The sequence below is a fragment of the Natronorubrum sp. A-ect3 genome (genome assembly GCF_041821125.1).
Classification (GTDB): domain Archaea; phylum Halobacteriota; class Halobacteria; order Halobacteriales; family Natrialbaceae; genus Natronorubrum; species Natronorubrum bangense.
Genome location: NZ_JBGUBB010000001.1, coordinates 339,301 through 1,233,994 on the forward strand (window position 1 = coordinate 339,301; position 894,694 = coordinate 1,233,994).

General features: G+C 61.6%; 897 protein-coding genes, 7 tRNA genes, 1 other RNA gene and 8 pseudogenes (2 of these 913 running past the window's edge). 466 read left to right on the forward strand and 447 right to left on the reverse strand.

The window, feature by feature from the left end:
- Window positions 1-550 carry the end of an Asp-tRNA(Asn)/Glu-tRNA(Gln) amidotransferase subunit GatB gene (gene gatB, locus ACERJA_RS01645; protein ID WP_006067923.1) on the forward strand. The gene continues 947 nt to the left of window position 1, outside the view, so the window shows 550 of its 1,497 coding nt (coding positions 948-1,497); its start codon lies off the left edge, out of view; it ends in the stop codon at window positions 548-550.
- 77 nt (window positions 551-627) lie between these two features.
- Here gatB and ACERJA_RS01650 read toward each other — a convergent pair whose 3' ends face one another.
- On the reverse strand, window positions 628-1,083 hold the full coding sequence (locus tag ACERJA_RS01650; RefSeq protein ID WP_373606590.1) for an acyl-CoA thioesterase: 456 nt from the start codon (window positions 1,081-1,083) through the stop codon (window positions 628-630).
- Between the two features lie 132 nt (window positions 1,084-1,215).
- Between ACERJA_RS01650 and ACERJA_RS01655 the strand changes: the two genes are divergently transcribed.
- From ACERJA_RS01655 to ACERJA_RS01665, 3 genes are all read left to right on the forward strand, one after another.
- Window positions 1,216-1,350, forward strand: coding sequence for a transporter (locus tag ACERJA_RS01655; protein WP_373606591.1), 135 nt, complete (start codon window positions 1,216-1,218; stop codon window positions 1,348-1,350).
- A 100-nt stretch (window positions 1,351-1,450) separates the two neighbouring features.
- Window positions 1,451-2,743, forward strand: a complete 1,293-nt coding sequence (locus ACERJA_RS01660) for an NAD(P)/FAD-dependent oxidoreductase (RefSeq protein WP_373606592.1) — start codon at window positions 1,451-1,453, stop codon at window positions 2,741-2,743.
- Between the two features lie 224 nt (window positions 2,744-2,967).
- The gene (locus tag ACERJA_RS01665; RefSeq protein ID WP_373606593.1) at window positions 2,968-3,447 is read left to right on the forward strand and encodes a cupin domain-containing protein; all 480 of its coding nucleotides are present in this window, start codon (window positions 2,968-2,970) and stop codon (window positions 3,445-3,447) included.
- A gap of 34 nt (window positions 3,448-3,481) precedes the next feature.
- Here the strand turns inward: ACERJA_RS01665 and ACERJA_RS01670 are convergent, their stop codons facing one another.
- The gene (locus tag ACERJA_RS01670; RefSeq protein WP_373606594.1) at window positions 3,482-4,192 is read right to left on the reverse strand and encodes a metallophosphoesterase; all 711 of its coding nucleotides are present in this window, start codon (window positions 4,190-4,192) and stop codon (window positions 3,482-3,484) included.
- Between the two features lie 2 nt (window positions 4,193-4,194).
- A complete protein-coding gene (gene artA, locus ACERJA_RS01675; RefSeq protein WP_373606595.1) occupies window positions 4,195-5,211 on the reverse strand; it encodes an archaeosortase A in 1,017 nt (338 codons plus the stop codon).
- A 176-nt stretch (window positions 5,212-5,387) separates the two neighbouring features.
- Here artA and ACERJA_RS01680 point away from each other — a divergent pair, with 176 nt between their 5' ends.
- On the forward strand, window positions 5,388-6,167 hold the full coding sequence (locus tag ACERJA_RS01680; protein ID WP_373606596.1) for a MarR family transcriptional regulator: 780 nt from the start codon (window positions 5,388-5,390) through the stop codon (window positions 6,165-6,167).
- 57 nt (window positions 6,168-6,224) lie between these two features.
- On the opposite strand, the gene ACERJA_RS01685 is transcribed toward ACERJA_RS01680, so the two are convergent.
- Window positions 6,225-7,124, reverse strand: coding sequence for a glycosyltransferase family 2 protein (locus tag ACERJA_RS01685; RefSeq protein ID WP_373606597.1), 900 nt, complete (start codon window positions 7,122-7,124; stop codon window positions 6,225-6,227).
- Window positions 7,125-7,271: 147 nt separating this feature from the next.
- A complete protein-coding gene (locus ACERJA_RS01690) occupies window positions 7,272-7,979 on the reverse strand; it encodes a class I SAM-dependent methyltransferase (RefSeq protein ID WP_006067932.1) in 708 nt (235 codons plus the stop codon).
- Window positions 7,980-8,321: 342 nt separating this feature from the next.
- Here ACERJA_RS01690 and ACERJA_RS01695 point away from each other — a divergent pair, with 342 nt between their 5' ends.
- The 4 genes from ACERJA_RS01695 (at window position 8,322) to ACERJA_RS01710 (ending at window position 11,089) form a co-directional block, all read left to right on the forward strand.
- Window positions 8,322-8,603 carry a helix-turn-helix domain-containing protein gene (locus ACERJA_RS01695; RefSeq protein ID WP_006067933.1) on the forward strand — a complete coding sequence of 94 codons (282 nt, stop codon included), beginning with the start codon at window positions 8,322-8,324 and terminating at the stop codon, window positions 8,601-8,603.
- A gap of 112 nt (window positions 8,604-8,715) precedes the next feature.
- Window positions 8,716-9,501, forward strand: coding sequence for an MBL fold metallo-hydrolase (locus tag ACERJA_RS01700; RefSeq protein WP_373606598.1), 786 nt, complete (start codon window positions 8,716-8,718; stop codon window positions 9,499-9,501).
- 29 nt (window positions 9,502-9,530) lie between these two features.
- The gene (locus ACERJA_RS01705) at window positions 9,531-10,235 is read left to right on the forward strand and encodes a YkgJ family cysteine cluster protein (RefSeq protein WP_373606599.1); all 705 of its coding nucleotides are present in this window, start codon (window positions 9,531-9,533) and stop codon (window positions 10,233-10,235) included.
- Between the two features lie 128 nt (window positions 10,236-10,363).
- Window positions 10,364-11,089 (forward strand): heptaprenylglyceryl phosphate synthase, encoded by a 726-nt coding sequence (locus ACERJA_RS01710; RefSeq protein ID WP_373607438.1) that lies wholly within the window; start codon window positions 10,364-10,366, stop codon window positions 11,087-11,089.
- A 17-nt stretch (window positions 11,090-11,106) separates the two neighbouring features.
- Here ACERJA_RS01710 and ACERJA_RS01715 read toward each other — a convergent pair whose 3' ends face one another.
- The 3 genes from ACERJA_RS01715 to ACERJA_RS01725 form a co-directional block, all read right to left on the reverse strand.
- Window positions 11,107-12,471, reverse strand: a complete 1,365-nt coding sequence (locus ACERJA_RS01715) for a hypothetical protein (protein WP_373606600.1) — start codon at window positions 12,469-12,471, stop codon at window positions 11,107-11,109.
- Between the two features lie 189 nt (window positions 12,472-12,660).
- Window positions 12,661-13,065: a TRAM domain-containing protein gene (locus tag ACERJA_RS01720; protein WP_373606601.1), complete on the reverse strand. Its 405-nt coding sequence runs from the start codon at window positions 13,063-13,065 to the stop codon at window positions 12,661-12,663.
- A 121-nt stretch (window positions 13,066-13,186) separates the two neighbouring features.
- Window positions 13,187-14,914, reverse strand: a complete 1,728-nt coding sequence (locus tag ACERJA_RS01725; protein ID WP_373606602.1) for a radical SAM protein — start codon at window positions 14,912-14,914, stop codon at window positions 13,187-13,189.
- Window positions 14,915-15,028: 114 nt separating this feature from the next.
- Between ACERJA_RS01725 and ACERJA_RS01730 the strand changes: the two genes are divergently transcribed.
- Together ACERJA_RS01730 and ACERJA_RS01735 are read left to right on the forward strand one after the other, a co-directional pair.
- Window positions 15,029-15,187: a hypothetical protein gene (locus tag ACERJA_RS01730; protein WP_006067940.1), complete on the forward strand. Its 159-nt coding sequence runs from the start codon at window positions 15,029-15,031 to the stop codon at window positions 15,185-15,187.
- 208 nt (window positions 15,188-15,395) lie between these two features.
- On the forward strand, window positions 15,396-15,845 hold the full coding sequence (locus ACERJA_RS01735) for an Hsp20/alpha crystallin family protein (protein ID WP_373606603.1): 450 nt from the start codon (window positions 15,396-15,398) through the stop codon (window positions 15,843-15,845).
- A 24-nt stretch (window positions 15,846-15,869) separates the two neighbouring features.
- Here ACERJA_RS01735 and ACERJA_RS01740 read toward each other — a convergent pair whose 3' ends face one another.
- Both ACERJA_RS01740 and ACERJA_RS01745 read right to left on the reverse strand, forming a co-directional pair.
- A complete protein-coding gene (locus ACERJA_RS01740; protein WP_373606604.1) occupies window positions 15,870-17,054 on the reverse strand; it encodes an NAD(P)/FAD-dependent oxidoreductase in 1,185 nt (394 codons plus the stop codon).
- Between the two features lie 165 nt (window positions 17,055-17,219).
- Window positions 17,220-17,999 carry a luciferase gene (locus ACERJA_RS01745; protein WP_373606605.1) on the reverse strand — a complete coding sequence of 260 codons (780 nt, stop codon included), beginning with the start codon at window positions 17,997-17,999 and terminating at the stop codon, window positions 17,220-17,222.
- Window positions 18,000-18,197: 198 nt separating this feature from the next.
- Here ACERJA_RS01745 and ACERJA_RS01750 point away from each other — a divergent pair, with 198 nt between their 5' ends.
- The gene (locus tag ACERJA_RS01750) at window positions 18,198-18,878 is read left to right on the forward strand and encodes a DUF502 domain-containing protein (protein WP_006067944.1); all 681 of its coding nucleotides are present in this window, start codon (window positions 18,198-18,200) and stop codon (window positions 18,876-18,878) included.
- Between the two features lie 154 nt (window positions 18,879-19,032).
- Here ACERJA_RS01750 and ACERJA_RS01755 read toward each other — a convergent pair whose 3' ends face one another.
- The 3 genes from ACERJA_RS01755 to ACERJA_RS01765 form a co-directional block, all read right to left on the reverse strand.
- Window positions 19,033-19,623 carry a CoA pyrophosphatase gene (locus ACERJA_RS01755; protein WP_049890020.1) on the reverse strand — a complete coding sequence of 197 codons (591 nt, stop codon included), beginning with the start codon at window positions 19,621-19,623 and terminating at the stop codon, window positions 19,033-19,035.
- 106 nt (window positions 19,624-19,729) lie between these two features.
- The gene (locus ACERJA_RS01760; protein WP_373606606.1) at window positions 19,730-20,206 is read right to left on the reverse strand and encodes a hypothetical protein; all 477 of its coding nucleotides are present in this window, start codon (window positions 20,204-20,206) and stop codon (window positions 19,730-19,732) included.
- A 26-nt stretch (window positions 20,207-20,232) separates the two neighbouring features.
- Window positions 20,233-21,384, reverse strand: a complete 1,152-nt coding sequence (locus ACERJA_RS01765; protein WP_373606607.1) for a glycosyl transferase family 2 — start codon at window positions 21,382-21,384, stop codon at window positions 20,233-20,235.
- A gap of 169 nt (window positions 21,385-21,553) precedes the next feature.
- Here ACERJA_RS01765 and ACERJA_RS01770 point away from each other — a divergent pair, with 169 nt between their 5' ends.
- The gene (locus ACERJA_RS01770) at window positions 21,554-21,724 is read left to right on the forward strand and encodes an HVO_0758 family zinc finger protein (RefSeq protein ID WP_006067948.1); all 171 of its coding nucleotides are present in this window, start codon (window positions 21,554-21,556) and stop codon (window positions 21,722-21,724) included.
- A gap of 158 nt (window positions 21,725-21,882) precedes the next feature.
- Here ACERJA_RS01770 and ACERJA_RS01775 read toward each other — a convergent pair whose 3' ends face one another.
- From ACERJA_RS01775 to ACERJA_RS01800, 6 genes are all read right to left on the reverse strand, one after another.
- A complete protein-coding gene (locus ACERJA_RS01775) occupies window positions 21,883-22,422 on the reverse strand; it encodes a metal-dependent hydrolase (protein WP_373606608.1) in 540 nt (179 codons plus the stop codon).
- Between the two features lie 108 nt (window positions 22,423-22,530).
- Entirely contained in the window at window positions 22,531-23,046 is a 516-nt protein-coding gene (locus ACERJA_RS01780) for a metal-dependent hydrolase (protein WP_373606609.1), read from the reverse strand.
- 1 nt (window position 23,047) lies between these two features.
- Window positions 23,048-23,677, reverse strand: a complete 630-nt coding sequence (locus tag ACERJA_RS01785) for a hypothetical protein (protein ID WP_373606610.1) — start codon at window positions 23,675-23,677, stop codon at window positions 23,048-23,050.
- Window positions 23,678-23,736: 59 nt separating this feature from the next.
- Window positions 23,737-24,918, reverse strand: coding sequence for a bifunctional sugar-1-phosphate nucleotidylyltransferase/acetyltransferase (glmU, locus tag ACERJA_RS01790; RefSeq protein ID WP_373606611.1), 1,182 nt, complete (start codon window positions 24,916-24,918; stop codon window positions 23,737-23,739).
- A 167-nt stretch (window positions 24,919-25,085) separates the two neighbouring features.
- Complete coding sequence (locus ACERJA_RS01795; RefSeq protein ID WP_373606612.1) at window positions 25,086-26,621, reverse strand: aldehyde dehydrogenase family protein; 1,536 nt, start codon at window positions 26,619-26,621, stop codon at window positions 25,086-25,088.
- Window positions 26,622-26,753: 132 nt separating this feature from the next.
- Window positions 26,754-27,563: an RIO1 family regulatory kinase/ATPase gene (locus tag ACERJA_RS01800; protein ID WP_373606613.1), complete on the reverse strand. Its 810-nt coding sequence runs from the start codon at window positions 27,561-27,563 to the stop codon at window positions 26,754-26,756.
- Between the two features lie 186 nt (window positions 27,564-27,749).
- Here ACERJA_RS01800 and ACERJA_RS01805 point away from each other — a divergent pair, with 186 nt between their 5' ends.
- From ACERJA_RS01805 to ACERJA_RS01815, 3 genes are all read left to right on the forward strand, one after another.
- Window positions 27,750-28,943 carry a hypothetical protein gene (locus ACERJA_RS01805; protein ID WP_373606614.1) on the forward strand — a complete coding sequence of 398 codons (1,194 nt, stop codon included), beginning with the start codon at window positions 27,750-27,752 and terminating at the stop codon, window positions 28,941-28,943.
- Between the two features lie 156 nt (window positions 28,944-29,099).
- Window positions 29,100-30,251 carry an acyl-CoA dehydrogenase family protein gene (locus ACERJA_RS01810; RefSeq protein ID WP_373606615.1) on the forward strand — a complete coding sequence of 384 codons (1,152 nt, stop codon included), beginning with the start codon at window positions 29,100-29,102 and terminating at the stop codon, window positions 30,249-30,251.
- Window positions 30,252-30,256: 5 nt separating this feature from the next.
- Window positions 30,257-30,475 (forward strand): hypothetical protein, encoded by a 219-nt coding sequence (locus tag ACERJA_RS01815; RefSeq protein WP_373606616.1) that lies wholly within the window; start codon window positions 30,257-30,259, stop codon window positions 30,473-30,475.
- A gap of 33 nt (window positions 30,476-30,508) precedes the next feature.
- On the opposite strand, the gene ACERJA_RS01820 is transcribed toward ACERJA_RS01815, so the two are convergent.
- From ACERJA_RS01820 to ACERJA_RS01835, 4 genes are all read right to left on the reverse strand, one after another.
- Window positions 30,509-31,327: a DUF6517 family protein gene (locus tag ACERJA_RS01820; RefSeq protein ID WP_373606617.1), complete on the reverse strand. Its 819-nt coding sequence runs from the start codon at window positions 31,325-31,327 to the stop codon at window positions 30,509-30,511.
- A gap of 105 nt (window positions 31,328-31,432) precedes the next feature.
- Complete coding sequence (locus ACERJA_RS01825) at window positions 31,433-31,936, reverse strand: DUF2062 domain-containing protein (protein WP_373606618.1); 504 nt, start codon at window positions 31,934-31,936, stop codon at window positions 31,433-31,435.
- A gap of 117 nt (window positions 31,937-32,053) precedes the next feature.
- Window positions 32,054-33,310, reverse strand: coding sequence for a Glu/Leu/Phe/Val dehydrogenase (locus tag ACERJA_RS01830; protein WP_373606619.1), 1,257 nt, complete (start codon window positions 33,308-33,310; stop codon window positions 32,054-32,056).
- Between the two features lie 146 nt (window positions 33,311-33,456).
- The gene (locus ACERJA_RS01835) at window positions 33,457-34,332 is read right to left on the reverse strand and encodes a CoA ester lyase (RefSeq protein WP_373606620.1); all 876 of its coding nucleotides are present in this window, start codon (window positions 34,330-34,332) and stop codon (window positions 33,457-33,459) included.
- Window positions 34,333-35,263: 931 nt separating this feature from the next.
- Here ACERJA_RS01835 and ACERJA_RS01840 point away from each other — a divergent pair.
- Window positions 35,264-36,547, forward strand: a complete 1,284-nt coding sequence (locus ACERJA_RS01840; protein ID WP_373606621.1) for a Cdc6/Cdc18 family protein — start codon at window positions 35,264-35,266, stop codon at window positions 36,545-36,547.
- Between the two features lie 120 nt (window positions 36,548-36,667).
- Here the strand turns inward: ACERJA_RS01840 and gdhB are convergent, their stop codons facing one another.
- On the reverse strand, window positions 36,668-37,942 hold the full coding sequence (gene gdhB / locus ACERJA_RS01845) for a glutamate dehydrogenase GdhB (protein WP_006067962.1): 1,275 nt from the start codon (window positions 37,940-37,942) through the stop codon (window positions 36,668-36,670).
- Between the two features lie 300 nt (window positions 37,943-38,242).
- On the opposite strand from gdhB, the gene ACERJA_RS01850 reads away from it, so the two are divergent.
- Window positions 38,243-38,920 carry a PH domain-containing protein gene (locus ACERJA_RS01850; RefSeq protein WP_373606622.1) on the forward strand — a complete coding sequence of 226 codons (678 nt, stop codon included), beginning with the start codon at window positions 38,243-38,245 and terminating at the stop codon, window positions 38,918-38,920.
- Window positions 38,921-38,955: 35 nt separating this feature from the next.
- Here ACERJA_RS01850 and ACERJA_RS01855 read toward each other — a convergent pair whose 3' ends face one another.
- Both ACERJA_RS01855 and ACERJA_RS01860 read right to left on the reverse strand, forming a co-directional pair.
- Complete coding sequence (locus ACERJA_RS01855) at window positions 38,956-40,098, reverse strand: hypothetical protein (protein WP_373606623.1); 1,143 nt, start codon at window positions 40,096-40,098, stop codon at window positions 38,956-38,958.
- A gap of 56 nt (window positions 40,099-40,154) precedes the next feature.
- Window positions 40,155-40,505, reverse strand: coding sequence for a DUF5658 family protein (locus ACERJA_RS01860; RefSeq protein ID WP_006067964.1), 351 nt, complete (start codon window positions 40,503-40,505; stop codon window positions 40,155-40,157).
- Between the two features lie 552 nt (window positions 40,506-41,057).
- On the opposite strand from ACERJA_RS01860, the gene ACERJA_RS01865 reads away from it, so the two are divergent.
- Both ACERJA_RS01865 and ACERJA_RS01870 read left to right on the forward strand, forming a co-directional pair.
- Entirely contained in the window at window positions 41,058-42,230 is a 1,173-nt protein-coding gene (locus ACERJA_RS01865; RefSeq protein ID WP_373606624.1) for a hypothetical protein, read from the forward strand.
- A 143-nt stretch (window positions 42,231-42,373) separates the two neighbouring features.
- Window positions 42,374-42,622 carry a hypothetical protein gene (locus tag ACERJA_RS01870; RefSeq protein WP_006067966.1) on the forward strand — a complete coding sequence of 83 codons (249 nt, stop codon included), beginning with the start codon at window positions 42,374-42,376 and terminating at the stop codon, window positions 42,620-42,622.
- Here ACERJA_RS01870 and ACERJA_RS01875 read toward each other — a convergent pair.
- The 4 genes and pseudogenes from ACERJA_RS01875 to ACERJA_RS01890 form a co-directional block, all read right to left on the reverse strand.
- Complete coding sequence (locus ACERJA_RS01875) at window positions 42,619-42,849, reverse strand: ADP-dependent glucokinase/phosphofructokinase (protein ID WP_136350765.1); 231 nt, start codon at window positions 42,847-42,849, stop codon at window positions 42,619-42,621. The genes ACERJA_RS01870 and ACERJA_RS01875 overlap by 4 nt on opposite strands.
- Window positions 42,797-42,937 (reverse strand): annotated as a pseudogene (locus ACERJA_RS01880) (phosphofructokinase); the annotation flags it as partial. The gene ACERJA_RS01875 and the pseudogene ACERJA_RS01880, both read right to left, overlap by 53 nt.
- Before the next feature lie 53 nt (window positions 42,938-42,990).
- A complete protein-coding gene (locus ACERJA_RS01885) occupies window positions 42,991-43,848 on the reverse strand; it encodes a class 1 fructose-bisphosphatase (RefSeq protein ID WP_373606625.1) in 858 nt (285 codons plus the stop codon).
- Complete coding sequence (locus ACERJA_RS01890; protein ID WP_373606626.1) at window positions 43,845-44,633, reverse strand: class I fructose-bisphosphate aldolase; 789 nt, start codon at window positions 44,631-44,633, stop codon at window positions 43,845-43,847. Before ACERJA_RS01890 ends, ACERJA_RS01885 begins: the two co-directional genes overlap by 4 nt.
- Before the next feature lie 189 nt (window positions 44,634-44,822).
- Between ACERJA_RS01890 and ACERJA_RS01895 the strand changes: the two genes are divergently transcribed.
- The gene (locus ACERJA_RS01895; RefSeq protein ID WP_373606627.1) at window positions 44,823-45,158 is read left to right on the forward strand and encodes a DUF5798 family protein; all 336 of its coding nucleotides are present in this window, start codon (window positions 44,823-44,825) and stop codon (window positions 45,156-45,158) included.
- Between the two features lie 202 nt (window positions 45,159-45,360).
- On the opposite strand, the gene ACERJA_RS01900 is transcribed toward ACERJA_RS01895, so the two are convergent.
- The 3 genes from ACERJA_RS01900 to ACERJA_RS01910 form a co-directional block, all read right to left on the reverse strand.
- Entirely contained in the window at window positions 45,361-45,993 is a 633-nt protein-coding gene (locus tag ACERJA_RS01900; RefSeq protein WP_373606628.1) for an RAD55 family ATPase, read from the reverse strand.
- A gap of 177 nt (window positions 45,994-46,170) precedes the next feature.
- On the reverse strand, window positions 46,171-47,025 hold the full coding sequence (locus tag ACERJA_RS01905) for a geranylgeranylglycerol-phosphate geranylgeranyltransferase (RefSeq protein WP_373606629.1): 855 nt from the start codon (window positions 47,023-47,025) through the stop codon (window positions 46,171-46,173).
- A 112-nt stretch (window positions 47,026-47,137) separates the two neighbouring features.
- Entirely contained in the window at window positions 47,138-47,323 is a 186-nt protein-coding gene (locus tag ACERJA_RS01910) for a hypothetical protein (protein WP_006067973.1), read from the reverse strand.
- Between the two features lie 169 nt (window positions 47,324-47,492).
- Between ACERJA_RS01910 and ACERJA_RS01915 the strand changes: the two genes are divergently transcribed.
- Both ACERJA_RS01915 and ACERJA_RS01920 read left to right on the forward strand, forming a co-directional pair.
- Window positions 47,493-47,567 (forward strand) — tRNA-Arg (locus ACERJA_RS01915).
- A 165-nt stretch (window positions 47,568-47,732) separates the two neighbouring features.
- Window positions 47,733-47,945: pseudogene (locus ACERJA_RS01920) on the forward strand (hypothetical protein); the annotation flags it as partial.
- Between the two features lie 186 nt (window positions 47,946-48,131).
- On the opposite strand, the pseudogene ACERJA_RS01925 reads toward ACERJA_RS01920, so the two are convergent.
- The 3 genes and pseudogenes from ACERJA_RS01925 to ACERJA_RS01935 form a co-directional block, all read right to left on the reverse strand.
- Window positions 48,132-48,509: pseudogene (locus ACERJA_RS01925) on the reverse strand (hypothetical protein); the annotation flags it as partial.
- 328 nt (window positions 48,510-48,837) lie between these two features.
- Window positions 48,838-49,347, reverse strand: coding sequence for a type IV pilin (locus ACERJA_RS01930; protein ID WP_373606630.1), 510 nt, complete (start codon window positions 49,345-49,347; stop codon window positions 48,838-48,840).
- 3 nt (window positions 49,348-49,350) lie between these two features.
- Window positions 49,351-49,764, reverse strand: coding sequence for a type IV pilin (locus ACERJA_RS01935; RefSeq protein WP_373607439.1), 414 nt, complete (start codon window positions 49,762-49,764; stop codon window positions 49,351-49,353).
- 470 nt (window positions 49,765-50,234) lie between these two features.
- On the opposite strand from ACERJA_RS01935, the pseudogene ACERJA_RS01940 reads away from it, so the two are divergent.
- A pseudogene (locus tag ACERJA_RS01940) lies at window positions 50,235-50,498 on the forward strand (aldehyde dehydrogenase family protein); the annotation flags it as partial.
- A gap of 149 nt (window positions 50,499-50,647) precedes the next feature.
- On the opposite strand, the gene ACERJA_RS01945 reads toward ACERJA_RS01940, so the two are convergent.
- The 4 genes from ACERJA_RS01945 to ACERJA_RS01960 all read right to left on the reverse strand — a co-directional run bounded on the left by ACERJA_RS01945 (window position 50,648) and on the right by ACERJA_RS01960 (window position 52,829).
- On the reverse strand, window positions 50,648-51,448 hold the full coding sequence (locus tag ACERJA_RS01945; protein WP_373606631.1) for a beta-ketoacyl-ACP reductase: 801 nt from the start codon (window positions 51,446-51,448) through the stop codon (window positions 50,648-50,650).
- Window positions 51,445-52,041 (reverse strand): HTH domain-containing protein, encoded by a 597-nt coding sequence (locus ACERJA_RS01950; protein WP_373606632.1) that lies wholly within the window; start codon window positions 52,039-52,041, stop codon window positions 51,445-51,447. Before ACERJA_RS01950 ends, ACERJA_RS01945 begins: the two co-directional genes overlap by 4 nt.
- Window positions 52,028-52,246, reverse strand: coding sequence for a hypothetical protein (locus tag ACERJA_RS01955; protein WP_049890004.1), 219 nt, complete (start codon window positions 52,244-52,246; stop codon window positions 52,028-52,030). Before ACERJA_RS01955 ends, ACERJA_RS01950 begins: the two co-directional genes overlap by 14 nt.
- A gap of 283 nt (window positions 52,247-52,529) precedes the next feature.
- Window positions 52,530-52,829 (reverse strand): hypothetical protein, encoded by a 300-nt coding sequence (locus tag ACERJA_RS01960; protein ID WP_373606633.1) that lies wholly within the window; start codon window positions 52,827-52,829, stop codon window positions 52,530-52,532.
- Here ACERJA_RS01960 and ACERJA_RS01965 point away from each other — a divergent pair.
- From ACERJA_RS01965 to ACERJA_RS01985, 5 genes are all read left to right on the forward strand, one after another.
- Window positions 52,828-53,874 (forward strand): DUF3267 domain-containing protein, encoded by a 1,047-nt coding sequence (locus ACERJA_RS01965; protein WP_373606634.1) that lies wholly within the window; start codon window positions 52,828-52,830, stop codon window positions 53,872-53,874. The two genes, ACERJA_RS01960 and ACERJA_RS01965, sit on opposite strands and share 2 nt — an antisense overlap.
- 48 nt (window positions 53,875-53,922) lie before the next feature.
- Window positions 53,923-54,222, forward strand: a complete 300-nt coding sequence (locus ACERJA_RS01970) for a PadR family transcriptional regulator (protein ID WP_373606635.1) — start codon at window positions 53,923-53,925, stop codon at window positions 54,220-54,222.
- Between the two features lie 72 nt (window positions 54,223-54,294).
- Window positions 54,295-55,341 carry a phytoene/squalene synthase family protein gene (locus tag ACERJA_RS01975; protein ID WP_006067991.1) on the forward strand — a complete coding sequence of 349 codons (1,047 nt, stop codon included), beginning with the start codon at window positions 54,295-54,297 and terminating at the stop codon, window positions 55,339-55,341.
- Between the two features lie 86 nt (window positions 55,342-55,427).
- Window positions 55,428-55,721: a hypothetical protein gene (locus tag ACERJA_RS01980; protein ID WP_373606636.1), complete on the forward strand. Its 294-nt coding sequence runs from the start codon at window positions 55,428-55,430 to the stop codon at window positions 55,719-55,721.
- A gap of 50 nt (window positions 55,722-55,771) precedes the next feature.
- Window positions 55,772-55,924, forward strand: coding sequence for an AbrB/MazE/SpoVT family DNA-binding domain-containing protein (locus ACERJA_RS01985; protein WP_373606637.1), 153 nt, complete (start codon window positions 55,772-55,774; stop codon window positions 55,922-55,924).
- Window positions 55,925-55,942: 18 nt separating this feature from the next.
- Here the strand turns inward: ACERJA_RS01985 and ACERJA_RS01990 are convergent, their stop codons facing one another.
- Entirely contained in the window at window positions 55,943-56,620 is a 678-nt protein-coding gene (locus ACERJA_RS01990; protein ID WP_373606638.1) for an NTP transferase domain-containing protein, read from the reverse strand.
- Window positions 56,617-57,846 (reverse strand): molybdopterin molybdotransferase MoeA, encoded by a 1,230-nt coding sequence (locus ACERJA_RS01995; RefSeq protein ID WP_373606639.1) that lies wholly within the window; start codon window positions 57,844-57,846, stop codon window positions 56,617-56,619. Before ACERJA_RS01995 ends, ACERJA_RS01990 begins: the two co-directional genes overlap by 4 nt.
- Before the next feature lie 161 nt (window positions 57,847-58,007).
- Between ACERJA_RS01995 and ACERJA_RS02000 the strand changes: the two genes are divergently transcribed.
- From ACERJA_RS02000 to ffs, 11 genes are all read left to right on the forward strand, one after another.
- Window positions 58,008-58,604, forward strand: a complete 597-nt coding sequence (locus ACERJA_RS02000) for a CoxG family protein (RefSeq protein WP_373606640.1) — start codon at window positions 58,008-58,010, stop codon at window positions 58,602-58,604.
- Window positions 58,601-59,488 carry a xanthine dehydrogenase family protein subunit M gene (locus tag ACERJA_RS02005; RefSeq protein WP_373606641.1) on the forward strand — a complete coding sequence of 296 codons (888 nt, stop codon included), beginning with the start codon at window positions 58,601-58,603 and terminating at the stop codon, window positions 59,486-59,488. Before ACERJA_RS02000 ends, ACERJA_RS02005 begins: the two co-directional genes overlap by 4 nt.
- The gene (locus tag ACERJA_RS02010) at window positions 59,485-60,138 is read left to right on the forward strand and encodes a (2Fe-2S)-binding protein (RefSeq protein WP_373606642.1); all 654 of its coding nucleotides are present in this window, start codon (window positions 59,485-59,487) and stop codon (window positions 60,136-60,138) included. Before ACERJA_RS02005 ends, ACERJA_RS02010 begins: the two co-directional genes overlap by 4 nt.
- Window positions 60,135-62,618, forward strand: coding sequence for an aerobic carbon-monoxide dehydrogenase large subunit (locus tag ACERJA_RS02015; RefSeq protein ID WP_373606643.1), 2,484 nt, complete (start codon window positions 60,135-60,137; stop codon window positions 62,616-62,618). Before ACERJA_RS02010 ends, ACERJA_RS02015 begins: the two co-directional genes overlap by 4 nt.
- Window positions 62,619-62,648: 30 nt before the next feature.
- Window positions 62,649-63,788: an XdhC family protein gene (locus ACERJA_RS02020; protein ID WP_373606644.1), complete on the forward strand. Its 1,140-nt coding sequence runs from the start codon at window positions 62,649-62,651 to the stop codon at window positions 63,786-63,788.
- Complete coding sequence (locus tag ACERJA_RS02025; RefSeq protein ID WP_373606645.1) at window positions 63,785-64,756, forward strand: AAA family ATPase; 972 nt, start codon at window positions 63,785-63,787, stop codon at window positions 64,754-64,756. Before ACERJA_RS02020 ends, ACERJA_RS02025 begins: the two co-directional genes overlap by 4 nt.
- Window positions 64,753-66,201 (forward strand): VWA domain-containing protein, encoded by a 1,449-nt coding sequence (locus ACERJA_RS02030; RefSeq protein WP_373606646.1) that lies wholly within the window; start codon window positions 64,753-64,755, stop codon window positions 66,199-66,201. The genes ACERJA_RS02025 and ACERJA_RS02030 overlap by 4 nt, the downstream gene beginning before the upstream one ends.
- Window positions 66,198-67,118, forward strand: coding sequence for a Rossmann-like domain-containing protein (locus ACERJA_RS02035; protein WP_373606647.1), 921 nt, complete (start codon window positions 66,198-66,200; stop codon window positions 67,116-67,118). The genes ACERJA_RS02030 and ACERJA_RS02035 overlap by 4 nt, the downstream gene beginning before the upstream one ends.
- Before the next feature lie 11 nt (window positions 67,119-67,129).
- Window positions 67,130-68,287, forward strand: coding sequence for an XdhC family protein (locus tag ACERJA_RS02040; protein WP_373606648.1), 1,158 nt, complete (start codon window positions 67,130-67,132; stop codon window positions 68,285-68,287).
- Between the two features lie 147 nt (window positions 68,288-68,434).
- Window positions 68,435-69,184 carry a hypothetical protein gene (locus ACERJA_RS02045; protein WP_373606649.1) on the forward strand — a complete coding sequence of 250 codons (750 nt, stop codon included), beginning with the start codon at window positions 68,435-68,437 and terminating at the stop codon, window positions 69,182-69,184.
- Between the two features lie 50 nt (window positions 69,185-69,234).
- Window positions 69,235-69,546: signal recognition particle sRNA (ffs, locus tag ACERJA_RS02050), an RNA gene on the forward strand.
- 264 nt (window positions 69,547-69,810) lie between these two features.
- Here ffs and ACERJA_RS02055 read toward each other — a convergent pair.
- The 4 genes from ACERJA_RS02055 to ACERJA_RS02070 form a co-directional block, all read right to left on the reverse strand.
- Complete coding sequence (locus ACERJA_RS02055) at window positions 69,811-69,960, reverse strand: hypothetical protein (protein WP_159440154.1); 150 nt, start codon at window positions 69,958-69,960, stop codon at window positions 69,811-69,813.
- A 226-nt stretch (window positions 69,961-70,186) separates the two neighbouring features.
- Window positions 70,187-71,104: a mechanosensitive ion channel family protein gene (locus ACERJA_RS02060; protein ID WP_373606650.1), complete on the reverse strand. Its 918-nt coding sequence runs from the start codon at window positions 71,102-71,104 to the stop codon at window positions 70,187-70,189.
- The gene (locus ACERJA_RS02065) at window positions 71,101-71,349 is read right to left on the reverse strand and encodes a YhbY family RNA-binding protein (RefSeq protein ID WP_373606651.1); all 249 of its coding nucleotides are present in this window, start codon (window positions 71,347-71,349) and stop codon (window positions 71,101-71,103) included. Before ACERJA_RS02065 ends, ACERJA_RS02060 begins: the two co-directional genes overlap by 4 nt.
- A gap of 85 nt (window positions 71,350-71,434) precedes the next feature.
- Complete coding sequence (locus ACERJA_RS02070) at window positions 71,435-71,722, reverse strand: ribonuclease P protein component 4 (protein WP_373606652.1); 288 nt, start codon at window positions 71,720-71,722, stop codon at window positions 71,435-71,437.
- 230 nt (window positions 71,723-71,952) lie between these two features.
- Between ACERJA_RS02070 and ACERJA_RS02075 the strand changes: the two genes are divergently transcribed.
- The 4 genes from ACERJA_RS02075 to ACERJA_RS02090 all read left to right on the forward strand — a co-directional run bounded on the left by ACERJA_RS02075 (window position 71,953) and on the right by ACERJA_RS02090 (window position 77,379).
- Complete coding sequence (locus tag ACERJA_RS02075) at window positions 71,953-73,803, forward strand: ABC transporter substrate-binding protein (protein ID WP_373606653.1); 1,851 nt, start codon at window positions 71,953-71,955, stop codon at window positions 73,801-73,803.
- Complete coding sequence (locus ACERJA_RS02080) at window positions 73,803-74,648, forward strand: phosphatase PAP2 family protein (protein WP_373606654.1); 846 nt, start codon at window positions 73,803-73,805, stop codon at window positions 74,646-74,648. The genes ACERJA_RS02075 and ACERJA_RS02080 overlap by 1 nt, the downstream gene beginning before the upstream one ends.
- A 98-nt stretch (window positions 74,649-74,746) precedes the next feature.
- Window positions 74,747-76,543, forward strand: coding sequence for an ABC transporter substrate-binding protein (locus ACERJA_RS02085; RefSeq protein WP_373606655.1), 1,797 nt, complete (start codon window positions 74,747-74,749; stop codon window positions 76,541-76,543).
- Window positions 76,543-77,379 (forward strand): phosphatase PAP2 family protein, encoded by an 837-nt coding sequence (locus ACERJA_RS02090; protein ID WP_373607440.1) that lies wholly within the window; start codon window positions 76,543-76,545, stop codon window positions 77,377-77,379. The genes ACERJA_RS02085 and ACERJA_RS02090 overlap by 1 nt, the downstream gene beginning before the upstream one ends.
- A gap of 116 nt (window positions 77,380-77,495) precedes the next feature.
- On the opposite strand, the gene ACERJA_RS02095 is transcribed toward ACERJA_RS02090, so the two are convergent.
- Both ACERJA_RS02095 and ACERJA_RS02100 read right to left on the reverse strand, forming a co-directional pair.
- Window positions 77,496-77,906 (reverse strand): hypothetical protein, encoded by a 411-nt coding sequence (locus ACERJA_RS02095; RefSeq protein ID WP_373606656.1) that lies wholly within the window; start codon window positions 77,904-77,906, stop codon window positions 77,496-77,498.
- 77 nt (window positions 77,907-77,983) lie between these two features.
- A complete protein-coding gene (locus ACERJA_RS02100) occupies window positions 77,984-78,736 on the reverse strand; it encodes a DUF2797 domain-containing protein (RefSeq protein WP_373606657.1) in 753 nt (250 codons plus the stop codon).
- A gap of 111 nt (window positions 78,737-78,847) precedes the next feature.
- Here ACERJA_RS02100 and ACERJA_RS02105 point away from each other — a divergent pair, with 111 nt between their 5' ends.
- From ACERJA_RS02105 to ACERJA_RS02115, 3 genes are all read left to right on the forward strand, one after another.
- A complete protein-coding gene (locus ACERJA_RS02105) occupies window positions 78,848-79,195 on the forward strand; it encodes a BsuPI-related putative proteinase inhibitor (protein WP_373606658.1) in 348 nt (115 codons plus the stop codon).
- 170 nt (window positions 79,196-79,365) lie between these two features.
- A complete protein-coding gene (locus tag ACERJA_RS02110; RefSeq protein WP_373607441.1) occupies window positions 79,366-80,271 on the forward strand; it encodes a CbiX/SirB N-terminal domain-containing protein in 906 nt (301 codons plus the stop codon).
- Window positions 80,272-80,274: 3 nt separating this feature from the next.
- Window positions 80,275-81,426, forward strand: a complete 1,152-nt coding sequence (locus tag ACERJA_RS02115; protein ID WP_373606659.1) for a DR2241 family protein — start codon at window positions 80,275-80,277, stop codon at window positions 81,424-81,426.
- A 30-nt stretch (window positions 81,427-81,456) separates the two neighbouring features.
- Here ACERJA_RS02115 and ACERJA_RS02120 read toward each other — a convergent pair whose 3' ends face one another.
- The 5 genes from ACERJA_RS02120 to ACERJA_RS02140 all read right to left on the reverse strand — a co-directional run bounded on the left by ACERJA_RS02120 (window position 81,457) and on the right by ACERJA_RS02140 (window position 84,614).
- Window positions 81,457-82,032 (reverse strand): hypothetical protein, encoded by a 576-nt coding sequence (locus tag ACERJA_RS02120; protein WP_373606660.1) that lies wholly within the window; start codon window positions 82,030-82,032, stop codon window positions 81,457-81,459.
- A 15-nt stretch (window positions 82,033-82,047) separates the two neighbouring features.
- Window positions 82,048-82,248, reverse strand: coding sequence for a methytransferase partner Trm112 (locus ACERJA_RS02125; protein WP_049890008.1), 201 nt, complete (start codon window positions 82,246-82,248; stop codon window positions 82,048-82,050).
- Between the two features lie 83 nt (window positions 82,249-82,331).
- Window positions 82,332-82,841, reverse strand: a complete 510-nt coding sequence (locus ACERJA_RS02130; RefSeq protein WP_373606661.1) for a hypothetical protein — start codon at window positions 82,839-82,841, stop codon at window positions 82,332-82,334.
- Window positions 82,842-83,037: 196 nt separating this feature from the next.
- Window positions 83,038-84,402, reverse strand: coding sequence for an adenylosuccinate synthase (locus ACERJA_RS02135; protein ID WP_373606662.1), 1,365 nt, complete (start codon window positions 84,400-84,402; stop codon window positions 83,038-83,040).
- Window positions 84,403-84,488: 86 nt separating this feature from the next.
- Window positions 84,489-84,614: a hypothetical protein gene (locus ACERJA_RS02140; protein ID WP_373606663.1), complete on the reverse strand. Its 126-nt coding sequence runs from the start codon at window positions 84,612-84,614 to the stop codon at window positions 84,489-84,491.
- Between the two features lie 177 nt (window positions 84,615-84,791).
- Between ACERJA_RS02140 and ACERJA_RS02145 the strand changes: the two genes are divergently transcribed.
- Window positions 84,792-85,097, forward strand: a complete 306-nt coding sequence (locus ACERJA_RS02145; RefSeq protein ID WP_008163294.1) for a hypothetical protein — start codon at window positions 84,792-84,794, stop codon at window positions 85,095-85,097.
- A gap of 332 nt (window positions 85,098-85,429) precedes the next feature.
- Here the strand turns inward: ACERJA_RS02145 and ACERJA_RS02150 are convergent, their stop codons facing one another.
- The 5 genes from ACERJA_RS02150 to ACERJA_RS02170 all read right to left on the reverse strand — a co-directional run bounded on the left by ACERJA_RS02150 (window position 85,430) and on the right by ACERJA_RS02170 (window position 90,927).
- Window positions 85,430-88,012, reverse strand: a complete 2,583-nt coding sequence (locus tag ACERJA_RS02150) for a transcriptional regulator (RefSeq protein ID WP_373606664.1) — start codon at window positions 88,010-88,012, stop codon at window positions 85,430-85,432.
- A gap of 37 nt (window positions 88,013-88,049) precedes the next feature.
- Entirely contained in the window at window positions 88,050-88,328 is a 279-nt protein-coding gene (locus tag ACERJA_RS02155) for a UPF0058 family protein (protein ID WP_006068029.1), read from the reverse strand.
- A gap of 67 nt (window positions 88,329-88,395) precedes the next feature.
- The gene (locus ACERJA_RS02160; protein WP_373606665.1) at window positions 88,396-89,046 is read right to left on the reverse strand and encodes a DUF998 domain-containing protein; all 651 of its coding nucleotides are present in this window, start codon (window positions 89,044-89,046) and stop codon (window positions 88,396-88,398) included.
- Window positions 89,047-89,191: 145 nt separating this feature from the next.
- Window positions 89,192-90,352 carry an ABC transporter ATP-binding protein gene (locus ACERJA_RS02165; protein WP_373606666.1) on the reverse strand — a complete coding sequence of 387 codons (1,161 nt, stop codon included), beginning with the start codon at window positions 90,350-90,352 and terminating at the stop codon, window positions 89,192-89,194.
- Between the two features lie 104 nt (window positions 90,353-90,456).
- Window positions 90,457-90,927 carry a DUF5793 family protein gene (locus ACERJA_RS02170; protein WP_373606667.1) on the reverse strand — a complete coding sequence of 157 codons (471 nt, stop codon included), beginning with the start codon at window positions 90,925-90,927 and terminating at the stop codon, window positions 90,457-90,459.
- 206 nt (window positions 90,928-91,133) lie between these two features.
- On the opposite strand from ACERJA_RS02170, the gene ACERJA_RS02175 reads away from it, so the two are divergent.
- Both ACERJA_RS02175 and ACERJA_RS02180 read left to right on the forward strand, forming a co-directional pair.
- Window positions 91,134-91,844 (forward strand): class I SAM-dependent methyltransferase, encoded by a 711-nt coding sequence (locus ACERJA_RS02175; RefSeq protein WP_373606668.1) that lies wholly within the window; start codon window positions 91,134-91,136, stop codon window positions 91,842-91,844.
- Window positions 91,845-91,946: 102 nt separating this feature from the next.
- A tRNA-Gly gene (locus tag ACERJA_RS02180) sits at window positions 91,947-92,017 on the forward strand.
- Between the two features lie 191 nt (window positions 92,018-92,208).
- Here the strand turns inward: ACERJA_RS02180 and ACERJA_RS02185 are convergent.
- Window positions 92,209-92,619, reverse strand: coding sequence for a universal stress protein (locus ACERJA_RS02185; protein WP_373606669.1), 411 nt, complete (start codon window positions 92,617-92,619; stop codon window positions 92,209-92,211).
- A 238-nt stretch (window positions 92,620-92,857) separates the two neighbouring features.
- Between ACERJA_RS02185 and ACERJA_RS02190 the strand changes: the two genes are divergently transcribed.
- Entirely contained in the window at window positions 92,858-93,268 is a 411-nt protein-coding gene (locus ACERJA_RS02190; protein ID WP_373606670.1) for a universal stress protein, read from the forward strand.
- Between the two features lie 263 nt (window positions 93,269-93,531).
- Window positions 93,532-94,506, forward strand: a complete 975-nt coding sequence (locus tag ACERJA_RS02195; protein WP_373606671.1) for a radical SAM protein — start codon at window positions 93,532-93,534, stop codon at window positions 94,504-94,506.
- A gap of 114 nt (window positions 94,507-94,620) precedes the next feature.
- On the opposite strand, the gene ACERJA_RS02200 is transcribed toward ACERJA_RS02195, so the two are convergent.
- The 3 genes from ACERJA_RS02200 to ACERJA_RS02210 all read right to left on the reverse strand — a co-directional run bounded on the left by ACERJA_RS02200 (window position 94,621) and on the right by ACERJA_RS02210 (window position 96,413).
- Complete coding sequence (locus tag ACERJA_RS02200) at window positions 94,621-95,340, reverse strand: DICT sensory domain-containing protein (protein ID WP_373606672.1); 720 nt, start codon at window positions 95,338-95,340, stop codon at window positions 94,621-94,623.
- A gap of 49 nt (window positions 95,341-95,389) precedes the next feature.
- On the reverse strand, window positions 95,390-95,773 hold the full coding sequence (locus ACERJA_RS02205) for a hypothetical protein (protein WP_373606673.1): 384 nt from the start codon (window positions 95,771-95,773) through the stop codon (window positions 95,390-95,392).
- Window positions 95,774-95,864: 91 nt separating this feature from the next.
- Window positions 95,865-96,413: a hypothetical protein gene (locus ACERJA_RS02210; protein ID WP_373606674.1), complete on the reverse strand. Its 549-nt coding sequence runs from the start codon at window positions 96,411-96,413 to the stop codon at window positions 95,865-95,867.
- Window positions 96,414-96,669: 256 nt separating this feature from the next.
- Here ACERJA_RS02210 and ACERJA_RS02215 point away from each other — a divergent pair, with 256 nt between their 5' ends.
- On the forward strand, window positions 96,670-97,197 hold the full coding sequence (locus ACERJA_RS02215) for a GNAT family N-acetyltransferase (protein ID WP_373606675.1): 528 nt from the start codon (window positions 96,670-96,672) through the stop codon (window positions 97,195-97,197).
- Between the two features lie 72 nt (window positions 97,198-97,269).
- Complete coding sequence (gene fen / locus ACERJA_RS02220) at window positions 97,270-98,247, forward strand: flap endonuclease-1 (protein WP_373606676.1); 978 nt, start codon at window positions 97,270-97,272, stop codon at window positions 98,245-98,247.
- A gap of 103 nt (window positions 98,248-98,350) precedes the next feature.
- On the opposite strand, the gene mvaD is transcribed toward fen, so the two are convergent.
- From mvaD to ACERJA_RS02245, 5 genes are all read right to left on the reverse strand, one after another.
- Window positions 98,351-99,328 (reverse strand): phosphomevalonate decarboxylase MvaD, encoded by a 978-nt coding sequence (gene mvaD, locus ACERJA_RS02225; RefSeq protein WP_373606677.1) that lies wholly within the window; start codon window positions 99,326-99,328, stop codon window positions 98,351-98,353.
- Window positions 99,329-99,499: 171 nt separating this feature from the next.
- On the reverse strand, window positions 99,500-100,846 hold the full coding sequence (locus ACERJA_RS02230; protein ID WP_373606678.1) for an FAD-dependent oxidoreductase: 1,347 nt from the start codon (window positions 100,844-100,846) through the stop codon (window positions 99,500-99,502).
- Window positions 100,847-101,070: 224 nt separating this feature from the next.
- Window positions 101,071-101,322 carry a HalOD1 output domain-containing protein gene (locus tag ACERJA_RS02235; RefSeq protein ID WP_373606679.1) on the reverse strand — a complete coding sequence of 84 codons (252 nt, stop codon included), beginning with the start codon at window positions 101,320-101,322 and terminating at the stop codon, window positions 101,071-101,073.
- A gap of 5 nt (window positions 101,323-101,327) precedes the next feature.
- Window positions 101,328-101,909 carry a DsrE/DsrF/DrsH-like family protein gene (locus ACERJA_RS02240; RefSeq protein ID WP_373606680.1) on the reverse strand — a complete coding sequence of 194 codons (582 nt, stop codon included), beginning with the start codon at window positions 101,907-101,909 and terminating at the stop codon, window positions 101,328-101,330.
- Between the two features lies 1 nt (window position 101,910).
- Complete coding sequence (locus ACERJA_RS02245) at window positions 101,911-102,156, reverse strand: sulfurtransferase TusA family protein (protein WP_373606681.1); 246 nt, start codon at window positions 102,154-102,156, stop codon at window positions 101,911-101,913.
- A 258-nt stretch (window positions 102,157-102,414) separates the two neighbouring features.
- On the opposite strand from ACERJA_RS02245, the gene ACERJA_RS02250 reads away from it, so the two are divergent.
- The 3 genes from ACERJA_RS02250 (at window position 102,415) to ACERJA_RS02260 (ending at window position 104,636) form a co-directional block, all read left to right on the forward strand.
- Window positions 102,415-103,608 carry an MBL fold metallo-hydrolase gene (locus tag ACERJA_RS02250; protein WP_373607442.1) on the forward strand — a complete coding sequence of 398 codons (1,194 nt, stop codon included), beginning with the start codon at window positions 102,415-102,417 and terminating at the stop codon, window positions 103,606-103,608.
- Window positions 103,609-103,628: 20 nt separating this feature from the next.
- Window positions 103,629-104,120: a YeeE/YedE family protein gene (locus ACERJA_RS02255; protein WP_373606682.1), complete on the forward strand. Its 492-nt coding sequence runs from the start codon at window positions 103,629-103,631 to the stop codon at window positions 104,118-104,120.
- Between the two features lie 81 nt (window positions 104,121-104,201).
- Window positions 104,202-104,636, forward strand: coding sequence for a YeeE/YedE family protein (locus ACERJA_RS02260; protein WP_373607443.1), 435 nt, complete (start codon window positions 104,202-104,204; stop codon window positions 104,634-104,636).
- Between the two features lie 213 nt (window positions 104,637-104,849).
- Here ACERJA_RS02260 and ACERJA_RS02265 read toward each other — a convergent pair whose 3' ends face one another.
- From ACERJA_RS02265 to ACERJA_RS02275, 3 genes are all read right to left on the reverse strand, one after another.
- Entirely contained in the window at window positions 104,850-105,647 is a 798-nt protein-coding gene (locus ACERJA_RS02265; protein WP_373606683.1) for a ZIP family metal transporter, read from the reverse strand.
- Between the two features lie 210 nt (window positions 105,648-105,857).
- Window positions 105,858-106,295, reverse strand: coding sequence for a thioredoxin (gene trxA, locus ACERJA_RS02270; protein ID WP_373606684.1), 438 nt, complete (start codon window positions 106,293-106,295; stop codon window positions 105,858-105,860).
- A 395-nt stretch (window positions 106,296-106,690) separates the two neighbouring features.
- On the reverse strand, window positions 106,691-107,536 hold the full coding sequence (locus ACERJA_RS02275) for a universal stress protein (protein WP_373606685.1): 846 nt from the start codon (window positions 107,534-107,536) through the stop codon (window positions 106,691-106,693).
- A gap of 361 nt (window positions 107,537-107,897) precedes the next feature.
- On the opposite strand from ACERJA_RS02275, the gene ACERJA_RS02280 reads away from it, so the two are divergent.
- From ACERJA_RS02280 to ACERJA_RS02315, 8 genes are all read left to right on the forward strand, one after another.
- A complete protein-coding gene (locus ACERJA_RS02280) occupies window positions 107,898-108,044 on the forward strand; it encodes a hypothetical protein (protein ID WP_006068055.1) in 147 nt (48 codons plus the stop codon).
- Window positions 108,045-108,047: 3 nt separating this feature from the next.
- Window positions 108,048-109,073 (forward strand): sulfite exporter TauE/SafE family protein, encoded by a 1,026-nt coding sequence (locus ACERJA_RS02285; protein WP_373606686.1) that lies wholly within the window; start codon window positions 108,048-108,050, stop codon window positions 109,071-109,073.
- 73 nt (window positions 109,074-109,146) lie between these two features.
- Window positions 109,147-111,000 carry a cation:proton antiporter gene (locus tag ACERJA_RS02290; protein WP_373606687.1) on the forward strand — a complete coding sequence of 618 codons (1,854 nt, stop codon included), beginning with the start codon at window positions 109,147-109,149 and terminating at the stop codon, window positions 110,998-111,000.
- A 550-nt stretch (window positions 111,001-111,550) separates the two neighbouring features.
- Window positions 111,551-111,700: a hypothetical protein gene (locus ACERJA_RS02295; RefSeq protein ID WP_006066843.1), complete on the forward strand. Its 150-nt coding sequence runs from the start codon at window positions 111,551-111,553 to the stop codon at window positions 111,698-111,700.
- A gap of 310 nt (window positions 111,701-112,010) precedes the next feature.
- The gene (locus ACERJA_RS02300) at window positions 112,011-112,415 is read left to right on the forward strand and encodes a helix-turn-helix domain-containing protein (protein WP_373606688.1); all 405 of its coding nucleotides are present in this window, start codon (window positions 112,011-112,013) and stop codon (window positions 112,413-112,415) included.
- A gap of 339 nt (window positions 112,416-112,754) precedes the next feature.
- Window positions 112,755-113,186 carry a helix-turn-helix domain-containing protein gene (locus ACERJA_RS02305; RefSeq protein WP_373606689.1) on the forward strand — a complete coding sequence of 144 codons (432 nt, stop codon included), beginning with the start codon at window positions 112,755-112,757 and terminating at the stop codon, window positions 113,184-113,186.
- A 284-nt stretch (window positions 113,187-113,470) separates the two neighbouring features.
- Window positions 113,471-113,833 (forward strand): thioredoxin, encoded by a 363-nt coding sequence (gene trxA, locus ACERJA_RS02310; protein ID WP_373606690.1) that lies wholly within the window; start codon window positions 113,471-113,473, stop codon window positions 113,831-113,833.
- Window positions 113,830-114,864: an NAD(P)/FAD-dependent oxidoreductase gene (locus ACERJA_RS02315; protein ID WP_373606691.1), complete on the forward strand. Its 1,035-nt coding sequence runs from the start codon at window positions 113,830-113,832 to the stop codon at window positions 114,862-114,864. The genes trxA (ACERJA_RS02310) and ACERJA_RS02315 overlap by 4 nt, the downstream gene beginning before the upstream one ends.
- 256 nt (window positions 114,865-115,120) lie before the next feature.
- Here the strand turns inward: ACERJA_RS02315 and ACERJA_RS02320 are convergent, their stop codons facing one another.
- Window positions 115,121-115,561, reverse strand: a complete 441-nt coding sequence (locus ACERJA_RS02320) for a pyridoxamine 5'-phosphate oxidase family protein (RefSeq protein ID WP_006066836.1) — start codon at window positions 115,559-115,561, stop codon at window positions 115,121-115,123.
- Window positions 115,562-115,736: 175 nt separating this feature from the next.
- On the opposite strand from ACERJA_RS02320, the gene ACERJA_RS02325 reads away from it, so the two are divergent.
- From ACERJA_RS02325 to ACERJA_RS02340, 4 genes are all read left to right on the forward strand, one after another.
- Window positions 115,737-116,549, forward strand: coding sequence for an SDR family NAD(P)-dependent oxidoreductase (locus ACERJA_RS02325; RefSeq protein WP_006066835.1), 813 nt, complete (start codon window positions 115,737-115,739; stop codon window positions 116,547-116,549).
- 72 nt (window positions 116,550-116,621) lie between these two features.
- The gene (locus ACERJA_RS02330) at window positions 116,622-117,059 is read left to right on the forward strand and encodes a universal stress protein (RefSeq protein WP_373606692.1); all 438 of its coding nucleotides are present in this window, start codon (window positions 116,622-116,624) and stop codon (window positions 117,057-117,059) included.
- Between the two features lie 196 nt (window positions 117,060-117,255).
- Complete coding sequence (locus ACERJA_RS02335) at window positions 117,256-117,504, forward strand: YgaP-like transmembrane domain (protein ID WP_373606693.1); 249 nt, start codon at window positions 117,256-117,258, stop codon at window positions 117,502-117,504.
- Window positions 117,505-118,032: 528 nt separating this feature from the next.
- Window positions 118,033-118,914 carry a universal stress protein gene (locus tag ACERJA_RS02340; protein ID WP_373606694.1) on the forward strand — a complete coding sequence of 294 codons (882 nt, stop codon included), beginning with the start codon at window positions 118,033-118,035 and terminating at the stop codon, window positions 118,912-118,914.
- A gap of 22 nt (window positions 118,915-118,936) precedes the next feature.
- On the opposite strand, the gene ACERJA_RS02345 is transcribed toward ACERJA_RS02340, so the two are convergent.
- Both ACERJA_RS02345 and ACERJA_RS02350 read right to left on the reverse strand, forming a co-directional pair.
- Window positions 118,937-119,683, reverse strand: coding sequence for a class I SAM-dependent methyltransferase (locus tag ACERJA_RS02345; RefSeq protein ID WP_373606695.1), 747 nt, complete (start codon window positions 119,681-119,683; stop codon window positions 118,937-118,939).
- The gene (locus ACERJA_RS02350) at window positions 119,680-120,069 is read right to left on the reverse strand and encodes a DUF2267 domain-containing protein (RefSeq protein WP_373606696.1); all 390 of its coding nucleotides are present in this window, start codon (window positions 120,067-120,069) and stop codon (window positions 119,680-119,682) included. The genes ACERJA_RS02345 and ACERJA_RS02350 overlap by 4 nt, the downstream gene beginning before the upstream one ends.
- 150 nt (window positions 120,070-120,219) lie before the next feature.
- Between ACERJA_RS02350 and ACERJA_RS02355 the strand changes: the two genes are divergently transcribed.
- Window positions 120,220-120,681, forward strand: coding sequence for a universal stress protein (locus ACERJA_RS02355; RefSeq protein ID WP_373606697.1), 462 nt, complete (start codon window positions 120,220-120,222; stop codon window positions 120,679-120,681).
- Window positions 120,682-120,694: 13 nt separating this feature from the next.
- Here the strand turns inward: ACERJA_RS02355 and ACERJA_RS02360 are convergent, their stop codons facing one another.
- The 5 genes from ACERJA_RS02360 to ACERJA_RS02380 form a co-directional block, all read right to left on the reverse strand.
- Window positions 120,695-121,120 (reverse strand): universal stress protein, encoded by a 426-nt coding sequence (locus ACERJA_RS02360; RefSeq protein ID WP_373606698.1) that lies wholly within the window; start codon window positions 121,118-121,120, stop codon window positions 120,695-120,697.
- Between the two features lie 75 nt (window positions 121,121-121,195).
- Window positions 121,196-121,660, reverse strand: coding sequence for a universal stress protein (locus ACERJA_RS02365; RefSeq protein WP_373606699.1), 465 nt, complete (start codon window positions 121,658-121,660; stop codon window positions 121,196-121,198).
- A gap of 115 nt (window positions 121,661-121,775) precedes the next feature.
- Window positions 121,776-122,201 (reverse strand): universal stress protein, encoded by a 426-nt coding sequence (locus ACERJA_RS02370; RefSeq protein WP_373606700.1) that lies wholly within the window; start codon window positions 122,199-122,201, stop codon window positions 121,776-121,778.
- Between the two features lie 185 nt (window positions 122,202-122,386).
- Entirely contained in the window at window positions 122,387-123,169 is a 783-nt protein-coding gene (locus ACERJA_RS02375; protein ID WP_373606701.1) for a 3-oxoacyl-ACP reductase family protein, read from the reverse strand.
- An 80-nt stretch (window positions 123,170-123,249) separates the two neighbouring features.
- Complete coding sequence (locus ACERJA_RS02380; RefSeq protein ID WP_373606702.1) at window positions 123,250-123,978, reverse strand: SDR family NAD(P)-dependent oxidoreductase; 729 nt, start codon at window positions 123,976-123,978, stop codon at window positions 123,250-123,252.
- A gap of 103 nt (window positions 123,979-124,081) precedes the next feature.
- Between ACERJA_RS02380 and ACERJA_RS02385 the strand changes: the two genes are divergently transcribed.
- The 3 genes from ACERJA_RS02385 (at window position 124,082) to ACERJA_RS02395 (ending at window position 128,617) form a co-directional block, all read left to right on the forward strand.
- Entirely contained in the window at window positions 124,082-125,245 is a 1,164-nt protein-coding gene (locus ACERJA_RS02385) for a thiolase domain-containing protein (protein ID WP_373606703.1), read from the forward strand.
- A 2-nt stretch (window positions 125,246-125,247) separates the two neighbouring features.
- Window positions 125,248-125,619 carry a Zn-ribbon domain-containing OB-fold protein gene (locus tag ACERJA_RS02390; RefSeq protein ID WP_373606704.1) on the forward strand — a complete coding sequence of 124 codons (372 nt, stop codon included), beginning with the start codon at window positions 125,248-125,250 and terminating at the stop codon, window positions 125,617-125,619.
- Window positions 125,620-125,806: 187 nt separating this feature from the next.
- Window positions 125,807-128,617 (forward strand): cation-translocating P-type ATPase, encoded by a 2,811-nt coding sequence (locus ACERJA_RS02395; protein WP_373606705.1) that lies wholly within the window; start codon window positions 125,807-125,809, stop codon window positions 128,615-128,617.
- 156 nt (window positions 128,618-128,773) lie between these two features.
- On the opposite strand, the gene ACERJA_RS02400 is transcribed toward ACERJA_RS02395, so the two are convergent.
- Both ACERJA_RS02400 and fer read right to left on the reverse strand, forming a co-directional pair.
- A complete protein-coding gene (locus ACERJA_RS02400; RefSeq protein WP_373606706.1) occupies window positions 128,774-128,986 on the reverse strand; it encodes a hypothetical protein in 213 nt (70 codons plus the stop codon).
- A gap of 114 nt (window positions 128,987-129,100) precedes the next feature.
- Complete coding sequence (gene fer, locus ACERJA_RS02405) at window positions 129,101-130,336, reverse strand: ferredoxin Fer (protein WP_373606707.1); 1,236 nt, start codon at window positions 130,334-130,336, stop codon at window positions 129,101-129,103.
- 279 nt (window positions 130,337-130,615) lie between these two features.
- On the opposite strand from fer, the gene ACERJA_RS02410 reads away from it, so the two are divergent.
- Window positions 130,616-131,065 carry a pyridoxamine 5'-phosphate oxidase family protein gene (locus ACERJA_RS02410; protein WP_373606708.1) on the forward strand — a complete coding sequence of 150 codons (450 nt, stop codon included), beginning with the start codon at window positions 130,616-130,618 and terminating at the stop codon, window positions 131,063-131,065.
- Window positions 131,066-131,067: 2 nt separating this feature from the next.
- Here ACERJA_RS02410 and ACERJA_RS02415 read toward each other — a convergent pair whose 3' ends face one another.
- Window positions 131,068-132,894, reverse strand: a complete 1,827-nt coding sequence (locus tag ACERJA_RS02415) for an SLC13 family permease (RefSeq protein ID WP_373606709.1) — start codon at window positions 132,892-132,894, stop codon at window positions 131,068-131,070.
- Between the two features lie 235 nt (window positions 132,895-133,129).
- Here ACERJA_RS02415 and ACERJA_RS02420 point away from each other — a divergent pair, with 235 nt between their 5' ends.
- Complete coding sequence (locus ACERJA_RS02420) at window positions 133,130-133,372, forward strand: hypothetical protein (protein WP_373606710.1); 243 nt, start codon at window positions 133,130-133,132, stop codon at window positions 133,370-133,372.
- Window positions 133,373-133,425: 53 nt separating this feature from the next.
- Here the strand turns inward: ACERJA_RS02420 and ACERJA_RS02425 are convergent, their stop codons facing one another.
- The gene (locus ACERJA_RS02425; protein ID WP_373606711.1) at window positions 133,426-133,896 is read right to left on the reverse strand and encodes a universal stress protein; all 471 of its coding nucleotides are present in this window, start codon (window positions 133,894-133,896) and stop codon (window positions 133,426-133,428) included.
- 169 nt (window positions 133,897-134,065) lie between these two features.
- Between ACERJA_RS02425 and ACERJA_RS02430 the strand changes: the two genes are divergently transcribed.
- Window positions 134,066-134,824 (forward strand): proteasome assembly chaperone family protein, encoded by a 759-nt coding sequence (locus ACERJA_RS02430; protein WP_373606712.1) that lies wholly within the window; start codon window positions 134,066-134,068, stop codon window positions 134,822-134,824.
- 243 nt (window positions 134,825-135,067) lie between these two features.
- Entirely contained in the window at window positions 135,068-135,541 is a 474-nt protein-coding gene (locus ACERJA_RS02435; RefSeq protein ID WP_373606713.1) for a PKD domain-containing protein, read from the forward strand.
- A gap of 128 nt (window positions 135,542-135,669) precedes the next feature.
- Here the strand turns inward: ACERJA_RS02435 and ACERJA_RS02440 are convergent, their stop codons facing one another.
- Window positions 135,670-136,584 (reverse strand): universal stress protein, encoded by a 915-nt coding sequence (locus ACERJA_RS02440; RefSeq protein WP_373606714.1) that lies wholly within the window; start codon window positions 136,582-136,584, stop codon window positions 135,670-135,672.
- 583 nt (window positions 136,585-137,167) lie between these two features.
- Between ACERJA_RS02440 and ACERJA_RS02445 the strand changes: the two genes are divergently transcribed.
- The gene (locus ACERJA_RS02445) at window positions 137,168-137,659 is read left to right on the forward strand and encodes a universal stress protein (RefSeq protein WP_373606715.1); all 492 of its coding nucleotides are present in this window, start codon (window positions 137,168-137,170) and stop codon (window positions 137,657-137,659) included.
- A gap of 32 nt (window positions 137,660-137,691) precedes the next feature.
- On the opposite strand, the gene ACERJA_RS02450 is transcribed toward ACERJA_RS02445, so the two are convergent.
- Window positions 137,692-138,513 (reverse strand): universal stress protein, encoded by an 822-nt coding sequence (locus tag ACERJA_RS02450; RefSeq protein WP_373606716.1) that lies wholly within the window; start codon window positions 138,511-138,513, stop codon window positions 137,692-137,694.
- Window positions 138,514-138,809: 296 nt separating this feature from the next.
- Between ACERJA_RS02450 and ACERJA_RS02455 the strand changes: the two genes are divergently transcribed.
- The 3 genes from ACERJA_RS02455 (at window position 138,810) to ACERJA_RS02465 (ending at window position 140,797) form a co-directional block, all read left to right on the forward strand.
- Window positions 138,810-139,016, forward strand: coding sequence for an HVO_2922 family protein (locus ACERJA_RS02455; protein ID WP_373606717.1), 207 nt, complete (start codon window positions 138,810-138,812; stop codon window positions 139,014-139,016).
- Between the two features lie 202 nt (window positions 139,017-139,218).
- Complete coding sequence (locus ACERJA_RS02460) at window positions 139,219-140,028, forward strand: ThiF family adenylyltransferase (RefSeq protein WP_373606718.1); 810 nt, start codon at window positions 139,219-139,221, stop codon at window positions 140,026-140,028.
- Between the two features lie 94 nt (window positions 140,029-140,122).
- Window positions 140,123-140,797, forward strand: coding sequence for a proteasome subunit beta (locus ACERJA_RS02465; protein ID WP_373606719.1), 675 nt, complete (start codon window positions 140,123-140,125; stop codon window positions 140,795-140,797).
- 176 nt (window positions 140,798-140,973) lie between these two features.
- Here the strand turns inward: ACERJA_RS02465 and ACERJA_RS02470 are convergent, their stop codons facing one another.
- A complete protein-coding gene (locus tag ACERJA_RS02470) occupies window positions 140,974-141,426 on the reverse strand; it encodes a universal stress protein (protein ID WP_373606720.1) in 453 nt (150 codons plus the stop codon).
- A gap of 419 nt (window positions 141,427-141,845) precedes the next feature.
- Between ACERJA_RS02470 and ACERJA_RS02475 the strand changes: the two genes are divergently transcribed.
- Window positions 141,846-143,099, forward strand: coding sequence for an MgtC/SapB family protein (locus ACERJA_RS02475; RefSeq protein WP_373606721.1), 1,254 nt, complete (start codon window positions 141,846-141,848; stop codon window positions 143,097-143,099).
- Between the two features lie 116 nt (window positions 143,100-143,215).
- Window positions 143,216-143,521: a hypothetical protein gene (locus tag ACERJA_RS02480; RefSeq protein ID WP_373606722.1), complete on the forward strand. Its 306-nt coding sequence runs from the start codon at window positions 143,216-143,218 to the stop codon at window positions 143,519-143,521.
- A 42-nt stretch (window positions 143,522-143,563) separates the two neighbouring features.
- On the opposite strand, the gene ACERJA_RS02485 is transcribed toward ACERJA_RS02480, so the two are convergent.
- The 3 genes from ACERJA_RS02485 to ACERJA_RS02495 all read right to left on the reverse strand — a co-directional run bounded on the left by ACERJA_RS02485 (window position 143,564) and on the right by ACERJA_RS02495 (window position 146,464).
- Window positions 143,564-144,040 carry a DUF2267 domain-containing protein gene (locus ACERJA_RS02485; RefSeq protein WP_373606723.1) on the reverse strand — a complete coding sequence of 159 codons (477 nt, stop codon included), beginning with the start codon at window positions 144,038-144,040 and terminating at the stop codon, window positions 143,564-143,566.
- Window positions 144,041-144,160: 120 nt separating this feature from the next.
- A complete protein-coding gene (locus ACERJA_RS02490; RefSeq protein ID WP_373607465.1) occupies window positions 144,161-144,310 on the reverse strand; it encodes a hypothetical protein in 150 nt (49 codons plus the stop codon).
- Window positions 144,311-144,427: 117 nt separating this feature from the next.
- Complete coding sequence (locus ACERJA_RS02495) at window positions 144,428-146,464, reverse strand: primary-amine oxidase (RefSeq protein ID WP_373606724.1); 2,037 nt, start codon at window positions 146,462-146,464, stop codon at window positions 144,428-144,430.
- Window positions 146,465-146,675: 211 nt separating this feature from the next.
- On the opposite strand from ACERJA_RS02495, the gene ACERJA_RS02500 reads away from it, so the two are divergent.
- A complete protein-coding gene (locus ACERJA_RS02500) occupies window positions 146,676-147,314 on the forward strand; it encodes a phosphoribosyltransferase (RefSeq protein WP_373606725.1) in 639 nt (212 codons plus the stop codon).
- A 127-nt stretch (window positions 147,315-147,441) separates the two neighbouring features.
- A complete protein-coding gene (locus ACERJA_RS02505; protein WP_373606726.1) occupies window positions 147,442-148,659 on the forward strand; it encodes a CBS domain-containing protein in 1,218 nt (405 codons plus the stop codon).
- Window positions 148,660-148,704: 45 nt separating this feature from the next.
- On the opposite strand, the gene ACERJA_RS02510 is transcribed toward ACERJA_RS02505, so the two are convergent.
- The 8 genes from ACERJA_RS02510 to ACERJA_RS02545 all read right to left on the reverse strand — a co-directional run bounded on the left by ACERJA_RS02510 (window position 148,705) and on the right by ACERJA_RS02545 (window position 155,652).
- Window positions 148,705-149,154: a universal stress protein gene (locus ACERJA_RS02510; RefSeq protein ID WP_373606727.1), complete on the reverse strand. Its 450-nt coding sequence runs from the start codon at window positions 149,152-149,154 to the stop codon at window positions 148,705-148,707.
- Between the two features lie 202 nt (window positions 149,155-149,356).
- Window positions 149,357-149,551, reverse strand: coding sequence for a DUF2196 domain-containing protein (locus ACERJA_RS02515; RefSeq protein WP_006066797.1), 195 nt, complete (start codon window positions 149,549-149,551; stop codon window positions 149,357-149,359).
- Between the two features lie 140 nt (window positions 149,552-149,691).
- Window positions 149,692-150,597, reverse strand: a complete 906-nt coding sequence (locus ACERJA_RS02520) for a glycosyltransferase (protein ID WP_373606728.1) — start codon at window positions 150,595-150,597, stop codon at window positions 149,692-149,694.
- A 96-nt stretch (window positions 150,598-150,693) separates the two neighbouring features.
- Window positions 150,694-151,935: a glycosyltransferase gene (locus tag ACERJA_RS02525; protein WP_373606729.1), complete on the reverse strand. Its 1,242-nt coding sequence runs from the start codon at window positions 151,933-151,935 to the stop codon at window positions 150,694-150,696.
- A 448-nt stretch (window positions 151,936-152,383) separates the two neighbouring features.
- Entirely contained in the window at window positions 152,384-152,803 is a 420-nt protein-coding gene (locus tag ACERJA_RS02530; protein WP_373607444.1) for a universal stress protein, read from the reverse strand.
- Window positions 152,804-152,881: 78 nt separating this feature from the next.
- On the reverse strand, window positions 152,882-153,286 hold the full coding sequence (locus ACERJA_RS02535) for a universal stress protein (RefSeq protein WP_373606730.1): 405 nt from the start codon (window positions 153,284-153,286) through the stop codon (window positions 152,882-152,884).
- A 128-nt stretch (window positions 153,287-153,414) separates the two neighbouring features.
- Window positions 153,415-154,893 carry an AMP phosphorylase gene (locus ACERJA_RS02540; RefSeq protein ID WP_373606731.1) on the reverse strand — a complete coding sequence of 493 codons (1,479 nt, stop codon included), beginning with the start codon at window positions 154,891-154,893 and terminating at the stop codon, window positions 153,415-153,417.
- A 612-nt stretch (window positions 154,894-155,505) separates the two neighbouring features.
- Complete coding sequence (locus tag ACERJA_RS02545) at window positions 155,506-155,652, reverse strand: hypothetical protein (RefSeq protein ID WP_373606732.1); 147 nt, start codon at window positions 155,650-155,652, stop codon at window positions 155,506-155,508.
- A gap of 131 nt (window positions 155,653-155,783) precedes the next feature.
- On the opposite strand from ACERJA_RS02545, the gene ACERJA_RS02550 reads away from it, so the two are divergent.
- On the forward strand, window positions 155,784-156,239 hold the full coding sequence (locus ACERJA_RS02550; RefSeq protein WP_373606733.1) for an Hsp20/alpha crystallin family protein: 456 nt from the start codon (window positions 155,784-155,786) through the stop codon (window positions 156,237-156,239).
- A gap of 140 nt (window positions 156,240-156,379) precedes the next feature.
- Window positions 156,380-157,015, forward strand: coding sequence for a dienelactone hydrolase family protein (locus tag ACERJA_RS02555; RefSeq protein WP_373606734.1), 636 nt, complete (start codon window positions 156,380-156,382; stop codon window positions 157,013-157,015).
- 17 nt (window positions 157,016-157,032) lie between these two features.
- On the opposite strand, the gene ACERJA_RS02560 is transcribed toward ACERJA_RS02555, so the two are convergent.
- Window positions 157,033-157,656 (reverse strand): SagB/ThcOx family dehydrogenase, encoded by a 624-nt coding sequence (locus tag ACERJA_RS02560; RefSeq protein ID WP_373606735.1) that lies wholly within the window; start codon window positions 157,654-157,656, stop codon window positions 157,033-157,035.
- A gap of 135 nt (window positions 157,657-157,791) precedes the next feature.
- On the opposite strand from ACERJA_RS02560, the gene ACERJA_RS02565 reads away from it, so the two are divergent.
- The gene (locus tag ACERJA_RS02565; RefSeq protein ID WP_373606736.1) at window positions 157,792-158,232 is read left to right on the forward strand and encodes a universal stress protein; all 441 of its coding nucleotides are present in this window, start codon (window positions 157,792-157,794) and stop codon (window positions 158,230-158,232) included.
- Between the two features lie 33 nt (window positions 158,233-158,265).
- Here the strand turns inward: ACERJA_RS02565 and ACERJA_RS02570 are convergent, their stop codons facing one another.
- The gene (locus ACERJA_RS02570) at window positions 158,266-158,709 is read right to left on the reverse strand and encodes a universal stress protein (RefSeq protein WP_373606737.1); all 444 of its coding nucleotides are present in this window, start codon (window positions 158,707-158,709) and stop codon (window positions 158,266-158,268) included.
- Between the two features lie 90 nt (window positions 158,710-158,799).
- Here ACERJA_RS02570 and ACERJA_RS02575 point away from each other — a divergent pair, with 90 nt between their 5' ends.
- Both ACERJA_RS02575 and ACERJA_RS02580 read left to right on the forward strand, forming a co-directional pair.
- Window positions 158,800-159,282: a universal stress protein gene (locus tag ACERJA_RS02575; RefSeq protein ID WP_373606738.1), complete on the forward strand. Its 483-nt coding sequence runs from the start codon at window positions 158,800-158,802 to the stop codon at window positions 159,280-159,282.
- A 135-nt stretch (window positions 159,283-159,417) separates the two neighbouring features.
- A complete protein-coding gene (locus tag ACERJA_RS02580; protein WP_373606739.1) occupies window positions 159,418-160,296 on the forward strand; it encodes a universal stress protein in 879 nt (292 codons plus the stop codon).
- Window positions 160,297-160,314: 18 nt separating this feature from the next.
- Here the strand turns inward: ACERJA_RS02580 and ACERJA_RS02585 are convergent, their stop codons facing one another.
- Both ACERJA_RS02585 and ACERJA_RS02590 read right to left on the reverse strand, forming a co-directional pair.
- A complete protein-coding gene (locus ACERJA_RS02585; protein ID WP_373606740.1) occupies window positions 160,315-161,685 on the reverse strand; it encodes a nicotinate phosphoribosyltransferase in 1,371 nt (456 codons plus the stop codon).
- Between the two features lie 255 nt (window positions 161,686-161,940).
- Window positions 161,941-162,258: a hypothetical protein gene (locus tag ACERJA_RS02590; RefSeq protein ID WP_373606741.1), complete on the reverse strand. Its 318-nt coding sequence runs from the start codon at window positions 162,256-162,258 to the stop codon at window positions 161,941-161,943.
- 386 nt (window positions 162,259-162,644) lie between these two features.
- Between ACERJA_RS02590 and ACERJA_RS02595 the strand changes: the two genes are divergently transcribed.
- Window positions 162,645-163,079 carry a pyridoxamine 5'-phosphate oxidase family protein gene (locus ACERJA_RS02595; RefSeq protein WP_373606742.1) on the forward strand — a complete coding sequence of 145 codons (435 nt, stop codon included), beginning with the start codon at window positions 162,645-162,647 and terminating at the stop codon, window positions 163,077-163,079.
- A gap of 71 nt (window positions 163,080-163,150) precedes the next feature.
- Here ACERJA_RS02595 and ACERJA_RS02600 read toward each other — a convergent pair whose 3' ends face one another.
- The 6 genes from ACERJA_RS02600 to ACERJA_RS02625 all read right to left on the reverse strand — a co-directional run bounded on the left by ACERJA_RS02600 (window position 163,151) and on the right by ACERJA_RS02625 (window position 168,565).
- Window positions 163,151-163,567: a universal stress protein gene (locus tag ACERJA_RS02600; protein ID WP_373606743.1), complete on the reverse strand. Its 417-nt coding sequence runs from the start codon at window positions 163,565-163,567 to the stop codon at window positions 163,151-163,153.
- A gap of 352 nt (window positions 163,568-163,919) precedes the next feature.
- Complete coding sequence (locus ACERJA_RS02605; RefSeq protein ID WP_373606744.1) at window positions 163,920-164,363, reverse strand: pyridoxamine 5'-phosphate oxidase family protein; 444 nt, start codon at window positions 164,361-164,363, stop codon at window positions 163,920-163,922.
- Between the two features lie 142 nt (window positions 164,364-164,505).
- On the reverse strand, window positions 164,506-166,074 hold the full coding sequence (locus ACERJA_RS02610) for an ABC1 kinase family protein (RefSeq protein ID WP_373606745.1): 1,569 nt from the start codon (window positions 166,072-166,074) through the stop codon (window positions 164,506-164,508).
- Between the two features lie 143 nt (window positions 166,075-166,217).
- On the reverse strand, window positions 166,218-166,643 hold the full coding sequence (locus ACERJA_RS02615; protein WP_373606746.1) for a universal stress protein: 426 nt from the start codon (window positions 166,641-166,643) through the stop codon (window positions 166,218-166,220).
- A 75-nt stretch (window positions 166,644-166,718) separates the two neighbouring features.
- A complete protein-coding gene (locus ACERJA_RS02620; protein ID WP_373606747.1) occupies window positions 166,719-167,597 on the reverse strand; it encodes a universal stress protein in 879 nt (292 codons plus the stop codon).
- Window positions 167,598-167,689: 92 nt separating this feature from the next.
- The gene (locus ACERJA_RS02625; protein ID WP_373606748.1) at window positions 167,690-168,565 is read right to left on the reverse strand and encodes a universal stress protein; all 876 of its coding nucleotides are present in this window, start codon (window positions 168,563-168,565) and stop codon (window positions 167,690-167,692) included.
- A gap of 608 nt (window positions 168,566-169,173) precedes the next feature.
- Here ACERJA_RS02625 and nth point away from each other — a divergent pair.
- Window positions 169,174-169,857, forward strand: a complete 684-nt coding sequence (gene nth / locus ACERJA_RS02630) for an endonuclease III (RefSeq protein ID WP_373606749.1) — start codon at window positions 169,174-169,176, stop codon at window positions 169,855-169,857.
- A 103-nt stretch (window positions 169,858-169,960) separates the two neighbouring features.
- The gene (locus tag ACERJA_RS02635) at window positions 169,961-170,209 is read left to right on the forward strand and encodes a hypothetical protein (protein WP_006066771.1); all 249 of its coding nucleotides are present in this window, start codon (window positions 169,961-169,963) and stop codon (window positions 170,207-170,209) included.
- Between the two features lie 18 nt (window positions 170,210-170,227).
- Here the strand turns inward: ACERJA_RS02635 and ACERJA_RS02640 are convergent, their stop codons facing one another.
- The gene (locus ACERJA_RS02640) at window positions 170,228-171,055 is read right to left on the reverse strand and encodes an NAD(+)/NADH kinase (protein ID WP_373606750.1); all 828 of its coding nucleotides are present in this window, start codon (window positions 171,053-171,055) and stop codon (window positions 170,228-170,230) included.
- Window positions 171,056-171,107: 52 nt separating this feature from the next.
- On the reverse strand, window positions 171,108-172,418 hold the full coding sequence (locus ACERJA_RS02645) for a M28 family peptidase (RefSeq protein WP_373606751.1): 1,311 nt from the start codon (window positions 172,416-172,418) through the stop codon (window positions 171,108-171,110).
- A 423-nt stretch (window positions 172,419-172,841) separates the two neighbouring features.
- On the opposite strand from ACERJA_RS02645, the gene ACERJA_RS02650 reads away from it, so the two are divergent.
- Window positions 172,842-173,627: a hypothetical protein gene (locus ACERJA_RS02650; protein WP_373606752.1), complete on the forward strand. Its 786-nt coding sequence runs from the start codon at window positions 172,842-172,844 to the stop codon at window positions 173,625-173,627.
- A gap of 30 nt (window positions 173,628-173,657) precedes the next feature.
- Here the strand turns inward: ACERJA_RS02650 and ACERJA_RS02655 are convergent, their stop codons facing one another.
- The 16 genes from ACERJA_RS02655 to ACERJA_RS02730 form a co-directional block, all read right to left on the reverse strand.
- Window positions 173,658-174,410, reverse strand: a complete 753-nt coding sequence (locus ACERJA_RS02655) for an NAD(P)H-binding protein (RefSeq protein WP_006066766.1) — start codon at window positions 174,408-174,410, stop codon at window positions 173,658-173,660.
- An 87-nt stretch (window positions 174,411-174,497) separates the two neighbouring features.
- Window positions 174,498-175,298 (reverse strand): CBS pair associated ParBc domain-containing protein, encoded by an 801-nt coding sequence (locus ACERJA_RS02660; RefSeq protein WP_373606753.1) that lies wholly within the window; start codon window positions 175,296-175,298, stop codon window positions 174,498-174,500.
- Between the two features lie 62 nt (window positions 175,299-175,360).
- Window positions 175,361-176,860: a DHH family phosphoesterase gene (locus ACERJA_RS02665; RefSeq protein WP_373606754.1), complete on the reverse strand. Its 1,500-nt coding sequence runs from the start codon at window positions 176,858-176,860 to the stop codon at window positions 175,361-175,363.
- Window positions 176,861-176,909: 49 nt separating this feature from the next.
- Window positions 176,910-178,439 carry an NADH-quinone oxidoreductase subunit N gene (locus tag ACERJA_RS02670; protein ID WP_373606755.1) on the reverse strand — a complete coding sequence of 510 codons (1,530 nt, stop codon included), beginning with the start codon at window positions 178,437-178,439 and terminating at the stop codon, window positions 176,910-176,912.
- The gene (locus ACERJA_RS02675; RefSeq protein WP_373606756.1) at window positions 178,439-179,965 is read right to left on the reverse strand and encodes a NuoM family protein; all 1,527 of its coding nucleotides are present in this window, start codon (window positions 179,963-179,965) and stop codon (window positions 178,439-178,441) included. Before ACERJA_RS02675 ends, ACERJA_RS02670 begins: the two co-directional genes overlap by 1 nt.
- Window positions 179,962-181,998 carry an NADH-quinone oxidoreductase subunit L gene (gene nuoL / locus ACERJA_RS02680; RefSeq protein WP_373606757.1) on the reverse strand — a complete coding sequence of 679 codons (2,037 nt, stop codon included), beginning with the start codon at window positions 181,996-181,998 and terminating at the stop codon, window positions 179,962-179,964. The genes ACERJA_RS02675 and nuoL overlap by 4 nt, the downstream gene beginning before the upstream one ends.
- 1 nt (window position 181,999) lies before the next feature.
- Complete coding sequence (gene nuoK, locus ACERJA_RS02685; protein WP_006066760.1) at window positions 182,000-182,305, reverse strand: NADH-quinone oxidoreductase subunit NuoK; 306 nt, start codon at window positions 182,303-182,305, stop codon at window positions 182,000-182,002.
- Window positions 182,302-182,694, reverse strand: coding sequence for a hypothetical protein (locus tag ACERJA_RS02690; protein WP_373606758.1), 393 nt, complete (start codon window positions 182,692-182,694; stop codon window positions 182,302-182,304). The genes nuoK and ACERJA_RS02690 overlap by 4 nt, the downstream gene beginning before the upstream one ends.
- Window positions 182,691-182,960: an NADH-quinone oxidoreductase subunit J gene (locus ACERJA_RS02695; RefSeq protein WP_006066758.1), complete on the reverse strand. Its 270-nt coding sequence runs from the start codon at window positions 182,958-182,960 to the stop codon at window positions 182,691-182,693. The genes ACERJA_RS02690 and ACERJA_RS02695 overlap by 4 nt, the downstream gene beginning before the upstream one ends.
- Window positions 182,961-182,962: 2 nt before the next feature.
- On the reverse strand, window positions 182,963-183,424 hold the full coding sequence (locus ACERJA_RS02700) for an NADH-quinone oxidoreductase subunit I (RefSeq protein WP_006066757.1): 462 nt from the start codon (window positions 183,422-183,424) through the stop codon (window positions 182,963-182,965).
- Window positions 183,421-184,506 (reverse strand): NADH-quinone oxidoreductase subunit H, encoded by a 1,086-nt coding sequence (locus ACERJA_RS02705; RefSeq protein WP_373606759.1) that lies wholly within the window; start codon window positions 184,504-184,506, stop codon window positions 183,421-183,423. Before ACERJA_RS02705 ends, ACERJA_RS02700 begins: the two co-directional genes overlap by 4 nt.
- A 2-nt stretch (window positions 184,507-184,508) precedes the next feature.
- Complete coding sequence (locus ACERJA_RS02710) at window positions 184,509-186,164, reverse strand: NADH-quinone oxidoreductase subunit D (RefSeq protein WP_373606760.1); 1,656 nt, start codon at window positions 186,162-186,164, stop codon at window positions 184,509-184,511.
- A complete protein-coding gene (locus tag ACERJA_RS02715) occupies window positions 186,161-186,868 on the reverse strand; it encodes an NADH-quinone oxidoreductase subunit B (RefSeq protein WP_006066754.1) in 708 nt (235 codons plus the stop codon). The genes ACERJA_RS02710 and ACERJA_RS02715 overlap by 4 nt, the downstream gene beginning before the upstream one ends.
- Window positions 186,865-187,278 (reverse strand): NADH-quinone oxidoreductase subunit A, encoded by a 414-nt coding sequence (locus tag ACERJA_RS02720; protein ID WP_006066753.1) that lies wholly within the window; start codon window positions 187,276-187,278, stop codon window positions 186,865-186,867. The genes ACERJA_RS02715 and ACERJA_RS02720 overlap by 4 nt, the downstream gene beginning before the upstream one ends.
- Before the next feature lie 446 nt (window positions 187,279-187,724).
- Window positions 187,725-188,357: an AIR carboxylase family protein gene (locus ACERJA_RS02725; RefSeq protein ID WP_373606761.1), complete on the reverse strand. Its 633-nt coding sequence runs from the start codon at window positions 188,355-188,357 to the stop codon at window positions 187,725-187,727.
- A gap of 41 nt (window positions 188,358-188,398) precedes the next feature.
- Window positions 188,399-189,616 (reverse strand): 5-(carboxyamino)imidazole ribonucleotide synthase, encoded by a 1,218-nt coding sequence (locus ACERJA_RS02730; RefSeq protein ID WP_373606762.1) that lies wholly within the window; start codon window positions 189,614-189,616, stop codon window positions 188,399-188,401.
- Window positions 189,617-189,786: 170 nt separating this feature from the next.
- On the opposite strand from ACERJA_RS02730, the gene ribH reads away from it, so the two are divergent.
- The 8 genes from ribH (at window position 189,787) to ACERJA_RS02770 (ending at window position 198,528) form a co-directional block, all read left to right on the forward strand.
- Entirely contained in the window at window positions 189,787-190,206 is a 420-nt protein-coding gene (gene ribH, locus ACERJA_RS02735) for a 6,7-dimethyl-8-ribityllumazine synthase (RefSeq protein WP_373606763.1), read from the forward strand.
- Window positions 190,203-191,351 (forward strand): pyridoxal phosphate-dependent aminotransferase, encoded by a 1,149-nt coding sequence (locus tag ACERJA_RS02740; RefSeq protein ID WP_373606764.1) that lies wholly within the window; start codon window positions 190,203-190,205, stop codon window positions 191,349-191,351. The genes ribH and ACERJA_RS02740 overlap by 4 nt, the downstream gene beginning before the upstream one ends.
- Window positions 191,352-191,467: 116 nt before the next feature.
- A complete protein-coding gene (locus ACERJA_RS02745) occupies window positions 191,468-192,205 on the forward strand; it encodes an HNH endonuclease (RefSeq protein WP_373606765.1) in 738 nt (245 codons plus the stop codon).
- A 34-nt stretch (window positions 192,206-192,239) separates the two neighbouring features.
- Window positions 192,240-192,312: transfer RNA gene (locus tag ACERJA_RS02750), tRNA-Gln, on the forward strand.
- Window positions 192,313-192,501: 189 nt separating this feature from the next.
- On the forward strand, window positions 192,502-193,827 hold the full coding sequence (gene glmM / locus ACERJA_RS02755) for a phosphoglucosamine mutase (RefSeq protein WP_373606766.1): 1,326 nt from the start codon (window positions 192,502-192,504) through the stop codon (window positions 193,825-193,827).
- A 215-nt stretch (window positions 193,828-194,042) separates the two neighbouring features.
- Window positions 194,043-195,728 carry an alkaline phosphatase family protein gene (locus ACERJA_RS02760; RefSeq protein ID WP_373606767.1) on the forward strand — a complete coding sequence of 562 codons (1,686 nt, stop codon included), beginning with the start codon at window positions 194,043-194,045 and terminating at the stop codon, window positions 195,726-195,728.
- Window positions 195,729-195,832: 104 nt separating this feature from the next.
- Entirely contained in the window at window positions 195,833-196,495 is a 663-nt protein-coding gene (locus tag ACERJA_RS02765) for a helix-turn-helix domain-containing protein (protein ID WP_373606768.1), read from the forward strand.
- A 377-nt stretch (window positions 196,496-196,872) separates the two neighbouring features.
- The gene (locus tag ACERJA_RS02770) at window positions 196,873-198,528 is read left to right on the forward strand and encodes a right-handed parallel beta-helix repeat-containing protein (protein ID WP_373606769.1); all 1,656 of its coding nucleotides are present in this window, start codon (window positions 196,873-196,875) and stop codon (window positions 198,526-198,528) included.
- Between the two features lie 26 nt (window positions 198,529-198,554).
- Here ACERJA_RS02770 and ACERJA_RS02775 read toward each other — a convergent pair whose 3' ends face one another.
- Window positions 198,555-199,631 (reverse strand): polysaccharide deacetylase family protein, encoded by a 1,077-nt coding sequence (locus ACERJA_RS02775; protein ID WP_373606770.1) that lies wholly within the window; start codon window positions 199,629-199,631, stop codon window positions 198,555-198,557.
- Between the two features lie 391 nt (window positions 199,632-200,022).
- Between ACERJA_RS02775 and ACERJA_RS02780 the strand changes: the two genes are divergently transcribed.
- On the forward strand, window positions 200,023-201,645 hold the full coding sequence (locus tag ACERJA_RS02780) for a flippase (RefSeq protein ID WP_373606771.1): 1,623 nt from the start codon (window positions 200,023-200,025) through the stop codon (window positions 201,643-201,645).
- A gap of 316 nt (window positions 201,646-201,961) precedes the next feature.
- On the opposite strand, the gene ACERJA_RS02785 is transcribed toward ACERJA_RS02780, so the two are convergent.
- Both ACERJA_RS02785 and ACERJA_RS02790 read right to left on the reverse strand, forming a co-directional pair.
- Entirely contained in the window at window positions 201,962-203,011 is a 1,050-nt protein-coding gene (locus ACERJA_RS02785) for a glycosyltransferase family 2 protein (RefSeq protein ID WP_373606772.1), read from the reverse strand.
- On the reverse strand, window positions 203,011-203,256 hold the full coding sequence (locus tag ACERJA_RS02790; RefSeq protein ID WP_373606773.1) for a hypothetical protein: 246 nt from the start codon (window positions 203,254-203,256) through the stop codon (window positions 203,011-203,013). The genes ACERJA_RS02785 and ACERJA_RS02790 overlap by 1 nt, the downstream gene beginning before the upstream one ends.
- 192 nt (window positions 203,257-203,448) lie before the next feature.
- On the opposite strand from ACERJA_RS02790, the gene ACERJA_RS02795 reads away from it, so the two are divergent.
- Both ACERJA_RS02795 and ACERJA_RS02800 read left to right on the forward strand, forming a co-directional pair.
- On the forward strand, window positions 203,449-204,447 hold the full coding sequence (locus tag ACERJA_RS02795; protein WP_373606774.1) for a glycosyltransferase family 2 protein: 999 nt from the start codon (window positions 203,449-203,451) through the stop codon (window positions 204,445-204,447).
- 76 nt (window positions 204,448-204,523) lie between these two features.
- A complete protein-coding gene (locus ACERJA_RS02800) occupies window positions 204,524-205,663 on the forward strand; it encodes a sugar-transfer associated ATP-grasp domain-containing protein (RefSeq protein WP_373606775.1) in 1,140 nt (379 codons plus the stop codon).
- A 59-nt stretch (window positions 205,664-205,722) separates the two neighbouring features.
- On the opposite strand, the gene ACERJA_RS02805 is transcribed toward ACERJA_RS02800, so the two are convergent.
- Entirely contained in the window at window positions 205,723-207,057 is a 1,335-nt protein-coding gene (locus tag ACERJA_RS02805) for a polysaccharide deacetylase family protein (protein WP_373606776.1), read from the reverse strand.
- Window positions 207,058-207,288: 231 nt separating this feature from the next.
- On the opposite strand from ACERJA_RS02805, the gene ACERJA_RS02810 reads away from it, so the two are divergent.
- A complete protein-coding gene (locus ACERJA_RS02810) occupies window positions 207,289-208,992 on the forward strand; it encodes a hypothetical protein (RefSeq protein ID WP_373606777.1) in 1,704 nt (567 codons plus the stop codon).
- 358 nt (window positions 208,993-209,350) lie between these two features.
- On the forward strand, window positions 209,351-209,686 hold the full coding sequence (locus ACERJA_RS02815; RefSeq protein ID WP_373606778.1) for a hypothetical protein: 336 nt from the start codon (window positions 209,351-209,353) through the stop codon (window positions 209,684-209,686).
- A 27-nt stretch (window positions 209,687-209,713) separates the two neighbouring features.
- Here the strand turns inward: ACERJA_RS02815 and ACERJA_RS02820 are convergent, their stop codons facing one another.
- Entirely contained in the window at window positions 209,714-210,301 is a 588-nt protein-coding gene (locus ACERJA_RS02820; RefSeq protein ID WP_373606779.1) for a hypothetical protein, read from the reverse strand.
- A 388-nt stretch (window positions 210,302-210,689) separates the two neighbouring features.
- On the opposite strand from ACERJA_RS02820, the gene ACERJA_RS02825 reads away from it, so the two are divergent.
- Complete coding sequence (locus tag ACERJA_RS02825) at window positions 210,690-211,682, forward strand: DUF1616 domain-containing protein (RefSeq protein ID WP_373606780.1); 993 nt, start codon at window positions 210,690-210,692, stop codon at window positions 211,680-211,682.
- 726 nt (window positions 211,683-212,408) lie between these two features.
- Here the strand turns inward: ACERJA_RS02825 and ACERJA_RS02830 are convergent.
- The 4 genes from ACERJA_RS02830 to ACERJA_RS02845 all read right to left on the reverse strand — a co-directional run bounded on the left by ACERJA_RS02830 (window position 212,409) and on the right by ACERJA_RS02845 (window position 217,917).
- Complete coding sequence (locus tag ACERJA_RS02830; RefSeq protein WP_373606781.1) at window positions 212,409-214,388, reverse strand: hypothetical protein; 1,980 nt, start codon at window positions 214,386-214,388, stop codon at window positions 212,409-212,411.
- Complete coding sequence (locus tag ACERJA_RS02835; protein WP_373606782.1) at window positions 214,378-215,340, reverse strand: glycosyltransferase; 963 nt, start codon at window positions 215,338-215,340, stop codon at window positions 214,378-214,380. Before ACERJA_RS02835 ends, ACERJA_RS02830 begins: the two co-directional genes overlap by 11 nt.
- Entirely contained in the window at window positions 215,337-216,410 is a 1,074-nt protein-coding gene (locus ACERJA_RS02840) for a DUF354 domain-containing protein (RefSeq protein WP_373606783.1), read from the reverse strand. Before ACERJA_RS02840 ends, ACERJA_RS02835 begins: the two co-directional genes overlap by 4 nt.
- Before the next feature lie 106 nt (window positions 216,411-216,516).
- Window positions 216,517-217,917 (reverse strand): nucleotide sugar dehydrogenase, encoded by a 1,401-nt coding sequence (locus ACERJA_RS02845; RefSeq protein ID WP_373606784.1) that lies wholly within the window; start codon window positions 217,915-217,917, stop codon window positions 216,517-216,519.
- 358 nt (window positions 217,918-218,275) lie between these two features.
- Between ACERJA_RS02845 and ACERJA_RS02850 the strand changes: the two genes are divergently transcribed.
- From ACERJA_RS02850 to ACERJA_RS02865, 4 genes are all read left to right on the forward strand, one after another.
- A complete protein-coding gene (locus tag ACERJA_RS02850; RefSeq protein WP_373606785.1) occupies window positions 218,276-218,965 on the forward strand; it encodes a helix-turn-helix transcriptional regulator in 690 nt (229 codons plus the stop codon).
- 573 nt (window positions 218,966-219,538) lie between these two features.
- Window positions 219,539-219,685: a hypothetical protein gene (locus ACERJA_RS02855; RefSeq protein ID WP_161569786.1), complete on the forward strand. Its 147-nt coding sequence runs from the start codon at window positions 219,539-219,541 to the stop codon at window positions 219,683-219,685.
- Window positions 219,685-221,493: a glutamine--fructose-6-phosphate transaminase (isomerizing) gene (gene glmS / locus ACERJA_RS02860; RefSeq protein WP_373606786.1), complete on the forward strand. Its 1,809-nt coding sequence runs from the start codon at window positions 219,685-219,687 to the stop codon at window positions 221,491-221,493. Before ACERJA_RS02855 ends, glmS begins: the two co-directional genes overlap by 1 nt.
- A gap of 779 nt (window positions 221,494-222,272) precedes the next feature.
- The gene (locus ACERJA_RS02865; protein WP_373606787.1) at window positions 222,273-222,665 is read left to right on the forward strand and encodes a hypothetical protein; all 393 of its coding nucleotides are present in this window, start codon (window positions 222,273-222,275) and stop codon (window positions 222,663-222,665) included.
- Between the two features lie 95 nt (window positions 222,666-222,760).
- Here ACERJA_RS02865 and ACERJA_RS02870 read toward each other — a convergent pair whose 3' ends face one another.
- Complete coding sequence (locus ACERJA_RS02870; RefSeq protein WP_373606788.1) at window positions 222,761-223,735, reverse strand: carboxypeptidase-like regulatory domain-containing protein; 975 nt, start codon at window positions 223,733-223,735, stop codon at window positions 222,761-222,763.
- 383 nt (window positions 223,736-224,118) lie between these two features.
- On the opposite strand from ACERJA_RS02870, the gene ACERJA_RS02875 reads away from it, so the two are divergent.
- Window positions 224,119-225,957 carry a carbamoyltransferase gene (locus ACERJA_RS02875; protein ID WP_373606789.1) on the forward strand — a complete coding sequence of 613 codons (1,839 nt, stop codon included), beginning with the start codon at window positions 224,119-224,121 and terminating at the stop codon, window positions 225,955-225,957.
- 73 nt (window positions 225,958-226,030) lie between these two features.
- On the opposite strand, the gene ACERJA_RS02880 is transcribed toward ACERJA_RS02875, so the two are convergent.
- A complete protein-coding gene (locus ACERJA_RS02880; protein ID WP_373606790.1) occupies window positions 226,031-227,020 on the reverse strand; it encodes a glycosyltransferase family 2 protein in 990 nt (329 codons plus the stop codon).
- Window positions 227,021-227,365: 345 nt separating this feature from the next.
- Between ACERJA_RS02880 and ACERJA_RS02885 the strand changes: the two genes are divergently transcribed.
- Window positions 227,366-228,328 (forward strand): glycosyltransferase family 2 protein, encoded by a 963-nt coding sequence (locus tag ACERJA_RS02885; protein WP_373606791.1) that lies wholly within the window; start codon window positions 227,366-227,368, stop codon window positions 228,326-228,328.
- 32 nt (window positions 228,329-228,360) lie between these two features.
- Here ACERJA_RS02885 and ACERJA_RS02890 read toward each other — a convergent pair whose 3' ends face one another.
- Window positions 228,361-229,392 (reverse strand): FkbM family methyltransferase, encoded by a 1,032-nt coding sequence (locus ACERJA_RS02890; RefSeq protein WP_373606792.1) that lies wholly within the window; start codon window positions 229,390-229,392, stop codon window positions 228,361-228,363.
- Between the two features lie 331 nt (window positions 229,393-229,723).
- Between ACERJA_RS02890 and ACERJA_RS02895 the strand changes: the two genes are divergently transcribed.
- On the forward strand, window positions 229,724-230,182 hold the full coding sequence (locus ACERJA_RS02895) for an SPW repeat protein (RefSeq protein ID WP_373606793.1): 459 nt from the start codon (window positions 229,724-229,726) through the stop codon (window positions 230,180-230,182).
- Between the two features lie 115 nt (window positions 230,183-230,297).
- Here ACERJA_RS02895 and ACERJA_RS02900 read toward each other — a convergent pair whose 3' ends face one another.
- The gene (locus ACERJA_RS02900) at window positions 230,298-230,789 is read right to left on the reverse strand and encodes a hypothetical protein (protein ID WP_373606794.1); all 492 of its coding nucleotides are present in this window, start codon (window positions 230,787-230,789) and stop codon (window positions 230,298-230,300) included.
- A gap of 163 nt (window positions 230,790-230,952) precedes the next feature.
- Between ACERJA_RS02900 and leuS the strand changes: the two genes are divergently transcribed.
- The 5 genes from leuS (at window position 230,953) to ACERJA_RS02925 (ending at window position 238,562) form a co-directional block, all read left to right on the forward strand.
- Entirely contained in the window at window positions 230,953-233,661 is a 2,709-nt protein-coding gene (leuS, locus tag ACERJA_RS02905; protein WP_373606795.1) for a leucine--tRNA ligase, read from the forward strand.
- Between the two features lie 191 nt (window positions 233,662-233,852).
- Window positions 233,853-234,140, forward strand: a complete 288-nt coding sequence (locus ACERJA_RS02910; protein ID WP_373606796.1) for a HalOD1 output domain-containing protein — start codon at window positions 233,853-233,855, stop codon at window positions 234,138-234,140.
- A 111-nt stretch (window positions 234,141-234,251) separates the two neighbouring features.
- Entirely contained in the window at window positions 234,252-234,854 is a 603-nt protein-coding gene (locus ACERJA_RS02915; protein ID WP_373606797.1) for a DUF420 domain-containing protein, read from the forward strand.
- A 54-nt stretch (window positions 234,855-234,908) separates the two neighbouring features.
- On the forward strand, window positions 234,909-235,385 hold the full coding sequence (locus tag ACERJA_RS02920) for a pyridoxamine 5'-phosphate oxidase family protein (protein ID WP_373606798.1): 477 nt from the start codon (window positions 234,909-234,911) through the stop codon (window positions 235,383-235,385).
- Between the two features lie 75 nt (window positions 235,386-235,460).
- Window positions 235,461-238,562, forward strand: coding sequence for a PAS domain S-box protein (locus ACERJA_RS02925; protein WP_373606799.1), 3,102 nt, complete (start codon window positions 235,461-235,463; stop codon window positions 238,560-238,562).
- 36 nt (window positions 238,563-238,598) lie between these two features.
- Here the strand turns inward: ACERJA_RS02925 and ACERJA_RS02930 are convergent, their stop codons facing one another.
- Both ACERJA_RS02930 and ACERJA_RS02935 read right to left on the reverse strand, forming a co-directional pair.
- Window positions 238,599-239,372, reverse strand: coding sequence for an ABC transporter permease (locus tag ACERJA_RS02930; RefSeq protein WP_373606800.1), 774 nt, complete (start codon window positions 239,370-239,372; stop codon window positions 238,599-238,601).
- Window positions 239,369-240,349, reverse strand: coding sequence for an ABC transporter ATP-binding protein (locus tag ACERJA_RS02935; RefSeq protein WP_373606801.1), 981 nt, complete (start codon window positions 240,347-240,349; stop codon window positions 239,369-239,371). The genes ACERJA_RS02930 and ACERJA_RS02935 overlap by 4 nt, the downstream gene beginning before the upstream one ends.
- Window positions 240,350-240,500: 151 nt before the next feature.
- Between ACERJA_RS02935 and ACERJA_RS02940 the strand changes: the two genes are divergently transcribed.
- The 17 genes from ACERJA_RS02940 (at window position 240,501) to ACERJA_RS03020 (ending at window position 256,708) form a co-directional block, all read left to right on the forward strand.
- Window positions 240,501-241,457: a TIGR03557 family F420-dependent LLM class oxidoreductase gene (locus ACERJA_RS02940; RefSeq protein WP_373606802.1), complete on the forward strand. Its 957-nt coding sequence runs from the start codon at window positions 240,501-240,503 to the stop codon at window positions 241,455-241,457.
- 339 nt (window positions 241,458-241,796) lie between these two features.
- The gene (locus ACERJA_RS02945) at window positions 241,797-243,149 is read left to right on the forward strand and encodes a cobyrinic acid a,c-diamide synthase (RefSeq protein ID WP_373607445.1); all 1,353 of its coding nucleotides are present in this window, start codon (window positions 241,797-241,799) and stop codon (window positions 243,147-243,149) included.
- 268 nt (window positions 243,150-243,417) lie between these two features.
- Complete coding sequence (cbiT, locus tag ACERJA_RS02950) at window positions 243,418-244,092, forward strand: precorrin-6Y C5,15-methyltransferase (decarboxylating) subunit CbiT (protein ID WP_373606803.1); 675 nt, start codon at window positions 243,418-243,420, stop codon at window positions 244,090-244,092.
- The gene (locus ACERJA_RS02955) at window positions 244,089-244,958 is read left to right on the forward strand and encodes a cobalt-factor II C(20)-methyltransferase (RefSeq protein ID WP_373606804.1); all 870 of its coding nucleotides are present in this window, start codon (window positions 244,089-244,091) and stop codon (window positions 244,956-244,958) included. The genes cbiT and ACERJA_RS02955 overlap by 4 nt, the downstream gene beginning before the upstream one ends.
- Window positions 244,958-245,902 carry a cobalt-precorrin-4/precorrin-4 C(11)-methyltransferase gene (locus ACERJA_RS02960; protein WP_373606805.1) on the forward strand — a complete coding sequence of 315 codons (945 nt, stop codon included), beginning with the start codon at window positions 244,958-244,960 and terminating at the stop codon, window positions 245,900-245,902. Before ACERJA_RS02955 ends, ACERJA_RS02960 begins: the two co-directional genes overlap by 1 nt.
- Before the next feature lie 2 nt (window positions 245,903-245,904).
- Window positions 245,905-246,888: a cobalt-precorrin 5A hydrolase gene (gene cbiG / locus ACERJA_RS02965; RefSeq protein WP_373606806.1), complete on the forward strand. Its 984-nt coding sequence runs from the start codon at window positions 245,905-245,907 to the stop codon at window positions 246,886-246,888.
- Window positions 246,885-247,763, forward strand: a complete 879-nt coding sequence (locus ACERJA_RS02970) for a precorrin-3B C(17)-methyltransferase (protein ID WP_373606807.1) — start codon at window positions 246,885-246,887, stop codon at window positions 247,761-247,763. The genes cbiG and ACERJA_RS02970 overlap by 4 nt, the downstream gene beginning before the upstream one ends.
- A gap of 21 nt (window positions 247,764-247,784) precedes the next feature.
- Window positions 247,785-248,819 carry a precorrin-3B C(17)-methyltransferase gene (gene cobJ / locus ACERJA_RS02975; protein ID WP_373606808.1) on the forward strand — a complete coding sequence of 345 codons (1,035 nt, stop codon included), beginning with the start codon at window positions 247,785-247,787 and terminating at the stop codon, window positions 248,817-248,819.
- Between the two features lie 2 nt (window positions 248,820-248,821).
- A complete protein-coding gene (locus tag ACERJA_RS02980) occupies window positions 248,822-249,088 on the forward strand; it encodes a ferredoxin (protein WP_373606809.1) in 267 nt (88 codons plus the stop codon).
- The gene (locus tag ACERJA_RS02985) at window positions 249,085-249,831 is read left to right on the forward strand and encodes a cobalamin biosynthesis protein (RefSeq protein ID WP_373606810.1); all 747 of its coding nucleotides are present in this window, start codon (window positions 249,085-249,087) and stop codon (window positions 249,829-249,831) included. Before ACERJA_RS02980 ends, ACERJA_RS02985 begins: the two co-directional genes overlap by 4 nt.
- Window positions 249,832-249,878: 47 nt before the next feature.
- On the forward strand, window positions 249,879-251,105 hold the full coding sequence (locus ACERJA_RS02990; RefSeq protein ID WP_373606811.1) for a CbiX/SirB N-terminal domain-containing protein: 1,227 nt from the start codon (window positions 249,879-249,881) through the stop codon (window positions 251,103-251,105).
- A gap of 52 nt (window positions 251,106-251,157) precedes the next feature.
- Complete coding sequence (locus ACERJA_RS02995; RefSeq protein WP_373606812.1) at window positions 251,158-251,529, forward strand: DUF3209 family protein; 372 nt, start codon at window positions 251,158-251,160, stop codon at window positions 251,527-251,529.
- A gap of 2 nt (window positions 251,530-251,531) precedes the next feature.
- Window positions 251,532-252,806, forward strand: coding sequence for a PQQ-binding-like beta-propeller repeat protein (locus ACERJA_RS03000; RefSeq protein WP_373606813.1), 1,275 nt, complete (start codon window positions 251,532-251,534; stop codon window positions 252,804-252,806).
- 349 nt (window positions 252,807-253,155) lie between these two features.
- Complete coding sequence (locus ACERJA_RS03005) at window positions 253,156-254,178, forward strand: hypothetical protein (RefSeq protein ID WP_373607446.1); 1,023 nt, start codon at window positions 253,156-253,158, stop codon at window positions 254,176-254,178.
- A gap of 2 nt (window positions 254,179-254,180) precedes the next feature.
- The gene (locus ACERJA_RS03010; protein ID WP_373606814.1) at window positions 254,181-254,636 is read left to right on the forward strand and encodes a hypothetical protein; all 456 of its coding nucleotides are present in this window, start codon (window positions 254,181-254,183) and stop codon (window positions 254,634-254,636) included.
- Between the two features lie 60 nt (window positions 254,637-254,696).
- Window positions 254,697-255,746: a hypothetical protein gene (locus ACERJA_RS03015; protein WP_373606815.1), complete on the forward strand. Its 1,050-nt coding sequence runs from the start codon at window positions 254,697-254,699 to the stop codon at window positions 255,744-255,746.
- Window positions 255,747-255,796: 50 nt separating this feature from the next.
- Entirely contained in the window at window positions 255,797-256,708 is a 912-nt protein-coding gene (locus ACERJA_RS03020; RefSeq protein WP_373606816.1) for a hypothetical protein, read from the forward strand.
- Window positions 256,709-256,816: 108 nt separating this feature from the next.
- Here the strand turns inward: ACERJA_RS03020 and ACERJA_RS03025 are convergent, their stop codons facing one another.
- A complete protein-coding gene (locus tag ACERJA_RS03025; RefSeq protein WP_373606817.1) occupies window positions 256,817-257,032 on the reverse strand; it encodes a hypothetical protein in 216 nt (71 codons plus the stop codon).
- 106 nt (window positions 257,033-257,138) lie between these two features.
- Here ACERJA_RS03025 and ACERJA_RS03030 point away from each other — a divergent pair, with 106 nt between their 5' ends.
- From ACERJA_RS03030 to ACERJA_RS03070, 9 genes are all read left to right on the forward strand, one after another.
- Window positions 257,139-257,570: a universal stress protein gene (locus ACERJA_RS03030; protein ID WP_373606818.1), complete on the forward strand. Its 432-nt coding sequence runs from the start codon at window positions 257,139-257,141 to the stop codon at window positions 257,568-257,570.
- Window positions 257,571-257,717: 147 nt separating this feature from the next.
- Window positions 257,718-258,212, forward strand: coding sequence for a universal stress protein (locus tag ACERJA_RS03035; protein ID WP_373606819.1), 495 nt, complete (start codon window positions 257,718-257,720; stop codon window positions 258,210-258,212).
- An 87-nt stretch (window positions 258,213-258,299) separates the two neighbouring features.
- Complete coding sequence (locus ACERJA_RS03040; RefSeq protein WP_373606820.1) at window positions 258,300-260,336, forward strand: cation:proton antiporter; 2,037 nt, start codon at window positions 258,300-258,302, stop codon at window positions 260,334-260,336.
- 151 nt (window positions 260,337-260,487) lie between these two features.
- Window positions 260,488-262,464: an acetate--CoA ligase gene (acs, locus tag ACERJA_RS03045; RefSeq protein WP_373606821.1), complete on the forward strand. Its 1,977-nt coding sequence runs from the start codon at window positions 260,488-260,490 to the stop codon at window positions 262,462-262,464.
- 135 nt (window positions 262,465-262,599) lie between these two features.
- On the forward strand, window positions 262,600-264,822 hold the full coding sequence (locus tag ACERJA_RS03050; RefSeq protein ID WP_373606822.1) for a bacterio-opsin activator domain-containing protein: 2,223 nt from the start codon (window positions 262,600-262,602) through the stop codon (window positions 264,820-264,822).
- Window positions 264,823-265,108: 286 nt separating this feature from the next.
- Window positions 265,109-267,082 (forward strand): acetate--CoA ligase, encoded by a 1,974-nt coding sequence (acs, locus tag ACERJA_RS03055; RefSeq protein ID WP_373606823.1) that lies wholly within the window; start codon window positions 265,109-265,111, stop codon window positions 267,080-267,082.
- Window positions 267,083-267,233: 151 nt separating this feature from the next.
- A complete protein-coding gene (locus ACERJA_RS03060) occupies window positions 267,234-267,641 on the forward strand; it encodes a DUF4212 domain-containing protein (protein ID WP_006066685.1) in 408 nt (135 codons plus the stop codon).
- Entirely contained in the window at window positions 267,638-269,308 is a 1,671-nt protein-coding gene (locus tag ACERJA_RS03065) for a cation acetate symporter (RefSeq protein ID WP_373606824.1), read from the forward strand. Before ACERJA_RS03060 ends, ACERJA_RS03065 begins: the two co-directional genes overlap by 4 nt.
- 3 nt (window positions 269,309-269,311) lie before the next feature.
- Window positions 269,312-269,770: a universal stress protein gene (locus tag ACERJA_RS03070; protein ID WP_373606825.1), complete on the forward strand. Its 459-nt coding sequence runs from the start codon at window positions 269,312-269,314 to the stop codon at window positions 269,768-269,770.
- Between the two features lie 141 nt (window positions 269,771-269,911).
- On the opposite strand, the gene ACERJA_RS03075 is transcribed toward ACERJA_RS03070, so the two are convergent.
- Window positions 269,912-270,148 carry a hypothetical protein gene (locus ACERJA_RS03075; RefSeq protein ID WP_006066682.1) on the reverse strand — a complete coding sequence of 79 codons (237 nt, stop codon included), beginning with the start codon at window positions 270,146-270,148 and terminating at the stop codon, window positions 269,912-269,914.
- A 206-nt stretch (window positions 270,149-270,354) separates the two neighbouring features.
- On the opposite strand from ACERJA_RS03075, the gene ACERJA_RS03080 reads away from it, so the two are divergent.
- From ACERJA_RS03080 to ACERJA_RS03100, 5 genes are all read left to right on the forward strand, one after another.
- The gene (locus ACERJA_RS03080; protein ID WP_373606826.1) at window positions 270,355-270,903 is read left to right on the forward strand and encodes a tRNA (cytidine(56)-2'-O)-methyltransferase; all 549 of its coding nucleotides are present in this window, start codon (window positions 270,355-270,357) and stop codon (window positions 270,901-270,903) included.
- Between the two features lie 426 nt (window positions 270,904-271,329).
- Window positions 271,330-271,563, forward strand: coding sequence for a hypothetical protein (locus ACERJA_RS03085; protein WP_373606827.1), 234 nt, complete (start codon window positions 271,330-271,332; stop codon window positions 271,561-271,563).
- Window positions 271,564-271,651: 88 nt separating this feature from the next.
- Complete coding sequence (gene tfe / locus ACERJA_RS03090) at window positions 271,652-272,176, forward strand: transcription factor E (protein ID WP_006066679.1); 525 nt, start codon at window positions 271,652-271,654, stop codon at window positions 272,174-272,176.
- A complete protein-coding gene (locus tag ACERJA_RS03095) occupies window positions 272,176-272,856 on the forward strand; it encodes a DUF2110 family protein (protein ID WP_373606828.1) in 681 nt (226 codons plus the stop codon). Before tfe ends, ACERJA_RS03095 begins: the two co-directional genes overlap by 1 nt.
- The gene (locus tag ACERJA_RS03100) at window positions 272,857-273,630 is read left to right on the forward strand and encodes a DUF5803 family protein (protein ID WP_373606829.1); all 774 of its coding nucleotides are present in this window, start codon (window positions 272,857-272,859) and stop codon (window positions 273,628-273,630) included.
- A 105-nt stretch (window positions 273,631-273,735) separates the two neighbouring features.
- Here ACERJA_RS03100 and ACERJA_RS03105 read toward each other — a convergent pair whose 3' ends face one another.
- Window positions 273,736-274,194, reverse strand: a complete 459-nt coding sequence (locus ACERJA_RS03105; protein ID WP_373606830.1) for a chemotaxis protein CheW — start codon at window positions 274,192-274,194, stop codon at window positions 273,736-273,738.
- A 160-nt stretch (window positions 274,195-274,354) separates the two neighbouring features.
- On the opposite strand from ACERJA_RS03105, the gene ACERJA_RS03110 reads away from it, so the two are divergent.
- The 9 genes from ACERJA_RS03110 (at window position 274,355) to ACERJA_RS03150 (ending at window position 284,643) form a co-directional block, all read left to right on the forward strand.
- Entirely contained in the window at window positions 274,355-275,158 is an 804-nt protein-coding gene (locus ACERJA_RS03110; RefSeq protein WP_373606831.1) for a chemotaxis protein CheW, read from the forward strand.
- Window positions 275,159-275,297: 139 nt separating this feature from the next.
- Window positions 275,298-275,660 carry a chemotaxis protein CheY gene (cheY, locus tag ACERJA_RS03115; protein WP_006066674.1) on the forward strand — a complete coding sequence of 121 codons (363 nt, stop codon included), beginning with the start codon at window positions 275,298-275,300 and terminating at the stop codon, window positions 275,658-275,660.
- On the forward strand, window positions 275,657-276,826 hold the full coding sequence (gene cheB / locus ACERJA_RS03120; RefSeq protein ID WP_373606832.1) for a chemotaxis-specific protein-glutamate methyltransferase CheB: 1,170 nt from the start codon (window positions 275,657-275,659) through the stop codon (window positions 276,824-276,826). The genes cheY and cheB overlap by 4 nt, the downstream gene beginning before the upstream one ends.
- A complete protein-coding gene (locus ACERJA_RS03125) occupies window positions 276,819-280,031 on the forward strand; it encodes an ATP-binding protein (RefSeq protein ID WP_373606833.1) in 3,213 nt (1,070 codons plus the stop codon). The genes cheB and ACERJA_RS03125 overlap by 8 nt, the downstream gene beginning before the upstream one ends.
- Window positions 280,032-280,065: 34 nt before the next feature.
- Window positions 280,066-280,671, forward strand: coding sequence for a chemotaxis protein CheC (locus ACERJA_RS03130; RefSeq protein WP_049889838.1), 606 nt, complete (start codon window positions 280,066-280,068; stop codon window positions 280,669-280,671).
- Complete coding sequence (locus ACERJA_RS03135) at window positions 280,668-281,924, forward strand: chemotaxis protein CheC (RefSeq protein WP_373606834.1); 1,257 nt, start codon at window positions 280,668-280,670, stop codon at window positions 281,922-281,924. The genes ACERJA_RS03130 and ACERJA_RS03135 overlap by 4 nt, the downstream gene beginning before the upstream one ends.
- Window positions 281,921-282,442, forward strand: coding sequence for a chemotaxis protein CheD (locus ACERJA_RS03140; protein WP_373606835.1), 522 nt, complete (start codon window positions 281,921-281,923; stop codon window positions 282,440-282,442). Before ACERJA_RS03135 ends, ACERJA_RS03140 begins: the two co-directional genes overlap by 4 nt.
- On the forward strand, window positions 282,439-283,293 hold the full coding sequence (locus ACERJA_RS03145; RefSeq protein WP_373606836.1) for a protein-glutamate O-methyltransferase CheR: 855 nt from the start codon (window positions 282,439-282,441) through the stop codon (window positions 283,291-283,293). Before ACERJA_RS03140 ends, ACERJA_RS03145 begins: the two co-directional genes overlap by 4 nt.
- A gap of 81 nt (window positions 283,294-283,374) precedes the next feature.
- A complete protein-coding gene (locus ACERJA_RS03150) occupies window positions 283,375-284,643 on the forward strand; it encodes a hypothetical protein (protein WP_373606837.1) in 1,269 nt (422 codons plus the stop codon).
- 10 nt (window positions 284,644-284,653) lie between these two features.
- Here ACERJA_RS03150 and ACERJA_RS03155 read toward each other — a convergent pair whose 3' ends face one another.
- From ACERJA_RS03155 to ACERJA_RS03185, 7 genes are read right to left on the reverse strand one after another with little or no spacing between them, the layout of a single operon-like run.
- On the reverse strand, window positions 284,654-285,478 hold the full coding sequence (locus ACERJA_RS03155) for a hypothetical protein (RefSeq protein WP_373606838.1): 825 nt from the start codon (window positions 285,476-285,478) through the stop codon (window positions 284,654-284,656).
- Window positions 285,475-285,963: a hypothetical protein gene (locus tag ACERJA_RS03160; protein WP_373606839.1), complete on the reverse strand. Its 489-nt coding sequence runs from the start codon at window positions 285,961-285,963 to the stop codon at window positions 285,475-285,477. The genes ACERJA_RS03155 and ACERJA_RS03160 overlap by 4 nt, the downstream gene beginning before the upstream one ends.
- On the reverse strand, window positions 285,960-286,430 hold the full coding sequence (locus tag ACERJA_RS03165; RefSeq protein ID WP_373606840.1) for a hypothetical protein: 471 nt from the start codon (window positions 286,428-286,430) through the stop codon (window positions 285,960-285,962). Before ACERJA_RS03165 ends, ACERJA_RS03160 begins: the two co-directional genes overlap by 4 nt.
- Window positions 286,424-287,053: a hypothetical protein gene (locus ACERJA_RS03170; RefSeq protein ID WP_373606841.1), complete on the reverse strand. Its 630-nt coding sequence runs from the start codon at window positions 287,051-287,053 to the stop codon at window positions 286,424-286,426. The genes ACERJA_RS03165 and ACERJA_RS03170 overlap by 7 nt, the downstream gene beginning before the upstream one ends.
- Before the next feature lie 2 nt (window positions 287,054-287,055).
- Window positions 287,056-287,580: a hypothetical protein gene (locus ACERJA_RS03175; protein WP_373606842.1), complete on the reverse strand. Its 525-nt coding sequence runs from the start codon at window positions 287,578-287,580 to the stop codon at window positions 287,056-287,058.
- A 1-nt stretch (window position 287,581) separates the two neighbouring features.
- A complete protein-coding gene (locus ACERJA_RS03180; protein ID WP_373606843.1) occupies window positions 287,582-289,642 on the reverse strand; it encodes a type II secretion system F family protein in 2,061 nt (686 codons plus the stop codon).
- Window positions 289,639-293,208 (reverse strand): ATPase, T2SS/T4P/T4SS family, encoded by a 3,570-nt coding sequence (locus tag ACERJA_RS03185; protein WP_373606844.1) that lies wholly within the window; start codon window positions 293,206-293,208, stop codon window positions 289,639-289,641. Before ACERJA_RS03185 ends, ACERJA_RS03180 begins: the two co-directional genes overlap by 4 nt.
- 352 nt (window positions 293,209-293,560) lie before the next feature.
- Between ACERJA_RS03185 and ACERJA_RS03190 the strand changes: the two genes are divergently transcribed.
- From ACERJA_RS03190 to ACERJA_RS03215, 6 genes are all read left to right on the forward strand, one after another.
- A complete protein-coding gene (locus ACERJA_RS03190) occupies window positions 293,561-294,862 on the forward strand; it encodes an ABC transporter substrate-binding protein (RefSeq protein WP_373607447.1) in 1,302 nt (433 codons plus the stop codon).
- A gap of 42 nt (window positions 294,863-294,904) precedes the next feature.
- Window positions 294,905-295,795, forward strand: coding sequence for a branched-chain amino acid ABC transporter permease (locus ACERJA_RS03195; protein WP_373606845.1), 891 nt, complete (start codon window positions 294,905-294,907; stop codon window positions 295,793-295,795).
- Window positions 295,792-296,991 carry a branched-chain amino acid ABC transporter permease gene (locus tag ACERJA_RS03200; protein ID WP_373606846.1) on the forward strand — a complete coding sequence of 400 codons (1,200 nt, stop codon included), beginning with the start codon at window positions 295,792-295,794 and terminating at the stop codon, window positions 296,989-296,991. The genes ACERJA_RS03195 and ACERJA_RS03200 overlap by 4 nt, the downstream gene beginning before the upstream one ends.
- Window positions 296,988-297,755, forward strand: coding sequence for an ABC transporter ATP-binding protein (locus ACERJA_RS03205; RefSeq protein WP_373606847.1), 768 nt, complete (start codon window positions 296,988-296,990; stop codon window positions 297,753-297,755). Before ACERJA_RS03200 ends, ACERJA_RS03205 begins: the two co-directional genes overlap by 4 nt.
- Window positions 297,752-298,468 (forward strand): ABC transporter ATP-binding protein, encoded by a 717-nt coding sequence (locus ACERJA_RS03210; protein ID WP_373606848.1) that lies wholly within the window; start codon window positions 297,752-297,754, stop codon window positions 298,466-298,468. The genes ACERJA_RS03205 and ACERJA_RS03210 overlap by 4 nt, the downstream gene beginning before the upstream one ends.
- Window positions 298,469-298,696: 228 nt before the next feature.
- Complete coding sequence (locus ACERJA_RS03215) at window positions 298,697-299,464, forward strand: SDR family NAD(P)-dependent oxidoreductase (RefSeq protein WP_373606849.1); 768 nt, start codon at window positions 298,697-298,699, stop codon at window positions 299,462-299,464.
- A gap of 63 nt (window positions 299,465-299,527) precedes the next feature.
- Here ACERJA_RS03215 and ACERJA_RS03220 read toward each other — a convergent pair whose 3' ends face one another.
- The 3 genes from ACERJA_RS03220 to tatA all read right to left on the reverse strand — a co-directional run bounded on the left by ACERJA_RS03220 (window position 299,528) and on the right by tatA (window position 301,409).
- Entirely contained in the window at window positions 299,528-300,631 is a 1,104-nt protein-coding gene (locus ACERJA_RS03220; protein WP_373606850.1) for a phosphotransferase family protein, read from the reverse strand.
- A gap of 374 nt (window positions 300,632-301,005) precedes the next feature.
- A tRNA-Arg gene (locus ACERJA_RS03225) sits at window positions 301,006-301,078 on the reverse strand.
- A gap of 16 nt (window positions 301,079-301,094) precedes the next feature.
- The gene (tatA, locus tag ACERJA_RS03230; protein ID WP_373606851.1) at window positions 301,095-301,409 is read right to left on the reverse strand and encodes a twin-arginine translocase TatA/TatE family subunit; all 315 of its coding nucleotides are present in this window, start codon (window positions 301,407-301,409) and stop codon (window positions 301,095-301,097) included.
- Window positions 301,410-301,669: 260 nt separating this feature from the next.
- Between tatA and ACERJA_RS03235 the strand changes: the two genes are divergently transcribed.
- A complete protein-coding gene (locus ACERJA_RS03235; RefSeq protein ID WP_006066650.1) occupies window positions 301,670-302,149 on the forward strand; it encodes a redoxin domain-containing protein in 480 nt (159 codons plus the stop codon).
- Between the two features lie 290 nt (window positions 302,150-302,439).
- Window positions 302,440-303,255, forward strand: coding sequence for an HD domain-containing protein (locus ACERJA_RS03240; RefSeq protein WP_373606852.1), 816 nt, complete (start codon window positions 302,440-302,442; stop codon window positions 303,253-303,255).
- A 249-nt stretch (window positions 303,256-303,504) separates the two neighbouring features.
- Here the strand turns inward: ACERJA_RS03240 and ACERJA_RS03245 are convergent, their stop codons facing one another.
- On the reverse strand, window positions 303,505-303,738 hold the full coding sequence (locus tag ACERJA_RS03245; RefSeq protein WP_006066648.1) for a hypothetical protein: 234 nt from the start codon (window positions 303,736-303,738) through the stop codon (window positions 303,505-303,507).
- 150 nt (window positions 303,739-303,888) lie between these two features.
- Between ACERJA_RS03245 and ACERJA_RS03250 the strand changes: the two genes are divergently transcribed.
- On the forward strand, window positions 303,889-304,083 hold the full coding sequence (locus ACERJA_RS03250) for a XapX domain-containing protein (protein WP_006066647.1): 195 nt from the start codon (window positions 303,889-303,891) through the stop codon (window positions 304,081-304,083).
- A 103-nt stretch (window positions 304,084-304,186) separates the two neighbouring features.
- On the opposite strand, the gene ACERJA_RS03255 is transcribed toward ACERJA_RS03250, so the two are convergent.
- The 6 genes from ACERJA_RS03255 to ACERJA_RS03280 all read right to left on the reverse strand — a co-directional run bounded on the left by ACERJA_RS03255 (window position 304,187) and on the right by ACERJA_RS03280 (window position 310,415).
- Complete coding sequence (locus tag ACERJA_RS03255) at window positions 304,187-305,488, reverse strand: 5'-deoxyadenosine deaminase (RefSeq protein ID WP_373606853.1); 1,302 nt, start codon at window positions 305,486-305,488, stop codon at window positions 304,187-304,189.
- A gap of 103 nt (window positions 305,489-305,591) precedes the next feature.
- Window positions 305,592-307,430, reverse strand: coding sequence for an FAD-binding protein (locus ACERJA_RS03260; RefSeq protein ID WP_006066645.1), 1,839 nt, complete (start codon window positions 307,428-307,430; stop codon window positions 305,592-305,594).
- Window position 307,431: 1 nt separating this feature from the next.
- Window positions 307,432-308,310 carry a succinate dehydrogenase/fumarate reductase iron-sulfur subunit gene (locus ACERJA_RS03265; RefSeq protein ID WP_373606854.1) on the reverse strand — a complete coding sequence of 293 codons (879 nt, stop codon included), beginning with the start codon at window positions 308,308-308,310 and terminating at the stop codon, window positions 307,432-307,434.
- Between the two features lies 1 nt (window position 308,311).
- Window positions 308,312-308,677: a succinate dehydrogenase hydrophobic membrane anchor subunit gene (locus ACERJA_RS03270; RefSeq protein ID WP_006066643.1), complete on the reverse strand. Its 366-nt coding sequence runs from the start codon at window positions 308,675-308,677 to the stop codon at window positions 308,312-308,314.
- The gene (sdhC, locus tag ACERJA_RS03275; RefSeq protein WP_006066642.1) at window positions 308,677-309,072 is read right to left on the reverse strand and encodes a succinate dehydrogenase, cytochrome b556 subunit; all 396 of its coding nucleotides are present in this window, start codon (window positions 309,070-309,072) and stop codon (window positions 308,677-308,679) included. The genes ACERJA_RS03270 and sdhC overlap by 1 nt, the downstream gene beginning before the upstream one ends.
- A 233-nt stretch (window positions 309,073-309,305) precedes the next feature.
- Window positions 309,306-310,415 carry a succinylglutamate desuccinylase/aspartoacylase family protein gene (locus ACERJA_RS03280; protein ID WP_373606855.1) on the reverse strand — a complete coding sequence of 370 codons (1,110 nt, stop codon included), beginning with the start codon at window positions 310,413-310,415 and terminating at the stop codon, window positions 309,306-309,308.
- Between the two features lie 163 nt (window positions 310,416-310,578).
- Between ACERJA_RS03280 and ACERJA_RS03285 the strand changes: the two genes are divergently transcribed.
- From ACERJA_RS03285 to katG, 4 genes are all read left to right on the forward strand, one after another.
- The gene (locus tag ACERJA_RS03285; RefSeq protein WP_373606856.1) at window positions 310,579-311,328 is read left to right on the forward strand and encodes a GNAT family N-acetyltransferase; all 750 of its coding nucleotides are present in this window, start codon (window positions 310,579-310,581) and stop codon (window positions 311,326-311,328) included.
- Between the two features lie 450 nt (window positions 311,329-311,778).
- On the forward strand, window positions 311,779-313,248 hold the full coding sequence (locus tag ACERJA_RS03290) for a flippase (protein ID WP_373606857.1): 1,470 nt from the start codon (window positions 311,779-311,781) through the stop codon (window positions 313,246-313,248).
- A 208-nt stretch (window positions 313,249-313,456) separates the two neighbouring features.
- Window positions 313,457-314,800, forward strand: coding sequence for a RimK family alpha-L-glutamate ligase (locus tag ACERJA_RS03295; RefSeq protein WP_373606858.1), 1,344 nt, complete (start codon window positions 313,457-313,459; stop codon window positions 314,798-314,800).
- Window positions 314,801-315,035: 235 nt separating this feature from the next.
- Window positions 315,036-317,180, forward strand: coding sequence for a catalase/peroxidase HPI (katG, locus tag ACERJA_RS03300; RefSeq protein ID WP_373606859.1), 2,145 nt, complete (start codon window positions 315,036-315,038; stop codon window positions 317,178-317,180).
- Between the two features lie 114 nt (window positions 317,181-317,294).
- Here the strand turns inward: katG and ACERJA_RS03305 are convergent, their stop codons facing one another.
- Entirely contained in the window at window positions 317,295-318,530 is a 1,236-nt protein-coding gene (locus ACERJA_RS03305) for a hypothetical protein (RefSeq protein ID WP_373606860.1), read from the reverse strand.
- A gap of 270 nt (window positions 318,531-318,800) precedes the next feature.
- Here ACERJA_RS03305 and ACERJA_RS03310 point away from each other — a divergent pair, with 270 nt between their 5' ends.
- Window positions 318,801-319,406, forward strand: coding sequence for a DNA-3-methyladenine glycosylase (locus tag ACERJA_RS03310; RefSeq protein ID WP_373606861.1), 606 nt, complete (start codon window positions 318,801-318,803; stop codon window positions 319,404-319,406).
- Window positions 319,407-319,410: 4 nt separating this feature from the next.
- Here the strand turns inward: ACERJA_RS03310 and ACERJA_RS03315 are convergent, their stop codons facing one another.
- The gene (locus ACERJA_RS03315; RefSeq protein ID WP_373606862.1) at window positions 319,411-321,270 is read right to left on the reverse strand and encodes an L-aspartate oxidase; all 1,860 of its coding nucleotides are present in this window, start codon (window positions 321,268-321,270) and stop codon (window positions 319,411-319,413) included.
- Window positions 321,271-321,393: 123 nt separating this feature from the next.
- Between ACERJA_RS03315 and ACERJA_RS03320 the strand changes: the two genes are divergently transcribed.
- Window positions 321,394-321,927, forward strand: coding sequence for a metal-dependent hydrolase (locus tag ACERJA_RS03320; RefSeq protein ID WP_373606863.1), 534 nt, complete (start codon window positions 321,394-321,396; stop codon window positions 321,925-321,927).
- Between the two features lie 118 nt (window positions 321,928-322,045).
- Window positions 322,046-322,300, forward strand: a complete 255-nt coding sequence (locus tag ACERJA_RS03325) for a hypothetical protein (protein WP_373606864.1) — start codon at window positions 322,046-322,048, stop codon at window positions 322,298-322,300.
- 30 nt (window positions 322,301-322,330) lie between these two features.
- Here ACERJA_RS03325 and ACERJA_RS03330 read toward each other — a convergent pair whose 3' ends face one another.
- Complete coding sequence (locus tag ACERJA_RS03330; RefSeq protein WP_373606865.1) at window positions 322,331-324,889, reverse strand: heavy metal translocating P-type ATPase; 2,559 nt, start codon at window positions 324,887-324,889, stop codon at window positions 322,331-322,333.
- Between the two features lie 98 nt (window positions 324,890-324,987).
- Complete coding sequence (locus ACERJA_RS03335; protein ID WP_373606866.1) at window positions 324,988-325,737, reverse strand: helix-turn-helix domain-containing protein; 750 nt, start codon at window positions 325,735-325,737, stop codon at window positions 324,988-324,990.
- A gap of 61 nt (window positions 325,738-325,798) precedes the next feature.
- Between ACERJA_RS03335 and ACERJA_RS03340 the strand changes: the two genes are divergently transcribed.
- Complete coding sequence (locus ACERJA_RS03340) at window positions 325,799-326,329, forward strand: hypothetical protein (RefSeq protein ID WP_373606867.1); 531 nt, start codon at window positions 325,799-325,801, stop codon at window positions 326,327-326,329.
- A 246-nt stretch (window positions 326,330-326,575) separates the two neighbouring features.
- Here the strand turns inward: ACERJA_RS03340 and ACERJA_RS03345 are convergent, their stop codons facing one another.
- On the reverse strand, window positions 326,576-327,727 hold the full coding sequence (locus ACERJA_RS03345; RefSeq protein WP_373606868.1) for an acyl-CoA dehydrogenase family protein: 1,152 nt from the start codon (window positions 327,725-327,727) through the stop codon (window positions 326,576-326,578).
- Between the two features lie 115 nt (window positions 327,728-327,842).
- Here ACERJA_RS03345 and ACERJA_RS03350 point away from each other — a divergent pair, with 115 nt between their 5' ends.
- Both ACERJA_RS03350 and ACERJA_RS03355 read left to right on the forward strand, forming a co-directional pair.
- On the forward strand, window positions 327,843-329,825 hold the full coding sequence (locus tag ACERJA_RS03350; protein WP_373606869.1) for a 3-hydroxyacyl-CoA dehydrogenase NAD-binding domain-containing protein: 1,983 nt from the start codon (window positions 327,843-327,845) through the stop codon (window positions 329,823-329,825).
- Window positions 329,826-329,978: 153 nt separating this feature from the next.
- Window positions 329,979-330,551 carry a HalX domain-containing protein gene (locus ACERJA_RS03355; protein ID WP_373606870.1) on the forward strand — a complete coding sequence of 191 codons (573 nt, stop codon included), beginning with the start codon at window positions 329,979-329,981 and terminating at the stop codon, window positions 330,549-330,551.
- A gap of 161 nt (window positions 330,552-330,712) precedes the next feature.
- Here the strand turns inward: ACERJA_RS03355 and ACERJA_RS03360 are convergent, their stop codons facing one another.
- From ACERJA_RS03360 to nikR, 3 genes are all read right to left on the reverse strand, one after another.
- Window positions 330,713-331,864, reverse strand: coding sequence for an acyl-CoA dehydrogenase family protein (locus tag ACERJA_RS03360; RefSeq protein ID WP_373606871.1), 1,152 nt, complete (start codon window positions 331,862-331,864; stop codon window positions 330,713-330,715).
- Between the two features lie 135 nt (window positions 331,865-331,999).
- Entirely contained in the window at window positions 332,000-332,377 is a 378-nt protein-coding gene (locus ACERJA_RS03365; protein WP_006066625.1) for a cupin domain-containing protein, read from the reverse strand.
- Between the two features lie 115 nt (window positions 332,378-332,492).
- Window positions 332,493-332,921 (reverse strand): nickel-responsive transcriptional regulator NikR, encoded by a 429-nt coding sequence (nikR, locus tag ACERJA_RS03370; RefSeq protein ID WP_006066624.1) that lies wholly within the window; start codon window positions 332,919-332,921, stop codon window positions 332,493-332,495.
- A gap of 89 nt (window positions 332,922-333,010) precedes the next feature.
- Between nikR and ACERJA_RS03375 the strand changes: the two genes are divergently transcribed.
- From ACERJA_RS03375 to ACERJA_RS03385, 3 genes are all read left to right on the forward strand, one after another.
- A complete protein-coding gene (locus ACERJA_RS03375; protein ID WP_373606872.1) occupies window positions 333,011-333,835 on the forward strand; it encodes a creatininase family protein in 825 nt (274 codons plus the stop codon).
- Between the two features lie 134 nt (window positions 333,836-333,969).
- A complete protein-coding gene (locus tag ACERJA_RS03380; protein WP_373606873.1) occupies window positions 333,970-337,143 on the forward strand; it encodes a PAS domain S-box protein in 3,174 nt (1,057 codons plus the stop codon).
- A gap of 68 nt (window positions 337,144-337,211) precedes the next feature.
- A complete protein-coding gene (locus tag ACERJA_RS03385) occupies window positions 337,212-337,667 on the forward strand; it encodes a hypothetical protein (protein WP_373606874.1) in 456 nt (151 codons plus the stop codon).
- On the opposite strand, the gene ACERJA_RS03390 is transcribed toward ACERJA_RS03385, so the two are convergent.
- Complete coding sequence (locus tag ACERJA_RS03390) at window positions 337,652-338,320, reverse strand: O-methyltransferase (protein WP_373606875.1); 669 nt, start codon at window positions 338,318-338,320, stop codon at window positions 337,652-337,654. The two genes, ACERJA_RS03385 and ACERJA_RS03390, sit on opposite strands and share 16 nt — an antisense overlap.
- A 75-nt stretch (window positions 338,321-338,395) precedes the next feature.
- Here ACERJA_RS03390 and ACERJA_RS03395 point away from each other — a divergent pair, with 75 nt between their 5' ends.
- Window positions 338,396-339,073 (forward strand): LysE family translocator, encoded by a 678-nt coding sequence (locus tag ACERJA_RS03395; RefSeq protein ID WP_373606876.1) that lies wholly within the window; start codon window positions 338,396-338,398, stop codon window positions 339,071-339,073.
- 218 nt (window positions 339,074-339,291) lie between these two features.
- Here the strand turns inward: ACERJA_RS03395 and ACERJA_RS03400 are convergent, their stop codons facing one another.
- The gene (locus ACERJA_RS03400; RefSeq protein WP_083902045.1) at window positions 339,292-339,966 is read right to left on the reverse strand and encodes an HD domain-containing protein; all 675 of its coding nucleotides are present in this window, start codon (window positions 339,964-339,966) and stop codon (window positions 339,292-339,294) included.
- 206 nt (window positions 339,967-340,172) lie between these two features.
- Between ACERJA_RS03400 and ACERJA_RS03405 the strand changes: the two genes are divergently transcribed.
- The 3 genes from ACERJA_RS03405 to ACERJA_RS03415 all read left to right on the forward strand — a co-directional run bounded on the left by ACERJA_RS03405 (window position 340,173) and on the right by ACERJA_RS03415 (window position 342,678).
- The gene (locus ACERJA_RS03405; protein WP_006066616.1) at window positions 340,173-340,589 is read left to right on the forward strand and encodes a cobalamin B12-binding domain-containing protein; all 417 of its coding nucleotides are present in this window, start codon (window positions 340,173-340,175) and stop codon (window positions 340,587-340,589) included.
- On the forward strand, window positions 340,586-341,659 hold the full coding sequence (meaB, locus tag ACERJA_RS03410; protein ID WP_373606877.1) for a methylmalonyl Co-A mutase-associated GTPase MeaB: 1,074 nt from the start codon (window positions 340,586-340,588) through the stop codon (window positions 341,657-341,659). Before ACERJA_RS03405 ends, meaB begins: the two co-directional genes overlap by 4 nt.
- A 68-nt stretch (window positions 341,660-341,727) precedes the next feature.
- A complete protein-coding gene (locus ACERJA_RS03415) occupies window positions 341,728-342,678 on the forward strand; it encodes an alpha/beta fold hydrolase (RefSeq protein ID WP_373606878.1) in 951 nt (316 codons plus the stop codon).
- A gap of 17 nt (window positions 342,679-342,695) precedes the next feature.
- Here the strand turns inward: ACERJA_RS03415 and ACERJA_RS03420 are convergent, their stop codons facing one another.
- The 4 genes from ACERJA_RS03420 to ACERJA_RS03435 all read right to left on the reverse strand — a co-directional run bounded on the left by ACERJA_RS03420 (window position 342,696) and on the right by ACERJA_RS03435 (window position 346,040).
- Window positions 342,696-343,091: a Zn-ribbon domain-containing OB-fold protein gene (locus ACERJA_RS03420; RefSeq protein WP_006066613.1), complete on the reverse strand. Its 396-nt coding sequence runs from the start codon at window positions 343,089-343,091 to the stop codon at window positions 342,696-342,698.
- Window positions 343,088-344,254 (reverse strand): beta-ketoacyl synthase N-terminal-like domain-containing protein, encoded by a 1,167-nt coding sequence (locus ACERJA_RS03425; protein ID WP_373606879.1) that lies wholly within the window; start codon window positions 344,252-344,254, stop codon window positions 343,088-343,090. Before ACERJA_RS03425 ends, ACERJA_RS03420 begins: the two co-directional genes overlap by 4 nt.
- A gap of 108 nt (window positions 344,255-344,362) precedes the next feature.
- On the reverse strand, window positions 344,363-345,421 hold the full coding sequence (locus ACERJA_RS03430; RefSeq protein ID WP_373606880.1) for a M20/M25/M40 family metallo-hydrolase: 1,059 nt from the start codon (window positions 345,419-345,421) through the stop codon (window positions 344,363-344,365).
- Window positions 345,422-345,518: 97 nt separating this feature from the next.
- Window positions 345,519-346,040, reverse strand: coding sequence for an SRPBCC family protein (locus ACERJA_RS03435; protein WP_373606881.1), 522 nt, complete (start codon window positions 346,038-346,040; stop codon window positions 345,519-345,521).
- Window positions 346,041-346,160: 120 nt separating this feature from the next.
- On the opposite strand from ACERJA_RS03435, the gene ACERJA_RS03440 reads away from it, so the two are divergent.
- From ACERJA_RS03440 to ACERJA_RS03490, 11 genes are all read left to right on the forward strand, one after another.
- A complete protein-coding gene (locus ACERJA_RS03440) occupies window positions 346,161-346,943 on the forward strand; it encodes an FAD-dependent oxidoreductase (RefSeq protein WP_373606882.1) in 783 nt (260 codons plus the stop codon).
- A gap of 85 nt (window positions 346,944-347,028) precedes the next feature.
- Entirely contained in the window at window positions 347,029-347,712 is a 684-nt protein-coding gene (locus tag ACERJA_RS03445; protein WP_373606883.1) for a hypothetical protein, read from the forward strand.
- A gap of 62 nt (window positions 347,713-347,774) precedes the next feature.
- Window positions 347,775-348,977 (forward strand): bifunctional phosphopantothenoylcysteine decarboxylase/phosphopantothenate--cysteine ligase CoaBC, encoded by a 1,203-nt coding sequence (gene coaBC, locus ACERJA_RS03450; RefSeq protein ID WP_373606884.1) that lies wholly within the window; start codon window positions 347,775-347,777, stop codon window positions 348,975-348,977.
- Window positions 348,978-349,148: 171 nt separating this feature from the next.
- The gene (locus tag ACERJA_RS03455) at window positions 349,149-349,742 is read left to right on the forward strand and encodes a hypothetical protein (RefSeq protein WP_373606885.1); all 594 of its coding nucleotides are present in this window, start codon (window positions 349,149-349,151) and stop codon (window positions 349,740-349,742) included.
- A 176-nt stretch (window positions 349,743-349,918) separates the two neighbouring features.
- Window positions 349,919-350,488: a hypoxanthine/guanine phosphoribosyltransferase gene (gene hpt, locus ACERJA_RS03460; protein WP_006066605.1), complete on the forward strand. Its 570-nt coding sequence runs from the start codon at window positions 349,919-349,921 to the stop codon at window positions 350,486-350,488.
- 310 nt (window positions 350,489-350,798) lie between these two features.
- A complete protein-coding gene (locus ACERJA_RS03465) occupies window positions 350,799-352,766 on the forward strand; it encodes an ABC transporter substrate-binding protein (RefSeq protein ID WP_373606886.1) in 1,968 nt (655 codons plus the stop codon).
- 50 nt (window positions 352,767-352,816) lie between these two features.
- Window positions 352,817-353,770, forward strand: coding sequence for an ABC transporter permease (locus ACERJA_RS03470; protein WP_373606887.1), 954 nt, complete (start codon window positions 352,817-352,819; stop codon window positions 353,768-353,770).
- Window positions 353,763-354,803, forward strand: coding sequence for an ABC transporter permease (locus ACERJA_RS03475; RefSeq protein WP_373606888.1), 1,041 nt, complete (start codon window positions 353,763-353,765; stop codon window positions 354,801-354,803). Before ACERJA_RS03470 ends, ACERJA_RS03475 begins: the two co-directional genes overlap by 8 nt.
- A complete protein-coding gene (locus ACERJA_RS03480) occupies window positions 354,800-355,921 on the forward strand; it encodes an ABC transporter ATP-binding protein (protein ID WP_373606889.1) in 1,122 nt (373 codons plus the stop codon). The genes ACERJA_RS03475 and ACERJA_RS03480 overlap by 4 nt, the downstream gene beginning before the upstream one ends.
- Complete coding sequence (locus ACERJA_RS03485) at window positions 355,911-357,299, forward strand: ABC transporter ATP-binding protein (protein ID WP_373606890.1); 1,389 nt, start codon at window positions 355,911-355,913, stop codon at window positions 357,297-357,299. Before ACERJA_RS03480 ends, ACERJA_RS03485 begins: the two co-directional genes overlap by 11 nt.
- A 175-nt stretch (window positions 357,300-357,474) precedes the next feature.
- The gene (locus tag ACERJA_RS03490; RefSeq protein ID WP_373606891.1) at window positions 357,475-358,014 is read left to right on the forward strand and encodes a hypothetical protein; all 540 of its coding nucleotides are present in this window, start codon (window positions 357,475-357,477) and stop codon (window positions 358,012-358,014) included.
- 165 nt (window positions 358,015-358,179) lie between these two features.
- Here the strand turns inward: ACERJA_RS03490 and ACERJA_RS03495 are convergent.
- The 3 genes from ACERJA_RS03495 to ACERJA_RS03505 form a co-directional block, all read right to left on the reverse strand.
- Window positions 358,180-358,254 (reverse strand) — tRNA-Met (locus tag ACERJA_RS03495).
- A gap of 66 nt (window positions 358,255-358,320) precedes the next feature.
- Window positions 358,321-358,767, reverse strand: a complete 447-nt coding sequence (locus tag ACERJA_RS03500) for a GtrA family protein (protein WP_373606892.1) — start codon at window positions 358,765-358,767, stop codon at window positions 358,321-358,323.
- Window positions 358,768-359,183: 416 nt separating this feature from the next.
- Entirely contained in the window at window positions 359,184-359,450 is a 267-nt protein-coding gene (locus ACERJA_RS03505; RefSeq protein ID WP_373606893.1) for an HAH_0734 family protein, read from the reverse strand.
- A gap of 141 nt (window positions 359,451-359,591) precedes the next feature.
- Here ACERJA_RS03505 and ACERJA_RS03510 point away from each other — a divergent pair, with 141 nt between their 5' ends.
- The 7 genes and pseudogenes from ACERJA_RS03510 (at window position 359,592) to ACERJA_RS03540 (ending at window position 364,529) form a co-directional block, all read left to right on the forward strand.
- Window positions 359,592-359,873 (forward strand): 50S ribosomal protein L44e, encoded by a 282-nt coding sequence (locus ACERJA_RS03510; RefSeq protein WP_006066596.1) that lies wholly within the window; start codon window positions 359,592-359,594, stop codon window positions 359,871-359,873.
- Between the two features lie 5 nt (window positions 359,874-359,878).
- Window positions 359,879-360,052: a 30S ribosomal protein S27e gene (locus ACERJA_RS03515; RefSeq protein ID WP_006066595.1), complete on the forward strand. Its 174-nt coding sequence runs from the start codon at window positions 359,879-359,881 to the stop codon at window positions 360,050-360,052.
- Window positions 360,049-360,889: pseudogene (locus ACERJA_RS03520) on the forward strand (translation initiation factor IF-2 subunit alpha). The gene ACERJA_RS03515 and the pseudogene ACERJA_RS03520 overlap by 4 nt, the downstream one beginning before the upstream one ends.
- 3 nt (window positions 360,890-360,892) lie before the next feature.
- Window positions 360,893-361,072 (forward strand): RNA-protein complex protein Nop10, encoded by a 180-nt coding sequence (locus ACERJA_RS03525; RefSeq protein ID WP_006066593.1) that lies wholly within the window; start codon window positions 360,893-360,895, stop codon window positions 361,070-361,072.
- A 6-nt stretch (window positions 361,073-361,078) separates the two neighbouring features.
- Window positions 361,079-361,846 (forward strand): proteasome assembly chaperone family protein, encoded by a 768-nt coding sequence (locus tag ACERJA_RS03530; RefSeq protein WP_373606894.1) that lies wholly within the window; start codon window positions 361,079-361,081, stop codon window positions 361,844-361,846.
- A gap of 676 nt (window positions 361,847-362,522) precedes the next feature.
- Complete coding sequence (gene thsA, locus ACERJA_RS03535) at window positions 362,523-364,067, forward strand: thermosome subunit alpha (RefSeq protein WP_373607448.1); 1,545 nt, start codon at window positions 362,523-362,525, stop codon at window positions 364,065-364,067.
- A gap of 93 nt (window positions 364,068-364,160) precedes the next feature.
- Complete coding sequence (locus ACERJA_RS03540) at window positions 364,161-364,529, forward strand: HalOD1 output domain-containing protein (protein ID WP_373606895.1); 369 nt, start codon at window positions 364,161-364,163, stop codon at window positions 364,527-364,529.
- On the opposite strand, the gene ACERJA_RS03545 is transcribed toward ACERJA_RS03540, so the two are convergent.
- On the reverse strand, window positions 364,530-365,381 hold the full coding sequence (locus tag ACERJA_RS03545; RefSeq protein WP_373606896.1) for an S-adenosyl-l-methionine hydroxide adenosyltransferase family protein: 852 nt from the start codon (window positions 365,379-365,381) through the stop codon (window positions 364,530-364,532).
- 66 nt (window positions 365,382-365,447) lie between these two features.
- Window positions 365,448-365,966: a nicotinamide-nucleotide adenylyltransferase gene (locus ACERJA_RS03550; protein ID WP_373606897.1), complete on the reverse strand. Its 519-nt coding sequence runs from the start codon at window positions 365,964-365,966 to the stop codon at window positions 365,448-365,450.
- Window positions 365,967-366,228: 262 nt separating this feature from the next.
- Here ACERJA_RS03550 and lonB point away from each other — a divergent pair, with 262 nt between their 5' ends.
- The 3 genes from lonB to ACERJA_RS03565 are packed head-to-tail and all read left to right on the forward strand — an operon-like array spanning window position 366,229 to window position 369,766.
- Entirely contained in the window at window positions 366,229-368,430 is a 2,202-nt protein-coding gene (gene lonB / locus ACERJA_RS03555) for an ATP-dependent protease LonB (protein ID WP_373606898.1), read from the forward strand.
- Window positions 368,431-368,436: 6 nt separating this feature from the next.
- Window positions 368,437-369,387, forward strand: coding sequence for a lysostaphin resistance A-like protein (locus tag ACERJA_RS03560; protein ID WP_373606899.1), 951 nt, complete (start codon window positions 368,437-368,439; stop codon window positions 369,385-369,387).
- A gap of 25 nt (window positions 369,388-369,412) precedes the next feature.
- Entirely contained in the window at window positions 369,413-369,766 is a 354-nt protein-coding gene (locus ACERJA_RS03565; RefSeq protein WP_373606900.1) for a hypothetical protein, read from the forward strand.
- A gap of 40 nt (window positions 369,767-369,806) precedes the next feature.
- Here ACERJA_RS03565 and ACERJA_RS03570 read toward each other — a convergent pair whose 3' ends face one another.
- Entirely contained in the window at window positions 369,807-370,277 is a 471-nt protein-coding gene (locus tag ACERJA_RS03570; RefSeq protein WP_373606901.1) for an MGMT family protein, read from the reverse strand.
- Between the two features lie 118 nt (window positions 370,278-370,395).
- Here ACERJA_RS03570 and trpC point away from each other — a divergent pair, with 118 nt between their 5' ends.
- Genes trpC through ACERJA_RS03590 form a run of 4 tightly spaced genes read left to right on the forward strand, consistent with a single transcriptional unit; the run spans window position 370,396 to window position 374,304 of the window.
- Entirely contained in the window at window positions 370,396-371,187 is a 792-nt protein-coding gene (trpC, locus tag ACERJA_RS03575; protein ID WP_373606902.1) for an indole-3-glycerol phosphate synthase, read from the forward strand.
- A 31-nt stretch (window positions 371,188-371,218) separates the two neighbouring features.
- Window positions 371,219-372,484, forward strand: a complete 1,266-nt coding sequence (gene trpB, locus ACERJA_RS03580; RefSeq protein ID WP_373606903.1) for a tryptophan synthase subunit beta — start codon at window positions 371,219-371,221, stop codon at window positions 372,482-372,484.
- Window positions 372,481-373,482, forward strand: coding sequence for a tryptophan synthase subunit alpha (gene trpA, locus ACERJA_RS03585; protein ID WP_373606904.1), 1,002 nt, complete (start codon window positions 372,481-372,483; stop codon window positions 373,480-373,482). Before trpB ends, trpA begins: the two co-directional genes overlap by 4 nt.
- Before the next feature lie 24 nt (window positions 373,483-373,506).
- Entirely contained in the window at window positions 373,507-374,304 is a 798-nt protein-coding gene (locus ACERJA_RS03590; protein WP_373606905.1) for a 2-amino-3,7-dideoxy-D-threo-hept-6-ulosonate synthase, read from the forward strand.
- Window positions 374,305-374,322: 18 nt separating this feature from the next.
- Here ACERJA_RS03590 and ACERJA_RS03595 read toward each other — a convergent pair whose 3' ends face one another.
- Window positions 374,323-375,291 (reverse strand): phosphorylase, encoded by a 969-nt coding sequence (locus tag ACERJA_RS03595; protein ID WP_373606906.1) that lies wholly within the window; start codon window positions 375,289-375,291, stop codon window positions 374,323-374,325.
- A gap of 93 nt (window positions 375,292-375,384) precedes the next feature.
- Here ACERJA_RS03595 and ACERJA_RS03600 point away from each other — a divergent pair, with 93 nt between their 5' ends.
- Together ACERJA_RS03600 and ACERJA_RS03605 are read left to right on the forward strand one after the other, a co-directional pair.
- On the forward strand, window positions 375,385-375,963 hold the full coding sequence (locus tag ACERJA_RS03600) for a SprT-like domain-containing protein (protein ID WP_373606907.1): 579 nt from the start codon (window positions 375,385-375,387) through the stop codon (window positions 375,961-375,963).
- Between the two features lie 56 nt (window positions 375,964-376,019).
- A complete protein-coding gene (locus ACERJA_RS03605) occupies window positions 376,020-376,553 on the forward strand; it encodes a hypothetical protein (protein ID WP_373606908.1) in 534 nt (177 codons plus the stop codon).
- Window positions 376,554-376,577: 24 nt separating this feature from the next.
- On the opposite strand, the gene ACERJA_RS03610 is transcribed toward ACERJA_RS03605, so the two are convergent.
- Complete coding sequence (locus ACERJA_RS03610; protein WP_373606909.1) at window positions 376,578-377,255, reverse strand: HAD family hydrolase; 678 nt, start codon at window positions 377,253-377,255, stop codon at window positions 376,578-376,580.
- A gap of 174 nt (window positions 377,256-377,429) precedes the next feature.
- Here ACERJA_RS03610 and ACERJA_RS03615 point away from each other — a divergent pair, with 174 nt between their 5' ends.
- Window positions 377,430-378,623: a 3-dehydroquinate synthase II gene (locus tag ACERJA_RS03615; RefSeq protein ID WP_006066575.1), complete on the forward strand. Its 1,194-nt coding sequence runs from the start codon at window positions 377,430-377,432 to the stop codon at window positions 378,621-378,623.
- Between the two features lie 130 nt (window positions 378,624-378,753).
- Here ACERJA_RS03615 and ACERJA_RS03620 read toward each other — a convergent pair whose 3' ends face one another.
- The 5 genes from ACERJA_RS03620 to ACERJA_RS03640 form a co-directional block, all read right to left on the reverse strand.
- Window positions 378,754-379,200 (reverse strand): zinc ribbon domain-containing protein, encoded by a 447-nt coding sequence (locus ACERJA_RS03620; protein WP_373606910.1) that lies wholly within the window; start codon window positions 379,198-379,200, stop codon window positions 378,754-378,756.
- Window positions 379,201-379,346: 146 nt separating this feature from the next.
- Complete coding sequence (locus ACERJA_RS03625; protein WP_373606911.1) at window positions 379,347-380,711, reverse strand: CAP domain-containing protein; 1,365 nt, start codon at window positions 380,709-380,711, stop codon at window positions 379,347-379,349.
- Window positions 380,712-380,791: 80 nt separating this feature from the next.
- The gene (locus tag ACERJA_RS03630; RefSeq protein WP_373606912.1) at window positions 380,792-381,475 is read right to left on the reverse strand and encodes a type I 3-dehydroquinate dehydratase; all 684 of its coding nucleotides are present in this window, start codon (window positions 381,473-381,475) and stop codon (window positions 380,792-380,794) included.
- 167 nt (window positions 381,476-381,642) lie between these two features.
- Complete coding sequence (locus ACERJA_RS03635; RefSeq protein ID WP_373606913.1) at window positions 381,643-381,870, reverse strand: UPF0058 family protein; 228 nt, start codon at window positions 381,868-381,870, stop codon at window positions 381,643-381,645.
- Window positions 381,871-381,994: 124 nt separating this feature from the next.
- Complete coding sequence (locus ACERJA_RS03640; RefSeq protein ID WP_373606914.1) at window positions 381,995-382,975, reverse strand: transcription initiation factor IIB family protein; 981 nt, start codon at window positions 382,973-382,975, stop codon at window positions 381,995-381,997.
- Between the two features lie 219 nt (window positions 382,976-383,194).
- Between ACERJA_RS03640 and yjjX the strand changes: the two genes are divergently transcribed.
- The 3 genes from yjjX (at window position 383,195) to ACERJA_RS03655 (ending at window position 385,130) form a co-directional block, all read left to right on the forward strand.
- Window positions 383,195-383,740 carry an inosine/xanthosine triphosphatase gene (yjjX, locus tag ACERJA_RS03645; RefSeq protein WP_373606915.1) on the forward strand — a complete coding sequence of 182 codons (546 nt, stop codon included), beginning with the start codon at window positions 383,195-383,197 and terminating at the stop codon, window positions 383,738-383,740.
- 354 nt (window positions 383,741-384,094) lie between these two features.
- Entirely contained in the window at window positions 384,095-384,328 is a 234-nt protein-coding gene (locus tag ACERJA_RS03650) for a hypothetical protein (protein WP_049889821.1), read from the forward strand.
- 121 nt (window positions 384,329-384,449) lie between these two features.
- Window positions 384,450-385,130 carry an HAD family hydrolase gene (locus ACERJA_RS03655; RefSeq protein WP_373606916.1) on the forward strand — a complete coding sequence of 227 codons (681 nt, stop codon included), beginning with the start codon at window positions 384,450-384,452 and terminating at the stop codon, window positions 385,128-385,130.
- Window positions 385,131-385,166: 36 nt separating this feature from the next.
- On the opposite strand, the gene ACERJA_RS03660 is transcribed toward ACERJA_RS03655, so the two are convergent.
- From ACERJA_RS03660 to pyk, 5 genes are all read right to left on the reverse strand, one after another.
- Window positions 385,167-385,784 (reverse strand): winged helix-turn-helix transcriptional regulator, encoded by a 618-nt coding sequence (locus ACERJA_RS03660; RefSeq protein ID WP_373606917.1) that lies wholly within the window; start codon window positions 385,782-385,784, stop codon window positions 385,167-385,169.
- 82 nt (window positions 385,785-385,866) lie between these two features.
- A complete protein-coding gene (locus ACERJA_RS03665; RefSeq protein ID WP_373606918.1) occupies window positions 385,867-387,015 on the reverse strand; it encodes an SPFH domain-containing protein in 1,149 nt (382 codons plus the stop codon).
- Between the two features lie 73 nt (window positions 387,016-387,088).
- Window positions 387,089-387,685 carry an NfeD family protein gene (locus ACERJA_RS03670; protein ID WP_373606919.1) on the reverse strand — a complete coding sequence of 199 codons (597 nt, stop codon included), beginning with the start codon at window positions 387,683-387,685 and terminating at the stop codon, window positions 387,089-387,091.
- 77 nt (window positions 387,686-387,762) lie between these two features.
- Entirely contained in the window at window positions 387,763-388,170 is a 408-nt protein-coding gene (locus ACERJA_RS03675; protein WP_373606920.1) for a hypothetical protein, read from the reverse strand.
- An 88-nt stretch (window positions 388,171-388,258) separates the two neighbouring features.
- Window positions 388,259-390,016 carry a pyruvate kinase gene (gene pyk, locus ACERJA_RS03680; protein ID WP_373606921.1) on the reverse strand — a complete coding sequence of 586 codons (1,758 nt, stop codon included), beginning with the start codon at window positions 390,014-390,016 and terminating at the stop codon, window positions 388,259-388,261.
- A 118-nt stretch (window positions 390,017-390,134) separates the two neighbouring features.
- Here pyk and ACERJA_RS03685 point away from each other — a divergent pair, with 118 nt between their 5' ends.
- The gene (locus tag ACERJA_RS03685) at window positions 390,135-390,422 is read left to right on the forward strand and encodes a GYD domain-containing protein (RefSeq protein ID WP_373606922.1); all 288 of its coding nucleotides are present in this window, start codon (window positions 390,135-390,137) and stop codon (window positions 390,420-390,422) included.
- Between the two features lie 40 nt (window positions 390,423-390,462).
- On the opposite strand, the gene metG is transcribed toward ACERJA_RS03685, so the two are convergent.
- Window positions 390,463-392,565, reverse strand: coding sequence for a methionine--tRNA ligase (gene metG / locus ACERJA_RS03690; RefSeq protein ID WP_373606923.1), 2,103 nt, complete (start codon window positions 392,563-392,565; stop codon window positions 390,463-390,465).
- A 325-nt stretch (window positions 392,566-392,890) separates the two neighbouring features.
- On the opposite strand from metG, the gene ACERJA_RS03695 reads away from it, so the two are divergent.
- A complete protein-coding gene (locus ACERJA_RS03695; RefSeq protein WP_373606924.1) occupies window positions 392,891-394,258 on the forward strand; it encodes a sodium-dependent transporter in 1,368 nt (455 codons plus the stop codon).
- A gap of 13 nt (window positions 394,259-394,271) precedes the next feature.
- Here ACERJA_RS03695 and ACERJA_RS03700 read toward each other — a convergent pair whose 3' ends face one another.
- The 5 genes from ACERJA_RS03700 to ACERJA_RS03720 all read right to left on the reverse strand — a co-directional run bounded on the left by ACERJA_RS03700 (window position 394,272) and on the right by ACERJA_RS03720 (window position 399,797).
- On the reverse strand, window positions 394,272-394,613 hold the full coding sequence (locus tag ACERJA_RS03700) for a hypothetical protein (RefSeq protein ID WP_373606925.1): 342 nt from the start codon (window positions 394,611-394,613) through the stop codon (window positions 394,272-394,274).
- A gap of 256 nt (window positions 394,614-394,869) precedes the next feature.
- Window positions 394,870-395,955 (reverse strand): tyrosine decarboxylase MfnA, encoded by a 1,086-nt coding sequence (gene mfnA, locus ACERJA_RS03705; protein WP_373606926.1) that lies wholly within the window; start codon window positions 395,953-395,955, stop codon window positions 394,870-394,872.
- A 135-nt stretch (window positions 395,956-396,090) separates the two neighbouring features.
- On the reverse strand, window positions 396,091-398,418 hold the full coding sequence (gene ppsA, locus ACERJA_RS03710) for a phosphoenolpyruvate synthase (protein WP_373606927.1): 2,328 nt from the start codon (window positions 398,416-398,418) through the stop codon (window positions 396,091-396,093).
- A 190-nt stretch (window positions 398,419-398,608) separates the two neighbouring features.
- Window positions 398,609-399,406: a methyltransferase domain-containing protein gene (locus tag ACERJA_RS03715; RefSeq protein ID WP_373606928.1), complete on the reverse strand. Its 798-nt coding sequence runs from the start codon at window positions 399,404-399,406 to the stop codon at window positions 398,609-398,611.
- Window positions 399,407-399,413: 7 nt separating this feature from the next.
- Window positions 399,414-399,797, reverse strand: coding sequence for a nascent polypeptide-associated complex protein (locus ACERJA_RS03720; protein WP_373606929.1), 384 nt, complete (start codon window positions 399,795-399,797; stop codon window positions 399,414-399,416).
- Window positions 399,798-399,915: 118 nt separating this feature from the next.
- On the opposite strand from ACERJA_RS03720, the gene ACERJA_RS03725 reads away from it, so the two are divergent.
- Window positions 399,916-400,530 carry an HD family hydrolase gene (locus tag ACERJA_RS03725; RefSeq protein WP_006066554.1) on the forward strand — a complete coding sequence of 205 codons (615 nt, stop codon included), beginning with the start codon at window positions 399,916-399,918 and terminating at the stop codon, window positions 400,528-400,530.
- A 155-nt stretch (window positions 400,531-400,685) separates the two neighbouring features.
- On the opposite strand, the gene ACERJA_RS03730 is transcribed toward ACERJA_RS03725, so the two are convergent.
- Window positions 400,686-401,177: a PUA domain-containing protein gene (locus tag ACERJA_RS03730; RefSeq protein ID WP_049889834.1), complete on the reverse strand. Its 492-nt coding sequence runs from the start codon at window positions 401,175-401,177 to the stop codon at window positions 400,686-400,688.
- 103 nt (window positions 401,178-401,280) lie between these two features.
- On the opposite strand from ACERJA_RS03730, the gene ACERJA_RS03735 reads away from it, so the two are divergent.
- A complete protein-coding gene (locus ACERJA_RS03735; protein WP_006066552.1) occupies window positions 401,281-401,463 on the forward strand; it encodes a hypothetical protein in 183 nt (60 codons plus the stop codon).
- A gap of 147 nt (window positions 401,464-401,610) precedes the next feature.
- Here ACERJA_RS03735 and ACERJA_RS03740 read toward each other — a convergent pair whose 3' ends face one another.
- Both ACERJA_RS03740 and ACERJA_RS03745 read right to left on the reverse strand, forming a co-directional pair.
- Window positions 401,611-402,108, reverse strand: a complete 498-nt coding sequence (locus ACERJA_RS03740) for an NYN domain-containing protein (protein WP_006066551.1) — start codon at window positions 402,106-402,108, stop codon at window positions 401,611-401,613.
- A 101-nt stretch (window positions 402,109-402,209) separates the two neighbouring features.
- A complete protein-coding gene (locus ACERJA_RS03745; protein WP_373606930.1) occupies window positions 402,210-403,019 on the reverse strand; it encodes a M48 family metallopeptidase in 810 nt (269 codons plus the stop codon).
- Window positions 403,020-403,392: 373 nt separating this feature from the next.
- Here ACERJA_RS03745 and dapA point away from each other — a divergent pair, with 373 nt between their 5' ends.
- From dapA to ACERJA_RS03780, 7 genes are all read left to right on the forward strand, one after another.
- The gene (gene dapA / locus ACERJA_RS03750) at window positions 403,393-404,322 is read left to right on the forward strand and encodes a 4-hydroxy-tetrahydrodipicolinate synthase (protein WP_373606931.1); all 930 of its coding nucleotides are present in this window, start codon (window positions 403,393-403,395) and stop codon (window positions 404,320-404,322) included.
- Window positions 404,319-405,086, forward strand: a complete 768-nt coding sequence (gene dapB / locus ACERJA_RS03755) for a 4-hydroxy-tetrahydrodipicolinate reductase (RefSeq protein WP_373606932.1) — start codon at window positions 404,319-404,321, stop codon at window positions 405,084-405,086. Before dapA ends, dapB begins: the two co-directional genes overlap by 4 nt.
- Entirely contained in the window at window positions 405,083-405,919 is an 837-nt protein-coding gene (locus ACERJA_RS03760) for a 2,3,4,5-tetrahydropyridine-2,6-dicarboxylate N-succinyltransferase (RefSeq protein WP_006066547.1), read from the forward strand. Before dapB ends, ACERJA_RS03760 begins: the two co-directional genes overlap by 4 nt.
- Window positions 405,920-406,012: 93 nt before the next feature.
- Entirely contained in the window at window positions 406,013-407,353 is a 1,341-nt protein-coding gene (locus tag ACERJA_RS03765; protein WP_373606933.1) for a metallophosphoesterase, read from the forward strand.
- Between the two features lie 69 nt (window positions 407,354-407,422).
- Window positions 407,423-408,691 carry a diaminopimelate decarboxylase gene (lysA, locus tag ACERJA_RS03770; protein ID WP_373606934.1) on the forward strand — a complete coding sequence of 423 codons (1,269 nt, stop codon included), beginning with the start codon at window positions 407,423-407,425 and terminating at the stop codon, window positions 408,689-408,691.
- 127 nt (window positions 408,692-408,818) lie between these two features.
- The gene (gene dapF, locus ACERJA_RS03775; RefSeq protein WP_373606935.1) at window positions 408,819-409,652 is read left to right on the forward strand and encodes a diaminopimelate epimerase; all 834 of its coding nucleotides are present in this window, start codon (window positions 408,819-408,821) and stop codon (window positions 409,650-409,652) included.
- On the forward strand, window positions 409,649-410,812 hold the full coding sequence (locus tag ACERJA_RS03780; RefSeq protein ID WP_373606936.1) for a M20 family metallopeptidase: 1,164 nt from the start codon (window positions 409,649-409,651) through the stop codon (window positions 410,810-410,812). The genes dapF and ACERJA_RS03780 overlap by 4 nt, the downstream gene beginning before the upstream one ends.
- Window positions 410,813-410,842: 30 nt before the next feature.
- Here ACERJA_RS03780 and ACERJA_RS03785 read toward each other — a convergent pair whose 3' ends face one another.
- Together ACERJA_RS03785 and ACERJA_RS03790 are read right to left on the reverse strand one after the other, a co-directional pair.
- Window positions 410,843-411,259: an EamA family transporter gene (locus ACERJA_RS03785; RefSeq protein ID WP_373606937.1), complete on the reverse strand. Its 417-nt coding sequence runs from the start codon at window positions 411,257-411,259 to the stop codon at window positions 410,843-410,845.
- Complete coding sequence (locus ACERJA_RS03790; RefSeq protein ID WP_373606938.1) at window positions 411,259-411,681, reverse strand: EamA family transporter; 423 nt, start codon at window positions 411,679-411,681, stop codon at window positions 411,259-411,261. The genes ACERJA_RS03785 and ACERJA_RS03790 overlap by 1 nt, the downstream gene beginning before the upstream one ends.
- A 945-nt stretch (window positions 411,682-412,626) precedes the next feature.
- Between ACERJA_RS03790 and ACERJA_RS03795 the strand changes: the two genes are divergently transcribed.
- Window positions 412,627-413,319 (forward strand): hypothetical protein, encoded by a 693-nt coding sequence (locus tag ACERJA_RS03795; RefSeq protein WP_373606939.1) that lies wholly within the window; start codon window positions 412,627-412,629, stop codon window positions 413,317-413,319.
- A 20-nt stretch (window positions 413,320-413,339) separates the two neighbouring features.
- On the opposite strand, the gene ACERJA_RS03800 is transcribed toward ACERJA_RS03795, so the two are convergent.
- Window positions 413,340-414,113, reverse strand: coding sequence for a lysostaphin resistance A-like protein (locus ACERJA_RS03800; RefSeq protein ID WP_373606940.1), 774 nt, complete (start codon window positions 414,111-414,113; stop codon window positions 413,340-413,342).
- 267 nt (window positions 414,114-414,380) lie between these two features.
- On the opposite strand from ACERJA_RS03800, the gene ACERJA_RS03805 reads away from it, so the two are divergent.
- The gene (locus tag ACERJA_RS03805; protein ID WP_373606941.1) at window positions 414,381-416,033 is read left to right on the forward strand and encodes a long-chain fatty acid--CoA ligase; all 1,653 of its coding nucleotides are present in this window, start codon (window positions 414,381-414,383) and stop codon (window positions 416,031-416,033) included.
- A 27-nt stretch (window positions 416,034-416,060) separates the two neighbouring features.
- On the opposite strand, the gene purB is transcribed toward ACERJA_RS03805, so the two are convergent.
- Window positions 416,061-417,446: an adenylosuccinate lyase gene (gene purB / locus ACERJA_RS03810; protein ID WP_373606942.1), complete on the reverse strand. Its 1,386-nt coding sequence runs from the start codon at window positions 417,444-417,446 to the stop codon at window positions 416,061-416,063.
- A gap of 177 nt (window positions 417,447-417,623) precedes the next feature.
- Between purB and purH the strand changes: the two genes are divergently transcribed.
- A complete protein-coding gene (gene purH, locus ACERJA_RS03815) occupies window positions 417,624-419,261 on the forward strand; it encodes a bifunctional phosphoribosylaminoimidazolecarboxamide formyltransferase/IMP cyclohydrolase (protein WP_373606943.1) in 1,638 nt (545 codons plus the stop codon).
- A gap of 317 nt (window positions 419,262-419,578) precedes the next feature.
- Here the strand turns inward: purH and carA are convergent, their stop codons facing one another.
- Entirely contained in the window at window positions 419,579-420,655 is a 1,077-nt protein-coding gene (gene carA / locus ACERJA_RS03820; protein ID WP_373606944.1) for a glutamine-hydrolyzing carbamoyl-phosphate synthase small subunit, read from the reverse strand.
- 102 nt (window positions 420,656-420,757) lie between these two features.
- On the opposite strand from carA, the gene ACERJA_RS03825 reads away from it, so the two are divergent.
- The gene (locus tag ACERJA_RS03825; protein ID WP_006066533.1) at window positions 420,758-421,171 is read left to right on the forward strand and encodes an Lrp/AsnC family transcriptional regulator; all 414 of its coding nucleotides are present in this window, start codon (window positions 420,758-420,760) and stop codon (window positions 421,169-421,171) included.
- An 81-nt stretch (window positions 421,172-421,252) separates the two neighbouring features.
- Here the strand turns inward: ACERJA_RS03825 and ACERJA_RS03830 are convergent, their stop codons facing one another.
- Window positions 421,253-422,353, reverse strand: a complete 1,101-nt coding sequence (locus ACERJA_RS03830; RefSeq protein ID WP_373606945.1) for a GNAT family N-acetyltransferase — start codon at window positions 422,351-422,353, stop codon at window positions 421,253-421,255.
- Window positions 422,354-422,609: 256 nt separating this feature from the next.
- Between ACERJA_RS03830 and ACERJA_RS03835 the strand changes: the two genes are divergently transcribed.
- Entirely contained in the window at window positions 422,610-423,185 is a 576-nt protein-coding gene (locus ACERJA_RS03835; RefSeq protein ID WP_373606946.1) for an NUDIX domain-containing protein, read from the forward strand.
- Between the two features lie 191 nt (window positions 423,186-423,376).
- Complete coding sequence (locus ACERJA_RS03840) at window positions 423,377-423,709, forward strand: hypothetical protein (protein WP_373606947.1); 333 nt, start codon at window positions 423,377-423,379, stop codon at window positions 423,707-423,709.
- A 16-nt stretch (window positions 423,710-423,725) separates the two neighbouring features.
- On the opposite strand, the gene ACERJA_RS03845 is transcribed toward ACERJA_RS03840, so the two are convergent.
- Together ACERJA_RS03845 and ACERJA_RS03850 are read right to left on the reverse strand one after the other, a co-directional pair.
- Window positions 423,726-424,031 carry a hypothetical protein gene (locus ACERJA_RS03845; RefSeq protein ID WP_373606948.1) on the reverse strand — a complete coding sequence of 102 codons (306 nt, stop codon included), beginning with the start codon at window positions 424,029-424,031 and terminating at the stop codon, window positions 423,726-423,728.
- A 60-nt stretch (window positions 424,032-424,091) separates the two neighbouring features.
- Window positions 424,092-425,120 (reverse strand): zinc-binding dehydrogenase, encoded by a 1,029-nt coding sequence (locus tag ACERJA_RS03850; protein ID WP_373606949.1) that lies wholly within the window; start codon window positions 425,118-425,120, stop codon window positions 424,092-424,094.
- Window positions 425,121-425,258: 138 nt separating this feature from the next.
- Here ACERJA_RS03850 and ACERJA_RS03855 point away from each other — a divergent pair, with 138 nt between their 5' ends.
- The 6 genes from ACERJA_RS03855 to ACERJA_RS03880 all read left to right on the forward strand — a co-directional run bounded on the left by ACERJA_RS03855 (window position 425,259) and on the right by ACERJA_RS03880 (window position 429,534).
- A complete protein-coding gene (locus ACERJA_RS03855) occupies window positions 425,259-426,128 on the forward strand; it encodes an ABC transporter permease (RefSeq protein ID WP_373606950.1) in 870 nt (289 codons plus the stop codon).
- Window positions 426,125-427,066 carry an ATP-binding cassette domain-containing protein gene (locus ACERJA_RS03860; protein WP_373606951.1) on the forward strand — a complete coding sequence of 314 codons (942 nt, stop codon included), beginning with the start codon at window positions 426,125-426,127 and terminating at the stop codon, window positions 427,064-427,066. The genes ACERJA_RS03855 and ACERJA_RS03860 overlap by 4 nt, the downstream gene beginning before the upstream one ends.
- A complete protein-coding gene (locus ACERJA_RS03865) occupies window positions 427,063-427,689 on the forward strand; it encodes a hypothetical protein (protein WP_373606952.1) in 627 nt (208 codons plus the stop codon). Before ACERJA_RS03860 ends, ACERJA_RS03865 begins: the two co-directional genes overlap by 4 nt.
- Window position 427,690: 1 nt before the next feature.
- Window positions 427,691-427,987 carry a transcriptional regulator gene (locus ACERJA_RS03870; RefSeq protein WP_373606953.1) on the forward strand — a complete coding sequence of 99 codons (297 nt, stop codon included), beginning with the start codon at window positions 427,691-427,693 and terminating at the stop codon, window positions 427,985-427,987.
- Between the two features lie 79 nt (window positions 427,988-428,066).
- Window positions 428,067-428,795, forward strand: coding sequence for a molybdenum cofactor biosynthesis protein B (locus ACERJA_RS03875; RefSeq protein ID WP_373606954.1), 729 nt, complete (start codon window positions 428,067-428,069; stop codon window positions 428,793-428,795).
- A 1-nt stretch (window position 428,796) separates the two neighbouring features.
- Window positions 428,797-429,534 (forward strand): 5-formyltetrahydrofolate cyclo-ligase, encoded by a 738-nt coding sequence (locus tag ACERJA_RS03880; RefSeq protein ID WP_373606955.1) that lies wholly within the window; start codon window positions 428,797-428,799, stop codon window positions 429,532-429,534.
- A 499-nt stretch (window positions 429,535-430,033) separates the two neighbouring features.
- On the opposite strand, the gene ACERJA_RS03885 is transcribed toward ACERJA_RS03880, so the two are convergent.
- The 4 genes from ACERJA_RS03885 to ACERJA_RS03900 all read right to left on the reverse strand — a co-directional run bounded on the left by ACERJA_RS03885 (window position 430,034) and on the right by ACERJA_RS03900 (window position 433,603).
- Window positions 430,034-430,360: a CTP synthetase gene (locus ACERJA_RS03885; RefSeq protein WP_373606956.1), complete on the reverse strand. Its 327-nt coding sequence runs from the start codon at window positions 430,358-430,360 to the stop codon at window positions 430,034-430,036.
- A complete protein-coding gene (gene guaA / locus ACERJA_RS03890) occupies window positions 430,357-431,274 on the reverse strand; it encodes a glutamine-hydrolyzing GMP synthase (RefSeq protein WP_373606957.1) in 918 nt (305 codons plus the stop codon). The genes ACERJA_RS03885 and guaA overlap by 4 nt, the downstream gene beginning before the upstream one ends.
- Entirely contained in the window at window positions 431,274-432,959 is a 1,686-nt protein-coding gene (pyrG, locus tag ACERJA_RS03895; RefSeq protein ID WP_373606958.1) for a glutamine hydrolyzing CTP synthase, read from the reverse strand. Before pyrG ends, guaA begins: the two co-directional genes overlap by 1 nt.
- A 293-nt stretch (window positions 432,960-433,252) precedes the next feature.
- Window positions 433,253-433,603, reverse strand: a complete 351-nt coding sequence (locus ACERJA_RS03900; protein WP_373606959.1) for a hypothetical protein — start codon at window positions 433,601-433,603, stop codon at window positions 433,253-433,255.
- A 200-nt stretch (window positions 433,604-433,803) separates the two neighbouring features.
- Here ACERJA_RS03900 and ACERJA_RS03905 point away from each other — a divergent pair, with 200 nt between their 5' ends.
- Together ACERJA_RS03905 and ACERJA_RS03910 are read left to right on the forward strand one after the other, a co-directional pair.
- A complete protein-coding gene (locus tag ACERJA_RS03905; protein ID WP_373606960.1) occupies window positions 433,804-434,727 on the forward strand; it encodes a hypothetical protein in 924 nt (307 codons plus the stop codon).
- A 21-nt stretch (window positions 434,728-434,748) separates the two neighbouring features.
- Window positions 434,749-435,123 (forward strand): cyclophilin-like fold protein, encoded by a 375-nt coding sequence (locus ACERJA_RS03910; RefSeq protein WP_373606961.1) that lies wholly within the window; start codon window positions 434,749-434,751, stop codon window positions 435,121-435,123.
- 8 nt (window positions 435,124-435,131) lie between these two features.
- On the opposite strand, the gene ACERJA_RS03915 is transcribed toward ACERJA_RS03910, so the two are convergent.
- A complete protein-coding gene (locus ACERJA_RS03915) occupies window positions 435,132-435,335 on the reverse strand; it encodes a hypothetical protein (protein WP_373606962.1) in 204 nt (67 codons plus the stop codon).
- A 69-nt stretch (window positions 435,336-435,404) separates the two neighbouring features.
- A complete protein-coding gene (gene infB / locus ACERJA_RS03920) occupies window positions 435,405-437,204 on the reverse strand; it encodes a translation initiation factor IF-2 (RefSeq protein WP_373606963.1) in 1,800 nt (599 codons plus the stop codon).
- A gap of 117 nt (window positions 437,205-437,321) precedes the next feature.
- Between infB and ACERJA_RS03925 the strand changes: the two genes are divergently transcribed.
- Both ACERJA_RS03925 and ACERJA_RS03930 read left to right on the forward strand, forming a co-directional pair.
- Window positions 437,322-437,567: a PRC-barrel domain-containing protein gene (locus tag ACERJA_RS03925; RefSeq protein WP_006066517.1), complete on the forward strand. Its 246-nt coding sequence runs from the start codon at window positions 437,322-437,324 to the stop codon at window positions 437,565-437,567.
- 4 nt (window positions 437,568-437,571) lie between these two features.
- Entirely contained in the window at window positions 437,572-438,030 is a 459-nt protein-coding gene (locus tag ACERJA_RS03930; protein ID WP_373606964.1) for an NOB1 family endonuclease, read from the forward strand.
- Between the two features lie 78 nt (window positions 438,031-438,108).
- Here the strand turns inward: ACERJA_RS03930 and ACERJA_RS03935 are convergent, their stop codons facing one another.
- The 3 genes from ACERJA_RS03935 to ACERJA_RS03945 form a co-directional block, all read right to left on the reverse strand.
- A complete protein-coding gene (locus ACERJA_RS03935; RefSeq protein ID WP_373606965.1) occupies window positions 438,109-439,233 on the reverse strand; it encodes a lysostaphin resistance A-like protein in 1,125 nt (374 codons plus the stop codon).
- 105 nt (window positions 439,234-439,338) lie between these two features.
- Window positions 439,339-440,640, reverse strand: a complete 1,302-nt coding sequence (locus ACERJA_RS03940; protein WP_373606966.1) for a glucose-6-phosphate isomerase — start codon at window positions 440,638-440,640, stop codon at window positions 439,339-439,341.
- Window positions 440,641-440,724: 84 nt separating this feature from the next.
- Window positions 440,725-441,039, reverse strand: a complete 315-nt coding sequence (locus ACERJA_RS03945; protein ID WP_373606967.1) for a hypothetical protein — start codon at window positions 441,037-441,039, stop codon at window positions 440,725-440,727.
- Window positions 441,040-441,161: 122 nt separating this feature from the next.
- On the opposite strand from ACERJA_RS03945, the gene ACERJA_RS03950 reads away from it, so the two are divergent.
- From ACERJA_RS03950 to ACERJA_RS03960, 3 genes are all read left to right on the forward strand, one after another.
- Window positions 441,162-441,635 (forward strand): DUF5812 family protein, encoded by a 474-nt coding sequence (locus tag ACERJA_RS03950; RefSeq protein ID WP_373606968.1) that lies wholly within the window; start codon window positions 441,162-441,164, stop codon window positions 441,633-441,635.
- Window positions 441,636-441,815: 180 nt separating this feature from the next.
- A complete protein-coding gene (gene secF / locus ACERJA_RS03955) occupies window positions 441,816-442,700 on the forward strand; it encodes a protein translocase subunit SecF (protein ID WP_373606969.1) in 885 nt (294 codons plus the stop codon).
- Entirely contained in the window at window positions 442,700-444,328 is a 1,629-nt protein-coding gene (locus ACERJA_RS03960; RefSeq protein WP_373607449.1) for a preprotein translocase subunit SecD, read from the forward strand. The genes secF and ACERJA_RS03960 overlap by 1 nt, the downstream gene beginning before the upstream one ends.
- Window positions 444,329-444,361: 33 nt before the next feature.
- Here the strand turns inward: ACERJA_RS03960 and ACERJA_RS03965 are convergent, their stop codons facing one another.
- From ACERJA_RS03965 to ACERJA_RS03975, 3 genes are all read right to left on the reverse strand, one after another.
- Window positions 444,362-445,372: a sodium:calcium antiporter gene (locus ACERJA_RS03965; RefSeq protein ID WP_373606970.1), complete on the reverse strand. Its 1,011-nt coding sequence runs from the start codon at window positions 445,370-445,372 to the stop codon at window positions 444,362-444,364.
- A 55-nt stretch (window positions 445,373-445,427) separates the two neighbouring features.
- Window positions 445,428-446,087, reverse strand: coding sequence for a ribonuclease HII (rnhB, locus tag ACERJA_RS03970; protein WP_373606971.1), 660 nt, complete (start codon window positions 446,085-446,087; stop codon window positions 445,428-445,430).
- Between the two features lie 132 nt (window positions 446,088-446,219).
- The gene (locus ACERJA_RS03975; RefSeq protein WP_373606972.1) at window positions 446,220-447,599 is read right to left on the reverse strand and encodes a tRNA pseudouridine(54/55) synthase Pus10; all 1,380 of its coding nucleotides are present in this window, start codon (window positions 447,597-447,599) and stop codon (window positions 446,220-446,222) included.
- 175 nt (window positions 447,600-447,774) lie between these two features.
- Here ACERJA_RS03975 and ACERJA_RS03980 point away from each other — a divergent pair, with 175 nt between their 5' ends.
- The 3 genes from ACERJA_RS03980 (at window position 447,775) to ACERJA_RS03990 (ending at window position 449,541) form a co-directional block, all read left to right on the forward strand.
- Entirely contained in the window at window positions 447,775-448,881 is a 1,107-nt protein-coding gene (locus ACERJA_RS03980) for a S1C family serine protease (protein WP_373606973.1), read from the forward strand.
- A gap of 275 nt (window positions 448,882-449,156) precedes the next feature.
- A complete protein-coding gene (locus ACERJA_RS03985; RefSeq protein WP_006066505.1) occupies window positions 449,157-449,348 on the forward strand; it encodes a hypothetical protein in 192 nt (63 codons plus the stop codon).
- Between the two features lie 10 nt (window positions 449,349-449,358).
- Window positions 449,359-449,541, forward strand: coding sequence for a hypothetical protein (locus tag ACERJA_RS03990; RefSeq protein ID WP_373606974.1), 183 nt, complete (start codon window positions 449,359-449,361; stop codon window positions 449,539-449,541).
- A gap of 201 nt (window positions 449,542-449,742) precedes the next feature.
- Here the strand turns inward: ACERJA_RS03990 and ACERJA_RS03995 are convergent, their stop codons facing one another.
- Window positions 449,743-449,916: an HVO_A0556 family zinc finger protein gene (locus tag ACERJA_RS03995; RefSeq protein WP_373606975.1), complete on the reverse strand. Its 174-nt coding sequence runs from the start codon at window positions 449,914-449,916 to the stop codon at window positions 449,743-449,745.
- Between the two features lie 205 nt (window positions 449,917-450,121).
- Between ACERJA_RS03995 and trmY the strand changes: the two genes are divergently transcribed.
- The gene (gene trmY / locus ACERJA_RS04000; protein ID WP_373606976.1) at window positions 450,122-450,718 is read left to right on the forward strand and encodes a tRNA (pseudouridine(54)-N(1))-methyltransferase TrmY; all 597 of its coding nucleotides are present in this window, start codon (window positions 450,122-450,124) and stop codon (window positions 450,716-450,718) included.
- An 80-nt stretch (window positions 450,719-450,798) separates the two neighbouring features.
- Window positions 450,799-450,871, forward strand: a tRNA-Pro gene (locus tag ACERJA_RS04005).
- Window positions 450,872-451,979: 1,108 nt separating this feature from the next.
- Here ACERJA_RS04005 and ACERJA_RS04010 read toward each other — a convergent pair.
- Complete coding sequence (locus ACERJA_RS04010) at window positions 451,980-452,945, reverse strand: transcription initiation factor IIB family protein (protein WP_006066501.1); 966 nt, start codon at window positions 452,943-452,945, stop codon at window positions 451,980-451,982.
- Window positions 452,946-453,402: 457 nt separating this feature from the next.
- Here ACERJA_RS04010 and ACERJA_RS04015 point away from each other — a divergent pair, with 457 nt between their 5' ends.
- The 3 genes from ACERJA_RS04015 to ACERJA_RS04025 all read left to right on the forward strand — a co-directional run bounded on the left by ACERJA_RS04015 (window position 453,403) and on the right by ACERJA_RS04025 (window position 456,346).
- The gene (locus ACERJA_RS04015; RefSeq protein WP_373606977.1) at window positions 453,403-453,666 is read left to right on the forward strand and encodes a hypothetical protein; all 264 of its coding nucleotides are present in this window, start codon (window positions 453,403-453,405) and stop codon (window positions 453,664-453,666) included.
- 263 nt (window positions 453,667-453,929) lie between these two features.
- Window positions 453,930-454,661 (forward strand): hypothetical protein, encoded by a 732-nt coding sequence (locus tag ACERJA_RS04020; protein ID WP_373606978.1) that lies wholly within the window; start codon window positions 453,930-453,932, stop codon window positions 454,659-454,661.
- A 155-nt stretch (window positions 454,662-454,816) separates the two neighbouring features.
- On the forward strand, window positions 454,817-456,346 hold the full coding sequence (locus ACERJA_RS04025; RefSeq protein WP_373606979.1) for a DUF4397 domain-containing protein: 1,530 nt from the start codon (window positions 454,817-454,819) through the stop codon (window positions 456,344-456,346).
- An 86-nt stretch (window positions 456,347-456,432) separates the two neighbouring features.
- On the opposite strand, the gene ACERJA_RS04030 is transcribed toward ACERJA_RS04025, so the two are convergent.
- Window positions 456,433-456,708 (reverse strand): PadR family transcriptional regulator, encoded by a 276-nt coding sequence (locus ACERJA_RS04030; protein WP_006066497.1) that lies wholly within the window; start codon window positions 456,706-456,708, stop codon window positions 456,433-456,435.
- Between the two features lie 180 nt (window positions 456,709-456,888).
- On the opposite strand from ACERJA_RS04030, the gene ACERJA_RS04035 reads away from it, so the two are divergent.
- Window positions 456,889-457,455, forward strand: coding sequence for an NUDIX hydrolase (locus ACERJA_RS04035; RefSeq protein WP_373606980.1), 567 nt, complete (start codon window positions 456,889-456,891; stop codon window positions 457,453-457,455).
- Window positions 457,456-457,548: 93 nt separating this feature from the next.
- Here ACERJA_RS04035 and ACERJA_RS04040 read toward each other — a convergent pair whose 3' ends face one another.
- Window positions 457,549-458,784, reverse strand: a complete 1,236-nt coding sequence (locus tag ACERJA_RS04040; RefSeq protein ID WP_373606981.1) for a hypothetical protein — start codon at window positions 458,782-458,784, stop codon at window positions 457,549-457,551.
- A gap of 372 nt (window positions 458,785-459,156) precedes the next feature.
- A complete protein-coding gene (locus tag ACERJA_RS04045) occupies window positions 459,157-460,545 on the reverse strand; it encodes a hypothetical protein (RefSeq protein WP_373606982.1) in 1,389 nt (462 codons plus the stop codon).
- A 333-nt stretch (window positions 460,546-460,878) separates the two neighbouring features.
- Between ACERJA_RS04045 and tgtA the strand changes: the two genes are divergently transcribed.
- The 4 genes from tgtA to ACERJA_RS04065 all read left to right on the forward strand — a co-directional run bounded on the left by tgtA (window position 460,879) and on the right by ACERJA_RS04065 (window position 466,109).
- The gene (gene tgtA / locus ACERJA_RS04050) at window positions 460,879-462,360 is read left to right on the forward strand and encodes a tRNA guanosine(15) transglycosylase TgtA (protein ID WP_373606983.1); all 1,482 of its coding nucleotides are present in this window, start codon (window positions 460,879-460,881) and stop codon (window positions 462,358-462,360) included.
- A gap of 188 nt (window positions 462,361-462,548) precedes the next feature.
- Window positions 462,549-464,486 (forward strand): NosD domain-containing protein, encoded by a 1,938-nt coding sequence (locus tag ACERJA_RS04055; protein WP_373606984.1) that lies wholly within the window; start codon window positions 462,549-462,551, stop codon window positions 464,484-464,486.
- A complete protein-coding gene (locus ACERJA_RS04060; RefSeq protein ID WP_373606985.1) occupies window positions 464,479-465,216 on the forward strand; it encodes an ABC transporter ATP-binding protein in 738 nt (245 codons plus the stop codon). The genes ACERJA_RS04055 and ACERJA_RS04060 overlap by 8 nt, the downstream gene beginning before the upstream one ends.
- Window positions 465,213-466,109, forward strand: a complete 897-nt coding sequence (locus ACERJA_RS04065; protein WP_373606986.1) for an ABC transporter permease — start codon at window positions 465,213-465,215, stop codon at window positions 466,107-466,109. Before ACERJA_RS04060 ends, ACERJA_RS04065 begins: the two co-directional genes overlap by 4 nt.
- A gap of 105 nt (window positions 466,110-466,214) precedes the next feature.
- Here ACERJA_RS04065 and ACERJA_RS04070 read toward each other — a convergent pair whose 3' ends face one another.
- Entirely contained in the window at window positions 466,215-467,534 is a 1,320-nt protein-coding gene (locus tag ACERJA_RS04070) for an RNA-guided endonuclease InsQ/TnpB family protein (RefSeq protein ID WP_373606987.1), read from the reverse strand.
- Window positions 467,535-467,753: 219 nt separating this feature from the next.
- Here ACERJA_RS04070 and ACERJA_RS04075 point away from each other — a divergent pair, with 219 nt between their 5' ends.
- Window positions 467,754-468,239, forward strand: a complete 486-nt coding sequence (locus ACERJA_RS04075; RefSeq protein ID WP_373606988.1) for a 2Fe-2S iron-sulfur cluster-binding protein — start codon at window positions 467,754-467,756, stop codon at window positions 468,237-468,239.
- An 80-nt stretch (window positions 468,240-468,319) separates the two neighbouring features.
- On the opposite strand, the gene ACERJA_RS04080 is transcribed toward ACERJA_RS04075, so the two are convergent.
- Entirely contained in the window at window positions 468,320-468,907 is a 588-nt protein-coding gene (locus tag ACERJA_RS04080) for a nitrous oxide reductase accessory protein NosL (RefSeq protein WP_373606989.1), read from the reverse strand.
- A gap of 157 nt (window positions 468,908-469,064) precedes the next feature.
- Between ACERJA_RS04080 and ACERJA_RS04085 the strand changes: the two genes are divergently transcribed.
- Window positions 469,065-469,748 carry an SCO family protein gene (locus ACERJA_RS04085; RefSeq protein ID WP_373606990.1) on the forward strand — a complete coding sequence of 228 codons (684 nt, stop codon included), beginning with the start codon at window positions 469,065-469,067 and terminating at the stop codon, window positions 469,746-469,748.
- 70 nt (window positions 469,749-469,818) lie between these two features.
- On the opposite strand, the gene ACERJA_RS04090 is transcribed toward ACERJA_RS04085, so the two are convergent.
- A complete protein-coding gene (locus ACERJA_RS04090) occupies window positions 469,819-470,127 on the reverse strand; it encodes a HalOD1 output domain-containing protein (protein WP_373606991.1) in 309 nt (102 codons plus the stop codon).
- Between the two features lie 247 nt (window positions 470,128-470,374).
- On the opposite strand from ACERJA_RS04090, the gene ACERJA_RS04095 reads away from it, so the two are divergent.
- Window positions 470,375-470,737 (forward strand): TRAM domain-containing protein, encoded by a 363-nt coding sequence (locus tag ACERJA_RS04095; RefSeq protein WP_373606992.1) that lies wholly within the window; start codon window positions 470,375-470,377, stop codon window positions 470,735-470,737.
- A 193-nt stretch (window positions 470,738-470,930) separates the two neighbouring features.
- Here the strand turns inward: ACERJA_RS04095 and ACERJA_RS04100 are convergent, their stop codons facing one another.
- A complete protein-coding gene (locus tag ACERJA_RS04100; RefSeq protein ID WP_373606993.1) occupies window positions 470,931-472,850 on the reverse strand; it encodes a NosD domain-containing protein in 1,920 nt (639 codons plus the stop codon).
- Window positions 472,851-472,971: 121 nt separating this feature from the next.
- Between ACERJA_RS04100 and arcS the strand changes: the two genes are divergently transcribed.
- Together arcS and ACERJA_RS04110 are read left to right on the forward strand one after the other, a co-directional pair.
- Entirely contained in the window at window positions 472,972-474,723 is a 1,752-nt protein-coding gene (gene arcS, locus ACERJA_RS04105; RefSeq protein WP_373606994.1) for an archaeosine synthase subunit alpha, read from the forward strand.
- A 276-nt stretch (window positions 474,724-474,999) separates the two neighbouring features.
- Complete coding sequence (locus tag ACERJA_RS04110; RefSeq protein WP_373606995.1) at window positions 475,000-475,917, forward strand: formyltransferase family protein; 918 nt, start codon at window positions 475,000-475,002, stop codon at window positions 475,915-475,917.
- 12 nt (window positions 475,918-475,929) lie between these two features.
- Here the strand turns inward: ACERJA_RS04110 and ACERJA_RS04115 are convergent, their stop codons facing one another.
- Complete coding sequence (locus ACERJA_RS04115; RefSeq protein ID WP_373606996.1) at window positions 475,930-477,861, reverse strand: NosD domain-containing protein; 1,932 nt, start codon at window positions 477,859-477,861, stop codon at window positions 475,930-475,932.
- Window positions 477,862-477,979: 118 nt separating this feature from the next.
- Between ACERJA_RS04115 and ACERJA_RS04120 the strand changes: the two genes are divergently transcribed.
- Window positions 477,980-478,588, forward strand: a complete 609-nt coding sequence (locus tag ACERJA_RS04120; protein WP_373606997.1) for a nitrous oxide reductase accessory protein NosL — start codon at window positions 477,980-477,982, stop codon at window positions 478,586-478,588.
- 10 nt (window positions 478,589-478,598) lie between these two features.
- On the forward strand, window positions 478,599-479,195 hold the full coding sequence (locus ACERJA_RS04125; protein ID WP_373606998.1) for a nitrous oxide reductase accessory protein NosL: 597 nt from the start codon (window positions 478,599-478,601) through the stop codon (window positions 479,193-479,195).
- Between the two features lie 51 nt (window positions 479,196-479,246).
- Here ACERJA_RS04125 and ACERJA_RS04130 read toward each other — a convergent pair whose 3' ends face one another.
- The 8 genes from ACERJA_RS04130 to ACERJA_RS04165 all read right to left on the reverse strand — a co-directional run bounded on the left by ACERJA_RS04130 (window position 479,247) and on the right by ACERJA_RS04165 (window position 488,731).
- The gene (locus ACERJA_RS04130) at window positions 479,247-480,098 is read right to left on the reverse strand and encodes a sulfite exporter TauE/SafE family protein (protein WP_373607450.1); all 852 of its coding nucleotides are present in this window, start codon (window positions 480,096-480,098) and stop codon (window positions 479,247-479,249) included.
- A 372-nt stretch (window positions 480,099-480,470) separates the two neighbouring features.
- Window positions 480,471-480,881: a hypothetical protein gene (locus ACERJA_RS04135; protein ID WP_373607451.1), complete on the reverse strand. Its 411-nt coding sequence runs from the start codon at window positions 480,879-480,881 to the stop codon at window positions 480,471-480,473.
- A 45-nt stretch (window positions 480,882-480,926) separates the two neighbouring features.
- Complete coding sequence (locus ACERJA_RS04140; RefSeq protein ID WP_373606999.1) at window positions 480,927-481,598, reverse strand: nitrous oxide reductase accessory protein NosL; 672 nt, start codon at window positions 481,596-481,598, stop codon at window positions 480,927-480,929.
- Between the two features lie 146 nt (window positions 481,599-481,744).
- The gene (locus tag ACERJA_RS04145) at window positions 481,745-483,427 is read right to left on the reverse strand and encodes a bacterio-opsin activator domain-containing protein (RefSeq protein ID WP_373607000.1); all 1,683 of its coding nucleotides are present in this window, start codon (window positions 483,425-483,427) and stop codon (window positions 481,745-481,747) included.
- Window positions 483,424-483,888: a response regulator gene (locus ACERJA_RS04150; protein WP_373607001.1), complete on the reverse strand. Its 465-nt coding sequence runs from the start codon at window positions 483,886-483,888 to the stop codon at window positions 483,424-483,426. The genes ACERJA_RS04145 and ACERJA_RS04150 overlap by 4 nt, the downstream gene beginning before the upstream one ends.
- A gap of 1,129 nt (window positions 483,889-485,017) precedes the next feature.
- On the reverse strand, window positions 485,018-485,884 hold the full coding sequence (locus ACERJA_RS04155; protein WP_373607002.1) for a xanthine dehydrogenase family protein subunit M: 867 nt from the start codon (window positions 485,882-485,884) through the stop codon (window positions 485,018-485,020).
- Window positions 485,884-488,256, reverse strand: a complete 2,373-nt coding sequence (locus tag ACERJA_RS04160) for a xanthine dehydrogenase family protein molybdopterin-binding subunit (RefSeq protein ID WP_373607003.1) — start codon at window positions 488,254-488,256, stop codon at window positions 485,884-485,886. The genes ACERJA_RS04155 and ACERJA_RS04160 overlap by 1 nt, the downstream gene beginning before the upstream one ends.
- The gene (locus tag ACERJA_RS04165; RefSeq protein WP_373607004.1) at window positions 488,249-488,731 is read right to left on the reverse strand and encodes a (2Fe-2S)-binding protein; all 483 of its coding nucleotides are present in this window, start codon (window positions 488,729-488,731) and stop codon (window positions 488,249-488,251) included. The genes ACERJA_RS04160 and ACERJA_RS04165 overlap by 8 nt, the downstream gene beginning before the upstream one ends.
- A gap of 259 nt (window positions 488,732-488,990) precedes the next feature.
- Here ACERJA_RS04165 and ACERJA_RS04170 point away from each other — a divergent pair, with 259 nt between their 5' ends.
- The 7 genes from ACERJA_RS04170 (at window position 488,991) to ACERJA_RS04200 (ending at window position 494,240) form a co-directional block, all read left to right on the forward strand.
- Window positions 488,991-489,848, forward strand: coding sequence for an N-acetyltransferase family protein (locus ACERJA_RS04170; RefSeq protein WP_373607005.1), 858 nt, complete (start codon window positions 488,991-488,993; stop codon window positions 489,846-489,848).
- Window positions 489,849-489,878: 30 nt separating this feature from the next.
- Complete coding sequence (locus ACERJA_RS04175; protein WP_373607006.1) at window positions 489,879-490,265, forward strand: hypothetical protein; 387 nt, start codon at window positions 489,879-489,881, stop codon at window positions 490,263-490,265.
- A gap of 44 nt (window positions 490,266-490,309) precedes the next feature.
- Complete coding sequence (locus tag ACERJA_RS04180) at window positions 490,310-490,795, forward strand: hypothetical protein (RefSeq protein WP_373607007.1); 486 nt, start codon at window positions 490,310-490,312, stop codon at window positions 490,793-490,795.
- Between the two features lie 315 nt (window positions 490,796-491,110).
- On the forward strand, window positions 491,111-492,085 hold the full coding sequence (locus ACERJA_RS04185; protein ID WP_373607008.1) for a hypothetical protein: 975 nt from the start codon (window positions 491,111-491,113) through the stop codon (window positions 492,083-492,085).
- Window positions 492,086-492,339: 254 nt separating this feature from the next.
- Window positions 492,340-493,452 carry a glycosyltransferase gene (locus ACERJA_RS04190; RefSeq protein WP_373607009.1) on the forward strand — a complete coding sequence of 371 codons (1,113 nt, stop codon included), beginning with the start codon at window positions 492,340-492,342 and terminating at the stop codon, window positions 493,450-493,452.
- A gap of 102 nt (window positions 493,453-493,554) precedes the next feature.
- The gene (locus ACERJA_RS04195; RefSeq protein WP_373607010.1) at window positions 493,555-493,905 is read left to right on the forward strand and encodes a hypothetical protein; all 351 of its coding nucleotides are present in this window, start codon (window positions 493,555-493,557) and stop codon (window positions 493,903-493,905) included.
- A gap of 50 nt (window positions 493,906-493,955) precedes the next feature.
- Entirely contained in the window at window positions 493,956-494,240 is a 285-nt protein-coding gene (locus tag ACERJA_RS04200; protein WP_373607011.1) for a ubiquitin-like small modifier protein 1, read from the forward strand.
- A 133-nt stretch (window positions 494,241-494,373) separates the two neighbouring features.
- Here ACERJA_RS04200 and ACERJA_RS04205 read toward each other — a convergent pair whose 3' ends face one another.
- From ACERJA_RS04205 to ACERJA_RS04215, 3 genes are all read right to left on the reverse strand, one after another.
- Window positions 494,374-495,504 (reverse strand): M24 family metallopeptidase, encoded by a 1,131-nt coding sequence (locus ACERJA_RS04205; protein WP_373607012.1) that lies wholly within the window; start codon window positions 495,502-495,504, stop codon window positions 494,374-494,376.
- Entirely contained in the window at window positions 495,501-497,375 is a 1,875-nt protein-coding gene (locus ACERJA_RS04210) for a UvrD-helicase domain-containing protein (protein WP_373607013.1), read from the reverse strand. Before ACERJA_RS04210 ends, ACERJA_RS04205 begins: the two co-directional genes overlap by 4 nt.
- A gap of 434 nt (window positions 497,376-497,809) precedes the next feature.
- Window positions 497,810-497,995 (reverse strand): HVO_0416 family zinc finger protein, encoded by a 186-nt coding sequence (locus ACERJA_RS04215; protein WP_006066459.1) that lies wholly within the window; start codon window positions 497,993-497,995, stop codon window positions 497,810-497,812.
- 174 nt (window positions 497,996-498,169) lie between these two features.
- Here ACERJA_RS04215 and ACERJA_RS04220 point away from each other — a divergent pair, with 174 nt between their 5' ends.
- Entirely contained in the window at window positions 498,170-499,009 is an 840-nt protein-coding gene (locus ACERJA_RS04220) for a molybdopterin-synthase adenylyltransferase MoeB (protein ID WP_006066458.1), read from the forward strand.
- Here the strand turns inward: ACERJA_RS04220 and ACERJA_RS04225 are convergent.
- The 4 genes from ACERJA_RS04225 to ACERJA_RS04240 form a co-directional block, all read right to left on the reverse strand.
- Window positions 499,006-500,031 carry a hypothetical protein gene (locus tag ACERJA_RS04225; protein WP_373607014.1) on the reverse strand — a complete coding sequence of 342 codons (1,026 nt, stop codon included), beginning with the start codon at window positions 500,029-500,031 and terminating at the stop codon, window positions 499,006-499,008. The genes ACERJA_RS04220 and ACERJA_RS04225 overlap by 4 nt on opposite strands.
- A gap of 70 nt (window positions 500,032-500,101) precedes the next feature.
- Window positions 500,102-500,887 carry an SDR family oxidoreductase gene (locus ACERJA_RS04230; protein WP_373607015.1) on the reverse strand — a complete coding sequence of 262 codons (786 nt, stop codon included), beginning with the start codon at window positions 500,885-500,887 and terminating at the stop codon, window positions 500,102-500,104.
- A gap of 120 nt (window positions 500,888-501,007) precedes the next feature.
- A complete protein-coding gene (locus ACERJA_RS04235) occupies window positions 501,008-502,483 on the reverse strand; it encodes a sodium:solute symporter (protein WP_373607016.1) in 1,476 nt (491 codons plus the stop codon).
- Window positions 502,480-502,752 carry a DUF3311 domain-containing protein gene (locus ACERJA_RS04240; protein ID WP_006066454.1) on the reverse strand — a complete coding sequence of 91 codons (273 nt, stop codon included), beginning with the start codon at window positions 502,750-502,752 and terminating at the stop codon, window positions 502,480-502,482. The genes ACERJA_RS04235 and ACERJA_RS04240 overlap by 4 nt, the downstream gene beginning before the upstream one ends.
- 174 nt (window positions 502,753-502,926) lie before the next feature.
- On the opposite strand from ACERJA_RS04240, the gene ACERJA_RS04245 reads away from it, so the two are divergent.
- Window positions 502,927-503,733: an ArsR/SmtB family transcription factor gene (locus tag ACERJA_RS04245; protein WP_373607017.1), complete on the forward strand. Its 807-nt coding sequence runs from the start codon at window positions 502,927-502,929 to the stop codon at window positions 503,731-503,733.
- Window positions 503,734-503,838: 105 nt separating this feature from the next.
- The gene (gene dnaG / locus ACERJA_RS04250) at window positions 503,839-505,245 is read left to right on the forward strand and encodes a DNA primase DnaG (RefSeq protein ID WP_373607018.1); all 1,407 of its coding nucleotides are present in this window, start codon (window positions 503,839-503,841) and stop codon (window positions 505,243-505,245) included.
- A 311-nt stretch (window positions 505,246-505,556) separates the two neighbouring features.
- On the opposite strand, the gene ACERJA_RS04255 is transcribed toward dnaG, so the two are convergent.
- Window positions 505,557-506,789 (reverse strand): orc1/cdc6 family replication initiation protein, encoded by a 1,233-nt coding sequence (locus ACERJA_RS04255; RefSeq protein ID WP_373607019.1) that lies wholly within the window; start codon window positions 506,787-506,789, stop codon window positions 505,557-505,559.
- Between the two features lie 1,007 nt (window positions 506,790-507,796).
- Window positions 507,797-509,143, reverse strand: a complete 1,347-nt coding sequence (locus ACERJA_RS04260) for a TIGR00297 family protein (protein ID WP_373607020.1) — start codon at window positions 509,141-509,143, stop codon at window positions 507,797-507,799.
- Between the two features lie 218 nt (window positions 509,144-509,361).
- On the opposite strand from ACERJA_RS04260, the gene ACERJA_RS04265 reads away from it, so the two are divergent.
- Window positions 509,362-509,967 carry an undecaprenyl diphosphate synthase family protein gene (locus ACERJA_RS04265; protein ID WP_373607021.1) on the forward strand — a complete coding sequence of 202 codons (606 nt, stop codon included), beginning with the start codon at window positions 509,362-509,364 and terminating at the stop codon, window positions 509,965-509,967.
- 43 nt (window positions 509,968-510,010) lie between these two features.
- On the opposite strand, the gene uppS is transcribed toward ACERJA_RS04265, so the two are convergent.
- Window positions 510,011-510,967, reverse strand: coding sequence for a polyprenyl diphosphate synthase (gene uppS / locus ACERJA_RS04270; RefSeq protein ID WP_373607022.1), 957 nt, complete (start codon window positions 510,965-510,967; stop codon window positions 510,011-510,013).
- Window positions 510,968-511,120: 153 nt separating this feature from the next.
- Between uppS and ACERJA_RS04275 the strand changes: the two genes are divergently transcribed.
- From ACERJA_RS04275 to hemA, 3 genes are all read left to right on the forward strand, one after another.
- Window positions 511,121-511,525 (forward strand): DUF5778 family protein, encoded by a 405-nt coding sequence (locus ACERJA_RS04275; RefSeq protein ID WP_006066448.1) that lies wholly within the window; start codon window positions 511,121-511,123, stop codon window positions 511,523-511,525.
- A 277-nt stretch (window positions 511,526-511,802) separates the two neighbouring features.
- The gene (locus ACERJA_RS04280; protein ID WP_373607023.1) at window positions 511,803-512,459 is read left to right on the forward strand and encodes a bifunctional precorrin-2 dehydrogenase/sirohydrochlorin ferrochelatase; all 657 of its coding nucleotides are present in this window, start codon (window positions 511,803-511,805) and stop codon (window positions 512,457-512,459) included.
- Window positions 512,456-513,799, forward strand: a complete 1,344-nt coding sequence (gene hemA / locus ACERJA_RS04285) for a glutamyl-tRNA reductase (RefSeq protein ID WP_373607024.1) — start codon at window positions 512,456-512,458, stop codon at window positions 513,797-513,799. Before ACERJA_RS04280 ends, hemA begins: the two co-directional genes overlap by 4 nt.
- Before the next feature lie 41 nt (window positions 513,800-513,840).
- On the opposite strand, the gene ACERJA_RS04290 is transcribed toward hemA, so the two are convergent.
- Window positions 513,841-514,020, reverse strand: a complete 180-nt coding sequence (locus ACERJA_RS04290) for a hypothetical protein (RefSeq protein WP_373607025.1) — start codon at window positions 514,018-514,020, stop codon at window positions 513,841-513,843.
- Window positions 514,021-514,172: 152 nt separating this feature from the next.
- On the opposite strand from ACERJA_RS04290, the gene ACERJA_RS04295 reads away from it, so the two are divergent.
- From ACERJA_RS04295 to ACERJA_RS04305, 3 genes are all read left to right on the forward strand, one after another.
- Window positions 514,173-514,454: a 4a-hydroxytetrahydrobiopterin dehydratase gene (locus tag ACERJA_RS04295; RefSeq protein WP_006066444.1), complete on the forward strand. Its 282-nt coding sequence runs from the start codon at window positions 514,173-514,175 to the stop codon at window positions 514,452-514,454.
- A gap of 9 nt (window positions 514,455-514,463) precedes the next feature.
- Complete coding sequence (gene lwrS / locus ACERJA_RS04300) at window positions 514,464-514,850, forward strand: LWR-salt protein (protein ID WP_373607026.1); 387 nt, start codon at window positions 514,464-514,466, stop codon at window positions 514,848-514,850.
- A 116-nt stretch (window positions 514,851-514,966) separates the two neighbouring features.
- The gene (locus ACERJA_RS04305) at window positions 514,967-515,596 is read left to right on the forward strand and encodes an HAD family hydrolase (protein ID WP_006066442.1); all 630 of its coding nucleotides are present in this window, start codon (window positions 514,967-514,969) and stop codon (window positions 515,594-515,596) included.
- Between the two features lie 9 nt (window positions 515,597-515,605).
- On the opposite strand, the gene ACERJA_RS04310 is transcribed toward ACERJA_RS04305, so the two are convergent.
- Window positions 515,606-515,749, reverse strand: a complete 144-nt coding sequence (locus ACERJA_RS04310) for a hypothetical protein (protein ID WP_373607027.1) — start codon at window positions 515,747-515,749, stop codon at window positions 515,606-515,608.
- A 504-nt stretch (window positions 515,750-516,253) separates the two neighbouring features.
- On the opposite strand from ACERJA_RS04310, the gene ACERJA_RS04315 reads away from it, so the two are divergent.
- Complete coding sequence (locus ACERJA_RS04315; RefSeq protein ID WP_373607028.1) at window positions 516,254-516,430, forward strand: hypothetical protein; 177 nt, start codon at window positions 516,254-516,256, stop codon at window positions 516,428-516,430.
- A gap of 65 nt (window positions 516,431-516,495) precedes the next feature.
- Here ACERJA_RS04315 and ACERJA_RS04320 read toward each other — a convergent pair whose 3' ends face one another.
- On the reverse strand, window positions 516,496-517,149 hold the full coding sequence (locus ACERJA_RS04320) for a helix-turn-helix domain-containing protein (RefSeq protein ID WP_373607029.1): 654 nt from the start codon (window positions 517,147-517,149) through the stop codon (window positions 516,496-516,498).
- Window positions 517,150-517,250: 101 nt separating this feature from the next.
- Window positions 517,251-519,203, reverse strand: a complete 1,953-nt coding sequence (locus ACERJA_RS04325) for a molybdopterin biosynthesis protein (protein ID WP_373607030.1) — start codon at window positions 519,201-519,203, stop codon at window positions 517,251-517,253.
- A 315-nt stretch (window positions 519,204-519,518) separates the two neighbouring features.
- On the opposite strand from ACERJA_RS04325, the gene ACERJA_RS04330 reads away from it, so the two are divergent.
- Both ACERJA_RS04330 and ACERJA_RS04335 read left to right on the forward strand, forming a co-directional pair.
- The gene (locus tag ACERJA_RS04330) at window positions 519,519-519,839 is read left to right on the forward strand and encodes a hypothetical protein (RefSeq protein ID WP_373607031.1); all 321 of its coding nucleotides are present in this window, start codon (window positions 519,519-519,521) and stop codon (window positions 519,837-519,839) included.
- A gap of 77 nt (window positions 519,840-519,916) precedes the next feature.
- Window positions 519,917-521,044: a serine hydrolase domain-containing protein gene (locus ACERJA_RS04335; RefSeq protein ID WP_373607032.1), complete on the forward strand. Its 1,128-nt coding sequence runs from the start codon at window positions 519,917-519,919 to the stop codon at window positions 521,042-521,044.
- 258 nt (window positions 521,045-521,302) lie between these two features.
- Here ACERJA_RS04335 and glp read toward each other — a convergent pair whose 3' ends face one another.
- A complete protein-coding gene (gene glp / locus ACERJA_RS04340) occupies window positions 521,303-522,610 on the reverse strand; it encodes a gephyrin-like molybdotransferase Glp (RefSeq protein ID WP_373607033.1) in 1,308 nt (435 codons plus the stop codon).
- A 130-nt stretch (window positions 522,611-522,740) separates the two neighbouring features.
- Here glp and ACERJA_RS04345 point away from each other — a divergent pair, with 130 nt between their 5' ends.
- The 3 genes from ACERJA_RS04345 (at window position 522,741) to ACERJA_RS04355 (ending at window position 525,974) form a co-directional block, all read left to right on the forward strand.
- Window positions 522,741-523,106 (forward strand): Hsp20/alpha crystallin family protein, encoded by a 366-nt coding sequence (locus tag ACERJA_RS04345; RefSeq protein WP_373607034.1) that lies wholly within the window; start codon window positions 522,741-522,743, stop codon window positions 523,104-523,106.
- A gap of 76 nt (window positions 523,107-523,182) precedes the next feature.
- The gene (locus ACERJA_RS04350; RefSeq protein WP_373607035.1) at window positions 523,183-524,823 is read left to right on the forward strand and encodes an ABC1 kinase family protein; all 1,641 of its coding nucleotides are present in this window, start codon (window positions 523,183-523,185) and stop codon (window positions 524,821-524,823) included.
- A 59-nt stretch (window positions 524,824-524,882) separates the two neighbouring features.
- A complete protein-coding gene (locus ACERJA_RS04355; RefSeq protein WP_373607036.1) occupies window positions 524,883-525,974 on the forward strand; it encodes a hypothetical protein in 1,092 nt (363 codons plus the stop codon).
- A 38-nt stretch (window positions 525,975-526,012) separates the two neighbouring features.
- Here ACERJA_RS04355 and ACERJA_RS04360 read toward each other — a convergent pair whose 3' ends face one another.
- Window positions 526,013-526,585: a hypothetical protein gene (locus ACERJA_RS04360; protein ID WP_373607037.1), complete on the reverse strand. Its 573-nt coding sequence runs from the start codon at window positions 526,583-526,585 to the stop codon at window positions 526,013-526,015.
- 208 nt (window positions 526,586-526,793) lie between these two features.
- Between ACERJA_RS04360 and ACERJA_RS04365 the strand changes: the two genes are divergently transcribed.
- The 5 genes from ACERJA_RS04365 (at window position 526,794) to ACERJA_RS04385 (ending at window position 530,174) form a co-directional block, all read left to right on the forward strand.
- Window positions 526,794-527,168, forward strand: a complete 375-nt coding sequence (locus ACERJA_RS04365; protein WP_373607038.1) for a translation initiation factor IF-5A — start codon at window positions 526,794-526,796, stop codon at window positions 527,166-527,168.
- Entirely contained in the window at window positions 527,168-528,043 is an 876-nt protein-coding gene (gene speB / locus ACERJA_RS04370; RefSeq protein ID WP_373607039.1) for an agmatinase, read from the forward strand. Before ACERJA_RS04365 ends, speB begins: the two co-directional genes overlap by 1 nt.
- An 80-nt stretch (window positions 528,044-528,123) precedes the next feature.
- Entirely contained in the window at window positions 528,124-528,627 is a 504-nt protein-coding gene (locus tag ACERJA_RS04375) for an N-acetyltransferase family protein (RefSeq protein WP_373607040.1), read from the forward strand.
- Between the two features lie 196 nt (window positions 528,628-528,823).
- Complete coding sequence (locus ACERJA_RS04380; protein WP_373607041.1) at window positions 528,824-529,309, forward strand: universal stress protein; 486 nt, start codon at window positions 528,824-528,826, stop codon at window positions 529,307-529,309.
- A gap of 97 nt (window positions 529,310-529,406) precedes the next feature.
- Window positions 529,407-530,174, forward strand: a complete 768-nt coding sequence (locus ACERJA_RS04385) for a Nif3-like dinuclear metal center hexameric protein (RefSeq protein WP_373607042.1) — start codon at window positions 529,407-529,409, stop codon at window positions 530,172-530,174.
- Window positions 530,175-530,188: 14 nt separating this feature from the next.
- Here the strand turns inward: ACERJA_RS04385 and ACERJA_RS04390 are convergent, their stop codons facing one another.
- Both ACERJA_RS04390 and ACERJA_RS04395 read right to left on the reverse strand, forming a co-directional pair.
- Window positions 530,189-530,695, reverse strand: a complete 507-nt coding sequence (locus ACERJA_RS04390) for a small multi-drug export protein (protein WP_373607043.1) — start codon at window positions 530,693-530,695, stop codon at window positions 530,189-530,191.
- 99 nt (window positions 530,696-530,794) lie between these two features.
- The gene (locus tag ACERJA_RS04395) at window positions 530,795-531,178 is read right to left on the reverse strand and encodes a pyridoxamine 5'-phosphate oxidase family protein (protein ID WP_373607044.1); all 384 of its coding nucleotides are present in this window, start codon (window positions 531,176-531,178) and stop codon (window positions 530,795-530,797) included.
- Between the two features lie 259 nt (window positions 531,179-531,437).
- Between ACERJA_RS04395 and ACERJA_RS04400 the strand changes: the two genes are divergently transcribed.
- Both ACERJA_RS04400 and ACERJA_RS04405 read left to right on the forward strand, forming a co-directional pair.
- On the forward strand, window positions 531,438-531,668 hold the full coding sequence (locus ACERJA_RS04400) for a hypothetical protein (RefSeq protein ID WP_373607045.1): 231 nt from the start codon (window positions 531,438-531,440) through the stop codon (window positions 531,666-531,668).
- A gap of 385 nt (window positions 531,669-532,053) precedes the next feature.
- Window positions 532,054-533,625: a hypothetical protein gene (locus ACERJA_RS04405; RefSeq protein ID WP_373607046.1), complete on the forward strand. Its 1,572-nt coding sequence runs from the start codon at window positions 532,054-532,056 to the stop codon at window positions 533,623-533,625.
- Window positions 533,626-533,973: 348 nt separating this feature from the next.
- On the opposite strand, the gene ACERJA_RS04410 is transcribed toward ACERJA_RS04405, so the two are convergent.
- From ACERJA_RS04410 to ACERJA_RS04420, 3 genes are all read right to left on the reverse strand, one after another.
- Complete coding sequence (locus tag ACERJA_RS04410; protein ID WP_373607047.1) at window positions 533,974-534,969, reverse strand: linear amide C-N hydrolase; 996 nt, start codon at window positions 534,967-534,969, stop codon at window positions 533,974-533,976.
- 478 nt (window positions 534,970-535,447) lie between these two features.
- Entirely contained in the window at window positions 535,448-536,173 is a 726-nt protein-coding gene (locus ACERJA_RS04415) for a universal stress protein (RefSeq protein ID WP_373607048.1), read from the reverse strand.
- Window positions 536,170-537,561: an APC family permease gene (locus tag ACERJA_RS04420; protein WP_373607049.1), complete on the reverse strand. Its 1,392-nt coding sequence runs from the start codon at window positions 537,559-537,561 to the stop codon at window positions 536,170-536,172. Before ACERJA_RS04420 ends, ACERJA_RS04415 begins: the two co-directional genes overlap by 4 nt.
- A 379-nt stretch (window positions 537,562-537,940) precedes the next feature.
- Here ACERJA_RS04420 and ACERJA_RS04425 point away from each other — a divergent pair, with 379 nt between their 5' ends.
- On the forward strand, window positions 537,941-538,690 hold the full coding sequence (locus tag ACERJA_RS04425) for an MIP/aquaporin family protein (protein ID WP_006066419.1): 750 nt from the start codon (window positions 537,941-537,943) through the stop codon (window positions 538,688-538,690).
- A gap of 94 nt (window positions 538,691-538,784) precedes the next feature.
- Here ACERJA_RS04425 and ACERJA_RS04430 read toward each other — a convergent pair whose 3' ends face one another.
- The 5 genes from ACERJA_RS04430 to ACERJA_RS04450 form a co-directional block, all read right to left on the reverse strand.
- Window positions 538,785-539,540, reverse strand: coding sequence for an aldo/keto reductase (locus tag ACERJA_RS04430; protein ID WP_373607050.1), 756 nt, complete (start codon window positions 539,538-539,540; stop codon window positions 538,785-538,787).
- Between the two features lie 204 nt (window positions 539,541-539,744).
- Entirely contained in the window at window positions 539,745-540,515 is a 771-nt protein-coding gene (locus ACERJA_RS04435) for a methyltransferase domain-containing protein (RefSeq protein ID WP_373607051.1), read from the reverse strand.
- Between the two features lie 2 nt (window positions 540,516-540,517).
- Window positions 540,518-540,919: a carboxymuconolactone decarboxylase family protein gene (locus tag ACERJA_RS04440; RefSeq protein WP_373607052.1), complete on the reverse strand. Its 402-nt coding sequence runs from the start codon at window positions 540,917-540,919 to the stop codon at window positions 540,518-540,520.
- Between the two features lie 219 nt (window positions 540,920-541,138).
- The gene (locus ACERJA_RS04445) at window positions 541,139-541,933 is read right to left on the reverse strand and encodes a helix-turn-helix transcriptional regulator (protein WP_373607053.1); all 795 of its coding nucleotides are present in this window, start codon (window positions 541,931-541,933) and stop codon (window positions 541,139-541,141) included.
- A 335-nt stretch (window positions 541,934-542,268) separates the two neighbouring features.
- Complete coding sequence (locus ACERJA_RS04450; protein WP_373607054.1) at window positions 542,269-543,324, reverse strand: hypothetical protein; 1,056 nt, start codon at window positions 543,322-543,324, stop codon at window positions 542,269-542,271.
- 337 nt (window positions 543,325-543,661) lie between these two features.
- On the opposite strand from ACERJA_RS04450, the gene ACERJA_RS04455 reads away from it, so the two are divergent.
- A complete protein-coding gene (locus ACERJA_RS04455) occupies window positions 543,662-544,162 on the forward strand; it encodes an FxLYD domain-containing protein (RefSeq protein WP_373607055.1) in 501 nt (166 codons plus the stop codon).
- 63 nt (window positions 544,163-544,225) lie between these two features.
- On the opposite strand, the gene ACERJA_RS04460 is transcribed toward ACERJA_RS04455, so the two are convergent.
- Window positions 544,226-544,570 (reverse strand): hypothetical protein, encoded by a 345-nt coding sequence (locus ACERJA_RS04460; protein ID WP_373607056.1) that lies wholly within the window; start codon window positions 544,568-544,570, stop codon window positions 544,226-544,228.
- A 105-nt stretch (window positions 544,571-544,675) separates the two neighbouring features.
- Complete coding sequence (locus ACERJA_RS04465) at window positions 544,676-545,491, reverse strand: PspA/IM30 family protein (RefSeq protein ID WP_373607057.1); 816 nt, start codon at window positions 545,489-545,491, stop codon at window positions 544,676-544,678.
- Between the two features lie 120 nt (window positions 545,492-545,611).
- Between ACERJA_RS04465 and ACERJA_RS04470 the strand changes: the two genes are divergently transcribed.
- Both ACERJA_RS04470 and ACERJA_RS04475 read left to right on the forward strand, forming a co-directional pair.
- Window positions 545,612-546,226, forward strand: coding sequence for an alpha/beta hydrolase (locus ACERJA_RS04470; protein WP_373607058.1), 615 nt, complete (start codon window positions 545,612-545,614; stop codon window positions 546,224-546,226).
- Window positions 546,227-546,423: 197 nt separating this feature from the next.
- Complete coding sequence (locus ACERJA_RS04475; protein ID WP_373607059.1) at window positions 546,424-547,278, forward strand: DUF4382 domain-containing protein; 855 nt, start codon at window positions 546,424-546,426, stop codon at window positions 547,276-547,278.
- 109 nt (window positions 547,279-547,387) lie between these two features.
- Here ACERJA_RS04475 and ACERJA_RS04480 read toward each other — a convergent pair whose 3' ends face one another.
- Together ACERJA_RS04480 and ACERJA_RS04485 are read right to left on the reverse strand one after the other, a co-directional pair.
- Window positions 547,388-549,244, reverse strand: a complete 1,857-nt coding sequence (locus ACERJA_RS04480) for an ATP-binding protein (protein ID WP_373607060.1) — start codon at window positions 549,242-549,244, stop codon at window positions 547,388-547,390.
- Between the two features lie 161 nt (window positions 549,245-549,405).
- A complete protein-coding gene (locus ACERJA_RS04485; protein ID WP_373607061.1) occupies window positions 549,406-550,038 on the reverse strand; it encodes an ArsR family transcriptional regulator in 633 nt (210 codons plus the stop codon).
- Window positions 550,039-550,433: 395 nt separating this feature from the next.
- Between ACERJA_RS04485 and ACERJA_RS04490 the strand changes: the two genes are divergently transcribed.
- On the forward strand, window positions 550,434-550,769 hold the full coding sequence (locus ACERJA_RS04490) for a hypothetical protein (protein ID WP_373607062.1): 336 nt from the start codon (window positions 550,434-550,436) through the stop codon (window positions 550,767-550,769).
- Here ACERJA_RS04490 and ACERJA_RS04495 read toward each other — a convergent pair.
- Entirely contained in the window at window positions 550,766-552,046 is a 1,281-nt protein-coding gene (locus ACERJA_RS04495) for a DNA double-strand break repair nuclease NurA (protein ID WP_373607063.1), read from the reverse strand. The two genes, ACERJA_RS04490 and ACERJA_RS04495, sit on opposite strands and share 4 nt — an antisense overlap.
- A 118-nt stretch (window positions 552,047-552,164) precedes the next feature.
- Between ACERJA_RS04495 and ACERJA_RS04500 the strand changes: the two genes are divergently transcribed.
- Complete coding sequence (locus ACERJA_RS04500) at window positions 552,165-552,473, forward strand: hypothetical protein (protein WP_373607064.1); 309 nt, start codon at window positions 552,165-552,167, stop codon at window positions 552,471-552,473.
- 78 nt (window positions 552,474-552,551) lie between these two features.
- Here the strand turns inward: ACERJA_RS04500 and ACERJA_RS04505 are convergent, their stop codons facing one another.
- A complete protein-coding gene (locus ACERJA_RS04505) occupies window positions 552,552-552,968 on the reverse strand; it encodes a thiol-disulfide oxidoreductase DCC family protein (protein WP_373607065.1) in 417 nt (138 codons plus the stop codon).
- Window positions 552,969-553,087: 119 nt separating this feature from the next.
- Between ACERJA_RS04505 and gpmI the strand changes: the two genes are divergently transcribed.
- Window positions 553,088-554,611, forward strand: a complete 1,524-nt coding sequence (gpmI, locus tag ACERJA_RS04510) for a 2,3-bisphosphoglycerate-independent phosphoglycerate mutase (RefSeq protein WP_373607066.1) — start codon at window positions 553,088-553,090, stop codon at window positions 554,609-554,611.
- Between the two features lie 16 nt (window positions 554,612-554,627).
- Here the strand turns inward: gpmI and ACERJA_RS04515 are convergent.
- The 3 genes and pseudogenes from ACERJA_RS04515 to ACERJA_RS04525 form a co-directional block, all read right to left on the reverse strand.
- A pseudogene (locus ACERJA_RS04515) lies at window positions 554,628-554,819 on the reverse strand (MFS transporter); the annotation flags it as partial.
- Window positions 554,805-554,947 (reverse strand): annotated as a pseudogene (locus tag ACERJA_RS04520) (MFS transporter); the annotation flags it as partial. The pseudogenes ACERJA_RS04515 and ACERJA_RS04520, both read right to left, overlap by 15 nt.
- 60 nt (window positions 554,948-555,007) lie before the next feature.
- On the reverse strand, window positions 555,008-556,117 hold the full coding sequence (locus tag ACERJA_RS04525) for a rhodanese-like domain-containing protein (RefSeq protein WP_373607067.1): 1,110 nt from the start codon (window positions 556,115-556,117) through the stop codon (window positions 555,008-555,010).
- 86 nt (window positions 556,118-556,203) lie between these two features.
- Here ACERJA_RS04525 and ACERJA_RS04530 point away from each other — a divergent pair, with 86 nt between their 5' ends.
- Together ACERJA_RS04530 and ACERJA_RS04535 are read left to right on the forward strand one after the other, a co-directional pair.
- The gene (locus ACERJA_RS04530) at window positions 556,204-556,932 is read left to right on the forward strand and encodes a helix-turn-helix domain-containing protein (protein ID WP_373607068.1); all 729 of its coding nucleotides are present in this window, start codon (window positions 556,204-556,206) and stop codon (window positions 556,930-556,932) included.
- 205 nt (window positions 556,933-557,137) lie between these two features.
- The gene (locus ACERJA_RS04535; protein ID WP_373607069.1) at window positions 557,138-558,427 is read left to right on the forward strand and encodes an O-acetylhomoserine aminocarboxypropyltransferase/cysteine synthase family protein; all 1,290 of its coding nucleotides are present in this window, start codon (window positions 557,138-557,140) and stop codon (window positions 558,425-558,427) included.
- A 50-nt stretch (window positions 558,428-558,477) separates the two neighbouring features.
- On the opposite strand, the gene ACERJA_RS04540 is transcribed toward ACERJA_RS04535, so the two are convergent.
- On the reverse strand, window positions 558,478-558,642 hold the full coding sequence (locus ACERJA_RS04540) for a hypothetical protein (RefSeq protein ID WP_373607070.1): 165 nt from the start codon (window positions 558,640-558,642) through the stop codon (window positions 558,478-558,480).
- A 181-nt stretch (window positions 558,643-558,823) separates the two neighbouring features.
- Here ACERJA_RS04540 and ACERJA_RS04545 point away from each other — a divergent pair, with 181 nt between their 5' ends.
- Complete coding sequence (locus ACERJA_RS04545; protein ID WP_373607071.1) at window positions 558,824-559,351, forward strand: DUF5813 family protein; 528 nt, start codon at window positions 558,824-558,826, stop codon at window positions 559,349-559,351.
- Window positions 559,352-559,394: 43 nt separating this feature from the next.
- Here ACERJA_RS04545 and ACERJA_RS04550 read toward each other — a convergent pair whose 3' ends face one another.
- Window positions 559,395-559,625 (reverse strand): Lrp/AsnC family transcriptional regulator, encoded by a 231-nt coding sequence (locus ACERJA_RS04550; protein WP_373607072.1) that lies wholly within the window; start codon window positions 559,623-559,625, stop codon window positions 559,395-559,397.
- A 121-nt stretch (window positions 559,626-559,746) separates the two neighbouring features.
- Between ACERJA_RS04550 and ACERJA_RS04555 the strand changes: the two genes are divergently transcribed.
- Complete coding sequence (locus ACERJA_RS04555; protein ID WP_373607073.1) at window positions 559,747-560,466, forward strand: TrkA family potassium uptake protein; 720 nt, start codon at window positions 559,747-559,749, stop codon at window positions 560,464-560,466.
- Window positions 560,466-560,696 (forward strand): Lrp/AsnC family transcriptional regulator, encoded by a 231-nt coding sequence (locus tag ACERJA_RS04560; RefSeq protein ID WP_006066396.1) that lies wholly within the window; start codon window positions 560,466-560,468, stop codon window positions 560,694-560,696. Before ACERJA_RS04555 ends, ACERJA_RS04560 begins: the two co-directional genes overlap by 1 nt.
- A 132-nt stretch (window positions 560,697-560,828) precedes the next feature.
- On the opposite strand, the gene tmk is transcribed toward ACERJA_RS04560, so the two are convergent.
- On the reverse strand, window positions 560,829-561,437 hold the full coding sequence (gene tmk, locus ACERJA_RS04565; protein ID WP_373607074.1) for a dTMP kinase: 609 nt from the start codon (window positions 561,435-561,437) through the stop codon (window positions 560,829-560,831).
- Window positions 561,438-561,540: 103 nt separating this feature from the next.
- Between tmk and ACERJA_RS04570 the strand changes: the two genes are divergently transcribed.
- The 4 genes from ACERJA_RS04570 to cofG all read left to right on the forward strand — a co-directional run bounded on the left by ACERJA_RS04570 (window position 561,541) and on the right by cofG (window position 565,869).
- Window positions 561,541-562,428 (forward strand): complex I NDUFA9 subunit family protein, encoded by an 888-nt coding sequence (locus tag ACERJA_RS04570; RefSeq protein WP_373607075.1) that lies wholly within the window; start codon window positions 561,541-561,543, stop codon window positions 562,426-562,428.
- Window positions 562,429-562,616: 188 nt separating this feature from the next.
- Window positions 562,617-563,795 (forward strand): tubulin/FtsZ family protein, encoded by a 1,179-nt coding sequence (locus ACERJA_RS04575; RefSeq protein WP_006066393.1) that lies wholly within the window; start codon window positions 562,617-562,619, stop codon window positions 563,793-563,795.
- Window positions 563,796-563,949: 154 nt separating this feature from the next.
- Entirely contained in the window at window positions 563,950-564,624 is a 675-nt protein-coding gene (cofC, locus tag ACERJA_RS04580; protein ID WP_373607076.1) for a 2-phospho-L-lactate guanylyltransferase, read from the forward strand.
- 57 nt (window positions 564,625-564,681) lie between these two features.
- Window positions 564,682-565,869 carry a 7,8-didemethyl-8-hydroxy-5-deazariboflavin synthase subunit CofG gene (gene cofG, locus ACERJA_RS04585; protein WP_373607077.1) on the forward strand — a complete coding sequence of 396 codons (1,188 nt, stop codon included), beginning with the start codon at window positions 564,682-564,684 and terminating at the stop codon, window positions 565,867-565,869.
- Here the strand turns inward: cofG and ACERJA_RS04590 are convergent.
- On the reverse strand, window positions 565,866-566,318 hold the full coding sequence (locus ACERJA_RS04590; RefSeq protein ID WP_373607078.1) for a nucleoside deaminase: 453 nt from the start codon (window positions 566,316-566,318) through the stop codon (window positions 565,866-565,868). The genes cofG and ACERJA_RS04590 overlap by 4 nt on opposite strands.
- A 116-nt stretch (window positions 566,319-566,434) precedes the next feature.
- Between ACERJA_RS04590 and ACERJA_RS04595 the strand changes: the two genes are divergently transcribed.
- On the forward strand, window positions 566,435-567,073 hold the full coding sequence (locus ACERJA_RS04595) for a cyclase family protein (RefSeq protein WP_373607079.1): 639 nt from the start codon (window positions 566,435-566,437) through the stop codon (window positions 567,071-567,073).
- A 4-nt stretch (window positions 567,074-567,077) separates the two neighbouring features.
- On the opposite strand, the gene ACERJA_RS04600 is transcribed toward ACERJA_RS04595, so the two are convergent.
- Both ACERJA_RS04600 and cofH read right to left on the reverse strand, forming a co-directional pair.
- Window positions 567,078-567,356 carry a hypothetical protein gene (locus ACERJA_RS04600; RefSeq protein ID WP_373607080.1) on the reverse strand — a complete coding sequence of 93 codons (279 nt, stop codon included), beginning with the start codon at window positions 567,354-567,356 and terminating at the stop codon, window positions 567,078-567,080.
- Window positions 567,357-567,428: 72 nt separating this feature from the next.
- Complete coding sequence (cofH, locus tag ACERJA_RS04605) at window positions 567,429-568,802, reverse strand: 7,8-didemethyl-8-hydroxy-5-deazariboflavin synthase subunit CofH (RefSeq protein WP_373607081.1); 1,374 nt, start codon at window positions 568,800-568,802, stop codon at window positions 567,429-567,431.
- A 164-nt stretch (window positions 568,803-568,966) separates the two neighbouring features.
- Here cofH and ACERJA_RS04610 point away from each other — a divergent pair, with 164 nt between their 5' ends.
- The gene (locus ACERJA_RS04610) at window positions 568,967-569,986 is read left to right on the forward strand and encodes a phosphoribosylaminoimidazolesuccinocarboxamide synthase (protein ID WP_373607082.1); all 1,020 of its coding nucleotides are present in this window, start codon (window positions 568,967-568,969) and stop codon (window positions 569,984-569,986) included.
- A 47-nt stretch (window positions 569,987-570,033) separates the two neighbouring features.
- Here ACERJA_RS04610 and ACERJA_RS04615 read toward each other — a convergent pair whose 3' ends face one another.
- Window positions 570,034-570,333, reverse strand: coding sequence for a transcriptional regulator (locus ACERJA_RS04615; protein WP_373607083.1), 300 nt, complete (start codon window positions 570,331-570,333; stop codon window positions 570,034-570,036).
- A 156-nt stretch (window positions 570,334-570,489) separates the two neighbouring features.
- Here ACERJA_RS04615 and ACERJA_RS04620 point away from each other — a divergent pair, with 156 nt between their 5' ends.
- On the forward strand, window positions 570,490-570,759 hold the full coding sequence (locus ACERJA_RS04620; protein ID WP_006066384.1) for a MoaD/ThiS family protein: 270 nt from the start codon (window positions 570,490-570,492) through the stop codon (window positions 570,757-570,759).
- A 6-nt stretch (window positions 570,760-570,765) separates the two neighbouring features.
- Here ACERJA_RS04620 and ACERJA_RS04625 read toward each other — a convergent pair whose 3' ends face one another.
- Entirely contained in the window at window positions 570,766-572,073 is a 1,308-nt protein-coding gene (locus tag ACERJA_RS04625) for an acetamidase/formamidase family protein (RefSeq protein WP_373607084.1), read from the reverse strand.
- A gap of 182 nt (window positions 572,074-572,255) precedes the next feature.
- Here ACERJA_RS04625 and ACERJA_RS04630 point away from each other — a divergent pair, with 182 nt between their 5' ends.
- Entirely contained in the window at window positions 572,256-572,414 is a 159-nt protein-coding gene (locus ACERJA_RS04630) for a hypothetical protein (RefSeq protein WP_373607086.1), read from the forward strand.
- Between the two features lie 125 nt (window positions 572,415-572,539).
- Here ACERJA_RS04630 and ACERJA_RS04635 read toward each other — a convergent pair whose 3' ends face one another.
- The 4 genes from ACERJA_RS04635 to ACERJA_RS04650 all read right to left on the reverse strand — a co-directional run bounded on the left by ACERJA_RS04635 (window position 572,540) and on the right by ACERJA_RS04650 (window position 575,538).
- Window positions 572,540-573,490, reverse strand: a complete 951-nt coding sequence (locus ACERJA_RS04635; protein ID WP_006066381.1) for a formyltetrahydrofolate deformylase — start codon at window positions 573,488-573,490, stop codon at window positions 572,540-572,542.
- Window positions 573,491-573,688: 198 nt separating this feature from the next.
- Window positions 573,689-573,946 (reverse strand): hypothetical protein, encoded by a 258-nt coding sequence (locus ACERJA_RS04640; protein ID WP_373607087.1) that lies wholly within the window; start codon window positions 573,944-573,946, stop codon window positions 573,689-573,691.
- Between the two features lie 62 nt (window positions 573,947-574,008).
- Window positions 574,009-574,239, reverse strand: coding sequence for a hypothetical protein (locus ACERJA_RS04645; RefSeq protein WP_373607088.1), 231 nt, complete (start codon window positions 574,237-574,239; stop codon window positions 574,009-574,011).
- A 12-nt stretch (window positions 574,240-574,251) separates the two neighbouring features.
- Window positions 574,252-575,538 (reverse strand): GTP-binding protein, encoded by a 1,287-nt coding sequence (locus ACERJA_RS04650; protein ID WP_373607089.1) that lies wholly within the window; start codon window positions 575,536-575,538, stop codon window positions 574,252-574,254.
- Window positions 575,539-575,623: 85 nt separating this feature from the next.
- Between ACERJA_RS04650 and ACERJA_RS04655 the strand changes: the two genes are divergently transcribed.
- The 4 genes from ACERJA_RS04655 (at window position 575,624) to purQ (ending at window position 578,511) form a co-directional block, all read left to right on the forward strand.
- Entirely contained in the window at window positions 575,624-576,859 is a 1,236-nt protein-coding gene (locus ACERJA_RS04655; RefSeq protein WP_373607090.1) for an FAD/NAD(P)-binding protein, read from the forward strand.
- Between the two features lie 99 nt (window positions 576,860-576,958).
- On the forward strand, window positions 576,959-577,330 hold the full coding sequence (locus ACERJA_RS04660; protein ID WP_373607091.1) for a rhodanese-like domain-containing protein: 372 nt from the start codon (window positions 576,959-576,961) through the stop codon (window positions 577,328-577,330).
- Window positions 577,331-577,578: 248 nt separating this feature from the next.
- Window positions 577,579-577,830: a phosphoribosylformylglycinamidine synthase subunit PurS gene (gene purS, locus ACERJA_RS04665; protein WP_006066375.1), complete on the forward strand. Its 252-nt coding sequence runs from the start codon at window positions 577,579-577,581 to the stop codon at window positions 577,828-577,830.
- Window positions 577,831-578,511, forward strand: coding sequence for a phosphoribosylformylglycinamidine synthase I (gene purQ, locus ACERJA_RS04670; RefSeq protein ID WP_373607092.1), 681 nt, complete (start codon window positions 577,831-577,833; stop codon window positions 578,509-578,511).
- A 143-nt stretch (window positions 578,512-578,654) separates the two neighbouring features.
- Here the strand turns inward: purQ and ACERJA_RS04675 are convergent, their stop codons facing one another.
- On the reverse strand, window positions 578,655-579,755 hold the full coding sequence (locus tag ACERJA_RS04675) for an archaeosine biosynthesis radical SAM protein RaSEA (RefSeq protein ID WP_373607094.1): 1,101 nt from the start codon (window positions 579,753-579,755) through the stop codon (window positions 578,655-578,657).
- Between the two features lie 136 nt (window positions 579,756-579,891).
- Window positions 579,892-580,080 (reverse strand): HVO_0649 family zinc finger protein, encoded by a 189-nt coding sequence (locus tag ACERJA_RS04680; RefSeq protein ID WP_006066371.1) that lies wholly within the window; start codon window positions 580,078-580,080, stop codon window positions 579,892-579,894.
- A gap of 111 nt (window positions 580,081-580,191) precedes the next feature.
- Between ACERJA_RS04680 and ACERJA_RS04685 the strand changes: the two genes are divergently transcribed.
- From ACERJA_RS04685 to ACERJA_RS04695, 3 genes are all read left to right on the forward strand, one after another.
- A complete protein-coding gene (locus tag ACERJA_RS04685; RefSeq protein WP_373607452.1) occupies window positions 580,192-582,108 on the forward strand; it encodes a bacterio-opsin activator domain-containing protein in 1,917 nt (638 codons plus the stop codon).
- Window positions 582,109-582,206: 98 nt separating this feature from the next.
- Complete coding sequence (locus ACERJA_RS04690; protein ID WP_373607097.1) at window positions 582,207-582,401, forward strand: DUF1328 family protein; 195 nt, start codon at window positions 582,207-582,209, stop codon at window positions 582,399-582,401.
- Between the two features lie 260 nt (window positions 582,402-582,661).
- Complete coding sequence (locus tag ACERJA_RS04695) at window positions 582,662-584,584, forward strand: aldehyde ferredoxin oxidoreductase family protein (RefSeq protein WP_373607098.1); 1,923 nt, start codon at window positions 582,662-582,664, stop codon at window positions 584,582-584,584.
- Window positions 584,585-584,946: 362 nt separating this feature from the next.
- Here the strand turns inward: ACERJA_RS04695 and ACERJA_RS04700 are convergent, their stop codons facing one another.
- Window positions 584,947-585,333, reverse strand: coding sequence for a helix-turn-helix domain-containing protein (locus ACERJA_RS04700; RefSeq protein ID WP_373607099.1), 387 nt, complete (start codon window positions 585,331-585,333; stop codon window positions 584,947-584,949).
- 129 nt (window positions 585,334-585,462) lie between these two features.
- Here ACERJA_RS04700 and ACERJA_RS04705 point away from each other — a divergent pair, with 129 nt between their 5' ends.
- Window positions 585,463-586,128 carry a helix-turn-helix domain-containing protein gene (locus tag ACERJA_RS04705; protein ID WP_373607100.1) on the forward strand — a complete coding sequence of 222 codons (666 nt, stop codon included), beginning with the start codon at window positions 585,463-585,465 and terminating at the stop codon, window positions 586,126-586,128.
- Window positions 586,129-586,266: 138 nt separating this feature from the next.
- Complete coding sequence (locus tag ACERJA_RS04710) at window positions 586,267-586,416, forward strand: FmdB family zinc ribbon protein (protein ID WP_373607101.1); 150 nt, start codon at window positions 586,267-586,269, stop codon at window positions 586,414-586,416.
- A gap of 51 nt (window positions 586,417-586,467) precedes the next feature.
- Here the strand turns inward: ACERJA_RS04710 and ACERJA_RS04715 are convergent, their stop codons facing one another.
- The 4 genes from ACERJA_RS04715 to ACERJA_RS04730 form a co-directional block, all read right to left on the reverse strand.
- Window positions 586,468-586,920, reverse strand: a complete 453-nt coding sequence (locus ACERJA_RS04715) for a pyridoxamine 5'-phosphate oxidase family protein (RefSeq protein WP_373607102.1) — start codon at window positions 586,918-586,920, stop codon at window positions 586,468-586,470.
- A gap of 95 nt (window positions 586,921-587,015) precedes the next feature.
- Window positions 587,016-587,396: a hypothetical protein gene (locus ACERJA_RS04720; protein WP_373607103.1), complete on the reverse strand. Its 381-nt coding sequence runs from the start codon at window positions 587,394-587,396 to the stop codon at window positions 587,016-587,018.
- Complete coding sequence (locus tag ACERJA_RS04725; RefSeq protein WP_373607104.1) at window positions 587,397-587,657, reverse strand: hypothetical protein; 261 nt, start codon at window positions 587,655-587,657, stop codon at window positions 587,397-587,399.
- A gap of 110 nt (window positions 587,658-587,767) precedes the next feature.
- Window positions 587,768-588,058: a hypothetical protein gene (locus tag ACERJA_RS04730; RefSeq protein ID WP_373607105.1), complete on the reverse strand. Its 291-nt coding sequence runs from the start codon at window positions 588,056-588,058 to the stop codon at window positions 587,768-587,770.
- 134 nt (window positions 588,059-588,192) lie between these two features.
- On the opposite strand from ACERJA_RS04730, the gene ACERJA_RS04735 reads away from it, so the two are divergent.
- Window positions 588,193-588,798, forward strand: a complete 606-nt coding sequence (locus ACERJA_RS04735; protein WP_373607106.1) for a riboflavin synthase — start codon at window positions 588,193-588,195, stop codon at window positions 588,796-588,798.
- A gap of 111 nt (window positions 588,799-588,909) precedes the next feature.
- Here the strand turns inward: ACERJA_RS04735 and ACERJA_RS04740 are convergent, their stop codons facing one another.
- Complete coding sequence (locus ACERJA_RS04740) at window positions 588,910-589,260, reverse strand: hypothetical protein (protein ID WP_373607108.1); 351 nt, start codon at window positions 589,258-589,260, stop codon at window positions 588,910-588,912.
- A 70-nt stretch (window positions 589,261-589,330) separates the two neighbouring features.
- Window positions 589,331-590,338: a PrsW family intramembrane metalloprotease gene (locus ACERJA_RS04745; protein ID WP_373607109.1), complete on the reverse strand. Its 1,008-nt coding sequence runs from the start codon at window positions 590,336-590,338 to the stop codon at window positions 589,331-589,333.
- Between the two features lie 248 nt (window positions 590,339-590,586).
- Between ACERJA_RS04745 and ACERJA_RS04750 the strand changes: the two genes are divergently transcribed.
- The gene (locus ACERJA_RS04750) at window positions 590,587-590,751 is read left to right on the forward strand and encodes a hypothetical protein (RefSeq protein WP_373607110.1); all 165 of its coding nucleotides are present in this window, start codon (window positions 590,587-590,589) and stop codon (window positions 590,749-590,751) included.
- A 46-nt stretch (window positions 590,752-590,797) separates the two neighbouring features.
- Window positions 590,798-592,228 carry a DUF402 domain-containing protein gene (locus ACERJA_RS04755; RefSeq protein WP_373607111.1) on the forward strand — a complete coding sequence of 477 codons (1,431 nt, stop codon included), beginning with the start codon at window positions 590,798-590,800 and terminating at the stop codon, window positions 592,226-592,228.
- Window positions 592,229-592,238: 10 nt separating this feature from the next.
- Here ACERJA_RS04755 and ACERJA_RS04760 read toward each other — a convergent pair whose 3' ends face one another.
- From ACERJA_RS04760 to ACERJA_RS04785, 6 genes are all read right to left on the reverse strand, one after another.
- A complete protein-coding gene (locus ACERJA_RS04760; RefSeq protein WP_006066356.1) occupies window positions 592,239-592,697 on the reverse strand; it encodes an NUDIX domain-containing protein in 459 nt (152 codons plus the stop codon).
- Between the two features lie 108 nt (window positions 592,698-592,805).
- Complete coding sequence (locus tag ACERJA_RS04765; protein ID WP_373607112.1) at window positions 592,806-593,795, reverse strand: bile acid:sodium symporter family protein; 990 nt, start codon at window positions 593,793-593,795, stop codon at window positions 592,806-592,808.
- Window positions 593,796-593,932: 137 nt separating this feature from the next.
- Window positions 593,933-594,082: a zinc ribbon domain-containing protein gene (locus ACERJA_RS04770; protein WP_373607114.1), complete on the reverse strand. Its 150-nt coding sequence runs from the start codon at window positions 594,080-594,082 to the stop codon at window positions 593,933-593,935.
- A gap of 177 nt (window positions 594,083-594,259) precedes the next feature.
- Complete coding sequence (locus ACERJA_RS04775) at window positions 594,260-595,027, reverse strand: hypothetical protein (protein WP_373607115.1); 768 nt, start codon at window positions 595,025-595,027, stop codon at window positions 594,260-594,262.
- A 168-nt stretch (window positions 595,028-595,195) separates the two neighbouring features.
- Window positions 595,196-597,688 (reverse strand): dihydropteroate synthase, encoded by a 2,493-nt coding sequence (gene folP, locus ACERJA_RS04780; protein ID WP_373607116.1) that lies wholly within the window; start codon window positions 597,686-597,688, stop codon window positions 595,196-595,198.
- Window positions 597,689-597,818: 130 nt separating this feature from the next.
- Window positions 597,819-598,607, reverse strand: coding sequence for an ABC transporter ATP-binding protein (locus ACERJA_RS04785; protein ID WP_373607117.1), 789 nt, complete (start codon window positions 598,605-598,607; stop codon window positions 597,819-597,821).
- Between the two features lie 246 nt (window positions 598,608-598,853).
- Here ACERJA_RS04785 and ACERJA_RS04790 point away from each other — a divergent pair, with 246 nt between their 5' ends.
- Complete coding sequence (locus ACERJA_RS04790; protein WP_373607119.1) at window positions 598,854-600,515, forward strand: hypothetical protein; 1,662 nt, start codon at window positions 598,854-598,856, stop codon at window positions 600,513-600,515.
- An 82-nt stretch (window positions 600,516-600,597) separates the two neighbouring features.
- Here ACERJA_RS04790 and carB read toward each other — a convergent pair whose 3' ends face one another.
- Window positions 600,598-603,774, reverse strand: a complete 3,177-nt coding sequence (gene carB / locus ACERJA_RS04795; RefSeq protein ID WP_373607120.1) for a carbamoyl-phosphate synthase large subunit — start codon at window positions 603,772-603,774, stop codon at window positions 600,598-600,600.
- A 245-nt stretch (window positions 603,775-604,019) separates the two neighbouring features.
- Between carB and ACERJA_RS04800 the strand changes: the two genes are divergently transcribed.
- On the forward strand, window positions 604,020-605,939 hold the full coding sequence (locus ACERJA_RS04800) for a PAS domain S-box protein (protein WP_373607121.1): 1,920 nt from the start codon (window positions 604,020-604,022) through the stop codon (window positions 605,937-605,939).
- Window positions 605,940-605,950: 11 nt separating this feature from the next.
- Here the strand turns inward: ACERJA_RS04800 and ACERJA_RS04805 are convergent, their stop codons facing one another.
- Together ACERJA_RS04805 and ACERJA_RS04810 are read right to left on the reverse strand one after the other, a co-directional pair.
- On the reverse strand, window positions 605,951-606,487 hold the full coding sequence (locus ACERJA_RS04805; protein ID WP_373607122.1) for a DUF5815 family protein: 537 nt from the start codon (window positions 606,485-606,487) through the stop codon (window positions 605,951-605,953).
- Window positions 606,488-606,734: 247 nt separating this feature from the next.
- Window positions 606,735-608,681 (reverse strand): primary-amine oxidase, encoded by a 1,947-nt coding sequence (locus tag ACERJA_RS04810; RefSeq protein ID WP_373607123.1) that lies wholly within the window; start codon window positions 608,679-608,681, stop codon window positions 606,735-606,737.
- 230 nt (window positions 608,682-608,911) lie between these two features.
- Here ACERJA_RS04810 and ACERJA_RS04815 point away from each other — a divergent pair, with 230 nt between their 5' ends.
- Window positions 608,912-609,742 carry a TrmB family transcriptional regulator gene (locus ACERJA_RS04815; RefSeq protein WP_373607124.1) on the forward strand — a complete coding sequence of 277 codons (831 nt, stop codon included), beginning with the start codon at window positions 608,912-608,914 and terminating at the stop codon, window positions 609,740-609,742.
- Between the two features lie 105 nt (window positions 609,743-609,847).
- On the opposite strand, the gene ACERJA_RS04820 is transcribed toward ACERJA_RS04815, so the two are convergent.
- The 3 genes from ACERJA_RS04820 to ACERJA_RS04830 all read right to left on the reverse strand — a co-directional run bounded on the left by ACERJA_RS04820 (window position 609,848) and on the right by ACERJA_RS04830 (window position 612,098).
- Window positions 609,848-610,258: a hypothetical protein gene (locus ACERJA_RS04820; RefSeq protein ID WP_373607126.1), complete on the reverse strand. Its 411-nt coding sequence runs from the start codon at window positions 610,256-610,258 to the stop codon at window positions 609,848-609,850.
- 81 nt (window positions 610,259-610,339) lie between these two features.
- Window positions 610,340-610,561 carry a hypothetical protein gene (locus ACERJA_RS04825; protein ID WP_373607127.1) on the reverse strand — a complete coding sequence of 74 codons (222 nt, stop codon included), beginning with the start codon at window positions 610,559-610,561 and terminating at the stop codon, window positions 610,340-610,342.
- Between the two features lie 298 nt (window positions 610,562-610,859).
- Window positions 610,860-612,098, reverse strand: coding sequence for an NAD(P)/FAD-dependent oxidoreductase (locus ACERJA_RS04830; protein WP_136350800.1), 1,239 nt, complete (start codon window positions 612,096-612,098; stop codon window positions 610,860-610,862).
- 269 nt (window positions 612,099-612,367) lie between these two features.
- On the opposite strand from ACERJA_RS04830, the gene ACERJA_RS04835 reads away from it, so the two are divergent.
- Complete coding sequence (locus ACERJA_RS04835) at window positions 612,368-612,964, forward strand: DUF6149 family protein (RefSeq protein ID WP_373607128.1); 597 nt, start codon at window positions 612,368-612,370, stop codon at window positions 612,962-612,964.
- A 150-nt stretch (window positions 612,965-613,114) separates the two neighbouring features.
- On the opposite strand, the gene ACERJA_RS04840 is transcribed toward ACERJA_RS04835, so the two are convergent.
- A complete protein-coding gene (locus ACERJA_RS04840; RefSeq protein WP_373607129.1) occupies window positions 613,115-614,500 on the reverse strand; it encodes an ABC transporter substrate-binding protein in 1,386 nt (461 codons plus the stop codon).
- Window positions 614,501-614,904: 404 nt separating this feature from the next.
- Here ACERJA_RS04840 and ACERJA_RS04845 point away from each other — a divergent pair, with 404 nt between their 5' ends.
- The 3 genes from ACERJA_RS04845 to ACERJA_RS04855 all read left to right on the forward strand — a co-directional run bounded on the left by ACERJA_RS04845 (window position 614,905) and on the right by ACERJA_RS04855 (window position 619,529).
- The gene (locus ACERJA_RS04845) at window positions 614,905-617,943 is read left to right on the forward strand and encodes a methyl-accepting chemotaxis protein (protein WP_373607130.1); all 3,039 of its coding nucleotides are present in this window, start codon (window positions 614,905-614,907) and stop codon (window positions 617,941-617,943) included.
- A 329-nt stretch (window positions 617,944-618,272) separates the two neighbouring features.
- Entirely contained in the window at window positions 618,273-619,160 is an 888-nt protein-coding gene (locus ACERJA_RS04850; RefSeq protein ID WP_373607131.1) for a homoserine kinase, read from the forward strand.
- A 15-nt stretch (window positions 619,161-619,175) separates the two neighbouring features.
- Window positions 619,176-619,529 carry a hypothetical protein gene (locus ACERJA_RS04855; protein ID WP_373607132.1) on the forward strand — a complete coding sequence of 118 codons (354 nt, stop codon included), beginning with the start codon at window positions 619,176-619,178 and terminating at the stop codon, window positions 619,527-619,529.
- Here the strand turns inward: ACERJA_RS04855 and ACERJA_RS04860 are convergent, their stop codons facing one another.
- The 3 genes from ACERJA_RS04860 to ACERJA_RS04870 all read right to left on the reverse strand — a co-directional run bounded on the left by ACERJA_RS04860 (window position 619,530) and on the right by ACERJA_RS04870 (window position 621,964).
- Window positions 619,530-619,958 carry a pyridoxamine 5'-phosphate oxidase family protein gene (locus tag ACERJA_RS04860; RefSeq protein ID WP_373607133.1) on the reverse strand — a complete coding sequence of 143 codons (429 nt, stop codon included), beginning with the start codon at window positions 619,956-619,958 and terminating at the stop codon, window positions 619,530-619,532.
- Between the two features lie 235 nt (window positions 619,959-620,193).
- On the reverse strand, window positions 620,194-621,102 hold the full coding sequence (gene pdxS, locus ACERJA_RS04865) for a pyridoxal 5'-phosphate synthase lyase subunit PdxS (RefSeq protein WP_006066330.1): 909 nt from the start codon (window positions 621,100-621,102) through the stop codon (window positions 620,194-620,196).
- A gap of 82 nt (window positions 621,103-621,184) precedes the next feature.
- Complete coding sequence (locus ACERJA_RS04870; RefSeq protein ID WP_373607135.1) at window positions 621,185-621,964, reverse strand: acetoacetate decarboxylase family protein; 780 nt, start codon at window positions 621,962-621,964, stop codon at window positions 621,185-621,187.
- Between the two features lie 111 nt (window positions 621,965-622,075).
- On the opposite strand from ACERJA_RS04870, the gene ACERJA_RS04875 reads away from it, so the two are divergent.
- Window positions 622,076-622,768, forward strand: a complete 693-nt coding sequence (locus ACERJA_RS04875) for a DUF1405 domain-containing protein (RefSeq protein ID WP_373607453.1) — start codon at window positions 622,076-622,078, stop codon at window positions 622,766-622,768.
- Here ACERJA_RS04875 and ACERJA_RS04880 read toward each other — a convergent pair.
- From ACERJA_RS04880 to ACERJA_RS04890, 3 genes are all read right to left on the reverse strand, one after another.
- A complete protein-coding gene (locus ACERJA_RS04880) occupies window positions 622,765-623,121 on the reverse strand; it encodes a hypothetical protein (RefSeq protein ID WP_373607137.1) in 357 nt (118 codons plus the stop codon). The genes ACERJA_RS04875 and ACERJA_RS04880 overlap by 4 nt on opposite strands.
- A 236-nt stretch (window positions 623,122-623,357) precedes the next feature.
- Window positions 623,358-626,126, reverse strand: a complete 2,769-nt coding sequence (locus tag ACERJA_RS04885; RefSeq protein WP_373607138.1) for a valine--tRNA ligase — start codon at window positions 626,124-626,126, stop codon at window positions 623,358-623,360.
- A 291-nt stretch (window positions 626,127-626,417) separates the two neighbouring features.
- On the reverse strand, window positions 626,418-627,083 hold the full coding sequence (locus ACERJA_RS04890) for a hypothetical protein (RefSeq protein WP_373607139.1): 666 nt from the start codon (window positions 627,081-627,083) through the stop codon (window positions 626,418-626,420).
- 182 nt (window positions 627,084-627,265) lie between these two features.
- Here ACERJA_RS04890 and ACERJA_RS04895 point away from each other — a divergent pair, with 182 nt between their 5' ends.
- Together ACERJA_RS04895 and ACERJA_RS04900 are read left to right on the forward strand one after the other, a co-directional pair.
- Window positions 627,266-629,866 (forward strand): RND family transporter, encoded by a 2,601-nt coding sequence (locus tag ACERJA_RS04895; protein ID WP_373607141.1) that lies wholly within the window; start codon window positions 627,266-627,268, stop codon window positions 629,864-629,866.
- 58 nt (window positions 629,867-629,924) lie between these two features.
- The gene (locus ACERJA_RS04900; RefSeq protein ID WP_373607454.1) at window positions 629,925-630,977 is read left to right on the forward strand and encodes a zinc-binding dehydrogenase; all 1,053 of its coding nucleotides are present in this window, start codon (window positions 629,925-629,927) and stop codon (window positions 630,975-630,977) included.
- A gap of 221 nt (window positions 630,978-631,198) precedes the next feature.
- Here ACERJA_RS04900 and ACERJA_RS04905 read toward each other — a convergent pair whose 3' ends face one another.
- From ACERJA_RS04905 to ACERJA_RS04920, 4 genes are all read right to left on the reverse strand, one after another.
- Complete coding sequence (locus ACERJA_RS04905; protein ID WP_006066322.1) at window positions 631,199-632,101, reverse strand: DUF6293 family protein; 903 nt, start codon at window positions 632,099-632,101, stop codon at window positions 631,199-631,201.
- Between the two features lie 72 nt (window positions 632,102-632,173).
- Entirely contained in the window at window positions 632,174-634,156 is a 1,983-nt protein-coding gene (locus tag ACERJA_RS04910; protein ID WP_373607142.1) for a bacterio-opsin activator domain-containing protein, read from the reverse strand.
- A gap of 137 nt (window positions 634,157-634,293) precedes the next feature.
- Complete coding sequence (locus tag ACERJA_RS04915) at window positions 634,294-634,947, reverse strand: hypothetical protein (RefSeq protein ID WP_373607455.1); 654 nt, start codon at window positions 634,945-634,947, stop codon at window positions 634,294-634,296.
- A 57-nt stretch (window positions 634,948-635,004) separates the two neighbouring features.
- Window positions 635,005-635,463: a Tfx family DNA-binding protein gene (locus ACERJA_RS04920; RefSeq protein ID WP_136350802.1), complete on the reverse strand. Its 459-nt coding sequence runs from the start codon at window positions 635,461-635,463 to the stop codon at window positions 635,005-635,007.
- 143 nt (window positions 635,464-635,606) lie between these two features.
- Here ACERJA_RS04920 and ACERJA_RS04925 point away from each other — a divergent pair, with 143 nt between their 5' ends.
- The gene (locus tag ACERJA_RS04925) at window positions 635,607-636,560 is read left to right on the forward strand and encodes an AAA family ATPase (RefSeq protein WP_373607143.1); all 954 of its coding nucleotides are present in this window, start codon (window positions 635,607-635,609) and stop codon (window positions 636,558-636,560) included.
- Window positions 636,561-636,658: 98 nt separating this feature from the next.
- Here the strand turns inward: ACERJA_RS04925 and ACERJA_RS04930 are convergent, their stop codons facing one another.
- From ACERJA_RS04930 to ACERJA_RS04955, 6 genes are all read right to left on the reverse strand, one after another.
- Window positions 636,659-637,663 carry an MBL fold metallo-hydrolase gene (locus ACERJA_RS04930; protein WP_373607144.1) on the reverse strand — a complete coding sequence of 335 codons (1,005 nt, stop codon included), beginning with the start codon at window positions 637,661-637,663 and terminating at the stop codon, window positions 636,659-636,661.
- A 61-nt stretch (window positions 637,664-637,724) separates the two neighbouring features.
- The gene (locus ACERJA_RS04935) at window positions 637,725-639,401 is read right to left on the reverse strand and encodes a hypothetical protein (protein WP_373607145.1); all 1,677 of its coding nucleotides are present in this window, start codon (window positions 639,399-639,401) and stop codon (window positions 637,725-637,727) included.
- Window positions 639,398-640,810, reverse strand: a complete 1,413-nt coding sequence (locus tag ACERJA_RS04940; protein WP_373607146.1) for a DUF58 domain-containing protein — start codon at window positions 640,808-640,810, stop codon at window positions 639,398-639,400. Before ACERJA_RS04940 ends, ACERJA_RS04935 begins: the two co-directional genes overlap by 4 nt.
- Window positions 640,807-641,529 (reverse strand): hypothetical protein, encoded by a 723-nt coding sequence (locus ACERJA_RS04945; RefSeq protein WP_373607147.1) that lies wholly within the window; start codon window positions 641,527-641,529, stop codon window positions 640,807-640,809. The genes ACERJA_RS04940 and ACERJA_RS04945 overlap by 4 nt, the downstream gene beginning before the upstream one ends.
- Complete coding sequence (locus ACERJA_RS04950; protein ID WP_373607148.1) at window positions 641,522-642,736, reverse strand: DUF4129 domain-containing protein; 1,215 nt, start codon at window positions 642,734-642,736, stop codon at window positions 641,522-641,524. Before ACERJA_RS04950 ends, ACERJA_RS04945 begins: the two co-directional genes overlap by 8 nt.
- A 129-nt stretch (window positions 642,737-642,865) precedes the next feature.
- The gene (locus ACERJA_RS04955; RefSeq protein WP_373607149.1) at window positions 642,866-643,342 is read right to left on the reverse strand and encodes a TRAM domain-containing protein; all 477 of its coding nucleotides are present in this window, start codon (window positions 643,340-643,342) and stop codon (window positions 642,866-642,868) included.
- A gap of 205 nt (window positions 643,343-643,547) precedes the next feature.
- Here ACERJA_RS04955 and ACERJA_RS04960 point away from each other — a divergent pair, with 205 nt between their 5' ends.
- From ACERJA_RS04960 to ACERJA_RS04970, 3 genes are all read left to right on the forward strand, one after another.
- Window positions 643,548-644,339 carry an electron transfer flavoprotein subunit beta/FixA family protein gene (locus ACERJA_RS04960; RefSeq protein ID WP_373607150.1) on the forward strand — a complete coding sequence of 264 codons (792 nt, stop codon included), beginning with the start codon at window positions 643,548-643,550 and terminating at the stop codon, window positions 644,337-644,339.
- Window positions 644,336-645,289 carry an electron transfer flavoprotein subunit alpha/FixB family protein gene (locus ACERJA_RS04965; RefSeq protein WP_373607151.1) on the forward strand — a complete coding sequence of 318 codons (954 nt, stop codon included), beginning with the start codon at window positions 644,336-644,338 and terminating at the stop codon, window positions 645,287-645,289. Before ACERJA_RS04960 ends, ACERJA_RS04965 begins: the two co-directional genes overlap by 4 nt.
- A gap of 268 nt (window positions 645,290-645,557) precedes the next feature.
- Window positions 645,558-646,400: a polyprenyl synthetase family protein gene (locus tag ACERJA_RS04970; protein WP_373607152.1), complete on the forward strand. Its 843-nt coding sequence runs from the start codon at window positions 645,558-645,560 to the stop codon at window positions 646,398-646,400.
- 86 nt (window positions 646,401-646,486) lie between these two features.
- Here ACERJA_RS04970 and ACERJA_RS04975 read toward each other — a convergent pair whose 3' ends face one another.
- Window positions 646,487-647,617, reverse strand: coding sequence for a DUF373 family protein (locus ACERJA_RS04975; protein WP_373607153.1), 1,131 nt, complete (start codon window positions 647,615-647,617; stop codon window positions 646,487-646,489).
- Between the two features lie 134 nt (window positions 647,618-647,751).
- Here ACERJA_RS04975 and ACERJA_RS04980 point away from each other — a divergent pair, with 134 nt between their 5' ends.
- A complete protein-coding gene (locus ACERJA_RS04980; RefSeq protein ID WP_373607154.1) occupies window positions 647,752-648,747 on the forward strand; it encodes a radical SAM protein in 996 nt (331 codons plus the stop codon).
- A 404-nt stretch (window positions 648,748-649,151) separates the two neighbouring features.
- Here ACERJA_RS04980 and ACERJA_RS04985 read toward each other — a convergent pair whose 3' ends face one another.
- The gene (locus ACERJA_RS04985) at window positions 649,152-650,498 is read right to left on the reverse strand and encodes a helix-turn-helix transcriptional regulator (protein WP_373607155.1); all 1,347 of its coding nucleotides are present in this window, start codon (window positions 650,496-650,498) and stop codon (window positions 649,152-649,154) included.
- A gap of 212 nt (window positions 650,499-650,710) precedes the next feature.
- Here ACERJA_RS04985 and ACERJA_RS04990 point away from each other — a divergent pair, with 212 nt between their 5' ends.
- A complete protein-coding gene (locus tag ACERJA_RS04990; RefSeq protein WP_373607157.1) occupies window positions 650,711-651,910 on the forward strand; it encodes a hypothetical protein in 1,200 nt (399 codons plus the stop codon).
- A gap of 72 nt (window positions 651,911-651,982) precedes the next feature.
- Complete coding sequence (locus ACERJA_RS04995; protein ID WP_373607159.1) at window positions 651,983-652,489, forward strand: type IV pilin; 507 nt, start codon at window positions 651,983-651,985, stop codon at window positions 652,487-652,489.
- A gap of 36 nt (window positions 652,490-652,525) precedes the next feature.
- On the opposite strand, the gene ACERJA_RS05000 is transcribed toward ACERJA_RS04995, so the two are convergent.
- The gene (locus tag ACERJA_RS05000) at window positions 652,526-653,149 is read right to left on the reverse strand and encodes a methyltransferase domain-containing protein (RefSeq protein WP_373607160.1); all 624 of its coding nucleotides are present in this window, start codon (window positions 653,147-653,149) and stop codon (window positions 652,526-652,528) included.
- A gap of 157 nt (window positions 653,150-653,306) precedes the next feature.
- Between ACERJA_RS05000 and ahaH the strand changes: the two genes are divergently transcribed.
- The 11 genes from ahaH to ACERJA_RS05055 all read left to right on the forward strand — a co-directional run bounded on the left by ahaH (window position 653,307) and on the right by ACERJA_RS05055 (window position 664,358).
- Window positions 653,307-653,639, forward strand: coding sequence for an ATP synthase archaeal subunit H (ahaH, locus tag ACERJA_RS05005; protein ID WP_006066302.1), 333 nt, complete (start codon window positions 653,307-653,309; stop codon window positions 653,637-653,639).
- On the forward strand, window positions 653,626-655,839 hold the full coding sequence (locus ACERJA_RS05010) for a V-type ATP synthase subunit I (protein WP_373607161.1): 2,214 nt from the start codon (window positions 653,626-653,628) through the stop codon (window positions 655,837-655,839). Before ahaH ends, ACERJA_RS05010 begins: the two co-directional genes overlap by 14 nt.
- A 5-nt stretch (window positions 655,840-655,844) precedes the next feature.
- Window positions 655,845-656,108 carry a hypothetical protein gene (locus ACERJA_RS05015; protein ID WP_373607162.1) on the forward strand — a complete coding sequence of 88 codons (264 nt, stop codon included), beginning with the start codon at window positions 655,845-655,847 and terminating at the stop codon, window positions 656,106-656,108.
- A gap of 22 nt (window positions 656,109-656,130) precedes the next feature.
- A complete protein-coding gene (locus ACERJA_RS05020; protein ID WP_373607163.1) occupies window positions 656,131-656,712 on the forward strand; it encodes a V-type ATP synthase subunit E in 582 nt (193 codons plus the stop codon).
- Window positions 656,709-657,776, forward strand: a complete 1,068-nt coding sequence (locus tag ACERJA_RS05025) for a V-type ATP synthase subunit C (protein WP_373607164.1) — start codon at window positions 656,709-656,711, stop codon at window positions 657,774-657,776. Before ACERJA_RS05020 ends, ACERJA_RS05025 begins: the two co-directional genes overlap by 4 nt.
- Window positions 657,773-658,102 (forward strand): V-type ATP synthase subunit F, encoded by a 330-nt coding sequence (locus ACERJA_RS05030; protein ID WP_373607165.1) that lies wholly within the window; start codon window positions 657,773-657,775, stop codon window positions 658,100-658,102. The genes ACERJA_RS05025 and ACERJA_RS05030 overlap by 4 nt, the downstream gene beginning before the upstream one ends.
- 4 nt (window positions 658,103-658,106) lie before the next feature.
- Entirely contained in the window at window positions 658,107-659,870 is a 1,764-nt protein-coding gene (locus ACERJA_RS05035) for an ATP synthase subunit A (RefSeq protein WP_373607166.1), read from the forward strand.
- A gap of 2 nt (window positions 659,871-659,872) precedes the next feature.
- Window positions 659,873-661,291 carry an ATP synthase subunit B gene (locus ACERJA_RS05040; RefSeq protein ID WP_373607167.1) on the forward strand — a complete coding sequence of 473 codons (1,419 nt, stop codon included), beginning with the start codon at window positions 659,873-659,875 and terminating at the stop codon, window positions 661,289-661,291.
- A gap of 157 nt (window positions 661,292-661,448) precedes the next feature.
- A complete protein-coding gene (locus ACERJA_RS05045) occupies window positions 661,449-663,062 on the forward strand; it encodes a long-chain-fatty-acid--CoA ligase (protein WP_373607456.1) in 1,614 nt (537 codons plus the stop codon).
- A 147-nt stretch (window positions 663,063-663,209) separates the two neighbouring features.
- Complete coding sequence (locus tag ACERJA_RS05050) at window positions 663,210-663,944, forward strand: V-type ATP synthase subunit D (protein WP_373607168.1); 735 nt, start codon at window positions 663,210-663,212, stop codon at window positions 663,942-663,944.
- An 18-nt stretch (window positions 663,945-663,962) separates the two neighbouring features.
- Window positions 663,963-664,358: a DUF6276 family protein gene (locus tag ACERJA_RS05055; RefSeq protein ID WP_373607169.1), complete on the forward strand. Its 396-nt coding sequence runs from the start codon at window positions 663,963-663,965 to the stop codon at window positions 664,356-664,358.
- Window positions 664,359-664,673: 315 nt separating this feature from the next.
- Here the strand turns inward: ACERJA_RS05055 and ACERJA_RS05060 are convergent, their stop codons facing one another.
- The 4 genes from ACERJA_RS05060 to ACERJA_RS05075 all read right to left on the reverse strand — a co-directional run bounded on the left by ACERJA_RS05060 (window position 664,674) and on the right by ACERJA_RS05075 (window position 667,767).
- A complete protein-coding gene (locus ACERJA_RS05060; protein ID WP_373607170.1) occupies window positions 664,674-665,072 on the reverse strand; it encodes a DUF5811 family protein in 399 nt (132 codons plus the stop codon).
- 83 nt (window positions 665,073-665,155) lie between these two features.
- On the reverse strand, window positions 665,156-665,635 hold the full coding sequence (locus ACERJA_RS05065) for a pyruvoyl-dependent arginine decarboxylase (protein WP_373607171.1): 480 nt from the start codon (window positions 665,633-665,635) through the stop codon (window positions 665,156-665,158).
- Window positions 665,636-665,698: 63 nt separating this feature from the next.
- The gene (locus ACERJA_RS05070; protein WP_373607172.1) at window positions 665,699-666,931 is read right to left on the reverse strand and encodes a proteasome-activating nucleotidase; all 1,233 of its coding nucleotides are present in this window, start codon (window positions 666,929-666,931) and stop codon (window positions 665,699-665,701) included.
- 158 nt (window positions 666,932-667,089) lie between these two features.
- On the reverse strand, window positions 667,090-667,767 hold the full coding sequence (locus ACERJA_RS05075; protein ID WP_373607173.1) for a hypothetical protein: 678 nt from the start codon (window positions 667,765-667,767) through the stop codon (window positions 667,090-667,092).
- A gap of 175 nt (window positions 667,768-667,942) precedes the next feature.
- Between ACERJA_RS05075 and ACERJA_RS05080 the strand changes: the two genes are divergently transcribed.
- Window positions 667,943-668,605, forward strand: a complete 663-nt coding sequence (locus ACERJA_RS05080) for a helix-turn-helix domain-containing protein (protein ID WP_373607174.1) — start codon at window positions 667,943-667,945, stop codon at window positions 668,603-668,605.
- A gap of 40 nt (window positions 668,606-668,645) precedes the next feature.
- Here ACERJA_RS05080 and pepF read toward each other — a convergent pair whose 3' ends face one another.
- Complete coding sequence (gene pepF, locus ACERJA_RS05085) at window positions 668,646-670,457, reverse strand: oligoendopeptidase F (RefSeq protein ID WP_373607175.1); 1,812 nt, start codon at window positions 670,455-670,457, stop codon at window positions 668,646-668,648.
- A gap of 142 nt (window positions 670,458-670,599) precedes the next feature.
- On the opposite strand from pepF, the gene ACERJA_RS05090 reads away from it, so the two are divergent.
- Entirely contained in the window at window positions 670,600-673,257 is a 2,658-nt protein-coding gene (locus tag ACERJA_RS05090; protein WP_373607176.1) for a PAS domain S-box protein, read from the forward strand.
- 18 nt (window positions 673,258-673,275) lie between these two features.
- Here ACERJA_RS05090 and ACERJA_RS05095 read toward each other — a convergent pair whose 3' ends face one another.
- From ACERJA_RS05095 to truA, 3 genes are all read right to left on the reverse strand, one after another.
- Window positions 673,276-673,596, reverse strand: a complete 321-nt coding sequence (locus tag ACERJA_RS05095; protein WP_373607177.1) for a NifU family protein — start codon at window positions 673,594-673,596, stop codon at window positions 673,276-673,278.
- 116 nt (window positions 673,597-673,712) lie between these two features.
- Window positions 673,713-673,955, reverse strand: coding sequence for a hypothetical protein (locus tag ACERJA_RS05100; protein WP_006066284.1), 243 nt, complete (start codon window positions 673,953-673,955; stop codon window positions 673,713-673,715).
- 42 nt (window positions 673,956-673,997) lie between these two features.
- Complete coding sequence (gene truA, locus ACERJA_RS05105) at window positions 673,998-674,846, reverse strand: tRNA pseudouridine(38-40) synthase TruA (protein WP_373607179.1); 849 nt, start codon at window positions 674,844-674,846, stop codon at window positions 673,998-674,000.
- 102 nt (window positions 674,847-674,948) lie between these two features.
- Here truA and ACERJA_RS05110 point away from each other — a divergent pair, with 102 nt between their 5' ends.
- A complete protein-coding gene (locus ACERJA_RS05110; protein ID WP_373607180.1) occupies window positions 674,949-675,917 on the forward strand; it encodes a nucleoside hydrolase in 969 nt (322 codons plus the stop codon).
- 17 nt (window positions 675,918-675,934) lie between these two features.
- On the opposite strand, the gene ACERJA_RS05115 is transcribed toward ACERJA_RS05110, so the two are convergent.
- Window positions 675,935-677,317 carry a sulfatase gene (locus ACERJA_RS05115; RefSeq protein WP_373607181.1) on the reverse strand — a complete coding sequence of 461 codons (1,383 nt, stop codon included), beginning with the start codon at window positions 677,315-677,317 and terminating at the stop codon, window positions 675,935-675,937.
- A gap of 230 nt (window positions 677,318-677,547) precedes the next feature.
- On the opposite strand from ACERJA_RS05115, the gene ACERJA_RS05120 reads away from it, so the two are divergent.
- The 4 genes from ACERJA_RS05120 (at window position 677,548) to ACERJA_RS05135 (ending at window position 683,668) form a co-directional block, all read left to right on the forward strand.
- Complete coding sequence (locus ACERJA_RS05120; RefSeq protein ID WP_373607457.1) at window positions 677,548-678,993, forward strand: sulfatase; 1,446 nt, start codon at window positions 677,548-677,550, stop codon at window positions 678,991-678,993.
- 129 nt (window positions 678,994-679,122) lie between these two features.
- Window positions 679,123-680,331, forward strand: a complete 1,209-nt coding sequence (locus ACERJA_RS05125; RefSeq protein WP_373607182.1) for a hypothetical protein — start codon at window positions 679,123-679,125, stop codon at window positions 680,329-680,331.
- A 72-nt stretch (window positions 680,332-680,403) separates the two neighbouring features.
- Entirely contained in the window at window positions 680,404-682,941 is a 2,538-nt protein-coding gene (locus tag ACERJA_RS05130; protein WP_373607184.1) for a heavy metal translocating P-type ATPase, read from the forward strand.
- Window positions 682,942-683,110: 169 nt separating this feature from the next.
- Complete coding sequence (locus ACERJA_RS05135) at window positions 683,111-683,668, forward strand: flavodoxin domain-containing protein (protein WP_373607185.1); 558 nt, start codon at window positions 683,111-683,113, stop codon at window positions 683,666-683,668.
- On the opposite strand, the gene ACERJA_RS05140 is transcribed toward ACERJA_RS05135, so the two are convergent.
- Window positions 683,669-685,027 carry a restriction endonuclease gene (locus tag ACERJA_RS05140; protein ID WP_373607186.1) on the reverse strand — a complete coding sequence of 453 codons (1,359 nt, stop codon included), beginning with the start codon at window positions 685,025-685,027 and terminating at the stop codon, window positions 683,669-683,671.
- 127 nt (window positions 685,028-685,154) lie between these two features.
- On the opposite strand from ACERJA_RS05140, the gene ACERJA_RS05145 reads away from it, so the two are divergent.
- Window positions 685,155-685,559 (forward strand): hypothetical protein, encoded by a 405-nt coding sequence (locus ACERJA_RS05145; RefSeq protein ID WP_373607188.1) that lies wholly within the window; start codon window positions 685,155-685,157, stop codon window positions 685,557-685,559.
- A gap of 99 nt (window positions 685,560-685,658) precedes the next feature.
- Window positions 685,659-686,789: an N-methyl-L-tryptophan oxidase gene (gene solA, locus ACERJA_RS05150; RefSeq protein WP_373607189.1), complete on the forward strand. Its 1,131-nt coding sequence runs from the start codon at window positions 685,659-685,661 to the stop codon at window positions 686,787-686,789.
- A 15-nt stretch (window positions 686,790-686,804) separates the two neighbouring features.
- Here solA and ACERJA_RS05155 read toward each other — a convergent pair whose 3' ends face one another.
- Window positions 686,805-687,725, reverse strand: a complete 921-nt coding sequence (locus ACERJA_RS05155; RefSeq protein WP_373607190.1) for an LLM class oxidoreductase — start codon at window positions 687,723-687,725, stop codon at window positions 686,805-686,807.
- 211 nt (window positions 687,726-687,936) lie between these two features.
- Here ACERJA_RS05155 and ACERJA_RS05160 point away from each other — a divergent pair, with 211 nt between their 5' ends.
- From ACERJA_RS05160 to ACERJA_RS05175, 4 genes are all read left to right on the forward strand, one after another.
- Window positions 687,937-688,542 carry an N-acetyltransferase family protein gene (locus tag ACERJA_RS05160; RefSeq protein ID WP_373607191.1) on the forward strand — a complete coding sequence of 202 codons (606 nt, stop codon included), beginning with the start codon at window positions 687,937-687,939 and terminating at the stop codon, window positions 688,540-688,542.
- Window positions 688,543-688,631: 89 nt separating this feature from the next.
- Window positions 688,632-689,300, forward strand: a complete 669-nt coding sequence (gene thiE, locus ACERJA_RS05165) for a thiamine phosphate synthase (RefSeq protein ID WP_373607192.1) — start codon at window positions 688,632-688,634, stop codon at window positions 689,298-689,300.
- Window positions 689,293-690,132, forward strand: a complete 840-nt coding sequence (gene thiM, locus ACERJA_RS05170) for a hydroxyethylthiazole kinase (protein WP_373607193.1) — start codon at window positions 689,293-689,295, stop codon at window positions 690,130-690,132. The genes thiE and thiM overlap by 8 nt, the downstream gene beginning before the upstream one ends.
- Window positions 690,133-690,206: 74 nt before the next feature.
- Window positions 690,207-690,479, forward strand: coding sequence for a hypothetical protein (locus ACERJA_RS05175; RefSeq protein WP_373607194.1), 273 nt, complete (start codon window positions 690,207-690,209; stop codon window positions 690,477-690,479).
- 15 nt (window positions 690,480-690,494) lie between these two features.
- On the opposite strand, the gene ACERJA_RS05180 is transcribed toward ACERJA_RS05175, so the two are convergent.
- Both ACERJA_RS05180 and ACERJA_RS05185 read right to left on the reverse strand, forming a co-directional pair.
- The gene (locus tag ACERJA_RS05180; protein ID WP_373607195.1) at window positions 690,495-691,130 is read right to left on the reverse strand and encodes a rubrerythrin family protein; all 636 of its coding nucleotides are present in this window, start codon (window positions 691,128-691,130) and stop codon (window positions 690,495-690,497) included.
- Window positions 691,131-691,245: 115 nt separating this feature from the next.
- Window positions 691,246-692,112 (reverse strand): sulfurtransferase, encoded by an 867-nt coding sequence (locus tag ACERJA_RS05185; RefSeq protein WP_373607196.1) that lies wholly within the window; start codon window positions 692,110-692,112, stop codon window positions 691,246-691,248.
- A 282-nt stretch (window positions 692,113-692,394) separates the two neighbouring features.
- Here ACERJA_RS05185 and ACERJA_RS05190 point away from each other — a divergent pair, with 282 nt between their 5' ends.
- The gene (locus tag ACERJA_RS05190; RefSeq protein ID WP_373607198.1) at window positions 692,395-693,198 is read left to right on the forward strand and encodes a sulfurtransferase; all 804 of its coding nucleotides are present in this window, start codon (window positions 692,395-692,397) and stop codon (window positions 693,196-693,198) included.
- A gap of 111 nt (window positions 693,199-693,309) precedes the next feature.
- Here the strand turns inward: ACERJA_RS05190 and ACERJA_RS05195 are convergent, their stop codons facing one another.
- Window positions 693,310-693,531, reverse strand: a complete 222-nt coding sequence (locus ACERJA_RS05195; protein ID WP_373607199.1) for a type II toxin-antitoxin system HicB family antitoxin — start codon at window positions 693,529-693,531, stop codon at window positions 693,310-693,312.
- 122 nt (window positions 693,532-693,653) lie between these two features.
- Between ACERJA_RS05195 and ACERJA_RS05200 the strand changes: the two genes are divergently transcribed.
- A complete protein-coding gene (locus tag ACERJA_RS05200; protein WP_373607201.1) occupies window positions 693,654-695,045 on the forward strand; it encodes a signal recognition particle protein Srp54 in 1,392 nt (463 codons plus the stop codon).
- Window positions 695,046-695,164: 119 nt separating this feature from the next.
- A complete protein-coding gene (locus tag ACERJA_RS05205) occupies window positions 695,165-696,136 on the forward strand; it encodes a hypothetical protein (RefSeq protein WP_373607202.1) in 972 nt (323 codons plus the stop codon).
- Window positions 696,137-696,148: 12 nt separating this feature from the next.
- On the opposite strand, the gene ACERJA_RS05210 is transcribed toward ACERJA_RS05205, so the two are convergent.
- Together ACERJA_RS05210 and ACERJA_RS05215 are read right to left on the reverse strand one after the other, a co-directional pair.
- Window positions 696,149-697,267, reverse strand: coding sequence for a M20 family metallopeptidase (locus ACERJA_RS05210; RefSeq protein WP_373607203.1), 1,119 nt, complete (start codon window positions 697,265-697,267; stop codon window positions 696,149-696,151).
- A 121-nt stretch (window positions 697,268-697,388) separates the two neighbouring features.
- Window positions 697,389-699,020, reverse strand: coding sequence for a protoglobin domain-containing protein (locus tag ACERJA_RS05215; protein WP_373607204.1), 1,632 nt, complete (start codon window positions 699,018-699,020; stop codon window positions 697,389-697,391).
- 168 nt (window positions 699,021-699,188) lie between these two features.
- Between ACERJA_RS05215 and ACERJA_RS05220 the strand changes: the two genes are divergently transcribed.
- Entirely contained in the window at window positions 699,189-701,063 is a 1,875-nt protein-coding gene (locus tag ACERJA_RS05220; RefSeq protein WP_373607205.1) for a PINc/VapC family ATPase, read from the forward strand.
- Between the two features lie 216 nt (window positions 701,064-701,279).
- Here ACERJA_RS05220 and ACERJA_RS05225 read toward each other — a convergent pair whose 3' ends face one another.
- From ACERJA_RS05225 to ACERJA_RS05235, 3 genes are all read right to left on the reverse strand, one after another.
- Window positions 701,280-702,062: a lycopene cyclase domain-containing protein gene (locus tag ACERJA_RS05225; RefSeq protein WP_373607206.1), complete on the reverse strand. Its 783-nt coding sequence runs from the start codon at window positions 702,060-702,062 to the stop codon at window positions 701,280-701,282.
- Window positions 702,063-702,228: 166 nt separating this feature from the next.
- The gene (locus ACERJA_RS05230; protein WP_373607208.1) at window positions 702,229-703,104 is read right to left on the reverse strand and encodes a bacteriorhodopsin; all 876 of its coding nucleotides are present in this window, start codon (window positions 703,102-703,104) and stop codon (window positions 702,229-702,231) included.
- 166 nt (window positions 703,105-703,270) lie between these two features.
- Window positions 703,271-703,996, reverse strand: a complete 726-nt coding sequence (locus ACERJA_RS05235; protein WP_373607209.1) for a bacteriorhodopsin — start codon at window positions 703,994-703,996, stop codon at window positions 703,271-703,273.
- Window positions 703,997-704,162: 166 nt separating this feature from the next.
- On the opposite strand from ACERJA_RS05235, the gene ACERJA_RS05240 reads away from it, so the two are divergent.
- Entirely contained in the window at window positions 704,163-704,771 is a 609-nt protein-coding gene (locus ACERJA_RS05240) for a hypothetical protein (protein ID WP_373607210.1), read from the forward strand.
- A gap of 596 nt (window positions 704,772-705,367) precedes the next feature.
- A complete protein-coding gene (locus ACERJA_RS05245) occupies window positions 705,368-706,270 on the forward strand; it encodes an NAD+ synthase (RefSeq protein ID WP_373607458.1) in 903 nt (300 codons plus the stop codon).
- Here the strand turns inward: ACERJA_RS05245 and ACERJA_RS05250 are convergent, their stop codons facing one another.
- The 6 genes from ACERJA_RS05250 to ACERJA_RS05275 form a co-directional block, all read right to left on the reverse strand.
- Window positions 706,271-706,684, reverse strand: coding sequence for a hypothetical protein (locus tag ACERJA_RS05250; protein ID WP_373607211.1), 414 nt, complete (start codon window positions 706,682-706,684; stop codon window positions 706,271-706,273).
- Window positions 706,685-706,731: 47 nt separating this feature from the next.
- Complete coding sequence (locus ACERJA_RS05255) at window positions 706,732-707,025, reverse strand: helix-turn-helix domain-containing protein (RefSeq protein ID WP_006066251.1); 294 nt, start codon at window positions 707,023-707,025, stop codon at window positions 706,732-706,734.
- A gap of 484 nt (window positions 707,026-707,509) precedes the next feature.
- Window positions 707,510-708,688, reverse strand: a complete 1,179-nt coding sequence (locus ACERJA_RS05260) for a DUF5305 domain-containing protein (RefSeq protein ID WP_373607212.1) — start codon at window positions 708,686-708,688, stop codon at window positions 707,510-707,512.
- 144 nt (window positions 708,689-708,832) lie between these two features.
- Window positions 708,833-710,002 (reverse strand): signal peptidase I, encoded by a 1,170-nt coding sequence (locus ACERJA_RS05265; protein WP_373607213.1) that lies wholly within the window; start codon window positions 710,000-710,002, stop codon window positions 708,833-708,835.
- Window positions 710,003-710,106: 104 nt separating this feature from the next.
- On the reverse strand, window positions 710,107-711,255 hold the full coding sequence (locus ACERJA_RS05270) for a hypothetical protein (RefSeq protein ID WP_373607214.1): 1,149 nt from the start codon (window positions 711,253-711,255) through the stop codon (window positions 710,107-710,109).
- 79 nt (window positions 711,256-711,334) lie between these two features.
- Window positions 711,335-711,901 carry a hypothetical protein gene (locus ACERJA_RS05275; RefSeq protein WP_373607215.1) on the reverse strand — a complete coding sequence of 189 codons (567 nt, stop codon included), beginning with the start codon at window positions 711,899-711,901 and terminating at the stop codon, window positions 711,335-711,337.
- Between the two features lie 537 nt (window positions 711,902-712,438).
- Between ACERJA_RS05275 and ACERJA_RS05280 the strand changes: the two genes are divergently transcribed.
- Window positions 712,439-712,591: a hypothetical protein gene (locus ACERJA_RS05280; protein WP_373607216.1), complete on the forward strand. Its 153-nt coding sequence runs from the start codon at window positions 712,439-712,441 to the stop codon at window positions 712,589-712,591.
- A 64-nt stretch (window positions 712,592-712,655) separates the two neighbouring features.
- On the opposite strand, the gene ACERJA_RS05285 is transcribed toward ACERJA_RS05280, so the two are convergent.
- The 3 genes from ACERJA_RS05285 to ACERJA_RS05295 all read right to left on the reverse strand — a co-directional run bounded on the left by ACERJA_RS05285 (window position 712,656) and on the right by ACERJA_RS05295 (window position 714,878).
- Entirely contained in the window at window positions 712,656-713,468 is an 813-nt protein-coding gene (locus tag ACERJA_RS05285) for a hypothetical protein (protein ID WP_373607217.1), read from the reverse strand.
- Between the two features lie 185 nt (window positions 713,469-713,653).
- Entirely contained in the window at window positions 713,654-713,983 is a 330-nt protein-coding gene (locus tag ACERJA_RS05290) for a hypothetical protein (RefSeq protein ID WP_373607218.1), read from the reverse strand.
- Between the two features lie 304 nt (window positions 713,984-714,287).
- The gene (locus ACERJA_RS05295; RefSeq protein WP_373607219.1) at window positions 714,288-714,878 is read right to left on the reverse strand and encodes a hypothetical protein; all 591 of its coding nucleotides are present in this window, start codon (window positions 714,876-714,878) and stop codon (window positions 714,288-714,290) included.
- A 476-nt stretch (window positions 714,879-715,354) separates the two neighbouring features.
- Here ACERJA_RS05295 and ACERJA_RS05300 point away from each other — a divergent pair, with 476 nt between their 5' ends.
- The 5 genes from ACERJA_RS05300 (at window position 715,355) to ACERJA_RS05320 (ending at window position 722,365) form a co-directional block, all read left to right on the forward strand.
- The gene (locus tag ACERJA_RS05300) at window positions 715,355-716,194 is read left to right on the forward strand and encodes a polymer-forming cytoskeletal protein (RefSeq protein WP_373607220.1); all 840 of its coding nucleotides are present in this window, start codon (window positions 715,355-715,357) and stop codon (window positions 716,192-716,194) included.
- A 128-nt stretch (window positions 716,195-716,322) separates the two neighbouring features.
- Window positions 716,323-716,865: a hypothetical protein gene (locus ACERJA_RS05305; RefSeq protein WP_373607221.1), complete on the forward strand. Its 543-nt coding sequence runs from the start codon at window positions 716,323-716,325 to the stop codon at window positions 716,863-716,865.
- A gap of 158 nt (window positions 716,866-717,023) precedes the next feature.
- Entirely contained in the window at window positions 717,024-720,122 is a 3,099-nt protein-coding gene (locus ACERJA_RS05310; RefSeq protein ID WP_373607222.1) for a flagellin, read from the forward strand.
- 102 nt (window positions 720,123-720,224) lie between these two features.
- The gene (locus tag ACERJA_RS05315) at window positions 720,225-720,548 is read left to right on the forward strand and encodes a hypothetical protein (RefSeq protein ID WP_006066243.1); all 324 of its coding nucleotides are present in this window, start codon (window positions 720,225-720,227) and stop codon (window positions 720,546-720,548) included.
- A 2-nt stretch (window positions 720,549-720,550) separates the two neighbouring features.
- A complete protein-coding gene (locus tag ACERJA_RS05320) occupies window positions 720,551-722,365 on the forward strand; it encodes a ribosome biogenesis/translation initiation ATPase RLI (protein ID WP_373607223.1) in 1,815 nt (604 codons plus the stop codon).
- Window positions 722,366-722,430: 65 nt separating this feature from the next.
- Here the strand turns inward: ACERJA_RS05320 and ACERJA_RS05325 are convergent, their stop codons facing one another.
- Window positions 722,431-723,192, reverse strand: coding sequence for a hypothetical protein (locus ACERJA_RS05325; RefSeq protein ID WP_373607224.1), 762 nt, complete (start codon window positions 723,190-723,192; stop codon window positions 722,431-722,433).
- A gap of 304 nt (window positions 723,193-723,496) precedes the next feature.
- Entirely contained in the window at window positions 723,497-724,018 is a 522-nt protein-coding gene (locus ACERJA_RS05330) for an archaemetzincin family Zn-dependent metalloprotease (RefSeq protein WP_006066240.1), read from the reverse strand.
- A gap of 39 nt (window positions 724,019-724,057) precedes the next feature.
- Between ACERJA_RS05330 and ACERJA_RS05335 the strand changes: the two genes are divergently transcribed.
- Both ACERJA_RS05335 and ACERJA_RS05340 read left to right on the forward strand, forming a co-directional pair.
- Window positions 724,058-724,462, forward strand: coding sequence for a UPF0146 family protein (locus ACERJA_RS05335; protein ID WP_373607225.1), 405 nt, complete (start codon window positions 724,058-724,060; stop codon window positions 724,460-724,462).
- Between the two features lie 87 nt (window positions 724,463-724,549).
- Window positions 724,550-725,209 carry a DUF3267 domain-containing protein gene (locus ACERJA_RS05340; protein WP_373607226.1) on the forward strand — a complete coding sequence of 220 codons (660 nt, stop codon included), beginning with the start codon at window positions 724,550-724,552 and terminating at the stop codon, window positions 725,207-725,209.
- Window positions 725,210-725,314: 105 nt separating this feature from the next.
- Here ACERJA_RS05340 and ACERJA_RS05345 read toward each other — a convergent pair whose 3' ends face one another.
- Together ACERJA_RS05345 and ACERJA_RS05350 are read right to left on the reverse strand one after the other, a co-directional pair.
- Window positions 725,315-726,334, reverse strand: coding sequence for a DUF4350 domain-containing protein (locus ACERJA_RS05345; protein ID WP_373607227.1), 1,020 nt, complete (start codon window positions 726,332-726,334; stop codon window positions 725,315-725,317).
- Window positions 726,331-727,269 carry a S49 family peptidase gene (locus ACERJA_RS05350; protein ID WP_373607228.1) on the reverse strand — a complete coding sequence of 313 codons (939 nt, stop codon included), beginning with the start codon at window positions 727,267-727,269 and terminating at the stop codon, window positions 726,331-726,333. Before ACERJA_RS05350 ends, ACERJA_RS05345 begins: the two co-directional genes overlap by 4 nt.
- Window positions 727,270-727,374: 105 nt before the next feature.
- Between ACERJA_RS05350 and ACERJA_RS05355 the strand changes: the two genes are divergently transcribed.
- Both ACERJA_RS05355 and ACERJA_RS05360 read left to right on the forward strand, forming a co-directional pair.
- Window positions 727,375-728,352 carry a hypothetical protein gene (locus ACERJA_RS05355; protein WP_373607229.1) on the forward strand — a complete coding sequence of 326 codons (978 nt, stop codon included), beginning with the start codon at window positions 727,375-727,377 and terminating at the stop codon, window positions 728,350-728,352.
- Window positions 728,353-728,474: 122 nt separating this feature from the next.
- Window positions 728,475-729,350 carry a TIGR01548 family HAD-type hydrolase gene (locus tag ACERJA_RS05360; RefSeq protein WP_373607459.1) on the forward strand — a complete coding sequence of 292 codons (876 nt, stop codon included), beginning with the start codon at window positions 728,475-728,477 and terminating at the stop codon, window positions 729,348-729,350.
- Between the two features lie 32 nt (window positions 729,351-729,382).
- Here the strand turns inward: ACERJA_RS05360 and ACERJA_RS05365 are convergent, their stop codons facing one another.
- On the reverse strand, window positions 729,383-729,838 hold the full coding sequence (locus ACERJA_RS05365) for a response regulator (RefSeq protein WP_373607230.1): 456 nt from the start codon (window positions 729,836-729,838) through the stop codon (window positions 729,383-729,385).
- 175 nt (window positions 729,839-730,013) lie between these two features.
- Here ACERJA_RS05365 and ACERJA_RS05370 point away from each other — a divergent pair, with 175 nt between their 5' ends.
- Window positions 730,014-731,606 carry an FAD-dependent oxidoreductase gene (locus ACERJA_RS05370; RefSeq protein WP_373607231.1) on the forward strand — a complete coding sequence of 531 codons (1,593 nt, stop codon included), beginning with the start codon at window positions 730,014-730,016 and terminating at the stop codon, window positions 731,604-731,606.
- A gap of 1 nt (window position 731,607) precedes the next feature.
- Here the strand turns inward: ACERJA_RS05370 and ACERJA_RS05375 are convergent, their stop codons facing one another.
- Complete coding sequence (locus tag ACERJA_RS05375; RefSeq protein ID WP_373607232.1) at window positions 731,608-732,441, reverse strand: glycerophosphodiester phosphodiesterase; 834 nt, start codon at window positions 732,439-732,441, stop codon at window positions 731,608-731,610.
- Window positions 732,442-732,635: 194 nt separating this feature from the next.
- On the opposite strand from ACERJA_RS05375, the gene ACERJA_RS05380 reads away from it, so the two are divergent.
- From ACERJA_RS05380 to ACERJA_RS05395, 4 genes are all read left to right on the forward strand, one after another.
- On the forward strand, window positions 732,636-732,893 hold the full coding sequence (locus ACERJA_RS05380) for a hypothetical protein (protein ID WP_373607233.1): 258 nt from the start codon (window positions 732,636-732,638) through the stop codon (window positions 732,891-732,893).
- A gap of 86 nt (window positions 732,894-732,979) precedes the next feature.
- Entirely contained in the window at window positions 732,980-733,648 is a 669-nt protein-coding gene (gene npdG, locus ACERJA_RS05385) for an NADPH-dependent F420 reductase (RefSeq protein WP_373607234.1), read from the forward strand.
- 311 nt (window positions 733,649-733,959) lie between these two features.
- Window positions 733,960-734,910, forward strand: a complete 951-nt coding sequence (locus tag ACERJA_RS05390; RefSeq protein ID WP_373607235.1) for a cobalamin-binding protein — start codon at window positions 733,960-733,962, stop codon at window positions 734,908-734,910.
- Window positions 734,911-734,917: 7 nt separating this feature from the next.
- A complete protein-coding gene (locus tag ACERJA_RS05395) occupies window positions 734,918-735,346 on the forward strand; it encodes a desampylase (protein WP_373607236.1) in 429 nt (142 codons plus the stop codon).
- 13 nt (window positions 735,347-735,359) lie between these two features.
- On the opposite strand, the gene ACERJA_RS05400 is transcribed toward ACERJA_RS05395, so the two are convergent.
- The 6 genes and pseudogenes from ACERJA_RS05400 to ACERJA_RS05425 form a co-directional block, all read right to left on the reverse strand.
- Window positions 735,360-736,844, reverse strand: a complete 1,485-nt coding sequence (locus tag ACERJA_RS05400; protein WP_373607237.1) for a sulfatase-like hydrolase/transferase — start codon at window positions 736,842-736,844, stop codon at window positions 735,360-735,362.
- Between the two features lie 62 nt (window positions 736,845-736,906).
- Window positions 736,907-737,715, reverse strand: a pseudogene (locus ACERJA_RS05405) (2-oxo acid dehydrogenase subunit E2).
- A gap of 66 nt (window positions 737,716-737,781) precedes the next feature.
- Window positions 737,782-739,080, reverse strand: a complete 1,299-nt coding sequence (gene hisS / locus ACERJA_RS05410; protein ID WP_373607238.1) for a histidine--tRNA ligase — start codon at window positions 739,078-739,080, stop codon at window positions 737,782-737,784.
- An 87-nt stretch (window positions 739,081-739,167) separates the two neighbouring features.
- A complete protein-coding gene (locus ACERJA_RS05415) occupies window positions 739,168-739,764 on the reverse strand; it encodes an asparagine synthase-related protein (protein ID WP_373607240.1) in 597 nt (198 codons plus the stop codon).
- On the reverse strand, window positions 739,764-740,114 hold the full coding sequence (locus tag ACERJA_RS05420) for a DNA-binding protein (protein WP_006066222.1): 351 nt from the start codon (window positions 740,112-740,114) through the stop codon (window positions 739,764-739,766). Before ACERJA_RS05420 ends, ACERJA_RS05415 begins: the two co-directional genes overlap by 1 nt.
- A 103-nt stretch (window positions 740,115-740,217) precedes the next feature.
- The gene (locus ACERJA_RS05425; RefSeq protein WP_006066221.1) at window positions 740,218-740,673 is read right to left on the reverse strand and encodes a 30S ribosomal protein S19e; all 456 of its coding nucleotides are present in this window, start codon (window positions 740,671-740,673) and stop codon (window positions 740,218-740,220) included.
- Between the two features lie 119 nt (window positions 740,674-740,792).
- On the opposite strand from ACERJA_RS05425, the gene thiL reads away from it, so the two are divergent.
- Window positions 740,793-741,680: a thiamine-phosphate kinase gene (gene thiL / locus ACERJA_RS05430; protein WP_373607241.1), complete on the forward strand. Its 888-nt coding sequence runs from the start codon at window positions 740,793-740,795 to the stop codon at window positions 741,678-741,680.
- Window positions 741,681-741,774: 94 nt separating this feature from the next.
- Here the strand turns inward: thiL and ACERJA_RS05435 are convergent, their stop codons facing one another.
- The 3 genes from ACERJA_RS05435 to ACERJA_RS05445 form a co-directional block, all read right to left on the reverse strand.
- Window positions 741,775-742,938, reverse strand: a complete 1,164-nt coding sequence (locus ACERJA_RS05435) for a site-2 protease family protein (protein ID WP_373607242.1) — start codon at window positions 742,936-742,938, stop codon at window positions 741,775-741,777.
- A gap of 166 nt (window positions 742,939-743,104) precedes the next feature.
- Complete coding sequence (locus tag ACERJA_RS05440) at window positions 743,105-743,344, reverse strand: hypothetical protein (protein ID WP_006066218.1); 240 nt, start codon at window positions 743,342-743,344, stop codon at window positions 743,105-743,107.
- Between the two features lie 255 nt (window positions 743,345-743,599).
- Window positions 743,600-744,427, reverse strand: coding sequence for a molybdopterin synthase (locus ACERJA_RS05445; protein WP_373607243.1), 828 nt, complete (start codon window positions 744,425-744,427; stop codon window positions 743,600-743,602).
- Window positions 744,428-744,535: 108 nt separating this feature from the next.
- Here ACERJA_RS05445 and ACERJA_RS05450 point away from each other — a divergent pair, with 108 nt between their 5' ends.
- The 5 genes from ACERJA_RS05450 (at window position 744,536) to ACERJA_RS05470 (ending at window position 751,708) form a co-directional block, all read left to right on the forward strand.
- The gene (locus ACERJA_RS05450) at window positions 744,536-745,576 is read left to right on the forward strand and encodes a CapA family protein (RefSeq protein ID WP_373607244.1); all 1,041 of its coding nucleotides are present in this window, start codon (window positions 744,536-744,538) and stop codon (window positions 745,574-745,576) included.
- Window positions 745,577-745,735: 159 nt separating this feature from the next.
- Window positions 745,736-746,461: a UMP kinase gene (pyrH, locus tag ACERJA_RS05455; RefSeq protein WP_373607245.1), complete on the forward strand. Its 726-nt coding sequence runs from the start codon at window positions 745,736-745,738 to the stop codon at window positions 746,459-746,461.
- Window positions 746,458-748,152, forward strand: a complete 1,695-nt coding sequence (gene lysS, locus ACERJA_RS05460) for a lysine--tRNA ligase (protein WP_373607246.1) — start codon at window positions 746,458-746,460, stop codon at window positions 748,150-748,152. The genes pyrH and lysS overlap by 4 nt, the downstream gene beginning before the upstream one ends.
- A gap of 76 nt (window positions 748,153-748,228) precedes the next feature.
- Window positions 748,229-750,055 (forward strand): site-2 protease family protein, encoded by a 1,827-nt coding sequence (locus ACERJA_RS05465; RefSeq protein ID WP_373607247.1) that lies wholly within the window; start codon window positions 748,229-748,231, stop codon window positions 750,053-750,055.
- Window positions 750,056-750,202: 147 nt separating this feature from the next.
- Window positions 750,203-751,708 (forward strand): heme-binding protein, encoded by a 1,506-nt coding sequence (locus ACERJA_RS05470; RefSeq protein ID WP_373607248.1) that lies wholly within the window; start codon window positions 750,203-750,205, stop codon window positions 751,706-751,708.
- Between the two features lie 81 nt (window positions 751,709-751,789).
- Here ACERJA_RS05470 and ACERJA_RS05475 read toward each other — a convergent pair whose 3' ends face one another.
- Window positions 751,790-751,960, reverse strand: coding sequence for a hypothetical protein (locus ACERJA_RS05475; RefSeq protein ID WP_006066211.1), 171 nt, complete (start codon window positions 751,958-751,960; stop codon window positions 751,790-751,792).
- 87 nt (window positions 751,961-752,047) lie between these two features.
- On the opposite strand from ACERJA_RS05475, the gene ACERJA_RS05480 reads away from it, so the two are divergent.
- Window positions 752,048-752,503: a hypothetical protein gene (locus tag ACERJA_RS05480; RefSeq protein ID WP_373607249.1), complete on the forward strand. Its 456-nt coding sequence runs from the start codon at window positions 752,048-752,050 to the stop codon at window positions 752,501-752,503.
- A 44-nt stretch (window positions 752,504-752,547) separates the two neighbouring features.
- On the opposite strand, the gene ACERJA_RS05485 is transcribed toward ACERJA_RS05480, so the two are convergent.
- Both ACERJA_RS05485 and ACERJA_RS05490 read right to left on the reverse strand, forming a co-directional pair.
- Entirely contained in the window at window positions 752,548-752,931 is a 384-nt protein-coding gene (locus tag ACERJA_RS05485) for a DUF5611 family protein (protein WP_373607250.1), read from the reverse strand.
- 91 nt (window positions 752,932-753,022) lie between these two features.
- A complete protein-coding gene (locus ACERJA_RS05490) occupies window positions 753,023-754,060 on the reverse strand; it encodes a hypothetical protein (RefSeq protein WP_373607251.1) in 1,038 nt (345 codons plus the stop codon).
- A gap of 177 nt (window positions 754,061-754,237) precedes the next feature.
- On the opposite strand from ACERJA_RS05490, the gene ACERJA_RS05495 reads away from it, so the two are divergent.
- The 3 genes from ACERJA_RS05495 to ACERJA_RS05505 all read left to right on the forward strand — a co-directional run bounded on the left by ACERJA_RS05495 (window position 754,238) and on the right by ACERJA_RS05505 (window position 757,056).
- The gene (locus ACERJA_RS05495; RefSeq protein WP_373607253.1) at window positions 754,238-754,537 is read left to right on the forward strand and encodes a DUF6432 family protein; all 300 of its coding nucleotides are present in this window, start codon (window positions 754,238-754,240) and stop codon (window positions 754,535-754,537) included.
- A 39-nt stretch (window positions 754,538-754,576) separates the two neighbouring features.
- Window positions 754,577-755,668, forward strand: a complete 1,092-nt coding sequence (locus ACERJA_RS05500; protein WP_373607254.1) for an aminomethyltransferase family protein — start codon at window positions 754,577-754,579, stop codon at window positions 755,666-755,668.
- A gap of 80 nt (window positions 755,669-755,748) precedes the next feature.
- Complete coding sequence (locus tag ACERJA_RS05505; protein WP_373607255.1) at window positions 755,749-757,056, forward strand: TIGR00341 family protein; 1,308 nt, start codon at window positions 755,749-755,751, stop codon at window positions 757,054-757,056.
- A 177-nt stretch (window positions 757,057-757,233) separates the two neighbouring features.
- Here ACERJA_RS05505 and ACERJA_RS05510 read toward each other — a convergent pair whose 3' ends face one another.
- Together ACERJA_RS05510 and ACERJA_RS05515 are read right to left on the reverse strand one after the other, a co-directional pair.
- A complete protein-coding gene (locus tag ACERJA_RS05510) occupies window positions 757,234-758,664 on the reverse strand; it encodes an MATE family efflux transporter (protein WP_373607256.1) in 1,431 nt (476 codons plus the stop codon).
- 99 nt (window positions 758,665-758,763) lie between these two features.
- A complete protein-coding gene (locus ACERJA_RS05515) occupies window positions 758,764-759,855 on the reverse strand; it encodes a geranylgeranyl reductase family protein (protein ID WP_373607258.1) in 1,092 nt (363 codons plus the stop codon).
- Between the two features lie 184 nt (window positions 759,856-760,039).
- Here ACERJA_RS05515 and ACERJA_RS05520 point away from each other — a divergent pair, with 184 nt between their 5' ends.
- Together ACERJA_RS05520 and ACERJA_RS05525 are read left to right on the forward strand one after the other, a co-directional pair.
- Window positions 760,040-762,064 carry an SLC13 family permease gene (locus ACERJA_RS05520; RefSeq protein ID WP_373607460.1) on the forward strand — a complete coding sequence of 675 codons (2,025 nt, stop codon included), beginning with the start codon at window positions 760,040-760,042 and terminating at the stop codon, window positions 762,062-762,064.
- A 72-nt stretch (window positions 762,065-762,136) separates the two neighbouring features.
- Complete coding sequence (locus ACERJA_RS05525; protein WP_373607260.1) at window positions 762,137-763,522, forward strand: deoxyribodipyrimidine photo-lyase; 1,386 nt, start codon at window positions 762,137-762,139, stop codon at window positions 763,520-763,522.
- A 13-nt stretch (window positions 763,523-763,535) separates the two neighbouring features.
- Here the strand turns inward: ACERJA_RS05525 and ACERJA_RS05530 are convergent, their stop codons facing one another.
- The 11 genes from ACERJA_RS05530 to ACERJA_RS05580 all read right to left on the reverse strand — a co-directional run bounded on the left by ACERJA_RS05530 (window position 763,536) and on the right by ACERJA_RS05580 (window position 772,105).
- A complete protein-coding gene (locus tag ACERJA_RS05530) occupies window positions 763,536-764,105 on the reverse strand; it encodes a GTP-dependent dephospho-CoA kinase family protein (protein ID WP_373607262.1) in 570 nt (189 codons plus the stop codon).
- Window positions 764,106-764,107: 2 nt separating this feature from the next.
- Window positions 764,108-764,305 (reverse strand): transcription elongation factor subunit Spt4, encoded by a 198-nt coding sequence (gene spt4, locus ACERJA_RS05535; protein WP_006066198.1) that lies wholly within the window; start codon window positions 764,303-764,305, stop codon window positions 764,108-764,110.
- A 2-nt stretch (window positions 764,306-764,307) separates the two neighbouring features.
- The gene (locus tag ACERJA_RS05540) at window positions 764,308-764,877 is read right to left on the reverse strand and encodes a DNA-directed RNA polymerase (protein WP_006066197.1); all 570 of its coding nucleotides are present in this window, start codon (window positions 764,875-764,877) and stop codon (window positions 764,308-764,310) included.
- Window positions 764,878-765,270, reverse strand: coding sequence for a PIN domain-containing protein (locus ACERJA_RS05545; protein WP_373607264.1), 393 nt, complete (start codon window positions 765,268-765,270; stop codon window positions 764,878-764,880).
- A 14-nt stretch (window positions 765,271-765,284) separates the two neighbouring features.
- Window positions 765,285-766,517: a translation initiation factor IF-2 subunit gamma gene (locus tag ACERJA_RS05550; RefSeq protein WP_373607265.1), complete on the reverse strand. Its 1,233-nt coding sequence runs from the start codon at window positions 766,515-766,517 to the stop codon at window positions 765,285-765,287.
- 149 nt (window positions 766,518-766,666) lie between these two features.
- On the reverse strand, window positions 766,667-767,104 hold the full coding sequence (locus ACERJA_RS05555; RefSeq protein WP_373607267.1) for a hypothetical protein: 438 nt from the start codon (window positions 767,102-767,104) through the stop codon (window positions 766,667-766,669).
- Between the two features lie 538 nt (window positions 767,105-767,642).
- On the reverse strand, window positions 767,643-768,320 hold the full coding sequence (gene phoU, locus ACERJA_RS05560; RefSeq protein ID WP_373607268.1) for a phosphate signaling complex protein PhoU: 678 nt from the start codon (window positions 768,318-768,320) through the stop codon (window positions 767,643-767,645).
- A 2-nt stretch (window positions 768,321-768,322) separates the two neighbouring features.
- Window positions 768,323-769,159, reverse strand: a complete 837-nt coding sequence (gene pstB / locus ACERJA_RS05565; RefSeq protein WP_373607269.1) for a phosphate ABC transporter ATP-binding protein PstB — start codon at window positions 769,157-769,159, stop codon at window positions 768,323-768,325.
- 1 nt (window position 769,160) lies between these two features.
- The gene (gene pstA / locus ACERJA_RS05570; protein ID WP_373607270.1) at window positions 769,161-770,060 is read right to left on the reverse strand and encodes a phosphate ABC transporter permease PstA; all 900 of its coding nucleotides are present in this window, start codon (window positions 770,058-770,060) and stop codon (window positions 769,161-769,163) included.
- Entirely contained in the window at window positions 770,057-771,058 is a 1,002-nt protein-coding gene (gene pstC / locus ACERJA_RS05575; RefSeq protein ID WP_373607271.1) for a phosphate ABC transporter permease subunit PstC, read from the reverse strand. Before pstC ends, pstA begins: the two co-directional genes overlap by 4 nt.
- A 15-nt stretch (window positions 771,059-771,073) precedes the next feature.
- Window positions 771,074-772,105, reverse strand: a complete 1,032-nt coding sequence (locus ACERJA_RS05580; protein ID WP_373607272.1) for a PstS family phosphate ABC transporter substrate-binding protein — start codon at window positions 772,103-772,105, stop codon at window positions 771,074-771,076.
- 409 nt (window positions 772,106-772,514) lie between these two features.
- Between ACERJA_RS05580 and ACERJA_RS05585 the strand changes: the two genes are divergently transcribed.
- Both ACERJA_RS05585 and ACERJA_RS05590 read left to right on the forward strand, forming a co-directional pair.
- Window positions 772,515-773,510, forward strand: a complete 996-nt coding sequence (locus tag ACERJA_RS05585) for a PhoU domain-containing protein (RefSeq protein ID WP_373607273.1) — start codon at window positions 772,515-772,517, stop codon at window positions 773,508-773,510.
- An 81-nt stretch (window positions 773,511-773,591) separates the two neighbouring features.
- The gene (locus ACERJA_RS05590; protein WP_373607274.1) at window positions 773,592-774,572 is read left to right on the forward strand and encodes a DUF5787 family protein; all 981 of its coding nucleotides are present in this window, start codon (window positions 773,592-773,594) and stop codon (window positions 774,570-774,572) included.
- A 19-nt stretch (window positions 774,573-774,591) separates the two neighbouring features.
- On the opposite strand, the gene ACERJA_RS05595 is transcribed toward ACERJA_RS05590, so the two are convergent.
- Window positions 774,592-775,416, reverse strand: a complete 825-nt coding sequence (locus ACERJA_RS05595) for an MBL fold metallo-hydrolase (protein ID WP_373607461.1) — start codon at window positions 775,414-775,416, stop codon at window positions 774,592-774,594.
- Between the two features lie 198 nt (window positions 775,417-775,614).
- On the opposite strand from ACERJA_RS05595, the gene ACERJA_RS05600 reads away from it, so the two are divergent.
- Window positions 775,615-776,076, forward strand: coding sequence for a universal stress protein (locus tag ACERJA_RS05600; RefSeq protein ID WP_006066177.1), 462 nt, complete (start codon window positions 775,615-775,617; stop codon window positions 776,074-776,076).
- A 13-nt stretch (window positions 776,077-776,089) separates the two neighbouring features.
- On the opposite strand, the gene ACERJA_RS05605 is transcribed toward ACERJA_RS05600, so the two are convergent.
- Window positions 776,090-776,653, reverse strand: coding sequence for a GNAT family N-acetyltransferase (locus ACERJA_RS05605; protein WP_373607275.1), 564 nt, complete (start codon window positions 776,651-776,653; stop codon window positions 776,090-776,092).
- 2 nt (window positions 776,654-776,655) lie between these two features.
- A complete protein-coding gene (locus tag ACERJA_RS05610; RefSeq protein WP_049889795.1) occupies window positions 776,656-777,024 on the reverse strand; it encodes a universal stress protein in 369 nt (122 codons plus the stop codon).
- A 182-nt stretch (window positions 777,025-777,206) separates the two neighbouring features.
- On the opposite strand from ACERJA_RS05610, the gene ACERJA_RS05615 reads away from it, so the two are divergent.
- The 4 genes from ACERJA_RS05615 to ACERJA_RS05630 all read left to right on the forward strand — a co-directional run bounded on the left by ACERJA_RS05615 (window position 777,207) and on the right by ACERJA_RS05630 (window position 781,604).
- Window positions 777,207-778,631, forward strand: a complete 1,425-nt coding sequence (locus tag ACERJA_RS05615; RefSeq protein WP_373607276.1) for an ATP-binding protein — start codon at window positions 777,207-777,209, stop codon at window positions 778,629-778,631.
- Between the two features lie 129 nt (window positions 778,632-778,760).
- The gene (locus tag ACERJA_RS05620) at window positions 778,761-779,543 is read left to right on the forward strand and encodes a histidinol-phosphatase HisJ family protein (protein WP_373607277.1); all 783 of its coding nucleotides are present in this window, start codon (window positions 778,761-778,763) and stop codon (window positions 779,541-779,543) included.
- 295 nt (window positions 779,544-779,838) lie between these two features.
- The gene (locus tag ACERJA_RS05625; RefSeq protein WP_373607278.1) at window positions 779,839-780,306 is read left to right on the forward strand and encodes a universal stress protein; all 468 of its coding nucleotides are present in this window, start codon (window positions 779,839-779,841) and stop codon (window positions 780,304-780,306) included.
- Between the two features lie 50 nt (window positions 780,307-780,356).
- Window positions 780,357-781,604 carry a DHH family phosphoesterase gene (locus ACERJA_RS05630; protein WP_373607279.1) on the forward strand — a complete coding sequence of 416 codons (1,248 nt, stop codon included), beginning with the start codon at window positions 780,357-780,359 and terminating at the stop codon, window positions 781,602-781,604.
- A gap of 65 nt (window positions 781,605-781,669) precedes the next feature.
- Here ACERJA_RS05630 and ACERJA_RS05635 read toward each other — a convergent pair whose 3' ends face one another.
- From ACERJA_RS05635 to ACERJA_RS05650, 4 genes are all read right to left on the reverse strand, one after another.
- Complete coding sequence (locus ACERJA_RS05635; protein ID WP_373607280.1) at window positions 781,670-782,368, reverse strand: hypothetical protein; 699 nt, start codon at window positions 782,366-782,368, stop codon at window positions 781,670-781,672.
- A 192-nt stretch (window positions 782,369-782,560) separates the two neighbouring features.
- The gene (locus ACERJA_RS05640; protein WP_006066169.1) at window positions 782,561-782,989 is read right to left on the reverse strand and encodes a DUF5807 family protein; all 429 of its coding nucleotides are present in this window, start codon (window positions 782,987-782,989) and stop codon (window positions 782,561-782,563) included.
- Window positions 782,990-783,110: 121 nt separating this feature from the next.
- Window positions 783,111-783,548, reverse strand: a complete 438-nt coding sequence (locus ACERJA_RS05645) for a hypothetical protein (RefSeq protein ID WP_373607281.1) — start codon at window positions 783,546-783,548, stop codon at window positions 783,111-783,113.
- Window positions 783,549-783,574: 26 nt separating this feature from the next.
- Window positions 783,575-783,976: a 30S ribosomal protein S6e gene (locus ACERJA_RS05650; protein WP_006066167.1), complete on the reverse strand. Its 402-nt coding sequence runs from the start codon at window positions 783,974-783,976 to the stop codon at window positions 783,575-783,577.
- A gap of 136 nt (window positions 783,977-784,112) precedes the next feature.
- On the opposite strand from ACERJA_RS05650, the gene ACERJA_RS05655 reads away from it, so the two are divergent.
- From ACERJA_RS05655 to ACERJA_RS05665, 3 genes are all read left to right on the forward strand, one after another.
- A complete protein-coding gene (locus tag ACERJA_RS05655) occupies window positions 784,113-784,397 on the forward strand; it encodes a hypothetical protein (protein ID WP_373607282.1) in 285 nt (94 codons plus the stop codon).
- A 123-nt stretch (window positions 784,398-784,520) separates the two neighbouring features.
- A complete protein-coding gene (locus ACERJA_RS05660) occupies window positions 784,521-785,222 on the forward strand; it encodes a TetR/AcrR family transcriptional regulator (RefSeq protein ID WP_373607283.1) in 702 nt (233 codons plus the stop codon).
- The gene (locus ACERJA_RS05665) at window positions 785,219-786,133 is read left to right on the forward strand and encodes a hypothetical protein (protein ID WP_373607284.1); all 915 of its coding nucleotides are present in this window, start codon (window positions 785,219-785,221) and stop codon (window positions 786,131-786,133) included. Before ACERJA_RS05660 ends, ACERJA_RS05665 begins: the two co-directional genes overlap by 4 nt.
- A gap of 64 nt (window positions 786,134-786,197) precedes the next feature.
- Here ACERJA_RS05665 and ACERJA_RS05670 read toward each other — a convergent pair whose 3' ends face one another.
- Complete coding sequence (locus tag ACERJA_RS05670) at window positions 786,198-787,607, reverse strand: APC family permease (protein WP_373607285.1); 1,410 nt, start codon at window positions 787,605-787,607, stop codon at window positions 786,198-786,200.
- A gap of 450 nt (window positions 787,608-788,057) precedes the next feature.
- Here ACERJA_RS05670 and ACERJA_RS05675 point away from each other — a divergent pair, with 450 nt between their 5' ends.
- Together ACERJA_RS05675 and ACERJA_RS05680 are read left to right on the forward strand one after the other, a co-directional pair.
- Window positions 788,058-789,470: an aspartate aminotransferase family protein gene (locus ACERJA_RS05675; RefSeq protein WP_373607286.1), complete on the forward strand. Its 1,413-nt coding sequence runs from the start codon at window positions 788,058-788,060 to the stop codon at window positions 789,468-789,470.
- Entirely contained in the window at window positions 789,470-790,633 is a 1,164-nt protein-coding gene (locus ACERJA_RS05680) for an acyl-CoA dehydrogenase family protein (RefSeq protein ID WP_373607287.1), read from the forward strand. Before ACERJA_RS05675 ends, ACERJA_RS05680 begins: the two co-directional genes overlap by 1 nt.
- 18 nt (window positions 790,634-790,651) lie before the next feature.
- Here the strand turns inward: ACERJA_RS05680 and ACERJA_RS05685 are convergent, their stop codons facing one another.
- Window positions 790,652-791,167, reverse strand: a complete 516-nt coding sequence (locus ACERJA_RS05685; RefSeq protein WP_373607288.1) for an Lrp/AsnC family transcriptional regulator — start codon at window positions 791,165-791,167, stop codon at window positions 790,652-790,654.
- 132 nt (window positions 791,168-791,299) lie between these two features.
- On the opposite strand from ACERJA_RS05685, the gene ACERJA_RS05690 reads away from it, so the two are divergent.
- A complete protein-coding gene (locus tag ACERJA_RS05690; protein ID WP_373607289.1) occupies window positions 791,300-792,574 on the forward strand; it encodes an MBL fold metallo-hydrolase in 1,275 nt (424 codons plus the stop codon).
- Between the two features lie 54 nt (window positions 792,575-792,628).
- On the opposite strand, the gene ACERJA_RS05695 is transcribed toward ACERJA_RS05690, so the two are convergent.
- Window positions 792,629-793,369, reverse strand: a complete 741-nt coding sequence (locus tag ACERJA_RS05695) for a DUF5518 domain-containing protein (RefSeq protein WP_373607290.1) — start codon at window positions 793,367-793,369, stop codon at window positions 792,629-792,631.
- A gap of 362 nt (window positions 793,370-793,731) precedes the next feature.
- Between ACERJA_RS05695 and ACERJA_RS05700 the strand changes: the two genes are divergently transcribed.
- Both ACERJA_RS05700 and ACERJA_RS05705 read left to right on the forward strand, forming a co-directional pair.
- Window positions 793,732-794,946: a CynX/NimT family MFS transporter gene (locus ACERJA_RS05700; protein WP_373607291.1), complete on the forward strand. Its 1,215-nt coding sequence runs from the start codon at window positions 793,732-793,734 to the stop codon at window positions 794,944-794,946.
- 164 nt (window positions 794,947-795,110) lie between these two features.
- A complete protein-coding gene (locus tag ACERJA_RS05705) occupies window positions 795,111-795,899 on the forward strand; it encodes an HpcH/HpaI aldolase/citrate lyase family protein (protein ID WP_373607292.1) in 789 nt (262 codons plus the stop codon).
- 48 nt (window positions 795,900-795,947) lie between these two features.
- Here the strand turns inward: ACERJA_RS05705 and ACERJA_RS05710 are convergent, their stop codons facing one another.
- Complete coding sequence (locus ACERJA_RS05710; RefSeq protein WP_373607293.1) at window positions 795,948-796,349, reverse strand: DUF393 domain-containing protein; 402 nt, start codon at window positions 796,347-796,349, stop codon at window positions 795,948-795,950.
- 212 nt (window positions 796,350-796,561) lie between these two features.
- On the opposite strand from ACERJA_RS05710, the gene ACERJA_RS05715 reads away from it, so the two are divergent.
- Together ACERJA_RS05715 and ACERJA_RS05720 are read left to right on the forward strand one after the other, a co-directional pair.
- Complete coding sequence (locus ACERJA_RS05715; RefSeq protein WP_373607294.1) at window positions 796,562-797,251, forward strand: sensor domain-containing protein; 690 nt, start codon at window positions 796,562-796,564, stop codon at window positions 797,249-797,251.
- A 95-nt stretch (window positions 797,252-797,346) separates the two neighbouring features.
- Complete coding sequence (locus ACERJA_RS05720) at window positions 797,347-798,594, forward strand: hypothetical protein (protein WP_373607295.1); 1,248 nt, start codon at window positions 797,347-797,349, stop codon at window positions 798,592-798,594.
- Between the two features lie 3 nt (window positions 798,595-798,597).
- Here the strand turns inward: ACERJA_RS05720 and ACERJA_RS05725 are convergent, their stop codons facing one another.
- The 7 genes from ACERJA_RS05725 to ACERJA_RS05755 all read right to left on the reverse strand — a co-directional run bounded on the left by ACERJA_RS05725 (window position 798,598) and on the right by ACERJA_RS05755 (window position 803,768).
- Window positions 798,598-799,767 (reverse strand): MFS transporter, encoded by a 1,170-nt coding sequence (locus tag ACERJA_RS05725; protein WP_373607296.1) that lies wholly within the window; start codon window positions 799,765-799,767, stop codon window positions 798,598-798,600.
- 295 nt (window positions 799,768-800,062) lie between these two features.
- Window positions 800,063-800,374: a HalOD1 output domain-containing protein gene (locus tag ACERJA_RS05730; RefSeq protein ID WP_373607297.1), complete on the reverse strand. Its 312-nt coding sequence runs from the start codon at window positions 800,372-800,374 to the stop codon at window positions 800,063-800,065.
- A 210-nt stretch (window positions 800,375-800,584) separates the two neighbouring features.
- Complete coding sequence (gene gnd, locus ACERJA_RS05735; RefSeq protein WP_373607298.1) at window positions 800,585-801,484, reverse strand: phosphogluconate dehydrogenase (NAD(+)-dependent, decarboxylating); 900 nt, start codon at window positions 801,482-801,484, stop codon at window positions 800,585-800,587.
- A gap of 138 nt (window positions 801,485-801,622) precedes the next feature.
- Window positions 801,623-802,060: a hypothetical protein gene (locus ACERJA_RS05740; RefSeq protein WP_373607299.1), complete on the reverse strand. Its 438-nt coding sequence runs from the start codon at window positions 802,058-802,060 to the stop codon at window positions 801,623-801,625.
- Between the two features lie 93 nt (window positions 802,061-802,153).
- Complete coding sequence (locus ACERJA_RS05745) at window positions 802,154-802,618, reverse strand: copper resistance protein CopD (RefSeq protein WP_373607300.1); 465 nt, start codon at window positions 802,616-802,618, stop codon at window positions 802,154-802,156.
- A gap of 55 nt (window positions 802,619-802,673) precedes the next feature.
- Window positions 802,674-803,228: a metal-dependent hydrolase gene (locus tag ACERJA_RS05750; RefSeq protein WP_373607301.1), complete on the reverse strand. Its 555-nt coding sequence runs from the start codon at window positions 803,226-803,228 to the stop codon at window positions 802,674-802,676.
- 57 nt (window positions 803,229-803,285) lie between these two features.
- On the reverse strand, window positions 803,286-803,768 hold the full coding sequence (locus ACERJA_RS05755; RefSeq protein ID WP_006066144.1) for a deoxyuridine 5'-triphosphate nucleotidohydrolase: 483 nt from the start codon (window positions 803,766-803,768) through the stop codon (window positions 803,286-803,288).
- A gap of 271 nt (window positions 803,769-804,039) precedes the next feature.
- Between ACERJA_RS05755 and ACERJA_RS05760 the strand changes: the two genes are divergently transcribed.
- On the forward strand, window positions 804,040-806,010 hold the full coding sequence (locus tag ACERJA_RS05760) for an aconitate hydratase (RefSeq protein WP_373607302.1): 1,971 nt from the start codon (window positions 804,040-804,042) through the stop codon (window positions 806,008-806,010).
- Between the two features lie 284 nt (window positions 806,011-806,294).
- Here ACERJA_RS05760 and ACERJA_RS05765 read toward each other — a convergent pair whose 3' ends face one another.
- From ACERJA_RS05765 to ACERJA_RS05780, 4 genes are read right to left on the reverse strand one after another with little or no spacing between them, the layout of a single operon-like run.
- The gene (locus tag ACERJA_RS05765; RefSeq protein WP_373607303.1) at window positions 806,295-807,092 is read right to left on the reverse strand and encodes an ABC transporter permease; all 798 of its coding nucleotides are present in this window, start codon (window positions 807,090-807,092) and stop codon (window positions 806,295-806,297) included.
- Window positions 807,089-807,937: an ABC transporter permease gene (locus tag ACERJA_RS05770; RefSeq protein WP_006066141.1), complete on the reverse strand. Its 849-nt coding sequence runs from the start codon at window positions 807,935-807,937 to the stop codon at window positions 807,089-807,091. The genes ACERJA_RS05765 and ACERJA_RS05770 overlap by 4 nt, the downstream gene beginning before the upstream one ends.
- Complete coding sequence (locus ACERJA_RS05775; protein WP_373607304.1) at window positions 807,934-809,034, reverse strand: ABC transporter ATP-binding protein; 1,101 nt, start codon at window positions 809,032-809,034, stop codon at window positions 807,934-807,936. The genes ACERJA_RS05770 and ACERJA_RS05775 overlap by 4 nt, the downstream gene beginning before the upstream one ends.
- Before the next feature lie 6 nt (window positions 809,035-809,040).
- Window positions 809,041-810,117 (reverse strand): PotD/PotF family extracellular solute-binding protein, encoded by a 1,077-nt coding sequence (locus tag ACERJA_RS05780; protein ID WP_373607305.1) that lies wholly within the window; start codon window positions 810,115-810,117, stop codon window positions 809,041-809,043.
- A gap of 154 nt (window positions 810,118-810,271) precedes the next feature.
- Between ACERJA_RS05780 and ACERJA_RS05785 the strand changes: the two genes are divergently transcribed.
- From ACERJA_RS05785 to ACERJA_RS05805, 5 genes are all read left to right on the forward strand, one after another.
- Window positions 810,272-811,093: an enoyl-CoA hydratase/isomerase family protein gene (locus ACERJA_RS05785; protein WP_373607306.1), complete on the forward strand. Its 822-nt coding sequence runs from the start codon at window positions 810,272-810,274 to the stop codon at window positions 811,091-811,093.
- 2 nt (window positions 811,094-811,095) lie between these two features.
- Entirely contained in the window at window positions 811,096-813,300 is a 2,205-nt protein-coding gene (locus tag ACERJA_RS05790) for an acetate--CoA ligase family protein (protein ID WP_373607307.1), read from the forward strand.
- Window positions 813,297-814,115 (forward strand): enoyl-CoA hydratase/isomerase family protein, encoded by an 819-nt coding sequence (locus tag ACERJA_RS05795; RefSeq protein WP_373607308.1) that lies wholly within the window; start codon window positions 813,297-813,299, stop codon window positions 814,113-814,115. The genes ACERJA_RS05790 and ACERJA_RS05795 overlap by 4 nt, the downstream gene beginning before the upstream one ends.
- The gene (locus ACERJA_RS05800; protein ID WP_373607309.1) at window positions 814,112-814,939 is read left to right on the forward strand and encodes a carbon-nitrogen hydrolase family protein; all 828 of its coding nucleotides are present in this window, start codon (window positions 814,112-814,114) and stop codon (window positions 814,937-814,939) included. Before ACERJA_RS05795 ends, ACERJA_RS05800 begins: the two co-directional genes overlap by 4 nt.
- Before the next feature lie 78 nt (window positions 814,940-815,017).
- Entirely contained in the window at window positions 815,018-815,515 is a 498-nt protein-coding gene (locus ACERJA_RS05805) for an Lrp/AsnC family transcriptional regulator (protein WP_076610377.1), read from the forward strand.
- 110 nt (window positions 815,516-815,625) lie between these two features.
- Here the strand turns inward: ACERJA_RS05805 and ACERJA_RS05810 are convergent, their stop codons facing one another.
- From ACERJA_RS05810 to ACERJA_RS05830, 5 genes are all read right to left on the reverse strand, one after another.
- Complete coding sequence (locus tag ACERJA_RS05810; protein WP_373607310.1) at window positions 815,626-816,207, reverse strand: hypothetical protein; 582 nt, start codon at window positions 816,205-816,207, stop codon at window positions 815,626-815,628.
- A gap of 131 nt (window positions 816,208-816,338) precedes the next feature.
- The gene (ftsY, locus tag ACERJA_RS05815) at window positions 816,339-817,685 is read right to left on the reverse strand and encodes a signal recognition particle-docking protein FtsY (RefSeq protein ID WP_373607311.1); all 1,347 of its coding nucleotides are present in this window, start codon (window positions 817,683-817,685) and stop codon (window positions 816,339-816,341) included.
- Window positions 817,686-817,706: 21 nt separating this feature from the next.
- Window positions 817,707-818,153 carry a prefoldin subunit alpha gene (gene pfdA / locus ACERJA_RS05820; protein WP_373607312.1) on the reverse strand — a complete coding sequence of 149 codons (447 nt, stop codon included), beginning with the start codon at window positions 818,151-818,153 and terminating at the stop codon, window positions 817,707-817,709.
- On the reverse strand, window positions 818,153-818,326 hold the full coding sequence (gene rpl18a / locus ACERJA_RS05825; RefSeq protein WP_006066129.1) for a 50S ribosomal protein L18Ae: 174 nt from the start codon (window positions 818,324-818,326) through the stop codon (window positions 818,153-818,155). Before rpl18a ends, pfdA begins: the two co-directional genes overlap by 1 nt.
- Window positions 818,327-818,459: 133 nt before the next feature.
- A complete protein-coding gene (locus tag ACERJA_RS05830) occupies window positions 818,460-819,413 on the reverse strand; it encodes a DUF6159 family protein (protein ID WP_373607313.1) in 954 nt (317 codons plus the stop codon).
- 108 nt (window positions 819,414-819,521) lie between these two features.
- On the opposite strand from ACERJA_RS05830, the gene ACERJA_RS05835 reads away from it, so the two are divergent.
- Window positions 819,522-819,833: an ASCH domain-containing protein gene (locus ACERJA_RS05835; protein WP_006066127.1), complete on the forward strand. Its 312-nt coding sequence runs from the start codon at window positions 819,522-819,524 to the stop codon at window positions 819,831-819,833.
- A 51-nt stretch (window positions 819,834-819,884) separates the two neighbouring features.
- Here ACERJA_RS05835 and ACERJA_RS05840 read toward each other — a convergent pair whose 3' ends face one another.
- The 8 genes from ACERJA_RS05840 to ACERJA_RS05875 all read right to left on the reverse strand — a co-directional run bounded on the left by ACERJA_RS05840 (window position 819,885) and on the right by ACERJA_RS05875 (window position 825,712).
- Entirely contained in the window at window positions 819,885-820,550 is a 666-nt protein-coding gene (locus ACERJA_RS05840; protein ID WP_373607314.1) for a translation initiation factor IF-6, read from the reverse strand.
- A gap of 2 nt (window positions 820,551-820,552) precedes the next feature.
- Complete coding sequence (locus tag ACERJA_RS05845; RefSeq protein WP_006066125.1) at window positions 820,553-820,831, reverse strand: 50S ribosomal protein L31e; 279 nt, start codon at window positions 820,829-820,831, stop codon at window positions 820,553-820,555.
- Between the two features lie 2 nt (window positions 820,832-820,833).
- On the reverse strand, window positions 820,834-820,986 hold the full coding sequence (locus tag ACERJA_RS05850; protein ID WP_006066124.1) for a 50S ribosomal protein L39e: 153 nt from the start codon (window positions 820,984-820,986) through the stop codon (window positions 820,834-820,836).
- Between the two features lie 149 nt (window positions 820,987-821,135).
- Window positions 821,136-822,104 carry a hypothetical protein gene (locus ACERJA_RS05855; protein WP_373607315.1) on the reverse strand — a complete coding sequence of 323 codons (969 nt, stop codon included), beginning with the start codon at window positions 822,102-822,104 and terminating at the stop codon, window positions 821,136-821,138.
- A gap of 157 nt (window positions 822,105-822,261) precedes the next feature.
- The gene (gene thpR, locus ACERJA_RS05860) at window positions 822,262-822,819 is read right to left on the reverse strand and encodes an RNA 2',3'-cyclic phosphodiesterase (protein WP_373607462.1); all 558 of its coding nucleotides are present in this window, start codon (window positions 822,817-822,819) and stop codon (window positions 822,262-822,264) included.
- A 66-nt stretch (window positions 822,820-822,885) separates the two neighbouring features.
- On the reverse strand, window positions 822,886-823,950 hold the full coding sequence (locus tag ACERJA_RS05865) for an ABC transporter ATP-binding protein (RefSeq protein WP_373607316.1): 1,065 nt from the start codon (window positions 823,948-823,950) through the stop codon (window positions 822,886-822,888).
- Window positions 823,947-824,765 (reverse strand): ABC transporter permease, encoded by an 819-nt coding sequence (locus ACERJA_RS05870; RefSeq protein WP_006066120.1) that lies wholly within the window; start codon window positions 824,763-824,765, stop codon window positions 823,947-823,949. Before ACERJA_RS05870 ends, ACERJA_RS05865 begins: the two co-directional genes overlap by 4 nt.
- Window positions 824,762-825,712 (reverse strand): extracellular solute-binding protein, encoded by a 951-nt coding sequence (locus ACERJA_RS05875; protein ID WP_373607317.1) that lies wholly within the window; start codon window positions 825,710-825,712, stop codon window positions 824,762-824,764. Before ACERJA_RS05875 ends, ACERJA_RS05870 begins: the two co-directional genes overlap by 4 nt.
- Window positions 825,713-825,962: 250 nt before the next feature.
- On the opposite strand from ACERJA_RS05875, the gene ACERJA_RS05880 reads away from it, so the two are divergent.
- The 3 genes from ACERJA_RS05880 (at window position 825,963) to ACERJA_RS05890 (ending at window position 828,818) form a co-directional block, all read left to right on the forward strand.
- Window positions 825,963-827,591, forward strand: coding sequence for an FAD-dependent oxidoreductase (locus ACERJA_RS05880; RefSeq protein WP_373607318.1), 1,629 nt, complete (start codon window positions 825,963-825,965; stop codon window positions 827,589-827,591).
- Window positions 827,592-827,660: 69 nt separating this feature from the next.
- Window positions 827,661-828,521 carry a tetratricopeptide repeat protein gene (locus ACERJA_RS05885; protein WP_373607319.1) on the forward strand — a complete coding sequence of 287 codons (861 nt, stop codon included), beginning with the start codon at window positions 827,661-827,663 and terminating at the stop codon, window positions 828,519-828,521.
- A gap of 6 nt (window positions 828,522-828,527) precedes the next feature.
- Window positions 828,528-828,818, forward strand: coding sequence for a DUF424 domain-containing protein (locus ACERJA_RS05890; RefSeq protein WP_373607320.1), 291 nt, complete (start codon window positions 828,528-828,530; stop codon window positions 828,816-828,818).
- 28 nt (window positions 828,819-828,846) lie between these two features.
- On the opposite strand, the gene ACERJA_RS05895 is transcribed toward ACERJA_RS05890, so the two are convergent.
- Window positions 828,847-829,722, reverse strand: a complete 876-nt coding sequence (locus tag ACERJA_RS05895) for an ABC transporter permease (protein ID WP_373607321.1) — start codon at window positions 829,720-829,722, stop codon at window positions 828,847-828,849.
- Window positions 829,719-830,699, reverse strand: a complete 981-nt coding sequence (locus ACERJA_RS05900) for an ABC transporter ATP-binding protein (protein ID WP_373607322.1) — start codon at window positions 830,697-830,699, stop codon at window positions 829,719-829,721. Before ACERJA_RS05900 ends, ACERJA_RS05895 begins: the two co-directional genes overlap by 4 nt.
- A gap of 245 nt (window positions 830,700-830,944) precedes the next feature.
- On the opposite strand from ACERJA_RS05900, the gene ACERJA_RS05905 reads away from it, so the two are divergent.
- The 5 genes from ACERJA_RS05905 (at window position 830,945) to ACERJA_RS05925 (ending at window position 834,380) form a co-directional block, all read left to right on the forward strand.
- On the forward strand, window positions 830,945-832,189 hold the full coding sequence (locus ACERJA_RS05905; RefSeq protein WP_373607323.1) for an aminotransferase class V-fold PLP-dependent enzyme: 1,245 nt from the start codon (window positions 830,945-830,947) through the stop codon (window positions 832,187-832,189).
- A 65-nt stretch (window positions 832,190-832,254) separates the two neighbouring features.
- Window positions 832,255-832,893 (forward strand): HD domain-containing protein, encoded by a 639-nt coding sequence (locus ACERJA_RS05910; RefSeq protein WP_373607324.1) that lies wholly within the window; start codon window positions 832,255-832,257, stop codon window positions 832,891-832,893.
- 112 nt (window positions 832,894-833,005) lie between these two features.
- On the forward strand, window positions 833,006-833,254 hold the full coding sequence (locus ACERJA_RS05915) for a hypothetical protein (RefSeq protein ID WP_006066111.1): 249 nt from the start codon (window positions 833,006-833,008) through the stop codon (window positions 833,252-833,254).
- A 185-nt stretch (window positions 833,255-833,439) separates the two neighbouring features.
- Window positions 833,440-833,859, forward strand: coding sequence for a Fe-S cluster assembly sulfur transfer protein SufU (gene sufU, locus ACERJA_RS05920; RefSeq protein ID WP_373607325.1), 420 nt, complete (start codon window positions 833,440-833,442; stop codon window positions 833,857-833,859).
- A gap of 251 nt (window positions 833,860-834,110) precedes the next feature.
- Window positions 834,111-834,380, forward strand: a complete 270-nt coding sequence (locus tag ACERJA_RS05925; protein WP_373607326.1) for a HalOD1 output domain-containing protein — start codon at window positions 834,111-834,113, stop codon at window positions 834,378-834,380.
- A gap of 13 nt (window positions 834,381-834,393) precedes the next feature.
- On the opposite strand, the gene radA is transcribed toward ACERJA_RS05925, so the two are convergent.
- From radA to htpX, 4 genes are all read right to left on the reverse strand, one after another.
- A complete protein-coding gene (gene radA, locus ACERJA_RS05930; protein ID WP_006066108.1) occupies window positions 834,394-835,425 on the reverse strand; it encodes a DNA repair and recombination protein RadA in 1,032 nt (343 codons plus the stop codon).
- A 133-nt stretch (window positions 835,426-835,558) separates the two neighbouring features.
- Window positions 835,559-836,755 carry a PQQ-binding-like beta-propeller repeat protein gene (locus ACERJA_RS05935; protein ID WP_373607327.1) on the reverse strand — a complete coding sequence of 399 codons (1,197 nt, stop codon included), beginning with the start codon at window positions 836,753-836,755 and terminating at the stop codon, window positions 835,559-835,561.
- A 291-nt stretch (window positions 836,756-837,046) separates the two neighbouring features.
- Complete coding sequence (locus ACERJA_RS05940; protein ID WP_373607328.1) at window positions 837,047-837,652, reverse strand: hypothetical protein; 606 nt, start codon at window positions 837,650-837,652, stop codon at window positions 837,047-837,049.
- Between the two features lie 24 nt (window positions 837,653-837,676).
- Window positions 837,677-838,558, reverse strand: a complete 882-nt coding sequence (gene htpX, locus ACERJA_RS05945) for a zinc metalloprotease HtpX (RefSeq protein WP_373607329.1) — start codon at window positions 838,556-838,558, stop codon at window positions 837,677-837,679.
- A gap of 325 nt (window positions 838,559-838,883) precedes the next feature.
- On the opposite strand from htpX, the gene ACERJA_RS05950 reads away from it, so the two are divergent.
- Together ACERJA_RS05950 and ACERJA_RS05955 are read left to right on the forward strand one after the other, a co-directional pair.
- Window positions 838,884-840,023, forward strand: coding sequence for a 60S ribosomal export protein NMD3 (locus ACERJA_RS05950; RefSeq protein ID WP_373607330.1), 1,140 nt, complete (start codon window positions 838,884-838,886; stop codon window positions 840,021-840,023).
- Window positions 840,016-841,155, forward strand: coding sequence for a class I SAM-dependent methyltransferase family protein (locus ACERJA_RS05955; RefSeq protein WP_373607331.1), 1,140 nt, complete (start codon window positions 840,016-840,018; stop codon window positions 841,153-841,155). Before ACERJA_RS05950 ends, ACERJA_RS05955 begins: the two co-directional genes overlap by 8 nt.
- Window positions 841,156-841,402: 247 nt before the next feature.
- Here the strand turns inward: ACERJA_RS05955 and ACERJA_RS05960 are convergent, their stop codons facing one another.
- Window positions 841,403-843,217, reverse strand: coding sequence for a helicase C-terminal domain-containing protein (locus ACERJA_RS05960; RefSeq protein WP_373607332.1), 1,815 nt, complete (start codon window positions 843,215-843,217; stop codon window positions 841,403-841,405).
- Between the two features lie 160 nt (window positions 843,218-843,377).
- Here ACERJA_RS05960 and ACERJA_RS05965 point away from each other — a divergent pair.
- A tRNA-OTHER gene (locus ACERJA_RS05965) sits at window positions 843,378-843,465 on the forward strand.
- A 56-nt stretch (window positions 843,466-843,521) separates the two neighbouring features.
- On the opposite strand, the gene ACERJA_RS05970 is transcribed toward ACERJA_RS05965, so the two are convergent.
- A complete protein-coding gene (locus ACERJA_RS05970) occupies window positions 843,522-843,767 on the reverse strand; it encodes a hypothetical protein (RefSeq protein WP_373607333.1) in 246 nt (81 codons plus the stop codon).
- Between the two features lie 79 nt (window positions 843,768-843,846).
- On the opposite strand from ACERJA_RS05970, the gene ACERJA_RS05975 reads away from it, so the two are divergent.
- Genes ACERJA_RS05975 through ACERJA_RS05985 form a run of 3 tightly spaced genes read left to right on the forward strand, consistent with a single transcriptional unit; the run spans window position 843,847 to window position 846,543 of the window.
- Entirely contained in the window at window positions 843,847-844,857 is a 1,011-nt protein-coding gene (locus ACERJA_RS05975; RefSeq protein WP_373607334.1) for a YkgJ family cysteine cluster protein, read from the forward strand.
- 55 nt (window positions 844,858-844,912) lie between these two features.
- Window positions 844,913-845,857 carry an NAD(P)H-binding protein gene (locus ACERJA_RS05980; RefSeq protein ID WP_373607335.1) on the forward strand — a complete coding sequence of 315 codons (945 nt, stop codon included), beginning with the start codon at window positions 844,913-844,915 and terminating at the stop codon, window positions 845,855-845,857.
- Window positions 845,854-846,543, forward strand: a complete 690-nt coding sequence (locus tag ACERJA_RS05985; protein WP_373607336.1) for a hypothetical protein — start codon at window positions 845,854-845,856, stop codon at window positions 846,541-846,543. Before ACERJA_RS05980 ends, ACERJA_RS05985 begins: the two co-directional genes overlap by 4 nt.
- A 27-nt stretch (window positions 846,544-846,570) precedes the next feature.
- Here the strand turns inward: ACERJA_RS05985 and ACERJA_RS05990 are convergent, their stop codons facing one another.
- Window positions 846,571-846,744 (reverse strand): DUF5786 family protein, encoded by a 174-nt coding sequence (locus ACERJA_RS05990; protein WP_006066097.1) that lies wholly within the window; start codon window positions 846,742-846,744, stop codon window positions 846,571-846,573.
- 104 nt (window positions 846,745-846,848) lie between these two features.
- Here ACERJA_RS05990 and ACERJA_RS05995 point away from each other — a divergent pair, with 104 nt between their 5' ends.
- On the forward strand, window positions 846,849-847,856 hold the full coding sequence (locus tag ACERJA_RS05995; protein WP_373607337.1) for a DUF5784 family protein: 1,008 nt from the start codon (window positions 846,849-846,851) through the stop codon (window positions 847,854-847,856).
- 100 nt (window positions 847,857-847,956) lie between these two features.
- Entirely contained in the window at window positions 847,957-849,018 is a 1,062-nt protein-coding gene (locus tag ACERJA_RS06000; RefSeq protein ID WP_006066095.1) for a zinc-dependent alcohol dehydrogenase family protein, read from the forward strand.
- Window positions 849,019-849,177: 159 nt separating this feature from the next.
- On the opposite strand, the gene ACERJA_RS06005 is transcribed toward ACERJA_RS06000, so the two are convergent.
- Entirely contained in the window at window positions 849,178-849,465 is a 288-nt protein-coding gene (locus tag ACERJA_RS06005; RefSeq protein WP_006066094.1) for a DUF2795 domain-containing protein, read from the reverse strand.
- Between the two features lie 161 nt (window positions 849,466-849,626).
- Here ACERJA_RS06005 and ACERJA_RS06010 point away from each other — a divergent pair, with 161 nt between their 5' ends.
- Together ACERJA_RS06010 and ACERJA_RS06015 are read left to right on the forward strand one after the other, a co-directional pair.
- Window positions 849,627-850,424: a PHP domain-containing protein gene (locus tag ACERJA_RS06010; RefSeq protein ID WP_373607463.1), complete on the forward strand. Its 798-nt coding sequence runs from the start codon at window positions 849,627-849,629 to the stop codon at window positions 850,422-850,424.
- Window positions 850,425-850,480: 56 nt separating this feature from the next.
- Window positions 850,481-850,645, forward strand: coding sequence for a DUF6757 family protein (locus ACERJA_RS06015; RefSeq protein WP_006066091.1), 165 nt, complete (start codon window positions 850,481-850,483; stop codon window positions 850,643-850,645).
- A gap of 55 nt (window positions 850,646-850,700) precedes the next feature.
- Here the strand turns inward: ACERJA_RS06015 and ACERJA_RS06020 are convergent, their stop codons facing one another.
- Together ACERJA_RS06020 and ACERJA_RS06025 are read right to left on the reverse strand one after the other, a co-directional pair.
- Window positions 850,701-851,024, reverse strand: a complete 324-nt coding sequence (locus tag ACERJA_RS06020) for a ferredoxin family protein (protein ID WP_006066090.1) — start codon at window positions 851,022-851,024, stop codon at window positions 850,701-850,703.
- Window positions 851,025-851,146: 122 nt separating this feature from the next.
- The gene (locus ACERJA_RS06025) at window positions 851,147-852,322 is read right to left on the reverse strand and encodes an MFS transporter (RefSeq protein WP_373607338.1); all 1,176 of its coding nucleotides are present in this window, start codon (window positions 852,320-852,322) and stop codon (window positions 851,147-851,149) included.
- Window positions 852,323-852,831: 509 nt separating this feature from the next.
- Between ACERJA_RS06025 and ACERJA_RS06030 the strand changes: the two genes are divergently transcribed.
- From ACERJA_RS06030 to ACERJA_RS06050, 5 genes are all read left to right on the forward strand, one after another.
- A complete protein-coding gene (locus ACERJA_RS06030) occupies window positions 852,832-853,845 on the forward strand; it encodes an asparaginase (protein ID WP_373607339.1) in 1,014 nt (337 codons plus the stop codon).
- 81 nt (window positions 853,846-853,926) lie between these two features.
- Window positions 853,927-855,537 carry a succinic semialdehyde dehydrogenase gene (locus tag ACERJA_RS06035; RefSeq protein WP_373607340.1) on the forward strand — a complete coding sequence of 537 codons (1,611 nt, stop codon included), beginning with the start codon at window positions 853,927-853,929 and terminating at the stop codon, window positions 855,535-855,537.
- Window positions 855,534-856,640 carry an SDR family oxidoreductase gene (locus tag ACERJA_RS06040; protein ID WP_373607341.1) on the forward strand — a complete coding sequence of 369 codons (1,107 nt, stop codon included), beginning with the start codon at window positions 855,534-855,536 and terminating at the stop codon, window positions 856,638-856,640. Before ACERJA_RS06035 ends, ACERJA_RS06040 begins: the two co-directional genes overlap by 4 nt.
- Window positions 856,641-856,739: 99 nt before the next feature.
- Complete coding sequence (hemB, locus tag ACERJA_RS06045; RefSeq protein ID WP_373607342.1) at window positions 856,740-857,768, forward strand: porphobilinogen synthase; 1,029 nt, start codon at window positions 856,740-856,742, stop codon at window positions 857,766-857,768.
- Between the two features lie 467 nt (window positions 857,769-858,235).
- On the forward strand, window positions 858,236-859,969 hold the full coding sequence (locus tag ACERJA_RS06050; RefSeq protein WP_373607343.1) for an ammonium transporter: 1,734 nt from the start codon (window positions 858,236-858,238) through the stop codon (window positions 859,967-859,969).
- 66 nt (window positions 859,970-860,035) lie between these two features.
- Here ACERJA_RS06050 and ACERJA_RS06055 read toward each other — a convergent pair whose 3' ends face one another.
- Entirely contained in the window at window positions 860,036-860,926 is an 891-nt protein-coding gene (locus ACERJA_RS06055; RefSeq protein ID WP_373607344.1) for a DMT family transporter, read from the reverse strand.
- Window positions 860,927-861,030: 104 nt separating this feature from the next.
- Between ACERJA_RS06055 and ACERJA_RS06060 the strand changes: the two genes are divergently transcribed.
- The 3 genes from ACERJA_RS06060 to ACERJA_RS06070 all read left to right on the forward strand — a co-directional run bounded on the left by ACERJA_RS06060 (window position 861,031) and on the right by ACERJA_RS06070 (window position 864,464).
- On the forward strand, window positions 861,031-862,377 hold the full coding sequence (locus ACERJA_RS06060) for a glutamate-1-semialdehyde 2,1-aminomutase (RefSeq protein WP_373607345.1): 1,347 nt from the start codon (window positions 861,031-861,033) through the stop codon (window positions 862,375-862,377).
- A gap of 71 nt (window positions 862,378-862,448) precedes the next feature.
- On the forward strand, window positions 862,449-863,132 hold the full coding sequence (locus ACERJA_RS06065) for a hypothetical protein (RefSeq protein ID WP_373607346.1): 684 nt from the start codon (window positions 862,449-862,451) through the stop codon (window positions 863,130-863,132).
- Window positions 863,133-863,366: 234 nt separating this feature from the next.
- On the forward strand, window positions 863,367-864,464 hold the full coding sequence (locus ACERJA_RS06070) for a glutamate-cysteine ligase family protein (RefSeq protein WP_373607347.1): 1,098 nt from the start codon (window positions 863,367-863,369) through the stop codon (window positions 864,462-864,464).
- Window positions 864,465-864,497: 33 nt separating this feature from the next.
- On the opposite strand, the gene ACERJA_RS06075 is transcribed toward ACERJA_RS06070, so the two are convergent.
- Window positions 864,498-865,322, reverse strand: a complete 825-nt coding sequence (locus tag ACERJA_RS06075) for an ABC transporter permease (protein ID WP_373607348.1) — start codon at window positions 865,320-865,322, stop codon at window positions 864,498-864,500.
- Between the two features lie 123 nt (window positions 865,323-865,445).
- Window positions 865,446-866,015 carry a DUF6789 family protein gene (locus ACERJA_RS06080; protein ID WP_373607349.1) on the reverse strand — a complete coding sequence of 190 codons (570 nt, stop codon included), beginning with the start codon at window positions 866,013-866,015 and terminating at the stop codon, window positions 865,446-865,448.
- 348 nt (window positions 866,016-866,363) lie between these two features.
- On the opposite strand from ACERJA_RS06080, the gene ACERJA_RS06085 reads away from it, so the two are divergent.
- Both ACERJA_RS06085 and ACERJA_RS06090 read left to right on the forward strand, forming a co-directional pair.
- Window positions 866,364-866,720, forward strand: a complete 357-nt coding sequence (locus ACERJA_RS06085) for a hypothetical protein (RefSeq protein WP_373607350.1) — start codon at window positions 866,364-866,366, stop codon at window positions 866,718-866,720.
- Window positions 866,721-866,939: 219 nt separating this feature from the next.
- A complete protein-coding gene (locus ACERJA_RS06090) occupies window positions 866,940-867,077 on the forward strand; it encodes a hypothetical protein (protein WP_373607351.1) in 138 nt (45 codons plus the stop codon).
- Window positions 867,078-867,253: 176 nt separating this feature from the next.
- Here ACERJA_RS06090 and ACERJA_RS06095 read toward each other — a convergent pair whose 3' ends face one another.
- Complete coding sequence (locus tag ACERJA_RS06095) at window positions 867,254-868,204, reverse strand: twin-arginine translocase subunit TatC (protein ID WP_373607352.1); 951 nt, start codon at window positions 868,202-868,204, stop codon at window positions 867,254-867,256.
- Window positions 868,205-868,345: 141 nt separating this feature from the next.
- Here ACERJA_RS06095 and ACERJA_RS06100 point away from each other — a divergent pair, with 141 nt between their 5' ends.
- From ACERJA_RS06100 to ACERJA_RS06110, 3 genes are all read left to right on the forward strand, one after another.
- A complete protein-coding gene (locus ACERJA_RS06100) occupies window positions 868,346-870,685 on the forward strand; it encodes a twin-arginine translocase subunit TatC (protein WP_373607353.1) in 2,340 nt (779 codons plus the stop codon).
- Window positions 870,686-870,729: 44 nt separating this feature from the next.
- Window positions 870,730-870,906, forward strand: coding sequence for a ribbon-helix-helix domain-containing protein (locus ACERJA_RS06105; RefSeq protein WP_006066072.1), 177 nt, complete (start codon window positions 870,730-870,732; stop codon window positions 870,904-870,906).
- 458 nt (window positions 870,907-871,364) lie between these two features.
- Complete coding sequence (locus ACERJA_RS06110; RefSeq protein ID WP_373607354.1) at window positions 871,365-871,631, forward strand: hypothetical protein; 267 nt, start codon at window positions 871,365-871,367, stop codon at window positions 871,629-871,631.
- Window positions 871,632-871,635: 4 nt separating this feature from the next.
- Here the strand turns inward: ACERJA_RS06110 and ACERJA_RS06115 are convergent, their stop codons facing one another.
- On the reverse strand, window positions 871,636-872,421 hold the full coding sequence (locus ACERJA_RS06115) for a 23S rRNA (uridine(2552)-2'-O)-methyltransferase (RefSeq protein WP_373607355.1): 786 nt from the start codon (window positions 872,419-872,421) through the stop codon (window positions 871,636-871,638).
- 263 nt (window positions 872,422-872,684) lie between these two features.
- On the opposite strand from ACERJA_RS06115, the gene ACERJA_RS06120 reads away from it, so the two are divergent.
- On the forward strand, window positions 872,685-873,428 hold the full coding sequence (locus ACERJA_RS06120; protein WP_006066069.1) for a DNA polymerase sliding clamp: 744 nt from the start codon (window positions 872,685-872,687) through the stop codon (window positions 873,426-873,428).
- 69 nt (window positions 873,429-873,497) lie between these two features.
- Window positions 873,498-873,830: a HalOD1 output domain-containing protein gene (locus tag ACERJA_RS06125; RefSeq protein ID WP_006066068.1), complete on the forward strand. Its 333-nt coding sequence runs from the start codon at window positions 873,498-873,500 to the stop codon at window positions 873,828-873,830.
- 23 nt (window positions 873,831-873,853) lie between these two features.
- On the opposite strand, the gene ACERJA_RS06130 is transcribed toward ACERJA_RS06125, so the two are convergent.
- Window positions 873,854-874,720, reverse strand: coding sequence for an alpha/beta fold hydrolase (locus tag ACERJA_RS06130; protein ID WP_373607356.1), 867 nt, complete (start codon window positions 874,718-874,720; stop codon window positions 873,854-873,856).
- Window positions 874,721-874,815: 95 nt separating this feature from the next.
- On the opposite strand from ACERJA_RS06130, the gene priL reads away from it, so the two are divergent.
- The gene (priL, locus tag ACERJA_RS06135; RefSeq protein WP_006066066.1) at window positions 874,816-875,898 is read left to right on the forward strand and encodes a DNA primase regulatory subunit PriL; all 1,083 of its coding nucleotides are present in this window, start codon (window positions 874,816-874,818) and stop codon (window positions 875,896-875,898) included.
- Window positions 875,899-875,927: 29 nt separating this feature from the next.
- On the opposite strand, the gene ACERJA_RS06140 is transcribed toward priL, so the two are convergent.
- Both ACERJA_RS06140 and ACERJA_RS06145 read right to left on the reverse strand, forming a co-directional pair.
- Window positions 875,928-876,284, reverse strand: a complete 357-nt coding sequence (locus ACERJA_RS06140; protein WP_006066065.1) for a hypothetical protein — start codon at window positions 876,282-876,284, stop codon at window positions 875,928-875,930.
- A gap of 42 nt (window positions 876,285-876,326) precedes the next feature.
- Complete coding sequence (locus ACERJA_RS06145) at window positions 876,327-876,590, reverse strand: hypothetical protein (protein WP_006066064.1); 264 nt, start codon at window positions 876,588-876,590, stop codon at window positions 876,327-876,329.
- Between the two features lie 345 nt (window positions 876,591-876,935).
- On the opposite strand from ACERJA_RS06145, the gene ACERJA_RS06150 reads away from it, so the two are divergent.
- Window positions 876,936-877,577, forward strand: coding sequence for an SWIM zinc finger family protein (locus ACERJA_RS06150; RefSeq protein ID WP_006066063.1), 642 nt, complete (start codon window positions 876,936-876,938; stop codon window positions 877,575-877,577).
- A 93-nt stretch (window positions 877,578-877,670) separates the two neighbouring features.
- Window positions 877,671-879,503, forward strand: coding sequence for an acyl-CoA dehydrogenase family protein (locus ACERJA_RS06155; RefSeq protein ID WP_373607357.1), 1,833 nt, complete (start codon window positions 877,671-877,673; stop codon window positions 879,501-879,503).
- A gap of 30 nt (window positions 879,504-879,533) precedes the next feature.
- Here ACERJA_RS06155 and hjc read toward each other — a convergent pair whose 3' ends face one another.
- The 3 genes from hjc to ACERJA_RS06170 all read right to left on the reverse strand — a co-directional run bounded on the left by hjc (window position 879,534) and on the right by ACERJA_RS06170 (window position 885,842).
- Complete coding sequence (gene hjc, locus ACERJA_RS06160) at window positions 879,534-880,055, reverse strand: Holliday junction resolvase Hjc (RefSeq protein ID WP_006066059.1); 522 nt, start codon at window positions 880,053-880,055, stop codon at window positions 879,534-879,536.
- 85 nt (window positions 880,056-880,140) lie between these two features.
- A complete protein-coding gene (locus ACERJA_RS06165) occupies window positions 880,141-880,953 on the reverse strand; it encodes a lysostaphin resistance A-like protein (protein ID WP_373607358.1) in 813 nt (270 codons plus the stop codon).
- 113 nt (window positions 880,954-881,066) lie between these two features.
- Window positions 881,067-885,842: a PAS domain S-box protein gene (locus ACERJA_RS06170; protein WP_373607359.1), complete on the reverse strand. Its 4,776-nt coding sequence runs from the start codon at window positions 885,840-885,842 to the stop codon at window positions 881,067-881,069.
- A gap of 246 nt (window positions 885,843-886,088) precedes the next feature.
- Between ACERJA_RS06170 and ACERJA_RS06175 the strand changes: the two genes are divergently transcribed.
- Window positions 886,089-886,346, forward strand: a complete 258-nt coding sequence (locus ACERJA_RS06175; protein WP_373607464.1) for a HalOD1 output domain-containing protein — start codon at window positions 886,089-886,091, stop codon at window positions 886,344-886,346.
- Window positions 886,347-886,388: 42 nt separating this feature from the next.
- Window positions 886,389-887,183 carry a PAS domain-containing protein gene (locus ACERJA_RS06180; protein WP_373607360.1) on the forward strand — a complete coding sequence of 265 codons (795 nt, stop codon included), beginning with the start codon at window positions 886,389-886,391 and terminating at the stop codon, window positions 887,181-887,183.
- Window positions 887,184-887,266: 83 nt separating this feature from the next.
- On the opposite strand, the gene ACERJA_RS06185 is transcribed toward ACERJA_RS06180, so the two are convergent.
- The 3 genes from ACERJA_RS06185 to ACERJA_RS06195 all read right to left on the reverse strand — a co-directional run bounded on the left by ACERJA_RS06185 (window position 887,267) and on the right by ACERJA_RS06195 (window position 891,281).
- Window positions 887,267-888,556 carry an adenosylhomocysteinase gene (locus ACERJA_RS06185; RefSeq protein ID WP_373607361.1) on the reverse strand — a complete coding sequence of 430 codons (1,290 nt, stop codon included), beginning with the start codon at window positions 888,554-888,556 and terminating at the stop codon, window positions 887,267-887,269.
- Between the two features lie 316 nt (window positions 888,557-888,872).
- A complete protein-coding gene (locus tag ACERJA_RS06190; RefSeq protein ID WP_373607362.1) occupies window positions 888,873-889,688 on the reverse strand; it encodes a hypothetical protein in 816 nt (271 codons plus the stop codon).
- A gap of 294 nt (window positions 889,689-889,982) precedes the next feature.
- Window positions 889,983-891,281, reverse strand: a complete 1,299-nt coding sequence (locus ACERJA_RS06195; protein ID WP_373607363.1) for an amidohydrolase — start codon at window positions 891,279-891,281, stop codon at window positions 889,983-889,985.
- A gap of 155 nt (window positions 891,282-891,436) precedes the next feature.
- On the opposite strand from ACERJA_RS06195, the gene ACERJA_RS06200 reads away from it, so the two are divergent.
- Window positions 891,437-892,441, forward strand: coding sequence for a stage II sporulation protein M (locus ACERJA_RS06200; protein WP_373607364.1), 1,005 nt, complete (start codon window positions 891,437-891,439; stop codon window positions 892,439-892,441).
- A gap of 25 nt (window positions 892,442-892,466) precedes the next feature.
- Here the strand turns inward: ACERJA_RS06200 and ACERJA_RS06205 are convergent, their stop codons facing one another.
- Window positions 892,467-894,694: the 3' portion of a heavy metal translocating P-type ATPase gene (locus tag ACERJA_RS06205; protein WP_373607365.1), read on the reverse strand. Its footprint extends 379 nt past the window's final position; the window shows 2,228 of its 2,607 coding nt (coding positions 380-2,607); its start codon lies off the right edge, out of view; it ends in the stop codon at window positions 892,467-892,469.

Sequence of the window (894,694 nt, forward strand, 5' to 3'; positions counted from 1 at the left end):
GATTCCAGAACTCCCGACGGCGCGTCGCGAGCGATTCCAAGAGGAGTATGGGCTGAGTGAGGAAGCCGCCTCGAAGCTCACCTCGACGAAACAGGTCGCGGACTTCTACGAGGACGTCGCCGGCGAGTTCGATCCCGATCTGGCGGCGACGTGGGTTGCAGACAACCTGCTGGGCGAACTCAACTACCGCGATATGGAAATTACGGATCTCGAGGGCCGACTCGAGGACGTCATGCGACTCGTCGAACTCGTCGCTGACGACGAGATTACGGCGAAAAACGCCCACGAGACCGTGCTGCGGTCGATGCTCGACGACGGGGATGCTCCCGACGAGATCGTCGACAGAGAGGGACTGGGCAAAACCGGCGAGGACGAGGTCCAGCAAGCGGTCGTCGAGGCGATCGACGAGAACCCCGACGCCGTCGACGACTACGAATCGGGCGACGATGGTGCGATCAACTTCCTCGTCGGGCAGGTCATGCAAAAGACCGGCGGCAGCGCCGACCCCGGCGATGTCAACCAGCTGTTGCGAGCCGAACTCGAGGCGTAACCGAGTCGCCGCGCAGCGGGTCTCTCACTGCTTTTGAGCTGGCCGACCGGTCACGACGACGAGCCGGTCACCGGTTATCACTCACTCGAGAGTCCGCCCTGAAACGCGGCCACACCCTCGCGGAACGTCTCGGGGATGGGCGTCGGGGTTTCGGTCTCGCGGTCGACGGCAACGTGGGTGACGGTGCCGTCGGCGAGACGTTCACCATCCGCCGCGCGCACCGCCCGATACTCCGAGGTGAAACTTGCCGTGCCGATATCGACGACGCGAATTTCGTTGATGATAACATCGCCGAACTCGGCCGCATTGCGGTAGTTCAGTTCCGTGTTTGCGACGTGGACCTGCCAGCCGTTCTCGTGCATCCGGTCGTAGTCGTAGTCGATCTCCCGAAAGAGCTGCGAGATTGCCTCGTCCTGAAAGGTAAAGTACTCGCCATAGAAGACGATCCCTTGCTGGTCGGTTTCGGCGAATCGAACACGGTTTTCGAAGACGGGTTGGAACTCCGGCTCTCCGGTGTTGTCAGTGGCACCCATACGACGTACCGCCGCTGCGATCGTTAAAGCCGTACCGGCCACGGCAACCAGTCGGACGTGTCTCGAGGTGGGTTTTTGTGACGCTGTCAATGCCGGCCATAACGCTACTTATCGTCATCCCGACACTGTTGTATGGTCAGAGTCTCGACGATCGTGATCCTTGCTGGTATCGTACTGCTGTTCGTTCCAATCCCACCAGTTGCGACGATCCTTGGGGTTCTCGTGATTCTTCTCGGGGTCGCCCTCAGACTGCTCGCGGGTCTCTGACAGCCCATCGTTCGGTGGCTCGAGGTTGACAGCTGAGGTCGGAAACCGACAGTCTCCGTTTGGCCCTACGCCTTTGTGCGTTCCTGCCCATCATTCGAGCATGCAGTCGACTCCACAGGTCGTCGTTGTTGGTGGTGGGCTCGCCGGGCTGGTTGCGACACGCCGGCTTGCCGACCACGGTGCTGATGTAGCGTTGCTCGAACGCCGTGACACCGTCGGCGGTCGTGTTCGAACACACGACCAGGACGGGTATCGATTCGACCGCGGGTTTCAGGTCCTGTTTCCGGCGTATCCAGCCGTTCAGCGTGAGCTGGATCTCGAAGCCCTCGACCTGCGTCGGTTCACCTCGGGGGCGACCATTATCGGCACTGACCACCGGACGGTGCTCGCCGATCCACGTCAGAAGCCGAGTGCACTCCCCGCAACGCTGACGAACAGCAACGTAACAATGGGTGACCGACTTCGCGTCGCCCGACTCTGGTGGTCGCTTCGGCGAATCGATCCAGACCAGTTTTTCGACGACAAACATGAGGCAGACGAGTCGATCGAACGCTATCTTCGCAAACGCGGCTTCTCCGACCGCTTTATCGAGCGCTTTTTCGCCCCGTTCTACGGCGGGATCACCCTCGACCGATCGCTGTCGACCTCGAGTCGCGTCTTCGAGTACACGTTCGCCACTCTCGCCGACGGCGGGGCTGCAGTCCCGGCCGCGGGAATGGGCGCGATTCCGGCCCAGCTCGCCGACCGTGTGCGAGCCGCTGGCGGTCGGCTCGAAACCGGAGTCGAAATCGAAGCCGTCTCGAGTGCGGACCAGTCGGCGACAGTGACGACGGCCGATGGGGAGACAGTCGAGGCCGACGCGGTCGTCGTCGCGACCGATCCGCCGGCCGCTCGTGAGCTTACCGGCCTCGAGTCGATACCAACCGATGCGCGGGCCTGCGTGACCCAGTACTACGCGTTGCCGGACGAGGCAGACCTCGAGACTGGGAAACGGCTGCTGCTCAACGCAGTCGATGACGACGCGCCGAACCACATCGTCCCCCACAGCGCGGTCGCCCCCGAGCACGCTCCCGACGGCACGACGCTGATCAGTGCGACCTATCTCGGCGAGCCCGACCACAGCGAGTCGGAGCTGGCCGAACGGACGCAGCTGGCGCTCGAGACGTGGTATCCCGACCAGCGGTTCGACGCGCTCGAGACGCTTCGGACCGACCGGATCGAGTTCGCGCAGTTCGACCAGCCACCGGGGGTTCATGACGAGCTCCCCGACACGCGGGATCCATCGGGGTCCGTCTATCTCGCCGGCGACTACACCCGCTGGTCGTCGATTCAGGGTGCGATGCGAAGCGGCCAGGACGCAGCGCAGGCGGTACTCGAGGACTACTCGCTGTAGCGGCCTGTGTTGATCCGACGCCGGTCGACCGCGTCTCGAGAGTCACATTCAGATCAGTAATTCGCGTGTAGGTGGGCCTTCGTTCCGGACGCGACGCGATGTGATCGATGTCGAATTCGCCCTATCCGCCCCGCACTACCCGCGAGGCCTTCTGCTCGAATACTCATGACCGATCCTGTGAATTCGGATAAACGACTATGACCGCTGGTCTTGAATTCGACTCTATGTGCCCTGTGAACAAGGACGAGCTCGAGTGGACGGCGCTTGAACACGGTGCGATGCACGTTCGGCGAAAGCAGTTGAGTGAGCAGACGGACGGTGACCAACTGGGCTGTAGCCTCTATGAACTCCCGGCTGAACACGAATCGTGGCCATACCATTACCACACCGCAAACCAAGAGGCGATGTACGTGCTCGCGGGCACGGGAACGCTTCGGCTGGCCGATGAAACGTATCCGCTCACCGAGGGCGACTACGTCTCCTTTCCAGCCAACGAAACGGGTGGCCACAAGGTTATCAACGACTCGGAAACGCCGCTTCGATATCTCATGGTCTCGACGATGAACGAGCCGGACGTGACAGTTTACCCTGATTCGGAGAAACTTGGCGTGTTCGTGGGCGCACCGCCTGGCGGCCGAGATGAACGGTCACTCCACGGCTATTATCCCATCGACGACGACGTCGATTACTGGGATGGAGAGTAGGACGCTCGTTCCGGTGTCGCTGCCAGGACGGCCACTACAGCAGCCGCCGACACTCTCCCAGCGGCGGAAACCACAGCAGTTCCTCGCTCGAGTCATCCCAGACGCCCGGGTGAAACGCATCCGCGTCGGTGACCAGCGGTGACTGGAACGCTCGAGCACGCATTTCGTTGACCGTCGCGCCCCCCGCAAGCGTCGTGAACGCTGGGCAGACGATCACGTCCGCTCCCTCGTAGACGGTCGGCCCGTAGAGAAAGCAGGGCCGTTTGCGTCCGTCGACGGACAGTGCGGGATGGTCGTGGCCGATGACGTACCGCGTCGCGTCCGTCTTGGGTCGTTCGTGGCCGTGACAGACCACTGTCTCGCCATCCGCGAGGCGGTACTCGCTCGCTATGGCCCCATCGAACACCGTCTCGAGCATCGTGTCGTGGTTCCCTGGTGTGACGACAAGCGAGGCATCGGCCGCGTCGACTGTGTCCTCGAGCGCCGCCAGATCGCGTTCGACACCGCGTGGCACGCCATCGAAGGCGTGTAGCAGGTCGCCGGCGACGACGACCGTCTCCGGGTCGGTGCGGGTGAGCAGGGACTCGAGTCGGTGGTGAACCGCTTTGGCGTCGTCGATCGGTGCGTCAACGCTCGAGGCAGCCCCGCGGCCGAGGTGGATGTCGACAATGACGAGCGTGTCGGCTGCAGGCACGAAGAGTGCGCGTTCGATCGGCGAAAACGGGAGGTCGATGCGGGGAGGCACAGTTAGTTGTCGTGACCGGAACCACCGTCAGCGCGCACGCGATCCTTGCCGAGCGCGTCGAAGAGGTCGTATTCGTTGCCAGTGAGAATAAAGAGGACCTCCTCGAGCGGCTCGAGCACTTCGGGAAGGATCTTGACGACGAGGTAGGTGATCCCGACCAGTGCGACGACCGACAGCGACTGGGCGATATAGTTGTGGGCGACGAGAAAGGAGACACGACTCTCTTCGGCACCCATGTAGGTGGTCATAATGGAGACGAGCCACTCCTGTTGGAACCAGCCCCACGGGGAGGCCAGGCCGATGAAGACGTTCCGGAAGAGGTTGAGCAGCCAGATGATGCCGATTGCGGCGACGAAGGCAGTCGCCTTCCGTCTGAGCGGCGCTTTCACGGCAGCGATCAGGCCACCGAAGATGGCCATGCTTCCGATACCAGTACAGGCAAGGATGATGTAGGTCGTTCGTCCAGTGACAGTCTCGTCGGGGTCGAAGTCAAACCGACTCTCGTAGCCGTTTGCCCCCTCATTGATGCCCGGACTGTGACCGAGCAGTTCCATCCCATAGTGGGTCTGGACTGCCGTGGTTTCGATCAGCCACGCTCGGAAGACCGGGACCGTTTCGGCTGGCAAATAGATCAGCCCCATAAACGCGATCGCTTTCGTGAGGAGAAACAGCGAGTCACGGCCGCCCCAGAGGAGATAGCCGGCGTACGCACACAGCGGCAGCGCAACGAGTGCCAGCACCGTCTGCAACGGGCTCTGCATCTCGTAGTAGTAGTATGGTACCATCGTCAGCCAGAAGCCACCGAAGGTGACCCAAGCACCTGTCGCGAGATACCGTGCCGGCTCGAAAGCCCCCTGCCAGCGGAGAACTAACGCCACGAAAAACGCAGCGATAGAGACCCATGCTAACACATCAGTTAGTTGGATGGAACTAAAAATCGCCGGCGTCAGTGCGGTCGTGCCTGCACGCTCGAGGCCGACGACCGACACCGTGTCGGTCCCAGCAGGAAGGGACAGCATATTCGTGAAATACTGAAGGACGCGTTCGCTATCAACTTGACGCCTTGCGTTCCAGTCGGTGATTCCCACAGTCGAGAGCGCGCTGGCACCGCCGAGCCACCACAGACGCGCCGAAAAGCCGGAACAGCTGTCGCCGACCGCGTACCTTTTTGCCTCGGTCGGGAAAGAGTAGACGTATGGTCGACGTCCTCGATAACAAGCGGACCGCGACGCGATTTCGGATTCTCGTCCAGATCGCCGAGCGCCAGCCCGCCGTCAGTCAGGGAGAGATCGCCGAGGAAGTCGGCGTAACGAGTCAGGCCGTCAGCGAGTACATCCGCGAACTCGTCGACGACGGCCTCGTCGAAAAAGAAGGCCGCTCACGGTATCGCGTCACGAACGAAGGCGTCGACTGGCTCTTCCGGACCGCCGACGACGTCCGCCGGTTTGCCGACCACATCACCGGCGACATTCTGGGTGCGATGAGCGAGGCCGCCTACATCGCGACCGACGACATCGAAGAAGGCGACACCGTCACGCTCTCGGTGAAAAACGGCTTACTCCACGCAAGTCCCGGCAGTAAGGGGCCAGCGACTGGTGTTGCAACGACCGACGCCGAGGCTGGGACCGACGTCGGCGTCACGAGCTTCGAGGGCGTCATGGATCTCGAGCCCGGGTCCGTTACCGTCCTTCAGATACCTGCCGTTCGGACTGGTGGCAGTCGAGCAGCCGACTCAGAGCTCGTCGCCGAACAGTGTGCCGATGCCGATCTGGTCGTCGCGGCGGGTGTCGAAGCCGTCGTCGCCTGTCGACAGGATGGGGCTGAGCCAACCGTAACACTCGCCGCCGGTGAGGTTGCTGCCGAGGGTGCCAAACGAGGGCTGGATGTGACCGCAGTTGCGACGACCAACGAGGTCGGCCGCGTCACTGATACGCTCCGCGATGCCGACGTTTCGTACGAAGTCCTCGAAGGATAGCGTGCGTGGTCGACACACGGAGACTCGAGTTGTCGTCGGACTGGTTTGCAACGCCCGTTACCGACGATCGTAGACGTGGACCGCTCGATCGTGTCGGACCGACAGCCCGTTCGGATTTCGTTGACTCGAGCGATCGGCGTAGCGAGCGAAGAGCCCATCTCGTAGTCCGCGTGCAGCGTTGGAGACGACATCGGTCCCGTCCGATACCCAGCCCGTCGGCGTCTCCTCCCCGGTGAGAACACCGCGAACTCCCGCCGACCCGTCACGAAGGGCGCTGCCGATCGTCCGCCCGAGGACGGTCGGTCGAGGGCCGTAGTTTTTCGCGAGTCGATAGGACAGTGATCGATACGCTGTCCCCCAGTTGCGATCCGTCTGGCCACCATCAGTGCCGACTTCGCGTCGAGCAGCCATCTCTGCGTCCCAGTCAGTGTCGAAGCCGAGTCCGGCCACACGGTGGGCACAGTCCCGTTCGCCGCCGTCTTCGAGATACTCGTCGAACCCATCTAAGGCCTCGAGGACGGTCCGGTCGAACGCGACGTTGTCGCCGTCGAAATGAACCACGCGACGGCCCGCGACGGTCCGCGGCGTCCGAGGATCGTGGTCCCGCTGTTTACCAGTCACGGGGCCAGTGACGACGTCGGTGCCGGTTGCGATCGAGCGTTCGATGGCGTCGTACCAGCTGTGTTCGATCGCACACTCGCCACCGAGGAAGGCGATCACATCGCCCTCGGCAGCCCGGAGACCAGCGTTTCGCGAGACGCTCGGGTTCCGTTCGGAGATTTCAACGAGCACATCGACGTCGGTGCGTTCACGGACGACGCCGGTCGTGCCGTCCGAAGACGGGCCGTTGACGACGATCAGTTCTGTCGACGGTGGCGTTCGCTCCGCGAGCGCGTCGAGAGACGAGAGTAACTGCTCTCGGTCGTTGAGCGTCGAGACGACTACCGAGAGCTCCATACTCTCTGGTAGAATCCATCGATAGTAAAATTACGGGGATTCGTCACCGAGAGACGAACGTCTCGGAGTCGACACCAGTAGTCGGGGTGTCGCGATGACTACGACACGCGCACCCCCGTTCAGGAGATGGCAGCGGGCTGGCCGCTGTCAGCGGACTCGCGTGTTCCAGTAGGACACTGACGCGAGATGGTCGCTGACTGGAAGCTTGCCGATCGTCTTATCGAGCGTTCGGATCGGCGAGGCGAGTTTGTTCGGGATTGCGCGGTAAAGTCCGTACGGCGCGATGAAATCGTCTTCGACGTCGATCAGCGTCAGGTTCGTCTTGGCAAGCAAGACGCTCACTTCGCTCTTCGAGTAGAGTCTCGACCCCATCGGCAGTGCCCAGTTGTAGATGCTGCGGGCGCTGAACCGATTGAACGTGTCGAAGACGATCTGGTCTCGAGAGACCCGGCGCATCTCCTCGAGGAACGCTTCGGGATCGTCTGCGAGGTGGAAAAACCGCATCGCGATGACAGTATCGAAGTGATCGTCCGGGAACGGCAGTCGTCCCGCATCACCGCGAAGGAACTCAAGCGTTCCCTCGAGTGTTTTGTTCTGCGCTTTTGTACGTCCCTGTTGTAACATCGCCGCCGAAATATCGAGTCCTACGACGTCGGCGCCGTGCTCGGCGAGCATCACCGTAAATCGCCCGGTACCACAGGCGATCTCGAGGATGTTCTGTCCCTCGATAGGCATGATAGCCTCGAGGACAGCCTTTTTCTCCCGGCGGTCGATCAGCTGGCCACCGCGGGAGAACCGCTTATCGTCGTATTCCTCGGCGACGTCGTCGGCTTGGTACCACTCCTGTCCTTTCACACTGGGCGAAACTACAGGAGCGGGAGGATAAAACGATACTGGAGTCTATCGACGAGTCGGAGACAGATCGCCCCACTAACGGACGAACCCCCAGCAAACTAACAGATCTATCGCTGAGAGAGGAGTCGTTTCGATCCGACAAACCGGTCTCACGACGAGATTGTTGACAGTCGACCGGTCTGGGATGGACGTTTCGGACGTGCCATATATAAATCGAACCGGGAGAGGGAGTCGTAATTCGACAATCGGTATTAATACTCTATAGGTAGACCTTATACAAACTGGACTGTTCGTATCCACATATAGGGAAGCTTTACCATTGGCGATTCCGGTGACGTAGGTATGAGCACGACGACAGCTGAGGACCGCGGTGTTGCTGGTGAGGAACCGCTTTCAGAGGACGAATACCGTGACCGCCTGCGTGAGCTACCTCCGAGTGCGAAACTCGTTGCGAAGGTCCTGGAGACCGATTCGCCGCTCTCTCAGGGTCAACTCGCCGAGGAATCGCTGCTGCCGGATCGAACTGTTCGCTACGCTCTCAACCGTCTCGAGGACGTCGGCCTGATCGGCTCCCGATACAGCTTCCGCGACGCGCGCAAACAGGTCTACTACCTCAACTACTGAGTCTGTCGACCCCGGGTTACGCAGACAGGATGGGGAGAAGCGTGACAGCGTCGAACCTGCCAGGACAGCCGTTCTCGTCAGTGATTTGTGCCCACCTGTCGACTGTCGAGCTATGAATGTCACCCGGTGTTCGGTCCCGGTCACGACGCGTGCGCCAACTGGGACCACCAACGCCTATTTGCTTGGCTCGGAGCCGGCAATGCTGGTCGACCCGGCGGCACGAACTGACGACCTCGACCGACTGGTTCGAGCCCACACCGTCGAGCATATTCTCGTCACCCACACCCATCCAGACCACGTGGGTGCTGTCGCCGCCTACGCCGAGAAAACGAACGCGACTGTCTGGGCTCGAGCCGGCCGCACTGACCGCTTCCGGGACGTGGTCGGCTGTGATCCGGACCGAACGTTCATGCCGCGGGCAACGATTCCACTCGGTGACGACCACGTCCGACTGCTCGAGACGCCTGGCCACGCCCCCGATCACATGTCGCTGGAGGTTGGGCGTGGCGGTCCGATTCTGTGTGGCGACTGTGCCGTCCGCGAGGGGAGCGTCGTCGTCGGCGCGCCCGAGGGCGACATGCGGGCGTATGTGACGAGCCTGCGTCGTCTCCGGGCGATCGACCCACCGACGCTGTGGCCCGGTCACGGCCCTGCGATCGAGGCGCCCAGAGACACCACAGAGCGACTGCTCGCCCACCGACGACGGCGGGAACAGCGCATCCTCGAGGCGGTCGAAACCGGTTCGACAACGCTCGACGAGATCCTCGAAACCGCCTACGAGAAAGACCTCACTGGCGTTCGTGACCTCGCGCGAGCGACCGTCGTTGCCCATCTCGAGAAACTCGCCGTCGAGAGACGACTCACGTGGGATGGGAGCCGTGCGACCGCGAGCGACTGACTTTTCCCCGTTGGCAGGTATCTTCAGGTGTGCAATCACTCGAGGCCGAACTCGAGACGGCGCGCCAGCTGTCGATCGACGAACTCGCCGACGCCATCGAGTCGATCGGCTTCGAGTGTACCCGCTGTGGGGCGTGCTGTACGGGCGAGGCCGAGGACGACCATACGGCGACTGTCTTCCCCGACGAGATACGAGCCCTCGAGGCGAGCGACACCGACAGCGCAGACGACTGGCGCGACATCGCTCGCCCGATGCCGTACGGTCTCGTCGAAACCGACGACGGCGACCTCGAAGGCGAAACGTTCGAGTGGGCGCTCCAGACTGACAGCTGTGGCGACTGTGTGTTTTATGAAGAGACCGACGGCGTCGGCGGCTGTACGGCCCACGACGATCGCCCGCTGATCTGTCAGACGTATCCGTTCAGCGTGGCGCTTGCAGGGACCAGTCAGCCGATGGGCGAGGCCGTCGACAGCGTTGTGCTCCCAGCACAACGGGAAGCCGACGACGAGGAAGGAGTCCTCCGCGCCCACGAGTGTGAGGGGCTCGGACGGGAGATCTCCCGCGAGGACGCCGAGGACCTCGCCGGGGCGCTCAAAGAACGGGCCGTTCGTGAACTCGAGGAAGCGATCGCCGTCCGAGATACCTACGCGCCCGCCACGCCGGCTCCCGGCGAGGTCGTCGTCCACGACTCCGAGGGCCCAAAGCGAGTCGATGGGACGCCACTCGAGGAGTAAGCGGGGCGGGCTGAGAGCGGTGGTGACGGCAGGCCGGCGCACCCGCGACCGCCGATTGACGCTGCGGGAGATAGCGACAGGGTGTGACCACCGACAGAGAGTTGCATTACGTCATCGAACTGGTTAGTATGGATACCGACTGGGACGAGATCAATCACGTCACGAAGGTCGATCCGGCGAAACCACTGCCGGCTGCTCTCGACGCACTCGAGGGAACCGATCTGGTGGTCGTCGGTGGCTCTGACGGCGTCACCGCGGCCAACGCACTCGAGACGATTCGAACCATCACGGACGCGCTCCCGACGACACCGGTCTTTCAGGAGCCGTCCAGTCCGACCCACGTCTCCCGGGCGACCGTCGACGCCGTCGATGCAATCGCCGTCCCAGCGGTCTACAACGGCGACCGCGACCATTTCGTGGGTAAACACGTCGACATGTTCACCGAACTCGGGCGCACCGTGGCGTCGGTGGCCGGCGAGGAGACGACCGCGCTCCTCGAGACGCCCATCCTCGGCGAGGGGTACGTGATCCAGCATCTCGAGTCGACGGCCGCAGCCACGTCAGGCGTCGATGCGGCGTACACACCTGACCAGGTCGCTGGCGCTGCCCTTGCGACGGAGCTGTTGTACGACTTTCCGATCTTCTATCTCGAGTACACTGGACGCTACGGCGGCCCAGAAGACGTCGAAGCCGCCGCTCGCGTGCTCGAGGAGACGACGCTGCTGTACGGCGGTGGGGTCGACAGCCGCGAGAAAGCGACCGAGATTCTTGCGGCTGGCGCGGATGCGATCGTCGTCGGTGACTGTTTTCACGACGATCTCGAACGGTTTCAGACGACGATTCCGACGGAGTAGCGCGTCGTTGTGGACGGTTAGAGGTAGCCGAACAGCGTTCCTACGAGAACGAGCATCCACATCGCGACGCCAGTGAGTAGCATGTCGTTGATCGGTGACGTCCGTGTTGCGCGTTTGGCCGCGCCGCCGGCGATCAATCCGAGCGCGATCACCACCAGTATCCGCTGGAGCACGACGTCGATCGGGAGCGAATTCAGGTTGACGAAGCCGTAGTCGAGCCAGATTGCCACGGCAAGCGAGCCCGACGCGACGACTGCCGCATCGAGTCGACTGGTGAGCCCGCGAGCGATCAGGTACGTCGAAATCGGTATCCCGAGTGCGATAAACGGGTACAGCAGTGCTGCGATCATGTGGACCGACAGGAACCCAACGTGACGGTCGAGGGCGACACCCATGACTCGAACCCCAAGAATAATCGTAATAATCGTTCCGAGGAGCACGAGGTGGCCGGCTTCGATCCGGTCAGTAGCGGCTTCGATGCGTGTTCGATCGGTCTCGGTGAGCTGTGTATCGAGTTTCGATTTCGCTGACTCGAGTAACCCGTCACGACGGGTGGCAAGGCCAACCGTGAGCAGGACGCTTGCACTCATGAGGTTGACTTTCGTTGCCCAGCCGTCGGCATCGGAGGGGCCGCTGTTTCCGAGATTGATCCGGGACACGTCTTCGCGCTCGTCGACCGCAGGGATCGACATTAAGTCCTTCTCGAGGCGGTACTGGGCCTTTTCGACGCCATCAACGCGGTGTCGAAGGGTGAACCAATCGAAATGCTCCGAGTGGGTCTGCATCACGACCCACTGATCGTCCGGGTTCGGGCCCTCGTACATCCGGATATGATACCGGTAGCCGTAGTACTCGCCGTCCTCCAGCTGAAGAGTTTCGGTCGTCCAGTAGGTGTCGTCACCGGTTCCTGGGTCGACGTAGGCAAGCCGGGTCGCACCGTCGGCTTTCGACCACGGCACTTCGGTGGGTGAAATGAGCTGTTCCGAATCACCGTCTTCGGAGGCGAGATCTCCACCGACGGTTTCGTTGTCTTCGTGACTTCCGTTGGCCACCGAATCGACGAGTTCTGCAGCATCGAAATGGTCGTGATCTGTCTCCTCCCAGTCTTCGTCACCGTGGTCTTTCAGTTGCTGGACGATCGTCTCGGTATCGCCCCGAACGACGACGTTCAGCGGACTCCGCTTCTCGTGGGCCTCACGAGCATTGAGATACGGCCAGAATCCACTCTCGCTGCCATCCGGGGTGACGATCTCCGGATCCGACGCATCGGCTTCTTCCGGCGCAACGTCGGCCGTTGATGGCGAAAACAGGAGTGATGGACCACCGATGAAGAGTAACGCGATAGTAACGAGTACCGCTGCGACAACGATTGAGCGACGCATTCGTCAAACGCACTCTTTCGATAGTATATAATTCTGCTGTCGGGACGGTGTTTCGGTGACCAACGGCAGACTGCATACGAGTTCGCACGATTGCTCACGGCCCCCACAGCGAGTGCTATGTAACAGACGAGTGTGAGGCGTAGGGCTGGTGGCTGTAACACCAGCCAACTGCCCCAAAACGGTCGTTCCTCAGAACGTCTCTTCGATGATTTCGCCGACGGCGAAGTTCGATTTGACTTCGGTGACTTCGACCTTGACGCGCTCGCCGACGTCAGCACCCGGAACGATGATGACGTAGCCACGTTCGACGCGGGCGATACCGTCGCCCTGCTTGCCGATGTCTTCGATCTCGACGTAGCGTGTTTCGCCGACGTCGACCGGTGGCTGTGGCTCTGACGGCGCGGTCTGTGGCTGTGCCGTCGGCGTTTCGGTATCAGTTGCTTCGTCACGGGAGATGAGTGCGACGCGGTAGACGTCCTCCGGGTCGATATCCCCAGTTTCGACTTCTTGACGTGGTACTTCGATGACGTATCGGTCCTCCTCTGCCGAGACCTCCGTACTGAACAGACACAGGAGTTTTTCAGATATTTCCACAGGTAGACCCTCAGTCTCACCTCTGACGGGCCTCCATAATAGAACTACCGACTGGAAACCGTTATTTTCACAGCATTTTCCTTGGCTTTTACTCGAGCAGGCCAGTTCTGCCGCAGTTGGGTCAGTCTGCGTGCTCGAGCGACCGCGTCGTCATGAACTGGGCAAGGTCGAACTCAGTCTCGAGGTCGGCATCCCCGACGGAGTCGTAGGGACGGTTGATGACGAGATCGCCCGCGGTTCGGTCCCCGATACCGGGGATCGCGGTGAGTTCGTCCATCGAAGCGTCGTTGAGATCGAGCGGATACGGAACGCCGGTGACGGATCGATAGCCGTGGTCGACGATGGCAACATCGATCGTCTGCCCGAGGTCGCGTTCGCCCGGCACCCCGACCAACAGCGGATAGGTGCCGAGTTGACGGCCAAAGGTCGTCCCGTCCTGATGATACTCGAGGTGGACGTCTGGGAGAACAGTCCCCGGCGGCGCGACACGTTTGAGCATCGGCTTGTCGATCTCCTCGCGGACCTGCTGTTTGTAGCGTTTGAACAGCTTCTTGTGCTCGTTGGCAATCTCGGCACCTGTATCGGACATGTCGGTGCCGTCGAACGCCATCACCTGTCGGATGTTGATACGGCGAAGCATGTACCCCTCGTCGTAGACCCGTTGAAGGAACTCGAGGTTGCGCTCGTAGGTCTCCTCGCGTTCGCCCTTGAGGCCGTGGAGGAGGTTGATTCCGGGGAGCAACTTGGGGAGTCGCCGTGGCGCGTCATCGCCGAAGGTAGGCGCCTCGGCCGGCTCCTCTCCGGGTCGCCAGCCCCCCTCCTCGTTGACGATTTTGACCGCCTCGAAACACTCCTCGGCGCTAACGTTCAGGTTATTCTCTTCCTGGACGATGGGGTCAGCCGACTCGAGGCCGAACGCAGCCGTATCGCCGGGCGTGTTGTACTCGGCGATAATTCGGATCCCCTCCCGGCTCTTTTCGGGCCAGTTGACAACCGTGATCGGGTTCATATTGTCCAGATGCAACGTCTCGAGGTCGGGTGCGACCTCGCGGATGCCACTGTAGAGTTGGCGGAGTGCGTCGGGGTTTGGTGCTTCGCCGTCGCCGCCGTAGGCGAGGATGTCGGCCTGGCGTCCGATCCGGAAGTGTTTCACGCCGTGATTGGAGAGCGCATCGACTTCGCCGACGACCGACGGCGGTGGCCGGAACGAGGGGTTGCCATAGAGGGGTTCCGTGCAGAACGAACAGCGATACGCACAGCCACGGGAGGTCTCGAGTTCGGCGATCAGATGGTCGGGGTGGTTGGGGTGTTGGTCGACGATGAAGGCGCCGTCCTGTGCCCACCGTGTGACTTCCTCGACGTCACGCATCCGATTCGAGAAGCCCTCGAGGCCGTTCTCGACGAGGTCGTAGACGGCAGCCTCGACGTCGCCTTTGGCGACGAAATCGAAGTCCAGGTCCTGGCGTTCGGTCTCGGTCGCGCCAGCGTTTTCGTCGCCGACACCGAACTTGACAGGGCCACCCATCAGGCTCGTGCCGGTGGCGGTCCAGGCGAGCTTTCGCACTTCGTCGGGTTCGGCTGGCGTGCCGCCGACGTACTTGCCGGGAACGGTCATTCCGCCGAGATAGATCAGCAGGTCGGCCTCGTCGACGTCGCGCCACTGATCGGGCTGGTCTCGAAGCCGGTCGATCGTATGGTATGTGATTTGCTCGCGCGGGACACCCGCATCGACGAGCGCGCCGGCCGTATACCGCGGGTACGTCGAGATGTACGGCGGCACCCCGAAGTGGGCGGGCTCGTCGACGTAGCCGTCGACGATCGTCACCGACAGCGTCTCGGGGGCAGTCATAGATCCCGGTAGCGCCTCGAGTGATAAAACGGTGACTACACGCTCGAGCGCACGCCGTCGTGCTCGAGTCGCCGAAACCCCGACGTTGATGCGTGCCGTTCTCCTACGTGGGGTATGCCACTGACCGAAGAGTTCGTCTGCACTGCCGAGGACTGTGTTCTCGATCTGTTCGAGAACCACTACACGTACGACGTCCCCGATGATCTCGACGTGACAGATCTCGCGTGTCCCGTCTGTGGCGGCACCGACTGTCTCGAGAAAGTGTCGCTGTGACAGGCGGAGCCAGGGAACGCGAAACCGCCAGCAGAGAGTGGAGAAGCCACAGGCAATAACCAATAAACAAAGAACGTGTCAGACGTTTCTTTTGTTCTATCAAAAGAGATATGAATGCGGATCGTGTAACATTTTGACAAGCCATGGCCTCGACGCACCTCCAGGTTCCCTCTGCGGCCCCGCAAGCAGCCAGTACGGGTGACTCCCAGTGAGCTTCAGAGATCTCCGCAAGTCGGTTGGCGACGCCCTCTATCGGAACGTTGGTCGTGCCCACAGTCAGGTTCAGAAACACCGATCGTTGCCTGTTGATATTCTGGAAAACGACACGGCGTATCTGGTCATCTTCGACGCTCCGGGTGTCGAACCCGACGACGTTCAGGTCAGATATCTCGAGGGCACTGTCAAGATCCGAATCAACCGATTTCGCCAGTTTCGCGACAGCTACGAGATGCGATTCCCCGGTCGTGGGATGGAACTCGACGGCGAAGCCGAGCTCCCTGACGACGCGGTCGTCGATCCGGACGCAGGGAGGGCAACGCTGACCGAAGCGGGGACGCTGCGGATCGACATTCCAAAAGATTCCGCAGTCGAGAACGGCGAAGCTGAATCGGAGACCGAGGCTGACTCCGAAACCGACGAGTTGACCGTCGACGAGTGAACTCGACTTCTGGCGACGACACACTCACCGTTCTGTGTCGACTGCCATCCCGTCGATGATCTCGAACGACTCGTCACCATCGAATCGGGTCGGATCGAACGCATCGATCCCGTCACCGCCGCACACTTCTGTTGCAAGACGCGCACCGATCGCCGGCGAACGCATGAAGCCGTGTCCCTGAAACCCAGTTGCGACGTACAGCCCCGGCTGTAGCTCGCCGACCAGCGGCTCTCGATCCGGTGTCGCCGTACAGAGTCCGGCCCATGCCCGCTCGAGGTCGAGGTCGACGTCGGGAAGCCGATGGCGAACGCGCTCGAGCAGCCCTGTCGCGAACTCCGGGTTGGCCTCACGGTCGTACGCATCAGGGTCGGCCTCGTCGTATTCGGTCCCGTTGCCGGCGAGCAGTCCCTCGGGATGTGGGCGCAGGTAGAACTCACCGCTCGCATCGTAACACATCGGCTCGTCAATATCGCCCCTCGCGACGAGCGCCTGGACGCGGTATGGCTTCATCGCGATCGAGATGCCGGCGTCGGCCAGTAGCTGTTTCGTGTGTGCACCGGCCGCCACGACCACTGCGTCGACCGCGTGTTCGGTGCCGTCCTCGAGTGCGACACACGAGGGATCGGTTCGGATCTCGACGGGTGTGTTCGGCTCGAGCGTCGCACCGGCTCCGTTCGCGGCAGCAGCGAGACAGGCCGTATACGCAGCGGGATCGGTGTAGCCAGCCGCGCCGGCGATCCCGGCGACAGCGACGTCGTCCGTGTACAGCGCTGGGAAGCGATCTGCGAGCGCGTCGGCATCGGCCTCGAGTGCGATGGTGCCGTTGTCCTGCATACGCTCGATCTGGTCGCGAATCGCGTTGGCTCGATCTGGCTCCCCCTCTCGGGCGAGCCAGACGTAGGGACATTCGACGAACGGAAAGGTGTCGTCGCCCGAGAGGTCCCGAAAGCGTTCGATGGCCTCACGACCGAGTTCGGCGTCGAGCGGGGCTGCAAAAGCATTGTAACAGACGCCCGCGGCTCGACCGCTCGCACCACTTGCAATCGATTTGCGGTCGTACAGCGTTACATCGGCCCCCGCGCGAGAGAGGTCGTAAGCCGTCGTCGCGCCGATCGCACCCGCGCCGACCACGGCGACCTCGAGGCCGGCGCCGTCCTGGGTGAACGCATCCGCGCCGACGGCGAGTGCTGGCTCGTCGGAATCAGTCATCGACGATCACCGGTGGGCACGGTTCGGGCCTGCGATTGGCACTGGTCTCTCACACCGACTGTGGAAGCGACAATCCTCGTCATGAGCGCTACTGGGTTCGGGGACCACTTACCTCTGGGTGGTTATTGTCGCCGTTCGAAACGCAGTCACAAACAGCGGTGGTGGTTACTCGAGAAACGGCTCGAGTCCCTGTGCCGGGTAGCCGACGATCGTGGTCACACCAGCCTCGTGCAGCATGTCGGTCTGTTCGCGTATCTCGTCTGCTTCACCGATGAGGGCGTAGTCGCGAGCGGCTTTGAGCAGGACCTCTCGAGCACGGCCGGTTGCACTCGCATCGGTCGCGGCGTCCTCGGGGAGCGCTCGAGCGACCGGTCGTCGTCGCGAAACGTAGTCACCGACAGCATCGAGGACGATGTCGTCATCGTCAGTCAAAACGGTCGGGGCGTAGAGGGCGATCTCGCCCTCGAAGCCGACTGCTCGCAGCGCCTGCAGTTCAGCAGCGGTTCGTCGAGCGAGCAGTTCGTACTGTGTCGCCCCCGTCGCCATCGCGAGTCGCTCGACGCTTTCGGTGCCGACCCAGGCGTCTGGGTCGGTCTCGAGGGCTGCATCGAGTCGGGGAGCAATGGAGCGCTCGCGCTCTTCATCGGTGAGATAGGCACCGTGGCCCGCGACGAGGACGCGGCCGACCGCGTCGGGCAACTCGTCGACCAGCGAGTCGTCACCCAGCGGGTCGAAGCCATCAACCCGGACGGGCGTCGTCAGCAAGACTGCAGTGTCGTCTGCGAGGGCCGTGAGCGTCTCGTGACTGGGGAGGTGGTCACGTCCTTCGTAATCGATCGCGATCGTTTCGACCGGAATCGACGCGGCAGCCGAGAGATCACATTCGGCGGGTTTGAGGGCGATTGCATCCAATCCAGCACGGGCGACGGTACTCGTTGTTAACATCGAAACTCACCTCGCGCGACGACCCGCCCGACGATGCCAGTTCTGGCGTCTCTCATGGTGTGGGTCGTCTGCGCGACTCTAGCCGTGTTGTGACTGCTGTGTGCAAAAACCTGGCGTTCTCTCGAAACACGTTCGGTCGCGTAAGTTCACAATCTACTCGTAGGAGGCCCGCATGAATCTGGGTGTGAGCGTGGCTTCATGAGCTCGGTGAAAGGTGATTTCGGACGCGGACTCATCCTCATCCTCCCGATTCTGGTGACGGTGTTTCTCCTGTATACGCTCTATTCGTTTCTGGCGAGTGTGACGCCGGGGATTATTCTCAATGCCGACACGCTCGAGATCGTTGCTCCCGGCACCAGTGAGTTCGCTCGCGAACGGGTGGCTGGCTTCCTGCGGGTACTCACGTTCGTCGGATTTCTCGCCCTCACGATGTACGCCATCGGCCAGGTAACCGAGACGACGACCGGCGAACTTCTCGAAGGCCTTGTCGATTACGCAGCGAATCGTGTCCCCGGCATTCGAGTGATCTACAATGCGTCAAAAACCGCTACTGAGACCACATTCGGGTCCGAAGGCACCCTCCAGACGCCGGTCAAACTCGAGACGTGGGATGGGTTTCGGATGACCGCGTTCAAAACCGGGCGAACGACCCGGGATGGGCGTGTAACGCTGTTTTTGCCGACATCGCCAAACATCACCACAGGGTTCATCCTCGAGGTGTCGCCAGAGGAGATCACTGAACTGGACGAAACCGTCGAAGAAGCGCTTACACGCGTCGTCAGCGCCGGCTTCGGTGATGCAGACCGCGCGGAGACGGATCTCGAAGATGGGGTCACTGTCGTCGGAGAACTCCAGACGGATCGCAAGCGCCAGCAGTAGGGGCGTCACCATCGCAAGCGGTGGTGGGAAACGACACTCGAGGTATCGCTCAACGGACTGGTTTGCAGGGAGAGTCGGGACACATTGCGTGTCCACGACAGCCACCACTGTTCGCGTTCAGAACAGCGTCTCGAACCTATCCCCACAGTCGCGACTAATACGAGCGATCGACTTGCTCCGGCGGCTCGAACGATGTCGTCAACTCGAGCAACTGGACGAGGATACGGCCGGTTGCGCCCCAGACGGTGTAGCCGTCGACGTGGAAGTAGTGGATGATGATGTCGCCGTAGTAGGGGTGGTCACGGCGCTCGTACTCGTAGTTGTCGGGGTCGAGCAACCCTGATAGCGGGAGGACGACGATCTCTGCGACCTCGGAGTCGTCGCGCTCGTACTCCCGGTCGGGAACGCGGGCGACGAAGGGCGTGACGGCATACTCCGTGATCGTCCGAATATCGTCGAGTTGCCCGATGACCTCGGTTTCGTGGGGCTCGAGGCCGATCTCTTCGTGTGCCTCTCGGAGTGCGGTGTCGAGAATCGTCTCGTCGATCGACTCGGTGCCACCGCCGGGGAAACTCATCTGTCCGGGGTGTTCGCCGAGATGGTCTGCCCGCCGGGTAAACAGCAGGTGGTCCTCGCCGTCGCGCTCGATAATCGGTGCAAGAACGGCTGCGTCGTACTCTTGATCGTCAATCTCGAGTGGGACGTGTGCCGCGACCGGCTCGAGGGTCATCGTCGTCTGTGGCATGTTGTCACACGCGTCTCTCATACGGTAGGGGTCGAGTCGTCGGTCGTCGTAGCGGACTCGAAGGAAGTCCAGGCCGTCCAGTCGGTCGGGCGCTCGGTCCACGAGCTCACGCTATCGCCGCCTCCAGTCTGTTCCGTTCGGCCGTGAGGTCGATCGGTGCCCACGCCTCGAGGTCGTAGCTGACATCGAGTAAGTGATCGATCCGGTCGTCATCGCTAGCATCGATCGCCGCCTCGAGTTGCTCGACAAACTGTTCGCGGGCCGTCTCACCGAGTGCATCGCGGTCGGGATCGCGCGGGTCGACATCGAGGATGTGGGGGACATCCTCTGCATGGGTTGGGACCGATGGAAACGCCGTCGGGCCGGCGACCAACAGCGGCTGGGCGTCCTGGCGTGGTCGCTCGTATCGGACGAGTGCGAACGACTCGAGTGCGTCATCGATTGCCGTCTCGAGGGCTGACTCATCGACGGACTGGCCATCGGCCCGGAACGCGGCTTCCGAGAGCGCTCGCTCGAGTTCGGGCCGTGTCAAGCCGCCGAAGAGGTCGACCACGCCTGCCAGTTCGTCGGCGGTCGCATCCATATCCGCCACAACGGGGGGTGGTCAGATTAGTCTTGTGCGCTAGAGTCGAGTTGGTCCGACTCGAGTCGTCGGTCTGAGACAGGTTCGGTCGCCTCGAGGACGTCGGCTGGTTCGAACGGGGCGTCGATCCAGCGTGGCAGCCTGCGGTCAGGGCCTGGTGGGGCGATCGAGTCGACGTAGCGATCGAGCTGGTCGCGTTCACCCGACGGATCGTATGTGAGGCCGTTGATCGCTGCGTCGGCGCGGTACTGGTCGATCATGCGGTCGCCGGCCGTCCGGTAGCGTTCCTGAAGGGTCGTGTAATCGAGATCGACGCCCCGCTCCTCGATGACGCGCAGCAGTTCTCCGGCGACCGTCCGGCTCATTCCCTCGAGGCCAGTCTCGCCGGCGACCGCACGATGGTCGTGTTCGTGGCGGCCAAGATCGACCTGTGCGGAGCCGTCGAAGCCGGCGTGATCGAAGGCGTCACCGAGCGTCCCGACCTCGAGTCCCCAGGCACGTGGCGCCCGAAGCTGGCGGGTGAGATCCGCGGTGGCAGCGAACTCGCCGGCGAGTGCATACCGGAACGCGCCGAGGTAGTCGATGATCGGTGCGTCGTAGTCGGCCACGAGCGCACGGATGAGTGGAGCATAGAGCAAGCGGAAGAGCCGCCCGTAGAGCTGCTCGTCTTCGATGCGCGCGTAGTAGCCCTTTGAGAAGTCGAATCCCATCGAAAGCGGCGCGAGAAGTCGAGCGACGTGTGCAGCCTCGTAGCTCCGGGCGTCGGCGTCGTGGACGACGACATACTCACCGGCCGCAGCGGCGGGCCCGAGCGCGAGCCAGACGTCTCGCCCTTTCCCGAAGCCGTCAGCCAGGCCGGCGCTGGTGAGAAGTTCCTCGACCGCAGGCGCATTACACCAGAGGACGCGAGTCGGAAGCGCAAACGACTCGAGCCACTCCCGAAACGGGCCGATCTGGTCGGCATCGGCGCGCACCGGAACGAAGACGCCAGCAGGGTCTGGCTCGAGCGTCTCGAGTTCCGAAAGCACGCGCTCGGCGGCCGGACTCCCGTGTTCGCGTCCAGCCATCGGAACGACGATCGTCGTCTCGGCGACTGTGTCTGCGGTGGGGACCGCTGGCGGGCCAGCCGTCCCGCTAAAATCGTGGAGCGTCGCGATTCGCTCCTGTACGTACTCCATCGGTGGATTGTTCGGCCGAATCGATAAAACGGCCACGACTCCGGCGAGATAGACTGTCACCGACCGCCGCTCGAGTTGCCAATTGATTGCCGACTGCTGTTGTCTGAATGATAGTACAGTTCACATAAAGCACCGGTCTTTTTCTCCCCTACGTTCGTAGGAGACGAACATGAAATCTGTCCGGAAGGCACTCCGCGAAGGCGACCTCGAGAAAGACACGTACGATCGACTCGTCTGTGCCGAGTGTGGCAAGCCGTTAAAGACCGAGAACGACCCGGACCAGATCAAGACCGTCCGTATCTGTCCGGACTGCGATGCGGAGTGGAAAGAGATCCGGTAACGCGTCGCTTTTCAGCGTTGCCGTTCCGGATTCGGTCGATAGCGATCGACCCGTCTCCAGCGACGGCGTTGTGTGCAGTCGAGCCGTGACGAGTCACGTTCGGTTCCGGCGACCGTCAGCGAGGTCCAGCGCCGCTGTCTCCGTTATCCCGGCGTCGGTCACACCCGCTCGAGGGCAGTCCAAACCGGCTCGAGTCCGGGGTAGCCGTCGCGACGCCAGAGTGTGAACGCGATCGCGGCGAGGACGAACTCTGCGAGGAAGTATGGATCGCCCAGCGAGTCTTGCAAGAGCGCGATGACCGAGGGGGCACCGCTCTCGTAGGCCTCGACAGGAGTGATCGGCCAGAGAAGGTGATCGGCGCTGCCGTCGACGCCCCAGAGCACTGGCAGCGCATCGACGACGCTGTGTGAGAGCGCGCCGATCGCAAAGGCGATTCCGTACTCGCCGCGGTCGTAGTGGCTGGAGATCGCGAGGACGGCGACCGAGAGCGGGACGAGTACGAGCAACGAGTGGGCGAGTGTTCGTCCCGTTGGGATGACGCCCAGATACCACGCCAGCGGCTTGTCCACGAGGTCGGGAAACTGGCTCCCGAAGACGAGGAGCAACGCCGGGATGTGTGCTGGCGGCGCGTCGAAGCGGGTTCGAGTCGCGATCGTATAACAGAGATAGGCGACGGCGACATGTCCGAGTGGCCACATACGCGTCAAACTGAGTGAGGGCGAATCATAACTGGCGTGATTGTCTCACAGACCACGGCGTCGGTCGGGTCGGTTGAGACAGACGCGATAGAAACGACGGGAGCACTGTTAACCGAGGGTGTGCGTTTCGGACGCGTCGTCACGGCGGCGGCGAGCAACCGCCCAGACGACTACCGCGACCAGCCCGGCGGCGAGCGCCGGCCAGCGGTCGCTGCTCAAGTAGAGCCCACCCGCCGGCGGCCGGTACCCAGTTAGCGGCCAGAAGACGGCGTAGGCATCCCCCGTCGGTGTCATGAGCAACACGTCGAGGACGTGGTGGGAGAAGGCTCCGATCGCAAACAGCGCGAGCGCCGGTGCTCGATACTCGGGAGCGAGCAGGAGCGAGGCGAGACAGATCACGAGGACGGTCCCACCGAGAGTGTGCAGCGGCGACCACGAGAACGGCACACCGAGAAGCGCTGTCGCGAGGCCGTCCGGAACGAAGAGTTCGATCTTGACGAAATCAGGCGAGAGCGCGCCGATCATCACGAGCGTGACGTGTGCCGGTCGAATCCACTCGTATCGAAAGGACAGCAGCGTCCCGATGATGTACCCAACCAGGACATGTGTGAGGATATCGGCCACGTTACTCACCACCGCTCGCCCGGACGTGTTGGTCGTGCTGGGTCTCGTCTCGATCTGGTTCGGGGTGTGTCGAGGTCGAGTCGGTGGTTTCCGATGCCTGCTTGGACGGAGCGACCGGCTGGCTGCTGTCGTCGGCCCGTCGTCGTGGAACGAACGCGAGTGTCGACCGGTCGAATCGCCATCCCCGGACGAACCGGCCCACGACCCAGAGCCCACCGATCGCCGAGACGACGTACATATACGCCGTCTCAGAGGGCTGGCGGGTCGTCGTCCGTTCGACGACGAGCGTCGACTCGTCCTCGAGGGTCCCGAAGGCGGCCACTCGGTCATCGACGTCCAACGGCCCAGCTGCGTTCTGGAGGCGATCGTCCGCGTCCACGAGGGTAAACCGCCCGTGCCCACTCGCTCGCGTCGCGATCACGACGGGGTCAGTGTCGACGACGAAGCCACCGAGGACGACCTGTTCGCCCACGTACGCCTCGGGTTCCGGAGTCACCTCGGTCTCGTCCGGATACTGACTCTCGAGTGGGTCAGCGGCCGTCGCTCCGACCCAGACCAGCGAGCCGACGAGGAGGGCACCGAGGACGAACACGGCGAGAACGCGACCGGACTGTCCGTACGGTTCCGACATGCGTAGTCCTCGAGGGAAACGCCGAGTCCGGGCAAATGTCTTCTGTTCTTCGCGCTGTGTTATCGGTCCCGGTCGACGGTTTCGCCAGGCCGTGTGGTCGCGCCAGTACTCAGCTTCAGTCCAGGGGTCAGACTCGAGTTGATTCCCGTCTTGACGTCGTCACCGGCAACGATGCCGAACTTTCGCCGGCCGGTCGAGACGCGGTCGCCTTTCACGGTGAATTTGATGTCCGCATCGTCGTGGCGCAGGTTCGCGACGTTCGTTCCCGCACCGAGGTTGACGTCCCGGCCGAGCACGCTGTCACCGACGTAGGAGAGGTGACTGACCGACGCACCCGGAGAGAGCACACTGTTTTTCACTTCCGCGCTGTGGCCAACTTTCGCGTCTTCGTCGACGAGCGTCGCCCCACGAATGTAGGCGTTCGGGCCGACCGTCGCACCCGACCGAATCAGTGCTGGCCCCTCGATGACAACACCGGCTTTTACCGTCGCGCCGTTCTCGACGACGACATCTCCCTCGAGTGTCGCGTCGTCGCTGACGTCGCCGTCGATCCGGCGCTCGAGGTCGCTTACTTTCCACTCGTTGGCCTCGAGGAGTTCCCACGGTCGGCCGACGTCGAGCCAGCGCTCGAGCGTGACGGGGGTGACGTCGAACTCGTCGATGACGGTCGCGAGCACGTCGGTAATCTCGTGTTCACCGCGCTCGCTCGCGGGGACCTCGAGCCACTGGCGGGCCTCGGCGGGGAAGGCATACGCGCCCGCGTTGGCGAGGTTCGTCGGCGGGTCGGCTGGCTTCTCGACGATGCCGGAAACTGAGCCGCCGTCGGTACTGAGCACACCGTAGTTGCGCGGATCGTCGACTTCGATTGCACAGACGGCCGGACACTGCTCGAACAACTGGTTGATCGCCGCTGGATCGTAGAGGTTGTCGCCGTTCAAGACGGCGAAGGGGCCCTCGATATGATCGCGGGCAGCGTTGACGGCGTCTGCCGTGCCAGCCTGTTCGGTCTGGACAGCGTACGAAACGGGGATGCCACGGTACTCTTCGCCGAAGTAGTCGCGGACGGTGTCGGCCTCGTAGCCGATGACGAGGACGACTTCGTTCGCACCGGCGTCGATCGCCGCGTCGATGGTGTGGGCGACAAGCGGCCGGTCTGCGACCGGCAGCATCGGTTTCGGAACCGAATCAGAGAGTGGTCGAATACGTGTGCCCTGGCCCGCGGCAAGGACGACTGCTTTCATGTATATGGCCCCTTCCATGAACCATCGGATAAGCGATTCGTTCGTCACCGACGTTCGGCTGTCACTGGTCGTGACAGTTCGAAATCGAAACGATATCGCGCTGATTCACCGTCGCGACCGGCCGCTACTCGAGTCCGAAAACTCGAGGCAATCGGCCGTGCAGATCGTCAGTCCTCGCTGGTCGTAATATCTGCTGACAGGCCCTGTGCCATCTCGATCTCTTTGGAGTTGTTCATCGTCCACGCCGTCCGTTCCGTGACGGCCTCGATCGCTTCGCGCGCGCTTGGGTAGCCGTTGCCGGATTTCTTCACGCCGCCGAAGGGGAGCTGTACCTCCGCGCCGATACACGGCAGGTTCGCGTACGCGAGTCCGATGTCGGCCCGGTCGCGGAAGGCGTTGAGTTGGCGGTAGTCCTCCGAGACGATCGCACCCGCAAGTCCGTACGGGGTGTCGTTGTGAATCTCGAGGGCGCGATCGATGTCGCCGTCGTACTCGAGTAAGGCGACGTGGGGGCCAAAACACTCCTCGTTCAGACAGCGCAGGTCGGGATCGTAGTCAATCTCGTAGACGAAGGGGCCAACCCAGTGACCCTCGGCGTGGCCCTCGGGGATCTCGTCGGCCTCGAGTTCGAAGCGATCGACCAACACCTCTGCGCCCTCTTGGCGAGCCAGGTCGTTGTGGCTGTGAATCTTTTCGACGTGGTCGGCCTCGATTGCCGGCCCCATGAACGTCGATTCCTCGAGCGGGTCGCCGACAGCGATATCCTCGGCGAGTTCGACGAATCGCTCTTTGAACTCGTCGTAGACGTCGGTGTGGACGATCAGGCGCTCGCTCGAGACACAGCGCTGGCCAGTCGTCTTGAAACTCGACATGATCGCCGAATGGATGGCGATGTCCAGATCGGCGTTTTCGGTGACGATAATCCCGTTTTTGCCGCCCATCTCGCAGGCAGCGAGTTTGCCGGGTTCGCCACCGACTTTGCCGGCGATTTCGTGGCCGACCTCGGCGGAACCGGTAAAGAGAACGGTGTCGACGCGGCCGTCGTCGGTGATCGCCGCGCCGGCGTCGCCGTAGCCTTGGACCATGTTGAACACGCCGTCGGGAATATCGGCGTCTTCGAACATCTCGGCGATGATCTGGCCACACCACGGCGTCTGCTCGGCGGGCTTCCAGACGACCGTGTTGCCCTCGACAAGTGCGATCGCCATATGCCAGAACGGGATCGCGACCGGGAAGTTCCACGGCGTGATACAGCCGATCACACCTCGAGGCTTGCGGCGCATATATGCGTCTTTCCCCGCGACTTCGGAGGGAACGACATCGCCGTGAGGGTGGCGGGCATTTCCAGCAGCCCACTCGACCATATGCCAGGCTTCGGTGACATCGGCCTTCCCTTCGGAGATCTCTTTGCCACACTCCTTCGAGACGATTTCGCCCAGTTCCTCGTGACGGTCTCGAAGTTCGTGATAGATCTCCCAGAGATACTCGGCGCGGTCGATGTACGACAGCGACCGCCACTCCTCGAAGGCGTTCTCGGCGGCCTCGAGTGCCGCATCGACGTCGTCCTCGGTCCCGCGCTGGAACGTCGCCAGCGTCTCGCCGGTCGCCGGATTCTCGCTTGCGAACGTCTCGGAGCCGTTCCCGTCGGTCCACTCGCCACCAATGTAGTGGCCGGATACCTGTGCCGTTGTTTGCTGGCTCATACCAAACTAAACGGCGAGTATCCTGAAAACAGTGCTGGTGATTCACACGAAATCGAGAGACCTATACAGAACACTGCCGGCGTACAGATGACGACTGACGGCCAGCGACAGTCAGAGAGAAGTGACTGTCAGCTATCGCCGATTCTCATCAGCCGCCCGCTCGAGTTCGGTCCGGAGCCCCATCGAATCGAACTCGTGGTCGGGGCGCAACCGGACGAAGTCGAGAAAACGCCGGGCAGAAAGCAGTTCGTCGGCGGTGTAGACGTCTGCAGCCGCGTCGACGGCGTGAAAAGAACCGATCCGTGGCTCGAGAACGGCCAACGCACAGGCGAGATCGTACGCTGTGGTTTCGCCGACGCGGTCATCGTGGACGCTGGTGGCGTCGATAAAATAAAACTCGTCGTCACACAGCAAGATGTTCTCCGCACGCAGGTCGCCGTGGGCCATCCCGTGATCGCGCAACGTCGCCAGCATCTCGAACAGTTCCGTCGCTCGCTCGGCGACGAGCCAGTCGGGAGCGTCGTCGAGCGTTCGAAACTCGGGCAGGTACTCGAGGACGAGGACGCCGAGCCCGTTGACTTCGAAGGCGTCGATCGGCTGTGGTGCGTTGATGCCGATCTCGCGCATCTGCTCGGTTGCCTCGTACTCGTGTTCGACCATCTCCCGTGGCGTGTCGAACCGGCCGAAAAAGCCGCCGGTGCCCGCCGACACCGCACCGACGTTGCGTCCGGTCGTCAACACGTCGTGGACGAGCGCGTTCTGTCTCGAGACGATCTTGACGAACCACTCCTCGTCGATCACACAGGGCGTCGACAGCCAGTTGTCGGCCTCGAGAAACTCGACGCGGATACACTCTCGGTCGTAGCGATCCGCCAGCGTCTGCATCACGCGCTCGAGGCGGTCCCATTCGACGGTTCCTCGTGCGAGCCGGCGGATATCCATACGTCGCATGTGAGTGCTTGGGGGTTAAATGCGTCCCGAACTGTCGCCATCGAAACGTGTCGGTCAATCAATCACTGGCCGAACACTGTGAGACAGTACGCTAATCACGATAACCACCCTCACGGGATTCGACTGGGCCCCAGAGCAGTATTGTTATCAGCGATGCAACTGAATAGTCGCCCAGTTATGGACGCGATCGACGACCTGAGTGACGCACTCGAGACGACGCGAAATTTCTTGACACCGATCCAACTCGGGATCTGGGTCAAACTCGCAATCGTCGTCTTCTTCGTGAGCTCACTCGGCATGGGTGGGCCGACGGTGCCCGGTGGAGACATCACGACGTTCGCCGACGAGCCGGGAATCGACGGAACCGAGGAGTTCGAATCGGAGTTCGGAGAGGAGTTCCCGGTTGAAGAGCTCATACTGGGGCTGCTCGTCATCGGCGCCATTGCGCTGGTGTTCTGGTTACTCTACTCGGTTATTGGCGCGATTATGGAGTTCGTCTTTATCGAGTCGTTACGCTCGAGTGAAGTCCATATCCGACGGTATTTTTCGGCAAACATCGGCAACGGGCTCCGGCTGCTCGTCTTTCAGCTGGGGGTGATACTCGTCACTGGAGCTTTGGCGAGTGCACCCGCGGCGCTCGTCTTTGTGCTGGGTGATTTCGATGCCCTCTCGGTCGGGCTGATCGGGCTGTACGCGCTGTACGGAGTCGGGCTGTTTCTCATCTACTCGGTGATCCAGCGGTTTACCAGCGCGTTCGTCGTCCCGGTTATGCTTCAGGAAGACCGCGGTGTGCTCAGCGCCTGGAGTCGGTTCTGGTCGACGTTTACGGCCAACTGGACGGAGTACGTGGTCTATCTCGTGTTAGTCTGGATCCTCTCGATCGCGATTGCGATCGCCGCCTGGTTTGTCATCGCGTTCGGTGTGCTGGCACTGCTGATCCCGTTTGCGATCCTCATCGTCCTGTTGGTCTTCCTCGGAGAGATCGGTGTGTTACTGGCGATCCCCGTCGTCCTGCTGGCAGTTGTGTGCATCCTACTGTTCATTTCGCTCGTCTGGACGCCGATCGAGACCTACTTCCAGTACTACGCGCTGTTGTTGTTGGGCGATACAAACGGCGACCTCGATCTGATCCCGGATCAGCGAGCCGCAGTGCGATCCGATGGCGGTGCCCTGACTGATCGAGACGATGGCTGGGACAGCGGCGACGGAGATGGGCAAGAGAACCGCGACCACTCTCGGAACGACGGCTGGTCGACAGACGACAGTGCCTCACGGAACGACGACTCGGACGACGAGTACGACCCATGGGATACCGACTCGAGTTCGTGGGACGACGACGACACAGATCGTGACGACAACCGGGGCTGGTAGCGACCGAACCAGCGTCGTTGGGCCAGCATGTTTCAGACAGCCATCGTGTAGGCCACGGGCTCGAGCGCACGACCGACTGCTCAGGCTGACACGATAGCCATCGATCACGACTGGGTTTGGCAGTGTGTTTATTCCGGTTGTTGGTGACAGTGCGGTATGGACACGGCAGTTCCCGACGAACACCGTATGATTCGGGAGACAGTCCGGGATTTCTGTGACACCGAAATCGAGCCGATCGCCCAGGCGATCGAAGACGAACATCGGTTTCCAGCCGAGATCTTCGACCAGCTCGCCGAACTGGATATGCTGGGTGTTCCCATCGACGAGGCATACGGTGGTCTCGGCGGTGATACGCTCATGTACGCACTCGTCGCCGAAGAGCTCGGTCGAGTCTCGGGGTCGATCGGGCTCTCCTACGTCGCGCATACGTCGCTGGGATCGAAACCGCTCGAGCTGTTCGGTACCGAAAGCCAGAAAGAACGCTGGCTGCGCCCGCTTGCGGAAGGCGAAACGCTCGGCGGCTGGGCGCTGACCGAACCGGACAGCGGCTCCGATGCGTCGGACATGGACACGAAAGCGACGAAAGACGGCGATGAGTGGGTGCTGAATGGCACCAAGCAGTTCATTACGAACGCCTCGGAAGCGGGCTCGGTACTCGTCAAGGCCGTCACCGACCCTGACGCCGGCTACGGCGGGATCTCGACGTTTATTGTCGACCCCCAAACGGATGACGGATTCGAGATCACGACGATCTGGGAGAAACTGGGGCTGAACGCCTCGCCAACCTGTGAGATTCGTCTCGAGAACGTTCGACTTCCCGAGGATCGCCTCTTGGGCGAGGAAGGCGACGGCTGGAGCCAGACGAAACAGACGCTCGACGGTGGTCGAATCTCGATCGCCGCGCTTTCGACCGGCCTTGCACAGGGGGCCTACGAGCACGCGAAGGCATACAGTATGGAGCGCGAGCAGTTCGGGCAGCCGATTTCGACGTTCGATGCCATCCGAAACAAAATCGTTGACATGCATCGCAAAACCGAGCGCGCACGGCTGCTCACACACCGTGCTGCTCACATGTACGACAACGGCGAGCCCGTTACCCGCGAGTCCGCCCTCGCGAAACTCGACGCCAGCGAGGCTGCTCGCGAGGTCGCTGAAGACGCCGTGCAAGTGCTTGGCGGCTACGGCTACACCACCGACTTCGCACCCCAGCGGTTCTATCGGGATGCCAAACTGATGGAGATTGGTGAAGGCACCAGCGAGATCCAACAGCTCGTGATTGGCCGGGAGCTCGGCCTCTCCCCGACTTAAAGCGTATGCTCGTACTCGTCATCGGCCTCGCACTCGTCGGCTTCGGTGTCGCCGGACTCCGGTATGCACCGGCCATCGTCACAGCCCAGCATCGACAGGGGATGGCACCGCTCGAGGGTGACGAAATCGACGAAACAGATCGGATTCGAGCCACGAAATGGGTTGGAGCCGTCTTCGTCATCGGTGGGCTTTCCCTCTTTGGCTACGGCATAGGGGTCGTCTGAGTGGCGTCTCGGTGGGAGTGTCTGCAGCGTCAGCTACTCGAGTGTCCCCAGGAGGCCATCGTCGTCGCTGTCGTTGGTCTCATCACTGTCATCATCACTCGAATCGTCATCGTCCGTCTCGTCATCCTCGTCAGCGTCGTCACCATCCGTCTCGTCAGCGTTGTCGCCGTCCGTCTCGTTATCTTCGTCATCCTCGTCAGCGTCGTCCAGTTCGAGGTCCGTAGCGACGCCCTCCATCAGTTCGAGAATGTTCGACTGTTCCATGCTGCGAACTTGCTGGGGATAGACACCGATGGTCACGAGCAGGTCGTCGCCTGCTTCGACGGCCTCGCTGACGTGGAGATCGACCTCGAGGGAGTGACCGTCGAACGTCGCATCGGCGCTGAACCGCGACCGGGTCGTTGTCTGCTCGAGGATCGTGATCTCTGCGGTCTCCTCGTTCGTGATGTTGCTGATATCGTCGTAGTTGTCCTCGACGAGTGCAACGAGTTCTTCGGCATCCATCTCCTCGACGGGATTGAAGTTTCGGCCTGCAGCCCCAATCTGTGGCGTCGTCAACACCATGAAAACGGCACCGCGCTGGCGACCAAGTGGCCCCATGTCGACCGCCTTCTCGTGTTCGGTGAGATAGTTCGTGACGGCGATCGTCTCCGAGGCGGCTCCAACACCGACGTCTTCTTCGACGGTAACCGTCTCGATCTCGGTCTGGTCGTACCCCGTCTCCGACCGAACGCTCGCATCGACGCCGGCCGGCGACGACTCGTGAACGTCCATACCGAGGGAGCCCAGACAGCCCGCAAGCGCCGTGAGTCCGAGGCCACCAAGGCCACCGAGCACTGCTCTTCGATTCATTTCCGAGTGAATCTCTCTTGTGTTCGTAAATGGTTGTTGCTTCTCTAAGAGAGTGTTCGGCGACGATCCATCACTTCGCTGTCGTCTTCGAACGATGTCGAGGGGTTAGCGTCGGAACAGGCCAAGAATTCCCGACCCGACTGACGGCCCGGGATGGCGATCTGTCCGTCGGCGGTGCACTCGAGTCAGATGCAACACCGTCACGTACCCGACAGCGCCAAGCACGATGGCGACGACGGCGTTTCCAAGAAGGAGTTGCTGAATCCCAACCCACGCAAACTCGGTCGTTGTCGCATCCCGTGAGCGAACCGAGTTCGAACCCAGTAAAAACGCGCCGACCTGGAAACTCGCGAGGTAGACCGCTGGCTTGACAAACGGGTTGAGGACGATGACGGAGGCGAAAATCGCTGGCTTGCTGATCCACGACCACAGCGAAATGAAGACGAAAAACAGGCCGATACCGACGCCACCGGTTGGCAGTGCGGTGACGAAAATGCCAACAGCGAAGCTCGCAGCGATCTGCCGTGGCGTCCGTTCCTCACGAAACGCAGCGAGGAGTTTCCGGCGAATTCGGTCGCGATACCGAGCGAGACGTTCCCCTACAGTCACTCTATCTGTGGGTTGCCAGCAATCGGCAAAAGGATATCGAGTTCGGAGATGAATAGTTACGCAACAAGAGTGTTGCCGTCTCAAACGAGGCGCTGTCAGCGACGTCGTACCGACGTGTCAGGGGAACGAGCCGGCTTCCTCGAAGGCATTGGCGACGCGACCGATCGCAACCACATACGCCGCGGTCCGTGGGTTGTCGAGATCGTGTGCCTCGAGCGTCTCGACGAGAGCATCGAAGGCGTCAACGATGAGTTCCTCGAGTTCCGCGTTGACTCGCTCTTCGGTCCAGTGGAACCGCTGGCGGTTCTGAACCCACTCGAAGTAGCTCACCGTCACCCCACCAGCGTTGGCGAGGATGTCCGGAATCACGAAGACGTCTTTGTCCTCGAGGATGGCGTCGGCTTCGGGGGTCAGTGGCCCGTTTGCAGCCTCGGAGATAACGTCTGCCGTGACTTCCTCGGCGAGGTCGGCATCGATCGCGTTCTCGAGGGCAGCGGGAATCAGCAGGTCGACATCCATCGTCAGAATGTCCTCGTTCGTCACTTCCGTTTCACACTCCTCGTAGCCGAGGATGCTACCGGTCTCGTTTTTGTGGTCTTTGGCCGCAACCGGGTCAAACCCGTCCGGGTTGTAGATCCCGCCACTCGAGTCACTGGCTGCGACGACAGTTGCCCCCATCTCGTCGATCAGTTTGGCGGCGATCCAGCCGGCGTTGCCGTAGCCCTGCACAGCGACGGTTGCGCCCTCGAGATCCTTGCCGAGATAGTCGAAGGCTTCGCGGGCAGCGATCACTGTCGAGCGGCCGGTTGCCTCGACGCGGCCTTCACTGCCACCGCTGGCGATGTTTTTACCCGTGATGACACCAGGCTCAGTGGTGTTTTCGAGTGTTTCATACGTGTCTTTGATCCAGTTCATCTCCCGCTGGCCCGTGTTCACGTCGGGTGCGGGAATGTCGCGGTCCACGCCGATCATCGGGCGCAGTTCCTTCGCGAAGGCACGAGTGACGCGCTCGAGTTCGGCCTCGGAGTACTCATCAGGGTCGATGATGATTCCACCTTTGCCGCCACCGTAGGGGATGCCGACGGTCGCACACTTGTAGACCATCCAGCCCGACAGCGCCTTCACTTCGTCACGGGAAACCTGTGGGTGGTAGCGAATGCCGCCCTTGTACGGTCCGCGATCGCCGTTGAACTGCGAGCGGAACGCCTTGAATCGCTCGAGGTTGCCGTCGTCACGCTCGATCGTGAGGTTCGTCTCGAGAACTCGCTCCGGATGTTTGAGCCGCTCGATCACGTCGTCGCCGACGTCGAGATGAACAGCGGCCTCGTCGATCTGAGACTGGAGACTTTCAAACGGGTTTGCTTCGCCAGACATTGAGTATGCCTTCCAAGGAAACCAAAATAAACGTGACGAATGCTATTCATAGTGCATAATATTCAATATAAGGTATTCAGAGGCAATTATATTTTTCCGAACTGTCGACGTCGATTCGGGTGGGAACACGGCATTAATCGCTGGCCTCAGTGATCACTCTCAGGCCACGTCTCGGCTGCAACGGCCCGTGAGCGGATTCGTTTGGCCTGTGCGATCAACGGCGCATCGATCATCTCGCCATCGACTTCGAAGACGCCTCGACCCTCGGCATCCGCAGTCCGCTTGGCCTCGAGAACCTTTTGGGCCCACTCGAGATCGTCTGCCGACGGTGTAAACGCCGCATTGATCGGGTCGACCTGCGCGGGATGGATCGCCAGTTTGCCGTCGTAGCCGAGCTGGACCGAAAACGCCGTATCCTCACGCAGTTGTGCTTCGTCGCCGAAATCAGTGACGAGGGTGTCGATAGCCGCACACTCGTGTGCAGCAGCAGCGAGGACGACACGTTCGCGCGCGTAGAGGACTTCAGTTCCCTCATCTGTACGGGTCGCACCGAGATCCGCCGAAAGATCCTCTGCACCGAAAACGAGCGCATCAGTCGCCTGAACGGCCGCAATCTCCGGTGCAGCGAGGACGCCCGCAGCGCTCTCGATTAGCGCAAACACGGGGAGTGAGACGTCATAACTTGCGAGTTCGTCCACAAGTCCCTGCACGTCCCCCGGCGAGTCGACTTTCGGCAACATTACGCTATCGAGCCGAACGTCGCCATCGACATCCTGCAACAGCGCCTCGAGGTCGGCCGCCACAGCTGACTCGGTCGCGTTGACGCGGACACAGACCTCACAGTCCGGATCGAACGCCGGGTCGGCGAGAACCGTTCGAACAGTCTCACGTGCATCGGCTTTCTGTCCGGGCGCAACTGCATCCTCGAGATCGAAAACGATCACATCCGCCCCTGCAGTGGGCGACTTGCGCATCATCTCCGGACGATCCCCTGGCGTGAACAGAATGCTTCTCCGTCCCATACATCATGTCTGTGAGCCATTACTATATACTGTTGGACGGACCAAGTGACCGAGTTTCGAGGCAGACGCCGCTGTCGCCATGTCGACGCCTCAAGCTGGTCAGAACGGAGGCGTGGACGGGCACCCCTCGTTCAGAGTGAAAAATGGTTCGGTCTGCGTTGGCCAATATAAGCGACCAGCTGGGCAACGTCGAGTCGGTCGTGTACTGTGGCTCGAGTCAGAACGCTGGAACGGAGAGACCCGTCGTTCAGAGTGAAATCGGATCACGGGTCCTCCCTTCGGTTGCAGAGCAGAGCGGTGGCGTGGACACCGCAGGGTAAGCCTCGAGCTACTCGCCCTGTCCAGCCTGTCGAATAACGCAAGACCCCCACCCCCTATTCAGAGTGAAAACAGAGTACACGTGGGTTGGGGGGCGGCGAACCGTGTGTGGAGATGATATTTGCTACAGATTGGTTGTGAAAATAAGACTGACTGCAGTTGGAGGATGAAATTGCCTATATCGTAAGATATAATCGTACTATACTAGCTAGGTAGGTAGTTCTAGAATAAGAATGAATGAGCTAGCGATCTAACAAGCAAAACGTGGCGTCGTCGTCAGTGACTCGTCCGAAGTGGGCTGTCTCCACTGCTTCCGGCTCTATCATGTCAGACGACGACGTTAGCTCATCATCCGACACTGCTCTGGACCATCAGCTTCCACCACCATCTTCTTCGGACCCTCCCCCCACCGTCGTTCGCACTTTCACTCTGAATGAGGGGTGTGGGGGTCCGACACGAGCGTTCCACAAAGCGTGCACTACAGTCTGCATCCGGGGACTCTGTAGGGAAATCGAAGACAGCCGAAACATTACGTCTTAAAACGTCTACCTGATCGTTATCAGTCTGAACTACCTTCCATAGTTTTATTATGTATGTCTCCAAGAACGGAGACATGGCTGAACAGGCAGGGGACCCGCTTTTCCAATCTCACGATCCGATCTTTGATCGGAAGGAACTCCTCCACGTCGGTCACGTTCCCGACGAAGACCGGATTGTCGGCCGGGACGACGAGATCCAGTCCGTCGCCGCCGAAGTCGGTGCGATCACGCGAGGCGATCCACCCAACAACGTGATGATCTACGGGAAGACCGGTACTGGAAAGAGTCTCATCTCTCGACACGTCGCCACTCGAGCACAGACGGCCGCTCGAGACAACGAGATTGACTGTGGCGTGCTCTATGTCGATTGTTCCGAAGCGAACACGGAAACGCGCGCGACGCGCCAGCTCGCGTTGAGTCTGAAAGATCAGACTGGCTATCAGGAGAACATTCCGCTACGAGGTGTCGGGACGATGGAGTACTACCAGCATATCTGGGGAATCCTCGAGGACTTTTTTGACGCCATTATCGTCATCCTCGATGAGATTGACAAACTGGACAACAGTAATATTCTGATGCAACTCTCACGGGCGCGTGAAGCCCAGAAGACGGACGCTTACATCGGCGTGATCGGCATCAGCAACAAGGTCAAGTATCGGGAGACGCTCGACGAACGCATCGACAGCAGCTTCGGCCACCGAGAGCTGTTCTTCCATCCGTACGATGCCTCACAGCTCCGGGAGATTATGCGAAATCGCGAAGATGCGTTTCAGCCCGAGGTCTTAGAAGGCGGGACGATCGAACTCTGTGCGGCACTCGCTGCAAAAAAGCATGGTGACGCCAGAAAGGCGATCGAGATCCTCAAAGAGGCCGGCGAACTCGCTCGTCGCACTGGCTCGGAAACCGTCTCAGAGAGCCACATCCAGCAGGCCCAGGAGGTCGCCGAGATCAATCGAATCGAAGAGCTCACCAGCGGGGCGACTGTCCACGCAAAACTCGCCCTCTATGCGCTGGCAAGTCGGATCATTACCGGCGACCGCGAGACCCACAAGACACGGGAGATCTACGAGCGATACGTCGGGATCTGCAACATGGTCACGACCGATCCGATCACTGAAAACGGGCTGTATCGGCAGCTCAAAGAGCAGGCCTTCCTTGGCGTTATCGAGTCGGAAAAAACCGGTGGAGGCCGCTCTCAGGGGAGTTATCTCTTACATCGCCTCGTCACTGACCCGAAACACATTATCAAAGCAGTCCGCCGGGACGACTCACTCAAGGAGCTTCCGACGTACGACCAACTCACCGAGACTGGATCCGCAACGAACAACCGCGACGTCGATCTCTCCTCGTTTTCCTGACCGGCCGACCGGGAACAGGCACGTCTCTCGAACGTCGGCTGACTCGTGGTGTCGTTTCAGTCTGAACGAGGGGTGTGGGCGTCGTTTTGCTACACCGAGATCGAACTGCTCGTCTCGCGACTATGGCCAGAGCCCACGCACGTCGTGTGCATCGGCGATCCGTGACAGCGCCACGATGTACGTCGCATCGCGCCAGGTGACGTCGCGAGCGTCGTACTCCTCGCGGATGGCGTTCCACGCCTGGAGCATCTCGTCTTCGAGTTCCTCATGGACACGCTCGAGGCTCCATTTGCGACGGTTGATGTCCTGGAGCCACTCGAAGTAGCTCACCGTCACGCCACCGGCGTTGGCGATGATGTCGGGGATGACTGGGATTTCTCGTTCTTCGAAGATCTGGTCGGCCGTCGACGTCGTTGGTCCGTTTGCACCTTCGACGATCAGGTTCGCACTGACGTCGCGTGCGTTCTCGGCGGTTAGGACGTTGCCGATCGCGGCCGGAATGAGGACGTCGACGTCGAGCTCGAGTAGTTCGTCGTTCGACAGCGTTTCGGGGGCGTCGTAACCCGAGACCATGCCTGGGGTTTCGTCGTGGTCTTCGACGTCGGTCGTGTCGAGGCCGTCGGGATCATAGATCGCGCCATCAATATCGGAGACGGCGACGATCGAGGCCCCGAGGTTATCGAGATAGCGGGCCGCGTTGGCACCGACGCTCCCGAACCCTTGGACGGCGACAGTGGTGTCTTCCATGTCCCAGTCGTAGTACTCAATCGCCTCTCGAGCGACGATGCCGACGCTCCGACCGGGTGCTCGCTCTCGGCCGTAGGAGCCGCCGACGACTGGCGGCTTGCCAGTGACGACACCGGGCTCGGTCTCGCCCTGTTGCATCGAGTAGGCGTCCATGAACCACGCCATCTCCTGGGGACCGGTCCCCATGTCCGGCGCGGGAATGTCTTTCATCGGGCCGATCACGGGGCGGAGTTCCTCCGCAAGCCGTCGGGTGAGCCGCTCGGTTTCGTCCTTGCTGAGCTCTTTCGGGTCGACAACGACGCCACCTTTCGCACCACCGAATGGAAGGTCCATCACAGCACACTTCCAGGTCATCCACATCGAAAGACCGACACACTCCTCTTCGGTTACGCCAGGATGGTAGCGCAGGCCGCCTTTGTACGGCCCACGGACGCTGTCGTGGTGGGCACGATATCCGGTAAACATCTCACGGCTTCCGTCATCGCGCTCGAGTGGGATCGTCACGCGGTAGACGCTCGTCGGATGTCGAAGTCGCTCGACGATTCCCTCGTCGACGTCGAGATGGGCAGCTGCGCGCTCGAGTTGGCGACGGGCTGTTTCAACGGCACTCTCCGGTTCCGGCTCCGATGTGGGCTCAGTTGTTGTCATAGTATTGCCGTAGAGATTCCGCCCGAAGCGAGGGTCACGGTAGCCCTCTGCTGACAGCCGCTTCGAACGCGACGACTGTCTCGGGTACTGGGAAGCTGTTTTCCCGCGGCAGAGATAATGTTTGCTACTTCATTCGAGTTCGTGCAATATTTGCACACCACACTCTCTCGGCATGGTATTATGCAATAATTTCGAGTTGGCACTGCACGACAAATGGAGGATGTCGAACGTTCGAACCGAGTTGGCGACTCCCCGCGAGCGAGCAGTATGCTTTTGCCGTCGCTGTGTGACCTCGAGCGTATGAGTGGACTGGAAACCGACGGCGACCTCGAATGGCTGTCTCTGGATGCCGACGAGTCGGTCCGCTGGGCTGGCGGGCCGGATCTGCGGACGGTTGCACCGACGGCGTTGTTACTCGCGTTGCCTGTGCTTGCACTCGCAGTCGTCCCGTTCAATACGGTTGCCGGACTGGCACTCGTCGCAGTGCTCGGAGCGGTGACGGTTCCGATCGTCGGCTGGGCTGTCCTCTGGATTCGGAGCACGGACTACGTCGTGACCACATCCGGTCTGTACGAGAAACGCGGCGTGTTCTCGCGGGATGTCAAGCGGATCGACTTCGAGAAGGTCCAGAACACCTCCTACAGCCAGAGTGCACTCGGTACGCATTTTGGCTATGGCCACGTCGAAATCAGCTCCGCCGGCGGCGCGGGTGTCGAAATGCGGTTTCGATCCGTTCCGGAGCCACGAGCGGTCCAGCAGCTGATCAGCAGTCACGTCTCCCGCGGGCAGGCCACCGACCGCTCTAAGACGGCCAACGCAACCGATGCGGTCCTCGAGGAGATCCTCGTCGAGTTGCGAGCAATCCGGACGGCACTCGAGGACGGCGCTGGCGATTCGGAGTCCGTCGAGACGCGCTCGAGCACACAGTCGGACGATAGTGTCCCTCTCGAACACGAGTCGGCTGACACCGATTCGTGAGAGGCGGTCAACAGCTGAGTCGAAGTCGGATTCGGTCAGCGGACCTCGATGCTGCCGCGCATACTGGTCTCGTGGGGTGCACAGGCGTACGTGCTTATCTCCGATGTCGCGACGAACTCGAGCCACTGGTCTGGCCCTGGTTCATCGACTAACGGCGTTTCGTACCCATCGACGACGTCGTCGGTCTCGGTTCGGAGTTCGATATTATGCAGTTGACCGTCGCCCGTCGACCAGCCAATCTCGTACGGTTCGCCCGCTTCGAGGACGAGTGTGGGGTTGACCAGCCCCTCGATTGCTGACGGTTCGACGCCTTCCCAGCCAGCGGTCTGCCCATCCAGAGCGATCCGTGTCCCGGGCTCGATGGTGACATCCGGGTTGCCGACTGGCAGGAGGTCGTCGACCCACGATGGCTCTGCCACGGCTGTCGCTCCAAACCCGCCGAACTCGACGTTGATCTCGAGTTCGACCTCCATGTCGTCCATGCCATCCGTCTCTGCCGTCACAGTACCTGTCTGTCTCGTCTGATACTCGTGAATCCGTCCGTCTTCGTCGACGAGAACGGTGCCGGAACCCTCGAACTGTCTCTCCGTATCGCCTCCGAAGGCAGTTTGGATCTGTGCTCCCGACACACTGAACTCGTGGACTGGTCCCGCATCGGTCGACTGTGTCCCGTGGTAGTCATCGATTGCCTCGAGCATCCAGACCTCGAGTGCCTCGAGTGCGTCGTCGATGACGTCGTCGGCGGTTAGCCGACCAACAGTGTCGCCATCGCTGGCGGCTCCACGATCGCCATCGATGTAGATCGCCTGCTCCGTACCCGATCCGTCGTACCCCTCGCGGCTCGTCCGTTTGACACGCTCGGCAGAAGGTTCGGCATGGATCGTCGACGACGCGGCTCGGACGTTCTGATCTCCGTCGCCCCTGGTCGTTCGTTGCCACTCGTGCTCGCTGTGGAACGAGGCCGCTGCAACCTCGCTTCTGTGGGCCTCGAGAAGTGTCTCCGGCGCTTCGACGCCGGTCGAACTCAGCCCGGGTGGAAACTCGAGGTCGGGGGCCTCGCTACTACCGTTGTCTTCGGCGATATCAGCGCCATCGTCAAGACAGCCGGCCAGCCCGAGGACACCAACTGAACTTACATACAGCCAGCGTCGTCTGGTCGTGGTCCGCGTTCGTGTCATATTCCATGAGACTATATTGTAGTAACAAAAACACTGCGTCTCGGTATCTCGGCCGATCAGATCGCCGTCGAGATCATATAGACGTTGATACAGACGGCCGCTGTCCAGGGGAGCGCAAGCCCTGCGGGAACGATCGGTCGGTAGGCTGGAGGGAGCATCGGCCGACAGATCAGTCCGATAGCGACTGCGATGCCTTTGAGCGCGAGCATGCCAGCCAGCCCGTAGCCTTCGATTGCACTCCTGGCGACCGGGTTCGATTCGGCCAGTCCGAGGTGTAGACCGACGAACGTCGTCACGATGTCACCGACCAGCGATAGCGCGACGAGGACCCACAGAAGTCGCTCGAGGACGGCTGGAGAGAGGTCACGAAGCAGTTCGGTGTGGAGAGAGGCCCCGCTGAAACTCATAAACTCCCCGCCGGAGTCGAACCGGTCGTTACGTCACCGTCGGGAGTGGTGTCCGCAGACGACGGTTCCACCACTCGCGGTATTGTTATGTCAGGCGTAGCGTCTCACCACCTCTCGTAACACGTTGGTAACCACCGTGGAATCTCCTCGAAGGGGCGTGGCTGATCCGGCTGAAAACGACGGCCTCGAGAGCGTCAGTATCTGATTTCGATCGGTAGTGGGTGATAAATCGGGTGCGAACAGCGGAGTAACGGGGATGGCCTCGACCGGCCCCAATCGAGGCTGTGGCCATGACGGCTGTCGGGACAGGGCTAGCCGACCGGCGGGTTGTAACGACCTGTTCGCAAAACCTGACGCTCCCCATCACAGCTGATTACCACCTGCCGCTTAGCGGATTCGTATCCTCCACGTGATATATAACGCGTGGCACCTGCAGGCACAATGGCTTTGCTCGATTTCGTCTTCGTATCTGACAGCTGTAGGCGCTCCCGTGTCCGTGGTCCGTCGCTGGACGATACGGGTGAACACACCGTTATAAACCACTCTCGCGGTATGGAAGACACACACACCGAGCATCTCGTTTCCCGGCTCGCGACGATTCGTGACCGGCTCGAGGCGGGCATGGACCGTCGCGAATTCCTTCGGACCCTCGTTACTGGCGGCTACGCACTCGGTGTTGCCCAGTTTCTCGGTGTCGACGATTTCCTTGCAGCTGATGACGGCGAGGTTCCAATCGTTACCGCACTCGTCAGGTCCGACCCCGACGACCCGTGGTCACTCGAGGAGCGGACGCGGGACGTCCCCGCGTCGTGGTATGCATCTGTTACGAAGGCCTTCGAACTGAACGACCTGCTGGCGCGAACAGCATTTACTGGCTATCTCGGGAGTGCAGTCGTTCCCGGATCGTACGAGCGTGGGACTGCATCCGTCTCTGTCGGTATCTCGAGTGGTCTCGATTCGTTCCGAGACACGTTCGATGGACTGGTCGACGACGTCTCACTTGATATCGAGACGATCGTCGATATCGACGGCATCGAAGACGGACACGAGGGCTTCGAGCCGCGGTTTATCGACTCGACCTCGAATGGGGATATTCCGAGCGGCATCGCCTGTGAAACACCGGGGAGCATTGCGACGCTCGGCCCTGTTCTGTACGATCCGGACACCCGACAGGAGTTTTTCGTGACGGCCGAACACGCGTTCGAGGACGGAGCCGATCCGGACAGTGATCGACTCTCACTGCCGGTCGATGGAGCCGACACTGTCGAACTGGGAGCCGTCGAGCGCGCTCATCCGGTCGAGGATATCGTCGCTGTCACCCCCGGAAACCAATTCAGACCCTCGAACATGATCGACACACCCTCACCGGCTCGCGTCCGTGGTCAGCTCACCCGACTCGGACTTGCTGATCTCATCGCTCGTGGCGAAGATCTCGAGAAGGTCGGTGCCATGACTGGGCATACGACCGGGACGATTCAGGGTATCGACGCGGTTACCTGCTTTACCGACGAGTTCTGTCGACGCGGTCAGATTCGCTGGGGTGGCGAAATGGATCTGACTGACGGCGACAGCGGATCGGTGAGCTATCATAACGACCCCGAGGGTGCTGACGAGGACGTCCTCGTTGCAGGCTTCAACAATGCCCGTACGTGGTGGCCAGGACAGAGCTACGTCTGGGGAATTGGTGCCTACAAACTGACTGAAACCTACGGCTATCACTTCTAACTCATGGACGACGACCACGATCCAACACACGACGGCACCACCAACTGCGACCTGAATCAGCGTCGTCCGTTCCGACCTGCCAGATACTCGACCGTCACGCCAATGTTCGTTCACCGACCACACCGCGGACAACCACCACGCCGATGAGTTCCGATACTGCTGACAGCCCCGGCCGGGCTGGCGGCACGATAAAATCGGTTGCAAACACCACTGCCCGACTCGCGATCGACCTGCTCGTCATTACCGGCTGGGTCATGCTTCTGACGCTGTTCTTTCTGCAGAACGCGTGGCCACGGTGGGCGTTTTACGCACTGCTCCTCCTCGGGATCGGTGTCTACGTCACCGTAACCGCAGCATGGCGCACCAGCGATTCCGACGAACCGACTGCCTAGAGTAACAACTGAACCGACTGACACACGCATTGTACTGTCCGCAGTTCTCGCTCGAGAAGAAAACTCGACGACGAAACGATGTCACCGATGCCGACAGTGCCTGCAGGATCGTCGACGACGCGATTAGGACAGGCAACGACCGCCGGCGTACAAGAGGAAGCCGTCGTCGGCCGTCTCGTCGACGTGCTTAGGGGTGAGATTGTGATAAGCCGCAAGCAGTGCCCCATCGACGACCGCGCCGACCTGATCAATCATTTCGTCGAGCGCATCCGCGTACAGGTCGAACCCCGGCGGCCTCGAGGCGGCGATGAACCTCTGTATCGCTTACGCGAGTGCGGCCTCGAGGCGGCGATGAACCTCTGTATCGCTTACGCGAGTGCGGCCTCGAGGCGGTCGATCAGGCTCGTGTTACCGACGTGGACCGGCACGCGCTGGTGAAGGTCGGTCGCCTCGACCTCGAGGATCGAGTACTCGCCGTTCGAGGAGCGGCCACCGGCAGCCTCGATGACGTAGCCGATCGGGTTCCCCTCGAACTGCAAGCGGAGTTTCCCGTTGGGGCTGTCCTCGAGGGCGGGGTAGGCGAAGATACCGCCGTAGGTGAGGACCTGGTTGACGTCGCCGATCATCGCACCGCCGTAGCGGAGCTTGTGTTGTGGGTTTGCCTCGACTTCGCGGACGTACGCCTCGAAGTCAGCGGGCCAGTCGGGGACGCGCCCGCCGAAACCGTAGGTGATCGGATCGTCGGGGAGGGTCACGTCGTGCTCGACGACTGTCCGCTCACCTCCGGTGAGTTCGTACTTCGTGACCGTCCCGTCACGGGCATACACCATCGTCGTGATCGGGCCGTAGAGCACGTATCCCGCTGCAACGAGGGCAGTACCCGGGGCGGGGAGTGGCTCGTCGTAGATGCCAAACACCGTCCCCATCGTGTTGTTCGACTTGAGGTTCGAGGAGCCATCGAGTGGATCGACGGCCACGGAGAGCCCGTCGTCATCACAGTCGATGATCTCCGCGCGCTCCTCGCTTGCGTACTGGGAAACGCCGTCGATCGACGACAGTCGCTCTGCGAGTAAGTCGTCAGCCCAGACGTCCGCCTCGGCCTGGGTCTCACCGCTGGGGTTTTCTTCGTCAGCTTTCCCCCGTCGACCGACCAGTCCCTGTCGGATCTCGGTCGCCGAGCGGCTGATCGTCGCGACGATGTCCTCGACTGGGTCGGACACCGTCATTCCTCGAGTGCGGCGTCGGCGGTTTCGCCCTCGTAGATGACCTTCTCCAGCGCGTCGAGCAGCTGGGTCGGGTCCTCGCGCTGCCAGACGTTACGACCGACGGCGAGTCCGCTCGCACCGGCGTCCATCACGGCCTCGACCGTCGAGAGGAACTCGTAGTCGGAGGTCTTCGAGCCGCCGCTCATGACGACTTTCATGTCACCGGCAGATTTGACGGCGTGGGCCATCGCCTCCTTGCTGCCGGGGTATTTCACTTTCGCGATATCGGCACCGATCTCGAGGGCGATACGGGTCGCATAGGAGATGGTGCTTGGCTTGGTGTCGTTTTTCAGCCCCTGTCCGCGTGGGTACGACCACATGACCATCGGGAGGTCGTACTCGCGGCCCTTCTCTTGGGCGTCACGGAACTCCTCGTACATTTCGACTTCGTTGTTCGAACCGCTGTAGACGGTAAAGCCGAGCGCGTCGGCACCGAGCTCGGCGGCGTAATCAACCGAGCAGTTGACCGGCGAGTCGGGCTCGCCCATCCAGAGGTTCGACGTGCCGTTGAGTTTGAGCAGGAGGTTGACGTCGTCCTCGTAGCTGGGATAATAGCCCTCAGCGACCCCTTTCTGGACGGCCATCGCGGTGACGGCGTCGTGCGTCGCCGTCTCGAAGACCGTCGATGGGTCGAGTTTTTCCGGTACTTCCTTGAAGTCGACCGGACCGTGTTCTAACCCGTGGTCCATCGCGAGAATCAGTGACTTGCCGTCGCGAACGATCGGAGAGTCGTCGATCGGAATCATCTGTTAGTCGGTCCAACTGGCCGCTATAAATCTTTGATGGTCCGCGTTACCGGAATTACGTACAATAGTAGTAGTAAACACCGTCTCTGACCGGAAACAGGACAACGGTTCGCAAACGGAGAGACGGGGATTGGCCGCCTCGAGCCACGGAGGAAAAGGCCCATTAGTCAGCCAACACATCACTCATGTATGGGACTTGGCAGCACTGCAAAGAAGATTCAGGGCCTTTCCGACCGTGCCGAAGCGATGTACAAGCAGGTACAGCAACTCCAGCAACGGATCATTGGACTGGAAGAAGAGATGGATGACACCCACGAGACGGTCAAGCGTCTCGATCATCAACTCACCGAACAACGAGCACTCCTGCTTGCGATCGCTGCAGAACAGGGGCTTGACGGTGAGGAAATCCTCGCAGAAGCAGCGATCGACGAAGCCGAACTCGAGGCCGCTGAGACCGACAGCGACGCGACAGAGTCAACCGACACGATCACGGAAGCCGACGCGAGCGACACACCGTCTAAGTAGCGTTCTCCGCTACATTTCCTCGGACAGTACCCCAGTATACGCTCCTCTCGGTTCGCCAGCAACCGGCTCCAAACACGGTGGGCCCACGATGTGGGCGCGCTGTTATGCCTGTAACCGCGACGGATAGCCGTTATCGCCGGTGCTCAGTATGAATCAGTGTCATGTCACTCGTCCGTCTCGGCGGTTGGCACCGAAACGCTTGTTAGATCGACAGGCCAGCCGTCCGAATCTGTGGCTCGTCGCCATCGCTGGCTTTCTCGAGTTCGATAGAGGCGTCAAACAGCTGTTTGAGCGTGTTCATCGTCTGGGCATCGTGAGACGTCGAGTCGATGATGTAGACACCCATCGCGTCCGCACTCTGGATTCGGCCGGTAAAAACGTGGAGAAACCGAAAGACGGTCTGGAGATCCGAGTACATGAGCAGCGTCGATACGGAGTAGAGCAACACGCGGTTTTCGGTCACGCCACGCTCCTCGTAAAAGTCCTGTAAAAACTCCGAGAGATTGATTCCGATTCCCGTCATATCGACCGGTGAGGAGGCGTACTTGACTCGCGGATCGTCGTCGACGGATCCAATACCGCGCTGTTTAGTAACACAGTCGACGACGCCGAGATCTGGATCAGTACCTGGACTAATCGAGTCGGCAAACGACTTGAGAACCTTGTCGGCACTGTCTTTGGTCGTCACGATGATCGACCCATCACCGCGGTCGGCACCGCTTGCGAGGATATCGAACGCGATCTGTCGCTTCCCCGTTAGCGGCGGACCCGCGATGAGTAGATTCGTCCCGGGCTCGATTTCGGCGTCCGGTAGGACGTCTGCGAGGTCATACATACCAGATACTCACATCCATCCGCAGCCGTACTGGTGTATCACTGTGTGCGCTGGCTACTTCGGTGTGTGGTATGAAAATACCGAATCTAGCTTATATTACTTTTGATTAGACGACTATTGTCAACACTGCTTTCCGATATCACGGGCATTCAGGTTCGAAACTACTCTCGAGTCAGTTCACCCGCCTGTTGGGATCGTCACCGCTGCCCGCCCAACAATAAACGCCAGTGCAGCGAGGAACATCCCGTACTTGAGGTGTGACTGTCCAGCCGTCGGATCGTCGAAACTCTCGACGGCCGCATAGAGCATCACCGCGTCCGCCGGCACCACCACCAGCAGGTACATGATTCCGAAATACTCGAGGAGATACGGAATCGGGCTCGCGATCACAGCCACGATGAGCAAGCCAGTCGCGATCTGGAGCGCACGCCGTTCGCCGATTGCGATGGGAAGCGTGTTCAACCCCTCCTCGCGGTCGCCAGCGATGTCCTCGACGTCCTTGATAATCTCTCGAGTCAGTGTCGCAATCGCCGAGAGGACGAACAACACCACGGCAGGGCCCATGTTGCCCACCGCCGCCGCGCCGAAGAGAAACGTGCTTCCGACGAGGTAGGCGACCAGTGCGTTCCCCAGCCCGGGCAGTCCTTTGAAGAACTCGGTGTACGCGACCAGCGCAAGCAGATTGATCGCTGCGATGGCGATCGCAGCCGCCGGCAGCGTGATCGCGAGCCCGACAGCGCCACCGAACAAGACGAGGCTAAAACCGAGCGCACCCCGTGGGCTCACGGCTCCCCGAGGGATCGCTCTCCCTGGTTGGTTGATTCGGTCGATTTCCCGATCGAAGTAGTCGTTGATCGCGTTTCCGGCCCCAACTGCAAACCCCGTTGCCGCGATCGCCGCTGTCACCGACAGTGGCTCGGCGGCGACACCACCGGCGACGAACGCGCCGATAAACGTCAACACGCTCGCTGCAACCACGTTTATCGGCCGCGTCAACTCGAGCAGCCCACGAATCGTCTCACCCGCTGTCATGGACGAAACTGCTCAGTCGGACTGGTTAAACGGTACGATCCGCTCTCAGCGGTCGTCGCTGTCACTCAATTCGATTGCACGCGCGGGGTAAAACAGTGTGATGCCGGCGAGCCTACCGCCACTCCTCGAGATCACACAGCGTCTCGGCGTCGACTGAGAGCCACTTACAGACCCGTTCGTCGCCAGTCGCATCGGCGGGAACGGCAGTCCAGACCTCGTTCTCGTCATCAGTGAGCAACTCGAGCGGTGCATCTGCAGACCAACCGTCGTCTGGGATCGGGGCCTCGTTCACCGTCATTGACAGCTGACTGTTGCCCACACAGCGTAAATACCCCGTGCGGTAATTTTCACCGATTGAGAAGTAGAATGCTGTCTCGAGCGCTCGAGAGGAGTGTGGTGTGCTGGTCGATGTCGAAACCGTCACGAATCGAGTGACTTATACGGGACCGCCGGAAAATAGGTGGTAAGGGCGCTTAGCTCAGTCTGGACAGAGTACTTGGCTTCGGACCAAGCTGTCGTGGGTTCAAATCCTGCAGCGCCCATTCGCAACCGGCTCGATTCTCGACTCATACTACTTCCCCCGTAGAGCTTTCGTTGTCCGTCTTTTCGGCACTTTCGTCCATTTCACAGACGGGAGTAGAATCTGATCCTAACGGGCAACGGATTGTGTCTCCGTTCCGTCACGCGATTCTCGTCACAAACTGGGGGTGGTCGGCGTGACGGTCTCGCTCCAGTCGCCGACCGCTGACTTGAGTTGTCGTCACTGTGGCGCCCACGTTTCTGATCGGTTCAGTCGCGTGTTCGGTGATGACGATCGCGTCCACCGCTGTTCTAAATGCGATACCTACGCGCGACTGAGCCGTGGCTCGGCTGCTGGTGTAGATGTCGGGATTCCAGATCCGGAGAGCGATGAGCCAGGGGTTCTCAAGAAGGTGCAGGGTGTGCAGACGTGGGTTGCCTTCTCGTCGCGATTCCTCGAAGACACTGCCGACGATGCGCTCGACGAGGTGAACCCAGACGACACACCGGAAGCCAAGAGCGAACGCGCCGACGAACGTCGCGAAGAGCGCCAGCAACGACAGCAGCAAAACGACGACGACCTAGAGGAGAGTGATGACGACGGTCTCGACGTCGGTCCAGTCTTCGGGGTGCTTTCGTTGGTCAACCAGCCGAGCAACAAGATCGAGCGGATGAACGCATCGGTGATGTCCGTCCCGCGGGCCGAATAGAGTGAGTCCGTGAGCGACACGTCAAGCGGCGCGCTGAACTGGAGCGTGCCGACCGCGCCGATCGAGAACGACGCCAGCACGAACAGCGGGGCGAGAATACGATAGTAACACCTGAACCGATGTACACACAGATCGCATGGGGGCTATGTGATCTGGTGTGCAGTGACGTGCAGTGGCTACTATCTCTGTCACGCCGATACCGTCTTCCTGCCGAACCGAGTCAGGAATGTACGTCTGCGGGAGGCGTACTGCCATACGACCAGCCGGTTTCCCCGATATGAAAAAATTCTATGGGATATCATCGGTTTCCCTTGAAAATCCAGAAGTTCACCAAGTCTTAAGAGAAGTGGGGTTGAGCGCCGAGATATGACACGCAACAAAATTCGGTAGCTGGACCGCGACTCGGTCGGCGTCACGCTCCCCAAGGGAGACATGCGTGTCGAGGGGCTTATCGACGAAAATGGTGCGCTCGAGGAGGACTGTTACGTGCATATCCGACACATCGACGAAGGACAGTGGTCGCTCAAACTTGTAGATAAAAACAATCTGTAAATTAAATAATCAAGTGGTAGTTATTGATTCACTAAGGCTCGTGGTCGGTGATAATCGTTGAGGAACCATCCGCTTCCCACGTAACGACTATCTCTTCGATTTCATCAGCAGGATCAATAGTCCCGAAGTCTATACTTTGACCATCAACCGCATCGCCACTAATAGCAACATTGTCGTTGGACTCATCAATGGCGAACGTAATCTCCTCTCCTGCTGTAATATCAGAACCGTCTCTTTCTAAGTCAGCACTTTCAGAGTTACCATCGACAGTTACACTTACTGACAAGGTGTCTGGATCGATATCATCGCCACTCGTCTGGGAGAGCTCAACTACCGTATTGTCATCATTGCTTTCCCAGTCATACTGAGCTTGTGGTGCGCTATCATCGAGGTCACCAATGTCCAGTACGAATGCTGCGATCACAGCTGCGAGAATGACCGTGATTGCAACCATCAGGATCACGCCGATAACCGGCGAAACAGCACGCTCTTCGTCACCTCCAACAAGTTTTGTCGTGTATTGACTAAGATCAAAATTCATTGTCTAGTTCTCGTGTTCAGCGAGAATTGTTGAGGAACCGTCTGCTTCCCAGACAACTTGGAAATCACCAGTCTCACTATCGAAATTTATTGTTTCGCCAGCAGACCATGTGATATCTGCGCTGCCATCAATATCGCCATTGTCATTCACGCTTGGATCAAAGTCGATGTTCGATAGCTCGATATCATCACCGCTTGTATGGGTTATCGACATCTCGTCTTCATCAGTATCAACCTCCCAGTCGAACTGCGCATTCGGCGCACTGTCATCAAGATCACCAATGTCCAGCACGAACGCTGCGATCACAGCCGCGAGAATGACAGTGATGGCCACCATCAAAACCACTCCAATAACTGGCGATACAGCTCGCTCGTCTTCGCTTCCGATCAGCTTGTTTCGATATGTTGTGAGATCCATAGTTGGATTTGCGTTTTCACGCACCCGCAACGTGGGACTTTCGAGTGCCACAGTGACACTCGATGCCGCTCGAGGGAGCGACAAACCGCCCCTCGGCGGTGCCGTCTCGTCGTTGCGGTGCTACTTGCAGCCAGTGAAAGCTATGTATATATAATCATCCCAAAGTCCAACGTATTGGTGAACAGAACGCTTTAGGACACTTTCAGACCTGATAATTAGGAAGGTGTAGAGACCCTACAGCACCCCCTTGAAGTCGTGCTGTCTTGCGATTTGCTGATTATTCAACGATACAACATCTGTTTGATGTCTCACATCTGAAATTCAGTCTGGACTGGGACACCCCTGTACTCGACGAGCGCGACCTCGCGCGCACCGACGACGGCGGGGCAGATAGCGAGCCGTGGACGGCCGCCCTCGACTCCCATGCTGTGCGTCGCTACGCGGGTCAGCATCCGGACAAAGGCACCTACGCGATCATCAGCGAGGACTACCGCAAGATCCACCAGTTCCGCGACGAGGCCGAGATCGGGCTGGCGTACGCGAACCTGCCCTGCATCGGCGCGGAGGTTCACCTTCCGTTCGGCGGCGTGAAGAAGTCCGGGAACGGCTACCCGAGTGCCCGTGAAGTCATCGAAGCCGTCACCGAACGCACCGCGTTCACCCTCAACAACTCGAAGGATATCGAAATGGCACAGGGGCTCTCGGCGGACGTCACGATGTCGGACGACGACTGATCGGCCTGCTCTGCTTTTTTGTGCTCGCCGATCGTTGATGGCCGTCCAGTCGCGTCACTCCGCTCGACTGATACGGACTGTCGATCTCATCTGGCCCGATCTACAGGACTGCGCGGCGAACACCACCGTCCAGAGAAAGCGACCGAACGTTAGAGGTCGATTCCGCCGTTGACGTCGATCACTTCGCCGGTGATGTAGCCGGATTCTTCGCTCGCGAGATAGCGAACGAGGCTGGCAATCTCGCTGACGCTGGCAAAGCGCTCGAGTGGGATCTCCTCGCGTAGGTCGTCCTGAATGCTGTCCGGGATCGCTTCGACCATCTCCGTGCGCGTGAAGCCGGGGGCGATGCAGTTTGCTGTCGTGCCGGTGTCCGCTAACTCGAGGGCAAGCGAGCGGGTAAAGCCGAAGAGGCCGCTTTTGGCCGCGGCGTAGTTGGCCTGGCCGACGTTGCCCTGTTTGCCGATTACACTCGAGATGTTGATGATTCGGCCGTCATCGACGGCCTCGAGGTCGTCGTAGAACGCTTTCGTACAGTTGAACGTCCCGTGGAGTGAGACGTCGAAGACGCGGTGCCACTCCTCGGCGCTCATGTTGGCGAACGTACAGTCAGATGTGATCCCGGCGTTGTTGACGAGGACGTCGAGTGAGCCGAACTCGTCGTGAATCGCGTCGCTCATCGCGTCGACTGCGGCCCGATCGGTGACGTCGGCCTGAACTGGGTGGCCCGTGCCGTCGGTGTCGCTCTCGGTAATCGCGTCGGCGACCTCGTGGGCATCTGCCTCCGAAGAGCGGTAGTTGATGATGACGGTTGCGCCGTACCGGCCCAGTTCACGAGCGATACCGCGTCCGATGCCACGTGAGGAACCGGTTACCAGACACGTTCGTCCCGCAAGCGGTTGTCGTGGTGGGAACTCGAGATTTGCTGGTTTTGTGGTGGGTGCCGCTTTCATTGCTGACCCTCCAGTCGTGTCGGCTGGTCGTGGGTGGCGTTGTGGGAGAGGCTGTCAGCCCCTGCTGGTTCGACTGCGGATAGCCACGTGTCGACGGTGTACGTCTGTTCGTCGGCTGTCTGTGGCTGTTCCGTATACGGGACGACGCCGCGGAGTGTTTCCCCATCCGTGCCCTCGTCGTCCTCGTAGATCGCCAGTGAGACGAACGGAACCCGCACTCGCTCGCGTGGCTCGTCACACTCGAGTCCAAGCGGCGCTTGCTGAACCTCCTGTCGGCGGAATGCTGGCTCGAGTGAGTGGCCATGCTGTCTCGCCCACTGTTCGAACGTGGCGACGAGTTCACCGCGTGTCACCGGGCGGTCGTCGGTCGCGGTGTCCATCTTGACTGCAGGATGGTCTGGCGGCCAATGGGTGGTCTGATAGGTATCGATCTGTCCGGCCTCGGAGAGACGCTGGAGTCGTTCGACGACGTCGTTGATCGGCTCGGAGACTGTTGGGGGGATACTTGAGCGGACGTAGCACTCGATCCGAACGCGAGAGTGTGTCTCGAGATCGACGGCCGGCGTCGTCGCTGCGTAGTTACTGACTGGCATACCCATCCTCCGTTCGCCGTGCGAGATTCTTCGAAACAAGCGACTCGAGAACGGACAGGAGCGTGAGCTTCGGGAGCGCTAAAAGCTGCTGAAGCTCAGTCACTGTGGCCTCCTCCAGGACGTGGAGCGATAGATAGACGAGTTTCGTCTGAGGTGACGCAAGCTCATCTGGGACTGCAAACTGTTGTGTGCTCGTGGACATCATCCATGGTGGATGCCCACGATTAATCATATAAATCTAATTGAGACATGCACACAACTAACACAGAACTACCAGTGGGCTGTACGATCAAGCTGTGGTACTACTCGAGTATGCTGAGTAGTCTCGTCGTCGCTTTACGCACCGCTTACACTCCCAGACGAGCGGAAACCGGCCATGTCGAGAGCGGACATAGCTGTCATGAAGACTCGACTGGCGATACTCGAGTCGTCGGTTCTGTGCCCGGTTCAGTGGATGGCGTGACGGGCGGTGACACCGTTCGTCGACGCTACATCCCCAGGTCGGCAGCGGCGGTTGGAATCGGGAGGTCATGCGGGGAGATGCCCAGCAGCTCTGCAGCGTGATCGAGTGCCATGTCGAACCCGTAGTAGCGCTCGAGTTCGTCGCCATCGGCGGTTGGACGCACTTTCAACATCGCATACCCGTCTCGATTCTGGGCGATTGCGGCGGTTGTGCCGGCCCGGGCCGTTCCGTCGCCGGTCGCCTCGAACTCGAGGAGTCGTTCCGTTTCGGTTTCGTCGTAGGTTGCGTTGATGCCGTTTGCCTCGGCCGTTCGGTCATCGGTCATGGCTGGAACTCACGGACCGATAACCGGGAAGCTATCGGTTCCGGCGAGCCACGAGCGCCGCGGCGGGGTGCGCTCGACGAGAGGAATCGATACCGACTTCTCCGTTCCTCGTGAGGGTATGGCCGTGAGCCGGACGGAGCCATCGCAGACAGCACAGCTGATCGCGACGTTCCGCCAGACCCGTTCTGTCGCGATCCAGTGGATCGTCGTCTCCGTAATCGGCTTTTTTGGCTTCGCCTACGGGTTTGGGTACGTCCTCGCCGTGATTCGAAACACGACACTCGAACCGATCGTCATTTCGCCGTTCGCGCCACCGGATGTCATCGTCTGGCTCGCGATTTCGGCTGGGTTGGTCGCGCTCATCGTCGTCCCACACGAGTTGCTGCATGGCGTGTTCATGGCTTACTACGGCGGTGAGCCGGAGTACGGCGTCGGTGTTTCTCACTTTCTCTTGCCGTACGCCTACGCAGAGACGGAGCAGGCAGTCTACACCCGAAATCAGATGCTCGTCGCCCTGTTGGCACCGTTCGTGGGCATTACGGCTGTCGGGCTCGCGATACTGGTCGTCTATCCGACTCCGCTATTGCTCATCCCACTGGCGGCCAACGCCGCCGGCTCGATCGGTGACCTCTGGATGGCTGCCGTTCTCTTGCAGTATCCCGCCGGCGTTCGTGTTGGTCCGCTCCCCGACAGCGACGTGCAGGGGTTCGGAATCTACGGCGCGAGCGAACGCGATCACAGCCGTGTTCCGGGGCGACGCGTCCTTTCAACGGTCGTCTCTGGCGCGGTCGGAACGCTCGCGGTGTTGTCGATCGGGATCCTCGGCTGGGTGTTGGTGTCGCTCGCCGTCGGCTCGGGAACTGTCGTCATCGGCGATCCCGACAGTCACTGGCTTCTCGTCCGGCACGAACGCCACGCTCACGGTGACGTTCACCTTGAGATCGGTGCCACGCTCTTGTTCGGTGTCACGGCGCTTGGTGGGCTCATCTGGGCGCTCGGGATCGAGGGGTATCGTGCGCTCGTCCCAGCGGAGTCGTCGCCATGAGGAAGCCAAAACCGTAACGCTCGAGCCGTTCTCACCTCGAGTGCGTGTATGACCAAGTGGCTTCAAAGCGGTCGCCGCCGCGATATGTGCGTGCTGCTCGCCGGTGCAGACGGGGGCGAACTACGTGGCCAGCAACTCAAATCTCGTCTCGAGTCGCAGTACGACGACCATCTCGAGCCGAAGGCGTTCTACGGCTCGCTGTCGGCGCTGGTCGATGCAGGGTTCGTCGAGAAGCGAACGGCGGGGATTCACGACGTGTACACGCTCACGGACGGTGGCGAACGACGGCTGCGTGAGCACTACGAGTGGGTCCGGGAGTGTCTGCATCGAGATGGCAGCGCGCAGTGAACAGCGACCACTGGAACATCCCGCCGGGACCGCGGCGTTTTTCCGGGATGGGAACAAAGTGAAATCGAGTAGATGACCACGGGCCAGCCCGATTTCACAACTGACGCCGACCTGGAGTGGTGTTACGACGCGGTTCACGGCGTCTCGCGGACTTTCTCGATCACTATCGATCGGCTCGAGGAGCCGATGGCGAGACACATTTGTATCGGATACCTCCTCTGTCGTGTTGCTGACACGATCGAAGACGCGGGACACATCCCGCCGGATACACAGACCGAACTGCTGACGACGTACGACCAGTTGCTCGATCCGGAGTCGGAGCAGACCGTCTCGGCGTTCATGGACGATATCGAGCCATGGATTCCCGACGAGCGCTCCGAAGACTGGAACGTCGTCGCTGAGACGCCCCGCGTGTTGCGGACGTTCGAATCGCTCGATGAGGAACCTCGCGAGATCATGCGCGAGCCTGTCCGCGAACTCGTCGATGGGATGGCGATGTTCACGGACCGCTACGCTGACGAAGGCGGATTGCGCCTGCAGACACTCGAGGAACTCGAGGAGTACTGCTGGTACGCTGCGGGCACCGTCGGGACGCTCATCACTGGGCTGGTCGCCCGAGGAGCCTCCCAGAACCGTGCCGAGGAGATGCGAGAGAACGCCCGCTCGTTTGCGTTGTTGTTGCAACTGGTCAACATCGCCAAAGACGTCGAGTCGGATTACCACGACGAGAACAACGTCTATCTCCCGGCCGAATGGCTCGAGGCAGAGGACGTCGACGTCGAGCAAGTCACCGACGCGGACAATCACGGCGGCGTGACGAACGTCATCAAACGCGTCACCGGACGGGCCGAGACCTATCTCGACGACGCCCATCGCTATCTCGAGGTCGTCCCCGAAACCCACGGCAACCGACTGTCGGCGTGGGCGATTCCGTATCTGCTTGCGGTCGGGACGATGCGTGAACTCCGCGAGCGGCCTGAAGATGTCATCCGCGAGGGCGACGTCAAGGTCTCTCGGTCGGAAGTGTACGCCCTTCTCCAGACGTTCGAAGGGGACGTCTCGCGGTCGACGCTTGCCGACCTGCGCAAGGAGATGGCAGAGAAGCCGCTCCATCAGTGACACCGCACTCAGGTGCTCGTTACAGGTGGTCTTCACGTTACGAACGTCGTCAGAACCTATAACAGCACGCCGTTCGACTACCCCTCATGTGTCGGGAAACGAAGCGTGAACCCGCGTGGGTGTCAGCGATCCGGCTGGCGTTCCTCCGGGGACAGGTCGACGTCGACGGCGTGATGGAGGAGGCAAACCTCCCCGCCGGGTACGAACGAACTGTCCGGGACGTTCTGTCGACGATGGCCGACCGGCGACTTCTCGAGCCCGTCGGCGAGACGGGCGAGCGATACGTTCCAGGTCCCGTCCTCATCGAATCCGGTCGCTTTGAGTTAGATTACTCCAAGGCATCCGACGGCGGTGCCCATCGGTGGCACTCGAGCGGCTGAGACGGTTCATAGCGCAAACTATGTATTGACTACGACTGTACACGTCAGTAATGGGTACGCTTACGGACACGAAAATTTCCTCGAAGAACCTGACAACAGTGCCGAAACCGGTCCGGAACTTTCTCGACGTCGGTGCCGGCGATCGAGTCGAATGGCACGTCGAAGACGGACAGATCATCATCAAAAAACGCGACGCCGAGTAGCCTCGACGACGCGATTGATTAGAGATCGTCGGGAACGTCGACATCACGACGGACACCTGGGTCGTCGACCTCGATGAGCGCACTCGAGTCGCTCTCGAGGAAGATTTCTCGGCCCCCGATGTCGCCGTCGACGTCAGTGAGCGCGTCGAAAAAGCGCGCGTCGAACAGCACCGGGTTGCCACGGTCCCCATCGAACGCTGCGGCAAGCGCCTCGCCAGCGCCGGCGGCGTACGCCGCGACTACCGTCTCGATCGTCTGTGGTGCGACGAAAGGCATATCGCCAAGGGCGACGAGGACAGCATCGACGTCGCCGCAGTCGCAGACGGTCTCGATGCCGGTCCGGAGCGACGACGCCTGCCCGGTGTTGTAGGCCTCGTTGGCGACTGTTTCGACCGGAACTCCCTCGAGTGCGTCCTGCACTCGATCGGCCTCGTGGCCGAGGACGACGACCACCGGGTCGACGCTGCTGTGGACGAGCGTTCGGGCGGCATGACGGACGATGGGCTCGCCCTCGAGCGTCGCTAGCAGTTTATTCTCACTTCCGTAGCGGCTGCTCGTGCCGGCGGCGAGCAACACGCCAGCCACTGCCGGTTCGTTGCAGCCGTCGTCCGCGTGGCGCACGTCGTCGCCCTCGAGAAGTGGGGGATCGGCGGTCGCAGATCGGGCCGTGTCCTCGTTGGCGTCGTTTTCAGTCATCGTTCCAGCACGGGATACGGCACGACTCGGACCTGTTCGTCGGCGGTGACGCCGTCCGTCGTTATGACGATGCCGTCGGCCTGGCTCGCACGCGTGCTCGAGGAGAGTACGCTCGGATCGAACGTCTCCTCGTAGATCGACAGCGGCGAGTCGACGTGACCGAGTGGCATCGCAACGCCGTCCTCGAGCGTGACAGGGATGCCGTAGGTGAAGCCGGCAGTCGAAATATCGACGTCACGAGCCATCTGCGCGGCGACGGTCGGTAGCGTCGTCTCGCCGATAAAAAACGGGCGGGCGACGAGCGACGTCACCAGATGAGCACCGATTGGTTTGCCCGGAATGGCGAACGCAACGGCGTCGTGGTCGGGCAGTTCCGCGACGGCGATCGGTTTCCCCGGTCGGAGTCGCACCCGGTGGAACAGCACGTTGCCGAGGGCATCGAGCGAGCGGATGACGTAGTCCTTGTCGCCGACGCTGGTACCGCCGGTCGTGATGACGACGTCGTACTCGTCGGCCAACTCGGCGATCCGTTCTTCGACCCGGTCGTCGATGTCGGGAACCGATCCCTCGTACGTCGCCTCGTGACCCCACGAGCGCACGAGGCCAGCGAGCATCGGCGAGTCGAGGTCTCGATGGCGACCCTCGTGGATCTCCGTCCCGGTCGCCAGCAGACCAACCGAGAGCCGTTTGGTGACGGGCACCGTCTCGATTTCGAGATCGCCAAGCAACAGCGCGTCTTTTGCGCCGAGTCGATCACCCGCGTCGAACAGCGCCTCGCCCTCCGCGACGTTGCTCCCGCGCTCGTAGACGTAGGTCCCGGGCTCGAGGTCGGGACCCGTGAGCTGGCCGTTTTCGACCGTCGCCTTCTCGCGTTTGAGCACTGCGTTTGCCGACGGCGGCAGCGGCGAGCCGGTGGCGATCCGAACCGCCGTCCCGGCCTCGAGTGCGGCTGGCTCGTCTTCGGGAAACACTGGCGTCTCGACGACCTCAAGCGGATACTCGTCGGTCGCATCGAACGCAAAGCCGTCCATCGTCGCGTGGCTCTGGGCTGGGACGTCGATCGGGGCCGAAATCGGTTCGGCGAGGGTTCGCCCGGCGATCTCGTCGAGGGAGACCTGTTCCGTCTCGAGTCGTGGCAGCCACTCCGCTCGAAGCGCCAGAACGCGGTCGACAGCTCCGTCCACATCGATCAGATCGGCACCGTCGTGTGGGTCAATACCTATCATTGCCAAATCCTATTTTTCAGATTTGATATGCTGAAAACACTAATGTTTATTTGTGTGGTATAGGAACGCATAGAGTGTGGTAAATAGTATGCACATAGTGCAGGGTTATAAAAGATGACGCCGATCGACACACAACGACCGCGGCCACGAAACGGGTGGGTATGATGGAGTTCAGTGGCGAATTCGAACTCGAGGACGTGCCACCGGAGAAAGCGTGGGTCGTGCTCTCGGACCCGATCGCCGTCCGAAACTCGCTGAAAGGGTGTCAGTACATCACGCCGAGGGACGACGACTTCGGTTTCGACGACTACGAACCCGAAGAAGACGTCGAGACACTTCCCGAAGCCGACCCGGAGGACGTCGCCGGGCGGGCGTTCAAAGCTGGCCAAGAGTATGCAGCGCTGATGCAAGTCGGCGTCGGCAGCGTCAAGCCCCGCTTCGAGACGTCGGTGACGATCGACGAACGCGACCACGACGACTTCATCATGACCGCGACTGGCAGCGGCACCGCAAGCGGGAGCAGTTTCAGCATGGAGTCGGGGATGCAGATCTACTCGCTCGAGGAGAGCGAGGGCGCACGCATCGAGTGGTGGACCGAAGCCGACATCTCGGGTCGGATCGCCCAGCTCGGTTCGCGGGTGATCGACCCCGTGGCCAACAAGATCGTGGGCAACTTTTTCAGTGATATCGAACAGCAGATGAGCGACGTCGAAGAGACGGATTCGGGCATCACGGACCGGATCCGTGGGATGTTATGAAACCGGCACAGTTCGAACAGCACGAACCCGAAACCGTCGAAGAGGCTGTCAGCTTGCTCGAGAGCTTAGACGACCGGGCGATCCTCTCCGGTGGGCAGAGTATGGTCCCGATGCTCCGGTTCCGGCTTGCGGTGCCGGAGACCGTCATCGATATCAACCGCATCGAGAGCCTCGACTACCTCGAGGAGGACGACGGCTGGCTCACAATCGGCGCACTTGCCCGTCATGCCGATATCGAACACTCCGAACTGATCGCCGAGAACTACGGCAGCTTCGCCGACACGGCACCGCTGGTGGCGGACCCACAGATCCGCAATCGGGGGACAGTCGCGGGCTCTATCGCACAGGCGGACCCGAAAGGCGACTGGGGCAGCGTCTTACTCGCCCACGAGGGCGAAGTCGTCGCCCACGGTCCTGACGGCGAGCGAGTCATTCCGGCGGACGAGTTCTTCCTGCTGCCGTACGATACGACCCTCGACGAGAACGAACTGCTCACTGAGCTTCGGGTACCGACACCCGCGCCTCGAGAGGGCAGCGCCTACCACAAGCTGAAACGGAAGGTGGGCGACTACGCGATGGCCGGCTCGGCTGCACGGCTCGTCCTCGACGACGAGGGGCGGATCGAGCAGGCCGGCATCGGCCTCACCGCCGTCGACATCACGAACGTCCGGGCGACCGACGCCGAAGACCATCTCGAGGGCGAACGGCCGAGTAGCGAGCTGTTCAAACGCGCCGGCGAACTGGCGGCCGAACAGTCGAACCCCGAATCCGACGAACACGGCGACGTGGAGTATAAAGAACGAATGGTAAACGTCCTCACCCAGCGCGCACTCGGCGACGCCGCCGAACGTGCCGGGCTGGTCAAACGGAGGGTATCACAGTGACGAACACACGAGAGATTACGCTGACGGTCAACGGCACTGAACACACGATCGACGTCGAACCGCGCCAGCTGCTCGTGCACGCGATCAGAGAGGAACTGGACATGACCGGCACGCACATCGGCTGTGACACCGGCAACTGCGGGGCCTGTACGGTCCTCAAAGACGGGGAACCGATCAAGTCCTGTCTCATGTTCGCAACGCAAGCCGACGGGAGCGAACTCATGACCGTCGAGGGGATGGAAGAACTCCCCGAAGCGCGCGGTGACTTGCATCCGCTCCAGGAAGGCTTTCGCGAGGAACACGGCCTGCAGTGTGGCTACTGTACGCCCGGCATGCTGATGGCCGGCAAGGCGTTGCTCGACGAGAACCCGGACCCGAGCGAGGAAGAAATCCGCGAAGCGATCAGCGGCAACCTCTGTCGGTGTACCGGCTACCAGAACATCGTTCGCTCGATCGAGTACGCCGCGGAGGAACTCGAGGAAGTCGCGGCTGCCGACGGCGGTACGACCGCGGCGTCGGAGACGGACACCGGCAGCGCCGACGCGGCCTCGGCGTTCGACGGCGAGTTCGACTGCGGCGCAGCGAACTGCTGTGGGGGCCCGACGACCGACCGCGACCACGACGCCCACGGAGGCGGTGAGCACAAATGAGCAGTGATTCAGAACGATTCGCAGAGGCGGAAGACGGCGGCCCTCAACCCGAAAAACACTGCGGCCACGGCCGCGGCGGGATGGGCGAGGACGTCAAACGAAAGGAAGACCAGCGATTCATCACGGGGCGTGGCAACTACGTCGACGACATCAAGAAGCCGGACATGCTCCACTGCGAAATCGTTCGCAGCCCACACGCCCACGCCCGTATCGAGAACATCGACAAGTCTCGAGCACTGGATGTCGACGGCGTCGTCGCCGTCCTCACCGCGGACGACTTGCGCGAGTACGACCTCGCGACGATGCCGACGCTGATGGCCGACACCCAGGACGTGCTGGTCAACGACAAAGTCAAGTTCCAGTCTCAGGAGGTTGCCGCCGTCATCGCGACCGATCGATACACGGCCAAAGACGGCGCACAGAAGGTCGTCGTCGACTACGACGTGCTCGAGCCGGTCGTCGACGCCGAGAAATCACTCGAGGACGACGCGCCGCTGATCAGAGACGACATCGAGGACAAAGCGGACAACCACTGTCTCGACTGGGAGACGGGCGACGAGGAGGCCACTGCTGAGGTCTTCGAGGAGGCCGACGTCACTGTCAAAGAGGACATGCTCTACCAGCGACTGCACCCGGCCCCGATCGAGACCTGCGGTGCCGTCGGCGACTACGACCCTGGCAAGGACAAGCTGACGGTCCACATGACCTCACAGGCACCCCACATCCACCGAACCCTGTTCGCGCAGGTGTCGGGCATCCCCGAACACAAGATCCGGATCGTCAGCCCGGACGTCGGGGGCGGCTTCGGCAACAAGGTGCCGATCTATCCCGGCTACGTCGTCGCCGCGGCGGCGTCGTACGTCTTAGAGCAGCCAGTCAAGTGGGTCGAAGAACGCTCGGAGAACATCCAGTCGACCGGCTTCGCCCGTGACTACGACATGACGGGCGAACTCGCCGCGACCGACGACGGCGAGATCCTGGCGGTTCGAACCGACGTGCTCGCGGACCACGGCGCGTACAACGCCGTCGCCCAGCCGTCGAAGTTCCCCGCCGGGTTCTTCAACATCTTCACGGGGTCGTACGACATCGACACGGCCTACGGCTCGCTGACTGCGGCCTACACCAACACCGCACCCGGTGGCGTCGCCTATCGGTGTTCGTTCCGTGTCACGGAGGCAGTGTACCTCATCGAACGGATGGTGAAAGTCCTCGCGGACGAGCTCGGGATGGACCCCGCCGAAATCCGCCGGAAAAACTTCATCCAGCCCGAGCAGTTCCCCTACGAGAGCACAACCGGATGGAACTACGACTCGGGTGACTACGAGGCGGCACTGGACAAGGCCTTGGAGATGGCCGACTACGACGACTACCGCGAGGAACAACAGCGCCGAATCGACGAGGATGCCAACAAACTGCTCGGCATCGGCATCTCCTCGTTCACCGAAGTCGTCGGGGCCGGCCCCGGCAAGACCTGCGACATCGCGGGCGTCGAGATGTTCGACTCCGCCGAGATCCGGGTCCACCCGACCGGCAACGCGACGGTCCGGGTCGGCGTCCAGACACAGGGCCAAGGTCACGAGACCACGTTCGCCCAGATCGTCGCCGAGGAACTCGGCATGAACGTCGAGGACATCACCGTCGAACACGGCGACACCGACACCGATCCGTACGGCCTTGGCACCTACGGCTCCCGGAGTACGCCCGTCGCCGGCGCGGCGGCCGCCGTCGCCTCACGCAAGGTTCGCGAGAAGGCGAAAGCCATCGCCGCGAACGAACTCGAGGCCGCCGAGGAGGACATCACCTGGGACCGCGAAAGCGGCGAGTTCCACGTCGCCGGCGCGCCGGATCGATCGATCACGATCACCGAAATCGCCGCCGGTGCGTACATGAACAAGCCAGCCGGCGAGGATCCGGGTCTCGAGGCGGTCAACTACTACGATCCACCGGAAATGACGTATCCGTTCGGCTCCTACATCGTCGTCGTGGAAGTCGACCGCGAAACCGGTGAGGTCGAGTTCGAGAAGTTCGTCGCCGTCGACGACTGCGGGAACCGCATCAACCCGATGATCATCGAGGGCCAGATCCACGGCGGACTCGCCCAGGGAATCGGGACGGCGATGTTAGAGCACGTCACCTTCGACGACAACGGCAACGTCACCGGCGGCGACTTCATGAACTACCTGCTGCCGACGTCGATGGAGATCCCGAACTTCGAGACGGGCCACACCGTGACGCCGTCGCCCCACCACCCGATCGGGGCGAAAGGGGTCGGCGAATCGCCGACGGTCGGCTCGCCGCCGGCAATCGTCAACGCCGTCGTCGACGCGATGAGCCACGCCGGCATCACACACGTCGAGATGCCGATGACGCCCGACACCGTCTGGGAGAAACTCGACGAAGCGGGACTCGCGACCGACCCCGCCGACTACGTCTCCCTCGAGTTCGAGGACCAATCGAGCGACAGCACGGCCGACGACTGATCACACCGTGTTCACCGACCACCCACCGACATGACACCAGACACCGCATCCGACGCCGACCTCGCGGCGCGCGAGCAAGCGCTGCAAGCGCGTGATGAACCGTATGCTCGGGCGACCGTCGTCCGCCGTGAGCCACCAGTGTCAGCCACCGTCGGCGATCGAGCGCTCGTGACTGCCGACGGCGAGTTGCACGGCTGGATCGGTGGCGTCTCCTGTGCACAGTCGCGCGTGACCAGCGAGGCCCGATCGGCCATCGCCGACGGCGAGCCACGACTGATCGGCATCGCCCCCGATCCCGATGCGATCGACCGCCCCGGTCTCGAGGCGTTCCCGATGCAGTGTCACAGCCAGGGCACCCTCGAGGTGTTCATCGACCCCGTGTGTCCGGCGACGCGGCTACTCGTCGTGGGTGGGTCGCCGATCGCCCACTCGCTGGTCAGGCTGGCAAGCGAACTCGATATCGAGGTCGTGCTCGTCGATCCCGACGGAGCCGACGCCGATATCCCGTCGGAGACAACCGTTTTGGCAACGCTCGAGCCCGACGAGATCGCCGAGGCAGTCGGCAGCGGGCCGCTCGTCGCCATCGCCTCGATGGGCGAGTACGACGCCCACGGCGTCGTCGCTGGCATCCGCACTGGGGCACCGTACATCGGTCTCGTGGCCAGTGAGACGCGGGCCGCAGAGACCGTCGACCACGTTGCCGGTCTCCTCGAGGAAGCGCCGGAAACCGTGCGCGATGCGGTCACGAGCCCGGCGGGGATCGATATCTCGGCCTCGAGCGCGCCGGAGATCGCGACGAGCCTGCTCGCCGAACTGGTCGAGGTGCGGGCGACCACCAGCGGGATGGCCGCCTCGAGCGGGCTGGCCACCCACACGGATGCCAGCAACGCCAGCAATGCAGATCTCGCCGAATCCAGCGAGTCGGCGACGGAGACAGCCTCGTGCTGTGGCGGCGGTGACGAACGCCCATCGACAACAGAACCCGAATCGAGCGACGAGTCGGCCGTCGATCCCGTCTGCGGGATGACGGTCGATCCGGACGAGGCACCGCATGTCACCCACCAGGAGACGACCTACTACTTCTGTTGTCACGGCTGTGCCGACGCCTTTCGAACCGATCCCGACGAGTATCTCGAGGTACCCACGACCGAAACAATGAACTCAGTATGACAGGGAAGACGCCGGAGCTCGCCGTCGAGGCGATCGACGAGGCGACGCTACGCGAGCGATTCGAGGGCCAACACTACGTCGCGGACGACCGCGTGGTCACGACCGTCCAGCTTGCGTTACAGCTCGGCCGGCCGCTGCTCGTCGAGGGCGAACCCGGCAGCGGGAAGACCGAACTGGGGAAGGTTCTTGCCGATGGGTTCGACACAGAGCTCATCCGCCTCCAGTGTTATGAGGGGCTGACTGCCGAAAACGCCCTCTATGAGTGGAACTACACGAAACAGCTGCTTGCCGTCCAGTCGAACGAGGGGACGGTCACCGCCGGCTCCGAGTCCGCGGACGCTGCGGGGACTCGTTCCGTCTTCGACGACGAGTATCTACTCGAACGCCCGCTGTTGCGGGCGCTGACGGCTGGTGGCGATCGATCGCCGGTGTTGCTGATCGACGAGATCGACCGCGCCGACGAGGCGTTCGAGGCGTTCTTGCTCGAGTTGCTGTCGGAGTATCAGGTGTCGATTCCGGAGCTTGGGACGATCCGCGCGGAGAATCCGCCGATCGTCATCCTCACGTCGAACCGAACTCGCGGGCTCAGTGACGCGCTCAAGCGGCGCTGTCTCTATCTCCACGTCGAGCCGCCGTCGTTCGAGACGGAGTACGAGATCGTCTCACGCAAAGTTCCTGAACTCGATGCAGCGATCGCAGCCGAAGTCTGTGCCGTCGTCGAACGCCTCCGCGAGGAGTCGTTTCTCAAACGGCCGGGTGTCGCCGAGACACTCGACTGGGCACGGGCGGTTGCGATGCTTCGAGCCGACGGCAGTGACGAGCCGTTGTCGACCGACGAGATCGAACGGACGATCGGCTGTCTGCTCAAGGAGGTCGAAGACGTCACCCGCGTCGACACCGCGCTGCTCGAACAGCTCCATGCGGCCGCAGCCGCGGCCGACGACCGACTCGATCCGACCGAGAGATGACGCCACGCGAGCCCCCTTCTGAGAACGCCACCGGACCCGATCGCGCTCGAGGCGACAGTAACAACGACGACCGTGGCGGGCTCGACCAGCCGACCGGACTCCACACCGTTCCCGATTTCGAGGCTGCACGCACGCACGTCCTGACGGAACTCGTGCGATTTACCGACGACCTCCGGCAGGCGGGCGTCGACGTGCCGGCGACTGGCACGCTCGAGGGGGCTCGAGCGCTCGCCGTCGTCGGCTTTGCCGACCGAGAGCCTGTCGCAGACGCGCTGCGAGCGACGCTGCTCTCCGAGGCAGCCGATCGCGAAGCGTTCGACGAGGCGTTTCCGACGTTCTGGCACCGGCTCCGAACCGGGCTCGACCGTATCGCGACCTACGAGGGGACGGGCACACCGGACGACGACGAGTCGGAGCCAGCAGGGTCCGTCGAACTCGAGGGTGAGGCGTCTGAACTACTGTCCGACGCGGAGCCGCCGTCGCTCGAGGACGACGACGGCGACGGCTCGGAGCGTGCCGAGGTTCGACTGCAGACCGGTCGACGCCACGCCACGGGCGAACGACCGGTCGACGACGATGGGGACGGCGACGCCGTGCGCCGATACAGTGCCGTCGGCGGGCGCGAACGCGTGGTAGCGACACCGGCGTCGCTGACGGACGCCGAACGTGACGCCATCGATCGGTTCGTGGACGCGCTGGCGACGGTCCCCGGCCGACGGACCCAACAGGCCACCGCCGGCGAGCGAATCGACGCGCGACGAGCACTCCGGACGAGTCTCGGAACTGGGGGGACGCCGATGGATCTCCCGACTCGAGACCGCGTCCCAAGCGAGTTACACTGCTGTCTGCTGATCGACGTCAGCGGCTCCGTGCTGGATACGGTCGACCGCGACACGCTCCTTGCCGTCGCGGAACGGCTCCAGACCGTTGCCCGACGGAGTTCGGTCTTCCTGTTCGATACCGACCTCGTCGACGCGACCGAGCAGTTCGAGCGCGCTGGCGGTGATCCAGCCGCGGCCCTGCGCGCAGCCGAAATCTCGTGGGGCGGCGGCACGCAGATTGGCGACGCATTCGAAACACTGCGGCGCCAGCACCGCGACGCGGTGGATCGCCGGACTGTCGTCATCGTCATCAGCGACGGGCTCGATGTCGGCGAGCAGTCAGTGCTCGAGGAACAGATCACGTGGCTCGCCCGTCGGACTGCGGCGGTGCTCTGGCTCAACCCGCTCGCCGTCGCGTCGACCTACGAGCCACGAACGCGGGGAATGGAGACGTGTCTGCCGTACGTCGACGGCCTCTTTGGTTTCGCGGAGCCAACCGATCTAACCGAGATCGCTCGGCAACTCGAGCGTCGCGGACTCGACGGACTGATCGGCTACGAGTACGACCCACGCCGGCAGCAGCCAGCCGAACCCACGCCCACAGCTGCGGAGGACCACGAATGAGCGACTCGATTCTCCCTGCCGTCGTCGACCGACTCCGTGACCGCGGAGCCACTGCTGGGGTGACGGTCGAGCAGATCACGATTGGACGATCGACGCTCATGGTCGAATTGGCCGGCGTGGATGGCGGCGCCGACGATGGGGGATCCGAGAACCGACGGACCGCCGGCCTTGCCCACCGCCCGCCGGTGGACGCGCCGCCGACAGCCAACAGCGACCTCGAGACGCTGCTCGAGTGGGCGACACAGCCGCCAGCCGACTCGCTACTGGAGTCGGCTGACCGAACTCACCCGGAGTCAGAGGACACGGCACTCGAGGTCGCCATCGGTATCGCCACCGTCAACGCGCTGTCGGCCCCGTTCATCGAGTGGCAGACGGGCGATCCGATGGCGCTGCTTGACTCGGGCGTCGACACGATCGCGACTGTCGGGCTCTTTCGCCCCGCGTTTCGGAAGTTTTCCGACGTCGACGTGCGCGTGATCGAACGCACGCCTATCGGCGACGTGTCGACGCCCGACAGCGTCACCGTCAGAACCTACCGACCGGCCGACGCGGCCGACGCGATGGCGGACGCCGAAGTGGTTTTCATAACTGGGTCGACGCTCATCTACGGCGGCCTCGAGCGCTATCTCGAGACAACCCCGGAGACGGCAACGGTCGTCCTGATCGGGGCAACCGCGTCCATGCTTCCGGAGCCGGCGTTTGCAGCCGGCGTGACGGTCGTCGCCGGCGCGTCGGTCACCGATCCCGACCAGGTTCGCGACGCCATCCACGCTAACGCGTGCGGAACTGAGTTACACGCGGCCGGCGTAGAGAAGGGATACACAGTGACTGACAGCCCCACTGGTCCGGGTCGGAGGCTGCACCTGTCACGCGCCGACTCACCGGACCGAGACGAACTGAGCGACGACCGACTGTGAACAACCAACAGATGACACAAAACAACTGGAGTGTACCGGAGACCGAAGTACTACAGCGCGTCCACGAGCGACTCGAGGGCGACGGCGCGGACGTCCTCGCGACGATCGTCGACGTCGAAGGCAACGCCTACCGCCGGCCGGGGGCGAAGATGCTCCTCGACGAAGCGGGCGAGGGCGTCGGCGCCATTACGGCCGGCTGTCTCGAGGACGACCTGCTCGCGGCAGCTGAGTCGGTCCGCGAGCACGGCCGTCCGGAGCTGCTCACGTACGATCTAATGGACGACGAAGACGATGTCTGGGGACTCGGCGTTGGCTGTAACGGGATTATCGACGTCCTGCTCGAGCCCTTGACCGAGACGTATCGTCCAGCGGTCGAGGCGTTTGCCGACGGCCGAGACGTGGCCGTGCTCACCGCACTCGAGGACAGCGAGGGGGCGCTCGAACGAGGCGATCGCGCATACTACCATCCGGCCGAGACACAGCTGACAACCCCTGATGGTGAGCCAGCACCGGCGTGGCCCGACGAACTCGCCGATCCCGCGGGCGATCTCGCCGAGCGTGGGCGAGCTGACACCCTCGAGATCGATAGCCAGGGTCGCCAACTCGAGGTGTTCATCGATGGGCTCGCTGCCCCGACGGAGCTGGTCATCTTCGGCTCCGGCCACGACGTGGGGCCGGTCACCGAGCTAGCGGCGAAAAACGACTTCCACGTGACTGTGGTCGGCTTCCGCGGCAGTGTCGACCTCGAGACGCGATTCCCGGATGCCGACGAGACGCTGACAACCTCGCCAGCGGCCGTCAGCGACGACCTCGCACTCGACGAGCGCAGTTACACGGTTGTCATGACCCACAACTTCATCGACGACCGGCTGACCGTCGAGCAACTGCTCGACTCGTCGGTCCCCTACATCGGTCTGATGGGACCACACGAGCGCTTCGAGAAGATGCTCGCGGAGTTCGACGACGAGGGACGGACGTTTGACGAGGAGGCGCTGTCGTCGCTCTACACCCCGATCGGGCTCGATCTCGGCGGCGGTTCGCCATACCAGATCGCTCACAGCATCGTCGCGGAGATTCTGGCGGTCGCTAACGATCGAACGCCGCGCCATCTGAAAACGCGCGAGGGACATATTCACGACCGCGTGACTGTCGAGTCGCCGTCGCAGTGACGTGTCTCGTCGTCTCGGTCGTACCATGGCAAACTGGCTCTCGAACACGCTGACACTGGTTGCTACCCGATAGACACACGACAGCCGTCAGTGGGAGAAACCTTCAAGGATGATGGGTGAAAGTTCCAGACAGACCCGGTGAATCGCGTGAGTAAAAACGACGCTGCCACTGAGCGGGACGGGGAGGCCGAAGCGACAACTGACCGGACCAACAGCGACGCCGTAATCGACGACCTCGGACTCGGAATCGACATCGATCTCGAGGCAGTCGAGTCGGACGCTTCTGCCGATGTCGACCTCACCTTCGACGAGGAAACACTGCTCGAGGCAGCCGATACAGCAACTAACGTGTCCACACACGACGTGTCCACCGGTGACGGGCCACGACTCGAGGCCGACGAACGAGCACGGCTCGAGGACGCCGAGATCGATCCAGAGGCGCTCTCGGAAAAGCGCTGTTCCTACCGAATGCTGTTGGATGCTGGTGTCGATGAGTCGACCGCAAAGACCCTGCGGCGACGGTTCTCGCTTCCCTGGACGTTCGACAGCGACGGCGACCTCGAGCGACGCTCGAGTGAGGTTCGTGGGCTCGGTGCGGCCGAACGCGAGTGGATCGCCAAAAGCGGCGACGAGGAGTGGCAGGCCTTCGAGTACGACCATTCACCCATCGCGGCGGTTGCTCGGCAGAAACCGTCGGAGCGACCGTGGCCAAAGCCAACGCCGGTCACGGCGGTCACGGGTGTTGGCCCTGCTGATGCCGACAAACTGGCTGACGCCGGCATTCACTCGGCGGAACGACTGGCGACGATCAACGCTTTCGAGGTCGCCAGCGTCCTCGAGATCGACGTCGTGCACGTCCGAACGTGGCGCCACAACGCACGGGAACAACTCGACTGACTCGAGCGATCGTGGAGACGAAAGGCCCTTAAGTTTCACCCCCCTACTATCGGGTGGATAGGTCGGGCAGTTTGGCCCTGCTCAGAACCCGCGCTATGGTCATCAGCGGGGACCGAACACCGTGGGCGTCCGGTCAGACCGGCCGGAGCCCCGGGAGCCAACATGGAAGCCTCGTCCGTCGGGGACAGCGGTCTACGATGGCCGTCCGCAGGGACGTCCCATCGTGGTTAATCGGCGACAGCCCATCAGGCGCGGAAGCGAGCAGTGGACCGCCGAACACCTGTCGCTCGACGGGTCGCGGGGTGGAGAAGGCAACCGGGATTCCTCCGACTGGAACGCCGGGCCACCGCGGCTTCCACATTCATACCGATTTTCACCTCGACAAGCCGTTGCTCTCTACTCGCCCAGAACAGTTCGTTGTAACAGCCTTCCGTGCAGATTACAGTCGGTCGCTCCACTCAAGTCAACCGGACTGCGAGACACCGATCGCACGGCTGTCGGCTGTGTCGTGATGTCAGTCGATTGATTACTCAAAAGAAGTCCCACGACAGGGTCAAACCAGGATGTAGGTGTGGATGGCTGTCGGGTCGACCCTGCGTTAACACGTGGAAGGACTCGTAGCCGTATTATTCGTCGACTGCAGACGTGTTGGTTGGCTGCTGTTCTGTTCGCCGCTTTGCGAAGCTCATGCCGCCAGCAAAGCTGAGCGTGCCAACGAGGGCAGTAATTCCAAGCAACATTTCGTGACTGACGTGGTGCAAGAGTACTGGTTCCATCTTTGAACCTTCATCCGTAGCATGCAGTTCGTATGATATAATCGTTTCCAAATTCACCTTCAGTAGTGAAAGTGAACTTGTGATTGAGATCGAGATTCCGTTCACGAGCGTGATCGCGATTCGAGTGGTTCCCGCACAGACTCACCCGTGGGGAGACGACGTTCAGCGGCGTCAGGACTCGAGTGTCAGCAATATGCACGCAAAAACGGGTCGCCGAACCGCCGCGCTAGTCGGTCGTCTGAGCGAGTCGCTGTCTGTCTTCGAGCTCGAGGCCGCCCTCGAGTGTCCGGACGGGATAGGGGATATCGATCCCTTCCTCGTCGAATCGTTCCTTGACTGCGGTGACGTACTCACCGCGTGTCCGAACGAAGTCAGCACGAGACGGGTTCGCGATCCAGAACCGTGACTGGAGTCCGACGTCGGAGTCGCCGAGTTCGGTCAATCGAACGGAGGGTGCGGGGTCGTCCATGATGTCGGGATGGCGCTCGGCCTCGTCGACGATAATGTCGGTCGCCTGCTCGATGTCGTCGCCGTAGCCGATTCCGAAGACGAACTTCAGCCGCAGTTTGTCGGCGTCGACAGGATTTTTCAGGACGGTGTTCGTGAGCGCCGAGTTCGGCACCGTCAATAGCTCGTTGTCGAACGTTCGCACACGCGTCACACGAAGACTAATGTCCTCGACGACACCCGAGTGACCGTCCCACTCGATCCAGTCGCCGATCCGGAACGGTTTGTCAGTGTAGATGAACACGCCCGCGACAAAGTTCGAAATGACGTTCTGCATCGCCAGCCCGATCGCAAGTGCACCAGCCGCGGCGATGCCGGCCATCGACACGAGGAAGTTGCCGTAGTTGGCAAAGCCGAAGGCGATCGCAACCGCGACGAACGCGATGCCGAACCTCGTCAGCATCAACAGCGGGTTCTGGGCGTGTTCGTCGAGGTCTCGCTTGTCGAACGCTCGCTTGACTAAGGGCAACACGATCAGTCGGCCGACGATCCAGATCGCGACGAACGCGATGACGAACTTGATCGCGCTCTCTGCGCTCGCCGCGAGCGCTGCATCGAGTCCTGCTTCCTCGAGGAAGGTCCCAATCGCGCCGAGATCCGTCGCTTGGAGCGGGAGCAAACCACTCCCGACGCTCATCGGTGGAAGACTGCCGTATGGCCGCGGGTGTCGATTAGCTCAGCATTGACTCTGTCGGCGAGGTCGGCCGCCTTCTCCTCGGTCGAACTGCCCGCGCGCGCCGCACGAAGGAATTTGACCTTCACGAGGTTCTCGTTCGAGAGCTGATCGTTAAGTTCGTCGACGACTGCCTCGAGGCCGCTCTTGCCGACCCAGACAGTGACGTCGAGATCGTGTGCTTCTTGCTTGAGTTCTTGTGTATCCATGGCCCTCAGTAGCGAAGCGAGCCGTTTCAATCTTCCCGATTCGGAATCTCACCCCGAAAGGCGGTCACAAGCGGTGAGACTCCGGCTACGCCGTGTTGCTCTCGTAGGGATACCGCGCGTGTGCCCCGCAGTCACAGGTAACGACGACGTGCCCATCTCGAAGTCTCACACGAGCGTTCTGACCTGGTCGCAAGTATGCATCACAGCGATCGCAGGTAAAGCGTCGAAACTTACGTGGCAGCGTGAGTCGGTTACGTTCTGCAACACGACGAGCCAGACGGACGTAGTATCGCGCCCGATCGTGGTTTCCCTCCGTCGCCGCCGCTCGAGCCAACTCCTGAAGGCGTTCGATTCGTTCGGCGGCGATATCCATACCACACATTTCGTCGGTTCGCCTATTGATGTTTTGTTCTCGAAGCCGCCTTTGTAACTGTTCGAAACAGGGGCTGATGACCGCAACTGTTGGCTTCCATGAGTGATTGTCACACAGATGTTGGATACTGTCGAGAAAAACAACACCAATGAACGTTCCGGTAGTTCTCTATACTCACTGCTAATGCGCAATATTGTTATATACCAACAGCAAAGCTGTATACCAGCTGAATGAACTGTGATACAACCGACCCTGTTGACGGTGTCGACCGGCGTTCGGTCCTTGCTGCTGGTGCAGCGGGGCTGTCGCTCTCGTTGAGCGGTTGTGTCGATACCGTCGAACGCGTCGTCAGCGATGACAAGGACGACCGCCTCTCGTTGTCTCTCGTCACGGTCCCCGACGATGGCAACAGAGAGACCGTCCGCATCGCACGCCATCTCGAGCGGAACCTCGAGGCGGTCGGTGTCGACACCTCCATCGCCTGGCGGTCGCCCTCCGAGTTTCTGGAAATGGTCCTCATCGACCACGACTTCGACCTCTACGTCGGTCGTCACCCCGCCGATTACGACCCCGACTTCCTCTACGAGGCCCTCCATTCCACGTACGCCGACGAATCCGGCTGGCAGAACCCCTTCCAGTACACCCAGCCGACGTTTATCGATCCTGGCCTCGAGGCCCAGCGTCGGGCCGACGGTGATGTACGGCATGAGGTGATCCAGCCAGTGCTGCGAAGTATCGCCGAGGAGAAGCCGTTCGATCCGATCTGCCGTCCCGACGAGCATCGCGTCGCCAGCACCCGTTTTGAGGGTTGGGGTGACAACCACCCCGCGACCCGTCGTGGCTATCTCGGTCTCGAACCGGAGGAAGACGTCGACCGACTGCACGCGCTCGTGACTGACGCACGGCCGACCCAAAACGTCAACCCACTTTCGGCGACGGTCCGCGAACGGGGTACAGTCGTCGACCTGCTGTATGACTCGCTGGGAACGCTTGTCGTCACCGAAGCCGACGGCGAGGTGGACTACGAGGTCGAGCCGTGGCTCGCCGACTGGGACTGGGTGCCGACCGACGAAATTGATGCGCATGACTCGGATGTCGAGTCGGACGAGACCGAAACGGACGCCGAAGAGACGTTGACTGCACTGGTGACGCTCCGAGAGGACTGTACGTTCCACGACGGGGAACCCGTGACCGCTGAAGACGTCGCCTTCACCTACCGGTTCCTCGAAGACACTGCGCTCGGACACGCCACCAGTCCGTCACCGGCCCCACGGTATCGCGGTCAGGTGAGTGCGATCAACGAAATCGAAATCAAAGATGAGTACGAGCTTCGAATGACCGTCGATTCCGGCCGCGAGGTCGGCAACCGTGCGCTGACAGTCCCGATCCTCCCTCGACATATCTGGCGGGAGGAACTCCAGAGCCGGATTAGTGATCTCGATGACTTCTCGGCACCACAGGGTCGATGGGGACCCGTCACGACCGACTCGGTCCCGCCAATCGGGAGCGGCCCCTTCCAGTTCGAGAGCCAATCCGAACGGAACTACCTGCATCTCGAGCGCTTCGACGACCACTTCACCCGTCGGGAAGACGTTACCCTCCCCGAACCGACGGTCGAGGAACTCCGATTCAGCGTCGATCCTGGCAGTACCTCCTCGATTTCACGGATCGAAAGCGGCGACGCGGATCTGACGTCGTCGATGCTCGAGTCACACTCGGTCGGTGGCATTTCGGATGACTCCGACGCCGTACAGCTCGAGTCGCCCTCGTGGACGTTCTATCACCTCGGGTTCAATACAAATGCGTCGCCGTGTAGCGATCCACGCTTCCGGCGGGCAGTGTGCCGGCTGCTCGATAAAGCGTGGATCACCGAGCAGATTTTCTACGATCGTGCGACGCCGCTCTCGTGTCCAGTCGCCGATGACTGGGTTCCTGACGGCCTCGAATGGGACGACGAAGACCCCGTTACACCGTTTATCGGTACCGATGGGATGGTAAACGTCGAGGCGGCGCGTGACGTGTTCGAGTCGGCTGGGAACTTTCGGTACGACGATGATGGACGACTCCATATTCGAAACTAATGCTTGTTGAGGTACTGACGAGGGTTGTCCTTGTCGTCGGGTTCTTGCTCCCGATTTCGGTTGGGTTATTCATCGGCCGAAAGCGACTCGCGACGACGCGAACGGAGTGGCGGTCTCGGATTCGAGTCGCTGCGCCGGCGATTCTTGCTCTCTCAGTCGTGTTGCTGGTCAGCCGACTGATCCGGTGGGGCGGTGTCGATTCGGACATCGGGTTCCATATGACCGAGACGATCCGTCAACTCGAAGGCGAGTTCGTCCTGATCTTCCTGGGAGTGTCGTCGCCGGAGCTGACGTCGTATCTGACGTTTATCTACATCTACGGCTACACGTTCCTGCTGGTCTTCCCAGTCGTGGCGTATTTCGCCCTGTCGGACACCAAGATGTTTCGGCGGCTGCTCACTGCGTATGCGTTCAACTACGCGATCGGACTCGTGTTGTACGTACTCGTGATTGCGTATGGCCCGCGCAACGTCTTCGTCGAACAGCTGCTCACGGGGTCAGGGTCGTCACCGATGATCTATGAACACAGCGTCGAATACAAGTATCTGACCCGGGAAGTCAATCGCAACACCAACGTCTTCCCGTCGCTACACACCTCGCTGTCGGCGACGGTCGGCATCTTCGCCTATCTCACTCGCTCGAGCTATCCGAAATGGTTCCCCGTCGCCGGTGTGATCTCCGTCAGCGTCATCATCTCGACGATGTATCTGGGGCTGCACTGGGGGATCGACGTCCTTGCAGGGTTGGCGCTTGCAACGCTCTGTGTCGCGCTCTCGTACCGACTCGTCGGCCGGTGGTCGCTCTCGGAACTGTACGAGCGACTCCTCGAGTCTAAGTGGTTCTGAGCAGACGCCAGACGAATCCCTGCTGCTCGGCTCGATACTGTGTTCCGAGAGCACAATGTTGTTATATCGCTGCTAGCGAATCGTAACAAACGAACGAAATGGATGAACGACGGAGCGGTCCGGACCGAGAAACCGACGGTGGCAGCGCTGGTGGTATCAGCCGCCGGGCTGCACTGGCCAGCGCTGTCGGGGTGACCGTATCGACTAGTGGCTGTCTCCGCCAAGCTCGCAGCATCATCAACCGAGACGACATCGAGCCACTGTCGCTGACGATTACCACCCTTCCCGCGGACGGTGACCGGGAAAGCATCCGGCTCGCCCGGGAAATCGCTGCGACTCTCGAGGCCGTCGGCATCGACGTCTCGATCGAGATGCGAGCCAACGAGGAGTTTCTGCGCGCCGTCCTCATCAATCACGACTTCGATCTCTGCGTTGGCCGCCATCCCGGTGGCACCGATCCGGACTTTCTCTACGAGACGCTCCACTCGCTGTACGCCGACGAAGCCGGCTGGCAGAACCCGTTTGGTTTTACGAATCTCTTGGTCGACGACCTGCTCGAGGCCCAACGTGACGCCGACGGCGATGAGCGCCGCGAGGCCGTCACATCGATGCTCGAGGCGCTGGCGATCGAACAGCCGTTCGTCCCGATCTGTACCCCACTCGAGCAGCGGCTCGTCAGAGACGATCGGTTCGACGGCTGGAGTGCGGGCCATCTCGCGACACGGACGGGCTATCTCGGCCTCGAGCCACAGACGGACGACAGCGCCGAGCAGCTTCGGGCCGTCCACATGGACGCCCGACCGTCACAAAGCCTCAACCCGCTGAACGCGGAGTACCGGGACCGAGGGACGTTCACTGATCTGCTGTATGACTCGCTTGCCGCCGAGCGGATCGATGCTGCTGGCAATCGGTCGCTCGAGCCGTGGCTCGCCGACGACTGGGAGTGGACTGACGAGTCGACGCTCGTCGTCTCCCTCCGACCCGACTGCCAGTTTCACGACGGAGAGCCGCTCACTGCCGACGACGTCGCCTTCACCTATCGGCTTCTCGAGGACACTGCGCTTGGAAATAGCACCTCGCCCACACCGCCACCGCGCTATCGCGGCCGTGTCACGGCGATCGACGAGATCGACATCCGGGACGAGACCACGCTCGAAATAACAGTTGTGACGGGTCAAGAGGTCGGTGAACAGGCGCTGACGGTGCCGATACTCCCGGAACACCGCTGGGCGGAGCGAGCGGCGGCTGCCACCGTTCCCGGCGTTCGTGTCGCACAGGGCACGACCGACGCAGTCGTCACGAACAACCTGCCGCCGGTCGGCAGCGGGCCGTTTCAGTACCACGATCACGCCGAGCGCGAGCACGTCACCTTCGAGCGCTTCGACGACCACTTCACGCTGCGCGAGGGTGTCGACCTCCCTGAGCCAACCGTCGACACGATCCGAATCGGGATCGATCCACGAAGCACGTCGGCGATGCAACTGATCGAAGCCAACGACGCCGACGTCACGAGTTCGCCCCTCGAGAGCTACGTCATCGACGACGTCGAGGAAACCGACGCGGTTCGTCTGCTCGAGTCGCCGACGTGGACGTTCTACCTGCTCGGGTTCAACGCGCGGTCGGCCCCCTTCGGCAATCCTCGATTCCGGCAGGTCATCGCGCAGTTGATCGACAAGGCGTGGCTGGTCGAGGAGGTGTTTCACGGCTACGCGACGCCGGTTGCAACGCCGGTGACCGACGAGTGGACTCCTGACGACCTCGCGTGGGACGGCGACGATCCAGTGAGCCCCTTTCTCGGCTCCGGGGGCGATGTCGACGTCGAAGCGGCACGAACGGCGTTCGAGGAGGCCGGATTTCGGTACGACGCCGACGGCAACTTGCGGGTGAGACAGTGATGTTGGGTCAGGTGTTGGTGCAACTCGTCGTGATCGTCACGCTGCTTGTCCTCGTCTCGACTGCGTTGTTCGTCGGTCGGGGCCGGCTCCGGGAGACACGCGGCGCGTGGCGGAGCCGAGTGCGTGCGATTACGCCGATCACAATCGTTCTCGCATCCGCCTTGCTGTTGAACAGCGTCGCCAGACAGGCCGTCCCGGAGTTCTCGTGGCTGATCGACTGGAATCTCACCGCACCGATCTATGACCTCGAGGGGGAGTTCATTATTTGGCTGCAAGCACAGGCGACGCCGACGGTGACGGCGTACTTTTCGTTTATCTATATCTATGGCTACATCTTCTTGCTGGTGTTTCCCGTCATCGCCTACTTCGCGCTCTCGGAGACGCGCCCGCTTCGGGAACTCCTGACAGCGTACACGCTCAACTACACGCTCGGACTGGTGTTGTACATCGTCGTCATCGCCTACGGGCCGCGGAACATGATGCCTGACCTCGTCGATGCACTGCTGTACGATACGTATCCGCAGTACCAGCACCTTACCCGTCAGGTCAACCGCAACACGAACGTCTTCCCGTCGCTACATACCTCGCTTGCTGCGACTGTTTCCATCCTGGCCTACCGCACGCGAGAGTACTATCCGGGGTGGAACCTCGTCGCGGCCGTCCTCGGGATCTCCGTCGCGATCTCGACGATGTATCTCGGGATTCACTGGGTGATCGACGTCATCGCTGGCATCGTCCTCGCGTACGTGAGCGTCGAACTCGCCCACGTCCTCGTCGGCCGGTGGTCGGTTTCGGAGTGGATGGATGGCCGCGTCCCATCGCTGCGCCGGCGCTGATCGGCACCTGGTTTCTCACTTGCGGGTTGGGGTCCGCTGTTCGTGTCGAGACCATGCCGGACCGTGAGCTGTCGCTCTCGGGAACTGAGCCAGAAAGAATCGACGGCTGGGTGGCGTTAGTTGTCCTCGAGTGCGTCAGCGATCCGTTTGAGTGCGCGCGTCTGGTCACGCATCTCGTCTCGGAGCTGTCGGACTTCGCGGACGAGTTCTTCGTTGCCGGCTTCCTCACCGCGACCGCCTGGTGCGCCGCCGGGGCCACCGGGGCCACCGGGGCCGCCGCCCATCATGCCACCCATCATCTGCGCGAACGGGTTGCCGCCGCCCATGCCGCCGGGGCCACCGCCGCCACCGAACGGACTCTCTGGCGGCTCACCCTCGCCTTCGCCCTCTTCGGCACGTTTTTCTCGAATCTCTTCGACTCGTTCGCGGAACGACTTCTCTTCGCCGCCCTCGTCTCCTGCGTCGTTGGATTCGTTTTCGTCAGCCATGCCTGCTGCTTCTGTGCCACCGCGGAAAAGGATTACCATGTGTTGGATACACTGGGTCACACCGACCGCGATCACCGGGACGCGGCCAGTCCATGTGTCGCTCAAGGCTGTCCGCGTTAGCCGAACGAGCCGAGCGACGACTGAAGATTCCGACTCGTCTCTCCGCTTGCCACCGTATACCCCACGAGGTCGCGCATATCGACGGCGTACGTCGTCCCGCCGTTCTCGAGGACGAGCAGCCGACCTTTCACGCCGATGACGGTGCCTGCAGCGACCGTCTCGGGAACCGGCTGCCGCTCACACTCGAAATTGTAATCGAGCGTAACCCTCTCGAGTACGTCGAACTCGGCAAGCGTTGCGTCCCAGGCAGCCTCATCGACCGTCGCCGCGAGCGAGGCGACTTTCGTCGGCGTGCGGACCCGATCGACGAGCCGCTTGGCGATTTCGGCTTCGATTTCGCGGGCGATCCGGCCGTTCGAGACGGTGTGGATGTGGGCTGCGCGGTCGGCGCCTTGCTCTCGGAGCCGGGTCTCGAGTCGACGAGATTTGGTGACGCCGACTTTGAACGTGTTGGGGGCGAAGGCAGCGATGTAGACTGCGTGCTCCTGATAGCAGTCCATCTCGTCTTTCAGGCAGGTGCCCGTACAGCGGGCACAGACCCACGTACTCGTATGGAACTCACAGTAGGGTGCCGATGGCCGCTTGCAGGCGAGATGGTCGTCGTCGTGGATGGTGCCCGCACAGTGTCGTGACTCGAGTGTGTAGGCGAGACTGGTGCCGGTCTCGAGAGGCTGGTGCTCGATCGCTCCGTCGTCGCCAACCAACAGCGCCGATCCTCGCCCGCTCGGCTCGTAGCCCACCAGTTGCACGCGTTCGACTTGGGCATAACTCGGCATATACTGTTCGCTGTCTTGTCGGCAGCCGACGGTTCGACGCACCCAGACGAACCGCCTATCCGCGTCGGCACCGAAGCCGACCACATGACACTCGAAGGACGACTCGAAGCGGACGTCACAACGGCTGCGGACGGAACGACTCTGGTAACGTTCGTGTTCACCGTCACAAACAGGGGGCCAACGCCGGTCGAACTGGAGTTTCCGGACGCGTGCAAGGCGGAGTTCGTCGTGCGCGATGATGGGCGCGAAGTCTGGCGATTCACTGAGGGCAAGGCGTTTGCGCAACTGCTCACCTCGGAGACGATTCCGCCGGATGAGACGGCGACCTACGAAGCCGAGTGGGTAGCACCCCAGCCGGGCGGCTACGTCGCCATCGCCGAGTTACGAGCGCGGGAGGTGACCTGTACCGCACAGACCAGTTTCGGTGTGTAATACTGCCGGTTGTGACGATGGCCGACGGGACCACACGATCGGACATCCCACCGGAGCTGGCGGCTAACCGGCAACCAGTGACTGGTGGGCAACGATCAGGTCTGTCATCGGACGCGGCGATGAGCGCCGACAGCGAAGTCCCTAAACCAGCCCCATCCCAACGGCGAGCCATGCAAGCGCTGGTTATCGCGGCCCACGGGTCACACCTGAACCCGAACGCCTCGGACCCCACGTACGCCCACGCGGATACCGTCCGTGAGACGGGAGCGTTCGACGAGGTCCGCGAGGCGTTCTGGAAGGAGGAACCGCACTTTCGCGATGTGATCCGGACACTCGAGGCAGACGAGGTGTTTGTCGTCCCGCTGTTTATCAGCGAGGGCTACTTCACCGAGCAGGTGATCCCCCGTGAACTGCGCCTCGAGGAGTGGGATCCCGAGCAGTGGGACTCCGATGGGACGACTGCCTCACAGGTCACACTCGAGGCCGAAGACGTCGACAAAACGATTCATTACTGCGGCCCCGTTGGCACCCACGATGCAATGACTGACGTCATCGTCCAGCGTGCCGAAAGCGTGACGGACGATCCGGACGTGGGTGACGGGGTCGGCCTCGCGGTCGTCGGCCACGGCACCGAACGCAACGAAAACTCGGCGAAAGCAGTCGAGTATCACGCCGATCGAATCCGCCAGCAGAACCGATTCGACGAGGTCAAGGCGCTGTTCATGGACGAAGAGCCCGAAGTCGACGACGTCACGGACTACTTCGAGACGGCCGATATCGTCGTCGTCCCGCTGTTTATCGCCGACGGCTACCACACCCAGGAAGACATCCCCGAAGATATGGGGCTCACCGAAGACTACCGACTCGGCTGGTCGGTCCCAGCCGAGGTCGACGGCCACCGTCTCTGGTACGCCGGTGCTGTCGGCACCGAGAGACTGATGGCCGACGTTATCCTCGAGCGTGCGGCCGACGCTGGGGCCGATATCGGCGGCGCCCTCGAGTCGGTTCGGGCCGCGGTGGCTCCCGACGTCAGCGACGGGCCAGATCTCGAGCCAAACACGGGAGCAGGTGACTGACGCGTGACGATTCCCACAGCCGATTTCGACTCGCTGATCGCGACGCTTGAGGCCGAATCGGAGATCGCGTTCGACGGCCTGCGAATCGACCGCGACGGCGAGACGTACAGCCTCGAGACCCCCGAGAGCGAGCAGTCCGGACTCGACGAAGACGACCTCGAGGCTGCCCTCGAGCCACGTGCGGCGTACGTCACGAACTGGCACTACTGGCAGCAGACGGTCGGCGGCGAGGGAACTGCCCGCCGCGCGTTCCTGCGGTGGTGTGAGCGGGCACCGCTTGCAGCCGCGTCGGACGCCGACGAGATGTCGGCGACTGCGGACGACCCTCTCGAGGTACCGGCACGATACGACGCGCTTCGGGAGGGAGTCGACCGCGAGTGGGGGCAGCTGTGTCTGACGGCCCGACTCGTCGACGACGCCGACGGCCCTGCCGGCGAGCGCGTCTACGATCTCTGGCACGTCGACGACGCCGACACTGACCTCGCCGATCTCGAGGTCTACGACGACCCACGAGATGCTCGAGAGCTCTCGACCAACGACGACGACGGCCGGTATCGACCGCTGAAGACCGCGCCGACACTGGTCTCCGGCTGGGCCTTTATCGGGCTTTCAGGCGCTGAAATCGTCGAAACAATCGGCTTCTTCTATCCGGCGACGATCGCTAACTGGCATCGAGAACTGCGAGATAACTTGGACGTCGATCACTGGCTCGAGACCGCCGAGCGCCAGACTGGGATCTACGACGTGATCGACGAACTGCCCCGTGAGGCCGTCGAGTGGATGGCCGAAGCCTGCTGTGTCGACTCCCAATGTCTGCGCCGCCGCGAGTGGCAGTACGAGGAGGGCGACGACCTCGCGGTCGACGGTGGCGACGGCCAGTTCCCGTGTCGAGAGCCGTGTTCGCTCGTCGTCGCCGCCGCGCGCAAGTGGACTGTCATCGAGTCAGAAGCGGAACGCACCTACGAACTCGAGTTGACGCCGAGCGAACTGAACCAACTCGAGGAACTGATCGATGCCGTTGCCGAGGGTCGAACCGACGAGATCCGCGAAGCCGATGTCTACGACGGTGCGAACCGCTATCGGGCGCGATACCTTCGAGCAAAACGGTTCGACGACGACGGCACCCTCGAGGCGAGAGAGCGCCACGACAACTGACGACAGGTGCGTCTCCCGCGAGCGCGGTGATTATCGGATCAGTAACACGAGCGCTACGAGAAATCCGATCGAAACGATGGCGAGCCCGGCCATTGCAACCGGGCCACCGATCGTGGCCGCCGTTAGCACTGCGATTCCGACGGCGACGAGTCCGAGCGCGACGACGCCGAGTGTCGCCGGCTCGAGGCCGACGGTGGCGATCAGTCGCTCGAGATCGCTCGGTTCGGGTGCGTTCTGTGCGGGTTTCGACAGCGATTCGTCGACGTCGACGTCCCCCGGCGCTGGTTTGACGGTGACGGGAATCGACAGTGACTCCGAGCCGTACCCGGTCAACACTTCGAGTGTGCCTTCGAGTGGCCGCTCGATCGCCTCGGCGTTGACGCGGACGAGGACGATCGTTTCGCCGTCAGCTTCGACGTAGTAGTTCGACTCGGGGAGCGTTGCGATGCGCTCGATGTCGCCGCCAAGCCGACAGTGGACGTGTGCGGGGGTGTCATGACTTTGCAAGTGGAGGTCGAACGAGCCACGGACCTCGAGGGTACCGACAGCTGTCTCGAGTGAGTCGGCGGACCCGCGATTGACGTGGACGGTGACCTCCTGGGACACGGTTCCAGTGGCTGATCAGGCCGGAGTTTCTTCGCGCATATCCGGCGGCAGCAGGTTCGGGATGCCGTCTTCGATCGGGTACCGCTCGCCACATTCGCTACAGACGAGCGTGCCCGCGACGATTTCCTCGCCGGCATCGTCGTACTCGGCGTCCTCGAGTTCTAAGTCGTGTTTGTCCAGCGGACAGCAGAGGATCTCCAGCAACGACTCCTTCATGATAAACAGGCTTACCGCAGACAGCAAAAGGCTTCGGGAACGAAACGGACACAGCCGATCACGGAACGGTCATGAGACTGCGCTCATTCCGACTGGGTTTGTTCCTCACGGACGGTACTGCCGACGATGAGCGCAGCCCCGATGATGACGAGGTTTTTGACGATGTACTGTCCCTCGACGGTCAGGCCGTAGGGAATCGTCGTGAACGTCACCTCTGGCAGGAGCACCAGCGGGAGGAAGGTGCCGGGCATCTGGAGGAACAACAGGAGGATACCAAGCCGGATCAGCGGCCGGTAGAGCAAGCAGATGCCGATCAGCACCTCCCAGACGCCCAGTACCGGGACAAACAGCTCCGGTGGGACGACGTACACCGTCGCGGCGACGAGCTCCGCGGCCGGGCTCACGCCGAACATCTTCAGCCCGCCGAACCAGACGAAGACGATCCCGAGCGCGATACGAAGCGTCGGCAGTCCCCAACGTCCCATCCAGTTGGCGATCGATCGGTCGACCGCTTCGACACGACGGACCGTTTCCGTTGGGACGCCAAGGGCAGACTCGATTCGGCGGACGAGTGCTGTGAATGGATCACTCATAAACTGTGCTCACAGAGAGTCAACGGCCTCTGCGAGCAAAAGGTCGCGGTATGTATATTCGGGGTAAACGCGGTCGTCGCCAGTTATACTAACAACTGAAACGGTTTGCACACTGATCGCACAGCTGTCGTGCGATCGGGTATGCACTGACGTTCAGTGGCTACTATAACGAACCGCAAAAGACGAGGCCGAAGCGTTATTCGTACGGGTTCTCGACGATGACGGTCTCGCCACGGCCGGGACCGACACCAACTGCGTAGATCGGCGTGTCGAGTTCGTCGCTGATGTACTCGAGGTAGGTCCGGGCGTTTTCCGGAATCGCCTCGTAGCCGTCGGCTGCGACCTCGGCCCAGTCGACTTCGGGCCAGCCGTCGAAGGACTTGAACGTCGCCTCACAGCGACCCCATTGCTCGGTTGTCGGGGGCACGGTGAAGATCTCCTCGCCATCGAACTCGTAGCTGTGGCCGACCTTCACTTCCTCGAGTCCGGCCAGCACGTCGATGTGGTTGATTGCGAGTCCCGTAAAGCCGTTTGCGCGCGCGGCGTGGCGCAACATCGGCATGTCGAGCCACCCGACACGGCGCGGGCGACCGGTGACGGTGCCGTACTCGCCACCCTCGTCGCGGATCTGGGTCGCGAGCGCTTCCTCGTCATCGCCAGCACCCTCGTCCGGGTCGTAGTCAGGCGTCTGGTCCTCGACGCCGCCGAGTTCGGTTGGGAGTGGCCCCGTGCCGACACGTGAGAGATAGGCTTTGACGATGCCGATAACGTCGCCCTGTCCGACGACGGTCGGGCCGAGTCCGGTGCCGACGGTCGCGCCACCCGAGCTCGGATTCGAGGAGGTGACGTAGGGGTAGACGCCGTGGTCGATGTCGAGTGACGTTCCCTGTGCGCCTTCGAGCATGACGTTGTCGCCAGCGTCGATGCGCTCTTGGAGGAACGTTCCACAGTCGACGGTCATGTCTTCTTCCTCGAGTCGCTTGCCGTACTCACGATACGTCTCGTAGAGGTGGTCGATGTCGAACGCCTCGCCCGTCTCCTTCTCGAAGACCTCCTCTGCGAGGGCTTTCTTCTGGGGGACGACGTACTCGAGTCGCTCACGCAGGACGTCGGGATCGAGCAAGTCACCCACACGGACACCGCGTCGGCCAGCCTTGTCCTCGTAGGTTGGGCCGATGCCGCGTTTGGTCGTCCCGGCTGCGAGGTCTTCTTTCTCTGCTTCCTCGATGCCGTCGAGCGCGCGGTGGTACGGGAGGATGACGTGTGCGCGTTCGGCCACGCGCACGTCAGGCTCGAGATCACGCTCTCGGAGCGTGTCGATCTCGTCGAACAGCGTCTCGGGGTTGACGACACAGCCGTTGCCGAGTACGCCAACCTTCCCACGAACGGCGCCGGACGGCACGAGTGATAGTTTGTACTTCTCACCGTCGTGAACGACGGTATGGCCAGCGTTGTCGCCGCCCTGATACCGAGCGACGACGTCAGCGGCGTCGCCGTAGACGTCGACGACTCCACCCTTGCCTTCGTCGCCGAGTTGCGACCCGACGATTGTGACGGTCATAACAGCGGCGGATTCTTGCCCGGCCGATAAACAGATTACGGTATGGCCGGGGTGATCCTGTATTGATATACATAGACGTGTATAGATCAGGCTGGAACGCCCCAGGTGCCGACCACCGTGGCTCGAGTGATGCCGTGGTCGTCATCCGGGTCCGGACCACGAACCTCCGACCGCGGGCGCGGCACTGGCGAGAGACTAGCGGTCGGTCTCATGAAGAATCATCACTGTTTCGTCGGGCGATTCCGCCGACGTGATAGGCCAGTGAATCGTTCGTCCACGCTGGGAACGGAACCGTTAACTACTGACAGGACCAAGATGTCAGTTGAGCGGAAACCGGTCAGTCCGCGAGAGTAACTTTTAAAAGGCCCAAAGACAAGTTAACAAATGCCATGATAGACCGACTTGAGAAGGAAGTCGATATGTTGGAACGACATCTGCAGGTCCTGAAGATGGTTATCGAGAACGAACCGATCGGGATCGTCAAGATGTCGAACGAGACGGGCTACCCACACCACAAAGTTCGGTACTCGCTTCGTGTCCTCGAGGAGGAAAACCTCATCGAGCCCTCCAGCCAGGGTGCAATCAAGACCGAGCGCACCGCTGAGTTCGTCGACGAACTCGACGGCAAGCTCGACGACATTATGGACAAGCTCGATGGCATGAAGATCGAAGACGTCGCAGAGATCGAAGGCTAATCTCTCTTCGCACCGCACCGGCCTGATTCTGTGCGTCTTTCAGGGCCGGAGATATCGAGGCAACGCGTCTCGACCAGCGATCGATATCTGCTCATCACGGACGGCCACACTCGAAACCGGTCGGTTAGTGACAGTCACGTACCCGGCTGACTGAGCGCTGGCCAGCGCCGACTCATTTATGCCGACTTCGCTTCGCTCATCGCTGAGACTGCACGCGATACTCCGCTTGCAATGGTCGGCAACAGTCACGCGAGAGTGCTGGGAGAATCAGTTGGTCACGTGTGATCGGTGCGTGAATCGTGTTGTCCGGCAGTATTAGTCCAACCCGGCGGTCACAGTTCGGGCACGTTCATGTGGAACCCTTCCGAGCGCGATTCGACCAGACAGAGGTGATACCCCTGTTTTCGGGAGAGATTAACGTAGCTCAACTTCGAACTGCGGCTGAGTAGGCCACCAGTCGTCGCCTGTTCGGCGACCTCGAGCGCGCCAGGCTCGAAGTAACTCGAGGTGACAACGGTCGCCGCCGCGAGATCGGGGTAGTTCGCCTTGACTGCTGAGGCGGCTTCTTCCATCTCCTCGAGCATCGCCTGTGTTGCGGGCTCGCGCGATTCGTTCAGGTTTGCGACGATCAATGGGTTCCCCATCTTATCGAACGCGACGATATCGAAGGTTACGTCGTCGGGAACGTCGTCGGTGTCGTCGTCTGCGAGCGAGATCGTCGCCTCGAGTTCGGCGCGGTCGATTCGTGGGATCGCGTCGTAGAGATCGCCAAGTCCGTTGGCGTTACCGGTATCACGGATCTCATAGAGCACCATTGCGGTGAGCCAGTCGACGAACCGATACTCCATTGTCGCGGTGAGAAACTCCTCGTAGGGAGCGCCATCGACGGCGACGTCGCTTGCGTCGAACCCGGTGTGATACTCGAGGCGACGATTCGACTCGACCTCGGTGCGATCGGCCTCGCCGTCGTGGGCCGTCTCGAGGGTTGGCTGGCTCTTCGAGCCATACCGGACGAAGAGGTTCGTTCCGGCCAGTGCCTGTTGGGCCGGCAGTGTCGTACTCGCGTCCGGCGTGTCCGTCTCCGAGTCGGATGCAGATTCACGAGCCTGTTCCAGTTCGGATTGGAGCTTTTGTACACGTGACTGGAGGCGATCGACCGTTGTCGAGAGCTCGTTGTTTTCCGATCGAAGCCGGTCGCGTTCGGCCTCGAGCTCCTCGGCTCTGGCTGCGAGGGCGTCGCGTTTCTCCACGAGCGTCTCCAGTTGCTGTGTGAGCGTGGCGATTCGCCGTTCGTGGTCAGCGCTGGATGCTGTCTGTTCGTCCGCTGATCCGGCAGTGGTGGCGGTAGCTTGCTCTGCCTGTTGTGAACTGCCGCGTTGGCTGTGGGTGTCTTCTTCGGATCGTTGACGCTGTCGGTTCGTTTCCGACGTCGGTGTCTCCGATCTGGCGGCCGTCGTGGCTGTGCGACCCGACGTGTTGTCGGCTCTGTCAGTGGTGGTCGACTTCGATGACGACCGTGCAGTGTCACCGCGGCCGGCGGACGCACTGTTTTTCGCCGACTCCGCTGATTCAGTGTTGTCTGGATCGATCGACGGGATACGCCGCGTTTCGCGCCACTGTGCTTCCTGCTCGAACCGTTCGTCATCCGCCTGTGGTTCGTCGTCGGACTGTGACTCGACGTCGTCTTCAGTCCAGGAGATGTTGCTCTGCTCCAGCTGTGCTGCTGCTTTCTCTACTGCGGCAGGATCGAGACTCGACCGTTCGCCGCGCTCGCTGTCAGTTCCAACGGACTCATCGGCCGAACCGACCGTCGTGGTGTTTGCTCCCACCGCTTCGGCGGATTCGTTGGTCCCGGCTTCGTCATCGTCGCCAACCGATACGGACTCGTGTTCGGGCGCGCCCGAATCGGAACTGCTGCTGTCGTCGATCGCAGTCGTTGCTGCCAGATCTGTGACGGACTCACGTGTCTCCGGCTCGAGTTCCGTTTGGCCGTCTTCGTCCGTCGGAGCCGAATCGCTCTCGAGTTCGGTTGTCACTCCTGTCTCAGTAATGCCGCTCGAGGCAGGGTGTGGCTCCGAGCCGTCGGTCGTCGTGATCCCTGACTGGGCATCCGTCTCCTCGCTGGGTGACTCCGTCGTCGTGTCATCGAGGGAGATATCTGCGACTGAGGTGCCCGCGGGCTCATCGGCCGTTGTCGGCTCCGTTTCGGAGAGATCGATCGACTCGATCGCCGACTCCGTCGGATCGGCACTCGGCTCGGTGTCCATCTCCGTGTTTGGCTCGTCGGTCGTCGCTGCGCTTGGCGTCGGTTCCGGCTCGGTGTCGGGAGTGGTCTCGTGGTTCGCACTCGAATCGTCGACGTGTTCGGTCGTGTCCGTGCCTGGAACGTCGGTGACGTCGATGTCGACGTCGGTTACTTCGTAGATCCCAACCTCGTTGTCGGCACGTTCGAACGCCTCATCGCCGGTCAGCAGCTGCTCGGCGTTGCCGATGTAGGCCGCCGCCATTCGACGACCGCCGTAGTAGACGGCGTAGTAGTCTCCACTAAGGACGTTTTCGCTCAGTTCGACATATCCCGTAAACGAGCCGCTCTGGAGTGTCTCGTCGACTTCGTGCAGTGGTGTCTCGTTCGTGTAGTACTTCGCTCTCGTGTCACCGTCTGCTTCCTCCATCGCCGAGAGCAGTGGGAGCGACGGATGCGGTGCCTCATAGACCGTCCCCGTCGTGGTCTCGAAGTCCGAAACTGATCCGTCGACGATGCCGACGATGCGGCCGTTGAGCATAAATAGCCACGTCCCAGCGGCGACAACAGCCCCCGAGAAGTCAGCAGCAGCGAGATCAGCAAGCCCATCGTACCCGCCATCGAACTGATGAGAATCCCATTGTTCGACGCGCTCTTGCGTGCGCGAGTTCATAGTTCAACAAGCGGGAACTGAAACAAATACGTTTCGCCTAGATTTTCGACTCGGCGTCTTCGGCGAGTTCTTTCATCCGTTTGCCGATTCGACCGGCGCTCGAGAACTCGTCTTCGCTCATGCCGTTTGCAAGGGCGTTGCCGAGGATGAAGACGGCGTGTTTGTGTTCGCTTTTCGATTTGTGGACGTGTGATGGATCGACGTCGAGTTCGTGGTACGGCTCGAAAAGTGTCTCATCCACGTCTTCTCGCTGGGAGAAGTGCTCCATGATGACGACGAGTTCTTCGTGGAGCTCGAGGAGTTCGTCCTTATGCATACACCGTTGTATGAACGGTTTCGATTTAAGCGTTGTGTGCGCTTGTCGTAAAACCCGTCTCGGGCGCTCAGCGGCTCGGTACGGTGGTTCTGCTCCCGTCTCGTCGCCACTGAATGCCGGCAATGAGGAGGACCCAACTGCCGAAGGCAAGCGCAGCGACGAACTCCGGGACGGCAAACCACGCCATTGGGTCATCGCTGCCGACTCGAAACAGCAACCAACCGAGCCAGCCGAGTGGATGCACTAGTCCGAGCCAGATCGATGCCAGTCCGAGTCGTGGCTTCTCGACCAGGACGAGTCCAGTGCCGTAGAGCCACTGTGCAAACGGTGCGAGTCCGAAAAACAGCACGGCAGCCGGCCCATGCAGACTCGTTGTGAGATAGAACTCAGTGTGGTCGAGAAAGAAGACACCCACACCGACCAGTCCGATCGTTGCACCCCACAGCAAGCCGACGCCGAGGCGCTCGAGGGTGGTCTGACTCGCCACCCAGAGTCGCCAGCCAAACGGGAGTCCAAGCAGTCCACCGAGAACGAGCCCGCCGTTGAAAAGCAAGAAAGTGGTGGCGCCATAGCGGCCCATATCCGAGAGCGCGCGGTCGCGCCAGGTGAACGTTTCCGGGGCAGCAAGCAGGGTCGCAAGGAAAATTGCACCCAGAGCGACGATCGGTGCGGCGAGTCCACACCCCGACGCGATTCGATGCCAGTTCCTGTCAGCCATACTGTTCAAATCGCGACGAAAACGTATCAACCTGTGTGTTTGTTTCTCCACGCGGCGCAGCGGCAACGCAGCCGGACACAATCAGTATCGGGGCGACCACAAGGCGGCTCGCAGTCGTGCCAGCAGATCGTGACAGCAGCTCGTCTCAGTCCGCACCAACAGGCGTCGTCCCGTCGCGCTGGCCGGCTGGGAACCATGCGAGTTCGTGGTCGGCCGTGACGCGGACGGTAACACGCTCGTCGAGATCGATCTGGTCGGAGTGGTTGTGCATACACTCGATGGTTTCACCGGTGTCGAGTTCAACACGATACAGGACAGTCGGGCCGAGATACCGGCGGTAGACCACACTGCCGTTGGCTTCCGACTCCTCGGCTAGGAAGGCCGTCACGTCATCGGGGCGGACAAGCAGGTCGATGTTGGTGCCGTCGTACTGGTGGGCAAGGCCGTGGACGTCATCACGAAGCACGCGACCGAGTGCGGTGTCGACGCTGTCGCCGTGGACCGCTCCCGAGAGAAAGCTGGCGTGGCCGAGAAAGCCAGCGACGAACCGCGACTCGGGCTGCTGAAAGACCTGCTGTGGCGTGTCGATCTGTTCGATCGCGCCGTTGTTCATCACGGCAACACGGTCGGAGATCGAGAGTGCTTCTTCCTGGTCGTGAGTGACTGAGATGGCAGTGACACCAGCTTCCTTGATAATCCGACGAACCTCCTCGCGCATCTCGACGCGCAGATCCACGTCCAGATTCGAGAACGGTTCGTCGAGCAACAGCATCTCGGGTTCGGGCGCAAGCGAGCGAGCAAGGGCGATCCGCTGTTGTTGCCCGCCGGAGAGTTCCTCCGGATAGGCCTCGCCCTGTGTCTCGAGCCCGACGAGCTCGAGGAGTTCGTCAACGCGTGCGTCGCGTTCGGTTTCGGCCCACTCTTGGAGCCCAAAGGCAACGTTCTCGCGGGCGGTCAGGTGTGGAAACAGCGCGAACTCCTGGAAAACGACGCCGACGCCGCGGTCTTCCGGTGGCACGAATCGACAGTCACCGGCGACGTCAGTGTCTCGAAGACGGATCTGGCCGCTGTTCGGTTTCTCGAGGCCGGCGATCAGCCGTAACGTCGTCGTTTTGCCACAGCCGGACGGGCCGAGCAACGTGAGGATCTCACCGTCGCGGACGGTCACAGAGAGATCTGGGATGACTTCTTCGGTACCGTACCGTTTGCCGACGTTCTCGAGTTCGAGCACGACGTCATCCGCCGACACCGTCGGTGTATCCGGTTGTTCTCCAGCCGTCGTTGTGAGCAGTTGTCCGTTCGCCATTGATCGCCCCCCTCCGGCATCTGCCGGCGTTCGTTCTTTTAGGCGCGCCTAAAACACTTATATCTGCCGGTCAGATCCAGTCGGGTAAAAAGACTGCTCGCCGATCAGAGTTCGACGCCGCTCGGGATCAAACTGTGTTGGCGAAGCAGATCTCCCTCGTCGTCGTAGACGAGAAACGTTTGTTTGTCGTAGCTGACAAACGGGTCGCCATCGAGACTGATTTCGACCTCATAGCGTCCCTCGGCTTCGGTTTCGTCCTCACCGTAGCCACGTGCGGCCTGGATAAACGTCAGGACATCGTCGGCATCCTCATTGAGTTCGAGAATGAACTCGCCGGTGACCCGGTTCGTAACGCTGACGACACCCGCGGTACCGTCGCCCAGTGGGCCCTGTAATCGGAGTGCAACATCGGTTTCCGCTGCCTCGAGAACGTCTCCGTCGGGGCCGGTAAGGCGCTCGCGAAGCATCGTCGCCGGGCCAGTAAAGTCAATCGATACCGAGGGTTTGCTCGGCTCACCGTTGGTCTCGACCCAGTCGACATTGTTGACATCTAACGTGAAGTGCTCGCGCCTCATTCCGTATCTACCGATTCGCACTCACACCGTATCAACGTAACGCACAGCGAACCGTCACGTCGCGGTGGCCACGTGACCAGCACATCTCAACGGCTCCCGTTTCAACCCACCATCGTGTGAGTGCAGTGGCCCTCTCGATCACGAGCGTGTCCGTCGTCTGCTGGCGTTGCGAACGCTTTTTGCGCGCTCCCCAACGAGGACGGACAATGGCCGAGGAGCAAACGCGAGCCGATACCTCGCGACGAGTCGCCGTTCGTGACACTTACGACCGGATTGCCACCCACTTCGCCGCCACCAGAGAGTATGCCTGGCCCGAAGTCGAGACGTTCGTCGAGACGTATGTCGACGGCCTCGAGACTGACTCGGACACGCCGCCTACCGGGCTCGATCTTGGCTGTGGCAACTGTCGCCACGCCGAGCTGTTGGCCCCTCACTGCGAACCAGTCGTCGGCCTCGACGCCAGCCGCGGACTCCTCGAGACTGGGCGTGAACGCGCCTGTGAGCGCGAGTTCGAGGTCGCGCTCTGTCAGGGCGACGCCGCGAGACTGCCGCTGGCTGCCGACAGCGTCGACATCGCCGTCTACGTCGCGACGCTCCATCACCTGCCGACCCAGCGAGCACGACGCGATAGTCTCGACGAACTCGCACGCGTTCTCGCTCCAGATGGCCGCGCACTCCTCAGCGTGTGGTCGACCGCCCACGACAAATTCGACGAAACGGAAGGATTCGACACGACTGTCGAGTGGACGCTGCCGGGTGGCGAGATCGTTGACCGGTTCTACCATATCTACAGCCCCGAGGAGTTCGACACGGCGCTCGAGGCGAGCGCACTCGAGGTACTCGAGTGGGAGGTCTCGAGTGGTAACTGCTATGCGACGGTCGCGGGAGCGGCCGACTCGAGCCCGCGAGCGGAGTGATAGCGTCAAGTATGGTCGAAAATGGGGGCCAGGAATGGCCGACTCGAGCGGGTTGATCGAAAACGGAAGCATCTTAAACACGGAACCAGAAATGGGAGATAGGCGCGGATGGTCTAGTGGTAGGACCTGAGCCTTCCAAGCTCATGGCCCGGGTTCAAATCCCGGTCCGCGCACTTCTGCTGCGAGCAAATTCGCGAGCAGCAGCAGTCGCATGAGGGTTTGAATTATACTGAGGTTCTGCGAGCGGAGCGAGTCGGTTCTCAGGGGGAGTTCAAATCCCGGTCCGCGCACGTCTGCTGCGAGCAAATTCGCGAGCTGCTAGGCGTTGTCCGCGCGTCTCAGAGCCACCGACGCGATATCCGTCTCAGTCTTCCGGACGCACTGTCAAGACGGGTACCGACGACCTTCGGACGACTCGTTCCGCAACACTCCCGATAATGGCGTGCTCGAGCCCACTTCTCCCGTGGGTTCCCATAATGATGACATCGATATCGTGGTCTTCACTGTAGGCGAGCACCTCTTCTGGTGGGTTTCCCGTCCGAACTTCCGTACGCACATCGACTCCGTCCTCGGTACACCGCTGTTCGATAGCTTCGACTGCGCGTTCTGCCTCGGCTTCTGGATCGTGGCGAAGCCGGTCGCGTGTGACGACGTACGGGACGACCGACAGTGCGTGCACCGTTGCGCCGAACTCGTCTGCGATCGCGATTCCATTGTCGATCGCCTGCGCTACGTTTTCGCTCCCGTCGGTCGGGATGAGAATGTGTTCGTACATTGATGTAATTCAGCCGACGAATACGTCTATAAGCCTTCTGCTTGCATAGCTCTGGGTGTCGGTTGGAACCGCTGTGCTACAGCAGCCGCTGAACGTCAGTGGCTACGATAGATACTGGGAGTCGGGCTGTCGATTCGAGTTACCGGCCGGCCACGGACGATGAACGGGACGACGTTCCAGACCGGATGACCCCTCGCCTATATGACCCGCATTGTGGACAGGACGAACCAGAGCAGCAATGGTCGAGCATATTTTGGTCCCGACGGATGGCAGTGACAACAGCTATCGCGCACTCGAGCAGGCAATCGAGATCGCAACCCCACTCGAGGCAGCCGTTCACGTGTTGGCAGTCGTTCCAGAGATGACCAGAGGGGCCAAACTCCGCGAGGAGTGGGCCGACCGTGTCGACGAGGCAGTTGAGACGGGGCGAGAACAGGTAGAACAGGCAGGTCTTGCGTTCACGGGCGCCACTCGAGAGGGGCCCGTCGCCCGACAGATTGTCGAGTACGCCGACGAAAACGATATCGATATGATCGTCATGGGAACCCACGGTCGGACCGGTCTCCACAGGTTTCTGGTCGGAAGTGTCGCACAACGAACGATCCAGACGGCTCCAATCCCGGTGCTGACGGTGCCACCCGAGGAGTAACGCGCCGGAACCGAACGACGGGCACTTCGATCCGATTCGGCCGCCCGACAGCGTTCGAGTGGCTGACGGACACCTATCTCGAGTTCCGGCTACTCGAGCAGTTCGCTGTCGGACACCGACTCGAGGACCGTCGGTTCGGAACGGCCGACATCGCGGATGACCACCCCGGTCACAGGTCACACCGCTGAACTCAACACACCGTTTGAATGAGCATTCTGTCGGGTGGCACCACAACTATGGTATCGAGTACCAAACTCAACAGTATGAGCGTCGAGTCATCAGCGTCGACACCGAACTACCAGCAGCTTTCGGACGACGAGTTCGAGCAGCGCAGTACCGACCTGTGGGAGCGATACGCCGACTGCGACCTGTGTGCCTACGAGTGTCACGTCGATCGAACGGCTGGTCAGGAGGGCACCTGCCAGGTCGACGACACTGCATACGTCTCGGCACACTTCCCGCATTTCGGCGAAGAGGACTGTCTCAAAGGCCACAACGGGAGCGGGACGATCTTTCTGGCGAACTGCAACATGAAGTGTGTCTTCTGCCAGAACTTCGAAACCAGCCACGAAGCAGCAGGTGAGCCGGCAACACCGGCCGAAATCGCAGAGATGGCCCTCGAGCTCGAGGCGAACGGCTGTCACAACATCAACTTCGTGTCGCCGACCCACCACGCGCCGCATCTGGTCGAAGCCGTCAAGCTCGCCGACAAGCGCGGCCTCGACGTGCCGATCGTCTGGAACTGCGGTGGCTACGAGCGACCAGCGATCCTCAAGCGACTCGATGGTGTCGTCGACATCTACATGCCCGATGTGAAGTGGGCGGACGATCAGGCGGCGGCGAAATACTCGAAAGCGCCGAACTACTGGTCCAACAGCAAGGAGTCGCTCCGGGAAATGCACCGGCAGGTCGGCGACCTCCGCCTCGATGACACCGGGCTGGCGACAGGCGGCGTGCTCGTTCGACACCTCGTCATGCCGAACCACGTCGACAGCGCCAAACGGGTGCTCGAGTTCGTTGCGACGGACCTGTCCGCAGACACTTTCGTCAACGTGATGGCACAATACCAGCCCCACTACAAGGCCGTCGATGAGGAGTATTACGAGGCGATCAGCCGTCCGATCACCGAAGCCGAGTACGACGCCGTGATCGAACACGCCCGTGATGTTGGACTCGAGCGACTCTCTCTCGATCGGTCGATGCTTGCGGACCGGCCGGGATTACAGGGATTGTTCTGAGGCTGTCGGCCGGACCGGAGACGACGACCGCGCGAACGCACAACTGTTCGGCGATGAAAGACGAGGTGTTGTGGGTCCGGCGGTGGCGAAACCGACGTTGAGCAGGTGGGCTCGTCACTCGCCAGCCGCCCGCAGCGCCCGCTCGAGTCGGGCGACGAGCTGTGTCTCGTCGGTCCACAGCCCATCGAAGCCGCTATCGGCGCGCTCTCGAGCGATGAGACCGCTCGTCCGAAGCGGATCGCCGTCGCCGTCGAAGGCGAGCACCCAGAACGAGCCGATCTCGTCGCCGCCGTTGGTGTGGATCGTTACGCCGGGGATCGACGGCCGATTCCAGTCGTCGGCAATGTAGACGTGGATGTCGAGTGCCGTCTCCGCGGCGAGGCGGGCGTAGACAGGCGCCATCGCCTCGAGGGCAGTCGCCTGTTGAAATCCGACCCGGAGCGTCCCGCTGCCGGCTCGCCAGGCTCGGTTTTCGATCTCACGGCTGACCGCGAGTAGCTGTCGTCGCTCGAGGGAGCGCCACACCGTCGATTCGAAGACGTCGATCAGGCGGCGATAGGCGGCGTCGTCGAATGCATCAGTCCACGGCTCATAGATCGGTGGCTCGAGAAACTCGCGGGCGGCGTCGAGGCTGACAGCTGCGACGAACGTCTCGTCCTCGTGGATACTAAAAAAGCTCTGGCTGGCTGCTGTTTCGTCCGGAAGCGAGCGGTAGTCGACGGCGTCGACACCAGTCTGGAACCAGTCGACGATGTCGGGCTGTGGCTGTGGCGCATAGATGGTGACCGTTCGCGTGGGCGGTTCAAGTCGAGTGAAGCAGGTAGAGAGTGTCATTGGATGTGGGCCTCGAGCCCGAACGAGCGATCGACCGCGGCGTGAGTGATCATGAACTGGTTTCCATCGCACAGGCCCGTGTTATCAACGTCCGAATCGGCGCTGGGCACGGCGCCAGCGAAACGGTACCGGCACGTTCGTCGTAACACACGACACCCGTCTCGACCAGCATTGGAACGTGTGTGTGGTGGAGGCTCAGATAACACTGCTCTCGACACTGTGGTTCGACGATTCGGCCATCCGTTGTGTGAATCCAGCTGACAACGACGTCGGCCAGCTCTGACACTGACGCCGTTTCGTGTTCGAGCAGAAAATAACACGCGAACCGGCGGTTCCGGTTTCGAAGCACCAGAAACCCATCGTCGACGACGTCCTGTCTCGACGCCGACCCGTTCGACGAGCGGTGTTCGGGGTCCATGCCTTGGGCAGACATCGAGAGCACATCAATCGCTCCCTTACATTTGCCATCGGTGATCTGTGGAGACGACACCTGCCGACCCCGGAACTCGAGTCGATGAGCGATATCAGTCTTCGAGTGGCTGCCCGGACGGCTGCTCGCTGAGATCGGCGGTCGTGGCGAAGACGACTCCGAGGACGACCCCGAACAGGAGATGTCCAACGAGGCTCTCGATAGCGGCTATCGGGAATCCACCAGCGGTACCGCCGATCGTCGCAGCCCAGACCGGCAAGACGAGCACGGGGAGGAGTGCCCAGACCGCAAGGCCGAACACGAAGCCAGCACCGACGAGGCGGAGCGTCATCCCGGTCTGTGAGAGTACGTCCGTCTCGACGTCCGTCCGGAGAATGCCGAGGATGGGGTCACGAGTTACCAGCCATCCGAACACGAGTCCGAGGACGATCCCGTGGGCGATATGAACCCCCCAGCCAACGACACCGACCGGCTCGAGCCCGTAAATCTCGGGGATAGCGACGGCGACGACAGCAGGATCGAACAGCCACATCAAGAGGCCGAACGCGGCGGCCCCGATTCCCCCACCAACTGCGCCACCGACGAACCAGCCGCTGGTGCCACTGATACCGAACGCGGACACGTCGTCAGTCTCGGTGCTCATAGCTTCAGCTACGATCAACGGTCCCAAAAGCGTTGGACTGGCACGCACAACCACCGCGTCGATGGTCGAGCACGGCCCACTCTGGTGCCAACGGACACGGATTGTTGTCACTATTTATCGTCGATCGCCAGAAACAGGGCCAGCGATCGGCGGTAATTGAAGACAACAGTCCGTCTGACACGACTCTCACGCCGCTGTTCAGCGATCGATCGACATATTCAGTAGCGACTATAGGTGCTGGCCGGCAACTACCAGCGTGGAGTACGATCTGCTTGGCTGGCCGCCCGATGGCCCGAAACTACGCCTCGATTACAAACGGTTCAGCTACGCCGGCAAGTTCGTCATGACGAACACCGGGAAAGCCGTCGCTCGAGACGACGGCACGATCGTTGCCGCCGTCGCGTTCAACGAGGATCGCACCGACGCGGGAACGCTGTGGCTGCGTTATGTCACCGTCGACCACGGGCGCCGTGGCGAGGGCATCGGCCCGGCGCTACTGCGCCACGTTCGTGATCGCGCCGTAGAGCGCGGCTACGACCGGCTTCGAATCGCCGTCAACAACCCGTTTGCCTACGAGGCGCTGTACCGGGCCGGCTTCGGCTACACGGGGGAGACGACAGGCATCGCCGAACTGGTGCTCGAGTATCCGACTGCTGCTATCGAGAATCCTCGAGAACGCTATCAGGCCGGCCTCGAGCAGTTTCGAGAGCGCGACCTCTCCGAGGATGAAGACGGGTTTCTCGAGTCGCGACGCGACAGCGACCCGCCTGAGCCTGCCTCCTGACAGGGACTCGAGCACGGACATCCGTTGGCACGAAGCCAATAGTTCAAATCCCAGTCGGCCCAAACGTCGCCAATGGGAAACGCTGCACTACGCGATATCGCCGTCATCGAAGAGATTCCGTTCGACGACGTCGAGGGTGTCGTCGCGGTCGACGCACACAACTGGCTCTATCGCTATCTGACGACGACGGTCAAGTGGACGAACAGCGACAAATACACCACCGCGGACGGCACCGAGGTCGCCAACCTCATTGGCATCGTCCAGGGCCTTCCGAAGTTCTTCGAACACGATATCACGCCCGTGATGGTCTTCGACGGTGGCCCGTCTGATCTGAAAGCCGACGAGATCGAGTCCCGCCGCGAGCAACGCGAGACCTACGAGGACCAACTCGAGGTCGCCCGCGAGGAAGGCGACACAGTGGCGATCGCGCAACTCGAGTCCCGCACGCAGCGACTGACGCCGACGATTCAGGAGACCAGCCGGGAACTGCTCCGCCTACTCGACGTCCCGATCGTCGAGGCGCCAGCGGAGGGCGAAGCACAGGCTGCTCACATGGCCCGGCGTGGCGACGCCGACTACGTCGGCTCGGAGGACTACGACGCGCTGTTGTTTGGCGCACCGCTGACGCTGCGCCAACTGACGAGCAAGGGTAACCCCGAGCTGATGGATCTCGAGGCCACCCTCGCACACCACGACCTCACTCTGGAGCAACTCATCGATGCGGCAATTCTCATCGGAACCGACTTCAACGACGGCGTGCACGGGATCGGCCCGAAGACGGCGATTTCCGAGATCACCGAACACGGCGACCTCTGGAGCGTCCTCGAGGCCCGCGGCGACAGTGTCGAGTACGGCGACCGCGTGCGACAGCTGTTCCGTGATCCGAACGTGACCGACGACTACGAGTTCGAGACGACGTTGGATCCGGATCTCGAGGCGGCAAAGGCGTACGTTACCGACGAGTGGGGCGTCGACGCCGGCGAGGTCGAACGCGGCTTCGAACGGATCGAGGAGAGCGTGACACAGGCGGGACTGGATCGCTGGACCTAAATTTGCTGCTCGCTGCTCGAGTCGCGAGCGGCGTTTCGACTCGCTGTCCAAAAACAGTCCGCAGCCGATCACGCGACGGCTGCGTTGGAGAGCTGCACGGCTCCTAGAACAGGTGGTCGTCCAGCAGTCGGGCGGGGCCGCCGACGTCCCAGATGGTCGTCGAGACGCCGCAGTCGGCGATTTCTTCTTCGACGCGCTCGGCGTACTCCTCGGTCGTATTGACGTAGACGGTAGCGCCGGTGTCGGTCGAGAAGTAGACCGGAATATCCTCTTCCTCACGGAGCTGGCGCACGCGGTTGAAGATCGCCAGCGTCTCTGGCTGCCAGTAGAGCCAGCCCGAGGGGCCGGTCATCGTGGTTGCGGCGAGCGACAGCGAGTCGTGTTCGGCGAGTTCGAACGCAGCCTCGAAGTCGTTGTTTCGCAGCGCATCCCGCATCTCGGCGATCTGGCCGTGGATGTGGGCGTTACGCGCCTGGAACATGTGGCTGTCGGCAGCCTCGTTGTGGGCGTCCTCGGTCTCTTTGTGGTAGGGGACGAGGCCAACGACGATCTTGAGGTCCTCGTGGAGATCGGTCGGAATGCGACTGGAGCGACAGTCCTCGTCGTTCATTCCCGTGTGTAGCTGCGAGAACGCGCCGGTGACGGCTCGAGCGGCCGACGCCGAGCCGACGCGAGCGATCGTCGAGATCTCCTGTTTCGATGCGTCGAGCTCTGCGGCTTCGGCGAGTGCCATCGCGGCGGCTGCAAAGCCGGATGACGACGAGCCGAGTCCGACGTTCGAGGGGAAGCTGTTCTCGCTCTCGAGGCGAACCGGGTAGACGGTGTGGGCGGCGTCGGATTTCGACCGTGCCTTTTCGACGACGGCTTCGACCCGCTCGTGGGCCCGGCCGTCGAGTTCCTCGCCGTCGACGACGAACGTGTCCTCGTCGTAGTCCATCGAGAACTCGACGGTTGTCCGCGTGTGGCTCGGGGCCGTACAGAGGCTGATGCTGTCGTGGTACGGCAGTCGTTTGATGTCGTCTCGCATCCCGTGATACTTCACCAGCCCCTGAATCGGGTGGGCCATGGCGGTGGCTTTCATATCCGGATAGGCGGATGACGGCCGCTTAAAGCTCACGGCATCCGGGTGAGAACAGAACAAGTGGGGTTTCCGGGAGGAAGAGACGTCTCCGCGACGATTTTCAGACCGTTCGTGGTGTGCCAGCGTGGTGAGACACACCGATCTGTGAGCGCTGGTGGGGCGTGCAGGCCGTTACTCGAGGCGACCCGAAAGCACCTTCGCGGCGGTGAGAATCGGATCCCAAACGGGGCTAAACGGCGGCGCGTAGGCGAGATCGAGGTTCTGTAGCTCTGTGACGGTCAGTCCCGACGTGACAGCCGTTGCGACGGTGTCGATCCGTTTTGTCCCCTCGGGGCCGACGAGACCGGCTCCGAGGACGCGGTTGCTCTCCCGGTCAGCGACGAGCGTGACGGTCAGCTCGGTCGCGCCGGGGTAGTAGTGCGGTCGCGTCTCGGTGTCGATGGTGACGGAGACGGGATCGAATCCAGCCTCGCGTGCGCGCTCGTCGTCGAGAACACCGGTTCGGGCAGCACCGAGCTCGAAGGCTTTGACGATCGCCGTGCCGGCGGTGCCGCCAGTCTCCGTGGGCTCACCCGAAACAGTCGAGCCGATCGCTCGACCGGCCCGGTTCGCTGTCAGCGCCAGTGGGACGTGGTCGGGCTCGCCAGTGACGACGTTTTCCGCCTCGGCACAGTCGCCCGCAGCGTAGACGTTCTCGTAGTTCGTGCGGCCGTACTCGTCGGTCGCGATAGCACCCGTCTCCCCGATCTCGATACCAGCCTCCTCAGCGAGTTCGACGTTTGGCGCGACGCCAACGCCGACGATGACCAGATCCGCCGACACCGAGTCGTCTTCAACTTCGACTGACTCGACGTGGTCGCTGCCAGCGAAGCCCTCGACGGCGGTCTCGAGATGGAGATCGACGCCCTGCTCGCGGAGGTGTTCCTCGACGACCTGTGCCGTCTCCTTGCCGAAGGGCTGGAGCGTCTGGGGCAGCATCTCGAAAATCGAAACGTCGACGCCGCGTTCATCGAGCGCTTCGGCCATCTCGACGCCAACGTAGCCGCCGCCGACGATTGCGGCGGTTGCTGGCTCGTGGTCCGAGACGTACTCTTCGATGGCGTCTGCCTGGTCCATGCTCCGGAGAGTGAACACGCCCTCGAGGTCGATCCCATCGAACGGTGGGACGATGGCGCGTGCGCCTGTGCCGATCAGCAGGTCGCCGTAGGACTGCTCGAAGTGCTCGCCGTCGGCCTCGACGGTGACGGTCTTCGCCTCGGGGTCGATCGCGACGACCTCGTGGCCGGTCCGAAGGTCGACGTCACGTTGCTCGCGGAACTCCTCGGGCGTGACCGAGACGAGGTCCTCGAGGTTCTCGACGTCGCCTTTGATGTAGTAGGGCATTCCACAGCCCGCATACGAGACCCACTCGCCTTTTTCGAAGACGAGTACGTCCCGGTCCGGGGCCTCGCGTTTGGCCTTGCTGGCGGCACTCATCCCGGCTGCGTCCCCGCCGACGATGACGAACGGATCTGTCATGAGTGGCGATACGCTCGCACCATAGTAAAGTATTTCCCAAAATGCACAATACTAAGAAGTCGTCGACAGCGTCGATCGCCAGTGACTGTGCTTGGTAGACACGCGTGACTGCGTCGAATATCACGTGACTGCGTCGTGGTCGAAGCTGGACAGTCAAGAACTGTCTGTGGATGCTGTCAGCTACGTGCCATGTGCACACGTCTCAAGAATTGTTCGTAATCGGATTACTCGAGGTCGACGCGCCCGCTCGCGGAGACCGTAATCTCGTGGCCACGGTACTGAAACGAGACTCGGCCGCGTCGAGTCGTCGGTCCGGATGTAGTCGGTTCGAAGAGTCGATCCAGCGCGTTCGTATCGACAACGTCGTACAGCGGTGGTTCGAGGCTGGCAGGATCGATGTCGTCTGCGTCCGCGACGGCCTCGATGACACGCAGACTTGGACTTGTGTTTGCCTCCGGCGATTCGTGTTCGGGCATATGAATTAGACCAGCAACTGGACGTCCGATTCGGCCATGTGCTGGATCGCAGTTGCTGCGCCGACACCTGTCGTCACGCCGTCGTAGAAGTCGTTTTCGTCGTACTCCATCAGCTCGATGGTCATCTGGCAGGCCTGCAGATCGACGCCCTGGTCGAGCGAGAGATCGATCAGCTCCTCGATGGTCGCGGTGCCGTTCTCGTCGATTTTCTTCTGCATCATCTTCGTCGCCATCGAGTCCATGCCGGGCAACGCGGCAAGGGCGTTCGGCATCGGCATGTTCGGATTGCCGACGGCGGAGAGTTTGAGCTCCTTCGATTTCTCCTCGTGGAGGATGTCGAGTCCCCAGAACGTGTGGAAGACAACGACATCCCAGCCGAAGGCAGCCGCCGTGCTCGCGAGGATCAGCGGCGGGTACGCCATATCGAAACTCCCCTGGGTCGCGATGATCGTCATCTTCTGCTGGTCGTCGCCATCATCCAGCTCGGCCAGTGACGCCTCGAGTTCGTCGACGCGCTCGCGCAGCGCCTGCAGCTCGGCGGCGTCGATGGTGCCGTCGGCCGACGGCGTGGTGTTATCCGTACTCATATTATGCCGTCTTCTTCACGTAGTGGGTGTAGAGGTCATCGCCCTCGACCTGGTCGAGGAGGTCGACACCGTCGGTGCCTTCTGCCCAGCCCTGAATGTCACTCATGCTGCCCGAGTCAGTCGAAACGACTTCGAGAACGTCGCCTGCCTCGAGGTCATCGATCGCTTGCTTGGTCTTCACGATGGGCATTGGGCAGGACAGTCCTTTCACGTCGAGCGTCTCGGTGGTTTCGTATTCTGAGCTCATATGTTGTCTCTGTGCTCTGTATTGGAGCTAATACACAATATTGGCCGTGCCTATAAAAGGATATCGATTATTGCACTGATTGTGAATAGCTGCGGTTTTCCGGAACCCGTCATACACCCCGTTATTTTCCGTTAGTGCTGTTTATACGCGCGTTCAAACAATAAGTTCCGTTAAACAGCCCGTTGCCTGTATTGTGCGATGGAGGAAATACCATACAAACTCTTAAGTGCGAGTAGCCGGTACTGGATACTGTACAACATGGATGACATGGACTTTCCAACGCCAGACGAACCGGTCGAATCGGTTACTCCTGCCGAACTGAAAGCACGAATCGATGCGGGCGAGGCGGTCACGATCCTCGACGCGCGCATGGAAAGTGACTACGACGAGTGGCGAATCGACGGCGATAACGTCGAATCGATCAACGTCCCATACTTCGAGTTCCTCGAGGACGATATCGACGCCCACGTCCTCCAGCAGATCCCCGACGACCGCGAAGTCACCGTCCTCTGTGCGAAAGGCGGTGCCAGCGAGTTCGTCGCCGGCGCACTGGCCGACCGCGGCTACGACGTCAACCATCTCGAGGAGGGAATGAACGGCTGGGCACGGATCTACGAGGCCGTCGAGGTCGACGGCTACGACGGTGCCGGCACCCTGCTCCAGTATCAGCGCCCATCGTCGGGCTGTCTCGGCTACTTCGTCTACGACGACGGCGAGGCGGCCGTCATCGATCCACTGCGTGCGTTCACCGACCGCTATCTCACCGACGCCGACGAGCTCGGCGTTGATCTGAAGTACGCGATTGACACGCACATCCACGCGGATCACATCTCGGGCGTTCGCGCACTCGGTGCCGTCGGCGTCGAAGGCGTCATCCCCGAGGCCTCGGTCGACCGTGGCGTCACCTACGCTGATGAGATGACGCTGGCTGCAGACGGCGACGAGTTCGAGGTCGGCGACGTCACGATCGAGACCGTCTCCACGCCCGGCCACACCTCCGGGATGACCTCGTACCTGATCGACGGCGAACTGCTCGCGACCGGCGACGGGCTGTTCATCGAGAGCGTCGCCCGCCCCGACTTGGAAGAAGGCGACGACGGCGCACCCGAAGCCGCCAGCATGCTCTACAAGAGCCTTCAGGAGCGTGTCCTCACGCTACCCGACGACACGCTCATCGGTGGCGCTCACTTCAGCGACGCCGCTGTCCCCGCCGCAGACGGCACCTACACGGCACCGGTCGGCCAGCTCGAAAACGAGATGGCTGCCCTGACGATGGACGAGGAAGACTTCGTCGAGCTGATCCTCTCGGATATGCCACCACGCCCGGCCAACTACGAGGACATCATCCCAACGAACCTCGGCCAGCAGGAGGCCGACGACGACGAAGCCTTCGAACTCGAGCTTGGCCCGAACAACTGTGCTGCCAGCCAGGGCTCGCTGGCAGACGACTAAGACACGTGATCTGATACTGAATGTTTACAGAACTCGTCCCGCTTTCCCTGACCGCCGAGCTCTTTCCCAACGGTGTCTTTCGATACGCCGTCGGGGGGCTGCTCGTTGGCCTCGGAGCGGCAGTGATCTACCTCGGGACCGGCATCACCGCCGGCGCGAGTACGTTCCTCGAGTCGACGCTTTCGTACGCCTCCAACCAATCGCGGTTCCAGCGCTACCGACCCTCTCGAGACTGGCGGGTCGTCTTTACGCTGGGAATTGTCCTCGGAGCGGCCGTCTACGCCGTCATCTGGCAAGGTGGGGCGTGGACGACCGACGTCCAGCCCTGGCGGCTCCTGGTCGGCGGCGTCTTCGTCGGCATCGGGACCCGTATCGGCAAGGGCTGTACCTCTGGCCACGGCGTCTGTGGCGTCGGTTCAGCCTCGAAGACGTCGATCGTCGGCGTGATGACGTTCCTGGTCGTCGCCATCGTAACAGCACAGCTCGTCCAGCTCATGGGGGTGAGTCCGTAACATGAGTTGCGAGACGTTTGCGTCTCGAGATAGCGAACGAGGAGGTGACGACCCGTGAGCAGCAACCGCCACCCACTGTTCATGCCGCTGATCTTCGCCGGCGGCCTGATCTTCGGCTTCGGGCTCGGCTTTAGCCACATGGCCCGCCCGGAAGTCGTGCTGGATTTCCTCCAGTTTACCGACTTCGGGCTGTTGTTCGTCATGTTCGGCGCGGCGATCGTCACCGGGATCGTGTTCGCGATCATGCCGCGACTGCGCGACAGCGCACCGTTGACTGGCGACGCCTACGGCCGGCGGCTGAAGTCGTTCGACCGAAACGTCCTCATCGGCGGCGCGATCTTCGGCGTCGGCTGGGGCCTGTCGGGGATCTGTCCCGGCGCGGCCTACGCCAGCCTCGGTATCGGCAACGTGACGATCCTGTGGGCAATCGTCGGTATGTTCGCTGGCGCCTACCTCCAGGGTGTCTGGCGCAGCCAGCGTGCCGCGTCCGAAACCACTCCAACCGGGGCTGACTAATCTCGTGAGTCCGGCTTTCGTCTCACGATCCGCTGTCTGAACACGTTTTCGTACACGACTTCTGGACCCACAACGAGACTGCCGTCTCACCTCGTTACCGCTCGAGTCAGTTCCTCGCCTGGGTGAGCGATGCGGACCCGATCGCTGCGACGCCGTTTGCGCGGGTCACTGTCTCGTTCGCACTCGGCTCCGCTCGAGGTGCGCTGCCGGCGCTCAGATAACTGCCAGCGGCAGCATAATCGCCACCCCGATCGCGATCCCGCCGGCGAGTTCGGGCTTCCCGCCGTTTGGCAGGTCTTTTCCGAGATCCAACGCTTCCGGAATGAACTCCGTCAGCACGAGATAGATCATCGCCCCCGCAGCAAACCCAAAGCCAAACGGTAGAAACTCCCGGGCGACGCTGACGAACGTGAAGGCGATGACAGCCCCAAGCGGCTGTGGCAGACTCGAGAAAACCGCCCACCAGACCATTTTCCACTTCGAGACGCCCATCGACTTCAGCGGGATCGAGATCGCCGTCCCTTCCGGAATATTATGAATCGAGATCGCGATCGTCATGAAGATCGCCAGCACCGGGACGGTAAAGCCAAGAAACGCCACGCCGTCCTCGAGACCGAGATCCGCAAACGAGACGCCGACGGCGATCCCTTCTGGAAAGCTATGGACGGTCAGAATGCCGAGGATCAGGACGAGTTTCTTGAAATCGGCCTCCTCGTACTCCCGGGGATCGATATCGGCGTCCATGAGGATGTCGTGTGCGATCACGACGAGCAAGACACCAGTGGCCATCCCTGCTGCAATCTCGAGTGGGGTGCCTTCGGTCAGCCCCTCTTCAATGAGCCCGAACACGGACGCTGAGACCATGATTCCAGAGGAGAGGCCCCAGAGCATCACACTCCGGCGGTCGCTGATCTCGTCAAAGAAGAAAAACGGTAGCGCACCAAGCCCCGTCGCCAGCGCTGTAATCGCCCCCGCGACGAACACGAGTACGAGACTCTCGAGAAGAGTCATCTCTCTCTGTTAGCTGTCGAACTGGTCGTATAAATCGTTAGTTTTCCCTGACCCGCTCGGTCGATCAAATACCGGTCTTTGCGTTGGACTTCGAGTGCCTGCTGCCAGTCGTTGTCGTGGCTGCGGTCAGCGTCTGCGTTCTGTTACTACCCACATGACAAGCAGCGACCAGACGAGACGCAGCGACTGTGCTGACCGACACAGTGGCGCTTAGCTGTGCTGATCGATGAGGCCCTTGAGCGTCGCCTTGTCCTGTACGCCGACCATCCGCTCGACGGGCTGGCCGTTGGCGTAGAGGATGAGCGTTGGGACGCTGCGAGCGCCCAATTGCTGGGCAAGACGCTGGTGGGCGTCGATGTCGACTTTCGCGACCGCGGCATCGGTTTCTGCGGCCAGCGCCTTCACCGTCGGCTCGAGCATCTGGCAGGGACCACACCAGTCGGCGTAGCAGTCCACGAGGACGACGTCGTGGTCGTTGACGACGGTCTGGAGGTGGTCGTTGCCTCGAATACTGATCGGTTCGGCTGGACTGGTCCCTTGCTGGGCGTCGGATCCGGCGACGTTGCCGCCGTTCTCGAGGCGTTCGCGCAACTCCTGTTTTTTCTGTTCGCGGATTCGTTCTCGTTCGTCGTCTGCAGAGTCACTCATCGGGCGACCGTACGGCCTCTGCAACCATAATAGTTGTGTGTATTACGAACAATATTGGGCCGCTGCTGGCGGGAGACGGTTTCGTGGTCAGTACCGCAGTCAGTCGGCTCTCGTGGCGGTCGTGACGGGTGGCTCGAGGACAGATGCAGACCCAGTTGTGGTCAGAGCGAGAGCGGAACGCTGTGACGGGCCTGGTGCTTGAGGGTCTCATCTCTCTCGAGGGCGAGCCAGCCTGTCTGGGCTCTCTGCCACGCCGTGCCGGGGAACAACCCCCGGCCAACCGGGATTCGTGGTAGTGGTTTTTGGATACAAGACCATACGGCCATCCGTGATCGGACCGGGTGAGAAAGGCGACGTCCGTGTGCCGTCACAAACGAGACGACTGTAAGGTAGTCTTACGCTGTTCGCTCCGGTGGCACGAGCATCACGTTCCCGTTTGCGCGGGCAACCAGATCCTCGGAGACGCTGCCCAGCAACAGCCGGCGCAGTCGGCTGTGTCCGCGCGAGCCAACGAGGGTCGTCGTCGGTTCGTACTCGGCTTCGGCAGCGAGGATCTCGTCGGACGGGTCGCCCTGACGGGTTTCCGTCCGTGTCTCGAGTCCCCATTCCTGGAGCTGGCCCGCAAGTTCGGCCAGCTGTGCTTCTGGATCTTCGCCCTCCGGAAGCCCCGGATCCTTCGGCGTTTTGACGTGGACCAGCGTCGCCTCCTGGGCCGCATGACGCAGATATGAGAACGCCTCGAACGCCTGCTCGGCGTTCTTCGAGAAGTCCGTCGCGTACAGCATCCGCTGGAAGAGATGTTTCCGGACCATGCTCGGCTCGTCGGTCTCGCGTTCGATGCGGTTGACCAGCAGCGGCGTCACTGTCGTTCGAGAGAGGTTGCGCGCGGTCGAGCCAATCACCCGGTTCTCGAGGGGGCTTTTCCCGCGCGAGCCGACGACCGTCAGGCTCGCGCCGATCGTCTCCCCGATACCTCGAATCCGCCGGTGAGGTGTCCCACGGACGACGTGGGTCTCGACGTCGAAGCCAGCGCCCTCGATGACCTGCTCGTAGCGACCGAGCGCCTTTCGACGGCGTTTTTCGAAGTCGATACCGGGCATCCCGGCGTGGACGTTCGACGGCACCACTGTCACCAGATGGATCTCCTCGATGCCGATCCGACCCAGACACGCGAGGCCGGTTTCGTTCTCGATTGTCGCCTCGCTCGCCGCGGACAAATCAGTTGCCAGCACTGCTTTCATACCCGTCGTAGGTGCCGACGGTATAATATTGTTTGGATGACCCAATATCAACTCTGATGAACGCGCTCGAAACCCCAGATCAGTGAGTCACTTAGCTGGTGTGAGCTCGACGAATCTCACTCGAGTTCGGCTACTCATTCACGCCGTGTCGGTGGAGCGCGCGATGTGCCGGCGTAGTCGTCCCGCTCGAGCCCATATATTTAGAAAACTTATGCGAATATTTCCGTAGGATAGCTATGAGATAGTTCGCAGTAATATTGTGCGCCAGTCCCAAAAGCGTTATACGGTCTTCACGAGTAGAGAGTAGTGAGCAACAATCCATGATCCGTACACAACTGGGTTCAAACGGGGGGCGATACGCGTGATCGAATTTAGCGCGTACTCCCCACTCGTACAGGCAACACTCCTCGTCGGTGTCGTCTTCCTTCAGGCAGTTGTCCTCTACGTGGGCTACGGTGCCGTAGAGCGAGTCGCAACGCCACTGATCGAAACGATCACGGACGCATAACCGATGGAGCTACTAGGACTCAGCTTGCCGCTGTTGCTGTTGTTCGTGAGCTTCGGCTTCATGGTCGGGGTACTGTTCGGCTTCTTCGGAATGGGGGGGTCCTTCCTGATCACCCCGACGCTACTGATCCTCGACTACCCTGCGTCGGTTGCGATCGGGAGCGGACTGGCGTTTTACTTCGGGACCTCCGTGATCGCCGTGTTGAAACACTACGATGTCGGCCAGGTCGACTACAGGCTCGGCGCGATCCTGTTTGTCGTTCTCTCGGTCGGGATCGAACTCGGCAGTCGGCTCGTGTTTGGCCTCGAGGCGTTGGGGATCGCCAACCTCGTCACGGGTGTCGCGTACGTGGTTTTGCTGGCCGGGATCGGTGCGCTGTTCCTGCGCCGAGCTTCCAACCTCGATGCCGATGACGACGAGGCGGACGATGTCGACGATGACGAGATTCCACCAGTCGCACAGAAGATTCAGTCGTACAACGTGCCGCCGATGATCTCGTTGACCTCTGGCGGACGGGCCTCGGTGTGGACGATCTCCGGAGCGGGCGGCGGTGTCGGCCTCATCTCGGGGCTAATCGGCGTCGGCGGCGGTTTCATCCGTATGCCCGCAATCTACTATCTGATCGGGACGCCGTTGACGGCCGCTGTCGGGACGAGCCTGTTCGCCGGGCTGTTCTCGGGTGCGTTCGGGACGTTCACCTACGGGATGTCCGGCAGCGTCGACCTGACGGTGGTCTCACTGCTGTTAGTCGGGAGTGCGCTCGGAGCCAGAATCGGTTCAGCGGCGACGACAATGGTCGAAGAGGACGACGTGATCATCTACTTCGGGCTCATGATGCTGTTCGCCAGCGCCGGCATCGCGCTCAGCGAACTCGCCAACTGGCTCGGAACGGACGCGCTCGATATCGTGAGCGTCCTCCTGCTCGTCGGTTCGTCGTTTTTCGTCGCACTGATGATTCTCTATCAGGTCGTTCAGTCGGTCAACACGCGCGAATCGAACGCACACGTCACCCCAGACGGTGATGACTGATGACGTCGGCGAACGACCCGTACAGAGCCAGAACGGGGGTTTACCTGCTTGGCTCGCATATACGTAGTTGTCCGTGAGTCTCATTGCGATCGTCGCACTCGTTCTGGCACTCGGTGTTGCCTCCCGCGTTCTCGCCGACCGACTGCGGATCCCGAGTGTCCTCTTTCTGATCTTCGCCGGGATCGCGATCGGCCCCGAACTGCTCGGCCTCGTCTCCCGGGAGACGTTCGGTGATGGACTCCCGGCAATGGTCGGCGTCAGCGTCGCGATTATTCTCTTCGAGGGCGGCTACCACCTCCGCCTCGAGAAACTGCGGGAGAGCCCGACGGCGCTGTTCCGGCTCACCACCGTCGGCGCAGCGATCACCTGGCTCGGGACGGCTGCCGCCGTCGTCGTCTTCCTCGACACCGGTATCGAGGTCGGTCTGCTGGTCGGCGCGTTGCTGATCGCGACCGGGCCGACAGTGGTTGGCCCGATCTTGCAGGTCGTCACCGTTCGTGACCACGTCGCTGCTGTCCTCGAGGGAGAAGGGATCATCAACGACGTCACGGCGGCGATCCTGGTTGTCGTCGTCTTCGAGGTTCTCGTCGCTGGAAACGGCACACCGGCTGCGCTCGTCAGTTCGTTCGCGATACGGCTGTTCATCGGGCTGGCAGTTGGCGCGCTCATCGCCGGCGCCGTGTGGCTGGTGATCAGCCACGTGCAGTCCAGACCCCGTGCAGCGCCGCTGCACGCGCGGTTGATCGTTCTCGCTGGAATCATCGTCGCGTACGCCGGAGCCGAACTGATCGCCAGCGAGACGGGGATCGCCGCCGCTGCGATGGCCGGCTTCGTCCTCGGCAACGTCGACCTCCCCCACCACGAAGAGGTGATCGACTTTCTCGATGACCTCTCGGTCGTCGTGCTCTCGTTTATCTTCGTCGCGTTGGCGGCGCTGATCGACTTCGCAGATATTCTCGCACTCGGACTGGCCGGTCTCGCAATCGTCGCCGCGATCACGGTGGTGCTCCGGCCGGCAGTCATCTATCTCTCGACGACAAACGAGCGCTTTACGCACAACGAACGGCTTTTTCTCAGCGCCGTCGGCCCGCGCGGGATCATCCCCGCCAGCGTCGCGACGCTGTTTGCCGTCGAGTTGCAGGCACTCGGTCAGCCACAGGAAGCCCAGCTGCTTGCTGGGACCGTCTTCCTGATCATCTTCGCGACGGTCGTCCTCCAGGCCGGCCTCGCACGACAGATCGCGAACTACCTCGAGGTTTCACCAATGCGCACACTCATCATCGGCGGGGGACGGGTCGGTCTCTCCCTCGCAGAACGGCTCGAACAGGACGGCGAAAACGTACTCCTCATCGACACCGACCCCGACGCGGTCGAAAAGGCCCGCAAGCGCGGGCTGCGAGCAATCGAAGGCGACGGCACTGACGCCGACGTCCTCGAGCGTGCCGGCGCATCGGACGCGAAAACGGTTATCGCGACCTCGCCGGACGACGACGTCAACCTACTGGTCTGTCAGCTCTCGAAGACGACCTTCGGCGTCGACAAGATCGCCTCTCGGGTCAATCAACCGGACAACGTCGACGCCTTCGAGTCGCTCGGTGTCCGGGCGATCGATCTCTCGATGGCGACGGCGTGGTCACTCGAGAACGTCCTCGAACGGCCGTCGCTGTCGGCGTGGATGAACGAACTCGGTCGAACCGGCGACGTCCAGGAGATCGAGGTCACGGCGACGGATCTCGTCGGAAAGACGATCGCCGAGCTCAACGCCGAGATTCCGGACGGCTGTATCGTCGGCTTGCTCACCCACGATGACGGGACGACAGAGGTTCCAACCGGAGACCACGAACTACAGGATGGCGACCGGGTCACGTTCCTCGGCCAGACGGATGCCGTCGACCGTGCTGTCAAGCGATTCCACCCACACGACTAGCCGTTCGGACGTCTCAGTTTTTCATAACATCTGCATGATGCGGTCGTGGTCCCGCCTCGTCTGTATCCCGCGTTCTGTCTGACAGGCGAGTCCCCACTGACGACTGTCGACCGTCTGTCGGCTGTCACACTTTGCCTCTGGTCTGCCTTCCCGAGTGCCAGTATTGCGGCCAAAATGCAAAACAAGGGTTGGGATACGGTGCTCGAGTGCTGTCATACTCATCGCTCACTCTTTCTGCTCTCGTCTATCGTCCGTTCCGTCGCCGCTGTCGCCATCGAGGTCGGGCTCGTCACTCATTCTCCCGAGTCGACTATCTCGGCAGACGGGACGTTTCAGCACTCAAGACGCGCGCGCGACGCGCTTGGGACGCTGCTCAATCCCTACTGTATCTGTATAACGTACACAAATACATGCGTGGGTTAGCGGTAGGATAGGACACAATAATATTGTGCAATATTCCCAAAAATGTTATGCACACACTGCTGGTAGACGCTACTGAGTAGTTTCCCATGACCCTCACACAACCGAAACGGAACAGAGGTCGACACGCATGATCGACTTCGCAGCCCTCTCCCCAGCAGCCCAAGCAGGCGTGCTCGTCGGTGCCGTCCTCGTCGAGGCAGTCGTCCTCTACGTCGGCTACGGCGCACTCGAGCGGGTCGCAGCACCACCGGTCATCGAGACGATCAAGAACACGTAAATCGAACTCTTTGGCATCGGACTCACGCTGATCGTGTTGTTCATCGGGTTCGGCTGTATAATCGGCGTGTTGTTCGGCTTCTTCGGGATGGGAGTGCTGAGCACAGTCGGCTTTGCACTGATTCTGCTCTCGGCGCTGCTGTTCGTGGGGCCGTGATCTACAGTGCGGCCAAAGCGATGCGAGTGGCGTCAAAAACGGCGGCAGCGATGGCAGAGAGAGACGTTGCTCGAGTACCGACGACGGCAGATCGTCATTGCACAATATTCACACAACCCTTATATCACCGGGATCCGTAGCTAGACACAGTAACATGGCAAATTCGATGACGGAGCAACTTCAACAAGACATGGCTTGCGAGGGGTTGTTGGAGTGTATCCACGGTCTCAAACAGCTGGACAAGGAGTGCTTTCAGGTGATGGTCGAAAACGATGAGCCCCTGACGATCGACGAGGTCGCCGAACAGGTCGACCGCGAGCGATCCACCGCGTACCGGTCGATCCAGCGACTGCTCCAGAGCGGCTTCATCCAGAAAGAACAGATCAACTACGAACAGGGCGGCTACTACCACGTCTACTCTCCAACCGATCCGTCCCAGATCGCAAACGACATGCAGCGGATGTTGAACGACTGGTATGCGAAAATGGGACAGCTCATCCAGGAGTTCGAAGACAAGTACGAACAGGTCGATGACGGACAAGTTCCCGCCGAGAGCTAATCGTCACACATCTGGGACCGTCCGTCTGTGACAGCGCCATCCCGTTGTTCGGTCAGTAATTCTCTGTTTGCGAAGCCACGAACGGCCACGGCGACTCAGCACACAGCAGTCGTTTGAGGCGGGCTCAACTGTCTGGAGGCTGCTTGCTTGGCGTGAGACGCCATACTCGCGCTGAACGAGTTAGAGCAAGAACGCACGGCGACACCGTCTGTTCTGGCCTCTCGAGTCCGAGTTTGTCGGTTCCCATTGGTGAACGCGACGGTTACTACTGTGTGGGCGGTATTGTGGATTCTCTACAAAATCCTTATGCCCATGCGGGGCATCCTCTCTTGTAGAACAATGGCGGACTCAATGGCCGAGCAACTCCAGCAGGAGATGGTGTGTGAAGGATTGTTGGAGTGTATCCACGGCCTCAAACAGCTTGATAAGGAGTGTTACCGGGTGTTGGTCGAGAGCGATGAGCCGCTGACGATCGACGATGTGGCAGAGCGAGTCGATCGCGAACGGTCGACCGCGTACCGATCGATTCAGCGACTGCTCCAGAGTGGCTTCATTCAGAAAGAACAGGTCAACTACGAACAGGGTGGCTACTACCACGTCTACGCTTCGACTGACCCGTCCCAGATCGCAAACGACATGCAGCGGATGTTGAACGACTGGTATGCGAAGATGGGACAGCTCATTCAGGAGTTCGAAGACAAATACGAGGATGTCGACGACAGCGCGACCGACGACGGTGCAACTACGGTCGAAAGCTATAGTAACAACTGAAACGATGGACACACAGACCGTATTTTTCGGCCGATGGCTCCTCACCAGTTCGGCCGTCCGACAGCCGGGTTTGCAATGGCTGTGAAAGACTCCCGGAAATAATTGGGTGTTTCTGCGGGCGATGCAGTAGCTCACTCCGCTCGCTGATCGCTAAGATCGCCATATTTAGGCGTTGTGTGACAGTATAGATCACACCTACTGAAATGTCGGTCTCCCCTTCTCGATTACCGTATTGTACAATATACACAAAACCTTTAAACAGCTCGGGCTCGTAGCAACTGATGATGGCAACTGATGCACACAGCGGCTCACCCGGACAGTCCCCTGACGAACCCGTCCATATCGAGAGCGAAAGCCACCTCGAGGACGTTGTCAACGACTACGACGTCGTTCTTGTAGACTTCTTTGCGACGTGGTGTGGCCCGTGCCAGATGCTCGAGCCCGTCCTTGAAGGGCTGGCAGACGAGACTGACGCCGCAATCGCGAAAGTCGACGTCGACGAACTCCAGCAGCTCGCTGGCACCTACGGCGTCCGCGGCGTGCCGACGCTCGTCCTCTTCGCCAACGGTGAGCAGGCCGAACAGCACACCGGTGCGCTGCCGGCAGACCGATTGCGTGACATGATTGAGGGATACACCAGCGAATGAACGACACAGCACTCTCCGAGACCGTTCACGACGTCGTGATCGTCGGCTCCGGCGTCGCTGGCCTCTCGGCCGCGGTCTATGCCGCACGAGCCGATCTCGAGCCGATCGTGCTCGAGGGGCCAGAGCCAGGCGGCCAGCTCACGCTGACGACCGAAGTCGAAAACTACCTCGGCTTCCCCGAGGGGGTCGGCGGGATGGAGCTGATCCAGCGCGGGAAAGAACAGGCCCAGCGGTTCGGTGCCGAGTTCGTCCACGGCGCTGTCGAGCGTGCGGCCCTCGAGGAGCGGCCGTTCGCTCTCGAGCTTTCGAACGGCGACACGCTGGAAACGCAGGCGCTGATCGTTGCAACCGGCGCGAGCGCTCGCTGGGTTGGCGCCGAGAACGAAGACGAGCTCATGGGCTATGGCCTCTCGACATGTGCAACCTGTGACGGCGCGTTCCACCGCGGCGACGACGTCCTCGTGATCGGTGGTGGCGACAGCGCGATGGAGGAATCACTCTTCCTCGCGAAGTTCGCCGATAGCGTCACCGTTGTCCACCGTCGTGACGAGCTGCGTGCCTCCGATATCATGGCGCGTCGCGCCCGCGACCACGACCAGATCGAGTTCCGCTGGAACACGGAACTGCTCGAGATCCACGGCTCCCGAGACGACGGTGTCACCGGTGCGACGCTGGTGAGCCACCCCGACGGTCGCCCAAAAGAGAAGCTGGATTCGGGCGAAGACGTCGAGCACGAGGACGTCGACGTCGGCGGGATCTTCTACGGCGTCGGCCACGTCCCGAACACGACGTTCCTCGAGGACACCGCCGTCGACCTCGACGACGAGGGCTATCTACAGACCCTCGAGGGAATGACGACCGAGACCGCAGTCGATGGCGTCTTCGGTGCGGGTGACGTGATGGATCCCGACTATCGACAGGCAGTTACGGCTGCCGGAACGGGAAGCATGGCCGCACTCGATGCGGAAAGCTGGCTCGAGGAACAGGCAGTCGAGTCCGAGGCCGCTGTCGCCGTCGAGGCGGACGACTAACCCGCTCGAGTCGCTTGCTACGTTTCACTAGTTCTCTATATACGATATTCTGATGGGTTCTGGGTACCTGTCTACCGGCGCCGTCCATTTTTGTGAACGGCTTTCGTTTCAAAACGTCCCGAAATCGACCGTTTCTGGACTCTACTCGAGTGATCCTCCACGTCTCGAAGTGTGTCTTCTCGAGAACTGTTTCCTGATAACCACCGATACTATTGTGTGATATGTCAAAAACCACACTAGAAACCATGATGTGTGTTCACGTGGTTTCCTTTCGACCGCTGATCTCGTCCGGTTCGAGCTGGAAGTCGTGGAACGTGATCTCCGATCGCGGCCGGTCGAACACCTCGACGGCTGGGATATCGACCGCCCACATGCCCTGGACGGCAGCCGACTCGTGTGGGAGTTCGGTGAGTTCCTCGAGCGTGCCGGTGGCGACGACGCTGCGCCAGCCCTCGTCCGTTTCGTCGTAGGTGACGAACGATACCGGGTTATCGATAAACGACTCTTTCGAACTGCTCGGTGGGAACGAGAGCCGAAAGTAGAACGTTTCGGCGTCGTCGTAGTAGCCGTACGAAACCGGGAGCGACGCTGGCGGCTCGTCCCCATCCCGCGTAAACGAGAGCACGCCGATACCGCCGGTTCCCAGGAACTCGTCTCGCTCCTGTGCTGACAGCTGCACCCAGCGAAGACCTGTCATACATTATGCGTACAGGTCGGAGTGAGAAAAGGTTCAGTTACAGCGATCCGGAGTGTCTTCGAAAGCTGGCAAACGGCGTCCAAACCATGTTCGTTCGGACTGAGTTAGTGGTCCGCTTGAGCACGTGCGAACGCTGCGTATCTTTATGCTATTGTGTGACGAACTACCATAGATCATGGTAGAACGAACCTCACTCGATGGAGCAGTCTCGATCGTTACTGGCGCAGGTGGCGATATTGGCACTGGGATCGCAATGGAACTGGCGTCCGCCGGCAGCGACATCGTCATCGCCGATGTGGACGTCCTCGAGACGGAGTACAATCAGCAGTCCTCGGAGGAGGTCGGCGGTGCGACGCACGCACAGGAGGTCGTCGAACTGATCGAAGACCAGGGACAGCGAGCCCACGTTATCGAGTGCGACGTGACTAAACCGGAGCAGGTCGATGCGATGATCGAGGAGACCGTTTCGGAGTTCGGGAAACTCGATCTGCTCGTGAACAACGCGGGCGTCATCACCGTCACGCCCATCGAGGAGATGGCGGACGCCGAGTGGGATTCGATCATGGATGTGAACGTCAAAGGGGTCTTTCTCGCCTCCAGAGCCGCCATTCCCCACCTTCGAGAGTCGGAGGGAAGTATCCTCAACACGGCCTCAATCGCCGGCTCCATCGGCGCTGCCGGGCTTGGACACTACTGCGCATCGAAACACGCCGTGCTCGGCCTGACGAAGTCGCTCTCGCTCGAGCTCGCACCGGACGTGACGGTCAACGCAATCTGTCCGGGCATCGTCCAGACGCCGATGTGGGAAGACGTGTTGACACCTGAACTCGATGAGCCTTATGAAGAAACGATCGAGCGAGTCATCCCCATGGAGCGCGACCAGACGCCGGAGGATATGGGTCGAACGGTGGTCTTCCTGGCGGAGAACCGAAACATCACCGGTCAGGCGATCACCGTCGACGGCGGCATCCTTCAGAACGTTATCTGATCGCCGTCTCGTTTCGCGTGTCCATCTCGAATCAATAAACACTATTTTGGTATCACACCGTATCGTTCCAGTATGACGAAACACGTTCTGGTGCCGATCGATGGCTCCGAATCGTCCTGGGATGCGTTAGACTATGCGTTCGAACAGTACGACGGCGAGCAAATCACCGCCTTGCACGTCGTTGATCCAGCCGAGAGCGTTTACGCGGGTTCTGAGGGTGGCGCCTACGACAGCACCGCGTTCGATCACACGCTCGAGCGCGGCGAAGAGCTCTGTGAGCAGGCCAAAGCCCGACTCGAGGACGGTGAGTACGCCGACTCGACGGTGCTCGAGACGACCGTCGAACCTGGCCGCCCGTCCCAGACGATTCTTGAGGTGGCCGATGACCGAGATGTCGATCACATCATCATGGGCAGCCACGGTCGGTCTGGTCTCTCTCGAATACTGCTCGGTAGCGTCGCCGAAACGGTCACCCGCCGAGCAGCGGTGCCAGTGACGATCGTTCGATAGCAGCGTCTCGACAGGCCGACTCGGTCACTCACGCCACCCACCAAGCGAACACGCGTGAATGGGGACGGTCTGAGACCCAATTGCGACACGTATTTCGGACGAGGGCACGAAAATCGGTCATGAAATTCGGAATGTGTTCCGTTCGAACGCTTCGGGTGGCGCCGTATCGAGACGGTAGCTGGACGATGTGGTCGTCGTGAAGAGAAACGTTGGCGAGACGGAGAAGACGGTCCGACTTCTCGGTGGACTCGTGTTCGTCGGCGTATCGATGGCGACCGTTGCTTTCGGCGAGTCGCTTGGAACCGACATACAGGGCCTCGTCGCCGCAGCGACGTTACTGGTCGCAGCGGTGCTATTGGCGTCTGCAGGTGCACAAACGTGTCCGGCAAATTATGTGCTGGGAAGAGATACCTACGGCGGCGACCGATCCGAAGATGACGCCTGATCGGCGCGGTCTCTATAGTAGCCACTGCACGTCACTGCACACCTGATCGCACGACGGGAGCGCGGTTCGGAGCGTACGCGGTTCGGAGCGTACGCGGTTCGGAACGAACGACGTGAGTGAGAACCGCGGAAAGTGAACGGGGAGGAACGACCCGTGAACGAACGACGTGAGTGAGAACCGCGGAAAGTGAACGGGGAGGAACGACCCGTGAGCGATCACTGGAGCGAGAACCGCACTCTGGCGAGCGGGGAACGACGTGACCCGTGAGCTGTGCGATCAGTGTGTAACTCGTTGCAGTTGTTTATAGGTCGGGAGAGCAGCGCGTTTTGCGTCTCGACAGCTCGCGTCTTCGTCTATAACAACTGAACCGATAGACACCGACACAGAGCCGTCGTGGGATGCAGTGTGCAGCAAATCGATGGCTCCTGTACCCCCCTCGACATCGAATGGTGAGTCTGTGGCTTCGGATTTATAGCCGACGCCGTGGAACGGTGGATCGGTGGGTCGCTATTCGCCACCGTATCCCCCATGCCACAGCACGTTCTCGTTCCACTCGACGGCTCAGACCACAGCTTCGCCGGCCTGGAGTACAGTCTGGCGTCATTTCCGGACGCCACACTCACCGCCGTTTTCGTCGTCGATCCCACACACGACGCGACTGTCGGTACTTCCGAGTCGACACGTGACCGCGCTGAAGACGACGGCGAGCGAGTGCTCGACCGCGCAGTCGACCGCGCTGAGGCGGACGGGCGTGAGCTTCGGACACAGCTTCGAACCGGCACGCCGCACACAGAGATCCTCGCGGTCGCAAGCGAAACCGACGTCGATCACGTCGTGCTGGGGAGCCACGGCGAGTCGCCGATCAAACGGCCGTTCCTTGGCCACGTCAGCGAGGCCGTCGTCCGGCGCGCACCAGTCTCGACGACCGTCGTCCCCGAGACGGCGGCTGCCGTTCGCGACCGCGAACTACCCGGCTCGATTCGGGTCCCAGTCGATGGCTCGGAGCAGGCCGAAGCCGCACTCGCCTACGCCCTCGAGACGTTTCCCGACGCCACACACACGGCTCTCCACGTCCAGGAGCTCCCATTCGACCGTCCGCGATCGGAGATCCAGGGAACGTATCTCGAGGAGACGCTGCGCAGTTACGAAGAACGCAGCGCGGAGATCCTCGAGGCAGCGACGGCGCTCGCTGACGACCGCGGGATGACACTCGAAACCGAGACTGCGGCTGGGAAGCCGGCACAGGCGATCGTCGACGACGCTGACACAAACGACTACGACCAGATCGTCATGGGCAGTCATGGACGATCGCTTGCGGATCGACTTCTCACAGGGACCGTTGCAGAGCGAGTTGCTCGACGGTCACCACGGACGGTCACGCTCGTTCGAGGGGCGCCGGTGGAGGACTGATTCAGCCACCCCGTGGCAGTGATTACGGCTCGAGTCGACAGCGAACGATTTCGACCGGGAACACCCAGACCGTCTCCTCGCGTGTGTCGTCGATCCGAAACCCGGCCTCACGAAGCGTGTCACGAACGTAGATCGGGCGACAGTCGGCGTACGTTGGGGCCAGCGTGCGAACTGACTCGTACAGCCACGTCGCCGGCCCATCGCCACGGCGGGACAGCGAGACGACACAGAGTCGGCCGCCGGGCGCGAGCACGCGCTGCCACTCTCTGAGCACGGCCAGCATCTCGGGTGTGTCGAACAGTTCGAGGACGAAGCTCACGAACAGCGCGTCGAAGGCGTCGTCTTCGAACGGCAGCGTCGCGGCGTCGCCTCGTACCACGACGCCGTGGTCGAGTCCAGCGTCGGCAAGTGTGGTCCTCGAGACACGACACATACCCGCCGCGAGATCGATCCCGACAGCAGTCCCGCCGGGACCGACGGCGTCTGAAAGCGCAACGAGCGCAGTGCCGGTTCCACAGCCGACATCGAGGACGCGTTCGCCCGGCCTGGCATCGAGGAGGTCGACACCTGCTGCTCGCGCTGGTTCTTCGAACGGGTCGGCGAACGTCTCGTACCAGCGGCTGATCGCGTCGTACCAGTCTCTGGCAGCTTCTTTTGGCCGAGAGACGCGGCTGATCGGCCCCGGTGGTGTCTCACCTGTGGTTCCGTCGACACTGGTACTCGAGGGCGACTCGCTGCCGGTCGCTGGTGGCTGCTCGTCGGTGGTCACTCCCCAGCTGCCTCGAGCAGCTCGAAGAGCGGGTCGAAGTCTTCGGGCAGCTGATCATCGATTTTCTCGAGATTCCCTGCCGGAACGACCTCGCTGATGACGACCATGAGCTGCTGGGCGTGGTAGTTGGCGTCGGCCCGGTCGATGTTCTCGCGTTCGGCGACCCGATCGAGAAACTCCTGGTAGTCGAATCGCTGTCCGTGTTCAGCTTCCGTCAGATAGCGATCGATCTCCATCGGGAGCGGGCTGGCGAGGTCGGTCGCTTCCCCTTCCTGCAGGCGCTCACCGAGCGTGGTCAGGACGGCTCTGGTCGCCCGTACGGCCTGTCCGAACTGTCCGTACTCGAGTCTGTGCTGCACCTGGCCGATGAATTCCTTGTAGTTCATCTCGGGACACCGGGTGTACACCAACGGTCCAGATAAAAGCCTCATGTTGGGAGATCAACAATCCCCGTTTCGAGATCGGTCGACGGATGCGAGGCGCACTCTGGGATCTGTTGCATAGTCTTTTGAGACTACGTGAAGTACAAGAAGGTGATGTCCCGCCAACTACTCGTTCCAGTCGACGGTTCGCCGCTGTCGAAGCAGGCACTCGAGTACGCGTTCGAACACCATTCTGACGCGGCTATCGTTGCACTCCACATCGTCGATCCGTCGGAGCCGGGCTACAGCTCTGCAACCCCTGTCGACGTCAGAAACGAGCCACCCCACGGTTCAGAAGAGTGGTACGAACGAGCTGCCGAGGAAGAAGAACAGGTCTTCGATGAAATTCGTGAACTGGCAGCCGAACACGACGCCGATCTCACGACCGAAAGCAAGACCGGTGATCCCGCCCGTGAGATCATCGACTACGCCGAAGAGCACGACATCGACGGAATCGTCATGGGTGGGCACGGACGCACGGGACCGTCCCGGCTACTGCTTGGCAGCGTCACGGAGCTGGTCGTCGCCCGCTCACCAGTGACCGTGACCGTCGTTCGCAACGCGGCCGAGCAGTGAGTGGCTAGCGTCGTTATCGCACGACCGTCACCGGAACGTTCGCGCGCTTGACGACGAGTTCGGCCGTACTGCCCATCCGCGCTTCCGCGACGTTCCCCCGGCCACGACTCCCGATGACGATCCCATCGACGTCCGTCTCCTCGACGGCGGCAACGATCGTCTGTGCCGGCGAGCCGACTGCAGTCTCGGTCTCGATCGTTAAACTCTCCGTATCGATCTCCTCGAGTGCGTCTTCAAAGAGATCGGTTGCCCCAGCGTGTTGTTCCTCGAACCACTCTTCGGTCAGCGGTGGCAGTCGGTCTTCCTCGGGCGTCAGTTCGAACGGATCGATCGCATGAAAGAGCACGAGCCGCGCGTTCGGAAACGTCTCGAGAGCGTACTGTAATGCATCCTGTGCGTGTGGCGAGCCGTCGTGTGCGACGAGAATTGATCGCGACATGGTCGTATCCCACTGTTCGAGAGAGGCTATAGTAAACCTAGTCGACAGTCAACGGGAGGAGGCAGTTGAACGCCGTCACTCGTCGTCGCTGACGGTGGCGTCCGGAACGACGAGGACAGGCACCGTCGCTGTGCGGACGACCTGATCGGCCGTACTGCCGAGTAGCGCTTCCGTAACTGCACCACGACCGGTTCGGCCAAGGACGATCTGATCGATGTCGTGTTCGGCAGCGTACGTGATGATTTCCTCGGCAGGCCGGCCACGTCGAACAGCCCCGGTAACGTCGATGTCGTGGTCGTCGGCACTCGCAGCGAGGTCTGCAACGAGTCGCTGTTTTATATCCTCGAGTTCGTGGACGTCATCGATGCCAAACGCCAGCGGGCTGGTGGTGGTGTCCATAACCGTCAGCACGTGAACGACTGCAGTTTCTCGCTCGGCGATCGCAAGCGCGCGCTTGAGAGCTGCCTCGGCGGCGTCGCTCCCGTCGGTCGGGACCAAAATCGAACGGATGGAATCGTCAGTGGGATCTGTCTGCGCCATGGTAATTCGTGCTAGCGGTAGCGTCTACCTTCATAAGACACTGTCGGCCGTACTCAGCGTGTAACCGGCGTCGTGGCTCGTGTCGATATTCCGCCTGCGATTGCCACATCAAGTGCTACCGGACGATGACGACGGGAATCGGTGAGCGGCGAACGACAGACTCCGCGACGCTGCCGAGGAGCACCCGTGAAACGCCTTCTCGGCCGTGGCTCCCGATGACGATCATGTCATACGCCTCCGTCTCCGCGTGATCGACGATTTCCCGTTCCGGTTTCCCCGTCGCGACCTCGGTGTCGAGTGTCCGGTCGTACTCTGCCGTGTCGTCGACCGCTTCCTCGAGCACGTCCTGGCCGCGTTCACGGGCCCGTTCGATGTCGGCAGTTCTGTGTTCGTCGTCCTCGAACGCAGCCCAGTAGCCTTCGGGCAGCGGGACGACGTGAAGCGCGGTGACCGAGGCGTCGGGAAACGTCTCGAAGGCGTACTCGAGGGCATCCGCTGCGGGCGCCGAGCCGTCGTAGGGGACGAGGATGCTGTCGCTCATAGAGCCCAGTACACCAGCAGCCGACATAATACCACCCGCGCGGTGGCTCACACTGAAAACGGGAATGGCACGTCTCTGGTGACACCATCGCAGCCACTGAACGTCACTGCACACGCATCGCACAGTAGTCGTGCGATGCGTGCGCACATCGGTTCAGTTGTTGGGATAGCTGCCGAGAGATGCCCCTACCACTCCATGCCGCCGTTGATTCCCATGACCTGCCCGGTCATGTAATCCGCGTAGTCGCCGGCGAGGAATCGCACCATGCCGACGATGTCTTCTGTCTCGGCGAACCGATTCAGTGGAATATCCTCTCGGATCTGATCACGCACGCGATCAGGGACCTTCTCGAGCATGTCGGTCTCGGTGAAGCCGGGGGCGACACAGTTTGCCGTCGAGTCGTGTCTGGCGAGTTCGAGAGCGATCGTCCGGGTGAAGGCGATGAGGCCGCCTTTCGACGTGGCGTAGTTGGCCTGCCCGTAGTTGCCCTGCTGGCCGACGACGCTCGAGATGTTGATCAGCCGTCCCTGGTCGGCCGTTTTGATGTCGTCGTAGAACGCCTTGGTGCAGTTGAACGTCCCGTTCAGGTTGACCTCGATCACTCGGCTCCAGTCCTCGTAGGTCATCTCCTCGAACTTCCGGTCGATCGTGATGCCGGCGTTGTTGACGAGGACGTCGACCGAGCCGAGTTCGTCGTGGACCTCCTCTGCCATCCGGGCGACGTCGTTCGGATCGGAGACGTCGGCACCGACGGCGATCGCCGTCTCGTCGTTCGCTTCGATTCGGTCCGCCACCTCCTGGGCCTTCTCGTCGGAACTGCGATAGTTCACGATGACATCCGCGCCACAGCGGGCGAACTCGAAGGCGATATCCCGCCCAATCCCGCGCGAGGAACCGGTGACGAGACAGGTCTTATCCGCGAGCGGCCGACGATCGAGGGGCTCTAATCGCTGGATTGATTCAGACATACGGATGGCGCTACACCGTCTACCATGTTAATCTTGTGTCCGCCTCGCATAGACTGCCTTGCCCGTGCCCCGTGAGGACCTCAGAACGCCGTCCAGCCGCCGTCGACCGGAATATTCGCCCCAGTGATGTACGACGCCTCATCAGAGGCCAGGAACGCGGCCATGGGGGCAATCTCCTCCGGTTGCCCGTGGCGATCCATCGGCGTCTTCTGCTCGAGGTAGTTGTAGAAGCGCTCGTCCTCGAGTAAGTCCTCGGTCATCGGTGTTTCGACGAAGCCCGGACAGATGCTGTTGACGCGGACGCCCTCGGTGGCGTAATCGATCGCCACCTGCTGGGTGAAGTTGACGACACCACCTTTCGCCGCGGAGTAAGAGGCCGCGCCTTTGCCGCCGACCAGGCCGTAGATCGAGCCCAAGTTAATGACACAGCCGTTGGACTCCTTGAGGTGGGGCAACGTGGCCTTCGTGCCGTGCATCACGCCGTCGAGGTTGGTCTCGACGACGGCCCGCCACTCCTCGAGATCCATCTCTTCGACGGAGGTCACGCTCGCGATGCCGGCGTTGTTTACCATCACGTCGAGGCCGCCGTGGGTGTCGACGGTCTCCTCGATCAACGTCTCGACCTGCTCGTAGTCGGTGACGTCGCAGTGACTGAACTGGCAGCCGATCTCCTCGGCGGCTGACTCGCCGTTGTCCTCGTCGACGTCGGCGATGACGACAGTCGCTCCGTCGTCGACGAAGCGTTCGGCGATTGCCTTCCCGATACCGACGGCTCCGCCAGTCACGATTGCGATCTGATCTTCGAGCATCGCCCCCTCCCTACACCGAAGTCGAATAAATGGGTTTGTGTCTGTCGGCAAAGCAACCGGTTCCTGTGGGTATTAACCATCGGACCGTGGTAGCGGTCGGCGCATGACCGTTCAGATCGCTGGCGTGGCCAGCACCGAGTTCGGCGAACACACCGATTCGTCGACCCGAGAACTGTTTACCGACGCCGCCCTCGAGGCGCTCGAGAACGCCTCGCTGTCGGCCGGAGACATCGAGGAACTGTATGCCGGCAACTTCATCGGTGATCTCACCGACGATCAGGCCCACGTTGGGGCGATGCTCGCCGACTATCTCGGCGCGCGGCAGGCAGCCTCCATGCGAACGGAGAGCGCGTGTGCTTCGGCGAGTTCGGCCGCTCGGTCGGGCGTGCAGGCGATCGAATCCGGCGATGTCGACGTCGCACTCGTCGGTGGCGTCGAGATGATGTCCGCAAGCAGCCTCGAGAAGGTGACCGACGCGCTGGCCAACGCCGCGGACAACGAGTACGAAAACGAGGCCGGACTTACGTTCCCCGGCATCTACGCGCTGATGGCCCAAGCGTACATGAGCGAGTTCGACGTTACCGAGGACGAACTCGCCGCAGTCGCCGTCAAGAACTACGAAAACGGCGTATCAAACCCTCTCGCCCAGCGACAGACGGAGACCGACGTCGAGAGCGTACTCGACAGCCCACCCGTCGCGACTCCGTTGAATCTGCAAGACTGCTGTCCGATCACCGACGGAGCCAGCGCAGCGGTCCTCGTGAGCGAGTCGTTCGCCGACGACCACGGCCTCGAGACGACCGTCGAGTTCGCCGGGAGCGGGCAGTCGAGTGACTCGCTGGCGCTCCAGGATCGGCCGGAGCTGGCGCGAACGCGAGCCGCCGAACGGGCTGCCGAGGACGCCTACGAACGGGCTGGGATCAGTCCCGGCGACGTCGACGTGGTCGAACTCCACGACTGTTTTACGATCGCAGAGATTCTCGCGATCGAATCGCTCGGCTTCTTCGAGCGCGGCGAGGGTGCCCGTGGCGCGGTCGAGGGCGAGACGGCCGTCGACGGCCGCATCCCAATCAACACCTCCGGTGGCCTGCTCGCGAAAGGCCACCCGGTCGGTGCGACCGGTGTCGCCCAACTCGTCGAAATCACGAAACAGCTCGAGGGACGACATCCGAATCAGGTCGATGATCCGACCATCGGGCTCACACACACGGTCGGCGGCAGCGGCGCGAGTTGCGTTGTCAACGTCCTGCGGACAGGGGGTGCATAATCATGCAGCCATGGTTCGTCGACTTCGCTGAAGGAATCGACGACGGCAACCCGATCTACCTCTCCTGTGCGGAGTGTGGATCGAGCGTGTTGCCACCGCGGACGGTCTGTCCCGAGTGTGGAACCCGGACGCTCGAGGAGCGGTCGCTCTCCGAGACGGCGACGGTGACGGCCTCGACGACGATCTTCAGTTCGATCCCGAAATTCGCCGATGAGACGCCGTACACCGTCGTCATTGCAGCCTTCGACGAAGGTGTGCAACTCACCGGCCAGCTCCGGGAGACGGACTCGATCGAGCCCGGTGAGACGGTTGCGGTCGACGTTGAGGAACGCGGCGACGACGAGTGGCTCATCACGTTCTCGCCGACCGACTAAGACTGACTCTCTCGGGACCACGAGCCGTCCTGCGAGCCTGCCGGAACGCACGGGCAGTCGACCCATACGAGCCCGCGGTCGACACGATTTCGTCCGTCGTTCCGGAGCTGTCGCAATATTTGCAGCCAATTCCCGGCTGCTGGGGATTGCGACTAAGTACTCTGCGCCTGTCACCAATCATATACACGTGTCACGGACAGAACAATACGAGCGAACCGAGCCCACGTCGGACCGTGACTGGCACTCGCGGTCGCTCGAGGACGTATATTCGGACCTCGAAACGTCGACGCGAGGGTTGGATTCAAGCGACGCACGCGAGCGTCTCGAGCGCGAGGGGCCGAACGAGATCGAAGCCGAGGAAGGCATCTCGCCGCTGCAGATCTTTATCGATCAGTACAAGCCGGCGTTGATCTGGGTGCTCATCGTTGCGGCAGCGGTGATGGCCTTCGTCGGGCATACGATCGACGCCGGAGTGATCGCCGGTGTCGTCATTTTCATCACGATCTTTGGCTTTCTCCAAGATTACCGCGCCGAACAGAGCATCCAGGCGCTCAAGGAGATGTCGACGACGTACGCACTCGTCAGACGCGGCGGCGAGAAGACCGAACTCGACGCCACGAAGCTCGTCCCCGGCGACATCGTCTTTGTCGAGTCGGGGGATATCGTCCCAGCAGACGCCCGGCTCATCGAAGAATCCAATCTGAGCGTCGACGAGGCGGCGCTGACGGGCGAGAGCGTCGGCGTCTCGAAGGAGGTCGGCGAGGTCGACACGGAGACCTCGCTCGCCGAGCGGGAGAACATGCTGTACAAGGACACCGTCGTCGAGCGTGGCTCCGGCACGGCGGTCGTTGTCGAGACCGGCCCCGAATCCGAGATTGGCCAGATTGCGACCGCGCTCGAGGAAGCCGAAGAGCGCGATACGCCGTTTCAGGCGGAGATGGATCGGCTGGGAAAACTCATCGCTCTCGGTGTGATCGGCATCGTCTCGATCATCGCGATCACGGAACTCGTGATCGGCGACACGCCGCCGCTGCAGGTCTTCCTGACGGCAGTCGGGATCGCCGTCTCGGCGGTGCCCGAAGGGCTGCCCGCAGTCGTCACTCTCTCGCTTGCCCTCGGTGCGCGTCGGATGGCAGACCAGAACGCGCTCGTGCGCCGGCTGCCGATCGTCGAGGCGCTTGGCTCGGTCGACGTTATCTGTACGGACAAGACCGGGACGCTCACCGAAGAGGAGATGACTGTCCAGCGGATCGTTGCCAACCGCGAGACCTACGAGGTGACCGGCACCGGCTACGACACCGAGGGCGAGTTTTTACAGGACGATACGCCCGTCGACAGCGACCGCGTCGCGGAGGTGATGCGCTGTGGGATGCTCTGTAACAACGTCGACGTCGGCACCCGCGAGCGAGACGCAGACGACGGTGACAGCGACGCTGGCGATGCCGGCGCTGGCGAACGAACGTATCTCGGCGACCCCACCGAGATCGCGCTGTTCGTCGCCGCACAGAAAGCCGGCTTCGACCACGACGAACTCGACGAGGCCTACCCCCGGCTCGGCGAGGTCGATTTCACCTCCGCACGAAAGCGGATGACGACCGTCCACGAGACGCCCGACGGCGGGACCGTCGCCTACATGAAAGGCGCACCAGAGACAGTCATCGAGCGCTGTGACCGCGAACTCGTCGACGGCGAGTTCGTCGACCTCACCGACGAACGCCGCCAGGAACTCGAGGCACAGAACGAGTCGTTCGGCGAGGACGCCCTGCGCGTGATGGGCTTTGCCTATCGGCCCGACGTGCCCGAATCTCAGGTTCAGGACCCGGATGAGGATCTCGAGCAAGAAATGGTCTTCCTTGGCCTGCAAGGGATGCTCGATCCGCCCCGGCCGGAGGTCCCGGGCGCGATCGAAGGCTGCCTGGACGCTGGCATCAACGTCGTGATGATCACCGGCGACAACGCCGTCACGGCGCGGGCGGTCGGCAAGGAGGTCGGCCTGCGATCGACGCGTGTCGTGACGGGGCCCGAACTCGAGGAGATCAGCGACGAGGAACTGCGTGAGATCGTCGACGACGTCGACATCTTCGCCCGCACCTCGCCGGAGCACAAGACACGCATTCTCAAGACGCTCCAGGCGAAAGGCCACACGGTTGGCATGACCGGCGACGGGGTCAACGATGCGCCCGCGGTCAAGAACGCCGACGTCGGCATCGCGATGGGGATCCGCGGCACGGACGTCACCGAACAGGCCTCCGACATCGTCCTGCTGGACGACAACTTCGCGACGATCCGGGACGCCGTCAAAGGCGGTCGCCGGATCTTCGACAACGTCCGCAAGTTCGTCAACTACCTCTTATCGGGCAACGGCGGCGAGGTGACGATGATCTTTACCGGAACGCTCGCCGGACTCGGACTCGTGATCACGCCGATTCAGGTGCTCTGGATCAACGTCGTCACCGACGGGATTCCCGCGCTCACGATGGGTGTCGACCCCGCGGCTGACGACGTGATGGAACGGGAGCCGCGACCGCCCGACGAGGGCGTCATCACCGAACGGATCGTCGCCTCGATCGTCGGCATTGCGATCTTCATGACGGTCTGTCTGCTCCCGCTGTTCACGCTGAACTTCTACGGCGAGGTGATCCCGGGGTACGACGTGACGGGGGCGGTGTTCGGCTGGAGTCCTGGCTACGAGGTCGGCCGAGAGCTCGCCCAGACGATGGTGTTTACCGGGTTCGTCGTCTTCGAGATCGTCCGTATCCAGGCGGTTCGGTTCCGATACGGGCTCGGGCTCTTCTCGAACAACTGGCTCGTGGCCGCGGTCGGCATCGCGATCACGCTGCAGTTGCTCGTGCTCTACACCCCGACCGGACAGCTCCTGTTCGACGTTGAGCCGCTCGCGCTCGTCCACTGGGCCCAGATCGGCGTCGCTGCGGTGGTGTTCGCACTGCTGATGGCTGTCTTCGTGAAGGTTCAGGATCGGTACTTCGATCGGTACTGAGTGTCCGACGCCCGTTCGGGCGTCGATCACACTCGAGCATTCGTCGCCTGTGTCGGACGAACCCGATCGATCACCGACCAGTTGCAGACGGTGGCTGAGACGTTCTCGAGGCAGGACGCCGTCGCAAGCAGTCCACTGTCCCGGATCGACACCCCGTCAGAACAGTGTGTCCGGCGGCGTAATGAAGTACGTCAGAAACACGGCGACGACGAGCAGGATGCCGAGAAGCGTATGCAGCCACCGGTTGATCGATCGCCATTTCCCCGCGGGCCCGTACCCGTGTCGATTCGCGAGGATAACGAACCCGCTTATCGCGACGACGACCGTGAGCACGAGCGTTAGCAGCCCCAGCTGGTAGTGGTCGAGCATCTGTGGTGGGTGCTATCACAGCATGGGTGTGAATAAACATAATATAAAACTCACAACGTGTGGCACTCGAAACGATTCGAACGGATCGAGGCTGCGCTTTGTCCCCTCGAGTCGCTACACGACCCGATCTCGCAACTCGTCGAGATGTTTCGCGCCGTAGATCAGTTTGATCGAGTCGCTGGCCGGCGTCCCGACACAGGTCAGCCGGAACCCCTTCTCGTCGACCTCCTCGTCGGAAAGACTTCGCTGGACGTCCATCTCGACCTCGCCCGTTTTCAACACCGCGACGCAGTTTACACAGCCGCCCGCCCGACAGTGGTATGGCCACTCGAGGCCCGCTGATTCGGCCGCATCCAGCAGATACTCGTCGCGCCCCACCTCGAACGTCCCATGCATATCGGCTTCAAGATCGGCCGCGTCGGCGGTTTCGAAGAGTTCGTCGTCCTCGAGCGACCAGCCGCGGTCGTCGACGGCCGCATACGCGAGGTACTCGACGGTCACGGGCTCGGTCCGCGGTGCGCTGAGCCCGATCACTGGGACGCCCGCGAAGCGGACGATGCGTTCGGTCGTGCTCCCGAGGAGATATCGTCGAAGCCCGGTCTCGCCGTGGGTTCCCATCACGATACAGTCGGCGTCGTGCATAGACGCCGTCGCGAGGATTCGCTGGTCGACCCGGCCACTGGGGATCGAGACGTCGACGGCGTCGAGTTCCGACTCCCGAATGCGCCGGATGGCGTCGTCGACGGGCTCGAGGCCGATCTCGTCGGTCTCGTCCGGGTTCGAGACGTCGATCGTCTCCGTTCCGTCCTCGAGCGGACGCTCGTCGCTTACGTGGACGATGTGAAGCCGGCCCCCGGTCTCGGTGGCGAGATCGATCGCGTGCTCGAGGGCGGTCGCCGCGCTGTGGCTCCCATCGGTCGGCACCAGCAGCCGCTCGAGGTCGGCCTCGAGGCTTGTCTCCTCGTGGACCGTCGCGACCGGAACGGGCGACTCCTGTAGCGTTCGCTGGGCGACGCTGCCGAGGAGGAACCGATCGAGGCCGCCCCGGCCGTGGGTTCCCATCACGATCAGATCGATCTCCTGTGTCTCGGCGTACTCGAGGATCTCGCGGTGAACATCACCCTCCAGGTCGCGGATCGATGTCGTCACCTCGAGAGTTCGCGCTGCCGCGCGCTCGGCGAGGTCGTCGACTGCTCGCTCGCCGTCATCATCGCTACCGATGAGCGCGCGCTCGTCGACGTGAACGACGTGCAGCGTCGCATCGAACCGTTCAGCGAGTCGGATCGCGTACGCGCCTGCACTGTCCGCCACCGGGCTTCCGTCCGTCGGCACGAGGACTGTCTCGTACATTTCGCGCCCACTTCCACAGCCGGGCAAAAGTAGTTGTGGCCTGGTCTGAGATCCCGCCACGTGTGACGGTGTCGTGACAGCCGGGGCCTCGAGGCTGGACTGTTCGGTGGACCACACCGATAGCTGCCATCATGCCATCTCTTGTCACCCTCCGATTAATACCATCGTCCACATAGAGTGACATCGATTGACGATCCCGACACCGGCCCGTTGTCACAGCTGGTTCCACGACCAGCCCGGTGTGGCGGTCGACACAAAACGGGGTCGAACGGAGCAACGATGTCAGGACACGGATACGGCACCAGCATGACCGACGACGAGATTGCACAGTTTCTCTATGACCACGGTATCGGCGTCCTCTCGCTCTCCCGGAACGGCCACTCGTACGGGATTCCCGTCTCGTATGGGTACGACGGCGACTGCAGTCGGTGTATCCTTGATCTCGGGTTCGCGCCGGAAAGCAAGAAAGAGACGTTTCTCGAGACGACCGAGCAAAGCTGTCTGACGGTCTATGAGTGGCGGTCCCCGACCGACTGGCGAAGCGTCGTGATGACCGGCGAACTCCGCGAACTGGATGGTGACCTCGAGGCAGATCTCGAGCAACGTTACTATGAGCACGCAGACGATGTCGAGATCGCAGTGTTCGACCGACCGCCCGAAATGATCGAGTTGCAGTGGTTCGAGTTTTCGATCGACGAGCTGTCGGGACGGACGTCACGCTCGACGTAGCGTTAGACGCCCCAGAAGACGTAGATGCCGACAGACGTCACCACTGCCAACAGCAGTTGCAGCGGGACGCCGACGCGGATGAAGTCCGTGAACTCGTATCCGCCGCGACCGTACACCATAAGGTTGGTCTGATAGCCAATCGGCGTCATTAGCGACGTGCTTGCGGCGAACGTCACGATCAAGACGAACGAGAAGGGGTCCGAGCCGAGCTCGGTGGCGACGTCGACTGCGATGGGTAACATTAGCGCGACGCTGGCGAGATTGGTGATGATCTCGGTGATGATCGTCGTGAGCAGATAGAACACCATCAGGAAAACGAGCAACGGGACGACATCCGCCAACAGCGTGATCTGATAGGCGAGATACTCAGCGGCACCCGTCTCTTCCATCGAGATCCCAAGCGGGATGACGCCCGCAAGCAGGAAAATGACGTTCCACTCGACTGCGGTATACACTTCCTCGGGTTTGACACAGCCCGTGATCACCATCCCTGCCATCCCGGCAAGCGCCGTGATAACGATCGGAAGAATATCGAGTGCGGCCACGCTCACGACGAGCGCGACGATACTGACGGCGATCGGAATTTTCGAGCGACGATACTCCGGCCGCTCGATCTCTTGGGCCAGAACGAAGTTCGGATCAGCCATGAACTGTTCGCGAGCCTCTTTCGTCGACTGCACCAGCAACGTATCACCACCTCGCAACACTGCCGTCGAGAGTCGCTGCCTCAGGCGTTCACCCTGTCGATGGATCGCAAGTATTGGACTCCCGAACTGTCGTTCGAACTCGCGTGCTGTCATCGATTCGCCCGCGATCGGTGGCTCCGGGACGAGGATCACCTCGACGAGCGCCAACTCGTCTGCGTCGGTCACGTCCGACGCCTCCGTGACAGGGGCAGCTGCGAACTCGAGGTCTCGAGAAGTGGTCAGATCGAGCAGTGTCCGTCCACTCGACCGGAACAGGAGCCGATCGTTGGGGCGAATGGTTCTGTTCTCGAGGTCCCTGTGGATGACCTTCCCGCGACGCAGAACCCGAAGTATCTCGACGTCTCGACCGAGTTGGATGCTGATCTCGCCGACGGTGTCGCCGACGAACCGAGAGTTTGCAGGGATCGTCACTTCGGAAACGTAGCCTCGCAGCTGAAACTGACCAGCGAGTTCGTCGTCCGGCGACACCCGTTCGGGGATGAGACGATGGCCGATCGTCAGTAGGTAGATGGCACCGGTTACGAGCACGAGAACGCCGAGCTGCGTGAACTCGAACATCGAAAACGAGCGGCCGATGAGACGGCCCGAGATATCGCTTGCGAGGAGGTTCGGTGAGGTGCCGATGAGCGTGAGCATCCCGCCAAGCATCGCGGCATACGAGAGTGGAATAAGGAGTTTCGATGGCGACGTGTTCGTCCGATCAGCAAGATCAGACACCATCGGGATCAGCATCGCGACCACCGGCGTATTATTGATAAATCCCGCAGTTCCCCCAGCGAGCCCGATCGTTGCGGCCTGTTGTTTGCGTTCGTCGTCGCCAGTTAGCGCAAGTAATCGGTCCCCGAGAATGCGGATCGCACCGGTCCGTTGAATCCCCTCGCTCAAGACGAACATCGCCAACACCGTCAGCGTCGCCGGATTCGAGAATCCGGAGATTCCGAGTTCAGGTGTGACCTGCGTCCAGGGTTCGAGTACAACTAGCACGACAACGATTCCGATCGCAGCCATGTCGATCGGAATCGGCTCGAGTGTAAACAGCACGAACGCGATGAAGAGTATCCCGAAGATAACGAGGATGTCCGCCTCAATAGCTAGGAAATGAGCGGACAACAGCACGTCCATACGAACTGCTCCAGAGAGTTGGAGAAAAAACTACGCAGCCTCACATCTCGAACACCTTCTTTGGTTTTGAAAGAGCCAGCGTCTGCTGTCGCATGGACGCTAACCACCGCCGGACAGATCGATGAACCCCAGGAATCGTTGCCGTCGCCTCGAGACTCGGCTGTGCCCGCCCTGTAATCCATGTCGCATCCGTTGCCACGACACTGTTAAGCTATCTGCTCCCATAGCACACAGTATGGGATGGAAATGTCAGCTGTACGGCCATCAGTGGCGCCACCCCGGGACGTACGAGGTCGTCATCGCGGACGACTCCGTTCCAGCGTACCCATTTCAGTGTGCCGTCTGCGAGAGCGAGATGCTCATGGATACGACTGGGACGCCGCTCTCGGATGACTGGGTGCCGGAATCGGTCGGGACCGAACCGGAACTCGAGTCGGAAGAACCGCTCTCGCCGTCTGCGGAGTCACCCGACGAGTGACCGCCGGCGACTCGAGCGGTCACAGTACGGCCTCGAGAGTGTGAGTGGCTGAGTCATCGAACGATCATCACGGGCACCGGGGCGCGCCTGACGACCGTCTCGGCGACGCTGCCGACCAGAAACCGCTCTGCGCCCGAGCGACAGTGACTGCCCATGACGATCCGATCGATGTCGTGTTCTTCAGCGTACTCGAGGATGACGTCGTTAGGTTCGCCGAACTCGAGGACGGTGTCGATAGTGTTGTCGTGGTCGTCGGCGAGTTCGTGTGCCTCATCGAAGACCGCCTGTGCCTTCTGTTCTGCTTTCTGGTTCCACTCGCGCCAGTACTCCGGCGAGACGGAGCCCGGCGGCGCGCCGTCGTCGAACGTCGGTCGCATGACGTCGATGAGGCTCAGTCCCGATCCAATGGGGTCCATGACGTGACAGACGATGATGTCGGCATCCGGATAGTCGGTGAGTGCGATCTCGAGTGCTTTCATCGACAGTGGCGATCCCTCGGTCGGAACGAGGATGCGCTGGCCCATACAGTGTCGACACCACGGCTGCCCACATATAGTGTCGGCCGCGGCGATCGTGTTGACCGGCGCTGGCGACGCCTGATGGCTGTCGCTGGTCGCTGCGCAGCCCACCGTGTCTCCAGTCGGCCCAAACGGACCATACGCTGATATCCGTGGATGGTGTACGTGTGTCCGCATGACAGACCAGATTGCGTCGTTCGAGCAGGTCGCCGAATCCCGCGCCGATGCACCGACACTCATCGAAGGACTCCCCGGACACGGACTCGTCGCAGCGATCGCCGTCGATCAGATCACAGACCAACTCGACCTCGAGCATTACGGCAACATCGCTTCCGAGGAGTTCCCGCCGGTTGTGACGTTCGAAGACGGCCTCGTCCAGGATCTCGTCCGCGTCTACACCGGACCGGATCCGTCGGTGATGACCCTCGAGAGCGATCTCGCACTCCCCGGACCGTCGTTCGAGCCGCTCTCACGGTGTGTGCTCTCCGAACTCGCCGACGAGTTCAGCCAGGCCATCTTTCTCGCGGGTGCACCAGCGGAGTCCGAAGAGCAGCTCGGCGACGTGACCGGCGTTGCGACGACCGAGGAACTCAGAGCGGAACTCGTCGATGCCGGCATTCAGGTCCCCGAGGAGCCGGGACTCGTCGGCGGCATCACCGGCTCGCTCGTGCGCGAGTGCTATCAGGCAGACGTTCCGGCCGCGTTGTTGATCGTCCGCGCTCACCCGTTTCTCCCGGATCCGGAGGCGGCGAAATCCGTCATCGAGACGGCACTCGAGCCGCTCGTCGAGTTCGATATCGACACGACGGCGCTCGACGAGCAGGCTGATGAGATCCAACAGCGGATGCAACAGGTCGCACAGCAGTACCAGCAGATAGCCGAAGAGCAGGAGAACCAACACCAACAGCAGATGCAGACCGGGATGTTCCAGTAACCACCTACCGACGTTTCGATGCGCGTGTCGGTGGTCACCTGTCGTGAACGAACCGACGGCGGCGCTGTACAGCGACGCAACTCGTCTGCGAGGCCTCCGTAAAACGCTCGCTGTTGACGACCACCACCGGTGACCCAGCGGGCAGTGGTCGGTGAACGGGACCACCTGACATATACTCGTCTGTCCGACTGTCAGTGAAACCTCGAATGGGTACTATGCAGTCAGAGACCGTGTGTTGTTTCGATGGAAGACACTGAGCGGTTTTCGCGACGAACAGCGATGACAGTGGTGGGCGCAACAGGTATCGCACTTCTTGCCGGCTGTAACGACGACGATGAGGAACCCGACGATGAAGAGCCTGAAGAGGTCGACATCGAAGAGTGGGAGGATGTCGACGAGTTCTATTTCGACGGGCAGATTGAATTCTGGGGTGGTGTTGAACCGGCGATTATCGAAGGCGAAGAGAACCCGACGATCACGCTCATCGAGGGCCAGGAGTACGACTTCACCTGGGTTAACGTCGATGGCGTCGAACACAACTTAGAGATCCGTGACGAAGACGGCGACATCATCGATGATTATCAGAGCGATGACGTCAGCGAAGAGGGCGAAGAAGCGTCGGTCGACGGCGTCGTCGCGACCGAAGAGATGGTGACCTACATCTGTCGGTACCACGAGACGACACAGGTCGGAGACATCACCGTCGAAACAGTGTGACGACTCCTGCTCGGCCAGCAACAGCGTCCGAAACCGGGTTTTGACCGGGCAGTGAGCCAATCAATCGTTGCCGGCGGTCACCTCACGCGTGTTCACTGCCCGCCGTGGCGACGGCCGGGAACGGCGCGCTAGTCCGCACCCATCGGCACACAGACAACCGGCACGTCGGCGTTCCGGACGACGTTCTCCGTGACGCTTCCGATGAGATGGCGCTCCATTCCAGCGCGTCCATGTGTTCCGATGACGATGAGATCGATCTCGTTGTCGTCAGCGTAGGTCAAGATCACCCTCGCTGGCGGCCCACTCGCGACAGTTCCCGTGACGCTGACGCCGTCTGCGACGGCCTGTTCACGAACGCTCTCGAGTGCGTTCTGGCCGACGTCCTCGAGTTTTCTCAGGAGTGTTTCCGGTTCCGTAGCCTGCTGCAAGCGGCTCGTGTCGGCCGAGTAGAGCGCGTGGACCATGGCATCGAACGCGCCTGCGAGGCCGATACCCCAGTCGACGGCGACCGCCGCCCCGTCGCTGCCGTCCGTCGGCAGGAGAACGTTCTCAGTTCGGTCTGGAGAGAGCGGTTCGGTGCTCGCTTCCGGTGGGACCGCCAGCACCGGGACGGCGACTGTCCGAAGGACGTTTTCAGTCACGCTCCCGAGTGCCACCCGTTTGAGCCCGGTCCGACCTTTCGTCCCCATTGCAATCATGTCAATCTCGGCTGCGTCGACGTATCTCTCGATAGTACTAAACGGAGTCCCACGTTCGGTCGTCGTCGTGACGTCGAGCTCCGGCGCCCGCTCTTGAGCCATCCGTGCGACGGCGTTGACAGCTGTCTCGGCGTCGGCCTCGAGTGCCGCCTGCTCGCTATCCCCGTCGGCTCCGAGAACTGAGGTGATGGTCTCGAGCTCCGACGTATCGATGACCGAGAGGACGTGGACATCAGCCCCAGCCACAGCAGCCAGATCGACGCCTCGTTTCGCTCCAGCAAGTGCCCTGTCGCTCCCATCCGTCGGAAGGAGCACCGCGTTGACTGCGTTGATAACGGCTGCCATAGCGGAGAACTCTAATAGCGTACATAATAACTGTACTGGGCAGCGAGGATCGATAACAACGTGTTTCGATCGTTGGATGCGGTTCCCACACAGGAGCGATTCGTGTTCGTCCCGTCCGCGACTATCCGATCGAAGCATATTCAGTTCGTGCTGTACCATCAGGTGTGTATAAGCACTCCTTACCACTGTGTTTCAATCCGAGTAGTAGCTGTTAACTGACACACCCGCCATATGATGGTCTATTATCAAGTGTAGTTACAAACATACGTATGTAAACTGTTGCTGTTAGCAAGGTCATATTACCAGCCGTCGGATGGGTGGAATAGAATGCTGACACGAGGAATCTGCCAGACGATTTCGTCAACCCGTACTGCCCTCTTCACAGTACTACAGCCGGATAAGATACCGATTCACGTAGCATAATGATTCCACTATTCTGATACTATCGGACAGCATAACTCATACTCGAGCGACCATTGTTGCCCCCAACTCGCGACCGTCGCTATCTGGGGCCAACACACACGCATGGGATCGTGTGCGTTCGCCCCTCGAAGTTATTGGGCAGGGCATGGAGACGGTACGTATGACGTTCGTCGTCCCATTCGATGGTTCGGAACTCGCAGAAGCAGCTCTCGTCAGGGCAGTTGAGTACGGCGACGCGCTCGAGGAAGACGTGACAGCGGTGACTGTCATCCCGGAACGAAAGCGCTACGCTCGAGAGAAGGGGTGGATCGGCGAGGACGAGGCGTACGACGTCGAGGCTGTCGTCGAGCGACTTCGTGAACAGGTGCACTCGCTCACACCGGCGGTGTCGTTCGAGTACGAGCGGATACGGGAGTTTCCGCCTGAAGCACGGATCGCCGGCCACATCGAGCAGTTGGCACTGGAACACGACCCGAGCGTTGTCTTCCTCGGCAGCGACAACGTCGGCCGCGTCGTGACTCCGTTGACGAGTGTCGGCGTCCATATCGCTGCCGAGGAGTCCTACGACGTGTTCGTCGTTCGCCAACGCGCTCCACCTAACGTCGATCATATCCAGCCCCACGCCGAGTTTTACGACGACGACTCGACGTAGGTGGGACATGAGCTACACGATGCCCGCGGCAGTCACTGCTCGGTCGTTCGCACGGTTAGGACGGGTGCGCCCGCCTTCGGCACGACGCGCTGGGAGACACTCCCGAGGACGAGTCGCTCGAGATTCGATTTGCTTTCCGTCCCCATGACGAGCACGTCGATCGCTTCGGCGTCGACGTAGTCGAGAATGACCTCGTGGGGCTCGCCATCCGTCACTGTGCCCGTCGCCTCGAGTCCGTGCTCTGCTGCCCGGTCTTCGATGGCTGCGGTCGTCTGTTTCCCGTGTTCGATGAAGTTCTCCCGAATCTCCGTCGCGTCGGGGTTTACATCGACCGCATACAGCGTGTGCAGGGTGGCGTCGCAGGCGGCTGCCAGCGAGAGTGCGTGTGCGGTCGCCGCGTTCGCCCCCGCCGAGCCATCGGTTGCGAGACAGACGTCGTCGATCTGGATGCCATCTGCCCCAACCGTCTCTCGACCGACCGTGAGAACAGGCTGGCGCGCATCACGGATCACCTCGAGGGCGACACTGCCGAGCAGCGCCTGCTTCAGTCCGGTTCGCCCGTGCGTGCCGACGATGATCGCGTCGACAGCGGCGTCGTCAGCGTACGCCAGGATCTCACTCGCCGGTCGCCCCGTCCGAACGGTTGACGTGGCCTCACACCCCGCATCGATGGCTTCGGTTACGATCGATTCGACAACCGCCTCGTGTCGCTGGCTGTCTTCGCCCGACTCGGCTTCGACGACGGACAGCACGTGTACCGTCGCCTCGAGTGTCTGTGCGAGTGAGAGACCCACTGCCGCCGCGTCTGTTGCGACATCGCTGCCGTCGGTTGCGATGAGCACGTCATCGTACATACGGGTCCGTACAGCGACCACGGTCTTTGCTCTGTTGCAATTGTTGGATGGCCAACGCTGCGAGACGGGCTGGGGTCCCGAGTTGTCGGTGCACCTGCGACGCGTGCGGGCACACCGGCACTGTCTGAGAGTCCCATGAGTGGTGGACGGAATCGCCAGCAGCCACCAGACCGCTGGCGACTCGCCGCTGGGGAGGCCCCCATGCGAGCGCCATCGACTCGAGACGTGTCCCGATGTTCGTTTCGAACTCGGTGCCGGTGTCGATGGTTTATTTATCAGACGCCCGAACGACGGGTATGAGCAACGCAACGTTCGAACTCTACGAGGATAATGCAGGCAAATGGCGATGGCGACTCGTCCACGACAACGGTAATATCATCGCTGACAGCGGCCAGGGCTACAGCACCAAACGTCGTGCGAGAGACGGAATCAAGAGCGTCAAGACCAACGCCCCCGACGCGGTCGTCGAGGAACACACCGTTCGGGAACTCGACGATTCCTAACGGGGCACCGACGGCAAACGGCGGTATCCGACTTCGGCGAGAGAGCCCGGTGCTCGAGGGACGCTCGCCGTTGACGGGAGTCCGGTGAACGTTATAGTAGCCACTGCAAGTCACTGCACACCTGATCGCACGACGGCTGTGCGATGGGTGTGTAAATCGTTGCAGTTGTTACTATATTCAGGCTTGGCGTTGGAGTCGTCGTATGGGGCAGCCACTCGATTCGGGACAGTTCGACCGCTACTCACGCCAGCTCATGATCGATTCGATCGCGGAGTCCGACCAGCGATCGCTGCTGTCGAGTCGCGTTCTCGTCGCTGGCGCGGGCGGCCTGGGTTCGTCAGTGATTCAGTATCTGGCAGCAGCCGGTGTCGGGACGATCGGAGTCGTCGATGACGGCCGCGTCAAACGCTCGAACCTCCAGCGACAGGTCGTCCACACTGTCGACGACATCGGCGAGCCGAAAGTCGAGAGTGCAGCCCGATTCGTCGACGCGCGCAACCCTGACGTCACGGTTGAGACACACGCCACCCGGATCACACCCGACACCGTCACGTCGCTTCTCGAGGGGTACGATGTGATCGTCGACGGGTTGGACAACTTCGCGGCACGGTTTCTCGTCAACGATGCCGCTCGACTCGCTGCCGTCCCGTTCGTCCACGGGGCAGTGTACGAACTCGAGGGACAGCTCACGGTGTTTCGTCCCGGCGGTCCCTGCTATCGGTGTCTGCTTCCGGCGGCTCCGGACGAAGAGACAGTGCCGTCCGACGAACCAATGGGCATCTTTCCGTCGGTTCCTGGGACGATCGGCACGCTGCAGGCGACGGAAGCGCTCAAGTGCCTCCTCGATCTCGGCGAGCTACTCGACGGCGAGCTGTTGCGATACGATGCCGCGGATGCGACGGTCATTCGGACGCCGCTCGAGTCGAACCCGGACTGTCCGCTCTGTGGGTCCGACAAGATCGACGACATGGACGACATCGACTACGGCAACCGGTACCGAATCGAGAGCTGAGACGAGCGCTGCCAGTCAGCGGGGCTCGCAGATGGTCGCCGTTCGATTGGTGTCGCCCCCGGTCTTCATGTCGGTCGTTCGTCTACTGCAGTCTATGGACTACCATGCACACCGACGGGAGACGGCACTGAAACCGTCGACAGCGTTGCACGAGTGCCGGGCTGACGGTGCAGGTCCCGGTGGCATCGTCGTTGGCGTGCAAGCAACGGACGGGGTACTCCTCGGAGCCGACACACGGACGAGTCGTGATGGGGTTGTGGAAAGCGATGCGGGTCGAAAACTCCGGTCGGTGCATCCGTCGGCTGCGATCGGTTCGACTGCCGAACCCGGTGACGTCGACTCGCTCGTCACCAGGCTCCGTCGCGAGGTCGATCGGTACGAGTACCACCACAGTCGCCGGATACGTATCCCAACGCTGGCGACGGTTGCCGGTCGCGAGTGCCGAGCACACCTCGAGCGAGACACAACGTTCGTCCTCGGTGGCGTCGACGAAACCGGCTCGCACGTCTTCAGAATCGGCGTGGACGACGGTGTGATCGAGTCCGACTACGCTGCCGACGGGAGCGGCCGCCAGAGTGCTTCTGCCATCCTCGATCGTGACTACACGGATTCCCTCTCGCTCGAGGATGCACGCGACCTCGTTGCCAGTGCGATCGAGCGCGCCGTCGAACGTGATCCGCGGACCGGTCCCGCTGTCGATATTGCGGCGATCCGCGAGACAGGGGTCGCCGTTCGCCGATATGAGTCGCCCGACGCCGTTCGCTCCTGAGATCGAGCTGTCGTCTCGAGGGACTGACCCACCAGCGTGGGTGTTCGACACCTGTCGGTGCCGACGCTCATACTGTCGGACAGCAGCCAGTGACAGGTCGGTCGCGAATTCGGGCCGTCTCCTCGAGGACGGCCGCAGGAGCGCGATCGAGCGTTGAATAGTGCTGTCCAGCAGTATCAGTCAGCAGGCATTCGAACAGTCAACACGGGGATCTCGGCCGTCCGGACAACGCGTTCGGTCGTGCTTCCGAGGAGGTATCGGGGGAGTCCGTGTCGGCCGTGGGTCCCCATAACGATCAGATCGGCATCGATTTCGTCGGCATACGTCAGAATCGTCTCGTACGGTTCTCCCTCGCGAACGACTGGGAGCACGTCTACGTCGCCGTCCATCCGGCGTGCCTGCGTGTCGACCGCTTCGACTGCACGTTTTGCGTCGTCCTCGAGCGGTTCGATCGCCGCTTCGAAGTCGGATCGATCCCCACCGTAACCGACTTCCAGCAGTTCGGCGATGTCGATCACGGACAGTGCGTGAACGCTGGCATCGTACTGCTGTGCGATATCGAGCCCGTTGCTGATCGCTCGCTCCGTCCCGCTGCTCCCGTCCGTCGGAATAAGAATCGTGTCGTACATCGTCCCTCGAAGGTCCGTGCAAACCGACGGGCTCGAGAGACATAACGTATTGCTGGTCGGGCCCAACACCATGTTTGAACGCGGCCGGCAACGACTCCTGCGCTCGAGTCCGAACGACTGCGTTGTGGCTGGGATGGGTGTCGCTGGCTGCTGTCGAGGCCGAGTGCAAAGCGCCTCGAGCGGGTCGGGCCGGCTCCCGTCTCGCCGATGCAGAACGCGACGAACGAGGCGAGACCGTGTCGTCGTTCCCGCCTCACGACTCCACTCGAGTGTGGTGGACGCCGAACGATCACGCTGTCTGAGAGCCCGACGAATAGCTGGAGTATTTACTACTGGAATCCGATTGTAAGTCACGAACGAATGTCACAACAGTCGACCGAGACGACCGTTCTTCACGCGTTCTGGCGGCTCCATCACTGATGCTCGACGTAATTTCGGTGCCGGAACTGTTGGCCAAGGTGCTCGTCGCCATCGCAACTGGCGGCCTGATCGGACTGGAGCGAGAGCGACAGCCGACGCGGAAGTTCGCAGGATTACGGACACTGGCACTTCTGTGTGGCGCTGGCCCGATCGTGGTGGCCATCGGAGACCAGGAGGGGCATCCGGCCTTCGTCGGCGCCTATCTGGGACTGGCCGGTGCCTTCGCGCTCTTCATCGTGTACGTTCGGCTCTCACTGACCGACGAAGACGTTGGGCTCACGACGTCTGTCACCGTGTTTCTCGTCGCGTTACTCGGGGTGCTCGTCGGGTATGGGTGGTTCTTCGAATCGACGTCGATCGCGATCGTTCTAGTCTTCCTGCTGGCTGAGAAGGAACGGCTACACCGGTACGTAAGGGGTGTGTCCGATCAGGAGTTGCGGGCCTCGTTGAAGCTCGGGGCAGTCGTCTTTATTCTGTATCCGATCGCCCCGACCGATCCCATCGATCCGCTCGGCGTCCTGATCCCTCGCGAGGTACTGTTGTTCGTCATATTCGTCCTGCTGATCGAGTTCGTCTCGTACGTCTCGATGCGCCAGCTTGGGGGGTCGAAAGGGTTAGCTGTCACTGGCCTGCTCGCGGGTGGTGCGAACTCCTTCGCGACGGCGGGCGTCCTCGCCAGAATGGCAACCCAGTCACGCGATGCGGTCGATGCTGTCTCGGCCGCAGTCCTGCTGGCGACGCTGTCGATGATCCTGAGAAACGTCGGCATTGCGACCGTCCTCGCGGTTGGGTTGTTCTGGACGCTCTGGCAGCCAGCCGTGGTGATGGCCACACTGTGTGTCGGGGTCGCTGCCGTCCTGTGGTATCACGGTGAGACACCCGACCACTTCGACTTCGCACTCGAGTCGCCGCTTTCGCTGATAGCCGCTGCCAAGTTCGCCGTCGCATACGTGGCTATCCTGCTCGTGTCGGTTCTCGCCGAGGCGTTCTTCGGGGAGCTTGGGTTGTACGCGACGGCGTTTGCGGGCGGGCTCGTGTCATCGGCCGCCGTGTCAGTGACCGCGGCGACGGTTTTCAATCAGGGCGGAATCGGTGCGGAACAGGCAGCCGGAATGGTCGTGCTTGGCATTCTCGCGAGCCTGACGACGAAGATCATCCTGCTCGAGATCATCAGCGGACGGCTGCGATCGAAGGCAGCGGTGCCGATGGCGCTGGTCGGTGCCATCGGGGTCGTTACGTTCATCAGTACGTGATTGGATCGCCGTCGAACCGAAGCAGCGTCCAGGCGTGTCGCCGATGAAGAAATTATAGATTTGCTGACAACCAAAAAGACGATTGACCTCGTCAACGAACCGATAGCATGGTCGAAATGGAGTGGCCACAGCTCAGTGGGACGGAACTACAGTACAGCGACCACTCGTGGGAATTCACTGGCACGGTCGACGTCGGCCCAACCGGTGATGTTCTGGGCGCCAAAGCGAAACAAGTAGATGATGTCCGTCAGCGGGACGCAACGCTCCGATTCGGGCTCCAAGACGGCGCCCCTTCGTTGAATCCTGGGGAGATGGGAGCCCACTTCGACAGCGTCGAGCGCGCGGGCACCACGAAATATCTCGTCGTCAAAACAGATACGCGAACCTATCGGTACAGACTCCACGGACTCGAGTACAGGTGACTGCTGTACGACCAACAGGCAGAACGGGCCACGTGACTCGATTCAGTCCGAGTCCGTCGCGTCAGGCTGTGGCCCGCCGCCGGTCTGTGCCTCTTCGGCCTCACCCCAGCCGCCGGCGTCGACGACTTCGAAGAGTTTGCGCCAGTTCTCGTCGGCTTCGCTTTCTGGAAGCTGGTCACGGAGTTGCTGAAAATCCGACGGCGGCACCAGTGTCTCCACCAGATCGATAATGACCCGTGCGTGGTAGGCCGCCTCCGGCGGGTCGGTCCCTTCGCCCTCGATTTCGGTGACGCGTGCGAGAAACTCCTGCCAGCCGAACCGTTGGCCGTGGTCGTGGACGGCACCGGTCATGTACCACTTGATCTCCATCGGGAGTGAAGCGGCGAGATCGTCGGCTGCGCCTTCCGGAATCCGCTGGCCCAGCGTCATGAGCGTCGCACGGATTGCCCGCACTGTTCGGCCGGTGTCCGGTAACTCGAGGCGGTGCTGGACTTCGCCGGTAAACTCGTCGTACTTCATGGCACTAGCGTTGTGGTCGACCAGCGATATCAAGCTACATGCGACACCCCAGTCCAGAAGAACGAAATCCAGTTTCGTCCCTAATTCGGCAGCCAGACACAGCAAAAGCGAACCGAGGATTCAGCAGCTGTTCTCGACGGTCTCCAGCGCGTTGTAGACCTCACGGCAGCCGACACAGCAGAAGGCGTTGCCATCGTCGACGATGGCACTCCCCTCGACAGGGAGTTCACAGAGTGTGCATCCGTTTTCGCCCGTGTCGTGGTCAGTCATGTGTGCGTTTTCGATGCGTGTCGTGTCCATCTGATCGGTTCATGAGCCGTGGTGGGCCGACCACAATCCACGATGAGAGGCCCGCGAACAGGACTGTTCGCGCCCGCTGGGTGGCGATCAGTCGTCATCGGATCCCGCGACAGCGTCAGGGTCGTCGTACTTCTCCTCGCGGCGAGCGTGGATGTCCTTGATCGCGTGCTCTGGCGGAACATCGATTGCGGGGTTTTCCTCGAAGAAGTTCACCGGCTCCAGTTTGAAGCTCGCTATGTGAACGGGAAGGATCGGCCAATCCTCCGGTCGAGTAACGTGATTCACGCCGAGTGTGTACCACAACACGAGGTCTTCGCCATCGAGTGACCGGTCGTTCGCCGTCCACTTCGGGAGCCCGTCACCGCCGGGAGTTTGGTTCGGGTACTCTCCAGCCGGGTACCGCTCGTCATCTCGATACGGCGTCGCCCACAGATGGTATTTGATGTACCCGGTCCGTTCCATAATACTCGAGTGATCCTGGACGGCGGCCTCGACGTTTGAACCGGGGGCGAGCTTGTACGCGACCGGCCGGTCGACGTGGTTCGTCTTCTCTGCGTGTTCAACCTGCCAATACCTGCCTTTGAGTGGGTCGATGAGCTCTTTTGCCTCCGATTCTGACTCGAGTTGTGTCTTGTCTGCGTAGAAAGACGCACCCGTCGGGTTGAGTCCGTCGACGTCCTCTTTCCCGTCCCATCTGATCTCCGTGTTCGGACCGTTCGGCACTGGCTGATTCTGTCGCCGGTAGAGGACGTTGTCCGAGCCGTCGACCTCCATATCCAACCGGAAGCTGAAGAAATGCTGGTGGAGCATCCCTTTCACGTTCGGCGCGAGCAACTCGGCGTAGCCAGACGTTACGTCTTCATCCGGACCAACCAGTCCGTTGCTATCGATTCCGGTGAGCCGGACCTGGGGTTCGACCGAACCGTCCTGGTAGAAGTACCAGTTGAACTCGTAGTCGTAGTTGCCGACCGTTGCGACAAAGGAGATGACGAGGCGACGGTTGCGTCGGACCTCGGAGTTCTCGGTCCGCCAGTTCGTATGTTTCCAGAGCGTTCCGTAGTCCTCTTCGTGGACACAGATGACGTTCGGGAGCACTCGAACCTCGCCGTCGGCATCGTTCATCACCGCGTCGAAATAGTGCATATGCCCGAGGCAGTCACAGCCTTCCGTCAACGAGTTTGCCAGCCGACCGATGTTGTATTCGCCGATGTCGATCGCGTTTTTCCAGTTGTGATTAGGGTCTTTCTCGCCGTAGGGGACGTTCATCTCGGCCGCGGACGCACGGTGGATAATCGGTCTGACGTCGCCGTCGTCCTCATAGCCGATGTTGTAGAGAACGAGTCCCTCGCGCTGGTTCCATCCGACGCGAATGTGCCAGTTTTGCCACTCGATCTTTCGGCCGTCGATCTCCCAGCTTGGACCCTCCGGCTGATCGACGTTGTACGGTTTCAGATCGTCTCGAAGATCACGGTCTTCCTCGCGGTATTTCGCATCCTCGAGGTCTGTAAGTACATTGTCTACTTTCGTGCCTCTGTCGATGAGTTCGACAACGACCATCTCGTCGAGGTCGACGAACGCATGGATACCGTCCAACGGTCGAGCGTAGCCGTTGTCCGTTTCGCTCGTTCGGATCCACGACATCGCGTGAGCGAGCCGGCGATCTGGGTCGATCCCCTCGGGGACGAGATGGTGGCCGACGGACCATGGATCGACGATCGCCAGATCGAAGTTCTCGACGCCACGCTTTGCGGCGGCTGCTTGCCACTCGTCGTTGTTTTTGACGACCCGCTCGCACTCGTCGAACTCAGCGAGGGTAATCGATGGCTGGACGTTCGGCTTTTCTTCCCAGGAAGTCAGCTCCGCGTCGTCTAGCGAGACGACCGCCTCGTAGGTCGTCTTCTCCTCGCTGTCTCGCAGTATAACAAACGCTTCGCGCTCGACGTCTGTGCCGTTCTTTTCGTATGCTTTGACCGCTGCTTTCTGCGGCTGTTTGCGTTCGATCTGTACGTACCGGATCCCCTCGCCGAGTTCGCGTTCAGCATCGAGGACATCTCGCGCGTGCTCGATTTCGTCTGCGGTCAGCGGATCGTACGGATGATGCTTTTCTTTGGTTTCTGTTGCCATGGTCTATGATATCGTATCCCAATCAAATACATATAGATACGGGGCAGTTTCAGAACCTCGAGCCAGACCCCGAATCGGCGTCGCTTTGCCCCCTCGAGCAGTCGCTAGAATCCAGCGAGTGTACCAGTACAGCAGTCAGTACTCGAGTATGTCCGTTCTCGCGAGGAGTGCCCGACTGTTATATATTACCGCTTCGCTTCATGATGTGACGATGGCAGGATCTCAACGATTCACGGACCGGACGGACGCCGGAGAGCGGCTTGCAACCGCGCTTCGTGAGCAGGGCATCGACGCCGATATCGCGCTTGCGATCCCTCGTGGCGGGCTCCCGCTCGGGCGAGCGGTCGCTGACGAACTGGACATCCCGCTCGACATCGTCGTTGCAAAGAAGATCGGGGCCCCAGGAAACCCGGAGTACGCCATCGGGGCCGTCGCAAGCGACGGGAGTGTCTGGCGGAACGAGGCGGCGTTCCGCGGGACCAACACCGATGAGGAATATTTCCAGCAACGCCTCGATGAGGAGGCCAAAAACGCCCGGCAGAAAGCCGAACGGTACCGGGGCGATCGTGACGCACCGGAGTTAGCCGGAAGGACCGTGGTCGTCGTCGACGACGGCGTCGCGACGGGGTCGACCGCCAGAGCGTGTCTCAAGACGCTCAACGAAACAGACGCCGAACGAATCGTTCTGGCCGTGCCTGTCGGCCCACCCGACACGATCGACAGCCTCGAATCGGAGACGGACACGGTCGTCTGTCTCGAGACACCACGAGGGTTCAGGGGTGTCGGACAGTTCTACGAGAACTTCGGGCAGGTGTCCGACGAGGAAGCAATGACGTATCTAGAGCAGTGAACAGTAACCCAGACAGTCCGGATCCCGGGTCTACCCTCGAGTACTTGTGGGAGACTGACGAAGACAGTGACAACCCGGTTGGAGCAGGACAGTAACTCGAGCACCCACGCGGAAACAGACAGAACACATGGATATCGCTGATATCGTTTCGGAGGAGTACGTTGAATTCACCCCAGAGACACCGGTTTCGAAGCTTGTCGGCACGTTCGAAGATTCAAGCGTCAACGGCGTCGTCGTACAGGGAGACGAGTTCGAAGGCATCGTCACGCGGCGACAGCTCGCCACCTCACATCGCCAACCCAATCAAAAGATCGGTTCGTTGGTCTGGCATGTCCCTCGACTGATGCCCGACGAGGACATTCGCAAGGTGGCACAGCTGATGATCGACAGCGACTCACAGCTCCTTCCCGTCTTCGAGGGGGAGACACTGCTTGGTGTCGTCACCGCCGACGCGATCCTCGAAAAGGTCGAATCGTTTCTCGATGCAGCGACCGTCGCAGAGGCTTCGTCGAACGATCTCGTTGCGCTCGATCCGGAATCGACACTCGGGGATGCGCTCAACATTTTCCGGGAGAACCGGATCACGCATCTCCCGGTCGTCGAGAACGGAACGACAGCCGGCGTGCTGAGCCTCTACGACATAACTGATCTGACGATTCGCGCCGAAGTCCAGAGTCAGGGCGGGGATGCGGGCGGGACCGACCCGTTCGGGGGTGAGATCTCCACCAGCACTGCTCGCGCGCGCCGGGGTGGGTTCGGCGCTCGAGAGGGCGAATCTGCGCGGATGCTGGATCTCCCGATCAGGGACGTCATGACCTCGCCAGTGCGGACGGTCCATCCGGACGAGACGCTCGAGACGGCCGTCAAAGAGATGTTCGAGACCGATGGCTCGTCGCTGATCGTCACGACGGACGGCACTCCCTACGGGATCGTCACGAAGACGGATATCCTCGACTCGCTGACGTGGGAAGCTGGCGGGAACCGGAGCGTGCAGGTGTATGGCGTCGATCTGATCGACGACACGAGCTACGACGATATCGTGGCGATGGTTGAGTCGTTCGACGACAAAGACCACGGCATGAACGTCTTGGATGCGAAAGTTCACCTCCACGAGCACGACGAGACACGCCGTGGAATGCCGCTCTTGCTCGCCCGCATCCGTCTACACACCGATCGCGGGCTGTACATCGCCTCTGGAGAGGGGTACGGCGCGAGTCACGCGCTCAACGAGGCCCAAGACGTGCTGGAACGGCAGATCCGCGACGCGAAGACGTACGGACAGAGCAAAAAGCCCCCAACCGAGGAGTTCTGGGAGAAACGCTTTGGTTGGTTACTCGAGGAGTAACCGTCGGCACTGTCCCAGTCCGTGAACAGCCAGGGTGTGGCGAGGTTAGCGGACGACGGTGACCGGAACGGTCGCCCGTTCGACGATCGATTTCGCAACGCTGCCAATCATCAACCCCGCACGCTCCGATCGGCCGCGGTGGCCGACGAAGATTGTGTCGAATCCGTCGTCCTCGGCGAAGTCGGTGACAGCCGCGACCGGATTCCCGTAGAGCAGTTCGGTCTCGACGTCGTGTCCGAGTTCGTTGGCGAAATCGGCTGCGTTCTCGAGGAGCTCTAGCCCCCGCTGTTCGGCGTCATCGATGCTCTCGAGGACGAGTCGCTGGTCGGCGTCCCACAGCGAGACGGTCGGTTCGTCCCCACCCTCGTCGTGGGCGGTCGGGTTAACGGCGTAGACGACCGTGATCGAGCCATCCATCGCGTCTGCGATGTCGGCGGCGTAGGCGAGTGCGTTCTCGGACTCTTTGGAACCGTCGACGGCTGCGAGACAATCCATACCCATCTCTTCGTTCCGAACCCAGTTAAAACGAGCCGTGAGGTGGAGATCGACCACGAGCCAACCGTACTGACGGCGGCAGCTGCTCAAGGCCGGAGATCGAGTTTATACGGAGGAGCGCTGGCGCTTTCGGATTGGCCTGGCCCGGTCGAACGTCTCTGCAAGCTGGAGACGGCGTACCGAAATCCGCCCGCAACCTCGGTCAGTGCTCCGGTCCGATTCGCTTGACACGCCCCCGTGGACCGGATTTGAGCTTGACGAGTATTCCCTCGGGGTGGGTGCGGTCGTCGGTGAGAATAGCGCCAACCTCACCGATGAGACGATCGCCGTTTTCCTGTTCGACCTCAACAGTCATTCCCTGGATGAGTTCGTCTCGCGTTGGCAGGTCTGCCGACATACACTGAACCGAATGATAGTGAGCCCCTTAGAAGGCGGGCGTTATACTGTCGGACAGCAGTCAGTAAGCCGTCGGTCGCGAGTTCGTTTCGCGCCCATCTCGGCCGTGAGTCACGGCGATGAAACACGGCTGTCTCCGGACTACTCGAGGACGGTCACATCGAACGTCTCCTCCCACCGGTAGCGTCGCCCGCCCCAGACGAACGTCGGCCTGACGATGCCGGCGACCCCGAGGAGAGGGGCAAGGACGGCTGCGGGTGCCGCGAACAGCCACGTTCGTCGGTCGACGCCGAGCGCACGGTATCGGTCGTACGCGAGGGCAGTCACGCCCACGGCGACGGCAAGCGGCGCGAGCGTCCCGATCACGACGACGGCGAGGAAAACGGCGAAAATCGCAAGCGTTCTCCTCGGCGCAAATCGATAGAAGATCGTGACGAACCGCGTGAGCCGTTCGTAGGTGGCACGGGGCCCACCCGGGACCCGGACCTCGTTGACCAGTTCTCGTGAGGCGACGACGTCGTCGACGTACTCGGCGAGCAACGCATCGTCCGAGATGGTCCGGCGCAGGTCGGCGATGTACCCCTCGATGTCGATGTCGCGTCGATCGAACGTGACGCCGCCGCCCCAGGTCACCCAACTCGTTCGATCGACCACGAGCGAGGCGACCACGATACAGAGCGGTTCGAGCAGTTTAAACGGGTACTCCTCGCTCACGAAGACCGGAATCGCTGTCACCGTCCCGTGTTCCTCGCCGAGGCGCTTGATTGTGGCCAGCCAGTCGTCGTCGCGGTCGACGTCATCATCGGTCAGGACGATCCGATCCTGAGAGGCGTGTTCCAGCGCGAGCGCGACGGCGTTTGCCTTCCCCGAACAGCCTTCGGGGTCGCCGGCAACGAGCAACTCGGCTGCCTCGGGACGATCCGCGCTCGCAACCGGATCGCCCTCGCTGTCACAGACGACGAGGAGTTCGTCCTCGGCCTCGAGCTGGCGAGACAGCTGTTCACAGGACTGCGTCCACTCGAACGTCGGCAGAATAATACTCGCCATCGACTCCCATCCACCAGCCGGACGGACAACAGTGTTGGGGAGAGCAAAGCGGGTGTCCCGCCTCGCTTCGACCATCCCACTCTCGAGGTCGTCGATTCACGAGCCATCGACGAGCGACGCAACGACATCGAGAGACTCGGCAAGCTGTCTGGGAAGCACGAACTGCGCTCGAACGTGTTCATGGCCGTTCTGCCCGAGCGTTCGCCTGTGGTCATCGGCCTCGAGCAGCCGCTCGATCCGGTCTGCTGTGCCGGCGACGTCGGTTGGGTCCACGAGATAGCCGCCCTCGCCGTTCTCGATCTGGAGCGGGATACCGCCAGCAGTCGAGCCGACGACCGGTGTCCGCTTCCAGAGCGCCTCGGAGACGACGAGCCCGAACCCCTCTCGAAGCGATTTCTGGACGACGACATCGGAGCGACGCTGCAACAGATTCACTGTTTCGTCGGGAAGCTCTGTTAGGACGTACACGTTGGGGTCGTCCGCCGCTTCAGCCGCGACCTGTTCGTAGATCGCCTCACCCTCCGGGTCGTCGTCGGCCATGCCGCCGACCAGCGCCAGTTGTGCATCCGGATGATCGTCGACGACACGTCTGTAGGCCTCGAGCGTGCCGAACTGATCTTTCCACGGATCGAACCGTGACACCTGCGTCACGAGTGGTGCATCGAACGAGAGCGGTGCCAATCGCTCGCGTTCGGTCTCGATGGTCGCATCGTCAAGCGCGCGGTTCTTCGCAGAAAGCGGATCGATCGACGGATGCACGACGCTCGAGACAGGGAGGTCGATCGCGTCTTCGTAGATTTGACGGCTGAACACCGCGTGATCGACTGCCTTCGCGTAGGCGGTCACAAACGAGAGATGCTCGCTCGAGGAGTCGGTGAGATCGATGTGACAGCGCCAGATCACGGGCACCGTCGGCATCCGGTCGGTGAGCACGTCGATCATGCCGAGTGGCTGTGGGTCGTGCAGGACGATGACGTCGTAGTCGGCATCGATCGCGGCTGCGTTTTGCTCGACGACCGACGTATAGGTTACTTTCATCTCGTCGGTCAGCCGGATACCCTCTCCCTGGAGTCCGTTGTGGAGCGCCTTGGTCACCTCGAAAAAGGCGCTGTCGGCGTCCATGACGAGCCAGTCAGTCTCGATCCCGAGATCGTTACTCAACGGGACGATCGACCGCAGCAGTTCTGCGACGCCGCCGCCAGCCGCTGCCGAATTCACGTGGAGAATGTGCGTGTCCTCGAGGGCAGCAGCGAGTGCACGGAGTTGCTCGATTCGGTCGCGATCCGTCACGTCGGCGTACGCTGCGAGCGACGGTGCATCGGGAGATGGTCCGTGCATCGATTTCGGGTAGCTACGAGAAGCAGACACGTATCAGTTACACCTACTTGGCGTACCGCCAACGCAATCGGTACAGATGAGCGAATTCTGACGGTTTTCTGCTCGTGTGCTCGCTCTGGTCACTGCCGTCTGACAGACCACTCGCTCGCATCAGATCGGTTTTCCAGCGGTGACCGATGCTGTCGCGACCCGCAACCGCTCTGGCGGTCCCGGTCAGTCGAGGACGCCACGCACGTTCGGGCTATCCTCGAAAACGCACGGCTCGGGTCCGCATCACGGTGTCGTTCGCTGCCGATGGCCTGTCGGAACCGGACTGCGAGAGAACACGAAAGTCGGCGACTGACCAGCCGCGGACGACTCAGACGGTTTGTACGGTCTGTTGTCCGTGTTAGTGGTGCAACCGCAGGCTGATCGCGGTTGCATCGGAACTGACCTCAAGGGGTCCGTCTCAGGCGGTCAACACTGGCCGGTCTGCAGTTCGGACGATTCGCTCGGCGACGCTGCCGATCTTGTTCGTTCGTGTGTGACTCTGTCCCTGGTAGCCGATCACGATCAGATCCGCATCGAGCTCGTCTGCCTTCTCGCTGACTGCTTCCCAGGGGCGGCCGTGACAGACGTTCCACGTACAGTCGATGCCGACGTTGTCCGCGCGATCGCTGATCTCTTCGAGCATCGCAGCTCCCTGTTCCTCGAGTCTGTCAAGGACGATCTCAGCACTGCTCAGCGCTGTTTCACCGTAGCGGTGGGTCTCGACACAGTACATCGCGTGCACGTCGGCGCCGTATCTGTCTGCGAGTTCCATTGCGTGCTCTACTGCCCGATTTGCCGGGTCGCTCCCGTCAGTCGGGACGAGAATCGTCTCATACATTGGCGTAGCGGTATGCATGTTGGAAGCTGCCAAATAGGTTATACCCGAAACACTGACAGATTGATCGACTGGTCTCCGTTAGGCGGTCAGTACTGGTCGGTCGACGTATCTGACGACGCGTTCTGCGGTGCTTCCGATCTCGTCGCTAGAGTCGAGCCCACGGTTCCCCAGTAGTATCAGGTCCGCATCGATCGAGTCGGCGTAGCTACCGATCTCGTCGTGTGGACGGCCGCGACGCACGGTGGTGGTCACGTCGACATCGGCTCTCGTTTCCATCTCTGCCAAGAGCTCTTCAGCACGGTCGCTCAGATCTCCGATCACGCTGTCGGAATCCGATAACATCGAGTCGCCGTACCGTCGGGTGTCGACGACCGAAATCCCGTGGAGGTCTGCGTCGAATGTCGATGCCAGATCGAGTGCGTGGTCGACCGCACGGTTTGCCGAGTCGCTCCCGTCCGTCGCAACGAGGATCGTATCATACATGCCGTACGTGTCCAACCACTGGGCAGACCAAATAAGTTACACCTCTACGCAACGCCGGCTGCCCGTCAGTTTCGACAGACTCGCGACCGCTATCCGATTGCATCGGGTCAGCGTGACAGTCGGTTGTCTCACCGACGTTCGACGAGCGCATCCGCCTTGCTCCGGACGCGGATCGGCTCGAGTCGATCAGCAAGCCGCTCCGCCTCTGTCAGCTTGGCCGGCGTCTCGGCGTGGATCGTATACAGCGGATCTCCGGTCTCGATCTGGTTGGTAGCGGTCTGGTGAATCACGAGCCCAGCACGGCTATCGAGTGGTGCACCAGCTCTGCGTGCGAGATCACAGAGCTGCCGGTTGTCGACGCGCGTCACGACCCCGGAACGATCCGCATGGATAGTCGTCGACTCCGCCCCCGGCTCGAGGTCGTCGGATTCGATCTCCGGATCACCACCCTGTGCGGCGATAATCCGGCGGAACCGTTCGAGTGCCTCCCCCGACTCAAGGATTTCGGTCGCCGACGCATCGACGCCACAGTGTGTGAGCAGCATGTCTGCGAGTCGGAGTGACTTCAGTCGCAGCGACTCCGGGCCCTCGCCCTCGAGCACTGCAAGGACGTCTCGGGCCTCGAGCGCTGGCCCGACGCCGCGGCCGATCGGATCGGTTCCGTGGGTAATCGCACAGCTGACGTCGACTTCGAGATGATCCCCGACACGTTTGAAATCGTCCGCAAGCTCCCGTGCTGCGACGAGACTCTCGACTTTTGCCCCTTCGCCGTAGGGGATGTCGATGACGATATGAGTTGAGCCGGCACTGCGCTTTTTCGAGAGCACTGACGCAATGAGCTGGCCCGGCGGATCGATCGAGAGCGGGTTTTCGGCACGGATGATCTCGTCGTCGACCGGCGAGAGATCCACACCGCCGCCCCAGACGAGACAGCCGTTCGTCTCCGCGACGATCGACTCGATCTCAGCAATCGTAAACTCCACGTCACAGAGGACCTCCATCACGTCTGCCGTTCCCGCCGGCGAGGTTACGGCCCGCGAAGAGGTTTTGGGCATCGTCAGCCCTGCCGCCGTCACGATTGCGACCATGATCGGCGTCACGCAGTTGCCCGCCACGCCGCCGATCGAGTGTTTGTCCGCGACGACTGGGGACTCCCACGACAGTCGCTGACCGACGCCGCTCATCGCTTCCGTCAGGTGTTTCGTCTCCTCGAGTGAGAGCCCGTTCGTATACACTGACGAGACGTAGGCGCTCAGTTCGACGTCGGAGAGGCGATTCTCGTGGATATCTCGGACGATCGTCTCGAGTTCGCTGGCCTCGAGTTCGACGTCGTCTAACTTCTTACGGACGTACCGAACCGATTTCGGTGTGCCGGCGAGTGTCACGTTAACAGTTCCGCTGACGTGATGGAGCGGTTCCGTCACGCCGACGGAGCCTGCCTCGACCAGTTCGTCGGTCCGTTTGACGATTCCCGTCGTCGTTCCATCGTCGTGTTCGATCCGAACGCGATCGAGCGGGTGTGCACCCAGTTCGTCGGCATCGACGGTGTTCAACAGCACGAGTGGGCGGCTTGTGCCGATGTCGACCGTGGTCGTCTCGAGTTGCATTCGTCTGTCCGGACTCACTGTGGGGTCAAAACGATAGCGGGCCAACGGTGCGGGCGTCGATCGACGGCCGGCGTGTTGGTTATTAGTAGACAGTAGCACGATTTCGTTATTCAGTCTCGTGTTTGAAACGGAATCGGAGCAGTTCGGTCACCACGTATGCGGACTGAACGCCAGAATCTCCATCAGATAAGATAACCGTTCTATCTTATCAGCTATCACCTGTGATGAAACCTTCGACGAACATTAGTATTGAAAAGACTCCAACGGCGATTACTAGTGTCAACCATCCCCCATCATTTGGTTTATATACCTCAGAGATCATGCCATAAAAGACGAGGCTTAGGAGTGCGGAAACTAGTGCTATTGCAAAAAGGCGTACATTCGAGGGGTCACTCATGTCATAAACTTATTTTATACAAACACATAATTTTTGTAGTTTCTATATTAGACATTCATTAGGCGGAAAGGGGAATCATATATCAAGTCCCCCGTGTGGACGACTCGTCACTCCAGCACGCCACCTGTCACGACTCCGGTAACTGTATTACCTATACTGACCACCAGTTTCACGGACAACTCTGAATAACGAAATCGTACTACCAACTACTGTTATTAAAGCAGGATCGGGAGCGTTTCGACGAGTTTGACCTGGGCGGTTCGTTTGAGCGTCGGCCAGATCCCCTTTCGAACGAGGGTTGCGTCGGTTTCGATCCCGCCACCGGATTCGTACTCGAGGCCGTGATACGTACTTTCGCTCACTGTATGATAGGCCACCGCGAGAACCGTATCCGTTGGCCCAAAGCCGGCGGCGGTCGCTCAGCTGACCGCATGAAACGCTTAACACCAATGCCGTTGGACTCAGACCCAGGGTCTCACCCCGTGATATTCATATGAGCACAGACAGCAACCCGTTTCGAAACCTCGAGAAGCAGTTCGAGCGTATGCAACGACAGATCGAAGAGGCACTGGAGATGTGGGATTTCGACCAGTTCGACCAGTCACAGGCGGCCGTGACGACGATGGGGGTCGACCTGGCCGACCACGGCGAGACGTTCGTCCTGACAGCCGACGTGCCGGGGTTCGAGAAAGACGATATCGACGTTCGCCTCTCCGAGAACACGATCCACATCACCGCAACACGCGAATCGGAGACGACCGACGATCCCGAGGACGAGTTCTACATCAAAAGCGAGCGGGCTCGCCAGTCGCTGAGTCGCTCCATCCGGCTCCCTGATCCGGTCGACGAGGAGGCTGTCGAGGCGCGGTATCGAAACGGCGTGCTCACGATTACGCTGCCCAAACGCGACCCGGAAACCCGCGAAGGACAGCAGATCGATATCGAATAGCGGCGAACACGAGCCCACAGTTCCGGACCCGCGAACGTGACAGTCGACGGCTGCGAGACTCATCGCCGGCTCGCAGTCCTGAACAGTCGTCCGAACGGACTGATGACAACACTAAGACGACGGCGGTTGGAGATCAGTTCATGTCCGGCGAGAACGTTACACCGATTCCAGTCGACGACGTCGAACTCGAGGGAGAACTCATCGTTCCCGATGGCGCGAGCGGCCTCGTCGTCTTCGCTCACGGGAGCGGCAGCAGTCGAAAGAGTCCCCGGAACAACTACGTCGCTGACGTCATCCGCGAGCGAGGGCTTGGAACGTTACTGTTCGACCTGCTCACAGAGGAAGAAGACCGATATCGAGAGAACCGGTTCGACATTCCGCTGTTGACTGACAGACTCGTCGCGGTGACCGAGTGGCTCCGAGGCCGCGAGGAGACTGCAGACCAACGCTACGGCTACTTCGGCTCGAGCACCGGTGCGGCGTCGGCGCTGCGAGCCACAGCGCGTCCCGAGACCGAGATCGACGCCGTCGTCTCCCGGGGCGGCCGCGTCGACCTCGCGTCGGAGCGCCTCTCGAATGTTACTGCTCCCACGCTCTTTATTGTCGGCGGCGATGACACACAGGTCCTCGAACTCAATCGCGAGGCTGCCGCCGCGCTCACCTGCGAACACGACCTTCATATCGTCGCAGACGCAGGCCACCTTTTCGAAGGCCCCGGCCACTTGGAGGAAGTCGCCGAGGTCGCAGCTGACTGGTTCGAACGGCAGTTGGCGTGACACAGCGCGCGGAGCGGTCACTGGTCTGTTGTTCCGTGCCCGAACGGCACCAGATACAGCGCCTCAAGTCGCGCCGGCAGTTCGAGCACGGCTGCGACGTCGTCGTCGGAAAACGCACCGACAGGACAGCTACACAGGTCGCGTGACTCACAGACGAGATGGACGTTCTGTGCCGCGTGTCCAGCCTCCATGTGGACGTATCGATCACCGTGGTCTGGATACTGCCGTCGCGTTCGGTCGGCGTTCGCAGCAAGGACGATCGTCGCCGGCGCGTCTCGTATCACTTCCTGGTCCAGCGCTGCCCGCGTGAGTTCGCCGTGAACCGCCGTCTCGAGTTCGCTCTCGAGGCGATGGTGTGCTGACGCGTATCGATACAGGCCCGGCTCCAGCTCCGGGCACCCCTCCGGCGCGACCTCGAGAAACGCGGTGAGTGGGTACGTCGCTCCGGCGCTTGGCACGGCTCGCATCTTGGTTCCCTCGCGGACGTGGGTTACGCCCTGGGCTGCCCACAGAAGCTGAGAGACGTCTGTCAGTGTGACCGGTGTTCGAGTGAACGATCGCCGACTCGCTCTGGTTGCGATCGCACGTTCGACGCTCGTCGAGCTATCTGTTTCGGGTTTCGGGAGTTCGATCGAAGCCATGGCGTTCGTCCACCGACGGGCGACAAAAGACCCTGCCCCTGTGTCGACCCCGCGGCTCTCGAGACGATCCTCGATCGGGATCCGTGCAGCTGCCCGGTCCGATACTATATCCCGCTCTGGATGGAAGACGAGAACATGTCCAGATCGGTTCTCGTTCCCGTCGATGGATCGCCGCTGTCACTGTACGCGCTTCGGCACGCGTTACGGGCGTTCCCGGATGCAGCGGTCACGGTCTACCACGTGGTCGATCTGTTCGAACCCGACTACAGCACCGACGTCGAGTCCGGCTACGAACCGATGATCGGGTCAGAAGCGTGGTACAGAACCGTCGACGACGCGACCGACCAGCTCTTTGCGGAGGTCGACGAGGTCGCCGCCGACTACGACCGATCGGTCACAACGGAGTCGGATATCGGCGAACCAGCACGGCTTATCCTCGAGTACGTCACGGACGAAGCCATCGATCACGTCGTCCTCGGTTCACACGGCCGGCTGACAGCGAACCGGTCGCTCTTTGGGAGCGTTGCCGAGACCGTCGTCCGTCGAGCACCCGTCCCCGTCACCGTCGTCCGGTGAGCTGTCGATACGGACTGTCCTGCTCCGTGCCCGCTACGTCGGCTCGTCGTGCTGTGGTTCTCGAACGATCGTCACCGGAACGGAGGCCCGTCGAACGACAGTTTCGGCCACACTCCCGAGAAGGAGTCGGTCGAGCCCGCTGCGACCGCGACTCCCCATCACGACCTGGTCGATGTCCTCCTCCTCGAGGTATCGAACGATCACGTATTTCGGTCGCCCGTACCGCCACTCCGTTTCCACGCTTGCATCGACGGCCGCTGCGATGTCGTGGACGCCGTTGAACACGTCGGTCGCGTATTTGCGTGCACGGCGTTGCCACCGCCGTCCGTCTTCGACGCCGGCATCGGTGTGCTCTGCGAACGGTTCGACCACGTGAAAGACGACGATCTCGGCGTCGGGAAACGTCTCGAGTGCGAATCGAAGTGCAGCGTCCGCGTGCTCGCTGTCGTCGTGTGGGACGAGAATCGTCTCGCTCATATCGCCGCCATATGAGTGGCAGCCGTATCAGTGTCACTGTGGCGCATGCCCAAAGATTTTGACCAGCTGGAACGAACGCTACCGTATACCATGACGTTTCTCGCCCCGTTCGACGGCTCGTATCTGGCAGAAGCAGCACTGGTGCGCGCATCTGAGTACGGCGAGGCGCTGGACGAGGACGTGATCGCGCTCTCGGTGGTCCCTGATGACGAGGCGTACGCGACGAGCGTTGGCTGGTACGAAACCGGCGAAGACGAACCGTTTAGCGTCTCCTACGTCACCGGACGGCTTCGAGACGGGGTCGACGATATCGCACCCGATGCGACGTTTCGAGATGAGCGAATCGACGATGGGTCGGCCGCGGCGATCGCAGCCCGGATCACGGACGTTGCCGACGAGATTCGGCCATCGGTTGTCTTCCTCGGCACCGACAACGTCGGCGAAATTGCCCAGCCGGTGACGAGTGTTGCCGGTGGCGTCGCTGCGAACGCGACGTACGACGTCCACATCGTCCGATACTACGCCCCACCATCGATCTCCGAGATTCAGTTGGAGAAAGGGGCATACCAGTAGCCGAAACGAACACAACACTCGTCCCGATCGGAACACAACTCGAGCGAGCCTGGGCGCAGCTATCGATTCCCTGACCGATCGCACGCTGTGGAAATACGAGTGTGTTTGATAGGCATCCGGATCGAACGATCCAGCATGTTCACGACGATTCTCGTCCCGACCGACGGCAGCGCTGGCGCCGACGCATCGATCGGTCACGCACTCGAGCTTGGTCAGACGTATGAGGCGACGATGCACGCACTCTACGTCGTCGACACCAGCGCTGAGCCGACGGAACTTGCGGCCGACGAGCGCGATGAACTCTACGCCCCATCCGAGAGAGCAGGTCGCGAGGCGACGATCCGAATCACGGATCAAGCCGAAGCACACGACCTGCAGGCCGCTCGAGAGGTCCGTGAGGGCGTCCCACACCGAACGATCCTCGAGTACGCCGACGAGCAGGCTGTCGACATGATCGTGATGGGGACACACGGGCGAACGGGCGCTGATCGGGCCCGACTGGGCAGTACCACCGAACGCGTACTCGCACTTGCAGACGTCCCGGTGCTTTCGGTCCGCCTGCCCGACGACGGCGGCGACGCCCCTGCAGCCGGTGGACCGTACGATCGGATTGTGATTCCGACCGACGGGAGCGACGCCGCCGAACGCGCCGCCGAGAACGCCCTCGAGATTGCAGACAAATACGATGCCGACGTTCACGCTGTCTACGTGGTTGATACGACGACGTACGACCTCGAGGATTCTCCGCGAAGCATCATCGGCCTTCTCAAAGAGGGTGGCCAAAACGCGACGGAAGCGGTCGCAGAGATGGCACGTGACCGTGACCTCGACGCGACGACCGAGGTCCGCCGTGGCGTTCCAGCCGAGGAACTGCTCGAGTACGTCTCGTCGGTCGACGTCGACCTCATCGCGATGGGCACACGTGGTCGTGCCGTCGGCTCCGGCCGACTGCTGGGGAGTACGACGGCCCGTGTCGTCCGCCGGTCGCCGGTTCCCGTCCTGACCGTCGACTAGTACCGAGCTCGCCGGCCTCTACTCTGCAACTCGGGACTCGAGTTCCCGTGTCAGTTCGTCGGTTTCCTGTTGTAACGCGTCGCTGATTCGAACGTCGTACGGGTCCGGATTCTCGAGTTTTCGGTGTTTCTCGGGCAGTTTCTGTCGATGCGTGCGTGCCCGCGTTCGGATCTCCTCGAGGGCTGGAAGCTCCGTGACGCGGTCGCCGTCTTCGATGATCGTGACCAGTTGTTCCTCGCCGGGCAGTTGCTCGTCTCGGAGCCCGATGACGTCGCCCGTGTACTGGCCGTCCGACTCGGTGCGTCGAACGCTTTTCGGGCTGGGGTAGGTCACTTTTCCGGGTGAAAGTTTCATCGTCGGCTGTAGCTCACCGTCGCGTTCGACGGCGACGAGCTTGTAGACGCCTTCGACTTTCGGTGCGTCCGTACTCGTCACCAGCGCGGTGCCTGGGCCGAAGCCAGCGCCGACACCGTCTCTGTCGAAGAACTCGTCGATCGCATACTCGTCGATCCCCGAGGAGATGAACTGGTCGACGTCGGGCAGAACCTCGTCGACAGCTTTCGAGAGTGCCGGGAGATCGCCGGAGTCGAGGCGAACGCCCCGGATCGATGCCCCTTTCTCGTCGGCGACAGCCTTTGCAAGTGCTGCACCCTGGACCGTGTCGTAGGTGTCGATCAGGAGCACGCTCTCGTCGCCGTACTCGTCGACGAACGTCTCGAAGCTGTCGCGTTCGTGCTCGAAGCTCTGGACCCACGAGTGGGCCATCGTTCCAGAGACGGGAATCCCGAACGCCTCGCCAGCGGCGACGTTCGAGGTGCCATCGAAGCCACCGATGTACGCGGCTCGAGCCGCCTTCATCCCGGCGTCGGTGCCGTGGGCTCGTCGCGAGCCGAAGTCGATCAGTTGCTGTCCGTCTCCGTTCCTGTCGATGACATCTCGCATTCGGCTCGCCTTCGTCGCGATGAGCGACTGATAGCCGATCTGGTTGATCAGCGCCGTCTCGAAGAGCTGTGCCTGCAGGATGGGGGCTGTCACCTCGAGCAGCGGTTCGTTCGCGAAGACTGGCGTCCCTTCGGACAGGGCGCGCACCTCGCCGGTAAACTCGAGGTCCGACAGGTGTTCAAGGAACGCATCGTCGAACCCGGTGTCGGCCAAAAACTCGAGTGCGCGCTCACTAAACGAGAGCGTCTCGATGTAGTTGATCGCCTGTTCTAACCCCGCGGCGATCATGTATCCTCGATCTGGTGGCAGGTCACGGACGAAGAGACTGAACGTCGCCGTCGGATTATGCTCCTGATTAGCATACGCTTGCATCATTCGCAGCTCATAGAGGTCGGTGAACAGCGGTATGTTCTCCTCGGTCAGGGAGCCAAACGTTGTCTGAGACATTGCGTCGGCTACACACACCACGTTCAGACTGATAACTCCCGGTGTGGGCCGCTCCCTGAACTCGATGAGCCGCTCTCGTTTGGCGACCGACGCCGCCCTCGAGAGCAGTGTCTCGCCGATATCCGATCGACACGTGATCGCTGGCAGCCTGTCGAAGCCGAACACTCGAAGAGACACAGAGATTGTTCGACAGCCTGCCACAGTCGATCAGGTGACAAACAGACCACTCACGGGCTGACACCCGTCTCGTAGCGGTTACTGGAGGCCGATCATGCCGAGAACGTCTGTGATCAGCTCACAGTGGTAGTATCGGATCAGATCCGCCTCGCTGTCGTAGTCGATGAGCCCATGATCGTCGAGCATCGGTAGGTGGACGTGGTGGAACTCTCGTTTCCGGGCCTCGGGATCGACCCGTTCGTCTGTCGTGGACTGACGAATGAGTTTCGATAGCGGGAGCTGGTCGTCCTCACAGGATTCGAATACAGCGATGAGTTTCCGGCGACGGGCGTCGGCAAGGAGTCGGAAAACAGCGTCTGTATCACACGTACACCGTGTGTATCCATCTCCGTCCACGATCTGACACTCGTTCATTGTTCTGACAATCTGAAGGTGAACGGGCGAGGACAAATACCCACCACGGTCTTCCCACGGTGTGAAAGCTCCACACGTTTTGAAGTATACGTTACGAAATTATGTATTAGAATATAATCTGTTTTCCTGTGAAAAAGGTCAAAATTCGGGTAAGAGAACGCTGGCTGGAGTCGCTCACAGCGATCGCCAACGAGAACATCCCCCAGAACCTGCGGTGCTAGCAATCTTCCGTCTGATCTCCCTAGCATGTCACCCCGTGTGTGTGGTCTCCGCTCAACTGACAGTCTGTTCGTGGTGTCTTTCTTATCTGAGTATCAGTCCCACAGCCTCTATAAGCGGTTCCGTTGTCTGTCATGCTGGTGACCCAAATGACCGACCCATGGTATGGCAAGACGATGGCAGAAGACGAGATCTCAACGTTTCTGAACGAACAGGCAACAGGCGTGCTCTGTCTCGCAAACGAGCAGCGAGCGTACGGTATTCCCGTCGCGTTTGCCTACGACGCAGCCGAGGACCGGGCGATCATGGACCTCGGGTTCGCCGAGGATAGCAAAAAGCGCCGTTTCATCGAGGCGACCGAGGAAGTCTGTCTGACCGTCTATGAGTGGGACGATCCACACAACTGGACGAGCGTGGTACTGAGCGGGTCGTTCGAGCCACTGTCCGAGGACGAACTCGACGACGACATCGAATCCTGGTACTATCGCGTCGCAAAAGATATCGACGTCCCTGACGCCGACGTCGAACTCGAGTGGTACGAGCTCCAGGCCGACGAGCTGTCAGGTGTGGCGCTTTCGGAGTGAGCAACAGCGACTGACAGCGATACGTATCACTCCGGCGGCAGTGTGAGACGCGACAGCGACGTCGAACCGGCTTATCGGACTACAGTCACCGGCACCGTCGCGCGACGGACGACCTGTTCTGCGACGCTTCCCAACAGGACGCGTGACATACCCGATCGACCGTGGCTGCCGAGGACGATCTGATCGACGTCGTTGTCCTCCGCAAAGGAGACGATACTCCGAGCGGGCGTGCCGACCAGTACCTCCGTCGTTATCGATACGTCGTGTTCGTCACCGATCTCCTGTACCGTCTCGAACAGCGATTCGGCGTCTTCTTTCTCGAGTTCGATAAGCCGATCGTAGTTGTACGCCATCTCCCCACGGTACATCGCCATCGACGGGTTGATCACGTGTAGCGCCGTGATCGTGGCGTCCGGATACGTCGTGGCGGCGTGTTCGACAGCCTGTCGTGCTGGATCGGACTCGTCGATTGGGACAAGAACGTTCATACAGACTCATTCTCGAAACAGACGTATATACATACTGGGAGAATTTGGTCACCAGTGAGCCAACACGATCGGGAGCGCTAGTAGCCACTGCACGTCACTGCACACCTGATCACACGACGGGAGCGCGGTTCGGAACGTGCGCGGTTCGGAACGAACGAAGTGAGTGAGAACCGCGGGAAAGCGAACGGGGAGGGACGACCCGTGAGCGAACGACGTGAGTGAGAACCGCGGAAAGTGAACGGGGAGGAACGACCCGTGAGCGATCACCGGAGCGAGAACCGCACTCTGGCGAGCGGGGAACGACGTGACCCGTGAGCGATGCGATCAGTGTGGAATCGGTTCAGTTGTTGCTCTACGTTCCACGTTCTCGCCCAGTTACTGCCTCCATCTCGAGTTCGTAAATCTCGACGTCGAGCGCCTCGACGTCCTGATCGAAGACCGGGAGCTGTCGGAACGACTCGTTGACGGCCGTCTCGTCGAACGCCGATTGCTCCTCATCTGAGAGTTCCTGCAACGGCCCCCTGACGATGATGCTCCAGTACGTGTCTGCACGCTCAATGTCGTACAGACAGAGACAGGCGTCGGCCGTCGCCTCGAGAAACGCCATCTTCGTGCTCGAGCCGTCACTCGTCAGCCGAATGTACAGCGACGAGCCGTCGTAGTGGAAGGCGACCGGAACCGCATACGCCGTCGCATCGTCTGCGAGAGCAAGGACGCCGACTTCGTGCTCGCGCAGTATGTCATCGATGTCTGCGTCGTCCATCCCGAACGTGTACTCGTATGAGATCTTGTCCATTGGTGGCTGTTGGGCCGACGGCATGAAGAATCCCCCGCATGCCGTGATCTATAGTAGCCACTGACCCTCAGTGCACACCAAATCGCACGACAGCTGTGCGATCGGTGTGTAACTCGTTTCAGTTGTTACTATAGCGACGCTCTCAGCGAGCCAGCCGCCGGCGAACGTACTGTCCGAGGAAGACGAGTGCGAGAAGCACACTCACAGCTTCCAGTGGCAGCTCGTGAAACGTCAAGATCGCCCCTGCGACGAACAGGGAGCCAGCAACGATCGCATACCCGACCGCCGGATCCCCGCCGTGTGTCGTCTCGACGGGAGCTGTCCTGACGACGAGTTCGCCGCGCTCGAGCTGTCCGAAGACGGTATCGAACCGGGCAGGCGCTCGAGCGAGCACGGGCGCCGACTCGCGGAGGTCCGTCTGGATATCTGAAAGCAGCGCTTCGAACTCGCTCTCGATGAAGCCCTGATCGACGAGAAACGAGCGCGTCACTCCGAGGAAGTCAAACTCCGGATCGAGGCTTCGACAGACGCCCTCGCCGACCGTGCCGGCCCGAATGAGCAACATCACGTTCGGCGGGATCCGAAACGGAAAGTCATGAAGCATCGCGAACAGCTCGGTGATGATCGCACGCCAGGTAACGACAGAGCGCCCTTCGAGGTTCTCGATCACCAACTCGAGCACCTGTCGGACCGCGGCCCGATCGACCGTCGGATCGAGGATCTCGAGGGCGATGAGCGTGTTCAGCAGGCCGTCGACGTCACGACGGACGAGCGTTCGGTACAGGCTCGTGAGATCGGTCTGTTCCTGTGTCGTCAGTCGCTGGCTCATGCCGTAATCGTAGATGACGAGCCGTCCATCGTCGGTCACTGCGAGGTTGCCCGGATGCGGGTCAGCGTGGAAGACGCCGTCGACGAGGCTCATCTTCAGATACGTGCGGGCGATCACCGTCGCCATCTCGGTCGGCCCGATTCCGACTGCCTCGAGGGCGCGGTCATCGGTGATCTTGTCCCCGTCAACGTATTCCATCGCCACCACGCGTTCCGAACACAGTTCGTCGTACGTCGTGGGGACGACGACCCGCTCGTTGTCCGCGAGGTTGGCCCCGATTTCGGCCATGATCGACGCCTCGCGCTTGAAATCTAGCTCCTCGAGAATGATGTTCTCGAAGTCGTCGGCGAGGTTCTCGATCGAGTAGCGCTGGCGTTCGGTAGCAAACATGGTAAGCAGCGGGACGATTCCCCTGATGACCCGGAGGTCTCGCTCGATCAGCGACACCAGCCCCGGCCGTCTGACTTTCAGGGCGATTCGGTCACCCTCATACGCTGCAGTGTAGACAAACGCGAGCGAGCCGCCCGCGACGGGCTCGAGCGTCTCGAGATCGATCTCGTCACCGAGTTCGGCCTCAACGACGGTTAGCGGGTCGCCGCCTGCATCTTCGGGAACCTCATCCTGGAGCGTCGAAAACGCCTCGACGTACGTTGGGGGGACGATATCCGGCCGCGTCGAGAGCACCTGTCCGACCTTGATAAACGCCGGACCGAGCTCGAGCATCGTCTCGGTGAGCTGTTCAGCGCGGTCGCGATGGGTCGCCGTCGACACCTGCCTGGACGGGCCAAACAGCAGAAATCGCCGCTGGTCCCGCAGTAGCGCGATCGCGATCGGCAGAAAGCGAACGAACACCTGCAGATAGCGGCGATAGTATCCGTTCATTGCTGGCGGCGAACCTGATGCACACTCGAACAGTCGTTCATAGCGTATGTTCGAAGACCCAACACAAATATTCTGTTGGCTGCGTTTCAAAACCAGCCCCGATGGCCGGCGACTCGATTACGGCTCGGTGGAGACACCACCAGCTACCGGACGACGACCACGGGCATCGGCGCCCGGCGAACGACGTCTTCAGCGACTGTTCCGAGCAGGATTCGCGAGACACCCGTTCGGCCATGGCTGCCGATAACGATCGTGTCGTGGTCGGTCTCGGTTGCGTACTCGACGATCCGGCGTTCCGGCTTTCCCGTCACCATCTCGGTGTCGAGGTCACGGTCGTGTGCTGTCGCGACCTGCACCGCGTCCTCGAGAATCTCCGTCGCGTGTTCGCGGGCTTTCTCGGTGAGTGGCGGTCGAAGCTCCGGCCCCTCGAGAATAGCCACATGAGACTCCGGCACCTGAACGACGTGTAACGCCGTCACGTCGGCCTCTGGAAACGTCTCGAAGGCGTACTCGAGTGCCTTGTTCGACGGCGGCGACCCATCGTACGGAACCAGAACGCGATCTGCCATGCAGGATCTATTCGTGCATTCGTCATAATCCTGTCTCCGATCCACACGGATCGTCGACGATGGGAACGCGGTCGGTCAACGAACTGCCAGCACTGGCCGATCGGATCGTTCGAGGACACGCACTGTCGTACTTCCGAGAAGGGGCTCGTCGGTGGTGGCGAGTCCACGTGACCCCATCGCGATCAGATCCGCGTCGACGGCAGCGGCGTACGAGACGATCGCATCGTGTGGAACGCCGCGAACGACGTCTGCCGTGACCGACAGATCGCGGTTACGCGCCGCGATGGCGATTGGTTCGATCGCGTCGTGACCTCCCTCTCTGCAGAGTTCGATAATCGCTGCTGGTGCGTTCTTGAGTGCAGGGTTAGTCTCGTCGATGATGGAGATAACATCGACAGCGCCGCGGGAATATGTCGCTAGCTCGAGGGCGCACTCGGCGGCGCGTTCGGCGGCGTCGCTGCCGTCGGTTGGGATCACGACGCGGTTCGGACCAGTCGGGTCCGTGTCAGCCCACTGCCGACCGCCCAGCGGAACGGCGAGCACCGGAACATCTGTCAGTGTGAGCACCCGTCCGGTCGTGACTCCGACTCGAGTGACGGTCTCGCGGGCCGCTGTCAGCCCGCGAGTGCCCATGACGATCAGCTCAGTATCGGTCTCAGCAACGACGTCGACGATTACCCGATACGGGACGCCCTCACGAACTGTCCGAACGGCGGTGACGCCTGCGTTTTCGACCCGATCAGCAACCGAGTTCGCGGCCTCACGGCTGCGTGCTTCGGTCGCCTGTCGAAGCGGTTCCCGCTCGTCGGCTGGCAGATGCTCGAAGTCAGTCGGTTCATGGACGGCCAGCACGTGAACGGTTGCACCGGTCGCACGCGCGATCGCGATGGCATGCTCGGCAGCCGCCACCGAGCTGGCGCTTCCATCGACGGGGAGCAGGATCGAGTCGTCCATCGTCTAGTTGTACGACTGCAATACTCAAGAACCCACCCCGCTCGTGGCCGCCGAAGAGGACACTGACCTCGCTCGAGAACGCACGTGGCGGCTCAGGAGAACAGTCGACGAAGCCGCGAGGGGACGGGATCATGGCGCTTTGCCAGAACGACCGTGTTCGCGGCGTGTCGCCCCACTGCCTCGGACGTCGTTCCGAGGAGTGCACGCTGAACGAGGCCGCCTCTCGAGACACCGAGGACGGTGACGTCGTGTTCGCTGGTCCAGTCGGTGATCGTCGCCTCGACGTCGTCGTTTTCGACGAGCTCACGTTCGACTGGCTCGACGTCGTCGAAGGCGGCTGCAGTCTCGGCGAGCAGTGATTTCGCTTCGTCTCGTGTTCGCTCGGGGTCCACCGATTCGCGGACGTGCAACAGTGTGACAGCGGCATCGTTCCGTCGGGCGATCGAGGCAGCCGTTTCAATGGCGAACCCCTCGTGTGGGCCACCGGCGACCGGAACGAGCACTGCGTCGACAGGGTCCGGTCTCGGCCTCTGGATCCGCTTGACGAGCACGTCACACTCGGCGTCTCGCAGGACTCTATCGATATGATTGCCCAGGATCACGTCCTGTCGTGGCGGTCGCCCACGCCAGCCCATCAAGATTGCGTCGACATCGTACTTTTCGGCGGCTCCAATGATTCCCATCGAGATTCCACGAGCCATCCGAATCCGTTTGTCCACGGGGACCCCAGCGGCCTCGACACGCGCAGTTGCATCCGTCAACATCTGCTCATCTTCGTCCTCGAGCAGGTATCGGCGGCCGTCTTGTAGCGACAGCTGAGAAGGAACCTCGACGATGTAGACGAGCAAAATTCGGTACGATCGATCGGTCGCGATATCGAGTGCAGTGTCGAGTTGGCGGTCGGCTGTCTCCGGGTTCGCAACCGGGACCAGCAAGGTACCGTCGGCATCGGATCGCAAATCAGACATGGTATCTAACACGTCATACGCGTATCACCCTTATACTATCCCTTCAACGCTGCTATGGACACGCCGGGGACGCCACAAAAACGATCGTCTTCTGACAGACGGCTAGATATCTTTCCATGCAAACCAGAACTGGCTGCCGACGACGAACAACACGGTCCTCGCGATCAGAACGTCGGCCCAACGAAAGCAGTCGTCCCTCGAGCCGACAGTAGTTCTCCTACGTGATTCGATATTTTTAGCATGTTTCTGGAAGTAGTCATTTCTGCAGTTGCCCTCGAGAGAGAACGCGTACTGGAGAGAAGGTTCTTTATCACTTATTCTAGCACATATCCCTTTCAATAGTTGTGTTCTATCGTCTATTGGCGTACGTTCATCTACTGAGATGGCTAATCACCGCTCTCGTATTGCCATGCTGCTTCCACCGTCAAACCCACTATACCAATTCCAAACATTTAGAATGAATGTATGTATTTATTATATTTTGGAGCCGAAACCGAGAGCCGAACCGACCGACTCGTCGGTGATCAGCTCCAAATGTCGACACTGCCTCGAGGCCTCGCAATCGCTGACCGACAGGATCAAATGGTCGCTCTCGCAACGAACGCGCAATGGGAACCCCGCTCGAGAGCCGCGGAGAACAGGCCGAAGAAGTCATCACACGCCTCGAGGAGGCGTATCCGGACTCGACGATTTCGTTGCGGTACTCGAATCGCCTCGAACTCCTGATTGCGGTGATGCTCTCGGCGCAGTGTACCGACGAGCGCGTCAACAAAGAGACGAAACACCTTTTCGAGAAGTACGACGGGCCAGAAGCGTACGCCGCCGTCTCACAGGAGGAACTCGCCGAAGACCTGAACTCGATCACCTACTACAACAACAAGGCCAAATACATCCGGAGCGCCTGTACGACGATCATCGAGGAACACGACGGCGAGGTGCCGGATACGATGGACGAGCTCACGGAGCTGTCTGGTGTCGGCCGAAAGACCGCAAACGTGGTGTTGCAACACGCCCACGACGTCGTCGAAGGGATCGTCGTCGATACGCACGTTCAGCGACTCTCGCGTCGACTCGGCCTGACCAACGAGGAGTACCCGGAGCCGATCGAACAGGACCTGATGGGAATCGTCCCCGAAGGCTACTGGCAGCAGTTTACCCACCTCTGTATCGATCACGGTCGGGCGACCTGTACGGCCCGAAACCCCGACTGTGCGGACTGCGTGCTGGCCGATATCTGTCCCTCCGCAAAGGACGACAGCGAGATCGATCTCGCCTCTGGCGAGCCCTGGTAGCGCCGAGACCGGGACGCGTGCTGGCCCATGCACGTTCCCCACGCCGACCCTCGCAAGCCAAACGCCTTTTCGGGATTCGACGGTAGCCCCATTCGGGATTAGCATGTCCGACTCCACTGACGAGACTGGCAAAGACGAGCACGGACGGGACGTCGAACTGACACACGAGGATCCCGAAGCCGACGACGAGGCGGAAGACGAACTCACCGACGCACAGAAAGAAGCCCGAGAGCGCCAAGACGAAACACAGCGTCGACAGGACATCGAACACAAATCCGACGACCGGGAGAACGACGCTCGCGAGAATCTCAACCCGGACAATCACCGCGACGAGGAGCCCCACAACAGCTAGACGCTCCCGGTCGGTCACTTATTCTGCCTCGAGGTCGGGCACGGACAGCGTCGGCAGCGCGCTGTCGACGGCGATCGTGACCGTTGCGTCGACGGGCACTGTCTCGGCTGGCTGGTCGTCAACGACGAGTCTGACGGCCGTGTCGTTGCGCTTGACGGTGAGCGTGAGTCCGTCCTCGGGAAGCACCCACTGGCGCGTCTGCATGACAAACGGTGCGATCGGCGTGACAGCGACGGCATCGACAGTCGACGAGAGATGGGGTGCGTCGACAGCGCTGGCGTAGCCGTGACTCCCTGCCGGCGTCGCGACGACGACGCCGTCGGCGCGAAACGTCGCCACCGACTCGCCCCGACTCGAGACGCCGTATTCGGAGATCCGCGCCGGTTCGTCGGTCACGAGCGCGACGTCGAACAGCGCCCGCGCAGGGGAGCCATCACTGTCTCGAGTCGTGTCGTCGGCGTCGACGTCGATGTCGACACCCAGCACTGACCGCCGACGAATCGTCGCATCCCCGGCGAGTGCGACTGCGAGCGCGTCCGGGAGCGCGTCCCGGTCGACGGTCTCGAGTCCGACGATGTCGCCAACAGGGAGGACAGGAACGTCGGGTTCGGCTCGGGCGATCGCCGAAAGCGTCGACTCCCCCGCAGCCACCAGCAGCGAGGGGGCGGCCATGAGCACGTCTTCGAGGGTGCCCCGAGAGATCGTCACGCCGTCGTCCGCAAGCACCGCCTCGAGTGCGTCGTCGACGTGAATCGGCCGCGTGCCGGCGTCGTCACTGGTGTCCGAACATGCTTCATCGACGATTCCGACAACCGGTTGCTCGGCTTCGAACCACGCGGCGTCCATGTCTCACCGTTCACACGGGCCTGAAAAAAGTGTGCGGTTGTCTCCCGAGCGACTACGACTCGTACGGCCAGTCGCCCGTGATCCGCATGCCTTCGGCGAGCCCCTGTGACTCAAGGTCGGCAGCGATGGCGTCGGGCGTTCGGTGCTCGACGGAGACGTCCTCACTCGCCAGCTCGACGACGAGGTCGGTCAGCAAGATCGCCTGCTCTCGAAGGGTGCGTCGCTCGAGTTTCTCGATAGTGTCGGCGAAGGTGTGTCCCCAGCCGCGGCCGACCTCGTCCGACGTCGACAGAACGTGAGTGCCCGGCACACCCCACTGGACGAATGACCAGTGATCGCTGTGGGGACCGAGTTTCGGAACCGTCTCGATCGGGTGGTCGTAGCGGTCTGCAACGTCGCTCACAGCGGTCTCGAGGCCGTCGAACCCGTGAGTCGTTATCGAAAGCGTTCGGTCACTGACGACGCCGTCGTTGTTGACGATCGCTTTGATCGTCTCGTGGTCGGTCGTCTCGGCGTGGTACGCAGAGCCGACCAGTCCCACCTCCTCGGCCCCGTAGGCGACGAACTCGACGCGAGTCTCGAGGTCGCTCTCACGACTCGCCAGCGCGGTTGCGAGTTCGACGAGCATCGCCGTTCCAGCGCCGTTGTCGAGTGCCCCTTCCGCGATGTCGTGGGCGTCGACGTGGCTGGTCACGAGCACGCGCTCGTCGGTGTCAGGGCCGAGTTCAGCGTGGACGTTCTGGCTGCTCGCATCGTGGATCTCGGCGTCAACCGCGAGCGTGATCTCCTCACCGTCGAATCGGCGGGCCAGTCGCGCCCCGACCTCGCTCGAGACGCCGACAGCCGGAATCTCACCGATCGGATTCGCTTCGGTCCCAACACTCCCAGTCGGCGGCAGACAGCCCTCGACGTGGTTACGGTAGATGAAGCCGACGGCTCCGTGATCGACGGCGTGGTAATACTTCTCCCGCCGGTGGATATAGCGCTCGGCGTACTCCGGAATGTCGCTTCTGACCATCACTACCTTGCCCTCGAGATCCGTCGTCTCGAACTCGTTCGGGAGGCCGTAGCCGAGGTCGACCAGCGGCGCAGTCACGCGCTCGGTCGGACTCCGTGGGAGCGCGATACAGTCTTGGGTCGTGTCGCTGGCTTCGATCGAACTCTCGCCGCGCGTCCAGCCCTGAATGTCGAACGACTCGAGACGGGCGTTTCTCGCACCAGCGTCGAGGAGTCGCTCGCGGGTTAGTTCGGCGGCCTCGCGTTCGCCGTCGCTCCCTGCCATTCGGGTCTCGATATCGACGAGGGCCTCGAGATGAGTCCAGCCAACATCGCTCGTAAAAACGTCACCGATCCAGGTCGTCATACTACAGCCGTTGCCGTGTGGGCGGGTAACTGTACCGCTCGCGACCGGAGCCATCCGGGAATCTTTTTCATAGCCCGCTATTTCCGGACGTGTGCGGGAGACGAATCGTCTCGAATCCGACGACAAACTCACTCGAAAGCGCCACGAGTTCGCCGAGTTCGTCATCGACCGCGAGGAGTGAGACGGGCGACAGTGCCGAGTGGACGGCGCGGCCACACCGACACTGACAGCCGGCAGCGATAGTAGCCACTGACCGTCACTGCACACTAGATCGCACGACAGCTGTGCGGTCGGTGTGCAAACAATTTCAGTTGTTACTCTATCACGTTCGTCTCCGAAGACGGAGACAGCGTTGCCGGCTGAACGCTGCAGATGCTCTCGAGTGTCGCGGGAGTTATCTTTGCCGACGCGCAAACACGTGGTATGTCCTCGATAGGACCCATCGCGATGGGAGTCGTGGCGCTGTTTGGGTTCGCGGTTCTCGGTGGTGGGATCTCTATCGCCAGGATCGGTCTGGGCCGTATCCGGACTGCGCGGGAACTCCGTGAAGGCGGCCCGATCCCGGTAGGTGAGGTCCCCGAGGCACCCGGTCTCGTCGAGTTCGAGGGCACAGTACAGCCCCACGGCGAAACACCACTCGAGGCACCGATCTCCGGCACGCCGTGTCTGGCCTACTCGGTACAGTCTCGCTCTCGTGAGAGCGGCGAGGACGATCCGACGTGGATCTCTGACGGACGGACATCGGCTGGCGTCCCCTTTGCGGTCGACGACGGCGTCGACCGTATCGCGGTCGATCCAGCAAACGCAGTCCTCTCGCTGGCCGACTGGGGATCCGAAGGGACGCCGTGGACGGACCGCGCTGATCTTTCAGCTGCCGTCCTAGACCGCCTCGAGACAGCCGGCCTTCCCGGGGCCGCCGAGACCGATCCGGGAGAGCCCGACCGCCAGTACCGCGAACAGCGTCTCGAGGCCGGTGGTGACGTCCACGTCTTCGGTGGCTCCGTGACCGACTCGAGCGACGGTCACACGCCGGCCACCGTTGCTGGCGACGACTGGTTCGAGATCACGGCTGGCGACGAGCCGACTGTCCTCGCCGACCGGCAGCGATCTGGCTCCCTCTATCTAATCTTTGGCGGGCTACTTGCCGTGCCTGGCGTTGGCTTTACGCTTGCAGGGGTCGTCGGACTGGTTTCGATGGTGTTCCTGTGAGGACCCCATACGTGTGAGCGCGGACAGCTGTCAGCGTTTGTCCCGTTTTGCCGTCTCGAGATCGGCGAGGCGGTCGAACGCCCAGTCGATGCGAACGACGTTTCGCGGCCGTTCACTGAGCCCATCACGACTGACGACTTCGAATGTTCGATTTCGTGCCTCGGGGGTAAACGGCGCCACGGCCATGAGACGAGCAACGTCAGCTCGAGGGATCGATCCTGCCACGGAGTTGCCGCCCTCGCCGACGACGGGTTCGTCGGTCGGCGGCGCGTTGGTAAGTCGTCCCGGCCGAATAATCGTATACGCCAGCCCAGAACGGCACAACGCGACTTCAGCGTCCCGTTTGGCACGTAACGAGCCGCGAATCAGGAGGCGGGCCGGGAGTGAGAGACCCGCTTTCGAGTTCCCGACACCGATCGCACTCTCGAGGACGACAAACGAGACGTCTGCACCCATTGCAGCCGTCACGAGATTGATAACGCCGGTTCGGTCGACCAGTTTGCCACCGACAGTGTGTCGCCAGCTCGGTGGCGTGCCAAGCGCACAGTAGAGAATATCACAGTCCTCGACGGCCGCGACTGCGTCTGCCGACTCAAAGAAATCGGCGACGATCACCTCGTCAGCGCCGAGTCGCTCGAGTGTCTCAACGTTTGCATACGACCGTGTCGTCGCACGAACCGTGAGATCGGTCGGCCGTAACACGGACAGCAGTTCATGTCCGGTGTCACCACTCGCCCCAGCAATAAGTACACGATCAGGTGTTCCGGCACCAGTATCAGTCATCGAGCGAGGTACTGTCCGTACACGGATAATACTCACCCGAGATCAACGATGCAGACAGTCGGCAACAGCGACCGGTGACGGCGACGACTATGACTGCAGTCGTTTTGTTGTCTGGACCAACGGATGGCGGGCGTAGTCGACGACATCGATGTCATCGATCCGCTCGAGACCCTCTTTTGCCGCCGTGTTGGCCATTCCGAGCTCAATCTCCTGATCGATGACGATGACGTACGCGTCCATTTCGTCGATCTCGAGCCGATCCGCCGCGAGCACGCGATGGTGTCCGTCGGCCAGCAAGAGCGTTCCGTTGTTGTCGATGACGACCAACGGCTCGGCCAGTCCGTGTTCGAGTTCGTACCGTCGGCCCTCGAGTTCGTCGGCATACACTCGGCCTTGCGTCGGTGTGAGGGCAGCGAGCGAGACCATCCGCCGTTCTTGTTCGAGCTCAATCTCGTGGATCTGCTCGAGTGTTCGCATCAGTTTCCCAACCTTCTCGGGGGTCGCACGCTCGATCTGGCTGCGAATAACATCGGCGTTTGAAATGATACCGACGAGATTGCCGGCGTCGTCGACAACGGGGAGCTTCTGGATCCCTGACCGAAGGATCACGCGGGCAGCATCGGTCACCTTCATTTCGGGATGGGCGACGAGCAGTTCTGTCGCCATCACTTTGAAAATGGGGTCGCTGTCGTCGGCCAGCAACAGATCACGAGCACTAATAAACCCCTCAACGCGGCGTCGCTCACAGACAGGGAAACCACTGTGTTCGTCGCTCTCGGCGATTCGCGATGCGACATCGCCGACGGTCGCGTCGGGGGCAACCGTCGCCACGTCGCGTGTCATATACTCCTCGACCTGGGGCTTGCTCCTGTCCGACACGACATCCATGCGCTATCCAAGGGTCCCTGGAAGCAAAAGACTGTCTTCTGCCTGGATACGCGGACACGACACTACGCCGATCCCTCGTCCTCACCGCTGGTAAACAGCCATTCGCTGGTCTGGGTGTAGGCTCCAACCGACGTCCCGGGCCGGGTCTCGATCGCTTCGAAAAATCGGTTCGTAATCACTTCCTCGACGACGCTGACGATCGACTCGACCTCGTCTTCGTCGTCGGTACTCGCCAGAATCCCGATCTCGAGTTGAGCGCCGGCCATATCGGCATGTCCACCGGCGCTGCCGATCCGGTTGAACCCATCTCGAAGCGTCTCGCCGAGGTCGACGTCGGCCGCCCGCGACCGCGCCGAGAGAAACGCCATCTCATCCCGGAAGCCAAAGACCAGCGTCGTCTCGATACCATCCATCGCCAGCAGTTGATCGGCCGCCTGCGGCAAGGCATCACGATCACTGATCTGACCAACGCTGGCGACGGCGACTGTGTCACGCTGGACACGGTTTTTGATCGCTCGAGCGATCGTCTCCAGTGTCTCCCCTTCGATCGTTGGCTGTTCGATTTGGTGTAGAACTGACGTGTCGACGTACGGACAGAGGATCGATGCGGCGTTGAAATCCGCCGGTGACACCTCTCGAGTGAAGTCGTTCGTATCGATTCGGATGCCATACAGCAACGCCGTTGCCGTCGCTACTCTGGGCTCGAGACCGAACCGACTGAGATAATCGGTCAGGACGGTGCTGGTCGCGCCGGCGTGCTCACGGAGATCGACGAACTCACCAGGAACCGGTCCGCGAGGCGGGTGGTGGTCGATGACGATATCGGCGTGAAGATCTTCGGGTAACTGATCGTTGACCCCTGGACGAGAGTGATCGACCAGCGCGAACGCGTCGTACTCCTCGAGGGAATCCGTCGACGACAGGTTCCGAAGATCGAGATCGAGCAGGTTGACCATCGCGCGGTTTTCCTGGTGTGATATTTTCCCAAAGTAACAGGCGTCGCCATCAACATCAACCTCTGCGGCGATATCGACCAGTCCAACAGCGCTTGCGATCGCGTCGGGATCTGGATTGTCGTGCATGACGACCGCCAGCCGCCCGTCGATCGTCGAGAGCTGTTTTCGGAGCCCGATCGCGGCGTCGGCAGACGGACAGCCTACCCCATCGAGGATGTGATCGACCATCGCAGTCTCGGCATCGACAACGTGGTCTGCGAGATCGTCGAACGCTGGCCGATCAGCGTCCGTCGCGTTCCCGCCGAGATAGGCGATAATCGATGCCGTCTGGAAGTTCGCTCGAGCGTCCTCGAGTGCGGCCCAGTTGACGTCGGTCCGATCGCTGGCGATAAATATCACATCCGGCGACTCGATGTTCGCGATCACCGACGGATCGGTCGGGTCGGCGTGTCGGGCCGGAATGCTCTCATCGCGAAGTGCCTCGACGATGCTCTCGTCGTCGGTCACGACGAGCAGCCGATCGCGGCCACTGTCGTCACGCTCGTGGAGCCGTTCGGCAACCTGACGACCGACCGTTCCACACCCGAGCACGAGCCGAAAAACCATGTATCGCGGCTTGCCACCGAGACGGGTAAAAACTACCGGCTGGGCGCTGTCAGGCGAGTGCCGCTGCAGCCGCGTCGGTTGCGGCGTCAGCAATCGGGCCGAAGCCGGCAAGCAACGCAACCGTCATCACGGCAGCGACGACGATCGCTGCGTAGAGGCCAACTGGCTGATCGAGCGCACCACGGTCCGCAAGCGGCTCTTCGATCAGGACCGCCTTGACGAGCCGTGAGTAGTAAAACAGCGAGAGCGCGCTGTTTATCACCAGTGCTGCGGCGACGAGCAGCATGGCGGTGCTCCCGACACCGATTGCGCCGGTAAAGAGGAAGTACTTGCTCCAGAAGCCGGCAAACGGCGGCACGCCGGCGAGACTGAACATGAAGACCGCCAGCGCAGCACACGCGATCGGTGCCTGTGCCGACAGGCCGTTGTAGTCCTCGAAGGTGCGGCCGACGCCCCAGTGTTCGGCCAGGCCCACGAACAGGAACGCGCCCGTGTTCATGAAGCCGTAGACGAGCAGGTGCATCAGCGCCGCACCCATCACGAGTTCGCCACCGTCGACCGTCAGTCCTGCCAGCCCGATCAGCACGTAGCCGGCGTGACCGATCGAGGAGTAGGCGAGCATCCGCTTGACGTTGTTCTGGGTCGCTGCCGCGAAGTTCCCGACCGTCATCGTGACGATTGCGAGGATGATGAACGCGATCGTCCAGTCGAGCCCGATCAGCTGTTCTGTCGCTGCGATCGGGAACGCTTCGGTGAACACACGGAACGCGATCACGAAGCCAGCAGCCTTCGAGGCCGACGAGAGGAACGCACTGATCGGTGCTGGCGCGCCCTCGTATGCGTCAGGTGCCCAGAAGTGGAACGGGACGCTTGCGGTCTTGAACGCAAACCCACCGATCAGCATGAGGATCCCGAGCCCGAGCAGGCCGCCGTAGTCATTCGCACCGCCCTCCTCGATAACCGCCGCGATGTTCTGGAGTTGGAGATGCCCCGTTGCACCGTAGACCAGCGAGATCCCGTAGACGAAGATCGCCGACGAGAGTGCGCCGAGCAGGAAGTACTTCAGTCCCCCTTCGACGCTTCCGCGGTTGTCTTTCAGAATCGCCACGAGCGCGTAGGACGGAAGACTGGCCAGCTCGAGCGCGATGAAGATCGTCACGAGACTGTTTGCAGCGGCCATCATCGACATCCCGGTCGCAGCGAGGACGATGAGCGAGTAGTACTCGGCCTGGTAGGCGTGGCCGGCTATGTAGTCGTAGCTTGCGACCGCAACCAGTGCGGTGACGATCGCGATGACGATCATGAAGTACAGCGCGAGCTGATCGATGACGAACTGGTCGCTGAGAATACCGATCTCACCCAGGCCGCCGTCGATCGTCGGTGTCCCGACGCCGGCAGTGATAAACCAGACGGCGACGACCATCGACGCCAACGACCCACCGGCCGCGGTTCCAGCGAGCAGCGAGCGATTGCTCGAGTGCGGCGAGACGCTGTCGAAGACGAACAGCGCCATCGCGGTTGCAGCCAGAATCAATGCCGGTGCGAGTGCTGTCCAGCCGGGCAGGTCGAACACCGCCATTACTGTTCACCTCCGGTCAGGATCGGATCAACTGCGTCGGTTATCATCTCGAAGATCAGGTCGGGAGCGACACCAAGTGCGATGATGAGGCCGAGCAACACGAACATCGGCACGACGTCGTGCAGCGGGGCGCGGCTCACCTCGTAGTCGGTTTTGAGTTCGTACGGACCGAAGACGGTGCGCTGGAGTGCAAACAGCAGGTAGCCCGCGACGATGACGATACCGAACATCGCCAGCGACGTGAGCAGCTGCGAGTACGGGAGCTGTTCGGAGCCAAAGGCTCCAAAGAAGATCGTGAACTCGCCGAAGAATCCACTCATCAGCGGCAGTCCCATGTAGCCGAAGGCACCCGCAACGAGGATGCCCACAGCGATGGGCATCCGATCTGCGATTCCCGACATGTCGGTGACGAGCCGGGTGTGGGTGGCGTTGTAAATGACGCCGACGGCCATGAACATCAGCCCCGAGATGAGACCGTGTGAGACCATCTGGAACGTCGCACCGCCGACTCCGAACTGCGTGTAGGCGATCAGGCCGAGAATAACGTAGCCCATCGAGGAGACAGAGGAGTAGGCGACGATCCGTTTCAGGTCAGTCTGTGCGAGTGCGAGCATCGCCCCGTAGATGACGCTGATCACGGCGATCGCCGCGATCGGCACCGCATAGGTCGCGACCTGCTCGGGGAACATCGTGAAGTTGAACCGCAACAGTGCGTAGGTCCCCATCTTCAACAAGACACCAGCCAGCAGCACCGACGCGGGTGTCGGTGCTTCAACGTGGGCGTCCGGCAGCCACGTGTGGAACGGGACGATGGGCACTTTCACTGCAAATCCAAGGAACATCGCGATAAAGACCACCGAGGCGAGTGTCGTTCCCTCGAGTCCGAGGAAGCCCTCTGGACCGGTGGTGAGCATCGCGTCCGCGATTTCGGGGAGCGCAAAGCTCGTGACGGTGTCACCGAGCCCGAAGACGAGCGCGATGAACGCACCGAACATCACGAGCGACGCCACGTTCGTGTAGACGAAGAACTTGATTGCGGCGTACTTCCGGCGTGGGCCGCCCCAGATACCGATTAGCAGATACATCGGGATCAGGACTGCTTCCCAGAAAATGAACCAGAGGAAGAAATCGAGTGCAGCGAAGACACCGATCAGGTTCGCCTCGATGAACAAGAGCAGCCCATAGAACTGGGACTCGCGTTCATCGATCGGTGTCCACGAACTCATGATCGCAAGCGACGTGAGGACCGTCGTCAGGACGACAAGCGGCAGGCTGATGCCGTCGAGACCGACGAACCACGCGATCGAGTACTCGCCGAGTTGCAGCCACTCGACGTGGGACTCGAAGGCGAGCGTGCCATCGAGCAAGGCGTTCCCGCTGCCGTCGAACGCCGTAAACATCCACAGGCTGAGCACGGCGGGTACGAGGCTGATCGCAAACGCCAGCCTACCCGCGATACGATTTGGCGCAACGAACGTGACCAGTGCGCCGACCAGTGCGACCGCAATCAGTGCTTCGATCATCATAGGAACCACCCTCCATACAGTCCGAGCACGAGCAGTAAGCCGATGAACCCGGCCACCAGCAGTGCCGCGTAGTTCGTCACGATACCCGTCTGGATGCGTTTCACCCAGCTACTGCTGAACAGGCTGACAGACGAGATGCCGTTTACTGTCCCGTCGATGACGGTCCGATCGAATCGATCCGCGACTCGTGCAACCGGCTGCGTGACTCCTTCTGCGAGCCAGACCTGATACTCGTCCTGGTAGTAGTTGGCTTCAGCGACCTTTCCGACGCTACCCAGCCGTTCTTTGTGCGCGACCGGCTCGGGAACGTTGTACAGTTTCCAGGCCAGTCCGGCACCCGAGAAGGCAAGCAGCAAGGAGACACCGGCAGCGATCAGGACAGTCTGTTGTTCAGTGCCGATCACGCCCGTTTCGTAAGCCAGCAACTCACCGTAGGCGCCGTAGGTCAGCCCCTCGAGTGCGCCGTACTCGCCGTCGAGCCAGGACTCGAGGAAGGTGAGTTCGATGCCGGTGAGTTTGTAGACTGGTGCGAGATTCGCGATCCCGGCCACGACAGCGAGGATCCCCAGCGTGATCAGTGGAAGCTTGATCGCCCAGCCGACCGGGTGTGGGTCCTCGGCAGCCTCGGAACGAGGCTCACCGTGGAAGGTCAGGAAGACCATCCGGAAGGTGTAGAAGCCGGTGAAGAAGACGGCGACGAGCGCCATTGCGTAGGCGGCGAGGATAACTGGCTCCTCTAAGCCGACGATCATTGCGTCGTACAGAATTTCGTCTTTGGACCAAAAGCCCGAGAACGGGATGATTCCGGCGAGCGCGAGCGCGCCCGCGAGGAACGTGTAGTAGGTGACCGGCGCTTTGTCTTTGAGACCACCCATCTTCCACATGTCCTGTTCGTGGTGCATGAGGACGATGACGGCTCCGGCACCGAGGAACAGCAGCGCCTTGAAGAAGGCGTGGTTCATGAGGTGGAAGACGCCAGCGACGTAGCCGCCGACGCCGAGTCCCAGCATCATGTAACCGTACTGGCTGATCGTCGAGTACGCAAGCACCTGTTTGATGTCGTCTTTGACGACGCCCATCGTCGCCGCAAACAGTGCGGTAAAGCCGCCGACGAAGGCGATGATCGCCAGCGCCGTCGGGCTGAGTGCGTAGTAGCCGAACATCCGGGCGACCAGATAGACACCGGCCGCGACCATCGTCGCCGCGTGAATCAGTGCGGAGACGGTGGTTGGACCTTCCATGGCGTCAGGAAGCCAGGTGTGGAAGGGGAACTGTGCGGACTTGCCGAGGACACCACCGAGCACGAGCAGCCCGGTGATCGTCACCCACGTCTGGGCGTCAAAGCCGAACAGCTGTGTGTCGTCGTTGATCGCGGTTTCGGCTGCGGCGATGAACGACTCGTCGCCGGCGAACGCGACTGTCCCGAACGTCGCTGCGATTGCGACGACCCCGATCAGGAAGAAGTAGTCACCGAAACGCGTGACCAGGAACGCCTTCTTCGCGGCCGACGGTGCAGATCGAGTTCGGAACCAGAACCCGATCAGCAGATACGAACAGAGGCCGACGAGTTCGAAGAACATGAACGCCATCAGCAGGTTGTCCGCGTAGACGAAGGCGAGCATGCTGAACGTAAAGAGACCGAGCCCGGCGTAGTACCGGGGGAGTCCCGTCTCACCTTCCGCGTTCATGTAGCCGAGACTGAACACGTGGACGAGGACAGCGACGAGTGAGACGATCACCAGCATCAGCGCCGAGAGCGGATCGATCAGGATCCCGAACGTGAACGCGATCCCCTCAGCACCGACTTCGCTCGCAGCGTCGCCGGCGGTCCACTCATAGAGCGTTTCGTGATACACTTCACCACTCGCAACGGCCGCAAGCATCACAAGCGAGAGCAGTAACGAGCCTGCTGTCGCGAAGATACCCGCAATTGCTCCCTTCTTCGGCAGCCACTTGCCGAACGTCAGAGCAACGACGAAGGCCACGAGCGGGAACGCCGCAATCGCTGGAGCATAATCGAATACACCTTCCATCTTACCACCTCATCGTCGTCGGAACCGTGACGTCGACGTCACGGAAGTTACGGTACAACACTAGGATGATCCCGAGTCCAACAGCGACCTCTGCAGCGGCAAGTGCCATCGTAAACAGCGCAAACACCTGCCCCGTGAGGTTGCCGTGATAGAACGCAAAGGCGATCAAGTTGATATTCGCTGCGTTCAACATCAACTCAACGGACATCAAGAACATTAGTGCGTTGCGACGCGTCAAGACCCCGAAGAGACCGATACAGAACAGCCCCATCGACAGCAGGATGTAGTACTCGATGGCGATGCTCATCGGTCGTCACCTCCACTCGAGTCGGATACGCCACGACTGGTGTCCGAACCCGTGCTCGAAAGCGGCGAGACTGGCTCGCCACCCTCCTCGCGTTTTGCGAGGACGAGCGAGGCGTCGAGTGCCGCGTCGAGTGCGATTGCAACCAGCAAGAACGACGCGAGGAACGGCTCAGTTGCACCGATCGAGCCCTCTGTCGACTGCAACACATCGAGGTCGAACATCGCGTAGCCGATTTCGGACGTAATCGCGATTCCGTCTGGATAGCCGGCGTTTGCCATCGACGCAAACGACGTGTTCAGGACGATCAGTGCCATCATCCCGAAGAGGGCGACGGCAAGCAGTCCTGGCAGCAGCGTCTTTCCAACTCTAAACTGTGGCCCGGTCGTCATGTCTGTACCACCTCGTCGGACGCCTGCTCGTCACGCTGAGTCAACATCACCGCGAAGGTGATGAGGATGAGCACCCCGCCAACGTAGACGAGAATCTGCATCATCGCGACGAACTCGGCAGCGAGCATCACGTAGTGAACTGCGATACTCAAAAGCGCCACACCGAGCATCAGCGCCGAATGCCACGGATCCTGCAAGAGGACCACGCAAAGCGCGCTGGCAAGCGTCACGAACGCAAACAGTGCGAACGCGATCGTTTCCATCATTGTTACTGGTAATCCACGTCTCCGTCTCCCTCGCCGATCCACGCACCCCGGTCGGGCTCACGTGACTCGAGCGGGTCAATATCCTTATACCACGGTACCGCTCGCAGCTGGTCTTTGTTGTAGACCAGATCGTGTTTGGTGTCGCCGGTGAACTCGAAGTTCTGTGTCAGCAAGATCGCATCGACAGGACAGACCTCCTCACAGAGCCGGCAGTAGATACACTGCCCGATGTTGAGGTTGTACTGTTCGCCGTTGCGCTTGTCGTCCATCACGATCTGAATCGTATCGTTTGGACAGACGTTCTCACACTGACGACACCAGATACAGCGCTCCTGGCTGAACTTGTGGACGCCCCGAAACCGCGGGGAGACGTCCGGTGCAGTCTCGGGATACTCGACGGTAAACGTCGAGCCATCCAGTGCGTGTTTCATCGTCGTAGCCATGGATTTGAGTAGTCCGATCATGCAATCAGCCCCACAATTACTGCGGTAATAACGAGATTAGCGAACGAAAGGACGAGCAGTCCTTTCCAGCCGATCTCGATGAGTTGGTCGATCCTGACACGTGGGATCGCCGAGCGAAGCCACTGGGTCAGGAAGAACACCGCCCAGATCTTGATGATGAACCAGACGATGCCCGGCAGCACGGGTCCGGCCGGGCCACCGAGGAAGATCGTCGCGATGATCGCCCCACCGAGGAAGATGTGGATGAACTCCCCGAGGTAGATCAACACGAAGTAGACGCTCGAGTACTCGGTCTGATAGCCAGCAACGATTTCTGTCGGCGCTTCGGGCGTGTCGAAGGGGTTACGGCCGACTTCGGCGAAGTTCGCCACCAGAAAGAGCACGAACGCGAACGGGTTGACCAGCGCGTACCACGCTGGAATGTCGAGGCCGCCGAGTGAGACGAGCGTCTGTGCCTGTGCATCGACGATCGTACTCATCTGCAAGGAGCCGGCGAAAATAACGACCGACATCCCGGTGACGACCAGCGGGATTTCGTAGGCGACGTTCTGTGCAACTGCCCGCAGACCGCCGAGCATCGAATACTTGTTCGCCGACGCGTAGCCAGCCATCACGAGCCCGATACTGGCGATGCCGGCGACCGCAAAGACGAACGCGAGTCCAACTTCGGGGTCAGCGAGGTGAATTCCGCTTCCCATCGGGATCACCGCAAAGCCGAGCAGCGCCGACGATGCGATGATGAGCGGCGCGAGATCGTACGCCGGTCGATCGGCATTTTCGGGGATAATGAGCTCTTTTGAGAGCAGTCGCACGGAGTCGGCGACGATGATCAGCAAGCCGGCCGGACCGAGGCGATTAACGGCGATCCGGTCGGTGAACGCAGCTGTGATCTTTCGTTTCGCCCACGGACCGGCGACACCGGTCATCGCCAGCATGATGTTGCCAACGATAAACGCCGCGAGGAACGTCGCAAGCAGTTCGCCGCCGACACCGAACTGATCTAAGCCGGTCAGCTCGCCGATTCGCTCGGGGAGTAACACGGTGTCTGTCTGTAACGGGAGTGCTGTTTCTGCACCAACCATACTTACCGATCCACCTCCCCGAGAACGATGTCGAGACTGCCCAGCGAGGCGACCAGGTCAGGGATGTACTCCCCTTCGGACATGACCTCGAGCGCCGAGAGGTTGTGGAAACACGGACTTCGGATCTTGAACCGGCCGGGCTTGTCTGTTCCGTCCGATCGAATGTAGATCCCGAGTTCACCTTTCGCGCCTTCGACCGCACGGTACACTTCCGTGTCGGCGTCCGGTTTGAGCGTCCGTGGAACGTTTGCCTGTACCTCGCGGTCGTCTTCGGGCCAGTCCTCGAGCAAGTCGAGACACTGCTCGATAATCTTTGCCGACTCCTCGACTTCCTGCATGCGCACGAGGACGCGCGCGTAGTTGTCACAGCCGTCTTCGGTGATGACGTCCCACTCTAAGTTCTCGTAGTAGCCGTAGGGGTCGTCACGGCGCAGATCGTAGTCGATGCCGGAGCCACGGGCGACGGGGCCCGTACAGCCGTAGTCTTTGACATCCTCGGGTTCCAGAACGCCGGTGTTGTGACACCGAATCTGGAAAATCTCGTTCGAGGTGATCATGTCGTTGTACTCGTCGACTTTCGCCGGCAGTTCGTCGAGGAAGTCCCGCGTCTTTGCGATGAACTCATCGCGCGGTTCGGGCAGATCCCAGGCGACCCCACCGAGTCGGAAGTAGTTGAACATCAGCCGCTGGCCAGTGAGATCCTCGAGGATGTCCTGGACGACCTCACGGTCACGGAACGCATACTGGAAGACGGCGGTAAAGTCGCCGTAGACGTCCAGTGCGAACGTTCCGAGTGCGAGCATGTGCGAGGCGATCCGGCACAGTTCAGCGCCCATCGTTCGGATGATCTGGGCGTATTCGGGCACGTCGATATCTGCCAGATCTTCGGCCGCACGGGCGTACGCCCACTCGTTTAAGAGTCCGGCCGAGACGTAGTCCCAGCGGTCAGGATACGGCATGATTTGGTGGCGATAGGTGCTCTGCTGGCACATCTGCTCTTCACACCGATGGAGGTAGCCGATGTCAGGATCGACGTCGACGACCGTCTCGCCGTCCAACACCGTCTTGACGTGGAGCACGCCGTGAGTTGCGGGGTGGTGTGGACCGATGTTCAAAAACATCGTGTCCGACTCCTCGTCGTGGTGATCGGGCTGGATCGGATTGGCGTGTTCCGACAGCGTGACGATCTGTGGTTTCTCCTGATCGTACCCATTCGAGAGCGGATGGCCTTGCCACGTCTCTGGCAGGAGAATCCGTCGTGGGTCGGGATGGCCCTCGTAGTCGATTCCGACGAGGTCGAACGCTTCGCGCTCGTGCCAGTCTGCCGTCCGGAAGACGGGTTCGGCAGACTGACTGACGGGGTCGTCGGTCGACGTCGGAACGACCACCGAGACCTCCTGAGTCGGATCGGCGTACTTTTTAAGGTGATAGATCGATTCGTACCGATCTGAATACTGCTGGGCGGTGAGACAGGAGAGGTGATCGAAGCCGGCTTCGTCTCGGAGGTCGGTCAAGACATCCTGGACGTCGTCCGGTCGGATGACGAACCCCGGCGCATTGAGATGATCGTCGCGACCAAGCGCACGATCACCGAGTAACGCCTCGAGATCGTCTTCAGTGACCTCGATCGGCTGCTGTCGCTCGAGTTCCGTGCTCATGGTGAATCAGCCCAGTTGTACCGCATGACGAGGTCGTCCTCGTCGATTTCGCTCGCGAGTTTCTGCACGAGTTCGTCTTTCGGTAAGTCGCCGAACTGCTCGAGTTCGTACGGTTTGACGACGACTGGCGACGACTCGCCGTTTTGAATCCGTTCTTGGAGTTTGGCGACGCCGTAGATCAGCGCCTCCGGCCGGGGCGGACAGCCCGGCACGTGGATGTCGATCGGGATGATCTCCTCGGCACCCTTGACGACGTTGTAGCCTTCCTGGAACGGGCCGCCGGAGATCGTACACGATCCCATCCCGACGACGAACTTGGGTTCGGGCATCTGGTCGTAGACGCGCTTCATGCGGGGACCGAACTTCGAGACGATCGTTCCGGGGACGATCATCACGTCAGCCTGTCGCGGTGAGGCGCGGGGAACACCAGCACCGAAGCGATCGAGGTCGTGTTTGATCGCGTAGGTGTGGATCATCTCGATACTACAGCAGGCGATCCCGAACTGTAGCATGAACATCGAGTTACCCCGGACCCAGTTCATGAACTGATCGAACTTCGTGAGGATAAACGGCGACGCGCCGAATGCCTCCCGAAGTTTGGAGTTGAACCGGTCGTCCGGCCCTTCGCCGATCCGCGAGTCGCGGGTATCCGTCGACGGGGCGGTGCTACCGTGGATCGATTGCCGTGGATTGTTGCTGCTCATTGTCGATCACTGCCAGACGTTGCCTGACTGGGTGTCTGTGCCCACTGTACTGCACCGGTGCGCCATGCCCATGCGAGTCCGACCATCAGAATGGCGACGAACAGCAGCATCGGCCCGAGGATCTCGAGCAGCGAGACGGCGTCCGATTCGACAGCATCCAGGTAGACAACCGCCCAGGGGAACAGAAGGACGGTCTCGATATCGAAAACGACGAACAGAAGCGCAACCATGTAGTACTGGATGTTGAACCGAATGCGCGTCCCGCCAGTTGGAACCTCGCCACTCTCGTAGGTGGCGCGTTTACTCGTTTCAGGGACTGACGGCCGTAAGAGGTACGATACCGCCATCATTCCGAGCGGTATCAGTAGTCCGACGAGCGCCAGTGCCCCGATCGCGATCCAATCATTCATCTCCGTAACGTTCGAGGGTTCAAACCGCACGCATATAAGGGTTGATTGTTCGTTTTTCGGCAGAACACGGACTCCAACGCCGTCTTTCGTGATGAATCACGCACTTGGGTTTTACTCGGTTGGCATTCGTAGCTATCGAGAATCAAACTAATCAAGATCTATGAGCCATGGCTGTTTTCCGCCAGCGTGGACCGTTGGGTCCAGTAACCCCTGATTTTCTACCGACGACGATCACGCTCAAGCGCTGTCAACTATCCGATGTGCGGGCTGCTGGCTCGCTATCATAACACCTGCACTGAGAGACACACTACCAACGGTCGTCGTGCGATCAGGTGCGTGCTGACGGGTAGTCGGCAGTAACACTCAGCGATCGCGTGACTGTCTTGAACGCGCGCCGAATCGTGGCCTCCACTCGAGAGACCAGCGTCTCAGCTCGACTATGGTCGTTACTCGCGTGTGAACTCCGCCGTGCCCTGGTCGTGTACGTCTCGAGAGACCGCACCGACACCCTCGCGGAGGTCGTCGTGGTAGGCAACGAGTCGGTCACGAAGGGTCTCGTGTTGGCGGGCAAGAATCTGGGCCGCCGAGAGCGCGGCATTGAACGATTTGCCGGCGTCGACGGCGACCAGCGGTGCGCCGGTGGGCATGCCAATGACGCTGTCGACGGATTTCTCCTGGACTGGAACGCCGATTACCGGCAGCGGGTAGGCGATCGAGGCCGTCATATTCGGCAGGTCGGCCGACTTCCCGCCCGCACCGGCGATGATGACCTCGAGGCCGCGATCCTCGGCCGTCTCGGCGTACGCCGTCATCAGATCCGGAGTGCGGTGGGCCGAGGTGACGTACGTCTCGAACGTAAAGCGCTCTGCGGGCGGGCTCTCGTAGTCGGTCTGTTCGGCAAAGTCGAGTTCGTCGACGAAGGCGTCGTAGGCGCCGCGGCGCTTTCCGCCGGTCATCATGACCTCGAGGTCCGAATCACTCCCCATGACGATCCCGACGTCTGGCGTCTCCGCTGCTGGGCGGTCCTGTTCGGCTTCGCGGTGTAGACGGTCGATCAGATCGCTGACGCTGTCGCTCATAGGAAAGGATGGTCGGGCGGGTGACTTCAATCCGCCCGAAATTACTCCGCCGTGAACGTGAGGGCGTTCTCGAGTTCGCGTGCAGTCTCGAGGAGCGCCTCGACGTCGGCATCCGGATCGCTACCCGAAACCGTCACGTGGCCCATCTTGCGGCCCGGGCGGGACGTGTGCTTGCCGTACCAGTGGAGGTGTGCACCGGGGGTCTCGAGGATTTCGTCGATGTCTCGCAGCCGTGCGTCTTGATTCTCCGTGACGTCGGCCAGCAGGTTCGTCAGTGCTGTTGGCGAGCGCAGTTCGGTTGAGCCAAGCGGCCAGCCGAGGACTGCTCGGGCGTGCTGTTCGAACTGGGAACTCTGTGCGCCCTCGATCGTCCAGTGGCCCGAGTTGTGCGGACGCGGGGCGATTTCGTTGAGCAGGATTTCACCATCGCCCTCTCGCGGGCCCTGCTCGCTCGAGTTTTCCGAGGCGCTATGCGCCTCGCTCGTTTCAAAGAGCTCGATTCCATACACGCCGCGCCCGTCCATCACCTCGAGGACATCGCGGGCGACCTCGTAGGCGCGTTCGGAAGCGGCCTCGCTCGAGCGTGCGGGGACGATCGTCTCCCGAAGGATCTCGTCTTCGTGGATGTTCTCGCCGAGCGGGAAGGTCGCGACTTCGTCGTCGCCTTTGACGGCGATGACTGAGACCTCGCGTTCGAACTCGACGAACGCTTCGACCATTGCAGGGCCGGCGACCGACTCGAGGGCGTCCTCGGCGTCTGCTTTCGATTCGACAGGGACGTTCCCGCGGCCGTCGTAGCCACCAGTCCGCGCTTTCAACATGACTGGTGCGCCGTAGTCGTCGATCGCCGCGCGGATGTCGTCGGCGCTGTCGACCGCACGGAACGGCGGCACCGGAACGCCGGCGTCCTCGAGTTCCCGTTTCTGGACGAGTTTGTCGTGGATCGTCCGTAGTGTCGACGGCTTCGGGTGCACGGGCGTCCCCGTATCCTCGCTGATGCGCTCTAAGACGTCCTGGTCGGCGAGTTCGATCTCAAACGTGAGCACGTCCGCGCGGGCGGCGAGTTCGCGAATCCCCGCTTCGTCGTCGAAGTCGGCGACGATCTGATCGCGGGCGACTGGCGCGGCCGGGCAGTCCGGTGTCGGATCGAGCACGACGACCTCCACGCCAAGCGGCGACGCGGCCTCGGCGAGCATCCGCCCGAGCTGTCCGCCACCGACGACGCCAAGCGTCGGTCCCGGCATCTGTAGCGTTGTCATTGCGCGAACGGTTGACGTTGCCCGGGGTTAAGGGTTCCCAATAGAACGACGCGGTTCGAATCTCGATCGCTGTCCGTCCCGCCGGTTGCGGGTGATTTATCGTGATCGATTATCCGAGTTTGTTACTCGATAACGGTACCTCTTTTACCCATCCACTCTACCGCTCGCCTATGACCACGCTCGGACTGGTGGTCGCGGAGTTCAACCGCCCGATCACCGAGCAGATGGAGCAGGAGGCCCTCGAGGCGGCCCAGGCCGCCGGTGCCGAAGTACACGAAACAGTCACCATCCCGGGCGTCTACGACGCCCCGTTGGCGGCGGACCGACTCGCCCGACTCGAGGCAGTCGATGCCGTGGCCGTCATCGGGACGGTCATCACGGGTGACACCGACCACGATCAGGTGATCACCGACGCGACCGCTCAGCGACTCGCTGACGTGAGTCTCGAGCGTGACACGCCCGTGACTCTCGGCGTGACAGGGCCCGGTATGTCCGCCGCCGAGGCACGCGAACGCGTCGCAAACGCGGCGAAAGCCGTCGACGGCGCACTCGATCTCGTTGCACAACTTCCCGACCCAGATCAACAATGACGATGGAATTCACTGACCGCGTAACCCGAGTCGAACCGTCCGCAACGCTTGCGATTTCCGCACTCGCGACCGAACTCGAGGCCGACGGCGCAGACGTCGTCGACCTCTCCGTCGGCGAACCTGACTTCCCGACGCCGCAGAACATCACCGACGCCGGACAGGACGCGATGGACGCCGGCCACACGGGCTACACGACCTCGGCTGGCATTCTCGAACTTCGCGAAGCGATCGCCGACAAACTGGCCGACGACGGCCTCGATCACACGGCCGACGAGATCATCGTCACGCCCGGCGCCAAACAGGCGCTCTACGAAATCGTGCAGGCGCTCATTCAGGACGGCGACGAGGTCGTCCTGCTCGATCCCGCGTGGGTCTCCTACGAGGCGATGGTCAAGATGGCCGGCGGCGACCTCACGCGCGTCGACCTCTCCGACGCTGACTTCCAACTCGAGCCAGCACTCGACGACCTCGCAGAAGCCGTCTCCGATGAGACCGAGCTGCTGGTCGTCAACTCGCCGTCGAACCCGACCGGCGCGGTCTACTCCGACGCTGCACTCGAGGGCGTTCGCGATCTGGCCGTCGAACACGACATTACCGTCATCTCCGACGAGATCTACAAGGAGATCACCTACGGTGTCGAGCCGACGAGCCTGGGCACCCTCGAGGGCATGGCCGAGCGAACCGTGACGGTCAACGGCTTCTCGAAGGCGTACTCGATGACCGGCTGGCGGCTGGGCTACTTTGCCGGTCCCAAGGACCTGATCGATCAGGCCGGCAAGCTCCACAGCCACTCGGTCTCCTCCGCGGTGAACTTCGTCCAGCACGCCGGTGTCGAAGCCCTCGAGAACACCGACGAAGCCGTCGAAGAGATGACTGAGGCGTTCGAAGAACGGCGTGACCTCGTCGTCGACTTGCTCGACGAACACGACGTCGACGTCGCCGTCCCCGAGGGCGCATTCTACATGATGCTCCCCGTCGACGACGACGACCAGGCCTGGTGTGAGGGCGCGATCGAAGACGCCCACGTCGCGACGGTTCCCGGCAGCGCGTTCGGGACGCCCGGCTACGCGCGGATCTCCTACGCCGCGAGTGCAGAGCGACTCGAGGAAGGCATCGAGCGACTGGCCGACGAAGGCTATCTGTAACGCCGCTGACTGGCGTTTCGAATCACTCGCTTTTCGACAGGTGTCCTCCGTCAGCGACGGCTGTTGTTCGTGTAGTCGTCCTCGAGTTTAAATGGGATGACGAGGCCAACGCCGACATGGAGTGTCCTACGTGCGGGAAGACGCTCTCGACGGAGCGTGGCATGCGCCAACACCATACGAAAGTCCACGGCGAGCCACTGCCGAATCGAACGTGTCGTGGATGTGGACTCGAGTTCTACGACCCGAAGGCACGACGGACGTTCTGTGCAGACTGTAATCCGAACGCCGGCGAACACAACGGCAACTGGAGCGATGCGATGGAGACGACGTCCTGTGAACGGTGTGGTGAGGAGTTCGACTACTACCCATCGAACAAAGACGGAAAGTACTGTTCGTCGTGTGTCGACGAGAGCACTGATTTTCTCGGCACTCCATCTTACGAAATTCACGATATTGAACGGACAAAGCGGGTCTGTGAATTCTGTGGACGAATTATCACTGTCCTTCAGTCGAGAGCCGATCGCTATCCGGTCCGGTTTTGTAGCCAGCATTGTCACGCCCTCTCACTTATGGAGCGATGGGGGCCGTCCGAGAACGTCTACAATGGGCGGTGGCGCGAAATTCGACGCCAAGCGCTTGCTCGTGATGACCATCGCTGTCAACACTGTGGAATCACGGCCGAAGAGATCGGCCACGAACCGGATGTTCATTATCTCATTCCGGTTCGCGAGTTCGACTATCCCCAGCGTGCACACACATTGGACAACGTGATCTGCCTCTGTCGGAGCTGTCACCGACTCGCTGAAATCGGATCAATCGACATCTCGCTAACGGACGCAAACAATAACTCATAAATCGTTACGCAGATAAGGCGCAGTTGCTGATCGAAGTTCCGTGGTGTAGTGGCCAATCATAGCGGCCTTTGGAGCCGTTGACGGCGGTTCGAATCCGCCCGGAACTATAATACGTCTTCTTGCGTTTGAAATAAAGTCCGATAGCGATCGGGCCACGTCTATCACTGATCGAACTCGAGCGACTGCCGGCGATTCGAACCCGAAACTGACCGTGAGATGCGTCTTACCGACACCATAGCCCGCAATGAGATCGTTAGCGGCCGTATAGTAATCCCCGTTTCCTCGAGCAGACAGGTATGTTCGGAACGAGCGGAATCCGAGGCCCAGTTGGAGACGATGTGACAGCCGACCTCGCACTCGCCGTGGGGCGGGCTGTCGCCGCCGAGGGCTACGAGCGCGTTGTGGTTGGGCGGGACGCTCGAGAGAGTGGGACGATCCTCGGTGAGGCACTGATCGCCGGCTTGCGGGAGTGTGGAGCGGACGTCCTCGAGGTGGGTGTCGCGCCGACACCAACAGTCGCGAGAGCCGTCCCGTGGACGGATGCGGACGCGGGGGTCGTCGTGACGGCCTCGCACAACCCCGCGCCGGACAACGGACTCAAACTCTGGACGGCATCGGGCAAAGCCTTCGGCCCCGACCAGCGAGAGGCGATCGCCACGCGAGTCGACCGCGAGGCGTACGATCTCAAACCCTGGAACGAGCAGGGCACACTCGAGTCATTCGACGGCGCGCTCGAGCGCCATGCCAGTGAACTGACCGACGCGGTGTCGATCGACGACCCGCTGAGCGTCGTCGTCGACGTCGGCAACGGAACTGGCGGGATCACCGCCCGCGTGCTGGCTGCGTTGGGGTGTGACGTCGTCACGCTGAACGGCCAACAGGACGGGAGCTTTCCAGGCCGGCCAAGCGAGCCGACTCGAGAGACGCTCGCTGGCCTCTCGTCGCTGGTCGAATCGACGGATGCCGACCTCGGAATTGCCCACGACGGCGACGCCGATCGGATGATGGCCGTCGACGAGACTGGCGCGTTCGTTCCCAAAGACGTGCTGTTCGCGCTGTTTGCACGCGAGGCTGCGGGTGATGGCGACGTCGTCGCCGCCCCAGTCGGGACGAGTATGACCGTCGACGACACGCTCACGGAAGTTGGAGCGGCGGTCACGCGAACGCCGGTTGGCGACGTGTTCGTCGCCGAAGCAGCGAAACGACCGGACGTCGTCTTCGGCGGCGAGCCAAGCGGGGCGTGGATCTGGCCGACCGAGACGCTGTGTCCGGACGGTCCGCTCGCGGCGTGTACACTCCTCGAACTCGTTGCCGATCGCGGTCCGCTCTCGACGCTTGTCACGGGGATCGAGACGTACCCCATCCGACGAACGTCACTCGAGGTCGAGGACAAAGCCGCTGTGATGGACTACGTTCGTGAGCACGTCCACGAGCGCTACGACGACGTCAAGACGCTCGATGGAGTCTCTATCACTGTCGACGACGGCTGGATGCTCGTGCGAGCCAGCGGGACCCAGCCGATCGTTCGAGTGACGGCGGAGGCCCGAACCGAGTCGCGAGCCCAGGAGTTAGCAGCCGATGCCGTGGCGATCCTCGAGCACGCAATCGAAGCGGGCACGTGACCCACGGTGGACAGGCCCCGGGCCTCGAGGGTCCGAGATGGGATGTGTCGATCCAGTCACGAACCCGATTTTCGGGTTTACAGCCGTTTTAGCGAGCCGATAATGAAGTGTCTCGTCAACCCCGTTTCGGGTAGTTCACTGTGCAGTATCGACCACCGTCGCTACCGGAGCGGTAGTGGGTGACCGAGACAGGATACGACGAGACATATGAAACGATGAGTGAGGCCTTCGACCGCGACGACGACGCATCGACGACGACTACCGCGAGCGACTCGCGCGGATTGGAGACGCTGGTGATCGGGATCGACGCGGGGTGTCTGCCGGTCTTCGAGCGACTGTTCGAAGACGACCGCATCCCGACTATCGAGCGACTCTGTTCGGAGGGCGTGACGGCGCCACTCGAGTCACAGATTCCGCCATGGACGCCGAGTGCGTGGCCCTCGATCTACACTGGAGTCAACCCCGGAAAACACGGCGCGATCGGCTTCGTCGGTTACGACGGCTACGACTGGCACGTCACGAGCAACGACGACGTGCACGAACACCCACTGTGGACGTTGCTTGACCGTCATGGTCACTCGAGCGTCGTCGTCAACGCCCCCGTAACGCATCCGCCGGATGAGTTCGAGGGCGCGGTGATCCCCGGCTTCCTCGGTCCCGAAGATCCCGACTGCCACCCCGACGGAGTGTTAGACGACGTTCGTGACGCGATCGGTGACTACCGTGTGTATCCGAAGTACACGCGTGACGACGACTCGCTGTCCAACGCCGAAAAGATCGCAGAGTATGAGACGCTGGTGGGCATTCGCGGAGCGGCGTTTCGATATCTCGTCGACGAGTTCGAGCCGGATCTCGGCTTCGTCCAGTTCCAGAAGACGGATACGGTGTTTCACGAGTTCGACGGCGACGAGGCGATGGTCGAGCGTGTCTACGAGGCGACCGACGAGCAGATCGCATCGATCCTCGAGGCGTACGACCCAGACCGCATCTTCCTCGTCAGCGACCACGGTATGGGGCCGTGCGACGGCTACGAGTTCCAACTCAACGAGTTCCTTCGCGATGAAGGCTACCTCGAGACGACGACGGGTGGCAAGGGGATGCCGTCGTGGACGCCGATGCGAAGACGGCTCCGTGAAGGCGAGGAGTACGACACCTGGGAGCCGGGGACGGCTGCGCGCCTCGCGGCGGTCGCCGCTCGATCCGGAATTACGGCTCGTCGGATCAGAATCGCCCTCGAGAAAGTGGGCCTCGCGGAGGTCGCAAAGAAGTACGCACCGGGTGGTATCTCTCGGACGGCGAACGAGCAGGTCGATTTCGCCAACTCGAAAGCGTACGTCCGTGCCCGGACCGAGCTTGGCGTCCGGATCAATCTCGAGGGACGCGATCCCGAGGGCGTCGTCTCGCCCGAGGAGTACGACGAAGTGCGTGAAAAACTCATCCGAACGCTACAGGGCGTCGAAACACCTGCTGGAGAACCGTTTTTCGAGACGGTTGCCCCACGCGAGCAGTACTTCCACGGCGAAAACGCCGACGAGACCGTCGATATCGTAACGATTCCGAACGAGTTCGAACACGCTCTCTCCGAACAGGTCGGCGACGGCGAGTACTTCGGGCCGGTCGAGCCATGGAACCACAAGCTCGATGGTGTGTTCGTGGCGATGGGCGAGGGAATCGACGAATCGCAGTCGCTCGAGCACGTCCATCTGTTCGACGTTGCACCGACGGTCATGGCCGCGATGGGCGTTCCGGTCAGCGACCGCATGGATGGGACCGTCGCTCCGATCGTCGATCCCACCGACTCGATCTCGTATCCGACGGTCGATGGATCGGGGCAACGAGAACAGGCGTCACCGGATGAAGAAGTCACAGATCGGTTAGCCGACCTCGGCTATCTGAACTGAGCTGGCGACCCAGCACAGACCGTTGCAGCCGCTGCAACTGGCGGCTACGCGTCTGATAAATAAGGGGATCGAATCCGACGATACAGCACGTCATAAGCATCTCTATGGGATTTATTGCCGAAGTGCAGCTCTCTCACGACGATCTAGTGCTGGTACCGACGATCAGACAACTACCTGAGGTCACGTTCCGGTATGAGTACAGGACAACAGCAGACGGCCGTTCCCACCAGTTTGTGTCCGCGTTCAGCGATGAGTATACCGCACTCGAGGAGGCGATGGAGGCGGATCACACGATCTCGAACCCGACACGCATCGCGACGTTCGAGAGCCGGGCCGTCTATCGAGTAACAGTCGAAACTGACATCCATATTATTCCCGATGACTGCGCCGAGTGTGGCCTGTTCGTCTTCACGGTTTCGAGCAACGAGCGAGGATGGGTTGCGCGTGTTCATCTCCCGAATCGCGACGCACTGGCTACGTACCGAGAGTGCTGTCGACGCAACAACATCTCGTTTCACGTAACCCGGCTACACGACTCATCGGTATCCGACGAAGGGACGTACGTCCTCTCCGAACAGCAGTATGAAATTCTCACGATGGCGTACTACGCCGGCTATTTCGATGTGCCACGGGAAAGTACACAAGACGACCTCGCTGGCCATTTCGGGATCTCCGATTCGGCGGTCTCGAAACGACTTCGGCGTGCCATTGCGGACCTGATCGCTGGCACGATCGAAAACGATCGCTCCACCCCCGAGCACGAGTGAGTGCGTTCGGAACCGATCGTATCCCCAGTCGCCACTGCAAGGACGTTACAGTAACAACTGAACCGGTTTCCACACCGACACAGGGCTATCGTTTGGGGTGTGCACTGCCGGTCGGTGGCTACTGTACTGCGATGTGTATGGCTGGTTCCGCAGTCGGCTTCAGCCGACTGGTCCCACATGGCGACGGCTTAGCTAGCTGTTAAGCGGCTGTCTCGAGACCGAAGACGCTGACGGCATCGGTCCGAACGATGACGATTCGGCGCTGTGAAACTGTTGACAGTATTGAAACAGTGACAGCTATCGGTCGCACTTAAAACGTTGCTATCCGAACGGATAGTTACTGAACCCCTTCATTACTCATACTAAAATGACTATCAATGTCGGAACGAAGTGGGATGCAGAACGCGGATGGGAGGGGGACGGCTCGTTCTCGGTCACCTCGTGACACGACCACTCGATCGTCGCCCGAGGATCGAACTGGACCACAACGATCACGACGAACGTTTTTACAGGGGTTGACGGTCGCTGGTGTTGCCGGGGTTGGATTGGCGTCGGCTGCCAGCGGGACGTCGGAACCATTTGGACAGTATTACGACGACTACGAGAACGTCGTCGACGTCGTCGAGGCCGGGGCAGACAACACCGGAACCGAATCGATTACACCCGTTCTCGAGGAGCTCCGGGCTGATGAGACACTGTTCGTCTTTCCTGAAGGGCGGTACTATATGGACGAGCAGTTCCGGTTTACTGGGTTCGACAACATCGGCTTCGTCGGTGAGAACGCGACACTCGTGCCAGCGAACTACCACGAGTTCGACGGGCCACGGTTCCGCCTGTTTCGACTCGGTGTGTCGTATCGCCCCGGTGATCGCCTTCGATTCGAAGGATTCGACGTCGATCAGACAGCCCCTGATACGGGCATTCGGGTGATCGAGGCGGCTATTGCTCAACAGCTCGAGGTGCGAGATATCAGTATTGCTGGAGAACACGACAGCGGGACGTGGGGGCCCGGAATGTTTGCTATCACCGACCCGAGCGGATATGGAATTGTCGAGCGATTTCGCGCGCCGGATGGCGGGCTTCACACCGACGAGACGCCCAACGCGGGCAACATGTGGCGAGGCCCGATCGGAATCGAGGCGAACACGAACGTCGGCCACCTCGAGTTCAGAGACTGCGAACTTGGCGGGTTCCCGGACAATGGGCTGTACGCTGTCAATGACGAGGGGCAGATCACTGTCGACGGCGGCCGCTTTGCAAACAGCAACGGCGCAAACGTCCGCCTCGGTGGCGAGGGGAGCCAGATCAAGAACGCGACCATCGAGGTCGATCGGACCCGTTCCTACGACAACAGTCAGCGGGGGATCCGACTCGAGAACGGCGACGAACTCCACGTCGACGACGTCGAGATATCGATCACCGCACCACAGCCGACCAGCCATGCGATTTCGGTGATGAACAGCTGCGAGACAGCACGCATCGAGGATACAGCGATCGAGATCAGTGGCGAGCAAGTAAACCACGGAATCGTCGTCTCGCCACAGGCAGGGTATACACACATCGTCGGCGGCGAAATCGTCCACGAACCGGCCGGTGGCTATCCTCTCTGGATTCGGGAGACAGACACGCAAGATCAGGTACTCGTCGAGCTTCTCGACGTGTCGGGCGAGGCTGGTGTCACCTCGGCCGGCTTCCGCGACGGCATTCGGTGTGGACGGAACAACTGCCGGTTCAGTCACGTGACCGTCGACCAGCCTGGCCGCAGCGGCGTCGATCGGAACGGACTCGTCATCACGGGTGACGAGGCCACGATCTACAAAGGAACCTTCCGCGCGAGCCAGTACCCCTACGTCGACCAGGGTAACGGGAACCATCTCCGGAACTCGGACGCTGAGTCGTATCGCGACGGTCTCGAGGGCGTCCGTCTCTACCCGGATATCGATGGCCCCGAATTCAGAGTGAACCGGATCGTCAACGGCATTGACGATCTCGGTGCCAACGATGTCCTGACCTGGCGAAACACCTACGAATAACGCTCTCGCAGCGGCGACAACGGCAGTCAGCTGCCGTTTCCAGCAGTTGCCCGGATCGCATCACGAAGCGTCAGGACCTCGAGGTCGCGTTCGACGACCCACTCGAGGGTTTCGCGGATTCGTTCCGGGGTGACTTCTTCTTTGAACGTGTGTGCACCGAGTATGCCAAGCGCGTCTTGCGCAGCGACCTGATCGAGTTGTGCCTCGACAGCCTCGGGGCTGGTGAACTCGACGAAGTAGTCGCGTCGCGTCTCGAACGGGTCGAACGTGTCGGGGTCGTTGATCATCGATCCCGGTCGCACGTTCGCGATCCCGTCGTAGTACTCCCGTGCAATCTCGACCGTCCGCTCGTCGACGATATCGTAGGGCGCAAGCAGCGTGTCGACCTCGAACCCCAGCGACTCGAGTTCTTCTTTCGATTCGCCGAGGAACTCGTGCATGACGTCTTCTGGATAGCGTTCGACCGTTTCACCCGCCTGAAACGACGATCCAAGCGGCTCGTCGAACTCGAGATAGCCGCCGACATCGTCCTCGTCGGAGTCGACGACAGTCCGACGAACGCGCTCGTTTCCGTCAGTGATCTCGATCTCGTAGCCGTGGTGGAAGCCGTGATTGCGCTGCTCCGGGTAGATTCGGACGTCGTCCGGCTCGGCGTCCGCGACGAGTTCGAACGCTCCCAGCGCCGTGTGAGCGGTCGTGTGTGAGCTGATCTCCCAGCCGGCGTCGGCGAGTTCCTCGAGGTGGTCGACAGCCATCCAATCGGTGCCGTTGAACTCCTCGCGACCGATCCACTCAGTGACGATACCCGTACTCGCGGGCGCATCGAACTCCTGATGGACCGGGAACGCCTGCTCGTAGTCCTCGATCGGCCCATCGTCGTAGACGAAGACGACCGCACCGCCGTCGATGCTCGGGCTGTCGTCCAATTCTCCCGTCCCACCGTCGCTCTCGTTTCCGTTGGGATCGGTTGCCTCGCCGTCCTCGTCGGTGTCGTTTGCTGTCCCGAGTTCGTCTGCCAGGCCGTCGATACATCCGGCTGTCAGCCCGATCGCGCCTGCTCCAGCTACACCGATGAAGCGACGGCGCGTCGATTCGTGACTCATCGTTGTTGGAACGCACTCGAGTGAGTGTGCGTATACTTATACCTCAGTTAAGCGCCTGTTCGGTGGGGCGTTGCGCTGTTCACTCGGGCGCTCATCGACGGCTGACCGTTCGGATCGCCAGCAGGCCGATTGGCAACACTCGCTATCGCAGCCACTGACCGTCAGTGCGCACCCGATCGCACGCCAACTGTGCGATCGGTGTGCAACCAGTTTCAGTTGTTACTCTCGCTCATCGGACTCCCGGCTGCTGATTCGTCCGCCAGCGGCGTTTAATACGCGTATAATAAGGCCCCCTCGGCGGCATCGATTCAACACTGTGGCTATCGCTTGCGAAAACAGCCGACCGTGCGGGGATGGGGCCCGTTGGTCGTCGATTCTAGGGAGTTGAACAGTGAACAGAAGTATCGCGAGTGGTGTGTTTTCGGTCGTCAGCGCGAAGGTCATCGTTCTCATCGTGACTGCTGTCTCGACGCCGCTTTTGTACCGGTTTCTCGGTGCCTCGGCGTTCGGGGATTACGCGTTCTTGCTGTCGGTGTTCGCCATCTACATGATCTTTGTCAGCTCCGGCATCACCGACGGCGTTCGGAAGTTCCTCGCTGAGGACCGCAACGCAGCCAACTGGAGCGAACACGTCGTCGGCTTCTACTTTCGACTGGCGATCGTTCTTGCCGCCGTTGGTTCCCTGTTGTTGGTCGCTGCTGCCCAGTTTGGGATCGTTGCGCTCGCGTTCGGAGACGAGCTGACGATCTACTTCTATGCCCTCGCCGTGCTCGTGCTCACGGCGCAGTTTCGTGATTACGCCCGAAAGACGCTCATGGGATTCGGCCTCGAGCGATACTCGGAGCCGCTGAAGGTCCTCGACAAGCTCGGCTTCGTCGTGGTCGCGATTCCACTCGTCTACGTCGGCTACGGGGTGATGGGCGCGCTCGCTGGCCACCTGTTTGCGAGCGCACTCGTCGCTGCTGTCGGACTCGTCCTCGTCCACCGTCGAATCTCGCTGTCGTGTCTGTTCAGCCGGCCGACGAAGCGATTCCCGCGAGCAGAGATGCTCACGTTCAACTCGATGAGCATCGTTCTCGTGTTCCTGTTGATGTCGCTCTATCACATCGACATCGTGATGCTCCAGCGATTCGCCGAGAGTTCGGACGTGGGTAACTACCGGGCGGCACTCACGCTCGCCGAGTTCCTCTGGTTCGTTCCGCTAGCACTGCAGACTGTGTACGTCCACTCGACATCGGAGCTGTGGTCGAACAACCGTCACCGGGAGATTACGGAGCTCGCTTCCCGGACGACGCGGTATACGTTTCTGCTGACAGCCGTCATGGCGGTCGGTCTCGCGGCGCTTGCGGATATCGCCGTGCCGCTCTATTTCGGCTCCGAGGCAGAGCCAGCGGTCACACCGCTGTTGTTGTTGCTCCCTGGTGCACTCGGGTTCGCGCTTGCACGGCCGATTCTCGCCGTCTCACAGGGAAACGGGACGCTTCGGTACCCGGTCGCGGCCACCGGCACCGCAGCCGTGATCAATGTCACGCTCAACGCCGCCCTGATCCCGCGATACGGTATGCACGGGGCAGCCATCGCGACAAGCGTCGGCTACGGCACGATGTTCGCCTTCCACTGCTGGAGCGCTCGGCTCGTCGGCTTCAATCCACTTGCTGATGCTCGACTCGGGCAAGTGACTGTGACGACCGTCCTTGCAGCCATCCCCATTGTCGCGCTCTCGATGGCGATCTCGAATCAGTTGCTGGCGCTTGCAGTCGTCCCGCCGGTCGGCTTCGTGATTTTCCTCGTCTTCGCGTTACTCGCCGGCGCGCTGGATCCAGCAGAGCCGTTCGAGATTCTGGCGGCGTTTCCCGACCCGATCGGCTCGAAAGCGGACGCGATTCATCGTCGCCTCGAGGGACGATTGAGTGGTGACACGACACGAAACTGGTTGCAGAATCTGCTGTTCGTCGCCGGACTCTCCTTGCTCGTCTCGGGACTTGCGCTGGGAATCCTCGATGCCAGCATCTGATCTCGTTTCGCTGGCAGCTTCTTCGACGTGGTGGCGCCGTACACGTCCCGTGTTCTGCCTCGGGACTCCTCGCTTCGCTTGGAACTACTCGGCGCAAAATCTACGAAAAAAGGCCGCTCGTTCCGGTGGTCGGCGTTTTGGGTGACAGAGTTGGCCGACGACGATCTATGCTCTGCTGTACCGATCTTCCGGTGCATCCGCAGCGGGTACACTGGCACTACCCGATAGCAGTCCGTACAAGACGCACATCAGTAGCGACCCGATCTCTGCTCGAGTCAAACGACGACACCGGAAACCAGTGCTCCGCCTCGCCCCATCACTGAATCTGGCGCTCGAGGTGTTCGCTCTCGGCCATGTCGAACACCATGGCAAACAGCAACAGCGTGATACCCGCGAGCGTTGCCAGCACGCTCGTTTGTCCGACCGAAACACCGGCGCCAAGCAGTGTCGAGAGCAGGGTCAGCCCTGCGCCGGCTACGCCAGCCGCGGCCGTCCCGGCCCCGATGAAATAAAACAGCGCGAGGGGGTGAAAATCGAGCACGAGATACTTTGTCTTGAGTCGCCACAGGAAGTTCCGCAGCAACATCGACGAGACCTTCGGGATGTAATCGGAGTAGATGATACTCGACTCCTCGTCACCGTAGACGGCTGGCATCGCGACATCAGCGACCCGCATGCCCTGCACGTTGAGCTTGACGAGCAGGTCGTTACAGTAGCCGTAGTACTCGTAGAGTTCCTCGAGGTCGATCGCCGCCAACGCGTCGTGAGAAATCGCCGTGTAACCGTTCTGGGGATCCATCGTCTTCCAGTATCCCGAGGCGATCTTCGTCAGAAACGTCAGGATCGAGTTCCCGACGAACCGAAACCGCGGCATCGCGGCGCGGTATTCGCTCGAGAGCAGCCGATTTCCTTTCGCGTAGTCGGCCTCGCCCTCGACGATCGGATCGAGCAGGCGTGGCATTTGGGAGAGGTCCATCTGCCCGTCCGCGTCGACAGTGACCGTCGCGTCCACACCGTCCTCGAGGGCGGCGAGATAGCCGGTTTTGATCGCGCCACCGGCACCACGGTTCTCGCGATGTTGGATCGGGACAACCCGGCCGATGGGGTCGTGAACCGCGGCTCGAGTGGCGAGTGCGGATGCCCCACCGTCCGCGACGAGCGTATCACCTGTTGTGGTGGGGACCGATCTCGTCTTCGCATCGGCTCGAGCAGCCTCGAGAACCTCGTTCCAGGTGTCGTCAGTTGACTGGTCGTCGATCACGTAGAGTCGGTCGACGGACGCTGGCATCTCGCGGATGACGTCGCCGACGAACCCCTCCTCGTTGTAGGCAGGTATCACGACACCGACGGTTGCACCCCGATACATCAGGCCCCCTCCAGCAGTTCCGTCGCGGTGACGACGTCGACGCGTTGCTCGCCGGTGCGGTCCACGAAGCACTCACTCGAGAGGTCGGAACGGCTGCGTGTGGCCCCATACTGGGTCGACTGCAGCTTGGGTGATGGCCCCTTCTCGTCCGACCTCCACCGCTCGTCGAAGAGACAGCTGGCAGGGCCACCCGCTCCAGCCACGCCAGCAGTGGTCACGACCGATCGTCGGTTTCGAGTCGTCATTGCCGCCGTTGACGAATCTATCGCTCTTTCTTATACAGTGGTTAGGCAGTTGTGTGGCCGGGCAGCGCTTCGATCGGCGAGCCACGGATGCGCTCGGCGGCGCCCACTCGAACGGGAACGACCGGCCACGCGACTGCCGTGTGTGGTTTACCAACTCGATAATAATGCACTGGAGTCGGGTAGCATCTAGAAATGACTCGTGTTAGCGTCATTATCCCGACGTACAACAGAGCAGCGACGCTTCCCCGTGCGATCGACAGCGCTCTCGAGCAGACAGTCGACGACCTCGAGGTCGTCGTTGTCGACGATGGCTCAACGGACGAGACTGGATCAGTGCTAGCCAGCTACGAGGACCCGCGAGTGCGTCCCGTCGTCCACGCGACCAACCAGGGCGCAAACGTCGCCCGGAACACGGGGATCGAACACGCCCGCGGCGAGCACGTTGCGTTTCTCGATTCGGACGATGAGTGGCATCCGAAAAAGCTCGAGCGACAGCTCGAGTGTCTCGAAAACCGCTCGAGCGAGTGGATCGGTGCCTACTGTGCGTCGGCGTTCGAACTGTCGGGGACGAGCGGTCGGGTTCGGACAGCCGCCGCATCCGTCCTGGCTCGCGGTGACGAAACGCCAACGAGAGAAGGTGGCGAAGAACTGGTCGGTGAGATTCTGGCGGACAACGTCCAGCCGGGGGCTGGCTCGACATTGCTCGTTCGAACGAGCGTCGCCAGAGCGGCCGGCGGGTTCGACGAGACGCTCGATCGGTTTCAGGACCCCGAGTTCTGTCTCCGCGTACTCGAGCACGGGAAACTCGCCTACGTCGACGAGGTGCTCGTCCGCCGAGAGGAGACCGGCCATCCGCCGGCAGACGTGATCAAAAACGCAAGTGAGCAGTATCTGTCCGCGTACGAAAACGAGGTGGAGTACTTCGAAACGGCGGGCTACGAGATCAGATCGACGCACGAGCTTATTCTTGCAAAGCGGTACTTCGCCGAGGGACGACTTCTGCAGGGCATCTGGCACGCTCGAAACGCGTCGATTTCGGCGCGACATCTGCCCGGGCTCTGCTGGGCAGCCGGCGCCGGCGTTCAGCGCCGGCCGATTCCGATCGCCACAACAGTCGTCTTTCTACTCCTCGCAACTGTCCTGGCCTGGATCGGGCTCTCACAGCGTCTGCCAGCGGCATCGTCCACGTAGCCACTCTCGTTGCGTTCACCTTTGAAACGGTCTTGACTGGTTGGTAACTAATACACTCTCGCTGGCAGAGCCAGTCATGACCATTCGGGCACTGTATCATACGGTCAGAGGTCTGCAGGGGCTCACAGCAGCCGAACGTGAGTCAACGGCCTCACGATCGATCCGTCGCCGACTGTGGCTCTGGCGTCGTGGCTTCGTCAGCCAGTCGGACGCCGTGTACGATCTCGATGAAGCGAGCTACGAGGCGTATCTGACCGACTACCAGCGATACGTACGGACAAAACGAATCAACGGGACGTGGTCGGTTGCGCTGTCGAACAAACTCCTGTTTCACCGAGTGATGCAGCCGTTTGACGATCAGCGGATGGCCGTCTATGGGATGCTCCGCGACGGAACGTTTCATGCCGTCGACGCGGGGACGATGCCGTCTCCTCGAGAGGTGACCGACGGTGGATCGACCGTCTCAGCGGCGACCGATGACGACCACGGAACAGCCACGGAAACGCACAACGCCGCCCAACGAGTCGTCGAACGACTCGAGGACGAGCAGCGACTGGTCCTCAAGTGGGTCCACGGTGGCGGCGGAAACAACGTCTTCCTCTGTACGCGGACCGAAGACGGCTATCAGGTAAACGACGACCACTACACCGAAGCGGAGTTCCGATCGCTGGTCGCCAGCCTCGAGGAGTATCTCGTCTGTGAGTTCGTCGAGCAGGGCTCGTTTGCGGCCGGTCTCTACCCGACGACACCGAACACGATTCGTCTCATCACGATGTACGACGAGGTCGCCAACGAGCCGTTTATTGCCGCGGCGATTCAACGGATCGGAACCGAAGCGTCCGCACCGCTGGACAACTTCACGCAGGGTGGTCTTTCGGCTGCGATCAACCTCGAGACAGGTGAACTCGGTCCCGGCGCACAGCCACCTGACGGCGACGGCGTCGAACGACACCTGACCCACCCCGACACTGGAGCGCCAGTCGAAGGGGTGTCCGTTCCCGGCTGGGATCGGATTCGGGAGCAGGTGCTCGAGATGGCGGACGCCTGCTCGTTCGTTCCGTATATCGGCTGGGACGTCATTGTTACCGGGCCAGACGGGGAGTTTTCCGTCATCGAAGCGAACAGCTACCCCGGCCTCAAGTCGATCCAGGTCCACGGACCGCTGTTGGCAGACGACCGCGTCCGGCGGTTCTACGAACGGATGGATGTCTGTTAGGCTGAGAAAGAATCGGCCGACGGATCAACACGGCAGTCGACGACGAGCGACGAGAGCGATCAGTAGTGCTGGGCGGTCCGCATCTCCCAGAGGTCGTCGAACGTAATGACTTCGACATCTGCGTCGTCAATATGCTCGAGGAGCGCTTCGTAGTCGTCCTCGGGCATCGTGTTGTCGGCGTCAAACGCGTGGAAGTTCAAGATCGTACACTGGTTGTGCGCCGCGGCGAGATCGACACACCGTTTCGAGATCTCGAGATCGTTGCCGATCGTTCGCGGCAGCGCAAGCGGATCAAAGCCGTAGACGTTCGTCGTGTTGACGTGTCCGGCCTGATTGAAGCCACCGCAGTAGTGATACTTGCTCTTGTACTCGAGGCTCGTCTTGTTGTAGCTGTTGTGCGGGTAGACGATGTAGTCGGCCCCTTCGAACTCGTTGTCGATGTACCACTGTTTGTCGAACCGGAGTCGTGACTCCATCTCGGCTCCGTCGTCGTACTCGTGAATCGGGTCGTGCGTTCCGTGGACGACGATCTGATCGCCCGCCTCCTGACGCTCCTGCAGTTCCGAGACCGACATGACGCCGTCGCGACCCTGCTCCGTCCAGCTCGGAACCGGTGCCTGAACGGTTCGGAAGCCGTACTCGTCGTGCAGCGGCGAGGCAATGTCGTAGTAGTCGCTCTCGCCGTCGTCCCAGGTCAGCATGACGTACCCCTGATCGGGTTTTTCGTGGGTTCGCAGGTCGTCGAACCAGACCTCCGCCTCGTCCATGTCGTGGCGGACCTCTATCCGCAGCGTCTCGAGATTATCCATCGACGGCTCATACTGGCTCTGTTCGAAGACGCCCGGACTCGAGCGGAACCAGCCGACGTCGGGGCTTCGGTAGGTAATCTCCCGCAGCGAGTACACTTTTCTGCTCCCAAACCGGTCGAAGAGCCACACGTTGATCGTGATGTTCTGTGGCGTCGTCGTCCGAACGGCAAAGGAGAGATCTAATCCGGTCAGATCTTCTCCCTCAAGGCTACGTTCGGCGATGATGTTTTCTTCGCCGTTTGACTGGAGTTTGAAGCTCTGGTCGCCGTCGAAAACGACGTCCGTGTCTGCTTCACCGGACCCCTGAACGACCTCCCAGCCCTCGAGATCGCTGAAGTCGTCGAAGGAGTCGCCCGGCTGTCGGTACTGCTCTCTGCTGTTGTACGCAGTTTCGAGCGGTGGAACGCCGTCAGCGAGCGCCGCAGCAGTTTCGCCGTCCGAATCGGACGCGTTCCCGTCCGAGGAATCGCTGCTACCACTGTCCGTTACCGACTCGAGACGGTCAGCACAGCCCGCCAGCCCGGAAATCCCGGCCGCACCCGATAGGGCGAGAAGTCGTCGCCGCGTCATTCGATTCTGTGACATCGTGAATCGATGATATCGACAGTACAACCATTATTATGGGTTTGATAGGCGGATTCGTCCGTCAGCCAGATCGGTGTTCGACGGCCGTGCTGGCGCTTAACGGTAACATAGTTAATGACGACTCGTCCGGAGGGAAGACCAGTTGCGCGTACGCGAGTGCGGTGTCGGCTATGAAATGTCGGCTATGAAATCGACAGCTCGCCTCCCGACCGTGTACGGTGATCCTCGACGATGAACAGGGAACTCTTCGGTGTGTTCGGCGGTATTGAGACGTTCGATCGACTCAGATCCAGCGCTGAGTTCGACGAGATCCTCGACGGGCCGACGGTTACAGTCGGGATTAGAGATGCTGATCTCGGTGTCCCAGGGTGGAGTGCCCGATACACCGGCGACGATGGCGTCTGCGTTATTTGGGGCGAGGTGTACGTCCCCAGTGACGACTCAAACGCCGCACGGTGGCTCCTCGAGCGATATGAGACGGACGGCGCCGACGCACTGTCGGCACTCAACGGGTCGTATCTCGCCGTCATCGATACTGTGGCGAGTGATGGCGCGTTCGTCGCCACGGATCCGGTGCGGTCTCGAGAGTGTTTCTACACCGACGAGCCCGGGGTTCGAGCGTTCGGAACCGACGCCGCCGAAGTCGGCCGAACGATCACGGAGCCAACGATCAACCGGAACGGTGTCCTCGAGTTTCTGCATCTCGGCGTTATCCTTGGCGAAAAGACTGCGATCACGGAACTCGACCGGCTTCCGATCGATAGCAAACTGACAGCGACCGCGGTCGAGTCGCTCGATCGATTCGTCTACCAGCCACAGGAATTCGAGTACGCAAGCGAACTCGCTGAACGCCTCGAGCGCGCGTTTCAACGGCGATCGACACTTCCCGGACGAAAGGGCGTGCTCCTCTCGGCCGGCTACGACTCACGCATTATCCTCTCGCAGGTATCCGATATCGATCACAGCTACACCGTCGGTGCACCGGGCGCACAGGAGGTCCATGGAGCAAAACAGCTCGCCAAGCAGTACGACTCCGGTCACACCGCGTTTCCGCCGGACGAGCGGTATCTCCGTCCCGACGAGTCGAAGATTCGATACTCACAGGGCATCAAAGAGTCGCTCCACATCCACCACGCTGGTTACACGGATGAAATCGGGGTTGAGACGATGTATCACGGCCTCCTCTGTGATACGTTCTTCCGCGGCCATTTCACCGCACAGGACACCGTCGATATCCTGGATAAACGCGTGCCGCTCGGACGGCTCGATCCCGATCCGAACCCCGTCGACGTCTTGCTCGAGAAGTTCGGCTACGACCGTGCGGCCAGTCTCGAGATTGCCGACCGAACGTCGTTTGACACCGATCCAGAGACGTTCGTTCGGGAGGCGATCGCCGACGAGTTCGACTCGAGAGGGTCGCGAGCAGAGACGATACAGAACACGCTCACCTGCGTTGGAATCGCCAACCAGCCGTCGATACCGTTCCACAACCACCTGTCGGACCAGTTCATCACGTCGTTTCTGGCGACGGACCGTGAGCTGATCGACTGGCATCTCCAAACGCCGCCAGCTCACCGAACGACCGACACCTTCCTCGAGGCATGTCAACAACTAGATTCCGACATTTTGCGACAGCGACCACCCGACCGACCCCACGACAGTACGCTGCTCAACGAGGTCGAAGGGTTCGTTCGTCGGAAGACGCCGTTTCTCCAGTCGTTTCAACCCCCGTGGCCGAATCGTGAGGTCCTGTTTGATCGATACGACCTCGATCAACAACTGCTGTCTGATGCCGAACACGTCCATCCGCTGCCGGCCAGGCATAAACTCCGGCTCACCGACCTTCGCGGCTGGCTCGGCTGCTGGTGGGAGTCACAGCTACCGTTGCTCTTTGCGGAGCAGCCATCGCGGTCCCCGATAACGAATACTATTTAGATACTGTCTGGAAAGGTGCTAAATAACCTCGTTTTACCTGTTGATTGTCACATTTGCATCGTACAAAAAACAGGAGAAAAACACTCTAACAAGGTGGTATATTGTTCGTAATCCTGGAACCGTGAGAATATTTATATACCAATGGGTTTTAGCGTGGAATATGCGTCTGACACCGTCTCGGTTTCGCTCTTCATCGGAGGATTCTCCAGAAGAGCGACCTAGGGATTCAGAGACCACTTCGGAGGTCACGATCTATCATTCTCCACCAAGTGATCTCTCGAATACCGACACGAAGGCGGAGCAAGCTGCGGAGTTTATTCCCGAATCGGATACGGCGCTGTTGTGTGTCCTTGACGAGATGAGTTCACCGACGACTGTCGACGAAGTTACTGACCAGTTGGTCCGGCCCGCTCGGCCACCGATTGACACCTGGGCGACTGTTCACGAAAAGTTACATCAGGACCGACTTCCGGAACTCGAGACAGCAGGGTATCTCGAGTTCGACACGGACCAGGGAACGATCGAGTATCAGACGACCGCCGCAAGCACGGAGTCACGACTTTCATCGGCGACTCAGCAGCTCTCGTTGCTCAAAAATCTGTTTGTGCTCATCACACTGATCGCTGTTTCGGCGCTTCTTGCCCTCGCGGTCGCGTCCGTTACGAACATGACCCCAGTTTTGCCCGTCTTGTGACATCCATAGCGGGTTTGCCGGTTACAGTCAGTCAATAAGCCGGCTGATCGTCAGCACCGTAAATAGCAGGAGGATCGATGCGCTCAACGCGATACCAGAGAGAAGCGAGACGATCGGCAACTCGATCACTGCACCGAGCAGGAGGACATAACAGAAGACCGTGGCGCTGATGTAGTAATCGTCCCAACTGCTCTCAGAACGCTGTTCGTCCGCTGTGTCAGTAGATGGCTCTATCTGGAGATACTGATCGATCTGATCTGCAAGCGGTTTTCGAACGACGATACCACGGTTCTGTTGGTAGTCGATTATCCCTGCCTTGTCGAGCTTCGAGAGATGGGACTGATAGAGCGGGATGTAGACACGCTGGCGTTGAGTCGACGTAAGTTCTTGCACAGTGGTGTCGTGCTCCCACGCGGCCACTTGTTCTGCGATATCGCGCATTCGGACGGGCCCCTCTGTACCACGGAGATATCTGAGGACCATCCGACGACGTTCGTTTTGTAGGAGATGGAAGATTTCGTCTTTCGAGAACGCAGGCTCTTCGGTAGGACGGTCAGACTCATCGCTCACATCTACCTCACCCTGTTGTTCCGAGCTGATATGTGTCGATTTCATCGCACCAATCTGCCCTAATCAGAAGTGGGTAATAAAGCATTGGATCCCTTCCGAAGTAAAATGTATTCTTTCGCTATTTTCACAAACACTCGCTATTCTTCAGGGGATTTTGAAACTGCTGAATAGCTGCTTTTCGAGGGGCTCTATGCGGAGGTTCTAATAATGGAGGTAGATTTATTACACGAAATATGTCTGAATATATCCCTCGAAAGAATTCCGTTTTGGCGACTGTTTCGTTTATGGAACTGTTCAGAACCGCCGAAAGAGCCTTATGCAGATCCAGTGTCGATATTATTAGACATCGGCGTCAGACAGCCGTCAGACTGACCCGTTCGAACGGGACTTACCTGGGCGATAATAAACCATCGTCACACCAATTATCGGCCATATGAGCGACACTCACTGGTGGTTTTTCGACCTGACAGCCGTCATCGTGCTCACTGGCGCCCTCACATTTGGAGTTTTTTCTGGCATCGATGGGACTGCACGGATTCTGCTGACGATCCCACTCGTCGTCTTCTTTCCCGGGTATGCGCTCGTCTCGGCCATGTTCCCGGACAAGCCAACCAACAACTCTCAGTCGTTTGACGAAGCAAAAACTGGTCTCGGAAATCCACTTCTAGTCACCGGAGGACTCGAGACGATCGAACGGCTAGTCCTCTCAACTGTCTTTAGTGTTGCACTCGTTTCTGCGATCACCCTTTTGACGTCCCTAACCCCTGGGGGTTTGGCCCTCGAAACGGTGCTCCCCGGAACTGCGTTGCTCACCGTTGCCCTCGCACTTCTCGCGATCGGCTCTCGCTACCGATGCCCGCCGGATCAGCGGTTCATTCCACCACTTTCGATTGGGGGGCTGTTTTTCACCCAGCAACGACCCACTGCCTACGATCGATCGAACACCCGACCGTACAACGTTGCGATCGTGATCGGATTGCTCCTGTTGGTTGCAAGCGGTGGGTTCGCGATTACCAACCAACCACAATCAGACGGGTTTACCGAGTTTTCAGTGGACACTGAGAACGTCACCGGCGAGACCGACACCATGTACGAGTCGACATACACTGCCGGAGAGTCCCAGGAGGTGCAGGCCACGATCACCAATCAGGAACACGAAGAGTACACCTACACAACTGTGGTGCTACTCGAGCAGGTGAGCTACGACGATGGCGGGGCAACTGTCCACGAGACGGAAGAGATGGACAGGGCGTCAGCGACGGTCGCTGACGGCGACACACACCAGCAGACACTCGAGTTCACGCCATCGATGGTGGACGACGATCTTCGACTGACACTGTTGCTCTACGACGGCGAGCCGCCAGCAGAGCCCACAGCAGAGAACGCATACCGGACAGTGCAGCTCCCGATCGAGGTCGAGTCATAGCCACTGATTGTCACTGCACACCGCATTACACGACAACGTGATGGGGGCACCGGTTCAGTCGGGACGACGACGTGACCACTATCGGGTCGTGTCTCATCGTCTTCGTACTCGAGTCGAGCGCCCGACCACCGGCATTCCACCTACTGTCGGTCACGCTTTTTGAGGCCGTTTGGAGTGGTACTGGAGGCTTCAAGCGGAGGTGAGGTGACCAAGAGGGGTGTGGCGCCGTGATGAGGGCGTGCTGTACACCTGAGACCGTCGATCGATTCGCAATCGAAGTCGAAGACAGTGTGACCCGCCTCGCGGGTCATCGAGGCACGCTCGTGGAGTGTTCGGAACAGGGATCGGTGTCGGAGCGAGACGATAGCGCCACCAGTCGATCTCTGGTGTGCAGAGCGGTCCCGATCGAACCCACGATACAGACAGCCCGATCAGCTACGGACAACGACTGACTCGGCATGTTGATTTCAGTGCGTCTTGAGACGACCGAGTTCACGCTCTGTGCCTCTGACCCCCCCTCTGCTGGGAACAGATGATGCTCTCATCGGAGCCCTCGAGACGCCTTCACTGTCTCCAACGGAAGCCCACGCGTGTCTACATACTCCCAGCAGACGGCCACACGTAGTAATCAAAACTAGCGTCGGATTCAGGGTTGTCGTCCAACACATTGAACCAGACGAGTGAGTTGTCGCTCTGCCCCAACCGAACGTCTCGTCCCAACGACGGCTAGCTGGACACCGGCGAAGCCGCACACATCGTCACATCACCGTTCGTGTAGACCGTGGCCTGCGCTGGCGAACAGAGCCGCGTCTGGGAAATCTGTTCGATCCGTCCGTTCCCATCGGCGTCGTTGAAGTACGTCGCGCCGGTCGACTGTGTCGATCGGTAGACGGCGTAATCATGCTCTGCGATGCCGTCATCCGGCACCGTCGCTGTTGTCGTCGACGGATACGCACCCGTTCGGCTGAACACCGTCTGATACGGATGGTCCGTGTGAAGTTGCTGGTCCGGACGGATCTCCTGGCCGCTTGGCGAGCCGGTCAGGTGACCGATCGATTCGACGGCGGCGAGTTCGGACTCGTCGTAAGCGAGCCGTTCGTGCTGCTCATCGAAGACCGGGTTGTCGACGTTGCTCTCGACCGCGAATATCATCGCACCCGGGTAGATGAGCACGAACACCAAGAGCACGGAGACAACGATTTTGGGATTGAGCCCCTGGCTGAGCGTTCGAAGGCCGATCGCGCCGAGGATCGCCATCGGCGCAAACAGGAACGCAAACCAGCGGGTCGGGATGAAGTTCCTGATGCCGAACATTGGCAGGCCAAGGACGAACACCAACATGAACGCCGCCGCCAGCAAGAGCGTGAACACGGACTGTTCGGCCCGTCGCCTGTGGACGACGTACAGACAGCCGACGAACGTCACCCCGAGCAAGAACAGAAAGCCAAGGGCGTCGACGTAGGGAACGACTTGCTCGAGCAGCGTTGGTGTCGCCTCGGCTCCCGACTCGGATGCCTCGGCCGAGGTCCCACTCGCGATGTTGAGGAAGCCGGCACTCTCCTCGAGTGTCTGGCTGAAGTAACTCAGGACAGTCGCCAGAAACGACTGCTGGCGGTACGGTGTCAGCGACCAGACGAAGATCGTCAGCCCGATGTTGAAGGCAACGAGCCCGACGAGGTTGACCGGCTTTTTCGCCCGGAAGACGCTCGTGTCGAACCGCGTCAGCCCGAGCGGGCCGACCTCGAAGACGAGTTGTGCGAGAAACGCCGCGAGTAACAACACGAGCATGATGAACGTCGACACCTGGTGGGTGAGGATGACGGCGACGCTCATCAACAACAGCAACGAGAAGTCACGCACGGTGTACTCGATTCGCATCACTCGGATCAACGCATACAGCATGCCGAGGAAGAAGACCAGCCCCAGACTCGTGGGGATCAGATGGAGCCCCCACATCGAGACGTGGCTCGCAAACGCAAAGAGCGCCGTTGCCAGCGTTGCCCATCGCTGTGAGACGAGGAGGTTCGTGGTCGCGTAGATGAGCAACACTGAGATTGGCATCACGATGCCGACGGAGAGGTACAGTGCCACGCGAAACGGGACGTCGTAGAGCACCGAGGAGGCAGCGACCAGCAGGTGATAAAACGGTGATGCGTAGTGTTTGTCGTCGGAAATCCCACCGACGGACCCTTCCTCGAGGATCGCGTGTGTAAGCTCTGCGTGGGTCCAGATGTCGATGCCGATGTATCCCGTCGTCGCGTACAGTGCGGTAAACCGGAAGACAAACGCAAAGAGGACGATCTGGAGCAAGAGGAGCCCCGTTTTGAAATCGCGGTCGTTCGCAAACACGATCTGACCGACGATGAGCGTCCCGACGACACTTGCCAGCGCGAAAAAGACAGTCGTCCGTGCTCCCTGTATCGCTGGCAACACTACCAGCGCAGAAAGGCCAGCTAAAACGACCGTCGGGAGCGCCATGGTGACTGGCGACGGCAGCGTCGGAATCGTCGCCGTGTCCTCCTGTTGATACAGGCCAATAAGATACAACAGACACGCCGTCCCAAGGACGAGCGGGACGGTGTTGAGGTACAGCTGTGACACCAAAAACCGTAGCGGGAGCAGTGCCAGCGCGATCAGGAGGCCAGCGATCGCCGCGACGGTGTCGAGCCGGAACGGACGGAGCTCCGAGAGCGATTTATACCCCATGACCGGCCTCCGTTCGGTGACTCGTCGGCTCGTCTCGGCCGAGGACACGACGATACAGCCCGTGGAGGTCCGCTCCCAGTGCCTCGATGCCGAGTCCATCGATCGTCTCGCGACCGTTGGCCCTGCTGTCCGATTCGATGACGGTCTCGAGCCCGTCGATCAGCGCGTCGTCATCGTCGCTGACGACGCAGTTTTGCACGTGTTCGATCGTCTCGCGGACGAATCCAACGTCAGTCGAGACGACCGGGAGGCTACATGCAGCGGCTTCTTTGACGACCATCGGCCCACTCTCTCGCTTTGAGGTGACGAGCAGAACATCACTTGCGTTCATATAGTCGGGTATTTTATCATGGTCGACGCCGGTGACCGTGCGGAGTTCGAGGTCGACGGCCGCTCGGTCGACGAGCCGGCGAGCACGGGGATAATCCTTCACGGCACGGCTGGAGTCGTATGGAAAGAGCGCGATCGGTCGGTCGGTGTCCCAGCCGATTCGGTCCCGGGCCTCCGCTTTGGGCATCGGTCGAAAGAGCTCCGTGTCGACGCCGAAGGGAATGAGTTCGTGGTCGGCCTCGAGTGCGCGTGACATCGTTTGGGTGGGAACGACCGTCGCGGCCGCGTGACGGGCACTGTACTGGCTGAGCGATCGCAGCCACGACTGCTCGCTCATCAGGTCCGTCCCCCACAGTGTTACGACCACTGGCCGGGTTCGCTGGGCGAGGGCAAACGGTGCGACGAGCCCGTAGTTCGCGTGGACCAGATCGTACTCCCCCGATCGAAGCGTCGAGCGGATCTTCGGGTAAAACCGCAGATAGTCCGTCGGCGACCGGGTCGAATCACCTCGATGTGCGCCGGGGACACTACAGACGGTACAGTCGACGCCACGCGCCTCGAGCGCCGACACCTGCTGGTCGAAAAACGGCCGCGGTGAGGTGACCAACTGGAGTACCTTCATGATTCGCTTGGATTGGTTGCGGAGGCTGATCGGTTCGACGCCTGTGGCCCTGCGACTGTCTCGAGTTGTCGAACGACGAATGCCGTCACGTCGATCCGATCCTCGAGCAGGCGCTCGCGACGCCGTGTCCACGTGTCGGCGGGCTCCTCGAGGACCGAATCGAGTCGATCGAGTGCGCGCGCGTGGCGGTCCTGACCGTTGAAGCCAAACAACAGCCCGTACTCGTTCTCGAGTTCGGCCGTGTAGCCGAGGGTAGCCGGGTTCACGTAGATCGCTGGCGTCCCGAGCACCGCGGCCTCGGCGGCGGTCGTTGCACCTTCGCTGACGACCACGTCGGCGACAGCGAGCAGATCGTGCATTCGGTCCGGCGATGTCGTGAACTGGTAGGATGCGAGGTCGGCCGGGGGCTCGCCTTCCACGGTCAGCAGGACCGAACAGCCCGCGGCCTCGAGCCGATCGATGACCTCGCGCGGATCGTCGAACCCGCCGTGGCCGACGTCGTGTGAAGCCTCCCAGCTGCTGAGTCGGACAAGGGCGAACTGGTCGTCGGGCTCGAGTCCGACGTCCTCGAGGACTGTCGGATCGGGCTCGAAACGATCGGGATGGAGGTAGGCGAGTTCGTGATATCCCGGATAGCGCTGCTGAGCCGGCCCGATCTCGGTTCGGTAGCACGACGGCGTACAGATCACGTCCGCGAACGGGTAGGCGAGGTTCGTGATGAGCGTCGCGTGTTCGGTGTCGTAGAAGACGACACTCTTCGTACCCAGTATCGATGCCACGTGGGCAGCAGCGACGCCACCGATCGCCGTAATCACGTCCGGGTCGATCCGTCGCGCCCGGGCCAGCAGTCGCATCTCGTAGGTCGCCTGGACGGCCGCCAGCGAGAGCAGCGACCCCGATTCGCCGGCCAGTACCTCGTGGTCGATGTCGTACGCCTCGAGGAGCGCGATTGCGACGTCGCTCTCGCGGGCGAAGACGTGGACCTCGTGGCCGCGGGACTGCAGTTCCGCGATCGGGTGGCGAAAGAAGTGGACGTGTCCAGGATGTTGGATCGTCACCACGACGTGCATCGTCAGTTCGCCCCCCTGCTAGTATGTTCTCGAACGGCACCCGCTATGGCTGGACTCTCCAGCATCCTTACCGCGGCCCCGACGCCGAGCACATGACTGTGGTGGCTCATAACCGTCGGTAGACAAACCCCGCCTCGGCGGCTGCGTCTTCCTCGAGTGCCCCAGTGACGTCGATCAAGGCCGGATCATCTGCGAGTTCGGTCGAGACAGCCTCGAGATCTAGCTGTTCGAACTCCTCGTGCGGAGTCGCGAGCATGATGGCGTCGACGCCCTCGAACGAAAGCCGTTCCTGGGCCTCGATCCCGAACTGCTCTTGAATCGTTTCGTCGTCCACGAACGGATCGAATCCCTCGATATCGATCTCGTACTCCTGGAGGGTGTCGATGACAGCTTCGACTTTCGAGCTTCGAATGTCACCAACCCCAGGTTTGTACGAAAGGCCGAGTACAAGCACCCGGCTCTCACGAAGCGTCTTGTGACACTCGTTGAGCGCCTTGATCGTCAGTTCGGCGACGTGGTCTGGCACCGACTCGTTTACCTTTCGACTCATCTGCATGAGTTCCGGTTCGAACCCTTCCTGGGCCGACCGATAGGTGAAAAAGTACGGATCGACGGGGATGCAGTGGCCGCCGACCAGTCCCGGTCGGTAATCGTGGAAATTCCACTTCGTGCCCGCGGCCTCGAGGACCGCCTGGCCGTCGACATCCAGGCGCTCGAGAGCCATCGAGAGTTCGTTGACGAACGCGATGTTGAGGTCGCGCTGGGTGTTCTCGACGACCTTGCAGGCTTCGGCGACCTCGATCGATGGGGCTCGGTGGACGCCTGCGTCGACGACCGACTCATACAGCGTCGCCACGTCATCGAGCACCTTTTCGTTTTGTCCACTGACGACCTTGACGACGTCTGCGAGGCCGTGTTCTTCGTCGCCAGGCGTTGCGCGCTCTGGCGAGTAGCCGACGAAGAAGTCTTCGCCCGCGGAGAGGTCGGATGCGTCCTCGAGCGCTGGCACGAGGACATCACGTGTCGAGCCGGGGTAGACGGTCGACTCAAGAACAACTGTGCTTCCGGGATTCATTTTCGAACCGACTGTGGTCGCTGCGCTTTCGATGTAGCTGAGGTCGGGTTGGTTGTCCTCGTCGATCGGCGTCGGAACAGCGATGATGATGTAGTCCGCCTCGCTGATCTGGCTCGCGTTGGTCGTATAGGAGATCTCACCGTCCTGAATAGAATCGTCGGAGAGATCGCCGGTCGTATCGACACCAGCTTGCAGTTGCTCGACTGTCGACTCGTCGATGTCGTATCCGATGACGCGATAGTTCGACTGCGCAAACCCAACTGCAAGCGGCAATCCAACGTAGCCGAGTCCGATGACACAGATCGTTGCCTCGCGGATCGACTGGTCGTCGGTGTGTCGAAGGGTGGTTCCCTTGTCACTCGTCTGTACTGCGTGCCGATCGCTTGCTTGTCCGTCCCCTCGTGTCTCCGTGTCGCTGATTGTCGTGGTCATGGATGATGCGGTGTCGCTGGACCGTCACACGACTGGGTGCGACGGTAGCTCCGGGCCAGTCCGCTCGTCTGCAACTGCCGGATGTTCCTCAGAACACCCAACTCACCATGATGGGTTTACTATACCGCGGATAAACGGTTGTAGCAGGGTCATCTGACAACGAATCCGACTGCTCGATGGAGCTACAGCGCCCGCAGCAGGTTTCGGCCAGAACTGCCTGGAGGAGTGTTTAAAACGTTGTTAAACGGAACTATACAGATCCATAATGAAGTCACCGTACATCCCATCACCAGTGCGGTCGGCGCGAGTACGACCATCGTGGTCACCCACAGGCTGACCGTCTCAGAACCGCGAAACCATGGTGCAAACTTCCCATATCGAAGTCAAAACCGCATTGCGGTCGATTCACGAGACGATATCGACCGACACAGTGCCGGCTTTGAGTTACCATCTCGATGGACAGACGGTCGCATCAACGGTCCGCAAGGCTGGTGGTCAGCCCGACGGACTGTTGTCTTGGATGTCATTCCTTCGTGTTGCAACGCTCTGGGAGACAGCCCTGATCGTGGTTCTGTTCTTGCTGGTCGGCGGGCTCGTCGGTGTCCGTCTCGCCGAGACGTTGTCAAAACGTAACGGCGGGATTGCCACGCTTTTGACAGCGTCAGCGGGAACAGTCGGCACGACGGATGCAGATGGGCACGCAGTTGACACAGCAGCCGACCGCCCGGTCGAACCGGCAGCAGCCGATAGCTCACCTCCCGATGTGCAATCGTATGCGCAGTATTTCTCTCCCGAAACACCGTCGGTGCTCTTGAGCGACGAGGGAATGGTGGTCAGACTGCTCGTTGCAAATCACGGCCGCATTCGCCAACATCAGATCGCCGACGAGACTGGCTGGTCGAAGTCGAAAGTGAGCAGGATCTGCTCGCAAATGCACGACGACGGCATGATCGAGAAGACATCGGCCGGTCGAGAGAACGTTATCAGTCTGTCTGACCAGGTCCACACCGCGACACAGTCAGACGACGTCGAGAATCCGGTTCCATAGACGCACCGCTTCGATCCACTCGGACGAGCTGCTATGCCAGTATACTGGTTCACCCGCGACCCGGCGCGGGTACACCGGCACTGACGGCCAGCAGTCCGTCTCAATCAGCGAACGAAAACCAGGAGTGGATCCGCATCAATCGCACCACCCACCGTTTCTGACGGGTGCAGGTTGTCCCCGATAGCTGACTCGAGACAGCAGACGCTGTTGGACGACCGGTAGTGCTCCCGATTACGACACGACAGACAGCGGCGTGAACTCGGGCGATGAACGGTTTATCCTGTGGTCCACCTCTCTCTAAGACGGACGATTACAGCCGTGTCATGCAGGAAGTGGACACCAGCGCCGTCTTGCGATGGCCAGGGCTCGTCGTTCGAGACGAACCGAACGACGATCACGAAACCACCATCCAACGGACAGGAGTGGACCTTGTTTGCAATATCTGCAACCGAGCGCAGCGTTGTACAATCGATAGCGACTGTCTTATTCGTGGTATAGTAATGGGCTGTCCCAAACTGGAGATGAGTAGAGACCCGACGGCCGGTAATCGGCGAACACGGGTCGGTGACAACAATGACAGACACACGTACTGCATCTCAGGCAGCCGTCCCGAACCGACTGGATACGACCGTTGCGAACGTGACACACCCCATTGCATCCCGTTCGTCTGGTGATGTGACGTGGTCGACGACTGTCGCTCGAACGACGGTGGTCGGCTAATGTGTGGTATTATTGCACGTATCGGTCACGGCGATGCGGCAGATACACTCCTGTCGGGTCTGGAAAACCTCGAGTACAGAGGCTACGACTCGGCAGGAATCGCCGTCCAGAACGGTTCCGGCGTCAAGGTTCACAAGTGTTCAGGAGAGGTTTCAGACCTCAAATCGACGCTGAGTGGCCGTCCGAACGGGAACATGGGAATCGGCCATACCCGATGGAGTACCCACGGGCCGCCGACCGACGAGAACGCCCATCCACATACGGATACCGTTGGCGACGTCGCCGTCGTTCACAATGGGGTCATCGACAACTACGACGAACTGAGAGCTGAACTCAAAGCGAAGGGCCACGAGTTCGAAAGCGACACCGACACCGAAGTGATCCCACATCTCATCGATGAGTACCGGGAGAAAACCGGCGACACCGAACTGGCAGTCCAACGCGCCGTCGACACGCTCGAGGGAAGCTACGCGATCGCTGCGATCGTCGACGGCGAGGAAGCAGTGTACGCCGCACGGAAAGGCTCGCCGCTCGTGCTCGGACTCGACGACGAGGAGTGGTTCCTCGCCAGCGACGTACCGGCGTTTCTCGACCACACCGAGGACGTGATTTACCTCGAGGATGGCGACCTCGTCGTTCTCGAGCCCGACTCCTACCGGATCACCGACCTCGAGGGACAGCCAGTCGATCGGTCGGTCGACACCGTCGACTGGGATCCCGAAGACGCGGGGAAAGGCGAGTACGACCACTACATGTTAAAAGAGATCAACACACAGCCGACGGCACTCTCGAATACGATCGAGGGTCGGATCGAAGACGGCGACGTCGACTTCGAGGACCTTTCTGCCGGCTCGTTTGCGGACGTCGACACCGTCCAGTTCGTCGCCTGTGGCACCTCCTATCACGCGGCGATGTACGGCGGACAGCTGTTGCGAGCCGCAGGGGTCCCGACTGAGGTGCTTCGTGCAAGCGAGTACGAAACGACGTCGGGACCGGTCGACGAGAACACACTCGTCGTCGCCGTCACACAGAGCGGCGAGACGGCCGACACGCTTGATGCCGTTCGAACGGCCACCAGCCGCGGTGCACGATCGCTCGCCGTGACGAACGTCGTCGGCTCGACAGCGGCACGCGAAGCCGACGATGCGATCTACATTCGTGCTGGACCGGAGGTTGGCGTCGCCGCGACGAAGACCTACTCCTCACAAGCAGTCACGCTTGCGTTGCTCACTCAACAGCTCGCAGCTGACGTGCCCGACGCAACGCCAGCTGCGGATCGAGCCGCGATGCTCGAGGCACTCGAGTCGCTCCCAGAGCACGTCGAAACCGTCCTAGAGACGTCGCAGGCCGAGGCGCTCGCCCGTGAGACCCTTGATAGCAAGTCGTACTTCTTCATCGGGAGCAGACTCGGCCACTCCGTCGCACTCGAGGGAGCGCTGAAATTCAAAGAGATCACCTACGAGCACGCGGAAGGGTTTGCTTCGGGCGAACTCAAACACGGACCACTCGCCCTCGTCACCGAGGAGACGCCAGTGATCGCAGTACTGACTGGCAGCGGCGACGAGAAGACGAAGACGAACGCGATCGAGGCCAACTCTCGCGGTGCGCCGATTATTGCCGTCGGTTCGGACGGTCATCCCCTCAGCGATGTCGCTGACGCACAGCTGTCGATTCCCGAGACCCACCCCGTCTGGGCAGGGCTGCTCGCAAACGTCCAACTCCAGTTGCTCTCCTATCACGCCGCAAATCTGCTGGAGCGACCGATCGACAAACCACGGAACCTCGCCAAGAGCGTGACGGTTGAGTGATCGAACCGGCTCGTTTGTAGTGTCGAGTTCGACGAGACGTTCCTGCCTCGAGTGAACCAGCGATCCGTTCTCGCCACGCCGTGTTCATTCGCCCAGAGATATTGCTTAAACTGTCTTTAATTTAGATATATGTCTAGTTCTAGTGCTAATTGCTATACAAATATCCACAAAGTACTTATTACGAGAGCGAACGAGATTCACTGACCGAAGATAGTCATAGAATCCATATGATCGTAGACTGGATCAAACAGTACACCGAAACAACCCGACACGCAACCGTTCACCACGAGTGTCGACGCTGCGGAAAGACCGTTACGGCCGATGACACCACCTGTCCGCTCTGTGGATCGGACGAGATCGCAACCATTCCACTGTAAGCGTCGGCTTCGAGACGAGCCACACCATCCTGTCGCGCTCGCGATGGACCTCGAGCGTCGCAGCGTCATCCGTCGCCGATTGATCAGACGGCTCATCGCACGCGACGAGGCTTCGAGCCGCGAGCGACGGCCGTCAGTTCCCGGATGCGTCTCATCCTGGCGCTGTGACGAAGACCGCGCTTCGAGTGCTACTGACTCGGTCCGTCTCAAATCGAGCCATTGCGCTACTGTGTGCACGGCGCAGTCGTTGCTATCCACGCCCTCGATGGTGGCCTCTCTTTGTATCCAGCGTCTACTGTGACTCTCGAGTCGACTCCTGGAAAGCGTGCTGGCCGAACCTGTTCGGAGAGACGGGCTACTGGACGAACAGTTATCTCACGCGACGTGAATGTTGGAAAGCGCATGTCCTCGCAACTCCGTGTAGCTCAGCACCTCCTCGCTGCGTTCGTCCTGTTGATTACCATCAGCACGTTTCTTGGACTGCCACGGCCGTATCCGTCGTGGCCGACGCTTGGGCCACTCCCGATCAACCCGGAGCTGCTCGTGCCGGGTGCGCTCGGTTTCGTTGCACTCCTCGAACCGATCCACCAAGGGCTCAACATTGGGTCGGTCACCATCGCGACCGTCGGCGCGGTGACGCTGTGGCTCGCAGCGACGAGTGTGTACACGTTGTCCGCGTCGTCCACGGGCGGTGTCTTCTGGGGTGGGTTTTTGACGCTACTCAGCGGCGCCGTGCTCGCCGGTCTAATCCTCGTTCAGCGTGTCGTCTACCGACGTCGACAGGGCGCTGCGTAGCGATTCGAGCCGTGGAAGCGGACACGAAACAGCACTGTTCACTGTTCGAGTCTCGAGTACTGCTGCCGAGAAGGAGTCGATTCTGACAGCGCCGCTCAGTCCTCTTCGAGTGTCAGCGTCACCGTTTCGTCGTCGCCGTCGATTTCGACATCCGTTTCAGCGTCGTCGTAGTCGTCCGCAACCGCGATCACTGTGTAGTCGTCGTCCTCGAGGTCGAACTCGGCCTCGCCGTCCTCGTCGGTCTCCTCCTCAGCGACCGTCGGGGAGAAGAAATTATCTTCCATGACTTCGACGGTGGCGTCTTCGATCGGGTCGCCGTCGTCGTCCTCAACGATCGCCGTCAGCGTGTGCATCCCGTCGTCATCGTCATCGGCCTCGAGTGTCAGCGTCACCGTTTCGTCGTCGCCGTCGATCTCGACGTCGGTTTCAGTTTCGTCGTATCCGTCTGCGGAGGCAGTAACCGTGTACTCGCCGTCCTCGAGGTCGAACTCGGCCTCGCCGTCCTCGTCGGTGGTTGCGTCCCCAGTGAACCCGAAGCCGTCTATCTCGAGGGCGGCATCGTCGATCGGATCGCCGTCGTCATCTTCGACGATCGCTGTCAGTGTGTGTGTGTCGTCGGTGTTATCCGAATCATCGCTGTCGCCGTCGGACTCGTCTGTCTCATCCGATTCATCATCCTCGGAACTGTCGGATTCGTCCGTCTCGTCGTCACTATCAGCCCCGTCTGGTTCGGATTCGTCCGTCTCGTCGTCACTATCAGCCCCGTCTGGTTCGGATTCGTCCGATGTTTCATCGCCGCTGTCTGTGTCGTCCGACGCATCGTCACCCCCGTTCGCGTCGTCAACGTCGTCATCCGAGTCGACGTCGCTGGCCTCGGTCTCGTCGTCGCCCGATTGGGAATCGCCCCACTCGTCGCTGACGGAGCTAAGCGCGCCACCGACGGATCCACCACTCGCAGCGAGGACGAGTCCAGCGGCTAACAACACCACGCCGCTGACAGTGAGCAGTATCTGGATACTCGTCTGAATCGATCGTGTCTCCGAACGCTGTTGTCGGACGTTGCGACGCATACTCGATCTCTGTTTTAGAACGCGAATAGTCGTCTGCGGTGTGTACTACACGGGCAGTCGTGACGCACGATTCGGTGCATTGGCAAACAGTTTCTCAGCGCTACAGTTCACTATACGGCTGCTAAAACCGTTCAGCTCACGTGAACCGTCCCGGAACGTGGATCAAAACTCCCGGTATCGGCCGCGAGCACGTCTGCAACTGGCGATGGGACGATAACCACTTTCGGACCAATCGTCACATCGTGTGCCGACTGTTCTGTGTCGTTCGAACCGACGGGCCACTGACCAGCCAAAACCGAGCCGGAACCGTCATCCAAAGCCCACTCGAGAGGGCGTTTAACAGGCTCATAGTATCAGTCGGTGGGGAGAGATGTTCAACGAAGATGAGTGACTATCGACTCGCGTTCAAACCAGCGATCGGACTGTACGGACAGCACGACCCCAGTGCTGTCCTGTTCGAAGATGGAACGCCAGTCTTTGGCATCGAAGAGGAGCGGTTGACTCGAGAGAAACACGCCACCGAGACGTTTCCGACGAACGCCATCGAAGCCTGTCTCGACTACCGCGACCTCGAGTTCGACGATCTCGAGACGATCATCCTCCCGTACGATCCCAGCCTCCGCGCTCGGATCCGCTCACACTACATCACCGACGCGCTCCGGGCACCTGGTCTGACGAGAACGCTCTCCGCACTCGAGAACACGATCGTCACCGAAGCCCAGAGTCGGCTGGCACCGACGCGCCAGATCGAGCACCGCCTTGCCGAGATCGATACACCGGTGCCACCGATCGAGTTGCGCTCTCACCACCGCTGTCACGCCGCCAGCGCGTTCCATCCGTCGGGGTTCGACGAGGCGCTCGTCGTCACGATCGACGCAAAAGGTGAGTACGACTCGACCGTCGTCTGGCGCGGCGACGAAACTGGACTGACTCGCGTGCACACGTACGAGCATCCGAACAGTCTCGGCCTCTTCTTTGCAGTTATTACGGAGTATCTCGGCTACCGGATGTTCAACGGCGAAGGAAAGGTAATGGGGCTCGCACCCTACGGCGAGGAGAACCCGTCGATCGAGCGGACGTTGCGCGAGCTGATCGACGTCGGCGCAGACTACGACGTGACCGAGGTGACCAAACGCTGGGGCACCGGCCACGGCGTCAGTCTACTTGAGGATGTCTTCGGCCGCCCGCGAAAGGCGTCGCCGGAGGCGTTCGATCAGTGGGAGAAAGACCTGGCGTATACGGCACAGAAACTGCTCGAGGAGATCGTCCTCGATATCGTCCAAGCGTATTCGGGGACGGTCGAGAGCGGAAACGTCGCCCTCGCTGGCGGGGTCGCGCTCAACTGCAAACTCAACAAACGGGTTCGTGAGGCCACCGTCGTCGATGACATCTTTGTCCAGCCTGTCGCTCACGATGCTGGACTCGCACTCGGTGCGGGCTGGATCGGACAGGACCCTGCGTCGGTCGAAACGATGTCGACGGTCTATTTCGGTCCCGAGTACGATCTCGAGGCGATCGAATCGCGGCTCCAGACAAACAAGATTGCGTACGCAGAACCAGACGATCTCGAGGGATATGTCGCCAAACGACTCGCCGACGGTGCGCTTGTCGGCTGGTTCCAGGGCCGAATGGAGATGGGGCCACGGGCGCTGGGGGCACGGAGTATTCTCGCCGACCCACGAACGGCTGCCTCGCGTGATCGCGTCAACCGATTCGTCAAACACCGTGAGGAGTGGCGCCCGTTCGCTCCCTCGATGCTCGAGGAGGCCGCCGAGGAGTATCTCGTCGATGGCCAGTCTGCGCCGTTTATGATCGATGCGTACGATGTCCGCTCCGAGAAGTTGGACGAACTCGAGGCAGTCGTCCACCCGGCAGACGGCTCGACGCGCCCACAAACCGTTCGCGAAGACCAGCACCCACGATACCATCGTCTGCTCTCGGCGTTCGAGGACATCACGGATGTTCCGGTGCTGTTGAACACGTCGTTCAACGACCACGGCGAGCCGATCGTCAACACGCCGACGGAAGCGGTCAAGGACTTTTACGGCATGGGGCTCGATCTGCTCGTTCTTGGAGACTACGTTCTCGAAAAGCCGACACAGTTGGTCGACAACCCAGACCGGGTCGGCGACGCAGGCGTCAACCCGGCCGCCGGGGAACAGGAGTCAAGCAACGACGAGACAGCAACAGGACCACGGTCTGGCGAGCAACTGGTACAGTGATCTCGAAAAACCGACCGGTTTGACTCGAGTGACCCGTTGTCGCGTTCGGGTCGGTCGACTCATCTGTCGTCGATTACGTTTGTGGCTCGAGTAAGCCCTCGGCCGACCGCTCGAGCTGAGTGTCTGTGACAACATCCCGACCGAACCGAGCAAAATCGAGCGCAGACGATCCCAGAACAGCAAAGCAGCAGATCGCGAGGCCGGTGACTGTCGGGCCGTGCTTTGTGGCTTCTAGGCCGTATCGAAACGCCCGCCGTCGGTTGTTCCGGGAGATCTCTGCCCAGCCGTATGAGACGTGGCGGCCGTATCGGAGGCGGCGTTCGATGGCCGGGTGGCGTTCGATCTCGTCACGATATTTTGACCAGATGTTGCCTGAGATATCCCCAGCCTCATCGAGATCGAGTTGGAGCCGTTCGGGTCGGTCATCGGCCATCTGCGTCGTGACGTTGTGGTCGTGAAACTGGCGAACGACTAGCGGCTCGTCGACGTACTCGAACTCGTACTCGCGGGCGACCCGAATCGTCTGGTCCCAGTCTTCGCCACGTTCGAACGCAGTGTCGTATGTGCCGACCGTCTCGAAACACTCAGCCCGGATCATGTGGCTCGAGTACGGTTTGAGATCGAACTGGGCGAGGATGTCCGGATAGATGTCACCACGCATCGACGGCGTATACGAACCGACGGTCCGGCCGTTCTGTCTGATGAGGCCACCAGTGTAGACGACGCCACAGTCCGGCTGCGCCGCCATGACGGCGAGTTGTGTTTCGACTTTCTCTGGAGCCCAGCGGTCGTCGTCGTCCAGAATACAGATATATTCGCCCCTGGCGTGTTCGATCGCCCGGTTCCGGCTGGCTGCGATTCCGAGGCGCTCGTCGTTGTAGATCGGCCGTACACGGTCGTCAGCAGCGTACTGCTCGAGGACGGCCCGTGTTTCGTCGACAGGAGGATCACAGACGACTACGACTTCGATGTCGTCGTGGGTCTGGGCGAGTGCAGTCTCGACGGCCCCGTCGATAAACGAGGGTCGATCGTAGGTCGGGATAATAACACTGACGAGCGTCATCTCCGTGACTCACCTGCTGGTCGGCTCTGATAGGCAAGACTGTGAGTACGCGCTACGAGAGACATAGCTGAACTCATCAGCAGACAGTACTTATTCATGCGCAGGATTATCACTAGTTCACGATCGCTTTGCCGTGATTGTCACGAGTTAGAGACCGGTTGCTCGAGTTGATCGTGAAGAGCCACATTCGTGCTCAGGTGACTGGATGCGGCGGAGTAGAGACCGTTTTGGACGGATTACTGTCGTGAGTCTGTGACCGTCGTGGCGCGAAGGGTGTCGCTACTTTTGGCGATCCTGCGTGAGTGTTTGACCACCGATCGCGGACGCTCCCGACGACAGTCGCTCATGAACGCAGACAGCACACACGAGAATCGACGGATGGATGCATGGCACAGCGACGAATGGCCAATGGTTTCAGTTATCGTTCCGGTCTATAATGATCCGTCAGGGCTTCGAGACACGCTCGACTCGCTGACGAGACAGACGTATCCGGACGATGCACACGAGATCCTGGTCGTCGACAACAACTCGACGGACGAAACGCCAGCAGTTGCGCGAGCGTATGCGGACAAACACGACCAGGTCACGTTTCTGGTCGAAAAAGACAGACAGAGTTCCTACGCGGCACGGAACACGGGTATCGATCATGCACACGGCGAGATATTCGCGTTCGTTGACGCCGATATGCTGGTCGAAACCGAGTGGCTCGAAGATGCGATCACGGCGTTTGCGGACGCTGATGCCGAGTACATGGGCTGTAACGTCGAAATGCTGCCCTCGAAAGACCGTGAGTCCATTGCCGAGCGGTTCAATCTGCAGACTGCCTTCCCAATTGGCCACTTCATCGAGACGCTCGAGTTCGCACCGACGTGTTGTCTTCTCGTCCATCGATCAGTTATCGACGACGTCGGCGCGTTCGATTCACGACTGATCTCAGGTGGCGATCGGGAGTTCGGCCATCGAGTGCGTGATTCCGGCCGAGAACTCCACTTCGCTCCGGAGGTGACGATGTACCATCCCACTCGTTCGACGACCGACGCGATGGTACGAAAGTCACGTCGGATCGGGCGCGGCCTCTATCAGCTGCGAACGCTCCATCCAAATCAGTACGACAGTTGGCTCCCGCTTGCGCTCAATCCGATGCCGTTTCTCCCGCCGCGACTCGAGCAGCTCCAAGCGATCGACGACTGGGAGACACTCTCCCGTCGCGAGAAGGCCGGCTTCTATCTGTTGTCGTACGCACGAAACGTCTCGAACGGCATCGGTCGGCTCGAAGAGATGGTCCGGCGGCGTCTGCTCCCACGTTGAGAAACCGTTCCGGCCCGACCGTAGTTCGCTCGTTACTTCCGTGCGATGAGTTCGATTGAGTGATCGCTCTCAGCCATCGCCCGCCGAAGGTCGCCAATGTCATCGACATCGCATTCGAGGCCGTGCCAGCGACGTTCGTCGGGGACGCCGGCCGCAGCATCGGTCCGAACCGCCGAAACGACCTCAAAGCCAGTGTCCGCAAATCGATTGATGATTTCTGTCTTCGATTCCGAAGTCAACTCGAGCGGGTGGAGTTCGACGTAGACGAGCGTTGGTCCGGAGGCCTCGAGGACGTCAGTCAGCCCCGCGAGGACGTCACGCTCGTAGCCCTCGACATCAAATCGGACGACGTTGATCGATTCTGGGGCGAGGTCACGGGTGGCGAGATATCGATTCCCCGTCGTCTGCTCGACCGAGATGGTTTCGCTGCTCTCGTCTCGCGTTTCGTCACCCGATTTTGGGTCACGAACTCGATGCTGGTTCGAGTGCGTGCTCAGTTCCATCTCGACAGTTCCGGTCTCGTCACCGAAAGCAAGCTGTTCGATGACGGCCACGTCGTCGTAGCCGTTGTGCGCGATGTTCTGTGTGAGGAGGTCGACGTTCGACGGGATCGGCTCGACTGCGTGAATTCGTGCTCGATCGCCGAGGATCTCGGCCTCGATCGCACAGAAGTAGCCGATATTCGCGCCGATCTCGAGGACGTGGAGTGGGCCGTCAACGTCCTCGGCGAGTCGCTCGAGCGCTCGTCTGAAGGCGGCAGTCGAGCAGTACTCGTGGACACCGTAGGCAAGTAGCGTTCGCGAGATGCCGGCGTCTGCCGTATCGACGACGAGTTCGTGATCGCCGATCTCGACTACTTGATAGCGACCCTCCTCGAGTCGACATTCGTAGTACGGGTTCCAGCCGGTGAGCAGTTCCGTGGCGAATCCGACGGTGGCACCGGGCCGACCTGCACGCAGTAACCGCCCGAGTTTCCGGCCCTCGAGGCGAAGATGTCGTGCGATACGCGACGTTCTGCCAGCTGTCGAGCGGAGCCGTGTCGTCGGCGTTTGGCTCTCGTTCATCGAATCGGTCGTGGCAGTGTCCAACTCAGTCGAGCGCCCATACGTGGCTGTGATGGTATGTCATACGTGTAGATAAGTCTGGAGAGCGCTTTCGGTCAGTGAGACGACGGGATTTCGGACTGGAATCCGGGCCGGAGTAACCAGGTATTAACCGAGTCACAGGCGGGCGACCAGTAGCTGATTGGCGCGGCGAAAGCGGATCTTGCTCGAGCGCGCCAGCCGCACGGATCAGTGGCGCTGGATGGCGGTTTCAGTCTGGGCCTGAGCGGCAGACTGGAACAGTCACGACGCTTTTTGGGCGGTCCCGGCCGTCGTTTAGCTGGCGATCATCATGAGCGAACCCACGACCAGCGATCCGACTGGAGAGACGCGCACCCGAGGCGAGGGTGAACCAGAAAACCAGAAATGGCTCAGTGGAATCGTCTCCGTAATCGGCCTGTTGATCGCCATCTCACCGGCGATCTACGAGAGCGCGGCGTCCATGGCATGGAACAATGTCCTAATCGGGGCAGCCATCTTCCTGCTCGCGGGGTACAACTACTACCGACTCACCAACGGCTACTCGACCAGTACCGGCGTGATGTCACTCGTCGCCCTGCTTGCGCTGTGGACCATTGCCACCCCGTTTGCCTTCGAGGGGCAGTTCGCGATGGAAGGACTCGATGTCGCAGCCCAGGGGCTTGTCTGGAGTAACGTGATTGGAGGTATTATCATGGCAGTACTCGCCGCGTACGTCGCGTACGCAGCGCGGACGGCTGTCCGGACTGGGACGACAGCCGGAACGAGCTGATCGCTCATACGGGCCGTTGTCCGTCAGTGCCGGCGCGATCGCAGGATGTTGCGGTCGCGTCGGCAACTCGAGACAGCACGCCGTATCAGCCACCATCGCCTCCGTCCGCGATGGCTTACGGTGGACCGGCAGTGGTGGGTGGCCCAGCATCGTCGGGTGCACCGACATCACTCGGCGGGCCAGCGTCCGCTGGTGGACCAACATCGCTTGGTGGTCCGTCGTCGTCAGCAAACGGTCCGTCATCCAGCCCGCTCGGTGGCTCTCCCTCGACCAACGCCGCCGGGTCGTCGCCGCCGAACGGCTCAGATCGGTGATCGGCGTCCGAAACCGGTTGCGCCCCCGCAGCCGGTTCGGTAGCACCATCGACTGTGTCCTCATCGTTCAGCCCAGCGTCAGAACCGTTGCTGGTGTTCTCGGCAGCCGTCATCCCATCACTCGAGTCGCTTTCCGGCTGCTCGGATTCGGAGTCGTCGGTCGAACTCGGCTGGTCGGGTCCCATAGCGGGGGCGAAGAGGAGTCCGAGAGCGACAAAGGTGAGCAAGACGACCACGATAGTCACGAGTACGGTCGACGGTGTCGCCTCCGGCGCATCGCGTGAACGTGCCATTCGGTGAGACAGCGGTTCGGTTCCGATCGACTTTGTTACGGTCAGCCAACAGCCACCCGCTCGAGACGGCTGTTTCGGGCAGCGTTGTGCACAAACCTCGTTGTGAACAGCCGAACAATGAAATAGCCGGCACACCCAGTACTCCCCAAGACTGCTCGCTACTATGACGAACCATTATGATCACGCGCAAGTCCAGGAGTTCTGGCAGTATGTTTGGGAGCGCGACGACGTCTATGCGCTTCCCGAGGACGCCGACGATCCAACCTACGTTCTCGGAATGTTTCCGTACACGTCCGGAACGCTCCATATGGGCCATATTCGCAACTACGCGATCACTGATGCGTACTCGCGATATCGCCGCATGCAAGGCGACGACGTCCTCCATCCTATGGGGTGGGACGCCTTCGGGCTACCCGCCGAAAACGCCGCGTTCGAGCGCAAGACCGACCCCCAATCCTGGACGGAAGCGTGTATCCGCCGGATGCGCGAGGAACTCGAGACCATGGGCTTTGGCTACGACTGGTCCCGCGAAATCACGACCTGCGAGCCGGAGTACTACCAGTGGAATCAGTGGCTGTTCAAACGCCTCTACGAGGCAGGGCTCGTCGAGTACGACTCGGCAGCGGTCAACTGGTGTCCTGACTGTGAGACCGTCCTCGCCGCAGCACAGGTCGAGGAACGCGAGGTCGAACGTGGTGAGACCTCGGAGTTAACGAGCGGCAACGCCGGGAACCGCGAGATTGAGCGCGTCTGCTGGCGGTGTGAGACACCCGTTGACCGGCGCGAACTCGACCAGTGGTTTTTCACGATTACGGACTACGCCGAAGAACTCCACGACGGCCTCGAGGACCTCGAGAAGTGGCCCGAAGGCGTCCGCGAGATCCAGCGCAACTGGATCGGCCGTCAGGAGGGCGCACGGATCACGTTCGAGGTCGCCGACCACGGCGACGTCGACATCTTTAGCACGCGGCCAGAGACGATCCATGGGGCGACGTATCTCGCGGTCTCGCCCGGCCACGACCTCGCTCGGGCGCTCGCCGAAGCCGACGACGAGGTGGCCGACTATATCGAAGACGCCCGCGAACGCGATCCGAGCGAGGTCGGCCTGTCTGGACTCGAGACGGATGCGACGGCGATTCACCCGCTCACCGGTGAAGAACTGCCCGTCTACGTGGCTGGCTACGTCTTAGAGGACGTCGGCACCGGCGCAGTGATGGGCGTTCCCGGCCACAACGAGCGCGACCACGCGTTCGCGAGCGAACACGGCCTGCCAATCGAGGGCGTGATCGTCCCCGACGATGACACGACGCCCGACCTCGAGGAGGAGGCCTTCACCGGCGAGGGCGTCCTCGAGGCAAGCGGCGAGTACGACGGTGTGGCAAGCGAGACAGCTCGAGAACGGATCGTCGCCGACCACGACGCCCTCGCGGAAGACGTCACCTACCGGCTGCGAGACTGGCTGATCTCCCGCCAGCGCTACTGGGGGACGCCGATTCCCGTTGTCCACTGTGAGGACTGTGGCCACGTGCTCGTGCCGGATGAGGAGCTGCCGGTCGAACTCCCCGAGTTCGTTCGCACCACCGGGAACCCACTCGAGGAACACGGGTCGTTCCGCGAGACCGACTGCCCGGAGTGTGGTGGCCCGGCCCGCCGGGAGACGGATACGATGGACACGTTCGTCGACTCCTCGTGGTACTACCTGCGCTTTCTCTCGCCGGATCTCGAGGATGCTCCGTTCGACACCCAACTGGCCGACGAGTGGCTGCCGGTCGACGTCTACGTCGGTGGCGAGGAACACGCGATCCTCCATCTGCTCTACACACGATTCTTCACACGGGCGCTCGCGGATCTGGACTTGCTCGATCGACGCGAACCCATCACGGAGCTCAAGAGTCAGGGGACGGTGTTGTACGACGGCGAGAAGATGTCCAGTTCGAAAGGCAACGTCGTCGCCCCCCAGGAGTACGGCGCGGAGACGACGCGGCTGTTCGTCCTCTCGGCGGCTCACCCCGAACAGGACTTCGAGTGGACCGCAAACAACGTTCGCGGAGCCTACGATCTCCAGCAGACGCTCTACGATATGGCGTCTACGTTCGTCGAAGCGGGCGACACCCGCATCGAGACGCGAGCCCACGACGAGTACATTGCCCGCGAAATCGACCGGACGATCACCGCCGTGACCGACGAGTACGAGCGGTTCCGGTTCCACCGCGCTGCCACAGAGATTCAGGAGCTGGCACGACGACTTCGGCGCTATCGAGCCTACGATCGGCCACATGAGGAGCACTACCGACGTGGCCTGCTCACGCTCGCAGCCCTGATCTCGCCGATGGCACCCCACCTCGGCGAGGAGCTGTGGAACAAGCTCCGCGGCGAGGGACTGGTCGTCGAAGCCGACTGGCCAACGGCCGAACGCGACGTGAGCCAGTACCGACTCGAGCGCCAACTCGTCGAGTCGACGCTCGCAGACGTCCGTGATATCGTCGACGTCGCCGCGATCGACGAGCCGGAACAGATTGAGCTCGTTATCGCCCAAGACTGGAAGTACGACGTGGCACGGCTCGTCGCTGAAGCCACCGACGAAACCATTGATGATGTCGATACTGGCTCGCTCGTCGACCGCGTTCTGGCGGCCGATCTCGAGGTCGATCGTGAGGCCGTCGCGACGTTTGTCGTCGACCTGGCCGAACAGGTCGGACGGACGGAGCTCGAACAGCTCCTCGACGCCGAAGAGGAACTGGCAATCGCAGAGCAGAGCGCGTGGCTGCTCACCGACGAGTTTGGCGCCGATGTGGTCGTCCGACGGGCGACCGATGGCGACGATTCGGTTGGAAGCAGCCGGCCAGGCAAGCCAGCGATTCATATCAGCTAGCTGCCTGTCGTGTCTCGAGGTGGGCCGTGTGAGTGACAGCGAGGGGAGTGGTGTTATCGACTCACCATCGCCAGGGGATACCAACCAAACTGGTCTGTACGCTCCGATACCGGCAATCGACCGTCGTGTTCCTGTCAGAAATAAATCGGAGAAAGACAGTTTTATTTCATCGGATTTGATACAGTGGCAATATGACTGCGGGGGGCTACGATCATGTCGACAGACCGAATCAGAACGAACCGAGTCAAGCAGTCGTCGAAGCGATCGCCGAAGCAGAAGACGTTCCCACCAGACAGGTGCGGCCACCGACGTACGAATCGTTACACGCCGCTGTCGATCCAGAGGCGCTCGATCGTCTGTTTGCGCCTCGACCCGATGGCACACCGCGAGCCGGTGGGCAAGTCTCGTTTCCGTTCTGTGGCTACGACGTGACCGTCGAACAGAACGGGTCGATTACACTCGAGAAGACGATCGACTGATCGCGTGCGGTGGTGGTGTCGACACGACTGCTGGTTCAGAGACAGGGCGAGACGCGAATGTTCTGGTCGGGAACAGCAAGACAGATACGGAACCTGTCCTAACGGTCGATAATGGCAACCGCCACTGCGAGACGACGGCTTCGAGAACAGCCACTGGCGGCCACGATCGCCCTGACGATCGTCGGCTATGCGCTGGTGATTGGGACTTTCCTTCTTGACCTTCCGATCTACCCGGATCTCACGCAGGGGCAGGTCAACCTACTCACCCACGCCATCGCAATCATCAATGCGGCGACGACCGTGTTTCTGGCCGCCGGCTGGTACTGGATTCGTGCCGGCGAGGTCGAGAAACATCGCTTGTCGATGGTCACGGCGTTCGTACTGATCTTGCTGTTCCTAGTCGTCTACCTGACCCGCGTCGGTGGCGGGGGCGATAAGCTCTTTGTCGGCCCTGATCCGGTCTACTACGCCTATCTGATCATGCTAGCGATCCACATCATCCTCTCGATCGTCGCCGTCCCGGTCGTCCTCTATGCACTGATTCTGGGACTGACTCATACGCCGGCAGAGCTGCGAAACACGGCCCACGCGAAGATCGGCCGCATTGCCGCCGGCTCGTGGATCCTGAGTCTCGTCCTGGGTGTCGTCACGTACGTGATGCTCAACCACATCTACAGCTACGAGTTTGGGATCGTTATCGGGCCCCTGTTTTAGTCGCCTCGAGCCCGTCGGCTCGGTATTTTAGGCCTCGAGCCCGTTGTGACTGCTATGCACGTTCGTGGAAGTCTTTCACAGTCGTCGATCACCAGCTTTCTCGAGGAGACAACGGCCCCGGTCAGAGTCGCCTGTCGAACCCCGCAGGACAATCTCTGGATGTGTTCGCTGTGGTATCGACTCGAGGCCGACGCCACTGCGGGTGACGACTGGACGCTGCAGTGTGCCACGTCCGCCCAGGCAGACATCGTCTCGTTTCTCGAGTCAGATCCCGGCGTCGCGTTCGAGATTTCGACGAACGAGCCACCGTATACTGGCGTCAGAGGACGGGGTTCTGCCACTATCGAGCCGGACCCCGAAAAGGAGACGCTTCAGATGCTTCTCGAGCGCTACCAGGTCGGGACGGAGTCGGATCTGGCACGGAACCTGCTCCGTGAGGAGCGCGACGAGGTGACGATCACGATCGAGCCCGCGGTGGTGTACGGCTGGGACTTTTCAGATCGAATGGGAGACGCCAGAAAGCGGACGTAGCGACGCCACCGATCGATACGCCAGCAGTATTCTGAGGGAAGCCTTTAGGCGTATCTGGCGACTAACCCAAGCGAAATGGATCCGTCGTCCACCAGTACTGAAGCGACACTCCAGCGTCGCGTTCGCCAGCAGCAGGCCGTCGCTGATCTCGGCCGTCGAGCACTCGAGTGTGATGACCTCGAGGCGCTGTTTCGCGACGCAACACAGACGGTGGCCACGACGTTAGAGACGGATACGTGCGCGGTTCTCGAATTTGTATCCGGTGACAGTCAGTTCTTGCTTCGAGCAGACCATGGATGGAGCGAGGAACATGATGGGCGAACAACGATTCCCGTCGATTCGGATACACAACTCGGGTACACACTCGAGGCGACGACGCCGGTCGTCGTCGACGACCTGCGAACCGACGATCGGTTCACCAGACCGGCGCTGCTTCGCGATCTCGACGCTGTCAGTGGCCTCAGTGTCGTCATCGGACTGGACGAGGAGCCGTGGGGGGTACTCGGCGCATACACGACGAGCAAACGCGAGTTCGACGAGGGAGAGACGGCGTTCGTCGAATCCGTTGGGAACGTTCTTGCGTCGGCCATCGAGCGCGACCGTGTAAGCCGTCGCCGCGACGCGGAGGAAACGCTCAAAGACGCGATTATCGAAACAAGCCCGATCGGTATCACTATCGTCGACAGCGACGGTGAGATGCAGTTTGCCAACGACCGTGCCGAAGAGATTTTTGGCCGGAGCAGAGAGCAGATCAACGGCCTCAGATTCGACGACCCCGAGTGGGATGAGATCGGTGTTGACGGCGAGCCACGAGCGGCAGACGCATTGCCGTTTCCACGGATCATCGCCACCGAAACACCGCTGTACGATCAGGTAAGCGGCGTGAAACATCGGGACGGAGAACGCGTTTGGATCTCGGTCAACGGCGCACCACTCTACGACGATCACGGCGACCTCGATGGCGTCGTCTTCGCCATCGAAGACATTACGGCGCAGTTCCTTCGCGATCGGACACTCGAGCGCTACGAGACGATCGTTGAAACGGTCTACGACGGGATTTATGTGCTCGACGACGAGCGTCGGTTCGAACTCATCAACGATGCCTTCGCCGAGTTGACAGGGTTCTCCCGCGAGGAGTTACGCGGGAAACACGCCTCTGTCGTGTTCGGCGACGCGTTCGAATCGACCGAAGCCAACCAACTCGAGGCCGCAGACGGGACACGAAGCTCGACGTTCGAAGAAACGATCTGGACGGACACGAACGGGATGGAGAGCCTGACGGTTGAGAACCGGTTTACGACCCAGCAGACAGAGCGCGGAACGAAGCGATTCGGGATTATTCGCGACATCAGCGAACGCAAGCAACTCGAGTCGGCGCTTCGAGCCGAACGCAACCTGAAAGACCGGATCCTCGAGACGAGTCCGGTCGGGATCACGCTCATCGACGCCGACGGGATGAACGTCTTCGCGAACGACCGCGCCGAAGAACTGCTCGGCCGCTCGCTCAAGGAGCTTCGGACGTACGTTCACGACGACGAGCGGTGGAGCCTCATCGACGAAGACGGCGAGTCGCTGTCCGAATCGGAGCTGCCGTTTACGACCGTCAAAGAAACTGGTGAACCGGTGTACGACGAGGTGCTCGGCATCGACCAGCCGGACGGAACGCGAGTGTGGCTGTCGGCCCACTGTAGTCCGCTGTTCGACGCTGACGGGACGTTCGACGGCGCAGTGTACGCGCTCAGAGATCTCACCGAACAAAAACGCCTCGAGAGCGAACTCGAGCAGATGCTCAACCGGATCACCGACGCGTTCAACGCGATCGATACGGACTGGAACTTCACGTACGTCAACGAGCGCGCCTCTGAGTTGCTCAACGCCGAGGATCGTGAACTGGTCGGCAAGAACGTCTGGGAGGAGTACCCAAGTGCCGTTGGCTCGACGTTCGAACGGGAGTACCGACGAGCGATGGAGACGCAGGAGACAATCACGTTCGAGGAGTACTCGCCCGTGGCCGACGCCTGGCTCGAGGTGGCTGTCTACCCCTCGGAGACGGGGCTGTCGGTGTACTTCAGGGATATCAGTGACCGAAAAGCGCGCGAACATCGGCTCAAACAGTTCGAGCGGATCGTCGAAACCGTCAACGACGGCGTCTACGTCACGGATGGCGAGGGCACCTTCGTCTTCGTCAACGACGCGTTCGTATCGATCGCTGAACAGACACGCGAAGCGTTGGTTGGGTCCCATGGCTCGGTCTTTTTCGGCGACCGATTCGTCGACACGGATGAGACGGAGTGGCGCGAACTCGTCGACGGTGAGCGCGACTCTGTCGAGTTCGAGACGGCCGTCACCGGACCGGGTGGTGAAACGCTTACGGTTCAAAACAAGTTCGTCCCCCTCGAGATGAACGGCGAAACGGGCCGCGTCGGCGTCACTCGTGACATCACCCACCGAAAGGCGCGCGAGCGCGCCCTCAAGGAATCGAACGAACGGTTAGAACAGTTCGCTCACGCCGCGTCCCACGATCTGCAGGAACCCTTGCGGATGGTCTCGAGTTACTTACAACTCATCGAGCAACGGTACGCCGACGAACTCGACGAAGACGGACAGGAGTTCATCGAGTTCGCCGTCGACGGCGCTGAACGGATGCGAAAGATGATCGATGGGCTGCTCGAGTTCTCCCGTGTCGAGACACGGGGCGAACCGCTCGAACCGGTCGAGTTGGACGATGTCCTCGCAGACGTTCGCAGAGATCTGGCCGTTCAGATCGAAGAACACGACGCTGAAATCACTGCTGAGTCGCTGCCCTGCGTCGAGGGCGACGGCAACCAGTTGCGGCAGGTGTTCCAGAACATCCTCTCGAACGCTATCGAATACGCGGGGGACAACGCCCCGCGGATCGATGTCTCGGCCCACCGTGCTGGCAGCAAGTGGGTGATTTCGGTCAGCGACGAGGGTATCGGCATCGATCCCGACGACGCAGACCGCGTCTTCGGGTTGTTCAACCGACTACACGCTGCCAACGAACACGACGGAAGCGGCATCGGACTCGCGCTCTGTAAACGCATCATCGAGCGCCACGGCGGGCAGATCTGGGTCGACTCCGAACCTGGTGACGGGGCGACGTTCTCGTTTGCACTGCCAGTAGTAGGCGAGACAGAAGCGAACACACCGCGATAACTGCGTCGTAACACTCGAGTCGGATCGAGCGGAACGTCAGTCAGTTCGCGGGATCGACCGGGCACCGATCGCAAACAAGATTCCAGCGACGACGACGAGAATCCCGAGATTTGCCAGTACAGGGTCGACACCAGCCACATCGGCTGCGCTGGCTTCGGGGTACGTCGCTGCTCGAACACCGCGAGCGAAGTACGTCAGCGGCGAGAGGTTGACGAACGGCTCGAACCAGCCGGGGAGTTGCTCGAGGGCGATGAACGTCTCCGAGAGAAAGAGCAGGGGAAGCCCGATGGCGTTGCTGGCAGCGATCGCACCGTCCTGTGAGTCGGTGTAGCTCCCGAGAATCGCACCCATACCGCAAAAGCAGATGACGCCGATGAGGACGTAGACGATCAGGATCGGCGTGAAGACGATCTCGGCACCCGTCAGCGCGATCACCAGGCCGAGAATCAGCAGGCTCGCGAGGCCGATGATCACGGCGTTGACGGCAGTCTGAGCGAGCAGCCATTCGCCGCGGGTCAGCGGTGTCGTCGCGAGCTTCTCGAAGCGGTTCCCCTCGCGGTGGCGGGCGACCTCACTGCCCATCCGCGACAGCGGCGTAAAGAGCACGACGACGGCGAGATAGCCGGGTACGTAGTACGCTGGCTCCTCCGCGAACAGTCCACCGCCAGCCGGATCCGTTCGCACGAGCGCGCCGAAGATGACGATCAGGATCACTGGGAAAAAGAACGTAAAGAAGACCGCCGTTCGGCGTCGAACGAACGAGCGCCATCCAGCGCTGGTTTCAGCACGGACGCGACCAAGGCGGCTCATGCCGTCTCACCCGTCTGTTGGAGATCCGCCCCATCGTCCGTCTCATCTGCGCGGTCAGTCCGTTCGAGTTCCGTCCCGTCGGCTAACGCGAGATAGACGTCCTCGAGGTTGGGTTCGGACCACGTCAGCCCGGTGTACTCGAGGTCGTGACGCTCGAGATAGTCGACGACAGTGGCGATCGCCACTGGATCGATGTCACGAACGACAACGGCGCCGTCTGTGGTTTGGCCTCGACCACGTTCCGGCCGGTTAACCGGGTACTCGAGGTCGGCGAACGCGTCGGGACCCGCGGCCGTCTCGATCGTCAGCCGACTCGAGCCGCCGTGTTCGCGGACGAGTTCGGTGGGGGTTCCTCTGGCGATAAGCGAGCCATCGGCAAGGAGGCCGACGCGATCGGCCAGCCGTTCGGCTTCGGCCATATCGTGGGTCGTAAGGAGGACCGTCGTTCCGCTTGCGGCGAGGTCTTCGATCAGTCGCCACACCGTCCGTCGACCGGCGGGGTCGATCCCCGTTGTCGGTTCGTCCAGAAAGAGGACGTCTGGATCGTTGACCAGCGTCGCGCCGACACAGACTCGACGCTGTTGGCCACCCGAAAGATCCTCGTACCACGTTTCGCCCGTATCGGCGAGGCCGACGTCTGCAAGCACGTCGTCCGGATCACGCGCGTTGTCGTACAGCCCTGCATAGTACGCGATCAGCTCGTGGGCGCTGAGTCGATCCGGCGGCGAGAAGTTCTGTGGGAGCACGCCGAGTCGGCTGCGGTCGACAGCCATCGGCGAGTCGCCCATAATACGTGCCCGCCCCGAATCGGGCTCAGTCGTTCCCGTCAGCGCGCGCACGAGTGTCGTCTTCCCGGCCCCGTTCGGGCCGATCAGTGCAAAGACCTCGCCACCCTTGACGGACAGCGACGCTCCCGACAGCGCGACCGTCTCGCCGTAGGTCTTTCGTACGTCCGTCGCCTCGACTACGGCTTCCATACGGAGCGCTATCCACGCGTGGCGGGTAAGGGGTTCGATCCCGAATCCGGCCTTTTTATCTCGTCCCCGACACACCACAGCCCCCTCACGGGCGCGTTCCTGCCCTTGCAGGCTCAATCGTTACCGGTTTTGTCGTCGTAGCGAGCCGGGTATGACAACACTCGGATACGCCCTCTCGAGCGAAGAGCACGGCCCGACAGCACTCGTCGAGAACGCCCGCCACGCCGAGGAGGCGGGGTTCGAGTTCGTCTCGATCTCGGATCATTTCCATCCCTGGGTCTCGGCGCAAGGTGAGTCGCCGTTCGTCTGGTCGACGCTGGGTGGGATTGCGGCGGCAACCGACGAGATCGACGTCGGTGTCGGTGTCACCTGTCCCACGTTCCGGATCCACCCGCTCAACGTCGCCCACGCCGTTGGGACCGTCGCCGAAATGTTCGATGGACGCTTCACGTTCGGCGTCGGCACCGGCGAGAACCTGAACGAACACGTCACCGGGAAGCGGTGGCCGGAACACGACGTCCGCCTCGAGATGCTTACGGAGGCGATGGAGCTCATGCAAGCGCTCTGGACGGGCGAGACCACGAGCCACCACGGCGAGCACTTCACGGTTGAGAACGCACGCCTGTACACCGTTCCCGACGAGCAGCCGACGACGATCGCAAGCGCGTTCGGCCCGCAGACGGCGCGGTGGGCCGCCGACCACGGCGACGGGCTCTGGTGTTCCGGTCCACAAGCGGATGTCGTCGACGCCTACGAGGATGCCGGCGGTGACGGGCCCACGTACACGCAGCTGCATGTCTGCTACGCCGAAACTGAGGCGGATGCGATCGACACCGTCCACGAGTACTGGCCCAACGGCTCGCTGCCGGGTGAGCTCCCACAGGTGTTGCCAACACCAGCCCACTTCGAGCAGGCGGCCGAGCTGGTCGACCGCGAGGACATCGCCGAGGCCGGAACCGTTACCGATCCCGACCCGCAGGCCCACATCGACAGCATCGAGGAGGCAATCGACGCTGGCTACGATCACGTCTACGTCCACCAGATCGGCCCTGATCAGGCGGGACTGCTCGAGTTCTACGAGGAGTCGGTGTTGCCGTCGTTTCGGTGACTGGCCACGGCGGCGTGAGACGGGGTCAGCGTTTCCTCCAACGCGGTGTTGGACTCCATCAAGCGCTGTGGCTGGCAGATCGAGCGTCGACGGCGGCGACGAACCTGACCGAATCAGCCACGAGACCGCTTGATCGACCCGTCGTCCGATCGACGACGTTGTGACAGTCAACAGCGCCTCTCGCTGGCTACCTATAGCAACAACTGAAACTGGTTGCACACCGATCGCACAGCTGTCGTGCGATCGGGTACGCACTGACGTTCAGTGGCTACTATAGCAAACGACGGTCCCAGCATCACCGACGGATTCAAGTTCAGTTGTCCGAACGCAACTACAATGATGAACGGATTCGTCCTCGGCGGCGTCAGCTCCGGCGTCGGGAAAACGGTCGCGACGCTGTCGATTATCCAGGCACTCGAGGACGCCGGTTACGCAGTCCAGCCCGCCAAAGCAGGCCCGGATTTCATCGATCCGAGCCACCACGAGGCGATCGCCGGCCGACCCTCTCGCACGCTCGATCTGTGGCTCTGCGGTGAGGACGGGCTCCGGCGGAACTACGCCCGCGGCGAGGGCGACGCCGACGGGTCACACCCGTCTACCCGAGGGACGTCGTCCCCCGCTATCTGCGTCGTCGAGGGCGTGATGGGGCTCTACGACGGCGACGGCTCGAGTACGGCGATGGTCGCCGAAGCGCTAGATCTCCCGGTGGTGCTCGTCGTCGACGCCAAAGCAGGAATGGAAAGCGTCGCGGCGACAGCGCTTGGGTTCCAACAGTACGCCGAGACCATCGGCCGCGACATCGATGTCGCCGGCATCGTCGCCCAGCGCGCCCACGGCGGCCGCCACGAGCAGGGGATCCGCGACGCGCTGCCAGACGACCTCGAGTTTTTCGGACGGATCCCGCCAAACCCGGACCTCGAGATTCCGGACCGCCATCTCGGCCTCGAGATGGGCGCGGAGGCTGCACTCCCGCGAGAGGCGCTGCGGGAGGCCGCCGAATCGCTTGCAGCCGAGCGACTGGCCGCGGTTGCAGACGAACCGTCTGCGCCCAAGGAACCGACCAGCGCTGCCGATCCTGTCGACGCGACGGTCGCTGTCGCCGACGATGCTGCCTTCTGTTTCCGGTATCCAGCCACGCTCGAGCGGTTTCGCGAACGGGCCGAGCTGGTGACGTTCTCGCCTGTCGCGGGCGACTCCGTCCCCGACTGCGACGGCGTCTATCTGCCCGGTGGCTACCCCGAACTCTACGCCGCAGAACTCGAGTCGGCCGGCACACTCGCCGAACTCGGAACGCTGGCCAGCGAGGGACTCCCGGTACTCGGCGAGTGTGGGGGACTGATGGCCATGAGCCAGTCGTTGACGACGGCTGAGGGCGAGACGAGCGAGATGGCTGGCATCCTGCCAGCGGACGTGACGATGCACGACCGCTATCAGGCGCTCGACCACGTCGAACTCGAGGCCACCGAGGGGACGCTGACGGCCAACGCTGGCGACCGGATTCGGGGCCACGAGTTTCACTACTCGAGTGCCGACGTCGACGCCGACGCCCGCTTTGCCTTCGAGACGGTGCGCGGCGACGGGATCGACGGCGGCCACGACGGGTTGACCGAGTACAACTCGCTTGGCACCTACGTCCACGTCCACCCCGAAAGCGGGGCGTTCGATCGGTTCCTCGAGCGCCTCGAGCGGTGACGAGCGGCTTCTTTCGTGGGACCGCAGCCCGTTCTTTCGTCCCCCGACGGTCGCTGACTGCCCCCTCTCGGCCGTGACTGTGGCAGTGGTGTCGGTTCAGTTACTGGACGAGCGCTCTCTGTGGGCCTCTGAAGTGTGAACGCAACGCTGCTGGACGTTATGCTGTGCTGACCAATAGCGATTGGACTACCGCAACTACCCCTGGGCAATCGGAGTTGGGCTACAACAAACAAAATTGTTTTAGGGGCGGCCGCTGTTGCCACGGGTGATGCCACCCATCGCGCTGCCATACGACGCGAAGGCCGGACCCACGAAGCCGGAGGTTCGGGCCGTCGTCCACTCGAAACTCGCACTCGAGGACGACGACCACTTCGCGGAGGTTGGCTCCTGTACGGGAGCCATCACGATCGAAGCCGCACAGCGGGCCGCGCGGGTGACCGCACTCGAGCGGAAACCCGAACGGCTCGAGACGACCGAGCAGAATCTGGCCGCCAACGAAGACGCGACCCGGGCCGACGTCGACCTCCGGAACGTGGAAGCGCCCGCGGGGCTTCCTGACGACGCTGACGCGCTCTTTTTGGGCGGCAGTCGAAACTTCGAGGCCGTCCTCGATCACGCTGTCGACACCGAAATCGATCGCGTCGTGATGAACGTCTCGCGGCTCGAGGTTGCCGGGAAGGCGACCGAGGCTTTCCGCGAACGCGGGATTCTCGAGGAGGTCGTCCAGTTCCAGGTGAGCCACGGCTACGAACTCGCCGGCGCGACGAGTTTCAACTCGGACAACCCGGTCTACATGCTGGTCGGGAGCGCGACGCCGAGCGACGAGGACGACGACGGCAAAACGGTCGCTGCCGACGGCGGTGAGAGATCCTTGTCGGAGCAACGCTCCGACAGCGGCCGAACCGTCGCTGGCGATTCGAAGAACGGAGGGGATCAGCGATGACGCTCTACGGCGTTGGCCTTGGCCCCGGTGAAGCCGATCTCGTGACTGTTCGTGGAAAACAGGTTCTCGAGGCGTGTGACGTCGTCTACTCACCGGGTCGCCTCTCGAGAACTGTTGCCCTCGAGCACGTCGACGAGTCGAAGATCGGGGATGTGGATTTCCCGATGACGAGAGACGAGGAAAAGCTGCGGTCGGCATGGAAGGAGGCCGCCGCAGAGATCGCCCCGAACGCACGCGACGGCGACGTCGCCTTCGTCACGCTCGGTGATCCAAACGTCTATTCGACGTTCGGCCATCTGCGCCGGACGATCGATGCGTTCCATCCCGACGTTGAGTTGGAGATCGTCCCCGGTGTGAGTGCGGTCACTGCGTTCGCGACCGCAATGGGCGTCGAGATCGAAGCCGGCGCGGGACTCTCGCTTCGCGAGGCCGCAAATGGGGCCAGCCCGACAGGGCCGGATCGGATGATCCTGTTCAAAGTCACCGACGCGCCTGCGACCCACGACGGCCTCGTCGACGCTGGCTACGAGGTGACCTACGGCCGCCGACTGTTCATGGAGCAAGGCGAGACGATCATCACTGACGATCCCGAGGAGATCGACGAGCGCGACTACTATACGCTTGCCTACGCCGAGAAGGAATCCCTCGAGATCGAGCAGGCGACAGCGGCGTTCCAGCGCCAGTCTGGCACCGAAGACGAGACAGGACTGTCCTCGAGGACAGCCGAGAGCGACACCGGAAGCGACGAGAGCACTCGAGCGGAGACGACCACGGCCGGTGAGCCGGTCGGACTTGGAAGCGAACTGCACGAACTCGAGCGGTCGGAAGGGTTCGAACATGGCGACTGTGAACAACACTGGTACTGATGGGAGAGACGACACCACCCGACGAGACGACGGAGACAGTAACCGAGACGGAACCGAAACTGCGACCTGACGGTGGCGATCCCCAGGAGGCGATCGACGCACAGGGCGATCGACGCCGTGAGGGACTCGACGACCGGATCTTCGACCACAACGCCGGCGACGAACAGGACGGCATTCCGTTCGTCGGCGCTGGTCCCGGCAACCCGCGGCTGCTGACCGTTGCGGGGAAGGAACTGCTCGAGGCGGCCGACCTCGTCGTCCACGCGGGGTCGCTGGTCAACAGCGAACTGCTGGACGAGTACTGCGCCCACGCCGAACTCGTGAACTCAGTCGGCAAGGACCTCGAGGAGCTTATTCCGCTCATGAGAGACGCCTACGAGGACGGCGAGAACGTCGTCCGCCTGCACAGTGGCGACCCCGCGATTTACGGGGCCGCACTCGAGCAGATGGACGCACTCGAGCACGAGGGCGTGCCGACCTACTTCGTGCCGGGTGTCACGTCGGCCTTCGCGGCCAGCGCGACGCTACGGACCCAACTGACCCTCAACGAGGTCTCGAACCACGTCGCGTTCACTCGGCCACAGGGCAAGACGCTGACTGAGGAAGAAGACCACATCTCCGAGTTCGTGGAGATGGGCGACGTAACGACCTGTATCTACCTCGGGACACACGCCGTTCGCGATACGATGGATCGGTTGCTCGCGGACGACCACGACCCCGAGACGCCCGTTGCAGTGATCTACCACGCCTCCTGGCCTGACGAGGACGTCATCGTCGGCGACATCGGGACGATCGCGGACAAAGTCGAGGAGGCGGGCTACCGTGCGTCGGCGATGGTCGTCATCGGCGACGCCGTGACTGGTGCGGGCTACGAGCGCTCGTTCCTCTACGGTGACTGGGCGAATCGCGGTTCAAACGACGCTGACGAAGCCGAGAGTGACTAATCATGAGCACTGACGACGACAACTCGAGTACGGATACGGATTCGGGCGGCCACTGTTCGACGCCGGATTCGGACGGCGAAGTCGCCGAGGAGATTGCGATCATCTCCTTCGGGCGCAAGATGGATACCGCCGAGGAGATCAAAGCAGAGCTCGAGGATCGCTACGAGACGATCGAGATCATCGAGTACCACGGTGACGTCTTCGAGGAACACTGGGGCGAGTACGACTGCTTTATCGGCCTGATGGCCTCCGGAATTGCAATGCGCAAAACTGCGCATCTGTTAGACGACAAGTGGGACGACCCCGCGATCTGTGTCGTCGACGAGGAACTGACGTGGGCGATCCCAATCACGGGTGGCCACCACGGCGCGAACCAGGTCGCACAGGATCTGGCGACGATGGGGGCGATCCCGGCGATGACCACCGCGAGCGAGGCCGCCGGCAAACAGGGAGTCGAATCCCGCGCGAAGGCGATGGACACCCACGTCGTCAACGGTGACTCGACCGTGAAGACGAATCTCGCCGTCCTCGACGACAACCTCGGCCCCGTTGCCCGACTCGAGGGCCCCAAGGCTGTCCTCGTCGGCGACGACGTCACCGTTCTCAAGCGCAACAAAGGCGAGGGCTGCGTCATTGGCACTGGAAGCGTCTCCGGAGCCGATACGGAGTCGTTCATCGCCGCCTGGGAACGCGCGCTCGAGCAGACCGACTACGACTTCGACGACGTCGAGTTCGTCGCGACGGCGACTCGAAAGGAAGACGAACCGGGGCTGCTCGAGGCGGCCCAGGAACTCGATCTCGGCGTCGTTGCGTTTGACAAGGAAACCCTGCTTGAACACGAGGGACCGACACCGTCGAAATCGAAGGAGCTGATCGGCTGGCCCGGCGTCTCGGAGGCCAGTGCGATCGCCGGCGGGGCCGAACAGGAACTGGTCCTCGAGAAGATCGGTTACGAAAACGAGGTTACGGTGGCGATCGGGCGATGAGTTCCGAGAGCGACACCTCGGATTCGGTGGCCAACGGCACTCCTGACGACCACGGCACCCTCTACGTCGTCGGCATCGGACCCGGGCTGCCAGATCACATGACTGCAAAGGCAAAGCGAGTCATCGAGTCCTCGGAGGTCGTCATCGCCTCGAGTCTCTATCAGGAGTTCCTGCGCGACGACGGCACGCTGCCCTCGAAAGAGGCCGTCGACGACGACGGCTTCGCGACACGCGACGATGGGTTCGAACAGGAGATCGTCCGCTCGACGATGGGTCGACAGATCGAACTCGCTCGCGCGGCGTTCGACTACGTCCGCGAGGGCAAAGACGTCGCCCACGTCTCGGGCGGCGATCCGTCGGTCTACGGCAAATCGGATCTCATCTTCAAGATGGCCGAAGAGGAGGGCGCGACGGACGTGCCGATCGAAATCGTTCCCGGCCTCACGGCAGCACTCGGCGGCGCGGCGAACGTCGGCGCGCCGTTGTGTAACGACTTCTGTACGATCTCGCTGTCTGATAAGTGGCGCGGCTGGGACGAGATCGAAGAGAAACTGCGCGCAGCGGCAATTTCGGACTTCGTGATCGTCCTCTACAACTGCTGGCGAAACTACGAGAAGGCCGTCGAGATCGTCCGCGAGGAGCGGACCGACGACGCCTACGTGGCCATCGTCAACGACGCTGGCCGTGAGGATGCCGGCCGAAACGGCGAGAGCCAGTTCATCACCAGCCTCGGCGAGGCAGCCGACCACGACGACAAGGTCTCGGGGATGGGCACCTCGCTGATCATCGGCAACCACGAGACCGACACCTGGCGCAACGACGACCGAACATATCTCGTCACCCCGCGCGGCGGGCGTGACGTCGACGATTTCTGACTACCAATCACCACGACACCAATGAGTACGGACACTAACACGGACGCTGACGACGAATCGACATCGAACTGTGGCGCTTCGACGACCGACACGGAAACAGAATCCTCGAGTGGCTCCAAATGCGGTGGCTCATCGAGCGAGACCACCGATGACTCGAGTTCGAAATGCGGGGCCTCGAGTTCCAGCTCCTCGTCCTCGAGTAGCTCCAAATGCGGGGCCTCGAGTTCCGACGACGAGTCGAACGAGCAGGAAGTCGGCGCGACGATCGAGGACTTCGACGCCGAGCCCGGCCAGCTGATCGCCGTCGGCCTCGGCCCTGGCCATCCGGAGGGGATGACCAAACGAGCCAAGGACGCCCTGCACGAGGCCGACCACATCGTCGGCTACACCACCTACATCGAACTCATTCCGGACGAGATCACCGAGCAAGCCGACGACATCTACGACACGCCGATGTGTGGCGAAGTCTCGCGGACCGAGGAGTCGATCGACCGCGCGCTCGCGGGCAACGACGTGGCGATCGTCGGCAGCGGCGACCCTAACGTCTATGCGCTCGCAGGGCTGGCCCTCGAGATCTTGGAGTCCAAGGGCGCGACGGCGTCGATGGTCGACTTCGAGGTCGTGCCCGGCGTGCCGGCGGCCCAGTCCTGTGGGGCTCGGCTGGGTGCTCCCCTCGTGAACGACACCGTCTCGGTCTCGCTGTCGGACCACCTGGTTCCGATGCCCGAAATCGAGTCCCGACTGCACTCGGTCGCGAGCGAAAACTTCACGATCACGATCTACAACCCCTGGAGCCGCAAACGCCGGGAGAACTTCGAGAAGTGCTGTGAGATCCTGCTGACTCACCGTGACGAAGACACGCCAGTCGGCATCGTCCACGGCGCTGGCCGCGAGGACGAGCAGGTGATGATCACCGAACTCAGCGAACTCGAGGAGTTGGGTGAGAGTGAGATTATCGACATGACGACGACGATCGTTGTCGGCACCGAGGACACCTACGTCTGGGACGACCGGATGGTCACGCCGCGTGGCTACGAGACGAAGTACGACTACTGACCATGCCACGCTACGAAGTCACCATCGAAAAGGACGCCTGCGACGGGATCTTCGCCTGCCTGACCCGCGACCCGCGATTTATCGAGGGTACGGACGGTCTCGCGACGATCGACCCGACCGCGGATCCGGTCTACGACTGCGAGGGCGAGGTCACCGACACCGATGAACGGGTCGTCGCGACGTTCGACGACGACCGCATTGAGGAGGCTCGGCAGGCCGCGGCAGCCTGCCCGACGGACGCGATTATCGTTGAGGAGGTGGGCGAATGAGCGACAGCGAGTTGTCGACCGACGGCGATCTCGAGATCGCGGTCCCATCGGACCCGCTCGCCGGCCACCCCGCGACCGCGTACTTCTGGGGGCATGTCGCCGGCAGTGGGCGCGTGGTTCGGAGCGAAGCGAGAACCACGGACAGCGAACGGCAACGCCGTGAGCATCTCGAGGTCGTCACCACCGACGAGCACGCAGCGCAGGTGCTCGCCGCGATTGCAGGTGGCGACATCGACCACGAGACGAGCAGCCGCGAGTACGCCCACGACACGTCGATCACGCGTACCGAAGACGAGTACACGCTCTCGATCGGCACGGACGAGGATAGCGAGGAGCTGTTAGGTCGCACCACCGCACTCTCGCTGCCCGTCGACGGCCGCGGAAACTACCGCTTTGGGGCGTTCTCGAGTCACGATCGCGAACTCCTTCGCGGCCTGCTCGAGGGCTGTGGCACGATCTGTTTCAAGTCCTCGAGTAGCACCGTCGGGATCTCGTTCGTCCACGACGACCGCGCGCTGCTCGAGGCGACACAGGAACTGCTCGCCGACTGTCCGATCGACACACTCGTCGGCGAGCTTTCGGAGACGTCCTCGGGCGGCTACTGGTTCGGCGTCGACGACGATGCCGTCCCCGAGTTTGGAACGTGGCTCTACGAAGGCTGCGAGGCAACTGGCCTGTTCGCGCCGAGCCGGCGTCGAAAACTCGAGCGGAGCATCGAGCAGGCAGACGGCTACGGCGAGTAACCAGGGCCGTTCGAACAGCGTTCAGTATCCAACCATACCACCAACTGATGAGCAAACCCGACGATTCCAGATCCACGTCCGCATTCGACGACGAGGCCGTCCTCCTGGTGGGGCATGGCTCCCGTCGAGCAAAGTCGAACGAACAGGTTCGAGAGCTCGCTGCCGGCCTCGAGTCACGACTGGGGATTCCGGTCGATGCAGCGTTTCTCGAGCTGGCAGAGCCGGCGATCGATGACGCAATCGCGGAACTCGCAGCCGTCACGTCACAGGTAACTGTCGTCCACTGCTCGCTGTTCGCTGCGAGTCACGTCAAAAACGACGTGCCGCTGGCGATCGAACAGGCCCGGGCGACCCATGACGTCGAACTCAACAACGGCGCGCATCTGGGCATCCATCCGGCGATTCTGGATCTACTCGATGAGCGAGCCGCGTCGGTCGAAGCAGAACTAGGCGTCGACCGCACCGACGACGACGTTGCCGTCGTCGTCTGTGGGCGTGGCTCGAGCGATCCGGATGCAAACGGCGACGTCCACAAGCTGGCCCGACTGCTGTATGAAGGCCGCGCGTTCGACCGCGTCGAAGCGTCGTTTATCGGCGTCACTGAGCCGACGCTCGAGGATACCTTACATGGCCTCTCGAAACACCGCCCCGACGCGGTCGTCGTCCTGCCGTACATGCTCGGCGACGGCGTCCTCACCCAGCGAGTCCGGGACTGGACGGCCGAGTTCGACGACGACTACCCCTACGTCGACGCACTTGCGGGCGACCCACTTGGCACGGACTCGCGACTGCTCGACGTCTTTGCCGACCGTTGGCAGGAGGCTCGCACCGATAGTGTCGAGATGTCCTGTGACACGTGCAAGTACAAAGTCGACCTCGAGGGGTACGAGGAAGACGTCGGCGGCGCGCGGGCCATGCTCCGGGCGCTGGCTCATCAGGACGCCCACGCGGATCGAGATGACGTCGACGATGAACCACACACCCACGATGCGCCGGAAAAGCACGTCATGGTCTGTACGAACCGGACCTGTGCCGACATGGGTTCGCCCGCGGTGCTCGAGCGCCTTCGCCAGGAAGCTCGCGACTCAGAGCACTGCGATGCCCGCATTACGCGGTCGTCCTGTCTCGGTCGCTGTGGCGACGGACCGATGGTTGCCGTCTACCCTGACGGGATCTGGTACGGCGACGTCGCAGCCGAAGATGCCGAACGACTCGTTGCGGATCACCTGGATCGGGACCGCATCGTAAGCGACCTCGTCGACCAGACGCTGTAGCAGACGCATAGACACACGACCAACCTACGACCACGAAATTACAAAACTATATATGAGCTGTCACGAAATCGAAGCGGTACGACTCGGATTGATGAACGTCCTCGGCGTCGGGGACCAGAGCGCCCGCGAGCACGCGGAGAAAGAACTCGAGGGCCATCTCGAGGGCCCCATCGAAGGCCTCGTTGAGGCCGACACCCTTGCAGAGATCCAGCGCCACCTCGATGCGGCGCTGGTCGACTTGGAGGAGGAAGTCGCAGCCATGGATAGCGAGGACCCCGAGTACGATTACACCCGGGGTCGACTGCTCGAGGTCCGCAACGCAGAGCGTGCGGTCGAGCGGCTGAGTGTTCAGGGCGAGAGCATCGTCGACGGGATGGGTGAGGCCCACGACACCCTCCACGAGACGTTCCCGGTCGAGGAGTGAGCATGGCTGGAACCGCTGGCTCCGAACCAGAGCACGAGCAATCGCTCCACCGACGACCGCTTGGCGAGCTCGAACCGGCTCGCAGCCGGCACATGTGGACTCGCTCTGCGGTCGCCACGACTGACGATCTCGTCGTCACCGGCGAGTGGGACGGAACCGTAACCGCCCGCGAGGCGGACTCCCTCGAGCTCCGCTGGACCGTTACCCATCCGGATCACGCCGTCGGGATTACGACGCTTTCGGACGATGAGACGGCCGCCAGCGCTGGTGCCGTCGTCGTCGCGGGTCGCGGCGAAGCGGGAGCGATCGCGGTCTACGACGCCGAGACGGGCGAGCAACGCTGGCAGTACGATACTGCCGCGGACATCGGCACTGCGGTCAAAGACAGCGTCTTCTACCTGCCCTACGTCGTCTCGCTCGAGATGGACGGGGACCGACTGTACGCGGCCGCAAGGCGCTACGAGCGCGACGGCGAGCGTCGACAGTGGCACAGCACCGTCTACGCGTTCGATCCCGACGGCTCGGTTCGCTGGACGTACGAGACCGACGCCTCACCGATCGCGATCGATCTCGACGCCGACGGCGACCGCTTAGCCGTCGGCTACAATCGCTGCATGGGCGACCACGACAACGGGCTCGTCGTTCTCGAGGCGAACACAGGCGATCTCGAGTGGACCTGGGATCCCGGCACTGACGGCGATCGACGCGTCGGCGACGTTTCGTTCGACGGCGACGTGATCGCGGTCTCGAGTCACGGCGACAAACGGGGCTACCTGCTCGGTTCTGGCGGGGCCGAGCGCTGGGTCGTCGATCTGGCGACCGAAACAGAGGCCGACGGCGAGACGCTGTATGCGTACCCGAACCACGTCTACGCGAACGACGGCCGAGTCACGTTCGTCACTGGGAACACCTACGCCCTCGAGCGCCGCGAGACCGAGGGTCGTCATCCGAACGAGCATCGGATCGCGACGTTCGATGCCGACGGTGGCCTCCTGTGGGATGCGCAGGTTCGCGGGTTCGTCCACGGACTCGCCACCGATGGTGACACGCTCGTCACACCGTGTGCCCAGAACTTCCGTGTTCGCGACCCCGAGACCCACGCCGTTCGCTGGTTCGACCTTGAGTCCGGCCCGCACGGAACCGAGCGTCTCGAGGGCGTCGCGACCGCTGCAGCCGTCGACGGGGGGACCATCGCGGCGATCGAAGAGCCTGTCGAGTATCACGACGAGGGCGACCGGCGCGGCGAGTACGCGCTTCGCGTCGGGTCGCTCGAGTAAGGCAGTCACATGGTTGAGTATAGTAGCCACTGACCGTCAGTGCGCACCCGATCGCACAGCGGTCGTGCGATCGGTGTGCAACCAGTTTCAGTTGTTACTATAGGTTTTCGATAATTCTTGTTGCCACGGTATCTCGCCGAGAGCGTGTTCGGGCTACAGAGCGGTGTCCGTGTTGCCGTCGCACACGCAAGGCAAATCCCCACAACGCCGACTCTCGTTTGGTTTTCGTAGAATGACACCGAGCCAAGAACAAGATGGATCTGAAGACTGTTCGGATCCCGTGGTGGTCCGTGCCTGCACGAAGAACCGCCACGTCGACACGCAGGCGAGATCGCCGGACAAGAAGGTGATGACCGACGGCGGGCAGGCCGAGATGACAGCAGAAGACGAGAGCGAGGAGGGCGATGACGGTGAATCGACGTCTGAAGCGGAGACAGCCGAGGCGGAGCCGGATACCCACGAGGAGGCGGCCGAGGAAGAAGCAGCCGAAGAGGAAGCGGCTGAGGAAGAAGCAGCTGAGGAAGATGCAGCCGAAGAGGAAGCGGCTGAGAAGGAAGCGGCCGAGGAGGAAGCGGCCGAGGAAGAAGCGGCCGAAGAGGAAGCGGCCGAAGAGGAAGCGGCTGAGGAAGAAGCAGCCGAGGAGGAAGCGGCCGAGGAAGAAGCAGCCGAGGAGGAAGCGGCCGAGGAAGAAGCAGCCGAGGAGGAAGCGGCCGAGGAAGAAGCGGCCGAAGAGGAAGCAGCCGAGGAGGAAGACGAGTACCACGTCGAAGACGCCGAGGATGTCTACCAAGACGACGACACGTCCGGCGTCCTCCATCTCGATCTCGATGGGCTGTTTCTCGATCTGCTCGGCCTCGAGGTGAACCTGAACCCGGTGACGCTCGACGTCTCGGCTCGTCCGGGTGAGAACAACCTGCTCGGGAACCTGTTGTCTGCAGTGACGGGCCTTCTCGATGGCGCTGGCGGACTCTCGGACGCAGTGTCGTCACTCATAGACAAGCCGAAGGAACTGCTCAGCAGCCTGCTGGAGAAACCGAAAGCGCTCCTCAGCGGACTGGCGAGCAAGCCAAAGGAACTGCTCAGCAGACTCTTCGGTCTTGGCGGTGACGAATCGGAAACCGCTGCCGAGGAACCGGACGCTGAGACCGAATCGAAAGAAGAGACGGCCGACGAGTCCAGTGGTCGGATCGCTGCTGCTTGGAGCTGGCTGAAAGAGCAGGTACTCGGGCTCATCCCAGGCTTCCCGCTCGAAGACCTCGTGGCGACGGTCGTCAGCCAGGTAATCGAGCAACTGATCGAGCAACTCGAGCCGGATCGCGAGCAAGTCGAGTCAGACGCCCAGTCTGACGCAGCGTCACAGGCGGAGGCGTAATTATGAGTGAGCAATCGGAATCAGTGACCCAGCGGATCGACTACGGAAAGATCGCCGAGAACGTTGATGTCGATGAGCTCGTCGAGGGAACCCAGTGGGAAGACGAAATCAACGAAGAGAAGCCGCTCGGAGAAGCACTCGGCGGCCAGGTCGGCGCACTCGTCGGACGGAAGGTCGGCGAATCCGTCGGCCGGACGATCGGTGAGCTGGTCGTCGAGGAACTGCTCGGTCCCGACGAGGACGAAACAGCAGCGGAAGCCGAAGACGAGGATGAAACGGCAGCGGAAGCTGAAGACGAGGATGAAACGGCAGCGGAAGCTGAAGACGAGGACGAAACGGCAGCGGAAGCTGAAGACACCAGCGACGACGCAGAAGGTGAGGGGGAAAGCGACACAACTGCGGACGCTGACGACGCTGAGACCGCAGACGAAGACGAAACGACTGACGAGGAGGGATAATCATGTCATTGTATCAACTGTACGCCGACTGTTCGGACGTTCCGCCTCGAGGTGAGTTCGATGAGTGACGCCGGGTTGAAACAGCTGGTTGCCCAGGAGGTGAGCAATCAGGTCGCGGTAACCGATCTGCTCGGCGATGGCTCCATCGAAGACGGTATCGATGGTGGCGAGATCGGTGCCGCGGTCGGTCGCGAGTTCGGCGCTCGAGCGGGACGGGAACTGGGGTCATCGATCGGCCGCGCGATCCACGAGACGATCGCCGAGGGGATCGAAGCCGAAAAAGACCGCCAAGAGCTGCAGTCGGAGCTCACGACGGCGATCCGTGACGCCCTCCGCGAGACGGTCGACGAAAACGGCGCCAAGGAATCGGTCCAATCGCTGGCACAGGGCGCGACCGAAGGGAGTAGTCTCGAGGGACTCCTCGAGAGCGACGGAGAGGAATCTGCGGACGAGGCGGATGGAACCGACGCAGAGAGCGACGAAGCCGACGAAGAAAGCGAGGAGTCCGGTGCTCGAGCGGCGGTCGAGTCGGCCGCCAAGGACGTAAGCGAGGCCAGCGGACTCGACGATGTCCTCACGGACGATGCGGACGAATCTGGGGACGACGAGATGACGGAGGACGACGAAGCCGAGACGGAAGGCGACGGCGAACTGGACGCCGAGGAGGATGCGGCGGATGAAAGCGACGGCGAACCGGACGCTGAGGAGGATGCGGCGGATGAAGGCGACGGCGAATCGGATGCCGAGGAGGATGCGGCGGATGAAAGCGACGGCGAACCGGACGCTGAGGAGGACACGGCGGATGAAAGCGACGGCGAACCGGACGCTGAGGAGGATGCGGCGGATGAAGGCGACGGCGAACCGGACGCCGAGGGTGATGGCGAAGACGACTCCGAAACGTCGGCCGAGGATCTCGAAGGGCTCCGGAAAGACACGCTCACGGACTTTTTGGGGGTGATGTCCTACGACGATCTGCAATCGGTCGCAAAGGACGTCGGTGTGAAGGCAAACCTCAGCCGCGAGGAGATGACCGACGAAATCGTCGCGGCGGTGACGGACGACGAGTCGGACGCCGAATCGGCGGACGAGGCGGACGCGGAAGCCGAGTAATCGATCGAGGTCGCCGCCTCGAGTGCGGGTTCAGAACCGAGACACGACAGATGAGCCAAGAACTACGCGAACACGTGAACGAGGTACTGCGCGAGGCCGATGCGTCCAGCGGCTCGCTCGTCGAGACGAGCGACTCGGATGAGGACGACGACGAAGCGGCCCAGACGGACCTGCTCGAGACCGCGGCGAAGGCGAACGACCTGCTCGAGTCCGCCAGTCCGGACGACCTGCTCGAGGCAGTCGGCCTAGACACGCTCCCGGACGGGACCGAACCGGATTCGGTTCCCGAGGCGATCACGCAGGGAGACCCGGAGCACGTCGAGGAGTTACAGCGACTGGTAGCACTCTCGAAACTCGCCGACCGGGGCGATGACGAGACGCTCGAGGGAGCCGTCGGCGAGTTACGGGAATCGATCGGCGACGAGGCGGAAGGCGACGACTCCGAATCGGAGACCGACGCTAAAGCGGACACAACTGACGAGTCCGAAAGCGATGACAATAGCGCTCGAGAGACGATCGAGTCGGCCGCTGAGACCGTGAGCGAGGCCAGTGGCCTCGACGATGTCCTCGAGAGTGACGGTGACGACGCGTCGGCCAGCGGCGAATCCGATGCTGGCAGAGCAGAGACATCCAGTGAGCTCGGCGAGCAGCTTCGATCGGCAATGGAGTCCTCGTTCGACGGGATCGGTGACGACCTCGAGAACCTCCGGGACCGACTCGAGGAGGCGAGCGCCGACGCCGTCGACGGGGAAGCGGAGAGTGACAGCGAGGACGAAGCGAGCGATGACGAAGCTGACGCGGACGAAGACGACGGATTGCTCGATATCGACCTCGAATCAAACCAGGACCGCGGCACGTCCGGTGGCAGCGGAACCCGCTACTCGACAATGGCCCCGCCGCCGTCGGAGCGAGCCGATATGAAAGGGACCGCGCGTCACTCGACGATGCCCGACAAGAGCTGATCAGCCACTCGAGTCGGTCGTCGCTCCCCGGGCGGGTGCCAGACAAGAGACCGCTGTCGACACCGAGCAGGCAAAGGACCTGTTCCGGACGATCAGCGCCGTTGGCGACTACTCGTCGTTCCAGTCGTCGAGAAACAGTCGAACTCCCATCACTGGAATGAACAAGAAAAACGCCAACAGCATCATGCCGAGGAAAATCGTACTGATAAATTGCGTGGAGAGCGTTGGTGTGACGATCAGTGACGCCAGAAGAACGCCACCAACGATCGAAACGATCATCAGGATAAGGAGATCCGTGCGCCTGACCGGGACTTCCTCAGTCATACGTGAACGTACGAATCCAATCATATAGTGCTACAAGGTTTCGATTCGGGGGGTCGGGTCCGGTAACAAGGACAGGACTTACTGGGAGTATCCTGTATGAAGACGCATGTACGAGTCGATTCTGGTCGCGATTGATGGGAGCGACGCGGCACGCGAGGCCATCGCCCACGCAGTCGAACTCGCCCGACAGTTCGACGCAAGGCTGTACGGGATCGCCGTCCTCGAGAGTCGAACCGAGTACGACAACGCGATCGTCGACCCCGAAGAGGTCCGGCGACGACAGCGCGAGCAGGCCACCAGCGTGCTCGAGACGCTCGAAGAAACTGCGACTGAGGCCGGCGTGACGGTCAAAACGGAGGTCCGGACGGGTGTCCCATACGAAGAGATTCTCGCATACGCGAATGAACAAGATATAGATGCGATCGTGATGGGTGCCCGCGGCCGCTCGTCGTTCCGGCGCGCACTTCTCGGGAGCACCGCAGATCGTGTCGTCAGATCCACGACTCGCCCAGTCATGTTGATTGACGAACCGGCCTGATATGGTCTGCTGCCGTCAATTACCGCCGCTCACCAGAGACGGAGTCGGTGATCGGCTCTACATCGGTACAGCAGACCGTATGAAACGACGCCGTTCTGGGTTGTCGAAGACCGAACATTTACTTCCACTGTCGTATGAGATACAGGTATGACGCTACTCGTCCCGTTCGATGGTTCGAAGTTGGCACAAAACGCTCTCAAGAAGGCCTCCACGTTCGGTGACCTGCTCGATGAGGAAGTCGTCGTACTGACGGTCATTCCCGACGACGACGAGTACGCGCGAGAGCGAGGCTGGATTACGGCGGGCGAACCGTTCGATCTCGAGGCGATCGAAGCGGGAATGAAAACGCGAGCCGGAGAGGTTGCCCCGGAGGCGACGGTCCGGACTGAGCGTGTCAGCTCCGACGAACCGACGTCGACGTCCACAACGGATGTCGTCCGCGAAATTCGGCGAGTCGCAGGCGAGGTCGAAGCGTCGGTCGTCTTCATCGGTTCGGAGAACGCTGGCTCCGTGATCGCACCGCAGTCGAGTGTTGGAAGCCCGGTCGCAAACGACCAGCGCTACGACGTGTACGTCGTTCGCGAGCCCGGTGACTCGGTCGATCCCGAAGACATCGCTGATATCGACTCGACGATCGAGTAAGCGAGACTGTCGTGCTCGACGCCCAATGACGAACGCGGATACGAGATCCACGTCCCGTACGGGCACTGCTGACAGGAGCGCCATCTGATGGCGCCGTTTCTGACGCTTCCAGTCACCGATCCGATTCTCATCTTCGGACTGGCGATGATCGTCTTTCTGATCGCCCCGCTCGTCCTGGACCGATACCGACTGCCGGGGATCATCGGCGTTATCCTCATTGGGGCAGTCATCGGCCCGAACGGGCTCGGCGTGCTCGAGCGCGACGAGACGATCATCTTGCTCGGTGAGGTCGGCATCGTCTATCTGATGTTCGTTGCGGGTCTCGAAATTAACCTCTCCCAGTTCATCGAGTACAAATATCGGAGCCTCGTCTTTGGACTGCTCTCGTTTGTCATCCCACAGGTGGTCGGAACGGTCGTGGGCTACTACGTGCTTGGGCTCTCTGTTGGGACCGCAGCCCTGTTTGCAGCCATCTTCGCGTCCCATACACTGCTTGCGTATCCGGTGGTCAGCCAGCTCGGGATCGCGAAAACCGAAAGCATCACGGCGACGATCGGCGGCACGATCATCACCGACACGCTCGCGCTGCTCGTGCTTGCCATCGTCATTGCCGGCGCGGAAGGCGACCTCGGGGCCAGTTTCTGGCTCGAGTTGACGGTCGGACTCACACTCTTTTTCGTTGGTGTCTGGCTGCTCGTCCCCCGGATCGGACGGTGGTTCTTTCGGACGGTCGACCAGGAGAGTTATGTCGAATTCCTGTTCGTGATGGCCGTGTTGTTCGTCTGTGCCTCGCTCGCGGAACTCGCCGGCGTCGAACACATCGTTGGGGCGTTCCTCGCCGGCCTAGTCCTCAACCGGCTCATCCCAGAAAGCGGCCCGCTTATGAACCGAATTGAGTTCGTCGGAACCGCCCTGTTTATCCCCTTTTTCTTGCTGTCGGTCGGCATGCTCGTCGATGTTCGCATCCTGACTGCGGGACTCGAGACGCTGTCGATCACCGCCGCGCTCATCGGGCTCGTCCTCACGACGAAGTACGCCGCAGCCTGGCTGACGGCGTGGCGCTATGGGTACTCTATGGCGGAGACGATGGTCATGTTCGGACTGTCAGTCGGCCAGGCTGCAGCGGCGCTTGCGATCGTTCTCATTGGGTTCGACGCAGGACTGTTCGGCGAGGCAATGCTCAACGCCGTCGTCTTGATGATCCTCGCCGTCAGCGTCATCAGTCCCGCCGTCGTCGATCGCTACGGGCGAGCGATCGTCCGCATCTCAGCGCACACCGAGTACGATCCACGAACCGCACCACAGCGAGTCATGGTCCCGTTTTCACGTGACTCTCAGTACCGTGATCGACTCCTCGATCTCGCGATGATCGTTCGGAAAGCAGCGGACGAACAGCCGCTGTACACGGTCAGCATCGCACAGCCGGGCGCTCGAGCCGAGGCCGAAGTCGCTGCAATCGAATACTCACTCGAGGAGACAGCAGCGTACACTGCCGGCGCTGAAGTGCCCGTCGAGCGCCACACTCGCGTCGAGAGCAACGTCGCGTCGGGTATCGTCAGGGCTGCCCTCGAGAACCGAATCACGACGCTGGTCATCGGCTGGGACGGCACGCCGCGCCACCAGCGTCTCTTCGGCGACGTAATCGATCGGATTCTGACACAGTCGGAACAGCTCGTGTTGGTTTCACACGTCCGGCAACCGCTGAACACGACGAGTGAGATCGTCGTTATCCTCCCGCGTGGGATCGATCACAACGACGGGTTCTACGAGGCTGTCCACACGGTCGAGCATCTTGCAGAACAGATCGGTGCGCCGATCCGGGCAATCGTTGTCGATGGGAACCCCGAGCAGTTCGAGCGACTGTTCGGACTGGTCGAACCGGACGTTCCCGCGACCTTCGAACGGGTCGATAACTGGGATGACGTCTCGACTCGGCTTCGCAAAGACGTCGACGAGACGGCGCTCGTCGTCCCGATGAGTGCCCGTCGCGGAACGATGGGCTGGCAGTCGGCGCTTCGAACGCTTCCAACGGAGATTGCGACAGCGACGGATGGGAACGTTATCATCATCTACCCGGCTGTCGGCGACCGCAGCGACGACCGACAGTTCCTCCAGTTTCGGTAGCGTTCCCAGCCTGCTGGTGCGTCGAACCACGGCGTCGGTGTGACGACACGGTCGACACCGGCAGTTCCAGTGTGAGCGTCGTTCGGAACTGTCATCCGGACACCGTTCGGAGGAACGTTTATTCCGCTGACTACCTTCGGTTCGAACGATCATGGCCGATCGGAACGGGTGGGGACGCGACCGTCCCGTCCTCACCGGATCGCCCCGAAGCCCGCCGCCGTCGTTCGTCGAGCAGGCGAACGTCACGGATCCGGGGATCTATGACGAGTTCGAGGAGAACTGGCCCGAGTGCTGGGAGCAGGCAGCTGACCTGCTGTCGTGGGACCAGTCGTATGAAACCGTCCTTCGTGACGAAGAGGCCCCGTTTTACCAGTGGTTTCCGGGCGGGAAACTGAACGCCGCCGCGAACTGTGTCGACCGCCACCTCGAGTCCGGACGCAAGACCCACACTGCGATCCGCTGGGAGGGCAAACACGGCGAGCGCAAGACCTACACCTACCAGGATCTCTACGTCGCAGTCAACGAGTTCGCCGCGGCCCTACGCGATCTCGGTGTCGAAGAAGACGATGTCGTGACGATCTATCTGCCGATGATTCCGGAGTTACCGATCGCGATGCTGTCGTGTGCCCGGATCGGCGCCCCACACAGTGTTGTTTTCGCCGGGTTGTCGGCCGATGCGCTAGCCACGCGGATGGACGCCGCCGACAGCGAGTATCTGGTCACCTGCGATGGCTACTACCGCCGAGGGGATGCGTTCAACCAGAAGAGCAAGGCGGACAACGCCCAGCTCAAACTCGAGCAAGACGTCCGGACGGTCGTCGTTGATCGACTCGGCGATGACCTCCCACACGTCCTGGGGGACGACGAGTACGATTATCACGACCTTCGAGAGACATTTACGGGCGAAACGATCAAACCGGTCCCCAGAGACGCCGAGGATATGCTGTTTCTGATGTACACGTCGGGAACGACCGGCGAGCCGAAAGGCGTCGTCCACACGACAGGTGGGTATCTGGCCCACGCGGCTTGGACGAGCCATGCTGTCCTCGATGTCAAACCCGAAGACACCTACTGGTGTGCGGCTGACATCGGCTGGATTACGGGCCACTCATACATCGTTTACGGCCCGCTGGCACTCGGGACGACCACGGTGATGTACGAGGGCACGCCGGATTATCCCGATCGGGACCGACTCTGGGAGATCGTCGACCGAAACGCAGTCGACATCTTCTACACCGCACCGACGGCAATCCAGGCGTTCATGAAATGGGGGTCGGAGTACCCTGCTCGTCACGACCTCTCCTCGCTGCGCCTGCTTGGCACCGTCGGAGAGCCGATCAGTCCGCGACCGTGGAACTGGTATTACGAACACATCGGGAACGAGCGCTGTCCAATCGTCGACACCTGGTGGCAGACGGAGACAGGTGCAGTGACGGTGTCGACGCTTCCGGGAGTCAGTGAGATGAAACCCGGTGCGGCCGGCCCAGGCCTGCCGGGAATGGACATCCGCGTGATCGACGAGTCCGGAACGGAGGTCGATCCCGGCGACTCTGGCTATCTCACCATCGCCCGCCCGTGGCCAGGGATGGTCCGGACGCTGTACGACGGCGATGAGCGCTTCCGGACGGAGTACTGGGATCGCTTTTCCGATCCCGACACTGACGAGTGGCACTATTTCAGCGGTGATGCTGCTCGGGTCGACGACGACGGCTACATCACCGTCCTTGGCCGTGTCGACGACGTGATCAACGTCTCTGGTCGACGGCTAAGCACGACAGAGATCGAGAGCGCGATTACTGGCGTCGCCGGTGTCGCCGAAGCTGCCGTCGTCGGTCGCTCGAGTGAGACGAACGGAACGGACGTCTACGCCTACGTCAGCACCGAAGGTGGGTACGACGACGACATGGCCGTTCGCGAGGCGATCATCGACAACATCGAGACGGCGATCGGACCGATCGCGCGTCCAACGAACATCCTCTTTACGCCTGAACTTCCCAAGACGCGCTCGGGGAAAATCATGCGCCGGCTCCTCGAGGATGTCGCAAACGGCGAGGAACTCGGTGACACGAGTGCGCTGCGGAACCCGGAAATCGTCGGCGAAATCCAGGCTGAGATTGGCGAGGAGTGAGTTTGCGACCTCGTTTCGGAGATTCATATACTCCGAAATCGAAGCCGAGAGCAATACCGGTAGAAAGTCAATATCCTATCGCAAACGGTGTGACAGCCGACACAATTATATTCGTGCTATTAGAAAAGACGAATCATGAGTCTCGAGGGGACTGACTCGTCGGTACTGTCACGTGAGCGCTACGAGTCGCTCCTCGATGCCGCCGAAACGTATCGCGAGGCGCTCGTCGTCCAGCTCTGTGGTGACGTCGGGCTCCGACCGACGGAGCTCACCGAACTAACGATCGAGCGCGTCGAACAGGTCAGAATCGAGCCGCCACGCTACCTGATCCGGGTTCCAGCGGTCGATGGCAGGTCGGGACGAACAGCGTATCTGCCGACCCACGTCGAACGGGAACTGCGCCGATATGCACAGAGCAACGGCCTCTCCACCGACGACCGGATCTTCCCCGTCACGGCGCGCCGGCTCCAGATGCTCGTCTCGGACGTCGCCGACCGGGCCAGCGAACTGTACGACCAGCCGGCGCTTGCCGATCTCTCGACGAGCGACCTGCGACAGTTTTTCGCTCGCACTGCGCTCGTCGATCATGCGGTCAACCCCAGAGTCGTCAAAACCGTCGGCGGCTGGGGGAGTTTCGAAGCACTCGAGCCGTACCTCCCCGAGCCGACGGACGCGGAGATCGTCGATGCCTTCGATGCCACCGAACGGCCGTCTGGACCGGGTCATGGTCGCTCGAGGACACAGGCTGGACCGATGGTGAGCGACGACAGCGTCATCCGGCTGCTGTTGGCTGCAAGCGACCGCTATGCACTGATTCGCCTCGATGCAGACGGCTACGTCGAACGCTGGAATCGCAGTGCAGCGTCGATGTTCGGCTATCGGGCCAGCGAAATCGTCGGCACGCACATCTCGACGTTCTATACGGACGACGCCGTCAACGATGGCGTCCCAGAGCGGGCGTTGTCGGCTGCCTTAGAGGAAACTGGCTACGAAAACGAAGGGTGGCGTGTCCACAAGGACGGATCCCAGTTCCGGGCGACCGACGTCATCTCGCCGCTCCGAGACGACCGTGGTCGCCATCGCGGCTTCGCCGTCTTCGTTCGTGACGTCTCAGCCTCACATGCGGAACTCGAGGGCGTCCGCTCACGCCGCGACGAACTCGAAAGGCGCTATGCGGTTGCCCGAGCCCACCGCGCGGTCGCGCGGTCGTTGCTCGAATCGACCGACCACGAGGAAGTCGAGACACGGACCTGCACAGCACTGACCGGTGGGCGAGCCTACGAATACGCCTGGATCGACCGAGCGACCGTGACGGACCGCCGGACTGACTGGCGGGCCTCGAGCGGGATCGAACCCACGGACGTCGATCGTCTCGTTCCGGAGCAGTGGCTAGAAGACGGGCCAACGACGGACGATGGCAGCGCTGCGGTCTCGGTTGTCACCGACGTGAGCCTCGATGTCGAGAACGGAGACAACGGTGCGTCAGCGGACAAGACCGGAGCCATCGCACGCGTCCCACTCCCGTACGGCGATACGGTGTACGGAACGCTGACGGTCGTGACCGACAGACCGGCGGCGTTCGATGCCGACGAACGCCAGTGGCTCGAGACGATCGGGGAGCAGGTCGGATACGCGATTGCCGCCATCCGACGGCGAAACCTCCTGTTGTCCGACCGCGTCGTCGAACTCGAGTTCGCCTGTCGCGATGACGATTCGTTCTTCGTCGACGCCTCACAGCGTCTTGGCTGTCGGTTCGAACTCGACTCGCTCGTTCCGATTTCGGAGTCGACGCAGCTGTACTATCTACGCCTGCAGGGGGCGTCGCCGGCCGACGTCTTCGACCTCGCAGCGGACGATCCCGGCATCGACGACTGTCGGCTGGTCGAGACCGACGAAGATGGGTGGCGTGTCGAGTTCGTCGTTGAGGGTTCTTCACCGACGTTGACCCTTACCGAGTACGGCGTCACCGTTCTCAATGCTGCCACTGAAGACGGTCTAACGACGATTACGGCCGAATCTGCAGCCGATGCAGATCTGCGAACGATCCTCGCTGGCCTTCGCTCCGGGTTCCCCAACTCGGAACTGGTCGGCAAACGCGAAGCCGAACGAACCGTCCAGACCGCCCGCGAGTACCGCGAGGGACTCGAGGACCGCCTGACCGATCGCCAGGAGGCGTCGCTGCGGGCTGCATACTTCGGGGGGTACTACGACTGGCCGCGCGAGAGTACTGCCGAAGAGATCGCCGATGCGATGGGCGTCTCATCGCCGACGCTGCACAATCACCTCCGAAAAGGCCAACACGAACTCCTGCGAACGTTCTTCGACGACCCATCCGGGGAGTCGTCCACGAACAACTAACGACACGTCGCTGACTCGAGGTGTCTCATCTGGGCCGATATCGCCGTTGGGTTTCGGCCGGCGATACTAAGCCTCTAGAGGAGGGCGATCCCCAATCCATTCTGGGCGGTGACTGGGCGCGCTCGACGGCAACCACCGTGTCGCATGACCGATTAGCACGGAATTTGGCCGCATATGCTCTCCTAATACAGTCAATATCTCCTAGGTTACCTCCCTCTATAGGGCCCAATTTTGCACAACTAGATGCCGGCTTTACTATGGTAGTTGCATATTGAGCTGTTGTATCATGTCACAGGAGGATGGCAGTCTCGAGGCTCGCCTCGAGGAGCAAGACACGTTTGAGCCGCCCGAGTCGTTCGTCGAACAGGCGAACGTCTCGGATCCGGGGATCTATGAGGAGTTCGAAGAAAACTGGCCGGACTGTTGGGAACGCGCCGCGGAGTTTCTCGACTGGGAGGAGGAGTACGACGACGTCTTAGACGAGTCGGACGCACCCAGCTACCAGTGGTTTACGAACGGGAAACTCAACGCATCGCAGAACTGTCTCGACCGCCACGTCGAGGACGGGGCGAAAAACCGGGCTGCAATCAAGTGGGAAGGAGAGCTTGGCGAGACGCGAACGTACACGTACGGTGACCTCCTGAACGAGGTCAACGAGTTCGCATCAACGCTACGTGACCTCGGCGTCGAGGAAGACGACGTCGTCACGCTGTACATGCCGATGGTACCCGAGCTCCCGATCGCGATGCTCGCGTGTGCCCGTCTCGGTGCCCCTCACAGCGTCGTTTTCGCCGGCTTTTCGGCCGATGCGCTGGCGACTCGGATGAACGACGCCGACAGCGAGTATCTGATCACCTGTGATGGTTACTACCGTCGCGGCGACGCACTCGATCATATCTCGAAGACCAACGAAGGACTTGAGGACGTCGAACACGAGACGACGACCGTTGTCGTCGACCGACTCGGCGACGCCCTCGAGCACTCTCTCTCGGAGACCCAGCACGACTACGACGAGCTGATCGACGAGCACGCTGGCGAAAGCGTCGAGCCGGTCTCTCGAGACGCCGAGGATATGCTGTTCCTGATGTACACGTCGGGAACGACGGGCAAACCAAAAGGCGTCAAACACACGACGGGTGGCTATCTCGCTTACTCCGCGTGGACGTCTCACTCGGTACTCGACCTGAAACCTGAGGACACCTACTGGTGTTCGGCTGACATCGGCTGGATTACGGGTCACTCGTATATCCTCTACGGGCCGCTCGCGCTCGGAACGACCACCGTGATGTACGAGGGAACGCCGGACTACCCAGACAAGGATCGCTTCTGGGATATCATCGAACGAAACCGAGTCGACGTCTTCTACACCGCGCCGACGGCGATTCGCGCGTTCATGAAGTGGGGCGAGCAGTACCCTGCACAGCACGATCTCTCCTCGCTGCGCCTGCTTGGCACCGTCGGGGAGCCAATCAACCCACGCGCATGGAAATGGTACTACGACCATATCGGCGGCGGCGACTGTCCGATCGTCGACACCTGGTGGCAGACCGAAACCGGTGGCCACATGATCACGACCCTGCCCGGCGTCTGTGATATGAAACCCGGCGCGGCCGGTCCCGGTCTGCCCGGCATCGACGCACAGATCGTCGACGAAGCTGGCGAGGAAGTCGACGCTGGCCAGGCGGGTTATCTGACGGTCCAGAAACCGTGGCCCGGCATGCTCCGGACGCTGTACCAAAACGACGAGCGCTTCGTTAACGAGTACTGGACGGAGTACTCCGACCCAGAGAACGACGAATGGGTCTACTTCCCCGAAGACGGCGCAAAAATCGACGAGGACGGCTACATTACCGTCCTCGGCCGTGTCGACGACGTAATCAACGTCTCCGGTCACCGACTGGGCACGATGGAGATCGAGTCGGCTGTCGTCGGCGTCGAAGGTGTCGCCGAAGCCGCCGTCGTCGGCGGCGACCACGAGGTCAAAGGCGAGGCCGTCTACGTCTACGCCATCCCCGAAGACGGCTCCGAGCCCGGTGCGGAACTCGAGGAGAAAGCCATCGAGGCGATCCTCGACTCGATCGGGCCGATCGCCAAACCCGAGGAAGTGATCTTCACCCACGAGTTGCCGAAGACTCGATCCGGGAAGATCATGCGCCGCCTGCTCGAGGACATTGCAAGCGGCAACGAACTCGGTACCACGTCGACCCTGCGCAACCCCGAGGTCGTCGACGAGATCGCAGAACAGGTCAACGAAGGCTAATCTGGGGCACTTTCTTTCAGAAAACAACCACGGACGACACGAACACAGCCACATTACATGACAGAGAATATCACTCACAGATTGGGACGAACCACCGACACAGACGGTGGCGTGCCGACTGAATCACGCGACAAAATTGGAGGAGAAACGAATGGGAGATAACGAACCACAAACCGATGGCGGAACCGCCACGGGAAGAGAGGGAGCACAGACCGTCGACTACCTGGACGAAGAGATTAATCTGTTCAAGCCAGCGACCCCGTTCATGCGGGACAACCTGAAGATGATCTTCGGGCTATTCGCGATTTGGCTGGCGTTCGTCTTCGGCCCGGTGACGGCGAGCTACTTCGCGCCGGAGTTTATGACTGAGACGCGAGTACTCGGTGGCTACCCGCTCAACTTCTTCCTGACGGCAATCGTCGCCCCGGCTGCTGCGCTGGTGCTGTCGGCAGTCTACGCCTGGTACCGCGACAAACTGGATGCGAAGTACGGTATCAGCCACGAAACAGAAGAGGAAACCGGTGCGGCCGCAACCGCCACGGACGGAGGTGAACAATGATAGAGTCGGTTCTCCTGCAGTACGAAACCGCACTCGACCCCGGTTTCAAGCTGATTCCGGCGCTGACCGTCATCGGGATGATGGTGCTGTTCCTCGGTGTTGGATACTTCTTCCGGGTCGCCGCAGTCGACGAACTGTGGGTTGCCGGTCGATCTATCGGTCCGATCGAGAACGGGATGGCGATCGGTGCAAACTGGATGAGTGCTGCATCGTACCTCGGTGTCGCAGCACTGATTGCGACAGCAGGGTACTACGGCCTTGGCTTCGTCGTCGGCTGGACGACAGGGTATTTCATCCTGCTGATCTTCATGGCCGCACAGTTCCGTCGCTTCGGGAAGTACACCGCACCCGACTTCGTCGGTGACCGGTTCTACTCCCAACGCGCACGCGGTCTCGCTGCGTTCACCACGCTCGTCATCGCGTTCGTGTACGCGATCGGTCAGGGGAGTGGCATGGGCCTGATGGCACAGTACATCCTGGGCCTGTCCTACGAGGCTGGTGTGGTCATCTTCATGGGTGTCACGATCGCCTACGTCGCGCTCTCGGGCATGCTCGGGACGACGAAGAACATGGCGATCCAGTACGTCATCCTCATCATCGCGTTCACACTCGGCCTTTACGCCGTCGGCTGGTCGCAGGGCTGGTCGACCGTCTTCCCGTACCTCGAGACCGGTCCGGAGACGGCCATGCTCATCGACGAGCTCAACCAGCAGTTCGCCGAGCCGTTCGCATTTAGTACCTTCTACGCGTGGGTCGCGCTGACGGTCAGCCTGATCCTCGGGACGTGTGGGCTTCCACACGTCCTCGTGCGTTTCTACACGGTCGACAACGAGCGGACCGCCCGCTGGTCGACCGTCTGGGGACTGCTGTTCATCTGTATCCTGTACTGGGGTACTGCAGTGTACGCCGTCTTCGGCGGACTGCTGTACGAAGACCCAGCACAGCCGGGTGCTGAAACGGCAGTGACCGAGGGTGTTGCAGACACCTTCATGGGAATGCCTGCTGCAGACAGTGACGCACTCGTTGCGCTGACGGCCCAACTCGCGGATCTTCCCGAGTGGCTCGTCGGCCTCGTCGCCGCTGGTGCCGTCGCTGCCGCACTGGCGACGACTGCGGGACTGTTCATCTCCGCGTCGTCGGCAGCCGCACACGACATCTACACGAACCTCTACAAACCGGAGGCGACCCAGCGCGAACAGATGATCGTCGGCCGATTGACGATCCTCGGCATCGGGATCCTCGTCACGCTCGTCGCACTGAACCCACCCGCACTGATCGGTGAACTGGTCGCGATGTCGTTCGCAATCGCAGCCTGTGTGTTCTTCCCGGTGTTCTTCCTCGGTCTGTGGTGGGAGAACGCCACTCGAGAAGGTGCGCTGGCTGGGATGGTCACCGGCATCGTCGTCTCCTTCGGTGCGATCGCAAACGATACTGCGATTCCGATGTACACTGGCGTCGAAGGCGCCGTCTCCGCGGAACTCGCCGCAATCGTGCCAGGACTTGCCTCGGCGCTCGTCGGCGTGCCACTCGCCTTCGCCGCGATCATCATCGTCTCGCTGATCACTGAGGACCCACCACAGGACGTCAAACGTCTCGTCCGACAGTGTCACAGCCCAGAGCCGATGGAGCAGATGGAATCCGCAGAAGACGTCACCGCTGACGACTGATCAATGTACGATACAATACTCGTCCCAACTGACGGCAGTGAAGTTGCAGAGAACGCTGTCGAGCACGCAATCGACATCGCAGCGAAATACGACGCCACAGTCCACGCACTGTACGTCATCGACACGAGCGCGATGGACATCGGGCTTGGCGCCGAACAGGTCGACCGGATTCGACAGGGCAAGTACGACGAAATGCCCGAAATCCAGGAACGAGCCAACGCGGCCACCAGCTGGGTCGCCGAGCGTGCCAGCGAACACGGCCTCGAGGTCATCGAGTCGGTCGGTGCCGGACAGCCACACGACCGGATCGCTGGCTACGCTGAGAAAAACGACGTCGACATGATCGTCATGGGATCGGCCGGTCGTGGCGGAGTCAAACGGGTCTTGCTCGGCAGTGTCGCCGAGCGAACCCTTCGGTCGACGGACATTCCCGTCCTCGTTGTCGACATCCGAGAAGAGTAACTGCGTCGTCGTTGCTCGTCCCTTTTTGTTGTCGTATCGCTACCTGATGCCTCGAGAGAGATCAGAACGCGACAACGCGGCATTCGAACCCGGCCGGGACATCCAGCAATGGAGTGTGCCCGATTGTCTCTCCGTTACTCGTCACTGACTGGTGTCTTTCTCCTGGCTCCCTTTTGCGAGCTCGAGGTTCCAGAACAGCCCGAAGTACGCGACGATGCCGGCGAGCATGAGCATGTAGTACGCCCACGTCGGCCCGTCGATCACCTGGAAAATGAGATCGACCATCGTCACCCAGACGATCGCAAACACGAGGTCGACGATCACGCCCCATTTATCTTCTCGAGCAGTCGCAATCCATTCTCGAACGGGCGTCACCATCCCACCACCTGCTTCGACACAGTGTCACACAGCATGTGGAGTGCTACGGCAGGCCCCTCAAAAAGCCTACCGTCAGCGACGGCTCCGTCGCGCGGTTGCAGTTATCCACCGTCTCCGCGCCACGACAGCGACCGGCGACAGACCGACTGGAGACCCCAGACGCGGGAAACCGAACCCACATATGAGAGACAACAGAAGAGTCGAGCATGAACGAGACACCCGAGGTCGTCATCCTCCGACTCGGTCACCGCCCCGGCCGTGACGAGCGAATGACGACCCACGTCGGGCTGACCGCGCGGGCGCTGGGCGCCGACCGCGTCTGCCTCCCGGACAACGCCAGCCAGTCAAAAGCGACCGTCGCAGATATCACCGACCGCTTCGGCGGCCCCTTCGACGTCGAGTTGACGGACTCACCACAAGCGATGATCCGCAACTGGGACGGAAAGGTCGTCCATCTCACGATGTATGGCGAGCGCGTCCAAGACGTCGAAGGCGAGATTCGAGACGCCCATCGAGATGCTGGTGAGCCACTGCTCGTCGTCGTCGGTGCTGAAAAGGTCCCCTTCGACGTCTACGAGGAAGCCGACTGGAACGTCGGCGTCACCAACCAGCCCCACTCCGAGGTCGCCGGACTGGCCGTCTTTTTGGACCGACTATTCGAGGGCCGCGAACTCGAGCGCGAGTGGGACGACGCGGATCGGCACGTGATCCCGATGGAGACGGGCAAACGCGTCGAATCGGTCGACGAAGAGTAGCCCGCTCCTGGGCCGGGGACGTATAGTAGCCACTGCACATCACTGCACACCTGATCGCACGACGGGAGCGCGGTTTGGAGCGTACGCGGTTCGGAGCGTGCGCGGTTCGGAGCGAACGACGTGAGTGAGAACCGCGGAAAGTGAACGGGGAGGAACGACCCGTGAGCGAACGACGTGAGCGAGAACCGCGGGACAGCGAACGGGGAGGAACGACCCGTGAGCGAACGACGTGAGTGAGAACCGCACTCCGGCGAGCGGGGAACGACGTGACTCATGAGCTGTGCGATCAGTGTGTCAATCGTTGCAGTTGGTACTATAGCTGCACGGATCAGTCTAGATAGGTGTAAGATCGTGGTTTGTTGATCGGACGAACAGCAGCTTCCCATCGACAGTATAGTTTTTCTGCCAGGGCGACGCAGATCCGGTATGGCTTCATCGATGTCGCTTCCGCGGACGCCGATCGAGTGGTTCATGCTCGGACCAATCCTCGTCGTCCTCAACGTCGTCGTCTTGCTCGCGACCAACCACACGCTCCCAGCAGCGGTCGCGATGGGTATCTTCTACGGGTTCGCGATGGCGCTCGTGCTCGTCATCGTCGCAACCGTCTGGAATACGCTTCGTGAGTCGAACGAGAGCTCGAGCGTGGATTCGACGGACTAACCATCCGGACTGTTCGGCTCCCGTCTTCGCCCCATGGACGCGGGGTAGTTGACAAGACTTAATGGACCGACGGCGTTACACATAGGTAATGGCTTTTGAGGACCTGCTCGAGGACCCGGTTATCCAGAAGTACTTACACGAGCTGGTCGGTCCCAAGGGAATGCCCGTGGCGGCAGCACCGCCGGACGGGGAAGTGACCGACGAGGAACTCGCAGAGGAACTGGACCTCGAGTTGAACGACGTGCGGCGCGCGCTGTTTATCCTGTATGAGAACGATCTCGCCAGCTACCGACGGCTGCGTGATGAGGACTCGGGGTGGCTTACGTATCTCTGGACCTTCGAGTACGACAACATCCCAGAAAACCTCGAAGAGGAGATGTACCGTCTCTACGACGCCTTAGAAGAGCGTCAAGAGTACGAGCGCAACCACGAGTTCTATCTCTGTGAGATCTGTTCCATCCGCTTTGAGTTCGGTGAAGCGATGGAGTTCGGGTTCGAATGTCCCGAATGTGGCTCGCCGCTGGAATCGATGGATAACGACCGACTCGTCAATTCGATGGACGACCGCCTCGACGCTCTCGAGGACGAACTCAACATCGACGCGGACGCCTAATGGTCGTCCTCGCAACCAAACTCTACGTCGAGGGCGACGCACGCCAGCGCTCGCTCGACTCGCTTCGCTCGCTGGTCGACAACGAGGTCGGCGATCTCGACGTCGAGTTCGAACTCGGCGTCCGCCACGACGATTTCCCCTCCGTTACGATCGAGGGCGACGACGCGACCGTCGCCCGAAACGTCCTCGGCGAGGAGTTCGGCGAAATCGTCCCCGATCTCGAGGCCGGTGAGACGTACGTCGGCACGCTCGAGTCGTGGGACGATGACGGCTTCGTCCTCGACGCGGGACAGGGCGACGGCGTTCGGATTCCGACCGACGAACTCGGACTCGGTCAGGGAACGGCATCACAGATCCGCGAACGCTACGGATTAGTTCAACATATGCCACTGGAGTTCGTCTACGGCGGCGACGACGAACCATCACGGCTTGCCGAAGAAGCACAGGACCGCCTCTATGAGTGGACCCGTGGGAACGGACGACTCAACGTCAACAGCGCCACCCGTGCGGAGGTGCGAGCAACGCTCAACCGTGCTGGGCACGCCCAGGACTACGTCACCGTCGAACGACTCGGCCTGCTAGAGCAGAGCGTTATCTGCACCGAAGACACCGACCCACCGGGGCTGCTAGCGAGCGTGGGTGAGTATCTCCCAGCGGAGCTCCGCTGTGTTGTTCCGTAAATGAATCGCCGGCTCGTTTTCGCAGTGCTCGCGGTTGGTTTGCTCGTCGGATTAGCCGGCTGTACGGCGCTCTTTAGCGGTATTTCAGACGAAGAACTCGACCGCGAACAGGAGTACGACGACTTACGGGAGGGCGATGCTGATGTGACGATCGATATCGAAGGCGGCAGTCTCATCAGCAACAGCGAGTTCCGTGCCGTCTACGACTTGAACGATACCGAAGAGCTGTCACTGTATCGATCGAACATCTACAGCGACCGGGCGCTCGATATCCACAGCGTCCGCTACTGGCATCCAAACGGGACCGAGATGACGGGCTCAGAGCTGGATATCGAACAGAGTGACACGAGCACTGACGTTCGCGTTCCCGACGGCAACGGGACGCTCGCGTTTTCGGGTGATGCCGGGCGCAAGACGTTCACTCTGCCAGCCTACATGCATGGGTCGTACGAGGTGACGATCCCCGACAGTCACCGGACGTCGAACTTCCTGTTCGGAAGTGTCAGTCCGAGCGGCTACGACCGTGAGATCGTCGACGATCAAGAGCGACTGATGTGGGAGGACGTCGACAGCACCGTCTCGCTTCGGTACTATCTCGCTCGAGACATTCCGTTGTTTATCGGGCTCGTGACGACTGTCGCTCTGATCGGCGGTGTTGGCATCGCGTACTACTATCGGCAGGTCAAACGCCTCCGAGAACAGCGCGAAGAGCTGGGACTCGACGTCGAACTCGACGACGATTCCGACGACGGACCACCGCCGGGAATGCGATAACCGGTCCGTCTCACCCACTCGACCACCAGTCAAGAGCCACTCCGAGAGTAGTCAGCAGTGCCGCTCGAGACGTTTGGTAATCCACTGTACGGATAGCAGACCGTCTCAACCGTGAATCGTCTGCTCGTCGAGCCAGATGACGTCGTCACCATCGAGTTCGAGACGACCCTTGACGTGTGTCAGTGTGGTGTTCGTTTGTGTCGGCTCGAGACGGTCCGGATGGACCGTTCGGGTAGCGTCGACGTCGTCGACGAGCCAGCCGTAGTAGGTATCGTCGGCGTCGGTAGCCGTAAAGACGAGCAGTTTCGGATCATCGATCCGCGTCATCGTCTGTGAGGAGGCCGTAAACGCCCGCGGGAGATCGATAACCCGGACCCGTTCACCGGCAACAGAGACTGCCCCTGCGTTCCACGGGTCGTCCGCCGAAGCGATAGATCGGTCGTCCGCCACGCCGAGAACGGATGCGACGGCATCGGCCCTGACACAGTACCGTTCGCCCTCGAGGTCGAACGTGAGGACGGTAACCGGGTCGTCGGTCTGGTCGCTCTGTGTCGCCGATCCCATTCTGGTGCGTACTTTCAGAGAGAGAAAATAAAGATTTCGAGATAAAACGCCTGTAATAACGCTGAAAACGGTGTGATCGTGTCGAGACGAGACAGTGCCGGGATCGCCAGCGTTCGGAGTCAATGTTTTAGTCATGGAACTTGATACACGAGCAGGAACAATGGCCCCGGATCTGTCCGAAAAGTTACTCGGAATCGATATTGACGGCGCTGACGATCAACGACGCCAGGATGCGGGCGACTCGGAAAAAGAGCAAGAAGAACTCGAGCGGTTCGTCTTCTTCAAGAGCGGGAGTAACCGACTCGCAGTGTCGGTTGACGCTGTGAGAACGCTTGCAGAGCTCCCCGAAGAGCTGACCCGAGTCCCACGGACGCCACAGGCGATTGAGGGCATGGTTGATCTCCGTGGTGAGGTCACCGCGGTGATCGATCCCACCGTTCACTTCCCAACTGACGACAGCGAGACCCAACGTGGTCGAGAACGGCTGCTCGTGCTCGATCGTCCGTCCGACCAGCAGTCAGCAGCGATTCGGGTCGACGATGTCATCGGCGTTGAGACGGTTCCGGTGAGCAACGTGCTCGACGAAGCGACAGTCGAAGACCGGCCGTTCTCCAGCGACCCGCTGACACACCCGCTCGTCGATGCGCTCATCGAACAAGAACACGAGCATGAGGCCGACGACGATGGAATCGTCGCCACGACTGAATCGGGAGTCGAAAGCAGTTCTGCGGCAGGAACAGCGACCGAAGCCGGTGGTGTTGGGATGACGTCGTCGCCGCTGGGATCGAGTCATGCCAACTCGAGTGACGACACTGGGACACCGTTTTCGCTTGACGCAGACGAGACGGCGACCGACTCGTCAGACGAGACAGAAGCACCTCGAGAACTCGTTATCGAGGTGACGCCGCTGGTCGACATCGAAACGCTTCTGCTGGCGTCCGGACGCCGGGACAAACAACCGTAGGAAAACCGCGACGGATCCGGGTGACTGATCTGGGCGTTGAGTGTGCTCTCTGTTCCGTATTCGTTGCTTATCAGACTTGATAACAGGGAGACAGCATTTATGGTAGTCGTATTGTTATCAGCGGGTGGTGTACTACTGAATGTCGACAGGGGTGCTCATCGTAGACGACTCTCATTTTATGCGGAATTTACTGCGCCAAATCTTGGAACAGGATTACCGCATCGTTGGAGAGGCGTCTAACGGCGCCGAAGCAGTCAAACTGTACAAAGAACACGACCCCGATATCGTTATGATGGACATCGTGATGCCGAAAGCAAACGGGATCAAAGCCACCGCGGCGATCAAGAAGATCGACCCAGATGCGCAAGTCATCATGTGTACGAGTGTCGGGCAACGTGAGAAAATGAAACTCGCCGTGAAAGCTGGTGCCGACGGCTACGTCACGAAGCCGTTCGAAGAACCCAGCGTCAGAAAGGCCCTTTCAGACGTCGTTGCGGCATGACGCGGGTACTCGTTGTTGACGACTCGCCGTTTATGCGGACAGTCATCAGCAACGCGCTCACAACCGCTGGCTACGACGTTGAAACAGCAACGAACGGCTCGGAAGCCATCGAGGCTGCCGCGGCATACGACCCCGATGTCATCACGATGGACGTCGAAATGCCCGAAATGGACGGGATCGACGCCGTCGAACGGATTATGGCGACGAACCCAGCCCTAATTCTCATGCTGAGTGTCCACACGGATCGTGGAACCGAGGCCACGCTCGATGCGCTCGAGCGTGGCGCCGTCGACTTCCTTCACAAACCCGACGGATCGGACTCACGAACCGTGACCCATCTCAGTTCCGACATCGTCGAGAAAGTCGACGAACTCGCCGACGCAAACGCTTCGTCGGTCGCGCTCGCTCGCGCCGCTGCATCCGTGCATGCGACGCGATCGAGTCAACCAAACGGCGAAGTCGCGACAGTCGCTGAGATCGGTGGCGAAACGCAGACCGAACTAGCACAGTGTGAGCCAACTGGCCCCGACTTCGAGACGACGACCGAACCCGGAGTCGAAGACGAGCGTGCGGACAATCCAACCGTCGTTATCGGGGCATCGACCGGTGGTCCGAAGATCATCGAGGAGCTGTTCGAACGGCTCCCGATCGATCTCGAGGCGAAGATTCTCATCGTCCAGCATATGCCTGCGGAGTTCACCGAGCGCTTCGCCCAGCGCCTCGATTCACGCAGCGAGTACGATATCCGCGAAGCGGTGGACGGTGACCTGATCCGTTCTGGAGAGGCAGCGGTTGCACCGGGCAACGCCCATCTCGAGGTGGCGACCAACGTCGGCGGCCTGCTTCGGGTACGTCTCGACGACGGGGAGCGGATCCATGGCGTGCGGCCGGCGATCGACGTCACGATGCAAACAGCGGCCGAACAGGTCGATGACCGACTCTGTGGCGTTGCCCTGACCGGGATGGGGGCTGACGGCGCAGCCGGCATCGAGGCGATCAAGACCGCCGGAGGGCACACCATTGCACAGGACGAGGCGACGAGTCCAGTCTTTGGAATCCCGTATCAGGCAATTCAAACGGGCTGTGTCGACGCCGTCGTACCCGCCACAAAGCTCGTCGAGACGATCGTCGACGCGTTCAATACGGATGGTGAGACCGATGACTGATTATCTGACCGACTTCGTTCAAGAGAGCGAAGAACGAATTACGGAGCTGAACAACGCGTTGCTCACCTTCGAGCGCGAGCCGACCAACGACGAGGCGATGGAAAGCATCTTCCGCGTCGCGCATACGCTCAAGAGCAACTGTGGTGCGATGGGACTCGACGCTGCGAGCGATCTCGCACATGCGATCGAGGACCTCCTCGATGCCGTCCGAACGGACGACCTCGAGGTGACGCCCGAACTGATGGACGTGATCTTCGAAGGAGTCGACGAACTCGAGACGCTGCTCGACGAAGTCGCAGCCACTGGCGAGACCGAAACCGATCCGTCGGCGACGATCGAGGCGCTTCGTGAGCACCTCGACAGCCAGACAGCGTCGGTCGTCGTCACGACCCCTTCGGCCGAAGAGATCGATACCGTCCTCGAGCGGGTCGACCCGCCGGCGGACGACGATCACGAGATCTATCTGAGCCGGCTCGGACTCACTGAAAGCGACAACGCCAACAACGGTGTGCTCGTCGTCGATGCCTTGATCGATGCGTTCGATCTGCTTGGCACCGAGCCACCACGCAGCGATATCGAAGCCGGTGACGACGACGGCCGAATCGACGCCGTCTTCGCCAGTGCGGTCGGAAAAACCGCCATCGAATCCGGTCTCGAGCCGGTCGAGGCGGTGGCCGACTTCGAACTCGTTACCGTGACCGATCGGTTCGAATCGCTCGAGGCCGCGGACACGGAGCCGTCGGGTTCGGAACACACCGAACCGCAATCGGCTGGTCCTGGCGACGAGATTTCGTCGGACGAAGCCAAGGAACTCGAGGTCGACGAACTGCTCGATGAGTTCAACGAGTTCGATGACTTAGACGAGATGGTCGAGGACGTCGAGGACGACGACCTCGAAATGTTCGATGATATGGGTGACGCTGGCTCGTTCGACGACCTCCTCGACGAGACACAGCCGGATGACGACGAACACTCGAGTTCGTCTACAGCTGCCCACGGATCGACCGCGGCGTCAGAGACGGCTCCCGAGTCGGCGGCTGCCGATACTGATTCGACAGCCGACGAGTCCAGTGAGAGCGTCGACGACGCCAGTGCGGTGTTCAACGAACTCAAAGACGAAGTCGAGATGGTCGGCTTCGACGAACTCCAAGACGAACTCGATGAACTCGAGTTCGACGAATTCGACAGCGACGACGAGGTCGGGATGGACGAACTCATCGGTGAGGATGTCGACGTCCACGATGATTCGTTCCTCGACGAGACAGCCGATAGCGAGATCGATGAGCTGCTGGTCGAGGCAGACGACGCCGACGCGGACACAGCGTCGGCGATACCAGCAGCCGAGTCGTCACCCGAGGCCGAGACAGCGACTCGCTCCGATCCGGATGGCGAACACGACACCGAGCCGTCGACAGCGACTGCGAGCGACGATGCTCCCGACCCCGTCGACGACACGACTGGGCCGCTCGAGACCGGCGAAGATGGGGCTGCAGAGCCCACCGACGCCGAAGCCGACGAAGCAGTCGCCGAGAGCGAACCCACGGAGCACTTCGGAACGACTCTCGAGGACGACGCCGATTCGGCCGCGGAATTCGCCGCTGACTCGACTGTAGCGCCGTCTGCTGACGACGCCACCGACGAGTCGCCCAGCGACGAGGCGTCCGATGATCCGTTTGCCGGTGATGATGACTTCGAGAACTACACCGGATTTACCGGGTCTGACGACGAGTCCGCCGAGGCGTCGACTGAGTTCGCGTCGTTCGATGACGACGCGTTCGACGACGATTTCGACGATGAGGCGTTCGAAGACGACTTCGATGACGACGTGTTCAGCGACGACGACTTCGATACTGCCTTTGGCGACGATTTCGATCCCGACGCCGGCAGCACCGACTCGAGTTCGTCGGCGCTCTCGGGGACGCCTACAGAGTCGTTCGGTGACGACGCAGTCGAGACCGAAACCGAGGACGACGACGTTATCCGACGGATCGACGAGCCGACGTTCGGGCAGCCGGAGATTACGATCCCCGAAACGACCGATCAGCCGGCTGTCGACGAGCAGACCGACGACGTTCAGTCGATCAGAGTCGACGTCGAACAGATCGATTCGTTGCTGACCCTCGTCGAAGGGCTGGTGACGACACGTGTCCGACTCCGGGATGCAGTTTCCGAAGGCGAGGACACCGCTGCACTCGAGACGGAACTCGACGATCTATCCGAAGTGACCACGGAGCTTCAGGAGACGGTGATGGACATCCGACTCGTCCCACTGGAATCGGTCGCAAACCGGCTTCCTCGTGTGGTCCGAGACATCGCACGCGAGCAGAACAAAGAGATCGAGTTCGAGATGACCGGCGAGAGCGTCGAACTCGACCGGAGTATTCTCGATCGGATCGGCGACCCGCTGATCCATCTGGTCCGCAACGCCGTCGATCACGGGATCGAATCGCCCGACGAACGCGAGCAAGCGGACAAGCCCCGCGATGGAACCGTCGAAGTCCACGCCGATCGCCTGCGTGACGGTGTGACGATCACGGTCGAAGACGACGGCAGCGGACTCGATCCCGATCGACTCCGATCCGAGGCTGTCGAAGCCGACGTCATCACTGAAACGGAGGCTGCCACGTTGTCGGATGAGGATGCCTACGAGCTCGTCTTCCATCCCGGCCTCTCAACGACCGATGAGGTGACAGACGTCAGCGGCCGCGGCGTCGGGATGGACGTCGTCAAACGGACGATCGAGGACCTCGAGGGGACTGTCTCGATTGAAAGCGAACGCGGCGAGGGGACACGCGTGACGATGACGGTTCCGGTGACGGTTGCGATCGACGACGTGCTCTTCCTCGAAAGCGGCGGCGAGGAGTTTGGCATCCCGACGAAAGCCGTGCTGGATATCGAATCCGCCAGCAGGCTAGAACAGAGTGACGGTCGCCCTGTTCTCCCCGGAAGCGATGGCGAGTATTCGCTCATCCAACTCGACGACGCACTCGAGACGCCGAACGCGGGAGCCAACGGCGACGGCATGCTCGTCCGTATTCGGGACGACGTCCGCCCGGTCGTGTTACACTGCGACCGCGTCCGCGGCCAGCAGGAAGTCGTCGTCAAGCCGTTCGAGGGGTTCATGGGCGGCATTCCGGGACTCAGCGGTGCAACGGTACGGGGACGGGGGGAGGTAGTCAACATTCTTGACGTGACGACACTATGACAATGAACGAACACCCACACCCACGGAGGAATCCATGACGCTAATGGTCGACATTCGAAAGTTGAGTCTTATCAATGAAATGGCAAAAGTCGGGACGAACGGCGTCGCCGACAACATGAGCAAGCTAACGGGCGAGAACGCCCAGATGGAGGTCACGAAAACGAACTTCATCGACATCGACGACATCGGATCACAGCTCGATCCAGGCAAGCGAGTCGGTGTTCGCGTCCGATTGCTCGATCCGCCACACGGACACATCCTCATCCTCTTCCCCGAGGCGAGTGCAAAGAAAATCACGGCGATCATGCTTCGTGACGTCGTCGACGACATCTCCGACGTCTCGGGTAAGATGGCCAGAAGCGCCGTCGAAGAGATGGGGAACATGATGGCGAGTGGCTTCATCGACGGCTGGGCCGATGTCCTCGGTCGCGCGATCGACATCGCAGCCCCCCAACTCGTCTATGCACAGACAGGGGAGATCGTCACCCGGACGGCCGGGCTCGGTGGCGACGATCTCGCGCTGTTTTTCGACTCCGATCTGACCGTCCCAAGCTATCAGATCGAGGCCGAGATATACGCCTTCCCCGAGTTAGCGGAGTTCGTCGAAATGGTCAACAACATGGAAACGCCGACGACATGAAACTCGACGTCAACGCACTCGGAACGTTCTACCGAATGGCTCGAGAGGGTGCCGGACTCGCCGCTGGCCGGTTGACGCATATGACCGGCGTCGAGACACAGGTCGGCGTCACGAAACTCAACTTCATGCGCGGCGAGGAGATCCGCCGAGAGTTCGAGGACTCGACGGAGAAAGTCGGCGTCCGTGTCAAACTGACCGGTGCGATCGAGGGCTACTCGATGATCGTCTTCGAACGGGAGAACGCGTTTCGCATCATCGAAACCCTGCTCTCGGAGTCGGGCTCTGACGACGCTGTTGACGTCGACGGCGAGTTCGATGAAATGACACAAAGCGCTGCGACCGAAGTCGGACACATCATGAACAGCGGGTTCGTCGATGGCTGGGCCGACGTGCTGGAAGCAGTGATCGACGTCTCAACCCCCGAGTTCGTCGAAGGACAGTCTGCAGAACTCTTCTTCGGCGACATCGAGGAGACGCCTGACGACGATGACCTCGCGTTGCTCTTCCAGAGCCAGATCGAAACCGTCGGGACTGAAATCGGCTTCAGCCACTACCTCTTCCCGAAGCGGGCGTCGATGGCGTCGCTGCTCGATCGACTGCGAACGAGCGGTGGCATCGAGTATGATAAACTCGATGGCTTCGACCGCATGGCTGAACGCGGCGCCGAAGAGATCGCCAACACAGCCACGACGCTGACTGGTATCGAAACCAGCGTCGATATTCGACGGCTGAACTTCGTCTCACTCGAGGCGATCCCCCAACAGCTTCCGGACGAAACGCTCGTCGGCGTCGCCTTCGAGTTCGATGGGATGCCAAGCGGCTACCTTCTCTTCCTGTTCGACGAAGAGTCCGCCCACGAGATCGTCGATGCGATGGTTCCGATGGCTGTCGACGAAGACGGGTTCGGCGAGATGGGGACGAGCGCGATCAAAGAACTCGGCAACATCATGGCCAGTGGCTTCCTCGATGGCTGGGCGAACGTGTTGGATACGACGATCGACCACTCCCCACCGGAGTTTATTCACGACATCGGCGCCGCAGCGGTCGATCCCGTGATCATCCAGCTCGGCGAGAACCAAGAGTTCACGTTCGTCTTCGACACCGTTGTCATGGCCGACGGCCGTGAGTTCGACTGTGAAGTGTACGCGATCCCGGACGAAAACGACTTAGAGCGTGCGCTGAACGACCTCGAGGTCGATCGCATCGAGGAAACGCCGACGACAGCCGAATTTCAGGAACTCGATAATACATGAAGACGTACGGAAGCGAGCCAGGTGCACCGACACCGGTTCAGGTCGGAATCTCCGAGCTGGTCGTCAGCGAAGGCGACGATACGCTCAAATCCTACGGATTGGGGTCGTGTCTCGCGATCGCGCTGTACGATCCGGACAGAGAGATCGGTGGACTTGCACACGTTATGCTACCGGATGGTGATGCTGCCGAAAACAGCGATCGCAAGCCCGGCAAATACGCCGACACCGCGATTCGGGCACTGCTTCGACGGATGGTCGAGCAGGGCGCCAACTACACCGCCGTTGAAGCGAAAATCGCCGGCGGCAGCGATATGTTCGAGTTCGAAAGCTTCGGCGAGGGAGTTGGCCAGCGAAACATCACCGCGGCCAAGGCGGAACTCGAGAAACTCGGCGTCCCGCTCGTTGCCGAAGACGTCGGCGGTGAGCACGGCCGGACCGTCGAGTTCACACCTGGAACGGGAACCCTCATCATCAAAACCGCTGACAAAAGCGTCGAACACGGGGTGACGGAGCTGTGACCAACGAGGGGTTCGATGCGCTGTTGGCATACGTCGAGGACGAACTGGCGTTTGCGACGAGTCACTACAACGATAGCTATCTCGACCGGCGCATCTCCTCGCGAATGCGTCGGACCCAAAGCGAAACGTACACCGAGTACCTCGACACGCTTCGAGCTAATCCCGACGAACAGACGGCGCTGCTCGAGGCGCTGAGCATCAACGTCACCGGTTTCTTCCGAAACCCCGACGTCTGGTCGGGAATCCGTGAGGTACTGCAGTCTCTTAGCGACGCCAACGACACGGTTCGCGTCTGGAGTGCCGCGTGTGCTGACGGCCGTGAGCCGTACTCGGTCGCGATGCTCGCTCACGACGATCCACTTATCGACGAATCTGCCGTCACAATTCTTGGGACTGATATCAGCGAACCGGCGCTCGAGACCGCCAAAAGTGGCGTGTACGAGGCATCCAGAACCATCGATCTCGATGAGCAACTTGGCTTCCTCGACGACTACACCAGATACGTCGATCGAGACGGCAACACGTTTCGGCTCAAAGACGATGTCAAACGTAACGTCACCTTCGAGCGCCATGATCTGATCAACGACGAGCCTAAAACGGGGTTCGATCTCGTGATCTGCCGGAACCTGTTTATCTACATCGACAACGAGTACAAGCAGTCGATGCTTCGGACGATCGCCCGTTCGATCCGCCGAAACGGCGTGCTCGTCATCGGGAAGGCTGAAACGATCCCCCCAACCCTCAAGTCCGCGTTCACCGTTCGTGACAGTCGACTCCGGATATATCATCGGGAGTCGACAGAGACGAACGGCCTGGCCTGTAATCAGCCAAATCCAAACTCGAGACCGTAAGACCGTAGCCGTTCTGGACGCCGATCACGGCGGTTGAAACACACACGGGAGCTTACATACTGGCACACCGAACACTCACCAATGAGTGCACTCGACCTGCAGGCGTTCGTCGATCGTTCCCGGGTGCTCGTGGATTCGACACCCCCGACGACGGGCCGGGAAACACGTGCCTGGCTCGTCGACCCCTTTCTCGCGACACTCGGCTGGGACATCCACGCCGACTCGTGTGTAACCGATACGACCGTCGACGGCACAGCCCTCGAATACGTCTGCTCGGTCGATGGGATCCCAGCGCTGTTCGTCGCCGTCGAACCGCTCGACGACTCACTGAGCAAATCCCGCGCCGTGGCGCTTCTCGAGACGATGGCCTGGACAGGCGTCGACCGCGCAATCTACACCAACGGCGAGACGTTTCTCTTCCTCGCCGGCACAACCGATGTCGAACAGCTCGCATGCCAGCTGTCGTCGCTTTCCGACCACGAATCCGCACTCACACATTACACACAGGCGGCGGTTTCGCGTCGCCTCGAGCGCCACTCCCGTGCATTCGTCGCCCGCCAACTCGCCGTCGAGCGGCCGGCACTCCTCGAGTCGATCGTCACAGCCCTCACGAACGCAACCGAACAGGGCGACGTGTACACCACGGAGTTCGAATCTGCCACCGAACGATTCCTCGAGCAACTCGTCGCCTCGTTTGCGGATGACACTCGCGGGCCTGTCGCTGGTGACCTCGAGTCGTCCAGCCCCACGGACGTCTCGGTTCGGTTTTCCGAAACCGATATTTCGGACGACTCTCCCGTCGATCAGCAGCCGATGACCGAAACCGAACCATCACGTGATGACACCGCTGGTGCTTCCAGTTCCGACACAGGACCATCGGACCAACCCGAAACGGACTCGAGTGGTTCCAGTGGCGACTCCAGAGCCGACGCCGCCGACACCGATTCACCGACGCCGAGAGAGCGCAACGTCGAGGACTCGGGCGAGTCAGGGTCTACTGACGACGGCGAGTACGTCATCCGGTTTTTCAACGACCACACCTCAATCGGCGCTATCGGCCATTCGAGTTCAGCACAGGCGTTGCTCGGCACTGCGGAGTACCTTTTCGACCGTGGCCTTTCTGGCGTGTCAGTGCCCTGGCAGCCCGACGAGACGGCCGACGACCGTACTATCCTGAACGACTCACCAACACACGCCGATGGCTCGCCGATGACTGCGCCACAGCAGCTCTCGAACGGGCTCTATCTCGAGACCGCCGGAACCGTCGACGACCATGCCGCTCGCGTCGAAGCGCTCGTGACTCGAGCCGGCTTGCGAGCGATGTTGACCGGCGACTGGGAGCAAGAATAAGCTGTAACAGTTAGTACTCGAGGTCGACTTCGACGATGGTGACGACGACTCGCTCGAGGTCGTCGTAATTACATGTTCGTTTGACATCATCACCACTCTCCTTGTCCGTCCAGCCACGGTCTGTGTCCAGAGTCGAGTTCCACGCGTCGTTGTATTTGGTATCACCGTCGTCGATAGAGATGGTCACGCTGTCAACGTCGGTGTAAACTGCACTACTGCGGTTTTCGACGGACATCGTGACGCCCAGTCCGCTGCTGCTCTGGACCGATCGGTCGTCCGCCGAAATCGCAACGAGCGAGATGATCGCTGCTTCTCTGTCTTCAGCACACGTTATGTGCGGCTGTTTACGAACGAGACTCCAGTCCTCAGAGTCGTCGCCGCGGACGAGGCCACCACCTTCGTAGGCGATTCGCTCGCCGTCGGAGGTATAGATAAACTCGCCAAGATCAACCGTCGCCTCAGTACCGTAGTGAGAGAACCGATCAGCATCATTATCTCCGATCCCGAGTGGATCGTTGTCTGTATCACCTATCGTGATGTTTAGTTTCGTTCCACTATCGCTGGTCCTGACCGCCCCATCCCGAAGCGAGAGTTCACCATAGCGCTGATTGACGCCGCTGTATCGGATGACGTCGTTGAAGTTGTCCGCAAGCGCGTCCATCGCCCGCTCGGCGTTGACGAGCTGTTCGTTTTCCTGATAGTCGTCCATCGCCTGAAACCCGGTCGAATACAGGATGCCAACCGAGCCGAGGATAATCGCGAAGACGAGGACGAAGGCGACGACTTCGGAGACTGCCCGGTTAGTCGCTCTCGAATCGGTCCGGCGGTCGATCATCGGTTTGCCTCCGTGAGTTCGATCTTGTTGCCGTCGGAGCTAATTTCGATCGAACCGCCCGGTGCCGACTGCTCGTCATCAATGTCTGCATCGATCGCGACCGGGACGTACACCGTCACGTCGACATCGTAGGCCGAGAGTTTGAGACAGGGTTCGTCTCCATCAAGCAAGGGTGCATCGTCACACTGATTTTTCGGGAGTAACTCGACGGAGTATCGCGAATTCGTCACCGTCTGTGGATGGTCGGCCGTGAGCGTTACGCTGTCTCCCGTGGAGGCGGCCCGATCGACGTTATCGATCTCGCCCGCCAGTCGCTCGCCGACGGTCTCGAGTGACGTCTGTGCCGACCGTTCGGTCTCCGTCTCGAGCATCGTACTCCCGGACATCAACAGCATGGCGATGAGGATCGTCGTGATCCCGATCGTCAGGACGTGTGTGAGCGCGATCGACATCCCGCGGTCTGTCTCGTGTCTGGGTCCGATCATGAGTCCTCTGGGCAGTCGCTAGCTTTGATCGTTCGTTCTTGTTCGTAGTGGAGCTCGTTCGAGTCGTACGTGATCGTGACGGTCGCATTGTCGCCTGCATAGATCTCATCAGCGTCCGCGCTGATATTCACCACTGCTGGACTCGAGTGGGCAGTCGAATTCTGATACAGATCATTGAACGCCGTGATGTTCTCTTCGAGCAGGTCGTCGTCGTCCTGCCTGTCGATCAGACATCCGATCCCTTGTTGAACCTCGAGTTCGGTCGCTTCAGCAGTGGTCGCACTCTGGCCCGTCTCGGATGACGAGAGCGTCTCGGTGTAGACGACGCCGTTAAACACGACGACGACGCCGAGGATGATGAACGCGAGCGCGAGCGCGCCAATGAGGATCACCTGTCCCCGCTCGGTTCGACTGCGTTCACACGAGCGATCTCGCTCTCGACATTCTCGAAGGCGATCAGTTACCATACGGCGACGCGCACCTCCACCACGTTGTAGACCTTGGAGTCATCATCAGTTGCTCGAGGAATTGGATAGTCATCATTTTCATCAACTGTTCCAGGACCACCCGTCAGTTCGTCATCCTGAAATAATGTCACCATGTAACTCGCAGTCACCGCTTCGGATTCGCCCTGATAGACGAGATACTCGCTTTCGTATTCGTCTTCAGATTTGTTCCAGTAGACGAGTTCAACGTTGTAACTCATCCCACGTTCGGTGAACCGGTCCGAGAGGATCTCTCCGAGGACGAACTCGTCATACAACTCTGTCTGATTTGATGCGTTGTAGTACCCCCGTACATTGTCGTCTTCACTCGCTTTGTGGAACTCTTCTGCATTTTCGTCCCAGTAGCGAACCATCTCGGAAAGGTCACCATCGTCGGCCGCCGCAGCGACGACGAGTGCATCCTGTGCCTCCTGTTGAACCTGTGATTGGGCCGTCCGATCTGCCAACCCACCCGTCGTCGGCGTGATGACGACCGACTGCAGTGCCAACAGAATTGCCATCAAGACGATCATGGCACTGATGAACCCCTCGAGGGTGTAGGCCTGTCCTCGGTCACTGTCGTTCGTGGAGTCGACTCGAGGCATGGTTACCACACCCTCACGACGAGTCGGCACGCTGTTTCACAGCCCTCTGGGTTATCATCAAGTGTCACGATCCGAGCCGAACTGGCCGCTGACTGGTCGTTGTACTGGTCTCCGATCACCATGTCGTTGACCGTTTCGCTCTCGTTGAGCTGTTCGATCTGCACGCTCACTCGGTCGCCTGCGGTCCGAAGGCCAACAATTTCACGGATACCGTCGACATCATCGATATCTTTGAAATCGCCGCTATCGATCGCGTTCGGTGACGTATCCGAATCCGACAGATGGTACACCAGCCGATCCGCGATCCGATCCGCCTGTGCCGTCTGTCCGCCGCTGACTGACGAATCGAACGGCGTCAGAATCGTCGGCAGAAAGGTAAAGACGAAGGCGACGGCCAGAATGAACACGCCGATCCCGACGGCGAAATCCTGTGTGGTCTGGCCGCGATCACGCAACGAGATCGAGAGCGTCCGCTGGCGGCGGCCTCGAGCCCGCCCAGTCCGGTTTTGCGTTCGTTTCCGAGTCATCTCAGGCCACCAGTGTCCAGCCCACGAGTGCGACTGTCGCGAGGATAACGGCGTATTTCAGGCCGCTGAGCAGGTCGGCATCCCGGATGTAGCCACAGATGAACCCGGAGATGATCGCCTGCATCGTCACGGCGTGGAAGAACAACACCGAGAGCATGTCGACCTGAATGTTGTCGCTCAGGTCGGCCTGTGCGAGTTCGCCACCACCACCGCCATCCGTGTCGCCACCGGTGGACTCGAGGCCAGCCATCGTATCGATAAACTGGGTTTTGAGGATCGCAATCACGGCAAGCACCGTCATGAACGTCATGATGATGATCACGACCTGCATCCGGGTTCGGGACTTGCGTTCCCGTTCGATGTCGTCGTGGTTCTCGCTGGCGCGGGCGGCCGTCCGGAGGACGTCCGAAATCTGGTTCGACGCCTCTTGGGCTTCCGTGATCAGTCGGGTCGTCCGAGCGAGGCGAGGGATGTGGTATTTGTTGTTAAATTCGATGAACGCCTGTTTCAGGCTCGTTCCGTAGTTGACCTTCGTGTGCATCACCTCGAACTCACGAGCCAGTTTCCCGCTGGTCGTCTCCGAGACGGCCTTGAGCGACTCGAGCAACGTCAGCCCGGTGTCGTTCGAACTCGAGAGTTTGCGGAGGTCCTCAGAGAGCTGGCTGACGACGGCGTTTCTGTGCCGGACGTTCCACTCGCGGAAGATCGCCAGCGGAATCGCCATGATGTACAGCGGGACGTAGACGTAGATGAACGTCCCCCAGACGGCGTTGCCAAGAAGCTGGTCCCACGAGGTGGGCGCCGAGCCGTTGACCATCGCCATGGTGACGATCACGAGCGATGCGGGCAGCGTCAGCGCGAGCGTAAAGAGGGGGTTGTCCCGGAAGAAAATATGTGGCCTACGGAGGACTTCCTTCGTCTCATAGGTCCCCTCCCGGTTTTTGATGCGGTCAAAGACGCTGCGTTCGCCCGTGAACTGCTCGATGAGGCCGAGATTTAACACGCCCTGATCTCGTTGGGTCTCAGTCCGCTGTTCTGTGTTCCCCATCGAGAGGTAGCCATCACCCGGCTCGTCGTGTTTGACCGTCGAGACTAACACGAGAAAGCCGATTCCGGTCAGTGGAATCAGCCCGTAAACGGTCATGTACAGCATCTGATCCGTCACCTCCGCCTGGGGGATCATCTGCATGACGACCATGATGATGATCAGCAAGAGCGGAAACAGCGACAGCGTCATGTACATCTCGCCGAACAGCTCGAGCGTCTCGAGTGTGAGTTCCTGTTCTTGCTTTGCAGTCCGCAGATGCTTTTCTTTCTTGTCTTCCAGAAAGCTCTCCATGTCACCGCCGCTGTTGACGATCGAGAGCATGTCCGTCAGAAACTGCGACAGCTCGTCACTCGGCGTCTCGAGGGCCTGTTTTCTGATCGCGGTTCGGTAGTCGATATCGAAGTACTCGGTCTCTTTGACGATGCTCTGAAACTCCATGGCCACCTCGCCGTAGGTGTCGTCGGCCTGGGCCATCGCCTCGATGATCTCGAGTTGGTTTAGGCCACCGACTGACAGCGCGTACATAAACGAGACCGAGTCGGTCAGCAACATGTTGATCTCGCGTTTACGGGCCGAGGCACGCGAGTAGGGGATTGCAACGAGCGAGCCGAAACCGAGTGCGAAACCGATCGAGCCAAAGATGAGGCCGGTGACGAAAACGAGCGCCGGCACTCGGAACGTTTCGATAAGTTCGAGGACCAGTTCGCTGCTAACCGGAATGCCGAGAATTTCGTCGACCTGGACGAGCCCTGTTGCGAACAGGCCGTATCCGAGCAACAGCCCGAGCAACCACAGTGCAAGTCCGCTGATAAAGCCGATGCCGAGTGCTCTGGAGAGATAGAGTTCAACCGTATCGGTCATCCGAGCCTGTGCGAGTTTCGTCTCGACGTCGCTGACGAACTCGCTGTCCTCGCTGAACAACCGATCGTACAGGGGATAGAACGTCTCTCCTAAGATATCGGAGCCACCCGAAATCCCGCCGGAGCCGCCACTGCTGTCGGTCTGTAAGCTCATGAGTCGGTCTCCTCGTCACTGTCGTCGAACAGCCTGGTGTCCTCGTCGTCGTCAGTCTCGTCACGCTGTCTGAAAATCGAATTATCGGTCTGAGCGTGCGCACTGCTGTCGTCGAACAACGAGCCGTCGTCTATCTCATCGTCGTCGTCGGAGAAGATCGAGTCGGAGTCGTTGGCGAAGATCGAGTCGGAGTCGCCGGCGAAGATCGACTCCGATTCGTTGGCGTCGGATTTCGAATCAGTCACACTGCCGGAATCCGTGCCTGCTTCGGCATCGGGTCTCTCCTTCGCCATCTCTGCTGCGGTGTCGCTCTCGTCGGTTGTCTCGAGTTGGTCGCTGAAATCACCTGCCGTCTCGTCGTCCGAGTCGGGGTCGAAGATAGACGCGAAATCGTCGTCCTGCGACACCGATTCGAAGGCAGCGTCGTTTTGGCCTGTCTCGGCTGTGTCCTCGAGTTTGTCGACCGTCTCATCGATATCATCAAAGAGGCCACCAAGCGCCTCGTCCGTAGAGTCATCTCCAGCGTCTGCGTCAGGCGTTGGCGGTTCCGAATCAATGCCAGACGCCGGCGCGGATGCTGGTTCGTCGTCAGCCGACGAATCGGCTGCGGTCTCGAGTTCGGCTGGACGCTCGTCTCCTGTCTCTTCGTCAGCTGGACGCCCGTCGTCTGCTTCAGGCGTCGCCTCACCCGACTCGGGTTCTGCTGTCGGGGCAGGCAGTGTTTCCTCAGCGGCCGGCGTGTCAGTCGCCGTCTCGGGTGTCGGATCGTCAGGACTCGAGTCAGCCGTCTCGCCGTCGTCAGTGATGTCGAACCCGGTATCATCACTGAGCCATGCAGGCTCGTCAGTGTCCTCGCTCGAGGCAGTGTCGAACGCAGTCGAACTGTCGCCGAGTTCCCACTCGTCTTCATCGACACTGGTGTCGACCTCGCCGGCGAACTCGAACTCGTCGGTTTCGGCGCGGTCGACGTCGATCGTCTCTTCCTGTTCGACCCCGCTGAGTGCGCTTGCGAGGCCGCTTGGTACCTTCCCGCGGTACTCCTCGAACAACGACTCTTCGGCCCGCTCTAAGAGGTCCATCGAGAGATTGTAGGTCTCGTCGGTCGCCTCCGGCCGGGGCACGAGTTCCTCTTTCTCTTGATCGACGTCAATCAGAACGCTCTCCATCTCGCGTAAGTCCTCGAGGCTGTCTTCGAGATAGCCGTTTGCGATCAGCGTCAGGATCGTGTCCGGATCGTTGATAAACGCCTGAACCGTCGCTGCAACCTCTGCATACGTGTTCAGCCCGTTTTTGATGAGGTAGGCGATGATAACCTCGCGTTTGAACAGTTCTTCCTCGAGTTTCTCTTTGCTCCAGCCACGGTCGAACTGGATCTCTTCTAAGGTGTTGGAGTCCCCCATCTTGAGGAACTCGTCGGTTTCGGCCTGCCACTGATAGACGTCTTGAACGTTGATTTCGTCGTGTTCGGCCTCGTAGTGGTTGATCTCGGTCAGCGATTTGTTTCGCCGAACTTTCCGGCCCTGCACCCGGGTCTGGGTCTGGATCGAAACCAGATCCAGCGCCGTGAACATCGTCTTCGAGACGTTGATCGGGTCCGTCGTAAATCGTTTGAGGACTTCGTCGACGGAGTCGGCGTGGAACGTCGTGTACGTCGTGTGGCCGGTCGACATGACCTGGAACAGCGTCCGGCCTTCCTCACCCCGAATCTCACCCATCACGATGTAGTCAGGCCGCTGGCGCAGTGCGGCCTCGAGCAGGTCGAACTCGTCGACGTCACCCTGTTCGTCGTCGGCGAAGGAGGGACGGGTGACGCTCGCGATCCAGTTACGCTGTGGGAGTTCGACCTCGCGAGTGTCCTCGATGGAGACGATTTTCGCACTCGAGGGGATAAACAGCGAGACCGCGTTCAGCGATGTCGTCTTCCCGGATGCCGTCCCGCCGGCGAAGATCAGGCTCTTGTGGTTCTCGATGGCAAGCCAGAGAAACGCCATCTCATCGAGGCTGAACGTGTTCCAGTTGATGAGGTCGATCGGCGTGAACGGGACGTCCTTGAACTGCCGAATGGTGTAGTTGGTCCCGTGGTCAGAGACTTCTTGTCCCAGTGTCAACTGTGCACGCGAGCCGTCTGGCAAGGTCGCGTCGACCTGTGGGAGCCGTTTACTGATCCCCTTGCCCGACCGCTGGGCCAGTTTGACCACGAAGTCGTCGAGTTCGTCCTCCCCGTGATAGATGTTCGAGATAATCTGTTCGTATTCGGAATGGTAGACGAAAACCGGGGAGTTGTAGCCGTCGACGGAGATGTCCTCGACGTTGATGTCGTGTTTGATGCCGTCGATACGCTCGTAGCCGATGAAGTCCCGTTTGAGCTGATAGAGGAGCTTCTCGACCTGATACTCCGACAGCGTGTCCGGATCGTCCGCGAGAATCGCGGGTTCGGGTCGAACTGAGATGCCCTCGAGCGGTGTTGGTCCAGACTCCTCGTCCACATCGTCTTCGTCGTCGTCGAGCAACGTCTGCAGTGTCTCGAGGAGGTTCTTTTGGGTGCCGGCAGCGGATTTTTCGAAGAGGTCGTACCGCTTCAGCAGGCGTCGGGTTTCGTCTTCGATAACCGTCCGGCGGCCGTCCTCGGTTGCTTTCTCTTTGATCCCGTCCTCGGAGTATTTGATCGCCGTCCGAAGTTTGCCCGAGAGGAACTCCTGGAGTTCCTGCTCGATCTCGTTTCGGTACGGCTCGATCATGTAGTATTTCTTTTCGTTTTCCTTCTCGGAGTGGAAGATGACGACGTAGGCGTAGGGTTTGTTCACCCAGTAGCGCTCGACCTCCCGAAAGTGGGTCTTCTTGTCCATCGGGACGGCCTTCTCGAGATCGTAGCGATTGGAGACGGTGGTGTTGCCTGCGGCCGTCGAGAAGAAGTCGTCTTCGTCGAGCTCCTCTTGGATGTTGACGGTTCGTTCCTCGATGAGGTCGTCCAGAACCATCGCAGCCTCGTCGCCGGCGAACAGCCGCTGTTCGATACTGTCGGGATCGAATCCGAGCGCGTCTTCCTCGTCGTGACGAATAATCTCGCCATCGCTGTCACGCGGCCGGGAGCCGTCGTCTTCGTAGTAGTACTCCCATTTGTAGTGTTCCCACGTCCAGACGTCTTTGGTGACAGGTGTCGTCTCCGGGTCGACGTACTCGAGAAATGCCTCTTGAAGCGTTTCGGCGTTCGGTTTCGCTGGATCAGCGATAACCGACTCGAGGGTGTCTGGATGTCTGCCGAGGTAGGAAGCGGGGTCGAAGTCGACCCGATTCCAGTCATCCCCGTGAGGGACCGTCGGTTCGACCGTTTCGTCGGTATCGAGTCCAAGTTGGTCGTCAACCTCGGGTTCGGGGTCCGGGTAGAGCGCAGAAACTTCGTCACCGTGTCCGTGTTCTGCCATGAAATCCGCCCACGTATACTCTCCGACGCGGACGCCCGAATCCGAGTCCTGTTCGTGGGATTTTCGATCCGCCGACGCTGGTTCAGATGCCTCGTCTTCAGAAAAATTTCCGGCATCTGATTGGTCGGCCTCGTCAATAGCCATTGAATTCAACCTATCTTTCCCCCTTCAAAAAAGTCACGTGCATATTACCACATCTGATAACTTCGCGGGATAAAGGAACTGTTTCTGACACGAACGTATGATTGAATATAGTCATTAGCTGCACACAGTGTCACTTGCTACGGTCAGACACACAACGGACAGACTGGACGTATCGTACGTATAGACACACGACCCAAGACTTGACGGAGAGCAGCCACAGTTTGACCGTAGCAGATGGTTGTAATGATATTTGCATATATGTCATCTGTCCTATGTGCATTCTGTGTAAACATAATATTTTTATATTTACCATACAGTGTTGTGGCTGTGATTGTCTATGAGTAACAATAACATGGTTAATGGTCACAAGAGTAGTACTTCTCGAGTGGCAGCGGGAAAAACAGGAGTTGGTCGACGGACGTTCCTGAAAACGACCGCTGCTGGTGCCGGACTCGCGACGGTTGCAGGCTGTCTCGGTGGCGGCGACGATGGTGGGATCTCGCTCGGTGCACTGTACATCACCTCGGGATTCGCGTCACTGTACGGTGAAGAGGCAGCACGAGGCTACGAACTGGCTGTCGAAGAAATCAACGACAACGGTGGGATCGATGGCGAAGAGGTTACGATTATCTCCCGGGATACGGAAGGCGACGCCACCACGGCGGGTCGACAGATGCGGAGTCTGATCGAGGAGGAAGGCGTCGACGGCCTCTTCGGGTTGGACAGCAGTGGGGTCGCACAGGCGCTGGCACCACAGGTCGCTGAGTTCCAGATGCCGTTTATGGTTACACACGCAGCGACGCCGTTTCTGACGTCGCCGGAGGGAGAACACGAGGACTCGGTTGGCAACGAATACGTCTTCCGGAACGCCAACAATCTCACACAGGACATCTACGGTGCGGCACGTGTCGCCGACGAACTCGACGCAACCGAGTGGGCGACGATCGGGCCGGACTACGCGTTCGGGTACGAGACCTGGGATTACTTCCAGGCGTTCTGTGAGGGACTCGGCGTTGACGCGGAGTTTACCACCGAACAGTACCCGGGGCTCGAGACAGGTGATTACTCGCCGTACATCAGCGCGGTCATGGATGAAGAGCCTGACGGCGTCATCACGCCGCTGTGGGGAGCCGACCTGACGACGTTCCTCGGCCAGGCCGAGGACGCTGGCTGGTTCGATCAGATCGACCACACGCTCTTCAGCGTCGGTATGGGAACAGATCTGCCCGCCGATGGATCGCCGCTGGTCGAAGGCGAGTACGCATCGACACGGTACGATCCGTTCGAGCCAGATACAGACGAGAACAGTTCGTTCCGCGAGCAGTACTACGACGAGTATGACAACCTTCCGACGTACAACGCCGAGGGTGCCTACCGAGCAGTCTACCTGTACAAGGAGGCGATCGAATCGGCCAGTAGTACCGATCCGGACGAACTGGTAGAAACGTTAACCGGCATGGAACACTCCGGGCCGGTCGGAGACTACCGATTCAACGAGGAAACGAACCAGGCGACCGTGCCATCTATCTGGGGCACAGTCAGCTACGACGACGAGTGGGAGAGCAACGTCCTCGATCCGGTCGAGGTCTACGAAGCCACACCAGACGTAGTGAACGACGCACTCGGCGACTCCGACCTCCCGTCGGGAGTCTGATCACTTCGTCGCTGTAGTCATACCATCGAAAATGTTACAACAATGTTAGATACAATTGCCTTTATTGGGCTGTCAGATGTTATCAATGGACTAAGCCTCGGGAGCCGCCTGTTCCTGATCGCCGTCGGTTTGAGTTTAATCTTCGGCGTGCTCGGCGTCCTAAACTTCGCGCACGGGGCCTTCTACATGATCGGGGCCTACGTCGCACTGGCCGTGACCAACAACCTCATCGATAACTTCTGGCTCGCGGTCATCATCGGCGCAACGGCCGTCGGCATCATCGGTGTGCTCATCGAGATCAGCACGATCCGGCCACTCTACGGTCGACTCGAGGGTGACCTCGACCAGCTGATCGTTACGTTCGGATTCGTCCTCATCATCCACGAGGCGATCCGGTTTGTCTGGGGATCGCAGCCACTCTCGAGAATGGACTACCCTGCAGCTCTCGACTTCTCCGTCTCGATTGGCGGCAGCACGTTCCCTGCCTACCGATTGTTCGTCATCGGTGCCGCGTTCGTCGTCATGCTCGGATTGTGGGTGTTCATTACGAAGACGTACTTCGGCGCACTCGTGCGTGGGACGTCGTCGGACCGGGAGATGGCGGCGATTCTCGGCGTCGATGTGCCGCGGCTGTACACCGGGGTCTTCTTCCTCGGGAGCTTCCTCGCCGGCCTCGGTGGAGCGCTCGCTGCACCGCTGCAGTCGATCAGTCCAGCGCTCGGTGATCAGGTCATCATCGACGCGTTCATCATCGTCGTCATCGGCGGGCTCGGCTCGCTCTCCGGTGCGTTCGTCGGCGCGATGTTCGTCGGTATGATGCAAGCGATCGGCCCACAGTTCATGGCAGCCGGCCACATTGCGATTCCGTTCCTCGCGATGGTGCTGGTGTTACTGTTCCGTCCAGAAGGGCTGTTCGGAGGGTTCGGTGAATGAGCACGCAAGACAGCAGCATCGGCGCACGGATCGGCACGTTTGGCCGAGAAGCCGTCCAGAACGGCTGGACCAGAGAGCGATTTACCCTGCTCGGGTTGATTGGGATGGTCCTGGTCGGACTCGGTCCCTCTTTCCAGGTGTACCTGTTCACCGAGTTCCTGATCATCGCACTGTTTGCGCTCGCGTTTAACCTCCTGTACGGCTACACCGGCCTGCTGTCGTTCGGCCACGCGCTGTTCTTCGCCGGCGGCTCCTACGGACTCGCGATCGTCATGCGCGACCTCCAGCCGCTCGTTGCAGACGCGGTCGGCAGTGGTGTCGCGCCGCTCGTAACCTTCGTCGTCGGCGGCATCGTCGGCGTCCTACTGGTCGTCCTGATCGCGATCCCAGTTGGCTGGCTCTCTGTCCGACTCGAGGAGATCTACTTCGCGTTGATCACACTCGCGTTCGGGATGCTTGGCTTCTCGCTGATCGTCCAGAACCCAGGCGGTCTCACGAACGGCACCGACGGCGTGCTCGTCCTGCTCGGCCTTGTCGAACTCGGTGGGATGGAGTTCAGACTCGGCGATCGTCGGGTCTACTACTATTTGACGCTGGCAGTCGTCCTCGCGTCGACGTACGCCCTCTGGCGGATCGTCAACTCACCGTTCGGGACGATCTGTAAGTCGATCCGCGAAAGCCCCGACCGGGCCGCTGCACTCGGCGTCGACGTCCGCCACCATCGGTGGATGACGTTCATCCTCTCGGCGTTTTTCGTCGGCGTTGCCGGCGTCCTGATCGCCGGCTTAGCAAGCGTCGCCTCGCCGTATCACTCCCACTGGACCCAGAGTGCAACCGCCGTCGTGGCCACCGTCATCGGCGGCGCGACGTTCTTTGCCGGACCAATCGTCGGGGCATTCATTTACCTCTACGTCCGCTGGGGGATCAGCCGCTTCCCGGCGCTCGAGGCCCACTGGGAGTTCTTCTTCGGGGTTATGCTCATCGTCACCGTGCTCTACTTCAAGCAGGGTGCCGTCGGTGGGCTGGTCATGCTCCACGCGTGGCTCCTCGAGGTCCAGGCGGTGTACGAACGCGACGGCGCTGGCGCTGCAGCGTCGTTCGTCAGTGAATCGGTCAGCAACAAACTCAGATCGGTGGGCGATCGCTTGACGTCGACGGGACAAGGCGACGCTGCCGATGGAGGTGGGAAGCAATGACGACAGTGCTCAAAACCGAAAATCTTCGTAGACAGTTCGGCGACCTCGTCGCCGTCAACGACGTCTCGCTCGAACTCGAGGAGGACGAGATCACCAGTATCATCGGCCCAAACGGGGCTGGGAAGACGACGTTCTACAATCTGCTGACAGGGGTGCTCGAGCCGACATCGGGTTCGATCCATCTCTGGAAGGACGGCGAGTTACAAGACATTACGGACGAACCGCCCCACGTGGTGGCCCAAAGCGGCCTCTCGCGGTCGTATCAAATCACGAACGTCTTCGAGCGGCTGACCATCCGTGAGAACGTTCAGGTCGCTCGAATCGCCCACGAGGGGCGGACGCTCGATATCCGTTCGCGTGCGGCCAACGACGAGCAACTCAACGCGGACGTCGATGAACTGCTCGAACTCACGAACCTCACCGACATGGCGGAGGTGACGTGTGACAAACTAAGTCACGGCGAAAAGCGCAACGTCGAGATCGCGCTCGCACTCGCAATCGAGCCGACGGTGTTCTTGCTCGACGAGCCAACGGCCGGGATGAACCCGACCGAGACGAAAGAGATCGTTTCGCTCATCCACGAACTGAACGAGGACATCGACGCGACGTTCGTCGTCACCGAACACGACATGAGCGTCGTTACCGACATCTCCGATCGGATCGTCGTCCTCGCCGACGGGGCGGTCCTCGCGGACGGCGACCCACAGGCGGTCCTCTCGGACAAACGCGTGACGGAAGCGTACCTGGGGAGTGAGGCAGTATGACAGTACTCGAACTCGACAACATCGACACGTACTACGGGAACAGCCACGTCCTCCACGGCGTCTCACTCGAGCTTGCGGAGGGTGAAGTCGTCGCTTTGCTCGGCCGCAACGGGGCCGGGAAGACGACGACGATGCGATCGATTATGGGCGTAACGCCGCCGCGGCGCGGCTCGATCGTCTACCGCGGCGAGAACATCGTCGGCAAATCGCCCGATAAATTAAACGAGCGCGGCATCAATCTGGTGCCCGAAGACCGTCGGGTGTTCCCGACGTTGTCCGTTCAGGAGAACCTCGTGCTCGCGCACAAACTCGCCGCCGACCCGAAACCGATCGAGGAAATGTACGAACTGTTCCCGATCCTCGACGAGTTGCGGACAAGCGATGCCCAGAACTTGAGCGGGGGCGAACAGCAGATGCTTGCAGTCGCACGCGCGCTCGTCCAGCGTCCCTCGTTGCTCTTGCTCGACGAGCCGACCGAGGGGCTCGCCCCGGTCATCGTCGACGACTTACAGGAGATGCTCCAGGCGGTCGTCGACGAGGACGTGACTGTCTTGCTCTCCGAACAGAACGTCAACTTCGCGTTCGAGTTGGCGACACGGGGCTACGTCATCGACACCGGCTCGATCGTCTTCGAGGGTTCAGTCGAGGAGATCCAGAGCCGCGAGGATCTCCTCGAGAAGTACCTCGCCGTCTCACCTGAGGAGGTCGCCTAAGATGTCCGATCTGACGCACCGGCCGTCTTTCTGGCGATCGCTGCCACGGGACGCGAGTCGTCTCACGAACCAACGAGAGGGCGCTACAGCCCCATCTCGCAGACGAACTCGACTCACCAGATCGGTGGCTCACCGACGAGAGCAGGGCGGTCGAACCCATTTCGAAGGCGTCGACCGGCAAGTTCGACAAAAAAGGATTACGCGGTCGGATCGACGTGGTGATAGACGATGAGTGATCTCTTCGACCTCTCGGGACGTGTCGCACTGGTAACCGGCGGCGGACGCGGGATCGGCCGCGCGATCGGCGTCGAACTCGCAAACGCCGGGGCCACGGTGGTCCCATCGGCCCGCTCGACCGACGAAATCGAGGCTGTGGCCGACGAAATTGAAGCTGACGGCGGTGACGCGCTCGCCGTCGCGACCGATGTCACCGACCCAGATGCCGTCGCGAACGCGATCGAGCGCGCCGAAAGCGAGTTCGGCAGCGTCGACGTCGTCGTCAACAACGCCGGCTTCAATCCCAGTGATGCCCTCGGACGACCGGAGGACGTCTCGACCGAGAGCTTCGATCGAGTCCTCGACGTGAACCTGAACGGAGCGTACGAGGTGACGACGGCAGCGGCCGACTCGCTGCTCGGGAGCGACGGCGGCTCGGTGATCAACGTCGCCAGCGTCGGCGGACTGGTCGGTCTGCCGCGCCAGCACCCCTACGTCGCCTCGAAACACGGCCTCGTCGGCCTCACAAAGAGTATGTCGATGGACTGGGCACCGGACGTGCGCGTCAATGCGATTGCGCCGGGCTACGTCGCGACGGAGCTCACCACAGGCCTGCAGGAAAACGAGAGCCTCCGCCAATCGATCATCGATCGCACGCCGCTCGAGCGCTTTGCTGAACCCGAAGAGATCGCCGGCCCGGCGGTCTTCCTCGCGAGCGACGCCGCGAGCTACGTCACCGGCTCGGTACTCGCCGTCGACGGTGGCTGGACGTCACGGTAATCAGACCGTTCAGTTCGGGCGGCTCGACACTGTTTTGCGACCGTTGCTCTGGCTGACGAGCGGTTAGATCCCGTACTCGCCGTCGATGACCGCTGTCGCCTGCTCGAGCAGTCCTGGGACGCCGGCTTCCATCGTCGGGTACATCGGATCGTCGCTGTTGCCCTCGAGATAGCGCCGGAAGAACATCTCCCCGAGTGCACCCATCTTGTACGTCGCGAGGACGATGTAAAACCGGGGCTCGTCAAACGTGTAGCCGGTCTCCGTCTCGTACCGATCGATCAGCTCCTGTCGCGAGAGATAGCCGTCTCGAGCCGTTAGCGTCGGGTACAAGTCCGGAATCGGTGGCTCGGGATCGTCCGCGTCGTGCCAGAAGGAGAGCATCCAGCCGAGGTCAGTGAATGGGTCACCGAGCGTGGCCATCTCCCAGTCGAAAACGGCGATGATCTCCGGCTCGCTCCCGGCGGCCGCGTCGTCACTGGCGACCGTCCCCTCGGCTGCGGGAGCGACCATCACGTTGTCCAGTTTGTAGTCGCCCTGGACGAGCGTCTCCGGATGGTCCTCGGGGACGTTCGCCTGGAGCCACTCCGTGATCCGCTCGAGCGACGGGAGGTCGCGATGGTCAGCTGTCGTCTCCCGTGCCCATTTGAACTGTTCATGCCACCGATCGACCTGTCGCTGTGTAAATCCCTCAGGATAGCCAAACTCACCGAGCCCGACGGACTCGTAATCGACATCGTGAATGGCTGCGAGCGTGTCGACTAGCTCGGTGCTGAGCTGTCGGCGTGCGTCCGGGCGCGCGAGCCACGCTGGCTCTTCGGTCCGGATAACGTCTCCCTCGAGTTTCTCCATTACGTAGAAATCACTCCCCATGACCTCGTGATCGTCGCTCGCGAGGACGGTTCGTGGAACGGGCACGGCCGTCTCCTGTAACGCGTCGACGACGTGGTGTTCCCGAAGCACGTCGTGTGCCTTGTCGGCGGTCTTCCCCGGCGGCGGTCGCCTAACGACCAGTTCCTGCTCACCCCACGTCACGAACAGCGTCTCGTTCGAGTGGCCAGCGTCCACCCGTTCGACCTCGAGGCGATCAGTCGGGCCAAGTGCGTCCGCGAGATATGCCCGTAACTGCTCTTCGTCGATCAGCCGATCGAGATACGTCTCATCGCTCATCGACTCACCCAACAGATATTGATAACTGTCATCATTGACCAAAACACTACGTTCGTCTTACGCACAAATGAGGTTAAATACTTCGGGCAACCGAACTGGTCAATCGGCGGAAGAGACTGCCACGACCGACCGTGGTGGCGCTGTCACTGGATTTGTCCAGACTCGCTCGCGTGGCCGACAACCGCCAACTGCCAAGGCCGTCCACGAGACGACATTCGAACCCCGTCCGGACGCTCACAGCTTGTACACACAGCATCCTAGATGCGATTATCTCAAAGGAGCGGGTGCTGTGTGGGGGTACGAATGTCACGAAAACGGGCGTTCCGTCCACGCTGTGACTGGCGGGGATTCGAACCACGTCCGTTCGTCGCGGACGGGCGTGACGGGATTCGAACCCGCGATCAGAAGGTTAGGAACCTTCTGCCCTCTCCGCTAGGCCACACGCCCCCTCGAGAAAGATCCGTTATTTCGTTTCCGTTTCGGTCTCGGAGTCGCTTTCCTCAGTGACGGGTTCTGTGTCGACGAACTCGTCATCGTCGTCGAACTCGCCCTCTTCGAAGTCGTCGTCCTCTTCGAATCCTGATTCGCGCATCTCCTCGAGTTCCGTTTCGACCTTTTCACGCCCTTTCTGGAATTCGCCCATGGCCTCCCCGGTCGACCGGGCCAGTTTCGGGATCTTGTTGGCCCCGAACAGCAGAATGGCGATGAAAAGGATGATCAGTAGTTCCGGACCCCCGGGTACGCCGGGGATGAACAGCGGTGCGATTTCGGCTACCATCTCTATACGTGGGTTACCCGCTGGCAATTATAACCTTTTTGGACCACCAAGTAGCGCACGTCTTGACGAACGTCCGTTTGAGTCGGGCTATCGAGCTAATTACAACCGGATGGCGCAGGGATATATACTACTTCGAGCGATCGATCCACCTCAGATGGTCGCCGTCTTCGGCTCTCAAAGTAACAATTCGCATGATCGTTCAAGAGCGTTTAGTTCCGCGAACGAAACTGTCTTTCCGGTTTACCCACAAGTGCCCAGTGATGCCAGCAACTGGAGACACTGCACCTGATTTCACCGCACCGCTTGCAAACGGCGACGTCGACTCCTTTACCCTCTCAGAACGGCTCGAAGACGAGTCCCCGATCGTCCTCGCCTTTTTCCCGGGCGCGTTCACCGGCGTCTGTACCGACGAGATGTGTACGTTCCAGGACCGACTCGCCGCGTTCGACGACCTCGATGCCAACGTCTACGGCGTCAGCCGAGACTCTCCGTTCGCACTGAACGAGTTCCGCGACCAGAACGGCCTCGAGTTCGGACTCATCAGCGACTACAACAAAGAGATCATCGACGACTACGACATCGCGATGGACTTCGCCGACCTCGGCGTCTACGGCGTCGCCAAGCGTTCGGTGTTCGTCATCAACGGCGATGGAGAGGTCACCTACGAGTGGGTCAGTGACGACCCCGGCGTCGAGCCCGACTACGACGAGGTCGAGGCCGCTGTCGAAGACGCAGCCTAACCAACGCGACTGGCTGCAACGACCCCTGCGAACGATATCCATCACGAAGCCATTTTTGTCGCGGTTTCCTCGAGACAGACTGTCCGGCAGTCGGCAGTAGATTCGATCACTCGGTCAATCAAAATCCGGCAGTCAGCATGGCCAACAGTATAGTAGCCACTGCACGTCACTGCACACCTGATCGCACAGCCGTCGTGCGATCAGTGTGTAACTCATTGCAGTTGGTACTATCTCACCGTCCCAACGTCGCTTGCCGTAGGGCTTTTTTAGTCCGCTGTCGACGATACTGTATGAGCGATTCTGCCGGTGACGACGCTGGTCGTCGTGTCTACTCCCCTGAAGCAGCCCACAACTTTCCCGATACGAAACTCAATCGCGTCCTCGAGTTCATCGCAGCGGACGAAGAGATCCAGACGTATCTCGAGGCACAGAACGTCAACGCGGTCGATCGGATGCAGTACAACGATCACGGAACGAAACACATCGAGATCGTCCGCAACCGAGCGCTGTGTCTCTACGATCTGCTCAAAGCTGGCGACGTCGATTTCAACGGCGCGCGCCAGCAGGGCCTGGCTGAGGAAGACGAGTCAGTCATCATCGCGCTCGCAGCCACACTGCACGACGTCGGCCACGTCGTCCACCGGGATCAACACGCCTACTACTCGATTCCGCTGGCCTCGGATATCCTCGATCGCATTCTCCCCGAGTTCTACGACGTCGCCGAATCGGTCCGAGTGAAAGGCGAAGTCCTCCACGCGATCCTCTGTCACCACCGTTCCGAGACGCCGCTGACGACCGAAGCAGGTGTTATCCGTGTCGCTGACGCCCTCGACATGGAGCGTGGCCGTTCGCGGATCCCCTACGAACACGGCGGCCGTGGTATCAACACCCTCTCGAGTCAGGCGATCAGCCGCGTCACGCTCCAAGAAGGTGAAACCAGCCCCGTGATGGTCGAAATCGCCATGACCAACGCTGCTGGCGTCTACCAGGTCGACAACCTGCTGAAAGCGAAACTGAGCGACTCTGGACTCGAAGAACAGATCCGGATCGTGGCAGTCAACACGAACGAGAACCGTGAGCAGTTAGTCGAACGGATCGAACTCTGAACTCCCAGACCTGACTCGAGCGCTCGGACTTGCTGCTTCCAGACGAAGCCCAGCGTCCGAACTCAGCGACCAACCTGTTTTGTTACCGACTATCTGCGCTGCGCTCATAGCGGCGCTCAGCGCCACGACTGTCTCGTTCGCGGTGGGTAAACTGCACCCGCCCGCGTTGAGGAGGAGGGTGTGTCTCCAATGTTCGAAGCGTGCGTTCGCTAAATCGTAACTTCCAGCCGTGTTTTGCTCCGCTTTCGATCAGTCACCGCAGGCAAGCTCGAACCCCGAATTCGTTCGCTCGAGGTAGCCCCGTCTCCGAAGCGTGCTGGTGACCGAGAGGACGGTTCCCGTGGTGAGTTCGAGCGCAGTGCAGAGATCCGCAGTCGTCGCACTCGGCCAGACGGAGAGGTAGAGATAGACGAGCTTAGCCTGTGCTGACTCGATGTCGTCCGGAATCGATACTGCCGATCGTGACTGTCTGCGGTGGTGCATACGACGAGGTCAGAAGTTCGACGATATTAAAACTGAGTGTCGACAGATGTCGAATTATGTGGCTCGAGTCAGGCGACTCCAGAGACTCGAGTCGATGGGGACGGCGCGCAAGTCAGTGTATTTTTGTCGTCACCGACCCCCCTCACCGGTATGAATCTCCAACTCATCTTCCTCGGCTTGCTGACTGGTACGCTCACCGGTGCGTTCTTTGCGCTGTTCGATGTCCCCATCCCAGCCCCGCCGGAGCTGCCGGGGCTAATGGGAATTATCGGCATCTATCTGGGCTACAAACTGGTCCAGGCTGCAGACATCAGTATCGACGTGCTCGACTCGCTCGGGTTCTAACACGATCGTCGATTCCATTCGTCGGCTGTCGAACTGGATTTTCGACTGCTGACCAACACGAGTCGCTCGCCAACCGCAATCGAACGATAGTGGCCGGCCGATCTCACTCGAGATCCAGATCGGCAGCGAACTCGCGCGCCCGTGCTCTGATCGCGGCGGCGTCGGCGGCGAGGACTTCCCCGTTGCGCATGAGTACGTCGCCGTCGACCATCGTGAACTGCACATCGTCGCCGTGAGCAGCGAAGACCAGATGCGAGAGCACGTCGTGGATCGGCGTCGCGCGGGTGATGTCCGTCTCGAGGCCGATCACGTCGGCGGACCACCCCTCACGGAGTTTGCCGACGTGGTCGAAGCCCGCCGCCTGCGCGCCGTTTATCGTCGCCATCTCGAACACCGTTTTCGCGGGCAACGCCTGTGGCTCGAGGCGATCGACTTTCTGGAGCAGCGAGGCCTGACGCATTTCGGTAAATGGATCGAGGGTGTTGTTACACGGTGGTCCGTCGTTGCCCAGCGCGACGTTGATCCCGCGATCCAGATAATCCAGAACTGGCGCGACACCGCTTGCGAGTTTCATGTTCGATGAGGGGCAGTAAGTCACGTTGGTCCCGGTCTCCGCGAGCACTGCTCGTTCTGAGTCGTCGGTCCAGACACAGTGGGCGAGAACGACGTCCTCGCCGGTGAGCCCGACCTCATCGAGCCAGTGGATGTTCCGCTGGCCGGTGTCTGCCTCGACGGCCGCGATCTCGCCGCGGTTCTCGCTTGCGTGCGTGTGGATCATTACCCCGTCGTAGGTGTCCGCAAGCTCTCTGGCACCGCGAAGGGCGGCCTCGGTGCAGCTGACGGCGAATCGCGGCGTTACGGCGTACTGGATTCGACCGTTGTCGATACCGTGGTAACGGCGAATGAGTCGTTCGCTTTCGGCGAGCGCCTCGTCAGTGTCCTCTAACAGCCCCGGCGGTGAATCCTTGTCCATGATCACCTTCCCGAGCCGGCCACGGATTCCCAGCTCGCGGGCTGCCTCGAACGCCTCCGCTGCGTGGGCAACCGAGAGGTGATCGATACAGGTCGTCGTCCCGCTCTCGATCAACTCGAGATAGCCGAGTTCGGCAGCCGTCCGCATCTCCTCGGCCGACAGTGACGCCTCCATCGGGAGGACGTACTCATAAAGCCAGTCGAGTAACTCCGTGTCGTCGGCGATCCCCCGTCCGAGGCTCTGGACGGAGTGGACATGGGCCCCGACAGTGCCCGGCATGAGCACGTCGTACGTCTCGTGGACGTGGTCCGGATACTGCTCGAGACAGGCTGCTCGTTCCCCAACGGCGACGATCACGTCGTCCTCAACGACGACTGCCCCATCGTGGATCACCGTTTCAGAATCAGCGACAACCGTCCCCGACAGTAACATTCGACCCAGAATAGCCCGTCGGCAGGCTTAGGACTACTGGTAACGGTGACTCGCCTCGAGGTATTCTCCGAGGCTCTCGATCAAAACCGCAGAAGTGTGGTCGTTAGTAGCTGCGGACTTTCGGCTCGTAGGTCTTGTCCTCGCCCTCGAGGATCACTGGGCGGTAGAAGATCGACGGCTCACCGTCGTCCCACGAGATGAGCGTGTGTTTGAGCCAGTTCTCGTCGTCGCGGATTTGGTTCTCCTGTCGCCAGTGGGCACCGCGGAACTCGTTGCGCACGAGCGCGCCGAGTGCGATCGTTTCGGCGACGTCGATCAGGTTGCGCGTTTCGATCGTCTGCTGAAGGTCCGTGTTGAACGTACGCGATGGGTCGTCGACGTAGACGTTCTGGTACTCCTCGCGGCACTCGCGGATGATCTTCAGCGCCTTCTTGATACCCTCTTCGGTACGGAAGACGTTGACGTAGTCCGTCATCGCCTTCTGGAGTTTCGCGCGGATTTCGGCGTGCTGGACGCCGTCGTCCTTCTCGATTAGGTAATCGATGTGTTCGCGGGTCTGCTCGACGGTGCGCTCTAAGAGCCCCTCCGTGTCGGCCGTGACACCACCGTCTGCAGCGACGCCGCCGGACTGATCGAGGCCAGATGCGCCAGGTGCGACCGGCAGATCGGCGTCGGTTTCGTCCTCGACATCGTCGCCGTAGCCGGTCTTGATCTGTGGCTCGCCGAGGTCTTTGCCGGCAGCGTGGTAGCCAGCGCGCTTGCCGAAGACGATCAGTTCTGGCAGTGCGTTGCCACCGAGTCGGTTGCCACCGTGAACGGAGACACAGGCACACTCGCCGGCCGCATAGAGGCCGTCGATACAGGTCTGACCGTTCTCGTCGGTCTCGATGCCGCCCATCGCGTAGTGCTGGCCGGGCTTGACTGGCATCGGCTCGACGAGGCCGTCAACGCCTTCGAAGTCCTCTGCGAGGTGGAGGATGTTCTCGAGGCGGTCGAGAATCCGCTCCTCACCGAGATGGCGCATGTCGAGGTGGACGTACTCGTCGTTGACGCCGCGTCCTTCCTGCACTTCGGTCAGCTCGGCACGCGCGACAACGTCTCGGGAGGCGAGTTCGCCGTCGTTGTTCGCATAGCCGTACTCGAACATGAACCGCTCGCCGTCGTTGTTGTAGAGAATGCCACCTTCGCCACGGACACCCTCGGAGATCAGCACACCCGTCGACGGCAGCGAGGTCGGGTGAAACTGGATGAACTCCATATCCTCGAGTGGTGCACCCGCACGATAGGCCATCGCGTGGCCGTCACCGGTACAGGAGACGGCGTTGGTGGTGTGGTCGAAGGCCTGTCCCGGGCCACCGGTCGCGAGGACGACGCCCTGGTTCGCCTTGAACCCTTCAACTTTGCCCGACTGAACGTCGTAGGCGACGACGCCGTGACACTCGCGGTCGTTGGGGTCGTCTTCGTCGGTCGTGACGAGGTCCATGACGTACCACTCGTCGTAGACTGGGATGCCACGTTTGACGACCTGCTCGTACATCACGTGCAGCAGGTGGTGGCCGGTTTCGGCACCGGCGTAGGTCGTTCGGGGATATGAGAGCCCACCGAACGGACGCTGGGAGACGCGGCCGTCTTCCTCGCGGGAAAACGGCATCCCCCAGTGTTCGAGTCTGATCGTGTCTTCGGGGGCGTCCTGTGCAAGCGTCTCGACTGCCGGGGCATCGCCCAGGTAGTCGGACCCTTTCATGGTGTCGTAGGCGTGGAGCTCCCAGTCGTCGCCCTCCTGGAGCGCCGCGTTGATTCCGCCCTCGGCTGCACCCGTGTGGCTGCGAACCGGGTGAAGTTTCGAGACCAGTGCGACGTCCGCACCTGCCTCGTCCGCTGCGACCGCAGCTCGAAGGCCAGCGCCGCCGGCGCCGACCACGATAACGTCGTGTTCGTACATGTTACCAGAACTTCAGGTTTTTCTTGACTGCTTCCCGCTTGAGCTCCTGAATGTGCTCGGTAAGCGGGATATCTTTTGGACACACCTCAGTACAGGAGAACTGGGTCTGGCACCGCCAGACACCTTGTTCCTGTTCGAGGATACGGAGTCGATGCTCTTTAATGTCATCCTCTTCGCGGTTGTCCATCGCAAAGCGATAGGCCTTGTTGATCGCTGCCGGGCCGAGATAGTCGTTGTCGCCGGCGGCGATGTTACACGAGGACATACACGCACCACACCAGATACAGCGCGTGGACATCTTGACCTTCTCGCGGTTTTCTCGCGTCTGGCGCTGTTCTTCGAGGTCGCTCGCGTCGGGCGTATCCTCGCTCTGGAAGTACGGCTCGACGGTGTGCATCTGGTCGTAGAAGTGGTCCATATCGACGACCAGGTCCTTGACGACCTCCTGGTGTGGGAGTGGTTCGATGCGAACAGGATGTTCCAGCTCGGAGATCTGGGTCTTACAGCCCAGTCGCTGTTTCCCGTTGACGAAAAAGGCGTCCGAGCCACAGACGGCCTGCCGACAGGAGTGTCGGAACGTCAGCGAGGAATCGTACGTGTCTCGCGCGTACATGACCGCGTCGAGGACGGTCATCCCTTTCTTGAAGGGGACGTGGAAGTCGTCGAAACGCGGTTCCTGTTTGTCCGCGACTTCGGGGTCGTAGCGGAACACCTTGATGAGGACCGTCTCCTCATCGGCATCAGGATCGGCAGTCGACTGCTCGTCGACCATGCTGCTTTCTTTCTCTTTGAGTCGCTCTTGCTGTGGCGACTCTGCGCCTTTCATTTCCGGGTCTTCCGGTGACTCCTGCGTTTCTGGTTTCTGTTGTTGAGTACTCATGTTAGGTCCACCCCGCCATAACGATTGCAACGTAGATTCCCTGGACGATGAGTGCGACGCTCGCGATGACGAGCACTGCAAGCACAACTTTCCGCTGTGCTCCCTCGAGTCCCTGGTTGACAAGGGCGTTGTAGACGCCGTTGACACCGTGGAACGTTCCTGCGATCAGGAACAACACCATCGTCAGGAAGTAACCAACGTCCTGCATACGGGCCTGCGTGCCGGCAAACGTCACGTCTGCAGCGTGGTTGACGAAGTGCAAGAGGAAGAAGTGGAAGGCGAGCACGACGACTAAGAAGGCCGCCGTAATCCGCTGGAGCAGCCACGTCGTGCCGCCTGGTGCGAACGAAGAGTATCGTTCTGCCATTAGATCGTCACCCCGTCCATGAAGGTTGGAACACTGGCGACGGTGATGATTGCCGTCAACACCAGTGACGCATAGAAGCTCTTGTCCTGTGCGTCGAGTCCGACGCCGAGGTCAACCATCAGCAGTCGGAGTCCGTTCAGGATATGGAAGACTGCCACGGCAAGCAATCCAACCTCGAGCACTCGGATGATGAAGAGACTCTCGAGACCCTGAATGGTGTTCGTATACGCTTCGGGGCCGGTGACGGCGCTACTCAGCACAGCGATGTGGGTAAACAGGTAGCCGATCAGCATCCACCCGGTGAACTTGTGGAAGATCCACGCCCACATGCCGGCCGAGAACTCCTTCCAGCGACCGAAGTCCTCGATGAGACCGCGATTGTAAGACTGACTCATACGCTCGTGTGGTCCGTTAGACCGCGGAGGTATAGAAGTTACTTTTATCGCTCCTGTTATGCCCCCTCTTAGAAATAGTGAGTCGAGATCGAATTAATCTCGAGGCTTCCGACGTCGGTCGGGTGTCCATCGATCTCCTCCGATCGTGTGCAGGCGACGCCGCGGTTACTGCCTGCGAGCTGGCCTCTTGACGGAGCGAGGGACTGTCTGCAGAGGCAGTGGTCGCCCTCGTCTCATTCGAGGTCAGGGGCGGCCTGGCCACTGCTCTGAAGCCCTGACTGTGAGTGTTCTGCCATCCGTTCGCGTTCCAGTGCAGTTAGCGTGTCCGGTGAGAGCCCGACGAGATGGCACAACGGGTTTCCTGGGTAGACGACCGGGTTCTCGAGGACACCGACGATAAGCCCGGTAAACGGGGCTTCGACAGTGACGATGTCTTCTTCTTCCTTGAACGGATTGGTGATCGCACAGATCACTTCACCTTCCTGGACGAGTTCGCTCCGGCCGCGTTTCATATCGACAATCCCCCCCGCGTCCGCGCGGATCCACGTTTTTTCGTTGTCGTCGTCGATGATCGTCCGCCAGCCGGGCCAGTGAACGGATGACTCCGGATGGAGCCCGAACTCGGCGAGAACGCTTGCAACGCCAGTCAGCGCGCGGTCGATCAGCGTTCGCTGAAACCGGTGTGCCTCCCCCATCTCGACAGTGATCGTCGGAATATCGGCCGCTGTCGCCTCCCGCCGAAGCGTACCCGATGGGCCCTCGCCGGCGATGATAACGTTGGAACTGAACGCTTTGGCGACTCGAGCCGTCTTCGGGTTCTCCATGTTCGCCCGAACGTGGAGCATGTTCGTTCGCCCGCGCGTGGACGTATGGAAATCGACCCCGAGGTCACAGGGTTCGATGAAGTTCGTGAAGATCTGATAAGCCATCCGTCGGGCGCTCGTCGATCCCTCACGGCCGGGGAACGAGCGATTGAGGTCCCGATCGTAGATCGGTAGATAGCGCTCCTGTGCAAGAAATCCATGGACGTTCATCACGGGTAGACAGATCAGTGTCCCATGGAGATTCGAGTGATCCCAGTCGTGGGCGACCTCACGGACGACCTCAATGCCGTTGAGTTCGTCACCGTGGGCTGCCGCCGAGAGGAAGACAGTCGGTCCGGGGTGTTCACCGTTGATGACCGTTACGGGAATCCGAACTGGATCTCCGAGATACGTTTCGCTGATACCGTACCGAATGTTTGCTGACTCGCCGGGATCGACACGACCACCGTTGTACGTGAACGGCTCCGCCGTGCGGTCAGATGGACCGCCATCGGGCGGCTCATCGAAATCGTCGCTCATAGCAGTGTCTCCGGCGGCAACCATGTGAATCTTCTCCTGTTGGGTCGTCAGGGAGCCGCCAGCGTTAATTCCACGGGAACGGAGATCGTTTTATCGAACATTGACCGGGGAAAAACTCACCCCGTGGGCATATGTTTTGTATGATGATGTGTTATGACCACGCATGGAGATTCGTGAAGCAACTGCTGCCGACATCGATGCGATCCGCTCGATCGCCCACCGTTCGCTCAGTTCGACGTACACTGACTTCCTCGAGGAAGCAACGATCGAAGACGCCGTCGAACAGTGGTACGGGGAGTCGTTTGCCGACGAACTCGAAGACGACCACACGCTCGTTCTCGTTCTCGAGCGCGACGGCGACACTGTCGGCTTCTCCCAGAACGATCTGGTCGGGCAACGATACGACACCGGTCGCATCCTGTGGTTACATATCGACCCCGACCACCGCGGCGGTGGCACGGGCGTCCGCCTGCTCGTTCGGACGCGGGAGAAACTGCTTGGGGAAGGGGCTGATAAGATTCAAGGGCTCGTCCTCGAGGACAACGAGGGTGGCAACGAGTTCTACCAGGACCACGGCTTCGAGCAGGCCGGCCAGCGCGAGGTCGAGATCGGCAAGAAGACCTTTACCGAGAACGTGTACGCCGAAAGCGAGATGGGCGAGGACGGCTGGGGTGCCGTCGACGAACTCGACGTCGATGGCGAGACGATCTACGTGAGCTACGGTGAGGCGTCCCGTGGGGCAAAGGCACCGTTTTACAGCGCCTACAAGAACGAGGATCGATCGGAACGATACGCGCTGCTCTGTGGCAACTGCAACTCGATCGATAATGCGATGGACGCGATGGGACGTGTCGAGTGTAACGCCTGTGGAAACCGCCGAAAAGCGACGCGCTGGGACTCGTCGTACCTCTGATACGGACTGCTGTAACGAGTGACCGCCAATCACCAGAGACGGGATCGGTGAGCGGCAGTAATTGATTACAGCAGCCCATATGAGTGCTCCCCCGTGTCGGCGCTCGAGTGAAGTCGATACCTACCATCTTATACTGTGACCACTGCAGGCGCGGACTACCCCATCTCGATGTGACCGCTGTCGCAGCTTTGGCAAGCAAGCCGCGATTCGATCCAGCGGGTGGACACCCCGGGAGAGGGCGGTCTCGGATGGCCGACCGACCGTTACCACACCAGTAGCGACACGCCACAGCGATCCATCGTGACGTTTTGGCCGGGCGTATCGGACCCGGTATCGAAAGCATACAGCTGTTGTCACCGCATTACAATTGGTAGCTCAGTCTTCGGGACAAGTATCTCGGTCGCGCGGTTCGGGCGGATTTGGCCTCCCATCAACTGAGACATATTTCGAATGAATAGACAGGATCACATCGTCCACGGGTTCAAGGCAACGCTCGTCGCTCGAGCGATTTATATGGTCTCGAGCGCGCTGTTGATGTTTTTGCTGGCGCGGTATCTCCTCGATCCGGACGGGTACGGAACGCTATACTGGGTGATCGGTGTGCTCGCGATCGTCCAGCTAGTTGCGGATCTCGGATTCGGAAAGTCCGCAGCCCGCTACTTTTCGGAGTACAGTGAGAAGGCGCCAGGACAGATCCCGCATCTGATCCGGACAACGATTACGGTCAAGATCGTAGCCATCACGCTCGTCGTCTATATGCTCTTGTTGTTTCACGAGCAGATCGCAATCGGTTTGGGCGATCCGACAGCTGCCCCGTTTCTCGTGGCTGGCGTGCTCTACGTCACTGTCTTCTCGTTTAGCACCTTCACACAGATCGCGTTTCAGGGGTTCAACCAGCTCGTCTACAGTGCGATCGTCCAGGCGATCAGCGGCGTTGGTCGTCTCGTCTTCGCCGTCGGATTCGTCCTTCTGGGCCTGGGTGCACTGGGTGCCTTTTTCGGCTACATCGTCGGCTACATCATCTCGGCTGTGGTCGGGTTAACGGTGCTGTACTACAAGTTCTACACGCAGTACGAGCCGGCTAGCACGTACGAGGACGGACTCTCACGACGGCTGCTCGAGTACAGCGTGCCGCTGACGGCGACACGCAGCGCAAACGTCGTCGACAAACAGATCGACACCGTCCTCGTCGGTGTCTTTCTGACACCGACTGCAGTCGCGTTCTACACGCTGGGAAAACAGATCTCGGATTTCGTCCTTGCGCCTGCCGAATCGCTTGGCTTTACCATCTCGCCGAACTTCGGTGAGCAGAAAGCAACGGGCCAACTCGACCGAGCACGCCAGATCTACGAGACGTCGCTGACACATACGATGTTGCTGTATATTCCGGCAACCGCCGGGCTCGTCATCATCGCGGAACCGCTCGTGACGATGGTGTTCGGAAACGACTACGCAGGTGCGGTGCCTGTCTTGCAGATCCTCGCCGCCTTCATTGTCCTGCAGGCGATTACGAACTTGACCAGTGACAGCTTGGATTATCTCGGCCGTGCTCGCGCGCGCGCCATCGCGAAAGGCGGAACGGCCGCAGCGAACTTCGGACTGAATCTCGTTCTTATCCCAACGATTGGCGTCATCGGCGCGGCGATCGCGACGGTCGCGACACATTCGGTGTACGTGGCAGTGAACCTCTACATCGTCCACTCGGAGCTTTCCCTGCGGCTTCGTCGTCTCGGCCGATCGATGGGCGTGATCTGTGGAATCACTGGCGTGATGGCGCTTGCCGTGTTGCTCGTGACGCCGCTGGTCTCGAGTCCCCTGATGTTGATCGGTGCGATCGCAGTTGGAACGTTGACGTGGGGCGTTCTCGCCGTCGTAAGCGGACTGGTCGATCCACAAGACGTTCGATCGGCGATGACCTAACGTGGCCCGTCGACCAACGATCGAAGACACCGATGACATAGTCGCGGTCGTCAAACGCATCACAGTGCCTGCCAACTGGAAAGCTACCACCCCTCATGCAGTAGCCGCCAATCGCGCTGCCGTCATGCGATCGAGAGCGATTATATCTCAGATACCTGTCGATTTCGATGACAGTATACTTTTTGCCTACGTTGCCCTGTGACCCGGTATGGCTGTTGCAGATCCTGTCACTGTCGGGGTATTGAGTCTTCATACGAGCAAAGAGACAAAGGCGATTTTGAACGCGGTCGAAGCACTGGGTCATGATTCCGAATGGCTTCGCAGCGAGAACACCGCCGTCAGCGTCGCTGACGGGGAGGTCGTTCTCGAGCCGGATGTCGACGTCATCGCCAACAGAATGCTGTTGTCGAACACCGAACAGCCCGCCGAGGAACTCGGGCTTGCGAACACGTTCGCACAGCTGATGCCGATGCTCAACGAGCCGGCGACAGTGCTGACGGCGATGCACAAACTCTCGACGGCGACGACGCTCGCCGCAAACGACGTCCAGACCCCCGACGTCACACTTGCACTCAACAGCGAACAGCTCAACGCTGCGCGCGATAGGTACGGTGAGGAGGCCGTCTACAAGACGGCGATCGGCACCCACGGCGGCGGGACGTGGAAAGTCGGGCGCGATGAACCGATCAACGCGAAAGTCGGCAACCGGTACGCGTTCCTTCAGGAACTGATCGATCGTGACGGCGCTAAACACCGCGACGTTCGCGTCTACGTCGTCGGTGGCGAGATCATCAGTGCAATGTACCGCTATGCACCCGACAACGACTGGCGAACCAACGTTGCCCTTGGCGGCTCCGTCGAGGACGCAACCGACGACCTCCCCGAGGTCGCCCGTGAGATGGCCCGTCAAGCGTCTAAGGCCATCGGGCTCGACTACGCTGGCGTCGACCTCGTTGAAGGTGACGACGGCTGGTTCGTCCTCGAGGTCAACCCAACGGCAGGGTTCAAAGGCCTCTACGAGGCAACCAATATCAGCCCGGCCCCATACATCGCGAAACTCGCCATCGAAAACGCTGGCGGCGAGGTCGACGACGAGCGTGTTACAGAACTCTCGAAAGTGCTCGACGACTCAAAGCCGACCGCCCAGCCGTCACAGGCGATGCAGCCGGACGTCGAGACAGCCGTGATCGGCTACACCGAGGAGATCGTTCTCTCGGGAACCAGCGGCTCGAAATCCGTGATGGCAAAATCCGACACCGGTGCGACCCGGACGAGCATCGACACCGGGCTCGCAGCCGACATCGGTGCCGGTCCGATCAAGTCCATCACCCGGGTTCGATCTGGCAGCAGCAAGACCGCAAAGAGTCGGCCCGTCGTCGACGTCGTCATCGGTGTCGGCGGAAACCAGCATACGGTCACCGCAAGCGTCGAAGACCGCAGCCACATGGACTACCCTGTCATTCTCGGTCGCGACATCCTCGAGAACTACCAGGTCGACGTCAGTCGGCGGACTGACAGCGACGCCCGCGACACGCCCGAAGAAGAGGAGTAACACGCCGTCTCGAGTGGCTTTTTTTATCGGTTTTCGTGTCTGCTCTCGAGTCGTGCGTTCTCGCTCTCAGTGCAATTCGTTCGCGCCAGAAGGCGTGAACGGTCAGTACTGATCGATAACGCGTGGATTAACCACCGAGAAAATTTTTTCAATCCAATAAATCGCTTGGCCTAGAGCGAAGACTTCCTTACTGGATTGGACAATCTTAATATGCGTTCGCAGCAATTGCCAAATGATGACTGAATCCGACCAAGACTGGTGGCCGAACAAATTAGACCTAGAGGCACTCGATCAGAATGCTCGTCCAGCCGGTCCACTGGACGAAGAGTTCGACTACGCCGAGGAGTTCGAGAAACTCGACTTCGACGAAGTGAAAGCGGACATCGCAGAGGTGCTGATGACGTCCCAGGACTGGTGGCCAGCTGACTATGGCCACTATGGGCCGCTCATCATCCGGATGGCGTGGCACAGCGCAGGGACGTATCGGACCAGCGACGGCCGTGGCGGCGCCTCGGGTGGCCGACAGCGCTTTGCACCGCTCAACGCCTGGCCCGACAACGTCAACCTCGACAAGGCACGCCGTGTTCTCTGGCCAGTCAAACAGAAGTACGGTCGCAGCCTCTCGTGGGCCGACCTGCTGGTCCTGTCCGGAAACGTCGCCCTCGAGTCGATGGGCTTCGAGACCTACGGCTTCGCTGGCGGACGCGAAGACGACTTCGAGCCCGACAAGGGCGTCGACTGGGGTCCCGAGGAGGAGATGATGGGCGACGAGCGCCACGACGAAGAGGGGACTCTCGAGGGCGACCTTGCTGCCGACCACATGGGTCTTATTTATGTAAACCCTGAGGGGCCAGGCGGCGATCCCGATCCGGAAGAGTCGGCGAAGTACATCCGACAGTCGTTCGATCGGATGGCGATGAACGACGAGGAGACGGTCGCGCTCATCGCCGGCGGACACGAGTTCGGGAAAGTCCACGGTGCTGGCTCCGACGATAACCTCGGTCCGGACCCAGAAGAGGCGCCTATCGACATGCAGGGGCTGGGCTGGGAGAACGAGTTCGGCAGCGGCAAGGGCGACGATACGATCACCAGCGGGCTCGAGGGCCCATGGACCGAGTCGCCGATCGAGTGGAACCACGACTTCCTCGAGAACCTATTCGAGTACGAGTACGAACTGGACAAGAGCCCTGCTGGCGCCTACCAGTGGACGCCGGTCGACGAGGAGGCACAGGGCGCTGCACCGGCTGCCCACGACCCCGAGGGGAGCCAGACGCCGATGATGCTCACGACGGACATCGCCCTCAAGGCGGATCCGGACTACCGTGAGATTTCGAAGCGCTTCTACGAGAACCCAGAGGAACTCGAGGAAGCCTTCGCGAAAGCCTGGTACAAGCTGATCCACCGCGACATGGGCCCGACAGAGCGGCTCCTCGGTCCGGAAGTTCCAGACGACGAGTTCCTGTGGCAAGATCCCATCCCCGACGTCGACCACGAACTGGTCGGCGAGGCCGAGATCGCCGAGCTCAAATCGGAGATCCTCGAGTCGGAGCTCTCCGTCTCCGAACTGGTCAAGGCCGCCTGGGCGTCCGCCTCGACCTACCGCGACAGCGACAAGCGCGGTGGCGCAAACGGTGCCCGCCTCCGTCTGGAGCCCCAGAAGAACTGGGACGTCAACGATCCAGAAGAGCTGGCAACGGTGCTTTCGGTCCTCGAAGAGCTCCAGGAGGAGTTCAACAGCTCCCGATCCGACGACGTGCGAGTCTCGCTCGCTGACCTGATCGTGTTGGGTGGCAACGCCGCCGTCGAGCAGGCCGCAGCAGATGCCGGCTACGACGTCGAGGTGCCGTTCGAGCCTGGCCGTACCGACGCAACGGCCGAGCAGACCGACGTCGAGTCCTTCGAGTGGCTCGAGCCGGACGCCGACGGGTTCCGCAACTACTACACCGAGGACGACGTGATGGACCGCTCGGCAGAGGAACTGCTGGTCGACAAAGCCGACCTCCTGACGCTGTCGGCCTCCGAGATGACGGCGCTGGTTGGTGGCATGCGCGCACTGAACGCCAACTACCAGAACACCGACCTCGGCGTCTTCACCGACGAGCCGGAGACGCTGAACAACGACTTCTTCGAGGTCCTGCTCGACATGAGCTACGAGTGGGAAGCGACTGACGAAGACGAGGAAGTCTTCGAACTGCGCGACCGCGAGACGGGCGACGTCGAATTCAAAGGCTCCCGCGTGGATCTCATCTTCGGCTCGAACTCCCGACTTCGCGCCATTACAGAAGTCTACGGTGCCGAAGACGGCGAGCAAAAGCTCGTCGAAGACTTCGTGGACACCTGGAGCAAAGTGATGAAACTCGACCGTTTCGACCTCGAGTAACGCGACGCTGCGGCGCAGCTGACTCGCGTTCCGTTTTTTGTGGTACTACAGACTGCCTCGCTCGGACACCGTCTCGAGCGTGAGCTACGAGCTGGTCGAGAGCGGCTGCTTCGACTACTCGGCGTCGCTCTCGATGATCACTTCGTCGTCGGTGATCTGGTTGATCTCCGACAAATCGACGGGATAGTCGTCGTCGCCGTGTCCACCCCAGTTCAGTCGTGCCTTGAGTCGGTCCGTCAGTCCCGGCTCGGGATCGATGTATGCCGTCTGGCCCTCGACTTCTGCGACGATACCGATCTGTTGGCCCGTCTCGTCGACGACGGCTTTGCCCTGGTCGTCACTCGAGAGTTCGACTGGTCCCGTATCGACGGTTGGTGTCTCCGTTCCTGCACTGGCTTCCGTTTCCGCCGTCGTGTCGGTCGCACCGTACTCTTCGACGTCAATGATCTCGCCCTCGAGGACGTCGCTACTGACCACCGTTGAGTCGAGCAGTTCGGTCTCCTCAAGCGTAAAGCGCATCTGCGTCCGTTCATCGATCTGTTCTTCGATGGTGCGGCGCTCGATCAGTTCGCTTTGGACGATGTCGCCTTCGGTGCGCTTGCTCCGGATGACCTCTTGGTCGACAACCTCGTCCGCAGTGACGTCTGCGCGCACGACATCGCTCTCGAGGATCGAGCGCTGGACGCTCTCGAGTTCGATATTCGTCTCGATCTCGTCGTGCTCGAGTTCCTCGCGTTGTTCGATGTCGACGTCGACCACCTGGCTCTCGATCGTGTAGCGTTCGATCTCCTCGATCGTCTCGAGACGCGTTTCGTCGGTGACTACCTCGATGACGTCGTCGCTGACGAACTCAGTGTCAACGAGTTCTCGGCTCAGTAGCTCCGAATCGACGACCCGGCGCTCGGCGAGTTCGGTGTCGACGACCTCGCTCTCGATCGTATCGCGTTCGACGACCTCGGTCTCGACGACCTGTGTCTCGACGATTTCGGTCGTCACTGTCTTGCCTTCTCGAAGCTGCTCCTCGAGTTCGTTGCGGCCAAGCGACGCGCGATCGAACGCTGCCTCGCGTTCGACGATTTCGAAGTGACCCAGTTCCTCATCCGAGGGGTCGTCCTCATGGTAGACGAACACCAGGTTCTCGTTCTCGAACGTTTCTATGAACTCGTCCCAGGTGTACTCCTCGTGGTCCGCTTCGAGTTGGCCCTGTCGGGCGAAGGAGTGGCCGTGATCGTCGCTGTCTCGAATCGTTACGGGAACGGCGTCGTGGGCTTGCGCCCACTCCCGGATTCGCTCGGGATCGGTAGTCATTCGTCGCTGCTCGGGTCCGTCGTCGGGTGTCTTGTTTGCCATCTCGATTACCCACCCGGGCGAGTCGCACTTGAGTCAGCGGGGCCGTCTCAGCCGGTCAGTTTCTTATTTCTTCCGACCCCTTTTCTGGCTTGCACAGTCGGGGGTGTAATCACTGCTTGTCTGCTCAGCGAATTCGGCTGGCGGTGCTCGAGGTGAGGACAGTAGTCTATTACTGCTGGCGCCACCACCAGTGGCTCAATCGAACACTGTTTCAGTCAGTTCGTACCGAGCAACGTTCTTTTGCATACTCGAGCCGACGATCCACTGAGAATGTCCGTCCCCGATCCCGACCGCGATCCAGAGGCCGTCCTTCGGGACGATCCCGTGATGGCAGGTGTGATCGACCGCCGTGAACCACACCCGCTCGATCCGAACCCCGACGAGTACGAACGCCTCTGCGTGTCGATCATCAACCAGCAGCTGTCGACGGCGAGCGCTGCTGCGGTTCGCGAGCGCGTCTTCGACGTCCTCGGTGGCGAAGTAACTCCCGAGACAGTCCTCGCCGCATCGAAGGACGACCTGCGCAATGCTGGACTCTCTCGGACGAAAGTTGACTACGTCGAAAACGCCGCTCGAGCGTTTCAGGAGCGTAATCTCACGCGTGAGGGGCTCGCAGACTACACGAACGAGGACGTCCGCCGCGAACTGACCCGCATCAAAGGAGTCGGTGACTGGACCGCTCGCATGTACCTCATGTTCGTTCTCCAGCGACCCGATGTGTTGCCGCTGGGTGATCTCGCCGTTCGCCGTGGGATCGAGCAGCTCTACAACGATGGCGAAGCGTTGTCACGAGCCGAGATGCGTGCGATCGCCGACCCCTGGCGACCCTACCGCAGTCTCGCATCGCGGTACATCTGGGCGGAGTACGAGGCCTGAGCGCTTACTCGAGGTGGTGGTAGTCGAGTTCGTACCCTTCCTCGAGCGCCTCGCGGACTGCCTCGCTGGGTTCGGCGACCCCTCGCCGTCGGATCGAGAGCCCGTGCTCGTCAGCCGAAACGACGAGGTTCTGTCGCCACTCTGGGCCCGTCTCCGGGTAATCCGTCCGGTAGTGTGCGCCACGGGACTCGGTTCGCTCGAGAGCTGTCCGGAGCAACACCTCGGCGACGGTGAGGCTCACGGAGAGGTCGACGGCGTACTCGAACGACCGGGAGGTGCGGTCGCCGTCGATCCGGAGGTCGGCGGTCCGCGCGCGGAGGTCTTCGAGTTGGTCCAGCCCGTCGCGAAGCCCCTCCTCGTTGCGGAGGATGCCGGCGTGGGTCCACAGCAGGTCACCGAGTTCCTCGAGCACCGTCTCAGGCGTGACGTCGCCGTCCGAGGCCGCAAGCTCCGAGAGTGCGGCAAACTCGCGTTCGGCCAGCGCTCGCTGGCCGTCGGTGGTCGCGGGATCGTGGTCGTCGGCAGCGACCTGCTCGCTGACGTGTTCGCCGACGAGTGTTCCGATGGCGACGGTTTCGGCAAGCGAGTTGCCGCCGAGACGGTTCGCGCCGTGGACGCCCGCGACAGCCTCGCCGACGGCGTACAGTCCGTCGACACCAGTCTCGCCCGTCTGGAAGTCGATATCGACACCCCCCATCGTGTAGTGGGCCGTCGGCCCGACTTCCATCGGTTCGTCCGTGATGTCGACGCCGAGCTCGGCAAATCGCTCGACCATCGTCGGCAGTCGCTCGCGGATGTACTCGGGGTCGCGATGGGAGATATCGAGGTAGACGCCGTCGTTCTCGGTTCCGCGCCCCTCCCGAATCTCTTGGGCAATCGCGCGTGCGACGACGTCTCTGGCGTCGAGTTCCATCTGGTCCGGCGAGTACCGTTCCATGAAGCGCTCGCCTTCCGCGTTGTAGAGTCGACCGCCCTCTCCGCGGACCGCTTCCGTCACGAGCCGGCCGTCCCACTCTTCGCCGTAGCGTTCCCCGACCATCCCGGTCGGATGGAACTGGACGAACTCCGTGTCGAGCAGGCGAGCTCCTGCCTCGAGCGCCAGCGCCTGTGCGTCACCGTTGTTCTCGTCGTCTCTCGAGGAGTGGCGCTGATAGGCCGCCGAGAACCCACCTGCCGCCAGCACGACGTGGTTGGTCCGGAACAACAGCCCCTCGCCGGTCTCCATGTCGAAGCCGACCGCACCATCGACGCGGGTGCCATCAGAGAGCAGGCGCGTAATCATCACGTTCTCGCGGTAGGGGATCTCGAGCGCCTGCGCGCGGTCAATCAGTGTCTCGAGCATGGCCTCACCGGTTCGATCGCCGACGAAACAGGTCCGGCGATAGGACTGCGCGCCGAAGTAGCGCTGGTTGATTTTCCCGTCGTCGGTTCGGGCGAACGACATCCCCCACTCGTCGAGTTCTCGGATTCGGTCGGGCATGTGTTTGGCCGTCAGCTCGACTGCTTCGGGGTCGTTTAGGTGGTGGCCCTCGTTCAGCGTATCCGCGGCGTGGATCGCCCAGTCGTCTTCGGGGTCAAGCGAGCCGAGCGCGGCGTTGATCCCGCCGGCCGCCCACGTCGTGTGGGCGTCGCCGTAGTCGCGTTTACCGATGACGAGCGGCTCGAGGCCCGATTCGGCCAGTTCGATGGCGACTCGAGCCCCGGCAGCACCCGCACCAATGACGAGGACCGGCGTCGTGACGACGTCGTACTGGGCCTCGTGGACGCCATCGGCCTCGTCTCCGCCCTGCGGCAGCCGTCCGTCGACGCCACCGTTGTCGTCGGCTGTCGGTACACCGTGGTCAGCAGGCGGTATTTTTGTCATCAATATATCGTATGGGCTGGCCGAATATAGGTCGCATACCAAACTACGCAAGTAGGCATAAACGAGGGATACGGGCAATTACACAGGGGGTTTAGCATGCCAGAGACGCTACTGTGAAGGAGGATGCAGCCAGTCGTTCACCTGGTCGTCGGCTACTGCTGCTATGCGGCGTACACACGGTTGGATCGTGGTGAACCACCATCGGCAGCGCCCGCAGGGGTCGCCGTCGTCGGTGCAGCGATTCCGGATCTGCTCGACAAGCCGCTTCACTCGGCAGGGCTCGTCCCCGTCGGGCGCACCATCGGCCACTCGCTTCTGTTCGCCGTCCCGCTCGTCCTGCTCTTGTGGCTGCTCGCCCGTCGATTCGACCGGGCCCGACTCGGCGTCGCGTTCGCAATCGGCTACGGCTCACATCTCGCCGCGGATATCCCCTGGCACGTGCTCTCGGGCGATTACGACGAACTCGGCTTTCTGCTCTGGCCCGTCACGCCGATGCCCGCTTACACCGGTGTCAAGCCCATCGGAACGATCCCGGGAGTCGGTACTGAGGCGACGACGCTGTGGCTCGAGGCCGTGATCGTCGTCGCCGGAGTCGCCCTGTGGTGGATCGACGGCCGGCCGGGACTCGGCGTGTTTCGGCAAGCGATCGATCGGTGAGCGGACAGACACGTCCGATCGGTGTGAGACGAGCGCCCGCGAACGGCGTGGGGATGACGGATAGTCCCACTCCCGTGCCCATTATCTGATTTATCAGCCCTCGCGTCGAACGGCTACCATGGTTCGCATTCGACGCACACTGGTCCGCGTCGCGCTTGTCGGGTGGCTGTGTGCGCTCATTTCGCAGCTGCTTCTCGTTCGGGCTTCAGACGACACCACGCGATCGGCGTGGACAGCACGACGAAACCAGTGTCTCCTCGTCTCCAGTCTCGCGATGAACTCGGCCGTAGTGCTCACGGTCTATGCGTTCATCCAGCGGTTCAGAGACCAGAAAGGGAACGACAGTAACAGCGCCACCGGCTTAGACACCTGATCGGACACCAGTCGCGCGACGGGCTATGGGTCAGGGACGCGTTTCGACTCGAGTGTCGCCCTCGTGGTCGATTCCGGGCGGCGTTTCGGGTTCGACGTTCGCCAGCCGCATCGCGTTGCCAGTGACGCCGAGGCTCATCCCCATATCGCCGATGACGACCGCGTGAATCACCGTGACGATCCCGAACGGCGCGCCGGCGGCGAGGACGGCCTTGACGGCCAGACTCGCCCAGATGTTCTGGCGGATGACGCCGTTTGCCTTCCCCGAGAGAGCAAACAGATACGGCAGTCGCGTCAGGTCGTCACCCATCAGCGCAACGTCGGCCGTCTCGAGGGCGGTATCCGTGCCTGCAGCCCCCATCGCGATGCCGACGTTCGCGGTCGCGAGCGCGGGCGCGTCATTGATCCCGTCGCCGACCATCGCGACCCGTCCCTTCTCGTCCGTCCCGCCGTGTTCGTCCGCGAGTCGGTCGATCCACTCGAGTTTTGCGTCGGGCAGGAGTTCGGCGTGATACTCGTCGATGCCGACCTCGTCGGCGATCGCGCGGGCGGTGCCCTCGTTGTCGCCGGTGAGCATGACGACGCGGATCCCCTGTGCTTGCAGGCGCGAGACAGCCCATTCGGCTTCGGGACGCACGCGATCCGCAACGCCGATGACGCCGATCGGGCCGTCCTCGGTGCCGACGACCACGACGGTCTTGCCCTCGGCCTCTAAGTCGGGGACGACCTCCGAGAGGACGTCCAGACAGCCATCCCGTTCACACTGCGGTCGGCCACCGCTGACCGACTCGAGTGTCGTCCCTCCGTCGGTCGTCCGGTGAACGTGCTCGAGATCCGCGAGCCCATCGAAGAGGGTGGGTTTGCCGACGTAGTGGGTCGTGCCGTCGATGTCGGCACGGACGCCTTTCCCCGTCAGCGCTTCGAAGTTCGAGACCCCGTGCTCGTCGGTCACGACTCCCTGCTCGTCGGCGTAGCCCACGATGGCCTGCCCGATCGGATGTTCGCTTCGTCGTTCCGCGACGCTTGCACGCCGGAGGACCTCGGTCTCGGTGGCTCCCTCGAGCCCGATTACGTCGGTCACGGAGAGCTCGCCCAGGGTCAGCGTCCCCGTCTTGTCGACCGCGAGGACATCGCTCTCGCCGGCGGCCTCGAGATGTTTTCCACTCTTGATCAGCACGCCGTTTCGGGCGGCGCTGGTGATCCCCGAGACGACGCTGACGGGCGTCGAGATGACGAACGCGCAGGGACAGGCGATGACCAACAGCGTGAGCCCGACAAGGAACCAGTAGCTCCAGGACGCGCCCACGAGCACGGGCGGGAGGACCGCAGCCGCGACCGCGCCGACGACGACAAGCGGTGTGTAAACGCTCGCAAACCGGTCGACGAACTGCTCGCGCTCGGTCTTCTCTCGCTCTGCGTCCTCGACCATGCGGACGATCTGGGCGATCGTCGACTCGTCAGCCTCGCTCTTGACTTCGACCTCGAGATAGCCCGACTCGAGGATCGTTCCGGCGAACACCTCGTCGCCGGCTGCCTTGTCCGCGGGCACGCTTTCGCCCGTGATCGGCGACTGGTCGATCGCACTCGAGCCCTCGAGGACGGTCCCGTCGGCCGGGATCTTCTCACCTGGCCGGACGACGACCGTGTTGCCGACCGCGAGGTCGTCGACGGGAACCGTCTCTTCGCTGCCATCTGCCTGCTTGATCGTCGCCGTCTCCGGCGAGAGATCCATCAGCTCCCGCAACGAGTCGCGGGCTCGGTCCATCGAGAAGCGCTCGAGCAGTTCGGCGACCGAGAACAGCACTGCGAGCATCGCCCCCTCGAAGGGATGGTGGGCGGCCACGCTTGCGACGATCCCGATGCTCATCAGGAAGTCGATGTCCAGACTCCGATTGCGCGCGGAGTAGTAGCCGTTTCGCAGGATCGGCGTGCCGGCAACCACCACAGCCAGCATAAACAGGAGATGTGAGAGTTCGTAGGATCGGCCCGCAACCGTGCCAAGCGTCGGATCGAGTGCCGGCAGGACGAACTCGAGCGCCATCCCCACCGTCACGACCACGGCCCCGATTGCGGTCCCGATGGCTCGACGGCTCTGCCAGACCGGCTGTTCGTCGCCGACTGATTCGCGCGCGTTGCCGACCGGCGTCGCATCGTAGCCAGCACTGCCGATAGCGTCAACGACCGTCTCGGGGTCGGTGCCGTCGAAGGTTTCGACGGTCACGCGGCCCGAGGTCGGCCGTGTTTCGATTTCACCGATGCCGTCGATGTCCTCGAGGGCGTTCTCGATTTTGCCGGCACAGGACGGACAGTCCATCTCGGGAACCGACAGCGTCAGTTCCGACGCTGCGGAGACGATTTCGTAGCCGGCCGCGCGGACGCGCTCGCGGATCTCGGCATCGCTCGTTTGGGTGGGGTCATACCCGACGACGAGGCGACCGCTCGTCACCCGCGGTTCGATCTCGTCGATTCCGTCCAGTCGTTCGACGCTGTTGGTCACCTTCCCGGCACAGGACGGGCAGTCCATCTCGGGCACCCGTACCTCGAGCGTGCGACTCGAGTCGTGCGGTGTTGATGGCGCAGACTCACTCATTAGCTGCCAGTAATCGCTCGTCTCCCATACCGCTTATTTGGCGTGCGCCAACTTCGGTATCGATCCGCCCAACCCACTGTCGACGATCACCGAGTCGCTCACGGCTCCACTGGCAGCGCCTCAAGCGATTCGTCGGTGACAAACCCCGTCGCAAGGCTTGCTTCAGCCCGACGGAGCCGGTAGGACAGCGTCGATCGCGGCACGTCCAGTCGCTCGGCGAGTTCGGAGAGATCGGTCCGACGCGGGGTCTCGTAGTAACCGTGTTCGACGGCCGCCCGGAGGGCAGCTCGCTGTTCGCTCGGCAGTGCTGTCTCGTCGCCGGGGTCGACGCCACCATGGTCTGGATCGAGTTCTGTCAGTCGAAGCATCTCCATCCCCGTACACTCGCCGACTTCCTCGCCCAGTGCGTCGAAAAAGTCATGAATCGGCGCGTCGCTGCCCAGCACGATCCGCCAGCGATAGCGCCGGCTCTCGCGATAGGTCTCGAACAACAGCCCCTCGCCGAGATACTCGAGGGCGACGTGCGGAACCGACGTACAGATCTCGGTGCGATCCCAGTAGGTGTAGACGACCAGCGTGTCGCTCGAGCGGTCGAGCACCTGCACCTCACATTCCGCCCCGCAGTCGTCTTTGACGAGACAGTCCGCGAAGAAGTCGGCCGTTTTGTAGGCCTCCTCGAGCGCCTCGAGCGCCTCCGGTGGCCCCTCGGCGTGGTCGACTCGCCAGAGGCTGTCTTCGGTGACGTGACACGACAGCGACCGAATCGACGCCGCCGGATACTCGGCGAGAACGTCGGCAACCGGGTTCGCACTCGGCTCGTACTCGAGGGCGAAGACGAATTCTCTCATTGGATCCAGAGAGGGGCTCGCGCGCCAAAGGGGTTTCTCGGTGGCCAGTGTACGATCCCTAATGGCTCCGCCGGTAGTGATCCCGACCGCTGCGGGATGGATTCGTGGACTCTGGGTGTACTACCGTCGCTATACGGACACGACGATCCATACAGCTGCGACGGCCGCGCTCGCGATTTTCGGCATCCTCGTGGTCATCGATCCCTGGTTCGCCGCGGTCGCTATCGCCTGCTATGTCGTTCCACCCGTCGTGCTGTACGCCCTCGCTGACGGACCGGCGTCCGACGAGCGTGAGGAGGACGTGTTCGAGGAGTCGCCGTCACCCCATGCCGATCGCACCGTCGATCCTGCGACAACGGAATCAGAGACGGGTGGCTCGAGTGATCGCCGAGACTCGATATCGGAACCGAACCGGACAGCCGGCACCGACGATATCGACCGCAGTAGCGACGACGGTGACACCAACTTCGATAGCGATAGCGTGGATATCGATTCCGACAACGACGGAACGGATACTGATTCCGACAGCGACGGAACCGACACCGACTCGAACAGTGACGGGACAGATACCGACTCGGATCGTGACGGCTGACTCGAGATCGATCAGTGAGAAGTGGCCGGGAGCGTACGCGGCACATTTTGCTGCGTACGCGACCCGGGGAAGGGCAGGCGAGCCACCAGTTACTCGCCGCGAGCGAACACGAAGGGTGAGCGAGCGGGCCGACGACCGATGTAATCGAACGACTGAAAGGAGTGAGAGAACGGAGGGAGGAGGCTTTTAATCGGATTTTTGCCGAGGGTGCGCCTTGCGGCGCACCCGCAGCGCAAAACTTCGTCTCTAGAAACCCTTGCCGAGTAGTTCGCGCGCGATGATGTTCTTCTGGATCTCGGTGGTTCCTTCGTAGATCTGGGTGATCTTCGAGTCGCGGTAGAGTCGCTCGACGGGGAAGTCGTTGACGTAGCCCGCACCGCCGTGGATCTGGACGGCCTCGTTCGTCGCGTCGACGGCAACGCGAGAGGCGTACTCCTTGGCCATCGAGGCGAGTTTGGTGATGTCGTTGCCCTGATCGACGTTCCAGGCAGCCTTGTACGTCAGGTTGCGGGCGGCCTCGGTTTCGGTCGCGATATCAGCGAGTTTGTGCTGGACGGCCTGGAACTCGCTGATCGGCTGACCGAACTGTTCGCGGTCCTGGGCGTACTCGAGGGCTTCGCGCAGTGCCCCTTTCGCGATACCAACACCCTGGGCGGCGACGCCGGTTCGGGTGGCGTCGAAGAACTGCATCTGCTGCATGAAGGCGGCGTCGCGGGTCCCAATGAGGTTTTCCTCGGGGACGCGGACGTTGTCGAGGATGAGTTCGGCCGTGTCCGAGGCGCGGATGCCCATCTTGCCGGTGATCTTGTCGGCCGAGAAGCCGTCGCGGTCGGACTCGACGACGATCTGGCTGAAGCCGTTGTAGCGCCCCTCGGCGTCGGGGTTGGTCTTACACAGCATGACGAAGAAGTCACCGACGGTCCCGTTGGTGATCCACATCTTGTTGCCGTTGACGACCCACTCGTCGCCGTCTTTCTCGGCGCGCGTCGAGACCGAGGAAACGTCCGACCCGGTGTCAGGTTCGGAGATTGCCGCCCCCGAAATCTTCTCGCCCATCGCAACAGGCTCTAAGAAGCGCTCTTTCTGGTCTTCGGTGCCGAACTCCTGGATGGCTTCGGTGCCAAAGGAGCACGCCATAATCGAGAGCGCGATCCCGGGGTCGTAGGAGAACAGCTCCTCAGCGATGAGGACCGTCTCGAGCGTCGAGTAGCCCGCACCACCGTACTCCATCGGGATCGACGAACCAACCAGCCCCATCTCAGCGGCTTTGTCGACGATGTCGTGTGGGAATTTTTCTTCGACGTCGTACTCCTCTGCTGCAGGAACGATTTCGTTCTCGGCGAATCGCTTGACTTCCTCGCGAATTTGCTCCTGTTCTTCGGTGAGACCGAATTCCATGTCAACGAGTTCCTAGGCCAGGGGTAAAGAGTTTTGTAACCGACAGTAAACAGAACTATAGTTTTCTTGAGAAGATAGGGAAACGTTGAAAACCGTGCCGATTGGATGTATGGTCATGGAGCTGGAAGACATCAACACCGTCGCAGTTCTCGGCGCAGGAAACATGGGTCACGGCATCGCGGAGGTCGTCGCGATGGCGGGCTACGATGTGAACATGCGTGACATCAAAGACGAGTTCGTCCAGAACGGGTACGAACAGATCGAATGGTCGCTCGACAAACTCGCCGAGAACGACCAGCTTACCCAGGAGGAAGCTGACGCCACCTTAGAGCGGATCACGCCGCTTGTGGACATGGGGGAAGCCTGTGGCGATGCGGATGTCGTCATCGAAGCCGTCCCAGAGCAGATGGAGATCAAAAAAGACGTCTACACCGAACTCGAGGACGTCGCGCCCGATCGAGCCATTTTCGCGACGAACACCTCGAGTCTCTCGATCACGGATCTCTCGGAGTTTACCGATCGAGCCGAAGCGTTCTGTGGGATGCACTTTTTCAACCCGCCGATCCGGATGGACCTCGTCGAGGTCATCTCCGGTGGGCACACCGACGACACCACACTCGATGTCATCGAGGCGTTCGCCGAGGATATCGGGAAGACGCCGGTTCGCGTCCGCAAGGACGTCCCCGGATTCATCGTCAACCGTATTCTCGTCCCGCTGATGAACGAGGCTGCGTGGCTCGTCGAAGACGACGTTGCGACGATCGAAGAGGTCGACGCGACGACGAAGTTCGACATCGGACTGCCGATGGGGAGTTTCGAGCTGGCTGACTACGTCGGCGTCGACGTCGGCTATCACGTCCTCGACTACATGCACGATGTTGCTGGCGATCGCTACGAGCCGTCGCCAACGCTGAAAGCGAAAGTCGACGACGAAGAGTTCGGTCAGAAGTCCGGCAAAGGCTTCTACGACTACGAGGACGGTGACGGCGCGGACGTCTCGATGGACGACGACCTGTTCAGCGAGACCGTCAAAGAACGCCTGCTTGCCGTGCTTGCGAACGAAGTCGCCTACCTCGTCGGTGACGACGTCGCCTCACCCGAGGAGATCGACACTGCCGTCAAACTCGGCGGCCGCTGGCCGAAAGGCCCCGCGAAGTTCGCCGATGAGTATGGGGTCGAAACGCTCGCCAACGCGCTCGAGGACGCCTACGAGGAAACCGAGCATCCCCGCTACGAGCCGTTCGACTACCTCGAGACCGTCGTCGAAGAAGGTGGCTTCTACGATGACGCGGACGAGGAAGACGGCGCAGTGGAGTTCGACACGATCGAGCTGACGTACCCCGGCGACAAGGTCGCACAGATCGAACTCAACCGGCCCCAGCAGATGAACTCCATCAGTCTGGAGCTCATCGAGGAACTCGACGCCGCGATCGATCTCCTCGAGGACGACGACAGCGTTCGCGCACTCCTGTTGACGGGTGCCGGCTCGAAGGCGTTCTCCGCAGGCGCGGACTTCATGAGCATCGCCGGCGGTGGGGCAGATCCGTTCGAGGCAGTCGAGCTTTCGAAACACGGTCAGGAGACGTTCGGTCGTCTCGAGGAGATCGAGATGCCGGTCGTCGCCGCGATCGACGGCTACTGTCTCGGCGGCGGGATGGAGCTTGCGACGTGTGCCGATATCCGGATCGCGACCTCACGCTCGGAGTTCGGCCAGCCCGAGTTCGACCTCGGCCTACTGCCGGGGTGGGGCGGGACCCAGCGTCTCCAGCGCATCGTCGGTATGGGCCGTGCAAAAGAGATCATCTTCACGGCAGAGCGGTTCCCCGCCGAGGAGATGGCCGAGTTCGGGTTCGTCAACGAGGTCGTCGAGCCGGACGCGTTCGAGACGGCCGCACACGACTATGCCGCAAAACTCGCAGGTGGGCCACCGCTTGCGATGCGTTTTACCAAACGAGCGATGCACAAAGGCTGGGACAACCACGAAGCCGGACTCGAGGTCGAATCGATGGGCTTCGGCCACGTCGTCAACTCCGAGGACGTTCACGAGGGCATCAACGCCTTCTTCGGTGACGACGACCCCGAGTTCGAGGGCAAGTAACACAACGCCGTCACTCGAGACGGAGCTTCCGACGCCGGTCCCTGCTGTCAGTAGCTGAATGACAACACACCATCTGGTCGCGAGATTTATCACCCGGAGGGACTATTGATGACCCGTGGCTCCAATGGATGATGAGAATGGAGGGGGCAGCCGATGAGTGAGATGCTCGAGGTGCTCGTCGTCGACGACGAAGCGCGTCTCGCAGACCTGTTTGCTGCATGGCTCGAGACTGAATGGATTGTTGACACAGCCTACGACGGTTCGGAGGCGCTCGAGAAGATGAGCGACACCGTCGAAATCGTCTTGTTGGACCGGCGGATGCCGGGGCTCTCCGGCGACGAAGTCTTGGCCCAGATCAGAGCGCACGGCTACGACTCGCGGGTCGTGATGGTAACCGCAGTCGACCCTGACTTCGATATCATCGAGATGGGGTTCGACGACTATCTCGTCAAACCGGTCTCAAAAGACGAGCTCGTTGAGATCGTCAGCACCGTTATTGACCGATCGGCGTACGAATCACACATCCGAGAGTACTACGCGCTCGTCTCGAAGAAAGCATTACTCGAGTCTGAAAAGCCAGCGCACGAACTCGAGACCAACGACGAGTATCAACAGCTCTGTGACCGCGTCGCTGATCTCGAGGCCAGTATCGACGAGACGGTCTCGGAAATGCGCACCCACGACGACTTCGTCGATGCGTTCCAGGACCTACAGCCCGATAACTGAGCCATCGACTGGCTCACAGCTAGTCCAGCCCCCCGTTCTCTCTTCGTCGCGGGATCGTCCGTCTCAGCAGCGACTGTTTCAACCGGCCGGTGTCGAGGTTTCTTTCGCCATGGTCACCGTGGAGTACGGCCTCGAAACCGCCTGTCGGCGCCGGGTTCGGCTTATGGCGCTTGGCCGTAAATCAGGTTCCGCTGGATTTCGTTTGCGCCCTCGTAGATGACGGGAATTCGGGCATCGCGGAAGGCGCGAGCGATCCGGCGGTCGTCAAGAACTGAACGGCCGCCATGAAACTGCATTCCCTGTTCGGAGATGTCGACGGCTGCCTCCGTTGCACTCGTCTTTGCCAGTGCCGCCCAGTAGCCCGCGTTCTCACCGTTTTCGACCTTTTCGCAGGCTCGCCAGGTGAGCGCTCGAGAACGTTCGAACTCGAGCAGCATATCCGAGAGGCCGTGTTGAACTGCCTGAAACTCGTTGATCGTCCGGCCGAACTCCTCACGGTCGTGGACGAACGCCCAGGTTTCTTCGATGGCGGCCGCAGCGAGGCCGAGTCCGTGGCCAGAGACGATGACTCGCCCGTGGTTGAAAAACTCCGCGACCATCCAGAAGCCTGCGCCCTCGGAACCGATCAGGTTCTCCGCAGGAATGCGACAGTCATCGAACTCGACGTGTGCCTGCTTGGAGGCACGCATCGCCATCTTCTCCGGAATGTGTTCGGCCTCATAACCCTCGGTGTCGGTGGGGACGATGAACATCGAGTGGTTCCCATAGCGGTTGTCTTCATCGTCACCCGTTCGGGCGTAGACCGTCACCCAGTCGGCTTCGACGCCGTTGCCGATCCAGTACTTTTCGCCGTTTAAGACGTACTCATCGCCGTCTTTTTCAGCTGTCGTCTGCATTCCGGCGAGATCACTGCCCGTTTCGGGTTCCGATACTGCGAGTCCAGAGCGCTGTGTCCCCTCCGCGACCGGCCGGATATACTCCTCACACTGCTCGTCAGAGCCGTACTTGTAGGTGATTTCACAGCCGAAACTCGCCAGTTGCAGCGTCAACGCGATCCCGGCATCCGCTCGATAGAACTCTTCTGTCAGCGCGAGTAGCTGTGGGAGGTCGAGCCCGCGTCCGCCCCACTTCTCTGGAATATCCTGTGCGACGAGGTTCGCTTCCTGGCCTGCCTCGAGGATCTCTTCGGGGTACGTTCCCGCCTGAAAATGCTCCTGTGCGTTGGGTTCGATGTGTTCGCGTGCGAACTCGCGTGCCTCAGCTTTGATTTCGCGTGCATGCTCCGGGACAATGCTCTCCTCGAGTAGTTCCATAACGTGTCATACGGTAGCACTGTTGATATAGCCGTGGGGTAACTGTGTAAGGCCGCACACGACGGTTCAACAAGCTATCATGGGTTACGCTCGAGCCGACAGACAACGAGGGGGAACTGCCGCTCGCTCGAGCGTTCAGCCGGCAAATCCCGACAACAGCCAGTCGCCGTCACCATCCTCGTCGTCTCCGATACTCGGCGCGCTGACGAGCACGAACGCACTTTCCTCGTCCCCGTTGCGGATCTGGCGTGTCGACTCCGGTGGGATCCAGAGTGCGTCTCCCGTCTCCATCGACACTGGGTCGTCGTCGACGATTACGGTCGCCTCGCCTTCGATGAGCACGTAGACTTCTTCGTGGTCGTTGTCGGTGTGGTCGTGTGGCTTGCTGTTCCAGCCCGGATCACACCGCGCCACCGTCACACCCACCCGCTCGGTCTCGAGTGGATCACTCAAAAAGTGCATCGCACTCGAGACTTGGTCGACCTCCTCGTAGTTCACCTTCCGGTAGCTCATGCCTGAGTCTTCGATGGGCAAACGGTAAAACAATACTGTTCGCTCGAAATGCGTGATAAATTCGCCGTCTCAGCCGCCGAAACCGATTGTGTCTCCCGTCAGCGGTTCGACGGTCTCAGCTGTCTTGTGAAATCGGGTCGAAGCTATCGACGGGAATCACCGAGTAGTCGACCGTCAGCGCATCTTTGGTTGCTCGGATCTTTCCGACGAACGTCGAGATATCCTCGAGTTCGCCCTCGAGGACGAACAGTTCCATACAGTAGTGATCGCCGACGTGGCTGTGGAAGTTCGAGGCGACGAGGTCTTCGTGTTCGTGGCGGAGATGCATCATTCGCTCTTCGACGCTGGTCGTCTCGTAATCGAACAACACCGTAACGATTCCCATCAGCTCTCGATCCTCGAGGCGAGTGTCCTCGAACTCACCAAGGAGGTTCCGAGAGGCCTCTCGGACGACTTCGCTGCGGCCAGTATAGCCGTGTTCGTCTGCGAACTGGTCGAGTCGCTCGAGGAGTTCGTCCGGCATGGAGACGCTTACGACTGCCATATAATAACTCGAAGGCCATAATCTATTAAGCCTTATCATAGCTCATGGCTCAAGCGTACAGTTTTCCGACTCCACTGTGAGCAGTACGTATGTACCTCCCACACCAGACATGGCCAGAGCTCGGCGAATACGTCGCAAACGAATCACTCGCGGTCGTCCCACTCGGCTCGACCGAACAACACGGCCCCCATCTTCCGGAGGGCACCGACCACATGATCGCCGAGGCGCTCGCCCGGGAAGCGACCGATCGGACGGGGTATCTCTGCACGCCGCCGGTTCAGATCGGCGTCAGCTCCCACCACCGCCAGTTTCACGGGACGATGTGGGTTGAGCCGCAGGTGTTTCGGGATTTCGTCGAGAGTTTCTCACGGAATCTCACTTACCACGGAATCGACCGGATCGTCTACGTCAACGCCCACGGAGGGAACGTCGCCCACCTTCGGGAGGTCGGCCGACGGCTCCACGACGATAACACGGCCTACGCCATCGAGTGGATGTGGGACGAATCGATTCCCGGCCTGATCGAGGAGGTTTTCGAGACGCCTGGACCCCACGGCGGCCCCAAGGAAACGGCGATGATCATGCATATCGCCGAGAATCTGGTGCATGAGGACCGCCTCAAGGACGCTCGCGACGGCGGCGCAGTGTTCGATTACGACGCCGAACGGGTCCACGGCGCGACCACGTTCTACGACTCGATTGAGAACAGTCAAAACGGCGTTTTCGGCGATCAAACGGACGCGACGCCCGAAATCGGCGAACAGCTGTTCGAGGCCGCTTCGGACCAGCTCGTGGCCTTACTCGAGTGGCTCGACGCCCAGCCGTTCGAGTCGCTCATGCCCGAGCCACATGTCGAGCCCCAGCCCGGACGTGGTCGCGGTCAGAGTTTCGACCGAACGCAGTCACAGCGGTGATCCTGACAGGAAATGAGTGGTTCGACGACAGCACAAGCGTAGCGACGCGGTAAACAGCGGCCAAGCTGCACAGCCGCGACCAGATCTGTCAGGTGGACGCTAGACTTATGCGTCTAAGTGGCCTGGTGCGGACAATGAGCGAACGAACAGGGCCGTCGAACATGGCGTTTTGGGCGGGCGACGACGATCGGACAGCGCTTCACTGTTGTCAGGCGCTCGTCGAGACGATCGACGGCGGCGTCTTCCAGCTCGATGCCGACGGTCAGTTCGTCGCAGCTGATGAGACGTTTCTCGAGATGACTGGGTATGGCCGTACAGACCTCTTTGGCCAACACGTCTCGACGGTGTTGTCGTTCCGAGGCGTGGCACAGTTCGAACGAGACGTTCGAGCCCAGTGGCCTTCCGGCGGAGACGGCGTCACAGCACTCACGGGCATGATCGAGACGGCCGACGGAACGACCGTCCCCTGTGACATTCGTCTGAATCAGCTCCAGACTGATGGCTGTCCCCAGGGCTCAGTTGGGGTCGTTCAAAAAGCCGATCGAGCGGATGCTGGCTCGGAGCACCATTCGACGGCGGAAGCCGTCTTTGGCCCGACGGCTGCGGCGCTCGAGGAAGCCGACATCGGTGTGTTCGTCCTCGACGAGGAGTTCAACGTCGCATGGATCAACGAGACGGCTGAGCAGTACTTCGGCATCGATCGCACAGCTGTCCTCGGACAGCAGAAGCGACAGCTGATCACGGAGCAGATTCAAGACCGGCTCGCCGATCCGGAGACGTTTGCAGACACAGTCATCGCGACGTACGACGACAACAGCTACGTCGAACGCTTCGAGTGTCACGTCACCCCTGGCGACGACCGTGAGGAACGCTGGCTCGAGCACCGCAGCAGACCCATCGAATCCGGATCCTACGCCGGCGGTCGAATCGAACTCTACTACGACGTGACCGACCGGCATCGGCGCGCCTACCAGCTGCGACGGCTGAACGAAGCCGTCCGTGAGTGGATCGATGGAGACAGCCGCGAAGACGTCGCCAAGCGTGCCTGTCAGGATCTGCTTGATATTCTGAACCTCGAAATCAACGGAATCCATCTCTACGAGCCAGAGACGCAAACTCTCGAGCCAGTCGCCTGGTCAGAGCCTGCTGGAGCGCTCTTTGACGAGCTACCAGCGTTTGGAGACGGTGACGGGATCGCCTGGCACGTCTTCGAGAGCGGTGAGCCAGCGATCTACAGCGATGTCACCGACGATCCGACGGTCTACAACCCGGCGACGCCGATTCGAAGCGAACTCTGTCTCCCGATCGGTGACCACGGCGTCATGCTGATCGGCTCAGAGAGCCGTGACGCATTCGACGACAGCGACCTCTCGTTTGCGAAAATCGTTGCCTCGAGCCTCGAGGCGACGTTCGATCGGCTCCGCCACGAGCACCACCTCGAGCGCGAGCGCGCACAGACGGAGGAACTGCTCCGAACGGCCCCGGTCGCGATTTCAGTCACGGATGCCACCGGCGATCCGCTGCTGTTGAATCGGCGCGCCCGGGAACGCTACGGGTCGGTCGACGATGCGACGATTGCCACGATCGCAGCAGCCGACGAGTGGACAGTGGCCGACGCCGCTGGACGGTCACTCACGCGAGACGAAACTCCTGCAGCACGCGTCCGTGCGACCGGTGAGCCGGTTACCGACGAGGAGCTTGTCATCGACAGCCCGTCGGGTGAGCGAACCTGGCTGTCGGTGAACGCCGCGCCGGTATTCGATCCCAACGGCTCGCTTGCTCGCGTGATTACTATTGGAGAAGATATCACGGTTCGAAAGTCCCACGAGCGCAGCCTCGAACGCCGCAAAAGCGAACTCGAGACGGAGTTGAGCGAGATCCTCGGCCGTGTTTCGGATGCCTTCTACGCACTCGACGAGTCGTGGCGGTTCACACACGTCAACGAACGGGCCGAAGAACTCCTCGGCTATTCGAGCGACGAACTCCTTGGTGAGGTTATCTGGGACGTCTTCCCCGGTGGAACACGGTCAGAGCTTGTCGATCGCTATCAGGAGGCAATGAACACACAGAAATCGATCTCCTGGGAACGATACTCACGGTCGCTCGAGCTGTGGATGGAGATCCAGGTGTATCCCTCGGAGACGGGGTTATCGGTGTATTTCCGCGACATCACGGCTCGAAAGCGACGGGAGCAGCAACTCGGGCGGTACGAGCGGATTATCGAGACCATCGACGACGGAATCTACGTCCTCGACGGAGACGAACGATTTACCGCCGTCAACGACGCCTATACGGAGCTGACCGGCTACGACCGTGACGAACTGCTCGGTGCCCACGCGTCGCTTGTCACCAGCGAAACCGTGATCGGGCACACGAAGCAGGTGGCCGCCGATGACAGCGAGCCGTCGACGATCGAGACCACACTCAAGACGAAAGCCGGGACACAGGTCCCGATCGAAGCCACCGTCACGGCGATTTCGACGGCCGAACAGACAGCCACGAACGCGGCTGCCGACAGCCCGAGTGACGCCGAGCGAGCCGCCGTCGAGACGACTGGCCACGAACGGGCTGGCATCGTTCGGGATATCACCGAACGCAAGGAATACCAGCGCAAACTCGAGGCGTCCAACGAACGATTAGAGCAGTTCGCCTACGCCGCCAGCCACGACCTGCAGGAACCGTTGCGGATGGTCTCGAGCTATCTCCAGTTGATCGAACGCCGTTATGCTGACGTCTTAGACGACGATGGACTGGAGTTTCTCGAATACGCTGTCGACGGTGCCGAGCGTATGTCGGCGATGATCGATGCCCTGCTCGCATACTCACGGGTCGAAACACAGGGGAACGAACTCGAGCCGGTCGCTCTCGACGCCGTCTTCGATGACGTTCGGGAAGATCTGACGCTTCGCATCGAGGAACAGGATGCGGACGTAACGACAGCGTCGCTCCCCGCCGTTTGCGGTGATGCGAATCAGCTCCGACAGGTCTTTCAGAACCTCCTCTCGAACGCACTCGAATACAGTGGTGACGGGCCACCGCAGGTTCACGTCTCGGCCGACCGCGATGGTGATGAGTGGATCATCTCGGTTCACGACGAGGGCATCGGCATGGATCCCGACGAGACGGACCGCATCTTCGAAGTGTTCCATCGGCTGCACTCCCACGACGAACATCCTGGAACCGGCATCGGGCTGGCGCTCTGTCGTCGGATCATCGAACGCCACGGCGGCGACATCTGGGTCGAGACCGAGCCTGGGGAGGGAACGACGTTTTCGATGACGCTCCCGACACTCGAGCGCTGCGAGTGACACCACATCGTGGATACACGTGAAGCCAACAGCTATATATTCAACCACCGATTCATCCCAGCAAAGCGGTGCATGACGTGATTCCGACTAGTCTCCGTTCGGATCGACTGCTACTCGCTGTATCGTTCGTCTGCTTTGGCGTTGCCGGCCCGCTCGGTGCCGTCGACGCACTCGTACCAACAGTCGTAGCGACGGCAGTCGCTATCGCGGGCGTCTACTGTGTCGCCCGCTATGCGTCACGAGTCTCTCGACGAACGCTTGCCTCCCTGTCGCTGGCTCTTTGGACAGTCTTTCTCGGGGTTGCCAGCGTTCACATCGTCGGCCTCGAAACGGTCGGGGCGGCCGTCCCCGGGAGCGCCGAACTGGTCGTCTACTCGCTGACTGCGACCACGTGGGCAACCTTGCTGTCGGCCAGTTCGGTGACCGCGTTTCTCGGCTTCCGAGAGTACGGCGCGACATCGAGCGCGGACACGCCCGAAGACGGCGTTCTCGAGGGCGAGACATCTGATTACTCGACGCGGTAACTGACCGCGATCCCTTCTCCAAGCGGCAGGATGATCGTCTCGAACGCCGGATCGCTCCGAACGCGCTCGAGATAGTCGACAATCCCCTGTGTGTGTTCGTTGGCGTCGTCTGGGTCGTCGCCGACTGCGTACTCGAGTAGTTTCTCGAACTCGATGGGGGCGGCGGTGATCGCGTTGTCCGCAACGACGACGCCACCGACAGGGACCTTCGGGCGGACCGCCTCGAACGCGTCGGCATAGCGGTGTTTCTGGTGATCGATCAACACGACATCGAACGGGCCGTCGTAGCGCTCGATCGTCGCCATGGCGTCCCCCAGTTCATACCGCGTGAACTCGTCGTAACCGCCTTCGCGAAGGTACTCTCGAGCCAGTTCGAGTTCGTCAGCGTCGACCTCAGTGAGAACGAGCTCGCCGTCGTCGGGCAATGTCTCGGCCATCCAGTACGCCGAGTAGCCGTAGCCGGAGCCGAACTCGAAGATCCGCTCGGCGTCGCTCATGCGGGCGACGAATCGAAGGAACGCTCCAACCTCGGGGCCGACGTGGGGAAACCCCTCTCGGTTGGCATAGTCGTCCATCTCCTGTAGCTGGTCGTCTGGCTCCGGCCCGACCGCACGAATAAAGCGACCGATATCATCTGGCAGGACGTCAACCATGCCCACATCTACGATGGCCCACGGAAAAGTCACTGGTCTTTTCACCGCCGCTGGACGAGTTGAGAGCGAACAGTCGTGACTGGCATCACAACAGCTCTTGCGGGTGTGGTCTTCGGGCTCGCACTGGCTGCCCCACCGGGACCGATGAACGCCATTATCGCCGAGGAAAGCGTCGTCAGCGGCTGGTCGGCTGGCTTTCGGGCAGGTCTCGGTGCGATGGTTGCAGACGTGCTCTTTTTCCTTCTCACGCTTGCCGGTGCGATGACCGTCATCGATCGCTATCCGGCTGTGCGGCCGGTGCTCTATCTCGCCGGCGGCGTTTTGATGCTGTATTTCGCTATCGGTGCTGTCGAAGCGGCTCGAGCCGCCACCTCCTTCACCGACGGCGGCCAGAGCGCGTCGAAAGGCTTTCGCAAAACGTTCACGCTCTCGCTGACGAACCCCTACCAGATCGGGTTCTGGCTCACCATCGGTGTTGGCTTACTCGAGTCCGGAACCCTCGACGTCCTCGCGTTCATCCCCGGCGCTGGCGACGCTCTCGAGGGCGTCCTCGTCGTCCAGACGGGATCACCGTCGCTGCTTGCTGGCTTCTTCGCGGGAATCGCGGTCTGGATCATCGTCTATCCGGCAGCGCTGGTCGCAGCCGACCGGCGTGTCGATAGCTTTGCACCGATGATCGCTGCCGCAAGCGGAGCCGTGCTGGCCGGGTTCGGGGTCTGGTTTCTCTGGGCCGGTGGCACAGCACTGCTGTAGGGAACATCATCAGAAGCTGCGCCGGTTTTCAGTCAGTGGGGACGATCGAAACGGTCAGTACTCGCCGTTTCCCTGATCCGAGTATGGGCTTCGGTTGGTATCTCGCCGCACTGGTCTATCCAGTGATCATCGTCGGAATCATCTACTTTGTCGTTCGATCTCGAGCGGGCGACGCCGAACAATGAGCGGGCAGTCACAGCGGCGTGTCGACGGCCGTGTCAGTCGCCCATCGCCGCAATCTCGTCCTCGAGCCATTCGCGAAACCACGTCACCCGTTTCAGACGCTGGTGGGCGATCCCCTCAGCGGTCTCGCTCTGGACGCGCGAGGCGGCGTCGTAGCCGCGCTCTAAGACGCGCTCGACCATCTCGTCGGCGTCCATATGCGTCCGCGCCTCATACCCCATGCGCAACAGCATGAGCGCAGTGCCGTTCGCGCCGATCTTGTCGAGGAGATCGGCTTCGATCAGACACTGGGTCTCGAGGGCGAGGTCGGTGAGGTCGCCCTGAAACGAGTGGTGTTCGATCGCGCGACACACCTGCTCGGTGAACGAATCAGGGTACTCCGCGCGAGAGTCGAGGTATTCACGGGCGACGCGAGCGCCAGCCTCGGCATGGAGTTCTTGATCGGTCTCGAGTTTGGCCACGTCGTGAAAGAGGGCTGCGACGCGAGTGACGTCGACGTCTGCACCCTCCTTGCGAGCGATTTCCTCGGAGAGTTCGACGACGTTGAGGATGTGGTTGTGCCGGTACTCGGCCGAATGCCAGGGGTACCAGCGCATGCGCCCACCCTCCTCTTCTTTCTCGACGCTGGCTGAGAGATACTCGAAGACGAATCCTTTCATCTCCTCGAACTCGGCGTCGGTCACCCTGGTTTCTTTTATTTCGACGCCCACGAGAGATCCCTCCGCAGTAAACGAACGATAGTCATTAATAGATTGTTCGGTCGTTTCGCTCTTTAGCCTTTGGTTCAGAATGATTCTGCGAAAACATGACTGAACCACGACACTGAACGGCGACAGAAACAGTCAGCCAGCTTTCAGCTTTGGAAATACCCACAAATTTCCGTTAAAGTCAAACAGGCGGCTCGGGAAGTAGTGGTATGAGCAGCGAACAGGAGCAGGAGTCGATTCGGTGTCTCGTCGCGAAAGTAGGACTCGATGGTCACGACCGCGGGGCACACGTCATTGCGCGAGCGTTCCGTGACGCTGGGTTCGAAGTCATCTACTCCGGACTGCACAAAGCGCCGGACGAGATCGTCCAGGCAGCCGTCCAGGAGGACGTTGACGTCCTTGGGATCTCGATCCTTTCGGGCGCTCACGACACGCTCGTCCCGAAGATCATGAGCGGACTCGAAGAGTACGGCGCGAAAGAGGACACACTCGTCCTCGCCGGCGGCGTCATTCCGGACGAGGATCGTGATGAGCTCAAAGCACAGGGCGTTTCGGCCGTCTTCGGTCCCGGGACGTCGATCGAAGAGACGATCGAGTTCGTCCGCGAGAACGCACCCGAGCGATGAACGCAGACGACGATGCATTACTCGAGGCCTTGCTCGCGGGCGAACACCGCGCGCTGGCCAGAGTAATCTCAAAAATCGAGAACCGGTCGCCGGGCTACCGAGAGCTCGTTTCGGCGCTCTATGCACACACCGGTGACGCCGACGTCATCGGGATTACGGGCAGCCCCGGGGCGGGGAAGTCGACGCTGGTCGACAAACTCGCAGAGACCTACCGGGATCGCGGTGAGACGGTCGGTGTCATCGCGATCGACCCCTCGTCGCCGTTCTCCGGCGGTGCGGTGCTCGGAGACCGCATCCGGATGGCGGCGACCGTCGGCGATATGGACGTCTTCGTGCGCTCGATGAGCGCCCGCGGCACCCTCGGCGGACTGTCGACGGCAACCGCAGACGCCGTCAAGGCGATGGACGCCTTCGGAAAGGATAAAATCATCATCGAGACTGTCGGCGCTGGTCAGAACGAGATCGACATCGTCCGGACCGCAGACACCGTCGCCGTGCTCGTCCCGCCGGGTTCGGGCGACGACATTCAGACGCTGAAAGCCGGCATCTTAGAGATCGCCGACGTCTTCGTCGTCAACAAAGCTGACCGACCGGGTTCCGACCGAACCGTCCAGGAACTCCAGGAGATGGTTCATCTCGGCGACGGCGGTGGCCTCGGTGCCGGCGGCGCTGGCCACCACAGCGCCGACGAGATTGGCGACGCCGACGACTGGGGCGACGTCGACGACGAAGCGAGTTGGAGCCCACCGATCGTCGAAACCATCGCCACGAAAGGGGACGGCATCGAGACGTTCATCGACGAACTCGCCAACCACCAGACGTATCTCGTCGACTCTGGCACCCGTGCAAAAAAGGTTCGCCAGCGGTACGCCGAGGAGATCCGCACCCTCCTGCGTGAAGACGTCCACGACATCCTCGAGGACGAACTCGCGGCCGCCGGCGGAATCGACGACCTCGCCGAATCCGTCCGCAACGGCGAGACCGACCCGTACACGATTGCCGACGAACTGCTGACCCCCGTCGAAGACTGCATCGACGAACTCGAGTCCGGCGTCAAAAATACGCAGTAGACGAGTTTCGTCGGCAGCTTTTGAGCCCGAACCGCAGGTTGAAGGCCGATGATGAGCTACTGACAGGCATGAACGTCCGAACAGCCCTCGGTGTGGCAGTCGGCGCCGTCGGCACAGCCGTGCTCGGAAACCGACTTCTCGCGAACCGTGCTGACGACCTCGAGAATCCGATCGTCGGCGTCGAACGGACGTATCGCTGGCGTGGAATCGAGACGGCCTACACCGTCGCCGGCGACCCCAACGATCCGGACATGCTCTTGTGTCACGGGATTCACGCCGCCGCGAGCAGCCAGGAGTTCGCGCCGATCGTCGAGCAGTTGGCCGAACACTATCACGTGATTGCAGTCGACCTGCCCGGATTCGGGCGTTCCGAACGGCCGCCGCTGGTCTACTCCGCAATGCTGTATGCCGAGTTTATCCGCGATTTCGCGGCCGATATCACGGACACGCCGGTCGTCGTCGCCTCCTCACTGACCGGCTCGTTTGCCGTCGACGCAGCCAAAGAAAGCGAGTTCGAGCAGCTCGTCTTGATCTGTCCGACCGACGAGACGACGACGGAACGGTCGTGGCTGCGAACCCTCCTTCGGACACCCATCGTCGGGACGACGCTGTTTAACCTGCTTGCGAGTAAACCCTCCGTCCGGTACTTCTACGCTCGTGACGGCTACTACGACGCGTCTCGAGTCGATGACGAGACAGTTGACTACGCCTGGCACAGCGCCCACCAGCCGGGTGCTCGCTACGCACCCGCCTCTTTCGCCGCCGGCACGCTCGCCCCTGAGTTCGACCTCCAGACAGAACTCGCGGCTCTCGAGACCCCGACGACGCTCGTCTGGGGTCGTGACGCCGACCTCGTGCCGCTGCGTGCGGGCCGGGATCTCGCCGACGCCGCCGACGTCGAACTCGTCGTCATCGATTATGCGACGCTGTTGCCCCACGCCGAACACCCCGAGAAGTTCGTCGAGTATCTGACCGCGGAGCTGTTACATGTCGGCGCTGATATGGATCGCGACAAATAGGCGCGGAAGACGGAGTTCTAGACCGGACTGAATCCGATCACGCGCTCGCCCGTCGTCTCCGAGACTGTGATCTCGAGTTCGACCTCGAGCCCAGTCTCGATCGCTTCGAGATCAATGCCGACGAGCTGTCCAGTCAGCGAGACAGGTCCGAAGTCGGCGATCGCCGTCGCGTACGGCGCGTCGTCTTCGAACGCCGGCGTCGGCACGTGTGTGATGGTGAACGTCTCGACCACGCCCGTCTCCGGCAGCGGGACCTTCTCGAGGTCCGTCGAGCCACAGTCGGGACACACCCGCCGCGGTGGAAGCGAGCCGTGGCCCTCGGGACTTTCGAGGTAGTAGGCCGCACCCTCTTCTGCAGCATCGAGCCAGTCGTCGAATCCTGCGTCCTGCACGCCGGTTTCTGGGTCCGTCATTCGACCACCTCCAGCACGTGGACCGTTGCACTGGCAACCGTCCCACCCGCATTGTGGGCAACGCCAGTCGTCGCATCCTCGACGGCCGAACTGTTCGGATGCGTGCCAGCGAGCAGTTTGGCAACCTCGGCGATCTGAGAGGCGCCGGTCGCACCCACCGGGTGGCCTTTGGCTTTCAGACCGCCCGAGAGGTTGATCGGCGTCTCGCCGTCAGCGGTGGTTCGGCCGTCCCGAGCCGCCGTGATACCTTCACCGATCGACTCGAGATCGAGTGCCTCGAGCGCCAGCACTTCGGCGATGGTAAAGCAGTCGTGGACCTCCGCGAGGTCGACATCGCCCGCGTCGACGCCGGCGTCGGCGTAGGCTTCTTCGCCGGCCTTGCGGGCGGCGGGCGACCGAGCGAGATGGTCGCGGTCGTGTAAGGCCATGCGGTCGCCACCCTGTCCAGTGCCCGTGATCGCGACGGGTGCCTCGAGGTCGTGTTCGTCGGCGTATTCCTCGCTCATGAGGACGACCGCGGCGGCGCCGTCGGAGAGCGGACAGGAGTCGTACAGGCCGAGAGGACTCGAGATCTGTGGGGCCTCGAGGACGTCGCTGACCTCGATTGCGCTCTGGTACTGGGCTTTGTCGTTGGTCAGTGCGTTCTCGTGGTTCTTGACAGCGATATGGGCCAGATCCTCGTGTTCGCCGCCGAACTCGTCGAAATAGGCCTGGGCCATCAGCGCGTACGCGCCGGGGAACGTCGTCCCCGCTCGCACTTCCCAGAGGTCGTCCGCGGCGATAGCGAGTGCCTCCGTCGCGCCCGCAGTGCCGAGGTTGGTCATCCGTTCGGCACCGCCGACGAGGACGACGTCGTCCTCGCCGTTGCGAACACGCATGACTGCGTCTCGAACGGCGGCCCCGCTCGAGGCACACGCAGACTCATAGCGGGTTGCCGGTGCCTGAATCCCTGCGGCTTCGGCCATCAACGGTCCCTGATGACCCTGATGTTCCGACAGTTCGCCCATGAAGTTCCCATAGAAGAGGGCGTCAACGTCCTCACGGGGTACACCGCTGTCCTCGAACGCCTTGATACTTGCTTCCGCGAAGAGGTCTCGGCTCGTTCGCTCGGGAGTGTTCCCGAACGGCGTCAGCCCGACACCTGCAACACGCACGTTACTCATACACATGTCTAACAGGTCATCCCGTTAATACTCCGCGGTTGTGTTCACACCAAAAAAGCAATGGGCTCCAACGATCACGGAGCCGAACATCGTCCCGCCCGCGGGCGATTATCGCACGTCGACGGAAAACTCGTGTTCGTGAGCGACGGCCGCGAATTCGGCGAGCAAGTCAGCCGCAGCGTCGAGATCGGTGAGATCCAGTAGCTCGGCGGGCGTGTGCATGTAGCGGTTCGGGATTCCGATGTTCAGCGACGGAATCCCGCCACGGGAGGTATAAAAGGCGTCGGCGTCCGTGCCGGTTCGGTTCCCAGACGCCTGCAGCTGCACGTCGATCCCCTCGTCGGACGCCACCTCACGGATGGCCGTCACGAGCGCTGGGTGATTCGCACTCCCGCGGACGACGACCGGCCCCTCGCCGAGTTCGACGCCCGTTTTCCGAGCCGACGGCGTTCCTGGCGCGTCCGTGGCGTGTGTCACGTCGATCGCGACGACCGCGTCGGGGGCGAGATCGAAGCCGACCATTTTCGCTCCCTGCAACCCGACCTCTTCCTGCACCGTTGACACGGCATAGATCGTCGCCTCGAGGTCGCCCTCGGCTGCTCGGCGAAGCGCTTCTGCGGCGGCCCAGATGCCGATTCGGTTATCGAGCCCGCGGGCTGCGATACGATCGTTTGCCAGTTCGGACACTGTCTGGTCGAACGTGATCGGATCGCCGCGCTCGACCAGTTCTGCTGTTTCGTCTTCGTCCGTGGCGCCGATATCGATGTGTTGTTCGTCAATTTCGTCGATCGAATCTTTGTCCGTATCGCGGAGATGAATCGCGGTCTGACCGACGACTCCCGGGACCACGCCGTCAGCGGTATGGATCCGGACATGCTGGCCTTTCGAGACGGTCTGATCCGAGCCACCGATCGCGGTCATTCGAATCGCGCCGTTGTCCTCGATATCCCGCACCATGAAGCCAATCTCGTCGCTGTGACCCGTTAGCGCGACCGACGGATCGCCGCCGTCGACCACGGCGACGGCGTTTCCGTACTCATCAACCTGCACCTCGTCGGCGAACTCCTCGACATACTCAACCCACAGGCGCTGGCCCTCCGTTTCGAAGCCGGATGGCGTCGCGGTCTCGAGCAACTCGTCGAGGAACTGTCGTCGCTGTTGGTCCATACTCGGCGTATCGTCCCGTTCAGTGAAAAGTTCAGCCACTCTCTGACCGTTCGTCGCGTCGTGTGCAGCCAGCGCCGACGCCGGGCCGCTGAGTGGGCTACGGCATCTCGTGAATCGTCAACTCGACATCACGCGTCTGCCCTTCGATGTCCGCGACGAGTCGCTCGACGACGGCCTCGGCTTCGGAAAGCAGTTTGGGTTTAACTTTCTTGATGACCCAGTCGAGCGAGACGAACCGTGGCAGCGAGAGCACGTGTTTGTCGGCCGAGTACGGGTCGTAGGCGGCCTCGAAGTAGATTCGACTCGCCGTCTCGACACCGTCGGGGGCCGACTCGGGCTCCGGTTCGACGCGCCACTCGCCGTGGGCGTGGAGGTTGTTGATCAGTTCCCACTCGAGTGAATGGGGGGCATCGATACTGAGCACCTTCGAACGGGCGGTGTAGCTGAGTTTCCACCACGTCAGCCGGAGGTCGTAGACGGAGCCGACGCCGCCGTCGCCGTGGACGCGAACCTCTTGTAAGTGGTCCGTGTACCGCGGGTAGTCAGTAAATGACTGGACGTAAGGAAACACCTCCTCGGGCGAGCGATAGGCGAGTGTACTGAGGAGAATTCGATCCACAGCGACTGTACGGCGGCTCAGAAAGTAAGAGTTGTCATCCAGACAGTTCAGCGAATACACACGACAGACCCGAAGCCGAGAGTCGGCAATTTCTATAGCGACCACTCGAAACGGCGAGACATGCGAGACGTTTGTATCGTCGGCGGCGGCGTCGCTGGTCTTGCCGCAGCGATCTTTACGGCACGTGCGGGACTGGACACACTGGTCATTGACAGCGGGGGGCGAACTCCCCCACGCAGCCGGGCGCAGTCCGGCAACCGCGACGGATCGACCCTCGAGCGCAACGCCAGCCTCGAGAACTACCCCGGCTTCCCCGATGGCGTCGACGCCCGCCGGTATCTGGATCTGACGCGTGAACAGGCCCAGATCGCGGGCGCGACGATCGAACTCGGGCGTGTGACGAGTATCGAACCGAAAGATGAGACAGCTCTCGAGGCCGGATTTGTCCTCGAAACAGAGGGTGGAGAACCCCTCGAGGCGCGCCGGGTGATCGCAGCCTCGTGGTCCGACAGCGAGTATCTCGTCCCACTCGACGTCGGTCGAATCCAGCGTGGGAGCAAGCAGTTCGTCTCGGTCGACGACGCCGGCCGGACGGCTGTCGACGGCATCTACGCCGCCGGCCGACTCGCGAACGAGCCCCATCAGGCCATCGTCGCGGCCGGCCACGGCGCGAAAGTCGCACTCGCCGTGATCCACGACTCCGATGCGAACTTCTATCACGACTGGGTCGCCCCCGAAGATTACTTCACCGGCCGTGACCGTGAGGTGCCGCCGGGCTGTGAGGAGATCAGCGACGAGGAACGGCGACGGCGTGACGAGCAGGCCAGAGCGCGTCTGCTCGAGGCGTTTGCCGAACCGCTCGACGAACGGCCGACGATGCATCCAAGCGTCGCCGAGGAGTAGCGCCGGCTGTCAGCTGGCAGCTTCAACCTGTCAGACGCGACACGACAGCCGCAAGTTATGTCAGGGACACCGATCAGTATTGACTATGGAAAGACGGGGGTTTCTGTTGGCGACGGCTGGGGCGGTTACCGTCGCAGGCTGTTCGTCGGACGACGAACAGACAGCGGATGGGGAGGGCGAGGCAGCGGCCGAGATCATCGAGTGGGACGTTTTTGCAGCGCCCGCCCGGGGTGGTGGGTCAGACAGGTCGTGGCTCCGAGTTGCTGTCGAGAACGAGACCGCGGTTCCACACGGGCGTCTGGAAATCACCTCGACGTTTCGTTCGGCTGATGGGTCTGTCGTCGCCAACGGAACACACATTACGAGCTACATCCCACCGGAGACGACGCTCCAATACTACGTCCAGAGTGATTTCGAGGTCGACGAGGTCGACACTGTCGACAACGAGTTCGTCGACGCGAATACGCAAGTAGGGCGTTCGGCACTCGATGCTGTGTCGGTACAGAATACGGAGCTCTCCGCAGGCGGTGACGTGCTCAACGTGACCGGCGACCTCGAGTTAGACGCTGTCGGGAGCGACCGAATCGCCGTCGTTGCACCGATCTACGACGAGGATGGGTGGTTGCGTGGGACCGGGACCGACATCCTCTATGATCCGTCACCGGCGGCGACGATCGAGTTCGGCGCCAACTCGAATGGGTTTCGGGCTCCCGAGGGGAGTGCTGTGCTTGATTCGTACGACGTCCTCGTCTTCGGTGGCCGCGCCTGACCCATCTCCCCACGGTACGCCCTCGCTACGCTTAACACAACGCAAGCGAGAGTACGAGACGAATGCTCGAGGGAGTCAACGTTGCGCTCGGGGTGACGGGATCGATCGCCGCCGTCAAGACGGTCGAACTGGCCCACGAGTTGCGACGACAGGGGGCCACCGTTCGAGGCGTGATGACCGGCAGCGCACAGGGAATCATCCACCCGTGGGCCGTCGAGTTCGCGACCGAAAACGACGTTGTCACCGAGATCACGGGCCGCGTCGAACACGTCGAACTCTGCGGGTACGACGGCTGGGCGGACGTCTTCCTGATCGCACCCGCCACGGCAAACACCGTCGGCAAGATTGCCGGTGCCGTCGACGACACCCCCGTCACGACGACCGCGACGACTGCACTCGGTGCTGACACGCCAGTCGTCATTGCGCCCGCGATGCACGAACCGATGTACGACCATCCCGGCGTCCTCGAGGCCATCGACACCGTCGCCGGCTGGGGCGTCGAGTTCGTCGACCCGCGCATCGAGGAGGGGAAAGCCAAGATCGCAAGCGAAGAGGCGATCGTCTGTGATGTCGCTCGAGCGGCCGGCGAGCGATCGCTCGCGGGCAAACAGATCGTCATCACGACCGGCGCGACGAGCGAGGCGGTCGACCCCGTCCGGGTACTGACGAACCGCTCGTCGGGCAAGATGGGCCGCGCCGTTGGGAAAGCGTGCTACGCTCGCGGAGCCGACGTGACGCTGGTCCACGGTGTCGTCGGCCCACAGCCAGTGACGCGAGACGGCATCCATCCCGGCGGCGAGATACCCTACGCGACGGTTCGATCCGTCGAGAGCGCCGCCGAGATGCTCGAGGCGACCCGAGAGGCCTGTGCAGATGCGGACACACTGGTGTCGGCGGCTGCCATCGGCGACTACACGGTCGAGGAAAGCGACGAAAAGATCCGTTCGGGCCAAGAACTCACGCTCGACCTCGAGCCGACACCGAAGCTCATCGACGAGCTCCGCGCCGACCACCCCAAGTTGCCGATCGTCGGCTTCAAAGCCGAAACGTCGGGCGACGAGGCGGCGATGATCGAGCAGGCACGCCAGACGCTGTCGCGTGCGGGGTTGGCGTTTGTCGTCGCCAACGACGCGAGCGTGATGGGTGCAGATGCAACGAAGGCGCTGTTCGTCCACGAGCGAGACGTGGCTCGCTACGAGGGAACAAAAGCGGGACTGGGCGGCGAAATCGCCGACTCCATTGCCGCCATCGTCGGCGACGAGTAAGGCCGAGTATCCGGACTGATAATCCCGACAGGGATGTTATATAGGAGGCGTTCCTCGGACGAATTAACAGGTATGCGACCGGTTTCAATTGGGGATGTCTCTGTAGTTACAGATCCAGCAATAGATCTCACCGATGAATCGACTTCGACCACTGTCTCGAGGTGATCCGTCGTGGCTCAACAACAAAAACAACGGGCTGCCGAGCCAGACGATCATGGTACTCTCTCGAAAGGCGAAATCTTCGAAGTCTTGCGCAACCAGCGACGGCGCTATGTCCTCCAGTATCTGAAACAGGACAACCGTCCCGTCGAACTCGGCGACCTCGCCCAGCAGGTCGCCGCCTGGGAGTACGAAACGACACTCGAGCAGGTGACACCAGAACAGCGAAAACGCGTCTACACGACGCTCCAACAGACCCATCTTCCGAAGATGGATCAGTCCGGGATCCTCGTGTTCGACTCCGACGATGGCGTTATCCAGGCGACCGAGCGAACGAAAGATCTCAGCATCTATCTCGAGATCGTTCCCGGCCACGAGTTCGCCTGGCGGGAACTGTATCTCTCGCTTGGAGCGATCAGCTGTGCGCTGGTCGCCGCGCTGTGGATGGGGATTTATCCGTTGACCATGCTCTCGGAACTGGGATGGGCAGGAATCATCGCCGCGACGGTTACCATGACCGCCGTCGCACACATCTACCACGAGCGGAATATGCGACTGGGCCACGGTGAGCAGCCACCAGAACTCAGCTACGGTCGTGACGACTGATGACTGATTTCAGTCGCGCACGCGAAACCCGGACGATGGGGCCACGAATCGTGTCCCAGATCGAGTGACACCTGTCGATCGACCACTCGGTCAGACTGAGTCACTGACCGATGTTCGACAGTGTCATGCCTCGGTCGGATCGTCAACTTTTACTCGGTTAGCGCCAGACCCACGACATGGATCAGTTGAAGCGGTCGCTTCTCGAGGCGCCGATTATCGAGAAAGATGGGTATCACTACTTCGTTCATCCGATCAGCGACGGACTCCCAAAGCTCGATCCGGGCTTGCTTCGCGAGATCGTCATTCGGATCATCCGCAAGGCGGAACTCGAAAACGTCGATCGGATCGTCACGCCCGCAGCGATGGGGATTCACATCTCGACTGCCGTCTCGCTGATGACCGACATCCCGCTGACGGTCATCCGAAAACGCCAGTACGGCCTCGACGGGGAAGTCGAGATCGCCCAGAAAACAGGCTATTCCGAGAACGAGATGTACATCAATGACGTCCGCGAGGGCGAGCGCGTGCTGGTGCTCGACGACGTCCTCTCGACTGGCGGCACGCTCGCGTCGGTCCTCGAGGCACTCGACGAGATCGGTGCCGAAGTCATCGATACGGTTGCGGTCATCAAGAAAGTCGGCGGCGAGAACAAAGCCGCAGACGCCGGCTACGACATCAAGACGCTCATCAACGTCGATGTCATCGACGGCGAGGTCGTTATTATCGACGAAGACGGCGACGACTAGCGGTAGTTGCGCTAAACGGATTGTACATCTATCGAACAACACGAGTGACGTTATTTATATCACCTTGACGAACAGTAAAGTGACACTCGGGGAGATATAATTCAGTGTATTAGGTAGTCCGATTATCAGACGCATCTAAGTAAACTTGTTTACTATTCACTGAATCCTACTCCCTTCAGATACCACATATGTGTAGTAATGCGACAAAAGACCGAATACATAATGGATAGGATGACGGTTTGTTAGAGGGAGAAATTATTGCTTGGAGGGGAACAGTACATATATATGGTCCAATCTCAGATACATTTTCATGGGTAAGGCTGACAATCATAATAGATTGACTGTCGATCGACGTCGTCTCCTTCAGGGCCTCGGCGCCGCAGGCGCGATCAGCATTGCAGGCTGTCTTGGAGGGAACGAGACCGATGACATTGCCTTCCCACTTGACGTCCAGCTCGAGGTTGATGCAGACAACACCGACCGTCACGAGCTCACGCAGCTTATTGGGCAGGTGATGGAAGAGACTGGCTATTTCAGCGTCGACATAGAGACGCACTCGTTCGATGATCACATCGGTCGGGTACTTGATCCAGGATATGCAGATAGAGGAAATATTCCGTTTGTCAGATTATCGGGAACGTTCAATCCAGAGAGCTTCTGCGACGCGCTTCACGGGACATCGAACCAGGGTCAGTGCTGTAATGTAAACGGGCTCGGATACGAGGAACTCGACCGGATGATCGAGCACGCTCGATTCGGTCTCGATGTCGCAGAAGACCCGGATCTGCGGCGAGAGCGATACGACGAAATCTGGCACGAACTGGCCGACTACCGAGGCAGTTCGCTCGTCCATTTCGCGACTGACGAGTACGTCAGAAACACCGATGTACACGGCTTCGCACCGTTCCCGTTTTCTGAGACCACGTTGAGCTACGCGCTTCACGCGCCGGTCGACCAGCAAGTCACGTGGATCGACCGCGGCGAAGTGACGCCCGACGAAACCGATCTCTCCGATATCCAAACGGGTGGCACGCTGAGATACGGTGTCGCAGCCAACATTGCTTCGCTGGATCCACCGTACAGTACTGATACGACGGCGATGATGGCACAGAACCTCATATTCGAGCAACTGGTCACATCGGATACGGAGGGGAACGTCTACCCATGGCTGGCCAAGCGCTACGAAGTTCTGGAGACACAGGACATCACTCGCGAGGCGTACGAGGACTACATGATCACCGTCTCAGCAAACGACAACGGCGTCCTCGAGTACGATAGCGACGACCCAGTTCAAACGATCATGGTCCACCCCGACGACAGCCGGACTGCAGACGACGACGTTCGGGCTCTGACGCCCGATGGCGCATCCAAAGCGGTCGACGACGATGTCTTTGGAATGCAGTGGCGGTACCACCTCCAGGAAGGTGTCGAGTTCCACGATGGAGAGGAGCTGACCGCGGAGAACGTCGTCCTCTCCGTTGAGCGGTATGAAAACTCCGATCTGGCGGCACAGACCTTCGACTCGCTGCTACACGCACGAGCAGTCGACGAGTACACCGTCGATCTGTACGCTCAGATTCCGGATGCCGAAGCTGAGCGAGAACTCCCCGGGGCCTACATCCACTCGACAGAGCAGGCACAGCTCGGTCCCGACGGAATCGACCCACTCGGAGACGGCGTCGAACCGGTCGGCACTGGTCCGTACATCTACGACGAGTTCGAGGACGAGGAGTACTTCATCGCGACGAAAAACGACAACTACTGGCTCGAACAGCAGGGACTCGACGCACTCGAGTGGTACGACGGACCAACTGATTTCCCCGCAGGCCCTGTGGTCGACGAAATCGATCTGCATATCATCACGGAAGACTCCACGCGAAGTGCTGCACTGCAAAAGGACGAAATCGACGCCACATACAATCTGGTGTCGGATACGCTCAACGAGTACGACTCGGACGAGGAGTACGTTGTCGATTCGATCGGAAGTGGTGGCTACAATTACTTCCAGTACCCCGTTCAGATAGAGCCGTGGGACGATCCTCGACTTCGAAAGGCCGTCAACCACCTGGTTCCCCGTCAACAGATCGTCGACGAGATTCTCGACGGCTGGGGTGAGCCGGCGTGGACGATGGTTCCGGAACTCGCAAAAGGACTCGGTACCGCAGATTACGACGCACTCGAGTCGGACATTCGCCCGCAAAACGAGTTCGATACGGAGCGTGCGGTCGAACTGATCGAAGAAGTCATCGCCGACCACGGCTACGAGTCCAACATTTGAATGGGCCGACGGTGTTTAGCTCGAAACGAACATCGGGTTTTAGATTTACAATGAGCCTCCGACGTTTTATACTCAAACGGCTGCTGATGACCGTTCCCATTCTCTTTGGGGTCTCGGTGATCACGTTCGCACTCGTCCATCTGACGCCGGGTGATGCGATCAGCCAGATGGTCGCACAAAACCCCAACGTCTCGCGGGCCGAGGAAGCCCAGATTCGGGCCCAATACGGGCTTGACGGTCCGGTTTGGGAACAGTACACAACGTGGATTGGAAACGTCTTGGCAGGAAATTTCGGTGACGTCTACGGAAGCAATCAGACTGCCGCCGGCGTCATTACGTCTCGGCTTCCCGAAACGGTCGCACTTGGACTGTTCGGCTGGGTGTTCGCCCTCGTCATCGCGATTCCAACCGGAATTTATGCGGCAGTGAAGAAAGATCAGCTTGGCGACACAGCCAGTCGATTTGTCGCACTGTCCGGGATTTCGATCCCCAACTTCTGGCTCGGTCTCATGCTCATCCTCGTCGGCTCGCTGTGGCTCGGCTGGTGGGACGTGACACCACCACGACAACCACTGTACCATCCTGAGATGCTGTGGCATCTGATACTACCCGGCGTAACGATCGGGACCGCCGCTGCGGCGTCGATCATGCGGGTGCTGCGAACGTCGATGGCCGAGGAGTTGAACAAGGAGTACGTCATGGCCGCTCGAGCCAAAGGGCTTCCAGAGCAACGGATTATCCTCAAACACGTCCTCCGGAATTCACTGATCTCGGTCGTGACGCTTGCAGCGACCCTCACCGCCGGTATCGTCGCCGGTTCGGTCGTCGTCGAGGTCGTGTTCGCCTGGCCGGGGCTCGGCCGCGAACTCATTCAGGCGATCCACGGCAACGAAATCAACCTCATCATGGCGATTACGCTGTTTGTCGGTGTGTTCATCGTTCTGGCGAACCTGGTTGCAGACATCTTATACGCCGTCCTCGATCCAAGGATCAGATATGACTAAACCAACGACTGAGCGCGGACGGATACAGATCACTGGGTTCGACGCCGAACACGCCGAAAACCGTGACCAGTCATCAGATTGGTGCGAAGAGACCGACGGTGAAACCGTCGGACGGTGGACGCGGGCGTGGAACCGATTTAAACGAAACCGAACAGCACTGATCGGCGTTGCGATCGTCGCGGCGATGTCATTGCTCGCGATCTTCGCCCGTCCGATCGAGGTACTGACTATAACGATTCAACCGTTCTCGATTGCGCCATACTCCTCGACCGATATTCTCTGGCTCGAGTCCGATGTCTCCCGGAACGATCCCCCTTCCTGGTCACACCCAATGGGAATCGATGGCTCGGGACGTGACGTGTTCTCACGCGTCCTTGCCGGTGGCCGGTACAGTATCTCCATCGGCTTTATCGTCGTTGCCCTCACCGGAACGATCGGGCTCGTCTACGGATCGATATCGGGATACTACGGCGGATGGCTCGACGAAGTCTTGATGCGGATCGTTGATATGGTTCTGGCGTTTCCGAGTCTCATCCTCGCGCTGATCATCGTCTCGATGTTCGGTGGTGGCTACTGGCAGCTCGTGGCTGCGTTTACGTTCGTCAGTTGGGCCACGTACGCTCGACTCATCCGTGGTGAAGTCCTGAAACTCAAAGAAAACGAGTACGTGCTGGCCGCAAAAGCACTCGGCGCTCGCGACCGGTCAGTGATCTTCAGACATATCGTGCCGAACGCGATGCCGCCGTTGATCGTCTACGGCACGCTCAACATCGGCACCGTCGTCATCGGTGTTGCAGCACTCGGATTCCTCGGGCTCGGCATGTCTGCTGAGACAGCTGAGTGGGGAACCATGCTCGAGAACGGGCGTGATGCGATTATCCCCGGACCCGGCGGTGACGTTCGCTGGTGGATCACGGTGTTCCCCGGCGCAGCGATTTTCCTGTTTGTGCTGTCGATGAACATGATTGGCGATGGCGTCAACGACGCACTCGATGCACAGGAGCCCGGCATCGGTGGAGGTGAACACGAATGACGTTACTCGAGGTAACCGATCTCACGGTCAAGTTCTACACTGAAGAAGGGGTTGTCAATGCCGTCAACGACCTCAGTTTCAGCATCGAACGCGGTGACACGTTTGGCGTCGTCGGTGAGAGTGGTGCTGGGAAGAGTGTTACTGCACTCTCAGTAATGAGACTCATCGAACGTCCAGGGCATATCGAGAGCGGAGAGATCCTGTTCAAAGGTGAAAACATCCTCGAGATGAGCGAAGCGGAGATCCGGTCGATCCGTGGCAACGAAATTTCGATGGTCTTCCAGGACGCTCAGACGGCACTCAACCCCGTGTATCCCGTCGGCGAGCAGATCGCCGAGATGATCAGACATCATCTCGACTACGGGAAGGCGGACGCGAAAGAGCGGACCATCCAGTTGCTCGATACGGTCGGTATTCCAGACGCCCCAACACGATACTCGGACTATCCGCACGAATTCTCTGGCGGGATGCAACAGCGAGCAATCATCGCGATGGCACTGTCGTGTGATCCGGATCTGCTCATCTGTGACGAGCCGACGACGGCAGTTGACGTGACGACCGAGGCGAAAATCCTCGCGGAGATCGAGTCACTTGCCGCGGAGTTCGATACGGCGGTCCAGCTCATCACGCACGATCTCGGCGTCGTCGCCAATATCTGTGATCGTGTCATGGTGATGTATGCAGGAAGGCCGGTTGAGAAAGCTCCTGTTAAAGAGCTCTACTATGACCCGAAACACCCCTACACAGTCGGGCTCATGAGTTCGATCCCACGCATCGGCGATGATCGAGACCGACTCCAGACCATTCCCGGAACGATGCCTGATCTCATCGACCTCCCATCCGGTTGTCCCTTCCATCCACGATGTCCGTACGCGGAGAAGGCTTGTACCAGAACCGAACCTGCCCTGGTCGACCCTGAAACTGGATCGGAACCAACGACCGACGCCGAACACATAGCCGCCTGTCTCGAGTATACAGGCGAGTTGAACGCCGGTCTCGATTATGAAGTCCAGGTGCGTGAGTCGACGACTGACGAGCGTGTCGAAGCCGCCCCCGAATCTGGGTCGGTGGCCGAGACGGACCGCTCGAGCACCGACGGTGATCACGATGACTGCTGACCCACTGCTTCGAGCCGAGAATCTGAAAAAGTACTACGACTCGAGTGGCGGGTTTCTCGAGCGCTTGCTGGGACGATCACAGGACGTCAAAGCCGTCGACGGGATCGACCTCGAACTCTACGAGGGGGAGACGCTCGGTGTTGTCGGAGAGAGCGGCTGCGGAAAGAGTACACTCGCGAGGACACTGCTCAGGCTGGTCGAGCCGACCGACGGCTCGGTGTACTACCGAGAACGTGTCGACGAAGCTGTCGATGCCCCGTCGCCCCGTCGCGAAATCGATCTGACAGCCGTCTCCGATCGAAAGCTGCGTGACCTCCGGACTGACCTGCAGTATATTTTTCAGGACCCGTTCTCGAGTCTGAACCCGCGATTGACTGTCGGGGACATCATCGGTGAACCTCTCGACATTCACGGGATCGTAACGGGTGCCGAGCGAACTGAACGTATCTACGAACTGTTAGAGACCGTCGGCCTGAATCCACGCCACACCCACCGATATCCGCACGAGTTCTCTGGCGGTCAGCGCCAGCGGATCGGGATCGCACGAGCGCTGGCAGTCGATCCGGAGATCATCATCTGTGACGAACCGGTGAGTGCACTCGACGTCAGCGTGCAAGCCCAGATCCTGAATCTCCTCGAGGAGCTTCAGGAGGAGTTTGGACTCTCGTATATTTTTATCGCCCACGATCTGAGCGTCGTCGAGCACATTTCCGACCGGATTGCCGTGATGTATCTCGGCGAGTTCGCAGAGGTTGGTTCGACTGAAGAAATCTTTTCACCACCATATCATCCGTACACCGAAGCGCTGCTGTCAGCGATTCCAGAGCCCGACCCCCTCTGGGAGGGTGAACAGATTTTCCTCCCGGGAACCGTCCCATCACCGCTGGATCCACCATCCGGCTGTCGATTCCACACACGGTGTCCTCGCATCATCAAGCCAGCGACGCTCGACCTCGAGCAATCCATCTGGCGATCGATTGTGGATTTCAAACGCCGTGTTCTGGAGTCCGAAACACTCACATCGATTGCAACAGCCGCTGGAGACGGTGCTGGACAGACAAGCCGAACCGACCTGGGTGAATGCGCTAGAAGCACACTCGATGAGAGACTCCGAACTGAGTTTGATATTCCCCCGGAGCTCTCTGATCCGGACGCCGAAGCCGTTCTTTCACAGGCGATCGGCGATCTTCACGCAGGAAATATCGCGAGCGCACAGGAACGCCTCGAAGAAGCGTTTGCGTCGCCCTGTGAGGGTCACCATCCAAATCACGTCCAGACCGGCGACACCCACCGAATTTCGTGTCTGCTCCACGACGAGCGATACGATGGGTGCCAGTTACAGGTCGGGAACGCTACCGACGCCGTCGTGGATGATTAGCGTAGCCACTGTCCGTCACTGGACATCCGGTTGTGCGGCGGCAGGCACGATCGGTATGTAACTCATTTCAACTGATCCTGTCGCCGTGTCACACAGCTTGGATTGCATCCACTCCGAACAGCCCAGCATTACGGTTATCCGAACGTTTTAATTCGTGTGCATCCAGCGAGTACCAATGCGTCGGATTTACGACTCGAACGCTCTCCGTCGTGATGACGATCCACAAACACCGACGACAACAGATCGTTCAGCTCGGATTCAGGCGCTCCGGTGGGTCAATAGCACCACCCTCAGTCGGCATCTGTTGCCGACGTGGCTCTGCTATCGGGCGCTTTCGATTACCGTCACGACACCACGAACGGAGTATCCTGCCGGAACTCCTGTTCCATTTACCGTGACGATGAAAAACTCGTTGCCCGTTCCGGTCACGATTCAAACGAACTCACCCGTACTTTGGATGTGGGATATCAGTGGTGTCTCCGAAGCATCGCACGTCTCACTCCGGACGCCACCTGCAGAATCAGGTGCGTTCGTATTCGCCCGTGGCGAGCGAAAACAGTTCCACAAGCAGTGGGATCAGTCGTTTCGTGTTTCCGAGCGCGAGTGGGAACCGGTCGATCCGGGTACGTACACGATTGGTGCCCGACTCAATGTTTCGGATGCTGATCAAAAGGGACTCTACGGCGAGACGACAGTTCAGATTCAGCCAGCCTAAGACAGTTACCAGTGTGAGTGTGAACCGTTTCAGTTGTTACTATAGTTCGCTCGACGGTATTTTTGAGGGAGACAATACACACAACAGTCATCGCTGCGTCGAAACGTAATGGGAATAGATTCAAGACTCGCTCGTCACTTTGTTTATCGTTGAATCCCTGAAAAGTAGCGGGAGGTAGATTTGAACTACCGGTCTGCGGGTTATGAGCCCGCCGGAATCTCCTGGCTATCCCATCCCGCTATCACATTATAACGGAGTGCACTAATTAAGGGTTGTGATTCGGTTCCCGTATGGGGGTTTCTATCGTTAGTCGCGATGGACCTTCCATGTGAAGAGGCTCTCACAGGTGTAGTTGACGAAGAACCCGATTCCGATTCCGATCAGATTCGCTGTTAGATACCAGACGTCGAACCAGCCGACGAGTATCGCAAGTACGGACAGTGTCACCAAAAAACCGGCAAACCGGACTGCGTTCGAGCGCACAAACCGTCTTCCGAGCGCACGTGGCGTCATTGCACCGTACTCCGCGAACGTCCACCGTTCGTTGATCGCAAAGATAACCATGATCGACAGCTCCCAGCTGAGCACCTTCGCGGCGACTGGGCCGAGTGCAGTCAACTCGACTAGCAAGAGGAGCGCAACATTGTCGACAGCTGCACCGGCCACACCGACGCCAACGAACTGACTGAACCGTGCAGTCGAGAGTAATGCACGAACTCGTCTCCGGACAGCCTCGGAAAGTGAATTACTCATCATCGTTGATTCGTCCATGCCGTTGTCGGAACACCTGACACGAGTCCACACCGGCACAGGGTCGGTCTGTGCGGGGTGGACGGGAAACTAGCTACGATACTCGTCTTTCATCGACGTTCGCGATCGATGGACTGGTCGTGTCGGTCGACAGTCTCGTTCGGTACTGGCTTCGGCGCCCGTATCCGTTTTGCGGTCCGCGCACGGAATCGATCATCCTCGAGTCACTGTCAGGTCGATTTCTCGCCTCGAGTTCGTGGAGTGCGATGGGGCATGCCATCCGTGGGTGTATGACTCTCGAGCGCGCGGGCGTACGCGAGAGGAGAAAGTCGACTGATCTGGCCCGCGTAACTAACTGGAACGTCACGAAGAACGGCGCTCAGCACGGCGAAGGTCGCTCGAGGAGGGGAAACGTCGACTCAGAGTGCGAGGTCGCCTTTCGGCCGCACGACGTCGACAGCATCGGCATCGACACGGTCGATATCGAGGAAGTGGGGTATGTAGTTTCGTTTCTCGTAGTCGTCGTACTCGTCTTCGGTCCCAACGGTACACCACAGCTGAACAGTCTCGGGACCATGCCACTCACCGTTTCGGTTAATGCCAAAACAGACCAGTTCCTCGCCGTCGTAGTCGATGATGGCCCCTTTTCGAATTCCGGGATCGCCGTGGATGATGACCTGCTTCATGGGTACTGGTTCACACGAGAAACGATTAAACGCTTCGAAGGGATGGACACGGTAGGCGTGTTCCAACACGACACAGGGGCCGACGACGAACCAAACGGGTTTTAAACAGCGCTGTCTTAGCCCACGCCAAGTGAGATAACCATGGAGATGCCACGCCGATTCAATACGTACTGTCCGCACTGTGACGCACATCACGAGCACGAAGCCGAGAAGGCCCGATCGGGCCGCTCATCCGGTATGAAGTGGGACGCTCGCCGAACGCGGCGCAACAGTGCGTCCATCGGTAACTCCGGTCGCTTCTCGAAGGTTCCTGGTGGCGAAAAGCCAACCAAGAAGACCAACCTCAAATACCGATGCAGCGAGTGTGGGAAGGCCCACCTCCGTGAGGGATGGCGCGCCGGCCGACTCAAGTTCCAGGAGTGATTACAATGGCAGGAAATTTCTACAGCGTTCGATGCAGTGATTGTGAAAACGAACAGACCGTCTTCGGTAAAGCCTCTACGGAGGTCGCCTGTGCCGTCTGTGGCACGACGCTTGCGCGACCAGCCGGCGGCAAAGCCGAGATCGACCACGAGATCCTCGAAACAGTCGAGTCACGATGAAATACAGCGGCTGGCCAGATCCCGGCGAACTCGTCGTCGGCAAGATCGACGAAATCGAGGACTTCGGTGTCTTCGTCGATCTCGAGGAATACCGAGACAAACGCGGTTTGATCCACATCTCAGAGGTCGCAAGCGGCTGGATCAAAAACGTCCGCGATCACGTCCGCGAGGGACAGATCGTCGTCTGCAAAGTCCTCGATGTCGACGAGTCCCACGAGCAGATCGATCTCTCGCTCAAAGACGTCAACGACCACCAGCGCTCGGATAAGATTCAGGAGTGGAAAAACGAGCAGAAAGCAGACAACTGGATGGCCCTCGCACTCGGCGAGGACGTCGATGACGAGTCCTATACCGCGGTCGCCAACGAACTGATCGGCGCCCAGGGAAGCCTCTATGAAGGGTTCAAGCAGGCGGCGATTCACGGCGAAGCGGCTCTCGAGGAGACGAATCTCTCGGACGACGAGATCGAATCGCTCGTCGAGACTGCCCGTGAGAACGTCTCGGTGCCGTACGTCAACGTCACCGGCTACGTCGACTTAGAGAACGCATCGCCAAGCGGCGTCGACGGCATCCGCAAAGCGCTGTCGGCTGCCGAAGGCAACGGCGAGGTGCCAGAAGAGGTCGACCTTGAGGTCAGCTACGTCGGAGCCCCCGAGTACCGAATCAAAGTGAAAGCGCCCAACTACAAAACCGCTGAATCCCAACTCGAGGAAAGCGCCCAACTACAAAACCGCTGAATCCCAACTCGAGGAAAGCGCCCGACGCGCGGTCGCAGCGATCGAGGACCAGGGCGGCATGGGCGAGTACCACCGCGAGCGACGGACGGACGACGAATAACGCATGAAGTCGGATATCCGGGTGTGTTCGGCGTGGCGCGAGGTCCACGACCGCCCGGTGTACACCCTTTCTGAGACGTGTCCGGAGTGCAACAGCGCGACGGAAAACAGCGCCCCGGCCCCGTTCGATCCGAACGACCCCTACGGCGAGTACCGACGCGCTCTTAAACGTCGCAATCGCTGATATGGTATGGACGAACTCGAGATCGACGTAGTTGCCGAGGTCGACGTCACCGACCCCGTCCTCGTCGAGGGGCTGCCTGGTGTCGGACATGTCGGAAGTCTCGCCGTCGAGCACCTGCTCGAGGAACTCGAGGCAGAGAGTACGCTCGTGCGGCGCATCTACTCCACGGAGTTCCCACCACAGGTGACCGTCGAGGACGGCGTCTCGTCGCTTACCTGTGCGGAACTGTACGCCGTCTCTGTTCCCGACGGCCGTGATCTGCTCTTGCTGACTGGTGACCACCAGGCCCAGACCAACGAGGGCCACTACGTGCTGACCGATGCGTTCCTCGACATCGCCGAGGAGTTCGGTGCAGCCGAGGTGTACGCACTCGGTGGCGTCCCAACCGGCGAGCTCATCGACGAGTACGCCGTCATCGGCGCTGTCAGTGACGACTCGCTGCTCGAGAACCTCGAGGACGTCGGCGTCGAGTTCCGGGACGACGAGCCAGCAGGCGGTATCGTCGGCGTCTCGGGGCTGATGCTTGGTCTAGGCGAACGCCGCGGGTTCGACGCGGCCTGTCTGATGGGTGAGACCAGCGGCTATCTGGTCGACCCCAAAAGCGCTCGCGCAGTGCTCGAGGTGCTCGAGGACGTGCTCGGATTCGAACTCGACTACGAGTCGCTGGACGAGCGCGCCGACGAGATGGAAGAGGTCATGGGCAAGATCCAGGAGATGGAACAACAACAGCAGATGGACGTGCCGACGGACGACGACCTGCGGTATATCGGCTGAGACTGTCTCGAGCGGTCACTACCGCAGCTCACGGCATGTTCGCCTGCAATGATGGCTGGTTACTGTAGCGGCGTGTGGGATAGACTCCTGTCTGTCAGTGCCGACGTGACCGCAGGGCGGTCGCGGTTGCACCGGTACAGCAGCGCAGACGATAGCGATTGGTGTAGTCTCGGACTGGTGAGCAACACCCCCGTTTCGTTGCTCACCGGTGTATAGTTACAACAGCCAGTATGAATCGTGTTCTCCGACAGTCTCCTGTTGAGTGGAACGAGAGCGTACTGACCAGCGGGTGGTCGACAGGGTTCACTGACGGATAGCCGATACGTTCTTATGGATGACAATCGTCGGAAAGTGACGTGTGTCTGTCTGGCCCAAAACGCAATACGCAGTTTGAACAGCGCACGGAGCCGTCGATCCGCGCGAACAATCGTTCCCCACAGTCAGGACAGCGCCCATCAGGATACCGAACCATACAGTAATGAGATAATAAGTGCGGTATATACTTTGTGACTCCACGGCGTACCGAGACACAACGGAATAACGGCGTCGGTCTCTCGAGGGGGCGCAATCGCCAGACGTGACGAGGGTGGTTGCAAAAGACTTATATAGAAGTGCTGACGACATAGTTAGTGAGGATTCAACTATGGCACAACAGCGACGCATGGGCGGACAGCCTATGTTCATTATGAGCGAGGATAGTCAGCGAACGCAGGGTCGCGACGCCCAGTCGTCGAACATTATGGCCGGCAAGGCCGTTGCCGAAGCGGTACGGACGACACTCGGGCCACGCGGGATGGACAAAATGCTCGTCGACTCCGGTGGAGAGGTCGTTATCACCAACGACGGGGCAACCATTCTCAACGAGATGGATATCGAACACCCCGCAGCCCAGATGATCGTCGAAGTCTCCGAATCCCAGGAAGAGGAAGTCGGAGACGGCACGACGACGGCGGCCGTCATCGCCGGCAACCTCCTCGGTGAGGCCGAAGACCTCATCGAACAGGACGTCCATGCAACGACGATCGTCGAGGGCTATCACGAAGCCTCAGAGATCGCCCTCGAAGCGATCACCGAGCAGGTCAACGAGGCCGACGTCGACGACGAAATCCTGAAACAGGTCGGCGAATCGAGCATGACCGGCAAGGGAACCGGTGGCCTCACCGCCGAATCGCTCGCCGAAACCGTCGTCGAGGCGATCCGTCACGTCGAAACCGACGATGGTGTCGCCCGCGACAACGTTACGGTTCACACCCAGATCGGCGCCTCCTCGAACGCAACGGAGCTCGTCCCCGGAATCGTCCTTGACGAGGAACCAGCCCACAACAGCATGCCTCGTGAGGTCGAAGACGCTTCGATCGCCGTTCTTGACGTCGAACTCGGCGTTCGCACGGGCGACATCGACGCCGAGTACGCCATCGACTCGATCGACCAGCTCAACACGGCGATCGACGCCGAGGAGAGCGAGGTTCGGGGCTACGCCGAAGACGTCGCCGAGAGCGGTGCTGACGTCGTCATCACCACCGATGACGTCGACGACCGCGTCTCCTCGTATCTCGCCAGTGAAGGCATTCTCGTCTTCGAAAACGTCGGCAACAGCGACGCCCGAGACATCGTCTCCGCAACGGGCGCACGCCGCGTCGGTGCCCTCGAGGACCTCGAGGAGGCCGACTTCGGTGCAGCCGATCGCATCCGAGCCGAGAACTTCGGCGACGACGATCTCGCGTTCATCGAGGGCGGCGCAGCCGCCGAGACCGTCACCGTCTTCGTTCGCGGTGGCACCGAACACGTCGTCGACGAACTCGAGCGCGCCATCGGTGACGCACTCGACGTCGTCGCAACGGCGCTCGCCTCGGGCGAGGTCGTCCCCGGCGCTGGGGCAACCGAGATCGCGATCGCAGACAAGATCCGCGAGGAAGCCGCCGGCATTGAGGGCCGCAAACAGCTCGCTGTGACGGCCTTCGCCGACGCGATCGACATCGTTCCCCGAACGCTCGCCGCCAACACCGGCCAGGACCCAATCGACGCACTCGTGGACCTTCGTGCCGCCCACGAGTCCGAGGGTCGAGCCGGGCTGATCACGACCGGCGAGGACGTCACCATCGATGATCCCTTCGAACACGGCGTCGTCGACCCTGCAGACGTCAAACGCGAAGCCATCGAGAGCGCGACCGAAGCCGCGACGATGATCGTCCGCATCGACGACGTCATCGCCGCCGAATAACGCCACACTCGTCTTTTTTTCGCTGGTTAGCAACAGAGAAAGTCATCGGTCCATCACTGTTAAGTGTTAACGTATTGTATCCGGTGTTGTATCATGTCCAAAACAACTCGAGATCGACTTCCACCGGTCGACGACACTACCGAGTGGCCACTCACTTACAGAGAGTGCCACGGGACATATCATACGCAGTGTAACGATACCGATTACGAGCCGGTGAGTATGACGGTACTCATGGCCGTCTCATCGGTAGTCGGGACCGAGCCTGACGATCTCGAGTCACTGTCGGCGTGTGTCGATCCCGATGCGCTGAACGCAATCGTCGTCAACTGGTACGAAGACGACACACGAGCCAGCGACGGCTCGATCACGTTTCCGTTCAACGAGTGTCTCGTGACGGTGTACGCCGATGGTGAGGTCGTGATCGATCCGGACCGCAGCGACGGCGGGCGAGTTCATCCGTAATCACTCCTCACCGACCGCCTCAAGGACGAGTTGCTCACCCGCCTCGAGGCCGAACGCCGCCTCACCCCGGCCTTGATTGACGTCGAGTTCGACGTAACCGTGGCTCCCGACGGTTGCGAGTCGCTCACCGGGCGAGACAGCGGCAAACGTCTCGCCAACCGGGACGACGGTGCCGTTCGCGGCGATCCGATCGTGGCCCGCGAGAAAGTCACCGGGCACGTTCGTAATAACGTTCCCAAAGTCGTCGACGACCAACACCTCACCATGTGCACGCTCGTTCTCGAGCGCTGCCTCGGGTAGTTCGAGCGCAACGGGCGACGTCTCGAGCGGTGTGAGCCACTCGAGGTCGGCAAACGTGTCGCGGTCGATCTCGTGGACGGCCGCCGCAGCGGGTGCAAAGACGTCCCGGCCGTGGAACGTATTGCTCGCTGGCCCGTCGCGACTTGGAGCCTGTGCAGTCGCCCGCCCGCTCGAGGCAGCGGCTCCGTTCCCGGTGGGAGTGACCGACTCGAGGCGCGTCTCGTCGATCGTATAGGTGTCGAACGCGCCATCGCCGGCGAGTCGTTTCGCAACGGGGATCAGGACGCCGTTGTCGGGACCGACGAGCGTGTGCTCGCCGGCACGAACGACCAGTGCGTGACGGTCGGTGCCGACACCGGGGTCGATCACGACGAGATGTGTCGCTGGTGGGAAGTACGGCAACACCTCTCGGAGCCAGAACGCGGCTGCTCGAACGTCCTGCCGGGGAAAGTCGTGAGCGACGTCGATCAGTTTCGCAGTCGTTCGCTGACAGAGCACGCCTTTCATCGCCGCAGGGTACGGCGTTCCGAAGTCCGACGCGAGCGTAATCATGGACGGAACTACAGCCCGATCGCTCAAAGTGGATGCGGCTTGTGATCAGACTCGAGAACCGACGTCTCAGTTGCGGTCAGAATCCGAGCCGCTGATCATCTGAATCCGTTCGATGCCGTCGATCTCGTCGACGACGTTGACGACGGCTTCAGGAACCAGCGTCTCCCAATCGCCGTCGTTGATCATCCGCTCGCGGACCTCACTGCCTTCAAGAACATCGCGGTTGAACATCGGCGACTGTCGGATCTCGATCTCGGCCTCCCGAAAGAGCTGGATGACGAGCGGGTTGTTCGAGTAGGCAACGTCGAAGTCCGGGCTCATACTCTGGATATGGCTCACCCAGACGGAGTTTCGCTCTAAGTCTTCGATCGGGACCGCGTACGTCACGAGATCGTGGTCGACGAGTGACTTCGTGAGCATCATGATCCGCTCACCGGCTGTAAACGGGTTTCGAACCGTGTGTGAATCGTCTGCGCTCCCGATCCCAAGAACGAGTTCGTCGACGTCCTCAGCGATCTGCTCGACCATACTGAGATGGCCGTTGTGAAAGGGCTGAAAGCGGCCAATGTAGAACCCCCGACTCATGCTGTGAACTGCTCGCGCAGCGCGTATAAGAGTGGCGAGTTCGTGGTCAGGTGACCGCTCTTGGCATGTGAGTCGTGTGTGTGACTGTACACAACTTTGTTACATATTTTGCCGATTATCGTATCGGATGAAACCAATGGTCCAGATCGCCAATCACTCGTTTCGAGCGCTGTGTCCCCGGTTTCAGCCACTGTCACGATCCTCCGCATGGAGAAAGTATATCAGTGGCAATCCCTTCGGACCAGATACTGAACAGAGTTCTATGAGTAACGATACGAACGTTGACGACCCTCCCGAAGACGCCACTGGCGCTGGGCCTGAGGAGGAGCAGGCACAGTCTCAGGACCAAGAGCCAGCGCGTCAGGGAGACCGGACACCGCCCGAAGAGGGCGGTGGCCAAGGCGACGACGTCGGCGGTGTCGACGACGGTGACGAGTTCGACGACCCGATCGACGAGTTCGAACCCGAGTCGACCGAGGCGGACGACGATATCGAGACCGTTGACGATCTGGGGAGCACGGTCGAGGTCGACCCAGGAGTCGAAATAGACGAGGAGATCGCTGAAGACGACCTTCTGGGCGGCCTCAAAATCGACTCCACGGAAGATATCGAAGTTCCCGACCGACTCGTCGACCAGGTCATCGGCCAGGACGAGGCACGAGATATCATCATCAAAGCAGCCAAACAGCGTCGCCACGTCATGATGATCGGCTCGCCGGGGACCGGCAAGTCGATGCTGGCGAAGGCGATGAGTCAGCTGCTTCCAAAAGAGGATCTGCAGGACGTTCTGGTGTATCACAACCCAGACGACGGCAACGCGCCGAAAGTCCGTACCGTCCCCGCAGGCAAGGGCGAACAGATCATCGACGCCCACAAAGAGGAAGCCCGAAAGCGCAACCAGATGCGCTCGATCCTGATGTGGGTCATCATTGCGATCATCATCGGCTATGCGATTCTCAGTCCCGCCAGCATTCTGCTTGGCATCCTCGCGGCAGGGATCGTCTGGCTGATCTTCCGCTACACCTCCCGTGGCACCGACGCGATGGTGCCCAACATGATCGTCAACAACGGCAACCAGCGCACCGCGCCGTTCGAGGACGCAACCGGTGCCCACGCCGGCGCGCTGCTGGGCGACGTCCGTCACGACCCGTTCCAGTCCGGTGGGATGGAGACGCCGAGCCACGACCGTGTCGAGCCCGGCTCGATCCACAAATCCAACAAGGGTGTGTTGTTCGTCGACGAGATCAACACGCTCGACGTCCGTACCCAGCAGAAGCTGATGACGGCGATTCAGGAAGGCGAGTTCGCCATCACGGGCCAATCCGAGCGCTCCTCGGGTGCGATGGTCCAGACCGAACCCGTCCCCTGTGACTTCATTATGATCGCTGCAGGGAACCTGGACGCGATGGAGAACATGCACCCCGCACTCCGCAACCGTGTCAAAGGGTACGGATACGAGGTGTACATGGAAGACACTATCGAGGACACACCCGAGATGCGGCGCAAGTACGCCCGCTTTATCGCTCAGGAGGTCGAACGAGACGGCCGTCTGCCTCACTTCACCGACGACGCCGTCGAAGAAGTGCTCCTCGAGGCCAAACGTCGCTCGGGCCGGAAGAACCACCTGACGCTGCACTTCCGCAGCCTCGGTGGACTGGTCCGTGTCGCAGGTGACATCGCCCGCGCCGAAGACCGCGACCGCACCACACGCGAGGACGTCTTGCAGGCCAAACGTCGCTCCCGGTCGATCGAGCAACAGCTCGCCGACGACTACATCGAGCGTCGCAAGGACTACGAACTGCAGGTCGCCGACGGTGGCGTCGAGGGCCGTGTCAACGGCCTCGCCGTCATGGGTGAAGACTCCGGGATCATGCTGCCTGTGATGGCAGAGATTGCTCCCGCTCAGGGGCCAGGCCAGGTCATCGCGACCGGTCAGCTCAAAGAGATGGCCGAGGAGTCGGTCCAGAACGTTTCGGCGATCATCAAGAAGTTCTCCGACGTGAACCTCTCGGAGAAGGACATCCACATCCAGTTCGTCCAGGCTGGCGAAGGTGGTGTCGACGGCGACTCCGCCTCGATTACGGTCGCAACAGCCGTGATTTCCGCGCTCGAGGATATCCCGGTCGACCAGTCGATTGCCATGACCGGCTCGCTCTCCGTGCGTGGTGACGTGCTCCCAGTCGGTGGGGTTACCCACAAGATCGAGGCCGCCGCCAAGGCCGGCTGTGAGACGGTCATCATCCCGAAAGCCAACGAACAGGACGTGATGATCGAAGACGAGTACGAGGAGATGATCGAGATCATCCCGTGCTCGAACATCAGCGAAGTCCTCGAGGTCGCCCTCATCGGCCAACCCGAAAAGGACTCGCTGCTCGACCGGCTCAAGTCGATCACCGGCACGGCGTTCGATCAGGGACAGAGCACCGTCGGCTCCGCAAGCGGGTCGAACCCGAGTCCACAGTAACGATCGATGACTGATTGGGCGACGTTCGCCGGAATTACAGGCGTCGTCCTCGTGTTATTACTGGTTTTATCGCAGCTGACACAGTCTGCGTTTTCCGATTCACCCGACGATGGTGACAGCCGCGTTTCAGCGACCGAGCCGTCGCCGGAACCGGCATCAGAACAGAATCACGCGCCAGCGGCCGCTCCCGAACCAGCGACCGACGCCGTCGACTCGAGTGACAACCGTGGGCCTGAGCTTGAGGGTGAGACGACTCTCGACACTGACGATGGTCTCTCACGGACGGCGTCGGAGAAAACGCCGGGAGTCGACGACGGCCATCGCCAGCCAGCGAACGCCGATCCCCGGTCGCTATCGACCGGCGAACTCCTGGCAAACGTCGCGCTCTCGCAGGGACTGTTCGCGCTGGTCTTGCTCGGCGCAGTGATCTACACTGCGATTCCCGCCGACGCGCTGGGAATCGAATTCTCCGTCGCCTACCTCGAGCAGGGCCTGGTGTTGGGGACGGTCTTCGGACTCGTTCTCTACGTCGCAAACGAACTCAGCGCCGCGGCAGCGACTCGATTCGGCTTCGAACACGACGAACAGCTTCGAGAGCTGCTGGCACCGGAGTCGAAACGGGGCTGGCTGGCCCTGCTGGTCATCGTGCTCCCCATCATCGCGGTCTTCGAGGAACTGCTCTTCCGGGCGGCGCTGATCGGTGTCATCTCGGCCGGTTTCGGGGTGTCGCCGTGGCTGCTTGCCGTGGTTTCGTCGGTTGCCTTCGCCCTCGGACACGGGATGCAGGGATCGGTGGGGATCATCGTCACGGGCGCGCTCGGGTTCGTCCTTGCAGGCATCTTCATCCTCACCGGGAGCTTCCTCGTGGTCGTCGTTGCCCACTACCTGATCAACGCTCTCGAGTTCATCGTCCACGAAGGGCTCGAGATGGAGTGGACACAGACCCTCGAAAGCTAAGCGGCAGGGGCCGTTCAGTACGGGTATGAATGGCCTTGATGACGTGTCAGAGTCGGCCCATCGACTGATTTTCTTCGGTATCGTGTTCTACTTCGCGTTGCTCGTCTACGGACAGCTCACAGGCGATCCACTGGCAGTGATTGTCTCCGAGATCGTCTTCGGCATGATCGCGGTCGGCGTAGGAGCAGTGCTCTATGTACAGGCTGGTCGCGGACGCGGTATCTCTTCGATCGTGGGCGCAGCCGTCTGTCTCATCGTGGGTGGGCTCCTCCAGTTTGCGTTCTTGCTGACCGCCACACCAGCGATCGGACAGGTGTCGTCGATCGTCGTCTTCGCCGGCATCGGACTGTACATCTATGCCGTCTGGTACGCCGAGTGAACGTTGAAAAAAGAACGAAGAGCGCACGATGACGGTGACGCTACAGTCCCTCGAGCGATCGCAGCCGCTGTTCGACGGTTGGTGGCGCAGCGCTTGGCCCATCGCGGACACGATGGTCCGGAATGAGGATTGGGGCTGGGTTCTCGTCTAAGGCGGTGCGGACGAGAATAATGTCGTCTTCGTCGTCCGGGTCTAGTTCGGGCGTCATCCGGGCGAGTGCCTTGACGTCGACTTGCTCGCCGTAGGGGATCTCCCGAACCTGTTCTAAGACCGCTCGCTGGTCGGTTGGAACGGTCAGCGCCACCTGTACGTCGTCGAACTCGATCTCCTCGAGGCCGTCGAGATACTCGAAGATGCGGTCGAGAACGGGATGATCAGATTCGGCGTTGTCCTCGGGTGTCGTGGGAAACGATACGCTCAAGATGCGCCCACTGGCAGCACCGAACTGGACGTATCGGTCGAGATACGACGATTCCCGCGCGTAGATTCCGGCGTCCGTGACGTCCTCCATGCCAGTGTTTTGGGGGCAGGGCCTTGAATAATCGCCGGTCACAGCCAGCGATCGGCTGTCGGCGTCGACAGGGTATGGCGCAAGGTTTTTGTACATATGAGTACGTTGATGTACAATAATGAACTCCGAGACGGAGCTCGCTCCCGCAGTAGCCTCGATTCTCGAGGCTGCTCGGGAACGGGCTGGTGACGTGGATGCGCAACTCGCCGTAGACGCGCAGTCGCTGCCCGACGCGATTGCTGGGGCTGAAGCCGACGGCCGTGTCCCGGTGATCGCCGAAGTAAAACCGACGAGCCCAACCGCCGACGGAACCCGTGATGATGACCCCGTCGAACTGGCACAAGCGATGGTCGACGGTGGTGCGACGGCAATTTCTGTACTCACCGAACCGAGCCACTTCGGTGGCTCGCCGGCGGCGCTGACACGCGTCCGCGAGGCCGTCGACGTCCCCGTGCTTCGGAAGGATTTCGTCGTCCGAGAAGACCAGCTCGACGTCGTCGAAGCCGATCTGCTCTTGCTGATCGTCCGTTTCGTTGACGACCTCGAGGCCCTCATCACCGCCACCCGTGAGCGGGGCTTCCAGCCGCTGGTCGAGGTCCACGACCGCGCGGAACTCGAGACTGCTCTCGAGGCCGGTGCCGACATCATCGGGGTGAACAACCGGGATCTCGGTCGACTCGAAGTGGACCTCGAAACCTTCGAGTCGGTTGCGCCCCACGTACCGGACGACGTGACGTTGATCGCCGAAAGCGGGATTTCGTCGCCAGCCGACGTTCGACGGATGCGCGAGGCGGGAGCCGACGCCCTGCTCGTCGGCAGCGCCATCATGGACCATTCTGGCGGCGACAGCGACGTAACCGAAAACACGCGACAGCTAGTTGATGCGGGTGACGGAGACGATCAGACATGAGCAACCAGCCACACCAGCACGGAGAAGACCGATGAGCACAAGCGACCACGACAACTACCGCGAGCGCGACAGCGAGGCGACGTTCGGCGACTACGGCGGCCAGTACGTCCCTGAAGCCCTGATGCCAGCGGTTCAGGAACTCGAGGACGCCTACGAACGTTACGTTCTCAACAACGAGGACGGCTTTATGGACGAGTTCCGCGAGCGAATGGCCGACTTCGGCGGCCGACCGACGCCACTCCAGCGTGCGGACCGTCTCAGCGAGCGCTACGGCCGAGAGATCTACCTCAAACGCGAAGACCTCCTCCATGGCGGCGCACACAAGCTGAACAACGCACTCGGACAGGTTCTGCTCGCAAAGTACATGGGCAAAGAGCGGATCATCGCCGAAACCGGCGCGGGCCAACACGGCACCGCGACCGCGATGGCGGCGGCACATCTCGAGATGCCCTGTGAGATCTACATGGGCCGGACGGACATCAACCGCCAGCGGCCGAACGTCTACCGGATGCGGATGAACGGCGCGGAGGTCAACCCCGTCACGGCCGGCAGCGGCACGCTGAAGGAAGCGATCAACGAGACGATGCGCGACTGGGCGACGACCGTCGAGACCACTCACTACGTGATCGGCTCGGTCGTTGGCCCGCATCCATTCCCGAAACTCGTCCGGGACTTTCAGGCGGTCATCGGACAGGAAGCCCGCAAGCAGATTCGAGAGCGCGCGGGACGACTCCCTGACAGCGTCGTCGCCTGTGCCGGCGGCGGCTCGAACACGATGGGGGCGTTTCACGCGTTCGTCCCCGACGAATCAGTGGCTCTGTACGCCGTCGAGGCTGGCGGCTCAAGTCTCGAGATCGACGAGAAAAACGCGCTGGCCCCGAACTCCGCGACGCTCTCGACGGGGACTGACGGCGTGCTCCACGGCGCGATGACCAAACTCCTCCAGAGCGAGGACGGCCAGATCATGGAATCCCACAGCGTCAGCGCCGGCCTCGATTATGCTGGCGTTGGCCCCGAGCTCTCACATCTCGTCGACACTGGGCGCGTCACGCCCGTGAGCGTCGACGATGAGGCCGCGCTCAACGGCTTCCACCGGCTCTCGAACCTCGAGGGGATCATCCCCGCCCTCGAGACGAGTCACGCGTTCGGCTACCTCGAAGAATCCCACGAGGAACTCGGCGAGGTCGTCATCGTCAACGTCTCCGGGCGCGGCGATAAGGACTTAGAAACGGTGCTCGAGGAGACCGAAAAACGCGACCTCGAGGCGGCTCCGGATGTGGAGGTGTTTGACCGATGAGCGGCGAGGATCGACGACCAACGGGAGACGATCCTCGGAGAGCGGAGAGCGACGGGACAGAGCGACCCGCGAGCGCGAGCGGCGAACTGCGAGCTGACGGCGGCGAGCAGTTCGACAGCGACATCGAAGCGGCCATCCGCGACAACCACCCCGCGCTCATCACCTATCTCACCGCGGGCGATCCGTCGCTCGAGGACACCAAAGCGTACGTCGAAGCGCTGGACCGAGGCGGTGCGGATCTGATCGAACTCGGCCTGCCCTTTTCCGAACCGATCGCAGAAGGGCCGACGATTCAGGCGGCGATCAACCGCGCGCTCGAAGCTGGCACGACGGCGGCCGGCTTTTTCGAACTGGTTGATGACCTCGAGACCGAGGCCCCGCTGTTGGTGATGACCTACTACAATATGATCTTACAGTATGGTGACAGCGAGGCGCCACGTGCCTCGGAGAGCGATGCGGCGCCGCAGAGCAAACCCGATGTTCGTCCCTTCGTCGAGCGAGCGGCCGAGGCCGGCCTCTCGGGGATCATCGTTCCCGACCTGCCCGCCGAGGAGTCGGAGCCGCTGCGTGCGGCCTGTGACGACCACGGCCTCGACCTCGTCTTCATCGTCGCGCCGACGACCGAGGGCGAACGGCTCGAGACGATCATGTCACAGGTGTCAGGCTTTGCCTACGTGCAGGCCAGACTCGGCACGACGGGCGCACGCGCGGACGTCTCGAACGCGACCCACGACAGCCTCGCGCGTCTCTCGGCGTATGATGTCCCGAAGGCGGTCGGCTTCGGCGTCAGCAAGGGCGACCACGCGGCCGAGATCATCGAGGCCGGCGCAGACGGCGTGATCGTCGGCAGCGCGCTCATCGACATCGTTGCCGACAGCGACGATCCGGCGACCGACCTCGAGGCGAAAGCCCAGGAACTCAAACGCGGTGCGCTCCGCGGTGCCGGCGGTGGCACTGAGGCGGACCCGATCGACGCTCCAGAACCAGAACAGCCATAACTGCAAGCTTGCTACACTCCCGCAATGACTACGACAGGAATCGACGCACGACTCGATCGAATCGGCACAGACGACACGTACGTAATCATCCCGATGGACCACGGCATCACGATCGGTGCCTGCCAGGGGCTGAAAGACATCGAATCGACGATTGATGGCGTCACCAGCGGTGGAGCCGATGCAGTCCTCACCCAGAAAGGCATCGCGCCTCGCGTCCACGACAACAAAAACGGGAAAGGGTACATCGTCCACCTCAACGGCTCGACGACGATCGGCCCCGACGAGAACGACAAGCGCATGACCGGCACCGTCGAGGAAGCCGTCCGCGTCGGCGCTGACGCCGTCTCCTTCCACATCAACGTCGGCTCGGACCACGAGCCAGACCAGATCGCCCAGCTCTCGGAGGTCACGGCGACCGCGAAACAGTTCGGAATGCCAGTGCTCGCGATGGCCTACGCCCGCGGGCCAGGCGTCGACCCCGAAGATCCCGAAGCGCTTGGTCATGCGGTGCGACTCGCCGAGGAGCTCGGTGCAGACATCGTCAAAACGGGCTACAGCGGCGATGCCGAGAGCTTCCAGCACGTCGTCGAGTCGACTCGCCTCCCGGTTGTCATCGCCGGTGGCTCGAAAGGAACCGATCGCGAGACGATCGAGATGGTCCGCGGTGTGATGGACGCCGGCGGTGCAGGCGTCTCGATGGGCCGATCGATCTTCCAGCACGACAACCCCGAAGCGATCGCCCGCGCCGTCGCGGGCGTCGTTCACGACGACCTCTCGACCGAGGAAGCGCTTACGGAAGCCGGACTCGCGCTCGAGGCCTAATCAGGCGACTCCCACTACCTACTTTTCGCTGTCGCCGATCGCGAGTGGATCAGTCGCGACGAGCGCCTCGATAACTGCTGAACCGACGCGAGCGGCGTTGTCGATCGCCAACTCGAGCGTCGACGGGTTGCCGTCGAAACTCTCCGCGACGGACTGGCCGGGAGCCGGTCGGTCGTAGTTGGCGACAGCGCGCACGCTGAGATATCGATCGCGACGGTCGAACCGCTCGAGAGCGGTCGCTGTCGCGGCGTCTTCCATCTGGGTCGTCACGTAGGGGGCGACGCCGTAGGCCTCACAGAGCCACTCGACCTCTCGTGCATACTGGGGGCCGTGCCAGAACTCATCGCCACAGACAGTCGTCCCGCGCTCGATCGACGGCCCAGCGTCCGCTGCCGTCGGGTACTGGTTCTGATAGTCGCGGACGGCGTCGTCCGCGCTGAGCTCGACGCGTTCGGCGGCAGTGAGTGCACAGTCGACGACGGACGGCTCGAGGTGGTGAACGTAGTCGCGGGGCCGATACGCCAGTAGATCGATCGGCGTGCTCTCGGATCCGCTCGCTGGTACTGTTTCGGTGTCGCTCGTTGTCCGTCGATCCCAGCGGTGTTTTCGATCCCAGTCGACGACCGCGTCTGCGATCGCGACGGAGCCGAGTGCGGTCGTTTCGGGTGCGGAGCCGGCGATACCGCTCGAGACGATATACGCCGAGTCGAGATCGACACGTGGACTCGCGAGCAACGCAGTGACCGTCGTCGCTGCGTCGCTTTTGCCGATGCCAGTCGTCGTGATGGCGAGTCCCGAGGCAGTCAGATACAGCGGCGTCTCGGTTCCCGGGATCGCGAGCGCGTCGACGATCTCGTATCGCTCGAGCCACGGCGCTCGTTCGTCCAGTGGCGACTCGGCGACGGCGGTGAGAACTAGCCCAGTGAGGCAAACGGGCGTGTTCGGATCGGGCTCCCGTGGTGCCGGGAGCGATTCGTCCGCGTCCATAGCGAAGACCTGGGGATGGCCCACCAAAGTATCGCTCGTTTCTAACGGTCCCCGATCGGAAACATTTCGACCGGCGGGATCGTTCTCTCACCAGTGAGCGACAGCGACGACACATCCCTCACGATCGACGACGAAATCGTCGCTCGAGCCCGCATTCACACCCGCGAGGTAATCGACGATCACGACCTCGAGATCGACCGCGAGGCCCTCGAGTGGACTGTGACGACGCGTGCTCGTCGCCGGGCGGGGGCGTGTCGGTGGGACGCCGACCGCGAGGTGGCGACGATCGTGCTTACGCGGCAGGCCTACGAACGCTACGAGTGGACGGCGTTCGCTGGCGTCATCAGACACGAACTCGTCCACGCCTGGGAGTTCCAGCGCTTTGGCGAGTCGGGTCACGGACCACGGTTTCGTAAGCGAGCAGCGGCGATCGACGCGCCACGGCACTGTCAGGCGTTCGCTGCGCCACGCTACGTGCTCCGGTGTCTCGAGGCCGACTGTGAGTGGCAGGCGAAACGCTATCGAGCCTCGAAGCCAGTGAAAGCGCCCGATCAGTACCGCTGTGGTTGCTGTGGCGGTCGCTACGAGGTCGAACACGCATCGAGTGGACGGAGATGGACGACTGCAAGCGGCTTTGGCGGAGCGAAAGCAGCAGTTGGAGATGCGTGGTGAGGGCGGCGCCGAACAGCCACGGAACACTTATTCGACTTCCTCTACCTGTTTCAGGTATGGGTATACTCGACTTGATGCTGGGGAAATCGGACTCCGGCGAACACGGGGTCGAAGGCCGGTCGTACAAACTGCCACAGGACACCCACGACTTCGTCTATCCGATCGCCATCCGACGGACCGAACTCGAGGCGTTCGTCGAGTTGCTCGAGGCTGATGCCGACGCGCCATCACTCGATGAAAACGCCGCAGAGTTACAGGACGTCTTCGATGACGTCCTCGGTGAGACCGAACTCGATGTCTCACAGCTGGCTGAAAAACAACGCACGCGACGGCGTGAGATCGAACGGCTACTCGACCACTGGACCGATCAGGTCACCGAGGATATCGGCGTCGTGTACGCTCGAGAGGGGACCGACCAGACGTTACTCTCGTTTGTCAAACACTGTACGCGACGCGACAAGCGAGACGACGATCCCTTCGAGCTTCCCGAGGAGTTCGCCGAAGGAACTGCACTGCTCAAACGACTCGAGGCAGTGACCAGCGACCAGTATCGGGCCGTCGTCCACACGGATCTACTTCCCGAACAGTAGTCACGTCTCCGGCCGCCCGATGGGTTACACGATCGTCTCGAACGCTTCGAGCGACGGGAGTTCGTACGTCGGTCTGTGTGGCGTGTCGTCGAGGCTCGCTCGCCCGGTGTCGATCCACGCCGAATCGATCCCCATGGCGTTCGCACCCGCGATATCTGCGTGGAGCGAATCGCCGACGTGGATCGCCGCGTCGGCAGCGACCTCGAGTTCCGCAAGCGCCCGTTCGAACGGGACCGTGCTCGGTTTGGGATCGATCCCGGCACCTGGGTCCGTGAAGACACGGACGTCGAAGGCGTCTGCAATGTCGAGTGCATCGAGTTTCTTCGTCTGCGTCGGTCGGCCGCCGTTGGTGATGAGACCGACCGGCCCACACTCACGAGCACGCTCGAGGGCGCGCTTTGCCCCGGGGCGAAACTGGACGGCAGTCGGATCTTGGACCTCGAGATACTGATCCGCGAGCGACGAGGAGACGGCGGGATCAACGGAAGCGCGGCTGGCTGCTTCGGCAAACAGGTTCTCGTAGAACTCACGATCCGTCTGAGCCGTCGGCAGCGACGGCACGACGGCCCGCAGATCGGCCGGCGTACAGAACGAGTCGACGTCAGCCCGGTCGAACGTCGACTCGAGCAGCGTCGCAGCGTCCTGCGTGGGCTCACAGAGTGTCCGATCGAGATCGAAATAGATCGCCTCGTACGCAGTCATTGCCCTATCCTACGAGGGCACGCGTTCTCAACGTTTCGCCGCCGTCGGTGGTCGATACAGCCAGGTGCGGTCGAGCGCCACGGGTCGCCGGCATTCGGCACTGGCCATGACAGCGTGGCGGTGAGGTCTGTGGCATTCGCCACGTTCAAGCCAGTGCCCTTCGTCGGTCGATTTATGACGCGATCTGTCTGGGTAAAAGCCGACGACACCGTCGGCGACTGGGACGACCGCCGCGCGCGGATCACCACCGCGCTCGAGGCGGGTGCAGACTGGGTACTGGTCGACGAAGATGACGTCTCCCGTGTGCGCGAACTCGGGGATATCAACGTTGCAGCGTTCCGAACTGACGGTGACGTGACGCTGGTCGATGACGTCGACGCCGACGATGTCGAGGAGGCCGAGCCGAACGCACAGCCCGACGCCGTCATCGTCGGGAAAGACGGCGAGGGTGACGCGACGATCGACCTCCCCGAGGACTTCTCCGGATCGGCGGATCTCTCGACGCTTCGCCGAGACGGCGACTTAGAGCGCGGTGCCTACATCCGCATCCTTGCCAAGGAGTACGAACAGTTCGCTGAAACCGCAGCCGAGGAAGCCGACTACACCATCGTCATCGGCGAGGACTGGACGATCATCCCGCTCGAGAACCTGATCGCCCGTATCGGCGAGGAAACCGACCTCATCGCCGGCGTGACCAGCGCCGAGGAGGCCAAGACGGCGTTCGAAACGCTCGAGATCGGTTCTGATTCGGTCCTGCTCGACTCGGACGATCCCGACGAGATCCGCAAGACCGTCGAGGTCCGCGACGAAGCCGAACGCGAGTCGCTGGACCTCGAGTACGCAGAAGTGCTCGACGTCGAGCAGATCGGCAGCGCAGACCGGGTCTGTGTCGATACGGGCAGTCTGCTCGAACACGACGAAGGGATGCTCGTCGGCTCGATGGCGCGCGGGCTCGTGTTCGTCCACGCCGAGACGGCCGACTCACCGTACGTCGCCTCACGCCCGTTCCGGGTCAACGCCGGTGCCGTCCACGCCTACGTTCGCACGCCCGATGGTGGCACGAAGTACCTCTCGGAGCTCCAGAGCGGCGACGAAGTCCAGGTCGTCGATCTCGCGGGTAACACCCGCGAAGCGATCGTCGGCCGCGTCAAAATCGAGAAACGGCCGATGTTCCGCGTCGCCTTAGAGACCGACAACGGCGACCGCGTCGAAACGCTGCTCCAGAACGCAGAGACGATCAAGGTGGCCACGCGCGACGGTCGGACGGCCGTCACGGACCTCGAGGCCGGCGACGAGCTTCGGCTGTTCTACGAGGACACTGCCCGCCACTTCGGTGAGGCCGTCGAAGAGAGCATCATCGAAAAATAACGCGGCTGCGCTGCGGAACTGGTCTGACGGCGGTCGTCACGCCTGCTGTCGAACCGTTTTCATCGAGGCGAACAAATAGGACGGCGATCCGCTCTCACCGAACCGAGAAGGCGAGACTGGGGCCGTCGGCTTACGGTCGCGCTGTTTCTTCCTGGTTCTGGGTGGGTTCGTCAGCATCCTGCGGTTCGATCGGCTCGAGGCGAGTCGTACACCAGTGGCAGAACTCGAGGTCTTCGTCGAGTTCTTTGCCACACTGTGGGCACGACGGCCCGTCGCCGGAGTTGTTGCTGCTCGGTGGGAAGCCAGCTGCTCGGAACGTGGCGTCGATCGCTGCAAACAAGACGAGAAACGAGAGGGCAAACTGAGAGACGGTATCGGTTTCTGCAGTGAGGACATCCATTGCCTCGGATATCGAGCCAGCGGCGGCGATCTGATCAGTTGGGAAAAAGAGCAAGATCGCCGAAAAGTAGAGGCCAGCAAACACGAGTGCACGGAGCCAGTCCCGAATGAGAGCGTGACCTGCACCGGGCATGAGCACTGAGAGGCCAGCGGCAGCGATCGCGCGGAGCCATGTCATCGTACGTGGTGCTAGGGCACCGGTGCCCTTAACATTCCGATTTCTCTTTTCGTCTCATCTGTCGATCAATCACGGCCGCCGATGCCTCGGCTCGAGTCCGTTCAAACGAATCGAGGAGATGGTGCCGATACTGCGGGGACTGGTTGCTAGCAGAAGTTCTGGGTCGCGTACACCCGATCGTCGTCAGTCACAGCGATCCCGATCCCTTCGTTGTTCCAGTGGTCGGCGAGGATGTTCTCGCGATGTTCATCCGAGTTCATCCACTGCTCGACGAGGCCATCGGCCAGTTCTCGCTCGGTCGTGTGCTCGACGACGTCGCCCGAATCCGTCTGGACCGGTTGGTCGACATACGTGTAGGCGATGTTCTCGCCGCCGATGTAGTACGTACCACCGTCCGTGTACGCCCGACACTCGTAGCCGTGTTCCGCGTAGCGATCAGCGAAGCCATTCCCCTCCGGGTCGGTGTGGCTGAAGTAGCCGCGTTCAGCCATGTCTTCGCTGTGTCCGCGTGCGATTTCCTGCAGGTCTTCGTCAAACGCGAGCGCCTCGAGGCCACGAGCGGTACGCTCCTCGTTGATTCCCTCGTGGACGTACTGTTCGACGAGTGCGCGATCGAGCGTGCCGTCGCCCGCGGCGTCGGCGTCGTCACCGGCTGCGTCACTGTCGGTCGTGTCGTCAGCGTCGTCATCGACTGCGTCACTGTCAGTCGTGTCGTCGGTGTCGTCACCGACTGCATCACTGTCGTCTCCAGTTGCGTCACTGCCGTCGGTATCGTCACCAGCCGCGTCACTGTCGGTCGTGTCATCAGCGTCGTCACCAGCCGCGTCACTGTCGGAATCGGTGTCGTCGGTCGGTTCATCGACCACTTGGTCACCGTCGTCGGACGCACTCGAGTCAGTGGTGTCGTCGCCAGCCGAATCAGTATCGTCCGTCGGTCGCTCCTCCGAGTCGGCGTCGTCGCCACTCGAGTCATCAGCACTGTCTGTCTCGTCGGCGTCTTCGATGCCGTCTGCCCCGTTAGACTCGTCGGCTCCAGCATCCTCGCCGTCTAGGTCCTCGAGCGCAGCGTCGTCTGCGTCGGTGCTGTCTGCGTCACTGTCGTCGCGCTCCGAGTCGCTTGGCGTCGGCTCGTCGTGGCCGTCCGCGTCACTGTCGTCGCGCTCGGGGGGTTCGTCGCTCGAGTCGCTCCGATCCGTCGACGACTCGTCGTCAGAGTCGGTCGAGCGGTCCGTCTGCTCCAGCGTGTCGAACAGCCCGGAGAACACGTTCGTGAGCAGTCGTTCGACGAACGACAGGCGTTCGTCAACCGACGACGAGTCGTCGACCGAACCCGGGCCGGTCCAGTTCGGTGTCAGCCAGTTCGCTACATCAGCCGGCCGATCATCGGCATCGGCGTCGGCACCCATCGACGTCGCGTTCGGGCTGGGGGCTGCAGCTCCAACCCCCGCCGCACTCACGACGAGGGCGATGATCAGCGCGATTGTTAGTACCGATCGTGAAAGTCTTTGCATCGATATAGTCACGGCTGCGTGACTGATCTGCACCAACGAATGCGTTCATATGTGCAGCCGTTTTATGCGCGCCGCGTCGCTCAGCTGAGGTCCGCGACCAGCCGCGAAAGCGTCTCGAGGTCGTACTGGCCCGGCGCAGTCGCGTTGTCGGGGTCGACGGGCGCGTAGCCGATTTTCGATCCGTACACCGGTGCAACCGCACGTGTATGACTGCCCAGTTCGCCCATCGCCATCGTCGCAACGGGGTCGCCGTGGGCAGTCAGCTGTTCGGTCGCCGCAAGCACGGCGAGCGTGTCTTTTCGTGACTCGGCAGTCACAGCGATCTTGGCGACGTCCGCATGCTTGTGTGCTTCCGTCAGCGTCGAAACCAGCTCACCGCGCGTCGGCGTGCCCTCGAAATCATGAGCTGAGGCGACCACGGCGACGTCGCGTTCGCGAGCCGTCTCGAGAACATCGTCGGCGTCGCCTGCGAGGATCGCCTCGAGTTCGATGTCGATCGCTTCGACGGCACCGATGGCAGTCGCCTCGGCAAGTATCTCGAGTCGTCGCTCGTCGTCACCGCTCCACTCGCCGCCTTCCCACTCGGCGCGGTTCGTGGCGAGAATCGGGAGTTCGCCGTCGCCAGCGTCGTAGGCCTCGAGGGCGGCCAGTGGCTCGTCAGCGAGATCCATCCGATACTCGATTGCGTCGGCGTGGTGGCGAGCAGCGGGTTCGTCGGTGAGATCAGCGGTCGATGCGGCGAGAACGAACGAATCGAAGTCCATGTGGGCACACTCGTTCGGACCGACAAAAAGGCGTCTGCTCGCGGGATTTCGCACGTGTATGGGTAGCCGATTCGTTCGGTTGACCTCGCGGTCACTCATACGGTCTGCTGTACCGATCACCAGAGACGGGGTCGATGATTAGCGGTAATTGACGACAGCAGTCCGTATCAGGCCGCGACTTCCAGCGAACGTTGTGCCTCGAGCGTCTCACTGATCCCCTCGAGAAGGAGGAAGATCGCCGCATGGTGGTGTGCTTTCGAAAAGTGGACGTGGGTCGGTCGAACCGGTTGTGCATCGTATGCATCAAAGGCACCCGCAGCGTCGTGCTCATCCTCGATGGTCGCACGGATTTCCTGACACAGCGCATGAAGCTGTACGTACTCCTGAGATCGCATGCCAAGATTTCACATGGCTGTTTTCTACTTAAATCCATGTTCACATTCGGAGAGTAACACCGCTGTACTGACGTGTTCGAAGACGAAAATCAACCGACACTGACTCGAATGGGCGAGCCGTCGATCAGGCCAGTCCGAGCGTCTCCTCGGCCTCGAGGAGTTCGTGGTACCGGTTCCGGATCGTCACTTCGGAGATGTCGGCGACGTCGCTGACGGCAGCCTGCGTGGTCTTCTCGTTGGTCAGCAGTGCAGCAGCGTAGACGGCTGCTGCGGCGAGGCCGACTGGCGATTTGCCGCTGTGGACGCCTTTCTCCTTGGCGTTCTGGAGCAGGCCGCGGGCGCGGTGTTCAGCCTCGTCGGAGAGATCGAGCCCGGAGGCAAACCGTGGTACGTAGCTTTCAGGGTCAGCCGGCTGGACCTCGAGACCGAGTTCTCGGACGACGTAGCGGTAGGTTCGGGCGATCTCGTTTTTCTCAACGCGGGAGACGTCGGCGATTTCGTCGAGACTGCGAGGAACGCCAGCCTGCCGAGCAGCGGCATAGACACAGGCCGTGGAGACACCTTCGATCGAGCGACCGGGCAGCAGGTCCTCGTTGAGTGCGCGCCGATAGATCACAGAGGCGGTCTCGCGGACGTTTGTCGGGAGGCCAAGCGCGGAGGCCATCCGGTCGATCTCACCAAGGGCCTGTTTCAGGTTGCGCTCTTTGGAGTCACGCGTGCGGAAGCGCTCGTTCCATTTGCGCAGCCGCTGCATCTTCTCGCGCTGGCGGGAGCCAAGCGAGTTGCCGTAGGCGTCTTTGTTTCGCCAGTCGATGTTTGTCGAGAGCCCCTTGTCGTGCATCGTGTTCGTCGTGGGTGCACCGACACGGGACTTCTCGTTTTTCTCGGCGGCGTCGAACGCTCGCCACTCAGGGCCACGGTCGACGGAATCCTCTTCGACGACGAGCCCACAGTCCTCACAAATGGTTTCACCGTGTTCGTCGTCGACAACAAGGTTGCCAGCACACTCTGGGCAGGCAAGGTCGCTCTGTTCGCTTTCCGTCGTCTTTTCGTTCGTTTCGGGTCCGGTACGCCGTACTCTGGTGTTCGATGTGGTGTTGGTCATGCGATGGCAAATGCTGACCGGCCGAACTGACTGCAAAAGCCCGGACGGATTCGTTACCTACCTCGTTCTGACAGTCAAAGGTTAAGGGTTTCGAAATCGTAGCCAGACAGCTCTCGAGAACGGGTAATTCGCGGGAACTAGCATTAACGATTAAAACATTAAAACGGAACTGTCACTCCGGATCGGTACCCCCAAAGTCGCGCCGTTCGAACCGCGCGTATGGACGTCGCAGTCGGAAGTACGAACCCGGTCAAAATAGACGCAGTCGAACGGACACTCGAGCGATTCGAGCCGACCGTCATGGCGGTCTCGGTCGACTCTGGCGTTCCCGAGCAGCCGTGGTCGATTGAAGAAACCGTAACAGGTGCTGAAACCCGCGCTCGCCGAGCACTCGAGGCGACTGATGCCGACTACGGTGTTGGTCTCGAGGGTGGTGTTGCCCGGCTTGAGGGCGTCCCGGGGCTTTCGCTGATCATGTGGGCTGCCGTGACCGATGGCGAACGGATCGAACGCGGTGGCGGTCCAACGTTGTCGCTTCCCGACGACGTCGCAACCCGTCTCGCGGACGGAGCCGAACTGGGACCGGTGATGGACGACCGGCTCGGAACCGACGGCATCGCCGAGGCTGACGGCGCTGCGGGCGTGCTGACGGCCGGGCTGACGAGTCGGACACAGGCACTCGGCGAGGCAGTCGCCTGTGCGTTCGGGCCGTTTGTCGCTGCCAGCGATGACCGTCGTTCGACTGCCGAGGACCGGAACAGCTGACAGTTGCCTGCTCGAACAACGGCGCTGCAATCGTTCGAGTACGTCTCAGTTGGTATACAATCGGCGTGTGGATGGCATTCGATTTATCCGATCCACTGAATATCAGTGTGAATCCATCGCACGACAACTGCGCGATCGGTGTGGGAACCGTTTCAGTTGTTACTATAGGACGATGTTTCGCTGGAACAGTCACGCCTCGGTGACAATCCTCGATTGAAATACATTAACCGGCCGTACCAACGGAAGCTTTCTACCCGGTTATTGGCTTCTTACTCGCCCCGAAAATCGCAAGCAGTCGGCGGGTTAACTGCACGTACCAAACCCCCTAAGCGTGGGCCTGCCATACAGTGATGTATGAGCACTGCAATGGCCGCCGACCTCACGAGCAAACAACGTCAGATCCTCCAGTACCTCCGTGATAACGCTGGCACGAAGACCTACTTCAAGTCCCGCCTCATCGGACAAGAGCTGGGAATGACGGCAAAAGAGGTTGGCTCGAACATTACGGCGCTCCAGAACGGCAACCTCGACGTCGAAATCGAGAAGTGGGGCTACTCCTCGAGTACGACGTGGAAGGTCAATATTTAACTTCCCGAAGCCAGTTCGACGCCTCTCCGGCCGCCGCGCGACGCTCACCGTCTCGTTGTTTTTGACAGCGCTATCATAGCATCCGCTTTTTCACAGCAGCCGACGTACTGTCGGGTCACAGATGTCGATACCGATCCTCTTCGATATGGACGGCGTGATCCTCGAGGGACCACGAACCGACCCTCAGGTGTATGCCAAGGCCGCCGATATGGCCCTCTCGGAGCTCGGTGCTGACCCGGCTGCCACACACCGAGACGACCTCAGACGACACGACCTCGACGGCATCAGAACCCACTGTGCGGCTCTCGGGATCGATCCAGCGGCGTTCTGGGAGCTAAAAGAAGAGTACGCCTCAGAAATGACCCACGAGCGGATTCGGTCGGGCGAACGTGGTCTTTACGACGATATCGACGCGATCGGTGATCTCACAGCGACGACGACGGTCGGACTCGTTACCAACAACCGCCACGCGACTGCTGAGTTCGTTGCTGACTACGTGCCGTTCGATTTCGATGTCGTTCGTGGCCGTCGGCCGACGTTCACAGAGTACAATCGACGGAAACCCGACCCCTACTTCCTCGAAGACGCACTTTCTGAACTGGCTGTCAACAGCGGCATCTACGTCGGCGATTCGCTCAAAGACGTGACGGCTGGACGGGCAGCTGGACTCGAGACGGCATACCTTCGACGACCGCACAACCGCGATGTCGATCGACCGACAGACGCGACCCGGGTTCTCGAGTCATTGTCGGAGCTGTCGTCGCTCTATGCAGCAGCCGAGTGCGAGAATGAATCCGAATAGACGTCGTAAGACGAACTTACTGGCTGTAGCACAGTGCTAGCCGTGATAGTCGATGAACTGATCTGCGCTCTGAGCGAGCCGCTGGGCCGATTGGCCGAAGGAGTCGGCGTGGCGAACGATCAGTATGAGCACCGTCTCGGGCCGTTCGACGGTGTAGCCGTCCTCACGCGAGAGGAGCCCAGCAGTCTCGAGTTCACCAGCGTACTTGCTCACCGTCGGCGGCGAGACGTCGAGTGCAGTCGCGAGGTCACCGGCCGCCAGCTCCGGATCGAGTAGCAGTTCAATCAACATGCCACGCGGCGTCTCCCGTCGGAGATAGCCAAGCGCCTGCTTTTCGAACTCGTCGAATCGATCCGCTGGAACGAATCGCTTGTAATCGCCATCGGGGTACTGTTCGATCGCCTCGAGCTCTTCGAGACGGCGCAGATGGTGTTGGGTTTCACCGGTCCCAAGCTGGAGGTCGTCCCGGATTTTCGAGAAATGCGCGCCGGGTGTCGTCGACAGATACCCGACGATCGCATCGCGTGCGTCGCTTTCACCGGTATCTGCTGCCGCTGGTTCGGACAGCCCGGCAAGCGGTGTTGCGGCACCGAGTGCTGCAAAGCGACGCAGGGTCGCTCGTTTTTCGTCGTCGACCCCATCAGGATTCGTCATGCTATGCGTACCAGCAGAGATGAGACGCGCGGTAAAACAGGTTTCGCTCCGCTTTACTCACCGAAAACAGACGTTCCGGTTCTTATGAGCTTCGGTCGGACTCGGCGCCACCGGCGAACTCTTGGTCCATCTCCTCGATGACTTCGTCCGGATCGGAGATGGTGCCGGCGTCTTTGCCCTCTTTGATTGCTTGGGCTTCTTTCTCCATCGCCTCGAGATCCATCTCGGCTTCTTCGTCGATCTCGCCGATGATCTCGGCGATGTCGTCTAAGCCGATCAGTTCGCGGGTCTCGTCGTCGAACTCGAGACTCTCGAGTTGCTGACCATCCTCTTTGACGTCGCTGCCAGAGAGGTGTTTGCCGTAGCGACCGACCATGGAGGTAAGCTCCTGGGGCATGACGAACGTCGTCGACTCGCTCTGGCCGATCTCAGAGAGTGTCTCCATGCCCTGATCGATGATCGCGCGTTCGCCCATCGATTCGGCCGAGCGGGCGCGCAGGACGGTCGAAATCGAGTCACCCTGTGCCTCGAGGATCTGGCTCTGTTTCTCACCCTGTGCGCGGATGATCTCACTCTGTTTGTCACCTTCTGCCTTTTCAACGGCACTGCGGCGTTCACCCTGTGCCTCGAGAATCATGGCACGGCGTTTCCGCTCTGCGGAGGTCTGTTGTTCCATCGCGCGCTGGACGTCTTTCGATGGGTTGACTTCACGGACCTCGACGCTCTCGACACGAATTCCCCACTCGTCGGTGGGTTCGTCGAGCTCCTGGCGGATGCGGGCGTTGATCTCCTGGCGTTTGTTGAGCGTGTCGTCGAGTTCCATGTCACCCAACACGGCACGCAGGGTCGTCTGGGCGAGGTTGGAGGTTGCTCGCTTGTAGTCATCGACCTGCAGGAACGCCTTCTTGGCGTCCATCACTTTGATGTAGACGACGGCGTCGGCAGTGACTGGCGAGTTGTCCCGCGTGATCGCTTCCTGCCGGGGGACGTCGAGCGTCTGTGTTCGCATGTCGAACCGATAGGTGTTCGAGACGAACGGTGGGACGAAGTTGATACCCGGCTCGAGGAGTTTGCGGTACTCACCGAAGACAGTCAGCGCTCGTTTCTCGTATGCGTCGACGATCTCGATTGCACTGAGCAGTGCAGCGATAACGACGAGAAGGACGAGGGCACCGACGAACAGCAGGGCACCACCGGCACCGGTTTGTAGTGGAACTAGTTCCAGGACCATGTTTCGGTCTTACGGCGGTGACGGGAAAAGCGTTCCCTTGTTTCAACTACATATCGGGCTGATTCCGGCAATCTTAGCTCGATTTTTCCGTCTCAGTTTCGGCTTCGGTGTCGGCCGACGACTGCTCGCTGTCTGTCTCCTCGGCCTGTGCATCGGCTTGTGCGGCTCCTTCTGCAAGTGCGCGATCGATCTCGTCTTCGCCGATTGCACTGAGTGATTCGACGGTGAGGACGTTTCCACCGCCGGGATCGAGCACGATGATCTCATCGCCCTCTTCGATCGTCCCACTCGTCGAGCGGGCGCTGTAGTACGGTGCAAAGCCACCCTGGTCGAGTTTGACCTCACCACTTCGGGTCGTCACGGTTTTGGTAACGTACCCCGTCGAGCCAGCGAGGGAACTCGAGTCGGTCGTCTGGGCAGTGCCTTTGCCGCCATAGAAGTCGAACTCGTTGTAGATGTACGCCGCTGCAAGCCCGATAGCGAGCGTCAACGCCGCCAACACGAACGGGCTCAGTGGAGACGGAAAGAGCACACCGATCAACCCCGCACCGACCAGTGCGACCCCGATAACGATGAGGTGTGCACCAGGTGAGAGGGCCTCGAGCCCCATCAGTACGAGACCTGCGATCAAGAGCACGAGGGGCATGTTCTCGAAGAGAAGTTCGAGCATGTGCTGAGCTAAGTTCTCACCCGGATTAAAGGTTGCCGAGGCCTCGGATCAAGGCTCCCGAATACGCAGTCGATATCTCACAGCGGAATCGACACGACTCGGAAGATGACGAGCAACATCGCAACTGCACCGAGGAACACAAAGAGGATGCTCTCGAGTTCAGGGTCGCCCGGTTCGACCGGCGTCGAACTCGGTTCCGGTCCGTACGGGTCGTCGTCGGCATCGTCAGGTTCGTCGTCGGATTCGTCGGAGAGATCCAGTGGAATTCGATACTCATCGCTGTCGTCGCTGCGATCGCTCGGCGAGCGCTCTCCGCCGACGCTGATCTTCGCATTGGAGTCCGTTTGCTCGTCGAACTCGCTGTCCCCCCAGTGATCTGTGACATCGTCCTGCGCTGTGTCCGAACTGTGGGCGTCCGGCGCTCCCGTCGACGACGCATGGGTGCTGTCGTCGTCACCGTCGGCTCCGGACGGATCATCTGCCATATTCAGGCGTAGTCGGTCCGGCATCAAAAACCCGCGGTCCGAGCGTGCGCCTCGAGACAGCGTCGGTCAAGGGGAGTCTGTGGGCTGATCAGGTGCGGTTTGCTCGGTCGCTGATGTCGCCGCCGTAGACGACGCCGCGTTCAGCATCGAGTGTCACGACGTCACCGTCTTCGGCCGCAGTCAGAACGGCTCCGCTGATCATCGGGATCGACATCTCTCTGGCGACGAGCGCCGGATAGCCGGTCAGACCTCGCTGGGCGTCGATGATTCCACCGATCTTCGTCGGGTCGCCCTCGAACTGCTCGTCGAAATCGGCCGGCAGTGAAAGGATCGCGCCGTCGGGGATATCGGTGATGTCACCGTCCGAGAGATGCACCAGCGGGCCGGTTGCCCGGCCTTCGACGACGACACGGCCAGTCGTCAGCGCCTCCGCTGCGACGTGGACTTTCATCATGTTCGTCGTGTTCGCTCCCTCGAGTTCGGTCATCATCCCACAGAGGACGACGACGGTGTCACCGCTCTCGGCGACACCGGCATCCAGTGCCGCCTGCACGGCCTTCTCGACGACAGCGTCGGCACCTTGGTCCGAAACGTTCGCGTACAGCGGCGTCACACCCCACGACAGCGCCAACTGGCGGCGAACGCCGTGGCTCTGTGTCGATGCGACGACCGGAACGCCGGGACGGTACTTCGCCGTCTTGAGCGCCGTGTATCCGGATTCTGTCGCGGCCACGACCGCGTCCGCACCGATATCACGCGCGAGGAATCGCGCCGATCGAGCCAGTGCGTCCGTCCGCGCTTCGCCCGCAGTGGGGACGCGTTGCTCGAGCAACTCGGCGTACTCCTCGGAGTTCTCGACCTCGCGGACAATGCTTCCCATCGCCTCGACGACGGCAACCGGGTGGTCACCGATCGCGGTCTCGGCCGACAGCATCACGCCATCGGTGCCGTCGAGGACGGCGTTCGCGACGTCCGACGCCTCCGCCCGCGTTGGTCGACGGGCATGAACCATCGAGTCGAGCATCTCCGTCGCCGTGATCACCGGCGAGCCCGTGTTGCGACACTTGCGGATGATCCGTTTCTGGATCATCGGGACGTCCTCCATCGGACACTCGACGCCCAGATCGCCCCGGGCGACCATGACCCCGTAGGAGGCATCGACGATCTCATCGAGGTTTTCGACGGCACCCGCGCGTTCGATCTTCGCGATCAACGGAATTTCCGCGCCCAGTTCCTCCAAGACCTCGCTGACTTCGTAGACGTCCTCGGCATCGCGGACGAAACTCGCCGCGACGAAGTCGACGTCCTTCTCGGCAGCTAACTCGAGGTCCTTGTAATCGTCCTCGGTGACAATATCCAAGTCGAGGTCGACGCCGGGGACGTTCACACCCTTGCGGCCGGCTAACTCGCCACCGGTGTCGACTCGAGCGCGAATCGCGTCGCCGTCGTGTTCGAGCACAGTCGTCTCGATCAGTCCGTCGTCGAGCAGAATTCGGTCACCCGCTTCGACGGCGTCGATCGACAACGAGAGGCCGACCTGCTCCGACGAGGCCTCCTCACCCTCGACGAATCGGATCTCCGACCCCGTCTCGAGGGTGATGGTTTCTCCCTCCGGAAGCGGCGCGGTCCGAACTTCCGGCCCCTGCATGTCGAGCATCACCGCGACGGGTTCGGCTCGGTTCTCGTCGACGGTGCGGACGCGATCGATCAGGTCGGCTCGGTCCGCACGCGTGCCGTGGCTTGCGTTGAGCCGAGCGACTGACATCCCTGCGTCCGCGAGGTCCCCGATCGTCTCTCGATCGCTCGAGGCGGGCCCGAGCGTGCAGACGATTTTTGCGTTTCTCATAGCTCGACGTAGCGCAAGCACGGTCAAAAAGATAGGTGATTTACTCAATTTCGAGTTTCTTTCTGTACTTTGCACTGCCACGCCAATCGTTTTCTGCGAGACCGGCCGACAGCGGGACATGGCGACTTACGCATCACTCGTGACCGTCGACGACCGATCCGTCCAAAACGCCCAGGAGCTGTCGTCGATCTGGGGCGAGATCAAAACGGAGTTTGAAGCGCACGAGGCCGAAGTCATCGACTCGTATGCGATTTTGGGTGAGTACGATTTTCTCGTCGTCTTCGACGCAGCCGACCGGGAGTCGGCGTTCAAATCAGCGCTGACGCTCCGTCGTCACGGGCTGTCGGCACGGACGATGACGCTCGTCGATACCGACGACTTCGCGCATCTGGTCGACGAGATCTGATCACCACGCCCGCCAGCATCGAACGACGATTCGCCTCTATCTACTGTACCTTCTCGCCGACAACCGCGTCATCGTGGGTCGTCAGCAGGTCAGCCTGATCACCGGCAGCGAGGATCATCCCGTTCGATTCGACGCCGAACAGCTCCGCTGGCACCATGTTCGCCAGCAGAATACATTTCTCGCCAGGCAGCTCTTCGAGGTCGTGGAGCTGTTTGATGCCCGCGACGACCTGTCGCGTCTCGAAGCCGATATCGACCTCGAGGCGTGCGAGGTCGTCTGCACCCTCGATTCCTTCGGCCGTCTCGATCTGGCCAACGCGGATATCGAGGTCTTGGAAGTCGCCGAACCCGATTCGCTCCTCAAGGAGTGGCTCGAGGTCGCCCGTGTCTGTCATACTGTCCGATTCGTCCGCGGCGGTGTCGTCGCTTTCGGTTTCGTCTTCGTCACCGTCGTCCGTCGCGGCCTCGACACGGGCCTCGAGTTTTTCGGTGAGTTCCTCGACGCGCTCGTCCTCGATCTTTTCGAAGAGTTCGCCGGGTTCCTCGAAGGTTCGGGGCGGGGCCTCGAGAGCGGCCTCGAGGTGGGTGTCCGCAATCGAACCGTCCTCGTTGAGTTGCTCCCACAGCAGTTGGGCCTTGTCGGGCGCAATCGGCTCTAAAAGGACGCCGACGGCTTTGGCGATCTGGACACAGTCGCGGATGACCTGTGCCGCTTGCTCGGGGTCGTCGTCGGTGAGCTTCCAGGGCTCGTTGCGCTGGATGTACTCGTTGCCAAACTGGGCGAGTCGCGTCGCTGCCTGTCCGATGCCGCGAAGCGAGTAGTCGTTGACGGACTCGCGAACCTCGCCGATGGCTCCCTCGATGCGCTCGGCGACGTCGTCGGAGACCTCGGTTTCGGGCGTGCCCTCGTAGTTACGGTAGGCAAACAGCAGCGAGCGGTACCAGAAGTTGCCGACGGTGCCGACGAGTTCGCCGTTGACCTTCTCCTGGAACGCCTCCCACGAGAAGTCGACGTCCTGCTGGAGGCCACCCGTCGTCATCAGATAGTATCGCAGCAGGTCAGGGTGGAACCCTTCCTCGAGGTACTCCTTCGCCCAGATCGCGCGGTTTCGGCTGGTTGAGAGCCCCTTGCCGTTGATCGTAATGAAGCCGGTGGCAGCGATCCCACGTGGGGCGTTGTAGTCTGCACCCTCGAGCATCGCCGGCCAGAAGATCGCGTGGTGCTGGATGATGTCTCGGCCGATGAAGTGGACGATATCACCGTCCGCGCGCCAGACGTCCTCCCAGTCGTACTCCTCGGCACCGACGCGGTCGGTGTACTGTTTGGTCGAGGAGATGTACTCGATTGGCGCGTCGACCCAGACGTAGAGCACGAGGTCGCTTTCTGCCTCACCATCACCGCTGGGGTAGTTGATTCCCCAGTCCATGTCTCGGGTGATACACCAGTCTTGCAGGCCGTCTTCGATCCACTGACGGGGCTGGTTGCGCGCGTTCGAGGTGCCTTCGAGGTCGTCTAAGAAGTCGGTGAGGTAGTCCGCGAACTCGGAGACTTCGAAGAACTTGTGCGTGCGCTCGCGATATTCGGCCGGGTTCCCGGTGATCGTGCTCGTCGGCTCCTCAACTTCGCCGGGCTCGAGATGACGCTGACAGCCCTCGTCACACTCGTCGCCGCGGGCTTTCGCCCCGCAGTAGGGGCAGGTGCCCTCGACGTAGCGGTCGGGAAGATACTGATCAGCGTCGGGGTCGTAGGCGACCTGAATCTCTTTTTCGTAGATATGACCTTCCTCGTCCAGCGTGCGGACGATCTCCTGGGTGGTCTCGACGTTGGTCTCGTCGTGGGTGTGGCCGTAGTTGTCGAAGTCGACGTTGAACTTCGGAAACGTCTCCTTGTACTGTTCGTGCCAGTCCAGCGCGAAATCCTCGGGATCGACGCCTTCCTTCTCGGCATTGACGGCGACCGGCGTGCCGTGCATGTCCGAGCCACAGACGTACGCCGACTCTTGGCCCAGTGTCTCGAGTGTGCGGTTGAACGCGTCTGCACCGATATACCCCCGCAGGTGACCGATGTGGAGATCACCGTTTGCATACGGCAACCCACAGGTCACGACCGCGGGCCGGCCTGTCGGAAACTCGTTGTTGCTCATATCTGTGCTGAGTCGGCGGGAGGCGTAAAACCCGCCGGTTTTCGATTGACTGGACGGCCGTCGGTCGCTGGCGGCGGGTCTCGAGGGGGAATCGAATCGTTCGACGACGTGACACAGACGGTCTGCTGTCCCGACGGATCGGCGCCACTCCCAGAACGGGTCGCGGGTGCAGGAAAACAGACGGACAGCAGTCCACCCCACGAACGGCGACGCCACCGATGACGCACACGATTTGTGAAGAGTCATATCGACCACATGAGAAATAGTGGCTTACTCGGCTGGACGATTACGTGAGTTTTTGACACACATGCTGGTGCTACCGAGTATGAGCTCCGTCGATGTCCCTCGTGAACAGTGGGCTACCCGGATCGGGTTCATCTTCGCTGCCGTCGGGAGCGCAGTCGGCCTCGGGAACATCTGGCGGTTCCCGTTCCAGGTCGGTCAGGAAGGTGGGGCCGCGTTTCTGTTGATCTACCTGCTCTTTATCTTGCTCATCGGGTTTCCGGCGATGCTCGTCGAGTTCGTCGTCGGTCGGTACACCGAACGGAACCCTGTCGGGGCCTTGCAGGCGATCGGCAGCGGGCTCTGGCAGTACGTCGGCTGGATCTTCATCATCACCACGTTCGTGATCCTGTCGTACTACAGTGTCGTCGCCGGCTGGACGATCCGCTACACCCTCCTCGGGCTTCAAGACGGCTATCTCGCCGACGCTTCCGAGGCAGAAGTTCAGTTCGTCGACCTCGCGACGGGACTCGACGCGATTGCTTTCCACGCGCTGTTCATGGCGATCGTGATCGTCATCGTCGCCTACGGGATCCAACACGGGATCGAACTCGCGGTGAAGGTGATGGTCCCGACGATCATCATCATCACGGTTGGGATGGCGATCTACGCGTTTACACTCGAGGGCGCCAGCGAGGCCTACGCCTACTATCTCTCGCCCGAGTGGGGGACGATCACCGCCGAGTGGACGAGCATCCTCCCCGCAGCAGCCGGGCAGGCGTTTTTCACCCTCTCACTCGGGATGGGCGTGATGATCACGTACGCCTCCTATCTCGGTGAAGACCGCAACCTTGCCGAAGACGGCGCGATCATCATCGGCTTCGACACCGCGATCGCGTTTATTACTGGGCTGATCGTCTTCCCGATCCTCTTCACCGCGGGCGTCGATCCAGCCGATCCCGGTGCTGGCGCGATTTTCGTCTCGCTGGCGGCAGCGTTCGGCGACCTCACGTTCGGCTGGCTCATCGGTGCGCTCTTCTTTGGCACCGTCGCGATCGCCGCGCTCTCGAGTGCCATCTCGCTGCTCGAGGTCGTCATCTCCTATCTGATCGACGAGCGCGATATCAGCCGCAGAACGGCGACGGTCGGCGTCGGTGTCGCACTGTTTCTGCTCGGCATCCCCTCGGCGTCTGACCTCGTCTTGCTCGACCTGTTCGATCTGTTCGCAGATCAGGTCCTGCTCGTGCTCGGTGGGCTGTTGTTGATGATCCTGATCGGCTGGTCGCTTCCTGACCTCGCCGTCGAGGAACTCGAGCTCGGAATCGGCGACCTCGGCTCGCTCGGCTCGGCATGGATCTGGGCTGTCAGGGTTCCGGTCGTGCTGGTCCTGTTCGTTGCACTCGCACTCGGCGTGCTCGACTACTACGAGTTTCTCACCGTCGACTTCGCCGACTGGCTCGGCGACCAGTAGCCGTTGACCGCCGTCAGTCGGCGCCGTTGGCTTCCTCAGCTCCGTCGTGCCATATCGCCGGCAACAGCTCCAGCCGGCTGCCAAACAACAGCCCGACCCCGACGACCAAACAGCCGAAGAAGGCGATCAGAAACGCCGCCCCACCGGGGTTGATTACGAGCACGACAGCCGCGCCAACCCACGCCAGCCAGGCGATCGCTTCCCAGGGTCGGCCGTCGTACAGCCGCCAACTCGACAGCGAGAGCGCGAATCCCCCGAGTGCGGCTGCGACAGCGATCCCCTCCACGACCGCTGACGCTGCGACCAGCGCCACGAACCCGGTGATCGCAACCGCGTCGATCCGATCCATCGTCATACTCGAGTCTGTCAGCGACGCGCCAAACCGCTACCGATTGTTCGTTGCTACCCGACCGTTCGCCCGCGGTGGCGCGCGCTGTCGATCGATGACACCGTGTGAGGGATGAGCGACCGAACCAAGTGAGCGAGTCGGATGGGGAGGGTGTGGAAATCCCTATGAGCCAGTCCGAGTAGTGTAGTGAGTCGTCGGCGAGCTGGTGGACACTCGAGCAGCGACAACTGTGCCCAAAGTTCAGTCAATCGTCACAACGCAGTCAATCGTCGCCCATCACGGGAGCGCTCGCTCGCACCTCGAGACGGTCGAGATCGCTGATAAAGGAGGCCAGCATCTCGCGGGTAACATGGGGCATACAGACGACCCGGAGTTTGCCGGTTGCAGTCCGGGAGATGCGCCACCCATCGGCTCGCAGGGCGTCGAACGTCGACTGCGGGAGGTCTGCCGCCACGAGCGGCAGCGTCGGCTCGACGACATCGTAGCCGCGTTTCTCGAGGGCGTCAGCGAGCCACTCAGCGTTGTGCTGTGCGCGGACGTACTGTTCGCGGTAGCCCTCGGGCCACAGCTCTCTCATCGCCGCGACCGCGCTTGCGACGCCAGCACCCGATCGGGTGCCAGTCAGCGTCGCCTGTGATGTCGACTCGAGATACGGCGTGTCGACGGCGAGCGCATCGAGCAGGTCATCCGAGCGAGCGAGCAGCCCACCAGCGGGGACGGCGGCCTGGCCCATCTTGTGCGGATCGATCGTCATCGTGTCGACTGGCGCGTGACCGAAGTGCCACTCGTGGTCGGTAAACGGTAAAACGAACCCACCCCAGGCAGCGTCGACGTGGAGCATGGCGCCGACCGACGCCGCAATGTCGCCGAGTTCGGAGATTGGGTCGACGCGGCCGTACTCGGTCGTTCCCGCGACGCCGACCACCATCGCCGTCTGCTCGTCGACACACGCACGGACGGCCTCGAGATCAGCCCGAAACGAGTCGTCCGTCGGGACGATTCGAAGGTCGACACCGAGGACGTCGGCAGCCTTCTGGAAGCTGAAATGACCCGACTCCGGCATGACGACGTTCGGCGTTCGCGTCTCGGCGCGCTCACGAGCGATCCGAACGGCCTGAATGTTCGCTTCCGTTCCGCCACTGGCGATGTAGCCCGCCGGCTCCTCAAGGCCGGTGAGCTCGCCGAGCATCGCGACCGCGTCGTCCTCGAGTGCCGTGATCGTCGGATACGTGCCAGGATCGCCGGGGTTCGTCGCGAGAAACCGCTCGGCCGCCTCGCGCGCTACCGGGTGGGGCTCCGTACACATCGAGGAGAGTACCCGATCGAACGCCTGCGGCTCGATTTGCATATCACGTACGTCGATTTGGGCTGATTTATGCGTTCTGTTTGTCGAATTCACACCCACTGTGAAGACGGAGCTGCGACTCGAGTATCGCCGTCGCTCGGGACCAACCGCCGAAAAAACGCGTCTAGACGGTGGTGATCAGCGAACCGAATCGAGCAACAGCTTCTGCTCGGTCCGTTTGACTTCGTGCTGGACGTCGCGGACGGCGTCGATGTTCGCCGAAATCGAGCTCACACCTTCGTCGACGAGGAACTGGACCATCTCCGGTTTAGAGCCGGCCTGGCCACAGATGCTCGTGTCCACGTCGTGTTCGCGGCAGGTCTCGATGACGGTGCCGATAAGCCGCAGGATTGCGGGGTGGAGTTCGTCGAATCGATCAGCGACGTTCTCGTTGTTCCGGTCAACCGCGAGCGTATACTGGGTGAGATCGTTCGTGCCGAACGAGGCGAAGTCGATGCCTGCCTCAGCCATCCCCTCGACTGACAGGGCGGCGGCCGGCGTCTCGATCATCGCCCCCCACTTGCGTTTGTCGGGGTCGATGCCGGCGTCTTTCATTAGCTCCTTTGCGCGGTAGATGTCCTCGGCGTCGTTGACCAGCGGGAGCATGATCTCGACGTTGTCATACCCCATCTCGTAGAGCCGGCGGAACGCCTCGAGTTCGTGGGCAAAGACGTCAGGCCGGTCGAGCGACCGCCGGATACCGCGGTAGCCGAGCATCGGATTGTGCTCTTCGGGCTCGTCTTCGCCGCCCTCGAGCTGTCGGAACTCGTCGGTCGGCGCGTCGAGTGTCCGCACGCGAACGGGTCGTGGATAGAACTCGTCGGCGACGGTTCGAATCCCCTGAATGAGCTCTTTGATGTAGGCGTCGACGCTGTGTTCCTCGATGAACTTCTCCGGCGTCTGGTTCAGCGAGAGGATCATGTGTTCGGTCCGCAGGAGGCCAACGCCGTCGGCACCCGTCGCAGCCGCACGTTCTGCGGCTTCAGGGATCGAGACGTTGACCTTGACCTCGGTCGCGGTCATCGGTTTGACTGGCGACTGCGGGCGAACCTCCTCGACTGGTTCGGTCTCCTCGTCGTCTTCAACCGTCTTCCCCTCGAGGACCGCACCCTTGTCACCGTCGAGCGTGACGACCTGTCCATCTTCTAAGACCGTTGTGGCGTTGGTTGTCCCGACGATGGCCGGGACGCCCAGTTCGCGGGAGACGATCGCGGCGTGGCTGGTCATACCGCCCTCGTCGGTAATGATCCCGACGGCTCGTTTCATCGCTGGCACCATGTCCGGCATCGTCATCTCGGTCACGATGACGTCTCCCTCGTCGACTTTCGCCAGGTCGTCGAGCTTTTTGACGATCCGTGCTGCACCGCTGACCGTGCCCGGGCTCGAGCCCAGTCCGTCGACGAGGACGCTACCGGTACTCACACTCGAGGTGTCAGTGGTGCTGGCGGCTGCCGTCCCGCTGCCGTCGGTGACGCCTTCAGAGACGTCGATGGCGGAGTCGGTGGCTGTCGGCTCACCGTTGCTCTCGCTGATCGTCGTGATCGGACGCGACTGGAGCATGAAGACCTCGTCACCGACGATCGCCCACTCGACGTCCTGCGGATTGTCGTAGTGGTCCTCGACGCGTTCGCCGAGATCGACGAGCTGTTCGATCTCGTCGTCGCTGAGAACGCGTTCGGTTCGTTTCGCCTCGGGCACCTCTCGCTCGACGGTCTGTCCAGTCTCCTCGTCTTTTTCGTGCATCACCTTCTTTTCGGCGACGGTGACGTCGATATCGCGGTCCTCGCGGGAGATAATGTAGTTGTCCGGCGAGACGGCCCCGGAGACGACGGCTTCGCCGAGTCCCCACGCGGCCTCGATGATCATCGTCGGATCGCCGGTCGAGGGATGACTCGTGAACATCACACCCGACTTCTCGGCGTCGACCATCTGCTGAACCACGACGGCGATGTTAACCACCGAGTGATCGAAGCCCTGCTCCTGTCGATAGTAGATCGCACGCTGGGTGAACAACGAGGCCCAGCACTCACGCACGCGGTCGAGCAGCGCCTCCTCGGTGACGTTGAGGTACGTATCCTGCTGGCCCGCAAACGACGCATCGGGCAAGTCCTCTGCCGTCGCCGAGGAGCGAACGGCGACGAACGCCTCGCCGTCACCGACCTCGCTGTAGGACTCGAGAATCTCCTCGCGCAACTCGTCAGGGAACGGCGTCTCGAGAATGAGTTCTTGCGCGCGGTCGGCCGCGTCCGAAAGCGCGCTCGAGTCGTCGACGTCGACATCGACGACTTCGAACAGTTCGTCGTCGATTTCAGCTTCTTCGATGAACGAACGGTACGTTCCGGCAGTTACTACGAATCCCGGGGGTACGGGTAGCCCAGCACCCGTAAGTTCTCCGAGGGAAGCACCTTTGCCGCCGACTTTCTCCAAGTCGCCAGCACTGATCTCGTCCAGCCAGAGTACAGCCATCTCTATGTTCGCAGACAGGCGAGTCAATAAAGAAGGTTGCGAACAGTCGCCACGATTCGAAACTCGAACCTGAATGAGAGTTGTGACGATGAGTGGGCACAGTGCTCAACTCAGTCTGTGGCGTACACTGCGGCTCAGTGGCAACACGACCCTGAAAAATGATTTCGCGGCGGGTCCGACCGAGTCGCCACTACACGTTCCGAGCGATCGTCAGATAGCCCGTATGGCCGACTGGCGCGGTCGACGGCCGGGAACCACGATCGTCGAACTGCATCTCGCGCTGGATCGTCTCGCGCGTGCGGACGTTCGATAAGCCAGCCTCTCGAGCCGTCTCGACGACCTCGCGAGTCGACTCGATGAAAGGGCTGTAGACCGCAACGAAGCCACCCTCGACCAGCAGCGCTGGTGCGTGGGCGACGATCGACGCCGCATCGCCCGTGTCGAGTGTGAGGACGTCGAACGACTCGTCCTCGAGTTCCTCGAGTTCCTCGGTCAGATCGCCCGTGCGGACGTCGACGGCGTCGGCGACGCCGCCAAGTTCCATGTTCTCGCGAGCGACCTCGGCAAACTCCGGATTACGCTCGTAGGTGACGACCGAGGCCCCAGCGCGTGCCATCGACGCCGACAGGACACCCGTGCCGGTCCCGGTGTCGAGCACGCGGTCGCCACGGGAGATGCCCGTCTCGCCGATCACGAGACCGATATCGCGGGGCACCATCGGCGCACCCGTGCGCTCGAAGTGGTGAAACAGGTCCGGGCCGCGCAGCCGACGCACCTGGAACGCATCACCCAGATGCGTCTCGATCGTCTCGCCTGGCTGGACGTCCTCGGGTACCTCGAGGACGCCGAGGTCGGTCCCCTGCTCGCCGCCGGGGGCGACGAGATACTCGCGGTCGCCCCGGACCAGCAAGACGGGAACGCGGTCGCCTGCATCCTCGCCTGCTGGGTCCGCCTCGATTGCCTCGTCGGTGTCTGGATCGCTACTCACGCGATCGTCACTCGAGAGAGCCGACTGCTGCGGCGAGGTCGCCGTCGTTTTCTTCGAGTGCCTCGCGAGCTTCGTCTTCGCTGACGCCCGTTCGAGCGACGACGAGTTCGACGTCCTCGTCAGGGATTGCACTCGAGGTGTCATCATCGCTGTCGGCATCGGCGATGGCACCGGCCGTGCCGGACTCGACCTGTTCTGGCGAGCCGATGACCTGGTACGTTTCCTGGCCGCGGGCGTCCATCTTCGTGACCTCGGCGTTGTCGAAGACGAGATCGTACTCGTCGGTCCGGATAATGACCTCTTCGGCCTCGATGTCCTCGACATCGATCCCCATCTGTTTCATCATCTGTTCCATCTTGCGCGGATTCAGTCCGCCGCCTCCTCCAAACATACCCGACACGTCGCCATCCGCGACCTTTTACTTTGTCGTTCGGACTACGCAGTTCGACAGCCCATCGCCGAACGAGAATCAACGTTTTCAACCGGCCAGCGAGACCATAGACGGTTCAATGGCCGATAAACTCGATTCGCTCCTCGAGTTGCTCGAATTGAAAGACGAACTGCGGACGGGGTGGGTCCTCCGGGGCATCGAGTCACCCGAGTCGGTCGCCGCTCACACATGGGGGACGGCCACACTGTGTCTCTTCTACGCCGACCGGGCCGACGTCGACCGCGACCGAGCCGTTTCGATGGCGCTCGTCCACGACCTCGCGGAGGCGCGCACGGGAGATATTCCGACCCGTGCCGCAGACGTCGATGACACACAAGAACTCTCGAGCGACGAAAAGGAACGCCTCGAGCGAGCCGCCATCACGGACCTGCTCGAGCCGTTCGAGACGGACGAGTGGCTGTCGCTCTGGGAGGAGTACGAGGCTCGAGAAACGCCGACCGCGCAGTTCGTCAAAGACATGGACCTGCTCGACAACTGCCTGCAGGCGCTGCAGTACGAACGCGAGGACCGCTACGACGAGACCGAACCAAACGATGCGTTTACCGAGTACGAGAACCTCGACGAGTTCTTCGCGACGGCTGCCCCGCGGCTCACCACGTCAGTCGGCAAATTGCTGTTCGAGCAGGTCAAAACGCGATACGAAGCGGAGATCGGACGTGACTGCATGCTTTGACCTGCGAACTGACTGCCGGCTCGAGCGAAATGAGTTGTGTGCAGTTTTCCACACCGGCCAACAGCTGAAAAAGCGTCTCGCAGCAGTGTCCGTCAACTGAACCAAGTTGCACACTGCTTGAGCAGCCGTCGTCTGCCTGGAGACGCGAAGCGAGGCTACTCCGCAGGCGCGCCTTCGCGCACGGCCACGGCAACCCCAGTGTCGAAGTCTTCGATGGCGTCAGCGCTGAGCTGTGCCGTCCCGACGGCGATCAGTTCGCCGCGCTCGTGGACGATCAGCACCTCGTCGCCGGGCCGGATCTCGTCACCCGCCTCGAGAACGAATTTCGCGAACACGTTCTTTTCGTCGCGGACGAACGGTTCGCTCTCGTCGTCGACGACGACGCGGTAGGCTGGATGCTCGAGGGCGTCGTGGAGTCGGCGGCCGCCCTCGAGTCCAAGGGTGAATCGGCCGTCGATACCAAAGGACACGAGACGTCCGGTTTCGGCGTGAACCTGCTGGGGACGTCCCGACGTGGTGCGTTTGATCGTCAGTGATTCGGTGGGTGGGAACAGTGCGTTGCCCGCGCCCGACCCGAACTGGTAGTCCGCGATCGTTCGAAGATTCGGGAGTCCCGCCTGTCCGTTCCCGTCGGCTGGCTCGCTCATTGGACGGGGTTTGATGCGGGCCGTCGAAAGCCCTTCGACCTCGCTTTTGATCGGAACGAGATAGCGAATATTATAATCCTCGACCGAGTAGTGTTGGTATCTCATGGACGTCACGCAAATCGGCCTCGGGGTTACCCTGCTCATTTTCGGCACCCTGACGCTGGCCGGCCCGGCCTCGTTCGTTTCGGGGACGGCCGTGTATCTCCTGACCGGTGTGACGCTTTTTATTACGGGCTACGCGCTGTTGATCGGCATCTCACAGCGTCGGTACTCGAATCAGTCCTGACCGCCGTCGGTCGTCTGCCAACTGCTCGTCGCTCACTGAGACGAACGCTTGTCAGTCAGTGCTGGTGTGTTCGCGACGCGTGCGAGGCCATCGGGACATGGAGACTGCAGGCCGTCTGAGACATCGGCCGGACTCGAGACAGAGCAGCTAAAGGAGGAACGTTTCGTGGCGGTCGCCGAGGTCAAGAAACGAGTCGGTTGCTTCGATGAGTTCGTCGGCGGTCGACGATTCGAACGCCATCACTTCGACGCGGACGCCCTCGTGGCGCAGGTGTGAACAGAGCCGCGAGAAGTCGCCATCGCCAGTACAGAGGACGATCGTGTCGACGTGGTTCGCGAGTGTCACTGCGTCAAGGCTCATCCCGACGTCCCAATCCGCCTTTTTGGTGCCGTCAGCGAACGTTTTGATGTCCTTGATTTTGGGCTCGAAGCCGATATCGACGAGTGCCTCGAAGAAACTCTCCTCGTCGGGCGCTTCTGCGCGGATCACGTACGCGATAGCGCGAGTGAGCTGGCGATCCTGAACGGCTTTGTCGAGAAGCGCAGAGTAGTCGATATTGCGGCTGTAGATGCTCTGTGCCGTATGGTAGAGGTTCTGGGCGTCGACGAGAACGGCGACGCGCTGACCGGGATGAATTTCCGTCACGTGATATACTGTTATCGGTGGGTGTAAAAAATTACGTCGGTCGATGCGACCGAACTGCGGTTACTGCGTTGGGCCAGCCGACAAACGAGACGGGTCGGCTGTTAGCGGCGGAGGCGCTCGATGCGCTTTTCGGCCGGCGGGTGGGTCGCAAACAGCTGTGCCAGCAGGCTTTTATCCGAATTGAAGATACAAAGCGCGTTGACGTTATCGTCGACTGTCGACTCGCGTCCTTCAGAACCGCGGGAAATTTTCTCGAGTGCGCGGGCGAGAGGATCACCGCTGCCGATGTGCTGGCGAGCGTCGGCGTCGGCGACGTACTCGCGGTAGCGCGAGATGGCCATCACGAAGATCAGCGTCAGCATCTGGGCGGCGATCGAGGCGGCGTAGGCGACGAAGAAGTTGTTGTCGTCGCGGACGAGGAAGAACACCGCGTAGCTCACGACCATCCCAACTGACTGACCGAGAATCATCGTGATGGTGTCGCGGTTGTTCAGATGCGCCAGTTCGTGGGCGATGACGCCCTCGAGTTCGTCGCGGTCGAGCAACTGCATGAGCTCGGTCGAGACACAGACGACGCCAGCGCCTTTGCGCCCGGTCGCGAACGCGTTCGGAACGCCCATATCCTGCACGACGAGTTTGGGCTTGTCCAGTCCCATATCTCGCGAGAGCGATTCGGTCATCTGGTGGACTTCGCGATAACGACCCTCGTTAGGCATCTCCTCGGTGCCACGGAGCGCCATCCACTTGCCGAACTTGTACTGGGCAGCAGGAAGGACAACGATACTAACCAGGAGGACGGGAAGCAGCGGGACCCCCCATGCCGTCGAAAAGAACAGGGCGGCACCGAAGTAGAGGGCAAAGAGGATGGTCCCGACGATTGCCATCCTGAGTTTCAACTGTGTGTTTCGCATACCCAGCAGTAAGCAATCGAGAAGTATAAATGAAGCGGGAATCGGTCCAAAAATCGATAGCGGGTGTCATGGTATTGCCACACATTGCTGGGTCAACACAGCCAAAGACACAACGAATAAGTTCGTCCAGCACAACCGCCAACGTATGCGTCACGTCGCTCACCGAACCGATACGCTCGTTGTGAGCGACGCCGTTTCTCACTTTTCGAAACGTAAACGCGTGTGAAGTGTGCTCGAGGCGGGCGTAGCGACCCCGTCCCGGGTGCGAGCCGGAATTTAATCGCCCTCTAACGCAGACTCGAGGGCGACGTATCACGCGTGAATCATCATAATAAAGTATCCGACGACCGACCCACACAGCAGTAGACAACCTATGACATCCACTATCGACTTCACCGGCGTCTTCCCCGCGATGTGTACGCCGTTCAACGACGACGAAAGTATCGACTTCGAAACCCTGCAGGCCGACGCACAGCGACTCGAGGCAGCCGGCGTTGACGGCCTCGTCCCTGTTGGCTCGACCGGCGAATCCGCGACGCTGACCCACGACGAACACGTCGAGGTCGTCGAAGCGGTCATCGAGGCCGTCGACGACGTTCCCGTTATTGCGGGTTCGGGCTCGAACAACACCCGCGAAGCGCTCGAACTCTCCGAGCGATCCGCCGAGGCTGGCGCTGACGGCCTCCTGCTGATCTCGCCGTACTACAACAAGCCCGAACAGCGCGGCTTCGTCGAGCATTATCGAACGATCGCCGACGCGATCGACCTCCCACAGATCGTCTACAACGTCCCCTCGCGGACGGGCCAGAACATCGAACCAGACACCGCCGTCGAACTCGCAAGTCACGAGAACATCGCGGGGTACAAGGCCGCAAGCGGCGACCTCGGCCAGATCGGCGAGATCGCAGAGCGAACGGTCGACGAGGAGTTCGCCGTTCTCTCGGGCGACGACGCACTCACTCTGCCAACCATCTCCGTCGGCGGCACGGGCACGATCAGTGTCTCCGCGAACATCGAACCCGAGCGCACGTGTGCGATGGTTGGTGCGGCCCTCGACGGCGATTACGACCGCGCTCGAGCGATCCATCACGAACTCGGACCGCTGTTCCGTGCGCTGTTCATCGAGACCAACCCGATTCCGGTCAAGGAAGCGATGGCGATCCGGGGCTACGGCCCAGCACGGATGCGCTCGCCGCTGACCCGGCTCTCCGAGGAGCACCGTGCTGACCTCGAGGCCGTTCTCGCTGATCTCGAGGCCGAACCGGCCGCGGTAGCCGACGGCAGCGGAGAGGACGATCGATGACGGTCCGCGTCGGTGTCACCGGTGCGACGGGCCGGATGGGCCGAGAAGTGATCGCTGCGGTCGACGACCACGCCGACTGCGAGGTCGTCTTCGCTGTCTCCCGAAGCCCCGACGGTGAGACGGTCGACGGCGTCGAGATCGAGTCCGCGGACGACATCGACTCGCTGCTCGTCGAGCGCGAGCCGACAGCCGTCATCGATTTTACTGGTCCCGAGTCGGCCGTCGAATACGCGGCGGCCTGCGCCGCGGCCGACGTCGCGTTCGTCACGGGCACGACCGGCTTCGACGACAACCAACTCGAGGCACTCGAGGATGCGAGCGAGGAGGTCGCCGTTCTCCATGCGCCGAACTTCGCCCGCGGGGTCCAGGCTCTGCTGAACGTCGTCGGCGAGGCCGTCCAGAACCTGCCGGGGTACGACGTCGAACTGGTCGAGACTCACCACAACGCAAAGCGCGACGCGCCCAGTGGCACGGCAAACCGCCTGCTCACTGAGATCGAAGCCAACGGTGAGTTCACCGAGCGCACGCACGGCCGCGAGGGTGAACAGCCGCGTGACGCCGGCGAGATCGGTGTCCACGCGCTCCGTGCCGGCAATGTTACGGGCGAACACGAAGTGCTCCTCGCAGGCAACCACGAGGAACTGCGGCTCACCCACCGCGCCGAGGACCGCGGCGTCTTCGCTGCGGGAGCCGTCGATGCAGCGGCGTGGATCGCTGGACAGAAGGCAGGCTGGTACGACTTTGCGGACGTGATCGCAGAATGAGTGCACTCGAGAGCGAAATCACGGAGCTGTGGGGACAGTACCAGAACGACGATGTCAGCGCCGACTCCGCCGGCGAGGACGCGTACGCGACCCTCGACGCCTTCCTCGACTCCCTCGAGGCTGGCGAGATCCGCGCCGCCGAGAAACACGGCGATGCGTGGGAGGCAAACGAGTGGGTCAAGCAGGGCATTCTGCTCAACTTCGGCCTGCGCGCGACCGAGCCCCGCGAGTACGGCGGCGTCACGTACAACGACGTCCTCCCGCTGGCGGACTCGAGTGATTACGGCGACCGGGGGAGCCGCAACACGCCCGACGGCACCGTCGTCCGCCGCGGTGCCCACATCGGCTCGGACTGTATCCTGATGAGTCCGGCGTTCGTCAACATCGGTGCCCACGTCGGCGACGGCACCCTCGTCGACTCCTGTGATACGGTAGGTTCGTGTGCCCAGATCGGTGCGAACGTCAAACTCGGCGCGAACACTCTGATCGGCGGCGTGCTCGAGCCAGTCGAGAACGCGCCGGTCATCATCGAGGACAACGTCTCGCTGGGCGCTGGCTGTCGCGTCACGAGTGGCTTTGTCGTCGGCGAGAACAGCGTCGTCGGCGAGAACACGCTGCTGACACCGCGCATTCCGGTGTACGACCTCGTCGAGGAGGAAGTGCTCTACGGCGAACTGCCCGCCGACCGACGCGCCTTTACTCGCTTTGTCGAGTCCTCGATCAGCGACCACGACCTCTTCGAGGGCGGCGCGTACAAGCCCGCTGTCGTTGCGACCGACCTTCAGACGGAGACCCTCGAGGCGACCGAGCGCGAAGACACGCTCCGAGAGTAACCCGACCGCTCGCAGCCGTCGGTCAAGCACCGACTGTGTGACAGCGCGGGACGACACGAAACCGTTTTTACACCTGAGTGAAAGGCTGGCCCAATGGGAACGACCGATGAGGACCGGGTCTACTACGTCATCAGCGATCTCCACATCGGTGGTGACGAGCAACTCGAGAACGTCGAGTTTCTCGATGAGTTGCTGGCGTTTCTCGAGCGACTCGAGCAGACCGACGAGCCGGCCGAGTTGGTGATCAACGGCGACGCCTTCGGCCTCTGGGAGTTTACCACGATTTCGGGAATCGAGAAGTTCGACGCGCTCGAGGAGACGTATCCAGAGCTGTTCGAGCAGTTCCGGGCGACCGGAGAAAACATCCCGATCACGATGCTCCCGGGCAATCACGACCACGAGTTGGCCGCCTACGACGAGTACGTCGAGCGCTTTGCAGCGTACAACGTCGACCTCGTCCAAGAACAGTCGATCACGCGGCCGGTCGGCAGCCGGACGATTCACTTCGAACACGGCCATCAACAGGATCCCAACAATCGGATCGAAGACTGGGGGAACCCGTATGCGACCCCGCTTGGCTACTTCTACAATACACTCGTCACCAGCCGAGCAGGACAGCTTTCGGATCGAGGCCGGTACAACTGGCTGAAAGACGTGCAAGCGGTGACACCCACTGAACGGATGCCGGTGTGGCTCCTCTCAAAGTACTTCTACCGCGAGATGAACCCGCTGCTTCGGTACGCGCTGGTCCCGTTTCTGTTGCTGTTCAACATCAGCATTCTCCTCGTCATTCTGACGAGTCTCGACCTTGCAGGCATCTGGTCGATGCCGGTCGAGCGAACGACCGGCTTCCTCAGCCAGTTCGGCACGGCTGGGACGGCAGTCTGGTTCCTGCTCGCCATCAACGTCACGATCACCGGGTTGGTGATGCTCGTCGGGATCCCGCTGTATTTCATCCGGCGAGACGTCAGGAAGACCGTCAGCCGGTTCGGTATCTTCGAGACCGAACTCACTGTCGATGCCGAGACGCCTTACGCCGAGGCGGCCCGCGAGGTGTTCGAGGAAGACCCGGAGACGGCCATCTTCTGTTACGGCCACACCCACCGCCCGCGATTGCAGGAACTCGAGGGCGGCGTGGCCGTCAACACCGGGACGTGGCTCAAACGCCTCCATCGCCGCGACGGGATCACCGGCATCCTTCCACCGGTGTTTTACCCGTCTTACCAGCTGTGTACGGTCCGTATCGCCGCCGAACCTGACGCTGGCGGCATCGTCGTCGACTACGAGGCCGTCGAGAAACCGAGCCCGAAAGCTGAGGAACTCACCCTCACCGAACGGCTGTTCACCGTCGGCCGAGAGCCCGAACTCGAGTTGCCCGACGGGACGGTCATCGAAGACGAGGTGCAGGTCTCGGAACCACAGCCGGCCGAGTAAGTGTCGCGTCGGCTTTGTGCGCTTTCGAATCCAAAGTCTTGACTTCTCGCGGTAGCCTAGCAATCGATAATGACGACACTCGAGGGATCGCCGGCGGTTCGCCGGCTGACAGCATGGGAGCCGACGAGACTCGAGTCCCTTGCGGGAGAGTACGAGACGCCGTTGTACGTCCTCGATCTCGATCGAATCAAGGAAAACGCGCGCCGACTCGAGTCAGCGTTTCCCGACGCCGAGATTCTCTACGCGGTGAAAGCGAACGCCCTCAGCGACGTCCTCGAGACGCTCCACGGGGAGGGGATCGGCCTCGAGTGTGCGTCGGCGGGCGAACTCACGCGTGCACTGGCTGTAACCGACAGCGGGGCTGACGTCCATTATACGGCCGTCAACCCGCCGGCTCGAGATCTCGATATCGCTGTCGAGGCCTGGGAAGCGTTCCCCGAGTTGACGATCACTGCTGGAGCCGAGGACACGATCGACCGCCTCGCCGAGCGCGGCTACGACGGGCGACTCTGTCTCCGAGTCAATCCCGGGATCGGAGCCGGCCACCACGAGAAGGTTCAGACCGGTGCGAACGCGAAGTTCGGTGTCCCAGCCGAACGCGCCGTCGATGTGCTCGCAGATGCTGCCGACCGCGGATTCGACATCGTCGGTATCCACGCCCACGTCGGCTCTGGTGTCTCGAGCGACCAACTCGACGCCCACCGGGAGTTCGTCTCGCGGATGGGCGAGCTCGCTCGAGACGTGATCGATGACGTCGGTGACCTCGAGTTCCTCGACATCGGTGGCGGCTTCGGCGTTCCTTACCGCGAGGACGACACGCCACTGGACCTCGAGGCGGTCGCCGACGCGACCCGCGAGTCGGTCGGCGATGTGGATGCGCAACTGACCATCGAACCCGGTCGCTACTTCGTCGCCGACGCCGGCGTCCTGTTGACAGCGGTCAACACCGTCAAGGACGCACGAGAGACGACGCTCGTCGGCGTCGACGCCGGCATGACGACGCTCTTGCGGCCTGCGATGTACGACGCGTACCATCCCATTCGAAATCTCACTGCCGACTCGAGTGACACCGAAAGCAGCCGCGAGGAGACTGCACAGACCATCGCCGGCCCGATCTGCGAGAGCGGGGACGTTTTCTGTACGGACCGCAAACTCCCGGCAAGCGAGCGCGGGGACCTCCTCGCGATCGGAAACACTGGCGCGTACGGCTACGAGATGGCCAACCAGTACAACTCCCGGCCTCGACCCGCCTCCGTCGTCATCGACGACGGCGTCGCGCGACTCGCTCGCCGACGCGAAACGATCGACGACGTTACGAGAGTCGAACGCGAGAGTTGATTCATCTCGACCGTCCCGACGGTGACAGACAACGCGCTCTCACGTCCCACGACGAGCGAGAACATGCAAAGCAGACAGCCGACCCTGAATCGGCCCCGACCCCGACAGCAATACAGCCTACCGAACGATGACCGTTCCATTCCAAAAGTACCACGGCACCGGCAACGACTTTCTGATCATCCATGCGGCCGAATACGTCCCCGACCGGGCCGCACTCGCCAAACGCGAGTGTGACCGCGACACCGGCGTCGGTGCCGACGGGATCCTCTATCTCGCCTTAGAGGAGGATTTCAACCCACCACGCGTCGTGATGACGCTGGTCCAGCCCGACGGCTCGACAGCACCCATGTGTGGCAACGGCGCTCGCTGTGCCGCCGAGTGGGCCATGCAACGCACCGACACCGACAGCGTCATGATCGACACACAGGCAGGCACCCTCCGCGCGGATCGAACTGCCGACGGCATCACCGTCGAGATGGGGTCGCCGACGTTTGCTCCCGAAGACGTCCCCGTCGACGCCGACGAACCTGTCTTCGAGGAGTCGATCGAAGGCCTCGAGGTCTCGGTCGTCAACACCGGCGTCCCCCACGCCGTCGCGTTCGTCGACGACGTCGACGACGTCGACCTCGAGGAGATCGCCCCACCGGTTCGCCACGCTGACGTCTTCCCGAAAGGAACGAACGTCACGATCGCCAGCCATGATGGCGACGGCAGCTTCCGCCAGCGGACCTTCGAGCGCGGCGTCGAAGGCGAAACCGACTCCTGTGGCACCGGCGCGGTTGCCATCGCCGTCGTCGCGCGCCGACTCGGGCTCACCGACGCCGATCCGGTCGCCGTCTCGCCACCGGGTGGCGAACTCGACGTAAGCTTCAACGACCGCGGGCGGGCGACGCTCGCCGGCCCCGTCGAACACGAGTTCGATGGTGAAGTTGTCGACGCGATCGGAACGGCCGAACAGTGACTGGGAACCGATCCGACGCGGCGGCCACCGGCAGCAGTCGACAGTTCGATCCCGTCGACTTCCTCGAGACAGCCGTCCAGACGGCCTCCCACGAGGACGTCAGCCCGATGCGGGAGTTCCTCTGTGAGACGCTCGAGGTCCACGGCATCGAGCCCCGCGTCGACGACGGCGGGAACGTGCTGGCGACTCGTGGCCCGGCCGACGCCGACACCCACGTCGTGTTGAACACCCACATCGACACCGTCTCGCCACACGTCCCCTTCGAACGCGACCGAGAGGAGACAGCGGCCGGCGGAAGCGACGTGATCCGTGGGCGGGGCTCCTGTGATGCAAAAGGGCCACTTGCCGCGCTGTTGGCAGCCTTTTTCGCCGTCGAGCCCGCTGACGGTCGCGTCACGCTCGCGATCACACCCGACGAGGAAGTGCTCTCGACGGGCGCGTACGAACTGGTTTCCGGCTCCGGTTCGCCGACTCGAGATGCCGACGCGGTGATCGTTGGCGAACCCACGAATCTCGACGTCTGTACGGCCGCGAAAGGCCGCTTTCAGGGAACGATTCACCTGACAGGGGCCAACGCCCACGCGGCTGAACCCCATACCGGCGTCAACGCCGTCGCCGCCCTCGAGGCCGTCCTTGAGGCGATCCGAACGTTTGGCGACCGCGAGGACGCGCCACCGACGCATCCCCAACTCGGCGCGGCAACGCTGACACCGACGGTCGTCGAGGGCGGCGAGGCAACCAATCAGGTGCCGGCCGACTGCGCGCTGACGGTCGATCGCCGAAGCGTGCCCCCGGAAACGGCTGATGCGTTCCACACCGCGTTGACCGACCAGTTGCAGGCGGCCGTGCCCGACGACATCGGCGTCGAGTTCCGGTTCACCGACCGGCCAACGCCGTTTCTCGAGGCCTGGGATACCGACCCCGACGCGCGGGTCGTTGACCTGCTCGCCGACGCTGCTGGCGGCGACGTGCGACCGTTCACCGCCGCGACCGAAGCCTCCTACTTCGCGACGGATGCACCGACGGTCGTCTTCGGCCCCGGCGTGCTCGCCGACGAGGGCGGCGCCGTCGCCCACGCACCGCGGGAGTACGTGCGCGTCGAGGCGGTTCGAGAGGCCGCGACCGCACTCGAGGCGACGCTCGCGGCGTTGCTCGAGTAACGGAGCGGTTTTCGACGCCGAGACGGTTCTTCAGATCGCCATCAACACGATCGCGAGCACGCTTGCTGCGATAGCGGCGATCTTTCGGGGCGTCACCGCCTCTTCGAACGCGAGGATCCCGACAAACGAACTGATCACGATGAACAGCCCGAAAATGGGGACGACGACGCTGACGGGGCCGAGTGAGAGTGCGCGATAGTAACTCAAGAGCCCAACGGCCAGCAGAACACCCATTGCGAGAATATGCGGGCTGTACCGGTGATGGAGATAGGTGGTGACCGAACGCTTTCGATAGGCAAGTACAGCGCCGACGGCGACGAGCATCACCGAGTTCGAGAGGAAGACAGCGGTCGTACTCGGAATGTCAGTCATCGCAATCGAGAGCAGCGGTGCGACGAGACTGTATGTGAGACAAGCAATCACCGAGAGCGCGAGATAGCGTCGCATCAGCGGTCACCACTCGCCGCCAGATAGATCGCGAGGACGGCGACTGCGATGCCGGCAGCGCGGGTGCTGGTCAACTCCTCGCCGAGAAAGACGATGCCGACGACGGAGCTGCCAACGATGAACAGCCCATATATCGGCACGACGACACTGACTGGCCCGGCCTCGAGGGCGGAGTAGTAGGCGAGAATGCCGACGGCGAGAAAGAGGCCGGCAACGTAGACGTATCCCGCTGCCGGCGTCGTCGCGTACGCTGGGTCGGCGGTACCAGTCACGAGAAGCACGCCGAGCGTGAGCAGCAGAAAGACCGCCGTGGAGAGAAACAGGGCGACTGCCGGCGGGACGGCCGTCGTGACAACGCTCGTCAGCGGCGGGATGAGGCCGTAGGCGACGAGCGCAACGGCGACCCACAGGAGATACTCCATGTACCGAGTGACACCTGTCGGGGGAGTTATCTGTACCGGTCGTACACCGTCGATGAGAGACGCTGGTCGCCGTGAATCCACTAGCAGCCGTTTGGCCGCAGAGCAATCGATCCTGCCCCGCTCACCATCGAGTCGAGATATACAACAGTGCGATCATACCGAGGATCGCCAGCACGAACAGCGCGATCGTGGCGATTTCCGGATAGAGGGCGTCGATCATCGCATCGCTCATACCTGTGATTTGGCGTAATCGAACAAAGCGGTGTTGATTTCACCAGTGCTCTGGACAGAGTTGTGGACGGCCGTCGATAGCCGTTTCAAACCCCTCTGTGAAAACGGAATTCGATGCGTTCATCGGAGGGGACAGCGATCGTTCATGAACCCTAACGAGAATCGGTAACAATAGTAGAACAGAGCGTACAGCTGCTGACGGTGGTGATACCACCACTTTCGTCAACACCACTCACGAAAGACATATGTGCGATTCCTGCCTGGCTCTATTTAATGGCAGAATCCCACTACAAGTGCAGAAACTGTGAGGAAGAGTTGCACTATCAGACCACAAAACACAACGGCTGCCCGAACTGCGGAGTCATGCCGCTCCACAGCGCAGACTGAGCCGACATTTTACGACGCACTGATGGTGTGATCACGCCGATCAGCTCGTTCCGGCTAGATCAGAAGACGAGTCGCGGCGATGTGGCCGCGAAATCGGCTGCCGATGGCCGTTCTGATACGGTTTGCTGTCCCTGTTTCCCGGCGCGACCGTACGCGGGTTCGCGGTCGGGCCGGCACTGACTGACAACAGACCGTATGCAGGGATCCGTTCCACCACGGCTGTCGACACCCCACAAACAGTCGTCGACTGCTACGACCGCACGCTTTTTGTTCATACTGGCGTACATACACACTAACTCCGTGTTTCCTGCTGTCGTCAGCACAGCCGTGACACGCGCTATACAGAGCCACGCCGTTACATACTCGAGTGACGGCGTGCTCGCAGTTGTCGTCCCCGATCTCTCTCGAGCGCTCGGTGTGACCATCGGCTGGATGCTGCTTACGCTCGTGCTCGGCGCGGTCCTGATCGGAGGGGTTCCGTCCCGGACGCAGGCGATCAGAGCCGAGCTTACCAGCCGCCCGGATCTCGTGTTCCCGGCCGGCTTCATCGTCTTCTTCGGACTGCTCGCGGTCGCCTCGATGCCCCTGTTCGTCGCGATGGTTCTCGAGCACCCGCTGGTCTTCGCCGTCGGCGCTGTCGTTACGCTTCCAACGGTTGCACTCTGGGGCGTGTTGCTGGTCGTTGGAGGGTGCTTTGGTGTTCTTGCCGTCGGTGACTGGCTGGTCGGTCGGGTTGGCTACGAGTCGCCGTCACCGTGGTCGTCTCTCGTCGTTGGAACGCTCGTCATCGGCTCGAGCCAGCTCGTTCCGGTCCTCGGTGCAGTCATGCTACTGGGGGTGGCAACCATCGGTACAGGAGCCATCGTGAGACGGCGTCTCGGTCCCGATGGTGGAGACGAATCGCTGACTGGCACTGACGACGAACCGGTGTCCGCTCCGACAGTGAGTCCGGCGACTGACGACGGATCGGCCGTGAAGTGGGAGACGACCAGCGACCCGGAATGTGACTCGAGTGAGTGATACCAGCCGTCTCGACGGGCTCACGTGTACAGAAGGAAGTTTTGCAGGTAGACAACCGCATTGAACCCACCGTGAATCAGCGCCGGAACGACGAGATTGTCGGAGAGTTCGTAGAGAACGCCAAGGTACAGACCAAGTGTCGTGACGGTGCCGAGACTGACGAGCACAGCACTGATGTCATCGCCCATGTAGACCGGAAAATGGACGGCAGCGAACACGAGGGCAGCGAGAACAACTGCCAGTGCAGTCGGGAACGTCTCGGTGAGCCGTGACTGGATAACGCCGCGGTAGAGCAACTCCTCGCCGGGTCCGGTGAGCAAGATCGCGATCGGGATGCCGAGCAACAAGAGGAGCGGATACTCACGCCCCTGTTCGATTCCGGAGTGGGTCGTTCCCTCGCCACCCACACCGAACGGATCGAGCAGATCGATCGCGAACTGATAGCTGACCGCAACGATGAACGCACCGAACAGCCCGACGATGACCCACACCAGATCCCAGCGATCGGGTTTGCGAAGCCGGAGAAACTCGAGGATGAACGCCCGGTCGAATCCGTGACGCCGAACGAGCAGGTACGTCAACGCGAGTCCGCCAGCCCCGACGACGTTGAACGCGACTGACGACGCGAGCTGGGTGACAGTCTGTGTCGTGTATCCAAAGAGGAGGAGGTGGCCCTCGACGCCGAGGGTTGCAGCAAAGCCAGTTAGCCAGCCGACGACCCCGAGACCGAGACAGAGGCCGATGGCACGAACGCTTGGTGGAACGGGCACGGACGACCATCGGTTCGCTGGCATACGTCTGGGTATCGGTTCGCAATAAAAATAAATACTGACTGTGACACCGACGCCTGTGACGCGACCAGTACTTGTTGGGGCGCTCGTTTTAAACGATTAGTGAGTTTTTGTGGTTGTTTTTCGGCTGAAGCCGAGATGCCGTGACTGGGCCGCCACTGCAGCTGGCACGGCCCTCGAACTGCTTGACTAGACTGTTATCGTGAGACAAGGTAACAGAAACATTACAAAAAGAATAATGGATCGTTTGTGTCTCTAAAGAAGATGAAGATGCCTTCTGCAACAGACCAAACGCTTCGACCGTTCTTGTGGCGCGCAGCCAACCTGTATTCCGACACGGAGATCGTCTCCCGGAATCACGACGGCATGCAGCGGTACACCTACAGTGAGTACGACGACCGAACAGCCCAGCTCGCGAACGCGCTTGACGAGTATGGCATCGAGGAGGGCGACCGGGTGGGAACGTTCTGCTGGAATCACTCGCGGCACTTCGAGACGTACTTCGCTGTCCCATCGATGGGAGCACAGCTCCATACGATCAATCCGTTGCTCCCCGACGCACACATTCAGTACATCGTCGACAACGCCGACGACCAGCTGATCTTCGTCGATCAGTCGCTCGCACCGAAACTCGCTGGCGCGGTCGCCGACGCCGACGACGAGTTTGACGGCGTCGACTTCGTCGTCATGGGTAGCGAGGAATCCGACGCCCTCGAGGCAACCCCCTATGAGTCGTTCATCGACGGTCAGTCGACCGACTACGACTGGCCGGACGTCTCCGAAGAGCAGCCGGCAGGGATGTGTTATACCTCGGGGACGACGGGCAACCCGAAAGGTGTCGAGTACACCCAGCAGATGCTCTGGAGCCACACGATGGCGACCCAGGCGCCACAGGGGATTCCAATGGCCGATGACGATGTCGTCATGCCCGTCGTGCCGATGTTCCACGTCAACGCCTGGGGAATGCCGTTTACGGCGACGGCAGGCGGCGCCAAACAGGTCTTCCCCGGTCCCTCGCCGGACCCCGAAGATCTCGCTGGGCTCATCGAAAACGAGGGCGTGACGATCAGCGCCGGCGTCCCGACCGTCTGGTTGGGCCTGATGGAGTACTGCTCGGAGAACCAGGTCGATCTTTCGACGCTCGAGACCGTGATCGTCGGCGGTTCGGCGGCCCCGAAGTCGATGATCGAGTGGTTCGACGATCAGGGCGTCGAGGTGCTCCACGCGTGGGGGATGACCGAGATGTCGCCGATCGGCTCGGTTTCCCATCTCAAAGCCGATCTGCAGGACGCAGACTACGATACGCAGGTGGACAAACGCAGCAAGCAGGGGCTGATGGTGCCCGGTCTCGAGTTCAAGGTCATCGACGAAAACGGCGAGGAGATCGCCTGGGACGGCGAAGAGTTCGGCGAGCTATGGATCCGCGGCCCATGGGTGACCAAAGAGTATTTCAAACGGCCTGAAGCCAACGAAACGGACTTCGAGGACGGCTGGCTCAAGACCGGTGACGTGGTCACCGTCGACGAACACGGCTACATCAAGATCGTCGACCGAGAGAAAGACGTGATCAAATCCGGCGGCGAGTGGATCTCCTCGGTCGAACTCGAGAACGCGATCATGGCCCACGACGACGTCTCCGAGGCGGCCGTCGTCGGCGTGCCACACGAGCGCTGGCAGGAGCGACCGGTTGCGTTCGTCGTCCCGACGGCGGACGCCGACCGAGAGGCGCTCGTCGAGGAGGTCTCCGAGCAGCTCGCCGACGAGTACCCCAAGTGGTGGCTGCCGGACGAGATCGAGTTCATCAAAGAAGTGCCGAAGACGGCGACGGGCAAGTTCTCGAAAAAAGACATCCGCGAGGAGTACGCCGACCAGTCGCTCGTCGAGGGACAGGTTCCAGAAGACGCTGCGCCGGATCGCGACTAGCGACGCACGGATGTCGCTACTTCGGTTTTACTCGAGGTCGTCGACGAGGTCGCTCGCGACGCCGGTGTAGCCTGCCGGCGTCAGGGCGTGGAGTTCCTCGCGGACGGCCTCGTCGACCTCGAGGTCGTCGAACATGTCACGGAAGTCTTCGATAGAGACGTCTTTGCCGCGCGTGACGGCTTTGACGCGCTCGTAGGCGTCTTCTTGGCCCTCGCGTCGGAGGATTGTCTGGACGGCCTCGCCGATGATCTCGGGGGTCGACTCGAGGTCGTCGCGCATGACCTGCTCGGTCGGGACGACTTTCGAAAGCCCTGCCGACGTTTTGCCGTAGCCGATGAGACAGTGAGCGAACGCGGCACCGATGTTTCGCTTGACCGTCGAATCGGAGAGGTCACGCTGAAGTCGCGAGGTGGTGACGTAGTCGGCGAGGAAGGTCAGATCGGAGTTCGCTTTCGAGAGGTTCCCCTCGCTGTTCTCGAAGTCGATCGGGTTGACCTTGTGCGGCATCGTCGACGAACCCGTTTCGCCCTCGACGGCCTCCTGGCCGAGATAGCGATCGGAGACGTAGAGCCACACGTCCAGATCGAGGTCGAGGAGCACGTCGTTTGCGCCACGGAAGGCGTCGAAGACGGCGGCGAGGTCGTCACACGGGTTGACCTGCGTCGTGAGGGATTCGAACTCGAGGCCGAGTCCCGTGACGAACTCCGCAGCGAACGCCGACCAGTCGACGTCAGGGTAGGCGGCGACGTGAGCCGCGTACGTCCCGGAGGCCCCGCCGAGTTTGCCGCTGAGTTCGTCGGTCGTGCGTCGAATCCGGCCCGTCGCACGGCCAAGGCGGGCCGCGTAGACGGCCATCTCCTTGCCGAACGTCGTCGGCGTCGCGGGCTGGCCGTGAGTGCGGGCGAGCATCGGGAGGTCGCGATACTCGCGGGCCATCTCGGCGAGCGTCTCACGGACGTCGTACAGCGCTGGCAGGAGGACCTCGTCGACGGCGTCCCGGACGAGCAGACGGTGGGCGAGGTTGTTGACGTCCTCGCTCGTGAGTCCGAAGTGGATCCACGCCGAGGCGTCGCTGTCCTCGGGCAGGCGGTGGCGAACGAAGTACTCGACGGCTTTGACGTCGTGGTTCGTCGCGTCGAAGCCGGCGTGGCCCTCGGTCTCGAGTTTCTTGATCAGTCGGGCGTCCTCCTCGGCGAAGTGTTTGTACAGCCCGCGGAGGTGTTCGCGCTCCTCGAGGCCGAGTTCCAGCGGCGTCGCCTCGAGGTCGGCGAGTGCGATCAGGTATTCGACTTCGACGCGAACCCGGGCTCGCATGAGCGCGGCTTCGCTCGCGTACGGTGAGAGTGGTGCGGTCCGACTGCCGTAACGGCCGTCCAGCGGTGAGACGGCGTACAGGGCGTCAGTCTCGGTCATTGTGCGAGTCTTTCCAGCACGGTGCAAAAGGGTATCGAAACGACGAGCCGGGCAGCACCACGAGTGTGCATATCTCGAGACGACAGTGTGGAAATGGTGTCGTTGTAATGCACGGATATGAATAAATCGGTGAACGAGACCGCAACCACTTTGTCGCTTGCAGGCGGGTGTCCGACCATGACGCGAATCGCCGGGATGGCCGGCAACCGAGGGCGCAACCTGTTGAACATCGCCGACCGACAGCCTGGTGGAGCCGAACTCGCCGTTGTTCTCACCAACAGTGAGGACGCACCGGTGCTCGAGGCCGCCACAGAGCGCGGGATTCCGACCGAGGTCGTCCCGCTCGAGGATGACATGAGCCGCAGCGAACACGAGGAAGCCGTCCTCGACGCGCTTTCAGACTACGAGTTCGACCTCGTCTGTCTCGATGGCTACATGCGCATCCTCTCGGAGACGTTCCTCTCCGAGACGCCGACGACGCTGAACGTCCACCCATCGCTGCTGCCGTCGTTCCCCGGCATGGACGCCTGGGGCGACGCACTCGATGCGGACGTCTCCGTGACGGGCTGTACGGTCCACGTCGTCACCGACGCGACCGACGACGACGGTGCGGTCGTCGACAGCGAGGTCGACGGCGGCCCGATCGTCACGCAGGAGCCGATTCCGGTCTACGAGGGTGACGACGCCGAGAGCCTGAAAGAGCGTGTCCTCTACGAGGGAGAGTTCCGTGCATACCCGCGTGCAGTCAAATGGTTTGCCGAGGACGCCGTCGATGTGGACCTCGAGGCCGGCGAGGTCACCGTCGACGCCGACGTGGCAAGTACAGAGAGCGATGACCACGATGGTCTGGCCGCCCGACGACTCGTCTCCGATGACCGCGCTGACACCCTCCGCTACGGGGAAAACCCCCACCAAGACGCCGCCGTCTACGCCGACTACACCTGCGACGAGGCCAGCGTCGTCCATGCCGACCAGCTCAACGAGGGCGCGAAGGCGCTGTCGTACAACAACTACAACGACGCCGACGGCGCGCTCAACCTGATCAAGGAGTTCGACGAGCCCGCCGCCGCGGTGATCAAACACACCAACCCAGCCGGCTGTGCGACCGCCGACTCGCTGGCCGACGCCTACGAGAAGGCCCTCTCGACGGACCCGATGAGCGCCTTCGGCGGCATCGTCGCAGTGAATCGCGAGTGTGACGCCGACACCGCCGAACTGATCATCGACTCGTTCAAAGAAGTCGTCGTCGCGCCGGGCTACACCGACGACGCCCTCGAGGTCCTTTTTGAAAAGGATAACCTGCGCGTCCTCGACGTTGGCGAGTTGGGTGAGCGAACCGAACGCTTTACCGAGAAGCCACTCGTCGGCGGCCGCCTCGTGCAGGAACGTGATATGCAATCGATTTCGGTCGACGAATTGGAGGTCGTCACCGAACGCGAGCCAACCGACGAGGAACTCGAGTCGATGGTGTTCGCGTGGCAGACGCTCAAACACGTCAAATCGAACGGCATCCTCTTTACGAAAGGCACTGAGACGGTCGGTGTCGGGATGGGACAGGTCTCCCGCGTCGACGCCGTGCGACTCGCGGCGATGAAAGCCGACGAGCACGCAGAAGGCAAGGACGCCGAGGGTGCAGTGATGGCGTCGGACGCGTTCTTCCCGTTCCCGGACGGCATCGAGGAGGCCGCGAAGGCGGGTATCGAAGCCGTTGTCCAGCCCGGCGGCTCAGTCAACGACGACGACGTGATCGAGGCTGCAGACGAACACGACATCGCCATGGCGTTTACCGGACAGCGATCGTTCCGACACGACTGAGCGCCAGCTGAGAGTGTCAACAGCACAACGAGTCTTTCGTTGGTTTTGACACGATTCATACGGTCTGTTGTCCATCACCAGGGTGGAGTCGTGATCGGCAGGAACTGACGACAGCAGTCCATCTCAGACCGCAGGCGGTGTGCGCCACGGCGAAACGCGAGCGAGAAGTGGAGGCGACCTGCGACTCGGACACCGGTTTTTCCGTTCCGAACTGATCGGTCTGTTATGGACGCCCCATCTGCTCACGATCGCACCGCTCTGTTGGGGTCGAACGGGACGCGATGAAAAAACGGCTTGCGAAATTCGAAAGCTACCGATCAGTCGTCGGCGGGAACGGCTCGCTGATTCTGGGGATCGGCCATCGCGAGCACGTCGTCGAAGAAATCGAGGGTGTCCTGTGGGCCGGGGTTGGCTTCGGGGTGGTACTGGCGAGTGATGATGTCGTGTTCGACACCGTCGAGGCCTTCCGGCGTGTCGTCGTTGACGTTGATCTGCGTGACTTCGAGATAGTCGCCGGGTTCGGCGACCGTGTAGCCGTGGTTCTGCGTCGTCATGACGACGCGGTCGGACTCGAGATCCAGCACGGGCTGGTTGACACCGCGGTGACCGAACGTCATCTTCTCGGTCGTGCCGCCGAGCGCCTCGGCGACGATCTGCTGGCCGAGACAGATGCCGGCGACGGGCGTGTCCTCGACGAACGCATCGACGATGTCGATCGCCTCCTCGTAGTTTGCGGGATCGCCGGGGCCGTTCGAGATGAACAGGATGTCAGGTTCGATGGCGGCGACGTCCTCCTCGGTCGCGTCGTGGGGCAGGACGTGGACCGTCGCGTTGCGCTCGACCAGCGAGTCGATGATCGAGCCTTTCGCGCCACAGTCGACCAGTGCGACCGTGTCGCCATCGTTGTCCTCGCCGTGGACGACCGTCTCGTCGACACTGACCTGTGCGCCGATCTCCGTGTGGTCGCTCATCGCTTTGCACTGTTCGAGCTGCTCGAGTGCGTCTTCTTCGGTGACGTCGTCGCCGACGGCGATGCCACATTTCATGGCGCCGCCGTCGCGGATGTCGGTGACGACTTCGCGGGTGTCGAGATGGTCGACGGCGGGGACGTCCTCGCTTTCGAGCCACTCGGTGATGTCGTCAGTGAGTTCCTTTGCGAGCACGGCGCGTGGGTGGATGCGGTCGGACTCGAATCGCTCCTCACGGACGCCGTAGTTACCGATCAGCGGGTACGAGAAGGTCAGGATCTGCTCCTCGTACGATGGGTCGGTTAGACTTTCTTCGTAACCGGTGTATGCCGTCGTGAAAACGAGTTCGCCACGAGCTGTGCCAGAAGCACGACCACGCCCCTCGAGTACATGGCCCCCTTCCAGTGCAACGTAGGCTGCTGTCATTACGATCTACGTATTGGAGCAACCGGCATAAGTGTTGTCTTCGAAGCTGAGTTACGAAATTCGTAATCGGTAAGTGCGTCTTCAGCGTAGTTACAGATCTCCATGGACGACCTGGACCGACAGATCCTCGATATTCTCCGTCGAGATGCTCGAACGCCGTACACTGAGATCGCAGACGAGGTCGAGACGAGCGAAGGGACTGTTCGAAACCGCGTCGAACGGATGATGGACGACGACATCATCGAGCGGTTTACGATTTCGACACGGACGGGCAACGTCAAAGCGATGCTCGAGATCGGTGTTGCGGTCGACGTCGACACCAAAGCCGTCTCCGAACGGATGGCTGAATGGGAAGAGGTCGATTTCGTCTGGATGGTCTCTGGCGAACAGGATATCGTCCTCGTCGTCGACGCGGCGGACACGCGCGGCGTGAACGACCTTATTACGCAGGCTCGAGATCAAGAGGAGGTCGTGAGCACGAAGACGCGCCTGATCCTCGATGAGGAACTCGGCTAACGTACTCGCGTCATCACGGCCACGCTCCCTCGAGAGCGGCGCGATCGGGGAGACGGCTACAGCCAGTTTCGACGGTGACGATCACCCGTATCGGTTGTACAGCGAACGACCGGTCTCGATGAGCGTCCAGGTCGGCCCCGTGCCACGCTCCCAGTAGATGTTCGGGATCAGTTCGCCGCCGAACTCCTCTTTGAACGTGAACGCGCCGTCTTGAAAGTCCGCACCGCCGCCGCCGAAGTCGTAGGTCTCATACCCGTTTTCGATAGCCCACTGGAACAGGTAATCGTAGAGCCGTTCCGAGGCATGGTACTCGAACGACTCAGACGGAACGCCAGCGAAGAAGCCGTGGATGGTGTCTTGCTCGTCGTTGAGCAGTTCGAGAAAGCCACCAGCGTACTCGCCCTCGACGTAGAGCATCAGCAACAAAATCCGGTCGTCCATCTCGATAAGTTGCTCAAAGAACTCGATGGGGTAGATTATGCCGTCGACGTCTCTCATATGCTGTGCGTACTTTTTGTGGAACTGTTCGATAGTTGACCGGGTGAGTTCCGCCTCGACGACCTCGTGATCGGTTTCTCGGCCACGACGAATGGCGCGACGTTTCGAACTGCTCATCTCGTCGAAAAGTTGGTCGTAGCCCTTCGCGAGGTTGAGCACGAATCGGCCACCGACCCGACTGGAATCGTAACCCTCGGCTTCGAGATAATCGTTGTAGCGGAGAAAGTTCGTGTTACAGGCACGGATCTCGTGGACGATCGTCCGGCCATCACAGAGTTCGGAGATTGCCTCGAGCACGAGCGAGAGCGAGTCGGAGACGTCGGTCGTCAGCAACGGGCCACCAAATCCGGGGTAGATCGATGTCAATCGGTCAAACGGTGTTTTCGGCAGTCCGACGATGAAGTTTGGAAACAGCCCGATGAGGTTCGTATCTTTCTCGACGATCAAGTGTCTGGCTGGGTGCCCAAGTCCTGTCTCGACCGCCTCAAGCCACTCATACCGGTGGAAGACGGTTCCGAGGTTGGACCGGTCGACGACATCGTTCCACCGCTCGCTGTCGATCCCAGCAAGCGTGTCGAGAACGGTTACTGTAAGGCCAGATTGAGAGTCAGTCAGTCGCTGAATAGATCCGGTAGTCGTTGCCTCCCGGTTTGGGTGTGTCTGCTCCGTTGTGTGCTGGGCCATCTGTCAGTCGTACGAATCTCCCGGTCGGTGGCTGGTTAAGTTATTGTCGCTTACGTGCGTATGTTAGGCAGTTCGAACACTGTATGACCACTGTAATCGCGGTCGGATGTCCGGCCACAACTGCAGCCTCCTCGGTACGAAAACCGGCTGTGAACACGACCGCCCATCTCGTATGATCTGGTTTCAGCCCGTTGTGTCACCACCGAAACTGGTTCGGGACGATACTGGTTTGAGGGGCCACCACAACTAGCCCAGTATGCAGACGCCACAGGACGACCGTCCTCACGAGAACGCGGGGCAGGACGTGATCGCTGTCGATGCAGACGATACCGAACTCGAGTTGGTCAATCGACTCGAGGCACACACCGGGGAAGGGATTCGCCACCGGGCGTTTACCGCACTCGTCTTCGACGGCGAGGGAAACGTCTTGCTCGCCCAGCGAGCGCCCGAGAAACGCCTCTGGGGCACGTACTGGGATGGGACCGTCGCATCCCACCCTGTCAGGGGCCAAAGCCAAGCGGAGGCGACCCGCCAACGGCTCGAGGAAGAACTCGGGATCACTCCTGACCAGTACGACGACTTGCGGCTGACCGACCGCTTCGAGTACAAACGCTACTTCGAGAACGCGGGTGTCGAACACGAGGTCTGTGCCGTCCTGAAGCTCACGCTGTCGGATCGCAGCCTCGAGCCAAACGAAGACGAGGTAGCGGGGCTGCTGTGGGTTCCATACGAGCGACTCCACGAGAATCCAGACTGGTACCGCCAGCTCCGACTCTGTCCCTGGTTCGAGATTGCGATGCGACGTGACGTCCGGGAGTCGAGTCACAACTGACGCAGAGACACACCCCTCGCAGGGCCGTCGTGCGATCGGATTCACACCGCCAGTCAGGGCTATCACTTAGACAGCATGAGTGAGGGGTTCGGCGTCGGCGTGTATCGACGAATGATAACAAGCAACAAGGCTTATTACACCGCCCTTCGTAGCGTTGGTTGAGGGCCGACACAATCGGTCCGTGTGACGAAATGAGTTCCCCACAACCGGAAAAGACCGAGACGCACGAAGTCACGCTCTCTAGAGACGAGCAATGGGTTACCCACCACATGCTCGCGAGCTATCTCGACGAGTCGATCGACGAGGGCGAGCGCGCCCCCGAATGGATCCTCGAGTCGATCGACGCAGTCGAGGCTGGTGACCAAACAGCGGTACTCACCAGCTCCCAGACTCGCCGGCTCTTCGAGGCAATGACTTCGTATGTCGACGATGGGGATATCCCCGATGAAGATGCCGTCCACGGATCGACCGTCGCGGACCGACTCGAGACGCGCCTCGAGTCAGTCGAGTCGACGAGCCAGTAACAGTCCGCGTCGTTTTTTAGGGTCGCGTCGTCGCCCAGACAGCCGTCAGGGCAAGGAACAGCGCCGGAACCAGCGGCAAAATCAACAGCGCAAAGCGGTAGCCAACGCCCGGCGGCCACAGGGTGATCGCAATCGGTGCGATGAGAAACGCGACGATGATCATGCCGACGACCACCCAGCCACGCCAGTCGAACTCTCGATCGACCTGTTCGGGATGGACTGGCCCGTCGTCCCAGTTGTCGTCGACTGACTCCGTTCGCGTACCATCGTCGTCGAACGCGGACGGATCGTGGACGTAGCCGCTGTCGTCGCTCGAGGTCACAGTCGACAGTTTCGAGTCAGGAGTGAAAGTCCTCTCGATTCCGGAACCTGGGTTTCGGGGTTACTCGAGTTCGCTGTCCGGTCGGACGACGACTTTCCCGAACCCTTCGCGGTTCTCGATGATCTCGTGGGCACGCTTGCTCTCGCTCATCGGCAGCTCCTCGCGAATCGCCGGCTGGAAGGTGCCGTCCCAGACGAGTTCCATCACGTCGTCGACCTGGCCGGGCGTGGCCATCGTCGAGCCGATGATCTCGAGTTGGTTCCAGAAGATCCGTGGAATGTCCGTCTCGGGGTTGCCACCACCGGTGCCGCCGCAGGTGACGAGTCGCCCGCCTTTGGTGAGACTCTTCAGGGAGTCCTGCCACGTGGGCGCGCCGACGTGTTCGACGACAACGTCGACGCCGCGGCCGCCCGTCTCCGAGCGGACCCAGTCTGCGAAGTTCTCCTCTTCGTAGTTACAGACGTGGTCTGCGCCGTGTTCTTCGGCGTACTGCAGCTTCTCCTCGGTACTGCCTGTCGCATACACTTCCGCGCCCGCGTAGTCAGCGATCTGCAAGGCAGCGTGACCGACGCCGCCGCTTGCACCCAGGACGAGTACCGACTCGCCAGCCTCGAGATCCGCACGGTCGATCAGCATCCGCCAGGCGGTCTGGAAGACGAGACAGCTCGAGCCGGCGACCGCCCAGTCGACATGCTCGGGGACCGGGATCAGGTTGTCCTCGGAGATTGCAGCGTACTCGGAATGGATGCCAGTGACGTGCTCGCCGATGATATGAAAGCGTGAATCGAGCGTCGGGTCGTCCATCCGGAGGTCGCCAACGCCGGCCGAGAGCGCGACGTGGTCGCCTTCCTCGAACCGGGTGACGTCCTCACCGACCTCTGCGACGACACCGGCCCCGTCACTGCCTGGAATGTGGGGCATCTCGAGATCGATTCCTGGCATGCCTCGGCGGGTCCAGATATCGAGATGGTTGAGCGCCGCCGCCTTTACGTCGACCAGCACCTCGTCGCGGTCGATTTCCGGGTCGGGGTACTCTCCGTACTCGATGACATCGGTGTCGCCGTGTTCAGTCACTTTGACTGCTTGCATACACCCGAGACAACGGAAACTCCGTCCATAACAGTTGGGTTCCCAGAACCTATCGCCACACCCAGGCTTTGTACTGCAAAGTAACTTTGCGACGGAAACCATTATATGATCGCGAGCCAACAGCTTGAGGCGAGAAGAATGTCAACCAAAACACACGCGAATCACGACCAGGGCGATGGAGCCGCGAAGCAGTCCAGAGGAGTTCGTCGGCTGTGGCTCAAGCAGGCGAGTGCCTTCGCCACGCGGAGCCTTCGAGAAGTCCGAAACAGTCGGCTCATGCTGGGTTGGGTGGTCTCGTTCCCGGCAATCATGTACCTGTTTTTCGCCGTTCAGGGGTCCGAGGGAACGGCAGCGGGCGACGCGATCACGTCGATCGGCATCGGCGTCATGGGGGCGCTGTTCGTCTGTCTCTACCTATTCGGCGACCAGCTCGCGAGCGATCTTGAGGACCAGCGGTACGCAGCCTACCGGTCGATGCCTATCTCTCCCGCAGCCGACCTCGCGGGCCGGATGGCGGCCGGACTCCTCCTTTCGATCGCCGCGTTTGGTTTAACAATCCTTGCCGGGTTCGCGACCGGTGCGGAGTACGGGTTTCGGGGCCCCGAATCGATCCCGATAGTCGTCGTGGCAGGGTTGTTGACCTGCATCTTCTGGATGGTCGTCGCGATCCCGCTCGTGTTGGCCACTGATAACGCTCGTGTCGCCGAGTGGGCCACCTCGCTGGTCGCCGTCGGTGCGTTCGTCCTCACCGGGTTCAACGGCGCGCTGGCCGAACTGTCCCCAATCGAGGGAGAGATCCTGAACTACCTTCCGAACACCCTGCCGACGCGGCTGCTGGTCTACCACCTTGTGCCCGCAGAGAACTGGACCGAACTCGGTGCTGCGCCGCCGGCAATGCCGACCGGACTCGAGTTCCTCGCCTTGCTGGCTGGCTACGCAGCGCTGGCGCTCGTCGTCGGCGCGGCGCTGCTGAACCGCTACTGCTACGACCGGGGGTGGTGGCCGTGAGCGACGCCGTTGTCACCGCTCGTGAGGTCCGCAAAACCTTCGACGATGAGGGCGTCCTCGAGTCGGTCGATCTCACGGTTGAAGAGAACGAAATTCTGCTGTTGATGGGACCCAACGGAGTCGGCAAGTCGGTCCTGCTGTCCTGTCTAGCCGGTAGTACTCGGCCCACTGCCGGAAGTGTCGACGTCTTCGGCGAGCCGGCGACGGCACGCGCAGATACGACGAGTTTCTTGTTACAGGACGCGCTCTGCCACGAGAAACTCACGGGCCGGGAGAACATCGACTTCTACCGGCAGCTCCACCCCGCGTTCACCGACAACTGGCAGCGCCTCGTCGACCGGTTTGGCATCGATGGCGACCTCGAGAAACCCGTCGAAGACTACTCCGGTGGGATGACGCGAAAGCTCGAACTCGCGATCGCGGCGAGTATCGACGTCCCGATCTACCTGTACGACGAGCCGACCGCGGCGCTGGATCTGACGACGATCCAGGCAGTTCACGAGCTGTTCCGGGAGCAGCAGGCGGCGGAGAAGACGCTCGTCGTCGCCAGTCATCGACCGATGGACGCCGATGTCGCCAACCGGATCGCCTTCCTCGCCGAGGACGGAATCGTCGCGACGGGACGGCCCGACGACCTTCTCGCGTCCCTGCCGCCGATCCTCGAGACGGGAACGGCCAACACGAGCGCGCTCACGGAGGCTATTGAAGGCGAGCCGTACGCGGTGGCCGGCAACGTCCGCGGGTTCCTGGGCAGGGGTCACGGCGGTGATAACCGCGATACTGATGCTGGTGGGCGAGACGCGGACGCCCTCGTCGCCGACGCCGCAGTCGCGACTGGGATCGGGATAGACGATCTCACGCTCGTCGAACCGACGTACACCGACCTCTTTAACTATTATACCGAAAGTGGTCCACAACGAGACGAGGGATTTAGATGAGCAACGACGCCGTCACCGACGTCGATCCAGACGCCCTCAAGTCCGACCTCGAGGAGATCAAGGGAGCGATGGGACTCGCCGAGGACCATCCTTACTGGTGGCGGTTCTGGATTGTTGAGGGCGTCAGCGTCGGCCTGTTCTTTACGATCGCGCAGTTCTGGTTCCGAGGCTATTCGGGACCGCTCATCGCAGGCGCACTCGTCACAATCCTCGCGGTCGATTACACGGTCAAACGTCGGCTCAAGTCGAGCTACGAGCCGCCAGCAACCGGCCTCCCTAGCCAGCGGTTCTGGTTCGGAGCCGTCCTCGTTGGCATCGGTGCACTGGTCGTTGGACTGATACCGGTGTTCGAGACCCTCGAAGCGACGAACTCGATCCGTCTCGCGCTGGTCTCGGCCGTGGCGGTGGTCGGCACCGCCTACCTCCTCATGGGCCAACTCCTCAATGCGTACAACATCCGGGCCGCCGACCGCTACGCCTTCTACGCGGGTGGCACGTGGATGCTCGTCCTCGCCGCTGGAATTCCCCACATCCCCGCCTTCGAAGGCTGGGAGTACGCCGTCCTCGGTATCGGTATCGCACTGCAACACGTCGCCGTCTACGTGGTCCTCGCCCGCCGCTAACATGGAACTCGACAAACTCGTCCACCAACCGACCCGCCTGCGGATCTTCGCCCACCTCTACGCGAACGGTGAAACGAGTTTCACTGATCTAACCGCGGCACTCGAGGTCACCGAGGGAAACCTCGCGAGCCACATCGACCGGATGGAAGACGCCGACTGCGTCGCCGTCGAAAAGCGGTTCGTCGATGATACCCCCCAGACCGCCTATCGACTTACCGAGCGCGGCGAGGACCTCTTCGAGGACCACATTCACACGCTCGAGGTGCTCATCGAAGGTCTCGAGATGGACACCGAATAATCGCTCGAGCGGCTCGTCGGTAGCGGATCGCCGCTCGAGGTGGCCAGCGTTTTATTTGTCGGCTCCCGAACGATAGCCCATGTCCAAAGAGCCGAGTCCAGAGACGGAGCAGGCCACAGACCTGCGAGGCGACGACGGGAGTGACGACGCGTCCCATCCGGACGGCGACAGCCGCTCGCTCGGCGTTGGCGTCATCACCATCGCGACAGACAGAGCCATCGGGAACGATATCGCCGGCGAGACGATCATGAAACTCCTGAAAAAAGACGATCACGAGATCGTCATTCGAGAGCACGTCGGAACCGATCACGACCAGGTTCAGTCGACTACCTCGCGGCTGCTCGACCGCGACGACGTCGACATGATCGTCACCGGCGGCGCAACCAGCATCGAACCCGACGACGTCACCATCGAGGCCGTCGAACCACTGCTCGAGAAGGAACTGACGGCGTTTAGCGAACTGTTCACCACGTTGTCGTACGACGAAGTCGGCACGCGCGTCATCGGCGCGCGGACGATCGCGGGCGTCGCCGACGGCATCCCAGTCTTCTGTCTCCCAGGTAACGAAGCCGCGGTTCGACTCGGCCTCGAGGGAATCATCTTGCCTGAGATCCACCAGCTTCTCGCTCTCGCTCGAGCACCCGATGACGAAGACGAAGACGAACCCAGCTCGGACGACGCGGACGCCGATCTCGAAGCAGAGGCAGCCGACGGAGACGAAGCCGGCATGAGCGCTGACGAGGCAGAACACGGGGAAGAAGCCGATCGAGACGATCCCGAAACCGAGGCCGAACACGGAGGACGCTGAGATGGGCGCTGCTGACGATCACCGGGACGAGCCCGCCGACAAAGCGACCGTTCGTGAGCGTCTCTGGGACGACCTCGAGGAGAGCGGCGAGGCCCGGTTTCCGTTCCCGCCACATGGCCGGATTCCGAACTTCGCCGGGACGGCCGAGGCAGCCGACCGACTCGCCGCCCATCCCGAATGGCAGGCTGCCGAGACGATCAAGGCCAACCCCGACGCACCACAGCTGCCAGTTCGCCGGCGAGCGCTCCGCGAGGGCAAGACGGTCTACATGGCCGTCCCACGGCTCGCAGACGAACGGTGTTTCCTGAAACTCGATCCCGACGACCTCGAGGACTACGACGCCGCAACCACGGTCTCGGGCTCGTCAAAACACGGCGAACAGGTCGGTCCAGACGCACTCGAGGAGATCGAGCTGATCGTCTCCGGCAGTGTCGGCGTCACCGACGACGGGGAGCGAATCGGGAAAGGCGAAGGCTACAGCGACCTCGAGTATGCGATTTTGCGCGGCCTCGGACTCGTCGATGCGGAGACACCGGTTGCGACGACGATCCACGAGCGCCAGCTGGTCGACGAGCCGGTTTCGATCGACGAGCACGACGTCTCCATGGATCTCGTCGTCACCCCCGAGCGGACGATTCGTCCCGACGACCACGAGCAGCCGACGGGAATCGACTGGGAGCTCCTGACGGACGAGCGACTCGAGGAAATCCCGGTGTTACAGCGGCTTCGAGAACAGTAGCTGGTCGGTGAACGGATCCGTCCAAGGCGCGAAAAGATTCGCGCCCTGGGTGCCAACCGCAGGGTCCGACACAGGCTGGTGCAGGGGCCCGTGTCGGTACCGGGAAACGGAACGGTGTGGCAATGGTGGGGGAAGGGTGCTGTGGTGGGGTTGCTGGAAGTCACGGGAACAGGCAATGGATGCCTTGGTGGGGTTTGCCCGTCGACCTCCAGCAGGTGATAGCGCTGGAAGCTACTTCAACGGGGGAGACGGTATGAGATGCTTGGGCCGGATTCTCTCGAATTCAATCCGATTTTACTCGGCCGAATACCCCCTCGAGAACGTTCATACTCCGAAGACACTCCATAATACGCAGTTTCGAGAGACTGTTCAGTACGCTATCATTCGACAGAAGTTCTCTCGGCGAACAATTCGGTTCGCTGTCTGTCAGGGTTCGTGTCTTCGAGCCGGGTTCGGACACAGCCGGTCGTGCCCGCCACAATCGGCGTCGGGAAGCCGATCAGCTCGTCAACTCGTCGGCGACGACTGCGGCGTCCATCAGCTGTGGGTCGACGGCGAGGTCGAGCTGTCCTTTGATGAAATCCGGAATCGTCTCGCGAGCATACACGACCGTCCGAACGTCGTCGTTGAGATCACAGACGATCGGGATCGTCGTCGCCTCACGGACATCAGTCAAGACATACAGCTCCGCCTCGAGAGCACCGGCCTCCTCGAGCGTGGGTCGCGAGAGTACGCCCGTGACACGGGCGACATCGGCACCCGCGGCCTCGAGAGCCTCGGTAATACCGTCTTCGTCCGGGCCGGCGACGATAGCGTCTATGCTCATTCGTACTCAATCGTGGCAGGCGGTTTGTGTGTCACGTCGTAGACGACGCGAGCAACGTTTTCGTGGCCACCAGTGATTCGGGACTGAATACGCTGGAGGGTCTCCCAATCGATTTCCTGAGCACGGGCGGTCATCCCGTCACGCGATTCGACGGAGCGAACGGAGACGACCCAGCCGTGGACGCGGTTGTCGCCTTTGACACCCGTCGCCTTGCCGATGACGGCCGCAAGCGCTTGCCATGGCTCGTACTCCTCGAGTTCCTCCTCGACGACGTGGCAGGCGTGGCGGGCGACCTCGAGTTTCTCGTCGGTGACTTCGCCGATGACGCGCACGGCGAGACCCGGGCCGGGGAACGGCATCCGTTCGGCGACGAGTTCGTCGAGTCCGAGGTGGCGAGCGACCTCGCGAACCTCGTCTTTGTAGAGGTCGCGAACGGGTTCGACGATGCCCTCGAAGTCGACGACATCCGGCAGCCCACCGACGTTGTGGTGGGATTTGATGCCGCCTTCGCTCTCGATGCGGTCGGGGTAGATCGTCCCCTGCACGAGGTAGTCTGCGTCGGCGTCTTTCGCTTCGCGTTCGAACTCGCGGATGAACTGCTCGCCGATAACCGCGCGTTTCTCCTCGGGGTCAGTGACGCCGGCAAGCGCCTCGAGGAACCGGTCTTTGGCGTCGACGACCCGCAGCGACTCCATGTAATCGAACGTCTCGCTGATCTGGGCAGTCTCGCCTTTGCGCATCAGGCCCGTGTCGACGTAGACAGGGGTGAGCTGGTCGCCGATGGACTCGTACGCCAGTGCGGCGGCGACCGAGGAGTCGACACCGCCCGAAAGGGCGATGACTGCGTTTGCGTCGCCGATTTCGTCTTCGATCTCTGCAACTGCCTCTGGAACGAACGTCTCAGTGTCTACCATTAGTGGGTTACCTCAGTTTCGGTGTCTGCGTCTGCGGATTCCTGTTCGGTGTCGTCGGCGCCGGTTGCACGCTCGAGGACGGCAGCAACGAGGCCGACGAACGGTGGGCTCGGCTGGCCAGGTCGGGACGTGTACTCAGGGTGGAACTGCGTCCCGAGGAAGTAGGGGTGGTCCTCGAGTTCGAGGATCTCCATCCGGTTGCCCGCCGTGCCCGAGAACGTCAGCGGTTCGTCCTCGAACTGGTCGAAGTACTCGGGGTTGACCTCGTAGCGGTGGCGATGGCGCTCGGTACAGGAGGTGTCGTCGTAGAGGTCGTAGGCCAGTGTTTCCGGTTCGATGACGGTCGTGTGCTCGCCAAGGCGCATCGTACCGCCCATATCCTCGACTTCGTACTGTTCTGGGAGGATGTCGATGACCGGGTGTGGGGTGTCCTCGAGCATCTCCGCCGAGTGGGCACCCTCGAGTTCCAGCACGTGCCGGGCGTACTCGACGACGGCCATCTGGAAGCCAAGACAGAGCCCCAGGAACGGCACGTCGTTTTCGCGGGCGTAGCGCACGGCTTCGATCTTGCCTTCGGAGCCACGCATCCCGAAGCCACCGGGAACGATGACGCCGTCGACGGCCTCGAGTTGGCCGTCGTGACCGTCGGCCATCTCGTCGGCCGACACCCAGTGGACGTTCACGTCAGCGCCGAGTTCGAAGCCGGCGTGTTTGAGCGACTCGTGGATCGACATATACGCGTCTTCTAAGTCGTACTTGCCGACCAGCGCGACGTCGACTGCCTCGTCTTTCTCGGTCGTGACGATGTCGCGCCACTCGTTGGCGCGCTCGCCCCGTGGCAGTGCCTCATCGTCGAGGCCGAAGTGCTCGAGCACGTACTGGTCTAAGCCTTCCTCCTCGACCATCAGCGGGACGTGATAGACGTCGTCGACGTCGGGGTTCGAGAACACCGCCTCGGTCGGGATGTCACAGAACAGTGCGATCTTCTCTTTCGTTTCGGGATCGAGTCGATCCTCACACCGGCCAACGATGATATCGGGCTGGAGCCCGATCGATCGGACCTCCTTGACGCTGTGCTGGGTCGGTTTGGTCTTCTGCTCGCCGTTTTTCGAGTACGGAACGAGGGTCACGTGCGTAAAGAGGACGTTCTCCTCGGGTTCCTCGTGAGCGAACTGGCGCAGGGCCTCGAGGTAGGGCATCCCCTCGATGTCGCCGACCGTGCCACCGACTTCGATAATACAGACATCGGTGCCTTCGGCGGCCTCGCGAATGCGCCGTTTGATGTCGTTTGTGATATGCGGGATGATCTGGACCGTCTTCCCGAGATAGTCGCCGGCACGTTCTTTCTCGATGACGTGCTGGTAGGTTTTCCCGGTGGTGATGTTGTGGTCCGAGGTCATATCGATATCGAGGAACCGTTCGTAGTTCCCCAGGTCGAGGTCGACCTCCCCGCCGTCTTCTAAGACGTAGACCTCGCCGTGCTGGTAGGGATTCATCGTCCCTGCATCCACGTTGAGATATGGATCGATCTTGACCGCGGTGACATCGAATCCGGCGTTTTTCAAGAGCCGACCGGTGCTTGCGGCTGTAATCCCTTTCCCCAGTCCCGACATCACACCGCCGGTGACGAAGATGAACTTGCTCCCCAGATCGGGGTCATAATGAGTGTCCGATTCCGTCGGCATACCGAGTGTCCGTGTGAACGGTTGAAAACGATTTCGGGACCGGTCCGTCTCCGGCAACCGCTGTCATTCTCGCGTGTGACAGGTCTGTGATCTGGACGGCCAGATCGTGTTTCCTGTCCACATGCGTCGAAGACGGGGTGCTCGAGGCCGTGTTTCCGAACGGGCAAACTGGAACTCAGCGAAAGCCGGATTTGTCGACTGTGACCTCTCCCGACGGACTACGGCTCCTCATCCATGGTCGCCTTGTCGTGGGAATCGTCCGCTTCGGAGACGTTCCCCTCGGCTTCCGTCACCTATTGACCCTCGTCTTGGACTTCGACGATTTCGGCCTGCGCGAAGTGCTCGGTGCCACCGCCCATTCGGAACTGGATCGTTTGCCCGGGCAGGTCCGGATCGTCCTCGTCGGTGGGTTCTTTCGGCACGGACACTGCAGTGACTCCCTCGACCGTGACGGAGCGGCGCTGAATCGGATCACCCTCGTGTTCGACAGTGGCCCACGTCTCAACACTGATTTCGTCCATCTCCGTGCCGAAATAGTCCTCTGCATCCGGATTCACTGTGTCTTCGGTCTGGGACTCGCCGGTCGTCCTGTTGTCGTCGAACTGAACCTCTTCGTGTTTGTACTGGCGGATATGTACGAGCATACTGGATCCACCAGCATCACACACGTAATCGTTTCAACGGAAGACTCAACCAGTTTATAACCGACCGGTGTCTCGGACCGACTTCTCGCGGTATAGCGGCGTGTCGGCGAGACTCGAGACGCGACGGCCATCGTTTCGGACCGATCACCCGCGGTTGACCCGGACCTATTTATTGTCATATACACAACCAATGCGATACTGTGACGTCTCACGGTCCCCAATCAGTGTCGGCCGCCAGCACCTCCACCCCTGATCTCGGCTTCAAGGCTGGCTTCGGGTTCTATCTCGGGGTGACCATCGCCGGCTTCACTGCGATCGCTGGCGTCGTCACGGATGCAGCGACGGCGACGATTCTCGCGACGGCACCGAGTACGTTGACGGCCGTCCTGCTACTCGTTTTTATTTTCGGCCATCGGCTGCGCGGTCTTCCCGAACGAATTGGCCAGTCTCGCCGTCGACGGCTCGCGTGCTATCTCCCCGCGGTCGCGTTCGCGGCCGTGTTGTTCGTCCCCGCAATCACCCCACTCGAGTCCACGGCCCGACTCAGCGTGCTCGCGGTCGTGAGCAGTCTGCTCAGCGGGGCCGTCGCCGTTGGCGTTGCCCGGATGGCCCGAAACAGATACGTTGCCGCGATGACGCCCGACGAGCCGGTCGTCTCCTGGGCGTGGCACGACCCCCGCTACGGAGCAAACGAGTGGGTCGTGATCGTCATGTCGGTCGGCCTCGTTATCGCTGGTCTCGGGAGCATTGCCGCCGGCAACTGGATCGGCCTTCTCTGGGCGGGGTACGGGAGCGTCGCGCTCCTCGCAAATCGATTCAACTGGGGTGGCGACTGGGTCGATTTCGATGCGAGCGAGCGCTGGAACGCCCCATCGATCCACGCCCACGCGGCCGGCGTCGTCCTCGAGCAGTCGTTTGCCACGAAACTCGTCCCCTGGGCTGCGATCACCGACATCTCTCTGACCGACGACGAACTCGTCCTCGAGCGCCGCTGGCTCGACATTCGCTGTGACCGCGCGGCGATCGACGATCCCGAGGCCATCCTCGAGAAACTCAAACGCGCACGCGGGCGACGAGAGCCACTGGCCGACGATCGAGTCGCCCTGACAGATAACACGAAGTAGTGTCCGTGTGACGGGATCCATATGACGGATCTTCGTGTCACCGTTGGTGATCGGGAGCTGACAGCGACCTGGACGGACGACGCCCCGGAAACGAGGGCCGCACTCGAGGCCGCGTTGCCCATCTCGGGCGATGGCATCCGCTGGGGCGACGAACTCTACTTCAATCTCGCACTCGACGTGCCAGCCGAGAACGCCAGCGAGGTCGTTCCGGAGGGTGCGATTGCCTACTGGCCTGACGGTAACAAACTCTGTCTGTTCTGGGGCGAGACGCCAGCCAGCGTCGACGGCGAGCCGCGCGCTGCTGCGCCCGTTACCGTCGTCGCCCGACTCGAAGACGTGTCAGCGCTCACAGCTCTCGAGGGTGGGGCTCGAGTGCGACTCGAGCGAGCGGAGTGAAACCGGATTCAGATTCGCTTGCGCGGGGTCGGCCCCGGATCGGGCGTTCGACCGTCGGCGCTGGAGCAGACGATCCGCTGGGAAACGGCGAGTACCGCGAACAGCCCACCGGCAACAAGAAACAGCGTCGTCGAACCGATCGCCAGCCCAGAGACGAGTCCGGCTCCGAGAACGACGTACGACACGACAAGGATCCAGACGAACTGATTCATACGACTGACAGGCTCGCAGAGAGGATAAGGGTAGCGACCGATTTCGTCTCCATCAGCCGGCGAGAATCGCTACTTGCCCCAGAAGGGATCACGACTGCGCTGTTTGTCCAGATACATATTCAGCGCCTCGAGTTCGTCACCCGGAATCTCGCTTGCCAGCTCCTGTTCTAAGATTTTCGCGTGTTTCTCGGGGACTGCAGTCCAGAGTTCGTCGTCCTCTTCGATCTGGCGGCCGACAGTCGGGCCGTCGATGGCGACGCTCACGCGGTTGCCGGCGCGGGCCTCGTCGACATCTTCGCCCTGTTCCTGAATGCCTTTGACCTGGCCGACGCGTTCGGGCTCGTTGTTTTCGAACTTGACCACGTTGGCGTTGTTCTGGATCGTGCCCGAGTTCACTTCGACGCCGACGACTGCGGGGTCGTTCTGGCGGAACGTGTGATCCGGCAGAATGCGGAATCGAGCGGGCCGGACGATGTTGTCGAGGATCGTATCCTGCTGGGCGCGCTCGAGTTCCTCGATGTGCTGTTCGTACTCTTCGATAAGCTGATAGATAACTTCGTCAGTGAACAGTTTCACGTCGTCGATCTCGGCGCGCTGTTCGGCATCGCTGAGCACGTCGACGTTGAAGCCGAGGATCGCCTGCTGTTTCGAGTCCTCGGCTGTCGAGGCGACCGAGATGTCACGCGGCGCAATGTCGCCAACCTCCGCGCGGACGATCGGCACCTCGGCTTCGTCGAGGGCGTCGGCCATCGCCTCGAGACTGCCGAGCGTGTCGGCTTTGACGACGACGCCTTGCTCTTCGGTGTCGACGGCGATATCTGCGAGCTCGGCCTCGACCTCGGCGACGACGTCCTCGAGATCGCGGTCGCGGACGACCCGAACTGGTGCGCCAGCCATCGCGTCTGCGAGGTCAGGTGCGGCGACTTTGATCCCGGATGCAGCCGACACCTCGTCGACTTTCTCGAACCGGCTCTCGGTTCGAATCTCCGCGAGTGGACGGGGCTGGAGCAGCGCCCGAACCTCGGTGACGATGGGCTTGTTCATCCCGCCGACGACGATCGTGTCGTCGGCGCTGATCGTCCCGTCGTAGAGGACGGTGTCGATCGTCGTCCCGAAGCCTTTCTCCTCTTTGACCTCGAGGACGGTGCCGACGCCGGGGCCGGCGACGTCGATCTCCATCTCCTCTTTCATGTAGCGCTGGGAGAGCCCCATCATCACGGTCAGCAGGTCGGGGACACCCTCGCCGGTCATCGCCGAGACAGGGACGACGCCGACGTTGCGCTGGAAGTTCTGGACGCGCCAGTAGAGGTCGGCGGAGAAGCCCTCATCCGAGAGGTTGCCGATGATCTTATAGAGATTTTCGTCAAGTCGCTTTCGAACGCGGTCCGACTGGGACTCGTAGGTGTCGTTGATCGGGGAGTCCTCGTTGACGTTCCAGCCGGGGACGGTGTCGATCTTGTTTGCGGCGACAATAAACGGCGTTTCGGAGCGTTTGAGGATTTCGAGGGCCTCGAGCGTCTGGGGCTGGAAGCCGTCGTTGACGTCGACGACGAGGATCGCGATGTCGGCGAGTGCGCCACCACGAGAACGAAGCGTCGTAAAAGAGTGATGACCTGGCGTATCGATAAACAACAGGCCGGGGAGATCGAAGTCGTCCGGGTCGACGAGGTCGCCGGCGATCGTGGAGATGATATCCAGCGGCACGGCGGTTGCGCCGATGTGCTGGGTAATCGCCCCTGCTTCACCCTCGATAACTGCTGAGCCGCGGATTTTATCGAGGAGACTGGTCTTACCGTGATCGACGTGTCCGAGTACAGCGACGATCGGTGTTCTGAGAGATGTGGGGTCGCGCGTATCCGTATTCGACATGGTGAACCACCCGAGAAGGTCTTATCTAAAGCGTCCGCAGGACGGTAGTTAAACCCATCGTCATCCACGTTCGGAGAGCCCGTGGTTTTTAATACCGATTAGTAAATACGAGTATGCATGAGCGATATACTCGCTGAAAACCTCTCGGGGAAATCCGTCATGGGTTCCGACGGCGTCGAACTGGGACTGCTCTACAACATCACGATGGACATCAAATCGGGCAAGCTACACGACCTCGTCATCGATCCTGACGAAGAGTTGCCGACCCGAGCGGTCGATTTTGATGTCGACGAGGCCGGCCGATTCCTCGTGCCTGTCAACCGCGTTCAGGCGGTGAAAGATTACATTGTCGTCCAGCGCTAACGGTATGTACGTTCTTGACTCCTCGGCGTTTATTCACGACTTTCATACGACAGAACAGACTGCAACGATCCCACTCGTCCGCGAGGAACTCGAGGACGAGAGCGCCTATCGCTACGATGCGATGGAAGGCTCGGGGATGCACATTCACATTCCGAACGAGGACACCACCGAACGGGTCAGACGGGCGGCCAAAGAGTCAGGTGACCTCGATGTGCTCTCGAACACCGACGTTCGCCTCGTCGCCGCGAGTTTCGAACTGGATGCGACGCTCGTCACCGACGACTACGCGATGCAAAACGTCGCCGAGAAACTCAACGTCACCGTCGAAGTGATCGCTCGAGAGGGAATCGACGAACAGCGCCACTGGCAGTATCAGTGTCAGGGCTGTGGTCGGGAGTACGACGAGCATAAAGACCGGTGTCCGATCTGTGGCTCCGATCTGGCGCGCAAGAACCCGACGTAACGCTGTCGCGACTTTCAGAGGGTCTGTTGTACCGATGTGCCGCGCGGTCGCGCCAGGACTGACGGACGGCAGACCGTATCAGACGAGTATCATCAGAACGACGACTGCGTTGTACAGACCGTGGACGAGCGCCGGGACCAGCAAGTTCGCCGTTCGAACGTAGAGCACGCCGAGGATCATCGAGAGCACGAACAACAGCGAGAGGCTCGCGAGTATCTGTCCTGCACCCGCAGTCGCATACGCCGCGATGTGGACGAGCGTGAACACGACGCTTGCGACAACGACAGCGCCGTATTGTGAAAACGTTCCATAGAGGGATTTCTGGATGATGTTTCGATAGAGCAGTTCCTCGAACGGGCCGACGATGAACACCATCGCCGGGACGATGACGAACAGCAGCTCGGGCTGGTCGATCACATCCTGTGTCAGGGAGTGACTCGAGCCCTCGATCCCGGCGGCACTCATCAGCGATGAGATCGCCAGATTCACCCCGAAAATCAGCCCCAGACCGAGGACGATCCAGCTGACCGTCCAGCGAGTGGGCGTCTCGAGGTCGATAAACGACAGGTCGTGGTCGCGAAACGCCAGATAGCCCGCCGCGACCGCGCCCAGCCCGAGGCCGAAAGAGAGATACTCGATCAGCCGTCCCTGGAGCGCCGAGAGCTCAGCCCCCGTCAGAACGACCGGAAGCGAGAGGAACAGCTGTGCGATCGAAATGCCGAACAGCCCGATCACGCCGAGAACGACCAACTCGAGTGAAAGCGCCAGCCGACGGTACAGCCCTCGACCGGAGACGCCCGCGAACTCCGCGACGCCGAGGCCGACGGTGCCAGCGCCGACGAAAAACGCCAGAAAGAGCAGCGAGATTGACCACTCGAGGCCCGGAACGACGACTGAGCCGTACACTCCCTGTGTGATCGCATACCCCGACAGGACGACGACGAGCAGACTCGAGCCGGCAGCAACCGGGCCGGCGATGCGGCGCTCGATGAGTTCGTGCCGGCGTGTGAGAAACAGCCCTGTTGTGAGGAGGGCTCCGGCCGCGGCGATCCAGAGCGCCAGTTCGTCGGTCCCAGCGCGTGCGGGAATCGCCAGTGCGGCGGCAGTGAGAGCGGCAAGGACGGTGCCGACCGTCGGGACGACAGCCGACGGCAGTGGGTCACCATCGTCCTCGCCCTCGACGGCCTGTGCAGTGTCGCTCATATGTTGCTGTTCGCGTGCGTGCTCATAGGCTCACCGCAACCGAACGACCGAGTACCGTTCGAGCCGGCGTCGTGACGAGCGGACAGTCAACAGGATACAGCGTTGCTACCGTTCGACGCGAAGCGACGTCTTCTCGGCGACGGCCTCGGCTTCCTCGAACTCGCCGCCACCGAGCAAGCCACGAGTTGCCTTTTTGGCCCACTCGACGGCGGGCTGTTCGAACGTGTTGACAGCGTAGAGTTCACCCGCGAGCACGCAGGCAGCCTCCAGCCCATAGAGCAGTCCACCAAGTTCGTACTCGTCGACACGCTCGAGTTCGAGCCGAACGTTCGGGCGGCCGGCCGCCGCGAGGCTGGCTTCGGTCGCCTCGAACTCGGCCTCGAGCAACTCGCCGAGTGTCGAATCGCCGAGATAAGCGAGGTCCTCGACGTCGGTCTCAGGGATCGCACGGTCCGCGGTCTCGCCCGGCGAGACGAACGTGACGAGCTTGTCCCGCGGCCCGGCACGATACAGCTGCAGTTGGGAGTGTTGGTCGGTGACGCCGAGGGCACGCACCGGCGTCTGGCCGAGGTCGTCCTTGCCGAGACTTTCGGCCCACAGCTGTGCGAACCACTCGGCTGCGGTCTCGAGTGACTCTGCGTACGGAACCATCGCGTTGATGCCGGCACCGCGCTGGTCTAAGGCGTATGTCGTCGCGCCGTAGGCGTAGGCCGGACACTCGAACAGCGAGCCTGACAGCGTCTCAGCTTCCGCAGCGGCCCCTTCGAGCAGCGCCTCGAGGTCATGGCCACAGACTTCTGCAGCGACCATGCCGACTGCAGAGAGCGCCGAGAACCGGCCGGGAACGCCGTCCGGAACTTTCAGCGAGGGGAGATCGTGGCGATCGGAGAGATCACGCAGCGGGCCGGCGTCGCCGGTCGTCACGATCGTTCGATCGGTCCAGTCGACACCGGCCGACTCGAATTCGTCCCGAACTACGAGGAAGTTCGCCAGCGTCTCCGCCGTCGTTCCCGACCGCGAGACGACGTTGATCGCCGTGTTCTCGAGGTCGAGTCGATCGAGGTGGCTCGATACCCATTCGGGATCGACGTTGTCCAGATAGACGGCCTCGGTATCGCTTTCGTCGGTAAGCGCGTTCGTGATCGTCGCCGCACCGAGTGCACTGCCGCCGATACCGACCGTAATGAGGGCGTCAGCGTCGGCGACCGGCTCGACAGCGGCACGGATCTCGTCGGGATCCGTTCGCTGCGGGAGGTTCAGCGCCTCGTAGCCGTGTTCGTGATCGGCCATGCCGCGCTCGATGCGCTCGTGGGCGTCTGCAACTTGTGTGTCCAGTCGCTCGAGGGCGGCTCTCGAGACGCCCGGCGAGGCGACCGATGCCAGTGCGTTACCGATATCGACGTGCATACGAGAGCAGGCGACCGCCGGCGCTAAAGGCGTTCCGTCACACAGTCGGACAGCGCCGTAGAAACGACCCGAAACGTGAGTGGGTTACTTGTCCGAGTCGTCGCCGTCAACGTCGACTTCGACGATGTCGACTTCCGAGTCGGCGTCGGCTGCCGCAGCCGCCTTCCGAGCACGCTCCTCGAGCGCGAATCCAGCAAGGCCAGCGGCGATCATACCGATTCCGACTGCACGGGTGCTGCGGACGTACCACGGTTTCGGCTCCAGTTCGGAGACGTTCTCGAAGCCACGCTTCCAGCAGTTCAGTGACAGCGACAGGCTCCGTTTCGGGGCCAGCGCCGTGAGGAGTCCGTACAGTGCACTCGAGGCGTAACAGAGTTTCAGCAGTTTCGAACAGACCATACAGGAGATACTCAGATCCGACCCATAAGAGTGGTTTCGGTCCCCGTCGGCTGGGAACCATCACGCGAACGAGTCGACCGAAAGGCGAAACCCGGAAACCCGTCCTGTGCGTACGACCCGATATGACCGAGAAGACGGGCACGTTTGTCGTCACCCACGCCGAGGCCGACTCGGCCGTCATCCGTGACGTTGAGACTGCACAGGTACACACGCTATCGTCGAATCCCGACCTCGATATCCACGACGTCCTCGAGGCGACCGTCGCGCCGGAGCCGCCGCTTGAGGTCACGTGGCAGCTCGTCGACGTCGAGGACAGACGCGCGATCGAGTTGGTCGACAGCGACCTCGAGCCGACCCAGCACGCAAAGGAACTGGCAGCCGACGCCGAGATTGGCGATCTGATTCAGGAAGAGCGGGCCGGAACCGGCGAAATTCATATCTTCTGTGTCCCTGCTGCCGACGTGGAGGCAGCGGCCACGGACGTCCTCGAGGACGAGGAGACGATCGCTCGAGCGGCACGCCTCGAGGCGGTCCGCGTCGAGGTCCGTCAAGCAGTCGACGACGGTGTATTGAGCGTCCGCTATCTGCCGGACTGAGTGTACAGATCAGACGAGTAGATGTATGGGCAGATCGTCGTTTCGACCCGATTCGAACGATAGCTCCCATAATCGGGCTCAACAGACTTCAACCCGTCGCATTTCGTGATATAATTCGTTTCAGAACATGCTGTAGAAATTGAGAAGGCTTACACGGGCTGACAGCCAGTGGTCGGATATATGGGGTATTTCGACGTACCGGAGATCAATTACACCCGGTACAGCAACCGCCAACTCGCGGCGGTACCGCTTGCGGTTCTTGCGGTTGCACTGCTCGTCCTCACTGGTTCGTTTCTCGTGACAGGAACGCCAGTCCAGCTGGGGATGGACTTCGCTGGCGGCTCGGAGCTGACCGTCCAGACGACCTCCTCGGAAGAGGAAATCGCGAACGCATTCGACGAAGAGCCCGAGTCGGTGCAGGCAGTTACAGCGCCCGATACGGACAACCAGTACATCGTTCAGTTCACCTCGACCGATCTCTCGAGTCTCACTGAGCAAGCCGAACAGAACCTCGAGCAAGACGGCGATGCCGATATCGTCCAGCTCGAGTCGACGGTCTCCGAAAGCTTCGGCTCACAGACCCAGCAAACCGCCCTGCTTGGGATCGCCGTTGCGTTCCTCGGTATGAGCGTCCTCGCGTTCTTGCTGTTTCGGACGTTCGTCCCGTCGATCGCGATCGTCGTCTCGGCGTTTTCGGACATCGTGATTCCGCTCGCCTTTATGGCGATTACCGGTATCTCGCTCTCGCTGGGAACCGTCGCCGCTCTGTTGATGTTGATCGGCTACTCGGTCGACTCGGACATCCTGTTAAACAACCACATCCTTCGGCGTGGCGGTGACTTCTATGAAAGTACCAACCGTGCGATGGAGACTGGTGTGACGATGACGGTGACCTCGATGACGGCGATGCTCGTAATGGGTATTTCGGCGTGGTTGTTCGGCGTCGAACTGCTGGCATCGATCGGGATCATCCTCTTCGTTGGGCTCGCAGCCGACCTGATGAACACGTATATGCTCAACCTGAGTTTGCTTCGATGGTACAAGTTCGAGGGGATCCGATCATGATGGGGCCAATAAGTTTCATCAAGGAGTACTGGCGGATCCTCCTGTTAGTGACCTTCGTCGCCGGTGCACTCGTTGCCCTGTTCATTCCGGGCGGCATCATGGCCGACGACAGCCTCGTCGAAGACGACGAGATCGACGACAACCCGACGAACATCGAGTACGGGCTCGGTCTCGACGGCGGGACACGGATTAGCGCGCCCGTGATCGGGATGACCGCCGAGGACATCGACGCGGGTGCTGTCAACGAAGAAGACGGCTCCGTCGACCGAGAACGGCTCACCGAGATCGAGAACACGTTGTACGACAACGACGAGTTCGAACTCGAGACGGGTGACGCACGCGTCAGTGTCGACGATAGCGGCAACGTCCACGCCGAAATCTTCGATCCCGACGTGACCGAAGCGCAGTTCGCTGCGGCACTCGGCGAAGCGGGCGTCGACGTCGACCCCGATGACATTCGTAACGGAGTCACGGAGGAAACTCGAAACCAGATCATCGAGACGATCGACTCGAGGATCAACGCAGCCGGACTCTCCGGTGGCTCCGTCTACGACTCGGCCAGACTCGGCGGCGAGTACTACATCGTCACCGAAGTGCCGGATATGGACCCTGACGAGCTTCGCGAGTTGCTCTCCGAACGCGGGATCGTCGAAGTGGTCGCATACCACCCAGATGAAAACGGCACACAGCAAAACGAGACGGTGCTGACCGGCGCCGATATCGCAACGGTCGATCCGCCAGAGCCTGACGAGCGAGGGTCCGGGTATGTCGTCCCGGTCGCCGTCGACAGCAACGCCGCACCCGGATACCAGGATCGGATGAACGAGCTCGGCTTTACCGGTGAAGGCGTCCAACAGTGTTCGCTGCGTGGTGACGGAGAGACGATCAACTTCGATCACGAAGGCGAAGAGTACTGTCTGCTCACCGTCGTCGACGGCGAGGTCGTCGACGCTCACAGCATGGGGCCGTCGCTTGCGAGTAACATGGCCGACGGAAGCTGGGCAAACGATCCGAGCTTCCAGATGGGTGCCCAGACCCAGCCACAGGCCCAGTCACTCTCCGTGAACCTCCAGTCCGGTGCGATGCCTGCAACGCTCGATTTCAGTCAGGACGAGACCTACTCGCTGTCGCCCGCACTCGCTGACCAGTTCAAGCTCTACTCGCTGCTGATCGGCGCGCTATCGGTGTTGACCGTCAGCGGAATGGTCTTCTTGCGCTACCGGGATATCCGAGTCGCCTCGCCCATGGTCGTCACCGCGATGGCAGAGGTGGTGATCCTGCTCGGCTTCGCGGCGCTGATCCGCATGCCGCTTGATCTCTCCCACGTCGCCGGATTCATCGCGGTCGTCGGGACGGGGGTGGACGACCTCATCATCATCGCCGACGAGGTGATGGACGACGGCGACGTCAACTCCCAACGGGTGTTCGAATCCCGCTTCCGCAAGGCGTTCTGGATCATCGGCGCTGCCGCAGCGACGACGATCATCGCCATGTCGCCACTGGCCGTGTTGAGCCTCGGCGATCTGCGCGGGTTCGCGATCATCACCATCCTCGGCGTGCTGATCGGAGTGCTCATCACCCGGCCCGCCTACGGTGACATCCTCCAGCGGCTGATGACCGACAAGTAATCGCGTTCGCTCACGGTTTTCTACGGTTTCGAGTCAGGTTGGGACGACGTTCGTCACGCCGACGCTCTCGAGGAGCAACCAGCCAACGAACAGGCCGTACAAGACGAGCAACAGCCAGGCCTCCGACCGAGAGAGCAACATATCCGTGCGGGCGATGGTAAAGAAGACGATCGTCGCGAAGATCAGAAACGCCATCATGGGGACGATGTGGGCGAACGTGATCGTCAGGGTCCCAGCGACCAACACACCGACTGGAACCGCAACGAGCAAGTCGAAGACGTTGCTGCCCAACACGTTCGCGAGACTGACCGCCGGCCGATCCGCCCGGGCGGCAGCGACACTGACGAACGCATCCGGCACACTCGAGCCGGCAGCGACGACAGTCATTCCCCAGAGAAACGCGGGCGTGCCAAACGCCTCACCGAGCCCGATCGCTGATCGAACGAGTCCTTCGACGCCAACGATGATGACTACCAGCCCGAGGCCGAACCACAACCAGGTAGAGACGAGATCGACATCAGCGTCGGCCGTGCCCGTGTACTCTGTGGTGTCGAGATACTGAGTGAACACGTACAGTCCGTACAGCAACAGCGGGAACAACGCCAGCGACCGAGTGACGTTCCCCTGAAGCCCTGCCCCCTCGAGTGGGTTGTAGATCACGGCCAACGAAAACGTCAACAACAGCGCAGCGACCGCGAGCATGTAGAACAGCGCCTCTTTATACACCAGATCCCGGCCCGTCGACATCGTCCCGCTCCCAACGAGAACTGCCGCGGCCGGGATCACCAGCAGGTTGAACACGGCAGAGCCGACGATCGCGCCGACGCCCAGTTCGAACTCGCCGTGGAGCAGCGTGGCGAGGATGACGCTGACCAGTTCCGGCATACTCGAGCCCGCAGCGGCGATGATCGCACCCTGCACGATCGCCGGCACGCCGTAGCCCGCGGCGAGCCGATTGGCCGAGGTCTCGAGCCACGTGCTCCCCTTCCAGACGACGGCCGTCGCGACCACGGCAAGGCCGAGGAGCGCGATCACGTCGAGCATATTTCAGAAGTGTGTCGAGTGGGCGTATAAAACGGTCGCTAAGAGAGATCCACGATTAGAACTGCTCGAGGCCCGTCTGTTGGGCCTCAGCGAGTACGCGCTCGCAGGTCGACCAGGACGCGCGGGCACACGACGGGAGGTCGCCGTGTTCGTCGACGTAGGACTCGAGGAACGTCTGTGTCGTCGGATCGCTGGGATAGCCGCTGCCGACAGGGCCGTACTCGTCAGCGAGAGCCGCCACGTGGGTGTCGCGTTCGACTTTCGCGATAATACTGGCGGCACCGACGAGTTTCGAGTCGTCGTCAGCGCCGTGTCGGGCGTCGATCTCGAGCGACCTCGAGATCGAACAGGCGTCGGCCACCCGGCGAGCAAAGCGGTCAGCGTCGGTGTCACAAGCGTCACAGAGCCCCGAAACCGGGTCGTCACAGAGCCCTGAAAGCGCCTCGTCGATTGCCTCGGCATGGGCCGTGACAGCCAGTGCGTTCATGTCCGTCTCCGGGTCGTCGATTCGTGTCGTCGTAATCTCGGCGACGCCGACAGCGATCTCGTCGTCCTCGCGGATGCGCGTCGCCAACTCTTCGCGTCGGGCGGGTGTGAGTCGCTTGGAGTCTGCGATGCCGTCGGGGAGCGCTGTTCGGTCCTCGAGGAAGACGGCTGCGGCGAACATCGAGCCGAGCGCCGGCCCCTTTCCTGCCTCGTCGACGCCGAATGGCATACGACATGGCTCAGCGGCCGTGATGAAAATCGTTGTGACTCGCTGGTCACGCAGCCGGATTTCTGTCCGTCAGTGCCGGTGTACCCATGGGATAGTCGCGGGTGGACCGAGCTGTCGTTTCGCCAGCCCGGATCACTCAGCGGCTTCCGCGGTGTCGTCTGGGTTGTCGGCTCGCGGCTCGTCATGGAAGTACGCCTCGAGTTCGAACGGCTCGTCTTCACCTTCGACGCCGAGCACGTCCAGCGCCGTCACCTCGGCGTCAGTCTCGAGCAGGCCGGCCAGACTCGGTACCGTTCGGCCCTCGTCGCTGCTGATGAGTTCCTTGATGTAGAGGCCGCCTTCGCCATGAACCCGGACCTCGGCCCGTGTCGGCTCGAGCAGTTCGCCATCGATGTCGTAGACGGTTCGTTCGCGCGTGAGCGAGGCTCGCCGGTGGTCAACGCGCTGTGGTGTGTCCTGCTCGACAGTCGTTCCCGTGAGTTTCTCGAGTGCCGCCTCGAAGTCAGCCTCCTCGATGGGGTCAGCGAACTCGACATCGGCCCGGTACTGTTTGCTCGCATCGTGTTCTTTGACACGCTCGACCATCTCGTACGTTGCCAGTCGCAGACCCTCGACTTCGACCGCGCCCGCCGCGGCCGCATTGATCTCGCGCTCGAGTTCGGCCGGGTCGGGGTCGCGCACGTTCGGACGCGTGACCTCGAGGACGAACGGCCGTCCCTCCTCGAGCATCAGGGCGTCGACGTCCTCGCGGCCCGCGCCGTGGAAGGTGCCTTCCTCACCCTGCATGGCGTCGACGACGTGTGGCCGGACGACCTGCTCGACGCTCGTATCATACATGTAGCCAGAGCCGCCGCAGTACTCGCAGTCTACTTCGCCGTCGTTGCCTAGTTGAACGCCGCTGCCGCCACACTCTCGGCACGGCCACTCAGTCTGTGGAATGTCGCGCTCGAGTTTGCGATAGCGGCCGTAGACGAACGCGGGGTTGACCTGGAGGTCGACGGCGTGGCTCGTCACCGAGTCGGATTCGATCGCTTCGAGCGGGTCGAACGCCTCGAGGTCGATGACCGCGAGCACATCTGGGCGGTCGAAGTCGACGTCGGTGCCCGTCTTCGCGCCGACGCGGCGGCCGACCTCGCGGTTGCACTCCTGTTTGAGCATCTCGCCGACATCGGGCTCGAGGCCGGCGTCTTCCCGGAGAAGCCGTTCGTTTTCCTCCACCAGCGGCGGGACCCGAGTGCCGACCTGATAGGTAGCGAAGTCGACGCCCTCGAGGGCGTCGACGATCGTTTCGGCGATGGCATCGAACGTCCCACAGTATCCTTCACAGACCCAACACTCCTCTGGCGTGGCGGGATCGAAGTCGTCGTCGTCGGCCATCGCGACCGTCGTCCGTAGCGCCCGGCCGCGTTCGGCGTTCGTCAGTCCGAAACTCCGCTCGGCAAACGGTCGGCCAAGACAGGAGTCACAGACCGCACCCGTCTCGAGTAGTGCGCGGGCGTCTTCCGTGATCATAGACTGGAGTCGGGCGGCCGCGGGTAACACGTTTTCCCTTCTGGCGGACAGTGGCACTCCTCGCGAGTCGTGTTCGCGCGTGACGTTGGGTTCGCCCGCAGCCAACGGTCGATCCCGCCCCAACCGACACGTCGGTATCCCAGACGTTCAAATGGTGTGGGTCCTACCAGAGCACATGAACGAATCTCGAGTGGATCGCCGCGGGTTTCTCGCGCTTGCCAGCGCTGGCCTCGCCGGCGCGGTCGCTGGCTGTTCTGAACCCCGGGCCGACAACTCGATGGAAGGGAGCTCGGTCCATTCGATCGACCGCGACAACGCTGCCGACGGATCGGCCTACACAGAGATCTACCGTTCTGTCATCGACTCGGTGACGCAGGTCCGCGTCGCCGGCGTCAGCGATCCGGACACCGGTCAAGAAGGCCGTGGCCAGGGATCGGGATTTCTCATCGATGAGAGCCACGTCGTGACGAACGACCACGTCGTCGCTGACGGCAAGTCGGTCGATCTCCAGTACATCAACGGCGACTGGACGGGGACTCGACTCCTCGGAACCGATTTCTACAGCGATCTGGCCGTCCTCGAGGTGGATCACGTCCCGAACGCGTCGACACCACTTTCACTGACCGACGAATGGCCCGTCGTTGGCCAGGAGGTGCTCGCGGTCGGCAATCCATACGGACTGGAGGGAACGATGACCCAGGGCATCGTCAGCGGCGTCAACCGCACGCTCGATCTGCCGGATCGGGAGTTCTCGATCTCGAACGCCGTTCAGACCGACGCCGCCGTCAACCCCGGCAACAGCGGTGGCCCGCTCGTCAACATGGACGGCGAGGTACTCGGCGTCATCAACTCCGGCGGCGGGAACAACATCGGCTTTGCGATTCCAGCAGCGATAACACAGCGCGTCGTCCCCGCACTCATCGAGACCGGAACGTACGACCACCCCTATATGGGAGTCGGCATCCTCACCGTTGATCGCCACATCGCCGAGGCCAACAGCCTTCCAGAAGCGACCGGCGTCCTCATCACAGCAGTCGCAGACGGCGAAGCCGCAGACGGTGTGCTCGAGCCAGCAACGACCTCGCGACAAGGTACTGCGGCACCCGTCGGCGGCGACGTCATCGTCGCGATCGACGGCGAGCCAATTCCCGACCGACACGCCCTCTCGACGTATCTCGAACTCGAGACCAGTCCGGGCGACACGATCCAGCTCGATATCTGGCGAAACGGCACTGAGCAGACAGTCTCACTGACACTTGGCGCACGCCCCGTCTCCGAGTAGGCCACACGGTTGGTGTCTCGGAACCACCACACTCAACCGTCGAACACGCGCACAATTATCACCTACACCGACCACTTTCTCGGCTCACTGTCAGGCCTCGATCGTAGTCACACCGTACACGTTAGCACCGATTTTGTTCCCAAAGACGTGAGTGACCGAGCAGAGTCGGGCCAAAATCGGGTGCTATCGTCGGTGTAAAACGGATTATTGAGTCGATAACAATAAGTGAAACACTAGAATCCGCATCTGGAGCGATTACCAATCGCCTGAGACATATGAACACGGACGCCGACAGCCATCCCCCAACTGAGGAACCGACGGCCGAGCTCGATCATGCAACCATCGAGAACGAAAACGCGCCTGACGAGTGTGCGATCTTTCCGCGAGAGGCAACCGAAGAGGAGCTGATGACCAACTGGATTACCGCCCACGCGGACTCGTTCGTCTCACTCGAGTCGATGCAGTAGTGTCACAACAATGCATCTGGGGAACGCCGTCACCGCCGCTGGCTTCTGGATCGGCACCCTCCTGCCGGTCGCCTACTTCCCCGTCTTTCTCGTCGGCATCGACTCGACGACATCGCTTTCGATTCTGCTCACCCTCCTTGCAGTCCACATGGTTGCGCTTGTCGTTGGTCACGACTATCCCGGCTCGCGCTGATCGAACTGACCGTGGTCGGCCGATGCCGACCCACCGCTCTCGTACGCTTTGATATAGTAGCCACCGCACGTCACTGCACACCTGATCGCGCGACGGCTGTGCGGTCAGTGTGCAACTCGTTGCAGTTGTTACTATAGAACGTGTCCACGCTCGATTGCCGAGTCTCCGCAACTGCTCAGCGTCTTACCGAGTTCCGAGAACCTACCACAGCTGTGCGTGGGGCGTCTCGCAGTTGCCACAGACCACCGCCTTATTCTCCTTGTAGACGCCCTGCTCGAGTTCGCCTGCATGACAGTACGGACATGGCCGTCCCTCGAGGAGGCTCAGAAGCCGCGGCTCGTCGCTGCCCGTCTGAGACGACTGTGATTTCGCCATATAGGTACTCCATACGGGAAATACTCGAAACAGTTGGCCATGCCTATGCAATGTCAGCGGTCGTGATCGTCCCTGAATTCGTGTGACAGCACTGTCTGTCGCAGCCGCACACCACCCCATTTCCGTGGTATGTGTGACCTACACAGTCTCTTCGACACGCTCGAGAAATCGTGGGGGCTATCCCATCGGTCATCCTCCCACCAGTATGCGCCAGTTCGTACTCATCGCTCACGACGTGCCGACCGAGCCCGAGTTTTCGCTCGACGACCTCGCCGGCGGGGCCGGCCGCCTCGACGCACTCTGTCGGTCGATCACCGCCTCGTTTGTCACCTCACATGGCATTCGGGAGGCCGTTCGTACCCACCTCGTCATTCAAGACGAACTCACGATCACGTTCGACGGCAGCGAGCTGCGGCGGCTCAATCCCGACGAGCGCAGCACCGCCGCGCTCGTGCGCAAGGCCCTCGAGCACCGCGAGGACGCGATCGGTGCGCTCCCCGCCGAGCCAAGCCCCGGCATCGAACTCTACCGCCGCGGCTTCGAGGCCACGCTCGAGGCGATCGCTGACGATGGAACCGTCGTCCAACTCCACGAGGATGGCGACGCCGTCGTCGAAACGGACGGCCTCGAGAACCCCATCTTCGTTCTCTCGGACCACCACGATTTCACCGCCGAAGAGGAGCGGGTGCTCGAGGCAGCCGTCGACCAGCGGATTCGACTCGGTCCAGAGTTGTTACACGCTGATCAGGCGATCACGGTGGCCCATCACTATCTGGATACAGACGGCTACGAGCGATTTTGAGTACTGTAAAAATCGCAAGCAAGCGCTCCGATTGGCGGTCCCGAAAGCATTAAACAAATCGGTGTCGTCACTCCGACTGCGGGCCGGTGGGGTAGCTTGGTATCCTTCGGCCTTCGGGTGGCCGTAACCGCAGTTCGAATCTGCGCCGGCCCATCATTCTACCCGCATTTCACGGCGACGAGCGAAGCGAGGAGTCCGAAATGCGGGCGATGATGACGGCGCGCAGATTCGAAGTAGACCAGAGGCAGCCCGCGCAGCGAAGCGAGCAGGAACCTCTGGGCGTGGTTCGTAATCTGCGCCGGCCCACTGTTCCACCACAGACTCGTCGCTGACGCTCCTCGGTTTGTGGTGCGGGGAAATTGACCCAAGCAGATTCGAGCAGGGAAGTCGCGGCGCTCGAGTGAAACGAGAGTGACTGTCTTCCCGTGTTCGAATCTGCGTTGGCTGATCCCTCGAGTGTTTTGAAGAGATAGCGAACGAATACCGTCATCAGCAGTCGGTATCGATCTTTCTCAATCCCCATCGCGTATCGTGCCGCTGGGTGTCGGAGCAAAGCGACTGGGGGCGATATGTCCCGGCCTACCGCACGGATCTGGATTTGGCTGTAGAACCGCTGTTCGCTGTCTACACGAGAGTAGAGATGATTAGGCAGGTGGCAGGGGACGGTGCTAGGTCGATGTCTGTCTCTCCCGAAAATAGTCCCTGATTCATGCGTTAGCTCTCGATCATCCGACTACACCCCGGTGGAAGTGAAAAGGGCAGTTCTGGCGTGTCGCAAAGCGGCAGCACAAAAATTACAGCGCCCTTCCCCCCGCCTCCGCACAAAATCTCCAGTTGAAACACATGAAACGGAGGTTATTTCAGAGATGGATTGTCGCCATGTTTTTTATCAAATCGTCTCTGATCGATTAGCATGGACTCTGAAACGCTCGTGTATTTCATGTCTATCGGACTGATCTTACTCGTGATTTGTACAGCTGTGGTCTTGGCGGTAGCGTACGGGGCGATAGATGTGCTTACCGACTACTACGGTTGGTTGTTGTTTGGTTTCTAGCTCTTGGACCGGCGATCTTGGGTCGGCCCCGATGATTGCATGTCGACGAAATCCGTTTCCCGAATCTGCACACGAGATCGGGAACATCGTGTGTCTGACTCGAGTCCTCACTCACTCGAGCGAGTCACTCACTGCCCGCTGATACCACGCTAAAAAACCGTGAACAGTACCGACAACGACGAGTCACACGCAACCGCACTCGAGTCTCTAGCTATAGATCCCCATCGCGTCGATCTGCTCCTGATACCGGTTTCGGATGGTGACCTCGGTCACCTGTGCGACGTCGGCGACCTCGCGCTGGGTCTTCTTTTCGTTACACAGCAGCGCGCTTGCATAGATCGCCGCGGCGGCGTAGCCGGTTGGCGACTTGCCCGAGAGCATCCCTTGCTCGGCGGTGGTGTCGATGATCTCGTTGGCCTTCGCCTGGACCTCTTCGGAGAGATCGAGTTCCGAACAGAACCGAGGGACGTACTTCTTCGGATCCACGGGCTCCATCTCGAGGCTGAGTTCCTGGGAAATATATCGATACGTGCGGCCGATCTCCATGCGTTCGACGCGTGAGACGGCTGCGACTTCATCCAGCGAGCGCGGAATGCCCTCCATCCGGCAGGCGGCATACAGCGTGCTCGTGGCGACACCCTCGATCGAGCGACCCCGAATGAGGTCCTCGCTGAGCGCGCGCCGGTAGAGAACACTGGCGACCTCCCGCACCGAGCGCGGGACACCCAGCGCGGAAGCCATCCGGTCGGTCTCGGAGAGGGCAAACTGGAGGTTTCGCTCGCCAGCGTCTTTCGTTCGGATGCGCTCTTGCCATTTGCGCAGCCGGTTCATCTGGGTTCGTTTGTCTGAGGAGAGCGATCGGCCGTAGGCGTCTTTGTTTTTCCAGTCGATCGTGGTCGTCAACCCCTTGTCGTGCATCGTCTGAGTCGTCGGCGCGCCCACGCGGGACTTGCTATCCCGTTCGGAGTGGTTGAACGCCCGCCACTCTGGGCCGCGGTCGATGGTCTCTTCCTCGAGGATCAACCCGCAGTCTTCACAGCTGATTTCGCTTTCGTCCGAACTTCGAATGAGCGAACTCGAGTCGCATTCAGGACAGGTTCGAACGCCCTCTTGCTCAGTTGTTTCGTGCTCTGTCTGATCCTCACGCGCTTTCTGGCGAGTCGGGCGTTTCATCGGTCATGTAGAGAGAATCGCCGGAGAGGGTTAAACACTGTGAGCGATCCCAGCCGACCGGATTCGGTTTAGATCCCGACGCCCACACCCGGCCGACAGCGCTTCAAGTCCGTGGAGACGGCGGATAAACAAAATCTCAGAAGCCGTTTTTGACCGATTTTCGAGGATCTGAAGGCCAGATTCAGTGACTATCATGACGCGCTGAATGAGTGCGTGCATCCGAACAACATATCGGATTCGCTCCTCGAAACTGATGGTCATCTGTAGTAGCCACTGAAAATCACTGCACACTGCATCGCACGATGACTGTGCGATGTGTGTGGACATCGGTTCAGGTGTTACTATAGCGGGTTGTCGTCGATGTGGGCAGATCGAGCTGGTTCCCAGCAAACGCATGGCTTTCGACCATGCGAGTGTCGGCTCCCGGTTTATTGATCTCGAGAGGGACATCAGAGGTATGGGACGAACACGTCAGACACGACGGCGACTGCTCCAGATGACGGGTGCCATGGCGTCGATGGCCGTTCTCGCGGGTTGTGGTGATCCGGACGAAGAAGAGGAGGAAGAGCCAGAGGAGGAAGAGCCAGAGGAGGAAGAGCCAGAGGAGGAAGAGCCGGATGAGGAAGAGCCAGAGGAGGAAGAGCCGGATGAGGAAGAGCCGGATGAGGAAGAGCCGGATGAGGAAGAGGAAGATGAACCGGACGACGAGGAGGAGACGTAGAGCGATATCGAAGACGACGAAATGGCAAACGATGGGGAGGGGACGGAAGACGCGAACCTCGGCTGATGGAGTGAGGCTGGACCGCTGAGAAGTGAGCTGAGACACACAGCTGTCACGAGCCAGATCATCGGGCTGTCAGCACTGTACGGTCGAGTCCGTCCTCGAGGCGGAGCCGCTGGCCCCCATCACTCCGTTGGATTATCGTTTTTTGGTCGTAGTCCTCGAGCGCAACCGTTACTGGCCCCTGGTCCCTTTGGCGACCAATGACCGAGGGACTGGACGCTGCGGTCGAGGAGATGGGTGACGTGTCCGAACGGCGCGATGAACTGGCAGCTCGCGTCCGAACACACGCTGGGAAGATCGCACGAGAGCTTGCCGTCTTCGAGGGTGGCGACTACGGACAGGCGGAGTTTGAGACCGACAGCGGCACCTGGACGCTCAAATACGAGGCTGGCGACGTCCAGTATCTTCGATACGATCCCACCTCCGGTTCGGAAACGTACGTTGTCTCGAGCAAGCAGCCGCCAGATCCCGACGCCCTCGAGACGGCGATGGCGGACTACGCGGCGTTCGTCACGGCCTACAACGAATACGCCCAGTCCGTCGAGGGCTTACTCGAGAATGTTCCGGACGAGTTCCCCGCCGTCGAGTCGACGGCAGAACTGGTCGCCGAGCGAGATCGGATCGTCGAACGGATTCGTGACGTCGGCAACGCGATGGCGAGTGAACTGTACCGGTATGAAGGGGAGTATGGGACCTACGCGACGACAGTCTCGGGAACCCGCTGGGAGCTCAAGTGGGATGGAGACGTCGCCGCCTATCTGCGGGTCGGTGGTTCGGATGGAACCTATCTTCTCTCACAGTACGGGCCGCCGTCGGCGACCGAGGTGCGTCGACTCGCTGGCGATGTGGAGGCGTTCGTCGAAACGTTCAATGAGCACGTCGATGACCTCGAGGCCGACCTCTCACGGGTCTCTTTCGACGGAAATATATAAAACACCTCGCTGTTCGGTGATGCTACTCGGCTGTAGGATCGCGTTACGATCCGTTATGGACGTTCTACAGCGAGAGAGGGCGAGTAAACGAGAGGACAATCAGGGCAACTGACTGAGCCGTTTTTCGGTGTTTGGCACCCCGTTCGATTCGTAGCATGACGCTATCACGACGCTCGACAATCAAGGCGATCGGTGTTATCGGTGCGGGAACAACGCTCACTGGGACGGCACTGGCCGTCAGCGAGCACGAGGACGACGAACGCGATCCTGAGGAGATGCCCGAGGATGAAGACGTTGGTGCGCTTCGCGTCGGCCACTTCTCGCCGGACGCGCCGAACGTCGACGTGCTGATCGATGGCGACCAGATCCTCGAAGACGTTGCATACGACGAACTCTCGCCGTATCTCGAAGTCGCTCCCGGGACGTACACGGTAACGATTACCGCGACTGGCGATCCGGAGGCAGTCGTCTACGAGGAATCAGTCACAATCGATGCCGAGTATTACACGGCCGCTGCAATCGGCGAACTCGAGGCCGACGATGAGAACGACCTCGAGGAGCCGATCGAGAACGACGAGCCGAACGAGTACGAGAATAACGGAGCGTATGACGACGACAGCGAGTCAAACGGGTACGACGACTGCGGACACGACGACAACGGCCACGGACACGACAACGGCCACGGACACGACGACAACGGCCACGGACACGACGACAACGGCCACAGGCGCGATGATGAAGACGAGATCAGCGACGAACCCGAACCCGAGCCGGAGCCGACAGACGAACCCGACGAGGTAGACGAGGACCTCGAAACGGGGACGTTCGACGTCTTGTTGCTCGTCGATGCCGGACCAGAAGACATCGAGGAAGGGATGTCACAGGTTCGAGTCGTTCACGCGTCGCCTGACGCGCCCGCTGTCGACGTGCTCAACGCAGCGGACGGCATGCCGTTCTTCGAGGACGTCTCCTTCAGCGAGTCGTCGGAGTACGCACCACTCGATCCGGGTTCATACACCGTCGACATCGTCCCGGCCGCAGAAGACGACCTCGAGGATGACGAGCCCGTCACCGACGATGCGGAAGACGACGTCGACGACGTTGAAGACGATGTGGAAGACGACTTCGATGACGTTGAGGACGACGTGGAAGACGACTTCGATGACGTTGAGGACGACGTGGAAGACGACTTCGACGACGTTGAGGACGACGTGGAAGACGACTACGACGATGAGGAAGACGAGACACAGCCAGAGCCGGTCGCCTCTGCCGACCTCGAACTCGAGGAGAACACAGCGTACACGGCGTACGCGATTGGCTACCTCGAGGAGCCCGACGCTGCTGAAGAGGACGATCCTGTGACTGCAGCCGAGGACGAGCCTGCTGATGAGATGGACGATGCCGATGAACCTGCTGACGGAATGGACGAAGACGAGCCCGTCGACGAAATGGACGAGGACGAGCGTCCGTTCACCGTCCGCGTCGCTGTTGACGGACCGATGGCCGACGAAGAAGAGGAGCCAGAAGAGCCAGTTGAAGACGACGTGATGGATGAAGACGACGAACTCGAGGATGAGGTCGAAGAAGCACCCGTGCCGGACGAGACGGAGCCAGAAGACGATACAGAGGAGTACGAAGACGATGCCAACGACGGTGCAGAGGAACCGGTCGCGGCTGACGACTAAGCACGGAGATCCACGCAGACGATCGATCTCACTCGAGTAGCTTTTTTACAGTCCGACAGTCGAGTGTTGAGAACGGTCAGGAGTGTCTACACGTCGACGTACTGATCGACCCACTCCTGACGGCGCTGGAGTACACGTCTGCCTTTCGGCGTCAACGCGTAATAGTTCGTCCGCCGATCGAGCTGTCCTTTTTCAACAAGTTCCTTCTCGACGAGCGTGTCGAGATTGGGATACAGCCGGCCATGGGTGACCGGCTGGTCGATATAGCTGTTGATATCGTCAAGGATCTCCTGTCCTGACGGACGGTCTTTTCCTGCAATCACGTACACCAAATCGCGTTGGAACCCAGTTAGCTGATCCATGGATCACCCTCTGAGTGACGACGTTCACCGATCTGTGGTTTTGTTATAGAGCAGGTACGAGCGGCCATCGTTCAGAACGGGCCACATATCCTCTCGAACTGAACCCACCCACCATCGAGTCCGCGTCGGACTCTCGATCGTGACACGGTGCTTTTGACGGCTACTCCCGTACGGGCCGGTATGCCCACCCCAGATCCGCTCGCCTGGAAAACCCTCGATCAGCAGGTAGCCTACTCCTGTCCGGGCTTCGATATCGTTAACGAGTCCGTTCAGTTGCCCGATGGTACCGAAACCGAGTACGACTATCTCTCCGAACCCGCAAGCGTCTGCATCCTCCCGTTCACTCCCGACGGCGACGTCGTCTGCATCGAAGAATGGCGCCAGGCCGTCTCCCGCGTGAACCGTGGGCTTCCCGTCGGTGGCACCGAACCCAACGACGACGACCTCGAGGCAGCCGCCCGTCGTGAACTCGCTGAAGAGACCGGACACGAGGCCGATCGCCTCGAGCCACTGGTGACCGTCGAGCCGGCAAACGGCATCACCGACGCTGTATTACACATCTTCGTCGCCGAGGGCTGTCGACCGACGGCCGAACAACAGCTCGATCACAACGAAAGTATTCGGGTGACACAGCTCGCTTTCGATGAGCTACTCGAGGCCGTCCGCAGTGGTAACCTTCGCGACGGACGAGCCGTCCTCGCTGTGTCGTACTATCAGCTGTTCGAAACCAACGAGCAGGAGCTGTAGTTGACGATCGACTGATGGATATCGGTCGGCAAAAAATCGATCACGGGTGGCGACCTCGCCCACCGAACCACGTCGCCAATGGTGTTCGTTCGATTAGCTCAGACTGGCGATCGACAGCTGGTCATCGTCTTCGTCTGCATCGTTGTCTTCGTCGTCAACGTCGTTTTCCTCGTCGTCGACATCGTTCTCTTCATCGTCAACGTCATTTTCCTCGTCGTCGACATCCTCGAGGTCTTCTGCGTCGGCGATAGTTAGTGAGTCGGCGGTCGCAGTGTCGATTGCAATCGAAGTCGCGGATGCCTGGGAGACGACTTCAGCATCGTCGACCTCATCGTTTTCGTCGTCAGCGACATCGTTCTCCTCATCCTCGGCGACGTCGTTCTCTTCATCTTCAGCAGTATCGTCCTCCTCATCCTCGGCAACATCGTTCTCCTCAGCTTCCTCGAGCTCTTCAACCGTCATCGAATCGATGGCAATCGACTCGACATCGAACTGCTCGATGGTGAGCTCGCTGATCTCCTCTTCTTGGACATCGTTGTCTTCGTCTTCAGCGACGTCGTTCTCGTCATCGTCAGCGACGTCGTTGTTTTCCTCGTCAGCGTCGTTCTCTTCATCTTCGGCGACGTCATTGTCCTCCGCGTCAGCATCGTTCTCGTCGTCATCGTTGAAGAGATCACCGACGAAATCGGAAATGTCGTCGAGAAGTCCGTCATCTTCGACTTCTAGCTCGTCGATGGTCATCTGATCGACGTTCATCGATTCGATGGTGAGCTCCTCGATAGTGAGTTCGTCAGCGTCCTCATCGATCAGATCCATTTCTTCGTCGGCGTCGTTCTCCTCGTCAACGTCGTTCTCGTCAGCATCGTTCTCGTCAACGTCGTTCTCCTCGTCAGCATCGTTCTCCTCATCAACGTCGTTCTCCTCGTCAAGTTCGAGGTCCTCAATCGAGACGTTCTCGAACTCGAGCTGTTCGATCTGGATGTCAGAAATCGTCACTTCTTCGTTCGCGTTGTCCTCATTAGCGACGTCGTTCTCCTCATCAGCATCGTTCTCGTCAGCATCGTTCTCGTCGTTTTCTTCATCGATTGCCTCGTCGAGTTCCTCTTCGTTGATATCGAGTTCATCGACGTTCAGTTCCTCGATCGTCGCGTTCTCGATCGTAACCTCCTCGAGATCGAGTGACTCTACCTGTACGTTTTCGAGTGTTGCGCTCATGTCTCCGGCGTCGTCGCTCGTCCCTGTCGTTGCGCCTGCGAGGGCAGGCCCCCCCGAGAGAGCAACCATCAGCGCGACGAAAACGACACCGAGTTTCTTCGGTCGTGAAGCCATGCACTCGAGCCTACCCGCGGATTCAGGCTAAAACAAGCCGACTGTTACGGACTTGCGGCAGGGAAACGCACAGTTTGAGACCGCACTCAGCGCCCTAATCGCTCGTTCATCGTGTCCGCATCGAGAGTGCCTCTGTAGGTGGCTACGGTTGGTGAATCATCTGAAATCACTTTTTTGCCTGCACGTGCCGCTTACTTATTATACACTCTCGAGAACAACCCGTTACTGATCTCGATGGTGAACGGTCAAGTGGCAATACAGTACTGTCGGTGGGTGTGGCAAGAAATAGTGTAGTTGGAACGGCTGATCAGTACCGCACTGACCGTTGGGATACGTCGTGCCGATCGCGGCTGATCAGGTACCGATCAGCGCTCAGACGGCGATCGAGAGCAGCCCATTGTCGTCATCCTCTTCTTCATCTTCGTCATCGTCGTCGAGGATGCCGTTATCTTCCTCTTCGTCTTCATCGTCGACCTCTTCATCGTCGATCTGCTCGAGGTCGGCAGCGTCGCCGAGGGTTAGCGAGTCGGCAGTCGCGTCACCGATGTCGATGGTGGACGCAGAGGCCTGTGAGACGGTCTCCTCGTCGTCAGCGACGTCGTTCTCGTCGTCATCGTTCATCTCATCGTTGTCGTCGGCGAGGTCGTTCTCGTCGTCAGCGACGTCGTTCTCCTCGTCATCGTTCATCTCATCGTTGTCGTCGGCGAGGTCGTTCTCGTCGTCAGCGACGTCGTTCTCCTCGTCATCGTTCATGTCGTCGTTGTCGTCAACGAGTTCGTCGTCTTCATCGTCAACCTCGTCCTCTTCGACCGCTTCGACAGTCATCGAGTCGATGGTGATCTCGTCAACATCGAACTGCTCGATCGTCAGTGACTCGATGCGGTCCTCTTCAGCCTCGTCGTTTTCGTCGTCAGCGACGTCGTTTTCGTCGTCATCGTTCATCTCGTCGTTGTCATCAGCGAGGCCGTTTTCTTCGTCGTCAGCCTCGTCGTTTTCGTCGTCAGCGACGTCGTTCTCCTCGTCGTTTTCAGGGGCTTCCTCATCATCGACGGTCAGCTCGTCGATGGTCATCGTCTCGACATCCATGGACTCGATGGTGAGCTCTTCGATGGTGAGCTCGTCAGCGTCCTCGTCGATCATGTCCAGCTCGTCAGCCTCGTCGTCATCGTCGAGGCCGTTGTCCTCGTCATCAGCAGCATCGGCGTCGTCATTCTCGTCCATCTCGTCGTCATCGAGGCCGTTGTCCTCGTCATTAGCAGCGTCGTCTTCGTCGTCAACCTCCATCTCGTCGTCTTCATCGAGTTCGAGATCCTCGATCGAGACGTCCTCGAGTTCGAGGTTCTCAATCTCGATGTCGGAGATCGTCACTTCCTCGTCGTCAGCGACGTCGTTCTCGTCGTCAGTAGCCTCGTCGTTATCGTTCATCTCGTCGTTGTCGTCAGCGAGGCCGTTATCGTCATCGTCGGCTTCGTCCGCGTCGTCATCGTTCATCTCGTCGTTATCGTCAGCCTCGTCGAGTTCGTCCTCGAGCGCTTCGGTGTCCGCATCGAGGTTCTCAACATTCAGCTCTTCGATCGTGGCATCCTCGATAGTGACGGTATCGAGGTCAAGTGTCTCTACCTGTACGTTTTCGAGTGTTGCGCTCATGTCTCCGGCATCGTCGTTCGCTCCTGTTGTTGCGCCTGCGAGGGCAGGACCCCCCGAGAGGGCAACCATCAGCGCGATGAAAACGACACCGAGTTTCTGCGGTCGTGAAACCATGCGCTCAATCCTACCAGCGGATCCGGGCTAAAACGAGCTGACTGTTACAGAAGTATCTCGATGAAACGTACAGTTTGAAACCGTGTAACGGTCCGTAATCCGATGTTCATCCCGTCGGCAGCGATGAGAGTCAGTGGATCGAAAATTGGGTGGGACGTGCGACCGCGGATCCGCATTGTGCCTGCGGCCGCCACCAGCGTCCCCCATCTACTGGAGAACAGAACGTTTACCGACGGATCCGTGTTCTAATGGTCAGATCGAGTGATAGATGTCGATCTGCAGGTCAGGCACAAATCTTCACTGACTTACGTCAGACGGCACAACACACGATCAATGCGCGAGTGCTTTGAAGTCCGGGATACCGACGTTGGCGGCCGAATCGGCGAGCTCACGGTGCCGCGTGCCGACGTTACCGTCGAGACACCGGCACTGCTGCCAGTTATCAACCCGAATCTGGATACGATCGCTCCCCGCCGGCTCGCCACCGAGTTCGGTGCTGAAATCCTGATCACGAACTCGTATATTATCCACGGGACGGATGACGTTCGCGAGCAGGCGCTCGAGGACGGGCTCCACGACCTGCTCGATTTCCCGGGCGCGATCATGACCGACTCGGGCTCGTTCCAGCTCTCCGAGTACGGCGAGATCGACGTCACGACAGAAGAGATCCTCGAGTTTCAACACGCTATCGGCTCCGATATCGCCACCCCGGTCGACATCCCGACGCCGCCGGACGTCTCCCGCGAGCGCGCCGAAGACGAACTCGCCACCACGCAGGAACGCCTCGAACTCGCCGACGAGATTGACACGGGCGAGATGCTCGTCAGCGCCCCCGTCCAGGGCTCGACATATCCAGATCTCCGCGAAGCGGCGGGGAGACATGCCGACGGCACCGACCTCGACGTCTTCCCCGTCGGCGCGGTCGTCCCGCTGATGAACGACTATCGGTACGACGACATGATCGACGCCGTCGCAGCCGCCAAACGCGGGTTGGGGGCCGACGCACCGGTTCACCTCTTCGGGGCCGGCCACCCCATGATGTTCGCACTTGCCGCGGCGATGGGCTGTGATCTGTTCGATTCGGCTGCCTACGCCCTCTACGCCCGAGACGACCGCTATCTCACGGTTCGGGGGACACGCCACCTCGAGGATCTCGACTATCTCCCGTGTTCATGCCCCGTCTGTACGGCCCACTCGCCAGCTGACCTCCGGGCGCTGCCCGACGACGAGCGTGAGGAAGCACTCGCCGCCCACAATCTCCACGTCACCTTCGAGGAGATCCGCCGGATCAAGCAGGCAATCCGCGCTGGCAACCTGCTCGAACTCGTCGAACAGCGTGCCCGCGCTCACCCCACGATGCTCGATGGCTACCGAACCCTGCTCGACCACGCTGCCCAACTCGAGCGTGCCGATCCCGTCTCGAAAGGGGCCTTTTTCTACACCTCTCACGAGAGCGCCCGCCGGCCGGAAGTCCTGCGCCATCACCAGCGTCTCGGTCGGCTGTCGGTTCCCGACTCGCTGTTTCTCACTGAGGGGAGTTCCGCACGTGGCGACGAGTTCGACGACTCCTGGCGGGTTGAACCGCCGTTTGGCCCCTTCCCGCGTGCGCTTTCGAAGAGCTACCCACTGACTGCAGAAACACCCGACCGGACGGACCGTGCTGCGCTCGAGGCTGCCGCCGACGGTGTCACCCGGCTCGTCGAATCGAATCCAGAGACCGATATTACGCTGGGTCACAAGGGGTGGCCTGCTGGTGTGCTCGAGACGCTCCCCGAGGAGGTAGCCCTGGTCGACCTGACCGCGGATCGAACGTAACGCAGCCTGTCGACGAGTGGTCAGTTTTCAGACAGGTAGTTCGTCGCCGTCGGGATGTTACTTATTTTACATTCAGTGTGAACGTCGTGCTGGTCGAAATGTCCGTGTTGGCGCCCAAACGACAGCCCACAGCTTCGTTCGAGGCGTGAACCAAACTGTATATTTCCTGCAGGTGCTAAGCAGCAACCGTGTTCGACCTGTCTCTGACAAACGTATTTCTGGGTCTGTTCTTCCTCGTCGTTCTCGGTGGTCTCGGGCTGTTCGTCGTCGACGCGGGCTCGACGACACCCGATCCCGTCGAGTTCGACGATACGGTTCCTGTTGGCCTCACACTCGAGTCCGAGCGCGGACTCGATGAGGAGGTCGAACTGCCGCGTACGCAGGTGTTCTATTCCCAGTATCAGTACGTTGTCGGGTACTACGGGGTCGAAACATTCGTCGAGGATCGCCAGCGGGCGGAACACGAACAGCTGTTCGGCCACCCACTCGCGGTGTACGTCTCCGACTACAGCGACACCGAAATCGAACTGACGGACGACAGCTATCCGGTGACCGACCCAGCACCCGGATGGACGACTGCCGAATCGGCGTGGTTCGTCGTCGACAGTGACGCCCGAACGCCCGCCGGCGAGACGATCGTCCCGTTCAGCGACGCCGATGACGCAGAGACGTTCCAGGACGAGTACGGCGGCACTGTCCACAGCTGGGTGTCGGTGCTCGAGCGCTCGTTCGACCGTGACGATGCGACGGTCGCCCGCGACCGTGTCGACGACTACCACCAGCTGGCGGACGAACGGGTCGAGACGACTGCGGAACTCACGGAGCGACAGACGTCGCTCGTCGTCGGTGAGGACACCGACACCGTCCAGGCGGCGATCGACGCCGCCCCGGCGAACACGACCGTCGTCGTCCCCGAGGGCACCTACGAGGAACACGTCGAGATCGACAAACCGCTCACGCTCGTCGGCGACGGTGACGTCGTGCTACATGGCGACGGAAACGGGACAGTCGTGACCGTCACCGACGAGCAGGTGGCCCTCCAGAACCTCGAACTCACCGGCGTCGGAAACGTCACGAGATCGGGCGATGAGATTCCCGTCGAGATCGACGACGAGGAGTGGGACGCAGCCTTCCTGCAACATTACGCCGGCACTGACACCGGGATTGCAGCCTACGAGGCCGACGAGCTCCTGGTCCAGAATGTCGACATCGAGACGCCGGCAAGCGGGATCATCGCCTACCAGAGCGATGATCTCACCGTTCGCAATGTGACCGTCGAAGGACCTGATGATCCGACCGACGGACTCGCTGGCATTCTAACCTTCCAGTCGCCGGCTGTGATCGAAAACTCGACGGTCCATGGCGGCCAGAACGGCATCTATCTCTACCGATCCCCAACCACTGTCGCCCGGTCGAATACGGCCGTTGGCAACCGGCTGGGGATCCACCTGATGCATACGGATGACATCCTCGTCGCGGACAACGACCTCCAGCACCAGCAACACACCGGCATCTACATCATGACCGGCCCCGAGCGAAACGCAGTCGTTGGAAACACGGTCGAAGGCACGGAGTACGGCATTACCACGGGCGGGAGTGATACGTACGTTGCAGCGAACATCGTCGAGAGATCCGACATCGGGCTGCGTATCGATACGACAGGCTCGATTTACGAAGACAACGTCATCGCCGGCAACGACGTCGGCACAGACGTTGCCGCCGTACTGCCCACCAACCGCGTCGTTGGCAACGATTTCGTCGGCAACGACGAACACGCCACCACGACGTGGGGTCCACTCCGGATCTGGACCCACGACGGCGCGGGCAACTACTGGCAGGGCGGTGCCACCGTTGCCGACGGCGACCACGCCGACCAGTCGTACACACCGACAAACGCTCTCGACAAACGGCTCCACCTGACCGACGGCACACCGACGCTCGCTCGAGCACCAGCACTCCAGGCGCTTGCTGGTCTCGAGGGGTCGGTGCCCGGGATGCGAACCGGCAGTATCGTCGATCAGGCACCGCTCTGTGAGCCACACAACCCGGCCCTGCTCGAGCAGACCGAGTGGGCCGACCACGCCTGGCCCTGTTACGAAACCACACGCACGACGAGCCATGACTAACCAGACACCAATACTCGAGGCGACCGGTATCGATCACGACTACGGGACGGTCTCCATTCTCCAGGACGTCTCAGCGACTATCCAGAGCGGAGCCGTCACGGCACTTATCGGCCCGAACGGGGCCGGCAAAACAACGTTCATTCGTGGACTTGCCGGCCTGCACGAGCCGACGGCGGGCGAGTTTACCTACCACGGCCCCGACACCGCACGGCAGATCGGCTACCTCCCCCAACATCCATCGTTCCGACCCGGATTTACCGTCTTGGAGACGCTGCAGTTCTATACCTCACTCGTCGGTGCAGACGAGACGGAGGCGATGCGGTATCTCGACCGCGTCGGACTTGCGGACGCAGCCGATCGACCGGTCGAGGCGCTTTCGGGAGGAATGACACGGCTACTTGGTATCGCACAGGCGACGGTTGGTGATCCACCTGTCGTCATCCTCGACGAACCCGGCAGTGGACTCGATCCAGGGATGAGCATGCACGTGTTCGACATCGCGTCGGATCTCGCTGACGATGGCATTGCGGTCCTGCTGAGTTCACACTACTTGGAACTCGTCGAACGGGTCGCAGACACCGTCTTGATCCTTTCGAACGGGCAGCTCATCGAACAGGGGTCGATCACCCAGCTGCAGTCGAAACTGGGTGTCGACTCGCTGCGATCGGTGTATGAAAACGCGATCGGCGGTGACCTTGCTACGGTCGACGTACAGGGTGAGCGCGCATGAGCGGCGATATGCAGTCGACGGGCGCCGGGACGGCCGTCCAGGAAGGCGACACCGAAACCGAACACCCGAGTCCAACAGCACCTGGGTCGAGCCGACTCCTCAAAACGATCGTGGGGCGCGAACTCCAGACGATCGTCCGGACGCGCATGTTTTTCATCCTCGGAATCGCGTTCGCTGCCGTCTTGCTGGGGATCGCCTGGGTTGGTGGCAGCGTCGAAGCTGGCTACGTGCCAACCGTGGTCGATCTCCTGACACCACTCGAGTTGCTCGTCCCGGTCATCGCCATCGCGTTTGGCTATCGTGCGATTCTCGGCGACGAACAGCGCGGCGAACTCGACGTCCTCGAGACGTATCCCATCTCGAACCGTGAGATCGTACTGGGCGTCTACACCGGCAGAGCCGTCGGCCTGCTCACGGTGATCCTCGTTCCGCTCGTGGCTGTCGCGGCGATGGTGTTTCTGTTCGAAGCCGATGGGCTCTCGATCTATGCGACACATTCCGGTGCTGACTCACCGATCCTGTTCGCCCGGTTTATTGTCCTGACGCTGCTGTTTGCCCTGACCGTGCTTGCCGTCGCAATCGCGATTTCGTCGCTCGTCAGTGCGACGCGGAGTGCCCTCGCACTCTCGGTCGTCGCCCTCGTTGGGCTGGTGATCGGGCTGGACCTGCTGTTGGTCTATGGCTTCTCGATTGGGCTGATCGGTGACTCGGCGCTCATCCATTCGCTTGCGATCAGTCCACTCAGCGCCTACCGCGGCCTCGTCTTCGAGAGCGTCGTCGTGGTTGCTGCGGGGACTGGGCCAGCAGTTGCGTCACCGATCGCAAGCATCGTCGGACTCGTCGTCTGGCTTGGTGCATCGCTCGGGATTGCGGTGTGGGCGCTGAACCGGTAACCAACTCGAGACACAGATTCGACGTTTCACTCGTTTTGCGGCTTGACATCCTCCCGCGCCTGAAGACGCGGGAATCCCACGGCACCGCGCCGCTGGGTTGGGATATTATGGTTTGCAGTCTACCACCTCTATCCGAGGTTGGAATCCTCGGGAGAGGTCGTGAAGGTAGACTTCGGGCTGTGCCAACCAGCCGGTACTCCTATCCCCGGACAACTGTCCGGAAGACTCGGAGTTACTTCGGTTCAACTCGAGACGGATGTTCTCCGCCCCATTCACGTCAGCGTTGAACGCCGCATCACACGCCTCGCACACGTACAAGCCACGTTCAACACGCTGATTGTCGTCTTCCCTCCCACAGACACAACACGTCTTACTCGTATCGCGCTCGGACACTTCTCCGACTTCGATACCCTCGACCTTCGCCTTGTAGGTGAGGATGCTGGTGAAGCGGTCGAATGCCCACCCGTGCAGGTCGAGGTTGCCGTGACGGCCCCAGTTCTTCGACTCGCCGTTCTCGTCTTCTCGAACACCAGCGAGTCTCCCGACGTTGATGCGACCAACTCCCTTTTCAACACACCGCTCAACGATGTGCTTCGCTAACGAGTGAAGAAAGTGGGTACGACGTTCCGACCACTTGTGGTGAAGCCGGGTTGCTGTTTCGCCACCTGAGTCGTCGCACTTCGAGATTTCTTTCGGGAAGTAGTACCCGTCCTGTTTCAGACGATTGCCCGGGTATAGGTCGGCTTCTTCCGTGCTGTACGCAACGGCGGCGAAGTTGCAGATGCCGAGGTCGACACCTGCTGTTTCGTTCCCGGGTGGGTTGGGCGTCTCGACTTTGTCCTTGCAGACGAGGTGCAGTTCCCATCGCTCGTTCGCTCTGTCGTAAACAGCACGAACCTGTTGTAGATTCTCGACTGTCACGCCAGGGCGCGTTTCGTATTCGACAAGGATGTATTCCCACGCTTTCGGGTGTTCCTTGTGATTCGCCCCTTTCGAGAGTCGGACGCGGTTGTTTTTGGTGTCGTGGCGGATGCCGTTTTGCTTCCACGTCACCGTCGAACGCGGGTGTTCTTCGTGGACGCGGTTGCCGTGGTCGTCGTAGTAGTTTTTCTTGCGGTAGCCAGGCGGATTCGCTCGATTATCGGACTTCCTCTTGCCGTACCACGAGTTGAAGGCTTCAGCGAGTTCCTCCAGAACGCGCTGACTGGACTGTGAATGTAGTCCCTTGTATTTCGGGTGGGTCTTCAACTCGTCTTTGAGGTCGCCGTGGTCGGGAATTTCGCCCGTTTCCTCCCAGACTTCTCGAGAGTGGTGGTTGGCGACATTCCACAGTTTGCTGGCTGACCACGCGTGTCGGTCGAGCGGTTCCTCTACTTGGGAGTGGTTGAGGATGTTCGCTCGGTGAGTGCGGTGGACTTCCAGCATCGTGAGACGTCTGTATAATCACTTATACTCGATTTTCTTGTAAAGGTTCGGATTGAAGGCGGTGGAATATCCTGCCGTGCTGTTCTTGGTAGTTGGCGTTATCACGTGACGGCGCGTATCCACGGCCTGAAGACCGTGGTATTGCGCCTGCTCCTCGTATAATACCCCTATCAATCAAGCGATAACGCTTACAAGCCGAGAGGGGGTCGAAATGTATCCATGAGTGATCCACCGCGACGGACTGCTGACGAACCGGCGGCCCAGAACAGAATGGTGGCGATCCCTCGAGAACTGCCCAACGAGGACCGTCGCCGGCTGTTGAGCGCGGTCGGTGGTGTGGGTGCCGTTGTGCTCGCTGGCTGTCTCGATGCTGAGACAGAGCCCGAGGACGAGCCGGACGACGATGACGACGTGGCCACCTACGACGTCGTCTTCCTCGATCACGATGAGACCGTGTCGATCACGGAAGATGAGGTCCTGCTGTATCCGGCACTCGACGCCGGTGTCGACATTCCGTACACCTGTGAAGTGGGCACCTGTGGGGAGTGCACCGCGAGATACGACGGTGATGCCACCGAGGTGATCACCCACGACGGCAACGAGTATCTCGACGACGACCAGGTCGAAGACGGCTGGGTGCTGACCTGCGTTGCCTCCCCCGAGGACGATTTCGAACTCGAGGTCGCCCATCCCGACGATGAGTAATCGGCTGGACGACACTCCACAGACAGCCAGCTATCAGACCACGCTGGCACACCCGTGATTCGGGGACGGAAACAGGAGAGTCACATCAGGGACATTATGAGTTCCTGTGTGATGTCGTCGTGGTCGTAGATGTCACCGCCGTACTCGTCCTGAAACGCATCTGCGTTATCGGCGTCGCTAAACGGGATGAGCGATGCTCCCATTGCACCGTCGACATCACTGTCCGTGACGAGTGTGAGCGCCGATGCGTTTTCGAAGTCGTCTGCCTCGAGATGTCGAGAGATCGTGGTGCTCCCGTTGTCGTCGGAAACAGTGTAGTCGACCGTCGAGTAGTCGGTCAGATGGATGCCTTCGGGTTCGGCCGTGGCTTCGTTATCGAACGTGAAGGCGTACGCACACAGCGAGCTACAGAACTGTGCTGGCCGATCGTCGTCGACGACCTCCGTAGGGTCTTCGTAGTGGGCCTGTCCGGCCGGTCCAGGATGGTTGCCGATGACCATCGTACACTGATCGCAGCTCTGGTCGTCGTCGATACTGATCGGATCAGGAACGCTCGCGTCGTCACCGTCGAGACAGCCGGCAATCGATCCGAGACAGACGGCCCCAACGCCACCCAAGACGGTTCGACGAGTCACGATCCGATCGACAGCTGCAGTCGGTTCGTCCATGTCGGTCCTTGGAAGTCTCAGAGTAAACCAGATGTGGTATAGTTCGCGAAACAAAAACGCCCGCGCAGGGCACATGATGGTGGCACAACACGTGTTCGCCCGATCTTCGACAGTTGGACCAGACGGCACTTCACCGCCACGTTCATACATTCGTGTGATGCATCGACGAGACGTTCTCGCTACGGGGGCCGGGCTCAGCACTGTACTCGTTGCCGGTTGTCTGACCGGCCGACTCAGCGGTGACGACGCAGCCGAACACGCAGTGCTCGAGCCGCCGGAAGATAGTAAGTTGCACGGCGACGACTACGCCTACCCGACGTACGGCGATCCGTTTCCGACCATCGAACTTCCGGATCCGCTGGCAGAGACTGAGGTCAACACCGATTCGTTCGGCGACGACTGTCTCGTCTGCACGGCTTTTTATGCGACCTGCCCAGCCGAGTGTATTCCGCTGATGCAAGCCCTGGCACAAGTTCAGGCCGAGAGCATCGAACGCGGCGTCGACGACTCGGTCCAGTTTATCGCAGTTACCTTCGATCCGGAGCGAGACACACCCGACGAGCTCCGTGACCACGCCGATATGGTCAACGTCGACCTCGAGGCCGGCAACTGGAACTATCTCCGACCAGCCGATGCCGACGAAGCCGAATCAGTCGTCAACGACGATCTGGGGATTCTCTTCGAGCGAGAGGGCGAAGGCGAAACAGCGGAGTTTATGCATATCACGGTGACGTTTCTCGTCAACCCCGACGGCTACGTCGAGCGAAGCTATCGCGGCGAGAACCCAGACGTCGAGCAGATTAGCGATGACCTAGAAACGGTTGTCGAAGCGACGAACTAATCCTCAAGTCGCCAGCAGGGCTGTGTTATCGGTCGGTGCCACGCGAGCCGTCGTATCGACTCGGCGTGGTTCAGACATCAGCTGACTCGGCTGCTGTGGGACAGGAATCGACGACGGTGGACACCCCATCGACCGTGATCACGAGACTGTCGTCGCACTCGAGGACGATCTCGTGGCCATCGTACGGAAACTCGAGTCGGCCACGTCGCAGCCCGCTGGCTCGCGTTGGTTCGAAAAGCGCATCGACGGCATCGGGGTCGATCCACTCGTACAGCGGCGGCAGCTCGGTCGGCGAGACGTCCCGATGGGACGCGACAGCAGTCACGATAGCGATACTTACGGACTCACTGTCAGCCGGACCGGTGAAAGAAGCGTTCACGTCAGTTCTAGAGGACGAATGGATAAAAGAATGCCGGCGAAATCCCTCACGAACGACCGTCATGGGTGTGATCTACGGCCAAAAGCGTACTGCAGTCACCACGCCGAGCGTGACTCCTGAACGGTAGTAGACAGCCGATCGTCCGAGAGCAATGCAACCGAACTGTGCTGTCGTCGAGTGCAATCGAGCGGCGACTGCTCACCACGACACCAGAACATCAAAGGTGTGGGCGGCACCTGGTTCGAGTATGCTCGGGGTCACGTCGCTGCTGCTCGGAATGATCGTCATCGTCTTGTTCGGCTCGTGGCTGCTCAAACGGGTCCGGGGAGGGACGCAATCGGCAGCACAGGAGGCGTCATACGAACGCCACAGAGAGGCCCAAGAGCGTGAGCCGCCGGTCGATCTTGGCGACGTCAGGCAGGTCGCCGTCCAGGAGTTTACCGACCACCACTCCGGGCAGCGACAGGCAGTCTGCAAGATCGAGGGCTTCGTGGTTTTCGTCGAAGAGATTCCAACCAGCCTCGACGTGGGCGACGTCATCGAAGTGAAGATTTTGTCGTTTAATCGCGGCCACACATCCGCGACCGCAACCTTTCTCGAGTCGGCCTGACGAACGCGGCCAGTAGCCACAGAGCCGCCACGTCTGATCGGTCGTGTACTCATCACTCGAGTGCCAAGCGTAGGTGAGCGTGAATGCCAGAAGCAGCCAGTATCGGCGACACGAATCAGTGTCGGTTCACACCACTGTAGTCGCCACTGCGTTGGACGCTAGTGCGCGGAAATCAGCGACTGAGGGCGAGCGATCAACGACAGCGCCAGGCCTGTTCAGCCCACTCGGTCTGCTCGAGCAGGGCCGGGTTGTGTGGCTCGCAGGTCGGTGCCGAGTCGGTCACGGCACCGGTTCGCAGGCCGGGAACCATCCCTTCGAAACCAGACACCGCCTGCAGTGCCGGAGAACGAGCAACCATCGCGGTACCGTCGGTCAGGTGCAAGCGTTCATCGACTGGGTCAGTCGGCGAGTACGACGATGGGCGCTCGCCCACATCGGAGAGCATCGTCGCTCCTTGCCAGTAGTTACCCGCGTCGTCGTGGCTCCAGATCCGAAGCGGGCCGCCCGACGACTGGACGTGGTCGTAGTTACCGACGAAATCGTTCCGGACGATGCGGTTCGTCGGCAACACCGACCGTGCGTCGACGCCGACGATGTTGCCGGCGATGACGTTGTGCTCGATGAGCGAGGCAGCCGTGTTCTGCTGGATGCCAACGCGATTCCCTTCAACGATGTTTGAGGCGACGTAGGCGTCGTCACTGTCCGGGATGATTCCCGTCTCAGTGTCTCTGACCGTGTTGTCGACGATCGCGATCCGTTCGGGACCAGTCATAACGTAGATCCCCGTGGTGTCTTGTTCGCGGAAGTCGTTGCCAGCGACCACCGCATCGGACGTATGCATCAGGTGGACGCCGAGCCGGTTTTCGACGAGTGTGTTGTTCCGAATCACGATATCCGGGGATTCGTGGGTGTAGATGCCGTCTCGACCGTCACGGATCGTCGAGTCTTCGATAACAGCCGACGAGTAGATCGCGTTGATACCCGCCCGTCCGTCGTTCGAGATTTCGTTCCCGTTGACGGTGACGTTCCGGACGACTGCGTCCGGGCTCTCGTGGAGCAACACGCCCGTCGACGGCGTCTGGATGGTGACGTCGGCGACGAGACTTCCATCACCCTCGGTGATGGCGATGCCAGCATCACCGCCGGTGTAGTGGGAGGTCAACTCGTCGTCCCATCCCTCGCCTCGCTCTTCTGGCGCGTGTTCCGGGATACCGTCTATGCCGGACGTTTCGTCGCCGACACCGGTGATCTCGAGGCCAGTAACAGCGGTTTGGTTGGCCGTCACCGCGATGACGGTTCCCCAGCCTGAACCGTCGATCGTCACGTCTCCATCGCCAGCGAGCGTGAGCGGTTTGTCGATCTCGACGTGTTCCTCGTAGGTGCCTTCGGGGACGATGACGGTCGTGTTCGCCGGGGCGTCGTCGATCGCCGCCTGGACGGTGTCGGCGTCCTCACCGACGACAGTCGAAACGGGACGGTCCCGGAGCGAATCCGCCTGTGCACTGGTTTCGTCGGCGTCGTCCAGCCGGTCGTCGAGTCGATCGCGGACGACTTCGGCATCGTTGATCTCGAACTCCGAGTTGAGGATGTCGTCCCAGGTATGGACATCGCCCCCGTGAGCCGCAGCGAACGCCGTTGCATCATCTCGGTCGGAAAACGCCATGACCGTTCCGCCAGCCGGTGAGCGTGCATCGCTGCCGGCGACGAACCAGGCCTGCTCCGCGTCGATCCAGGGCGGGACACTGTCAGCGACTGGATGGCCAGCATCTGACAGCTCGACGTCGACAGCGCTGTAGTCGGAGACGTACACCGCGAGCGGATAGCCAAACCGTTCGGTGTGCGTTGGCTGCTGATGGTCGTCAACGAACCGTTCGACACCCTGGTAGCCGACGACGTACGAATACTTGGAGTAAAACACCTGGGCCCGTGGGAGCCTGACATCTTCCTCGAGAGCGAACTCGTCCTCGAGTGAGAGGCCGACCTGCACCGTATCGTCGAACTCGACCGGATCTGGCGAAGAAGACCCAACGTCGGCGACGAAAAGTGCGCCAGCCCCAAAGAAGACGGCTGCGATGGCGACGAGCAGCCACCCCTTCCGTGAGATCGCGAGCATACCAACACTCAGGCATCGGGTATCGTATGCGGTCTGGTTTGCTTCTCGAAGGCGTCGCCAGCGCCTCGTCGCACTCGCTCGCTATCGACAGTCTCTTTCACGCTCCCCAGTCATATCTGGTATGACTGACTACTTCGAAGTACACGCGCGCGATGGGGCAGCGCGCGTGGGCGAACTCCGCCTCGAGTCCGCTCTGACGACCCCAGCGCTCGTCGACAACGTCCTCGAGGATGCGGGCTCGCTCTGGGCCGCCGACCGTGACGTCCCCGAGGGCGACGAGTCGACACTCACCGTACTCCCACACCGAGGATTCCCCGGCGGCACTGCTCCGGAGGTCCAGGAGTCGTTCGCCGTCGACTACCCCGACGTCGACTACCCGAGCGTCGCCGTCATCTCGAGTGAGCACGCCACGGACCACGGGACGGACGCTTACGCCGTCTCTGACGTCCAGTCGATCACGGGCCACGGCGCAGCGCTCGTCGAGGCCGTCATCAACACCCGAAAGGCGATCCCCACCGACACTGCACTGTTGTTCTCTGGCGTCGCCACGCCGCGCAACGTTGCCCTGCTTGCTTACGCCGGCGTCGACCTGTTTGATGAAACCGCAGCCGTCGTCAAAGGGATGGAAGGCCGATATCTGACGACCGACGAGGCCTACTTCCTCGAGGACCTCGAGGAACTCCCCTGTTCGTGTCCAGCCTGCCAGCAGCCCCGCGAGGAGTTCACTCGCAAGGACTGTGCTGAACACAACGTCAACGCGCTCGAGGCCGAACTCGGCATCGTCCGGCGACGTATCCGCGACGGTCGCCTTCGCGACTACGTGGAGGGGCAGGCCCGTCACGATCAGTGGCTCACCGCCGCTATGCGCGAACTCGATTCCCAGTGGGGGTATCTCGAGGAGCGCACGCCGATTCTCCGAGACGCCCAGATCAACGCAGCGACCGGGGACACAATCCGTCGCGTCGAGATCCAGCGTTTTGCTGACCGCGTGACGACGCGCTATCGCAACCGGTTTTCGAACCCGCTCGTGTTGGTCCCTTGCTCGGCGACGAAACCATACAGCGACTCTCAGAGTCATCGCCAGTTTCACGACGCCATCCAGTGGCGTGGCCATCTGGTCTCGATGACGAGTCCGATCGGCGTCGTCCCACAGGAACTCGAGACGACCTATCCGGCCCAGCAGTACGACACCGTCGTCACGGGCCGGTGGTCCGAAGATGAAAAGCAGTTCGTGAGCACGGTACTTGAACGCTATCTGGAACGTAACGAGTACCCGAAGATTATCGCCCACGTCCCCGACGAAGGCTACCGTGACATCGTCGAACGCGTCGAAAAGGCACTGGACCTCGACGTAACCTACACCGTCGAGGAGCATCCGACCGACGACGAGTCACTCGCGAACCTCTCGGCGGCGCTGGCAGGCGAACTGAAGTACTCCAAACGCGAGCGCGAACACAACACCGTCCGTGCCATCGCGGACTATCTGCTCGGCGACGGCGCTGGCGACGACCTCTTTGCGGATATCCAGACGACGAGCCGCTATCCGAAGATTCAGGTTCGAAACAGCGAGGACACTCAGCTCGCGACGATGGTGCCCCAGTACGGGACGCTTTCGTTTACCCTCGAGGGTGCGAAACGATGGGTTGACAGCGATGCACCGACCAAACGAGTCGAAATCGATCAGTTCGTTCCCCACGGCAGCGTGCTCGCACCGGGGATCGTCGACGCTGACGAGGATATTCGTGTCGGCGATGAGGTCGTCGTCGAGGGCCCGAAGGCCTTCGGTGTCGGCCGCGCGGAGATGTTCGGTCGTGAGATGGCCGAGAGCACACGCGGCATCGCCTGTGAGATCCGCCACGTCGAAGAAAAGTAGCAGACTCGAGGCCCCGCAACTGCCCGGACAGGCTGTACGCGAACGATTACGGAAGATGACGGCGGAAACTGGGTCGCCACGGCGTTCACAGTCTCGATGAGAGCGGATGCCGTCGGGCATGATTTGTCAGCCAGAGTGGGCCACGATCTCGGTTGACTGATTCGTCTCCAGTATCTCACGGGAGGATGTCAGTATCCCGTAGTATGCCGGTTTTCGATACATATCCGATCTGAATGGTGGCGGTAACTAAGGATCGCAGTGTGTCTGCTCCCATATATGTCTGAGGTCGAGCCAGCGACAGTCGGAATTCTGACTGAACCGTTTCTCTACGAGTGGCAAGTGCGCGCCATCGAACGCCTACAAGATGAGACCGACATCACCGTCTCGTTAGTTGTTCAAAACGTCACCGATACGGAGTGTGAAGCTGAGTCGTGGAACACGAAACAGCGGCTCGGACTCGACGACGTCACTCAGTTTTTCGAGGTCTTCCGACAAGAGAAGGCGTGGACACTCGTTCTGGCAGAACGGAACATCGCTCGACTGCTCGGCGACAAGCAGACACTCTGGCACCGACACTCGGTCGAGAACGTCGACTGTCTCGACGAGACAGAACACGTCCAGTGTGTGCCAGAGACAGAGAACGGCTGGAACGAACTCCCCGACGACGTCGTTTCCCGACTCGAGGCGGAGTGTGATGTCGCGATCCGATTCGGATTCGGTCTCGTTCGTGGTGACGTTTTAACCGCCCCAAAGTACGGCGTCTTGAGTTTCCACCCGGCGGATATTCGACGCTATCGTGGCATGGGTCCTCCAGCGATTTTCCACGACGGGCAAGCGCGTGCCGGTTCGACGTTACAGCGGCTGAACGAATCGATCGATGGCGGTGAGATCGTCGCGTACGACGACGTCTCGCTCGCCGACTGTCACACACTGTGGGACGTCTTCGATCGCCTCGCAACGCTACAGATCTCACTGCTAACGTCGGGCATTACCAGCCTGCGGGATCCGACGTTCGAGCCGCAAACCATCCCAGACGAACAGCTGGGCGAGTTCTACTATCGAGACCAGCGGCGGACCGTTTCGTTTTCGGGGCGAGTGTTGGCCAAAAACCTCGCCGGCCGAGTTCGCCACGGACTCGAGCGAGCCCGCTCGTCGGAGGAGACAGACCGGCGTTCGTCTCCACTCTCGAAGTGACCTCGGGATGCGTCAGGGCGACGTCTCGGAGACGGACTGACCACAGTCGCGGTCAGGTGCCTCCCAGTCAGTTTGCTCGAGCAGGTCGGGGTTCGACGGCTCACAGAGCGGTGCCGTGTCGACGATACTCTCCTCTCGCATCCCGGAGACGGAGCCTTCCAGTGCGTTGAGTGCGTCGGATGCAGGTGCCCGCGCAAGCGTCGGTGTACCATCAACACGGTGGAGGCGCTCGTCGACGTGATCGGTCGGCGAGTACGAGCGATCGAGGATCTCCCCATCGCTCGTTCCGACCGCACCGTGCCAGTAGTTACCCGCGCCGTTTTCAGTCCAGATGCGGAGCACACCCACTCGTGCGCTCGCGTGGCGGTAGTTCCCGACGAAGTCGTTGCCGACGACCTGGTTAGTCGGCAGGAGATGGCTCGCCTGAATGCCGTCGACGTTCCCGGCGAGGACGTTGTCCTCGTAGATCGAGTTGCCAGCCCCGGCCGCCAATCCGACTTCCGTGTCGGTGATGAGGTTGTCGGCGACGTACGATCGCGAGCCGTCCATCAAGAGCCCGCGAGACGTCTGCTGGATCTCGTTCCCGACGATAGCGTTGTGTTCGGGGTTGGTCATGACGTCGATCCCGGTCGACTGTGCGTTTCTGATCCGGTTGTCGGCGATCAACACGTCCGAGGTGTACATCAGATGGACGCCGATCCGATTTCGCTCGAGGGTGTTGTTCCGGTAGACGAGTCCGTGAGAGCGGTGGGTGTAGATCCCATCACGGCCGTCGACGAACCGTGAGTTTTCGATCACGCCGTCCGGTGATCGCATCGTCATGACGCCCATGTAGCCGTCGTTCCAGTTGTCGCTCCCGTAGACGGTCACGTTTCGAACGACGGCATCTGGGCTATCACGGAGCAAGACACCGTTCGCTGGCGTCTCGACCGTTACATTCTCGACCAACGTCTCGTTCCCGTTCTCGATCTCAACGCCAGCATCACCCTGCCCATAAGCCATCTCGAGGACGTCCTCGCTGCTTTCATCTGCGGCCGTCGTCTCTCGGTCTTCGGGGCGTGTCGTGTTCCCGACGCCAGTAATACGGAGATCCGTAACTGCGGCCTCGGCGGCGGTAACTGAGACGACTGTGCCGGTCTCATCACCCTGAATCGTCGCGTCCCCGTCGCCGGAGAGCGTGATCGGACGATCGATCTCGACGTGTTCCTCGTAGGTCCCCTCCGGCACGACGACCGTCGACTCGTCGGGAGCCATCTCGATGGCATCCTGAATCGTGGCCGCGTCATCACCGACGACGACCGTCTCGGGACGGTCTGTCAGCGTCTGCGAGGTCTCGACCTGATCGTCGGCGCGCTCGTGGCGCTCGTCGACGCGCTCTCGAATCGCGTCGGCGTCGTCGATCTCGAACTCCGACTCGAGGAGCTGTTCCCAGGAGAGCACAGTTCCCCCGTGGACCTCGGCGAACGCAGCAGCATCGTCCTGATCAGAAAACGGCATCACCGTCTCGCCAGCGGGCGTTTCTGCGTCGCTGCCGACGACGAAGGCGGCGGACTCAGCGTCGGTCCAACCGAGCCGCCCGTCGGCAGTCGGATACCCCTGTTCGGTGAGTTCAGCATCCGTCTCGCTGAAATCGGAGACATAAACGGCGATCGGATAGCCGAATCGCTCCTGATGGCCCGGCTGCTGACGGTCGTCGACGAACCGTTCGAGACCGTGATAGCCGACGACGTAGTCGTACTGTGAGTAGAACACCTGTGCTTTCGGGATCTCGATATCATCGCCATCGGGTTCGTTCTCGAGGGTGACACCCATCGTAACCGTATCCTCGAACAGGACCGGGTCCGGAGACGTCGAGCCAGTATCGACGACGAAGAGTCCGACACCGCCGACCAGCAAAACGCCGAGTGCCAGCGAGAACAGGAGATACTGCGTGGTCTCGGCCATATCAGTTCGTGAGTGGCACCGAACAATAGGCAATCTGGTTCGGTTATCGAAGTATTTGAGCGGGTGTTACGGCGATCATACCAGATTCCCTAATGCGATTACCTGCCAACAACTGCGTATGAACCAGCCTGATCGCCACCCGAACGAGACGGTCGACACTCCTCGCCGCCGGTTCCTTCAGGCGGCCGGCGTCGCAGGCAGTGTCGCCCTCGCCGGCTGTTTCGGCGACGATGGGACCGACGAAGTCGACGATCCGATCTCGATCGAGAGTGGACACGACTGCGTGGTCTGTAGTATGGTCGTTGATCAACACCCGGGACCGTCCGGGCACGCGTTTTATCCAGCTGACGACGACGTCCACGGGACAGACGACGACGGCATCGTCGCCTACTGCAGCAGTGCCTGTGCCTACGAACACTACTTCGAACAGTACGAATCAGGACACGAACCGCTCGTCCTCTACCTGACCGACTACTCGTCGGTCGACTGGGACGTTTACGAAGAGCAGGGCCTCGAGTTCATCACCGCCCATCTCGAGGCGGAGGCACACGCCCCGGCAACTGACCTTGAGTTCGTTGTCGACAGCGATGTCCTCGGCGCGATGGGCGAGTCACTCATCGGCTTTGGGTCGGCCGAGGATGCTGACTCGTTTGCCGACGAGTACGGTGGCGAGCGGTTCGATCACGACTCGGTGACGCGGGAACTGGTTGACAGTCTCGGAGGCTAACGCGCTGCCAATGCCACGGTCACACTGCAACCACCGAAGTCGTCGACGGCTGCTTGCCGCGATCGGTACCGGTGTCGTCGGTGGGCTTGCCGGCTGTTCCGACGATGATCGTGACGATCCAAACGTCGCCGATCCGGACGCTGGCTTCGACTTCACTGTCGAACATCCAGTCGACGAGCCAAAGGCGTTCGCCGACGACCAGCTGTGTGGCGTCTGTTCGATGACCGTGACTGATTACTCCGACCGGAACTGTCAGGTTGCCCACGAAGACGGCGTCGGAATGATGTGCTGTAGCCCCGGCTGTATGTTCGCTTACTACGCCGAGCCAACCCACTTCGGTGGCTCTGACGCTGAAATCGTCGGCGCGTGGGTCACCGACTTCGATACAGGACAGCTTAGTGATGGCTTCGAGGCATTCTACGTCCTCGAGCACGACGAGCGGCGTGTCGACGATCCGATGGATATCGATCCACGGGTGTACGCCAACCGGTCGACGGCCGTCGAGTACGTCGAACAGTACGACGACCTCAAGGAAGACGACATCGTCTCGCTTTCGGATGTCGATACGGATATCGCACGGATCTATCGAGACACTCGACTCCCGTGAGAGGGCACACAGCTACTTGCAGATAGCACGGGAGTCAGGTGCGGGACGATCTCAGAACGGTTGGTAGTGGGGAAGCGGAATCGCGGGGAGGTGAACGCCGAGCGTCATGAGACCGTGCTGAAGCGGAATATACCCGAGTGCGAGGAACGCAACGCCAAGCACGCGGTGGAGTTTGATTCTGGTCTCGACGCTGAGCGACTGAAAGAGGGTGCCGTAGATGAACATCGACGGCACGGTTCCGAGTCCGAGGACGGCCAGCGCGAGAAAGCCGCCACGTGGCGATCCCTGCACGAACGCATACAGAAACGCCGGATAGAGCAGCGGGCAGGGCAACAGCCCGTGGGCCGCGCCGAGCCCGACGATTCTGGAGTTACCGACCCATGAGTCGACATGAGCGACCAACCACTGCTGGACCCGGGAAAGAACCGATTCGACGCCCGGAATCGTGACCGAACCCCCGAGCAAGCCACGGCCGAGCAGATAATGAAGCCCCATCGCAATGATCACCACTCCGACGACGATCCCGGCGACTGCGTGCACGTCGGTGACGACCGCCGTCACCGTGCGTGCGTTCACGAAGACGAGCGAACCGGCGAGTCCGAAAATCCCACCGAGAACGGCATAACTGCCCGCCCGGCCGAGGTTGAACAGTGCATGTTGCCGAACGATACCGAGGGTCAGCTGGTTTCGCCGTGTCGAGCTCTCGTTCTGTTTCCGCATCCGATCCGAGTACGTCGTGATGAGCGGCCCACACATCCCGAGACAGTGGGCCCCGCCAAGAAGGCCGATCAGCCCGAAGACGACGAGACTCACCGGCTCGATCGCTGCCGGATCGAGCGACGGGTCATAACACTGCTGAAATAAAACGGGCTCGAGAATCGAGAACATGGAGAGCCAGATCATCATTTGGAGTCACTCGTAGCGTCGGTGACGGCCGGAACCGAACCGCCACGTTCGTCAGTACCAGTCACCGCTTCGATAACGGTGTTGTCGAAACAACAGCTGCTCGAGATGTTCGTCCCGAGAGCAGCACGCGAAACGGCACACCCCGTCGGCCTCGAGTGGACTGGACGCCACGAGCCTGGTCGCATCGGTCTCACCCAGTTTCGTCGGCGAGCCACGATAGCAGTCACGTCAACCGTGGCACCGTCCCCAGAAACGCTGCGTCGGGTCATTGGTGGACGATATGGATTAGGCTCTCAAGTAGCGTCTGGTGCAATTGTCTATCGCGACGGCTGGAACGATCTGGACACCGTCTGTCGGACCCGACATTCCTTACTCTGAGTCCGAGTTCGTGCCCCCGCCAGCCGGCCCATGCCGGACGATCAGCGAGAGCAGCAGCGTCGCGATGAGCACGTCAAAGCCGTGTTCGATGAGGTGGTGTGCGGTCATCGGTACCAGACCCAGAACGGTCCCCATACCGACGACCGACCGAGCCACCAGCGCGCCCAAAACGATGGTCAACACGAGATACGTGGTCGTCTGTCGCTGCAAATAGCCATAGAGACCGACGAGAAAGAGGACCATCGTCCCGAGCACAGCGAGGATAATCACCAAGACGAGAACCGGTGCCAGATGGGGAGATAGCCAGTCACCGAACGAAAGCACGAGAACCGACGTCTCAGCATTCACAACCCACGCCTCGAGGAGACCGGCTGGTGTCGGTCCGTCGGGCGCTGGCACCATCGTCTTGTTGAGCGTTCGAATACCCATTACTCTGTAAGAGCGGCGTTATGCAGCGTGCAGACTGTGGTTGTGACCGTTGTCGTGACCATCGTCACCATCGTCGTCGAAGAACCGACCTCGATAGAACTCGCCGAGTTCTCTGTCGAACGACTCGAGGGTGATGATGTCGTCGTCGTCGTACTCCTCGAACTCGTCGACGAACGCCTCGGCGTCTTCGCGGTCGGCAAACGGCGTCGGGTTGCGCATCATGATGTCGTCGACATGGTCTTCAGCCGTCACTTCCACGAAGTATGCCTCTGTGCCATCGATCAACTCACCCGTCTCATAATCAGTAACCCAGACGCCCTCGATCTCGGAGTCGGGACCACCGAACTCCTCAGGCGCTCCGTAGTAGGCAGCCAGACAACCCGACGAACAAAAGTACTCTCGATGTCCGTCTTCGTGGATTAGCTGTGCGTTCCAGTCGGGGTATTCGCCAGCGACCATACTACACACTGCACACTCTCGTTCGTCCGGGAAATCCGCTGCCTGCTCAAATTCAGCGTCATCGTCTCCGTTTTCGTCGGCGTCCCCATTGGCGTCGTCCCCATTGCCGTTCTCATCGTCGGGTTCCGAATCGTCACCACCGAGACAGCCAGCAAAACTGGCTGTAGCTCCGACGCCGATCGAACTGAGGAGGGCTCGTCGTCTGTACGCAGGTGTGGGCTGATTCACCATACGTCATTGAACGAAGGGGTATTGTAAATCACGTCTGGTGCTTTTCTCGAATTAATTCGACGATCAAACCAGAACCGCTCGGTTATGACGAGGAAACCAGCTGGTATTTGGAAAAGCCATCGCCGCTCTCGAAATCGACTGTGGCGCTACTCGCCCAGTACCGAATCGAAAAACTTCCGTTCGGCCGTCCGAAGATGCTGGTTGAACGTCGCTGGCGCGATGCCAAGTCGTTCGGCAATCTCTTCACCGGTACTCTCACGGGGCCAGTCGAAGTAGCCCGCAAAATAGGCTGTCTCGAGAGCCGCTCGCTGCTTGTCGGTCAGGTGATCGTCGAGGACGGACATCGACCGTGACTCGTCTCGCTCGCTTCGCTCGCTGGTTCGTTGGGCGAGATACGTGACGTCCGGCCGCTGTTCGTTGATGAGTTCGATCATCTGGCGGGTGTCCCGTCCGCGGGAGAGTTCGACGACAAAACGGAACTCGCCGTCGTCGATCGTCGCTGACCGAACCCGGCCGCCGTGGGTCGCGATCGTCTCGAACAGCGAGGCGGCAGCCGGTGTTATGAGTTCGAACTCGAACTCGTCGCGCCTGACAGCGAGAAACCGGACGTCGCTGAATCCATCCGTGTCCGCGATCGTTTCGCGGAACACCTCTTGATCGACGCCCTGGGCAGATCCGTAGGCGAGCAACGTCTCGTCTCCGCGGATCAGTTGCTCGAATTCGATCGTACACGAGTTCGTTTCCGACAGCTCGATCAACGGCTCGGCCAGCTCTTCGATACGGAACTCGAGTTCGATGACAGCGTCGCTGACGAGTGCGTCTTTCCGCTCGATTGCCGTGATCGCGTGTGCGATCACATCACCAATTCGGGCGAGAATCGTCGTCTCCGCCCCCTCGAACGCGCGCGGTGACGACGAGTAGACGTTGAGGACGCCGTAGATGAGATCCTCGTGAATGAGTGGAATCGCCGCAGACGAATGGTAGTCACGCTCGAGCGCCGCGTCGCGCCATGGCCCGAATCCTGAATCGGTTTTGGTACTATTCGAAACTTGCACTGTTCCGGTTCGGATGGCCGTTCCTGACGGCCCCTGCCCAGTCTCATCGTCCTCGTCGACGCTGATCTCGACAGAATCTAGATAGCCGTCCTCGACGCCAGCCGCTGCTCTGGGTACGACGCGGTCGCTACCCGGATTGACACCGCCGATCCACGCGAATCGGTAGGCGTCGGACTCGGCGAGTCGATCACAGACTCGCTGTTCTAACTCCGCTCGTGTCTCTGTTGTAATCACCGCGTGCGTGATATCGTGGCCGATCCGGTTGAGACGATTGAGGGCCTCTAGCTGCTCGCGCTGGCGCTTTCGTTCGCGCTCTTGGCGAGCGCGTTCGATCGCGTGATGGATCGTCCGCACGAGCAACTCGCTTGTCACCTCGTCTTTGACGAGAAAATCCTGTGCACCACGCTGGATGGCCTTGACACCGACCTGCTGGTCACGGAGCCCGGTCAGGACGACAATCGGTGCCCCCTCACATTTTGCGTGGACCGTCTCGAGTGTCTCGAGGCCCTCACTGTCGGGCAGATGGAGGTCGAGCAACACGACATCGATCGGCTTTGAGTCGAGCGTCTCGATCCCGTCCTGAAGATTCGACTGACACGTTATCTCTGGGGTGTTCCCGGCCGACCTGTCCGAACTAACACGTTGAGCGAGCTCTTCAGTTCCCCGAAGCATCTCCCGAATCAGGCGTGCGTCGCCGGGGTTATCCTCTATCAAGAGGATCTCCAGGCTGTCGGTGTCGCCGTTCGTTTCAGCCTGCGTATTCGTTTCGCTCATGTGTGTTCATCCTCCGGTGGAAGTCGAACAACCGAGAACCAGAACTTTTCGAACGCACGGACGGTTTCGATGAAGTCGTCTGGATCAACCGGCTTCGTAAGATAGGCGTTTGCATGCAGTTCATAGGATCTGACGACGTCTTCTTCCGCTCGAGAACTCGTCAGCACGATGACCGGGATCGATCGCAACTCTGGATCCGCTTTCAGTTCCTCGAGGACATCTTCACCGTCTTTTCGGGGCAGGTTGAGATCCAGCAGAATGAGATCTGGCCGTGTTGCATCGGCGTACTCACCACGGCGGTACAGAAAATCGAGAGCCTCATCGCCGTCGGGGACGACGTGGAGATCATTCTCGATACGACCCTGCTTGAAGGCTTCTTCAGTCAGGCGAACGTCGCCCGGGTTATCCTCGACTAACAGGATCTGTGCTGGTTCCGGCCTGAACGATCTCGAATCACTCATTGTTTCGGAGGGCGCCAACTGCTATCCACAAGTCGACTGGTAGGCATAAACCTAGTGGCAAAGTTCGATTCTGAAACGTCTTCAGAACGAACAGTTCGCTTGGCGACACCCATCGACCGAAATGCGATTGCGTCGGGCCCATCAGGCGATTTTGTATTGCACTATGTGATTTATTGAGCGTCTTTCTCGGCGAATCCGCGCCCACAGGTGACAACAGCAGGACTACTGGTCGCAGACTCGGCTCCTCTCGAGTGATCCATTCGAGACTGATTTCGGCTCGAGTTCCAGCGGTTCCCCGAGCATGCACAGCGAGGACTCTCAGACGAAACTAGGCTACACCTGATAGACAACCGATCGGCTAAACAGGACGATCACGCCGCTGACCCCCTGGTTCGAGGTGAGAAAACGGGTCTCGACGTCATGGGTCACATTGAGAGTCGCTTGCCAACTCCGTTCGAAGTCGAGGTGAGCATTCGTCGACGCCGCTCGAAACGAGAACACGACAGACAGTCTGAACCGAATTTGTGTCAGCAACTGCCGCGCGTATCGCTGCTGGACGACCGCAGAGTTGTGCAAGCGGGAGCGTGACGGCGGGTGCTCGAGGACAGCTGGCGTACCCGGTGATCTCGCGTGCCGTTCCGATGTCGGTGAGTCACAATCTTCTCGAGCGATACCCAGTCTCCGCTTCGATGCCAACTCGATGAGACGGTCCGTGTCGAGTTGGAGCACACAACTGCTGGTACTTGACCCAACGTCTCAGACGGGTTGCTGTCCTGATCTTCCGGTGGCCTCACAGGACGGCTTGCAGTCGCGCTGAACCTGCCGGACAGCAGCCCAGGTTAGTCAACCAGCGACAAACGGTAGCCAGTGTGAGGAGGCACAATGTCGGCACAGCGACCGTCTCTCCGGCAAGTTCTCGAGGGAGTGTTCGTGTCGGTACGGCCGACTATCACTACTTCATAAATCCTATACCGCGATATGAAATGGTGGTGCCTGGCCCACCGTTCGCAAACACTCATCGCACAGCCCTTATGAGAGCAGCCGTGCAGTGACACCGCTGGCAGTATCCGTTCCACGGAGCAACAATCGAAAACGCCTGCGAGTGACGCGGTTTTGTTGTTCGGTGCCGTTACTCCCCGTCGACGTCGAGGACGTCCCGAAGGGCGCGTTCGGTGTGGACCGACAGCAGGTGGCGACAGTAGGCCGGCGACGCCTGTACGTCCGGTCGGAACTCGTCATCATCGAGTGACGTTGCCTGTTCTGCCGCGGCCGTGATCGTGTCCGCCTCGAGTGATTCGCCCTCGAGCGCCTCCTCGACGGCAGACAGGCGTCTGGGATGGGCGAGATTGCCCGTGGCAGCGACGCGAACGCGCTCGATCGTCTCGCCGTCGGTGTGTGCCCACGCCCCAACCCCAATCAGCGGGTAGCCCGAAAGGGGGTTGCGGTGTTTGTGATACGCACTCGAGGTGTCATCCTCGATCGGAATCCGAAGCGCGGTCACAATCTCGTGATCGCCGACGGCGGTCTCGAAGTGGCCGGTAAAGAGGTCGTCGGCGTCGATCGATCGGTCGCCGTCGGGCCCCGTCACCGCGAGCGAGCCCCCGAGTGCGAGGACGGCGGCGGGGTGGTCGGTTCGGGCATCGCCGTGGGCGAGGTTACCGCCGATACTGCCCCCGTTTCGGACCTGAATGTCACCGACCTCACCTGCCGCGTCGGCAAGCGCCGCGGCGTGTTCCCGAACGAGATCCGATTCGGCGAGTGCCGCGTGGGTCACGAGTGCCCCCACCGAGAGGTCGCCGTCGGTGCGTTCGATACTCGAGAGCCCGTCAACTGCGTTGATGTCGACGAGCACCGGCGGGTCCTCCTCTCCGGTCCGCATCCGGGGAAGCAATCCGTGTGAACCGGCGAGCAGTTCGGCCCCCTCGTGGTCAGCGAGGAGGCCGACGGCCTCGTCGACGCTTTCGGCGCGATAGTACTCGAAATCGTTCGCGTACATCACTCCTCACCCCCCATGGCCTGCCAGACCGCTTCTGGTGTGATCGGCATATCGAGGTGGTCGACGTCGAACGGCTCGAGGGCGTCGACGACGGCGGAGACGACGGTCGGCGCGGCAGCGATGGTTGCCGACTCGCCAACGCCTTTGACGCCGATGGGATTGTGCGGGCTGGGCGTGACCGTGTGGTCGGTCTCGAAGTCCGGCACGTACGTCGAGTGTGGGACGGCGTACTCGTCCATGCGGCGGGTCAGGAGGTGGCCATCGTCGTCGTAGGCGGCCCCCTCATACAGCGCCGCGCCGATCCCCTGGGCGATTCCGCCGTGGACCTGCCCCTCGACGATCATCGGGTTGATGATCTCGCCACAGTCGTCGACGGCGACGTAGCGCTCGAGGTCGATCTCACCCGTTTCGGGTTGGATTTCGACGACGGCGACGTGCGTGCCGAAGGGGAACGTGAAGTTTTCCGGGTCGTAGAAGTTCGTCGCCTCGAGTCCGGGATCCATCTCCTCGGGCAGATCGTGGCCGAGGTACGCCTCGGCGGCGATCTCCTGGATATGGTACGAGCGGTCGGGTGCACCCGCGACGTGGAACTCGCCGTCGTCGAACTCGATGTCGTCGACGCTGGCCTCGAGTTGATGGGCGGCGATCTCGCGGGCTTTCTCGCGCACTTCGCGTGCACCGCGGGCGATGGCCCCGCCGCCGACGGAGGCGCTTCGGCTGCCGTAGGTTCCCAGTCCCTGTGGGATCTGATCGGTGTCGCCTTCGACGACGTCGATGTCGTCGACGTCGACGCCGAGTTCTTCAGCGGCGATCTGGGCGAACGTCGTGCGGTGGCCCTGTCCCTGATCGGCTGTGCCGACGAGGACCGTGACGGTTCCCGTCGAGTCAAAGCGCACGATCGAACTCTCCCAGCCGCCAGCCTGCGCGCCGAGGTCGCCGGCGAGTCCCGACGGCGAGAGGCCGGCCGATTCGACGAAGTTGGCGACGCCGATGCCGAGATAGCGCCCTTCCTCGCGGAGTTCGGCCTGTCGCTCTCGAAGATCGTCGTAGCCGACGTGCTCGAGTGCCTTGTCCATCGCCCGTTCGTACTCGCCGCTGTCGTAGATGACGGCCGCAGCGGTCTCGTAGGGAAACTCGTCAGGTGGGACGAGATTCGCCCGCCGGAGTTCGGCGGGATCCATCTCGAGTTCCCGCGCGGCGACGTCCATGAGCCGTTCGATCACGTAGATCCCCTCCGAGCGGCCGGCGCCGCGATAGGCGTCGACCGGCGTCGTGTTGGTGAACGCACCGATGACCCGACAGTAGATCGCCGGGATCGCGTACTCGCCGGAGAGGATCGTCGAGTACAGATACGACGGCGTGGCAGTGGCGAACTGCGAGAGCTGTGCCCCGAGTCCGGCGTGGGTTTCGACACGAATCCCGCGGACGGTACCATCGTCATCGACGGCGATCTCGGCGCTCGTCGTGTGATCGCGGCCGTGGCAGTCGGTGACGTAGCCTTCCATCCGGCTGGCTTTCCATTTCACTGGTCGACCGAGTTGCATCGAACACCAGGCCGTGACGGCCTCGTCGGGGTAGTGGTAGATCTTGCTCCCGAAGCCGCCGCCGACCTCGGGGGCGATCACCTGAATTTTGTTCTCCGGAATCCCAAGCGTGCCGGCCGACAGCAGCATCCGGTGCAGATGGGGGTTCTGGCTCGTCATCCAGAGACGTAGTTTCTCGGTCGCAACGTCCCAGTCGGCAAGCGCCGTCCGGGGCTCCATCGCGTTCGGAATGAGCCGTGGCTGGCGGAGGTCGACGCTCGCGACCCGGTCGGCGTCGGCAAAGGCCTCATCGACGGCGTCCGCATCGCCGAGTTCGAAGTCGAAGGCGACGTTGTCCTCGGCCTCCTCGTGGACCGGTGGCACGTCGCGCTCGACCGACTCGACTGGGTCCGTGACGTGTTCCAGCTCCTCGTACTCGACTTCGATGGCCGCGAGTGCGTCGCGGGCCGCCTGTGGCGTTTCGGCGACGACCGCGGCGATCCCGTCGCCCTCGTGGCGGACTTTGTCCACGGCGAGCATGCGATACTGCGGCGTGACGAGTCCGGGTAACATCCAGGCCGTCGGGATAGTGTTGGGAACGCCACTATCTTCGACGTCGGCGCCGGTGTAGACCGCGACGACGTCGTCCATCGCTTCGGCCGCGCTCGTATCGACCTCGAGAATGCGGGCGTGTGCGTGATCGGACCGGCGAATCGCCAGATGCGCCGTCCCCTGGAGCTGGACGTCGTCGGTGTAGGTCGCCTCGCCGGTCAGCAACGGGACGTCCTCGTCGCGCTCGATTGCCTCGCCGAAGACGCGCTTTTCGGCTGGCTGGTCGCTCTCACTCATGGCTTGCCTCTCGCTGCTCGAGTGTCGCTTCGATCGCGTCGACGATGTTGTGATAGCCGGTACACCGACAGAGATTGCCCTCGATGGCCTCACGGATCTCCTCCCGGGAGGGATCGTCAGCGTCTTTCAGATACGTATCCGCCGTCATCAACATCCCGGGCGTACAGAAGCCACACTGGAGGCCGTGGTTCTCCTGAAACTGCTCCTGTAACGGCGCAAGGTCGCCGTTTTCGGCGAGTCCTTCGACGGTTTCGATCTCTGCCCCGTCCGATTGGACGGCAAAACGCATACAGGATTTGATCGCCTCGCCGTCGACGCGGACGGTACACGCGCCACACCGGGCGGTCTCACAGCCGACATTTGCGCCGGTGTACCCAAGCTCTTCTCGGAGTGCAGTGACGAGCAGCGTTCGCGACTCGACAGCCAACTCGTGATCAGTTCCGTTTACAGAGAGCGAGATCTCGTGTTCAGTCATCGATACATCCCTCCATCAATGCGGAAATCGGCGACGAAAACGCCAGTGGCTACTAACATGATGTATGTCTACATTCCCCAATGGTGTCACCGAGTAAAAAGATTCGTGTCAAAAGACCTGTTAGCGGCGTCGTTGGCCGGTTTCTGACCGTTACAGACAGCACGCGACATCGCGGCGGCCAACTCTTCGAGCCGTGTCTACTCCCCTGCTTGCTGATACAGCGTGCATACTAATGCCGTTCGTCGGCGGTGGGGCTCGTATGAGCGTTCACCCGACGTTGTCCTTCGACACAGAGATCCAGCGAATGGTCTACGAGTACATCGAGCGACACGGGGCCGTCGACCCCGACGAACTGGCGCGATCGATCCGCCTCGAGTCGGAGCCATCCCACTCGAAGCCCGCTCGATCAGGGTCGTACACCGAGTCGATCTGTCCCCCGATGGATGACCTCGAGTCCTGTCTCGAGGCGCTCGAGACACAGGGCTATCTCACTGAAGCCGACGGAAAGTACCGGGTTGCGCTCTCGACGACGCCGAAAACTGTCGAACTCGAGGACGGGACAGTGACGATCAGGGCGGCACGGGAAGAAGACCGACACGGTGTCATCGACACAATGCACGAGGTCGCAGCCGAGGGCACGTATATCGTCGCCGAAAACGTCGCGACCCAACTCGAGCGCGACTCGGCACTGGTTCGGGCCAACGAGAACCAATCGCGAATCTTTTTCGTCGCCGTTTTCGAGCCGGAGACCGAGGCCGATAGCGACGAGCCACGGCAAGCGGCCGCCACAACCGACACCGAAAGCGAGTCACGCGTCGTGGGCTGGCTCCACATCGATGTCAACGAACTTCCGTCGCTGTCTCACACTGCAGAACTCACCGTCGGCGTCGCGTCCGACGTTCGCCACAACGGAATCGGGTCACACCTCCTCGAGTACGGCCTCGAGTGGGCCAAAAACGCCGGGTACCGGAAGGTGTACCAGAACGTCCCGGCAACGAACGACGGCGCGATCGAGTTTCTCGAAGCCAACGGCTGGCAACGCGAGGGCGAACACGAAGCTCAGTACCAGATCGGCGACGCGTTCGTCGACGAAATCATGCTCGCGACGTGGCCGTAGTTTCTTGACAATCGGAGACATACTCGAGGTATGGACGAAATTTCACTCGGCGTGCCGAAACCGGTGCTTGAGCGACTGCCAGCCGACGACGAAACCGCTGGCGCGGACATGCAAGAGGCAGTCGCTGGCTGGGAACAGCGGTTGAATCGAGCGATCGACGACGCCGACGACGACCGGGAAGCTGCGGCCCGCGTGCTCGAGGCGATCGATCGCTTCGAACAGCGCCACGACACCTACGACGAGCTGGTGCCGGAGCTGCGAGCGTGGGGACAGTCGCCGATCTACGCCATCGCGTGGCGGACGCTGTATGCTGACGTGATCGCCCAACTCCACGCCCACGACGACCTCGGAGAGCATCTCGATCGGGAGCGAAACGCACGACTGGTCGAAGACGGAATCCGGATGCGGGACCTGTAGGGCCCGACCACAACGGTTTTGCGCTCGGACTCGATACAGATATCGTGGCTTCGACTGACGACCGCGACGATGCGCACGCGATCGACCTGACGACGCGTGTACGCCGTCGCGTCCTTCCAACAGTTCATCGCATCAAAGAACCGTTCGGGGGCTTTGCACAGTGTCTCCAACATCCCGACGAGTACGTCGGCACGATCCAGTACGGTCTCGGTGAGTTTCGAGCCGATCTCGAGACGATGTCGTTCGCGCCGGAGCCGATCGCCTCGCTGAAGATCCACCGGGACGGCCGGCAGTCAGCCGGGAGTTGGGTACGGCGACCATCGTCGTTTTCGACCTGGCAACTCCATATCGCGCTGTTTGTCACTGACACCGATGCAGTCGACGTGTTCGCGCACCGAGAGTACTCGTGGCTACGCCACCCGTACAAACATTATACCGCCGAAGGCTGGGACACCCACGGCGGCGTCAAGCGAATGCGAGCACTGCTCTCAGAACACGACGTCTCGTTCCGGATCGATAGATTGGATTGAGACGGTCTGTTGTACCGAGTTCCTGCCGATCACCAGAGACGGGATCGGTGATCGGCGGTCGTTGACGACAGCAGTGGGTATGAACGACGCTCTCGAACGCTCGGTTTCAGTCACTGTTTCCGCTGGACGACGAGTCGGCGCGTGTCGGCTATCGGAGTCGGATGATCCGTCTGTGTTGCGGCTGCAGCTGTGTGTCACGCTCGCTGTTGTAACGCTTCCATATCTTGTTAAATAAAGCAGGGTATACTAAAGCCGGTCTGGGAAGTCTGAACCAGAACAACGTTCATTATGGTCTCGCCAGGCAAACTCCGAGCTTTGAGCACCCTCACGGACGGAGAACACAACGCGTTCGAACCCCCAGTCGATGAGACAGGGGAGATCACATACCCACGCGTCGAGCAGGCACTCGACAAGCAGGACGGGGAGCCGGTTGACTTCCTCGAGACAATGACCGACCGCGGGATACTGGCATCGGAAGTCAAGTACAAGCTGTACCGCTGCCCGAACTGTTCTCGTACGGGGATGCGGTACAGCACCGGCTGTCCCAACTGCGAATCAGTTCGCACGACACAGGAGTCGACAGCCGTTCATCCGAGTTGTGACACACCGCTCGAGCAGAAGACAGCGACAACTGCTGCAACGACTCCGGAAGAGACGGACGAGAAACGGTACTGTTCTGACTGTGCAGAAGACGTGTCGCCCTCCGAACTCGAGAACGATCGGCGGTATCGGTGTCACGACTGTACTGAGTGGTTCGACTCCCCAACACACAGACTGTGGTGTCCTGACTGCGATCAGGTGTCGCCGCCAGCCGAGGTCCACGAAGAGCCTGCATATCGCTACCCGTTGACCCCGTTCGGAACCCAGTGGATCGCAACACAACTCGAAAGACGCCAGCTGCTCGTCGCGGCCTTCGAAGAACGAGGGTACGAAACGAGCGTTGAGACGACGATTCCGACGTCGGCAGGTGGCGAACTGCCGGTTCACGTGTACGCGGTCGACGAACTCTTCGACTATCGAATCGTTGCTGGCGTTCACGACTCACCACCCATCGAGGACGTCCAACGGCTCGTTGAGGCAGCCCGTGAAGTCGACGCCCAGCCAATACTGCTCCTATCAGACGACGCCGGGGATGACCGCGTTGCTGAGTTGGTTGACAGAGAAGCGATTACGGTCGTTGCTGCGTCCGATGGAACGCTTTCCGGCGAGTTCGAGATGAGTAGCCGATCGCGGGCGTCCAATCTCGTGGGGGGCTGGTTTGATTCGCTGTTCTCGACCGCCAAGCGTTGATCCCGGCGACGCCGTTCGGAGCGCCAGCCCGAACGCGGTGTGTATCAGGATCCTACCGCGTCGAGACTGGATCGCCACCTGGCTCCTCACGGACCAGCGTCCGTTGTACACAGCTGTTTCTATCGACCAGACGTGGTGGAACGCAGCACGTACAGACTGTTTCGCTGGCTACAACTGTGCGCTCGTCCCCACCGTGGCCACACTCGATCTCGGTTCCACAACCGATTTGAGCGCTGACAATGGATCGCCATCCGATGGCCGGGACCCAGACTGTCGCTGCGTTCACTGATCTGTATCTCCCGACAGTCAACGGCGTGACGTACACGGTCGCACTCTGGCGCGAACGCTGGTCCCGTCACCACGGATCGATGGACGTCGTCTTCCCCGAGATGGGGGGCTACGAACCCAGAGACGGCGAGTACGACGTGCCAAGCGTCGGCGCGCCGCTGTATCCTCGATATCGACTCGGACTGCCAGCGGTCCCCAGCGGACTCGAGACGCCCGAAATCGTCCACGTACAGACACCGTACACCGTCGGTGCTGCGGGCATTCGCTTCGCTCGACAGCGTGACGTGCCCGTCGTCGCCTCGTATCACACGTTACTCGACGACCGCGTCGATCAGCACGTTCCCCCACCGCTGGTGGACGTCTGCAAACGAGCGCACCGGGCCTACGAGCGAGCGTTCCTCGAGCGAGTCGATCATGTCGTCGCGCCGACGGCGTTTGCCAGACGCCGCCTGCTGACAGCCATTCAACCGGCTGTCGATGTCACCGTCGTCTCAAACGGCATCGACACGGCGATGTTTCGGCCGGTCGATCCAGCAGCGTTCTGTGACGCCTACGAGTTACCCGAGGGGCCACTGCTCGGATACACTGGCCGCCATGGACCCGAAAAGAACCTCGAGGAAGCGATCGACGCCGTCGACGACACCGACTACACGCTCGTTCTCGCTGGCGATGGCCCGGCCAGAGCGTCGCTGGAGGCATACGCCACAACGGTCGACGCCGACGTTCGGTTCCTCGGCTTTCTCGAGCGTGATGAGCTGCCGGCGTTTTATTCGGCTCTCGACGTCTTCGTCTTCCCAAGCCCGGTCGAAACGCAGGGACTGGTCGCACTCGAGGCGACGGCGTGTGCCACGCCAGTCGTCGCCGTCGACGCGGGCGCACTGACTGACAGCGTTATCGACGGCGAAACCGGCTACCGGTACGAACCCGGCGACCTCGAGTCGTTCCGGTGGGCGATCCGTCGGACACTCGCCGAACACGACCGGCTCTCGGATCTCTGTCGCCGGCGGCGCCAGATGCTCTCGGTCGAGCACTCTCTCGAGCAGTTACGCGATCTCTACGACGACGTTCGCGGAAACTGAACGGCGGTCGCCATCACGTCCTCAAGCGGCACTGGACTGGTCGGATTGTACACTGTGAAGATAGCCCAAGCGTTCAAATCCTCTCAGTTGATAGAAAAGGGTATGGAGTTTGCAGTTTCGCGGGAGGGAACGACGCTCATCACGTTACACGGCGGCAGTGACACGACTGCCCGCGAAGAGGCTACCGAGCAGCTCGCGGCGGTTCTCGAGCGTCTCGAAGCCGAGGGAACAGTCTCTGCGTGGGAGATCGACGACGCATCGGTGTACGAACAGCCGACCGCACCGTTCGATCCGTATACGATCACACTCGAGTTTTCGATCACCGTCGTCGTCGAGGCCGACGACGCTGACGAGGCGACGGCGATCGGTGCCAGCGCGATCGACGACGTGCTCGAGCAAGCCGACGTCACCCCGATTACGTACACGTCCTCACCGGCCGCCTCTGCCGATTAAGCAGGCGATCGGGCACCCGAACTTATGAGCGTCGGCCACGAGAGGCCTGTATGGAGATCGAGATGCGGTTTTTCGCGACCTTTCGTGAGGCCGTCGGTGAGAAGACACAGACACGCGGGTTCGAAGACGAGGAGACCGTTGGTGACGTACTCGCGACGCTCGAGGCTGAGTACGAGGGGCTCGAGGGCCAGTTACTCGAGGACGGCGGAGACGCGATCAGACAGCAGTTGAGCGTGCTAAAAAACGGCCGCGACGTCGTCCACATGGCGGGCCCGGAGACGCCCCTCGAGAGTGGCGACCGGCTGTCGGTGTTCCCGCCGGTCGCAGGCGGGTAACGACGGCTGGTTCGTCGACACGCGTGCAGACGGCCGCCTGACAGTCAGTACCGACGTGTCCACGACCGGTGTGAGGCCGTCAGGAGTTCGTTCCACAACCCGTCTCAGCACCGACACCGGATCCTCTCACCGCTTACTCCTTGTAAAGTGCCGTCGGCTCGAGCGAACGCGATGGGGCCGGAAGGTAGGTCGCTCGTTCACCCACCTCGCCTTTGACGAGTAGCTCAGCGATCCGAAGCCACTCTCCGTCGGCGACATGGACAGCGGACTCGAGTCGAATCACCGCTCCCGGTTCGATCTCGTCATCGCCGGCACGCGGGCGTTCGTCGGGCTCGAGGCCGACACCGGCGACCTGCGTCTGGACTGCGTCGGCGTCCTCGAAGCCAAACGCGCGGACCTCGGCCTCGAGATCGGCTTCGACAGCTGCCACCGATTCGATGTCTGCGGTCAGCATCGATGCTGCAGAGCGAAACGACTGTGTCACGCCGACGTGTGCACGGCGCTCTCGGCCACCGTCGCTGTCGACGACGAGCGTTCGAACGAGGCCGCCGTAGTAGCCCTCAGGGCCGCGAGGGGCCGTCTCGAGGACGATCGGCTCGCCGGGTCGAAGCGCGCCGTCAGCATTGTCGATCGTTGAAGGATGATGGCCCGGATCAGGGTTGACAACAGTGTTTCCCGCCGGGAACGCACCCCCGGAGACGATTTCGCGATCGATCGCTTTTCGGAGCCGACCCGGCGTCACTACCTCACCATCGGCGACGAGCCGGCCGTCAGCGACTGTCGCATCCGCGAGCAGCGATGCCGCTCGGCGGACTCCGGCAGCTGCGGCTCGTTGTGCAGCGCCGATTCGCTCGCGCTCACGCGAGGCTTTCGTCGCTCGAGTGCGCGCGATGACGTCCGTCGATGCAAGTTCGAAGCCAGCCTGCTCGAGATAGAGCGCGGCGTCGTGTGGGAGTCGTGCCGGCGTGAGGATCGGTCCCATCTCGATGCGGTCGGCCAGCGTCGCACCGAGACGCTCGGCTGGATGACCGGAGCCGTCCGGCTCCGTCTCGAGGAGCCACGTCTCGCCGTCGAAGGCGACGGCGGCGAGACCCCGCTCGACCGACGGACAGCAGTACCGCACGTCCGGGTCGTGATGGGGTCCGACGTGGACGAACGCCGCGGCGTCGCGGGCGTCAAGTGTCTCAGACAGCGCCGGCTCGAGGTGTGACGTGACACCGGAATCGATGGTGTCAGTGCCAGCAGTCGACTCGGTGTCGGTCACGGTGCTTCGGCTTCGACCTCTTCGCCGTCAGCGTCGGCATCATGTGGCTGCTGGGCCTCCTCGATAAGCTCCTCGAGTGGCGTGTCGGTCAGCTGGTTGTTGAGCAGGACGTCGATCGGCAGCGTCGGGGCACCGTCGACCAGGTTCTCGAGCAAGACGAGTCGCTCTCGAGCCCGGGACATACCGACGTAGAAGACACGGCGTTCGTTGTCGGTCAGGACGGGCACTGGCGAGGAGTTCTTGGTGAACTCCTCGACGCCGGGAACGTCCGTCGGATCGTCGACGGTGGCGACCATCTGCTCGACGACCTTCTCGGTGAGGTCGGTGCCGACGATGACGTGGTCGGCCTCACGACCCTTCGCGGAGTGGATGGTGCCGACGCGGACACGATCGGTTTCCATACCGAGATACTCGCCAATCGCGAAGTACGAGCGGATGCTTTTCTTCTGGAAGTTGGTGACCTTCCGGACCATATCGCCCGCCGACGCCGGGCCGGGCATGAACGGCGCGTGGTCCTGAATAACCGCTGCGGGGATCATGAGCTCTGCGAGGTCGTCGATACCGGCTTCCTCCTGTCGGTCGTCGATCTCGTCGAAGAGATCATCACGCTCGTTGGTGCCAAACGCCGATTCCTGAAGCATGTCGGCGAGTCGACGGGCTTGCAGCCCGGTGACGTCCTCGCCGCGGTCGATCGCTTCGACGGCACGGACGTACTGGGTGAGCCGATCGGTCCACATCCGCTGGTCGGTCAGCGACGTAAACGGCACGCCCTCGGTGATGAACTCGTCAATGAACTGGAACATCTGGTAGCGTGCCCGGAACAGGATCATGATCGTCCCGTCGCCTTCGATGAGTGTCCGTCGAACGTTTCGGACGACATCGAGCATCGAGGCGTTCCGGCGCGCCTCGACAGCGCCGCCTTCCTTTCGCGGTTTGAGGTCTTTGTCCTGGCGGGTATCGATATGGCGAATCTCCTGATTGACGGCGTTGAGGACGTTCGAGGGGAGACGGTAGGAGTTCGGCAGAATAACGTCTTCATCGACCTCCTCCTCGAGCAAGAGCGCGGGGTCGGCACCCTGCCAAGAGTAGACGACCTGGTCGTCGTCGCCGGCGATCAACACCTCTTCCATGTGGGGTTTCCACTCCTGGTAGACGTCGTACTGCAGCGTCGTAATGTCCTGGAACTCGTCGATAACCAGATAATCGACGTTCGGCAACAGCGAGCGCTGGCTAACACGCTCTAACATATCTGCGAAGCCGATCTTTCCTTGCTCGCCTTTGTAGTTGCGCCAGCCGCGAATCGCCTCGGGGACATCGATTCGGTCGTCGTCGGATGGCCAGGTCGGGGTGTACTTGTTGCCTTCCTGGGCGTTCGGGTCGATTTCGGGTGGCAGACGAACCTCCTCTTCATTCCACTGGAAGGGGACGTCGTACCAGTCCGTAACGTCACGGCCGGTCCGCTGGAGCCACTGGCTGGTCGCGATGACCTTGTTGCCGATCGTCGTCGATCGGGCGGTACGGCGACCGGCACCGCTGTACTCGTCTTCGTACTCGATGCCGTAATCTTCACAGAACTCCTCTTTATCTGATTCGCCGATGACGTCGCTCCGCGAGAGATCTAACAGCTCGTAGGCTTTCGCGTGCATCGTACAGACGTTGCCCTGCAGTGCACGCGGACTCTCATCGAGTCGCTCGGCCAGTCGCTCACGAACTTCCTGTGCAGCTGCGCGCGTGTACGAGACGACGAGAATATCCCGGAACGTCACACCCTCTTGCTCGAGGATCTCTTCGACGTGATCAAGTAGGGCAGTCGTTTTGCCGCTGCCCGGCCCTCCGAACAGCCGGGTCACCTTCGTCTCCGTGGTAGTCATTGTAGCTGTTCAAGAGGGCTATACCCATAAGTCACGTGGGTTTTCCGCGATAGAAACTATCCTGTCAGCGATGACAGTCGATGTGAGTCTGTGTTGGGATTCGCTTTCGAGGCCCGTTCTACCAGTTGTAGTACCGCGGCTGGGCCACTACGGATTTCGTGAAGAGCGGGCTGCTCGTATTTCAGCGCCATCACGGATTTTGTCCTGACAGTCAGGACAGACCCGTGGGTCGTCGACACCAGGTGGAGTGAACACGCGAGCGTACGCGTCCGTCACGAACGCGCCACAGTTCTGGCATTCCGGCATTGTCGTTCTCACTGAACTATTAGCGAGCAATACATTATAATTGTATTGCATAACTGTGTTCGAGAACGCGCGAACCACAGGCTGATTGGCGGTGAGCCTGCCAAAAAATGGGACGTCAGCGCAGTCGGTTACAGCGTCGGTTCCCACCCACAGACGGTACAGGAGCTGGCAGCCGTATCATGGAGGCCGCCACATTCCGGACACTGCTTCTTGTTATAATCCTGTTCCCACCCGACTCGTTCTACCGTGTGACCGCGGTCTGAGAGGAATTGGTCAATGACGTCGTCACCGGCATCGTTGGGTGAGGTTGCCATACCCATGTCAATAACCACCACAGTATTAAATCATCGGGTTCACCCACAGATCTGCCTCGAGTGCAACGAAGATATTCCCTGTTCGAACACGAACGCGGTCACCAGACGGTCACTGCGCCGTTTCACACCTGTTCAACCCGCGGGTTTTTCTCGCTCACGGCCCAACTGGCTGGTATGAGCGACCTGCGCCTCGATGCGACCCAGCTCGATCGCTACTCGAGACACGTAATCATGGACGAAATCGGTCCTGAAGGCCAACAGCGGCTGCTCGAGGGGTCGGTACTGATCGTCGGTGCGGGTGGGTTGGGCTCGCCAGCGATCCAGTATCTCGCCGCGGCGGGCGTCGGCCGGCTGGGAATCGTCGACGATGACGTCGTCGAACGATCGAACTTACAACGCCAGATCGTCCACGGCGACGGCGACGTTGACCGCCCAAAAGTCGAGAGCGCGGCCGACTACGTCCACGCCCTGAACCCAGACATCGACGTCGATACCTACGAAACACGCCTCAGCGCCGACAACGTCGCGGATCTCGTTGCCGACTACGACATGGTACTCGACGCCAGCGACAACTTTGCAACCCGATATCTGCTCAACGACCACTGTGTGCTCACCGGGACGCCGCTGTCCCACGGCGCAATCTATCGCTTCGAAGGCCAGGTGACGACGTTTACGAACGAGCGCAGTGGAGCGGGCGACGAGCCGCCGTGTTACCGCTGTATTTTCCCTGAGGCGCCCGAACCCGGCACTGTCCCCGACTGTGCAACCACTGGCGTACTCGGTGTCTTGCCCGGCACCGTCGGCTGCATTCAGGCGACGGAAGTCGTCAAGTATCTGCTCGGCAAAGGCGAGTTGCTCGAGGGGCGACTGCTCATGTACGATGCGATGGACATGAGCTTCGAGACGGTCGACGTGTTATCGAACCCGAATTGTCCGGTCTGTGGTGACGACCCCGCAATCGAGTCGGTCGAGGACGTCGCCTACGAGGGCAGCTGTGAGATTTCTGCCGACTAAGCAGTTGTCTCGCTGGATCCCACGATTCGTTTGACGACACTGACCACGCGTTCGTGAAGCTCGAGCCCGCCGATAACGGCGATACAGGCGACGAACGCGGTGGTTCCGAGCTTACCACCAGCACCGACAAAGGCGGGTGCAACCGCAAGGAAGACGAGTCCACACAGGCCGCCGGCGAGTGCGACGTGGCGTCCATCGGTCAGCCGCTCCGTACTCGACATCCCGACGAAGGAGGCACAGAAAGCGACGGTGGCCAGTGTCGGTCCCAGTTCAGGGAGCGCAAGCGGAAAGCTGAGTCCGGCACCGATCCCGACCAGTCCAGAGCCGACGACCGCACCCAACTCGAGGCGCACACTCAGGAGGACCGTCACGACGGCACCGATGGCCGCAACTGGCACGACGAGGTGGGCGAGATCCCACTGTGGCGTGCCCGGGCCAGTGTACTCCAGGCCCACGACGGCGGCCGTCGTCGCACACCCAAACAGCGCGAGCGTGCCGAGTTTGCCGCCCACGCCGCCGAACGATTCGGTCGCTGCCACGTATCCAAGCGCTGCGACGACTCCCGCCAGAGCGACGTACTCGAGGGACCCGAACACGGCGGGCGAGGCCATGCCGACAAACGAGCCACAGTAGGCCGGCGCACCGACGTTCGGAAGCGCGAGGCCGACAGCCACTCCGACGAGGGCGGAGGCAAGCACCGGCCCGAGCCCGACGGAGACGCTCAACGCATAGGTGACGACGGCACCGGCGACGACCGCGAGCGCGTCGAATACGTCTGATCGATCGAATCCAGCGACCCCGAACGGTCCCTCGTGTTCGATCGTCGTCCGCCGTGGCTGTCTGATGACGCTCGTCGATCGGAACTCGAGTGCACCAGCAACGGCAGCGGTGAGGGCAACGCCAATCTGCACACCGACGGTTCCGGTCGACAACTCGGCGGGAGCACGCAGCGAGCCCGCAAGTAACGCGCCAGCTGTCACGACCAGTGCGAGATAGCCGCCGAGGTGGACCAGACGGGACACATTTCGTGTGACGAACGAGCGCAAAGAGAGGGTTACGATCCGCCGCGAACTCCGCTAGTGTGTCGAACCACTAGCTCCGCAACAGCCCGCCGTCGATCGGTACCGCGACACCGTTGACGAAACTCGCGCACGGACTCGAGAGGACCGCGACGATATCGCCCAGTTCGCGCGGCTCGCCGATGCGATCCATCGGGATCTCGCTTGCGAGCGCCGTCAGCCCCTCCTCGTAGTCGTCGTAGACACCGCGATCGATGTTCGCCTCGATCAGTTCCTCGATCCGGGGCGTCTCGATCGTTCCTGGGAGGACCGCATTGACGCGGATCTCGGGGGCAAACTCCCGCGAAACCGTTTTGACGAGCCCGATTACACTCCTGCGGACCGAGTTCGACAGCAAAAGACCGTCGGCAACTTCTCTGACTGTTCGGGACGTGATACAGGTGATCGAGCCGTAGTCCGACTCGAGGAGGTGTGCGTGGGCCTCCTCGATCGTCCAGACGACGCTCATCACGAGCTGGTCGTAGGCCTGATACCAGTCCCGTTCGTCCGTCCCGAGGAAGGTCGTACTCGGCGGGCCCCCAGCAGAGGTGACGAGATGATCGAGGCCGCCGAAGGCATCGACAGTCTCTGTGACGAGCTGAGAGACGTCGGCGGGAGCGGTGAGATCCGCCTGCTGAGCCCGCACTTCCCCCGTCGCTGTCTCGGCGATTTCGTCACGGGCAGCCTCGAGTCGCTTCTCGTCGCGACCGCAGAGCATCACGTTCGCGCCCTCTGCGGCGAGTGCCTGCGCGCTCGCGAAGCCGAGGCCGCTCGAGGACGCCGTCACCAGTGCGCTGTTGCCGTCGAGGTCGAGATCCATGCGCAAGTCCACGACGGGGAGTGACAAAGTCTCGGGGCCACAGGCAACCGGCTCAGATCGACGAAAGCCGTCAGTTCTGGAGGGGGCAGATTGCTTGGGAGCGCCGTCAAGCCGATCGTCTCAGTCCGCGCCGAGGCCGTCGAAGTAGATCGCTTGCCGTTCTTCGGTTGCCGGCGATGTGACCAGCGAGACACCGACGGTGACGACGAGCCCGAGCCCCATCCCGACGATGCCAGCCGTCCAGCCGGCATAAGAGCTGGGGACGGCAGCGAGAAAGAGACTCGAGAGGTAGAACAGCTGGCTGGTGAACACGCCGGCTGTAATACCGGCTCGAGTCGTTTTGCGCCAGTAGAGCGCGATCATGACGGGCAAGGCAAGTTGCGCGAAACCGCTGAAGGCCGCGTCGCCGAGTTCGAACAGCGTCGCCGGGTTGAGTAGACTCACGCCGAAGGCGGCAGTCGCAAAGACCACGACACCAACTCGAGCCAGCAGGTCTTCCCGGCGCTCCGTAATGTCCTGTTCGATAAACGGCCGGTAGAGATCCCGCGTAAAGTACGACGACCCCGAGAGCAGCATCGAGTCCGAGGAAGACATCATCGCAGCCATCGCGCCGGCAATGACCAGCGCGGCGAACCAGATTGGGGTGTACTCGGCGAGAATCGCCGGCAGAACGTTGTCTCCAGCCGGAACCGTGACCTCGAGGCCGCGTGCCCACGCGCCGAGCATGAACGAGGGGACAAAGAGGAGGACACAGAGGATCGGCCAGAGTGCGAACGACCGCTTGAGCACCGTTTTCGAGCCGGCAGCGAAAAAGCGCTGATTGACCTGCGGGAACATCGCCACGCCGAACCCGATCGTGATCGCCGTCGAGAGCATCCACTGGGGCGTGTAGTACGCGCTGCCCAGCGAGAGGAACGCGGCGGTTGCGTCGGTTTCAGTGAGCGTCGACGTCGCGGCTCCCGGGCCACCGACGGCGGCGAGGACCCACAGCAGCGCGACCCAGGTGGTGACGAGCATGAACACGCCCTGGAGGGTGTCCGTCCAGGCGATCCCACGCATCCCAGCGACGACGACGTAGAGGATCATGAACGCGGTAATCAACCCCGCGCCCGCGGCGTAGGGAACTGCGCCGTCGGTCAACGCCTGTAACGCGGTGCCAGCCCCGACCTGCTGGAGCATGACGTACGGGAAGAGCCAGAGCAGGCTGACACCCGCGACGAGGCCGCGGAGTCGCCTCGAGGCGAATCGGTCACCGAGCATCTCGCCGAGGGTGACGTAGCCGTACTCCTGTCCGAGCAGCCACTGCTTGTAGCCGATGACATACCAGAGGATGGCGAAGATAATCCCGTCCATCAGCCCCATCACGAGAATCCATTCGGGCCCCTGCTGGTAGGCGATGTTCGGCCCGGCAAAGAAGGTAAACGCCGACAGCAACGTCGCGAACGTCGTAAACAGCAAGACGATCGTCCCGAACGTCCGACTTGCGAGATAGAAATCCTCCGCCGTTCGATCAGTGAGCCGGTAGGCGACTAGCCCGATGGCCAGTGCCAGGATCAGATAGCCGACGATGATCCCAAGCTGGAGTGTGAGGCTCATGGCCGCTCACCACCGGGTGCTGGGGAAGTTCGATCTGGGCCGTGCTCGTCGCTCGAGTCTGCCGGTTTCGTTTCGATGCCGATGCCCCACGCCCGCTGAGCAAACAAGTGGAAGATGACCGCTGTGAGTCCCATCCAACCGATATGCCACCAGAGCCACAGCGGCAGGCCAGCGACGATCGTCGACGACCCCCAGAGGAACCACGGGATCGCAAGCCCGCTGAGGATGATCGCAACCGTGATCCAGCCGACGAGTTCCAGACGGCGCATATCCAGTGGTTGGGTCCGACGTTGGTAACAGTTTCCCTTCAACGGTGCATATTGAAGAGAATTCGCTATCGGACCGGGGACGGCGTTTCTCCCTCGCGTTTTCGTAGCTAAAATCGCTCTTTCAGGGACGAAAAAACGTATAGCAGTCGGCAGGCGAATGTACGTCAAGCTGATATGGCCCGGCTGTTCCCGTTCCGTTCCGAGCCCGACCAGACCGAGGGCCACCCACGGATCGTCGACCTCGAGGGCGAGGACGCTGACGCGGTGTTCAGTGCCCTCTCATCGACGACAGCCCGTCGGATTTATGCGCGACTCGAGGACGAACCTGGGACCCCGAGCGATATCGCCGACGCGGTCGATTCGTCGATCCAGAACGTTCGCTATCATCTGGAAAAGCTCGAGGATGCCGGGCTCATCGAGGTCGTTGACACCTGGTACTCCTCGCGAGGCAACGAGATGAGCGTCTATGCAGCGACGGATGGACCGTTGATCGTGACGAGCGATGAGTCGACGGCGAACCGGTTGCGCGAGGCGCTCTCACGATTTCTCGGCGGCATCGGAATCCTTGCCGGCGGAAGCCTGCTCGTCCAGTATGGGCTTACGCGCTGGGCCGAGACGACACTGGACTCGTCGGCGGGGACAGCCCCAGCTGGCGCGGACGACTCGAGCGAGGTAGACGAGAGCGAGGAGTCAGACGCGACGGCGGAGTCGGACACGAGCGAAAGCGAGGAGACGTCGGATGAGATCGGAACCCAGGACGCAGACACCGACGACGAGCCAGTAGAGAGTGACGATGTGGCAGCTGACGAATCGCCGACCACTGACGGGGATACTGCCACCGAAACTGCAGCCGACGGCGGTGTCGAGACAGTCGAGGCAGTCTTTGCGACGATTCCGCCGGGGCTGCTCTTTTTTTGTGGCGGCCTCCTCGTACTGGCTACTGTCACGATCTACTGGTACTGGTATCGACCGACGTACTGATACCCCGGGTTTTGCAGACAGGTCAACAGCTATTTCCCCATCACGACCCAAAAACCACATAAACCGTTGTGGTACCGTCTTTGCGGTGCCACGGGTCGATCTCCCATGGAAGACACCTCCAAATACCTCATTCACGCGGACGTCACGGCCAACGGGGTCGTCGAGCGCAGCGACGTCGTCGGTGCCATCTTCGGGCAGACCGAAGGCTTACTCGGTGACGAACTCGATCTCCGCGATCTCCGCCAATCACAGAAAGTCGGGCGTATCGACGTCGAAATAACAAGCACCGGCGGCCAGTCACACGGCCACCTCACCATCGCAACCGGCCTCGACAAGGTCGAAACCGCAACGCTTGCTGCCTCCCTCGAGACGATTAGCCGGGTCGGTCCCTGCCGAGCCGATCTCGAAGTCACCGAGATCGAGGACGTGCGTGCGGCAAAGCGAAAAGAGGTCGTCGAACGGGCGAAGGAACTGCTTCGGACCGGGTTCGACGATAGCGTAATGACCTCCGAAGAGATCCTCGCGGAGGTGCGCCAGCACGTCCGCGTCGAGGACATTACCGAATACGAGGGACTTCCAGCGGGCCCCCGTGTGACCGACAGCGACGCGATTATCGTCGTCGAAGGGCGTTCAGACGTGCTCACGCTCCTCAAATACGGTGTCAAAAACGCGATTGCGGTCGAGGGAACGAACGTTCCCGACGCAGTGGCCGAACTAACCCGCCACCGCACAGTCACGGCCTTTCTCGACGGCGACCGCGGTGGAGACCTCATCCTCGAGGAACTCTCGCAAGTCGGTGACATCGATTACGTCGCATTTGCACCCTCGGGCAACTCCGTCGAGGACCTCGATCACCACCAGCTGTTTGCGGCCCTCCGAAACAAGGTTCCGTACGACACGGTCTCCGAACTGAACGAACCTCGAGAGGCTGTCGCCGCAACTGACGGGAGTGCGACGCCGGCACCGGCACCAGCCGACACAGGCCACGGCAACTCCAAGACTGAATCGACGACCGACGAGCCATCCGATTCGAACGCTGGGACAGCGAGTCCGGCTCCGCCATCCCCCGACACGAGCGTGACTGGCGACGCTGGTGCCGAACTCGAGACTGACAGCGCGCGTGCATCGACGGCACAGTCGACTGCGGGTTCAGACAACCAGGCAGCTACCGGGGCGACACCAGCGGAGTCAGCAGCCCCCGAAACCGTCTACGACCACGCGACAGAGATCATCCGCGGGCAAACCGGCCGCGTTCGCTTCCTCGATGCCGACGGCACCACACTCGAGGAAACCGATGCGGGCGACGCCTTCGAGATCCTCGAGTCGCTCGAGACGGCTCCGTCGACGGTCGTCCTCGACGAGATTCTCGAACAGCAGCTCCTCGATCTGGCAGCCGACCGCGGCGTCGATCAGTTCATCGCACGCTCGCTCGGCCAGTTCACGAAACGGCCGACCGCCGTCCGTATTCACGCGATCGACGATGTTGCTGAGAAAGCGCCCAAGACAGAGTAATGAACGGGTTGGCATAGAAATATAGTAACAACTGAAACGATTTACACACAGATCGCATACCCATCAGGCGATCTGGTGTGCAGTGACGTTCAGTGGCTACTATAGACACTCGAGGCTGACGGTGGTCAGGTCGCCACGGGGATCGGACCCCCACCCCCTACATTTCCGACGTTACTGCCGCGCCGTGTGTCGACTCAGCCAGACCCCACGTTTCCGACGTTGGTTCCACCCCTCCCCCCGTATTTCCGTCGTTTCCTCACGTCCCACCCCGGGTTTCCGTCGTCCGGGCGGGCCAGATCAGCACATCACAACTACTCGCTCGACCAGTCTTGCATCCAGGCATCCTCGAGAATCGTTTCGCGGACGACGTGTGGGTCTTCGATAAGACGGTTCTGGAGATGGATACCACCAGCACTCCCCTTGTTGATTTTCTCGATTTCGACGACGCCAAGAAACGCCTGTTCTTTTAAAATATCTCGGAAGCGACGAACGGAGAGCACATCCATCTCGAGGTGGTCACAGATCTGTTCGTACTGATCATACACGCGGCTCGTGAGAAACGCATCATCGTCAGAGTTGACGCTGAGTTCGGTCAACGCGAGTAGTGCAGCCTTCGCCTGTGTGGGTGCGCCGTTGACGAGTTCGCGAAAACGGTCTTTTTCGGCGTGTTGTTGAGCCTGTCGGACGTGTTTCTCCTGTACTTTCGCAGCGCCGTCTTCGTAGGCGACCTCGCCGGCGTGACGGAGAATGTCGATCGCCTTCCGGGCGTCGCCGTGTTCCTGTGCGGCAAAGGCAGCGGAAAGTGGAATTACCTCTTCGGAAAGAACGCCATCTCGAAACGCGTCTTCCCGGTTGGCCATGATTTCACGGAGCTGGTTCGCGTCGTACGGTTTGAAGAACAGTTCCTTGTGCTGGAAGCTACTTCGCACCCGTTCGTTTAGCTTATCGATATACTGGATTTTGTTACTGATCGCGATGACACCGATGCTGCAGTCGATTTTCCCGGCCTCCTCAGCGCGTGAGAGTTTCATCAGTACGCTGTCGTCGTTCATCAGATCGATCTCGTCGAGAATGATGATCACGGAATCGAACTGCGCGTCGAGTATCTTCCAGAGGAGTTTGTAATACTTCGACGTGCTGAGACCGGTGTGAGGGACGGAGATATCAGTGACTGCCTCGTCGTTTAGCTTCGCCGCAAGCGATGACACCGCCTGGGTTTCCGTGTTGTCTTCTGCACAGTCGATGTACGCCGTTCCGATATCGACGCCGGCCTCAGCCGCATTTTGTGCACGTTGAGAGACGTGTCTCGAGACCAGCGATTTACCGGCTCCGGTTTTCCCGTAAATCATCACGTTCTCCGGGGAGTATCCATGGACGGCGCCGTTCAGACGTTTTGCCAGTTTTGCGATTTCCTCATCCCGACCGACGATCCGATCGGCTTCCGGAACGTGCCCGATCTTCAGGAGGTCTTTGTTCGAGAAGATCCGGTGGCCGGAGTCAAAGAGCGGATCGTCGACGGAGTCGGATGAGGAGTCAGGTGTCATCTAGTGTGCTGAGTGAGAACGGTGTCTGTATAAAACTGGTGAAGTCGGCCACCCCTCGTTTCCGACGTATATGTGGCGAATCCGTAGGATATGAGCCTCAAACAGCGAGAGTAATATATTTGATGAGATATCCGCGTTTCCGACGTCCCGAACCAAAAGAACGTGACGGCATCGGGGTCACACCGATAGTCGGTCGACCCACACACCCCACGTTTCCGTCGTAATTCGGAGAACGAGTGGGGGTCCAGACGAACTGATCCTCCGAAGAACGAAACGCGAAGCGAGAGCCGTTCTCCTCGGACGTAACAACTGGATCGATAGCACTGTCAGAACCATTGTTTCGACCGACAAAACGAAGTACTACCGTTTTGTCAGTACACGAAGTATACTCGACGAGTTGTTCTCAGCTTCTATACTTCAATCTAGCTGATTCGAGTGCAGTCAGACAGCGGACTGTAACACCACAGTAACAACTGAACCGATTGACACCGTATCGTACGATGGCTGTGCAATGTGTGTGCAGCGACGTTCAGTGGCGACGATAACTCGCCACAGCAACTCGAGGTCCCGCCCAGTTTCTGTTCTCGAGCCACTCATCCTGCCACGAAACGACGGAAACATGGGGTGTGGGTACCACCGACAGTCGAGACAGTCACAGCTGAACCGATGGCGACGCACAGTGCACGACAGCTGTGTGATTCGGTGTGCAATGACGTAGTGACGGGCAATGGCGGACACAGTGACGGGCAATGGCGACGAGCGAACCCTCCCTTGTCGCTCGTTACGTCGGAAACGTGGGGTGGGTGTGTCCGGCGTGTGCCGCTGCCTCCCATCGTCACGAGTCAGCCCCACCCGTCACGCGTCGGGTCGGGTTCTTCTCGCCACGGGTCGAGGACAACGACGGCTCGGGCGTATCGCCATCCGCTCGAGGCCGAACACTACCCGAGCCGAGCGCTGGGGACTACGCAGATCCAACACCGGAAACTGTGCAGATCCAACACTGGGAACTACCCGAGCACGGCAAACGACAGCACCAACAGTGCAGAGACGATCGCACCTGATAACGTCGCGAGGAAGTTCACGCCTTGATTGCCCAGTACACTCCCCTCGAGCGTCGCACCGAGGAGACTGTCGACAGTCATGCCGATGATACCAGCAGCGACGATAATCGCGGCGCCGACTGCGGTCACCTCGGGGAAGAGGGCATACGAAATCCCAGCAACGACGGCTGCACCCACGATTCCAGCGATCTCGCCCTGCCAGGTCACACCGCCATCAGTTCCGGGTTCGACGGGTTCGAGCGTCGTAATCAGCCGCGGCGTCTCAAAGACGCTGCCGATCTCACTCGAGAGGGTGTCGCTCATCGCGGTCGAGACGGAGCCGGCGAAGGCAAACAGAAACAGGGTCGGGTTGGGATCGCCGGGAACCAGGGTGGCTGAACTCGCCGCATAGCCAAGGACGGCCACGATCGCAACCGCAGCGTTACCGAGTACGTTGCCGCTGCCACGGGCTCCATTGTTGTCCTCGGCGACGCCCATCGTCTCTTTCTGTTCGTAACGGAATTTCGAAGAGAGTCCACCGATGGCGAAAAACGAGATCAGGACGACGAACCAGCCATAGCCCCCGAGGACGATCGTCAACAGCCCAAGCAGGATTCCGGTGAGCATCCCCGCGATCGAGGCCGTCTCGAGCGCGTAGGAGATGTAGCCGAGTGCGATCGTCACGGCGAGTGCAGCGACGATCCCCAGCGCACCGTGGGTTGGCTCGAGTTCTGCGAGGAGCCAACAGAGCAGTCCCACCGACAGCATGACGATGGGATCGTCGTGAGAAAACAGGACGTCACGGAGCAACGCGGCGAGTAACGCACCGCTTGCAGCAAGGAAGGCCATCGTCGGGAGTGTCGGTATGACCGATTCGACAGCGCCAGCACCGTCGGTAACCGAGATCGAAATGGCTTGCCCGGCAATGCCAGCGATAGCTGCGACCAGACAGAAGACGGCCACGAGCGCGACGTCGTTGCCTGTCCGACGGCGCGCAGCCTGCTCTGCGAGGTTGCCGTATCCAACGAGGAGGACGGTACCGACGAAGATCGAAACGGACATCGATGTCGTGATCGCGATCAGGCCGAGCGCGACGGCCGCGAGGACGAACGTAATGAGTCCGTAGAGACGGCCGTCCTCGTAGTCGCTTGGATAGGCGAGGAGATCGAAAATGGGGCCGTCGGTTACGGCAAGGGCCCCAAGGATCACCACGACTGCGATCGCGGCCCCGACCCAGGGGCCACCGAGGGGGACGGCGAGTGCAAGCGTACAGATGAACGCAAAGACACTTGCTCGCCGAACGGGTGCTGTCACGATATCGAGTCCTTTCTGTGGCGTTCACTTGAAGGTTCGTGAACCACGCTGCGGCCGTTCTCACCCGTCTCAACGCTGTTGCTCGGAGAACGCGTGACCAGACGGGAATTCTGTCTGTCTCGAGAGCTGGACAGCCACGACGGCATGACAGTTTCGGTGGCTCCGCTGGCAGCGAACAAATCCGTAACCCTATACGATCGGACCGGAAACGCAAGCGCGTGGGACTGTACGAACGGTATCTCGCGCTCCGGATCCGCCGCCACGGTGGTGATCCTCCTGATCACATCGCACTCGTGATCACCGAACGCGACCTCCTCGAGCGTGGCGCATACGAGACGCTGACGGACTGCTTTCACTGGGCGTTCGAGTACGCCTCTCAGGTGACGGTCTACGTCAGCGTGCTCGATGCCGCGGCTGTTCCGGCCTTGCGGCGCGAACTCGAGACGATCGACGCGCCGCGCGAGGTGGCCGTTCGCGGCCCGGATGATCGTACGCGTGCGGACGCACCAATCCGAATCGGGATCGGTCTCGGCGGCAAACACGAGTTTACCAGTGCCGTTCGAACGCTCGCCGAAGACGTCGATGCGGGCGACGTCGACCCCGATGAGATCGACGCCGAACAGGTCGAAGAGCATCTCATCTTCCCGTCGGAGCCGGATCTCGTGATCAAGACCGGGGCGGAGCGACTCTCGGATTTCATGATCTGGCAGTCAGTTTACTCGGAGCTGTACTTTACCGACATCAACTGGCGGGATTTCCGCAAGCGTGACTTCCTGCGCGCGGTGCTCGAGTACTGTAATCGATCCCGGCGGTTCGGACAGTAGCGGCTACCCATCGGCCAGCTGTTGTCGCCCGAAACTCGACCGCCTAGTCGGCGGTTTGTCCGCTCGAGTCGATTCCGTCGACCGACTCGGGTTTGGATCCCGCCAACTCCTCTGGAGACGGCTGTTCGGCCGTTGGCAACGAGTCTCGAAACCGTTCGACGACCGACCGGGCCTCGACGAGCTCGGTGTCGCTAACTGCACCGAGCAAGGCCAGGCCGCGCCGGGCACGGGTCCGACGCCACGACTCCTCGCGGTGTTCGTACGTGCGAATGCCACGGAGGAAGTCAGTCTTTGAAAACTCCGGCCAGTAGGGGGTACAGAAAAAGACGGCTGCCTCGTTGCCGTTGGCATGCCACGGCAGGAAGTTCGACGTTCGCTCGTCGCCACCCGTCCGAATAATGAGGTCGACGTCGCGAACCGGACGGTCGTAGAGTCGGTTTTCGATCGTCTCGACGTCGATCTCGTCGGGGTCGACGTCGCCCGCGTCAACGTCTTCGGCGACGCCGTGGACTGCCTCGAGCAGCTGTGACCGTCCACCGTAGGCAAGCGCGATGTTGAGCACGAACTGGTCGTAGCCGCTGGTGCGCGCTTCGGCGTAGTCGACGGCCTCACGAACGCGCTCGGGGAGCCGTTCGACCTCGCCGATCGCGCGGATGTGGACGTCGTTGTCGTGGACGCGGTCGGCGTCGGCGAACTCGCGAAGCTTCTCTTCGAGGAGATCAAACAGCGCCTCGTTTTCCTCTTCCGGGCGATCGAAGTTCTCCGTCGAAAACGCATACAGCGTGAGCTCTTCGACCCCGATATCTTGGCACCACTCGAGGACGCGTTCGGTCGTTTTGGCCCCCTGTCGGTGGCCTTCGTGGGCGTTGTCTCCGTTCCCACGGGCGTACCGACGGTTCCCATCCTGAATCACCGCAACGTGAGTCGGTGCGCCGGATATCTCGCGCGAGAGCACCCGCTCGTAGGCCGCATTGATACGCTGACGGAGCCACCGCTTCATTGTGCGACTAGATGTTATGGTTACCTATGTGTTTTGTGCGTCATACTATAACATGAGGGGTAGTATCAGGACTCGAGTGAAAGAATTGGTACCGAGACGTGGCTGTCGCGGAAATCGTGACGGCTATCAGTCCAGACATCTTCGTCACGGGCAATGGCAGACGCGATCGACGACGACCTTTATCAGCGGACCAAAGCGTTACTCGAGCCCGGTGAAATCGAACTGAACGGCGCTATCGTGCACACAACACACGACAGCAGCGAAGACGTCCAGATGATGCAGGCGACTATCGACGTCGGTGACATCATCGCCGAACACTCGGGCCAAGACCCGAAAGACTGCTACGTCTACTCGGGCAACGACGACACCGACTTTTCCTCGAACCAACACCAGGGACTCACTCTCGAGGACGAGGAGTTCGTCTGGGAGTGCCAGCAACTGCTACGTCAGGGGACGTTCGATATCGTCATCTACTACCGGGCCAGCGCCGACCACGAGGCGATCCTCGAAGACATTCAGGAACTCGGCTACGAGGTTACCGGCGTCACCGGCGACTGAAGACAGCTCACTGACGTTTTACGACCCGCGGTGGTGTTGCCGATTCGAGAGCGGGATGTTTCTGAAGAAAGTGATGCTATGTCACACGAGAACGACCGCCATGAGCCACCATGTCCGGATTGCTTATAACTGGCCGGTTCCGATATTTACCTATACGGACGATCATCGACCTGGTGGCGTCGACAGTCTGACCGAGACCGGCAGCCGACTGGACGAGCACGCAGACACACACCCGTCGAATCCAGATCACCGCCGACGATTGACACCACAATCCAGTATGATTCCACTCGCACACGATTTCACCGGGACGACAGTACTCGTCTTTGGGGGCGGTCCCGTCGGTTCCCGGAAAGCCCGGCGGTTCGCCCGCGAAGCCGATGTAATCGTCGTCAGTCCCACGTTTGTCGACCGCGATTTCGGCACGGCTGAGCTGATCCGAGCTGCGCCAACGCCCACCGAGGTCGACGGCTGGCTCAAGCGAACCGATCCCGCACTCGTTGTTGCCGCGACCGACGACGAAGCGGTCAACGACGCCGTTGCGACGGCGGCTCGAGACCGAGGAATTCTCCGCAATCGCGCGGACCGAGCGGGCGAACGCGACCCCGGCAGCGTCGTCGTCCCCGCGACAGTTCGCGATGAGCCCGTCGTCGTCTCGATTGCGACCGGTGGGACGGCCCCAGCACTCAGCAAGTATCTTCGACAGGAGTTCGAGGAGACGCTTTCGGAAGCTGGCTCGATGGCAACGCTCTGTGGACAGCTCCGGACGGAGCTCAAATCGAGAGGCGTCGACCCGAACCGACGACACGAGATCGTCACCAGTGTCGTCAGTTCCTCGGATGTTTGGACAGCTTTACGTACAGGTACTTCCAACTGTCCCCAAGTGATCGAGGACGTGTTGGACGCAGAACTGTCTGCTGGGGGTGACCAACAGTGATTCCGGCTGGAGTCGTGACTGCTGGACGGGTGACTCACGAGAGTGGGAGTGTCGACGATCTCGCCGCCGTGACTCCCGAGAGCCAGCGCATTGCCGTTGCTGACCTGCTGTCCGTCCCGTCGGTCAAGGAAGCGTACGTCCTCTCGACGTGTAACCGAGTCGAAGCCTACGTCGTCGCCACTGACAGCGTCGTCGGCCGGGCCGCACTCGACGAATTTTTCGACCCGGTTGACAACGACGCCGTCATCATCGCCGACCACGACCAGAGTCTGCGCCACCTCCTTTCCGTCGCAGCCGGACTCGAGTCGGTTGTGCTAGGCGAAGATCAGATTATCGGGCAGGTCCGAACTGCCTACGAAGACGCCCGCAGCGCCGGCGGAATCGGAGAGATGCTCGAGGCTGCCGTAACGAAAGCGATTCACGTCGGCGAACGCGCCCGGACCGAGACCGAGATCAACGAGGGTGTCGTCTCGCTTGGCTCTGCAGCGGCCAGACTCGCCGGCCGAACCGTCTCACTCGAAGGCGCGACCTCGCTTGTCGTCGGCGCTGGCGAGATGGGACAGCTCGCAGCACGGAGTCTCGCGGAGACCGGTATTTCGGAACTCATTATCGCGAACCGAACGACGTCACACGCCGAACACCTCGCCGATGAAGTCGACGTTGAGGCCAGTGGCGTTCCACTGGAAGCGCTCGACACCGTCGCCCGCGAGTCGGACGTCGTCGTGACGGCGACCGGCAGCGACGAGCCGATTCTCGGGCCACAACAGCTCGCAACCGATGAGGCGGCGACGACCGACGCCACCGAGCAGGTCGTCGTCGACCTTGGCCAGCCGCGTGACGTCGTTCCAGCGGCTGATTCGCTCTCGAGCGTGACCGTCTACGACCTGGACGACCTCGAAACGATCACCGAAGAAACGAGGGCACAGCGTGCTGACGCGGCTCGCAAAGTCGAGTCGATGATCGACCACGAGTTCGAGTTGCTCTGTGAGCAGTACAAACGGGCCCGCGCGGACGAAGTGATCGCCGCGATGTATGAGTCCGCAAACCGAATGAAAGAACGCGAGGTCGAAACGGCACTCTCACGCCTCGAGGGCGAGGGGTTCACCGACGAGCAGCGCCAGATCATCGAGGCGATGGCCGACGCGTTGGTCAACCAGTTGCTTGCACCGCCGACCAAAAGCCTGCGAGAAGCCGCTGCCGAAGACGACTGGAGCACGATCAACACCGCGCTCCAGTTGTTCGATCCCGACTTCGGCGGCGACGATGGGCCAATCGCCCCATCGATGCACACTGGTTCGATGGCCAGAGAGTCCCCACTCGAGGCGACTGACGACGACTAACGCGACACGCGGTGTTCGTTCTGCTGTGGGATGGCGCAGTACTAGCGCCAGAGCTTGGTCGCGTTGACGACGTGGAGTTCGTCGTCGGTTTCGACTTCCCAGATGCGAAGAACGAGATGTGCCTTGCAGTAGTACTCGGTCGTTTTGATACCCGTGTGCTCGTTTTGAAGCACGAGTTGACAGGTACCGTCGTTCGAGCAGTCTGCAGACAGATCACACATTACGCTGTCAGCACATACTCGATTCGCCGGTAAGTCCCTGTCGGTGGTCCCGGGCCGCAATCCATGTCGAATCACCACACGGCATGGCGGTTGCGCCGGTGAGAATCTGGCGTGGCACAATCATTATTTGACTGCGTTCCGTTCGAGCGACCATGGCCGACCTGCTTTCCGACGACGAAATCGAGGCACAGCTTCCAGACGACTGGACGCGTGACGGTGACGAGATCGTCCGAACCTACGAGTTCGACGACTACCTCCGCGGTGTCAACTTCGCCCAGATGGTCGGCGAGATCGCCGAGGCGCAGTTTCACCATCCCGAAATCGTGATCCGCTACGCCGAAGTCGAAATCAGACTGACCTCCCACGAAGAGGGCGGGATCACTGACGCCGACATCGAGATGGCCGACCTGATCGAATCCGAACGCAACGCCTGAATTCGACTGATGGACGCTCGCTACGTCTTTCGCGCGCAGGTCCGGCTCGAGGCCGACGAGCCGTCAGTCTCGCTCGAGCCGTCGACGGCTGAGACGAGCGTCACGTTCTTTCTCGAGGCACCGGAGCCGGGAACCGAGGGCTGGCTGTTCTTCCGGGATACGCTCTGGCGAGGCGAAATCAGCGATTCGGCGTACGGTCGTCAACGTGCCGAAGAGTGGCTCGGCGAACCCGTCGAATCGATTAGCTTCAGCGAGTTGCAGGTCGACGAAGCGTACTTCGAGGCACTGAAAGCCGAAATCGCGGCCGACCTCGAGGCGTTTAATGCCGAGACGGTTTCGGAAGTGCTCTCGAAGTACCTGGGCTCGAGTATCAGGGTTACCGACAAAAACGAGTAGCACAGCGTCGGCTGGACGCGAGTGCGATGTCGAACGAGGGCTGTGTACACAGCGTGTTGACTGCCGGTCCGGCAGGCGATACATCTTTACTCGAGACGCACATACAATAGTGTCCGATGGATGGTGAGTATGACTTCTGGCTGCTCGATCTCGACGGGACGCTCGTCGACGTCGAGTGGTCGTATACCCGTGAGGTGTTCGACCGGGTCGGCAACCACCTTGGCCGGGAGTTCACCGACCGAGAAGCAGACATCCTCTGGAACGGCTTGACCGGCTCTCGCGACCGACAACTCGAGAGATGGGACATCGACCCGCGAGCGTTCTGGGATGCCTTCCACGAGGAGGAAGATCCACTGGTCCGGGCCGAGCAGACCTATCTGCACGACGATGCAGCGTTTGTCACCGACCTCGAGGTCCCGGTCGGACTGGTGACACACTGTCAGGAATTCCTCTGTGAGCCGGTGCTCGAGCACCTCGACATCCAAGACTGGTTCGATGCCCGCCTGTGCTGTACCGAACAGACGGGCTGGAAACCCGATCCCGAACCCGTCCAGTGTGTGATGGACGACCTCGGCGTCGGACACAACGGCCATCAGGGGGTGCTCGCAGGCGACGGCTCGAACGACATCGGCGCAGCTTGGAACGCCGGACTCGACGCGATCCACGTCGAACGCGTCGGCCACGAGCGCCGCGGACAGTGCGTGCGTGGCGATTATCGCGTCCGGTCGTTCGACGAACTATTCTGAGAACGCGGTTCAGCGTCTCCGTGAGCGGTCTCGAGACTCGGCGTCAAAGAACTGTGTTAGTGCGAGCATCGTCCCGGCGTACGACGCAGCCAAAACGCCGCCGAGAAACAGTAAGCTGAAGAAGACGGTCTGGCTGAGCAGGAGTTCCAACATTATACCAGGACACATATCCTACTGGGAAAATCGTGTCGGTTTTTCAACTAGAACACGGTGTGATGCGCGGAACACACGCAACGAGATCGCTCACAGTTATTGGGAAGACGGTTTCTTTATTCGGGTTTGGGTGTGAAACTCGTGATAAGTACAGCAACCTCTTTTACCGGGGTCCTCCCTCGCTCACGTTGCTCACTCGGTCGAACCCCGGCAAAACCCGTTGATGCTAAAAGGCCGCCGTCGCGGGGTTTCACCCCGCTCCGGCGGTGAAACGCTCGCTTCGCTCGCGGATGCCCAACTCCTCCCGCAGCGTTCCATTCACACGTGTAGTTGCCGAATCGTCTGATCCGGCTTCAGTCAGATCACTGAACAGTAAACCTATCCTACTAGATATTACCGAGTGTATTTCACAGTGGACTCGTCCAAGAGATCACTGCGTCTACTCGAGTCAAGCGAGATCAAAAAGGATTCACGAGTGCAGTCGGAGAGTGTGGTAGAACGCCGATGAAGTACTGTCTCAACTGCGACTGGCAAGCGAGCGCGACTGACGATTCGGACCGATCCCCGTCGCGGAAAGCGATCGACCACCACGTCGAGACGGGCCATACGATCGACTCGAGCGACGGTGCCGTCCCGTTGACGATCGTCGACGAACCAGACCTACCACTCGCTCGTGAGTAAACCGTTCCGAGTAATTCGAACGCGAGTATGACTGCCAGCGGCTCGTTCAGCGCCGGAGCAGGCGATCATTCGAGCGGTGGCTGTTCGCCAGCCGGCTGGAGTTCCTCGCCAACCAGCGTCTCGTAGGCGCGTCGAAACCGTTCGGAGAGCGCCTGGTGGGAGATTCCAAGCTCGTCGGCCAGTTCTTCCATCGAGATCCCGCGTGGAATCTCGAAGTAGCCATGCTCGAGTGCGGCTTCGAGGGCTTCCTGCTGTTCGGGAGTCAGCCGGGTCTCACTGTCCGTGACGCCGGTGACGTCGGTCACGCGTCGCAGGTCGACGGAGAGGCCGCTTGCCTCGAGTCGGTCGTACGCATCACAGAGCGACTCTCGGTCACGAAAGCGGACCCGTACCTGCCACCAGCCGTCGGTGCCCCACATCTCGAGCAAGGAACCGCCATCTGCGAGGAGTTCGTCGCGGAGCCGGACCGCCTCATCGACGAAGCTGACGTCGAACAGCAGCCGTGATTGGGTTTCGACGAGCAGTTCGTAGTCCTCGACCGACGGATCTGCCTCGAAGGCTTCGGTTGCCGTCTCACGGTCGACGCCGGACACCCAGAGGGAGGGTCGTGTCTTCGACACGGAGGACTCGAGTTCGAACGTGGCTTCAGGTGCGTACTCGAGTGCTGTCCCCAGTGTTGTCTCCGCCGCGGGTAGCCGGAATTCGGCGATCGTGGACATCACCAGTCGTACACCGTACTGGCGTAAAAATCACTGTTCTGGAGTGTCTGACTGTCTGTTTCAGTGAATCGAGGCGCTCTCAGTGTCCGTGTGGGCAGCTGTCAGTGCTCGGTGGGTGGTTCCTCGAGGGCGGCTGCGAGTTCCTGTACGCTTTCTTTGGCTGTCCGATCCGAGTTTACAAACACTCGCACTGGCTGGTCGCCGAGGGGGACAAAGCCGAGATTGAGTCGGTCGGCAGTTGCACGCAGCCCCACCCCAACGTCGGCGTCGCCGGCGATCACCTTGCGGGCGGGACTCTCGTGGGCGCGGAGCCCAAGGTCGAAGCCGTCGATCGCCGCGATGAGCTCCTGGCGGTCCGTGCCGCGATCGGCTGCGAGATCGTCGACCGCGGCCTCGAGACTCGAGCGAAGCCCAGAGTCGGTCGTCCGGTTGACAAACCGCAGGTCGCGATCAACCAGCGCTGCCAGCCCCTCGAGCTCCTGTGGGTTGCCTGGCCGAACGACGAGCCCCCACTCGCGGCTCCAGCGGCCGAGTTCCTCAGCCTCGAGGGCTCGCTCGAGCGGGCCCGCGATCACGGCGACGTCCGGGACGCCCTCGCGGAGTCTGCGCACGGCCGGCCGTGAGCCGACCGACAGATAGCGTGGGTTCTCGAGCCCATCGAGTAGTCGGTTCATCGTGGGGTCGTCCTCGCCGACGCCGAGCAGCGTCGGTGGCTGAACGTCCGGCGAGAACAGGTCGACGGTTACCGATTCACCTTCCTCGAGGTAGTCGGTCCCGGGATCGACGGTGACGACGCCGTCGGCTTCGGCGAGGCTGGTCGTTGCGCCGCTGCCCTTGTCGACGGGGTAGACGAGCGTGTCGACGTCGCCGTCCACACCGGCGGACTCGTGGGCGGGTTCCGACGGCCCGCTTGTCACGAGGCCGACGGGCATCAGTCGAAGCCGTCCCTCGGCGTAGCGTTCCGATCTGGCCATCCGTCCGGACACGGTTGCCGCCTTCGGCGCAGCCAAGCCAGCAGCCTTGCGGATCGCCGGTGCGACGAACGTTCGGAAGACCATCATCGCAGAGACGGGGTAGCCGGGAAGGCCGACGTAGGCAGACGACTCGAGTCGGCCAACGAGCATCGGCTTGCCGGGTTTGACACTGACGCCGTGGAGCAGTAGCTCGCCTTGCTCCTCGATGATCCGGTAGATGACGTCGACGGCACTCGCGCTGGTCGACCCCGACGAGAGCACGAGGTCACATTCGTCGGCGGCCTCCCGAAGGATGCGTTCCATCTCGTCTTGATCGTCGCCGGCGTGGGGGTAGAGGACGGCTTCACCGCCGGCGTCTTCGACCCCCGCGGCGATCGTGTAGCTGTTGACGTCGTAGATCTCGCCCCGCTCGCTTTCGAGGTCCCCGCCCGGACGTACCAGTTCGTCGCCCGTCGAGACGATCCCAACGCGTGGCTTTGCGCGGACAGGCACCTCGTCGACGCCGAGTGCGGAGAGCAGTCCGATATCCCGCGGCGTGATCGTCGTTCCGGGGCCGAGCGCCCGCTCACCCGCGGCGACGTCCGCGCCGGCGAACATGACGTTGTCGCCGGGAGCGACCGACGTGCGGATTAGCACCTCGTCGCCATTCTCGGCCGTCTCGCTCACGTTGTCGCCGCTTGCGCTGTCCGTCGAGCGTTGCTCGACGCGATCAGTCCGCTCGACGGGAACCATCGCGTCCGCACCCGGTGGCATCACCGCACCGGTCGAGATCTCAACAGCCTGGCCTTCCTCGAGGTCGATCGTCGGCTCTTCGCCAGCGTGGACCGCACCGACGACCTCGAGCCGGGCCGGGTCAGCCTCATCGGCCCCGAACGTGTCTCGGGCACGGAGCGCGTAGCCGTCCAGACTGGCCCGGTCGAACCCCGGCACGTCGAGTTCAGCGTCGAGTCGAGCAACGAGCACCCGGCCACGGGCGTCCTCGAGTGCAACGCGGTCGATTCCTCCTTCGAGCGACAGCGAGTCGATCGCCTCGCGGGCCGCCTCGGGGGAGGCGAGGTCGCGAAACTCCTTGCGGCTCATACCCGCAGTTGGTGGGCCGGGGGTAAAAACGTCGGTCGAACAGGACGCTGATTCCGGGACTCGACTGAGAGGAACACCGGATGGTAGTCGTCCCATCGCATCACGACACTGCGTGCAGCAACGTTCGTGAGACAACGACGGCGAGCAGTGGAGCCGAAAATGCTCGAGCGCGGCCAAAGTATCTACGACCGATCGGGCTGCTCAGCAGACCGTCCCAGTACCAATCTAACCCGCTGCGTTCGCCCCGGCAGAACTGTGCCTGATAATCGTGAAGAGATAGATGTCTTTTTCACACTGAGTTTCATATCGGTTGGTATGGCTACCCATGGCTTTCAGAACGGTGGTGACACGACCGTTTCTCTTCCTGAAGTCGTCCCGTTCGACTTTCCGCATCTTACTCGATTGAGCTGGGAACTCGGATCACGTGTGGTCGATGACAATGGCGTCTTTCACAGCAAGTGGGAACAGACGGGAAGCCGCTGGTCGCTGTCGATTTTCCGTGTCACAGAACACACTGTTATCCTATGCGTTCGCACCCCTGTCGGCCGGGAGCGGTTTTACGGCGCTGCGAAACTCGATCTCGAGCGGGCACTGCCTCACCTCGAGTCGACATCCAACTGGCACCGTTGTGAGTGACGGGTCCGGCAGCTGTCCACCGGTTTCCCGCCGGCTCGAGGGGAACGGTTACAACCCTCCCGCGTGAGTCGAGTGGTATGGCACGACTTGCCGAATCCGATCGGGAACGGATCGCTGCCCTGTTCGATCGCCATCTCGAGGTCGGCCTCCACCACGGCGCCCAGTTAGGTGTCTACGTCGACGGCGAGCAGGTGCTCGACCTCGCGGGTGGGACGACCGGGCCGGATGGGGTTGATGAAATACCGACGCAGCGACACGTTCTCTTCTCGTCGACGAAACCGTACGCGGCCGTTACCCTGCACTCACTCGTCGAGGATGGCGCCCTCGAGTACGATGATCGAGTCGTCGAGCACTGGCCCGAGTTCGCCGACGACGGCACTGAAAAAGCCGAGATCACCGTCCGACAGGTGCTCAGTCACACTGCCGGCCTTCCACAGGGCGAGATCGACAAGCGACCCGACCGCTGGCGTGACTGGGATGCCGTCATCGAGGCGCTCGAGGCGCTGGAGCCGGTCTACCCGCCGGGTGAGGTGCCTGCGTATCATCCACTCACGTTCGGCTGGCTGGTCGGCGAGCTCGTTCACCGGGTGTCAGGCACACCGATCGAGATGGCTGCAGCCAAGCGCGTCTTCGACCCGCTCGGGATGGATGATACGGGTATCGGTCTCCGTGACGACGAGGCCGACGACGTTGCGACGATCGTTCCGTTCGAGACGTTCGATCGCTGTCGTGATCCCGGCGAAGGACTGGGTGATCACACCGAAGTCGCAGCCCCGTTCAACACCGAAGCGCTCCACCGGGCCGTCATCCCTGCTTCGACTGGAATCGGAACCGCGAGCGATATGGCTCGATTCTACGCCTGTCTCGCCAACGGTGGCGAACTCGAGGGCACTCGAATCCTGTCCGAAGAGACTGTCGACACGATGACGCGTCTCGAGGCTGAAACGGAGTCTGACGGGACGCTCGGACGAGAGGCACGGTTTGCGCTCGGGTTCTGGAAGGGTGGGACGACGATCGCCCCGTATGGATCGCTCTCACCGCCACACACGTTCGGACACGCCGGACTCGGAAGCAGCGTCGGCTGGGCAGATCCCGTGGAAGCGGTCGGCTTTTCGTACGTGACAAACGGGGTCCGCGACGGCTCGTACGAACACGTCGCCCGGGTAAATGCGGTTGCGGATGCGGTTCGACTCGCAATTCAGTAGGAGACGATCGGCACGGCGCTGCCGTCGCGTTTCAGACCAGTGCCCGGAAAACATCACTGAACAGGATCAAGAACAGTCCAGCGAGAAGAATCAGGATCAAGAACCCAAAGAAGATAGCAATAGCTTGTTTTCCAGTCAGCGACTCACCCTCAAGGATTTCGTTCACGTCCATGCGTACCGGCCGAATACACACACAAACCTCTTAAAACGATGGTGTTGTTCGGCGCCGTCAGATGCAGTGGCTTTCAGTGCTGTCTGCTACGCGTTTGGCTCCCAGTTCTGGACGGCGACGGTCTCGCCTGCTGGAATGCCTTCGCGGTCGTCGTCGACGACCACCCAGCCGTCGGCTAACGCGACACTCGAGAGCACGCCCGAGCCGCTCGCTCTGGTCGGCGTCGCCGTGAACGTGGGCTCGTCGCTCTCGGTATCGTCCGTCTCGCGGGCCTCGAGTTGGACTCGTGCGAACGTTCGCGTCCCGGGTTCGCTCGGAATCTTGCGCTCGAGTGTTGCCTGCGTCGTGGGATGTGGGTCGGGGTCTGTCCCCTCGAGCCAGCGGATCACTGGCCGCAGGAACTGGACGGCGTTGACGATACAGGCGACGGGGTAGCCTGGCAATGCGAGGACGGGAGTGTCCTCGACGATTCCCAGACAGACGGGATGGCCGGGTTTGAGGCCGACACCGTGGACGAGCACCTCGCCGAGCTCGTCGATCACTTCGGGCAGCAGATCCCGCTTGCCGACGCTCGAGCCGCCGGTCGTGATGACGACATCGTTCGTCAGATCCCGCTGGATCGCGACGCGAAGCGACTCGGCATCGTCGGTGACGACGTCTCGATAAGTCGCTCGGCCGCCCCACCGTTCGACCAACCGAGAGACGGTGAGGCCGTTGGTCTCGATGACTTCGCCCGGATCTGGATCGCCTTCGACGAGTTCTTCACCCGTCGGAATCACGCCGACCGTCGGCCGTTTCGCGACCGACACCTGTGCGTAGCCCACAGACCGGAGCAAGCCGAGATCGGACGGACGCAGCCGGTGGCCCGCCTCGTAGAGGCGCTGGTCCGCGTCGACGTCCTCGCCGATCGGGGCGACGTTTTCACCTTCTGCCACCGCATCTTCGACCTCGAGTTCGCCGGCCGACTCGAACGCCTCGACGTGTTCGATCATGACGACGGCGTCTGCACCGTCGGGGAGCGCGCTGCCGGTGTGGACACGAGCAGCCGTCTCGGCTGTGACGGTGGCATCGTCACCGGTGCCGTCGGCGATCCGGAGGACTTCGGGAGAGCGGGCGCTGGCACCGAACGTGTCCGCGGCACGGACAGCGTAGCCATCCATCGCAGCTCGCTGGTAGTGTGGAACGTTTCGAGCGGCGGTCACGGGTGCCGCAAGCACTCGTCCGTCCGCACGCTCGACGTCGACAGTCTCGCGTCCACTTTTCGCGGGGGTGTCACCGTCCCCGTTGCCGTTGTGAGCACTCTCGACGGCAGTTCTGAGTATTCGGCGCGCCTCGTCGACCGGTGTTCGAACCTTGAACCCGGACTTCTTGCGCTCGCTGTCGGCACCTTCCATACTCGAAGTCGGGTTGCGGGGAGCCAAAAGCGTACGGGACCATCACATGTGTCGGCCACTGTCCAGCCACAAAGGCGTCGAATCCACCGCTACCGCGGGGTTTTTCGTATCGGCGTTCAAACGTGTAGCCATGTCAGCGCTCCGTGATGCACTGCGGGATCTCTCCGAGGACGTGTTTTTCGATCTGCTCGAGAGTGAAGAGGCGTACCTGCTCGTTCTCGATATCCCCGGTGTATCCGCCGAGACACTCGATCTGTCGGTCGAAGACGGTCGCATCTTCATCGACGCCCACCGGGAGAAAGATCCCGACAGTGATTTTCGCTATCTCGAGGAGAACCGCTCGCTGTTTCTCGAGGTCGATCTCCCGCTGCCGGCGGATGCGATCGGAACGGACTCTGAGGCTGCAGTCGACCGCGGCGTCCTCGAGTTGACACTCCCCAAATCGTCAGCCGGTGGCGAGACGACGATCGACGTCGTCGACGAGGGAACCGACTAACGTGAGGTGAGCGAGACTGGCTTCTCTCCGCGCGTACAAGCGCTTCGTCGTCGTCGTCTGGCAGTTCCTCCCCTTGTTGATCGCCTACGCCCGCGACCGGCGTCGGTTTCTGCTGTTCGGTCGTCCACGGCAGGTCGACCCCGAGACCCACCGCCACCGGGCAGAGGTGTTGCTCGAGTCGCTGTTGACGCTCGGACCGACATTCATCAAACTCGGACAGTTGCTCTCGACCCGTCCTGACGTGTTGCCGCCGTCGTACATCGACGTCCTCGCGGCACTACAGGACGAGGTCCCACCCGCAGAGTGGGAGGGTGCCAAGGCGGTCCTCGAGGACGAACTCGGCCCCGTCGATGAGAACTTCGCCGAGTTCGAAACCGAGGCGATCAGCGGCGCAAGTCTGGGACAGGTCTATCGAGCACGCCTCGACTCCGAGACAGAATCGTCCCGATCGGCGACGGACGCCGGTCGTGCAGTCGCCGTCAAGATCCGTCGCCCGGAGATCGAATCTCTCGTCGAGGCGGACCTGCGAGTTGTCAGATGGTCGCTTCCGATCCTGCTGTATTTCGTCGGCGAATCCCGAGCGTTCTCGCTCGAGAACCTTGCCGACGAGTTTGCAAAGACCATCCGTGAGGAGATGAACTACGAGCGCGAGGCGACGATGCTACAGGAGATCCGCCAAAACTTCGACGGCGACGACCGCTTTGTCATCCCCGACGTGATCGAGAGCCACTCGGGACCGCGTGTGCTCACGATGGAGTACATCGAGGGGACAAAGATCAACAACGTCGACGAACTCGAGCGCAAGGGGATCGATCGCACACAGGTCGCTGAAGACCTCCAGCGGTCGTATCTCCAGATGATCATCGACGATGGCGTCTTTCATGCCGATCCGCATCCGGGCAATCTCGCGGTGACCGACGAGGGCCAGGTCGTCTTTTACGATTTCGGGATGTCTGGTCGGGTCGACGAGTTCATCCAGCAGAAGATCGTCGAGTTCTACATCGCCGTCGCCAACCAGGATATCGACGCCATCCTCGATGCACTCACTGAGATCGGCACGCTCTCGCCAGACGCCGATCGGGCCGTGATGGCAGAGGTGATGGAGCTGGCGATTCAGGACGCTCGCGGCGAAGATATCGAACAGTACCGGGTCAACCAGATCATTGGCCAGATCGAGGACTCGATCTACGAATTCCCGTTCCGACTGCCGAAAAACCTCGCGCTCGTCTTGCGAGTCGCGACGGTCGTCGAAGGCGTCTGTGTCACCCTCGATCCGGAGTTCGACTTCATCGACACCGCGACCAGCTACCTCACCGAACAGGGCTACCGCGAAGAATCTATCCGAAAATACCTCGAGCAGTCGGGTCAGCAACTCCGTCGAACTGGCGAGTCGCTCACGAGACTGGCACCGAAAACCGAACGCACCCTCGACCGACTCGAGCGCGACGACCAGTTCATCCGCATCGGCGTCGAGGACTCCAACGGCGTGTTCACGACGCTCGCCAAACGGCTCATCTACGGCCTGTTGCTCACCATGTCGCTGTTCTCGATGGGCGTTCTCTATGCGCTCGAGGCACCCGAAGCGTCGGTCGCCGCCGCGGTCTTTTCGGCGCTGGTCGTGATTCAACTCTACCGATCGTTCCGCAAGCCGCGGTCGACCCGCGTGCGCCCGCAGTTCACCCGACAGAACCTCCGTCAGCGACGCGACGAGGAGTAGCCACTCCAGCGCGTGCAATGGCGGTCAAACGTTTTTCCGCTGGCGCTCCACGACATGGTATGGACTACGACCGGCTCGCGTCGCTGTCGTTATCGATCGACGACGTCTCGATTTCGCGCCTCGAGCGCGAGACCTCGAGCGAGTTTACGCGCGTAACGACCGAAATCACGCTCGCTGGTTCCGACACCGACGGAGAGACCGTCGTCGGCCGGGGCGAAGACGTCACCTACGAGACCGACGACCACGACGCGCTGGCCGACTCCGGACTGCCCGACCTGACCGGCGACTACACCATCGACTCGTTTGCCACCCAGCTCGAGTCGATCGATCTCTTCCCCGCAGGCCCGCCCGACCGCGACGAGTTTCGAAACTATCGCCGTTGGGGTGTCGAGAGCGCCGCACTCGATCTCGCGCTTCGACAGGCCGGGACGGACATCGCGAGCGAACTCGGGCGCTCGCTCGAGCCGGTTCGGTTCGTCGCCAGCACTCGCCTCGGCGAGCCGCCGACGACTGACCGACTCAAAACTCTCCGAGAGCGAGTCCCCGACCTCGAGTGCAAGCTCGATCCGATCCCCGAGTGGGACGACGATCTCGTGGACGACATCGTCGGCACGGTTGGTCCGGACGGCGTTCGCATTCTGGACCTGAAAGGCCAGTACGAAGGGACTGACGTCGACGTTCCTGCCGACCCCGAGCTGTATGCGCTCGTCCTCGAGGCGTTCCCCGACGCTGTCGTCGAGGACCCTGCACTCACCGACGAGACGCGGCCGCTGTTCGACGATCCCGACGTGCGCCAGCGTGTCTCCTGGGACGCCCCGATTCATGGCGTCGACGACATCGAGGCGCTGCCGTGGGAGCCCGACTGGCTCAACATCAAACCCTCGCGCTTTGGCTCGCTCGAGTCACTGCTCGAGACGATTGCGTACTGTGCCGACCGGGACATCCGCTGCTACGGCGGCGGCCAGTTCGAACTCGGCGTCGGCCGTGGCCAGATTCAGTTGCTGGCGTCGCTGTGCTACCCTGACGGGCCGAACGACGTTGCGCCGCGAGCCTACAACGATCCCGAACTCAGCGCGTCGTTGCCGTCGAGTCCGCTCGAGCCGCCGGCCGAACCGCGTGGGTTTCGGTGGGCTGACTCGGGTTCCGACTGACGCGGTCAGCCGCCGTCGTGAGTGGCTCCGTCCGCTGGTCATCGACTGCGGCCACGCCGACAGTCACCCCACAGCGTCGTCGGCGTGTCGTCGCTCCGATCAGCGTCTTTGACCGCTCGCCAGAGCTCGAACGCGCCGTAGCGCTCTTGCTCGAGCAGCCGAGCAGCCAACTCTGGCGCGACCGAGACGCGGCGACACTCCCCCTCGACGAACAGGCCGTCGGGACCGAACGTGAACTCCACGTCGTAGTGGTCGACGCGCTCCTCGCACCCGTCGAGGACGGGATGGATCGCCTCGAGGACGGCTGCCACGTACTCGAGAACGAGTTTCATCCCGGGCGCGTCGGTCGTTTCGAGATCGACGCGGACGATGGGGACGACCAGCGGTGTCTCGGTCTCGCTGTCGACGACGGCAATGTGGCGAACCGTCGGCGACTGCTCGAGATGGGAGGCGGTGCCCGTCGGGAGCCTCTCGGCGAGTCGGGCGTCGAGTTCGTCTGCGAGTGCACATCGGCTGTGAGTCTGCCGTCGATGCCGAGCGAACAGCACCAGACCGATACTAGTCAGGAGAACGACACCCACACCGATACCGGCGACCAGACTGCCAGTCATCAGGAGCAGGTTGTCACTCCATCCAGTAGTGGGTTCCCGTCGAAACGAGCTGCTGGAGACACGATCGCGCCGCGAGTGAGCTGGCTGGATGGGTCTCCAGCAGATCATGGCTCCTGCCAGCACACAGCTACTCAGACGTGTTGTTAGTCTGACTCCACCGAGCGACCATTCCAAACGGTTTATGGCCGTCGGTTGATTACGGCGGGATATGGCGAAACAGCAGACCGAAGTTCGCGATCTCCAGGAAGGAAGTTACGTCATTATCGACGACGCAGCCTGTAAAATCAACGCCTACTCGACTGCCAAGCCCGGAAAACACGGCAGCGCAAAGGCACGTATCGAGGCCGAGGGAGTCTTCGACGGCAAAAAGCGCTCGCTCTCTCAGCCAGTCGACGCGAAGATCTGGGTCCCGATCATCGAGCGGAAAAACGGGCAGGTCGTCTCGGTCGACGGCGACGACATGCAGGTCATGGACTTAGAAACGTACGAAACGATCACCATGCGTATCCCCGACGGCGAAGACGTCTCCCCTGACGAGAACATCGAGTACCTCGAGATGGAAGACCAGCGAAAGATCGTCTAATGTTTCCCGGGGCGACTGCCGAACGCGAAGGGACCGACGTGCGAGGCCAAGAGGCTGACCGCGGAGGCGCGAACTTCGTGGTCGTCGGTGCGCCCCTGGACGCCACGACGACCTTTCAGCCGGGGACTCGGTTTGGTCCCCGACGCATCAGGACGTTTGCGGAGACGTTCGACGATTACGACCGTCGAACCGACCAGTACTTTTCGGATCTCGGTGTCGCCGACCACGGCGACGTCCGCGCATGGGATGACATCGAAGCATACCTCGAGTGGCTCGAAGGGACGCTGCGAGATGTCGTCTGGGAGGACGCCATCCCCTTGACACTCGGCGGTGAACATACCGTCACACTCGCAGGCGCACGCGCGGTCGAGCCCGAGGTCGTCGTCTCGCTCGACGCCCACCTCGACCTCCGCGATGCCTACGACGGGAATCCGCTCTCACATGCGGCCGTGATGCGCCGGATTCTCGACGACGTCGACTCGGTCGAGGAACTGATCGTCCTTGGTGCCCGAACTGGCAGCGAGGCCGAGTGGGAACGGGCGGCCGACGACGACGTGACCGTCGTCGCTCCCGAAGACGTCGGTGACTGGTCGTTCGGGGACCGACTCGAGGGCCGAGACGTCTACTGCAGCGTCGATATCGACGCGGCCGACCCCGCGTACGCGCCGGGGACGGGCACGATGGAGCCCTTTGGCCTCGAGCCACGCGAGATGCGTGACATCGTCCGCGAGGTCGCGCCGCATACGAGTGGCTTCGACGTGGTCGAAGTCAACGACCGCGACGACGGCCAGGCTGCCTCGCTCGCGGGCAAACTCGTCCGTGAGTTCGTCTTTTCGAACGCGGCAGCGACGGTGGACGCGTCACGCTCGGCGTAACTGTGCCGTCATTTCTCGTTGGAACCGACGACGCCGCGCCAATCACCAGCGTTATGCTTGCTCCAGCGACCTACACGTGTATGCCGATTAGACCGTACGATCCGGCGTCGGACGCCGACGCCCTCTGGGCGTTGAAACGAGCCTTTGAAACCGGACTCGGAGCCAACACCGGCAGCGACGACAAGGAGAGTCGGTACGCCGAAAAGCTCACTGACGACTACCGCGAGGGCTATCTCGAGTGGGTTGACCGCTGTGTCGCCCACGACGAGCGGAGCGTACAGGTAGCCGTGGCCGACGGCGACGGTGCCGACCCTGACCTGACCGGCTACGTCTTCGTCCTCCCCGACACCCACGCCTACATCTGGGATGCCGCCGTCCTCAACGAAATCTACGTCGACGAGTCTGTCAGGGGGACCGGCGTGGCGGACGAGTTGATCGACGCCGCCATTTCCGCCGTCCGCGAGCAGGACCTGCCGCTCGAGCGACTCGTCCTCGACGTCGACCGAGAAAACGAACGCGCACGGGCGTTCTACGAGCGCCACGGGTTCGACCACTGGGGCGAGCTGGTCGCTCGAGAACTCTGAGCGACTTGGTTTACGTTCAGAAAGTGGTCTGAGAGGACTGCCGTCGGCGCTGCGTTGCTGACCGTTACCGGCGGATGGGCCACCTGCACGGCAAGCTCGTCGAATCACGTCATCTATGCGATGTGTGAAATGCCAGCACTGTCGCTTGGCTGTGAGTATCCGTACCAATTTGATGGTGTGGTGCCTACTATCACATATGTTCGACCGCGTTCTCGTTCCGACGGACGGCAGCGAGGCAGCCGAACTGGCGGTCCCCTACGCCGTCGAACTGGCCGAGCAGTTCGATGCGACACTGTACCCGATGTACGTCGTCGATACCGACGCGCTCAGTCACGCACTCGGCTCCGAGCAGGTGGATCGAATCGACGCGGGGCAGTTCGGCGAGATGCGTGAACTCCATGAACGGGCCGCTGCTGCAATCGACCGCGTTCGTGAGTATACCACTGCGGCGCTTACAGTCGAACCCGTAATCGAGGCGGGTATCCCACATGAGGTCATCACGACGTTCGCTGAAGACACCGATATCGACCTCATCGTCATGACGTCGCAAGGCCGGGGCGGTGTCAAGCGCGCGCTGCTTGGTAGCGTCACCGAGCGTGTCGCTCGAGGCAGTTCCATTCCAGTGTTGGTCGTCGACGCGGACGACGACTCACAGCTTCTGGTCGAACCAGATCCAGCCTGACTGCTCGCAGGCCAGCGGTGGGCTCGAGTGGCCCACAGTTGAACGCCCACTGTTGTCGATCGGAAGGATACAAGCGACCAGCACCGCAAGCACGTGTATGGATCTCTCGGAGTTCGTTACCCGACTCGACGAGAAGCTGCGAACCGACGACTACGCCGATGTCGATGCCAGCGCGAACGGCCTGCAGATCGGCCCCGACAGCGGCGAGGTCGATCACGTCGCTTTCGCGGTCGACGGCGTCGCTGCGACGTTCGATCGGGCGGCCGACGTCGACGCGGACGTCATCGTTACCCACCACGGGCTCTCGTGGGGTGGCTTCGACCGCATAACGGGCCGCACCTACGACCGGATCGCACCCCTGATCGAGAACGACCTCGCGCTCTACGTCTCACATCTCCCGCTGGATGGCCACCAGGAACTGGGCAACGCAGCCGGCGTTGCCGATGTCCTCGGCCTCGAGGATCGTGCTCCCTTCGGCGAACTCGGCCCGGAGTACATCGGCCAGCGCGGAACTGCGGCCGAGTCATACACCATCGACGAGCTGTGTACACACCTCGAGACGGCCCTCGAGACCGGCGACCAGCCCGTCCAGTCGCTCGCGTTCGGGCCCGACGAGATCGAGGACGTGGCAGTCGTCACTGGGAGCGGAACCGACTGGCTGGACGAGGCTATCGATGCCGATGTCGACGCGCTCGTGACGGGTGAGGGAAAACAGAACGTCTACCACGAGGCCAGGGAAGCCGGCATTCACGTCGTGCTGGCGGGCCACTACGCGACCGAGACGCTCGGTGTCCGGGCGCTGCAGGAACTGGTCGACTCGTGGGGCCTCGAGACGAGTTATTTCGAGCTGCCGACGGGGCTGTAGCCGTCGCCGCCGACTCACGCGAGCCCGAGCACCGAGACCCCAGCCACCGAGAGGACGACGAGCACGACCGTCCAGAGCCCGATCCCGACCGTCATCCACCCTGCGACGGCGCGTGTGGGGCTGCCGGCGAGCAAGGCAACGAGCGCGGCGATGTGGACACCGGTAAGGATCGGCCCGCCGATCGAGAGTCCCGGTAATCCGTACCGGTCCCACAGTCCTCGTGCTCGAGCGTGTCGCTCGCCTGCGTCCTCGTCAGTGTCCGTCTCGCCTCGTCGGCTATCCCACCACCTCGAGAGGCGGTGGTGAAACGCGACGAGCACGTACACCGAGCCGACGTTGCCAGCGAAGGCGACCACGCCCGTCGTTGCTGGATCGAGCCCCAGCCCGATCGCGACCGGAACGACGACGAGAATCTCGACCACTGGAATCGCCGCGAGCACGAACACGAGCACGTACTGGAGGAGGCCGCTTGCCTCCTCGAGCAGTGGGCTGGCGTCGACGAGTAGTGATGTCACGGTCATGATCGATTCCGGGCGTTCCGGCGGTCTCCGAACGTAGACGGACGCTCGAGAAATAGCTGCCGTTACCGACGTTCCACCGCTCGGGTCGCCACACCGGTGTCAGTACGTCTGATAGCTCGCCGATCCGATCTCGACCCTGACAAGCGTGTTTTCCGCGTAGGCGTCCGGATCGGCGTCGTACTTCTCATTGATTCGCCGACGTGCGGCCCCCGTGCCGGCCGCGTCGTCGACGACCGTTGCGGTGCCAAGCAGCGTTACCATCCACTTCGTGTCCCCGCCCTCATCGGCCTGTATCGAGAGCGCGACTCGTGGGTTTTCGCGGATATTGGCCAGCTTTCGGCCCGTCGTTACGATTTCGACGACGTCGTCTTCGTATCGGTACCAGACAGGGGCCACGTGTGGTCGCCCCTCGCTGCAGGTCCCGAGATGGGCCATCAGCGGCTCGCTCTCGAGCAGTCGCTCGGCTTCCGGTGGAACCGTCACAGTGGGGTCTCCACGGGAGCGATCAAAAGCGGTTGCCCTGAGATTGCGATGTCGATCGATATCACAAGTCGTGCTAAACCCTCTCTAGAGACTTGCTTTCACGCGACTTGCGACTCGAGGATGATCTATCATGAACATTTATATTGGATGAGCCTGTAGGGGTGAGTACAGATGTCGGTCGTACACGTAGCAGCCTAAATTCGAGTTTGCCCCCGACGAGATCCGTACCGTTTCCGACGATACCCACTACCCGACCGACATGAGCACCCAACACTTGCAGACCCAAACCGAACCCGAATCGTATCCGAACCAAACGCCGACCCACACGACGCCAGCCGACGCGACAGCCGTCATCGACGACCCACGAACGGCGACTGATATGGCTCCCCGAACGTTCTCTCACCGGAACACGGCTCGCCTCGAGAATCTGATCGACGAGTGGAACACCGCCTTCGCAAACGCGGGTACGGACTCGACGTCCGAGGCGTAACCGGGCTATTCTGCGCTCTGGATCCAAACCGTCTTTGGAGCGGCTGCCATAGCGTCGGCCGGCCGGCCGATGACGATTCACTCGTTCCGAGCCGGACTCGGCACCCGGCAGTGACGAACCCTATGAGTGCCGAGGCCCCATTTCTGACGGAAGAAAGCGTCTTCAGCGGCATCTAACTGTGCCATCGGCCCCAGTCAGTTCACCGAGCGCTTAGCGTCTGCGAGATCGTGCTGGTCTGTTCGAATTGAGCATAACTGTATGGATCGGTGCAGGCTGTTTCCGGTATTTTTCATATTTAATTCAGGCGTGCTGATTTGTACGCCAAAATGTAGCTACCAGTACAGATACTGTTAAGCTCTCGTATATCATAAGTAAGCTGATAGAAATGGCCACAAACAGTCGTCGGCGAGAAAGCGATAGACCGATCCCGAGGCGGGAACTGCTTGCCGCGGCTGGAGCCCTGGGACTGGTGAGTCTGGGCGGATGTGTCGACGATATCCGGAGTCGGGTTGAGGATGAAGCAGCCGGGAGACTCGTCTCGACGACAGCGGCGAGCCCGTCGTTTTTCTACGCCGGTGGGGAGCACCGCACCGGTCAGCGCCAGCAAGTAGAAGCGAGCTACACCCAGGAGTACGTGCCCATCGTCGCCAGTGGCGAACTCGAGGGAGTCTCCAGAACAGTTGCGCTCGAGGGCATCTACACGGACTCGACGGCGAAAGCACAGGATTACAACAGTGTCCGTTCGAACAAACGTCGGAGCGAGATCGACTTCGGTGACGACGGCGACGAACTCGACGAGGACGCGCTCGATCGACTCTACGAGTACCTCGATGGCGAGCCGACGGTCTCCCAGCGGTTCGTCGTCGTGGTGCCGGACGCCAGTGTGACTGGCCGTGAGGAGTTACTCGCGGACGCCATCACGCCGGAGATACTGCTCGACCAACTCTCTGACGAGCCGTCCCGTCTCGATGGCGAGGGGACAGTGTACGCGTGGGGACGGGCGAAGGCGGGAACTGATACCGGGAATCTGTACTGCTGGGGGGACAATCGAAACAGAGCCGCCGAGTCGAGTGGCGACAACGAGATCCGCTGTCGGACGACACACCTCGCCATCGATACCGACGGCAGCAGTCGCGGTGTCGCTGTCGAACGCATGGGAGAGAGCGTCGCTGTCTGTACCGTTCCCGGCGACGAGGGTGTGCCATCGTGGCGGTTCGTCCCGGACTATCTCGATGATGACGACGACGGCGACGGGGTTCCGACGCGCCTCGAGAGCTGGGGCGAGGAGACGAGCGTCGGTGGGACCACGATGAGTTCCTGTCTCGTCGGTGCGGTCACAGTCCAGCCGCCGGCGTGTCCGTGCCCGATGCCAGCGCTGTTTCACGCCCGTCGGATCCGTCACGACGACCAGTTGCTCTACGTCGGCGGCTGGATCCTCGACGACGCGTCACTTTACAAAAACAGTGTGACGATGCTGGTCGCCGACGGTCCGAACGATATCGTCGATATCGAACACGGCGACGACTTCGCGGCAATGCGACGGGCGGCGGAGTCAGGATTCACTCGCGATCGAGGCCGGTTCGGTTCGGTCTGCTACGACGGTGCGTTCGACCGCGAATCTCTCGCGTACCTGCCGCCAGCCTTTCACGAAGGAGACGGTCCGCAGCGACTCGCGTCGATCAGCAAACGCTCGGCGCGCACTGGCCGGAACCCCCAGACAGGAAAGGAAATCCAGGGAACCGACGACGCCGACGAGCACCACCACCAAGAGCGGATTCGGTTTCCACTCGTCGACGGTGATGGTGACGGTGAAGTCATGCGATGTCTGGTCAGCGCACTCGACTGTCCAATCGTGCGTGTCGATCCAGCCGAGCCCTGCCACAACGGCTGCTGTTGCCCTTCGCGAGACTGTGATTGTAACTGGCTTCCGGCGATGAACGGCCAGTCGCCGCGGTAAGCGAGCACAGAGATGTGAGTCCCGAGGCCATCGATTTGCAAGCTGTCGAGGCGAATCAGCGGTCGCCGACCAGTGGAGAGCCTTGTTCGCTAAGAGGCTGCGAAAATCGATGCGCGATTTTCGAGCGCCTGCGGAGACTGCGCTCCCTGTGGATTCTCTTACGGAAGCTGCAAAGTGCGTCGTGGACACGAGAAGCCTCGAGGCGTGACTCTGAGCACGGTATCCGTCACGCTTGTGCCACTACTGCCCGCTCGATTGGCTCCACCGCTCAAAAGCGATCGGTCGCTAACGCCACTGATACGGACTGCTGACGTGCCCGGGCTAAGAAGACGTCGGGCGAAGCTCAGATCAACTCGAGGAAGCGGGGACGCCGAGAAACTCGAACGGCTCGGCCTCGACGAGGTCGTTGGCGACGTCGCCAGCGAAGACGGTCGCCTGGTGCGCACCGAGTGCCAGCGATCGAACGCCGGCAGCGGCGTCGAAGTCGATTCCCTCGAGGTCCAGCCAGAAGACGTTCGGAGAGAGCGCCGATTCAAAGTAGTAGCGCCGGTCCCGGTGATCGGCGACGGTGCGCCAGCGCGTCGAGGAAATATGCGGTTCATCCGGCGTCCTGATCCCATACGGGACGGAAACGTTGCGGATCGCGCCGAAGACGCTCGCCGTCGCGGCTCGGCGGTCCGAGGTCTGCGGAAGTGCGTCCACGTAGAAACTCGCACGGACGAATCGGTCGGCTGGCCGGTTCGTTCCTGGTAACATAACTGTTCCACCGATCTCCGACCAGTACGCCTCGAGTGCGCGTTGCTGGTCGAACGGCGGGGAGTTCGTCATTACCTGGTACGCTCGATCGTGATAGATCGTCAGTTCGCCGTCGACGTACTCGAGGATGGCGCTGTCACCCGTCGCGTCCGAAATGGACAGATGCAGGGTGGCGAACCGGCCTTCGTCCGGGATTTCGTCGGAAACGACCACGAACTCCTTGTTTCGGTGGGTCTCGACCGCCTCGGCAACCGTCGCGAAGTTGTCGAGGACGTACTGCGCCCACAGCGAAATCGACAGGCCAGGTGTGTCGCCGTCCCATTCGGGATAGTCGGATTCGGTGAGCCACAGGACGTTCGCGGCCAGCCCCGCCTCGTTCATCCCATCGGTCGTCGCGATGTCGTACGCGGAGGCGATGACGCTGCCGTACTCCGCGGTCCACGCTATCGAAGACGGACCGACCTTGCCCGTTCGCTCCATCCCGCGTGGGAATACCCAGATGTTCGTTCCAATCTCGCCGTGCCAGTCCATTGACCGGCCGGTGAGCACGATGTCCTCGGGTCCGAGATACACCAACCGCGTACACATCTACCGTCTCCCTCCCGTCGCTCGGCTGTTGTATGTCATCGATTTGAACATATCTCTATCCTCCCTCGAGCAGGAACATAAGTTGCGTCCGGTCTGATCTGATATGTCCTGGCTGGCTATAGTACCAACTGCAACGATGTACACACTGATCGCACAGCTCACGGGTCGTTCCTCCCCGTTCGCTTTCCGCGATTCGGAACGAACGAAGTGAGTGAGAACCGCGGACGCTCCGAACCGCGCTCCCGTCGTGCGACCGGGTGTGCAGTGACGTGCAGTGGCTACTATAGGTGTCTCTCCCTCGCGTTCGGAACCGAAGCTGTTCCTGTTCGAGTGCCAAGGCCTCCGATCTGCGACGAGTTGGGTCGATAGGTGCCGTCCTCAGTCGCTGTACACCTGCTCGGCTGTCAGCTGTCCCATCAGTGTCCGTTCGCTTCAGTTACTGCTCGAGGAACACCCACTGCTAGCGGCCGCCGATCGCCTACGCTTCGACCGGCGGCCGGCGAACGACCACAACTGGGACCGTCGTTCGCTCGGCGATTCGTTTGGAGGTCTCGCCGAACAGTCGGTCAGTGAGTTTCGGTTCGTCCTCACCGATGACGAGCACGTCGTGTTCATTGGCGACAGCAACGAGGGCGTCCAGTGGCTCATCGACTCGCTCGAGGGTCGTCGTCACCCGCCGGCTTTCGATGCCTGCCTCCTCGAGAGCGCTGGCAACGGCTGTCAGTGCCTGTGCTGCGGATTCCGTGTCTTCGTCTTGTGCTGCCGCATGGTATATCGTCGCGGTGATGTCGGTTCGCTCGAGTAGCGCTGCGACCGTCGCGGCGATGTTCGGGACGTTGATACTGCCACGAACCGCTACGAGGATGCGCTCGACCGATGTTACCGGTGCCGGAAACAGGACGGCGGCACGGTCGATCTCGGTCGCGACCTGCTCGACGGTTCGTCGGGGGTTGTGCGTAAACGATAGCCGGGTCTCGACGTTGGCGCCGGCATCCGAAATCAGGTCACCGACCGTCTCGACGGTCTGTCGTGCGTCCGCTTCGAACTGGGACCGAGCCTGCTCGGAGCTCGTCTGGTTGGGAATCTTGACGACACCGATCACGATGATCGACAGCGGCGAGAGAAACTCGGCGAGGGTTTCCGAGATCGTCTCCCGCTCTTGGACCGCGAGTTGAACCACGACGGTCGGTGTCCCAGCAGTCATGTGGAGCCTCCGTTGAGTGCTATTTCGTCGGGATACAAAAAGTACCAGCCGAGTGCGACGAGGCCGATGACCGTGCCGAGGAGTTGTGAAAGCGGTTGCATATAGTAGATGAGCGCGAAACTCGCCAGCGCGCCGGCGACTGGAACGGCGGGATAGCCCGGACATTCGAACGAGGGGGTGTACCAGTCTGGGCGTTCGTGCCGGAGCTTGAGCAACGCGACGCAGATGAATCCGTACAGCACGAGATGGAGAAACGACGCGACCTCAGCGAGGACTTCCGTCCGCCCCGAAGCGACGAGCAGTACCGTCACGCCGCCGGCGAATGTCAACGCGAAATGCGGCGTTCCGTATCTGTGGCTCAACTGAGCGGCCTGCGGCGGGATGAGGTCGTCCGCACTCAGCGCATACAGCGCCCGCGACGCGCTGAGTATCGAGGCGTTGGCACTCGAAAGGGTCGCCAGCAGGCCGGCGATGAGGATACCAATCGCGCCAACAGGACCGAGATACACCCGCGCTACTTCGACGATTGCGGTCTCGCCCATCGGACCGATCGTGTCCGGTTCGAACGTGCTGCCGGCGATCAACAGCGTGACAACGTACAGAACACCAACCAGAACCACCGACCCAACCATCGCCAGCGGGAGGTTCCGGTCCGGTTCGGCGACGTCTTCAGCGATGGTCGCGATCTGTGCGAAGCCGAGATAGGAGGTAAAGACCAGCGCGGCCGTCGTCAGGACGGGACCATACCCCTTCGGTGCGAATCCGGTCGCTCGCTGGGTGTCACCGTAGATGCCAAGCACGTCCAGCGCGCTGACCGACAGAAAGACCGCCAAAATCGCCAACAATAGGCCAACGACGACGTTCTGGAGTGCTTCCGCGTTCTCGGTTCCGAGAATACTCATCGCCGTCAGTCCGACGCCGGCGACGACGCCGATCAGAACGGCGGCGGTGACAGGACCAATGGTAACGGTCGTCGACTCGAGGACACCAGCCTCGGAAAGCACCGAGATCGCGTACTCGCCGAACCCAACGAGATAGAACGCCGATGCGAACACTAGCCCGAATCCGAGTCCGATGCCGACTATCGCTCCCGGAAGCGCACCGAGACTCCGAGAAACGAAATAGTAGCCGCCGCCCGATTTCGGCATCGCCGTCGCCAGTTCCGCGGTTGGTAACGCGACGAGTAATGCGATGACCGCGCCAATCGCGAACGAAAGCGACGCTGCAGGACCCGCCCGCCCGGCGGCGAGTCCCGGAAAGACGAAAATACCCGCCCCGATCATCGTTCCGACCCCGACTGTGAGGGCACCCATCAGACCGACTGTCCGATCGAGATCAGATTCGGATGCGACCGGTTGTGAGTCGTCCGCCACAGCCGTCATGTCCATTCGCTATCGGATTAATATCTCTCCTTCGTTGCTAGGTTTGGACAGTGAGAGCAATGTCAGAACGTGCCTCGTTCGACGCGTCAGTGAATCAGAACGAGACTGGCAACGAGGTAACGCACAGCCAGCGAAGCTGTCGGACTTCATCGGGGATCTCGCCGCTTCTGTTCGTCGTTCTTTTCGAGATACTTCGTATCCCGCTCACCTGGCGAGTGTCTCGGCGTCACTGACACACGGGAGTTCGCATCGGTTCAGTCTACAGACTGATAGATAAAAACATCAAATACAGCCATTTACTCAGCAGTTCCGAAAAGACGGATAGTACCGCTATCGGGCGGTTTGGGTGTTTGTTTATGTTACTTCCCGTTCCTTCTGGTAGCTAATGTCTACCGAACAATTCACAACTAGACAGAAACTCATCGCGGAGGCTTTCGGCTCTGCGACGCTCGTCTTCGTCCTCGTGTCATCGGGACTACTCGCAGATGGAATGCTGCAAGCGACACCGAGTATCGGCGTGTTATTCATCGGACTGGCGACGGCTGGCTGGCTGTTCGTCATCGTCCAGATACTCGCACCGATCAGCGGCGCCCACGTGAATCCGGCAGTTACGATCGCCCTTGTCGTGACTGGCGATGTGGACGGCAAGACCGCACGACAGTACATTCCGGCCCAGTTCCTCGGCGGCGTGATCGGCGTTGGACTGGCAGGACTCACCTTCGTGAGCACGATCGGCTGGGAGGTGTTTGCGATCTCCGCCGTCGAACGGCCCGCATCCACCTGGCTTGCCGAGTTCGTCGGCACCATCGTGCTCGTGTCGGCCGTTATTTCGCTGCTCAGACAGGAGAGCGACTGGATCGGCCTCGCAGTGGGCTTTACCGTCGGTATGGGGATCATCGCGACGTCGTCGACGGCGTTTCTTAACCCACAGGTCGCCTTTGCGCGGATCTTCACATCCGGGATCGCAGGTATCCAACCGTTCGATGCTGTCATGTTCATGTTCGCCTCCACGCTCGGCGGCATTGCAGCCGGCCTCCTGTGGCGGTATCTCTGGCCGAGACCCACGCCGATCGACCGGCTGAAACCCGAACCCGGCGACGACAGCCTGCTCGACGAGGTGGCGACGGAGACCTAGCCACGCCTCGAACAGGTACATGCCCGCGAGTCGTCGAGAGAGTCGGTGCACCGACGGATGAGCACTAACGGAACGCCTGAGAGGACGCCATCGGTTACTCGGGGAACAGTTCACGTTCTCGCTCGAGGCCATCGATCGCCTCGAGATCGGCAGCCTCGAGTGTCACCTCGATCGCTTCGAGGTTCGCCGCGAGGTGACCGTGACTCGAGGCTTTCGGAATGGGGTGGATGCCCTTCGCGGTGAGCCACGCCAGACTGGCCTGTTCGGGTGTGATGGCGTGGCGCTTGGCGACGTCGACGACCGGTTCAATCGTCCCGACGCGCCCGCCCGACAGCGGCGAGTACGCCACGAGTGGGTAGTCGTGCTTGCGGGCGTGTGCAAGTCGATCCGTAGGCTGGAACAGCGGGTGGTACTCGACCTGGTTGGCCGCGGGTGGCTCGCCGAGAACGTCGATAAATCGCTCGAGGTCGGCCAGTTCGAAATTACTCACCGCGATAGCGTCGATCACGCCCGCGTCCCGAAGGTCGGCCAGCGCTGGCAGGGTCTGGTCGGGATTGTACGCGCCCTTCGGCCGATGGACGTACAACAGGTCCACGCGCTCGAGGCCGAGTCGCTCGAGGCTTTCGGCGGTGCTCTCTGCGACCCGATCGAGTTGGTCGATCCAGAGTTTCGTCGCCACCACGAGGTCGTCCCGGTCGACGGCCGCACGAGCGATCGCCTCGCCGACGACGGCCTCGTTGTCGTAGATCTGTGCGGTGTCGAGATGGCGATACCCCACCTCGATCGCCGTCTCGATCGGGTCGGGATCGTCGATTCCCATCGTTCCCAGCCCTCGCTCCGGGAGTTCCATACTCGATCCTCGCGGTCGGTGATCCTGTATCTGTTGCAGTCGGCGATGCACCTGACTCTGGACCACGGCGACGCCTGTTCGACGTCGCGCAAAACCGGGTGTATCGCCACGATATCTTGCTTCGAGCAGCTGTGGCGTATCGAAACGCGGCTTCGAGAGGCCGGGACTCGCCCCAGCTTCGACCGGGCCGACCACAGGGCGCTGTCAGCGTTTGCGGGCGCCGAGTGAGATGCTCCGGACGCCGTACGTCTGGCACGCGCCCTGTGCTTGCTCGGAGATGAACTCGTACTCGTCGTTTTCGCGAACCGCCGTGAGTTCGAACCCGGCCGTTTCGACCATCGTCGTGTAGTCGTCGACCTGTTCGGCGCCGCCGATACAGGCCGCCCAGAGGTCCGCATCACTTTTGATACCCTCGGGCAGTCGGCGCTCGCTGGTGATATCCGAGAGCGCTACGCGCCCGTTCGGTCTGAGCACACGATTGATCTCCTCGAAGACGCGGTCTTTCGCTGCTGAGAGGTTGATAACGCCGTTCGTGATCACGACATCGAACATCTCGTCTTCGAACGGGAGCTCTTCGATGTAGCCCTGTTCGAAGGAGACGGTCTCCATTCCTGTCTCGTCGCGGAGCTGTCTGGCGTTTGCGAGTTGCTCGTCGGTCATGTCGAGGCCGGTCACGCTGCCGTCGTCGCCGACGTGAAGCGCCGCGACGAACGCGTCCATTCCGGACCCACTCCCGAGATCGAGCACGTCGTTGCCGGCTTCAAGGGCAGCGAGGTCGAAGTGGTAACCCACGCCCGCAAAGGAGTCGATCGCTTCGTCGGGAATCCGATCGAGGTCACCCGGCGAGTAGCCGAGTCGCTCGGCGAGGGCCCGCCCCATCTCGAAATGGAACTCCTCGTCGGGAGCGTCGGCGACGTCCCGGTAGACCGATTTGACCTCGCGCTCGAGTCGGTCGACGTCGAGTGATTCAGCCATGATCAGTCACCGCTTGCGAGTTGGCCCTGGAACTGCTCGGCGATCTGTTCAGCTTCGGTCTTGAACGTCTCGAGGTCGTACTCCTGGGCGTGTAACATGGCGCTGTAGCGGGCGGTGTAACTCGCCAAGAAGGAGAGTTCGGCGAGTTCCGCGTCCGTTGCACCCTGTAGCTGTGCGGCCCCGCGGTGGAAGTGCTGGCAGTACTGGCACCTGATGTTGGCCGCGACCGCGAGCCCGATGAGTTCGCGGTATTTCGCCGGAATCTCGGTCTCGGCGACCAGATACTTTTTGAACGTGGGCCACTCAGCGACGAGGTCGTCGTCCGGCAACGCCTCCAGAAAGCCCGGCACGATGCCAAGTGTCGATTCGATGTCGGTGATCGTCGTTTCGTACGTGTCTGTCATGGGTTCGGTTCGCCCCCGTGGCAACTGTCGCTACGATACGATACCACCTGTAGGCACCTCGTGCCGGGTTGGCAGCCACTGCGCGCTGTGCAGCTACTGCCCAGCGTGCAGACGGTGCCGTGTCGTCACGGCCGGACCATCCCGAGCGCGAACGTGTAACTCGCCGGCCACACTCCCACTCGACGACCCGACACGTTACAGCGCTACGGACACACGCAGTTACTGCTCGAGCGGCCGCGCGTCACGCCGTCGGGCGTCGTACGTCGATTCCGCCCACTCGCGGGCTGCCGGCGTGTCGGTATCGAGCAACGTCTGTACCGTCCCGTTGTCGGCGTTGTAGCCACACAGCCCGACCCGGTCGTCGAACAGACAGAGCCCGTAAGCCGGGAGATCGTCGTGGACGAGAACGGTCAGATTCCCGCTCTCGAGGGGCCCAGCACAGTGGTCTGGGTACGTCGAGAGAATGTGTCTGGCGACGGCCGGCGGATCGATGATCTCTGTCGTCATCCCGTCGACGATCCGTCGGCGAAGCTCGTCTTTGCACGGCTCGAGCAAGGCCTGATCGGCGCCGACGAACCGAAACCGTTCGGTCTCGCTAAGCAGCGAGACGAATCGGTTCACTGGCTGATACGGATCGTCGGACCGTGCAACGGTGACGACCGCGTCAGCCCCCATCTCGATGAGAACGTCGCTGACCTCATCCGGGAGCCACTCCCAGACCAGGCGAAGCTTCCGCTCGGTTTCGATCCGCTCGAGCAACTCCTGTACGCTCGACGCGACGAACGCGCCGAGTGGTGTCGCTTCGTATCGCGCCCCGTCTTGCTGGACCCAGTATCGCGCGTCGAACTCGCGCAGTGTGCGTCCGATGGTGGACCGCGATGCGCCGGTCAACTCCTGTAGCGCAACTTGACTCTGGGGCGCCGCTGCCACCGCTTCGAGCGTGGTGACGCGGTGTTCGGACCGCACGATGAACTCGATATCGTCGAGTGCGGTGTCTTTGGTTCCAAGTATCATGGGTGACATACGCAGGCCAGCAGTATAGCTCTGATACGTTCGCTACGCTCCGATACTCGGTGTGGTCGGCACGCATCGCGCACGCGACGCTTGCGCGCTGGGTCGGTACATACACCGCCGGTCGAACATGACCACCGGTGACGGCGAGCGTCCACTGCGATCTCGACGGTTTTGATATAAGCTCGAATGCGTCGATCGCCGTTGCCACGCAGGCTTCCGGATGGGTCGTATCGGACCGGTTCAGTGCACTCCTCACGCAGCATCGAGACGATACCGCTGCTGACCAGTCCGCCGAAAATCGGCCGTGTCACCTTCCAGTGTGGCTGTCAGACAGCTCAGTCCATATCGTCGCCGTAAGACACCTCGAATGGCCCCTCTTCGGGCGCTTTCTGTGGCAACATCGGTCCGATCGACGCTGTTCGACGAGTGACAGCAGCGGTGCGAAGAATGTACGACGCAAGCAACGACAGCGGCGAAACGACGATTGCGATGAGGCCGCTGATGATGTATGGTTGGTAGCTTCCACTAATCATGGCGCCACTGAACCCACCGTAGAGCAACCCGATCGTCATCGCGGCCAGAATCGCCGGCACGCCACAGTAGATCGTCAACTGTGAGAACTGGGTAAGTTCCCGCTGCAAGTACGTCGTTTTGAAATGCTCTCGAGCGGTGATAAACAGCTCTAGCGTCTCGATTAGCTCATCGACAGTCGTCGTCGCCGCTGACGACAGCGAATCACCATACTGCTCACGGAGCTGTCTGGCAACGTAGAGCTGCCAGGTGGCGTCGTACTCAACTGCCGTCGAAACCGCAGTGAACGTTCCGAACTGCGTGTGCTCGAGCGTGTCGCGAGTTCGGTCGGTGCTCTCTTCGATGCTATTCGTAAACGTGCGGACCAGTTCGCTGTGTTCGCTGTCGTCGTGTGCTGTGGTTGCATCGGCGAGCTCGCTGGCGTGGACGGCAATCGTTTCAACGAGCAACTCGAGTAGTTTTGTCGGTGATGCCGGACTCGCTGGCACGTTCGACTGTGCTGCGATATCGGCTCGAATCTCCATGATCTCCGCAAGCTGATTCTGAGCGTTACCGGCGGACGCGAACTCCTGTGAGAGGATGAGTTGGTTAATCGAGACGACCAGCGTGACGAGCGAAAAGGTGCCAGCGATCATCCCACCAGCGAGTCGTGTAACCGAATCGTCGTTGACAAACGAAATGATACCTAGTTCGGACAAGACGAGAAAGAAAACGAACACGAAAAGCGAAATGCTAGCTGCGATGAGCAGTCGGTTTGCTTCGACCAGTACCCACTCTCGAAGTCTGGCCAGCGAACTGGTTTGACTCCCGATGTCGGTCCCGTAGGACTCGAGTGTGTCGTCGGGCTCGGAAGACCCCATACGCAATCGTCGCCAGAGCCAATCATAAGGGCCGGCGTTGCACATACTGTCGGCACACTCGAGACCGGTTGGGTCCAGTGCGGTTCATACTGCCAGACAACAGTCAGTAGACGCCCAATCGCGTCTCACGGCTCGTCGCCTTTGGTGACGACCGTTCTGCGATCGGTGTGTAAATCGTGTTGTCCGGCAGTAGCAGTCTCGAGGACACACCGATCGCTGCAGCGCGAGTGAACAGTGATGGTTCAGGGCCGACACTGAAATGCATCCGCGGTATCAGTGTGAGTATGACTCGCCACGGAACCCAGCTTCCAGCACCGTTTCGACGACTGCGAGGGCAGTGGCAGTGACACGACCGAGGCCGAGTCGTCGACGCGTTCTCGCTGCAGCCGGCGCCGGGGCCGTCGCTGTGCTGGCTGGCTGCAGCGACAACGGCGTGGGCAGCGAACCAGAATACGAAACGGGTTCAGTCGACGATCTCGATGCCGAGGACCGGTCCGCAGCTGAGCTGACTGCAGCGGAATCGCTCGCCCAGCAGGAGACACAGAACGGCATCACCCCCCTCGAGGAAGTGACGATTGCCGACCACGAGTTCGTCCTCGAGGACGATTATCGCGGCTCGACTGTCCAGGGAACCGTCGAGAACACCGGCGACAACCGGGTCGAAGTCGTTGAAGTTCGTGTTCGTGTCTACGACGACACCGGAGCACAACTCGACTGGTATCTGGACAGCACCGGAGACCTAATCAGTGGTGCAAGCTGGTCGTTTCAGGTCGTTATCCTCGAATCGCCGTCGGATATCGCCAGCTACGATATTACTGTCCTCGGAACACCAGCGTAAATCGTGACTGGCGCGCGAGTGGCCGTCATCTGCGGTCGGCCAGCCGCTCCGGGAGCTCCGTGGTCAGCGGTTGTCGTCTTCGAGAAGGTTGTCGTTGACACCTTCGTACACCTCGTCGGGTGCGAAAGAGAGCGTGTAGGCCGGTCGCCCTTTTCCAGTCGGTGACGTCTGATCAGTCTCTTCCTCGACGAACCCTTCGTCCTCGAGACGGTAGAGCGACCGCATGATGTCGGCTTCAGTGATCGTTCCAACGACCTCAGTGTCGACGCCCTCCAGTTGGGTTTGACAGACCTCGCGAAGGTCGTGTGTCTGGACGGGCGTCTCCCCATCGCGGTGTTGTGCGGCAACGGCCAGCAGGATGACCTGCTCTGTCAGCGAGATGTTATCAAACTGTGATTCAGTGGCCATGGCTGTACTTACACGTCAACCATGGTAGTCGTTGCTTTTCTATACAGAGTCAAAGTTGTGGAAAATAGTCGAAGCGGTCGGGCTCGGCGCCGACTGCGTTCCCGATCAGGTGTTTTCTTCGTCCTGTAACTCCGCTAGCTCTGCTTCGACGTCGCTGTCTTCGACATCAGCTTCGAGGTCCTCGAGTTCGTCTGCATCACTCTCGGTTTGCTCTCGTGGTTCGTCCGCTCCCATCTCGGATTTGAGCGTCTCGAGTTCGGCCTCGACGCCGCTATCGGTCGAGAGCGACTCGAGTTCGCGGTCGATACTATCCTTGTCAGACAGCACGTCATCGAACGCCCCGCTTTCGTGGAGTTCATCGAGGGCGGCGGCGCGTGCCTCCATATCCTCGGTCTGTTCTTCGGCCCGTTCGATGGCACGCCCGACGTCCTCGAACTCCTCGCCCGTAGCCGTCATCGCTTCCGAGACGGTTGAACTCGCCTTGGCTGCTTCGTGGCGGGCTTTCATCGTCTCCTTTTTGGTCCGGAACTCCTCGATACGGGTCTGCAGTTCGTCTTTCTGCTCGATGAGACTGTCCTGCTGGCTCTGGAGTTGTGAGACCTGCCGCTCCAAGTCTTCGATCTGGTTCATCTTCGTCTTCTTTTTCTCGAGTGCGCGGCGTGCCAGATCCTCACGGCCCTGTTGGACGGCAGTGCGGGCCTGTTCGTTGTGTTTGTCGACGTTCTCCTCGAGGCGGCGTTTCTGCATCTCGAGGCGTTTTTTCTGTGTGGTGAGGTCGGCGATACCGCGTTTGACCTGCTGGAGCTGGTCGCGCATCTGCTCGTAGGAGTAATCGAGCGTCTGCGTCGGATCCTCGGCTCGGTTGAGCACCGAGTTGATTTTCGACCGGATGACGTAGGAGGTCCGAGAGAGGATGCCCATATACCTACGTATCGCTCGTCACCCTTAAAAACATCACATCAGCGACAGTCCTCGATGAAAGCGACCCGTTAGTCGGTGTTTCTCGCCGGTTTGATTAGCGGGCGACACAAGAGATGCGCTATGAGCGACGTCCTCATCCCCGGCGGTCGCGACGTTCGTGGAACGCTCGAGGAGCCAGCCGACGATCCAGATGCGATCGTCGTCGCCTGTCCACCCCATCCACAACACGGCGGGAGCCGATCAGATCCGCGCCTCGTCGCGGTGAGCGAGGCGCTCCGGGACGTTGGAATCGCCTGTCTCCGGATCGACTACGGGTCATGGGACGACGGCTACGGCGAGCGCGAAGACGTCCGCAACGCCATCCGCTGGGCCGACGAGCAGTACGACGGCCTCCCGATCGGCGTCTTCGGCTACAGCTTCGGTGCGAGCCAGGCGTTGCTCGCCGCGGCTGACATCGACCGCGAGATCGCCGCCGTCTCCGCGCTCGCGCCGACGGTCCAGCTTGCTGACGACCTCGACGCGCTCGCAGCGCTCGAGGCCATCGCGTCTCCGATCCAGATACTGTACGGCGAGCGAGACTCGACTGTCGACTGCGAGCCACTCGTCGAGCGCGCCCGCGAACGCGGCGACACGGTCACAGCACTGTCGGGCGACCACTTCTTTATCGGCCAGCACGGGAAGCTCGCCGACGCAGTCAGCGGCTTTCTCGAGGACGTGTTGCTCGAATCGATGTAGCTGCACTCTGTTCCGTTGAACAATCAATTTATTGATGGCTCTCTGTGATGACTGATTTGGGGTGTGTAAAAATCAGATGTCTCGCTTCCTGTTCTTAAGGTATTATTATACTTGAGAACACATATATGAGTCTAACTGTACAGAATATAATTAAACTATAACCAAAAGCATTTATTATGTTCATGTCTTATGACTGTATGGACAGACGGACATATCTTGGAAGCGTTGGTGCCGTTGTTGCGACCAGTACGATTGCAGGTTGTGCAGGTAGTGACGACAGTGATGACGGCAGTGAGGATGACGATGGGACGCAGTACGGAACCCTTTCGACGAGCATCACTGACCAGCCAAACGATATCGACCACTTCGAGTCGCTCAACGTGACGATTCAAGGAGTCTGGATCAAACCAACAGAGACAGCGGACGAAGATGCCGAAGACGACGACACGGAAGACCAGGATACTGAGGGCAACGAAACCGAAGACGACGACACGGAAGACCAGGATACTGAGGGCAACGAAACCGAAGACGACACCGAAGAGCAAGACACTGAAGACAGCGAAACCGAAGTCGACGAGGACGAGGACGAAGATGAAGATGTGGATCAAGGGTCAGGTCGCTACTACATCGAGTTCGATGAGCCCCAAACGGCAGACTTAGTCGAACTGCAGGGAGACAACACGCAACTCATCGACGAGACCGAGGTCGAGGTCGGCGACTATCAGTTCCTCCAGTTAGACGTGAGCGACACGGTAGGCACTCTCAAAGAGAGTGATGATGAGCCGGACGTCGAGACACCGGGTAACGCACCGCTCCAGTTCAAGCAGTCGTTCGAGATTCGTGCCGAGGAAACCACGCGATTTATCGCCGACTTCGCACCGTTCCAGACGGGACAAGGAAAGTACATCATCCGTCCGGTTGCAACCGGCACACAGGTTCTCTACGGCGACGAGGAGTACACTGGCGACGAAAACGACGAGGGTGGAGACAGCGAAGACGACGACGAAGCTGCAGGCGGCAATCAGGATACCGCGGCTGGAAACGGGAACTAACGAGAGCCAGCGCCTCGATCTGAGCGGACACACGAGTGGCTGACGGCTCGAGGAGCTTCACTCGAACCCGGAACGGACGAGTTTCGGGGTAGACTGTCGGCCGACAGTCTCAGTCCCGCCCGTGACGTGTGAGACATTTCGGCAGGCCGATCAGTTCGACGGGTTCGGAGTTGTCGGGCGAGTAGACGACCATCTGTCCTTTCTCCATGTAGGGGACTTTCGACTCTAAGTTGCTCGGGATGTTGACGCTCTTGATGGCGTCCTCGTCGCCAAGATTGAGGACGATGGTGGTGTTGATCTGCTTGAAAACGGCGTCGTGGATGTCCTGTGGGTCCTGCGTGATGAGGAACAGTCCCAGCCGCTCTTTTCGACCCTGTTTGGCCGCTTCGGTGAACTTCCGGATGACCTTGCCCGCCTGCACGCTGTCGGCGTCGGTCAGGAAGTTGTGGGCCTCGTCCATCCCCAACACGAGTGGCGTCTCCTTGATTCGGTCGTAGATCGGATCGTTCGAGAGTTTCTGGTCGATCAGCAGCGAGGAGACCGCGAGGACGATTGCCTCCGTCGCTCGCGTGTCGTTGATGTGGTAGGTCGGGACGACCGTCAGCCCACCGGGGCGGACGAAGTCGTGGACCAGTTCGGTGATCGGTCGAGCGTCCTGGTCGAAGACGTGGCCGAAGCCAAGCACCCGCCGGCGGACGGCGTCGAACGTCGCCTCGTGAACCCGGCCCGACTCGTCGAGTTCCTCGCGCAACGCGGGGTCGTCGAGGAACGTGGTAAACTCCTCGTACGTCCCGCTGTTGCCGTACTGCTTGCGGAATCGCGGCAACAGGACGCTGACGAGCGCGCCGTACTGGTTGTCGTTCAGCCCGCTGCCCGCGACCAGCCACGGGTTCTCATAGACCATCGAAAACGGAATCGTGAACTCGACCTGTTTCGCGCGGTGATGGCCCGCCGAATAGGTGGCCGAGCCGACTTTCGGAATAAACGCCGTCGTATCCTCGTGGCCACCGTAGGCGATTCCTTCACGCTCGAGTCGCCGAGCGAACTCCGAATCGAGGTCGGGGTTGTCGTCGTGCATCTGGGCGTACTCGTCCTGTGGGTCGAACTGGACGACTGCGGTGCCGACCTCTCGGCCGTCGGCCATCGGATACGTGCGCTCGTCGGCGAGATACTGCCGGAGGATGTTCTTTGCGCCGTGGGTTTTCCCGGAACCGGTGCCGCCCGCGATCAGCGTATGGCGGAAGACGAGCGGATCGCCGGACGCGTAGTCGTCTTTCAGCCGGTAATCGATCGTCGGCGGGGACGCTGCCGTCCGAACTTTCTCACCGCCAACCGAGAGATGGCCGAGGAAGACACCGTCTTCGGGCATCTTCAGCCCGGTTTTGATCGCCTCGATGTCGTCGGCCGTCCGGATCACCGTCTGGGGTTTGGGGACGCGGTCGGTCATCCGTCGTTTCAACTCACCATCATCGTCGTAGAGGACCGCAACCGGTTCGAGGGTCGCGACGAACTTGTAGTCGGCTTCGTCGACCTCGTCGGTTCGCATGGCACGGCGGGCGTGGATCTCCGTCGCGTCGTCGGCGTGGTACTGCTGGGCGTACTCGAGACCGGTGATCCGACAGAACAGCGTCTCGCCGTCGGGATAGGGTGCGAGCAGGTAGCTCCCGATACGGATCGACGAGCGGTTGTCCTGTGTGACGTACGCGCGCAGGGAGGTGTCGTCTTCGTCCTCGGCGATACGCAGTCCCTGGGAGACACAGAGCGTGCCGATCCCGACATCCTCGCCGCGAGGTTCGACAGGTGTGGATTCGAACGCCGTGTTCGATTCCCCGTTCGTCCCTGTCGAGTCGCTGGCACTCGACGCAGCCGATGCCGTGTCGCCCACATCAGCAGCGACGGCGTCTGTCGCGTCGGAATCGCCGTCCGAATCGGCGTCAAAATCACCAAAATCACCCAGATCAGTCATATCAGTTCCATCCGGGCGGGTCCACAAACGCGTTTCCCTCCGTTCGCCTCGAGTCAGCCGTGACTCGTCGTTGTCGGACGCGATGTGCGGGCGCCAGGTCTTCGTTGCAGGCCAATGAGCGCCAAGGATACGGCTCCCGTCTCAGCGGCGGTGGCGTTCGGTTACTGGACGAGCGCTGGTACTGGAGCGTGACCCGTGACCACTCCTGCCTCGGAATCGAACTCGAGCAGGCCAGTGTCTGCGAGCAGGGGGAGATGCGTGTGATACAACGAGAGTGTCGCACGTTCCGGATCGGACAGCGACGTAGCGTCGTTGGAAACGAGTCGCGACGCGAGCGTCTCGATCGACAGCGGGCGATCGCGATCGGTGACCATCGAGCAGACACAGAGCCGGGTCGGATGGACAAGCGCCTCGAGCAGTCGGGCACAGTTTTCACGCTCGCACAACGCCAAAAGTGAGGTGAGCGTCGTGCGATCGACTGGCAATTCGGTGTCGAGTTCCACACCGGCTTCGGCATCCCACGTGATGATGCCGTCGTCGGCCAGTCGTGGCAGATGATTGTGTCGGAGGCTGGTCTGGACGTCACGCCGTGCCTGCTCGACCGAGCCATCAAACGGCTCGTTCTCGACGATTGCCGTCGTCAGTTCTGTCACCGACAGCTGTGTTCGACTGGCGTCGAGAATTGCAAGGAGTCGAACTCGCCGTGGATGACTGAAGGCGTCGTACCACTCCGCCGGAATATTCTCGAGCCGACCCTGCTCGTTGTCACCGCTGGAGTGAACGTCCGAACTCATTGCTCATACGGAGCGGTGCAGCAATGATAAGCCCATTTCCAAAACGATTTGGGTCGGAAATCAGCTCGGAGCTGAGTGCGTTCGAGAGCTTGCGTACAGGCAATCGAAATCGGCGGACGAACGCGACCGTGGGCTCGTAAGTGGGTGTCCGGCCAACCGGTGGAACAAAACGCCTGCGTCCGTCCGCAGCGGCGGTCGATAGCGCTTCGTTTCGTGCCTTTTTAGGTCGAATCGCTCGGCAGAATCTGTCTCGAGCCCCTCATACGGTCTCCTGTCTGTCAGTTCCGGTGCACCCACAGACGGTCGCGATTGCACGGCAAATCGGTACAGCAGGCCGTATCAGCGAGTGGACAACGAGCACTGTCTTTTTGCAGCCAGGAATCCTAGACAAGTGTATGATACTGGTACGCGGTCGTGCCGGCGGAACCGAACTGACTGGCACGCTGTACGAACGGGGCGAGCGAGCGCCCTCGTTCCGTGGTGCGCCCGATGAAGACGCCGCGTACGTGTGGGTCTGTGATGAGTTCTACGAGGTCGACAGCGGCGGCTCGATCCAGCTCGTCGACGGCCGCGAGGTCAATCTCGCGTTCGAATCGCCGATGCCACGCGGGTTCGACACTCGAGAGCAAGGGCTCGAGGGAGCCAAAGAACACGTCCGGACACAGTTCGCCCGAATCGGTGTCGATCCTGACGATGTCACCTTCGAAGTCGAGAAGAAAGAAGCGCCTTAGTACGGCTCCTCGCTCCAGCGGTGGTCGTCGTACGTCCGATCCTGTGATGTATCGAACTGCGCCTCGAGCGTTTCTCGAAGCGATCGTTTCTCCGAGCGGCTGATTCGCGCGAGTTCGTCCGCCTTTTCGACGATCGTCGGCGGGCCGTGGGCGATCGCGACGTCCTGTAACACCTGCATGGTCAGCTGCTCGCGTGTCTCCGGGTCACGGGTGAACGCATACGGCGCCTCGATCCGGTAGATGAGATCATCACGGGGATCGTAGACGATGAAGAAGGTGACCTCGTACTCCTCGAGTGAGTGTTCGCGTTCGACGCCGAGGGCATCGCCGTCGACCGACAGCGGGCGGTCGACGCCGCCACGCGAGCGAAACCAGTTGGTATACGTTAGCGCCGACGTCTCTCGCTCCCAGCGGTCACCGTCGATATCGGGCACGTACTCGCCGCGCTCGAGCAGCCGAGTAAACAGCGCCGAGTCGTCGCTCCAGGGACTGGCGATGTCAACATCGCGTTTGTTCTTCAGCGTCCGCGTGATGACGCGAGTCGCCGGATTCTTGACGAAGCCGATGAGGGGAATCCCTCGGTCGACGAACCGTTCGACCAGCCGGACGTAGTTCTCGAGGACCGTCGTTGGCCGCGGGTCCTCGAGCAGGAAATCCGACAGATCGGGATGCTGGTCGGCCCAGCGGAGCAGTCCGCGCGGGTACAGCGGGCCGTCGAGCACGAGCAGGTCCGCGACGTCGTCGGCGTGGTCACAGGCGTGTTTGCTCTCGGCGAGATAGAGCGCCAGTGCGTGGACGACACCCTCCGCAAAGCGTGGCAGCGGCGGGATCTTCACGGCTCGACTCTGACTGTAGCCCTCGTCGAACGTCCCCCACGTCTCGTCGACCGTCATCGTCTCGTCGTTCGAATGGACGGTCATCACGGTCGTTCGCGAGCGGTGGAGGTCGAGATCGCTCGGCGTCGCGCTCATCGCCGCCTGCGCGATGTCGATGACGAGGCCGTTTTTGAACGTCGTCGGGTTGATCGTCCCGGCGTCGAGGCCGTGTTCGGTCTCGAAGGGGCGCTCGTGGAGGGCGACGTCCTCACAGTCGACGAGTCGGCGGCGCTGATCGTCAACCGGCTCGAGGATCGTCCGGCCGCTGTCGTCGATAAGCGGGTCCAGAAACGAGTCCCAGACCGTCTCCGCGAAGGCACGGCGATCGCGTTCGTCGGCCCCGTGGTCGATCCGTCTCGCGAGCCGTGCGATCCCGTCGAAATGAACCGGATCGAGCGTCATATGCTGTGGCTCCCACCCCACCCGCAAAAAGTCAGCGGTGCGGACACTCCGCAGTAGCCGATGCCATTCACTCGAGTACGGGTAAATTACTATCAGAAAAATTATTTGATCGGATCGCATGGAGTCACCTGTCCTGATGTCCAAGCGAGGTCTGGAAGCGGCCGAATCCGACGACGATGCGATCAACTGGCGACAGAACGGCTCCAGTGTCACACTCTACGACGAAGCGAACGCCGACGCCTGGGTCCGAATGACGTTCGAAGCCGGAATTCCGCCCGAACACCGTCTCTATATGATCTGTGACGAGTGTGGGGCGGTCTTCGCCCAGCGAACGACCCCCGGTCACAGCACTGTCTGTGGCGACTGTGGCACGACGTTTAACCACCGCGACGATTCAGCGACCGAACACAGCGATTCGCTGCGGTAGCTCGAGCGATTGCACACCCACCAGAAAATGCACGATTTCTGAACGGTCGGATCGAACGCGACGTGTCCGAATCGGTCGCTACTCGAGAATGCGGTCCTGGACGTTCCCGGTCGGCATCATACACTGCTCTTTCTGGCCGAATAGTCGGTAACGATGGTCGGCGACGACATCGTACGCCCAGTCTCGAAGGCGACGGGGCAGGAAGCGAAACGGCCCGGCCAGGGCGTAGACGCCACCGAGCAGTCTCGCGATTCGGAGTACGGCGTCCGATTTGACGTAGGCGTCCTCGCCGTCGATCAGAACGACTGACTCGAGGGCATCTGTCTCGAGGCCGTGGGCGGCCAGCAGTTCCTGGCCGACCTCGGACTGTAAGGATGCGAAGTAAAACTGTTCGTCCGTGTCCCGCGGGACGATGAACTGCACGAACCCGTGACAGAGGTTGCAGACGCCGTCGAAGAGGACGATCGGGTCGTCGTCGGGCACGTCCGATACCATACCATGTCTTCGGACACGGCGCAGTTCAGCGTTCCGATCAGTCACCTGTCCGGCTCCCGTCTGCCCCGGCCCGCGACGACAACGACAGCTAGTTACGACAGGCTGGCGACCCGTCGCACATGGATGCTGCGCTGATTATCCTCGACGGGTGGGGACTCGGCGATGGAACGAGTAGAAACGCCGTTGATGCGGCCGAGACGCCGACGTTCGATTCACTTGCCGCGGCGGGTGCGGACGGCTCGCTCGAGGTCGCTGGCCGACGCGTTGGCCTGCCGGAAGGCCAGATGGGCAACAGCGAGGTCGGCCATCTGAACATTGGGGCCGGGCGCGTGGTGTACCAAGAGTATACGCGCATTTCGGATTCGATTGCCGACGGCACCTTCCGCGAGAACGACGCGATCAACACGGCGTTCGACCACGCACGCGAGAACGACGGCCGGGTTCATTTCCTTGGACTCGTCAGCGATGGCGGGGTCCACTCGGACCACGAACATCTCCACGCGCTGATCGAACTGGCAGCCGACCGTGACGTCGAGGCCGTCACCCACGCGATTACCGACGGGCGAGACACCTCGCCGACGGGTGGCCGGGAGTATCTCTCCGAACTCGAGGACGTCATCGCCGACCACGGTACCGGCGACATGGCGACGGTCTCAGGCCGATACTACGCGATGGACCGCGACCAGAACTGGGAGCGGACGAACCGCGCCTACGAAGCGATCGTCGACCGCGACGCCGAGTGGACCGCCGACTCGGCACTCGAGGCCGTCGAAGCCTCCTACGACCGCGGAGAGACCGACGAGTTCGTCGAACCAACGCTCGTTTCAGAGCAGCCGGCGCTCGAGGACGGCGACTCGGTCGTCTGGTTCAATTTCCGGTCGGATCGCGCCCGTCAGCTCACACGGATGCTCGCCGACATCCGGCCAGACGACTGGACAGCGGCGTTCGACACGAACCCGCCCGAGACGGAGGTCGTCATGCTGACCCAGTACGACAAGACGTTCGACCTCCCAATCGCGTACCCGCCGAACCAACCCGAACAGGTGCTCGGCGAGGTGCTCGCTGACGCGGGCAAGACCCAACTCCGGATCGCCGAATCCGAGAAGTACGCCCATGTTACCTACTTCCTCAATGGCGGCCGCGAAGTCGAGTTCGACGGCGAGATCCGCAAAATCGTCGAGAGTCCCGATGTACCGACTTACGACCTGCAACCCGAGATGAGTGCCCCCGAGGTGACCGACACCGCAACAGACACGATCGAGTCGGACGATCCCGATGTGCTCGTGCTCAACTACGCCAACCCCGACATGGTCGGCCATACGGGCGACTACGAGGCCGCAATCGAGGCCGTCGAAGCCGTCGACGAGCAGTTAGGGCGACTCGTCGACGCGCTCGAGGCTGCAGGATCGCACGTTCTCATCACTGCGGACCACGGCAACGCCGACGACATGGGGACCGAGGACGACCCGCACACGGCACACACCTACAACGACGTGCCGCTCATCTATCTCGCTCCGGGCGGCACTGCTGGTGGTCGAACCGTTCGCACGGGCGGCACCTTAGCCGACATCGCGCCAACGATGCTCGAGTGTCTCGACCTCGACCAGCCCCCCGAAATGACCGGCGAATCGCTGCTCGAGTAGCCGACCACACCCTGCCTCAGTGTTCTGGTGGCGTGTTCTCCGCCTCGAGATCCACTGACGGCGGCTCGTGGGTGCCAAGTTCAGGATGCGTTTCCTCCATCCAGACCATGACGAGCCCGCCGGAGAGAAACATCGCGATCGCAGTGGCGTAGAAGGCGGCGTCAATCGAGATGAGGTCGACCGACAGACCGATGAGGACGGCTTTGACGATCCCGAAGCTCACGACGAACGAGCCGATCACCAGCAGGGACTCGACGCCGAAGGTCTCCTCGCCCATGATGGGCACGACGTTTCGCTGTGAGCCCATCGTCAGCCCGACTGCAAAGACCGTTACACCTGGAGGGCGAACTGTCGTCAGTTGCGTCTGATTCCCTGTGCGTACTCACCGCTCATGGATTATTCAGCCGCACAGCGATTCGGACCAAGCTCGAGTTCGTCCGCCTCTTCGTCCGAAATCTCCTCCGTGCCGACGTTGGCGAGCTTGATCCGCTGGAAGTTCGCCGGCTGGTCCGGAATGTCACCTGCAAGTGCTGCAACCAGTGTCTCTCGGTCTTGACCGAAGGCCTCGTTTCGATCGTTGACCTCGCTCAGACGTGCGGCGACGGGTGGCTGTGGCGAGCCGGGGTCGTGTGCCGGCAACACGAGTGGGTCGCCATCGACGGTGCGGAGTCGTTCGAGGCTCTCGTACAGCGTTTCGGCGTTCTCCTCGACGTTCGTCTCCTCGAGACCGGCGTCGACACCGAGTTCGACCCGACCAACGCTGTTGTGAAAGAGCGTATCGCCGGTGAGCAGGGCTTCGTCCTCGACAGCGAAGGTGACGCTCCCTGGACTGTGGCCGGGCGTGTGGATCACCGTAATCTCGACCGCGCCGACCTCGAGGACGTCGCCGTCTTCGACTGCACGCGCCTCGATTCCGGAGGCGTCCGCCGGGTGCAGGTAGTAGGGGACGCCGTTGCGTTCGGCGAGTTTCGCGCCGCCAGAGACGTGGTCGGCGTGGGCGTGGGTGTCGAAGACACCGACGAGGTCGGCGTCGTACTCCTCGAGGAGCGTCTCGTACTCCTCGACGTACTGGGACGGCTCGAAGACGGCCGCATCGCCCTCGGAGATGAGGACGTGGGAGAGACAGCCCGTGCCGGGCCGGGCGACCTGGATCAGTTCGCCCTCGAGGTCGGTCTCGAGTTCGGCGTGGCGGTGAACACGCGCCCAGCCGTTCATGCCGTTTTCGAGGGTTGCCGCGTCGTGGCCGGCTGCCTCGAGCATGTCGGCGGCATCCGACGCGAGCACACCGGCTGCGCAGACGGTGATAATCTCCTCGTCAGCCGGCAACTCGGCCAAGGTGGCTGCTGCGCTATCGGGGTCGTTTTTCAGGTCCTCATAGACGTCGACGTGCTCGCTGCCTGGAATATGCCACTCCTCGAAATCCGCAGCGTCGCGGACGTCGATCAGTGTGAGGGCCTCATCGTTCTCGAGCCGTTCAGCGACGGTATCCGCCGTAATCTCTGCCATCGATTCGATGTACGGAGAGCAGACATATATCGACAGTGCCAGTTATGACCGGCATGGTTATCCAGTCAAACGGTGTCGGAGAACCCATGGCTATGTACGAGGTCTCTTTTCGACTCCGCCACGAGTGTCCCTTCCGGACGCTCTCCGAGCGCTTTTCGGGAGTGACGATTCGAGAATGGTATCTCCAGGACTGCCAGATGCTCGAGGTCACTGCCCCAGATATCGGCGACGAGGCGGTGCTCGAGGCGATCGACAGCCTTGGAACCGTTCTCCACACTACGGCCGACAGCACTGACCTGCACGTGTTCGTCCAGTCCTGTGCCTGCCCCATCGAGGAGTCGATCGTTCGGCGGTTCGAGCGCCATAACTGCGTGCATCTCCCGCCAACGGTGTATCACAACGGCTGGGAGCACTACTCCGTGATCGGCTTCGATGAGGGAGATGTCAACGCACTGCTCGCGGAACTCGACGCCGACCGCGAGGTCGACGTTCTTTCGAAGACCTCGATCGAAGAACGCCACGTTCCCCACAGCTCGCTGGTCTCGGTCGATCGGCTGTTCGACGGGCTCACCGAGCGCCAGCTCGAGGCCCTGCGAATCGCCCTCGACGCGGGCTACTACGACCAGCCACGGGGCGCGTCGATCGCCGAACTCGCAGCGGAGACGACTGTCGCTCGAGCGACGTTCGAAGAACATCTGCGGAAAGCCGAGAACAAGCTCGTGACGAACGCCGGCCAGTTCGTGCGGTTGCTGACCGAAACCCAGACGGACGTGTTGCGAGCCGAAGGCACGGAGCCGACGCTCGCAGATGACTGAGACGGTTTGCTGTCTCGATCGGCCGACACAACGGCGGAACGACCCATGAGCGAGGACTCGAGGAAGACCCACGGCCAGTGCGAGCGGTGTGGAAATTAATCTCAGTTGTCAGTAGAGAACCATCCCAGCACGGGCAGATCCGAGATCCCGACCGTTTTTGCTGGGAGGAGTGGGGATTATAAGCACTCGAGTTCGTGTTCGGCGTATGACCGATGACGAATCCGAGACCGGATTTTCGACGCATAGCGTCCACGCAGGACAGGAGCCAGATCCCACGACTGGCGCACGGGCCCCGCCGCTGTATCAGACGACGTCCTACGAGTTCGAGGATACAGAACACGCGGCCGCACTGTTCGGCTTAGAGGAGTTCGGCAACATCTACTCGCGGATCATGAACCCGACGAACGCCATGCTCGAGGAGCGTATCGCGACCCTCGAGGGTGGTGTCGGAGCACTCGCAACCGCGTCCGGGATGGCCGCGTTCGATCTTGCGACGTTCATCCTCGCAGAAGTCGGGGATAACATCGTCTCCTCGTCTTCGATTTACGGTGGGACCTACACCTACCTCACCCACACCGTCGCGAAACGGGGTATCGAGACGAAGTTCGTCGACACGCTCGACGACGAGGCCTACGCGGAAGCGATCGACGACGACACCGCCTTTGTCCATCTCGAGACGATCGGCAACCCCGCGCTCGTCACGCCGGATATCGAACGCATCGCCGACATCGCCCACGATCACGACGTCCCGCTGTTCGTCGACAACACCTTCGCGACGCCGTATCTGTGCCGACCGCTCGAGCACGGCGCGGACCTCGTCTGGAACTCGACGACGAAGTGGATCCACGGCGCCGGCTCGACAGTCGGCGGGGTTCTCGTCGACGGCGGCTCGTTCCCGTGGGACGAGGGTAACTACCCCGAAATCGCCGAACCGAACCCCGCCTATCACGGGGTCAACTTCTACGAGACGTTCGGCGAGCAGGCGTTCTCGATCGTGGCTCGTACCCGTGGGCTTCGTGACCTCGGCAACCAGCAGTCGCCGTTTGACGCCTGGGTCACCCTCCAGAAACTCGAGTCACTGCCGCTGCGGATGGAGAAACACTGCGAAAACGCGATGGCTGTCGCCGAGTTCCTCGAGGACCACGACGCCGTCGCCTGGGTCAACTACCCCGGCCTCGAGAGTCACGAAACCCACGAGAACGCGAGCAAATATCTCGAGGGCGGCTACGGCGGCATGATTACGTTCGGCCTCGAGGGCGGCTACGACGCCGCCGAGACGGTCTGTAACGAGGTCGATCTCACGACCATGCTCGCAAACGTCGGCGACGCAAAGACGCTGATCATCCACCCCGCGAGTACGACCCACCAGCAACTCACCGACGAAGAGAAACTCGCAAGCGGTACTACCGACGATCTCGTGCGTCTCTCCGTCGGCATCGAAGACGTCAACGACGTGATCGCCGACCTCGAGCAGGCGATCGAAGCAGCAGAATAAGGCAGCGTCGCGGCTCCGTTTTTCGGTGTCTAGATTCAGCGATCGCGAGATCAGCTGCTGGTACGCGTCTTTTCAGGCTGGTCTGACGACTCCGGATGGTCGTGATCTGCGTGACTCGAGCGAGAACCGATCGGCAGGCCGCAGCCGTGTTCGCCATCGATTCCGAGAAGGCGGGCGAACCGGCGGCGTTCGGCAGCGTGTCTATCGAGACTCATGCCGATGAAAAACGACAGGATCCGTTGTAGTAATGCAGGTCATTTCACGTGGAAACGACCGACTAGAACCGTGAAACGATCCCGTCGCCGTCGGTCAGTTTCAGCGATGTAACTGTTTCATACCCGGCATCCAGCCGCGGGCAGCGTAACACCCTTCTCCGTGACGGCCATTGAGTCGGATATGACTGATCTCCCCGCCGCCGTCGAGCGCGAACTCGAGTCCCACGACGCATTCGCTGCGTCGGCCGACACTGCTGGGTACGAACTGACGACGACTGTCTTCGACACGACCATCACTGCGGACGACGCGGACGGAAAACGAGACGGCCGGTTTCGGGTGACGGTCACCCTGCCGACCCTCGACGCTGCTGTTGCCGGTGACGCCGTCGCCACCGTCGTCGAAGACGGCTGGTTCGAAACGCTCGAGCGGCGACTCGAGGACGTGTTTACCGTTGCCCAAACAAGCACCCACGACGAGCCGACCATCGACCGTGACACGGACGAGGTCACGGTCGTCCTCGAGTACGTCGCCTGGGACGCAGCGGAAGGCGTCGCGGACGCCAAAGCGCTCGTCGAGTACGTCGAAGGGACGTTCGCACAGGGGATCATCCCCGGCTACGACTATCGCGGCGAGGCTGCGACGTTACTCGAGAACGCACAAGATCGTAGCCAGCAGGCCACAGAAGAACGCGACGGCATGCCGATGTGACTCGGCGGACAGTTGCTGTGCTCGATCCACGACAGGCTGGTCGCTAATCCATCGCGATGTACGTTTTCGTGTCACTGACTCCCTCGAGTGCCTGCATCCTCGAAGAGACTGTCTCGAGAACGTCGTATACCTCTGGAGCATCGACCTCGGCGATGACGTCGTAGCTACCGGCGACGATATGGGCGTCGGTGACAGGCTCGAGATCCCTGATCGCCTCGAGTAGCCCCTCGGATTTTCCGGCGGCCGTTTTAATCATAATAAACGCGTGAACCATCTGTCGAGGGTGTGGTACACCATGTCACGACTAAAGTCTTTGCCTGGCGGCGACTACGTTCGGGTGAGTAACATGGTAACTGAGGACAAGCTTATTGACGGGGGCGAGCGTACCCCTGTCCATGCGGTTCGTGATCATTGGTGCTGGACGGGTTGGCCTGCGCACGGCGCGTGTCCTGCGCGATGAGGGCCACGAGGTGACGCTGATCGAACAGGACGAGGCGATGATCCGACGCGCTCGAAGCCTGGAGTTCCCCGTCGTCGAGGGCGATGGCTCCCGCGAGGACGTCCTCGAGGACGCTGGCATCACTGACGCCGACGCGCTGGGCGCGCTGACGAGTGACCTCAACGTCAACTTCACCGCCTGTATGATCGCCAACCACTACGGCTGTCGGACGATCATGCGCATCGACGAGGCCTACCGCGAGGGAATCTACCGCAAGTACGCCGATGAGGTTGACGAGGTAATCTACCCCGAACGCCTCGGTGCGATCGGGGCGAAAAACGCCTTGCTCGGGGGGACGATCCGTGCAATCGCGGATATCGCCCCGCACTTGCAAGTCGTCGAACTGACGGTTTCTAACGGCGCTCCCGTCAACGGCTACACGATGGGCGAACTGCAACTGCCCGCCGACGCGACTATCCTCGCATTCGGCAAGCGCGACCAGCCCCTTGAGATTCCGAACGCAGATCTGTCGCTCGAGGACGGTGACCGACTCGTCGTCCTCGCTGACTTCGACGTGTTGAACGAGGTGCGCCAGTTGCTGGTCGGCGAGACGCCAGATGAGGCCGCTTCGAACGCGGGAACCGACGCAACGTCGGGCACTGGAGGTGTCAACTGATGGTTACGGCTTTCATTATGATCAAAGCGAACACGGGCGAGGCGGATCGACTCCGAGACAGTATCGAAGCGATCGACGGCGTCCAGTCGGCACATATCGTCGCCGGCGACGTCGACATCATCGCGAAAGCGCAGGTCGAGACACCGGCTGCGGTCAAAGAGATCTCCGCGACCCAAATTCAGGGGATCGACGGCATCGAGACCACGCAAACGTACATCGCGATGGATTAAGGAGCGAACGGTTCGGCTGTGTGTAGTCACAGAGCGGCCGCGTTCGGTAATCGACTCGCGATGACGGACCATTTTCTCGTCCCCGAAGCACGCGCCTCTTGCAGTCCTCGAGTTGCAGTTGGCCAGCTCGGCTTACAGTCCCCTGTCGGGGACCGCGTCGGCCATAACGTCTGTGACCGCCTCGAGCACCGCAGTTGGTGGCTGTGTCGCGTCGATGCGGACGAATCGGTCGGGATCACGCGCGATCAGCCGCTCGTAGTTCTCGGCGACCGACTCGAGGTACGTGGCGCGTTCGAACTTGTTCGTCGCACCCGCACGTTTGGCAGCCGTTTCGGGGTCGACATCGAAGTACAGCGTCAGGTCGGGCTCGACCGAGAACGGCTCGTGAATGTCGACGACGTACTCGAGTGGATCGTCGACATCGAGTCGTGACGATGCCTCGAGCGTCGCCCCCTGATAGGCAAACCGCGAGTCCGAGTAACGATCCGAGAGGACGAGCTCGTCGGCCTCGAGTGCGGGTTCGATCACTCGCGAGAGATGGTCGGCGTGGTCTGCGGTGTAGAGAAACAGTTCAGCGAGCGAGTCAGCATCGTCATCTTCGATCGACCGGTAGACGGCCTCGCCGTACCACGAGTCGTTCGTCGGCTCACGTGTGAACGTGGCGTCGGGATAGCGCTCCTGTAAGGCCTCCCAGACCGTTGTCTTGCCGCTTCCGTCGACTCCCTCGAGCGTGACCAGCATGCTCGCACGTGAGACCGTGAGCTATTACAACCTGTCGAGAACCGTTCCGACCCAAACAACGGAGGCGATCAATTATTTATCATTGCGCCTGTATCTTTTCTGTATGAACGTCCTCGTCGCCGGCGGAACCGGATTTATCGGCACGGCTCTCTGTACGGAACTCCACGAACGCGGCCACGAGGTAACGGCGCTCTCTCGCAGCCCACGCAGCAGCGACCTACCTGCAGCTGTCGAAGTCGCACGGGGCGACGTCAGTGCGTACGACTCCATCGCAGAGACAGTCGCCGAACACGATGCCGTCGTCAATCTCGTCGCGCTGTCGCCGCTCTACAAACCACCCAGCGGTGCTGACCACGAGACCATCCATCTCGGCGGCACGGCGAATCTCGTTCGGGCCGCCGAAGACGGCGACGTCGACCGCTTCGTCCAGATGAGCGCCCTCGGAGCCGATCCCAACGGCGACACCGAGTACATCCGTACGAAAGGCGAGGCCGAACGCGTCGTCAGAGACTCTCAACTCGAGTGGACGATCTTTCGCCCCTCCGTGGTCTTCGGCGAAGGGAGTGAGTTTATCGAGTTCATCAAACAGCTGACGACGCCGTACGTGACGGGGCTGCCCGGTGGCGGAAAGACTCGTTTCCAGCCGATCTGGGTCGGCGATCTGGTCCCGATGCTTGCAGACGCCCTCGAGGACGCCAGCCACGTCGGCGAGATCTACGAGGTTGCCGGACCCCAGATCGTCACGCTTTCGGATGCGACGGAACTCGCCTACGAGGCTGAAGGGAAATCCGTCAGCATCCTTTCGATCCCGATGCCACTCGCGAAATTAGGGCTGACGGCAGCCGACCCGCTTCCGTTCGTTCCGTTCGGGTCAGACCAGGCCAAATCGCTCGAGCAGCACAACACCGTCGTTACCAACGACGTGACCGCGTTCGGTCGTTCGGAGGACGACCTGATGACACTCGGCGAGTCACTTGGGCTGGATCGGTAGCCAACGATCTGATATATGGCCCAGTATCAGTAGTGAGAATAGTCCTGTGAGCAGATCATAGATTGTGCCTAACAGCAGCCCTGCTGTCGGTTTTCAGCAATACAAAACAAAGCGTGACATTCACTGCAACAAAAGACTTATGTCCCTGATTACACTGGTTCCAATCCAACGGAGCCCCCTTACAAACAATGAAGCTGGCGATGATCGGATTCGGACAGGCCGGTGGGAAAATCGTCGATCGATTCCTCGATTACGACGATCGAACGAACAGCGGAATCGTCCGCGCGGCGATCGCTGTTAACTCCGCGAAAGCGGATCTCATGGGTCTCGAGAATATACCACAGGAGAATCGCGTACTCATCGGTCAGGCCCGCGTCAAGGGCCATGGCGTGGGTGCAGACAACGAGCTCGGCGCGGCGGTCGCCGAGGAAGACATCGACGAGGTACAGAACGCCATCGATGCGATCCCAACCCACGAGGTCGACGCCTTTCTGGTCGTCGCCGGCCTGGGTGGCGGGACCGGTTCCGGCGGTGCACCTGTCCTCGCAAAACACCTGAAACGGATCTTTACCATCCCCGTCTACGGCCTCGGCGTACTGCCAGGAACCGACGAAGGTGGAATCTACACGCTCAACGCGGCGCGTTCGTTCCAGACGTTCGTCCACGAAGTCGACAACCTGCTCGTGTTCGATAACGACTCGTGGCGACAGACCGGCGAGTCCGTTGAAGGTGGCTACGACCAGATCAACGAGGAGATCGTTCGCCGGTTCGGTATTCTCTTTGGTGCTGGCGAGGTCGGCGACGGTCAGGAGGTCGCCGAAAGCGTCGTCGACTCCTCCGAGATTATCAACACGCTCTCGGGTGGCGGCGTCTCGACGGTTGGCTTTGCAAGCGAGGAAGTCGAATTGAACACCGGCGGCGGACTGCTCTCGCGGTTTACCGGCGACGACGGGGGCAGCGACAACCTAGACGCTGCGAACACGACCAACCGAATCACGAGCCTCGTCCGGAAAGCCGCACTCGGCCGACTGACGCTGCCGTGTGAGATCGAAGGCACCGAGCGGGCCCTGCTCGTGCTTTCAGGTCCATCGGAGTATCTGAACCGGAAAGGCATCGAACGCGGCCGCAAGTGGCTCGAGGAAGAAACTGGCAGCATGGAAGTCCGTGGTGGCGACTTCCCCCGCCAGGAGCCAGAAGTCGCCGCAGCGATCTTGCTCTCGGGCGTCACGAACGTCCCACGAATCAAGCGTCTCCAGCAGGTCGCAATCGAGGCCCAGGAGAACATCGACGACATCCAACAGGAAAGCGAGGATAACTTAGAGAGCCTCGTTGAAGACGACGAAGACGAACTCGAGCCGCTGTTTTAGGCTCGCAGTTCCGTTCCGAGCCACAGGCGCTAGCGACCGCATTCGTTTGGGGGCACAACGATGTGACTGTCGCTGCCGTGTCAGTGCTTGGAAGCCCACTCTCGGGGGTTCGGGTCCGACGTGTTTTTCACCGTACTCGGGCTACACTGGATCGATGCACGTCGTCGTCCCGTTTGCCGCCACCGACCCGAAGACACGGCTCGCGTCAGTCCTGACGTCTACGGAGCGGTCGACGTTCGCTCGAGCCATGCTTGCGGACGTCCTCACTGCGATCGTCGAGGCGGGCGCGGAGCCGACGGTGGTGTCGACGGCGCCGCTCGACCCTGCCGCCCTGTCACTCGAGAGTCGTCTGCTCGATGCGGTTTCGGTAGCCGTCGACGATCGACCGCTGACCGCGGCTGTCAACGCACGGCTGCCGGCCGATCACGACGCGGAGGCCACCGCCGTCGTCATGGCCGACCTCGCGCTTGCGACACCCGAGACACTTGAGCGCCTCTTTTCGTACGATACTGGCGTCGCAATCGCACCAGGACGAAGCGGCGGCACGAACGCGATAGCCGTTTCCCATCCCGATTTTCGCGTGGACTACCACGGCGCGTCGTATCTGGACCACTGTGAGATCGCTCGTGACGTGGGCACACACCTCGAGACGGTTGACTCGTTTCGACTGAGCACCGACATCGACGAACCAGAAGATCTCGCCGAGGTGCTCATCCACGGCACGGACACTGACCGCGCGCCAGCCTGTCTTCGGGAGTTCGGATTCGCGCTTGAGACACGAGACGGCCGCGTCGGTGTTGCCCGACTCGAGGAATCGACGCGCGAGTGACCGATATCCCTGCCCGAAGTGAAGCGCTTATCTGCCACGCGATACCACTCCGACGTAATGATTGCCGGGGCGAGCGAGTACGGTGTCGACATCTCGATCGACGACAGAGCGGTCGCTGATCTGCTTGCGGTCACGCCCGACGACGTCGACGCACCCGAGGCGCTGACGTTCGCCCGAAACGTCTTTGTCCCGCTGACGACGGCGTGTCGCTACACCTGCACCTACTGCACGTACTTCGACGCGCCCGGACAGGCCTCCCTGCTCAGCCTCGAGGAGGTTCGCGACATCTGCCACAACGGAGCCAACGCAGGCTGTACGGAAGCCCTGTTTACGTTCGGCGACGATCCCGACGACCGCTACACCGAGATCCACGCGCAACTCGAGGAGTGGGGCCACGACTCGATTCACACCTATCTGCGCGACGCCTGCGAGGTCGCCCTCGAGGAAGGGCTGCTTCCCCACGCCAATCCGGGCGACCAGACCCGCGAGCAGCTAGCCACAGTGGCCGACGTCAACGCCAGCATGGGTGTGATGCTCGAGACGACCGCCGAGGTCGGCGCTCACGCAGGTCCCCGGAAGAAAGAACCGGGCCAACGGCTGCGAACCATCAAAAACGCGGGCGAACTCGACGTCGCGTTCACGACCGGTATTCTCGTCGGGATCGGTGAGTCCTGGCGCGACCGCGCGGAGAGTCTGCTTGCCATTCGCGAACTTCACGAGCGATACGACCACATCCAGGAGGTGATCATCCAGCCGGTCGTCAACAACGAGCGCTGGGACGAGGGCTCGCCCGCCCTCGAGACGATGCGGCGAGTGACGGCGATGGCTCGGGTGGCGTTGCCCGAGGAAATCTCCGTGCAGGTCCCACCCAACCTCGCGCCCGCTCGCGACCTGATCGATTGTGGCGTCGACGACCTCGGCGGTGTCTCGCCGGTCACGGACGACCACATCAACCCCGAGTATACGTGGCCCGCGCTGCGCGAACTCGAGGCAATCGCCGATTCCGCGGCGCGACCGCTCGGCGAACGGCTGCCGGTCTACGAGCGGTTTCTGCCTGCCGACCTGCGACCCGACGGGTTCGACGGCGTGCCGGCCGACGGCACGGCCGGCGCGAGCGACGGTCGTGACCCGAGCGCAGACCGCGAGTGGATCTCGCCGACGATTCGCGAGGCGCTCGAGTCCGACGACGCGGCTGGCAGGCGCTACCGAGCAGTGCTCGACGGCGAGTCGCTGTCGACGCGTTAGAAGTACTCCCTGTGGACGGCGAGTCCCTCGTCCTCGAGCACTGGTCCCTCGACGGTTGTCGTCGCATCGGACCGATCGACCACTTCCTCGCAGTGGATCTCGATTACGCCGTCGTCTCGCAGCGCTGCGAGCGACTCGACCGAGACGCTGTAGACGACACGCTCGAGTCCCGCGTAGGCGATCGCGCTCGCACACATCGGACACGGCTCCGTGCTGGTGTACATCGTACATGATGCGCGCTCGTCGGCCTCGAGTTCGCGGGCGGCCCACCGCGCCAGTTTGAACTCCGGATGGGCGGCGATGTCGTCGTCCGTGAGCGTCGTGTTCTCGGCCGTCCGAACGACGTCGTCGTCGACGACGAGCAGCGAGCCGAAAGGGGTGTTGCCGTTGTCGACTGCGGTCCGTGCGAGATCGATCGCCCGTCGAACGCCGGCTTCGTCCGTGGTCATAGCTCATCGAACGGCATCGATGGGTTTCGACACTCCGGTTTTGCGACACCGCCTCGAGAAGCGCCCGGCCCGACGATCACACAGCGTTATCCCTCTTCGAACGCGGAGAGTCGCGTATGCACGTCGATCTGAGCCACCCGATCGAAACCGGGATGCAGACCTACCCAGACGATCCGCCGGTCGTCGTCCAGCCACACGCGACCCACGAGGAACACGGAGCCAGCGTCGCTGCCCTCGAGTGTGGCAGCCACACCGGGACACACGTCGACGCTCCGGCACACATCGACCCCGACGGGAACACGCTCGCGGCTTACTCGCTCGAGCGGTTCGCCTTTGACGCCGTCCGAATCGACTGTCGCGACCTCGAGGCGCGCGAGCCGATTCCGGCGAGTCGGATTCCCGACGTCGACGCCGATCTCGTGGCGTGTTGGACGGGGTGGGATACCCACTGGGGCAGCGAGCGGTATCTCGAGCATCCGTATCTCTCGCCGACTGCGGCTGAAGCGTGTGTCGAGCGCGGGCTCGACGTCGCTGTGGATACACTCAACCCGGATCCGACGCCGACAGCTACCGCCAGCGCGGCCGAACCCGACGGCTTCGTGGCTCACCACACGCTGCTGGGCAACGGGCGGTTGATCCTCGAAAACCTCACGAACCTCGAGGCGGTCGGCGATCGGTTCGAACTCCGTGCGTACCCCCTCGCACTGGACGGCGACGGCGCACCGGTGCGGGCCGTCGGCGTGACGGACGAATAGGCTGTCAGGACCGGACGATCCGGAACTGATCCGGCGCGGCTTCCTCGAGCGTGGCATCCGCACGGAGTTTCACGATCTTGCCCGTCGGCTGGGACTCGACTTTGGCTGGCGCATCGACCGACTCGAGGGTGCCGAGCAACTGTGCTTTCGGCGGCTTCTGGGCGGCGCCGCAGTCGTAGATCGTGAGCAGGCCGCGATCGCTGTCCTCGCGTTCGTAGACGACCACGTGGGCGTGGTTTGGCAGTCGCCAGCTGGCGTCGTCGGTCTGAAAGAGGTGGTTCATGTCAGTGGTAACGGGTGGCATCCACAAAAAGTGCTCCTCCGTTCGCGCCGACCCAACAGTGGTCTGTGACGATCAGTCGTCGGCCGGCGGCGCTCGCTCCTCGGGTGTCAGAATGGGCGTCCCGTCGGATTTCGGCCCCAGTCGCGGGCCAAACGGCGGGTCGTTGGGATCGATAACGCGGCGCGTCTCGTAGTCCGTCGAACGCTCGACCGGCACCCGGCCGATCGAGGAAATGAGGTCGACGTAGTCCGCAAACGAGCGATACTCGCCGTACTCGCCACCGGCACGTTTGGTGATTTCTTCGGAGAGGATCGTCCCCATGAAGTCGTCGGCCCCACACGAAAGCATCTTCAGCCCCTGCTCGTCGCCGTATTTGACCCACGAGGACTGGATGTGTTCAATGTTGTCGAGAAAGAGCCTCGAGACGGCGATCATGAGTTCGTCCTCGTCGGTGCTTGCACCGCCCGACACCACGTCGTGTTCGAAAAGCGGCGTGTTCTGGTGGACGAACGAGAGTGGAACGAACTCCGTGATCGCGCCGTTGACGCGCTCTTGAAGCTCACGAACCCGTTTGAGGTGCATCGCGCGGTGGGCCTCGTTCTCGACGTGGCCGTACATGATCGTCGCCGTCAAGCCCAGACCGACGTTCGCGGCGGCTTCCATCGCCTCGAGCCACCCCTCCGTGCTGATCTTGCCGGGACAGATCACCTCGCGGACCTCCTCGACGAGGATTTCGGCGGCCGTGCCGGGCACCGTATCGAGGCCGGCCGCTTTGAGTCGGCCGTAGACGTCCTCGTAGGACCAGTCAGTCCCGCGTCGGGCGTGATAGGCCTCTTCGGGCGTCATCGAGTGGACGTGAACGCCGTCGACGCTCATCGCCGAAATCTGATCCGTGTAGGTGCCGGGATCGATGTCGTACGCTTCGGGCGGCTTGTAGTTGACTGCCTTCGGCTCGGGGTGTGCCTCGAGGATCTCGCGGTGTTCGCCGTCCAACGCAAACGCGGGGTGAAGCCCGGAGACGGAGGTGACCTCATAGACCCCGCGGGAAACGGCGTCGGCGACGATTTCGCGGGACTCGCTGGGCGTTTTCGTAAAGCCAGCGCTTTCCATCTCGGTGTCACGTTCGAAGGTGTGGGCGGCGTCTTTGAAGTTACAAAAGAGACAGCCCACGTTACAGGCGGTCGTGACGTTGTTGTTCAGATTGGCGACGAAGGTGACCTCCTCGCCGACGACGTCGGCGCGTCGGTGATCGGCAGCCTCGAGCACCCGCTCTTTGCGCGTCTGGTCGATACCGTCGACGTCCGTCCCGGTCGTGAGTAACTCGATCGCGTCGTCGACCGTGAGCCGGTCGCCGGCGCGAGCCTTCGTGAGTGCGTTCTCGAACGACTGGTCGGTCTCGGGAACGTGGTCGAACGTGAGGTCTGCCTCGGTCACCGGTCGCTCCATCGGCGTATCAATACCAGTACAGCGAGAAAAGCGTGATGGATCGCCGGGTTGAGCGGCGAACTCCGTTCTCCGGACGGGCGAACCGATACTGAAACCTTCTTAGGGTCCGGCCACGGCAACTCGGGTATGAACTGCGGCGGCGGAGACAGCCGAAGGTGTCCCGTATGACGAGTGTCAAAGAGTTCCGCATCGACGAGGCGGCGACCGACGACGAGCTCGGCCGTGGCTCGTTCGTCTTCACCGACGCCTACTCGGTGTTCGACTGGGGCCAGATGCCCGATTCGATCCCCGAGAAAGGCGCGAGCCTCTGTACGATGGGCGCGTTCAACTTCGAACGCCTCGAGTCCGAAGGCGTCCCAACCCACTACCGCGGTGTTGTCGACAACGGCGACGTCGTCCCCCTCGAGGACGCCTCGAGTCCGCCCTGGGAGATGGCGATCGATCTCACGCAGGTTCCCGACCTCCCCCACGAGGGTCGCGAGTACGATTACGACCACTACCACGAGGCAGCCGGCGAGAACTACCTGATTCCGCTCGAGGTCGTCTTCCGCAATCGCGTTCCCGTCGGCTCGAGTCTGCGCCGACGAACCGACCCTGAAGACCACGGACTCGACGTCGAAAGTTGGCCCGAGGAAGCCGTCGACCTCGATGAGCCGATCGTCGAGTTCTCGACGAAATACGAAGAGGGCGACCGCTATCTCGATCGCGCGGAAGCCGACGCGATCGCCGGCACAGCCGAGATCGACGACCTCGAGTCGGTCGCACTCGAGGTCAACCGAATCATCACCGAGCAGGCCGACTCCGCTGGACTGGTCCACGAGGACGGCAAGATCGAGTGTCTGTACTATCAGGGCGAGATCCGCGTCGCGGACGTCGTCGGGACGTTCGACGAGAACCGCTTCAGCTACGAGGGCACACAGCTCTCGAAGGAAGTGCTCCGACAGTACCACAAGCGCACCCAGCCCGACTGGGTGCAGGCAGTCGAAGCGGCGAAAGCCGAGGCTAAACAGGAAGACATCGCCGACTGGAAATCCCTCTGTGACGTCGAGCCCGAGCCGCTCGAGGACGAGGTCGTCGAGACTGCTCGCGACCTCTACTGTGCGGGTGCCAACGCCTACATGGACATGGAGCTGTTCGACGCGCCGCCGCTCTCGAGTGCGATCGGTGCTGTCCAGCGGCTCTGACGCTCCGATTCCATTCCGGCCGTCGACGACCGCAGTGCTCGAAGAACTTACACCCAGCCGTCGGGAAGTCGCTCTCGATTGGTATCTAACAGCTCGAGCAGCGGCTCGACCTCTTCGAAGTTCGATCCTCGCGTTACTCGGTTGCATTCCGGATTCCAGTCGATGACGTCGTGGTCCGCTAACTTCGGTAGATGGGCGTGTTTCACCTCTGCGAGCAGGAGGTTCTTTTCCCCCTCGCTCATGTTCAGCTCGCTCGTGTGGACCATGGGCGTCTCCAGGAGCTGCAAAAGGAGTCGCCGGCGGTGAATATGACCGATCGCCCAGAGATATCGGTCGAGCTCAGGCATCTTCAGTAATGGTATGCGAAGACAAGTCAAGTGCCTGCGCCACGCAGTGGCAGGCGATGACCCAACCACGAGTCGGTGGACCCGCCCTCGAGCGTGAACGGTGTGTGCCGGTGTCTCGTGGTGACGGTATTTGGGTGCTCGAGTCGAACATTGGGTATGCAACTCACAGTGTACGGCCCCCTCCGGAGTGCGACCGGCGAGAAAACGGTCACCCTCGAGTTCACGGGGACGACCGTCGCGGATGCGCTGGCCGAATTTACCGCCGCATATCCGCGGGCGACCCCGTACCTCTACGACGGCGAGACGGTACGACCAAGCGTTCGAGTATCGATCAACGGCGAACGGGCGCCGCTCGAGGCCCCGGTATCGAACGACGCCGAACTGACACTGATGCCGGCCGTCCAGGGCGGCTCGACCGACAGGTGAGCCGACTTAGAGATCGTACTGTTCGCGCACCAGGTGGTCGATTCCGCGCTCCTCGAGGACGGTCATCGGCGCGAGCATGTCGAGTTGAACGACGCCGGGGAGGCGACCGATCTGGATGCCGCCGGTGAACGTACACCGCGAGCGAACCTCGCCTTCGCTCATGTCGAGGAGTGTCGTCGCCCGATCGAAGGCGTTCTGGGTCGCGTCGTTGACCGTTGCGCCGGAGCCGATGACCTGAATCGGGCCCATGTCGTCCTCGAGGTCGACGCCGTGCTGGGCGGCGAGGTCACGGCCCGACTCGCGTTCCTCGTCGCTGTAGGGTTTGCTAATAAAGGGGAGATCCGCCTCGGGTGGCAACAAGACCGGCCCGTCGAGCTCGAGGCCGTCGATGACCTCGACGTCCATGCGGACGGTGCCGCTGACGTCGGTCGTATGCAGTGAGAGTTCGCCGTCGCCCTGATTGGCGTGGAGATCGCCGACGTAGATGCCGGCCCCGTCGACTTTGACGGGACAGATGAGGGTCGCGCCGGCCCGGACCTGCGGGATGTCCATGTGGCCGTCAGTTCGGTCCTCGAGGTCGGCCTCGCTCTCGATGCCGTAGTCGTGGTCGGCACCGATGAGGAACTGGCCGAAGTCGCCGGCGTTGTGCGAGTCGGGCATCGTGACCGGTGGCGTCGTCCCGACGTTACCGATGAACGGCCGCAGGCGCCCGAGCGTGCCGGGCATCTCGCCGGGTTCGTACAGCAAGATTGGGTGTTGGCGAGAGTTCTCGGGAATGTCCATCACGTCGTCGGCGTTCTCGGCGAGGTCGTGGGCCGCGTCCTCGTCGAGCGTAATGCCGACGGTGCCGTCGTCGTCGAAGGCGACGGTGTAGCCGTACTCGAAGCCAAAGGAGGAGGCGTTCGCCCCGCATTCGGCGCATTTGATCGCCTCTTCGCCCGTGCCTTCGACGATCGTCTCGGGCCACTCCGTTCCACACTCAGGACAGCGGTGGTCGACGAACGGATCGTCGCCGAAGGCGTCCTCGCGTTCGGCCATCGAGCCCGTACTCGTCGCCATGCTCGTAACCTCGACGTCGTGGATATGAAGCGCCACGGCGTCGCCGACGTTCGCCCCCTCGACACGGATCGGTCGCGTGACCTCGTGGCCGCCACGGAACTCTGGGGTGATCATCGGACCCCAACAGCCCGGCGGCGTATACGTCTCGATCGTCCCGCCGTCAGCGACGGTTCCCGCCCACTCTTGATCGGGGCCGACGAGGCCGAGCGTGTACTGGTCGACGAACAGTTCCTCCTGAATTTCTTGTTGTGACATGACGTACCACACTATGTGGCCGCTGTCGATAAGCCTACTGTCACCACACCTGAGCGTTTGTCGACCGTGATGACGAGGCCATCCCAATCGAGATGCTTTTCCCCAGCGCAGGGTCGGCTATCACTGCCGGACAGTGACAACGATAGGTTCGTTCAAGTGCGATGCTTGCATCCAGTCGCATAATGGTTGAACTCACAGACGAAGCCCCACCTGAGTGTCGACAGTGTGGCGATTCCGTTGCATCGGCGTCTGAACAGCGGATCGTCAGCACCGTTGAGGACGGCACCGCGAACCACCTGTATTTCTGTGGCGACGCCTGCCTCGAACTCTGGGAAGCGTAGCTAATAGCCACTGACCGTCAGTGTGCACTCGATCGCACGGCAGCCGTGCGATCGGTGTGCAACCAGCTTCAGTTGTTACTACAACACGGGACGAGTCGGAAAAAACGGCTCGCCGGCCACTCTCGCTACTGGTCGTTTGCGACGACGCTGCCGATCCCGTCGACCGGCCGATCCGGCGTGAACTGTTCGATCTCGTCGGGCAGGCCAAGCTGGTAGCCAGTGCCGTTCTCCCGAACCGACGTTCGGCCACGGTGGACCGAGACGTCTCCGTTCAGGTGGAGTTTGACGGCCTCGAGCAGCGCGTCTGCCTCGAGCGGCTGGCCGCGGCGTTTCATCTCATCAAGGTCGGCATCGTCAGGGACGTCGAACGCGCGCTGGGTGATGATCGGCCCCTGATCGAGGTCGGTCGTCACGTAGTGGGCGGTCACGCCGGCCACGCGGACGCCTTCTTCGACGGCCTGTCGGTACGCCTCCGCACCGGGGAAGGCGGGCAGCAGGCTCGGGTGGACGTTGATGATGCGGTCCTCATAGCGGAAGACGACGTTCGGGCTGAGAATGCGCATGTATCGCGCCAGCACGATCAGATCGACGTCGTACTCTCCGAGGAGGTCGAGCAGTTCGTCTTCGTTCTGCTGGCCGCCATCGTCGCCGATGTCGTGAAACGGCACGTCGTAATGTTCGGCAAGCGGCTGCAGGTCGTCGTGGTTGCCGATGACGACACCGATATCCGCGCCGAGTTGGTCGTTCGCCCACGCCTCGAACAGTGCCTCGAGGCAGTGGCTCTCTTTCGTGACGAGGACGGCGATCTGCTGGGTCTCGCGGTCGGCGGGGAACCGAACCTGGACGTCGAGGCCGAGTTCGTCGCCGAGGTCGTGGAGGTCCTCGCGCAGTGTTGCTTCCGTACAGACCATCTCGGAGGTGTCGACGGCGAGATACATCCGGAAGACGCCGTCCCGAACGGCCTGATCGAGGTCTTCGATATTGATCCCGCGCTCGAACAGGAGACTGGTCACGCCGGCGACCAGCCCGGTATCGTCGTCTCCGATAACGGTAATCTCTGTTACGTTCGTCGTCATCGCAACCACCTCCGCTCGAGCGAATTCTGGTCCATCAGTACGAGTTTCAGTCTACGTGTGGTCAAAAGTCCTGCTTTCTGCCGATGATTCTGCGGGCAGACAAGTAGCAAGATAGCAATATCGATCCTCAACAATCGTTCACGATCGCCGAAAACGAACCACTGGGTGACGGTTCGCGGCAGTCTGTACGGGGCCGACTTAGGCGAGATCGTGTGCGCGACGGCGCAACGCCGGCTCGAGGGTCTGCTCTGCTGCAAGCGTCTCGAGTTCGGCGGTCGCCCGACAGTCGGCAAGCCCCTCGAGTGCCTGTCGACGGAACTCACCGCGGAGCCCGTCTAGCTGGACGATAACCGAGAGGGTCATTCGCTCGTCGCTCTCGATCAGTCGGTTGATCGCGTCGCGACGGTGGGTGTGATGGACAGTCGATTTGACGGCGGTTTGGAATGGTGTGGACATGGTGTGTGGGGAAACTGCTAGCTGGTCGTACGACGGGGCGTCTGTGCGTCGGCCGTGGCAGCTTAGCGCATCGCTTCTCGAGAGACGAACGCCGAGCCGGTCGCGCTGATCCACGTCTCCTCGATGGAGCCGGCGGTCACCGCCGAGTAGATCGTACAGACGTCCGGCCGGTGGTCGTTGCACTCGAGATACGCCTGATAGCACGGCGAGATGTCGCCGGGCGAGGCGTCACCAGCGGTTGGTGGCTCGGCTGTGTCCGCCCGGCGTTCGACATCGGTGTTCCGTTCCGTCATTGGCGAACGGCGTTAGTCTGCAATGCCGAGTTCCTCCGTCTGCTCTTGCTGGTCGTCGGCGTCGGGTTCGTCGGCCGCGTCCTCGGCCGCAGGCTCTGGCGGTTCGAACGTCGGGAACCGATCCTCGAACGCCGACCAATCGGCCTCGAGTTCGTCGTCGGTCAGCAGACAGTCAGCGAGGTCGTCTCGCAGCGACTCGTGGTCCATTTCGGTGCCGATCACGACGAGTCGGACGTTGCGGTCGCCCCATCGGTCGTGCCACAGCTCCTCGAGTTGCGGGTTCGCCTCGAGCTGTTCGCGCCGCTCTTCGGCCGGCAGCGTGTCGATCCACTGCCCACCGGGGCCGACACGAACTGATTGGCCGGCGACGTTGAACGTCAGCGCCTCGTCTTCTCGGGTCGCGAGCCAGAAGTGGCCTTTCGCGCGAACGACCGCATCGGGGAACGCATCGAGCAGGTCGGCAAAGCGCTCGGGGTGGAACGGTCGACGCGCCTCGAAGACGAACGAGGTGACGCCGTGTTCGTCCTCGGCCGACTCGTGGGGCTCTTGGAGCTCTTTGATCCAGCCTGCAGACTGGCTCGCGTCCTCGAAGTCGAAGCGATCGGTCTCGAGGATGTCGTCGGGGTCGATCCGGCCGTGTTCGGTGCGAACGATCTCGGCACGGGGCTGGAGCACCTCGAGCGTGGATTCGACCTTCTCGAGGGTTTCCTCGTCGACCAGATCACACTTGTTCAACAGGAGGACGTCGCAGAACTCGACCTGCTCGACCAGCAGGTCGCCGAGGTGTTTTTTCGTTCCATCGTCGTCGAGGATCTCATCGGACTCCATCGCGGTGTGGAACTGGTGGGCGTCGACGACCGTGACGGTCGTATCCAGGTGGCAGCCCTCGAGCGGTTCGATACCGGTCTCCTCGTAGAACTCGGTTGGATCGAGATCGGACTGGTCGAAGCCAAGCGTCAGGGTCTGGGCGACGGGGAGTGGCTCGGCGACGCCAGTCGATTCGACGATGATGCCGTCGAACGCGCGGCGCTGGGTAAGTTCGCCGATGGCATCGAGCAGATCGCCGCGGAGTTCACAGCAGATGCAGCCGTTGGAGAGTTCGACTAGCTCCTCGTCTTCGTCGGCGATATCCGAGGATTCGGCGACGAGGTCGGCATCGACGTTGACCTCACCCATGTCGTTGACGAGCACGGCGAGGTCCCGATCGTCGCTCTCGTGCAGTACGTGGTTGAGAACGGTCGTCTTGCCGGCGCCGAGGATACCGGACAGCACCGTGACGGGAATCGAGTTGTCGGACATTCAGTTAACAACACGAGCTCGGCGCTAATAGTAGTTATTATCTTATCCGATATAGTTATTAAGACGGCGACGGAACATCCGTCCGATGTTCGAGTGCGTTATCGTCGGCGGTGGCATCCACGGCACGTACGTCTCTCAGCGGCTGCTCGAGGACACGACCCTCGAACGCGACGAGGTGCTGGTGGTCGACCCCCACGAGCGCCTGCTCGAGTCGTTTCGCCGGAAGGCTGACGCCTGCGAGATGGACGAACTCCGGTCGACGTTCGTCCACCACATCGGCACTGAGCCGTTCGGTCTCGAGAGCTTCGCCGAAGGGCGAGGTCGGACGGACGAACTCCTGCCGACGCCGGGGTATCCACAGCGGCCGACGCTGTCGCTGTTTCTCGACTACGCCGACTACGTGATCGAGGGCAACGACCTCGAGCGGCTCCACCGTCAGGCAAGCGTCGATGCGATCCGTCGGGCCGAATGCGGCGATGGGCTCGTTCTCGAGACGACAGCAGCCGACGGCGCTGGCTCGAGCGAGGCGATCCGGACCCGAAACTGCGTGCTGGCGATCGGCCACGGCGCCCGCTACCGGAAGCCAGCGTGGGCAGATGGCGTCGACTCGGTCACCCACGTCTGGGACGGGTTCGACCCTGAGACGCCTGCTGAGGAGACGATCGTCGTCGGCGGCGGGATCACGGCCGCCCAGCTTGCGACCTGTCTCGCCGAACGCGAGCGCGAAGCGGTGACGCTCTGTTCGCGCCATGAACTCGAGACGGCGACCAGCGAAGCCGACCCGCGCTGGATCAACTGGAATCACATCGAGAACCACCTCCACCGACAGCCAGCGGGCTCACAGGACCGGTACGAGATCGTTCGCGCGGCGCGCAACGACGCCACGGTTCCCCAGACGCTGCTTGCACGCCTCGAGTCGGTGGCCGACGACGGACCGCTGTCGGTTCGCTACGGGGACATCTGCTTCGCCCGTGAGGTGGACGGACAGGTGCGGCTGTTGCTCGAGAACGGGGGCTGTCTCTCGGCCGACCGCGCCGTGTTGGCGACGGGCTTTGCACCCGTTTTCGACCACCCGTTCGTCGACCGCGTCGCCAGCGAACTCGGCCTCGAGCGAGGATATCGCGGCATGCCAGTGCTCGACGACGAGACGTTGGCGTGGTCGCGAGCCGACGGCGGCGAGTCGTCGCTGTTCGTCACAGGCGCGCTGGCGGCCGGCACCGTTGGCCCCTTCGCGGGGAACATCGCTGGCGCGCGGCGTGCAGCCGACCGGCTGACGGGGGCGATCGCTGCTATCGACAGGCTCCCGCTGGCGGCGGACTGACGCTCGGTCGGCCGATCGCATGCTCGAGTCGTCGACGATCCGATTCGGTCGCCACGTTGCATCCGTGCCGTTTTGTACGTGTGTGTAGTATTGTGCTCCATGAGCAAGATCAGGCCACCCGAACTCGAGGAGCGACTGGAAACCGGAGAGTCGCTGTACGTCCTCGACATTCGCCCGCGCAAGACCCACCAGCGTGACGGCATCGACGGCAGTCAGAACATCCCCGTTTACGACGACCTTCGACGTGGCGACGACGCCGAATTTCGACAGTCACTGTCGAAGGTTCCGAAGGGAAAGACGGTCGTCACGGTCTGTAAGGCAGGTATCGTTGCCAAGAAGGCAACAGCGGTGCTCGAGGAGAAAGGCTACGACGCCGTGACACTGTCCGGTGGAATGCGTGGCTGGAACGGCTATCAGAACGGCTCGATCGGCTACCGACTCTCGTCGCTGCTTCGCCGACTCGTTCCCTGACACGGACCGTTGTCAGTTACTGCGATAGCAACAACTGAACCTGGTTGCACACCGATCGCACGGCTGCCGTGCGATCGAGTGCACTGACGGTCAGTGGCTACGATAATGCATCCGTGACTAGCCGCCGGTTTTGCCGGAACGCGGGACGGCAGGCCGTACGAGTCTGGTGGCTGCACGGGGTATCCACGAACGTGCATGACAGACGCAAGGCGAAAGCGTTTTTGAGCATGGTTACGGGGTAACAGGTAATGACTGGCTACACCGCGACGGTGACCGTCCGACTCAAACACGGCGTGCTCGATCCCGAAGCCGAGACCACACAGCAAGCCTTAGAGCGGCTTGGCTTCGAACTCGAGGATCTGCGCGCTGCGGACCGCTTCGAGGTCGACCTCGAGGCCGAGTCGGCTGACGCCGCGAGCGAGCGCGCAAGCGAGATGGCAGAACGACTGCTTGCGAACCCGACCATCCACGACTACGACGTGGAGGTCGACGAACGGTAGATGACGGTTTCGATCATCCGATTCGGCGGCTCGAACTGCGACCGGGACGCCGAACGCGCCCTCGAGCACCTCGACATCGATGCCGAAATCGTCTGGCACGAGGACGGCCTCCCAGAAGATCCCTCGGGGATCATGCTGCCCGGTGGGTTCTCCTACGGTGACTACCTGCGTGCGGGTGCGATGGCTGCACGCTCGCCAATCATGGAAGCGGTCCGCGAGGCCGCCGCCGACGGCGTCCCCGTCCTCGGCGTCTGTAACGGGGCCCAGATCGGCTGTGAGTCCGGCCTCACTGAAGGCGCATTTACGACCAACGAGAGCGCACGCTTCCAGTGTGAGCACGTCTACCTGCGTGTCGAACGCGACGACACGCCCTGGACGGCCGCCTACGAGGAAGGCGACGTCATCGAGATCCCGATCGCCCACGGCGAAGGGCGCTATGAGGTCGACGACGACCGACTGGCCGAACTCGAGGACGAGGATCGCGTGCTCTTTCGCTACTGCGACGAGAACGGCGAGACGGGGCCGGACACGAACCCGAACGGCTCGAAACACAACGTGGCCGGCGTGCTCGGCGACCGCGAGACCGTCGCCGTGTTGATGCCCCACCCAGAGCGCGTGACGCTGCCCGACGTCGGCCCGACCGACGGACAGGGCGTGCTGCAGGGCTTCGAGTCGGCGTAACACTGTTTTCTCGACGGTGGACGGTTTTTTGTCGCTGATCGCTTGAGCAACAGCGGTCGCGTCTCGAGTCGAAAACACACGCGAGAGTCGACGTCGGGCAGCAACAGAGAGAACGAGAGGTCCGAGCAGACGGCTCGAGGGCCTTATCGCGTCAGTGGCTGGTTGAAGCTGCGTTCGCGTTCTATCACGACCTCCCACGTCCCCTCACACTCACAGGAGACCTGTTCGAAGACGCTGGGGTCCTGACGCAGATCGAAATCCTTGATCGCCTTCTGGACGCGGTCGTCACAGTCTTGGCAGTTGTGTGGACCGCGGTCGGAGCCATGGCCGACAGGGTCCGAGACGACGATTGCGTCGACGTCGGCGGTCTGTTCGAGGACGTGGGCGACCGACCAGAGCCACGGCGGCCGGTAGCCGTCGTTGAAGTAGAGTTCGTCGACCATCGTGTACCGCTGGACGTTACACGGGTTCATCGAGACGGTGTGACAGCCGTCGACGTCGGCACAACGTTCGACCGAACTGATCATATCTTCGACGGCCTCGGATTCGGTGAGAAACGGCGGCTTCATCAAGAGGTAGGCCTTGATCCCAGCGTCGGCGTCGTCGCCGGCCTCTGTATCGGCCTCGGCAGCTTCCGCGCAGGCGGCTTCGAAGTCCTCGAAATCGAAGTACTTGTTTACGCAGTCGTGTCGAACCCGGTCGGTCGCCGTCTCGAGACCGATTGCGATGTCCGTGTCGATACCGTGGCGGGTGAAGTCGTCAATCTTCTCGCGGTCGACGAAGTCGGGCAGCGACTCGAGGACGATGCGCTCGCGGTCGGCGAACGTCTCGCCGATGGCGCGGCGGGTGTCCGCGCCGACTTCGCGCTCGTCAAGGAACGAGCCGGAGGTGTAGATCTTGATGAGTTCGGCTGGCTCGTCTGCGTTGTCGGCTTCGTGCTCGAGACAGACGTCGATCTGATTCATCAGGGCCTCGTGAGAGACGGAGCCGCCGTCGACGCTTTCGGCGACGTAGCCACACATGGTACAGCCACCGGCGCGAGCCCAGCGACAGCCACCGGTGTTGAGAATGATCGTCAGACTTCGTTTGACGCCGCCAGGGGTGTTGTCCTCGTCGAGCCAGACGCGAGTCGGCTCGTGGGGATCGTAGCTCGCCTCTTTGCGCGAGCGGATCTCCCGCATGACCTTGTTGTGGGCGTCCATGCCCTTGCCCTGCTCGTAGACGTCGGGCGTGGGTTTACTCATTGTGGGGAAAAAGCGCGTCAGCGCCTAAAGCGCCTTCGTCTAGCGGCCGGCACCAGCGGTGTTGTCCTCGAGACGGCAGTCGATCACCTGTCGTCATCACTCACGATGCTCGTCATCACTCAAGAATGGAACGGACCTAAAGACGCATCTCACGCGTCTCGATGGCGTCACAGGTGGGACAGATGAACTGGTACTTGACGCGGCTCCCCGCAGCGCTGACGCGCCAGTTTCCGTCGTCGTCGATGTACCCACACGCCGAGCATTCGAGGTCCGTCTCGTTGAATCTGTTTCGGAGCTGTTCAAACGGTGATCGTGCCTTGGACATATGTCATCATATGACATAGTCCCTCATAATAGTTCGGGTCAGATTCGAAACTGGTTGTTTGTCCGAGCAATCCCCGTGGCTCTTAGGATGCTGCCGCTCGAAGAGGAGACCATGGAACACGCCGATGCGGAGTATGGGGGTGGTGGCGGTCACGCGACCGCTGCAGCCAGCGCACTCGAGGCGGTCGTCAACCCCGTTGTCGCCGTCGCTGATGAGACGGTCACGTATGCGAACGCGGCCGCACGGAATGCATTCGAGTTGCCAACCGATGAGCGGACGGGCGACTGGGACCCAGCGACCGTTTTCGAGTCATGGCCACGGATCGAGTCGGCCATCGACGAGACGACGGTCGGCACGGTTCGGACGGTGTCGCTCGAGCGCTACAACGCGCGTATCCACCGGTCCGTCGACGGAGCGACGATTACGTTCGAGCACAGCGGTCACGCGGGCGAGCCTGACCGTCCGGCTGACGAGTTCACCCCCGTCGGGGAGAGCGACCGCGCGGTCAAAGACCGCGCGATTAACGAGGCCCCGGTCGGGATCACGATTTCCGATCCGGATCTCGAGGACAACCCGCTCGTCTACGTCAACGACGCCTATCGAGACATGACTGGCTACAGCTTCGACGAGGTCGTGGGTCGGAACTGCCGGTTCCTGCAGGGCGAAGACTCGAGCGAGGAGGCCATTGCCGAGATGGCAGCGGCGATCGACGAGGATTATCCAGTGACGGTCGAACTCAAGAACTACCGCAAAGACGGCACCCCGTTCTGGAACGAGGTCACGATCGCCCCTGTCCGCGACGACGAAGGAACAGTCACTCATTACGTCGGCTTCCAGAACGACGTGACGGCTCGCAAACGGGCCGAGTTAGAACTCGAGCGCCGAACCGCGGAACTCGAGTACATCTTGGATCGGGTCGAGGGACTCATTCAGGACGTCACCGACGTTGTCGCGGGCTCGACCACTCGATCCGAACTCGAAGCAGAAGTCTGTGATCGGATCGCGATGGAGTCGGTCTATGACGGCGCGTGGATCGGTGAACGAAACCCTGCGACGGGGACGATTGACGTCCGAACGAGTGCAGGAGGCTGTCCTGAAACGGGCGTTCCGGCTGACGCTGACCATCCGACTGCGGCCACACTCGCTGAAGATACTGCGACGACCGAGACGCGTGAGGGGACGACACACGCCTCGTTTCCGCTGACGTACAACGACATCGAGTACGGCGTACTCACTGTCTGTGCCGGCGACGGTCGAACCATCAACGATCGTGAGACGGTTATTCTCTCTGCGCTTGCCCGCGCAGTCGCAAGCGGGGTCAACGCCCGTGAAACCAGCCGCGTGCTCGAAACCGACGCTGTCGTCGCTGTCGAACTCACGCTTACCGATTTGGCCGTCGCGCCAGCAGCCCTTTCGGCTGCGGCGGACTGCCGACTCGAATACCGACGTTCGGTCCACCGCACCGACGACGAGACGGCATCGCTGTTTACCGTCACCGGGCCCGACGCCACCGCTGCCGACCTCACTGCAGCCGTCGACGAAATCCCCGACCTCGACTGCCGTATCCTTGTCGAACACGACGACGAATGTCTGGTCGAACTCTCCGGTGGCGACGATCTCGTCGGGTGGCTCTCCGAACGTGGCGTTCGCACACAGTCGATCGAAAGCGAAGACGGACGCACCGACCTCGCACTCGAGATTCCGCGTTCAGCAAACGTCCGCTCGGTCGTCGAGGGCGTCGAAGACCGATACCCCGGCACCGATATCGTCTCGTTCCAACAACGCGATCGTGAACACGAGACCCGACAAGAGTTCGCTGCTCGGCTCGAGGGCGATCTCACCGAGCGCCAGTTCGCTGCGCTACAGCGAGCGTACCTGAGTGGCTACTTCGAGTGGCCTCGTCCGACGACCGGCGAAGAACTCGCCCAGTCGATGGGCGTCTCGCGACCAACGTTCCACGAGCACCTGCGGACAGCTGAGTCGAAACTGTGTCAGGCCTTTTTCAACGATACGCAATCCTCGGATTGAGACTGCAGACTGAATGCCAGTCTTAATCCGCTGTAGTGCGGGATTATGAGGCTGGACGGTCGCAGGCGTTTATCTACCATCTGGTGATAGCCCGGGATATGCTCGAGAACACAATGGCGGACCCACTGCAGATGGGTGGCGGCGGCTTCCTGTACTGGGCAGTGATCTTCTTCGTGCTCGCAATCGTCGCCGCAGCCGTCGGTGCGCGTGGCGTTGCCGGTGTCTCGATGGAGATCGCCCGCATCTTCGTGTTGATTTTCATTATCCTCGCGATCGTCGCACTCCTGTTATAGAATCAGTCCCAGTGGATGCCGTCTACTGGCAGGGCTGTAGCCACCCACGCAGGTGCCGTCCAGTTCCGGATGAAATTACCGCTACTAGTTACGAGTTGGCAGTATTTGCTCGCCGTCGTTACACCGAAAGTCGAGACTGTCTAGCTTCTGTACGCGCCTCCCCCGACAGCACTCGCCTCACGAAACGTAACCATAGATGGTTACTGAATGGTGGGAACGACTAACATTGTGGGCGTCTAAATAAAGAGTGAGACGTTACCATGACAGAACTCGGCGGTTTCCAAGACAGAGTCGCACGCGTCGACCTCTCGGACGGATCGGTAGGATACGAGTCGATCGACGAGGATGACGCGAAAAAATACATCGGTGCTCGAGGACTCGGCGTGAAGTACGTCTTCGATCAGGGACCGGACGTTGACCCGCTCGGTCCCGATAATCTGCTTGCGGTTATGAACGGGCCGTTGTCGGGCACGCAAGTAACAATGAGCGGGCGGGTCGCCGTCTGTACGAAGTCACCGCTTACAGGCACCGTTACCGACAGCCATCACGGCGGCTGGTCGGGCGCTCGGCTCAAATGGGCCGGCTTCGACGGCCTGCTGTTCGAGGGCGAAGCCGACGAGCCAGTCTATGCCTACATCGAAGACGGTGAACTCGAGCTTCGTGACGCCTCCCATCTCTGGGGCAAGGGCGTCCACGAGACGCGAGACCACCTCGAGGAAGAGGTCGACGGAGCCTATGGAAAGAACCTCTCGCTGATGGCGATCGGACCTGGCGGCGAGAACGAAGTCAAGTACGCCTGTATTATCAATGAGGACGACCGGGCCTCGGGCCGCGGCGGCACGGGCTGTGTCATGGGGTCGAAAAACCTCAAGGCAATCGTCATCAAGTCCTCGACGAAGATGCCCCAGCCGGCAGATCCGGAGACGTTCAAAGAGGGTCACCAGCAGGCGATGAAGGCTATCCAGGAGTCCGACGTCACCGCACCCAACGAGGGCGGGCTCTCGATGTACGGGACGAACGTCCTGATGAACATCGGCGAGGAGATGGACGGCCTTCCGACGAAAAACGGCCAATACACCTCGACCGAAGCCATGCGCGATGCTGAGGGCGTCGACATCGACGCCGAACGGGTCTCCGGGGAAAACGTCCGCGAGAACATTCTCGTCGACGAACCGACCTGCCACTCCTGTCCAGTCGCCTGCAAGAAGGAAGTCGAAGTGCAGACGATGCACAAAGGCGAGGAGATGAACGTTCGGATGGAGTCCTACGAGTACGAATCGGCGTACGCCCTCGGACCAAACTCCGGCCACACCGACCGCGACGCCGTTGCGCTCATGATCGACCGCTGTAACGACATGGGTGTCGACACGATCGAGACAGGCAACATGATGGCGATGGCCATGGAGATGTCCGACGAGGGCAAACTCGAGGCCGAAGGCGAACTCGAGTGGGGCGATGCCGAGACCATGGTCGATCTGATCGAACGGATCGGCCGCCGTGAGGATGACCTCGCAGACCTGCTCGCAGAGGGGCCACGCCGCGTCGCCGATCGCAAGGAGGCCCACGACAACTCGCTTGCGGTCAAAGGCCAGACGATCGCTGCCTACGACCCACGTTGTATGAAGGGCATGGGAATCGGCTACGCCACTTCGAACCGCGGGGCCTGCCACCTGCGCGGGTACACGCCAGCCGCCGAAATTCTGGGCATCCCAGAGAAAGTCGACCCCTACGAGTACGAGGGCAAGGGCGAACTCACGGCTGCCTTCCAGGATCTCCACGCGATCAGCGACTCCTTCGACATCTGCAAGTTCAACGCCTTCGCCGAAGGCATCGAGGAGTACGTCCTCCAGTACAACGGGATGACCGGCCTCGACGTCACCGAGGACGAACTCATGGAAACGGGCGAGCGCATCTACAACTTAGAGCGCTACTACAACAACCTCGCCGGCTTCGACGGCACGGACGACTCCCTGCCCGCACGCTTCCTCGAGGACGGCATCCGCGGACAGGGTGCAAGCGAAGGCGAGTACTGCGAACTCGAGGAGATGAAAGCCGAGTACTACGACCACCGTGGCTGGGTCGACGGCGTCGTCCCCGATGAGAAACTCGAAGAACTCGAGATCGATATCGGGCCGGGAACAGGTGTCAGCACCGGCGACTCGCCAGCACCAGCCGACGACTGATCACCGTCGCCTCTGGACCCACGAGAGATCGTTTTTTGCGGTCGTCCCGCCCGACGACCAGTTCGACGACTCCACGTCGCCCGAGTTGGACGATGACTCGTCCTCGAGAGTTCGGCCGACAGTCTGGGTCTCGTCGCGATGACTACGATACTGCCTCTCAGTTCCGACCCGACCGCAAGCGCGTTCGCGGTCGCTCCGGGACACAGGGGCAGCAAACCGTATGAACAGACGGAAATAGCCGAGAGATATCGAGCGCAACTGTCGCGTCGTCCGCTACGACTGCTGATTTGGACGCGACGAGCGCGTCAGGGCTGTTGTCAGTCAGTGCCGGCCCGACCATCGCGACGGGACAGCAGACCGTCTCAGTCGTCAGCAACGGCGAACTGCGCGCTGGCATCGGTGTCGGCGTCGGAGTTCGTGATTTCGATTTCAACTGTACCGTCGTCGAACGAAATGTGTACATCGTCGAAGCACTTGTGATACTCAGTCGCATGCTTTCCGGAGGTGTTGATCCGGACTCGCTCTTCGACCAGGTCGGCGTCGGTCAGCTTCTCGACTTTCCGATAGGCTGTCGACATCGGGATATCACACTGCTCGGAGAGCTCTGTCGCCGTGAGTGACTCTTCGCTCGTCGCCTCGAGAATCGCTCTGCAAGCGTCGTCGTCCAGTGCAGCGAGTACTGCCTGTGCGTCAACGGAGTGGTCAGCTGTCGACCAACCTCGCTTCGTAGTGGCGTTCGTCGCGGACATTGTGTTCACTCCAAGAGAGTGACCCTGCCCCCTCCAAGTATGCCCCAATAAATACAGGGTGTTTTATAGGGGGGCAGACGATTCCGCTCGGACACAGGGTTTAGGAGGACCCACTGCTAACGATGGCTGATGGCTTCGGGGATTCGCGCAGAGATAAAGATCGACGATCCGGCCAACTGTGTCGTGACAGCGGCGTCTGCGGCGACAGACGGACGCGTTCTCTCGGTCTCGAGGAGTACGAGCGCGGACACGCCGGAGCGCGTTTCCGTGGAGTTTCTGCTCGAAGCCGAGACGTATCCCGAGACGTTCGACACCGACGTCGAGCTGTCGCCGGTCTTTTCATACGGCTCGAGTCGTGTGTATCGGTTTACCCGTGAACTCGGCGATGGCTGTCCATGTGAGTGTATCGAACGCCACGGATCGCCAGTAGTGGACGTTAGCACGCTCGGCTCGTCGCTGTTTCTGACGTTCCATGCGGAGGATATGGAGGGATTACAGGCGATTATTGGCGACCTCAAGCAGCAGTACTCGAATCTGGACGTCCAGCGACTACTCCAGTCACAACAGGAGCATACCGAACAGCAGCTCGTCTTCGTCGACCGGAGTAAGCTGACCGCCCGGCAACTGGAAGTGCTCGAGACGGCCCACCAGATGGGCTACTTTGATCACCCAAAGCGGGCCAATGCTGGCGAGGTTGCCGACGAACTCGGAATTGCGAGTACGACGTTTACCGAACATCTCGCGGCCGCACAGACGAAGCTTCTCGATTCGATCCTCGAGTACGACGAGCGATGAGCGGGTCGTGGCGACAGTTTCTGGTTAAAGAACCCTTCGGCAACTACTGGATTTCGACGGCGAACCGCAGCACTATATACGGATCATGCACAACTATGTACATAGACTTCACCGGCTTAGACAAACGTCGCCCCCCTCATGAGTAGATACGAATTTACCTGTCCTGACTGCGGACAAGCAATCGAAGTTAACGAGGCAATGCGCGAGGCCACCCTGAGACACGGCTGTCCAGTCTGTGGTGCTGAAGCAACAGCCGGGGATTTCGCTGCCGAGCAGCCGACGAGTTGATACTGTTGGAGACGCCTCGACAGCAGTCTCGAGACGCAATGGCTTTCGAAACTACGCCTCGCGGTCGATGTCGATCTGTCGGCCGTTAAGCGAGTCGGGTGTCAGTCGATACAGTTCGATATCGAGTTCGTCTTTTTGCTGTGCCCAGATCTCGAACAGTGGTCGTTTCGCGTCGCCGTACTGGGCAATCTGTGACGGCGTCAGCTCCGCCGGTGGGATGTTCTCGAGTGTTCCGGTTGCGATGACGCTCCGATAGCTCGAGGCCTGCTCGTCGTAGACGACGAGCCGTGCCGATGGAGAGGTGTCGAGGAACGCTCGCTTCTCGCTTTCCAGTGTCGACACCAGTCGCATATAGAAGACTCGGTTATCGTCGTCATAGCCGTATGAGATCGGAATCGAATATGGTTCGTCGGTGCGTGCAAGCGACAGCACTCCTGTCTCGTGATGACCGAGAAAATCGTCTATCGCCGTGGCAGTCATTTCTGTTTCCTGACTAATAGCCATCGTCTCAGTGCATCGAGAGAGGGCCAACACACTCTTTATAGTTGCCATCGGCATCGGCCGCCGTCTGGCTGCTGGCGGTTTCGGGGAGAGACGGCTCACACGCCGTTCGTGCGATCTCCGTCGGTCCCGATACAGACTGGCTCTCGAATCTCGAGTGCGGTCTCGAACGTGTCCTCGCGATCGGTTCGTCGCCCGATTCGCAACAGCTGTTCCTCGTGGGCACGGCGGATCGCCGCTAGCTCACGGTCGCTGACCTCGAGGTCGTCACCGAGCGTCTCCCAGTGGCCCCACTCCACCAGGAATACCTCACGCTCGTCGTCCGCATAGAGCCGTTCGTACTCGCGGCGATATCGTTCGAGGGCCGGCGCCAGCCGTTTCTGTGCTCGGTCGACGAGATCGGGCAGTCGGGCTGGTGGGACGCTCGCTTTCGCCGCGGTAAGGATGAGCACTTGGCCGTCGATCGGTTCGCCGGCCATCTACCCACCTGCTCGCATCGCTTTCTGGGCGAACTCATCGACGAGTGGCTCGAGATGGTCCGACTCGCCCTCGAACACGATCGTAATCTCGGTCAGCGTCAGCGAGGGACCGACGGAGACCGTTTCCGATGAGAACGTCGCCGTCCAGTTGTCTCCTTCGACGGTGTCGTCGTCGACCTGCTCGCCACCCAGCTTCGTCAGATATCGCACTGTGAGCCGCTCGGAGATGCCACGAAAGGAGCGTTCGACGTGTGTTGTCATACCAATAGTTTGGTCTCCATGCCGATAAATTCGAGCCTGAGAGCGTCAGAACGTCCAGCACACGGACACCACCGCTGTCTGCGCCGTAGAGAGTGTGACCTGTCAAGCCGTTACGGCTGACCGTCGCGGCGACGATCGGTGGCAGTCTCAGAGTCCTCATCCGAACCCGTCTCCGCGTCGCTCGTTACGACGTCGGCAACGCGCTTGGCAGCGAGTCCGGGAACGTCCGATGGCGTCGTCAGTCGCCGCTGGATGACCACGAGCGCAACGGCGAGGACAAGCAGGATCGTCCCGGTCATCGTCTCCCCGCGAACGAGCAGGAACTCGAGTCCGGCGAGTGCGGCGGGCAGCGCGAGCACGAGGACGCCCGCAAGTTTGATCGTATCGATGATACCGGCCATTATGCGCTCATAATGCGGATGTAGTCAAAAGGGCGACGACTGTCACCCCACCAGTGCTCGTCGTACGCAGTTCACGGAACTGGAACGCGTCACGAGTTCGGAACGGATTTATTCGGCGGCTCTCATTTTCGGGTATGTTCACGGGAATCGTCGAGGAAACCGGCGAGATCGTCGCTCGAGAGCGAACCGACGACGGGCTCCGGCTCAGAATCGGTGCCGACGAGGTCGCAACGGGGCTCGAACACGGCCAGAGCATCAGCGTCAGCGGCGTCTGTCTCACGGTCGAACGCTTCGAGGAGGGCGCATGGTTCGAGGTCTTCCTTGCGACTGAGACCGTCGACCGGACCTACCTCGGCGAGCTTGCCGAGGAAGACACGGTCAATCTCGAGCGGGCGATGCCCGCAGACGGCCGCTTCGATGGCCACGTCGTCCAGGGACACGTCGATGCGGTCGCGACGGTCTCGAACATCGAATCCGTCGACGAAGACTGGTTTTTCGAGTTCGAACTGCCAGCGGGCTATGGCCGCTACGTCGTCGAGAAAGGATCGATCACGCTCGACGGCATCAGCCTCACTGTCGCCGATTTAGATGCCGACGACGGGCGGGTGACCGTCGCGATTATTCCGACGACTTACGAGCTGACGACGCTTTCCGAAAAGGAGCCCGGCGATCCGGTGCATCTCGAGGTCGACGTGCTCGCAAAGTACGTCGAACGGCTGCTCGAGGCCCGTTTCGAGTAGGACATCGAACAGGATAGCAGACGGCCCCTCATACGGTCTGTTGTACCGATGTACCGCTGCTCACCAGAGACGGGGTCGGTGATCGGCGGTCAGTGACGACAGCAGTCCGTATCAGACGCCCGGCACGCCGAACGCGCCAACACCGAGGCCGAAGACGGCGTTGAGCACGAAGAGAATACCGAGCGCGGCGATCCAGGCGATCAGCCCGATGAGCCCGGCGTTGATCCAGCCGCCAGGATACCGCCAGTTGATGACCCAAACCCAGACAATCAACGCGAGCAACGGCCCGAACAGCGGGATCCAGGCCGTCAACGCCCACGCAATCGCGCCGACGAAGGCTGTCAGGATCGCGTGGGAGTAGTCCTGAATGTCGGCGACGATTGACGCGGCGACGTAGATCGCAAGCCCGCCGACAAGTAGTGCAACAACAAACGCGACAGGCGAACCGATAACTGGGACCATCACAAGGTGGTACTCACTCGAGTCGGATATACACTGGGACAGCAGGTGCGCCCTTGTTGCCGGCTTGCAGCTACCGTTGTGGCGGCTCGAACTCCGTTCGTCCCGGGTTGGCTGGGACAGAGGTCTCGTCTCTAACTGCGCGGTACGTCCGACGGTAGCGAACGATTTTGCGGTAGAGATAGTAGCCGACGGCGAGATCGAAAAGGATCACGTAGGAAACGAACGCCAGCCCGAAGCTGATGGGGTACGCCGAAGCGACGACCTCGGGGACGATTCCGACTGTAACGTTGTACGTCCCATGGACGAACGCCGCGACGAGCAGTCCTTTCACGACGAGTGGGCCGGCGTGTTGGGGGTTGAACTTCGCGAGGCCGAGATAGTAGCCTGCGATCGCGGAGTAGATGACGTGCCCTGGCCCGACGAGTGCTCGGACGGTCGCAATGCCGGTCGCCGCGGTAACTGTCCCGACCCCGGCCTGTGCGACCGTGCCGGCGATGTAGATCGCGTTCTCAATCGCGGCAAACCCGAGTCCGGCGACCGCACCGTACACTGCGCCGTCGATGACCGCATCGAACGTGTCGCTCCGATAGGCGAAGACGCGAACCGCGAGCAGTTTGACGGCCTCTTCGACGGGGCCGACGATCAGGTAGAAAAAGAGGATCGTCCCAACGACGGGGATCGCCTGGAACGACGGCCCCATCGTCGAGTTCACAACGGCCGCAAACGTCGCAAAGAGCACGGCAAGGATGAACGTCGCAACGAGCAACCCGAGCGGTTCGTTCGTCGTGATATCCGAGTACCAGATGAACGCGGCGAGCAACGCCGCGGGAACGACCGAGAGTCCAAAGAACACGGCAAGCGACGGCTCCTCGAAGACGAGCACTGCCGGCTGGGCGAGCAAGGCAAGGGTGATCACGAACGCGACGGCAAGGACGATTGTCTGGAGGCCGTAACTGATTCCGTTGTAAACCGAGCATGCGAGCCGATCGAGCGCCGACCGTGGCTCCCACGTCGACACATCGTAGAGGTCTCTCGAGTGCTCGTCGGCTTGTTCGACCGGGTCGCGCCTACCCTGCATGGCTGTCACTATGAGCCCCGTGCCGGTAAGCGTTCGGCGGTGAGCCGGTCTGTCGTTCAGTACTTACGCTGGCTGCGATTGCGACGTGAGATGACCGACCTGTTCGAGGAGGTGCGTTCGACACACCCCGACACGGGCGAAACGTCAACACAGCCGCTTCTGTTGGCTCTCTGATACCCGACCCCGACAGCAGACGGCCACGACGTGGACTCGGAATCCACAAAGGCCTCGCTACCCAACCGACCGGTATGCACTTCGATCAGCGGACTCAACAGGCAGCTCGGGATGTCGGCCCCGAGACCGACGACCGACAGGCCGCCACAGCCACCGTTGCCGAGGCCGTCGAACTGACGTTCGGACCGACAATCAACGACCGCGTTCGGTTCGCACCCAGCCACGAGCGCCTGCGGTGATTCTCGTGGACGCACGTGTACACACCACCGTGACGGGGGAGAAGCGATGACGACGGCTCGAGTGCGCGGGATCTACACGACGGCGATCACGCACCTGCTCGGGGAAAACGGCCTCGAGATCGTCCAGGCATCTGAGCCGATTCGAGAACGGTTCGACGAGTCGTTCGACACGGCTCCGGCGGATGTGGCGATCGAAACGACGCGAGACAGGCAGGGCGTCGAGGTTTCAGGCGATCCCGAGACGGTCGACACGATCACCAGCGAACTCGCGGCGCTCGCGATCGATACGTTCCGCTGGGACGATACGGCCGCCCGTGGGTCGGTCTTCGATGCCGAAGTGATCGAAGCCGGTGGCGGGAGTGGCGCGGTCGTTGACCTTGGAGACGGTCGGCGTGGCTATCTCAACTACGACGATGTCGACGGCTACGTCGGCGAGGGGAACCAGTATCGAGTGCAGGTTACCGAGCCGACACCACCGTGGACGGACGACGACCCGCGGGTCGTGCCGACACTGACAGTACAGGGCGGGCTCTGTACGCTCTCGCAGGATCGAACCGGCGTCTCGGCGGCACTCCGCGGTGACCGAGCCGACGAACTCGTCGTCATGACTGATCTCCTCTCGGTCGACATCCCGGAGGGGTGGGGGCTGCGCTGGCAACACGCAGCCGTAGACGCCGACCTCGAGGCGATGACGACGGCAGTAGAACAGGTGACGAGTCGAGCACAGACGCTCGAGGACGCACTTGCAGACGCACCCGACGAGGTCGGTGAGCCAGCCCAACTCGTGACCCCACAGGCGACGACGTGGTGCTGGTTCGGCCGCGAGTCCCGGTTCGCGTTGGACGACTGTCGTCGCGAGGTCGAGACGACGATGCCGGGCCACCACCGAACCAAAGCCGCCGACAGGGCCGCAAGCGCCGCGGTTGACTTCGCAGAGGCCGTCTGCGGTTCGACCGGTACCGACGGGGACGACGAGTTTCCCTTCGCCGCCGTCAGTCGACAGTTCGGTCCGACAGTGGGCGATCGTCTCGCGATCGATCACGGCAAACCCGATGGACGACTGTTCACGCTGGGCCGTGGCGACGTGACCGACTGGGACAGCGACGGCTCGCTCACCCTCGAGCGCCGACTGTCTGGCGGGGGCAGCTACGATGCCCTCGGCGTGCCGAAAGAAGACGGCGACGTTGCCGTCACGAAGTTCCGTGAGGGTCGGTGGTGGTATCCGACGACGTACAAAGACACACAGGGGACCGCCAAAGGAACCTACGTCAACATCTGTACCCCAGTCGAACTGTTCCCGAACGCTGCACGCTACGTCGACCTCCACGTTGACGTGATCAAGCAGACAGACGGCACAGTCGAAATCGTCGACGCGGACGAACTCGAGGCCGCAGTCGATGCGGGCCATATTTCGGAGCCGGTAGCGGAGAAAGCAATGACCGTCGCCGAAGCCGTCAAGCGGGCGCTTTCGAACTGATCGGGACCGATCAGTCAGAGACCGTCGCGGCGTCTTCGGCCAGGGAGACGTTCGGGAGCAGGTGGACGTAGTCGTTGAGATCGAGTGCGAACTCTTGTGCCGTCGTTGGCTGCACCCAGTGGAGATTGAACTCAGAGCCGTGTTCGTCGCCGCCATCCATTACCGTGTGGATCCACTGATCTCGAGGCTCGTGGACCGTCGCATGAAAGAAGTGGCGAACGTATCGTTTCGGCGGCGACTCTCGGCGCGTCCAGACGTCTGTCGTGAGGTGTGTGACCGAGTTCAGCGTTCCGAGACCAGTCTCCTCGATGACCTCCCTGAACAGCGCTTCGCGCGGTGATTCTTGGGCCTCGAGCGTTCCTTTTGGGATCTGTAACCCGTCGTGTCCTGGCCCATCGAAGACCAGTAGTTCGCCCGTCTGGCGTGTGATGTATGCACATGCCTTCTGGACGTGTGTTACGGTATCCATGATATAACTACACACTCTGTCGACACATAAAAACGTACCACCCGAATGATTAAAACTGATTAAGGATATTTGAGGGGTGCTAACATGAAACACTGGCAGCGGAGCTGCTTAGTCGGCGGCGACGGTAGAGTCGTCGTCTCCAACAGGTGTATCCCCGTCCAGATGGGTGAACAGGGTCGCGAGTGCCGGGCCGGAGATGTTGTGCCAGACGCTGAACAGCGCCGGAATCAGCGCCGCGATCGGGTCGAAAAAGGCGACCGCAAGCGCCACTGCAAGCCCGCTGTTCTGAAGGCCGACCTCGAACGCACAGGCGCGGGCGCGGTCCTCGCCCATCCCCGTGAGGTGTCCAACGCCGTAGCCAGCACCCAATCCGAGGCCGTTGTGCAAGATGACGGCGAGGAAGACGAGCGCGCTCGCCGTCATGATTTCCTCGACGTTGAGTCCCACGACGGCTGCGACGATGGCGACGATTGCGATCACACTGATCGCCGGGAAAATCGACAGGCCAGCCTCCGCCACGGATGGGGCGTACGCATCGAGGACGTACCGGAGCACCAGTCCCGCCACGACAGGGAGCAAGACGATCAGAACGATCGACTGCGCCATCTCACCGAACGTGACCGTGATCGACTCACCCGCAAGCAAGACCACCCAGGCCGGCATCACGAGGGGTGCAGCGATCGTCGTCAGTGAGGTGATCGTGACCGACAGTGCGACGTCGCCACGACCGAGATAGGTCATCACGTTCGACGCAGTGCCACCGGGTGCTGCGCCGACGAGGATCAGTCCAACACCGATCTCCCAGGGTAGTCCGAGGGCGACGACGAGAACGTACGCAAACGTCGGCATCAGGAGCCACTGGGCTGTCGCGCCGATGAAGACGTCTCGAGGCCGCTCGAGAATCCGCCGAAAATCCGCCGGCGTCAGTGTCAGCCCCATGCCGAGCATGATAATGCCCAACAGCGGCGTAATGTATGCGCCGATCGGCGTGAACGTCTCGGGTGTATACAGCGCGATGGCGGAGACTGCCACCACCCAGACGACGAAGTATTTGCTCGTGACCTGTCCGATTCGTTCCAACAGCGACTGTGTACTCATTTGGGAGCCACCATCATGCGATGAACACAGTCAGCAATCAACGACAGTCAAGTAAGAACACTCGTGTTTCGGCTCCGCAGGGACGCCGCGCTCGAACTGGCTCGACGAGACTGTGTCACTCGAGCGATTCGGTTCGCTTACGCACTCGGTGCCGGCGGAACGAAATGGGATCCAGTGACCGAGCGAGCACAGACGGGACAGCCGCTTGTCAGCGTTGCCTCGCGCATGGATGGGGTAACAGTGAACGACCGACGGCAGTCCGGGCAGGTGAACTCGTAACGTTCCATCGTCTATCATACAATGCGATTGGAGCGCATAGTGGCACAACCCCGATATAGAGGGAGTCCCATGCAGACTGGCCGACGGATGCGGAACTGCTCTCGACGATAGCAGGTTATGGGTGGACAGTCATCGAGCCATCCTCAACATCAGTCACTGCATCCGAATGGCTCATGACTGTTCACTTACTGATTCTCGTCGTCTTCCGTCTCGTCCATCTTGTCGGCCGCATCAGCGCCAGTGTCGTCGTCTCGAGCGTCCGATGCTGTCTCACTCTCGTCGTCCGGCGTCGATTCTGGCTCGGTCGCGTCGGTCTGCGTTGGCTGGGCCTGTTCGGGATCTGGGCCAGTCGCCTCGCTGACCTCCTCGGCCATCGCCGAGTCGGAGATATCGATTTCGGTCGTCTCGTCGTCGACGTTGCGCCGGGGATCGTCCGATCCGTCGGCGTCGTCCGGCTTCGACCGCGGCTCCGCATCCGCCGCGTTGTCGGTGAACTCGATCCGCGAACTCTCGCCGCTGTCTCGCTCGTCGCCCACCTGTGCTGTGTCGTCAATCTCGCCGTCAGCGGCAATCTGAGATTCTCGACCAGAGTCGGGACGTTCGGCAGCGGCACGCGCTTCGTCGGACGTCTCTTTCCCTTCGGTTCCGCTGTCGATCTCGGTCGCCCGTGGCTCGAGCGTCGAGTCATCGCTCGAGCGTCGATTTCGAAGCCCGTAGCTAATCAGGCCGACGCCAGCAGCCCCTTTCGGAAGCGCACGGAGCTGACCCCGCCCGAGCGAGCGAAGGGCTGAGAGGAGCAATGCGCCACCGCCTAGCAACGGCACCAGCTCGCGTCTGATATCGCCGGTGGTGACCGAGAGTGCCGTCTCCACCGGGTCCGGTGTCTCGAGGTTGTCGACACGGTCCTCCATCGGAACGTCTGCCGTCAGGTCGTGATCGTGTTCGTCAGCCATTGAATATACCTCCGCGCACGCTGCGCTCACAACAGGTATCGGCCCCACACGGTTGAAGCTTGGACCAGCACAGTACTGTCGACTGGAACCGTGTGGTAGCGACGGCCCGCATGTGCAGGACAACGAAAGCTGGTAGTGTGGCTCCCTATCGAGTGATTTCGGCCACGGCTACCACTCGAAGCGGTCGGGATCACGGGCCGCCAGTGCCGTTCGAACTGCGGCAACGTTCTCAGGCACGTCATGCACTCGGATAATGTCGGCCCCGCGATCGGCTGCGATCGCACTCGCCGCGACGGTTGCCTCGAGTCGCTCGCCGGGCCCACAGCCGACGTGCTCGAACATCGATTTGTGGGAGTGACCCACCAGGATCGGACAGCCTAAGGCGTGGAACTCGTCGATGCGACCGATCATTTCGAAACTCTCCCGGGCGGCCTTGCCGAACCCGATTCCGGGATCGACGACGATCTGCTCGCGGTCGACGCCGGCCTTTTCAGCGAGCAGGACCCGCTCGGAGAGCTGATCGATCACGTCCTCGACGACGTCGTCGTATGCGACCTCGCGGTCCGGGACGACGATAGAATCGATGCTGTGCATCACGACCAGTCCCGCGTCGTACTCGGCCGCGACGAAGCGCATCTCGGGATCCTCGAGGCCCGAGACGTCGTTGATAATGTCGGCCCCGGCTTCGAGAGCAGCGTCAGCGACGGCGGCTTTGCGGGTGTCGATCGAGATGTGGACATCGAGATCCGCGATCCGCTCGATGACAGGCGTGACGCGGTCGATTTCGTCTTCGACCGGAACGGGATCGGCGCCGGGGCGGGTCGACTCACCGCCGACGTCGACCACGTCGACACCGGCCTCGACCATCGCCTCGGCGCGGGCGACGGCGTCCTCGAGCGCATCGTACTCGCCGCCGTCGTGGAAGCTGTCGGGTGTGACGTTGAGAATGCCCATGACAGCAGTGCGGTTGCTCCACGGATACTGTGGCCCATCAGTGTCGGCCCCAGCCCCAGCGTCTGATTCGCTCGCGTCGAAATCGAGCGTCTCACGAAGTGTTCGAGTGGCATCTGCGACGCCGTGGTCGGCCAGCGACGCCGACTCGAGACGCTCGAGGAGGCGTTCGAACTGCGAAAGCGTCCCCATCAACACGGCGTCGACGGCTTCATCCTCGTGTTCGAGCCCCGAGAGTGCGCATTCGCCGCCGAGACGCAACAGCTCCTGTTTGACCGTCGTCGCCTGTCGGTGGCCGAGGGTCATCTTGACCACACGGTGGACGGCATCACCACTGAGATGACGGCTGCCGGCCTCGGGGACGTTCGCCGTGATAAGCGCATCACGCGCGTCTGCACTGTTTCGGATTCGCTTTGGCACGCCAGCGTCCGTCCAGCGCGAGCGAGCTTCGGCGACGGCAAACAGCGAGCCCGTGACGAGCACACAGTCGTCGCTTCCAGCGTCCTCGAGAGCAGTCTCGAGGGCGTCCTGGACGGTCGTCTCCGTTCGAACGTCGTCGACGCCAGCCTCGGTGAACACCGTCGCGAGCACGTCGCGATCTTCGGCACGCTGGAGTGGTGGCTCCGTGGTAATCACTGAATCGGGCGTCGGCAGCGTGGCAACAATCTCGCGGTGGTCTTTCTCATGCATCGCCCCAAAGACGAGATAGAGGTCGTCGTACTCGTAGGTCCCGAGCGTCTCCGCGAGCCCCGCACATGCGCCGGGGTTGTGTGCGCCGTCGAGAACGACGAGTGGGTCCGTGTCCATCACCTCGAAGCGGCCCGGCCAGTGGGCGTTTCGCAGCCCGCGGGCCAGCTCGTCGTCAGAGATGTCGGTGAGCTGGCGCGCGAGCGTGGCCGCGATACCCGCGTTCTCGGCCTGATGGGCCCCCAGGAGGGGAATCCGCGTCTCGAGGTGCCAGTCGTCGGTATCGACCGTGACGGCCGCCTCGGTGTGGTTGGCCCGACCGTCGTAGGCGACTTGAACGTCTGTGGTCGATGTGTCCGAGGCGTTCGTCGACGAGCCGACGGTGACGACATCCCCGGCAACCGATCGAATCGCCTCGAGCGCGTCGCCGGAGACGCCGGTGACGAGGGCGTTCTCCTGTGGAGCGACGTGGGCTTTGTCGCGGGCGATTTCGGCTTCCGTGTCGCCGAGGATTCCCGTATGCTCTAACGTGACGCTCGTCACGGCGCTTGCGACCGGATCGACAACGCTCGTCGCGTCGTACCGGCCGCCGATTCCGACCTCGAGGATGGCGATATCGACGTCCTCGCGGCCGAAGTGCCAGATCGCCATCGCCGTCATCGTCTCGAAGAACGTGGGTGAGTCACCGTCGGCACCGCGACCCATAATGTACTTTCGGGCGGCCTCGACGTACTCACAGACCGCTGACCGTGGGATCTTCCGTCCGTCGACACGGACCCGTTCGCGCAGATCCTCGAGATGTGGCGAGGTGTAGAGTCCGACGGAGAGCCCGGTCTCGCGGAGGCTCTGCTCGAGCATCCGTGCCGTGCTCCCCTTGCCGTTCGATCCCGCAATCTGGACGAATGTAACGTCTTCGTGGGGGTTCTCGAGATGGGCGAGCAGCCGCGCTGTCGACTCCGTCCCCGGTTTCGGGCGGAACCGCCGCAGATCGAATAAAAAGTCCGCGGCCTCGTGATACTCCATATCTGACCCAGAAAGTCCGCGCGCTTAGGGGTGTCGGACTCGCCGCTCAGAGTCGATAGAGCAGTGTCGCTTTTACAACCGTAGCGCGTCGTCGGTCACACTATCCCGAAGGGAGGACAGCGACGACAGCTTACTCCAACGACGGCTCCGCCGAACGGCCCGACTCGCCGCCGGGCGTCTCCTGTGTGACCTCGAGGAACGCGTCCTCGAGGCTCCGTGCCTCGCCGGTTTCGGCGCGGGATTTCAGCGTCTCGGGGTCGCCTTGTGCGACCAGTTCGCCCTCCCGGAGGACGCCGATCTCGTCGGCCAGTTCGTCGACGACGGGGAGGATGTGCGTCGAGAGGAAGATCGTCATCTCCCGGTCCGCGAGATCGGCGATCGTCTCCCGCATCGTCCGGGCCGCACGCGGGTCCAGCCCGCTCGTCGGCTCGTCGAGGAAGGCGACGGCAGGTTCGTGGAGGACCGCCTGGATAACGCCGACCTTCTGGCGCATCCCCTTCGAGTAGCCCTCGATCCGTCGATGAGCGTCGTCGATCAGATCGAAGCGCTCGAGCAGTGAGTCGATGCGCTCGCTCGCCTCGGCTTCGGGGAGGTCCCGCAGGCCGGCAGCGTACTCGAGTTGTTCGCGGCCGGTGAGTTCGTCGTAGATCGGCGGCTCCTCGGGCAGATAGCCGATGTGGGGGGTGACGGACTCGCGATCGGTGATCGAGTGACCGGCGACGTGGGCCGTCCCCGATGTGGGTCTGGTGAGCGTCGTCAGCATTCGCATCGTCGTCGTCTTGCCCGCACCGTTTGGGCCGAGAAAGCCGTAGACTGCGCCGCGTTCGACGGTCATCGTCAGCCCAGAGACGGCTGTCGTCTCCCCGTAGCGTTTCGTGAGGGCATCGGTTTCGATGGCAGGGGCATCAGCAGGGCTCATACCCGTTTTGTTTCGCCGCGATCTGTATAAAAGCACACATGTTTCGCCGGCGTGGCCGGTCATCTGGACTCGAGTCGATGCCTCCTGCACCGAACCGAACGCACGGGTGGTGACTGGTGTGGGTTGTGACTGTTCGCAGCGAACGAATGACAGAAACCGAACTATTTACTGGGTTCGGAACGCGCTCTCGGGCATGGTCCTCCACGGTACATACAGCCCTCACGCTGTCGATATTGGTGATCGGTAATGTCGCGGCTCTCTCTCATCGTCGCCAAAACAGAGGTGCGACGAACGGTTCGTGCGGTGTCGACCGAACGAACGAAACTGCTGTTGATGGGCGTGCTCGCGGTGGTGATGCTCGGTCCGGTTACGGTCGCCGGCAGCTACCTCCTCCCGAGTCTGGGCGCGGAGTTCGCTGGGGAATCCCTTCCCGTCGACGCCGCGACGATAACAGCGGTCGTCACCGGTGGCGTCGCCGTCGGCTGGCTGTTTCTGGTTTTTATGGCCAGTATTCGGTCGTTTACCGCCACCGCGTCAGTCGACGAGCCAGCGTTTCTGCTCGTCTCGACGCCACTCAAAAACACCGTCATCGGCGTCATAATCGCCGAGTTCTTCCTGTTCGCGCTATGGGTCATCCCGCCGACACTGGCGCTCTCGAGTGCGTTCGCTTACGGCGCGGGAACGGTGCTCCCCGTGCCGTTCGCGCTGCTCGTCGCCACGATTGTGCTGGGGAGTGCAGTCCCAGTCGGGTTCGTCGTCGGGATCTGTGCCAAGCATCTGGTCACCGTCTACGAGCCGATCGCTCGCTACCGAACGATCCTATTCATCGGCTTCTGGGTGCTGTACTTCGGTGCGCTCGCGACCGGCCGGTTCGATCTGGTGATGAGTCGTCTGTTTACCCTCCTGCAGGACAGCCCGCTCGGCTGGCCCGGCCACCTCCTCTTGGCCGGGCTTCCGAACGTCTCCGCCTCGAGTCCGCTCGTCCTTGGTGCAGTCGTCGGCACAGTCGTCGTCAGTACGGCCGCCGTCGCCGTCGGCATCGCCGTCGCGCGAATCCACTGGTTCGCCGATCCGGCACGGTTCGAGGACGCCGCCGAACCGACCGCGAGCGAGTCCTCGAGTCGGCTGGCGACCGTGCTCTCTCGCGGGCTTTCGCGACCAGTCCGAACGGTGACGGTGACCGCGATCCGCCGAACCAAGCGCGCCCCGATCCGACTGGCGTACGTCGGCTACCCGCTGTTCGGCGCGATCGGATTCGTCCAGAGCATCATCCAGAGCGGAACGGTTCCCGAACACGTCGCCGTCATCCTCTCGTTGTACGTCGTCTGGGCCGCCGGCGCGCTGTTCACGCTGAACCCCCTTGGCGACCTCGGCCGGGCGCTACCCGCCGTCGTCACCTCGACGCTCACCGGCCGCCAGGCCATCACCGGGCTGGTGGTCGCTGGGATGGTCGTTGCCGCACCCATCGCACTGGTCGTCTCGCTCGTGTTGGGTGTCGTCAGCCCGCTCTCACTCGAGCAGACCGCCGTCCTGATCGCTGGCACGGTCGTCGGCACCGCCGTCACGCCGGCGCTGGCGACCGGGATCGGCACGGCAGCACCCCGCTTTGGCAGCGTCAACGTCACGAACAACCGCGAGGCGGTGATGCCGAGCAAGACCGCATTCATCATCTACTCGGTCGCAATCGTCTTCCCGACAGTCGCCGCGGTCGTCCTTTACACCGACTCCGCCACGCTGCTCGCCGAGTTGATCGGAGCGGTCTCCGCGATGGCACCCACTCCCGACGTCTCGGTTTCGGCCCGCGGGCTCACGCTCACCGCTTGGACCGTCTTGGGAATCGGCGTGCTCGCGCCACTGGTGTCGTATTTCTACGCCATCGAGCGATTCGACTGGTACACACTCGAGTGAGGAGAAGTGTTTCGACCGCGACGGAGCGCGCTCGAATCAGTGTTCGAAAAAGCGGCGATTCAGCGCTTCGGGAACCGTGTCGTTACTCCGACTTGCCCCACTTTGCGGCCTGCTTCGGACGATCCGTCACAGAGGCGACCTCGAGGTCGCCGTCGAACTCGTCGAGTGCTTCGACGTAGGCCTCGGCGCTCGCCACCGTCGACAGATACGGGATCTCTTCCTCGACGGCCATCTCGAGCGAATCGCGGTCGCGGCTGACAACGAAGTCGACCTTGCTCTCGCGGATCGCCTGTGGCACGTCGTCGAACTCCGCGACGTCGAAGTGGTTCTCGAAGCCGTCGACATCCAGATCGACCACTGCGGTCCCCTCGCTGACGGCGTTTCCGGCCGCCTGCTGGGACTTCCAGTAGGCCGTGCCGAACCCGCTTGCGGTCCCCATCACTTCGCCCGTCGATTTCATCTCCGGGCCGAGACGTGGGTCCGATCCTGGCAGACGGTCGAACGGGAGGACGACCTCTTTGATCGAGGTGTGGTCGGGGATCTGCTCGTCGATCTCGAGACTGCTGAGCGTCTCGCCGGCCATCACCTGGGCGGCGAGTTTGGCGATCGGGACGCCGGTCGCCTTCGAGACGAACGGGACGGTACGCGAAGAACGTGGGTTGGCCTCGAGGACGTACACTTCGCCGTCTTTGACGGCCAGTTGGACGTTCATCAGGCCTTTCGTTTTCAGCGCTTCGGCGATGTCTTCGGTGACCTCGCGAACGCGCTCTAAGGTCTCTTCGTCGAGCGAGCGCGGCGGGATCATACACGCGGAGTCGCCGGAGTGGACGCCGGCGGTCTCGATGTGTTCCATGATGCCGCCGATGAGGATCGTGCGACCGTCGGAGACAGCGTCGACGTCGAGTTCGATCGCGTCCTCGAGGAAGTCGTCGACGAGGATCGGCTTGTCCGGGCTAACGCGGACGGCTTCCTCGATGTAGGTCTCGAGTTCGTCGTCGCTGTAGACGACGTCCATCGCACGGCCACCGAGCACGTAGGACGGGCGAACGAGGACGGGGTAGCCGATGTCGTGGGCGAGCTCGAGTGCTTCCTCCTTCGAGACTGCCGTCCCGCCTTTGGGCTGGGCGATGCCCAGTTCGTCCATCAGCGCGTTGAAGCGGTCGCGGTCCTCTGCGAGGTCCATCGCTTCGACGCTCGTCCCCATGACCTCACAGTTGAGGCCACGGCGTTCGATCTCATCCTGGAGCGGTTCGCCGATGTTGACGGAGGTCTGGCCGCCGAACTGGACCATCACGCCGTCGGCGTCGATGGCTTCGGCGACGTCGGCGACCTCTTCGGCCGTAATCGGCTCGAAGAACAGCCCGTCGGAGGTGTCGTAGTCCGTCGAGACGGTTTCGGGGTTGTTGTTGACGACGTGGGCGTCGATGCCGAGTTCACGCAGGGCACGGACTGCGTGAACCGAACAGTAGTCGAACTCGACACCCTGTCCGATACGGATCGGGCCGCCGCCGACGACGATCACGCTCTCGATATCGCGGTCGACCTCGAGTTCGCCCGAGGCGGCGTCGCCGACGAGTGGGCCAGCCTCGAACTCGTTTTTGCGTGCGGAGTAGTAGTACGGCGTCTCGGCCTCGAACTCACCCGCGCAGGTGTCGACCTGTTTGTAGGTGCGGCCGGGGACGTCCTGTTCGACGGTGTCGACGTCGGTGCCCGCAGCGGCAGCGATGGTGGCGTTGGTGTGGCCGGCGATCGCGGCTTCGGTGAAGTCACCCTCCTGGGCGGCACGCGTCGAGTCGGCGATGTTCTTGTAGCGTTCGGTGTACCACTCGAAGATACCCGTCAGGTCGACGACCTCATCGGCCGTGTAGCCGCGTTCGAAGGCCTCGAACATGGCATAGGGACGGTCGGGCGAGGGACGCTCGAGATAGTGCTCCTCGAGTTCGTCGTCGCTGACCTCATCCCAGTCGACGTCGGGTTCGTACTCCGAGGAGCGAAGGGCTTTGAGCAGGGATTCCTCGAAGGTGCGGCCGATTGCCATCGCCTCGCCGGTCGACTTCATGGCCGTGGTCAACTCGAAGTCGACGTCGTCGAACTTGTCTTTGGGCCATCGTGGGACCTTGGTAACCACATAGTCGATCGCTGGCTCGAACGCAGCGGTCGTCTCACCGGTAATCTCGTTTTCGATCTCGTGAAGACGCTTGCCGAGTGCGACCTTCGCGGTCACGCGGGCGATCGGGTAGCCGGTCGCCTTCGAGGCGAGTGCGGAGGAACGAGAGACGCGGGGATTGACCTCGACGACCCGATACTCTCCGCCAGGAGTGCCGTCGTCGCGCCAGGCGAACTGAATGTTACAGCCGCCCTGAATACCGAGTTCGCGAATAACGTCGAGCGCCGCCGTACGCATCTCCTGGTGGCCCTCGTCGGGGACGAGCTGGGAAGGGGTGACGACCGTCGACTCCCCGGTGTGGATCCCCATCGGGTCGATGTTCTCCATGTTACAGATGATGATACAGGAGTCGTCGGCGTCGCGCATGACCTCGTACTCGTACTCGACCCAGCCGGCGATCGACTCGGTGATGAGCACTTCGCTGTTACGCGAGAGTCGCAGTCCCTTGCGGACGCGACGGAGGAGTTCGTCCATCTCGTGGACGACGCCCGATCCCGACCCGCCGAGCGTGTAGGTCGTGCGAGCGATGACTGGGAGTCCGCCAACTTCCTCGACGGCGGCCTCGACGCGTTCGGTGAGGTCGTCCTCGGTCAGTTCCGACACCGATTCGCCCTCGTCGAGCGAGATGGTCGTCGACCGTGGGACGGGCTGGCCGATCTTCTCCATGCGCTGGCGGAACAGATCGCGGTCTTCGGTCGCGTAGATCGTGTCCAGCGGCGTGCCCATGATATCGACGTCGTACTCCTCCAAGACGCCCTCTTCAGCGAGTTCGGCGGTGACGTTCAGTCCGGTCTGGCCACCGAGGCCGGCGATGACGCCGTCTGGCTGCTCTTTGCGAATAATCTCGGCGATGGCATCGGTCGTGATCGGCTCGATGTAGACCTCGTCGGCCATCTCCGGATCGGTCATGATCGTCGCGGGGTTCGAGTTGACGAGGACGACGCGAGCGCCCTCCTCCTGAAGCGCCCGACAGGCCTGCGCACCGGAGTAGTCGAACTCGGCTGCCTGCCCGATCTGGATCGGTCCACTGCCGATCAACAGGATCGTGCGTCCGTCCCCTGCCTCGCCCTCGCTCTGCTGGTCCGTGCTCATTTGCTTGTTCGTCCGAAGTTCGCACATCGTAATAAGCCCCACGATACAGTACGAATCTCGAAATGGCTTTTCGAAATTCGAACTGCGGTGTCTATCACCCCGCCAACGTGGCTTGCTGTCGCCCTCACGCGGCGTGCACGCGATGATTCCATTGCTAGTGAACCGACACAGCGTGGGACGAACGACCGCCGTCGTGGGTGACACCGGACCCAATCTATATCCCTATACTGGCGAGAGACATGTGCATGACACTGTCGGGCGAACCATCCTGCGAGAACGCCCAGTCGAACTGCATCCAGATTTTATATGTGGATGCGAAGCCGGACGTCGCAGCCCGGACTGCCGAGCGCCTCGAGTGCGAACACGACCGGTTCGAGACGAGCACGGCCACGAGTGCGGCCGCGGGCCTCGAGTGTCTCGAGGAGCAGTCGATCGACTGTATCGTCTCGATGTACGAGCTGTCGGGCGTCGATGGACTGGCGTTTCTCAAACGAGTCCGCAAGCGAGATCCGACACTGCCGTTTGTTTTGTGTCCTACCGATGGGTCCGAAGCACTCGCCAGCGACGCCATTTCCGCAGGTGTCACGGATTACGTACGGACAGCCGAGGACGCCAGCCAGGATCCGAGTCTGGCAACCCGGATCATCAACGCTGTCGAGAACACACGCACTCGTCGACAGCGAAAACGCCAGCTGCAGGCGATTGAAACTGCTCAGGAAGGGATTAGTCTCCTCGATTCGGCAGGGCGGTTCAGCTACGTCAATCAGTCGTACGCCGACTGTTTCGGGTACGATCCCGCAGAGATGATCGGCAAGCACTGGGAGATCCTCTATGAGGACGAGGAGGCCGCGTTCGTTAACGAGAAACTGCTCCCGACGGTGATGGAAACGGGAGGCTGGCACGGTGAGTCAGTCGGCGTCCGAGCAGACGGGAGCCGAATCGTCGTCGATCACACCCTCTCACGGACCGAACACGACGAGCTCATCTGTACTGTCCGCGACATCACCGACCGAAAAGCGCGCGAGCGCGAACTCGAGCGCTACGAGACGATTCTCAAGGCGATCCCCGACGAGGTGTACGTGCTGGACGCCGACGGCGTGTTTACGAACATCATTCCGCCAACCGATTCGGCCCGGACCACGTCGAAACACCGGCCTGCGGAACTGCTCGGCGAGCACGTCTCGCTCGTCCTCGACGATGCGGACATCGCGAAGGGAGAGGCGGCGATTCAACGACTGTTAGCCGGCGATGACCGTGAGAGGGCGTCGTTTGAACTGGATCTCCACACGAAAGACGGTGAGCGGATTTCGAACGAAAACCACATTTCCTTGTTGCCAATGACCGAAGACGGGCAGTTTCAGGGAACCGTCGGCGTTCTCCGAGACATCTCCGACCGGAAGAAACGCGAACGGAAACTGAAACGACAGAACGAACGCCTCGAGTCGTTCGCCAGTATCGTCTCTCACGACCTCCGGAATCCGTTGAACGTGGCACACGGAAACCTCGAGTTGGCTCGAGAACAGGCCGATAACGACCACCTCGAGGTGGTGGCCACCGCTCACGAACGAATGCAGACCCTGATCGAGAATCTCCTGACGGTTGCCCGCGAAGAAAGACCGGTGGTCGAAACCGAACCGATCGACCTCGAGACAGTCACTCGAACGTGCTGGCAACACGTCGAGACCGCTGAGGTGACACTCACCACGACGACTGATGCCGTCGTTTATGGCGACAGAGCCAGACTCAGACGCTTACTGGAGAATCTGATACGAAATACTGTCGAGCACAGCTCAACGAGCAGTCGGCCTACAGCCGACAACAACGTCGGGCAAGGCTCGCCACCCCCCGGCTCGCACACTCGTCAGGACAACGTCGAACGCGAGTCGACGGCTCGCGATGGACAGCCTGCTGCCGCGAGTGTGACACTCACTGTCGGCGATCTCTCAGGAGAGACTGGATTTTACGTCGAAGACGATGGGAGGGGAATCCCGGCCGAGCAACGCGATGCGGTGTTCGAGACTGGATACTCGATGGCGGCCGGCGGCACGGGTCTTGGACTTGCAATCGTCGAGCGAATCGCCGAGAATCACGGCTGGACAGTGACGGTTACCGAGAGCGACACCGGTGGTGCACGATTTGAGTTTCGCGATGTCGAACTGGAGTAGTGAACGAGAGCCTACAGCGCGCGGTCGTGTTCGCTTTCGAAATCACGCTGACGGCGGTACTGGTCGACGAACTCACTGACATCGAACTCGAGCATCTGTGATTCGAAGTCGGTGACGGCGTCGTCGTCCTCGGCGTGGCTGATCGCGTGGTCCATGAGTTCGACGACGAGTTCGACGATGATTTGGTGGAGTCGCCGGCTGTCGAAGTCGGTCACCCACACCATCGCGTACCCAACGCCACCATCGTTGCTGCCGTCATAGGTCACTACTTTTTCGGGGAACTCCTCTAAGACGACGCCCATCAGATGGGGTGTGCCAAACTCGCCGAAGTCGTCGTCGGTTTCGATCGTTTCCTGAAGAATCGTCACGAGCGATTCGGGGAAAAATCGGGACGGCGGATGAACGTCGGTGACGACGGCATGGGAGTCGCCACAGCCGCAGGTATACTCGCGCATTCCGAGGTCGATCTCGTGTGGGTCGATCGTCGTCCCACAGGGAAGTTCGAGTGTCCGATCACCGCCGGAACCCGGGACGCGGGGCTCTGCCATTGGCTACCGTTAGGCTGGACCGGGCATAAGGGCGACGACTCGGTGTGGCGACCGCACGTGGGACCTCCACCGACGTTCGCGTGACTGCGCAGTCCATTTCGGCCCGGCGGGACTCGAGACGGGCTTCACTGTCCTGTCGAACTGATCCGTTGAGACGGGGTCCGTTAGGGTGTTTTCCGGCGAAAAAAGGCAGCATAGCGAAACGTATCAGCCGGCCGAAACCAGCGGCCGCCAGCCCGTGTCGTCGTCAGTCGTCGCCGGGACTGGTGAGGTCGTACTCAGTGTGACACGGTTCGGGCGGCAAGGAAATCGAGGGGTTGCTGTCGAGAAAGCCCTCGGGTTTGAGATGGAAGCTCGCGATTTCGACCGGCAGGACGGGCCAGTCCTCCGCTCGAGGAACGTGATTGACCCCCTGCGTGTACCAGACGACGAGGTCCTCGTCGACGAGCGACCGATCTTGTTCCGTCCACTCGGGGAGGCCGGTCGTGTCATCGTTCAGATTCGGATAATCGCCTGCAGCGAACAGTTCGTCGTCGTCGTGTGGAGTTACCCAGAAGTGGTTTTGGATGAATCCCGACCGTTCCATGTAGCTCGAGGTCGGCTTCATCGGCGCCGAGACGTTGGTATGGGGCTCGAGCTTGTAGCCACAGCTGCGTCCGTAGGCGTTTTCAGTCTCGCTGCTGGCGATCCGCCAGTACCGACCACGAAGCGGATCGATATCTTGTCTGGCCTCGTTCTCTCGCTCCAGTAACGTCTCTTTGGCCCGGAACCCGTTCTTTCGGTTCCGTTCGCTGCCCGTTGGCTCGTTGTGGACCTCATACGCCCGCATCGGACTGTCGTCGATGTCGAAATCGAGCCGGAAATTGAAGAAGTGCTGGTGGATCGGGGCTTTGACCTGTGGTGCGACGATCGCGTACTGGCCGTAGGTGTCTTCGGCGGTCTCGTCGGCGGGCACGACCCCGTTCGAGTCGACGCCGGTCAGGCGAACCTCGGCCTCGATGCTGCCGTCCGGGTAGAAGTACCAGTAGAAGCCGTAGTCATAGTTGTACACCGTCGCGATAAAGGAGATCACGAGCCTGCGGCGGCGTCGAACCTCGGTGTGGGGTTTGCGCTCTTCGGTGTGTTTCCAGAGGACGCCGTCGTCCTCCTCGTGCATACAGATCGCACTCTCTAAGGTTTCTGCCTCGCCGTCGATGGTGTTCATCTCGACGTCGAAGTACTTCATCACGCCAAGACAGTCACAGCCTTCGGTGAGTTCGTTGGCCATGCGGCCGACGTGATACTCTCCGATGTCGAACGCGTTCTTCCAGGAGTGGTTCGGATCCGGATCGCCGTATGGGACGGCCATTTCACAGGCGGATGCGCGGTGGAGGACCCGACGAGACTCATCGCCGTCGTCGAATTTTACGTCGTGAAAGACGAGTCCCTCACGGGCGGTCCAGCCGACCTGTAGCTCCCAATCAAGCCATTCGACGGTGTTTCCGTCGACGTCCCAGCTGGGGCCATCCGGCTGAACGACGTCGAGATGTTCGAAGTCGTCTCTCGTTTCGACTCTGTCGGCGCGGTAGTCTGCGTCTTCAGGGGGGAGCGGACTGTCCGAGTCGGGAACACCGTTGTCCTCGATCTCGACGACTGTCATTTCGTCGAGATCGACGAACGCAAACAGCCCTTCGATCGGCCGTGCACGACCGTTGTCGTTCTCGCTCGTTCGAATCCACGAAATCGCTCGGCAGAGCCGTTTCCCCTTGTGGGCTTCAGGTTCGAACCCGCTTGCCGACCAGGGATCGACCATAACGAGATCGAAGTTCTCAACACCGCGTTTCGCTGCGGCCTCACGCCACTCTGGATCGTTTTTGACGACCGCTCGAGCCTCCTCGATCTCTTCCGGCATCACCGCAGGCTGGGCGTCCGGTAAATGTTCCCACTCGAGGAGTTCCCCATCGGTGATCGAAACGGTCCCTTCGTACGTCTCGCCGTCTGCTCTGGCGACGACTGTCGCCGCTCGGTCGAACGAGTCTCCGGGTTCGAACGACTTGACGGCCGTTTTCGGCGGTTCGTCGAGCGTGATGTTGTGGTACTGTACACCGTCGAGATCGGTTTCGGCCGCGACGATTTCAGCAGCGGTTTCGATCTCCGATGCAGTGAGTGGATCGAGCGGATGGTCGGCGGTTGTTGATTCTTGATATTTGCTCATGGTGTAACATGCTCAGACAGTGGACGTTTATTGTGTGCCCGAGCAGATATGTTGATGTATCCACGAATTTCGTAATGGAGATTGTTTACAACTCGAGTGTGGTAACCGGTAGCATTTAAGCAACTCACGCTGCAGCCGCGAGACGCGGGTGGTATCCGCGAATCATACAGAAGTTCGTCGTTTGAAATGATCGGAAAACTCCTTCAAGAGGTGTGTTATCTAGCACCAATATGGAGCACCAGACGTCGATGTACCTGAAGGAACTCGGACTCTGTCAGTACGAAGCAAACGCCTACATCTGCCTCCTCCAACGAGGGACGTCGACTGCACAGGAAGTCGCCGACGGTGCCGGCGTGCCACAGCCGCGAGCGTACGATACACTCGACAGTCTCGAGGAGAAAGGATTCGTCGATATCCAGCCCGGCCGCCCCAAGAAGTTCGGCCCGATCGAACCTGAAATCGCCATCAACCGGTTCTGTGAGTTCAAAGAGCGCCAGTACAACCAAGAGATCGCTCGAATGCAACGGCTCGGTGACCACCTCATAGACGCGATCGAAGACCAGACCACACCCGAGGAACGGTCTGAAATCTGCTGGACGTACTCCGACCGTCATCGAATCCTCGAGAAACTGTCCGAGCTCACGGCTGCGACCACGTCGGAGATTCGGATGATCACGACGCCAGTCAGTTTCGAGCGGATTCTCAACCATCACGCCGAGCGACTGGCCAGCAAGGCAGATGAGGGGATACCCATTCAGGCGATCGTCGCCGACGACGGAACCGTCTCACCCGCGGTTTACGATCGAGCGACCGAGATTATGGACGTTCGATGGGTCGAGAATATCGAAGGCCGGATCTATCTCTACGATACTGCACACGTACTCGTCGCGTTTGCTGCCAGCAACGCCGACGGCTACGTTGGCATCTCCGTTACGAGCGAGACGCTGTACAGAACACAGTCGCAACTGTTCGATCTGCTCTGGGCAAACGGACGGGAGATAAGTCAGCAAGCGGTCAGAACGGATGGTGAGACCATCCAAGCGGGCGACGACCTCGTCTGATGGCTGACCGACTGGCGTGTGCTCCCTGCTAAAAATTTGCCTGCCGAACAGGGTGTAGCCGACGACCGAGACAAGCAGCCAGCCGGCGAGGATGACGAGGTGTGCTCAGGGCCAGTCGTCTCGAACCGGCTCTGGGTCGTCGTCTTCGCTTTCGACGTTGGTCGCGAGGATCCAGTCTGCAGCCTCTGCAGCGTCTTCGACGGCGAGATACTCCCAGCCGACGTCGTCGGCCAACTGTTTGTCGTCGTCGCTCGAGCCAACGAAGACGTATCGGTCGGTGTCGAACTGGCCTTTGACGCCCTCGAGGCTTTCGGCTTTCCCGCGCGGGCCGGAGAAGAAGTCCTGCCGGATGCGGTTTTTCCGTGTGAAGTTCGTCACGACGTAGGTCGGTTTTTCGGAGACGACGCCGATGTACTCGGTCCAGCCTCTGGCATCTTCGAAGACGGTCTCGGGGGAGGCGAGTTCTTTCAGCGCCTCGAGTTCAAACGCGAGGGTCATGTCGCTGCCGCCGTTCATACGTTACCGAAGGCCCGCACTGGGGAAAACGGCTTCGATACTTCCGACAGCCGACTAGACTCGCACTCGGTTGGCGCGTTGCTACACCAGATCGACTCTGTAGTACTCGGGACCAACGATTACATCGCCAGCGTCGAGTCCGATCTCTGCAGCCGTGATCGGCCGGTTTCCCCCAACTGCTTCATAAAACGTGTCCAGTGCCTCCGATTCGAGTTGATCGACGTGGTGGACGGTCTCGTCCGCGCTAACGGATTCGATTCGCGTGAGTTTGAGCGACGACCCTCGGAGTTCACTGGTTGCCATGTGCATTGGTACCAAATGACTGTATTCTACTTAACAATTTTGTCTCCGGAAAAACAGGAGTGATCGACCGAGATCACTCTCGAACGGTCGTCGAACGTGATATCTCCGTGATCCCGGCGGGTGGGGCTGTCGGCTGTTCGTCCCATCCCAGCCGTTCGCCCGCTGGCCGCACTCAAGCGACAGCGAAAGCCACTGCGACCGCCTCGCGGCCCCGAGGCCCCGGCGAGTGGTGCGTGGGCCACTGGCGATTCGACTCGAGGTGGCCCTTTGGCGTAAAAAACCGTGTAGGTTGCGACTGTTACTGCTCCTGTGTCGGCGCGAGTTCGTCGAGGTCGACGGACGGCTCGAGGAGAACTTCTTTCTGGTCGGCGACGACTCGCTGTTCGCGCATCAGCTGTTTGAACGCAGTCTGTGGCGAGAGATCGCCGATGAGGACGCCACCGACGATCTTGCCGTCTTTGAACGCGATGCGGCGCCACTCGGTGTCGCTGTACTTGCGCTCGGCGTGGTCATCGCCAAGCGTCGGGTGACCGAACGACAGGAACGGGAAGTCGAAGTGGGTGATCGAGTACGACGACACCCACTCGAACTGCTCTGCTTCGTTGTCTGCGGCCATGTTGACGGCGGCGATGCGGCCCTGCTCTTTTGCCGAACCCCACGAGCCGTTCTGGGCCTGTTCGCCGAGCAGGACATCGTGGAAGCGCGTGATGTCACCGGCAGCGTAGACGTCGTCGACGTTCGTCTGCATGTACTCGTCGACGATGAGTCCGTTCTCCTCCTCGAGGCCAGCCCCACGGAGGAACTCGGTGTTAAACGAGAGGCCGATCGCGACGCCGGCGAAGTCACACCCGTAACGGTCACCGTTCGGATCGACGGCAGCCGTGACGTGGCCGTCGTCGTCGGTCTCGAAGTGGTCGACACCGCTGTCGAAGACGGGTTCGACGCCGACGTCACGCATCCCCTCGTGCATGATCTCGGCACCGTCGGCCGAGAGCGCATAGCGCCACCAGCGGTCGCCGCGCATCAGGTATTTGGCGTCGATTCCCTGTGCGCCACAGACGGCCGCGAAGTCGATACCGAGCAGGCCGGCACCGACGATGACACCCGTATCCGACTGTTCGGCGTGCTCGCGGATGCCACGAGCATCCTCGAACGTCCAGAAGTGGTGGATACCGTCGGCGTCGCTGTTATCAACCGGCAGCTGGGTCGGCGTTCCGCCCGTCGCGACGAGCAGTTTGTCGTACTCGAGGTCGCCGCTGTCGTAAGTGTGGACGACCTTTGCGTCGGTGTCGACGCTCGTGACGTGGGTGTTGAGCGAGAGTTCGATGTCGCGTTCCTCGTACCACCCTTCGTCGTGGATCGAGATCGGCGCTTCGGGGAGTTTCCCCTTGGCGTGTTCTTTGATCAGAATCCGGTTATACAGTGGCTCCCCCTCATCGGTGATGACGGTAATCTGCGCTTCCGGGTCCTTCTCCCGGAGGGTCTCGGCGGCTGAACTGCCCGAGATCCCGTCACCGATGATCACGTACTGGGTCATACTGTAATCGTTCGTAATGCGGGTTAAAGTGGGTTGCTATCTCGTCTATTTTGCCACCCGAAACGACACCCCCCTCACAGTCGCACACTGATTTCGGAAATGGCTGCCAGAGATTTGCTCAGACAGAATATCTTCGGGGTTGTTTTTTGAGATTGTAAACTTTTCTTGCCGTCCGCCACCCCAGTGTTTCCGACAGCGGTCGCGGGTTTCGGGCCATACCTGCGCTGTTTGCCGAACCGTTCTTTAGGCCCCTGTTCATAGACGTCGTCATGAAACTCCGCCAGAACGCCCGCCACTTTGCCTCGCGCAAGGCCCTCGAGACACCAGTTGTCCGGTCGGTTGCGACAGCCGGACTCGTCCGACTCCACACCAAAGTGTTCCTCGAGAAGGCCGACCCGGACCACAGAGACGAGCGCAAGGACCATCTCGATGGGCTCTTCGACGCAACGATCGACACCTATCTGCGGGCGCTGCAGGACGGCTACTCCGAAGCCGAGGCCCGTGAGATCACGCATATTCAGGCGAACTTCGATTTCTACAACCACGGCTGGACCGAGATGATGGAGTTCCCTGCCGACGAACTCGAGGACCACTACGAGCGGTACGAAGAGTTCTTCGAGACGTGGGGGATCACGATCGACGATCCGCTCGGCCAGTTCACACCGCCGGCAGGACTTCCCGAGGCACCGTCGGCGCCGGAGCGACTCGATGATCCCACCCATCCCCACGCCGAGGGCGGGTTCGCCGACGACGTCTATGTCGAAACTGAAGATGGCGACCTCGTCATCGGCGGGCAGGACGGACCCGACGACCCCGACGTTTCGAAGGCAGTCGGCGTGAGCGACGAGGAACTCGAGGATCAGTAGCGGCCCCGGTGGCTCGTCTCGTGGTTTGAGTGCACCTGTGCTATGGGTGCTTTCGGTTGTCGACACGAAACGGATGCCGTCAACACGAGCGTAGGTTGAACCGATTGAATAGGCTGTACTCGGTCTCGCTAACAGTATCAGTTGGGCCGCTCAGAGCCAGTCCGGCTCGACGTAGCCGTCCGCATCACCGACTTCACTTTTCGGCCAGATAACGTTCTGGACCCCCTCGCCGTCTTCGTCTTCTTGCCACTGGAAAAACAGCGGCTGGAGATTGTCCTCGCCGTACACGACGTCGTGAGTGTGGCCGTACTCTCTGCCCTCGGCCTGATGCTCCGGCCCGTAGAACTCGAGTGTACCGGCTGTGCCCGTAAACGTCGCGTCCTCGAGTGCCGGAATCAGATCGTCGGCGTCGACGGTTCCGGTTTCAGCTGCCTTCTCAGCAAAGAGCATGATTCCGTCGTAGGTGTGATACCCGGTGTAGACCGGGTTCGAGCCATCGAACGTGTTCTGATACTGTTGGATGAACTCCTGTGTCTTCGGAGTGACCGTGCTCTGGGCCGTTGCGCTGGTGTAACAGACACCGTATTCGGCGAGCGAGCTGTCGGTTTCTGGATGACGAAGCTGATCGTAGTATGCTGGCAACTGCATTGGGACGTGGATGCCACCGAACGCGAACTGGCGTTGAGGGACTGCCCAGTCCACCAGCGCGTCGGTACCGGTGTGTGCAGCCGTAATGAACGCCACGTCAGCATCGACCGCCTCTACCTGGTCGTACAGCTCGGAGAAATCGTCGGTCGCGGGCGGATACCGCTCATCCATAACGACATCGACGCCTGACGCCGTCAGCTGCTCCTGAGCGATGTCCCAGAGCTCTTCAGTCCAAGCGTAGTCCTCTGCGAGAAGCGCAACGGACTCCCACCCGATTTCGGCCGCCATATCATCCATGAAATCGATCTGGGTTCGTCCGAGGTCGTAGTCGTTTATTGGGCCAACGCGGAAATGATATTTGTACTGGTCATACGCCTCGTTGACCAGTCGACTCACTTCCGTCGTCGCCGCACCGGCGGTGAGATGGATCGTCTCCTGTTCGGCAACGTCGTCAATAATGCCCATCAGCGCCTCGCTCCTGAAGACACCAACCGTCACATCGGCTCTCTCCTGAAGAACGAGTCGCTGGTACTGGCGGCGGGCCTCGAGTGGGCTCCCGTTTGTGTCACCGACGACGTACTCGACGTCTCGTCCGTTGATGCCACCGTTGTCGTTGAGCTCTGTGACGGCGACCGCTGCACCTCGGACGATCGACTGCCCAGTATAGTCGCTGTCCGGGTTCGGAGCCAGTACTCCGATCGTCACCGGCTCCTCGCCGTCGCTGGGTCCAGCGAACGTTTCATACGAGTCGAGACAGCCAGCAATCGATGCGCCTGCCACGACACCACTCGAGGTTTTGAGCAGGCGTCGCCGGTTCAGTGTCTGCTGTTGGCTCTCGTTTCTTGAACTGTCGCGTGACGTCGCCTCCCGTCGTCCGATATCAGTCATGGTAACTGTTATGTATAATCATCTTCCTTAGTGTTTTTGGGTAAACATCAAAAACAATATTCCTTTTCCGGGCATGCACATGTGCGTCCGAAGAGGCGAACTGAGCGGCAGTATAGAGGTTGCGAGCTGATGGGATGCACGAACAGGCACATAGTATCAGCTACAAAACTATTTCTACTGGAGGAAATATACTCGGAACATCTGGAATAGTATCAGCCTGATGTCGTTTAGATAGGAGTGATACGGGTCGCCGCTCCCCACGAATGGATGGTTCTGAACAATAAATCGGGTAGGACACGATAACGAAAATGCCGTGGCAGGGAACGCCTCACACCATCCAGTTATCAGCCCCGATAACTGTGGATTACAATTTATGTAGGGACACTCAGATCCGTACTATATCTATGGACGTCCTTCGACGATTGGTTCCATCAGCGATCCGTCGCAGATATGCGGTCAAGTTTGGAATCGTACTGCTGATACTCGGTTTGGGAGTTGGATTGGTCGGGTTCGTCGCAACCGCTGGCATCACTGGAGAGGTCGAAGAGCGTGTCGAGAGCGACCAGACCTCGATCGCCAGTCAGGAAGCGCAGAACCTCCAGATGTGGAACGAACAGAACGAGCATACAGTCGGGGTGATCGCCTGGTCTGATGCCGTCGAGAGCGACGATCCGGAGACGATCGAAGCACAGTTCCTCAACTGGCAGGAGCATCTCGATGCGGATACGTCCGCGATTAGCTACGTCGACACTGACGAGGGAACAGTGCTCGCAAGCACCGACAGTGACGTCCGTGGCGAATCGACCGATAGTATCGAAGGCATACCCGCCGACGCCTACGAGGAAGCGACGGCTGACGTTCCGTGGGTCTCGAGTCCCTACACCGTCGAACGCGAACTGGGCGATGACAACGTCGCCGTCATGAGCTATGTCCTCTCCGTCCCTGGCGAAGACGACAGAGCAATCATCTACACTGCAGAACTCGAGGCGTACGCGAACCAACTCGCCGACGACGAGCACGTCACGACGATGGTCCTCGACGGCGACAACAACGTGATGCTCGACAACGCCGGCTACGGCGATGATCACGAGACACTCGGTCTCGCATACGGCGGCGACATCGACACGATCGTGCAGCCGGCACGAACCGATGGGGCCGGCACGTATCAGATCGATGGCTCTGCGCTGAGCTTCGAGACGACTGCCTACGCCTTCGATGACGATGCATACGTCGTTAGCTCCGCACGCGTCCTCGGAACTGACTGGGTCGTCGTCACCCACGAGCCTGAAAGCCAGGCCTACGGCTTCGTCAACACAGTCAACGATTGGGGCTACATCGCGACCCTGGTCGGCGTGCTCATGATTGGGCTGGTCGGCGCCGTACTCGGTCGGAACATGGCTGTCTCGATCGACCGGCTCACCCACAAGACAAACAAGATGGAAGAGGGCGATCTCGACGTCGACTTAGAGACCAAACGTATCGACAATATCGGTCGGCTCTACGACGGCCTGGACTCGATGCGTGTCGCCTTGCGCGAACAGATTCAGGAGGCCGAAACGGCTCGCAGAGAAGCCGAACACGAACGCGAGCGGGTCGAAGAGATCAACACCCACCTGGAAGAGAAGGCTGGCGAGTACTGCAGCGTCATGGGCGATGCTGCAGACGGTGATCTTACGGCTCGCGCCGACGCCGACAGCGACAACGAGATGATGGCGCAGATCGGGGAGGACTTCAACCAGATGCTCGATGAAATCGAGCAAACCGTTGCTGAACTCAACCGGTTTGCGACCGACGTTGCGACGTCCTCAGAACAGGTCACGGCCTCGAGCGAAGAAGTTCGCTCGGCGTCCCAGCAGGTTACTGGCTCGATCCAGCAGATCTCCGACGGCGCAGAACAGCAAAACCAGTCGCTGCAGTCGGTCGATCAGGAGATGAGCGGCCTCTCGACGACAACGGAAGAGATTGCTGCCTCCTCGAACGAAGTCGCCGACATCGCCGAACGGACGGTCAACACCGGCGCAGATGGCCAGGAAGCCGCCCACGAGGCGATCGCTGCGATGGAAGAGATCGAGACCGAGGCCGGTGGTGCTGTCGACGAGATTCGTCGCCTCGAGCAAGAGGTCCAGCAGATCGACGAGCTGATCGCAACGATTTCCGAGATTGCACGTCAGACCAACATGCTGGCGCTGAACGCCAACATCGAGGCCTCCCGATCCGCGGGTGGAAACGACGATGAAGGGTTCTCCGTCGTCGCAAAAGAGGTCAAAGCCCTCTCGGAAGACGTCGCAAAAGCAGCCGACGAAGCCGAGGACCGGCTCGAAGCGATCCGCAACCGGACCGAACGATCCGCCGCCGAGGTCGAAGGGACCAACGATCAGATCGAAAATGCAGGGGAGCAGGTTGAAGAAGTTGTCGACGCCTTAGAAGAGATCGCAGACCTCGCCGAAGAGACCAATATCGGTGTTCAGGAGATCTCCGCAGCGACCGAAGAACAGGCCGCCTCGACACAGGAGGTCGTTGCGATGGTCGACGACGCAGCGTCGATTTCCGAGGAGACAACTGCGGAGGCCGAAACCGTCGCCGCAGCCGCTGAAGAACAGACGGCCGCGCTGACCGAAGTGACGACCTCCGCATCGACTCTCACCGGACAAGCAACACGGCTGTCCGAAGCACTCGACCGGTTCGAAACCGACGTCGATCCGTCGGAGTTTGAGATAGAGGGCGACGACTCGCCACTGGCTGTCTCGGAGTTCGACACTGAACTGGCGTTCGAGGAGCCGACCGAGGACCGTACCCCCGACACAGAGCCAGCCGACGCCGAACCGATGTCTGCACCTGACACCACGCAAGATGCGCCAACCGAAGCCGGTGAACCCGACGACACAGCCGGTGCGATCAGTGCCGAGGAGATTCTCGGAATCGACGGCGACGCTGCGTCAGAGACATCCGAAGCGACACCAGATGAGACGACCAGCGCTGACGCTGGCGCCGCTGCCGATCTGTTCGGAGACGATGATCCGTTTGGCGACGACGCTGCCGACCCACTCGGAGACGCGACGGCACCCGCAGACGACACCGCTGCTCCGCTCGAGGATGCAGATCCGCTTGCAGACGACGCTGATTATTCGTCTGCGGAGGTCGCACAACCACTCGAGCCAGTCGAAGACGACGCCGACGATTCGTCTGCGGAGGTCGCACAGCCACTCGAGCCGGTCGAAGACGACGCCGATGATTCGTCTGCAGAGGACGCACAGCCACTCGAGCCGGTCGAAGACGACACGGGTGAACGCGACGGCCAGGCAGAGACCGACGCTGGTGTCGGTACCGACCCCGACCAGGATGACGAAAGCGATGCTGAAGATACCGATGCAGATGGCGCTGACGAGAGCGATGAGAACGAATCTGAGGACGACGTGTTCACGTTCGGGAACACCGACAAGTGACGCGTCGCCGTCGCATCGGACCGGACTAACGAATCGTCGCCGGTGACGGTTGCCGGCGATCGATCTGCCTACTTTCCATTTTATAAAAACAGCTGAAACGGGTTCCACACCGACCGAACTGTCCGTGATTCTCGCTCGAGTCCTCGCTGCCACCGGGCGATCGAGTGTACACCAACGGTCAGTGGCGATCGAAAGCGTTCCGTCGGCGAACGCTGTGGGAGCTATATCGCCGAGTAATGGGTTGAGATCTCGTCTCATGGCAGTCGTCCTCGCCCATTGGGTCGTCGTGGTCCGCTACCTTTTTGACTGCAGTCTTGGAAGGAATCGGCATGCTCACCGTGCGGGCACCAGCGACGAGTGCGAACCTCGGGAGTGGTTTCGACGTCTTCGGTGTTGCCCTTGGGACGCCCGCCGACGTGATCCGGGTCGAACGCGCACCGGAAACTCGGATCACCGTTACTGGGGCGGGTAGCCAGTACATTCCGGAGGATCCTGACCAGAACACCGTCGGCGCGGTCGCCGACGCCCTCGACGCACCGGCACATATTAAGATCGACAAAGGAATCCGCCCATCGTCGGGCCTTGGCTCCTCAGCTGCGAGCGCGGCTGGTGCGGCCGTCGCGTTGAACGCCCTCTACGACCGTGGCCTCTCTCGAGAAGAGTTGGTTCCGATCGCAGCCAAGGGTGAGGCGATCGTTTCCGGCGAGGCTCACGCCGACAACGTTGCGCCCTCGATTCTCGGCGGTTTCACGATCGTCACCGACGACGGCGTCACACAGGTCGACACCTCGATCTCCGTCGTCGCCTGTCTCCCCGAGACGACCGTCTCGACGCGCGATGCACGCGGCGTCGTGCCGGGATCAGCATCGCTCGATGATGTCGTGGCCACCGTCGGCAACGCCTCGACGCTCACCGTCGGCATGACTCGAGACGATCCTGAGCTCGTCGGCCGTGGCATGAACGACAGTATCGTCACCCCCCAGCGAACCGCCCTGATCGACGGCTACGATCGAGTCCACGAGGCAGCCCTCGAGGCGGGTGCGACCGGCGTCACGGTCAGCGGGGCCGGTCCGGGCGTGCTCGCAGTCTGTCACGACCGCGACCAGAACGCGATCGCCGGCGCGATGATCGACGCCTTCGATAGCGTCGACATCGAGAGCCGAGCCTATCAGACACACGTCAGCGAGGGGGCACGCCTCTATCCAGACCGATCGTAACCCGTCTCACTGACGATGGGCGCTCGGACCGACGCAGCGCTTGCACTGCTTGTTCTCGTCGCTGTTGGAACGGCGTTCGTGATCGTCGAGCCAGGGATTTCGTGGGTCGCTGCCAGCATCGGCGGCCTCGGTACGCTCGGATTCGAACTCGCCGCCGCTCGAGACCCCGACGCCGTTCGCCGCTACTGGGAGCGTCCTCTCATACAGGGAGGGAGTGTCATCCTCGCACTGGCCGGTATCGCCGTTGGCGCAGTCGTTGCGCCCTCGAGCGTGTTGTCGGTCATGTGTGGCGCGCTGGTGACGTATCTCGTCGTATTGTTCGTGGTCCAGAGAGACGCGAACGCAGAATCGAGTGTCAACAGGGAGTAATCATGGGCTGGGATCGAACGCCCGCCCCGACAGTTCCCGTGGAACTAATCGGTAGAACTCGAAGGCAAGCTCGTCAGTCGTCGTCTCGAGACTGACGTTGAGCGCCGGAATCGTCGCGTTCGCCGCGATTGCACTCGAGGCACGCTGGTGAGCCGCCTCGGGGACGGGCTCGAGCGGACCGCGAGCGAGCACGCTTCGTGGGGGGTCGTCGGTGAAAGCTGTGAGCGTCGCGGTGTTGGTCGTTTCGATGAACGACAGTTTCTGGCTATCCGAGTCGGAGACCAGTTGGAAATAGAGATTACCACCGTCGTAGCCGAACGACTCGGGAACGGCATACGTTTCTGCCCCATCGGTCAGCGACAATACACCGGAGCCCTGTTCGCGGAGAAAGGCGTCGATTTCATCCCGAGTCAGTGCAGTGGCGGTCATCAACTGGTGTTCTTTCGGGATCGAGTTTATAATTTAACTTACCTATTTGTGGGAGTATCCCGAACAATTATAGTAACAACTGAAACGGGTTGTATACCGATCACACAGCTGGCGTGCAATCGGGTGCGCACTGACGTTCAGTGGCTATCATAACTCATCGTATCAGTTGCGCGAGAAACGGCTTCAGACGCGAGCTGTCGCGACAAAAGATCGGTTTTGTGACGTTACTGGCGTCTTAGACGCCGCGGCCCTGCAGCTTCTCTTCTTCGGCGAGGTCGGCGTTCGCGTCGCCTTTCATCCCCTTGCCGAGGTTCTTCGAAATCTCGGCGAGGCGGTCGGGGTCGTCCCAGTTGTTCGTCGCCTCGACGATGGCTTCTCCCATCGCTTCGGGGTTCTCCGCACCGAAGATCCCGCTGCCGACGAAGATGCCGTCGCATTCGTGGTGCATCATGAGCGCGGCGTCGGCAGGCGTCGCGATTCCGCCCGCAGCGAAGTTGACGACCGGTAGACGCCCCATCTCGGCGGTCTCGTGGACCAGTTCCGCGGGCGCTTCGATCTCGCGGGCGTAGGCCTCGCGTTCCTCGTGTTTCATGCCCTCGAGTTTGCGAATCTCACCTTTGATCGTGCGCTGGTGGTGGACGGCCTGATTGACGTCGCCGGTGCCGGCTTCGCCTTTGGTTCGGATCATCGCTGCCCCCTCGCCGATCCGGCGCAGCGCTTCGCCGAGGTTACGTGCGCCACAGACGAACGGGGCCGTAAACTCACGTTTGTCGATGTGGTAGGCGTCGTCGGCCGGAGTGAGGACTTCCGACTCGTCGATCATGTCGACGCCGACGCTCTCTAAGATCTGGGCTTCCTTGGTGTGGCCAATACGGGATTTCCCCATTACCGGAATGGAGACCTCCTCGACGATCTCTTCGACGTCCGCAGGGTCAGCCATCCGGGCAACGCCACCACGCTTGCGGATGTCTGCTGGGACGGCCTCGAGTGACATGACGGCGACCGCGCCGGCGTCCTCTGCGATACGGGCCTGTTCTTTGTTGACGACGTCCATGATGACGCCACCTTTCTGCATCCGAGCGAACCCTCGTTTGATGAGGTCAGTCCCGCGTCGTAGTTCCTCGAGATCGGTGTCTTCGGTCATGTCGCGCCGTTAGGATCGATTGTACTTACACGTGTCCGTTCTCCCCCGTGTTTGCCTCCTCTCGTGACAGACTGGACAACAGTTAGGTCCCGTCGACCACGGCGACCGGCTCGCCATCGAACAGCCACGCGTGTACTCGCACACCGTGCAGTCGGGCCAGTGGTCGGTTCCAGAGCCCAAGCACTGCCTGCAACTGGGGGCTGATCTCGAGTGTCGTTCCCAGCGGCGTTCCAACGGTGATTTCCCCTTGAATCCGCATCCGTGATCGCAACAGTTTGCCGTTCATTGTCGTGTAACTCCACAGCGACACGTCACGATCGCTTGTGCCCACTCGAGCCCGTGGTCGCGGGACCTCGAGGCGAACCCGCGCCCCGGCAGTGTCATCGACGACGGTGTGAATTCCGCGTGGCCCGTCTGTGACGGTGATCGCGGCCCGTTCTTTCGGATACCCCCAGATCTCGCGTCCAAGTGCGACCGACGCCTCGGTGGTCACGGGCAGCCAATGAACATAGCCGCCGACCTCACCGCCGACCAGCTGTGCGAGAGGGATTGTCGTTCGACTCCCACGGACGGCTGGGACGATGACCGCAAACTCGTCGTATGGCTCGAAGCTGGTGGCTGCCGTTTCGCGCTCGTCACCCCGTCCACCGACTCGATGGTACTGGATTCCCGCGAGTGTCACGCAGCCGACGCCGGGTGCGATGGCGAGCGACGTGAGCGGGGCCGGCAGCATCGCCTCGAGTCGTCGGCGCTGGGCCGGAACCGTCACGCCGCCGACGGTACACGAAAGCGCTAGCGGCAACTCGATCTCGTGACCGGTCGAGAGGGTAACTCGAGATCGATCGCCGGTCGGGACGTCCATACGGCGACGAACGGTGTGGTGACTGATATACTCAAGGCGCTGAAAACGAGCGCCCGAGGCAGGACAACCGCTACTGTTTTGCGGGTGTCGACCGTCACGCCGGATGAAACGATGTCTGCGACGACTGGGTTGCCCGACCGGGACTCACTGCCGAGATATCTTGCGCCGCTGCCGAAGGCAATCGAAGACTTCGGATTGCGGTTTGCATGGCTCATCGTCGCGATCAATCTCGTCGGGACGGCGTTCGGGTTCTGGTACTACTCTGGGCAGTTCGCTGCCACGGCGACCGTCATGTGGCCGTGGGTTCCCGACAGCCCGATGGCGACCCTGTTTATCGCGCTGGCGATTGCAGCATGGAAACTCGGCTACGAACAGCCGTGGCTGACGTCGCTTGCATTTTTCGGCAACATCGTGCTGGGACTGTGGACGCCGTATACGCTGCTTGCGTTTTATGACTCGTACTCGTACCTCCATCCGCTGATGTTCCAGTTTCTCTTCTGGAGCCATCTCGCGATGGTCGTGCAGGCGTTCGTGCTCCATCGAATCACCGACTTTCCCGTCTGGGGGATTGCCGTCGCCGCCGTCTGGTATACGAGTAACCTGATCGTCGACTACTTCATCCCGATCGTCGGCGAGCCACATCACACCGTCATCCCCGTCGCGCGCGACGAACCAATGTTCCTCGCCGCGGACGCACTCGGCGTCATCGCTGCGGGCGAAGTGACGTTCGTCCTGCTGGCGCTCTTTCTCGCACTGGCAACGCGGGTCAAAAAGTGTGAGGCGACGTCTACTCAGCGCACCTAACGCAGGTCATCAACGAACGCGAGTTCGAGATAGGAATCGAGCGCACGAGCCGCCGGCTCGCGCTCGATCGTTTCGGCGGCTGAATCGTGCGCCACTACACCCGATTCGATCAGTTTCGGGAGATGCCTGTGGTGCAACTCGAGGCGGATCTCTTCGCGTCGTTCGCGTGTCGGCGCTCCCTCTCGATGAGCGAGTCGGTCGACAACGTCGTCAAGCGCCACTGCGCCGATCTTGCGGGAGAGGTAGTACAACGTGTACCGACGTCGGTCCTCGAGTAGCAGTTCGAAGACCGTATCCGTGGGGAGACCAGCGTCAGTATCGGCGTGTTCGACAGCAGTGGTATCGGTGTTCATAGTGCTCTGTACTCGGCTTACGCGGCGGCAAACGACGATCTCGGCGCTGAGCGACTTCAGCAGAGCACAGCAGAGATTTCGCCACAGTAATTATAACTTTTCTCCAACGTTCCGTGAACCAAACTCGTTCGAACGAGACTGTCTCTGCCACTGGACGACCCGAAACGGGCGACTGTCAGTGACAGAGGCCATACGACGCGATAGTGGAAATGAGTGACAGAAAAGAGACTGTTCGGTCAGTCGTGTTGGAGGATGACGACTGCCGACTCGGTCTCGATCATCTCACCGTCGCCCGAGTACGTGCGCTCGAGGGAGACCTCGAATAAGTCGTCCTCGAGTTCCTCGCCAGCGACTCGCAACACACCAGCGTCATCGTCGATTTCGTACTCACCGCTGTCGATTCCGGCGTCGATCTCACCGACTTTCGAGCCGAACTTCGGCCCGAGCGTCGAGTAATCGAGATCGATCGAGGCGACCTCGGTCGCCACCTCGGGTTCGGCCTCGAGGACCGACAGCTCCTGGACGTGCATCACGTGCTGGATGGCGCCCTCGAAGCCCTCGATCGGGCCATACACCGACACCGACTCGAGGTCGGCGTTCAGCGGCAGCTGGTTTTCGCTCTTGTAGCGTCGCAGCGCCGAAATGACCTCCATCGCGGTCTCGCCGGCCTCAAGGTCGGCCTCGTACCCCTGTGGGGTGGGCCACTCGCGGGTGTGGATGCTCTCGAGGTCGTCCGTGTCTGCTGCATAGACCGCCTGCCAGATCTCCTCGGTCACGTGGGGCAAGAACGGAGCCCACAGCTCGAGGAAGGTCCGATGTGCCGTCCGCAGCGCGTACTGCGTCGATGGCTCGTCCTCGCGGGTCTTGGCGATCTCTAAGTAGTCATCACAGAAGGTGTTCCAGAAGAACGTCCGCAGCCGGTCGCGAGCCTTGGCGAACTCGTAGTTCTCGAGATGGGCCGTGAGATCCGCGACGGCGTCGTCGAGTTCCGCGAGCAGCCAGCGGTCGATCGCCGCGAGCGTCTCGGGCTCGTCGGGGTCGCGGGGAGCGAGCGTGTCGACGAGTTTCGAGGCGTTCCAGAGCTTTCGCAGGAGCTTCTCACCGGCCGTGAGGTCTTTCTCCTGATACGGGAAGTCGTCGCCGACGGCAGCGCTGGCTGCCCAGAAGCGGACTGCGTCGACGGGGTACTCTGCGAGCACTGCGTCGGGTTCGACGACGTTGCCCCGCGATTTCGACATCTTCTCGCGGTTCTCGTCGAGCACGTGACCGTTGATCATCGTCGCGTCGAAGGGGACCTCACCGGTGTGCTCGTAGCACTTGATGACGGTGTGGAACAGCCAGAAGGAGATGATGTCGTGACCCTGTGGGCGAAGGTCGAACGGATAGAGTTCCGGATTCTCCATCGTGAACGCTTCGTCATCAGCGTCCCAGTCCCAGCCGGCGTTGATCAGCGGGGTCAGCGAGGAGGTCGCCCAAGTGTCGAAGACGTCCTCTTCGGGCACGAACTCGTCGTTGCCACACTCCGGACAGGTGTCCACTGGCGGCTCATCAGAGAGGGGATCGACCGGCAGCTCCTCCTTTTCGGCGAGGATCTCGTGGTCACACTCACTACAGTACCAGACCGGGAACGGGATGCCCGAGTCACGCTGGCGCGAGATCAGCCAGTCCCACTCGAGTCCTTCGATCCAGTGTTCATAGCGGGTGAACATCTTCTCGGGGTACCAGTCCATCTCCTGGCCGGCCTCGAGATACTCGTCTTTGTGGTCTAAGACCTCGACGTACCACTGTTTGGAGACGCGGTACTCGACGGGGGTGTCACAGCGTTCGTGGACGCCGACGTCGTGGACGATCTCACGGCGGTCACGAAGGTATCCGTCGTCGTCTAAGTCCTCGACGATAGCCTCGCGGGCCTCCTCAGTCGAGAGTCCCTCGTAGTCGCCGGCGAGGTCGGTCATCGTCGCCGTCTCGTCGATAGCGACGCGCAGGGGCAGGTCGTGGGCCTGGTACCACTCGATGTCCTTCTGGTCACCGAAGGTACAACACATGACGATCCCGCTGCCTTTCTCCATGTCGACACGCTCGTCTGCGATAATCGGCACTTCGTGGCCGAAGATCGGGACGCGGGCGGTTTCGCCGACGAGGTCTTCGTTGGCCTTGTCGTCAGGGTGGACGAAGACGGAGACACACGCCGGAATGAGTTCCGGGCGCGTCGTCGAGATGACGAACTCCTCGCGCGGGGCGTCATCGCCGGCGAGTTCGAACGCGATGTCGTTGAAGTGGGCGTGACGTTCGTCGTCTTCGGTCTCGACCTGTGAGATCGCTGTCTCACATTCGGGACACCAGATCGCGGGTGCTTTCTTGCGGTACTCGCGGTCTTTCTCGTAGAGATCGATAAAAGACAGCTGGGAGATACGCTGGACGCGGGGTTCGATCGTCTTGTAGGTGTGTGACCAGTCGATCGAGGTGCCGAGTGACTGCATCTTGTCGGTGAACTCGGCTTCGTACTCCGTACAGACCTCCCGGCAAAGCTTCTGGAACTCGCGTCGTTCGTAGTCCTGGTGGCGAATGTCGAGTTCCGTCTCGGTCAGGCGTTCGCTCGCGATCCCGTTGTCGTCGTAGCCGAAGGGAAAGAGGACGTCGCCATCGGCCATCCGCTGGAAGCGAGCGGCGAAATCCTGCAGCGTCGAGCCGTAGAGGTGGCCCATATGCAGGCTGCCCGAGACCGTCGGCGGCGGCGTGTCGATCGCGTAGGTCGTGTTCGGGTCCTGTCCTGGCTCACCGTCGTAGGCGTAGGTCTCCTCGTCGACCCAGCGCTGTTGCCAGCGCGTTTCGACGGCGTCAGGGTCGTAGCCACCCTCGAGCGTCGGTTCGGCTGCTTCGGGGTCGTCCATGCTCATGCTCTCACCGCCCGAAATGGGCGTCGTCGATACGTCGTCGTGACGTGGGAATGGTGTTCGTCCATTGGTGATACCGGTCGTTGTTCGGTGAATGCTGGTCGCCGACAATACATCCGTCGAAACGGGGTGGGGAGTGTGGGGCTAGGTCGCCCCTACAAAAACGGCGGTCCACGGACCGTCGAGCGCATCAGCCGTGACCGCGACGGCGTCGGACATAGTCGAACGTAGCACCGGGCACGGTGTTAGGTGTTTCGTCGTCCCGGCGTCGGTTCACAGCCCTGTGCGTCCCGTGGCTGTCTGATACCGCCACTTGCGCATTGATCGCACGCGAACAGTCGTCGCCGGAGGCGACGGGCCATGAGACGAGATCGAGCGGGTACTGACTGTTGTTCGGCAGTCTCAACACTGGTCGTCCGCATCCGCAGCCATCCCCTCGAGGCGAATCACTGCCCGCGAGTCACTGACGAATCTGAGTTCGCCGTCGAGATACGACGCCAGTCGCTCGAGGAAGCCATCGGGCGTCTGCTCATCGTCGGTCCTGACCAGCGTGATCCGGTCGTGGCTGCGTGCGTCGTACGTCCCTTGCATGACGAGCGAGAACAGCTCTCTGGGCGTGACGGGTTCGTCGGCGTCCAGTCGCGCAGCAACGCCCTTGAGTGAGGATTCGACTGTCGTCTCGACGTCGAGGGTGACGTCGACTGAGACGTTCGCCTCGCGGTCGGTCGCCGCGAGGTACTCCTCGGAGCTTCGGATCGCGGGCTCGAGTACATCCTCGAAGTCGACGCCGTACTTCTCGGTGCCGAGATAGAGAAAGGCAACCAGTGCCCGCAGGCCGTCCAGAAACGCCTCGTCGGTCGTCGCCCGCTCGAAGAGTTGTTTGCGGTCTTTCTCGGGGAGGGTATGCAAGAGCAGGTCGAAGTCGAGCACCGCTGCGTGGATTCGCCGCCGGATGCGCGCTTCGGCGTTGCGTTTGGACTGCTCGTGGCTCATCTCCCGCTCGCCGAGCAGATAGGCTCGATCTGCGGGACTTAACACACCGCGTTCACGGTCGATGTCGGAATTCATAATCGGATACGGATTATACAACACCCGATACCATCCGAACTGCTATGACTCTCCCGGTCTGAATGGCAGCTAATGCATTCGTTTCCTGATATCGCTGGGCGGACACCACCGAGCGGGACTGGCCGGCCAGTCAGTCAGAGTTCTGTCCAGCCAGATGGCCAACGGGCTAACGGGGGTGACCGATGAGCGGGTCCATTGCAGCCCGATACGCGGACACGATCGTCTCGCATAGCCGGCTCGTCGTCGTCCTCGTCTTACTGCTGACTGCCGTCGTCGCCGCTGGCGTCGCCTTCGGCGAGAGCGAGGACGGCGAGATCGGACAGTTCGAGACTGACTCCGAAGAGACTGCGGCGCTCGAGGAGATCGATTCGACCTACGGCACCGACGACGGGGTCGTCGCCCAACTTGTCGTCCGCGATGAGGGTGGTGACGTCCTTACTCGCGAGTCGTTACTCGAGGGGTTGCGCCTCCAACAGGAGATCCGCGAGAACGACGAGTTGAACGCTACGCTCGAGGACGAGGGCTTCGTCGGCCTCGAGAACATCGTCGCGACGGGTGCGGTTTTCGAGGATCGGGCCGCTGCCGGGGGTCCGCCGGACACGAGCGAGCCAACCCTCGAGGAACAGATCGCTGCACTCGAGGACCGCTCTGACGAGGAAGTCGAGGCGCTGCTTGCTGACGTGCTCAATCCCGACGCCGAACAGGGTGGGGAGGACGCCTACGAGTTCCTGCCGACAAACTACGAACCGGGCTCGACCGAGGCTGAATCGCGGATCACGTTCATTTTCCAGGTCGACGACAGCGGCCCCGACGAGGACCCACAGGCAGCCTACGACGCACAGGTCGAGATCGCCGAACTCGTCGACCAGCGATTCGACGACGCCTTCGTCTTCGGGCAGGGGATCACCGACGCGGCGTCGGCAAGCGCGGTCGGTGACAGCTTCGCGATCATCACGCCCGTCGCGCTCGTGCTCGTCCTCGGGGTGCTCGCGATCACGTACCGAGACATCGTCGACGTTCTCATCGGACTGTTCGGCATCGCCGTCGTGATGGCGTGGCTCGCGGGCATCCAGGGCTGGCTCGAGATTCCCTCGAGTCAGCTGTTGATCGCCGTCCCCTTCTTGCTGATCGGGCTGAGTATCGACTACGCGCTCCACGTCGTGATGCGCTACCGGGAGGCCAGAGCCGGCGAACTCGAGGCCTCGAGCGAGGCACGCGCGAGGGCAGCGAGCGACGGCGGCACAGCAGGCGACGGGCCGAGAATCGGCGCACGGGCCGGAATGACGCTCGGACTCACGGGCGTCGTGCTCGCACTCGCCGCAGCGACCGTCTCGACGGGTGTCGGCTTCCTCTCGAACGTCGTCAGTCCGCTCCCGGCGATTCAGGACTTCGCGATCTTGAGCGCCGGTGGGATTCTCGCGACGTTCGTCGCCTTTGCCGTCCTGGTACCCGCGCTCAAGGTGACTGTCGATGATTTCCTCGAAAGTCGATTCGACCGAAACCGAGCGAAACCACCGTTCGGGACGGGCACCAGCGTCGTCAACCGCGTGCTCTCGAAGTTCGTCACGGTCGCTCGTCGGGCACCGCTTGGAATCGTGTTCGTCGCGCTCATCCTGGCCGTCGGCGGTGCATACGGCGCAACGGGGATCGACACGGAGTTCAACCAGGCGGATTTCCTCCCCGAAGACGCCCCTGAGTGGGCCAAATCGCTCCCCGGACCGCTCGCGACGGGGACCTACACGATCAGCGACGACGCCGCGTATCTCGGCGCGAACTTCGCCGACCGTGGCGAGGGGAGTCAGACACAGATACTGATACGCGGGGATGTCACGGATCCGGACGCGCTCGTCGCGATGGACGACGCGATCCGTGACGTCGACAGCGACGGAACGATCATCGTTCGGCCAGGCGGGCAAGCAGCCATCGATGGCCCGCCAGCAGTGATCCGTGAACTCGCAGCCGAGAACGAAACCGTCGCTGCCGCTCTCGAGGACCGCGACACCACCGACAACCGCCTGCCGAACGAGGACGTCGCCGGCTTCTACGACGTGCTGTTCGAGGTCGATCCGGATCGTGCATCCGACGTCCTCTACCGTGACGACGACGGCGGGTACGAGTCAGCGCGGCTCCTCGTGAGCGTGCAAGGTGACGCCGCCGCCCAGACCGTCGCCGACGACACCCGTGAGGTGGCAGCCGCGATTAGTGACAGCGGCGTCGTCACGGCGATTGCGACGGGTGGGCCCGTGACGACGGCCGTCGTCCAGGATGCGCTGCTCGAGACGCTCGTGCAGGCCTTTGCCGTCACGCTGGTAGTGATCCTAGTCTTCCTGACGGTCCTCTACTGGGTGCGCCACCGCGCGCTCTCGCTCGGGGCGATCACGCTTGCGCCCGTCGTCGCCGCGCTCGCGTGGCTGCTCGGAACGATGGCGCTACTGGATCTGCCGTTCAACAGCGAGACCGCAGTGATCACGAGCCTCGCGATCGGCCTCGGCGTCGACTACAGCATCCACGTCGGCGAACGGTTTATTGCAGAACGAGACGAGCGCGCATCACTCGAGGAGGCGCTTGCGGCGACGATCACCGGCACCGGCGGGGCATTACTGGGGAGTGCAGCGACGACAGCCGCCGGGTTCGGCGTCCTCGCGCTGGCACTCGCGCCACCGCTACAGCGGTTCGGACTGGTGACAGGCCTGAGCATCATCTTCGCGTTTATCGCCTGTCTCACCGTGTTGCCGTGTCTGCTCGTGCTTCGTGAACGGGTGCTCGAGCGCGTCAGTGCGTGAGTCGGTCGCTGAAACCTTTTTGCTGGTCGGCGATGTCGCGAGATAGCGCACAATGAGCATGAACGCATTTGTCATGGATGGGATCGGCGAGACGGGAATTACGGAGAAGGAGCCGCCGGAGCCGGGACCGGCGGACGCGATCCTCAAGCCAACGAAGGGGCTGATCTGCACCTCGGACTGCCACACCGTCCACGGGGCGATCGGCGATCGCGAGAACCTCACGCTGGGCCACGAGGTTGTCGGCGTCGTCGAGGAGGTCGGCGACTCCGTGAGCGACTTCGAGCCCGGCGACCGCGTCGCTGTCGGCGCGATCACGCCCGACTGGAACTCGAGAGCCGCACAGGACGGCCATTCCTCGCAGTCGAACGGGGCGCTTGGCGGCTGGAAGTTCGCGAACGTCAAAGACGGGACGTTCGCTGAGTACGCCCACGTCAACGACGCCGACGGGAACCTGGCACACATTCCAGACGACGTCAGCGATCACGAGGCACTGTACACGACGGACATGATGTCGACCGGGTTCGCCGCGGCCGAAAACGCCGACATTCCGGTCGGTGGAACCGTCGCCGTCTTCGCCCAGGGACCGGTTGGGCTGATGGCGACGAAGGGAGCCGAGTTACAGGGCGCCGGCGAGATCATCGCCGTCGAAACAGTCGACAAGCGCCAAGAGCTTGCCCGAACCTACGGTGCTGACCACGTCGTCGACTTCCAGGAAGTCGATCCGGTCGAGGCGATCATGGACCACACCGACGGCGAGGGCGTCGACGCCGCCATCGAAGCGCTCGGCACCGATCAGACCTTTCAGGACTGTATCAAGGCCGTCAAGCCTGGCGGGACCATCTCGAACGTCGGCTACCATGGCGAGGGCGAGTTCCGTCACATCCCCCGCGAGGAGTGGGGCGTCGGGATGGCCGAGATCGACATCGTCACCGACCTCTGTCCGGGCGGCCGGCTCCGTATCGAACGACTACTGCGACTGCTCGAGAACGACCGGGTCGATCCGACCGAGATGACGACCCACGAGTTCGAGTTCGACGAGATCGAGGACGCCTTCGAGATGATGGACAAGAAAGAAGACGGGATCATCAAGCCGCTGATCCACTTCGAGTGAGACGGCCCCCTGTGCCGGTGTGCCGGCGCACTCGCGGGACGGTTCGCGGTTGCCGGCACCGACGAACAGTCGTCCAGATGATCCTACGGCCGCGTCGTCAGTTCTGGTGTGTCACTTCTCTCGAATCAACAGCCCTTCAGCGATGCTCCTCGAGAGTCGGCCACCGGAGGCCGACGACAATACGTGCAACCCGAGGTGAGAAACCGTGCTCTGCTGACCCGTTACTGCTCGAGGCCGCTATCGGAGTGGGCCCGAACCCACAATTCGCCGATACGTGAAAGGCGCGTCCGGTAGGATTTCCCGTGTTCTTCGCGTTCGATGTAGCCTTTGCCGCCGGGACCGAGTCGATCGACGTTGTAGATCACTTTCGAACGGAAACTGTCAGTATACTCTTCGTTCAGTTCGCGAGCAAGCGCTTCAGCGAGCTCCGAGACTGAGTCGAACTCGCCGTCCTCGCCGAGTTTGTACAGAATAAGTTCCTCGAAGGGTTTGACGTTCGAGAACGACGCGACGGGCAACTCGACGATGTGTCCGCCATCGATCTCCTTCGCACCGATCGTCGTCCCGCGTTCGTCGAACTCCGAGAGGAGATCCCGTGCGCTCTCGAGGCGGTCATCGACTCGATCATCCTCGAGGTCGTCGGCGCCGTTGAGTTCCTCGAGCAGCGTGATCTGCTCGCGTAGTTCCTCGGCGAGTTCCGTCTCGAGGTACTTCTCGGGGGCGGTGTAGTAGGTGTGGATGTGCTCGCGGTCGTCTTGGCGCTCGACCATCAGCGAGTGGGCTGCGTTCGCAAAGGCGAAGCTGACGGTTCGGGGCATGGCGGCGACGTTGACCCAGACCTCGTTGCCGGCGTCGAGTTCGGCGGTGATGAGCTCGTAGGCCTGCTCGAAGGCGGCGTCGTAATCGTAGACGTCAGCCAGCACGAACCGTTCCGTACTCGCCCCTAACAGGTTTCGAAAGTCCGTCTCGAGTTTCTTCGAGAGCCGGCGGGAGTACTCGACGTTGGCCTCGCTGCCGACGGCACCCTCGAGCAAAATGACGCTATCGACGTCGATCTGATCGCGAACCAGTGGCGCGATCAGCCGGTCGTAGTCGAAGCCGACCGGAACAATATGTGTTTGCATACGCGATACGTAGACACGACATCGTAATCAATCCCGCCACGTTGAGAGCAGCGTGGGTCACGGTCTCGGCGATCAGGGATCGTCGGACTGGTCCTGGTCGAGCAGCGTCGGCTCCTCGAGGATCGCGGTGATGAGTTTTTGCAGGGCTACCCGGAGGTGTTCGTGAAACGTCGCGGGCGTTACGCCCATCGCGTCGGCGACCTCTTGGCCGGAGCTGTGACGCGGCCACTCGAAGTAGCCGCCGTAGTAGGCCGTCTCGAGGGCCACCTGTTGGCGGTCGGTCAGCGTCTCCGCCAGCCGGGTCTGAAGCTGTTCGATCGATTCCCTCGAGGGCGTGACCTGTCGGCGGGCGACGGTCCGCATCCCGGGATACACCGCGGTGATCTCGTCGACGACATCTCGAACGTCCGTTCCGGTCGAAAAGCGCACCGTCGTGGTGTAGTCGCCGTCCTCGATGGCTGCCGACTTGACGTAGCCGCCGTAGGCGTCGATGACGCCGATCATCGGCGGTTCGCTGATCGTCAGCTCGAAGGTCACCTCGCCGGCCGATTTGTCGATCACGGTTACGCCATCCCAGTGTGAAACTGACTCGACGAGGGTTTCCACCACTGGAAACGTCTCGGCGGCCGTGGTCCCGTACTCGAGATACTGCTCGTCGTCGATCCGGACGACGCGGTCGAACCAGACCGAGTGGCCGCTCATCGAAGGGCCGTCGAAAATCTCGACGGCGTCGTCGATCACGAGCTCGAGTTCGATCAGTTCCTCGCCCAACAGCACGCGCCGTCGCTCGAGGGCGGCGATCGCGTGGCCCAGAATATCTCCGAGCTGGCCGATAACGTCCTGTTCTTCGTCGGCGAACGCGTTCCGGCGGGCACTCGTCACGCCAAGGACGCCGTAGAGGATGTCGTCGTGTGTGATCGGAATCGCCGCCGCCGAGGCGTAGCCGTGCTCGCGGGCGTCCTCATGCCAGGGCTCGAACGACGGATCCGAAAAGACGTCGTTTGACACCTGCATCGTCCCGGTTCGAATCGCCGTCCCTGCCGGTCCACGGCCAGCAGGGTCGTCGGCGTCCGTCGACAGCGGAATCGTCTCGACGTAGTCGTCGATTCCTGCCTCGACACGGTGTGTGATCTGTTTCGATCTGGTGTCGACGTCCGCGATAAAGGCGAACTCGTACGACGGCGAATCGGCCAGCGATTCGCAGGCGACCCGCTCGAGTTGGGCTCTGTTTGAGCCGTCGACGATCGCATCGTTGATCTCGCGGACGACGCGGTTGACGTGATCGAGCGCCGCCAGCCGTTCGCGCTGGCGCTCGAGTTGGCGTTCACGACGGCGATTGTCGGTGACGTCCCGAAAGATGGTGAGATGGGACCCGGGCAGTACGTTGGCGACGGCGTTGTACTCGGCGATCCGTTCAGTGCCGTCGGGCCGACTCAGCAAGGCCGAGTCGCAAAGCCGTCCCTGCTCGCGGAGATCCGTCCAGACTGACTCCATATCGTCGTGGACGAACTCATCGAGTGAGCGCCCGGACAGCGCCGAGCGCTCGAGGCCGAGCAACTCGCTTGCGGCCGGGTTGGCAGCGACGATTTCGCCGTCGTCGTCACTGACGAGGATCGCATCGTGTGCATCCTGGAAGATCGACCGAAGCCGTCTGTTTCCGTCGACGAGAGTCTGCTCTCGTTCCTTACGCCTGGTAATCTCGCGAACGAGGACCGTCACACCCGTCTCGTCCGGATAACACCGCGCCTCGAGCCACGTCCCTGTGGTGTCGTGGAACTGTTCGACTGTAATCGGTTGCTGGGACTCGAGAGCGCGTTCGTGTGCGTCCCCGAAAAGTGATCGAATGGTCTCGATCGTCGATGCCGCGACAGTAGTCGTCTCGTCATCGTCAGTCCGACCGAAAAGCACCCTGGCACGGTCGTTGACGGCGATAGACTGTAACTCGTAATTGAGAGCGTAGGCGGCGTCGGAGATCCGGTCGAACGCGTCCTCGAGGTCGGCGCTCGAGTCGGGTTCCAGTCCGGCGGGATCGACCGATCGCCGTTCATCTCCCATACCTGTCCCCTGCTAGCCAATCCCAAAAGCCTAGCGATTGACAAGGTTGTACAGCGATCCAGTGGCGCGACTCGACAATCCGAGACTCGGCATCGAACGGAGCTGAGTGCTGTCACCAGCGATCGTCGAAACCACTGTTACTCTGCTGTTTCGTCGTCAGATTCGAGGTCGATCGTCCGGACCAGTTCTGCGATCGTCTCGCGGTCACAGTCCGGAGTGACCTCGATGTCGGCTGGCAGATCGGCGGCGGTGGCCAGTTCCGTCTCGCCGACGGCGTCGGCGACGCTCTCGAGGGGGACCGTTCCGCCAGCCATCCCATAGCTCGTCTCAGTCGGCCAGACGGCGACGTGAACCTCTGCATCGATCGGATCGATTTCGGTTCCAAACAGGTCGGGATCGACGGGATAGCCCACGTCGAGGACGTACCAGACCCCTGACTCCCCGTTCGTCGCTTCGAACTCGAGGGTGGTTCGCGTGCCGTCGATGACCAGCCCCTCGTCTTCGATCGTGTTGACAAACTGGCGTTTTGCTTTCGGTGCTGCCTGCGAGAAGACCGACGACGGCGGGATACCGACGTTCGGGAGTGGTGGCGAAAACGAGAGATCGACGGTAAACAGCGAGCGGACCGGTATCTCGCTTGCGCCGACTGTTGTCCCTCGGACAGCGGGTTCGACGGGTTCGTACAGCGTTGTCTCTGCAGTAATCGAGAGAACGAGGACGTTCAGCTGCCCCGTTCGAGTTCCAAGCGGGCGCCACGAGGTGGCCAACGGCTCCGGCAGATCGGACGGCATCACGCGGCAGTACGCGACCATCACCTTTCGGTCTGGCGGTCGCTCGAGCGACGGCGTTCACTCCTGGTGACGGACCCGAACCATGCCCTCCGTAGTGACGCCGACGATCAGCGGTGTCGAGATTTTCCGTCCCGTGACCGCGGCGCCGGCAGCGTCACTGACGGCTTTCATGAGCTCCGGTGCAGTGTAGTCGACCTTGACACCTTGTTCGTCGCAGGCCTCATAAACGAGCTGTGGCACGTCATAGAGGTCGGTTCCAGCAGGAACGCGGATACGAACTGGTGCTCGGAGCGCTTCCGCGAAGGCGACGGTCTCGCGAGCTTTCGATAAGTTCTCTCTGGCGCTCGACTCGATCGAGGAGACGTTCGCTCGTGACGTTCCGAGTGCATCGGCGATGTCGGCCTGTGAGATCCCACGCTCGCGCAACACGAGCACCTGTGCCTGCCGATGGGTCAGCACGCTCGTCTCCGGTTCGAACCCGATCTCCTCGAGGAGTTCCTCGACCTCGTCGATCATGGCGACCGCCTCCACTTTCGGTACCACCGAATTTCGCGTGCGTCCATATATAAATAGTAAGACGGCGGCGGGATCAAAGCTTCCCCGGTCTGTTCTGGAAACGGCCGAACCGTATATATCGATCGCGTGACTGTTCATCGAACATGAACGTTGCTGCGGCCGCCGAAACGTGCGACGACGTCCTCGACGAGATTGGAACCGCCGTCATCGGTGCAGAGGACCTGTTCGAGACTATTCTAACCGCCGTCGTTGGCCAGGGTCACGTCCTCCTCGAGGACGTCCCGGGAACCGGAAAGACCCTGACCGCACGATCGTTGGCAACGGCACTCGATCTCGAGTTTACACGGATTCAGTTCACACCGGATCTGCTGCCGGCCGACATCACCGGCACGCACATCTACGACGAACACGCCGGGGAGTTCTCGTTCGAAGCCGGCCCCATCTTTGCAAACGTCGTGCTGGCCGACGAGATCAACCGTGCCCCGCCGAAGACCCAGGCTGCCCTGCTCGAGGCGATGGGTGAACGCCAGGTTTCGATCGGTGGTGAGACCCGCGAGCTGCCGGACCCATTCATCGTTATCGCTACCCAGAACCCGGTCGAACAGGAGGGGACGTTCCCGCTCCCCGAAGCGCAGGTCGACCGCTTTATGATCAAAACGAAAATGGGTTACCCCGACCGCGACGGCGATCTTGAGTTGCTCGACCGGCGGGCGGACCGGCACTCGCGGACGCCAACGGTCGAAAGCATCGTTGACCGAACGTCGGTACTCGATCTGCAAGCGGTTCCGGAGACGATCAGCGTCGATCCGGCGATTCGGGCGTATCTGGTCGACGTCTGTCGGGCGACCCGCGAGGACGACCGCGTTGACGTCGGGATCTCTCCCCGTGGACTCCAACGGCTGTTCGAGGCGAGTCGTGCTCGCGCCGTGCTCGCGGGTCGGGAGTACGTCGCCCCTGAAGACGTTCATACGGTTGTTCACCCCGTGCTGGATCATCGAATCGTTCTGACGACGGAGGCGGCCGTCCGCGGTGTCGATCCGCGAACGATCGTCGAGGGGGCGGTCAACAGCGTTCCGGTGCCGTCGATGGGTGACTAGTCCCCTCTCGGCCAGGCTTGCGATGCCACTTTAGTAACAACTGAACCGATGGACACACAGATCGCATAGCCGCCATGCGACCTGGTGTGCAGTGACGTTCAGTGGCTGCGAGAGTACTCGAGTGGCCAGCGGTCCGCGTCTATCGTCGCGAGTTCGTCGGCGACGCCGTCGGCAAGCCGGTACTCGGTGCCCTCTCTGACGACGGTGCCGGCCCGCTCTACGTGTTCTAGGTGGGCGTAGGACTCGCCAGGACCGTGAAGGATGTGAATACTCTCGAGGTCGCCGAACAGGTCGTCACTGACCGTCCAAGTATCACAGGGTCCCTTCCGGTCGAGGGCGTCGAGCACCCGCCACGACCGTTCCTCGTGGTGGTCGATGATGTACTGGGCCCGTGCGGCCGGGTCGTCAATCGGATCGCGATGGCCCGGCCAGGCCCGGTCGTAGTCGGCGTCGACGATCCCCTGCAGTGCACGCAGGTACTTCTCGAGCGGGCGCTCCACGCGGACGTCCGCGCCGCCGACGTTCGGCGTATAGACTGGCAGCAACGCATCCCCGGAGACCACCTCACGGCGGCCAGCTCGTGTGAGTTCGAACATACAGAGTCCCGCGGCGTGGCCCGAGGTGTGGACGACCTCGAGATCGGTGCCGTTGACCGAAAACGTCTCGCCGTCTTCGAACGTCGTCACCGTCGGCGACTCGCCCGTCGGCTTCCCGCCAGCCAACACCTCCCGAAGGACGTCCCGCTTGGATTCGGGCATCCCCCACTGCTCGAAGTACTGCTCTTGCAGGTCGGACAGCTCGGCCCACACGTCCTCGTCGCCTTCGATGAGCGGTGCGTCGGCGGCGTGGGCGTAGACGTCGGCACCGCTTGCGGCCTGTAACTCGCCTGCCAGCCCCGTGTGGTCGCCGTGCCAGTGTGTGAGAAAAATGCGATCGATATCCGAAAACTCGAGCTCACGCTCGTCGAACGCGGCCTCGAGTTGCTCGCGTGTCGTCTCCATCCAGTCGCCCGTATCGATCAGGACTGTCTCCGGCCCGTCGCTAAAGAGATACGTGTTGTTGTTGCCCTCGAATGCGGAGTTCGACAAGGATATTCGCTCCATGTCAGTATATCACACGGAAAACGTGAAAACTGTTGTGAGACTCGAGAGCAGTTGGCAGTGATTAGCCTCGCAACGCCCACACAACGAGGACGACGGCGAGCAGCCCCGTTCCGACGGTAACCGCCGCGTGTGCCGGCGTCGTGATCGTGAGTTCTCGCATCGCCCACCGGTAACAGGCCACGGTCGCGACGGCGACGACCGCCCCGGTTAACACCGCGCCGCCGATGTGGACGAGTTCAGCCCGCAGCGTCGCCGCCCCACTGCCCAGTTCCGTTCGAACGCCGTCGGCGTACTCGCCGATGTCCCACAGCACGAACGCCCCCGTTGCCGTGAGGATCGCGGGCTCGACCTGTCCGGCGATCGCGAGCCCGACCGCAAGGACACCCACCGCACCGGCCGCGAGCGCAGCTCCGATCGCTTGCGGGGGCAGGATCCGGAACGTGCGTACCACAGTAACAAACCATAACATCGATCCGAGAACGGTCAGCGTCACCACGAGCACGGCCGCCGCCAACGCAAACGCCGGGAACGCCCCGATCAACTCGACCACCGACGGCGGAACCACTCCCTCGAGTGCCCCCTCGAGGTCTGTCTCGAGTGCCCTCCCGGACAGTGCCTGTGCAACGACGAGCGTGACAGCGGCCCCGCCGACAACCGGAGCGAGCAGGCGGGCACAGACGCGAGCGACGTTCCGACCGAGGAGCCGACGGCCCCACTCGAGGCCCAGGAGTGCGAGCGCGACGGCAGTGAGGACAACCAACACGAATCGCAGCCCCGACGCCGTCACCAGCGTTGCGAGCCCCGTACCGACGGGTGCGGGGAGCCCCGTCTGCAGTTCCGCGGGCGTCACCGGTCTCGTCTCGAACCGCGCGCTTACCGACGACGCGGCAACTGCCACGATCACCAGGACGAGCGCAACACGGCTCACGCGCGAGCAGACCCACCGAAGCCGCGCGATGCCGGCTGCGAGCGAGCCACGACGATCGGGCGGGACGATCCGCTCGAACGGAAGATATCGAAGCGCCCGACTCGAGATGAGCGCCGCGAGCAGCACCAGGCCGGCAAAGGAGACGACCGCCCACGAGTCGTTTGCGGCGATGACGGCGTCGCCAGCAACCCCCAGTACGTCGACCACGGCAGCGCTGGTGCGGTCGCGAACGGCCGACTCGGGGGCTACCCGGAGAGCGACGACGCCGACCACGCCGAGTGCAGCGAGCGTCGTCCCCGTTGCACCGCGGCGGACGCCACCGTTTCCGAGTCGATTCCAGGGGGCAACGCCCGCCGCAAACGCGGCGATGACGAGCGCCCAGACGGTGAGGGCAGACACGACGCCGATGCCCGAGGACGTAAGCACGAGCGCACCAGCCAGCAATGCGGGAGAGGAGAACAGTACCGAAACGGGGACCACGAGCACGCCGCCGAGCCCACGAACGAGCGGACGTGTGCTCCCAAGCAACATCGTCACCATCGCCGCGCCGAGTCCGGCACCCATCGCGAGGGCGGCCAGTTCGAACCCGACGAGCCGCGAGCCGATCCCGATCCCGATCCCAATCGCGAGCGTGCACGCGATCATCACCACATCGCTTGCGGTCGGGCGAGCGAGTGCCCGCCAGAGCCCCCGCCTGCCCGCCGTCAGCGCGTATTTTCCCGTCTCGAGGGCGACCGACCGACGCGAGCGAGCGCTCGTCCCCTCCTGGCCACGGTCAGTTCCAGTCCCGGTAATCGAGTCGGGCGTCACGCCGCACCACCCCCAGTACCGGCCCGAAACGCCCGCGCGAGTGCGATCGAGATCCGATCGTCGAGATTCCAGTCGACGACGGTCACCCCGAGACCGCGGAGAGCAGCCGTTCGGTTTGCCCGCTCGAGGCCAGCGATCCGGGCACCCATCGAAGGTGACGCCGTTGCGAGACCAGCGGTCACGTCGGGTGTAATAACTGTCACTGAACGGCCATGGCTCCGCAGCGTCTCGACGAGATCGACCGCCTCGTCGTCGAGCAGTGGCGTACAGAACGCGACCTGTGCCCGGCGTGGCAGCCGCCGCTCGAGGTCGGTCGCGAGTGCATCCCCATCAGCGGACGCGTTCGCTGTTGGTTGCTCACCGCCGTCAGCAACGGCGCGGGGATCGTCGACAGCCGATTCAGAAGCAGGAGACCGGGTGTCCTCGAGGACAGCGTCGATCCGTCGGCGGACGTCGCTTCCGGCACCCGGCTCGATCCACGCTTCCCCTGACAGTGTCGCTAATCCGGTTCGGTTGCCGTTCTCGAGCGAGGCGACGACGCCACGCGAGGCGGCGTACAGGGTAAGATCGAACGAGTCGGGACCGCCACCGGGAGTCTCGCGGTGGTGAGTCAGGCGATCGTCGATAACGAAGACGATCGTCACGGCCCGTTCCTCGCGGTACTCGACGGTCGCGAGGTCACCAGTCCGGGCGAATCGGTGCCAGTCGATCCGGTTGATCGGGTCGCCACGGCGATAGTCACGGGTCGAAAAGAACTCGATGCCGCTACCGCCGTCGTCGGTCGGCGTCTGTCCGACGAACTGGATCGTTCGGTCCTGAAACGGGAACCCATCGAGCAGCGTCTCGCAGGCGAACGTCGTGTCGCCGTCCGGTTCGCGTTCGTCGGTCGTGACAGCCGTCGCCGGAAGCGAACGTAGCCGCAGCGTCGCCGGGCCGAACTCGTGCTCGCCTCGCGGTGGGGTGAGTTCGTACTCGTGTGTGACCGTCTCACCCGGCGAAACAGCCGTTGCGAACGCGGGGGAGCCATGCGTTACTGCCACGTCCGCCGGCGGGTCGTCGGCGATACGAACATCCGGCAGGACTCGCGTCCCCTCGTTCGTCACCGACAGCGTCACCGTCACCGACTCGCCGGGCCGAAGACGGGTTTCCCCGAGCGTTCGCTCGAGCCGAACCGGACCGCCGGTGTCAGCATCGGTCTCAGTCCCGGTCTCGGCCGTGTCGGCACTGTCGGTATTGGTATCCGAACCTAGTGTGGGTGTCGAACTCGCCTGCCCGACGAGGACGAACCCCAGCGCAACGATTGCGAGGAAAAACAGCGACGGAACGCCGAGCACGATCGCGAGCAAACTCGCTGTCAGCGCACCGATGAGCGCGGCCTGCCAGCGTGCCTGTCGGCTCGTTTCGGTCACGACGACACCCCCTCGATCTCGGCATTTCGTGGTGTCGTCTCCGTCGGTGTTCCCGAACCCGTCGTTGATTGCAATCGATCGATCTCCTCGAGTGTCCGCTCGAGGCTCCGTTCGAACGGCTCGCCGGTACTTACGAGGTCGATCAGCCAGAGCCACAGCGGAATCCGCGGCCCGTCCGCGGTCGCGAGGAAGGCAGCAGCACGCGGATCGTCAGTCCATGTCCCGGCTTCGATTGCCGCCATCGCGTCGTCGGCACGTCCGGTGTGGGTTCCGTAGGCAGTCGCCGCGATTCGACGAAGCGACTCGAGGAGGGCCATCCGTGCCTCCTCGCGACTGGCTCGCGGTTCATCGTCGTACGCCGTCGCCGCAGTGACCAGTTCCTCGGCCGTCGCGCCGACGACGGGCTGTCGGTCGGACCGAGGAGAGCCGTCATCGAATCGTGGCCCGGTCTCGGCCGGAGCGTCTGGGGCGACGAGTGCAGTCGTCGACGACGAGCGACGCCGTCCAGCGATCCCGAGCGTTGGCGCAAACAGCACGAACACCACGGCGAGTCCGAGGACGACGAGTTCGGGATCGACGGCCGCAAGCAGCGCCTCGAGTTCAGGCACCGGCTCGAGGAGGAGTTCCGGCCGAATGGCGACGACTGCACCGACCGCAACCAGGATCGTCGCGAGGAGCGTTCCCAGCACGAGTCCCGTCGTCGACGGCGTTCTACTCATCGGTATCGGCCCCACGGTCGTCGGCTCCGTCTTCGTCTGGGGTCGCCTCGAGTGCCGAACGAAGCTGGTTATGTGCAGTCGTCGTCCGCTCAAGGTGGGCTTCAGGGTCACGATCCCCGTACTCCACGTCACGGAATGTGTGGGTAATCGTCTCGACCGGGTCGTCGGGCGCACCGGCATCACGGGCGCTGCGGGCGACGTCCGTTGGTGTCGCCGTAGCGACGCGTCCACGGGGCATCCGTGAGGCGTCGATCACACTCTCGAACGCCTGTCTGATCCGCTGACGTGCGCTGGCATATTCCTCCTCGTCGGGTGCCGAATCGTCGACCCCGCCGCCAAACAGCGACGAACCGGCGTTTCGAACCCGTTTTCCTGCCGTGTGGAACACATGTACGAGCGTCGCCATCACAAGCCCCGGCAACTCGGCGACCGACCGCAGCCTGCCCAGCGCCCGGATCGCCCGCTCGAGCGCCTGCGAGCAGGCAACGACAGCCGAAAGCGCGACCGAAACGAGCCGTCCGGGAATCGAGAGCAACGTGGCGATCGGGTTCGATCGCGTGGCGAAGACGTAGGCAATGAGCAGGAGGCCACCCACAACGAGCCCACCCAGTACCACACCATCGGAAAGTCCGGGGATTGCATCCTCGAGACTCGAGTCATCGCCACCGTTGTCTGCATCCGCGGTGCTCTCATCCGCCAGTTCATCATCAGTTTCTCCGTCGTCACCGCCGTCTGCATCCGCTGTGCTCTCATCCGCCGGCTCATCATCAGTGCCTCCGTCGTCACCGCGTTCATTGTCCAGGCTACTCTCGTCGGTACTCCCCTCCTCAGCGTCACCGAAACCGGCCTCGTCCACGCTGCCGCCATTGCCGGCGCTCGAGTCGCCATCGAGTGCGGAGAGTAATGCAGCCAGTCCGTACAGCGTGCCTTCGACGTCCGGATTCTCGCTGTCGACGGTGCGTTCTACGAGCGCTCCACCCGGTATATCGCTGTCGAGGCTGTTCTGTCCCCCGATTTCAGCCCCTTCCGCTGCGTGCTCGTCTTGTGCAACTGCAGTATCCATTCCTTCAGCCGTCCGTTCGCCAGAATCGCCGTCGAGGAAGTCACTTGCCGGCGATTCCGACGCCACCATCGGCATCGCACTCGCGGCGAGAACGAGCCCACAGACCGCACAGAGAACGGCAGTCGTCACGAACAGTCGTCTCATCTTCGATCCAGCAGCCATCGATCAGGCTACAGTTGATGTAACTGATACTTACGTCTTGTTGCCAAAAACGTGCTGAAAACGTCGAGCGTGCTCCAGTGAACTGTCCACTCGTCGGAACGCACTCGAGGATTACGAGCCCCAGAAGTTATCGCGACTTCCGAGCCGTTCGCGACGGGTTTTTCCGTCGGATTCGTCGGCGTCATCGGCGTCGGTGTCCGAACCCTCGTCGTCTGCAGAATCTGTCTCGTCGGAGTCTGCCTCGTCGTCTGGATCCATCGGCAGCAACTCGAGTTCTTTCGCGCGTGCGTGATTGCTGTGCACGCGGGTGATTTCGACGCGAGCACGCGCTTCCGGCAAGACACCATCAACCATCACAATAAAGCCGTCCTCGGTCCGACCGACACCGGCCCCGCTTTCGTGCATGTCGACGACGTCGACGATCACTTCTTGGCCGGATTTGACTGGCTGTGTTTTGAGATCTTCGATCGGCTGGCTGTAGTGTTTACACCACTCCTTGCCACCCCGGTCACCGTAATGTTGACACCCCATTCCAGAGATCCGTTCTGAAAAGCTCGGACAGTCGTCGGCAAGTGGACAGTCTGCCATACGGTGTACTACCAGCGGCGCCGTTAAACCGTTTCCGTCTTCTGAATCGAAACCGTCGCAACCGAAAACGCCGGTAAAACCATCTGTTTCGCGGTAGAATGCGCAATGCAAACGGAAGCAATACGCAACAATTAGTAAATGAACGGAACCCATCTGACGGGGCGTTTCGAAAAGGTTTACGGTACGGACGTTGCAGTGATAGATGATGAAAATCCTCGTTACGGTCAAAGAAGTCGCGACCGTCGAAGACGAGTTCGAGATCGAGGGGACTGAGATTGCAGACCAGTACCTCGGTGCCGACCTCAACGAGTGGGACGATTACGCCGTCGAAGAGGCAGTTCAGCTCCAGGAAGCTGGAATCGCAGACGAAGTCGTCACGGTCACGATCGGACCAGAAGACTGCGAGCAGACCATCCGTCAGGCGCTCGCAAAAGGGGCCGACCGCGCCATCCGTGTCTGGGACAACGCACTCGAAGGCGTCGACCTGCTCGACGTGAACGCGAAGACGGAGATCCTGAGCGCCGTCGTCGAGGCAGAGGACCCCGACCTCGTACTGACGGGCGTGCAAGCCGGCGACGACAGCTTCGGTGCAACCGGCGTTTCGCTGGCCGAAGAGATCGGCGCCCAGTGGGGAGCCGTCGTCAACCACCTCGAACACGACCTCGAGGACGGTGTCGCCGCTGTGCGGCGTGAACTCGAGGGTGGTGTCGAGGAACTCACCGAGATCGATCTGCCCGCGGTCCTGACGATCCAGACAGGGATCAACGAGCCCCGCTATGCGAGCCTGCGTGGGATTCGACAGGCCCAGCGAAAGGAACTCGACGTGCAGGGTCTCGCCGATATCGGCGTCGACGAGAGCGCAGTCGAATCCGAACTCGAGCTGACGGACATGTACGAGCCCGAGAGCGAAAGCGACGCGACGGTCTGGGAAGGCAGCGCCGACGAGACCGCCGCGGAACTGGGTGAACTGCTTCGCGAGAAGGGGGTGGCACAATGACGGACGTCCTTGCAGTTACCGACCACCGCCGTGGCGAACTGCGCGATGTCAGCTACGAGATCATCACCGCGGGCCGAGAGCTCGCCGACGAGACCGGTGGCGACCTCCATCTGACCGTCATTAGCGGGACTGTCGACGAGTTTGCAGACGACCTCAACCGAGAGGGCGTCGACGCCATCCACACCGTCGATCACGGCGAGGAGTTCAACCACGACGTCTACACGCAGACGATCACGCAGCTCTACGATGAGCTCGCCCCACAGTACGTCGTCACGCCAAACAGCGTCAACGGCCTCGATTACGCGCCTGCTGTCGCCAACGAGCTCGATCTCCCGATCGTCACCGACGCGATCGGTCTCGAGACCGACGGCGAGACGCTAATCGCTACCCGCGAGATGTACGGTGGCAAAGTCGAGACGACGAACGAACTCGAGGGCGAGGCCGTTGTCACGATCCGAAGCGCCGAGTGGCCTAAAGCCGAAGGCACCGGCGACGCCTCGATCGAGGCCTTCGACGCAGACATCGACGAGGATGCGATCGGCTCGACTGTCACCGGCTTCGAGGAAGTCGGCGGTGGCGACGTCGACATTAGCGAGGCGGACGTCCTCGTCTCCGTCGGCCGTGGGATCGAAGAGGAGGACAACATCCCACTCATCGAGGAGCTCGCCGAGGCGCTCGACGCGACAGTCTCCTCGTCGCGCCCGATCGTCGACAACGGCTGGCTGCCAAAGAACCGGCAGGTCGGCCAGTCCGGGAAAGTCGTCACCCCCGATGTCTACATCGCCATCGGTATCTCCGGTGCGGTTCAGCACGTTGCTGGGATGAAAGGCTCCGATACGATCGTCGCGATCAACACGGACCCCAACGCACCGATCATGGATATCGCCGACTACGCAATCCACGACGACCTCTTCGATGTCGTGCCGGCGCTGACCGAGCAGTTCCAGTAACTGGATCGCTCGCAGCTTTTTTGATCGAGGCTGGTTCGCGAGTGATTACCGAGCGATTCGAACGACGAGAACCAACGGCGAGAACCAACGGCGAGTCCCACGAGTCGAACTGAGCGGGGCGGACCGTTCGATTGGTCTACATGAGCGGCGACAGGCGCGTTGTACTACGCCAGTCGACGTTCACACGGGCGTGACAAACACGAGTGCGAGGAGAAAACCTGGATTGTGATCCGTCACCTACTTTTTACCCCCGTCCTAAGCGCTGGCAATGGAACGTCTGGAGCGTCGTCGGGCGCTGATCGAAGCGCGTCTCGTCGAGGTGGTCGACGGCCTCGAGCCGGACACGCTCAGGGAGGAAGTTCGCCACACAGCGCTGTCGGGAGGCAAGCGCGTCCGACCGATGGTGACGCTGTTAGCTTGTGAAACCGTCGGTGGGTCCGCCGAGGAGGCGGTCGATTTCGGTGTCGGCATCGAACTCGTCCACAGCGCCTCGCTGGTCATCGACGACATCATTGACCGCTCGGAACTGCGCCGAGGGACGACCAGCGCATGGGCCGAGTTCGGCTACGGCCCAGCGATCGTCTCGAGTGATGGCTTGCTTGGAGAGGCGTTTGCCCTCTTCTCTGCCGACCCTGATGCAATGCAGGTCGTCGCCGAGGCGATGGTCGAACTCGGGGTCGGTGAGGCGACAGAGCTGTCTGCAAAGCCAGAGAGCGAAGCGGAGTACATGACGCTGGCCCGCCGGAAGACCGGCGCACTCTTCCGAGCTGCCGCCGAACTCGGAGCGATCGCTGCCGGGTCGGACCCAGTGACTGTCGAGGCCCTTGGCGAGTACGCCGAACGGGTCGGTGTCGCCTTCCAGATCAGAGACGACGTTCTGGATGCGGTCGCCGACCCCGACGAACTGGGCAAACCGACCGGCCACGACGCTGCCTTGGAGCGACCATCGGTCGTCCAGGTGACCGATCTCTCCGCCGACGAAGCCAACGACCGCGCTCGAGCCGAGTCCGATCGGGCGATCGAGGCCTTAGATCGTGTCGAGGTCGCAGATCAGGAAGCAAGAGATTACCTGGTCGAACTCGCGGAGTTCGTCGTCGAGCGCGAGCGATAACGCAGAGCGGTTGTCGTCGGCGTTCTTCAACGACAGACCGCTGACGGCCGGGCCTCGGAACGTCCGGTTGGCTACGATACTTCCTATCAGACGCGGCCCAGTTGCCGTGTCTCGCCGTCTGTCTCCTGATCGTCGTTACCCACATCGGACAGTCTGGATTCAGCAACGGCAAAAGTGAGCGTGCTCACGATCCCCAGAAGCGTGCCAGCCGTCAGCGCTGCTGCGAGATAGCTGATCCCGACCTCATCGAGGAAGAAGGCACTCACCGCATAGAGGACGACGGCGATCGAGAGGACATAAAAGGGCGCGTTGAGATACCGCCACTCGAGCGTGCCGGCGATGTACTCGTCGGTGATCTGGCCGAGGCTGGTCGTCACACCCGCCGCAGCGAGCCACTGGATCGAGCCGTAGACCACTGCAGCGAGCATGACTGGGACACCGACCTCGCCATGAGTTGTGTGCTGTACGTCCTCGAGAGTGTTCATCCCACTAACACCGCCAAGGACGAGTAACGTCGCGGCGACAACGTAAGCGAGTAGCGTCGTCCGGCCGGCGTACAACGACCGACGGGCGCGCTCGACAGCGTCGTCGAGTCGATCACCAAGCCCCAGCCCGCGGGAGATAAGATACAGACCGAGCAGTGCTGAGGTCGTTCCGAGCACGAATCCCGGCATCTCGAGGACGGTCCCGATCAACGCAAGCGGATAGATGAGCAATAGGATACCGAGCGGGATCAATACGGTCCCGCGCGTTTCGGGATCGTTCAACACCTGTTTGATCGTATAATACATCGACTCCAGGTTCTGTGCCTGCCGGACAACGACGCGACGGACGCCATCGATCGGGACTCGAGAGCGAATAATCGGGATAACGGATTCGTCCTGTGCGCCGTCGGTGACGACGAGCGCGGTCACGTCCTCGGCAGTCGAGAGACTTGCGAGGACAGTATCGACCTCGTCCCCGACTTCGCGGTTGGCGCTGACGTCGCCGTCGTCGTTGCCGGTGACGACAGCAACCTCGACGCTCTCGTCGCGCGCATCGAGGTCATCGTAGATGTGCAGCCCCTGGAAAATCACGTTGACGTCGGAGTCCTCCGGGTCCGCGGTCGCGAGCGCGACGGCTGCCGCTTCCGCCGACTCGCGGCCGATAACTGGCGTCGAAAAGCCGGTTTTACGGCCAAGATCGTCGTCCAGATCGACACAGAGGACCAACAGCATTGGATCACACGTTCGAGCGCAGGGTATTTCCATCTTCTGGGGACGACAGAATGCGACACCGACACACGAGGCCGACAGGCCCGGCACGGTCGTTTCGCACGGCTTTTGTGAGTTGGCCCAGTATGTACCGTTGAATGATCTCGAAGGGCTGTGAGCAGTGCGCGGAAGGTGGCAAGATGGTGCTGTTCGTCTACGGTTACTGCGACCAGCGTGACTGCTTTTACTGCCCGCTCGGTGAGAACCGCAAAAACGTTACCGACGTCTACGCTAACGAGCGACAGGTCGAACGCGACGAAGACGTCCTCGAGGAAGCCCACCGGATGGATGCACTGGGGACCTCGATCACCGGCGGCGAACCCCAGGAAGCCCTCGAGCGCACCTGTCACTACCTCGAGCTGCTCAAAGACGAGTTCGGCGAGGACCACCACACCCACCTCTACACCGGCATCACGGGCGGCCGCGAGAACATGCGCCGCCTCTCGGAGGCCGGCCTCGATGAGATTCGGTTCCACCCGCCACTCGAGCAGTGGGGCGATCTTCATGGCACCGAGTGGGAAGACATCCTGTATATCGCCCGTGAGGAAGGACTGACGCCCGCGTTCGAGATTCCCGGTATCCGCGCCGAAACGGAGTTCCTCGAGTTCCTCGATGAAGGGGCTGCCGAGTTCTGTAATATCAACGAGTTCGAGATGAGCGATGGGAACTACCGCCGAATGCAGCAGGAAGGGTACGAACTCAAAGAAGACCACATGAGCGCCGTCGACAACGACCGCGATGGCATCCTCGACGTGATGGGCGACCACGAGCGGGTCTACTTCTGTACCTCTGTCTTCAAAGACGCCGCCCAGCACCGCCGTCGGCTGAAACGGATGGCCCGCAACGTCCGTCGGGAGTTCGACGACGTCACCGACGACGGCACGCTCGTCTACGGCAAGACGTACGCCGACCCCGAGCGATTCGAGGTGCTTGGCGTCCCAGAGGAGTTTTACACCGTCAAAACGAACCACGTCGAAGTCGCCTGGTGGCTCTTAGAGGAGATGATCGAAGCGGGCGACCTCGAGGACGGCGAAATCGTCGAGCAGTATCCAAGCTACGATGGGCAGGTCGTCGAGCGAACGCCGTTGGTGTGATGTCCTGACCGCGAGCGAGTGGCTTTTGAGCGTAGATTTTTAGAGGAGGATGAGCGAAGCGAATCCGACGAAAAAAGGGACACGCGCCAGGTCGTCGAGCGAGCGCCGTTGGCCTGACCTTCTCCCTGCCCGCACGGACGAATCGGTTTCCTCGATTCTCCGTCGGCTCAGCGATCGACTGGTTTTCGGCTCCAGATTTCCGCCGAAGCCGAAGCGAGCCCCGCTCGTGCCGAGCAGTGTGGCCCGGGAGAGAGCAGGCACTCGAGCCAACAACTCGTAAGCGACTCCGAGAACGGCGGGCTCTGGTGGCCCCGCTCTCTGTCAGTCGTCTCTGCTGAAGTCCTCGTTCATTTTAACTGGTAGATCAGTTCCACCGAGAACGACGCCCGCCGAGTGAACGCCGATCAGTTGATCTCGGTTGGGTCGACGTCGGGAAGCGTAATGAGGTTCTCGCGGCCGATCCGGAGCTTCTCGATCTCATCGTCTTCGTCCATCTGTGAGAGCAGTTGTGAGACCTTGGCGTTCGACCAGCCGGTCTCCGAGACGATCGAGCCCTGTTTCATCCGGCCACTGTTTTGTTTGAGCAGTCGGAGGACACGTTCCTCATCGCTCAAGAGCTCTGGATCGATCCCGTCGTCGAACTCCTCTTCGAACTCGAGTTGTGTGCCAGCTCCACCGGGTGGAGCATTGTCAACTGGGCTCGTTGTGGTCTCGAAGGAACCTCCGTCGGTATCCGTCGTCCCTGACTCGGGATGGGACTGGTTGTCTCCCGTGCGTGCACGGAGTCGACGGACGATGCCGAGGGCCATGACACGCTCGCGGAGCCGATCGGCCGGTGGTGGGAGGTCGACCTGTGGCCGCCGCGCAAGAAGATAGCTCCCGATGCCGACGGCGAACATGAGCCCAACGACGCCAGCGATCAACCACTCTGACATCGCAGGTGCCGGCGCGACACCACCGCCAGCGCCAGCACTGCGGACGAAGACGATCTGGAGTTCATCATCGCTGAACTCGTGAGGCCCAGTCCACTCGAGGGATGTCGGCGTCTCGAGGGCGTAGTTCGACGGTGATTCGATGACGAGACGCTGGGTGTCGGTTAGCGAAAGCCACACACCACTCTCGGCCTCGAAAGCGTCACCGAAATAGATCCGATCCTCATCAATAGTTGCGAAGTTCGTCCAAGTAAACGAGTAGGCGATTACGCCGACACGAACGGACTCGTCCTCGTCAGTTTCGGGGAGCATATGCTCGCTGATGCCCGCGTCCTCGGGTGAGACGATCTGTGGCTCGTCCCAGCCTTCGTTCTCGAGACTCATCTCGCGGTCGGTCGCCTGCTGAGCGTCCTGACGGAACGGTTCGAACTGCTGGACATCGTACACAGCATCTCGTTGACCGCTCGTCACCTCGTCAGCGTACTCAGTAAACGCCTCCTCATCGTCGTCGTCAGTGAGGAGGAAGCGACTCTCGATGGTCCACTGTGCGTCACCGGTGTCATCGACAGAGATCCGAATAACCTGGTCTGGGTCGGTGTCATCGAGCGCAGATTGGGTCGCTGTGAGAGTTGGTGCGGTTGCGGAGGTCTGTGAGAGTGTCGTTGAAGCGGAATCTATCAGTGGCCGATCAGCGACTGGCGCCGCCTGGGTCTGTTCGGGTCCGGAGGCGGCTACAGCCGGTGTGGCGGCCACCGCCCCAAACAGGGATGTCGCGAGGAGGGCTGTGAGGGCGAGTGCAATGGCGGTGGATACCCGCATACGTACCAACAGGGTGGTCCCCCGGGGGAAAAAACACTTTCCATCGAAAAATAAAGTCTTACCATCGGCTGTGAACAGTCTCCGCAGCGAGAACGAAGTTTCGAATCGAGACGAAGCGGCCGTAAGACACCGCTGAACTCGAACAAAGAGTTATTATTCCAGCACGTCCGAGTGCGACCCGCTTTTGTATCAAGAGTTCATACAGTGGCTCGATGAACAGCGCGACTTCCGCCCTCCTCGCGTTGCTTCTCGTCTTCTCGCTCGTCGCGATTCCGGTCGCAGCGGGTCCCGGAGATGGGATGCAAGCCCAGTTGCAGGCTGAACAACAGGAGCAGACGACCGACGACGACGCAGCCGAGGCGACGACCAATCGCCTCTCTCTCGAGGGAGAGATCAGAAGCGAGACTGTGCGGTACGGCGCCGACCTTGGGGTGGTACTCCAAAGTACGGACGACGAGTTGCGGACTGATTATACCACGTATACGATCCTTGATCGCGAGTTCAACGATGCGGGTGCGGATGAACGAGAGGCGATGGTCGACGACGCGTACGACCAGATACTCGATCGAGCAGACGAACTCGAGGAGCGAGAAGAGGCTGCCGTGGAAGCCCACGCCGCGGGCCAGCTGTCGACGACGGAACTCCTCCAGCTCGTGCTCCGGAATCACAATGAGGCAGCAGTCCTCTCGGATGCACTCGATCATCTCGACGACCGAACGGACCGAATTTCCGGCTACTCGCTGTCGATCCAAGACCAGCAAGACGCACTCGAGATGCATCGAACCCCGGTTCGAGCACAGCTCGAGTCGGCAGCTAACGGTATCGAGGACGGAACAATCGTCACCGTCGAAACGTCAGAGACGGGGTATACACTCTCACTGATCGGTAGCAACTACGTCCGCGAGGCGACCAGATTCGATAATCGCGAGGCGGCCTGGGGAAGCGACTTCGATGATATCTCCGACGCCTACGAGTACGCTGGCGAACTCTACCCGTGGGTGTTCGAAAACAGACAGTCAGCAGGGGCAAGAGAGCACACTGACGTGAATCTCTATCATATCGAAGCCTCACACGACCAGGGCCAGCTCGAGGCGTATCTCGACGGTGGAACGGGTGAGGTGTACCGAGAAGTACAGGAGCTGAGTCACACCTCGTTGCCGACGGAGACTGAAACGATCTGGTCCAGCGACGACTACCGACTCTCGCTCAACGAGACGCCAGCGAACGGACCTGCCAAACTGATGGTGACTGACGCAACCAACGAGTCCAAGACAGCGACGGTTGCAGTCGATGGATTCGAGATCGGAACGACTGACAGTGAAGGGACCATCTGGTTCGTTCCACCGGCCGAGTCGTACGAGCTGGCAGTCACGACTGAAGACGAGCGTATCGAACTCACCGTCGGCAACTAATCCTCGAGGACACAACGCGGCACGCGTGTTTCGAGCGAATGTTTATATTGGAACGGGCGACCAGAGCGGTGCGTGAGCGGAGGTCCGAGCACAGAGACACCAGCTGTTCACTCGAGGTCACACCGCGGGATCAGCCCAGTCGTCGGGCTCGTCGTTCTGCTTGCGCTCACCGTCGCTCTGGCGGCTGTCGTCGCCGTCGGCGTCGGCGCAATCTCACTCGAGTCAAGTGGCCCGACTGCAGCGTTCGACCTCGCTGTCGATGGCGAGCCCTCGAGGATCACGATCGAACACGTCGGCGGCGACCCGATCAACGTCTCGGAGCTGTCTGTGACGATCACTGTCGATGAGCAGGAACTGATCGAACAGCCGCCCGTCCCGTTCGTCGGTGCAAGCGGATTCGATGGAACGCCAACTGGCCCGTTCAACTCGGCAACCGATCCCGAATGGCGGGCTGGCGAGCGTGGCAGTTTCGTGATTGCCGACACGAACGACCCGACGATCGATCCCGGGGACACAGTCACTGTCACGCTCGCCGTGGACGACACTCGTATCGCAGTGCTCGAGGCGACGGCAAAATAACAGCCGGAAAAACGCAGTGATGCAGGTATACCGCCGTTACTCGGGTGCGCGCCCGATCGTCGTGATCGCAACCTCGGGGTCGTAGGACGGACCCTGGAACATGTGCTTGACGTCCTCGAAGCCGGCTTCTTTGAACATTCGGTCGGCTTCGTACTCGTCATAGAAGAGCATGATCGAGTCGGCGAGTTTCTGTGCGAGGATGTTGTCGGGGTAGTTCGGACCGACGACGAGCACCTGCCCACCGGGTTTCAGTACGCGACGGAACTCCCGGAGCGCGAGAATTGGGTTCGGCCAGTACTCGATCGAGCCGGACGACCAGACGACATCGAACGTGTCCGTCGCAAACGGCAGCCGTTCGGCGTCGCCACGGTGGAAGTGGACGGGGGGTGCGCGCTTGCCGAACTTCGCGTAGGCTTTCTCGAGTTGGTGTTCGCTCTGGTCGAGCGCGTAGATCTCGTCGACGTGCTCGAGTAAGCCTTCAGTCGCAAAGCCGGTGCCGCAGCCGACGTCGAGAACGGTCATGTCGTTCTCGAGATCGAGCAGTTCGAGAGCCTCCGTTCGCATCTCCTCGTTCCAGATGAAGGGGTTGATCTGGTCGTAGACCTTCGAGAGGTACTTATAGAACAGTCGAGCCCGGGCCTTGTTCTCGAGGATTCCCATTATGCAGTCGTTTCGACCGGACCGGGATATGTCTGCTGTTCCGGGCGATGGAAACCGCAATGGATCGATTCGGAATGTCCAGACTCGCCCCGAAAATACTGAACGACTTTCGCAACTACCATATACGCGCTCTGGTAAACATCTGTTTGCTTAGAGTATGCCGAGGCCAGAGGTTCTCGAACGAATAAAGTCGGCGGAAGAGGAAGCCGACGAGATCGTCGCATTGGCACAAAACGACCGCGACGAGCGAATAGCCGAGGCCCGGAAACGTGCCGAGGAGATTCGCACGGAAGCGGAACAAGAAGCGCGGGATCTCAAAGAGCGCCGTCTCGAGGAGGCGCGAGAGGAGATCGATGCAGAAAGCGAACGCGTCCTCGAGGACGGTGAACAGGAACGCCAGGCGCTTGCCGAGCGTGCCCAAAACCGTGTCGACGAAGTGACCGACCACGTCGTCGAACTGTTCCAGGAGGACGTTCATGCTCAGACCTGAACGGATGAGCAAGGTCTCGGTGACCGGATCCAAGGGCGTCATGCCCACGGTCATCGAGACGGTACACGGACTGAACCTGGTCCATCTCTCGGACTACGACGGCTCCTGGGAGGGCTTTGACAACGGTAACCCGATCGAGGGTGCCGACGACGCCTCCGAGAAGCTGGTGACCGTCCGAGCACTCGAGAGTACCCTGGAGCTGTCGGCCGACGAGGCCGATCCGGGGACGCTCGGAGACGACTGGGAAGACCGAATCGAGGAGATTCGAACCCGAGTCAACGAACTCGACGACCAGCGCGCGGAGGTCCGCGAGGAGCTTCGACAGGTCAACGAGAAGATCTCCCGTGTCGCTCCCTTCGCGGAGCTTGGGATCGACCTCGACCTGCTGTCGGGGTATGACTCGGTCGCTGTCGTCGTCGGCGAAGGTCCACAGGACCAGATCGAAGCAGCCGTCGACGCATCTGAGGATATCCGAGCGTTCGAGCTGTTCACCGGTGGCGACGTCGTGGCTATCGTGGCTGCGCCCACCGATGACGCCGGCTCGGATCCGCTCGGCGATGCGCTCGTTGGGATCGAGTTCACCCGGCATCCGGTGCCGGAGACTGAACAGACCCCAAGTGCGTACGTCGAGGAACTCGAGGAACGCAAACGCGAACTCGAGTACGAAATCGAAGATATCGACGCGGAACTCGAGGAGATCAAGCAGGCGGAAGCCAGCTTCCTCCTTCGCGTCGAAGAGAAACTGACCATCGAGGTACAGCGTGCGGAAGCACCGCTGCAGTTCGCGACGACGGATCGCGCGTTCATCGCTGAGGGATGGATCCCCAGCGATGAGTACGAGCGACTCGTCTCGACACTCGAGAAGGCAGTCGGTGAGAGTGTCGAAATCGAAGAACTCGAGCGCGCGAGCTACGACCGACACGGTGGCTCACACCACGAAACGGTTGCAGACGACGAGCAGCCAACAGCGGACACGGAAAACGACGGCAAACAGCAGAAAGCCGTCACCGACGGTGGCTCGACCGTCACGATGGACGATCAGCCACCGACGATTCAGAAGAACCCGTCGGCTGCCAAACCGTTCGAAACGCTCGTTCAGGCAGTCAACCGACCGAAGTACAACGAACTTGATCCGACGATCTTCATGTTCCTGACGTTCCCGCTGTTCTTCGGGTTCATGATCAGTGACATCGGATACGGGCTGTTGTACGTGCTGATCGGGTTCTACATGTACCAGAGCTTCGATAGCCCCGGGATCACGAGTCTCGGTGGTATCGCGATGTGGTGTGGTGGGTTCACCATCCTCTTTGGGTTCTTGCTCGGAGAGGTGTTCGGAACGCACGAACTCGGTTACATCGTCTTCGGAGACGGTGGGCCGCCGTTGGGAGATAAAGGACTCTCACCAGCCACGCTTGACTTCGCGTTAGGATGGCTCATCGTGAGCCTCCTGCTCGGTATCATCCATCTGAACATCGGCTACATCCTGGATTTCGTCGAGAACATCCAGCACGGCCACGGCCTCTGGGGAGCGCTTACCCACAGTGGTTCGTGGATGCTGATGCTCAACGGGATCTGGATCTGGGTGTTCACACCACAGGCAGCGGACGTCAAACCCGACTTCCTGTTTACCACGTTCGACGGCGCAGCCTTCGATTTCGGTTTCGATGGCTTCCCGATGATGGCGCTCGTCGAACTGCCGATTGCAGGCGGCTTCGAGCTGACCCTGCCGTTCCTGTTGGTCATTATCGGAGTCGTCTTGCTCGCACTCGGTGACCCCGTCGAACTCGCCGAGTTCGCGATCCCGTTCGCGCACGTCGTCTCTTACACCCGAATGGCAGCAGTCCTGCTCGCAAAGGGTGGGATGGCGTTCGTCGTCAACCTGCTCGTGTTCGGTGGGATCCAGACGGCGGAGGGCGACCGGCCCTTCCTGGCACCCTGGACCGGATACAGCCCGGCAGATGGAGAGGTAATGTTCGAAGGACTCTTCCACATGGGCGATGGCGTCACCGCGATCGGGGCGTTCATCGTCGGTGTGCTCGTGCTGATCGTTGGCCACATCGTAGTCTTGCTACTTGGTATCACAAGTGCCGGATTACAGGGTATCAGGCTCGAGTACGTGGAGTTCTTTGGGAAGTTTTATGAAGGCGGTGGAAAGAACTACGAACCGTTCGGAACCGATCGAAACCACAGTGAGGACTAACTAACATGGCAATTGAAAACGCACCAGAACTGGCGGAACTCGCACTGCAAGCAGAAGAAATGAGCGGCCCAACCCTCGAGAACGAGGGTGCTGCGGCAATCGCAGTCGGTCTCGCCGCACTCGCAGCAGGATACGCAGAACGTGGTATCGGCGCAGCCGCAGTCGGCGCAATCGCCGAGGACGACGACATGTTCGTCCCAGGTCTGATCATGACCGTCCTTCCTGAGACGCTCGTGATCCTGGCACTGGTCGTCGTCTTCGTCGTCTAAAACCGCACCCCTTCTCTTACCAATGAGTTTGGATACAGTCGTAGAAGACATTCGAGAAGAAGCCCACGCGCGTGCGGAGGACATCCGTGCTGAGGGCGAAGCGCGCGCCGAAGAGATCGAATCGGCCGCCGAGGAGGACGCCGAGCAGATCGTCGACGACGCAGCACAAGATGTCGAGCGCGAGATCGAGCAGCTGCGTGAACAGCGACTCTCCAGCGCCAAGCTGGAGGCGAAACAGAAGCGTCTGGAGGCCCGCCGTGACGTCCTCAGCGACGTTCACGACCAGGTCGAAGACGAGCTCGCTTCCCTCGAGGGAGACAGCCGCAAAGAGCTGACACAGACTCTGCTCGAGGGCGCAAGCGACGAGTTCGACGCTGGCGACGACGTCAGTGTCTACGGTCGTGCCAGCGACGAGGAACTCCTCGAGGAGATTCTCGAAGAGTACGACGGCTACTCGTTCGCCGGAGAGTACGATTGCCTCGGCGGCGTCGTCGTCGAGAGCGAGCAGTCCCGAGTCCGAGTGAACAACACGTTTGACTCGGTCTTGGAGGACGTTTGGGAAGATAACCTCCGGACAATCAGCAACCAACTCTTCGAGCAATGAGTGTAGGTGCCTCAAATCCGGAATACGTGAACGCTCGCGTTCGGTCACGCCGAGCCTCGCTGTTCGCGGACGAAGACTATCGGAAGCTGATCCGGATGGGGCCGAGCGGGATCGCACGGTTCATGGAAGAATCGGAGTACGAACGCGAGATCAACGAACTTGGCGCGCGCTTTTCGGGAGTCGACCTGATCGAGTACGCGCTGAACCGGAATCTCGCGAAACACTTCCATGATCTGCTTGATTGGTCGAGCGGACGGCTGTACGACCTCATCTCGCGTTACCTGCGAAAGTTCGACGTCTGGAACCTGAAAACGATTATTCGCGGGATCTACACCGAAACCGATCCCGAGGAGATCCGGACGGACCTGATCATGGCCGGCGAACTCGAGGAAGCAACGATCGATCGCGTGCTCGAGGTCGACACGATCGAGGACGCAATCGAAGTCCTCAACCGGACGATCTACTACGAGCCCCTCTCCGACGCCTACGAGGAGTTCGAAGAGACCGGTGCGCTCGTCCCGCTCGAGAACGCACTGGACCGAGAGTTCTACGAGCACTTGCTCGACGATCTCTCCCGCGGTCCGGTAGCCGAGCCCCAGGAGGGACCGGAGGCGAAGTACGTCGAGTTCCTGCAGGCTGAGATTGACTTCCGGAACGCCCGGAACGCCCTGCGACTCGCTCGCAGCGGTGCCGACCTCGACCCCGCGTCCTACTACATCGAGGGCGGCGTCCTGTTCGGCGAGTCGGAACTGAACCGTCTCGTCAACGACTACGACGCGCTCGTCGATCACATCGGCGAGAACAAACGCTACGGCAAGCGACTCTCCGGAGCGATGGATCGGCTGCGCGATGCTGACAGCCTTATCCAGTTCGAGCACGCACTAGACGCTGCATTGCTCGAATACGCGGATACGCTCTCGAGCATCTACCCGGCCTCCGTCTCGGCCGTGCTGTCGTACATCCTCGCGAAAGAACGTGAGGTCGAAAACATCCGTGCGATCGCGCGCGGTCGAGAGGTCGGCCTCGAGGAAAGCGAGATCGAAGAAGAGCTGGTGATCCTATGAGCCAGGAAATCGCAGTTGTTGGCAGTCCGGAGTTCACGACCGGCTTCCGTCTTGCGGGCGTCCGCCGGTTCGAGAACGTCCCGGACGACGACAAAGGAGCGGAGCTCGACGATGCCGTTACGGACGTCCTCGATGACGAGGGAGTCGGGATCGTCGTCATGCACGACGACGACCTCGAGTATCTGTCGCGAAACGTGCGCCAGACCGTCGAAACGAGCGTCGAACCGGTCGTCGTCACCATCGGCAGCGGAACCGGTGGCGGCGGACTGCGCGACCAGATCAAGCGTGCGATCGGTATCGACCTAATGGAAGAAGACAGCGAGTAACACTATGAGCCAGGCAGAAGACATCGAAACCGTCGACGAAGACGGTGTAATCGAAAGCGTGAGCGGTCCAGTCGTGACCGCCGCGGACCTCGACGCCCGGATGAACGACGTCGTCTACGTCGGCGACGAAGGGCTGATGGGAGAGGTCATCGAGATCGAAGGGAACCTGACCACAATTCAGGTCTACGAAGAAACCTCCGGCGTTGGACCGGGCGAACCCGTCGAGAACACGGGCGAGCCCCTGAGCGTCGACCTCGGACCGGGTGTGCTGGACGCCATCTACGATGGTGTGCAGCGTCCACTCGACGTCCTCGAGGAGAAGATGGGAACGGCCTTTTTGGACCGTGGGGTCGACGCCCCCGGTATCGACTTCGAGACGGAGTGGGAGTTTACCCCAACCGTCGACGAAGGCGACACCGTCGGCTCCGGTGACATCGTCGGCGAAGTCCCCGAGACCGAAAGCATCACCCACAAGGTGATGGTGCCGCCGGATTACGAGGGTGGCGAAGTGACGTCGGTCGAGAGCGGCGAGTTCACGGTCGACGAAGTCATCGTCGAACTCGACTCCGGCGAGGAGATCACGATGCACCAGGAGTGGCCGGTTCGACAGGCCCGTCCTGCTGATACGAAGGAAACGCCGACGGTGCCGCTGGTCAGTGGCCAGCGCATCCTCGATGGCCTGTTCCCGATCGCCAAAGGCGGGACGGCCGCGATTCCCGGCCCGTTCGGCTCCGGAAAGACGGTTACCCAGCACCAACTCGCCAAGTGGGCCGACGCAGACATCGTCGTCTACGTCGGCTGTGGTGAGCGTGGCAACGAGATGACCGAGGTTATCGAGGACTTCCCAGAACTGGAAGACCCGAAAACCGGCAAACCGCTCATGTCTCGGACGTGTCTCATCGCGAACACGTCCAACATGCCTGTCGCAGCCCGTGAGTCCTGTATCTACACGGGAATCACCATCGCGGAGTACTTCCGCGACATGGGCTACGACGTCGCACTGATGGCCGACTCCACCTCCCGGTGGGCAGAGGCCATGCGTGAGATCTCGAGCCGACTCGAGGAGATGCCCGGCGAAGAAGGGTATCCAGCGTATCTGGCCGCCTCGCTCTCGGAGTTCTATGAGCGTGCCGGCAAGTTCCAGAACATCAACGGGACCGAAGGCTCGGTGACGGCGATTGGCGCTGTCTCGCCACCTGGTGGTGACTTCTCCGAGCCAGTGACACAGAACACCCTGCGTATCGTCAAGACGTTCTGGGCACTGGACGCAGACCTTGCAGAACGACGACACTTCCCGTCGATTAACTGGAACGAGTCGTACTCGCTGTATCGACAGCAACTCGACCCGTGGTTCCGAGAGAACGTCGAGGAAGACTGGCCGGAGGTTCGTCAGTGGGCCGTCGACGTGCTCGACGAAGAGGACGAACTCCAAGAGATCGTCCAGCTCGTCGGCAAGGACGCGCTGCCGGAAGACCAGCAGCTCACGCTGGAAGTCGCACGCTACCTGCGTGAGGCATGGCTCCAGCAGAACGCGTTCCACGACGTCGACACCTACTGTGAACCGAAAAAGACCTACCGGATGCTTCTCGCGATCAAGACGTTCAACGACGAAGCTTTCGAGGCACTCGAGGCAGGCGTCCCAGTCGAGGAGATTCAGGATGTCGATGCCACGCCGCGCCTGAACCGGATGAACACGTCCGATGAGTGGAACGAGTTCATCGACGAACTCGAATCGGATCTCGAAGAACAGATTCGGAGTCTGTACTAACCATGAAAGAATACCAGACAATCACTGAGATCAGCGGCCCGCTGGTGTTCGCCGAAGTCGACGAACCGGTCGGCTACGACGAGATCGTCGAAATCGAAACCGACGACGGACGAACACTCCGCGGACAGGTGCTGGAATCGAGCGAGGGACTCGTCTCGATCCAGGTGTTCGAAGGGACGGGCGGTATCGACCGCAACGCGTCCGTTCGATTCCTCGGCGAGACGATGAAGATGCCCGTCACCGAGGATCTGCTCGGGCGGGTGCTTGACGGGTCCGGACAGCCGATCGACGGCGGTCCGGAGATCGTCCCCGAATCCCGTGAAGACATCGTCGGCGAAGCAATCAACCCCTTCTCCCGGGAGTACCCCGAAGAGTTCATCCAGACCGGTGTCTCCGGTATCGACGGGATGAACACCCTGGTCCGTGGCCAGAAGCTGCCGATCTTCTCTGGCTCCGGACTTCCACACAACGAACTCGCACTCCAGATCGCCCGGCAGGCAACCGTGCCAGAAGAAGAGGAAGGCGACGACGAAGATGGTTCGGAGTTCGCAGTCATCTTCGGTGCGATGGGAATCACCCAAGAAGAGGCAAACGAGTTCATGGACGACTTCGAGCGCACGGGTGCACTCGAGCGATCGGTCGTCTTCATGAACCTCGCGGACGACCCCGCAGTCGAGCGAACGGTCACGCCGCGACTCGCGCTCACCACGGCCGAGTATCTCGCCTTCGAGAAGGACTACCACGTGCTCGTCATCCTCACTGACATCACGAACTACTGTGAGGCGCTTCGTGAGATCGGTGCCGCACGTGAGGAGGTTCCGGGTCGGCGTGGCTACCCCGGATACATGTACACTGACCTGGCACAGCTCTACGAGCGTGCCGGTCGAATCGAGGGGAAGGAAGGATCGGTCACCCAGATCCCGATCCTGACGATGCCCGGCGACGACGACACCCACCCGATTCCGGACCTGACCGGCTACATTACCGAGGGTCAGATCGTGATGGACCGGGACCTCAACAGTCAGGGTATCGAGCCGCCGATCAACGTCCTGCCAAGCCTCTCGCGGCTGATGGACGACGGGATCGGTGAGGGTCTCACCCGCGGTGACCACGCTGACGTCTCCGACCAGATGTACGCTGCCTACGCAGAGGGTGAAGACCTGCGCGACCTCGTGAACATTGTCGGTCGCGAGGCGCTGTCCGAACTGGACAACAAGTATCTCGACTTCGCAGACCGCTTCGAGACGGAGTTCGTCGAGCAGGGGTACGATACCAACCGTTCGATCGACGATACGATCGAACTCGGCTGGGATCTGCTGTCGGATCTCCCGAAAGAGGCGCTCAACCGTATCGACGAGGACCTCATCGAGGAGCACTACCGCGAAGACGCCGAGGAAGCCGAAGCGGTTCAGGCCGACTGAGCCCACCGCTGTTTCCCACGGAAGCCGTTTTTTTATCGATGGACACGACCTGTCGAGACAGATCTCTCTTCCTGAGCGAGTGCGTGTCGGTCTGAAAATATGACTGGGAGGTAGCATATCGAAACAATCGTATACCCGGTGGCAGAATATGACACGTATGCACAAGCCACTGCTCGTGCCGGAGTTCTTAGACCGGGCACGAACGCATTACGGGGACAATGAGGCGGTTGTCGCCACGACAGGGGAACGGTTTACGTACAACGAACTCGGCGAGCGAGCCGACCGGTTCTCGGCAGCGCTTCAAGACCGTGGAATCGAGAAGGGTGATCGCGTCGCGGTGTTGGATCCGAACACACATTACCATCTCGAGGCCGCATATGGCTCGATGCAGATCGGCGCGGTCCACACGCCGTTGAACTATCGACTGACCCCCGATGACTTCGGATACATCCTCGAGGATGCGGGTGTCGACGTGATTTACGCCGACCACGCGTACGCAGAGAAGATCGAGCCGATCCGTGAGGAGGTGCCGACGGAGACGTTCATTACGAACGACGCCGACGCCGTCGAGGGAGAGTGGGAGGCGTTCGACGCGGTCCTCGAGGACGCCGGGACGGAGTACGACCGTCCGGAGATGGACGAATCGGAGATTATCACGATCAACTACACGTCGGGGACGACGGGCGATCCGAAAGGCGTCTGTCGGACCCACCGCGGAGAGACGATCCACGCCTATCTGACAACGACCCATCAGGGAATCAGCGACGACGACGTCTATCTGTGGACGTTGCCGATGTTCCACGTCAACGGCTGGGGGCACATCTACGCTATCACTGGCATGGGGGCCAAACACGTCTGTACCCGCGGGATCGACGCCGAGTTGATCTTCGAGACCGTCCGCGAGGAGGACGTCTCCTATATGTGTGCCGCGCCGACGGTGCTCAACATGCTGATCGACTACTACGGCGACAACGACATCGAGACGAGCGGTGCAAACGACGTTCGAATCGCAACTGCGGGAAGTGCGCCGCCGGAAGCGACGATCCGGACTATCGAAGACGAGTTCGGGTGGTATCTCAAACACGTCTACGGGGCGACCGAGACGGGGCCGCTGATCGCGACCTCCGACGCCGGTCGACACTTCGAAGCGGACAGCGACGACCGGTTCGCGGTCAAGAAACGCCAGGGGCTTGGGTTCCTCGGGACCGAGATTCGCGTCGTCGACGAGGACGGCGAGGACGTCACCCAGGATGACAAATCGATCGGCGAGGTCGTCGTCAAGGGCAACCAGGTCATGGAAAAATACTGGAACAAGCCCGAAGAGACCGAGGAGGCCTTCTCCGACCGCATCGAGGGATACTACCACACCGGCGACCTCGCGACGGTCGACGAACACGGCATGATTGCGATTCAGGACCGCAAAAAGGATATCATCATCTCCGGCGGCGAGAACATCTCGAGTATCGAACTCGAGGACACGCTGTTTGACCACCCCGAGGTCTCGGATGTGGCGGTTATCCCATCACCGAGCGAGAAGTGGGGCGAGACGCCGAAGGCGTTCGTCGTCCCGACGAGTGGCGACCCCGACGAGCCCGGTGTCTCCGAAGATGATCTCGTCGCGTTCACCCGTGAAAACCTCGCGAGCTACAAGACCGTCGACCGAATCGAGTTCGTCGAGGAGCTGCCGACGACGGCGACGGGGAAGGTCCAGAAGTACGAACTCCGCGAGGAGGAGTGGGAAGACGAAGACCAGATGGTCGGACAGGGGTAACGCCGCTTCCAACGAGCGGCTGAGCCCGTCGACAGCGGCGATTCGACTCGAGGCATGGCAAGGGGGGAGCCGTCGAGGCGTGGCACCGGCTTACGACGCAAAAAACTGTAAACAGTTATCCGACTGGGGGCTCAATCCCCCCACAAGATGGCCAAGGACGTCAAGCCCACCCGCAAGAACCTGATGGAGATCGAGGATCGGATCGAACTCTCCGAGCGCGGGCATGGCACCTTAGAGAAGAAACGGGACGGGCTGATTATGGAGTTTATGGACATCCTGGACAAAGCCCAGGACGTCCGCGGTGACTTAGCCGACGACTACAACTCGGCCCAGAAGAAGATCAATATGGCTCGAGCCATGGAAGGCGACGTCGCCGTTCGCGGGGCCGCGGCTGCACTGCAAGAACACCCCGAGATCACCACCGAGTCGAAAAACATCATGGGCGTCGTCGTCCCACAGATCGAGTCCTCGCGGGTCTCGAAGAGCTTAGATCAGCGTGGCTACGGGATCATGGGCACATCCGCCCGTATCGACGAAGCCGCCGAAGCCTACGAAGATCTCTTGGAGAGCATCATCCTCGCCGCCGAAGTCGAGACGGCGATGAAGAAGATGCTCAAAGAGATCGAGACCACCAAGCGCCGTGTCAACGCACTCGAGTTCAAACTCCTGCCCGACCTCTACGAGAACCAGGAGTACATCGAGCAGAAACTCGAGGAACAGGAACGCGAGGAAACCTTCCGCCTGAAGAAGATCAAAGAGAAGAAAGAACAACAGGAGAAAGCAGAGCGAGAAGCCGAAGAAGAAGAAGCGACGGAAGACGAAGGCACGGCCGAGCCGGACATGGAGCAGTCGACTGCGGGCGGCATTCCGGGCGGCGACTGAGACCGCTTGCGCCCCACCATGGCCTGCACAGCGTGTGACGCATCGACGATCGTGTTTTCCGTTCCCGAGGAGTATCGAGCCTACACGCCGGACGAATCAGCGGCGGCGACACTCTGTACGCGCTGTCTGACCGTCGAATCGACATCGATCGAGTCGGTCGACGAGCCGGATTTTACGCGCGTCAGTGATGCGTTTCCGACGGCGGCGAACGCAGCGGTCCCACTGGCGCTTGCACTGGGGCTGTGTTCCTCGCTTGCGACCAACCGGTCAGCGATCGAGACGCTACTCGAGGACGTCGAGCGGGCGGGAACGGACCCGCTGTTGGTTCTCGACCGGCTCAGTGCTGATCCCACGGTGGAGCCAGCGATCGACCTCGAGCGACGACGCCACCAACTCGAGCAGCTGTTGTACTGATAGGAATTCTCGTAGACGGGCATAGGGTTGCGGCATGGAAACCGAGCCACGGAAACTGCACGTCTGGACAGCGACAACCGGCAGGCTACGAGAATCCCTATGAGTTCGCACTGGCGACTCGAGTGGCCACGTCGGGGCTCCGGAGCCGCGATACTGAGTTGCGATAGTACCAACTGAAACTGGTTGCACCCGACCGCACAGCTGTCGTGCGATCGGGTGCGCACTGACGGTCAGTGGCTACGATAGTCGGTGATAGCCACGGCTTTCTGGTCGGTGAAAACGTGTGGGCGCGATGCCCGAGGATCGAGCGTGGAGTTACTTCGCGGTCGGAGTAACGCCGTCACTGACGGCCTGTTTGACCTGCAGTGCAGCGCTTGCAGCGAGGCCACGGGCGACCTCGTCGCGTTCGGCGGCAGTAATGACTTCTTCAGCGGCTGCGACCTCTTCGACGTCCGGGGTAAAGCCAGCACTGACGGCGTGGCCGATCGGCGGTCGGACGGCGACGGTGACCTGTGGACCGGTGAGTCCACTGGAGATATCGGAGTCGACAACGTATTCATCAGGGAGGAACTCTCGCGTTCGAGCAGCGATTCGCGAGACATCACGGTGAAGCAGACGTTTCTGTGCCCTCGAGAGGTCCGGAACGTCCGCCGCGGCACGCTGACCAGCACCAGTTTCTCCCGGCAGCCCTGCGTACGGCGTATTTCCGTTCATGAGAAGTGTGTACCCGGACCAATGCGCTGACGGGTGAAAAGGATTCGCCTTCAGACAATCCAGACGAGGCGACTTGTCACAGACTAGCAAATCGGCTCGCTGTCGCCGTAGACAGCCAGTACGAGTGCTGTCGTGTACGTCCCTGACTCGGCCTGCTCGCTCTCGACGACGACGTTCGGCTCGGTGAACTCCCAGTCACGCAGCTCCTGTCCTGCACGCAGCCCCTCGTGGACGCGCCGGTCGACGTCGTTGGCGTCAGTCTCGCCCGCAACTTCGTAGAACAGTCCCGGCCCGTCGTTGGCGGATTGGGACCACGCGAGCGCGGCGGACACCTGTCCCGGGCCGGCCGTGGTGGCTCGAGCCTCGACGACGGTCAGCCGTTCGCCAGCGGGGCCGAGGTCGGGTGCGGTGCCGACGGCTTCGACAGCGGTCGCAGCCGGAATAACAGACGAGACGGAGACGAGATTGTAGTTTTCGACGCCTGCCGCTGCGAGTGCAGCGTCGTAGGAGGCCATTTCGGTCGGCGCAGATGCCGATCCCCAGACGACTCGAATCAGACTCATATCCGTGTTCGGGGATGGACGGCGTAAGGCGTTGCGATCCAACAGTGAAACGGTTCAGGAGTCTTACTGGTAGAAGTAGCCAGCCGAGGAGATGACGTCACTCGAGTCATCGTCTTCGATCTTTTCTAAGGCCTCGAGGAAGTCACCGTGGTTGACTTCGTCGCGGTCGTCGCGGATAGCGAACATCCCGGCTTCGGTGGCGAGACTTTCGATTTCGGCACCGGAGTACCCCTCAGTCTCTTCGGACAGCGCCTCGAAGTCGACGGTGTCTGAGACGCTCATGCCGCGGGTGTGAATCTGGAGAATCTGTTCGCGGCCGTCGCGGTCGGGTTCGGGCACCTCGATGAGGCGGTCGAACCGGCCGGGACGAAGGATGGCGCGGTCGAGCATGTCGAATCGGTTCGTCGCGGCGATGATGCGGATCTCACCGCGGGCCTCGAAGCCGTCCATCTCGGAGAGCAGTTGCATCATCGTTCGCTGGACCTCGGCGTCGCCGGAGGTCTTCGATTCCGTGCGTGTGGTTGCGATTGCGTCGATCTCGTCGATAAAGATGATCGCTGGCTGACGCTCGCGAGCCATCTCGAAGAGATCGCGGACGAGCCGGGAGCCTTCGCCGATGAACTTACGGACGAGTTCCGAGCCAGCCATCTTGATGAACGTCGCGTCGGTCTCGTGAGCGACCGCTTTGGCGAGCATCGTCTTGCCGGTGCCCGGTGGGCCGTACAGCAACACACCGCTTGGCGGCTCGATGCCGACTTCGTCGAACAGTTCGGGTTCGGCAAGTGGCTGTTCGACGGCCTCGCGAACTTCGCGGATCTGTTCGTCGATTCCGCCGATATCCGCGTAGGTGACCGCCGGCTTCTCGGTGATCTCCATCGACTGGGCACGCGCGTCGGTTTCGGCGTCCAAGATCGTCTGGATCGCAAACGAGTCGTTGACGGCGACGCGGTCGCCGGCGCTGACCTGCTCGAGAATGCGCGGCGAGACGTCGGTGAGCACCTCCTGGTTGTTACCGTGCTGTTTGACGATTACCTCGTCGTTCTCGAGGACGTCCTCGACGGTCGCGATGTATAGCGAGGAGCTTTTGAGCGTCTCGTTTTCGCGCTCGACGCGGTCGGCGCGCTCGCGCAGTTGCTGACGACGGTCTTCGGCGTTCTCGAGTTGTTCGGAGAGCTGTTCATTGACGTCCACGAGATCGGCATAATGCCCGCGGAGCGCCTCGAGCCGCTCATCGTCGGGGAGATCGGGATCGATATCGCGGTGAGGTCGGTCTGGAATAGACGGGCTTCGAGACATCCTGACGTACGCTGGTAAGTCCCCCATGATAAATGTGCCTTTGGGTCGCGGACGGTTTTTGCGTCACCCGTCTAATGCCGTCGGCGGCGTTTCTCCCGTTCGCAGCCCTGCAGCGCGGATTACAGGGACCGACTGGGGGATGTCGAACGGACAAGCGGTCACTGCGTGGAAGTGGGCTGTGGTTCCCAGTCCCGAATCGCGTAGATGAGAAACGGGACGCCGATCGCCGTTGGCCCCAACCAGCGGACCAGCGCCGGGATCATTGTGAGGTTGACCGTGATCGCGGCGGTCACGGTCGCGATATAGGCACCACCCATGAACCCGATGTGCGAACTGAGCCACGGGCGGCGATCCGCTGGTGGCGAGCGGAGTTCGTCCAGCGTGCGGATGGCGAACCCGGCTCCGATAGCACCGAACACGGCCAGAGCAGGTGCCAGTCCGATTGGCCCAGTGATCGTTTGCCAGCCGCCTGCGGTCAGCATCAGCCCCCCAGTAAGCACCATCGTTCCGTGGCCAGCGTAATCGATCCTCGTCGGTGCTGTCAGCCCAGCCCGTCGGCGTGCGATTACCCGGTACCCCCCGAACACCAGATAGCCGCTGAACACGGCGATCGCGAGGAGAAACCAGTTTTCGTCTCGGCCAGCGAGCGGAAGCGCCGTCACAACGACGATCACCATCGACAACACGTACCACTTCCCGGCGACGTTGTGTCGCCTGCCACCCTTTCGTGTCACGATCGCGCCAAGCCCCGCCCCGAGCGCCACGACTCCCGCGACGATGTGGATGGAAAGAAGCGGATCAGCGAGCAGCGAGTTGAGTTCACTCTCGCCCGTCATCGATACACCTCGCGTCTGTCGACCCGTGTTCGTCTCTCGAGCATGGCTATGGACTGGACGACTCACAGGGAATAGCTTCCCCCAACATGTTGGCGATCCCACGTGGCAGCCGACGCGGCTGGCACTCTGACCCAAAGCGATTGGTACAGTGGGCACCAATACAAAACGGAACGGAATGATCACAGCATCGTTTCGGATTCAGCTCCCGGAGGGCATCTGGGTGACTGACCTGTCACAGGCGTTTCCCGACGCGACGTTCCGATTACTGACCGGCGTCCAGATGGGCGAGACAGCGGTTGAACTCGGTGAGGTCATCGCCAGAGAGCCACGCCCCATCTCGGAGCGGATCGCGGCCCACCCGTCGATCGAGAGCTACCAACGACTCGAGGTAACCGACGATCGATCACTCGCGAAGTACGAGACGACTGATACGGATCTCTACGCCTTCATCAAGGATTCCGCTTTCCCGCCGGAGTTTCCGATCGACGTTCGAAACGGATGGTACGTGCTGGATTTTACCGGCACAAACACGGCGTTCGACCGCCTTTGCGACGCGCTTGATGCAATCGACTACCGATACGAACTCCTGTCGTGCGTCGAAACCCGAGAGACGGGCGGTCTACTCACCGACAGGCAACAAACAGTGCTCGAGGCGGCACTCCGGGCGGGCTACTTCGACGTCCCGCGAGAGTGTACGCTCGCCGAACTCGCGTCGGACCTCGGGATCGATAAGTCGACGGCAAGCGGGATTCTCCGCCGCGGCGAACGGCGGATTCTGACGCAAGCGCTGACAGGCGCTTCCGGCGGTCGATTCGACGACATCGACCGCCCGCCGTGAGCGGGCGTCGGTTCCGCAGGTGAAAACGATCCGTCCCCGATCAGTCGAGCAGCGCTTCTAGCTCCTCAAGTCGCTCGCCGTAGGTCTCGAGGGCACGATCGATCGGCTCGGACGTACTCATGTCGACGCCGGCGATCCGCAACAGCTCGAGGGGATACTCGCGGGAGCCACGCTGGAGGAACTCGAGGTAGTCGTTGGCGGCGTCGCGGTCCGGCTCGCCGCCGGCACCGTTCGGCAGAATATCGTCGACGATGGCCAGCGCGGCGGAGATCCCGGTCGCATACTGGTAGACGTAGAAGGCCCGATAGAAGTGAGGGATGCGCATCCATTCACGGGCGATCCGGTCGTCGATCGCGGCGGGTTCGTAGTACTCCGTTTTGAGTCCGCAATAGAGATCGTCGAGACGGTCGGCCGTGAGTGGCTCGCCCGCTTCCTCGAGTTCGTGGGCATTGTGTTCGAACTCCGCAAAGAGCGTCTGTCGATACAGCGTCGAGCGCACGCGCTCTACGAACTCGTTCAAGACGTGTTTGCGGAACTCGGGGTCGTCGACGGTCTCGAGTAAGTGTGCCGTCAGCAGGGCCTCGTTGACCGTACTGGCGACTTCGGCGACGAAGATTTCGTAGCCCGAGTAGACGAACGGCTGTTCGTCTTTCGTCAGTTCCGAATGCATCGAGTGGCCGAGTTCGTGGGCCAGCGTGTACATCGAGGAGATGTCGTCCTGGTAGTTCATCAGAATAAACGGCTGGGTGTCGTAGGTCCCCCCGGAGTAGGCACCGGACTGTTTGCCCTCGTTTTCGTAGACGTCGACCCACTGGGAGTCGAGTCCGTCGGCGACGCGAGACTGGTACGCTTCGCCCAGCGGTTCGAGCGCGTCGACGACGTACTCGGTCGCCTGCTCGTAGTCGACTTCCGGCCCTTCGTCACCGGTCAGGGGCATGTAGATGTCCCACATCTGGAGCTCGTCGACCTCGAGCGCCTGTTGTTTGAGTTCGGCGTGGCGGTGGAGCTTATCGAGGTTGTCGTGGACGGTCTCGACGAGCGTGTCGTAGACGTCGACGGGGACGTTGGGACCATCGAGAGCGGCTTCGCGAGCGGTATCGTAGTTGCGTGCCTGGGCCGTCTTGACGTCGGCTTTGACGCTGTTTTTGTAGGTGGACGCGACCGTGTTCCGAACCGCCTCCCACTCGTCGAAGTACTCCTCGTAGACCTGTTGGCGAAACTCCCGGTCGGGGCGTTTGAGCAGGTTGACGAAATTACTCTGGGTAATCCCGACAGCCTCGCCATCAGGGTCCTCGACGGTGGGGAACTCCATGTCGGCGTTCGAGAGCATGGTGTAGACGTCACCCGTTGCGCCCGTGACCTCGCTCAGGTCGGCGAGCAGTTCCTCGACTTCCGCCGAGCGGGTGTGGGGTTTCATCCGGAGGACGTCGTCGATGTAGTGGTCGTAGGTCTCGAGGTCGGGTTCGGCCTCGACCATCGTTTCGAACGCCTCTCGAGTGAGGTCCTGAATCTCGGGATCGATGAACGACGCCGCAGACTGTGCGTCGGCGGCGAGTGACTGCGCTCGCGCTGTCAGTGCCTGATACTCCTGATTGGTCGTATCCTCGTCGCGGCGCATTCGGGCGTAGGCGGCGACCGTCGCCACCTCTCGCATGATCTCATCGCGCAACTCGAGGACTGACAGGAGCGTTTCGGCATCGTCGGTGACCTGCTCTTCGTAGGCCGCGAGCTCGTCGACACGTTCGGCGACTGATTCGTAGGCGTCCTCCCAGTCGTCGTCTGTCGCGTAAATGCTCTCGAGGGCCCAGGTATACTCCTCGTCGACCTCGGAGCGGTCGGGAACGGAACTCATACCCCCGATTTCGGAACGGAGGTGGTAAAACGTGTCGGACGCCGAAGGTAGTATACAACGCGGCGAAAGCGCCTGTTACCGGGGTGTGGCGATTGTCCGGCTGGGAAAAGGGTTTAACTACGTCTACCGAGTGGACCGTGCAATGGGTAATCGGGACGCAACGGGTGACTCCCAGGCGGACGACAAGAGACCCGGACGGGAGTACCGGACGGTCGCGGATCTCGTCGACGACGGTGTCTATCGGCTCGATGCCGATGGGTGTTTCATTGCGGTCACCGACGCGTTCGTCGAGCTAACGGGCCACACTCGTGATGACGTGCTTGGCGAGCACGTCTCGAGTCTCGTCGACGGGCAAGACGGTGAGCGGTTTGATGATCTCCGAACCCGACTCGAGAGTGACGCCAACACCACGTTCGAGACCGCGATCGAGACTGCTGATGGCGACCGACGGCCGTGTACAATGCAGGTCAGTCCGCTCGTGGCAGACGGCGAGGTCGATGGAACCGTCGGCGTCGTTCGACCGATCGAGAACGGAGCGCGCCAACCCGATCAGCCACCGGCCACAGCAGTATCCGAACCGCTTGCGACCGTGATCGACGAAGCGGATGTCGGCATGGTTGTCATCGACGATGCGTTCGACGTCGTCTGGATCAACGAGACTGCTGAAGCGTACTTCGGTGTGGACCGAAGCGACGTCATCGGGCAGGACAAGCGGACGGTGATCGAGGAGACAACTCGAACCTCCCTCGCTGAGCCCGATGCGTCCGCAGAGACCGACGATGACAACACCGACGTCGAACAGTTCGAGTGTCACATCACGCCGGGGCCTGATCGCGAGGGGCGCTGGCTCGAGCATCGGAGTACACCGCTCGAGTCAGGGCCGTACGCCGGTGGTCGAATCGAACTGTACTACGACATCACCGACCGAAAAGAGACGGAACTGGCCCGGGTTGAGAGCAACCAACGATTCGAGTCGTTGGTCGACGCAGTCGAAGAGCATGCGATCTTCATGCTCGACACCGAGGGGCACGTCGTCAGCTGGAACGAGGGGGCAGAGCGGATCAAAGGCTACGACGAAGCGGAGATCATCGGCGAGCATTTCTCCGTGTTCTACACCGACGAGGACCGTGCAGACGACGTTCCACAGCAGAATCTCACACAGGCACGCGAGACAGGTATGGTCGAAGACGAAGGCTGGCGTGTCCGTGCCGACGGCTCGACGTTCTGGGCGAACGTGACGATCACGGCAATTCGAACTGACGGCGAGTTACAGGGGTATGCGAAGGTCACGCGGGATATGACTGACCGACGGGAACGGGAACGGCAGCTGCGACATGAACGCAACCTGATCGAGCAGATCCTCGAGACCAGTCCGGTTGGGATCGCAGTCGTGAACCCGGATGGCTCGACCAGCCGAGCCAACAAGCGGATGGCACAACTGCTCGAGCTCCCAGCGGAAGACGCCTCGGCGTACACCGCCGGCCAACGAGCGATGTTCGACGCGGATGGGGCGTTCCTTCCGGTCGAAGAACGGCCCGCGTTTCGGGTGTTCGAGACGGGTGAGCCGCTGTACGATCAGGAGGTCCTGTTGGACCCGGACGGAAAGCGGCGATGGCTGTCGGTTAACGCCGCGCCAATCACCAGTGAGGAGAGCGACCCGGAGCGAGTCGTCGTGACGGCGACGGAGATTACCGAGCTGAGAGCGGTCGCCGAACGGCGCAAGCGGGAACTCAAGGAACGCGAAAAAGAACTCGCCACGGTCAGACTCGCCACGAACTTGCTCAAAACCGGTGAGCAACCGACTGAGGAACTACTCCAGGAGTTCGTAACGAAACTCCCGCAGTCGTTTCGGTATCCAGACCGGACCGCAGCGTGTGTTTCGGTCGGTGAACACGAGGCAGCCACCGAATCGTACGAACCGTCCGAGCAATCGATCGCTGCCACCGCCACCACGGCAAACGACACGCCAGTTACGATCGACGTCGTCCGCACAACGAGTCAGCCAGAAACGGACACGGAGCCGTTTCTCGAGGACGAACAACAGCTGATCGAGACGCTCGCGACGCTCGTTGCGTTTCATTTCGAACGCCAGGAGTACATCGACGAGTTACAAGCCGAAACCCGACGCCTCGAGCAGTTCGCCTACGCCGCCTCCCACGACTTACAGGAGCCGTTACGGATGGTCTCGAGCTATCTCCAGCTGATCGAGCGCCGCTACGGTGACAAACTCGACGATGACGGCCGTGAGTTTCTCTCCTTTGCCGTCGAGGGCGCCGAGCGAATGCGGTCGATGATCGAGGGGCTGCTCGAGTACTCGCGTGTCGAGGCCCAGGGTGGCCCGTTCGAGCCGGTCGATCTCGACGCAGTACTCGAAGACGTTCTCAGAGACCTCGAGGTTCGGATCATCGAGACCAACGCCGAAATTACGACTGCATCGCTGCCGACGGTCGAGGGCGATGCGAGCCAGCTTCGACAGCTGTTCCAGAATCTCCTCGAGAACGCACTCGAGTACAGCGAGGGAGAGCCTCGGGTTCACGTCTCGGCCGAACGGAGAGGCGAAAAATGGGTCGTCTCGGTCTGCGACGATGGCATCGGCATCGAACCCGAGGAGACGGACCGAATTTTCGAGGTGTTTCAGCGGCTCCATAGCCGCGAGAAGCACGATGGAACCGGGATCGGATTGGCGCTCTGTCGGCGAATCGTCGAACGACACGATGGTGAGATTTGGGTCGAGTCCGAACCCGAACGCGGATCGACGTTCTCGATGACGTTGCCAGCGGTCTCCGAGGACGGGGCGTGACTCAAAATACAGCGCCGCTCAGAACGGGACGTCGTCCGAGATGTCGCGTGACGTCCCCTCCGTCAGCCCATCGAAGCCGGTGGTGACCGAGACGTGGTCGATCTCGTCGATTTCGCCGGGCAGTCGGCGCTGGATCGCCTGTGTCGTCATCGGGCTGACGCCACAGCCGCTGCAGGCGCCGGTTAAGTTGATCGAGACGTGGCCCGCCTCGAGGTCGACCTCGGTGATCGACGAGTCGCCGCCGTGGGCTTGGATCTGCGGGAAGTTCCGTTTGAGGAACAGGGAGACGGCTTCTCTGACGGCGTCTTCCGGAGACTGGGTGTCGGCGGAGTCGCTCATGGGAGCACGAACGGACTGGGCGAATAAATCTCTGTCCACCGCTCGGATCTGCGCCAGAAGAACACGACTGACCCTGCTCGAGCAAGAGCGCGTCGCCTCGACGGTGGTCTGCGTGATCAGCGTCGCAGCTCAGCGTCGACCGCAGTTCGGACCACGCGAGCAACACCGAGCATTGCGATGAACGTACTCGCAAAGATGACGGTCACGAACAGGAAGACACCGAGCCCGATCGCCCCGGCGTTTGGATGCGAGAGCAACGGCGACGTGAGACGGGTGCCAAGAAACGCGATGACGATTCCTGCGGCAACGTAGATCGACGCCCGCCAGTAGGCACCGTACTCTTCCGGCGACAGTTCCATGCGCTGAACAATTATCGCCGACCGTAAAAAGCGCTCGTCAACTCACTGGATGCCGTCGGCGACCTGCCCTGCGACCCGCGCGCCTGTCTGGCGGTCGATACGACGCGTCTCGAAGACCGCCCGTGCGCTCGAGGCAGCGTCGTCGTCGATGTCGAACTCGAGGCCCGGATAGTCGACGTCCGTCAACACGAGTGGCTCCGGCGGCGCAGGCGCGATTCCCTCGTGGCCGGGCAGTGGCTCGGACTCGAACGTGCGGTCGATTTTCGCGAACGACGCCGCACCGGTGGCGACGGTCTGTGCGAGCGAGACGAGTCGCCGGACGAGTTCGCGAGCGAAGCCGCCCGCGGTGACGGTGACGACGAGGTAGTCGCCGTCGCGGGTCGCCGACAGCGTCGGCGAGCGCTCGGTGTTGTGGTCGTCCGGCGTGAGGTTGTGGAAGTCGTGCGTATCGGAAAGAGCCTCACAGGCGGCGTGGAACCGGTCGTCGTCGATTGGGTGCTCGATTTCAGCTGGAGTCGCACTCGAGTCGTCAACAGCGGCCGGCGCGTACAGGTGATACGTATACGTCCGGCGCGTCGCGTCGTGGGTCGCGTGAAACGAGTCGTCGACGTCGGCGAACGCCCAGGCCCGAACGGCGGCGGGGAGTTCGGCATTGAGCGCTCGCGGTGTCAGCCACGCCGGTCCCTCGAGAGTGATCGTCTGGGCGAGCGCGGAGACACCGGCGTCGGTTCGGCCGGCGGCGGCGTAGCCCGCGGGCTTGTCGGCGTCGGAGTCGAGGACCCCAAGCGAGCGCAGGGCGTCGAAGATGGTGTCCTCGACAGTGGGAACGTCGGGCTGGCGCTGGAAGCCGTAGTAGCCGGTGCCGTCGTAGGCGATCCGAAAGGCGCGCATCAGTCAGTTCCACCGACGAGCGCGGCCGTGTTAGGGGCGTCGAACCCACGCCCGACGGTGCCGACCGACAGTATATACACCACGAGGGCCGACGCTTCCCGTATGACGGTACTGATCGATACCGATCCGGGCTGTGACGACGCCGTCGCACTCGTGTTGGCGCTGGAACGGTCCGAACTCGATGTTGTCGGGCTGACGACTGTCCACGGAAACGCCCCTGTCGAGGAGACAACCGAGAACGCCCGCTCGATTCTCGAGGTGCTCAATCGGACGGACGTCCCCGTCGCAATGGGTGCTGACCGGCCACTGCTCGTCGACCTCGAGACGGCCGAACACATCCACGGCGAGGGCGGTATCCGTGGCGAGTTGCCGCCACCAGGCCCCGAGACACAGCCCGTCGACACCCATGCTGCCCAGTTCATCATCGAACAGGCCCGCGAACACGAGGGTAAGCTCACGCTTGCGGCGATTGGCCCGCTGACGAACGTGGCACTCGCCCTTGCGATCGAACCCGAGCTACCGGAGCTGCTCGACGAGCTCATCGTCATGGGTGGGGCCGCGTTCGTGCCGGGCAACATCACGCCGCTTGCGGAAGCGAACTTCCACGCCGATCCACACGCGGCCCGGCGAGTCGTTCGAGACGCCACACCCACCATCGTCGGCCTCGACGTTACGACGAGCGCGACCCTTCCGCCCGATCGAGTCGAGTCGCTCCCGCAGGACGATCCGCTGGGTCGATCGATCGACGAATGGCTCACCTACTACGACGATGACCGCCTCGAGCGCTACGGCATCGAGTCGGCTGCGATCCACGACGCGCTCGTGATTGCGGGGCTCGTCGACGACGCGGTCCTCGAAACCGACCCCTATCCGATGACGGTCGGCACCGATTCGGAACTCGACCGCGGCGCGCTGGTCTGTGACGCAAACAGCGTGACAGGCGAGCCGCCAAACGGCACCGTCGCCGTCGGCGTCGACGACGAGCGATTTCGAACGGTCCTCGCCGAGAGCCTCGAGCGCGCCCTCTCGCGTGCCGACGTGGAAGCGACCGGGTTCCAATCGTCGCGATAGTGCTGTGGATCGGCCACTCAGCGCCGACCGTCGGTCAAAGAGAGACTGATTGCGTCCCAGTCACCCGGCAGGACGGGGCCCTCGAGCAGCGGGTCGTTGGTCTCGACCATCCACTCGCGTAACTCCTCGCGAAACCGGTCGCGAGTCCGCTCGAGGTCGGGGTCGTCGGGCCCATCCCCGGCGACGAGATTGTGCTGCTCGAGCGGGTCGGCCTCGAGATCGTACAGCTCTTCGTAGGCTCGCTGCTCGCCGTAACAGTCCTCATGGACCTCGCGGCCGGCGTCGCTGCAGTAGATGTCGGTCGTGAGATAGACCGCTGGCAGGTGCCAGAAGTTGCGCACGTACTTCCAGCGCTCCGTTCTGATCGCTCGAGTCGGGTTGTATCGGTCGTGCCAAGTCATGCCGGCGAACACGCGATCACGCGGTTCGTATCCGTCCTCGTCGTCGAGCAACAGCGGGGCGAAGCTCCGGCCGGCGATCCCTCCATCATCGACCTCGAGTTCGGGCAGTTCCGCGTCTGCAACGTCGAGCAGCGTCGAAAAAACGTCGACGTTACTCACGAGGTCGTCGACAACGCGGCCCGACTCGAGGACGCCCGGATACCGCAGTAGAAGCGTCGCCTCGATACCGGGGTCGAAACAGCTGCCTTTCGCTCGAGGCATGGCCAGCCCGTGTTCGGTCGTGAAGACGACGAGCGTGTCATCGGCGAGGCCGGCGTCCTCGAGGGCATCGAGGACCGTGCCGATGCCGTCGTCGATGGCTGACAGCATTCCCTGCATTGCGGCGATATCCGACCGAATCCCGGGCCGGTCGGGAAGAAACTCGAGTGGATCGACCGTCTCGGGATCGGGTGTCTCGTAGCGGTCGCTTTCGAAGCCGAAGTGCCCGTTTTCTCCGACACGGTGGAGTTCGAAAAAGCCCACAGACGCAAAGAAGGGGTCGTCGTGATCGCCGGCAGTAGCCATTGTCGCGAACTCGTCGGCGACGGTTCGAGCCCGAGCGGTCTCGTGAATCGACGGCGGCGTCTCCGCCGTCAGTGGCTGTTCGGTGTGGATTCGATCGTAGCCGAGTCGGTCGGGGTACTCGGTGACGTGTTGGAGCCCGAACAGATGGGTCTCGTAGCCGGCTTCGGCGAGGAGTTCGGGGAGGAGTTGCTCGTCGTCGTGAAGCTCCCAGTCGGCGTGTGCAAGCCCGAACATCCCGTTCTGGTGTGGGTGCCGCCCGGTCAGCAGACTTGACCGACTGGGCGAACATTGGGGTGCAGTCACGAAGTGACGGTCGAAGCGAACGCCGTCGGCGGCGAGGTCGTCGATCCGTGGGGTATCGACGGCCGCGCCGTAACAGCCGACGTACTTCCCCAGGTCGTGACAGTGGACGAGGACGATATGAGGCGAGGTCACGGCGATAAGATACGGGGACAACGGGAGTAAGCGTTCGGACGGCTACAGGCGCGTGAATATCGCCCAGCGATGACCGTCTGGACGTCGGTACGTTCCAGGAGTCTGAATCACCTGCATACTCTGGGCTGGTGGCCTTCCCTCCAAGGGGCGGAGTTGTGCCATCCATGGCGGAATCAAATGGACACGACACAGTGTCGGCTAACGGACGTGATCCGGAGTCACACTCGACTGTGCGGAACGTCGTTCTCGTCGTTCTCGATACGGCTCGAGCGGCAAGCACCGGCCAGAAAACAACGCCAACGCTGACCCAGCTTGCAGACGAGGGAACGGCGTTCGACAACGCGTTTGCGACTGCCCCGTGGACGCTTCCATCCCACGCCTCGATGTTTACGGGAACCTATCCATCCGAACACGGCACACATGGCGGGCACACCTATCTCGACGAGGCGTTACGAACGCTCCCCGAGGCGTTCGCCGACGCAGGGTACGAAACTGTCGGCGTCTCGAACAACACCTGGATCACCGAGGAGTTTGGCTTCGATCGCGGGTTCGATGAGTTACGGAAAGGCTGGCAGTACATCCAGTCCGACGCGGATATGGGAGCAGTCGTCCGTGGCGAGGACCTTCGGGAGAAGTTGCAAGCCACGCGGCGGCGGCTTTTCGATGGCAACCCGATGGTCAACACGGCGAACATTCTCTACAGCGAACTCCTTCAGCCGACAGGTGACGATGGTGCCGATCGGTCGACAGCCTGGATCGCCGACTGGCTCACGGCGCGAGACGACGACCAGCCCTTCTTTCTGTTCTGTAACTACATCGAGCCACACGTCGAGTACGATCCCCCAAAAGCGCACGCCGAGCAGTTCCTCCCCGAAGGTGCGAGCTACGAGGAGGCAGCCGCGATCCGGCAGGACCCCCGCGCCTACGACTGCGAAGACTACGAGCTCTCCGATCGAGAGTTCGCGCTGCTGCGTGGCCTCTACCGGGCGGAGCTTGCATACGTCGACGACAAGCTTGGCGAGCTTCGGACGGCACTCGAGGACGCTGGAACGTGGGACGAGACCCTGTTCGTCGTCTGTGGCGACCACGGCGAACACATCGGCGAGCACGGCTTTTTCGGCCACCAGTACAACCTCTATGACACACTGCTCAACGTGCCACTGGTCGTCCACGGCGGGCCGTTTACCGGCGGTGGCCAGCGGCCTGATCTGGTCCAGTTGCTTGACCTGCCAGCGACACTGCTCGAGACTGTCGACATCGACGATTCAGCGCTCCGAGAGCAGGGCTCAAGCCGATCGATGCATCCGGATTCAACGTCGAAGCCGCGAGACGCCGTCTTCGCCGAGTACGTCGCCCCCCAGCCATCGATCGACCGCCTCGAGGCGCGGTTTGGCGACATTCCTGATCGAGTCCGGGCGTTCGACCGGCGACTACGAGCCGTCCGCACGGCGAAGTACAAGTACGTCCGTAGCGACGACGGGTTCGAGCGCCTACACGACATCGAGACGGATCCGCTCGAGCACACCGACATCGCAGCCGAGGAGTCCGCGCAGGTCCGAACGCTTCGTAATCGCCTCGAGGAGCGATTCGAGCCACTTTCAGACGCTGGGACGACGGATGACGTTGCAATGCGCGAGGGGACGAAAGAGCGACTCGCGGATCTGGGCTATCTGTAGCCGGCCACAGCGCGGCCGTGTCTGCAGGACCCGTTTGAGTGGCAGTCCGCGACACCGGACGCCGACGAGTTGCCACACCAAGTTCGGCTCGAGCGACGGGACGAACGACAATCATCGACGCGTCGAGCAATGACATCACACACTGTCCGACTCGAGGAAGGGGGGTTCGTCCCGTTTTTTCGGTCGTACACGAAGACGTGGGTTCACGCCGTCGCGACGGCCGGGCTGACCGCGTTCGGGACGCTGACGATCGTTCACCGCTGGTTTGCCGGCCTCGCGCTCGCGATGTACGTCGTTCCGCCCATCGTGCTCTATCTCCGCCAGCGAGGACGGCTCGAAGACGGCAGCGACTCTCGAGCGGTCGACTCGCCGGAAGCGACACGACGCGAGCACTCCGAACCCGACGATGAGCGACCCCCCAGTGAGGGCGAACGACAGGCTGACCAGAACGACGCTTCGCCCGTCGGCTGGAACACGACCGAGACACCCACGGACGCGACGCTGCACGACGTGACCGTCACCAAGTCGAACGCCGGCTACGCTGTCGGCGACGGTGGGATCGTCCTCTCGAGCGACGGCAACGAGTGGGACGCCGTCCTTGAGGACGGGCCGGCGGCCAAGGGCACCGACCTCCGTGGCGTGGCTGCGACGGCAGACGGCGAGGCGATCTGGATCGCCGGCGACAGCGGTGTGCTCGGTCGCATCGACGGCGAAACCGGCCGCCACACGAACTATACGGCCCCGGAAGACATCACAGACAACTGGCTGGGCGTCGCCGTCGGCGGCTCGAGCGGCGACGAACGGGTGCTGTTGATCACTGGCTCCGGAGCCGTCGTTCGCGGCAGATACCGTGCTGGGACAGTCGACTGGGCAGGCCCAGACAAACCCGGCAGCGGCTCGAGTCTGTGCGCGATTGCGCTCGCCGACGCAGCGGTCGGCTACTGCTGTGATACCAACGACGCTGTCTTCGAGACGACCGACGGCGGCGAGTCGTTCGAGCGTATCGGCCTCGAGGGAGTCGACGGAACACTCACTGACATCGCAACGAGAGGGCACGAGGACTGCGCCGTCAGCGACGATACCGGCATCGTTCACCGCTACGATGGTTCGACGTGGACACCTGACCGCGTCGTCGACGGCTCGCTGTCGGGACTGGCCCGTCACATGGACCGAACAGTCGCGTGTGCTGGCGACGGCAGCGTCTTTGAGCGGCAATCCCCCGGGGCCGAATGGGATCGGTTCGACACGGACACGGCTGGCTCGTTGCTGGCAGTCTCGCTCGGCCCGGCTCGTGCGGTGGCGGTCGGTGAGGGTGGGACCGTGGTCGAACACAGCTGACGAGACAGCACGCTCGGACGAGCAGCCGGTCGTCGACCACAGTTATTGTGCTCGGCGGTGGATCTCTCTGTAGTGAGCGACCAGCGAACAGCCCACGACCGCTGTCGCCTCTGTGGGACGACGGTCACCGAGTCGAGCGACGAGACACCCCCAGAGACGGACGAGGATGGTCCGTTCTGCTCGAGTGGCTGTCGCGAGGTCGTCGCGGCACTCGGAGCCGCCGACAGCGCCGAGACAGCCACTGCGGAGCCGACGCCGGCGAAGACTGACGCTGACACCCGGACCGAGGCGCAGACACGGACGTTCTTCCGGATCGATGGCATGCATTCGGCGCTCTGTGAGGCGTATCTCGAGTCGATCGCCGAAAAGCAAGCCGGCGTCTCGAACGCGGCGGCAAGCTACGTCACGGAGGCTGTTCGGGTCGATCACGATCCAGAGCGCGTTTCCGCCGAGACACTCGAGGCTGTCCTGACTACGACCGGCTACACGGCGTACCGTCGCGAAGACGCGGCTGACGCGGCCGAGACTGATCCCCTCACAGCGGACTCGAATGAGACACACCGATCCCGCGAGATGCGGGGGATGCGAAAACGCCGCTCGGAGGACATGCTCGAGATCCGGTACATCATCGGGATCGTCTTCGGCTCGTTTCTGCTGGTGCCGTACATGACCGTGTTTTATCCAGTGTATCTCTCCGCGTTCACCGACTACTGGCTGTTCGGGCTCTACGGCGAGGCGTTTGCGAGTTTCGATGGCATGCTGTTCCTGCCGATCTTTTTCGTGGTGACCGGGATCGTGCTCTATCTGACCGGGATGCCGCTTTTGCGTGGTGCGTACGTGAGTTTGTGGCTCCGACGGCCGAGTACACATCTGTTTGCGGCGCTGACGATCGTCGCCGCCTTCTGTTATGGGACGATCTCGTTCGTCGTTGGCGATCCCCAGATCTATTACGACCTGACGATTCTCGTCGCTGCCACCGTGATGGCTGCGGTTTTCTACGAAGAGACGGTCAAGCGCACGGCGCTGAATCGGCTGACCGATCTCACGGTCTCGCAAGTCGGGACGGCCCGTGTCCTCGAGTCCGATGGCACGACTCGAGAGTTGCCGGTCGAAGACGTTGACGCCACCGACCGCCTGCTCGTTCGCGCGGGCGAACGAATCCCGGTCGATGGCACGCTCGCTGAAGGCGAGTGTACGGTCGACGAGGCGGTCGTCACCGGCGAGTCGCTCCCGGTCTCGAAATCCGTCGGCGACGAAGTGGTCGGCGGCTCCGTCGTGACGGGCAACGCTGCCGTCGTCGCCGTCGGCACGCAAACGACGAGCAGTATCGACCAGCTGACACGCACCGTCTGGAATCTTCAGAGCGCCGACCACGGCGTTCAGCGACGGGCCGACGCCCTCGCCGGGATGCTCCTCCCGCTCGTCGTAGGTGTCGTCATCGCCGTCGGTCTGGGAGCAGTGCTCCTTGGTGCGGGCGTCATGGCCACGACGACGGCTGTCCTCCTGGCAGTCATCGTCGCGAGTCCGTGGGCACTCGGGCTCGCAACCCCGTGTTCGATCGCGACGAGCATCCGCGACGCACTCGAGTCCGGAATCGTCGTCTTCGACGAGAGCGTCTTCGAACGGCTCCGCGCAGTCGACGTCGTCGTCTTCGACAAGACGGGAACGCTGACGACCGGCGAGATGACCGTCCTCGAGGCAGACGCGCCACGAGCGCTCCTCGCTGCGGCCGGCGCGATCGAACGCCGTGGCGCACATCCCGCCGCAGCAGCGATCGAGAACGCCTTCGCCGACGGCCACGAGCGCGACTCGACACGGACCGACGGCGGTGTCATAGACGAGGGCACAGACGACGAGCGCGAGGGACAGATTCAGGCGTTCGAACGCCACGCGACCGGCGTCGAGGGGACCATCGACGGCCAGCGAGTGCTCGTCGGCCACCCCGACCTCTTTCACGAACAGGGGTGGACGTTCGAGGACGGCCTCGAGCAGCGAGTTGCGGCCGTTCGAGACGACGGTCACCTCCCTGTCGTCGTCGGTCGTGACGGCCACGCAGCGGGGATCATCGTCGTCGGTGACGAACCGCGTGAGGAGTGGGCACAGACGGTGACGGCGCTCGCCGACAGCGACATCGACGTCGTGGTCTTGACCGGTGACGACGACTCGGCGACGGCTCGGTTCCGAACCCACTCGGGTATCGATCACGTCTTTGCGAACGTCTCGCCGGCCGGGAAGACGGCAGCGATCAGACGGCTGCGAGCCGACAACTGTGTGGCGATGGTTGGCGACGGGACGAACGATGCACCCGCGCTTGCTGCAGCGGATCTGGGCATCTCACTCGGTGGCGGGACGGCGCTTGCCGCCGACGCAGCCGATCTCGCGATCGTCGAGGACGACCTCACTGCCGTCGAGCGAGCGTTCGAACTCGCACGTGGCGCTCGCCGGCGTGTCGTGCAGAATCTCTGGCTCGCGCTCGTCTACAACGCGATCGTGATCCCCGTCGCGCTGGCAGGGCTGTTGAGCCCCGTGATCACAACCGCGGCACTGGCTGCCAGTGGCCTGCTGATCGTCGGCAACGCCTCACGATCACTGCTCGAGGACGGCGAATGAACGCTTTCGAGAAGTAGTCCGGTCTCGAGACGTTCAGTTCGATGACAGCAGTACTTGATAGCGCTCCATCACCTAGGACTCGTATGACCGTCTTCGAGAGTGGTGGTCGTCCGTCCAGTGGGGTCGTCCCGGTCGATTACACGAGCCGACAGCAGCGAGGGGATCGCTGATGGGCCGCGTGCTCGTCGCCTTCGGCTCGAGCGAGGGTCAGACGGCGACGATCGCCGAACGGATCGGTGACGCCCTCGAGGACACGGGCCACGACGTCGTCGTTGTGCACGCAAAACACCCGCCAGCGGAGCTCGACCCGGGGCGTTACGATGGCGTCATCGTCGGCGCATCGATCCACATGGGGTCTCACCAGTCGTATGTCGAATCGTTCGTCGACACGCACAGCGAGGCGCTGAATCGCGTCCCATCGGCGTTTTTCTCGGTTAGCCTGACGGCCGCACACCCAGATCCTGACGACCGCGAACCAGCCCAAGCGATCGTCGATGCGTTTCTCGAGGAGACGGGCTGGGAGCCGGACACCACGCTGCTGGTCGCCGGCGCACTCAAATACAGCGAGTACGGCCTGTTGAAACGCGTCGTCATGCGCCGGATCGCGGGGAAAGCCGGCGGCGACACCGACACTGCACGTGACTACGAGTACACCGACTGGGACGAACTCGAGGCGTTCGTCGATGCGTTCACAGCGTTGCTCCCCGACGCACCCGAACAGTCCTGATCAGAGGCCACCGACAGAACTCGCGACGAGGAGTGTCACGACCAGCAGGGCAAGCACGGCACCGACGGCCAGCGGGACGTTTTCCTGTGCCTTCTCGATGACGGACATCTCGTCGTACTGCTCGCGGAACGCCTCGAGATTGGCCTCGTCGGAGAAGTATTTCGTCTTGAACGCAAATCGTTCGGTGACGGCACAGCCGGAACAGACCGGCTCGCCCTCGAGTCGCTCCGTTTCGATGTGGTCGTCGCAGTTGATGCTGCCGCAGTTGGCACAGTAGGTGTACGACGCACTCGAGCCGGCAGTCTCGCAGTGAACACACCCCTGCAGATCGTTGGTCGTGGTCGACCGCGAGGGGCCAGCGGCGTAATAGCTGTACTCGTACTCGTATTCGCCAAGCGAGAGCAGCGAACGGACGTGTGGGACGTAGACTGGATCGATCTCCTGAACCGAGATATCCGAGCGCGTTGGCGTACAGGTCTTCTCGTAGTCGACGTTGTTCCCGCCCGTGTAGTGGACCGTCGTCGTGTGGGCCTGCCGGAGGCGGTCGATCGCCCACTCCTTGTACGCCGTCTCGGTCTGGCCGAAACGCTTGCGCTCGACGCCGTCGAACGTCGCCTCGAGCGCCGCGTCCTCGAGGTCGATCCGGGGTGCCGTTCGGGTCGCGACGAGGGCTCGCACGTCATCGGTCGCCACGGCGGGCGCGTCGCGGTCGGCGTGAATAACGAACTCGTTTGCCTCATCGATCCGGTGGATGACGCCGACGGACGTCTCGAACGTGGCGTCCGTTCGTGCGCGGACGGTCACCATCGGCTCGAGAGAGACCGTCGTCTCCGGTGTCGGAATCGTCACGGCCTCGAGATTGTCGATCTCCCGGACGGCCTCGAAGACGGGGGCGTCCCGGCCAGCGGTGGGATGGACCGGCTGGAGGGTTTCAGTACAGAGGATCTCGATCCGACCGTTGTAGAGGTTCATCCCGATCTCCTCGCCGATCTCGCGGAGGGCTTGCCCATCGAGGAGTTCGACGCCGCCGTCGCCGTCACCCAGTTGGCGGGCGTACTCGCGGGCAGGGTCGGTGAATCGGCCGGTCGTCGCCACCATCCCGCGGACCGGGCCGTCGTACTCGTAGGTCGCCGCCGCCGAGTGGAGTTTCTGGATCACCGGGCGGCTCACGGTGGCCGTGTGTTTGCACTCGACGACGACCGCCCGCCGGGTCCCGTCGACGACCTCCTCCATCAGGATGTCTCGCCCTTCGTCGGCCGTCCGTCGTGATTGGCGGACGTTCTCGTAGCCGAGGTGTCGAAACACGTCCTCCATCAGGTCCTCGAACTCGTAGCCCGAGAGGTCGTCGAGTATCGCCATCACGTTCAGGTCCGACTACCGAGTCGACCGCCGATAGCGTTTCGACTCGAGACAGTCTCGATTGCCGAACATCGGCACCCATTGCCGGGCCTGAAACGCCTTTTCACCCGTCCGTCGTTCGACAAGTATGTCGACCGATCCCGACGACCTCGAGTTGAGCGACGCCGAAGCTGAAGCACTCCACAACATGCAACTCGGTATTGAGTACGTTTATCGGGCCTACGGCAACTTACTCGAGTTCCATCACGAACTCGGCCACGCGATGGACCGAATGAGCAACGCCGAAAACCGGCTTCGCGAGGCCGGCCACGAGGAGTGGGCGGACGAACTCCGGGACAACCATCTGCCAGCCGGGGCGGTCAGCGACCAGTGGACGTTCGAACTCGTCGAAGAATTTTCGACTGCGTTTCTCGAGGAGGTCGACACGTTCGAAGACGAGGTTCGGGACGAACTGGCCGACGGCGTCGACCACGTCACCGAGCGTCGCCAGAAGCGACGGTTGCGCGAACGGGCCAAACGGGACGACGACTGAGCGGCGTGGCCGCGCAAGCGAGCAGGGTGTGGAGACGCCGGCAGCTGTCTACCAGTCCGAATACCAACTGTTTTCGCGCTCGTCGTTACATCGTTTGCTATGGCTGATCGGTACGACGTGATCGTCCTCGGTGTCGGCGGCATGGGCAGCGCGACTGTCGCACACCTCGCTGAACGCGGTGTCGACGTACTCGGCCTCGAGCGCTACGATATCCCACACAGCTACGGCTCCTCACACGGGAACACCCGGATCATCCGGCTAGCCTACGCCGAACATCCCGCATACGTCCCGCTGTTGGAACGAGCGTACGAACTGTGGGACGACCTCGAAGCCGATCACGATCGGCAACTACTCTATCGAACCGGCTCGATCGATGCCGGGCCGGCCGGCGACCCGCTCGTCGAGGGGTCGAGACGCTCCTGTGAGGAACACGGCCTCACGTACGAACAGCTCTCGGGTGCGGAACTCGGCGAGCGATATCCGGGCTACGGGCTGCCCGAGGAGTACGAAGCGATCTACCAGCCCGACGGTGGCTATCTCGTCCCCGAGCAGTGTATCGTCGCTCACGTCAACCGTGCCCACCGGGCAGGTGCGACGATCCGCGCTCGAGAACGCGTCGTCAACTGGCAGCCAACGGCCGACGGCGGCGTTCGCGTCGAAACCGATTACGACCGATACGAGGCAGACAAACTGGTGCTCACTGCGGGTTCCTGGGCGGCCCAGTTCGTCGACGCACTCGAGGGAGTCGCTGTCCCCGAGCGACAGGTCCTCGCGTGGCTCCAGCCCCACGAACCCGACCTGTTCACGCCAGCGCAGTTCCCGGTCTGGAATCTGCAGGTGCCAGAGGGCAGATACTACGGCTTTCCCGTCCACGACGTGCCAGGGTTCAAGTTCGGTCGCTACAACCACCGTGAGGAGACGGTCGATCCCGACGCTCTCGAGCGCGAACCAACACAGGCGGACGAACGACTGCTTCGGGCGTTCGCCGAACAGTACTTCCCCGACGGCGCAGGACCGACGATGCGCCTGCAAACCTGTCTGTTCACCAACACACCCGACGATCACTTCGTCCTCGATACGCTGCCCGACCATCCACAGGTCACCGTCGGCGCTGGCTTCTCGGGTCACGGGTTCAAATTCGCCAGCGTGATTGGCGAGATCCTGGCCGATCTCGCACTCGAGGGCGAGACTGACCATCCGACTGAGCTGTTCTCGATCGATCGGTTCTGACGCGTCGACACGTCGCTACAGCGTGTCGATAATCTCGTCGGCGAACGTCGACAGCGCGGCTTCTTTGTCGTCGTTCTGGATGCCGACGATGGCGTGGTCGAGACCGTACTCCTCGAGCCGTCGGAAGTAGTCTTGAAACCACTCGATGCCGGCGTGAAAGCCCAGATGGAGCGGCTCGGGCTCTGCCGTTGGGTCGTCAGCCAGTTCGACGCGAATCGCGATCGTGAACGGCTTTTCGCCCGCTGTCTCGCGCCAGTCGACGAGATAGTTCTGGAGGGTGCGCTCGGGCAAGTGATAGAACAGCCAGCCATCGCCGTGGTCGGCGATCCATTCTCGGGATTGGCGAGCATGACCCGTCGGCAGGAGCGGAATCGTCCCCGTCGTCGGCTTCGGGACCACGTCGAGGTCGCCCTCGAGTTGGCCCCACTGGCCTTCGAACTCCGGGAACTCCTCTCGCCAGACGGTTCGCATCGCCTCGACGGACTCGCGAAACAGCTGGCCACGTTCCTCGCGATCGACGTTGTAGGCCGGATACTCCGGGTCGCGGTCGCCGGAGGCGACGCCGAGGACGAGCCGGCCATCCGAGAGCTGGTCGACCGTCGCCGCGGATTTCGCGACGTGAAGCGGATGCCGGAGCGTGAGCACGACGCTCGAGGTCCCGAGTGCGATATCGTCGGTGTGGGCGGCGACGTGAGAGAGCCACGGCCAGGTGTCGAACGTCTGGCCGGCATCGCCGAATTTCGGCCAGTAGGTCGGGACGTCCCGCGCCCAGAGGCCGTCGAAACCGACCGCCTCGGCGTGTTTCGCGAGGTCGATCTCGCGTCCGGGAGCTGGCGTCGATCGGTTCGTGCCAGTGAGCGGAAAGCCCGCGCCGAAGGTTAGTCCATCGCGGTCGAACAGCCGCCGGTAGCCCGCGTTGGCGTCGTCAGGAGACATTCGATCGAGTTATCCTCCCGATCCACAAGACAGTGTTCGTTCACAACGGCCCGGCGCTGTCACAGCACACTCGAGCAGCGAGATCGACGAGCGGTCGTCACTGCCCATCGAATTCGGCTCCGGCAGACACGGTCGCTGGCTCGTCGCTGCTGTCTCGAGGCCGGCCGTCGAGTTCCGCGCGTTTATTGCCGCCGCGCTGAGAGCCACCGCTATGGAGTCCGATCCCCGCATCCGGATCGCAGAGCCAGGCGACGCAGACGCAGTTCGGGAGATCTACGCCCCGTTTTGTGACTCGACGGCAGTCACCTTCGAGGAAACCCCACCGACCGAGACCGAGATGGCCGAGCGCATCGACTCGACGCTCGAGCGCTATCCCTGGCTTGTCTGTGAACACGCTGGCGAGGTCGTCGGCTACGCCTATGCGGGGCCACTGCGGAAGCGTCGCGCATACGAGTGGGTGGTCGAACTCTCCGTCTACGTCGCTGACGGTGTCCGCCAGTCGGGTGTCGGCCAGTCGCTGTACGCGTCGTTGTTTGCGATCCTCGAGCGACAGGGATACTGCGATGCCTACACTGTGACGACACTGCCGAACCCCGCGACAGTCCGGTTCCACGAACGGCTCGGCTTCGAGCGCGTCGCCGACTTTCCCGCGATGGGGTACACCCAGGACGCGTGGCACGACGTCGCCTGGTGGCGACGGCCAATCGCCGAAAAAGAAGCCGCTCCGGACCGGCCGACGCCGTTATCGGCGGTGCGCGAGTCGCCCGATTGGGACGCGCTGGTTCAGACAGGGATGGATCACCTCGAGTTGTCGTAGGTGGTTCGCAGCGCGCGTACAGCGCCGACTACCTGGCGTCTGTTCGCCTGACCGAAGCCACTTAGTGGCTCAGTTCCGCTGGTCTGTACATGAATCCCGCGACCTACGGAACCTACCTCGTCACGCAGGCGTCGGTGTCTGCGGGCCGAGAGACGACTGAGATCGTCGAGGCGGCGATCGACGGCGGTATCGACGTCGTCCAGCTTCGAGAAAAGAAGACGACCGCACAGCGGCGGTATGAACTCGGCCTCGAGGTGCGCGAGATAACTGCTGGTGCGGACGTGGACCTGATCGTCAACGACCGTGTCGATATCGCCCAGGCGATTGATGCCGACGGCGTCCATCTCGGCCAGTCGGATCTGCCGGTCGCGGTCGCACGCGAGTTGCTCGGCCCCGAGGCAGTGATCGGCTGTTCGGCGTCGACGGTCGACGAAGCCAGACAGGCAGAAGCTGACGGCGCGGACTACCTCGGTGTCGGGACCGTCTACGGCACGACATCGAAGGCGGTCGATGCGTACAAAGACGGCGTCGGTCCCGAACGGATCGCCGAAATCACCGACGCAGTATCGATCCCAGTCGTCGGTATTGGCGGGATAACGGCCGCAAACGCCGGTTCGGTCGTTGATGCCGGCGCGGTCGGCGTGGCCGTCATTTCCGAGATTACCGCCGCCGAGGACCCATGCGCGGCGACCGAATCGCTCGCGATGGCCGTCGAAACTGCGAAGGCCGTGGGAGACACACCCCCACACGATGGCTAGCTCGCTTCCAGCCGCTGTCTCAGGTGACGACCTCGCGTCGTCGCTCGAGGCGATCGGTGAGACGACGCCGCTCGTCCAGCATCTGACCAACACCGTGACGATGAACGACGTCGCGAATCTAACCCTCCACTGGGATGCACTCCCGGTGATGGCCGACTCGCCGGGCGATGCGGGTGAGATGGCTGCCGGTGCGGCCGCCCTCCTGTTTAACACCGGGCAGGTCCCCGAGGGAAAAGTCGAGGCCATGCACGACGCTGGGTCGACCGCGGCCGACCGTGACATCCCGATCGTGCTCGATCCCGTCGGCGTCGGTGCGACCCCCACTCGAAAATCGGTCGCCGAAGCCTTACTCGAGGAGCTCGAGTTTTCGATTATCAAAGGCAACTACGGCGAAATCAGCGCGCTCGCGGGTGTCGAAGCCGAAGTACGCGGCGTCGAATCTGTCGGCGAGTACGACGAGATCGAAGACGCGGCCCAGTCGCTTGCGGACGCGACCGGTGCGACGGTCGTCGCAAGCGGCGTCGAAGACGTCGTCGCGACCGCCGACGAGGCGGTTCGCATCACGGCTGGCCACGTCCGACTGTCGGACGTCGTCGGCACCGGCTGTATGCTCGGTGCCACACTCGCCACGTTCCATGGCGCACTCGAGGATCCCGTGACGGCTGCCGTCCACGGCACACTTGCGTTCGGGATCGCCGGAGAACGCGCAGCCGAACTCGACCACAATGGGCCGGAAAGCTACCGGACGAACTTTCACGACACCGTTGCTGGACTCACGCCGGAAACCGTTTCAGGACTCGATCTCGAGGACCGGATCGACCGCGTCGCCTGATCGTTCCACGCTGTCTCGACGTCCCGGTCACGACCGATGAAACCGTTTTGTCGACCGCTGTCGAACGGTAGCATATGACGCGAGAAAAACTCACAGATGCTGCCGAAACGCTACAGGATGCAGCCGACGCTGCGACGGACGACGACGTCCGTGAGCGGCTCGAGAACCAATCGGACGCGTTCGCGGAGCTGGCCGAAGCCGCTCGCGGTCCGGACCACGGCACACTCGCTCGGCACGAACATATCCTCACCGAGGTTGCAGCCGACGCTGATAGCGATGTCACAACCCACGTCGAGGACGCCCTCGAGTCGATCCGTGCGTTCCGCGAAACAGTCGAAGGCGTGTAATGACTCGAGCGGCGATCAGCAGACGGGTTTTGGATTTGCGCCCATCGCCTCGAGGTTTGCGACGTACTCGTCGTAGGCGGCCTCGATCGCGCCGGTTGCTGCTCTCTGGGCGCGTTCGTCGTCGTCGGCACTGTCACAGACGTCCTCGAGGAGTTCCCCTGCCCGCTCGAGTTGGTCGTCTAACTCCGCGCCGAACTCGCGAAAGACGCCCGCGGTCTGAGGGTCGGCGTCGCCGACGAAGTAGCCAACCACCTGCTCTTTCGAGCGCTTGCTCGCGAGGATGCGGCCGATAAACGCGCCGACGCGTTCGACCGTCGACTCGAGGCCACGCAGATACTCGTGAAGGTCGGGAATCTCGCCCGGTTCGTAGTCCTCGACATCGAGGTAGTCGATGACGGTCTCATAGTGGGCTCGTTCCTCTGCAGCCGTGGTGTCGAACGCATCACGGGCTGCCTCGTCTTCCTCACTATCGGCCCACGCTTCGAACGTCTGCCAGGCCGCGTGTTCGGCGTCGGCCGTCGCACGAAGGACTGGTTCGGTGTCGATATCGCCACCAGTGTCGGCATACAGCGACTTCGAGGACCCCAGTCGTGAGAGTTCGGTCTGGTTGTCCTCACGTACCGCCTCGATGAACGTTTCGGAATCGGTCATGTCGACTTTTTCGGCCGGACTCGAGTTAGGTCTGTCGCGCTGGGCGCTGTCGTGTGGGCGGAAAACGGGTAGTAGTCGCCCCGACCAGCCGTTCTGCAACGAGGTGTCGTTCTTTTCAGTCGTCGCCCTCGCCTTTCTCTATCGGGGCGTTGACCAAGTTCCCCCACTCGGTCCAGGAGCCGTCGTAGTTGACCGTGTCTTCGTAGCCGAGCAGTTCGTGCAGGGCAAACCAGGCAACAGACGAGCGCTCACCGATACGGCAGTAGGCAACGGTCGTCTCGTCGCCGTCGATACCCTCTTCGGCGTAAAGCTCCTCGAGCTCGTCACGATCTTTGAACGTGCCGTCATCGTCGGTGACGGCGGCCCACGAGATGTTCTTCGCGCCAGGGATGTGGCCGCCGCGCTGGGCGGTCTCCTGGAGGCCTGGCGGCGCAAGGATCTCGCCGCGGAACTCTTCGGGGGAGCGAACGTCGACGAGTGGAACGCCACGGTCGATCGCCTTTTCGACGTCTTCACGGTAGGCACGGATGCTCTCGCGTGGCCCGGCGGCGTCGTACTCGACAGCCGAGAACTCGGGTTCCTCGTCAGTCGTTGGGTAGTCGTGCTCGAGCCAGTACTCGCGGCCGCCGTCGAGGAGATACACCTCGTCGTGGCCGTAGTATTTGAACTGCCAGTAGGTGTAGGCGGCGAACCAGTTGGCGTTGTCACCGTAGAGGACGACCGTCGAATCCTCGCCGATGCCGTGACTGCCGAGCAGGTCCTCGAAGTCGTCTTTGGTCAGGACGTCTCGAGTGGTCTGGTCTTGCAGCTGGGTTTCCCAGTTGAACCCGACAGCGCCGGGGGCGTGGGCCTCCTCGTAGGCTTCCGTATCGACGTCGACTTCGACGAGTCGATACGCCGGATCGTCGGCCTGGAACTCCTCGAGGTGGTCCTCGACCCAGTCGGCGGTGACGAGTACGTCGTTGGCGTAGTTTGTTGCCATACATAATCCAACGGCTGCCAGGGTCATAGTGGCACCCCAACCGGACAATTCGGACGACGGTCAACCGTGGCGGAGACTGTTGCCGCTACTCAGAACGGCCCGAATCGACGCGATTTGAGGCCGGCCGTTCCTGCCAGCGACCGATCCGTCTCATCTCACGGCGAACCTGTTTGTGGCCGATCAACTCCCGTCGAAGCGGATTATGTTGCCGGAAACTCGGTACCCAGGGGAGTGGTGCCGGGACCGGTGTGTTCTCAGGGGTGGCTCTCGAATCAGCCGCCAATGGATGAATCCGTCGTCGTTGCTCCTGACTGGCTCGCGACACGCCTCGAGGATCCCCAACTCCGCATCGTCGACGTCAGAGACGCCTGGGAGTACGAGGGCATTGGGCACGTTCCCGGTGCTGTAAGTATCCCCTTCGACAGCTATCGCGACGAAAGCGACGTCGATCGCGGAACGCTTCCCGGTGCCGATGCGTTCGCAGCGTTGCTCTCCGAGGCCGGCATCTCCCCCGACGACACGATCGTCGCCTACGACGACACCCACGGCGTTTTCGCCGCTCGCTTCGTGCTCACAGCGCTCGAGTACGGCCACGACGACGTGCGACTGCTCGACGGCGACTACAGCGCCTGGAACCGCGCGTACGAGACGACGAGCGACGTTCCTGAGATCGAGCCGACGGGCTACGAAGCCGAACCACTCTCTCGCGAGGAGAGCCCGCTGGTCGACCTCGAGACCGTCGAAGACGCCCTCGAGCGCGATGCGCTGTTCGTCGACACGCGCGATACCCACGAGTTCGAGGAGGCCCGCCTTCCCGGGGCGGTCCGGTTCGACTGGTGGGAGGCCGTCGACGACGAGACACGCCGACTGAAGTCCGAGGCCGAACTCGAGACGCTCCTCGAAGACCACGGCATCACGCCCGACCGCGAAATCGTCCTCTACTGCAACACCGCCCGCCGAATCAGTCACACCTACCTCGTGCTCCAAGCGCTTGGTTACGAGGACGTTGCGTTCTACGAAGGAAGTCTGACGGAGTGGCTGGCACACGACGGCACAGTCGAAACCGGACCGGTTGCTGACGAGTGAGCGGCCAGCTCGTAGGGTTTCTCGTAGCCAACCGGAGCTTACAAACCCCGGCCATCAGCGGTGTCTCTCGGTCTGTCGTCAGAGAACTATAAATCCCGACGATAATCCTTATCAGAGCCAGTCGTCGCCGGGATCGTCGTCGGTCGCTTCTCTGTACGACTCGACCGCCGCGGCGAGGTTCTCGAGGGCCTCCTCGGGAGTCTGTCCCTGGCTCGAGACTCCAGTTATCTCGTCGTCGGCGATGTGGAGGCCGTGGTCGTTCTCTCGCATCGTCACGTCCGCATCCGCGAGTGCGTCGTACTCGCTTGGATCGACGTCTGCGTCGGCAGTCATACGGAGACGTTGTCACGGTCGGTTGAAATACGCTCCGGCGCTGTCCGGGGATCGCCTCGCACCGTCGAGCGGAGTGAACAGTAGAAAAAGCCTTTAACGACGTCACCCCCTATATTGGCCAAATGGTACTCGACGATCTCGGCAGTTCTCTGCGGGGCACTTTAGATAAACTCCGCGGGAAGTCACGGATTAGCGAAGAAGACATCGAGGAGATCGTCAAGGAGATTCAGCGCTCCTTGCTTTCGGCCGACGTCGACGTCTCGCTCGTGATGGAGCTGTCGGACAACATCAAAGAACGCGCACTCGAGGAAGAACCGCCAGCCGGCACGCCGGCGCGGGATTTCGTCCTCCGAATCGTCTATGAAGAACTGGTCGGGCTCATCGGTGAGTCGACCGAGTTGCCACTCGAGGAACAGACGATCCTCCTCGCAGGACTACAGGGGTCCGGGAAAACCACGTCCGCCGCGAAGATGGCCTGGTGGTTCTCGACGAAGGGGCTGCGCCCCGCCGTGATCCAGACGGACACGTTCCGACCCGGTGCCTACGAGCAGGCCCAGCAGATGGCCGGCCGCGCCGAAGTCGACTACTACGGCAACCCCGACAGCGAGGACCCCGTCGAAATCGCCCGCAAAGGCCTCGAAGAGACCAGCGAAGCCGACGTTCATATCGTGGACACGGCGGGTCGCCACGCACTCGAGGACGATCTCATCGACGAGATCGAGCAGATCGAAGGCGTCGTCGAACCCGACACCTCGTTGCTCGTCCTCGACGCAGCGATCGGGCAGGGTGCCAAAGAGCAGGCGAGTCAGTTCGACGAGTCGATCGGCATCGACGGCGTCGTCATCACCAAACTGGACGGGACCGCGAAAGGTGGTGGCGCGCTGACGGCCGTCGACCAGACCGACTCGTCGATCGCGTTCCTCGGGACCGGTGAGGAGGTCCAAGACATCGAACGCTTCGAGCCCGACGGCTTCATCTCCCGGCTGCTGGGGATGGGCGATCTCGGCCAGCTCGCAGAGCGCGTCGAGCGCGCGATGGAGCAGACCGAGATGGAAGATGACGACTGGGAGCCCGAGGACATGCTTCAGGGCCAGTTCACCTTGAACGACATGCAAAAGCAGATGGAGGCGATGAACAACATGGGGCCGCTCGATCAGGTGATGGATATGATCCCCGGCTTCGGCGGCGGGATCAAAGATCAGCTCCCCGACGACGCGATGGACGTCACTCAGGACCGAATGCGCACCTTTAGCGTCATCATGGACTCGATGACCGACACCGAAAAGGAGTATCCGAAAGCTATCGGCGCGAGTCAGATCGAACGCATCGCCCGTGGCTCGGGCACCAGCGAGGAGAAAGTCCGGGAACTGCTCGAGCAGTACAAGATGATGGAGAAGACGATCAAGCAGTTCCAGGGGATGGGCTCCGAACAGGAGATGCAGCGGATGATGAAACAGATGCAACAGCAAGGCGGCGGCGGTGGCGGCGGCATGGGCGGGATGGGGCCGTTCTAAGACCCCACGTTCTGGCTTTCCTCGGTCTGTGTTCGGTTCCAGGACGATACAGACTCGTTTGAGCTTTCTTGACGGCTGCCACTACGTTCATACGTTTCTAGACGTATGCTCGAGTAACAATGAATCGTCGACAGTATCTCACACGCGCCGGCACGGGTGTCGGCACACTGACGCTGCTTGCAGGCTGTCTCGGTGATCTGACCGGCAGCGAAACCGATGGCGAGGCCGCTGACCGAACTGGTGAGCGTGCACTCGATCGTGCAACTGGGAAGCTAAACGAGGCCGCGCTGGCATTGCAGGTGAACGACGATGCCATCGACGACCCCGAAGAAATCGAGTTCGACCCCGCGAAACCGAACGGCCTGATCGACGACGCGCGAGAGTATCTCGAGACTGCGGCAGCCGAACTCGCCGACGATCGGCAGGCCGACGTCGACGGGCTGGAGACGTACGCCGATATCCTCGAGGGACTGGTCGTCGTGACCGACGCGATTACCGACGAGACACTCGAGGACGACATCGACGATGTCGCTGCGGCGATCGGTGGCGACGGCGATCTCGATTCGGCAGTCGACGCTGTCGACGAGCGAACGGCGACACTTGCAACGGCACAGACACGCCATGACGAGGCAGCGGCCGACTTCGAGGCGTTCGAGAAAGCCCGATTCGAGGCGCTCGCCCGGATCGACTACGCGGAGCTCGAGGATGGCATCACGACGCTTGGCGACGTGCTTGGCTCGTTTGTCACGCTCGGGGACGGCTACGAGTCGCTACTGGATGGCTACGAAGCCCTCGAGCAGGGACAGACCCAGTTCGACAACGGCGAGTACGAACGAGCAGAGACGTCGTTCACTGACGCTAGAGCGGCGTTCGAGATGGCGACGGACACCTTCGAGAGCGACCCGGAGCCGCCGTCCGGACTCACCACAAACGTCGAGACGGCACGCTGTAAGAGCAGCGAACTCACGGACGCAGCGACGGCCTTTTCGGATGCAGCGGCTGCAGCCGCAGCCGGCGATCCAGTCACTGCAGACAGACGCCACAGCGACGGCGAACAGTCACTCGAGGCCGCGCGAAACTGTTCGCAATAGCACAGCCAGACCTCACTGCAGCCACGATTCCGCAACCCGCCGATAGGTATCTCGACATCGCTTCAGCACGTCGATGGAGACGCTTTCGCTTTCGGTGTGAGCCTCGCCGGGTTCGGCAGCACCGTAGATCACACACTCCGTTCCGGCTTCCGAAAGCCACCCGGCATCGGTCGCGTGGGGTTTCGTCACGAGTTCCGGCGACCCTGGCTGGACAGCGTCGGCTGCCTCGAGTACTGTCTTGGCAAACGCCTCGTCCGTACAGCGCATCGGCGGGAGATCCTGATCGACGGTCCAGTGAACCCCCTCGAGAGCGTCGACGTGCTCGAGTGGCGCTCGCTTGCCTGCCACCGTCCGCTCGTCGACGGTCAGCTCACAGCGGTCGGGAACGACGTTCATCGCCGATCCGCCGTCGATTTCGGTGACGACGAGGCTGCCCTCGAGTTGGTCACCTGCGACCTCGATCGACGGCACCTCGAGCTCGCGGATGCGGTCGACGGCCGCGGTTGCGCGATAGATCGCGTTCTCCCCAGCACCGACCTCGCTCGCGTGGGCGGCCGTTCCATCTGCGGTGATCGTGCTTCCGCGACGGCCTTTATGGGCGACGGCGACGTCTGTTACGCCCGGGTTCGAGTAGCCTGTCGATCCCTCACCGACGATTGCGTACTCGGGGGCAAAACCGTGCTCGATGGCGTGTTGTGCGCCAACGCCGCCGATCTCCTCGCCGACGAAGCTGGCGAAGACCAGTTCGCCTGTCAACGCCGACTGAGATGGCCCAGACGACTCGAGTTTGCTGTCGCGAAACGCGAGCATCGCGGCCGCAACTGCGCCTTTCATGTCTGCGGTGCCACGACCGTAGAGACGGCCATCGCGATGTTCGACGACGTACTCGAGGTCCCCATCAACACCGCTGTTGACCTGTGATGTCGCTGGCTCGACGACGTCGTGGTGGCCGACGAGTGCCAGTGTCTCTCCACCTGTTCCTTTTCGGGCGATCACGTTGCCTATCGCATCACGCGTCACGTCGGCGTCGGTCTCGCGTCGAAGCCACGTCTCGATGTAGTCTCCTGCGGCCGTCTCGTCTTCGTGACTGGGAATCGAGACGAGCGCCTGTGTCAGCTCACGGACTGTCATAGCGACCACTACGGCGTGGTGCCTGTTGTGTCCATCGAGCGACCGACAGCGTACCGCTCTGACAAAACGAGTTCGGTCAGGATGGTCGAACGGCGTCGGTGACAGCTTCTCAGCGGGCTTACTACACCTGCTCGTACACCGGCTGCTGCTCTTCGTCGTCCCCGTCCGTCAGCCTCGAGACCGTCTCGCCGACGCTCTGGAGGCTGGCGGTCTGTTCTTCGCTCGCTGCAGCGACCGATTCCGTGGCGTCGGCGACCTGATCGGCCGTCTGCGAGATCTCTTCGACAGTCGTTGCGGCTGACTCGACGTTCCGTGCCTGCTGGTCAGTTGCCGCCGCGATGTCTTCCATCTTCGTGGCCGTCTGCCCGACAGCAGCGTGGATCTCCTCGAGCGAGTCCATCGTCTCGCGGACCCGATCCGTTCCGTCATCGATCCGTTCGGCCGTCTCCTCGGTCGTTTCGACCGTCTTCATCGCGTCCCGGCGAACGCCTTCGACAGCGTCTTCGATCGCCGCGAGGTCGCGTTTGGTCTGTTCGGCGAACGACTCGACCTCGTTCGCGATGACACCCATCGTCCCCGAGTTGGAGTCACCCGACCGAGAGGCTTCGATCTTCGCGTTTTTCGCCAGCACAGTCGTTCGTTCAGCGACGTCATCGAGTCGCTCGAGCACCGCGTCGATCTCTTCGGTTCTCGTCTCGAGGTCGGCGGCGGACTGGGTCACGTCTTCCGTCGCGCCCTCGATGGCCTCGAGTTCGTCCAGGGCATCGTCGGCGGCGTCGACGCCCTCAGCGGTGAGCTGTTCGGCTCGCTTGCTCTCCGAGCGAACCTCGTTCGCGACGCTTGCGACCTCCTCGACTGCGGCACTCAGCTCGCCGAGTTCGGTCGCGGCCTGATTCGTGTTTCTGGCCTGGGCCGCCGTGTGACTGCTGATCGTCTGGGCGCGACTGGCGATCACGCCACCCGCTTCGTGGAGTTCTTCGATCGGCCCCTGCACGTCTTTTTCGACCTCGCGTGCGAGCCTCTGGCGGCGTTCGATCGAATCCTCGAGTCGCTGGGCGTAGGAGTCGACGTACGTGTCAGTCGCGATCTGCATGTCGAGGTTGATGATCCGCAACAGCGAGAGCACGTCCATCATTCCGTCGTCGACAGCGTCTCTGACGGTTTCCTCGAACGATTCCTCGAGTCCCTCATCGCCGTCGTCGCCACCGAATCCGAGTGCGTTGACGAACCCACCGAGTCCACTGCCATCCGAGTCCTGTTCTTCGACCCACTCCTCGATCGCATCAACGACCTGCTCTTGGGCACGCTCGTTCAACTGGTGGAGCAACAGCGTGTAGTAGACGCCGTACTGTCCCACGTAGTGTTTCAGCGGCATGTCGAGAATCTCGTGGAGTTTCCCGACTCGAGCCCGATTTGCAAAGAACGACTGGTCGTACTCGCCCGTCGACAGCGAGACGAGATACGCTCGCTGGGTTTGCTTAAGCGATTCGACGCCTTTCGGCGAGCGGTCGATGACGTCTCTGGTCTGTTTGTACTGCAGGATCTTGTCGTAGAAATCGTCCGCGATCTCGTTTTGGTTCTCTCGCAACAGCGTTTCGAGATCCGCCAGTCGCCGCTCGTCGGCTTCGTCAAAGCCGACGAACTCTTTTCGCCACGCGATCTCGTCAGCGTCGAGACCGATACGGTCGATGAGTTCACCGGCTTCAAGGAACTGATTGAGCCCACCCTGCCCAAATGTCTGCTTCGGATCCATTATCTGAACGTGTTCGGTGCATACTTAATATCCAACGAATGTTCCCTCTGAACAGGAATTTAGCGTCCCGTAATGAGTAACGGTAGCGCCCCGCTCGCACTGGTTATCGCGGTGAGCGAGGTTCCCTCGGTGGAACATCCTTATAGGTGTCCGTCGAACAGTTACGGTATGCACGTCGTGCCGGACACAAGCGTGGTCATCGATGGCCGCGTTTCGGCGACGATCGATGATGGGCAGTTCGAGGGAGCGACGATTTCGGTGCCGGAAGCTGTCGTCGCGGAACTCGAGGCGCAGGCAAACGATGGGATCGACAGTGGCTGGGACGGCCTCTCAGAGCTCCAGCGACTCGCCGAACTCGCCGACGAGGGTGTTATTGTCCTCGAGTATATCGGCGAGCGACCCGACGCCATCGAACGGGGCCACGCCGCCGAAGGCGAGATCGACGCGCTGATTCGCGATCTCGCAGAGGATCTCGAGGCGACGTTCCTGACGAGCGATGTCGTCCAGGCCGAAGTCGCGAAAGCGAAAGGCCTCGACGTCGAGCACGTCTCGCCAGAGGTCCGCGAAGTAGGGACGCTGACCGTCGAGAACTTCTTCGACGACCAGACGATGAGCGTCCACCTCAAGACGGATACGATTCCGATGGCCAAACGGGGCGAACTCGGCGAGATGCGGTATGAACAGATCGCCGACGAACCGCTCGATGAGGCGACCATGGACGAGTACGCCCGCGAGGTCGTCGACGGCGCGAAAGAATCCCCCGACGGCTTCATCGAACTCTCCGAACCGGGTATGAAGATCGTCCAGTTCCGAGATTACCGGATCGCCATCGGCCGACCACCGTTCGCCGACGGGATCGAGATCACGGCCGTCCGACCGATCGCCCAGACCGACATCGAGGACTACGAGAAGGCCGATGAGCTGAAAGATCGGCTGCTCGAGCGCCAGCGGGGTGTCCTCATCTCGGGGGCACCGGGTGCCGGGAAGTCGACGTTCGCACAGGCAGTCGCCCGATTCATTTCGGATCACGATTACGCCGTCAAAACAATGGAGAAACCGCGGGACCTGCAGGTCGGCCCCGAGATCACCCAGTACACCGAACTGGCTGGCGAGATGGCCAAAACTGCAGACGCCCTCCTGATGGTCCGACCCGACTACACCATCTACGACGAGGTCCGCAAAACCGACGACTTCGAGGTCTTTGCGGACATGCGACTGGCCGGCGTCGGCATGATCGGCGTCGTCCACGCAACCCGACCGATCGACGCCCTCCAGCGTCTTGTCGGCCGCGTCGAACTCGGGATGATTCCCCAAGTCGTCGACACCGTCGTCTACATCGAGGCTGGTGAAGTCAACACGGTCTACGACGTCAAAACGGAAGTCAAAGTCCCCGCTGGCCTGACCGAAGAAGACCTCGCCCGGCCCGTGATCCAGGTGACGAACTTCGAGACGGGCGAGCCCGAGTACGAAATTTACACCTTCAACCGGCAGGTCGTCACTGTCCCACTCAAAGACGAGGAGGGTGGCCCCGGAACCGAGTCCGGCGTCGACCGAATCGCCAAAAGCGAGATCGAACGCGAGATCCGGTCGATCGCTCGCGGCTACGTCGACGTCGAACTCAAAAGTCAGAACAAAGCCGTCGTCTACGTCGAAGAGAACGATATCTCGAGCGTGATCGGCAAGGGCGGTGGCCGAATCACGGACGTCGAGAACCGGCTGGGGATCGATATCGACGTCCGCACCCACGACGAGAATCCCAACTACGGCGCGGGCGCTGGTGGCGGCGCTGGTGCCAGCTCAAACGGCGGTGGCGGACAGCCCCCGGGCCAGATGGTTACTCCCGAGATCACCTCCAGACACGTCATCGTCCCTGTCGACGGCAACCACGGCGAAACCGTCGAAGTGCAGGCCGGTGGCGAGTATCTGTTCACCGCGACAGTCAGCCGCGGTGGCGAAATCCAGGTCTCTCGCGGAAGCGCAATCGCCGACGAACTCGAGCAGGCGATCGACCGGAAAGAGCCGATCACGGTCGTTCCGTCGTAGACACCGGCTCGCAAACGCGGGTTGGAAAACGCCGTGTCCAGTCTTTTTGGCGTCGGTTCCTCGAGGAGTGGTGAATGAACACTGTGAGCGACCCCGTCACTCTCTCCCGAAGCCAGACCCGCGGGTGCGATCAGTCCGCCCACGGTCAGCGGGGCTGCATCACGGGCGAACCACCGATTCTCGTTGCCTCCGACAGCGACGCAGCGAGAGGTCGCCTCACGACTCATCAGCGCTCGCACCGACTCGAGTTAGCGCTTGAGAGAGCGTCGGCACTTCGTGGATGCGATCGAGCAGCCACAGATACATGACGATTCCCTGAACGATGAAGACGTTGGTCATGAGAAAGAACAGCGCTTCCTCGATGGGGAGTCCCAGCAGTGTATATCCAGTCGTATACGTGTCCGAGATGACCCAGATACCGAGTTCGATCGCGAGCCGGTCGACGATCCAGAGGTAGAGCGTCGGGACGGCGATAGCGACCAGTACCGGCCGACGGACGCCCCAGAGGTACGTAAGGCCGAACCCCCATTGGATAGCGAGGATCGGGCCGGACCAGAGCAACAACCAGCCGAGATAGTACGTCGAGGTGCCACCGGTCAGGAGCCAGCCGATGCCGGCGATCAACAGGCCGCCCCCAACGCCGATCAGCCGGTGTGTGAGCGGGATTGCCAGCGATCGATCGGCAGTCGCCGGGATCTGGAATAGCCAGAACGCGGTCAGTATCGGCTGGAGAACGAAGAAGAGGTACTCTTCGATCGGCGTGTACCAGATGGTCGTGACGACTGCGCCCTCGCCGTACCACCAGACCGATTCAGGGATGAGATGATTCGTAAACGGTGTCGTGTAGACGACGGCGAGTCCGATCATGATTCCAAGTCCGGAGAGCGGGCGGACGCCCCACCAGGCCCGGTCGCGCCGGAACGCGAGCCAGCCCAGAATCAACAGCGGTGGGAGGATAAACGCTAAATGAACACCGAAGTATGTGAGTGGAACGGTCATGAGCGTGTTGGCGTTTGTCGTCGGATCTCAGTACGGAGTCGTTGTCCCGTAGCCGAATTACGGTCGGCGTCTGCAAAGCCCTGAATCCGAACTGGTTAGGCCCGATCAGGGCGCAAGTCGGCGTTTCGGTACTGATGTGGACGCTGGGTCGACGAGCTCGGTTCGGTCAGTCGTCTGCTGGGCTGGACCCGGAGAGGGTGGAGCCGTAGTCCGCACCGCCAGTGATCGACGCCGGTTCGTTAGCAACGTAGAACATGGCGACGAATGTCACGATGTACTTCGTGATGATGTCAAGGATGCTGTATCCCCACGAGGTGATCGCGACATCTAAGATTGCGAACCCTTCGACGCCGAGTGCCCAGAGGATCGGATAGCCGAACCAGCCGACGACGGTGAGAATCTTCAGTGTCGTGAACAGGTCCGCGGTGCCGGTTCGCTCGGCCTCGCGGGTCCAGTCGACGAGGATGACGTACACGATCACAAGGAAAAAAGTAGAGCTCAGCACGAACCACCACCAGCGCAGCGCCAGCGAGGACGTCGTCAGGGCCGCCGCCAGACCGGTGACACACATCGCGATCGTAAACGCACAGGTCGTCAGGATCTTCGTCCAGTTCGATCCGGCGATCATTCCGAGTGCGATCAGAATGAACGGTGTGGAGAACGTCCACGTGAGGTATCGACCCCACATTACCAGTACGCCGTCCTCACCGGCCGTCGTCGAACCCGCGGCAGGGTGGTTCGCCGGCATCTCGATAATACCCAGCGTCAGCCCCGATGTGAGTCCGGTGTAACTCGAGATCGAGACAACCGAAATCAGCATCAGCGCGGTCGCGATCGCCTTCGAACGCGGATCGGTGAGGGACCGCCCGAGGTAGACGATGCCGAGAATCGTGAGTCCGGCGAGGACGATGTTGACAACGAACGACAGCGCGAGCAACGTGTTGCCGCCACCGAAGACGTACTCGACCAGCTCTGCGTCGGTTAGGCCGTTTTGGAGGACGTGATGTCGCCCGTCGAATGCGAACGCAGTTAGTGATTGCATGCGCACAGGTTGTTTCAGTGCCACGACACATAAACAGATATCCGTCCCAAAACTGATATTTACAGGTGCTGAAGGGTCACAGCGCGATGAGGGCCGAGGCGAAGACGGGAGATGAGCGGAACGCGATGTCACACTCAGTCGAACTCGAGCGAGTAACGGCGAGTCGTCACACAGCCGCGGCGGATGGTGTGACGGCCCGTTCGAGCACAGAGCGGCTTCGGAGCAGGACCACTCCGAAGCCGACCTTTGCCGAGAGGTCGAGGATCATGAACGCGGCCGTCTCCCAGTAGAGCGGGAGAATGCCGAACGTTCCTTCAGTTCCGAGGATCCAGACGACGGGGTAGAGCAGCCACAGCACGATGAGCAGGTTGCGCAGCGTGCTGAACAGCGACGCCACCTCTGGCGACTGGTTCCGGGCGCTCTGGGAAAGCGTCCCAACGAGGACGTACAGCAACACGAGCAGGGCACCGGTGCTGATGCCCCACCACGCGATCCGAGTGCCGGGGGTCGCCGCGAACGCCGCGATCGTGCCGGTTCCGATCATGAGGACGTCGAGACCGATCAGCGTCGCGATCGTGTTGCGGGTCGCGCCGGCGAGCAGCGCGAGGTCGAGCAACAGCAGCGGTGTCGTGAAGATCCAGTCTGCGTACCGCGCCCAGTAGATCGTAAGCGCCTGGTCGCCGACCACCACTTCGGTGACGCCAAAGCCCGTCGCCATCGCAAAGTACATCACCGCCGCGATCGCCGTTATGAAGATCGTGATGATGTAAAACTCCTGCATCTTCGGGTCTCGAACGCCACGTCCACGACCGATGAAGTAGAGCGTTCCGAGCGTCATTCCGATCGTTCCAATCCACAGCCACAGGGATTCTGGACCAACTAGTGTGGTCATATTTACGAGTAGAATCTCGCAAAATATACCGGTAAACCCTAACGGAGATAACATCTAGCCGCGAGTGTATGTCCGGTGTTCTGACTCCGGGTTTGAAATCGGAGTGTATATTTCGACGCTCCGTGTTCGGCCACCTGAACCGGCGGCCAATCACACTCTCGAACTGATGAGTTCAACTGATCCAAACGATCCGATTGCGGACGCACTCCTCGGTGAGTCGACGTACGAGCGGCTTCGAGTGGAGCGATACGCGCTGATCAAACGACGAATTCCGCAGAAACTCGTCTATCAGAGCGGGCTGTTGCTCGTGCTTGCACTCGTCGTGCCGATTGCAGCCACCTATCCGTCCTCGGTCCGGGCAGCCTTCCCGGGAGGTGAGCCCCTGTGGGCGTCGCCGCTCGTTCTCTGGGTCGGCGTCTGCGCCGGCGCGATCCAGCTTGGAACTGCGTCGTGTCTCATCGCGGTATCGACCGTGCGTCGCAGCCGTGAACCGGAGTTATCGGAGGCAACGGCACACACATTACTGAACGTTGAAGACGTCGCGTCGATGTTCGGATTAGCGACCGGTGGGTTTGCCATTCTGCTCACAGTTGGGTTCTTTTTGCTCGGCCACACGGGAGGAGAAACGTTCCATTCGGTTATCAACGCTGCACCGCGAAACCCATACGGACAGACTGACGTCTCGGTCCCCGTAATCGCAGTCGGCACGGCAGCGGCGATCAGCTCCGCTGTTGTCTACCTCTGCAGCCGACATCTTCGGTCGGAGTCAGCCTGAAAACACGAGCTGGGGCTGGTACGTCGCTCGACCACTTGCCGCGCCTGAGACGGTCTGCTGTCCCTGTTTCCCGGCGCAACCGCAGCGACGGCACGCAGGCGCGCCGAAACTGACACCAGTCCGTATGAGTGCAGACGGTCTGGGACTGATAGCCGATCGATTCAGCACGGCACATGTCTAACCAGTGTCCATTTTTGGAGAGTGCACTCATATGAAACGCCCGTTTGATAGGCTGTGGCCACGAGCCACCGATAGCGTACCAACTGCATCGACGGACAACAGGAAGGGCAAGCAGGAGGCGGCCCAACGCGCCACAGAGTCGCGAACGGAAGCGGAGCCGATCCGCACGCGAATTGGACAGAAAGCCCTGCGTAGGAGAGTAGAATAGCAAACTTAAACGAATGATTATTTTGACGCCGATTAATGCGACATAGGTGGCATCTTTCCACGAAAACCATTGAGGTACATTCGCAAACGCTCCATTGGCTACTTGTTTGTTTATCAATGTCACACCGATCTACTAGCTGTTTAAGGATCAGGCATTTATACAAGACGAATGTTTAAATCGAGTATGGATAGAATGGTGTTCGATGTCTATGGGCGCTGATGGGAAAACAATCGGGTACCCTGGAACCCAGATATCGACAGGATCGTTCATTACGGACCCGAACGGCCTCGAGCGAATCCGCTCGCTGATCGTCGACGATATCCGAACGGCCGTCGACGATGCAGGCGCACAGGGAGCCGTCGTCGCAATGAGTGGTGGAGTCGATTCTACCGTGACGGCGGCGCTGGCCGTCGAAGCGCTCGGAAGCGACCGTGTGGTCGGACTGGGGCTGCCCTGTCACAAGGCCGAATACACCGGCGTCAGCGAGGCCCGCACTATTGCGGAGGGGCTTGGCATCGAGTTTACGGAGATTCAGCTCCGGCCGTTGCTCGAGACGTTCGAGGAGACAGTCGCGAGTGATCTCGAGTCCGATGCCGATCCAGATTCGAGTGGGCGCCCACACGAGCGAAACCACGCAATCGGCAACGTGATTGCGCGACTGCGGATGTGCTGTGCGTACTATACGGCGAACCGACAGCAGCGACTCGTGCTCGGAACGGCGAACCGCTCGGAGTGGCTGCTCGGCTACTTTACGAAGTTCGGTGATGGTGCAGCCGATACGTGTCCGCTCGGCGACCTATATAAGACAGAAGTACGCGCCCTCGCAACACAGATCGGCATCCCACGACGGATCGTCAACAAGGAGCCGACGGCAGGGTTCTGGGCTGACCAGACCGATGCCGACGAACTCGGTGCGTCCTACGACGTTATTGACCCGCTGCTACAGCGTCTCGTCGACGATGGTGAGTCGATCCGTGACGCTGCGGCTGCGCTCGGTATCGATCGTGAGACGGCCCGATCGATCGCGTGGTTGTGTGCTGAAACCCAACACAAACGAGTCACGCCGCCGATGCCAGCGGTTGGCGATCGAGAGAGCGATACTGGCTGGTAGCTAGCGACTGGCCTCGGCGCGATACAGGCTCGGATTTCGCCACCAGAACAGTCCCCACGACAGCATGAAGCCGGCAGCCATCGCGCCGACGTCCTGAAGAAGGCGTGGGAGCCCGATATCGACGATTGCGACGAGTGCGATCGCCGAGCCGACCGCGGCACCCACGAAGACGAACAGCACATCACCGGCGATGTGTTCCTGGGACTGCTCCCAGTAGTGCTGGCGCTCCTCGTCGTACCAGACACCGATGTAGATCAACACCGGTGCCATCAGCGTGATCACTGTAATTACCTGGAACTGCTCGGGCAGTCCTGCTGGCCCGAGGACGACGATATTGAGCGTGTTCGCGATTATTGCCATCGCGAACAGGCCGATCAACAGCCATCCCCACCGTGGGAGTGTCTCTTTGTCCATGCTGGTGGACAGTCATCGCAACAAAATAATCTGCCGTTTACGCTCGATTATTCCGCGCAGCAGGCGTCCTTTTTCGGGGATTCGTCGACACCGTTACCGTCTGCGGCAACCGGTTCTTCGATTCGATAGAGACTCTGCCGAGCATCTGCAAAGTAGATATTCTCGTCAACAATCCCAATACCCTCGAGACGTTCAAGTGCGTACCGGACGGTCCGGGCTGAGAGCATCGATTCTTCGACGATCTGTTTCTGGGTCAATGGCCCATCGTACTCGAGAACCTTGAAGACGAGTTTGGCGCTCGGTGGCAAGTCTTCGATGTCCTCCCCGTCGGTCTCTGCCATACTACGAATCGAACGGTCCCAGCGGCATAAAAGTTGAGCCTTACGAGACGTTGCCGAAATGAAAAATTCCGATACAATCGAGACAGTAAAGTAGAGTCAGATTGCGTGTATGGCAGTATATCGAAACCTGACCCGATAGTCAAATACTGGTAGATTCTGCAGCAACCGAGACTAGCACTACTGTGCTATCACGTCGTTGTCAGTGGGTGAAAGGAGACCTGCTGTGTGATCGACTGCCCAATCTCTGTGCGAACCGATGGCCGTAATTCTCTAGTCGCCACTGCACGTCACTGCACACCTGATTGTACGAGGGCTGTGCGGTCAGTGTGTGAATCGGTTCAGTTGTTCCGATACCACGTCCCGACGCTGTGGCTGTCGCTTTCCCCATAGTGCTACTCAAAATGGGCTCCACCTCATCGCATAGTCGTCGTTCGATTCCGTCTACTGCCGTTCAGTGGCCACATCCCCGCGACATTTCTGACGGTTACAGCTGCTTCCAGACGTCCTCATCGTCCTCGAACCCGCCGTCGGCAGGGTCGGCGAACTCGGTTTCGTCCTCGAGTCCTAACTCCTCGGCTGAGAGTGCCGGCTTCTTGTCGGTCGCGTGTTGTTGCTTCGTGAGGTTCATCTCCGGCCAGGCGGTCTCCTCCCAGAGACCACGTTCGCTGTAGTAGTAGACCACACCGTCGCTGACGACGGCAAACAGACCACGCTGGCGGTCGTTGACGACGCGCTCGTTCGTGTCGATGGCGACGTCGACGACGTCTTCTAACGTATCGAGTGAGATGTGATAGTCTCCAACCCACATCGGAATCGACCCACGCGAGATCCACTCGGCATAGCGCTGTTCGTGGACTGCACGGCGGGCAGCATCCTCGTCGATCGGCGCTCGTCGAGCAACGAACGCGGCACCCACGAGCGCGAGTGTGCCGAGTACGGAGAGCCCACCAATGACTCCCAGACTTCGTGACTCGGTCGTCTGTTCCGTCGCTGTCTGGTAGGTGTGGCCGTCGGAGGCAGACAGCGACTCCGCCAGCCAGTATGCGTCGTCGGTCACGTGAAACGTTGTCGTTGCCTCTTGTGTCCCCTGATTTCTCGCCGTCTCGTACTCAACGTGGAGTTCGACCTCGAGATCGACATCACCGACGCCGGACAGCTCACGCTCTAACTGGCGCTGACGGTCGCGGTAGGATTCGACATCGATTGTCGTCGCCGACATCGCGACACCGCCTTCGACTGCCGGTGACTCGTCGATTTCGGTGTGTGTCTCGTTCCAGAACGACTGCCCGTCTCTGGTTGCCTCGAAGCGAAGCGTCAGCTCGTGGTGGACGCTGGCGTCGTCGATCGGCGTCCTGTCGCCCTCGTCGACGAGTCTGGTTTCAGGCTCGAGGGTCAACTCTGGCGAGGCGTTGAGCACGTAGACACCACTGTTCTCGAGTCGATCACCTTCGTTCCAGAGCTCGCCGTCCTGGACGACGACGGCACTCGTCTGGACATCGGTCGAGACACGTTCGTCGCCGTACTGGGTGGTCGTCTCCGTCGTGGGGTTTGCGACAGCCCACCCAGTCGCGACGAGCGCGAGGACGCCGATGACGATCAGTGCAATCGTAAGTAGGCGACCGTACTGGGCGAGCGCGAGCTCGAGACGTGGATTATCGATCACGGTTCGAACACTTTGCTAGACATATTGGCTCCGTCCCGCCACTGTTCCCGGCCCGTCCCAATGGGTCGGCTGGAGGACGCGCACATACACATTCACTTTTTGCGACCATTATAACGATATCGGCCCTTCCTGCTGGATCGATGGTTACAGCCATTTTCGGAGTCGCCGTGCGAGACGCGTCGACAGCGAGACGTGCGTGCCAGCAGAGCGAAGGCGCAAATCGCCGCGGCCGAACACCACGAGGACGATCGTGACGGCGACGCCGACGATAACGCCGTTGACGGCAGCGATCGCGACGAGCGGATGGAGTCCGTGGAGCCAGACCAGAAGCGACGGCGGTAACACCGCAAGATAGCGGTGCTCACCGACATGGCGGGTGTACTCCCCGGTCGTCTCGGGCGCTGTCAGCGAGACCGTCGTCTCCCCGCTCGAGCGAATCCCCACGGTCTGCCAGGGCGGGTCCGTCTCGACGTTGTTACTTCTGGCCTCGTGGACGACCACAATCGGCAGATAGCCCGCGTTGTCGACCGTCCGGGTGAGTTCACCCGTCTCACCGGGGGCGAGCACCTGTGGATTGTCCTCGGGAGTCTCAGTGCTCACGATTTCGTACTCGGTTGTGCCTGCTGGAACCACCATCGCTGCGGTCGCAAACGTCACGAACACGAGCAAGACGAGGCCGAGTGTCGTCCAGAACGCGAGCACGTTCTCGCGAGAGCGCGAGCGCGTTTTCTCGCGTCGTCCAGGCCCAAGTCGATCAACCAGCGCCCCGAAGCCGAGCAGGGCGACGCCAACGGCGACCAGCAGCGAGCCGATCCCCTCCGAGTCGGGCGACGTCGTCAGACCGATAATCGGTGCGATCGTCCCGACAGCCGACTCCACGGTGTCATGAACGCTCATAATCGCCGTCCCGAGATGCGGAATCGTGACGGCCTCGCCGTTTACCTGCCAGGCTTTGGCGACGATCTGGCCGTCCGTGACGTGGGGCTCGCCGCCGTCCTGGTCGGTAAACGGGTTGGCGTCGCCTTTCGTGACGTATCCTTCACTGGTTTCGCCGACGACGCGATGGGTCGTCAGCCCGCCGCCGTGGAGCTCTCGCGCGTCGAAGACGACCACGTCGCCCTCCTCGACCGATCCCGTGACCGCGCTTGGAATCGCGACGAAGCCGTCGCCGGCGTTCATCGTCGGCTCCATACTGCCCGTCGCGACGTAGCCCAGCAAAATCGGCTGTCCCAGTAGCTGGCCGACTAACAGCAACACGATGGCGAGTGCGACGACGACGCCGAACACTCGCTTGAGGAGCGTCGCTGACGTCATTGACTCGTCCTGCGGACGTTCATGAACACCTGACTATTCAATTGGATTGTTATTCGAGATCGACCATCTTAAACGCCTCGTGGAGTGGCCTCGAGTCGCCACGCTTACCTCGAGACGAACGCCCAGCGGCGGTTCGCCGCGGCTGCCAGAAACAGGAACCCGGCCGCCGTCGGCGGGGCAAGCGCTGCCGTCGTCGCCGCCGAGAGTTCGCGGTCCCGAATCTGGAACGGTTCGGGGTCGGTGACGGTGACCGAGCCCGCGTCGACGCCACTGATCGCGATCTCGTACGTTCCCGCCTCGTCGAACTGTCGCTCGAACGTCACCGTTCGCTCCGAGTTCGGCTCGATCGTCACCGTTCGTGTGTCGACGACGATTCCGTCGACGGCGAGCTCGAGGGTGCGGTCGACGGCGACGTCCGTGGGATTGTGAACCGTCGCGTCGATCGTCGCCGTCCCGCCCGTGGTGATCTCTGCAGTGGTGACCGACGCGTCGAGGACGTCGATCGGCGGCCCCTCGACGGTGACCGAGGTGGTCTGTCCGTCGACGCCGATCTCGTACGTGCCGGGCCACTGGAGCTCCCGTTCGAAGATCACCGACACCGTCTCGCCGGGGCCGATCTCGAACGACTTGGTGTCGACGACGACGCCGTCGACGGTCAGCTCGGCCGTCCGCTGTTTCGTCGTCGGACCGTCGTTCCGGTAGGTCGCGTTCACCGTCACCGAGTCGCCCGTCTCGACGGCCGTCGTATCGAGTTCGATGGACTCGAGGTCGACATCGGTCGACTCGTCGTCTTCGTCGTCATCCTCTTCGTCGGCCTCGTACCGGACGTGAACCGTGAACGTCTCCGTCCCGCTCTCGGCGAGATGCGTATCGATCGCTACGCCAATGCTCGTCGTTTGGCCGGCCGTTGGCTCGAGGGGGTTCGATTCTGTGAGTTCGGTAGTTGCGTCGCCATCCGCGTAAAACTCGAGGCCATCGACGTCGTTACTGATCCAGATCGACTCGATATCGTCGGCATCGTCACCCAGCGAAATCGTAAACACCTCGACGAACTCCGTTACCGTGTTGTCGATAACAGTGAGATCGAGCTCGAGTTCGCCGTTCTCGATGGTCGCGTACCGTTTGTCGGCCGGCTCGAGGACGACGTCGTCGCTCGCTGGATCCTCACCCACCGTGATCGCCGCAGTCGGGACTGCGAGTGCGAGGAGAAAGCAAACCGCCGCGGCTGCGAATAGGGCGTTGGTGGATGGCATCTGAGGGGTCAGTTATATTTTAATTCGGCCCTGATCCTATCTGATACTCCGTGTGACAAATTCGGTCAACAGGAAAATCTTATTGTGCGTCTGTAATTTCAATTTCTAAAAGACCGTCATCGTCATCTGTGGATCCAGTTTCGAGGCCGACTGTTACTTCGACGGCTTCGCCATCATCAACCGTATCGCCGTCACTTTCATCACCAAAGTCTTTGCTTTCCTCATCCACTTCAGCCTCAAATGTGAACGTTGACTCGGTAGTAGCGGAAAACTCGACGTTTACGGTCCCGTTCGAATTGTCGCCTTCATCATTAACGAGCACAATGAGGTCCTCGAAATCCCTGCTGGAATTTGCCAAAAACGAATTTTCGTCGCCAAACGTGATCGTCACATCGTTGTCCATGAGGCTAAGGTCGCCACTGGAGGCCTCGTAACTATCGTAGTCGTCGCCCGCGGTAGGGAACGCACTGCCCACCTCGTCGATATCGACACCTACATTCTCCACATTGTCGATGTCTTTCAGCACAATATCGATGAATTCCTCGGCGATAGCGTCACCCGTGACGACGTTGACTTGAAGGCCACGGTCTGCTTCTGTTGTGCTGAACGCACCTGAGCCGAGTGCAGCGCCGCCGCCAATTACCATCGTTCCCAGTCCAATGAGTGTGCTTCGTCGGTTAAGTTTCATGAGTGTGTTCTCTATGCAACCTCGTCGAACCCATCGCCTGCATCGACGGGTCCAGAACGCGGTTCTTACTCACACCGTAGGGTGCCACCCACTTTGTATTAGGTGTCGAGAAGGATTTCTGGCTTGCCCGTACCCGTTGAACGGGCACCAATACCTACTTCAAGTCCGGCCTGAACGGCCGAAATCAGTCGGGTCACGACTTTCGTCGAGAACCGCGATCGTGCCCACATCCAATGGGGACGGAATAGCAGGAACGCCTGCTGTTTTTTCCAGTGTAGGTTTGCGATCTCTGCGTGACAGTCGGTCACTCCAGATCGGTGGGTGGCCCAGAGTCGATCGATCCCCTCCCGTCACGTTCCGGTTTGAATTGATGACTGTCAAGCTACCAAATAGAAGGTAGGGAGAAGGTTTACTACCGACCAACCACAGGTCGGTCCGGAAACCGACGCGAGGATGCGCGGACTCGTCGTCCGGATCACCTACAGCAGGACCGACATGGAATACTCTCGCAGAAACATACTGGCCGGACTCGGTTCGCTCGCGATTGGCGATGGCGGTGCGCTGGTCAGCACCGGCGCATTCAGTTCGGTCTCAGTCGATCGGACGGTGAGCGTTACGGGGGCGAGCGACTCCGACGCGCTGTTGTGACTCGAACCATACCTCGATAGCCCTAATGAGGGCTACGCAGAGGAAACGGATGGGACAATCGAACTCAATCTATTTGAAGTTCGAATGTATCCCCACTTGTGTCTTGGAATGTTAGTTCAACCGTTATCGTAGCACCTCGCGGGTCTCCATCAAAATCATCGAAGCGCAATTCGACATCATCTCCGGGACTCAACTCAAGATCTTCACTCACAAGGAAGTCGACCAACGTACTATCATCGATCGGTATTTCATCAACATCCTCAACAACACGGTCAATATTTCTCCCTTGCCCACTTCCGGGGATTCCCAGTAATTCACCGTCATGAACGCGAGTGATTGAGTCATTGGTGCTATTTCTTATTCCAATAGCCTCTAAGACAATATCTATATCACCAGTATTTTCCAGTGTGAAAGTAATAAGGCCACTTCCACCAGTGGGAATTACTTCACCCGTGACTTCAGCCTGCTCGGCCTGTACTGCACTGAACTCTTCTTGTATGACGATTTGACCTTTTTTTGGACCGCTTTCAGACTCATATATATGTACAGTGATTTTTACGGGTGCGACACTAGTATCATTTGACTCAATCTTAATACTCTTTGAGTCTTCCTCTGAGCCATATTCTGTTAAATTAAAATTCCGCTTTTCAAAATCAAGATTTATACTATCGTCACTCTCTTCCAGCGTTACGTCCATATAGAGTGATGTGTTATTCGTGAACACTGGTTCGGTACTAGTTGAATCGTCGATACCGAGTAACGCGTCCTGCTTATTATCAGCAGCACTGACCGCAACCCCACGCCCGGTTTCGAGCGAGCTAAACGCGCCGGTGCTGATCAGTGCACCGGCACCGATCGACGCCGCCCCCAGTCCCATGAACACCCGGCGCTTCATTGACAGTTGATATGTCTTATATCGCAATAAGTCCATTGGCAGGATTGTCACCGAGACTCATACCGAAATGTGTACGACGATCGCTCAGCGGTTCAAGTAATCACTACCCGTTTTGCTCGTACCTCAACTCCCATCCGCAACCGTGATCCTGAAGGGCCGAGAGCGGCTCAAGAAGTGGTCGTGGTTGCTGTGATCGTAATGTCGCTAGGATTGCTGGGTGCTGTGTTAGATTTTAAATTGACGCTGATAGTGATGATTTCTGTGTCGTCGTCTCCTGCCTCGTCCGGTTCAAGTATCGCCGAGCGTGGGAAGAATTCAACGATATTTTCCAACTCGTCGTCGGTTTCGATCTCCAACTCAACCCTTTGAGACCCGTTGTTTTCGATCGTGAGTGCGTTATCGAACCTGGTCGTCGCGTTGTGATTGAGCTGATCGAGATTCAGTTCGATCACGTCACCGCCCCCGGCAGAGAGCCCGGCGTACTCGTCGCTGACCACGAGCGACAGGACCGCATCCTCGTCGCTCGCTGTATTGATTGTGACGGTCCGATCAGCGCTCAAACTGCTAAACGCACCGGTCGCGATTGCGGCACCAGTACCTGTGGCTACCGTCCCTGCTGCGAGCAACACGTTCCGCCGGTTCAGTCTCACTGTCAATGATTCTCTTGTGTGTTTTATCTGCTGACATCGGTCTTTTATCGACCGTGACCAGTGCGTTGGGTCTCGAGCCGTCCGATCATTCCAGAATTATGTTCAGTTCACAGGATGAGTTGATGATGTTTGTTGACTCGCCGAAAGTTCATTAGGCGGATTGGTCTTGGTTCGCCTCGAACAGGAGGCTATCAATGTCGCCGAGAGGGTCGTCATCACCATCACCGGTATCGTCCATCCCGAGCGTGTTGATTATAATATCAACCGTGGTTTGATTGTTACTTCCATCATCAGTACCAAGCTCTATCTTCTCGTCACTGTCGTTCCATGCATCTGAATCAACAGCGAACACGATCTCCGGATCACCTGTACCAATACTCAGCTCGTCGTCCTCTTTAAGAATAGAATCATTCTCATCGCCGACTTCTCCCAGAGAAACATCGACCGTGATAGAATTTTCAGAATTGTTTGTTATCTCTAGCGCACCATCGAATGTCGTCAGTGCGTCAAGGTTGAGGTCATCAACGTCAATTTCGATTACGTCGTCATCATCGCCTGAACTGCCCTGCAGCGTGTCCCTCTTTACCTCCAGTCCGAGGAGTGCACCTGAGTCACCTGCCGTAGTGAGGCTGACTGTCCGGTCGGCTTCCACACTACTAAACGCACCCGTCCCGAGTGCGGCTCCGCCGCCCGCGACGATCGTTCCCAGTCCAACTAACACATTGCGTCGGTTCATGCTCATGATTGTGGTCTCCATGTAACCGCGCTGCGACCCTCGCCGATGGGATGGAACGCGGCTCTTGCTTCTACCTTGGGACCCCACCTACTTTGTATTGTGTATCGAGACTTTGTTCAAGGTTGATAATACTTGCACCGAAAATTCCCAGATCACCTTCAAGACTGGCTTGATCCGTCGAAATCGGCCGTCTCGAGAATTCGGCGAGTTAGCAATACCCATATGTCCCACTGTCGTGGCTACTCGAGTCACCCTGCAAACGCCACCATTTGCGACGCGGCTGACACAGACACAGTTCGCAGTATACTCGAGGCCACGACGAACCGTTACAGTCACCACACAGAACGCGATCGAGCTATGCGATACCCTGACTGTACGGCGAGCTTATATTTGCTGCCCGCGTAGCTCTAGTACGCGCGTAGACACTCGAGTCAGCCCGTATCTGGGCCGATTTCTATCTCACGCAGCCGACCCACAGATCTATGACACGACCACTCACCGTCATCGCGCTCGCGTTCATCCTCGTCGGAGCGATGGCGATGGCCGGCCCGACGTTCGGATTTGCCACCATCGCCGCCGACCGTGGCGTGAGTGTCGGGACGGCCGACGACTCGAGTGCGTATCTCGGCCTCGAGGATCGCTCGGCGTCGGCGGCGATCGACGCACCGGATGGGACGACACCCGTCTACACGCTGACGGACAATTTCGGCGGGGCAGAGCCGGCTACCGTCGACGCCTCGGTCGTTCGGATCACCGACGAGAGCAGCGCAGTCGTCGCGTCGGACGCCCTCGAGGCGACGGTCCAGCCGGGCAGCACAGCCGACACGTTCGACGTGGGCCTCGCGTGTGGGAACGGGGAGACGCTCGATGGGAGCTATCGCGTCGAACTGCGGCTTCTCGCCTCGGCGGCTGGCTCGAGTGTCGATGCAACACGGACGACGGCCGCGTTCGTCCCCGTTGACTGTACGACGCTTTCAGACGAGCCGATCGTGGTCTCGGTGGACGAAAACGGTGATGTCGCCACCGGCGGCGATGTGACGGTCGACAATAACGTCGCTGTCGGCGGAACGATCTCCAGCGGCGGCTCGGTGACCGTTGGCAACAACGCGAACGTTGGCAGTATCGTCTCTCAAGGCGATATCATCGTCGCGAACAATCTCGTCAGCGGTGACATCGTCGCCGGCGGGAATGTCATCATCGGCAACAACGCCGAGATCGACGGCGACGTCTCGGCCTGTGGTTCGGTCGTCGTGGGGAACAATGCGGTCGTCACTGGGACGATCCTCGAGAATCAGACCGATCTGCCCGGTGTGCAGTGTTGAGATTGCTGTTTGTGTCCTGACAATCCGAAAACGTGACTCCAGGCCGTACTCGGGGGTAATCCCACGAGTTCGTGATAGTACAGTATACTTATTGGTCGTGAGTTCCACGGCTTCATACAGGTGCTTCAATGGCGACACAGGCTGAGACACGGTCAGATCCAGGTCAGGGTGAAATTTTCGACCTGCTGAGCAATCAGCGCCGTCGCTACACGATTCACTACTGCAAACGCGAGGGCGAGCCGGTCGAACTCGGGGACCTCGCCGAACACGTCGCCGCCTGGGAACTCGACAAGGAGATCGACGAGCTGACCTCGGCCGAACGCAAGCGCGTCTACACATCGTTACAGCAGACCCACCTGCCGACGCTCGAGCGAGCCGAGATGATCGAGTTCGATAATCGAACGATCGAGCTCACCGAGAACGTGTCGGAGCTGGAAATCTACCTCGACGTGGTGCCCAGCGATTCGATTCCCTGGAGCACGTACTATCTCGGCCTCTCTGCGGTCGCAACAGTCGTGATGGGTGGGCTGTGGCTCGAGTGGATCCCCACCGAGACAGTGCCGGAACTCGGTTGGGCGACGATCGTCGTCGCGCTGTTCGTCGGGTCGGCGGTCGTCCACGTCGTCCAGAGTCGGCGGCTGCGATTAGGAGCGATGGAGAAGCCTCCGTAGCTCGGCCTCGAGACGGGATCGTCACTTTCAGGAGTGATAATCAAGCGGTCACTGTGGACTTTTGTCCCGTTTCAAGCCGTTCCTGATGTACAGACAGACATTCTTCTCTACTTTAATATACGTAGGATATATAATATGGTTCTTCGATGGCTCAATAAATGACTCCCCGGACACGCGCCGATGACCGATCAGAACTGTCCGCTGATCGGGGTGGCGCACCGATCATTGGCATCGTCTTGCTCTTTGGAATGGTACTGGCGGGTGCAGTGCTGGTCTTTGTCGCTGCGGGGCCGCTGTTCGACGCCCTAGAAGGCCAAAGCGAACGGGAGCGGGCGATCACCTACATGGGACAGACCGATCAAGCGCTCACGACGGCGACGATTTCGGATGGGTCACAGTCGCTCGAGGTTCCTCCTGATGCCGAGATGTCGGTTATTGATGATGGCTTGATCGAAGTCTCATGGTACAACGAGTCAGCGGATCCGTGGAGCGGCCAAGCGTGTACTGCACCTACCAATGAGTCAGGGACGCTTGGTGCGCTTGAGTACGAACTCGACGACCGAACGATTGTCCACCAGGGTGGTGGTGTCTGGGAGCACGACAGCGGCGACACGACGGCCATCTCGGATCCGCAAATCGGCTACGACGGAGAGTCGCTGCAACTCCAACTCATGCAGATCAGTGAGAGTGATGTCGATGGCTCCGGACTGGCAGCGACGGCAGATCACAGCAAGTCAATGGCCCTGACGAATGAGATCCAGGCGACAGCAAGCGACTGTGACGGCAGCAATGTCGCGTTCAGGATCAAAAGTTCGTACCACGAAGGCTGGGCGACGTTCCTCGAGGATGCACTCGGCGAGGACGAAAACCCCGAAGTCACCATCACGCACGACGAGGACGGAGGAACGGTCGTGGCAACGATCGAAGGCATCAGAGAGTCGTCAGAGGAGCCAACGTTCATCGTTGCAGCGGATAAGGGACTCACGGACTCGGACGGTGATCGGATTGATCCGCCCGTTCTCAGTAACAAGTCATCGGCTCTCCGAATCGGTGGCGTAATCGAAAATGTCGGTGACGAAGCAGACACTCAAGATGTCGGCATCACAATCTGGGATGATGAAGGCGAACACAGCAAGGACGGGGAATTAACACTTACACCCGACGATGATCCACAGGACATATCTGAACCAGGTCTCGGTGGTCACAAGGGAAGCCACGTTCAGATCCCAGCACCCAATTCGTTCGAGTTCACAGCAGGCGAGACGTACGAGTATACGATTTGGACGGAAGACGACAAACTCGACGAACCAGGTTCATTCTATTACGGTGAGCCGGGTACCGCTCTCAAGACCGATGACGTCGACACCAACGAAGTCGACGGCAATGTAACGATCACGGCCGATGTGTCGAATATCGGCGTCGGGAAAGCGGTAGACGCCGACGTCACTCTCGAACTCCTCAACAAAACGGATACCAAAGAAATCGACGTCGACTACGGAGCCGAGGGAACCGTTGAGTGGGTGATAAACAAGAGTGCGATCCCAGTTGGAGAACACGAATTCACAATCACAGTAGATGACAACGAAGTCAACGGCACGATCGAAGGCGACGCAACCGGTGGCGACGGGATGGCATTCGTGGTCATCGGCGACGAAGGTGTCGGTGACGACCAGTTCGTTACCGACGACGGGAGTCCCTTTACCGTCAGTGCCGAAGTCGAGAGTACGTACCTGACCACCGTCGAGCGGGACGTGACGCTTTCGATCCCGGACGCGAACGTCAACATCTCTGAACCGAAAGAACTCGAGAACGGGACGACTGACACAGTCGACTTCGCCGTCGACCCCGATGACCACGACTTCGAGCACGGAGAGGTCTACGACTACGACGTCCAGGCCGAGGGCGACGGACTCGAGAACGCATCGTTCTACTTCGGCCATCCCGGGACCGAGTTCGGACTGGCAAACGGCGACGCGACGGTCGACGACGAGAACGTCACGATCACGGCTGATCTACACAACACGGGCGTCGAAGGCGGCGAACAGGATGTGACCGTCGATCTCGATCTGAAAGACGACGAACTCGACAACGACCCATACGCAGAGACTATCGATGCCGGCACTGCCGACCGAGCCGTTGGCGAGAACGCTACCATCGAACTACCGATCAACCGGAGCGTCCTGGTCACCGGCACCTACGACGCGACGATAGCGACCGAGGACGACGAACTCGAGATGAGGTTCGACGTCGACGCCGGTATCGATCCAGGGGATGTCGAACTCGGTGGTGTCGAGAATGCCGAGGTGGCCGTCGAGGTGCTAGGGTCGCAGGTGTCCGGTCCTGGCCAAATTGGACTCCCACCGTTTTTTGGCGAGTACACTCACAATCTGGCGCCGATGACACTCGATATCGTGGCTAATGGGGAGACAGTCCATTCCTTCGAGAATCCGGATGGAGGAAACAACGTCAATACTGGGCCGACGTGGCAAGACAAGAGCGCAGACAGCTACACGTACAACTTCACTGTCGAAGACGAAACGGACCTTACCCTCAGGAACGCGCGGTATGAGACGTGTCAAGATCAACAGACTGATCCAAACAGCCTTAATCACTACAATGGTCCGACCAATCATGAATTTACGTGGTGTCAAGACGTTTCCGGATCGTCAGTGTTCGGGCCAATCGACGCCTCAGAGGACGCTAACCTCCAGAACGTCCGAGTTCGAAGTAACGAGAGCAACACGATTCCGGCGCTCCCTGCAGGGACCGAGCAACAGCTGAGTGCCACAGAGGTGCTCGAGCAACACGATCTGGTCGAAGACGGTGACAATGAACTCGATCTCGGCCCAGGAGAGTTCGTGTTCCTCTTCGAGAATACTGAGTCAACGAACGAAGACGGCATCGACGCACTCTGGAACGAGGCGATCGATGCCTACGAAAACAATCCCGATGAGACTTACGACCCCAACTTTAACGACCTGATCGTCTACGTCGAGGTTGAACAGGCAGGCGTCGACCCCCGCAAGCCAAGCATCACTATCAGCCCCGAGAGAGGCAGCGAGGCAGACGTTGATTCCGGAGACGGCGGCGAGGCCGGTACGCCGGGCGATGTCGACCTCGAGCTTGGCGGGGATGCAGATTCCGGTGGCTCGCCCGACGTCGGACCCGGTAACTCCGATGGGGATGGTGTATCCGGCGGTCAAGGGGTCGACGATACCGGCATCGATATCGACTCCGATCACATCGTGATCGGTTGAGTCGCCAGTTTCGATAGCCGGCTGTTCACGTCCAAGTGATGGTCTGCACGCTCTCGAGATCAACCCGAACGCCTTTTTAGGCCCGAACGCGGACATCGAGCCATGTCGACCGAATCGATCAGTGACCGACGCGAGCACATTCGCTCGATCAGCGTGACGGCACTGTCAGCGCTGCTCGGCGTCGCCGCGGCATTCGCCTCGATGTCCATTACGGGCGATGTCGGCCCGGCGGACGCGGCTGGAGATACGCGAGCGCTCATGCTCGTCGCAGGGGCGATCCTCGCGCAGTTTCTGCTCTACGATTTCACCGGAATTTACGGTGAGGACGAGTTCGGGGTGAAACACTACCTGTTCATCACGTTCATGACGTTCTCGCTGTGGTTCGTGACGTGGGGGATCCTGCTGACGGCGGAGGCCACGATCTAACGATGGCCGACGACAGTATCGCCGTGGTCGATCTGGATCGGTGCCAGCCCGACCGCTGTAGCTACGAGTGTAAGAACTACTGCCCGCCGAACCGAACGGGCAAGGAGTGTATCACCCTGCGTGGCGAGGAGACCACCGAGGGCCAACCCGAACAGATCCACATCTCCGAGGAAATCTGTCTCGGCGAGACCTGCGGGATCTGTGTCGAGAAATGCCCCTTCGATGCAATCGAGATCATCAACCTCCCGAAGGAACTGCAGGACGATCCGGTCCACCGCTACGGCGAGAACGCGTTCTCGCTGTACGGACTCCCCGCGCCACAGGACGGGCAGGTCACGGGGATTCTCGGGCCAAACGGGATCGGGAAGACGACCGCCGTTCGCATTCTCGCGGGCGAACTCGAGCCCAATCTGGGCCGTCACGACGAGTCACCTGGCTGGGACGAAGTGCTCGAGGCCTACCGCGGGACGGAGCTACAAGACTACATCGCGGACGTTCGGGACGGCGAGATCACCGTCGCCCGAAAGCCCCAGTACGTCGATCAGATTCCGAACAGTTTCGACGGCAACACCCGTGAGTTGCTCGAGCGCACGAACGAGCGTGATGCACTGGAGTACCTCGTCGAGCGCCTCGAGATCGGCCCCGTCATGGACCAGGCGATCGACGACCTTTCCGGCGGTGAACTCCAGCGGGTTGCACTTGCGGCGACGCTGGCACGAGACACGGATTTCTACTTCCTGGACGAAATTACACCGTATCTCGACATGAGCCAGCGGGTCACCGCAGCGCGGCTGATTCGCGAACTCGCCGAGGAAGAAGACAAGTCGGTGCTCGTCGTCGAACACGACCTCGCGATCCTGGATCTGCTCGCGGACACACTCCACGTCGCCTACGGTGAGCCGGGGGCCTACGGTGTCATCACGTCGCCAAAATCTGTCCGAAACGGGATCAACGAGTATCTCTCGGGTTATCTCGACAACGAGAATATGCGGATTCGGCCGAACCCAATCGAGTTCGAAGAACACGCGCCACGGACCGAATCCCGCGGCGACACGCTCGTTGAGTACCCCGACCTCACGAAGAGCTACGGCGACGGCGAGTTCACCCTCGAGGTCGAAGGCGGTGCGATTCGGGAGAACGAAGTGCTCGGGATCGTCGGTCCGAACGGGATCGGGAAATCGACGTTCGCGAAGCTGTTGACGGGCAACCTCGAGTCGGATGCCGGCGACACGGACTTGGATCTGGATATCTCCTACAAGCCCCAGTACGTCACCATCGACCAGCCGATGCGGGTCGACGCCTTCCTCTCGTCGATCACCGATCAGTTTGGCTCGTCGTATTGGAACACAGAAATCGCCCAGCCACTCCAACTCGAGCGAATCATGGAGCAGAACCTCTCTGATCTCTCCGGTGGTGAGCGCCAGCGGGTCGCTATTGCAGCCTGTCTCTCCGACTCCGCCGACCTCTACTTGCTCGACGAGCCGTCCGCCCACCTCGACGTCGAACAGCGTGTGCAGGCGACGAGCGCGATTCGGCGGTATGCCGAACAGCAGGACGCGACCGTGATGGTCATCGACCACGACATCTACACGATCGACCTGCTCGCCGACCGACTGATGGTCTTCGACGGCGAACCGGCCGTTTCCGGTCGTGCTGGCCAGCCACAGCCGATGCGGGATGGCATGAACGAGTTCCTCGCGAACCTCGACGTGACGTTCCGCCGGGACGAGCGCACGTCGCGCCCACGGATCAACAAACCCGACTCGCAGCTGGATCGCAAGCAGAAAAGCGAGGGCGAGTACTACTACGCGCCCTGATCGAACGGCCGATTCGGGATTCAACGGCGAGTGCGCGTCAGCTGATCGATTTCTGCAATCTCAAACTACGACTCATCAAGGAGGATCGCGAGTCCGAACCACGCGAGCATGAGCCCCGGCAGCGCATACCCGAGCACGGCACTCGAGACGACGAGCCCGCCCGTTGCCCCGAAGACGGCACCCGCCGCGGCGACGAGGCTGCCGAGGACGATCAGTCCGGCGGCGACGACGCGCGTCGCATCCGCTGTGGAGTCGTCGTCCGCAGTCGAGGGCCGCTCGAGTGGATCGACTAGCCGCCATTCGGGGGAGTGGGTTTCCTCGAGTCGGTACCGATCGCTCAACAGCGAGGCGACGACGGCGTCGCCGGCGCGTCGAGTCAGCGGTGTCCACCACTCGTCCTCGTCGGCCCGTGTCTCACGGTCTATCCGGGCCAGATACACCGACTCCCCGACGAGATGGCCGATCGATGCGGCGTCGTAGCCGACGTCCTCGACGATTCGCGCGAGGAGATACTGCTCGGACCAGGGGATCGGTTTGTCGAGCGTGAAGACGGCGACCTCGTCGTGGGGCAGGGTGACCTCGAGTCGGACTGTTCGTTCGTCCACCGATTCGAGGCCCGTCACGCGTCCCTCGACGTAGCCATCCGGCGTCGTTAGCAGGTCGATTCGACCGAGTTCGTCCTCGAGGGCTCGCTCGGGTGCGGTGGCGTCACCCGCTGCCGACGCAGGTGGTCGCTCGTCATCGTGGGCCGATCGATCCGCCGTCGGCGACCGCGTCTCGCGTTCGATTTCGATCTCGATTTCGTCGTCGTCAGTCGATCCGGTCACTGGCTCCACCCCCAGCATCGACATCGCCGATGGTGACGAGCGTCGTGACTGGTCGAGGGTCGCGCGTCGGTCGGCAAGGACTGGGTGTGCGGTGACACGGTGATTCAGATAGCCGCGTTAGGCGGTCGAGAAATAAATCGTTGTTCCGCGATCGGTCGAACCGGCGAACGCGTCGTGACACGTCGACCGCGACGCCCTGCGATCGCGCCAGAACTGGTTGATAACGGTCCGTATCAAACGAGCTGGCGGCTGGCCGTTGCCCACCAGGGGACGCCGAGACGGTTCGAGAACGCCCCCTCGAGTGTCAGCTAATTAGTCGTTGGCAGCTCCCACAGAGGTTCTCCTCTTTGATGTCGACCTCGCGAACGGTCGGCGAGAAGTTCATGACACAGCGGTTGTTGTCACAGTGTTCGAGGCCGTAGGTGTGGCCAATCTCGTGGACGATCTCTTTGCGGACGCGGTCCTCGAAGATGTCAGCCGCACTCTGGTTCGAGAAGCCGCCGTCGCTCGAGGTCTGGAGTCGGTAGGTCGAGACGACGCTGCCGCTGCCGTCGAGGTAGGCCAAGCCGAAGACGTAGTTGCGACGGCGGTAGAAGAGGTCGTGTGGCGTGATGGCGATGTTTTTGTCTCCTCGGCCGACCCGTTCGGCGAGTTGAATGAACGTTTCGGCGGTGTACTGGTTCCGGTCAGCATCGTATGCGCCGTTCGGGACCGACTGGGCGTCGTTGACCGTGACGTCGCAGTCGTAGACCGATCGCAATGCGGTCGAAGCCGCCCGCTTGACGTTCGCGGAGACATTGCCGACCGGCACGATATCGACGAGCATGGCAAGGGCTATGGCCGCGGGTGGCATAAACGTCCCGCCGTGGCACACTCTCGCCGGAACATAGCGCCGTTGCTCGACACCCTGTCTGTCTACGACCGAGTGATCGAGGTCGGAATCGGTCGGCGAACCGACGTGGCGGCGGCACTCATCGACGAAGACGTGTCCGTCACCGCAACTGACGTTCACGACCGCGAGGTTCCCGATGGCGTTCGATTCGTCCGCGACGATATCGTCGACCCCGACTCGTCAATCTACGCCGATGCGGACGCGATTTACGCGCTCAACCTCCCTCCAGAACTCCACCGCCCAACACTCGAGGTCGCTCGCACAGCCGACGCGGTGTTTCTGTTTACGACCCTCGGTGGCGACCAGCCTACGGTGCCGGTCGAACGCCGGACCATCGAGACTGGGACGCTGTACGTCGCCCAGCCGAGGGGTCGATGACACGACCAGCGCAGTCACTCGCGGCCGGACACAGCTCGATTCCAAGAGTCGAAGGTATTAGGGACGGTCACGATAGTTGAGTGATCGATGCCCGTCGATGCCGTCCTCCCTGTCGTTGCGCTCGTCTTCGCACTTGCCGTTCTCGCGACCGCGATCATCGGCATCGGGACGCTCTGCTGGTTCGGGTTGCAACTGTTTACACTTCCGGGGGTCGTCGTCCACGAGTTCGCCCACAAGCAGGCCTGCCATCTCGTCGGCGTCCCCGTTCTCGAGGTCGCGTACTTCAGATTCGGCGATCCGTCGGGCTACGTGCGCCACGCACAGCCTGACCGGTACCGCAAGTCGTTCGTCATCAGTGTGGCGCCGTTTCTGGTCAACACTGTCGTTTCACTGGCGGCGTTTCTCGGCGTTGCCGTCCTCGTGACCACCGTCGTCGAGAGTTCGATCTCACTCGAGTTGCTCGGCGACCTTCGGACAGCCTCGAACGAGGTGCTCGTCCTTGCCGCCGTGCTCGGCTGGCTGGGACTGTCCGTTGGCATGCAGGCGTTTCCGAGCACCGGCGATGCGAACACGCTCTGGGTCCGGTCGCGAGCAGAGTGGCGGCGATCACCGGTCGTGCTCCTCGGTGTGCCGGTTGTGCTCGTCATCTACGTCGTGAACCTGCTCTCGTGGCTGTGGGCAGACGTGGTCTACGCTATCGGGTTGGCCATCATCGCGTTCTATGCGGTCGGCTCGGTGGGCCTCTGAAATCGCTCAAAAGAGACGCAATGAGGGCGACTGCCGTTTTCAGACAGCTTCCGAGCGACTGTAATGACAGCCGGTGTGGCTCCTCGATACTGGCACTCGAGTCAGCTACGGTTCGTCTACCGGTTCTGTTTCGATCGGTTCCTCAGCCGGTGGCTGTGCTCCGGGGTCAGGTCCGACCGGGTCATCGGGTCCGAACTCGCCCGTCGTCTCTCCGGAGACGAGGAACTCGGCGACGTTGCCGATGAGGATGTTGTTATCGGCCCGGTAGGCGTTCTCCGGAGCCAGGAAACTCGAGTCACCGATCACCGCGAGATCACCGTGGTGGGCACCGACGGCGTAGCTGTCGGCCTCGCGGGTAGTCGAGAGCCGCGTGTCGGCGCTCGTCTTCATCGTGGTCGTCCCCTGTGCGGTTCCGACTGCGGCTGCACTCCGAAGAACGACCTCGTCGACACCCGTGGTCAGCGGCGAGTCGCCTGCTGGCTCGGCGTACAGGCTGAGGTAGTTGTTGTCGTTCTCGGCGAGGTTGTATAGATACCCCGATTCAGTGTACATGCCGGCCGACGAGCCAAGTTCGATGACGCTTTCGGAATGACCCGGATCCGCGGCAATCACGACACGGCCGCCGGCGTCGATGAACTCGTCGATCTGCTCGCGCTCAGCACTCGAGAGCTGTTCCGGCGCGGTCGTCACGAACGCGTCGGCGTCGGCAAGTGTCTGCTCGAGTGGCCCGTCCTCGAGTTCGTCGGCGTAGAACTCGACACCGTGGCCGTTCGAGACGAGTGTCGTGGCGAGTGGGCCGACATCGCGTTCCGGACCGCCGGTGGAGCCGGTCGACAGTTCGCGATCGTTGCTGTCTTCGGCCATCATCAGCAGCCCTCCACCTGGCATCCCGGTTCCGGTGTGGATCACCACATCGTTCGTCGGTTCGGCACTGTCCATCGAGATCTCTCCACCGTCAGCCGTTTCCTCTGGAAGTGCGTTCTCGGGCTGGAAGTGGTCTGTTTCGACGGCTGGCTGCTCGGGTGTCCCTTCATCGAGCGCCAGCGTTCCAAGTGAAACGACGCCGACTGTCAGCACGAATACGGCGACGAAGGCAGCGACGAGGGTTTTGCTGCGGCCGCTCATTCCGTCTCACCTCCGTTTTCAACCACCGTCTCCTGTGGGTCGGTTGTCGCGTTGTCGTCAGTGTTTTCGACCGCGTTATGCCACACCTCAGGAGCGACGAGCTGGGGCTGGTGGGGGTTGAGGCCCTCACCTGATCGGTCGACGACATCGTGGTCGTCTTCCGCAGCGTCGAATCCGATCGGCATCCCAGCGCCGGCTTCTGAACGGTGTGTGACGACGTCGTACGATCCCATTCCGGCGTCAGTTGCGACGTCGTGAATCGCGTCGTCGACCGTCCCAATCTCGTCTGCAATTCCGTTATCGACGGCTTCGGTGCCGAAGTAGATCCGCGCGTGTGCGACTTCCTCTCGGGTGAGCTCGAGTTCGTCGCCACGCTGTTCGAACACGCTTTCGAGGAATGTCTGCTTGATGAGTTCGGTATCTGACCGAGCGTCGTCGGGATGTGAGGTTCCCTTATCCGGTGCCGTTGTGCCCTCGCTTGGTCCCGCCGGCGTTGGCGCAGGCCCCATCACACCGACGCTTCCGACCGTCGAGGACGATGTCACGTAGATCTCGTCGGCTGGAAGCATCGCGTAGTAGCCACCGGACGCACCCATCTGGTCGACAGCCGCGATCACCGGCATCTCAGCCGACGTGCGTTCGACTGCCGTGTACATCCGTTCGCTCGAGGCGGGCTGGCCGCCGGGGCTGTCGACATCAAGCACGACGGCGCCGACCGACTCGTTGTGTCGAGCCTCTCGGAGCTGGTCTTCGAACTCCTGGGCGGTGTTCGAGTCGATTGCCCCGTTGATTTCGATTACTGCAACGGTTTCATCTGATCCATTCGCCTGAGCATAAACCTGTGGCGCTGCGAGTGCACCCGCCGCGATTGCGACGAGCACGACTGCAGCGACCTGTTGTCGGCGTGTGAGACGCCGCCACGGACGTAATTCCATGTCGTTGCACCGTTCTCAGATCGGACATGTATGAATACGAGTGTGTTTTCTCAACGAGAATGTTGTCGTTCGTATTTATATGTCTTCTTCCGGAACCATCAGCTAATGGTCTCAAGACGGTCGCTCGCTCGGAACGCGTTGGCCCTCGTCTGTGGTGGCGTCCTTTCAACTGATGTTGGGACGGCGGCGCGATCGCGGTCGATCCCGACGGCCGGTCGGTACGATGCCAGTGCCGTCGCTGATGCCGCGACGACGGCGGTCGCAGCAGTCGATCCAGCGGTCGTAGAGAGTGTCGGCGTTCCCGACCCAATCGACTCGGTACTGACGGACGCACGTGCTCGAGCGCGCTCGGTTTCGGTCGACGACATTGAGTACGTCCACGGAAGCGTCGCCATCGATGGCACCGCTGTCGCCGGTGGCTGTGCCGCCGCAGTCGGCTCGTTCGACACCCGGGCCGTCGAATCCGAACTCCGGAACCACGAACTCGGGTTTACCAGCACCAGCTCTCGACGGTCCGACGGTGCTACCCAGTTTGTCGCCACCAACGGTCCGTACGCGGTTGCACTCGAGTCGTCAACGCTTCGGGTGGGGTACGGACGGACTCGAGAGCGTGCCGTGAGCCATCTCGACGCAGCGCTCGCAGACGGTCGAGGACAGACTCGAGCGCACACGCCGACCGCCAGCTACGGCTCGCTCCCGTCGCTACTCGACGGCGATGCTGTCGCGTACGCCGACCTCGGCTCGAAGACTCGGTCACAGCTCGTCGACAGCGCAGCCGACCGCTCCGAGTCACTCGCGGCGGTTGTCGAGACCGCCAGCGCGATCGGCTGCTCGCTTCAGGTGGGGTCGACCCGCTCTCGAATCCGGTACGGCCTCGTCACCGGCCCATCTCGCCTCTCGAGAGCGTCGATCGACGCACTTGTCGACGAAGCCACGACGGGCGACCACGCTCTGACGGGGCCGACGATCCACCGCTCTGGACGGACGGTCGTCGTCGACGCCGCGGTCGAGACGCCGTCGCTGTGGGCAGTCCACGAACAGTTCGCCGCGGACTCGCCCCAGCCGTCCACGTCGACTGACTGACGCCGAGCGGGTCGTGATCGTGTCCGTCCCTCGAGCGCTTCGATCCGTCTCTGTGCGTCGTTGCTCGAGCGCTTCGATCCGTCGCCCTTTATTCACAGTAGTCCGTTAGCCCGCGTATGACCATCCGTGCCGATGCCGTCGTCCTCGATATCGATGGCGTACTCGTCGACGTCGCCGACTCCTATCGCCGCGCGATCGTCGAGTCCATCGATCGCGTCTACGACCGAACGATCCGCAAAGCCGACATCCAGCTATTCAAAGACGCTGGCGGCTTCAACAACGACTGGGAGCTCACCTACGCAGCTGCGATGTATATCCTCGCGACGGGCGAGGGCTACAGTGCGTCTATCGAGACGTTTACCGATGCGATCGCCGAACACGGTGGCGGTCTCGAGGCAGCCAAGGCCGCGGTCCGAGACGAGCTCGGTGCGCGGGCGACCCAGCGCGTGACCGATCGCTTAGATTGCGACCGCCTCCGTGACGTCTTCCAGCAGTTGTATCTCGGTGCTGAGCTCTACCGTGGGCTCGAGGGCGGCGAACCCGACATCGAGAGTCGGGGTTTCATCCACGACGAACCCCTGTTGCTGGACGACGAGACACGCGCGGCGTTGCTCGAGGGCTACGACGTTGGCGTCGTGACCGGCCGGCCGGAAGCCGAAGCCGAGATCGCCCTCGAGCGCGTCGGCCTCGAGGACGCGATTCCCGTCGACCACCGGTTTACGATGGACGACTGGGAAGAGGGGAAACCACATCCGAAAGCACTGCTGACGCTTGCCGAACGGTTCGACGCTGACACCGTCGTCTTCGTCGGTGACACCTTAGACGACATCCGAACGGCTACCAACGCTGACGAGACCGATCCTGACCGCGAGTATCACGGTGTTGGCGTGCTCACTGGCGGGCTTACCGGCAAAGAGGGACGTCAGAAGTACGACGATGCGAACGCGTCGGCTGTCCTCGAGTCGATCACCGAGTTGCCGGCACTGCTCGAGGAGTAAGCTCGTCACACGAGCTCAGTGGCGACGATAACTTACGCGCCGTCGCCGTCGCCAGGGAGTCGAACGAACGTCAGCCAGAACTCTTCGAACGAGCGAACGAGTTCGACGAACTCCTCGGGATCGACCGGCTTCTGGAGGTAGGCGTTCGCGTGGAGATCGTATGACCGAGCGATATCTTCCTCAGAATCCGAACTCGTCAGCACGATCACGGGGATCGACCGCAGGGACGGCTCGGATTTGAGCTCCGACAGGACGGCTTCGCCGCTCGTGCCCGGAAGCTGGAAATCAAGCAGGATAAGATCTGGTCTGAGAGTGTCGGCGTACTCGCCACGCTGGTGGACGAACTCGAGTGCCGCTTCACCGTTGGTAACGGTGTGGACGTCGCTTGCGATGCTCGCATCCGCGAACGACTCGGTAAACAATCTCGCATCCCCGGGGTTCGGCTCGACCAGCAGTATCGCGATCGTATTCTCAGCCGGTGAGGTCATACGCTCGTTACGGTCGTGTTGAAGATGAATGACGTGGTGGCCCACCTGTACTCACTGTGCCGCCTGTCCCACGTTCACCGACGGCTCAGTCCACCGATACTCGACTCACAGCGGTGCGACCTCACAGCCGCCCAGCCCTTTTTGTCCACTCCTGATGTAGCCCGCCGCAGTTCCTATGGCTGAGTGTTTCCCCAGCGACCTTCCCGGCGAACCGACTTCGTTCTGGCTTGCGAGCACGCTCGAGACCGATCACGACGGCCTTGAAGATGACCGACCGGAGACGGCCGCATACGACGAGACGCTCACGTCCGACCGAACAGTCGATGTTGCCGTCATCGGCGGCGGAATCGCCGGTCTCTCGACGGCGATCACGCTTCGTGAGCGTGGTGAGACGGTCGCCGTCCTCGAGCGGGATCGTGTGGCGACGGGGACAACGGGGAAGTCGACGGCGAAGCTGACGAGTCAACACGGGGCGATCTACGATCACCTGCGCCAGGAGTTTGGTCGCCGGCAAGCGACCCAGTATGCCCGACTCCAGGAGAACGCGATCGACGAAGTCGAACGGCGGATCGACGAACTGGATATCGACTGCGGGTTCGAACGCCACCCCTCGTATCTCTACAGCAACGAGCCGGACGAGATCCAGCGCGAGACTGACGCTGCACAGGCTGCAGGACTCGCCGCGAGCTACGTGACCTCCGTGCCGCCGTTCGAGCGGGCGCAAGCGGCGGTCAGATTCGACGAGCAGGCGTGGTTTCACCCGCGACAGTACCTCCTCGGCATCGCGGCCGAACTCGGAGGCGACGACAGCGCGGCGATCTACGAACACACCCGCGTGACGGACGTCGAGCCGGGACAACCGTGTCGCGTCCGGACTCGCGAAGCGACGGTGACGGCCGGACGGGTCGTCCTCGCGACCGGCTTTCCCATCCTCGACCGGGCGGGCTACTTCGCCCGGATGCATCCGAAACGCTCCTACGTACTCGGGATTCGACTCGATGGCGACCCGCCCGAAGGGATGTACTACCGGTCGGGAGACAACTACCGCTCGGTGCGAACCCACCGCGATTCGGACGGCGACCTCCTGCTCGTCGGCGGTGAGAACCACAAGACGGGACAGGGTGGCTCGACTGCCGACCGCTATCGACGACTCGAGCGCTGGGCACGCGAGCGATTCGCAGTCGAGTCGATCGACTACCGGTGGTCGACCCAAGACTACCAGACGGTCGACAAGGTTCCGTTCGTTGGCCGAGTCGGCCCTGGCGGTGAGAACGTCTTCGTTGCGACCGGCTTTCGCGGCTGGGGGATGACAAACGGCGTCGCTGCCGGACGCCTGCTTGCCGACCTCATCACGGGCGAACACCCGCGAGAACGCGACCTCTTCTCCCCACTTCGGTTCACGCCGAAGACCTCACTCGGCACGACGCTCACCGAGAACGCCGACGCGGCGAGTCAGTTTGCGACTGACTGGGCGCGAACCCTCTTGACGCCCACGCTCGAGACGCTCGGGCCCGGCGAGGGACGGGTCGTCCGCCGCGGTGGGAAACCGATCGCCCGTGCACGCGACGACGACGGCGTCCTCCACACCACGTCGGCGGTCTGTCCGCATCTCTCCTGTCTCGTCCAGTGGAACGATGCCGAACAGAGCTGGGACTGTCCCTGCCACGGCTCGCGGTTTGGAATCGACGGCGAGCTCCTCGAGGGGCCGGCGACGGAGGACTTGCCGACGCGACGGCCAGGAGCCGATCCGAATCCGGACCAGGAGTGAGTCAGCGCCCGCTCGAGGGCACACCCAGCCTCGGATAGTCGGCGATAATCCCGTCGACGCCCGCGGCTGCCAGCTGATCGTACTGGTGCCAGTTCGCCACTGTCCAGACGTTGACCGTCCGGCCTTCGTCGTGGGCCACCTCGAGGACGTCGATCTCGGGCTTACCGCCCGGGAATCCGACGTACGACGTCTCCGCTAACTCCGTCCCGGCGATCGCGTTTCGCGGTGGATGGATCGCCTCACAGTCGTAGCGACGAGCGATCTCGAGACCTGCCTCGAGGTCATCGAAAACGAGCGGGGCAGCGGCATACGCAGGGTCGATCTCCCGAACGGCCGCGAGCGCTCCCTCACAGAACGACGAGAAGAGCAGTTCGCCGTCGAAAGCCCCACATGCGTCGACGACGCGCTCGACGAACGGCGTCCAGGCCTCGCGGCGGTCGTCGCGGTCGGCCTCGGGAAGCGACTCGCCGATCCGCAGGTCCAGAGTGGTCGTTCCCGGCGTTTTCAACTCGACGTTGACGCCAACTGATTCGGGAATCGCCTCAAGGAACTCGGTGAGCGTCGGGACCGTCTCGTCGGTACCGAGAACACGGGCTGACTGGAGGGTCTCGAGGTCCGTTTCCCAGACGAACCCCGACGCGTCGGTGAGCGGGCGACCATCGCGAGGCTCTTCGAGGCGTTCGTCGTGGATCACGACCGGTGTGCCACAGGCCGCCGGCTGGACGTCGATCTCGATCATCGTCGTCCCGTCGGCCGCGGCGGCGCGGACGGCCGCGCCAACAGTGTTTTCGGGAGCGACGCCGGCGTAGCCACGGTGGGCGATCACGGTAGCCATACTCGGGCAACGACGGCAGGGCTATAGTAGCCACTGACCGTCAGTGCGTACCCGATCGCACGACAGCTGTGCGGTCGGTGTGCAAACCGTTTCAGTTGTTACTATAATGGAGCCTGTGTTCGCCAGTGTGGCAACCGTCGAACGTGGCGAGTGACGGGGGCGCGTTGATGACACTGGTCGTCAAACGCACGCCCATGACCGACACCACGCTCGAGGACGTCGAACACACGCTCGACCGCGCGACCGATCTCGAGGCCGAGGCCGCCGTCGACGAGCTACGGACGGCCAAGGGTGAACTCGAGGCGCTCGAGTGCGATTCGGATGTCGACCAAGACCGCCGACAGGAACTCGCAACGACGCTCGAGCAACGGATCCGCGAGGTGAAAAACCGTGAGGCCTACGACAGCGAGTTTGGAGCGGCAATGAATCCGAACGACGAGGACGCGCCGTAGGCTATCTGCTGGGAGCCCCAACGAAAACCCGGCGAGATCGGCCGCGCTCCACCCCTTTTATTCGGCTGCCGTCCCGAGTGTCGGACATGCGAATCGCACTACTCGGCGGAACCGGCGACATCGGACAGGGACTGGCCCTGCGTTTTGCGCGCGACACGGACCACGAGGTCCTCATCGGCTCTCGAGACCCCGAAAAGGCCCGCGAGGCAGTCGACGACTACGAGGCCGAACTCGAAGAGCGCGGTGTCGACGCGAACATCAAGGGCTTCAAAAACGGGATGGCGGCCGACCGATCCGATATCGTCGTCCTCAGCGTCCCGCCATATCACGTCGGCGACACCATCGAATCGGTCGAAGACAGCCTCGACGCGGAGACGATCCTGGTCACCCCCGCAGTCGGGATGAAAGGCGACGAGGACGGCCTACATTACCATCCTCCAGGAACCGGCAGCGTCACCGAACTGGTCGCTGAGCGGGCCCCCGACGAGGTGCCGGTCGTCGGTGCGTTCCACAACCTCGCGGCCGACGCGCTCTCGAACCTCGACAACGATCTCGACCTCGACACGCTGTTGGTCGCAGACGACGACGATGCCAAAGAGACCCTCCGCAACCTCACGAACGAGATCGAGGGACTCCGCGCACTCGACGTCGGCCCACTCGCAAACGCCGCTGAGGTCGAGAGCGTCACCCCCCTCGTGATCAACATCGCCAAGTACAACGCAGATCTCCACGACGTCGGCGTCAAATTCCAGTAGCCGCGTTTCGGCGTTCGTTCGCTCGAGACACTCCACGTAAGCGGCGCGCGCTGTCGACGCACTCTCGTGGCGCTCGAGCGCGTCGACGACACCGCGCGAGGTAAGTGAACGACCGACAGGAGTGAACGAATCGGCTGGGGAGGTCATGGCAATCAGTGGTGCCAGTCTGAGCAGTTCGCTCGAGTGAGGAACTCGAGTCTGTTACTCGAAATCGTACTCGGGTCCTCATCAGTAGTTCTCAGTTCGATCAGACCGACTCGAGGGTGACCTCGAGCCGGCTGTTTTTGCCCGTCCGCTCCCTACGACCCTCCATGCGAATCGTTACGACGCTTCCCTCGGCAACCGAAACCGTCGCCGCCCTCGACCTCGAGCCGGCGGCCGTCTCCCACGAGTGTGACCACCCGCCTGGCGTCGAGACACTCCCGTCGGTTACGGCCTCGAGAATCGACACCGATGGCTCGAGTGCCGAGATCGACCAACAAGTCCTCGAGACCGCCGACGACGGGGGCGTCTACGACGTCGATACCGACCTGCTCGCGGAGATCGATCCCGAGCTGATCGTCACCCAGGGAATGTGTGACGTCTGTGCAGTCGACGAGACGGTTATCACCAAGGCCGTAGACACGCTCGAATCGAACCCGGAAATTCTGACGACCGACCCCCACAGCGTCGGCGATGTCCTCGACGACCTCGAGCGAGTCGGCCACGCGACGGGCTCCGAGAACCGGGCCAGCGAGGTCCGGACCGCACTCGAGTCGCGAATAGCGGGCATTCGAACCCAGACCGCCGATCTCGACCCCAACGACCGCCCGCGCGTCGCCATCTTCGACTGGACCGACCCCGCGATGATCGCAGGCCACTGGACGGCCGAACTCGTCGAGTGGGCCGGCGGCACGTACGGGCTCGCCGACGTCGGCGAGCGCTCGCGGCCCCGCGAGTGGGAGGATATTCGCGCCTACGACCCCGAACTCGTGATCGTCGCGCCCTGTGGCTTTGGCCTCGAGCAGATCGCCGCCAACGCGGCAGACCTCACCGAGCGTGAGGGCTGGGACGAGCTTACCGCAGTCGAGAACGGTCGCGTCTGGGCAATGGACGGCGATCACTACCTCAACCGGCCCGGCCCGCGGCTGGTCGACACGCTCGAGGCGCTGGCCCCGATCGTCCAGCCCGACATCTTCGACGAGGAGACGCCGCCGGAACCGCTTTCGGAGATCGCGGTTCCGTTCGAGACGCTTTCGGCGCGACTCGAGGCGGACGCCTAACCAGCTGATGACCGCTGATCCCGAACTCGTCGTTCCAACCGCAATCCGTGAAACGATCCTCGAGCGCGCTCGTGACGGCCGCCCCGAGGAGATCTGTGGAGTCTTCGGCGGCGAATACGACCCCGACGGGCGAAGTCGCGTTCGCTCGCAGTACCCCGCCGACAACGTCGCCGAGACGCCACGAACGCGCTATCGAATCGATCCGGAGGCCCAACTCGAGCTCTTCGACCGGCTCGAAGAGCGCGGCGAGGAAATCGTCGGCTTCTATCACTCCCATCCCCGCGGTCCACCGCGGCCGAGCGAGACCGATGTCGCGCAGGCGACCTGGCCGGATCGCTCGTATCTGATCGTCTCACTCGAGCCACGCGAAGTCGGCTCGTGGCGCTGGCGGGCCGACGACAAGCGCTTTGAACGCGAGCATCTCGTGCTCGAGTGACGAGTATCGTGTCTCAGTCCTCGTTTGCGGCTCGGAGCACATCGGGCACCCACCCCTGATTCGGGTCGTCCGTTTTTTTCATCCACCCGATGAGTCGCTCTCGCAGTTCCCATCGAACGTCCGTATAGCCCGGATGGTCGATCAGGTTCTGGAGTTCGGCGGGATCGGCCTCGAGATCGTACAGTTCGTCGATATCCGGCCCGTTGTAGACGTACTTGTGTCGCGCTGTGCGGACCATTCGCTGGGTGTAGAGGCCGAACTCGTCGCCGTGATACTGGGCGAAGACGGCGTTTGGCCACGTCGCCGGCACTCCCTCGGGGTCGCCGCCGGACTCGAGCAAGGGGACGATGCTCCGAGCGTCGAAGGCGTCTGGGACCGCGACGTCGCCGATTTCGAGGAACGTCGCCGCGAGGTCGTGGAGATGAACGGGGGCGTCACAGACCGTTCCCGGGTCGGTGACGCCGGGCCAGCGAACCTGCAGTGGGATCCGATAGGTGTCGTCGTACATCAACGGCCCCTTGTTGAACTGGCGGTGGCCGCCGGCGAAATCGCCGTGGTCCGAGGCGTGGACGACGACCGTCTCCTCGGCGAGCCCGTGGCGCTCGAGCGCCTCGAGCACGCGCTCGAGTTGGTCGTCGAGCATCGTCACGAAGCCCCAGTACTTCGCGATGGCTTCGGCCCAAATGTCCCAGTCGAACCCGGCGACACCACGATAGGAAAGGTAGTTTTCTTGGGCCCGTGGTTTCCCGTCGTAGGTCTCGGCGTAGCTTTCGGGCCGCTCGATCTCGTCGGGATCATACATCGAGGCGTACGGCTCGGGGACGACGTAGGGATGGTGCGGCCCATAGAAATCGGCTCGGTGGAAAAACGGCTCGTCTCGGTCGCGCTCGGCGTGGGCGTCGATCGCCTCGATCGTTTTCTCGGCGAGAAACCAGGCACGGGTCTCTTCGACGTCGATCGGTGTTTTCGCTGCGACGAACGTTCCCTCGGTACTGTCTCGAGGATTCGCCCCCGTATAGATCTCGTCCTCGAGTTCGACCGCTTTGATCGGTTCGCCACGCTCGCGGCGATACTCGCGGAACGCGTCGTCGATGTCGTCGTGGTGTGTGTCGCTGCCGCCGAGATACGAGAAGCCGAACTCCTCGGGCGTCTGATCGCGGCCGACGTGCCACTTGCCGACGTAGCTCAGATCGTAGCCGTGTTCGGCCAACTGTTCGGAAAACGTGGGATGCTCGGCGGGCAGGTTCGGCTGAATCGAGTCGGCCTCGTGGCTGTTGTTTAACATCCCATGACTGTGTGGATACCGGCCGGTCAGCAACGATGCGCGGGCGCTCGTGCAGATACTGATCGGCGTGAACGCGTGTGTAAAGCGCATTCCCTCACTCGAGAGCCGGTCCATCGTCGGCGTCTCGATGGGCGGCCCCTCGGGCGCGCTGCAGTCGTATCGCTCCTGATCGGTGAGGACAAAGAGGACGTTCGGGCGATCGGCGTCGACCATCGAGGGTCGTACACCGAGAGCGTAGTTAATGCTGGGGCCTGCTGTGGAGTCGACGCGACCGGTCAGTCAGTTCCTGATGGCTGCGACTCGAGCGCCGTCTCGATTCCATGGCCGCCCTCGACGAGTTCTTTCAGCCGCTGGACGAACCGCGCGGCCGGCGCACCGTCGACGACGTCGTGGTCAACCGTCACTGTGAGATTGAGGTACTCGCGGGGTTCGATGGTCCCGTCGACGATGCCCGGTTTTCGTTCGATGCCACCGACTGTCAGCTGCAACGAGTAGTTCGTCGGACTGATTCCCCAGCCACCGCCCGTTCCGAACATCCCGACGGACGTTACGGCAACGGTCCCCGCAATCCGTTTCCAACGTCGCGGAAAGAACTGTGGCAACCGCCAGAACAGCCGTCGAACGGGGGCTGGGAGTCGAAGACCCAGCGACGCCAGTTTGGGTTGCCGGCCCTCGTTGGGATCGCGCTGGGCGGTACGGATCTCATCGTGGATCGATCGTAACGACCGGCGATTTGCCGCCTGATCACGTGTGGGACACCGGTTTGTGCGCCGTCGACCTGCGTTTCGACGATGACCATCGCGTCTACGTCGTCGAACCGAACGATTCGTCCTCGCCAGTCGCGGTATGACTGGAGCGTTGGGTGGTCCTCGAGGGCGTGTGCCAGACAGAACACGAGAAACGCGGTGAACGACAGCTGTGCTCCGCGCTCGGTTTCCCCGTTCCGGATGCGACGCCGCACGTCGGTGACGTCGAACTCGACGAGCCCGTGGACGACGCTTCGTCTGCCGGCCGCCTGCATGTAATCGACGGTCCCGCGGCGCTGGATCGGGAACGACTCGACTGTCTCCTTTCGGTCAGTCATGGGCGATGTAGCCCAACGACGGGGAAACCTCTTTGCCCATAACGGGCCGTCCGAAACGCTGAGTCTCTATGCGAGGTCGTCGAACGTCGGCCGCTCGAGATCGCCGGGGAACGAGTCAACTGGAACCTGCGTCTGGTCGCCCGATTCCATGTCTTTGATCGTCACTTCGTCGTTCTCCAGATCCTGCTCGCCGACGATGACGACCGTCTCGGCGTTGATCGAGTCGGCGTAGTTCAGTTGCGCGCCAAAGGAGCGGCCCGCGACGTCGGTTTCGACGACGTGGCCACGGTCGCGGAGGTCGCGGACGATCCGGGCCGCCTCGGATCGCGTGTCGCCGATCTGGAGGACGTAGTAGTCGGTCGTCACTTCTTCTTCGGGCCAGACGCCTGCGCGCTGCATCAGGAGGGGCAGCGTTGCGTGGCCCGGGGCGACGCCGACTGCGGGCGTGGGCTGGCCGCCAAAGCCTTCGATGAGGTCGTCGTAGCGGCCGCCGCCGAAGATCGACCGCGAAACCTCGCCTGCGGAGTCGAAACACTCGAAGACGACACCGGTGTAGTAATCGAGGCCGCGCGCGGTCTCGAGCGAGATCGTACAGTACTCACGCGCGCCGAAGTCCTCGGCGGCGTCGAGGACGTTCTGGAGGTTCTCGACGGCTGCCGTGACGCGCTCGGTGTCGGCGAACGCCTTGACTTCCTCGAGGTCACCGCCGGCGATGAGGTCGCCGAACTCGGCGGCCTGCTCTGCCGTCAGGCCGGCCCCGATCAGCAGGTCGTGGTACTCGACCTGTGAGATCTTGTCGGACTTGTCGACGGCCCGAATCGCCGCGTCGGTGTCGACGTCGGCCTCGTAGCTCTCGAGGACGCCCTCGAGAATGTCTCGGTGGGAGATTCGGAACTCGAAGTGCTCGCCGGTCAGTCCCAGCCCAGTCAGTGCGTCGGCGGCCCAGGCGAGGATTTCGGCGTCAGCTTCGGGCTCGCTCGAGCCGAAGATGTCGACGTTGGTCTGGTAGAACTCGCGCTGGCGGCCCTGCTGGACCTGCTCGTAGCGCCAGAACGGTCGCGTCGAGAACCACTTGATCGGCTTCGAGAGCGCCTGTTGTTTGGCGACGACCATCCGTGCGACCGTCGGCGTCAGCTCCGGCGTGAGCGTGACGTGTCGTCCGCCCTGATCCTCGAAGGAGTAGAGTTCGTCGACGATGTCGTCGCCGCTTTTGTCAGTCCACATCTCCGCGCGCTCGAGTGCGGGGGTGCCGATCTCGCGGAAGCCGTAGCTGCGGGCAGTGTCCTCTAAGGTGTCGATGGTCGCCCGTCTGGCGGCCATCTCGCCGGGATAGAAATCACGAAAACCCTTGATGCCGTCGTACATGCCCCGGTATTAGGGCACGGCGAACTTCTATCCTGTTATTTAGTGATTGCTCGTTTGCCGTCGGCACGCGGCGGTCGCTGCCAGCTCTTAGCCGCGGTGGACGCCGGTTACGTACGTCTGGTCGTGGTCCGGGAACAGCTCTCTGATCGCCGCGTGCCCGTCTTCGTCGGCGATGAGCGCTCGCAGCTCCGCCTCGTAGTCGGCCCGAGTAATCTCCTCGCTCGGTCCGGCGATCACCTCGAGTCGATCCTCGACTACCCGATCGACGGCGGTGCGGCCAAAGCCAGACAGCGGCGCAATGTAGTCGACGTCGTGACGATCCTCGAGGCTCTGGGCCTGCGCCCGAGAGACCGTCGGGACGCGGTCGTCACGCCGGGTGCCGTCGGCGATGGCGTCGAACTCCTGTCGGGCCAGCCGCTCGAGGGCGTGCTGGTGGATCTGCTGGATGCCGTTTCGAGGGAAGCCGTCAGCCCGAATCTGGGCGACGGCGTCGTGGGCAACTGCGGGGTCGAGTTCGAGCCGATCGAACGCGAAGCCGATGGCGTCGGCAGTCTCGCGGGCGTGTTTCCAGTCGTCGCTGATGCCAAAGTGGGCCGTGACGAGCGTCACGTCGTAGAACTCTTCCAAGAGAAGGGCCGCGAGCGTCGAATCTTTGCCACCGCTGTAGAGGACGCCGAGCTCCATTAGCGGCGCTTGATGTCGAAGCTCTTCGAGTCAGGCTTGAGCTCTTGGAGGAGCTGTTTCATTTTGTCATCGTCGATCTTCCCCTGAAGGCGACCGCTGCGGGCGAGCGTGACGACCTGTCGTTCGACCTGTTCGCCGAACTGTGGCTTGCTCATCTTGACGGTGTTGAGCCGCTTGCGAGCCTCGTCGGTCAGGTGCTGGCGCAGGACGGCTTTTTTCTGGGCTTCGGCCTGTTGCTGGGCCGCCTCCTGAGAGGCACCGCCTTGCTGGCCCTCTGCCTGTTCTTGGAGCTGTTCCATCTTCTTCTGACGGAGTTCCTCGAGTTTCTCCTCGTCGGGTGAACCACTCATAGCTACGTGTCTCTACCGTCGCACGGCGGAAAATGATTACGGACGACAGTGAGCTACTGACGGCTCTGGAGGGTTGTGTCGGCGAGAAAACTGGATTCGTCGTTTACGCGTAGCGCTCGAGTTCCGGACGGTCGAGCTCTTCGAGAACGGCGCCGGCGGTGTCGTCAAGCAGGCTGCGTCCCTCGGGCGTGATACGGCGACCCTGGCCCTCTGCGGTCTCGACGAGGTCTTCCTCTTCGAGCTGCTGGAGGATCGTTCGAATGAGGTTCTTCGAGCCGTCTGCGCGCTTGTCGGGAGCGACCTGATACCGGTTCGAACCGTTCTTGCCGCCGCCGTACTCCGTCGAGAGTCGCTCGACGCCGATAGGGCCGCGGTCAGCGACCTTGCGCAGGAGACTTGCGGCACGCGTTGCCCAGAAGTCTTCCTGTTCCGGTGGGAGTTCGCGGTCGACACCAGTCTTTGCGAATTTGCCCCAATCGGGTTCGTCGAGTCGGTCCTCGAGGTCGTCGGCGAGCGCCTCGATGAGGTCGTCCGCCGGAACGTCGTACATCGTAGCCATTGGCGTGTGGTTCCCGTCCGCGGCATTTAAGAGCATCGTATCGCCGTCGGAATCGTGTCGCTCACACACATCCGCCGCCGGCCCGCATCGCTTTTCGCCCTCGAGTCGAAACGGAGTGCATGGACGAACGCGCCGCCCTGGCGCTCTTAGCGCGAGAACTCGAGTTTGCCGGCGACGACGCCGCCATCATCGACGGACTCGTGATCACGACGGACATGCTCCACGACCGGACGGACTTTCCCGACGGCACGACCCGCTACACAGCAGGCTGGCGAGCCGTTGGCGCATCGCTGTCGGATGTGGCTGCAATGGGGGCGGAGGCGACCGCGGCCGTCGCCGCCTACGCTGCCCCCGAGTTCGATCCCGAGGAACTGCTCGGCTTCGTCCGTGGGGCACGCGATGTCTGTGAACGCGTCGACGCGAACTACGTCGGCGGCGATCTCGATGGTCACGACGAGTTTACGGTGACGACGACGGCCATCGGCCACACCGATGATCCCGTTCCGCGCAGCGGCGCTCGAGCCGGTGATCTCGTCTGTGTGACCGGGACGCTTGGCCGCAGCGCCGCTGCACTCGAGTTCTTCGAACGCGGCGACGACGCCGCACTCGACCGCGCAAACGAGCTGTTCCGCTTTGAGCCACGCGTCGCGGCCGGGCGGGCGCTTGCTCCCCACGCGACGGCGATGATGGACTCGAGTGATGGTCTCGCCCGGTCGTTGCATCAGCTTGCCGACGCCAGCGACTGCGGCTTTGCGATCGAGTCCGACCCAGTGCCGATCGCTGATGACTTACGCGCGGTGGCTGGCGACGAGGACGTACTTGATCTTGCGACGACGTTCGGTGAGGATTTCGAACTCGTCGTCACGCTTCCTGAATCGACACTCAAGGCCGTGCAAGCAGCGATCGATGTCGATCTCACGGTACTCGGGCACGCCACAGCCGCTGACCACGGAATTACACTCGACGGCGAGCCACTGGCGGATCAGGGCTTCACCCACGGTGGGTAGCTCCAGTGTGTTCGTTACCAGAAATGAGGCGAGAATGTCCCTTCCTCAAGGAGCGAACGGAGCATCGCGGAGTGAGCGAGTAGGGTGGGGTAGTTCACTGGATGACCTCGAGTGGCACCGGCATGAAACAGAGCAGTCCGAGACCGAACGTGATGAGGCCGATGACGACTCGTGAGGTGCCAAGCTCCTCTTCGGTGACCGGATGTGCCGCGCCCGCCGAGGCGAGCACCATCGCCAGCAGTCCCCAGAAGACCCAGATGAACACTGTCTGGAGGCCGTAGCCACCGATGTAGTAGAGGTAGGCCGCGAGACCGAACAGCACGGCCGGAACGAGTGCGCCGATCGTCTCGTGGAACTCACCGGCCATCGCTCGCAGGATGTGGCCGCCATCGAGCTGGCCAACAGGGATCAGATTGAGGAACGTGACGAACATCCCGACCCAGGCACCGATAACGACAGGGTTGATGTTTCGCGTTGGATCGTCACCGTACAGCGGCTGGTCGACTGCCGTCGCGAGTAACTCGAGCAACGGCGGGATCCCGAGTCGAACCCCGCCCGTGTTGGACTCCTGGACGAGTGACTCCGGAACAGTCACCGGCGGCAAGTGAAGCCCGATCACGGCGACGATGATCGTTGCGACCAGTCCGGCGAGCGGGCCGGCGACGCCGATATCGAACAGCGCCTTCCGGTTTGGCATCCGCCCGTTCAGTTTGATGACTGCACCCATCGTCCCGATGATCGTCGGGACGGGAAGGAAATACGGCAACGAGGCATCGACCTCGTGATACCGGCTCATCACGTAGTGACCCAGTTCGTGGATCCCCAGTACCGAGAGGATCGCGAGCGAAAACGGCCAGGCGTGAACGATCTCGAGTGGATTGGCGAACGGATCGATCGATGGATACCACCACAGCGCACCGACGAGTAGTGTCGAGAAGACTGTCGCCACAAACAGGATAATGTTCGTCCACGGAATCCCGTTGATGCCGAGACTGACCGGTTTGGCGACGATGACATACTCTCCGTACTTGGTCGTCAGCTGTGGCTCGTATCCCGCCTTCCGAAACGCGGGCCACAGCTCTTGCATCGCCTGCTCGGGATGGACCCGCGGATCACCGTAGTACACCAGCTGCTCGTCCTCGACTCGGACCTCGTAGATCGAAAACACCGATTCGATCTGCTCGAGTGGTGGGCCGTCCGTGACTGACGGCCGCTCCGCCCGCGATGATCCGAACCCGGGCGATTCGACGTCATCCATTGCTCGCTACTCAGGGACCATGCCGTATAAATCGACTGCGTCCACAGGGCCGACCGACCGCTGCCGTCGGTGACCGCGCTTTCGTCTGGTCGTCAACAAACAGTAGAACATCGGTACGAACTGTGCCGGATGGCGGTTTCAAACGCGCCGGCACGACGGGGACCGATCACGCTGGTTCGACGCGCCACGTGGTTGCGCTCGTGTACGACCACTTCTCAATCTCGAGTTCGGTCGCCGACTCCGAGAGCTTGACCATCAACGCGCCGATCTCTTTCGGGGACATCCCGACTTCGTCTGCGATGAACTTGCCTTTGAAGTACAGTTCACCGTCCTCTGCGCGATTGCGCAGGTAGCGCTTCAGACGGTGTTCCTTGCTTTCCGTGGAGGGTTGGGCTGTGGTGCTCATCGACAGTTACCCGTTGTGGGGGAGATCTGTTATAAAGGATGGTTGGTTAGCGGCGTTTCGTTTGTGTTCAACTATCTGGGGGGTAATCATCGTTTTACCCGTGTTTACAAGACTCTTCAGAAAACGATGAGAATCGTTTAGACGTTTTATAGCCTGTTCTAATCTATTATCGCTGCGCAAATATTCATGGTCGATAGACAGTCATTTCTCGAGACAATCGACCTATTTTGAACAGTATCCCGGTGAATATATCTCTTAGGATTGATCGTGAACCCAGAACTCGTCGTCGGCTGTGACCTCCTTTTTGAACAGCGGAACTTCGTCTTTCAGACGATTGATTCCGTCTTCGACGGTTCGAAACGCCTCCTCGCGGTGACCGGCGAGGATGACGACGAAGACGATATCTTCGCCGTCGGCGACGACGCCGGTCCGGTGGTAGAGTTCGACCTCGAACACGCCGTCACGTGTCTCGAGATCCGTCTCGAGAGCGGCCATCCGCTCGTCTGCGACGCCCTCGTACTTCTCGAACTCGAGATACTGGGTGCGCGCGTCGTCCGCGTCGTCTTTCGCGCGAACCCGGCCGGTAAAGGTCGCGATCGCCCCCGATCGATCCGCCTGCGGCGAGCGTTTGACCCGATCGACCAGCGACTCGAGCGTCTCGTGGGGCTCCGTCGCCTCGAGATGGGTGATGACGGCGTCGACGTCGAGTTCGTCGGGCGTGTCGACGGCAGCGATGACGCCATCGGCCTCGTCATCGCTCGAGCCAACGACGAGTTTCGGGTATCGAAGGTCGTCGACGCCGACGACGACCGCGTAGTCACAGGTTGGCGTCAGTTGATCGAGCGCGTCCGCGACGTCCATCCCCGTTCCAGTGGCAGTCCAGTCGCCGTCGGCCCCGAGATCGTAGATAACGTCACCGCCGACGGCCGTGGGTTCGTGGGCGTGCATCCCGTCTGCGATCGTGGCATCGTATCTGATGACGCCGACGCGTCCTTCCTGTGTGAGTCGATCGACGGTTCGGTCAACGATTCGATCGAGTCTGTCGCCGCCCGCGCCGTGGTCGAGGATACCGAGTACGTGCATGGCTGAGATATGGTGACGTTGGACTTTGTAGCTGTCGACGTCCAGAATCGTTCGCCGTGTCGCAATCGCTGGTGGGGGATTTTGCGCCTGGGTCGTGACGGGTCAGCCATGACGTGGCACATCGGCTTTACCGGCGATGTCATGCTCGGTCGACTGGTAAACGAGCGACAGCGTCAGAAATCCGTCGACGCCGTCTGGGGGTCTGTCCTCGAGCGACTCCGTGACCTCGATGGCCTCGTGATCAACCTCGAGTGTTGTCTCTCGACCCGCGGCCGACAGTGGCAACGGACTTATCGCCCGTTTCATTTCCGTGCCGATCCAGAGTGGGCGATTCCCGCGCTCGAGCGTGCTGGTGTCGACTGCTGTGCGCTCGCGAACAACCACGTGCTCGACTACGAGGAGGTCGCCTTGCGCGATACTCTCGAGCACCTCGATGCGGCCGGGATTGCCCACACCGGGGCCGGGGAAACGATCGACGAAGCACTCGAGCCGGCGGTCATCTCGATCAACGGCCTCGAGGCTGTCATCGTCGCGTTTACCGACAACACGCCGGAGTACGCAGCCGACGAGGAGTCACCGGGAACGGCCTGGATCGAGGTCGACGACTGGCGACGTGACTCGAGCAATCGGACTGCGTCCGGCGACGGTGTCGAACGCGAAGCGACACGCCAGCGCGTCCGGGAGGCACTCGAGCGAGCACGCGCGCACACTCCCGACCTACTGGTTGCCTCGCTTCACTTGGGGCCGAACATGGTCACGGAGCCACCCAACACGTTCCAAGCGTTCGCCCACTGGCTGGTCGAGGCAGGCGTCGATCTGATCCACGGCCATAGCGCCCACGTCTTTCAGGGGGTCGAGGTCTACGCGGGAGTGCCCATCATCTACGATGCGGGCGATTTCGTCGACGATTATGCGGTCGACGACGAGTTGCGCAACGACCGCGGATTTCTGTTCGAGCTGACGGTGACAGCCGACGGAACGCTGACAGAACTGCGACTGCACCCGACCGAAATCAGCGACTGTGCAGTCCACGAGGCAAGTCCGGGTGCAGCCGAGTGGTCCCGCGAGCGGATGCGAGAACTGTCCGAACCGTTCGAAACCGAGTTCGACCGTGACGGTGATGCGCTCGTGCTCGCACTCGAGTCGTAGCCACGTCTAACACTCGAGCTGTCACGTCGCCGTTCTTGGATCGCGAGGGAACGCCGTCGCGACGGATCCCCGAGAACTGGTCCCGTGGTGGTGTGAGACTCGCGTAGTGCCGGACAGTTGGCAACCCTTAAGATTGGCTCGCGGTTACACCGCTGTAGTATGAAAGTGGTCGTCTCTATCGGCGGAAGCGTACTCGTGCCTGAACCCGGGGCGGATCGGGTCGCCGAACACGCTGCCGTCGTCGAAGACCTCGTCGAGGACGGCTGTCGTGTCGGTGCTGTCGTCGGTGGCGGCGGCGTCGCGCGTGAGTATATCGGTGCCGCTCGCAACCTGGGGGCAAACGAGATCGAACTCGATCAGCTCGGGATCGATGTCACCCGGCTCAACGCACGCCTGTTGATTACCGCACTCAGCGAGGATTCGGTGACTGCACCGGCCAAAAACTATGACGAAGCCGGCGAGGCGCTTCGCAGAGGTGACATCTGTGTCATGGGCGGTGTTGCCCCGGCACAGACCACCGACGCCGTCGGTGCGGCCCTCGCAGAGTACGTCGACGCCGACTTGCTCGTCTATGCGACGAGCGTTCCCGGTGTCTACAGCGACGATCCGAACGAGACCGACGACGCGACGAAGTTCACGGAGCTTTCGGCCGCAGAGCTCGTCAACGTGATCGCCGACCTCGAGATGAACGCCGGTGCGTCCTCGCCTGTCGACTTGCTGGCGGCAAAGATCATTCAGCGCTCGGGAATGCGAACGATCGTTCTCGACGGCACCGATCCGGACCGGATCGCGCGTGCAGTTCGGTTTGGCGATCACGAAGGGACGGACATTCTTCCCGAAGGTGCCGGCGAAGAACCGACCTACTGGGCACAGAACGAACGATGAGCGGCGACGACGCTCCGGACTCCGCCACCGAACGGGACGTCGAGAGTCCCTACACCCTCCAGCGCGAGGATGGCGACGACACACGCCATGCCTTCTGGGCGGATACGGTTGCAGACCGGATAGAAAACCGAGAGCCGGACGAGCCGATCGTCGTCAAAGGCGGCATCTCGCCGTCGGGCGTCCCGCACCTCGGCAACGTCAACGAGATCATGCGTGGCTACTACGTCGCCGAAGCCCTGCGCGAGCGCGGCCACGAGGTCCGGCAGGTCTTCACTGCTGACGACCGCGACCCACTGCGTGGGCTCCCGCGGACGCTCTGTGATCTCGAGGGGAATCTCGTCGATCTCGGCGAGGTCGATGCGGGCGCACTCGGACGAAACCTCGGCGCGCCCTACACCGATATTCCGGACCCCTTCGGCTGCTGTGACTCGTACGGCGACCACTTCTCGACGATCATCCAGGACAGCGCCGACGCGCTTGACGTTCCGATTGAACTGGTCTCGAACACGGAACTGTACGAGAACGGCGATCTCGAAGACGTCACCCGGTACGTGCTCGAGAATCAGGATCGCGCACGCAAGGTCCTGGCTGCCTACCAGGACAAAGTCGACGAAGACTACGTCCCGTTCAACCCGATCTGTGCGGAGTGTGGCAAGGTGACTGAAACCGTTACTGGCGTCGATCTCGAGGGCGAGACACCGACCGTCGACTATCGCTGTACCGACATGGACGCCGGCGATCAGACGATCGATGGCTGTGGCCACGAGGGGACGGCAACCCTGCGCGAAGGGAAGATGCCCTGGCGCTTCGAGTGGCCTGCCCAGTGGCAGGTCCTCGGTGTCGACTTCGAGCCCTTCGGCAAGGACCACGCCGAAGGCTCCTGGCCAAGCGGCCAGGACGTCGCGCGCAACGTCCTCGAGATCGAGCCGCCCGTCCCGATGGTCTACGAGTGGTTCACGCTTGACGGTGAGCCCTTCTCGTCGTCGGAAGGGAACGTCATCCTCGTCTCGGACGTGCTCGAGTTGTTAGAGCCCGAGGTGCTGCGCTATTTCTTCGCGAAAGACCCCTCGAAGGCGCGAGACTTCAGCATCGAGCGCCTCGATCAACTGGTCGACGAGTTCGATCGCCTCGAGGCGATCTACTTCGATGAGATCGATGCGAGCGAGGACGAACAAGCGTTCGCAGATCGTGTCTACCCGCTCGTGGTCGAAGAGCCGCGAGAAGATCGCATTCGACTGCCGTACACCTTTGCAGCGGTGCTTGGCATGACCGACGATCCCGACCTGCGCGAGGAGATCGCTCGGCGGGAGGGTCACATCGCCGACGATGCCCCCGAGTGGGCGATCGACGGGGCACTCAAGCGCGTCGAACAGGCCCGCAACTGGGCCCGACGAACTGAAAACGAGTTCGACTACGAACTCAAGCGCTCGGCCATTCCGGACCACGAGTTCGACGACGCGACCGAGGACGCACTCGCAGATCTCGCAGACTTCATCGAGGAGGGCCACGAACCAGACGAGATTCAGGGCGAGATCTACGAGACGGCGCGACGTCACGACGTCGACGTCGGTGAGTTCTTCAGTGCCGGCTATCGGCTCTTCTTCGACGAGTCCCAGGGGCCAAAGCTCGGCTCGTTCCTTGCGAAAGTCGACCGTGAATTCGTCGTCGCCCGACTCCGCCGAGAACGGTAACACAGACTACTGGTCGGTCATCTGACCGACTTGATAGACAAAAGCCCTTTGAGAACGCCGCTCGGACATACGATCGATGGATCACGGTTTCCCCGCTGTCGTCTCGGTTCCCGAACTCTTCGGCTCTGAGCTGGCGACATGGACTCTCATTGGCCTGCTCATCTACTGGCTCGGCGTTATTGCACTCCGAAGAGCTGATCTCTTGCCGGAGTACGTCGGGACCCAGGGCCCGATTCTTACGTTCCACACCAAACGCGGTCGGGAGTTTCTCGACCGCCTCTCGGGTCCGAAACGGTTCTGGCGTGCGTGGGCAAACCTTGGCGTCGGCATCGCAATCGTCGTGATGGTGGCCATGTTCGTTCTCCTCCTCCTTGCAGCGATCTCTGCAGTCACGTCACCACAGCCAACCGGTTCCGGCGTCCAACAGCCCCGTAACGTGACGCCGATTCCCGGTGTTAACGACTTCCTCCCGCTGTCTGCAACGCCCGGGATCGTCGTCGGGCTCCTCGTCGGACTGGTCGTCCACGAGGGCGGCCACGGCCTGCTCTGTCGCGTCGAGGATATCGGCATCAACTCGATGGGCGTCGCGATGCTTGCGATCATCCCGTTCGGTGCGTTCGTCGAACCCGACCAAGAGAGCAGCCGAAAGGCCTCGAGAGGCGGGCAGACTCGTATGTTTGCGGCGGGCGTCACCAACAACTTCGCGGTCTCGTTGCTCGTCTTCGCACTTCTCTTTGGGCCGATTGCCGGCGCGATTGCCGTCGCCCCCGGCGCTGCAGTCGGCGGCGTTGCGCCCGACTCGTCTGCTGATGCCGCAGGGATCGAACCTAACGACCGGATCACCGCCGTCGATGGCGAGGCCGTCGAGACGAACGACGACCTTGCCGACCGCCTCGAGGCCGCGGCTGGTGACCAGATCACGATCGAACTCAACGGCGAGGAAACCGTTACTGTCGATCGCTCATTGCTCGTCACCACTGCAATGGAGAACGGGCCGGCAGATGTCTCGGCCGGTGACACGATCATCGCCGTCAACGGCCAGCAGGTGGCAACCGAGCGCGGCTTCTTCGAGGCCGTCGGCGACGACGAACGCGTCACGCTGACGACCGAGAACGCAGCCGGCGAGCAGAACGAACGTGAGGTGGCGATCGGTGCCGCCGTCGAGGTCAGTGACGATGGGCCACTCGCGGCTGCAACTGGCCAAACTGACGAGACGTTCGTTATCACCGAGTTCGACGGCGAGCGAACGCACTCGTATGATGAACTCGGCTCGCTGCTCGAGGAGAGCGAGCCCGGTGACGAGGTCTCGGTCGTGGGCTACTTCGGCGATGACCGCGAGGAGCACGAAGTCACACTCGACGACCATCCGCGTGAAGACAGCGGCTTCCTCGGAATCTTCGCGAATCAGGGCATCTCCGGCTTCGAGGTCAGCGATATCGGCGTCCAGCTCTACCCTGCAGAGGAGTACCTGTCGATCCTCGGCGGGAACGGCGGCGACGGTGGCGCGACGGACTCCTTCTTCGGCAAGATCGGGCTGGCGATCTTCCTGCCAGTGATCGGTGTGATCGGGCTTCTCCCGTTCAATTTCGCTGGCTTCACTGGCGGTGTCGAAAACTTCTATGAGGTGCAGGGCTCGCTGGCCGCACTCGGCGACAGCACCGTCTTTATCGTCGCGAACCTGCTGTTCTGGACCGGCTGGATCAACGTCCAACTCGGCTTTTTCAACTGCATTCCGGCGTTCCCACTCGACGGCGGCCACATCTTGCGGACGAGCACCGAGGCCGTCGTCTCGAGACTGCCCATCGAGGCAACCCGTGGCCACGTGCGGACGGTAACGACGACGATCGGGCTAACGATGCTCGTCAGCTTCCTGACGATGCTGTTCCTGCCCTTCCTGCTCTAAACGTTCCGGATTCGGCCTGTTTGCTTTCGCGTGCACATCGTCATCCTCGAGCCAGTCGTGCTCTTGGCTCGGAGCGATAGGGGCCGGGTTCGGGGGGTGCTGGGAAGAAGCAGTTCCTTCTTGTCGGTTGCCTTCTAACCGTCGGCTATGGAACGACGGACACCACCGCGAACGAAAGAGGGCTGGTACATCCTACACGACTTCCGAACGGTCGACTGGGACGCGTGGCGGGATGCACCTGATCACGTCCGCGAACGGGCACTCGAGGAGGGCGCGGCGTTTCTCGCCGACTGCGAGGACGTCACGGACGCCGAAGACGGCGATTCGGGGACGTTCGCCATGCTCGGCCACGAGACTGACCTGCTGTGTATGCACATTCGACCGACGATGGCCGACATCGAACAGCTCGAGCGACGGTTCAACCAGACCGCGTTTGCCGAGTTTACCGAGCAGACTGATTCGTACGTTTCGGTCGCGGAGGTTTCGGATTACGTCACCGACGCCTACTTCGAGGAAGACGAAGAGGTCGAAAGCGCTGGCCTCTCCCGATACTTAGAGCAGAAGCTCTACCCACAGATTCCCGACGCTGAGTACGTCAACTTCTATCCGATGGAAAAGCGCCGCCAGCCAGAACACAACTGGTACGACCTGCCGTTCGAGCAGCGCTCGGAGCATATGAGCTCCCACGGTGACATCGGCCGCAGCTACGGTGGGAAAGTCAGCCAGATCACTGCCGGGAGCATCGGCTTCGACGACTACGAGTGGAGTGTCTCCCTGTTTGCGGACGACCCCGCGAACATCAAGAATCTGCTCGCCGAGATGCGCTTTGATCCGTCGACATCGAAGTATGCCGAGTTCGGTCGGTTCTACGTCGGCCGACGATTCGAACCCGCCGACCTCGACGCGTACATGGCCGGTGATGCCGTCCCGGCCGAAGCGGATGCAGACGACACGAGCGCCCACCCACACGCAGAGGGACACCACGGCGACGCCGATAAGAGCCACGGCCATGGCAGCGGCGACGGCCACGGCGGCAGCTCGAAGCGTGCAGACGACGAAGAGGTCCGCAGCGAACTCGAGGACCTGGGCGTCTATGCGGGCAAACCACATGGCGAGGACGTCCACGCAGTCGTTCTCTACTCGGCGGCGGACCCAGACGAGCTGTTCGAGGAAGTTGATGGACTGCGGACGAACTTCGACCACTACGATACACACGTCAAGACCGCGGTCTACGAGTCCGAATCGGGAGCCGACGACGCCGAGACGGCGATCGTCAGTCTCTGGGAAACCGACCGTGCCGCGAACACGGCCGCGGGCTTCCTTGCAGACCTCCCTGAAATCGTCCGACAGGCGGGCGACGACGAGGACGACTCCTGGGGCACGATGGGGATGTTCTACACCGTCAAGCCGGACCACCGCGAGGACTTCACTGGCGTTTTCGAGGATGCGGCCACACTCCTCGCCGACATGGACGGCCACCGCAAGACCGACCTGCTGGCAAACCGTGAAGACGAAAACGACATGTTCATCGCCAGTCGGTGGGACTCGCGTGAAGACGCCATGCAGTTCTTCCGCAGCGATGCGTTCTCGGAGGCCGTCGAGTTCGGTCGCGACATCCTGACCGACCGGCCACGACACGTCTTCCTCGCCTGAGACAGCGTCGACGCGTCGCTGTTCGACCGTTCTTGATAGTATTTTTCTCAGTGATTCACCGCTCGAGTGATCGTCTCGTTCTTATCGCTCGTCGTAGAAAAAGTAGCCAGCAACGCCTGCAAGCCCCAGCACGAGCGTAATATACGGCCAGTTGCCGGCGTCGTGGTCGGTCAGTGCGGCGTGTGCGGTAACGAAGATCGCAAAGCCGATGTGTGCGACGAGCGTCGCGGCGAGAAACGCAGCGAGATCCATCACCCGGAAGATTCGACGTGCCAGTAATAGCCGTTTCGGACCGGGCTGGCGAAAGGTACTCGAAAGCGCTCCACGAACATCTCGACAGTGAAACGACGTGCGTTCCTCGCAGCCGCAACGTCGATTGCGCTCGCTGGCTGTGCGACCCGTCTCGGACTCGCCGACCGCGTCGAGGTCGATCAGCAGACCGTTCGTGGATATCCCGCAGACGGAGCCGACCCGATCGATGTGGCTGTGAGACGATACGACCTTGCTGACGGGCCGTACTATGAGGGGACGCTCCACGAGCCGCTGGCCGACGACCTCGATGCGGACGACCCACTCGAAATTTCGGACCGACTCGCAGCGCGTCTCGAGTCCGAGTTCGAAAGTGTCGAGTACAGGATCCGTGGCTGTGACGTCGACGGCGGCGACTGTCGACAGACGACGCTCGTCCGATCGGATTTCAACGACCTCGAGGCCGGAGATATCGCTGATCTCGTCGTTCGAAGCTCCGGTGCAGGACTGCTCGCTGTCCACGAGTCACACGAGCAGCGTCGCTGATCGGCATGCTGTCCGCGTGTGATGCATAAATCGAACAGTGGGCCTCAGAAGTCGTGATCCGGGTCGTCTTCGACCTTCCGTTTCATCGACTCACGGCGGGACTTGGCGTCACGACCGGTCGCCTCGAGCAGGAAGCTGTTTTTCGCGTCGACGGCCTCACCGGCGGCCTCGAGTTCGTCGGGGCCGAGTTCGGTGGGGTCGCGTTCGTAGAACTCGACACCGAGTTTGTCCTTCTTGCCGGAGTACTCGACGGCGCCGACGACGACCTTTTCGAAGACGGGGTTGTCGGGTTCGCCGATGACGTAGAGATCGCTCCCCTTGAACTCCTCAGTCTCGGTGATCGGACCGAAGTAGTCCTCGACTGTCGCTTCCATATCGGGGATTCGCTCCTCGAGATACTCTCCGCGGCGCATCTTGTACTCTTTCATGGATTGGAGATACACGGCGGACTGTTTACCTCTTTTCATAGCCGGCGTCGCGAGGGTCGAGTTTTGCCGGCAGTGAAGGCTGGGATGCCAACTAGCGACGTTCCCGTTCGCTGAGATACCCCTTTCGGCACTCAGGACAGATGTCGCCAGTCCGAAGCGAACTGCGGGTGCCGGGCGCGACGAACGCACACTGTGGACAGTAGAATTCAGTTGGAACGCCCTTGCGCGCTGTCCCGCCGCTTTCACCGGGAGCCGGTGCCGACGTCGCTCGCTTGATACCGCTTCCAGCATCGGCTTCCGGCTGCTCGTCGTCGGCCTCGGACTGTGTGTCGGCCGCTGGTGGCTCCATTGTTGCCGTTCTGGCGTCTGCTGCGGCGGCTGATTCGGCGCCTACACCACCGGCTTCGTGATCGGTGTCATCCTCGAGAACGATTGCATCGTCCGTCACCTCGGTCTCCATGGAGTCGACCGTCGAAGCGGTGGCCGTGGCAGCCTCGTCGGTGTCCGACTCGTCATCTGGCCACCCTGCTGGAGTCGTCTCAGAACCGACTGGTGGGCCGACGTCTTCCGAATCCGGCCACTCTCCGTGTTCGCGATCACGGTCCGGGGCCGTCTCATCAGTCTCCTCGAGGATTTCGCCGTCGTCGGTCACCGGCTCGCCGTGTTCGTCGGTTGGCACGTCGAACCCATCGTCAGCCTCGCTTGCGTCGGCGTCAGACGGTGGTGTCGTCGACTCGGCGGCCTCGGCCTCATCGTGGATGAACTCGGCGTCGTCCTCGCTTGCGTCGGCGTCGATGAACTTGGCATCATCGTCGTCGTCGATGAACGCCGTCGAATCGGTTTCGGTGGCCACATCAGGTGGTGTTTCGACACTGTCGGCAGCTTCGGTGTCTGCCGCTGCAGTCGTGTCTGGCTCGGGTTCGGGCTCGGTGGGAAGCGAGTCGGCGTCCGCCTGTAAGGAGAGACTCGTTATCTCGGTGTTCTCGCTGATGACGTTTCGTTCGCCACAGCGGACACACTCTTCGTACTCCTGGACGGTTACGACGACCTCACTGCCCCGTTCTTCGCGCTCGCGTTCGACTTCGGTCTCACCGTAGTCGTGTCCGAGCAGCGAACATCGCAGGACCATTGTCCCACCGTTCCCAGTCATGGCATAAAAAACGTACTGCCTGTCGGAACGTATTCTGCACAGGAGACTGTTTCACATTCTGCAACCGACACCAGCGGCCCCTCGAGTTGGCTCGAGAGCGTCAGATGCTGGAAAAACAACAAACGTCAAATCCCCGGTCGTCGAATACAGAAACGGATGAGAGCAAAGCGGGAGTACCGAGACCGTGAGCCGACCGAGGTAGCGGTACTCGACGAACTCGTCGATCGGACCGAGGACGGCATGACCGTCTTCGAACTCCGTGCTGCTGTCGAGGTGGATATCGACGACCTCGAGCGCGCCCTCTCGACGCTCAAAGAAGACAACTTGATCGTCGTCGAGTCCACGCACAACGAGACGGTGATCAAGCCAGACGAACGAGTCGTCCCCGAAATCCCGACCGACGAGGACGACGAACAGTCGATCAGCGAGTGGCTCCGCGAACGGTTTCCTTTTTGAACCGAAACGCCTGATACGTTCAGGCCCCAGAGAGTAGGCATGAGCGTCATCGAGTCTATTCATACTGACCACGGGGCGACGTTCGGCGAGCGTGACGGACGAACGATCGTCGAACACTTCGGGCGACCTGAGCGCACGCATCGTGCGGTTCGCAACGTCGTCGGCTTGCTCGAGATGGCCTACGGCGTGGTCGTCGTCGAGGGTGACGACCGCCTCGAGTACGTCGACAACGTCGTCTCGAATCGCGTCCCGGACGAAGACGGACAGGGCTGTTATGCGCTCGTGCTCGACCCACAGGGCGGGATCGAAGTCGACCTCTACATCTACAACGCGGGCGAGCGACTCCTCCTCTTTACGCCGCCGGCCGAGGCCGAACCGCTGGCCGAGGAGTGGTCCGAGAAAGTCTTTATTCAGGACGTCGAGATCAGGGTTGCGACCGACGACTACGCAATCTTCGGGATTCACGGCCCCAACGCGACCGAAAAGATCGCGAGCGTCCTCAACGGGGCTGGCTCACCCGACAACCGCTACTCGTTCGTCCGCGGAACGATGGGCGACGAGGGCGTCAGCGTCATCCGCACCGACGCGCTCACTGGCGAGGAGAGCTACGAGGTGATCTGTGGGGCCGACGACGCCGAGGCCGTCTACGACACCCTTCTGAACCACGGCCTGAACGCCGCCCCCTTCGGCTACCGAACCTTCGAGAGTCTCGCCCTCGAGGCGGGCTCGCCGCTTTTCGAGACCGAACTCGAGGGGACGCTCCCGAACGTCCTCGGTCTGCGAACCGCGCTGGACTTCGAGAAAGGCTGTTACGTCGGCCAAGAGGTCGTCTCCCGCGTCGAAAATCGCGGCCAACCCAGCCGGAAACTCGTCGGGCTAACCCTCGACGGCGAGTCCGTTCCCGAAGCCGGTGGGGCCGTCTTCGACGGCGACGCAGCCGTCGGCGAGATTACACGGGCGGGCGAGAGCCCGCTGCTCGAGTCGGTCATCGCACTCGCGCTCGTCGACTACACCCTCGAGAGTGAGACGCTGACGGTCCGTGTCGGTGGCGAAGAAGTCTCCACGAGGGTCTCCGCACTGCCGTTCGTCGAGGGGTCGGATCAGTCGGCTCGACTGCCAGCATACCAGTAGCCCCACAGCGACTGGGCTGTCCGACACACACCACGCAGTCTCGCCCGCAGTATTATTGGTGACTCCATGGTCGGTCCTGTATGCGCTATCTGGAGGTGACGGTCCCCAAGGGGAAACGAGCAGCCGTCATCGACATTCTCGAGGACGAAGGCATCGAGTACGTCGTCAGCGACGAAACCAGCGGTCGGGGGTACACCGCTGTCGTCCGATTTCCCATTCCGACACGGGCCGTCGAGCCGGTGCTCGACCGCCTCAGACAGGCTGGAATTAGCGAGGATGCGAGCGTCGTCGTTATCGACGCCGAGACAGTGATCTCCGAGGAGTTTTCGACGCTTCGAGAACAGTACAGCCACGGCGGGCAGGCTGGTTCGCGAACCTCGAGGCAGGTCCTGCGGACGAAAGCCGACGAACTCACGCCGCCGTTTACGATCTACGCCGTCATGTTGCTCATCAGCGCCGTCGTCGCCACTGCCGGGTTGCTCGCCGACTCGCCGGCGGTCGTGATCGGTGCGATGGTGATTGCGCCGCTGCTCGGGCCAGCACTCGCCGCGAACGTCGGCATCGTCACCGGCGACAGCCGGCTCAAATCGACCGGGTTCAGCTATCAGATCGTCGGCGTCGCGATAGTCGTCGGCGCCTCGATCGGACTCGCGACGCTCGCTCGGCTTGCGGGGCTCGAGCCGGCGGGCGTCGATATCGTCGTCGCCACCGAACTCCAAGAGCGCGTCGCGCCGAATCTCTTCTCGCTCGCGGTGGCGCTTGGGGCGGGAATCGCCGGCATTCTGAGTCTCACACGAGGATTTTCGGAAGCCATCGTCGGCGTGATGATCGCTGCCGCGTTGATCCCGCCGTCGGCCGCGGTCGGGATCACGGTCGCTTGGGGGATGTACGGTGCGGCGACCGGAGCCGCCGTGCTCGTGATCGTCAACGTGCTGTCGATCAACCTCGCCGCACTGGCGACCCTGTGGATCGCTGGCTACCGCCCGCAGGGGCTGTTCGAGGTGTCACCGACCCGGACGCCAACGTACACCTACGCGGCGATCTTCGGGATCGCCCTGTTGGTGTTGGCGGCCCCGCTTGCTGGCATCACCCTGCTCGATTTCCACACGACCGAACTCGAGTCGGTTGCCACGGACGAAGCCGAGACGGTGCTCGAAGAGCCACAGTATGCTGACCGCGAGGTCGACGATGTCACGGTCGAACTCGATGGGAACTACCCGATTCAGTCGGTCGACCGGATCGTCATCACAGTCACTGGACAGACACCGGGGCCGGAACCAGAGCTCGCCGAACGGCTCCACGCGGCGATCAGCCAACACAGCGACGAATCACTGGTCGTCGAGGTCCAGTACGTCGTCGCTGAAGAACACGGCGACGTCGGTGATTGACGGACGGGAGTCAGCGTCGGCACGATCGCCCATCGTGGCCGGCACCGTCGGGAAAGCGACTGCTCAAACTGAACGAAGCGTCCGACCTCGAGCATTCGTTCGGCACATGGGGCTCCGACCGAAAGCGGCGATCGTGACCGACCCGTCTGTCGCCGACTGCTGCCGTTTCGCGCTCCCTCACCCGTCCCCCGAACCGGGCCGATACCGCCGACTCACGGCTTTCCAGCGGCCCCGCCGGAACAGCCAGTAGTTGATCCCGCCGGGGATGGCTGTCTCGAGCAGCAAGGCGAGATAGAGGCCACCGACTCCGAGGGGGGTAACCAGCCCCAGCGCGGCTGCCGGGAGCGCGAAGACGTACCGACCGACGAGCGAGGCGACAAAGGGCAGGCGCGTGTCACCGGCACCCAGCAGCGCTCCTGTGGCCGCGCCGTCGATCCCAAAGGCGATCGAACTGATCGCCCCGACAGCGACGAACGTGGCCGCCAGCGCGAGTTCCTCGCTTCCGGAGACGAACAGGCTCGCAATCGGCTCCGCAAAGACGACCACCAGGATGGCCAGTCCGGTGTAACACACTGCAGAGAGTCGGATAATCGCTGCGCCGTACGCGCCGGCTTCGTCCTCGTCGTTTGCACCGAGGTGTTGGCCGACGAGCGAACTCGAGGCAAGCGAGAGCCCCCAGTTGACGCTGTTGATCAGACTCCGCACCCGGCGGCCGACCTCGAGGGCGGTGACGACCACCGGTCCGAAGGTGGCCGCGATCCACAACAGCGGAAAGACGACGATCCCCTGTGCGAGTCGGCGGCCGATCTCCGGCGCCGAGATTTCGACGACCTGCCAGAGAAGCGCTGGCTCGAGCCACGATCCCGAAAGCGTCACTGGAACTGGGCTGGGTTCCATCCCGAGGATGCCGTAGGATCGGCCGGTCATGCCCCACGCGAGGACGAGCGTGACAAAGCCCGTCGAGACGGAGGTCCCGATCGCTGCGCCGGCGACGCCGAGCCCGAAGCCGAAGATGAGGACCGCACTGAGAGCGATGTTGAGCACGGCCCCGCCGGCGCGGGCGACCATCTCCGTGAACGTGTCGCCGACGCCCGTATAGGTCCGACTGGCGATCAGATTGAGCAGTTCGAACAGGACGGCTGGTGCGACGAGAACGAGATAGGTACGCCCGTGGGCGAGCGACTCCGGCCCGGCACCGAAGAGGCCGATCAGCGAGTCGGCAAAGAGGACGAAGATGGCCGCAATGGGAATTGCGAGTGCGACGGTGAGCAGAATACTCTGTTTCACGACGAGCGTGGCCCGATCGGTCTGCTCGCCGCCATAGTTCTGTGAGACGAGACTGACGGTCCCGCCCGCCAGCCCGAGCCCGAGCATCGTCACGATCTCCCAGAACGCAAGCGCAAAGGCCAGTCCCGCCGTCCCGGCCGTCCCAACGGCGATGCCAACCATCGCGAGATCGGCCGTCTGCTTGGACATGATCGCAAAGCCGGTGATGATTCGGGGCCACGCGAGGTCGACCGTCGGGCGAAACCGCTCGCTGTCGATGATGCCGAGTCGCTCGAGCGTCTCGGCGAGCAACGCGACGGCTGCCGCCTGCCAACCTGCCATCGTCCGGGCGTTTCGAGTGTGGCGGCTTCGGTCTGTCGCCTGCCGACTCCCATCGCGTCGTGTTGTTGCTCTCGCTCGAGTGCCGCCCAGCTTTCGAGATTACGGCCGCAGCCTCGAGAGCATCGTTTTGAGGTGAGACGGCGAGACGAGCGAGGTCGGCCGATCCATGTGGACGCCGATTTCGCCCGAGAGCGCGTTGAGGCCGATCCGCTGGACGGGCTCGGGCAACGAGTAGGCTCGGCGCAGGATGTGGCCGAGTGACTGCTCGCGCTCCAAGTCGTCGCGCCAGGCGCGCTCGTAGGCCGCAAGCGTCGCGGGTCGGTCGGGGTTGATCTCGCGGGCGGCGTGGTCGGCAGCAGTCATCCCATAGAGGATGCCGCCGCCGGTGAACGGTTTCGTCTGGGCGGCCGCATCGCCGATGAGAAACGCACGACGGCTCGTCACGCGGCTGGGTGGCCCGATCGGGATCGCGCCCGAGCAACGATGAGCGACGTCGATCTCGTAGCCGTCGATCAGTTCCTCGAAATGTTTGGTGACCTGCACGCCCGGTGGGGCCGCGAGCCCGTACTCGACACCAGCCTCGCCGCGGGGGATTCGCCACGCAAAGAACGTCGGCGCAGTCAGGTGGACGTCGACGAAGTTCTCGTGGTCGACCTCATCGGAGAAGGCAAGCACGCCGTGAAGGAGTTCATCGGGTTCGGGCAGCGACAGCGCCTCACGAACGCGCGATCGAGGGCCGTCACAGCCGGCCAGCATCTTCCCCTCGACCTCGAGGACGCCATCGGGGCCGTTGACGACGACAGCGATGTGATCGTCGTGTTCGGTCACCGCCGTAACGGTATGCGCTTCGCGGACGTCTGCCCCCGCCTCCCGTGCGAGATCCGCGAGATGGCGATCCAGTCCGACACGGTCGATGACGTTTGAGGCGACGTCGTCCTTATAAAAGGGGTAGGCAGTGCTGTGTGGCCCGCCGACATGAAACCGTGCGCCGTAGATCTCGTTCTGGAACAGTTCCTCACGCGCTCCCTCGCCAGTGAACGCCCAGATGTCCGTGCTCACATGGCCCGAACAGGCCAGTGGCGTCCCCACCGTTCCCTTCTCGAGTGCGAGCACGTCGTACCCCTGTTCGGCGGCCCGTCGCGAGAAGCGCGCCCCGGCTGGACCAACCCCCACGACGACGAAATCGTACATGTCCGTCACGTACTCGGCGGGCAGTAAATAGTTTCTCGAGATTCTCTCACCAGCTTCCGGCCACCGTCGACACTAAAACGGCACCTCTGTGAACAGGTATTATTTTGTGAATTGTCCGTCCTCGATGATGTGTGAACGCGATATCTGTAGTGTCTGTGGTGGATGGCCGCTTCGAAGGTGTGAGATGATCGCCGGCATGTCGACCGGCGCGCTGGTCGTTTTCGGACTCATCGCCGTCGCGCTCGTCCTGTTCGTTACCGAAGCGATCCCAACCGACGTGACGGCGATTGGGATCATCGTCGCGCTGGCCGCCCTCGAGCCGGTTACCGGCGTCGGCTACCGAGCAGCGATTTCGGGCTTTGCGAGCACCGCGACCATCACGATCGTCGCCATGTACATGCTCAGCGCAGGGATCCAGCGGACCGGGCTGGTCCAGCGACTCGGCCTTTGGCTCGCTCGGTTTACTCGCGGCAGTGAGACGCGAGCGTTAGCGGCGACGATTGCCACGACAGGGCCGCTTGCGGGCATTATCAACAACACGCCCGTAGTCGCGGTCTTCATCCCGATGATATCCGAACTCGCCGAAAAGACGGGCATCTCGCCGTCGAAACTGCTCTTGCCACTTTCGTATGCGGCGATCCTCGGTGGGACCCTAACGCTCATCGGGACGTCGACGAACCTGCTCGCCAGCGAGTTCGCCGTCGACCTGCTCGGGCGCGACCCGATCGGGATGTTCGAGTTCACGCTGCTCGGTCTCGTCATTCTGATCGTCGGCTTGGCGTATCTCATGACTGTCGGCCGGTGGTTGACGCCTGCACGAATCCCTGTCGACGCGGATCTCGTCGAGGAGTTCGATCTCGAGGACCATCTCACACACGTCCGTGTTGGCGCTTCCTCTACCGCCGTCGGCAACACTGTCGGCGACCTCGAGGCGCGAACGGAGGCAAACGTTCGGATTCTGCAGCTTCGCCGTGAATCCGATCTCGAGACGGGTGAGACAGGACAGCTCCTCGAGTACGACACAGACGACACCGACGCCGGCGCAACCGCCGGCGCAAGCAGTCGAGAGCAGCAACTGCAGGAAGTCAACGGCCTCGAGTCCGAGCCTGTCGATCCCGACGGCATCGACACACCCGACAACGACCAGCGCGACGCCGAAGACGAATCATACGTCGCGGTCAGAACTGACCAGCGAATTCGCGAGGACGACGTGCTCACGGTCCATGGCTCCCTACAGGCAGTCAACCGGTTCGTCGCGAATCAGGGACTCCACCAGCTCGTCCGCAAGCCGGTGACCGACGAGACGTTCGACGAGTCGACGAGCGAGGACCTGCTCGCGAAGGCGATCGTTCCAGACAAATCTTCGTTCGTCGGCGAAACCCTCGCCGAAACCCGTCTCCGTGAGCTCTACGGGACGACCGTGCTCGCGATCCGTCACGACGGCGAGTTGCTCCGAACCGATCTCGGCGACCACCGGCTCGAGGCTGGTGACGTCCTCCTGGTTCAGACGATCCCCAGTTCGATCCGCCATTTCACCGACTCGAGCGACCTCGTCGTCATCGAAGAGGACGCCTTCGACTGGCTACTCGAAGACGATGTCGACGACCTCGCGCCGCTGTCGCCGAAGACCCCGGTCATGATCACGGTCATGGCAGGGGTGATCGGGACGGCCGCACTCGGGATTGCCCCCATCGTGGTCAGCGCACTCGCTGGCGTCTTCCTTATGGTTGTTACCGGCTGTCTCTCGATCGGCGACGCCTACGATGCCGTTTCCTGGAACGTCATCTTCCTGCTCGCCGGCGTGATCCCGCTCGGTGTCGCCCTCGAGGCCACCGGTGGCTCCCAACTCATTGCCGCCGGGCTCGTGTCAACAGCGAGCTACCTCCCGCTCGTCCTCGTCCTGTTGTTGTTTTCGATCGTGACAGGGCTGCTCGCGAACGTCATCACGCCAGTCGCGACAGTGGTGTTGATGAGTCCCATCGCGATCAACGCCGCGACGAGTCTGGACGCCTCGGCGTTTTCGTTCCTGCTCGCGGTGATGTTCGCCTCCGCGACGTCGTTTATGACGCCCGTTGGCTACCAGACGAATCTGATGGTGTACGGCCCCGGTGGCTACGAGTTCGCCGACTTCCTGCGGGTTGGTGGTCCGCTTCAGTTCCTGTCGGCGCTCGTCACGACGGCCGGTATCGTCCTCATCTGGGGGCTGTAGCGACGGCCGGACGATTTCGGCCACCAGTGCTGGTACTCGAGGGGTTTACACCCTACAGCCGCTAGCTTCGCTATGATCCTGTTCTGGCATCGCCGCGACCGACGGACCACGGACAATCGCGGGCTGGCCGCGGCGGTCGACGCCGACGAGGGGCCGATCGTCCCCGTCTACGTCTTCGATCCTGCCGTCACCGAGCAGATGGGTGAGCGGAAACGCGCGTTCGTCGAGCGCACCGTCGACGCACTCAGACAGCGATACCGGGAGCGAGGCGGCGAACTCGTCGTCAGAACCGGGCCCGCAGCCGACGTTCTCACTGCGCTCAGCGACGAGTACGATGTCGATCGGCTCGTCTCCAACGACTGCACCGACGCCGCCCGCCAAGCACAGACCGATGCCGTCGAGGCCGCCCTCGAGATCCCACTCAAGTCCCACGTCGATTCGGTGCTCGTCGATCCCGCCAGCCTTGAGCCGTCGTATCCGACGTATTCGCAGTTCGCCGCCGACTGGGAGACACACACGAACGCACCGCCGGTACCCGAACCCACCCCCGACGCGCTCGCCGACGTCACGGACACCGAGTCGATCCCGACAACCGCGACCGACATCGAGCTTCCGGCGGCGGGATACGACGCCGCAAGCGGCCGTCTCGAGTCGTTCTGTGCGTCGGGAATTACTCACTACCGTGAGACGCGGGACGACCTCGAGCGGGCCGTCACCGAGCCGACACAGGCCGTTTCCCGGCTCTCGCCGTATCTGGCTGTCGGCGCGATCGGGATTCGGGAGGTCTGGGAGCGGGTCATGGATATCCTCAAGACAGTCGACGGAGCCGAGCGGCGCAACGTCGAGAAGTACGCCGACGAGCTCACCTGGCGCGAACACAACTATCATCTGCTCTCCTACACGCCCACCCTCGAGACCGAGAACTACGACGACCCGCCGAACGAGATCGCCTGGCGAAACGATGCAGACGAGTTCGCGGCCTGGAAACGCGGCGAGACGGGGTATCCACTCGTCGACGCCGGAATGTGCCAACTCGAGCGCGAGGGGTACATTCATAATCGGCCGCGACAGGTCGTCGCGAGTTTCCTGACCAAACACCTCCTGATCGACTGGCGACGCGGCGCGGCCCACTTCAGGGACCGACTGCTCGATCACGACCCAGCAGTCAATGCCGGCAACTGGCAGTGGATCGCCTCGACGGGCACCGACTCCGTCGACGTACGGATCTTCGACCCGGTCGCACAGCTCGCAAAATACGACGCCGATGCCACGTTCGTCCGCGAGTACGTCCCCGAACTCGAGTCGGTGCCCGCCGAACAGATCGTCGAGTGGCCGACGCTCTCGAGTGAGCGTCGACAGGCGCTTGCACCCGACTACCCGGCCCCGATCGTCGATCGAAACGGGGCCTACGAACGAGCCCAGCGGGTCTTCGAGCGAGCACTTGGAAAACGAGACTGACGGTGTCGGCGGGTTACTCGAGCAGCGCCCAGAACCGCTCGGTGTCGCCCTCGAATCGCTCGAGCAGGGCACGCATCGCCGCACGGTGGTCGTCGGTGACTTTCACGTGGACCATCCCCTCGTCGGGCTGGCCGTAGACGACACTCGCCCCCTCAGGGGCGGCGACGATCGCCGGCAACGCGACCAGGTCCTCCTCGCCGTCGACCAGAATCGTCGTCGGCTCCTCGCGATCGAAGGCGTCGACAAGCGTCTCGATCATCTCCACCGACAGTTCGGCGGGCGGGTTCGTGGCCTCGAGTGTCGTCTCTTCGGTGACGGTCTCACGGATCTCCTCGTCGACAGCCTCCCGTTTGGTCCGTTCGTCGACGACGGCGACATCCGGCGGCCGTCCGGCCTCGAGGAAGTGATAGGTAACGACGTCGCCGACGGCGATCAGTGGGCCGTCGACGGCCTCGAGCAGCCGGTCGGCATCGGTTTCGATCGGGCCCATCGGCTCTTTGAGTTCATGTCGGAGCGCGTCGGGAAGAACTAGCAGTTGCTCGTCGCTGTCGGCGGACGCCGAACGGTCGTCCTCGCCAGGCACGGCTACCGGACCTTCAGTGCGTACGCGCCGGGTTCGGTCACCTGCATCTCGGTCGCGATTTCGCTCTCCTCGGGGTGGGCGATGACGACGTAGCCGGCCCAGTCTTCGGTCAGCGACGAGGAGTTACAGGCGTCGCAGGTTTCGTTGTCCGGATCGTTGACCCGGTGACACTCGCGACAGACGAGACGGTCAGCGGCCATGGTTATTCACCCGCTGGCGCTTCGCGTTTCTCGTGTTCTTCCTCGAGCCAGCCGTGTTTGCCGAGGCCGGGCTGTTTTGCTGTTAGACCGATCTTCGAGTCACGCGGGTTGCGCTCGTCGATGCTCTTGGTGACGATACGAGCGCGGACGGCGTCCTCGACGCCGAGTGTTTGGTTGGACTCGCTCGAGGCGAGTTGCTGGTTCTCGCCGTCGAACGCGAGGTACTCGTCGCTGATCTGTGAGACGTGGAGCAGGCCGTCGACGGGGCCGATGCCGACGAAAGCGCCGAACTCGACGACTTCGACGACGGTGCCGTCGACGACTTCCTGCATCTGTGGATCGAAGGTGACGGCGTCGAAGTCGGCTTCGTAGTAGACGCCCGGTTGGTTGGGCAGCACCGTCCCTTCACCGATGTCGTGGACTTCGGTGACCGAGACGACGCTTCCGACCTCTTCGTCCATGCGGCCTTCGAGTTTGTCCTGCAGCAGTCGCTTCACGAGGTCCGGCGAGACGTCGCCGAGTTCCTCCGGTGGTACTTCTACCGTGTCTTTTAGTCTGACCCGTTTGTACATCTATGGTTGAGTGATCGCTAACTTGTTTCTCCCGCGTAATGCAATTACCGGTACACGCGCTTCGAGTACTCGGTCGCCCAGCGGGCGGTCGTTCGTGACGACGTAGTCGACGACACCCTCGCGGGCGAGTTCGACTAGCGCGTCGTCAGCGTACGATGCGTCCGTATCGACGACGAGACAGCGCTCGGTCGCGAGATCGTGACCGACGTTTGCTGCCGTTCCCTCGCGGCCGCCTTTCTCCGAGAGTCGACGGAGCTCTTCGATGACGGCCTGTGGGGCCATCAGTTCGTATCCATCGAGCACCCGGTCAAGCTCGTCGAACAGTCGAACGTCAAGTTCGACCGGCATCATGAGCGCGCTCGTATCGAGGGCGACCTGCGTCGGGGAAGTCATGCTCGTCGCTGTCGTTATTCTTTGAGCGTTCCGAGTCCAATCAGCCGCCAACGAGCGCCGATGCGGCGGTTGATCGCGATCTTTGCGCCTGGTTCAGCGGCGACGGGCCGTTTGAGATTGACCTCGCATTCGCCCTCACGGGCACTGGTCACGGCACCGACTGTCGTCGCAGTTCCAACGGTCATCATCAGCGGCTCGCCAGTGCTGATCTCGTCGACGGTCTCGCCGTGTTCAGCCCCGACGATACGATCGAGCAGGTCGACGTCCATAGTGAACTCCTGCCAGGTCGGCGGCAGCGTCCCCGGTGGGCCTGCCAGTCGACCGGCGAGAGCGTCGCCTTTCGTCAGTGCGGGGTCGAGTCCAGTGCCGACGCCGAGAAGGCCACCCGGTGTGACTGTCTCCGCGGACTCGCCGCCAGCCTGCAGCGAGCGAATCGACGTCTCGATCGGAACGTACTCGGTCTGGCCGCCTTCTTCGACTTCACGGCCGGGACGAATTTCGATCTCGTCGTCGACCTCGAGTTCACCCTGGACGAGGCTGCCGCCGAGGACGCCGCCGGCGAGGTTTTCGTGGGTGGTTCCCGGTTTGTTGATGTCGAAACTGCGGGCGACGTGCATCCGTGGGTCGGCGTCGGGATCCCGGTCGGGTGTGGGAATCTCCTCTTCGATCGCCTGCATCAGTAGGTCGAGGTTGACTTCCTGGCCAGCCGAAACCGGGACAACGGGTGCGTCTTCGGCGACGGTTCCCTCGACGAACTCCTGAATCTCTTCGTAGTTCTGTCGGGCCTGATCGCCGCTGACGAGGTCGACCTTGTTCTGGGCGATGACGATGTTATCGATGCCGATGATGTCGAGCGCCATCAGGTGCTCTTCGGTCTGGGGCTGTGGGACGGATTCGCTGGCACTGATGACCAACACGGCACCGTCCATCAGCGATGCGCCAGAGAGCATCGTTGCCATCAGCGTCTCGTGACCTGGGGCGTCGACGAACGAAACGGTCCGCAGCGGCTCACTCGGTGAGCCGTCCGGACACTCCTCTTCGACGGTGTAACATTCGGGTTCGTCAAGCTCCGCACAGTGGCGGAACGTGGCGTCGGCGTAGCCAAGCCTGATGGAGATTCCGCGTTTCATCTCCTCACTGTGCTGGTCAGTCCACGAGCCGCTGAGGGCCTGTACCAGCGTGGTCTTGCCGTGGTCGACGTGACCGACGAGCCCGATGTTCACCTCCGGTTGTTGATTTCCTGCCATAAGACGGTGAGTAATCTTAGATAAGGGTTCCGTCGTGCGCTTGATAAACCTACTGTTCTGCAGGCGGTTCAGCCCTGGTGATTGCCATCATCTCGGCGACTGTCACGCACAGTAGGGCCGTCTGCGGACGGACGCTGGTCGGATCAGTGCTACGGATCGACGACGAACATGGTGCCAGTGACCTCCTCGACGTCGGGTGATGAGTAGCCGATCACGTACTTCCCTTCGAACGGGAACGTCCACGAATGGCTGGTTCCACCGTCGCTGCCGGTCCATTGACACGGGCTATGCATCTCGACCGGTTCGATCTCGCCAGCGCTATCACTCCACCGCCAGGTTACGTCCGTATTCGAGTCGACCATCACGGGATCCGGATCGAACGCGGGCTCGCTGTCCGGCGAGATCTGTATCGTGATCTCCGACTCACCGGTTCGATCGACCGGGTCGTAGTCGTCGATCTCGTCAAGTTTTGGGTCGTAGCCGTTGTCTTCCTCCTCCTCGTCAGTGTCATCTTCGTCGCCCTCGAGACAGCCTGCTAACAGGGCTGTCGTACAGGCTGCTCCGACGACCGTCCGTCGTGTCCACATTGTACACGACCGTTAGGCGTGCGTAAGGAAAACAGTTCGTCCGTATTCGACTGCTGTACCACGACCATCTCGCCTCGTGGAACGGTTCGGTCCGAGCGACGCATCGGCGTCCGTGCACCTTTGTGGGGCAAGCGTACACTAATCTGGCCGATCTCGACACCGGACGACAACGCACTCGAGTGTGGGTGGCTGCTCCGTATTCGCCGTCGCTGTGGGCGACCGGTCGCTGACGCGACGGTCGTCGTAGTCGGTTGCAGAACCGCTCGAGGAGCGGTACTCGCAGACGCGATAGTTATCGCTCGAGTCGATCACTCCTGCTCGAGAGTACGGTCTCATATCCGGTGCCGACTCGATGACCGGTCGTGCCATGGCGCCAGCAGCCCCAATACTGTCGGCGAACGCCGACGACACGGAGTCGTCTCTGTTCGGCGATCGCTGCGATTGCCGATGCATGCGCTGTGACCTGTTTGAGTTGCCGGCCAACTGCACCGTTCGTTCGACAGGACCCACTGTTTCGCCGCGCGGCGGTGTACACCCTTTAGTAGATCAGTTCGTCGTCGTTTTCGACCATGTACAGCGTTCGGGCAGCGATGTTCACGGCGTGATCGCCCACTCGCTCGAGATCACGGATCGTCAATAACATTCGCGAGACGTCCTCGAGCAGCGCGTCATCGGTCAGCTCGCCGATCGACGTCGTTTCGGCCTCGAGGAGGTCTCGAACGACGACTTCACTTGCGCCCTCACAGAGCGTGTCGATCTCGTCGTCGGTCGCCGCGATCTCGTGGGTCGCCGCCGCGTCGTCGGCTGCGTACGCCTCGACTGCCATCTCGACCATTTCGACTGTCTGTGTCCCGATGTAGTCGATGTCGATCTCGGAGTAGCGCTCTCGTTCGGCCTGCTTGGTGTACTCCGCCAGATTGACCGCGAGATCGCCGATTCGCTCGAGGTCGGTGATGATCTTGAACGAGGCCGCGACGAATCGCAGATCGCCCGCGACGGGCTGTTGCAGGGCGAGCAGTTCGATACAGCGCTGCTCGAGGTCGAGATAGAGCTGGTTGATCTCGTGGTCGCCCGTGATGATCCCCTCGGCGAGGGCGGTGTCTTTGGTCTCGAGAGCCTCGAGCGCCCGGCGAAGTCGCTGGCAGACGAGCGCGCTCATCTCGAGGACGTCCTCGCGCAGTTGCTCGAGTTGCTGTTGGTAGTCGGTTCGTGCCATGGTTATCCGAACTTGCCGGTGATGTAGTCCTCGACGCGATCGTCGTCAGGGTCTTCGAAGATCGTCGCCGTCTCATCGAACTCGACGAGTTCGCCGCCGGTGAGGAAGACGGCGGTCTGATCGGAGATGCGGGCGGCCTGTTGCATGTTGTGGGTGACGATGATGACCGTGTACTCCTCGACGAGTTCGTCGATGAGGTCCTCGATCTTCGAGGCGGCGACGGGATCGAGCGCCGAGGTCGGTTCGTCCATCAGGATGACCTCGGGGTCGGGTGCGATCGCTCGAGCGATGCAGAGTCGTTGTTGCTGGCCACCCGAGAGATCGAGTCCCGAAGAGTCGAGTTTGTCCTTGACCTCGTCCCACAGGGCTGCCCCGCGAAGGGCGCGCTCGACGGCGTCGTCGAGATCGACCTCATCGGCTTTCCCCTGGATACGCAGCCCGTAGGCGACGTTGTCGTAGATCGACTTGGGGAACGGGTTCGGTTTCTGGAAGACCTGTCCGACTTTCCGGCGCAAGGCGACGGGGTCGACGTCTTCGTCGTAGACGTTCTTCCCGTGGAAAGAGAGGTCACCGTCGACGCGACAGACGTCGATCTGGTCGTTCATTCGGTTGATCGAGCGTAGGAACGTCGACTTCCCACAGCCCGAGGGGCCGATGATCGCGGTGACCTCGTGTTCGGGGATCGCCATCGAGACGTCTGAAATCGCCTGCTCGTCGCCGTAGTAGACGTCGAGGTTTTGGGCTTTCACGACCGTCTCGTGCGTGCGATCAGTTCGGTTTTTCTCTCCGGTCTGTACGTCGGTCGTAATCAGCGACTTCTCAGTATTTTTTGTAGACATGTTAGACCTCAGTCTCGTACTTGTGCCGGATGTACATCGCGACCGCGTTCATCACGAACAGGAACGTGAGCAACACGACGATGCCGACCGCAGCGAGGTGGATGAAGTGCTGGCTCGGTTCGTTCGCCCAGTTGTAGATCGTCGTCGGCATCGCGCTGAAGCGGTCGAACGGCCCGTAGGGCATCCGGTTGATGAAGATCGCTCCGACCATGATCAGCGGGGCCGTCTCTCCGATCGCGCGTGCGAGTGCGAGAATCGTTCCCGTCATGATCCCGGGGATCGCCGCCGGCAGGACGACCCGACGGATCGTCTGCCACTTCGTCGCGCCCGTCGCGTACGAGCCGTTGCGGACGCCATCGGGGACCGACCGCAGCGCCTCCTGTGCGGAGACGATGATGATCGGCATGACGAGCAAGGCAAGGGCGATGGCTCCGGCGAGCAGGATCGGGCCCATCCCGATCCCGTTGACGAACGCCGCCAACCCGAGTAGGCCGTAGACGATCGACGGGACACCCGCGAGGTTCGCCAGGTTCGCCTCGATGAGGCGGGTGATGCGGTTGTCCGGGGCGTACTCCTCTAAGTAGATCGCCGAGCCGACGCCGACGAAAAACGACAGGATCGTCACCAGGATCATCAACATGATCGAGGCGACGATCGCTCCTCTGAACCCAGAGAGTTCCTCACGCCGGGAGCCGTCCCGGGTGAAGAAGTCGACCAGGCTGATGTTGTACTCGGTCAGGCCGACGTAGAAGTCGGTGGCAACGTCGAACAACAGGAGTGCGAGCATGACGACGCCGAACATCGACGCGGCGAAGATGACCCAGAGGAAGAGTCGGTTCTTCAGGTGCTCCCAGCCGAGGTCGATGTCACTGAACAGATCGGTGTCGGTGTCGGTACTCATCGATACTCCTCCTGGAAGCGGCGTTTGAACCAGTCGTTAAGCAGATTCATCGTGAGCGTCATGATGAACAACAGTAAGCCGACGGCGAACAGCGACTGATACTCGACGGTGCCCACCGCGGTCGTCCCGCGTGCCATCTTCACCATGTACGCCGTCATCGTCATGATCTCAGCGAAGGGGTTGGCGGTGAGGTTCGCGGTGAACCCGGCTGCGAGCGTGACCGCCATCGTCTCCCCGATCGCTCGAGAGACGGCGAGGATGTACGACGCGAAGATCCCGGAGATCGACGCCGGAACGACGATTCGCGTCGAGACGTTGAACTTCGTCGCGCCGAGGGCGTACGCACCGTTTCTGAGCTCGTCCGGGACGGCCGACATGGCGTCCTCGCTGATCGAGGAGACCATCGGGATCGTCATGATGCCGACGACCAACATCCCCGAAAGCAGGCTGTATCGACCCATATTGATGCCGAACAGCGCGGATGCGATCGGGGCGACGAGAACCGGGTTGATGAACGCGATCGCGAAGTAGCCGTAGACGATCGTTGGGATTCCGGCGAGAATTTCGAGTGTCGGTTTGAGTTTCGACCGGACGCTGTCAGGAGCATACTCCGAGAGGTAGATCGCGGTCGCCGTCCCGATCGGGATCGAGACGAACGCCGCGCCGACCGTGATCGCGAGCGTCCCGAAGATGATCGGGATCGCGCCGTGAGCCGGCGTCGCGTGGTCGGGTGCCCACCGCGTTCCGGTGAAGAACTCGGTGAACGTCACCGTCTGCTCGGGGCTTGCTCCCATGAGCATCTCCGTCAACTTCGCGCCGAAGAAGTAACTCGCCGCGTTGTCGATCAGTACAAAAAAGATCGCAAGCGTGGTCAGGACCGTGATCGTCGCACAGCCAAACAGGATGCGGCGAGCACGACGGTTGGTCTCGTTATCGGCCTGCACGGGTCCATCGCCGCTGATCCCGGCCCCTGACTCGTGGTGTGATTCGGTGCTCATTGGATGCCTCGAGACTTATGCGCGCTGTACGGTGAGGTCATCTGGCGACGCACCGACCCCCTCGAGCCACTCGTCGATCTTCTCGTGGTTCTCCTCGGTCACCTCGTCCGGGGCGGCGTAGAAGCCCTCGTCGCGGGCGAACTCCTGGGCGTCGTTGGTGTAAAAGCGTGCAAACGAGCCGATGAGGTCGGTCCGTTCCTCGAGGCTCGCGATGTTGACGAATGCGAACAGCGGACGTGCGAGCGGTGAGTACAGCCCCTCCTCGATGTTATCCTGGGTTGGCAGGTAGAACTCCCCGTCGACGTCGCTTTCGACCGGAACGGCTTCGATCGGCTGGTCGTCCTCAATCTCGCGCAGGTACCCGAGACCACCCCAGCCGAAGCCGTGTTCGTTGTCGGCGACCGCAGCCATGATCTCGTTGGTCTGGCTGGTCGCCGAATAATCGTCACGGACGTTCCCGATCTCGCCGTTGATCTCGCGAGTGAAGTAATCGAACGTCCCTGAGGCGCTGTCGCGGGCGTGGAGCTGCATCTCCTCGTCTGGCCACTCGTCGCGAACGTCGCTCCAGAGCGTGACTTCGCCGGTCGCCTCGAACTCCCAGATGCGCTGGAGTTCCTCGAGCGTAATCTCGTCGACCCAGTCGTTCTCGGAGTTTTTCACGACCGAGAGCCCGTCGAGGCCGACCTCGAGGAAGCCGTAGTTGACGTCGTTTTCCTCACAGAGGTCGATCTCGTCCTCCGTGATCATTCGACTTGCACTCTGGACGGCGGAGTTGGCCCGGCAGAACTCCTGAAAGCCGGCTCCCGTCCCCTCTGGTGCAACGTCGACCAAGACGCTCGGGAACTCGTTTTCGAAGTTCTCGCCGGCCCACGAGGTGATCGGCGCAACCGTGTTCGATCCGGAGGCGTCGATCGTTCCGGACAGGCCGCTATCGTCGCCACCCATACAGCCCGCGATTGCAGTCAGCCCCGCCATGCTGGCGCCGGCAAGGAATGTTCGTCGCGATGTAAACCCGGTCTGGTCACCCTCGGACGTGTTGTCCGTCATCACCCAATCGGTTGGGGCAGTCATATAAAGAGGGTGCTAATATCTATATATCTCAACTCATACTTCAATAGACCACTATGTACTCGACTATAGATCGATCGGCATCGTTGAGAAACGGCTAATACAACGTCTGAGCGACCGTTTCGATCTGTTCAAGTCAGATTTGACGGCCAATTCGAACCGTCTTCGAAGCTGTTCTCATCGCTGTTCCGGTGAATTTGACGACGTATCAGCCACCGCTCAAAATAATATATAGTACTATAGAATACTACTAATTGTACTATATTTCTATGTTCAACTCTATCCGCTATACTGGTCCATGTGCCTTCTTGGGCCGCTAATAGCGCCCTCTGAAAATCTCTCTATAGATTCGAGTAGATTTATATTCCTGCCATCGAAACCGCGCCCTATGGAGACACGCAAGGTCCAGGTGACCGGTGGCTCGACGTACACCGTCTCACTTCCGAAGACGTGGGCCATCGATAACGACATCAGCAGTGGTGCAACCGTCGAAATCTATGCTGAAGACGATATGTTGCTCGTCACGCCACAGCGTGAGACCGACCATCAAGAAGGCCACCTCGATGTCTCCACTCTCGAGGACGAGCAACTCACTCGTGCCGTCCTGACGATGTACGTCAGCGGATTCGATATCATCCGCCTCGAGGCCGGCCGGATCACGACGGCACAACGGCGGGCGATCCGCAGTGCGATTCAGGGGCTGATCGGCGTCGAAGTCGTTGAGGAGTCGGCCGACTGCGTCGTCGTCCAGGACCTCCTCGACTCCTCGGAGCTGTCGATCGTCAACGCCGTCACGCGAATGCGCCTGATCTCGACCTCGATGCTCGAGGATGCCATCCACGCGCTCGTCGAGAACGACGACGAACGAGCCATCGACGTGGTCGAACGCGACGACGACGTCGACCGACTCTGGCTCGTCGTCTCGCGGATCTTCCGGGCGACGCTGCGCTCGCCACGGGCCGCGGAGTCCCTCGGCGTCTCCCGCGAGGACTGTTTCGATTATCACTCGAGTGCCCGCCAGCTCGAGCGGGTCGCCGACCACGCCGTCAAGATCAGCCAGCTCGCGCGAAAACTCGGGGACGTTCCCGACGACGTCGCCGACGCGTTGCTCGAACTCCACGCCGACACGGCGGCGATTCTCGAGAAATCGATGGACGCCCTGTTCGCCGACGACAGTGGCGAGGCGACCGACCTCGGTCACGACGCCCTCGAATCCGTCCTCGAGATCGACGAGCACACCCGAACCATCGACGACATGCTCCGTGACCTCGATCCCGTCCAGGCCCAGTCGCTGGGGCTGATCCTCGACTCGCTCTCCCGGAGCGCCGACTACGGTGGCAATATCGCTGAGACGGCACTGCAGAAGGCCGCACCGCGGCCGTAGCTGCGCGTGTGGCTCGCATGCTGACGCTCTCGAAGACGAGAGATGCGGACACTTTTGCGCACCTGGTCCCTTCGAACTCGTGTGAGTGAGTTCGCGTTCGAACTCGAGTTGTGTGCCCACCTCGAGAGCCACCGGACGGGCATCGTCGCCCGCCAGCTTGGAGCCAGCGTCGCCGAGCCCGGTGGCCGAATCCTCGACGTCGTCTGTGTCGAACCTGGCCCAGCTTTCGAGGACCGGCTCGAGCTGACGAGCGCGTCGATTCCGGCAGCGGCGATCGAGTCGGACATCGGCACCGGCCGTGCACGCTACTGGAAAGACGCCTTCGACTGTCATCCTGATCGTGCTCGTCGGGCCACGGAGCGAGCCTGTGAGATCGGCTTTTTCGAACGCGACCGACGCAAGGGCCGCGAGTACGTCAGGCAGGTCGCGCGCTATCCCGACTGGGACGGTCGCCTCGTCGGTATCGAGAACAAACCCGACCTCGAGCGGCCGGGCGACCTCGAGGCCCAACTCCGAACGGACGTCAGCCTCGCGGTGGTCGACAAAATCGTCCTCGCGACCGAGAGCTACGTGACGGGTGCGCATCTCCATCGACTCCCCGATGCGGTCGGCGTCTGGCGGGTCCACCGTGGCGACGACCCAGCCGCCCTCGAGATCGAGGTCGTTCGCGAGCCAACGCCGCTTGCCGTCGACGAACCGGGGATCGAGCCGCTCGAGTACCAGCCGGGGCGGACCGAGATCGCCGTCGTCTCGCCCGAGGCGAAAGCCCGGCGGCGGCGACGCATCGCCGAACGCGCCTACGGAAAGGGGTGGCGAACGTACGGATTTCCCGAGTGTGGGGCCTGTCGAGCCGACGACTCGAGCGGCGCGACGCTGCCCTACTGTGCGCAGTACGACCGTGTCGTTGACGCCAGCGTGGAGTGTGGGCCGTCGTGTCCAGGCTACGACTCCGCAGCGGCCCTCGAGGTGGATCTCGAGGCCGAACGCGATCGACGAACGCCGTGGGTGGCCGAGCCGGCGGGCAAACGCCGCCAGCAGTCGGGGCTGGATCAGTTCGGATGAACGGTGGGATTGAGTTTCGCTAGAGGTCGTACTGCTCGCCGTCGACCGCCAGTGGCTCCTCGAACGCCTCGTCGGCCGGGTAGTAGTGAGCGAGATGGACCAGCCGCGTCTGCTCGGCGTTTAACTCGTCGGCGAGATCGAGCGCGCCCTCTCGAGTCATGTGTTTCGTCCCGAACGTTCGAGGGACGCCGTCGTCGTTCTCGTGGCGGCCGCCCATCGGATGGTACTCACAGAGATGAGCAGGAACGATCGCGTCCGCAAGCAACAGGTCGGGATCGGCAAGGCACTCTCGAGAGGGGTCGGGAATATCGTAGCTCGTATCGCCGGATAGCGACAGCTTCGCACCCGTTTCTGGATCCTCGATCGCGACGCCGTAACAGATCAGCGGGGGATGGTCGACCGGCACCAGCGTCACGTCGAACCCACAGATTTCCACCGGCTCGAGCGGCGTCGTCGGATGGATCTCGAGCATCTCGAGATAGTGATAGTCCTCACGGACCGTCTCGGCGACGCTGTTGCCTGTTTTGGGATCGGTTTCGTTTGCCGCGTAGAGGTCAAGTGCGTCGAAGACACGAAAGACGTTGCCCAGCCCGTCGAGATGGTCGAAATGAATGTGAGTCACGATGGCGGCATCCGGCAGCGAGACACCATCGCGCAGAAACTGGGTCCGAAAGTCCGGACTGAAATCGATCAGTAGCGACTCGCCCGTGCGTTCGTTCTCGACGTGGACCGAAAACCGGGTGCGCTCGATACCGCGCTCGCGGGCCGTCTCGCAGGTGTCACAATCACAGCCAACAGTGGGCGTCCCAGTCGTGTCACCGGTTCCGAGCAGCGTCACCCGCATCGTCACGTCACCCCTCCGACCGCGCCAGCGAGGTTGCTCATTGCGATGTGATAGGTAGCCGTCGCATAAAGGGTGTTTCCCACGACCGAGCCGAACCGTCTCCCGCCGACAGGCGACGCAGCCAGAAACGGTATGTCTCTCCCCGCCTGGCAGGGCTTGTCGGGTGGCTTTTTGAACACGGGGCACGCATCACCGCGTATGGACGACAGCGAGCCGTTTACCGTCGATACTGTTCTCGCCCCGGTCGACGGAAGCGAAGAGTCTGCAACTGCCGTCGAGTACGCCGTTGCCGTCGCCGACCGCTATGATGCGACGGTCCACGTCCTATTCGTGCTCGGTCGCGGCGTCGTTCGTGGGCTGAACGCCGGCACCGTCGATGAAGAGACCGTCGCAACGGATACGCAGGGCTTTTTCGACGAAATACAGGCTGTCGCAGATGCAGCAGACGTGCCACTCGTGACCGCCGTCGACGACGGCTTCTCACAGACACGAAAGACACGCCACCCCGGCAACGTCACGCTCGACACTGCCGATGCGATCGACGCCGACTTCATCGTCTTGCCCAGAGAACCGGTTACCGACACCGCCACATCAGAGGTCCTCGAAAAGGCTGCCGAATACGTCCTCGCGTATGCGAGTCAGCCAGTTCTCTCGGTGTAGCACCCGTCTCCGTTCACTCGAGTCGGATCGCCATCTCCTGTTCGAAGCTTTCGGTGCCGGTCGACTCGAAGCCGACACGTTCGTAGAGGGCGATCGCTGGGTTGTTCCAGCGCTCGACGGTCAACCACACCCGTTCGATCCCGCTGTCACTCGCGTGCCCGAGCAAATGCTCGAGGAGTTTCGTCCCAATCCCGGCCCGCTGGTAGTCCTGTAAGACGAAAATCGCGAGTTCCCACTCGATGTCGCCTTTGTCGGCGATCGATTCCGGATCATCAGTGTCGGGGACAAGCGTTGCGTGTGCGACGACGTCCTCACCGTGGCGGGCAACGACGTTGACGCTCTCGTCGGCGATCGTCTCGAGCCAGTTGCGGATACGGGATTTGCCCGTCGGTGGAATCCCCTGTGCCCGGTCGGTGGGATCAAACTGGTCGTACATCTCGACGACGTCTTCGAGTGCCTCCCCGAAGTCGGCCTCGGCACTGATCTCGATGGGGCGTTCCTCCCGGTCCTCGAGAACCGTGGTCGGCGAGGGGAACGGCCCGGCCGGCTCGTCGGGGTACGGTCGCGTTCCAGCCATTGTTATCGCACCAGTTTGACCGTCGTCGGTGCGTTCAACAGGACGAACTCGGTAATGGGGCCGAGCTGAATCTTCCCCATCGGGCTCAGCGTTCCGCCGCCGATCACGAGCTGATCGTACTCTCCCTGTTCGGCATAATCGACCAGGGAACTGCCCGGATCGCCCTCGAGGATGACGATCTCTGCGTCGATGTTCGCTTCGGTGAGGAGTTTTTCGGCTTGCATCTTCATCTCCTCCTGTGAGCGTTTCGCCTCGGGTTTGTCGACGATGGCGACGGTGAGATCGTCGCCCATCTCGCGAGTCCGATCGATCGTCCGCCGAAGCGTTTTGATCGATTCGTCGCTTCCAACGAGACCCACTAGGACGTTCATACCCATGCGTGTGCACCGGTGGACGAAAACCGTTGTGCCGCAACCCCTCTGAAATCTCCTCAAGCCGGCATCCGGCCAGCGCTTTCGATAACCGTGATGAATACTCGCGTGTGAGTGCGGGTCACTTGCAGGCGTTGCGTATGACGACGATGTTAAGACCGTGTGGTGAATACGTTGACGGAATGAGTGACGCGGCGCTCGATGTCGTGGAGTTTCTGCTCACGACGAGCGTGTATTCGGACGATCGGACACTGGATGAGAACGATCTCCCACCGTCGTTCCGTCGGGTATATTGGACCGGCGGCGTCGATAACGACAGCGACGATGGGGACGGTCGCAAACACGCCGGCATCAGTCGGCCGCTCTCAGCCACGAACAGTACTGCCCGTGAGGCGACGGGTGTCAACCAACCCTGGGAGGCCGTCTCGGAGCTGATGTTTACCGATCGCGACGAGTTCTCGGGGACCATCACCCTCGTTCAGGAAGCAATGGCCGAACAGTGGTTCGCTGAACGCGTCGACGACGATCGACTGCGTGAGAACCCGACCCTGGCCAAACACTTCACGACCCACGAAGAGTTCGGTGACATGTTCGACGTCACCCACGAGGAAGCTCGAGAGCAAAACCGCCCGATTCAGGCCGATCGGGTCTGGATCGACGGGCTGCTCGAGGAGTACTTCGACGAAGAAGACGACGAGGAGATGCTCGATCTCGTCGAGGTCCGCGCGCCGGAGGAGGTCGACATGTCCTTGGACGAGCTCGTCCTCACGGACGATCAGGAAAACGAACTCGACAAGATCGCCAAAGCGATCGAACACCGCGACTACCTCGCGAATATCGGCTTGCGCGAGATCGGGAAACTGCTGTTTGTCGGCCCACCGGGGACCGGCAAGACGTCGACGGCACAGGCACTCGCCCAGGACATGGATCTGCCGTTCGTCGAGGTCAAGCTCTCGATGATCACGAGCCAGTATCTCGGTGAGACGGCGAAAAACGTCGACAAAACGTTCGAAGTCGCCAAACGGCTCTCGCCGTGTATCCTCTTTATCGACGAGTTCGACTTCGTCGCCAAAACCCGTCGCAGCGACGAACACGCCGCGCTCAAACGCGCCGTCAACACCCTGCTCAAGAGCATCGACAACATCTCGCTGATCGATGACGACGTCTTGCTCATCGGCGCGACGAACCACCCGGACCAGCTCGACGACGCCGCCTGGCGGCGCTTCGACGAGATTATCAACTTCCCCAAGCCCGATCACGGTATGCGGGCAGACATTCTCGGTGTCATCACGCGCACGATGGACATCGAAGAGTTCGATCCGCAGCTTATCGCCGAGGTTACCCAGGGACTAACTGGCAGTGACCTTCGGATGGTCCTCCGAGAAGCCGTCCTCGAGGCCCTGACCGAGGACCGGATGACGCTGACCCAGCAGGATCTGTTGAACGCCGTCGAGGAGTTCGAAGAGCGAGACACGCTGAAAAATATGGATATGATGGGTGGCGACCACGATGCCCTCGTCGCGGGCGGCGACCTCGGTAGCGGTGGCAGTGGTCATTCACACGACCACGATCACGATCACGACCACGACCACGATCATAGCCACTGAACTGTCTGTTGTCCCGGTGTCCCCGCACCCGTCGCGGATCCACCGGCACTGACGGACCGGGGTCCGTATACGGCGTCAACGTGGGTTCACGGGCGAAACGCCCAACTGTCAGCCCGATGTCGTCGTCGTATGCACGATTTCCATACGCATACGAACTACTCCGACGGGGGGTTTCTCGAGGGCATGGTGCAGGCCGCCGATGCAGCCGGACTCGAGGGGATTGGGCTGACTGACCACTGTACGATCTCGGCTCGCGATGGGCCGGCGGCCGTCCGCAGCGTCTATGGCTTTAATCTGGATCTGACCTACGAGCGACGGCGACAGGCGATCGAAGCCCTCCGTGATCGGACGGCCGTTTCACTCGAGATCTACGACGGGGTCGAGATGGATTACGATCCCCGGGACGAGCGCGCGATTCGTGAGTTTCTCGACGATGCAGGCTTCGAGTACACGATCGGGAGCGTCCACGTCATCAACGGACAGAACGTGCAGGTGGCGAGCAATTTCACGGCATTGAGCGAGACGTCGCGTGATGCGATCGTCGACGACTATTTCGAAGCGCTCGTCTCGTTGATCGAGTCGGAGCTGTTCGACGTCGCGGCCCATCTCGACCTGATCGAACGGACCCCACCGTTACGAGGCCGTGCCACAACCGCTCACTACGAGCGCGTCGCCCGAGCACTCGCTAACTCGCGGACGGTTCCCGAGATCAACGTCGGACGTGCGACCTCCGACGCAGCGATCGTCCACCCGAGCGACTCGTTTCTCGAACTGCTCCGGGAGTATGACGTCGCCGCCACCGTCGGCTCGGACTCTCATCGCCCAGCCGAAATCGGCGACCGAGCCGCGTTTCTCGAGACATATCTCGAGTCACGGGCACTCGAACCGGTCAAACCGCCTGGGCTCGAGTGAGGTCTGATATAGTAACAACTGAAACGGTTTGCACACCGATCGCACAGCAGTCGTGCGATCGGGTGCGCACTGGCTTTCAGTGGCTACTATAGGAATTCTCGTAGACGGGCATAGAGTTGCGGCATGGAACCCAAGCCACGGAAACGGCACGTCTGGACAGCGACAACCGGCAAGCTACGAGAACCCCTATGAGATGGCCTGCTGTACCGATGTCCCGGCGTCGCCGAGGGCGCTAGAAGCCAGGCGCGTCGAAGAGGCGCCGGTATTTAAGCCACCCCAGTCGTAACTACGACATATGTTCGATACGGTTGTCGTCGCCACTGATGGCTCCGAGAGCGTCAAACGAGCCGTCGACGTTGCACTCGATCTCGCGGATCGTTTCGATGCCGACATCCATGCGCTCTCGGTTGTCGATGCCAGCGAGGTCGACGCCTCGCCCCAACAGCTCCGGGACGAACTCCGGACTGCCCTCGAGACGACCGCTGACGCTGCACTTGCGACCGTCGAGGATCGAGCGGACAAAGACGTCGAGATTACGACTGCCGTCCGAGAGGGACGCCCCGCAGCCGAAATCTGTGAGTACGCCCGCGAGATCGATGCCGATCTGGTTGCGACCGGAACCCGCGGCCGTCACGGCGAGAACCGCCTCCTGCTTGGCAGCGTCGCAGAACGCATCGTTCGCACCTCGCCCGTCCCCGTCCTCTCCGTTCGACAGCTTGATCCGATGGCCGAAGACGAGGCCGACGACGCGCCAGCCCAGTAGCGCCACGCCAGAGGGGAAGTCACTTCCCCGCCCGTCCCGCAGGACGAACCATGTACGACGAACTTATCGACAGTGGCGATCTGCCGCTCGCCCGAAAGTCGGTCCTGCCGGGCACTGGCTTTTTCCTGCCTGATACCCTCGAAGACGATCTTGAAGACGAGCAGACGGCTGCCGCCCTTGAGGGGGCCGAGGTCGCCGTCATCGCCGACCCCGACGCCGACGGCCTCGCCTGCGTCGCGCTGATTCGAGAGGCCTACGGCGACGTCCAGAACGTCCCGGAGCCTGACGACGATGACGACCCCGTCGACGAGCGAACTGACGCGGCGGATGCTGTCGATGACACCGCCGACCCCGTCATAGCTGGCGATGTTGACGAGCCACTCGAGGAACCCGAACCGACACCACATACCGTCGCCCTGATCCCCGCCAGTCCCCACGACGTCGAGGACGCACTCGCCCGCGTCGCCGAGTACGGCGACGAGGGGATCGACATCTTCGTCTGTGACCTCGCGCCGGACCGCTACGAGTACGTCGAAGACGAACTCGAGGCCGCCCTCGAGACCGGAGCCAGCGTCGAGTGGTACGACCACCACCAGTGGGACGACGACGTCGCCGCGTCGGTGCGCGACGCCGGGGCAACGTTGGTCGTTGGCGACTCCGACGAAGAGTGCAGTGCCGACGTCGTCTACCGCTCGCTCGAGTACGAGTTCGGGCCGATGTACGAGGAGTTGGCGACCGTCACGCGCGATCACGACCTCTGGCTGCGCGAGGACCCACGCAGCGACGACCTCGCGGATTACGCCTACTGGACCGACCCCGCCGAGTACGTCGAGGTCGTCCGTGAGTACGGCGTCGACCTGCCCGAGTGGGTTCGTGAGTTCCTCGAGGAGCGCCGTGTCGAGAAGGAAGCGCTCATCGAACAGGCGGTCGGTCGCTCGGAGTTCCGCGACATCGGTGGCTACACGGTCGGGATCACCTACGGCCGCTGTTCACAGAACGAGGTCGCCGAAGCGATGCGCGAGCAGGGGGCCGACGCCTCAGTCGTCGTCAAACCCGCCGGCTCGGCCTCGATTCGAGGCACCGACGAGTTCCAGCTGTGTCACGAGGTCGCGGGCAAAGTCAACGGCGGTGGCCACCCGAAAGCTGCGGGCTGTAAACCCGACATCTACGACGACATGCTCGATTACGCCAACCACTGGACGACCCGCGGCGCGGTGACGAAACAGGTCATCCTCGATGCGTTCCGCGACGTCGTCGCAGAGGCCGCCGCGGCGGACGACGAACAGGCCGACGAGTAGCTGACTCGAGAAGCAGTCCCAAATCGAACTGAGAACTCCCCTTGAGGGGAGACGCCGACACCGACCTAGTCCTGAGAGAGGACGTATCGCATCACGAGCTGGAGGACGTGGACGAAGACACCAGCGACGGCAATGTAGACGCCGATCGTCTGGAGAGCAACGGAGGCGTTGCGCTGATCACGAACCTGCCAGATCTCATAGCCCAGTCGAAGCAGAAAGCCCAGGAAGATGAGGACGAAGCCGACCAGCAACAGCACCTGCAGGACGAACGTTCCGACGAGGATCACACCGACGCCGCCGAGGAAGGCGTAGTTCGCGAACTGACCCCAGTGTTCGAACGTCGTCGAGCGTGCGTAGATGTAGCCCGAAATCAGCGCCGTCATCAGTGCGGTGACCACCGCTGTAATGCCAAGCACCAGCAGCTGTGTCTCTTGGGGGACAAACGAGATGATCCCGGCACCGAAGATTCCAAAGGCCAGTTGCAAGACGACCATGCCGATGAACGCCACCCCCATGTCGCCGTTCGTGACCCCGCGCTCGGCGATCAGCTCCCCGCCCATGATCGCCGCCCCGTAGACGAGCACGCCGACGATCGGGAACGCAAAGAGGTAGTCGTTGACGACCGCAAGGGGTGTCGCCGCGAAGACGTACATCAACGCGACGGTGATCGTCATCAGCCCGGTCGCGCCGCCGATTACCTGCACCTCGCGACTCGAGAGGCCGAAGCCACGGCCTGTCTCGTGTGGAGTTTCGAAAGAACTCATGACTCGAGTGTACGCCGTCCGGTCGCAAAAGAATGGTCTTTGCGCCCGACCAGTGTCCGCGCCGCTGTTTCGACCCGCCGCTTATACTGCCAGACAAAAGTCAGTAAACGCCCGATCGCGTCTCACGGCTCGTTGCCGAAGGCGACGATCGTTTGCGTACGATCGGTGCGTGAATAGTTTTGTCCGGCAGTATTACGCGTCGGCTGGGTTCCAACGGTCCGAGTACGCCGTTCCACACGTACACTGCGCGTACGCGTGAATCACGTCGCCCTCGGCGTAGATGCCGCCGACGTCTTCGTTCTGTTCTTCGGCGAAAGCGAAGATGAACTGGACCTCGTGGTCGCCGTCACCCGGCGTCTCCGGGCAGGTGCCGCCAGTGAGATCCGCGTCGATGATCCCCTCGAGATCCATCGCGGATTTGGCGAACTGCATCGCCTCCATCCCGGTTGCAGCCTGAAACGCGTTCCGGCCGCGCTCGCCGTCGACGACGATCAAGACGCCGTCATCGACGGGCTCGCCGAACTCCGCCAAGCGGTCGTCGGAGACGTACGAATCGGCCAGAAACAACGCGACATCGTCCGGTCGCTCGCCGGCCAGAAACTCCTCGCGTGGGTCAGTCATACCCCTGTATTTCCGCTCGAGGTGGAAAAAAGGCGCTATACTGGTTTCCGACGGCTGGCCGCTGTCGGCGGTCGAACACCCGTTGCTACCGGTGGCGTCGACTCTCGAACCCGCGGGCGGATCACTGCTCTTCGAGATCCGACGCGATATCCTGCAGACTGCTACTTGGGGGTTCTCGAGCGTCGTAGTAGACGGTCTCGCCAGGAGAGCGAAGTCCGTAGAGGAACTCGGGCTCGATGACGTCGATCAGGACCGAGCCACCCATCGAAACGCTGTGGCCGTCGATCCAGTCGACGAGTCGATCCGTAGCACCGGTTGGGTCACGGGCCTCGTCCGGCGTTTCGTAGATGCCGGGGACCGAGAGGTCGTCACCGGTTAGCGCTCGTTCGATCCGTGCGAAACACTCGTCGCCGTCGAGGACGACTCGGACGACCTCGTCGGTCGGGAACGCATCGCGATCGTCGGCCGGTACCTCGAGACGGACACCGGTTGCCGTCTCTGTACACGTCGACCGGACCGTCTGCACTGACGGGTGGTCGCTCGAAATTCGGTCTGCCATTGACGAACTGAAAATTCGGCTCTGAGTTATTCGTCGGCGTCTTCGCCGTCGCCAAGAAGCGTGTCGATGTCGGTGCTGCCGGACTCGACGACCGTGGCGTTGATCTGTGCGACGACGTCGGAGACTTCACGACCTCGAACCGTGATGCGGCGACGCTCGCCGTCACGCGATGGCTTGTAGCCCGTCTGTCGCTCTTTCATCAGCACTTCCTGCAGGTTCGAGCCAGCGACTTCCGGGTTGAGTGGTCGCCCAGCTTCGTCGGAGCCACCGGTGATCTCGAGTGTGTAGCCGTCGAGGCCGACTGCCCCGCCGTCGACTTCCTCGCCGATCGACTTGCCGATAAACCGGTTTGCGTCCTGTTCTTCCGCCTCAAGCTGGTAGGACGACCCGGAATCGGGATCGCCGACGACGACAGTGAAACTTGCCATGTTCGACGGAAGACGGCCGTTGCTCAAAAGAACATCGATACGACCTACAACTGTCTGCTGTGATCGGCTTCGGTCCCGGCCGTTGACGGTGTTCGGGGCTCGAACAGTCAAGTGCGTTGCCCGCCTACGCCCATTCGTGTTCATCGATCCCGAACGACTCGAGAGTCGTCTGTGTGAGGAGTTTGGCGGGACGACGGGAGAGTCTCGTGTCGTCGTTCGCCAAGCCGTCGACCTCGCAGACTCCGGCCGGTATCAGGCTGACGTCGGTGCGACACTGACGACCGACGCCGTCATCGAGGAGCTGTCGGATGCACCCGACGGCACCCCGCCGGAGCGGTGGAACTGGTGGATCGGCTCGCTTGAACTCGCCTATGGAGGCTACGGCCAGTTTGGGATTCGACAGTACCGAGACCACGACTGAGATGGATCGTTGCCCGTCAGGTCCAGCGCGAGCGCGACTCGTCCTGCGGTCACGCCGGTTATCGGGACAGCAGTCCGTCTGAGACCGAAACAGCTTTTCCGGCGCTGACTGACTAATCAGTCAGTGACCGATCCCGACGTCCGCGATGCGATCATGACCGCCACCTATGAAGCGCTCTGCGAGAAAGGGTATAGCGACCTCACAGCCCAGTCGATCGCCGATCGGACCGACCGAAGCAAGTCCGCGCTGTTCTATCACTACGACTCCAGAGAAGCGCTCGTCGCCGAGCTCATCGAGTACCTGATCGAGGGGTTCGAATCGCGCGTGGCCAAAACTCGCGATCAACCGGCACTCGAGCGACTCGTTGCGTTTATCGACTGGTTTCTCTCTGCACCGGACGACGACGAGCGGGCGTTTCACACCGCGTTGCTCGAACTTCGGGCACAGGCACCCTACAACGACGTATTCCGTGAGAAACTCCGAGAGAGCGACGCCCACCTTCGCCATGCCCTCGTGGAGATCCTCCAGGACGGCATCGAAGAGGGTGTCTTTCGGGACCACGACCCGGACGCCATCGCGACACTCCTGCTTGCGGCGTTCGACGGCGCACGGATCCGCCAGGTTACGCTCGACAGAAACGAGTATCTCGAGACGATCAGCACGGGCGTGGTCGACCACATTCTCGCAGACGTGCTTGCTCCCGACACCGAGTTGCCAGCTGAAGCGAGTTTCACGTTCCCACGTGATGAACGACTGCGAAACGACGAGGAGACACCGGCCGAGACCGCAACTGACGCTGCCGAACCCCGTGACACGGACGAATGAGTGAACTAAGACGACGCATCGCCCGCTCGAGCATCGCCGATCAGAACGCCGGACTGGCACCGCCAGTCGACGCAGCCGTCGACGACGCACTGTCACCACCCGACCAGTCGCTCCCGGTCGCGCTGTGTACCGTCGCCGGTGAGTTCGCCGCCGGCGACGCCAACCACGGAGAGGGACTGGACCCGGATACTCTCGAGTGTGTCCTCGAACCAGTCTGTGGTGCTGTCAGGCTGCTCGAGGGATATGTTCGGCTTCGGCTGGCGCTAGCTGGCAGTGACCGAACGACCGCCGAAACCGATCCCATCGTCGACTGGCTCGAGGGGCAATCGATCGATCGGGACACGGCGCTGCTCGCGAGCGATCATCTGCACGCCAGCGCCTACGTAACGGCTGCCAAGACACCGGTTTCCGATGCCCAACTCCTCGAGTTGCTCGAGCTCGTGATCCAGGGGTCGACGGCGCTGGCTCAGCAGACATTCCCAGCGTCCAGCACGGACGAGACAGCCGACGACCGGGTCCCCGTAGAGGCGACGCTTGCCGGTCTGGCCGGCGCACTCGGCGTGACAGCTGTCGGTGGATCGACCGACACACGCGAGACGCTGCGACGCTATGGACACGAATTGGTGACTGCACTCGCGTCCCAGTCGGCGGTCACGAGCGCCGACCCTGCGCCTCGAGCGACTGCCGTTGGCGCCCTATTCGATGGCCAGTCCCGACGAGTCGTGGGCGAACAGAGCTCCATCGAACGCTGTTCTCCCCCTGTTCGAGACTCCCTCGAGCACGCACGGGCGGCCCTCGAGTCGCTTGCGGCGGGCGAGGTCTCTTCGGAGTCGGAGTGGCCGGCCGGCGACACACTGCCACCGCTTGTCCGCCTCGAACAAGCAACACGACTACCGTTTCAAAACAGTTGATCTACTGTCCCGATCCCCAGCGACGAGGTCGGTGATTGACGAGGCGTGACGACCGCAGTCCGTATCAGTCGTCGTTGAACGTGTTGACTCTGTTCACCACTTCTTCGGATGTCTCGACCGGCTCATCGCCCGAGAAGACATAGAGGACGACACCGAGGATACACCAGCCGAGAACGATCAGCCACTCGTAGGGCCAGAGCAGTGCGGATTGGCCGCCTGGCAGATAGAGCGAGATGAAGATCGCGGTCAGAACGAACGCGACGATGCCGACAACCGAGCCGCCCGGAACCTTGTATGGGCGATTCATCTCGGGTTCGCGGTAGCGCAAAACCAGGAAGGAGACGACGACGAGGAACCAGGCGACGACGATGCCGAGTCCGCCGGCGTTGACGATCCAGCCGAGCATCTGTTCGCCGAAGAACGGGGCGAGCACGGAGAGACCTCCGATCAGCAAGATCGCGTTGCTCGGCGTGTTGTACTCTGGGTGGACCTTCGCGAGTGATTTCGGCAGCATCCCCGACTGAGCGAGTGCGAAGAGTGCGCGACTGCCGCCGATGATAAACGCGTTCCAGCTGGTCATAATCCCCGCAACACCTGCAAGTGCCATCAGCTGACCCGCAGCCGTGCTGCTGAACAGGACCTCCATTGCCTCTGCTGCTGGCAGTGGGCTGTCGACGAGCGCTGCACCCGAAAGTGCGCGGCTCGAGCCCCAGATGACGGCCATGTAGAACATCGATGCCAGTCCAACCGACAGCAAGATCAAAAGCCCCAGTGTCCGGGCTGGAATGTCAGCCTCCTCTGCTGACTGTGGAATAACGTCAAACCCGACGAACATGAACGGAGTCATCAACACGACGGCAAAGATTCCGGCCGTTCCGGCCCCGAAGGAGGGGTCTGGTGATGGTTGTCCGTTGGTGATCGCGCCGGAGATCAACACGACACCGGCGAACGCGATGACGACAGTCATGATGATCTGGAACTGCGCGGCGATTCGAATGCCGATGTAGTTCAAATACGTGACGCCGATCGTTCCCAGGACGCCAACGAGGACCCAGGTGCCGTAAACCGGCTCTCCAGCGACTTCCCAGAGCGGGATGGCATTGAATCCTGGAATAATAAACGCCATCGCGGACGGAAGCGCAACCGCCTCGAAGGCGGCGACGGTGACGTAGCCGAAGATAATCGCCCAGGTACAGACGAACGAGCCGATCGGACCCAGCGCACGAAGGCTGTAGACGTGTTCGCCGCCGACTAACGGCATCGACGACGCCAGTTCACTGTAGATAATTGCGACGATACTGACGACAATCCCCCCTGCAATGAATGCGGCAATCGCACCCATTGGCCCCCCTTCATTAATCCAATCTCCGGCAAGGATAATCCACCCCCAGCCGATCATTGCTCCAAACGATAAGATCAACATTTCCTTGGTACCCAACGCCTTTTCTAAGCCACTTTGTGTTGTATCTGACATGAGTATCGTGCCTGAGTTTCGTTACCGTATGGGCCATAAATACGACACCTAATGTATCTTTCGTAGATATTGTATTACGAGCAAATATTGTACTATATCATGGTTCAAATCCAATATCGGACCATTCTGTTGTGGGAGAACCAGTGGTTTTGGGAACATCTCATAAAATTCATCCTTCATATACAAACGTTAAACTGATCTATGTGTGAAGTTGTCACTAACGGGACGTATGAACCGGCTTTATTATTGGTTGGTTGATGGTTTCACTGGCCAACCGTCCCCGACCACTGTCCAACAGAATGCGTCGTTCTCACAGCGTCCACCTACTGTCCAGCGCGACAATGTTGGATAAGATCCAATACCGATAGTACTTCTTAGATTATTGCTGTCTAACGCAATCCATGTGAGATTTCGCATCAAATATATATGCGATGATGGAAATAGTATACTATGGCAGTAGGCCCGTCAATCGAAGACCTTCATTTCGCGATGGAACCATCTGTTGATGAGATTCCAGGACCGAACTCACAGAAACTCCTAGAGCGTCAACAGGAAGTCGACAGTAGCGCCGTTGCGTATCCGAAACGAATCCCGATCGCTCTCGAGGAGGCACGCGGGGCAACGGTTCGTGACGTCGACGGCAACACGTTCCTCGACTTTTTCGCCGGTATCGGCGTGCTGAACGTCGGCCACTCGAATCCGTACGTCCTCGAGGGGACGCAGGAACAACTCGAGTCGGTTGCGCACACGATCGACTTCCCGACGGAAGCACGAATCGATCTCATCGACAAGCTTCGAGAGATCGCCCCTGGCGGACTGGCTGGCTCGAGTAACGTCGTCTTCGGCGGCCCGAGCGGGAGCGACGCAATCGAAGGCTCGATCAAACTCGCCAAACACAACACAGGTCGACACGGCCTGCTTGCCTTCGAAGGCTCCTACCACGGCACGACTGCCGGTGCGCTCAGCCTCACTGCGGGCAAAAAGTACAAGAAAGGATACAGCCCGCTGCTTGCGGACACCGTCCACGTGCCCTACCCCTACCCCGCCCAGGATCCCGACACCGGCGACGCTGGCGCACTCTGTCCGGCCGACGACTGCTGTATGAACGACGGTTGTGCCCGCGCGCTCGACGCCGTCAAGCGGAAGTTCGAGGCACCCTACGGCGGTCACTCGACGCCAGCCGGTATCTGGGTTGAACCGATTCAGGGCGAAGGCGGCGTCATCGTGCCGCCGAAGGGCTTCCTGCAGGGGCTTCGTGATATCGCAGACGACAACGATGCGATGTTGATCGTCGACGAGATCCAGACCGGACTGGGCCGAACCGGCGAGTGGTTCGCCACGGACCACTTCGACGTGACGCCGGACGCGATTACGATGGCGAAAGCACTCGGCGGCACCGGCCTCCCAATCGGTGCGATGCTCTATCACGAGAAGTTCGACACCTGGGGGCCAGGTGGCCACGTCGGCACGTTCCGCGGCAACGCGCCCGCGATGGTCGGCGGCCTCCGTGCGATCGAGTACATCGAATCCCACAACCTGCTCGCACACGCGACGGAACTCGGCAGCTACCTCCGAGACCGGATCAGCGAAGTCGCGGAGACGACCCCGGAGATCGTCGACGTGCGCGGGAAAGGGCTGTTCGTCGGTGTTGAGTTCGAAGACGCCGACGGCAACCCAGACGCCGACATCGTCAAAGCGATCCAGACCCATTGCTACGAGAACGGCGTGCTCGTCTGGAGCGCCGGCCGACACGGGAACGTGTTGCGGCTCATCCCGCCGCTCGTCCTCACCCACGAACAGGCTGCGTTCGGCATGGACGTCCTCGGCGAGGCCGTTCGTGCAGTGACCGCGGAGGCACACTGATGCTCGACTATCTCGGCCTCGAGGAAGACATCACCGGCGAAGAACGACTGATCCGCGATACGGCACGCGAGTTCGTCGACGAACAGGTTCGCCCAGATATCGGCGAGCACTTCGAAAACGGGACGTTCCCGAAAGAGCTGATTCCCGAGATGGGCGAAATGGGCTTTTACGCGCCCAACCTCGAGGGATACGGCTCGCCAAACGTCTCCGAGACGGCCTACGGGCTGTTGATGCAGGAACTCGAGGCGTGTGACTCTGGCCTGCGCTCGATGGCCTCAGTCCAGGGCGCACTCGTCATGTATCCGATCCACGCCTACGGCAGCGAGGAACAGAAAGAAGCGTGGCTCCCAAAGCTCGGAGCCGGCGAGGCCGTTGGCTGTTTCGGCCTCACCGAACCCGAACACGGCTCGAACCCGACGGCGATGGAGACGTACGCCGAACGCGACGCCGACGGCTACGTCCTGAACGGCTCGAAGACGTGGATCACGAACTCCCCGATCGCCGACGTTGCGATCGTCTGGGCGCGTGATCGCTCGAGCGAGGACACGCCCGTTCGTGGCTTCCTCGTCGAGACCGATCGTGACGGCGTCAGCACGAACAAAATCACCGAAAAGCTCTCGCTTCGTGCCTCGATCACCGGCGAGATCGGGCTCAACGACGTTCACGTTCCCGAAGAGAACGTTCTTCCCGGCGTCTCCGGCATGAAGGGGCCACTGTCCTGTCTCACGCAGGCACGCTTTGGTATCGCCTGGGGCGCCGTTGGCGCGGCTCGAGACTGCTTCGAGACGGCCCGTCAGTATGCGCTGGATCGCGAGCAGTTCGGCGGCCCGATCGGTCGCTTCCAGCTCCAACAGGACAAACTTGCGGAGATGGCAACCCAGATCTCGCTTGCACAGCTGCTCGTCTATCGCTTGACGGAGCTCAAAGAGCGCGGCGACCTGCGTCCACAGCACGTTTCGATGGCCAAGCGCAACAACGTCCGCATGGCCCGCGAGCAGTCGAAAGTCGCCCGGGAGATGCTCGGCGGCAACGGCATTACGAGTGACTACTCGCCAATGCGTCATATGGCGAATCTCGAGACGGTCTACACCTACGAAGGCACCCACGACATCCACACGCTAATTCTCGGTGAGGATCTGACCGGGATCGCCGCCTACGAGTAGGTCGCTCCCCGTTTTTTGTTATTCGCCGCTGGACAGCTCGTGAGAGGCCAGCAGCGACTCCTGACTGTAATCGCGCAGCGTGCCGATCCCCGTGTTCGTCTTGATCGTCGAGATGACGAACTTCGAGCTCGTCCGGCGGATCTCGTCGATCGACTCGTAGTCGTCGACGAGCTCTTCGACCATATCCCGCGAGGTAAGTCGCCCGATGACGACGAAGTCCGTATCACCCATCGTGAAATAGACCTGATTGACACCCTCGATATCGGCGAGCTGTTCGCCGACCCGCTCGTGATATCCCTCGCCGAACTCAGCCCAGATTTCGGAGATAATCGTGATCCCGAGGCCGACTTTTTCGAGGTCGAGTTCGTACAGTTCGTTGGTAATGACGCCGTCTTCTTTCAGACTCTGCAGCCGGTAGTGCACCGTCGATTTCGGAATGCCGGTCTGCTCGTGGATGATTTCCGTGTTGTCGGTCTCCTGTTCTGCGATTGCGAAGATGATCTTGATGTCCCGCTCGTCCAGTGTGGCACTCATCTATGCGTCTGTTTGACGTAGCCACCCCTATTCCTTTTCGGTGACAGGCTGTCCTCCGCTGTCCGTGTCATATTCGACGGCCGAACGAACGGAAGCGATGGATGAAAACGGCTCGAGAACCCAGCGACGGTAATGGAGATCCGATTTCTCGGTGGCGCTCGCGAGGTCGGGCGCAGCGCGATTCTCGTCAACGACGCGCTGTTGCTCGATTTCGGGATGCTGACCGCCAACCCGCCCCAGTTTCCCCTCGAGACACCCGCCCCCGAGGCGGTCGTCGTCTCACACGGCCATCTCGACCACGTCGGGACGATTCCGACCCTCCTCTCGGGTGATGGACGGCCGCCGATCCACTGGACCCCGCCAACGGCCGAACTCGCGCGCACGCTCGCTCGAGACACGCTCAAACTCCACGGCGGCTCGTACAACTGCCCGTTTACCGAGCCCGATCTCAAACGCGTCACGCAGGTCTCAGAGACGCATGGCTACCGAGAGCCGTTCGAGGCCGCCGGCCACGAGATCACGTTCTACAACGCTGGCCACATTCCGGGCAGCGCTCACGTGCTCGTCGACGACGGGGAGACGCGGCTGCTCTATACGGGCGATTTCCACATCGACGCTGCCTCGAGCGAGGCAAACAGGCACGCCGACCCTGTGGTCGGACAGCGACTGGTCGAAGGGACGACGGCGCGGCCGGACGCCGATATCGTCCTCTGTGAGAGTACGTACTCCGACGTCGACCACGAGCCTCGAGCCACCGTCGAGGAGCGCTTTGTCGAAAGCGTCGAGACGACGCTCTGGGATGGTGGCACGGTCGTCGTCCCGGCGTTCGCGATCGGCCGAACACAGGAACTGATGCTCGTCTGTGCGGCCCACGACATCCCGTGTTACGTCGACGGGATGGGGACACAGGTCACCGAAATGCTCCGCCAGTATCCAGCGTACGTCCGCGATGGCGAGGCGTTTCGACGGGCGATCTCACACGCCCGATTCGTCACCGGCCGGGACGGCCAGCGCAAGCGGATCGTCGACCAGAAAGCCGTGATCATCACCACCAGCGGGATGCTCTCGGGCGGGCCGGCGATGACCTACATCCCTGAAATCCGCAGAAATCCGGCGAACAAGATCACCATGACGGGGTATCAGGTTGAGGGGACGCCCGGCCGTGATCTGCTCGAGACCGGCAGCGCCGAGATCGACGGCCGAGTGATGCCCGTCAGCGCCCAAGTCGAACAGTACGATTTTTCTGCCCACGCGGATCGAGACGGCATCCTCGAGTTCCTCGCATCCTACCGCGACAGTTCAGTCTTGATCAACCACGGCGATCGCTGTGGGGCGTTCGCCGAGGAGTTGCGAGGCGATGGATTCGATGCGAGCGCACCCGAACTCGGCGACGTCGTCTCCGTGTAAACGTCGCCAGCCCGCCTCGTGAGACGAGACGTGGGAGGCGAAACGGAGTGAGAATCAGTTGGGAGCCGCTCGGCGTTCTGCGAGCCGACCACCGACGTACCCGCCGAGAGCGCCGAGGCCGGCACCGATGGTCGCGATGAGGAGCCCTGAAAAGAGCAGTGCGGCTCCGATGACGATCGCGTTCCCCACCTGTTCGATGGCCAGCAGTCCGGACAGCAGGCCGCCGAACACGAACAGAAGAATCAGCAGGAGTGGCAGCATGGGCAACAGCCCTGCAAGCGCTCCGACGCTGACTGTCCGATCGGACTCGCCTCGCTCTAAGTAACCCGCAAGTGCGCCGCCAAACGCGGGCGAGACGGGGACAAACGAGAGCACGACAGTGGTCACAGCACCGAGAACGGCAAACGTGCCAAACGAGCTGATGGACTCGCCTGTCCGGGCTTGACGGTGAGCGCGGTGTCTCAGGATGACGTATCCGATCGCGAACAGAACCAGCCCGCCACCGGTCAGGAGCAGTCCCGGTCCCAGCCACGAGACGACAGCGTCGGCGACCGTCAGCGACTCGGCGTCGGTGAGTTCGGTCGTCCCGACGGTGACGGTGACGCTTTCGTCTTCGATCCCCTCTGCGAGAAGCGCTCTGTCGACGAGGAACACGAGCACGCTTCCGCCGACGACCAGGAGCAATCCGCTCAGCGCGATGATGGCCCCGAACAGCCAGTCGACGAACTCCGGGAGTGGACTCCTGCCGACAGGGTGTCCCTCCGCGCTCGTCCTTTCGGTCGATGTACTCCCCATAGCACTGTGTGCTGGCGTGGTTCACCTCTATTAAACCACAGCCTCGACCCACTCTGCAGTGACGAACTTATGACGACATCCTTCACAGAGCGAAAACTCGACGACTTGGCCTGTGGACAGATGTACGTGATAGCGTTCGACTGGGTACTCCGTCGCGCCGCAGTTGGTGCATGTCACGGGTTGTCACTTCCGCGGGACACGCCACCTACGGCCACAACCGATATAATTCCCACGTGGGTATTCTCGTCGCCACTGGCTGTCACTGCACAGCCGATCACACGGCGACATGCGATCGGTGTGCCACCCGGTCGTATCGACCGGTATAGCAACCTACTCGGTGTGCCAGCACACACTCCGCTCGCATGGGTCACGGTACCGGTAGTCACCGACAGGCATACGCTCTCGTCGTCCTCGCCGCGGGGAGCTACACCTGTCTCATGTTCGTCTGGTTCTCGCTGCCGGCGTTTCTCTCGACGATTATCGCGGAACTCGACCTCTCGAGTACACAGGCTGGTGTGCTTGCCGGAGCCGTGCCGCTGACGTACATCCCGCTTGCGCTGTTTTCCGGGCTCGCCGTCGACCGAGTCGGACCCGGTCGAAGCCTCGCGGTCGGGGTGTTGATCTACGGCGTCGCACAGATCGTTCGAAGCACGGCCGGCGGCTTTCCGTCGCTGCTTGCCGCGACGCTTTTTCTCGGCATCGGTGCGACCGCCATTACGTTCGGCCTCCCGAAGCTGGTCGGCGTGTTGTTCCCGCCCGAGGCGACCGGTCGCCCATCGGCGATCTATCTCATCGGTGCCTCGGCGGGCTCCGCGCTCGTCTTCGCGGTCGGACGCCCGGTGTTGGGGCCGTGGCTCGGCGGCTGGCGACCGCTGTTCTTTTGGAGTGGCGTCGTCGCCGTCGGCTACGGCCTCTGCTGGCTGCTCGTTACGTGGCGTGTCGACATCGACGGCCGAATGGCTGCCACCGACTCGTTTTCCCTCGAGTCGGTCGTCGACGACCTGCGGCTGGTGCTTTCCCACCGTGAGCTCCGGTTGGTCGTCGTCATCGGGACGATGTACCTGCTGTTACACCACGGTCTGCAAGGGTGGTTGCCGACGGTGCTCGAGTCACGCGGGTTTTCGGCTGCCGTGGCTGGACAGGCCACGAGCCTGCTGATCGGTGCCTACGTCGTCGGCGTGTTGGTCGTGCCCACACTGGCCGATCGGTTCACTGCTCGGCGACTCGCGCTGATGAGCTGTGGCAGCATCGCGTTTCTCGGCGTTGTCGGGATGATTATGGGTGGCAAGGGCGGAGCCGTTGCCGTCGGAATCATCTTCGCCGGGTTCGGGATCGGCGGCGTCTCACCGCTCGTCCGGGCGATTCCGCCTGCACTCGAGGGGATCGGGGCACGGTTGACCGGGACGGCGGTCGGCTTCATTTTCGCCGTCGGCGAGATCGGCGGCTTCTTCGGCCCGATGCTGATCGGCGTCTTTCACGACGTGACGGGGTCGTTCGTTCCCGGGCTGGTCATGCTGTCGGCCGGTGCACTCGTCGTTGTCCTCGCTGGGGCCATGCTTCGATACGAGCGCCGTTGACATCCACCCGTAAGTCACGCGCTTTCTCCTTGACCCTGTGTGAGTGCCCGCAGTCGCCGATCTGTCCCGCTCGAAGCTGGCGAACCGACGAACGGACCAACTGCTCGAGCCGACGGTGCTGGTTCACCGTGAAGCTTTATTGTGGTTCTGCTGGTCCGTCGTCTATGCCGACCACTCCCCGCAGCAACCGGCTTCAACGAACGCTCAAGGACGGCGGCGTCGCCCTCGGAATCCTCGAGAACACGTACAACCCAACGCTCGTCGAGTTCTACGGTGATCTCGGGCTCGACTTCGTCTGGATCGATCTCGAACACGCCGGCCCGAGTCCGTGGGACGGCGACCGACTCGAGGACCTGCTTCGGGCCGCGGACGTAACCGAGACGGAACTGCTCGTTCGCCTGCCCGAACCCGATCCGGGGATGATCCGAAAAGCGCTCGACGCCGGCGTCCGCTCGCTGTTCGTCTCGCGGATCGAGACGGCCGACGAAGTCCGGCAGGCGCTCGAGGCCTCTCGGTTCGAGTACGACGGCGACCCCGGAAGACGCGGCTTTGCAAGCCCCCGTGCGAGTCGCTGGGGGACGGCCGACGACTACGCTGGCACCGAAGATGACGAGATCGTCCTCGGCGTGACGATCGAGAATCCAACGGCGGTCGACAACATCGACGACATCCTCGCAGTGCCCGAACTGGGCTTCGTCTTCGCCGGTCCGCTCGATCTCGCCGTGTCAACGGGCCATCCTGGGGAGCCGACCCACGAGGACGTCGAGCAACACGTCGACCGGATTCGAGAGGCAGCGCTCGAGGCCGACGTCCCGCTCGGTGGGCTCGGCTTCGGAATGGACGACGTCAACGAGAAGGCCGAATCGGGCTACCAAATCCTGAATATCGGGAGTACGACCGGTGCCCTGCAGGGGACGGTACAGTCGTGGCTCGACGAGTACGGCGGTGGCTAACAGGCCAGAGCAGGCATGCGAGAGGGCGGCTGGGTCGCAGATGGGCTCTCAGCGGCTCCCGCTGTCGTCCGACTCCCGCCTCGCCGGCGGCGTTTTCGAGACGAGTTGGCCCCACGTCTCGCGGTTGTCTGCCACCTGCCGATAGGCCCACTCGCGGACGTGTTCGTACTCCTCAAAGTGGCGGCCGAACTCGATGACGTCGCGAACGGTGCTGTTGGTGGTCGTCCGACGGAGTGCCTCCTCGATCGACGCCCCACAGGAGTAGACCGCGTCGTCGGTTACGAGATGCGAACACTGCTCGTAGTGAGTCGGCAGCCGCTCGCGAAGCTCGGGTTCCGCCGACAGGTCGCTGAAGCCGACGAGACGCAGTTCGCCGTGTCGATCGACGTAGTCCGCCCACCACGTACAGAACCCGCAGTCGTCGTCGTAGACGAGCGTCGGTTCGATCATACGCGAGTGAACGGACTCGAGGCACAAACGCCTGTCCTCAGCCTCGAGGCAGGGTTCAGGATGGGGCGGCCGACGTGTCAGCGAGCCGCTCGAGCGCTCGGCTCGTGTGGTCACCAGGCCGTAACCGTCGTCGGACGTGGCTCATCGCGCTGTTTCTGATCCTGTAACTGGACGTGAGCCTCTTTATTTGCGCGCGAGAACATTCAGTCGAAATGCCATCTGCAGCTCGTCCAGGCCGCGAGCGTAGCTATTCGGTCGCCAGTCTCGTTGGCGTCGTCGCCAAGCGACAGACGTACAAAAACCTCTGTTATCTGGCTGTGGCGTTTCCACTCGGAATGGTGTACTCGGTGGTGTTTCTCGTCGGCTTCGGGTTCGGAACCATCCTCTCTGCGTTCGGCATCGGCATCCTGCTGTTGATCGGCACCGTCATCGGCTCGCGACTGCTTGCGCGGTTCGAACGATGGCTCGCAAACGCGTTGCTTTCGGTCACTCTCGAGACGGCTGACGACGTTCGATCCTCGTCGACCGGACTGCTGGCGACGGTGAGACGATATTTCGACGCCTCCTCGACCTGGCGCGGACTGGGCTTTCTCATGGTGAAGTTCTGGTTCGGGTTCGTCGCGATCGTATTGCTCGTCGTGTTCGTCACCGCGCTCTCGTTTCTCACCGTCCCGTTCCGGTATCCACACACGGAAGAGCTGTTCAGGATCAACGACGAGCCGATCACCTGGACGATCGACACGCTCCCGGAAGCAGCCCTCGCAGTGGTGCTCGGTGCTGTTCTCGGACTCGCGTTCTTCCATCTTTCGAACGCCTTTGCGTACGTCGCTGGCCGAATCGCGGTTGCCCTGCTCGATGACTCGAGCGGGGCGGAGGCGGCACCGACCGAGCCGACGGACTGAGCCGGTCCTCGAGCCGAGTCCACTCAAACGGTGGCGTCCGGCCCGATCCAGCAGGCTGCCAGAACATTCTTGATCGTTGTCCCGAATCGAGAGACATGAGCAGCGCGGCACGGCCGCTGTCGGAACCACAGGTGCTGGCCCACACCAAGCGACGGCTCTTTCCGAGTCAGACCGACGACGACTCGCCCGCGTACGTGGTCGCCGACACGCAGTTCTCTCAAGCCGAGTGGCTTCCCGGTCACCCTGTCGATCCGGCCGTTCGGGACTGTCTCGCCCCGTTTAATCACGTCCGGATCGGCGGCGGCTACCCGGATCTCGTCGGCGTACGCACGCTCGAGTCCGACCTGCTGGCCGTCGACCGACTCGGTGACGAGCCGCCGCTGATCGCCATCGAGGCGAAAGGGGAGACGAGCGGCGGCGTCGACACCCAACGCGGAATCGTCCAGGCCTACGACCGACTCCACGAGGCGAACGCGGCGTATCTCGCCGCGCCGGCGACCGCGATCTCGGCAACCGATCGCACGCTCGCGCGGGAGTTGAACGTCGGCGTCCTCGGCGTCGCCGAGTCGGGGACGGTCGACGTCCTCGAGGTCCCCCGGGTCGTCGGCAATCGGACCTCGAGCGAGGCGACGGCGCTGCGGTTTCAGGCCGGCGCGCAGGGTGTCACCGACGCCTCGTTCGGCCTGAACCATCCGAAGAACTATCTCGGCTATCCGCTCGCACAGTACGCAGATGGGGACACCGAAACGCTGCTCTCGGCGTACAAGGTCGTTGGTGCGGCCGACGATGCCAGACGCGGCGCTGCCTTTCTCGGGTTGATCGAGCCCGGCCCCGCCCCGGAGTTAACGTCACTTGGGCAGGAGGTCGTTCGATTTGCGACGGCACAGTACGGCTCGGTTGAAGCGGCGCTTGCCGAGTTCGAAAACTGGTACCGGTCGTCGAAACGGTTCGTCGACGTCGCGCCAGCGTGGGGACGGCTGGCGCGGCGAATTCTGTTCGAGTACCCCGCGACGGAGCTGCTCGTCACGGAACTCCAGACGATGCACGACGACTGGCAGCCCGAACCGTCGCTCGTCGATCTGGTCGTCCACATGCACGAACTTCACCCGACCTTTACCGTCGAACTGTTCGTCCGCGGCGACGAGGCGGTTCGACGACGAGTCCTGACCGAAGACGGCGATCTTCGGCGCTCAGCGCTCGAGGACGGCACCGTCTATCACTCGCCGACGGTCTTCCAGCTGAAGGCGATGCTGTACCACGCCGGGATTCTGACTGCTCGAGGGGCAGAGCCACATCGACTCGAGCCAACCGAGGACGGCTGGGCGCTTCGGGAAGTCGTGTAACTCTTAGCGCCCGCGCACGGCCGCAAGCGCGACGATGCCGAGCATGGCCGCCGTCGCCGCTGCGCCGAATACCCCGCGAACGCCGAACAGCGGGACCAGCGGGCCGAACAACACCGGGGAGAGAAACTGGCCCGTATAGCCCGCCGACGCGAGATACGAGCTGAACTGCCCCTGCCGACCGGCGGGCGCGAGCGCTTCGATCCAGGCAAAGGCCGACGGGAAGACCAGCCCGAGCCCAAGCCCGAACGCAACCACCGACGGGACGGCCGTCAGCGCCGACCCCGCGACGGTTGCACCCGCAAACGCGACGAGCCAGAGGCCAAGCGCCGCCGCGACGAGCGCGTGGCGACTCGTCCGTTCGATAAGTCGGTCGTAGACTGCCGCCGAGACGCCGCCGGCGAGTCCGTTGGCGGCGAGATAGAGGCTGATCGACAGCGAGGAAGTGATCCCCAGCCCCGCAAGCAGTTGGGGGTAGAAGACGACGATGCTGTAGAGCAAGACGTTCGCCCCGAAGTACAGCAGGTACACCGACAGGAGCCCGGGACGGCGTCGAAAGACGGCGAGAACCCCGGCAAGGCCGCGTTCTGCGTCCGTTCGGCTGCTGGCTCCGCGGATCCCCGTCTCGGGAACGGTCGCAACCGCGAGCAGCCCGAGCGGGAGCGCGACCAGATAGACGCCGAAGGGTGCCTGCCACGAGAGGGTGCCGAGCGCACCACCGACCAGCGGCCAGATCACCGCGCCGACGCTGTTAGCGCTGCTTCGCAACCCCAGTGCCCGCTCCATCCGCTGGCCCTCGTAGAGTTGGTAGATGAGCACCGTGATCCCGGTGTAGACGAATGCGACGCCGACGCCCAATACCGCTCTCGAGGCAAGCAACGGCCCGAACGAATCGACGACGAGTCCAGCCCCGCCGCCGGCCGCGTACAACAGCAGACCGAGAATGAACGGACGGCGAGGACCGATGCGATCGATGAGCGCTCCCGCGATCGGACTGACGAGAACGATGAGCGCGCCGTGGGTCGTGATGATGAGGCCGGCGTTTGACTCCGACACCCCGAGGCCCGACTGGATCGCCGGCACGATCGGCCCGAGGATCGCCCCGGCCATCACCGTCAGCGTTGCCGACGCCAGAATTACCCACAGCGTCGTCCGTCGTTCCGGCGCATTCGTCATCGAGTCCTACTCACGAGAGCAGCGCCAACACGGTTGTGGTTTTCACGGTACACGTCACTCACTGCACCGTCGCTGCGGCGCGACGGCTTGTCGAACCCGTGGCGGTTACGATGTGCTGGTTCCGTCGTCGCTCGTATCCCGCGTGGTCGATTCCAGCCAAAAAGAGCCCTGTGAGTCGGTCAGCGACACCCGTCGGAGAGGTTCGGTTTCGTACGAGAGAACAAGTCGTGTCGTAGACCAGCAAGTGTCCCAACTGCAGTACGGGAAACGTTGCCCGGTTACGGCGAGGAAGATGTCACGCCGATGGCTCGGAGTCAGCGATTCCGTGAGTGTTCTCGGCACTGATCGTGACCGGCTCGAGTGAGAGTTCGACGCCACTGTCGACCGGTTCGACGACGACAGTATGACCCACATACTCGAACTCGATGGCAGAAAAACTGGCGTCGGGTGTACAGAGCGAGTCGAGGGCTTCGGGGTCAATCGCGTTGTAGAGTGGCTCGAGATCGACTGGATCGGTATTGGTTACCGCTGCAACGAGAGAAACGAGCGCCATGCTCGGCCGCTGCTCGTCTACAGCCGTCACTGTCGTCGAGTGATGAGAGTGCATCAATGGTGTTGTCGAGGCCGGGAATAAAGAAAATAACCCAATATTCCGAGGGGGCACCTACAAACAGAATTACAGTCCAACTGAGTGACAACCGTACCGAACGTAGGCCCAGAACCCAGATTCGGGTTCGAACCACGTCCAACTGCTGGGTTGGTCTTGTGCGATCTGTTCAGACACTCGTCGTTCCCTGCCGTGTGTGACTGGGGCTTGTTACTCCCGACGCGGGACCTCGTGGCGGCCAAAGCCATACCGGAGTCGGCTCGCCAGCCGCCGCGAGAAGCGACCGTCGTCGGCTCGAGAGCCGAATCGTTCGCCAAGCGCGGTGTAGATCAACGGCAGCGGCACTTCCTGCTCGAGACCTTCCTGGACGGTCCAGGTGCCCGTCGAACCACCTTCGATGCGGTCCGCGACGTCGCCCAGATCGGTTCCTTCCTCGCGGAACGCCTCCTCACAGAGTTCGAGCAGCCACGACCGAATCACTGCGCCGTTGTTCCAGACCGAGGCGACGTTCTCGAGGTCAAGGTCGTAGCGCCCCTCGTGGAGCAGTTCGAACCCTTCGCCGTAGGTCTGCATCAGCGCGTACTCGACGCCGTTGTGGACCATCTTCACGTAGTGGCCCGACCCTGCCGGCCCCATCCGCTCGTGGCCGTCGGGCCCGGTCGCGACGGCGTCGAAGACGGGCGAAAGCTCGTCGTAGGCCCACTCGGGGCCACCGACCATCAGCGAGAAGCCCAGATGCGCGCCCGCGGGGCCACCCGAGGTCCCACAGTCGAGATACGCCGCCGGGCAGGACTCGGCTCGCCGCACGGAGTCCTCGAAGTAGGAGTTGCCGCCGTCGACGACCACGTCGTCCGCATCGAGGTGGTCCTCGAGTTCCTCGAGCGTCGCGTCGACGGCCGCACCAGCCGGCACCATCAGCCAGATGCGTTTGTCCTCGCCGAGTCGGCCGACGAGGTCTTCGACCGAGTCAGCCGGCTCCGCACCCGCGTCGGCAGCCGTCGCGACGGCCTCTGGCTCGAGGTCGAAGGCGACGACGTCGTGGCCTGCCTCGAGGGTCCGGTCGACGACGATCTGTCCCATGCGTCCGAGTCCGATTACGCCTAGTTCCATAGGCGTCACTCTGCGGGGGGAAGAAGTAGTGGTTGTGATTTGTGGCTCACGGTGACTGGGAGAGACGAACGTCGGTACAACAAACGAACGAATCGCAGTGGTGGCCAGGTCTGGCGATTCGAGAGCCGTGTGTCGAGATTACTGAACTGGCTCCTCGAGTCGCGCCCAGCCGATCGCATCGAGAACGACGATTCGGTCGCCGGAATGGACGTAGACGCCGTTGTACTCGGTTTGGTCGCCGTCATAATACGGCAGCGAGCCACGGATGGAGTCGACGACGGACCAGGCACCATCGTGCTCGATGGTGACGTGTTCCCACTCGTCGTGGGCTTTGTTACGAACGGCGCGGTCGATCGCGCGCCGTGCACCGGGGATATCGCGCAGTCGGCGGGAGGCACCGTCAACGATGGTGGCCTCCGCTGGGACCTCGTCGTGGTCGACGATTCGTGCGCCGAGATCGGCCTTCGACCGCGAGGTGTGGTCGACCTGCTGGCTCGAGCGAAGCGCGTAGCCGACAACTGCGGCCGCCCCGACTGCAAGTGCCGACAGCGCCAGTTCTTTTCCCCTGATCATCATGGGAGTACGTTACAGTAACTGACTAAGTATCTTTCGTAAGAATGTGCGCTTCCAAAATGTCAGCCTGAGGACTGAATCGGGGTGGTGGCTGGCCTACATGAGCCGCGCGACGTTCGACGTGATCAGGCCGGAAACGACGAGCAACGCGATGGAGACGACCGCTGCTGCTCGGTACAGTGGTAAGGCATCGCTTGCCGGCTCACGCAGTTTCTTCCCGTTGAGCCCTGCTTCGAAGCGCTTCGCACCGACCTCGATGAGCCCAGCCAGCATGGCCCAGAGGACGACCATCACGAGCACGAGTTGTCCGTTGAGCGTATTGAACAGGCCCTCAGGGGAGTATCCCCTGCCCGCGAGATGCCCCCCAGTCACCAGCAAGAGGAGTGCGCTCACACGCGAGAGCATCGTGAGCCTCCCCGAGATGACCTCGAGGGGCTTCGTCGTATTGAACGCGCCATCGCGGGCGAGTGGTAAGACGACCGCTGCGACGTAACAGACGCTGCCAGCCCAGAGGGCAGCGAATATCAGATGGATCGTCTGGGCGACGAACGTATCAACCATACCGAGTCCCTTGGAGAGGTGGAGTATCAGCGTTCCGACTCACCGCCGCGGCCGATCACTCGAGCCAGTCGGGAACCCACGCGACCAGCTCCCGGCGAACGAGTGCGTACACGAGCGACATGGCGACGCCGCCGAGGACGACGGCGCTGATCCAGCCATCGAAAACGAGCACCGCGGGGATGGCGAGGACGACCGCGAGCGCGGCGTCTTCGGGCGCGCCGTCGTAGCGAATCCAGCGCCGCGGCCGAATCCACCGCCCGCGAACGTGGTCGTAGACGGCTCGCTCGCTCCGGTCGTTCCACGGGTCCATCTCGGGGCCGCCGCCGATGGCGTCGCTTGCGGCGTGGAGCCAGGCGGCGACAGCGAACGCCGCAAACCCAACGGTGGCATTCGAGGGAACACTGACCGCGAGACCGACCGCAGGGATGACCACCGCGAGCCCGCCGAGTGGAAAATGGAGCGTCCGTCGGTGAACAGCGACGAGATCGAAATCCGGTGTGAGACCGCCGAGAATCGCACCGACTGCAAGCGCCATTGCAAACTCGGGGACGGCGTAGGCGATCGGGGCAACGACAGCGAGCCCGGCGAAGACGTGTGTGGTCGCCATCATCGTTCGAACGTCCGACGGGAACGACCAAAACAGTACGCGACCCGGTGGTTCGTAGGACTACTCGAGGTTTTCGCCCTGATAACTACCGTCATAGACGTCCTCGTGGTTGGCCTCAGCAAAGACCAGTTGAGCGATTCTGGCGCCGCGTTCGATCTCGATGTCGTGGTGGACCTGTAACAGCCCCTCGCCACGACCCTCGTAGCCCGCGTCCCAGACAGCCGTATTCAGCATACACGAGTTACGCATCAGCGACGAGCGCGGGTAGACGAAGCCGATGTGACCCTCAGGAATCCGAATCCGCTCATCGTAGCGGGCGACGTAGGCCCCTTCGGGCAGATAGAAGGTGTCGGGGTCTTTCTGCTCGAGTTCCTCGAGTGGGCGGGCGATACGGTCGCCGATCTCTTTGCCGTCGCGACCGATACGACCCGGCTCGAGTTGCTCGAAGACGACGTCTAACGTGAGGTCGACGCCGTTTGGCTGTACCTGTTCGACAGCCGTCGGCGAAACGTGGTCGGCAACGAACGCACCGGAACGGAACATACAGTGACAACGCTCCGGGGCAGAGAAAAGCGTATCCGTTCATGACGGCCCGTTCGGGACGTGTACACGTCACAATCCATCACGGTCGAGTCGACGAACGATCAGTTTTCCCGACTCGTCGAGCGGAGTCGCTGCTTCTCGGACAGCCGTCCATGCCGATGGCAATAATTTCTCGAAACACGAAGCCGTTTCCGTTGGGACGCTCGAAACGGCCGCTTCCTCACAGAAACACGCTGGATTTATCAGGACGGACAGCGCATTTCGTAGTGCTATGGGACAGACTCTCACCGAGAAGATTCTCGACGATCACCTCGTCGAGGGCGAACTCGAGACCGGCGAGGAGGTCGGGATCGAGATCGACCAGGTACTTACCCAGGACACGACCGGCACGATGGTCTGGCTCCAGTTCGAAGCGATGGGACTGGACGAAGTCCAGACTGAGATCGCCGCCCAGTACTGTGACCACCAGACCTACCAGTTCGACTTCAAGAACACGGACGACCACCGTTTCCTCCGCTCCGCTGCCGGCACATATGGCGCTCATTTCTCTCGCCCCGGCAACGGTATCTGTCACAACGTCCACCGCGAGAACTTCGCCGCCCCCGGGAAGACGCTGCTTGGCTCTGACAGCCACACCCCAACACCCGGTGGCATCGGCGAACTCGCTATCGGTTCCGGCGGGATCGACGTCACCGTCGCGATGGGTGGCGCACCCTACTACATCGAGATGCCCGAAATCGTCAGCGTCCGTCTCGAGGGCGAACTCCCCGAGTGGGCCACCGCGAAAGACGTCATCTTGGAACTGCTCCGCCGTCTCTCTGTCAAAGGCGGCGTCGGCAAGATCCTCGAGTACACCGGCCCCGGCGTCGAGTCGCTCACCGCACCCGAGCGGATGACGATCACCAACATGGGCACGGAACTCGGCGCGACGACGTCGATCTTCCCAACCGACGAGCAGACCGAGGATTACCTCGAACGCGTCGGCCGCGGCGACGAATACGTCGAGCTCCAGCCCGACGACGACGCCGAGTACGACGACGAGATCGTCGTCGACCTTTCGGATCTCGAGCCGCTGATCGCACAGCCCTCGATGCCCGACAAGGTCGTCCCCGTCAGCGAAGTCGAAGGCGAATCCGTCGAGCAGGTCATCGTTGGCTCCTGTACGAACGGTGGCTACGAGGACATCCTCCCCGTCGCCAAGATGCTCGAGGGTCGCGAGACCTCGATGGAGACCGAGACGATCGTCGCCCCCGGCTCCAAGCAGGCCTCCGAGATGCTCGCCCGTGAGGGCTGGGTCGCGGAGATGATGGCTGCTGGCGTCAACTTCTCGGAAGCCACGTGTGGTGCCTGTATCGGTATCGGCCACGTGCCTGCCTCCGATTCGGTCTCGCTGCGAACCTTCAACCGTAACTTCGAGGGTCGCTCGGGTATCGAAGACGACAACGTCTACCTCTGTTCGCCAGAGGTCGCCGCCGCCGCGGCAATTAAAGGTGAGATCATCGACCCACGAAATCTCGCCGACGAACTCGACGACCTCGAGGCACCCGGCGTCGAGCTCCCAGACGAGTACGACGGCTCCAAGACGGACCTCATCGCCCCCGACGAGGCCGTCGACGACGAGCTCATCAAGGGTCCAAACATCGGCGACGTGCCGTTGAAGGACCAGCTCGACTCCGAAATCGAGGGCGAAGCGCTGCTCAAGATGGAGGACAACATCACGACCGACCACATCATTCCTGCAACGCAGGACATCCTGATGTACCGGTCGAACGTCCCCAAACTGAGCGAGTTCACGCTCTCGCGTGTCGACGACACCTTCGCACAGCGCGCACTGGACGCCGATGGTGGCTTCCTCGTCGCTGGCGAGAACTACGGCCAGGGCTCCTCGCGAGAACACGCCGCGCTCTGTCCGATGTATCTCGGCATCGAGGGCGTCCTCGCACAGAGCTTCGCCCGCATCCACCGTGCGAACCTCTTTAACTTCGGGATCATCCCGCTGACGATCGACGAGGACACCTACGAGTCGATCGATCAGGGCGACGAGATCGAGATTGTCGACGATGTCTACGAGGCCGTCACCTCCGGCCAGGAAAAGTTCACGGTCCGCGTCGGTGACGAGGAGTACACCGCCACACTCGACGCCTCCGAGCGCGAGCGCGACATCCTCGCCGCCGGTGGCAAACTCGCCTGGACGAAAGAACAGGCCGAAGGCGGCAGCGGCGCTGCCCCAGCCGACGACTGATCGCGACCGGTTGATTTTCCGTTTTTTGCCGTTGATCCTCGAGGAGTGACGACGCGCGCTCCATACTCTCAGCAGTTCACTCGACAGCCACCATCAGGCTCACCGTGGGCGCACGGTTGCGGTCGGCTTCGCGGGATGTCTGGAGGGGAACAACACGCTCTCAGCCGGGACAGCCGGCAACGCTGACTCGAGGAGATGGCGCGAGCGCTGAACGAGCACGACCACAGGCAGGGTAGGCCGTCGGAAGCGCCCAGTGCGTGTAAAACTGCGGCCAGAAACGGTGATCAGCTCTCGAAGTAGCGGCTGAGCAGTGCCGCCACCACCATGATGACGACGAGAACCGTCGAGAGCGCGTTGATCGTCGGTGTCAATCCGGTTCGAAGCATGGTGTAGATCTCGACCGGGACGGTACTCGAGGCCGGCGAGATGAGAAACTGCGTCGCGGTGAACTCGCCGAAGGAGACGACGAAGGCAACGAAAAAGCCCGCCAGCAACGCCGGCGAGATGATCGGCGCAGTGACGTTCAGGAACGTCACCGTCGAGTCAGCACCGAGTACGCGAGAGGCCTGTTCTAGGTCCTCATCGAAGGTTACCAGCTGTGACCGGACGAGCAAGAAGACGTACGGCACCGTCAGGATCGAGTGGCCGATAATCAGCGCTGGGTAGCCACTCGAGACGTCGGCCATCCCGAAGTAGCGGATCAGCGCGATCCCGGTGATGACTGGCGAGATGATCATCGGCAACAGCATGATCGTCGAGAGCTGCTGTTTGTACGGGAACTCGGCGCGAACGAAGCCGACGGCCGCAGCCGTCCCGAACGCGACGGCCAGCAGCGACGCCGCTGTCGCGACGATGAAACTCGTCACCAGCGCACCCAGGAGCTGACTGTCGGTCAGTAACTCCGTGTACCACTGGAGGCTGATGCCGTCGTAGGGGATCGCCGGGAACGTCTGCCCGGTAAAGGACGTGAGGACGACGATCGCCACCGGCACGAGCAAGAACGCATAGATGAGCAACAGGACGAACAGCAACGTGCCCTGTCGCACCAGGCTGGCCCGACGAATCGAGGAGGTCACGCTCATAGGTTACCGAGCGCCTCCTGGAGGTTGAAGACGGCGTTGAACGCCGCGATAAACGCGACGAGCAAGACGGTGTAGATCACCGCCAGCGCCGATGCCAGCTGAATGTTGTACGCCTCGAGGAACGTGCGTGCGATCTCGTTTGCGATCATCGATTGGTTCGGTCCACCGAGAACTGCAGGCCCGAGGAACGACCCGGTCGCAAGGATGAACACGATAACACCTGCGGCGACGATTCCTGGCATGGATAACGGCAACACGACTTCGCGGATCGTTCGGAACTGCCCGGCGCCGAGCACTCGAGATGCATTGATCGTCTCGTGGTGGATCGCGTTCAGTGAGTTGTAGATCGGCAGTACGGCGAACGGAAGATACGCGTTGGTCAACCCGAGAACGACGGCTGTCGAGGTAAACAACAGGTCAATCTCGAGGCCGGTGACCTGTGCGAGCGGTCCCGTCGGTGAGAAAAACAACATCAAGCCGAAGTAGCGGATGATGTAGGCGATCCACAACGGGACGACAACCAGCGTCAACAGGAGTCGAACGCGCTTGCTCGCGAAGACGAGGTAGTACGCGAGCACGTACGCGAACACGAGGGTGAGTACAGTTGTCACGAACCCGTAGATGAACGACCGAACGAACGCACTGACGTAGACGCCGCCGGTCGCCCGGTGGTAGGCCTGGAAGAGGCTGCCGTCGCCGAAATTAAGACTCTCGACGACCAGAAACAGGATCGGGAACACGAAAAAGAGCGTGACCCAGCCGATGCCGATTGCCACGAGATGGCGATTACTGATGCGCTCGGTGAGCCAGCTGGGGACCGGACTCCGGTCAACGACGACGCTCATACCACGACCACCGACTCGGGGTCGAACGTAACCGTCACCGCATCACCGACTGCGATGTCCGGGAACCGAGGCGTGTTCGCCATCGCCGTTTCGCCGCTCTCGAGTGTGACGGTGACTTCGGTCCGATTGCCGAGGTTAGAGACCTTTTCGACGGTGCCGGGGAACGCGTTGTCGGCGGTCGCTGCTGCGGTCGGTGCCGCCGACTCCGTTTGTGAGACGGGCGTGCCACCGTCCGCGGTCGCCGAAACGGGTTCGACGTCGACGTCTTCGGGGCGAACGAACAGGCTGACGTTCTCGCCGTCGTCGTGGTCGCCAGTGACGGCGACGCGAGTTGCGTCGGTCTCGACGGTCGGCTGCTCGTCGACGGTTGTGACAGTCCCACCAAACGTCGTGGATTTCCCGACGAATGTGGCGACGAACTCGTTGGCTGGCTCCTCGTAGATCGTTTCGGGATGGGCTGCCTGCTGTTTCTGCCCGTCGTCGAGGACGACCACCTTGTCAGACATCGAGAGCGCGTCCTCCTGATCGTGGGTGACGTACAGCGATGTGACGCCGAGTTCGCGCTGCAGCGTCATCAGCCACTCGCGCATCTCCTCGCGAAGGACGCGATCCAGTCCCGTCAACGGCTCGTCCAGCAACAGGATGTCAGGTTCGTATGCGAGCGCTCGAGCGAGCGAGACGCGTTGTTGCTGTCCACCCGAGAGTTCGTCCGGGCGATGATCGCCGTGGTCGGGAAGATCGACGAGTTCTAAGAACTCTTGGACCTGCGCATCGCGTTCCTCGGCATCGTAGCCGTGCATTCGGAGGCCGTAGGCGATGTTCTCTCGGACCGTCATGTGGGGGAACAGTGCCGTACTCTGGAACGCCATTCCGATATTGCGGTCCTCAGGTGCCAGGTCGGTGACGTCCTCGCCGCGGAGTTTGACCTGGCCGTCGGTTGGCTCACGGAGTCCGGCGATCATATGCAACAGCGTCGTCTTCCCACAGCCAGACGGTCCGAGCAGTGTGACGAAGTCGCCTTCGTCGATTCGAAAACTGACGTCGTCGACGGCGAGCAGCTCTCCGTAGTACTTCGTGAGTCCGGTGACTTCGAGCATCGGTAGTTATGTCTGTTTGACTTCCTGGAACTGTTCGGACCACTCGTCTTGCAGCGGCAGGATCTTCGACCAGTCGCGGAAGGCGAGATCCTCGACGGGCGCGTAGTCCGGGAGGTCGGTCATCTCCTCGGGTGGATCCTCGATCTGTACCGTGTAGTTCATCGCATCCGACATGTCGATCAGGTTCTCTCGCTCGTAGGTGAAGTCCAGCAGCTCGTGGACGGTCTCTCGGTTCTCAGTGCCGTCGACAACCGCGAGCGTGTCGGTCCAGGCCATCGCCCCCTCCTCGGGCATGACGTACTCGATGTGGTCGTAGCCGTCCTCCTGGAGTGCGAGGACGCGGCCACCCCACGCCTCGCAGACTGTCGCGTTCTCCTGGCGCAAGTACTGGATCGACGTCGCTCCGTCGGACCAGTAGCTAAAGCAGTTCTCGTTTTGCGCCTCGGCCTCGTCGATCACGTCCTCGAGTAGGGCCTCGTCGTCAGCGGCGTCGTTGATGTCGGCGTCGATCGCAACCGCGCAGTTCGAAAACCGGTCGACTGCTCGGTCGAGCAAGGCGAGTTCGCCGTCGAACTCGTCGTCTTTGATGTCGTCCCACGAGGTGAGCTCGCGGTCGACGAGCTCGGTGTTGTATGCGTAGCCCGTCGCACCGTTCTCTCGGATCAGCCCGATCGTGTCGCCGTCCTCGACGAGGAACGTCAGGTCCTGGGCCCCATCGCGGATATTGTCGGTGTAGTTCGGGACGTCGTCGACGTCGATCGGCTCGAGGATGGGCTCGTCCTCGGCCGCTGCCTGCGCCATCCCCGTGTCGTTGAGCGCGACGATGTCGAAATCGCCGGGGTTTTGCTGGATCATCGAGATCATCTCCGTGGTCCCACCGGCCGACGTGCCCTCGATTTCGTACTCCGAGTCGTCGGCCCAGCGTTCGAAGATCTCCATCTGAGACTCCTGCGTGTTGCCGCCAAACCCGAGGAATCGGAGTGTACTCGAGCTGCCGCCGAGACAGCCCGCAACACCCGCGAGTGATCCTGCACCGATCGTTGCCAGCGCCTTCCGCCTTGTTACCATGTTACGGTCAGTCATGGGCCTGACAACTGGTATGATAAGGAGCTATATAATTCTAACGCCGACTCCGAATTAGATACAGGATTTTAAGAAAACCTCCGAAATAGCTAAGTGAGTTAGGAGAAATTATGACTAGTAACTCTCTCGCTACGGACGAGGGAAAACGAAAACAATGGACTGCACTGATGATCGAGGAGTGGACACTGTCGAACCGACAGCGACTGATGCCGTGGAGTACGACCTCGAGGGCGATGTCGCCACTGTCACGTTGACACGCCCGGACCGGCTCAACGCCGTCACGAAGGAACTGTACGCAGGCGTCCTTGGTGCACTCGAGCGGGCGAGTGACGAGAATGCACGCGTCATCGTCCTTCAGGGGGCCGGCCGGGCATTCTGCGTCGGCGCGGACATGAAAGCCCACGGCGAGCGTGAGCGAACCGCCGGCGAGAAGCGCGAGTACGCCTGGGCCGCCCAGCGAGCCTGTCGGGCGCTTCAAACCCACGAGCGCCCTGTCGTCGCAAAGGTACAGGGGTACGCGATTGGTGCCGGCGCCGAACTGGCCCTCAGCGCGGATCTGATCGTGATGGCCGACGACGCAGAGATGCGATTTCCCGAGGCCGGGATCGGCACCTACGTCGGCGGTGGTGTCACCTATCGGCTTCCCGATCGTGTCGGCACTGCGACGGCAAAGCGACTGTTGCTCACTGCAGCCAGCGTCGACGGCGACGAGGCCGCGGCGATCGGTCTCGTCGACGAGACTGTCCCTCCCGACGAGTTGAACGCTGCCGTCGACGATCTCGCGGGCGAGATTGCCGGCAACGCGCCGATCCCAGTCGCGTTCGCGAAAGAACAACTGGACCGGCGGCCGGACGATCCCGAGCTCGCGTTGACCGCGGAGGTCGACGCGCTGCTTACCTGCATGGAAACAGACGACTGGCAGGAGGGTGTCGATGCGTTCGCCGAGGACCGCGAACCGATCTTCGAGGGGCAGTAATCATGCGTGATCCGATCGATCGCATCTTAGAGCCGTCGTCGATCGCCGTCGTCGGTGCCTCGTCCGATCCGTCCAAACGCGGCTACCAGGCCATCAAGACTCTCCAGGCGGGTGGCTTCGAAGGCACGATCTACCCGGTCAACCCGTCGGCCGACGAGATCCGCGGCCTCGAGGTTTTCGCCTCGATCGCCGACGTCCCCAAGCCGGTCGACCTCGCGTTGATCGTCGTTCCGGGACCGATCGTCCCGTCCGTGCTCGAAGACTGCGGCGAGATCGACGTTGGTGGCGCAGTCGTCATCGCCGTCGGCTTCGGCGAGACCGACGAGAAAGGCGAAGCCCTCGAGGAGGAAATCGTCTCGATCGCGGCCGAGAACGATGTCAGACTCGTCGGGCCGAACACGTCCGGGCTGATCAACGTCAGCGACGGGGCGAACCTCGTCGGTGCTGACGGCGTTCCCGAGGGCGACCTTGGACTGCTGTGTCAGAGCGGGAACCTCGCCATCGCGCTCTTCACCGAAGCCGCCGGCCGGGAAGGCGTCGGCTTCAGCCACTACGTCGGCGTTGGCAACGAGGCCGACCTTCAGTTCGACGAGTATCTCCCCTACTTCGAACGGACCGACGACACCGACGCCGTCGTCTGCTATGTCGAGGGCTTCTCCGATGGTCGCGCGTTCCTCGAGCAAGCCCGCGAAACCGGAGCGAAGACGCCGATCGTCGTCTGCAAGAGCGGTCGCTCGGACGTCGGCAAGCAGTCGGCGAGTTCCCATACGGGGTCGCTCGCGGGCGATGCAGCAGTCGCGGACGCCGTCTTCCAGCAGGCGGGCGTCGTCAGCGCCGATCGATCCGACGAACTGCTGGCGGCAGCCGACGCGCTGGCCTCCCAGCCACCCGTCGATGGCGAGAACGTCGCGGTCCTCGCCGACGGCGGCGGCCACGCGACGCTGGCAGCCGACGCCCTCGCCGAGCGTGGCCTCTCGGTGCCGCAGCTGGCAGCCGACACCCAGCGCCGACTCGAGAGCGTCCTTCCCGACGCCGCAAGCGTCCGAAACCCGGTCGACGTCGCTGGCGGCACTGACGACGACCCGTCGGTGTTCGCCGACTGCGCCGCGGCGCTGTTCGACGATCCGAACGTCGACGCCGTGTTGCTCTCAGGACTGTTCGGCGGCTACGGCCAGCGCTTTACCGACGACCTCGAGCCGATCGAGCAGGCCGCCGCAGCGGAGATTGCCGACGCCGCCGCGGCGACTGAGACGCCGCTGGTCATCCAGAGCGCCTACGAAAGCACCGAGCCCGAAACCCACACCATCCTTCGGGAGCACGACGTTCCGGTGTACGAGTCGCTAGACATTTCTGTCGCCTGTCTCGATGCGCTGTCGACGTACGGCACACATCTACAGGTCGCCGACAAAAAGAGTTCGTTCGAGCTCGATTCCGAGTCCGCCGACAGCCCCGACGGCGTTCGAGCGCTCGAGGACCGTGCCACCGACGGCACCCTCTCGGAGTACGACGCCAAAGCGCTCCTCGAGGAGTACGGCGCGCCGGTGACGCCGTACGCGCTCGCCGAAACGGCGGCTGATGCCGAACGCGTTGCCGCCGAGTTCGACGGCCCCGTTGCGATGAAGGTCGTCTCGCCGGATATCATTCACAAAACCGAAGCCGACGCCATCGCACTAGACGTCGCGGACGAGTCAGTTCGATCGACACACGAGAGCGTGCTCGAGAACGCTCGAGCCTACGATCCAGACGCCGCGATCGACGGCGTGCTCGTTTCGCCGATGCGGACCGACGGCGTCGAAGTGATCGTCGGTGCGACCCATGACGAGCAGTTCGGCCCCGTCGTCGTGTTCGGCCTCGGCGGCATCTTCGTCGAAGTGCTCGAGGACGTCGCCTTCCGTGCCGCACCACTGACCGAACACGACGCGCGGGCGATGCTCGACGATATCGAGGCGCAGGACGTGCTCGAGGGGGCTCGTGGCGACCCGCCGGTTGACCGTGACGCGCTCGTCGACGTCCTCCTGTCGGTCTCCCAGCTCGTCGCCGACCACCCCGAAATCGCGGAGATTGACCTGAACCCGGTGCTCGCGGGCGAGGAACGTGCCGAGATCCTCGACGCGAGTATCGTCCTCGAGTCAGGCAATGGCGACGACGACCCCGACAGGCAGACACAGGAGCCGGATGCGGTCCCCGATGGAGGTGTCGACAAATGACAGATCCCACTGAAACCAAGACTGACGAACCGCCCGTCCGCGTCGACCGTCCCCACGAGCATGTCGCTCGCCTCACACTCGACCGTCCGGACGCGATGAACGCCTACGACGAGTCACTCCTGCGGACGCTCGTTGCCCGCCTCGAGAAACTCGACTCGGACGACGACGTTCGCGCCATCGTTCTGACCGGCGCAGGTGATCGGGCCTTCTGCAGCGGCGTCGACCTCGAGAACATGCCGCTGACCCCCGAGATGGAGTTTGCCGACTACGAGGCGGGACTCGGCCTGTTCCAGAACGTCGTTCGCACCCTGCGGACGATTCAGACGCCGGTCGTCGGCGCAATCAACGGCTACGCGCTCGGGGCCGGCTGTGATACGGCACTCGCCTGTGACATCCGCATCGTCAGCGAGAACGCGGCCATCGGCGAGACGTTCATCGACGTCGGCTTCGTCCCCGGCGACGGCGGCGCATACCTCCTGCCGCGGCTGATCGGCGAGGCCCGGGCAAAGGAACTGATCTTCACCGGCCGCCACCTCGAGGGCGAAGAGATCGTCGACTGGGACCTCGCCCGTGAGTGTGTCCCCGCCGACGAGTTGCTCGAGACAGCCGAGTCGTTCGCTGCCGATCTCGCCGCCCAGCCGCCGATCGCACTCGGCTTCAGCAAGTCGCTGGTCAACGAGAGCGCCGACGTCGACCTCGAGACGGCGTTCGAACACGCCACGCGCGCCCAGCGGATCTGTGCCCAGACCGACGACCACGCGGAAGCGGTCGATGCGTTCGCCGAAAACCGCGAACCGGAGTTTACGGGCGAATGAGCCTCGACACCGTTGCACTCGTCCAGTTCGATCCCACGCTCGGCCCGGCCGACGACGGCACCATCGCGCGACTTTGCGATCGGATTCGAGAGGCCGCAGCCGAGGCGGATCCGGATCTGATCGTCTTTCCCGAACTCGCGACGACCGGCTACTCGATCTTTGATCAGATCGATGCCTGTGCAGAGCCGATTCCAGGGCCGACGACACGGGCCATCGGCAAGGCAGCCGCTGCCGTCGAGTCACACGTCCTCTTTGGAATGGCGGTCCGCGACGAGCGTGGCGTTCGAAACAGCGCCGTCTGGATCGATCGGAGAGGGGCGGTCCGGGCCCGCTACAACAAGCGAAACCCGTGGGGTGACGAACGCAACGTCTTCGTTCCCGGCGACGACATCCTCGTCCTCGAGTGTGAGGGCCGAACGCTTGGCGTTCAGATCTGTTACGATCTGAACTTTCCCGCACAGAGCGCGGCGTTTGCACGGGACGCCGTCGACGCGATCATCAACATCTCCGCGTGGTCGGTTCCGATGGCGGGTGACTGGGATCGGCTGCTCCCCGCTCGAGCACTCGAAAACGGGGCGTACGTCTTTGGCTGTAATCGGGCCGGATCCGAGGGAGCGCTGTCGTTTTACGGCCACACTACGGCCTACGAGCCCGATGGCTCGATCGCAAAACGACTCGACGACCAGTCCGGCACGCTCGTCTCTCAGATCACCCACGAGACACTCCACGACGAACGGGAGCGAAACCCGATGCGACGCGACCGACGCGACGATCAACCACCGACGAATCGAGTTTCAATCGGTTCTGGGGGTGGGAAGCACTGACATGTCCCCCAGCGGGATGTTTGGTGCATGATTCAGGGGTTTCGACGACATTTCAAGGAGTAGCAACAACCTAGTACTATGGCCGAAATCACACTCGACGAAACCGACTTCCGCTTGCTCAGAGAGCTAGATGAGAACGGAGAGATCGATGCCGACGAGATCGCTGAAGAGCTCGACATCAGCCAGTCGACAGTCTACTATCGGCTCGAGAAATACCGTGAACAGGGGATCCTGACGGGAACGATCTCCCATCTCGATCGACACAAACTCGGCCTCGGTATGACGGCAATTTCTGAGATCAAGACCGTCTACGGCCCTGAAGCGAAGGAAGTCGGCGAACGACTCGCACAGCTTTCGGGCGTGCAACAGGTGTATTCGATGATCGGGGAGATGTCGTTCTACGTCATCTCTCACGTTCGCGATCACGACCACCTGCAGTCACTCATCGAGGAAATTATTGAAACCGACGGTGTCGAAAACTCCGCGACGCACATCGTTCTTCGGACGTTCAAAGAGGAGTCGCGACTGCTGGTCAACTACGACGACGAGGATTTAGAACAGCTGTTCAACAGCTGAGACCGACCACGTGTCGACAGCGGGATACCGGCGGCTGCGCTCACGACCGACTCGACAACGAGAGACGGGACACCGTCAGCCCAACACGGAAACGGCAACGACTGGGTCGCCTACTCGAAGCAGGCGACTGGGTCGCCGGCGTCTCGAGGATCCGGGTCGAACGATGGCTCATCCGCGAGTCCGCCGCGGTATCGTGCCCGGAGCACGACGTTCTCATCGACGTAGTAGGTAACGCGAGTGTCTCGTTCGGTCGATGCGTCGGTCTGGCGTGTCGACGTCGTCAGATCGTACACGATCGAAGCCAGTACAGCCTCCATCTCAGTGTCCGATTCGATACCATCGATCTGTCGTTCCTGAAACCTGAACTCGAACTGGTCCGCCTCCGAGCCGTACGTCTCGAGAAACGTGTTTCGTCGATAGGCTCGCTCGAACTCGAGGACGTACTGATCAGCGCCGTCGGACACCGGCGACGGCGGTGAGGGATACGGCGCTGGTTCGACGTCGTCTGCGTGAGACACCGTCTCTGGATCGGGGCGGTCACTGTCGGCGCAGTCGTATCTGTCCGGAGGAACGATTCCAGGGTCGGCCGGCTCGTCATGGCTCGTGAGTTCCCTCTCGAAACAGCCCGCAAGCGCCACCGCAGACGGTATCGCAGCGGCGAGGAGGGAACGACGGGAGCGGGGAGGACGCATAGTGTAATGTCAGTAATAAATTATATATGGTTTTCGGACTCGTTACAGCTGACTGTCGTTTTAACACCGGCATCAAAGATAGCGTCGCGTCCTCGAGTGTGCGCTGTGAGCAACCGAGCAGGGCTGTGACGTTACTCGTCTGCGAGCAGTCGGTCGACCATCTCGTCGGGGTCGAACCGCTCTAGGTCGTCGTACCCCTGTCCGACGCCGAGGAAGAGAATCGGCTTTCCGGTGACGTGGGCGACGGAGATTGCCGCACCGCCGTTGGAATCTGCGTCGGCTTTCGTCAAGATCGCGCCGTCGATCGCGGCCGCATTGTTGAACTCGCGGGCGCGATTGACTGCGTCCTGTCCCGCAACGGCTTCGTCGACGAACAACGTCATGTCGGGACCGACAACCCGATCGATCTTCTCGAGTTGGTCCATCAGCCCCTCGTCAGTGTGGAGTCGACCCGCGGTATCACCGAGCACGACGTCGATGTCGTTTGCCTCGGCGTACTCGACGGCGTCGTACAACACGGCTGCGGGGTCGCCGCCTTGCTCGTGGGCGATGAGCTTCGTATCCAGTGCGTCGGCGTGTTCCTGGATCTGCTCGTTGGCACCCGCACGGTAGGTGTCGCCGTTTGCCATCACCGTCGAGTAGCCACGCTCCTCGAAGTAGCGACTCAGCTTCGCGATCGATGTCGTTTTGCCGACGCCGTTGACGCCGGTGAAAACGATGGTGACGGGTTTGTCTTCGATCGCGATCCGCTCGTCGAAGTCGAACTGTCCGACGCTGATCACGTCGTAGATCGCATCGCGCAGTGCGTCTTCGACGACCTCGCCCGTCGAGGTCGTAAACGTCCGCGTCTCGCCAACCAACTCCTCGCGAATGTTGTCGAGGATTTCCTCGGCAACGCCCATCTCGACGTCGCTCGAGAGCAACGCCATCTCGAGTTCGTGTAATGGGCCCTCGAGGTCTTCTTCCTCAATGACGAACTTCCCCTTGACGAGGGATCTGGCTTTGGCACCGAAGCCGGTCGAGTTGTTGTCCTCGTCGGCCGCATCGTCTTCGGTCGTATCGTCTTCAGCTTCGGCGTCGGCCACATCGTCGCCGTCATCTGCCTCGGCAGCCGTCTCTGCGTCCGGCTCGTCGGTTTCAGTCTCGGGGACAGATTCGGACTCGGTGTCGACCGATGGCTCCTGAACGGCGGTGCCATCAGGGGCCGATGGCTCCTCTGTCTCCGTCGTCGCCGTTGCAGTCTCGGCCTCACGGTCGCTCTCGAATCGCGACTCAGCCTCGGCTTCACCATCGCCGTCGGCTTCGTCAGAGGTCGTCTCTGGGGCTTCCGATGTCGCGTCCACGTCGGCTTCGGCCGTCGCCTCGGAGTCAGCTGACTCTTCGAGTTCGTCCTCGTCGACTTCTTCGACGTTCTCTTCGGCGGCTTCTTCGGCGTCTTTCCGGAAGCTCCCGAGTTTCTTCTTCAGGTTATCGAACATGCTAACGGTAGAAAACCGACGTTACTCGTCGCCCTGGCCCTGGCCCATCTGCTGCATCTGCTGTTGCATGGCCTGCTGCTGGAGCTGCTGGGCCTGCTGCTCGAGTTCCGTGCTCTCGCCCTCGAGTTCGGCGATTTCGGCGTTGACCTCGTCGATGCGGTCGTCGAGGTTGTCCTTTTTGTTCTTGAGCGTCTCGACAGCGTCGGTCTGCTCGAACTCGCCGGCGTAGTCTGCACCGAGCTCGACGATCACTTCGTCGATGTCCTCGACGTTCGCGCGGAGGTAGGCCCCGCCACCGAGTGGGACCTGAACGGTCGAGTCCGTCTCGAGGGTCTCGAGCGCTTCGATGGCCTCGTCGGTTTCGGTCTTCTGCTGCTGGATCGCTTCGACGTCTTCCTCGAGCTCCTCGATCTCGGCTTCGAGCTGCTGGATTTCCTGAGAGAGCTGCTGGAGTTGCTGCTGACCCATTATGCGCTCACCTCGTCGAGTTCGATTTCGCTGCGCTTCAGTCCGTGCTGGCTCCCAAGCTGAGAGTAGACGTGTTCGCGGGCGACGTTTTCGTTTTCGGCATCGATCGTCGTTTCGAACGGCGAGTAGCCGTCGCGGCTCTTGAACTGGCCAGTGACCGTAAATTGACTCATGACTACCCCTCCGGCAGGCAGTCGGAAGAATCTTCCCTTCTGTCGGAGCCAGCCCGGGCCGAAACGACGACCAGATTGGAGGGGCGACACTGGTGTTCCGGGCCGACAAGCGACCACGCGAGAGCGAACGCCGTCAGATCTGTCCAGGCTGTTGGCCCGGCGGGCCACTCGAGAGCGCACTCGAGCCGCGTTTTGGTTTCACGATCTGGTCGGGGTCGATACCGTCGAACTCGGGTGGCAACTCGCCGTCGGTTGCATACTGGTACAGTGCCGTCTTCGCGATCGCCGTCGCGGCGATGTGGACGACGACGAGTCCGCCCAGCGCCACCACAGTCGGGATGACCGTGAACACGAGCACTGATTCGGGGGTTGCGACTAGCAACAGTGGTGCGCCGATCCCACCAGCAACGACGAGCGCGCCCAACAGCACAGTCACTAGCCCCACACCGAGGCTGACTCCACCGGCCTCACCCCAGGTGTCGCGAAAGAGGCTCACGCTGTCGCGCAACGACTCCCGAACGCCACCGTCTTGGAAGACGATTACGGGGACGATGAAGAACGTCATCATGAACCATGCCGCACCGGCGATCGCTCTGACGATCTGGGCACCCCACCCATCCTGACTCTCGAGGGCCTGAAAAATCAGGCCAACGACGGCGCCGACGACACCCCACATGAGGATCGTCCGTTTGGACTCCCAGGCACCAGCGAGGCCATCGCGAAGACTCGTTGGCTCACCGTGGAACAGGTTGCCGACCGAGTGGACGAGGGCGGCGCTGAAAAAGGTCGCAATCGCCGTCGCGGCGAACATAACGAGAAACGAGGCGATGACGCCAAGGACGGTCATCGCCGTCTCGCCGCCACCATCGGGGAGAGCACCGGCCTGCTCGATGGCCGCCAGTCCGAACGTGGTTCCAAAGAGGGCCACAGCGAGACCAACGACGAGAACGACCAGCCCTGTAATCCACGTCAGTCCGTACAGCAACGGAAACGCAAGCAGCCACCTCTCGCGTCGAAGCACCCCGAACGACGCTTTCGCGATCGCAAACCCGTTTCGAAACCGGGCGAACACTGATTGGAGGGACATGAGTGAGGTATCAGCAGCTGCGAATATAAGCCTTGACGACTGATTGCAGCGCTGACAGCCATCCGAGTTTGGCCAAACGGTTTTGTCCAGCGAGTGATACGCTCCGGTATGAGCGAACTCGAGCCAAGCGAACTGTTGCCAAGTGAACGGATGCAAACCCAGGTCCTCGAGGGCGAGGTCACCCAGATCCATCGTGGCCACAAGTATGCCGACGTGGGCGATACGTTCACGATCGACGAGACGACGTTCGAAGTTACCGATGTCACCGAGCGCACGCTCGGGGATTTGACCGACGAGGACGCCCAGGCTGAAGGAATGGCAGACCTCGAGGCCTACCGCAAGCTGCTCGAGCGAGCGCACGATAATTTCGAGTGGGATGACGACAGCGAGGTCGTCCTACACCGGTTTAAAACGCAGTAGACGGGATGAAAAACGGCTGGGCAACCAGAAACGAGACGCGACCGACCGCGATCAGTCTAGATAGCCCAGGGCGTCTTCGATCCGGCCCAGTTCTGGCCCGGTGGTATCCGATCCGACAACGTAGCCGGCGTCGTTGGCGATCAGTCCGGAGCCGACGAGTGGGGCACCGTAGTTGACAGTGCCGACGTCGGCGCGGACGTCGAGGGCGTCCTCGAGGACGTCCAGTTCCTCGTCGGTCGCTTTAGGGTGACAAAGCACACCATCGTTCGTCGCGACCGCGGCCGTGCCGACGGTTCGGACACCCGCGAGGTCGCCGCGTTCGACGGGGACCTCGAGTGTGTCTTTGACGATCTGAATCGCCTCTCGTGGAAGGTCGGGGTGGACGTACGCGCCGTAATCGTTGGCGAGCACGACGTTCCCCGCGGCGTTGATGTTCCCCGGGAGTTCCGCAACGGGGAGGTCAACGTCCTCCTCGAGTCGTTCGCGTTCGTACTCGAGCACACGGGCGCTGACGAGCAGCCCGTTCTCGTTGCCCGTCGCTAACGCGCCGACCGTCGAGGAACCGCCGACGGTCGTCCCGATTACGGGCACCTCGAGTTCGTCGGTCAGGTCAGCGATGACGTCGTCGTCGACGTCTGGGCGGACGAGCACGCACGAGTCGGTCGCACGGGCGAAGACGCCGACGTAAGCCGACCCGGCGAAAGCGAGACGCTTCAAATTTACTCGGCGACCTCGGCCTCGACGACGGCTTCTCCGTCTTCATCGAAGCGAGCAGCGCGAACACGGAGTTTCCGTGGCGGGTTTGATCGGCCCTGCGACCAGACCGTCTCGTTGATCGAGGGGTCCAGACGGATGGCGTCCTCGTCGACCGCGAAGTGTTTCGCGAGGTGCTCGCGGATGAGTCGCATCGCGTAGTCGGCGGCCTCGTGGTTGGCTCCCTTCTTGACGTCGCGCAGTGGAACGGTTACAACGCGTTCCTCGAAATCACTTGCACTCATTGTTATTCGTCAGTGTCGTTGCGCCGCCAGTTGCGTCGCTTCGGGTTTCGCTGCACTTCCATGTTGGTCTTCATCATGACCCAGGCCGGAACGCGGCTGTTCTGGTTCTCGAGTTTGGCAAGACGCTTTTTCTTGCCCTTCGATTTCTTACCCATAGTAGCCGGACGTAGCCCGCGGTGGCTTAAAATCTTGTCCATCTCGAAGACACGCACACCGTACTGTCAGCCACACAGTCAGTGGTATCATAGCCATTGCCACTCATTGTCCACCCAATCGCGCTTGTGCGATCACCGCATCGATCAGCTCACTGGGTTCGATCGACGTGTTCCTCAAGCGTGCGCGTGACGGCCTCGAGCGTGGCTTCGCTGAGAGACGTCGTGTACGACCAGTTGTCAACACCCTCGTAGCCGTCGTGATGGTGGAAATCGTCGTGATTGCCACAGCCACGTCCGTGCCAGCGAGTCCCACCACCGATCTCGTCCGGTCCGGCGTAGGCGGTCGCCATCGGCGACACGCGCATCGTGTCGTCGTCGGTTCGCACCGCAGTCCCGAGGTTGTGGTCACAGCCAGCGCCGCCGACTGTCTCGGCGACGCTGGACGAGATGAACGTGTGTAGCGTCTCGTGGATCGCCATATTCCGTGTCACCGCCCGCGAGTCCCAGAACTCGGTTGCACCGAGGTTGGCGACGGTTCCGGCGTCTCCAGTGGTTCCTTCGGTGTCGTTTCCGACCAGTGCGTTCGGTGACAGCGTCCCGCCGTAGCCGAGCCGGTAATTAAACGGTGCCCAGCAAAACAGCAGATGGCAGGTCGATCCAGTGAGAGCGTTTCGCTCCCGGAGGCGATCGTCGAAGACCTCGAGGACCGTCTCGAGTGACGGGAAGAGCGCCTCCGACGACCGTGGCGTCGCCGAGAACGGAAAGCGAACCAGCGTGCCGCGGTCGACGCGTGCCTCGAGTCCCTCGAGCCGCGAGCGCTCGTGGGCGTACGCGAGGACCTGGTCGAACGCATCTTCGATCGCCGAACGAGCATCTCGAAACGGTGGCGGCCAATCGTCTCGGATGCCGTTGAACCCGTATCGGACCCAGGCTCGAAGCGCCACTGGGCCGGGATAGATGCGGACGTGAATCGGTGTGTCGTCGACGGCTTGCTCGTCGAAACGGTGAGTCAGCGTCGAGACCGCAGTCGCACCGCCGACCGATGCAAGCAGCTCTCGACGAGAGACGATTCGTCTCGCCCCATCCGCAGAGCGGTGGGTTCGAAGCGAGGGAGTCACGGCTGAGCGCTGTGCGGTCCAGTCGCCATCGTTCCGTAGATACTACACCAGTGACCAGAATGGGAGTTTGACTTGCAGGTGCCGACCAAGTTAAGTCAGGACGGCCGAGATCCACTCGAGTGAGTCGGCAGTCGACACTCGCCCGCGACCGAGACAGCTACTCGAGTGAGAACGACTCGACCGTCGAGTACACCGGCCCTTCGTCCGTGAGAGTGCTCTCGGTCAGCTGAATCTCGTCGACACGCACTTTGCCGATCGTTGGATCACGTTCTTGAACGAGGTCCTGTACCAGCTCCTTCCCGCCAGCATGCTTCATGCGTGCGAGCGTGACGTGGGGCGTAAACTCGTGTGACTCCGGATCGAACCCCATGTCAGTCGTTCGGTGCTCGATCGCCTCGTGGAGCCGTGTGAGTTCCTCGCCACCCGTTTCGGTACCGAGCCAGACGACGCTGATGTACTCGAGGTCGGGAAAGACCCCCAGGCCACCGTACCGGACGGTGAACGGATCGACGTCGGCGTCGGCGACGGCAGCCTCGAGTTCGCGCTCGAGGGCCGGGAGCTGATCCGCATCCACGTCGCCGAGAAACTTCAGCGTCACATGGGTCTGTTCGGGATCGGTGAAGTTGAGCCCACTTGCGTCTTCGAACTCGGCTTGCAGGTCGGCGACCGCTTCTGTGAGGTCGTCTGGGAGGTCGACACTGACGAACAGTCGCATACTCGAGCCATCGCTGGCGGTGTACTCAATGGTGACGGTGGGGGCGACCACGGCCATCGGGGTCGGTCAACAGGTGTCGGGACCGAATAGCTGTATGCTGTCCGAAGAGAACTCGACCCAGAGCGTCTCGCCAGTTTCGTTCGGGGGTTCGGACTGCTCGACGACGAGTTCGTCACCCGTTATGGACTGCACGGTCACGTCGTACCGACGGCCGATATCCGCGACATGGACGACTTCACACGGCAGCGACGGCGTCGTCCCGGGGGACGCAGAGTACCGAAGCGAGAGGTCTTTCGGGCGAATATGACACGTGACCGGCGTTCCAGCTGGCAGCTCACGCGTCGTGCTGTCGAGTCTGATCTCGTGTGTCCCCAGTGCGATCGTGAGTGGGTGTTGGTCGACGACGGTCGCCGCGAGCGTGTTCGAGCGGCCGAGAAATGACGCCACGAACGGCGTTGGTGGCGACTCGTAGAGCGTTCGTGGCTGCCCAACGCCAGCAACCTGCCCGTCGTTCATCACCACGAGCCGATCCGCAAGCGCCATCGCCTCCTCCTGATCGTGAGTAACGAAGAGTGTCGTGACACCGGTTTCGCGCTGGATGCGTGCGATCTCATCTCGAAGCTGTTCACGTAACGTTCGGTCGAGCGCCGACAGCGGCTCGTCGAGGACGAGGACGTCCGGCTGTGGAGCCAGCGCTCGAGCCAACTCCACGCGGCGCTGTTGGCCACCGCTCAGTTCCGAGGGAGCGGCGGTCCGCTGGTCGCAGAGATCGACCAGCCCGAGGTAGTCGGTCACGAGTTCGTCACGACGAGCAGGTTCGATATCGCGTGCTTTGAGCCCGTATGCGACGTTCTCACTGACAGTCATATGTGGGTACAGCGTCGGTTGCTGGAAGACGATACCGACGCGGCGTGTCTCGGGTGGGGTGTCGGTGACGTCGTCGCCGCGAAGCACCACTCGGCCCGTTGTCGGTCGAACGTGGCCGGCGATCGCTTGAACGATCGTCGTCTTTCCACAGCCACTCGGGCCGAGCAGTGCGACCAACTCACCCGACTCGAGGCCGAACGAGACGTCGTCGACGGCCAGTTCGGTGCCGTATCGGTGCGAGAGCTGCTCGAGTTCGAGGATCATTCGTCGACCACCGTCGGGACCCGTCCAAGTCGCTGGACTGCTGCGAGGACGACGAGCGTAATGGCGAGGAGTGCAAGCCCCAGCGGGACGATCGCGTCGATCCCGCCGGCGATGAAGTCAACCCAGATGCGGGTCGGCATCGTTCGTGGGTTGTAGGCGACCATCATCGTCGCACCGAACTCCCCGATCGCCCGTGCGAACGTCAGGACGATCCCCGCGACGATCGCCCCACGAGCCATCGGAATCGAGACGTTCCAGAACGTCGAGAGCGGCCCGTACCCCAGCGACCGTGAGGCCTGTTCTAACCGCTCGTCGATGGCTCCGAAGCCAGCTCTGGCGGTGATGATGACGAACGGCGCGGCGACGAACGTCTGTGCGAGGATGACACCGAGGAGACTGTCCGTAAGCGAGATCCCGACGGCAGCAGCAGCCGCGCCGATCGGTGTAAACCGGCCAACGGCCGTCAGCAACATTGCACCGCCGACGACCGGTGGGATGATCAGCGGCAACACGACCAGCGCCTCCACGAGACGCTTACCCACGAACGACGTGCGAGCGAGTACGTACGCGAGCGGGACGCCGAACACGGTCGCGATTGCCGTCGAGATGGGGGCCGTAAGCAGCGAGTTCCGGATCGCCACCTGCGCTTCCGGCGTCGACAGTCCAGCGACGACGTTTGAGATCCCGGTCCGGGACAGGAACGCGACGAACGGAATCGCAAAGTAGAGCAGAATCACCCCACCGAGGACGGCTGGGAGCAGGAGCTCCGGCATTCGCCGAGAGTAGCCAGAGAGGGGCGGCCTGGAGAGGCTCATACGTCGATTGCCTCCGGAAGCGACCCCTCCGGACGCGGGAGGCTCTCGCTAACGGTGAGTCCTGCATCGACGAGCAGGTCCGGGTTGTCGATGAGAAACTGGACGAGCTGGTGGCCCGCATCGGGGTCGTCTGCCTCGTCGTTGACCGTGGCGTTGTACAGTATCGGCCGCCCTTCAGCAGTGTATCCCTCCTCATCCGTCGTGAACTCGACCGTCGCGTAGTGGTCGGCCAGTTCGGGGTTTGCGAAACTGTACGCGTCGGGAAATTCGAAAAAGGGCATCTCGTGATCGACCGCCATATTGTGATAGACGACCGACGCCGCTCGAGACCCGCTTTCGACGCCTGCCATCATCTGTGGCTCTTCGGGCTCCTCGTAGACGCGCTCCAGAAGTTCGTCTTGGAACCCCTCGAGGCCGTATTCGTTCTCAGCAAGCTCGAACGCCTGGACGGCGCGATAGCCCAGCGGGTCGAGATCCGGATCCCCGATCGAGAGCTCGCCGTCGTCAGTCTCGAGGGCTAGCTCATACCACGGGATGCCGTCCTCGAGGCCCTGTCCAAACGTCGTCTCCGCGTTGTATCCGATCCCGAGACTGTTGGTCGCAAACTCGACGTCCCAGTCGGTGAACTCGCCGTACAAACGATCACGGAGCAGCGTCGAATCGGCGCTCACGATAACGTCGGGCTGTTTGGTTCGGTCTTCGACCATCCGCATCACCGCGTTGGCCCCGTAGTACTCTCCGTGAACCGAGATTCCAGTTTCGTCCTCGAACGCCGGGCCGATGTGGGATTCAAACGTCTGTGCGAGACTGCCAGCCGAAAGCACACGTACCGAGGACGTCGCAGTTCCCAAACAGCCAGCGACACCGATGCCGACGAGGCTACCCGCCGTGGCGAGAGCTGTACGGCGGCTGACGCCGTCCCCATCATAATCGCCACCAAGAGCCATATGTCTCAGTTTGTTTTCCTCGTTCATATAACCATATCCAATTCCTAATCCACAGTAATGTAACCACAAACAATTACTTGTTCAGCGAGAGTGAGCGTGTGTCACGATTAGGTTAGCTCGCTGGACGGACGGCTCGTGTCGCCAACACTGCCGTGCCGAGCGCCGACCGTCAGGCACTCGGTTACCGGTGTCGGTTACGTGAAGGCTGTTAGGGCCGACGATTATATTGGTACGACACTTGCATACGATGATGACCGACGTTGTCGTACTTGGCGGTGGGATCGGTGGCCTCACCACAGCGCACGAACTCGCCGAGCGCGGGTTCGACGTCACCGTCGTCGAGGCCAACGACCGCTTCGGTGGAAAGGCCCGATCGGTACCGATCACGGACGATCCGAAGGCGCTACACGGTGAGCACGGCTTTCGGTTCTTCCCAGCGTTCTACCAGCACGTCATCGAGACGATGGAGCGAATCCCTGACGGAACCGGGACCGTCGCCGAAAACCTCGTCGAGACCGAAGCGACACTTATCGCGAACGCCGACAGCCCGGGCCGGATCGCCGAGACGCGGACCCCCAACTCGCTGCGTGGGTGGCTCGAGGCACTGCGCCCGGCCTTTGCCGAGGACTTGCCCGACGACGACGTTCGCTTTCTGCTCGAACGACTCCTGTATCTGCTGACAGCCTGTGACGAGCGACGCGAGGGTGAGCTCGACGACATCTCCTGGTGGGAGTTCATCGATGCCGACAACCGCTCACAGGAGTTTCGTGATCGCCTCGCCTACGCGACCCAGTCACTCGTTGCGCTCCGGCCCCAGGTCGGGAGCACTCGGACGATCGGGACTATCTATCTGCAGCTTCTGTTCGGCCAGCTCGATCCCACCCAGCCGACCGAACGCGTCCTGAACGGACCGACCAGCGAGGCCTGGATCAAGCCATGGGTCCGCCATCTCGAGGCGCTCGACGTCGACCTCCGACCGGCCACGCCAGCGACGCAACTCGAGTTCGATGGGCGCCGGATCACCGGCGTCACGCTGGCCAACGGGGAGACGATCACAGCCGACGAGTACGTCCTCGCTGTTCCAGTCGAGATCGCCACCGAGTTCCTCACACGAAAGATGAGGCGTCTCGCACCCGAACTCGAGCGGATCAGTCAACTCGAAACGGCGTGGATGAACGGGATCCAGTTCTACCTGACCGAAGACGTCGAGTTGACGCGGGGCCACCAGGTCTACGCCGACGCGCCGTGGGCGCTGACATCGATCTCACAGCGGCAGTTCTGGACTGGGTACGACGTCGCGGATCACGGTCCCGACGCGGTCGAGGGTGTCCTCTCGGTGATCGCCTCCGACTGGGATACACCCGGCATGCTCCACGAGAAGCCAGCCAGATCGTGTACGCGCGACGAGATTGCAACAGAGATCTGGGCGCAGTTGAAAGCCCACTTGAACGTGACCGAGACGATGCTGGACGACGACATGCTCGTCGACTGGTTCCTCGATCCGGCGATCGTCGAACGCGACGACGGTGGCGTCGAGAACCGCTCGCCACTGCTAATCAACACCGTCGGCGCGTTAGCGAACCGACCATCGGCCGACCCGGCGATCGATAATCTCACACTCGCAAGCGACTACGTGCGGACGAACTCGGATCTGGCCTCGATGGAGTCGGCCAACGAAGCCGGTCGCCGCGCAGCGAACGCGATCCTCGAACGACACGGGCGGAAGGCAACGGTCGCGACCTGGGAGCTTACGGAGCCAGCCGTATTCGAGCCGTTCAAGCGACAGGACCGGTTTCGGTATCGGCTCGGACTCCCGCATCCCGGTGACGTGACCCACTCGATTCGAGGCGTCACCAGACGGCTCAGCAGCCGGCTCTGAAGCGTCTCTCAGGCGCAGAGCCGATACCGGGTCGCAGCCCTTAACAGTCGTCGTCGCCAACGTCTGGCAATGACTGACCGAGAGGGCAATCGCGACCACCAGTTCTCCGAAGGAGAGGGCTTCGAGGACACCTACGACGAGTTCGATCTGGATCCACCGGAACTGAACGTCGATCCGTCGAAGGTCGACCCGGTCGACTCCCGCGTCCTCGCTGACACGCTCGATGAACGGACCATCAATCAGGACGAGGTCGATGCGAGCGAGTTGCTCGACGTCGGGCTGAACTACATGCAGATCAACCGCTACGAACAGGCCACCGAGGCCTTCGAGCGGACCGCCCGCTTCGCTGAGGATGACGGTCTCGCACAAGAGGCCTGGGTCAACAAAGGTGTCGCCCACGCCGAACTCGAGGAGTACGACGAGGCGATCGGTGCCCACCGCGAGGCGATTCGAATCGACGGCGAGAGCGAACACGCCGCGACGGCCGAGACGAACCTCGCTTACGCACTCTGGGAGTTCGGCGAGACGACACAGGCTCTCGAGCACGCCGAACGCGCCGTCGAAATCGACGAGCGCTTCGCCGAAGGCTGGTTCAATCGCGCCTTTTTCCTCTCGGAGCGTGGCCTGGCCGAGGAGGCACTCCACTGTATCGACAACGCCATTCGGCTGGGACTGCGCAACGCCAAAGTCCTCGAGGAGAAAGCCGAGATTCTCGAGGAACTGGGCGAGTACGACGAAGCCGAGGAGATCGCCGAGGAAGCAAACGAGATGCGTGAAGAAGCCGAACAGCGCATGATCGAACAGCGAAAGGAGATGCAAGGTCACACCCCTCCCGACGTCGATGAGCAGTCCGAGCGACAACAGGGCGGGGTCGACATCACGGATCCGGGACGCGCATCAGACCGTGATGACGAGTGGGAACTCGAGTAACGACGGATGATCGTCAACGAACGACAGACACCAGAAGGGCTGTTGGTCGCCGTCTGTGACGAGGCCGTCCTCGGCGAGACCTTTGAGAGCGAGGGGATCTCGCTGGCCGTCACCGAGGAGTTCTACGGCGGCGAGACAGTCGACGAAGACGTCGTCGTCGACAGCCTCGCTCGAGCGACTGTCGCCAACATCGTCGGCACGGAAGCTGTCGAACTCGCCGTCGAGAACGGGTTCGTCGACGAGGCGAACGTCCTCGAGGTTGGGCCAACGCTGCACGCGCAGTTGCTGTGGCTGTAGCACGCGAAAGCAGAGAGCGGGTTGTGGACTACAAATCAGTGTTTCTGAACCGATAGTAGCCGATAGCGACGGGGACGACAAGCCAGAACAGCAAGACGACGACGCCGAACCAATCTTGCAGGTAGAACGGCGCGTCACCTGCGTACCGTTCGGCCGGCGTCAGTTGGCTCGCTTCAAAATCCTCGAGGCCGTACTGGAACGTAAAGGGGAACACCTCGCCGTCGATGGCGTTGCTCGCAAGCGTCGTGTAGGCGGACATCGGGTTGAACTGCTCGAGGACGAGATACCACGTTTCGGCTTCGACCGGCGGCCCTTCGTCGTAGAGCAGGTAGTACGGCCCGGCAGTGACGAGTTCCCAGAGTGCGACAAAGAGCATGTAGAGGCCGACGACGAGCGCCATCGACTTGCCCCGTGTCGAAACACCAGCGGAGACGCCGACTGCGAGGCCCGCGAAGGCGACGCCGAACAGGAGCGTGATTGCGCCAAAGGCGACCCAATCGGCAAGCGGCACCGAGCCGAAAAAGGCCGCGCCCAACACGAGTGCGACGAGGAAGGCGAGGACGACGGCCGTGCCGACGACAGCCATCCGTCCGAGCAGTTTGCCGAAGACGATATCGGAACGGTTCGGCGGCAAGCCAAGCAGGAGTTTGATACTGCCCGAGCGACGCTCGCCGACGACGGCCATGTAGCCGGCGATCAGCGCGGCGATCGGCACGATCGTCTGCAGTGGGAAGCCAAGGAAGCCAAGCACCTCAGCCGCTGTCACGTCGTCGGCCGTATACCAGATCGCCGTATAGCCGATGACAACGATCCCGACGAGCAGGCCGATCAGCGACCAGAGCAGTTTCGATCGGCCGGCGTCCTCGAACTCCTTGCGGGCAACAGTCGTGATCTGTGTGGTCATTTGTCTACCTCCGTGGCCACGGCCTCGGGAGCCACTGTGTCGTCAGTTGCCTGCACCCCAGCGTCCCCCTCACCGTTGGTGAGTGTGGTAAACAGCGACTCGAGCGAGACGTCGTCGATTCGCAGATCCTGAATCGTTGCGCCCGCGGCGTCGAGCGCAGTCACGATGGTCGCTTTCGCCGCCGGATCGGCGATCGAACACTCGAGCGTCTGTCCAGCGGCGGCGACGGCAGTGATTCCAGCAACGCCACGAGCGGTCTCGAGATGGCCGTCGGCAGCGTCGGCAAGTGTGAGTTCCATCGTCGCCCCGTCACCAAGCGACTCTCGGAGCCCCTCAATGGTGTCGACAGCGACGAGCGTGCCCTCATTCAATACGCCGATACGATCACAGACTGCTTCGACGTGCTCTAAGATGTGACTCGAGAAGAAGACGGTCGTCCCGCGGTCGGCCTCCGCGCGGACGAGGTCTTGCATCTCACGGATCCCGTGGGGGTCGAGCCCGGAGGAGGGCTCGTCCATAATCAGCAAGTCGGGGTCGCCGACCAGTGCCATCCCAGTCGCGAGGCGCTGGCGCATCCCCTTGGAGTAGTCGCCAGCCGGCCGTGCGGCGTCCTCAACCGAGAGGCCGACGCGCTCGAGGATCGCCTCGGGGTCGTTCGTGGCGTCTTTGGTGTCGATTGCGAACTCGATATGTCGACGGCCAGAGAGTCGCGGGTAGATGTCGAACCCCTCCGGCAGGACACCGACACGGGGGCTGATCTCGTCTGCCTCGTCCTGAGCGTCGTAACCGAGCACTGTCGCCGATCCCGATGTCGGGCGAGCGAAGTCGAGTAACATGTTGATGGTTGTCGACTTCCCCGCCCCGTTTGGGCCCAGAAAGCCGAACACTTCGCCGTCTTCGATCGTCAGATCGAGGTCGTCGACGGCGGTCAACTCACCGTAGGTTTTCGTCAACCCAGTCGTTTCGATCGCGGTCATCTTGTTGGCACATACACAGGAATCACATATAATCGACGGGCCGCAGTTTCAGGTTCCGAAACTCCTTCAACACCGGCGCTAACACCCTCAAAGTGTGCGTTTTCGCCATAGCCAGCACCGTCGCCACTGGCGCCCTCGAACCGACGGCGAGATCCCACAGCTTGCAGGTCGAGAGTGGACGATTCCATCCGCCTCGATGCCCGAGACCGAAGGAGTGTTTTGTCTGCGATACCTCTGACTACATAATGAGTCAGCAGAACCTCGAGCCGCTGGATGTCGAGGCGATTCGTGAGGAGTTCCCCATTCTCGAGCGGGAGTTCGACGGCCAGCAGGTCGTCTACCTCGACAACGCGGCGACGACCCAGACCCCCGATGTGGTCGTCGACGCGATGAGCGACTACTACCGTGAGTCCAACGCGAACGTCCACCGGGGCATCCACCACCTGAGCCAAGAGGCCTCGATCGCGTATGAGGAGGCCCACGACCGCGTCGCCGAGTTCATCGGCGCTGCGGGGCGCGAGGAAGTTATCTTCACGAAAAACACGACCGAAAGCGAGAATCTGGTTGCCTACTCGTGGGGTCTGCACGAACTCGAGCCCGGTGACGACGTCATCCTCACGGAGATGGAACACCACGCCTCGCTTGTGACGTGGCAACAGCTCGCCAAGCGAACGGGTGCAAACGTCGAGTACATCCGCGTCGACGACACCGGCCGGCTAGATATGGACCATGCCCGCGAACTGATCAGCGACGATACCGCGATGGTCTCGGCCGTGCACGTCTCGAACACGCTGGGGACGGTCAATCCCGTCTCCGAACTCACTGATCTCGCCCACGAACACGGCGCGCTCTCGTTTATCGACGGCGCACAGGCCGTCCCAAACCGTCCTGTTGACGTCGGCGAGATCGACGCCGACTTCTACGCCTTCTCGGGGCACAAGATGGCTGGCCCAACCGGCATCGGCGTTCTCTACGGCAAGCAAGCCCTGCTCGAGGACCTCGAGCCCTACCTCTACGGCGGCGGCATGATCCGTAAAGTCACGTTCGAGGACTCGACCTGGGGCGAGCTCCCCTGGAAGTTCGAACCCGGGACGCCGCCGATCGCCGAAGCTGTTGGACTCCACGCCGCAATCGACTGGCTCGAGGACCTTGGTATGGAGCGCGTACAGGCCCACGAGGAAGAGCTCGCAGCTTACGCCTACGACCAGCTCGAGGCTGAAGGCGACGTCGAGATCTACGGTCCCGAAGGCGGTCCCGAGCGCGGTGGGCTGGTCAGTTTCAATCTCGAGGGCGTCCATGCCCACGACCTGACCTCGATCCTGAACGATCACACGGTCGCCGTGCGAGCGGGCGACCACTGTACGCAGCCGCTACACGACAAACTCCGCGTTCCGGCATCGACTCGCGCGTCGTTTTACGTGTACAACACACGCGACGAAGTCGACACACTGATCGCCGCACTGGACGACGCACGGCAGCTGTTCGCATAGCGACGCCGTCTACACTGCGTTTTCGCGATCCGGTCGTTTATTGTCCGTCGCCAGAACACGACGTCATGCTCGAGGCAGTCCGCACTCAGGCCCGCTCGTACTTCGATGACGCCCCACCGGCACACGACTGGCACCACGTCAGGCGTGTCGAGACGCTCGCGGAGACACTGCTCGAGCGCCACCCACAGTCGGCGTCGATAGACCGGCGAGTCGTGCGCCTTGCGGTCGTTCTCCACGATATCGGCCGCGAACGGGAAGACCGTGGCGAGATCGACGACCATGCGATCTGGGGGAGCCAGGAGGCGGGCCGGATTCTCAAGGGCGTTGGCGCGGACGCAGAGACGATCGAGCACGTACAACACTGTGTGCGTTCACATCGGTACTCGAACGAGATCGATCCGGAGACGCTCGAGGCAAAACTCCTCTGCGACGCGGACAACCTCGATGCCCTCGGCGCGGTCGGTATCGCTCGCGTCTTCGCCCACGGGGGTGCGCTCGGAACCTCGCTGTACGATCCCGAGGTGCCGGTTGCCGACGACGATACGTCGGCCGGCCAGACGCAGTACAACCATCTCCACAAGAAGATCCTCGACCTTCCGGATCGGATGTACACCGACGTCGGCCGGGCCGTTGCGGAGCGTCGTGGCCGGTTCGTCCGCGAGTATACAGAACAGTTCGCGGGAGAACTGACTGGGGAGCGATAGCTGCCCCCGGCCTCCCGAAGAGAGACCGCCGCGCAATTGTAACGAACAACAACAAACTCACACAGGATTTTTGGACCCACCAGTTGTACATGGGAGTGCCGAGGTGAGAATAATGTACGAGAAACCAATTAGTCGTCCCAAACGGGACCCGTTCGACGCACTGGTCGACGTTCTCGCCGCGGCAACCCGGTACGATCTTCATCTCGTGATCGTCCCGGTTGCGTTTGCGGTTGCACTGGTCGCGGCGAGTGTACTGGGCGTATCGATAGTGCAGGCGATGCTCATCGCAGCACCGATCGGTGTGTTCGTCATCATCGATGCCTGTTATCTCAACCCCCCAGTCGATCAGGGGTCGCCGTAGCAGCATCGGCCAACAACCGTTCGACGTGTCGACAGCGTGTTCTCACAGTGGAGATCCATACCTGATTGTCTCCACAGAGAACCGTTTATCATTTCGTACGGTGAAGTTGCGTAACCATTCGTGGTAACGAGATACTGTGTGCCCCGGAACCCTTTTACAACTCTCAGTGCTACTCGAGGATACCAATGGGACTGGGCTCGGATATGTACAGACAGCAGATCCTCGACCACTACAAGAACCCGCGGAACTACGGGGAACTCGAGGATCCGACGTTTACTCACATCGGCGAAAACCCGATGTGCGGCGACGAGATTCGTATGGACGTCAAACTCGCTGACGACGAAGAGACAATTGAGCAGGTTGCGTTTTCGGGCGACGGCTGTGCGATCAGCCAGGCCTCTGCGAGTATGCTCTCGACGAAGCTTCGTGGCAAAACGGTCGATGAGTTACTCGAGATGGACCGTGACGACGTGGTCGATATGCTCGGTGTCGATATCTCGCCAATGCGAGTCAAGTGTGCCGTTCTGGCCGAAAAGGTTGCCCAGGACGGCGCGGAGATCTATCAGGGCGAACTCGATGTCGAGAAGACGACGACCGAAGACTGATCCTGTCGACAAAACGGAGTGATGGATACGCACTCCGGAATCGGTCGCGGATTCGCGGCCGTCATAGTGACCGACTGCCCACGAGAGCGGCCCGATCAAACAGTTTTAACTCGCTCTCCGACCGACGGCAAACCCGCTCGGACCCGGCTGTGTCGTAGTTGCTGACTTGTGTGCAAACGGCTCTGCCAGCCAGTGTGGCCACTGCACTGTTCAGAGATAGGTTTTTGCTAACTCGAGTCATACGATGTTCGATGAGTAGCACCGGTTCGTCGAAACGGGACGGCAACCGTGACTCGGTCACCGACGCAATCGTCACAGCAGTCGCCGACGCGAAAGGTGTCGACGTCCTCGAGTTACCGCCGCTGTGGGAGGTGGTCAATCCTGACGCACTCGAGACGGCGTTTTCACCGTCGAAACGTGATCGGACGGTAAACCGAGCCGGACAGATCGCCTTCAGCTACTGTGGCTACAGGGTGCTCGTCGAGTACGGCGATTCAGTCACGGTCTCACTCGAGTCGTGAAAACGGGCAGTCGTTACTCCGGCTTCAGTCCGCCGTCTTCGACGCGCATGACGGCCTCGCCGTCGGCGAGGTTCGGGGCGTCGACGAGTCGAACGATTCGTTTGTTCCCTTTGGATTTGCGCAGATAGATTCGGAACGTCGATTTGTGTCCGAGGATGTTCCCACCGATCGGCTGGGTTGGGTCGCCGAAGTAGGAGTCGGGGTTCGAGGCAACCTGATTAGTGACGATAACGGCGCAGTTGTAGAGGTTACCGACCTTGTCGATATCGTGGAGGTGTTTGTTGAGCTTCTGCTGTCGGTCCGCGAGTTCGCCACGACCAACGTACTCCGCACGGAAGTGTGCCGTAAGCGAGTCGACCGCCAGCAGTCGAACGGGGTAGTCGGAGTCTTCGTGCTCACCGGCCAGTTCCTTCGCCTTCTCGGCTAGCAGCATCTGGTGGTTGGAGTTGAACGCCTTTGCGACGTGGATCTTATCGAGGATGTCGTCGACGAGCTCATCGACTGCCTCCTCATCGGCCGCAGTGCCCTCGATCTCGCGATCTTCGAGCGTTGCGTTGATGACCTCATCCTCGAGGCCGCGGACCATGTCGTCGATCCGTTCCGGACGGAACGTGTCCTCACTGTCGACGAAAATCGCACAGCCGTGAAGGCCACCGACTTCCTTGGGAAGCTGGACGTTGACGGCCATCTGGTGGGTGACCTGCGATTTCCCGGAGCCGAACTCACCGTAGACTTCGGTGATCGACTGGGTTTCCATACCGCCACCGAGCAGGTCGTCGACTTCGTCGATGTGCCAGCTCAGCTTGCCGATCTCGTTTCGTCGTTCGAGAACAGTCGAACCGGTCTCGAAGCCACCGATATCAGCTGCGTCACGAGCGGCGCGAACGATGTCCGCGGCCGTCGACTCGCCGACGTCGGCTGTGTTCGACAGTTCCGAAGGTGACGCGACGGCGAGACTCTGGAACGAGTCGAAACCAGCGTCATGAAGCTTGTCTGCGGTTGCGGGTCCAACACCGGGGAGGGTCTCGAGGTCTGCGTCTGGCATACTCAGTCGTTGTGCCGGACCCTGTATAAACCCTCGTTAACAGGGGAGTGAAAGTGAAAGTGCACGACTGCGGCGCGGTGATTGAGCTGGTCGTCCGCGGAATTATGTAGAAAGGCGCAGTTGTCGACTCCCGTCAGGGCGTGCGGTCACCGGACTGCCACTCGAGGCAGGTGAGTTGCTCGTCGCTGCCGACGTACAGTTGGCCGTCGCCGACTGCAGGCGTACTCGTTATCGCTCCCTCGAGTCCGTGGTGCCAGCACAGGTCACAGTCATCGGAGACGTCGATCCCGTACAGCGAGCCGGTCGAATCGCCGATACAGAGGATCTCCCCGACGATCACGGGACTGGAGGTGACCGGGCCATCGAGGGCGACGCCCTTCTTCGAAAACAGCCAGCCCCGCAGTTTCCGGCGGCCAAACGTCGTGTCGGTGACGTGGAGATAGCCGTCTGCGGCACCGACGTACGTCGAATCGATCTCGTCGAGGACGGTGGGTGAGGACGTAAACGAGCCTTGTATCTCGTAGGTGAACCACGACTGCCCGCTGCTGGTGTGAAACGCGATCAGCGTCCCGTCGTCGTCGGCGACGTACACCCGGTCGTTGACGACTGTCGGCCCGTCGACGACCGTGCCGTTGGTCGGGGCATCCCAGCATGGTTCACCAGTCGTCGCCTCGAGGGCCAGAACCGTCCCATCAGCGGTGCCGACGTAAACCTGGTTCCTGTCGTGTGTCTGGTCGCCATCCACGTCCATCTGGGCGTCATCGAGCGACAGCAGGTCGATCTCCTGGTCGGGGTCCGGGCGCTGTCCCCAGCCCCCCTGTCGGTCGCGGTCCTCGTCGCTGTCGACGGCCGGCGCGCCGACGACAGGTGTGTCGGTCTCGTGTGTCCAGACGAGTTCGCCGCTGTCAGCCTCGAGCGCCGAGAGTCCGGCTGTATGGCTAGCATAGAGCACCGTTCCCGACAGCGCGAGTGCAGAGTCGAGTGTGCCGGGAAGGTCGGCCGTCCAGCGCTGCTCGCCAGTCGCGGGCTCGAGGGCGTAGACGACGCCCTCGCCTGTCGCGAGATACAGGTGGTCGTGTGTGACAATTGGTGCCGTGTCGGTCGCCGCAGTCGTCTCGAACACCCAGCGCCGGCGCCCGGTTTCGCGTTCGAAAGCGTAACAATTCCCGTGGCTCGTCCCGACAAAGACGGTATCGCGGTCGAGTACCGGTGATCCAGCCGCGCCGACGAGGTCGGCCGTCCAGCACTCTGCGATCCGCTGGGGACCCTCGAGATCACGCCGCAGCCCCGAGTGCTGGGGATCGCCTTTGAACTGGTTCCAGTCTGTCACTGAATGGAGATACCGAACGGATCGGTATAATGGATGCGACACCGGATGACGGGCGAGAACGCTCGTTCCTCGGCTGGTGTTGCCACTCTGATCACAAACTGGACGACTCAGTGACTGGACGGAACGAAACGGCCCGGCAGGAAAAGGGGGGGCAACAACTGGTGTATGGCGCAGTTGATGATGATAGAGGGTTCCTGCCGTACAATCGTGTATGGAGTCAGAACTAATACCGGTGATGCCAACAGAATTTGGTATCGACTACCGTTGCAGCGCAGCTGGCCCGCTGGCGGTTCACTCCCAGGGATGTGTCCCGCCCGAACTCGGCCACAATGGGTACCAGTACTCTTTCTCGCGTTCGATCTCGAGTTCGCCATCCAGCGTCGACTCGAGTGTGAACTCCGCGCTCGAGGCGCGCTCGCGGCCGGGTCGAGGCGCGAAGGGGTAGTATGCTCCGCGACGGAACGAGTAGATCCAGTAGGCTGGCCCGTCGCGGTCTTCATACGCGAAGACGGCCGCAAGCAGCCGCGAACCGTAGCCGTGCTCGATGAACGTGTCCGCAGCGAAATGCATGCTCGTAATGAGATCCTCGGGATTGTCGTCCTCGAGGACGACCCAGTGGTAGCCGTGGTCGTCGCTGCTCACGGAGAACTCGGTGCCAGTTTCCTCGCGGCCCGCCTCGAGGATGGCTTCGACCTCGTCGACGGCGTCTCGAAAGCTCCTCGAGTCGACACCGGAGAAACAGAGCGCGCCGATGTCGAGCGAGTCGTAGCCGAGGTCGGCCTCCATCGTCAGATAGGCAGTACTCATTCCGAAGAGGTCGTCCGGATCGGCGTCACGTCTGGCGTCCGTCTCGGCGCGCAAGCCGAGGACGGCGCGGAGTCCATCGAGCAGTCCCATACGATGACAGAGGATGGCGACCCCTTAGAACGATTGCATCTCGCGCTCGAGGTCGCGCAGTTGTTCGACCCGTCGCTCGGTCGGCGGATGGGTGCTAAAGAGGCGACCGACGATGCCGGACTTGATCGGGATGATAAAGAAGGCGTTCATCTCGGCTTCCTCGCGCATATCGTTTTTCGGGACCTTGTCCATCTGCCCGGAGATTTTCATGAGCGCGGAGGCCAGCGCCGCGGGGTTGCCGGTGATCGCGGCTGCACCGCGGTCGGCCGAATACTCGCGGTACCGCGAGAGCGCTCGAATCAACAGATAGCTGATGATCCAGACGAGCAAGGAGACGAGGATCGCAACGACGACGCCGCCACCGCCCTTGCCGCCGCGATTCCCGCCGCCGAAAAAAGCCCCCCAGCGGACGATCATGAACGCGATCGTCGAGAGGAAAGAGGCGATCGTCATCACCATCATATCCCTGTTTTTCACGTGGGCGAGTTCGTGAGCGAGAACTCCATCGAGTTCGTCCTGATTGAGCGTGCGCATGAGTCCCGTCGTCACCGCGACGGCGGCGTTTTTCTGGTTCCGGCCGGTCGCAAAGGCGTTGGGGACGTCCGAGTCGATGACCGCGACTTTCGGCTTGGGGAGATCAGCCTGCTGGGAAAGGCGTTCGATCGAGCCGTGCAGTTGTGGGTACTCGTCGGCCGAGACCGTCTTCGCACCCATGCTCTTGAGCGTGAGCGTGTCGCTGAAGTAGTACTGGACCAGCGACATGCCGCCGAACAGGAACGCGAAGACCATCAGTCCGCCACCCATGTAGGCGGTGATCACCCCAGCAAAGACGATGTACAGCGCAAACAACAGAAACATCGTCAGGAACATCCGAAACCGAAGCCCCCAGTCTGCCTGCCAGTTCATATCTCGAATGAGGTGGGCCGGACGAATAAGTGTCACCGACACGACCGCCACGGAACATGACGGGCTGAAATCACATCTACAACCCGTGTGCACAACCCCTTCGTTTCACATGGAGACCACGGGACATGACGCCGTCTGACACGATTAGAACACGAAACTGTCAGTGAACAATGACTGGAGTCGTGGGCGTTCGCCCTCCATCTCTGTGACACGACTGTGTGAGCACTGGCGACTCGAGTATGAGACTGACTGGGGTGAGAGCCCAGCCGAGTTTGGCGGCGAGTGGAACACGCCGTTTAACTCCGTGAGCCACTAACTGGGAACAATGAAAGAATCGCGTGCGTTCTGTCCCCGATGTGGGGACACGGTACCTGAGCGGTCGGAGAGCGACGCGAACGACGAGTCTGCGGCGGATCCCCTTCGACCCGGTTCGGAGGTCGAACTCTGCGATGCGTGTTACTTCGATGATTTCGACTTCGTGGATGCGCCGGATCGGATCGACGTTCGCGTCTGTGCCCAGTGTGGGGCCGTCTATCGTGGCAACCGATGGGTCGACGTTGGTGCGGAAGATTACACCGATATCGCCATCGAAGAGGTCAGCGAAGCGCTAGCCGTCCACGTCGACGTCGAAGACGTCGCCTGGCAGGTCGAACCCGAACAGATCGACCCGAACACGATCCGGATGCACTGTTATTTCACGGGCGTCGTCCGTGGAACGCCGGTCGAAGAGCAGGTGATGGTCCCGGTCAGGATGGCTCGCCAGACCTGTACCCGCTGTGGCCGGATCTCCGGCGACTACTACGCGAGTATCGTCCAGATCCGCGCCGAGGACCGAACCCCGACGAGCGAGGAGACCGACCGAGCCAAGGAGATCGCCAATCAGATCGTCGCGGAGATGGAGGCGACAGGTGACCGAAACGCCTTCGTCACCGAGGTCAGCGAGGTCGACGACGGCCTGAACATCAAGATCTCGACCAACAAGATCGGCAAGAAGATCTCGAACAAGATGGTTGAGGAGTTCGGCGGCACCGTCAACGACGCCGAAACACTGGTCACCGAAGACTCCGACGGCAACGAGGTCTATCGGGTGACGTTCGCCGTCCGCCTGCCGCCGTACCCGCCGGGCGACGTCATCGACCTCGCGGACGACGACGAGGGACCGGTACTCGTCCGCAGCGCTCGAGGCAATCTCAAAGGCGTCCGACTGACGACCGGCGAGCGCTACGAGGCAAGCTACGAAGAAGGAGACTCGCCCGACGCGCGCAAACTCGGCGAGGCCGACGACGCCGTCGACGCCACGGTTGTCACCGTCGAGGACGACAACGCCGTCCAGGTGCTCGACCCCGAAAGCTATCGGGCAAAAACCATCGCGCGTCCGGACTACTTCGATCCCAACGCCGAAACGGTGCCTGTGCTGAAGAGCCGCGCTGGATTGCACATCCTTCCCGACGAAACTGATGCGTGAGAACGAAGACGACCCAGCGTTGCCGGTCGACGACGCCCTCGAGCACGTCGGCGCGGAACCCGACGCACCGCTTGCTGCGATCGTCGCAAAGCCACGCACCGAAACAGCCATGCAGTCGCTTCGCGCCGAGGGCGTCTACGACGACTCGAGACGGGTCCGCGAGGACGGCCCCGAGCGGGTCGCGCTTCCCGTGACGGCGCCGCCGACCGACACCCGCGTCCTCGAGGTCGTGCGTCAACTCGAGCCCGAGCCTCGAAACCCGGATCTCGAGGCCATGCTGGCCGACCGAGGGTGGACCGATGACGCGCTCGAGTCGGTTCCGGGTTCGTGGGCCGTCATCGGCTCGGTGATCCTCCTAACGGTGCCCGACGACTGTCACGACGAGACGGCGCTGGCCGAAGCCTTGCTCGAGATCCACGGCGAAGCCGACAGCGTGCTGGCAGACGAAGGGATCGCAAACGACGGCGACGCTGGCACCTATCGCGAGCCACGCACGCGTCTGCTTGCTGGCGCGCGAGATACCGAGACGATCCACACGGAACACGGAACGCGCTATGGGCTCGATCCCGCGAACGTCATGTTCTCGCCGGGGAATCAGGCCGAACGCGCTCGAATGGGCGAGTACGTCGAGCCAGACGAGCACGTCTTCGACATGTTCGCTGGCATCGGCTACTTCACCCTCCCGATGGCACGGGCTGGCGCGCGAGTGACGGCAACCGAACTCAATTCCACGGCCTTTCGCTACCTGCTCGAGAACGCCATGTTGAACGACGTTACCGATCGGGTCGACGCCTATATGACCGACTGCCGCGAGATCGCCGGCGAGGTCGACGCCGACCGGATTGTGATGGGGTACTACGGCCGTGCGGACGAGTCGGACGACGACGCCCACGGAACCCGGACCGACGAGGCCCACGAGTTCCTGCCGAGTGCTCTCGAGGCGCTCGTCCCCGGCGGCGTCGTCCACTACCACGAGGCGACCCCGGAGTCGCGGCTCTGGGATCGACCGATAGCGCGCCTCGAGGCGGCGGGCGAGGCGGCTGGCAGGGACCTTGAGATCCTCGAGAAACGTCGTGTCAAGAGTCACAGCGCCGGCGTCGAGCACGTCGTCGTCGACGCCCGATTCGAGTAGCGCCGACGCTATTGGGTGCCGACTGGCGGCTGAACGTCGTGACATTCATGCTGGCGGAGTGAGTGATACCACATATGGACAAAAACCAGTTCATCGCCCTGACGTTCGCGTTCCTGATGGTCTCCTCGATGGTCGCCTGGGGCGCACTCGCGGCGTTCTGAATCGGTTTTCGACCAGCGACCGCTCCTGGGGAGCGACAGCTCACCGCCACGAGACTCGTGTTTCTTTCGAAATCCAGAACGCTCGATTAGCCGTCCGTATCCCAGACGTCGGCCAGCGGACTCGAGGATGCCGACCGTCCCGACCGCCGAGAACGCGAGCGCGTCCGCCGCGAGCGGTCCGTTCGCTCGCCACCGCCGCCTCGAGTCCCACCACTGTCGCCAGCGATCGCCGCGGATGGGTCGAACGCTGGCAGCTCCGGCTGGCTCATTCGGTCGACCTGCACCGCAAACCAGTCGGGCATGTCCGTCCGCGCGCGGTCGAAGCAATCCAGTAAGCTCGAGTCGGCCAGATACGTTGCCCCGTAATCGTCTGGCGCGCGGACGACGCGGCCACAGGCCTGAATCACGGTCCGCAGCGCGGTCCGGTAGTACCACGCCCACTGGCCGTCCTCAAGTCGGTGGGCGACCCGGGAGTCACCCGTGTTGAGAAACGGGGCCTTACAGAGCACTTGCCAGCGACAGAGGTCGCCTTTGAGGTCGAGCGCTTCCTCCATCTTGACCGAGAGAAAGACGTCGGAGCCGTCGCTGGCTTTCCACTCCTCGAGGGCGGCGTCGCGGCCGTCTCGGTCGTGTGTCCGCACGCGGTCGCCGACGCCGAAGTCGGCCAGTAACTCGGCGAGCCGTTCCTGAATGCTGTAGGAGTGGGCGTGGATCAAGCCCTTCTCATCGGGGTGGTGTTGCATGAGTCGGACGATCGTGCGAGCGATTTTCGGCGTCGTCTCCGAGCGCTGGTCGTAGGTCATCTTCCCCTGGGTGACGTCGTACAGCGGCCGGTTCTCGACGGGGAAGGTGTGTTCGACGTCGACCAGCGCGACGGTTGTGGGGTCGAGACCGACCTGTCGGCAGAACGCCGCCTTGTTGAGGATCGTCGCCGACAGTAACGCGAACTTGTTGCCCCGATCCCAGACCGTGTGTTGGAGATACTTTTCGGGGCTCATCGGCTTGATCGTCAGCGGCCCGCCCGCGGGGTCGTCGTCCTCGTCGCGGCGCTCTGTCCGCGCACTCGAGGGCTCGGATTGGTCGACCAGCCACGTCGTCGGACTCTGTGGGTCGCGATAATCCGAGACGAACCACTCGAGTTCGCCGATGAGTTCCTGGAGTCGATCGCGTGTGCGGACCTCGGCTGCCGAGAGCGACTCCTGGGCGAGCAGGTCGTCTTTCCGGCGTGTACAGATCTGGGCGACGTTTTCGGCGTACTGAACGGCGCGCTCGAGGTCGTCGACGACGGGGACGCGGAGGTCGTCCCAGAACGGCACCGTTCGCGGGCCGAGCTGGATCGTCGCGTACATCTCGGCCCACTCGGCGAGGCCGTGGGCTTCGTCGACGACGACGACGTCGCGTTTTCGAAACACCTCGCTGCCGGCGGTCTGCATGAAGTAGGCGAGCGTCATCGCCGCGATATCTCGGTTCGAAGCGATTGCCCGGTCGGAGAAGTACGGACAGCGATGCTTGACCGAACAGTCGTAGCCGCGCTCGCGAACGCAGGGGGCCTGGTTGACCGGCGTCTCCCGTTCGTCGGGGAGAATGCAGGTGTAGTTCGACTTCCCACGGATGACGTTCAGATCCGCCAGCAGATCGTCTGCCGCGACGTCGTCGAGCTGTGAGACCTGTGGGGTCGTGTAGTATGCCCCGGTCGCGTCGCTGGGATCAGCCTCGTCGACGCGACGGGCACAGCCGGCGACGGCACGGGCGAGCAGAGACTTGCCGCTTCCCGTTGGAGCCCGCACAAGCACGACGTCGTTGCCGGCCGCGAAGGCGTCACGAATGTCACGGAGGGCGCGTTCCTGGGTCCCGCGGTAGCTCGGCGCGGGAAACTCCTCGAAGATCCGCTCGGGATTCACCGTTCGTTCCACGGCGCGGCCGCATCCTAAAGGCTACGGACCGTTGCTCACCATGAACTGTCACAGTACACGATCGGTCCGTGAAGTCGACCGTAGGCGGTGTTTACCTGCGGGTAGTCAGCCGATTACAAATACGAACTCTCGCCTTGCATACAGATGCGGAAGGGTCGCTCAGCGGTAGAGCACCGCGGTGTCTTCTGACCCGCGGCGGCAGTATGCCTCGTGGCGTTCAAATCCCACCCCTTCCGCTTTCACCGTTTTCACCCCAGATAGCTACCGATGGCACACAGCGTCGAGACTGCTCTTACTGTGTCCCAAGCTGTGACGTCTCCTCGTCGACCTGCTCGAGGCGGTCGATATCTGCAGCGGTCGGCTCCCCCTCGTCGGGCAGCGCCTCGATACAGGGATAACACAGCAGATGCGTCGTCCCGTCTGCGAGTTCCAGCGTCATCGCGGTCCCCTCGCTGCCGTCGCCAAACGTCCAGATATTGGCGATGCCGCCGGTGACCGTGACCTGTCGACCACAGCCGTCACAGGAGTCCGTTGCCATGCGCGTATATCGGTGGCGGGCGCTGAAAGTCGTTCCCCCACACCGACAGTATATATACAGTGTCGTGGTAGCGCTGCGCATGGAGGTGAACTGCGAGGGCTGTGCGGGCTGTTGTCTGAACTGGAAGGTACTCGACGCGGAACTCGAGGAGACGACACACAAGCGCCGGCAGACGCCGTTTAGCGCCACGGGTGACGCTCCACGAGCATCGCTCGATGGCGACACCAACTTCGTCCCGTTGACCCGCGATGAGGTTCGGGCATTTCTCGAGGCGGGGCTGGCAGCCGCGCTGACGCCACGATTCTGGCACGCTCGCGACGGACACGAGGGATCACGTTCCTCGGACTCTTCGAGCGGAGAGACACCGCAAGCGTCGGAGGGCGTCGAGATCGACGGCCACTCGATCGCAGCCGTTGCCGGTCGCCCGGTCTTCTTTGTCGGGTTGCGAAAGCCACCGAAGCCGGTCGCGCCCATCGGTCGCGAGGAGCCGACGTGGCTCCCAACCTGTGTCTTTCTCGACCCGACGACGCTACAGTGTCGCGTCCACGGCGGCGATCACTTTCCCGACGAGTGTGGCGCGTATCCAGCGTACAACATCGAACTCGAGCAGGAGACGGAGTGTGAACGCGTCGAGGCTGCCGGCGGTGGCGAGCGCCTGCTCGATGCGGCCGTCGACGACGACCTCGACGGCCTCCTGTTGGGCTCGCAGGCACTCGGTGCGAAGCTGTTCGCTCATCCCCGACCGGACGCACTCGAGGGCATCATCGATCGAGCTGCGAATGGGGCGCTTACAACCGCAGACCGAGCGGAGTGTCTCGCCGTCGCTGCGGCCTCGAGTCCCGGCACGCTCGCGACCTCTGAGTATCACTACGAGCAGGCAAAAACACGGATACTCGAGGGAGACAGCGACCACGACGGTGGCAGTGAGCAGGCGGAGGGCGAGTCCGAAGACTCGTGGGTCGGACCAGCGATTCGCGAGTGGCAGCGCCGACGAGAGACGAGCGAGACAGTCCCGTCACCGAGCGTTGCCGAACGCGTTGAGGACGCTCGCGGCGCACCCGACACGCCGGGCTGGGATGCCCTCGAGTGAACCCAACCCCGACAGCGTGGGCGACTGTTAAGCCCGTTCCGGCCGAAAGAACGCTATGAACGTACTCGTGACGGGGGCAACCGGGTTCGTGGGTCGACAGCTCGTCGACGCCATGCTCACAGAAACGGACCACGACGTGACCGTCCTCGTCAGAGACGCCACCGCCTACGAACCACCCGGCGACGTCACCGTCGTCGAGGGAAACGTCCTCGAGCCGGGCGGGTTCGAGGCGAGTCTCGAACAGATCGACGTCGCGTACTACCTGATTCACGCGATGGACGCACGCGGGGATTTCGCCGAGCGAGATCGGCGAGGCGCACGAAACTTCGCGCTGGCGGCCAACGCTGTCGGGGTCGAGCGGATCATCTATCTCAGCGGGCTCGGCAGCGACGCCGACAAACTCTCGAGCCATCTCGCCTCTCGCCGGGAAGTCGAGTCGATTCTGGCGATGGGTGACGCCGAGGTGACGGTTCTCAGGGCAGCCGTCATCATCGGCGACGGCAGCGCAAGCTTTCGAATGATTCGCCAGCTTGCGACGCGGCTCCCGGTGATGGTGACCCCACAGTGGATCCGAACACCCTGCCAGCCCATCGCGATCGATGACGTCGTCGCATACAGTCTCGCCGTCCTCGAGCGACCGGAGACAGCGGGCGAAACCTACGAAATCGGCGGCCCAGACAGACTCACCTACCGGGAGATGCTGCTGCAAACAGCCGAGATCATCACCGGTCGACGACCGCTGATTATTCCGGTACCGATCCTGAGTCCACGGCTCTCGGCGTACTGGGTCGGGCTCGTCACAGATGTGCCAAAAGAGCTCGCCTATCCGTTGATCGGTGGCGTTCGTAACCCCGTGATCGTCACCGACGACCGACTGGCACGACTCGTCGACGTCGAGCCGACGCCGTTCGAGGTTGCCGTCCGGCGTGCTGTCAGTACCGAGGCTGGAACAGACGAGCGTCTCGAGGCCGTGACTCGGCCGGGTCGGGACGCCGAATGACGTCATCGCCGGAGTACGGCGAGACGTGGGTGTACGAAAGCCTCGTCGGGACGGTTCCCGGGCTCAACGTATCGGCTCGGATGGCAGTCGGCATCCAGTTTGTCGCGTTCGAAGCCGCAATCCTCGTTATCGCAGCCGTCTACGACCTCCCGGCAGCCGTGCTTCCTGGAACGGTCGCCGTCGTCGTCGCGACGATCGGGAGCTGGCTCATGGTGCAGTTCAGTCGCTCCGTCCGAGAGCTTCCGACGCCGGAGCCGTATCGCCGGCTGCTGTTTGGCTCGAGCATCGACGTCGTCCTCGGCGTGTTCGCGTTCGTCACACTGGTCACCTACCTGTTCGTGGCTGATCCGGGATGGAGCGAGCAGCCGCTCGTGACCGACCTGTTCGGGGCCGATCCGCCAGTCGTTGCGATCTGGCTGGCACTGCTCGTTCTCTGGGACGTCGTCTACCGGATCGGCACCTGCTGGTGGGCGAGTCTCGTCGGGCTCTGGCGGGCGCTCGTCTACGAGTTCGATCCGGAGGTGACACGGCGGTACCGTCGGGCCGACATGATAAACGTCGGCTTCGCCGTGGTGCAGCTCCTGTTGGTTCCGTTCGTGATTGGCTACCCGCTCTTACTTGCGATCCTCAGTGGCCACGTCGTCGCCGTCGTCACTGTGACGGCGCTCTCGAGGTGGCTTCAGTAATCCAGAAAAAGTTGCGGGTAGTCGACACTACTTCGACTTGATCTGCTCGAACTGGTCTAGCAACTCCTCGGCTGAGTCACCGGAGTCGTACTCGACTTCCCCATGATAGATCGTTCGTTCGTCGTCGAAATCGGCGTCGACCCTCGAGGCTTGCCGCTCGCGTCGCTCGTGTTCGTCTTCGTCATAGGCACCCATTGACATGGCGAGTGTATTCATGTTATACGGTGTCGTATATCAATGTAACGGTCCCACACACACTACAGGATGGACGTAACATGTATGGCTTCCCACGGCGTAGTACCGATGTGGCACGGCCGCTTCGCTTTCGTTATTCGCCCACGTCTTGGAGCGAACAGCGAGTTCGACAGGAAATTCTCCAGCCGCTCCGTTCGAATATCGGGGCCCGCGCGGTGACACCGCGGTTCGATATCGGCGCGAACTGGGAGACACACCGCTTCGAGATGCAAAACGGCGATATCGCTCTCTTTGCGCGAACTGACGAGGAAGCCTACTGGATGGGCAACACCGAAACGCCCTCGTCGTTATGGCGGACTGATAAGTTCGGCTGGCAATCGGTTCCCCATCACGTCGCCCGCTGGAGCAAGCGCGAACTGCTTGCGACCCTCCACGACGAAGACCCGTGGCTCGCGGACTACCCATACATTTCGTGGTTTTTCCTCCCCGTCTTCATGTCAAAAGACGGCCGCGAGTCGACACGGGCGTTCTTTCGTGAACACGCCGCCGGCTTCCCCGATGCTGGCCGACGCGAGACGACCCGCTTTTTCGAGGAGTTCTTCGAAACCGGCGTTCTCGACGACTACCGACACGTCATGTCCGGCAAACTAGGGACCAGCGATCACGTCGATCGCGTCCGCATGAGCGCCGCGATGGGTGAGTTCATCGCCGCCAAAATCCTCACCGACGCCGGCTACGAGGTCGTCCCCGAGATCGAGGTCACAACCGGCCATTCGCTGGATTTCCGCGCCAAAGACGACGAGACAAACGTCTTAGTCGAGGTCACTCGACCACAGCCGCCAGCCAACCGTGCGGCAGCCGGTCCCGTCGCCGCCGTCCGCGACACCGCAGAGACGAAAGTCAACGGCCAACTGGCCGAACACGGCGGCGGTGCCGTCCTCTTCGTCGACTGCTCGAGTTTCCGTGATGATACCTGGAACGCCGTTCGCGGTGAACAGCCCGACGTGCGTCACCGTCCCGCCGTGGTCTATCGCGCCCGTCCGAACGGGCGGGTCGAAGGCTACCGGAAAGGATCGGTGCCGCTCGAGTTTGCAGACGCGATCGAGCTCCTGGACTGAGTTTTTCGGCGGTTTCTCGGGTGGACGACTGGTAGTCAGCTCCCCCCACGAGAGTTCCGCTTTACATATCTATATGTTATATGGTGACAATACACTTAGTATGCGTGCAGCAGTCCTCGAGGAACATGGCGAACCGCTATCGATCAAAGACGTCGAAGCGCCTGATCCAGCGCCCGACGGTGCGGTCGTCGAGGTCGAAGCCTGTGGTGTCTGTCGGAGCGACTGGCATGGCTGGCAGGGCGACTGGGAGTGGCTCAATCTCGAAACACAGCCAGGCCAGATTCTAGGCCACGAGCCCGCCGGACACGTTGTTGCCGTCGGAGACGAAGTCGAAGGCGTCGATGAGGGCGACCACGTCGCGATTCCGTTCAACCTCGGCGACGGTGCCTGTCCGCGCTGTCAGCGCGGGCATTCGAACATCTGTGAGAACGTCATGCCGCTTGGCTTCGTCGAACCGGCCCAGGGCGCGTTCGCCGAGCAGGTACACGTCCCCGTCGCCGATCACAATCTCGTCCACCTACCCGACGGCGTCTCGTCGGTCGATATGGCCGGTCTGGGCTGTCGGTTCATGACGTCGTTTCATGCGCTGGCCCACCGCGCCGACGTTAGCGCTGGCGACTGGATCTCGGTCCACGGCTGTGGCGGGATCGGCCTCTCAGCAGTCCACATCGCCGACGCACTCGGTGCGAACGTCGTTGCGGTCGATCTCACAGACGACAAACTCGAGCACGCGAAAGAGCTCGGTGCTGTCGAAACAGTCAACGCCGCGGACGTCGACGACGTGCCCGGCGAAATCAAGGGAATCACGGACGGCGGCGCGAACGTCTCGATGGACGCGCTGGGTATCGCAACCACGTGTCAGAACTCCGTGCTCAGTCTCGATGCACACGGCCAGCATATCCAGGTCGGGCTGACGACACAGGACGAACAGGGGATGGTCAGCCTCCCGACCGACGCGATGGTCATGCAGGAAATCGAGTTCATCGGTTCGCTCGGTATGCCGCCGACACGCTACGACGAGATCTTCCGGATGGTCTCGACGGGCAAACTCAAACCTGAAAAAGTCGTCTCCGAGACGATCGGTCTCGAGGACGTCAACGACAAACTCGAGGCGATGACCGACTACGAAACGGTCGGCATTCCGGTGATCGACGAGTTCTGAACTGATTCGCCGATCGAAGCCGTCGTTTTCCGACGACCGCGACGAAATCGAAGCCGCTCACAAAAGCAGTCGAAACTACCAGTACAGGCCCGCTAGACGGACGAGTTACTCACTGACTTCGTCGCTGGATCGCAGAAAACAGTCGTCTACCGAGACGTGTTAGAACGACATCGGCTCGGGTGCGTACGGGCTTCCCAGCGGTGTCGGGTCACGGTCGCTGTAGCCGACGCGGCCAATCGCCTTGTTGCTGACAGCACAGGAGAGCGCGAGCCGAACGTCTTCGGGTGTTTCGAACGTTTCAGACTCGAGGCGAGCGAGTACATCGCCGACCGTCTCGGAACCGTTCTGGAGTTCGAGGGTCAGATCGCCGTACTCTTCGATGAGCTCCTCGGTCGTAACGGGATAGTTGCGGTCAGCAGCGAATTCGCCGGAGCCGTTTGGGAACATTACACCTGTTTCTGGGTGAACAATGATTATAAACATTGTGCATGAGGGTTCTCTAGGAGAGCCATACACCTAATATTCCTAGAACAGGGCGAGGCTGTGTGGAACTCCGGAGCCGAGACGGAGAAACGATTTTACGGACATCGGCCTTCGCCTCGAGTGAAATGCCCTACGCCGACCTCCATGTTCACACGACGCGTTCAGATGGGTGCCTCGAACTCGAGGCAGTGCCGGACGCTGCCCGCCGTGCCGGTGTGACCGTCGTTGCGGTGACAGACCACGACCGATTACAGCCGTTCGATGCGCCGGTGGTCGAACGCGACGGCGTGACGTTCATCAACGGGATTGAACTCCGAGTGTCGACGCCGGCCGGACAGCGCGTCGACCTGCTTGGCTACGGCGTCGACGCGACGCCGGCACTCGAGGGACTCGTCGAGGAGATTCAGCTCAATCGGGTCGAACGCGGGCAAGCGATCGTCGACTGCGTCGAAGACCGACTCGGGATCGATCTCGGCGTCACTGTCGAGGACGGGTTCGGCCGGCCACACGTCGCCAGAGCGATCGACGCCCATCCCGAGACGGCATACGACTACGGTGACGCGTTCGAACAGCTCATCGGCAACGACAACCCCTGTTATGTCCCACGCGATGTCCCATCGTTCGAGTACGGGTTGGGAGCGCTCACCGCGTCCTGTCGGCTCGTCTCGCTTGCCCATCCGCTGCGGTATCCTGACCCCAAGGCGGCACTTGCACTGACAGCCGAGCCGTCGCTCGAGGCTGTCGAGCGCCACTATGCGTACACGCGTGAGGGAGTCGATCACGGGCTCGTCGATCGAGCAATCGAGCGCTATGGGCTGTTCGTGACCGGCGGGTCCGATGCCCACGACGATGAGCTCGGAATTGCCGGACTGTCACGACACGAGTACGAACAGCTAGGAATCGAAGAGATACCAGAGAAATAGTGTGAATCGTCGCCGATAGCGGAGGGTTCAATGCGACGTAGTCCCAACGGGCGGGCATGAACTGCCACTACTGTGACCGGGAGGCCGCCTTCGCCGCGGAATCGGAAGGTCTCAAAGTCGGTCTCTGTGAGGAACACTTCCGCGAACGGTTACAGGAACTCGCCGAAGCCGACGGTCTCGAGACGTTGAAAGAGAAAGTCGACGTCGACCGCGCAGAGTAACCCGGCACGTAGTGTCGGTGCGTGTCACGCTGGTTCCGAGATCTGACAGAGCGTCTCAGTCCGTGCGGCTGGCGTCGACGTCGATCGCATCAACCGGACAGACGTCGACACAGAGCATACAATCGATACACTGGGCTTCGTGGGTCGGCTCGGCTTTCTTCTCGCTTTCGGGGTGGCCTGGCGTATCGACCCACTCGAAGACGTCGACGGGACAGTCCTCGAGACAGGCACCGTCGGCGATACAGAGGTCGTAATCGACTGCGACGTGTGTGCCACGAATGCCGAGTTGCTCCGGTTCGTCGACTGGTCCCCAGACGGAAACGCCGTTTTCTTCGCCTACTTTCTCTCGGTTCTCGTTGAACTGTGGATCTATGGCCATTGCTAACAGTCACACGCAGGTGTTGCGCACGTAAAAGTGTGTACGCATCGGTGGCCGGTAGATCGCCGGACAGTGGTGGGATACACGTGCCGGATGCGAAGAGTCACGACGCGTGGCCCACGTCAGTAGCCAAGCGAGAGCGCCCAGTTGATGAGGAGTGCAACGAAGACGACCGCGAGCAACGCGGCGAGGACGCCGAAGGCGACACCCCAGCCGAACAGATCAGCAAGCAGGCCGGTGATGACGGAGCCGAGTGCGCCGATGAAGCCGTAGACGCTCCTGATGAGACCGAAGCCAGCCCCGCGTTCGGCCTCGGAGAGAACATCCATGAATCGGGGCAACAGTGCCGCCCCCCAGCCGAGACCAGTCCCCACGAGGACGACTGCGACGAGGATCGCAACGGTCCCTGGGACAGCGATCAGTACGCCGAACCCAGCCGCAGCGAGGACCATACAGCCCGCCGTTGCGAAATCACGGCCGTACCGGTCTGAGATGGCACCCACGCCGACCTGTGTCGTCGCCTGGATCACGAAATACCCCGCAAAGACCGTCCCAGCGAGTTCAGTCGACTGCCCGCGGTGCTCGACGAGGAACGTCGGCAGGAACGACGCCGTCGCCTGCCAGACGAACGCCGCCGCAATCGCGAGACAGATCGGGAACGCAATCTGTGGCCGCAAGAGGAGTTCGACCAGCGGCTCGAGTTCGAGTCGCTCGGCCATCGGCTGGTCGGGCCGGCGTGGCTCTGTCGGCCGGATTCGCCAGGCAAACAGGACGAACACCGGGATCGCCATCGCGGCACCGATGGCAACAGCGGGACGCCAGCCGTACTGCACGCCCACCCAGGCCGCGATCGGTGGGGCGATCAGCCCAGCTGCGGGGCCGCCGCTGTTGTGGACACCGATCGCCGTGCCGATCTCGTCGTAGGTCCGGGTTAGCAGCGTCGTCGCAACGCTGTAGTGGAGACCTGCGACACCCCCAAGCAGGATCGTGCCGATCACGAACAGCCCAAACAGCGGCGCAAGCGCAAGAAACGCGCTCGCGATCGCGGTGCCGCCGACGGCGATGAGGATCACCGGCCGCTCGCTGAACCGGTCGGCCAGAATCCCACTCGGGAACTGCGCGGCGAAGTAAGCCATCCACATTCCCGTCAGCGCGATCCCGACCACCGAGTTCGAGACGGCGAACTCCTCGAGGATCATCGGGACGACGGGGCTGATCACCAGTCGGCCGGCCATCGTCGCGAAAAAGGCGAGCGTACACAGTGCGAGAACGGTTTCGCGATATCGCCAGCGTCTCATTCGAATTCCATCACCAACGACGACACCTGCCAGTCAGTTCGGGACACCAGTTCGGTCGTCAGTTGCTGGGAGCCAATGAGCGTACTGATTCGATGCCACTCGAGTCGGCGTATAGACGGCATTCTGGGACAGAATGCTGTTGAATTTCCATACTATTCAGTACTCTTATATTAGTATGGTTTTTGATAGGCACATAGAATGAGCAAGCAGGCGACACGTGGTCAGTCGATAGATGACAGAGAGGGGTCGAGCGATGAACCGGCGTCACACTCGCAGGACCGACGGCAGCCAGCACCATCCGAGGAGACGGCATCGATCCCGCTGCTGCGGCCGTCCTCGAGGTGACGGCCGCGAATTCGCGACCGACGTGTCACTGACTGCTGTCCGACAGTATGACACGAGCCCACATCGACACCCCAGCAAACGGCCGCAGAAGCCGGAACACGTGTTCCCCGAGCATCGTCGTCGGAGCGGATAGACACTTATCGCGCCGGGTTCACGACCACCGTATGCAGCCCGAGATCCGGATCATCAGTACTGGTGGAACGATCGCAAGCACTTCGAGCGAAGACAGCGACACGGGGAAGACACCCGCGGTCTCCGGCGACGACCTCGTCGAAGCGGTGCCGGAGATCGCAGACTACGCCTCGATCGACGTTGACGACGTCTGTCAGGTCTCGGGCTTTCAGGTAGATTTCGAAACCGGAGAGCGCATCGTCGATGCAGTCGAACGTGCCGCACGCGAGGGCGTGGCCGGTGTCGTCGTCACGCACGGCACTGATACGATGGCCGAGTCGGCCTACTATGCGGATGTCGTCCTCGAGGCCGAGTGCCCCGTCGTCTTCACCGGAGCCCAGCGGCCGTTCGACCAGTTGGGAACTGACGGGCCGACGAACCTGTTGCTGGCCGTCCGCGCTGCAGTCGACGAGCGGTTCCGAACAGCGGGTGGCAGCTATCTGGCGTTCAACGACAGCGTCCACGCCGCGCGCTGGGTCGTCAAATCCCACACGAGCAAACTCGAGACGTTCGCCTCACCCGGCAGCGGGCCGATCGCCGAACACACGCCACACGGGCTGCGAACGCTCCGTGAGCCGGGACGGTACGCGAGGCCGATCCCGGGTGCACGGATCGATCCCGAGGTGCGGGTCGACCTCGTCACGAACGCGATGGGCATCGACGGCCGCCAGATCGACCGCGCACTCGAGGACGGCGTCGATGCCATCGTCGTCGCAGGGACCGGGCTGGGGAACACGACTGGCGCGCTCGGTGCGACACTCGAGGACGCGATCGACGCGGGCGTGCCGGTCGTGCTCACCTCACGCTGTCACGCCGGGACGACGGCCGGGCTGTACGGCGGCCCCGGTGGTGGGCAGACGCTGCTCGAGGCCGGGGCGATTTCGGGCGGTGACCTCCCGGCATGGAAAGCACGGCTCCGGGCCGCACTGGCTCTCTCGACGATCGATGGCGCGAACGCCCACGACCGGATGCAGGAGGCGTTCGCGGGGATCGACTCGGTCGTCTGAGGCGATCGCTGGCGGTCGATTGCTCACCGAGGGGGAAGACACATCAGCGAATACACACATGTATCCAACAGGACACGCACCATGGCTCCCCAAACAGACACACAGACGCGACCCCTGCTCGAGGAAACGCGGCTCTCGCCGGACAGACTCGAGACGCTGTCGAGGCGAATCGAGGGCGACAGCACCGCGACGATCACCGTTCGCGCGCCGGCGACGGACACGGCAATCGGCTCGATTCCGACCTGCACCGACGCTGACGTCGAACGCGCCGTTTCGCATGCACGCGACGCCCAACTGTCGTGGGCCGAGACCCCGGTCGAGGAGCGCAGCGACGTCCTCGAGCGCTTTGGTGACCTCGTCCTCGAGCACCGTGGAGAGCTGCTCGATCTGCTCCAACTCGAGACGGGCAAGTCCCGCCAAGACGCTGTCGAAGAGGTGCTCGACATCCCGCTGACCTGTTCGTACTACGCCAATACGGGGCCGAGCGTGCTCGCTGCGGAACGCCGACGGGGCGCGCTGGCACCCGCGACGACCGCCCGTGTCACTCGCGAACCGGTCGGCGTCGTCGGCGTCATCTCGCCGTGGAACTACCCGCTGACGCTCTCGCTGACCGACGCCGTTCCAGCCCTCATAGCTGGCAACACCGTCGTACTCAAACCCGACGAGAAGACGCCGTTTACCGCCCTCGCTCTCGCGGAGCTGCTCGAGCGTGCCGGGCTTCCCGAGGGTGTCTTCGAAATCGTCACCGGTCAGGGGCCAGTCGTCGGCCCGGCGCTGATCGATCGCGTCGACTATGTGGCCTTTACCGGGAGTACCGAAACGGGCCGCGCAGTCGCCGAACAGGCTGGTCGAAACCTGATCGACTGCTCGCTCGAACTCGGCGGGAAGAACCCTCTTGTCGTTCTCGACGATGCCGACGTCGAACAGGCCGCCCGCGGCGCGGTTCAGGCCTGTTTTACCAACGCCGGCCAGCTCTGTCTCGCCGCCGAACGGCTCTACGTCGACGAGTCGGTGTACGACGCCTTTCTCGACGCCTTCGTCGGCGAGACGCGCCGGCTCACACTCGGCACCGGCTTCGATTTCGACGCCGATGTCGGCTCGTTGATCGGCGGCGACCAGCTCGAGCGCGTCGAGGCCCACGTCGACGACGCCCTCGAGTCGGGCGCGTCGGTGCTGACCGGCGGGAGACGCCGTCCCGATGTCGGCCCGTTCTGTTACGAGCCGACGATCCTGACCGACGTCGACCCCGACGCTGCAGTCGCCTGCGAGGAGACGTTCGGACCCGTCGTTTCCGTCGAGCCAGTGTCGGACACTGAAGCAGCGATCGCGGCCGCGAACGATTCAGACTACGGGCTCAACGCGAGTGTCTGGACCGGCGACCGCGACCGCGGCGTCGCCGTCGCTCGCCGGATCGACTGTGGGACCGTCTGTGTCAACGACGGTTACATCTCCGGCTGGGCAGCCGTCGACGCGCCGATGGGCGGAATCGGTGACTCCGGACTCGGTCGCCGTCACGGCCGCGCCGGGATCGAACGCTACCTCGAGGCGAAAACGATCGCCACGTCTCGAATCGGCCCGCTCGACGCGCCACCGGGTGTGCCGGCGTCGTGGTACGCTCGCGGCATGGTCGGCCTGACGCGACTGCAACGGCGGCTGCCGTCCGTCTCGAGTCTCGTGGGGCGACTCCGATGAGCGAGCACACCGCCAGCGGCGGTGCTCGGGAGCCACCGCAGGTCCTGCTCACCGGCTTTCCCGGCTTTCTGGGCTCGACGCTGGTCGAACGGCTGCTCGAGCGCGGCGACGGCCCGATCGCCTGTCTGGTCCAGCCGAAATACCGCGCGCTCGCCGAGCAGCGGGCGAGCGAACTCGCCCGTTCCGACGACGCGATCCAGCTCCACGAGGGCGACATCACCGAATCTGGCATCGGGTTCGACGACGGGACGCTCGAGGCACTCGACGCCGTCACGGAGTGCTATCATCTCGCGGCGATCTACGATCTCGCCGTCGACCCCGAACCCGCCGAGGCGGTGAACGTCCGCGGGACCGAACACGCCCTCGACGTCGCCGAGACCCTCGCTGTCGACCGATTCCACTACGTCAGCACGTGTTATGTCAGCGGGCGCTACGACGGCATTTTCACCGAGGACCATCTCCAAGAGGGCCAGGCATTCAACAACCACTACGAGCGGACGAAGTACGAAGCCGAAGTCGCCGTCCAAGAGCGGATGGCCGACGGGCTGGCGGCGACGATCTACCGCCCCGCGATCGTCGTCGGCGACAGCGAGACCGGCGAGACCGCCAAGTACGACGGCCCGTACTACCTGATCCGGCTACTGCTCGCCCAGCCGGCGGCCTGTTCGATCATGACGACGCTGCCCGGCGGTGCCGACAGCGAACTCAACGTCGTCCCACAGGATTTCGTCATCGACGCCATCGAACAGCTGAGCGGCCGTGAAGACACCGTCGGCGAGGTGTATCAGCTCTGTGACCCGGCCCCGCTTTCGGTCCCGAACGTCATCGAGGAACTGGGCGCTGCGATGGGCCACCGCGTCGTCTCGATTCCCGGCTCGAAACCGCTCACGAAACGGCTGCTGAGCACGCTCGCGGCGCGTGGCTGGCCCGCCGAGCCGGCGACGCTCGACTACCTCGACCATCCGACGCGATACGCCTGTCCGAACACCCAGCGAGCGCTCGCCGGGACGGGACTCGAGTGTCCGCCGTTCGAGTCCTACGTCGACGCGCTCGTCGCGTTCGTCCGCGACAACCCGGACGTCGGCGACGAGGCAATGACGTAGCCTGCAGTTCCCGCCTGTCTCTCGAGGGGCCGAGAGAGACGGTCGTGAGCGTGCGGCGTCGAACGCACCGCTTTTGCCCACGCCGTTAGTAACGCCGATATGAACCTCACACATCGTCCCCGGCGGCTTCGCCAGGACGGGGTTCGCGGGCTCGTCAGCGAGACGAGCCTCGAGCCTGCAGATCTCATCGCCCCGGTGTTTATTGACGCGACGACCGACGAGCGGATTCCGATCGAGTCGATGCCCGGCCACGAGCGAGTCCCGATCGACGAGAGCGTCGCCCGCGTCGAGGAGATCCTCGAGACGGGTGTCGAAGCCGTCATGCTGTTTGGCATTCCAATCGCAAAAGACGCCCAGGGCTCGCGTGCGTGGGCAGATGACGGCGTCGTTCAGGAGGCAACCCGACGGATCACTGCTGAAACCGACGCCTACGTCATCACCGACGCCTGTCTCTGTGAGTACACTGACCACGGCCACTGTGGGTCACTCGAGGACGAACTCCGTGGCGAAGCGGGCCACGACCACAGCGAGGGCTGTGCCCACGAGCCAACGATGACGGTCGACAACGACGAGACGCTCGAGAGCCTCGAGCGGATCGCCGTCTCCCACGCGGAGGCGGGTGCGGACATGATCGCGCCGAGTGGCATGATGGACGGGATGGTTGCGGCCATCCGTGAGGGACTCGACCGCGAGGGGTTCGGACACGTCCCCATCATGAGCTACGCGGCAAAGTATGAGAGCGCGTTTTATGGACCGTTCCGGGATGCCGCCGACGGCGCGCCCGCGTTCGGCAACCGCCGCCACTACCAGATGGACCCCGCTAACGCCCGCGAGGCGATGCGCGAGGTTCGGCTCGACGCCGAACAGGGTGCGGACGTTCTGATGGTCAAACCCGCCCTACCGTATCTCGACATCGTGAGCGACCTCCGCCGGGAGTTCGACCACCCCATCGCCGCCTACAACGTCTCCGGTGAGTACGCGATGCTTCATGCCGCCGCGGAGAAGGGCTGGCTCGACCTCGAGGCCGTCGCACACGAGTCGTTGCTCTCGATCAAACGCGCCGGTGCGGATCTGATTCTGACGTACTTCGCCGAAGACGTCGCACAGGGGCTGACTGCGGGACAGTAGCGAGGCGACGACGGGACGCAGCTGACACGTTCGGTGTCAGTTGACCGCGAATCGGCTCTTTTTTCGCATTCGGACGAACGTCCAGCCGAGGTGTCTGCCAAAGATACCAGTGACAATATCTGCCGCGCGCGGTCGAAAGGCGCGACTCGGAGGCGAAAACTGACGGTATTTGCTTGGATTCCGTGAGTGTTCTCGCGCTCTCGGGTTTACAAACTGAAAATATATAACCAGCGATCAAAAAATGCGCAAGATCAGATACCCTTATACAGATTAAATTACCTCTAGATTTGTCTCCTTGTCCCTATTACGCCATGATTAGTGGACGAACACCAACGCTAATCCTTATATGGAGTTGTTCCATCCAGCTTAAACGTGATTCAGAAGACAACCATGATCTCGAACGAGTCGAGCGTGGACAAACGTCTACAACGCAGCGAAAACAAAGCGGTATCGACGGAGGGCCAGCGATGATCGGGTCAGTGCTCCTCGAGGTCAGCGCTAGTGACCTCGAGTCGCTTGCGACGGGGATGAACCTGATGTGGGCGCTGACGGTCACCTTCCTGATCTTCTTCATGCACGCCGGGTTCGCGATGCTCGAGGCAGGCCAGGTCCGCTCAAAGAACGTCGCGAACCAGCTGACGAAGAACATGCTAACCTGGGGAGTCGGCATCTTCGTGTTCTTCATCATCGGGATGGGGATCTCGAACAACGTCGGGGCGGCACTCGGTGGCGGCGAGTCGAGCCCGCTGACGATGTTCGGCGAGAGCTCGTTCGACTGGGTGATGTGGCTCTTTAGCGCGGTGTTCGCGATGACCGCCGCCACGATCGTCTCCGGTGCGGTCGCCGGCCGTGCGAAACTCCGCGCATACGTCACGTACACGTTCCTGCTCGCGGCGGTCATCTACCCCGTCGTCGCGGCGATGGTCTGGTACGCCCCTGGTGGCGAACCGATCCTCGCTGCCTTCGGCTTCGCCGACTTCGCGGGCGGGATGGTCGTCCACGGCGTCGGTGGTGTCGCCGGCCTCACCGCAGCCTGGATCCTCGGGGCACGGATGGACAAGTACAACGACGACGGAAGTTCGAACGTCATCCCCGGTCACTCGATGACGTTCGCCGTGCTCGGCACGCTGATCCTCTGTTTCGGCTGGTTCGGCTTCAACGTCGGCACGGCGGCGACCGTGATCGACACGGGCACGTTCGAACTCGCCGACTTCGACTACGTCGGCAGCGTCGCAATGGTCACCGCACTCGGGATGGGTCTCGGGGCGCTCGGTGCTTCGGCAGTCTCACTCAAGATCAACGGCAAAGTCGACACGCTGTACGTCGCAAACGGCATGCTCGCCGGCCTCGTGGGCGTCACAGGTCCGACCGACCTGATCACGCCAATGGGTGCGATCGCGATCGGCTTCCTGGCTGGCGCACAGCTCCCGATCGTCTTCCGATTCGTCGAACAGACGCTCAAGATCGACGACGTCTGTGCAGTCTTCCCGGTCCACGGGACTGCAGGGATGCTCGGCCTGATCATCTACCCGCTATGGTCGATCGAGGGGACGGCAATCGGCGGTGGCCTCATCGCCGGCGGCATCCTCTCGATTGAAGCCAGCGCGTTCGTTCCACAGATCGTCGGCGTTGCCGTCATCACGATCTGGACGGTCGTTGCGACCGCAGCCGTCTGGGGTGCGTTCAAAGCCGTCGGCCAGGCTCGAGTCACCTCCGACCACGAGCGTGACGGACTCGACATCGCCGAACACGGCGTCGACACCTACCCCGAGTTCGGCAAGCCCGAGCTCGCAACCGACGGCGGATACACTGATGACGACAGCGTCATCCGAGCCGACGGCGGCGAGCCAAACGACGGCGAGATCAAGATGGTCACCGCGATCGTCCGTCCGGACCGGCTCGGTGCGATCAAGCAGTCGCTCGCCGAAATCGGTGCCCCATCGCTGACCGTCACGAACGTCTCCGGCCGTGGCTCCCAGCCCGCAAAGAAAGGCCAGTGGCGTGGCGAGGAGTACACCGTCGACCTCCACCAGAAGGTCAAAATCGAGTGTGTCGTCGCCGACATCCCCGCTGACGAAGTCGTCGACGCGATCGGAACGGCCGCAAACACCGGCGAACCGGGTGACGGGAAGATCTTCGTGATTCCCGTCGAGGACGCCTACCAGGTCCGAACCGAGAAGACCGGCCCGGACGCCGTCTGAGCGGCATCAGCTCTCAAGTGTTGATTTTCGGCGTTCTTTTTTCGCGATCAGGACACTGGGACAGGTTCAGAAATCGATGAGCCGTGCCAGCGCACGCCGCTTGACCAGCCCAAAGCCGACCGCAACGACGAGGAATCCGACGATCGTCGTCGACTCGAGGCCTTCGTCGAGCGCCAGCCAGCCAACGAGTGCGGCGAAGACGGGCAACAGGTAGCTGACGAGGTTGATCTCAACCGACCCGATTCGATCGAGCAGATCGAAATACAGCAGATAGCCCAGCCCACCCGCGATGGGGACGAGATAGACAAGCGCCAGCAGTGCAGCGGGGGTCCAGTCGACCGACTGGGGTTCGCCAAGCGAGAGGCTCGCGGCGTGTAACACCGGCGCACCGGCGAGCATCATCCAGCCCTGGAGTGATGCGACCGGGAGTTCGGTTCTGGTTCGCTGCGTAAGCACCGCGCCGAGTGCGAACGCGATGGCAGCGGCGAAAATAAGCACAACGCCGAGTGATTCGGCGGTGTACAGCGCCGCCGGATCCGGGTTGGCGACGATTGCCGTTCCGAGGAATCCAAGGCCGAGGCCGAACACACCCACCACACCAAGAGCAGTGCTCGGGAGCAGGAGTCTCGAGAGTGCGGCAGTCAGGATCGGCACCGTTGCGACGACGACTGCGGCGACAGCACTCGTGACGTACTGCTGGCCCGCAAACAACAGCGCATGGTGGAGCGCGATCAGGAACACACCCCCAGCGAGGATGCTGGCCCACTCCCCTCGGGTTGGACGGATGCGATAGCCTCGTACCGCAGCGTAGCCGAGGATTAGCAGTGCCGTCGCGTCGAAGCGAAGGGCTGCAAACAGGACTGGCGGGACGACATCGACCGCGGCGCGAACGGCTGGGAACGTCGTTCCCCAGATTGCACCGACAAGGACGAACAGAAGCGGCGTTCGATAGCGCACGATAGTATCTGACAGGTCAGCAAAGCACCCTTGTAATCGTACCGATCGTCCGATGTGGGCCGAACCCCGGTACTACTTTGCCGTCCCGTTTCCAACCGTGGCGTATGACCGACGAAAATTCGCGCGCGCTGTACGACCGAGCGCTCTCAGTGATGCCCGGCGGCGTCAACTCCGCGGTTCGAGCGGCGATCGAACCCTACCCCTTCTTCGTCCAGAAAGGCGACGGCGGCCACGTTATCGACGCCGACGGCAACCGCTACATCGACTGGGTGATGGGGCTTGGCCCGCTGCTGTTGGGCCACAGCCTGCCTGAACAGGTACAGGCAGCGATCCAGAAACAGGCAAGCGCGGGGCCGATGTACGGCACGCCGACGGAAATCGAAGTCGACCTCGCGGAGTTCGTCGTCCGCCACGTCCCGAGCGTCGAGAAGATCCGCTTCGTGAACTCGGGTACCGAGGCGACCGTCTCCGCAGTTCGCCTCGCTCGCGGGTACACCGGCCGCAACAAGATCGTCGTCATGCAGGGCGGCTACCACGGCGCACAGGAATCGACGCTCGTCGAAGGCGACGCCGAAAACCCAGCGCCCTCCTCGGCGGGGGTCCCACAGTCTTTTGCCGAGCACACCCTGCCAGTGCCGTTTAACGACGAAGCTGCCGTACGCGAGGTGTTCGACGAACACGGCGACGACATCGCCGCAGTCCTCACCGAACCCATTCTGGCCAACTACGGCATCGTCCACCCCGAAGACGGCTATCACGAGTTCCTCCGAGAGATCACGGCCGAACACGGTTCACTGCTGATCTTCGACGAAGTGATCACCGGCTTCCGCGTCGGCGGCCTCGGCTGTGCCCAAAGCGAGCTCGGCGTCACACCCGATCTGACGACGTTCGGTAAGATCATCGGCGGTGGGTTCCCCGTTGGCGCGATCGGTGGCCGCGCCGAGATCATCGAGAGCTTTGCCCCCTCCGGACCTGTCTTCCAGGCTGGCACCTTCTCCGGCCATCCCGTCACGATGGCTGCCGGCCTCGAGACCCTGCAGTTTGCCGCCGAAAACGACGTCTACGACCACGTCAACGACCTCGGAGAGCAGCTTCGAAGTGGGCTGACCGATATCGTCGCCGACCAGGCACCCAGCTACACGGTCACCGGCACCGACAGCATGTTCAAGGTGATCTTCACCCGCGATGGTCCCGGACCCGACTCGCTCGAGGAACAGTGTAAGACGGGCTGCCGGCAGAATCCGACCTGTCCGCGCTACGACTACTGTCCGAAAAACTCGGCTGACGTCAAAAACGCCGAAACCGAACGCTGGCGGCGGATCTTCTGGGGCAAGATGAAAGCCCAGGACGTGTTCCTCTCACAAAACCAGTTCGAGTGTCAGTTCGTCAGCTACAACCACACCGAAGCAGACGTCGAGACCACGCTCGAGGCGTACAAGAACGCGCTGTAGCTCGGTCGCGTCGACGGCACCCACTGGAGCGGTAGACGTATCCAGCCACGCCGAAAATCATTCGCTAGCAGATGGGTCGGAACGAGACACACCACCTCGCTGTCGACTGGGCGCGCATGACAGAGCGGCTGCTGTATCTGTTTCCGCCAGTGATTGGCGTCGGCCTCATCGGGATCCTCCGCGAGGCCGATCCCGGTGTCCCCGGCCTCGAGCGCGGGCTCTTACTGGTCGGGAGCTTTGGCTACACGATTCTGACGCTTGGGCTCGCTGTCGCCCTCTTTCTCGATGCCCGCCGGGTTCGAAGTCAGGGTGGCGCAAGCAGTCACTGGAAACCGAATCCGTGGCTCAACGCCGTGTTCGCACTCATCTGGGCGCCGGCTGCAGGCGTCTACTATCTCTTCCGTCGGCACAAGCGGTTCGGGACGAAACCAGGATGGTCGGGCTGGTGGTTCGTCGTCGCTGTCTCGCTCACAGCGACGCTTTTCGGTGCCATTACAGCGGGTATCGCTGTGATTCTCGTCCTCCCCGGGCTCTTTTTGACCGCGGTCGGACTGGCCGGCGCAATCGCGTTCGGGACGTTCCCAATCGCGATCCACCAGGACGCTGCCTACGTCTGTACCTACGGTGACGGCTGGCGACCGAATCCGGCGTTCTACCTCGGCGTCGCGTTCGTGAGTCTCTTCGTCCCCCCATTACAGCCGATCGTTGCTGGCTACTATCTCACCAGACGGCGACAGGCGGTCCAAACAGTGTGAGCCGGCGACGACAGACGCTCCCGTGGGCGTGGACACTGACTCCCGACGATTCCAGTTGACACCAGCCGTCGGCTCGGCTGTGAAGCGACGGGGCAGGCTGCTGCAGGCACCGGCACTTCAACGAACCACCCTCAACTAGACCGGTATCCAACAGCATAGGCTGCTGTCGACAACGGCGATCGGCCCACGACCAACTGCAGAGACAGGACGACAGCCACACATCTTCCCTCGAGTATGAATACAAGCATCGAAGTCGAGTACTGGGTTATCGATACCGCCGGCGAACTCACGTCGCCGGGCGAACTCGCGGAGATCTCCGAACGGACCGAACGGGAGTTCGTCGAACCGCTGTTCGAGCTGAAAACACCTCCCTGTGAGACGATCGACGAACTGCGCTCAACGTTTGTCGAGCAACTCGATGAGGTCCTGTCGAAAGCCGCGGCAGTGGACAAGCGACTCGTCCCACTGGGAACGCCGATCAACTGCGAGTCGATCGACCGACGGCCAGATGAACGCGGTCGCATCCAGAAGGCAGTTGTCGGTGAGAACTTCGACTACGCGAAGTACTGCGCCGGCACGCACATCCACGTCGAGAAGCGAAACGTCACCGATCAGCTCAACACGCTCATCGCGCTGGATGCAGCGCTTGCACTGGTCAACTCCTCACCCTATTTCCACGGCGAACGGATCGCAAACAGCGCCAGGGCGTACTGCTACCGGAAAAAGAGTTACGCGGAGTATCCCAAACACGGCCAGCTCTGGCACTACGTCGACACCGTCGGAGAGTGGCATCGCCGCCTCGAGGATCGCTATGATGAGTTCAAGCAGGCGGCACTCGAGGAAGGCATCGACGAGCGCGCAGTTGAAGAACAGTTCTCGACTGATGACGTTGTTTGGACACCAGTTAGGTTGCGCGATGAGATGCCGACCGTCGAGTGGCGTTCGCCCGATGCAGCACTGCCGAGCCAACTGCTCCGACTGGCAGACGAACTCGAGACGGTGATGGAACAGCTCCACCACACGAACGTCGAAATCGAAGCGGACAGCGACCTCAGAAACACGGGTCATGTCACGGATGATGGCATCGTCCTCCCCGAGTTCGATGTCGCCTGTGATCTCGCTGAAGCAGCGATGCACGACGGACTCGAGTCGGCCGACGTCGCGAGCTACCTCGAGCGCATGGGGTTTACCGTCGACGACTATCATCCGATCTCGATGCAGATCGACGGCCGCCAGTACGTGCCAACCAGTGACGCCCGAGCGTTGCGCGTAGAGTCCGCGAGGCGACTCGAGGAAGACGTCAAGAGCCTGCGTCAGTCAGTCGAACACTAACCACGCGGCGACATCGATACTGGCGGAGTCGGCTCAGATGAGCCCGAGAATAAACGCCAGTCCCATCCCGATCAGAACGACTGCGGTGACCGTCGGCAGATAGGGCGTCACGCGCTCAATCCGCGCCTGATGGCGTTCATAGCCCGCGATCAACAGCAGCGTTGGGGCGATGATCGCGACGATCACTGCAAGCGAGTAAATAAGCATTAGCTCAAGGCAGAGTCCAGTGCCGGCACCGCTACAGATCGCCAGTATCTGAATCGGCTCCTCGTGGGCGAAGCCGAGCAAGAGCGCTGTCGTTCCGAGAGCGACCAGTCCGCGTTCGGCGTGTTCCTCGGTCAGATGCTGGTGGCCACCACCACCCGGCAGGGCGTTTCGGAGCCGCTCGAGCACGCCTCGATCGTCGTGGTGGTCGTGTGCATGGTGGTCGTGAGTGTGCTGTCCGTGCTCGTCTGTGTGGTGGTCGCTGTGTGCTGTCTGCGTTCCGCCGTCAGTGTGATGAGCGTGATCGTCGTGGTCGTGGCCATGGTCATCGTGGTCGTGACCCTCGAGTCCGTGTCCGTGACCACCGCTGCGGTACTCGTGGATGCCGAGGAGAATCAACAGGACACCGGCGACGTAGCCGAGCCACGGGCCATCAGCGAAGTCGGCGAACGTGCTGAACCAGAAGTATGCGAGCACGAGCACGACGCTGCTGATGAGATGGCCGACCCCGAGGATCAACGCCGCGAGAAAGCCATACAGCCAGCGGCGCTGTCGATTGAGTGCGTACGTCGCCGCGATGGGCCAGCCATGATCTGGCAAGACACCGTGGACGAAGCCGATCGCAATGACACCGAGGACGACACCGAGTTCCATACCCAAACAGCATCGGTGTCAGGGTTTACGGGTTGTTATGATTCAACTCGAGGCTGCGTAATACGCCTGTTACAGATTAATAACCCAGTACGCTGCACTGCTAAAGCGTGCCCTGAAAACCGTTCAGTTGCCGTCGCCGTACTCGTACTCTTCGTCTGGATCTTCGACGCCCTCGGTTCGAGAGCCAATCCACGCACCAAGCGAGAGGCCATAAACGAGGTGACCGGCATGAAACAGCGCCAGTTCGTCAGCGTCGAGTCGGATATCGAGCAGTTCTTTCAACATGAACTGGGAGCCAAACGCCGACAGTGCCATCCCGTAGACGGATCCCCAGACGAGGCCGCGTTGTTCGGGTTCGATCGACCGTTCTGCATCCTGGAGTGCGAACAGCGCACCGAAGACTGCGCCGGCCTGAATCCCGTAGGCCAGATGTAAAACGAGTCCAGCAACCGGATGCTCTTCCGGATCACCGCCAGTGACGTACTGCGCCCAGAAGTTCGCCGACGGCGGCAGTGACCGCAGGATCGGAAGCCGGAACGCCGTCATGATGAGCGTCGCGACGAACCCAGCTTGGAGTCCGCGGACGGCAGCGGACACGGTATGTTCCATGCGAGACTGCGTCTCGTCTGTGTCGGGTCCTTCGCGTGGCTCGCTCGTCGATTGCAGCCGTCGGAAATGATCGGAGACGGACATACTAATCACACAACAGCATCCCACGGGCAGTCCCTTAACGCTCTGGCGCGCGGCTGACGGCCCTGCCGGACGGTGTCGCCCACCACAACGTCCTCATGTCACCCGTTGTGATGGCCTCGCTGCTGACCACCGCTTGACGGCCGCTCGGTGTCGAGTCGCGTTCCGACGCCACCGGTCGACAGTCCGATTTCGATATCGTATGGATTTAGCCGCAGGAAACCGACGGTTTGCCAAAATACAGTCTGATTCAGTATTCCTAACCCACCATTAGCGCAGTTTCTGGACCAACGTCCGAGAATATTGCACATTCCGATACGGACGTGGGGGTCGGGTTGGTATAGGTCGGTAATGGACGCCGACGCACCGCCCGCGTGGAACAGAGAAGCGTGTCGGACATACACGCCGGCCGATAGCGACCGGGAGCTACGGTATCGGACGTATCGCCACGAATCAGGTGACTTGCGGTTGAAAGTCGCACCAGCGTCGCTCGACGGCGAGGACCATCCCGGATACGCGCTGACCGTAACGACGTATCCCGGGCTCGACCTCTCCGAGACGCTTCGTATCAGGACCGTCCTCACGTTCGACCGCTGTGACCGAATCGCCACCCAGTTTATGGATCTCTTTTCAGCCAGCTACGACGGCCCCGGCTCACTCGAGGACGCCCTCGAGTACGCCTCCCACCGAACGCGAGAACATCGGTGAGGAGTAGCCCTACCGGGAGGAACTGATTGCGACGAATTCGACGCCGTGGTCTGGCGTTCTGTGGGATGAGTCGCCGATTGTGAGGTGTTCACGCCGGCCGGGAGACAGCGACCCAGCACAAGCCATACCGCGAGATGCTTTCTCGATAACAATTGTTGGTTTATAATTCCAAAATTATATCTGCGAAAATATAAATGTGCCAGGACCGAAGCCATTCGTATGACAGCAATAGAACCAACCGAGCCGACGGATACCGACTCGACCGACCAGACCGACGTTCCGGTCTATCTCCCTGGAACGCCGACGCTCGGGTTTACGAGTCGCCTCGAGCAACTGTTCGATACGCTGGTTCGCTGATTCGGCGAACGAGATGCCGGATACCGGTTCGCGACCAGAATCGGACGATCGATAGCCGGACTGTTTTCTGTTGGCAGAGTCAGTGTCCACCACATCGCACGACAGCTGCAGTGGGTGTCTGACCAGTACGGTAACAGTGTCAGTGTGGAACGACACCGGTCAGACAGCGTGACCGATCACTCCCGTCCGACCCACTTGAGGATCAGCAACGTCCCCTCGAACAGCAGAATCATCGTGATCGCGACGAGGATGGGAGCCATCATCGTCGGGTCCATCGTGAACATGAACGACAGCCCCGCGAAGGCAGCCCAGAAGTAGAGCCGTTTCTGGGCCAGCCAGCGGCGGGTCGTCACGCCCATCATGATCGCGAGCATGATGAACAGCGGGATCTGGAAGACGATCGCGAGGAAGCCGATCAGCGTAATAACCAGATTGAACGTCTCACCGAGCGCGTAGGCAATCTCTGCGCTCCCTTCGGCATAGAACGTAAAGTACTGGAACAACACCGGCAACACGAGCAGATACGAAAACAGCATCCCCAGTCCCGCAAGGATGACACTCGAGGGGACGGCTGCGAGGTAGTACTTTCGCTCGTGGGGGTACAGCCCCGGCTTCATGAACAGGTAACACTGGTAGACGAACATCGGCAGCGCCACCATGATTCCAAGCAGCGCCGAGACTTTGATCCGGGTCAGCCACAGCTCGAGTGGGTGATAGATGTGTGGCGGTGGAACCTCTTCGACCGTGTAGGGAAAGACGTTGAGCCAGATGTGCTCGATGGCCTGTGAGGCCCACAGCAATCCGATCGCGGTCCCGGCCGAACCAACCAGTAAGACGACTGCAAGCCGAAGCACCATCTCCTCGATGTGGTCGGCCAGCGGCATCTCCTCGTCATCCGGTGGTGTCGAGATGCCACCGACGTCGTCGTCGGGGTCAGGGTAGGCAGGCTCGCCGCCCTGTTCATGGTGGTCACCGACAACACCTTCGCCGTCGGTTTCGACCGGGCGCTCGGATCCGGTGTCAGGCTCGTCTGCGGCTGGCATCCGCTCGTCTGATGACTCCTGGGGCATTTCAGGCGCATTGACGGGGTCCTCGGCGTCACCACCGTCCGCCGGATCGTCCGACATCTATCGGGATATCAAAAGGCCAGCGGTTATAGGCCTTTTTCTTACGAACACTGGTGGAGAGCGACAAGATCCGAAATCGACGAGTTCGATCTACTCACTCGAAAGGTTGATAACTGGATGTCAGTTACCAACAGCCAGTAAATGAGTTCTGCCGTCGGAGAAGATACAGCCAAAGCGATCACCACTGGCCGAGAGACGATCGGCGCACTACTCTCCAGCGCGCAGACGCATCTCCAGAAGGTGTTTATCGTCTTCGTGCTCGGGTTCATCGGCTCTTTTTATGCACTGCGGGTCTTCATCTGGGACTTCCTCGAGGCGACGGCGAAAGCCGAGATGGGCCAGGATGTCGCGCAGGCGACCGACATCATTACCAGAACGCCGTTCGAGGTAATTCTCTTACAGGCGAAGATTGGAATGCTGGTCGGCGTGATCGTTGCGCTGCCAGTGTTGCTCTACTACTCACGGGATGCACTCCGAGAGCGCGGCGTTCAGTCGGTTGTCCCAATCTCTAAGGGGTATCTGGCCGGACTCGCCACGGCCTCGTTTGTTCTGTTCTGGGTCGGTGTTACCTACGCCTATGTGATCTTCTTCCCGTATGCGTTCGACTTCCTCGGTGCCGTTGCCTTCGACGCCGGTGTCAACCCGAGTTGGGGGATCACGGAGTTCACCGAGTTCGTCGCCCTGTTGACGCTCTCGTTCGGTCTTGCAGCACAGCTGCCGCTGTTGATGAGCGTGCTGTCGTACACCGAGATCGTCTCCTACGAGACGTTCCGGGACAAATGGCGCCACGCGATCGTTGCCATCACGGTCTTCGGCGCGATGTTCTCCCCACCTGACCCGTTCACGCTGGTCATGTGGGCGTTGCCACTGGTTGCACTCTACGTGTTCAGTCTCGGCCTCGCGAAGGTCGTCGCCAACATCAGGCGACGCGGCTCGGCCGAACTCGACACGGGTACGGGGCTGATGAAACGACGCGTCTTCCAGTTCGTCGGCGGGCTGGCAGGCGTCGGCGTCCTGACGGCAGCGTTCGTCAATCAGGGCGGGTTCGACCAGCTCGAGGAGGCCGTCTACCCGCTGCTTCCCGCCGGCTACCGCCCCGAGGGAACGTTCGGTCTCGAGGCCATCGCGGTCGAACACGGGCTGCTCGGCGACGTCGCTGTTGGAGCAATCGTCGCCGCGGTCGTCGGCCTGCTCGTCCTCATCGGCTACACGACGATGGTGCTTCGCTCCCCAGTCTACCCGCGAGAGGGTGATATCCGGAGTGCAGACGAGCCCGACGACGTCGATTTCGAGACGCTCGCGGCCGAGGACATCGCGGACATCCCGGCACCAGTCTTCCTCAAGATGAGCGAAGACGACGCCCTCGAGTACTCCCGACAGGCGATGTACGACGACAACCGGGAGAAAGCCGAAGCGATCCTCAATCGGTTCGATACGCTGCAAGAACAGCAACAGGCTGGCGATGGAAAAGACGCTGCAAGCAGTGGCGGCACCGCAGCAGGCGCCACAGCCGCGTCGGAAGGCGGCGATGAGGAGGAAAGCCTCTTCTCGAGCACTGCTGCTGGGATGCTCGATCCATTTACGGAAGACGAGACGACCGAAGACGACATCGGTGGCTACGCCTACGACCTCGCGTTTATTGTCGACAGTCTCACCTCGAAAACGATCTACATCGTGGGTGTCTTCATGGCCGTCCTCGGTGGGTCCTTTATTGCGCTCTATCAGGGCGGGTTCGGGGTCATCCTCACGCAGTTCGTCGACCGGGTACCACCCGAAGTCCTCGACGAAGTCACCGAGGAGCCGATGACGTCGGACGAGGTGACAACAGAAGTGATCGGCGACCTGGGGCTCGTTATCGCGCTCCACCCTGTGGAAGTCCTGATCTTCATGGTGAAGGTCAGTACGATCCTCGCGTTCATCGCCGTCTTACCGATGCTCTTCTACTGGGGCTGGCCGGCAGCCAAAGAACGCGGGCTCGTTCGCGGAGACCAGCGCGTGTTCCTCATCTGGGGCGGCGCGCTGTTCGCCGGCTTCGGGCTTGGGTTGTTCCTCGGGTTTTACTGGATCGCCCCGGCGGTCATCTCGTATCTCATCACCGACGCCGTTCAGAACGGGATGGATGTTACCTACCGGATCAACAGCTTCTCGTGGCTCGTGATCTACACGACCCTCGGCGTCGGATTCCTGTTCAACATCATCGTCACGATGGCACTGTTCCACGTCGGCGGGATCATCAGCTACCGGACGATGCTCGCTCGCTGGCGGCCAGTCGTCGTCGGCATCTTCACGATCGCCGCCTTCGCCAGCCCGAAAGGCATCCTGACGATGCTGTTGTTTGCTATCCCGATCGCGCTAACCTACATGCTCGGACTGGCCATCCTCTATGTGTTCACCGGTGGCGGACGACTGTTCGGCGGGGGCGGTGACAGCGGCGAGACTGCATCGGAACCGGAGCCAGACTCCAGCGCCGTCGCCAAATAGTCCGACAGTATAAGAGACTCCCCTTCGAACGACCACGCAGACTGATGCCAAAGATCAGCGTCGAAGTCCCACAGGAACTCCTCGAAGATCTCGATGAACACGTCGGCGACGACGGCAAGTTCGTCAATCGAAGCGATGCAATCCGTGCCTCGATTCGAAAAACACTCGACATCTTAGACGAGATCGACGACCGCCACGACCGCCTCGAGACCGACGAGTAACCCGTCACGACACCGGCTTTCATTGCTGTACCGAGTTCCCGGCGCGACCACAGGACAGGTCGTGGTCGTGTCGGAACTGACGGACAACGGTCCGTATCAGAGCCGTGCGCTCGACACAGCGGTCAACCACGACGGTTCTTCTGCCGTCGGCCGTGAACTCAGTTGCTACCTTCCCGTCGAAATCAACGTGTTCCGATAGCAGCAGAAAGCCACTGGGAGACCACTTCAAATCGCTCGTCGCGCGGACCGTCTCGAGCCACAGTAATAATTATATATGTCCAGTTAATATCTTCTTCCCAACAGCACGATTCAGCCACTGGTCGGAACAATCGAACGCCAGCAAACCCTCGTCTGAGGGTGCCGATAGTCGGATAACCGTTTTTGACCGCGTTTCCAATCTCTGTTTCCGTTGCTTATTATGAAAGGTATTATGTGGGATGGAAGCCGTCTCGTACGGCATGACACCATCGGCTTCAGAGAGCGTGGATGAGACCGAAATTCGGACGGTCAAGCTCCCAACAACAGCGACGACACAACGTGCGCTCCACGAGGCGGTCGGGCACCTCTACGACGAACTGGCAATCGCCCACGAAGACACTGGCGAACTCGACCACGCGACGGAACTGTTCGAACAACTAGAGACACTCTACGTCGCGACTGCAGAAGAGTCGACGACGGATATCGAACTCACGTATCGCCTCGAGAACGGACACGGCCCGCAGTAACGGCTTACTCGTCGTCGACCGGCGCTGCAAACCCGAAGTTCGGTTTGACGTCCTCGACACGAACTGTCAGTTTATCACCAGTTTCAGCCCCGGAGACAAACAGTCGGTAGCCGTCGATGGAGGCGATACCGTCACCTTCGGAGCCGACGTCGATGATCTCGACCTCGAGTTCGTCGCCCGGTCGCACCGGGGCAGTGAGTCGACCCTTGGCAATGAAGTAGATCTCGGACGACTCCTCACGGCTGGCTTTCGGCGAGGTGACACGAACGTACTGGAACTCGTCTTCGACGTCGGCACGGAAGTCGTCAACGTCCGGCCCCTCGAAGATCTTGACGACGAAGTTGCCGCCGGTGTCGAGAATCTCGAGTGCGGTCTCGAACGCCTGTCGGGCGAGATACAATGACCGAGCCTGGTCCAGTGAGTACTCGCCGGACATGTTGGGTGCCATGTCCGAGACGACGACGTCGACGGGGCCACCTGCGGCGTCGATAACACGCTCACGGGTTTTGTCTTCGGTCATGTCGCCACGGAGCGTTTCGACCCGGTCGTTGAGCGTCGAATCCTCGAGATCCTTGATTCGCTGGAGGTCGACACCGATAACCGATCCCGGTGGGCCGACCTTCTCGGCGGCGACCTGAAGCCAGCCACCGGGTGCAGCCCCGAGGTCGACGACCGTATCGCCGCCAGAGATGACGTTCTCGAGATCGTCGAGCTGTTTGAGCTTGTAGGCTGCGCGACTCCGATATCCTTCCTGCTTCGATTTGTTGTAGTACTGATCGCGTCGTGTCATGAGCTGTCTCCGGTAACGATTTGCTGCCGAAGCCGGACCAACGAGTGGCCGACAGCATCGGCACGACCGATGTTACCAGTCGGATCGAGGACGTTCGATCTGATTCGTACCCACGGTATGGGCCAGAAGCGGAAAGACCTGCTGATACGGGCCGCCGACACGAAAAACGCGAGCCGAACAGCCGCCTTGAGTGCGATATCGACCGTGCGCTGGCCACGCGCAAAGGGTGCCTTTTTATGGCAACCGTTCGTACCCAGAGCTATATGTTCAAGGCCATCGTGAGCGCGGAAACGCTCACCAGCGCGCTCGATTCGGTAAGTGTGCTGGTCGACGAGTGCAAAATCCACCTCGAGGAAGACGGCCTCGAAATCCGGGCCGTCGATCCGGCCAACGTCGGGATGGTCGACCTCTCGCTCGATGCGGCTGCGTTTGAATCCTACGAAGCCGACGGCGGGCTCATCGGTGTCGACCTCTCCCGACTCGAGGACATCGCAGGCATGGCCGAATCCGGCCAGCTCATCCAGCTCGAACTCGACGAAGAGACGCGTAAACTCCAGATCCAGATCGACGGGCTCGAGTACACGCTTGCGCTCATCGACCCCGACTCCATCCGACAGGAGCCGGACATTCCGGATCTCGATCTTCCCGCAGAGGTCATCCTCGAGGGCAAAGACGTCAACCGGTCGGTCAAAGCCGCCGACATGGTCTCCGACCACATCGCACTTGGCGTCGACGAGACCGAGGAGTACTTTTATGTCAATGCAGAGGGCGACACTGACGATGTCCACCTCGAGTTGACTCAGGATGACCTGATCGATCTCCAGGTCGGTCCGGCACACTCGCTGTTCTCGCTCGATTATCTCAAGGATATGAACAAGGCGATCCCCTCGACGACCGAGGTCACGCTCGCACTCGGCGAGGAGTTCCCGGTCAAGATCTACTTTGGCTTCGGCGAGGGACAGGGGCAGGTTACCTATATGCTCGCCCCGCGCATCCAAAGCGAGTGAACAGCCGCATTTAAAAATCGAACATAGGAAGGAGACTGCCTACCAGTCTTTCTCCGGTACAAGACAGTAATGCCCTCCAGAGACGACGCCACAGACACACCAGCAACTGGTGAGCCACGATGTGTAACGACGTTCGATCCGGACGCCGGTGAGCAGGCGAGTGACGCGATCATCACGGCGGTCGCAACACTGCTCGAGACCAGCCAGCTCGAGCTGACGCCGCTTTATGAGGCCGTCGAGCCAGATGCGCTCGACTCGCTGGTCGCGCACGCTCGACGAGTCGACGACGCTGGCACCCACCAACTACAGTTTATTTACGAGGGGTTCGACATCGGCGTTCGAACCGACGGGCAGATTCGAATCCACGACGCACCCGCCGCGAGGAGTTCAAACGGGACATAGCGGCTGGCAGCCGCCACGTCCGATCACTCGTGTTCGTCGAGAAACGCCAGCAACTCCTCGTTGACTCGGTCGGCGTCTTCGATGAAAAACAGGTGTGAGCCACCTTCGATCCGCTCGAGTCGCGCATCCGGGATTGCTTCTTTCAACAGTCGACCGTTCACGGCAGGAACGACCTGATCGTCAGTGCCGTGGAGGATCAGCGTCGGTACTCGCAGTCTGCTGAGCCGATCGCTCACATCGAAGTCCAGGACGGCAGCAGCCTGGGCCTCCCGTGCCGGCTCGGTGGCATCCTGCTCGAGTCGCCACTCGATGATCCGGTCCATCAGATGCGGGTTGCGGTTCGTAAAGCGTTCGTTGAACGCAGGTCGCATCCGATGGCGCAGCGTCTCACGTTCGCTTGCCCCCTTTGGAACGTCAAAAATGAACTCCTGTGTCTCCTCGGGGACCGGCGCGGCGTCGGGACCGCCGTGGCTCGTACAACAGAGCGTCAGCGTCTTCGCCCGGGTGTACTCGAGGGCGTAGCGCTGGGCGATCATCCCACCCATGCTCGCGCCGACGATGTGTGCCTCGCGAACGCCGGCATCGTCGAGGACGGCCTCGAGATCAGCCGCGAGCCCACCGATCGAGTAGCCCGCCAGTTTGAAGATGAGCAGTGCGCGGAGTTTGCGCGGCAAGCGCGGGACGAGCGGCGGAAGACCGGCATCCGACTGGCCCGTCCCGCGGTTGTCCGGTGCAACTACGTCGAAGGCGTCTTGAACAGCCTCCCGCTGCCAGCGCCACATCCATCGACCGTAGCCCAGTCCCTGCACGAAGACGACCGGCGTGCCGCCGTCTTCACTCTCGTCGTACCCGTAGTAAATCGACACGCCGTCTCGTATCGCCCGTGACATACTCGACGTGACGTATCGGATCCCCTTGAAGTCGACCCTCGAGGATCGGCGCACAATCAGCGGCTTTAACCCCGCGCAGTAACATCGGATTACCGATGCAGCGACTGCACGCCCGGTACCCGTTTCTCGAGGCAGCCCGCGACGCTGTGGCGACTGAGGCCGTCGATCTGGCCACCGTCGTCGAACAGGACCGGGCAGTCGTCGACCGCGCCCGCGAGCGCGTTGTCGCGGCACTCGAGGACGGCGAGACCGGCGACCCACACCGAGAGCCACGTGTCGAGTTGCTCTCGTACCCCGTTGCGCGCGTTCTCGTTTCGATGGTTGACGAGCGCATTCTCGTGCGCAAGTACGCCCGTGCCGAGGCCGCGACCGCGTACGACCGGTTCACCGCCGATTTCGAGACGACAACCGAACTCAAAAGCGTCGACTCGACGGGACTGGATTTCGAGACCGTGCTCTCGGAGTTCGACCTCCAGGCTGTCGTTCGAGAAACCACTGACGGGTATCGGATCGACGTCGGTACTTATCTCCCACTGGCGGAGGACCTCTGGGAAGACGAGTGGCATCTGGTCAATCGTGCGCTGGCCGACGGCGAGGTGCCAGTGACAGAGGCTGAACTGCTGACACTCCTGCAAGAAGCCGTTCGGAGCCGTATCGAGGATGGACTACCGTTCGACGTTCCCGACGTGATCGAGGCCGCACTCGAGGACGACGTCGCCGAGATCCGGGAGGTACTGGCGGACCTCGAGTTGACTCGCGAGATAGATACGGTCGTCCCGGAGCTGTTCCCGCCGTGTATGAAAGCCCTGCTCGATGGGATCCAGAAGGGTGAACATCTGCCACACCACTCCCGGTTTGCGATCACCGCGTTCCTATCGAACATCGGGATGGAGACCGACGAGATCGTCGATCTCTACCGGGTCAACTCGTCGTTTGGCGAGGAGATGACCCGCTACCAGACCGACCATATCCGAGGTGACTCTTCGCCTACGGAGTACTCGGCCCCATCGTGTGCGACGATGCAATCCTACGGCGACTGCGTGAACAAAGACGACCTCTGTGAACGAATTCCGCACCCGATGGCCTACTACGAGGAGCGGATCGACGACGCCGACGACGACGAGGTCGAAGACTGGCGCGACGAAGAGAGCGACGGCGAGTCCGCAAGCGGCGACTAGCCGAGCGTCACACCCAGGTCGTCAAAGGGCTACGATTCGTGATCTCTAGACAGTTCGTCGGCCTGTTCTTGGATCTCCTGGAGCGCACGTTCTTGCTCACCACGGGCGAGACCACCTGATTCGACGTGTCGACCCCCATACTGCCAGGATGGGATCGCGTTCCAGACGTCGGAGTCGTCGTCCTCGTGTTCGTCATCCGCCGTCGCCGTCCGAGAGCGTCTCCACACGAGTCCAGCGGCGACTCCAGCAAGGACCACACCAGCGGCGGCTGGATCGATCACGGACGTCGATCTGACGAACAGTGACGATCCGAGCAACACGGCGACAGCGACAACGAGTCCCCGAAGTCGCGAGGGCGACTGAGTCGTTGACTCTGAGTTGTCCATACATCATGTTATCGAGACGACGTGAAAACGCTGCTGCCGTTTTTATGCCGCGCTCTGGGCGTCCGGATCGTCGTCCGTCTCGAGTCCGTCTTCGGGCTCGTTCAAAAGAAACGCCAGAACGAGGCCGACAGCGGTCAGCAGGAAGATAAAGCCAATGATCGCACCGACGAGTAACTCGCCCCCTTCAGGCGACAGAGTACCGTTGTCGGCCCCGTATTCGGAACCGATACCGATCATGACGCCAAGCATCAGGATGACAGAGGCGACGGCGACGACGATTTCAATGATTCGCTCACGCTCGAGCATTATGGAATCGATTCCGTCGGCCGGGTCAAAAGCGCTTCGAAGGCCGCGCCGACGCACCGCCACGAGAAACGCGCCGAGATGATCGAGCACAGGCGACTACTATCATAACAACTGAAACGGGTTACACACCGATCGGACAGCTGTCGTGCGACCGGGTGTGCACTGACTTTCAGTGGCTACTGTACCCACGGTCACGAGGGCGCGCCCTCGCGCTGAAGCGGTTATATAAAGCGGGAGCTTGCAGCTGCCGGCGAGTTCGTTATCACTCTCGAGTGCCTACTATCTTCGAATAGCTAGCCGACCAACTGCGAGCCGATCAGTCGTGATCGGCACCCTTGACGCATCATGAACACAACAGCGTCACCGAAAACACCACTGCCAGTACCGTCAGGCGACCGCCTCGAGGGGCGCTCGCGCCGTGCCCGCACCGAACCGATGTCGGTGCTCCCGCTCGGCGACGGGCTGTACGAAGTCGAATCAGCCAGCGAACAGACCTATCTCGTCGATCTCGAAGGGGGTCGCTGTACCTGTCCGGATCACGTCTTCCGTGGGGTTCGGTGTAAACACATCCGACGAATCGCCATCGAGATTACCGACGGGCGGACGCCACCGCCGGGCGAGATCACCGTTCCGTGTCACGACTGCAAGACGACGGTGTTCGTCGACGAAACCGATCCCGGGCCGTTCTACTGCGAGACGCACACGATCTGGCCGGGAGATACCGTCGTCGACCGCGAGACCGGCGACCGGCTCACCGTCGTCGACGTCTCTGTGCTGCGAGCCGACGCCGTCCGCATTGGCGCGGCCGACTGCACCGTCGCCGAGTACGGCACAAACGAGAGCTACAATCCAGACGTGCCTGTCGTCGGTGCGGTCTATCCCCACGCCACCGTGGCCCGTCACGGCGTCGTCCCCGAGTCGCTGAAGGTGTACGTCTTCCCACGGACGCGACTCGAGAAGCAGCCGGCTCGTCTCGGTTCCTCGTGACGAACCCGGCTGCTGGTCGCCGACAACGCACACCAACGGCGGAATCGTTGCTTCACTCCTGTTTTATTGTGATTCGACAACAATAGCCATGACATGCACTCGAGCATCGACTACGGACAGTTCGATGAGGGACGGGCCATCAGTTACTGGGACCTCGACCACACGCTCGAGCGCGAGCTCCGGCGAATCTACACCGCTGCGGAGTTCGAGTGGGCAGCGCCACGACTCGCCGAGTTCGGCCACGCCGTCGGCCATACGATCGCAGACAACGCCGACTACATCGACGACCACGGGCCGGAACTCGAGCCCTACGACAAACACGGCGAGAGACAGAACCGGGTTCGGTACCCGGCCGAACAGCTCGAGAACGAGCGACTGGCCTACGAGTTAGGAATCGTCGCAGACGCCTTCGAAGCCCCGCCGGGGCGGGACGAGCCGATGCCGCTGTCGCACAACCTCGCGATGCAGTATCTGCTCTGTTATGCCGATCCCGGTTTCGACTGTCCCGTCGCGATGACCGCAGGTGTGGCGCTCGTCCTCGAGAAGTTCGACGACGGCTCGCTCAGCGAGTACTACGAGGGGCTGACGAGCCGCAGCTACGACGCCCTCATCGAGGGGGCAATGTTTCTCACCGAAAAGCAGGGCGGCAGCGACGTCGGTGCAAACGAAACGCGAGCCGAGTACGACGAAGACGAAGGCTGCTGGCGCCTGTCCGGCGAAAAGTGGTTCTGTTCGAACATCGACGCCGAAGGGACGCTCGCACTCGCCCGGACTGACGATGCTCCCAACGGGACGGACGGTCTCTCGATGTTTCTTGTTCCCCACGCTGATCCAACGCTCGAGAGCGGTCCGTACACCAAAGGCGACCGACTCGAGGACGGGCCACTCTCGCCCAAGGATGTCAACGACCAGTTGTATCGCCGGCTCAAGGACAAACTCGGCACCATCGCTGTTCCGACAGGCGAGGTCGAGTTCACCGGCGCGAAAGCATACCTCGTCGGCGAACAAGAACGCGGATTCAAGCAGATGACCGAGATGCTCAATCTCGAGCGACTGTCGAACGCTGCGGCCTCCTGTGGCATCATCGGCCGGGTGTTGCTCGAGAGCAAGATCTATGCTGCCAACCGCGACGCGTTCGGCGAGACGATCGACCAGTATCCGTTGATGCGTGCAGATCTGGTCGATATGGCCGTCGACCACGAGGCTGCGATGGCGTACGTCTTCGAGACAGCGCGGCTGTTTTCGGAACGCGAACGCGCCCAGCGAGCCGGCGACGACGCTGACGACGCCTACCGACTGATGCGACTCCTGATCCCGATCGCCAAGGCTCGAACGGCCCGGATGGCCGTCGAGACGGCTTCCTACGGCATGGAGATCCACGGCGGCAACGGCTACGTTGACGACTTCGTCACGAACCGCTTGCTCCGGGATGCACAGGTGTTGCCGATCTGGGAGGGCACCGAAAACATCCTCTCACTGGACGTGCTTCGCGCACTCGAGCGTGAGAACGCCCACGAACCGCTGTTCGGGGCGATCGAGGACCGACTCGAGAGCGTGTCGCATCCAGCCCTCGCCGAGGCCGTCGACACGGTCGAAGCCGAGTATCACGACCTTTCGGACGCACTCGCGACGCTGGCCGGCGAAGACACCGAGTACGCACAGCTCTCGGCCAAGCGACTGGCCCACTACGTCTTTGACGTCTTCACGGCCGCGCTATTGCTCGCGGAAGCGCAGACCCAACTCGAGGCCGGGAACGGGCGGCTGGCGCTGGTTGCACAGCGTTTCGTTGCGACCGAACTCGAGACGCCGTCGGCACGCGGGATCACGAGCGGTGATCGGCTGGCGCTCGAGGCGTTCGACTCGATCGTTCGGTACGCGCCGGTTGATCCCGAGACACTGACGGATGTCATCGCGGCGGGCGACTGATGTGAACAACTGTTCCTGCTCGCAAGCGCGTTACTCGAGCAGTGTCGCGGCTTCCTCGATCTCCATGACACCCTGCTCGACGGCGTTCAAGACGCGAAGGATGTCTTCGTCCGGGCCGTCGTCGCCGCTGTCGCCGACTTCCTCGAGGGTGACTTTCTCCGAGCGGCCGACGAACTCGGCGAAGTCGGTGCCGTCGGCGATGGCGGTTTCCTTTTTGACCCGGTAGTTGCCTCCGTCGGTGACGTAGAGGTCGGCAGGGTGGAAAAAGTACCAGTCCTCGCGGTCGAAGCGAACGCCAATACGGGGTTTGGCACCGAAGTTCTGGGCGAAGTAGATCAGCGCCTCGACCTCTTCGCCAGTGAGATAGATCGGGTCGCCGGCGCTGGATTTGGCCTCGATTGCGTAGAACTGCTCGCCATCACCAGCGAGCACGTCAGGGAGTTCGCGTTCCGTTGCAGAGCCGCTTGCGGGGGCGCGCATCACCGCGAAGCCAGCGTTGTCGAGTTCGTTGACGAGTTCCCGTTCGCGGCGGTCACCCTTCGCCTGAGACATACCTCTCTCTCACCAGCGGGCACTAATAAAAGAACGGACGGCGACGCGGATGTGGCGACGACAAAACGGCTACCGAGAACGAGCGCTACAGCGGAACGGCCGCGACGGCGTCGAACAACACCGAAGGCGCTGTCTGGGCTTCCTCGAGGTCGTACTCGATTGCGAGATACAGAACGCCGAACTGGAAGGCGTTGAGCGCGGCGTGAGAGGCGGTCGGTACGAGGAGGTTATCGGTTTTCGCATAGAGGTAGCCGAAGATGACCGAGCCGCCGAACATGATTGCAAGCGAGGAGACGGTCGCCAGCATCGATTCGGCGAGGGTGACGTACATCGGGAGGTGAACGAGCGCGAAGATTGCACTCGCGAGAAGGATCGATTGGAGCCGCGTAAAGGCGTCGTAGAGCCGTTTCTGGATGACGTTTCGGAAGAGGAACTCCTCGGCAGGTGCGTTGAAGAAAAAGACGATGACGATCATGATCAGGATCATCGTCTGGTCCTGGCCGACGACTTCGACGACCTCGCTCTCTGCGGCTGGCACTGAAAAGAGCTGAAGCAGGATGTTGACAGCGAACAAGAAGGCAATGCTGGCGATGATGCCACCGAGGACATACCACCAGCCGGTCTTCGTCGGCATCCGAATGTCGACATACGACCAGCCACGGCCGGTCGCAGCGAGATAGATCGCCCCTGCCAGTGCCATCCCAACGAAGTTCAGGATCATATACAGGGTTCGGCTCTCGATCGAGGCATCAGCCATCCCCTCGAGGAGTGCTGGATCAGCGACAATCGCTGGAACGGTTGCGATGCTGGCCCCAACCAGTCCGAAAATTGTCAGTCCAACAGCGACGAGCGCCGATCGAAGCGGCGCACCATCGCGATGATCGGAGGACGTTTCCATACGACAGTCTATGTGGCCCCCATTCTTGGGTGTTCCTTTCTTGAGAGTCGTACTGCCAACGGCATACTGAGTGGCGGTCGACCGTCAGTGGAGTCGAACGCACGCCACTGATCTCACTGCTCTTCGGTGAGTGAGAGTGTCGTGTCTCCGAACAACTGTTCGAGGAGTCGCTGTTGCCCGATGCGGAGATGTCGGTTGACCGTCGGCTGTGTCACCTCGAGCAGTTCGGCGATCTCCTCACCGGTGCTCTCGCGTGGCCACTCAAAGAAGCCAGCCAGATACGCGGTTCGAAGGACCTCGAGTTGTCGATCAGTCAGTTCGTCGAACAGCGACGTCACCAGTTCCTGTCTGGTGTGGGTCGTCCGCTGGACGTGACGCCGAGCGGTGAGGTCGACGCTGGCGTAGTGGTCTTCAAGCATCTCGACGAACTCACGAACGTCAGTCGTCGTCGGCACATCGACGGTGACGTCGAGGCCCGCGCTGGTCGCCTGAATCGTTCTCGGGCTTGCGCCGTGGCGGACCAGCCGCGAGGCGATAACATCGCCCGAAACGGTCGCCTCGAAGAAACAGGAGTCATCCGACTCGGAGATGAGTCGATACTCCGTGACGGAGACGAGCGTCTCGAGGGCAGCCGTGACGTCGGCTGCGGCCACCCCACTGGTCTCGAAAAAGAGGACCGTCTCCGATCCAGAGTGTGTTCCAAGCCCCTCGTAGACGACGCGTGCACCAGTCTTGGATGCGATTCGAGACAGGATATCATCGTCCGCCTCGAGTGCAAGCGAGAGTTCGACAAGCGTCTCGGCGTGTAACGCCTCCTGGGTTTTCGCCGCGTTGATCGCGCTCGCGATCCCTTCACCGAGTTCGGCAAACACCGTTCGCTCGAGGTCGGTGAAGGCGTCCGGCTCGGTGGCGTACACCGACAGGACGCCGTACCCATACTCCTCGAACGAAAGCGGGACAGAGATGACCGACTGGAAGCCTGCGTCGAGTGCGCTCCGTCGCCACGGCTCGCGCTTGAGCCCCTCGACGACGTTTTCGACGAGCGTTGGCGTTTCTGAGCGAATCGTCTGGAGTGCAGGCTCACTGGAATCGCCCTCGAGATCCAGCGACAGCGCGTCTAGATACTCCGGTTCGCTACCAGCCCAGGTGCGTGGCTCGAGCGTCGTCCCGCTTGCGTCGAGGGCACCGATCCAGGCAAACGAGACGTTGTCGGCCTCGAGCAACCGTTCGGGAACGGTTCGCTCGATTTCACCGCGGCTATCGGCACCGATGAGTGATCGGTCGATTTCTCTGATGATGTTGGTGATCTGGATCTGGCGTCGAAGGCGGCTGTTCTGGGCTTCCAGCTCCGCATCGCGTTCCCGCACGTTCGCCTCGCTCTCGAGGCGGTCGAACGCGGCCTCGGTCGTCGCGACGAGCGTTTCGACGAGCTGTCGAGTCTCGTCGTCGATCGTCGCCGGCGAGGCAACCAGGACGAACACGCCGTGGTTGCCGATCGGAACGAGCAGCCCTCCCGGCACATCGTCGCCAAACAGCGGCGATCGGGCACCGATGTCGGGATCGTCGACGACCGTCTGTGTTCCCGTCACGTAGGTGTTCCAGAGAACGGAATCACCGTCACCGGCCCTGATCGACGGTGCACCACCGGATTGGTCGACGAAGTCAGTCGTCGACGCGGCTGGCTCGAATCGGTTCGTCTCGGCATCGAGCAGATAGACGCTTGCAGTTCCTGACTCGAGTAACTCCGCGGCTGTCTCAACGACGAGATCAGCAACGGCTGGTGTTGTCTCTGCATTGAGCAGCTCACGGGCGGTGTCGTGAAGTGACTCGAGGGCCAGTTCCCGTCGCTTCTGATCGGTGACGTCCTTGACCGTGCCACGATATCTGTCGAGAGTGCCGTCATCGTCGTGGATGGGTTCGCTGATCGCCCGCACCCACCTGACGTCTCCGTCGTCGGACTGGAGCCGCGCTTCGAGGTCGTACCCCGTCTCGGTTTCGATCGCTGTCTCGAGCTGTTTGCGGACGAACTGGCGGTCGTCGGGGTGGTAGCACTCGATCGTCCGTTCGAGATCGGGTGTGACCCCGTGGGGGAGGTCGTGGAGCCGATACATCTCATCGGTCCAGATCGCCGTCCGTGGCGTTGCGTCGACGTCTAACTCCCAGCCACCGACTTTCGCCATCCGCTGGACACGCTCGAGCAGGTCCCGCGTCCGCTCGAGTTCGCGTTCGCGTTCTTTTCGCTCAGTGATATCGCGGATGACGCCCGCGGTCCCGGTGAACTCGCCATTATCCATCGGTAACAGTGCGACGTGTGTCTCCGTCTCGATCATGTCTCCGTTCGCGGTGACGATATCGCCTTCGTAGGCCTCGTACGGCGTTCCCTCACGGAGGAGGTCACGGACCAGTTCCCTAGCCGTTTCGAGGTCGTCCGGTGGCAGGAGATCGGAGACATCGGCACCGATCAGGTTCGACGGCTCGTAGCCCGCGAGCGTTTCGATCGCGTCGTTGACGAACTGGAACTCGCCTTCGGCATCGAGTGTGTAGACTGGGTCACCGAGTGCCTGAATAATCGTCTCGTAGCGCTCGAGTTCGCGTTCGCGCGCCTTGCGCTCGGTGATGTCACGGAAATACACGGATAGCCCGCTCTCGGAGGGGTAGGCGTTCACCTCAACCCAGGCGTCGACGACGGGCGAATACTCTTCGAACGTGACCGCCTCCTGAGTCTGCATCGCGCGGCGATACTCTTCCTCGAACCGTGAGTCGACGGCGCTGGGGAACTCATCCCAGATGTTGTTGCCGATCAGTTCCCGGTCTTCGGCGCCGAGCAGTTCTTTGGCTTGTGTGTTGATGTAGGTAAAGTTCCAGTCCGTATCCATCGCGTGGAACGCGTCGTTGATCCGGTCGAGCGTCCGCTCGAGTTCGTTCTCGAGGCGCTTGCGTTCGGTGATGTCGTTGTTGATCCCGACCACCCGCTGCGTGCCGTCGTCGTCGACCACCAGCCGGCCGCGGCCGCCGACCCAGATCCAGTCGCCGTTCTCGTGTCTGATCCGGAACCCATCCCGGTACAGCTCGTCGTTCTCGATGGCTCGCTCGAGTGCAGCCTCGATTCGAGGGATGTCTTCCGGATGGACGCGTTCGATGAAGGCCTCGTAGGTCCCCTCGAACTCGCCGGGTTCGAGGCCGACGATCCGCTGTAACGTGTCGTTCCAGTTGAGGTCGTTCGTTTCGACGTTTAACTCCCAGATTCCCGTGTTCGTCCCCTCGAGTGCGAGCTCGAGTCGCCGTTTCGTCTCGCGTAAGTCCCGTTCACGACGCTTTCGTTCGGTGATGTCCTGTATCGATCCCTGAAGTTTGACGACCTCGCCGTTCTCTCGGACGGGCTCGCCAATGGTCCGGACCCAGCGCCGGTCGGCGTCCTCACCAGCCGGATCGAGCCGGAGTTCGAGGTCGTACGGCTCACCCGTTTCGATCGCCTGTTCGATCGCCAGCCGGAGCGCGTTCTGGTCCGCCGGATGATAGGACCCGAGTGACTCGACCAGATCGACGTCAGGGTCGGGTTCGAGGCCATAGATCCGGGCGACTTCGTCGGACCACTGGAGGTCGTAGGGCTCTTCGCGAACGTCGAGTTCCCAGCCCCCGATGTTCGCCACCCGTTGGGACTGCTCTAAGAGGCGAGTCGTGCGCTCGAGTTCCTGTTCGTTCTCGACGCGCTCGGTAATATCCGTGATGACACCTTCCAATGCCTCGAGTGAGCCGTCGTCGGCGAAGACGCCGCGGCCGCGTTCGGTGACCCAGCGGCGTTCGCCGTCGGCCGTTTCGATCGGAAACGTCACGTGGTACGGTTCCCGGTCGTCGACCGATTGCTGTACCGTCTCCCAGAGCTCGTCGTGATGATCGAGAATGATATCCGACGACCAGTTGACAGCACCGCTCACGAGGTCGTCAGGGTCGTAGCCAGTGAGTTCGAGACAGCCGTCACTGACGAACTCGAACGGCCATTCGGGCTCGTTTCGACAGCGATAGACCATCCCTGGGACGTTGCTCATCAACGTCGTCAGCTGGCGGTCACGCTCACGGAGGGTCTGTTCGCGTTCCTTGCGATCCGTGATGTCTCGACTGATCACGAGAAACCGATCCTTGTCGACGAGGTCGACCCTGATCAGGTGAATCTCGACGGGGAACGTCGAGCCGTCGCGACGTTGATACTGGCCTTCGAACTTCCGCCGATCGCCGACGGAGACACCTTCAAGCAGCGTCTGGACCTCGGCTGCGTTGAACGACTGGTCGTACTCCCAGATATTCGTCCCAAGCAGTTCGTCTTCGGCATACCCCAGTTCGTCACAGAATCGCTGGTTCACCTCAACGAGCGTCCCCTCGGTATCGAGAACGTCGATCATGTCGGGTGAGCGTTCAAACAACGCCTCGAGTCGCGCGCTCGTCGTCTGCAGTTTCTGTTCTCGCGCAGCGAACTCGCGTTCTCGGTCGACCACCGCCGTCGTCAGGTCGTCGATCGCCGTTACGAGCCGGTCGAGGTCATCGGTTCGCTCGTGTTCGGTATTGACGGCCGCAGTTGCCTCTCGAATGCGATCGACCCGGTCTCGTGGCGACTGTTCGGACGCCTCGTGCTCGCCGGTGCGGACCGTCGCGACGAACGACTCGAGTTCGGTCACGAGTCGCTCGAGAGCGCCGTCCCGGTTGGAGTCACCGTGGGCAGCAAGGCCAAACAGGACGATGGGGAGTGGCAACGAGTCAGGTCTCACGAACTCCACGGCCGGTGTCACACCGAGCCACGAGCCAGAGACGAGTACGACCGCGGTGGCGACAAACAGCGCAAGTAGGCGATCGGTAGCCCACTCACCCGATCCGCTCCAGACCGAAAACACAGCCATGGGGTGGCTACACAACGAGCGTAAATGATAGGTGCGGTTTTTCTAATCGATAAACATACAAAATACAATTGTATTCGACCACAATATTGTGGCAAGTCCGACGGTGAGCGTTGCACGCGTGCCGATGCAGACCCACGCCGTCGTTCGATTCCGGCACACCTTCTATACATGTAGTGTCCGACAACCGACGAGATTACGTGTATAATGGATAGCCAAATACCCATCCCTGGCATTGCTACGGATATCATGCCTGAAACGACGCTCGACTATCACAACGATTCGATCAGTCTCTCCGTCGTCGAGGCCCTCGCTGACAGCCTCGACACCGATCCCGTCGAACTCGAGCCGCTGTACCACGCTATCGACCCCGAGGCACTCGACCAGCTCTTTCAGGAAAACACGCCAATGAGTGCGCGGGTAGAGTTTACGTACGGTGGGCATACCGTCGAGGTGCAGGGCGATGGAGCCATTCTCATCGATGGAACGGTTCACACGCGGTCGTAACGACCTCGGATCGATGCAGTCGAGACGAAAGGAGGTACACCGATGACTGTCCCACCACTGCAGACGGTCGTCCAGACCAGTTCGTCGGCTAGCGACTCGATTACGGCACTCGTCGTTGTCGACGACCGCCAGTATCGAACCCAGGTCGAAACGACCCTCGAGGACGATACGTTGACGGTCCGAACGGCGACGTCGTTGCCCGACACGTTCGGATCGCTCGACGGCGTCGATTGTCTCGTCAGCGACTGTCCGACGGCTCGAGACGAAACCGTTGACGACTTCCTCGAGCGAGTCAGACAGCGAGCTCCAGACCTCCCGGTTTTGCTCCTTCTGGATCAACTCGCCGACCCAGCGGCGGCCATCGACAGGGTCCAGTCCTCACAGTGGGTCGACTACATGATACAGGGCCACTCAACGACCGCCGTCGAGCGATTGCGCCATCGAATTCGAACACTCGTCGAGCGACGACGGCTCGAGTCACTTTCGCAGCGCTCGTTGGCCAGCGTCGAACTCGCCAACGACGCGATCGCGATCGCCGCTCCCGACGGCGACCTCGAGTTCGCGAATCGCTCGTATGCAGTCCAGTTCGGCTACGACCGGGACGAACTCTTCGGAACGCCGTGGCAGGCGTTGTTTACCGTCGACAGCGTCGAGCGGCTTGAAACGGCCGCAATCCCAACTGTCGCGGACGGCTGGCGCTGGACCGGCAGCTGCACCGGCCAACGAAAGACCGGCGAGACGTTTCCCGTCAGCATTCGGCTCGGCAGTCTCGAGGACGACAGTTTGGTGTTCATCGTTGAGACGATGCCAACCGACGCAGACAAACAGACGACCTGAGCGTCGACTCGAGAGACGCAGCGAAACCGATCAGCTGATTCGTTCCGAGATGCTCCGAACCGCGCCAGTGGGTGCGGTAGCGATTATGTGCCGTGGTCCCAGGAGCCCATGTACTCGCGTTGGGTCTCCGTGAGCGAGTCGAACGCAACGCCTTCGGCCTCGAGTTTGATCTCGGCGATCTCTTTGTCGAGTTCGTCGGGGACGTCGTGGACGCCCGCGTCGTAGGCTGCTCCGTTTTCGACCAGTTCACGCACACAGGCTGCCTGCACGCCGAAGCTCTGGTCCATCACTTCGACGGGGTGGCCAAGCGAGACGGGCGCGGCGAGGTTGACGAGACGGCCTTCGGCGACAACGTTGAGTCGACGGCCGTCCTCGAGTTCGTAGGCTTCGACGCCGTCACGAGCCTCGTAGCGGTCGACTGCGAGGTCGTCGAGCGCCTCGAGGTCGATCTCGATGTCGAAGTGGCCCGCGTTCGCGAGCAGCACACCGTCTTGCATCTTCTCGAAGTGCTCGCGAACGATGACGTCGCGGTTGCCCGTCGTCGTGAGGAAGACATCGCCAACTTCGGCCGCTTCGGCCATCGGCATCACGTCGTAGCCTTCCATGTGGGCCTCGAGGGCGCGGCGTGGCTCGACTTCGGTGACGATGACGTTGGCGTTCTGGCCAGCGGCCTTTTTCGCGACGCCTTTGCCACAGTAGCCAAAGCCGGAGACGACGACGTTCTTGCTGGCCCACGAGAGGTTCGTGGTCATCGCAATCGACGCCAACGAGGACTCGCCGGTACCGTGGACGTTGTCGAACAGCCGCTTCATCGGCGTGTCGTTGACTGCGAAGACAGGGTAGTCAAGCGCGCCGTCGTCGTCCATCGCGCGTAGGCGGTGGACACCCGTCGTGGTCTCCTCAGCCCCACCGATGATGCCGTCGATGAGTTCGGGGTAGTCCTCGTGGATCGCCGCAACGAGGTCCATCCCGTCGTCGACGGTGATCGTCGGCTCGTGGGCGATGACGGCCTCGATGGCGTCGTAGTACTCCTCGTCGTCGACGCCGCGTTTGGCGTAGCTGGTGATGTTCTCGTGGGTGTCGAGCGCCGCGCTCACGTCGTCGTGAGTCGACAGCGGATTACAACCCGTCACCGCAACTTCGGCGCCACCCTCTGCGAGCGTCTCGACGAGGATCGCCGTCTTCGCTTCAACGTGCATCGCCATCGCGATGCGCTCGCCGTCGAACGGTTTGTCGGCGACGAACTCCTCGCGAACGTGCTCGAGGATCGGCATATGCTGGGCGGCCCAGTCCATCTTCCGGCGGCCCTCCTCCTGTGCGGCATCGAGGTCCGCCAACTGATCGCTGATCGGCGGATACGCAGAGTCGGTCATATCTCGACTGAGGGATAGCGGAGGCAAAACGCTACCGAAGCAGTGACGACAGTCCGCCACACCGCTGACTGCGTTATCGTACCAACTGAACCCAGATCGCACAGCAATCGTGCGATCAGCGTGCAGTGACGGTCAGTGGGTACGATAGTGGCGATCGACTCGAGTGAGAAAAACAGTGGTTCGAACGGGTCACAATCGGTTATGCCGATCAGCCACGCCAGCGTCGCGCGCCCGATCGAGCCGAACACCGGCGACGGGATCGTGCCTCTGACACGACGAAACCGCCGCCGTCGACCGGAGTCCGGCGCTCAGGCCGTTAGTTAGGGCCAGCGTCGGATGGCGGTCCGCCGCCGTTACCCGGGCTGGAGTCGGCGTCTTCGTCGCCTTCAGCATCCTCGTCGGCTTCATCAGCGTCGTCTGCCTCACCTGGTGGGCCACCAGCGTGTTCCGGTGGGCCCTGATTGTCTGTCGTCTCGTCACCGTCACCCGGTGGACCAGCGTGGCTTGGCGGGCCGGCGTGGTCGGGTGCGTTACCCGGGTTGTGCTCGAGGACGAAGTTCGCAACCGTCAGTCCGAGCGGGCCGTCAGTGTCGTCCTGTGCGTTCCCGACGAACGCGGAGACGAGCGAGCCGAAGGTGTCGTACTCGGCGGGCTCGAGCGTTGCCGTCGTCTCGACGGATTCGTTGTCGACCGTCGCGTTGAAGGCGACTTCGACGCTCTCGTTACCGAACGGTGCGTCCAGGCTCACCGTACCGTCATCCTCGGGCGTGTACGTTCCCTCGTCGACGTACGACGCGTTCTCATCGACCGTCGAGACGTCGACGGTGGCATCCGAGACAGCAGTCTCGTTATCCGTCACCGTCACGACGACGTCACCGTTCTGCTCGACGGAGATCTCGAGGCCTTTCGGTTCTGGCTCGAGCGTCGCCGTCGTCTCATCAGTGAGCAGTTCACCCGACTCGAGCTCGTACGACGCGTTGACGGTCACCTTGACCGTCTCCTCGGGTTCGGGGAGGTCGACCGTGCCATCGGCGTCAGTCGTGTTCTCAACCGCGTACGACGTGTCCTCATCGGTCGAGGTCACGTTGACAGTCGCGTTCTCGACCGCACTCCCATTTGATGTGACTGTCACAACCGTTTCGTCGACACCTACTTCTATTCCATCGGACGCTTCGACATTACCTGCTGCCGCCGCCGACACTGTTCCCAGCGGGGCGAACACAGACAGGATCATAGTCGCAACCAATGCGACTACGATCAGTCGGTTTCGATTCATCTCACTCGAGACATTCAGGAGTTTATGAATAAACCCACCCGGCGGTTTGGGACGGTTTGGGGTCGTTGAAACCGTCCGAGAATGGTTTTGAGTGTTTATAACGATCGCTGAACGTTCGGTTTTCGTTCAGACGGCTCGAGGGAAACCCGCTCAGTCCTCGGCGCGAGCGACCAGCGTCTCGGCCGCTTCATTTGCCCGCGCTCGAACGGCCGCCTCATCGAGCGTCAGGACCTCCCGGTCGCGCATGAGCACCTGCCCATCACAGACCGTATGGCGGACGTCCGACGCCGCGGCAGCGTAGGCGAGGTGGCTTACGAGGTCGTGTCGTGGGGTCAGATGTGGCTGCTCGAGGTCGATCACGGCGAGATCGGCGGGTTTACCGGCTTCGATGCGGCCGGTGTCGAGTCCAATCGCATCAGCGCTGCCCTGGGTCAGCATCTCGGCGACGGCTTCCGCGGGCACTGCGCTCGCATCGTCGGCAGCGAGTTTGCCGAGCATGGCCGCGTCACGGGCCTCATCCAGCATGGAGAGATCGTTGTTCGAGGCCGCGCCGTCGGTTCCCAGCCCGACTGTGACGCCCGCCTCGAGCAGCCGTTGGACGGGTGCCATCCCGCTGGCCAGTTTCATGTTCGAGGCCGGACAGTGGATCACACTCGTCTCTGCCTCCGCGAGCAGGCCGATCTCGCTTTCGTCTACGTGGACGCCGTGTGCGATGAAGTCCTCGGACTCGAGCATCCCCTTCTCGGCGGCGTAGGCAAGCGGCCGGACGCCGTGGCTCTCGACGATCGGCGTCACTTCGTCTTTGGTTTCGTTCGCGTGGTAGTGAACCGGCACGCCGAGCTCACGCGCCTTCGGGACGTACTCCGAGAGGTACTGGCCATCGACGGTCGTCAGCGAGTGGGGCATAAACGCCGACGTGATCCGCCCCTCAGCCATGCCGTCGATCTCTGCAGCGACCTCGAGGCCTTCCTGGGCGTCCTCGTGGACTGCTGCCTCGTCTTTCCCGACGGAGATCACGCCGTGGCCGAGACGAGCACGCAGTCCCGCTTCGTCGACGACGTCGGCGATCGTCGGCACGAAGAAGTACATGTCCGCAAACGACGTCGTCCCGGATTTGATCATCTCGAGGGTGCCGAGTTCGGTGCCGGCGCGAACGGTCGCAGCCGTCAGTTCGGCCTCGACGGGCCAGATATCCTCCTGCAGCCACGCATCGAGGGGTTTGTCGTCGGCGTAGCCACGGAGCAACGTCATAGCGACGTGACAGTGACCGTTGACGAAGCCGGGTGTGACCAGCGACGCCGACGCGTCGAGAGTCTCGTCGGCCTCGCCAGCGAGATCGGCGCCGATCTCGAGGATCTCGCCGCCGTCCTGATCGACCAGTACGTCCGCACGCGTCACCGTGATGTCGGGCAACAGCACGTGCCCACCGGTGATCGCCAGTGTCGTCATTGGCCGACGTTTCTCGTCGGGTGGCCTTATACTGTCGATCCCGGCGATCGACCGGGGTCGAATTGTCGGCAACGGCGAGAACGGCTGCTCGAGACACAGCGACGGCGTGTGTCATAGTCGGCGGGTTTAACCGTCGTTTTGTCACACATTCCACTATGAACGGAAACAGAGACGAGCGCGATGGACAACCCACAAGAGCGTCCGAGCAAGACGGGTCACCGGATGCCGAACGCCCCGACAGCGACAGTCTCGATCGCGGTCGCGACCGCGACGAGTCGAGCGCCGGACAGCCGACAGTCGACCCCCGAGACACCGAGGGTGCACCCTCGAGCCCCGAGCCACACACGGATCGCGGCATCGGCCCATCGGAGCCGCCGGATTCGGGAACCATCCGTAACTGGACCGGGCTCACGGTCGCGCTCGCGATAATCACGTTCGCAACCGCCGCAACGATTCTCGCCGCCTACGACGCAGCGACGGCGGCTGCCGGGGCGGCCGTCCTCGGTGCTGGGTTGGGTGCGATCGCACTCGCCGGCCGAGCGAAACCATCCGTCTTCGGGGTTCTCGACGACGCCTGGGCCGAACACCGGCTGTACACCTGGTTTTCGGCAGGGCTGTTCGTCTTCGGAGCCGCCGTCGGGGCAGCGCTCTACGCTGCTGGCATCGATCTGACCGAACTGTTCCTCGAGATGGTCATGGAGGAGTTCGGCGGGGACGAACTGCCCGGCGACGGTGAGGCGAGTTTCGATCTCTCGGCGACGTTTTTCATCGTCAACAACACACCGCCGTTTCTGGCGGCGATCGCCGGCGCGCTGACGCTTGGCTTCGTGACGTTTCTCATCATGGTGTTCAACGGTGTGCTCGTCGGTAATCTCGTGGCAGTCACCGGCACAGAGGTCGGCGTGGGCGTCATTATCGCACTGATTGTGCCCCACGGGATCTTCGAGCTGCCGGCGCTGTTCATCGCTGCCGGTGTCGGATTTCGGTTCCTGCACCGCGTTGGCCAGCGAATCGCCGGCTCACGGAGCGCGCTGTTTACAAAAGCGTATCTCGTTCGAACGACCGCGCTGGTTGGCTTCGCGTGGCTGATTCTGGTGCTCGCAGCGTTCGTCGAGGCTTACATCACGTTCCTCATCGCGGACGCACTGTTTGCGATCTGAAATCGTCTCCAGCCACGTCGTCACGCTATCGCCGAAGCCACTCGAGTGGTTTCAAGATCGCGAGCTGGTAATCCTCGTGCGGATCGTAGGTCGCAAACGAGAGGCTGTTTGCCATCACGCTCACGCTCGAGGCAGCCATCGCCAGCCCGGCAAGCGCCGGATTCAGGAGGCCAAGCGAGGCGATCGGGATCAGCGTGGAGTTGTAGACGAACGCCCAGAAGAGGTTCTGGCGCACCTTCGAGATGGTTGCCTCGGAGATGCGGACGGCTTTGAGGACGTCCGCGGGATCGTCACGCATCAAGGTCACGTCGGCGCTCTCGATGGCGACGTCGGTTCCCGAGCCGATGGCGACGCCGACCTGTGCCGTGGTCAGCGCGGGCGCGTCGTTGACGCCGTCGCCGACCATCATCACGCGGGAGCCGTCTTTTTGGAGCGCCTCGATGTGATCCGCTTTGTCCTCGGGGAGGACTTCCGCGCGCACGTTTTCGGGATCGATCCCGACCTGTTCGGCGACCGCCAGCGCGGTGCGCTCGTTGTCGCCGGTGAGCATCACGACTTTGGTGCCCCGTTCGTGTAGGGCCGTGACGGTCTCTGTTGCGCTCTCGCGAACGTCGTCGGCCACGGCGAGTGCGCCGAGTAACTCGCCGTCGACGGCGACCGGCATCGCCGTCTTCCCCTCGCGCTCGAGTCGAGTCAGTGTCTCTTCGACGGGTTCGGTGTCGATTCCCGCGTCCTCGAGGAGTTTTCGGCGACCGATCAGCACGGTTCCGCGGTCAGTCTCGGCCCGAATGCCGTGGCCGGGGACGTTCTCGAACTCGCTGACCTCGCCGATTTCGACGCCGCGCTCGTCGGCTCCGTCGACGAGCGCCTGCGCGATCGGGTGTTCGGAGCCGGACTCAGCCGTCGCGGCCGCCCCTAGCATGTACGACTCGGGAGATTCCGTCCGGCCCGCAAGCGCGCCGCCGTCGGGAGTCGCCCCCTCGTCGACGAGTTCGACGTCCGTTAACACCATCTCGCCGTGGGTCAGCGTCCCCGTTTTATCAAAGACGATCGTGTCGATCCCACGGACCTGCTCGAGCACGTCTCCACCCTTGAAGAGGACGCCGTTGGTCGCGCTAAGCGTCGAGCCGACCATCGTCGCGGCCGGCGTCGCAAGCCCCAGCGCACAGGGACAGGCGATCAACAGCGCGGAAGCGAGGACGATCACCGAGAACTCGAGGATGGGGACGCCCACCCCACCGACGGCAGCGACCTCAGGACCGCCACCGACCGGCCCCCACAGCGGCAGCCAGTCGACGAGCGCGGCCAACGGTTCGGGAAAGAGAAACCAGAGCGTCGCCCAGAGGACGGCGTTCGCGATGACCGCGGGAACGAAGTACGCGCTCACTGTGTCGACCAGCCGCTGGATCTCGGGCTGGCGCGACTGGGCCTCTTTAACTCGGTCGACAATCTGCTGGATCGCCGTCTCGGAGCCGACTTTCGTCGCCTCCACGAGAAGCACGCCGTTCTCGTTGATCGTCGAGCCGACGACCTCATCGCCCTCGCCTTTCTCGACAGGGACCGACTCGCCGGTCAGCATGGACTCGTCGACTGCGCTCTGGCCGTCGACGACGACACCGTCGGTCGGAATCTTCTCACCCGGCCGGACTTTCAGCACGTCGCCAACTGCGATGTCCTCGAGTGGCACCTGCCGTTCCTCGCCGGCTTCGATTATGGTGGCTTCGTCGGCCTCCATCTCGAGCAGTTCCCGCAGCGCGCTGCCCGCACGGGCTTTCGAGCGGACCTCGAGCCAGTTGCCCAGCGTAATGAACCAGAGGATGAAGGCGACAGCCTCGAAGTAGAGGCCAGCACCCGCGATGAGTCCGAGCAGGACAGTTGTGCTGTAGACGTAGCCTGCCGAAGTCCCCATCGCGACCAGCGTGTCCATGTTGGCCCGCCGGTCGTTCGAGAACGCCCGGTAGGCCCCGACGAGGAACTCCTTGCCGAGTGTCGCCATTAGCGCCGTCGCGAGGACGAACTCGAGGGCGTCAACCCACACCATCTCGATGCCGAGCAGCTCGTGTGGTGGTGGGGCGAGCCCGAGCATCGCGAGCATGATCGGCACGAACGGCAGTGTGAGGATGCCACCACCGATCACGAGCCGGCGCTGTCGGCGCAGTTCTTTCTCGACAGCGCGTTCGCGCTGGCTCGTCTCTCGGGCAGTGCCATCCGCATCACGGACGGGCTCGTAGCCAGCATCTTCGATGGCTCGAT

What these genes read in the sequence shown, in the direction of transcription:
- ACERJA_RS01650 (WP_373606590.1), bottom strand. Translation starts at nt 1,083, where the DNA reads ATGGGTGCCACTGACAACACCGGAGAGCCGGAGTTCCAACCCGTCTTC.
- ACERJA_RS01655 (WP_373606591.1), top strand. Translation starts at nt 1,216, where the DNA reads ATGGTCAGAGTCTCGACGATCGTGATCCTTGCTGGTATCGTACTGCTG.
- ACERJA_RS01660 (WP_373606592.1), top strand. Translation starts at nt 1,451, where the DNA reads ATGCAGTCGACTCCACAGGTCGTCGTTGTTGGTGGTGGGCTCGCCGGG.
- ACERJA_RS01665 (WP_373606593.1), top strand. Translation starts at nt 2,968, where the DNA reads ATGTGCCCTGTGAACAAGGACGAGCTCGAGTGGACGGCGCTTGAACAC.
- artA (WP_373606595.1), bottom strand. Translation starts at nt 5,211, where the DNA reads ATGCTGTCCCTTCCTGCTGGGACCGACACGGTGTCGGTCGTCGGCCTC.
- ACERJA_RS01680 (WP_373606596.1), top strand. Translation starts at nt 5,388, where the DNA reads ATGGTCGACGTCCTCGATAACAAGCGGACCGCGACGCGATTTCGGATT.
- ACERJA_RS01685 (WP_373606597.1), bottom strand. Translation starts at nt 7,124, where the DNA reads ATGGAGCTCTCGGTAGTCGTCTCGACGCTCAACGACCGAGAGCAGTTA.
- ACERJA_RS01695 (WP_006067933.1), top strand. Translation starts at nt 8,322, where the DNA reads ATGAGCACGACGACAGCTGAGGACCGCGGTGTTGCTGGTGAGGAACCG.
- ACERJA_RS01700 (WP_373606598.1), top strand. Translation starts at nt 8,716, where the DNA reads ATGAATGTCACCCGGTGTTCGGTCCCGGTCACGACGCGTGCGCCAACT.
- ACERJA_RS01710 (WP_373607438.1), top strand. Translation starts at nt 10,364, where the DNA reads ATGGATACCGACTGGGACGAGATCAATCACGTCACGAAGGTCGATCCG.
- ACERJA_RS01715 (WP_373606600.1), bottom strand. Translation starts at nt 12,471, where the DNA reads ATGCGTCGCTCAATCGTTGTCGCAGCGGTACTCGTTACTATCGCGTTA.
- ACERJA_RS01725 (WP_373606602.1), bottom strand. Translation starts at nt 14,914, where the DNA reads ATGACTGCCCCCGAGACGCTGTCGGTGACGATCGTCGACGGCTACGTC.
- ACERJA_RS01730 (WP_006067940.1), top strand. Translation starts at nt 15,029, where the DNA reads ATGCCACTGACCGAAGAGTTCGTCTGCACTGCCGAGGACTGTGTTCTC.
- ACERJA_RS01740 (WP_373606604.1), bottom strand. Translation starts at nt 17,054, where the DNA reads ATGACTGATTCCGACGAGCCAGCACTCGCCGTCGGCGCGGATGCGTTC.
- ACERJA_RS01745 (WP_373606605.1), bottom strand. Translation starts at nt 17,999, where the DNA reads ATGTTAACAACGAGTACCGTCGCCCGTGCTGGATTGGATGCAATCGCC.
- ACERJA_RS01750 (WP_006067944.1), top strand. Translation starts at nt 18,198, where the DNA reads ATGAGCTCGGTGAAAGGTGATTTCGGACGCGGACTCATCCTCATCCTC.
- ACERJA_RS01755 (WP_049890020.1), bottom strand. Translation starts at nt 19,623, where the DNA reads ATGCCACAGACGACGATGACCCTCGAGCCGGTCGCGGCACACGTCCCA.
- ACERJA_RS01760 (WP_373606606.1), bottom strand. Translation starts at nt 20,206, where the DNA reads ATGGATGCGACCGCCGACGAACTGGCAGGCGTGGTCGACCTCTTCGGC.
- ACERJA_RS01765 (WP_373606607.1), bottom strand. Translation starts at nt 21,384, where the DNA reads ATGGAGTACGTACAGGAGCGAATCGCGACGCTCCACGATTTTAGCGGG.
- ACERJA_RS01770 (WP_006067948.1), top strand. Translation starts at nt 21,554, where the DNA reads ATGAAATCTGTCCGGAAGGCACTCCGCGAAGGCGACCTCGAGAAAGAC.
- ACERJA_RS01775 (WP_373606608.1), bottom strand. Translation starts at nt 22,422, where the DNA reads ATGTGGCCACTCGGACATGTCGCCGTCGCCTATCTCTGTTATACGATC.
- ACERJA_RS01785 (WP_373606610.1), bottom strand. Translation starts at nt 23,677, where the DNA reads ATGTCGGAACCGTACGGACAGTCCGGTCGCGTTCTCGCCGTGTTCGTC.
- glmU (WP_373606611.1), bottom strand. Translation starts at nt 24,918, where the DNA reads ATGAAAGCAGTCGTCCTTGCCGCGGGCCAGGGCACACGTATTCGACCA.
- ACERJA_RS01795 (WP_373606612.1), bottom strand. Translation starts at nt 26,621, where the DNA reads ATGAGCCAGCAAACAACGGCACAGGTATCCGGCCACTACATTGGTGGC.
- ACERJA_RS01800 (WP_373606613.1), bottom strand. Translation starts at nt 27,563, where the DNA reads ATGGATATCCGCCGGCTCGCACGAGGAACCGTCGAATGGGACCGCCTC.
- ACERJA_RS01805 (WP_373606614.1), top strand. Translation starts at nt 27,750, where the DNA reads ATGGACGCGATCGACGACCTGAGTGACGCACTCGAGACGACGCGAAAT.
- ACERJA_RS01810 (WP_373606615.1), top strand. Translation starts at nt 29,100, where the DNA reads ATGGACACGGCAGTTCCCGACGAACACCGTATGATTCGGGAGACAGTC.
- ACERJA_RS01815 (WP_373606616.1), top strand. Translation starts at nt 30,257, where the DNA reads ATGCTCGTACTCGTCATCGGCCTCGCACTCGTCGGCTTCGGTGTCGCC.
- ACERJA_RS01820 (WP_373606617.1), bottom strand. Translation starts at nt 31,327, where the DNA reads ATGAATCGAAGAGCAGTGCTCGGTGGCCTTGGTGGCCTCGGACTCACG.
- ACERJA_RS01830 (WP_373606619.1), bottom strand. Translation starts at nt 33,310, where the DNA reads ATGTCTGGCGAAGCAAACCCGTTTGAAAGTCTCCAGTCTCAGATCGAC.
- ACERJA_RS01835 (WP_373606620.1), bottom strand. Translation starts at nt 34,332, where the DNA reads ATGGGACGGAGAAGCATTCTGTTCACGCCAGGGGATCGTCCGGAGATG.
- ACERJA_RS01840 (WP_373606621.1), top strand. Translation starts at nt 35,264, where the DNA reads ATGGCTGAACAGGCAGGGGACCCGCTTTTCCAATCTCACGATCCGATC.
- gdhB (WP_006067962.1), bottom strand. Translation starts at nt 37,942, where the DNA reads ATGACAACAACTGAGCCCACATCGGAGCCGGAACCGGAGAGTGCCGTT.
- ACERJA_RS01850 (WP_373606622.1), top strand. Translation starts at nt 38,243, where the DNA reads ATGAGTGGACTGGAAACCGACGGCGACCTCGAATGGCTGTCTCTGGAT.
- ACERJA_RS01855 (WP_373606623.1), bottom strand. Translation starts at nt 40,098, where the DNA reads ATGACACGAACGCGGACCACGACCAGACGACGCTGGCTGTATGTAAGT.
- ACERJA_RS01860 (WP_006067964.1), bottom strand. Translation starts at nt 40,505, where the DNA reads ATGAGTTTCAGCGGGGCCTCTCTCCACACCGAACTGCTTCGTGACCTC.
- ACERJA_RS01865 (WP_373606624.1), top strand. Translation starts at nt 41,058, where the DNA reads ATGGAAGACACACACACCGAGCATCTCGTTTCCCGGCTCGCGACGATT.
- ACERJA_RS01870 (WP_006067966.1), top strand. Translation starts at nt 42,374, where the DNA reads ATGAGTTCCGATACTGCTGACAGCCCCGGCCGGGCTGGCGGCACGATA.
- ACERJA_RS01875 (WP_136350765.1), bottom strand. Translation starts at nt 42,849, where the DNA reads ATGGGGCACTGCTTGCGGCTTATCACAATCTCACCCCTAAGCACGTCG.
- ACERJA_RS01885 (WP_373606625.1), bottom strand. Translation starts at nt 43,848, where the DNA reads ATGACGGTGTCCGACCCAGTCGAGGACATCGTCGCGACGATCAGCCGC.
- ACERJA_RS01890 (WP_373606626.1), bottom strand. Translation starts at nt 44,633, where the DNA reads ATGATTCCGATCGACGACTCTCCGATCGTTCGCGACGGCAAGTCACTG.
- ACERJA_RS01895 (WP_373606627.1), top strand. Translation starts at nt 44,823, where the DNA reads ATGGGACTTGGCAGCACTGCAAAGAAGATTCAGGGCCTTTCCGACCGT.
- ACERJA_RS01900 (WP_373606628.1), bottom strand. Translation starts at nt 45,993, where the DNA reads ATGTATGACCTCGCAGACGTCCTACCGGACGCCGAAATCGAGCCCGGG.
- ACERJA_RS01905 (WP_373606629.1), bottom strand. Translation starts at nt 47,025, where the DNA reads ATGACAGCGGGTGAGACGATTCGTGGGCTGCTCGAGTTGACGCGGCCG.
- ACERJA_RS01910 (WP_006067973.1), bottom strand. Translation starts at nt 47,323, where the DNA reads ATGACGGTGAACGAGGCCCCGATCCCAGACGACGGTTGGTCTGCAGAT.
- ACERJA_RS01930 (WP_373606630.1), bottom strand. Translation starts at nt 49,347, where the DNA reads ATGAATTTTGATCTTAGTCAATACACGACAAAACTTGTTGGAGGTGAC.
- ACERJA_RS01935 (WP_373607439.1), bottom strand. Translation starts at nt 49,764, where the DNA reads ATGGATCTCACAACATATCGAAACAAGCTGATCGGAAGCGAAGACGAG.
- ACERJA_RS01945 (WP_373606631.1), bottom strand. Translation starts at nt 51,448, where the DNA reads ATGAAAGCGGCACCCACCACAAAACCAGCAAATCTCGAGTTCCCACCA.
- ACERJA_RS01950 (WP_373606632.1), bottom strand. Translation starts at nt 52,041, where the DNA reads ATGCCAGTCAGTAACTACGCAGCGACGACGCCGGCCGTCGATCTCGAG.
- ACERJA_RS01955 (WP_049890004.1), bottom strand. Translation starts at nt 52,246, where the DNA reads ATGATGTCCACGAGCACACAACAGTTTGCAGTCCCAGATGAGCTTGCG.
- ACERJA_RS01965 (WP_373606634.1), top strand. Translation starts at nt 52,828, where the DNA reads ATGGCTGGAACTCACGGACCGATAACCGGGAAGCTATCGGTTCCGGCG.
- ACERJA_RS01960 (WP_373606633.1), bottom strand. Translation starts at nt 52,829, where the DNA reads ATGACCGATGACCGAACGGCCGAGGCAAACGGCATCAACGCAACCTAC.
- ACERJA_RS01970 (WP_373606635.1), top strand. Translation starts at nt 53,923, where the DNA reads ATGACCAAGTGGCTTCAAAGCGGTCGCCGCCGCGATATGTGCGTGCTG.
- ACERJA_RS01975 (WP_006067991.1), top strand. Translation starts at nt 54,295, where the DNA reads ATGACCACGGGCCAGCCCGATTTCACAACTGACGCCGACCTGGAGTGG.
- ACERJA_RS01980 (WP_373606636.1), top strand. Translation starts at nt 55,428, where the DNA reads ATGTGTCGGGAAACGAAGCGTGAACCCGCGTGGGTGTCAGCGATCCGG.
- ACERJA_RS01985 (WP_373606637.1), top strand. Translation starts at nt 55,772, where the DNA reads ATGGGTACGCTTACGGACACGAAAATTTCCTCGAAGAACCTGACAACA.
- ACERJA_RS01990 (WP_373606638.1), bottom strand. Translation starts at nt 56,620, where the DNA reads ATGACTGAAAACGACGCCAACGAGGACACGGCCCGATCTGCGACCGCC.
- ACERJA_RS01995 (WP_373606639.1), bottom strand. Translation starts at nt 57,846, where the DNA reads ATGATAGGTATTGACCCACACGACGGTGCCGATCTGATCGATGTGGAC.
- ACERJA_RS02000 (WP_373606640.1), top strand. Translation starts at nt 58,008, where the DNA reads ATGATGGAGTTCAGTGGCGAATTCGAACTCGAGGACGTGCCACCGGAG.
- ACERJA_RS02005 (WP_373606641.1), top strand. Translation starts at nt 58,601, where the DNA reads ATGAAACCGGCACAGTTCGAACAGCACGAACCCGAAACCGTCGAAGAG.
- ACERJA_RS02015 (WP_373606643.1), top strand. Translation starts at nt 60,135, where the DNA reads ATGAGCAGTGATTCAGAACGATTCGCAGAGGCGGAAGACGGCGGCCCT.
- ACERJA_RS02020 (WP_373606644.1), top strand. Translation starts at nt 62,649, where the DNA reads ATGACACCAGACACCGCATCCGACGCCGACCTCGCGGCGCGCGAGCAA.
- ACERJA_RS02025 (WP_373606645.1), top strand. Translation starts at nt 63,785, where the DNA reads ATGACAGGGAAGACGCCGGAGCTCGCCGTCGAGGCGATCGACGAGGCG.
- ACERJA_RS02030 (WP_373606646.1), top strand. Translation starts at nt 64,753, where the DNA reads ATGACGCCACGCGAGCCCCCTTCTGAGAACGCCACCGGACCCGATCGC.
- ACERJA_RS02035 (WP_373606647.1), top strand. Translation starts at nt 66,198, where the DNA reads ATGAGCGACTCGATTCTCCCTGCCGTCGTCGACCGACTCCGTGACCGC.
- ACERJA_RS02040 (WP_373606648.1), top strand. Translation starts at nt 67,130, where the DNA reads ATGACACAAAACAACTGGAGTGTACCGGAGACCGAAGTACTACAGCGC.
- ACERJA_RS02055 (WP_159440154.1), bottom strand. Translation starts at nt 69,960, where the DNA reads ATGGAACCAGTACTCTTGCACCACGTCAGTCACGAAATGTTGCTTGGA.
- ACERJA_RS02060 (WP_373606650.1), bottom strand. Translation starts at nt 71,104, where the DNA reads ATGAGCGTCGGGAGTGGTTTGCTCCCGCTCCAAGCGACGGATCTCGGC.
- ACERJA_RS02065 (WP_373606651.1), bottom strand. Translation starts at nt 71,349, where the DNA reads ATGGATACACAAGAACTCAAGCAAGAAGCACACGATCTCGACGTCACT.
- ACERJA_RS02070 (WP_373606652.1), bottom strand. Translation starts at nt 71,722, where the DNA reads ATGGATATCGCCGCCGAACGAATCGAACGCCTTCAGGAGTTGGCTCGA.
- ACERJA_RS02075 (WP_373606653.1), top strand. Translation starts at nt 71,953, where the DNA reads ATGAACTGTGATACAACCGACCCTGTTGACGGTGTCGACCGGCGTTCG.
- ACERJA_RS02080 (WP_373606654.1), top strand. Translation starts at nt 73,803, where the DNA reads ATGCTTGTTGAGGTACTGACGAGGGTTGTCCTTGTCGTCGGGTTCTTG.
- ACERJA_RS02085 (WP_373606655.1), top strand. Translation starts at nt 74,747, where the DNA reads ATGGATGAACGACGGAGCGGTCCGGACCGAGAAACCGACGGTGGCAGC.
- ACERJA_RS02090 (WP_373607440.1), top strand. Translation starts at nt 76,543, where the DNA reads ATGTTGGGTCAGGTGTTGGTGCAACTCGTCGTGATCGTCACGCTGCTT.
- ACERJA_RS02095 (WP_373606656.1), bottom strand. Translation starts at nt 77,906, where the DNA reads ATGGTAATCCTTTTCCGCGGTGGCACAGAAGCAGCAGGCATGGCTGAC.
- ACERJA_RS02105 (WP_373606658.1), top strand. Translation starts at nt 78,848, where the DNA reads ATGACACTCGAAGGACGACTCGAAGCGGACGTCACAACGGCTGCGGAC.
- ACERJA_RS02110 (WP_373607441.1), top strand. Translation starts at nt 79,366, where the DNA reads ATGCAAGCGCTGGTTATCGCGGCCCACGGGTCACACCTGAACCCGAAC.
- ACERJA_RS02125 (WP_049890008.1), bottom strand. Translation starts at nt 82,248, where the DNA reads ATGAAGGAGTCGTTGCTGGAGATCCTCTGCTGTCCGCTGGACAAACAC.
- ACERJA_RS02130 (WP_373606661.1), bottom strand. Translation starts at nt 82,841, where the DNA reads ATGAGTGATCCATTCACAGCACTCGTCCGCCGAATCGAGTCTGCCCTT.
- ACERJA_RS02135 (WP_373606662.1), bottom strand. Translation starts at nt 84,402, where the DNA reads ATGACCGTCACAATCGTCGGGTCGCAACTCGGCGACGAAGGCAAGGGT.
- ACERJA_RS02140 (WP_373606663.1), bottom strand. Translation starts at nt 84,614, where the DNA reads ATGAGACCGACCGCTAGTCTCTCGCCAGTGCCGCGCCCGCGGTCGGAG.
- ACERJA_RS02145 (WP_008163294.1), top strand. Translation starts at nt 84,792, where the DNA reads ATGATAGACCGACTTGAGAAGGAAGTCGATATGTTGGAACGACATCTG.
- ACERJA_RS02150 (WP_373606664.1), bottom strand. Translation starts at nt 88,012, where the DNA reads ATGAACTCGCGCACGCAAGAGCGCGTCGAACAATGGGATTCTCATCAG.
- ACERJA_RS02155 (WP_006068029.1), bottom strand. Translation starts at nt 88,328, where the DNA reads ATGCATAAGGACGAACTCCTCGAGCTCCACGAAGAACTCGTCGTCATC.
- ACERJA_RS02160 (WP_373606665.1), bottom strand. Translation starts at nt 89,046, where the DNA reads ATGGCTGACAGGAACTGGCATCGAATCGCGTCGGGGTGTGGACTCGCC.
- ACERJA_RS02165 (WP_373606666.1), bottom strand. Translation starts at nt 90,352, where the DNA reads ATGGCGAACGGACAACTGCTCACAACGACGGCTGGAGAACAACCGGAT.
- ACERJA_RS02170 (WP_373606667.1), bottom strand. Translation starts at nt 90,927, where the DNA reads ATGAGGCGCGAGCACTTCACGTTAGATGTCAACAATGTCGACTGGGTC.
- ACERJA_RS02175 (WP_373606668.1), top strand. Translation starts at nt 91,134, where the DNA reads ATGGCCGAGGAGCAAACGCGAGCCGATACCTCGCGACGAGTCGCCGTT.
- ACERJA_RS02185 (WP_373606669.1), bottom strand. Translation starts at nt 92,619, where the DNA reads ATGTACGAACACATTCTCATCCCGACCGACGGGAGCGAAAACGTAGCG.
- ACERJA_RS02190 (WP_373606670.1), top strand. Translation starts at nt 92,858, where the DNA reads ATGGTCGAGCATATTTTGGTCCCGACGGATGGCAGTGACAACAGCTAT.
- ACERJA_RS02195 (WP_373606671.1), top strand. Translation starts at nt 93,532, where the DNA reads ATGAGCGTCGAGTCATCAGCGTCGACACCGAACTACCAGCAGCTTTCG.
- ACERJA_RS02200 (WP_373606672.1), bottom strand. Translation starts at nt 95,340, where the DNA reads ATGACACTCTCTACCTGCTTCACTCGACTTGAACCGCCCACGCGAACG.
- ACERJA_RS02205 (WP_373606673.1), bottom strand. Translation starts at nt 95,773, where the DNA reads ATGTCTGCCCAAGGCATGGACCCCGAACACCGCTCGTCGAACGGGTCG.
- ACERJA_RS02210 (WP_373606674.1), bottom strand. Translation starts at nt 96,413, where the DNA reads ATGAGCACCGAGACTGACGACGTGTCCGCGTTCGGTATCAGTGGCACC.
- fen (WP_373606676.1), top strand. Translation starts at nt 97,270, where the DNA reads ATGGGAAACGCTGCACTACGCGATATCGCCGTCATCGAAGAGATTCCG.
- mvaD (WP_373606677.1), bottom strand. Translation starts at nt 99,328, where the DNA reads ATGAAAGCCACCGCCATGGCCCACCCGATTCAGGGGCTGGTGAAGTAT.
- ACERJA_RS02230 (WP_373606678.1), bottom strand. Translation starts at nt 100,846, where the DNA reads ATGACAGATCCGTTCGTCATCGTCGGCGGGGACGCAGCCGGGATGAGT.
- ACERJA_RS02235 (WP_373606679.1), bottom strand. Translation starts at nt 101,322, where the DNA reads ATGCCCGAACACGAATCGCCGGAGGCAAACACAAGTCCAAGTCTGCGT.
- ACERJA_RS02240 (WP_373606680.1), bottom strand. Translation starts at nt 101,909, where the DNA reads ATGAGTACGGATAACACCACGCCGTCGGCCGACGGCACCATCGACGCC.
- ACERJA_RS02245 (WP_373606681.1), bottom strand. Translation starts at nt 102,156, where the DNA reads ATGAGCTCAGAATACGAAACCACCGAGACGCTCGACGTGAAAGGACTG.
- ACERJA_RS02250 (WP_373607442.1), top strand. Translation starts at nt 102,415, where the DNA reads ATGGATGACATGGACTTTCCAACGCCAGACGAACCGGTCGAATCGGTT.
- ACERJA_RS02255 (WP_373606682.1), top strand. Translation starts at nt 103,629, where the DNA reads ATGTTTACAGAACTCGTCCCGCTTTCCCTGACCGCCGAGCTCTTTCCC.
- ACERJA_RS02260 (WP_373607443.1), top strand. Translation starts at nt 104,202, where the DNA reads ATGCCGCTGATCTTCGCCGGCGGCCTGATCTTCGGCTTCGGGCTCGGC.
- ACERJA_RS02265 (WP_373606683.1), bottom strand. Translation starts at nt 105,647, where the DNA reads ATGACTCTTCTCGAGAGTCTCGTACTCGTGTTCGTCGCGGGGGCGATT.
- trxA (WP_373606684.1), bottom strand. Translation starts at nt 106,295, where the DNA reads ATGAGTGACTCTGCAGACGACGAACGAGAACGAATCCGCGAACAGAAA.
- ACERJA_RS02275 (WP_373606685.1), bottom strand. Translation starts at nt 107,536, where the DNA reads ATGAAAGCAGTGCTGGCAACTGATTTGTCCGCGGCGAGCGAGGCGACA.
- ACERJA_RS02285 (WP_373606686.1), top strand. Translation starts at nt 108,048, where the DNA reads ATGGAGCTACTAGGACTCAGCTTGCCGCTGTTGCTGTTGTTCGTGAGC.
- ACERJA_RS02295 (WP_006066843.1), top strand. Translation starts at nt 111,551, where the DNA reads ATGATCGACTTCGCAGCCCTCTCCCCAGCAGCCCAAGCAGGCGTGCTC.
- ACERJA_RS02300 (WP_373606688.1), top strand. Translation starts at nt 112,011, where the DNA reads ATGGCAAATTCGATGACGGAGCAACTTCAACAAGACATGGCTTGCGAG.
- ACERJA_RS02305 (WP_373606689.1), top strand. Translation starts at nt 112,755, where the DNA reads ATGGCGGACTCAATGGCCGAGCAACTCCAGCAGGAGATGGTGTGTGAA.
- trxA (WP_373606690.1), top strand. Translation starts at nt 113,471, where the DNA reads ATGGCAACTGATGCACACAGCGGCTCACCCGGACAGTCCCCTGACGAA.
- ACERJA_RS02315 (WP_373606691.1), top strand. Translation starts at nt 113,830, where the DNA reads ATGAACGACACAGCACTCTCCGAGACCGTTCACGACGTCGTGATCGTC.
- ACERJA_RS02320 (WP_006066836.1), bottom strand. Translation starts at nt 115,561, where the DNA reads ATGACAGGTCTTCGCTGGGTGCAGCTGTCAGCACAGGAGCGAGACGAG.
- ACERJA_RS02325 (WP_006066835.1), top strand. Translation starts at nt 115,737, where the DNA reads ATGGTAGAACGAACCTCACTCGATGGAGCAGTCTCGATCGTTACTGGC.
- ACERJA_RS02330 (WP_373606692.1), top strand. Translation starts at nt 116,622, where the DNA reads ATGACGAAACACGTTCTGGTGCCGATCGATGGCTCCGAATCGTCCTGG.
- ACERJA_RS02340 (WP_373606694.1), top strand. Translation starts at nt 118,033, where the DNA reads ATGCCACAGCACGTTCTCGTTCCACTCGACGGCTCAGACCACAGCTTC.
- ACERJA_RS02350 (WP_373606696.1), bottom strand. Translation starts at nt 120,069, where the DNA reads ATGAACTACAAGGAATTCATCGGCCAGGTGCAGCACAGACTCGAGTAC.
- ACERJA_RS02355 (WP_373606697.1), top strand. Translation starts at nt 120,220, where the DNA reads ATGTCCCGCCAACTACTCGTTCCAGTCGACGGTTCGCCGCTGTCGAAG.
- ACERJA_RS02360 (WP_373606698.1), bottom strand. Translation starts at nt 121,120, where the DNA reads ATGTCGCGATCAATTCTCGTCGCACACGACGGCTCGCCACACGCACAG.
- ACERJA_RS02365 (WP_373606699.1), bottom strand. Translation starts at nt 121,660, where the DNA reads ATGGCGCAGACAGATCCCACTGACGATTCCATCCGTTCGATTTTGGTC.
- ACERJA_RS02370 (WP_373606700.1), bottom strand. Translation starts at nt 122,201, where the DNA reads ATGAGCGACAGCATCCTCGTCCCCTACGACGGCTCGGCGCCCGCAGCG.
- ACERJA_RS02375 (WP_373606701.1), bottom strand. Translation starts at nt 123,169, where the DNA reads ATGTCTGAATCAATCCAGCGATTAGAGCCCCTCGATCGTCGGCCGCTC.
- ACERJA_RS02380 (WP_373606702.1), bottom strand. Translation starts at nt 123,978, where the DNA reads ATGCTCGAAGATCAGATCGCAATCGTGACTGGCGGAGCCGTCGGTATC.
- ACERJA_RS02385 (WP_373606703.1), top strand. Translation starts at nt 124,082, where the DNA reads ATGACCGTTCAGATCGCTGGCGTGGCCAGCACCGAGTTCGGCGAACAC.
- ACERJA_RS02390 (WP_373606704.1), top strand. Translation starts at nt 125,248, where the DNA reads ATGCAGCCATGGTTCGTCGACTTCGCTGAAGGAATCGACGACGGCAAC.
- ACERJA_RS02400 (WP_373606706.1), bottom strand. Translation starts at nt 128,986, where the DNA reads ATGCTCGACCACTACCAGCTGGGGCTGCTAACGCTCGTGCTCACGGTC.
- fer (WP_373606707.1), bottom strand. Translation starts at nt 130,336, where the DNA reads ATGTACGAGACAGTCCTCGTGCCGACGGACGGAAGCCCGGTGGCGGAC.
- ACERJA_RS02410 (WP_373606708.1), top strand. Translation starts at nt 130,616, where the DNA reads ATGTCAGGACACGGATACGGCACCAGCATGACCGACGACGAGATTGCA.
- ACERJA_RS02415 (WP_373606709.1), bottom strand. Translation starts at nt 132,894, where the DNA reads ATGGACGTGCTGTTGTCCGCTCATTTCCTAGCTATTGAGGCGGACATC.
- ACERJA_RS02420 (WP_373606710.1), top strand. Translation starts at nt 133,130, where the DNA reads ATGGGATGGAAATGTCAGCTGTACGGCCATCAGTGGCGCCACCCCGGG.
- ACERJA_RS02425 (WP_373606711.1), bottom strand. Translation starts at nt 133,896, where the DNA reads ATGGGCCAGCGCATCCTCGTTCCGACCGAGGGATCGCCACTGTCGATG.
- ACERJA_RS02430 (WP_373606712.1), top strand. Translation starts at nt 134,066, where the DNA reads ATGACAGACCAGATTGCGTCGTTCGAGCAGGTCGCCGAATCCCGCGCC.
- ACERJA_RS02435 (WP_373606713.1), top strand. Translation starts at nt 135,068, where the DNA reads ATGGAAGACACTGAGCGGTTTTCGCGACGAACAGCGATGACAGTGGTG.
- ACERJA_RS02440 (WP_373606714.1), bottom strand. Translation starts at nt 136,584, where the DNA reads ATGGCAGCCGTTATCAACGCAGTCAACGCGGTGCTCCTTCCGACGGAT.
- ACERJA_RS02445 (WP_373606715.1), top strand. Translation starts at nt 137,168, where the DNA reads ATGACGTTCGTCGTCCCATTCGATGGTTCGGAACTCGCAGAAGCAGCT.
- ACERJA_RS02450 (WP_373606716.1), bottom strand. Translation starts at nt 138,513, where the DNA reads ATGTACGATGACGTGCTCATCGCAACCGACGGCAGCGATGTCGCAACA.
- ACERJA_RS02455 (WP_373606717.1), top strand. Translation starts at nt 138,810, where the DNA reads ATGAGCAACGCAACGTTCGAACTCTACGAGGATAATGCAGGCAAATGG.
- ACERJA_RS02460 (WP_373606718.1), top strand. Translation starts at nt 139,219, where the DNA reads ATGGGGCAGCCACTCGATTCGGGACAGTTCGACCGCTACTCACGCCAG.
- ACERJA_RS02465 (WP_373606719.1), top strand. Translation starts at nt 140,123, where the DNA reads ATGGACTACCATGCACACCGACGGGAGACGGCACTGAAACCGTCGACA.
- ACERJA_RS02470 (WP_373606720.1), bottom strand. Translation starts at nt 141,426, where the DNA reads ATGTACGACACGATTCTTATTCCGACGGACGGGAGCAGCGGGACGGAG.
- ACERJA_RS02475 (WP_373606721.1), top strand. Translation starts at nt 141,846, where the DNA reads ATGCTCGACGTAATTTCGGTGCCGGAACTGTTGGCCAAGGTGCTCGTC.
- ACERJA_RS02480 (WP_373606722.1), top strand. Translation starts at nt 143,216, where the DNA reads ATGGAGTGGCCACAGCTCAGTGGGACGGAACTACAGTACAGCGACCAC.
- ACERJA_RS02485 (WP_373606723.1), bottom strand. Translation starts at nt 144,040, where the DNA reads ATGAAGTACGACGAGTTTACCGGCGAAGTCCAGCACCGCCTCGAGTTA.
- ACERJA_RS02490 (WP_373607465.1), bottom strand. Translation starts at nt 144,310, where the DNA reads ATGACTGACCACGACACGGGCGAAAACGGATGCACACTCTGTGAACTC.
- ACERJA_RS02495 (WP_373606724.1), bottom strand. Translation starts at nt 146,464, where the DNA reads ATGGCAACAGAAACCAAAGAAAAGCATCATCCGTACGATCCGCTGACC.
- ACERJA_RS02500 (WP_373606725.1), top strand. Translation starts at nt 146,676, where the DNA reads ATGGCAGGATCTCAACGATTCACGGACCGGACGGACGCCGGAGAGCGG.
- ACERJA_RS02505 (WP_373606726.1), top strand. Translation starts at nt 147,442, where the DNA reads ATGGATATCGCTGATATCGTTTCGGAGGAGTACGTTGAATTCACCCCA.
- ACERJA_RS02510 (WP_373606727.1), bottom strand. Translation starts at nt 149,154, where the DNA reads ATGGATTGTCTCGCAGCCGTCGACGGTTCCAAAGAGTCCGAGAACGCA.
- ACERJA_RS02515 (WP_006066797.1), bottom strand. Translation starts at nt 149,551, where the DNA reads ATGTCGGCAGACCTGCCAACGCGAGACGAACTCATCCAGGGAATGACT.
- ACERJA_RS02520 (WP_373606728.1), bottom strand. Translation starts at nt 150,597, where the DNA reads ATGGCGAGTATTATTCTGCCGACGTTCGAGTGGACGCAGTCCTGTGAA.
- ACERJA_RS02525 (WP_373606729.1), bottom strand. Translation starts at nt 151,935, where the DNA reads ATGCACGGACCATCTCCCGATGCACCGTCGCTCGCAGCGTACGCCGAC.
- ACERJA_RS02530 (WP_373607444.1), bottom strand. Translation starts at nt 152,803, where the DNA reads ATGTATGAGACGATTCTCGTCCCGACTGACGGGAGCGACCCGGCAAAT.
- ACERJA_RS02535 (WP_373606730.1), bottom strand. Translation starts at nt 153,286, where the DNA reads ATGTATGATACGATCCTCGTTGCGACGGACGGGAGCGACTCGGCAAAC.
- ACERJA_RS02540 (WP_373606731.1), bottom strand. Translation starts at nt 154,893, where the DNA reads ATGCAACTCGAGACGACCACGGTCGACATCGGCACAAGCCGCCCACTC.
- ACERJA_RS02550 (WP_373606733.1), top strand. Translation starts at nt 155,784, where the DNA reads ATGAGCACAGACAGCAACCCGTTTCGAAACCTCGAGAAGCAGTTCGAG.
- ACERJA_RS02555 (WP_373606734.1), top strand. Translation starts at nt 156,380, where the DNA reads ATGTCCGGCGAGAACGTTACACCGATTCCAGTCGACGACGTCGAACTC.
- ACERJA_RS02560 (WP_373606735.1), bottom strand. Translation starts at nt 157,656, where the DNA reads ATGGCTTCGATCGAACTCCCGAAACCCGAAACAGATAGCTCGACGAGC.
- ACERJA_RS02565 (WP_373606736.1), top strand. Translation starts at nt 157,792, where the DNA reads ATGTCCAGATCGGTTCTCGTTCCCGTCGATGGATCGCCGCTGTCACTG.
- ACERJA_RS02570 (WP_373606737.1), bottom strand. Translation starts at nt 158,709, where the DNA reads ATGAGCGAGACGATTCTCGTCCCACACGACGACAGCGAGCACGCGGAC.
- ACERJA_RS02575 (WP_373606738.1), top strand. Translation starts at nt 158,800, where the DNA reads ATGACGTTTCTCGCCCCGTTCGACGGCTCGTATCTGGCAGAAGCAGCA.
- ACERJA_RS02580 (WP_373606739.1), top strand. Translation starts at nt 159,418, where the DNA reads ATGTTCACGACGATTCTCGTCCCGACCGACGGCAGCGCTGGCGCCGAC.
- ACERJA_RS02585 (WP_373606740.1), bottom strand. Translation starts at nt 161,685, where the DNA reads ATGTCTCAGACAACGTTTGGCTCCCTGACCGAGGAGAACATACCGCTG.
- ACERJA_RS02595 (WP_373606742.1), top strand. Translation starts at nt 162,645, where the DNA reads ATGACCGACCCATGGTATGGCAAGACGATGGCAGAAGACGAGATCTCA.
- ACERJA_RS02600 (WP_373606743.1), bottom strand. Translation starts at nt 163,567, where the DNA reads ATGAACGTTCTTGTCCCAATCGACGAGTCCGATCCAGCACGACAGGCT.
- ACERJA_RS02605 (WP_373606744.1), bottom strand. Translation starts at nt 164,363, where the DNA reads ATGGACAAGATCTCATACGAGTACACGTTCGGGATGGACGACGCAGAC.
- ACERJA_RS02610 (WP_373606745.1), bottom strand. Translation starts at nt 166,074, where the DNA reads ATGAACGGATACTATCGCCGCTATCTGCAGGTGTTCGTTCGCTTTCTG.
- ACERJA_RS02615 (WP_373606746.1), bottom strand. Translation starts at nt 166,643, where the DNA reads ATGGCAGATCGCGTTCTGGTTCCGTACGATGGGTCGCCGCCGTCGAAC.
- ACERJA_RS02620 (WP_373606747.1), bottom strand. Translation starts at nt 167,597, where the DNA reads ATGGACGACTCGATCCTGCTCCCCGTCGATGGAAGCGCCAGCTCGGTG.
- ACERJA_RS02625 (WP_373606748.1), bottom strand. Translation starts at nt 168,565, where the DNA reads ATGTCTGATTTGCGATCCGATGCCGACGGTACCTTGCTGGTCCCGGTT.
- nth (WP_373606749.1), top strand. Translation starts at nt 169,174, where the DNA reads ATGGGAACCCCGCTCGAGAGCCGCGGAGAACAGGCCGAAGAAGTCATC.
- ACERJA_RS02635 (WP_006066771.1), top strand. Translation starts at nt 169,961, where the DNA reads ATGTCCGACTCCACTGACGAGACTGGCAAAGACGAGCACGGACGGGAC.
- ACERJA_RS02640 (WP_373606750.1), bottom strand. Translation starts at nt 171,055, where the DNA reads ATGGACGCCGCGTGGTTCGAAGCCGAGCAACCGGTTGTCGGAATCGTC.
- ACERJA_RS02645 (WP_373606751.1), bottom strand. Translation starts at nt 172,418, where the DNA reads ATGACGACCTGGATCGGTGACGTTTTTACGAGCGATGTTGGCTGGACT.
- ACERJA_RS02650 (WP_373606752.1), top strand. Translation starts at nt 172,842, where the DNA reads ATGTCCTCGATAGGACCCATCGCGATGGGAGTCGTGGCGCTGTTTGGG.
- ACERJA_RS02655 (WP_006066766.1), bottom strand. Translation starts at nt 174,410, where the DNA reads ATGACTGATACTGGTGCCGGAACACCTGATCGTGTACTTATTGCTGGG.
- ACERJA_RS02660 (WP_373606753.1), bottom strand. Translation starts at nt 175,298, where the DNA reads ATGGATGTCGTGTCGGACAGGAGCAAGCCCCAGGTCGAGGAGTATATG.
- ACERJA_RS02665 (WP_373606754.1), bottom strand. Translation starts at nt 176,860, where the DNA reads ATGGTTTTTCGGCTCGTGCTCGGGTGTGGAACGGTCGGTCGTCAGGTT.
- ACERJA_RS02670 (WP_373606755.1), bottom strand. Translation starts at nt 178,439, where the DNA reads ATGGCGGTGTTCGACCTGCCCGGCTGGACAGCACTCGCACCGGCATTG.
- ACERJA_RS02675 (WP_373606756.1), bottom strand. Translation starts at nt 179,965, where the DNA reads ATGATGATCGAAGCACTGATTGCGGTCGCACTGGTCGGCGCACTGGTC.
- nuoL (WP_373606757.1), bottom strand. Translation starts at nt 181,998, where the DNA reads ATGGAAGGTGTATTCGATTATGCTCCAGCGATTGCGGCGTTCCCGCTC.
- nuoK (WP_006066760.1), bottom strand. Translation starts at nt 182,305, where the DNA reads ATGAGCATCGCCATCGAGTACTACATCCTGCTGTCGATGGGGCTGTTC.
- ACERJA_RS02690 (WP_373606758.1), bottom strand. Translation starts at nt 182,694, where the DNA reads ATGACGACCGGGCCACAGTTTAGAGTTGGAAAGACGCTGCTGCCAGGA.
- ACERJA_RS02695 (WP_006066758.1), bottom strand. Translation starts at nt 182,960, where the DNA reads ATGATGGAAACGATCGCGTTCGCACTGTTTGCGTTCGTGACGCTTGCC.
- ACERJA_RS02700 (WP_006066757.1), bottom strand. Translation starts at nt 183,424, where the DNA reads ATGATCGGACTACTCAAATCCATGGCTACGACGATGAAACACGCACTG.
- ACERJA_RS02705 (WP_373606759.1), bottom strand. Translation starts at nt 184,506, where the DNA reads ATGGTTGGTGCAGAAACAGCACTCCCGTTACAGACAGACACCGTGTTA.
- ACERJA_RS02710 (WP_373606760.1), bottom strand. Translation starts at nt 186,164, where the DNA reads ATGAGCACGGAACTCGAGCGACAGCAGCCGATCGAGGTCACTGAAGAC.
- ACERJA_RS02715 (WP_006066754.1), bottom strand. Translation starts at nt 186,868, where the DNA reads ATGAGCAGCAACAATCCACGGCAATCGATCCACGGTAGCACCGCCCCG.
- ACERJA_RS02720 (WP_006066753.1), bottom strand. Translation starts at nt 187,278, where the DNA reads ATGAATGATTGGATCGCGATCGGGGCACTGGCGCTCGTCGGACTACTG.
- ACERJA_RS02725 (WP_373606761.1), bottom strand. Translation starts at nt 188,357, where the DNA reads ATGAGCGACAGCGTCAGCGATCTGATCGACCGTCTACACCGCGAAGCC.
- ACERJA_RS02730 (WP_373606762.1), bottom strand. Translation starts at nt 189,616, where the DNA reads ATGACAACGCTACAGATGCCGGGACCGACGCTTGGCGTCGTCGGTGGC.
- ribH (WP_373606763.1), top strand. Translation starts at nt 189,787, where the DNA reads ATGACCACGCTCGGACTGGTGGTCGCGGAGTTCAACCGCCCGATCACC.
- ACERJA_RS02740 (WP_373606764.1), top strand. Translation starts at nt 190,203, where the DNA reads ATGACGATGGAATTCACTGACCGCGTAACCCGAGTCGAACCGTCCGCA.
- ACERJA_RS02745 (WP_373606765.1), top strand. Translation starts at nt 191,468, where the DNA reads ATGGAGTGTCCTACGTGCGGGAAGACGCTCTCGACGGAGCGTGGCATG.
- glmM (WP_373606766.1), top strand. Translation starts at nt 192,502, where the DNA reads ATGTTCGGAACGAGCGGAATCCGAGGCCCAGTTGGAGACGATGTGACA.
- ACERJA_RS02760 (WP_373606767.1), top strand. Translation starts at nt 194,043, where the DNA reads ATGAGTGAGGCCTTCGACCGCGACGACGACGCATCGACGACGACTACC.
- ACERJA_RS02765 (WP_373606768.1), top strand. Translation starts at nt 195,833, where the DNA reads ATGGGATTTATTGCCGAAGTGCAGCTCTCTCACGACGATCTAGTGCTG.
- ACERJA_RS02770 (WP_373606769.1), top strand. Translation starts at nt 196,873, where the DNA reads ATGTCGGAACGAAGTGGGATGCAGAACGCGGATGGGAGGGGGACGGCT.
- ACERJA_RS02775 (WP_373606770.1), bottom strand. Translation starts at nt 199,631, where the DNA reads ATGAGTCACGAATCGACGCGCCGTCGCTTCATCGGTGTAGCTGGAGCA.
- ACERJA_RS02785 (WP_373606772.1), bottom strand. Translation starts at nt 203,011, where the DNA reads ATGTATCGGGGTGCAACCGTCGGTGTCGTGATACCTGCCTACAACGAG.
- ACERJA_RS02790 (WP_373606773.1), bottom strand. Translation starts at nt 203,256, where the DNA reads ATGACGACTCGAAACCGACGATCGGTCGTGACCACTGCTGGCGTGGCT.
- ACERJA_RS02795 (WP_373606774.1), top strand. Translation starts at nt 203,449, where the DNA reads ATGACTCGTGTTAGCGTCATTATCCCGACGTACAACAGAGCAGCGACG.
- ACERJA_RS02800 (WP_373606775.1), top strand. Translation starts at nt 204,524, where the DNA reads ATGACCATTCGGGCACTGTATCATACGGTCAGAGGTCTGCAGGGGCTC.
- ACERJA_RS02805 (WP_373606776.1), bottom strand. Translation starts at nt 207,057, where the DNA reads ATGTCACAGAATCGAATGACGCGGCGACGACTTCTCGCCCTATCGGGT.
- ACERJA_RS02810 (WP_373606777.1), top strand. Translation starts at nt 207,289, where the DNA reads ATGAACAGGGAACTCTTCGGTGTGTTCGGCGGTATTGAGACGTTCGAT.
- ACERJA_RS02815 (WP_373606778.1), top strand. Translation starts at nt 209,351, where the DNA reads ATGAGTTCACCGACGACTGTCGACGAAGTTACTGACCAGTTGGTCCGG.
- ACERJA_RS02820 (WP_373606779.1), bottom strand. Translation starts at nt 210,301, where the DNA reads ATGAAATCGACACATATCAGCTCGGAACAACAGGGTGAGGTAGATGTG.
- ACERJA_RS02825 (WP_373606780.1), top strand. Translation starts at nt 210,690, where the DNA reads ATGAGCGACACTCACTGGTGGTTTTTCGACCTGACAGCCGTCATCGTG.
- ACERJA_RS02830 (WP_373606781.1), bottom strand. Translation starts at nt 214,388, where the DNA reads ATGGGGTATAAATCGCTCTCGGAGCTCCGTCCGTTCCGGCTCGACACC.
- ACERJA_RS02835 (WP_373606782.1), bottom strand. Translation starts at nt 215,340, where the DNA reads ATGAAGGTACTCCAGTTGGTCACCTCACCGCGGCCGTTTTTCGACCAG.
- ACERJA_RS02840 (WP_373606783.1), bottom strand. Translation starts at nt 216,410, where the DNA reads ATGCACGTCGTGGTGACGATCCAACATCCTGGACACGTCCACTTCTTT.
- ACERJA_RS02845 (WP_373606784.1), bottom strand. Translation starts at nt 217,917, where the DNA reads ATGACCACGACAATCAGCGACACGGAGACACGAGGGGACGGACAAGCA.
- ACERJA_RS02850 (WP_373606785.1), top strand. Translation starts at nt 218,276, where the DNA reads ATGGTGCAAACTTCCCATATCGAAGTCAAAACCGCATTGCGGTCGATT.
- ACERJA_RS02855 (WP_161569786.1), top strand. Translation starts at nt 219,539, where the DNA reads ATGACAGACACACGTACTGCATCTCAGGCAGCCGTCCCGAACCGACTG.
- glmS (WP_373606786.1), top strand. Translation starts at nt 219,685, where the DNA reads ATGTGTGGTATTATTGCACGTATCGGTCACGGCGATGCGGCAGATACA.
- ACERJA_RS02865 (WP_373606787.1), top strand. Translation starts at nt 222,273, where the DNA reads ATGTCCTCGCAACTCCGTGTAGCTCAGCACCTCCTCGCTGCGTTCGTC.
- ACERJA_RS02870 (WP_373606788.1), bottom strand. Translation starts at nt 223,735, where the DNA reads ATGCGTCGCAACGTCCGACAACAGCGTTCGGAGACACGATCGATTCAG.
- ACERJA_RS02875 (WP_373606789.1), top strand. Translation starts at nt 224,119, where the DNA reads ATGAGTGACTATCGACTCGCGTTCAAACCAGCGATCGGACTGTACGGA.
- ACERJA_RS02880 (WP_373606790.1), bottom strand. Translation starts at nt 227,020, where the DNA reads ATGACGCTCGTCAGTGTTATTATCCCGACCTACGATCGACCCTCGTTT.
- ACERJA_RS02885 (WP_373606791.1), top strand. Translation starts at nt 227,366, where the DNA reads ATGAACGCAGACAGCACACACGAGAATCGACGGATGGATGCATGGCAC.
- ACERJA_RS02890 (WP_373606792.1), bottom strand. Translation starts at nt 229,392, where the DNA reads ATGAACGAGAGCCAAACGCCGACGACACGGCTCCGCTCGACAGCTGGC.
- ACERJA_RS02895 (WP_373606793.1), top strand. Translation starts at nt 229,724, where the DNA reads ATGAGCGAACCCACGACCAGCGATCCGACTGGAGAGACGCGCACCCGA.
- ACERJA_RS02900 (WP_373606794.1), bottom strand. Translation starts at nt 230,789, where the DNA reads ATGGCACGTTCACGCGATGCGCCGGAGGCGACACCGTCGACCGTACTC.
- leuS (WP_373606795.1), top strand. Translation starts at nt 230,953, where the DNA reads ATGACGAACCATTATGATCACGCGCAAGTCCAGGAGTTCTGGCAGTAT.
- ACERJA_RS02910 (WP_373606796.1), top strand. Translation starts at nt 233,853, where the DNA reads ATGACTGCGGGGGGCTACGATCATGTCGACAGACCGAATCAGAACGAA.
- ACERJA_RS02915 (WP_373606797.1), top strand. Translation starts at nt 234,252, where the DNA reads ATGGCAACCGCCACTGCGAGACGACGGCTTCGAGAACAGCCACTGGCG.
- ACERJA_RS02920 (WP_373606798.1), top strand. Translation starts at nt 234,909, where the DNA reads ATGCACGTTCGTGGAAGTCTTTCACAGTCGTCGATCACCAGCTTTCTC.
- ACERJA_RS02925 (WP_373606799.1), top strand. Translation starts at nt 235,461, where the DNA reads ATGGATCCGTCGTCCACCAGTACTGAAGCGACACTCCAGCGTCGCGTT.
- ACERJA_RS02930 (WP_373606800.1), bottom strand. Translation starts at nt 239,372, where the DNA reads ATGAGCCGCCTTGGTCGCGTCCGTGCTGAAACCAGCGCTGGATGGCGC.
- ACERJA_RS02935 (WP_373606801.1), bottom strand. Translation starts at nt 240,349, where the DNA reads ATGGAAGCCGTAGTCGAGGCGACGGACGTACGAAAGACCTACGGCGAG.
- ACERJA_RS02940 (WP_373606802.1), top strand. Translation starts at nt 240,501, where the DNA reads ATGACAACACTCGGATACGCCCTCTCGAGCGAAGAGCACGGCCCGACA.
- ACERJA_RS02945 (WP_373607445.1), top strand. Translation starts at nt 241,797, where the DNA reads ATGAACGGATTCGTCCTCGGCGGCGTCAGCTCCGGCGTCGGGAAAACG.
- cbiT (WP_373606803.1), top strand. Translation starts at nt 243,418, where the DNA reads ATGCCACCCATCGCGCTGCCATACGACGCGAAGGCCGGACCCACGAAG.
- ACERJA_RS02955 (WP_373606804.1), top strand. Translation starts at nt 244,089, where the DNA reads ATGACGCTCTACGGCGTTGGCCTTGGCCCCGGTGAAGCCGATCTCGTG.
- ACERJA_RS02960 (WP_373606805.1), top strand. Translation starts at nt 244,958, where the DNA reads ATGGGAGAGACGACACCACCCGACGAGACGACGGAGACAGTAACCGAG.
- cbiG (WP_373606806.1), top strand. Translation starts at nt 245,905, where the DNA reads ATGAGCACTGACGACGACAACTCGAGTACGGATACGGATTCGGGCGGC.
- ACERJA_RS02970 (WP_373606807.1), top strand. Translation starts at nt 246,885, where the DNA reads ATGAGTTCCGAGAGCGACACCTCGGATTCGGTGGCCAACGGCACTCCT.
- cobJ (WP_373606808.1), top strand. Translation starts at nt 247,785, where the DNA reads ATGAGTACGGACACTAACACGGACGCTGACGACGAATCGACATCGAAC.
- ACERJA_RS02980 (WP_373606809.1), top strand. Translation starts at nt 248,822, where the DNA reads ATGCCACGCTACGAAGTCACCATCGAAAAGGACGCCTGCGACGGGATC.
- ACERJA_RS02985 (WP_373606810.1), top strand. Translation starts at nt 249,085, where the DNA reads ATGAGCGACAGCGAGTTGTCGACCGACGGCGATCTCGAGATCGCGGTC.
- ACERJA_RS02990 (WP_373606811.1), top strand. Translation starts at nt 249,879, where the DNA reads ATGAGCAAACCCGACGATTCCAGATCCACGTCCGCATTCGACGACGAG.
- ACERJA_RS02995 (WP_373606812.1), top strand. Translation starts at nt 251,158, where the DNA reads ATGAGCTGTCACGAAATCGAAGCGGTACGACTCGGATTGATGAACGTC.
- ACERJA_RS03000 (WP_373606813.1), top strand. Translation starts at nt 251,532, where the DNA reads ATGGCTGGAACCGCTGGCTCCGAACCAGAGCACGAGCAATCGCTCCAC.
- ACERJA_RS03005 (WP_373607446.1), top strand. Translation starts at nt 253,156, where the DNA reads ATGACCGACGGCGGGCAGGCCGAGATGACAGCAGAAGACGAGAGCGAG.
- ACERJA_RS03010 (WP_373606814.1), top strand. Translation starts at nt 254,181, where the DNA reads ATGAGTGAGCAATCGGAATCAGTGACCCAGCGGATCGACTACGGAAAG.
- ACERJA_RS03015 (WP_373606815.1), top strand. Translation starts at nt 254,697, where the DNA reads ATGAGTGACGCCGGGTTGAAACAGCTGGTTGCCCAGGAGGTGAGCAAT.
- ACERJA_RS03020 (WP_373606816.1), top strand. Translation starts at nt 255,797, where the DNA reads ATGAGCCAAGAACTACGCGAACACGTGAACGAGGTACTGCGCGAGGCC.
- ACERJA_RS03025 (WP_373606817.1), bottom strand. Translation starts at nt 257,032, where the DNA reads ATGACTGAGGAAGTCCCGGTCAGGCGCACGGATCTCCTTATCCTGATG.
- ACERJA_RS03030 (WP_373606818.1), top strand. Translation starts at nt 257,139, where the DNA reads ATGTACGAGTCGATTCTGGTCGCGATTGATGGGAGCGACGCGGCACGC.
- ACERJA_RS03035 (WP_373606819.1), top strand. Translation starts at nt 257,718, where the DNA reads ATGACGCTACTCGTCCCGTTCGATGGTTCGAAGTTGGCACAAAACGCT.
- ACERJA_RS03040 (WP_373606820.1), top strand. Translation starts at nt 258,300, where the DNA reads ATGGCGCCGTTTCTGACGCTTCCAGTCACCGATCCGATTCTCATCTTC.
- acs (WP_373606821.1), top strand. Translation starts at nt 260,488, where the DNA reads ATGGCCGATCGGAACGGGTGGGGACGCGACCGTCCCGTCCTCACCGGA.
- ACERJA_RS03050 (WP_373606822.1), top strand. Translation starts at nt 262,600, where the DNA reads ATGAGTCTCGAGGGGACTGACTCGTCGGTACTGTCACGTGAGCGCTAC.
- acs (WP_373606823.1), top strand. Translation starts at nt 265,109, where the DNA reads ATGTCACAGGAGGATGGCAGTCTCGAGGCTCGCCTCGAGGAGCAAGAC.
- ACERJA_RS03060 (WP_006066685.1), top strand. Translation starts at nt 267,234, where the DNA reads ATGGGAGATAACGAACCACAAACCGATGGCGGAACCGCCACGGGAAGA.
- ACERJA_RS03065 (WP_373606824.1), top strand. Translation starts at nt 267,638, where the DNA reads ATGATAGAGTCGGTTCTCCTGCAGTACGAAACCGCACTCGACCCCGGT.
- ACERJA_RS03070 (WP_373606825.1), top strand. Translation starts at nt 269,312, where the DNA reads ATGTACGATACAATACTCGTCCCAACTGACGGCAGTGAAGTTGCAGAG.
- ACERJA_RS03075 (WP_006066682.1), bottom strand. Translation starts at nt 270,148, where the DNA reads ATGGTGACGCCCGTTCGAGAATGGATTGCGACTGCTCGAGAAGATAAA.
- ACERJA_RS03080 (WP_373606826.1), top strand. Translation starts at nt 270,355, where the DNA reads ATGAACGAGACACCCGAGGTCGTCATCCTCCGACTCGGTCACCGCCCC.
- ACERJA_RS03085 (WP_373606827.1), top strand. Translation starts at nt 271,330, where the DNA reads ATGGCTTCATCGATGTCGCTTCCGCGGACGCCGATCGAGTGGTTCATG.
- tfe (WP_006066679.1), top strand. Translation starts at nt 271,652, where the DNA reads ATGGCTTTTGAGGACCTGCTCGAGGACCCGGTTATCCAGAAGTACTTA.
- ACERJA_RS03095 (WP_373606828.1), top strand. Translation starts at nt 272,176, where the DNA reads ATGGTCGTCCTCGCAACCAAACTCTACGTCGAGGGCGACGCACGCCAG.
- ACERJA_RS03100 (WP_373606829.1), top strand. Translation starts at nt 272,857, where the DNA reads ATGAATCGCCGGCTCGTTTTCGCAGTGCTCGCGGTTGGTTTGCTCGTC.
- ACERJA_RS03105 (WP_373606830.1), bottom strand. Translation starts at nt 274,194, where the DNA reads ATGGGATCGGCGACACAGAGCGACCAGACCGACGACCCGGTTACCGTC.
- ACERJA_RS03110 (WP_373606831.1), top strand. Translation starts at nt 274,355, where the DNA reads ATGGCCCCGGATCTGTCCGAAAAGTTACTCGGAATCGATATTGACGGC.
- cheY (WP_006066674.1), top strand. Translation starts at nt 275,298, where the DNA reads ATGTCGACAGGGGTGCTCATCGTAGACGACTCTCATTTTATGCGGAAT.
- cheB (WP_373606832.1), top strand. Translation starts at nt 275,657, where the DNA reads ATGACGCGGGTACTCGTTGTTGACGACTCGCCGTTTATGCGGACAGTC.
- ACERJA_RS03125 (WP_373606833.1), top strand. Translation starts at nt 276,819, where the DNA reads ATGACTGATTATCTGACCGACTTCGTTCAAGAGAGCGAAGAACGAATT.
- ACERJA_RS03130 (WP_049889838.1), top strand. Translation starts at nt 280,066, where the DNA reads ATGACGCTAATGGTCGACATTCGAAAGTTGAGTCTTATCAATGAAATG.
- ACERJA_RS03135 (WP_373606834.1), top strand. Translation starts at nt 280,668, where the DNA reads ATGAAACTCGACGTCAACGCACTCGGAACGTTCTACCGAATGGCTCGA.
- ACERJA_RS03140 (WP_373606835.1), top strand. Translation starts at nt 281,921, where the DNA reads ATGAAGACGTACGGAAGCGAGCCAGGTGCACCGACACCGGTTCAGGTC.
- ACERJA_RS03150 (WP_373606837.1), top strand. Translation starts at nt 283,375, where the DNA reads ATGAGTGCACTCGACCTGCAGGCGTTCGTCGATCGTTCCCGGGTGCTC.
- ACERJA_RS03155 (WP_373606838.1), bottom strand. Translation starts at nt 285,478, where the DNA reads ATGATCGACCGCCGGACCGATTCGAGAGCGACTAACCGGGCAGTCTCC.
- ACERJA_RS03160 (WP_373606839.1), bottom strand. Translation starts at nt 285,963, where the DNA reads ATGATCGGACCCAGACACGAGACAGACCGCGGGATGTCGATCGCGCTC.
- ACERJA_RS03165 (WP_373606840.1), bottom strand. Translation starts at nt 286,430, where the DNA reads ATGGTAACTGATCGCCTTCGAGAATGTCGAGAGCGAGATCGCTCGTGT.
- ACERJA_RS03170 (WP_373606841.1), bottom strand. Translation starts at nt 287,053, where the DNA reads ATGCCTCGAGTCGACTCCACGAACGACAGTGACCGAGGACAGGCCTAC.
- ACERJA_RS03175 (WP_373606842.1), bottom strand. Translation starts at nt 287,580, where the DNA reads ATGACTCGGAAACGAACGCAAAACCGGACTGGGCGGGCTCGAGGCCGC.
- ACERJA_RS03180 (WP_373606843.1), bottom strand. Translation starts at nt 289,642, where the DNA reads ATGAGCTTACAGACCGACAGCAGTGGCGGCTCCGGCGGGATTTCGGGT.
- ACERJA_RS03185 (WP_373606844.1), bottom strand. Translation starts at nt 293,208, where the DNA reads ATGGCTATTGACGAGGCCGACCAATCAGATGCCGGAAATTTTTCTGAA.
- ACERJA_RS03190 (WP_373607447.1), top strand. Translation starts at nt 293,561, where the DNA reads ATGGTTAATGGTCACAAGAGTAGTACTTCTCGAGTGGCAGCGGGAAAA.
- ACERJA_RS03195 (WP_373606845.1), top strand. Translation starts at nt 294,905, where the DNA reads ATGTTAGATACAATTGCCTTTATTGGGCTGTCAGATGTTATCAATGGA.
- ACERJA_RS03200 (WP_373606846.1), top strand. Translation starts at nt 295,792, where the DNA reads ATGAGCACGCAAGACAGCAGCATCGGCGCACGGATCGGCACGTTTGGC.
- ACERJA_RS03205 (WP_373606847.1), top strand. Translation starts at nt 296,988, where the DNA reads ATGACGACAGTGCTCAAAACCGAAAATCTTCGTAGACAGTTCGGCGAC.
- ACERJA_RS03210 (WP_373606848.1), top strand. Translation starts at nt 297,752, where the DNA reads ATGACAGTACTCGAACTCGACAACATCGACACGTACTACGGGAACAGC.
- ACERJA_RS03215 (WP_373606849.1), top strand. Translation starts at nt 298,697, where the DNA reads ATGAGTGATCTCTTCGACCTCTCGGGACGTGTCGCACTGGTAACCGGC.
- ACERJA_RS03220 (WP_373606850.1), bottom strand. Translation starts at nt 300,631, where the DNA reads ATGAGCGATGAGACGTATCTCGATCGGCTGATCGACGAAGAGCAGTTA.
- tatA (WP_373606851.1), bottom strand. Translation starts at nt 301,409, where the DNA reads ATGGTAGCCGAAATCGCACCGCTGTTCATCCCCGGCGTACCCGGGGGT.
- ACERJA_RS03235 (WP_006066650.1), top strand. Translation starts at nt 301,670, where the DNA reads ATGCCAGCAACTGGAGACACTGCACCTGATTTCACCGCACCGCTTGCA.
- ACERJA_RS03240 (WP_373606852.1), top strand. Translation starts at nt 302,440, where the DNA reads ATGAGCGATTCTGCCGGTGACGACGCTGGTCGTCGTGTCTACTCCCCT.
- ACERJA_RS03245 (WP_006066648.1), bottom strand. Translation starts at nt 303,738, where the DNA reads ATGCACCACCGCAGACAGTCACGATCGGCAGTATCGATTCCGGACGAC.
- ACERJA_RS03250 (WP_006066647.1), top strand. Translation starts at nt 303,889, where the DNA reads ATGAATCTCCAACTCATCTTCCTCGGCTTGCTGACTGGTACGCTCACC.
- ACERJA_RS03255 (WP_373606853.1), bottom strand. Translation starts at nt 305,488, where the DNA reads ATGTTACTGTCGGGGACGGTTGTCGCTGATTCTGAAACGGTGATCCAC.
- ACERJA_RS03260 (WP_006066645.1), bottom strand. Translation starts at nt 307,430, where the DNA reads ATGTACGAACACGACGTTATCGTGGTCGGCGCCGGCGGCGCTGGCCTT.
- ACERJA_RS03265 (WP_373606854.1), bottom strand. Translation starts at nt 308,310, where the DNA reads ATGAGTACTCAACAACAGAAACCAGAAACGCAGGAGTCACCGGAAGAC.
- ACERJA_RS03270 (WP_006066643.1), bottom strand. Translation starts at nt 308,677, where the DNA reads ATGGCAGAACGATACTCTTCGTTCGCACCAGGCGGCACGACGTGGCTG.
- sdhC (WP_006066642.1), bottom strand. Translation starts at nt 309,072, where the DNA reads ATGAGTCAGTCTTACAATCGCGGTCTCATCGAGGACTTCGGTCGCTGG.
- ACERJA_RS03280 (WP_373606855.1), bottom strand. Translation starts at nt 310,415, where the DNA reads ATGAGCGACGATTTCGATGAGCCGCCCGATGGCGGTCCATCTGACCGC.
- ACERJA_RS03285 (WP_373606856.1), top strand. Translation starts at nt 310,579, where the DNA reads ATGGAGATTCGTGAAGCAACTGCTGCCGACATCGATGCGATCCGCTCG.
- ACERJA_RS03290 (WP_373606857.1), top strand. Translation starts at nt 311,779, where the DNA reads ATGAATAGACAGGATCACATCGTCCACGGGTTCAAGGCAACGCTCGTC.
- ACERJA_RS03295 (WP_373606858.1), top strand. Translation starts at nt 313,457, where the DNA reads ATGGCTGTTGCAGATCCTGTCACTGTCGGGGTATTGAGTCTTCATACG.
- katG (WP_373606859.1), top strand. Translation starts at nt 315,036, where the DNA reads ATGACTGAATCCGACCAAGACTGGTGGCCGAACAAATTAGACCTAGAG.
- ACERJA_RS03305 (WP_373606860.1), bottom strand. Translation starts at nt 318,530, where the DNA reads ATGGCAAACAAGACACCCGACGACGGACCCGAGCAGCGACGAATGACT.
- ACERJA_RS03310 (WP_373606861.1), top strand. Translation starts at nt 318,801, where the DNA reads ATGTCCGTCCCCGATCCCGACCGCGATCCAGAGGCCGTCCTTCGGGAC.
- ACERJA_RS03315 (WP_373606862.1), bottom strand. Translation starts at nt 321,270, where the DNA reads ATGACAAAAATACCGCCTGCTGACCACGGTGTACCGACAGCCGACGAC.
- ACERJA_RS03320 (WP_373606863.1), top strand. Translation starts at nt 321,394, where the DNA reads ATGCAGCCAGTCGTTCACCTGGTCGTCGGCTACTGCTGCTATGCGGCG.
- ACERJA_RS03325 (WP_373606864.1), top strand. Translation starts at nt 322,046, where the DNA reads ATGGTTCGCATTCGACGCACACTGGTCCGCGTCGCGCTTGTCGGGTGG.
- ACERJA_RS03330 (WP_373606865.1), bottom strand. Translation starts at nt 324,889, where the DNA reads ATGAGTGAGTCTGCGCCATCAACACCGCACGACTCGAGTCGCACGCTC.
- ACERJA_RS03335 (WP_373606866.1), bottom strand. Translation starts at nt 325,737, where the DNA reads ATGAGAGAATTCGTCTTCGCCCTCGAGTACGAGCCGAGTGCGAACCCG.
- ACERJA_RS03340 (WP_373606867.1), top strand. Translation starts at nt 325,799, where the DNA reads ATGGCTCCGCCGGTAGTGATCCCGACCGCTGCGGGATGGATTCGTGGA.
- ACERJA_RS03345 (WP_373606868.1), bottom strand. Translation starts at nt 327,727, where the DNA reads ATGGAATTCGGTCTCACCGAAGAACAGGAGCAAATTCGCGAGGAAGTC.
- ACERJA_RS03350 (WP_373606869.1), top strand. Translation starts at nt 327,843, where the DNA reads ATGGAGCTGGAAGACATCAACACCGTCGCAGTTCTCGGCGCAGGAAAC.
- ACERJA_RS03355 (WP_373606870.1), top strand. Translation starts at nt 329,979, where the DNA reads ATGAGTGAGATGCTCGAGGTGCTCGTCGTCGACGACGAAGCGCGTCTC.
- ACERJA_RS03360 (WP_373606871.1), bottom strand. Translation starts at nt 331,864, where the DNA reads ATGGAACTACTCGAGGAGAGCATTGTCCCGGAGCATGCACGCGAAATC.
- ACERJA_RS03365 (WP_006066625.1), bottom strand. Translation starts at nt 332,377, where the DNA reads ATGAGCTACCGGAAGGTGAACTACGAGGAGGTCGACCAAGTCTCGAGT.
- nikR (WP_006066624.1), bottom strand. Translation starts at nt 332,921, where the DNA reads ATGGCAGTCGTAAGCGTCTCCATGCCGGACGAACTCCTCGAGCGACTC.
- ACERJA_RS03375 (WP_373606872.1), top strand. Translation starts at nt 333,011, where the DNA reads ATGTACCTCCCACACCAGACATGGCCAGAGCTCGGCGAATACGTCGCA.
- ACERJA_RS03380 (WP_373606873.1), top strand. Translation starts at nt 333,970, where the DNA reads ATGAGCGAACGAACAGGGCCGTCGAACATGGCGTTTTGGGCGGGCGAC.
- ACERJA_RS03390 (WP_373606875.1), bottom strand. Translation starts at nt 338,320, where the DNA reads ATGGTTGACGTCCTGCCAGATGATATCGGTCGCTTTATTCGTGCGGTC.
- ACERJA_RS03405 (WP_006066616.1), top strand. Translation starts at nt 340,173, where the DNA reads ATGAGCAGCGAACAGGAGCAGGAGTCGATTCGGTGTCTCGTCGCGAAA.
- meaB (WP_373606877.1), top strand. Translation starts at nt 340,586, where the DNA reads ATGAACGCAGACGACGATGCATTACTCGAGGCCTTGCTCGCGGGCGAA.
- ACERJA_RS03415 (WP_373606878.1), top strand. Translation starts at nt 341,728, where the DNA reads ATGAACGTCCGAACAGCCCTCGGTGTGGCAGTCGGCGCCGTCGGCACA.
- ACERJA_RS03420 (WP_006066613.1), bottom strand. Translation starts at nt 343,091, where the DNA reads ATGACGGACCCAGAAACCGGCGTGCAGGACGCAGGATTCGACGACTGG.
- ACERJA_RS03425 (WP_373606879.1), bottom strand. Translation starts at nt 344,254, where the DNA reads ATGAGTAACGTGCGTGTTGCAGGTGTCGGGCTGACGCCGTTCGGGAAC.
- ACERJA_RS03430 (WP_373606880.1), bottom strand. Translation starts at nt 345,421, where the DNA reads ATGGACCAACAGCGACGACAGTTCCTCGACGAGTTGCTCGAGACCGCG.
- ACERJA_RS03440 (WP_373606882.1), top strand. Translation starts at nt 346,161, where the DNA reads ATGCGAGACGTTTGTATCGTCGGCGGCGGCGTCGCTGGTCTTGCCGCA.
- ACERJA_RS03445 (WP_373606883.1), top strand. Translation starts at nt 347,029, where the DNA reads ATGGAAAGACGGGGGTTTCTGTTGGCGACGGCTGGGGCGGTTACCGTC.
- coaBC (WP_373606884.1), top strand. Translation starts at nt 347,775, where the DNA reads ATGCTCGAGGGAGTCAACGTTGCGCTCGGGGTGACGGGATCGATCGCC.
- hpt (WP_006066605.1), top strand. Translation starts at nt 349,919, where the DNA reads ATGGATCAGTTGAAGCGGTCGCTTCTCGAGGCGCCGATTATCGAGAAA.
- ACERJA_RS03465 (WP_373606886.1), top strand. Translation starts at nt 350,799, where the DNA reads ATGGGTAAGGCTGACAATCATAATAGATTGACTGTCGATCGACGTCGT.
- ACERJA_RS03470 (WP_373606887.1), top strand. Translation starts at nt 352,817, where the DNA reads ATGAGCCTCCGACGTTTTATACTCAAACGGCTGCTGATGACCGTTCCC.
- ACERJA_RS03475 (WP_373606888.1), top strand. Translation starts at nt 353,763, where the DNA reads ATGACTAAACCAACGACTGAGCGCGGACGGATACAGATCACTGGGTTC.
- ACERJA_RS03480 (WP_373606889.1), top strand. Translation starts at nt 354,800, where the DNA reads ATGACGTTACTCGAGGTAACCGATCTCACGGTCAAGTTCTACACTGAA.
- ACERJA_RS03485 (WP_373606890.1), top strand. Translation starts at nt 355,911, where the DNA reads ATGACTGCTGACCCACTGCTTCGAGCCGAGAATCTGAAAAAGTACTAC.
- ACERJA_RS03490 (WP_373606891.1), top strand. Translation starts at nt 357,475, where the DNA reads ATGCGTCGGATTTACGACTCGAACGCTCTCCGTCGTGATGACGATCCA.
- ACERJA_RS03500 (WP_373606892.1), bottom strand. Translation starts at nt 358,767, where the DNA reads ATGAGTAATTCACTTTCCGAGGCTGTCCGGAGACGAGTTCGTGCATTA.
- ACERJA_RS03505 (WP_373606893.1), bottom strand. Translation starts at nt 359,450, where the DNA reads ATGAAGCAGGTCATCATCCACGGCGATCCCGGAATTCGAAAAGGGGCC.
- ACERJA_RS03510 (WP_006066596.1), top strand. Translation starts at nt 359,592, where the DNA reads ATGGAGATGCCACGCCGATTCAATACGTACTGTCCGCACTGTGACGCA.
- ACERJA_RS03515 (WP_006066595.1), top strand. Translation starts at nt 359,879, where the DNA reads ATGGCAGGAAATTTCTACAGCGTTCGATGCAGTGATTGTGAAAACGAA.
- ACERJA_RS03525 (WP_006066593.1), top strand. Translation starts at nt 360,893, where the DNA reads ATGAAGTCGGATATCCGGGTGTGTTCGGCGTGGCGCGAGGTCCACGAC.
- ACERJA_RS03530 (WP_373606894.1), top strand. Translation starts at nt 361,079, where the DNA reads ATGGACGAACTCGAGATCGACGTAGTTGCCGAGGTCGACGTCACCGAC.
- thsA (WP_373607448.1), top strand. Translation starts at nt 362,523, where the DNA reads ATGTTCATTATGAGCGAGGATAGTCAGCGAACGCAGGGTCGCGACGCC.
- ACERJA_RS03540 (WP_373606895.1), top strand. Translation starts at nt 364,161, where the DNA reads ATGTCCAAAACAACTCGAGATCGACTTCCACCGGTCGACGACACTACC.
- ACERJA_RS03545 (WP_373606896.1), bottom strand. Translation starts at nt 365,381, where the DNA reads ATGATTACGCTCGCGTCGGACTTCGGAACGCCGTACCCTGCGGCGATG.
- ACERJA_RS03550 (WP_373606897.1), bottom strand. Translation starts at nt 365,966, where the DNA reads ATGAGTCGGGGGTTCTACATTGGCCGCTTTCAGCCCTTTCACAACGGC.
- lonB (WP_373606898.1), top strand. Translation starts at nt 366,229, where the DNA reads ATGAGTAACGATACGAACGTTGACGACCCTCCCGAAGACGCCACTGGC.
- ACERJA_RS03560 (WP_373606899.1), top strand. Translation starts at nt 368,437, where the DNA reads ATGACTGATTGGGCGACGTTCGCCGGAATTACAGGCGTCGTCCTCGTG.
- ACERJA_RS03565 (WP_373606900.1), top strand. Translation starts at nt 369,413, where the DNA reads ATGAATGGCCTTGATGACGTGTCAGAGTCGGCCCATCGACTGATTTTC.
- ACERJA_RS03570 (WP_373606901.1), bottom strand. Translation starts at nt 370,277, where the DNA reads ATGGAGGACGTCACGGACGCCGGAATCTACGCGCGGGAATCGTCGTAT.
- trpC (WP_373606902.1), top strand. Translation starts at nt 370,396, where the DNA reads ATGAACTCCGAGACGGAGCTCGCTCCCGCAGTAGCCTCGATTCTCGAG.
- trpB (WP_373606903.1), top strand. Translation starts at nt 371,219, where the DNA reads ATGAGCACAAGCGACCACGACAACTACCGCGAGCGCGACAGCGAGGCG.
- trpA (WP_373606904.1), top strand. Translation starts at nt 372,481, where the DNA reads ATGAGCGGCGAGGATCGACGACCAACGGGAGACGATCCTCGGAGAGCG.
- ACERJA_RS03590 (WP_373606905.1), top strand. Translation starts at nt 373,507, where the DNA reads ATGACTACGACAGGAATCGACGCACGACTCGATCGAATCGGCACAGAC.
- ACERJA_RS03595 (WP_373606906.1), bottom strand. Translation starts at nt 375,291, where the DNA reads ATGGACGCGGACGAATCGCTCCCGGCACCACGGGAGCCCGATCCGAAC.
- ACERJA_RS03605 (WP_373606908.1), top strand. Translation starts at nt 376,020, where the DNA reads ATGGGTATACTCGACTTGATGCTGGGGAAATCGGACTCCGGCGAACAC.
- ACERJA_RS03610 (WP_373606909.1), bottom strand. Translation starts at nt 377,255, where the DNA reads ATGACTGCGTACGAGGCGATCTATTTCGATCTCGATCGGACACTCTGT.
- ACERJA_RS03615 (WP_006066575.1), top strand. Translation starts at nt 377,430, where the DNA reads ATGACGCGATCTGTCTGGGTAAAAGCCGACGACACCGTCGGCGACTGG.
- ACERJA_RS03620 (WP_373606910.1), bottom strand. Translation starts at nt 379,200, where the DNA reads ATGACATGGCTCCGCGCGATCGCTGCCGCTGGCCTCTCAGTGCTCATG.
- ACERJA_RS03625 (WP_373606911.1), bottom strand. Translation starts at nt 380,711, where the DNA reads ATGCAAAGACTTTCACGATCGGTACTAACAATCGCGCTGATCATCGCC.
- ACERJA_RS03630 (WP_373606912.1), bottom strand. Translation starts at nt 381,475, where the DNA reads ATGGACTTCGATTCGTTCGTTCTCGCCGCATCGACCGCTGATCTCACC.
- ACERJA_RS03635 (WP_373606913.1), bottom strand. Translation starts at nt 381,870, where the DNA reads ATGCGATCTCAGGAGTACGTACAGCTTCATGCGCTGTGTCAGGAAATC.
- ACERJA_RS03640 (WP_373606914.1), bottom strand. Translation starts at nt 382,975, where the DNA reads ATGACCAACACCACATCGAACACCAGAGTACGGCGTACCGGACCCGAA.
- yjjX (WP_373606915.1), top strand. Translation starts at nt 383,195, where the DNA reads ATGGACGTCGCAGTCGGAAGTACGAACCCGGTCAAAATAGACGCAGTC.
- ACERJA_RS03650 (WP_049889821.1), top strand. Translation starts at nt 384,095, where the DNA reads ATGAGCACTGCAATGGCCGCCGACCTCACGAGCAAACAACGTCAGATC.
- ACERJA_RS03655 (WP_373606916.1), top strand. Translation starts at nt 384,450, where the DNA reads ATGTCGATACCGATCCTCTTCGATATGGACGGCGTGATCCTCGAGGGA.
- ACERJA_RS03660 (WP_373606917.1), bottom strand. Translation starts at nt 385,784, where the DNA reads ATGACGAATCCTGATGGGGTCGACGACGAAAAACGAGCGACCCTGCGT.
- ACERJA_RS03665 (WP_373606918.1), bottom strand. Translation starts at nt 387,015, where the DNA reads ATGGTCCTGGAACTAGTTCCACTACAAACCGGTGCCGGTGGTGCCCTG.
- ACERJA_RS03670 (WP_373606919.1), bottom strand. Translation starts at nt 387,685, where the DNA reads ATGCTCGAACTTCTCTTCGAGAACATGCCCCTCGTGCTCTTGATCGCA.
- ACERJA_RS03675 (WP_373606920.1), bottom strand. Translation starts at nt 388,170, where the DNA reads ATGGCAGATGATCCGTCCGGAGCCGACGGTGACGACGACAGCACCCAT.
- pyk (WP_373606921.1), bottom strand. Translation starts at nt 390,016, where the DNA reads ATGAGAAACGCAAAAATCGTCTGCACGCTCGGGCCCGCCTCGAGCGAT.
- ACERJA_RS03685 (WP_373606922.1), top strand. Translation starts at nt 390,135, where the DNA reads ATGGCGACTTACGCATCACTCGTGACCGTCGACGACCGATCCGTCCAA.
- metG (WP_373606923.1), bottom strand. Translation starts at nt 392,565, where the DNA reads ATGAGCAACAACGAGTTTCCGACAGGCCGGCCCGCGGTCGTGACCTGT.
- ACERJA_RS03695 (WP_373606924.1), top strand. Translation starts at nt 392,891, where the DNA reads ATGAGCTCCGTCGATGTCCCTCGTGAACAGTGGGCTACCCGGATCGGG.
- ACERJA_RS03700 (WP_373606925.1), bottom strand. Translation starts at nt 394,613, where the DNA reads ATGACGATGGATCGGATCGACGCGGTTGCGATCACCGGGTTCGTGGCG.
- mfnA (WP_373606926.1), bottom strand. Translation starts at nt 395,955, where the DNA reads ATGCAAATCGAGCCGCAGGCGTTCGATCGGGTACTCTCCTCGATGTGT.
- ppsA (WP_373606927.1), bottom strand. Translation starts at nt 398,418, where the DNA reads ATGGCTGTACTCTGGCTGGACGAGATCAGTGCTGGCGACTTGGAGAAA.
- ACERJA_RS03720 (WP_373606929.1), bottom strand. Translation starts at nt 399,797, where the DNA reads ATGTTTGGAGGAGGCGGCGGACTGAATCCGCGCAAGATGGAACAGATG.
- ACERJA_RS03725 (WP_006066554.1), top strand. Translation starts at nt 399,916, where the DNA reads ATGGCCGATAAACTCGATTCGCTCCTCGAGTTGCTCGAATTGAAAGAC.
- ACERJA_RS03730 (WP_049889834.1), bottom strand. Translation starts at nt 401,177, where the DNA reads ATGAGCGAGCCAGCCGACGGGAACGGACAGGCGGGACTCCCGAATCTT.
- ACERJA_RS03735 (WP_006066552.1), top strand. Translation starts at nt 401,281, where the DNA reads ATGGACGTCACGCAAATCGGCCTCGGGGTTACCCTGCTCATTTTCGGC.
- ACERJA_RS03745 (WP_373606930.1), bottom strand. Translation starts at nt 403,019, where the DNA reads ATGCGAAACACACAGTTGAAACTCAGGATGGCAATCGTCGGGACCATC.
- dapA (WP_373606931.1), top strand. Translation starts at nt 403,393, where the DNA reads ATGACATCCACTATCGACTTCACCGGCGTCTTCCCCGCGATGTGTACG.
- dapB (WP_373606932.1), top strand. Translation starts at nt 404,319, where the DNA reads ATGACGGTCCGCGTCGGTGTCACCGGTGCGACGGGCCGGATGGGCCGA.
- ACERJA_RS03760 (WP_006066547.1), top strand. Translation starts at nt 405,083, where the DNA reads ATGAGTGCACTCGAGAGCGAAATCACGGAGCTGTGGGGACAGTACCAG.
- ACERJA_RS03765 (WP_373606933.1), top strand. Translation starts at nt 406,013, where the DNA reads ATGGGAACGACCGATGAGGACCGGGTCTACTACGTCATCAGCGATCTC.
- lysA (WP_373606934.1), top strand. Translation starts at nt 407,423, where the DNA reads ATGACGACACTCGAGGGATCGCCGGCGGTTCGCCGGCTGACAGCATGG.
- dapF (WP_373606935.1), top strand. Translation starts at nt 408,819, where the DNA reads ATGACCGTTCCATTCCAAAAGTACCACGGCACCGGCAACGACTTTCTG.
- ACERJA_RS03785 (WP_373606937.1), bottom strand. Translation starts at nt 411,259, where the DNA reads ATGCGACGCTATCTCGCGCTCTCGGTGATTGCTTGTCTCACATACAGT.
- ACERJA_RS03790 (WP_373606938.1), bottom strand. Translation starts at nt 411,681, where the DNA reads ATGGAGTATCTCCTGTGGGTCGCCGTTGCGCTCGTCGCCTACGGCCTC.
- ACERJA_RS03800 (WP_373606940.1), bottom strand. Translation starts at nt 414,113, where the DNA reads ATGCCAGCGAACCGATGGTCGTCCGTGCCCGTTCCACCAAGCGTTCGT.
- ACERJA_RS03805 (WP_373606941.1), top strand. Translation starts at nt 414,381, where the DNA reads ATGCCTTCTGCAACAGACCAAACGCTTCGACCGTTCTTGTGGCGCGCA.
- purB (WP_373606942.1), bottom strand. Translation starts at nt 417,446, where the DNA reads ATGACCGAGACTGACGCCCTGTACGCCGTCTCACCGCTGGACGGCCGT.
- purH (WP_373606943.1), top strand. Translation starts at nt 417,624, where the DNA reads ATGACGCGAATCGCCGGGATGGCCGGCAACCGAGGGCGCAACCTGTTG.
- carA (WP_373606944.1), bottom strand. Translation starts at nt 420,655, where the DNA reads ATGACAGCAGCCTACGTTGCACTGGAAGGGGGCCATGTACTCGAGGGG.
- ACERJA_RS03825 (WP_006066533.1), top strand. Translation starts at nt 420,758, where the DNA reads ATGGACGACCTGGACCGACAGATCCTCGATATTCTCCGTCGAGATGCT.
- ACERJA_RS03830 (WP_373606945.1), bottom strand. Translation starts at nt 422,353, where the DNA reads ATGGCCCAGCACACAACGGAGCAGACACACCCAAACCGGGAGGCAACG.
- ACERJA_RS03835 (WP_373606946.1), top strand. Translation starts at nt 422,610, where the DNA reads ATGCAGACGCCACAGGACGACCGTCCTCACGAGAACGCGGGGCAGGAC.
- ACERJA_RS03840 (WP_373606947.1), top strand. Translation starts at nt 423,377, where the DNA reads ATGAGTTCCCCACAACCGGAAAAGACCGAGACGCACGAAGTCACGCTC.
- ACERJA_RS03850 (WP_373606949.1), bottom strand. Translation starts at nt 425,120, where the DNA reads ATGCAAGCAGTCAAAGTGACTGAACACGGCGACACCGATGTCATCGAG.
- ACERJA_RS03855 (WP_373606950.1), top strand. Translation starts at nt 425,259, where the DNA reads ATGTCAACCAAAACACACGCGAATCACGACCAGGGCGATGGAGCCGCG.
- ACERJA_RS03865 (WP_373606952.1), top strand. Translation starts at nt 427,063, where the DNA reads ATGAGCAACGACGCCGTCACCGACGTCGATCCAGACGCCCTCAAGTCC.
- ACERJA_RS03870 (WP_373606953.1), top strand. Translation starts at nt 427,691, where the DNA reads ATGGAACTCGACAAACTCGTCCACCAACCGACCCGCCTGCGGATCTTC.
- ACERJA_RS03875 (WP_373606954.1), top strand. Translation starts at nt 428,067, where the DNA reads ATGTCCAAAGAGCCGAGTCCAGAGACGGAGCAGGCCACAGACCTGCGA.
- ACERJA_RS03880 (WP_373606955.1), top strand. Translation starts at nt 428,797, where the DNA reads ATGGGCGCTGCTGACGATCACCGGGACGAGCCCGCCGACAAAGCGACC.
- ACERJA_RS03885 (WP_373606956.1), bottom strand. Translation starts at nt 430,360, where the DNA reads ATGAGCATAGACGCTATCGTCGCCGGCCCGGACGAAGACGGTATTACC.
- guaA (WP_373606957.1), bottom strand. Translation starts at nt 431,274, where the DNA reads ATGGTAGACACTGAGACGTTCGTTCCAGAGGCAGTTGCAGAGATCGAA.
- pyrG (WP_373606958.1), bottom strand. Translation starts at nt 432,959, where the DNA reads ATGCCGACGGAATCGGACACTCATTATGACCCCGATCTGGGGAGCAAG.
- ACERJA_RS03900 (WP_373606959.1), bottom strand. Translation starts at nt 433,603, where the DNA reads ATGCTCGTACATATCCGCCAGTACAAACACGAAGAGGTTCAGTTCGAC.
- ACERJA_RS03910 (WP_373606961.1), top strand. Translation starts at nt 434,749, where the DNA reads ATGACGGATCTTCGTGTCACCGTTGGTGATCGGGAGCTGACAGCGACC.
- ACERJA_RS03915 (WP_373606962.1), bottom strand. Translation starts at nt 435,335, where the DNA reads ATGAATCAGTTCGTCTGGATCCTTGTCGTGTCGTACGTCGTTCTCGGA.
- infB (WP_373606963.1), bottom strand. Translation starts at nt 437,204, where the DNA reads ATGTCGAATACGGATACGCGCGACCCCACATCTCTCAGAACACCGATC.
- ACERJA_RS03925 (WP_006066517.1), top strand. Translation starts at nt 437,322, where the DNA reads ATGAGCGATATACTCGCTGAAAACCTCTCGGGGAAATCCGTCATGGGT.
- ACERJA_RS03930 (WP_373606964.1), top strand. Translation starts at nt 437,572, where the DNA reads ATGTACGTTCTTGACTCCTCGGCGTTTATTCACGACTTTCATACGACA.
- ACERJA_RS03935 (WP_373606965.1), bottom strand. Translation starts at nt 439,233, where the DNA reads ATGAGCGACACTGCACAGGCCGTCGAGGGCGAGGACGATGGTGACCCA.
- ACERJA_RS03940 (WP_373606966.1), bottom strand. Translation starts at nt 440,640, where the DNA reads ATGCACGTCGATATCGGTAACGCACTGGCATCGGTCGCCTCGCCGGGC.
- ACERJA_RS03945 (WP_373606967.1), bottom strand. Translation starts at nt 441,039, where the DNA reads ATGGTCTGTTCGAAACTGCTGAAACTCTGTTACGCCTCGAGTGCACTG.
- ACERJA_RS03950 (WP_373606968.1), top strand. Translation starts at nt 441,162, where the DNA reads ATGACCGAGAAGACGGGCACGTTTGTCGTCACCCACGCCGAGGCCGAC.
- secF (WP_373606969.1), top strand. Translation starts at nt 441,816, where the DNA reads ATGGGGTATTTCGACGTACCGGAGATCAATTACACCCGGTACAGCAAC.
- ACERJA_RS03960 (WP_373607449.1), top strand. Translation starts at nt 442,700, where the DNA reads ATGGGGCCAATAAGTTTCATCAAGGAGTACTGGCGGATCCTCCTGTTA.
- ACERJA_RS03965 (WP_373606970.1), bottom strand. Translation starts at nt 445,372, where the DNA reads ATGCTCGACGTGATCGCGCTCCTCGGCCTTGCCGTGGTCGCGACGGCC.
- rnhB (WP_373606971.1), bottom strand. Translation starts at nt 446,087, where the DNA reads ATGCCATTCGGCGTCGACGAGGCAGGAAAGGGGCCGGCGCTCGGCTCG.
- ACERJA_RS03975 (WP_373606972.1), bottom strand. Translation starts at nt 447,599, where the DNA reads ATGATCACGGAAGACGCCCGCGCACTACTCGAGACGGGTGCGGTCTGT.
- ACERJA_RS03980 (WP_373606973.1), top strand. Translation starts at nt 447,775, where the DNA reads ATGAACGAATCTCGAGTGGATCGCCGCGGGTTTCTCGCGCTTGCCAGC.
- ACERJA_RS03985 (WP_006066505.1), top strand. Translation starts at nt 449,157, where the DNA reads ATGAACACGGACGCCGACAGCCATCCCCCAACTGAGGAACCGACGGCC.
- ACERJA_RS03990 (WP_373606974.1), top strand. Translation starts at nt 449,359, where the DNA reads ATGCATCTGGGGAACGCCGTCACCGCCGCTGGCTTCTGGATCGGCACC.
- ACERJA_RS03995 (WP_373606975.1), bottom strand. Translation starts at nt 449,916, where the DNA reads ATGGCGAAATCACAGTCGTCTCAGACGGGCAGCGACGAGCCGCGGCTT.
- trmY (WP_373606976.1), top strand. Translation starts at nt 450,122, where the DNA reads ATGCGCCAGTTCGTACTCATCGCTCACGACGTGCCGACCGAGCCCGAG.
- ACERJA_RS04010 (WP_006066501.1), bottom strand. Translation starts at nt 452,945, where the DNA reads ATGAAACGCCCGACTCGCCAGAAAGCGCGTGAGGATCAGACAGAGCAC.
- ACERJA_RS04015 (WP_373606977.1), top strand. Translation starts at nt 453,403, where the DNA reads ATGGGACGAACACGTCAGACACGACGGCGACTGCTCCAGATGACGGGT.
- ACERJA_RS04020 (WP_373606978.1), top strand. Translation starts at nt 453,930, where the DNA reads ATGACCGAGGGACTGGACGCTGCGGTCGAGGAGATGGGTGACGTGTCC.
- ACERJA_RS04025 (WP_373606979.1), top strand. Translation starts at nt 454,817, where the DNA reads ATGACGCTATCACGACGCTCGACAATCAAGGCGATCGGTGTTATCGGT.
- ACERJA_RS04030 (WP_006066497.1), bottom strand. Translation starts at nt 456,708, where the DNA reads ATGGATCAGCTAACTGGGTTCCAACGCGATTTGGTGTACGTGATTGCA.
- ACERJA_RS04035 (WP_373606980.1), top strand. Translation starts at nt 456,889, where the DNA reads ATGCCCACCCCAGATCCGCTCGCCTGGAAAACCCTCGATCAGCAGGTA.
- ACERJA_RS04040 (WP_373606981.1), bottom strand. Translation starts at nt 458,784, where the DNA reads ATGGCTTCACGACCGAAGAAACTCGGTGTCGTTTTCGTCGCGCTGATG.
- ACERJA_RS04045 (WP_373606982.1), bottom strand. Translation starts at nt 460,545, where the DNA reads ATGGTTTCACGACCGCAGAAACTCGGTGTCGTTTTCATCGCGCTGATG.
- tgtA (WP_373606983.1), top strand. Translation starts at nt 460,879, where the DNA reads ATGCGCGAGTGCTTTGAAGTCCGGGATACCGACGTTGGCGGCCGAATC.
- ACERJA_RS04060 (WP_373606985.1), top strand. Translation starts at nt 464,479, where the DNA reads ATGACTAACCAGACACCAATACTCGAGGCGACCGGTATCGATCACGAC.
- ACERJA_RS04065 (WP_373606986.1), top strand. Translation starts at nt 465,213, where the DNA reads ATGAGCGGCGATATGCAGTCGACGGGCGCCGGGACGGCCGTCCAGGAA.
- ACERJA_RS04070 (WP_373606987.1), bottom strand. Translation starts at nt 467,534, where the DNA reads ATGCTGGAAGTCCACCGCACTCACCGAGCGAACATCCTCAACCACTCC.
- ACERJA_RS04075 (WP_373606988.1), top strand. Translation starts at nt 467,754, where the DNA reads ATGAGTGATCCACCGCGACGGACTGCTGACGAACCGGCGGCCCAGAAC.
- ACERJA_RS04080 (WP_373606989.1), bottom strand. Translation starts at nt 468,907, where the DNA reads ATGGACGAACCGACTGCAGCTGTCGATCGGATCGTGACTCGTCGAACC.
- ACERJA_RS04085 (WP_373606990.1), top strand. Translation starts at nt 469,065, where the DNA reads ATGCATCGACGAGACGTTCTCGCTACGGGGGCCGGGCTCAGCACTGTA.
- ACERJA_RS04095 (WP_373606992.1), top strand. Translation starts at nt 470,375, where the DNA reads ATGCTCGGGGTCACGTCGCTGCTGCTCGGAATGATCGTCATCGTCTTG.
- ACERJA_RS04100 (WP_373606993.1), bottom strand. Translation starts at nt 472,850, where the DNA reads ATGCTCGCGATCTCACGGAAGGGGTGGCTGCTCGTCGCCATCGCAGCC.
- arcS (WP_373606994.1), top strand. Translation starts at nt 472,972, where the DNA reads ATGACTGACTACTTCGAAGTACACGCGCGCGATGGGGCAGCGCGCGTG.
- ACERJA_RS04110 (WP_373606995.1), top strand. Translation starts at nt 475,000, where the DNA reads ATGTCTGAGGTCGAGCCAGCGACAGTCGGAATTCTGACTGAACCGTTT.
- ACERJA_RS04115 (WP_373606996.1), bottom strand. Translation starts at nt 477,861, where the DNA reads ATGGCCGAGACCACGCAGTATCTCCTGTTCTCGCTGGCACTCGGCGTT.
- ACERJA_RS04120 (WP_373606997.1), top strand. Translation starts at nt 477,980, where the DNA reads ATGAACCAGCCTGATCGCCACCCGAACGAGACGGTCGACACTCCTCGC.
- ACERJA_RS04125 (WP_373606998.1), top strand. Translation starts at nt 478,599, where the DNA reads ATGCCACGGTCACACTGCAACCACCGAAGTCGTCGACGGCTGCTTGCC.
- ACERJA_RS04130 (WP_373607450.1), bottom strand. Translation starts at nt 480,098, where the DNA reads ATGATCTGGCTCTCCATGTTCTCGATTCTCGAGCCCGTTTTATTTCAG.
- ACERJA_RS04135 (WP_373607451.1), bottom strand. Translation starts at nt 480,881, where the DNA reads ATGGTGCCAGCGCCCGACGGACCGACACCAGCCGGTCTCCTCGAGGCG.
- ACERJA_RS04140 (WP_373606999.1), bottom strand. Translation starts at nt 481,598, where the DNA reads ATGGTGAATCAGCCCACACCTGCGTACAGACGACGAGCCCTCCTCAGT.
- ACERJA_RS04145 (WP_373607000.1), bottom strand. Translation starts at nt 483,427, where the DNA reads ATGAGCGAAACGAATACGCAGGCTGAAACGAACGGCGACACCGACAGC.
- ACERJA_RS04150 (WP_373607001.1), bottom strand. Translation starts at nt 483,888, where the DNA reads ATGAGTGATTCGAGATCGTTCAGGCCGGAACCAGCACAGATCCTGTTA.
- ACERJA_RS04155 (WP_373607002.1), bottom strand. Translation starts at nt 485,884, where the DNA reads ATGTACGCGAACGATTTCGAGTACTATCGCGCCGAAAGCGTCGACGAG.
- ACERJA_RS04160 (WP_373607003.1), bottom strand. Translation starts at nt 488,256, where the DNA reads ATGAGTGAGAGCGACCAGCCAGCCGAAAAGCGCGTCTTCGGCGAGGCA.
- ACERJA_RS04165 (WP_373607004.1), bottom strand. Translation starts at nt 488,731, where the DNA reads ATGACTGAACACGAGATCTCGCTCTCTGTAAACGGAACTGATCACGAG.
- ACERJA_RS04170 (WP_373607005.1), top strand. Translation starts at nt 488,991, where the DNA reads ATGAGCGTTCACCCGACGTTGTCCTTCGACACAGAGATCCAGCGAATG.
- ACERJA_RS04175 (WP_373607006.1), top strand. Translation starts at nt 489,879, where the DNA reads ATGGACGAAATTTCACTCGGCGTGCCGAAACCGGTGCTTGAGCGACTG.
- ACERJA_RS04190 (WP_373607009.1), top strand. Translation starts at nt 492,340, where the DNA reads ATGGCCGGGACCCAGACTGTCGCTGCGTTCACTGATCTGTATCTCCCG.
- ACERJA_RS04195 (WP_373607010.1), top strand. Translation starts at nt 493,555, where the DNA reads ATGGAGTTTGCAGTTTCGCGGGAGGGAACGACGCTCATCACGTTACAC.
- ACERJA_RS04200 (WP_373607011.1), top strand. Translation starts at nt 493,956, where the DNA reads ATGGAGATCGAGATGCGGTTTTTCGCGACCTTTCGTGAGGCCGTCGGT.
- ACERJA_RS04210 (WP_373607013.1), bottom strand. Translation starts at nt 497,375, where the DNA reads ATGACTACCACGGAGACGAAGGTGACCCGGCTGTTCGGAGGGCCGGGC.
- ACERJA_RS04215 (WP_006066459.1), bottom strand. Translation starts at nt 497,995, where the DNA reads ATGGCAACCTCACCCAACGATGCCGGTGACGACGTCATTGACCAATTC.
- ACERJA_RS04220 (WP_006066458.1), top strand. Translation starts at nt 498,170, where the DNA reads ATGAGCGACCTGCGCCTCGATGCGACCCAGCTCGATCGCTACTCGAGA.
- ACERJA_RS04230 (WP_373607015.1), bottom strand. Translation starts at nt 500,887, where the DNA reads ATGGATCTCGACCTCGACGGCAACAGCGCACTGGTGACGGCGTCCTCG.
- ACERJA_RS04235 (WP_373607016.1), bottom strand. Translation starts at nt 502,483, where the DNA reads ATGAGCCTCACACTCCAGCTTGGGATCATCGTCGGCTATCTGATCCTG.
- ACERJA_RS04240 (WP_006066454.1), bottom strand. Translation starts at nt 502,752, where the DNA reads ATGCGCCGTCTGGAACTCGTCGGCTGGATCACGGTTGCGATCATCCTC.
- ACERJA_RS04245 (WP_373607017.1), top strand. Translation starts at nt 502,927, where the DNA reads ATGGCCCGGCTGTTCCCGTTCCGTTCCGAGCCCGACCAGACCGAGGGC.
- dnaG (WP_373607018.1), top strand. Translation starts at nt 503,839, where the DNA reads ATGGAAGACACCTCCAAATACCTCATTCACGCGGACGTCACGGCCAAC.
- ACERJA_RS04255 (WP_373607019.1), bottom strand. Translation starts at nt 506,789, where the DNA reads ATGACACCTGACTCCTCATCCGACTCCGTCGACGATCCGCTCTTTGAC.
- uppS (WP_373607022.1), bottom strand. Translation starts at nt 510,967, where the DNA reads ATGAAGCGGTGGCTCCGTCAGCGTATCAATGCGGCCTACGAGCGGGTG.
- ACERJA_RS04275 (WP_006066448.1), top strand. Translation starts at nt 511,121, where the DNA reads ATGGCAGACGCGATCGACGACGACCTTTATCAGCGGACCAAAGCGTTA.
- ACERJA_RS04280 (WP_373607023.1), top strand. Translation starts at nt 511,803, where the DNA reads ATGATTCCACTCGCACACGATTTCACCGGGACGACAGTACTCGTCTTT.
- ACERJA_RS04290 (WP_373607025.1), bottom strand. Translation starts at nt 514,020, where the DNA reads ATGTGTGATCTGTCTGCAGACTGCTCGAACGACGGTACCTGTCAACTC.
- ACERJA_RS04295 (WP_006066444.1), top strand. Translation starts at nt 514,173, where the DNA reads ATGGCCGACCTGCTTTCCGACGACGAAATCGAGGCACAGCTTCCAGAC.
- lwrS (WP_373607026.1), top strand. Translation starts at nt 514,464, where the DNA reads ATGGACGCTCGCTACGTCTTTCGCGCGCAGGTCCGGCTCGAGGCCGAC.
- ACERJA_RS04305 (WP_006066442.1), top strand. Translation starts at nt 514,967, where the DNA reads ATGGATGGTGAGTATGACTTCTGGCTGCTCGATCTCGACGGGACGCTC.
- ACERJA_RS04310 (WP_373607027.1), bottom strand. Translation starts at nt 515,749, where the DNA reads ATGTTGGAACTCCTGCTCAGCCAGACCGTCTTCTTCAGCTTACTGTTT.
- ACERJA_RS04315 (WP_373607028.1), top strand. Translation starts at nt 516,254, where the DNA reads ATGAAGTACTGTCTCAACTGCGACTGGCAAGCGAGCGCGACTGACGAT.
- ACERJA_RS04320 (WP_373607029.1), bottom strand. Translation starts at nt 517,149, where the DNA reads ATGTCCACGATCGCCGAATTCCGGCTACCCGCGGCGGAGACAACACTG.
- ACERJA_RS04325 (WP_373607030.1), bottom strand. Translation starts at nt 519,203, where the DNA reads ATGAGCCGCAAGGAGTTTCGCGACCTCGCCTCCCCCGAGGCGGCCCGC.
- ACERJA_RS04330 (WP_373607031.1), top strand. Translation starts at nt 519,519, where the DNA reads ATGGCTACCCATGGCTTTCAGAACGGTGGTGACACGACCGTTTCTCTT.
- ACERJA_RS04335 (WP_373607032.1), top strand. Translation starts at nt 519,917, where the DNA reads ATGGCACGACTTGCCGAATCCGATCGGGAACGGATCGCTGCCCTGTTC.
- glp (WP_373607033.1), bottom strand. Translation starts at nt 522,610, where the DNA reads ATGGAAGGTGCCGACAGCGAGCGCAAGAAGTCCGGGTTCAAGGTTCGA.
- ACERJA_RS04345 (WP_373607034.1), top strand. Translation starts at nt 522,741, where the DNA reads ATGTCAGCGCTCCGTGATGCACTGCGGGATCTCTCCGAGGACGTGTTT.
- ACERJA_RS04355 (WP_373607036.1), top strand. Translation starts at nt 524,883, where the DNA reads ATGGACTACGACCGGCTCGCGTCGCTGTCGTTATCGATCGACGACGTC.
- ACERJA_RS04360 (WP_373607037.1), bottom strand. Translation starts at nt 526,585, where the DNA reads ATGACTGGCAGTCTGGTCGCCGGTATCGGTGTGGGTGTCGTTCTCCTG.
- ACERJA_RS04365 (WP_373607038.1), top strand. Translation starts at nt 526,794, where the DNA reads ATGGCGAAACAGCAGACCGAAGTTCGCGATCTCCAGGAAGGAAGTTAC.
- speB (WP_373607039.1), top strand. Translation starts at nt 527,168, where the DNA reads ATGTTTCCCGGGGCGACTGCCGAACGCGAAGGGACCGACGTGCGAGGC.
- ACERJA_RS04375 (WP_373607040.1), top strand. Translation starts at nt 528,124, where the DNA reads ATGCCGATTAGACCGTACGATCCGGCGTCGGACGCCGACGCCCTCTGG.
- ACERJA_RS04380 (WP_373607041.1), top strand. Translation starts at nt 528,824, where the DNA reads ATGTTCGACCGCGTTCTCGTTCCGACGGACGGCAGCGAGGCAGCCGAA.
- ACERJA_RS04385 (WP_373607042.1), top strand. Translation starts at nt 529,407, where the DNA reads ATGGATCTCTCGGAGTTCGTTACCCGACTCGACGAGAAGCTGCGAACC.
- ACERJA_RS04390 (WP_373607043.1), bottom strand. Translation starts at nt 530,695, where the DNA reads ATGACCGTGACATCACTACTCGTCGACGCCAGCCCACTGCTCGAGGAG.
- ACERJA_RS04400 (WP_373607045.1), top strand. Translation starts at nt 531,438, where the DNA reads ATGAGCACCCAACACTTGCAGACCCAAACCGAACCCGAATCGTATCCG.
- ACERJA_RS04405 (WP_373607046.1), top strand. Translation starts at nt 532,054, where the DNA reads ATGGCCACAAACAGTCGTCGGCGAGAAAGCGATAGACCGATCCCGAGG.
- ACERJA_RS04410 (WP_373607047.1), bottom strand. Translation starts at nt 534,969, where the DNA reads ATGTGTACGCGGTTGGTGTATCTCGGACCCGAGGACATCGTGCTCACC.
- ACERJA_RS04415 (WP_373607048.1), bottom strand. Translation starts at nt 536,173, where the DNA reads ATGACTGCTGGGACACCGACCGTCGTGGTTCAACTCGCGGTCCAAGAG.
- ACERJA_RS04420 (WP_373607049.1), bottom strand. Translation starts at nt 537,561, where the DNA reads ATGGACATGACGGCTGTGGCGGACGACTCACAACCGGTCGCATCCGAA.
- ACERJA_RS04425 (WP_006066419.1), top strand. Translation starts at nt 537,941, where the DNA reads ATGTCTACCGAACAATTCACAACTAGACAGAAACTCATCGCGGAGGCT.
- ACERJA_RS04430 (WP_373607050.1), bottom strand. Translation starts at nt 539,540, where the DNA reads ATGGAACTCCCGGAGCGAGGGCTGGGAACGATGGGAATCGACGATCCC.
- ACERJA_RS04435 (WP_373607051.1), bottom strand. Translation starts at nt 540,515, where the DNA reads ATGGCTGAATCACTCGACGTCGACCGACTCGAGCGCGAGGTCAAATCG.
- ACERJA_RS04440 (WP_373607052.1), bottom strand. Translation starts at nt 540,919, where the DNA reads ATGACAGACACGTACGAAACGACGATCACCGACATCGAATCGACACTT.
- ACERJA_RS04445 (WP_373607053.1), bottom strand. Translation starts at nt 541,933, where the DNA reads ATGATACTTGGAACCAAAGACACCGCACTCGACGATATCGAGTTCATC.
- ACERJA_RS04450 (WP_373607054.1), bottom strand. Translation starts at nt 543,324, where the DNA reads ATGGGGTCTTCCGAGCCCGACGACACACTCGAGTCCTACGGGACCGAC.
- ACERJA_RS04460 (WP_373607056.1), bottom strand. Translation starts at nt 544,570, where the DNA reads ATGGCCACTGAATCACAGTTTGATAACATCTCGCTGACAGAGCAGGTC.
- ACERJA_RS04465 (WP_373607057.1), bottom strand. Translation starts at nt 545,491, where the DNA reads ATGGGCATCCTCTCTCGGACCTCCTACGTCATCCGGTCGAAAATCAAC.
- ACERJA_RS04470 (WP_373607058.1), top strand. Translation starts at nt 545,612, where the DNA reads ATGAGCGACGTCCTCATCCCCGGCGGTCGCGACGTTCGTGGAACGCTC.
- ACERJA_RS04475 (WP_373607059.1), top strand. Translation starts at nt 546,424, where the DNA reads ATGGACAGACGGACATATCTTGGAAGCGTTGGTGCCGTTGTTGCGACC.
- ACERJA_RS04480 (WP_373607060.1), bottom strand. Translation starts at nt 549,244, where the DNA reads ATGACTGATCTGGGTGATTTTGGTGATTTTGACGCCGATTCGGACGGC.
- ACERJA_RS04485 (WP_373607061.1), bottom strand. Translation starts at nt 550,038, where the DNA reads ATGAGTTCGGACGTTCACTCCAGCGGTGACAACGAGCAGGGTCGGCTC.
- ACERJA_RS04490 (WP_373607062.1), top strand. Translation starts at nt 550,434, where the DNA reads ATGATACTGGTACGCGGTCGTGCCGGCGGAACCGAACTGACTGGCACG.
- ACERJA_RS04495 (WP_373607063.1), bottom strand. Translation starts at nt 552,046, where the DNA reads ATGACGCTCGATCCGGTTCATTTCGACGGGATCGCACGGCTCGCGAGA.
- ACERJA_RS04500 (WP_373607064.1), top strand. Translation starts at nt 552,165, where the DNA reads ATGGAGTCACCTGTCCTGATGTCCAAGCGAGGTCTGGAAGCGGCCGAA.
- ACERJA_RS04505 (WP_373607065.1), bottom strand. Translation starts at nt 552,968, where the DNA reads ATGGTATCGGACGTGCCCGACGACGACCCGATCGTCCTCTTCGACGGC.
- gpmI (WP_373607066.1), top strand. Translation starts at nt 553,088, where the DNA reads ATGGATGCTGCGCTGATTATCCTCGACGGGTGGGGACTCGGCGATGGA.
- ACERJA_RS04525 (WP_373607067.1), bottom strand. Translation starts at nt 556,117, where the DNA reads ATGGCAGAGATTACGGCGGATACCGTCGCTGAACGGCTCGAGAACGAT.
- ACERJA_RS04530 (WP_373607068.1), top strand. Translation starts at nt 556,204, where the DNA reads ATGGCTATGTACGAGGTCTCTTTTCGACTCCGCCACGAGTGTCCCTTC.
- ACERJA_RS04535 (WP_373607069.1), top strand. Translation starts at nt 557,138, where the DNA reads ATGACCGATGACGAATCCGAGACCGGATTTTCGACGCATAGCGTCCAC.
- ACERJA_RS04540 (WP_373607070.1), bottom strand. Translation starts at nt 558,642, where the DNA reads ATGAGTCTCGATAGACACGCTGCCGAACGCCGCCGGTTCGCCCGCCTT.
- ACERJA_RS04545 (WP_373607071.1), top strand. Translation starts at nt 558,824, where the DNA reads ATGACTGATCTCCCCGCCGCCGTCGAGCGCGAACTCGAGTCCCACGAC.
- ACERJA_RS04550 (WP_373607072.1), bottom strand. Translation starts at nt 559,625, where the DNA reads ATGGTTCACGCGTTTATTATGATTAAAACGGCCGCCGGAAAATCCGAG.
- ACERJA_RS04555 (WP_373607073.1), top strand. Translation starts at nt 559,747, where the DNA reads ATGCGGTTCGTGATCATTGGTGCTGGACGGGTTGGCCTGCGCACGGCG.
- ACERJA_RS04560 (WP_006066396.1), top strand. Translation starts at nt 560,466, where the DNA reads ATGGTTACGGCTTTCATTATGATCAAAGCGAACACGGGCGAGGCGGAT.
- tmk (WP_373607074.1), bottom strand. Translation starts at nt 561,437, where the DNA reads ATGCTGGTCACGCTCGAGGGAGTCGACGGAAGCGGCAAGACAACGGTC.
- ACERJA_RS04570 (WP_373607075.1), top strand. Translation starts at nt 561,541, where the DNA reads ATGAACGTCCTCGTCGCCGGCGGAACCGGATTTATCGGCACGGCTCTC.
- ACERJA_RS04575 (WP_006066393.1), top strand. Translation starts at nt 562,617, where the DNA reads ATGAAGCTGGCGATGATCGGATTCGGACAGGCCGGTGGGAAAATCGTC.
- cofC (WP_373607076.1), top strand. Translation starts at nt 563,950, where the DNA reads ATGCACGTCGTCGTCCCGTTTGCCGCCACCGACCCGAAGACACGGCTC.
- cofG (WP_373607077.1), top strand. Translation starts at nt 564,682, where the DNA reads ATGATTGCCGGGGCGAGCGAGTACGGTGTCGACATCTCGATCGACGAC.
- ACERJA_RS04590 (WP_373607078.1), bottom strand. Translation starts at nt 566,318, where the DNA reads ATGACCACGGACGAAGCCGGCGTTCGACGGGCGATCGATCTCGCACGG.
- ACERJA_RS04595 (WP_373607079.1), top strand. Translation starts at nt 566,435, where the DNA reads ATGCACGTCGATCTGAGCCACCCGATCGAAACCGGGATGCAGACCTAC.
- ACERJA_RS04600 (WP_373607080.1), bottom strand. Translation starts at nt 567,356, where the DNA reads ATGAACCACCTCTTTCAGACCGACGACGCCAGCTGGCGACTGCCAAAC.
- cofH (WP_373607081.1), bottom strand. Translation starts at nt 568,802, where the DNA reads ATGGAGCGACCGGTGACCGAGGCAGACCTCACGTTCGACCACGTTCCC.
- ACERJA_RS04610 (WP_373607082.1), top strand. Translation starts at nt 568,967, where the DNA reads ATGACGAGTGTCAAAGAGTTCCGCATCGACGAGGCGGCGACCGACGAC.
- ACERJA_RS04615 (WP_373607083.1), bottom strand. Translation starts at nt 570,333, where the DNA reads ATGCCTGAGCTCGACCGATATCTCTGGGCGATCGGTCATATTCACCGC.
- ACERJA_RS04620 (WP_006066384.1), top strand. Translation starts at nt 570,490, where the DNA reads ATGCAACTCACAGTGTACGGCCCCCTCCGGAGTGCGACCGGCGAGAAA.
- ACERJA_RS04625 (WP_373607084.1), bottom strand. Translation starts at nt 572,073, where the DNA reads ATGTCACAACAAGAAATTCAGGAGGAACTGTTCGTCGACCAGTACACG.
- ACERJA_RS04630 (WP_373607086.1), top strand. Translation starts at nt 572,256, where the DNA reads ATGGTTGAACTCACAGACGAAGCCCCACCTGAGTGTCGACAGTGTGGC.
- ACERJA_RS04635 (WP_006066381.1), bottom strand. Translation starts at nt 573,490, where the DNA reads ATGACGACGAACGTAACAGAGATTACCGTTATCGGAGACGACGATACC.
- ACERJA_RS04640 (WP_373607087.1), bottom strand. Translation starts at nt 573,946, where the DNA reads ATGTCCACACCATTCCAAACCGCCGTCAAATCGACTGTCCATCACACC.
- ACERJA_RS04645 (WP_373607088.1), bottom strand. Translation starts at nt 574,239, where the DNA reads ATGACGGAACGGAACACCGATGTCGAACGCCGGGCGGACACAGCCGAG.
- ACERJA_RS04650 (WP_373607089.1), bottom strand. Translation starts at nt 575,538, where the DNA reads ATGTCCGACAACTCGATTCCCGTCACGGTGCTGTCCGGTATCCTCGGC.
- ACERJA_RS04655 (WP_373607090.1), top strand. Translation starts at nt 575,624, where the DNA reads ATGTTCGAGTGCGTTATCGTCGGCGGTGGCATCCACGGCACGTACGTC.
- ACERJA_RS04660 (WP_373607091.1), top strand. Translation starts at nt 576,959, where the DNA reads ATGAGCAAGATCAGGCCACCCGAACTCGAGGAGCGACTGGAAACCGGA.
- purS (WP_006066375.1), top strand. Translation starts at nt 577,579, where the DNA reads ATGACTGGCTACACCGCGACGGTGACCGTCCGACTCAAACACGGCGTG.
- purQ (WP_373607092.1), top strand. Translation starts at nt 577,831, where the DNA reads ATGACGGTTTCGATCATCCGATTCGGCGGCTCGAACTGCGACCGGGAC.
- ACERJA_RS04675 (WP_373607094.1), bottom strand. Translation starts at nt 579,755, where the DNA reads ATGAGTAAACCCACGCCCGACGTCTACGAGCAGGGCAAGGGCATGGAC.
- ACERJA_RS04680 (WP_006066371.1), bottom strand. Translation starts at nt 580,080, where the DNA reads ATGTCCAAGGCACGATCACCGTTTGAACAGCTCCGAAACAGATTCAAC.
- ACERJA_RS04685 (WP_373607452.1), top strand. Translation starts at nt 580,192, where the DNA reads ATGGAACACGCCGATGCGGAGTATGGGGGTGGTGGCGGTCACGCGACC.
- ACERJA_RS04690 (WP_373607097.1), top strand. Translation starts at nt 582,207, where the DNA reads ATGCTCGAGAACACAATGGCGGACCCACTGCAGATGGGTGGCGGCGGC.
- ACERJA_RS04695 (WP_373607098.1), top strand. Translation starts at nt 582,662, where the DNA reads ATGACAGAACTCGGCGGTTTCCAAGACAGAGTCGCACGCGTCGACCTC.
- ACERJA_RS04700 (WP_373607099.1), bottom strand. Translation starts at nt 585,333, where the DNA reads ATGTCCGCGACGAACGCCACTACGAAGCGAGGTTGGTCGACAGCTGAC.
- ACERJA_RS04705 (WP_373607100.1), top strand. Translation starts at nt 585,463, where the DNA reads ATGGCTTCGGGGATTCGCGCAGAGATAAAGATCGACGATCCGGCCAAC.
- ACERJA_RS04710 (WP_373607101.1), top strand. Translation starts at nt 586,267, where the DNA reads ATGAGTAGATACGAATTTACCTGTCCTGACTGCGGACAAGCAATCGAA.
- ACERJA_RS04715 (WP_373607102.1), bottom strand. Translation starts at nt 586,920, where the DNA reads ATGGCTATTAGTCAGGAAACAGAAATGACTGCCACGGCGATAGACGAT.
- ACERJA_RS04720 (WP_373607103.1), bottom strand. Translation starts at nt 587,396, where the DNA reads ATGGCCGGCGAACCGATCGACGGCCAAGTGCTCATCCTTACCGCGGCG.
- ACERJA_RS04725 (WP_373607104.1), bottom strand. Translation starts at nt 587,657, where the DNA reads ATGACAACACACGTCGAACGCTCCTTTCGTGGCATCTCCGAGCGGCTC.
- ACERJA_RS04730 (WP_373607105.1), bottom strand. Translation starts at nt 588,058, where the DNA reads ATGGCCGGTATCATCGATACGATCAAACTTGCGGGCGTCCTCGTGCTC.
- ACERJA_RS04735 (WP_373607106.1), top strand. Translation starts at nt 588,193, where the DNA reads ATGTTCACGGGAATCGTCGAGGAAACCGGCGAGATCGTCGCTCGAGAG.
- ACERJA_RS04740 (WP_373607108.1), bottom strand. Translation starts at nt 589,260, where the DNA reads ATGGTCCCAGTTATCGGTTCGCCTGTCGCGTTTGTTGTTGCACTACTT.
- ACERJA_RS04745 (WP_373607109.1), bottom strand. Translation starts at nt 590,338, where the DNA reads ATGCAGGGTAGGCGCGACCCGGTCGAACAAGCCGACGAGCACTCGAGA.
- ACERJA_RS04750 (WP_373607110.1), top strand. Translation starts at nt 590,587, where the DNA reads ATGCACTTCGATCAGCGGACTCAACAGGCAGCTCGGGATGTCGGCCCC.
- ACERJA_RS04755 (WP_373607111.1), top strand. Translation starts at nt 590,798, where the DNA reads ATGACGACGGCTCGAGTGCGCGGGATCTACACGACGGCGATCACGCAC.
- ACERJA_RS04760 (WP_006066356.1), bottom strand. Translation starts at nt 592,697, where the DNA reads ATGGATACCGTAACACACGTCCAGAAGGCATGTGCATACATCACACGC.
- ACERJA_RS04765 (WP_373607112.1), bottom strand. Translation starts at nt 593,795, where the DNA reads ATGAGTACACAGTCGCTGTTGGAACGAATCGGACAGGTCACGAGCAAA.
- ACERJA_RS04770 (WP_373607114.1), bottom strand. Translation starts at nt 594,082, where the DNA reads ATGGAACGTTACGAGTTCACCTGCCCGGACTGCCGTCGGTCGTTCACT.
- ACERJA_RS04775 (WP_373607115.1), bottom strand. Translation starts at nt 595,027, where the DNA reads ATGGCTGACGAACACGATCACGACCTGACGGCAGACGTTCCGATGGAG.
- folP (WP_373607116.1), bottom strand. Translation starts at nt 597,688, where the DNA reads ATGGAGTATCACGAGGCCGCGGACTTTTTATTCGATCTGCGGCGGTTC.
- ACERJA_RS04785 (WP_373607117.1), bottom strand. Translation starts at nt 598,607, where the DNA reads ATGAGCCCTGCTGATGCCCCTGCCATCGAAACCGATGCCCTCACGAAA.
- ACERJA_RS04790 (WP_373607119.1), top strand. Translation starts at nt 598,854, where the DNA reads ATGTCGCGGCTCTCTCTCATCGTCGCCAAAACAGAGGTGCGACGAACG.
- carB (WP_373607120.1), bottom strand. Translation starts at nt 603,774, where the DNA reads ATGAGCACGGACCAGCAGAGCGAGGGCGAGGCAGGGGACGGACGCACG.
- ACERJA_RS04800 (WP_373607121.1), top strand. Translation starts at nt 604,020, where the DNA reads ATGACACTGTCGGGCGAACCATCCTGCGAGAACGCCCAGTCGAACTGC.
- ACERJA_RS04805 (WP_373607122.1), bottom strand. Translation starts at nt 606,487, where the DNA reads ATGGCAGAGCCCCGCGTCCCGGGTTCCGGCGGTGATCGGACACTCGAA.
- ACERJA_RS04810 (WP_373607123.1), bottom strand. Translation starts at nt 608,681, where the DNA reads ATGAGCAAATATCAAGAATCAACAACCGCCGACCATCCGCTCGATCCA.
- ACERJA_RS04815 (WP_373607124.1), top strand. Translation starts at nt 608,912, where the DNA reads ATGGAGCACCAGACGTCGATGTACCTGAAGGAACTCGGACTCTGTCAG.
- ACERJA_RS04820 (WP_373607126.1), bottom strand. Translation starts at nt 610,258, where the DNA reads ATGAACGGCGGCAGCGACATGACCCTCGCGTTTGAACTCGAGGCGCTG.
- ACERJA_RS04825 (WP_373607127.1), bottom strand. Translation starts at nt 610,561, where the DNA reads ATGGCAACCAGTGAACTCCGAGGGTCGTCGCTCAAACTCACGCGAATC.
- ACERJA_RS04830 (WP_136350800.1), bottom strand. Translation starts at nt 612,098, where the DNA reads ATGACCCAGTACGTGATCATCGGTGACGGGATCTCGGGCAGTTCAGCC.
- ACERJA_RS04835 (WP_373607128.1), top strand. Translation starts at nt 612,368, where the DNA reads ATGAAACTCCGCCAGAACGCCCGCCACTTTGCCTCGCGCAAGGCCCTC.
- ACERJA_RS04840 (WP_373607129.1), bottom strand. Translation starts at nt 614,500, where the DNA reads ATGACTGATATCGGACGACGGGAGGCGACGTCACGCGACAGTTCAAGA.
- ACERJA_RS04845 (WP_373607130.1), top strand. Translation starts at nt 614,905, where the DNA reads ATGGACGTCCTTCGACGATTGGTTCCATCAGCGATCCGTCGCAGATAT.
- ACERJA_RS04850 (WP_373607131.1), top strand. Translation starts at nt 618,273, where the DNA reads ATGCTCACCGTGCGGGCACCAGCGACGAGTGCGAACCTCGGGAGTGGT.
- ACERJA_RS04855 (WP_373607132.1), top strand. Translation starts at nt 619,176, where the DNA reads ATGGGCGCTCGGACCGACGCAGCGCTTGCACTGCTTGTTCTCGTCGCT.
- ACERJA_RS04860 (WP_373607133.1), bottom strand. Translation starts at nt 619,958, where the DNA reads ATGACCGCCACTGCACTGACTCGGGATGAAATCGACGCCTTTCTCCGC.
- pdxS (WP_006066330.1), bottom strand. Translation starts at nt 621,102, where the DNA reads ATGACCGAAGACACCGATCTCGAGGAACTACGACGCGGGACTGACCTC.
- ACERJA_RS04870 (WP_373607135.1), bottom strand. Translation starts at nt 621,964, where the DNA reads ATGGACGTCCCGACCGGCGATCGATCTCGAGTTACCCTCTCGACCGGT.
- ACERJA_RS04875 (WP_373607453.1), top strand. Translation starts at nt 622,076, where the DNA reads ATGTCTGCGACGACTGGGTTGCCCGACCGGGACTCACTGCCGAGATAT.
- ACERJA_RS04880 (WP_373607137.1), bottom strand. Translation starts at nt 623,121, where the DNA reads ATGAACACCGATACCACTGCTGTCGAACACGCCGATACTGACGCTGGT.
- ACERJA_RS04890 (WP_373607139.1), bottom strand. Translation starts at nt 627,083, where the DNA reads ATGAATTCCGACATCGACCGTGAACGCGGTGTGTTAAGTCCCGCAGAT.
- ACERJA_RS04895 (WP_373607141.1), top strand. Translation starts at nt 627,266, where the DNA reads ATGAGCGGGTCCATTGCAGCCCGATACGCGGACACGATCGTCTCGCAT.
- ACERJA_RS04900 (WP_373607454.1), top strand. Translation starts at nt 629,925, where the DNA reads ATGAACGCATTTGTCATGGATGGGATCGGCGAGACGGGAATTACGGAG.
- ACERJA_RS04905 (WP_006066322.1), bottom strand. Translation starts at nt 632,101, where the DNA reads ATGCAAACACATATTGTTCCGGTCGGCTTCGACTACGACCGGCTGATC.
- ACERJA_RS04910 (WP_373607142.1), bottom strand. Translation starts at nt 634,156, where the DNA reads ATGGGAGATGAACGGCGATCGGTCGATCCCGCCGGACTGGAACCCGAC.
- ACERJA_RS04915 (WP_373607455.1), bottom strand. Translation starts at nt 634,947, where the DNA reads ATGCCGTCCGATCTGCCGGAGCCGTTGGCCACCTCGTGGCGCCCGCTT.
- ACERJA_RS04920 (WP_136350802.1), bottom strand. Translation starts at nt 635,463, where the DNA reads ATGATCGACGAGGTCGAGGAACTCCTCGAGGAGATCGGGTTCGAACCG.
- ACERJA_RS04925 (WP_373607143.1), top strand. Translation starts at nt 635,607, where the DNA reads ATGAACGTTGCTGCGGCCGCCGAAACGTGCGACGACGTCCTCGACGAG.
- ACERJA_RS04930 (WP_373607144.1), bottom strand. Translation starts at nt 637,663, where the DNA reads ATGGAGCGAATATCCTTGTCGAACTCCGCATTCGAGGGCAACAACAAC.
- ACERJA_RS04945 (WP_373607147.1), bottom strand. Translation starts at nt 641,529, where the DNA reads ATGAGTAGAACGCCGTCGACGACGGGACTCGTGCTGGGAACGCTCCTC.
- ACERJA_RS04950 (WP_373607148.1), bottom strand. Translation starts at nt 642,736, where the DNA reads ATGAGACGACTGTTCGTGACGACTGCCGTTCTCTGTGCGGTCTGTGGG.
- ACERJA_RS04955 (WP_373607149.1), bottom strand. Translation starts at nt 643,342, where the DNA reads ATGGCAGACTGTCCACTTGCCGACGACTGTCCGAGCTTTTCAGAACGG.
- ACERJA_RS04960 (WP_373607150.1), top strand. Translation starts at nt 643,548, where the DNA reads ATGAAAATCCTCGTTACGGTCAAAGAAGTCGCGACCGTCGAAGACGAG.
- ACERJA_RS04965 (WP_373607151.1), top strand. Translation starts at nt 644,336, where the DNA reads ATGACGGACGTCCTTGCAGTTACCGACCACCGCCGTGGCGAACTGCGC.
- ACERJA_RS04970 (WP_373607152.1), top strand. Translation starts at nt 645,558, where the DNA reads ATGGAACGTCTGGAGCGTCGTCGGGCGCTGATCGAAGCGCGTCTCGTC.
- ACERJA_RS04975 (WP_373607153.1), bottom strand. Translation starts at nt 647,617, where the DNA reads ATGCTGTTGGTCCTCTGTGTCGATCTGGACGACGATCTTGGCCGTAAA.
- ACERJA_RS04980 (WP_373607154.1), top strand. Translation starts at nt 647,752, where the DNA reads ATGATCTCGAAGGGCTGTGAGCAGTGCGCGGAAGGTGGCAAGATGGTG.
- ACERJA_RS04985 (WP_373607155.1), bottom strand. Translation starts at nt 650,498, where the DNA reads ATGCGGGTATCCACCGCCATTGCACTCGCCCTCACAGCCCTCCTCGCG.
- ACERJA_RS04990 (WP_373607157.1), top strand. Translation starts at nt 650,711, where the DNA reads ATGAACAGCGCGACTTCCGCCCTCCTCGCGTTGCTTCTCGTCTTCTCG.
- ACERJA_RS05000 (WP_373607160.1), bottom strand. Translation starts at nt 653,149, where the DNA reads ATGGGAATCCTCGAGAACAAGGCCCGGGCTCGACTGTTCTATAAGTAC.
- ahaH (WP_006066302.1), top strand. Translation starts at nt 653,307, where the DNA reads ATGCCGAGGCCAGAGGTTCTCGAACGAATAAAGTCGGCGGAAGAGGAA.
- ACERJA_RS05010 (WP_373607161.1), top strand. Translation starts at nt 653,626, where the DNA reads ATGCTCAGACCTGAACGGATGAGCAAGGTCTCGGTGACCGGATCCAAG.
- ACERJA_RS05015 (WP_373607162.1), top strand. Translation starts at nt 655,845, where the DNA reads ATGGCAATTGAAAACGCACCAGAACTGGCGGAACTCGCACTGCAAGCA.
- ACERJA_RS05020 (WP_373607163.1), top strand. Translation starts at nt 656,131, where the DNA reads ATGAGTTTGGATACAGTCGTAGAAGACATTCGAGAAGAAGCCCACGCG.
- ACERJA_RS05025 (WP_373607164.1), top strand. Translation starts at nt 656,709, where the DNA reads ATGAGTGTAGGTGCCTCAAATCCGGAATACGTGAACGCTCGCGTTCGG.
- ACERJA_RS05030 (WP_373607165.1), top strand. Translation starts at nt 657,773, where the DNA reads ATGAGCCAGGAAATCGCAGTTGTTGGCAGTCCGGAGTTCACGACCGGC.
- ACERJA_RS05035 (WP_373607166.1), top strand. Translation starts at nt 658,107, where the DNA reads ATGAGCCAGGCAGAAGACATCGAAACCGTCGACGAAGACGGTGTAATC.
- ACERJA_RS05040 (WP_373607167.1), top strand. Translation starts at nt 659,873, where the DNA reads ATGAAAGAATACCAGACAATCACTGAGATCAGCGGCCCGCTGGTGTTC.
- ACERJA_RS05045 (WP_373607456.1), top strand. Translation starts at nt 661,449, where the DNA reads ATGCACAAGCCACTGCTCGTGCCGGAGTTCTTAGACCGGGCACGAACG.
- ACERJA_RS05050 (WP_373607168.1), top strand. Translation starts at nt 663,210, where the DNA reads ATGGCCAAGGACGTCAAGCCCACCCGCAAGAACCTGATGGAGATCGAG.
- ACERJA_RS05055 (WP_373607169.1), top strand. Translation starts at nt 663,963, where the DNA reads ATGGCCTGCACAGCGTGTGACGCATCGACGATCGTGTTTTCCGTTCCC.
- ACERJA_RS05060 (WP_373607170.1), bottom strand. Translation starts at nt 665,072, where the DNA reads ATGAACGGAAATACGCCGTACGCAGGGCTGCCGGGAGAAACTGGTGCT.
- ACERJA_RS05065 (WP_373607171.1), bottom strand. Translation starts at nt 665,635, where the DNA reads ATGAGTCTGATTCGAGTCGTCTGGGGATCGGCATCTGCGCCGACCGAA.
- ACERJA_RS05070 (WP_373607172.1), bottom strand. Translation starts at nt 666,931, where the DNA reads ATGTCTCGAAGCCCGTCTATTCCAGACCGACCTCACCGCGATATCGAT.
- ACERJA_RS05075 (WP_373607173.1), bottom strand. Translation starts at nt 667,767, where the DNA reads ATGACGGGCGAGAGTGAACTCAACTCGCTGCTCGCTGATCCGCTTCTT.
- ACERJA_RS05080 (WP_373607174.1), top strand. Translation starts at nt 667,943, where the DNA reads ATGATCACAGCATCGTTTCGGATTCAGCTCCCGGAGGGCATCTGGGTG.
- pepF (WP_373607175.1), bottom strand. Translation starts at nt 670,457, where the DNA reads ATGAGTTCCGTTCCCGACCGCTCCGAGGTCGACGAGGAGTATACCTGG.
- ACERJA_RS05090 (WP_373607176.1), top strand. Translation starts at nt 670,600, where the DNA reads ATGGGTAATCGGGACGCAACGGGTGACTCCCAGGCGGACGACAAGAGA.
- ACERJA_RS05095 (WP_373607177.1), bottom strand. Translation starts at nt 673,596, where the DNA reads ATGAGCGACTCCGCCGACACCCAGTCTCCGGAAGACGCCGTCAGAGAA.
- ACERJA_RS05100 (WP_006066284.1), bottom strand. Translation starts at nt 673,955, where the DNA reads ATGGAACTGTCGCCGGAAGAGTACGGTGCCTACTGGCGGGCGTCGATC.
- truA (WP_373607179.1), bottom strand. Translation starts at nt 674,846, where the DNA reads ATGCGCGCCTTTCGGATCGCCTACGACGGCACCGGCTACTACGGCTTC.
- ACERJA_RS05110 (WP_373607180.1), top strand. Translation starts at nt 674,949, where the DNA reads ATGACGGTACTGATCGATACCGATCCGGGCTGTGACGACGCCGTCGCA.
- ACERJA_RS05125 (WP_373607182.1), top strand. Translation starts at nt 679,123, where the DNA reads ATGACATCACACACTGTCCGACTCGAGGAAGGGGGGTTCGTCCCGTTT.
- ACERJA_RS05135 (WP_373607185.1), top strand. Translation starts at nt 683,111, where the DNA reads ATGGGCCGCGTGCTCGTCGCCTTCGGCTCGAGCGAGGGTCAGACGGCG.
- ACERJA_RS05140 (WP_373607186.1), bottom strand. Translation starts at nt 685,027, where the DNA reads ATGGCGATACTCGACGACCTCTCGGGCTACGAGTTCGAGGACCTGATG.
- ACERJA_RS05145 (WP_373607188.1), top strand. Translation starts at nt 685,155, where the DNA reads ATGTCGACCGATCCCGACGACCTCGAGTTGAGCGACGCCGAAGCTGAA.
- solA (WP_373607189.1), top strand. Translation starts at nt 685,659, where the DNA reads ATGGCTGATCGGTACGACGTGATCGTCCTCGGTGTCGGCGGCATGGGC.
- ACERJA_RS05155 (WP_373607190.1), bottom strand. Translation starts at nt 687,725, where the DNA reads ATGTCTCCTGACGACGCCAACGCGGGCTACCGGCGGCTGTTCGACCGC.
- ACERJA_RS05160 (WP_373607191.1), top strand. Translation starts at nt 687,937, where the DNA reads ATGGAGTCCGATCCCCGCATCCGGATCGCAGAGCCAGGCGACGCAGAC.
- thiE (WP_373607192.1), top strand. Translation starts at nt 688,632, where the DNA reads ATGAATCCCGCGACCTACGGAACCTACCTCGTCACGCAGGCGTCGGTG.
- thiM (WP_373607193.1), top strand. Translation starts at nt 689,293, where the DNA reads ATGGCTAGCTCGCTTCCAGCCGCTGTCTCAGGTGACGACCTCGCGTCG.
- ACERJA_RS05175 (WP_373607194.1), top strand. Translation starts at nt 690,207, where the DNA reads ATGACGCGAGAAAAACTCACAGATGCTGCCGAAACGCTACAGGATGCA.
- ACERJA_RS05180 (WP_373607195.1), bottom strand. Translation starts at nt 691,130, where the DNA reads ATGACCGATTCCGAAACGTTCATCGAGGCGGTACGTGAGGACAACCAG.
- ACERJA_RS05185 (WP_373607196.1), bottom strand. Translation starts at nt 692,112, where the DNA reads ATGGCAACAAACTACGCCAACGACGTACTCGTCACCGCCGACTGGGTC.
- ACERJA_RS05190 (WP_373607198.1), top strand. Translation starts at nt 692,395, where the DNA reads ATGGATGAATCCGTCGTCGTTGCTCCTGACTGGCTCGCGACACGCCTC.
- ACERJA_RS05195 (WP_373607199.1), bottom strand. Translation starts at nt 693,531, where the DNA reads ATGACTGCCGACGCAGACGTCGATCCAAGCGAGTACGACGCACTCGCG.
- ACERJA_RS05200 (WP_373607201.1), top strand. Translation starts at nt 693,654, where the DNA reads ATGGTACTCGACGATCTCGGCAGTTCTCTGCGGGGCACTTTAGATAAA.
- ACERJA_RS05205 (WP_373607202.1), top strand. Translation starts at nt 695,165, where the DNA reads ATGAATCGTCGACAGTATCTCACACGCGCCGGCACGGGTGTCGGCACA.
- ACERJA_RS05210 (WP_373607203.1), bottom strand. Translation starts at nt 697,267, where the DNA reads ATGACAGTCCGTGAGCTGACACAGGCGCTCGTCTCGATTCCCAGTCAC.
- ACERJA_RS05215 (WP_373607204.1), bottom strand. Translation starts at nt 699,020, where the DNA reads ATGGATCCGAAGCAGACATTTGGGCAGGGTGGGCTCAATCAGTTCCTT.
- ACERJA_RS05220 (WP_373607205.1), top strand. Translation starts at nt 699,189, where the DNA reads ATGCACGTCGTGCCGGACACAAGCGTGGTCATCGATGGCCGCGTTTCG.
- ACERJA_RS05225 (WP_373607206.1), bottom strand. Translation starts at nt 702,062, where the DNA reads ATGACCGTTCCACTCACATACTTCGGTGTTCATTTAGCGTTTATCCTC.
- ACERJA_RS05230 (WP_373607208.1), bottom strand. Translation starts at nt 703,104, where the DNA reads ATGCAATCACTAACTGCGTTCGCATTCGACGGGCGACATCACGTCCTC.
- ACERJA_RS05235 (WP_373607209.1), bottom strand. Translation starts at nt 703,996, where the DNA reads ATGACCACACTAGTTGGTCCAGAATCCCTGTGGCTGTGGATTGGAACG.
- ACERJA_RS05240 (WP_373607210.1), top strand. Translation starts at nt 704,163, where the DNA reads ATGAGTTCAACTGATCCAAACGATCCGATTGCGGACGCACTCCTCGGT.
- ACERJA_RS05245 (WP_373607458.1), top strand. Translation starts at nt 705,368, where the DNA reads ATGGGCGCTGATGGGAAAACAATCGGGTACCCTGGAACCCAGATATCG.
- ACERJA_RS05250 (WP_373607211.1), bottom strand. Translation starts at nt 706,684, where the DNA reads ATGGACAAAGAGACACTCCCACGGTGGGGATGGCTGTTGATCGGCCTG.
- ACERJA_RS05255 (WP_006066251.1), bottom strand. Translation starts at nt 707,025, where the DNA reads ATGGCAGAGACCGACGGGGAGGACATCGAAGACTTGCCACCGAGCGCC.
- ACERJA_RS05265 (WP_373607213.1), bottom strand. Translation starts at nt 710,002, where the DNA reads ATGACGTCAGCGACGCTCCTCAAGCGAGTGTTCGGCGTCGTCGTCGCA.
- ACERJA_RS05270 (WP_373607214.1), bottom strand. Translation starts at nt 711,255, where the DNA reads ATGCCATCCACCAACGCCCTATTCGCAGCCGCGGCGGTTTGCTTTCTC.
- ACERJA_RS05275 (WP_373607215.1), bottom strand. Translation starts at nt 711,901, where the DNA reads ATGGTAATTGGCGGCGGCGCTGCACTCGGCTCAGGTGCGTTCAGCACA.
- ACERJA_RS05280 (WP_373607216.1), top strand. Translation starts at nt 712,439, where the DNA reads ATGGAATACTCTCGCAGAAACATACTGGCCGGACTCGGTTCGCTCGCG.
- ACERJA_RS05285 (WP_373607217.1), bottom strand. Translation starts at nt 713,468, where the DNA reads ATGGGACTGGGGGCGGCGTCGATCGGTGCCGGTGCACTGATCAGCACC.
- ACERJA_RS05295 (WP_373607219.1), bottom strand. Translation starts at nt 714,878, where the DNA reads ATGAGCATGAACCGACGCAATGTGTTAGTTGGACTGGGAACGATCGTC.
- ACERJA_RS05300 (WP_373607220.1), top strand. Translation starts at nt 715,355, where the DNA reads ATGACACGACCACTCACCGTCATCGCGCTCGCGTTCATCCTCGTCGGA.
- ACERJA_RS05305 (WP_373607221.1), top strand. Translation starts at nt 716,323, where the DNA reads ATGGCGACACAGGCTGAGACACGGTCAGATCCAGGTCAGGGTGAAATT.
- ACERJA_RS05310 (WP_373607222.1), top strand. Translation starts at nt 717,024, where the DNA reads ATGACTCCCCGGACACGCGCCGATGACCGATCAGAACTGTCCGCTGAT.
- ACERJA_RS05315 (WP_006066243.1), top strand. Translation starts at nt 720,225, where the DNA reads ATGTCGACCGAATCGATCAGTGACCGACGCGAGCACATTCGCTCGATC.
- ACERJA_RS05320 (WP_373607223.1), top strand. Translation starts at nt 720,551, where the DNA reads ATGGCCGACGACAGTATCGCCGTGGTCGATCTGGATCGGTGCCAGCCC.
- ACERJA_RS05330 (WP_006066240.1), bottom strand. Translation starts at nt 724,018, where the DNA reads ATGCTCGTCGATATCGTGCCGGTCGGCAATGTCTCCGCGAACGTCAAG.
- ACERJA_RS05340 (WP_373607226.1), top strand. Translation starts at nt 724,550, where the DNA reads ATGCCCGTCGATGCCGTCCTCCCTGTCGTTGCGCTCGTCTTCGCACTT.
- ACERJA_RS05345 (WP_373607227.1), bottom strand. Translation starts at nt 726,334, where the DNA reads ATGAGCGGCCGCAGCAAAACCCTCGTCGCTGCCTTCGTCGCCGTATTC.
- ACERJA_RS05350 (WP_373607228.1), bottom strand. Translation starts at nt 727,269, where the DNA reads ATGGAATTACGTCCGTGGCGGCGTCTCACACGCCGACAACAGGTCGCT.
- ACERJA_RS05355 (WP_373607229.1), top strand. Translation starts at nt 727,375, where the DNA reads ATGGTCTCAAGACGGTCGCTCGCTCGGAACGCGTTGGCCCTCGTCTGT.
- ACERJA_RS05365 (WP_373607230.1), bottom strand. Translation starts at nt 729,838, where the DNA reads ATGACCTCACCGGCTGAGAATACGATCGCGATACTGCTGGTCGAGCCG.
- ACERJA_RS05370 (WP_373607231.1), top strand. Translation starts at nt 730,014, where the DNA reads ATGGCTGAGTGTTTCCCCAGCGACCTTCCCGGCGAACCGACTTCGTTC.
- ACERJA_RS05375 (WP_373607232.1), bottom strand. Translation starts at nt 732,441, where the DNA reads ATGGCTACCGTGATCGCCCACCGTGGCTACGCCGGCGTCGCTCCCGAA.
- ACERJA_RS05380 (WP_373607233.1), top strand. Translation starts at nt 732,636, where the DNA reads ATGACCGACACCACGCTCGAGGACGTCGAACACACGCTCGACCGCGCG.
- npdG (WP_373607234.1), top strand. Translation starts at nt 732,980, where the DNA reads ATGCGAATCGCACTACTCGGCGGAACCGGCGACATCGGACAGGGACTG.
- ACERJA_RS05390 (WP_373607235.1), top strand. Translation starts at nt 733,960, where the DNA reads ATGCGAATCGTTACGACGCTTCCCTCGGCAACCGAAACCGTCGCCGCC.
- ACERJA_RS05395 (WP_373607236.1), top strand. Translation starts at nt 734,918, where the DNA reads ATGACCGCTGATCCCGAACTCGTCGTTCCAACCGCAATCCGTGAAACG.
- ACERJA_RS05400 (WP_373607237.1), bottom strand. Translation starts at nt 736,844, where the DNA reads ATGGTCGACGCCGATCGCCCGAACGTCCTCTTTGTCCTCACCGATCAG.
- hisS (WP_373607238.1), bottom strand. Translation starts at nt 739,080, where the DNA reads ATGTACGACGGCATCAAGGGTTTTCGTGATTTCTATCCCGGCGAGATG.
- ACERJA_RS05415 (WP_373607240.1), bottom strand. Translation starts at nt 739,764, where the DNA reads ATGGAGCTCGGCGTCCTCTACAGCGGTGGCAAAGATTCGACGCTCGCG.
- ACERJA_RS05420 (WP_006066222.1), bottom strand. Translation starts at nt 740,114, where the DNA reads ATGAGTGGTTCACCCGACGAGGAGAAACTCGAGGAACTCCGTCAGAAG.
- ACERJA_RS05425 (WP_006066221.1), bottom strand. Translation starts at nt 740,673, where the DNA reads ATGGCTACGATGTACGACGTTCCGGCGGACGACCTCATCGAGGCGCTC.
- thiL (WP_373607241.1), top strand. Translation starts at nt 740,793, where the DNA reads ATGGACGAACGCGCCGCCCTGGCGCTCTTAGCGCGAGAACTCGAGTTT.
- ACERJA_RS05435 (WP_373607242.1), bottom strand. Translation starts at nt 742,938, where the DNA reads ATGGATGACGTCGAATCGCCCGGGTTCGGATCATCGCGGGCGGAGCGG.
- ACERJA_RS05440 (WP_006066218.1), bottom strand. Translation starts at nt 743,344, where the DNA reads ATGAGCACCACAGCCCAACCCTCCACGGAAAGCAAGGAACACCGTCTG.
- ACERJA_RS05445 (WP_373607243.1), bottom strand. Translation starts at nt 744,427, where the DNA reads ATGCACGTACTCGGTATCCTCGACCACGGCGCGGGCGGCGACAGACTC.
- ACERJA_RS05450 (WP_373607244.1), top strand. Translation starts at nt 744,536, where the DNA reads ATGACGTGGCACATCGGCTTTACCGGCGATGTCATGCTCGGTCGACTG.
- pyrH (WP_373607245.1), top strand. Translation starts at nt 745,736, where the DNA reads ATGAAAGTGGTCGTCTCTATCGGCGGAAGCGTACTCGTGCCTGAACCC.
- lysS (WP_373607246.1), top strand. Translation starts at nt 746,458, where the DNA reads ATGAGCGGCGACGACGCTCCGGACTCCGCCACCGAACGGGACGTCGAG.
- ACERJA_RS05465 (WP_373607247.1), top strand. Translation starts at nt 748,229, where the DNA reads ATGGATCACGGTTTCCCCGCTGTCGTCTCGGTTCCCGAACTCTTCGGC.
- ACERJA_RS05470 (WP_373607248.1), top strand. Translation starts at nt 750,203, where the DNA reads ATGGAACGACGGACACCACCGCGAACGAAAGAGGGCTGGTACATCCTA.
- ACERJA_RS05475 (WP_006066211.1), bottom strand. Translation starts at nt 751,960, where the DNA reads ATGGATCTCGCTGCGTTTCTCGCCGCGACGCTCGTCGCACACATCGGC.
- ACERJA_RS05485 (WP_373607250.1), bottom strand. Translation starts at nt 752,931, where the DNA reads ATGAAAGAGTACAAGATGCGCCGCGGAGAGTATCTCGAGGAGCGAATC.
- ACERJA_RS05490 (WP_373607251.1), bottom strand. Translation starts at nt 754,060, where the DNA reads ATGGTCCTGCGATGTTCGCTGCTCGGACACGACTACGGTGAGACCGAA.
- ACERJA_RS05495 (WP_373607253.1), top strand. Translation starts at nt 754,238, where the DNA reads ATGAGAGCAAAGCGGGAGTACCGAGACCGTGAGCCGACCGAGGTAGCG.
- ACERJA_RS05500 (WP_373607254.1), top strand. Translation starts at nt 754,577, where the DNA reads ATGAGCGTCATCGAGTCTATTCATACTGACCACGGGGCGACGTTCGGC.
- ACERJA_RS05505 (WP_373607255.1), top strand. Translation starts at nt 755,749, where the DNA reads ATGCGCTATCTGGAGGTGACGGTCCCCAAGGGGAAACGAGCAGCCGTC.
- ACERJA_RS05510 (WP_373607256.1), bottom strand. Translation starts at nt 758,664, where the DNA reads ATGGCAGGTTGGCAGGCGGCAGCCGTCGCGTTGCTCGCCGAGACGCTC.
- ACERJA_RS05515 (WP_373607258.1), bottom strand. Translation starts at nt 759,855, where the DNA reads ATGTACGATTTCGTCGTCGTGGGGGTTGGTCCAGCCGGGGCGCGCTTC.
- ACERJA_RS05520 (WP_373607460.1), top strand. Translation starts at nt 760,040, where the DNA reads ATGATCGCCGGCATGTCGACCGGCGCGCTGGTCGTTTTCGGACTCATC.
- ACERJA_RS05525 (WP_373607260.1), top strand. Translation starts at nt 762,137, where the DNA reads ATGATCCTGTTCTGGCATCGCCGCGACCGACGGACCACGGACAATCGC.
- spt4 (WP_006066198.1), bottom strand. Translation starts at nt 764,305, where the DNA reads ATGGCCGCTGACCGTCTCGTCTGTCGCGAGTGTCACCGGGTCAACGAT.
- ACERJA_RS05540 (WP_006066197.1), bottom strand. Translation starts at nt 764,877, where the DNA reads ATGTACAAACGGGTCAGACTAAAAGACACGGTAGAAGTACCACCGGAG.
- ACERJA_RS05545 (WP_373607264.1), bottom strand. Translation starts at nt 765,270, where the DNA reads ATGACTTCCCCGACGCAGGTCGCCCTCGATACGAGCGCGCTCATGATG.
- ACERJA_RS05550 (WP_373607265.1), bottom strand. Translation starts at nt 766,517, where the DNA reads ATGGCAGGAAATCAACAACCGGAGGTGAACATCGGGCTCGTCGGTCAC.
- ACERJA_RS05555 (WP_373607267.1), bottom strand. Translation starts at nt 767,104, where the DNA reads ATGTGGACACGACGGACGGTCGTCGGAGCAGCCTGTACGACAGCCCTG.
- phoU (WP_373607268.1), bottom strand. Translation starts at nt 768,320, where the DNA reads ATGGCACGAACCGACTACCAACAGCAACTCGAGCAACTGCGCGAGGAC.
- pstB (WP_373607269.1), bottom strand. Translation starts at nt 769,159, where the DNA reads ATGTCTACAAAAAATACTGAGAAGTCGCTGATTACGACCGACGTACAG.
- pstA (WP_373607270.1), bottom strand. Translation starts at nt 770,060, where the DNA reads ATGAGTACCGACACCGACACCGATCTGTTCAGTGACATCGACCTCGGC.
- pstC (WP_373607271.1), bottom strand. Translation starts at nt 771,058, where the DNA reads ATGAGCACCGAATCACACCACGAGTCAGGGGCCGGGATCAGCGGCGAT.
- ACERJA_RS05580 (WP_373607272.1), bottom strand. Translation starts at nt 772,105, where the DNA reads ATGACGGACAACACGTCCGAGGGTGACCAGACCGGGTTTACATCGCGA.
- ACERJA_RS05585 (WP_373607273.1), top strand. Translation starts at nt 772,515, where the DNA reads ATGGAGACACGCAAGGTCCAGGTGACCGGTGGCTCGACGTACACCGTC.
- ACERJA_RS05595 (WP_373607461.1), bottom strand. Translation starts at nt 775,416, where the DNA reads ATGCGGGTGACGCTGCTCGGAACCGGTGACACGACTGGGACGCCCACT.
- ACERJA_RS05600 (WP_006066177.1), top strand. Translation starts at nt 775,615, where the DNA reads ATGGACGACAGCGAGCCGTTTACCGTCGATACTGTTCTCGCCCCGGTC.
- ACERJA_RS05605 (WP_373607275.1), bottom strand. Translation starts at nt 776,653, where the DNA reads ATGGCTGGAACGCGACCGTACCCCGACGAGCCGGCCGGGCCGTTCCCC.
- ACERJA_RS05610 (WP_049889795.1), bottom strand. Translation starts at nt 777,024, where the DNA reads ATGAACGTCCTAGTGGGTCTCGTTGGAAGCGACGAATCGATCAAAACG.
- ACERJA_RS05615 (WP_373607276.1), top strand. Translation starts at nt 777,207, where the DNA reads ATGAGTGACGCGGCGCTCGATGTCGTGGAGTTTCTGCTCACGACGAGC.
- ACERJA_RS05620 (WP_373607277.1), top strand. Translation starts at nt 778,761, where the DNA reads ATGCACGATTTCCATACGCATACGAACTACTCCGACGGGGGGTTTCTC.
- ACERJA_RS05625 (WP_373607278.1), top strand. Translation starts at nt 779,839, where the DNA reads ATGTTCGATACGGTTGTCGTCGCCACTGATGGCTCCGAGAGCGTCAAA.
- ACERJA_RS05630 (WP_373607279.1), top strand. Translation starts at nt 780,357, where the DNA reads ATGTACGACGAACTTATCGACAGTGGCGATCTGCCGCTCGCCCGAAAG.
- ACERJA_RS05635 (WP_373607280.1), bottom strand. Translation starts at nt 782,368, where the DNA reads ATGAGTTCTTTCGAAACTCCACACGAGACAGGCCGTGGCTTCGGCCTC.
- ACERJA_RS05640 (WP_006066169.1), bottom strand. Translation starts at nt 782,989, where the DNA reads ATGACTGACCCACGCGAGGAGTTTCTGGCCGGCGAGCGACCGGACGAT.
- ACERJA_RS05645 (WP_373607281.1), bottom strand. Translation starts at nt 783,548, where the DNA reads ATGGCAGACCGAATTTCGAGCGACCACCCGTCAGTGCAGACGGTCCGG.
- ACERJA_RS05650 (WP_006066167.1), bottom strand. Translation starts at nt 783,976, where the DNA reads ATGGCAAGTTTCACTGTCGTCGTCGGCGATCCCGATTCCGGGTCGTCC.
- ACERJA_RS05665 (WP_373607284.1), top strand. Translation starts at nt 785,219, where the DNA reads ATGAGTGAACTAAGACGACGCATCGCCCGCTCGAGCATCGCCGATCAG.
- ACERJA_RS05670 (WP_373607285.1), bottom strand. Translation starts at nt 787,607, where the DNA reads ATGTCAGATACAACACAAAGTGGCTTAGAAAAGGCGTTGGGTACCAAG.
- ACERJA_RS05675 (WP_373607286.1), top strand. Translation starts at nt 788,058, where the DNA reads ATGGCAGTAGGCCCGTCAATCGAAGACCTTCATTTCGCGATGGAACCA.
- ACERJA_RS05680 (WP_373607287.1), top strand. Translation starts at nt 789,470, where the DNA reads ATGCTCGACTATCTCGGCCTCGAGGAAGACATCACCGGCGAAGAACGA.
- ACERJA_RS05685 (WP_373607288.1), bottom strand. Translation starts at nt 791,167, where the DNA reads ATGAGTGCCACACTGGACGAGCGGGACATCAAGATCATCTTCGCAATC.
- ACERJA_RS05690 (WP_373607289.1), top strand. Translation starts at nt 791,300, where the DNA reads ATGGAGATCCGATTTCTCGGTGGCGCTCGCGAGGTCGGGCGCAGCGCG.
- ACERJA_RS05695 (WP_373607290.1), bottom strand. Translation starts at nt 793,369, where the DNA reads ATGGGGAGTACATCGACCGAAAGGACGAGCGCGGAGGGACACCCTGTC.
- ACERJA_RS05700 (WP_373607291.1), top strand. Translation starts at nt 793,732, where the DNA reads ATGGGTCACGGTACCGGTAGTCACCGACAGGCATACGCTCTCGTCGTC.
- ACERJA_RS05705 (WP_373607292.1), top strand. Translation starts at nt 795,111, where the DNA reads ATGCCGACCACTCCCCGCAGCAACCGGCTTCAACGAACGCTCAAGGAC.
- ACERJA_RS05710 (WP_373607293.1), bottom strand. Translation starts at nt 796,349, where the DNA reads ATGATCGAACCGACGCTCGTCTACGACGACGACTGCGGGTTCTGTACG.
- ACERJA_RS05715 (WP_373607294.1), top strand. Translation starts at nt 796,562, where the DNA reads ATGCCATCTGCAGCTCGTCCAGGCCGCGAGCGTAGCTATTCGGTCGCC.
- ACERJA_RS05720 (WP_373607295.1), top strand. Translation starts at nt 797,347, where the DNA reads ATGAGCAGCGCGGCACGGCCGCTGTCGGAACCACAGGTGCTGGCCCAC.
- ACERJA_RS05725 (WP_373607296.1), bottom strand. Translation starts at nt 799,767, where the DNA reads ATGACGAATGCGCCGGAACGACGGACGACGCTGTGGGTAATTCTGGCG.
- ACERJA_RS05730 (WP_373607297.1), bottom strand. Translation starts at nt 800,374, where the DNA reads ATGCACTCTCATCACTCGACGACAGTGACGGCTGTAGACGAGCAGCGG.
- gnd (WP_373607298.1), bottom strand. Translation starts at nt 801,484, where the DNA reads ATGGAACTAGGCGTAATCGGACTCGGACGCATGGGACAGATCGTCGTC.
- ACERJA_RS05740 (WP_373607299.1), bottom strand. Translation starts at nt 802,060, where the DNA reads ATGATGATCAGGGGAAAAGAACTGGCGCTGTCGGCACTTGCAGTCGGG.
- ACERJA_RS05745 (WP_373607300.1), bottom strand. Translation starts at nt 802,618, where the DNA reads ATGGTTGATACGTTCGTCGCCCAGACGATCCATCTGATATTCGCTGCC.
- ACERJA_RS05750 (WP_373607301.1), bottom strand. Translation starts at nt 803,228, where the DNA reads ATGATGGCGACCACACACGTCTTCGCCGGGCTCGCTGTCGTTGCCCCG.
- ACERJA_RS05755 (WP_006066144.1), bottom strand. Translation starts at nt 803,768, where the DNA reads ATGTTCCGTTCCGGTGCGTTCGTTGCCGACCACGTTTCGCCGACGGCT.
- ACERJA_RS05760 (WP_373607302.1), top strand. Translation starts at nt 804,040, where the DNA reads ATGGGACAGACTCTCACCGAGAAGATTCTCGACGATCACCTCGTCGAG.
- ACERJA_RS05765 (WP_373607303.1), bottom strand. Translation starts at nt 807,092, where the DNA reads ATGAGCGTGACCTCCTCGATTCGTCGGGCCAGCCTGGTGCGACAGGGC.
- ACERJA_RS05770 (WP_006066141.1), bottom strand. Translation starts at nt 807,937, where the DNA reads ATGAGCGTCGTCGTTGACCGGAGTCCGGTCCCCAGCTGGCTCACCGAG.
- ACERJA_RS05775 (WP_373607304.1), bottom strand. Translation starts at nt 809,034, where the DNA reads ATGCTCGAAGTCACCGGACTCACGAAGTACTACGGAGAGCTGCTCGCC.
- ACERJA_RS05780 (WP_373607305.1), bottom strand. Translation starts at nt 810,117, where the DNA reads ATGACTGACCGTAACATGGTAACAAGGCGGAAGGCGCTGGCAACGATC.
- ACERJA_RS05785 (WP_373607306.1), top strand. Translation starts at nt 810,272, where the DNA reads ATGGACTGCACTGATGATCGAGGAGTGGACACTGTCGAACCGACAGCG.
- ACERJA_RS05790 (WP_373607307.1), top strand. Translation starts at nt 811,096, where the DNA reads ATGCGTGATCCGATCGATCGCATCTTAGAGCCGTCGTCGATCGCCGTC.
- ACERJA_RS05795 (WP_373607308.1), top strand. Translation starts at nt 813,297, where the DNA reads ATGACAGATCCCACTGAAACCAAGACTGACGAACCGCCCGTCCGCGTC.
- ACERJA_RS05800 (WP_373607309.1), top strand. Translation starts at nt 814,112, where the DNA reads ATGAGCCTCGACACCGTTGCACTCGTCCAGTTCGATCCCACGCTCGGC.
- ACERJA_RS05805 (WP_076610377.1), top strand. Translation starts at nt 815,018, where the DNA reads ATGGCCGAAATCACACTCGACGAAACCGACTTCCGCTTGCTCAGAGAG.
- ACERJA_RS05810 (WP_373607310.1), bottom strand. Translation starts at nt 816,207, where the DNA reads ATGCGTCCTCCCCGCTCCCGTCGTTCCCTCCTCGCCGCTGCGATACCG.
- ftsY (WP_373607311.1), bottom strand. Translation starts at nt 817,685, where the DNA reads ATGTTCGATAACCTGAAGAAGAAACTCGGGAGCTTCCGGAAAGACGCC.
- pfdA (WP_373607312.1), bottom strand. Translation starts at nt 818,153, where the DNA reads ATGGGTCAGCAGCAACTCCAGCAGCTCTCTCAGGAAATCCAGCAGCTC.
- rpl18a (WP_006066129.1), bottom strand. Translation starts at nt 818,326, where the DNA reads ATGAGTCAATTTACGGTCACTGGCCAGTTCAAGAGCCGCGACGGCTAC.
- ACERJA_RS05830 (WP_373607313.1), bottom strand. Translation starts at nt 819,413, where the DNA reads ATGTCCCTCCAATCAGTGTTCGCCCGGTTTCGAAACGGGTTTGCGATC.
- ACERJA_RS05835 (WP_006066127.1), top strand. Translation starts at nt 819,522, where the DNA reads ATGAGCGAACTCGAGCCAAGCGAACTGTTGCCAAGTGAACGGATGCAA.
- ACERJA_RS05845 (WP_006066125.1), bottom strand. Translation starts at nt 820,831, where the DNA reads ATGAGTGCAAGTGATTTCGAGGAACGCGTTGTAACCGTTCCACTGCGC.
- ACERJA_RS05850 (WP_006066124.1), bottom strand. Translation starts at nt 820,986, where the DNA reads ATGGGTAAGAAATCGAAGGGCAAGAAAAAGCGTCTTGCCAAACTCGAG.
- thpR (WP_373607462.1), bottom strand. Translation starts at nt 822,819, where the DNA reads ATGCGACTGTTCGTCAGTGTCGACCTCCCAGACGACCTCACAGAAGCG.
- ACERJA_RS05865 (WP_373607316.1), bottom strand. Translation starts at nt 823,950, where the DNA reads ATGATCCTCGAACTCGAGCAGCTCTCGCACCGATACGGCACCGAACTG.
- ACERJA_RS05870 (WP_006066120.1), bottom strand. Translation starts at nt 824,765, where the DNA reads ATGAGCCTCTCCAGGCCGCCCCTCTCTGGCTACTCTCGGCGAATGCCG.
- ACERJA_RS05875 (WP_373607317.1), bottom strand. Translation starts at nt 825,712, where the DNA reads ATGGCTCTTGGTGGCGATTATGATGGGGACGGCGTCAGCCGCCGTACA.
- ACERJA_RS05880 (WP_373607318.1), top strand. Translation starts at nt 825,963, where the DNA reads ATGACCGACGTTGTCGTACTTGGCGGTGGGATCGGTGGCCTCACCACA.
- ACERJA_RS05885 (WP_373607319.1), top strand. Translation starts at nt 827,661, where the DNA reads ATGACTGACCGAGAGGGCAATCGCGACCACCAGTTCTCCGAAGGAGAG.
- ACERJA_RS05890 (WP_373607320.1), top strand. Translation starts at nt 828,528, where the DNA reads ATGATCGTCAACGAACGACAGACACCAGAAGGGCTGTTGGTCGCCGTC.
- ACERJA_RS05895 (WP_373607321.1), bottom strand. Translation starts at nt 829,722, where the DNA reads ATGACCACACAGATCACGACTGTTGCCCGCAAGGAGTTCGAGGACGCC.
- ACERJA_RS05900 (WP_373607322.1), bottom strand. Translation starts at nt 830,699, where the DNA reads ATGACCGCGATCGAAACGACTGGGTTGACGAAAACCTACGGTGAGTTG.
- ACERJA_RS05905 (WP_373607323.1), top strand. Translation starts at nt 830,945, where the DNA reads ATGAGTCAGCAGAACCTCGAGCCGCTGGATGTCGAGGCGATTCGTGAG.
- ACERJA_RS05910 (WP_373607324.1), top strand. Translation starts at nt 832,255, where the DNA reads ATGCTCGAGGCAGTCCGCACTCAGGCCCGCTCGTACTTCGATGACGCC.
- ACERJA_RS05915 (WP_006066111.1), top strand. Translation starts at nt 833,006, where the DNA reads ATGTACGAGAAACCAATTAGTCGTCCCAAACGGGACCCGTTCGACGCA.
- sufU (WP_373607325.1), top strand. Translation starts at nt 833,440, where the DNA reads ATGGGACTGGGCTCGGATATGTACAGACAGCAGATCCTCGACCACTAC.
- ACERJA_RS05925 (WP_373607326.1), top strand. Translation starts at nt 834,111, where the DNA reads ATGAGTAGCACCGGTTCGTCGAAACGGGACGGCAACCGTGACTCGGTC.
- radA (WP_006066108.1), bottom strand. Translation starts at nt 835,425, where the DNA reads ATGCCAGACGCAGACCTCGAGACCCTCCCCGGTGTTGGACCCGCAACC.
- ACERJA_RS05940 (WP_373607328.1), bottom strand. Translation starts at nt 837,652, where the DNA reads ATGGGACTGCTCGATGGACTCCGCGCCGTCCTCGGCTTGCGCGCCGAG.
- htpX (WP_373607329.1), bottom strand. Translation starts at nt 838,558, where the DNA reads ATGAACTGGCAGGCAGACTGGGGGCTTCGGTTTCGGATGTTCCTGACG.
- ACERJA_RS05950 (WP_373607330.1), top strand. Translation starts at nt 838,884, where the DNA reads ATGAAAGAATCGCGTGCGTTCTGTCCCCGATGTGGGGACACGGTACCT.
- ACERJA_RS05955 (WP_373607331.1), top strand. Translation starts at nt 840,016, where the DNA reads ATGCGTGAGAACGAAGACGACCCAGCGTTGCCGGTCGACGACGCCCTC.
- ACERJA_RS05970 (WP_373607333.1), bottom strand. Translation starts at nt 843,767, where the DNA reads ATGGCAACGGACTCCTGTGACGGCTGTGGTCGACAGGTCACGGTCACC.
- ACERJA_RS05975 (WP_373607334.1), top strand. Translation starts at nt 843,847, where the DNA reads ATGGAGGTGAACTGCGAGGGCTGTGCGGGCTGTTGTCTGAACTGGAAG.
- ACERJA_RS05980 (WP_373607335.1), top strand. Translation starts at nt 844,913, where the DNA reads ATGAACGTACTCGTGACGGGGGCAACCGGGTTCGTGGGTCGACAGCTC.
- ACERJA_RS05985 (WP_373607336.1), top strand. Translation starts at nt 845,854, where the DNA reads ATGACGTCATCGCCGGAGTACGGCGAGACGTGGGTGTACGAAAGCCTC.
- ACERJA_RS05990 (WP_006066097.1), bottom strand. Translation starts at nt 846,744, where the DNA reads ATGTCAATGGGTGCCTATGACGAAGACGAACACGAGCGACGCGAGCGG.
- ACERJA_RS06000 (WP_006066095.1), top strand. Translation starts at nt 847,957, where the DNA reads ATGCGTGCAGCAGTCCTCGAGGAACATGGCGAACCGCTATCGATCAAA.
- ACERJA_RS06005 (WP_006066094.1), bottom strand. Translation starts at nt 849,465, where the DNA reads ATGTTCCCAAACGGCTCCGGCGAATTCGCTGCTGACCGCAACTATCCC.
- ACERJA_RS06010 (WP_373607463.1), top strand. Translation starts at nt 849,627, where the DNA reads ATGCCCTACGCCGACCTCCATGTTCACACGACGCGTTCAGATGGGTGC.
- ACERJA_RS06015 (WP_006066091.1), top strand. Translation starts at nt 850,481, where the DNA reads ATGAACTGCCACTACTGTGACCGGGAGGCCGCCTTCGCCGCGGAATCG.
- ACERJA_RS06020 (WP_006066090.1), bottom strand. Translation starts at nt 851,024, where the DNA reads ATGGCCATAGATCCACAGTTCAACGAGAACCGAGAGAAAGTAGGCGAA.
- ACERJA_RS06025 (WP_373607338.1), bottom strand. Translation starts at nt 852,322, where the DNA reads ATGAGACGCTGGCGATATCGCGAAACCGTTCTCGCACTGTGTACGCTC.
- ACERJA_RS06030 (WP_373607339.1), top strand. Translation starts at nt 852,832, where the DNA reads ATGCAGCCCGAGATCCGGATCATCAGTACTGGTGGAACGATCGCAAGC.
- ACERJA_RS06035 (WP_373607340.1), top strand. Translation starts at nt 853,927, where the DNA reads ATGGCTCCCCAAACAGACACACAGACGCGACCCCTGCTCGAGGAAACG.
- ACERJA_RS06040 (WP_373607341.1), top strand. Translation starts at nt 855,534, where the DNA reads ATGAGCGAGCACACCGCCAGCGGCGGTGCTCGGGAGCCACCGCAGGTC.
- hemB (WP_373607342.1), top strand. Translation starts at nt 856,740, where the DNA reads ATGAACCTCACACATCGTCCCCGGCGGCTTCGCCAGGACGGGGTTCGC.
- ACERJA_RS06050 (WP_373607343.1), top strand. Translation starts at nt 858,236, where the DNA reads ATGATCGGGTCAGTGCTCCTCGAGGTCAGCGCTAGTGACCTCGAGTCG.
- ACERJA_RS06060 (WP_373607345.1), top strand. Translation starts at nt 861,031, where the DNA reads ATGACCGACGAAAATTCGCGCGCGCTGTACGACCGAGCGCTCTCAGTG.
- ACERJA_RS06065 (WP_373607346.1), top strand. Translation starts at nt 862,449, where the DNA reads ATGGGTCGGAACGAGACACACCACCTCGCTGTCGACTGGGCGCGCATG.
- ACERJA_RS06070 (WP_373607347.1), top strand. Translation starts at nt 863,367, where the DNA reads ATGAATACAAGCATCGAAGTCGAGTACTGGGTTATCGATACCGCCGGC.
- ACERJA_RS06075 (WP_373607348.1), bottom strand. Translation starts at nt 865,322, where the DNA reads ATGGAACTCGGTGTCGTCCTCGGTGTCATTGCGATCGGCTTCGTCCAC.
- ACERJA_RS06080 (WP_373607349.1), bottom strand. Translation starts at nt 866,015, where the DNA reads ATGTCCGTCTCCGATCATTTCCGACGGCTGCAATCGACGAGCGAGCCA.
- ACERJA_RS06085 (WP_373607350.1), top strand. Translation starts at nt 866,364, where the DNA reads ATGGACGCCGACGCACCGCCCGCGTGGAACAGAGAAGCGTGTCGGACA.
- ACERJA_RS06090 (WP_373607351.1), top strand. Translation starts at nt 866,940, where the DNA reads ATGACAGCAATAGAACCAACCGAGCCGACGGATACCGACTCGACCGAC.
- ACERJA_RS06095 (WP_373607352.1), bottom strand. Translation starts at nt 868,204, where the DNA reads ATGTCGGACGATCCGGCGGACGGTGGTGACGCCGAGGACCCCGTCAAT.
- ACERJA_RS06100 (WP_373607353.1), top strand. Translation starts at nt 868,346, where the DNA reads ATGAGTTCTGCCGTCGGAGAAGATACAGCCAAAGCGATCACCACTGGC.
- ACERJA_RS06105 (WP_006066072.1), top strand. Translation starts at nt 870,730, where the DNA reads ATGCCAAAGATCAGCGTCGAAGTCCCACAGGAACTCCTCGAAGATCTC.
- ACERJA_RS06110 (WP_373607354.1), top strand. Translation starts at nt 871,365, where the DNA reads ATGACACCATCGGCTTCAGAGAGCGTGGATGAGACCGAAATTCGGACG.
- ACERJA_RS06115 (WP_373607355.1), bottom strand. Translation starts at nt 872,421, where the DNA reads ATGACACGACGCGATCAGTACTACAACAAATCGAAGCAGGAAGGATAT.
- ACERJA_RS06120 (WP_006066069.1), top strand. Translation starts at nt 872,685, where the DNA reads ATGTTCAAGGCCATCGTGAGCGCGGAAACGCTCACCAGCGCGCTCGAT.
- ACERJA_RS06125 (WP_006066068.1), top strand. Translation starts at nt 873,498, where the DNA reads ATGCCCTCCAGAGACGACGCCACAGACACACCAGCAACTGGTGAGCCA.
- ACERJA_RS06130 (WP_373607356.1), bottom strand. Translation starts at nt 874,720, where the DNA reads ATGTCACGGGCGATACGAGACGGCGTGTCGATTTACTACGGGTACGAC.
- priL (WP_006066066.1), top strand. Translation starts at nt 874,816, where the DNA reads ATGCAGCGACTGCACGCCCGGTACCCGTTTCTCGAGGCAGCCCGCGAC.
- ACERJA_RS06140 (WP_006066065.1), bottom strand. Translation starts at nt 876,284, where the DNA reads ATGGACAACTCAGAGTCAACGACTCAGTCGCCCTCGCGACTTCGGGGA.
- ACERJA_RS06145 (WP_006066064.1), bottom strand. Translation starts at nt 876,590, where the DNA reads ATGCTCGAGCGTGAGCGAATCATTGAAATCGTCGTCGCCGTCGCCTCT.
- ACERJA_RS06150 (WP_006066063.1), top strand. Translation starts at nt 876,936, where the DNA reads ATGAACACAACAGCGTCACCGAAAACACCACTGCCAGTACCGTCAGGC.
- ACERJA_RS06155 (WP_373607357.1), top strand. Translation starts at nt 877,671, where the DNA reads ATGCACTCGAGCATCGACTACGGACAGTTCGATGAGGGACGGGCCATC.
- hjc (WP_006066059.1), bottom strand. Translation starts at nt 880,055, where the DNA reads ATGTCTCAGGCGAAGGGTGACCGCCGCGAACGGGAACTCGTCAACGAA.
- ACERJA_RS06165 (WP_373607358.1), bottom strand. Translation starts at nt 880,953, where the DNA reads ATGGAAACGTCCTCCGATCATCGCGATGGTGCGCCGCTTCGATCGGCG.
- ACERJA_RS06170 (WP_373607359.1), bottom strand. Translation starts at nt 885,842, where the DNA reads ATGGCTGTGTTTTCGGTCTGGAGCGGATCGGGTGAGTGGGCTACCGAT.
- ACERJA_RS06175 (WP_373607464.1), top strand. Translation starts at nt 886,089, where the DNA reads ATGCCTGAAACGACGCTCGACTATCACAACGATTCGATCAGTCTCTCC.
- ACERJA_RS06180 (WP_373607360.1), top strand. Translation starts at nt 886,389, where the DNA reads ATGACTGTCCCACCACTGCAGACGGTCGTCCAGACCAGTTCGTCGGCT.
- ACERJA_RS06185 (WP_373607361.1), bottom strand. Translation starts at nt 888,556, where the DNA reads ATGACCGACTCTGCGTATCCGCCGATCAGCGATCAGTTGGCGGACCTC.
- ACERJA_RS06195 (WP_373607363.1), bottom strand. Translation starts at nt 891,281, where the DNA reads ATGACGACACTGGCGATCACCGGTGGGCACGTGCTGTTGCCCGACATC.
- ACERJA_RS06200 (WP_373607364.1), top strand. Translation starts at nt 891,437, where the DNA reads ATGAACGGAAACAGAGACGAGCGCGATGGACAACCCACAAGAGCGTCC.